General features: G+C 67.6%; 604 protein-coding genes, 5 tRNA genes, 2 rRNA genes, 1 pseudogene and 4 riboswitches (1 of these 616 running past the window's edge). Of the genes and pseudogenes, 326 read left to right on the top strand and 286 right to left on the bottom strand.

Annotation, left to right across the window (positions count from 1 at the left end):
* The 6 genes from OYT95_RS15090 to ehuA form a co-directional block, all read left to right on the top strand.
* Positions 1 to 1690 (top strand): 23S ribosomal RNA (locus OYT95_RS15090) (it extends 1446 nt beyond the left edge of the window).
* A 131-nt stretch (positions 1691 to 1821) separates the two neighbouring features.
* Positions 1822 to 1938 (top strand): 5S ribosomal RNA (rrf, locus tag OYT95_RS15085).
* 226 nt (positions 1939 to 2164) lie between these two features.
* The gene (ehuB, locus tag OYT95_RS15080; RefSeq protein WP_011596789.1) at positions 2165 to 3049 is read left to right on the top strand and encodes an ectoine/hydroxyectoine ABC transporter substrate-binding protein EhuB; all 885 of its coding nucleotides are present in this window, start codon (positions 2165 to 2167) and stop codon (positions 3047 to 3049) included.
* A 22-nt stretch (positions 3050 to 3071) separates the two neighbouring features.
* The gene (gene ehuC, locus OYT95_RS15075) at positions 3072 to 3803 is read left to right on the top strand and encodes an ectoine/hydroxyectoine ABC transporter permease subunit EhuC (RefSeq protein ID WP_268791847.1); all 732 of its coding nucleotides are present in this window, start codon (positions 3072 to 3074) and stop codon (positions 3801 to 3803) included.
* Entirely contained in the window at positions 3800 to 4444 is a 645-nt protein-coding gene (gene ehuD / locus OYT95_RS15070; protein ID WP_112302054.1) for an ectoine/hydroxyectoine ABC transporter permease subunit EhuD, read from the top strand. The genes ehuC and ehuD overlap by 4 nt, the downstream gene beginning before the upstream one ends.
* 19 nt (positions 4445 to 4463) lie before the next feature.
* Positions 4464 to 5225 (top strand): ectoine/hydroxyectoine ABC transporter ATP-binding protein EhuA, encoded by a 762-nt coding sequence (gene ehuA / locus OYT95_RS15065; protein ID WP_268791846.1) that lies wholly within the window; start codon positions 4464 to 4466, stop codon positions 5223 to 5225.
* Between the two features lie 7 nt (positions 5226 to 5232).
* On the opposite strand, the gene OYT95_RS15060 is transcribed toward ehuA, so the two are convergent.
* Positions 5233 to 6237 carry a bile acid:sodium symporter family protein gene (locus OYT95_RS15060; protein ID WP_268791845.1) on the bottom strand — a complete coding sequence of 335 codons (1005 nt, stop codon included), beginning with the start codon at positions 6235 to 6237 and terminating at the stop codon, positions 5233 to 5235.
* 83 nt (positions 6238 to 6320) lie between these two features.
* Here OYT95_RS15060 and OYT95_RS15055 point away from each other — a divergent pair, with 83 nt between their 5' ends.
* Entirely contained in the window at positions 6321 to 7181 is an 861-nt protein-coding gene (locus tag OYT95_RS15055; protein ID WP_268791844.1) for a LysR family transcriptional regulator, read from the top strand.
* A gap of 36 nt (positions 7182 to 7217) precedes the next feature.
* On the opposite strand, the gene OYT95_RS15050 is transcribed toward OYT95_RS15055, so the two are convergent.
* Positions 7218 to 8792: a hypothetical protein gene (locus tag OYT95_RS15050; RefSeq protein ID WP_268791843.1), complete on the bottom strand. Its 1575-nt coding sequence runs from the start codon at positions 8790 to 8792 to the stop codon at positions 7218 to 7220.
* Positions 8793 to 9106: 314 nt separating this feature from the next.
* Here OYT95_RS15050 and OYT95_RS15045 point away from each other — a divergent pair, with 314 nt between their 5' ends.
* The gene (locus OYT95_RS15045; protein ID WP_268791842.1) at positions 9107 to 10489 is read left to right on the top strand and encodes an MFS transporter; all 1383 of its coding nucleotides are present in this window, start codon (positions 9107 to 9109) and stop codon (positions 10487 to 10489) included.
* Positions 10490 to 10492: 3 nt separating this feature from the next.
* Here the strand turns inward: OYT95_RS15045 and OYT95_RS15040 are convergent, their stop codons facing one another.
* Positions 10493 to 12184, bottom strand: coding sequence for a PucR family transcriptional regulator (locus tag OYT95_RS15040; protein WP_268791841.1), 1692 nt, complete (start codon positions 12182 to 12184; stop codon positions 10493 to 10495).
* Between the two features lie 178 nt (positions 12185 to 12362).
* Between OYT95_RS15040 and OYT95_RS15035 the strand changes: the two genes are divergently transcribed.
* The 10 genes from OYT95_RS15035 (at position 12363) to OYT95_RS14990 (ending at position 21158) form a co-directional block, all read left to right on the top strand.
* On the top strand, positions 12363 to 12809 hold the full coding sequence (locus OYT95_RS15035) for a GlcG/HbpS family heme-binding protein (RefSeq protein ID WP_112302048.1): 447 nt from the start codon (positions 12363 to 12365) through the stop codon (positions 12807 to 12809).
* 152 nt (positions 12810 to 12961) lie between these two features.
* A complete protein-coding gene (locus tag OYT95_RS15030) occupies positions 12962 to 13681 on the top strand; it encodes a TenA family transcriptional regulator (RefSeq protein WP_268791840.1) in 720 nt (239 codons plus the stop codon).
* Positions 13682 to 13749: 68 nt separating this feature from the next.
* On the top strand, positions 13750 to 14106 hold the full coding sequence (locus OYT95_RS15025) for a Rieske (2Fe-2S) protein (RefSeq protein WP_112302047.1): 357 nt from the start codon (positions 13750 to 13752) through the stop codon (positions 14104 to 14106).
* A 16-nt stretch (positions 14107 to 14122) separates the two neighbouring features.
* Positions 14123 to 15364 carry an NAD(P)/FAD-dependent oxidoreductase gene (locus OYT95_RS15020; protein WP_268791839.1) on the top strand — a complete coding sequence of 414 codons (1242 nt, stop codon included), beginning with the start codon at positions 14123 to 14125 and terminating at the stop codon, positions 15362 to 15364.
* Positions 15361 to 16803, top strand: a complete 1443-nt coding sequence (locus OYT95_RS15015; protein WP_268791838.1) for an aldehyde dehydrogenase family protein — start codon at positions 15361 to 15363, stop codon at positions 16801 to 16803. Before OYT95_RS15020 ends, OYT95_RS15015 begins: the two co-directional genes overlap by 4 nt.
* A gap of 29 nt (positions 16804 to 16832) precedes the next feature.
* The gene (locus OYT95_RS15010; RefSeq protein ID WP_005245019.1) at positions 16833 to 17195 is read left to right on the top strand and encodes a Rieske (2Fe-2S) protein; all 363 of its coding nucleotides are present in this window, start codon (positions 16833 to 16835) and stop codon (positions 17193 to 17195) included.
* Positions 17192 to 18784, top strand: coding sequence for a gamma-glutamyltransferase family protein (locus tag OYT95_RS15005; RefSeq protein WP_268791837.1), 1593 nt, complete (start codon positions 17192 to 17194; stop codon positions 18782 to 18784). The genes OYT95_RS15010 and OYT95_RS15005 overlap by 4 nt, the downstream gene beginning before the upstream one ends.
* Positions 18777 to 19217, top strand: a complete 441-nt coding sequence (locus OYT95_RS15000; RefSeq protein WP_268791836.1) for a RidA family protein — start codon at positions 18777 to 18779, stop codon at positions 19215 to 19217. The genes OYT95_RS15005 and OYT95_RS15000 overlap by 8 nt, the downstream gene beginning before the upstream one ends.
* A 40-nt stretch (positions 19218 to 19257) precedes the next feature.
* Positions 19258 to 19905 (top strand): GntR family transcriptional regulator, encoded by a 648-nt coding sequence (locus tag OYT95_RS14995; RefSeq protein WP_268791835.1) that lies wholly within the window; start codon positions 19258 to 19260, stop codon positions 19903 to 19905.
* Positions 19902 to 21158, top strand: a complete 1257-nt coding sequence (locus tag OYT95_RS14990) for an MFS transporter (protein WP_268791834.1) — start codon at positions 19902 to 19904, stop codon at positions 21156 to 21158. The genes OYT95_RS14995 and OYT95_RS14990 overlap by 4 nt, the downstream gene beginning before the upstream one ends.
* Before the next feature lie 7 nt (positions 21159 to 21165).
* Here the strand turns inward: OYT95_RS14990 and OYT95_RS14985 are convergent, their stop codons facing one another.
* The gene (locus OYT95_RS14985; RefSeq protein ID WP_268791833.1) at positions 21166 to 22482 is read right to left on the bottom strand and encodes a M1 family metallopeptidase; all 1317 of its coding nucleotides are present in this window, start codon (positions 22480 to 22482) and stop codon (positions 21166 to 21168) included.
* The gene (locus tag OYT95_RS14980; protein WP_268791832.1) at positions 22479 to 26369 is read right to left on the bottom strand and encodes a Pls/PosA family non-ribosomal peptide synthetase; all 3891 of its coding nucleotides are present in this window, start codon (positions 26367 to 26369) and stop codon (positions 22479 to 22481) included. The genes OYT95_RS14985 and OYT95_RS14980 overlap by 4 nt, the downstream gene beginning before the upstream one ends.
* A gap of 220 nt (positions 26370 to 26589) precedes the next feature.
* Between OYT95_RS14980 and OYT95_RS14975 the strand changes: the two genes are divergently transcribed.
* Positions 26590 to 27291, top strand: coding sequence for a YciI family protein (locus OYT95_RS14975; RefSeq protein ID WP_268791831.1), 702 nt, complete (start codon positions 26590 to 26592; stop codon positions 27289 to 27291).
* Positions 27291 to 28526: an RNA polymerase sigma factor gene (locus tag OYT95_RS14970; protein WP_268791830.1), complete on the top strand. Its 1236-nt coding sequence runs from the start codon at positions 27291 to 27293 to the stop codon at positions 28524 to 28526. Before OYT95_RS14975 ends, OYT95_RS14970 begins: the two co-directional genes overlap by 1 nt.
* Here the strand turns inward: OYT95_RS14970 and OYT95_RS14965 are convergent.
* Genes OYT95_RS14965 through OYT95_RS14950 form a run of 4 tightly spaced genes read right to left on the bottom strand, consistent with a single transcriptional unit; the run spans position 28523 to position 32693 of the window.
* Positions 28523 to 29548, bottom strand: coding sequence for an agmatine deiminase family protein (locus OYT95_RS14965; protein ID WP_268791829.1), 1026 nt, complete (start codon positions 29546 to 29548; stop codon positions 28523 to 28525). The two genes, OYT95_RS14970 and OYT95_RS14965, sit on opposite strands and share 4 nt — an antisense overlap.
* On the bottom strand, positions 29545 to 30543 hold the full coding sequence (locus OYT95_RS14960; RefSeq protein WP_128640142.1) for a nitrilase-related carbon-nitrogen hydrolase: 999 nt from the start codon (positions 30541 to 30543) through the stop codon (positions 29545 to 29547). Before OYT95_RS14960 ends, OYT95_RS14965 begins: the two co-directional genes overlap by 4 nt.
* A gap of 2 nt (positions 30544 to 30545) precedes the next feature.
* Complete coding sequence (locus OYT95_RS14955; RefSeq protein ID WP_112302037.1) at positions 30546 to 31184, bottom strand: TetR/AcrR family transcriptional regulator; 639 nt, start codon at positions 31182 to 31184, stop codon at positions 30546 to 30548.
* Positions 31185 to 31211: 27 nt separating this feature from the next.
* Entirely contained in the window at positions 31212 to 32693 is a 1482-nt protein-coding gene (locus OYT95_RS14950) for a purine-cytosine permease family protein (protein WP_037242518.1), read from the bottom strand.
* A gap of 295 nt (positions 32694 to 32988) precedes the next feature.
* Here OYT95_RS14950 and OYT95_RS14945 point away from each other — a divergent pair.
* The 4 genes and pseudogenes from OYT95_RS14945 (at position 32989) to OYT95_RS14935 (ending at position 36550) form a co-directional block, all read left to right on the top strand.
* Positions 32989 to 34235: pseudogene (locus tag OYT95_RS14945) on the top strand (MlaD family protein).
* 80 nt (positions 34236 to 34315) lie between these two features.
* Positions 34316 to 34430: riboswitch (SAM riboswitch) on the top strand.
* Positions 34431 to 34481: 51 nt separating this feature from the next.
* Positions 34482 to 35777, top strand: a complete 1296-nt coding sequence (locus OYT95_RS14940; protein ID WP_268791828.1) for an aminotransferase class V-fold PLP-dependent enzyme — start codon at positions 34482 to 34484, stop codon at positions 35775 to 35777.
* A 4-nt stretch (positions 35778 to 35781) separates the two neighbouring features.
* Entirely contained in the window at positions 35782 to 35874 is a 93-nt protein-coding gene (locus OYT95_RS44685) for a putative leader peptide (RefSeq protein WP_368680942.1), read from the top strand.
* A 49-nt stretch (positions 35875 to 35923) separates the two neighbouring features.
* Positions 35924 to 36550, top strand: a complete 627-nt coding sequence (locus OYT95_RS14935; RefSeq protein WP_037242358.1) for a hypothetical protein — start codon at positions 35924 to 35926, stop codon at positions 36548 to 36550.
* Positions 36551 to 36555: 5 nt separating this feature from the next.
* Here OYT95_RS14935 and OYT95_RS14930 read toward each other — a convergent pair whose 3' ends face one another.
* The 3 genes from OYT95_RS14930 to OYT95_RS14920 form a co-directional block, all read right to left on the bottom strand.
* Positions 36556 to 37065 (bottom strand): flavin reductase family protein, encoded by a 510-nt coding sequence (locus tag OYT95_RS14930; RefSeq protein WP_370184656.1) that lies wholly within the window; start codon positions 37063 to 37065, stop codon positions 36556 to 36558.
* A gap of 179 nt (positions 37066 to 37244) precedes the next feature.
* A complete protein-coding gene (locus tag OYT95_RS14925; protein WP_005244991.1) occupies positions 37245 to 37718 on the bottom strand; it encodes a YbaK/EbsC family protein in 474 nt (157 codons plus the stop codon).
* Between the two features lie 34 nt (positions 37719 to 37752).
* Entirely contained in the window at positions 37753 to 38844 is a 1092-nt protein-coding gene (locus OYT95_RS14920) for a hypothetical protein (protein ID WP_268791827.1), read from the bottom strand.
* Between the two features lie 124 nt (positions 38845 to 38968).
* On the opposite strand from OYT95_RS14920, the gene OYT95_RS14915 reads away from it, so the two are divergent.
* Positions 38969 to 39547 carry a TetR/AcrR family transcriptional regulator gene (locus OYT95_RS14915; protein WP_112302032.1) on the top strand — a complete coding sequence of 193 codons (579 nt, stop codon included), beginning with the start codon at positions 38969 to 38971 and terminating at the stop codon, positions 39545 to 39547.
* Positions 39548 to 39549: 2 nt separating this feature from the next.
* Here OYT95_RS14915 and OYT95_RS14910 read toward each other — a convergent pair whose 3' ends face one another.
* The gene (locus tag OYT95_RS14910; protein WP_268791826.1) at positions 39550 to 40617 is read right to left on the bottom strand and encodes an alpha/beta fold hydrolase; all 1068 of its coding nucleotides are present in this window, start codon (positions 40615 to 40617) and stop codon (positions 39550 to 39552) included.
* Between the two features lie 75 nt (positions 40618 to 40692).
* Complete coding sequence (locus OYT95_RS14905) at positions 40693 to 42012, bottom strand: FAD-dependent oxidoreductase (protein ID WP_112302030.1); 1320 nt, start codon at positions 42010 to 42012, stop codon at positions 40693 to 40695.
* A gap of 82 nt (positions 42013 to 42094) precedes the next feature.
* Between OYT95_RS14905 and OYT95_RS14900 the strand changes: the two genes are divergently transcribed.
* Positions 42095 to 42925, top strand: a complete 831-nt coding sequence (locus OYT95_RS14900) for a crotonase/enoyl-CoA hydratase family protein (protein ID WP_112302029.1) — start codon at positions 42095 to 42097, stop codon at positions 42923 to 42925.
* A 156-nt stretch (positions 42926 to 43081) separates the two neighbouring features.
* A complete protein-coding gene (locus OYT95_RS14895; protein ID WP_235214536.1) occupies positions 43082 to 44740 on the top strand; it encodes an MDR family MFS transporter in 1659 nt (552 codons plus the stop codon).
* A gap of 63 nt (positions 44741 to 44803) precedes the next feature.
* On the opposite strand, the gene OYT95_RS14890 is transcribed toward OYT95_RS14895, so the two are convergent.
* A complete protein-coding gene (locus tag OYT95_RS14890) occupies positions 44804 to 45295 on the bottom strand; it encodes an inorganic diphosphatase (RefSeq protein WP_037242345.1) in 492 nt (163 codons plus the stop codon).
* 131 nt (positions 45296 to 45426) lie between these two features.
* Here OYT95_RS14890 and dacB point away from each other — a divergent pair, with 131 nt between their 5' ends.
* From dacB to hpt, 4 genes are read left to right on the top strand one after another with little or no spacing between them, the layout of a single operon-like run.
* Complete coding sequence (dacB, locus tag OYT95_RS14885; protein ID WP_112302027.1) at positions 45427 to 46812, top strand: D-alanyl-D-alanine carboxypeptidase/D-alanyl-D-alanine endopeptidase; 1386 nt, start codon at positions 45427 to 45429, stop codon at positions 46810 to 46812.
* On the top strand, positions 46812 to 47858 hold the full coding sequence (locus OYT95_RS14880; protein ID WP_037242339.1) for a zinc-dependent metalloprotease: 1047 nt from the start codon (positions 46812 to 46814) through the stop codon (positions 47856 to 47858). The genes dacB and OYT95_RS14880 overlap by 1 nt, the downstream gene beginning before the upstream one ends.
* A 22-nt stretch (positions 47859 to 47880) precedes the next feature.
* Positions 47881 to 48858, top strand: a complete 978-nt coding sequence (tilS, locus tag OYT95_RS14875) for a tRNA lysidine(34) synthetase TilS (RefSeq protein WP_112302026.1) — start codon at positions 47881 to 47883, stop codon at positions 48856 to 48858.
* Between the two features lie 4 nt (positions 48859 to 48862).
* A complete protein-coding gene (hpt, locus tag OYT95_RS14870) occupies positions 48863 to 49417 on the top strand; it encodes a hypoxanthine phosphoribosyltransferase (RefSeq protein ID WP_005244976.1) in 555 nt (184 codons plus the stop codon).
* Positions 49418 to 49432: 15 nt separating this feature from the next.
* On the opposite strand, the gene OYT95_RS14865 is transcribed toward hpt, so the two are convergent.
* Positions 49433 to 51571, bottom strand: a complete 2139-nt coding sequence (locus OYT95_RS14865; RefSeq protein WP_268791825.1) for a serine/threonine-protein kinase — start codon at positions 51569 to 51571, stop codon at positions 49433 to 49435.
* Positions 51572 to 51735: 164 nt separating this feature from the next.
* Between OYT95_RS14865 and OYT95_RS14860 the strand changes: the two genes are divergently transcribed.
* The 18 genes from OYT95_RS14860 (at position 51736) to OYT95_RS14775 (ending at position 70117) form a co-directional block, all read left to right on the top strand.
* Entirely contained in the window at positions 51736 to 53082 is a 1347-nt protein-coding gene (locus OYT95_RS14860) for an amidase (protein ID WP_112302024.1), read from the top strand.
* A 211-nt stretch (positions 53083 to 53293) separates the two neighbouring features.
* Entirely contained in the window at positions 53294 to 55564 is a 2271-nt protein-coding gene (gene ftsH / locus OYT95_RS14855) for an ATP-dependent zinc metalloprotease FtsH (protein WP_037242332.1), read from the top strand.
* A 60-nt stretch (positions 55565 to 55624) separates the two neighbouring features.
* Complete coding sequence (gene folE / locus OYT95_RS14850) at positions 55625 to 56242, top strand: GTP cyclohydrolase I FolE (RefSeq protein WP_025431746.1); 618 nt, start codon at positions 55625 to 55627, stop codon at positions 56240 to 56242.
* Positions 56239 to 57096 carry a dihydropteroate synthase gene (folP, locus tag OYT95_RS14845; RefSeq protein WP_268791824.1) on the top strand — a complete coding sequence of 286 codons (858 nt, stop codon included), beginning with the start codon at positions 56239 to 56241 and terminating at the stop codon, positions 57094 to 57096. Before folE ends, folP begins: the two co-directional genes overlap by 4 nt.
* On the top strand, positions 57089 to 57451 hold the full coding sequence (gene folB, locus OYT95_RS14840; RefSeq protein WP_037242509.1) for a dihydroneopterin aldolase: 363 nt from the start codon (positions 57089 to 57091) through the stop codon (positions 57449 to 57451). Before folP ends, folB begins: the two co-directional genes overlap by 8 nt.
* Positions 57448 to 57960 carry a 2-amino-4-hydroxy-6-hydroxymethyldihydropteridine diphosphokinase gene (gene folK, locus OYT95_RS14835; protein WP_112302022.1) on the top strand — a complete coding sequence of 171 codons (513 nt, stop codon included), beginning with the start codon at positions 57448 to 57450 and terminating at the stop codon, positions 57958 to 57960. Before folB ends, folK begins: the two co-directional genes overlap by 4 nt.
* Positions 57957 to 58448 carry a DUF3180 domain-containing protein gene (locus OYT95_RS14830; RefSeq protein WP_268791823.1) on the top strand — a complete coding sequence of 164 codons (492 nt, stop codon included), beginning with the start codon at positions 57957 to 57959 and terminating at the stop codon, positions 58446 to 58448. Before folK ends, OYT95_RS14830 begins: the two co-directional genes overlap by 4 nt.
* Positions 58449 to 58517: 69 nt before the next feature.
* Positions 58518 to 59480 carry a DUF6779 domain-containing protein gene (locus tag OYT95_RS14825; RefSeq protein WP_268791822.1) on the top strand — a complete coding sequence of 321 codons (963 nt, stop codon included), beginning with the start codon at positions 58518 to 58520 and terminating at the stop codon, positions 59478 to 59480.
* A 147-nt stretch (positions 59481 to 59627) separates the two neighbouring features.
* The gene (locus OYT95_RS14820; RefSeq protein WP_037242324.1) at positions 59628 to 60554 is read left to right on the top strand and encodes a Rossmann-like and DUF2520 domain-containing protein; all 927 of its coding nucleotides are present in this window, start codon (positions 59628 to 59630) and stop codon (positions 60552 to 60554) included.
* A 5-nt stretch (positions 60555 to 60559) separates the two neighbouring features.
* A complete protein-coding gene (panC, locus tag OYT95_RS14815; RefSeq protein WP_112302110.1) occupies positions 60560 to 61498 on the top strand; it encodes a pantoate--beta-alanine ligase in 939 nt (312 codons plus the stop codon).
* Positions 61499 to 61516: 18 nt separating this feature from the next.
* Positions 61517 to 61963: an aspartate 1-decarboxylase gene (gene panD, locus OYT95_RS14810; protein WP_005262154.1), complete on the top strand. Its 447-nt coding sequence runs from the start codon at positions 61517 to 61519 to the stop codon at positions 61961 to 61963.
* A 3-nt stretch (positions 61964 to 61966) separates the two neighbouring features.
* A complete protein-coding gene (locus OYT95_RS14805) occupies positions 61967 to 62782 on the top strand; it encodes a type III pantothenate kinase (protein WP_005244962.1) in 816 nt (271 codons plus the stop codon).
* Between the two features lie 122 nt (positions 62783 to 62904).
* On the top strand, positions 62905 to 63438 hold the full coding sequence (locus OYT95_RS14800; protein WP_037242322.1) for a cysteine dioxygenase: 534 nt from the start codon (positions 62905 to 62907) through the stop codon (positions 63436 to 63438).
* Positions 63435 to 63857, top strand: a complete 423-nt coding sequence (locus OYT95_RS14795; RefSeq protein ID WP_112302020.1) for a rhodanese-like domain-containing protein — start codon at positions 63435 to 63437, stop codon at positions 63855 to 63857. Before OYT95_RS14800 ends, OYT95_RS14795 begins: the two co-directional genes overlap by 4 nt.
* A gap of 70 nt (positions 63858 to 63927) precedes the next feature.
* A complete protein-coding gene (lysS, locus tag OYT95_RS14790) occupies positions 63928 to 65439 on the top strand; it encodes a lysine--tRNA ligase (protein ID WP_037242317.1) in 1512 nt (503 codons plus the stop codon).
* A gap of 138 nt (positions 65440 to 65577) precedes the next feature.
* Positions 65578 to 65928 carry a histone-like nucleoid-structuring protein Lsr2 gene (locus tag OYT95_RS14785; RefSeq protein WP_005244957.1) on the top strand — a complete coding sequence of 117 codons (351 nt, stop codon included), beginning with the start codon at positions 65578 to 65580 and terminating at the stop codon, positions 65926 to 65928.
* Positions 65929 to 66028: 100 nt separating this feature from the next.
* Complete coding sequence (locus OYT95_RS14780; RefSeq protein WP_268791821.1) at positions 66029 to 66964, top strand: esterase/lipase family protein; 936 nt, start codon at positions 66029 to 66031, stop codon at positions 66962 to 66964.
* Positions 66965 to 67579: 615 nt separating this feature from the next.
* Positions 67580 to 70117, top strand: a complete 2538-nt coding sequence (locus OYT95_RS14775) for an ATP-dependent Clp protease ATP-binding subunit (protein ID WP_037242312.1) — start codon at positions 67580 to 67582, stop codon at positions 70115 to 70117.
* 69 nt (positions 70118 to 70186) lie between these two features.
* Here the strand turns inward: OYT95_RS14775 and OYT95_RS14770 are convergent, their stop codons facing one another.
* Positions 70187 to 70768: a TIGR03086 family metal-binding protein gene (locus OYT95_RS14770; protein ID WP_268791820.1), complete on the bottom strand. Its 582-nt coding sequence runs from the start codon at positions 70766 to 70768 to the stop codon at positions 70187 to 70189.
* 61 nt (positions 70769 to 70829) lie between these two features.
* Here OYT95_RS14770 and OYT95_RS14765 point away from each other — a divergent pair, with 61 nt between their 5' ends.
* Entirely contained in the window at positions 70830 to 71780 is a 951-nt protein-coding gene (locus tag OYT95_RS14765) for a helix-turn-helix transcriptional regulator (protein ID WP_037242307.1), read from the top strand.
* Positions 71781 to 71819: 39 nt separating this feature from the next.
* Complete coding sequence (locus OYT95_RS14760; protein ID WP_005244949.1) at positions 71820 to 72257, top strand: OsmC family protein; 438 nt, start codon at positions 71820 to 71822, stop codon at positions 72255 to 72257.
* A 10-nt stretch (positions 72258 to 72267) separates the two neighbouring features.
* Here OYT95_RS14760 and OYT95_RS14755 read toward each other — a convergent pair whose 3' ends face one another.
* The 5 genes from OYT95_RS14755 to OYT95_RS14740 are packed head-to-tail and all read right to left on the bottom strand — an operon-like array spanning position 72268 to position 74243.
* Positions 72268 to 72603, bottom strand: coding sequence for an SH3-like domain-containing protein (locus OYT95_RS14755; RefSeq protein ID WP_268791819.1), 336 nt, complete (start codon positions 72601 to 72603; stop codon positions 72268 to 72270).
* Positions 72600 to 73289 (bottom strand): thiocyanate hydrolase subunit gamma, encoded by a 690-nt coding sequence (gene scnC / locus OYT95_RS14750; RefSeq protein WP_037242302.1) that lies wholly within the window; start codon positions 73287 to 73289, stop codon positions 72600 to 72602. Before scnC ends, OYT95_RS14755 begins: the two co-directional genes overlap by 4 nt.
* The gene (locus tag OYT95_RS44440; RefSeq protein WP_025431751.1) at positions 73286 to 73585 is read right to left on the bottom strand and encodes an SH3-like domain-containing protein; all 300 of its coding nucleotides are present in this window, start codon (positions 73583 to 73585) and stop codon (positions 73286 to 73288) included. Before OYT95_RS44440 ends, scnC begins: the two co-directional genes overlap by 4 nt.
* Positions 73582 to 74025, bottom strand: a complete 444-nt coding sequence (locus tag OYT95_RS44435; protein ID WP_037242299.1) for an SH3-like domain-containing protein — start codon at positions 74023 to 74025, stop codon at positions 73582 to 73584. Before OYT95_RS44435 ends, OYT95_RS44440 begins: the two co-directional genes overlap by 4 nt.
* A gap of 23 nt (positions 74026 to 74048) precedes the next feature.
* Positions 74049 to 74243: a CbtB domain-containing protein gene (locus OYT95_RS14740; RefSeq protein ID WP_005244942.1), complete on the bottom strand. Its 195-nt coding sequence runs from the start codon at positions 74241 to 74243 to the stop codon at positions 74049 to 74051.
* Positions 74244 to 74480: 237 nt separating this feature from the next.
* Between OYT95_RS14740 and OYT95_RS14735 the strand changes: the two genes are divergently transcribed.
* Positions 74481 to 75146: a DsbA family oxidoreductase gene (locus OYT95_RS14735; protein ID WP_268791818.1), complete on the top strand. Its 666-nt coding sequence runs from the start codon at positions 74481 to 74483 to the stop codon at positions 75144 to 75146.
* On the opposite strand, the gene OYT95_RS14730 is transcribed toward OYT95_RS14735, so the two are convergent.
* Positions 75143 to 75598, bottom strand: coding sequence for a hypothetical protein (locus tag OYT95_RS14730; RefSeq protein ID WP_268791817.1), 456 nt, complete (start codon positions 75596 to 75598; stop codon positions 75143 to 75145). The two genes, OYT95_RS14735 and OYT95_RS14730, sit on opposite strands and share 4 nt — an antisense overlap.
* A 142-nt stretch (positions 75599 to 75740) precedes the next feature.
* On the opposite strand from OYT95_RS14730, the gene OYT95_RS14725 reads away from it, so the two are divergent.
* Positions 75741 to 76682, top strand: coding sequence for a DUF5996 family protein (locus OYT95_RS14725; protein WP_268791816.1), 942 nt, complete (start codon positions 75741 to 75743; stop codon positions 76680 to 76682).
* 11 nt (positions 76683 to 76693) lie between these two features.
* Here OYT95_RS14725 and OYT95_RS14720 read toward each other — a convergent pair whose 3' ends face one another.
* The 3 genes from OYT95_RS14720 to OYT95_RS14710 form a co-directional block, all read right to left on the bottom strand.
* Positions 76694 to 77488 (bottom strand): CbtA family protein, encoded by a 795-nt coding sequence (locus OYT95_RS14720; protein WP_037242289.1) that lies wholly within the window; start codon positions 77486 to 77488, stop codon positions 76694 to 76696.
* Positions 77479 to 77673, bottom strand: a complete 195-nt coding sequence (locus tag OYT95_RS14715) for a CbtB domain-containing protein (protein ID WP_005244930.1) — start codon at positions 77671 to 77673, stop codon at positions 77479 to 77481. Before OYT95_RS14715 ends, OYT95_RS14720 begins: the two co-directional genes overlap by 10 nt.
* Before the next feature lie 23 nt (positions 77674 to 77696).
* Positions 77697 to 77828, bottom strand: a riboswitch (cobalamin riboswitch).
* Between the two features lie 51 nt (positions 77829 to 77879).
* A complete protein-coding gene (locus OYT95_RS14710) occupies positions 77880 to 78194 on the bottom strand; it encodes an antibiotic biosynthesis monooxygenase family protein (protein WP_037242287.1) in 315 nt (104 codons plus the stop codon).
* Between the two features lie 32 nt (positions 78195 to 78226).
* Between OYT95_RS14710 and OYT95_RS14705 the strand changes: the two genes are divergently transcribed.
* Positions 78227 to 78982, top strand: a complete 756-nt coding sequence (locus tag OYT95_RS14705; protein WP_128640128.1) for an alpha/beta fold hydrolase — start codon at positions 78227 to 78229, stop codon at positions 78980 to 78982.
* A gap of 12 nt (positions 78983 to 78994) precedes the next feature.
* On the opposite strand, the gene OYT95_RS14700 is transcribed toward OYT95_RS14705, so the two are convergent.
* Positions 78995 to 79873: an A/G-specific adenine glycosylase gene (locus OYT95_RS14700; protein WP_112302013.1), complete on the bottom strand. Its 879-nt coding sequence runs from the start codon at positions 79871 to 79873 to the stop codon at positions 78995 to 78997.
* Between the two features lie 100 nt (positions 79874 to 79973).
* Between OYT95_RS14700 and OYT95_RS14695 the strand changes: the two genes are divergently transcribed.
* Together OYT95_RS14695 and OYT95_RS14690 are read left to right on the top strand one after the other, a co-directional pair.
* Positions 79974 to 80600 carry a carbonic anhydrase gene (locus OYT95_RS14695; RefSeq protein WP_005244926.1) on the top strand — a complete coding sequence of 209 codons (627 nt, stop codon included), beginning with the start codon at positions 79974 to 79976 and terminating at the stop codon, positions 80598 to 80600.
* A gap of 59 nt (positions 80601 to 80659) precedes the next feature.
* Complete coding sequence (locus tag OYT95_RS14690) at positions 80660 to 81418, top strand: hypothetical protein (RefSeq protein WP_037242279.1); 759 nt, start codon at positions 80660 to 80662, stop codon at positions 81416 to 81418.
* Here OYT95_RS14690 and OYT95_RS14685 read toward each other — a convergent pair.
* The 3 genes from OYT95_RS14685 to OYT95_RS14675 are packed head-to-tail and all read right to left on the bottom strand — an operon-like array spanning position 81411 to position 85277.
* A complete protein-coding gene (locus tag OYT95_RS14685; RefSeq protein WP_268791815.1) occupies positions 81411 to 82373 on the bottom strand; it encodes an asparaginase in 963 nt (320 codons plus the stop codon). The genes OYT95_RS14690 and OYT95_RS14685 overlap by 8 nt on opposite strands.
* Positions 82374 to 82386: 13 nt before the next feature.
* Positions 82387 to 83832, bottom strand: a complete 1446-nt coding sequence (locus tag OYT95_RS14680) for an amino acid permease (RefSeq protein WP_268791814.1) — start codon at positions 83830 to 83832, stop codon at positions 82387 to 82389.
* A complete protein-coding gene (locus OYT95_RS14675; protein ID WP_112302011.1) occupies positions 83829 to 85277 on the bottom strand; it encodes an aspartate ammonia-lyase in 1449 nt (482 codons plus the stop codon). The genes OYT95_RS14680 and OYT95_RS14675 overlap by 4 nt, the downstream gene beginning before the upstream one ends.
* A 220-nt stretch (positions 85278 to 85497) precedes the next feature.
* Between OYT95_RS14675 and OYT95_RS14670 the strand changes: the two genes are divergently transcribed.
* Positions 85498 to 86217: a FadR/GntR family transcriptional regulator gene (locus tag OYT95_RS14670; RefSeq protein ID WP_112302010.1), complete on the top strand. Its 720-nt coding sequence runs from the start codon at positions 85498 to 85500 to the stop codon at positions 86215 to 86217.
* Positions 86218 to 86232: 15 nt separating this feature from the next.
* Here OYT95_RS14670 and disA read toward each other — a convergent pair whose 3' ends face one another.
* A complete protein-coding gene (gene disA, locus OYT95_RS14665) occupies positions 86233 to 87318 on the bottom strand; it encodes a DNA integrity scanning diadenylate cyclase DisA (RefSeq protein ID WP_005244912.1) in 1086 nt (361 codons plus the stop codon).
* 85 nt (positions 87319 to 87403) lie between these two features.
* On the opposite strand from disA, the gene OYT95_RS14660 reads away from it, so the two are divergent.
* Positions 87404 to 87967 (top strand): PaaI family thioesterase, encoded by a 564-nt coding sequence (locus OYT95_RS14660; RefSeq protein WP_037242265.1) that lies wholly within the window; start codon positions 87404 to 87406, stop codon positions 87965 to 87967.
* Between the two features lie 3 nt (positions 87968 to 87970).
* On the opposite strand, the gene radA is transcribed toward OYT95_RS14660, so the two are convergent.
* Positions 87971 to 89353 (bottom strand): DNA repair protein RadA, encoded by a 1383-nt coding sequence (gene radA / locus OYT95_RS14655; RefSeq protein ID WP_037206067.1) that lies wholly within the window; start codon positions 89351 to 89353, stop codon positions 87971 to 87973.
* A gap of 46 nt (positions 89354 to 89399) precedes the next feature.
* Positions 89400 to 90032, bottom strand: a complete 633-nt coding sequence (locus OYT95_RS14650; RefSeq protein WP_112302009.1) for a hypothetical protein — start codon at positions 90030 to 90032, stop codon at positions 89400 to 89402.
* 263 nt (positions 90033 to 90295) lie between these two features.
* On the opposite strand from OYT95_RS14650, the gene carD reads away from it, so the two are divergent.
* The 6 genes from carD to OYT95_RS14620 all read left to right on the top strand — a co-directional run bounded on the left by carD (position 90296) and on the right by OYT95_RS14620 (position 95686).
* On the top strand, positions 90296 to 90784 hold the full coding sequence (carD, locus tag OYT95_RS14645; protein WP_005262216.1) for an RNA polymerase-binding transcription factor CarD: 489 nt from the start codon (positions 90296 to 90298) through the stop codon (positions 90782 to 90784).
* Positions 90785 to 90802: 18 nt separating this feature from the next.
* Positions 90803 to 91483, top strand: a complete 681-nt coding sequence (gene ispD / locus OYT95_RS14640) for a 2-C-methyl-D-erythritol 4-phosphate cytidylyltransferase (protein ID WP_112302008.1) — start codon at positions 90803 to 90805, stop codon at positions 91481 to 91483.
* A complete protein-coding gene (gene ispF / locus OYT95_RS14635) occupies positions 91483 to 91959 on the top strand; it encodes a 2-C-methyl-D-erythritol 2,4-cyclodiphosphate synthase (protein ID WP_112302007.1) in 477 nt (158 codons plus the stop codon). The genes ispD and ispF overlap by 1 nt, the downstream gene beginning before the upstream one ends.
* Before the next feature lie 11 nt (positions 91960 to 91970).
* On the top strand, positions 91971 to 93365 hold the full coding sequence (gene cysS / locus OYT95_RS14630; RefSeq protein WP_037242255.1) for a cysteine--tRNA ligase: 1395 nt from the start codon (positions 91971 to 91973) through the stop codon (positions 93363 to 93365).
* Positions 93366 to 93367: 2 nt separating this feature from the next.
* A complete protein-coding gene (gene rlmB, locus OYT95_RS14625) occupies positions 93368 to 94336 on the top strand; it encodes a 23S rRNA (guanosine(2251)-2'-O)-methyltransferase RlmB (protein ID WP_007301532.1) in 969 nt (322 codons plus the stop codon).
* A 153-nt stretch (positions 94337 to 94489) separates the two neighbouring features.
* A complete protein-coding gene (locus OYT95_RS14620) occupies positions 94490 to 95686 on the top strand; it encodes a fatty acid desaturase family protein (RefSeq protein ID WP_112302006.1) in 1197 nt (398 codons plus the stop codon).
* Positions 95687 to 95690: 4 nt separating this feature from the next.
* Here OYT95_RS14620 and OYT95_RS14615 read toward each other — a convergent pair whose 3' ends face one another.
* From OYT95_RS14615 to OYT95_RS14605, 3 genes are all read right to left on the bottom strand, one after another.
* The gene (locus OYT95_RS14615) at positions 95691 to 96572 is read right to left on the bottom strand and encodes a biotin-dependent carboxyltransferase family protein (protein WP_268791813.1); all 882 of its coding nucleotides are present in this window, start codon (positions 96570 to 96572) and stop codon (positions 95691 to 95693) included.
* Between the two features lie 134 nt (positions 96573 to 96706).
* Positions 96707 to 97804, bottom strand: a complete 1098-nt coding sequence (gene ald / locus OYT95_RS14610; RefSeq protein WP_268791812.1) for an alanine dehydrogenase — start codon at positions 97802 to 97804, stop codon at positions 96707 to 96709.
* A 214-nt stretch (positions 97805 to 98018) separates the two neighbouring features.
* Positions 98019 to 99626, bottom strand: coding sequence for a PucR family transcriptional regulator (locus OYT95_RS14605; protein ID WP_112302004.1), 1608 nt, complete (start codon positions 99624 to 99626; stop codon positions 98019 to 98021).
* Between the two features lie 132 nt (positions 99627 to 99758).
* Here OYT95_RS14605 and OYT95_RS14600 point away from each other — a divergent pair, with 132 nt between their 5' ends.
* The 3 genes from OYT95_RS14600 (at position 99759) to OYT95_RS14590 (ending at position 106150) form a co-directional block, all read left to right on the top strand.
* Complete coding sequence (locus tag OYT95_RS14600; protein ID WP_268791809.1) at positions 99759 to 101330, top strand: CoA-acylating methylmalonate-semialdehyde dehydrogenase; 1572 nt, start codon at positions 99759 to 99761, stop codon at positions 101328 to 101330.
* A 20-nt stretch (positions 101331 to 101350) separates the two neighbouring features.
* Positions 101351 to 102739, top strand: a complete 1389-nt coding sequence (locus OYT95_RS14595) for an aspartate aminotransferase family protein (RefSeq protein WP_037242244.1) — start codon at positions 101351 to 101353, stop codon at positions 102737 to 102739.
* A gap of 129 nt (positions 102740 to 102868) precedes the next feature.
* Positions 102869 to 106150 (top strand): NAD-glutamate dehydrogenase domain-containing protein, encoded by a 3282-nt coding sequence (locus tag OYT95_RS14590; protein WP_268791807.1) that lies wholly within the window; start codon positions 102869 to 102871, stop codon positions 106148 to 106150.
* Positions 106151 to 106217: 67 nt separating this feature from the next.
* Here the strand turns inward: OYT95_RS14590 and OYT95_RS14585 are convergent, their stop codons facing one another.
* Positions 106218 to 107714, bottom strand: a complete 1497-nt coding sequence (locus tag OYT95_RS14585) for an APC family permease (RefSeq protein ID WP_268791805.1) — start codon at positions 107712 to 107714, stop codon at positions 106218 to 106220.
* A 248-nt stretch (positions 107715 to 107962) separates the two neighbouring features.
* Between OYT95_RS14585 and OYT95_RS14580 the strand changes: the two genes are divergently transcribed.
* A complete protein-coding gene (locus tag OYT95_RS14580) occupies positions 107963 to 108424 on the top strand; it encodes an Lrp/AsnC family transcriptional regulator (protein ID WP_037242237.1) in 462 nt (153 codons plus the stop codon).
* Positions 108425 to 108426: 2 nt separating this feature from the next.
* On the opposite strand, the gene OYT95_RS14575 is transcribed toward OYT95_RS14580, so the two are convergent.
* Complete coding sequence (locus OYT95_RS14575) at positions 108427 to 109953, bottom strand: gamma-aminobutyraldehyde dehydrogenase (RefSeq protein ID WP_268791804.1); 1527 nt, start codon at positions 109951 to 109953, stop codon at positions 108427 to 108429.
* Between the two features lie 289 nt (positions 109954 to 110242).
* On the opposite strand from OYT95_RS14575, the gene OYT95_RS14570 reads away from it, so the two are divergent.
* From OYT95_RS14570 to OYT95_RS14545, 6 genes are all read left to right on the top strand, one after another.
* Positions 110243 to 111622: an aspartate aminotransferase family protein gene (locus tag OYT95_RS14570; protein WP_268791803.1), complete on the top strand. Its 1380-nt coding sequence runs from the start codon at positions 110243 to 110245 to the stop codon at positions 111620 to 111622.
* 288 nt (positions 111623 to 111910) lie between these two features.
* Positions 111911 to 112747, top strand: coding sequence for a polysaccharide deacetylase family protein (locus OYT95_RS14565; protein ID WP_128640116.1), 837 nt, complete (start codon positions 111911 to 111913; stop codon positions 112745 to 112747).
* Complete coding sequence (locus tag OYT95_RS14560; RefSeq protein WP_268791802.1) at positions 112744 to 114249, top strand: C45 family autoproteolytic acyltransferase/hydolase; 1506 nt, start codon at positions 112744 to 112746, stop codon at positions 114247 to 114249. Before OYT95_RS14565 ends, OYT95_RS14560 begins: the two co-directional genes overlap by 4 nt.
* Positions 114246 to 115016 (top strand): SDR family NAD(P)-dependent oxidoreductase, encoded by a 771-nt coding sequence (locus OYT95_RS14555; RefSeq protein ID WP_268791801.1) that lies wholly within the window; start codon positions 114246 to 114248, stop codon positions 115014 to 115016. The genes OYT95_RS14560 and OYT95_RS14555 overlap by 4 nt, the downstream gene beginning before the upstream one ends.
* Positions 115017 to 115035: 19 nt before the next feature.
* Positions 115036 to 116061 (top strand): aromatic ring-hydroxylating oxygenase subunit alpha, encoded by a 1026-nt coding sequence (locus tag OYT95_RS14550; RefSeq protein ID WP_268791800.1) that lies wholly within the window; start codon positions 115036 to 115038, stop codon positions 116059 to 116061.
* Positions 116042 to 116995, top strand: coding sequence for a PDR/VanB family oxidoreductase (locus OYT95_RS14545; RefSeq protein WP_268791799.1), 954 nt, complete (start codon positions 116042 to 116044; stop codon positions 116993 to 116995). Before OYT95_RS14550 ends, OYT95_RS14545 begins: the two co-directional genes overlap by 20 nt.
* Positions 116996 to 117016: 21 nt before the next feature.
* Here the strand turns inward: OYT95_RS14545 and OYT95_RS14540 are convergent, their stop codons facing one another.
* Positions 117017 to 117637, bottom strand: coding sequence for a 5-oxoprolinase subunit B family protein (locus OYT95_RS14540; RefSeq protein WP_037242220.1), 621 nt, complete (start codon positions 117635 to 117637; stop codon positions 117017 to 117019).
* Positions 117637 to 118395, bottom strand: a complete 759-nt coding sequence (locus tag OYT95_RS14535; RefSeq protein WP_037242217.1) for a LamB/YcsF family protein — start codon at positions 118393 to 118395, stop codon at positions 117637 to 117639. The genes OYT95_RS14540 and OYT95_RS14535 overlap by 1 nt, the downstream gene beginning before the upstream one ends.
* Positions 118396 to 118524: 129 nt before the next feature.
* Here OYT95_RS14535 and OYT95_RS14530 point away from each other — a divergent pair, with 129 nt between their 5' ends.
* The 4 genes from OYT95_RS14530 (at position 118525) to OYT95_RS14515 (ending at position 121429) form a co-directional block, all read left to right on the top strand.
* Positions 118525 to 119667 (top strand): hypothetical protein, encoded by a 1143-nt coding sequence (locus OYT95_RS14530; protein ID WP_268791798.1) that lies wholly within the window; start codon positions 118525 to 118527, stop codon positions 119665 to 119667.
* Positions 119664 to 120425: an ESX secretion-associated protein EspG gene (locus OYT95_RS14525; protein WP_268791797.1), complete on the top strand. Its 762-nt coding sequence runs from the start codon at positions 119664 to 119666 to the stop codon at positions 120423 to 120425. The genes OYT95_RS14530 and OYT95_RS14525 overlap by 4 nt, the downstream gene beginning before the upstream one ends.
* A gap of 63 nt (positions 120426 to 120488) precedes the next feature.
* The gene (locus OYT95_RS14520; RefSeq protein WP_268791796.1) at positions 120489 to 120902 is read left to right on the top strand and encodes a hypothetical protein; all 414 of its coding nucleotides are present in this window, start codon (positions 120489 to 120491) and stop codon (positions 120900 to 120902) included.
* A gap of 26 nt (positions 120903 to 120928) precedes the next feature.
* Positions 120929 to 121429 carry a DUF3558 domain-containing protein gene (locus OYT95_RS14515; RefSeq protein ID WP_268791795.1) on the top strand — a complete coding sequence of 167 codons (501 nt, stop codon included), beginning with the start codon at positions 120929 to 120931 and terminating at the stop codon, positions 121427 to 121429.
* A 75-nt stretch (positions 121430 to 121504) separates the two neighbouring features.
* On the opposite strand, the gene OYT95_RS14510 is transcribed toward OYT95_RS14515, so the two are convergent.
* The 3 genes from OYT95_RS14510 to OYT95_RS14500 are packed head-to-tail and all read right to left on the bottom strand — an operon-like array spanning position 121505 to position 124258.
* On the bottom strand, positions 121505 to 122398 hold the full coding sequence (locus OYT95_RS14510; protein WP_005265172.1) for a metal ABC transporter permease: 894 nt from the start codon (positions 122396 to 122398) through the stop codon (positions 121505 to 121507).
* Positions 122395 to 123273, bottom strand: coding sequence for a metal ABC transporter ATP-binding protein (locus OYT95_RS14505; RefSeq protein ID WP_037242206.1), 879 nt, complete (start codon positions 123271 to 123273; stop codon positions 122395 to 122397). The genes OYT95_RS14510 and OYT95_RS14505 overlap by 4 nt, the downstream gene beginning before the upstream one ends.
* 13 nt (positions 123274 to 123286) lie before the next feature.
* A complete protein-coding gene (locus tag OYT95_RS14500; RefSeq protein ID WP_268791794.1) occupies positions 123287 to 124258 on the bottom strand; it encodes a metal ABC transporter solute-binding protein, Zn/Mn family in 972 nt (323 codons plus the stop codon).
* Positions 124259 to 124395: 137 nt separating this feature from the next.
* On the opposite strand from OYT95_RS14500, the gene OYT95_RS14495 reads away from it, so the two are divergent.
* A complete protein-coding gene (locus OYT95_RS14495) occupies positions 124396 to 125484 on the top strand; it encodes a LacI family DNA-binding transcriptional regulator (protein WP_268791793.1) in 1089 nt (362 codons plus the stop codon).
* Positions 125485 to 125503: 19 nt separating this feature from the next.
* On the opposite strand, the gene otsB is transcribed toward OYT95_RS14495, so the two are convergent.
* On the bottom strand, positions 125504 to 128044 hold the full coding sequence (gene otsB, locus OYT95_RS14490) for a trehalose-phosphatase (RefSeq protein WP_037242198.1): 2541 nt from the start codon (positions 128042 to 128044) through the stop codon (positions 125504 to 125506).
* 68 nt (positions 128045 to 128112) lie between these two features.
* A complete protein-coding gene (kstR, locus tag OYT95_RS14485) occupies positions 128113 to 128751 on the bottom strand; it encodes a cholesterol catabolism transcriptional regulator KstR (RefSeq protein WP_005566090.1) in 639 nt (212 codons plus the stop codon).
* A gap of 94 nt (positions 128752 to 128845) precedes the next feature.
* On the opposite strand from kstR, the gene OYT95_RS14480 reads away from it, so the two are divergent.
* The 6 genes from OYT95_RS14480 (at position 128846) to OYT95_RS14455 (ending at position 135879) form a co-directional block, all read left to right on the top strand.
* The gene (locus OYT95_RS14480; RefSeq protein ID WP_268791792.1) at positions 128846 to 131011 is read left to right on the top strand and encodes an acyl-CoA dehydrogenase; all 2166 of its coding nucleotides are present in this window, start codon (positions 128846 to 128848) and stop codon (positions 131009 to 131011) included.
* 81 nt (positions 131012 to 131092) lie between these two features.
* Complete coding sequence (locus OYT95_RS14475) at positions 131093 to 132133, top strand: acyl-CoA dehydrogenase family protein (RefSeq protein ID WP_268791791.1); 1041 nt, start codon at positions 131093 to 131095, stop codon at positions 132131 to 132133.
* Positions 132118 to 133269: an acyl-CoA dehydrogenase family protein gene (locus OYT95_RS14470; protein WP_037242192.1), complete on the top strand. Its 1152-nt coding sequence runs from the start codon at positions 132118 to 132120 to the stop codon at positions 133267 to 133269. Before OYT95_RS14475 ends, OYT95_RS14470 begins: the two co-directional genes overlap by 16 nt.
* Before the next feature lie 14 nt (positions 133270 to 133283).
* Entirely contained in the window at positions 133284 to 134294 is a 1011-nt protein-coding gene (locus tag OYT95_RS14465; RefSeq protein WP_268791790.1) for a bifunctional MaoC family dehydratase N-terminal/OB-fold nucleic acid binding domain-containing protein, read from the top strand.
* Positions 134291 to 134713, top strand: coding sequence for a MaoC family dehydratase (locus tag OYT95_RS14460; protein WP_037242186.1), 423 nt, complete (start codon positions 134291 to 134293; stop codon positions 134711 to 134713). Before OYT95_RS14465 ends, OYT95_RS14460 begins: the two co-directional genes overlap by 4 nt.
* Positions 134710 to 135879, top strand: a complete 1170-nt coding sequence (locus OYT95_RS14455; RefSeq protein WP_268791789.1) for a lipid-transfer protein — start codon at positions 134710 to 134712, stop codon at positions 135877 to 135879. Before OYT95_RS14460 ends, OYT95_RS14455 begins: the two co-directional genes overlap by 4 nt.
* On the opposite strand, the gene OYT95_RS14450 is transcribed toward OYT95_RS14455, so the two are convergent.
* Together OYT95_RS14450 and OYT95_RS14445 are read right to left on the bottom strand one after the other, a co-directional pair.
* Positions 135851 to 136960, bottom strand: a complete 1110-nt coding sequence (locus tag OYT95_RS14450; RefSeq protein WP_268791788.1) for a flavin-containing monooxygenase — start codon at positions 136958 to 136960, stop codon at positions 135851 to 135853. The two genes, OYT95_RS14455 and OYT95_RS14450, sit on opposite strands and share 29 nt — an antisense overlap.
* 109 nt (positions 136961 to 137069) lie before the next feature.
* Positions 137070 to 138710, bottom strand: coding sequence for a helix-turn-helix transcriptional regulator (locus OYT95_RS14445; RefSeq protein ID WP_268791787.1), 1641 nt, complete (start codon positions 138708 to 138710; stop codon positions 137070 to 137072).
* Between the two features lie 149 nt (positions 138711 to 138859).
* On the opposite strand from OYT95_RS14445, the gene OYT95_RS14440 reads away from it, so the two are divergent.
* Positions 138860 to 139816 carry a daunorubicin resistance protein DrrA family ABC transporter ATP-binding protein gene (locus OYT95_RS14440; protein ID WP_037242175.1) on the top strand — a complete coding sequence of 319 codons (957 nt, stop codon included), beginning with the start codon at positions 138860 to 138862 and terminating at the stop codon, positions 139814 to 139816.
* A complete protein-coding gene (locus tag OYT95_RS14435) occupies positions 139813 to 140631 on the top strand; it encodes an ABC transporter permease (protein ID WP_112301981.1) in 819 nt (272 codons plus the stop codon). Before OYT95_RS14440 ends, OYT95_RS14435 begins: the two co-directional genes overlap by 4 nt.
* A gap of 65 nt (positions 140632 to 140696) precedes the next feature.
* Here OYT95_RS14435 and OYT95_RS14430 read toward each other — a convergent pair whose 3' ends face one another.
* The gene (locus tag OYT95_RS14430) at positions 140697 to 141278 is read right to left on the bottom strand and encodes a nucleotidyltransferase family protein (RefSeq protein ID WP_268791786.1); all 582 of its coding nucleotides are present in this window, start codon (positions 141276 to 141278) and stop codon (positions 140697 to 140699) included.
* Between the two features lie 35 nt (positions 141279 to 141313).
* Positions 141314 to 142306: an isopenicillin N synthase family dioxygenase gene (locus OYT95_RS14425; protein WP_268791785.1), complete on the bottom strand. Its 993-nt coding sequence runs from the start codon at positions 142304 to 142306 to the stop codon at positions 141314 to 141316.
* A 254-nt stretch (positions 142307 to 142560) separates the two neighbouring features.
* Here OYT95_RS14425 and OYT95_RS14420 point away from each other — a divergent pair, with 254 nt between their 5' ends.
* The gene (locus OYT95_RS14420; RefSeq protein WP_268791784.1) at positions 142561 to 143505 is read left to right on the top strand and encodes an alpha/beta fold hydrolase; all 945 of its coding nucleotides are present in this window, start codon (positions 142561 to 142563) and stop codon (positions 143503 to 143505) included.
* Here the strand turns inward: OYT95_RS14420 and OYT95_RS14415 are convergent.
* Entirely contained in the window at positions 143502 to 144401 is a 900-nt protein-coding gene (locus OYT95_RS14415; protein WP_037242148.1) for a LysR family transcriptional regulator, read from the bottom strand. The genes OYT95_RS14420 and OYT95_RS14415 overlap by 4 nt on opposite strands.
* A 164-nt stretch (positions 144402 to 144565) precedes the next feature.
* Here OYT95_RS14415 and OYT95_RS14410 point away from each other — a divergent pair, with 164 nt between their 5' ends.
* Both OYT95_RS14410 and OYT95_RS14405 read left to right on the top strand, forming a co-directional pair.
* Positions 144566 to 145870, top strand: a complete 1305-nt coding sequence (locus tag OYT95_RS14410) for an NAD(P)/FAD-dependent oxidoreductase (RefSeq protein WP_037242147.1) — start codon at positions 144566 to 144568, stop codon at positions 145868 to 145870.
* 9 nt (positions 145871 to 145879) lie between these two features.
* The gene (locus OYT95_RS14405; RefSeq protein WP_268791783.1) at positions 145880 to 146344 is read left to right on the top strand and encodes an NUDIX domain-containing protein; all 465 of its coding nucleotides are present in this window, start codon (positions 145880 to 145882) and stop codon (positions 146342 to 146344) included.
* A gap of 32 nt (positions 146345 to 146376) precedes the next feature.
* Here OYT95_RS14405 and OYT95_RS14400 read toward each other — a convergent pair whose 3' ends face one another.
* The 10 genes from OYT95_RS14400 to OYT95_RS14355 all read right to left on the bottom strand — a co-directional run bounded on the left by OYT95_RS14400 (position 146377) and on the right by OYT95_RS14355 (position 157698).
* Positions 146377 to 149088, bottom strand: coding sequence for a molybdopterin-dependent oxidoreductase (locus OYT95_RS14400; protein WP_128640097.1), 2712 nt, complete (start codon positions 149086 to 149088; stop codon positions 146377 to 146379).
* Positions 149085 to 149894: an FAD binding domain-containing protein gene (locus OYT95_RS14395; protein WP_112301974.1), complete on the bottom strand. Its 810-nt coding sequence runs from the start codon at positions 149892 to 149894 to the stop codon at positions 149085 to 149087. Before OYT95_RS14395 ends, OYT95_RS14400 begins: the two co-directional genes overlap by 4 nt.
* 4 nt (positions 149895 to 149898) lie before the next feature.
* The gene (locus OYT95_RS14390; protein WP_268792244.1) at positions 149899 to 151266 is read right to left on the bottom strand and encodes an 8-oxoguanine deaminase; all 1368 of its coding nucleotides are present in this window, start codon (positions 151264 to 151266) and stop codon (positions 149899 to 149901) included.
* Positions 151266 to 152177 carry a factor-independent urate hydroxylase gene (gene pucL / locus OYT95_RS14385; RefSeq protein ID WP_268791782.1) on the bottom strand — a complete coding sequence of 304 codons (912 nt, stop codon included), beginning with the start codon at positions 152175 to 152177 and terminating at the stop codon, positions 151266 to 151268. The genes OYT95_RS14390 and pucL overlap by 1 nt, the downstream gene beginning before the upstream one ends.
* Positions 152178 to 152180: 3 nt before the next feature.
* Positions 152181 to 152510, bottom strand: coding sequence for a hydroxyisourate hydrolase (gene uraH / locus OYT95_RS14380; protein WP_128640095.1), 330 nt, complete (start codon positions 152508 to 152510; stop codon positions 152181 to 152183).
* Positions 152510 to 153022: a 2-oxo-4-hydroxy-4-carboxy-5-ureidoimidazoline decarboxylase gene (uraD, locus tag OYT95_RS14375; RefSeq protein WP_268791781.1), complete on the bottom strand. Its 513-nt coding sequence runs from the start codon at positions 153020 to 153022 to the stop codon at positions 152510 to 152512. The genes uraH and uraD overlap by 1 nt, the downstream gene beginning before the upstream one ends.
* A 44-nt stretch (positions 153023 to 153066) precedes the next feature.
* The gene (locus OYT95_RS14370; RefSeq protein ID WP_268791780.1) at positions 153067 to 154386 is read right to left on the bottom strand and encodes an amidohydrolase family protein; all 1320 of its coding nucleotides are present in this window, start codon (positions 154384 to 154386) and stop codon (positions 153067 to 153069) included.
* A 120-nt stretch (positions 154387 to 154506) separates the two neighbouring features.
* Entirely contained in the window at positions 154507 to 155274 is a 768-nt protein-coding gene (locus OYT95_RS14365) for an alpha/beta fold hydrolase (RefSeq protein ID WP_268791779.1), read from the bottom strand.
* Complete coding sequence (locus OYT95_RS14360) at positions 155271 to 156335, bottom strand: isopenicillin N synthase family dioxygenase (RefSeq protein ID WP_268791778.1); 1065 nt, start codon at positions 156333 to 156335, stop codon at positions 155271 to 155273. The genes OYT95_RS14365 and OYT95_RS14360 overlap by 4 nt, the downstream gene beginning before the upstream one ends.
* The gene (locus OYT95_RS14355) at positions 156316 to 157698 is read right to left on the bottom strand and encodes a uracil-xanthine permease family protein (RefSeq protein ID WP_268791777.1); all 1383 of its coding nucleotides are present in this window, start codon (positions 157696 to 157698) and stop codon (positions 156316 to 156318) included. Before OYT95_RS14355 ends, OYT95_RS14360 begins: the two co-directional genes overlap by 20 nt.
* Before the next feature lie 141 nt (positions 157699 to 157839).
* Here OYT95_RS14355 and OYT95_RS14350 point away from each other — a divergent pair, with 141 nt between their 5' ends.
* Entirely contained in the window at positions 157840 to 158403 is a 564-nt protein-coding gene (locus OYT95_RS14350) for a helix-turn-helix domain-containing protein (protein WP_268791776.1), read from the top strand.
* A gap of 3 nt (positions 158404 to 158406) precedes the next feature.
* Here the strand turns inward: OYT95_RS14350 and OYT95_RS14345 are convergent, their stop codons facing one another.
* From OYT95_RS14345 to OYT95_RS14315, 7 genes are all read right to left on the bottom strand, one after another.
* Positions 158407 to 159135, bottom strand: a complete 729-nt coding sequence (locus OYT95_RS14345; protein ID WP_128642229.1) for an aspartate/glutamate racemase family protein — start codon at positions 159133 to 159135, stop codon at positions 158407 to 158409.
* A 10-nt stretch (positions 159136 to 159145) separates the two neighbouring features.
* Positions 159146 to 160684 carry an NCS1 family nucleobase:cation symporter-1 gene (locus OYT95_RS14340; RefSeq protein ID WP_268791775.1) on the bottom strand — a complete coding sequence of 513 codons (1539 nt, stop codon included), beginning with the start codon at positions 160682 to 160684 and terminating at the stop codon, positions 159146 to 159148.
* Positions 160685 to 160863: 179 nt separating this feature from the next.
* Positions 160864 to 161577 carry a GntR family transcriptional regulator gene (locus tag OYT95_RS14335; RefSeq protein WP_268791774.1) on the bottom strand — a complete coding sequence of 238 codons (714 nt, stop codon included), beginning with the start codon at positions 161575 to 161577 and terminating at the stop codon, positions 160864 to 160866.
* Positions 161578 to 161587: 10 nt separating this feature from the next.
* Positions 161588 to 162520 (bottom strand): allantoinase PuuE, encoded by a 933-nt coding sequence (gene puuE / locus OYT95_RS14330; RefSeq protein WP_268791773.1) that lies wholly within the window; start codon positions 162518 to 162520, stop codon positions 161588 to 161590.
* Positions 162517 to 162660: a hypothetical protein gene (locus tag OYT95_RS14325; RefSeq protein ID WP_174233890.1), complete on the bottom strand. Its 144-nt coding sequence runs from the start codon at positions 162658 to 162660 to the stop codon at positions 162517 to 162519. Before OYT95_RS14325 ends, puuE begins: the two co-directional genes overlap by 4 nt.
* Positions 162661 to 162747: 87 nt before the next feature.
* Positions 162748 to 163995, bottom strand: coding sequence for a DUF6986 family protein (locus OYT95_RS14320; RefSeq protein WP_268791772.1), 1248 nt, complete (start codon positions 163993 to 163995; stop codon positions 162748 to 162750).
* 61 nt (positions 163996 to 164056) lie between these two features.
* Positions 164057 to 164635, bottom strand: coding sequence for a TetR/AcrR family transcriptional regulator (locus OYT95_RS14315; RefSeq protein WP_112301962.1), 579 nt, complete (start codon positions 164633 to 164635; stop codon positions 164057 to 164059).
* A 60-nt stretch (positions 164636 to 164695) separates the two neighbouring features.
* Between OYT95_RS14315 and zapE the strand changes: the two genes are divergently transcribed.
* Positions 164696 to 165631 (top strand): cell division protein ZapE, encoded by a 936-nt coding sequence (gene zapE, locus OYT95_RS14310; protein ID WP_268791771.1) that lies wholly within the window; start codon positions 164696 to 164698, stop codon positions 165629 to 165631.
* 43 nt (positions 165632 to 165674) lie between these two features.
* On the opposite strand, the gene OYT95_RS14305 is transcribed toward zapE, so the two are convergent.
* Positions 165675 to 166991, bottom strand: a complete 1317-nt coding sequence (locus OYT95_RS14305; RefSeq protein ID WP_268791770.1) for a TrpB-like pyridoxal phosphate-dependent enzyme — start codon at positions 166989 to 166991, stop codon at positions 165675 to 165677.
* 115 nt (positions 166992 to 167106) lie between these two features.
* On the opposite strand from OYT95_RS14305, the gene OYT95_RS14300 reads away from it, so the two are divergent.
* The 5 genes from OYT95_RS14300 to OYT95_RS14280 are packed head-to-tail and all read left to right on the top strand — an operon-like array spanning position 167107 to position 171047.
* A complete protein-coding gene (locus OYT95_RS14300) occupies positions 167107 to 168081 on the top strand; it encodes a DUF4129 domain-containing protein (protein WP_112301961.1) in 975 nt (324 codons plus the stop codon).
* Complete coding sequence (locus OYT95_RS14295) at positions 168063 to 168545, top strand: hypothetical protein (RefSeq protein WP_112301960.1); 483 nt, start codon at positions 168063 to 168065, stop codon at positions 168543 to 168545. Before OYT95_RS14300 ends, OYT95_RS14295 begins: the two co-directional genes overlap by 19 nt.
* On the top strand, positions 168542 to 169498 hold the full coding sequence (locus OYT95_RS14290) for an AAA family ATPase (RefSeq protein ID WP_005263839.1): 957 nt from the start codon (positions 168542 to 168544) through the stop codon (positions 169496 to 169498). Before OYT95_RS14295 ends, OYT95_RS14290 begins: the two co-directional genes overlap by 4 nt.
* Positions 169495 to 170718: a DUF58 domain-containing protein gene (locus OYT95_RS14285; RefSeq protein WP_112301959.1), complete on the top strand. Its 1224-nt coding sequence runs from the start codon at positions 169495 to 169497 to the stop codon at positions 170716 to 170718. Before OYT95_RS14290 ends, OYT95_RS14285 begins: the two co-directional genes overlap by 4 nt.
* Positions 170715 to 171047, top strand: a complete 333-nt coding sequence (locus OYT95_RS14280) for a hypothetical protein (protein WP_112301958.1) — start codon at positions 170715 to 170717, stop codon at positions 171045 to 171047. Before OYT95_RS14285 ends, OYT95_RS14280 begins: the two co-directional genes overlap by 4 nt.
* Here the strand turns inward: OYT95_RS14280 and OYT95_RS14275 are convergent.
* From OYT95_RS14275 to kstD, 3 genes are all read right to left on the bottom strand, one after another.
* A complete protein-coding gene (locus OYT95_RS14275) occupies positions 171026 to 171526 on the bottom strand; it encodes a C40 family peptidase (protein WP_005263843.1) in 501 nt (166 codons plus the stop codon). The two genes, OYT95_RS14280 and OYT95_RS14275, sit on opposite strands and share 22 nt — an antisense overlap.
* A 198-nt stretch (positions 171527 to 171724) precedes the next feature.
* A complete protein-coding gene (locus tag OYT95_RS14270; RefSeq protein ID WP_268791769.1) occupies positions 171725 to 172591 on the bottom strand; it encodes a MaoC/PaaZ C-terminal domain-containing protein in 867 nt (288 codons plus the stop codon).
* A complete protein-coding gene (gene kstD / locus OYT95_RS14265) occupies positions 172581 to 174299 on the bottom strand; it encodes a 3-oxosteroid 1-dehydrogenase (RefSeq protein WP_268791768.1) in 1719 nt (572 codons plus the stop codon). The genes OYT95_RS14270 and kstD overlap by 11 nt, the downstream gene beginning before the upstream one ends.
* Before the next feature lie 148 nt (positions 174300 to 174447).
* On the opposite strand from kstD, the gene OYT95_RS14260 reads away from it, so the two are divergent.
* The 3 genes from OYT95_RS14260 to dmpG are packed head-to-tail and all read left to right on the top strand — an operon-like array spanning position 174448 to position 177180.
* A complete protein-coding gene (locus tag OYT95_RS14260) occupies positions 174448 to 175233 on the top strand; it encodes a 2-keto-4-pentenoate hydratase (protein WP_037242056.1) in 786 nt (261 codons plus the stop codon).
* 10 nt (positions 175234 to 175243) lie between these two features.
* A complete protein-coding gene (locus tag OYT95_RS14255; RefSeq protein WP_112301956.1) occupies positions 175244 to 176146 on the top strand; it encodes an acetaldehyde dehydrogenase (acetylating) in 903 nt (300 codons plus the stop codon).
* A complete protein-coding gene (gene dmpG / locus OYT95_RS14250; RefSeq protein WP_112301955.1) occupies positions 176143 to 177180 on the top strand; it encodes a 4-hydroxy-2-oxovalerate aldolase in 1038 nt (345 codons plus the stop codon). Before OYT95_RS14255 ends, dmpG begins: the two co-directional genes overlap by 4 nt.
* Before the next feature lie 39 nt (positions 177181 to 177219).
* Here dmpG and OYT95_RS14245 read toward each other — a convergent pair whose 3' ends face one another.
* The 3 genes from OYT95_RS14245 to OYT95_RS14235 form a co-directional block, all read right to left on the bottom strand.
* Positions 177220 to 177597, bottom strand: coding sequence for a VOC family protein (locus tag OYT95_RS14245; protein ID WP_037242047.1), 378 nt, complete (start codon positions 177595 to 177597; stop codon positions 177220 to 177222).
* A gap of 140 nt (positions 177598 to 177737) precedes the next feature.
* Complete coding sequence (locus tag OYT95_RS14240; protein WP_037242045.1) at positions 177738 to 178085, bottom strand: hypothetical protein; 348 nt, start codon at positions 178083 to 178085, stop codon at positions 177738 to 177740.
* 2 nt (positions 178086 to 178087) lie between these two features.
* Positions 178088 to 179272, bottom strand: a complete 1185-nt coding sequence (locus tag OYT95_RS14235) for a Rieske 2Fe-2S domain-containing protein (RefSeq protein ID WP_112301954.1) — start codon at positions 179270 to 179272, stop codon at positions 178088 to 178090.
* Between the two features lie 190 nt (positions 179273 to 179462).
* Between OYT95_RS14235 and hsaA the strand changes: the two genes are divergently transcribed.
* The 4 genes from hsaA to hsaB are packed head-to-tail and all read left to right on the top strand — an operon-like array spanning position 179463 to position 183011.
* Complete coding sequence (gene hsaA / locus OYT95_RS14230; RefSeq protein WP_005244809.1) at positions 179463 to 180638, top strand: 3-hydroxy-9,10-secoandrosta-1,3,5(10)-triene-9,17-dione monooxygenase oxygenase subunit; 1176 nt, start codon at positions 179463 to 179465, stop codon at positions 180636 to 180638.
* Between the two features lie 8 nt (positions 180639 to 180646).
* Positions 180647 to 181525 carry a 4,5:9,10-diseco-3-hydroxy-5,9,17-trioxoandrosta-1(10),2-diene-4-oate hydrolase gene (gene hsaD / locus OYT95_RS14225; RefSeq protein WP_037242030.1) on the top strand — a complete coding sequence of 293 codons (879 nt, stop codon included), beginning with the start codon at positions 180647 to 180649 and terminating at the stop codon, positions 181523 to 181525.
* A complete protein-coding gene (gene hsaC / locus OYT95_RS14220; RefSeq protein ID WP_128640081.1) occupies positions 181525 to 182427 on the top strand; it encodes an iron-dependent extradiol dioxygenase HsaC in 903 nt (300 codons plus the stop codon). The genes hsaD and hsaC overlap by 1 nt, the downstream gene beginning before the upstream one ends.
* The gene (gene hsaB, locus OYT95_RS14215) at positions 182424 to 183011 is read left to right on the top strand and encodes a 3-hydroxy-9,10-secoandrosta-1,3,5(10)-triene-9,17-dione monooxygenase reductase subunit (protein WP_005244804.1); all 588 of its coding nucleotides are present in this window, start codon (positions 182424 to 182426) and stop codon (positions 183009 to 183011) included. The genes hsaC and hsaB overlap by 4 nt, the downstream gene beginning before the upstream one ends.
* Before the next feature lie 3 nt (positions 183012 to 183014).
* On the opposite strand, the gene OYT95_RS14210 is transcribed toward hsaB, so the two are convergent.
* On the bottom strand, positions 183015 to 184463 hold the full coding sequence (locus tag OYT95_RS14210) for an NAD-dependent succinate-semialdehyde dehydrogenase (protein ID WP_112301952.1): 1449 nt from the start codon (positions 184461 to 184463) through the stop codon (positions 183015 to 183017).
* A 114-nt stretch (positions 184464 to 184577) separates the two neighbouring features.
* On the opposite strand from OYT95_RS14210, the gene OYT95_RS14205 reads away from it, so the two are divergent.
* From OYT95_RS14205 to OYT95_RS14195, 3 genes are all read left to right on the top strand, one after another.
* Positions 184578 to 185819, top strand: a complete 1242-nt coding sequence (locus OYT95_RS14205; RefSeq protein WP_112301951.1) for an aspartate aminotransferase family protein — start codon at positions 184578 to 184580, stop codon at positions 185817 to 185819.
* Positions 185820 to 185887: 68 nt separating this feature from the next.
* Complete coding sequence (locus OYT95_RS14200) at positions 185888 to 186382, top strand: DUF3830 family protein (RefSeq protein ID WP_009477605.1); 495 nt, start codon at positions 185888 to 185890, stop codon at positions 186380 to 186382.
* 74 nt (positions 186383 to 186456) lie between these two features.
* Positions 186457 to 187278, top strand: coding sequence for a PhzF family phenazine biosynthesis protein (locus OYT95_RS14195; protein WP_268791767.1), 822 nt, complete (start codon positions 186457 to 186459; stop codon positions 187276 to 187278).
* On the opposite strand, the gene OYT95_RS14190 is transcribed toward OYT95_RS14195, so the two are convergent.
* Together OYT95_RS14190 and OYT95_RS14185 are read right to left on the bottom strand one after the other, a co-directional pair.
* Entirely contained in the window at positions 187275 to 188435 is a 1161-nt protein-coding gene (locus tag OYT95_RS14190; RefSeq protein WP_268791766.1) for an iron-containing alcohol dehydrogenase, read from the bottom strand. The genes OYT95_RS14195 and OYT95_RS14190 overlap by 4 nt on opposite strands.
* A 12-nt stretch (positions 188436 to 188447) precedes the next feature.
* The gene (locus OYT95_RS14185; protein ID WP_268791765.1) at positions 188448 to 189938 is read right to left on the bottom strand and encodes a CoA-acylating methylmalonate-semialdehyde dehydrogenase; all 1491 of its coding nucleotides are present in this window, start codon (positions 189936 to 189938) and stop codon (positions 188448 to 188450) included.
* A 112-nt stretch (positions 189939 to 190050) separates the two neighbouring features.
* On the opposite strand from OYT95_RS14185, the gene OYT95_RS14180 reads away from it, so the two are divergent.
* A complete protein-coding gene (locus OYT95_RS14180) occupies positions 190051 to 190944 on the top strand; it encodes a LysR family transcriptional regulator (protein WP_268791764.1) in 894 nt (297 codons plus the stop codon).
* 1 nt (position 190945) lies between these two features.
* Here the strand turns inward: OYT95_RS14180 and OYT95_RS14175 are convergent, their stop codons facing one another.
* The 7 genes from OYT95_RS14175 to hisD form a co-directional block, all read right to left on the bottom strand.
* Positions 190946 to 192010: a LacI family DNA-binding transcriptional regulator gene (locus OYT95_RS14175; protein ID WP_328286546.1), complete on the bottom strand. Its 1065-nt coding sequence runs from the start codon at positions 192008 to 192010 to the stop codon at positions 190946 to 190948.
* A 72-nt stretch (positions 192011 to 192082) separates the two neighbouring features.
* On the bottom strand, positions 192083 to 193465 hold the full coding sequence (locus tag OYT95_RS14170; protein ID WP_268791763.1) for an NAD(P)/FAD-dependent oxidoreductase: 1383 nt from the start codon (positions 193463 to 193465) through the stop codon (positions 192083 to 192085).
* Positions 193466 to 193640: 175 nt separating this feature from the next.
* Positions 193641 to 194480 carry a sugar phosphate isomerase/epimerase family protein gene (locus OYT95_RS14165; protein WP_268791762.1) on the bottom strand — a complete coding sequence of 280 codons (840 nt, stop codon included), beginning with the start codon at positions 194478 to 194480 and terminating at the stop codon, positions 193641 to 193643.
* 12 nt (positions 194481 to 194492) lie between these two features.
* Entirely contained in the window at positions 194493 to 196292 is a 1800-nt protein-coding gene (locus tag OYT95_RS14160) for a thiamine pyrophosphate-binding protein (RefSeq protein WP_037241997.1), read from the bottom strand.
* A gap of 35 nt (positions 196293 to 196327) precedes the next feature.
* Positions 196328 to 197914 carry a GMC oxidoreductase gene (locus OYT95_RS14155; RefSeq protein ID WP_268791761.1) on the bottom strand — a complete coding sequence of 529 codons (1587 nt, stop codon included), beginning with the start codon at positions 197912 to 197914 and terminating at the stop codon, positions 196328 to 196330.
* A 171-nt stretch (positions 197915 to 198085) separates the two neighbouring features.
* Positions 198086 to 199480, bottom strand: a complete 1395-nt coding sequence (locus OYT95_RS14150) for an aspartate ammonia-lyase (protein WP_268791760.1) — start codon at positions 199478 to 199480, stop codon at positions 198086 to 198088.
* The gene (gene hisD, locus OYT95_RS14145) at positions 199477 to 200802 is read right to left on the bottom strand and encodes a histidinol dehydrogenase (RefSeq protein WP_268791759.1); all 1326 of its coding nucleotides are present in this window, start codon (positions 200800 to 200802) and stop codon (positions 199477 to 199479) included. The genes OYT95_RS14150 and hisD overlap by 4 nt, the downstream gene beginning before the upstream one ends.
* Positions 200803 to 200934: 132 nt before the next feature.
* Here hisD and OYT95_RS14140 point away from each other — a divergent pair, with 132 nt between their 5' ends.
* The 3 genes from OYT95_RS14140 (at position 200935) to OYT95_RS14130 (ending at position 205340) form a co-directional block, all read left to right on the top strand.
* The gene (locus OYT95_RS14140) at positions 200935 to 202476 is read left to right on the top strand and encodes a PucR family transcriptional regulator (RefSeq protein WP_268791758.1); all 1542 of its coding nucleotides are present in this window, start codon (positions 200935 to 200937) and stop codon (positions 202474 to 202476) included.
* A 236-nt stretch (positions 202477 to 202712) separates the two neighbouring features.
* Entirely contained in the window at positions 202713 to 204002 is a 1290-nt protein-coding gene (locus OYT95_RS14135; RefSeq protein WP_112301941.1) for an MFS transporter, read from the top strand.
* Positions 204003 to 204116: 114 nt separating this feature from the next.
* On the top strand, positions 204117 to 205340 hold the full coding sequence (locus OYT95_RS14130; protein ID WP_268791757.1) for an MFS transporter: 1224 nt from the start codon (positions 204117 to 204119) through the stop codon (positions 205338 to 205340).
* Between the two features lie 72 nt (positions 205341 to 205412).
* Here OYT95_RS14130 and OYT95_RS14125 read toward each other — a convergent pair whose 3' ends face one another.
* The 3 genes from OYT95_RS14125 to OYT95_RS14115 are packed head-to-tail and all read right to left on the bottom strand — an operon-like array spanning position 205413 to position 209469.
* Entirely contained in the window at positions 205413 to 206999 is a 1587-nt protein-coding gene (locus OYT95_RS14125) for a GMC oxidoreductase (protein WP_268791756.1), read from the bottom strand.
* Positions 206996 to 208783 carry a thiamine pyrophosphate-binding protein gene (locus OYT95_RS14120; protein WP_268791755.1) on the bottom strand — a complete coding sequence of 596 codons (1788 nt, stop codon included), beginning with the start codon at positions 208781 to 208783 and terminating at the stop codon, positions 206996 to 206998. The genes OYT95_RS14125 and OYT95_RS14120 overlap by 4 nt, the downstream gene beginning before the upstream one ends.
* A complete protein-coding gene (locus OYT95_RS14115) occupies positions 208771 to 209469 on the bottom strand; it encodes a ThuA domain-containing protein (RefSeq protein ID WP_268791754.1) in 699 nt (232 codons plus the stop codon). Before OYT95_RS14115 ends, OYT95_RS14120 begins: the two co-directional genes overlap by 13 nt.
* A 209-nt stretch (positions 209470 to 209678) precedes the next feature.
* Between OYT95_RS14115 and OYT95_RS14110 the strand changes: the two genes are divergently transcribed.
* On the top strand, positions 209679 to 210740 hold the full coding sequence (locus tag OYT95_RS14110; protein WP_112301937.1) for a LacI family DNA-binding transcriptional regulator: 1062 nt from the start codon (positions 209679 to 209681) through the stop codon (positions 210738 to 210740).
* Positions 210741 to 210783: 43 nt separating this feature from the next.
* Positions 210784 to 211668 (top strand): LLM class flavin-dependent oxidoreductase, encoded by an 885-nt coding sequence (locus tag OYT95_RS14105; protein WP_268791753.1) that lies wholly within the window; start codon positions 210784 to 210786, stop codon positions 211666 to 211668.
* 39 nt (positions 211669 to 211707) lie between these two features.
* Here OYT95_RS14105 and OYT95_RS14100 read toward each other — a convergent pair whose 3' ends face one another.
* The 15 genes from OYT95_RS14100 to OYT95_RS14030 form a co-directional block, all read right to left on the bottom strand.
* On the bottom strand, positions 211708 to 212742 hold the full coding sequence (locus OYT95_RS14100) for a proline racemase family protein (protein WP_268791752.1): 1035 nt from the start codon (positions 212740 to 212742) through the stop codon (positions 211708 to 211710).
* Between the two features lie 187 nt (positions 212743 to 212929).
* The gene (locus tag OYT95_RS14095; protein ID WP_268791751.1) at positions 212930 to 213829 is read right to left on the bottom strand and encodes a dihydrodipicolinate synthase family protein; all 900 of its coding nucleotides are present in this window, start codon (positions 213827 to 213829) and stop codon (positions 212930 to 212932) included.
* A gap of 145 nt (positions 213830 to 213974) precedes the next feature.
* Positions 213975 to 215315, bottom strand: a complete 1341-nt coding sequence (locus OYT95_RS14090; protein WP_268791750.1) for an MFS transporter — start codon at positions 215313 to 215315, stop codon at positions 213975 to 213977.
* Positions 215316 to 215385: 70 nt separating this feature from the next.
* Positions 215386 to 216720, bottom strand: a complete 1335-nt coding sequence (locus OYT95_RS14085) for an NAD(P)/FAD-dependent oxidoreductase (protein ID WP_268791749.1) — start codon at positions 216718 to 216720, stop codon at positions 215386 to 215388.
* Entirely contained in the window at positions 216717 to 218156 is a 1440-nt protein-coding gene (locus OYT95_RS14080) for an NAD(P)/FAD-dependent oxidoreductase (RefSeq protein ID WP_268791748.1), read from the bottom strand. Before OYT95_RS14080 ends, OYT95_RS14085 begins: the two co-directional genes overlap by 4 nt.
* On the bottom strand, positions 218149 to 219582 hold the full coding sequence (locus OYT95_RS14075) for an FGGY family carbohydrate kinase (protein WP_268791747.1): 1434 nt from the start codon (positions 219580 to 219582) through the stop codon (positions 218149 to 218151). The genes OYT95_RS14080 and OYT95_RS14075 overlap by 8 nt, the downstream gene beginning before the upstream one ends.
* A 35-nt stretch (positions 219583 to 219617) precedes the next feature.
* A complete protein-coding gene (locus OYT95_RS14070; protein ID WP_268791746.1) occupies positions 219618 to 219875 on the bottom strand; it encodes a hypothetical protein in 258 nt (85 codons plus the stop codon).
* A complete protein-coding gene (locus OYT95_RS14065) occupies positions 219872 to 221311 on the bottom strand; it encodes an aldehyde dehydrogenase family protein (protein WP_268791745.1) in 1440 nt (479 codons plus the stop codon). The genes OYT95_RS14070 and OYT95_RS14065 overlap by 4 nt, the downstream gene beginning before the upstream one ends.
* 44 nt (positions 221312 to 221355) lie before the next feature.
* A complete protein-coding gene (locus OYT95_RS14060) occupies positions 221356 to 222819 on the bottom strand; it encodes an APC family permease (RefSeq protein ID WP_112301930.1) in 1464 nt (487 codons plus the stop codon).
* A gap of 199 nt (positions 222820 to 223018) precedes the next feature.
* On the bottom strand, positions 223019 to 223681 hold the full coding sequence (locus tag OYT95_RS14055) for a 3'-5' exonuclease (RefSeq protein WP_037241933.1): 663 nt from the start codon (positions 223679 to 223681) through the stop codon (positions 223019 to 223021).
* Positions 223660 to 225480: a putative nucleotidyltransferase substrate binding domain-containing protein gene (locus OYT95_RS14050; protein WP_268791743.1), complete on the bottom strand. Its 1821-nt coding sequence runs from the start codon at positions 225478 to 225480 to the stop codon at positions 223660 to 223662. The genes OYT95_RS14055 and OYT95_RS14050 overlap by 22 nt, the downstream gene beginning before the upstream one ends.
* Entirely contained in the window at positions 225473 to 226258 is a 786-nt protein-coding gene (locus tag OYT95_RS14045; protein ID WP_037241922.1) for a GntR family transcriptional regulator, read from the bottom strand. Before OYT95_RS14045 ends, OYT95_RS14050 begins: the two co-directional genes overlap by 8 nt.
* Before the next feature lie 60 nt (positions 226259 to 226318).
* Positions 226319 to 226828 carry a hypothetical protein gene (locus OYT95_RS14040; protein WP_128640059.1) on the bottom strand — a complete coding sequence of 170 codons (510 nt, stop codon included), beginning with the start codon at positions 226826 to 226828 and terminating at the stop codon, positions 226319 to 226321.
* Positions 226825 to 228462: a GMC family oxidoreductase gene (locus OYT95_RS14035; RefSeq protein WP_037241917.1), complete on the bottom strand. Its 1638-nt coding sequence runs from the start codon at positions 228460 to 228462 to the stop codon at positions 226825 to 226827. The genes OYT95_RS14040 and OYT95_RS14035 overlap by 4 nt, the downstream gene beginning before the upstream one ends.
* A gap of 125 nt (positions 228463 to 228587) precedes the next feature.
* Positions 228588 to 229346, bottom strand: a complete 759-nt coding sequence (locus OYT95_RS14030; RefSeq protein ID WP_268791742.1) for an SDR family NAD(P)-dependent oxidoreductase — start codon at positions 229344 to 229346, stop codon at positions 228588 to 228590.
* Between the two features lie 253 nt (positions 229347 to 229599).
* Between OYT95_RS14030 and OYT95_RS14025 the strand changes: the two genes are divergently transcribed.
* From OYT95_RS14025 to OYT95_RS13995, 7 genes are all read left to right on the top strand, one after another.
* Positions 229600 to 230118, top strand: a complete 519-nt coding sequence (locus OYT95_RS14025; protein ID WP_037241914.1) for an RbsD/FucU domain-containing protein — start codon at positions 229600 to 229602, stop codon at positions 230116 to 230118.
* 1 nt (position 230119) lies between these two features.
* Positions 230120 to 230908 carry an alpha/beta fold hydrolase gene (locus tag OYT95_RS14020; protein WP_268791741.1) on the top strand — a complete coding sequence of 263 codons (789 nt, stop codon included), beginning with the start codon at positions 230120 to 230122 and terminating at the stop codon, positions 230906 to 230908.
* A gap of 47 nt (positions 230909 to 230955) precedes the next feature.
* Positions 230956 to 231336 carry a DUF1937 family protein gene (locus OYT95_RS14015; protein ID WP_037241906.1) on the top strand — a complete coding sequence of 127 codons (381 nt, stop codon included), beginning with the start codon at positions 230956 to 230958 and terminating at the stop codon, positions 231334 to 231336.
* Positions 231337 to 231434: 98 nt separating this feature from the next.
* Entirely contained in the window at positions 231435 to 233636 is a 2202-nt protein-coding gene (gene treS / locus OYT95_RS14010) for a maltose alpha-D-glucosyltransferase (protein WP_128640057.1), read from the top strand.
* A 120-nt stretch (positions 233637 to 233756) separates the two neighbouring features.
* Positions 233757 to 235295, top strand: a complete 1539-nt coding sequence (locus tag OYT95_RS14005; RefSeq protein ID WP_037241904.1) for an arylsulfatase — start codon at positions 233757 to 233759, stop codon at positions 235293 to 235295.
* Positions 235296 to 235300: 5 nt separating this feature from the next.
* The gene (locus OYT95_RS14000) at positions 235301 to 236242 is read left to right on the top strand and encodes an HAD family hydrolase (RefSeq protein WP_268791740.1); all 942 of its coding nucleotides are present in this window, start codon (positions 235301 to 235303) and stop codon (positions 236240 to 236242) included.
* Positions 236243 to 236316: 74 nt separating this feature from the next.
* Complete coding sequence (locus tag OYT95_RS13995) at positions 236317 to 237201, top strand: formylglycine-generating enzyme family protein (RefSeq protein ID WP_268792243.1); 885 nt, start codon at positions 236317 to 236319, stop codon at positions 237199 to 237201.
* On the opposite strand, the gene OYT95_RS13990 is transcribed toward OYT95_RS13995, so the two are convergent.
* The 4 genes from OYT95_RS13990 to OYT95_RS13975 all read right to left on the bottom strand — a co-directional run bounded on the left by OYT95_RS13990 (position 237193) and on the right by OYT95_RS13975 (position 241547).
* Positions 237193 to 237540 carry a YidH family protein gene (locus tag OYT95_RS13990; RefSeq protein ID WP_268791739.1) on the bottom strand — a complete coding sequence of 116 codons (348 nt, stop codon included), beginning with the start codon at positions 237538 to 237540 and terminating at the stop codon, positions 237193 to 237195. The two genes, OYT95_RS13995 and OYT95_RS13990, sit on opposite strands and share 9 nt — an antisense overlap.
* Entirely contained in the window at positions 237537 to 239024 is a 1488-nt protein-coding gene (locus tag OYT95_RS13985) for a protein kinase family protein (protein WP_268791738.1), read from the bottom strand. Before OYT95_RS13985 ends, OYT95_RS13990 begins: the two co-directional genes overlap by 4 nt.
* Before the next feature lie 141 nt (positions 239025 to 239165).
* The gene (locus tag OYT95_RS13980; protein ID WP_268791737.1) at positions 239166 to 240536 is read right to left on the bottom strand and encodes an amidase; all 1371 of its coding nucleotides are present in this window, start codon (positions 240534 to 240536) and stop codon (positions 239166 to 239168) included.
* A 36-nt stretch (positions 240537 to 240572) separates the two neighbouring features.
* A complete protein-coding gene (locus OYT95_RS13975) occupies positions 240573 to 241547 on the bottom strand; it encodes a D-2-hydroxyacid dehydrogenase (RefSeq protein WP_037241887.1) in 975 nt (324 codons plus the stop codon).
* A gap of 80 nt (positions 241548 to 241627) precedes the next feature.
* Here OYT95_RS13975 and OYT95_RS13970 point away from each other — a divergent pair, with 80 nt between their 5' ends.
* The 4 genes from OYT95_RS13970 to thpD are packed head-to-tail and all read left to right on the top strand — an operon-like array spanning position 241628 to position 244762.
* Positions 241628 to 242371: a maleate cis-trans isomerase family protein gene (locus OYT95_RS13970; RefSeq protein ID WP_268791736.1), complete on the top strand. Its 744-nt coding sequence runs from the start codon at positions 241628 to 241630 to the stop codon at positions 242369 to 242371.
* Positions 242372 to 242406: 35 nt separating this feature from the next.
* The gene (locus OYT95_RS13965; RefSeq protein WP_011596947.1) at positions 242407 to 243147 is read left to right on the top strand and encodes a maleate cis-trans isomerase family protein; all 741 of its coding nucleotides are present in this window, start codon (positions 242407 to 242409) and stop codon (positions 243145 to 243147) included.
* A complete protein-coding gene (locus tag OYT95_RS13960; protein ID WP_268791735.1) occupies positions 243134 to 243811 on the top strand; it encodes a GntR family transcriptional regulator in 678 nt (225 codons plus the stop codon). The genes OYT95_RS13965 and OYT95_RS13960 overlap by 14 nt, the downstream gene beginning before the upstream one ends.
* 36 nt (positions 243812 to 243847) lie before the next feature.
* Complete coding sequence (thpD, locus tag OYT95_RS13955) at positions 243848 to 244762, top strand: ectoine hydroxylase (protein ID WP_268791734.1); 915 nt, start codon at positions 243848 to 243850, stop codon at positions 244760 to 244762.
* Between the two features lie 41 nt (positions 244763 to 244803).
* Here thpD and OYT95_RS13950 read toward each other — a convergent pair whose 3' ends face one another.
* Positions 244804 to 245247 carry a MarR family winged helix-turn-helix transcriptional regulator gene (locus tag OYT95_RS13950; RefSeq protein WP_037241876.1) on the bottom strand — a complete coding sequence of 148 codons (444 nt, stop codon included), beginning with the start codon at positions 245245 to 245247 and terminating at the stop codon, positions 244804 to 244806.
* Between the two features lie 155 nt (positions 245248 to 245402).
* Between OYT95_RS13950 and OYT95_RS13945 the strand changes: the two genes are divergently transcribed.
* Positions 245403 to 246602, top strand: coding sequence for an MFS transporter (locus OYT95_RS13945; protein WP_037241872.1), 1200 nt, complete (start codon positions 245403 to 245405; stop codon positions 246600 to 246602).
* Between the two features lie 2 nt (positions 246603 to 246604).
* Here OYT95_RS13945 and OYT95_RS13940 read toward each other — a convergent pair whose 3' ends face one another.
* The 8 genes from OYT95_RS13940 to OYT95_RS13905 all read right to left on the bottom strand — a co-directional run bounded on the left by OYT95_RS13940 (position 246605) and on the right by OYT95_RS13905 (position 255500).
* Positions 246605 to 247576 (bottom strand): YVTN family beta-propeller repeat protein, encoded by a 972-nt coding sequence (locus OYT95_RS13940; RefSeq protein WP_268792242.1) that lies wholly within the window; start codon positions 247574 to 247576, stop codon positions 246605 to 246607.
* A gap of 52 nt (positions 247577 to 247628) precedes the next feature.
* Positions 247629 to 248477, bottom strand: a complete 849-nt coding sequence (locus OYT95_RS13935; RefSeq protein ID WP_268791733.1) for an amino acid-binding protein — start codon at positions 248475 to 248477, stop codon at positions 247629 to 247631.
* Positions 248478 to 248726: 249 nt separating this feature from the next.
* Entirely contained in the window at positions 248727 to 250067 is a 1341-nt protein-coding gene (locus OYT95_RS13930) for an MFS transporter (RefSeq protein WP_268791732.1), read from the bottom strand.
* A 110-nt stretch (positions 250068 to 250177) separates the two neighbouring features.
* The gene (locus OYT95_RS13925; RefSeq protein WP_037241866.1) at positions 250178 to 250582 is read right to left on the bottom strand and encodes a RidA family protein; all 405 of its coding nucleotides are present in this window, start codon (positions 250580 to 250582) and stop codon (positions 250178 to 250180) included.
* Positions 250575 to 251303 (bottom strand): hypothetical protein, encoded by a 729-nt coding sequence (locus tag OYT95_RS13920; protein WP_128640047.1) that lies wholly within the window; start codon positions 251301 to 251303, stop codon positions 250575 to 250577. Before OYT95_RS13920 ends, OYT95_RS13925 begins: the two co-directional genes overlap by 8 nt.
* Positions 251300 to 252304: a membrane dipeptidase gene (locus OYT95_RS13915; RefSeq protein ID WP_037241864.1), complete on the bottom strand. Its 1005-nt coding sequence runs from the start codon at positions 252302 to 252304 to the stop codon at positions 251300 to 251302. Before OYT95_RS13915 ends, OYT95_RS13920 begins: the two co-directional genes overlap by 4 nt.
* A complete protein-coding gene (locus OYT95_RS13910) occupies positions 252304 to 254022 on the bottom strand; it encodes a hypothetical protein (protein ID WP_268791731.1) in 1719 nt (572 codons plus the stop codon). Before OYT95_RS13910 ends, OYT95_RS13915 begins: the two co-directional genes overlap by 1 nt.
* Positions 254019 to 255500 (bottom strand): aldehyde dehydrogenase family protein, encoded by a 1482-nt coding sequence (locus OYT95_RS13905; protein WP_268791730.1) that lies wholly within the window; start codon positions 255498 to 255500, stop codon positions 254019 to 254021. Before OYT95_RS13905 ends, OYT95_RS13910 begins: the two co-directional genes overlap by 4 nt.
* A 110-nt stretch (positions 255501 to 255610) precedes the next feature.
* On the opposite strand from OYT95_RS13905, the gene OYT95_RS13900 reads away from it, so the two are divergent.
* On the top strand, positions 255611 to 256510 hold the full coding sequence (locus OYT95_RS13900) for a LysR family transcriptional regulator (protein ID WP_037241856.1): 900 nt from the start codon (positions 255611 to 255613) through the stop codon (positions 256508 to 256510).
* A gap of 4 nt (positions 256511 to 256514) precedes the next feature.
* On the opposite strand, the gene OYT95_RS13895 is transcribed toward OYT95_RS13900, so the two are convergent.
* The 3 genes from OYT95_RS13895 to OYT95_RS13885 form a co-directional block, all read right to left on the bottom strand.
* A complete protein-coding gene (locus OYT95_RS13895) occupies positions 256515 to 258551 on the bottom strand; it encodes a neutral/alkaline ceramidase (protein WP_268791729.1) in 2037 nt (678 codons plus the stop codon).
* 153 nt (positions 258552 to 258704) lie between these two features.
* The gene (locus OYT95_RS13890) at positions 258705 to 259433 is read right to left on the bottom strand and encodes an acetoacetate decarboxylase family protein (RefSeq protein WP_128640042.1); all 729 of its coding nucleotides are present in this window, start codon (positions 259431 to 259433) and stop codon (positions 258705 to 258707) included.
* A complete protein-coding gene (locus OYT95_RS13885) occupies positions 259430 to 260281 on the bottom strand; it encodes an SDR family oxidoreductase (RefSeq protein ID WP_268791728.1) in 852 nt (283 codons plus the stop codon). Before OYT95_RS13885 ends, OYT95_RS13890 begins: the two co-directional genes overlap by 4 nt.
* A gap of 141 nt (positions 260282 to 260422) precedes the next feature.
* Between OYT95_RS13885 and OYT95_RS13880 the strand changes: the two genes are divergently transcribed.
* Entirely contained in the window at positions 260423 to 261598 is a 1176-nt protein-coding gene (locus OYT95_RS13880; protein ID WP_268791727.1) for a cytochrome P450, read from the top strand.
* 66 nt (positions 261599 to 261664) lie between these two features.
* On the opposite strand, the gene OYT95_RS13875 is transcribed toward OYT95_RS13880, so the two are convergent.
* Positions 261665 to 262546 carry an aldo/keto reductase gene (locus tag OYT95_RS13875; RefSeq protein ID WP_268791726.1) on the bottom strand — a complete coding sequence of 294 codons (882 nt, stop codon included), beginning with the start codon at positions 262544 to 262546 and terminating at the stop codon, positions 261665 to 261667.
* Positions 262547 to 262612: 66 nt separating this feature from the next.
* Between OYT95_RS13875 and OYT95_RS13870 the strand changes: the two genes are divergently transcribed.
* A complete protein-coding gene (locus OYT95_RS13870) occupies positions 262613 to 263437 on the top strand; it encodes an HAD family hydrolase (RefSeq protein ID WP_268791725.1) in 825 nt (274 codons plus the stop codon).
* 51 nt (positions 263438 to 263488) lie between these two features.
* Here OYT95_RS13870 and OYT95_RS13865 read toward each other — a convergent pair whose 3' ends face one another.
* From OYT95_RS13865 to fadD3, 5 genes are read right to left on the bottom strand one after another with little or no spacing between them, the layout of a single operon-like run.
* Positions 263489 to 264538, bottom strand: a complete 1050-nt coding sequence (locus tag OYT95_RS13865) for an acyl-CoA dehydrogenase family protein (RefSeq protein ID WP_112299628.1) — start codon at positions 264536 to 264538, stop codon at positions 263489 to 263491.
* Positions 264535 to 265503: an acyl-CoA dehydrogenase family protein gene (locus OYT95_RS13860; protein WP_268791724.1), complete on the bottom strand. Its 969-nt coding sequence runs from the start codon at positions 265501 to 265503 to the stop codon at positions 264535 to 264537. Before OYT95_RS13860 ends, OYT95_RS13865 begins: the two co-directional genes overlap by 4 nt.
* Positions 265500 to 266660: an acyl-CoA dehydrogenase family protein gene (locus tag OYT95_RS13855; RefSeq protein ID WP_268791723.1), complete on the bottom strand. Its 1161-nt coding sequence runs from the start codon at positions 266658 to 266660 to the stop codon at positions 265500 to 265502. Before OYT95_RS13855 ends, OYT95_RS13860 begins: the two co-directional genes overlap by 4 nt.
* Positions 266661 to 267533, bottom strand: coding sequence for an enoyl-CoA hydratase (locus OYT95_RS13850; RefSeq protein ID WP_005254492.1), 873 nt, complete (start codon positions 267531 to 267533; stop codon positions 266661 to 266663). It lies immediately after the preceding gene.
* The gene (gene fadD3 / locus OYT95_RS13845; protein WP_037241820.1) at positions 267530 to 269077 is read right to left on the bottom strand and encodes a 3-[(3aS,4S,7aS)-7a-methyl-1,5-dioxo-octahydro-1H-inden-4-yl]propanoyl:CoA ligase; all 1548 of its coding nucleotides are present in this window, start codon (positions 269075 to 269077) and stop codon (positions 267530 to 267532) included. Before fadD3 ends, OYT95_RS13850 begins: the two co-directional genes overlap by 4 nt.
* A 48-nt stretch (positions 269078 to 269125) precedes the next feature.
* Between fadD3 and OYT95_RS13840 the strand changes: the two genes are divergently transcribed.
* The 15 genes from OYT95_RS13840 to OYT95_RS13775 all read left to right on the top strand — a co-directional run bounded on the left by OYT95_RS13840 (position 269126) and on the right by OYT95_RS13775 (position 281903).
* The gene (locus tag OYT95_RS13840; RefSeq protein WP_268791722.1) at positions 269126 to 270346 is read left to right on the top strand and encodes an acyl-CoA dehydrogenase family protein; all 1221 of its coding nucleotides are present in this window, start codon (positions 269126 to 269128) and stop codon (positions 270344 to 270346) included.
* Positions 270343 to 271143: an SDR family oxidoreductase gene (locus OYT95_RS13835; RefSeq protein WP_037241813.1), complete on the top strand. Its 801-nt coding sequence runs from the start codon at positions 270343 to 270345 to the stop codon at positions 271141 to 271143. Before OYT95_RS13840 ends, OYT95_RS13835 begins: the two co-directional genes overlap by 4 nt.
* A 99-nt stretch (positions 271144 to 271242) precedes the next feature.
* Positions 271243 to 271857: a TetR/AcrR family transcriptional regulator gene (locus tag OYT95_RS13830; RefSeq protein WP_037241811.1), complete on the top strand. Its 615-nt coding sequence runs from the start codon at positions 271243 to 271245 to the stop codon at positions 271855 to 271857.
* Positions 271858 to 271870: 13 nt separating this feature from the next.
* Complete coding sequence (locus OYT95_RS13825) at positions 271871 to 273019, top strand: acetyl-CoA C-acetyltransferase (RefSeq protein ID WP_268791721.1); 1149 nt, start codon at positions 271871 to 271873, stop codon at positions 273017 to 273019.
* Between the two features lie 90 nt (positions 273020 to 273109).
* On the top strand, positions 273110 to 273439 hold the full coding sequence (gene hypA, locus OYT95_RS13820) for a hydrogenase maturation nickel metallochaperone HypA (RefSeq protein ID WP_005244680.1): 330 nt from the start codon (positions 273110 to 273112) through the stop codon (positions 273437 to 273439).
* A 5-nt stretch (positions 273440 to 273444) separates the two neighbouring features.
* Complete coding sequence (hypB, locus tag OYT95_RS13815; RefSeq protein ID WP_268791720.1) at positions 273445 to 274254, top strand: hydrogenase nickel incorporation protein HypB; 810 nt, start codon at positions 273445 to 273447, stop codon at positions 274252 to 274254.
* A 160-nt stretch (positions 274255 to 274414) separates the two neighbouring features.
* Entirely contained in the window at positions 274415 to 275470 is a 1056-nt protein-coding gene (locus OYT95_RS13810) for a hydrogenase expression protein HypE (protein ID WP_268791719.1), read from the top strand.
* A gap of 57 nt (positions 275471 to 275527) precedes the next feature.
* Entirely contained in the window at positions 275528 to 277321 is a 1794-nt protein-coding gene (locus OYT95_RS13805) for a nickel-dependent hydrogenase large subunit (protein WP_037241807.1), read from the top strand.
* A gap of 10 nt (positions 277322 to 277331) precedes the next feature.
* Complete coding sequence (locus tag OYT95_RS13800) at positions 277332 to 278288, top strand: NifU family protein (RefSeq protein ID WP_268791718.1); 957 nt, start codon at positions 277332 to 277334, stop codon at positions 278286 to 278288.
* Positions 278288 to 278932, top strand: a complete 645-nt coding sequence (locus OYT95_RS13795; RefSeq protein WP_037241805.1) for a DUF5947 family protein — start codon at positions 278288 to 278290, stop codon at positions 278930 to 278932. The genes OYT95_RS13800 and OYT95_RS13795 overlap by 1 nt, the downstream gene beginning before the upstream one ends.
* The gene (locus OYT95_RS13790) at positions 278929 to 279576 is read left to right on the top strand and encodes a DUF6084 family protein (RefSeq protein WP_268791717.1); all 648 of its coding nucleotides are present in this window, start codon (positions 278929 to 278931) and stop codon (positions 279574 to 279576) included. Before OYT95_RS13795 ends, OYT95_RS13790 begins: the two co-directional genes overlap by 4 nt.
* Positions 279573 to 280985 (top strand): hypothetical protein, encoded by a 1413-nt coding sequence (locus OYT95_RS13785; protein ID WP_268791715.1) that lies wholly within the window; start codon positions 279573 to 279575, stop codon positions 280983 to 280985. Before OYT95_RS13790 ends, OYT95_RS13785 begins: the two co-directional genes overlap by 4 nt.
* A complete protein-coding gene (locus OYT95_RS44680; RefSeq protein ID WP_016884051.1) occupies positions 280982 to 281101 on the top strand; it encodes a DUF6893 family small protein in 120 nt (39 codons plus the stop codon). The genes OYT95_RS13785 and OYT95_RS44680 overlap by 4 nt, the downstream gene beginning before the upstream one ends.
* Before the next feature lie 7 nt (positions 281102 to 281108).
* Positions 281109 to 281645, top strand: a complete 537-nt coding sequence (locus tag OYT95_RS13780) for a hydrogenase maturation protease (RefSeq protein ID WP_037241799.1) — start codon at positions 281109 to 281111, stop codon at positions 281643 to 281645.
* Between the two features lie 3 nt (positions 281646 to 281648).
* A complete protein-coding gene (locus OYT95_RS13775; RefSeq protein ID WP_005244670.1) occupies positions 281649 to 281903 on the top strand; it encodes a HypC/HybG/HupF family hydrogenase formation chaperone in 255 nt (84 codons plus the stop codon).
* On the opposite strand, the gene OYT95_RS13770 is transcribed toward OYT95_RS13775, so the two are convergent.
* Entirely contained in the window at positions 281900 to 282694 is a 795-nt protein-coding gene (locus OYT95_RS13770) for a hypothetical protein (protein ID WP_037241796.1), read from the bottom strand. The genes OYT95_RS13775 and OYT95_RS13770 overlap by 4 nt on opposite strands.
* A gap of 177 nt (positions 282695 to 282871) precedes the next feature.
* Between OYT95_RS13770 and OYT95_RS13765 the strand changes: the two genes are divergently transcribed.
* Positions 282872 to 283825 (top strand): alpha/beta fold hydrolase, encoded by a 954-nt coding sequence (locus OYT95_RS13765; RefSeq protein WP_268791714.1) that lies wholly within the window; start codon positions 282872 to 282874, stop codon positions 283823 to 283825.
* 3 nt (positions 283826 to 283828) lie between these two features.
* Here the strand turns inward: OYT95_RS13765 and OYT95_RS13760 are convergent, their stop codons facing one another.
* Positions 283829 to 284812, bottom strand: a complete 984-nt coding sequence (locus OYT95_RS13760) for an NAD-dependent epimerase/dehydratase family protein (RefSeq protein ID WP_268791713.1) — start codon at positions 284810 to 284812, stop codon at positions 283829 to 283831.
* Positions 284813 to 284847: 35 nt separating this feature from the next.
* On the opposite strand from OYT95_RS13760, the gene OYT95_RS13755 reads away from it, so the two are divergent.
* Complete coding sequence (locus OYT95_RS13755; protein ID WP_268791712.1) at positions 284848 to 285495, top strand: ScbR family autoregulator-binding transcription factor; 648 nt, start codon at positions 284848 to 284850, stop codon at positions 285493 to 285495.
* Here the strand turns inward: OYT95_RS13755 and OYT95_RS13750 are convergent.
* From OYT95_RS13750 to OYT95_RS13715, 8 genes are all read right to left on the bottom strand, one after another.
* Complete coding sequence (locus tag OYT95_RS13750) at positions 285492 to 286439, bottom strand: ScbA/BarX family gamma-butyrolactone biosynthesis protein (protein ID WP_268791711.1); 948 nt, start codon at positions 286437 to 286439, stop codon at positions 285492 to 285494. The two genes, OYT95_RS13755 and OYT95_RS13750, sit on opposite strands and share 4 nt — an antisense overlap.
* Positions 286440 to 286533: 94 nt before the next feature.
* Positions 286534 to 287109: a hemerythrin domain-containing protein gene (locus OYT95_RS13745; protein ID WP_037241786.1), complete on the bottom strand. Its 576-nt coding sequence runs from the start codon at positions 287107 to 287109 to the stop codon at positions 286534 to 286536.
* A gap of 83 nt (positions 287110 to 287192) precedes the next feature.
* Positions 287193 to 287960 (bottom strand): HpcH/HpaI aldolase family protein, encoded by a 768-nt coding sequence (locus tag OYT95_RS13740; protein WP_268791710.1) that lies wholly within the window; start codon positions 287958 to 287960, stop codon positions 287193 to 287195.
* Positions 287961 to 287974: 14 nt separating this feature from the next.
* Positions 287975 to 288931: an aldo/keto reductase gene (locus OYT95_RS13735; RefSeq protein WP_112299641.1), complete on the bottom strand. Its 957-nt coding sequence runs from the start codon at positions 288929 to 288931 to the stop codon at positions 287975 to 287977.
* Entirely contained in the window at positions 288931 to 289788 is an 858-nt protein-coding gene (locus OYT95_RS13730) for an ATP-binding cassette domain-containing protein (protein ID WP_112299642.1), read from the bottom strand. The genes OYT95_RS13735 and OYT95_RS13730 overlap by 1 nt, the downstream gene beginning before the upstream one ends.
* A complete protein-coding gene (locus OYT95_RS13725; RefSeq protein ID WP_112299643.1) occupies positions 289785 to 290600 on the bottom strand; it encodes an ABC transporter ATP-binding protein in 816 nt (271 codons plus the stop codon). The genes OYT95_RS13730 and OYT95_RS13725 overlap by 4 nt, the downstream gene beginning before the upstream one ends.
* A gap of 1 nt (position 290601) precedes the next feature.
* Positions 290602 to 291549, bottom strand: coding sequence for an ABC transporter permease (locus tag OYT95_RS13720; RefSeq protein ID WP_268791708.1), 948 nt, complete (start codon positions 291547 to 291549; stop codon positions 290602 to 290604).
* Entirely contained in the window at positions 291546 to 292592 is a 1047-nt protein-coding gene (locus tag OYT95_RS13715; protein WP_245973367.1) for an ABC transporter permease, read from the bottom strand. Before OYT95_RS13715 ends, OYT95_RS13720 begins: the two co-directional genes overlap by 4 nt.
* Positions 292593 to 292881: 289 nt before the next feature.
* On the opposite strand from OYT95_RS13715, the gene OYT95_RS13710 reads away from it, so the two are divergent.
* The 5 genes from OYT95_RS13710 (at position 292882) to OYT95_RS13690 (ending at position 299513) form a co-directional block, all read left to right on the top strand.
* Complete coding sequence (locus OYT95_RS13710) at positions 292882 to 294456, top strand: ABC transporter substrate-binding protein (protein ID WP_112299689.1); 1575 nt, start codon at positions 292882 to 292884, stop codon at positions 294454 to 294456.
* 60 nt (positions 294457 to 294516) lie between these two features.
* Positions 294517 to 295743 carry a sialidase family protein gene (locus tag OYT95_RS13705; protein ID WP_268791707.1) on the top strand — a complete coding sequence of 409 codons (1227 nt, stop codon included), beginning with the start codon at positions 294517 to 294519 and terminating at the stop codon, positions 295741 to 295743.
* Positions 295740 to 296429 (top strand): SDR family NAD(P)-dependent oxidoreductase, encoded by a 690-nt coding sequence (locus tag OYT95_RS13700; RefSeq protein ID WP_268791706.1) that lies wholly within the window; start codon positions 295740 to 295742, stop codon positions 296427 to 296429. Before OYT95_RS13705 ends, OYT95_RS13700 begins: the two co-directional genes overlap by 4 nt.
* Before the next feature lie 76 nt (positions 296430 to 296505).
* On the top strand, positions 296506 to 298734 hold the full coding sequence (pdxA, locus tag OYT95_RS13695; protein WP_268791705.1) for a 4-hydroxythreonine-4-phosphate dehydrogenase PdxA: 2229 nt from the start codon (positions 296506 to 296508) through the stop codon (positions 298732 to 298734).
* Positions 298735 to 298745: 11 nt separating this feature from the next.
* A complete protein-coding gene (locus OYT95_RS13690) occupies positions 298746 to 299513 on the top strand; it encodes a DeoR/GlpR family DNA-binding transcription regulator (RefSeq protein WP_037241767.1) in 768 nt (255 codons plus the stop codon).
* Positions 299514 to 299529: 16 nt separating this feature from the next.
* Here OYT95_RS13690 and OYT95_RS13685 read toward each other — a convergent pair whose 3' ends face one another.
* From OYT95_RS13685 to OYT95_RS13640, 10 genes are all read right to left on the bottom strand, one after another.
* Entirely contained in the window at positions 299530 to 300030 is a 501-nt protein-coding gene (locus OYT95_RS13685; protein WP_268791704.1) for a hypothetical protein, read from the bottom strand.
* 36 nt (positions 300031 to 300066) lie between these two features.
* Entirely contained in the window at positions 300067 to 300858 is a 792-nt protein-coding gene (locus OYT95_RS13680; protein WP_268792241.1) for a DUF6390 family protein, read from the bottom strand.
* A gap of 24 nt (positions 300859 to 300882) precedes the next feature.
* On the bottom strand, positions 300883 to 302010 hold the full coding sequence (gene hypD / locus OYT95_RS13675; protein ID WP_005258643.1) for a hydrogenase formation protein HypD: 1128 nt from the start codon (positions 302008 to 302010) through the stop codon (positions 300883 to 300885).
* A gap of 25 nt (positions 302011 to 302035) precedes the next feature.
* Positions 302036 to 302308: a HypC/HybG/HupF family hydrogenase formation chaperone gene (locus OYT95_RS13670; protein WP_005244643.1), complete on the bottom strand. Its 273-nt coding sequence runs from the start codon at positions 302306 to 302308 to the stop codon at positions 302036 to 302038.
* A 26-nt stretch (positions 302309 to 302334) separates the two neighbouring features.
* Positions 302335 to 303435 carry a hydrogenase expression/formation protein HypE gene (hypE, locus tag OYT95_RS13665; protein WP_037241762.1) on the bottom strand — a complete coding sequence of 367 codons (1101 nt, stop codon included), beginning with the start codon at positions 303433 to 303435 and terminating at the stop codon, positions 302335 to 302337.
* A complete protein-coding gene (locus OYT95_RS13660) occupies positions 303432 to 304124 on the bottom strand; it encodes a D-sedoheptulose-7-phosphate isomerase (RefSeq protein WP_011596981.1) in 693 nt (230 codons plus the stop codon). Before OYT95_RS13660 ends, hypE begins: the two co-directional genes overlap by 4 nt.
* Positions 304121 to 304870, bottom strand: coding sequence for a HypC/HybG/HupF family hydrogenase formation chaperone (locus OYT95_RS13655; RefSeq protein ID WP_268791703.1), 750 nt, complete (start codon positions 304868 to 304870; stop codon positions 304121 to 304123). Before OYT95_RS13655 ends, OYT95_RS13660 begins: the two co-directional genes overlap by 4 nt.
* A gap of 44 nt (positions 304871 to 304914) precedes the next feature.
* Entirely contained in the window at positions 304915 to 307221 is a 2307-nt protein-coding gene (hypF, locus tag OYT95_RS13650; protein ID WP_268791702.1) for a carbamoyltransferase HypF, read from the bottom strand.
* Between the two features lie 146 nt (positions 307222 to 307367).
* Positions 307368 to 307937 carry an ATP-dependent Clp protease proteolytic subunit gene (locus OYT95_RS13645; RefSeq protein WP_112299652.1) on the bottom strand — a complete coding sequence of 190 codons (570 nt, stop codon included), beginning with the start codon at positions 307935 to 307937 and terminating at the stop codon, positions 307368 to 307370.
* A gap of 80 nt (positions 307938 to 308017) precedes the next feature.
* Positions 308018 to 308290, bottom strand: coding sequence for a helix-turn-helix domain-containing protein (locus OYT95_RS13640; RefSeq protein WP_037241752.1), 273 nt, complete (start codon positions 308288 to 308290; stop codon positions 308018 to 308020).
* A gap of 42 nt (positions 308291 to 308332) precedes the next feature.
* Here OYT95_RS13640 and lhgO point away from each other — a divergent pair, with 42 nt between their 5' ends.
* Positions 308333 to 309538 carry an L-2-hydroxyglutarate oxidase gene (lhgO, locus tag OYT95_RS13635; protein ID WP_268791701.1) on the top strand — a complete coding sequence of 402 codons (1206 nt, stop codon included), beginning with the start codon at positions 308333 to 308335 and terminating at the stop codon, positions 309536 to 309538.
* A gap of 63 nt (positions 309539 to 309601) precedes the next feature.
* Here lhgO and OYT95_RS13630 read toward each other — a convergent pair whose 3' ends face one another.
* From OYT95_RS13630 to OYT95_RS13620, 3 genes are all read right to left on the bottom strand, one after another.
* Positions 309602 to 310195, bottom strand: coding sequence for an acyl-CoA-like ligand-binding transcription factor (locus OYT95_RS13630; protein ID WP_268791700.1), 594 nt, complete (start codon positions 310193 to 310195; stop codon positions 309602 to 309604).
* Entirely contained in the window at positions 310185 to 311708 is a 1524-nt protein-coding gene (locus tag OYT95_RS13625; RefSeq protein WP_268791699.1) for an MFS transporter, read from the bottom strand. The genes OYT95_RS13630 and OYT95_RS13625 overlap by 11 nt, the downstream gene beginning before the upstream one ends.
* 76 nt (positions 311709 to 311784) lie before the next feature.
* Positions 311785 to 313182, bottom strand: a complete 1398-nt coding sequence (locus OYT95_RS13620) for a cytochrome P450 (RefSeq protein ID WP_037241739.1) — start codon at positions 313180 to 313182, stop codon at positions 311785 to 311787.
* Between the two features lie 98 nt (positions 313183 to 313280).
* On the opposite strand from OYT95_RS13620, the gene OYT95_RS13615 reads away from it, so the two are divergent.
* Positions 313281 to 313865 carry a TetR/AcrR family transcriptional regulator gene (locus OYT95_RS13615; RefSeq protein WP_128640024.1) on the top strand — a complete coding sequence of 195 codons (585 nt, stop codon included), beginning with the start codon at positions 313281 to 313283 and terminating at the stop codon, positions 313863 to 313865.
* A gap of 75 nt (positions 313866 to 313940) precedes the next feature.
* Entirely contained in the window at positions 313941 to 314723 is a 783-nt protein-coding gene (locus OYT95_RS13610; RefSeq protein ID WP_037241736.1) for a class II aldolase/adducin family protein, read from the top strand.
* Between the two features lie 28 nt (positions 314724 to 314751).
* Here OYT95_RS13610 and OYT95_RS13605 read toward each other — a convergent pair whose 3' ends face one another.
* Genes OYT95_RS13605 through OYT95_RS13595 form a run of 3 tightly spaced genes read right to left on the bottom strand, consistent with a single transcriptional unit; the run spans position 314752 to position 317860 of the window.
* Complete coding sequence (locus OYT95_RS13605; RefSeq protein ID WP_128640022.1) at positions 314752 to 315711, bottom strand: C-terminal binding protein; 960 nt, start codon at positions 315709 to 315711, stop codon at positions 314752 to 314754.
* Positions 315708 to 316337 (bottom strand): TetR/AcrR family transcriptional regulator, encoded by a 630-nt coding sequence (locus tag OYT95_RS13600; protein WP_128642223.1) that lies wholly within the window; start codon positions 316335 to 316337, stop codon positions 315708 to 315710. The genes OYT95_RS13605 and OYT95_RS13600 overlap by 4 nt, the downstream gene beginning before the upstream one ends.
* A gap of 47 nt (positions 316338 to 316384) precedes the next feature.
* Entirely contained in the window at positions 316385 to 317860 is a 1476-nt protein-coding gene (locus OYT95_RS13595; RefSeq protein ID WP_112299659.1) for a sodium:solute symporter, read from the bottom strand.
* A 205-nt stretch (positions 317861 to 318065) separates the two neighbouring features.
* Here OYT95_RS13595 and OYT95_RS13590 point away from each other — a divergent pair, with 205 nt between their 5' ends.
* Positions 318066 to 318956 carry a LysR family transcriptional regulator gene (locus OYT95_RS13590; RefSeq protein ID WP_037241728.1) on the top strand — a complete coding sequence of 297 codons (891 nt, stop codon included), beginning with the start codon at positions 318066 to 318068 and terminating at the stop codon, positions 318954 to 318956.
* Positions 318957 to 318963: 7 nt separating this feature from the next.
* On the opposite strand, the gene OYT95_RS13585 is transcribed toward OYT95_RS13590, so the two are convergent.
* From OYT95_RS13585 to OYT95_RS13575, 3 genes are read right to left on the bottom strand one after another with little or no spacing between them, the layout of a single operon-like run.
* The gene (locus OYT95_RS13585; protein WP_037241726.1) at positions 318964 to 319626 is read right to left on the bottom strand and encodes an IclR family transcriptional regulator; all 663 of its coding nucleotides are present in this window, start codon (positions 319624 to 319626) and stop codon (positions 318964 to 318966) included.
* A gap of 37 nt (positions 319627 to 319663) precedes the next feature.
* On the bottom strand, positions 319664 to 320812 hold the full coding sequence (locus tag OYT95_RS13580; RefSeq protein ID WP_112299660.1) for a CaiB/BaiF CoA transferase family protein: 1149 nt from the start codon (positions 320810 to 320812) through the stop codon (positions 319664 to 319666).
* 12 nt (positions 320813 to 320824) lie between these two features.
* Positions 320825 to 321976 carry an acyl-CoA dehydrogenase family protein gene (locus OYT95_RS13575; RefSeq protein WP_268791698.1) on the bottom strand — a complete coding sequence of 384 codons (1152 nt, stop codon included), beginning with the start codon at positions 321974 to 321976 and terminating at the stop codon, positions 320825 to 320827.
* 182 nt (positions 321977 to 322158) lie between these two features.
* On the opposite strand from OYT95_RS13575, the gene OYT95_RS13570 reads away from it, so the two are divergent.
* Positions 322159 to 322536 (top strand): hypothetical protein, encoded by a 378-nt coding sequence (locus tag OYT95_RS13570; protein WP_268791697.1) that lies wholly within the window; start codon positions 322159 to 322161, stop codon positions 322534 to 322536.
* Between the two features lie 102 nt (positions 322537 to 322638).
* Here OYT95_RS13570 and cspE read toward each other — a convergent pair whose 3' ends face one another.
* On the bottom strand, positions 322639 to 322842 hold the full coding sequence (cspE, locus tag OYT95_RS13565) for a transcription antiterminator/RNA stability regulator CspE (protein WP_005244612.1): 204 nt from the start codon (positions 322840 to 322842) through the stop codon (positions 322639 to 322641).
* A 233-nt stretch (positions 322843 to 323075) separates the two neighbouring features.
* Here cspE and OYT95_RS13560 point away from each other — a divergent pair, with 233 nt between their 5' ends.
* Positions 323076 to 323909, top strand: coding sequence for an alpha/beta fold hydrolase (locus tag OYT95_RS13560; RefSeq protein ID WP_112299662.1), 834 nt, complete (start codon positions 323076 to 323078; stop codon positions 323907 to 323909).
* 20 nt (positions 323910 to 323929) lie between these two features.
* Here the strand turns inward: OYT95_RS13560 and hutG are convergent, their stop codons facing one another.
* The 4 genes from hutG to OYT95_RS13540 are packed head-to-tail and all read right to left on the bottom strand — an operon-like array spanning position 323930 to position 329332.
* Positions 323930 to 324892, bottom strand: coding sequence for a formimidoylglutamase (gene hutG / locus OYT95_RS13555; protein ID WP_268791696.1), 963 nt, complete (start codon positions 324890 to 324892; stop codon positions 323930 to 323932).
* Positions 324889 to 326112, bottom strand: a complete 1224-nt coding sequence (hutI, locus tag OYT95_RS13550; protein WP_268791695.1) for an imidazolonepropionase — start codon at positions 326110 to 326112, stop codon at positions 324889 to 324891. Before hutI ends, hutG begins: the two co-directional genes overlap by 4 nt.
* Before the next feature lie 47 nt (positions 326113 to 326159).
* Positions 326160 to 327836 (bottom strand): urocanate hydratase, encoded by a 1677-nt coding sequence (gene hutU, locus OYT95_RS13545; RefSeq protein ID WP_128640016.1) that lies wholly within the window; start codon positions 327834 to 327836, stop codon positions 326160 to 326162.
* Between the two features lie 59 nt (positions 327837 to 327895).
* A complete protein-coding gene (locus OYT95_RS13540; protein WP_037241711.1) occupies positions 327896 to 329332 on the bottom strand; it encodes a purine-cytosine permease family protein in 1437 nt (478 codons plus the stop codon).
* 229 nt (positions 329333 to 329561) lie between these two features.
* Between OYT95_RS13540 and OYT95_RS13535 the strand changes: the two genes are divergently transcribed.
* On the top strand, positions 329562 to 334241 hold the full coding sequence (locus tag OYT95_RS13535) for an NAD-glutamate dehydrogenase (RefSeq protein WP_268791694.1): 4680 nt from the start codon (positions 329562 to 329564) through the stop codon (positions 334239 to 334241).
* A 105-nt stretch (positions 334242 to 334346) separates the two neighbouring features.
* On the top strand, positions 334347 to 335111 hold the full coding sequence (gene hutC / locus OYT95_RS13530) for a histidine utilization repressor (protein ID WP_037241705.1): 765 nt from the start codon (positions 334347 to 334349) through the stop codon (positions 335109 to 335111).
* Here the strand turns inward: hutC and OYT95_RS13525 are convergent.
* On the bottom strand, positions 335044 to 335688 hold the full coding sequence (locus OYT95_RS13525) for a helix-turn-helix transcriptional regulator (protein ID WP_268791693.1): 645 nt from the start codon (positions 335686 to 335688) through the stop codon (positions 335044 to 335046). The genes hutC and OYT95_RS13525 overlap by 68 nt on opposite strands.
* 137 nt (positions 335689 to 335825) lie before the next feature.
* On the opposite strand from OYT95_RS13525, the gene OYT95_RS13520 reads away from it, so the two are divergent.
* Together OYT95_RS13520 and OYT95_RS13515 are read left to right on the top strand one after the other, a co-directional pair.
* Positions 335826 to 337052, top strand: a complete 1227-nt coding sequence (locus tag OYT95_RS13520) for a glycosyltransferase family 87 protein (protein WP_268791692.1) — start codon at positions 335826 to 335828, stop codon at positions 337050 to 337052.
* Positions 337053 to 337089: 37 nt separating this feature from the next.
* On the top strand, positions 337090 to 337368 hold the full coding sequence (locus tag OYT95_RS13515; RefSeq protein ID WP_037241699.1) for a DUF2277 domain-containing protein: 279 nt from the start codon (positions 337090 to 337092) through the stop codon (positions 337366 to 337368).
* Positions 337369 to 337419: 51 nt separating this feature from the next.
* Here the strand turns inward: OYT95_RS13515 and ipdC are convergent, their stop codons facing one another.
* Genes ipdC through echA20 form a run of 4 tightly spaced genes read right to left on the bottom strand, consistent with a single transcriptional unit; the run spans position 337420 to position 340908 of the window.
* A complete protein-coding gene (gene ipdC / locus OYT95_RS13510) occupies positions 337420 to 338481 on the bottom strand; it encodes a (3aS,4S,5R,7aS)-5-hydroxy-7a-methyl-1-oxo-octahydro-1H-indene-4-carboxyl-CoA dehydrogenase (protein WP_112299669.1) in 1062 nt (353 codons plus the stop codon).
* Entirely contained in the window at positions 338478 to 339239 is a 762-nt protein-coding gene (gene ipdB, locus OYT95_RS13505; RefSeq protein WP_268791691.1) for a cholesterol ring-cleaving hydrolase subunit IpdB, read from the bottom strand. The genes ipdC and ipdB overlap by 4 nt, the downstream gene beginning before the upstream one ends.
* Entirely contained in the window at positions 339236 to 340126 is an 891-nt protein-coding gene (gene ipdA, locus OYT95_RS13500; protein ID WP_268791690.1) for a cholesterol ring-cleaving hydrolase subunit IpdA, read from the bottom strand. The genes ipdB and ipdA overlap by 4 nt, the downstream gene beginning before the upstream one ends.
* Before the next feature lie 5 nt (positions 340127 to 340131).
* Positions 340132 to 340908 carry a (7aS)-7a-methyl-1,5-dioxo-2,3,5,6,7,7a-hexahydro-1H-indene-carboxyl-CoA hydrolase gene (gene echA20 / locus OYT95_RS13495; RefSeq protein ID WP_112299672.1) on the bottom strand — a complete coding sequence of 259 codons (777 nt, stop codon included), beginning with the start codon at positions 340906 to 340908 and terminating at the stop codon, positions 340132 to 340134.
* 114 nt (positions 340909 to 341022) lie between these two features.
* Between echA20 and OYT95_RS13490 the strand changes: the two genes are divergently transcribed.
* From OYT95_RS13490 to OYT95_RS13465, 6 genes are all read left to right on the top strand, one after another.
* Positions 341023 to 341805, top strand: coding sequence for an SDR family oxidoreductase (locus OYT95_RS13490; protein WP_037241685.1), 783 nt, complete (start codon positions 341023 to 341025; stop codon positions 341803 to 341805).
* Positions 341802 to 342716: an SDR family oxidoreductase gene (locus OYT95_RS13485; protein WP_268791689.1), complete on the top strand. Its 915-nt coding sequence runs from the start codon at positions 341802 to 341804 to the stop codon at positions 342714 to 342716. The genes OYT95_RS13490 and OYT95_RS13485 overlap by 4 nt, the downstream gene beginning before the upstream one ends.
* Positions 342717 to 342917: 201 nt before the next feature.
* Complete coding sequence (locus tag OYT95_RS13480) at positions 342918 to 343781, top strand: LLM class F420-dependent oxidoreductase (protein ID WP_112299675.1); 864 nt, start codon at positions 342918 to 342920, stop codon at positions 343779 to 343781.
* A gap of 90 nt (positions 343782 to 343871) precedes the next feature.
* On the top strand, positions 343872 to 345119 hold the full coding sequence (locus OYT95_RS13475) for a glycosyltransferase family 4 protein (RefSeq protein ID WP_037241678.1): 1248 nt from the start codon (positions 343872 to 343874) through the stop codon (positions 345117 to 345119).
* The gene (locus OYT95_RS13470) at positions 345113 to 345853 is read left to right on the top strand and encodes a class I SAM-dependent methyltransferase (RefSeq protein ID WP_037241675.1); all 741 of its coding nucleotides are present in this window, start codon (positions 345113 to 345115) and stop codon (positions 345851 to 345853) included. The genes OYT95_RS13475 and OYT95_RS13470 overlap by 7 nt, the downstream gene beginning before the upstream one ends.
* A complete protein-coding gene (locus OYT95_RS13465; RefSeq protein WP_268791688.1) occupies positions 345850 to 346938 on the top strand; it encodes a prenyltransferase in 1089 nt (362 codons plus the stop codon). The genes OYT95_RS13470 and OYT95_RS13465 overlap by 4 nt, the downstream gene beginning before the upstream one ends.
* On the opposite strand, the gene OYT95_RS13460 is transcribed toward OYT95_RS13465, so the two are convergent.
* The 5 genes from OYT95_RS13460 to OYT95_RS13440 are packed head-to-tail and all read right to left on the bottom strand — an operon-like array spanning position 346914 to position 351074.
* Positions 346914 to 347576, bottom strand: a complete 663-nt coding sequence (locus OYT95_RS13460; protein WP_037241669.1) for a class I SAM-dependent methyltransferase — start codon at positions 347574 to 347576, stop codon at positions 346914 to 346916. The two genes, OYT95_RS13465 and OYT95_RS13460, sit on opposite strands and share 25 nt — an antisense overlap.
* Positions 347573 to 347965, bottom strand: coding sequence for a carboxymuconolactone decarboxylase family protein (locus OYT95_RS13455; protein ID WP_005244588.1), 393 nt, complete (start codon positions 347963 to 347965; stop codon positions 347573 to 347575). The genes OYT95_RS13460 and OYT95_RS13455 overlap by 4 nt, the downstream gene beginning before the upstream one ends.
* A complete protein-coding gene (locus OYT95_RS13450) occupies positions 347962 to 348837 on the bottom strand; it encodes an NAD(P)-dependent oxidoreductase (RefSeq protein ID WP_268791687.1) in 876 nt (291 codons plus the stop codon). The genes OYT95_RS13455 and OYT95_RS13450 overlap by 4 nt, the downstream gene beginning before the upstream one ends.
* A complete protein-coding gene (locus tag OYT95_RS13445; protein ID WP_268791686.1) occupies positions 348834 to 349586 on the bottom strand; it encodes an SDR family oxidoreductase in 753 nt (250 codons plus the stop codon). Before OYT95_RS13445 ends, OYT95_RS13450 begins: the two co-directional genes overlap by 4 nt.
* Positions 349587 to 349604: 18 nt before the next feature.
* On the bottom strand, positions 349605 to 351074 hold the full coding sequence (locus OYT95_RS13440; RefSeq protein WP_268791685.1) for an aldehyde dehydrogenase: 1470 nt from the start codon (positions 351072 to 351074) through the stop codon (positions 349605 to 349607).
* A 113-nt stretch (positions 351075 to 351187) separates the two neighbouring features.
* Here OYT95_RS13440 and OYT95_RS13435 point away from each other — a divergent pair, with 113 nt between their 5' ends.
* The 3 genes from OYT95_RS13435 (at position 351188) to OYT95_RS13425 (ending at position 353851) form a co-directional block, all read left to right on the top strand.
* Positions 351188 to 352087 carry an SDR family NAD(P)-dependent oxidoreductase gene (locus OYT95_RS13435; RefSeq protein WP_268791684.1) on the top strand — a complete coding sequence of 300 codons (900 nt, stop codon included), beginning with the start codon at positions 351188 to 351190 and terminating at the stop codon, positions 352085 to 352087.
* 534 nt (positions 352088 to 352621) lie between these two features.
* A complete protein-coding gene (locus OYT95_RS13430; protein WP_235214747.1) occupies positions 352622 to 353086 on the top strand; it encodes a PAS domain-containing protein in 465 nt (154 codons plus the stop codon).
* A 354-nt stretch (positions 353087 to 353440) separates the two neighbouring features.
* Entirely contained in the window at positions 353441 to 353851 is a 411-nt protein-coding gene (locus OYT95_RS13425; RefSeq protein ID WP_112299681.1) for a DUF7144 family membrane protein, read from the top strand.
* 28 nt (positions 353852 to 353879) lie between these two features.
* Here the strand turns inward: OYT95_RS13425 and OYT95_RS13420 are convergent, their stop codons facing one another.
* On the bottom strand, positions 353880 to 354482 hold the full coding sequence (locus OYT95_RS13420) for a TetR/AcrR family transcriptional regulator (protein ID WP_037241659.1): 603 nt from the start codon (positions 354480 to 354482) through the stop codon (positions 353880 to 353882).
* Positions 354483 to 354566: 84 nt separating this feature from the next.
* Here OYT95_RS13420 and OYT95_RS13415 point away from each other — a divergent pair, with 84 nt between their 5' ends.
* From OYT95_RS13415 to OYT95_RS13375, 9 genes are all read left to right on the top strand, one after another.
* Positions 354567 to 355784 (top strand): cytochrome P450, encoded by a 1218-nt coding sequence (locus OYT95_RS13415; protein WP_268791683.1) that lies wholly within the window; start codon positions 354567 to 354569, stop codon positions 355782 to 355784.
* 63 nt (positions 355785 to 355847) lie between these two features.
* A complete protein-coding gene (locus tag OYT95_RS13410) occupies positions 355848 to 356408 on the top strand; it encodes a TetR/AcrR family transcriptional regulator (protein WP_007300914.1) in 561 nt (186 codons plus the stop codon).
* Positions 356409 to 356413: 5 nt separating this feature from the next.
* Entirely contained in the window at positions 356414 to 357640 is a 1227-nt protein-coding gene (locus tag OYT95_RS13405; RefSeq protein WP_112299684.1) for a cytochrome P450, read from the top strand.
* Positions 357633 to 358418 carry an SDR family oxidoreductase gene (locus tag OYT95_RS13400; RefSeq protein ID WP_268791682.1) on the top strand — a complete coding sequence of 262 codons (786 nt, stop codon included), beginning with the start codon at positions 357633 to 357635 and terminating at the stop codon, positions 358416 to 358418. Before OYT95_RS13405 ends, OYT95_RS13400 begins: the two co-directional genes overlap by 8 nt.
* Positions 358415 to 359767 (top strand): cytochrome P450, encoded by a 1353-nt coding sequence (locus tag OYT95_RS13395; RefSeq protein ID WP_268791681.1) that lies wholly within the window; start codon positions 358415 to 358417, stop codon positions 359765 to 359767. Before OYT95_RS13400 ends, OYT95_RS13395 begins: the two co-directional genes overlap by 4 nt.
* Complete coding sequence (locus OYT95_RS13390; protein WP_005244574.1) at positions 359767 to 359982, top strand: ferredoxin; 216 nt, start codon at positions 359767 to 359769, stop codon at positions 359980 to 359982. Before OYT95_RS13395 ends, OYT95_RS13390 begins: the two co-directional genes overlap by 1 nt.
* Positions 359982 to 360530, top strand: a complete 549-nt coding sequence (locus OYT95_RS13385) for a nuclear transport factor 2 family protein (RefSeq protein ID WP_268791680.1) — start codon at positions 359982 to 359984, stop codon at positions 360528 to 360530. The genes OYT95_RS13390 and OYT95_RS13385 overlap by 1 nt, the downstream gene beginning before the upstream one ends.
* Positions 360524 to 361780 (top strand): hypothetical protein, encoded by a 1257-nt coding sequence (locus tag OYT95_RS13380; protein WP_268791679.1) that lies wholly within the window; start codon positions 360524 to 360526, stop codon positions 361778 to 361780. The genes OYT95_RS13385 and OYT95_RS13380 overlap by 7 nt, the downstream gene beginning before the upstream one ends.
* A 14-nt stretch (positions 361781 to 361794) precedes the next feature.
* Positions 361795 to 363405 (top strand): acyl-CoA synthetase, encoded by a 1611-nt coding sequence (locus OYT95_RS13375; RefSeq protein ID WP_128639998.1) that lies wholly within the window; start codon positions 361795 to 361797, stop codon positions 363403 to 363405.
* Between the two features lie 43 nt (positions 363406 to 363448).
* Here OYT95_RS13375 and OYT95_RS13370 read toward each other — a convergent pair whose 3' ends face one another.
* The 3 genes from OYT95_RS13370 to OYT95_RS13360 all read right to left on the bottom strand — a co-directional run bounded on the left by OYT95_RS13370 (position 363449) and on the right by OYT95_RS13360 (position 365875).
* Positions 363449 to 364114: a GNAT family N-acetyltransferase gene (locus OYT95_RS13370; protein WP_268791678.1), complete on the bottom strand. Its 666-nt coding sequence runs from the start codon at positions 364112 to 364114 to the stop codon at positions 363449 to 363451.
* Positions 364115 to 364216: 102 nt separating this feature from the next.
* A complete protein-coding gene (locus tag OYT95_RS13365; RefSeq protein WP_268791677.1) occupies positions 364217 to 364702 on the bottom strand; it encodes a nitroreductase family deazaflavin-dependent oxidoreductase in 486 nt (161 codons plus the stop codon).
* 9 nt (positions 364703 to 364711) lie between these two features.
* Positions 364712 to 365875 (bottom strand): steroid 3-ketoacyl-CoA thiolase, encoded by a 1164-nt coding sequence (locus OYT95_RS13360; RefSeq protein ID WP_268791676.1) that lies wholly within the window; start codon positions 365873 to 365875, stop codon positions 364712 to 364714.
* 160 nt (positions 365876 to 366035) lie between these two features.
* On the opposite strand from OYT95_RS13360, the gene OYT95_RS13355 reads away from it, so the two are divergent.
* Positions 366036 to 367292 (top strand): cytochrome P450, encoded by a 1257-nt coding sequence (locus tag OYT95_RS13355; RefSeq protein WP_037241633.1) that lies wholly within the window; start codon positions 366036 to 366038, stop codon positions 367290 to 367292.
* Positions 367293 to 367378: 86 nt separating this feature from the next.
* Positions 367379 to 368635: an erythromycin esterase family protein gene (locus OYT95_RS13350; RefSeq protein ID WP_268791675.1), complete on the top strand. Its 1257-nt coding sequence runs from the start codon at positions 367379 to 367381 to the stop codon at positions 368633 to 368635.
* A gap of 10 nt (positions 368636 to 368645) precedes the next feature.
* Here the strand turns inward: OYT95_RS13350 and OYT95_RS13345 are convergent, their stop codons facing one another.
* The 5 genes from OYT95_RS13345 to OYT95_RS13325 are packed head-to-tail and all read right to left on the bottom strand — an operon-like array spanning position 368646 to position 373181.
* Positions 368646 to 369059, bottom strand: coding sequence for a nuclear transport factor 2 family protein (locus tag OYT95_RS13345; protein ID WP_268791674.1), 414 nt, complete (start codon positions 369057 to 369059; stop codon positions 368646 to 368648).
* Positions 369060 to 369069: 10 nt separating this feature from the next.
* On the bottom strand, positions 369070 to 369933 hold the full coding sequence (locus OYT95_RS13340) for a TIGR03619 family F420-dependent LLM class oxidoreductase (RefSeq protein ID WP_268791673.1): 864 nt from the start codon (positions 369931 to 369933) through the stop codon (positions 369070 to 369072).
* Between the two features lie 15 nt (positions 369934 to 369948).
* Entirely contained in the window at positions 369949 to 371124 is a 1176-nt protein-coding gene (locus OYT95_RS13335) for a thiolase domain-containing protein (RefSeq protein WP_268791672.1), read from the bottom strand.
* Positions 371124 to 372188, bottom strand: a complete 1065-nt coding sequence (locus OYT95_RS13330; protein ID WP_037241620.1) for a thiolase domain-containing protein — start codon at positions 372186 to 372188, stop codon at positions 371124 to 371126. The genes OYT95_RS13335 and OYT95_RS13330 overlap by 1 nt, the downstream gene beginning before the upstream one ends.
* A 12-nt stretch (positions 372189 to 372200) precedes the next feature.
* Positions 372201 to 373181 carry a Zn-ribbon domain-containing OB-fold protein gene (locus OYT95_RS13325; protein WP_268792240.1) on the bottom strand — a complete coding sequence of 327 codons (981 nt, stop codon included), beginning with the start codon at positions 373179 to 373181 and terminating at the stop codon, positions 372201 to 372203.
* A 79-nt stretch (positions 373182 to 373260) separates the two neighbouring features.
* Between OYT95_RS13325 and OYT95_RS13320 the strand changes: the two genes are divergently transcribed.
* Entirely contained in the window at positions 373261 to 374298 is a 1038-nt protein-coding gene (locus tag OYT95_RS13320; RefSeq protein WP_268791671.1) for an LLM class F420-dependent oxidoreductase, read from the top strand.
* Positions 374299 to 374452: 154 nt separating this feature from the next.
* Positions 374453 to 375400 carry a hypothetical protein gene (locus OYT95_RS13315; RefSeq protein WP_268791670.1) on the top strand — a complete coding sequence of 316 codons (948 nt, stop codon included), beginning with the start codon at positions 374453 to 374455 and terminating at the stop codon, positions 375398 to 375400.
* An 82-nt stretch (positions 375401 to 375482) separates the two neighbouring features.
* Here OYT95_RS13315 and OYT95_RS13310 read toward each other — a convergent pair whose 3' ends face one another.
* Complete coding sequence (locus OYT95_RS13310) at positions 375483 to 376307, bottom strand: crotonase/enoyl-CoA hydratase family protein (protein WP_037241611.1); 825 nt, start codon at positions 376305 to 376307, stop codon at positions 375483 to 375485.
* A 79-nt stretch (positions 376308 to 376386) separates the two neighbouring features.
* Between OYT95_RS13310 and OYT95_RS13305 the strand changes: the two genes are divergently transcribed.
* Together OYT95_RS13305 and OYT95_RS13300 are read left to right on the top strand one after the other, a co-directional pair.
* Positions 376387 to 378039 carry an acyl-CoA synthetase gene (locus OYT95_RS13305; RefSeq protein ID WP_037241603.1) on the top strand — a complete coding sequence of 551 codons (1653 nt, stop codon included), beginning with the start codon at positions 376387 to 376389 and terminating at the stop codon, positions 378037 to 378039.
* Positions 378039 to 379154, top strand: coding sequence for an NAD(P)H-dependent flavin oxidoreductase (locus tag OYT95_RS13300; RefSeq protein WP_268791668.1), 1116 nt, complete (start codon positions 378039 to 378041; stop codon positions 379152 to 379154). Before OYT95_RS13305 ends, OYT95_RS13300 begins: the two co-directional genes overlap by 1 nt.
* A gap of 40 nt (positions 379155 to 379194) precedes the next feature.
* On the opposite strand, the gene OYT95_RS13295 is transcribed toward OYT95_RS13300, so the two are convergent.
* Genes OYT95_RS13295 through OYT95_RS13285 form a run of 3 tightly spaced genes read right to left on the bottom strand, consistent with a single transcriptional unit; the run spans position 379195 to position 383076 of the window.
* Positions 379195 to 380766 carry a long-chain-fatty-acid--CoA ligase gene (locus OYT95_RS13295; RefSeq protein ID WP_268791666.1) on the bottom strand — a complete coding sequence of 524 codons (1572 nt, stop codon included), beginning with the start codon at positions 380764 to 380766 and terminating at the stop codon, positions 379195 to 379197.
* The gene (locus tag OYT95_RS13290; protein WP_268791665.1) at positions 380763 to 381884 is read right to left on the bottom strand and encodes an acyl-CoA dehydrogenase family protein; all 1122 of its coding nucleotides are present in this window, start codon (positions 381882 to 381884) and stop codon (positions 380763 to 380765) included. Before OYT95_RS13290 ends, OYT95_RS13295 begins: the two co-directional genes overlap by 4 nt.
* A 10-nt stretch (positions 381885 to 381894) precedes the next feature.
* Positions 381895 to 383076, bottom strand: coding sequence for an acyl-CoA dehydrogenase family protein (locus OYT95_RS13285; RefSeq protein ID WP_037241593.1), 1182 nt, complete (start codon positions 383074 to 383076; stop codon positions 381895 to 381897).
* Positions 383077 to 383323: 247 nt separating this feature from the next.
* On the opposite strand from OYT95_RS13285, the gene OYT95_RS13280 reads away from it, so the two are divergent.
* From OYT95_RS13280 to OYT95_RS13215, 14 genes are all read left to right on the top strand, one after another.
* Positions 383324 to 383515 (top strand): ferredoxin, encoded by a 192-nt coding sequence (locus OYT95_RS13280; protein ID WP_005262894.1) that lies wholly within the window; start codon positions 383324 to 383326, stop codon positions 383513 to 383515.
* A gap of 103 nt (positions 383516 to 383618) precedes the next feature.
* Positions 383619 to 384536: a 3-oxoacyl-ACP reductase gene (locus tag OYT95_RS13275; protein WP_268791664.1), complete on the top strand. Its 918-nt coding sequence runs from the start codon at positions 383619 to 383621 to the stop codon at positions 384534 to 384536.
* Between the two features lie 567 nt (positions 384537 to 385103).
* Positions 385104 to 385868 carry an MlaE family ABC transporter permease gene (locus OYT95_RS13270; protein ID WP_015888557.1) on the top strand — a complete coding sequence of 255 codons (765 nt, stop codon included), beginning with the start codon at positions 385104 to 385106 and terminating at the stop codon, positions 385866 to 385868.
* A 20-nt stretch (positions 385869 to 385888) separates the two neighbouring features.
* The gene (locus OYT95_RS13265) at positions 385889 to 386740 is read left to right on the top strand and encodes an MlaE family ABC transporter permease (protein WP_005244538.1); all 852 of its coding nucleotides are present in this window, start codon (positions 385889 to 385891) and stop codon (positions 386738 to 386740) included.
* A gap of 12 nt (positions 386741 to 386752) precedes the next feature.
* Complete coding sequence (locus OYT95_RS13260; RefSeq protein WP_268791663.1) at positions 386753 to 387928, top strand: MCE family protein; 1176 nt, start codon at positions 386753 to 386755, stop codon at positions 387926 to 387928.
* Positions 387929 to 387930: 2 nt separating this feature from the next.
* Positions 387931 to 388947 carry an MCE family protein gene (locus OYT95_RS13255; protein ID WP_011597040.1) on the top strand — a complete coding sequence of 339 codons (1017 nt, stop codon included), beginning with the start codon at positions 387931 to 387933 and terminating at the stop codon, positions 388945 to 388947.
* A gap of 2 nt (positions 388948 to 388949) precedes the next feature.
* Positions 388950 to 390005: an MCE family protein gene (locus OYT95_RS13250; RefSeq protein WP_037241584.1), complete on the top strand. Its 1056-nt coding sequence runs from the start codon at positions 388950 to 388952 to the stop codon at positions 390003 to 390005.
* Positions 390002 to 391294, top strand: coding sequence for an MCE family protein (locus OYT95_RS13245; RefSeq protein WP_268791662.1), 1293 nt, complete (start codon positions 390002 to 390004; stop codon positions 391292 to 391294). Before OYT95_RS13250 ends, OYT95_RS13245 begins: the two co-directional genes overlap by 4 nt.
* Positions 391291 to 392520, top strand: coding sequence for an MCE family protein (locus OYT95_RS13240; RefSeq protein ID WP_037241578.1), 1230 nt, complete (start codon positions 391291 to 391293; stop codon positions 392518 to 392520). Before OYT95_RS13245 ends, OYT95_RS13240 begins: the two co-directional genes overlap by 4 nt.
* On the top strand, positions 392517 to 393932 hold the full coding sequence (locus OYT95_RS13235; RefSeq protein ID WP_268791661.1) for an MCE family protein: 1416 nt from the start codon (positions 392517 to 392519) through the stop codon (positions 393930 to 393932). The genes OYT95_RS13240 and OYT95_RS13235 overlap by 4 nt, the downstream gene beginning before the upstream one ends.
* Positions 393929 to 394657 (top strand): hypothetical protein, encoded by a 729-nt coding sequence (locus tag OYT95_RS13230; RefSeq protein WP_268791660.1) that lies wholly within the window; start codon positions 393929 to 393931, stop codon positions 394655 to 394657. The genes OYT95_RS13235 and OYT95_RS13230 overlap by 4 nt, the downstream gene beginning before the upstream one ends.
* Entirely contained in the window at positions 394654 to 395172 is a 519-nt protein-coding gene (locus OYT95_RS13225) for a h domain protein (RefSeq protein ID WP_268791659.1), read from the top strand. The genes OYT95_RS13230 and OYT95_RS13225 overlap by 4 nt, the downstream gene beginning before the upstream one ends.
* A gap of 2 nt (positions 395173 to 395174) precedes the next feature.
* Complete coding sequence (locus tag OYT95_RS13220; protein WP_268791658.1) at positions 395175 to 395999, top strand: nuclear transport factor 2 family protein; 825 nt, start codon at positions 395175 to 395177, stop codon at positions 395997 to 395999.
* Positions 396000 to 396087: 88 nt separating this feature from the next.
* The gene (locus OYT95_RS13215; protein ID WP_268791657.1) at positions 396088 to 397098 is read left to right on the top strand and encodes an NAD-dependent epimerase/dehydratase family protein; all 1011 of its coding nucleotides are present in this window, start codon (positions 396088 to 396090) and stop codon (positions 397096 to 397098) included.
* On the opposite strand, the gene OYT95_RS13210 is transcribed toward OYT95_RS13215, so the two are convergent.
* Positions 397068 to 398615, bottom strand: a complete 1548-nt coding sequence (locus OYT95_RS13210) for an alpha,alpha-trehalose-phosphate synthase (UDP-forming) (RefSeq protein WP_037241561.1) — start codon at positions 398613 to 398615, stop codon at positions 397068 to 397070. The genes OYT95_RS13215 and OYT95_RS13210 overlap by 31 nt on opposite strands.
* A gap of 33 nt (positions 398616 to 398648) precedes the next feature.
* Positions 398649 to 398822 (bottom strand): hypothetical protein, encoded by a 174-nt coding sequence (locus OYT95_RS13205; protein ID WP_005262874.1) that lies wholly within the window; start codon positions 398820 to 398822, stop codon positions 398649 to 398651.
* 167 nt (positions 398823 to 398989) lie between these two features.
* Between OYT95_RS13205 and OYT95_RS13200 the strand changes: the two genes are divergently transcribed.
* Positions 398990 to 400693, top strand: coding sequence for an ABC transporter ATP-binding protein (locus OYT95_RS13200; protein WP_268791656.1), 1704 nt, complete (start codon positions 398990 to 398992; stop codon positions 400691 to 400693).
* A complete protein-coding gene (locus tag OYT95_RS13195; RefSeq protein WP_037241555.1) occupies positions 400690 to 402438 on the top strand; it encodes an ABC transporter ATP-binding protein in 1749 nt (582 codons plus the stop codon). The genes OYT95_RS13200 and OYT95_RS13195 overlap by 4 nt, the downstream gene beginning before the upstream one ends.
* Positions 402439 to 402499: 61 nt before the next feature.
* On the opposite strand, the gene OYT95_RS13190 is transcribed toward OYT95_RS13195, so the two are convergent.
* Positions 402500 to 403435 carry a methionyl-tRNA formyltransferase gene (locus tag OYT95_RS13190; protein ID WP_037241552.1) on the bottom strand — a complete coding sequence of 312 codons (936 nt, stop codon included), beginning with the start codon at positions 403433 to 403435 and terminating at the stop codon, positions 402500 to 402502.
* Positions 403436 to 403545: 110 nt separating this feature from the next.
* Here OYT95_RS13190 and OYT95_RS13185 point away from each other — a divergent pair, with 110 nt between their 5' ends.
* The 5 genes from OYT95_RS13185 (at position 403546) to OYT95_RS13165 (ending at position 424368) form a co-directional block, all read left to right on the top strand.
* Positions 403546 to 404349: an alpha/beta fold hydrolase gene (locus OYT95_RS13185; protein ID WP_268791655.1), complete on the top strand. Its 804-nt coding sequence runs from the start codon at positions 403546 to 403548 to the stop codon at positions 404347 to 404349.
* Between the two features lie 46 nt (positions 404350 to 404395).
* Positions 404396 to 405595, top strand: coding sequence for a sensor domain-containing diguanylate cyclase (locus OYT95_RS13180; RefSeq protein ID WP_268791654.1), 1200 nt, complete (start codon positions 404396 to 404398; stop codon positions 405593 to 405595).
* Positions 405596 to 405886: 291 nt separating this feature from the next.
* Entirely contained in the window at positions 405887 to 422611 is a 16725-nt protein-coding gene (locus tag OYT95_RS13175) for a non-ribosomal peptide synthetase (RefSeq protein WP_268791653.1), read from the top strand.
* A 162-nt stretch (positions 422612 to 422773) separates the two neighbouring features.
* Complete coding sequence (locus OYT95_RS13170) at positions 422774 to 424120, top strand: lysine N(6)-hydroxylase/L-ornithine N(5)-oxygenase family protein (protein WP_128639984.1); 1347 nt, start codon at positions 422774 to 422776, stop codon at positions 424118 to 424120.
* Entirely contained in the window at positions 424117 to 424368 is a 252-nt protein-coding gene (locus OYT95_RS13165; protein WP_005244517.1) for an MbtH family protein, read from the top strand. Before OYT95_RS13170 ends, OYT95_RS13165 begins: the two co-directional genes overlap by 4 nt.
* A gap of 106 nt (positions 424369 to 424474) precedes the next feature.
* Here OYT95_RS13165 and OYT95_RS13160 read toward each other — a convergent pair whose 3' ends face one another.
* Both OYT95_RS13160 and OYT95_RS13155 read right to left on the bottom strand, forming a co-directional pair.
* Positions 424475 to 425914, bottom strand: a complete 1440-nt coding sequence (locus OYT95_RS13160; RefSeq protein WP_037241538.1) for a threonine/serine ThrE exporter family protein — start codon at positions 425912 to 425914, stop codon at positions 424475 to 424477.
* A 1-nt stretch (position 425915) separates the two neighbouring features.
* Entirely contained in the window at positions 425916 to 426293 is a 378-nt protein-coding gene (locus tag OYT95_RS13155) for a nuclear transport factor 2 family protein (protein WP_268791651.1), read from the bottom strand.
* Between the two features lie 72 nt (positions 426294 to 426365).
* On the opposite strand from OYT95_RS13155, the gene OYT95_RS13150 reads away from it, so the two are divergent.
* A tRNA-Thr gene (locus OYT95_RS13150) sits at positions 426366 to 426437 on the top strand.
* 27 nt (positions 426438 to 426464) lie between these two features.
* Here the strand turns inward: OYT95_RS13150 and OYT95_RS13145 are convergent.
* Together OYT95_RS13145 and OYT95_RS13140 are read right to left on the bottom strand one after the other, a co-directional pair.
* Positions 426465 to 427601, bottom strand: a complete 1137-nt coding sequence (locus OYT95_RS13145) for a tyrosine-type recombinase/integrase (protein ID WP_268791650.1) — start codon at positions 427599 to 427601, stop codon at positions 426465 to 426467.
* Position 427602: 1 nt separating this feature from the next.
* The gene (locus OYT95_RS13140; protein ID WP_268791649.1) at positions 427603 to 428286 is read right to left on the bottom strand and encodes a helix-turn-helix domain-containing protein; all 684 of its coding nucleotides are present in this window, start codon (positions 428284 to 428286) and stop codon (positions 427603 to 427605) included.
* A 289-nt stretch (positions 428287 to 428575) separates the two neighbouring features.
* On the opposite strand from OYT95_RS13140, the gene OYT95_RS13135 reads away from it, so the two are divergent.
* The 10 genes from OYT95_RS13135 (at position 428576) to OYT95_RS13090 (ending at position 435777) form a co-directional block, all read left to right on the top strand.
* Positions 428576 to 428758, top strand: coding sequence for a hypothetical protein (locus tag OYT95_RS13135; RefSeq protein ID WP_268791648.1), 183 nt, complete (start codon positions 428576 to 428578; stop codon positions 428756 to 428758).
* 35 nt (positions 428759 to 428793) lie between these two features.
* On the top strand, positions 428794 to 429009 hold the full coding sequence (locus tag OYT95_RS13130) for a DNA-binding protein (RefSeq protein ID WP_268791647.1): 216 nt from the start codon (positions 428794 to 428796) through the stop codon (positions 429007 to 429009).
* Positions 429010 to 429085: 76 nt separating this feature from the next.
* Entirely contained in the window at positions 429086 to 429541 is a 456-nt protein-coding gene (locus tag OYT95_RS13125; RefSeq protein WP_268791646.1) for a hypothetical protein, read from the top strand.
* A 727-nt stretch (positions 429542 to 430268) separates the two neighbouring features.
* On the top strand, positions 430269 to 431063 hold the full coding sequence (locus tag OYT95_RS13120) for a bifunctional DNA primase/polymerase (protein WP_268791645.1): 795 nt from the start codon (positions 430269 to 430271) through the stop codon (positions 431061 to 431063).
* A complete protein-coding gene (locus OYT95_RS13115; RefSeq protein WP_268791644.1) occupies positions 431063 to 432508 on the top strand; it encodes a DNA primase family protein in 1446 nt (481 codons plus the stop codon). The genes OYT95_RS13120 and OYT95_RS13115 overlap by 1 nt, the downstream gene beginning before the upstream one ends.
* Before the next feature lie 550 nt (positions 432509 to 433058).
* Positions 433059 to 433730 (top strand): hypothetical protein, encoded by a 672-nt coding sequence (locus tag OYT95_RS13110; protein ID WP_268791643.1) that lies wholly within the window; start codon positions 433059 to 433061, stop codon positions 433728 to 433730.
* Positions 433731 to 433830: 100 nt separating this feature from the next.
* Positions 433831 to 434055, top strand: coding sequence for a hypothetical protein (locus OYT95_RS13105; RefSeq protein WP_268791642.1), 225 nt, complete (start codon positions 433831 to 433833; stop codon positions 434053 to 434055).
* Entirely contained in the window at positions 434052 to 434489 is a 438-nt protein-coding gene (locus OYT95_RS13100) for a helix-turn-helix domain-containing protein (protein ID WP_268791641.1), read from the top strand. The genes OYT95_RS13105 and OYT95_RS13100 overlap by 4 nt, the downstream gene beginning before the upstream one ends.
* Positions 434486 to 434959 (top strand): hypothetical protein, encoded by a 474-nt coding sequence (locus OYT95_RS13095; protein ID WP_268791640.1) that lies wholly within the window; start codon positions 434486 to 434488, stop codon positions 434957 to 434959. Before OYT95_RS13100 ends, OYT95_RS13095 begins: the two co-directional genes overlap by 4 nt.
* A gap of 14 nt (positions 434960 to 434973) precedes the next feature.
* On the top strand, positions 434974 to 435777 hold the full coding sequence (locus OYT95_RS13090) for a hypothetical protein (RefSeq protein ID WP_268791639.1): 804 nt from the start codon (positions 434974 to 434976) through the stop codon (positions 435775 to 435777).
* A 645-nt stretch (positions 435778 to 436422) separates the two neighbouring features.
* Here the strand turns inward: OYT95_RS13090 and OYT95_RS13085 are convergent.
* Positions 436423 to 437055 carry a hypothetical protein gene (locus OYT95_RS13085; protein ID WP_268791638.1) on the bottom strand — a complete coding sequence of 211 codons (633 nt, stop codon included), beginning with the start codon at positions 437053 to 437055 and terminating at the stop codon, positions 436423 to 436425.
* A 207-nt stretch (positions 437056 to 437262) separates the two neighbouring features.
* Here OYT95_RS13085 and OYT95_RS13080 point away from each other — a divergent pair, with 207 nt between their 5' ends.
* Both OYT95_RS13080 and OYT95_RS13075 read left to right on the top strand, forming a co-directional pair.
* On the top strand, positions 437263 to 438177 hold the full coding sequence (locus tag OYT95_RS13080; protein WP_268791637.1) for an HNH endonuclease signature motif containing protein: 915 nt from the start codon (positions 437263 to 437265) through the stop codon (positions 438175 to 438177).
* A 316-nt stretch (positions 438178 to 438493) separates the two neighbouring features.
* Positions 438494 to 438697, top strand: coding sequence for an RNA polymerase sigma factor (locus OYT95_RS13075; RefSeq protein WP_037241533.1), 204 nt, complete (start codon positions 438494 to 438496; stop codon positions 438695 to 438697).
* 10 nt (positions 438698 to 438707) lie between these two features.
* On the opposite strand, the gene OYT95_RS13070 is transcribed toward OYT95_RS13075, so the two are convergent.
* The 4 genes from OYT95_RS13070 to OYT95_RS13055 form a co-directional block, all read right to left on the bottom strand.
* The gene (locus tag OYT95_RS13070; protein WP_268791636.1) at positions 438708 to 440120 is read right to left on the bottom strand and encodes a lipase family protein; all 1413 of its coding nucleotides are present in this window, start codon (positions 440118 to 440120) and stop codon (positions 438708 to 438710) included.
* A 100-nt stretch (positions 440121 to 440220) separates the two neighbouring features.
* Positions 440221 to 440856 (bottom strand): TetR/AcrR family transcriptional regulator, encoded by a 636-nt coding sequence (locus tag OYT95_RS13065; RefSeq protein WP_268791635.1) that lies wholly within the window; start codon positions 440854 to 440856, stop codon positions 440221 to 440223.
* Between the two features lie 42 nt (positions 440857 to 440898).
* Positions 440899 to 442791, bottom strand: coding sequence for a glycoside hydrolase family 15 protein (locus OYT95_RS13060; protein WP_112301317.1), 1893 nt, complete (start codon positions 442789 to 442791; stop codon positions 440899 to 440901).
* A 92-nt stretch (positions 442792 to 442883) separates the two neighbouring features.
* Positions 442884 to 443771 carry a sigma-70 family RNA polymerase sigma factor gene (locus OYT95_RS13055; RefSeq protein ID WP_268791634.1) on the bottom strand — a complete coding sequence of 296 codons (888 nt, stop codon included), beginning with the start codon at positions 443769 to 443771 and terminating at the stop codon, positions 442884 to 442886.
* A 105-nt stretch (positions 443772 to 443876) separates the two neighbouring features.
* Here OYT95_RS13055 and OYT95_RS13050 point away from each other — a divergent pair, with 105 nt between their 5' ends.
* A complete protein-coding gene (locus tag OYT95_RS13050; RefSeq protein WP_268791633.1) occupies positions 443877 to 444641 on the top strand; it encodes an SDR family oxidoreductase in 765 nt (254 codons plus the stop codon).
* Here OYT95_RS13050 and OYT95_RS13045 read toward each other — a convergent pair.
* Genes OYT95_RS13045 through OYT95_RS13035 form a run of 3 tightly spaced genes read right to left on the bottom strand, consistent with a single transcriptional unit; the run spans position 444626 to position 445933 of the window.
* Entirely contained in the window at positions 444626 to 445540 is a 915-nt protein-coding gene (locus OYT95_RS13045; protein ID WP_268791632.1) for a SigB/SigF/SigG family RNA polymerase sigma factor, read from the bottom strand. The two genes, OYT95_RS13050 and OYT95_RS13045, sit on opposite strands and share 16 nt — an antisense overlap.
* A 43-nt stretch (positions 445541 to 445583) precedes the next feature.
* Positions 445584 to 445730 carry a hypothetical protein gene (locus OYT95_RS13040; RefSeq protein ID WP_167344068.1) on the bottom strand — a complete coding sequence of 49 codons (147 nt, stop codon included), beginning with the start codon at positions 445728 to 445730 and terminating at the stop codon, positions 445584 to 445586.
* A 59-nt stretch (positions 445731 to 445789) separates the two neighbouring features.
* Positions 445790 to 445933 (bottom strand): hypothetical protein, encoded by a 144-nt coding sequence (locus OYT95_RS13035; RefSeq protein ID WP_268791631.1) that lies wholly within the window; start codon positions 445931 to 445933, stop codon positions 445790 to 445792.
* Positions 445934 to 446245: 312 nt separating this feature from the next.
* Between OYT95_RS13035 and OYT95_RS13030 the strand changes: the two genes are divergently transcribed.
* Entirely contained in the window at positions 446246 to 446572 is a 327-nt protein-coding gene (locus OYT95_RS13030) for a MerR family transcriptional regulator (protein ID WP_112301313.1), read from the top strand.
* A gap of 15 nt (positions 446573 to 446587) precedes the next feature.
* Here the strand turns inward: OYT95_RS13030 and OYT95_RS13025 are convergent, their stop codons facing one another.
* A complete protein-coding gene (locus OYT95_RS13025) occupies positions 446588 to 446971 on the bottom strand; it encodes a hypothetical protein (protein ID WP_112301312.1) in 384 nt (127 codons plus the stop codon).
* Between the two features lie 240 nt (positions 446972 to 447211).
* Here OYT95_RS13025 and OYT95_RS13020 point away from each other — a divergent pair, with 240 nt between their 5' ends.
* The 3 genes from OYT95_RS13020 (at position 447212) to OYT95_RS13010 (ending at position 449159) form a co-directional block, all read left to right on the top strand.
* Positions 447212 to 447520 carry a MerR family transcriptional regulator gene (locus OYT95_RS13020; RefSeq protein WP_037241504.1) on the top strand — a complete coding sequence of 103 codons (309 nt, stop codon included), beginning with the start codon at positions 447212 to 447214 and terminating at the stop codon, positions 447518 to 447520.
* A gap of 416 nt (positions 447521 to 447936) precedes the next feature.
* On the top strand, positions 447937 to 448164 hold the full coding sequence (locus OYT95_RS13015; RefSeq protein ID WP_112301311.1) for a hypothetical protein: 228 nt from the start codon (positions 447937 to 447939) through the stop codon (positions 448162 to 448164).
* 29 nt (positions 448165 to 448193) lie between these two features.
* Positions 448194 to 449159, top strand: a complete 966-nt coding sequence (locus OYT95_RS13010) for a hypothetical protein (protein ID WP_037241497.1) — start codon at positions 448194 to 448196, stop codon at positions 449157 to 449159.
* A gap of 63 nt (positions 449160 to 449222) precedes the next feature.
* Here the strand turns inward: OYT95_RS13010 and OYT95_RS13005 are convergent, their stop codons facing one another.
* Genes OYT95_RS13005 through OYT95_RS12985 form a run of 5 tightly spaced genes read right to left on the bottom strand, consistent with a single transcriptional unit; the run spans position 449223 to position 452878 of the window.
* Positions 449223 to 450386 (bottom strand): epoxide hydrolase family protein, encoded by a 1164-nt coding sequence (locus tag OYT95_RS13005; RefSeq protein WP_128639976.1) that lies wholly within the window; start codon positions 450384 to 450386, stop codon positions 449223 to 449225.
* Positions 450387 to 450442: 56 nt separating this feature from the next.
* Entirely contained in the window at positions 450443 to 450793 is a 351-nt protein-coding gene (locus OYT95_RS13000; RefSeq protein ID WP_037241490.1) for a hypothetical protein, read from the bottom strand.
* A gap of 49 nt (positions 450794 to 450842) precedes the next feature.
* Positions 450843 to 451670, bottom strand: a complete 828-nt coding sequence (locus tag OYT95_RS12995) for an LLM class F420-dependent oxidoreductase (protein WP_268791630.1) — start codon at positions 451668 to 451670, stop codon at positions 450843 to 450845.
* 41 nt (positions 451671 to 451711) lie between these two features.
* Complete coding sequence (locus tag OYT95_RS12990) at positions 451712 to 452515, bottom strand: hypothetical protein (RefSeq protein WP_005244499.1); 804 nt, start codon at positions 452513 to 452515, stop codon at positions 451712 to 451714.
* 48 nt (positions 452516 to 452563) lie between these two features.
* The gene (locus tag OYT95_RS12985; protein WP_009477809.1) at positions 452564 to 452878 is read right to left on the bottom strand and encodes a DMT family transporter; all 315 of its coding nucleotides are present in this window, start codon (positions 452876 to 452878) and stop codon (positions 452564 to 452566) included.
* Positions 452879 to 452888: 10 nt separating this feature from the next.
* Positions 452889 to 452950, bottom strand: a riboswitch (guanidine-III (ykkC-III) riboswitch).
* 772 nt (positions 452951 to 453722) lie between these two features.
* On the opposite strand from OYT95_RS12985, the gene OYT95_RS12980 reads away from it, so the two are divergent.
* Both OYT95_RS12980 and OYT95_RS12975 read left to right on the top strand, forming a co-directional pair.
* A complete protein-coding gene (locus OYT95_RS12980) occupies positions 453723 to 454439 on the top strand; it encodes a response regulator transcription factor (RefSeq protein ID WP_167344067.1) in 717 nt (238 codons plus the stop codon).
* Positions 454440 to 454519: 80 nt separating this feature from the next.
* Complete coding sequence (locus OYT95_RS12975) at positions 454520 to 455902, top strand: sensor histidine kinase (protein WP_268791629.1); 1383 nt, start codon at positions 454520 to 454522, stop codon at positions 455900 to 455902.
* 3 nt (positions 455903 to 455905) lie between these two features.
* Here OYT95_RS12975 and OYT95_RS12970 read toward each other — a convergent pair whose 3' ends face one another.
* Positions 455906 to 456331 carry an HIT family protein gene (locus OYT95_RS12970; RefSeq protein WP_174233860.1) on the bottom strand — a complete coding sequence of 142 codons (426 nt, stop codon included), beginning with the start codon at positions 456329 to 456331 and terminating at the stop codon, positions 455906 to 455908.
* A gap of 140 nt (positions 456332 to 456471) precedes the next feature.
* Here OYT95_RS12970 and OYT95_RS12965 point away from each other — a divergent pair, with 140 nt between their 5' ends.
* Positions 456472 to 457725, top strand: a complete 1254-nt coding sequence (locus tag OYT95_RS12965; RefSeq protein ID WP_268791628.1) for a bifunctional glycosyltransferase family 2/GtrA family protein — start codon at positions 456472 to 456474, stop codon at positions 457723 to 457725.
* A complete protein-coding gene (locus OYT95_RS12960; RefSeq protein ID WP_268791627.1) occupies positions 457722 to 459812 on the top strand; it encodes an ArnT family glycosyltransferase in 2091 nt (696 codons plus the stop codon). Before OYT95_RS12965 ends, OYT95_RS12960 begins: the two co-directional genes overlap by 4 nt.
* Before the next feature lie 60 nt (positions 459813 to 459872).
* On the opposite strand, the gene OYT95_RS12955 is transcribed toward OYT95_RS12960, so the two are convergent.
* Together OYT95_RS12955 and OYT95_RS12950 are read right to left on the bottom strand one after the other, a co-directional pair.
* Positions 459873 to 460271 (bottom strand): hypothetical protein, encoded by a 399-nt coding sequence (locus tag OYT95_RS12955; RefSeq protein WP_268791626.1) that lies wholly within the window; start codon positions 460269 to 460271, stop codon positions 459873 to 459875.
* A complete protein-coding gene (locus tag OYT95_RS12950) occupies positions 460255 to 460641 on the bottom strand; it encodes a hypothetical protein (protein ID WP_112301304.1) in 387 nt (128 codons plus the stop codon). The genes OYT95_RS12955 and OYT95_RS12950 overlap by 17 nt, the downstream gene beginning before the upstream one ends.
* Before the next feature lie 101 nt (positions 460642 to 460742).
* On the opposite strand from OYT95_RS12950, the gene OYT95_RS12945 reads away from it, so the two are divergent.
* The 15 genes from OYT95_RS12945 to OYT95_RS12875 all read left to right on the top strand — a co-directional run bounded on the left by OYT95_RS12945 (position 460743) and on the right by OYT95_RS12875 (position 475169).
* Positions 460743 to 461882 (top strand): acyl-CoA dehydrogenase family protein, encoded by a 1140-nt coding sequence (locus OYT95_RS12945; protein WP_268791625.1) that lies wholly within the window; start codon positions 460743 to 460745, stop codon positions 461880 to 461882.
* A 121-nt stretch (positions 461883 to 462003) separates the two neighbouring features.
* Positions 462004 to 462792 (top strand): enoyl-CoA hydratase/isomerase family protein, encoded by a 789-nt coding sequence (locus OYT95_RS12940; protein WP_112301302.1) that lies wholly within the window; start codon positions 462004 to 462006, stop codon positions 462790 to 462792.
* A 37-nt stretch (positions 462793 to 462829) separates the two neighbouring features.
* Positions 462830 to 463207 (top strand): Zn-ribbon domain-containing OB-fold protein, encoded by a 378-nt coding sequence (locus OYT95_RS12935; protein WP_128639972.1) that lies wholly within the window; start codon positions 462830 to 462832, stop codon positions 463205 to 463207.
* Complete coding sequence (locus tag OYT95_RS12930) at positions 463207 to 464355, top strand: thiolase family protein (RefSeq protein WP_112301300.1); 1149 nt, start codon at positions 463207 to 463209, stop codon at positions 464353 to 464355. The genes OYT95_RS12935 and OYT95_RS12930 overlap by 1 nt, the downstream gene beginning before the upstream one ends.
* A 9-nt stretch (positions 464356 to 464364) precedes the next feature.
* On the top strand, positions 464365 to 465570 hold the full coding sequence (locus OYT95_RS12925; protein ID WP_235214533.1) for an acyl-CoA dehydrogenase family protein: 1206 nt from the start codon (positions 464365 to 464367) through the stop codon (positions 465568 to 465570).
* Entirely contained in the window at positions 465567 to 466529 is a 963-nt protein-coding gene (locus OYT95_RS12920; protein WP_268791624.1) for a phosphotransferase family protein, read from the top strand. Before OYT95_RS12925 ends, OYT95_RS12920 begins: the two co-directional genes overlap by 4 nt.
* 50 nt (positions 466530 to 466579) lie before the next feature.
* Positions 466580 to 467782 (top strand): acyl-CoA dehydrogenase family protein, encoded by a 1203-nt coding sequence (locus OYT95_RS12915; RefSeq protein WP_112301297.1) that lies wholly within the window; start codon positions 466580 to 466582, stop codon positions 467780 to 467782.
* On the top strand, positions 467779 to 468540 hold the full coding sequence (locus OYT95_RS12910; protein ID WP_268791623.1) for an SDR family NAD(P)-dependent oxidoreductase: 762 nt from the start codon (positions 467779 to 467781) through the stop codon (positions 468538 to 468540). Before OYT95_RS12915 ends, OYT95_RS12910 begins: the two co-directional genes overlap by 4 nt.
* Positions 468541 to 468577: 37 nt before the next feature.
* A complete protein-coding gene (locus tag OYT95_RS12905) occupies positions 468578 to 469339 on the top strand; it encodes an SDR family NAD(P)-dependent oxidoreductase (RefSeq protein WP_112301296.1) in 762 nt (253 codons plus the stop codon).
* Positions 469340 to 469354: 15 nt separating this feature from the next.
* Positions 469355 to 470422, top strand: coding sequence for an NAD(P)-dependent alcohol dehydrogenase (locus OYT95_RS12900; RefSeq protein ID WP_112301357.1), 1068 nt, complete (start codon positions 469355 to 469357; stop codon positions 470420 to 470422).
* A 73-nt stretch (positions 470423 to 470495) separates the two neighbouring features.
* Positions 470496 to 471998 carry a class I adenylate-forming enzyme family protein gene (locus OYT95_RS12895; RefSeq protein ID WP_268791622.1) on the top strand — a complete coding sequence of 501 codons (1503 nt, stop codon included), beginning with the start codon at positions 470496 to 470498 and terminating at the stop codon, positions 471996 to 471998.
* Between the two features lie 90 nt (positions 471999 to 472088).
* Positions 472089 to 472697 carry a TetR/AcrR family transcriptional regulator gene (locus tag OYT95_RS12890; protein ID WP_268791621.1) on the top strand — a complete coding sequence of 203 codons (609 nt, stop codon included), beginning with the start codon at positions 472089 to 472091 and terminating at the stop codon, positions 472695 to 472697.
* A gap of 75 nt (positions 472698 to 472772) precedes the next feature.
* Entirely contained in the window at positions 472773 to 473108 is a 336-nt protein-coding gene (locus OYT95_RS12885) for an EthD family reductase (protein ID WP_174233859.1), read from the top strand.
* An 11-nt stretch (positions 473109 to 473119) separates the two neighbouring features.
* Positions 473120 to 474121, top strand: a complete 1002-nt coding sequence (locus tag OYT95_RS12880; protein WP_268792239.1) for an MBL fold metallo-hydrolase — start codon at positions 473120 to 473122, stop codon at positions 474119 to 474121.
* Positions 474122 to 474137: 16 nt separating this feature from the next.
* Entirely contained in the window at positions 474138 to 475169 is a 1032-nt protein-coding gene (locus OYT95_RS12875) for an NADP-dependent oxidoreductase (protein ID WP_268791620.1), read from the top strand.
* A gap of 67 nt (positions 475170 to 475236) precedes the next feature.
* On the opposite strand, the gene OYT95_RS12870 is transcribed toward OYT95_RS12875, so the two are convergent.
* The 6 genes from OYT95_RS12870 to OYT95_RS12845 all read right to left on the bottom strand — a co-directional run bounded on the left by OYT95_RS12870 (position 475237) and on the right by OYT95_RS12845 (position 481531).
* On the bottom strand, positions 475237 to 476001 hold the full coding sequence (locus OYT95_RS12870) for an SDR family NAD(P)-dependent oxidoreductase (protein WP_268791619.1): 765 nt from the start codon (positions 475999 to 476001) through the stop codon (positions 475237 to 475239).
* 45 nt (positions 476002 to 476046) lie between these two features.
* Positions 476047 to 477747, bottom strand: a complete 1701-nt coding sequence (locus OYT95_RS12865; protein ID WP_128639964.1) for an ABC transporter permease — start codon at positions 477745 to 477747, stop codon at positions 476047 to 476049.
* Positions 477747 to 478910, bottom strand: coding sequence for an ABC transporter ATP-binding protein (locus OYT95_RS12860; protein ID WP_112301288.1), 1164 nt, complete (start codon positions 478908 to 478910; stop codon positions 477747 to 477749). The genes OYT95_RS12865 and OYT95_RS12860 overlap by 1 nt, the downstream gene beginning before the upstream one ends.
* Positions 478907 to 479722, bottom strand: a complete 816-nt coding sequence (locus tag OYT95_RS12855; RefSeq protein WP_128639963.1) for an SDR family NAD(P)-dependent oxidoreductase — start codon at positions 479720 to 479722, stop codon at positions 478907 to 478909. Before OYT95_RS12855 ends, OYT95_RS12860 begins: the two co-directional genes overlap by 4 nt.
* Complete coding sequence (locus OYT95_RS12850; RefSeq protein ID WP_268791618.1) at positions 479719 to 480756, bottom strand: ABC transporter substrate-binding protein; 1038 nt, start codon at positions 480754 to 480756, stop codon at positions 479719 to 479721. Before OYT95_RS12850 ends, OYT95_RS12855 begins: the two co-directional genes overlap by 4 nt.
* Positions 480757 to 480835: 79 nt before the next feature.
* A complete protein-coding gene (locus OYT95_RS12845; protein ID WP_268791617.1) occupies positions 480836 to 481531 on the bottom strand; it encodes an alpha/beta fold hydrolase in 696 nt (231 codons plus the stop codon).
* Positions 481532 to 481638: 107 nt separating this feature from the next.
* On the opposite strand from OYT95_RS12845, the gene OYT95_RS12840 reads away from it, so the two are divergent.
* The 4 genes from OYT95_RS12840 to OYT95_RS12825 all read left to right on the top strand — a co-directional run bounded on the left by OYT95_RS12840 (position 481639) and on the right by OYT95_RS12825 (position 487964).
* Complete coding sequence (locus tag OYT95_RS12840; protein WP_268791616.1) at positions 481639 to 483573, top strand: oxidoreductase; 1935 nt, start codon at positions 481639 to 481641, stop codon at positions 483571 to 483573.
* A 108-nt stretch (positions 483574 to 483681) separates the two neighbouring features.
* The gene (locus OYT95_RS12835; RefSeq protein WP_268791615.1) at positions 483682 to 484551 is read left to right on the top strand and encodes a branched-chain amino acid ABC transporter permease; all 870 of its coding nucleotides are present in this window, start codon (positions 483682 to 483684) and stop codon (positions 484549 to 484551) included.
* Between the two features lie 4 nt (positions 484552 to 484555).
* Positions 484556 to 487120 carry an ATP-binding cassette domain-containing protein gene (locus OYT95_RS12830; protein ID WP_268791614.1) on the top strand — a complete coding sequence of 855 codons (2565 nt, stop codon included), beginning with the start codon at positions 484556 to 484558 and terminating at the stop codon, positions 487118 to 487120.
* Between the two features lie 46 nt (positions 487121 to 487166).
* Positions 487167 to 487964 (top strand): SDR family NAD(P)-dependent oxidoreductase, encoded by a 798-nt coding sequence (locus OYT95_RS12825; protein WP_268791613.1) that lies wholly within the window; start codon positions 487167 to 487169, stop codon positions 487962 to 487964.
* An 84-nt stretch (positions 487965 to 488048) separates the two neighbouring features.
* Here the strand turns inward: OYT95_RS12825 and OYT95_RS12820 are convergent, their stop codons facing one another.
* Positions 488049 to 489209, bottom strand: coding sequence for an ABC transporter substrate-binding protein (locus OYT95_RS12820; RefSeq protein WP_268791612.1), 1161 nt, complete (start codon positions 489207 to 489209; stop codon positions 488049 to 488051).
* 245 nt (positions 489210 to 489454) lie between these two features.
* Here OYT95_RS12820 and OYT95_RS12815 point away from each other — a divergent pair, with 245 nt between their 5' ends.
* The gene (locus OYT95_RS12815; protein WP_268791611.1) at positions 489455 to 490798 is read left to right on the top strand and encodes an FAD-dependent oxidoreductase; all 1344 of its coding nucleotides are present in this window, start codon (positions 489455 to 489457) and stop codon (positions 490796 to 490798) included.
* A gap of 21 nt (positions 490799 to 490819) precedes the next feature.
* On the opposite strand, the gene OYT95_RS12810 is transcribed toward OYT95_RS12815, so the two are convergent.
* Positions 490820 to 491293 carry an ArsR/SmtB family transcription factor gene (locus OYT95_RS12810; protein ID WP_268791610.1) on the bottom strand — a complete coding sequence of 158 codons (474 nt, stop codon included), beginning with the start codon at positions 491291 to 491293 and terminating at the stop codon, positions 490820 to 490822.
* The gene (locus OYT95_RS12805; protein WP_268791609.1) at positions 491290 to 492378 is read right to left on the bottom strand and encodes a serine hydrolase; all 1089 of its coding nucleotides are present in this window, start codon (positions 492376 to 492378) and stop codon (positions 491290 to 491292) included. Before OYT95_RS12805 ends, OYT95_RS12810 begins: the two co-directional genes overlap by 4 nt.
* A gap of 138 nt (positions 492379 to 492516) precedes the next feature.
* On the opposite strand from OYT95_RS12805, the gene purD reads away from it, so the two are divergent.
* Positions 492517 to 493770, top strand: coding sequence for a phosphoribosylamine--glycine ligase (gene purD / locus OYT95_RS12800; protein ID WP_037230664.1), 1254 nt, complete (start codon positions 492517 to 492519; stop codon positions 493768 to 493770).
* A 72-nt stretch (positions 493771 to 493842) separates the two neighbouring features.
* Here purD and OYT95_RS12795 read toward each other — a convergent pair whose 3' ends face one another.
* Both OYT95_RS12795 and OYT95_RS12790 read right to left on the bottom strand, forming a co-directional pair.
* The gene (locus tag OYT95_RS12795; RefSeq protein WP_112301277.1) at positions 493843 to 494595 is read right to left on the bottom strand and encodes a 3-hydroxybutyrate dehydrogenase; all 753 of its coding nucleotides are present in this window, start codon (positions 494593 to 494595) and stop codon (positions 493843 to 493845) included.
* On the bottom strand, positions 494592 to 495980 hold the full coding sequence (locus OYT95_RS12790; RefSeq protein ID WP_112301276.1) for an MFS transporter: 1389 nt from the start codon (positions 495978 to 495980) through the stop codon (positions 494592 to 494594). The genes OYT95_RS12795 and OYT95_RS12790 overlap by 4 nt, the downstream gene beginning before the upstream one ends.
* A gap of 131 nt (positions 495981 to 496111) precedes the next feature.
* Here OYT95_RS12790 and OYT95_RS12785 point away from each other — a divergent pair, with 131 nt between their 5' ends.
* The 9 genes from OYT95_RS12785 (at position 496112) to OYT95_RS12745 (ending at position 503593) form a co-directional block, all read left to right on the top strand.
* Complete coding sequence (locus OYT95_RS12785; protein ID WP_268791608.1) at positions 496112 to 497020, top strand: LysR family transcriptional regulator; 909 nt, start codon at positions 496112 to 496114, stop codon at positions 497018 to 497020.
* Positions 497021 to 497043: 23 nt separating this feature from the next.
* The gene (locus tag OYT95_RS12780) at positions 497044 to 498210 is read left to right on the top strand and encodes a pyridoxal phosphate-dependent aminotransferase (protein WP_128639955.1); all 1167 of its coding nucleotides are present in this window, start codon (positions 497044 to 497046) and stop codon (positions 498208 to 498210) included.
* A gap of 101 nt (positions 498211 to 498311) precedes the next feature.
* The gene (locus OYT95_RS12775; protein ID WP_037230658.1) at positions 498312 to 498599 is read left to right on the top strand and encodes a PLDc N-terminal domain-containing protein; all 288 of its coding nucleotides are present in this window, start codon (positions 498312 to 498314) and stop codon (positions 498597 to 498599) included.
* Positions 498600 to 498655: 56 nt separating this feature from the next.
* A complete protein-coding gene (locus OYT95_RS12770; protein WP_037230657.1) occupies positions 498656 to 499069 on the top strand; it encodes a DUF1707 SHOCT-like domain-containing protein in 414 nt (137 codons plus the stop codon).
* Between the two features lie 107 nt (positions 499070 to 499176).
* A complete protein-coding gene (locus tag OYT95_RS12765; RefSeq protein ID WP_268791607.1) occupies positions 499177 to 499767 on the top strand; it encodes a PepSY domain-containing protein in 591 nt (196 codons plus the stop codon).
* 92 nt (positions 499768 to 499859) lie between these two features.
* Positions 499860 to 500513: a DUF998 domain-containing protein gene (locus OYT95_RS12760; protein ID WP_268791606.1), complete on the top strand. Its 654-nt coding sequence runs from the start codon at positions 499860 to 499862 to the stop codon at positions 500511 to 500513.
* 516 nt (positions 500514 to 501029) lie between these two features.
* Complete coding sequence (locus OYT95_RS12755; protein ID WP_037230654.1) at positions 501030 to 501659, top strand: TetR/AcrR family transcriptional regulator; 630 nt, start codon at positions 501030 to 501032, stop codon at positions 501657 to 501659.
* Positions 501660 to 501681: 22 nt separating this feature from the next.
* The gene (gene purB / locus OYT95_RS12750; protein ID WP_005244448.1) at positions 501682 to 503103 is read left to right on the top strand and encodes an adenylosuccinate lyase; all 1422 of its coding nucleotides are present in this window, start codon (positions 501682 to 501684) and stop codon (positions 503101 to 503103) included.
* A gap of 76 nt (positions 503104 to 503179) precedes the next feature.
* Positions 503180 to 503593: an HIT family protein gene (locus tag OYT95_RS12745; protein WP_268791605.1), complete on the top strand. Its 414-nt coding sequence runs from the start codon at positions 503180 to 503182 to the stop codon at positions 503591 to 503593.
* 39 nt (positions 503594 to 503632) lie between these two features.
* On the opposite strand, the gene OYT95_RS12740 is transcribed toward OYT95_RS12745, so the two are convergent.
* Positions 503633 to 504376, bottom strand: a complete 744-nt coding sequence (locus tag OYT95_RS12740) for an NRDE family protein (protein WP_268791604.1) — start codon at positions 504374 to 504376, stop codon at positions 503633 to 503635.
* 98 nt (positions 504377 to 504474) lie between these two features.
* Here OYT95_RS12740 and OYT95_RS12735 point away from each other — a divergent pair, with 98 nt between their 5' ends.
* The 3 genes from OYT95_RS12735 to OYT95_RS12725 are packed head-to-tail and all read left to right on the top strand — an operon-like array spanning position 504475 to position 506574.
* A complete protein-coding gene (locus OYT95_RS12735) occupies positions 504475 to 504954 on the top strand; it encodes a MarR family winged helix-turn-helix transcriptional regulator (protein ID WP_268791603.1) in 480 nt (159 codons plus the stop codon).
* On the top strand, positions 504951 to 505796 hold the full coding sequence (locus tag OYT95_RS12730; RefSeq protein WP_268791601.1) for an ABC transporter ATP-binding protein: 846 nt from the start codon (positions 504951 to 504953) through the stop codon (positions 505794 to 505796). Before OYT95_RS12735 ends, OYT95_RS12730 begins: the two co-directional genes overlap by 4 nt.
* The gene (locus tag OYT95_RS12725; RefSeq protein WP_128639948.1) at positions 505756 to 506574 is read left to right on the top strand and encodes an ABC transporter permease; all 819 of its coding nucleotides are present in this window, start codon (positions 505756 to 505758) and stop codon (positions 506572 to 506574) included. The genes OYT95_RS12730 and OYT95_RS12725 overlap by 41 nt, the downstream gene beginning before the upstream one ends.
* Positions 506575 to 506584: 10 nt before the next feature.
* Here the strand turns inward: OYT95_RS12725 and OYT95_RS12720 are convergent, their stop codons facing one another.
* The 3 genes from OYT95_RS12720 to OYT95_RS12710 are packed head-to-tail and all read right to left on the bottom strand — an operon-like array spanning position 506585 to position 510182.
* Positions 506585 to 508237 (bottom strand): (2,3-dihydroxybenzoyl)adenylate synthase, encoded by a 1653-nt coding sequence (locus OYT95_RS12720; RefSeq protein WP_268791600.1) that lies wholly within the window; start codon positions 508235 to 508237, stop codon positions 506585 to 506587.
* 35 nt (positions 508238 to 508272) lie between these two features.
* Positions 508273 to 509043, bottom strand: a complete 771-nt coding sequence (locus OYT95_RS12715) for an SDR family oxidoreductase (protein WP_268791599.1) — start codon at positions 509041 to 509043, stop codon at positions 508273 to 508275.
* Positions 509040 to 510182, bottom strand: coding sequence for an isochorismate synthase (locus tag OYT95_RS12710; protein WP_268791598.1), 1143 nt, complete (start codon positions 510180 to 510182; stop codon positions 509040 to 509042). Before OYT95_RS12710 ends, OYT95_RS12715 begins: the two co-directional genes overlap by 4 nt.
* 180 nt (positions 510183 to 510362) lie before the next feature.
* Between OYT95_RS12710 and OYT95_RS12705 the strand changes: the two genes are divergently transcribed.
* The 9 genes from OYT95_RS12705 (at position 510363) to OYT95_RS12665 (ending at position 534492) form a co-directional block, all read left to right on the top strand.
* Positions 510363 to 518171 (top strand): non-ribosomal peptide synthetase, encoded by a 7809-nt coding sequence (locus OYT95_RS12705; RefSeq protein ID WP_268791597.1) that lies wholly within the window; start codon positions 510363 to 510365, stop codon positions 518169 to 518171.
* 104 nt (positions 518172 to 518275) lie between these two features.
* On the top strand, positions 518276 to 519307 hold the full coding sequence (locus OYT95_RS12700) for an ABC transporter substrate-binding protein (protein ID WP_268791596.1): 1032 nt from the start codon (positions 518276 to 518278) through the stop codon (positions 519305 to 519307).
* Positions 519308 to 519411: 104 nt separating this feature from the next.
* Entirely contained in the window at positions 519412 to 528666 is a 9255-nt protein-coding gene (locus OYT95_RS12695) for a non-ribosomal peptide synthetase (RefSeq protein ID WP_268791595.1), read from the top strand.
* A 36-nt stretch (positions 528667 to 528702) separates the two neighbouring features.
* Complete coding sequence (locus OYT95_RS12690; RefSeq protein ID WP_037230630.1) at positions 528703 to 528942, top strand: phosphopantetheine-binding protein; 240 nt, start codon at positions 528703 to 528705, stop codon at positions 528940 to 528942.
* Between the two features lie 17 nt (positions 528943 to 528959).
* The gene (gene entS / locus OYT95_RS12685; protein WP_268792238.1) at positions 528960 to 530210 is read left to right on the top strand and encodes an enterobactin transporter EntS; all 1251 of its coding nucleotides are present in this window, start codon (positions 528960 to 528962) and stop codon (positions 530208 to 530210) included.
* Between the two features lie 38 nt (positions 530211 to 530248).
* Positions 530249 to 531199, top strand: a complete 951-nt coding sequence (locus OYT95_RS12680; protein ID WP_268791594.1) for an Lrp/AsnC family transcriptional regulator — start codon at positions 530249 to 530251, stop codon at positions 531197 to 531199.
* A gap of 151 nt (positions 531200 to 531350) precedes the next feature.
* Entirely contained in the window at positions 531351 to 531599 is a 249-nt protein-coding gene (locus OYT95_RS12675; RefSeq protein WP_037230626.1) for a hypothetical protein, read from the top strand.
* Entirely contained in the window at positions 531596 to 533068 is a 1473-nt protein-coding gene (locus OYT95_RS12670) for a sodium:solute symporter family protein (RefSeq protein ID WP_268791593.1), read from the top strand. Before OYT95_RS12675 ends, OYT95_RS12670 begins: the two co-directional genes overlap by 4 nt.
* Positions 533065 to 534492 carry an amidase family protein gene (locus OYT95_RS12665; protein ID WP_268791592.1) on the top strand — a complete coding sequence of 476 codons (1428 nt, stop codon included), beginning with the start codon at positions 533065 to 533067 and terminating at the stop codon, positions 534490 to 534492. The genes OYT95_RS12670 and OYT95_RS12665 overlap by 4 nt, the downstream gene beginning before the upstream one ends.
* On the opposite strand, the gene pyk is transcribed toward OYT95_RS12665, so the two are convergent.
* The 6 genes from pyk to OYT95_RS12635 form a co-directional block, all read right to left on the bottom strand.
* On the bottom strand, positions 534489 to 535973 hold the full coding sequence (gene pyk, locus OYT95_RS12660) for a pyruvate kinase (RefSeq protein ID WP_268791591.1): 1485 nt from the start codon (positions 535971 to 535973) through the stop codon (positions 534489 to 534491). The two genes, OYT95_RS12665 and pyk, sit on opposite strands and share 4 nt — an antisense overlap.
* A 47-nt stretch (positions 535974 to 536020) precedes the next feature.
* Positions 536021 to 537307 carry a phosphopyruvate hydratase gene (gene eno / locus OYT95_RS12655; RefSeq protein ID WP_268791590.1) on the bottom strand — a complete coding sequence of 429 codons (1287 nt, stop codon included), beginning with the start codon at positions 537305 to 537307 and terminating at the stop codon, positions 536021 to 536023.
* 37 nt (positions 537308 to 537344) lie between these two features.
* Complete coding sequence (locus OYT95_RS12650) at positions 537345 to 537650, bottom strand: WhiB family transcriptional regulator (RefSeq protein WP_268792237.1); 306 nt, start codon at positions 537648 to 537650, stop codon at positions 537345 to 537347.
* 113 nt (positions 537651 to 537763) lie between these two features.
* Positions 537764 to 538891 (bottom strand): glycerate kinase, encoded by a 1128-nt coding sequence (locus tag OYT95_RS12645; RefSeq protein WP_268791589.1) that lies wholly within the window; start codon positions 538889 to 538891, stop codon positions 537764 to 537766.
* 35 nt (positions 538892 to 538926) lie between these two features.
* Complete coding sequence (gene dctA, locus OYT95_RS12640) at positions 538927 to 540396, bottom strand: C4-dicarboxylate transporter DctA (protein WP_037230616.1); 1470 nt, start codon at positions 540394 to 540396, stop codon at positions 538927 to 538929.
* A 131-nt stretch (positions 540397 to 540527) separates the two neighbouring features.
* On the bottom strand, positions 540528 to 541622 hold the full coding sequence (locus OYT95_RS12635; protein WP_268791588.1) for a tartrate dehydrogenase: 1095 nt from the start codon (positions 541620 to 541622) through the stop codon (positions 540528 to 540530).
* A gap of 214 nt (positions 541623 to 541836) precedes the next feature.
* Here OYT95_RS12635 and OYT95_RS12630 point away from each other — a divergent pair, with 214 nt between their 5' ends.
* Positions 541837 to 542769 (top strand): LysR family transcriptional regulator, encoded by a 933-nt coding sequence (locus OYT95_RS12630; protein WP_128639940.1) that lies wholly within the window; start codon positions 541837 to 541839, stop codon positions 542767 to 542769.
* A gap of 46 nt (positions 542770 to 542815) precedes the next feature.
* Here OYT95_RS12630 and OYT95_RS12625 read toward each other — a convergent pair whose 3' ends face one another.
* Entirely contained in the window at positions 542816 to 544417 is a 1602-nt protein-coding gene (locus tag OYT95_RS12625; RefSeq protein ID WP_268791587.1) for an MFS transporter, read from the bottom strand.
* A gap of 152 nt (positions 544418 to 544569) precedes the next feature.
* On the opposite strand from OYT95_RS12625, the gene OYT95_RS12620 reads away from it, so the two are divergent.
* Positions 544570 to 544896, top strand: coding sequence for an amphi-Trp domain-containing protein (locus OYT95_RS12620; RefSeq protein ID WP_037230610.1), 327 nt, complete (start codon positions 544570 to 544572; stop codon positions 544894 to 544896).
* Positions 544897 to 544907: 11 nt separating this feature from the next.
* Here OYT95_RS12620 and OYT95_RS12615 read toward each other — a convergent pair whose 3' ends face one another.
* Positions 544908 to 545729 carry a class II glutamine amidotransferase gene (locus OYT95_RS12615; RefSeq protein WP_128639938.1) on the bottom strand — a complete coding sequence of 274 codons (822 nt, stop codon included), beginning with the start codon at positions 545727 to 545729 and terminating at the stop codon, positions 544908 to 544910.
* Between the two features lie 176 nt (positions 545730 to 545905).
* Here OYT95_RS12615 and OYT95_RS12610 point away from each other — a divergent pair, with 176 nt between their 5' ends.
* Positions 545906 to 547324 (top strand): DUF2252 domain-containing protein, encoded by a 1419-nt coding sequence (locus OYT95_RS12610; RefSeq protein WP_268791586.1) that lies wholly within the window; start codon positions 545906 to 545908, stop codon positions 547322 to 547324.
* 46 nt (positions 547325 to 547370) lie between these two features.
* Here the strand turns inward: OYT95_RS12610 and OYT95_RS12605 are convergent, their stop codons facing one another.
* From OYT95_RS12605 to OYT95_RS12585, 5 genes are all read right to left on the bottom strand, one after another.
* Positions 547371 to 547895, bottom strand: coding sequence for a hypothetical protein (locus tag OYT95_RS12605; RefSeq protein WP_268791585.1), 525 nt, complete (start codon positions 547893 to 547895; stop codon positions 547371 to 547373).
* 127 nt (positions 547896 to 548022) lie between these two features.
* Positions 548023 to 548766: a hypothetical protein gene (locus OYT95_RS12600; protein WP_268791584.1), complete on the bottom strand. Its 744-nt coding sequence runs from the start codon at positions 548764 to 548766 to the stop codon at positions 548023 to 548025.
* A 40-nt stretch (positions 548767 to 548806) separates the two neighbouring features.
* Complete coding sequence (locus OYT95_RS12595; protein ID WP_128639934.1) at positions 548807 to 549847, bottom strand: D-2-hydroxyacid dehydrogenase; 1041 nt, start codon at positions 549845 to 549847, stop codon at positions 548807 to 548809.
* Positions 549848 to 549851: 4 nt separating this feature from the next.
* Entirely contained in the window at positions 549852 to 551300 is a 1449-nt protein-coding gene (locus tag OYT95_RS12590; protein WP_268791583.1) for an MDR family MFS transporter, read from the bottom strand.
* Between the two features lie 96 nt (positions 551301 to 551396).
* Entirely contained in the window at positions 551397 to 552353 is a 957-nt protein-coding gene (locus tag OYT95_RS12585) for a GlxA family transcriptional regulator (protein ID WP_112301248.1), read from the bottom strand.
* A 208-nt stretch (positions 552354 to 552561) separates the two neighbouring features.
* Here OYT95_RS12585 and OYT95_RS12580 point away from each other — a divergent pair, with 208 nt between their 5' ends.
* From OYT95_RS12580 to OYT95_RS12565, 4 genes are read left to right on the top strand one after another with little or no spacing between them, the layout of a single operon-like run.
* A complete protein-coding gene (locus OYT95_RS12580) occupies positions 552562 to 553215 on the top strand; it encodes a DJ-1/PfpI family protein (RefSeq protein WP_268791582.1) in 654 nt (217 codons plus the stop codon).
* An 11-nt stretch (positions 553216 to 553226) separates the two neighbouring features.
* Complete coding sequence (locus tag OYT95_RS12575) at positions 553227 to 553535, top strand: hypothetical protein (protein WP_112301246.1); 309 nt, start codon at positions 553227 to 553229, stop codon at positions 553533 to 553535.
* Positions 553536 to 553546: 11 nt separating this feature from the next.
* Complete coding sequence (locus tag OYT95_RS12570) at positions 553547 to 554431, top strand: phosphoribosylaminoimidazolesuccinocarboxamide synthase (protein ID WP_112301245.1); 885 nt, start codon at positions 553547 to 553549, stop codon at positions 554429 to 554431.
* Between the two features lie 3 nt (positions 554432 to 554434).
* Complete coding sequence (locus tag OYT95_RS12565) at positions 554435 to 556564, top strand: S9 family peptidase (RefSeq protein WP_268791581.1); 2130 nt, start codon at positions 554435 to 554437, stop codon at positions 556562 to 556564.
* Between the two features lie 102 nt (positions 556565 to 556666).
* Here the strand turns inward: OYT95_RS12565 and OYT95_RS12560 are convergent, their stop codons facing one another.
* The 4 genes from OYT95_RS12560 to OYT95_RS12545 form a co-directional block, all read right to left on the bottom strand.
* Entirely contained in the window at positions 556667 to 556846 is a 180-nt protein-coding gene (locus OYT95_RS12560) for a hypothetical protein (RefSeq protein WP_037230587.1), read from the bottom strand.
* A 163-nt stretch (positions 556847 to 557009) separates the two neighbouring features.
* Positions 557010 to 557537: an LppP/LprE family lipoprotein gene (locus OYT95_RS12555; RefSeq protein WP_268791580.1), complete on the bottom strand. Its 528-nt coding sequence runs from the start codon at positions 557535 to 557537 to the stop codon at positions 557010 to 557012.
* An 81-nt stretch (positions 557538 to 557618) separates the two neighbouring features.
* A complete protein-coding gene (locus OYT95_RS12550; RefSeq protein WP_112301242.1) occupies positions 557619 to 558308 on the bottom strand; it encodes a response regulator in 690 nt (229 codons plus the stop codon).
* Positions 558305 to 559870 (bottom strand): sensor histidine kinase, encoded by a 1566-nt coding sequence (locus OYT95_RS12545; protein ID WP_268791579.1) that lies wholly within the window; start codon positions 559868 to 559870, stop codon positions 558305 to 558307. The genes OYT95_RS12550 and OYT95_RS12545 overlap by 4 nt, the downstream gene beginning before the upstream one ends.
* 160 nt (positions 559871 to 560030) lie before the next feature.
* On the opposite strand from OYT95_RS12545, the gene OYT95_RS12540 reads away from it, so the two are divergent.
* The 3 genes from OYT95_RS12540 to OYT95_RS12530 all read left to right on the top strand — a co-directional run bounded on the left by OYT95_RS12540 (position 560031) and on the right by OYT95_RS12530 (position 562795).
* The gene (locus tag OYT95_RS12540; protein ID WP_037230584.1) at positions 560031 to 561416 is read left to right on the top strand and encodes a cation:dicarboxylate symporter family transporter; all 1386 of its coding nucleotides are present in this window, start codon (positions 560031 to 560033) and stop codon (positions 561414 to 561416) included.
* Positions 561417 to 561498: 82 nt separating this feature from the next.
* Positions 561499 to 561993, top strand: a complete 495-nt coding sequence (locus tag OYT95_RS12535) for a glutathione peroxidase (RefSeq protein ID WP_037230583.1) — start codon at positions 561499 to 561501, stop codon at positions 561991 to 561993.
* Between the two features lie 97 nt (positions 561994 to 562090).
* Positions 562091 to 562795 carry a DUF2334 domain-containing protein gene (locus OYT95_RS12530; protein ID WP_037230582.1) on the top strand — a complete coding sequence of 235 codons (705 nt, stop codon included), beginning with the start codon at positions 562091 to 562093 and terminating at the stop codon, positions 562793 to 562795.
* Between the two features lie 50 nt (positions 562796 to 562845).
* Here the strand turns inward: OYT95_RS12530 and OYT95_RS12525 are convergent, their stop codons facing one another.
* Positions 562846 to 563493: an MBL fold metallo-hydrolase gene (locus OYT95_RS12525; RefSeq protein WP_005244410.1), complete on the bottom strand. Its 648-nt coding sequence runs from the start codon at positions 563491 to 563493 to the stop codon at positions 562846 to 562848.
* Positions 563494 to 563624: 131 nt separating this feature from the next.
* Here OYT95_RS12525 and purS point away from each other — a divergent pair, with 131 nt between their 5' ends.
* Positions 563625 to 563864: a phosphoribosylformylglycinamidine synthase subunit PurS gene (gene purS, locus OYT95_RS12520; protein ID WP_005244409.1), complete on the top strand. Its 240-nt coding sequence runs from the start codon at positions 563625 to 563627 to the stop codon at positions 563862 to 563864.
* A complete protein-coding gene (purQ, locus tag OYT95_RS12515; RefSeq protein ID WP_009477892.1) occupies positions 563861 to 564538 on the top strand; it encodes a phosphoribosylformylglycinamidine synthase subunit PurQ in 678 nt (225 codons plus the stop codon). The genes purS and purQ overlap by 4 nt, the downstream gene beginning before the upstream one ends.
* A gap of 45 nt (positions 564539 to 564583) precedes the next feature.
* On the opposite strand, the gene OYT95_RS12510 is transcribed toward purQ, so the two are convergent.
* Positions 564584 to 564877 carry a WhiB family transcriptional regulator gene (locus OYT95_RS12510; protein WP_037230580.1) on the bottom strand — a complete coding sequence of 98 codons (294 nt, stop codon included), beginning with the start codon at positions 564875 to 564877 and terminating at the stop codon, positions 564584 to 564586.
* Positions 564878 to 564934: 57 nt separating this feature from the next.
* Entirely contained in the window at positions 564935 to 565582 is a 648-nt protein-coding gene (locus tag OYT95_RS12505; RefSeq protein ID WP_037230714.1) for a HemK2/MTQ2 family protein methyltransferase, read from the bottom strand.
* Between the two features lie 196 nt (positions 565583 to 565778).
* Here OYT95_RS12505 and malQ point away from each other — a divergent pair, with 196 nt between their 5' ends.
* Positions 565779 to 567884 (top strand): 4-alpha-glucanotransferase, encoded by a 2106-nt coding sequence (malQ, locus tag OYT95_RS12500; RefSeq protein WP_268791578.1) that lies wholly within the window; start codon positions 565779 to 565781, stop codon positions 567882 to 567884.
* 9 nt (positions 567885 to 567893) lie between these two features.
* Here the strand turns inward: malQ and OYT95_RS12495 are convergent, their stop codons facing one another.
* Positions 567894 to 568484, bottom strand: a complete 591-nt coding sequence (locus tag OYT95_RS12495) for a TetR/AcrR family transcriptional regulator (protein WP_112301238.1) — start codon at positions 568482 to 568484, stop codon at positions 567894 to 567896.
* Positions 568485 to 568584: 100 nt separating this feature from the next.
* On the opposite strand from OYT95_RS12495, the gene OYT95_RS12490 reads away from it, so the two are divergent.
* The 7 genes from OYT95_RS12490 to OYT95_RS12460 all read left to right on the top strand — a co-directional run bounded on the left by OYT95_RS12490 (position 568585) and on the right by OYT95_RS12460 (position 576757).
* Complete coding sequence (locus OYT95_RS12490; protein ID WP_268791577.1) at positions 568585 to 569784, top strand: macrolide family glycosyltransferase; 1200 nt, start codon at positions 568585 to 568587, stop codon at positions 569782 to 569784.
* A gap of 40 nt (positions 569785 to 569824) precedes the next feature.
* On the top strand, positions 569825 to 570178 hold the full coding sequence (locus OYT95_RS12485; RefSeq protein ID WP_037230575.1) for a VOC family protein: 354 nt from the start codon (positions 569825 to 569827) through the stop codon (positions 570176 to 570178).
* Positions 570179 to 570203: 25 nt separating this feature from the next.
* Positions 570204 to 571487 (top strand): M18 family aminopeptidase, encoded by a 1284-nt coding sequence (locus OYT95_RS12480; RefSeq protein ID WP_112301235.1) that lies wholly within the window; start codon positions 570204 to 570206, stop codon positions 571485 to 571487.
* Between the two features lie 143 nt (positions 571488 to 571630).
* Positions 571631 to 573952 carry a phosphoribosylformylglycinamidine synthase subunit PurL gene (gene purL, locus OYT95_RS12475; protein ID WP_037230572.1) on the top strand — a complete coding sequence of 774 codons (2322 nt, stop codon included), beginning with the start codon at positions 571631 to 571633 and terminating at the stop codon, positions 573950 to 573952.
* A gap of 3 nt (positions 573953 to 573955) precedes the next feature.
* Positions 573956 to 575725, top strand: a complete 1770-nt coding sequence (locus OYT95_RS12470; RefSeq protein ID WP_037230570.1) for an alpha/beta hydrolase — start codon at positions 573956 to 573958, stop codon at positions 575723 to 575725.
* Positions 575722 to 576366 (top strand): CPBP family intramembrane glutamic endopeptidase, encoded by a 645-nt coding sequence (locus OYT95_RS12465; RefSeq protein WP_268791576.1) that lies wholly within the window; start codon positions 575722 to 575724, stop codon positions 576364 to 576366. The genes OYT95_RS12470 and OYT95_RS12465 overlap by 4 nt, the downstream gene beginning before the upstream one ends.
* Before the next feature lie 4 nt (positions 576367 to 576370).
* On the top strand, positions 576371 to 576757 hold the full coding sequence (locus OYT95_RS12460) for a sterol carrier family protein (protein WP_037230566.1): 387 nt from the start codon (positions 576371 to 576373) through the stop codon (positions 576755 to 576757).
* Here the strand turns inward: OYT95_RS12460 and OYT95_RS12455 are convergent, their stop codons facing one another.
* Positions 576758 to 578077: an SAM-dependent methyltransferase gene (locus OYT95_RS12455; protein WP_268791575.1), complete on the bottom strand. Its 1320-nt coding sequence runs from the start codon at positions 578075 to 578077 to the stop codon at positions 576758 to 576760. It abuts the gene before it with no gap.
* A 173-nt stretch (positions 578078 to 578250) separates the two neighbouring features.
* Here OYT95_RS12455 and purF point away from each other — a divergent pair, with 173 nt between their 5' ends.
* Positions 578251 to 579834, top strand: coding sequence for an amidophosphoribosyltransferase (gene purF, locus OYT95_RS12450; protein WP_268791574.1), 1584 nt, complete (start codon positions 578251 to 578253; stop codon positions 579832 to 579834).
* 120 nt (positions 579835 to 579954) lie between these two features.
* On the top strand, positions 579955 to 581034 hold the full coding sequence (gene purM, locus OYT95_RS12445) for a phosphoribosylformylglycinamidine cyclo-ligase (RefSeq protein WP_005244377.1): 1080 nt from the start codon (positions 579955 to 579957) through the stop codon (positions 581032 to 581034).
* Between the two features lie 111 nt (positions 581035 to 581145).
* On the opposite strand, the gene OYT95_RS12440 is transcribed toward purM, so the two are convergent.
* The 4 genes from OYT95_RS12440 to ygfZ form a co-directional block, all read right to left on the bottom strand.
* Positions 581146 to 581346, bottom strand: a complete 201-nt coding sequence (locus OYT95_RS12440) for a DUF3073 domain-containing protein (RefSeq protein ID WP_005244376.1) — start codon at positions 581344 to 581346, stop codon at positions 581146 to 581148.
* 181 nt (positions 581347 to 581527) lie between these two features.
* The gene (locus tag OYT95_RS12435) at positions 581528 to 582481 is read right to left on the bottom strand and encodes an asparaginase (RefSeq protein WP_268791573.1); all 954 of its coding nucleotides are present in this window, start codon (positions 582479 to 582481) and stop codon (positions 581528 to 581530) included.
* Complete coding sequence (locus OYT95_RS12430) at positions 582478 to 583146, bottom strand: MOSC domain-containing protein (protein WP_268791572.1); 669 nt, start codon at positions 583144 to 583146, stop codon at positions 582478 to 582480. The genes OYT95_RS12435 and OYT95_RS12430 overlap by 4 nt, the downstream gene beginning before the upstream one ends.
* Positions 583143 to 584264, bottom strand: a complete 1122-nt coding sequence (gene ygfZ / locus OYT95_RS12425; RefSeq protein WP_128639923.1) for a CAF17-like 4Fe-4S cluster assembly/insertion protein YgfZ — start codon at positions 584262 to 584264, stop codon at positions 583143 to 583145. The genes OYT95_RS12430 and ygfZ overlap by 4 nt, the downstream gene beginning before the upstream one ends.
* Positions 584265 to 584326: 62 nt before the next feature.
* Here ygfZ and OYT95_RS12420 point away from each other — a divergent pair, with 62 nt between their 5' ends.
* The 5 genes from OYT95_RS12420 to cydC all read left to right on the top strand — a co-directional run bounded on the left by OYT95_RS12420 (position 584327) and on the right by cydC (position 591250).
* Positions 584327 to 585199, top strand: coding sequence for an aminodeoxychorismate lyase (locus tag OYT95_RS12420; protein ID WP_112301228.1), 873 nt, complete (start codon positions 584327 to 584329; stop codon positions 585197 to 585199).
* Positions 585200 to 585332: 133 nt separating this feature from the next.
* A complete protein-coding gene (locus tag OYT95_RS12415; protein ID WP_112301227.1) occupies positions 585333 to 586829 on the top strand; it encodes a cytochrome ubiquinol oxidase subunit I in 1497 nt (498 codons plus the stop codon).
* Positions 586830 to 586840: 11 nt separating this feature from the next.
* A complete protein-coding gene (gene cydB / locus OYT95_RS12410; protein WP_009477911.1) occupies positions 586841 to 587878 on the top strand; it encodes a cytochrome d ubiquinol oxidase subunit II in 1038 nt (345 codons plus the stop codon).
* Complete coding sequence (gene cydD, locus OYT95_RS12405) at positions 587875 to 589581, top strand: thiol reductant ABC exporter subunit CydD (RefSeq protein WP_268791571.1); 1707 nt, start codon at positions 587875 to 587877, stop codon at positions 589579 to 589581. Before cydB ends, cydD begins: the two co-directional genes overlap by 4 nt.
* On the top strand, positions 589571 to 591250 hold the full coding sequence (gene cydC, locus OYT95_RS12400) for a thiol reductant ABC exporter subunit CydC (protein WP_268791570.1): 1680 nt from the start codon (positions 589571 to 589573) through the stop codon (positions 591248 to 591250). Before cydD ends, cydC begins: the two co-directional genes overlap by 11 nt.
* Positions 591251 to 591492: 242 nt before the next feature.
* On the opposite strand, the gene OYT95_RS12395 is transcribed toward cydC, so the two are convergent.
* Positions 591493 to 592602 carry a type IV toxin-antitoxin system AbiEi family antitoxin domain-containing protein gene (locus OYT95_RS12395; protein ID WP_268791569.1) on the bottom strand — a complete coding sequence of 370 codons (1110 nt, stop codon included), beginning with the start codon at positions 592600 to 592602 and terminating at the stop codon, positions 591493 to 591495.
* Positions 592603 to 592688: 86 nt separating this feature from the next.
* Positions 592689 to 593411: an FABP family protein gene (locus OYT95_RS12390; RefSeq protein WP_005244359.1), complete on the bottom strand. Its 723-nt coding sequence runs from the start codon at positions 593409 to 593411 to the stop codon at positions 592689 to 592691.
* Between the two features lie 242 nt (positions 593412 to 593653).
* On the opposite strand from OYT95_RS12390, the gene OYT95_RS12385 reads away from it, so the two are divergent.
* Positions 593654 to 594985, top strand: a complete 1332-nt coding sequence (locus tag OYT95_RS12385; protein WP_268791568.1) for a cutinase family protein — start codon at positions 593654 to 593656, stop codon at positions 594983 to 594985.
* A 68-nt stretch (positions 594986 to 595053) separates the two neighbouring features.
* Here the strand turns inward: OYT95_RS12385 and OYT95_RS12380 are convergent, their stop codons facing one another.
* The 5 genes from OYT95_RS12380 to OYT95_RS12360 all read right to left on the bottom strand — a co-directional run bounded on the left by OYT95_RS12380 (position 595054) and on the right by OYT95_RS12360 (position 598209).
* Positions 595054 to 595359, bottom strand: coding sequence for a DUF1416 domain-containing protein (locus tag OYT95_RS12380; RefSeq protein WP_005244353.1), 306 nt, complete (start codon positions 595357 to 595359; stop codon positions 595054 to 595056).
* A gap of 3 nt (positions 595360 to 595362) precedes the next feature.
* Positions 595363 to 596199 carry a sulfurtransferase gene (locus OYT95_RS12375; RefSeq protein WP_037230548.1) on the bottom strand — a complete coding sequence of 279 codons (837 nt, stop codon included), beginning with the start codon at positions 596197 to 596199 and terminating at the stop codon, positions 595363 to 595365.
* Between the two features lie 67 nt (positions 596200 to 596266).
* Positions 596267 to 596719 carry a DUF4395 domain-containing protein gene (locus OYT95_RS12370; protein WP_112301223.1) on the bottom strand — a complete coding sequence of 151 codons (453 nt, stop codon included), beginning with the start codon at positions 596717 to 596719 and terminating at the stop codon, positions 596267 to 596269.
* 237 nt (positions 596720 to 596956) lie between these two features.
* Positions 596957 to 597433 (bottom strand): thioredoxin family protein, encoded by a 477-nt coding sequence (locus tag OYT95_RS12365; RefSeq protein ID WP_112301222.1) that lies wholly within the window; start codon positions 597431 to 597433, stop codon positions 596957 to 596959.
* Complete coding sequence (locus OYT95_RS12360) at positions 597430 to 598209, bottom strand: LmeA family phospholipid-binding protein (RefSeq protein ID WP_037230541.1); 780 nt, start codon at positions 598207 to 598209, stop codon at positions 597430 to 597432. The genes OYT95_RS12365 and OYT95_RS12360 overlap by 4 nt, the downstream gene beginning before the upstream one ends.
* Before the next feature lie 206 nt (positions 598210 to 598415).
* Here OYT95_RS12360 and OYT95_RS12355 point away from each other — a divergent pair, with 206 nt between their 5' ends.
* The 6 genes from OYT95_RS12355 (at position 598416) to pstB (ending at position 604295) form a co-directional block, all read left to right on the top strand.
* On the top strand, positions 598416 to 599171 hold the full coding sequence (locus OYT95_RS12355) for a winged helix-turn-helix transcriptional regulator (RefSeq protein WP_037230539.1): 756 nt from the start codon (positions 598416 to 598418) through the stop codon (positions 599169 to 599171).
* Entirely contained in the window at positions 599172 to 600089 is a 918-nt protein-coding gene (gene mshD / locus OYT95_RS12350) for a mycothiol synthase (protein WP_037230537.1), read from the top strand.
* Between the two features lie 214 nt (positions 600090 to 600303).
* The gene (gene pstS / locus OYT95_RS12345) at positions 600304 to 601422 is read left to right on the top strand and encodes a phosphate ABC transporter substrate-binding protein PstS (RefSeq protein WP_112301221.1); all 1119 of its coding nucleotides are present in this window, start codon (positions 600304 to 600306) and stop codon (positions 601420 to 601422) included.
* 67 nt (positions 601423 to 601489) lie between these two features.
* Entirely contained in the window at positions 601490 to 602563 is a 1074-nt protein-coding gene (pstC, locus tag OYT95_RS12340; protein ID WP_112301220.1) for a phosphate ABC transporter permease subunit PstC, read from the top strand.
* Positions 602564 to 602566: 3 nt separating this feature from the next.
* A complete protein-coding gene (gene pstA / locus OYT95_RS12335; RefSeq protein WP_037230534.1) occupies positions 602567 to 603475 on the top strand; it encodes a phosphate ABC transporter permease PstA in 909 nt (302 codons plus the stop codon).
* 43 nt (positions 603476 to 603518) lie between these two features.
* Positions 603519 to 604295 carry a phosphate ABC transporter ATP-binding protein PstB gene (gene pstB, locus OYT95_RS12330; protein WP_015888703.1) on the top strand — a complete coding sequence of 259 codons (777 nt, stop codon included), beginning with the start codon at positions 603519 to 603521 and terminating at the stop codon, positions 604293 to 604295.
* A gap of 143 nt (positions 604296 to 604438) precedes the next feature.
* On the opposite strand, the gene phoU is transcribed toward pstB, so the two are convergent.
* The 5 genes from phoU to OYT95_RS12305 all read right to left on the bottom strand — a co-directional run bounded on the left by phoU (position 604439) and on the right by OYT95_RS12305 (position 610582).
* Positions 604439 to 605137, bottom strand: a complete 699-nt coding sequence (phoU, locus tag OYT95_RS12325) for a phosphate signaling complex protein PhoU (RefSeq protein ID WP_037230533.1) — start codon at positions 605135 to 605137, stop codon at positions 604439 to 604441.
* 82 nt (positions 605138 to 605219) lie between these two features.
* Positions 605220 to 607271, bottom strand: a complete 2052-nt coding sequence (locus OYT95_RS12320; RefSeq protein WP_268791567.1) for an LCP family protein — start codon at positions 607269 to 607271, stop codon at positions 605220 to 605222.
* 119 nt (positions 607272 to 607390) lie between these two features.
* A complete protein-coding gene (gene dusB, locus OYT95_RS12315) occupies positions 607391 to 608533 on the bottom strand; it encodes a tRNA dihydrouridine synthase DusB (protein WP_005244337.1) in 1143 nt (380 codons plus the stop codon).
* 80 nt (positions 608534 to 608613) lie between these two features.
* On the bottom strand, positions 608614 to 609570 hold the full coding sequence (locus OYT95_RS12310) for an acyl-ACP desaturase (protein WP_037230531.1): 957 nt from the start codon (positions 609568 to 609570) through the stop codon (positions 608614 to 608616).
* 409 nt (positions 609571 to 609979) lie between these two features.
* Positions 609980 to 610582 (bottom strand): DUF937 domain-containing protein, encoded by a 603-nt coding sequence (locus tag OYT95_RS12305; protein ID WP_112301217.1) that lies wholly within the window; start codon positions 610580 to 610582, stop codon positions 609980 to 609982.
* A 66-nt stretch (positions 610583 to 610648) separates the two neighbouring features.
* Between OYT95_RS12305 and OYT95_RS12300 the strand changes: the two genes are divergently transcribed.
* Together OYT95_RS12300 and OYT95_RS12295 are read left to right on the top strand one after the other, a co-directional pair.
* A complete protein-coding gene (locus OYT95_RS12300; protein WP_112301216.1) occupies positions 610649 to 611089 on the top strand; it encodes an MmcQ/YjbR family DNA-binding protein in 441 nt (146 codons plus the stop codon).
* A complete protein-coding gene (locus OYT95_RS12295; protein ID WP_037230528.1) occupies positions 611086 to 611688 on the top strand; it encodes a hypothetical protein in 603 nt (200 codons plus the stop codon). Before OYT95_RS12300 ends, OYT95_RS12295 begins: the two co-directional genes overlap by 4 nt.
* A gap of 5 nt (positions 611689 to 611693) precedes the next feature.
* On the opposite strand, the gene OYT95_RS12290 is transcribed toward OYT95_RS12295, so the two are convergent.
* Positions 611694 to 612782, bottom strand: a complete 1089-nt coding sequence (locus OYT95_RS12290) for an NAD(P)-dependent alcohol dehydrogenase (RefSeq protein ID WP_112301215.1) — start codon at positions 612780 to 612782, stop codon at positions 611694 to 611696.
* A 6-nt stretch (positions 612783 to 612788) separates the two neighbouring features.
* On the bottom strand, positions 612789 to 613262 hold the full coding sequence (locus OYT95_RS12285; RefSeq protein ID WP_037230526.1) for a DUF4334 domain-containing protein: 474 nt from the start codon (positions 613260 to 613262) through the stop codon (positions 612789 to 612791).
* Between the two features lie 111 nt (positions 613263 to 613373).
* On the opposite strand from OYT95_RS12285, the gene OYT95_RS12280 reads away from it, so the two are divergent.
* Complete coding sequence (locus OYT95_RS12280; protein ID WP_112301214.1) at positions 613374 to 613979, top strand: TetR/AcrR family transcriptional regulator; 606 nt, start codon at positions 613374 to 613376, stop codon at positions 613977 to 613979.
* Between the two features lie 43 nt (positions 613980 to 614022).
* Here the strand turns inward: OYT95_RS12280 and OYT95_RS12275 are convergent.
* A tRNA-Lys gene (locus OYT95_RS12275) sits at positions 614023 to 614095 on the bottom strand.
* Between the two features lie 327 nt (positions 614096 to 614422).
* Here OYT95_RS12275 and OYT95_RS12270 point away from each other — a divergent pair.
* The 4 genes from OYT95_RS12270 to OYT95_RS12255 all read left to right on the top strand — a co-directional run bounded on the left by OYT95_RS12270 (position 614423) and on the right by OYT95_RS12255 (position 615563).
* Positions 614423 to 615079, top strand: coding sequence for a TetR/AcrR family transcriptional regulator (locus tag OYT95_RS12270; RefSeq protein WP_037230524.1), 657 nt, complete (start codon positions 614423 to 614425; stop codon positions 615077 to 615079).
* A 98-nt stretch (positions 615080 to 615177) separates the two neighbouring features.
* Positions 615178 to 615250: transfer RNA gene (locus OYT95_RS12265), tRNA-Glu, on the top strand.
* Positions 615251 to 615346: 96 nt separating this feature from the next.
* Positions 615347 to 615420 (top strand) — tRNA-Asp (locus tag OYT95_RS12260).
* A 66-nt stretch (positions 615421 to 615486) separates the two neighbouring features.
* A tRNA-Phe gene (locus OYT95_RS12255) sits at positions 615487 to 615563 on the top strand.
* Between the two features lie 108 nt (positions 615564 to 615671).
* On the opposite strand, the gene OYT95_RS12250 is transcribed toward OYT95_RS12255, so the two are convergent.
* On the bottom strand, positions 615672 to 616007 hold the full coding sequence (locus OYT95_RS12250) for a nuclear transport factor 2 family protein (RefSeq protein ID WP_268791566.1): 336 nt from the start codon (positions 616005 to 616007) through the stop codon (positions 615672 to 615674).
* 67 nt (positions 616008 to 616074) lie between these two features.
* Between OYT95_RS12250 and OYT95_RS12245 the strand changes: the two genes are divergently transcribed.
* Positions 616075 to 616788 (top strand): TetR/AcrR family transcriptional regulator, encoded by a 714-nt coding sequence (locus OYT95_RS12245; protein ID WP_268791565.1) that lies wholly within the window; start codon positions 616075 to 616077, stop codon positions 616786 to 616788.
* Here the strand turns inward: OYT95_RS12245 and OYT95_RS12240 are convergent.
* Positions 616785 to 617636, bottom strand: a complete 852-nt coding sequence (locus OYT95_RS12240; protein WP_268792236.1) for an alpha/beta fold hydrolase — start codon at positions 617634 to 617636, stop codon at positions 616785 to 616787. The two genes, OYT95_RS12245 and OYT95_RS12240, sit on opposite strands and share 4 nt — an antisense overlap.
* A gap of 157 nt (positions 617637 to 617793) precedes the next feature.
* On the opposite strand from OYT95_RS12240, the gene OYT95_RS12235 reads away from it, so the two are divergent.
* A complete protein-coding gene (locus tag OYT95_RS12235; protein ID WP_128970053.1) occupies positions 617794 to 618447 on the top strand; it encodes a TetR family transcriptional regulator in 654 nt (217 codons plus the stop codon).
* 4 nt (positions 618448 to 618451) lie between these two features.
* On the opposite strand, the gene OYT95_RS12230 is transcribed toward OYT95_RS12235, so the two are convergent.
* From OYT95_RS12230 to OYT95_RS12200, 7 genes are all read right to left on the bottom strand, one after another.
* Complete coding sequence (locus tag OYT95_RS12230; protein ID WP_268791564.1) at positions 618452 to 619189, bottom strand: ABC transporter ATP-binding protein; 738 nt, start codon at positions 619187 to 619189, stop codon at positions 618452 to 618454.
* The gene (locus tag OYT95_RS12225; protein ID WP_268791562.1) at positions 619186 to 621009 is read right to left on the bottom strand and encodes a branched-chain amino acid ABC transporter ATP-binding protein/permease; all 1824 of its coding nucleotides are present in this window, start codon (positions 621007 to 621009) and stop codon (positions 619186 to 619188) included. The genes OYT95_RS12230 and OYT95_RS12225 overlap by 4 nt, the downstream gene beginning before the upstream one ends.
* A gap of 3 nt (positions 621010 to 621012) precedes the next feature.
* Positions 621013 to 621870, bottom strand: a complete 858-nt coding sequence (locus OYT95_RS12220) for a branched-chain amino acid ABC transporter permease (protein ID WP_037230511.1) — start codon at positions 621868 to 621870, stop codon at positions 621013 to 621015.
* Positions 621871 to 621892: 22 nt separating this feature from the next.
* Positions 621893 to 623110 carry an ABC transporter substrate-binding protein gene (locus OYT95_RS12215; RefSeq protein ID WP_268791560.1) on the bottom strand — a complete coding sequence of 406 codons (1218 nt, stop codon included), beginning with the start codon at positions 623108 to 623110 and terminating at the stop codon, positions 621893 to 621895.
* 119 nt (positions 623111 to 623229) lie between these two features.
* Positions 623230 to 623985 carry an SDR family NAD(P)-dependent oxidoreductase gene (locus OYT95_RS12210; RefSeq protein ID WP_268792235.1) on the bottom strand — a complete coding sequence of 252 codons (756 nt, stop codon included), beginning with the start codon at positions 623983 to 623985 and terminating at the stop codon, positions 623230 to 623232.
* Between the two features lie 133 nt (positions 623986 to 624118).
* Positions 624119 to 625180: a lysylphosphatidylglycerol synthase transmembrane domain-containing protein gene (locus tag OYT95_RS12205; RefSeq protein ID WP_037230505.1), complete on the bottom strand. Its 1062-nt coding sequence runs from the start codon at positions 625178 to 625180 to the stop codon at positions 624119 to 624121.
* 26 nt (positions 625181 to 625206) lie between these two features.
* Positions 625207 to 625989 carry an SDR family NAD(P)-dependent oxidoreductase gene (locus OYT95_RS12200; RefSeq protein WP_128639902.1) on the bottom strand — a complete coding sequence of 261 codons (783 nt, stop codon included), beginning with the start codon at positions 625987 to 625989 and terminating at the stop codon, positions 625207 to 625209.
* A gap of 139 nt (positions 625990 to 626128) precedes the next feature.
* Here OYT95_RS12200 and OYT95_RS12195 point away from each other — a divergent pair, with 139 nt between their 5' ends.
* Positions 626129 to 626866, top strand: a complete 738-nt coding sequence (locus tag OYT95_RS12195) for a VIT1/CCC1 transporter family protein (protein ID WP_268791559.1) — start codon at positions 626129 to 626131, stop codon at positions 626864 to 626866.
* An 11-nt stretch (positions 626867 to 626877) separates the two neighbouring features.
* Here the strand turns inward: OYT95_RS12195 and OYT95_RS12190 are convergent, their stop codons facing one another.
* From OYT95_RS12190 to OYT95_RS12180, 3 genes are read right to left on the bottom strand one after another with little or no spacing between them, the layout of a single operon-like run.
* On the bottom strand, positions 626878 to 627762 hold the full coding sequence (locus OYT95_RS12190) for a universal stress protein (RefSeq protein ID WP_112301205.1): 885 nt from the start codon (positions 627760 to 627762) through the stop codon (positions 626878 to 626880).
* A 46-nt stretch (positions 627763 to 627808) separates the two neighbouring features.
* Positions 627809 to 629344, bottom strand: a complete 1536-nt coding sequence (locus OYT95_RS12185) for a CYTH and CHAD domain-containing protein (protein WP_268791558.1) — start codon at positions 629342 to 629344, stop codon at positions 627809 to 627811.
* Between the two features lie 45 nt (positions 629345 to 629389).
* On the bottom strand, positions 629390 to 630346 hold the full coding sequence (locus OYT95_RS12180; RefSeq protein WP_268791557.1) for a pseudouridine synthase: 957 nt from the start codon (positions 630344 to 630346) through the stop codon (positions 629390 to 629392).
* Positions 630347 to 630430: 84 nt separating this feature from the next.
* Here OYT95_RS12180 and OYT95_RS12175 point away from each other — a divergent pair, with 84 nt between their 5' ends.
* Complete coding sequence (locus OYT95_RS12175) at positions 630431 to 632473, top strand: CocE/NonD family hydrolase (protein WP_268792234.1); 2043 nt, start codon at positions 630431 to 630433, stop codon at positions 632471 to 632473.
* A gap of 40 nt (positions 632474 to 632513) precedes the next feature.
* Positions 632514 to 633392: an oxidoreductase gene (locus OYT95_RS12170; protein ID WP_037230488.1), complete on the top strand. Its 879-nt coding sequence runs from the start codon at positions 632514 to 632516 to the stop codon at positions 633390 to 633392.
* A gap of 21 nt (positions 633393 to 633413) precedes the next feature.
* Here the strand turns inward: OYT95_RS12170 and OYT95_RS12165 are convergent, their stop codons facing one another.
* Positions 633414 to 633836 carry an organic hydroperoxide resistance protein gene (locus OYT95_RS12165; RefSeq protein ID WP_009477955.1) on the bottom strand — a complete coding sequence of 141 codons (423 nt, stop codon included), beginning with the start codon at positions 633834 to 633836 and terminating at the stop codon, positions 633414 to 633416.
* Positions 633837 to 633838: 2 nt separating this feature from the next.
* The gene (locus OYT95_RS12160; protein WP_268791556.1) at positions 633839 to 634291 is read right to left on the bottom strand and encodes a MarR family winged helix-turn-helix transcriptional regulator; all 453 of its coding nucleotides are present in this window, start codon (positions 634289 to 634291) and stop codon (positions 633839 to 633841) included.
* A 72-nt stretch (positions 634292 to 634363) separates the two neighbouring features.
* A riboswitch (TPP riboswitch) is annotated at positions 634364 to 634468 on the top strand.
* A 48-nt stretch (positions 634469 to 634516) separates the two neighbouring features.
* On the opposite strand from OYT95_RS12160, the gene OYT95_RS12155 reads away from it, so the two are divergent.
* The 3 genes from OYT95_RS12155 (at position 634517) to OYT95_RS12145 (ending at position 638108) form a co-directional block, all read left to right on the top strand.
* Positions 634517 to 635281, top strand: a complete 765-nt coding sequence (locus OYT95_RS12155) for a 3-oxoacyl-ACP reductase (protein WP_268791555.1) — start codon at positions 634517 to 634519, stop codon at positions 635279 to 635281.
* Position 635282: 1 nt separating this feature from the next.
* Positions 635283 to 636578: an LLM class flavin-dependent oxidoreductase gene (locus tag OYT95_RS12150; protein ID WP_268791554.1), complete on the top strand. Its 1296-nt coding sequence runs from the start codon at positions 635283 to 635285 to the stop codon at positions 636576 to 636578.
* A gap of 120 nt (positions 636579 to 636698) precedes the next feature.
* The gene (locus tag OYT95_RS12145) at positions 636699 to 638108 is read left to right on the top strand and encodes a CitMHS family transporter (RefSeq protein WP_268791553.1); all 1410 of its coding nucleotides are present in this window, start codon (positions 636699 to 636701) and stop codon (positions 638106 to 638108) included.
* Between the two features lies 1 nt (position 638109).
* On the opposite strand, the gene OYT95_RS12140 is transcribed toward OYT95_RS12145, so the two are convergent.
* Entirely contained in the window at positions 638110 to 638295 is a 186-nt protein-coding gene (locus OYT95_RS12140) for a hypothetical protein (protein ID WP_268791552.1), read from the bottom strand.
* Between the two features lie 140 nt (positions 638296 to 638435).
* Between OYT95_RS12140 and OYT95_RS12135 the strand changes: the two genes are divergently transcribed.
* On the top strand, positions 638436 to 638777 hold the full coding sequence (locus OYT95_RS12135) for a histone-like nucleoid-structuring protein Lsr2 (RefSeq protein WP_037230482.1): 342 nt from the start codon (positions 638436 to 638438) through the stop codon (positions 638775 to 638777).
* A gap of 69 nt (positions 638778 to 638846) precedes the next feature.
* Here OYT95_RS12135 and OYT95_RS12130 read toward each other — a convergent pair whose 3' ends face one another.
* Positions 638847 to 639251 carry a C40 family peptidase gene (locus tag OYT95_RS12130; RefSeq protein ID WP_037230480.1) on the bottom strand — a complete coding sequence of 135 codons (405 nt, stop codon included), beginning with the start codon at positions 639249 to 639251 and terminating at the stop codon, positions 638847 to 638849.
* A 269-nt stretch (positions 639252 to 639520) separates the two neighbouring features.
* On the opposite strand from OYT95_RS12130, the gene OYT95_RS12125 reads away from it, so the two are divergent.
* Positions 639521 to 639742 carry a hypothetical protein gene (locus OYT95_RS12125; protein WP_037230478.1) on the top strand — a complete coding sequence of 74 codons (222 nt, stop codon included), beginning with the start codon at positions 639521 to 639523 and terminating at the stop codon, positions 639740 to 639742.
* A 27-nt stretch (positions 639743 to 639769) separates the two neighbouring features.
* On the opposite strand, the gene OYT95_RS12120 is transcribed toward OYT95_RS12125, so the two are convergent.
* The 4 genes from OYT95_RS12120 to OYT95_RS12105 all read right to left on the bottom strand — a co-directional run bounded on the left by OYT95_RS12120 (position 639770) and on the right by OYT95_RS12105 (position 644403).
* A complete protein-coding gene (locus OYT95_RS12120; RefSeq protein ID WP_112301197.1) occupies positions 639770 to 640696 on the bottom strand; it encodes a VOC family protein in 927 nt (308 codons plus the stop codon).
* A gap of 11 nt (positions 640697 to 640707) precedes the next feature.
* A complete protein-coding gene (locus OYT95_RS12115; protein ID WP_112301196.1) occupies positions 640708 to 641589 on the bottom strand; it encodes a fumarylacetoacetate hydrolase family protein in 882 nt (293 codons plus the stop codon).
* 39 nt (positions 641590 to 641628) lie between these two features.
* Entirely contained in the window at positions 641629 to 642894 is a 1266-nt protein-coding gene (locus OYT95_RS12110) for an MFS transporter (RefSeq protein WP_112301195.1), read from the bottom strand.
* 144 nt (positions 642895 to 643038) lie between these two features.
* Positions 643039 to 644403: an amidohydrolase family protein gene (locus OYT95_RS12105; protein ID WP_112301194.1), complete on the bottom strand. Its 1365-nt coding sequence runs from the start codon at positions 644401 to 644403 to the stop codon at positions 643039 to 643041.
* 93 nt (positions 644404 to 644496) lie between these two features.
* On the opposite strand from OYT95_RS12105, the gene OYT95_RS12100 reads away from it, so the two are divergent.
* Positions 644497 to 645420 (top strand): LysR family transcriptional regulator, encoded by a 924-nt coding sequence (locus OYT95_RS12100; RefSeq protein WP_112301193.1) that lies wholly within the window; start codon positions 644497 to 644499, stop codon positions 645418 to 645420.
* 61 nt (positions 645421 to 645481) lie between these two features.
* Here the strand turns inward: OYT95_RS12100 and OYT95_RS12095 are convergent, their stop codons facing one another.
* Both OYT95_RS12095 and OYT95_RS12090 read right to left on the bottom strand, forming a co-directional pair.
* The gene (locus OYT95_RS12095; RefSeq protein WP_112301192.1) at positions 645482 to 646981 is read right to left on the bottom strand and encodes an FAD-dependent oxidoreductase; all 1500 of its coding nucleotides are present in this window, start codon (positions 646979 to 646981) and stop codon (positions 645482 to 645484) included.
* Entirely contained in the window at positions 646978 to 647922 is a 945-nt protein-coding gene (locus OYT95_RS12090) for an alpha/beta hydrolase (protein ID WP_268791551.1), read from the bottom strand. Before OYT95_RS12090 ends, OYT95_RS12095 begins: the two co-directional genes overlap by 4 nt.
* Before the next feature lie 239 nt (positions 647923 to 648161).
* Between OYT95_RS12090 and OYT95_RS12085 the strand changes: the two genes are divergently transcribed.
* The gene (locus tag OYT95_RS12085; RefSeq protein ID WP_268791550.1) at positions 648162 to 648749 is read left to right on the top strand and encodes a carboxymuconolactone decarboxylase family protein; all 588 of its coding nucleotides are present in this window, start codon (positions 648162 to 648164) and stop codon (positions 648747 to 648749) included.
* A gap of 18 nt (positions 648750 to 648767) precedes the next feature.
* Here the strand turns inward: OYT95_RS12085 and OYT95_RS12080 are convergent, their stop codons facing one another.
* Positions 648768 to 651089 carry an FHA domain-containing protein gene (locus OYT95_RS12080; protein WP_037230455.1) on the bottom strand — a complete coding sequence of 774 codons (2322 nt, stop codon included), beginning with the start codon at positions 651087 to 651089 and terminating at the stop codon, positions 648768 to 648770.
* Positions 651090 to 651224: 135 nt separating this feature from the next.
* Here OYT95_RS12080 and OYT95_RS12075 point away from each other — a divergent pair, with 135 nt between their 5' ends.
* Positions 651225 to 651989 (top strand): ABC transporter permease, encoded by a 765-nt coding sequence (locus OYT95_RS12075; protein WP_037230453.1) that lies wholly within the window; start codon positions 651225 to 651227, stop codon positions 651987 to 651989.
* Positions 651990 to 652080: 91 nt separating this feature from the next.
* Positions 652081 to 653697 (top strand): FAD-dependent monooxygenase, encoded by a 1617-nt coding sequence (locus tag OYT95_RS12070; RefSeq protein WP_268791549.1) that lies wholly within the window; start codon positions 652081 to 652083, stop codon positions 653695 to 653697.
* Here the strand turns inward: OYT95_RS12070 and OYT95_RS12065 are convergent.
* Complete coding sequence (locus OYT95_RS12065; protein ID WP_037230446.1) at positions 653666 to 655690, bottom strand: APC family permease; 2025 nt, start codon at positions 655688 to 655690, stop codon at positions 653666 to 653668. The genes OYT95_RS12070 and OYT95_RS12065 overlap by 32 nt on opposite strands.
* A gap of 105 nt (positions 655691 to 655795) precedes the next feature.
* Here OYT95_RS12065 and OYT95_RS12060 point away from each other — a divergent pair, with 105 nt between their 5' ends.
* Positions 655796 to 656683: an arginase family protein gene (locus OYT95_RS12060; RefSeq protein WP_268791548.1), complete on the top strand. Its 888-nt coding sequence runs from the start codon at positions 655796 to 655798 to the stop codon at positions 656681 to 656683.
* A 151-nt stretch (positions 656684 to 656834) separates the two neighbouring features.
* The gene (locus tag OYT95_RS12055; protein ID WP_268791546.1) at positions 656835 to 659258 is read left to right on the top strand and encodes an ATP-dependent Clp protease ATP-binding subunit; all 2424 of its coding nucleotides are present in this window, start codon (positions 656835 to 656837) and stop codon (positions 659256 to 659258) included.
* Positions 659259 to 659520: 262 nt separating this feature from the next.
* Here the strand turns inward: OYT95_RS12055 and OYT95_RS12050 are convergent, their stop codons facing one another.
* Complete coding sequence (locus OYT95_RS12050; protein ID WP_112301185.1) at positions 659521 to 659988, bottom strand: DIP1984 family protein; 468 nt, start codon at positions 659986 to 659988, stop codon at positions 659521 to 659523.
* Between the last annotated feature and the right edge of the window lie 293 nt (positions 659989 to 660281).

Genomic DNA, 660281 nt, shown 5'->3' with positions numbered 1-660281 from the left:
TTCCTGGGCCAGGTTAATCCGCCCAGGGTGAGTCGGGACCTAAGACGAGGCCGACAGGCGTAGCCGATGGACAACGGGTTGATATTCCCGTACCCGTGTGAACGCGCCCCTGGTGAATCAGTGATACTAACCATCCTGAAGCGTCCTTACGCCCCTTCGGGGGCCCTGGATGTGGATGCATGGGACCTGATCTGGTAGTAGCCAAGCGATGGGGTGACGCAGGAAGGTAGCTGAGCCAGTCAGTGGTAATACTGGTGTAAGCCTGTAGGGCGAATGGTAGGCAAATCCGCCATTCATTAAGCCTGAGAGGTGACGCATAGCCGAATGAGGCGAATTCAGTGATCCTATGCTGCCGAGAAAAGCCTCTAGCGAGCTTTCACACGGCCCGTACCCCAAACCGACACAGGTGGTCAGGTAGAGAATACTAAGGCGATCGAGATAACTATGGTTAAGGAACTCGGCAAAATGCCCCCGTAACTTCGGGAGAAGGGGGGCCTCGTCCGGTGATCACTCTTGCAGTGTGAGCTGGGTGGGGCCGCAGAGACCAGTGAGAAGCGACTGTTTACTAAAAACACAGGTCCGTGCGAAGTCGTAAGACGATGTATACGGACTGACGCCTGCCCGGTGCTGGAAGGTTAAGAGGACCGGTTAGCCACTTCGGTGGCGAAGCTGAGAATTTAAGCCCCAGTAAACGGCGGTGGTAACTATAACCATCCTAAGGTAGCGAAATTCCTTGTCGGGTAAGTTCCGACCTGCACGAATGGCGTAACGACTTCTCAGCTGTCTCAACCATAGACTCGGCGAAATTGCATTACGAGTAAAGATGCTCGTTACGCGCGGCAGGACGAAAAGACCCCGGGACCTTCACTACAGCTTGGTATTGGTGTTCGGTTCGGTTTGTGTAGGATAGGTGGGAGACTGTGAAGCGCTCACGCCAGTGAGTGTGGAGTCGTTGTTGAAATACCACTCTGATCGTATTGGACCTCTAACCTCGGACCATGATCTGGTTCAGGGACAGTGCCTGGTGGGTAGTTTAACTGGGGCGGTTGCCTCCCAAAATGTAACGGAGGCGCCCAAAGGTTCCCTCAGCCTGGTTGGCAATCAGGTGTCGAGTGCAAGTGCACAAGGGAGCTTGACTGTGAGACTGACAGGTCGAGCAGGGACGAAAGTCGGGACTAGTGATCCGGCACCGGCAAGTGGAAGCGGTGTCGCTCAACGGATAAAAGGTACCCCGGGGATAACAGGCTGATCTTCCCCAAGAGTCCATATCGACGGGATGGTTTGGCACCTCGATGTCGGCTCGTCGCATCCTGGGGCTGGAGTAGGTCCCAAGGGTTGGGCTGTTCGCCCATTAAAGCGGCACGCGAGCTGGGTTTAGAACGTCGTGAGACAGTTCGGTCTCTATCCGCCGCGCGCGTTAGAAACTTGAGGAAGGCTGTCCCTAGTACGAGAGGACCGGGACGGACGAACCTCTGGTGTGCCAGTTGTTCCACCAGGAGCACCGCTGGTTAGCTACGTTCGGAAGGGATAACCGCTGAAAGCATCTAAGCGGGAAGCCTGTTCCAAGATGAGGTTTCTCACCCCCTCGAGGGGGTAAGGCCCCCGGCAGACCACCGGGTTGATAGGCCAGAACTGGAAGTCCGGTAACGGATGCAGGTGACTGGTACTAATAGGCCGAGGACTTACCACAAAGAAGCTACGCGTCCACTGTGCAGTATCTGAAACAACACACACGTTCAGAACAGAAGAAAGAAGAACACCCACCACCGATGGTGATGGGATGTTTCTTCGCTGATGTTCCGTGTGACAGTTTCATAGAGTTACGGCGGCCATAGCGGAGGGGAAACGCCCGGTCCCATTCCGAACCCGGAAGCTAAGCCCTCCAGCGCCGATGGTACTGCACCCGACAGGGTGTGGGAGAGTAGGACACCGCCGAACATCCGTTACCGAAAGCCCCCCAACATTGTTGGGGGGCTTTCGGCATTCCCGGAGACTTCGCCGACCGCGACTTTGATAACGCTGCGGTAACGTCCCCCCGGTTCCCCTATGGCAGATCCTTCGCCTGCGTAACGTGGCCCGGGCAGATCCGTTGGGATCGTGCCGTGCGGTGCGCGTCCTCCCGGATCACCCGAGGTGACGAAGGGAATCTGTGGTGACGAGCACGATGTCGAAACAACGTCCGGCGGTCAGAGCGGCTGTCGCCTTCGCAGGCATGATGGTGGCTGCCGGCTCGCTGGCGGGGTGCACGAAAACCGACACGACCAGCGGCGGATCGCTCCTCCAGCAACTGCAGGACAGCGGCACGGTCACCGTCGGCTTCGCCGGCGAGGCCCCATACAGCTTCGAGCAGGATGGTCAGTTGACCGGTGCCACCGTGGCCCTGCACCGCGAGATCTTCAAGAACCTGGGCATCGACAACGTCGAGGGCGTGAGCACCGACTTCGGAGCGCTCATTCCCGGACTGCAGGCCCGCCGCTTCGACGTCGTCAGCGCCGGAATGTCGATCCTCCCGCAGCGGTGCGAGCAGGCAGCGTTCAGTGAGCCGGAGTTCAACTACACGACCGCACTGATGGTGCCGAAGGGCAATCCCGCGAAGCTCACCGATATGCAGTCGGTGCAGCAGAGTGGGGTGCGGATGGCCGCGATGACCGGGGCGATCGAGTCGGACTACGCGCAGCAGCTCGGGATCGATGCGATGCAGGTTGCGTCGCCGCAAGACGGAATGGACGCCGTCGCCAACGGGCGAGCGGATGTCTTTGCGCTCACCGGGATCTCACTGAACTGGCTGGCGCAGAACAACCCGCAGGCCCCGGTGGAAGTGACGAATTCCTTCGTCGCCGAGATCGACGGGGTACCCCAGGTCGGTGCCGGCGGCACGGTCTTCCGCAAGGAAGACACCGAGTTGCGGGACGCCTACAACGCCGAACTGGCCAAGATCACCTCCGACAAGGACAAGTACCTTTCCATCGTCGGACCGTTCGGATTCACCGCGGAGGAACTGCCCGATCCGAACCTGACGACCGCCAAACTCTGCGGCGGCGCCGGCTGATCGTCGTAGAGGTCTACTGCCTGTGAAGGGGAATATCGACGCCCTGCTGGATGCGTGGCCGAGCATCCAGGAAGGCATCGTCGTCACACTCCAGCTGACGGCAGGCGGCGCCCTCCTCGCGTTCGTACTCGCGCTCGCGCTCGGGTTGGCCGCCCGTGCGCACAGCATCGTGATCAGGGGATCAACTCGCGCGTTCATCGAATTCTTCCGGGGCACTTCGCTGTTGGTGCAGCTCTTCTGGCTGTTCTACGTGGTTCCGCTGTTCGGCTACCTCATCGACCCGGTGCTCTGCGGGATCCTTGCGCTGGGGCTGAACTACGGCGCCTACGGTGCCGAGGTGGTGCGCGGCGCGATCAACTCGGTGCCGCAATCGCAGTGGGAAGCGGCCACGGCACTGGACTTCAGTCACTGGCAGCGGTTACGCCGGGTGGTCTTCCCCCAGGCCTGGGCCGAGATGATTCCTCCGCTGACGAACCTTCTGATCCAGCTCCTCAAGGGCACGGCCCTCGCGAGCTATATCCTGCTGCAGGACTTGACGTTCGAAATCGACCAACTCCGGCAGACGACCGGAAACACCCTCTTCGCGTTCGGCGTCGGGCTCGTCATCTACTTCGTCATCGGCTACGTGCTGACACTGGTGATGAACGCACTGGAGGTGCGGGCGAAGAATCGCCTCGGCACGGGGCCGTCCCTGCGTGAGATCTTCAGCCTCGCGCCCTCCGATCCGCGGGGACTGGAGGCGGCGAAGCAATGAGCGTCCAGTGGAGTTGGGATCGAGCCTTCGAGGCACTGCCCGTGCTGCTCGACGGTTTCAAGATCACCCTGATCGCGACCGTTCTCGGGTTCCTGATCTCGGTCATTCTGGGACTCGTCATCGCGTTGATCCGGCAGGCCGCACCGCGGTGGGTGAGTGTCCCGGTCCGCGCGGTCAGCGAGTTCATCCGGCTGACCCCGCTCGTCGTGCAACTGTTGTTCGTGTACTACACGTTCACCGGACTGTCGCCGCTGCAGATCGGTGTCGTCGTACTCGGAATCCACTATTCGACGTACATGGCCGAGGTGTACCGGGCGGGTATCGAAGCGGTGCCCGTCGGCCAGTGGGAGGCGGCGCGGGCGTTGTCCATCGCGCCCACTCGGACGTGGCGGGCGATCATCCTGCCGCAGGCCATCCGCCGCGTAGTCCCGGCGCTGGGCAACTATGCCGTGTCGATGTTCAAGGACACCCCGTTCCTGTTCGCCATCACGGTGGTGGAGATGGTGACGGCCGCGCAGCAGTTCGGCGCCCGGCATTTCCAATACCTCGAACCATTGACGCTGGCGGGTGTGATCTTCCTGGTCGCCAGCTATCCGACGTCCCTGCTCATACGGCGATTGGAGAGACGTCTTGCCCGATGACGCGAGCACAGCAACCCCGATGATCCGATTCGACGACGTCGTGAAGCAGTTCGGCGACCACGTCGTGCTCGACCACCTGGACTTCCAGGTCGCGCGCGGCGACCGGGTGACCCTGATCGGTCCGAGCGGTTCGGGCAAGACGACGATCCTGCGACTGCTCATGACCCTCGAGATGGTGAACGACGGCGTCATCTGGGTGGACGGGACACCTCTGACGCACGAGGAGAAGGGAAGCAAACTCGTGCCGGCGTCGGAGAAGTACGTGCGCCGGATACGACGCCGGATCGGCATGGTCTTCCAGCAGTTCAACCTGTTCCCCAACATGAACGTCATCGAGAACATCACCGAGGCGCCGATCCATGTGCTCGGGATGGACAAGGCCGCGGCCGTGAAGCGGGCACGCGAGTTACTCGAGACGGTCGGTCTGTCGGACAAGGAGACCGCGCACCCGACGCAACTGTCCGGCGGCCAGCAGCAACGGGTCGCGATCGCGAGGGCGCTGGCCATGGATCCCGACATTCTGCTGCTCGACGAGGTCACGTCAGCGCTGGATCCGGAGTTGGTGGCGGATGTCCTCGACGTGCTGAGGAACGTCGCGCGCACCACGGACATCACGATGCTGATCGTCACGCACGAGATGCAGTTCGCGCGGGACGTGTCGAACCGGGTGATGATGTTCGACGCCGGGCGGATCGTGGAGGAAGGCGACCCGGCAACGATCTTCACTGCGCCGAAGAACGAGCGGACCAAGACCTTCCTGAAGGCCGTGCTGGCCGACTGATTCCCGGCTAGCTCGAGCTGGTCGCGAGTTCCGTCTCCTCGGTGGCGGCGCGTCGGGCCAGCCGGCCCGCCATCCACGCGCACACCAGCAGTTGCAGTTGATGGAACAGCATGAGCGGCAGCACGATCAAGCCGATCGGCTGGCTGGCGAACAGGACGGTGGCCATCGGAAGACCGGTGGCGAGGCTCTTCTTCGACCCACAGAACGTGATCGTGATCTGATCGGCCCGGTCGAAACCGAGTCGCTTCGACCCGAACCAGGTGACGGACAGGACGATCGCGAGAAGCACCGCGCACACCGCGAGCAACGCGAGGAGCCGGCCGACGGACAGCGTGCCCCAGATGCCCTCATTCATTCCCTCACTGAATGCGACGTAGACGACCAGCAGGATCGATCCCCGGTCGACGAGCTTGAGCGGTGCGCCGTGCTTCTTCACCCAGGGACCGATCCACCGCCGCACTGCCTGGCCGGCGATGAACGGGAGCAGGAGCATGACGAGGATGCCGATCGCGGAGGACGCGTCGAAGCCTGCCCCCTCGCTCGTCATCAGCAATGCCACGAGGAGTGGGGTGACGAAGATGCCGAGGATGTTGGAGAACGAGGCGCTGACGATCGCGCCGGGCACGTTGCCTCGGGCGATCGACACGAAGGCGATCGACGACTGGACCGTCGACGGCAGCAGGCAGACGTAGAGGAGGCCCAGGTACAGCGGCTGGGTCAGGATCGTCGGGACCAGCACGCGCGCAGCCATTCCGAGTAGCGGGAAGATGACGAACGTCGCCGCGAGGATGGTGACGTGCAGACGCCAGTGACGCAGGCCGTGCAGCGCCTCCTGGGTGGACAGTCGGGCGCCGTAGAGGAAGAACAGAAGTCCGACGGTTACCTTCGTGGCCCAGGTGAACGCGGTGAGGGCCGTGCCGTCCGCGGGGACCAGGCTGGCGATCCCGACGGTGATCAGGATGCCGAGAATGAAGGGATCGAGTCTTCCGAGCAGCGGGATCTTCGTCAGCATGGTTCGACCGTAAGCAACACCCGCATATTCCGAAAGGCGATAGGCGCGTTTACTGTAATGCCGAATCGTGATAACAATGGGTGATGTTCGATCCGGTCCATCTGCGAAGCTTCCTCGCAGTCGCGCGCACCCGGAGCTTCACCGCCGCGGCCCGGCGCCTGAACCTGCGGCAATCCACCGTCAGTCAGCACGTGGGGAAACTGGAACTGGCTGCCGGGCGCCGCCTGTTTCTGCGGGACACACACTCGGTCGAGCTGACCGCGGACGGCTCCGTGATGGTGGGTTTCGCGACGTCGATACTCGAGCGGCACTCGGACGCCGAGCGTTACTTCACGCAATCCGGCGTGCGCGGACGGGTCCGTTTCGGGGCGTCCGAAGATCTGGTTCTGCACGAGCTTCCCCGGATTCTGGGCGAGTTCCGCCGCAGCCATCCGCTCGTAGATCTCGAACTGACGGTGGCGTTGAGCGAAGTGTTGTTCCGGCAACTGCACGAAGGCCGGCTGGACCTGGTCTTCGGGAAGCGTCGCCGAGGGGACCGGCACGGCGAACTGGTGTGGACCGACCGGTTGGCGTTCTTCTCGGCCCCAGACTTCGTTCCGGATGCAGAGGGGCCGGTGCCCTTGGTGACGTATCCGCCGCCGTCGATCACGAGGGAAGCGGCGCTCGACGTCCTGGAGAAATCCGGGCGCGGTGCGCGGGTGGCCTGTGTGACCGACAGTTTGAACGGGTTGCGGGCCGCCTGTCTCGCGGGGCTCGGCGTCGTGTTCCATGCCGAGACGCTGCCGCCCGCGGGACTGGTGCCGGTGCGGATACGGTCGCGGGACGAGTGGGTGCCTGCCGTCGACGTCGAATTCGTGCTGGAGGCCCGCCGGAGTGTTCTCAGCGAACCGGAGCAGGCGCTGCGTGCCGCCATCCTCGAAAATGCGGATCGACTCCGCGCGTGACCTCGGTGGGAAATGCCCACCGAGGCCGTCGAGCTGTCAGAAGATCAGTACGGACACCGCGGTGGAGAGCACCAGACCGGACACCACGGGCACGAAACACTTCCTGGCAAGTTCGAGGACGGGAACCCGGGCGAAGCCGGCCACCGCGATCAACGACGACCAGGCGACCAGCGTTCCACCGCCGGACCAGATGTTCCCCATCTGACCGATCGCCGCCAGGGTTGCGGGGTCCATCCCGACAGCAGGCCCGAGCGCACCCGCGAGTGAACCGGTGAGCGGCAGCCCGGTGAATCCGGAGCCCTCGAGGCCCGCGATCATCCCGATGGCGAGAATCCCGAACGACGTCACGAACGCGTTCTGCGGCAGGTGGGACTGCGCGGCGTTCACCAGGTCGAACAGCAGCGTCGGACCGGTCGCATCCGCGGGAAGCCCGAGAATGGCGGCGGAGAAGTCGCCGTTGCCGATGAAGAAGAATCCGGCGATCGGGATCACGATGCCCATGGCCTTGAATGCGAAGACCAGGCCGTCGATCAGATGCTCGGACGTCGTCTCGAGGAAACCCTTCTTGTCGTTGGTCGCGGCAGCGGCGAACAGGATGAGCGCGGCGATGCCGCCGACCATCGCCGCGGCGTCGCCGCCCTTGAGGTCGGGCACCAGGTCGGTGAACTTCCCGACCATGAGGTAGACGATGAACGCCAGATAGGCGGTGGGGACGAGGACTGCGAAAGTCTTTGCGGCACGGATGCTCTTGAACGTGTCGTCGATGACCTGCCGTGCGGAGGCCGTGACGGGTTCGGCGAGAACAGCCGTCGACGTCGGGGGCGCCGCACTCGTCGCCGCTTCGGCGGGTACGCGAGCGATCGCGCCGCCGCCGGTGGGGGTCGCACCGCTGTCGGGAGCGTCGTCGACGGGCTTGCCGAAGTCGCTCTCCGCACGTGACTCCCAGTCGGAGAGTAGCTCCGGTGCGGGTCGGCGCATGTGCCTGCGCTGCGTGAAGTAGGCGATGAGGAGGGCGGTGACGCCGACGATCAGGGACATCACCAGGGCGCGGTCCGCGACGACGTCCGGATCGACGCCCGCCGACTTCGCCGACAGGCCCGGCGCCACCTTGATGATGTAGTCCGAGGACAGCGCCATACCCTGCCCGCAGATGGCGATCGCCATGCCGACCGCCATCGGGGGAAGGCCGGCGCGGATGGCGACGGGGATGAGGACCGCTCCGATCAACGGAACCGCGGGGGTCGGCCAGAAGAACAGCGAGATCGTGTAGGTGACGACGGCCAGGACGATGAAGCTGCTGGTGCCGCCGCGCATGACGCGCCGGAACGGGGCGACCATCAGCCGGTCGGCCCCCATCTGCCGGAGGGCGCCGAGCATCGCCGTCACCAACGAGATGATCAGGAAGATGTTGAACAGCTCGCGGGCGGCGACGAGGCTCGCATTGAAGATCGACGCGAGACCGGTGACGAGGCTGTCGGAGAACACGAACGCGGTCAGGAAGGTGCCGATGACGGCGGGGACGACGATGTTCTTCCGCATGAGCATCGTCCCGAGGATGACAATGATTCCTCCGAGATACACCCAATGTGCGGCGGTGAGACTTACATCCACAGTGCGCCCCTTCGAAATAGGTACAGACTAGTGGCACTAGTCACAGTGCAGTGATACTGCGCGGGGCGTTTTCCAGGGTCAACGTCCAGAGTGCACATCGATAACCAGCGTATTTGTGCATTGTGCCCGGCATTTTTCGCCGGGATTGCTTGTTGTCACGCGCAAGTAAAGGAATGCTCGGCAGAAGCCATTTCACGGAATCTTGTGTTCATAATTAGGCTTGCCTAACCAAATTTTGACGGGCGGGTGCGGCAAGGGTTTCCGGTGCGAACTGGCATCGCCGGAACGCGAACTCTCGGATGAAAGTGGACTCTATGAACACGGCGGTCGGTCAGGCTCAGAGTGCAACCGCGGGTGACGAACGCGGACCCGGCACGTCGCTCGCGCTGGCGGCGCTGCTCGCCGGAACGTTCGTCGGCACCGTCAGCAACAACATCGTCAACGTCCCGTTGAACGCGATCCTCACGGACTTCGACGCCGGCCTCGGCAGCGGCATCTTCGTCGTCGTCGGATTCCTCCTCACCTTCGCGGCGACGATGCCGCTGGCCGGGTGGATCGGGGACCGGTTCGGTCGCAGGCGCGTGTACTGCGCCGCCCTCCTGGGGACGGCGGTCTGTTCGCTCGGCGCGGCCCTCGCGCCGTCCCTGCCCGTGCTCGTGATCTGGCGGTCGCTCGGCGGGATCGCCGCGGCCGCGTTCGCGCCGGCGGTCATGGGACTGATCGCGTGGCTGTTCGGGCCTGCGCGGCGGGCGCGCGCCGTCGGCGCCTGGGCGGCGGTGAACGGAATCGGTCAGGCCGTCGGTCCGTCCATGGGCGGAATCGTCAGCGACTGGTGGGGCTGGCGGTGGGCGTTCGTGCCGCTGGTGCCGGTCGCGCTGATCGGGTTCGCCGCGACCCTCCGCTACATCCCGCGATACCCCGGCAAGAAGATGCGGCTCGACGTGATCGGGGCGTTCGCTGTCACGCTCGGCGCCGTCCTGCTGATCCTCGGCCTCACGACCGTCTCGCAGGAGCAGGTTCCCGCCTGGGTCAGCATCGCGACCATCGGCGGCGGAGTCGTCGTCACGGCGGGATTTGTGGTCCACTGCCGGCGGGCGGCGAACCCGTTCGTGCCCATCGACCTGGTGATCGAATCGCGGTTCCTGCGTAGCGCGCTCGCCGCCTTCACTCAGATGTTCGCGCTGGGGGCCCTGCTACTCGCGCTTCCGCTCTACCTGACGGGCTCGGGCAGTTCGACCACACAGGCGGGGCTGATGCTCTTCGTGCTGCCGGTCGTCATGACGTGCGTGGCGCCGGTCGTCGGGCGTCTCGTCGACAGGATCGGCGCCCGAGTGGTGATGCGGTCCGGGCTGGGTGTCTTGATCAGTAGTCAAGTGGCGCTGGCGATCACGTTGTCCGCCGACGTCCGGAACCCGGTCGCGATCGGCGCCGTGCTCGTCGTCGCCGGAGTGGGGATCGGCATGGTCCAGACACCCGCCGCGGCCGGTTCGACCCGATCGCCCGCGGGCGCTGTCGGAACCGGTCTGGGACTGTTCAACCTCATCCGCTTCGGTGGCTCCGCGGTGGGCGCCGCCTGGGTGGGCGTGGCCGCGCACCTGGCGGCCGATCCGTACGGACTGCTGTTCGTGGTGGCGGCCGTCGTCGTGCTCGCCGGATTGGCCGGGACGTTCGCCGGCGAGGACCCGGTGGCCGTCTGAGGGTCAGCGGGTCACGATCTCGTGGTTGACGGTGTCCTGCACCTGGGAGAGCAGATCGAGACGGAGCGCCAGCCACAGGGTGAACTGGTTCTCGGGTTCCCGGATGTCCATGCCGATGAGCCGCGACGTGCGATCGAGCTTGGCGATCATCGTGTTCCGGTGGATTCGGAGGCGCCGTGCGGCGGCGTTGATGTTTCCGCCCTCCTCGAGGTAGGCGAACAGCAACTCCTCGGTGTCGGCATGCGAACTCGACGCTCGAAGGGGCCCGAGGACGTCACGGATGAGCCGTCGGCTCTCGTCGGTGTCGGTGGCGCGGGCGAGCACACTGAACCCGCGCAGGTCGTTGTACGCCACCGAACCGGACAGCCCGAGCCGCTGGGCGATGCCCAGGGTGATCCGGGCCTCGCGGTAGCTTTCCCCGATATCGCGGGCGCCCGCCGCGGGGCGTCCGTGGGCCACCGGAATCCGCTGACCCAAACGGGTTTCGAGATCGAGCGACATGGCGTGCGCATACTCGCTGATCTCGGATTCGACGCCGGGCGTGTCGACGGAGATCAACGATCGGATCACCACGAGCACGTCGCCGATGACGGTGACGTGAGAACGGACGCCCGGGCGTGGGAGGACGCCGGCGGCGTACCGGGCCAGCCGGACCATGCTCGCTCCGGGCCGTCCCGACGCCCGGTCGACGAGGCCGGGTGCGACGAACACGATGTAGTGCAGGTCCAGATCGATCTCGTGCAGCGCCGCCCGGGTGCGCAGGTCGTGGTCGTTGGCGAAATTGCCGTGCACGAGGGCCTGGACGAAATCGCCGCGCGCCCGCTCCTCCGCCTCGTCCACGCTCCGCTGCCGAAGCATCTCGGTGCCGATGATCGTCCCGGCCTGTTCGACGACCACCCGGTGCTGTGCGATGTCGTGCCGACGCGGGTTCGCCCCGGGCACGACGACCACGATCCAGCCCTCGTAGCGGCCGGCGAGTTGCATTGCCCCGGCGACCGCCGTCGTGGGCGCGAACAGTCCGTCCGGATGCTCCAGGCGGAGCACGTGAACGTTGTGCATCCGTGCCGGTGGTGATTCCTCGAGCCGCGGCAGCGCGTTCGCGAGAGCCTCCAGGAGGGCGACGGTCCCCGCGTCCTCGGCGTCCGGGAGACCGGCGTGCGCGAGGAGGCGCCCCCGGACATCCAGGGCGACGGCAACGTCCGAGGTCAGCGCCGCGACCTCGCGGATCAGCATCGGCAGGCCCGCTCCGCGGTGCAGCAACCCCGCCAGCGACTGGTGCACGGTGAGGGCATAACGCATCACGTGCGCTTCCTGGGTGAGTGCGCGCTCGGCGAGGAGCCGGTTGAGCGCGGTGAACCCGACGGGAAAACCCAGCTCCACGACCGTGAGTCCGGTCGGCCAGACCGTGTCCGCTGGCGCCGACCCGTCGACGAGAAGGACGCCGGCTCCCCGTGCCACCAGTGATTCGAGTTCACGTCCGTGCGCGGACAGGGTTTCCGGCCGGGTGTACACAGCGACCTCGGCGAGGGAGTCGGGCCGGCTCATCACCTCACCCCACGGCAGGCACCACGTCACCGGACCGCTCAGGGCGTCCGTGCCGGACAGCAGCCGGGCCGACGCGAGCAGGGGCTCTTCCAGCAGGCCGCGTAACGACAACCGCTCGTCCTCCGCGTTCGGTGTCGTGGTGTCGTCCACTACGGACCCTCCTCGGGAGTATCGGATGTGCAGTATGGCGGAGCGCACGCCTGCACTACCTATGCACTATGCCCTGAATTCGCCGAGATTGCCGGATAGTTTGACCATGGTTCCTCCGGTCATCCCGGTGATAGAAATCGGTGCATCACTTCCTCCCGAATACGCAACGGAGAAGACAATGCATCAGGTTCACCGAATCACCCTCGACGACGCACTCCCACTGCTCGCCGCGGGACGCGCGAAGGCCGAGGAAATCGGCGTCAAGCAGACCCTGTGCGTCTGCGACGACGGTGGCAACGTGCTGGCCCTGCACCGGCTGCCCGGAGCGCGCCTCACCGGCGTCGACATCGCGATCGCCAAAGCGTTCACCGCTGCCGGTCACGAGCGGGCGACACATCTGTTCAACGAGGCTCCCGACGGTCCGGCGTTGCCGGGGAACGAAGCCTTCGGCATCAGCCAGATGCTTCCGGGCAAGTTTGCGGTGTTCGTCGGCGGATTTCCCCTCGTCTTCGACGGCCAGATCGTCGGCGGCATCGGAATCAGCGGAGGAAACGGCAAGCAGGACAAGGCAGTCGGAGCGGCGATGCTGGCCGAGTTCGACGCCCTCGCCGCGGTACCCAGCTGAAACTCCACGATGTGCCGACAATGTGCACATCGAAACCATTCCAACGCAGTCACTTCGACCGTGGTCGGGCAGACCTCGAGTCGATAACGTCGAATTCACTCCAGTCGGAGCATCCCCAACCATTCTCACACTCGAGGAAGACGAGGCACATCATGACCGAACTTCTAGGCAGGGACGAATTCCGCACAGCTCTGGAGAACGCCATCAAGGGCCGCGAGGCGAAGAACGCGTCGTTCAGCAAGGCGTGGGCCGAGGGCAAGCTCGAGAAGCACCATTTCGCGCGGTGGGCGGAGAACCACTACCACTACGTCGGACCCTTCGCCGACTACCTCGCGAACATCTACTCGAACACCCCCGACACCTTCACCAATGCAAAGGATTTCACCCTCCAGAACATGTACGAGGAGGAACTGGCCGACATCCGGCACACCGACCTCCTCATCAAGTTCGCCGAGGCGTGCGGCACCACGAAGGAGCGCGTCGAGGACCCGTCGAACATGAACGCGATCACCCGCGGACTGCAGTCGTGGTGCTACGCGGTGTCGCAGCGTGAGCACTTCGTCGTGGCCACCGCCGCGCTCGTCGTCGGACTCGAGTCGCAGGTACCGAGCATCTACAAGAAGCAGATCATCCCTCTGCGCGAGATGTACGGATTCACCGAGGACGAAATCGAGTTCTTCGACCTGCACATCACGTCGGACGTGGTGCACGGTGAGCGTGGATACCAGATCGTGCTCGACCACGCGGATACCCCGCAGCTGCAGCAGCGTTGCCTGCAACTCGTGCAGTGGGGGGCCGAGATGCGCTTCTCGTACACGAAGGGGCTCTACGACACGTACGTGGCAACCGACCTCGAGCTCGCGACCGCCTGACCGTGCGAAGGGAGGGGCCCGCATCGGGCCCCTCCGGACGCAGGCATCCCGCCCGACAGGAGAGAACGATGGAGACGAATTGGACCCGGCTGGTCACCGTGCGTGAGCTCGGCCGCCGCCGGAAGTTTCGCGTCGAGGTCGGGGACACCGCGGTCGCCCTGTTCCAGGCCGACGACCGGATCTATGCCTTTCGTGACCTGTGCATCCATCAGGATCGGTCACTGGCGAAAGGCACCCTGCTGCACGGGCGGGTCATCTGTCCGGGCCACCAGTGGGCGTTCGACCTCGACACCGGGTACGAGGAGGACCAGGACCTGTGCCAGCCGACCTACGCGGTGAAGGTCGAGGACGACGTCGTCTACGTGGATCTCACCCGCAGCCCCGATTACGCCGAGACCGCGACTTCGCCGGCCGAAGTCGACTGAGAGAGCGAGTGACCCCATGACGCTGAACACCATCGTCACCATCGGCGCCGGCCAGACCGCTGCCGTCGCGGCGCGCACGCTGCGGCGCCGAGGGTTCGACGGCAGGATCCTCCTCGTCGGCGCCGAGCCGCATTCGCCGTATCAGCGCCCGCCGCTGTCCAAGGAATTCCTTGCCGGGCAGGAGGATCGCGAGTCGCTGATGCTGCTGCCCGACGCGTGGCGAGACACGCAGAACGTCGAACTTCTCACCGGCACGACGGTGACCCGGATCGACGCGAGTGGCGGGTCGGTCGAACTGTCCGACGGCCGAAGCCTTGCGGCCGACGCGGTACTCGTCGCGACCGGCGGCAGGCCGCGCACGATACCGGTGAACGGTCCGGCAACCGAAAGGGTGCACTACCTGCGGACGATCGACGACGCCGAACGGCTCGCCGCCCACCTCCGCCCCGGCGTCGGTCTGGTGCTGATCGGCGGGGGCTTCGTCGGACTCGAAATTGCCGCCACCGCAAGAACCCTGGGAGCGGACGTGACCGTCCTCGAAGCGGACGCGGTACCTCTCGCCCGAATTCTCGGACCCGAGATGGGTGAGGTCTGCACTCGGCTGCAGCGGGACAACGGAGTCATCGTCCGCGGCGGCGTCCGGGTCGACACCGTGACGACCCGGACGGACGGCGTGCTCATCGCACTCGAGGGCGGAGAGGTGCTTCAGGCCGACGTCGTGGTGGTGGGCATCGGGATCGTCCCCAACGTCGAGGTCGCGCAGGCCTCCGGACTTGCCGTCGACGGCGGAATCCTCGTGGACGCACAGGGGCGGACATCGGTTCCGCATGTCTACGCCGCCGGCGACGTGGCAGCGCGATTCTCCGACGCAGCAGGACGACACGTTCGCGTCGAACACTTCGACAACGCGAGCAAGCAGGGGGCGGCGACCGCGAACCTCATGCTCGGACGCGTCGGGGTGGTGGACCCCGCGCACTGGTTCTGGTCCGATCAGTTCGGCAAGAACATCCAGTTCACCGGCACCGCCCGCTACACCGACCTGGTCCTCCGCGGCAGCGCCGACGACGGCGAGTTCACCGCCTTCTATCTGGACAGCGGTGTCGTGCGCGGCGCCTTCACGCTCGACCGCGGCGACGAGATCAGCGCGGCCAGAGAACTGATCGGCCGGTCGATCGCGCCGGCCCGGTTGGCGGATCAGGACGTCGACCTGTTCGACCTGATGGACGAGGACGACGAGGAATTGGTGACGGTGTCATGATCGAGGGTCTCAATCTCATTGACGGGCAGTGGGTCCCGTCGTCCACCGGAGCGATGTTCGAGCGACGAAATCCTGCCGACCACGACGACGTGATCGGCGTGTTCCCGGACTCGACGGCGGCGGACGTGGATGCCGCCGTCAGCGCGGTGGCCAAGGCGGCGCCGCAGTGGGCCGCGACGCCCCCGGAACGCCGCGCGGCGATCCTGGAAGCCGCGGCCGCGCACCTCGAGGCGCGGGCAGACGACCTCGTCGGCGAACTCGTCCGGGAGGAGGGCAAGACCCGGGCAGAGGCGGCCATGGAAGTCGGCCGCACGCCGATGAACCTGCGCTTCTACGCGGGCGAGGCGCTGCGCACCACGGGCAGCACGTATCCCACGCCGGGGGAGGGCCTCGTCATCACCCTGCGCGAACCCGTCGGAATCGTCGGGGCGATCACCCCCTGGAACTTCCCGCTCAACATTCCGTCGCGCAAACTCGGACCGGCCCTGGCCGCCGGAAATGTCGTGGTGTTCAAACCGTCCGAGCTCACGCCGTTGATGGGACAGCGGCTGGTCGAGGCACTGCTCGCCGGGGGACTTCCGGCCGGGGCCCTCGCCCTGGTCCAGGGCTCCGGTCGTGCCGGTGCCGCGGTCGCGGCGGACGAGCGCGTCGATGCCGTGACGTTCACCGGTTCCACCCAGGTGGGCCGCGCGATTCACGCGGCGGTGGGTCCGTCTCGTCGCAGTCAGCTCGAGATGGGCGGCAAGAACCCCGTCGTGGTTCTCGACGACGCCGACGTCGACAAGGCCGCCGCGCTGATCGTCAAGGGCGCCTTCGGGTTGTCCGGGCAGGCGTGCACGGGTACCAGCCGGGTGATCGCCGTGGACGCGATCCACGACCGGTTGCTGGACCGCGTGGTGGAGCTCGCCGAAGGGATCACCGTGGGCCCGGGCGCCGACCCTGGTGTGGGCATGGGGGCTCTCGCGAGCGAGGGGCAGCTCGCCAAATTCCTCGAGTACGTGCAGATCGGCCGCGACGAAGGGGCCGAACTGGTCTGTGGCGGAGTACGTCTCGACAGTGAGACCGGCTATTTCGCCGTCCCGACCGTGTTCGCCGGCGGCAGCCCGGACATGCGGGTGGTCACGGAAGAAGTGTTCGGCCCACTGCTGGTCTTCCTGCGGGCGTCCGGCTTCGACGAGGCGGTCGCACTCGCGAACGACACGGAATTCGGGCTCAGCGCGGGAATCGTCACCAACGACGTGACCAAGGCGCTCGCGTTCGCGGGCCGTTCCGAATCGGGTCTGGTGAAGATCAACCAGCCCACCACCGGCATGAGCATGAACGCGCCGTTCGGCGGATACAAGGCATCGAGCACGCAGACCCACAAGGAACAGGCCGGGGACTCGATGATGCAGTTCTACCAAGCCGAAAAGACCGTCTACCTCAGCCCTTCGGCCTGAGATCTACCTGTCGACAGAGGGAGAAGACCATGGAATTCACTCGCGTTGCGCGCTCCGGACAGGTTTCCGAAGGCATCGTGCGCCGCTTCTTCGCCGGCGAACACGAGTTCGCCGTGGCCCGCCTGAACGGGAAGGCCTACGCCACGTCCAACTACTGCACACACCTGGACTGCCTGCTCTCGTCCGGGAAACTCGTCGACGACGGCATCGGATGCTCCTGCCACGGAAGCGTATTCGATCTCGAGACCGGGGAACCCGTGTGCCCACCGGCGACGGTGGCCATCAAGACCTACCCGGTCGAGGAACGTGACGGCGAGATCTTCGTCGGCATCGACCCCGACGACACCAGCTCCATCCCGCGCCGGCGGGCCGCCCGGGGGTGCATGAAGTGAACCCGCGACCGTCCACTCTCTCCGCCGACGGCATGGTCTCGTCCAGTCATCCCGCGGCGAGCACCGTAGGTGCCCGAGTACTGGCCGACGGCGGCAACGCCATCGACGCGACGCTGGCCATGGTCGCGATGACCTGGCTGACGTTGCCCGGGCAATGCGGGATCGGCGGTGACGCGTTCGCCGTCGTCCGCGAACCGGACGGATCGGTGTGGACGGTCGGGGGCAGCGGCTTCGGGCCCGACGGCGGTGACGTGGACTTCTACGCAGAACGTGGGCTGCGGTCGATTCCCCTCGACGGGGCGCTGGCGGTGGCGGTTCCCGGAGCGCCGGCGGCCCTCGGCGCGCTGCACGCGGGCGGCGCCACCCGCTCGCTGACGGATCTGTGGGCGCCGGCGGTGCGCGCGGCGGAGAAGGGGCTTCCCTGCTCGGCCAAGACGCGTGACGACGTGAGAGAAGCGCAGACCGCGATCGCTGCCGACCCCGGCCTGCGTGCGGTGTATCTCCCGGGCGGACGGTTGCCGCAGGTCGGGGAGCTGCTGCCGCAGCGCGACCTGGCCCGGTCCATTCGTGAGCTCGCGCGCGACGTGCACGGTTTCTACACCGGCTCGTTCGCTCGGCGGGCTGTCGAGGCCCTCCGCGCCGGTGGGGCGCCGTTCGGCGGGGACGAGTGGTCGGCAGGCGCCGACGCGCGACCGGAGTCGGCGATCACCGGGCACTACGCCGGTGCAGTCGTTCACCAGACACCCCTGCCCACGCCGGGGTGGATGGTGCTCCAGCAGGCGGCGCTGAACGACGGCGTCGTCGGATTTTCCCCCTGGCTCACCGCTCCGGCGGTCGATCGCATGGCGAGGGCGGCGCGTCTGGCCTTCGAGGACCGGTTCGCGTCCTGCGGCACCGGCAACGACGGGTGGAAGGCCGTGCTCGAGCCGGCTGCGATCGGGGCGGCGAGAGACCGGCTGGACGGCCGCCGGGCGTCGGCGGGCGCCTTCGGTGTGAGTGCCGGAGACACCACCTCGACCGTCGCGGTGGACTCCGACGGCCGTGCCGTCAGTTTCATCCACTCGCTCGCCTTCACGTTCGGCGCCAAGATGACCGTTCCCGGCACCGGCGTTGTGCTGAACAACCGATACGGCCGCGGGGCCTACTTGATTCCGGGACATCCCAACGCCGCGGTGCCGCGGCGTAAACCGCTGCACACCCTCAACGCGTGGGTGATCACCGATACAGCCGGGAATCTCCTGCACGTCGGAAACACCCCGGGCGGGGACGGTCAGGTGCAATGGAACATGCAACTGATCTCGCACCTGCTCGATCACGGGCTCGACCCGGCGGAGGCCGTCGCGGCGCCCCGCTTCACGGTCTTCCCCGGCAGCGACGCCGATGTGGTCGGTAGCCCGGCGGAACTGCGGTGCGAGTCCCGCATTCCGGAGGAGGTGCGCACCGAGTTGGGGCGTCTGGGTCACGACGTCGCACTGCAGGGTCCGTGGGCCGCCGGTGGCAGCGCGCAGATCATCTCCCTCGACGCAGCGCGCGGGCTGCTGTCCGGCGCCGCCGACCCCCGCCAGGAAGGAATTGCACTCGGTGTCTGAGCAGGAATCCGTCGCTACCGCTCCACGGCCCCAGGGCCGCTACGTTCCCGCTGTCGTGCACGACGGGATCGCGTACAGCGCCGGGATGACGCCACGCCGTGACGGTGTGCTGACGGTTACCGGTGTCGTCGGACGGGACCTGGACATCCCGCGGGCCCGGGAGGCGGCCGGGTTGGCGGCGAGGAATGCGGTCGCCGCCGTCGCCGCGGCCGTCGGCGGCACGGCGGCCATCTCCAGCTGCCTGCGCATGAGCGTCTTCGTCGCGTGTACCCCGGACTTCCGCGAACTGTCCGCGGTGGCCGACGGCGCGTCGGATGTGCTGGTCGAATGCCTGGGACCCGACGCGCTGCCGGTGCGCAGCGCGATCGGTGTATACGCCCTGCCGTCCGGCGCACCTGTGGAGATAGAGCTCACAGTGGCTGTCTCTGCATAGACCCGAATCCGTCTCCGGAGTATAAATACATCTTGTGTCTATGTTGTATTCCGCCGCGGAGCAGGCCTATCGCGAGGTCAAAGAGCTCATCCTGTCGGGCGGTCTGCCCGGCGGTGAGCTGATCAGCGAGGGCGAGATCGCCGGACGCATGGGGCTCAGCCGCACCCCGGTGCGCGAAGCGTTCCTCCGGCTCGAGGCCGAGGGCTGGATGCGGCTCTACCCGAAGCGCGGCGCGCTCATCGTGCCCGTCGCCGACGGCGAGGCAGAGCACGTCGTCGACGCCCGGCAACTCGTCGAGACGCACAGCGTCCGGGTGCTGGCCGATCAGCCACACGCCCGTGAACTCCTCGTCGCCCGCCTGCGCGAGAACCTCGCGGAGCAGCGGACGATCGCCGAGCGCGGCGACGTCGCCGCCTTCAGCGCGGCCGACGCCGACTTCCATCGGATGATCGTCGAGGCCGGCGAGAACCCGCTGCTCGCGACGTTCTACTCCAGCATTCGCGAGCGTCAGCGCCGCATGACGGCACACTCGATCACCCGCGACCCGGGACAGCTGCCCAGGATCATCGCCGACCACGAGCAGCTGACCGAACTCGTCGAGGCGGGTGACGTCGCCGGGTACGACACCGCCGTACTCGTCCACATGCGCCAGGTCCACGCCCTCAACCCGAGAGGAGTTGCGCGATGACCGTCGTCCGCGAATCCCCGAGGGAGGCGCCGGAGGCCCTCGCGTCGCCGCGCGCCTGGCTGCTGGTGGCCGCGACCATGTTCGCGGTCGCGTGGGGCGGCAACGAATTCACGCCGCTCCTCGGCATGTACCGCGCCGACCACGGTTTCTCCCCGGTCACGGTCGATCTGTTCCTGTTCGCCTACGTTGTCGGGATCGTGCCCGCCCTGCTCCTCGGCGGACCCCTTTCCGACCGGCTGGGACGGCGGCCGATCCTGCTCCCGGCACCGTTCCTGACGATCGCCGGTTCCGCGCTCCTGGCCCTCGGCGCCGACTCCGCGGCGATGCTCATCGTCGGCCGCGTCCTGTGCGGTGTCGCGCTCGGCCTCGGCATGGCCGTCGGTGGCAGCTGGGTGAAGGAACTGTCGTCCGCGCCGTGGGATCCCACGGTCACGGACGGTGCCGGTGCGCGACGGGCAGCGATGAGTCTGACCGGCGGCTTCGGCCTCGGCGCGGGCGTCGCCGGCGTTCTCGCGCAGTGGGCGCCGCTGCCGAGCGTCCTGGCGTACGTCGTGCACAGCGCGATCGCCGTCGCCGCTGCAGTCGCACTGTGGCGGGCCCCGGAGACCCGCGCGGCCCAGCCGGTCGCCGAGCGCGTCTCGCTCGCCCGCGACCTCGCGATCCCGTCCGCCGCACACAAGCGATTCCTGTTCGTGATCGCGCCGCTCGCGCCGTGGGTGTTCGGGACGGCGGCCGCCGCCTACGCGGTGCTGCCGTCGCTGATGTCCGGGAACACCGGTGGGCTGCCGCTCGCGTTCTCGGCGCTCATGTGCGCGGTCGGCCTCGGGGCGGGATTCGCGATCCAGGCACTCGGCCGCAAAATCGACACCCCCCGCAACGCGCGTGCCGTCGTGGTGTCACTCGTCGTCGTCCTCGCCGGAATGGGCGTCGCCGCCGTCGCAGCGTCGGCGCTGACCGTTCCGCTCGCGCTCGCCGCCGCCGTCGTGCTCGGCTGCGGATACGGCATGGCCATGGTGTCCGGACTGCAGGAGATTCAGCGGATCGCAGGACCGGACGACCTCGCCGGACTGACCGCCGTCTTCTACTCGCTCACCTACCTGGGATTCGGGACACCCGCCGTGATGGCCTACCTGTCCGAGACGTTCCCGGCGGTGACGTACCCGAGAATGTTCGTCTTCGGCGCGGTCGCAGCCGCCGGCTGCCTCGCGGTCGCACTCACGAAGTGGCGCGCGCACCTGCCGAACCCGGAGTGACCGCAGCTCACATCGGCGGCAGGGTCTTCTCGCCGAGCCAGGAATCCCACAGCCGGCGCAGCGGCTCGTCGGTGTAGTGGGTGGCCAGGTCGGTGAACTGCTCGCTCGTGACGGTCGAGTGGCGATGGGCCAGCGTCCACTGCCGAAGCAACCCGAAGAACTTGTCGTCGCCGAGCCGGCGTCGCAAAGCGTGGAGTGTGAGAGCGCCGCGCTTGTAGACGCGGTCGTCGAACATCAGCTGCGGTCCCGGATCGGCGATCACCAGGTCCTGCGGTTTGCGGGACAGGCCCTGATGCGCCTGCAGGGCGAGCTCGTGCGCGGAATGTCCACCGGAGTTCTCCGACCAGATCCACTCCGCGTAACAGGCGAAGCCTTCGTGCAGCCAGATGTCGCGCCACTGGCCGAGCGTCAGGCTGTTGCCGAACCACTGATGAGCCAGTTCGTGCGCCACCAGGCGTTCGGACCAGCGCCGGCCGGTGCAATGGTTGGCGCCGAAAATCGACAGCCCCTGCGCCTCGAGCGGGATCTCCAACTCGTCGTCCGTCACGACCACCGTGTAGTCGGCGAACGGGTACGGGCCGAACAATCGGGAGAACACGTCCATCATCTGAGGCTGCCGGCCGAAGTCCACGTCGAACGGCGCGCGCAATCGAGGCGGATGGACGGCGAACATGGGGACACCGCCGGAACCGAGGCTCCGGCGTTCGTACGGCCCGATCTGGATGGTGGCCAGATAACTCGCCATCGGCTCGGTCTGCTCGTACACCCACGTCGTCTGGCTGGCCCGAGTCTGCTTGCTGACCAGCGCACCGTTGGCCACCGTGTAGTACGGCGAATCGGTCGTGATCGCGATGCGGTAACTCGCCTTCGAACTCGGGTGGTCGTCGCACGGGAACCAGGACGCCGCCCCGTTGGGCTGACTGGCGACGAGCGCGCCCTCGGACAACTCCTCCCAGCCGACCTCACCCCACACACTGCGGATCGGTTTCGGCGAACCCCCGTACTGGACGGTGAGCACGAGGGCGCCGCCCGCGGGGACGGTCTGCGCGGGCGTGACGATCAGCTTGCCGTTCCGGTGCAGCCACTTCGTGTTCCGGGAACCGTTGGTCGCGACCTTCGTGACGTGCAGGTTGGCCGCCAGATCGAGAGCGAACCGCGAGCGAGCCTCGGTGGTGACCGCGGTGATCGTGGCCTTGCCTGTCAGCCGGTTGCTGTGAACCTTGTAGGTGAGGTCGAGTTCGTACCGGGACACCCGGTATCCGCGGTTGCCGTTCTGGGGGAGGTACGGGTCGACCGGCTCGTCGATCCCCTTCTCGGACTTCACCTCGCCGCCCAGGGGGCGATCGGATTCCCCTGCCAGCGCGTGGACTGCGGCACGGTGTCGCCGCGCATGACGAGTGAGGCAGGGCCGACCGTGGCGCCTTCGCCGATCCGGGCGGCGGGCAACGCGACACAATGCGGCCCGAGGGTGGCGCCGGCCCCGAGGATGACGGTGTCCATGGACATGATCCGATCATGGAACAGGTGAGTCTGCACGACACACCCCCGTTCCACGGTCGCGCCGTCGCCCAGCGTGACGAGATCCGCCTCGGGGAGCCAATAGGTTTCACACCACACGCCCTTGCCGATGGTGGCGCCGAGACCCCGCAACCAGACGTTGAGCACGGCGGTGCCGGTGGCGGCACGGGCGAACCAGGGTGCGGCGACGGTCTCCACGAAGGCGTCCGACACCTCGTTCCGCCACACGAACGAACTCCACAGCGGGTGCTCGATCTTGCCGATCCGACCCACCACCAGCCACTTCGCGATCACGGAGATCAGCCCGGCGACCGCGCCCGCGACGAGGAGGACGACACCGCTGGCCAGCGCCGCGAGCCAGAAGCCGATGTGGTGAGCCATCACCTGCAGCGCGAACAGCACGCCGAGGCCGATTCCGAACGTCACCGTCACCGGGATGAGACGGCACGTCTCCACGACCGCACGGGCGATCTTGAGCCGGACCGGGGGACGGAACGTGCGGGAGGCGTCGGCGTCGCCGGGCGCCCTGCGGAGCCGGACCGGGGGACTGCCCAGCCAGGAGGAACCGGATTTCGCCTTCGACGGCGTGGCCGAGAGCACGGCGACGAGGCCGTTCTTGGGCACGCGCCGACCGGGACCGGTCATCCCGGAGTTGCCGAGGAAGGCGCGCTTGCCGACCTTCGCGTGTTCGATGTGCATCCAGCCGCCGCCGAGTTCGTAACTCGCGATCATCGTGTCGTCGGCGAGGAACGCGCCGTCCGCCACGGTGGTGAACTTCGGCAGCATGAGGACGGTCGACGCTTCGACGTTCTTGCCGATCCGGGCGCCGAGCAACCGCAGCCATCCCGGCGTCAGGAGACTCGCATACAGCGGGAACAGGAACGTGCGGGCGGAGTCCATGAGTCGTTCGGTGGCCCACACCTGCCAGCCGATGCGACTGCGGACCGGGTGGTAGCCCTCACGCAGCCCGATGGACAGCAGCCGGACGGACACGACCGTGAGGAGGGCGAACACGGCGAGGCTGACGAGCGTCGCGACGGGAAGGATCACCAGCGACTGGAGTACGGCGGATCCGATCGTGCCTGCGTCGCGGATCCACCAGCCGATGACCACGATGCCGGCGACGAGGGCGAAGATCGGCAGTCCGGCGATGAGCATCGACGTCACGCCGAACGCGGGAACCCAGTAAGCCGCGCGGCGCGGAGTCTCCTCGGGCCACGGGTGGACGGCCTTGCCGACCTTGACCGCCGGTGAACCGGCCCAGTGCTGATTGGCCTTGACGCGTCCGAACACGGCGGAACCGGCCTCGACTTCGGCGTTTCGGCCTACGGTGGCGCCGGGAATCAGCGTGGACCGGGCGCCCACCGACGCACCCGGACCGATCTTGATCGCACCGATGTGGACGACGTCGCCGTCCACCCAGTGCCCCGACAGGTCGACCTCGGGTTCGATGGAGCAACCGTCGCCGAGTTCGAGCATGCCGGTGACCGGCGGGAGCGTGTGCAGGTCGACCCCCTTGCCGACCTTGGCGCCGAGCGCCCGCGCGTAGTAGAGCATCCACGGCGCGCCAGACAGGTTCGCGGCGCCGCTGGCCTCGGTCAGGCGCAACGCCACCCACAGTCGCAGGTGTTCGCTGCCGCCTCGGGGATACGTTCCCGGCTCGAGTCCGCGCAGCAGGATCCGTGAGCCGATCACCGAGATCGCCATCCGGCCGACCGGGCTGATGAACACGAAGAACGCGAGCAGAATCCACCACCACGACACCGTGGGCGCCCACGACACCGTCGTGAACCACGAGAAGGCGTTGTTCGCGATGGCCAGCCACGTGACCCACTGCAGGCCAGTGAGCGTGGTGAGCGGAATCGTGGCCGCGATCTGCGCGAGCTGGCTCCGACGCGGAGTCGGCGTGACGATGCGGGGTTCGGCGGCGTCGATCGGCGCCAGCTCGTCGAGGTATTCCGCGAGCGAACCGAGCCTCGGATGGTCGTAGAGCTGCGCGACCGTCACTTCGGGGAACCGTTCGCGCAGTGCCGTGACCAGCTGGGCTGCCGAGAGGGATCCGCCGCCGAGCTCGAAGAAGTCGTCGTCGGGGCCCGTGATCTCGGCGCCGAGAATCGCCGTCCACAGCCCCGCGACCCAGGCCTGTGTGCCCTCGAGGCCCAGTTTCTCCGCGGCGTCGTCGATACCCGGCGGGGGCCAGGGCAGGGCGTTCCGGTCGACCTTGCCCGACGTGCGGGTGGGCAGTTCGTCGACGAGGACCAGCCGGGGAACCAGCGCCGCCGGGAGTTGCTCCGTGAGCGCGGTGTGCGCCGCCTTGAGGTCGAAGTCGGGGTTGGTGCTGGCCAGATAGCCGACGAGGATCTGGTGCCCGGCTCCGGTCCGGCGCACGGCCGCGGCGGCGCCGCCGACGCCGGGAAGGTTCTGCAGGGCGTTGTCGACCTCTCCCAGTTCGATCCGCCTGCCACCGAGTTTCACCTGATCGTCCGCGCGACCCTGGAACAGCAGTCCGCGGCGGTCGAGGCGGACGAGGTCGCCGCTGCGGTACGCGCGGTCCCAGCCGAGTGTCGGCATCGGGGCGTACTTCTCGGCGTCCTTATCCGGGTCGAGGTACCGGGCCAGGCCGACGCCGCCGATGACCAGTTCGCCCACCTCGCCCTCCGGGACGGGTTCACCGGTTCCGTCGACCACTGCGAGGTCCCAGCCGTCCAGCGGGAGACCGATGCTGACCGGACTCTTGCCGTCCATCAGGGCGCCGCAGGCCACGACGGTCGCCTCGGTGGGCCCGTACGTGTTCCATACCTCGCGTCCGTCGACGGCGAGTCGCTCCGCGAGCTCCGGTGGGCAGGCCTCGCCGCCGAAGATCAGCAGGCGCACGGCCTCGAGGGCCTCGGCGGGCCACAGCGACGCGAGGGTCGGCACGGTCGAGACGATGCTGACGTCGCGCGCGACGAGCCACGGGCCGAGGTCCATGCCGCTGCGCACCAGGGACCGGGGTGCGGGCACGAGGCAGGCGCCGTGACGCCACGCGAGCCACATCTCCTCGCAGGATGCGTCGAACGCGACCGACAGTCCGGCCAGCACCCGATCGCCGGGCCGGATCGGGTCTTCCTGCAGGAACATCCGGGCTTCGGCATCCACGAACGCCGCCGCGTTGCGATGGTTCACCGCGACCCCCTTGGGGGTGCCGGTGGAACCGGAGGTGAAGATGATCCAGGCGTCGTCGTCGACGGTCGGCGGACGGGCGCTCGGCGACTCGGCCCTGTCGGGGGCGGTGCCTGCGGTGATCCCGGCGCCGGTCATCACGCACCGGACCTGCGCCTCACCGAACACGAGTTCGGCGCGTTCCTCGGGGTCGTCCGCGTCGACCGGCACGTAGGCGGCGCCGACGGCGAGCGTCGCCAGGATCGCGACGTAGAGCGAGCAGGATCCGGACGGCATGCGGATTCCGACGCGATCGCCGGCCCCGACTCCCGATTCGGCCAGGACCTCCGCGGTCTGCCGGATCTCCTCGAGCAGTTCCTGGTAGGTGAGCGACGTCGAGCCGTCGTCGATCGCCGGGGCTTCGGGGTTCGCCTCGGCCGTCGCGACCAGGATGTCGACGAGTGTGCGCGGCGCCGGTGCGAATTCACGGCGGAGGAATTCCCGGGGTATACGGAGCGACAGGTCCGAATCCGTCGGCGACTGGAGAGACAATCCAGAATTCCTTCTCTGAGCGGGTGGTGGTGCGTACGGCTCGTTATCTCACGATCAAGTGGCCAGATGGTGAACAGTTGGTGGTCGGTAGGGCTTCTTCGACCATTCTTCACCCGCAGTTGCCGGTTCTCGCACCGCGCATGTAGAAGTTCGCTTCTCTTCTTCGTCGTCTGGTCAGAAGGAGCACCCGGGTTCCTTCGATTAGAGGAAGGATGACCTCATGTACTACCTGGCATTGCTGGCGGACGAGAAGAACGCCACCGAGTGGGCACCGGACAGTCCGGAGTTCGCGGTGGCCGTTGCGCGCCACCAGGCGTTCACGGAAAGAGCGGGCTCCGCGATCGTCGGAGGTGGTGCCCTGTATCCGAGCGCGGAGGCGGCGACCATCCGGAACGAGGGCGGCCGCACACTGATCACGGACGGTCCGTTCGCGGAGACCGCGGAGGTGATCGGTGGTTTCTACGTCCTCGAGGGACCGGACCTGGACGAGGTGCTGAATGTGGCGCGGCACATCCCCGAGGCGATCATCGAGTTGTGGCCGATGTTCGAGTGGATGCCCGTGACCGATCAAGAGGGCTGCTGGATGGCGCTGCTCCGCGAACCGGTGGCGGCGGCGGTGGCGCCGGGCACACCCCAGTGGGACGAGGGAATGGCCGAGCACGAGAAGTTCGGTCGCCTCGCCGGGTCCGCGGTGCGCGGCGGCGGAGCCCTCTATCCGCCGGACTCCGCGACGACGATCCGCGTCCGGGACGGGGAACTCCTTCTCACCGACGGCCCCTTCGCCGAGACAGCCGAGGTCGCGAACGGCCTGTACGTGCTCGCGGCCGACGACCGGGAGAGCGCGATCGCGTTGTCGGCGAAGATCCCGGTGACGCCGAAGGGCTGCATCGAACTCCGGCAGATCGTCGCCTACACCGAGTAATGGACGGCGACACGCTGGGCCGCGTCTTCCGGGAGGAGTCCGGTCGGGCGCTGGCGACCGTGGCACGGATGGTCGGTGACCTGTCCCTCGCGGAAGACGCGGTCCAGGAGGCGTTCGCCGAGGCGATCCGCAGCTGGCCGGAGGCGGGGCTGCCGAAGAACCCGGGAGCCTGGATCACGACCGTCGCACGCAACCGGGCCCTGGACCGGTTGCGCCGGGAGTCGTTGCGCGGCGACAAGGAGCACGATGCGGCGCGGCTCGTTCCGCCTCCGGACGAGGAAGAGGTGTGGCCGGTGCGTGACGACCAGTTGCGGCTCATGTTCACGTGCTGCCATCCCGCGCTGTCCCCGGAGTCGCAGGTCGCGTTGACTCTCCGCCTCGTGGCCGGGCTGAGGCCCGCGGAGATCGCCCGGTTGTTCCTTGCCCCGGAACCGACCGTGTCCCAACGGCTCAGCCGCGCGAAGTCGAAGATCCGGACCGCCGGTATCCCCTTCCGGGTCCCGCCCGACCATCTGCTGCCGGAGCGCACCCCGCAGGTGCTCGCCTGCATCTATCTGGTGTTCACCGAGGGCTATTCGGCGACGTCGGGCGACACCGCGATCCGGGACGAACTCTGCGAGGAGGCGCTGCGGCTCGGCCGGTTGCTGTGCGAGCTGATGCCGGACGAGGGTGAGGCGTGGGCGCTGATGGCGCTCATGCTGTTTCACGACAGTAGGCGCGCCCAGCGAACGGACGGCGCGGGCGATCTCGTCTCCCTCGAGGACCAGGACCGTCGGCGCTGGGACCGGGCGAAGATCGAGGAAGGCGTCGTGTGCCTGCGGGCCGCACGGCGCAGGGGAGGCGGTCCGTACAGCGCGCAGGCCACGATCGCGGCCGCCCACGCGACGGCGCCGAACTGGGCGGCCACCGAGTGGAACGCCGTCGTCGCCGGATACGACGAACTCGGGACGTACGGTGACTCACCTGCGGTCCGTCTCAATCGCGCTGTCGCAGTGAGCTTCCGCGACGGCCCCGACGCCGGCCTCGCCGAGTTGGACGCACTCGCCGGGGAGCCGAGGCTGGCGCGGACGCACACCGTGCACGCGACGCGCGCCGACCTGCTGCGCCGAGCGGGCAGGCCCGCGGAGGCGAGCGCGGAGTACCGCGCCGCGATCGGCCTGGCGGCGAACGAACCGACCCGGCGATTCCTGGCGAGGCGGCTCGCGGAAGTGGACAGTGAGAACAGTGCCAGCTAGATCCGCCCGCGAGGCTGGTGCTGGGTGATGCAGTGGATGCCGCCGCCCCGCGCGAAGATCTGCCGGGCGTCGACCGTGACGACGCGGCGACCGGGGTAGACGCTCGACAGGATGTCGCGGGCGAGAGCATCGTGGGGGTCGTCGAAGCCGCACGCGATGACGCCGCCGTTGACGACGAGATGATTGATATAGCTGTAATCCACCCAGCCCTCCTCGTCACGCAGGACCGTCGGGGCAGGCACCTCCACGATCCGCCACGGCGCACCGGAACGGTCACGGCTGTCGGAGAGAACTTTCAGGATCTCGGCGGTCACCTCGTGGTCGGGGTGGGATCGGTCGCGCTGGGAGTGCACGAGAGCGACCCCGGGTGCGGGCAACGCCGCGACGATGTCGACGTGCCCCTTGGTGCCGAACTTCTCGGAATCCCGGGTGAGGCCGCGGGGGAGCCAGACGACGTGCTCGGCGCCGATCGTGCGCGCGAGTTCGGCCTCGACTCCCGCCGCGTCCAGGCCGGGGTTGCGCAGCGGGTCGAGTTGCACGGTCTCGGTGACGAGCACGGTGCCGCGACCGTCGACCTGGATCCCGCCGCCCTCGTTGACCATCGACGACGGGACCGGCTGGGCACCGGACCACCGGGTGACGGCCGCGCCGATCGACCGGTCGCGGTCCCAGGTGGCCCACTCCTGTTGTCCCCAGCCGTTGAACGTCCAGTCGACGGCACCGAGGCGGTCGTTCTCGTCGAGGACGAATGTGGGTCCGATGTCGCGCATCCAGGCGTCGTCGAGGGGAGCCTCGACCACATCGACGTCCGGGGACAGGTACTGCCGGGCGACGTCCCGGTCCGCCGGATCGACGACCATGGTGACCGGTTCGAATTCGGTGATCGCGTGGGCGACGGCCGTCCACGCGGTCCGCGCCTCGTGCGCGTCGTCCGCTGTCGCGGTCATCGAGGCCCCGAGGGGCGGGAACGCCATCCACACCCGTTCCTGCGGTTCGGTCTCGCTGGGCATACGCCAGGTCATGACCGGGTCTCCGCGGCCGATACGGTCGTCGGGAGCCCGTAGGGGTGCTCGTGGTCCACGGGATCCGTCAGCCGGGTGTACGTGTCCGGCCTGCGGGTGGTCAGGAACGGGAAGAGATCGAGCCAGTCCTTCCGCTGATCGAGGTCGAGATCGGCCACCAGGACCGCCTCCTCGTCGCGGGGAGCCGACACGAGCACCCGGCCGTACGGGTCGGAGATGAACGAGGAACCGTAGAAGTCGATGCCGCCCTCGCTGCCGCAGCGGTTCGGGACCACCATGAATGTGCCACTGGTGATGCCGTTTCCGACGATCACGTGCTGCCAGATCGGCTGGGTGTCGAAAGACGGGGCGCTCGGCTCCGACCCGATCGCGGTGGGGTAGACGAGGATCTCGGCGCCGCCGAGTGAATACATCCGCGCGACTTCGGGGAACCACTCGTCCCAGCACGTCGGCAAACCGAGTGCGGCACCGTTCAGTTCGGCGGGGCGGTAGACGGGGTAGGCGTCGTCGGCGGGACCGCCGCGGAAGTAGGTGTCCTCGTAGTAGCCGGCGCTGACGGGGATGTGCAGCTTGCGGGTCCGGGAGAGCAGTTCACCGGACGGGGACACGAGGATGGCGGTGTTGAAGCCGAGACCGTCCGGGCCGTCGGCTCGTTCGTAGAGGGAGGCGTGGACGCAGACCCCGTGCCGGGCAGCGGCGGCGGCCGCGAAAGTGTAGGTGGGCCCGGTCGTGAGGTTCTCGGCGTCGCGGCCGGGGGTCCCGGTCGCGCGGGTGTCGGCGGGGTACTTCGACAACGTGAGTTCCGGCAGGAACACCACGGCAGCGCCGAGGGCGGCGGCCTCGCCGATCGCGTCGGTCAGCTCGGTGCGGAGTGCGTCGGCATCGGGACGCCAGCGGTGCTGCACCAGCCCGACCCGCAGCGGCGTGCGGGCGGATTCGGTGAAGCGCGCCGGTGAGGACGGAGCGGGCAGTGCGGTGATCGTGCGAATGGTCATCGTTATTCCTTCGGTCTGGATGTGATGGGGGTGTCGGAAATGTGGTGGGTCGGATCGGAGTGGTGGGTGGGCTCGGACATCACGACGTCGATCGCGCCGAGCAGATGGGAGCGGGCGTCCTCGGTGGAGATCTCCTTGCAGAGCCACCGCCCGGACAGGCCCTCCACGAGGGCGGTCATGGTGACCGCGGTGCGCCGGGGGTCGAGGGAGGGGGCGATCTCACCGGTGCCCTGCGCCTGCGCGATCGCGTCGGCGATTTCCGACACCCACGCGGCGGTGGTCCGTGCGAGGGGCTCCCGTAACGCCTCCTCGTACACGGCGGATGCGCGTAACTCGTTCCAGGCCAGCGAGTTCTCCACGACCTCGGGACGGTCCTGGATCTCGCCGAGGAGGGAGCGGGTGAGGCGGTCGCGGGCGGAGTCGCCGGATCCCTCGCCCTCGCCGCGGTAGGCGCGGGCACGGTCGTTGATGTAGTTCAGGGCGGCCTCGAGGAGGCCGATGCGATCCTTGAAGTGGTAGTACAGCAGGCCCGGCGACACGCCCGCGACCTCCGCGACATCGTTGACGCGAAGCCCGCGGATGCCTCGTTGGGCAATGGCCGTCGCGCTGGCCTTCAGAATCGCATCGCGTCGCTCGCTCATCGGTGAATCTCCTTCGGTCGTGTCGTCCTAGGACGTCGGCGCCTCGACCGGGGCCACGTGTTCGGGCCACAGTCGCAGCGCGACGAGGTAGCCGGCCACGGCGATGGCCGACGATCCGACAAGACTGACATCGACACCGTGCGCGATGTCGGCAAGGGGCCCGGAGTACAGCGACGTGTCCACGGCGAGGACGCCGAACACCGATCCGGCCGCCCAGGGGATGACGGCGCGCAGATTCCAGCCGCCGGTGAACCAGTACCGCCCACCCTTGCGGCCCAGGTTGAAGACCTGGAGGTCGACCGCGTCGTACTGCCCTCGCCTCGCAACCAGGAAACCGGCGACGTTGATCGCCACCCACGGCGCGGCGAAACCGTTGAGCACCAGGGTCATCGCGGTGATCGAATCGACGGCGTCGACGACGAAGACACCGATGTAGAGCAGGGCCACCGCGAGCGCCGACGTGATCAACGTGGTGTGGACGCGGCGCAACCGGGGGATCAGAGCCTCCAGGTCGAGGCCGCTGGCGTAGACGTTGAGGACGCCCTGGCCCAGTCCTCCCGCGAGTGCGACGAGGACGATCGGCAGCACGTACCAACCGGGCGCCTCCGCCACCAGATCGGCAACGTAGGAGTCGCTCAGCGTGGTGAACGTCGACGCGGTGAACGATCCGAAAGCTGCCGTCAGGAACAGCCCGAAGAAGATGCCTGCCATGGTGGCCGCGACGATCGAACGGTCGCTGAACCGCACTCGGGAGATCCGCCTGCTGTAGTCGCCGAGCGTCGGGGCATACGACAGCGGACCGCCGACGGCGAGCACCACGGCCAGAATCCAGGTGGGCCAGAATCCGCCGAGGAGATAGTCGCCGCTGCCCGCTCCGCCGTCGAAGCGACCCGCGAATGCGAAGACACCGAGCAGGAGCAGCGCGGCGACGACGGGCAGCACGAACTTCTGGAGCGCGACCACCGTGCCGTGGCCGAACAGCGCGACGGCCACGATCTCGGCGGCGATGATGCCGTAACCCAGGGCGAGCATGCCGTTGTCGACCGGCGTGCCGAGCAGGCGGTGGGCGGCCGCGATCAGCGCGTCACCCGAGGTCCAGACCGCGATCGCGGCGTATGCGAGGGCGAAGAGCAGGGTGAGCCCCGAGCCGATCATCCGTCCGCTCACTCCGAAGTGCGCACCACTCGACACGGTGTTGTTCGTGCCGGTGCGCGGGCCCAGGAGTGACAGAGGGGCGATGAGGAGCGTGCCGAGTCCGATGCCGACCGCGCTGGCCGCGATCGCACTGCCGAACCCGAGTCCGAACGTGATCGGGAGCCAGCCGAACACGATCACCGAGAACGCCAGGTTGCCGCCGAAGAACACGGCGAGCATGTTGAGCGGTCGCGAATCGCGTTCCGCTTCGGGGATGTACTCCACGCCGATCGTCTCGACGTGTCCGAAACGGTCCTCCGGCGGGGAGGGGGCGGTGTCGTCGAGGGGCGTCGTCGGGTCGAGATTCGTGGACACTGCGGACCTCACATTCTCGGCGGAGGTGACCGTCATCACGTCCTGTTGAGTACTGAAGATATTCCAAACTGAAAATTCAGTCAAGACCCTCGGGTGACGTGCACCACCGCGGGTGGTGCGGAGTTTGCGCTGCTACGGCTACCGGACTAGATATATGTGTAACTGCTCGTCTCATGTATCCCTCTGTCATTGGAGTGCCTGTGCCTGTCGCTGCCATCAACAGTCGTTTCGCGAATCGGTGCCGGCTCGCCGCAGCGGGGACGGCGTTCGCTCGACGCGGGATCGAGGGTGGACGGTGAGGTCGCCGCTCGTCCGGTGGCAGCTGATCGGATTCGTTCTCGTGGCCCTCATGGGCCTCGTCTACGTGGGTGCGAATTACGTGCGCCTCGACAATCTCCTCGGCTTCGGCGAATACACGGTGAACCTCGAGTTGGAGACGTCGGGCGGCATCTTCACCAATGCGGAAGTCACGTACCGCGGCGTGCCGGTCGGCCGCGTCGGGGACATGTCCCTGACCGCGGACGGCGTCGTCGTCGAATTGAGAATCGACTCGAGCGCGCCCGGCATTCCCGCGTCCGCGAAAGCCCTCGTGGCGAACAGGTCGGCGATCGGCGAGCAGTACGTCGACCTTCAGCCCGCCACCGATCGCGGGCCGTTCCTGGCGAACGGGTCCCGTATCGCCGCCGAGGATGCGTCGACGCCGGTGCCCGTCGAAGAGTTGCTTGCCGGCACGCAGGGATTGACGGAATCGTGCCGATCGACGCGCTCCACACGGTCGTGACGGAACTCGGCGCGGCGTTCGACGGCAAGGGTGAAGACCTGCAATCACTCGCGGATTCGTTCTCCGGGCTGTCGGCATCGGGCGCCGAATCACTCAATCGGACAATGGCTTTGGTGCGAGACAGTCGCGCAGTGCTGGACACGCAGTCCGAACAGTCCTCTGCAATCAGGGACTTCAGTGCCGACCTGGACTCGCTTGCGGATCGGCTGCGCAGCAGCGACCCCGACGTCCGGCGGCTGATCGACAACGGAAACTCGGCGAGTGATCAACTGGGGCAACTCGTCTCGGCGGTCGCACCGGGTGTCACGACGAACCTCGCCAACCTGTCCGCCACGACGAAGGCGATCGCGGTGCAGGCCACGGCCCTGCAGACCCTGTTCGTGTACCTGCCGGGGGTGGCGGCGGCGTCGTCGACCATTGCGCCCGGCGACGGAACCGTTCACCTGGGCCTGGTGGCCGAGACCAACAATCCGCCATCGTGCACCGTCGGCTACGAGGGCACCCAGGCGATCCTCGAGGAGATGAAGCGGAAGGACCCGAACTTCGACGACACGCAGCAGGACTTCCCGCAGAACACCGCGGCGTCCTGCGCGGCTCCGCAGGGCAGTCTCACCGGCGTCCGCAGTGCGAACCGGATCGTGTTCGGCGACCCCGCCACCGTGCAGCCGTGGGACTCGAAGCCGAAGAAGGACCCGAACAGGCTGGACCTCAACCCGATTGCGAACCAGCTCGCCCCGCTCCTCGGGGTGACCCCCAACTGACGCGGGTTCTTGCGCCCGGATGCCGGACCCTCCCGGGTTCGGGTTGACAACCGCGCGTCGATCCTGCAATCTTCGAAACAGGTCACGAGTACCAGCGTCAAGCCCCGGCTAGCTGGTCGGCAACCCTCCACCGCGGCGGGGTGCTCCGGGTGACGACCAGGCTGAGGTTCATACCGAACCCGGCAAGCGCGGACTCCGAGAGGGCACCGACCCTGCGACGAGTCCCTGACTACGAGGGATGTCGTGATGACTGCTGTATTGACCGCTGACGTGTGTGTTGCCCCCCTGGCCCAGGTTTCGGGCTCCGACCTGCGGGTTCCGCTCGTTCAGGGCGGCGACTGCGCCTACGTCAACTTCGACTACGCCGCCAGTGCCCCGGCGTTGGCGCAGGTGACCGACCGAATCGCGGCACTGCTTCCGACGTACTCCAGCGTGCACCGCGGCGCCGGCTATGCGTCGCGAGTGTCGACCGAGTGCTACGAGAAGGCACGCGACTCGGTCGCCCGGTTCGTCGGAGCGGGCGAGGACCAGGTGGTGGTCTTCACCCGGAACACGACCGACTCGCTGAATCTGCTCGCCGGCTGCGTCCCCGGCAGCACCGTGGTCCTCGACATCGAGCATCACGCGAACCTGCTGCCGTGGAGGAACTCTCGCGTCGTGAGGGCGGCGGACACGCTGGACGAGACGGTCCGCCTGCTCGTCGCCGAACTGTGCTCCAAGCCCACCGCCCTACTCGCGGTGACGGGTGCGTCCAACGTGACCGGCGAGGTGCTGCCCATCGCCACCCTCGCCGAGGTGGCGCATCGTTGCGGCGCACGGATTCTCGTCGACGCCGCTCAGCTTGCACCGCACCGCCGCATCGATGTCGAAAAGTGGGGCGTCGACTACCTCGCATTCTCCGGACACAAGTTGTATGCCCCCTTCGGCTCGGGCGTGCTGGTCGGCCGCCGGGACTGGCTCGACGCCGCCGAGCCCTACCTCGCGGGCGGCGGAGCAGTCCGGAACGTGACCGTCGAATCCACCCAGTGGGCGCCCGCCCCTGCCCGGCACGAGGCGGGAACCCCCAACGTGCTCGGCGCGGCGGCGCTCGCCGCCGCGTGCGATGCGCTGTCCGAGCTGGACTTCGGCACGGTGGCCGAACACGAGGCGGCGCTCACCGGCCGGCTCCTCGACGGCCTCGGCTCCGTCGACGGCCTGCAGTTCCTGCGGCTGTGGTCGGACGCCCCCGACACCGTGGGGATCGTGACGTTCACGATCGACGGGTTCGAGCCGGGAGAGATCGCCGCCTACCTGTCCGCCGAACACGGAATCGGAGTTCGCGACGGGCGTTTCTGCGCCCATCCGCTGCTGGGACGCCTCGGCAGGCCCGACGGCGCCGTGCGGGTGAGTGTGGGTCTCGGAAGCTGCTCCGAGGACGTGGATCGGCTGGTCGACGCGGTGCGCACCCTGGTGGCGGGGCGTCGGAGCTGGACCTACGCCAACGAGAGCGGCCAGTGGAATCCGGTGCCGGAGACACGTTTTTCGCAGGACGCGCTAGTATGACCGCATGGCATCGCAGGCTGGGAGCACAATGATTGCTCACTGGTGCCGTCGGCATGTCGATCTGTGCCGAACCGCCTCGGGTATGTGTTCGAGCTGACCGTTCTTCCAGCTCCGTTTCATTCACACGTCATTCCCGAGGAACCCCTATGTCTCGAGACAATGCCTTCGTTTCCCGTCCCCTCCGCGTCGCCGTCGAACTGACCGGATCGGGCCACCACCCGGCGGCCGAGGGCGCCGCAGGCACGCGGCCGATCAACGGTGCGGACTACTGGGTGGACCTGACCGCCGACTCGACGGATCAGCTCGACCTCACATCGTTCCCGCCGAACGTCGTTCGGATCCGGGCATCCGATCTGCGTGAGGCGCAGCAGGAACGCGCGCGGATCCGCGCCGAACTCGTCGCCGACGGTCGCGACCCCGACGGCGTCACCGTCCTGGTGGACCTCGAGGTGCTCATCGCCGGAGAGGCCCGCGCCGCACGCAAGGAGCTGGCCCTCCTCGACAGCGCCCTGGAGACACCGCGTGCTCCGGTGTCGTTGCAGTACATCGGAACTCCGGTCGGCCTCGCCGGACTCATCGCCGACATCCAGGCGGCAGGCGTCGCCGACGGTGTGACCCTGCTGCCGCTGTCGCTGCCCAGGGTTCTGGAGCAGCTCGTCGACGGCACCCTCCCGTGGCTGGAGGAGCGCGGTCTCGTCACCTCCGCCGACGCCGTCGACGAAGCGCTGCGTCGCTTCGAGCTCCCCCTCCGCGAGCGGGTGCTGGCGTCCTGACCAGGTCAGCTGCCGTTGTTCGCTGAGCCGAGCGGAGTGGGCCGGTAGTACCGGCCTTCGTGATACAGCAGGGGAGCCGAAGCGGAATCGTCGTCTGCCTCGGCATGGACGCGGGTGACGAGGCCGATGACGAGCGTGTGATCGCCGACGGGAATCAACTGGTCCACGATGACCCGCAACCAGCTGGGAGTTCCGTGGAGGACCGGTTCGCCGGTGTCGAGTCGCGCCCAGAGGGACACGTCGGCGAACCGCTGGTCGGCGCTTCGGGAGAATCGCTGAGCCAGGTGCTGCTGGTGCTCTCCGAGAAGGTGGATCACCAGCGAATCCGCGGAATGTAGTGCATCGATGCTGGACGACGTGTTCGCGATGTTGAACGACACCAACGGCGGGTCCAGTGAGACGGAGGAGAACGAGGACGCGGTGAAGCCGACCGGGCCGGACCCCGAGTCGAGGGTCACGATGGTGACCCCGGCCGGGTGGCGGCGGAGGGCTGCGCGGTAGTCGTCCGCGCAGATTCCGGGGGCGAGTTGAGGGTCGCGGGGGAGGTCCGAACCATCGACGGTTTCGGCGTTCTCGGCTCTGTCGGACAAATCATTCTCCGGGTCGGCCCGTCTGGGCGCTGTGTCATTCTCGTTCACGTCACTCTCGTTCACGAGATCTGACGTCAACTATAGGGGCGTGGACCGACCGGGATTCAGTCGACGTCGATCGCCAGGCCCGCGGTGATCCGCACCAACTCCGAGAACGACGTGCGGAAGACGGTGTCCGGGTGGCCGGCGGCCGCCCACAGTTCCGCGTACTCGGACAGGGCGTTGTCGACGTACGTCGGAAGGTTCGTGGGATGTCCGAGCGGGGCGATACCCCCGATCGGCTGGCCGGTCGCGATCCGCACCATGTCGAGCGGCGCCCGGGTCAGATTTCCCTGCAGTCGCTTGCCCGTGTTCGCCAGATCCACCTCGTGCGCCCCCGACACCAGGAGCAGGATCGGATCGTCGTCCAGGAGGAACACCAGCGACTTGGTGATGGCCCCGATGTCGACCCCCAGAGACTCCGCCGCCTCCGCCGCGGAGTGGGTGGAGTCGGGCTGGGTCACGATCACCCCATGGTGTCCTCGCGCGATCAGAGTCTCGGCGACATGCGCGGCGTGGGGGTGCAGGGGCGTCGGCATGAACCAAGAGTAGGTCCATTCCTCCGGTACGACATCAAGAAGCGTCGTCCGACACGACATCGGAACGGGGCGTAGTCGATTCCGGCTTCCGGAGGCGCCGGACGGTGAACCCGAACAGCAGTCCGAGCCCGACCGCCGAGTAGAGCGCGAGGGCGAGGGCGGGCTGCCCCAGTCCGACGTCGTCGAAGTACACGATGCTGCGAATTCCCTCGGTGCCTGCGCCCGGGGTGATCCAGCGTCCGATGGCCGCGTAGAAGGCGGGGATGACGTTCGAACCGAACGCACCGCCGGCGCTGGGATTGCCGAGAATGACGAAGACGGCGATCGCGAGGGGCACCGCGAGGATGCCGACCGAGGCGCGCAACCCCAGCGTGAACACGGCGGTGCCGAAGACGACACCTGTTCCGAGAAGCCACAGCGGGAACCAGTGGCCTGCGAACGTGCCGAGCACGTGAGTGGTGATCAGGGCGCCGAGGGCACCGGACAGCACGGCGTACCCGAACAGGACAGCCGTGTGCGCGGAGGCCTGACGCAGGGTCCGCGGGGCGCCGATGAACAGGCCGATCGCCGCCGCGAGCAGGTAGCCGCCGACCACCCATCCGACCGCCAGATAGAAACCGGACAGTCCGCGGTTGTCGTGCGCCCCTACCGGAATTTCGTCGCGCACCGTGAACTGGCGACCTTGGCTGTTCTCCACCTCCGCGAAGACCGATTCGAGCGCGCTGGAGATCGAGCTGCCGCCTGCACTCGCCGTGATCAGGGTGTCGGGGCCGACGGGATTCATGACGAATGCGCCCTGGATCTCACGGTCGTGGAGGAGTCGCCGGGCCTCCACGGTGTCCGAGACGACACGGGCGCGCAGCGGCCTGCCGTCGATCGCATCGAGCCGGTCGGCGACCTGCTGGTCCGTGCCTGCGGGCAGTCCCTCCGCCGCGACGACACCGATCTCGATGTCGCGGGGTGTGGGCTGATGGAACGCGGCCACGTAGCTGAGGATGAAGCCGAGCTGGAGGAGGAGAACGCCGAAGACCAGCGCGACCATCACCCTGGGAGCGCCGTACTTCGACACCGGACTGTCGTGGTGCACGGGAGCCGGGGTGGGGGATTCGCTGTCGGTCATGGTCATCGGACGTCCTCGATCCTTGTCGATACCGTAGGTATTGAATACCCTAGGTATCGTGACTGAAGATCGTCAACCGGACAGTCGTCACACCGAATGGGCGCCGACGACGCGTCCCGGTCGTGATGTCGTGCGTCAGCGCCTCCTCGACGCGGCGGCGGAGGAATTCGCGGAGCGGGGCTTCAGCGCGGCCAGGCTCGCCGAGGTCGCGCGCCGGGCCGGGTTCACCAAGGGGGCGGTCTACTCGAACTTCGAGTCGAAGCAGGACCTGTTCGCCGAACTCTTCGCGGCGCGCTCACTCGAACTGGCGGGACGGGTCCTCGCCGAGATCGCCGGCCTGAACCCGTCGGACGCCGCGGGCAAAGGCGGCGAGGCCATAGCGTCGTGGATGGTGCGCGAGCCGGGCTGGTCATTGCTGGTGCTCGAATTCGGCGTGCTCGCCGCACGTGACCCGCAGATCGCCCAGGCGTACCTGCGGGAGCGGCGGCAACTGCGGGGAAAGCTCGTCGAACTGATCGGTGAACGCGCACGGGAGTGGGGGGTCGACGACACGTTCGACGTCCGCACCACGGCCATCTCGCTGATGGCCCTCATCTCCGGCCTCGTGCTCGAACACTCCGTCGACCCCGAGGAAGTGGATCAGTCGACGATGGGCGCCGCGGTCACCGCACTGTTCGCGGGGGCCGTCGCGAGGGCCGGGCTGACCTGATCTCAGGCGGTCTGTGCGACGACACCGTCGAGGAAGCCGTCGATGTGGGCCCACGTGGACTCCTTGGCCTTCGGGCCCGCGACAAGTCCGAGGTGGCTGCCCGGAGCGGACTCGAACCGCACCGACGGAGAACCGGTGAAGACGTCCGTCGCCGCCCGGACCGACGGGATCGGCGCGATGACGTCCTCGGTGCCGCCGATCGCGAGAACCGGCACCGCGAGATCGGCCAGCGTGATCGAACCGTTCCGGGTATCGAAGCTCCCCGCGGCGAGCGTGTTCCCGAGGATCAGCTCGGTGCAGACCTGGCGGAAGAACCGGGCCGGATAACCCGGCATGTCGGCCATGAACCGGTCGATGGACTCCATCCGCGCGAGGGTCTCGGTGTCGTGCAGGTTCCGGGCGATGAACCACGGCTTGGTGAGCTCGCGCTGAAGTGCGGTGAAGCGGTAGCTCGCCTGGACCAGCGGCGCGGGCAGCCCGCCCATCGCCCGCGTCGCGGTCGTGAGGGGGCGATCGCCGGTGAACCGGCCGACCATGCGCAGCGGCGCGATCATGGTCACCGACTCGTAGTCGATCGGCGTGCCGATCGCCGTCACCGAGCCGATCGGCAGATAGTTTCGGCCCGCAGCCGTGAGCAGCGACATCGTTCCCCCGAGACTCCAGCCGATCAGGTCGACGGGTGCACCGTCGTGGAGTCGGGACACGCGGTCGACGGCCGCCGGGATGAAGTCGTCGATCCAGTCCTCGAATCCGAGGCCGCGGTCGGAGTAGCCCATGGTGCCGTAGTCGAGGAGATACGCCGCCTTCCCAGAATCGGCGAGGTGTGCGGCCAGGCTCTGGCCCGGACGGAGGTCGAAGCAGTGTGCGGGCGCCGCGAGCGGGGGCACGAGGAGGACGGGCCGGCCGCCGTCGGTCTCGGTGGTGTCGAATCGGTACAGGTCCTGATGGGGAGCCTCGTGGATGCGCGTCGACGGGGTTCGCTGGACCGGCGCGACTCCGCCGCCGAAGGACAGTCGCCAGGCGTTGCGGGTGAGCGTGTTCAGCGTCGGGTTCCAGGCTATGTCGAGCACGGATTTCCTCTCGTGGCGGCGCAGATCCTTCAGGTATCTGTGACGTCAACATACAGGTAATCTCGCGGTCGTCCGTCAGCGGGCGGCGAGCAGAACCCGCAGCACCGTCGCCGGCCGGAGCAGCGTCCCCGGACGCTCGAGAAGATGCGTCACCCGGAGGAACGCGGACCCCACCGCCGGGTCGACGGCCGCCGCCCGATCGAGCCGGGACGTGTACGCATTGACCAACCGGACCCGCGCCGACCGCCGTCCGGGCACGGCCGGAATCCGGAGGTCGTTGTCGACGGTGAGGGTCCACGCGGCATCGATGCACCGGTTCGCCCCGCGGAGAAACCGGCGAGCGAGATGCGTCCGACTCGACCGCAGGCAGTCCCGCAGGATCGTCGCCTCCACCGCGGCGACGCTCATGCCCTGGCCGTAGATCGGGTTGAACGAGCAGATGGCGTCCGCGAACGGCAGATAATTCGACGGCAGATCGTCCGCGGAATAGTGCCGCCGGACCGTCGTCGGGATTCGGTACCGCACGCCGTCGTCCACCGGCTCGGCCGTGCGAAGTGCGTCGTACATGTCCGGGGCGGGGAACGACTTCACGAAGTCGAGGAATCCGTCCGGATCCAGTGGCGGCACGTCGTCCCCGTACCCGGCGAGAGTGACGATCCAGGTGCCGTCCTCCTGCACACCCATGAATCCACTGCGCGGACTCGACGGTCCCGGCGCCATCCCGATGCCGGAATCCCCGTCCAGGTGCGGCGGGTCGAGCCGGAAGTGTCGCGTCGCGTAGCTGACGTCCACTGCCAGCTGCGACTCGGCCGGTGGCGCGAACCCCAGCTCGCCGAGCCGGGCGACACCCTGCGAACTACGGCCGGACGAGTCCACGACGAGATCGGTCTCGACGACCTCCGGTGGGACACCACCCCGGTGCTGCACGGTCACCCCGGTCACCCGCTCGCCGTCGACGATCAGACCCGTGACGTCGGAACGGTCCAGTATCCGCACATTCGGCAGGGCCTCGACCCGCCTGCGCATCTGCCACTCCACGAGCGGCCTGCTCGCGAGAATGCCGGGGACCCCACTGATCTCGCGGGCCATCCGATGCCCGTCGACGATCCACCGGATGTCGCCCAGCGCGTCGCCCGCGGTGGCGCCGAGGGTCAGGAGTTCGGACACGAACCCCGGCAGGAGGTCCTCCATCGCGGCCTGCCCACCGGCGAGAAGCGCGTGCACGTGCCGGGCCTGCGGCACGCACCTGCGCGCGGTGGCCGTATCGGGCAGGACGTCGCGGTCGAGGACGACGACGCTCCGGAACGAGCCGGTGAGAGCCGCCGCGGCAAGCAGTCCCCCCATTCCGGCGCCGACGACTACGGCGTTGCCAACCGGGGTCGTCCGGTGCGTCATGGCGGCTGTCCGTTCACAAGACGGTGCAGAGACCTCCAGGGTATTTCGCCTGACCTCGAACAGCGGTGGTTACTCTTGAGTAATGACCGAACAGAAGACCTGGAATGCGTTCACCGTCGAGCGCAAGGATCACGTCGCGCAGGTGACGCTCATCGGACCCGGAAAAGGCAACGCGATGGGCCCGGATTTCTGGAGCGAGCTCCCCGAGATCTTCCGTGAACTCGACACCGATCCGGACGTGCGCGCGGTGGTGATCGCCGGCTCCGGCAAGAACTTCTCCTTCGGTCTGGACCTGCCCGCCATGAGCGGCAGCTTCGGCTCCGTCCTCGCGGACAAGGCGCAGGCCGGCCCGCGTACCGCGTTCCACGACATGATCAAGCGGATGCAGTCCGGCATCAACGCGGTCGCCGACTGCCGCAAACCGGTGGTCGCGGCCATCCAGGGCTGGTGCATCGGCGGCGGCGTCGACCTGATCTCCGCGTGCGACATCCGCTACGCCAGCACCGACGCGAAGTTCAGCATCCGTGAGGTCAAGGTCGCGATCGTCGCCGACATGGGCAGCTTCGCCAGGCTTCCCGCCATCATCGGCGACGGTCATCTGCGGGAACTCGCGCTCACCGGCAAGGACATCGACTCCGGGCGCGCCGAGAAGATCGGTCTCGTCAACGGCGTCTTCGCGGACGCCGACGCCGTCCTCGCCGCCGCGCAGGAGACCGCGGCCGAGATCGCGGCGAACCCGCCGCTCGTCGTCCACGGCATCAAGGACGTCCTCGACCACTCCCGCGCGGCCGCCGTCGACGACAGCCTGCGCTACGTGGCCGCGTGGAACGCCGCGTTCCTGCCGTCGCAGGACCTGACCGAGGCGATCACCGCCGTCTTCGAGAAGCGCGCCCCCGAATTCACCGGCGAATAAACCGTCCGTCGGTACAGCCGCACTTCCGGAACGGGTGCGGTTGTACCGGTCGCAGAGGATTATCCGCAGGTAAAGCCCAGTTCATCAGTTGCCCGAAACCTCGCCGCGCTCGCATACTTGCGGACTACAAGTAAACGACAGCGCAGCGAGGAAACAGTGTCGAATTCGGTCGAAACGCCGGTGGCCTACACCCACCGGCAGATCCTGGCTGTACTCAGTGGATTGATGCTCGGTATGTTCCTCGCCGCGCTCGACCAGACGATCGTGGCAACGGCGATCCGGACCATCGCCGACGACCTCGACGGGTACTCGCTGCAGGCGTGGGCAACCACCGCGTACCTCGTCACCGCGACCCTGGCGACGCCGCTCTACGGCAAACTGTCCGATATCTACGGCCGCAAGCCGTTCTTCATGTTCGCGATCACGGTGTTCGTGATCGGCTCCGTCCTGTGCACGTTCTCGACGTCGATGTACGTGCTCGCGGCCTTCCGCGCGGTCCAGGGACTCGGCGCCGGCGGTCTGTTCTCGTTGGCGCTCACCATCATCGGCGACATCGTCTCCCCACGTGAACGGGCCAAGTACCAGGGCTACTTCCTGGCCGTGTTCGGTACGTCCAGCGTCCTCGGCCCGGTCCTCGGCGGCGTGTTCGCCGGACAGGACGAGATCCTCGGAATCGACGGCTGGCGTTGGGTTTTCCTCGTCAACGTGCCGGTGGGGCTGGTCGCGCTCACCGTCGTCTCCCGCGTGCTGCACCTCCCGCGACGACCGAGCGGAAGCCGGCGGATCGACTGGTGGGGCGCGATCGCCCTCGCGGTGGGTGTGGTGCCGTTGCTCGTCGTCGCCGAACAGGGGCACAGTTGGGGATGGGGCAGCTCGAAGTCGTTGGTGTGCTACGTGATCGGCGTCATCGGTGTGCTGGCCTTCGTGCTCGTGGAACTGGCGATGAAGGACGACGCGCTCATCCCGATGCGCTTCTTCCGCAACAGCACGTTCGCGCTCGGCGTCGTGATCAGTCTCGTCGTGGGCGCTGTCATGTTCGGCGGCATCACCCTGCTACCGCAGTACCTGCAGGTGGTGAAGGGCTCGAGCCCCACCCTGGCCGGGTTCCAGATCCTGCCGATGGTCCTCGGGCTCATGGCCGGTTCGGTGGTCAGCGGACAGATGATCTCGCGGACCGGGCGGTACCGGTACTTCCCGATCCTGGGCACCGCCCTGATCGTGGTCGGCGCGTTCCTGCTGCACACGCTGGCCGCCGACACCCCGATGCCCGTCGTGATGGTGTTCATGCTGATCCTCGGACTCGGTCTCGGAAACCTGATGCAGCCCCTCACCCTCGCCATTCAGAACGCGCTGCCCCCGCAGGACATGGGGGTGTCGACCGGAGCGGCCACGTTCTTCCGGCAGATCGGCGGCACCGCCGGCGTCGCGATCTTCCTGTCGATCCTCTTCTCCCGCCTCACCCCGGCCATCGGTGAGCGAGTGACGGCCGCCGCAGGCACACCCGACTTCCGTCGAGCCGTGGTGGCAGCCGCACAGAGCAACGACCCCGCCGAGGCCGCCATGGGGCGGGGGATCCTCAGCCCCGACCACGCCGGAGTCAGCGGAGTCCTCACGGACAGCTCGGTGATCGGGAAACTCGACGACGTGCTGGCCCTGCCGTTCCGCGAAGGATTCGCCGACGCCATCGGTTCCGTCTTCCTCAGCGTGTCGATTCTCGCGGTCGTCGCCTTCGTCCTCACCGTGCTGTGGAAGGAAGTACCCCTCCGCAGCGAGTCCGGACTCCAGGCCGCGGCGCGGGGAGCCGCGGAGGAGTGAGACGACAACGGCGCCCGACCCCGAAACCGGAGTTGGACGCCGTTGGCGTAAACGGCGAACCGCTCAGTGCCCGCCGTTGTCCTTCAGACGCTTGAACGAAGCCTCGACCTCGGCCGTCGCCTCGGCGAGCCCGACCCAGTCGGCGGCCTCGACGTGCTTGCCCGGCTCGAGGTCCTTGTAGTGGACGAAGAAGTGCTTGATGGCGTCCAGTTCGAACTGCGGGACGTCCCCGATGTCCTGGATGTGATCCCAGCGCGGGTCGCCGGCCGGCACACACAGCACCTTGTCGTCGCCGCCGGCCTCGTCGACCATCTTGAACATGCCGACGGGACGTGCCTCGACGATGACGCCGGGGAACACGGACTCGGGGAGCAGGACCAGCGCGTCCAGCGGGTCGCCGTCCTCGCCGAGGGTGTTCTCGATGAAGCCGTAGTCGGCCGGGTAGCCGAACGCGGTGTAGAGGTAGCGGTCCAGCTTCACGCGACCGGTCACGTGGTCGACCTCGTACTTGTTTCGCTGACCCTTGGGGATCTCGATGGTGACGTCGAACTCCACGCCGATTCCTCGCTGTCGTGTCGATGATGATTCGGGGAGAGGATATCGGGTCGAGGATAAGGTTGGTTGTCTGACCACCCACGAATCACAGTGAAGACGGAGGCGCGTTGCCGGGCCAGGGAAAGAAGAAGATGGGCTCGTTGGCGGGACGCCACCGTCGGAACATGCGAATTCTGTTCGCGTCGGTCGTCGTCGTGGTGCTCGCGATGGCGGCTGTTCTGGTGGTCGCGGTGACCGCGCACAACGCGTCGGCGGGCCGCGGCGAACTGACGATCGCGCCGGAACCTGCGCCGATCACGGCGGCCCCGCAGGTCACGCCGGTGCCGGACGACGCACCGATGCCGACGGCGCAGGGGATCGCCGCCGCGGTCGGTCCGGCCGCCGCCAACCCCGACCTCGGCAAGTTCAGCGGAACGGTCGCCGACGCGGTCACCGGTCAGGTCCTGTGGAGCGTCAACCCGCAGACCCCGATGACCCCCGCGTCGACCACCAAGGTCCTCACCGCGGGATCCGCGCTGCTGGCGCTGCCGTCCGACCGGCGCGTGACGACGAAGGTGGTGCAGGGAGCGACTCCCGGCGAGATCGTCCTCGTCGCCGGTGGTGATCCCACTCTCACCGCGAAGCCGGTCGGCGAGAACGGCTACTACCCGGGTGCGGCGCACATCTCGCAGCTGGTCGACCAGATCCGGAACGCGGGCATCCAGGTGACGAGCATCGTGGTCGACACGAGCATCTACTCGGGCGACACGATGGCGCAGGGGTGGTTCCCGACGGACGTCGGCGCCGGATTCATCACTCCCACCGAACCGATCATGATCGACGGCGGACGCGCCGACCCGCTCGTGGACGAGTCGCCGCGCAGTTCGACGCCCGCGCTCGACGCCGGGCGAACGCTCGCCGGTGCGCTCGGCGTCGCCCCGTCGGCGGTCACGTCGGGGGTCGCGGCGCCCGGTGCGGCTACCGTGGCGAGTGTGCAGTCCGCGCCGCTGCGCGACCGGTTGCGGCAGATGATGGAACACTCGGACAATGTGCTTGCCGAAGCGATCGGGCGGGAGGTTGCCATGAATGCCGGCGCGGAAGCATCGTTCACGGGCGCCGTCGCGACCATCGGCCAAACGCTGACCGCGGCCGGATTCGATCTGTCGGGTTTCACGCTGCACGACGCGAGCGGGTTGTCCGTCGACGACCGCATCGCCCCGCACACACTCGACCAGGTTCTGACGGCCGCCGCGGGCGAGGGCAATCCCGCCCTGCGGCCGATGCTCGACTACCTGCCGGTGGCCGGTGCCACGGGCAGCCTCTCGGACCGGTACGCGTCGGGGAACCGCACGGGCGCCGGCTGGGTGCGGGCGAAAACCGGCACCCTGTCCACGGCCAGCGCGCTCGCCGGCTATGTGGTGGACCAGAACGGGCGCGTCCTCACGTTCGCGTTGATGTCCAACGACCGCCCGCCGGAGGTCAGCCGACCCGCTCTCGACGCACTGGCGGCAGCGCTCCGCACGTGCGGGTGCCAGTGATGGCCGCCGAGGGAAATGCCTTCAGCGGTGCCGTCGACTGGAAACTCGCAGCCCGGACGGGGGTGAAGCTCGCGCGCAGCGGACCCGTGACGTCGCGGTACACGGCGGAAACCGTGGTCGCGGAACTGGCCGACGCGTCGATGCGCGCGGAACTGCCCGTCCGGGAAGTCACCGGCCTCGCCGACGGGCTTCCGGTGCCTACCGCCCAGATCCTCGACCGGGCCGGGTGGATCCACGCCGCCGCGCATTCGATGTCGCAGCTCACGGGCGGCGACGCCGCTCCCGGCATGCTGGTCGGCAAGCCGGCGGGCATTCAGGCCGGGGCGATGCTCGCGTACCTGTCGTCGGCGATCCTCGGTCAGTACGACCCGTTCACCGGCGACAACGGAACCCTGCTGCTCGTGGCGCCCAACGTGGTGTCCGTCGAACGCACATTGCGCGTGCGGCCCAGCGACTTCCGGCTCTGGGTGTGCCTCCACGAGGTGACACACCGGGTGCAGTTCTCGTCCTCACCGTGGCTCACCGGGTACATGCAGGAGTCGGTGGAGACCCTCGGGTCCGCCGAGGACGAGTCCGTCACCGACATGGTCGGCCGGTTGACCTCCGCGCTGCGCGACCGCGGGCGCACGGAGGCGGACGAGTCGGGCGCACCGGGCGGCATCGTCGGACTGCTGCGCGCGACCCAGGCCGAGCCGCAGCGTGAGGCACTCGACCGTCTGCTGGTGCTCGGCACCCTCCTCGAAGGACATGCGGACCACGTGATGGACGCCGTCGGTCCGGCGGTCGTGCCGTCGGTGGCCGCGATCCGGGCGGCGTTCGATCAGCGGCGCCGGCGCAAGAGCAACCCGGTGCAACGCCTCATCCGGGCGCTGCTCGGAATGGACGCCAAGATGGCGCAGTACGTGCGCGGCAAGGCGTTCGTCGACGCGGTCGTGGACAAGGTCGGGATGGACCGGTTCAACGTCGTGTGGACCGGCCCCGACACGTTGCCCCGGCTCGCGGAGATCGATGCGCCGGACGCCTGGGTGTCCCGGGTGCTGGGCTGATTCGAGAAGGGCTGAGCCGGTGATGGTGCTTCCCGAGGAGCCGGCGATCCTCGAGGTTCGTCACGCCGTGCGGCGCTGGATCGTGGCGCACGCCCCGGACGGTGAGATCGCGGTCGCGTTGTCCGGTGGCGCCGACTCACTGGCGCTGACGGCGGCGGCCTCCGCCGAAGCGCGATCGGTGCGTGCCCTCGTCGTCGATCATCGGCTGCAGCCGGGTTCGGCGGACGTGGCGGACGAGGCGGCAGCCCGTGCCCGGACTCTCGGCTGCACGTCCGCCGAGGTGCTTCCCGTCGACGTGACCGGGTCGGGCGGGCTGGAGGCGGCTGCCCGGCAGGCCCGCTACCGCGCCCTCGACTCGGCGCGCGGAACCCGCCCGGTGCTGTTGGGGCACACCCTCGACGACCAGGCCGAAACGGTCTTGCTGGGGTTGTCGCGCGGTTCGGGTGGTCGATCCATCTGGGGGATGAGCGCGTACGACAGCCCGTGGGGGCGACCGCTGCTGGACGTGCGGCGCGCGGTGACCCGGCAGGCCTGCGCGGAACTGGGACTCGGCCCGCACGAGGATCCGCACAACGCCTCACCCGACTTCGTGCGGGTGCGGCTGCGCACCGAGGTGCTGCCGCTGCTCGAGGACGTCCTGGGCGGCGGCGTCGCCGGGGCCCTCGCCCGCACCGGGGAACACCTGCGCGAGGAAGGGGCGGTCCTCGACGCTATGGCCGCCGACGCCGAAGCGAAAGTCGAGGTGGACGGCGAAATCGACGCAGCCCTGCTCGCACTGTCGGCGCCGCCCGTCCGCCGGCGCGTGCTGCGCAGCTGGCTCCTTGCAGCCGGTGCGCGCGGTCTCGGAGACACCCAGCTGCGGGCCGTGGACGACCTCGTCGCACGGTGGCGCGGACAGGGACAGGTGGCGATCGGGGGCGGAACACCGGACGCGAGGTTGGTGGTCCGCCGACGACGTGGCAGGCTGAACGTCGGATTGGACGACCGACGAAGGGTTTGATCGCGTGTACGAAGGCGACATCGCATCGGTACTGATCTCCGAGGACGAGATCCGTCGACGTACCGTCGAACTGGCCGAGGAGATCGCCAAGCGCTACCCGGAGGGTGCCCCGGAAGGGGATCTGCTCCTGGTGGGTGTCCTCAAGGGCGCCATCTTTTTCATGACCGACTTCGCGCGGGCCCTCCCCATCCCCACCCAGATGGAGTTCATGGCCGTCAGCTCCTACGGTTCGTCCACGTCGTCCTCCGGCGTCGTGCGCATCCTCAAGGACCTCGACAAGGACATCGCCGGCCGCCACGTGCTGATCGTCGAGGACATCATCGACTCCGGTCTGACGCTGTCCTGGCTGATGCGCAACCTGTCGAGCCGCAACCCCGCCTCGCTCGAGGTCGTCACGCTGCTGCGCAAGCCCGACGCCATCAAGGTCGACGTCAACGTCGCGAACGTCGGCTTCGACATCCCCAACGAATTCGTCGTCGGGTACGGCCTCGACTACGCCGAGCGGTACCGCGACCTTCCGTACATCGGGACCCTCGAGCCTTCCGTCTACGGCGGCTGATCTCCGCTCTGCTCGTCAGCGGACGGGTTCGTGGGACACGGCGAGCTCCAGTGCCCGCAGGTCCTGTTCCAGTTGCCGGAACAGCCAGTACACGCCCACGAACGCGAAGATGCCGCCGACGCACAGGATGCGGACCGCGATGATCACCAGCGTGATCTCGTCGGGTGACAGGAACGTCACCCCGGCCACCCCGGCCAGCGGAACCGAGGCGGCCACCGCGAGATACAGCGTGCTCCGGCGGTCGAGACCCCGCAGTTTGTGGGCGTCGGCGCTGCTGGCGATGTCCTGCGGCAGCAGGGTCGGGTAGATACAGCGCACCGCGAAGAACGCCACCACGAAGAACGGGTACGCCACCGACACGGCACCGCACACGATCAGGGATGCGATGAAGTGCACGTACGCGCCCGGCGGCACATTCCCCGCCGCGAGCTGCAGGGAAATCGGATAGGCGATGCCCGCGATGACCCACAACCCGAACACCACCAGCACGACGCGGTCGCCGAGCAGCAGCGTGTCGGTGCGGGCCCGGGCCAGCGTCTGGCGGTCGTACGTTTTCCCCTTGCGCAGACCCCGGGGAACGAGCAGCGGATATCGGCACCAGTAGAGCAGCATGATCGCACCCAACGGGAACGCGATCGAATTGATGACCAACTGGATCCCCTCGAACGAGTGCTGCGCCTCCGGCGTCAGATTGCTGATGATCAGCATCTTGTTGTGGTGGTAGTTGTAGGCGCCGGCGAGCGCGTTCGGCACCGCGATACCGATCACCAGAATCGGCAGCGCGAAGCGGCGCAGCCGCATGCGCCAACTGTTCGGCGGTGGATCGACGAGGTCCCGGGCCCGGGGATTCAGGCACAGGTCGAACTGCTGGGCCAGTTCGGCACCGGACGACCACCGGTCCTCCGGCTTCGGTGCCAGACACGTCAGCAGTACCCGTCGCAGGGACGGCGGACAGTCGTAGGGCAACTGGTCGAGAAACTCCGGGTCGATGTCGCGGCTGCGGCGGTCCAGCATCGCTTCGAGTGCGACGAGCGACTCGCTGGACACGTCCTCGTCCTCGAACGGACGCCGTCCGCACATCAGCTCCCACAGCATCACGCCGAGCGCGAAGATGTCGCTGCGGGTGTCGAGGTCCGCCGCCGTCCCCGGCATGCCGCGGTGACACGCCTCGAGCTGTTCGGGGGACATGTAGGCCAGGGACCCGCCGAAGTAGGCGAGCGGTGACGCCCCGGTGACGGTGTCGCTGAAACTGATGTTGAAATCGGCGAGCTTCGGCACCCCCTCGGCCGTCAGCAGGATGTTGGCGGGTTTGATGTCGCGGTGCAGGACGCCGCGCTTACCGGCGTAGTCGAGGGCGTCCGCCAGCCGCCGCCCCAGCCACGCGATCGTCTCGGGCCAGGTCAGTGAACTGATCTCGTCCCGCACACTCGAGTCGGTGGGCCTGATCTCGCCCTTCTCCCGCATCTCCTCGTCGACCACGTCCAGCAGCAGGCTGCCCGTCCGGTCCTGTTCCGGGGTGACGCGCACGCGGCGCAGAACCCGCAGCAGGGTGCCACCCGGCAGGTACTGCATGTAGAGAAGGCGCAGTTGGCGGTCCTCGAGCAACCGCTGGTCGAACACGCGCACGATGTAGTTGTGGTCGAGCTGCGCGAGGGTCTGCGGCTCGTTCCCCTTGTCGTGGGAGATCTTCACCGCGACGAGGCGCTGCATCGACCGCTGCCGTGCCAGGAACACGCGGCCGAACGCGCCGCTGCCCAGGCCCATCAGCAGATCGAAGTCGTCGACCTGCTGACCGACCTCCACATCGTCGAGAGCCGCATTGCCCGGCGGCCTGGTGATGAGCGTGTCCGGCTGCCGGGCGGTCACGGTCGGACCGGCGGCCGCGGTCTGGTCGGCGGCCGCGGTGTGCTCGGCCGCGGCGGTCTGCTCGGCGGCCGCGGTCTGCTCGGCGGCCGCGGTCTGCTCGGCGGCCGCGGTCTGCTCGGCGGTCAGCGTCCGTGCGGACACGGTTTGCTCAGCAACCACCGTCGACGGTCCGGCCGCGACCGTCGATTCGCTGCTCTCGTGTTCGGAGTTCGTGACTCCGGCGGTCCGTTCGGCAGAGTCCGATCCAGCGGCCGATCCGTCTCTGCCCGACCCGTTTCCTCTGGTCATTGCACATCGAGGGTTCTACTGGGCGGGTTCTCTGGGCACATCGAGGTTGTCTGGAGCGGTGTGAAGAGTCCCATCCAGGGACAAGCGAATGGTAACCCCGCAGACCTACCGTATCCAGCGCGAATACTCGAAATGACTGCATCCCTGCGCCATATACTCGGATGATGGGGGACTCCCCGTTCACCTCAGCCGTCGTCGTCGCCGAGCAGGTTCGCTCGGGCGTCTCGAGCCCGATGGAGCATGTCGAGGCCGCGCTCGCGGCCATCGACGAGCGGGAACCGAAGATTCAGGCGTTCGTCACGGTCCTCGCCGAACAGGCCCGAGCCGCCGCGCTCGCCCTCTCCCGCCGGCCGGATCTGTCCACACTTCCGCTGGCAGGAGTGCCCGTCGCGATCAAGGACGTCATCCCGGTGGCCGGACTGCCGATGCGTGAGGGATCGGGCGCGACCAGTGCCGAACCGAAGGTTTCCGACCACCCGGTCGTCGCGCGGCTGCGGGCGGCCGGTGCGGTGGTCGTGGGCCTGACCACCCTCCCCGAACTGGCGGTGTGGGGAACCACCGACGCGCCCGGCCACATCACCCGCAATCCGTGGAATCCGTCGCGGACCTGCGGGGGTTCGTCCGGGGGAGCGGCCGCCGCCGTCGCCGCGGGGATGGTGCCCCTGGCCCACGGGACCGACGGTCTGGGTTCGATCCGCATCCCCTCGGCGAATTGCGGAGTGTTCGGCATCAAACCGGGCAGGGGAGTCGTGCCCTCCGAACTCGGCGCCACCTCGTGGTTCGGCATGGCCGAGAACGGGCCCATCGCCACCACCGTCGACGACGCCGCCCTCATGTTGTCCGTCCTCGCCGACCGACCCGAACTCGCGCGGATCGGAGCATCGGAACCACTGCGGATCGCGGTCGCGGCAGGGTCGCCGACGTTCCTGGCCACGGTCGATCCGCAGTGGCGGGACGCGGCCCTGCGCGCGGGCACGGAACTGACCGGCTCGGGCCACGACGTCGAGCCTGCGACGTTGCCGTACCCGGTCAACCTGCTTCCCGTCCTCGCCCGCTGGACCGCGGGAACGGCCGCCGACGCGAAGGGGCTCGATGTGCGGCAACTGCAGCCGCGGACCCGCAGACACGTCGCGGTGGGCCGGGCGCTGGGCCGATTCGTCCGTCCCGAGCAGGTGGGCAGGCTCGAAGAGTCGCTGCGCACATTCTTCGAGAACTACGACGTCGTGATCACACCCGCTCTCGCGCAGCCGCCGCTCGCGGCGACGACGTGGAGCGAGCGGTCGTGGCTGTCGAACGTCGTGGCCAACGTGCGGTACGCCCCGTTCAGCGCGCTGTGGAATCTCGTCGGGTGGCCGGCGGCGAGTGTGCCGGTCGGCACGCACTCGCATTCGGGCACCCCGCTGGCCGTGCAGATCGCGGCGCCGCCCGGGGGAGAGGCCCGGATCCTGGCCCTGGCCGCTCACATCGAGCGGGTGGGCGGCGGCTGGCCGAGGGTCGCGCCCGCGCGGTGAACTCCCGCACATTCGGACCCGGATCGAGTCCGGGGGAACCGATGGGACACCGCATGCGTTGAAAGAAAAGAGACCGCTCCCAACGGCGGTTGGCTGCTACCTGGAGTCGCCGGGGTGCCTTCGCGGTAACCTGGTTTGTCCGGTTGGCAGCCGGAAGGCGCACCCGGAAGACCCGCACTCTCGAAAGGACCGGCCATATCGGCCGACCTGTATGAACCGTAAGACTGTGTTTCGAAACCTGGCGATAGTTGCCGGCATCCTGCTGGTGATCTACGCCTTCAGCTACTTCGGCAACGACACGCGCGGATTCCAGGGTGTCGACACCTCCGTGGCGATCGCGCAGCTCGACGCGAACAACGTCGACAAGGCGCAGATCGACGACCGGGAGCAGCAGGTCCGCCTGTGGCTGAAGGACGGGAACGACGCGACGGACGGCAAGACCGAGATCCTCGCGAAGTATCCGGCGTCGGCGTCCGAGCAGATCTTCAACGAGATCTCCGACAAGGGCCTGCAGAGCTACAACACCACGGTCACGCAGGAGAGCTGGCTCACGTCCATCCTGCTGTTCGTCCTGCCGATGGTGATCCTGCTCGGCATCTTCTTCTTCGTGATGAGCCGCATGCAGGGCGGCGGTCGCGGCGGCGTCATGGGCTTCGGCAAGTCGAAGGCCAAGCAGCTCAACAAGGACATGCCGAAGACCACGTTCGCCGACGTCGCGGGTGCGGACGAGGCCGTCGAAGAGCTGTACGAGATCAAGGACTTCCTGCAGAACCCGATGCGCTACCAGTCGCTGGGAGCGAAGATCCCGCGCGGTGTGCTGCTGTACGGGCCGCCCGGAACCGGTAAGACCCTGCTCGCCCGCGCGGTGGCAGGCGAGGCCGGTGTTCCCTTCTTCACGATCTCCGGTTCGGACTTCGTCGAGATGTTCGTCGGTGTGGGTGCGTCCCGCGTGCGCGACATGTTCGACCAGGCCAAGCAGAACAGCCCCTGCATCATCTTCGTCGACGAGATCGACGCCGTCGGACGCCAGCGTGGCGCCGGCCTCGGCGGCGGCCACGACGAGCGTGAGCAGACCCTCAACCAGTTGCTGGTCGAGATGGACGGTTTCGGCGACCGCACCGGCGTCATCCTCATCGCCGCCACCAACCGCCCCGACATCCTGGACCCGGCGTTGCTGCGTCCGGGCCGCTTCGACCGGCAGATCCCGGTCGGCGCCCCCGACCTCGCCGGTCGTCGCGCCATCCTGAAGGTTCACTCGCAGGGCAAGCCGATCGATCAGCACGCCGACCTCGAAGGTCTGGCCAAGCGCACCGTCGGAATGTCGGGTGCAGATCTGGCCAACGTCATCAACGAGGCCGCGCTGCTCACGGCCCGCGAGAACGGGACCGTCATCACGGAGGCCGCGCTCGAGGAGTCCGTCGACCGTGTCGTCGGCGGTCCCCGACGCAAGAGCCGCATCATCAGTGAGCACGAGAAGAAGATCACCGCGTACCACGAGGGCGGGCACACGCTCGCCGCGTGGGCGATGCCCGACATCGAGCCCGTCTACAAGGTCACCATCCTCGCCCGCGGCCGCACCGGCGGTCACGCGATGACGGTGCCCGAGGACGACAAGGGTCTGATGACGCGGTCCGAGATGATCGCTCGACTCGTCATGGCGATGGGTGGCCGCGCGGCCGAGGAACTCGTGTTCCACGAGCCGACCACCGGGGCGTCCTCCGACATCGACATGGCGACGAAGATCGCCCGGTCGATGGTCACCGAGTACGGCATGAGCGCCAAGCTGGGTGCCGTGCGCTACGGCCAGGAGGGTGGAGACCCGTTCCTGGGCCGGTCGATGGGTCAGCAGTCCGACTACTCCCACGAGGTCGCGCGCGAGATCGACGAAGAGGTCCGCAACCTCATCGAGGCCGCGCACACCGAGGCGTGGGCGATCCTCAACGAGTACCGCGACGTGCTGGACATCCTGGCCACCGAACTGCTCGAACGCGAGACGCTCACCCGCAAGGATCTCGAGAAGATCTTCCACAGCGTCGAGAAGCGCCCGCGCATCACCGCGTTCAACGACTTCGGCCACCGGACGCCGTCCGACAAGCCGCCGGTCAAGACGCCGCGGGAACTTGCGGTCGAGCGCGGCGAGCCGTGGCCCCAGCAGCCAGAGCCGGTGTTCGCCCAGCAGCAGTCGCAGCAGGCTTCGCCGCAGCAGCAGTACCCGCAGCCGGCGCCCGCCAACGGTTACTCGCAGCCGGCACCGGCCCGGCCGCAGGGTGGGATGACGCAGCCGCGTCCGGACTATGGCGCCCCCGCGGGTTGGTCGGCTCCGGGCTGGCCACCTCGTGATCCGGGCAACCAGAACCCGGAGGGTCAGTACTCCGGGAACCAGGGTCCGGGCAACCAGTGGAACCCGCCGCACGAGCAGCGTGGCACCGGCGACGACGACGCGCAGACGAGGGCCTGGAAAGGACCGGACGGATCGAACTGATCCGCCCGACACTAGGCTGTTGCTTCGGGACGATCGGTCCCGGTACTGGAGGAGTTTCGGTTGTCGGTGAATCATCTCGGTAGTGAGCCAGTGGCACTCGAGACAGGCCGGGTGTTCGATCAGCCGCGTGCCGAAGCTGCGGTGCGCGAACTGCTGATCGCGATCGGTGAAAATCCGGACCGTCCCGGACTGCGGGATACGCCCGCCCGCGTGGCGCGGTCGTACCGCGAGGTCTTCGCGGGCCTCTACACCGACCCGGACACCGTGCTGAACACGACGTTCGACGAGGGGCACCAGGAGCTGGTGCTCGTTCGCGACATTCCGCTGTACTCCACGTGTGAGCACCACCTCGTGTCGTTCCACGGGGTCGCCCACGTCGGGTACATCCCCGGTAAGACGGGCAAGGTGACCGGGTTGTCGAAGCTGGCGCGCGTGGTCGACCTGTACGCCAAGCGTCCGCAGGTCCAGGAGCGTCTGACCAGCCAGATCGCCGACGCGGTCATGCGGAAGCTCGACCCGCGCGGTGCGATCGTGGTCATCGAGGCCGAGCACCTGTGTATGGCGATGCGGGGCATCCGCAAGCCTGGCGCGAGTACCACCACCTCCGCGGTGCGTGGCCTGCTCCAGTCCAGCGCGGCCTCACGTTCCGAGGCTCTGGACCTTATTCTGCGGAAGTGACCGTGATCGAGTTGCCCTCGCCAGGCCGAACCGTGGTGATGGGCGTCCTGAACGTCACCACCGATTCCTTCTCCGACGGCGGACGTTTCCTGGACCGTGACGCGGCGCTCGCGCGCGGTCTGGAACTGAAGCGTCTCGGCGTCGACATCGTCGACGTCGGCGGCGAGTCCACCCGGCCGGGCGCGGCGCGGGTCGATCCCGACGTCGAAGCCGGTCGCGTCGCACCCGTGATCGCGGACCTGGTGAGCGAGGGCATCTGTGTCAGCGTCGACACGATGCGGGCGTCCGTCGCGCAGGCCGCGATCGATGCGGGTGCGTCGATCATCAACGACGTCGCCGGTGGCCGCGCGGATGCGGCGATGGCCTCGGTCGTCGCGGACGCCGGAGTTCCGTGGATCCTGATGCACTGGCGTTCGGCCGCCGACTATGTGCACCGCGGCACCGCCGACCACTACGACGACGTGGTCCGTGAGGTCCGGGACGAACTGATGGTCCAGGTCGACCTGGCCGTGAAGGCAGGGGTGGATCCGGGTTCGCTGGTGCTGGATCCGGGTCTCGGTTTCGCGAAGAACGCCGACCACAACTGGGCGCTGCTGAAGGCGCTGCCCGAGTTCAACGAGCTGGGATTCCCCGTCCTGATCGGCGCGTCCCGCAAGCGGTTCCTGGGTTCGCTGCTGGCGGATTCGGACGGGGAGCCGCGCCCGCCCGCCGGACGGGAGATCGCGACCGCCGTCGTCTCGGCGCTCGCCGCGACCCACGGAGCGTGGGGAGTGCGTGTGCACGATGCGCAGGGTTCCCTCGACGCGATTGCGGTCGCCGAGGCCTGGGCAAAGGGTGCAGCCGGACGTGAGTGATCGAATCGAGTTGCGCGGGTTGAAGGTTCGTGGCAATCACGGCGTCTTCGAGCACGAGAAGCGGGACGGTCAGGACTTCTACGTCGACATCACCGTGTGGATGGACCTCGCCCCGGCCGCCGCATCGGACGACCTCGACGACACCCTGGACTACGGCGGACTGGCCGAGCGCGCGGCCGCGATCGTGGCGGGACCCTCACGGGACCTCATCGAGACCGTCGCCGCGGAGATCGCGGACGGGGTGATGACCGATCCTCGCGTCCGGAGCACCGAGGTGGTGTTGCACAAGCCGTCCGCGCCGATCCCGCTGACGTTCGCGGACGTCGCGGTGGTCGCGCACAGGTCGCGGCCATGAGTCGCGCGGTGTTGTCGATCGGATCGAACGTCGGCGACAGCCTTGCCCATCTGCAGTCCGTTCTGGACGGTCTCGGTGACGCGGTCGTCGCGGTCTCGCCGGTGTATTCGACGGCGCCGTGGGGCGGTGTCGAGCAGCAGGACTTCCTCAACGCGGTCCTCGTCGTCGACGATCCCGCACTCGACGGCTACGGCTGGCTGCGGCGCGGGCAGGAACTCGAGGCCGCCGCCGACCGGGTGCGGATCGAACGGTGGGGTCCGCGCACGCTCGACGTCGACGTCGTCACGTGCGACGACATCCGCAGCGACGACCCGGAATTGACGTTGCCGCACCCGAGAGCGCACGAGCGTGCCTTCGTGCTGATTCCGTGGCTGGACGTCGAACCCGAGGCGGTGTTGCCGGTCGACGGGACGACGACCCGGGTGGACGCGCTGCTGCCGCTGCTGGACGACGAGGAACGGGCCGGTGTGCACCGGACGCGGCTCGTTCTGGACCGGCGGTCGCGATGAAGCCGGAACCGACGGGCACGTTGAAACCCACGCGCATCTGGGATCTGCTGTTCCTGGCCGCGCTCGCCGTCGCCGCCACCTGGATTCTGGTCCGCGTGTTCTACGGATCGTTTCCGCCGATTCCCGTGTACGCCGGGGCGTCGCTGTATCCGGTGGCGCTGATCGAGGTCGTGCTCGCGTTCATGGTGCGGTCCCGGATCAGCAACCATCAGCTGGGCGACGGACCGCGTCAGCTGCACCCGATCACCGCCGCCCGGGTGGCGGCGCTGGCCAAGGCATCCGCGCTCGTCGGTGCCGCGACGGCCGGGGTATGGGGCGGGTTCCTGCTGTACCTGCTTCCGCAGCGTTCGGTGCTCCGGGCCGCGGTCTCGGACACTCCCGGCGCGTGGGTGGGTCTCGTCGCCGCGCTTGCCCTCGTCGGCGCGGCACTGTGGCTGGAACATTGCTGCCGCACCCCCGACGACCCGTCGGACGAGCCGGCGCATTAGGGCACCAAGGATCGCCGCAGGTCCGAACGAATGCGCGGTGCACCCTTCGCGGCCAAGTACCCTGGCACCATGACGAATCCTGGTCGCCTCAAGTCTGCGCGCCGCAACAGGCGCAGCGCGAGCCAGATGATCGTTGCAGGGTTACTCGCACTCGCGGTGATCGCGTCCCTCTTCCTGATCTTCAGCGACAGTGTCCAACTCCTGCGGGTGGGCCTGGTGGCCGCGCTGTGGGCTGCCACGGTCGGCGCCATCGCCATGACGAAGTACCGGCGCGAGTCGGCGCTCGACAAGGCGAAGGTCAACGACCTGCAGACCGTCTACGAGTTGCAGCTCGAGCGGGAGATCTCGGCACGGCGCGAATACGAGCTCACCGTCGAGAAGCGGGTGCGCAGCGAGGTGCGCGCCGACGCCGAGGAACTCGCCGCGCTGCGGGCCGAACTCTCGTCGCTCCGCAAGAATCTCGAGGCCCTGTTCGACGGCGCGATGCCGACCGAGCGGATCGCGCTGCGGGCGGATTCGACTCGGGTGCAGGAACTCGCAGGCGGCTCGTACAGCAGCTACCAGCCTGCGGCGTCGGGCCTGTACATCCCGGGTGCGGGGCATGCCGCCGGTGCCGGGCATCAGAGTGGTTCCGCCCAGTCGTCTCACCATTTCGCGAATCCGGACGACGATCCGGTCACCGCGGAGACGTCCATCGTGGAACCCGCCTACGCCGGACATACCGAACCCGAGATCGAGGTCGAACCGGAACCGGAACCGGAACCCGAGCCGGTTGCCGAGACCCGGCCGGCGCCCGAGCCGGAGCCGGTCGCGGAGGTCGAGCCCGAACCTGTCGCGGAACCCGAGCCCGACTCCGACTCCGAGGAAGAGGCAGAGCCCGAAGCGCGGCGGGGCCGCCGGCGGGCGCCCGAGGACGACGAACCGTCGGGTGCGCACTCGAACGGGCTGTCCGTCGCCGAGATCATGGCCAACATGCAGTCGGCGTCCGGGACCGCCCAGAGCGCCGGAGGCAGGCGTCGCCGGGCCGAATAAGGCCGGACGCGCCCGAGGATCAACCCGCATCGTGTGAGGCATATATCACTCCGCCGGCGCATGGCGGGGTGAGTTCGAGCCGGGCTATCCTCACTCGAGAACGTCTGGTACCCGCCGAGCGGGACTGGAACGAACGAGAGGACGAAGGTGACCTCTTTCGGGATCACTAATGGCCCTGCGCCTGCGAGGTTGACGGTAGGAATCGTCTCCGCCGGCCGGGTCGGTACAGCAATCGGTGCCGCGTTGGAGCGGGCAGGTCACGTCGTCGTCGCCTGCTCGGCGGTCTCCGACGCGTCACGTCACCGGGCACGCACCCGGCTTCCCGAGACCGAGATTCTGCCGGTGGCAGAGGTCGCGGCCCGCTCCGAACTGCTCATTCTCGCCGTCCCCGACGCCGAACTGCCGTCATTGATCGCGGGGCTGGCCTCCACCCGTGCGGTGCCGAGCCGCGCGATCGTGGCCCACACGTCCGGCGCGAACGGCATCGGGATCCTCGACCCCCTCACCGAGCAGGGAGTCGTTCCGCTCGCGATTCACCCCGCGATGACGTTCACCGGGCACGACGAGGACACCGTCCGTCTCGCGTCCGCCTGTTTCGGCATCACCGCGGCCGACGACATCGGTTACGCGATCGCACAGTCGCTGGTCCTCGAGATCGGTGGCGAGCCTGTCCGGGTCCGTGAGGACATGCGGCCGCTCTACCACGCCGCACTCGCTCACGGCAGCAACCACCTGGTCACGCTCGTCGTCGACGCCGTTGCCGCGCTGCGCGTCGCCCTCGAGGGCCAGGAACTGCTCGGCCAGGAGCTGATCGGCGACGATCCGAACGGCCTGGCCGAACGCGTTCTCCAGCCGCTGCTGTCCGCGGCCCTCGACAACGCTCTGCGCCGCGGGCCGTCGGCACTGACCGGGCCGGTCGCGCGGGGGGACTCGGAAGCGGTGGCGACGCATCTGCGGGTACTCGAAGAGGTCGATCCTCGGATCGCGGCCGGCTACCGCGCCCTCTCTCTGCGATCGGCGCAACGCGCCGGCGCGACACCTGAACTGCTGGAAATCCTGGAAGACCGGAGGTGAGTTCCGTGAGCGATCTGCAGGGCGGATACAAGCGCGGCGAACTGACCGTGCACCACGACCCGAACGTGCTGACCCGGGTCTCGAAGGCGCTTCGCGGCGTCGGCCGCCAGGTCGCACTCGTGCCGACGATGGGAGCTCTCCACACGGGTCACCTCGAGCTGGTGCGGCAGGCCAAGCTCACCGGCGCGGTCGTGATCGTCTCGATCTTCGTCAACCCGTTGCAGTTCGGGGCCGGCGAAGACCTAGACGCCTACCCGCGCACCCTCGACGCCGATCTCGAACTGCTGCGCGAGGCCGGGGTCGAGCTGGCGTTCGTGCCCACCGCAGCCACCATGTACCCGGCAGGACCGCGGACGACGATCCATCCCGGACCGCTCGGCGCCGAGCTGGAGGGCGCGTCCCGGCCGACGCACTTCGCGGGGATGCTCACCGTCGTCGCCAAGCTGCTGCAGATCGCAGCGCCGAACGTCGCGTATTTCGGCGAGAAGGACTACCAGCAGCTGACGTTGATCCGGCAGATGGTGACCGACCTGAACTTCGACGTCCGGATCTTCGGCGTGCCCACGGTGCGCGAGCACGACGGACTGGCACTGTCCTCGCGCAACCGCTACCTCGACGAGGCGCAGCGCAACGCGGCGACGGCACTGTCCGCGGCCCTGATCGCCGGCGCCCACGCCGCCGCCGGTGGTGCCGAGGCGATCCTCGCCACCGCCCGCGACGTGCTGGCGTCCGTCCCGGAGATCGAGGTCGACTACCTCGAAGTACGGGGCGTCGATCTCGGCCCCGCCCCCGAACGAGGCGACGGCCGACTGCTCGTCGCAGCCAGGCTCGGGACCACCCGGTTGATCGACAACGTCGGTGTCGCCGTCGGCACCGGATTCCTCGAACGCGATGCCGAACCACCGTCCGGCGCGTCGGACGCAGACGAACTTCTTTCCCGCTAGAAGAGTAAGGACCGGAACATGTTTCGCACCATGATGAAGTCGAAGATCCATCGCGCCACCGTCACACATGCCGACCTGCACTACGTGGGCTCGGTGACGGTCGACCAGGATCTGATGGACGCCGCCGACCTCCTCGAGGGTGAGCAGGTGTGCATCGTCGACATCGACAACGGCGCGCGGCTCGAAACCTATGTAATCGCCGGTGAGCGGGGAAGCGGCGTCATCGGGATCAACGGTGCGGCAGCGCATCTGGTCAAGCCCGGCGACCTCGTCATCCTCATCGCCTACGGCGTCATGAACGAGCAGGAGGTGCGCGACTACGAGCCGCGCGTCGTGTTCGTCGACGCCGCCAACTCGCCGATCGAGCTCGGCGCCGACCCGGCGCACGCCCCGGAGGGCTCCGGTCTCATCACCCCGCGCATGCTGTCGACGCTCGACGCCGAGCGCGAATCCAGTTTGGTGTAACCCATGCTCCTCACCGTCGACGTCCGGAACACGAACATCGTTCTCGGACTGTTCACCGGTACCGGTGAACACTCGAAGTTGGTGCAGGACTGGCGGATGCGCACCGACGCGCGCATGACGGCCGACGAGTTGGCCCTCATCTTCCGGGGGCTCCTCGGCGCGCACACCGATCAGATCACCGGTGTGTCCGCGCTGTCGACGGTGCCGTCGGTGCTGCGGGAGATCCGCGTGATGCTGACGCGGTACTGGGGGCACGTCCCGCACGTGCTGGTGGAACCCGGGGTGCGAACCGGTGTTCCGCTGCTCGTCGACAACCCCAAGGAGGTGGGCGCCGACCGGATCGTGAACAGTCTTGCGGCGCATCACCTCTACGACGCACCGTGCATCGTGGTCGACTTCGGGACGTCGACGTGCGTCGACGTGGTGTCCGCCAAGGGCGAGTTCCTCGGCGGCGCCATCGCGCCGGGCCTCGAGATCTCCTCGGACGCACTCGCCTCGCAGTCGGCGGCGCTGCGCAAGGTCGAACTGGTTCGGCCCCGCTCCGTCGTCGGCAAGAACACCGTCGAATGCATGCAGTCGGGTGCGGTGTTCGGTTTCGCCGGACTTGTCGACGGGCTGGTCCGTCGCGTGCGCAAGGAACTGCCCGCCTTCTCCGGTTCCGACGTGGTGGTGATCGCGACCGGTGACCGCGCGCCGCTGATCATGCCCGAGACGGAGACCGTCGACGAGCACGAACCGGATCTCACGCTGGAAGGGCTGCGCCTGGTCTACGAGCGGAATCAGGCTCGCCGGGGTGCGCGTCGCAGCCCGCTCGAGTGACGGGTTCCCTCTTCGCGGAAGTTATGTCAGAATGGTCCCCGTGAATCTCTGCACGAGTGCTCAGGAGTGTTGTCGAGGCTGAACGCTGCCTTGACCAATTCACACTTCTGGGAGTCTCTCTCGTGCTCGCAACGTATTCTTCTGCATCTGTACCCACCCGTCTTCGCCCGGCCGACCTGCTGCGCATCACCGATCAGGGTGCTTCCGAGGTCCTCGACGGCCGCCACGACGTCCTGCTCCCGCAGAGCTGGCCCACCGACGAGCGCTGGTCGACCCGGCTCTACTCGGACGACGACGTCGACGTCTGGCTGATCAGCTGGGTTCCCGACCGGAACACCGAATTGCACGACCACGCAGGATCTTTCGGCGCGCTCACCGTTCTCAGCGGCGCGCTGTCCGAGTTCCGTTGGGCGGGTGACCGACTGCGCCACCGCACTCTCGACGCCGGCGATCAGGCGTCGTTCCCGCTCGGCTGGGTCCATGACGTGGTGCGGGCGCCGGACGCACCCGGGGCGGAGGTGGTGACGCCGACGCTGAGCGTGCACGCCTACTCGCCGCCGCTGTCGGCCATGTCCTATTACGAGGTCACCGACCACGGCACGCTGCGCCGTACCCGGACCGAGCTCACCGATCTCCCCGAGGGTGGTTCGAAGTGAACATCGACCAGATGCTCGAAGAGGCCCGCAACCAGATCGACCGCATGTACGCATTCGAGCTGCCCGAGGCCGTGGCGCGCGGCGCGATCGTGGTGGACATCCGCCCGCAGGCGCAGCGAGCGGTCGAGGGAACGCTGCCCGGTGCGCTCGCCATCGAACGCAACGTCCTCGAGTGGCGGTGCGATCCCACCAGCTCGGCGCACCTGGCGCTTGCGGTGGACCACGACGTCGAGTGGATCATCGTCTGCTCCGAGGGCTACACGTCCAGTCTCGCCGCGGCGGCGCTGCAGCAGCTGGGTCTGCACAAGGCGACCGATCTCGTGGGCGGGTACAAGGCGATCAAGGCGGCGGGGTTGCTGGGCTCGCTCATCGCCACGCAGCACTGCGTGCGGGAGCTGGCCACCGTCTCGGCACACTGACGGCGAGCCGTCGAGTTGGTACCGACCTCTGAATAGGGGCACGCCCGGCTGTCGATTAGGCTGGTGACCCGTGAGTGAAGTAGCAGCCCAGCCAGTCGACGACACCCCCGAGCAGCTTCGGATCCGCCAGGAGAAGCGTGAGCGCATCCTCGCGGAGGGACGCGAGGCGTACCCGGTGTCGGTGGCGCGCACCCACTCGCTGGCGGAGATCCGGGCCAAGTACCCGGAACTCGAGCCCGACACGGCGACCGGCGACCAGGTCGGTGTCGCCGGCCGGGTGATCTTCGTGCGTAACACGGGCAAGTTGTGCTTCGCGACGCTGCAGGAAGGCGACGGCACCCAGCTGCAGGCGATGATCAGTCTCGCCGCCGTCGGCGAGGACGCTCTCGCGTCGTGGAAGGCCGATGTCGACCTCGGTGACTTCGTCTTCGTGCACGGTGAGGTGATCAGCTCCCGTCGCGGTGAGCTGAGCGTGATGGCCGATTCGTGGCAGATCGCGTCCAAGTCGCTCCGGCCGCTGCCGGTTGCGCACAAGGAGATGAACGAGGAGTCCCGGGTCCGGCAGCGCTACGCCGACCTGATCGTGCGCTCCGAGGCGCGGGAGAATGCGCGTAAGCGGGTGGCTGTCGTCCGTGAGCTCCGGAACGCGCTCGAGCGTCGCGGGTTCCTCGAGGTCGAGACGCCGATGCTGCAGACGGTGGCGGGCGGCGCGGCGGCCCGTCCCTTCATCACGCATTCCAATGCCCTCGATATCGATCTCTATCTCCGTATCGCGCCCGAACTGTTCCTGAAGCGGTGCGTCGTCGGCGGTATCGAGAAGGTCTTCGAGATCAACCGGAATTTCCGCAACGAGGGTGTCGACTCGACGCACTCGCCGGAATTCGCGATGCTCGAGACGTACGAGGCGTACGGCACGTACGACGATTCGGCCGTCATGATCCGCGAACTCGTCCAGGAAGTGGCACAGGCCGCTTTCGGTTCGCAGGTCGTCACTCTCGCCGACGGCACCGAATACGACCTCAGTGGTGAATGGAAGACCCTCGAGATGTATCCGTCGCTGTCGCAGGCGATCGGTGTCGAGGTCACTCCGGATACCACCGTCGAGGAATTGCTGGCGCTCGCCGAGAAGGTGGGCCTGGAGGTCCCCAAGGACAAGGGTTACGGGCACGGAAAGCTCGTCGAGGAACTGTGGGAGCACCAGTGCGGCGACCAGTTGTTCGAGCCGACGTTCGTCCGTGATTTCCCGGTCGAGACGTCGCCGCTGACTCGTGACCACCGCAGCAAGGCCGGGGTGACCGAGAAGTGGGACCTCTACATCCGCGGGTTCGAGTTGGCCACGGGCTATTCGGAATTGGTCGATCCGGTCATCCAGCGTGAGCGGTTCGTCGATCAGGCGCGTCTCGCGTCGGCCGGGGACGACGAGGCGATGGCCCTCGACGAAGAATTCCTCGCCGCAATGGAGCAGGGAATGCCGCCGACCACCGGTACCGGAATGGGAATCGACCGTCTGCTCATGGCTTTGACGGGTTTGGGAATCCGCGAAACAATCCTCTTTCCCATTGTTCGGCCTTCTTCTCGCTGATTCACCAGGGTGAATTCACGCGGATGAATTCGATCCATTCCTCGTATTCCGAATCGGAAGAACAGGGGTATGGTTACCTCCGGGTCGTAGCTCACGTTGACGATGAGACGTCGCTTCATTCGAGAGGAATTTCATCCCATGGCTAAGAAGGTCACTGTCACCCTGATCGACGATGTCGATCAAGAGGCGTCTGCCGACGAGACGGTCGAGTTCGGACTCGACGGTGTTCAGTACGAGATCGACCTTTCCTCGGAGAATGCGGCGAAATTGCGCGAGCAGCTCGACGTGTGGGTTTCCCACGCGCGCAAGGTGAGCTCGCGCAAGCGCGGCAAGGCCGTGGCGGCCCCGGCCGCCACCAAGTCCCGAGTTTCGGTCGATCGGGAACAGAGCGCCGCTATCCGTGAATGGGCGCGCAAGAACAACAAAAAGGTTTCTGCGCGCGGGCGTATCTCCGCGGAAATTATCGACGCCTACAACAAGGCGAACTGAAAGTTAGCTGGGAACAGAATTCGCTGATTCGCTCCGCGAGGTGACCTGGACTGTTACCGTCCCGCACTGATCCGTTAATCGGGAAGTCTGGGGGGTAGCCGTGCGCCGCTGCGTGGCCGTTTCAGGGATTCTGTTCCTGGCGTTCGTGATGTGGGCCGGGGTGGCGTCCGCAGCGCCGACCTATCCGGTGCCGGATTCGTTCCTCGCCGGCGTACTTCTCGAATTGGGAAATCCGGGCGGTTCGGCCCCGGGTTCGAACGACTGGTCCTGCCGGCCGAGTGACACGCATCCCGAACCGGTGGTCCTCGTCCACGGCACGGGAGGCGCACGCCAGACCAACTGGGCGGTGTACGCACCGCTCCTCGCCAACGAGGGCTACTGCGTGTATTCCCTCACCTACGGCAACTTCCCCGACCTGCCGTGGCCGCTCGATGCGATCGGCGGGATGACTCCCATCGACACCGGCACCGCTCAGATCGCCGCATTCGTCGATCAGGTGCTGTCGAGCACGGGCGCCTCGAAAGTCGACCTGGTCGGACATTCCCAGGGCACCCTGCAGGCGAACAACTACGTGAAGTTCTTCGGTGGTGCAGACAAGGTCGCAAAGGTCGTGTCACTGGCACCGCCGTGGCACGGCACGTACGGCAACGACCAGATCAGCGTCGGGCGGTACATGCGGTCGCTCGGCATCGACGACGAGGTGGCGGCGGGTTTCCCCGTCTGCCGGGCCTGTCCCGAGATGCTCCAGGGGTCCGCGTTCATCGACCGCATGCGGGCAGACGGGGTCTACGTCCCCGGCATCGAGTACACCAACATCGCGACCCGCTACGACGAACTGGTCGTCCCGTACACGAGCGGCATCGAGCCGGGCCCGGACACCACCAACATCGTCGTCCAGGACGGTTGCGAGCAGGACTACTCCGACCACGTCGCCGTCGCCGGTTCGGCACGGGCCGCCGGATTCGTGCTGAACGCCCTGGATCCGGCACACCCGCGCGACGTGCCCTGCAGTTTCGTCGCCCCCGTCGCGGGGTAGCTCTCACCAACTCCTCTCGCGCCGGGTGGCGCCGGTTACCGGGGAAGGCCTGCGCAACCCGCTGGGTATCGCCGCGAGGCCGGCGGAAACGTATGGGTGGCGAACTCACAGCTCATCGACATACCCTGTCCGGACACGCAGGTCTCGCTTCCTTCGGGGAGCGGGCCTCGAACTTCGCGGGCAAAGCGGTCGTCGCATTTCTGCGACACCACGGTCACGACGTGCCCGCCGGGTCCCGTCCAGGAACGTCTGGATGGCGAACAACTGGAAAGAAGTGCCCATTCGACCATCCCGGCGGCTACGAAATGGTGGTCCACATCGGCATCGCGGGACCTGTTCGCTCCAGGCGTACAGCGAAGGGGAAACGATTGCGGGAGCTGGGGCGTTAAATACGGGTAAGCAGGCCTGCTCTTCTACCTAAAGGGGTGGAGGGGCAGCAGGTCGATCGGCAGCCAACTAGAGTAATAGCTGGGGTCGTGGAACCTTCGTCGGTTCGGGGCTTCTGCCCTCGGAGCAGGCGCTGGCGATCTGCTTGTAGTGCCGGAGCGAAACGCGGCGAACAGGGACGAGACACCCGGTCTCGTGACTGCACGTCGGAAAGTGTGAGGGAGAGCGATGTTCGAGAGGTTCACCGATCGCGCACGGCGCGTTGTTGTCCTGGCTCAAGAAGAAGCCAGGATGCTCAACCACAACTACATCGGTACGGAGCACATCCTGCTCGGCCTCATTCACGAGGGCGAAGGTGTCGCTGCCAAGTCGCTGGAGTCGTTGGGCATCTCCCTCGAAGGAGTGCGCAGCCAGGTCGAGGAGATCATCGGCCAGGGCCAGCAGGCCCCGTCCGGCCACATCCCCTTCACCCCGCGTGCCAAAAAAGTCCTGGAGCTCAGCCTGCGCGAGGCACTGCAGCTCGGACACAACTACATCGGTACGGAGCACATCCTGCTCGGCCTCATCCGCGAGGGTGAAGGCGTCGCAGCGCAGGTTCTGGTCAAGCTCGGTGCCGACCTCAACCGGGTGCGTCAGCAGGTCATCCAGCTGCTCTCCGGCTACCAGGGCAAGGAGCCGGCCGAGGCCGGCGGCACTCGCGGCGAGGCGGGCACCCCGTCCACGTCGCTGGTGCTCGACCAGTTCGGTCGCAACCTCACCCAGGCAGCCCTCGAAGGCAAGCTCGACCCCGTCATCGGCCGCTCGAAGGAAATCGAGCGCGTCATGCAGGTGCTGTCGCGCCGTACCAAGAACAACCCGGTGCTGATCGGCGAGCCCGGTGTCGGTAAGACCGCCGTCGTCGAGGGTCTCGCTCAGGCCATCGTCAACGGCGAGGTCCCCGAGACGCTCAAGGACAAGCAGCTGTACACGCTCGACCTCGGGTCGCTCGTGGCAGGCAGCCGCTACCGCGGTGACTTCGAAGAGCGCCTGAAGAAGGTCCTCAAGGAGATCAACACCCGCGGCGACATCATCCTGTTCATCGACGAGCTGCACACCCTCGTGGGTGCAGGCGCGGCCGAGGGCGCCATCGACGCGGCCTCGATCCTCAAGCCGAAGCTCGCCCGCGGTGAGCTGCAGACCATCGGTGCCACCACCCTCGACGAGTACCGCAAGTACATCGAGAAGGACGCCGCACTGGAGCGTCGCTTCCAGCCGGTGCAGGTCGGCGAGCCGACGGTGGAACACACCATCGAGATCCTCAAGGGTCTTCGCGACCGTTACGAGGCGCACCACCGCGTGTCCATCACGGACGGTGCACTCGTCGCCGCGGCCACCCTGGCCGATCGCTACATCAACGACCGCTTCCTGCCGGACAAGGCCATCGACCTCATCGACGAGGCCGGAGCCCGGATGCGCATCCGCCGGATGACCGCACCGCCGGACCTCCGCGAGTTCGACGACAAGATCGCCGACGCCCGCCGCGAGAAGGAGTCCGCGATCGACGCGCAGGACTTCGAGAAGGCCGCGAACCTGCGCGACAAGGAGAAGACTCTCGTCGCTCAGCGTGCGGAGCGGGAGAAGCAGTGGCGTTCCGGTGACCTGGACGTCATCGCCGAGGTCGACGACGAGCAGATCGCCGAGGTCTTGGGTAACTGGACCGGCATCCCCGTGTTCAAGCTCACCGAGGAGGAGACCACGCGTCTGCTCCGCATGGAGGAGGAGCTGCACAAGCGGATCATCGGTCAGGAAGACGCGGTCAAGGCTGTCGCCAAGGCCATCCGCCGTACCCGTGCCGGCCTGAAGGACCCGAAGCGTCCGTCCGGTTCGTTCATCTTCGCCGGCCCGTCCGGTGTCGGTAAGACCGAGCTGGCCAAGTCGCTCGCCAACTTCCTGTTCGGTGAGGACGACGCTCTCATCCAGATCGACATGGGTGAGTTCCACGACCGCTTCACCGCGTCGCGGCTGTTCGGTGCCCCTCCCGGCTACGTCGGCTACGAAGAGGGCGGCCAGCTCACCGAGAAGGTGCGCCGCAAGCCGTTCAGTGTGGTGCTGTTCGACGAGATCGAGAAGGCACACCAGGAGATCTACAACACGCTCCTGCAGGTGCTCGAAGACGGCCGTCTCACCGACGGTCAGGGCCGCACCGTGGACTTCAAGAACACGGTGCTCATCTTCACCTCGAACCTCGGTACCTCGGACATCTCCAAGGCAGTGGGTCTCGGCTTCACGTCCGGCAAGGGCGACGAGTCGAACTACGAGCGGATGAAGCTCAAGGTGCACGACGAGCTGAAGAAGCACTTCCGTCCCGAGTTCCTCAACCGCATCGACGACATCGTCGTGTTCCACCAGCTCACCACCGAGCAGATCGTTCAGATGGTGGACCTGATGGTGGCACGTGTCGAGGTGGCCTTGAAGAACAAGGACATGACGATGGAGGTCAGCGACAAGGCCAAGTCGCTGCTGGCCAAGCGTGGCTTCGATCCGGTCCTGGGTGCGCGGCCGCTGCGTCGCACGATCCAGCGCGAGATCGAGGACCAGCTGTCGGAGAAGATCCTCTTCGGCGAGGTCGGTCCCGGTCAGATCGTGTACGTCGACGTCGAGAACTGGGACGGCGAAGGCGCGGGCGAGGACGCGAAGTTCACGTTCCGCGGCGAGGCGAAGCCGGTCACCGTCCCCGACGAGGTTCCGGTCGACCTGGCCAAGTCCGGCGCAGCCGACTCGGAGTAGTCAGGCAGTAGTCGAACGACAACGGGCCGCCGGTGGTAATCCACCGGCGGCCCGTTCGTGTGCGCGGGGTCAGATGCTCTTGCGTCCCGACCAGTTGGCGAGGCGCTCGGTGGGACCGGCGGTGGGGTGGGGATCGACCACGTCCGCGAACGGCACGTGGCCGCCGCGCGTCTCGGCCGGGATCGCGTGCCGGGCGACGGCGAGCACGGCCTCGGCGAGTTCCGGGCGGGTCTCGGAGGGTTGGCCGGTGGCGACGGCCAGGTCCCAGCCGTGCACGAGGGTCTCGTTGATGTACCCCCAGATCGCGGCGCGGCCGGGAACAGTGCCCCACGGCGCGGTCACTGTTGCGTCGAGTCGGCTGTCGTCGGTCCAGACGGGCGACATGCGGTCCGCGGCGGACCGGTAGGCGTCCGCGTAGCCGTCGCCGGGGATGTCGGTGACGACGAGCGGAACGGTGCCGGGGTCGCCGCCCTCGCCGATGACGCGTGCCCTCTCCACGGTGGCGACGAGGTGGCCGAGCAGGGTGCGGACGTCGAAGTCGGTGCAGGGAGTGGACGCCGTCAGCTGGTCTTCGCGGACCTTCTCGATGAGGCCGGTGGTCCAGGTGAGGGCTTCGCGGTACAGGGGTCGGGGATCTGTTGTGTTGGTCATGAGGCAACTATCGCCGCGAAACATGACATCTTCTGTCATGTATTTCTGCCAGACTTTTCCCATGCGTGCCGACCGCCTGCTCTCACTCGTCCTTCTGCTCCGTAATCGTGGACGCATGTCGGCGTCGGCGCTGGCCCGCGAACTCGAGGTGTCGCCGCGCACCGTGCTGCGGGACATCGACGCATTGTCGACTGCGGGGATACCGGTGTATGCCGAACGCGGTCGTGACGGCGGCTTCGAGTTGCTGCCGGGATTCACCACCGACCTCACCGGTCTGACCGTCGACGAGGCCAAGGCCCTGCTGGCGGCAGGCTCGGCGATGACGTCGGAATCGCTGGGCATGGCGCCGGCATTCGCGTCGGCGATGCGCAAAGTGGTGGCGGCGATGCCGGACGCGCACCGGGCGGCGGCGACGAAGGTGGCGGAGCGGGTGTTCGTCACCCAGGGAACGTGGCTGACCGACCCGGAACCGGTGGACGATCATCTCGGGCTGATCCAGCAGGCGGTGTTCGTGGGCCGGCGGCTGAGCATCCTGTACCCGTCGCGGGGCAACGACGCGGTGTGGCGCGTCATCGACCCGCAGGGGCTCATCCATGCGGCGGGACGGTGGTATCTGGTGGCGACGGACGCCGGCCGCGACCGGACGTACCGGCTCGAGCGCATCGAGGACGTCCGCGAACTCGACGAGCCGGCGCAGCGATCTGCCGACATCGACCTCGCCGCGATCTGGGAGCGTCGCCGTTCGGCGTTCCGGGCGCGCGGGACGCCGGTGGTCGCCGACGTTCTCGTGGGCCGTGAGCGCCGCGACGACCTGGTGGAGCGTGCCTATGCCGTCCGCTCCGAGCAGTCGGTCGACGACGACCGGGTGCGGCTGGAAGTGGTGTTCGGTGACGACTCCCACGCACGCGGGGTTCTGTGGGCGTTCGGCGAGGACGCGGAAGTGCTCGCACCGGACGCTCTGCGGGCCGCCCTGCGTTCCCGGGCGCTGCGCATGTCCGCCCGGTACGAGTAGGTTCGACACGTAAACCGAAGAACCACGAGAGGATGTGGCATGCCGACACGTACCGCACGGACCGCTTGGAACGGATCGCTCGAACAGGGAAGCGGCCAGGTGGAACTCACCAGTTCCGGTGTCGCGACCTTCGACGTCTCGTTCCCGAAGCGGGCGGCCGAAGAGGCCGGTGGAACCACCAGCCCGGAGGAGCTGATCGCCGCGGCGCATTCCTCCTGCTATGCGATGCAGCTGTCCGCACTCATCGCGGAGGCAGGCGGGACCCCGCAGAGCCTCGAAGTGAAGGCGGATGTCTCACTCGGACCGGACAACCCGGGTTTCAAGCTCACCGGAATCAAGCTGACGGTCCGCGGTGAGGTGGACGGTCTCGACGCCGACGGGTTCGCCAAGGCAGCTCAGGCAGCCAAGGAGTCCTGCCCGGTGAGCAAGGCGCTCACCGGAGTCGAGATCACGCTGGACGCGGCACTCGAGTCCTGAGTCCAGCCGGCTACTGACGGTTGAACCGTGCGCGCACTTCCTCCATCTTCGCCTGGAGTTCGTCCGGGCTGATGACGCCCTTGTCCATCAACGCGTGAGCGGTGGCGACGACGGACCGGGAGCGGACGGGGAAGTCGCGGTAGATGGTTTCGCCCAGCTGGTCCTCGGTGTGGCGCCTGTCGAGATTGTCCCAGGCGCCACGCCAGGACAGGCATTCCGCGGTGGCCTGCATGCTCGATTCCCACGGGTCGGGCTTGCGGTCGAGGTCCGATAGCGTCACGTCGTTGCGGGTCGTCTCCGGTGTCAACGTGTTCAGGATGACGTCGTATGCCTTGTCCGTCATCATCGTGCGGTTCCTCCGTTGTCCGAGGGTGGTGTGGTCGCGGTCCAATCGACCTGCGGGACGGCGACACCGATCATGGTGTCGCGGGTGACGATCGACGCAAGTTGTTCCTCACTCCACCCCTCGGTGCCCTCGGGGCGCATCGGCATCACCATGAACCGTGATTTTTGATTCGAATCATGCACGCGCACTTCGACATCCGGCGGGAAGTGCAGACCGAACTCCGCGATCACCTCGCGTGGCCAGCGCACCAACCGGCGGCGATAGTTGGGGGTGCGGTACCAGTCCGGAGACATACCGAGAACGGGCCGCGGATAGCACGAACACAACGTGCAGACGATGACGTTGTGGACGTTCGGGGTGTTCTCCAGCACGTAGAAGTACGTGTAGTCGCTGGGCGTGCCCGACCCGGTCGGGTCGCGCCAGTCGATCCCCACTTCCTTGCAGGTTTCGGTGCCGTCCGCCAGCAGTCGCTTCTTGAACTCCGGGTCGACCCACGCTTTCGCGACCAACTTCGAACCACCCGAAGGCCCCACCGACTCGGCCCATTCGGAGAAACGGCGGTGATCCTCGCGGGAGAACAGTCCGTGTTCGATGGACAGTTCCCGAATGGCGGTCTCCAGGATCTCGAACTCGCTGACCTCTTCGGAGGCCTGGATCGGGGCGTGATCGCCGTGCGAATGCGTCATGTGTCCGCCTCTCCTGCCGGCTCGAGCCAGCGCTCGGAGCACTCGGTTTCCAACGTGTCGATCTCGAATCCGGTGTAGCGGGGCCAGAGGTCGGTCTGCCGGAAGCGGACGACGTAGAACGGCTCGGTCCGGCCGTCGTCCACGCGTCCCCACGCCTCGTCCTCGGGGATCACCCACTCCGGGCGGTGTTCGACGACGACGCCGGTGCGCCCGCGGATGAATGCCTGGGTGCGGGTGTGGAACATCGACGTCGCGTCCTTGACGGTGACCCGGTCGCCGATCTCGAACTTCGTCATGACTGGCCTCCGGTCGCTTTCCCGCCGGCAGACCTGGCCCGGACCTCGTCGATCTTGGCGGAGAGTTCGTCGGGCGTGATCAGGCCCTTGTTGATGAGCGTCTTGGCGGCCACCGTGATCCACCGCGCGTAGTACGGCAAACCGAAATAGAGCGTTGCGCCCAGGTCGTTCTCGGCGCGACGGCGCTCTTCGGAGTTCCACACACCGCGCCACCCGAGGCATTCGCACGTGACGTATGTGCTCATCTCCCAGTCCTCTTCGACCTTCTCCTCGTACTTGACGGGAAGGGCGGTCTGGCCGCCGACGTCGTGGAGAACGTGTCGCAACGCGTCGAACGCGGAATTGGACAGGTAATACGGCGAATCCATCTCTGCGTGATGGACCGGGCCGTACTCCGCGACCCTGTTCGCCTGTGCTTCGAAATCTGCTGGAGAGTTCATCGCGTGCTCCGGTCGTGGTGGAACTAGTGACAGGGAACTCCCAGGAGATGGCGGCCGTCGTGCATCAATTCGTGCAGGTACATGCCACTTCGGGAGATCGCACCCTGGTCGAATCCGACCAGGTAGAGGGTGAGCAGAGCGAGCAGGACGACTCCGACGGCGATCAACACGATTCCGAGTGACTCGACGGACTTGCTCGGTGACGAGACGTAAACCATGGCTACTCCTGGAGCAGTTCGGGTTCCACGATCATCGAGTCGCCGATTGTCCGGGCATCGCAACGAGCGCCCCTCACTCAGCGGCACGATCGATACGACGTTACTCCCGCCGTGTCGATCCCCTCACCGTACCGTTCGGTCGAATCCGGCGTGCGGAAATGCAGCACGGCGAACCAAGACAAACATCGTGACGAACCCGGCGGAACAGAATGCGCCGGCGATTCGTTTTACCGAACTGTGACGACACAGCAGAACACCGACGGCGACATCGAGATCGAGATCTGGTCCGACGTCGCCTGCCCCTGGTGCTACATCGGCAAGCACCGTTTCCTGGCCGCCCTCGCGGAGTTCGAGGGGCGCGACCGGGTGAACGTGGTGTGGCGGTCGTATCAGCTGTCGCCGGAGACGCCGGTCGGGGAACGGCGCAGCGAGCTCGACGCCCTGGTGGAGAGCAAGGGCATGCCTGCCGAGCAGGTCCGTCAGATGTTCGGTCACGTTGCGCGCACGGCGGCCGACGAGGGGCTGCGTCTCGACTTCGACACCGTGATCGCCGCCAACACGTTCGACGCCCACCGGTTGATCCAACTGGCGGGCGACAAACGAGATGCCGTGGTGGAAGCGCTGTTCCGCGCCCACTTCGGCGACGACGCCGTGATCGACGACCGAGAGGTGCTCGTCGACATCGCGGCGCGGGCCGGGCTCGACGCCGACACCGTGCGCGCCGAACTCGAGTCCGATGCCGGCGCGGACGCGGTCCGCGCCGACCTCGACACCGCCCGTCGACTGCAGGTGTCGGCGGTGCCGTTCTTCGTCGCCAACCGCCGCGTCGCCGTGTCCGGCGCCCAGCCGAAGGACGTGTTCCTGCAGCTTCTGACGCAGGCGAGCACGGCGGCGGTGAACTAGCGGCGCGTGAAGTACCGGTTGGCGTCGGGCCGGAACATGAGTGCCACCGCCGCGATCACCGCCACGAGGTGGGTGAGCCGGGCGGTCGCGATCACCGCGACGTCGAGCGTCAGACCGGAGACGGCAGACATCGGGTCGTTGCCTGCCGATACCCACGCGATGGGTTCCATCACGAGTGATGCGACGCCGAACACGCCGAGACCGATCGCGAGGGTGTTCCGCGCCCACGCCCCGCCACTGCGGAATCGGGTCATGACGAACAGCACCGCGCCGTAGACGACGACGCGGACGATGAGTTGTCCGGCGAGGCTGCCGACGTCGGCGCCCGGGCCCTCCAGCGCCGTCGACGTGTGCGCGATGGCCTCGACCATGCCGGCGAACAGGGCAAGTCCGAGCAGCCAGTGCGCGCGCTCGACCGTCTGCGGGATCGAGGGTGCAGTGCGAGTGGTCATGTCCCCATGCTGGTATCGGTGACGTCGCGGCACATCACCCCTGAGAGTGGAGTCCACCCCTACCCGGGTATCGGTGCGACGCGCTTGCCATCACCCCGCACGAGGGGCACATTGAAATGCACGTCGTCGGCAGGGAGGCACTGTGCGCGAGCAGACACGATCCGGAGATGCATGGCCGGCGTTGAAGGTGGGCGACTGGACGGCGACGCGGGACACCGTGCACATGTGGACGCAGATCGTCGGGAAGATCCGCTTGGCCCACGCACCGTTGATCAACCACTGGTGGCAGGTCCCGCTGTACGTGAGCCCCCGCGGTCTCACGACGTCGACGATCCCGTACGGTACCGACTGTTTCGACATCGAATTCGACTTCGCCGAGCATCAACTGGTGATCCGCACGAGCACGGGCGGCACCGGGACGGTTGCCCTCGAACCGAAGTCGGTGGCCGATTTCTATGCGGAGACGATGGACACGCTGGCCGAATTGGGTGTGGTGACGACCATTCTGGCCCGGCCCAACGAGGTGGACCCCGCCGTCCCGTTCGCGGAGGACACCCAGCACTGTTCGTACGACGGTCAGGCGGTGCACCAGTTCTGGCGGCAGCTCGTGCAGGCGGACCGCGTCCTGCACGAGTTCCGTTCCCATTTCATCGGGAAGGTCAGTCCCGTGCACTTCTTCTGGGGTGCGCTCGACCTGGCCTGTACGCGGTTCTCCGGGCGAACCGCACCGACTCACCCTGGGGGAGCACCGAACTGCGGAGACTGGGTGATGGTCGAGGGCTACTCGCACGAGCTGAGCAGCTGCGGTTTCTGGCCCGGTGGTGGCGTCGAAGGTGCGTTCTACGCGTACGCCTACCCGGAACCCGATGGCTTCGCCGACTACCCGGTCGGGCCCGACGGAGCTTTCTACAGCAAGGAGAACGGGCAGTTCCTGCTGCCGTACGAAACCGTCCGCACCGCGGACGATCCCGATGCCGCACTGCTGAAGTTCCTGCACAGCACATACGACGCGGCCGCCGAGCGGGGTGGCTGGGACCGGGCCGCCCTGGAGGCGGACCCGGCCCGATGGGACAAATCCCGCTGACGCCCTGTGGGTCAGGCGGCGTTCGCCGGCGCGGGCGTCGTAGCCCGGGTGGCGCGCTCCGTGAGGAACGCGAACGCCAGTCCGAGAACCAGCCACAACGTGGCCTGAGTCGCGAGGGACGACAGGCGGAACTGCCACAGCAGCACTGCGGGGAAGTCGTCGCCCACTTCGTTGACGGTGGGCAGTACGAGGTAGCCGACGGTCACCACCACGAGGAAGGCGAGAACCGGTGCCGCGATCCGCACCGACAGGAACTCCTGAGCTGCGACGGCCTTCGCCGCGAAGACGGAGGCCACCACCGCGAGCAAGCCCAGCACGACTGCGGCGAGCCACAGCCAGGTTCGCTGGGTGATCGTTTCGGGGTCTCCGACAGCGGGCGGGTTGGCGGGGTACTTGAAGAACGGCACCGCCTCGATTGCCAACCAGCCCAATGTGGCCAGTGTCAGCCCGAGCAACGGTCCCGACAGCGTCGTCACCCGACGCGCGTAATTCGCGACGACGGCGAAGATTGCTCCCAGTGCCAGGCCCGCGAGGGACGTGGCGAGGAACAGTCCGAAACGCTGTCCGTCACGGCTGACCAGTGCCTCTTCCTCGTCGTGCGAGTGCCCGGCCGGCTCCTCTGCCTGCGTGGCGTCGTGCGAGTGGACGTCGGCTTCGGCGGCGCTGTTCGACTCTTCGATGGCGATGGCCGCATCGATGTGCGACTCACCGAGGACGAAGGCGACGCCACCGGCCAGGATGCCTGCGATCAGACCGGCCAGCAGGCCGCGGATGAGGAGTTTTGCGAAGGAATCGGTCAGTGGCATGGCAGACCCAGGAGGTGGCGGCCGTCGTGCATCAATTCATGCATGTACATGCCACTGCGCGAAATCGCGCCCTGGTCGAATCCCACGAGATAGAGAGCGAGCATCGCGAACAGAACGATCGCGAAAGAGATGACGGCGAGACGGGTCGTATCGACCGACGAGCCGGGTGCGTAGGCGAGTGCCATAGTTCCTCCTGGGATTTCGCGTCCCCTAGGTCCAGGCGATGGCCGCAGTATCTGGCTGTCGGGTGGCTCCCGTGAAGGACTACTCCGATTTACAGTGGCGCGACCGCTCCGGGATTGCACCGGATTCCTGCCGAACCATCGCTTTGTCCTGCGAACTTTTGCACCCGGCGGGCCGTCGTGTCAATCTTCCCGCTCGGCCCCGTCTCTCAGCTCTTGTTCGCTGCCGCGACGTCGAGAACGACCTCGAACTCGAGCAGCGAAGCTCCGGACGCAACCGGCTTCTTCTGCTCACCCGCGTGTGCTTCCCGGGCCGGACCGTCGCGCCACGCCGCGAATGCCTCTTCGCTCTCCCACTGGGTGACGACGAAGTAGCGGTTCTCGCCCTTGACGGGGCGCAGAAGCTGGAATCCGAGGAAGCCGGGGGAGTTCTCCACGGCGTGCGCGCGCGCTGCGAAGCGCTTCTCGAGTTCGGGGCCCGCGCCCTCGGGGATTTCGATTGCGTTGATCTTCACCACTGCCATGCGGGCGAGATTACTCCGCTAGCGTCGGAGGGGTGGCGGGTGAGAGTGCGTTGCACGACGAGGGTGGGGCGGGACAGCCGATTCTGCTGTTGCACGGGCTGATGGGCAGCGCCCGGACGTGGGGGCGGCACGTGTCGTGGCTGCGCGAGCACGGCCACGTCTTCACGTTCGACGCCGCAGGTCACGGCAGGCCCGCACCCGCGCAGCTGACGACGGAAGCGTTCGTGGAAGACCTCGTCGCAGCACTCGCACCCTTCGCCGAACCGTGGGTGGTGATCGGTCACTCGATGGGCGCCCTGCACGCGTGGTGCCTGGCCGCCGAACACCCCGAGAAGGTGTCGGCGCTCGTCCTCGAAGACATGGCCCCCGACTTCCGTGGCCGGACCGCCGCGGACTGGGCGGCGATGATCTCGAACTGGCCGCAGCCGTTCACGACGCGGGAAGACCTCTTCGAGTTCTTCGGTCCGGTTGCCGGACAGTACTTCCTGGATTCGTTCGAGAAGCGCGCCGACGGCTGGTACCTGCACGGCGACGTCGACACGTTCCGCGACATCTCCGAGGAGTGGGGCGGCAGGCACTTCTGGGACCAGTGGGCGTCGATCACGGTGCCGGCCCTGCTGATCGAGGGGGAGTTCACGATCACCCCCGACGGTCAGATGCGGACCATGGCGGAGCGGCATCCCGGCGCCGAGTACGTCCGCATCGAGCAGGCCGGTCACCTCGTCCACGACGACCAGCCGGAGCAGTACCGGAAAGTGGTCGAGGCATTCCTCGACGGGCTCGGCTGACCCGCCCGGGGGCTAGCTTCCCTCGCCCGCGAGGGCGAAGAGCCCGTTCTCGGTCTGCTCGACGAGTCCGTCGATCAGCAGGGAATGGAGGGCGCGGTCGCGTTGGCCCGGATCGCCCGGCCACACCTGGTCGAGCCGGACGCGTTCGACGGGGGCGGAGCTCTCACGGAGTACGGCCATGAGCTTGCCGCGCACCTGACGGTCGGTGCCTGCGAACTTCTGGACCTTCCGGCGCTCGCCGGTGTGCGCGGGACGTCCGGCATCCACCCAGGCGCAGCTCGGCAGCGGGCAGCGAGCGCATTCGGGCGAGCGGGCGGTGCACACGGTGGCCCCGAGTTCCATCAGGGCCGCGGAGAACGTGGCGGCCCGCGCGCGGGTTCTGGGCAGCAGCGCGGACACGTCGGCGAGGTCACGCGTGGTCGACGGATTTCCCGGCTCGGCGCTTCCGTGCACGGCCCTGGCGACCACCCGCCGGACGTTCGTGTCGACGACGGGGACCCGCTGTCCGTAGGCGAAGCAGGCGACGGCCCGCGCGGTGTAGGCACCGATACCGGGCAGGCCGAGGAGAGTGTCGACGTCGCTCGGAACCACGTCGCCGTGCTCGGCGGCCAGTACTCCGGCGCACTCGTGGAGCCTCAGCGCGCGGCGCGGGTAGCCCAGCTTGCCCCACGCGCGCAGTACGTCGGCCTGACTCGACGCGGCCATGCGGGACGGGACGGGCCAGCGCTGCACCCATTCCTCCCAGATCGGGGCCACCCGGACGACGGGCGTCTGCTGCAGCATGATCTCGCTCATCAGGATGTGCCAGGCGGTGACGCCGTCGCGGCGCCACGGCAGATCCCGGGCCTGTACGTCGTACCAGTTGATCAGCGCGGAGGAGTCAACGGCCACTTCGTCCTCACAAGTCCCTTCGTTCACGGGGGAAACAGATTTTCTGCGGTCGTCACATTCCCGTCGCGACGGTGCGACATGCCCGGTGCACAATGATCCCATGCCTAATTCCAACCCCGTGTCCGCGTGGAAAGCCCTGCGTCAGGGTAACGACAGATTCGTGAGCGGTACCTCGCTCCATCCCAGCCAGGGCATCGCCGATCGCGCGAAGCTCGTCGGCGGCCAGCACCCCACGGCCGTCCTGTTCGGATGCGGAGACTCCCGCGTCGCCGCCGAAATCATCTTCGACCAGGGTCTGGGCGACATGTTCGTCGTCCGCACCGCCGGTCACGTGATCGACGACGCCGTGCTCGGGTCCATCGAGTACGCCGTCGGCGTGCTGAACGTTCCGCTCATCGTCGTGCTCGGACACGACAGCTGCGGTGCCGTCAAGGCGACGCTCGACGCGCTCGACGACGGCAACGTGCCGCCCGGATTCATCCGCAGCATCGTGGAACGGGTCGCGCCGTCGATCCTCATGGGACGCCGCGAGGGCCTCAGTACCGTCGACGAACTCGAGGGCCGCCACGTGGTGGAGACCGGGGCCCTGCTCATGCAGCGGTCGCGCATCATCGCGGAGAAGGTGGAGAGCGGCGCGTGCGCCATCGCGGGTGTCACGTACAAGCTGTCCGACGGCCGCACCCACCTGCAGGGCGCTGTCGGCGACATCGGTGAGCTCACGGACTGACCGCGACACGCCGCACCCGCTGAGCCGTTGCCGCGCGACGCCGAACTACCGTTGACGTCGTGCTGGAACCGAATGGACCGTTGCCCCCCGAGATTTACTGGCGCCGCAGGGCGCTGGCGATCGGCGGCGCCATCGTCGTGTTGCTGCTCGTCGTGTGGTTGATCAACTCGCTTCGTGGTGGCGGTGACTCCGAGACGGATCCGGCGGCAGCGAGTTCCTCGTTGACCACTCCTGTGTCGATTTCCCCGACAGCCTCGGGTTCGTCCACGTCCAGCGGCAGTTCGGGCGGTGGCGGCGGCGGTGGCGCCGCTGCCGCCGGCGGCGAGGCCTCCTCGGGCACGTCCGGCTCGTCCGGCGCGTCGAGCAGCGGTGCCTCGAGCAGCGCGGCTCCCAGCGGCCAGCCGGTCGCCGCGGGACAGTGCCCGGACCAGTCGCTGGCCATCAAGGTGGCCGCCGACAAGCCGACGTACCTGGCGGGTGAGGAGCCGAGCTTCACGACGGTCGTCACCAACATCGGCACCACACCGTGCGAACGCGATCTGGGCAGCAGCCTCCAGCAGGTGCTCGTCTACACGATCGACGGTGCCGTGCGGCTGTGGTCCAACATCGACTGCTTCCCGCAGTCCGCGGCCGACGTGCGCACCCTCGCGCCCGGCGAGCAGGCTCAGTTCACCGTGAAATGGTCGGCCAAGACCTCCGCCCCCGACTGCCTGACGCAACCGGAACCCCAGCGTGATCCGGTGGGGCCCGGCGCGTACACGGTGGTCGGTCAGCTGGGTCAGCTCCGCAGCGCGCCGGAGCCGTTCAACCTCAGCTGATCCTCGGTGCGGGATCGATGCGCGAGCGTCGATCGAATTCCTTGTCGAGGTCGGTGTGCTCGGGGTCGGCGAGCAGCGCCGCGAGAAGGATGCGGGCCTGACCTGCTCTGAGGTCGGTGGAGAACAGTGCGCCCGCCGAGACGAGGTCGTGCCCGCCGCCCCCACCGCCGTACGTGGCGGAGGTCGGGCCCTGCGGCACCCGGGTGGTGACCACGACCGGGATCCCGGCGGACGCGCAGTCCCGGACCGCCTCGACGATCGCCGGGTTCGCGTTCCCGGATCCGAGGCCGTCGAGCACCAGCCCCTGGGCGCCGGCAGCCCGGCACGCGTCGATCTGGACGCGGTCGGCCCCCGGGTAGGCGGCGACGATGTCGACACGGGTTCCGGAGATGGGATGCCACGGCAGCGGTTCGAGACTTCGCCGCGAGTGGTCACCGGCGGGGTGGACGGATCGGAACGCGTCGAGTGACATCGTGTCGACCTTCCGCGTTCCCGACGCCCGGTGCAGGGCGCCTCCGAACGCGATGAGGACACCCGCTCCGCGCAGAGCGGGGTCCGATCCCGCGGCGACCGCGTCGGCCAGATTGGCCTGGGCATCGGAGTACGGGTGGTCGAAGGTGCGTTGCGCACCCGTGAACACCACCGGCCGGGGGTCGGCGTGGTGGAGGTCGACCAGGAATGCGGTCTCCTCCATGGTGTCGGTTCCGTGGAGCACGACCACCGCGTCGAGTTCGGGGTCGCGCAGTTCCGCGGTGACGGCGTCGCGGACCCGGTCCATATCGGCGAACGTCATGCTCGAACTGTCCTTCGACATCACGTCGACGACACGGAGTTCCGTCCCGGTCCACGCACTGCCCAGCAGGTCCGGGCCTGCGACCACCGGTCTGCTGACACCCTGCCCGTCCCGCCTGCTGGCGATCGTCCCTCCGGTGGTGACGACGGCGACTTTCGGCACAGTTGTCCTTTCGCTAAACGGTCGGGCGGTCCGAGGCCAGGGTGCGGATGCGGTTCCGCGCGCCGAACCAGCCGATGACCAACAGTGGGGCGATGATCGCGATGGACCCGACGGTCCAGGTTCCGACGGGGTGATCGAACGCCATCAGTATGACGACGCACCCGAGGAAGACCAGGGTCAGGAGCCCGGTGTAGGGGGCGCCGAACATCCGGAAACCGGGCCGGGCGAGCTTCCCCTCCTTGGCGAATTTCCACAGTTTCAGCTGGCACAGCACGATCACGGCCCAGGCGCTGATGATCCCGAGCGCGGCGAGGTTGAGGACGATCTCGAACGCCTGCGCGGGAACGACGGCGTTGAGTCCGACGCCGAGCAGGATGACGACACCGGTGAGGGCGATGCCGCCGTACGGCACTCCGGCCTTGTTCATCCGGGCGGCGAACGACGGCGCCGATCCGGCCATGGCCATGGAGTGCAGTATTCGGCCGGTGGAATACAGGCCCGCGTTGAGTGAGGACAGCGCGGCCGTGAGCACCACGAGGTTCATGATCGCGTCGGCGCCCTGCACGTTGATGGAGCCGAAGAACGTGACGAACGGGCTCTCGCCGGCGTGGTACTCGGTGTAGGGGAGCAGCAGCGACAGCAGCAGGACGGACCCGACGTAGAAGACGAGGATCCGGATGATGACCGTGTTGATCGCCTTGGGGATGACCTTCTGTGGGTTCTTCGTCTCGCCCGCAGTGGTTCCCACGAGTTCGATCGAGGCGTAGGCGAAGACGACGCCCTGGATCACCACGACGGCGGGCAGGATTCCGTTGGGGAAGAGTCCGCCGTTGTCGGTGATCATGCTGAAGCCCGACGAATGTCCTTCGATCGGTGTTCCGAACAGCACGAAGTAGATTCCGAAGCCGAGGAACGCGGCGAGGGCGACGACCTTGATGAGGGCGAACCAGAACTCTAGTTCACCGAACACCTTGACGGAGACGAGATTCAGCCCGAGGACCAGAACGACCGCGGCCAGGGCGAAGACCCATTGGTCGACGTTCCCGAGCGGTGCCCAGTACTTCTTGAAGAAGTTCATGTACAGCGCGACGGCGGTGACGTCGACGACGGCCGTCATCGCCCAGTTCATCCAGTACAGCCAGCCCGCGGCGAACGCCATCTTCTCGCCGAAGAATTCGCGCGAGTACGACACGAACGACCCGGAGGTGGGTCGGTGCATCACGAGTTCACCCAGTGCCCGCAGGATCAGGAAGGCGAAGAACCCGCAGAGGGCGTAGACGAGGACGAGTGCGGGACCGGCCTGCTGGAGGCGTCCGCCCGCACCCATGAACAGGCCGGTGCCGATCGCTCCGCCGATCGCGATCATCTGGATCTGTCTCGGGCCGAGCGCTTTCCGGTAGCCGAGGTCTTCCTCGACGAAGATGTCTGCGCCGGAGGTCTCGTCCTTCTCGATCGTCACGAGACGACCTCCGCGGCAGCGGCGACGGGTGTCGGCCGTGGCGAACCGGACGCTCTCAGGTTGGCGAGATGCTCGGGGCTGAGGAGGCGGTCGAGTTCTTCACGGTCGAGCAGACCCGCCTCGATCACGAGGTCGGCGACCCTGCGGCCGGAGACCAGCGCTTCCTGCGCGATCCGGGTCGAGGCGGTGTAGCCGATGTACGGGTTGAGCGCGGTGACGAGTCCGATGGAGTCCTCGACCCGGGCACGCAGCAGATCGGTGTTGGCCGTGATGCCGAGTACGCAGCGGTCGGCCAGGATCCGGCAGGCGGCGCCGAGGTGGCGCATCCCCTCCGAGAGGGAGTGCACGATGATCGGTTCGAATGCGTTGAGCTGGAGCTGGCCGGATTCGGCGGCCATCGTGATGGTGACGTCGTTGCCGATGACCTCGTAGGCCACCTGGTTGAGGACTTCCGGGATCACCGGATTGACCTTGCCGGGCATGATCGACGAACCGGCTTGTACCGGTGGAAGATTGATCTCGTTCAGGCCCGCGCGCGGCCCCGACGACAGCAGGCGGAGGTCGTTGCACACCTTCGACAACTTGACCGCGATCCGCTTGAGCACGCCCGAGAGGTGGACGAACTGTCCGACGTCCTGGGTCGCCTCGACCAGGTCCGTGGCCAGGACGAGGGGAAGTCCGGTGAGTTCCCGCAGCGTGTCGCAGGCTGCCTCGGCGTAGCCGACGGGTGCGTTCAGGCCTGTGCCGATCGCGGTGGCGCCGAGGTTGATCTCGTGGACGAGGAGAGCGGCCTCGTCGAGACGGGTGCGGTCCTCGTCGATCATCACCGCGTACGTGGCGAACTCCTGGCCGAGAGTCATCGGTACCGCGTCCTGGAGTTGGGTGCGCCCCATCTTCACGGTGTCGGCGAACTCGACGGCCTTGGTCGAGAAGGCCTCCTGCAGGACGCGCATCGCGTCCAGCAGGTCGTCGATCGCGAAGATCGTCGCGATGTTGACCGCGGTGGGGTAGACGTCGTTGGTCGACTGGCTGAGGTTCACGTGCTCGTTGGGATGGAGTTCCGCGTACTCCCCGCGCGCGTGGCCGAGGATCTCGAGTGCCCGGTTGGCGATCACCTCGTTGGCGTTCATGTTGGTCGACGTTCCGGCGCCGCCCTGGATGACGTCGACGACGAACTGCTCGTGCCAGCGGCCGTCGACGATCTCCCGGCACGCCTGCCGGATTGCGTCGGCTCGGCGGTGGTCGAGGATCCCGAGTTTCTCGTTGGCGCTCGCCGCGGCCCATTTGACGTAGGCGAGCCCGCGAATCAGGTAGGGGTTCGTGGAGATCGGCCGGCCGGTGATGGGGAAGTTCTCGACGGCCCGCAGCGTGTGGATTCCCCAGTAGGAATCCGCAGGCACTTGGCGGTCGCCGAGCAGATCGTGTTCTGTTCGCGTTTCGAGCACTTGATCATTCCTCACGGGGATTCGCGCGAGCCGTTGCTCTGCACGGATGCGGTGGATGGAGTCTGCTGCTCGATGAGGGTAGATTTCTCGGTCGAGCCACCCGGCTATCCACCTGCCAGGCTGTCAGACAGGTGCAATTGTTACCGCGCTCACTCGCGGGCGTCAACCCCGGCGGCGTCTCGTATTGACGTTGCGGCCGGGGCATGAGAAGAATGTCCTCATGAACCTGTCGGACAGCTGGGCAGCCAGGCGTCCTGCCACGGCGCGGGTCAGCGCCGCGGAGGCGGTCCTGGCGGATCTTCGTGACGCGATCACGTCCGGTGAGCTATCGGTCGGTGAACGACTCCCGTCCGAAGCGTCCCTCGCTGCGCGGCACGGGGTCAGCCGGTCGGTGATCCGGGAGGCCCTGCGGTCCTGTCATGCGCTCGGACTCACGGAGACGAAGTCGGGCCTCGGGACGTTCGTCGTCAGCGATTCGATAGCCCGCGACCTCGACTTCGGGAACTACGCGGCCAACGAACTCGTCGAGGCGCGCCCGCACGTGGAGATTCCCGCCGCCGGATGGGCGGCGCAGCGGCACACCGGCGAGGACCTGGCCGCCCTGCGCGGACTGGTGGACCAGATGCGGGACGAGGACGATCCCCTCGTGTGGGTGTCGCTGGACGCGCAGTTCCACGCGTTCATCGCCCGGACGAGCCGGAACCGTGTGTTCGAATCGGTGATCGTCGATATCCGCGAGGCACTCACCCGGCAGTCCGAAACGCTGAATCTCGTTGCGGGGCGTCAGCAGAAGTCGAACGACGAGCACGACCGGATCGTGGAAGGCATCGCGTCCGGAAGTTACGACAAGGCCGCCCGCGCGATGGCCGAACACCTGGACGCGGTCCGGGTCGCACTGGAATCCGTGGTGGGAGAACCCGGCCCGGAGCCCCGACAGTAGGGACGAGAACAGGCCCTAGTCGTACGGGCCCGAGATCGACGTCTCGGCGAGCCGGGACAGGCCCTCGCGAATGTGCCGGGCCCAAAGCCCGCCGATCCCCTCCACCGACTGCAGGTCGGCGGCCGTCGCGGCCAGCAGTGACTGCAGCGTCCCGAACGAGCCGACGAGCCGGTGAATCTGGTTGAACTGCAGGCGGGGAACGCGGGTGAGGACGCGGTAGCCGCGAGGACTCATCGGCGCCTCGAGCGCTTCGATGGTGCCCGGGTAGCCGAACGCCCGGGCCAACGTCGTGAGGTCGAGAAGATCTGCGTCCGTGATCCTGTCGAGCGCGGAGAGCGACTTCTCGACGTCGTCGGCGGGCGCCGGGCCGGTGCCCGCCAGGTAGTCGCGCACGATGAGTTCCCTCGCCACGTCGTTGTCGCCGACGAGTTCCTCCAGTTGCAGTGCGAGCTGTCGTCCGTCCGTGCCGAGCTCGAGCACGTCCTGCTCGATCTCGACGGACACGCGCCGCACCATCTCCAGGCGCTGCACCACGGTCAGGGCGTCGCGGAGCGTGACGAAATCCTCGATCTCGACCACCGACAGCTGGCGGGTCACCTCGTCGAGCCGCGCCTTGTACCGCTCGAGGGTGGCCACCGCCTGATTGGCGCGGGACAGGATCGTGGCGGAACCGTCGATGACGTGCCGGATGCCGCCGACGTACACGCTGACGATGCTCATCGACTGGCTGACCGACACCACGGGGTACCCGGTCTGCATGGCCGTCCGCTCGGCGGCGCGGTGACGCGTGCCGGACTCGACGGTCGGGATCTTGTGGTCGGGGACCAACTGGACGTTGGCGCGCACGATGCGGGACCCGTCGGTGGACAGGACCACGGCGCCGTCCATCTTCGACAGCTCACGCAGGCGGGTCGGGGCGAACTCCACGTCGAGCTCGAAGCCGCCGTCGCAGATCTCTTCCATCTGCTCGTCGTAGCCGAGGACGATCAGTGCGCCCGTGCGACCGCGCAGAATGCGCTCCAGGCCGTCGCGAAGTGCCGTTCCGGGAGCCAGCCGGGCAATCGTTTCCCGCAGCGCAGACGACGACTCGGCATCGTTCATCGCGCAATACTCCCGCTGAGGTAGACGTCACTTGTCGGGGACCGCCGCGGAAACACGTCCGGACCCGCGTTTAGATTACCTATCCATGAGTAGTACCTGGACTTTGCCCGACGACCTGACCCTGCCCGAACCGGTCGGCAGCTTTCCCGCCGCAGGTCAGCCCGTGCCGCAGCACTGGTCACGGTGCTTCGGGTGCGGCGACCAGTCGCCTGCCGGGATGTCGATGAGCTTCACTGCCGGGGAGGGGCTCGACGTGTGGGGACGGCTCGAGGTGGCCCCCCGCTACCAGGGCGGTCCGGGAGTGATCCACGGCGGCATCCTCTCGACCGCGTTCGACGAGGCGCTGGGCATGGTGTGCCGATCGATCGTCGACGGTCCGGTGGTCACGGGTCATCTGGAGATCGATTTCGCCAGGCCCATCCCGCTGGGTTCCGTCCTCGAATTCCATGCACGCATCGACGGATCGATCCGCCGCAAGGTGTATGCGAGCGCCGAGGCGCGCATCGTCGAGGGGCCGACGGCCGATCCCGACGTGGTGGTGGCGACGTCGCGGGGACTGTTCCTCACCGTCACCGCCGAGCACTTCGAGAAGACCAAGGACTTCGTGGACGGTGTGCCGGAGCGCCCGTTCGGCACGTCGTCGATCTGAGCGTCACCGCAGTGACGCGATGGCCGCCCCCAGGTTCCCGACCTCGGTGACCTTCATGCCCTTCGGGGCCGCCCCGGAGTCGAGGGGAACGATGGCGCGGGTGAATCCGAGGCGGTATGCCTCCGCGAGCCTGCGCCCGACGCCGGGTACCCGGCGGACCTCGCCGGCCAGTCCCACTTCGCCGAGGATCACCAGTCCGTCCGGAACGGGCTTGTCCTTCACCGCGGACGCGACGGCGAGGGCCAGCGCGAGATCGGCGGACGGCTCGGTCATCCGCATTCCGCCGACGGTGGCCGCGTAGACGTCGTTCTTCGCGATCGGCACCCCGCACCGGCGGTCGAGCACGGCCAGGACCATGGCCACGCGGGCGCTGTCGAGCCCGCTCACGGCGCGCCGGGGTGCGGGCATGGACGTGGCCGCCACGAGGGCCTGCACCTCACCGAGGAGGGGCCGTTTGCCGTCCATCATGACGGTGACGGCGGTTCCGGGAACGGCCTCGGCGCGGTGGTGGAGGAACAGTCCGGACGGGTCGCTGATGCCGGCGATGCCGTCTTCCCGCAGTTCGAAGCAACCGACCTCGTCGGCGGCGCCGAAACGGTTCTTGACGCCGCGCACCATCCGCAGCGTGGAGTGTTTGTCGCCCTCGAAGTGCAGCACCACGTCGACGAGGTGCTCGAGCGACCGCGGTCCGGCGACCGCACCGTCCTTGGTGACGTGGCCGATGAGGAGCACCGGCACGCCGCTGGCCTTCGCGAGGGAGGTGAGGGCGCTGGTGACGGCCTTGACCTGGGTGACTCCGCCGACCACGCCGTCGACGTCCGCGGCCAGCATGGTCTGGACGGAGTCGACGATCAGCAGGGTGGGACGCACCTGCTCCACGTGACCGAGGATGGTCGCGAGGTCGGATTCGGCGGCGAGATAGACCCGCTCGTGGACGGCGCCGGTGCGGTCGGCCCGCAGCCGCACCTGTCCGGCGGATTCCTCACCGGTGACGTAGAGGGAACGGTCGTCCGGGCCGCGGCGGGCCCACTGGTGGACCACCTCGAGGAGCAGCGTCGACTTGCCGACACCGGGTTCGCCTGCCAGGAGAACGACGGAACCGGGTACCACGCCGCCGCCGAGAACACGGTCGAGTTCGTCGATGCCCGTGGGCTTGGCGCGGGTGGACGTGCTGTCGATCCGCGTGATCGGAGTGGCCGGGGTGGACGGAAGTACCGCTCCGGCCCCGGCTTTCGCGAGCGAGGCGCCGGGCCGGCTGGCGACGGACGCGACGATCGGGGCCTCGTCCATCGATCCCCAGCTACCGCACTCGGGGCACCGGCCGACCCATTTGGGGACCGTGCACTGGCACGACGAGCAGCGGAAGCTGGTTTTGAGTTTGGCCACCGGGCCAGCCTAGGTATCGGGTCCGACAGCGGACCCGGTCCGGCTGCTAGTGTCCGCCGCCCTCGGCTTCGGATCCGGGGGACGTGTCGGAGACGTGGCGCTCGGTCTCGTGGCCCGCGTCGACGGGAACGGACACGGTGACGTCGCCGGCCTTCTCGAAAGCGAACGTGACGGGGAAGGTGAGGCCCGGGCGGACGCCTTCCTTCAGGCCGTCCAGGGTGACGAGGACGACATCGGCCGGTGCGTCGGCGCTCTCGTCCTTCTGGCCGGCGGCCTCGGCGCCCTCAGCGGCTTCCTGACCGGGCTGGCCGGCGACGAGCGCGGTCTGCGGCGCGATCTCCAGCCCGCCGGCCTTCTCGCCGAGGGCGACGGACTGCGCGAAGTCGGTGCTGATCCGGGTCAACTTGTCCGGGGTGTCTTCGTTGTTGTTGATCGCGGTGAACGCGAGGACGGCGTTGCCGCCCGGCTCGAGGCTGTACTCGGCGGAGTTGGGGTAGACCACGTGCACGTTGCGCAAGGCGATCGACTCGGCGTCCGCGCTGTTGCCGTTGACCGCGGCGACCTGACTCGACGTCTGAGTGATCTGGCCCGCGCTGCAGGCGGACAGCACGAGTGCTGCGCCGGCAGCGAGAGCGACGGCGGTAGCGACTCGGCGAGTCGACTTGTCGAGAGCAGTCACGAGTTGTCCTCCGGTGTCAGGTTCGCACTTCAACTAGGCAGAGTAGTAGTTCGCCCGCGTGGCCTGCTCGCTGGGTACTCACAATGGTTGTCTGCGTGCGGTTTCGGCGCTGGAGAACCGCCCGATCGGGGTGTCCGGAATGCACGTCTCGGGGGCCCTGTCAACCCCTACGGTCAGGCCATGATGCCCCTGACCTGCACCGTTGATGCGACCAGGTTCCGGACACGTGTTAAACTCGAATGATCGAAAGGGGCACGGGACAGATGATTTTTAAGGTCGGAGACACCGTCGTATACCCCCATCACGGTGCGGCGCTGATCGAAGCTATTGAAACCCGCACCATCAAGGGTGAGCAGAAGGAATATCTCGTTCTCAAGGTTGCTCAGGGCGATCTCACCGTACGGGTTCCCGCAGACAACGCAGAGTACGTGGGCGTACGCGACGTCGTCGGCCAGGAAGGTCTCGACAAGGTCTTCCAGGTACTGCGGGCACCGCACACCGAAGAACCCACCAACTGGTCACGCCGCTACAAGGCGAATCTCGAAAAGCTCGCGTCAGGTGACGTCAACAAGGTTGCCGAGGTCGTTCGGGACCTGTGGCGTCGTGAGCAGGATCGCGGCCTGTCCGCAGGAGAGAAGCGCATGCTCGCGAAGGCGCGGCAGATTCTTGTCGGCGAACTCGCACTGGCCGAAGGCACCGACAGCGACAAGGCCGAGACCATCCTCGACGAGGTCCTCGCGGCCGCGTCCTAGACAGCCGCGATACACACAGTGACCGAGGGAAAAGGTCCTGTAGTCGCGCTGGTTCCCGCCGCAGGTCAGGGAGTGCGTTTGGGTGAGAACAAGCCCAAGGCATTCGTTGATCTGGGTGGGACGACCATGCTTACTCGCGCGGTCGACGGGCTCCTGGAGTCGGGGGCTGTCGACCGCGTCGTCGTGATCGTTCCCGAGGAACTCGTCGAGTCGACGCGAACCCTCGTCCCGAGTGAAGTCACCGTTGTGGCCGGTGGAAGCGAGCGGACCGATTCGGTTCGTGCCGGGCTGGCCGTCGCCGACGATGCCGAGTACCTGCTCGTGCACGACGCCGCCCGCGCCCTCACTCCGCCGTCGCTCATCGCGCGGGTGGTCGCGGAACTACGATGCGGCCGCAACGCGGTCATCCCGGTCCTCCCCGTGACGGACACGATCAAAACCGTCGACGTTCTCGGTGCGGTCACCGGCACCCCCGAACGGTCCGAACTTCGGGCCGTGCAGACACCGCAGGGATTCACCGCGGAAGTGCTCCGGCGCGCCTACGACGCCGCCGACGGCATCGCCACGGACGACGCCGGGCTGGTGGAGCGCCTCGGGGAACGGGTCCGCAGCATCGTCGGAGAACCCACAGCATTCAAGATCACCACGCCGCTGGACCTCGTACTGGCCCGCGCGCTGGTGGAAGAGGGAGCGCACTAGTGCGAGTCGGAATCGGGACGGACGTCCACCCGATCGAGCAGGGGCGGCCGTGCTGGATGGCCGGCCTGCTGTTCGAGGACGAGAACGGCTGCTCAGGCCATTCGGACGGCGACGTGGCCGTGCACGCACTCTGCGACGCCCTGCTCTCCGCCGCCGGACTCGGCGATCTCGGCACCGTCTTCGGAACCGGGCGGCCCGAGTGGTCCGGGGTGAGCGGTGCCGCCATGCTCGCCGAGGTACGCCGTCTCCTCGAAGAGGACGACTTCGGCGTCGCCAACGCCGCGGTCCAGGTGATCGGGAACCGGCCGAAGATCGGCCCGCGCCGAAACGAAGCGCAAAAGGTGCTGAGCGACATTCTGGGCGCGCCGGTTTCGGTGTCCGCGACCACCACGGACGGGCTCGGGCTCACCGGCCGCGGCGAGGGGATCGCCGCCATGGCCACCGCGTTGGTCATTCCCGATCGAAGCGCCAGGTAGGATCGCTGGTCGTGACCCTGCGCCTATTCGACACCGAGACGCGGGCCTTGCGTGACTTCGTTCCGCTGGCCCCTGGACACGCATCGGTGTACCTGTGTGGCGCCACGGTGCAGGGCGACCCCCATATCGGCCACGTACGCAGCGGCGTCGCATTCGACGTGCTGCGACGCTGGCTGCTCGCCCACGACTACGACGTGGCGTTCGTCCGCAACGTCACGGACATCGAAGACAAGATCCTGAACAAGGCCGCGGAGGCAGGCAGGCCGTGGTGGGAGTGGGCCGCCACGTTCGAGCGGTCCTTCACGTGGGCCTATCAGCAACTGGGTGTGCTGCCGCCGTCCGTCGAGCCGCGAGCCACCGGCCACATCACGCAGATGGTCGAGATGATGCAGCGCCTCATCGACAACGGCCACGCGTACGCGGCGGGCGGGGACGTCTACTTCGACGTCCGCAGCTACCCCCGGTACGGCAGCCTGTCCGGGCACAAACTCGATGACGTCCACCAGGGCGAGAGCGCCGGCGAATGCAAGCGCGATCCCCGCGACTTCACGCTGTGGAAGGCGGAGAAGCCGGGCGAGCCGTCGTGGCCGACGCCGTGGGGCCGGGGCCGGCCGGGCTGGCACCTCGAATGCTCCGCGATGGCCGAGTTCTATCTCGGGGCGGCGTTCGACATCCACTGCGGTGGCCTGGACTTGGTGTTCCCGCACCACGAGAACGAGATCGCGCAGGCCAAGTGCTCCGGTGACGACTTTGCGCAGTACTGGCTGCACAACGGCTGGGTCACCATGGGTGGCGAGAAGATGTCGAAGTCGCTCGGCAACGTTCTCTCGGTGCCGAACGTGTTGAAAAAGGTTCGGCCGCAAGAGCTTCGCTACTACCTGGGTAGTGCCCACTACCGGTCGATGCTCGAATACTCCGACACCGCGCTCGACGAGGGGGCCGCGGCGTTCCGCCGGATCGAATCGTTCGTGCTGCGCACGCAGGAGCGTGCCGGTGAGGTACCGGTCGGACGGTGGACCGAGGCGTTCGCTCGCGCGCTCGACGACGACCTCGCCGTCCCCGCCGCGCTCGCCGAGGTGCACGGCAAGGTCCGCGAGGGCAACATCGCCCTCGACGGTGGCGACCTCGAGGGTGCGCGCGAGATCGCGTCGCAGGTCCGGGCCATGCTCGGAATCCTCGGCGTGGACCCGCTGGACGAGCACTGGACTCAGGAGACCGCGGACGCGTCCGCGGCAACCGATGCCCTGGACGTTCTGGTCCGGGCCGAACTCGAGCGCAGGCAGAGTGCCCGCGCCGAGAAGAACTGGGCTGTGGCCGACGAGGTGCGTGACCGTCTCATCCGGGCGGGCATCGAGGTCACCGATACCCCCAACGGGCCCGAGTGGTCTCTCAAGGCAGGACAGTAGTAATGGCTGGAAATTCGAGTAGGCGCGGAGCCATCCGCAAGGCCGGTACCAAGAAGGGGCAGGTCGCCGGCTCCGGTGGCCAGCGCCGCAAGGGACTGGAAGGCCGCGGCGCCACCCCGCCCGCGGAAGCACGCACCAAGCACCCCGCCGCCAAGCGTGCCGCGCGCGCAGCCAGGGAAGCCGACAAGCAGCCCGGCCGCGGTCGTCAGACCGCCGGACGCAAGGTGCTCGACGGCCCCGAGAACGTGCTGGGCCGCAACCCCGTCGTCGAGTGCCTGCGCGCCGGTGTCCCCGCGACCGCGCTGTACGTCGCGGTCGGGACCGAGAGCGACGATCGCCTGAAGGAATCCGTTCAGCGGGCGGCCGACGCGGGCATCTCCATCCTCGAGGTTCCCCGGACCGATCTCGACCGGCTCAGCGCCAACGGCATGCACCAGGGCATCGCATTGCAGGTGCCGCCGTACCGCTACGCGCACCCCGACGACCTGATCGCGGAAGCCCGCAAGCATCAGGAGGCGCCGCTGCTCGTGGCCCTCGACAACATCACCGATCCCCGCAACCTCGGTGCCGTCGTGCGTTCGGTGGCCGCATTCGGTGGTCACGGTGTGGTGATCCCGGAGCGGCGCAGTGCGTCGGTCACCGCGGTCGCGTGGCGGACGAGCGCCGGCGCGGCAGCCCGCCTGCCGATCGCCCGAGCCACCAATCTCACTCGCACGCTGAAGGATTGGGCGTCCAAGGGCGTTCAGGTGGTCGGTCTCGATGCGGGTGGCGACACCACCCTCGACGAGTTCGACGGCAGCGGCCCCGTGGTGGTCGTGGTCGGCTCCGAGGGTAAGGGACTGTCGCGTCTCGTCCGCGAGAACTGCGACGCCATCCTCAGCATCCCGATGGCAGGCCCCGTCGAATCACTCAACGCGTCCGTCGCCGCGGGTGTCGTGCTCGCCGACATCGCCCGCCGTCGCCGCGGCTAGGCTCCCGGACCCGTCCAAGCCCGCACGGTCGGTAGTGGGCTGAGGGCGGCGCTGTCAACGCTGTCGACACCTACCGTAGACCTACAGTGTTGACAGGCTGCTACCACCGGCGTTCACTGAGGTCATCAGTGGCCGCGAGGTTGGAGGCCGGTCATGGCAATCACCGATATCAAGGAGTACGCGCACCTCACCCAGCAGGACGTCGAGGCGCTCGGATTCGAACTCGACGCACTACGCCGCGACGTCGCGGAGTCCCTCTGCGAGAAGGATGCGACGTACATCCGCCGCACCATCGCGTTCCAGCGGTTGCTCGACGGCCTCGCGCGACTGGTGATCCACGGCAGCCGGACGTCCACCGGGGTGGTCCTCGGTACGACGGCACTGGGTGTGGCCAAGAGCGTGGAGAACATGGAGATCGGGCACAACGTCTCGCACGGGCAGTGGGACTGGATGAACGATCCCGAGATCCACTCGAGCACCTGGGAGTGGGATCAGGTGGGGCCGTCGTCGCAGTGGAAGTATGCGCACAACTTCCGGCACCACAAGTACACCAACGTGCTCGGAATGGACGAGGACGTCGGGTTCGGCGTCATGCGGGTCACCCGTGATCAGGAATGGCGCCCCATCCACCTGGTGCAACCGATTCAGAATCTTCTGCTCGCGGCGACGTTCGAATGGGGCATCGCGCTCCACGATCTGCTTCCGCCCAGTGCCGAGGACAAGGCGAGCCGGCGTCTCCGTCCACCGGTGCGAGATCTGCTCGGCAAGATCGCGCGGCAGATGGGCAAAGATTACGTGCTGTTCCCCGTTCTCAGCGGGCGTCGGTGGCGACGAACGCTGAAGGCGAATCTCGTCGCCAACCTGCTACGGAACGTGTGGTCGTACGTCGTGATCTTCTGCGGTCACTTCCCCGACGGAGCAGAGAAATTCACGCTCGCGGAACTGGAGGACGAAAGCCGGGCCGAGTGGTATCTGCGCCAGATGCTCGGCACCGCGAACTTCCGGGCCGGAGCTGTCATGGCCTTCATGAGCGGCAACCTGTGCTATCAGATCGAGCACCATCTCTTCCCCGATATCCCCAGCAATCGGTACGCCGAGATCTCGACTGCGGTGCGCGGCCTGTGCGAGAAGTACGACCTGCCGTACACCACCGGTTCGCTTGCGCGGCAGTACCTTCTGACGCTGCGCACCATTCACAAGCTGGCGCTGCCCAACCGATTCCTCCGGGCGACGTCCGACGATGCGCCGGAGACGGCCTCGGAAGCGAAGTTCCGTGGGAGGTCGGTGCTCGGAGCCGATCCCGTGACCGGGCGTCTTCGCGGGCTCAGGACCGCGCTCGCCGCGAGGTAGGCCGTCACCGCGGAATGCTCGACGCCACCATTCGGTGGAATCGGACCCGGTGCCCGGGCCGCAATTGCGCGGCCACCGGAAGATCGGCCTCGGCGACCACAGCGATCACCGGATAGCCGCCGGTCACCGGATGATCGGCGAGAAACAGGATGGGCTGACCGTTGGGCGGCACTTGCAGCGCCCCCGCCACCATGGCCTCGCTCGGCATCTCTCCCGGCACGGCGCGGTGCAGCGGTCCAGGACCCTCGAGCCGCGCCCCCACGCGATTGGTGTCGGAGCTGACCGTCCACGTCTCGCGGAGAAGCGCCTCGACCGACGCTGGTGTGAACCAGTCGTCCCGCGGCCCGAGCCGCACCCGCATCATCAGCGGATCCTCGGGAGCGACGGGCGGGGGGATGATCTCGTCCGCAGGCCAGTCGCCGGCATCCGCACCGACCAGCAGCCGATCACCCTCGGCGACGGGATCGGGGCCGATACCCGACAGAGTGTCGGTGGACCGGCTCCCCATCACCGCCGGCACGTCGAAACCTCCGCGCACCGCGACGTAGCTTCGGAGTCCCTCCGAGGCGAACGCGATCTCCAGCAGGTCACCGGCAGTCAGGTGCAGCATCGTGTAGTCGGGCCGGGGTTCGGAATTGACGGTGATGGGATTGCGGGCGCCCGTGACGGCGACGGAGACGGTCCCGGCCGCACGCACCGCGAGCCCACCGAGCGTGACCTCCAGCGTCGCTGCGTCGGAGTGGTTACCCACCAACCGGTTTGCGCTGTCGTGCGCGTCGCGGTCGGCGGCACCCGACTCGCCGACGCCGATCGACGCGTAGCCGGGGCGGCCCCGATCCTGCACGGTGGTGAAGGGTCCGGTGCGCACGACCTCGAGCCAAGCCATCGTTCGATTGTCCCGCATCCGCAGCGCTTCTGGATACGCTCTCGCCGATCTCGATTCGCGCCCCGTGCGTACGCGTCGCACCGTTACGGAGGTGCGCGACGCGTACACACGGGCTGCAGATCAGCCGCTCAGGACTATGCAGCGGCCGTATAGCCGTGCGCGGCAGCGACTTCGGTGGACAGCAGCTGGCCGTCGTGGGTGGACAGTCCCTCGGCGAGGCCGGGGACGGTCGCGGCGGCCTCCTGCCAGCCCTTGTCGGCGAGGGCGACGACGTAGGGGAGGGTGGCGTTGGTGAGGGCGTAGGTGGAGGTGCGGGGGACGGCGCCGGGCATGTTGGCGACGCAGTAGAACACGGAGTCGTGGACCTGGTAGGTGGGTTCGGCGTGGGTGGTGGGTCGTGAGTCCTCGAAGCAGCCGCCCTGGTCGATGGCGATGTCGACGAGCACGGAGCCGGGCTTCATCCGCGAGACGAGGTTGTTGGAGACGAGGGTGGGGGCCTTGGCGCCGGGGACGAGGACGGCGCCGATGACGAGGTCGGCGTCGAGGACGGCCTGTTCGAGTTCGAGGCTGTTGGAGGTGATGGTCTTGACCTGGCCGTGGTACTGGGCGTCGATCTCGCGGAGGCGGGCGATGGACAGGTCGAGGACGGTGACGTCGGCGTGCATGCCGTAGGCGACGGCGATCGCGTTCTTACCGGAGACGCCGGCGCCGATGACGACGACCTTCGCCGGGCGCACGCCGGGGACACCGCCCATGAGGACGCCGCGGCCACCGCCCTGGCGCATGAGGTGGTAGGCGCCGGCCTGCGGGGCGAGGCGTCCGGCGACCTCGCTCATCGGGGCGAGCAGGGGGAGGGAGCCGTCGGCGCCGACGACGGTTTCGTAGGCGATGGAGGTGGTCTTCGACGTGAGCAGGGCGTCGGTGCAGTCCTTGGAGGCGGCGAGGTGCAGGTAGGTGAAGAGCACCTGGTCCTGGCGCAGTCGGGCGTATTCCTCGGCGATGGGTTCCTTGACCTTCAGGAGCAGGTCGGCGGTGTCCCATACCTGGTCGGCGGCCTGGAGGATCTGTGCGCCTGCGGCTTTGAAGTCCTCGTCGGCGAAGGACGAGCCGATGCCGGCGCCGGATTCGATGATCACTTCGTGGCCGCGTTCGCTGAGTTCGTGAACACCGGCGGGGCTGATGGCCACGCGGTATTCGTGGTTCTTGATCTCGCGGGGGATGCCGATCTTCATGAGAGCTCCGTGCTGTCGGAAATTCGATTGGTAGGTGCCAATAGTGAAGAAAGCGTCCTTTCATGCCAACAGTTGTGAAGATAATTCTCAACATTGGTGCGATGGCGCGCGACTATTCGGACGCGGGCACCCTGAGCCGGTCCTCGTCGAAGGATGTTCGGCCCAGTGGCTTCGCCCCGTGAGTACTTATTAACCGCCCGCCGTTAATAAGTACTCACGGGTGGCGGAGCCGCAGGATCAGCATGGCCGTGTGCAGCGACGTCCGGGACTCGGCGTCGTCGAGGTCGACGCCGAGCAGCCGCTGGATCGTGGCCAGTTTCGCGTAGAGCGTGGGGCGAGAGAGGTGGAGCTGTTTCGCGAGTTCCGTCTTGTTGCCACCGAGTTCGAGGAAGCTGCGCAGGACGTCGACACTGTCACCGCCGTGTCGCGCCTGATGTTCCAGCAGGCCGCGGAGTTCGGTCTCGGCGAATGCCTGCACCCGCGGATCGGTCCGGATGAGGGCGAGGAGACCGCGCAACCGGATGTCGGCTGCTCGGTGAAAAACCTTGTCGCCCGGTGGCAACGACAGCGCGACCTCGGCGATGTGAGCGGATTCCGTCAGGCCGCCCGCGGCGTCCAGGAGTCGGGTCGATTCGGGACCGACACCGATCGTGCAATGGAGGACGCCGTCGAGCCGGGTGAGCGCGGCACGAATCGCCTCGCAGAGCTCGAACAGCGCGTCGGGTGTGGACGCCGGCGGATGGGACAGGAGCAGGTCGATCTGTCCGGCCCGGGTGTTCGCCGTGAGTGCCGTTTGCCGCGACGTCCGGACCGCGTGGCGGACGGCGTCCAGCATGTTCACTCGGCGTCGCTGCGCGAGAACCTGGTCGGCGCTGGCGGTTTCGCCGACCCGGACCGTCATCGGCAGGTAGGTCAGTGCCGGCCGGAGGCCGAGCGCATGGGCGCGCGCCGTCGCCTCGGCCTCGTCCTGGATGCGTCCGCGGCGGAGTTCGTCGACGAGTCCGCTCTGGGCCTGCTGCTCGAGCGCGGTCCGGTCCTGCTCGACCATGCGGTTCAGTGCGAGCGCCTGCGCGGCACGCTCGAGGGTCATCCGCGCCCGACCTTCGGCGGCGACGGGGCGAGGAGCGACGAGTCGTCCCCACTCCTGCCGATGCGCGCCGACGGGCGTCGCCGTCCACGACTCCGGGCCGTCGACCGCGGTCTGATGCGACACGGGTGTCAGCCGCGACCGACGTTCCCACTCGGCGAGGAGATCCGCCGCCGTGGTTCCCTGCGCCGCGAAGGCCAGTACCTGCCGGTTGAGGTCCTCGAGCACGATCGGGGCGCCGAGCATGCCGGCCGCGGCGTCGACGATCTCACCGAGCGACGCCCGCTTCATGCTCAGGTCGGTGAAGACCTCGTGCACGTGCCGGGCGAACGCGACCTCGTCGTACTGCTCCGCGACGATCGATCGGTGCACTTCCTCCGTGACCTCGACGAACCGGATCTGGCGGTGCAGTGCGATGACGGGAAACGACAGTCTGTCGGCGGCGCGTGCCACCCCGTCCGGCACGGTGTCGACGTGGACGCCGAGTTCGACGACGAGTCCGGCTGCGCCCGCCGCGGCCAGTCCCTCCAGGTAGGCGACGCTCGACGAGTCGTCCGCGAGCGGCTGGCCGGTGGTGAGGACGAGTTCGCCACCCTGGAGGAGGTTCGACAGATCGGGTAGATCGCTGACGTGTACCCACCGGACCGGTCTGTCGAGCTGTCCGCCGCCGATCACCTCGGGCGCCCCCGCCTGCACGACCGGGAGCCCCAGGATGTCGACGATGGTGGGCTGCATTTACGCAGTGTAAATCAGAAGTCGTATTTCTATACAGATCGTCGGGCTCCGGGGGCTGGTTGACGGACCAGAGTGAAGACATCGCACTCCGCGCGGACTTTCCGCGTATCGGCTCTCTCGGTAAGGACACCCATGACACACAGCGATGGCGCAGCGCAGACCCGGACCATCTCGCACTCCGCCGAAGGCCGGACCATCTCGCATTCCGCCGAAGGCCGGACCATCCCGCATTGGTTCGACAACAAGAGTTTCGCCGGCACGAGCGGCAACACCGCCCCGGTCACCAACCCGGCCACCGGTGCCGTGACCGGTCAGGTCGCCCTGGCCAGCGTCGAGGACGCCCGCGCCGTGATCGATGCCGCCGCGGCCGCGTTCCCCGCCTGGCGCGACACCTCCCTCGCCAAGCGTTCCTCCATCGTGTTCAAGTTCCGGGAACTGCTCAACGCCCGCAAGGGCGAGTTGGCGGAGATCATCACCTCCGAGCACGGCAAGGTCGTCTCCGACGCACTCGGTGAGGTCTCCCGCGGCCAGGAAGTCGTCGAATTCGCCTGCGGCATGCCCCACCTGCTCAAGGGCGGCATGACCGAAAACGCCTCCACCAACATCGACGTCTCCTCCATCCGCCAGCCCGTCGGGCCCGTCGGGATCATCTCCCCGTTCAACTTCCCCGCCATGGTCCCGATGTGGTTCTTCCCCATCGCCATCGCCGCCGGCAACACCGTCGTCCTCAAGCCCAGTGAGAAGGACCCGACCGCCGCGATCTGGATGGCCGAACTCTGGGCCGAAGCCGGACTCCCGGCCGGGGTGTTCAACGTCCTGCAGGGCGACAAGACCGCCGTCGACGAACTGCTCACCAACCCCGCCATCAAGGCCATCAGCTTCGTCGGCTCCACCCCCATCGCCCAGTACGTGTACGCCACCGGCACCGCCCACGGCAAACGCGTCCAGGCACTCGGCGGGGCGAAGAACCACGCCATCGTCCTGCCGGACGCCGACCTCGACCTCGCCGCCGATGCCATGGTCAACGCCGGCTTCGGCTCCGCCGGGGAACGCTGCATGGCCATCTCCGCGCTGGTCGCGGTCGGGGACATCGCCGACGAACTGGTCGCCAAGATCAAAGAGCGCACCGACACGTTGAAGATCGGCGACGGTACCCAGGACTCCGACATGGGTCCGTTGGTGACGAAGGTGCACCGCGACAAGGTCGCCTCCTACATCGACGCCGGCGAACAGGACGGCGCCACCATCGTCGTCGACGGGCGGACCGTGCAGGCGAATGGCGGTGCGGACGGGTTCTGGCTCGGACCGACCCTGATCGACCACGTCACCACCGACATGAGTGTGTACACCGACGAAATCTTCGGCCCCGTCCTGTCCGTGATCCGGGTCGAGTCCTACGACGAGGCCCTGGAACTGGTGAACTCCAGCCAGTTCGGCAACGGCACCGCCATCTTCACCAACGACGGCGGCGCGGCCCGGCGGTTCCAGAACGAGGTCGAGGTCGGCATGGTCGGCATCAACGTCCCCATCCCCGTCCCCACCGCCTACTACTCCTTCGGGGGCTGGAAGAACTCCCTGTTCGGCGACAGTCACGCCCACGGCACCGAAGGCGTGCACTTCTTCACCCGCGGCAAGGTCGTCACCAGCCGCTGGCTCGACCCGAGCCACGGCGGCATCAATCTCGGCTTCCCCCAGAACAACTGAGCCGGAAAGGACCTACGGTCATGACGACGACAGTCTCCCAGGAACTTTTGCCCACCGGTCAGTCCCTCGACGCGGCCCGCGTCGAAGGGGAGCGCGCGTATGCCCTCGACCGGGCGCATGTGTTCCACTCGTGGTCCGCGCAGGAGCAGATCACCCCGATGACGATCCTCGCGTCCGAGGGTTCGTACGTGTGGGACGGTGCCGGGAACCGCATGCTCGACTTCTCGTCCCAGCTCGTCAACACGAACGTCGGGCATCAGCACCCCAAAGTCGTTGCCGCCATTCAGGACCAGGCCGCGAAGCTGTGCACCATCGCACCGCAGTACGTGAACGACGCCCGCTCCGAGGCCGCGCGGCTGATCGCCGAGCGGACTCCGGGTGACCTGAACAAGGTGTTCTTCACCAATGGCGGCGCCGACGCCAACGAGCATGCGGTGCGCATGGCTCGGCTGCACACCGGCCGCTACAAGGTGCTGTCGCGGTACCGCTCGTACCACGGCGGCACGGACACCGCGATCAACCTCACCGGCGATCCGCGCCGGTGGCCCAACGACTACGGCAACAGCGGAGTCGTCCACTTCCACGGACCGTTCCTGTACCGGTCACAGTTCCACTCGGAGAACGAGCAGCAGGAAACCGAGCGCGCGCTCGAGCATCTCGACCAGCTGATCCGCCTCGAGGGGCCGAACTCGATTGCAGCGATCGTGCTCGAATCGGTTCCCGGGACCGCGGGGATCATGGTGCCCCCGCCCGGTTACATGGCCGGTGTTCGCGAGATCTGCGACCGCTACGGCATCGTGTTCATCGCCGACGAGGTGATGTCCGGGTTCGGCCGAACCGGAAAATGGTTCGCGATCGACCATTTCGGTGTCGTTCCCGACCTGATCACGTTCGCGAAGGGGGTCAACTCCGGGTACGTCCCGCTCGGTGGTGTCGCGATCAGCGAGAAGATCGCGGCGACGTTCGCCAACCGGCCGTACCCCGGCGGGCTCACCTACTCGGGGCACCCGCTCGCCACCGCGGCCGCCGTCGCGACGATCAACGCGATGGAGGACGAGCGGATCGTCGAGAACGCGGCCCGGATCGGCAGCGAGATCCTCGGTCCCGGACTGCGTGGCCTCGCCGACCGGCACCCGTCGATCGGTGAAGTCCGCGGACTCGGCGTGTTCTGGGCGATCGAACTCGTCGCCGACCGCGCCACGAAGGAACCGCTCGCTCCGTACGGCGCCTCCAGTCCGGCGATGAACGAGGTGATCGCGGCGTGCAAGGCAGGAGGATTGCTGCCGTTCGCCAACTTCAATCGGATTCACGCTGTGCCGCCGTGCACCGTCACCGAGGCCGAGGCCCGCGAAGGACTCGCGATCCTCGACACGGTTCTCGACATCGCGGACGCACACCGCAACTCCTGACACACCCCGTCTGCCGACACACCCGTGTCCTGACACTCGATCCGTCCCGCGGTCAATGGCGCCTGCGGGGCGGATCTTTCCCTTTTCCACGACAACCACACGGCGCCCGGATCTCAACGGAGAGAATCTATGAGCTCGACCACGTCCACGCTCGCACTGTCACTGCCGGAAGGCTACGTCGAAGAACAGGATCGGCCGCCGGCTCCCGACGTCGCAATCCTCGACCGATTGACTGCCGATGCATTCGACCTGCACGTCGACACCGTCGGACCGCGCGAGAACCGGCAACTTCGGGTCACGCTCTACAGCGGAGGCTCGACCGTGTCGCTCGAGCGGGTGCTCCGGCTTCTCGGGAGCCTCGACCTCGAGGTCGTCGACCAGCGGACGTCGGTGTTCCGCCGCACCGACGGACTGGTGTGCCGGCTCTACGACTTCCAGGTGTCCGCGGGACCGCTCGTCACGTCCGCGGTGGCGTCGGGATCCGTCGAACCCGAGGCTGTCCTGGAGACGTTCCGTGCGTTGTGGTCGGGAAGGGCGGAGGCGGATCGGTTCAACGTGCTGGTGCTCGCCGCCGGCCTGGACTGGCGGGAGGTCGTGCTCCTGCGCGCGTACGCCCGCTTTCTGCGGCAGAGTGCTCTGCCCTACGACCAGGGCCGGATCGAGGCGGTCCTGCTGTCGCGTCCCGAGTTCGCGTCGGCGCTCGTGGATCTGTTTCACGCACACTTCGACCCATCCCGTCCCGGCGGCGGCACGTCCCGCGACGACGAGGTCGAACATCGTGCCCGCCGACTCGAATCGCTGCTCGCCGACGTGGAGGGCCTCGACGCCGACCGCATCCTGCGCGCCTACTCTGGCCTCGTCGCGGCGACGACCCGCACCAATTTCTATCGGGACGGAGCGCTCGGTCCGGATCGTCCCCAGTTGTCGCTGAAGTTCCGTTCCGCCGAGATCGACGAGCTTCCGCGGCCGCGGCCGTTCTACGAGGTCTTCGTGTATTCACCGGACATGGAGGGCGTGCACCTGCGATACGGACCCGTCGCGCGCGGCGGGCTCCGCTGGTCCGACCGCCTCGACGACTACCGCACCGAGATCCTCGGACTCGTCAAGGCGCAGGCCGTGAAGAACGCCGTCATCGTACCCGCGGGCGCCAAGGGCGGGTTCGTCGTGCGCAACCCGTCGTCCACCGGCCAAGTGTGCTACCGGCAGTTCATCTCCGGGCTGCTCGACGTCACCGACAACCGTTCGGACACAGCCGAATCGGTTCACCCCGACCGGGTCGTCTGCCGGGACGGCGACGACCCCTACCTCGTGGTGGCGGCGGACAAGGGCACGGCCACATTCTCCGACACCGCCAACGAGGTGGCCCGGACGTACGACTTCTGGCTCGGTGACGCGTTCGCGTCCGGCGGTTCGGTCGGCTACGACCACAAGAAGATGGGCATCACCGCGAAGGGTGCGTGGGTGAGCGTCACCCGGCATCTGGCCGAACTCGGTATCGACGTCGACCGTGACAGTTTCACGGTCACGGGGATCGGCGACATGAGCGGTGACGTCTTCGGGAACGCCATGCTGGCGAGTGCCGGCATCGGGCTGGTCGCCGCGTTCGACCACCGCCACATCTTCGTCGACCCCACTCCCCGCGGGGAGCAGGCCTGGCAGGAACGCCGCCGGTTGTTCGAGCTGCCGAGGTCGTCGTGGGCCGACTACGACCGGACCCTCATCAGTGCAGGCGGCGGCGTCTGGTCGCGGGAGAGCAAATCGATTCCGGTGAGCAGCCAGATGCGGACGGCGCTCGGTCTCGCTTCGTCGGTGACGACGTTGACGCCGCCGGAGATGATCCGCGCCATCCTCGCCGCCCCGGTGGATCTCCTGTTCAACGGCGGAGTCGGGACGTACGTTAAGGCCTCGTCGGAGTCGCACACGGATGCGGGTGACAAAGCGAACGACACCGTCCGGATCGATGCGGGCCGGCTGCGCGCGCGGGCCGTCGCCGAGGGCGGCAACCTGGGCATGACGCCGCTCGCCCGCATCGAGTTCGCCCGCACGGGTGGGCTCGTCAATACGGATGCACTGGACAATTCGGCCGGAGTGGACTGCTCCGACCACGAGGTGAACATCAAGATCCTGCTCGACTCGCTGCCCGTCGACCGGCGGCTGGATCCGGTGCGGCGCTCGGACCTGCTCGGGGCGCTCACCGACGACGTGTCGGAACTCGTGCTCGCGAACAATCGCGCGCAGAACCGGGTACTCGGCGACGCCCGGTCGAACGCCCACCGGATGGTGGACGTGCACTCGAGGATGGTGAACGACCTGGTCGACAAGCGCGGTCTGGACTGCGACCTGGAGGCGCTTCCGAACCCCGAGGGTTTCGCCGAACTGTCGGAGGCAGGGTTCGGGCTGACCTCGCCGGAACTGGCGACCCTCCTCGCCCACGCCAAGCTGGATCTGAAAGCGGAACTCGAGGATACGGACGTCTTCGCCGACGGGTACTTCTCCGAACGGCTCGGCGCGTACTTCCCGGCCGCGCTGCGCTCCGTCCTCCCCATCGACGCGCATCCCCTCCGCCAGGAGATCCTCGCCACCGAGATCGTGAACGACATCTTCGCCCGCGGCGGGCTCACATACGCGTACCGGCTGCGCGAGGAGACGGGGGCCGGGCCCGCGGATGTGGTGCGCGCGTTCGTCATCACGTCGGAAGTGTTCGGGCTTGCGGAACTCTGGTCCGACATCGCCGCGGCGAAGCTGCCACCGGCGACGGAGTACGAACTGGTCGTCGAGGCCCGCCGGCTGCTCGACCGGGCGTCGCGGTGGTTCCTCGCCAACCGTCGTCAGCCGCTGTCGGTGGACGACGAGATCGACAACTTCCGGTGCCACGTCCACACGCATTCCGGCGACGTCGGCGGATGGCTCCGCGGCGCGGAGGCGCTGGCGATGGAGGACACGCGTCGCTCCTACGACCACGCGGGCGTCGAGACGTCCATCGCCCGGCGTATCGCGGACGGCCTCTACCGGTTCAGCCTGCTCGACATCGTGGACGTCGCCCGCGAATTGGAGCACGACGTAGCCGAGGTGGCGCCGCTCTACTTCGCCCTCTCCGATCACCTCGGCGTGGATCGATGGCTGATCAAGGTGTCGGCGCTTCCGCGGGGTGAACGGTGGCACACCCTCGCCCGGGTGGCGCTGCGGGACGACCTGTACCGCTCCGTCCGGCTCCTGACCCGGGATGTCCTGTCCTCGGGGGAGCCCGGTGATGCACCGGACTCCCGGATTCTGCTGTGGGAGAGTGCGAATCGAGCGAGGAACGAACGGGCTCGCCGGACGCTGGGGGAGATCGACGCCGCGTCCACCCACGATCTCGCGTCACTGTCGGTCGCGGCGCGTCAGGTGCGCTCGATGGCGGATCTGCACTGACACAATGCGCTTCGCGCCTGTGAGTACTTATTAACCTCGGGCGGTTAATAAGTACTCACGGGCGAAGCTACAGGGTGCGTGCAGGATCGATGGTGGGTACTTCGTCCTCGTCGTCGTCGGGTACGAAGTCGGCTTCGACGGCGGAGGCCGGTTCCTTCCAGATCCAGGGCTGACCGTCCTGGACGACGCGCCGGTAGGCGTACAGCACGATCGACAGCGACAGGACGACGACGCCGACGATGAGTTCCTTCGTGCTGCCGTATCCCGTGATGGAGGCGCTGAGCGTGCCGACGACGACCATGATCGTGTCGACGACGACCAGGAGACCGGCGATGTACACCCACTGCTTGCCGAGCTTGATGGGGCGATGGGCGTCCGGTTCGTCGCGGCGCAGGTTGAGGAAGCCGGTCAGCGACAGAATGTGGCAGATGAGGTAGCCGACGATGCCGGCGACGATGACAGCGAGGGCCTCGCCGACGAACAGGATCAGGATGACGTTGACGAGCAGATCCAGTGACATGGCACGCCCCGGGACCTTGAAACGGTTGAGCTCACCGAGTTGCTTGATGGTGAGGCCCTCCCGGGCGCTGCCGTGGAGTACGCGTCCGCCGTCGGCGGTGGTCATGACCATCAGGAGGACGAGGCCGGCGATGAGGCAGATCGCCATCACGATGTCGCCACCGGGGAAGAGGCTTTCGAACACGGTCAGGTAGAAGGAGACGGGGTTTTCGGCGACATCCGCCTGGTCGACGAGTCCGCCGACGCCGAACGGGACGAGGATGTAGACGGCGATGACGAAGAAACCGGCCAGTCGCAATGCAATTCGGCTGTCTCGGATGGTGTCGCGGAATTCGGGCACGAACGAGGCGACGGCCTCGATGCCGTACACCGACCAGGCGAGGACGAACATCCAGGCGATCGCGGTGCGCCAGCCTGCTTCACCGCTGGCGGCGATGTCCCAGTGCAGATTGCTCATCGACCAGTTGTCGGACAGGAGGGGAGCGGCCGCGAAGACGACGATCGGGACGAGGACGAGCGCGCCGGTCGCGTACATCAGCCACATCGCGGGTCGCATGCCCAGGACGTTCAGGCCCCAGCCCATGACCAGCACGCCGAGTGCGATGAGGTGGGGGAGTCCGATGGTGGCCAGGCCCGTGGAGAATGTCCACGTCTCTTCGGGGAACCATTCGGCCTGGACCAGCTTTCCGATCTGCAGACCGTAGATGGCGAGTGAACTGGACCAGGAGAACCAATAGCCGTACGTCGCGAGCGGACCGACGAGGGTCGACCGGGTCCGCCAGCCCTGGTGGGCGTACATCGAGATGCCGCCGACCTTGTCGACGAACATGCTGGCCATCTCGGAGTAGATGAAGTTCTGTAGGCACGCGAGGACCGCGACGGCGCCGAGGAGGACGAGCGTCGTCCACGCGCCGATCAGGCCGATCGCGTACCCCATGCCGACGAAGAGTGCGGCGGGGATCGAGAGGCTGATCGTGAAACCGTCCCACCACCGCAGGTTCTTCTCATAGGTGTGGTCGTCGGCGAAGGAATCGTGCAGGCTCACGGGATTCTCCAGTTCTGGGCCTTGTCGGCGCAGTGTGTGTATTCAGAATGCGGCCCTCGGCGACTCGAGTCGAGTGGAGGCCGACGGACCGCCGCAAGTATGTGATTCAAGACACTAACACCGCGCAATGCGTCGCACAAGACGAAATGTGCCGCGCAATGCGTACTCGCTGTTCGCTTACATTCACGAAATGCAGCCTTTTGGCCCCGCAACGCCACTGATCTCGTCGTTCTGGATAGAGTCGGTCCATGTCTCAGCACACTCTGGACGAACTGGACCGCGCGATCCTGCGGCAACTCGAAGACGATGGGCGGCGAGCGTTTCGGGAAATCGCCCGAAACCTGGGGTCCTCCGAGGCGACGGTACGGGCGCGCGTGAAGCGTCTGCAGGATCTGAACATCCTGCGCATCGTCGCGTTCGCGGATCCCGAACGGCTGGGCGACTCGCAACTGGCGCTGGTGTTCCTGACGGTCGACCCGGCCCGGCACCAGCAGGTCGTGGACACTTTGACCGAGATGCCGGAGATCACGTACGTCTCGACACTGCTGGGGCGCAGCGACATCTGCGTCGAGGTCGGCAGCGCCAACAATGCCGAGCTGTGGGCTTTCCTGAATCAACACGTCAGCACCATCGAGGGCGTGCGCACCACGGAGACCATCTCGATCCTCAAAGTGCACAAGCTGCGGTACGGCACGCCCTCGAAGGAGTAGTCCTACCGTCCGTCGCTGAAGACCGTGCGGTGCCAGGCTTTCCGGGAGACCCCGGTGATGTCGCTCATGACGTGCTTGACGGTCAGGTACTCCTCGAACGAGTACGTCGACATGTCCTTGCCGAAGCCGGACGCGCCGACCCCGCCGTGCGGCATCTCGCTGATGATCGGGATGTGATCGTTGATCCACACACACCCCGCGTCGATGTCCCGCGATGCGCGCTGCGCGCGGTACAGGTTCGTCGTCCAGGCCGACGCGGCGAGACCGTAGTCGGTGTCGTTGGCGCGGCGAATCGCGTCGTCGTCGCCCGAGTGGCGGCTCACGGTGAGCACGGGTCCGAACACCTCGTCGCGGTAGATCTCGGCGTCCTCGGTGACGTCGGCGATCAGGGTCGGGAGGTAGAAGGCCCCGGGCAGGTCGGGGGCGGATCCGCCGGTCACGATCCGGAACCCGGCGGCGCGGGCGCGCTGCACCATGCCGTCGACCCGGTCGCGATGAGCAAGCGTGATCAGCGATCCGAGATCGGTGTCCGGATCCCAGGGATCGCCCACGACCACCCGTTCCATCAGTTCGGCCACACCGGCGACGAAGTCGTCGTACAGCGAGTCCGCCACGATCGCGCGGGTCGCCGCGGTGCAGTCCTGGCCGCCGTTGATCAGGGACGCCGCCACCGCACCGTGTACGGCCGCATCGAGATCGGCGTCGTCGAACACGACGAAGGGGGCCTTGCCGCCCAGCTCGAGCTGCACGCGGGTACCGTTCGCGGCCGCCTGCGCCATCACCGTCCGGCCCACGGCGGTCGACCCGGTGAAGGTCAGGACATCGATGCCGCGATGTCCGGCGAGCGCGGCCCCGACCTCGCCACCCGTACCCGTCACCACGTTGAACACGCCGTCGGGCACACCGGATTCAGTGGCCAGCCGGGCGAGGCGCAGCGTGGTGAGGGGAGTGAGCTCGCTCGGTTTGAGCACGACCGTGCATCCGGCGGCCAGCGCCGGAATCACCTTCCACACCGCCATCTGCAGCGGATAGTTCCACGGCGTGATCGACCCGACGACGCCGACGGCCTCACGCCGGATACTCGAGGTGTGGTCGGGGGAGTACTCGGCGGAGGCCTTGCCCTCGAGATTGCGGGAGGCCCCGGCGAAGAAGTCGATGTTGTCGATGCTGCCCGGGACGTCGAATTCGCGTGCGAGCCGGATCGCCTTGCCGGTCTGCGCGACTTCTTCGCGGGCGAACAGTTCCGCGTCGCGTTCGAGTGCGCGGGCGAGGGTGGTGAGAACGGCTGCGCGCTCGGCTGGGACCGCTCCCGACCAGGCCTGGAAGGCGGCTCGTGCCGACCGGACGGCGGCGTCGACGTCCGATGCGGTCGCCAGCGTCAGTGTCGTGACGAGTGCGCCAGTCGCCGGATCGAGGATGCGGTGGGTGTCGCCGGATCCTTGGGCCGGGGATCCGGCGATCCAGCAGCCGGGCACGGTGGTCGGCAGGCCGATCGGGGGAGAGGACGGGCAGGGGGCCGAGACGGTCATGAGATCACTCCAAGACGGGGGCGACGAAAGATTTCCTCACAGTAGAAGAGCGATCTCGTGTTGGCTACCCGTGTTCGCGAATTAAGTCGATAAATCCGGCAAAAATCTGCGTATTGCGTCAACATTCTCGCCGTGACTACTTGAATTCGCGGGGAAATGCGGTCAGGATTGACGCATGCCGGATCCAACCTCGGTGTTCGACGATCCGCCGAGTGGCCATCCCGGGTCCGGCCGATGGAACCCGAACCGGTCCGAAATAGACTGAACCAAAACGCAATTGAGGATAACGATGACTGCTGTCACCGAAAGAATCACGACCGGACTCGAACGCTCGGCTGCGCGCCACCTGTGGGGGCATTTCTCCCGTCACGGGCAGAACATCACCCCGCCGATCATCACCCGCGGTGAGGGCGCCCGGATCTGGGACTCGACCGGCAAGAGCTACCTCGACGGACTGTCCGGGTTGTTCGTCGTCCAGGCCGGGCACGGCCGCACCGAGCTCGCCGAGGCCGCCGCCAAGCAGGCCGAACAACTCGCATTCTTCCCGCTCTGGTCGTACGCCACCCCACCGGCGATCGAACTCGCCGAACGCCTCGCCGGCTACGCCCCCGGTGATCTGAACCGGGTCTTCTTCACCACCGGCGGCGGCGAGGCCGTCGAAAGCGCCTGGAAACTGGCCAAGCAGTACTTCAAGAAGGTCGGCAAACCTGGCAAACACAAGGTGATCTCCCGCTCCATCGCCTACCACGGCACCCCGCAGGGGGCCCTGGCCATCACCGGCATCCCCGCCCTGAAGGCCCCGTTCGAACCGCTCACCCCCGGCGCGTTCCGGGTCCCCAACACCAACATCTACCGGGCCCCCGAACCCCTCGGCTCCGACCCGAAAGCGTTCGGGATCTGGGCCGCCGACCGGATCGCCGAGGCCATCGAATTCGAGGGCCCCGACACCGTCGCCGCCGTCTTCCTCGAACCGGTGCAGAACGCCGGCGGCTGCTTCCCACCCCCGCCCGGCTACTTCGAGCGGGTCCGGCAGATCTGCGACGAATACGACGTGCTGCTGGTCTCGGACGAGGTGATCTGCGCGTTCGGCCGGATCGGGTCGATGTTCGCGTGCGACGACTTCGGGTACGTGCCCGACATCATCACCTGCGCCAAGGGCCTGACGTCGGGGTATTCGCCGATCGGGGCGATGATCGCCTCGGACCGGCTGTTCGAACCCTTCGCCGACGGTGCGTCGATGTTCGCGCACGGCTACACCTTCGGCGGGCACCCCGTCTCGGCGGCGGTGGCGTTGGCGAACCTGGACATCTTCGAACGCGAGGGCCTCAACGCCCACGTCGCCGAGCAGGCGCCGGCGTTCCGGGCCACCCTCGACAAGCTGACCGATCTGCCGATGGTCGGGGACGTGCGCGGGGAGGGCTTCTTCTACGGCATCGAACTGGTCAAGGACAAGACCACCAAGGAGTCGTTCACCGACGACGAGGCCGAACGGATCCTGCACGGGTTCCTCTCCACCGCCCTGTTCGACGCCGGCCTGTACTGCCGGGCCGACGACCGCGGCGACCCGGTCATCCAGCTCGCCCCGCCCCTGACCTGCGGTCAGGCCGAATTCGACGAGATCGAAAACATCCTCCGCAGCGTCCTCACCGAAGCTTGGAACCTGCTGTAACGCAACGGGTCCCATGCCGGAAGGCGGCACCTCGACTACGGCGTCGAGGTGCCGCCTTCGTGTTTTCCGGTGCGCCGAACGCGCACATCGGGAGCGAGGCTGCGCAATGCGCAGCCGGATCGGCAGTAGCGACGCAAACCGGGCATTTTCGGGGTTGTGTAGCGGTTTGCGCACTGTTAATGTGTTCTGAAACACGCAAAGCGTTGAATTTACCCCGCTGGATGCCGAAATGCGCAGCATCGAGTTCTCTCAGCCGCCGGGAGCGGCACAATCGACGAGGAGCACGTCTTGACGATTCAGGAACTTCCCACTGCCGACTGGCCGGGCAGCAAGGCGGCCGCGGTGTCGTTGACATTCGACGTCGACGCGGAGGCCGGCTGGCTCGGCGAGGGCGACGAGTACGAACGCCGTCTGACCATCCTGTCCGAGGGGCGCTACGGCGTCACGCGCGGAGTGCCGCGCATCCTCGATCTGCTCCGCCGATACGACATCTCGGCGACGTTCTTCGTCCCGGGTCACACCGCGGAGCACCACCCCGCGATGGTGGCGAGCCTGCTCGACGCCGGGCACGAGATCGGTCACCACGGCCACCTGCACCTGCGCAGCGACAAGGTGAGTGAGCAGCAACAGATCGACGAGATCGACAACGGGCTCGAGGCACTCGAGCGGCTCGGCGTCCCGCGGCCGAAGGGATACCGCTCCACGTCCTGGGAACTCACCCCCGAGACGTTCGCTCTGCTCGTCGAACGCGGGTTCCTCTACGACTCCAGCTGTATGGGCGACGACCGTCCCTACATCGAGTCCTGGGACGGCCGCGAGATCCTCGAACTGCCCGTGCACTGGTCGCTCGACGACTGGCCGCGCTTCGGCTGGAACATCGACGGTGGCGGCAACGTCGCCGACCCGGAAGAGTTGCGCCGCTGTTGGACAGCAGAATTCGAGTCGGCCCGTGCCGAACGCAGGCACACGAGCTTCACCATGCATCCCGAGGTCATCGGACGCCCCTACCGGCTCGCCCAGTTCGAGCAGGTGGTGGCGCACATGGCCGAGTCCGGTGACGTGTGGTTCGCCCGCCTCGACGAGGTCGCCGAGTTGGTGGCGCCGCGACTGCAGGTGGCGTCGTGACCCGCCGGTTCCGTTCCACACAGGTCCGGCCGCGGGACCGCGGCTACGAGTTCGGCAGTGCCCATGCGGAACAGGTCGGCGCGTCCGTTGCCGCATACCGGCAGTTGTTCGACCGCGCTGCCGGCTCGGCCGTCGACCTGGACCACTGGGGGACCCTCGCCCTCGAGCGGATCACGGCTGCCGCACCCGCGATCGCCCGCGAGATTGCCGGCATCGCCGACGGCGCCGGTCTTCCGGTGACCGCGGTCGCGGCGATCAACGCGCGTACCGAGGTGCTGGCCGCGGTCGGCGGAGTCACGCCGAGCGAGTGCTCGACGGTCGTCCGGCTCCGGGACGGGGACGCACCGGTCTCCGTTCAGGCGTGGGACTGGTTCGCCGAACTCGCCGACCTCTGGTTCGTCTGGGAAATCCCGCACGAGAACGGTCATCTGACCACCACCGTCACCGAATACGGCATCGTCGGCAAGATCGGCGTCAACGACCGCGGGCTCGGCGTGCACTTCAACATCCTCCACCACTCCGAGGACGGGAACGGGATCGGTGTCCCAGTGCACGTGCTGGCTCGCGCCGTCCTCGACGAGTCGCGCGACCTCAACCACGCGCTCGTCCGGCTCGCCCAGGCGAAGGTCTCGGCGTCGACGTCGCTGACACTCGTCGCGAACTCCGGCGGCGAATCCGCCGCCGTGAGCGTCGAACTACACCCCGGCGGGATCGGATACGCCCTGCCGGACCGCGACGGCCTGCTCGTCCACACCAACCATTTCCTCAGCAGCCCGGCGAACCTGCACGACACCGAACTCCGGGACGGCCCGGACACCGTGATCCGGTTCGACATGCTCCGCCGTCGACTGTCCGGCAGACCGGACGTCGATGCCCCCGCAGTCGTCGAGGCGATGACGTCGCACCTGCTCGGCGGCGGTGCGACGTGCTGCCACGTCGACCCCGCCCTGCCCACGGCGGCACGCTTCGAAACCCTCGCCACCGTCTCGCTCGACGTCGAGAACGGAACCCTGACGGCCCATTCCGGTGGGCCCTGCACCATTCCTGCCGATTTCGCGGCACCGACCAAGGAGAACACCGTGCTGAAATTGAAGCGCATCGACAACATGGACATCCTCACACACGATGTCGACGCACTCGTGGAGTTCTATCACGGCGTCCTCGGCCTGCCCTTCCACCTCCCGTACGAGAAGGAGGAGGAGTGGGCGGCGATCGACATGGGCAACGTGACGCTCTACATCTTCAAATCCGAAGTGGGCGAGCATGCGCCGCGCCGCACCGCGGTCAACCCCGACAACGCACCCGGTTACGACTCGATCGCGTTCGAGGTCGACAGCCTCGACGAGGCCGAGGCCGCGCTGGACGGACGCGTCGAATGGGTCGACGAGCGGATCCAGTGGAAGCACCCCAGCGGCACCTGGTACCAGTACCGTCCGTTCTTCGACCCCGACGGCAACATGCTGTACGTCACCGAGCCGCACATCGTGGGAGCGGGCGTATGAGTCCGGCCGCCATTCCGAGTGTTCGGCTGGATGACCGCGTCGCGCTGATCACCGGCGCGGCACGCGGCATGGGCGCCGCACACGCGCGGACCCTCGCGTCCCGCGGAGCCGAGTTGATCATCGCCGATCTCGACGTCGCGGAACTGTCGGCGGTCGCCGAGGGGATCCGCGACAGCACCGGGCGCCGCGTCGAATGCCTCGAACTGGACGTCACCGCACCGGACGCCGGCGAACGCGTCGTCGCCGTCGCGGACGACAACTGGGGTCGTCTCGACATCCTGGTCCACAACGCCGGCATCATGCACGACTGGAAGACCCTCGACGAGACACCGGTCGAGAACCTCCGGCCCTATCTCGCCGTCAACGTCCTCGGGCCGTACGCCATCACCCGTGCCGCCACACCGCTCCTCGCGCGCAGCGCGGCACCGCGTGTCATCTTCATCTCCTCGCAGTGGGGGCAGGTTCCTGACGGCCACTCCTATGGCTACATGGTGTCCAAGACCGCGCAACTCGGGCTGATGAAGGCGCTGTCCTCCGAACTCGTCTCGCAGAAGATCCTCGTCAACGCCGTAGCACCGGGCGCGATCCACACCCGGATGGTTCCCGATGACGTCTATGCCGAAGAACTCGCAGCAGTCCCCCTCGGCCGTCTCGGCGATGCCCACGAAATCGCCGCGGCCGTCGCCTTCCTCGCCTCCGACGGAGCCGCATTCATCACCGGTCAGACCCTCGCGGTCAACGGTGGAGCCCTCGTCGTCGGCGCCTGATCTCTCCGAAAGGACCCTCGTGACAACCTCGATCCCCACCCCCACCAAACGTGAACTTGCCGAAGCGTCCATGCGCCGCTCCTGGTTCCCGGTCGCGCGCCTCCGCGACCTCGACAAGCCCCAGACGGCCACGCTTCTCGGCGTCAGCCTGGTGATCTACCGCGACGGCGAGGGGCGGATCTCGGTGCAGTCGCGGCGCTGCCCGCACCGCGGCGGCGACCTGTCGATGGGCGAAGTGCACCAGAGTTCGATCGGCTGCCCGTACCACGGCTGGGAGTTCTCCAGCGCCGACGGCAGCTGCAGCCGCATCCCGTCCCTGGCCGATCAGGGCAAGATCCCGCCGCGCGCCTCGATCGCCACTTACCCTGCGGTCGAGCGGTTCGGACACGTCTGGACGGTGCTCGAGGACCCGATCCGCGACCTGTACGAGATCGAGGAGTGGCAGGGCCTCGACCTCGAATGGCTTGCCGCCGACCCCATCGACTCGTCGGTCGGTGTCGGCGTGACGATCGAGAACTTCCGCGACGTCGCACACTTCCCCTTCGTCCACAAGGTGTCGATGGGCCCGACCCCGGAGGTCGTCGAACCGCTGAACGTCAACCGGGACGGACTCGACGTCTGGATGGACCGCCCGCTCGACGCCGGCTCCGGCGACTGGGCCAACGACGGCGACTGCATGATGCGGTACCGCTGCTCCGCACCGGGTCTCGCGTCCATCACCTACCACTACGAGAAGCTGGGACGCCGCGTCGTCGCCGGGTTCCCGTCACCCATCGACTACGAACACGTCAAGATCTTCTGGGGCGTCGCCAACGAGGTCGGCTACCGCGGCGCAGACTTGGAGGAATGCCTGCGCGTCGAGGAGATGGTGTACCTCGAGGACATCCCGATCGTCGAATTCATCGAACCCCGCGAGATCCCCTGGGACTCCGAGTACCAGGAATTCTCGGTACCCGCCGACCTGTTCACCCTCAACTACCGGCGCTCGTTCACCGAGCTGATGAACCGCGTCGAGGACGGCAGTCATGTCAACCAGTTCGTCTGATACGCAGACCCTTCCGCTCCGCGTCGTCGCCGCCCACTGGGAGGCCCGGTCGATCACCTCGTACGAGTTCGCCCGCGCGGACGGCGGTGAGCTGCCGGCCTGGGAGCCGGGTGCTCACGTCGACGTGCATCTGCCGTCGGGGATGGTCCGGCAATACTCGCTGTGCGGCGACCCAGCCGACTCGACGCGGTACCGCATCGCCGTCCTCGAACTGCCCGCGGGGCGGGGAGGCTCGGTGGAGGTTCATCGCGAGCTGCGGCCGGGTCGCCCGATCCGGATCGGCAGGCCACGCTCCAACTTCGGGCTGGCAGAGGCGGACCGGTACGTGTTCGTCGCCGGCGGGATCGGCATCACCCCAATGCTGCCGATGATCCGGGAAGTGCAACGGCGCGGCGGAACCTGGGAACTGGTATACGGCGCGCGCACCGCCGAGCACTTCGCATTCGTGAGCGAGCTCGACGCGTCGGCGGTGCAGTTGGTGCCGCAGGACACGAGCGGTCACCTCGACCTGGAGTCCGTCGTGGCGTCCTCTGCGGGGGCGGCGGTCTACTGCTGCGGGCCCACTCCGCTCATGGACGCGTTGGTGGAAAGGATGTCGAAGGCGGGCCGTGCCGACGACCTCTACCTCGAGCGGTTCGCCGCGTCGGCACCCATGGTCGCGTCCAGCGGTGAGTTCGAGGTCGAACTGGCTCGCAGCGAGAAGTTCGTCCAGGTACGTCCCGACCAGACTGTGCTCGAGGCCGTCCGCGACGCCGGCATCGACCATCCGTCGTCGTGCGAGATGGGAATCTGCGGGTCCTGCGAGGTGAAGGTCCTCGGCGGCGACGTCGACCACCGTGACGACCTCCTCACCGAAAGCGAACGCGCGCAGTGCAACAGCATGATGATCTGCGTCTCCCGCGCTAGGGGGGACCGCCTGGTCCTGGACCTGTGAGTACTTATTAACGTCGGGCGGTTAATAAGTACTCACGGGCGCGAAGCGCACGACGACGCCGGGGCGGAGCAGGGCAGGGGGCGTGCGTTCGGCATCCCAGATCGGTTCGTCGGTGGTGCCGATGAGCTGCCACCCGCCGGGCGAGCTGCGGGGATAGATTCCCGTGAACTCCCCGCCCAGAGCCACGGTCCCGGCGGGGACGGAGGTCCGAGGCGTCGAGCGGCGCGGCACATGAAGTTCGGGTGCGCCGCCGGTGAGGTAACCGAAACCGGGGGCGAAGCCGCAGAACGCGACCGTCCACGGTGTTCCGGTGTGTGCGGCGACGACGCCGTCGACACCGAGACCGGTCAGCTCGGCCACGTCCTCGAGATCGGGACCGTCGTAGCGCACGTCTATCCGGATCTCGTCGGGGGCGTCCTCGGCGACCGTCGCCTCCGGTTCCGTGGTCCGCACCCACTTGGCGATGCGGTCACGGCTGGTCGCGCCGTGGTCGAACCGCACCAGGATGGTGCGCGCCGCCGGAATCACCTCGACGACCCCGGGTGGCCGGGACTTGTCGAGGGCACGAAAATGCGCGAGCACGGTGCCGAGATCCTCGAACTCGGTGAGGACCGCGCTTTCTCCGACGTCGAGGATGCGCATCACACGAACGGCTCCACCGTGATGCCCTCGGTGTCGAGTAACGACCGGATGGCGGTGGCCATCTCGACGGCAGCGGGCGTATCGCCGTGGACGCAGACTGATTCGGCGGTAACTGGCAGGACTGTACCGTCGACCGCTTCGAGGGTGTGATCGGCGACGAGCCTGCGGACCCGTTCGGCCACCACCGCGGGATCGTGCAGGACGGCCCCGTCCGTCGTGCGCGGCACCAGCGTTCCCTCGGGTGTGTACGCGCGGTCAGCGAACGCCTCGGTGACCGTCCGCAGCCCGGCCTTCTCGGCCTCCTCGAGGAACACCGAACCGGGCAGGCCGAGGACCGGAAGCGTCGGGTCGTACGCGCTGACCGCCGCGACCACCGCGCGGGCCTGCTCGCGGTGGTGGACGATTGCGTTGTACAGCGCGCCGTGCGGTTTCACGTAAGCCACCGCGGAACCGGAAACCTGGGCGAGCCCGTCGAGGGCGCCGATCTGATAGACGACGTCGGCCGTCAGGTCACGCGGGGTGACGTCGATGAACCGGCGCCCGAACCCGGCGAGGTCGTGGTAGCCCACCTGCGCGCCGATCCGGACCGTCAGCTCGGACGCCGCCGAACAGGTGGACAGCAGCGTCGCGGGATCGCCCGCATGAAAACCGCACGCCACATTGGCGCTGGTCACGAGCTTCAGCATCGCCAGGTCGTCGCCGAGGGTCCAGGCGCCGTAGCTCTCGCCGAGGTCGCTGTTCAGATCGATTGCCGGCACATATTCGATACTAGGGTTCCGAGTGCCGTCTTGTAGATTCTCTCGCGGGGGCGGGCGGAACCGGTGAGGGTCCTGCTGCGTCAGAACAATTGACCGCGCATGGTGGACTGCGCCATCGGAGGGGGAAACGTGACCGACCCGGCATACATCAAGGATCCCGAGAACTTTCACTCGGATCAATGGGATCACGCGCGGATCGCGAGCGCCGTCGCCGGCATGAACGTCGAGAACGTGAGCGGCATCGCGAGGGCCTGGGCCGAACTGGGGACGACGGCCCACGACGCGATCGTCGAGTTCAGCGACGCGATCAAGAAGACGATCAGCGAGAGCTGGCAAGGTGCTGCCGCGTCGGCCGCCTACGGCGAGACCGAGCGGTACTCGTCGTCCGCGTCGCAGGCGCAGGCGCAACTTCACGGAGTCGCGGGTGCGCTGACGCCGCTGGCGGAGACGGTCGCGTCGCTCCGGTCGCAGGTCCCCGAAACCATCGGCACCGGACTGTGGGACAAGTTGACGCCCTGGGACACGGACACCGAGGACGAGTACTGCCGGCGCGAGGGCGAGGCGCGCGAGAAGATGGCCACGATCTACAACCCGGGACTCGCGACCTCCGACGGCATCGTGCCGTCGTTCACGAAACCGGAGAGCATCGTCGACGTTCCTTCGGGTCCGGCTGGGCCCGGTGTCGACCAGGCGAGCGGCCCCCCGAGTTCGAGCGATCGGGTCGGTGGACCGAATGTCGGGCAGCCGAACTCCGGCGACGCTCCTGTGAGGGACCCGTCGGATGCGGACACCCCATCCGCTGCGGATGGCACGCAGCAGAACGCAGCAACCGCGCCGTCGGCGGCCACCACGCCGGCGGCGACGGCCCCGGCCTCGGTGACGGGGGATCAGGCGCAGAGTCGGTCGGGCATGCCTCCCAGCGCCGATTCGTCCTCGGGTGCCGGTTCGCGCTCCGCGGGTGGGGCTTCTGGTGGCGGCGGACTGGGAGTCGGCGGACTCGGCGGTGGTGTCGGCGCCGGGAATCGGCCGGGGGCCGTAGCCCGGCCCGGCACCGCACCCGGGGTCGCGGGGGTCAACGCCGGAGGTCGCGCGGGTGCCGGAATGCGGGGTACCGGCCCGATGGGTGGGGGAATGATGGGCGGCGCTGGGGCCGGTAGGGGCGGCGGCGAGGACAAGGAACACAAGACGCCCGACTACCTGATCACCCTCGACAACGGTAACGAGTTGATCGGCAAACTGCCCCTCGTCTCGCCGCCGGTGATCGGCGCATGAAGATGCGGAACTGGCGGCTACGTCCCGAACTGTTCGACGCACTGTGGGCCGGCACCGGGCAGGACCGCATCCCGTACCCGTTCCGGATCGTGAGCGCACACCCCGGGCTCAATGCCTATGTCGCTGAGCAGAACCGGATACGCGAAGCCTTCGCGGGAGCCGAGCACGACGAGGTGCGGTCGGCGCTGGGCGTGCTCGCCGCGCCAGAAGTGTATGTCGAGATCTCCGGTTCGACCGCCGATGAAACCCCGATCCGCATCATCGGTGCGCAACACCGGCAATGGGTGGTGATCGCTTCGCAACTGCCCGGCCGGGCACCGCAGATCGGTGGCGACGCCGTGGTCGGCGCCGGTGCGGCGGGGCACCTGGGCGCCCAACTGATCGGGCTGATCCCGCAGAACGCCGCCGGCCGACGCCGGTTCCAGCGGCGCGACGAACAGGACACCCACTTCTCTCGGGGAATCCTGCAGGAGGTCAACCGGGTGGCCCCCGCCCCGCGGCTCGAATCCGCCGTGCAAAATGGATATGCCGGCCGCGGGAAGATCCGAGTCTTCCGCGGCCCCCGCTACGGCAGCGGCAGGGACGTCGGCGTCATGCACTGGATCGACATCGCCGGCGACGGACGCTACGTGATCGGACCGCACGATCCCGCCGCCGCGCACCCGGCAGAACCCGACCAGCTCGTATCCTCGCTCGACACCCTGATCAGGGTCGGTACCACTCCACGAGCGGGGTCGGTCGGTCCCCGCGGTTGGTAGATTGCCACGCGCCGGCGATTGCACAGGTGGGGACACAGCACGACACACGGAGGGGACACCGACATGGCGGGGCCAGAAGCACCGGAAGCCGGATGGACGGCTTTCACCGAGAACATCACCGGGGGAGGCAGGCTCGAACTCGACCCCGCAGGCATAGAGCAGTGCATCAAGCTGTGCCAGGAGCATGCGGATCGCATGGGTGATCTCGCCCGTCGGGCGAATGAGGAGCTACGCGCCACCGATCTCGGGATCGGAGAGAAGGATATTGCGTCTGCGGCCGAGCTGGCGCGCAAGTTCGACGAGAAGGCGATCAGCGGTAAGGACATCGAATTCGCCAACACTGCGCGGGGGCTCTTCACAGCGCATCAAACGTATGCGCGAGACATGAAATCGATGTTCGAGGCTGTGCTTGCCCGATACCAGGAGCAGGATGCGCAGATCGCTGGAAGCCTGAGCGTCGCGGGAACAGACCTGTGAACCGCAGACGATCCGTAGCGACTGCAATGTCGGCACTGGTTCTATTGGGATTCGCTACTTCTTGCGAGCAATCCTCCGGCCGCGAAGCAACAGCCGACCCCGCTCCGACTATCGGTTACCACCCGTGCGACGACCTGCCTATCGAGGCGATCAAGGAGGCGCGGATAGACGCACGCCCCCCTGGTCGATCGGATCACGAATCGACATCGAACTTTGCTTGCATGTTCACATCGCATGATCCCTACTACGGGATCACGATCGCTGCGCGCGGCGACACCATCGAGGACATCCGGCAGGATGACCGCTTCGAGGTCATAAATGAAACCGAGATCGACGGTCGTCGTGCGGTGGTGGGGCTTTTCCTCGGCGGATCGTGCACTGTCGCGGTCGACATTGAACCCGGAGTCCTCGATTTCGAAATTCTCTACAGCGAGGGAAGCCCGGAGTTCACCACGGCGAACGCGGCATGCGATCAGGCGACGAAGGTGGCGACGACGCTGGCGCCTTATTTCCCCGACCACTTGTAGGCAGGACTTGTACTGAGCCTCCACTCTTCGGCGTGTGAGGGCCGATTCGGCCGTCGGATCGCGGAGAGTGGCGGCTCAGTGCGTGTGTGCGTGGGTGGGGGTGATGCGTCCCGCGTTCTTGCGTCGTGAGGAGCCGCTGAGCCGGCATACGAGGTAGATGACGAACGAGATCGTGGTGACGAAGCTCGACACCGGCACCCCGGGTGCGAGGGACAGCAGGATGCCGCCGACGGCGGCGAGTTCGGCGAACACGATCGACAGGATCGTGGCCTTCAGTGGGCTGGCGGTGACGTAGGCGGCGGCCGCGGCGGGGGTGATGAGCAGCGCCATCACCAGCAGCGCCCCGACGATCTGGACGCCGAGGGCGGCCGTGATGCCGACGAGCACGGCGAACACGATCGACAGCGCACGTACCGGGACGCCGCGGGCCTCGGCGACGTCGGGGTCGGTGCTGGCGAAGAGGAGGGGTCGGTAGATGAGGCCGAGGACCCCGATGACCAGCACGGCGCAGAGCAGCAGCAGTTGCAGGCCGCTGTCTCCCGGCGCGACGATCTGGCCGATCAGCAGCGAGAAACTGGTGCCGGTGCGCCCTTGGTACGACCAGATGAACAGCACCGACAGGCCGAGCCCGAACGCCATGATGACGCCGATGACCGAGTCGCGGTCGCGGGCCTTCGCGCCGAGCAGTCCGAACAGGACCGCCGCGACCACCGACCCGGCGATGGCTCCGGCCCCGACGCTGACTCCGATGAGCAGGGCCGCCGACGCGCCGGTCAGCGACAGCTCGCTCGTGCCGTGCACTGCGAACGACATCTGCCTGCTCACGATGAGCGGGCCGATTGCGCCTGCCAGCAGGCCGAGGATGGCGCCGGCGATCAGTGCCTGCTGGACGAAGTCGTACTGCAGGAGGTCGACGGTGGCCGAGACGTCGAACATGCGTGACATCGCGTCGGTGAATTTGTTGCTCATGCGTGTCCCTCGTCCGTGTGGTGCACGCCCTCACCGGGGCGGAGGCCGCCCGCGCTGCCGAGCGCGTCGATGGCGTCGCCGGTGCCGATCACGACGAGGCGGCCGCGTACGTGCAGCACCTCGACGTCGGTGCGGTACAGCTCGGACAGCACCTCCGACGTCATGACCTCTTCGGGTTTGCCGATGCGGAACTGTCCGTCGACGAGGTACAGCACGCGGTCGACGAGGGGGAGGATCGGGTTGATCTCGTGGGTGACGAACAGCACGGCGGTGTCGTGGGTGCGGCGCCGCCGGTCGATGAGTCCCGACACGAGATTCTGGTTGGCCAGGTCGAGGCTGAGCAGCGGTTCGTCGCACAACAGGATCTGCGGGTTGCCGACGAGGGCCTGCGCGATACGCAGTCGTTGCTGCTCACCGCCGGACATGGAACCGATCGGTGCGTCCGCGTAGTTCTGGGCGCCGACTTCGGCGATTGCCGCGTCGACGATCGCACGGCGCCGGCCGCGCCGGAGGAGACCGGTTCCCCACTGGTGGCCGTCGACTCCGAGGCCGACGAGGTCGCGGCCCCGCAGCGGCAGCCCGTCGTCGAGCGACTTCTGCTGGGGGATGTACCCGACGTGCGAATTGCCCTTCCGTGCCGGTGATCCGGCGATGCGCGCGGTGCCGGAACTGAGGGCGAGCTGGCCGAGCAGCACCTTCAGCAGCGACGTCTTGCCCGACCCGTTGGGTCCGAGGACGGCGACGAATTCGCCGGGTTCCACGGTGATGTCGAGGTCCTGCCAGAGTGTGCGTTCGCCGAAGGACAGTCGCGCCCCCGTCAGTTCCAGTGCGGGGACGCGACCGTTGCCGTCGTTCTTCGAAGTGGGTTCTGTCACAAGCCGATCAGTTCTATTGCAGAGCCGCGGCGAGCGACTCGGCGGTGTTGGTCTGCCACTGAATGTAGTCCAGGCCTTCGGGCAGGGTTTCGGTCACCTCGACGACGGGGATTCCCGCCGACTCGGCCGTGGCCCGCACGTCCTGGGTGACCCGGTCCTGCGTCTGCACGTTGTAGACGAGGGCCTGCACCTGCTTGCCGGTGAGCAGCTGTCGCGTGGCGGCGATGGCGGCGGGTGCGGGGTCGTTGCCGTTCTCGATGGCGCTCGTGAAGTCGGGCGGGGTGACGTCCTTCAGGCCCGCGGACTGCAGCAGGTAGTAGGCGATCGGTTCGGTCTGGGCGACGGGCGCGTCCTTGTGGGCGGCCGCGATGCCGTCGGTGATCGCGGAGATCTGTTCGAGCTGACCGTGGAAGGTGGCGGCGTTGGCCTTGTAGGCGTCGGCGTTGTCGGGGTCGAGTTGGCCGAGCTTGTCGGCGATGGACTGCGCGGTGGCGTCGACGGTGTCGACGTCGAACCAGACGTGTTCGTTGACGTCGCCGTGGTCGTGGCCCTCGTGCGAGTCACCGCCATCCGAGTCACCGCCGTCCGAGTGCTCGTCCTCGCCGGCGTGCGCGCCGCCCTCGAGGAGGTCGAACGCGTTGACCGTGAGCTGGTCGCTGTTGCCGGTGCCGATGATGTCGTCGACGAAGTGGTCGTACCCGCCGCCGTTGTAGACGATCAGGGAGGCGTCGGTGAGTTTGGCGGCGTCGGTGGGGCTCGCCTCGAACGAGTGCGGGTCGGACGACGGTTCGGTGATGATCGAGGTGACGTCCACCTTGTCGCCGGCGACGGCCTGCGCGACACTGCCCCACACGTTCGTCGACGCGACGACGGTCAGGGTGCCGTCGCCGGTCGTGTCGGAGCCGCACGCGGTGAGGGTGAGGGCCGCGGCGAACGACAGCCCGACGGCCGCCGTGGCGGCACGAAAACCTGAGGAAGCGCGCACAGAAAACTCCTGACCGAGACGAACGCTAAACGCTATTGGAAACCGTTACCGTTGCACTTTAGCGGATAGGTCCTGGTAGTGCACTTTCGGTGCAGCCCCGACGCGCCCGAACGCGGGCCAGGTACTAACGTCCCCCTATGCCCAGGTCTCGACAGCCTCGTCGCCAAGCCACGCTGGCGTCGCTCGCGGCCGAGCTCAATATTTCGCGAACGACGGTGTCCAACGCCTACAACCGGCCGGATCAACTCTCCGCGGAACTTCGCGACCGGGTGCTGCAGGCGGCCAAGCGCCGCGGCTACCCCGGCCCCGACCCGGTTGCCCGATCCCTGCGCACCCGCAAGGCCGGAGCCGTCGGACTACTGCTCACCGAGGCCCTCAGCTACTCCTTCCGCGACCCCGCCGCGATGAGCTTTCTGTCCGGACTGGCCGAGTCGTGCGAGGCCGCCGGGCAGGGCCTGCTCCTGATTCCGGCGGGCCCGGGCCGCGAGGAGGCGGACGCCGCCGCGGTCGTGCAGCAGGCGGGCGTCGACGGGTTCGTCGTGTACTCGGTGGCGGACGACGACCCGTACCTTGCGGCGGTGTGCGAGCGTCACCTGCCGATGGTCGTGTGCGATCAGCCGCGGGAGATCCCGGGGGCGTCGCTCATCGGCATCGACGACCGCGGCGCGATGCGGGGCCTCGCCGACTATCTGATCGGGCTCGGCCACCGCGACATCGGCGTGCTGAGCATGAGGCTGGGGCGCGACCGCTCGGACGGGGTCGCCGACGCCGAGCGCTTGCGGTCGCCGAATTTCCACGTCCAGCGCGAACGCATCGAGGGAGTGCGCGACGCCATGTCCGACGCCGGCCTGGACCCTCGGACGCTCACCGTCGTCGAACGGTTCGAGCACACCGGAAAGGCGGGGCACGCCGCCGCCGCGCAGGCACTCGGCGTGAATCCGCAGATCACCGCGCTCGTGTGCACGACGGACGTCCTCGCGCTCGGCGCGCTGGACTGGGCGCGCTGGCAGGGCATCGACGTGCCCGGCCGGCTGTCGATCACCGGGTTCGACGGCGTCGACGACGCACTGCGTGAGGGCCTGACCACCGTGCGGCAACCCCAGGAAGAGAAGGGTCGCCGGGCAGGCGCCCTGCTCATGTCCCCGTCGCACTCCGGCGTCGCGACCGTCGAGATGCTGGAGACCGAACTGCTGCGCGGTTCGACGGCCGGGCCCGCCAGATGCTGACCCGGCCGCCCCGAACGCCCTAGGCCAGCAGCTGAGCGCAGCGCAGCAGTCCCAGGTGGCTGTACGCCTGGGGGTGGTTGCCCAGCGACCGCTCGGCGACGGGGTCGTACTCCTCGCTGAGAAGCCCCGTCGGCCCGGCGGCGTCGACCAGTTGCGCGAACAACGCCTCCGCCTGTGACCGCTGACCGATCAGCAGGTACGCCTCGACAAGCCAGGCCGCGCAGAGGTGGAACCCGCCCTCGGTGCCGGGCAGTCCGTCGTCGTGGTGGTACCGGTACACGGTCGACCCGCTGCGCAGTTCCGCCTCGGTGGCCGTGACGGTGGCCGCGAACTTCTCGTCCGACGGGTCGATCAGCCCGGACAGTCCGATGAACAGGGTGGCGGCGTCGAGGTCGGTGCCGTCGTAGGCGGCGGTGTACGAGCGGACCTCGTCCTTCCAGCCCTTCTCGCGCACCTCGTCGGCGATCTTGTCGCGCAACGGCGTCCACCCGGGCTCGATGTTCCGCCCGAAGTGTTCGGCGAGCGCCACCGCCCGGTCGATGGTGACCCAGCCCATCACCTTGGAATACACATGGTGACGCGGGTTGTCACGGATCTCCCAGATGCCGTGGTCGGGTTCGAACCAGCGACGTTCGACGGCCTCGACCATGGCGCACACCAGTTCCCAGTCGCGGTCGTTGAGCGCCACCTCGACGCCCTGCTTCTCGCGGGCGTGGGACAGGTCGTGGATGAGTTCGACGATGGGGCCGAACACGTCGAGTTGCACCTGCTGATTGGCCGCGTTGCCGATGCGGACCGGTCGCGAGCCGGCGTACCCGGGCAGCGAATCGATGACGGCCTCGGGCGGCAGACCGCCACCGTGCAGCGTGTAGAGGGGGTGCAGGCGTTCGGGGCCGGGCAGCGTCTCGAGGACGTCGTGCACCCAGTCGAGGTAGCCCTCGGCCTCGCTGAGGGAGCCGAGGCTGACGAGCGCGGACGCGGTGAGCGCTGCGTCGCGCAGCCAGCAGTAGCGGTAGTCCCAGTTGCGGACGCCGCCGATCTCCTCGGGCAGCGAGGTGGTCGCGGCCGCCATGATCGCTCCGGAGTCGACGTGCACCAGGCCGCGGAGGGTGAGCGCGGAGCGCTTCATCAGGTCGGGTTTGAGCGTGGGCAGGGTGAGGCTCTTCGCCCAGTCCGACCAATACGATTCGGCGAGTGCGCGGCGCTCCTCCTCGGGAGTCTCGGAGGGGCCGATTTCCTCGGTGCCGCAGCGCAATTCCAGGACGACGTCGCCACCGGACGGGTCGACGACGGCATGCGCGGTCTGCTGGTTGCCGTCGGACGTGACGTTCCACTGCACGCCGGGGGAGCGCAGCACGATCGGCTCGTTGGTGCCGTGCACGCGCAGTCCCTCGCTGACCGCCTCGAGGATGACCTGGCCCTGCCCGAACTCGGGCCGCGGAGCGAACGTCACGACGGCGGCGGCCTGCCCGCTGATCACCCGGGTCAGGTCGGTGCGGCCCTGGCGGACGTCGTGCGGCAGGTAATCGGTGACGGAGAGGCTGGCCCAGCGTGTCTGCACGGTCATGGTGCTGTCGATGTACCGCTGGCTCAGCGGCAGCGCGCTGCGGTGCGGGCCGACACTGAAGTGGCCGGCCTCCGGTCCGCCGAGCAGATGCGCGAACACGGATGCCGAGTCGGGTTCGGGATGACACAGCCAGGTGAGAGTTGCGTCGGGGGTGACGAGGGCGACGGTCCGCGGACTGGCGAGCATGGTGAGGCGCTCGATCGGCGGCGCATGCGCCCCGGACAGCCAGGTGCGGCGCTCATCGAGCAGGAACGCGAGGGCCGCGGCCACGTCTTCGGTGGTCGACACCCGGAACTCGGCGAGGCTTTCGCCGGGGCCCACCTTCACGCCGAGGTCGGGGCCCTGGAGGCGCGCGAACGCCTTCTCGTCGGTGACGTCGTCGCCGACGAAGACCGCTGCCGTCGCGCCGTCCTGGTGGCGGATCAGGTCGAGCGCATGCCCCTTGTCGGTGGCGACGACGGCCAGTTCGATGACGGACTTGCCCTCGGTGACCTGCACACCCACGCGCTGCCCGGCGTCGGCGCGCACCGCGGCCAGGGCCTGGGCGCCTTCCTCGGCGTCGGCGTTGCGGACGTGGAGGGCGACGCTCGCCGGCTTCGCTTCCACCGACGTGCCGGCGTGCAACGTGGCGATCCGGGTGAGTTCCTCGGTGATCTCACCGAGAAGTTTCTTGGCGTCGGCGTCGATCGCATGGATGAACCCGATGTCGAATTCCGAGCCGTGGCTGCCGACCAGTTGAACCTCGGCGGGCAGCCGCGACAGTGCGGCGAGGTCCTTGAGCGCGCGGCCCGAGATCACGGCCGCCGTCGTTCCGGCGAGGCTGGCCAGGGCGCGGAGCGCGCGCACCGATTCGGCGTGGGGAAACGCCTTCTCGGGGTCGGAGACGATGGGGGCCATCGTGCCGTCGTAATCCGAAGCGACGAGCAGGCGAGGGGTTCGCGCAACCCTCGAGAGGGCACGGCGAAGTTCGATGGGCAGATCATGGGCGCTCACATGTTCAAATCTAGGGGATGTGACGGCTGTGAGCGCGTTCTCGGCCGGGGCTGTGCCCCGATCGCGTCCTACTCGGGTCTGCGGCTTCCGTCACCGAGCAGCAGTTCGACGGTGAGTTCGAGCCGATTCGCGACATCGGTTGCGGACGAGCGGCGTGTGAGCCAGGCCACCAGGTTCGACAGCCAGACGTCCGAGATGACGCGGGCGACGGCCAACTGGTCTTCGGTGGGCTCGGTGTCCGTCATCGCGCGGGCGAACAGACGGTCCATCAGCTTGCCCACCTGATCGACCTCGGCAGCGGCGGAGGCGTCGGCGAACATGAACGCGCGCGTCATGGCCTCGGTCAGCAGTGGGTCGCGCTGCATGGCCCGGGTGATCTGGCTGAGGATCAGCTGCATCCGCTCGAGCGGGTTCCGGCCCGGCGGGTTCTTTCCCCGCGAGTCGATCCGCTCGAACTCGCGGGCGAGCGCGGACACCAGCAGGTGCACCTTGGACGGGAAGTAGCGGTACAGCGTCCCCACGGCGACGTCGGCGCGTTCGGCGACGGCCCGCATCTGCACGGCTTCGTATCCGCCCTTGGAGGCCAGGGCCAGGGTCGCGTCGAGGATCCGCTTGCGCCGTTCCTTCTGCGCGTTGGAACTGAGATCGTCCTCGCCCAGCGTCGCCGCAGCGACCGTCGTGGACCGTGATCGAGAGCTGGTCGTCATTACCTGTTTTCCTTCGCGCCTTGACTCATGGCCAGGTGTCATATTAGAACACGTTCTAGACGAATGTGTCATTCAGGAGAGGCGGATACCCGTTGTGACAATCGCCACCACCGAGGAACAGAGGGCTGCAGCGGGTTCGATCCAGGCTTGGGCGCGGTCCACGGACCCGCTGGTCACAGTACGGCAAGGACCAGCAGATTCGTGGCGTACGTCGTGGCCGTCCTTCGCCTCGCTCGGAATTTTCTCGGTCGCCGTGCCCGACGAGGTCGGTGGGTCGGGAGCGGAGATCGTCGATCTCGCCGCGATGCTCGAACAGGCCGCGACTGAACTCGTCCCGGGTCCTGTTCTCTCGACCGCTCTCGCCGCTCTGATCGTCGGGCGCAGCTCCGGTGCCGCCGCGAAACGGTGGTCCGAGGATCTCGCCGACGGCGCGATGCCGTGCGCGGTGGCTCTCGGCAGCAACTCCCCGGTGAACGCGACCCTCGGGGCCGACGGCGGGCTGACGGTCACCGGCGACGCGGGCTTCGCGATCGGCGGGGACACGGGGGTGTCCGTGCTGCTGCCCGCAGACGCGGGCGAGGGCGTCGTGTGGTGTCTGGTCGACGGCGCATCCGCCGGCCTGGACATCAGGGTCGCCGACACGATCGACAAGAGCCGTCCGCTCGCGCGGGTGCGCTGCGACGACGTGGCGGTCGCGGCCGACCGGGTGGTCACGGGTGTGCGGGAGGGGCTCGTGCTCGACCTCGCCGCGACACTCGCCGCAGCGGAGGCGTCCGGGATCGCGAGCTGGTGTCTGCGAACGGCGGTGGAGTACGCCAAGATTCGCGAGCAGTTCGGCAAACCGATCGGATCGTTCCAGGCGATCAAGCATCTGTGCGCGGAGATGCTGTGCCGCGTCGAACAGTCCGGGGCGGCGGCGTGGGATGCGGCCGTGGCGGCGGAGGACGCGTGGGATGCGGACGGCGGCGAGCTGCCGATCGCGGCCGCGGTCGCGGCGTCGATCACGCTCGACGCCGCCGTCGAGACCGCCAAGGACTGCATCCAGGTGCTCGGCGGGATCGGCTTCACCTGGGAACACGACGCACACTTCTACCTGCGCCGCGCGACGTCGCTGCGACAGCTGCTCGGCGGCTCCGCCCGCTGGCGGGCGCGGGTCACGGAACTGACGCGGGACGGCGCACGCAGACACCTGTCGATCGACCTGACCGGGCTCGACGACGAACGGGCGCAGATCCGCGCCGAGATCGCCGAACTGGTGGCGCGGCCGAAGTCGGAGCGACGCGCGGCCCTCGCGGAATCGGGTTACCTGGCTCCGCACTGGCCCGCGCCCTACGGGCGGGGTGCCCGCGCCGCGGAGCAGATCCTGATCGAGGAGGAGCTGGCGGCCGCCGGGGTCGGAAGACCCGACCTCGTGATCGGCTGGTGGGCCGTGCCGACCATCCTCGAGCACGGCAGCGCCGAGCAGATCGAGCGTTTCGCCACCCCGACGCTGCGCGGCGAGATCATCTGGTGCCAGCTGTTCAGCGAACCCGGCGCCGGCTCCGACCTCGCGGCGCTGCGGACGTCCGCGGAGAAGGTGGACGGCGGGTGGCTGCTGAACGGCCAGAAGGTGTGGACGTCGAGGGCGCAGGAGGCGGACTGGGCGATCTGCCTGGCCCGCACCGACCGGGACGCGCCGAAGCACAAGGGCATCAGCTACTTCCTCGTCGACATGACGAGCCCCGGTATCACCATCTCGCCGCTGCGCGAGATCACCGGCGACGCCCTGTTCAACGAGGTGTATCTCGAGGACGTGTTCGTGCCGGACGAGCTGGTGGTCGGGAATCTCGGCGACGGCTGGAAGCTGGCCCGCACCACGCTGGCGAACGAGCGCGTCGCAATGGGCGGGGGCTCCTCGCTCGGTGCGGCGATGGAGGAACTGCTCACGCTCGCGGGGGACGGCGACCCGGTGACCGACGACAAGCTCGGGCATCTCATCGGCAACGCGCTGGTCGGCTCGCAGCTCGAACTGCGCACGACCCTCCGGCAGCTGGACGGCCAGGACCCCGGACCCGAATCGAGTGTCCGCAAGCTGGTCGGTGTCCACCAGCGGCAGGCGGTCGCGGAGTTCGCGATGGAACTCGGCGGCGCGGACGGCTGGGTGGAGGGTCCGCTGGCGCGGGAGTTCCTCAACACGCGCTGCCTGTCCATTGCGGGCGGAACGACGCAGATCCTGCTGACGGTCGCGGCCGAGCGGATTCTCGGGCTGCCGCGGGGCTGAGCCTGTCGCGATGGTCTTTCGCGAGGTCCGGGATGGTGATACAACTAGAACACGTTCTAAATTGAAAGTGGGATTGTCAGCGTGGACTTCACTCGAGACGAAACCCAGGAGGCCGTGGCCCAGGTCGCGGCCGGACTGCTGGCCCGCGACCTCGACGGCGACGCCCTCTGGGCCGCATTCGCCGACGCCGATCTGCTGACCCTCGCACTGCCGGAACGTCTCGGCGGCGAAGGGCTCTCGGTCACCGACGTCGGTGCGCTGCTCACCGAGGTCGGGCGGGAGGCGGCGCAGGTTCCGGCCCTCGCAACCCTCGGATTCGGTGTGCTGCCCATCGTCGCGCTGGGCGACGACGCACAACAGGACGCCCTGCTCACCGGTCTCGCCGACGGCCGCACGTTCACCGCGGCCCTCGCCGAACCGGGGGCGCAGTTCCCGGCACGGCCCTCGGTGACCGCGGTCGCGGACGGAGACGGCTACTCCGTCACCGGACGCGTGCTCGCGGTGCCGTACGCCGAGCAGGCGTACCGGATCCTCGTGCCCACGGACATCGGAGTGGTGCTGGTGGACCCGGGCGCGGACGGCGTCACGCTCGCGCCGACACCCTCGGCGTCGGGTAGCCCCGAATTCGCGATCACGTTCGCCGGTGCGCGGGGCGAACTGCTCGCGGCCGGCGACGACGCGGTGCAGACGCTGTACCGCATCGCACTGGCGTCCATCGGTGCAGTGGCGGACGGACTGCTCTCGGGGGCAACGGTTCTGGCAGGTGAGCACCTCGCCACGCGCCACCAGTTCGGCAAACCGCTCGCCACGTTCCAGGCCGTGTCGCAGCAGATCGCCGACGTCTACGTCACGTCCCGCACCCTCCACGTGTCGGCGCTCGCGGCGTCGTGGCGGGTGTCCGAAGGCCTGGACGCCCAGGACGATCTGGACGTGATGGCGTACTGGATCGCCGCCGAAGTGCCTGCCGCCATGCAGGTTCTGCACCACCTGCACGGCGGGATCGGCGTCGACGTCACGTACCCGCTGCACCGCTACTACTCGACCGCCAAAGACCTGGCCCGCCTCGTCGGCGGCGCCTCGTACCGACTCGACCTCGTGGGGGCCCGGTGTTCATCGATCTGACCGACGAGCAGCGTGAGCTGCAAGCGGAACTCCGGCGCTACTTCTCCGGACTGATCTCGCCTGCCGAGGCCGAGGTGATGCGCACCGAGCGGCACGGCAGCACCTACCGCGACGTCATCCGCCGGATGGGCAAGGACGGCTGGCTCGGTGTGGGCTGGCCGGTGGAGTTCGGCGGCCGCGGTTTCGGCGAGATCGAGCAGCAGATCTTCGTCAACGAGGCGACCCGCGCCGACGTGCCGCTGCCCGCGGTCACGTTGCAGACGGTGGGTCCGACGCTGCAGAAGTACGGGACCGAGGAGCAGAAGCGCAAGTTCCTGCCCGCGATCCTGGCCGGGGAGGTGCACTTCGCGATCGGCTACACCGAACCGGAAGCGGGCACCGACCTCGCGGCCCTGCGGACCACGGCCGTGCGCGTCGGCGACGAGTACGTCGTCAACGGGCAGAAGATCTTCACCACCGGCGGTCACGACGCCGACTACCTGTGGCTCGCCGTCCGCACGGGCTCGGCGGATTCGCGTCACCGCGGCATCTCGATCCTGATCATGGACACGAAGGACCCGGGCTACAGCTGGACGCCGATCATCACCTGCGACGGTGCCCATCACGTCAACGCCACCTACTACTCCGACGTCCGGGTTCCCGCGGACATGCTGGTCGGTGAGGAGAATCAGGGCTGGCGACTCATCACCACCCAGCTCAACCACGAACGCGTGATGCTCGGGCCGGCAGGCCGGGTCGGCGGTCTCTACGACCGCATCCGCAACTGGGCCGTCGCGCACGAACTGCTCGACGAGCCGGACGTGCGGCGTACGCTCGGCGAGATCCACGCGACGTACCGCCTCAACGAACTACTCAACTGGCAGGTGGCGTCGAGTGAGGCGGATGCCATCGACATCGCCGACGCGTCCGCGACGAAAGTCTTCGCCACCGAACGTATTCAGCGCATCGGCCGACTCGTCGAGGAGATCGTCGGACGCTACGGCGACCCGTCCGAGCCCGAGACCGCCGACCTTATGAGGTGGCTCGACATGCAGGTGAAGCGCAACCTCGTCATCACGTTCGGCGGCGGCGTCAACGAGGTGATGCGCGAGCTGATCGCGACAGCCGGTCTGAAACTTCCCCGAGTCCCGCGATAGGAGCGCCGCGCGAAATGAGTTCCGAACAGATTCTCGCGGCCGCGGAAGAGGTCCGGTCGGCGGGCCCGAGCGCCCCTCGCCCCGGGCGTGACCCGATCAACCTGCCGATGATCCGCAACTGGGTGGAGGCGATCGGCGACCGGAATCCGATCTACGTCGACGAGGCGGCGGCGCGGGCAGCGGGACACGACGGCATCGTCGCCCCGCCCGCGATGGCGCAGGTGTGGACGATGCAGGGCCTGAACGCCGTTCGGCAACCCGACGACCCGCTCGGGCGCATGACGACCATCCTCGACGAGGCCGGATTCACGTCCGTCGTCGCCACCAACTGCGATCAGATCTACCACCGCTACCTGAAGGTCGGCGAGGAGGTCACCATCACCACGACCCTCGAGGACCTCGTGGGCCCGAAGAAGACGGGCCTCGGTGAGGGATGGTTCTTCACCACCCGCAGCCTGTGGCGGGTCGCGAACGGCGACGGCATCGACGAGGTCGTCGCCGAGATGCTGTTCCGCATCCTGAAGTTCGCGCCCAGACCCGCCGAACCGAAGTCGCAGTCGGCGAACGGTCGGGGCGCGAGCTACGACGACCTCGACCCCACCAAGTTGATGCGGCCCAGCGCCTCACAGGACACCCAGTTCTTCTGGGACGGCGTGGCCGCGCACGAACTGCGGATCCAGCAGCGTGAGGACGGTGCACTGCAGCACCCGCCGGTGCCCGCACTGTGGAAGGACAAGGCGGAGACGACCGACTACGTCGTCGCGTCGGGCCGCGGGACGGTGTTCAGTTACGTCGTCCACCATGCGCCGAAGGTCCCGGGACGCTCGCTGCCGTTCGTGGTGGCGCTGGTCGAACTGGAGGAAGGCGTCCGCATGCTCGGTGAGCTGCGCGGTGTCGACCCCGCCGAGGTGACGGTCGGGATGCCGGTGGAGGCGATCTACCTCGACTTCCCGGGCGACGAAGAGACGGGTGGCACACCGTGGACCCTGTACGCGTGGCAGCGCGGAGCGAAGGAGCAGTCATGACGTCCACTCTCGATGTCGCGGTGGGAACGACGCTTCCGGAATTGACCGTCACCGGCGACCCGACATTCGTCGTCTCGGCCGCACTCGCGACACGCGACTTCCAGGACGTCCACCACGACCGCGACCTGGCGCAGCAACGCGGGTCGAAGGACATCTTCGTCAACATCCTCACCGACACCGGTCTGGTGCAGCGGTTCGTCACCGACTGGGCGGGGCCGAACGCGGTGATCACGTCGATCGCGTTGCGCCTCGGGGTTCCGTGGTACGCCTACGACACCCTCACGCTGAGCGGCACGGTGGCATCGGTGGTCGACGGCATCGTCACGCTCGACGTCGTCGGGAAGAACGGTCTCGGCGACCACATCACGTCGAAGGTGACCCTCGTCCTGGACGGACGCACGAACGGAGCGGGTGCATGAGTGGGCTGTCGGGCAAGGCTGTCATCGCCGGGATCGGTGCCACCGACTTCTCGAAGAACTCGGGCCGCAGCGAATTACGGCTGGCGGCGGAGGCGGTCACGGCGGCGCTCGACGACGCCGGGCTGACCCCCGCGGACGTCGACGGCCTGACGTCCTTCACGATGGACACCAACACCGAAGCGGCCGTGGCCCGTTCCGTCGGCATTCCGGACCTGAAGTTCTTCAGCCGCATCCACTACGGCGGAGGTGCGGCGTGCGCGACGGTGCAGCAGGCGGCGATGGCCGTGGCCACCGGTGTCGCCGACGTGGTGGTGGCGTACCGGGCGTTCAACGAGCGGTCGGGAATGCGGTTCGGGCAGGTGAACTCCGGTCTGGTGCAGCAGGTGAACTCGTCGGGTACCGACAACGCGTTCTCCTACCCGCACGGCCTGTCGACACCGGCGGCGTTCGTCGCGATGGTCGCACAGCGGTACATGCACGAGTACGGCGCTACGAGCGAGGATTTCGGACGGGTCGCGGTCACCGACCGCAAGCATGCCGCCACCAATCCGAGCGCCTTCTTCTACGGCAAACCGATCACCCTCGAGGACCACCAGAACTCCCGGTTCATCGCCGAACCCCTGCACCTGCTCGACTGCTGCCAGGAATCCGACGGCGGCATCGCGATCGTGGTCACGTCACCGGAGCGGGCGAAGGATCTGAAGCAGAAACCGGCCGTGATCGCCGCGGCGGCTCAGGGGAGCGGCAGCGACCAGTACATCATGACCAGCTACTACCGTCCGGAGCTCGCGGGACTGCCCGAGATGGAGCTGGTCGGCAGGCAGCTGTGGGATCAGGCCGGGCTCGGACCGCAGGACATGGATCTGGCCGTCCTCTACGACCACTTCACACCATACGTATTGATGCAGCTCGAAGAGCTCGGCTTCTGCGGCCGCGGCGAGGCCAAGGACTTCATCGCCGACGGCGCCATCGACCTCGACGGCAGTCTGCCGCTCAACACCCACGGAGGCCAGCTCGGCGAGGCCTACATCCACGGGATGAACGGCATCGCCGAGGGCGTGCGTCAGATCCGCGGCACGTCCGTGAACCAGGTCTCCGGTGTGCAGAACGTCCTCGTCACCGCCGGGACCGGCGTGCCTACGTCAGGGTTGGTGCTGACGGCCTGAGCCCGGCCCGAGTCTGTCTGCGCGCAATGTGTTTCGCGACATACCCGGCATCCCTGCCCACCCCGCCGGTGAGCATCGACGCGAATGCCTGCAGGAACGGCAGCCCCACGAAATACAGTCCCGGATGGCCAGGCGAGACTCCGCGGGACTGCTCGGGCCACCCGTCGGATCCGGTGACCGGGATCTGGATCCACGACGTGTCCTTGCGGAACCCGGTGCACCAGATGACGTTGCGGACGTCGAGTGCGGTGCCGTCGTCGAGGACCGGTGTGCCGTCGCGGACGTCGGTGACCTTCGCGGGGAAGTGCTCCACCCCGGCGGCGGCCAGGTCGGCTCGCTTGACCCGCAGGAGTGGTCCGCCACCCGAGCGGACGTGGGTGCGCATCTTCCGGCCGACGGGTGTGCGTTCCGTCAGAACGTGATTGGCCATGAACCACATGATCGGAATCGCGATGTGGGCGAGGCGCCCCTCGAGGTCGAACGGCACCTCCCCGCGGACGGGCCCGCAGATCGTGGTGCGATGCGAACGGGAGACTTCCAGCGCGATGTCCGCCCCGGAGTGGCTGCACCCGACCACCAGCACCGGCCCGTCCTGCAGCTGGGACGGATTGCGGTAGTCGCTCGAATGCAGTTGCCGGATCCGGGGGTCGAGGCGCTCGGCGAGATCCGGGAGGACCGGGGACTGCCACGTTCCGGACGCGACGACGACGTTGTCGGCCTCGAATCGGTCCGTCCCGGCCGTGACGACGTATCGGTCGCCGACACGGGACAGGCCGTCGACGGTGGTGCCGGTCCGGATCGGTAGCGCGAATCGCTCCGCGTAGGCCTCGAAGTAGTCGGCGACCTCGTCCTTCCCGGGCCAGGACCAACCCCGGGCGGGAAGTCCCCAGCCGGGCAGACTGTCGTACCGGGCGGGACTGTAGAGCCGGAGCGAGTCGAACCGCTCCCGCCACACGTCTCCGACGCGGTCGTGGGCGTCGAGGATCACGAAGCGCTGCCCGCATCGTGTGAGGTGGTATCCGGTGGCGAGGCCGGCCTGTCCGGCGCCGATCACGATCGTGTCGAAGCGTTCTGTGGACATCGTCTGCCTTCTTCCCTCGGGTGATCGGTGGTCATGCTCAACGCTATGACCGGGCCGAACTCGGCGCGTCGGGAGAAAGGCGCAGATACGTACGACCGTATGGGTACTTTCATGCAGACGGCCCGACGAGGCGATGCTCGTAGGCATAGGCCGTGGCCGCCGACCGCGACGAGATCCCCAGCTTGACGAAGATGTTGCTCAGGTGCCGCGCGACCGTCTTCTCGCTGAGGAACAGTTCCGTCGCCACCGCCCGGTTGCTCTTGCCTGCGGCCACGAGGCGCAGCACGCACACTTCTCGCGGGGTGAGTGGGGTGCTGACCGTCGGGTCGGGGCGGAACTCTGCCCGCAGTCGCTCGAGGTCCGGGACCGCACCCAGTTGCCGGTAGGTGGCGGACGCGAGGTCGTGCTCCATCTGCGCGGTGTCGTCGTCCCCCAGGTCGCGGCACACCAGCGCGACCGTCTCCCGGACCCGCGCGCACTCGTAGGGCGCGCCGATGTCCTGCCAGCGCCGCCACGCGTCGCGCAGAACGGTCAGTGCGTCACTGCCCCGTCCCTCGGCGTGCAGCACCGATCCCGACGCCTGCGCGGACAGTGCGGACAGGTAGGGGATCGCGAATCGTGTTGCGGTCGAGTCGAGTTCGTCGACGGCTGTTCGGGCTTCCGGGACGTCGCCGGCGGCGAGCAGGATGTCCACGCAGGCGGGCAGCAGCCGGGCGCGCTCCACGGCGCCGGTGGACTCGTCCACCGCACAGCGGATCGACGCGGCCGCGCTGCCGACCCGTCCCTGCGCCATCCGCAGCAGCGCGAGGCCGGGCTGCGGGCGCCTGCCCCAGCGGTTCGCCTCCAGGAACAACTTCTCGGCCTGGGCGACCTCGCCGCGCAGGCGGTGGAGGTCGGCCATCACGTAGGCGGCGGACCCCGCCGCGGCATGCGAGGAAAGTCGCTCATGCGCCCGCCGCGCCGAGTCCATCGCCGTGGGCCACTCGCCCTGCAGTTGCAGGATCTCGGCGCGGTGGACGAGGCACTGACCGCGGTAGGGGACGAGGTCGGGTTGCGAAGAGCACCACTCCTCCAGCGCCACAGTCCATTCCCTGGATCGCCGGAGATCGCAGATGTTCTGGCACTGCTCGATTACGGCGCAGTAGACGATCCCCGCCACCACCGGGGACACCTCGTCGGACGTCACCCCGACCATCGCCTCGTCGAATGCGGACACCGCCTCGGCAACGTCCCCCAGGAGGACGAGCGAATGGCCGGTGCCCAGCACACCGAGCGTCGTCAGATCCGGGTCGGCGAAGCGGGTGCCCGTCTCCATCACCGTGCGGAAGATGTCCCGGGCGGCGGTGCCGTCACCGTCGTCGATCCGTTGCAGTCCCTGCGGCACCAGCAGGTAGCCGCGCTCGGCGCAGTCCGTGCCCGCGGTGTCCAGTAGTCGCTGGGCCTTGCCCAGCCAGCCGCCGCCGCGCGCCTGCTCGCCCCGCATGATCAGGACGAACGCGAGCCAGAACGCGCACCGAGCGGAGCGCACCGGTCGACCCGCGCGGGTCCACTCGTGCACCGCCCGTTCCCACCATTCGGTGCTGGCGTCGTCGTCGCCGAGCAGGTAGGCGGCGGTGGCGACCAGTTCGAGGTCGTCACCGGACAGCGGGGTCTGCCGGTCGGCGTCCGACAGTCGTGCGTAGGTGCCGCGCCAGTCCCGTCGTTCGTAGGCCGCACGGCCCGTCCGGAGTTCCGACGCCGCGTCGGACATCACTGTCTCCTGCCGAAGATCTGGCCGCTGACCTGCTCGGATTTCAGACTACCGCCGCACCGGGCCTGCCGGGAACGTCGAATATTCCCTGCAACCTGTCGGTGCCTCGAGTCACACTGGGTCGACACGCCAACGGATGGGAACTTCTGATGGTCGATGCGATAACGGCAGAGGGTCTGGTCAAGAAGTACGGCAAGGTCACGGCACTGGACGGAGTCGACCTCGCGGTCCCGTCGGGAACGGTGATGGCGCTGCTCGGCCCGAACGGCGCAGGCAAGACGACGGCGGTGCGGGTCTTCACCACGCTTCTCGTCCCGGATGCCGGCCGGGCGCAGGTGGCCGGTCTCGACGTCGTCCACGATGCTCGGGTGCTCCGATCCCGGATCGGCGCGTCGGGGCAGTACGCGGCGGTCGACGAGTACCTCACCGGTTTCGAGAACCTCGAGATGGTCGGGCGGCTCTACCACCTCGGGGGCAAACGCAGTAAGGCGCGCGCCCGTGAACTGCTCGAACAGTTCGACCTGGTCGAAGCGGGAGATCGCCCCGTCAAGGGCTACTCGGGTGGCATGCGCCGGCGTCTCGACCTCGCGGGTGCGCTCGTGGCCGAGCCGGAAGTGTTGTTCCTCGACGAACCGACCACGGGGCTCGACCCCCGCGCCCGACTGGCGCTGTGGGATGTCATCGACAATCTGGTCGCGAGGGGCACCACGCTTCTCCTGACCACCCAGTACATGGAAGAAGCCGAGCGCCTCGCCGACCAGATCGCGGTGATCGACCACGGTTCGGTCATCGCCCGCGGAACCGCCGACGAATTGAAGGACCGCGTGGGCGGTGAGCGCATCGAACTGAGCGTCCGGGAGGGCATCGAGCTGTCCGTCGTGCGCGACGAACTGGCCCCACTCGCCGCAGGCGACATCCTGGTGGAAGAGAACGTCCGCCGGGTGACGGTGCCGGTGACCGGTGGCGCGGACGCCCTCGTCGAGGCGCTGGGCCGACTCTCGAATCGAGGAGTGAAGGTGTTCGACGTCGGTCTGCGCAGGCCGACTCTGGACGACGTCTTCCTCACCCTGACCGGACACGAAGCCGAAGAGGAGCACGTCTCATGAGCGCACCACAGACGGCGTCCGTGCACACCGCGCTCGCGGACGGGCTCACGATCGCCAAGCGCAACATGATCAAGATCAAGCGCGTCCCCGACCTCATCGTGTTCACCACGTTGTCGCCGATCATGTTCGTGCTGCTGTTCGCGTACGTGTTCGGCAGCGCCATCCAGGTTCCGGGAATGTCCTACCGGGAGTTCCTGATCGCCGGGATCTTCACGCAGACAGTCATCTTCGGGGCCACGTGGACGGGCCTCGGGATGGTCGAGGATCTGCAGAAGGGGATCATCGACCGGTTCCGGTCGCTGCCGATGGCCCCGTCCGCCGTCCTCCTCGGCCGCACCTCCACCGACGTCCTGATCAACATCGTCAGCCTCGTCGTGATGTCGCTGACGGGTCTGATCATCGGGTGGCGCATCCACTCGAGCCTGGGCGAAGCGGTGCTCGGCTACCTGCTCCTGCTGTTGTTCGCCTACGCGCTGTCGTGGGTGATGGCGGTTGTCGGTTTGTGGATCCGGACACCGGAGGTGTTCAACAACGCCAGCTTCATCGTCATCTTCCCGCTCTCGTTCATCGCGAACACGTTCGTCGAGACCACCAACCTGCCCGGTCCGCTGAAGGTGATCGCGGAATGGAATCCGGTCTCCGCGGTGACGCAGGCCGTGCGGGAACTGTTCGGAAACACCAACCCGGCCATGACCGTTCCCGACGCGTGGCCGTTGCAGCACCCGATCATCGCCTCACTGGCATGGTCGGCGGTCCTGCTGGTGATCTTCGTGCCGTTCGCGATCCGGCGGTACAAGAAGGCCGTCAGCCGCTGATGGTGGCCGGACCAACGGGACGCCCGTTGCGTCAGATCGAACGAGCGTCCCGTTCGTCCACAGGGCTAGCGGAGTTCGCGCGGCGAATCGACGTCGCGGCCCGACCCCAGGTCGGAGCAGTCGACCGACTCGGCACCGTGTGCCCCGAGGTAATTCTTTGCGCCGGAGTCCCCGGTGAGGCTGCGCCGCAACGGGAGCCAGTGGTCCCGGCCGATCAGCACGGGGTGGCCCGGACGTCCGCCGTAGTGAGCCTGACGGAGCGCCGACCGGGCGTCGCCGGGCGGCACCGACGCCACCCGCCGGATTGCGTCGGCACCGAGGTCGGGGAGATCGACGAGGGTGATGACGACGGCATCGACGTCGTCGAACGTTGCCGCGACCTCCAGCCCCCGGCGCAGGGAGGCCGACAGTCCCGATTGCCAGTCCTCCGCGATCCCGACGGTGACGGGGACGTCGCCGGGCAGTAGGTCCTCGGCTTCCTCGGCGCGGGCACCGAGCACCACGACGGTGGGCTCGCATCCGGCCTCCGACAGCACTCGCACTCCGCGCGCCAGCCACGGCTGCCCGTCCGCGCCGACGACGAGTGCCTTGGGCAGGCCCATGCGCGAACCGGCCCCGGCGGCGAGCAGCACGCCCCCGATCGTCATCGTGGTCTCACCGGTCCGCGCAGCATGCGTTCAACTTACTTTTCCTTCGCGAAGTTCGCGTTGACGCGCTGGTAGAGGTAGTCCTCGGCCGTGATGTCGGGGTACTTGCCCGCCGGTCCGGAGATGACGACGTCGCGGTTGGCCTGGGCGAAGAACGCGAGGCTGTAGCGGGCGCCGTGGTCGCCGTCCGGTCCGGGGTTCTTGACGCGGTGGAAGTTGGACGGCAACCGGTCGTCGCTCCACCGCATGAGCATGTCGCCGATGTTGCAGGTGATCGCGTCCTCGGACGGCTCGATGGGCGTCCACTCCTGGGTGTCCATCTCCTTGCCCGGCAGCACCTGCAGACCGCCCTGGCCCTCTTGCTGGAACAGCAGGGTGAGGCAGTCGAAGTCGGTGTGGGCTCCGGCGCGCCACAGGCCGAGGTCGCCGCGAAGGTGCTCCGGGATGGCGAAGTAGTGCAGCATCCGCAGGGTGCTCTGGTAGCTGTCGACCGCCGGGTCGTGGGCCTCGGCGAAGAAGTTGCGCTCGAACCCGAGTTTGTCGGCGAAGCAGGACAGCAGTCGCATCGCCACGTCCCAGCACTGCGCCTCGAATCCGAGCATCGTGTCGCGGAAACCGGCGAGTTCCTCCTCGATGGGCCACAGGTCGCCCATGTGCGGCCGGGTGATCTGGTACGACTCCTTCTCGTCCGGGACGCCGATGGACGGGCGCACCTGGGTTTTGCTCTCCCACCCGGAGTTGAAGCCCTTCTTCAGCGGGTACTGCGCCTTCACGGCCGAATCGAGGCCGAAGAACTGCTCGGACATCGCGAACGCCCTGCGCACATCGGCGAGGTCGATGCCGTGGTTGTAGACCTGGAAGAAGCCGACGTCGACCGCCGCGTTCCACAGCTGTTCGGTGATGTCGGAGCGTCGAGCTTCGAAGTCCGAGAGGTCGATTCGGCGGATCTCGCGGTCGGTGGTCTCCGTCCCGAGCCCACCCATACGGGATTCCTTGGCGAGTTCGTTCAGCGTGTGGCTGCCGGCCATCTTGTCTCTCCGTCCTTGATTACATGCAATCTGGCGTGTTTGAACCACTATTGCGTGCAAACGTGACGAGAGAGGTCGCGGATGTGACGCGAGCGTTAAATGTATAAACCGTCGATAAGGCAAGGATCAGGAGAAGTGACCGCTCAGTGATCCCGCAATAATTACATGCAACCAATGGTTCTCGCCCACGCCGCGAGGTGCGCCGTACACTGGCCGGTGGCCTCGACACGCCAACAGTCGGAACGGACGGACACATGGTGGATCCGAACAGAATCGGCGAACCCGCCGGGCAAGAGTTCGCTCAGCAGTGGGGCGGCTCCGGCAGCGTCGTCGACATCGACGGTCCTGTCCACTGGGTCGAATACGGTGACGACACCGGATCTCTTCCCGTGGTCATGGTTCACGGTCTCGGCGGCTCGCATCTCAACTGGGTCCGGATCGCACCGGTCCTCGCGGAGCGCACCCGGGTGCTGACCGTGGATCTCCCCGGATTCGGGCTCAGTCCGTCCGGCCGCCGCCGAACCGGAGTCGGCGCCAATGCGAAGGTGCTGCATCGCTTCCTGAAGGATGTCGTCGGCGGTCCGGTGATCCTGATGGGCAATTCGATGGGCGGCATGATCTCGCTGTTCGAGGCGGCGGCGCACCCCGAGACGGTCTCGGCCCTCGTCCTTGTCGATCCCGCACTGCCTGTCGCGCAACGGATCCCGGACCCGCGGATCGCGGCGCAGTTCGCGATGTACTTCACGCCGTTCGTGGGGGAGCGGTTCCTGCAGTACTCGAGCAGGAAGTTGACGGACCGGCAGTTGGTCGAGCGGATGATCGACCTGTGCTTCGCCGAGCCGAGCCGGGCGTCGGAAGATTCCCTCGATGCGGCAGCGGCTCTCGCGGGATACCGGCGCGGGCTGCCGTCCGAGGATGCGGCGTTCCTTCAGGCCAGCAGGTCGCTGATGCGGGTCCTGGCTCGCCCACGCCGCTACCTCGACACCATGCGGTCGATCGCACAACCTGTTCTCCTGCTTCACGGCGACCGCGACCGGCTGGTTCCGGTCGCGGCGGCCCGCAAGGTGGCGACCGCAAACCCGCGGTGGGACAGCGTCATTCTCGGGAACGTGGGGCACACCCCGCAGCTCGAGGTTCCGGGCACGATGCTCGACCACGTGCTCACGTGGGTCGACCGGCACGGACTGATCGACGCCTAAGCCTCGGTCGATTGGCCGGATCCGGCGATCGACTGCGCGAGCGCGCGGAACAGGTGTGTGAGTTCGGGTCTCGTCGCCGTTCCGCTCCGGACCACCCCGCACACCGGGATGCGCAGTCGGTCGTGCGCCTCGCGCAGAAAGCTCAGTCCCCGTCGGGGAGTCGCGTCGGCGGTGTCGGCGTACAGCACGGTCCACGACCGCGGGGTCGTGAGCACGTCGAGGGTGGCCGTGTGGTCGCTGGGGATCGACGGTCCGAGCATGACTCGCTGCCCGACCTGCCGGAACGCGTCCTCGACCACGTTGTGGATCAGGATCTGACTGCTGCGTGGCGGTAGTAGCAGGGGGTACGGCGCCAGTTCGCTCAGGTCGACTGTCGAGACCCCCGCCAGTGGATGTTTGCTCGACGTGACGATCACCAGGTCCTCGAGCCCGAATTCCACGGTTTCGAGCCCCGGCCGGTCGACGCCGCCGCGGATGAGCGCGAGATCGGCGTCCCCGGACGCGACGGCGGTCATCCGGTCGGTGAAGTCCTTGATGACGAATTCGATGTCCAGTTGCGGGAAGTCTTCGCGGACAAGCGATATCGCCTCGAGGCTCTGCGTCGCGAAGCTCATGCTCGCGCTGATGCGGAGCCGGTTGCGGGGATCGAGTCCCACCGACAGCGCGCGGGCCTCGAGGCCCATCATCTCGGCCGCGATGGGCATCAGGCGTTCGCCGGCCGCGGTCAGCCGGGTGGCGCGAGTCGACCGTTCCAGCAGGGTGGTGCCCAACTCGTGCTCGAGTTTGGCGATCTGATGACTGATCGCCGATTGGGAGATGAAGCAGCGTTGCGCGGCGCGCGAGAAACTGCCCTCCTCACCGACCGCGAGGAAGTAGCGAAGCTGTCGGAACTCCATGACCTGAGGTTACGTCTTTCTGGCGGATTTATGAGCAATCGAGATAACACAATTTCGATTTCCCCAGCTTACTGGCGATTAACAACGGACGATCCCTAATGTGGAGCTCATACGCGGCGCTAAGTAGACGCCTGAAGCAGGACTGAAGCAGTAGGAGGTTTTCGGTGGATCGCACACAGGTCGTCATCGTGGGATCGGGATTCGGCGCCCTCGCGGCGGCGAAGAAGCTCGGCAAGGCCGGCACACCGTTCGTGCTGATTTCCGAGACCACCGAGCACCTCTTCCAGCCCCTCCTGTACCAGGTCGCCACCGGTGTCATCTCGCCCGGCGAGATCGCCCCGTCCATCCGCGCGATTCTCGCCAAGTACCCCAGCGGCGACGTCCGGCTCGGCCGCGTCGTCGACGTCGACCCGGACAAGAAAGTGGTCGTCTACGAGGCAGGCGGAGTGAGCCACACGATCGGCTACGACAGCCTGATCGCCGCGACGGGCGCCCGGCAGGCCTACTTCGGTCGCGACGAGTTCGCCGAGGTCACGTACGCGCTCAAGACCGTCGCCGACGCCGACCGGCTGCGCAGGCAGATCGTCCGCTGCTTCGAGGAGGCGCACACCACCTCCGATCCGGAACGTCGCCGCGACCTGCTGCACTTCATCGTGATCGGTGCCGGTCCGACCGGTGTCGAACTGGCAGGTCAGATCAAGGAACTGGCGGGCCGCTACTTCGAGAAGTCGCTCCGCGACATCACGTCCGAAGACGTCACCGTCACCCTCGTCGAGGGTGCGGGGGAGACGTTGCCGGTGTTCGGCGGCAAGCTCAGCAAGTACACGCAGGACTCGCTGGAGAAGGCGGGTGTCGAGGTGGTGCTGGGCACGATGGTCACCGACATCGACGAACACGGCGCCACCCTGTCGTCGCCGAGCACCGGCTTCGAGAAGCGCCTCACCGCGGACACGATCATCTGGTCGGCAGGCATCCAGGCCAACGACTTCGCCGCGGTGCTCGCGGAACGGACCGGCTGCGAGACCGGCCGCGGCGGCCGTCTGCTGGTCGACGAGGACCTCACGGTGGGCCGCTACGACGACGTCTACGCGATCGGCGACATGGCGTCGCTGAACAACCTGCCCGCCCAGTCGCCGTTCGCGATGCAGGGTGGACGCCACGTCGCGGCCATCATCACCGGGAAACGTGCCCTCGGAACTCCGTTCACGTACCGCGACAAGGGCAGCATGGCGATCATCAACCGGTTCCGTGCGATCACCCGCGTCGGCAAAGTCGAGCTGACCGGTGTGCTCGCCTGGTTCCTGTGGCTCGCCGTGCACCTCGTCTACCTGGTCGGATTCCGCAACCGGTACGTCGCGGTGATGTCGTGGTGCGGTTCGTTCCTCGGACACCGGCGCCCGCACTTCCACTACGCCCAGGAAATCGAACCTGCCGAGCTGCGCGACCAGCGGGAGGACGCCGCAGCCTAACCTGGGTCCATGACCGTCACCAGCGCTGGAGTACTCCTGTATCGCACAGACGATGCGGGGGTGCTCCAGTTGTGGATCGTGCACATGGGCGGCCCGTTCTGGGCACGTAAGGACGAGGCGGCGTGGTCGATCCCCAAGGGCGAATACGTCGAGGGCGAGGACCCCTACGCGGCCGCGTTGCGCGAGTTCGAGGAAGAGATCGGCGCGCCGCCACCGGCGGCGGAGTACGAGTTGCTCGGCGAATTCCGGCAGCCCTCACGCAAGGTGATCACCGTCTATGCGGCCGAGGTGAGCGACGACGTCGCCTTCGTCGAGAGCAACACGTTCGAGCTGGAGTGGCCGCCACGGTCGGGGAAGGTTCAGCAGTTCCCCGAGGTCGACGACGCCCGCTGGTTTCCGGCGGACGTCGCCGAGACGAAACTGGTCAAGGGGCAGCGTCCGATGGTAAGAGCGCTGCGGCTTCGCCGCCCGTGAGTACTTATTAACGTCCCGCGGTTAATAAGTACTCACGGGCGCGGAAGCGCACGCCAGACGGCGGCGGGGGTCATCGGGATACGGCGAAGGCGGGCGCCGGTGGCGTCCGCCATCGCGTTGGCCAGGGCTGGGGCGACCGGGTTGTACGGGGATTCGCTCATCGACTTGGCGCCGTGCGGGCCGAGTTCGTCGTAGGTGTCTGCGAAGTAGACCTCGGTGTCCGGCACGTCCACGAGCTGCGGGAGGTGATAATTCCGGAGCTCCGGGTTGAGTACCGTCCCGGCGCCGTCGAGCAGGATCTCCTCGTACAGTGCGCTGCCGATCGCCTGTGCGACGCCGCCCTCGACCTGCCCGCGGCACTGCTGCGGATTGAGGACCGTGCCGGCGTCCGCCGCCTGGATGGACTGCAGGATCCGGACCTCCCCGGTGACCGTGTCGACCGCCACCCGGAACGCGTGCACGTTGAACACCACCGAGCGGGGGGTGCCGTCGTGCCTGCCCTCGGCGCGGATCGGTCCCTCGGGCACCAGCTTGTCGAGTTCGACGACCCGCCCGGCGACCTCGACCGTGTCGGGTGTCAGTGCGCAGTCGCTGTCCTCGGCGGCACCTGCGATGCGGCGGGCGACCTCGAACAACTGCTCCCGCAACCGGGTCCCCGCGAGATGGACCGCCTTCCCCGCGACCACCGTGCCTGCCGAACCGAACGCGCCGGTGTCGTGCCCGGCGACGTCGGTGTCGGATTGCAGCACGGTGATCCGGTCGGCGGTGGTGCCCAGCGCGGACGCGGCGAGCTGGGCGTGGACGGTGGTGGTGCCGTTGCCGAACTCGGCTGTGCCCACCCGAAGTTCGTACCGGCCGCCCTCGACGAGGGTGCAGGACACGTCCGCGAAGTGCCCCCGCGGCGGGATGGTCGCGATCATGGACGCCGCCATGCCCTCACCGACCCGCCACTGCGGCCCGTCCGGCGGGCGCACGTCGTTGCCGCGGCGCAGTGCGGCCTCCGCCAGGTCGAGGCACTGGTCGAGCCCGTAACTGCCGTATGTGAGGTCGCCGTGCTCCACCTCGAAGTTGACGAAGTCGTCGCCCGGAACGACCACGTTGCGGCGGCGCAGTTCGAACGGATCGATGGACAGCTGCGTCGCCAGCTGATCGAGCGCGGACTCCACCGCGAAGATGACCTGGCCAAGTCCGTAGCCGCGGAACGCGCCGGACGGCAGGTTGTTGGTGTAGACGGCCTGGGCGTCCACCCGCTTGTTCGGCGACCGGTACAGCGCAACGGATTCGCTGCAGCCGTGGAACATCACGCCCACCGAATGATTGCCGTAGGCACCGGCGTCGGAGAGCACGTCGACGGCGAGTGCCGTCAGCTTTCCGTCGCCGTCGGCACCGACCTTCACCGAGACCCGCATGGGATGCCGGCACGGGGCGATCGTGAACTGGTCGGAGCGGGTGAACTCGTACTGCACCGGTCTGCCGGTGCGCAGAACGGCGAGGGCGACGAGGTCCTCCACCAGCATTTCCTGCTTGGCGCCGAAGCCGCCCCCGATGCGGGCGGTGAACACCCGGACCTGGGAGCGGTCGAGCGAGAACAGGTGGGCGAGTTCGTCGCGGACGAGGAAGGGCACCTGGGTGCTGCTGCGGAGGGTGAGCCGCCCGTCGGAGTCGAGCCACCCGATGGCCGAATGGGTTTCGAGATGCGCGTGCTGCACGCGTTGCGTCTGCCATGTGCCCTGCACCACCGCGCCCGTGTCCCGTGCCGCGGCGAGCCCGGCGGCGAGGTCGCCGATCTCCCCGTGGACCTCGGCCACCAGGTTCCGTGCCGGGTCCGCGATCCGGGAATCGGCGCCCTTGTCGCCGTGCAGCAGGGGTGCACCGGGGCGGCGTGCCAGGTCGGGGTCGAAGACCGGTTCCAGTACTTCGTACTCCACGTCGATCAGTTCCACTGCGCGCCGGGCGATGTCGACGGAGTCCGCGACGACGGCCGCGACGCGCTGTCCCCGGAACCGGAGGGTCGTGTCGAACACGTAGGTGTCGTCGGGGTCGTCGGTGCGGAACTCGTGGCGGGCCGTGGAAAAGGCGACGTCGGGACTGTCGTGGTGGGTGAGCACCGCGTGGACGCCGGGCAGCCTCTCCGCGGCGGACGTGTCGAGGCGGGTGATGCGGGCGTGCGCGTGCGGGCTGCCGAGGATCTGGATGTGCGTCAGGCCCGCGACGGCCAGGTCGAGTGTGTAGGGCTCGGCGCCGCACACCACCCGGGCGGCGGCAGGCGCGGGAATGGAACGGCCGAACGACTCACCGGCACTGTCCGATTCGGTGGTGCACACGCCGCAGACGGCGTCGCGAATGGCGCGATAGCCGGTGCAGCGGCACAGATTCCCCTTCAGTGAGCGCGGCAGGTCGGCGCGTTGACCGGAGTCGAGCGCGGACGCGGTCACCACCATCCCGGGTGTGCAGAACCCGCACTGGAAGCCCGCCGCATCGACGAACTCCTGCTGCACGGGATGGAGTCGATCAGGACTGCCGAGACCGGCCGCGGTGGTCACTTCGCGGTTCTCGGCCCGATGCGCCGGCACCACACACGAATGCACCGGAGCGCCGTCGAGCAGCACGGAACAGGCGCCGCAATCGCCGGCGTCGCAACCCTTCTTGACCGCGAATCGCTGCTGCTCCCGCAGGAAGGTGCGCAGGCACTGACCGGGCCGTGCGTCGGCATCCACCGACTGTCCGTCGACCGTCAACTTCATTCCAGCTCCCTCCTGATCTCCTCGGCGAGGACTCCCGTGACGTGACGACGCCAGTCCGCGGCGCCGTGCGCGTCGGTCAGGTAGTCGTCGGGGGAGATCCGTTCCGACAGAGACTCGCTCAACGCGTCGGAGCCCGGAACGGCGGGGAAGCGGAGGACGAACGGGCGCACGGTCGACGCGGTGACGGTCAGCGCGAAACCGTCCGCGTCGACACGCCCCGCCAGCAGGGCGCCGGACCGTCCGAGCGGCGAGTACGCGATCTTGCGCAGCGACGTGCGGCCTCGCAGCGCGGCAGCGGGGAGGTGGATGCTGCGGATCAGGTCACCGTCTCCGAGCACCGTGCGACCGGCGCCGGTGACGAATCGGTTCACCGGGACTCGGCGTTCACCCCCGTCGGCCGTCCAGATCAGGAGTTCGGCGTCGAGGGCGCAGCACAGCGTGATCATCGCCCCGGCCGGGAGTGCCAGCGCGAGGTTGCCGCCGACGGTCGCGGTGTGCCAGATCTTCCACGAGGCGACCAGGGACTCGGCGCACGGCCGGAACAGGTTCGTCGCCGTCCACTCGGCGGGAAGCGGTGCGTTGCAGAGATTCTCGATGGTGCACGTCGCGGCGAGCTCGAGTCCGTCGTCGTGGACGGTGATCGCCGGCCAGTCGAGGGTGGTCAGGTCCACCAGCCGGGTGACCGTCGGCTGCGGTTCCGAGTACAGCCAGGTGCCGCCCGCCAGGTACGCCGTTCCGGGTTCCGGGGCGGGCAGGTCGTCACGGCTGCGCGGGGCCGAGAGTTCCGTCACGAACGACAGATCCATCGACTCACCCCGCCTTGCGCACCAGGGCCCGGTGGGCCTGCTCGACCTCTGCGGCGACGTTCTCCTCGTTCACGGTGATCACTCTCCCACGCTCGACGACGGCTCGCCCGTTCACCAGTAGCAACTCCAGTGGCGGTGTGACTCCGAGTACGAGCGCCGCCACCGGATCGGTGATGCCGGAATGTGCGAGGGTGTCGACCCGCCACAGTGCGAGGTCGGCCAGCTTGCCCGGCTCGAGGGAGCCGAGGTCGTCCTCCCTGCCGAGGACGCGGGCCCCGCCGCGCGTGGCGAGGTCGAGGGCGGTGCGCACCGTCATCTCACCCGGGCCGCCGCGGGCCCGCGCGAACAGCACGGCGTGCCTGGCCTCCTCGAGCATGTTGCACGCCTCGTTGCTGGCGGCGCCGTCGACTCCGAGCCCCAGCGGGACACCCGCCGCCCGGAGGTCCTTGGCGCGGGCGATCCCGGCGCCGAGGCGCGCATTGGACGTGGGGCAGTGGGCGGCCCCGGTGCCGGTGCCTGCCATTGCGGCGATCGCGACGTCGTCCAGGTGGACGGCATGCGCGTACCAGACGTCGGGGCCCACCCAGCCGAGTTGCTCCATGTACTGCACCGGCGTACAGCCGAAACGCTCGAGGCAGAAGTCCTGCTCGTCAACGGTTTCCGCGAGATGGGTGTGAAGCCGCACTCCTGCGGAACGGGCGAGGGCCGCGGCCTCGGTCAGGAGGTCGCCGGTGACGGAGAACGGGGAGCAGGGGGCCACCGCGATCCTCAGCATCGAGTCGGGAGCCGGGTCGTGCCACCGGTCGATGACGTCCTGGGTGCCCTTCAGGACGTCCTCGAGACGTTCCACCACCGAGTCGGGTGGCAGTCCACCTTGACTGTGACCGAGGTCCATCGACCCTCGGCTGGGGTGGAACCGGAGCCCGACGGTCTGCGCGGCCTCGATCTCGGCGCCGAAGACGTCGCCGCCGTCGCGTGGCACGACGTAGTGGTGGTCCGTCGTGGTCGTGCACCCGTGCTTCGCCAGCCAGGCGAGACCGCCGGTGGCCGCGGTCCGGACGGCGTCGGCGTCGATCCCCGCCCAGATCGGGTAGAGCGTGGTCAGCCAGCCGAACAGCGTGTCGTCGGCGGCGAGCCCGCGGGTGATCCACTGGTACAGGTGATGGTGTGTGTTCACCAGCCCGGGAGTGAGCAGGCAACCCCGTCCGTCGACCACTCGCGCACCGTCGATCACGGGCGCGGGACCGGCACCGACGTCGACGATGCGGTTGCCCCGCACGACGACGTACCCGTCCGGGTACTCGGTACCCGCCGCGTCGACAGTGGCGACGTACGCGCCGGAGACGACGACGGTGCCCGGGCCGGCGTTCATCAGCTGAGCCAGCCCGCGTACGCGGACCACGCGGGTCCGGCGTCCGGGGCGTCGGACCGCTGCACCGTCGCCTGGATCAGGCCGTACGGGCGGTCTGCGGCGTGGAATACCTCGTTGTCGTTCTCCACTCCGAAGCGGGCGAGGTCGTGGGCGAAGTGGTGCTTGTTGGGCGCGGACAGGCACACTTCCGCGAGCACGGGGTAGCGCTCGAGGATCGCCTTGCCGATCTCGTACAGCGTCTGCTGCAGGGCGAGCGAGTGGACGGTCGCGAACGTCGCGACGATCTGCTCCTTGATGCCCGCGTAGACACCGTTCCAGTCGACGTCGGTGGTGACGAACCGCCATTGCACGACAAGCGAAGTCGCCATCACCCGGTCGTGGGTCTCCTCGAGAACCGTGTACTCGTCCTTCAGGAATCCGAAGAACTCGCTGCCCGTGGACTTGAGGATCACCAGATCCTTCAGCCCGCCGACGACCCACGTGCCGTCGGCGTCGACGGTGATCGCCGCGGTGCGCACCTCCTCACCCTTGCGCACCCAGGTGTGGTCGTGCTCCGCCCCGTCGACCACCGCGCGCTGCCACGCGTATTCCTCGATCTCGATGCGGGCGCCCTCGACCGGGGCCACGTCGTCCACGAAGTGTCGTGCCAGTGTCAGCCCGTACTCCTCGATGGAGTCGAGCCCCTTCTCCTTCGCGTAGGAGTATGCCGTCTGCTTCTGGGTGTCGGTGGGCAGCACCGAACTCTGGTCGCCGGCGAGATGCGCCGCCGAGAAGTCGCCGCGCAGGCAGGTCGACACGCTGACGTCCCGGATCTCGTGCCGGGGGGTGTCGCGGTAGATCCGCACGATGCGGTTCTCGGCTTTGCCGTACTGGTTGTCGCCCAGGACGATGGCGCCGGTGAGGTCGGTCATTCTTCAGCTCCCGCGGTAGGTGGAATAGGCGAAGGGGGACAACAGCAACGGGACGTGGTACCCGCGTTGCGGGTCGTCGAGGACGAACGTGACGCACACCTCCGGGTAGAACGTCTCCTGGCCGCGGGCGGCGAAGTATTCGCCGGTGTCGAAGGCCAGCGAATAGGTGGCCGCGATCAGACCCTCGGGTGCGATCTCGGCGATCCGGCCGTCCGTATCGGTCGCCGCGCTCGCGATGACGTCGCCTTCGGGTGACAGCAGACGGACGTGCATCCCGGCCGCGGGTGTGCCGTCGGTGGCGTCGAGCACGTGGGTGCTGAGGATCTTGGACATCAGTGTGCCGTGTCTCCGATCTCGCCGAGAAGGCGTTCGAGGCGTATCCGGTTGATGGCGGCCAGTTCGGTCCGCAGGATCTTGCGCTCCGTCGCGCTGTCGTTGCCGAGGCGGTCGCGCAGCACGTCCAGCAGTTCGTGCGCCGACCGGCCGGACGCGCACACCAGGTAGACGTGCCCGAACTTCTGCTCGTACTCCTCGTTACCGGCCCGCAGGCGCGCGCGGACGTCGTCGTCGGCGGCGGCGACCGCCGATTGTTCGCGAGCGGACGACGGGTTGTCCGCCCGGTCGCCGATCCTCGGGTGGCCGGCCAGGGCCGCGTCGACCTCGGACTCCGTCAGGTCGCCTAGCACGTTCTCGGCGGCGGTGTACAACGCGTCGGCGGACGGAAACGGACGACCGGCGGCCATCCGCTGCGCCCACACCGTCGACGAGCAGCACTGCACGAGCAGGTCGACGGCCCGCGCGACGCTCAGTGCGTTGAACGCGATCAGGCCGGGCGGTTCGGTCATGAGGGCTCCTCGCTCGTGCGCCTTTTCGGTACCTCTGGCTACCACTATGGCGCACCGGTGGCGGTCAATTCGGCGATAAGCCCCGCTTCGTCGACCCTGGTGCTGTGTCCGTCGCGGATCAGCACTTCGCCGTCGACCAGCACGGTGTCGACGATCTGCCGGCTCCCGGTGGTCAACAGCGTCGCGCCCGGGTCGCGGACCGGTAGGCAACCGAAGTCGCGCTCGAAGCGGATCAGCGTCAGGTCGGCCGCGCCGCCGACGGCCACACCGTTCGGGCGGGACGCGAAACCGAGATTCTCGTTCGCGCCGTTCGTCGCGAGGTCCATCATGGCGTCGAAACCGAACAGGTCGGCCGTCTTGCGATGCGCCCGCTGCACGTACGCGCCCATGCGCAGCGTTTCGAGCATGTCCTGGGTGTCGTTGCTGGCGGCGCCGTCGACGCCGAGCCCGACCGCGATCCCCGCCTCGAGCATCTCCGGGACGGGGGCGACGCCGCTGCCGAGACGCATGTTGCTCATCGGGTTGTACGAGACGGCCACACCACGACGGGCCAGCACCGCACGCCCGTGGGCGTCGAGTTCGCAGCAGTGCACGGCGAGCAACCGGTCCCACAGGAACCCGCTCCTGTCGAGGTAGTCGACCGCGCCCGCGCCGGCGCGTTCGCGGCACATCATGTCGTCGGTGGTGGTCTCCAGCAGGTGGATCGACACGGTCATGTCGCGTTCGCCTGCGAACTGCCGCACCGCCGCCATCCCCTCCGGCGTCAGCGACCGGGGGTTGGGGACGGCCAGACCGACCGTGACGCGTGTGCCGTCGGCCTGCTTGACCAGCTGGTCGGTGTGCTCGAGCACCCCGGGCAGCGGCTGCAGGAGGCGCGGGTCGACGCCCCACTTGCGCGTTGTGTCCGCGCGGTCCGCCACTCCGCGGCCGAGGAGCGCCCGCACGCCGGTGTCTTCCAGGGCACGCAGCACCGCGTCGTGCACGTCCGGAGACGGATGCGGCCACATGTGCTCGACCAGCGTCGTCGTGCCGCTGCGCAGGGCGTCGAGGCTTGCGGCGACCGCCGCCAGGTAGGCGCGCTCCGGGGTGATGACCGCGGATTCCTCACCCACGGTCAGCAGCCAGCTGAGCAGCGGCTGCCCTTCGCCGATGCCGCGCATCAACGACTGCTGCAGGTGGGTGTGGGTGTTGACGAATCCGGGGATCAGGTACGCCTCCGACCCGTCGACCGCCGTGGCCCCCGACGGTGCCGGAGCGGTCGGGCGGATCTCGGTGATCAGACCGTCGGCGATCAGGACGTCGCGGTGCGGCAGCCAGCTGCCGTTCGAGTAGACGGTGACATCGGAAATCAGATCGGCATGCATCCGCATCCTCCATGGGTTCTCGGGAGTGCGGCTGGTTCGCGTCCGCCGGACACGGGTTCGCACATTGCTCGTTTCAGCCATGGGCAATGTGTTCCGAAATATAGCGGGATCGTGTTTCCATCAGATTTCCTGTGCAGAAACAGGTCTCGGGCCGACGACGGCGCAGAAATCGACGAGTGCCGCGACCAGGGCCTCGCGCGCCGACAGTTGCGGGGCGTGATCGCTGTCCAACGTCACCACCCGCGCGCCCGGCACCCGGTCCTGCATCGCACGCTGCGTCACGAGCGGCACCGAACGGTCGAGCGTCGCCTCCACGTACAGGCGGGGGATGGAGCCGAACCGCTCCGGCGTCCACGCCGGGGCCATGAGACGCGCAGTCTCGAGTTGCGGCAGCAGCTTTCGCGCGGCAGCGATCGCATCACCAGCCGACGATTCGTGAAAGAACACGGCGGCCGCGGCTTCCGGAGGCACAATGGTCCCCGATCCGTCGGGGGTCGACTGCAGCCAGGCCGAGATCCCGACCGGTTCCGGTAGTCGCAGGTCTGCGCAGAGGTCGCCGAAGCTGATTCCCGAGGGCAGCATCATTCCGGCGACGTACGCCACACCTGAGATCCGCTGCGGAATGCGCTCGGCCACCTGGGTGGCCACGATGCCGCCTCCGGAGTGTCCGACCACGAACACGGGCCCGTCCAGCGAAACGATGTGCGCCACGACGACATCCGCCACGGCGTCCAGATCGGTTCGCGCACCGTCGGGCCAGGTTCCCACGCCGGGAAGGTCCAGCGGGTGCGGCTCGTACCCGCTGTTGCGCAACGGCTCCAGAAGTGTGTCCCACACCCAGTTTCCCGCCCAGGCGCCGTGGATCAATACGACGTGCCCACGGGTCACCGAGCGGTCGCCCGGTCCGCCGCGGCGAGGACCCGCTCGGCCTCCCGACCCGCGGCTGTGTTCTTCTTGCCGTGACGCGAACCCGCCAGTTTCGCCTTGATGTGCTCACGGACAGTCACCGGTGCGTATCCGTCGTCGGAGTGTTCGCACAGTCCCGGCAGGGTCGCGATCACCGCGTCGACGTTGCCGTCGTGGAAGAACGCCGCCGATCGCCGGCGCTTGATCGTTCCGTCGACGACGGGCGGAGTCACCCGGTGCAGCGTCGACATCCACCGGTCGTTCGTGAGCCGGGCGGTGAGATCGCCCAGGTTGACGAGGAGTGCGCCCGCCGCGGGGCTCACATCGTGCCAGCGCTCGTCGCGCCCGAGGACCTGCAGGCCGGCCACACGATCGGCCCACAGCACGGTGACCAGTCCGAAGTCGGTGTGCTCACCCATGCCGGTCAGCTCGCCGTCGAGGGTGACGCTGCCCTCCGGCAGCGCGTAGTTGTTCATGCGGAGGACGTCGATGGAATGGTCGGTCAGGGCGGTGAAGAAGCCCGGATCGAGCCCGAGGGCGTCGGCGAAGATCCGTGTCAGGGTGCGGGCGACGCGCTCGCCGTGCGCGTAGTAGGCCTGCACGGCGTCCGTGAAGGAGGGCACCTCGGGCCACACGTTCAGCCCGTAGTCGTCCTCGGACAGGTCCAGGTCCGGGAACGACCGGGCCTCCGTTCCGACGTTGTAGGCCTCGAAGAAGTCGTTCATCCGGGTGGCCGATTCGACGCCCAGGCTGAGGCTGAGCGACTCGCTCTTCGGCGGGCTGTACCCGCGGTTGGCGCCCTCCACGCGATACCTCTTCTTCGTCTCCAGGGGCAGCGCGAAGAAGTCGTCGACGGCGCCGGCGAGTCCCTCGATCACCGGTTCGGGGATGCCGTGACCGAGGATCTGGATGAATCCGACGGTGGCGCACGCCGAGTCGATTTCGCGCGCCACCCGGGCGCGTTCCGTGTCGGACCCACCGGTCACGTACGGGGAGATGTCGATGACGGGGACGTCGAACGGCTCAGGCACGGGCGGCAACATGCGGCTCCTCGGAGGTCGGGGGAATGGGTTCGGTTGCGATGACGGGTGCGGAGGCGGCGCGGGCGGCAGCGCCGATCCGGGTGTGGTTGAACAGCAGGTTCAGGGAGAACGCAGAGATGGCGGCGAGGGTGATGCCGCTGCCGAGCAGGATCTGGGCGGACGAGTCGAAGTGCTCGAACATGCCCTCGGCGAACTCGGGGAGCAGGCCGATGCCCACCGACACCGCGACGATGGTGGTGTTGATCCGGTCGCTGAGATCCACCTTGCGGAGCGTGTTCATCCCCACTACCGCGACCGTCGAGAACAGGATGATGCCGACACCGCCGACGACCGGCGCGGGCAGGGCGGCGACGACGGTGCCCATCTTCGGGATCAGTCCGAGGACGATCAGGATCGCACCGCTGGTGGCCGTCACGTAGCGGCTGTGGACGCGGGTGGTGGCGACGGCTCCGACGTTCTGCGTGAAGATCGTGTCGACGAACGCGTTGAAGATGCCGCCGAGTACGCCGGACAGCGCATCGCCGACGAGGCCGCGGGCCACGTCGCCCTTGGTGAGGGGCTTCCCGGTGATCTCGCCGAGCGCCAGCATGCTCGCCGTCGACTCCGCGAACACCACGGCCATCACGATGCTCATCGCCACCACCGCCGTGACCGGGAACTCCGGCGCCCCGAAGTGGAACGGAGCGGTGATGCCGAACCAGGGGCTGCCGGACACGCCGCCCAGGTCGATCAGGCCCATCGGAATCGCGACGAGCGTGCCGATCACGAGGGCGAGGAGCACGCCGAGTTGGGTCCAGATCCCGCGGCCGAGGCAGAGGAAGGCGATCGCGACCAGCACGACCACACCGGCGAGCATGATGTTGCCGGGATCCGCGAAACCGTCTGCCGTCGGATCGTTTCCGACGATGAGGCCGGCGGCGACGCCGATCAGGGAGATGCCGACGACGGTGAGGACGACCCCGGTGACCAGCGGTGGGAAGAACCGGATCAGCCGCGCGAACGGCACGGCGAGGGCGAGTCCGACCAGGCCGCCTGCGAGCATCGAACCGTACACCGCCTGCAGCCCGTATTCCTTGGCGATGAGGATCATCGGAGTCAGCCCGGCGAACGTGGCGCCGCAGACGATCGGCAGCCGTGCGCCGGCCAGCTTCCCCACCCCGAGGCTCTGGATGATCGTGATGATGCCGGCGATCAGAAGGTCGGCGCTGATCAGCAACGCGACGGTGGACTTGTCGAGTCCTACTGCGGCACCGAAGACCAACGGGACGGTGATGCAGCCGGTGTACATGATGAGCACGTGCTGCAGACCGAAGGCCGCTTGCCGCACCAAAGGCAGGCGCTGGTCGACTGCGTGGAAGGACATGGGTCGATCTCCGTCCGAGTGAAGGGAGCGTTCGAGTTCACGTTCTATTGAGCACGTCAATCTTTACTAAGCAGGGTCAATTTCGTTTCGTCCGTGTTATCAGTCGCAGTTTCCGCGAAACACGGTGCTAGCGTTCGCCTCATGGACGAGGATCAACGCCTACTGGCCGTTGCCATCGGCACCGCGATCAGGTCGGCCCGGCGTGACGCGGGACTGACCCTGCGCGACGTGGCGGCCAAAACGGGACTGTCGCAGCCGTTCCTGAGTCAGGCCGAGAACGGGCACTCGATGCCGAGCGTCATGAATCTGCACCGGGTCGCGCAGGTGCTGGGAACCACGGCGCACGCCCTGCTCGAACAGGGCGCACGCACGCCCACCAGCCTCGTGCGCAGCCGGGAGGGCAGGCGCTTCGCGCTGTCGGACGGCGCCGTGCTCCGCTTCTGCTCCACGGGCGTGCGCGCGATGGAACCGAACGAGGTGACCGCGCAACCGGGTTCGCAGGCCGGCGAGCACACCGAACATGCCGGCGAGGAGTTCATCTACGTCATCGACGGCAGCATCCGAGTGGAGGTCGGCGTCGAGGAGAGTTACGTGCTCGACCGGGGAGACACGCTGTACTACCCGGCCACCGTGCCGCACCGGTGGTTCAACGATGCCGCGGAACCGGCACGGTTCCTCATCACGAGCACCCCGCCGTCCTTCTGACCGTCAGCGGCCGAAACCCTCGAGCAGCCCGGTGTACTTCTTGGGCAGGGGAGTCGCGAATTCTCCGCGCGCGCCGGTCCGCAATCCCAGCGTCACGAGGGACTGGACCATGAGGGTGGCCGCCGCCACGCCGTCGACGACCGGCACCCCGAGTTCCGCCGAGATGACGGCGCACAGGTCCGCCATGCCCGCGCACCCCAGCACGATCGCGTCCGAGCCGTCCCGGTCGAGGGCGACGCGGCAGGCCTCGATGATCACCTTCACCGCGTCCGGGTCGCGGTCGAGGTCGAGGACGGCGATCTCGCACGCATGCACACCGAGGCAGAACCGTTGCATGCCATACCGTTCGGCCAGTTCCCAGGCCCGGCCCCGGGTGCGTCCCAGCGTCGTGACGACGCTGAACCCGCGGCCGAGGAAGCTCGCGGCGTGCATGGCTGCCTCGGCGATCCCGAGGACGGGTCCGGAGGCCAGTTCGCGGGCAGCGTCGAGGCCCGGGTCGCCGAAGCAGGCGATGACGTAGCCGTCCACCCCGGCCTCCTCGCCGCGCGCGATCTCCTCGAGAAGCCCGGGGACACTGAGTGCTTCGTCGTAATGGCTCTCGATCGACGCGGGACCCATCTGCGGGCTCACCGCCTCGACGAGCGTCCCCGGACCCGCGACGGAGCGCGCACAGTCGCCGATCTTGTCGGTCATCGACTGGGTGGTGTTGGGATTGACGATCTTGATGTGCACGTTCGTCGACCTATGTTTCGATCGGGGCTGTGCGATGCGCGCGACGGGCACCGGTGGACAACCCGAGGTAGCAGACGAATCCGACACCCATCCCGAGGAACCACGAGTACTGGGCCGCACCCGCCATGCCCCACACGTCGAGTCCGAACGGCTGGGCCTTGAGGATCACGGGAATCATCGCGACCAGGGCTCCGACGACGGTGGAGATGATCGCAGCGGGGTTGTAACCCTTCTTGTACCAGTATGTTCCGCCCTCGGACATGGTGAACATGTCGTCCAGGATCACTCGCTGCCTGCGCACCAGGTAGTAGTCCGCGATGAGGATTCCGAACAGCGGTCCGATGAACGCCCCCAGCGTCTCGAGCGTGTAATGGATCACCTCGGGATTGTTGTACAGGTTCCACGGTGTGATCAGGACGGATCCGACGGCGGCAATCATTCCGCCCGTACGCCAGCTGATGCGCTGCGGACTGACGTGCGAGAAGTCGAATGCCGGGGAGACGAAGTTGGCGACGATGTTGATACCGATGGTGGCGACGATGAAGGTGAGGAGGCCGAGGACGACGGCGAACAGGTTGTCCATCTGCGCGACGGTCTCGACGGGATCGGTGATCAGGCGGCCGTACACGGGAAGGGTCGCGGAGGCGGTGACGACGGTGAGGATCGAGAAGAACAGGAAGTTCACCGGGAGGCCGAGGAAGTTGCCGCGCTTGACCGCGCCGAACGTCTTTCCGTATCGGGAGAAGTCGCCGAAGTTGAGCATCGGGCCCGAGAAGTACGACACGACAAGGGCGATCGCGCCCAGCACCACGGGCACCGCGGACCAGCCCGTGTAGTTCACCTCGCCGAGGTTCAGGCTGATGTTCGACCAACCGGCCTCGCTGATCAGGTAGATCGCGAGCATCAGCATCACCACGTAGACCGCGGGGCCGCAGAAGTCGATGAATTTGCGGATGCTCTCCATGCCGCGCCAGAAAACCAGCGCCTGCAGCACCCACATCGTCATGAACCCGGCCCAGCCGAGGGCCGACAGTCCGAGGAATCCGTGCTCGTGCACGTCCGCCCAGGGCGCCAGGCCCGGCCAGATCTTCAGGCCGAGGATCACGAACGCGTGCGACGCCAGGTACGTCTGGATTCCGTACCAGGCCACCGCGATGAGGCCGCGGATGATGGCCGGGACGTTGGCACCGAGAACGCCGAAGGCGCTGCGGCACATGACCGGGTAAGGGACGCCGGTGACCTGGCTGGGCTTGGCCACCAGGTTCGCGAACACGTTGACGATCGCGATACCGACCACCAGGGCGACGAGGACCTGCCAGCTGGTCAGCCCGAGCGCGAACAGGCTGCCCGCGGTGACGTAGCCGCCGACGCTGTGCACGTCGGACATCCAGAACGCGAAGATGTTGTACGAAGACCACGACTGCGTCTTCAGCGGCGCGAGATCGTCGTTGGTGAGTCTCGGGTGATAGCCGGGCTTGATCAGCCCGGCGCCGGCCAGGTGTGCACCGGGGACGGTTTCCCCCTCGTTGGAGGGCGCTGTCTGAGTCATCGTTTCGCTCCCTGGTGCAGTACGGACACGACTGCGTCGACGTAAGGGTGCCTCGGTGAAAAGCACACCACCGAAGTGCTGGGAGCAAAAGTAGTTTTCGGATATTTCCTGGCTGTGACGGCGAAGATATATTCTCACCGGTGCACGGTCCGGGCTGAGAATATATCTTGCCGGGCGGTCTACCCGGGCGTGTTCCGGAAAATTCCGGTATCCGTCGGCAGGGCGGCGATCACCGTGTCGAGTTGTTCGTTGTGCCGGTCGGTGGCCGCCTTCAACGCCGCGCCGTCGCGGGCGAGGAACGCCGCCAGCATGTCCCGGTGCCCGAGGTGAAGCTGCAGCCGCGCCGGCGTCCCCACCTGCGACATCGGCTGCACTGGCTCGGTGATGTTCCACGCCGACTCGAACATGTGCAGCAGTCGCTGCATCCGGCACGGCGATGCCAGGGCCAGGTGAAAGTTGCGGCTCTCCCGGTGGTACGCGGTCAGGTCGTCCTCGAGCACCGAGCGGTCGAGTGCTTCGTAGGCCTCCCTGGCCCGGGCGTCGTCGGCCTCGTCGGCGAGGGTGATCGCCACGGAGTGCGCCGCCGACTCGAGAACACCCCGCACCAGGTAGAGCTCCTCGAGTTCGTCGACGGTCAGCCGGGCGACCGTGTACCCGGCGTTGGCCCGGTGGTCGACGAGACCTTCGCCGATCAGCGTCTTCAGCGACTCCCGGATCGGGATACGGCTGACGCCGAAATGCTCGGCCACGTCGTCCACCGGGATCGGGGTCCCCGGCGGGGCGCCGCCGCTGAGGATCACCCGGCGCAGCTCCTCCAGGATCACGGTCTGAGAGCTGCCGGGATCCCGGTTGGCCAGATTCGTGACCAGCATCGACGGTCGTCGCGGGGGCATCGGACCGTCCTCAGGCGGGGTGGAAGTCGCGCCAGTGGCGGGCGATCTCGATGCGCCGGGCAACCCAGACGTCGTCGTGGGACTGCACGTGATCGAGGAAACGCTCCAGCGCCGCGGTGCGGGCGGGTCTGCCGACGATGCGGCAGTGCAGACCCACGGACAGCATCTTCGGCGCCCCGGCCGTTCCCTCCGCGTACAGGACGTCGAACGCGTCCCGCAGGTGCGCGAAGAACTGCTCGCCGCTCGGGAAACCACCGGGCGACGCGAACCGCATGTCGTTGGTGTCGAGGGTGTACGGCACCACCAGATGGTCGACGAGACCCTTCCCGGGGGCATCGACCTTCACCCAGTAGGGCAGGTCGTCGGCGTACGAATCGGAGTCGTATTCGAAACCGCCGTGCTCGACGACCAGCTGCCGGGTGAGCGGGGAATCGCGGCCGGTGTACCAGCCCAGCGGTGCCTCACCGGTGAGGTCGCGCAGGATCTCCACCGCCTCGGCCAGGTCCTTGCGCTCGGCGTCCTCGTCGGAGAGCTGGTACGACTTCCACCACAGGCCGTGGCAGGCGATCTCGTGACCGAGTTCGCGAAAGGCGCTGACGGCCTCGGGGTTCCGCTGCATCGCCTTGGCCACCGCGAAGATCGTGAGCGGCAGCCCGCGTCGCTCGAATGCCCGGAGCACGCGCCACAATCCGGCGCGGGATCCGTATTCGTAGATCGATTCCATGCTCATGTGCCGGTTCGGAAACGGCTGGGCCCCGACCATCTCGGACAGGAACGTCTCCGATGCCTCGTCGCCGTGGAGCACGTTGTTCTCGGCGCCCTCCTCGTAGTTGAGGACGAACTGGACGGCGATCTTCGCGCCGCCCGGCCACTGCGGATCGGGCGGGTGCTGCCCGTATCCGACCAGGTCACGGGGGTAGCTGGAGTCGAAAGCGTGGGTCATGATTCCAAGCCTGCCCGACCGGCCGCGGTCAGGGAACCCCACAGGCGCAACCGCGCCGTGCCGCCGTCCCGTTCGCGGACGCTCGCCTCGCCGGGCGGCGGACTGTGGAAGCTGGGCGCGGTCAAGGTGTTCGGGGTCACGGGTGCGGCTACCTCCTGATCGGGCGTGGGGCAAGTGTAGGGCGTCGGAGTGGGTGGTGCGGGCGGCCCTCGTGCGCGCCGAGGTGCTCAGCTGCCCGGAACCACCGCCCGGGTGAGGAGGTCACGCAAGGTGTCCACCGTGCATCCGGGGGCCTGCGTGCGGACCGCGTCCTCGTCGAACGCGCCGCACGCCAGCCCCCGCAGGATCACCGTCGCGAGCGCCTGCGCGGTCGCCGGTTCGTCCATCACCCCGCCGCCCTGGCGGTCGAGGTAGGCCTGGACACGGGTGGCCGCGGCGGGCAGCGCACCGCGGTAGAAGTCGAACGTCGCGAGCCAGCGGGTGATCAAGTGCCCGGGATGCATGTCCCATCCCTGGTAGTACCCGCGTTCGAGCGAACGGGTGACGAGCCGGTAGTGCCGGGCGAGCGCGGCGTGGACTTCCTCGTCGCTGCCCTGCGGGACGACCTGGGTGGATCCGTCGCACACCCACACCCCGGTCTGGGCCGCCGCCACCAGCATCACGGACTTGGCGTGATCGGCCACCGGATGCTCGAGCGACTGGAACCGGGACGCGATTCCGCAGGCCGCGCTGTAGTCGTAAGTGCCGTAGTGCAGTCCGGTGCAGCGCCCGTCCGCGAGGTGGATGGCCTTCGCGACGGTCACGGTGCCGTCCGGTCCGAGCACGGCCTGCGGGCTCTCGATCTGCAACTCGAAGAGCAGCGACCTGTCGGGGAGCCCGTACGCACGCTCGAGTTCCTCGCACAACGCGACGACGGCGGTGACCTGCTGGGCCGCACGCAGTTTCGGCACCGTGAACACGAAGCCGTCGGGAACCCCACCCGCGCCTTCGAGGACGAGTTCGAGGGTCCGGATCCCGCGGCGGCGCTCGTGCGGGGCCAGGCCCTTCGCCCGGATGCCCAGCGACCGCGGGCCGGACGGGTCGGACGAGAGCAGTCGCAGCGTGCGTCCCGCCTCCAGTGCGGCCGCGTCCTCGACGTCGTCGCTCCGCCAGCCGTAGCCGTCCTCGAAATCGATCCGCAGATCCATGATCGGACGGTGTTCGAGCATCGCGCGGACATCGGGAAGCGCACCGGTCGTTCCGATTTCGGACAGCGCATTCGTGTGCCTGTCCAGCAGTTCGACTGCCTGCTCACCCCACACCCTCGGGGTGTCCGGTCCGGCGTCCGCCGCACTCACGTAGACGGTGTGGATGGGCTGCGGTTGCTGTCGATCACCCGGAAAGGCGTCCGCGAGGTCGGTGTCGACGGGGTCGAGGAGTGCGTCGACGCGGTCGAAACCGCTGTCGGGGAGACGGCTGAGGTACTGGGGGTTCACGCCACGATCTTGGCAGAAACGCGGGATTCCCGTCGTCCACACCGCGCCGGATGACATTCGTTCAGGCCGTCACACCGCGCAGATACGACTCGACGGCGCGGGCCAGTTGCCGCACGCTGCGTTCGGTGCCGGGCTCGATGCCGTCGAGTGAGCGGGCGCCCACGAAACGGTCGAAGACCAGGCCTTCGACGACGCTGACGAAGTCCGCGCCCGCGTTCTCGGGTTCGGCGACGCCGAGGGCGTCGAACAGTTCGGCGGCGCGGGCACGGGAGAACAGGCACGTCGCGAGGAGAGGGTGCAGGTCGGCGTCACCGGACAGTTCGACGGTCAGCGCGTGCCGCGCGACGAGGTCGTCGTGGCGGGTGTGCAGCAGCCGGTCCAGGGACCGGGCCACCCCCTCGGCGAGGGATGCGAGGTCGAGCGACGGGGCCGCCGTGGTCTCGAACTCCTGCCGCGACCGTTCGGCGAGCCGGCGGACGGCGGATTCGATCAGTGCACGCCGGGTGCGGAAGTAGTAGGACGTGGACCCGCCCGGGAGATCCAGTGCGCGGTCGACGGCTCGATGCGTCAGCGCGCGCATGCCCTCGCGCGCGACGATCGTGATCGCCGCGTCGGCTATCTGCTCACGCCGCTCGGGCACGGTGTCTTCCTCCTCACATCGGCTTGTCGCACGAGACTCTACATTCGTAGTGTTTCCTCTGTGGATGTAGAGGTTCTGTTTGACGACGCGCAGCGCGCTGCCGCGGCCGTCCTGGACGAGACCGCCGCGGGCCTGGAGCAGGGGAGGCCCGGAGTTCGCGGCGTGTACCTGTGGGGACCCGTCGGACGCGGCAAGACGTGGCTCATGGACGGCTTCCACAGGTCGGCGGAGGTCTCGAAGCGGCGCGTGCACTTCCACTCGTTCTTCCGCCGGCTCCACGCCGACGCGCACACGCTGGGGTCCATCGACCTCGCGATCGATGCGGCCCTCGGGGATGTCCGGCTGCTGTGTTTCGACGAGTTCCACCTGCACGACGTCGGGGACGCGATGCTGGTCGCACGACTGCTGAAGGCCCTGTTCACCCGCGGGATCACGTTGGTGGCGACATCGAACTATCCACCGGACGGGTTGTTGCCGAATCCGCTGTTCCATCACCTGTTCGCGCCGTCGATCGCCGTGCTGGAACAGAATCTGACCGTCGTGCGGGTGGCCGGTCCCGTCGACTACCGCACCGTGGCCGCCGCGGACACCGGGTTCGCTTCGAGCCGTTTCGTCCGGGCTTTCGAAAGCGAGCCCCCGGACCTGACCGAGCGCGTGGCGCTGACCGTCGGGACGCGCACGGTGACGGCCTCCGCCGTGCGGGACCGCACGGTCTGGTTCGAGTTCGCGGTGCTGTGCGGCACCCCGACGGCACCCGCCGACTACCTCGACCTGTCGGAGCGGTTCGGATGCTGGGCGATTACCGGCGTGCCCCGACTGCGGGAGGCCGGCGCGGAGACCGTCCGACGGTTCGCGAACGTCGTCGACGTGCTGTACGACCGGGGTACCGCGCTGACCCTGGTCGCCGAGGCGTCGTGGGACGACGTGGTCGCCGGACTCGACGGCACGCTCGACTTCGACCGCCTGGTGAGCAGACTGTCGACACTGATCCGGTGACCACCGGGGCAGACCCGTACGTGGGTCTGCCCCGGTGAATCGATCAGACGTGCCGGCTGTACGCGGGGAGGTCCAGCTGGCCGTTGCCGGACAGGCCGATGACCACGACCTCCGGTTCGGTGACCGTGCGGGCATGCTCTATGGCCGCGGCCACGGCGTGCGTGGATTCCGGCGCGGGGATGATGCCCTCGGCGCGGGCGAAGAGCAGGCCCGCGGCGAGTGCGTCGTCCTGTTCGATCGCGGTCGCGTCCATCAGTCCGAGAGCGACGGCGTGCGAGACCATCGGCGACATGCCGTGGTACCGCAGACCGCCCGCGTGGATGGCGGGCGGAACGAAGTCGTTACCGAGGGTGTACATCTTCAACAGCGGCGTCAGGCCTGCGACGTCACCGAAGTCGTAGCGGTACTCGCCCTGCGTCAGCGACGGGCAGGCCGCCGGCTCACACGCGACGAGATGGGTGGTGGTGCCCTCGCGCAGATTGCGACCCAGAAACGGGAACGTCAGGCCCGCGAGGTTGGAACCGCCTCCGGCGCAACCGAACACCGTGTGCGCGACAAGCTCACCCGCCTCCTCCAGCTGGGCCATCGCTTCCTGGCCGATCACTGTCTGGTGGAGCATGACGTGGTTGAGGACGCTGCCCAGCGAGTAGTGCGCACCGGGATCGTTGGCGGCCACCTCGACGGCCTCGCTGATCGCCATGCCCAGGGAACCGGTGGTGTCGGGATGCTCGGCCAGGATGGCCCGACCGGCTTCGGTGAGGTCGGACGGAGACGGATGGCAGATGCCGCCGTACGCCTCCATCTGGAGCCGGCGGTACGGCTTGGCGTCGAAGGATGCGCGGACCTGCCAGACCTCCACCTCGAGGCCGAGCAGGGCGCCGGCGAACGACAGCGACGCGCCCCACTGGCCCGCGCCGGTCTCGGTGGTGAGCTTGGTCGTGCCCTCGAGCGCGTTGTAATAGGCCTGTGCCACAGCCGTGTTCGGCTTGTGCGATCCGACGGGGCTGACACCCTCGTACTTGTAGTAGATTCGTACGGGTGTGCCGAGCACTCGCTCGAGCCGACGCGCACGCACCAGCGGCGACGGTCGCCACATGCCGTAGATCTCGCGGACCGTCTCGGGGATCTCGATGTACCGCTCGGTCGCGACCTCCTGTTCGATCAGGCTCGCGGGAAACAGCGGTGCCAGGTCTTCCGGTCCCAGTGGCTCACGTGTGCCGGGATGCAGGTGCGGCGGAACGGGTTCCGGAAGATCGGCGGCAAGGTTGTACCAGTGCGTGGGTACGGCCGAGGGAACCGCAACCCCCAGAGGTTCCAGCGATCGAGCCAGGTCGGCTCCGGTTACCGGGGACGTGGTCAAGTAACTCTCCTTCGTGGATGGATACGTCCCGAACATGCTGCGCTGTCCGCCGCCGCGAACGGGTGATTTTCCCGGTCCGCGCGTGTCACGATGGAGAGGCAACTCGGGAGTGAGGATGCCGGACCGTCGCGTGCGCAGCAGGGTCGTCCACACGGTCGCCCTGCTGGCGGCCGTCGTGACGGTCACCCTTGCGGTCCGGGTGGCCCCCGCGCCCGACACCCCCGCGACACCGTCGGAGCCGGGCGGAGGTGCGACGCGCGCGCTGGTCATCCTCTCGGCGATCGCCGTCGTCGTCGCGGCGGCGGCGCTGGCGTCCGCCCTTCGCAGCGGTCGGCCGCGGGTCGCCCCCGACCCGCCGCCGGCAGGGCCCACCGGAAACACCGGGTCCTCGGTCTCGCGCCGGCACATTCTCGGCTGGGCGGCGTTCGCCTCGCTCCTCGTGGCCGCGGCGTTCCTCCTCGGGTCCGTCGGTGGAGACGAACCACTCGACAGTCAACCGTCGCCGGCGAGCCCGGCCGCCGACGACGGGGCTGACCGAACCGACGAGTCCGTGCCCACCGAGACTCGTCCGCCGCCCGGCATTGTGGACGAGACCCGCGAGGACCTGACGGAATTGTGGACCGCGGCAGCGATTGTCGGTCCGGTACTGGTGACCGTGCTGATCCTCGGGGCCGTGGCCCGGCGCCCCCTCCGGTCGCGGGTCGGCGCCTGGACCGCGGCGAGTTCCCCCGACGGTCCGGCTGCCTCGCAGTCGCTGGCCCGGGCAGCGGAGGAAGGTCTCGCCGTGGTCGTCGCGCCGAGTCTGCCGCCGCGTGAGGCCATCATCGCCAGCTACGCCGCCATGGAGGATGCGCTGCAAGGGGCGCCGGGCGCCGAACCGCGGGAGTCGGACACCCCGTCCGAAGTGCTGGCTCGTGCAGTGCAACTCGGAGCGCTGCGCTTCGAGGCGGCGGCGCCGCTGGTGCGACTGTTCTCCGAGGCACGGTTCAGCCTGCATCCGATGGGCGAACAGCACCGCGACGAGGCCGCGGATCTGCTCCGGCGTGTGCTCGACGACCTGGAGAGGGACGCATGCTCGCCGTCGCGGTAGCCGGTGTCGGGGCGGTGCTGGCCGTGGAGGTCCCGCTGGTGGCCGCCGGCCGGTACAGTGCGGCCGTGCTGTACGCGGGAGCGGTGACCGCGCTGGTGCTCTTCGAGATTCGACGACGCATGGCACCCGGGGACGTCGACGACCAGCCGCCGGGCCTGGAAGCCGAACGGGCCGAGGCGACGGCCCGCTGGATGGCACGAACGGAATCACTGATCAGCTGGGCGGACGGTACGCGCGGCGACTGGGATCACCATCTGCGTCCGCTCCTGGCGCGCGAGTTCCAGCAGTCCACCGGACAGCGGCAGGGACTGGACCCCGCCGACACCGCAGCCGCGGGTGAGGTGTTCTTCGGCGACTTGTGGCAGTGGGTCGATCCCGAGTGCGTGCAGCGCTCCGACCGGGCCGCACCCGGGCCGGGCCGGAATGTCCTCGACCGGATCCTGCAACGGCTGGAGCAGCTGTGACGATGCCCGCCGAGGTCACCACCGCGCGCGCCCACGCGGTGCTGGCGGAGGTCGAACGGGCGGTGGTCGGCAAACACGACGAACTCACATCCATCCTGCTCGCAGTGCTCGCCGGCGGGCACGTGCTCATCGAGGATCTGCCCGGACTCGGAAAGACCCTGGTGGCACGATCTTTCGCAGCCGCGCTCGGGCTCGACTTCACGCGGGTCCAGTTCACCCCCGACCTGCTGCCCGCCGACCTGCTCGGCGCCACCATCTACGACATGCCGTCGGGACGCTTCGAGTTTCGTCCGGGCCCGATCTTCACCAACCTGCTCCTCGCCGACGAGATCAACCGCACCCCGCCCAAGACCCAGGCGGCACTGCTCGAGGCGATGGCCGAGGGGCAGGTCAGCGTCGACGGCACCACCCGGATCCTGCCGCGTCCCTTCATCGTGCTCGCCACCGACAACCCCATCGAATACGAGGGCACCTACCCGCTGCCCGAGGCGCAGCTGGACCGGTTCGCGCTCCGGCTGCGGCTGGGGTACCTCACCGAGACCGACGAGCACGAGATGCTGCGCCGACGGCTCGACCGGGGATCCGCCGCCGTCGTCGTCGAGCAGGTGGTCGATGCGGCCGACCTCCTGGCGATGCGCGAATCGCTCGAGCAGGTCAGCGTTCATCACGACGTCCTCGGGTATGTCGTCGCGCTCGCGAACGCCACCCGGCACCACCCGCAGGTCGAGGTCGGGGCCAGTCCCCGCGCGGAACTCGACCTGGTACAGCTGGCTCGGGCACGCGCCCTCCTCTCGGGCCGGGACTTCGTCATTCCGGAGGACATCAAGGCCCTGGCCGTTCCCGCTGTCGCACACCGCATCAGCCTGCGCCCGGAGATGTGGGTGCGCCGCATCCGCAGCGACGACGTCCTCGCGGAACTGTTGCGCCGTCTCCCCGCGCCGAGGGCACGATGACCGAGCACCAGCTGACGTGGCGGGCGTCGCCGGCAGCCCTCGCACTGACGACCTGCGCCGCCGTGGCGCTGACGGCGGGTGTCGTGGGGCGGTGGTGGGAACTGATCGTGTTCGCCGCCCCGATGCTGGGAGCGCTCGGCACGGTGATGTGGTTGCCCCGTCCGGCCATCGGCGTCCGGGTCGAGGCGTCGGCGCGCATGCTGCGGTGTTTCGAATCCGAGTCCGTGCACCTCTCGGTGGACGTGACGGCGTGCGGTGGTGCGGCGGAACTCGAAGCGGCACCGGTGCCGTCCGACGGCTACACGGTCGAGCAGGTCGGCGTCGGCGACTACGTGGTGTCGGCGAACCGGTGGGGTCGGTACGAACCCGCACTGACGGTCACGGCACGTGCAGGCGGCGGCCTGCTCACGGCGTCGCTGCCGGTTCCCGTCACGGAGCTGCGGGTGTTTCCGTTGGCGCCGCCGATGCCGACTCCGTTGCCCCACGCCACACTTCCGGACCGAATCGGCGCGCACCGCACCCGCCGATTCGGTTCGGGCGTCGAGTTCGGGGACATCCGCCCGCACGCGCCGGGAGACCCGCTGCGGAGCGTCAACTGGCCGGTGAGTGCCCGGCGCGGCCGGCTCCACGTCACCGAACGGATCATGGACCGCGCCGCGGACGTCGTCGCCGTACTCGACACCACCCCGCAGGCGCCCGGCCCGGCGTCGGAGAGCCTGCACCGGACCGTGCGCGGGGCGACGCAAGTGGTGCAGACGGCCCTGCAGCGCGGCGACCGGGCCGGGGTCGTCGTCCACGGGCTCCGGCTGCGATGGCTCGGCGCCGACATCGGGCGCAGGCAGTTCTACCGAATCCTCGACACCGTGCTCGACTCCGACGCCGGCGCCGCCGAAGGCACACTCGTCCCGCGCGTCGCGTTGCCGCCGAGGGCAGTGGTCCTCGCGTTCTCCACCATGCTGGACACCAATTTCGCGCTGTCGCTGCTGGAGTTGAGGCGACGCGGTCACGTCGTGGTGGCTGTCGACGTGCTCCGAGGCCCGCCGTTCGAGTACGAACTCGATCCGATGACCGGCAGGATGTGGCGGCTCGAGCGGCGGAACATGTACCGGAACATGGGCGTTCTCGGGGTCCCGGTGGTGGCGTGGGACGACGATTCCGCGCTGGACCTGGCGCTGGCTCTCGCCGATCGTGCCCGCCGGCCGTCGGGGGCATTCCGATGAGATGGATTGGGGTGGTCGTGGTGCAGGCGGCGCTGATCGCGCTCGTCCTGGGCAACGCGTCCGCGCTCGCGGCGGCGGCCGCGGGTGTCGCGGCGACGGGATTGCTACTTGTCGCGTATACCGGTCTCGCACCCGGAATCCCGACGCTACTGCTGGGCGCGGTCGTCACCGGTGCCGCGGCCGGTCTGGCAGCGACACTGCCGGACGGACCGGCATGGGCGTCCCTGCTCGGACCCGGTGCGGTGGTGGTGCTGTTCCTCGTCGCGGTGTGGCCGTACGTCCGCAGACGCACGCCCACGACCGAGGGTCAGAACCGGCGGATGCTGTAGATGTGGAACTGCGACAGCGGCGCCAGACCCACGGGCACGCCGCGCCCGTACGCATTGAAGACCTGACCGAAGCCGGCGTAGATGCCGATGTGCGACGCGTCCGGGTTGAGCACCACGATGTCGCCGGGAGCCAGCGCCCACAGCGGAATGGGTGCGCCGACCTCGGCCTGCTCCCACGTGGTGCGTGGCAGATTCACCCCCGCCTGCCGGAATGCCCACTGCACCAGTCCCGAGCAGTCCCACGCGTCCGGGCCCGTCCCACCCCACAGATAGGGCTTGCCTGTCTGGGTCGTCGCGGCCGCGAGTGCGGCCAGCCCGGTCGGGGTGGGAATGGGTGTCGGGAGTACGGACGAACCCATCGAACTGCCGCCGGTGCTGCCGCTGTCGGAACTCCCCGCCACCGGTGCGGCGTTCGCGGGGAGAGCGACGAGGGCGGTCGCACAGAACGCGAGAGCACCGGCAACGGCGGCGCGCCGCACGGGACGGAGATGTCTGCGCTGGGACACGAGGTCCCCCCTTTGTTCGCTACTGCTCGTGGAGAGCCGTGGAACCGCCCCGACCATCGGTTGACACGTCTCGATGAGGTCACGGAAAGCGTACAAAGTGTTGCGGCATCGTGCCTGATATTCGCGAATATCCGCCCGAACTGGGCACATTCGGTCAAATTTCGGTAACTGTCACCCCTGGGCCAGGGTCAGCACCACGTCGGTCAGGGCCGGAGCATCATCACGCTCGGAAACCGTGGCCGAGATGAGGAGCCTGCCCTCGTCCCGCCAGATCCGCGTGTGCAGCGTCTCGCCGGGGAAGACCACGCCCGCGAACCGGACTCGGAACCCCGCGACCTGCGACGCGTCCGAGTCGAGTACCGCATCCACGGCCGCTTTGCACACCATCCCGTAGGTGCACAGGCCGTGCAGGATCGGGGCGGGAAACCCTGCGGCGGAGGCGAACTTCGGGTCGGAATGCAGGGGGTTACGGTCGCCGCACATCCGGTACATCAGCGCCTGCTGCGGAAGGACGGGGGTGTCGACCTCGACGTCGGCGGGCCGGTCGGGCAACTCGACGGACTGGGACGGTCCGCGCTCGCCGCCGAAACCTCCTTCGCCGCGGGCGAAGATGGACGACCGCCCGGTCCACAGGCGAGTGCCGTCGAGGTCGGTGGTCGTCGACTCCTGCACGATGACGGCGGCCTTGCCCTTGTCCCACACCTCGGCGATGCGGGTGGTGGTGCGGGCCCTGCCCTCCGGGGGAATCGGCTGGTGCACGGTCACTTCCTGGCTGCCGTGGACCACGTTGGCGAGGTCGATCTCGATGCCCGGGAACGACACGCGCGGGGCCTCGGTCGCGTGGAAATTCGCGGCCACCGTGGCGAACGTGGGGAGCACCTGCGGCTTTCCGTCGGTCAGGTACCGCAACTCCCTCTCGTCGAGCGGACGGGATCCGGCGCCGAGAGCGAGGTGGTAGTGCTGCACGTCGGAACTGGTCCAGGAGAACTCCTGAACGGGCAGTTCGGCTCCGATGGCGATGTTCGGATCAATGGGCATTGGTGGTGTCTCCGGTAAGTGACGTCGGGGAATCGGCCTGCGAGGACTTGTCGAGGATATCGAGAACCGCGAGATAGCCGAACGTCATCGCCGGACCGATGGTCGCGCCGGGGCCGGCGTAGGTGTGGCCCATCACCGGTCCGCTGGCATTGCCCACCGCATAGAGGTTCTCGATGGTGCTGCCGTCTTCCCGCAGCACGCGGGCGTTGCGGTCGGTGCGGAGACCGCCCTTGGTGCCGAGGTCGCCCGGGACCATCTTGACGGCGAAGAACGGCGCCTTCTCGAGCGCTCCGAGGCTCGGGTTGGGCTTGTTGCGGGGATCCCCGTAGTAGTGGTCGTACCCGCTTTCACCACGGCCGAAGTCCTCGTCCTTGCCGTTGCGGGCGAAAGTGTTGAAACGCGAGACCGTTTCGGTGAGCGCGTCGACCGGTACGCCGATCTTCCCGGCCAGCTCGGCGACGGTGCCCGCCTTGACGATGACACCGGCCTTCAGCCAGCGACCGGGGAACGGGGACCGCGGGGTGACTCCGGCGAACGCGTACCGGTCGCGGTAACGCTGGTCGAGGACGAGCCAGCACGGCACGTTCTCGCCCGGTCCGTCGCCCTGGCCGTGCGTGCCGCCGTACATCGCGTGCGTCGCCTCGACGTACGGCGCGGATTCGTTGACGAAGCGCTTGCCGGATTCGTTGATCATGATGCAGCCCGGCAGGCTCCGCTCGGACAGCGCGAACCACGGGCCGCCGGTGAGCGGGATGGACGGTCCCCACCAGGCGTCTTCCATCAGATCGAGCGCGGCACCGAGCTTTTCGCCCGCCCAGATGCCGTCGCCCGTGTTGGCCTTTGCGCCGACGGTCCACTCGGTGCCGATCGGTGCCCGCTGGTACTTCTTGCGGGCCTCGTCGTTGTGCTCGAAACCGCCCGACGCGATCACCACGCCGCGGCGTGCCCGGAACACCTGCGGCTGTCCGTCGACCGTGGCGGTCACACCCTTGACCACGCCGTCCTCCACATAGAGGTCGGTGAGCGGGGTGTCGAGCAGGATCGGGACGCCTGCGGCCTTCAGTCCGGCCTGCAGTCCCGCGACGAGCGCCTGACCGCGGACGAGCAGGCGCTTCCCGGTGAGCTTGGCGCCGAGGAAGCGGAGACCGACCCGGGCTGCGCGAAGGGGGCCGCGCGGGTTGCGCATCAGGAGGTTCAGCCAGCGGTAATCGGCCTGGGTGATCACGAAATTGGACGGGGCCTTCACGTAATCGGGTTCGAGCTTCGCGAGGTCGGCGCCGAGCTTCCTGCCGTCGAACGGTGTCGGCTCGACGGACCGTCCACCGAGCCGCCCGCCGGGGGCCTCGGGGTAGTAGTCGGAGTATTCGGGCACCCACTGCAGTTTCAGCGGGCTGTTCTTCAGCACGAACGACAGCATCTCGGGGCCGCGGTCGATGTAGGCGTCGATCCGGTCCTTCGGGACCACGTCGCCGATGATGCTGTGCAGGTAGGTCCGCGCGGCGTCGGTGGTGTCCTCGACTCCCGCGGCGATCAGCGCCTCGTTGTTCGGGATCCACACGCCACCGCCGGATCGTGCGGTGGAGCCGCCGAAGTGTGGCGCCTTTTCGAGGATGACGACGCTGAGTCCCTTGTGGGCCGCGGTGAGGGCCGCGGTCATTCCACCGGCACCGCTACCGACGACCACGATGTCGTATTCGTGCTTGCTCATGTAGAACACGTTATAGAATGATGGGGTTGTCAGTCCATCCTTTCTGCCAGGAAGTATTACTGACGCCAACAAACAAGAACGAAACACGTTGCAGTGGAAACCGGTGGGCGTGCGCACGCAAACGAACTTCAGGGAAGGTCCTCTAACCATGCTCTCGACGCAACTACGCACCGAGTTGGCGAATCAGCTCGACGCCGCGGAACGGGGCCGCGCTCCCATCGGCCCCCTGACCGCGGACCATCCCGACATCGACGTCGTCGACGCCTACGAGATCCAGCTGATCAACATCCGCCGCCGGCTGCAGGACGGAGCGAAGGTCGTCGGGCACAAGGTCGGCCTGTCGTCCCTCGCCATGCAGCAGATGATGGGCGTCGACGAACCCGACTACGGCCACCTGCTCGCCGACATGGAGGTCTTCGAGGACCAGCCCGTCGACACGGCGCGGTTCTGCTTCCCGCGCGTGGAGGTCGAGGTCGCGTTCGTGCTGGGCGCCGACCTCCCCGGCGCAGGCTGCACCGAGCAGGACGTCCTGGACGCCACCGTGGCGTTCGCACCGTCCATCGAGCTGATCGACAGCCGGATCACCGATTGGAAGATCACACTGCCGGACACCATCGCCGACAACGCGTCGTCCGCCGGTTTCGTGCTCGGCAAGAACCGGGTGCGGCCCGCGGACATCGACATCAAAACCATCGACGCCGTCCTGACGAGCAACGGTGAGACCAAAGCCGAGGGACGCAGCGACGCGGTGCTCGGCAACCCGGTGACGGCCGTCGCCTGGCTCGCGCAGAAGGTCGAGAGCTTCGGCGTCCGGTTGAAGGCCGGCGACATCGTGCTGCCCGGCTCGTGCACCCGCGCCATCGACGCTCACCCGGGCGATCATTTCCGCGCCGAGTTCAGTGGGCTCGGAACCGTATCCCTGCAGTTCAAGTAGGAGTTTGTTCATGACCAAGGCAAGTGTGGCGATCGTCGGTTCGGGCAACATCAGCACCGACCTGCTCTACAAACTGCAGCGATCCGAGTGGCTCGAACCCCGCTGGATGATCGGGATCGACCCCGAGAGCGAAGGCCTGGCACGGGCCCGCAAGATGGGACTGGAGACGTCGGCCGAGGGTGTCGACTGGTTGCTGAACCAGCCGGAGAAACCCGATCTCGTCTTCGAGGCCACATCCGCGTACGTGCACCGGGAGGCCGCACCGCGCTACGAGGCCGCGGGCATCCGCGCCGTCGACCTGACACCCGCCGCCGTCGGACCGGCCGTGGTCCCGCCGGCGAACCTGCGTGAACACCTCGGCGCCCCCAACGTCAACATGATCACGTGCGGAGGGCAGGCCACGATCCCGATCGTGTACGCGGTCTCCCGCGTCGTCGACGTGCCGTATGCGGAGATCGTCGCGTCGGTGGCGTCCGTCTCCGCAGGCCCGGGCACCCGCGCGAACATCGACGAGTTCACCAAGACCACCAGCCGCGGCATCGAGACCATCGGCGGAGCGCAGCGCGGCAAGGCCATCATCATCCTCAACCCGGCCGACCCGCCGATGATCATGCGCGACACGATCTTCTGCGCGATCCCCGAGGACGCCGACCGCGACGCCATCACCGATTCCATCCACCGCGTCGTCGCGGACATCCAGCAGTACGTCCCCGGCTACCGGCTGCTCAACGAACCGCAGTTCGACGACCCGAGCGTCGTGTCGGGCGGGCAGGCGACGGTCACGACGTTCGTCGAGGTCGAGGGCGCAGGCGACTTCCTGCCGCCGTACGCGGGCAACCTCGACATCATGACCGCAGCGGCAACCAAGGTGGGCGAAGAGATCGCCCAGAAGCTCCTGAGTGTGGAGGCATGAGCACTATGGTCCATTTCGACGCCAGCTGGGACATCCGCGTCACCGATACCTCGCTGCGGGACGGTTCGCACCACAAGCGGCACCAGTTCACCGGTGAGGAGGTCCGGGCCATCGTCGGTGCGCTCGACAACGCCGGGGTCCCGGTCATCGAGGTGACACACGGCGACGGACTCGGTGGGTCCTCGTTCAACTACGGGTTCTCCAAGGTGCCGGAGCAGGAACTCATCTCGATCGCCGTCGACACGGCGAAGAACGCGAAGATCGCCTTCCTGATGCTGCCCGGGTTGGGCATCAAGGACGACATCATCGTCGCCCAGGACAACGGCGCCTCGATCTGCCGCATCGCGACGCACTGCACCGAGGCGGACGTGTCCATCCAGCACTTCGGGCTGGCCCGCGACCGCGGACTCGAGACCGTCGGCTTCCTGATGATGGCGCACTCGATCGCACCGGAGAAGCTCGCCAAGCAGGCCCGCATCATGGCCGACGCCGGCTGCCAGTGCGTGTACGTCGTCGACTCCGCAGGCGCGCTCGTGCTCGAGCAGGTGTCCGACCGCGTCGAGGCGCTGGTGCAGGAACTCGGCTCGGACGCCCAGGTGGGTTTCCACGGTCACGAGAACCTCGGACTCGGTGTGGCGAACTCGATCGCCGCGGTCCGGGCGGGTGCCAAGCAGATCGACGGCAGCACAAGACGATTCGGCGCCGGTGCCGGAAACGCGCCGGTCGAGGCGTTCGTCGGCGTGTGCGACAAGATCGGCGTCAAGACGGGCATCGACTTCTTCGCGATCGCCGACGCCGCCGAGGACGTCGTACGTCCGGCGATGCCCGCCGAATGCCTCCTCGACCGTCAGGCGCTGATGATGGGATACGCCGGCGTCTACTCGAGCTTCCTCAAGCACGCCGAACGTCAGGCCGAACGGTACGGCGTCTCGTCGGCCGAACTCCTCGTCCGCGCCGGCAAGCGCAAGCTCGTCGGCGGCCAGGAAGACCAGCTCATCGACATTGCCCTCGAACTGCAACGCGAGCGCCTGTGAGTACTTATTAACCGCCCGCGGTTAATAAGTACTCACAGGTCAGCGGGCGGTCTCCCACAGCCCGACGACGTTGCCCTCCGAGTCGGTGAAGTATGCGGCGAATCCCATGTTCCCGACGGGGGTCCTGCCGGTGACGGTCTTGCCGCCGAGGGATTCGATCCTTTCGAGGGCGGATTCGATGCTCTCGACGTCGACGGTGACCGCGGGAGAGGTCACCTCCCCGCGCTGCATCATGCCGCCGTTGATGTACCCGGGTTCGTCGGGCATGCCGCTCTCGCCGACGGGTCCGGTGGTGACCATGCTGTAGTCCATGTCGGGGATCTCGGCGATGGCCCACCCGAAGGCGTCCCGATAGAACGCTCGTGCGCGGTCACCGTCGTCGAAGGGGATCTCGAAGTGCACGATTCGGCCTGTCATGGCACGCCTCCGGTTCGGCTGGAACCGCCGAATCCGACGGCATGTCCAGCCTAAAACACGTGCGCCCAATGTGACATTCGTGTAGCCCGACTGCACGAATGTCACATTGGGCGACGCAACCGCCGCAGCGGTACCGACGACTATTCGACGCGATCTCGCACGTCGATGAACCCCTCCATCACCGCGTGGTTGATGCTGTCCCACAGTCGCGGGCACCCCTCGCGGAGCGCGGTGGACTGTCCCTCGCCGACGGCGTCCCGGAATGTCGGGCACGTCTTCGCAGGGTCGTCCGTCCACTGGACGCTCGTGTGCTTGAGGCTGTTCTTGCGCACCAGCACACAGGTTCCGCACGTACGGCACTCGACTTCGTTCATGCCGTCGTCGAGGTAGTTGGCCTTGTCGGCCAACGTTTGCGCATGAATGGCCTCGAGCCGAGCAGGCTGCCCGGCGAAGTCGGGAGCTTTGGCCCATTCGATCGAGGCGCTCATGATCAGACCTGCGCTTCCCTGTTCTCGGACCGCGCCGCAGTCGTGTTCTCGGACCCCTCGGCGGCCTCGCGTTCGGCCTTCTGCCGGGCCAGGTTCTCCTCGACCTCGTGCTGCCAGGCCTCGTTGGCCTTGGTGGTGTCGACCTCGAACTCGAAGCGCTGCGTCATCTTGTCGGTGACGTCGGCGACGTCGACGTAGAACTGGTCGTACCAGCGTCGCAGCTGGTAGACGGGACCGTCCTCGTCGCAGAGCAGGGGGTTGTCGATCTTGGTCTTGTTCTTCCAGATCTCGACGTCCTGCAGGAATCCCTCGGCGATGCCCTCGGTGAACTTCGCGGCCAGCTTGTCGGCCGTTTCGTCGTCGATGCCGGTCGGCTTCTTGACGGTGACGCCGTACTGGAGCATGAACGAATTGTTCGTCACCGGATAGTGGCAGTTGATGAGGACGCTCTCGACCTCGTACCCGCCGTAGCTGTTCCACAGCGGGTTGATCATGTAGGACGGCCCGTAGTAGGCGGCCTCGGAGCGCAGCAGCGATTCCATGCCGTACTGCGTCGCCATCCCGACGTCGGGGCGACCCTTCGTGTTGAGGTACTGCGTCGCGATGTGGCCTTCGAAGACGTTCTTGAAGTACGTCGGGAACGCGTAGTGGATGTAGAAGAAGTGCGCCATGTCGACCACGTTGTCGATGATCTCGCGGCAGTTGGAGCCTTCGATCAGCATCGAGTTCCAGGTCCAGTCGGTCCATTCGTCGCTGTAGGCGCCCTCGATGCGGGGGATGGTCACGTTCTCCGGCGGGGGATTGCCCTCCGGGTCGTTCCACACGAACAGCTGACCGTTCTGCTCGAGGGTGAGCCAGGCGCGGGTGCGGGCGATCGGGGGAACCCGGCGTGCGTAGGGAATGCTGGTGCACTTGCCGTTGCCGCCCCAGCGCCAGTCGTGGAACGGGCAGGCGACGGAATCGCCCTTCACCGTGCCCTGCGACAGGTCGCCGCCCATGTGCCGGCAATACGCGTCCAGAACTTTCAGTTCGCCCTTGCTGTCGGCGAAGACGACGAGTTTGGTGCCGAAAGCCTCGATCGAATGCGGTTTGCCGTCCTTGAACGTCTTGGTCAAACCGAGGCAGTGCCAACCACGCGCGAAGCGGGTCTGGACCGTGCCCACATCGATCTCGCGAATCTGCGCCATTGTGCCCTCACATCCCTTCATGCTGTTAGTAGAACACGTTATAGAACTTCGACACGATCCGCCAGATTTTCGAGGCCTTTCTTCCAGACCCGGGCCGTCAAACAGCACCTTTGCCGGTGTCTCGACATAAATGGGAACGTGTTCTAGTCTCAGAAGACAAGTGAACCATCGAACGAGACAGGAGCGTCCTGTGGGTGACCATGACAGTCACGAGGTGATGCAGCGGCTCGACGCACTACTGCCGACGCTGCGAGAGCGTGCGCAGGAGACCGAGGATCTACGTCGTATCCCCGACGATTCCATGAAGGCGCTCCAGGAGACCGGATTCTTCCGGTTGCTCCAGCCCGAACAGTGGGGTGGTTACCAGGCGGATCCGGTGCTGTTCTACTCCGCGGTGCGGAAGATCGCGAGCGCCTGCGGTTCCACCGGCTGGGTCTCGTCGATTATCGGTGTCCACAACTGGCACCTCGCCCTGTTCTCGCAGCAGGCTCAGGAAGACGTGTGGGGCAACGACACCGACGTCCGCATCTCGTCCTCGTACGCGCCGATGGGTGCCGGTCAGGTCGTCGACGGCGGATACACGGTCAACGGCGCCTGGGCCTGGTCGTCCGGCTGTGATCACGCGAGCTGGGCGGTGCTCGGCGGGCCGGTCATCAAGGACGGCCGCCCCGTCGACTTCGTCAGCTTCCTGATCCCCCGCGAGGACTACCGGATCGATGACGTGTGGAATGTGGTGGGACTCCGCGGAACCGGCAGCAACACCGTGGTGGTGGAGGACGTCTTCGTCCCGACGCACCGCGTCCTCAGCTTCAAGGCGATGAGCAACCTCACCGCACCCGGGCTCGAGCGCAACACCGCACCCGTCTACAAGATGCCCTGGGGAACAATCCATCCCACCACCATCTCCGCGCCGATCGTCGGGATGGCCTACGGCGCCTACGACGCGCACGTCGAACATCAGGGAAAGCGCGTCCGCGCGGCGTTCGCCGGTGAGAAGGCGAAGGACGACCCGTTCGCCAAGGTCCGCATCGCCGAGGCGTCGAGTGACATCGACGCCGCCTGGCGCCAGCTGTCCGGGAACGTCGCCGACGAATACGCACTGCTCGTCGCGGGTGAGGAAGTGCCGTTCGAGCTGCGGCTGCGTGCACGCCGGGACCAGGTGCGCGCCACGGGCCGCGCCATTTCGTCCATCGACAAACTGTTCGAGAGCTCGGGGGCCACCGCGCTGGCCAACGGCACGCCGCTGCAGCGTTTCTGGCGGGACGCGCACGCCGGACGCGTCCACGCGGCCAACGATCCCGAGCGCGCCTACGTCATGTACGGCACCGGCGAATTCGGTCTGCCCATCACCGACACGATGGTCTAGGAGAACACGTGACGACTACCGAAGAGGCCCTCACGTTCGAGTCCACCTCGAAGTTCGCCCAGGTCCGGCCCGACCTGACGTTGCACTACCACGAGGCCGGCGTCGGCAACGACACCACGATCGTGCTGCTGCACGGCGGCGGGCCGGGCGCTTCGTCGTGGTCGAACTTCGCCAGGAACATCCCGGTTCTCGCCGAGAAGTTCCACGTCCTCGCCGTCGACCAGCCGGGATACGGGTTGTCGGACAAACCGACCGAGCACCCGCAGTACTTCGTGCACAGTGCGTCCGCGTTGAAGGATCTGCTCGACACCCTCGACATCGGCGGACGCGTCCACCTGCTCGGAAACTCGCTCGGCGGCGGTGCCGCAGTGCGTTTCGCGCTGGACTACCCGGACCGCGCGGGCCGGCTGGTGCTCATGGGCCCGGGCGGACTCAGCGTCAACCTGTTCGCCCCGGACCCGACCGAGGGTGTCAAGAACCTCGGCAAGTTCGGCTACCAACCCACCCGGGAAAACCTCGAGGCGTTCCTGCGCATCATGGTGTTCGACCAGAAGTTGATCACCGACGAACTGATCGACGAACGCTTCGCCGCGGCGAGTACACCCGAGTCGCTCGCCGCCGCCAAGGCGATGGGAAAGTCGTTCTCCTCGGCCGACTTCGAGCTCGGCATGCTGTGGCGCGACGCGTACAAGCTGCGCCAACGGGTGCTGCTGATCTGGGGCCGCGAAGACCGGGTCAACCCGCTCGACGGGGCGCTGGTGGCGCTGAAGATGATTCCGCGGGCACAGCTGCACGTCTTCGGCGGGTGCGGACACTGGGCCCAGCTGGAGAAGTTCGACGAGTTCAACCGTCTGGCCACCGATTTCCTTCTGGACGGGGGTAAGTGATGAGTATTCGTTCACTGGCGTACATGCGCATCGAGGCCACCGACATGGCCGCGTGGCGTGAATACGGTCTCAAGGTGCTCGGCATGGTCGAGGGCAAGGGCTCCGACCCGGACGCCCTGTATCTGCGGATGGACGACTTCCCGGCGCGTCTCGTCATCTTCCCCGGGGAGCACGACCGGCTGTCGGTGTCGGGCTGGGAGACGGCCAATGCCGCGGAGCTGCAGGAGGTCCGCGACAACCTGTCGGCGGCCGGCGTCGCGTTCAAGGAGGGGACGGCCGAGCAACTGCAGGACCGCAGGGTCGACGAGCTGATCACGTTCGAGGACCCGTCGGGCAACACGCTCGAGGCGTTCCACGGCGCGGCCCTGGAGCACCGGCGCGTGGTCAGCCCGTACGGGCACAGGTTCGTCACCGGTGAGCAGGGACTCGGGCACGTCGTCCTCTCGACCACGGACGACGAGGCGTCGCTGCGCTTCTATCGCGACGTCCTCGGTTTCCGCCTGCGCGATTCGATGCGGTTGCCCCCGCAGATGGTCGGGCGGCCGGCCGACGGCAAGCCGGCGTGGTTGCGGTTCTTCGGCTGCAACCCGCGGCACCACAGTCTCGCGTTCCTGCCGATGCCCACGCCCAGCGGCATCGTGCATCTCATGATCGAGGTCGAGAACTCCGACGACGTCGGCTTGTGCCTCGACCGCGCGCTCCGCAAGAAGGTGAAGATGTCGGCCACGCTCGGCCGCCATGTCAACGACCTGATGCTGTCGTTCTACATGAAGACCCCCGGCGGATTCGACGTCGAATTCGGTTGCGAGGGACGTCAGGTGGAGGACGAGAGCTGGATTGCGAGGGAGAGCACGGCCGTCAGCCTGTGGGGTCACGACTTCAGCGTCGGGATGCAGCCGTGAGCGAGGTGACCGGGGACGGGGCCGTCGCGGCCGAGGCGATCGATCCGCGACGGTTCCGGACGGTGCTGGGCCAGTTCTGCACCGGCGTCACCATCATCACGACGATCGACGACGGCGTGCCCGTGGGGTTCGCGTGCCAGTCGTTCGCCGCGCTGTCGCTCGAACCCCCGCTCGTGTTGTTCTGCCCGACCAAGACGTCGCGGTCGTGGGCGGCGATCGAGCGCAGTGGCATCTTCTGCGTGAACGTGCTCGCGGAAGAACAGCAGTCGACGTGCGCCCGATTCGGTTCCCGGGACCCGGACAAGTTCGCCGGGATCGACTGGACGGAGTCGCCGCTGGGCTCACCGATCCTTACCGGTTCACTCGCCCACATCGACTGCTCGCTCGAGAGCGTGCACGACGGCGGCGATCACTGGGTCGCGTTCGGCCGGGTCTCCTCCCTGAGTGAGATCAGGGAGGAGCGACCGCTGTTGTTCTACCGCGGGCAGTACACCGGCATCGAGCCGGACAAGACCGTGCCTGCGCCGTGGCGCGACGACCTCGAGGCGTTCCTCACGACGTCGTCGGAAGACACCTGGCTCTAGTTCCTAGACGGCGACACCGATGTACTTCGTCTCGAGGAACTCGTCGATGCCGGTGGTCCCGCCTTCGCGCCCGAGCCCGGATTCCTTCACACCGCCGAACGGCGCGGCCGGGTTCGACACCACACCCTGGTTGAGTCCGACCATGCCCGACTCCAGCGCCTCGCACACGCGGATGCCGCGCTTGAGGCTCTCGGTGTACACGTAGGCCACCAGCCCGTACGGGGTGTCGTTGGCCCGTTCGACGGCCTCGGCCTCGGTCTCGAACGTGCTGATCGCGGCCACCGGGCCGAAGATCTCGTTGTGGCACATCTCGGCGTCGTCGGACACACCTGTCAGGACCGTCGCCGGGTAGAAGTTGCCCGGGCGGTCGAGTGCCGCGCCGCCGGTGAGCACCGAGGCGCCGCGTTCGACGGCATCCGCGACGAGACTGCTCACCTTCTCGACGGCCGCCTCGTCGATCAACGGTCCGACCACGACGCCGTCCTCGGTGCCGCGCCCGACGGGCAGGGCCTCCATCCGCTGCGTGAGTTTGCGCGTGAATTCCTCGGCGACGGAACTGTGCACGAGAATTCGATTGGCAGCCGTGCAGGCCTGGCCGATGTTGCGCATCTTCGCCGCCATGGCCCCGTCGACCGCGTCGTCGAGATTCGCGTCGTCGAAGACGAGGAACGGCGCGTTGCCGCCGAGTTCCATGGACGTGCGCATGACCGTGCGGGCGCACAGTTCGAGCAGATGCTTCCCGACCTTGGTCGAACCGGTGAACGAGAGCTTGCGGGCCCTGCCGTCGAGGATCAGGGGAGTGATGACCTCGTCGGGGCTGGACGTGGTGACGACGTTGACGACGCCGTCCGGCAGCCCGGCCTCGGTGAGGATGTCGGCGAGCGCCAGGATCGACAGCGGCGTCTGGGCCGCCGGTTTGATGACGGACGTGCACCCGGCGGCGATCGCGGGCCCGATCTTCCGGGTGCCCATCGCCATCGGGAAGTTCCACGGGGTGATGAGCAGGCTCGGCCCCACGGGCTGCTTGGTGACGAGGAACCGCGAACCGCCCCCGGGCGCCGTCATGTAGCCGCCGTCGATGCGGACGGCCTCCTCGGCGAACCAGCGGAAGAATTCTGCGGCGTACGCGATTTCGCCCCGTGCCTCGGTCAGTGGCTTGCCCATCTCGAGCGTCATGACCAGCGCGAGCCGGTCGACGTTCTCGAGCAGCAGCCGGTGCGCGTTCATGAGGATGGTGCTGCGTTCGCGGGGTGTCGTGGCCGCCCATGACGGTTGCGCTGCCACGGCCGCGTCGAGCGCCTCGCGGGCCTCGTCGGCGTCGGCGTCGGCGACCGTGCACAGGATCTGTCCGGTGGACGGGTCGTGGACCGGCATGGTGCGCGCGCTGTCGCGCCACTTGCCGCCGATGAACAAGCCGGTCTGCACCGATGCGATTGCTGCTTCCTCGAGCATGATTTTTCCCCATTCTCCGTTGCCGAAGGGACGGTCCCCATGTTATACAGATTGTCAACAATCTGACAATGCACTTGCCGACATCCGCCGGCATCTACGCGTGGGAGGGTTCTCGTGACTCGGCTATCTCCACTGCTCGCACAGGCCACACCCGTGACGGTCGATCACGGTGAAGGGTGCTACCTCTACGGCACCGACGGCAGGCGCTATCTCGACTTCACCGCGGGCATCGGCGTGACCAGTACGGGGCACTGCCACCCGCACGTCGTGGAGGCCGCGCGCAGGCAGGTCGGCTCCCTGATCCACGGCCAGTACACGACGGTCATGCACCAGCCGATGCTCGAACTGGTCGATCGACTGGGGTCGGTGCTGCCCCCGGGACTCGACTCGCTGTTCTTCGCGAACTCGGGGAGCGAGGCCGTGGAGGCGTCGCTGCGCCTGTCGCGGCAGGCGACCGGCCGCCCCAACGTGATCGTCTTCCACGGCGGATTCCACGGACGCACGGTCGCGACGGCGACGATGACCACCTCCGGCACCCGGTTCTCCGCCGGCTTCAGCCCGCTGATGGGCGGTGTGCACGTGGCACCGTTCCCCAACGCCTACCGCTACGGCTGGTCCGAGGAGGAGGCGACCGCGTTCGCGCTGAAGGAACTCGACTACATCTTCGCGACGCTCACCGCGCCGAACGAGACGGCGGCGTTCGTCGTCGAGCCCGTTCTCGGTGAGGGCGGGTACGTGCCCGGCAACACCGCGTTCTTCCAGGGTCTCCGCGAGCGCGCCGACCGGTACGGCATCCTGCTCGTCATCGACGAGATCCAGACCGGATTCGGCCGCACCGGCAAGTTCTTCGGGCACCAGCACTTCGACGTCCGGCCCGACATCATCACCATCGCCAAGGGTCTGGCCAGCGGATTCCCGCTGTCGGGCATCGCGGCGTCCGAGGAGCTCATGGCCAAGGGCTGGCCGGGGTCGCAGGGCGGAACGTACGGCGGCAACGCCGTGTCCTGCGCGGCCGCGGTCGCGACACTCGAGGTGATCGAGAAGGAAGACCTCGTGGCCAACGCCGCCGCGCGGGGCGTCCAGTTGCTCGACGGTGCGCGCACGCGCGCCATCGACGGAATCGGCGACGTCCGTGGTCTCGGACTGCTCGTGGGCAGCGAGTTCACGGCGGCCGACGGCAGCGCGGACCGTGCGAAAGCGTCTGCGGCGCAGCAGCTGGCCGCGAAGAAGGGGCTGCTGCTGTTGACCTGCGGCGCCCACATGAACGTGGTACGGATGATTCCACCGCTCATCGTGACGGCGGAACAGATCGAGGACGCCCTGAAGATCTGGTCCGAGGTACTCGACGAAGTGTGACAAGCACCCGTGAGTACTTGTTAACCGCGGGCGGTTAAGAAGTACTCACGGGCTCCGAAGGAGGAATCGTGGCTCGCTACATCACCATCAGCCTGGACAAGCGCGGCGTGACCTGCCGTGCCCGGCTTCTCGACGAGGACGCACCGCTCACCTGTGACGCGGTGTGGAACGTGCTCCCGCAGAGCGGCGACGCGTACCACGCCAAGTACGCCCGCAACGAGGTGTACACGCTGATCCCGCGGATCACCGCGGCACCGCGGCGGGAAAATCCCACCGTCACACCGATTCCCGGTGACGTGTGCCTGTTCGACTTCGAGCCCTGGGAGATCGGCAACTCCGCCTACGGGTACGAGCCGGGCTCCGAGGCGCACGCCGCGCAGGGCGCCACCGACCTCGCGATCTTCTACGGCCGCAACAATCTCCTGCTCAACGGCGACGTCGGCTGGGTGCCCGGCAACGTGTTCGCCGCCATCGAGGAGGGGCTGCCGGAATTGGCGGCTGCGTGCAACGACCTGTGGATGCGCGGGGTCGAAGGTGAGACGATGAGCTTCGCCCGAGCCTGACGTCGGCGCGACCGGTCCAGCGTGTGCGAGATGGCCCTCGACGGGCGCCGGATCGCCCACCACCATCGGACGCTATGAAGCTGAACATCTATCAGATCGACGCGTTCGCCGCCGGACCCTTCGAGGGCAACCCGGCGGCGGTCATGCCGCTGACCGACTGGCTGGACGATTCCGTTCTGCAGCAACTCGCCGAAGAGAACAATCTGTCCGAGACGGCGTTCTACACCGCGCGGCTTCCCGTGGGCGCGGGGCAATACGACCCGGCCCACCCGGCCTATCACCTGCGGTGGTTCACACCCGCCGTCGAGGTGGACCTGTGCGGCCATGCCACTCTCGCCACCGCCGCACAGATCTTCGAGGACGTGCACCCGGACGCCGACCGCATCCAGTTCTGGACGCGCAGCGGTTGGCTGCACGTCGACCGGGGACCGGCCGGGACGCTGGTCATGGATTTCCCGGCCGAGCCGCCGGCGCCGACCGCGGCCGATCCCCGGATCGTCGCGGCACTCGGCATTCCGGTGCGGGAGTGCCTGAAGGCCACCGACCTCGTGTTCGTCGCGGAATCCGAACACGACATCGCGTCGATGGCCCCCGACTTCGCCGTGATCAGCCCCCTGAAGGTGCGGGGCATCGTCGTCACCGCAGCATCCGACGTCGAGGGACTCGATTTCGTGTCGCGATGGTTCGGCGCCGCGGCCGGCGTGCAGGAGGATCCGGTGACGGGGTCCGCGCACTCGCAGATCGCGCCGTACTGGGCTGACGTCCTGGGCCGGAACAGCCTTGTCGGACGCCAACTGTCGGCGCGCGGAGGAACCGTGCACTGCGAGGTGCGCGGCGACCGCGTCCACCTGTCCGGAGCCTACCGGCGGTACCTCCGGGGCACCGTCGAGTTCTAGCTGAAGACCTCCGAATACAGCGTCTCGATCTGACCGGCGGTGGGCACGACCGGATTGTTGCCGGGCGATCCGGACGCCAGCGCCTGCTCTGCCATCAACGGAATGAGGCCGTCCCAGGCGTCGCGGTCGATCCCGTATGCGAGCGGCGTCGGAACCTTCAGGTCGTGACACAGCGTGCTCAGGGTCTCGACGAGGAACTGCGCGGCGACGGAATCGCCCGCCGATTCCGGTGCAGCGCCGAATGCACGCGCGCAGTCGGCGTAGCGGCTCTCCGCTCCCTTCACGGAGAACGCCGTGATCGCCGGAAGCAGCATGGCATTCGACAGTCCGTGGGCGACATGGAAATGCGCACCGATCGGCCTGCTCATCCCGTGCACCAGCGCCACACTCGAGTTGGAGAACGCCATACCGGCCTGCATGGACGCGACCATCATCGCTTCTCTCGCGGTGCGGTCTTCACCGTCCGCGTACGCCGTGCCGATGTGCTTACCGATCGTGCGGATCGCGGAGAGCGCGAGTCCGTCGGTGAACGGCTGGGCCTTCCTGCTGACATAAGCCTCGATGGCGTGGGTGAGCGCATCGATTCCGGTGTCGGCGGTCAACCGCGGCGGCATCGACATCGTGAGTTCGAAATCCAAAATCGCGGCGATCGGCAGGAAGGAGAGTCCCGGGCACAGCATCTTCTCGTCGGAAGCGCTGTCACTGATGACGGTGAATTGCGTCGCCTCCGAGCCGCTTCCGGCAGTGGTCGGTATCGCGATGATCGGCAGCGCCTTCCCGGTGTACACGTGAGGTGCCTTGTACGACCGCATCTCACCGCCGTTCGCGGACAGCACGGCCAGTGCCTTCGCGGTGTCCATCGGACTACCGCCGCCGAACCCGATCACCGAATCCGCGTTGTGCTCGGCGACGATCCTCCGCCCTTCCTCCAGGGAATCGGTGGTGGGGTCGGGCACGGTGCCGGAGAACAGTGCCGGCTCCTTGCCCGCCGACCTGAGGAGGCTCATGATCCGGTCGGCCGCGCCGGTGCCGGTCAGGTACGCATCGGTGACGAGAACCGGCCTCTGCAGACCCAATTGGTCGACAACCGAGCCGATCTCGTCTACTGCTCCGGCCCCGATCCTGGCGAATCGGGGGAGTGAGAGGTGTGCGGTCATGGGAGAGGTTCCTTAGTTGTTCTGGGGGAATCCGAGGTTGAGGCCGCCGTGGCTGGGGTCGAGCCAGCGGGTGGTGACGACCTTGCCGCGGGTGAAGAAGTGCACGCCTTCGGTGCCGTGGGCGTGGCTGTCGCCGAACAGGGAGTTCTTCCAGCCGCCGAAGCTGTAGTAGGCCATGGGGACGGGGATGGGGACGTTGATGCCGACCATGCCGACCTCGACCTCGTTCTGGAACCGGCGGGCGGCGCCGCCGTCGTTGGTGAAGATGGCGGTGCCGTTGCCGAACTGGCTGGAGTTCACCAGTTCCAGGGCCTCGTCGTAGGACTCGACCCGGATCACGGACAGGACGGGTCCGAAGATTTCGTCGGTGTACACACTCATGTCGGTGGTGACGTGGTCGATCAGGGTCGGTCCGAGCCAGAACCCGTCCGCACCGCCATTCGCCTGCACGGTCCGCCCGTCCACCACGATCGTGGCCCCGTCCTGTTCGCCGGCGTCGATGTAGGAGGCGACCTTGTCGCGGTGCACCTTCGTCACCAACGGACCCATGTCGGAGTCCCGGGTACCGTCGCCGATCTTCAACGTGTCGGTGCGCTCTTTGATCTTGGCGACCAGTTCGTCGGCGATGTCCCCGACCGCGACCAGCGCGGAGATGGCCATGCAGCGTTCCCCGGCGGAGCCGAAGCCGGCGTTGACCATGGCATCGGCGGCGAGGTCGAGGTCGGCGTCCGGCAGGACGATGGCGTGGTTCTTGGCCCCGCCGAGTGCCTGGACGCGTTTGCCGTGGGCGGTGCCGGTGGCGTACACGTACTGGGCGATGGGGGTGGAGCCGACGAAGCTGATGGCCTTGATGGCGGGGTTGGTGAGCAGTTCGTCGACGGCGGTCTTGTCGCCCTGCAGGACGTTGAACACCCCGGCGGGCAGTCCGGCTTCGGCCCAGAGTTCGGCCATCCAGATCGCGGCGGTCGGGTCCTTCTCGCTGGGCTTGAGGACGACGGTGTTGCCGGCGGCGATGGCGATGGGGAAGAACCACATCGGGACCATGGCGGGGAAGTTGAACGGGGAGATGATCCCGACGGGGCCGACGGGTTGGCGGATGGAGGAGACGTCGATGTTGGTGGAGGCGTTTTCGGTCATGCCGCCCTTGAGCAGGTGGGGCATGCCGCAGGCGAATTCGACGACTTCCTGGCCGCGGGAGACCTCACCGAGTGCGTCGGAGACGACCTTGCCGTGCTCGGAGGTGATGATCTCGGCGAGTTCGCCCTTGCGGGCGTTGAGCAGTTCCCGGAACTTGAACACGATGGAGGAACGCTTGGCGAGGGAGGTGTCGCGCCAGGCGGGGAACGCGGCCGCGGCGGCGTCGATCACGGCGCGGGCGTCCTCGACGCTGGCCAGGGCCACCTGACCGGTCACGGCACCGGTCGCCGGATTCGTCACCGGAGCGGTATCGACACGCGTTCCGGGGTAGGACTTGTTGTTGAGCCAATGCGAGATAACGGCCATGGGGTTCACTCCTGGGAAAGGTGGGGTGCCCACGAGTCTGCTGGGCAACAATGCCTGCGTCAACGAGTAAAATGGCACTTCGCACTGCACTTTTGCACGAGGGATGAGGGCGATGTTCACCGCAGACAACATGCGTTACCTCCTGGAGTTGTCGAGAACCGGCCGCCTCGCCGATGCGGCGAAGCGGCTCGGTGTCGATCACACGACCGTCTCGCGGAGAATCACCCGACTCGAGAAAGACACGGGCACGAGACTGTTCGATCGTGGCGTGTCGGGGTGGCAGCTCACCGAGGCGGGCCGGCGACTGGTTCCCCACGCGGAGGCGGTGGAATCCGCGGTTCTCGCCGCTCTCGACGAAACCTCGTCCCTGGGTGGGCTGACGGGCACCGTCCGCATCATCACTCCGGACGGCTTCGGGTCGTTCGTGCTGGTGCCGGGGTTGGCCGCACTGCGGTCCGAGCACCCCGACCTGTTCACCGAACTCGTCACGTCGACGACCCACGACCTGCTCACCGGGCGCGACTTCGACATCGCGGTCACCCTCGAGCGTCCGTCGCCGCGGTCCGTCGTGGTCCGCAAACTCGCCGACTACGACCTCCGACTGTACGCGTCACGGCGTTACCTGGACGCACACGACCCCATCACGTCGCTCGACGATCTCCGGCACCACACGCTCATCTGGTACGTGGATGCGTTCCTCGATGTCGAACCGCTGCGTATCCTCGACGCGCTGATTCCGGACTTCCAGGCCCAGATCCAGACCAACAACATCGCGGGCCACTACCAGGCCGTGAAGCACGGAGTCGGGATCGCGCCGCTGCCGAGTTACATCGGGGCGCTGGACGAGGATCTGGTGCCGGTACTGCACGACGACTTCATCGCCCACCGCACCTACTGGCTGGTGGTGCCGCGTGAACTGACACGACTCGCGCGGGTGAAGGCGATCACCGAGGCGCTCTACTCCATCGTCGACGGCAATCCCGAACTGCGTGGCGCAGCAGGATAACTCACCGATCCGCGGGAACGGGTCCGGAGCTCTCGCGGACGACGAGTTCGGTGGGGAGTGTGATTTCCCGTCCCGCTCCGCCGCCGATGATGTCGAGCAGCAGTTGCGCGGCCTCGCGGCCCTTGCCGACGAGTGGTTGCCGGACCGTCGTGAGTCCGGCGGCTCGGGCCGCGGGAATGTCGTCGAACCCGACCACCGACAGATCCTGCGGCACCCGGAGACCACGTTCGTGTGCGACGTCGATGGCCGCGAGGGCCAGCAGGTCGGAGGCTGCGATGACGGCCGTCACGGGACCGGCATCGAGCAGCGTCTCGACGGCGGTGCGCGACAGTTCGTAGTCGAACCCGCCTGCTTCGACGACCACGGCGGACGACCACGGCACCGTGAATTTACGGCAGGCGGACGCGTATCCGGCGAGGCGTTCCTTCATCACGTGGTCTCGTGCGGCCCGGGTGCGGGCGGCGTCGACGGGACCACCCTTGCCGTCGGGCACGAGCCGGTCGACGAGAAATCCCACACGCCGGTGTCCGAGTGACAGAACGTGCTCCGCGATCTCCTTGGCGGCCTGCCGATCCCGGATTCCGACCCGCGGCAGTCCGCCAGGATTGGGGCCGTCGATCACGACTATCGGCAGCCGGCGGCTCATCGCCGTCTGCATTCCGGGGTGACCGTCCGGCATCGCGTACGCGAGGAAGCCGTCCACCGCGCCCCGCACGAGCACGCCGGACCCCTCGGCCACCCGGGTCGACTCGAGTGGACAGGGCAGCAGCGTCAGCGCGACCTCGGCGAGTTCACCGACCTCCGATATGCCCTTCAGCAACTGCGACGTGGCCGGATCGTCGAACGCGTAGCGCAACGAGTCGGTGATCATCAGCCCCAGCGCACCGACCTGCCCGGTGCGGAGGTTGCGTCCCGCGGGGTTGGGGCCGGCATAGCCGAGTTCCGCGGCCACCTGGAAGATGTGGGCGCGCCGGGCTGCGGACAGCTTGTGGGGCTGGTTGTACGCGTAGGAGACCGCGGCCTGGGACACGCCTGCCGCTCGGGCGACGTCGTGCATCTTGGTCACGAATGCCGATCCTCTCCGTCGCACGGTTACCGAGCCCAGCTTATCGGCCGGGCCGCGCGCGTCCCCCGGGTGTCAGCTCGCTCTGGCGACAACGGTGTCATCGTCGTCCTCACACCGATCGAGGAGAACGAGTTTGCCCATGACGTTGCGTGCCACCACCTGTTGATCGGTGACCGTCATCTGTCCCCGCCACGACCCGAGGAAGGTCCACGTCCATGACATGAGCGTGGACAGCCGGCTGCGGAACCCGACGACGTAGACGACGTGGACGGCCAGCCACAGGATCCAGGCCGGCAGTCCCGCGAGTTCGATGCCCCCGACCTTCACGACCGCGTGGAATCTCGAGATCGTCGCCATCGACCCCTTGTCCCGGTACCGGAAGGGAACGCGGTCGGGTGAGGTCGGGCGCGTGCTCGCGTCGGCTGCGATCTGCCGCGCCGCGTAGCGGCCACCCTGGATCGCGACCTGCGCCACCCCGGGAAGGCGGTCGCGCGCCATCATGTCTCCGATCACGAACACCTCGGGGTGTCCCGGCACCGTCAGGTCCTCGCGGACGGCGATCCGCCCGGCGCGGTCGAGTTCGGCTCCCGACTGCTCGGCCAGCTGCCTGGCCAGCGGGCTGGCTTCCACACCCGCCGACCACACCTTGCACGCGGATTCGATGCGGACGGTCTCGCCTCGCCCGTCCTTGATCGTCACGCCTTCCGCGTCGACGTCGGTGACGGCCGCCCCGAGCCGCACCTCGACGCCGATCTTCTCGAGGCGCTCGGCGGCGGTGGACCCGAGCCGGTCGCCGAACGGCGGCAACACCGCGGACGCGGCGTCGAGCAGGACGATCCGGGCGTCGCGGGTGTCGATGTTCCGGTACGCGCCGACGAGGGTTCGGTGGGCCAGTTCGGCTATCTGACCGGCCATTTCCACCCCGGTAGGACCCGCGCCGACGACCACGAACGTCAGGAGGCGGGCTCGCTCCTCGGGGTCCATGGACAGCTCGGCGCGTTCGAACGCGCGCAGGATCCGGCCACGGAGTTCGAGTGCGTCGTCGATGGTCTTCATGCCGGGGGCGTGTTCGGCGAAGTGGTCGTTACCGAAGTACGACTGCCGGGCTCCGGCCGAGACGATCAGACTGTCGTACCCGGTGGTGGTCGTTCTGCCCTGGTGGGTCGACGTGATCCTGCGCGCGGTCAGGTCGATGTCGGTGACGTCCCCGAGCATCACCGAGGCGTTCGACTGCTTCTTCAGCACCATCCGGGTCGACGGTGCGATCTCTCCCTCGGACAGGATTCCCGTCGCCACCTGGTAAAGCAGCGGCTGGAACAGGTGGTGGCTGGTGCGGTCGACGACGAGGACGTCGACGTCGACCCGGCGTAACGCCTTCGCGGCGAACAGACCGCCGAATCCGGAACCGATGATCACCACGCGATGACGTGCCTCGGTGCGGGCAGGAGTATTCATGACAAGCTCTTCCCGGATCGCGTCGATCGCCATCCGCGCTACTGGTTGGGGTGAAGCGTGCCGCCCGACACACGGGGTGTCGGGCGGCACGGTGGACACGACGCACCGGATACTCGAATGTCGGTTCAGGACCCAGCGTGCCGCGAGATCACCTGCAGGACAGTCGACGCCGTTGTCAGCTGCCCTGGATGCGGGTGATCAGATCTGTGAGGTAGGTGTAGCTCTTCTTCGCGGCGTCGAGGCCACCGCACTCGACGGACAGGACGACGTCGTGGTCGGCGTCGCGCAGGGTCTTCACGATCCGTTCCCAGTCGATGACGCCGTCGCCGCAGGCGCAGCCGAGCATGCCGCGGACCTTGCCCCGCAGTCTCTTCGCGTCCTCGACGCCGATGTCCTTGGCGTGCAGGTGTGTGACGCCGCCGACGATCTGCTCGAGCCACTCGTGCGGGTCGTTCTCACTGAGATAGCTGTTGCCGGTGTCGAGGTTGATCGTCAACGCAGGGCTGTCGATCAGCGTCATGATCTTCTCGAGGCGCTCCGGGGTCGCGGTGTACTCGCCGTGCGTCTCGATCGCGATCTTGATGCCGCGCGGTTCGGCCACCTTCGCCGCCTCCTGCAGTGTGTACCGCATCAGCGTGTAGTTCTCCGCCTCGGTGGTCCACGTCGGCAGTGGCCCGTCGTCGACCATGATCATCGGGGAACCGACCTCGGCCGCGTAGCGGATCGACTGCTTCAGATAGTCGACGCTCACGTCCGGCTTGGCCAGCGGTGCATGACTGGACAGCGACGAGATGGTCAGCCCGCGTGATTCGGCGGCGTCCCGCATGAGGAGCGGGTCGTCGAGCATCGACCGGGTGTGGAAGTACCCGGCCGTGCTCAGCAACTCGCGGCCCCAGTAGACCATCGGCTCCACGTACTTGTAGCCGATCTCCGCGGCCTGGTCCATGGCCCAGTCGAACGACCCGTTCTCGAATCGGGCGAACTCCAGGTTCAGGCCGAGCTTGATCTCTCCCATGCCGGTCTCCGATCAGAATCCGCGTTGCGCGACGTAGTCGTCACGGACCTCGCCGTGGTAGGCGGGAACAGTGATGTCCCACCAGCCGGTCGGGTGCATCTCGGTCCACGGCAACTCGTGGGCGCTCATCGCCTCGATGATCACCGGGCCCGGCGTCGCGAAGGCGCGCTCGATCGCGTCGGCCAGCTTCTCCGGATCCTCGACGCGCTCGGCGCTGCAGCCGAGCGACTGGGCGAACCGGGTGATGTCGGCGAAATACGGTGTCCCGTCGAGGTTCTTCCACCCGGAGATGATTTCGCGTTCCTCACCGAACAGGCTGATCTGGAGGTCCTTGATTGCCTCCCAGCCGCCGTTGTTGAGCACGACGATCACCAGCGGCACTCCGAGCATCGCGGCGGTCGCGATCTCGGTGCCGGTCTGGAGGAAGCTGCCGTCGCCGACCATCGCCAGGACCGGGGTGTCCGGGGCACCGATCTGCGCGCCGATCGCGGCGGGCACACCGAATCCGATACCGGAGAAGCCGCCGGCCACGATGTTGGTCTTCGGGCCGTAGATCGGGAACTCGTTGAACGCCTGGTTCGCGGGGTTGGACGAGTCGGTGACCAGAATGCCGTCGCGCGGAAGGGCCTTGCGGATCTCGACCATCGCACGCGAGTTGGTCATCGGCAGGTAGTCGGTGGTCCGCATCGGCCGCAGGTGCTCGTCCCACTGCGCCTTGAGGTCCTGCAGTTCGGCGAAGTACTCGGTGCTGCGGTAGTCGCGTCCGGGGCCGAGGTCGGCGAGTGCATCCTGCAGGCTCTGCAGGGAGGTTTTCGCGTCACCTACGACGCCGACCTCGACCGGGTAGTTGCGGCCGATCTCGAAGCCGTCGATGTCGATCTGCACGAGCTTGGTGTCAGGGATGTCGAATGTGACGCCGGGACGGTACGACGACGTGATGCGGTCGCTGAACCGGCAGCCGACCGCGAGGATCACGTCGGCTGTGCGGGTCACGCCGTTGCCGGGGATCGAACCCATGTCGCCGCACGGCCACGCGTAGAGGTCGTGGTCGGCGGGGAACGCGCCCTTGCCCTGGAACGAGTGCGTCACCGGCGCTCCGAGGTGCTCGGCGACGGCCATCAGTTCGGCGGCGGCCTCGGCGTGGATGACGCCGCCGCCGGCCACGATGACGGGACGTTTCGCGCCGGCGAGCAGGCGGGCGGCCTCGGCGATCACGGCCGGGTCACCGGTTGCGCGGGTGGCGGGCCTGCGGGCACCGGTGTCGGGGGTGTAGTCGCCGTACTCGGCCTGCAGGTCCTGCGGGATGTCGACGAGCACGGGTCCGCGCCTGCCCTCGTGCATGGTGTTGAACGCCTGGGCGAGCGCCACCGGCAGCTGTTCGAGGCGGCTGGGCTGCCACCAGCGCTTGACCACCGGTTCGACCATGCGGGGAAAGTTGTTTCCGTGCGGGCGGTCGATCTCCTGGAGCACCCCGCGGTTCTCCATGTAGGTGTGCACGGCGCCGGTGATCAGGAGCATCGGCATCGAGTCGGCGAAGGCGGTCGCGAGTCCGGTGAGGGTGTTGGTTGCGCCCGGTCCGATGGAGGTACAGATCGCGGCGATTTTGCCGGAGGCCCGGTAGTAGCCGTCGGCCATGTGGGCGGCGCCCTGTTCGTGCATGGCGGGCACCAGTTCGATCTCGTCGGCGCGGTCGACGAACGCGTCGAGGAGAGCGGTGTTGCCGTGTCCGGGGATCGCGAAGACCTTCTCGACTCCCTCGCGGATGAGGAAGTCGACGACCATCTGTCCGCCGGTGAGTTTCTGTGTTGTCATCGAAGAGGCTTTCTGGGTGTGGTGGGGGCGAAGCGTCACAGGGACGCGGATTGGGCCGGGGTGTCGCGGGAACTGGTCTTGCCGATTCGGTCGGCGATGCTCTCGGCGACGCGGAAGGCGTTGGCCGCGATGGACAGGGCAGGGTTCATCACGGGCAGGGACGGGAAGAAGGACGAGTCGACGACGTACAGGTTGTCGACGTCGTGGGCGCGGCAGTCGGCGTCGAGCACGGAGGTCGCGGGGTCGGTTCCCGCCCGCACGGTGCCGGCCTGGTGGGAATTGACCTCGATGCCGGTGCCCTGGCTGAAGACGAACGGATAGCCGATCTTCCGGAGGATCTTCCGCACCTCGCGGACGAGGACCTCGTGAGCGCGAGTGTTGTTGGGGGTCCAGGCGATCTGGATGTTCCCCTCCTCGGTCAGGGTGACGCGGTTGTGCGGATCGGGCAGGTCCTCGGTGAACAGCCACCAGTCCATGCTGCGGGCGGTGGCCTGGCTCAGCGCCCACTTGGGGATCAGCGGTCGTTGGCCCTTGATCATCTCACCCTGCAACTTGCCGATGAGTTGCACGTGCCCCAGCGGGTAGGGGTGGTCTTCGGTGCCGTGAGTGTAGAAATCGTTGATGTACAACGTCTTCTGGAACTCGGATGTGTTCTTCTTCAGTGGGTTGATGCCGACCATGATGGAGTTGTTGTGCACCATGTAGTTTCGTCCGACCATGCCGGAGGAGTTGGCGAGACCGTCCGGGTGCGCGGCGTTCGCCGACCGGAGCAGCAGTGCCGCCGAGTTGACGGCCCCACAGGACACCACCACGGTGCGGGCGTCGACGACGACTTCGGTACCGCGGTGCCGAAGTCGTACGCCGGTGGCCTGTTTCCCGCTCTCGTCGGTGAGCACGCGCTCGGCGTACGCGTTGGTCAGCAGTTCCACCGAGCCGGACGCGACGGCCGGCCGGACACAACGCACATCCGCGTCCGACTTCGCCAGCAACCGGCAGGGGAATCCGTCGCAGGTCTGACATCGGATGCAGCCGCCGCCGTCCCGCAGGTCGATGCCCAGTGGGATGTTCGACGGCGTGTACCCGAGACGCCGCAGTGCATCGGCTGCCTCCTGCACCGGTGGCTCGTGTCCGATCGCCGGGTAGGGAAACGGCTCGTCGCGGGGAAGGGTCGGGTCGTCGGTGTGATCGCCGTGGACCCGGTACACCTCTTCTGCCCGTGCGTAATACGGAGCGAAGTCGTCGTACGAGAACGGCCACTCTGGAGATTCGCCGGCCTCGTGTTGCGTCGACTGGAAGTCTTCACGCCGGAACCGCACCAGCGACGAGCCGTACAGCTTCGTGTTCCCGCCGACGTAGTAGTACGTGCCGGGGCTGAACGGTCTGCCCTCGGTGTCGTACCACTGCTCGGCGTTCGCGTACCGGTGTCCCTCGAAGACCTCCTGCGGGTCCCAGTTCTGCTTTTCCTGCGGCAGGAAGTCGCCGCGCTCGATCAGAAGCACATCGACTCCCGAGTCCGCGAGCGCATAGGCGAGCGTTCCGCCGCCCATTCCGCTGCCGACGATGATGACGTCGTAGCTGTGTTTGCTCGGGCCTGTGGGCTCCCCCACGGATGCGTCTCTCATGGGTCCTGCTCCTCGGTCGTAGAAAGTGGTGTCACGGTCCTGCCGGGCGAGTCGGTGCGAACCGGCAGCCGGTGAATTGGTTATACGTATAACTGAAGGTTAGCGGCAGTGTGGTGGATGTCAACCCCACGCGAGCAACTCATCCCGGCGGGGATGAGCTGCCCGCGACCGTCAGGGCATGAGCGGTCGGGTGAGGTTCTCCGGCCGGAGTACGTCGTCGAGTTGCTCTCGGCTGAGCAGACCCCGCTCGAGTACGAGCGCGGCGACGGTGCGCCCGGTGGCGAGGGCGTCGGCCGCGATCGCGGTGGCGGCGGTGTACCCGATGTGCGGGTTGAGGGCGGTGACCACGCCGATCGACGCGTCCACCATGCTCTTCAGGTGGTCGATGTTCGCGCCGATGCCGACCACGCAGCGCTGCTGCAGGACGGTGCATCCGCGGGTGAGCAGTTCGATCGTCTCGAACAGGCTGTGCGCGATGACGGGCTCGAAAGCATTGAGCTGAAGCTGCCCACCCTCGGCCGCCATCGTCACGGTCAGGTCGTTGCCGACCACCCGGTAGGCGATCTGGTTCACCACCTCCGGGATCACCGGGTTCACCTTCCCCGGCATGATCGACGACCCCGCCTGCACGGGCGGCAGCGTGATCTCACCGAAGCCGGCGCGCGGCCCCGACGACAGGAGCCGAAGGTCGTTGCAGATCTTGGACAGCTTCACCGCGGTGCGCTTGAGCACTCCGGACAGCTGGACGAACGCCCCGACGTCCTGGGTGGCTTCGATCAGGTCGGACGCCGTCGTCACCTCGATCCCGGTGATCGCGGCAAGATGCTCGCGAACCCGCCACGCGTACTCGTGGTGCGCGTTGAGACCGGTCCCGATCGCGGTTCCGCCCAGATTGATCTCGGAGATGAGCGTCGCCGCCTCGCCGAGCCGCTGAGAATCCTCGTCGATCATGAGAGCGAACGTCGCGATCTCCTGGCCGAGGGTCATCGGGACCGCATCCTGCAATTGGGTGCGGCCGACCTTGAGGACGTCGGAGAATTCCGTCGACTTCACCGCGAACGCCGCCGCCAAGTCCTGCATGGCCGCCCGCAGCCTGGTCAGGGCGGTTTGCAGGCCGGCCTTGATCGCGGTGGGGTAGACGTCGTTCGTGCTCTGGCTCAGGTTCACGTGCTCGAGCGGATGGAGATACTCGTAGTGGCCGCGCCGGTGGCCGAGCAATTCCAGCGCCCGGTTGGCCACCACCTCGTTGGCGTTCATGTTCGTCGACGTGCCGGCACCGCCCTGGATGACGTCCACGACGAACTGGTCGCGCAGCGCGCCGGCCCGGATCTCCTCGCACGCCGCGACGATGGCGTCCGCCTCGGGCCGCGGCAGCAGGCCGAGGCCGGCGTTGGTCTGCGCCGCCGCCTGCTTGACGGCCGCCAGCGCCGACACGAGGTCGGGATGGCTGGCCAGCGGGATGCCGGTGATCGGGAAGTTCTCCGTCGCCCGCAGGGTGTGGATGCCGTAGTAGGCGTCGTCGGGGACCTCGCGGTCGCCGAGGAGGTCGTGTTCGATGCGGGTCATCGTTCGGACGTCACGCGGGTCGGGAGGTCGCCCCACGGGAGCGGGGCGTTGCCGAACTTGGCGGCGCGGAGGTCTCCGGAGCGGGCGTGTCCCTCGAACTTCTCCAGGCGCGACAGGCGGCCGCAGACCTCGCCGAGCTTGGCGCTGCTGCCGAGGTCGCGCACCTCCTGGTAGGTGAGCGTCTTGAGGAACTTGCCCACCCACAGACCGCCCGTGTAGCGGGCCGCACCGAGCGTCGGGAGGACGTGGTTGGTGCCGATCAGCTTGTCGCCGTAGGGAACACACGTGCCTTCGCCGAGGAACAGGGCGCCGTAGTTCCGCATGGAGGTCAGGGCCTGACGGGGGTCTTCGGTGAGGATCTGGACGTGCTCGGACGCGAAGACGTCGGCGAGCCGGTATGCCTCGTCGAGGGTGTCCACCACGTGGATCTGACCGTGATCACGCCACGCGGGACCGGCGATGGCGTTGGTCACCAGGCCGGGGAGCAGGGCCTCGATGTGGTCGATCACCGCTCGTCCCACGGACTCCGACGTGGTGATCAGCACGCACGGCGAATCGGGGCCGTGCTCGGCCTGGCTCAGCAGATCGACGGTGACGGTGAACGGGTCGGCCAGGTGGTCGGCGACGATGAGCGTTTCGGTCGGTCCGGCGAAGAGGTCGATCCCGACCTCGCCGAACAGCTGGCGCTTCGCCTCTGCGACGTAGGCGTTGCCGGGGCCGGTGAGGATGGACACCGGGTCGATGGTTTCGGTGCCCAGCGCGAGTGCGGCGACGGCTTGTACTCCGCCGAGGACGAAGATCTCGTCGGCGCCGGCGAGGTGCATCGCTGCGACGCTGATCTGCGGCGGCTCGCCTGCATTCGGGGGCGTCGTCGCGGCGACGCGGTCGACACCCGCGACCTTCGCGGTGAGCACCGTCATGTGCGCGGACGCGGTCAGTGGGTAGCGCCCGCCGGGGACGTAGGCGGCCGCCGCGTCGATCGGGACGTTGCGGTGCCCGAGGAACACGCCCGGCAGGGTCTCGACCTCGAGGTCCTGGATGGAGTCCCGCTGCGCCTGGGCGAAGTCGCGAATCTGGCGCTGGGCGAATCGCAGATCGTCGAGGACGGTCTCGGGAACGGACTTCACGATGTCCGCGACGCGGTCCTCGCTCAGCCGGAACGATTCGGGGGACCAGCCGTCGAACTTCTCGGAGTACTTCCGGACGGCCTCGTCGCCGTTCGCGCGGACATCGGCGATGACGGCGGCGACGGTGTCGACCACGGCGGGGTTGCTCGCCCGCTGCGCTGGTTCACCGACGGCGGCCTTGAGAACGAATGACATGGGATGCTTCCTTCGGATGAGCGAGGGGCTGGATCTGTTGTCACTCAGCATCGGGGTGCCACCCGTGTTTCCGACAGTTGCATTGTGGGAACTGTTTACGTCGGTTCATGCACGTTCTGTGTACCATTGAGCATGGTCTTCACCGTCGCCGACGCTCTCGACATCGATCTCCTGAAGGATGCGGGAGCCCGTGTCCTGACCGGATCGGGCAGCCTCGATCGTGAGGTCCGCTGGGTGCATTCGTCGGAGATCTCGGATATCGCCCGCTTCCTCCGGGGTGGAGAATTACTCCTGACCGCCGGGCTCGGAATGGGCAGGACGGACGCTCTTCAGCGGGTGTTCGTGCGCGCAGCCGCCCATGCCGGGGCCGCCGCTCTCGTCATCGAGGAGTCGGGACGGATGTTCGACCGCGTACCGGATGCCGTAGTCGCCGAAGGGCAGGCCTGCGACCTGCCGATCATCGCCCTCGCCCGCGAGGTGTCGTTCGCCGGTGTCTCGTCGCAGGTGCACGAGATCCTGACCGACAAGCGCCTGCAGGCGCTCACGCACGAGAGGGAAGTCGAGTCCACGTTCTCGAATCTTCTCCTGGACGGCGCCGACTACCTCTCGATCGTGCAGACGCTGGCCGAACTCACCGACGGCACGGTGGTGCTCGAGAACATCGCGCATCGTGTGATGGCGTACGTCGGCGAGTTCGACGAGGAGGCAGGCATCGAGGACTGGGACCGGCACGCGCGGGGCCTCCACAGCGACGACAGCGGATGCGTCCGCAGGCCGGTCCTGATGCGCGGTCAGCCGTGGGGCTGGATTCACGTCTTCACCGACCGGCCCGCGACCGAACGGTCCACCGCCGCCTTCGCGACCGAGCGTGCCGCCGCGTCCGTCGCGATCTCGTTGCTGACGGACCGGAGCCGGGAAGCGAGGGACGATCAGCGGAGCACGGCACTGATCACGCGACTGCTGATCGGCGATCTCTCCGGGGCCGAATTCGTCGACCAGGCAGGCAGACTCGGATACCAGCTGGGGTCGGGGCAGATCGTCGTCGTCATCGCGAACAAGGACGCCCGAGACGAGTCGTCCGGTCCGCGCGCCGGCCGTCAGATCGACACGGGTGCGATCAGCGCCGACATGGGCGACTACGTCGTCGCCGTGGCGGCGGAGTCCGGCCGGACCCGCGCCGAACTCGCGGGCCTGCTCGGGAAAATGGAGCACGGCGGTGGCATGAGCCGCGCGGTGCCCGCATCGATGCTGCCGGTCGCGGTCACGCAGGCGAAGAGTGCCGCCGCGGTGTCGCGCTCCCTGCCTGCCTCGCCCGTGCTGCATTTCGACGACCTCGGCGTCGAACGCCTGCTCGTGACATTGGCGCAGGGTCCCGAGCTCGCCAGCTTCGTCGAGGACGAGCTCGGCCCACTGCTCACGAAGGACGCGCAGTCCACGACCCCGCTGTTGCCGACGCTGCGAGCATTCCTTTCCGTCGACGGCCGCAAGACCGAAGCGGCGGAGAAACTCTTCATCCAGCGCCGGACCTTGTACAACCGGCTCGACCGCATCGCCGCGATCCTGGGCAGATCCCTGGATGACGCCGCCACCCGCCAAAGCCTGCTGCTCGCGGCGAAGGGACTGGATCTGCTCGAGGGGTCGTCGGTCGTGGCTCGGCGGAGCGGGCGACCATGATTCGGAGTGGGCGACCATGACGCGGCCGACGCCGGCTTCTCATTCTGTGCAGTCTGCGCGCAGGAGGTACACGCTCTGTACCTGTTGTGCGGCGCGTCACCTTCGTAATGTTTTCTTCGAGATTCCGGCCATCCAGTCGGCGTTGATCGAAAGTTCACGCACTCGCTACTCGCTGAACGGATGCCTACCCCCGTAGGCATCCGCGGCGGTCCGAGACCTACCGCAAGGACGAAATCATGGCAACACATGGAGCAGGCACCGCTCCCGTGCTCGACCATACACGCGTGCGAAAGGCGCGAATCGCAACATTCTTCGGCTTCTTCCAGCTCGGCGCCGTGATGTTGATGTGGTCGACGAGCACCACCTCGTTGCGTAGTCACCTCGGATGGGAAGGCGACGGCGGCGACTCCCAGTTCGGCCTCCTCGCGCTGTCGATCGGCATCGGCGCAGCCGTCGGCTGCTTCGCCATCGGCCCCTTCATCGATCGGTACGGCCCGAGAAACACGGCCATGCCCACGATGGTCGTCTACCCCCTCTGTTACATCCCCCTCGCCTTCCTCGACGGCCTGGTCGGAGCGATGGTGATCGGCGTGCTCATCGGACTGCTCCGCGGTGCCTTCGACACGGCGTTCAACACCCACGGTGTGCAGGTCGAGCGGTACTACGGGCGACCCATCATGTCCGCGTTCCACGCCGCCTACCCGGCGGGTGGCTTCGTTCTCGGCCTCGTCGGCAGCGCCCTGGCCCGGCACTTCACCGACAGTCCGGCCGTCGCCTACATCTCGATCGGCGTGGTCCTGTCGGTCCTCGGTGTCGTCTTCGGCAAGTGGCTTCTCTCCCTCGACGAGTTGCTGCCTCCGGAGCAGGACGAGATTCCAGGCGCCGCCGATCCCGCGCACCCGGGGAAGCGGTCGGCCACCACGGCGACGCTGCTCGTGATGATCGGATTCGGTGTGCTCCTGCTCGGATCGATGTTGAGCGAGGGCGCGGTCCTGGATTGGGGCCAGGAATTCGTTCGCCGCGCGGTCGGCACCACGGCAGGCCTGGCGGCGACGGCTGTCACGCTCTACTCGGGGGCTCAGTTCGTCGGCCGGTTGTTCGGCGACAAGCTGGCCGAGTACTTCGGTGCTCGACTCATCGTCGGCGCGAGCGGTGTCATCGGTGCCGCCGGTGCGCTTCTCGCGATGCTGGGCGGCTCGGCGCCACTCGCGCTCACCGGCTTCGTGCTGCTGGGGCTCGGCCTGGCGTGCATGGCGCCGCTCATGCTGTCGGCGGCCGGGCGACGCGATCCCGAGAACGCGGGACGGAACATCGGTCTGGTCAACGCAATCGGCTACGTGGGCATGCTGGTCGGGCCGGCCGCGATCACCGTCGTCGTCGACAACCTCGGTATCGAGTGGATGCCGCTTCTGCCGGCCATCCTTCTCGCGCTGATCGCGATCGGCGGTCCCGCGCTGATGCGCCTGGTGCCGCGCTACCACAAGCCGGCGTCGGAGACGAGCAGGCACGAGGTCGCGACCGGCTAGGTCGTTCGGCCCGTCCGGTCTTGCGGTCCGGCACCTTTCGAGGTGTCGGACCGCCTTTCGTGTCGGTGCCTGGTGATACGATTAACCATTCCCGACCCGAATGAGGAGACAGCTGTGCCTACCGAGAGTCCGACGTTGAAGCACGGTGAACGTGGCTGGAAAACAGCAACTTTCGTCATCTTCGTCGGAACGGGGATCACCTATGCGTCCTGGGTGACCCGCACCCCGGCCATTCGCTCGTCCCTCGGAGTCGGCACGGGCGACATGGGTCTGATCATTCTCGGATTGTCGATCGGATCGATGGCGGGACTGCTGCTCGCCGGTCCCGTCGTCGCCCGGATCGGTGCCCGTCACGTCATCACGGCCGCGGCCACCGTCGCGAGCCTCGGCCTGTTCACGGTGGGGCTCGGTTCGGGTGTCGCGATCGCGGCCCTGGTCGGTCTGGGACTCGCTTTCACCGGTGCGGGATTCGGCATGTGCGAGGTGGCCCTCAACGTCGAGGGCGCAGCGATCGAGAAGCGCATGGGACGCAGCTTTCTGCCGTCGCTGCACGGTGCGTTCAGTCTCGGAACGCTCGCAGGCGCCGGCCTCGGGGCGATCGCCGAACTGTTCGACGTTCCGGTGCCGGTGCATCTCGGGGTGCTGGCCGTCGTGGTCCTCGTGTCGAGCGTGAGCGTCGTGGCGCTACTGCCTCCGGCTACCGGAAGAGAGGTCGGGCGCACGCGCCGTCGATCCGGCACGTCCGGCGGTCCGACCGTCTGGCGGGACAGCCGGATCGTTCTCCTCGGCCTGATCGCGCTCGGCATGGCATTCGCCGAAGGTAGTGCCAACGACTGGCTGCCACTGGGAATCGTCGACGGGTACGGCGTCGGATCGGCCACCGGCGCAACGTTCTACGTCGTGTTCGTGGCCGCGATGACATCGGGCCGCCTGCTCGGCGGGCGCGTCGTCGACCGGTACGGCCGCGCTGCGACCGTCCGCTGGTCCGCGGCGCTCGCGGTGGCGGGGGTCCTGATCGTGATCCTGGCGGGGAACCTGGTACTCGCCGCGCTCGGCTGTGCGTTGTGGGGTGTCGGTGTCGCTCTCGGATTTCCGCTCGCACTGTCCGCGGCGGCCGACTCGGGGGCCGACGCCGCGCGACGCGTCAGCGCGGTGTCGACGCTCGGGTACATGGCATTTCTGGTCGGTCCGCCGCTCCTCGGGCTGCTCGGGGAACAGTTCGGACTCCTGCAGGCCTTCTACGTCGTTCTCGCCGGCGCCGTCCTCGCCGGGCTCGTGGCGAGCAAGGCCGGGGAAACCCGTGAGACCGAGGAGTCTCCGCTCGCCCGCGTGAGGTGAGAGCGGCTCGAGGTGAGCACGCAATCGCCCGGCCTCTGAGAACGAGGCCGGGCGAACCGTGATCGGATCACATCACACTGCGGCAGAAGCGATCTCCGGCGCCACGCGCAGCGCGTTGGCCGCGATGGTCAACGCGGGATTGAGCGCCGCCGACGACGGGAAGAACGAGCCGTCCACGACCCACAGATTGTCGACGTCGTGACTGCGACAGTGGGGGTCGAGGACACTCGCCGCCGGATCGGTACCCGCGACCGCGGTTCCGCACATGTGCGAGTTCGTCGCGATCCCCATCCGCTCGGTGAGGATGATCGGATACCCCGCCTTGCGGACCGCCGCGGAGACGCGGCGAACCAGTTCACTGTGCGGTGCCGTGTTGTTGGGCGTCCAGTCGACGATGATCCGGTCGCCGTCGATCCGGACCCGGTTGTTCCGCGTCGGCAGATCCTCGGTGGTGAGGTAGATGTCGAGGCTGCGATCCACCACCGCCTTCAGCGCCCACGTCGGAGCCCAGGGCCGCGCCCCCTTCACGTGCGCGGCCTGCAGTTTGCCGAGCATCTGCAGATTGCCGAGCGGGTACTCGTTGTTCGGGCCCGCGACGTACCAGTCGTTGATTCCCAGCGTCTTCTGCCACGCAGTCGTGTTCGTGCGGAAGGGGTTGACGCCCATGAAGAACGTGCTGTTGTGCACCATGTAGTTCCGGCCCAGCAGCCCTGACGAGTTGCCGAGGCCGTCCGGATTCCGTTCGTCGGCCGATCGGAGCAGCAGTGCCGCGGTGTTGACCGCCCCTGCCGAGACCACGAACTGGTTGGCCGTGATCCGGATCGTGCGACCACGGAACTCGGCCTCCGCGGCGACGATTCGCGTGCCCTTCACATCGGTGAGCAGACGCGTCACCTTCGCTTCGGTGAGCAGACGCACCCGCTCCGACTCGAGAGCGGGCCGCAGCGCGCGGTTCTCCGCCTCACTCTTGTGATCGGTCTGCGACGGGGTGCCGTCCGACGCCGTCGACTGCCTGCGATGCTCCTGCGTGGTCAGGTTCATGCCGTTCGGTGTGTGGAACGGGTGCAGTCCCTGTTGACGAAGCGAGGACGCGAAACGCTCGATCGTCGGCTCGTGCGGCAACGGCGGCAACGGGTACGGAGACGACCGCGGCGGTTCCGTCGGATCCTCGCCGTCGATACCGTGCACCTGGTAGAGGCGCTCCGCCGCGGCGTAGAACGGTTCGAGATCGGCGTAGCCGAACGGCCACTTCGGTGAGATGCCGTCGTAGTGCTGCGTCTCCTCGAAATCCGTGACGCGGAAGCGGGGGAGGCTGCCGCCGTAGAACTTGGTGTTACCGCCCACCCAGTAGTACACGCCGGGCTGGAACGGTTCACCGTTGCTGCCGTCGAACCACGGTTCCGCGGTCTTGTACCGGCCTTCGAGGAACATTTCCGCGGCCTGCGAGTTCTCCACCTCGCGGGGGAGGAACCGCCCGCGCTCGACGACCAGGACGTCGACGTCCCGATCGCGGAGCGCCCACGCCAGCGTCGAACCACCCATCCCGGATCCGACGACCACGACATCGGCGGTGACCGTGTCGGAGTCGCCCACATCGACCACCGCGCCTTCGCGCAGCGGTGAATACGCGTCGATCTGATCGTGTCCGGACGTTCTCACAGGTGCTGTTCCTTGGCTCGGGTCGCCCAGTACTCGTCCTGACGCTCGTCCTCGATGTACGCGGGAACGGGGAAGTCCCACCAACCGGGAACCCACGGTCCCGCCGCATCACGATCGGTCGGGATTTCGATCAGCGCAGGCGCTTTCGAGTCGAAGGCCTTCCGGTAGGTGCTCTCGAGGTCGGCCGGGTCGTCCACCCGGAACGATTCGAGGCCGAACGACTGGCCGAGTGCCTTGAAGTCGGGGCTGTACGGGGTGCCGTCGGGGCGATTGAACTCGGTGCCGATGTGCCGGCTGGTCTGCTTGCGCTGCCCACCGCGGATGGACATGAAGCCCGCGTTGTCCTGGACCACGAAGAGCACCGGAATGTCGTGCTGCACGCAGACACCGATCTCCTGCGATGTCATGAGGAAGTCGCCGTCACCGAGCACGCACGCCACCTGCCGGTCAGGGGCGGCGAGCTTGGCGCCGATCGCGGCAGGCACGGCCCAGCCCATGGACGAGAATCCGCCGGACGTCAGGTGGGTGCGCGGGTGATACACCGGGAACGTCTGCTTCACGGCGCCCTGGGTGTTGCCGGAGCCGGCGACGATGATGCCGTCCCGTTCCATCACCGACCGCAGACCGCCGAGGGGGCGCTGGGAGGTGAACGGGAACCGGTCGGAATCGCGCCGGCCTGCGAGCTTGGTCTCCCACTCGGCCTTCAGCTGCTCGAGTTCGGCGAGGTATTCGGACCGGTCGGCGCTGCTGCGGGGGAGGGAGGCGACGATCGCGGCGACGGTCGGCTTGGCGTCGGCGACTATGCCGACCTCGGCCGGGTAGTTCTTGCCGATCTCGTGCGGATCGATGTCGATGTGGATGAGCTTGGCGGGCGGAATCGAGAACGTGACTCCCTGCGCGTAGCTGGAGGAAGACCAGTCGGTGAACCGGCATCCGATGGAGATCACCACGTCGGCGCGGGACGCGACGGCGTTGCCCACGATCGTTCCTGTCTGGCCGACGCTGCCCGCGAACAGGGCGTGGTCCTCGGGGAACGCGCTCTTGCCGTTCCACGTGGTGACCACGGGGATCTGCCACGCCTCGGCGAGGGCGAGCACCTCGTCGGCCGAGTCGGACGTGATGGCGCCGCCGCCGACGACGATCACCGGCCGGCGTGAGTCACGGAGCACGTCGACGGCCTTGTCGATCGCCAACGGGTCGGGCTGCTGGAGCCCGACCGGCAGCCGCCGTGCGAGGTCGTGAAGGGAGACGTCGGCGGCCTCGGCCTGCACGTCCATCGGCACCTCGATGTGCGCGGGCCCCGGGCGACCGGTCAGCATGGTGCTGAACGCACGGTGCATGATGAACGGCAGTTCCTCCACGCGGGTGGCGACCCAGCTGCGCTTCGACACTGCGTCGGTGACCTGCGGAAAGCCGTTGTCGGTGTGCCGCTCGAGTTCCTGGAGCAGACCACGCCCGCGCATGTGAGTGGGCGGCCCGCCGGTGATGCACAGCAGACTCGTCGAGTCGCTGTACGCGGTCGCGAGACCGAGCACGGTGTTCGCCGCGCCGGCCCCGATCGACGCCACCGCGGCCATCGGCTTCCCGGACACCCGGTAGTACCCGTCCGCGAGGTGCGTGGCGCTCTGCTCGTGGTAGACCTGGATGAACGGGATCTCGGACCCCTTCTCCAGGAACGCATCGGTGAGCGACCAGATCCCGTGGCCGGGAATTCCGGTGACGTACTCGACGCCGTACTGCTTCAGGACCTGGGCGACCACCTGCCCGCCGGTCAATTTCGCCATGATCGTTTCTCCTTGCTGTGTGAGTTCGCTACGCGGGCGGCGTAGCGCAGTCCCTGCTTGGTCAGTCGGCGCACGTTCGGCTCCGACAGGTCTGCCGGCGTGTGGCCGATCGAGTGGTAGAAGACCCGGCCGGCGCCCCACTGGCGCACCCACGCCACCGGGCTGCGCAGGCCCTCCAGCCAGGGCAGGTGCTCGCCGCTGAACTCGGTCTCCGCGAGCACCCGGTTGTTCGGGTCGACGTGCATGTAGTACTGCTCGGACGCCACCGCGAAGTCCTCGACACCGGCGGTCACCTCGTGCTCGCGGTCGGTGATGCTCACCTTGTACGGCTGCGGGAAGGCCTCTCCCGCAGGATGTTCGACGAAGTCGCCGCCGAGGAGGAAGTGGTACTTCAGGCTCGCCCGGAACGCGGCGGCGGCGCCGTGCCACGCCGCGACCCCGGTTCCGGTCGCGACGGCGTCGAGCAGGTTCTTCTCCTGCGAATCGCTCAGGTCTTCGGTGGTGAGCGCGTTGTTCCAGCCGAGCACGATCAGGTCGTATCCGGTCAGGTCACGGTCGAGGGTGAAGATGTCCTGCGACTCCTCGACCTGGTAGTTCAGCTCGGAAAACAGTTCGCGTGCCCATGCGGCGATGTCGTACGGATGGTGGCCGGGCCAGCCGCCGTACAGGTAGAGGACCTTGGTCATGAGTGCTCCCAGGGATGGTGAAACCGGAAATGGTGAAACGATTAACTTATGGTGGTGAATCGTATCACCGGCTGGAGAGCTGTCAATGGCTGATGCCGAGGGGAACGTGGGGAGCGTCCGGACGCGGACTAGGATCGGGCTTTGCCAATTGTGCGCTCCGGTGCGCAACGGCCGGTTGCGGCCGATGATCGCCGACGAGGGAGCACCACTTGGTCACGATGAAGGACGTCGCCCGAGCGGCCGGAGTATCGGTCGCCACCGTCTCCTACGCCTTCAGCAAATCGTCGAAGGTTTCTGCGACACAACGGGAACGCATCTATTCCGTCGCCGCGGAACTCGGCTACGCGGGGCCGAACATCGCCGGGAGCAGTCTGCGGTCGGGACGAATCGGCGCGGTCGGCGTGATCGTGCCCGATTCCCCGGTGCAAGCGCTCGAGGATCCGTCCGTGACCCTGCTGATGAAGGGCATCGCGGAGATCGGGAACTCGGCCGACATCGCCCTCACCCTTTTTCCGGCCTCACGTGGTGGCTCCCCGGATTCACCACCGAACTCGCTGGTTCTCCGTGGACTCGTGGACGGCGTGGTCATCCACAACGTCCCCGACGGTCATCCCCTGGTCGAGGCGATCATCGCGCGCGGTATCCCGGCCGTCGTCGTCGATTCGCCCAGAAGCGCGGGACTGCCGTTCGTGGCCATCGACGACCGCCACGGCGCCTACTTGCAGATGGACCACATCCTGAGCCTGGGCCATCGACGCATCGGGATCATCGTCGACAAGCTCGGTCAGGATTCCGACTGCCGGATGGTCACGGCGGACGACGTCGGCGCGGCGACCGAACGCAACGCGCGGGAGCGGCTCGCCGGCTACTTCGCCGCCGCCCGCGACCACCACCTCCCGGTGGAGGAACTGTCGATCGTCGTGGCGGGCAACATCGATCGCGCCGCGGGCGACGAGGCCACCCGGATCCTGCTCGACGCGGCTCGGCCGACCGCTCTGGTGGCGACGTCCGATGTGCACGCGGTGGCGGCGTGGCAGGTGTTACGCGAGCGCGGCCTGACGGTGCCCGGCGACATGTCCATCATCGGGTTCGACGACGCACCCGTGGCAGAACTTCTCGGTCTCAGCACAATTCATCAGCCGATCGTCGAGAAGGGCCGCGCGGCCGCGACGATCCTGCTCGATCGCCTGGGCGGCGGCACCCGCACACGGTCGTTGATGAAGACGTCGCTGGTCGTCCGCGCCAGCACCGCGCCGCCGCGCGAAATGTGACGATGCTCCGCACCGGCCGGGCGTTATCCCTCATGATGGATCGATGACGAGTGCGGTGCCGCGACTGGGCGTGACGTTCATCCCGACGATCGAACCCGAGCGGTTGAAGGGCTTCGCACGGGCCGCCGAGGACAGTGGCCTCGACGAGATCTGGTTGTGGGAAGACTGTTTCAAGGAGAGCGGCGTGGCTTCGGCGGCCGCAGCACTCGCGTGGACGGAGCGAATCCACGTCGGTGTCGGGTTGATGCCCGTCCCGCTGCGCAACGTCGCGCTCACCGCGATGGAGATCGCCACGCTCGCTCGGTTGTTCCCCGGTCGAGTGATCGCGGGTATCGGGCACGGAGTGCAGGGATGGATGGAGCAGGTGGGTGCCCGGGCGGCGTCTCCGATGACGCTCCTCGAGGAGTACACGGTGGCGCTCCGGGCGCTGTTGGACGGTGAGTCGGTGAGCACGGACGGCCGGTATGTCCGGCTCGACGACGTGAAACTCGACTGGCCTCCCGTGGAGCGGGTTCCGCTGATGCTGGGCGGCGAGGGCCCCAAGTCGATTCGCCTGGCGGCACGACTGGGTGACGGCAACCTCGTCACCTCCGCGGTCGCCGACGACGACATCCGGAGAACCCGCGACCTGATCCTGGACGAAATCGGAGCCGACGGTGCCGCCGCGCAGCGGGTGATCGTGCCGAAGATCGCCGCCACCGGTGACGGTGCGCAGCAACGGGTGGACGAGGAAATAGCGCGGTGGGGGAAGCCGGCCGACAGGGGTATCGGGGTCGCGGGCGATGCGGGCACCGTCGCCGCGGAGGTGCGAAGGCTCGCCCGGCTGGGTGCGACGTCGGTGGCGTTAGCACCGACCGAGGACGAACCGGACCTGCTGGGCTTCGTCGAGTTCCTCGGTCGCAACGTCAAGCCCCTGATCCCCACGTGAGTGGCAATGCGTGCCCGGGCACACTTTGCCACTCACGTGTCAGGTGGCGGTCGGCCAGGTGTCGGACAGGGTGTAGCCGGTGGGGAACGGGTCGGCGGGGTCGAGCCCGACCTGACTGAGTTCGGTGATGTACGCCTGGCCGCTGACGCGGGGAACCACGGCGTCATACGTTCCGACCTTCGTCAATCTGTCGATCCGGCTCTCGAAGCGACTGCCGATCACCGATTCGTGCACGAACTTCTCCCCGACCTCGATGAGGCCCTTCGCCTTCAGCACCGCCAGTCGAGCGGACGTGCCGGTGCCGCAGGGCGAGCGGTCGAGCCGGCCGGGGGAGACCACCACGGCATTCCGGGCGGTCAGTACCCCGTCGGTGCGGGAGAGCGGGCCGACGAACTCGGTCTGGGTGATTCCGGCGAACTCCGGATCGGTCGGGTGCACCGCGGGGATCTGCTCGGCGGCGGCGGTCTTGAGCTTCTGTCCGAGGTCGCAGATCTCGCGCGCCTCGTCGGGTTGCAACTTCAATCCGAGTTGGTCGGCGTCTGCGAGCACGTAGGCCATGCCGCCCCACGCCACGTCGACGGTGAGGGTGCCGTAGCCGTCGAGTTCGAGCGGCACCCCGACCTCGTAGGCGAACGCGGGCTGGTTCTCGAACTCGACGCTCGTCACCTTGCCGTTCTCGCAGGTGCAGCGAATGCGGATGAGTCCGGCGGGTGCTTCCAGCACGATGTCGGTGACCGGTTCGACCATGGGAATCATGCCGGTCTCGAGCAGTGCGGTGGCGACACACATGGTGTTGCTCCCCGACATGGCCGGGTATTCCGTGGACTCGGCGATGACGTAGCCCATCTGGGCCTCGGGGTCCGTCGCCGGGACGACGAAGTTGACGCACTGGGTCACCGAGCCCCGCGGCTCGTGGAGCAGAAGCTGACGGAGGTCGTCGCGATGCTCGCGGAAGTGCTTCATCTTCTCGAAGACCGTGGCACCGGGGACGTCGCCGATTCCGCCGGTGACGACGTTGTTGATCTCGCCCCCGACGTGACACTTCACTACGTTGACTACTCGACTCCAGCGCACGATCTTCCTCCGTGTATTCGTCTGCGTTGCGGTGGCCTGGTTCTACCCTGCCAGGGCTGAACTTCTCCTCGCCTGCCGGCGAGAGGCGAGGCCGGCAGCGGGGGTGATTGCTGCCGGCCTCTGCGCACGTGTCGGGGAAGGGTCACTCCGTGATGAACGCGCGCGGTCTGGGATCGGGACACCCGCCCTAGCTGCGGGCGTAGGTGAGTCCGGTCTCGGCGATGAGCTTGGTGAGCTCTTCCTTCTTGTCCGCGGGCAGCTCACCGTACGGTGCGCGGGGCACTCCGAGGTCCACGCCGACGGCCTGGCCGGCAGCCTTGGTGGCCACGGCGTAGCCCTCCTTACCGAGGAAGTCGAGGACGTTCCACAGCCGCTTGAAGATTTCGAGGGCCTCGGTGTACTTGCCGGCCTTGGCGAGTTCGTAGATCGCGACGCACTCCTTGGGGGCGAAGTTGGGCGCACCCCAGATGGAACCGGCGGCACCAGCGGAGAAGGCGGGCAGCACGATCGTGTCCCAGCCGACGAAGGTGTCGATGGCGTCGCCGAGGTTGAAGATGAGGTCGAAGGCCTGCTCGATCGACCCGGACGTGTCCTTGATGTACTTGACGGCGTCCGTGCGTTCGAGCAGTTCACGGTAGAACGGGCGGTCGAGGTTCATTCCCGTGACACCGGGCAGGTTGTACGCGATCACCGGGATGTTCGCCGCTTCGCCGACGGTGGCGAAGTACTCGATGACCTCGTGGCGCGTGGGGGCCTCGTAGAAGGGCTGCACCAGCAGGACGGCGTCGGCGCCTGCGTCGGCTGCGTGCCGGGACAGTTCGATGGCCTCCGCCGTGCGGGTGGAACCGGTCTGGGGTGCGACGGGCACGCGACCGGCGGCCTGGTCGATGACGACCGTGTTGACGAGCTTGCGTTCGTCGAGCGTGAGGGCTGCGAACTCTCCGGTGCTGCCGCCGGGGACCAGGCCGTGCAGTCCGTTCTCGATCAGGAAGTCGACGTGGTTGCGCAGTGCGCCTTCGTCGACGGAGCCGTCCTGGGCGAAGGGAGTGGAGACGGCGGCGAGGATGCCACCCAGCTTCTTGGTCATGTCGTGTCCTGTTCGGTGGTGGTGGTCGATGCCCGTTGTGGGGTCTTCGACAATTGTTAAATTGGCGATTGTCGACAAGAGAACGATGTCAAATCTAAGGTCGATCCCCGGTGGTGTCAAGGGATCGGCCGGGGTTCTTCGGCCGCTATTCGCCGACGGTGATGGGATCGCGGCGGAGGGGTTCCGCCTCCACCCTCGCATCGACTTTCCGGCCTGCCGTTTCGTGGAGCGTTGCCGCCGCCACGATGGCCATCACGCCCGTCACGATCAGGATGACCGAAGGCGACAACGGACTGCCGGTTGCCGCGATCAGATACGTCGCGACATACGGCGCGGTGCCGCCGAAGACTGCGACCGAGATGTTGAATCCGATCGAGAATCCTGCGTACCGAACACGACTCGGGAAGATCTCCACCATCGCTGCGCCGGACGCGGACATGAACATGGCGAGGCAGATCCCCATCGCGGCGTGCGCAACGACGATTGCGGGGACATTCCCCGTCGCGAACACCATGAACGCGGGATAGACGATCAGCGTGCTCGAGACGGCGCCGAGGATGATCACCGGTTTGCGACCGTAGCGGTCGGAGAAGCGGGCGAACACGAAGATGGCGACCGCCGCCGAGCACAGGCACGTGACCGTCGACGCGGAGGCCAGGCCGAACGAGAATCCCACCTCCGACTGCAGATACGTCTCCATGTAGACGAAGGTGAAGTAAAAGGCTGCGGCCTGCAGCGCAATGCAACCGACCACCTGCACGATCTGCCTGCGACTGGTCGCGAGGGCGTCCTTGACCGGGGACTCGCTGACTTCACCCGACGACTGAAGTCGTTCGAATTCCGCTGTGTCGCTGAGCTTCAGGCGAATGTAGAGACCGACCAGCCCGAGCGGTCCCGCGATGAGGAAGGGGATTCGCCAGCCCCATTCGAACATCGCCGTTTCGCTCAGTGCGGCGTTGAGGCCGAGGATGAGAACCGACGCCGCCGCGTTGGCCAGGTAGCTCGAGCAGTGCCAGAAGCTGACGGTGCGTGCCCGCCTGCCGCGTTTCGCGGATTCGACGAGGAACGTCGCCGCGCCGCCGGGTTCGCCGCCGGCGGCGAAGCCCTGGATGATCCGCAGTGTCACCAGCAGTGCCGGGGCCGCGAGGCCGATGGTGGCGTATCCCGGCAGCAGGCCGACCGTGAAGGTCGACAGCGACATCAGAATGATCACTGTCGCAAGGATCTTCTTGCGGCCGACCTTGTCTCCGAGCCGGCCGAAGACGAAGCCGCCGATCGGATTCATCAGGAACGCGACTCCGAACGCGGCGAACGTCGCCAGCAGGCTCGTCGCCGGATTCTCGGAGGGGAAGAAGATCTGGCCGAGCAGGACGGCGAGGAATCCGTATGCCGCGAAGTCGAACCAGGTGATGAAGTTTCCGATCGCGGCGGCCGTGATGGCCCGCCGCATCTCGGGGCCGTGCAAACCGCCCTGTACTTCCGTCATGTGTCTTCCGATCGGTCGTTGTTTATTGTCGACAATCTGGTGGTGCCGAACGAGTTTCGGTGATGTGTGCTCAGCTGCAGCGTGAGGGGATGAATTCCCCGACCGCGTTGCGGGTGGTGTCCGGCCGAGGCGCGTTGGCCAGCCCGACGGTCACGGGTCCCAGCGTCGGGTCGACGGCATCCATGATCGACCACGGCACCCGGAAGACCCGTCCCGGTGAGGCTGCCCACGGCAGCAGCGTGGTCGCGACGACGCGACCCCGCTGCGAGACAGTCACCTTCGGGAATCGGACCAGCTGTTCGGTCCACAGCAGCAGGCGCCGGCGTGGTGGGGCGGGATCGCCTGCCCGGAGCAGTCCCGGGGACACCCAGCGGAACGGCGGCGCCGCGAGGATGCGCACCGCGGCCGCACCCGGGTCGATCACTTCGCCGGCGTCGAGGAACGCCGCGACCCGATCGGCGACGAACGTGCCGTCGAGGGCCGCGATGTCGGCGGTGTCGACGGGGTGCAGCACGTTGCCCGCGGCGAAGACGCCCGGCCGGCTGGTGCGCAGAGCGGTGTCGACCAACGGCCCCCTCGTTCCGGGGTCGAGGGCGATACCCGCCGTGCGCGCGAGTTCGTGGTCCGGGATCCAGTCGCCGGTGAAGACGACGGTGTCGCATTCGACGATCTCGCGTGCGCCGGTGTCGAGGTTCTCGATCTCGACCGCCTCCAGATTCCCGCGACCGATGATCCGCACGACGCGGGTGCGGGTGGCGATCGGGAGCCGGAACAGCGCCTTACCGGGAATGGTGAAGGCGGCGTAGGACTCCGGCGACGGGTACTGCGTCGTCATGAGCACGGTCCTGCATCCGGCGTGTTTCAGCGTCATGACCGCGGACCAGCTCACCAGTTCGCCGCCGACGACCACCGCGCGTCTTCCGACCCGTCCGTGGTGCAGGTGCACGATGTTCTGCAGTTGTCCGGTGGTGTAGACCCCGGACGGTCTGTCGCCGGGAATCATGCGGGCCGGACGGGCACGCTCGCGGGCACCGGTGGCCAGGACGAGCGCCCGGGACTCGATGCGGAGGAGACCCGCCGGTGAGGTGACGTCGAGGGCGCCGTCGGGATGCACCGCCGTCACCATCGCGTTCGTCATGATGTCGGCGCCCGCGGACTTCGCCTGCCGCACCAGGCGTTCGGCGTAGGCCGGGCCGCCGATGAACGTGTGCATGTCGCGGATGCCGTAGCCGGGGTGATCGCAGTGCCGCGGGATCCCACCCGCACGGTGCTCGCGGTCCAGGACGAGGGCCTGGCGCCCGTGGGCGTTTCCGAGTTGCGTGGCCGCAGCCAATCCGGCGGGACCTGCGCCGACGATGGCGACGTCGGCGGTCACCACGGTGCGTGAGGTGTCGGGAGCGCTCATCGGACGGCTTCCTTCCGGGTCTCGGTCGCCTCGGGCGAACCGGCGGGGCATCGATGTGCATCGACGAGCGAACCGACCTCGGCGCCGCAGAAGAAGCCCTGGCACCGGCCGTTCATCGCCCTGGTGCGGCGACGGAGCCCTTCGAGTCCGGCCGGGGGGATCAGCGACTGGTACGCGTCGCGGATCTCGCCCGCCGTGACGCGCTCGCAGAAGCAGACGACCCTGCCGTATTCGCTGTCACACGCGATGAGTTCGGCGTCCTGATACGGGCGAGTGAATGCTTCGCCGATGTTCGGCATCCGGGGTGGCGGCGGCAATTCGGTGCGTGTGCTGTCGAGAACGCCTGCTTTGGTGAGCAGTTCGCCGACGTACTCGGCCACCGCCATTCCGGATGTCAGCCCGGTCGAGCGGATTCCGCCGACCAGGACGTAACGCTGATCGTGGTCGACCTCGACGAGGTAGTCGCCGTGGTCGGTGGCGGCACGGAGGCCGGCATACGTGGCGGTGACCTCCTCCTCGAGCAGGCGCGGCATCAGCGTGCCGCCCTTGCCCAGCAGGAATTCGAAGCCGGCTTCCGACGTCGCCGTCGCGGAACGGTCGGTGAGGTCTTCCGCGGTGGGGCCGAGCATCACGTTGCCGTAGATCGTCGGGCTGACGAGAACCCCCTTGCCGCGCGACGTCGGGACGGGGAGCACGATCTTGTCGATCAGCGGTCGCGCGAGCTTGTCGAAGACGAGCAGTTCGCCGCGCCGCGGCGTGACGTGGAATCGGTCGTAGCCGAATTCCCCGTCGACGTAGTCGGCTCCGAGCCCGGCGGCGTTGATCACCCATCGCGCGCTGATGTCGCCGCTCGACGTGTGCAGGATCGTCCGCTCGGACAGGACGGTCACCGACTCGGCGCGGGTCCGCGTCCGCAGTGTCACTCCGCGGGCGACGGCATCGGTGGCCAGCGCGAGGTTGGTTGTCCAGGTGCAGATGATCGACTCGTCGGGGACGGTGAGCCCGCCGAGCGCGCCGTCACCGAGCGCGGGCACGAGCCGGTACACCTCGTCGGCGTCGATGATGTCGCAGTGGGTGTAGCCGTTGTCGGCTGCCTTGTCGCGCAGGCCCGGCAGTGCGGCCAGTTCCTCGTCGTTCCACGCGACGAGGATGGCGCCCGACCGCTCGACGGGAATCCCGGTCTGCTGGGCGTATTCGGAGAGGAGGCTGTAGCCGCGGCTCACCATGCGGGATTCGAGCGTGCCCGGCTTCGCGTCGAATCCGGTGTGCAGGATCGCCGTGTTCGCCTTGCTCGTCCCGTCGCCCACGTCGTCCCGCGCCTCGACGAGTGCCACGGTGTGGGGGTATCCGGCCAGCTCCCGTGCGATCGCCGAGCCGACGATGCCCGCGCCGAGCACGACGAAATCGTAGTCGGGGGGCGGAGGGGTGTCAGTCATCGCTTTTCTCCTGTGGCAGCGCCGCGCGTGCGGCCGCCCGCCAGTGGTGTCGGAATTCCGCCGCGCGGTCGACCGACCACCGCGGCTCGTAGGTGGTGGCCGGTTCCCAGTCGGCTACCGCGTCCTCCAGGGACAGGTCGGGGTTCAGTGACAGTCGGGCGCAGGCCGCGGCACCGAGCGCGGTCGCGTGGGACGACGGATAGACGTCGAGAGGGATCTGGATCAGATCGGCCGTGGCCTGCATGAGGCGGCGGGACCGGGTGAGCCCGCCGTCCACCCGCAGCCGGGTGAGTGGAGCGCCCAGGTCACCTTCGACGGCAGACACCAGCTCCGCTGTTTGCGCCGCCAGCCCCTCGAGGACGGCGGCCACCAACTGGGACCGATCGGTGGACAACGTCATCCCGGAGAACGACGCCGTCGCGTCCGGCCGCCACCACGGTGCGGCGAGACCGGCCAGTGCGGGCACGAAATACGTTCCACCGGAATCGTGCGCGGCCACACTGTCGAGGTCGCGCGCCGACTCGATCAAGCCGAGGTCCTGGATCCACCGGATGGCGGAGGCTGCGGTGTAGGCCTGGCCGTCGACGCAGTACGACGTCTTGCCGCGCACGCTCCACGCGACGCAGGACGCCAACCCGGCGGCCGACCGGACCGGGAGCGTGCCGGTGTTGGCCAGCAGGAACGCCCCGGTGCCGAACGTGCACTTGGCAGTGCCCGCGTCGAAGCACCGCTCCGCAAGGAGGGCCGCCTGCTGATCGACGACGAGACCTCCCACGGCAGCGTCGGATCCGAAGACATCGGTGGTTCCCACGACGACGTCGTTGGCGACGATGGCAGGCATCCGTTCGGCGGAGAGCGCGAACAGATCGAGGAGCTGCGGATCCCACGCGACCGTTTCGAGATCGGTGAGGAGCGAGCGGCTGGCAGTGGCGGAATCCGTGACGAACTCCCCGGTCAGGTAGTGCACGATCCAGCTGTCCGTCGTGGTGACCACACCCGATGCGGTGGCGTTCTGCCGCAACCACTGCATCTTCGGCGCCGAGAAGTACGGATCCAGCACGAGGCCCGTCCGCTGTTCGACCCAGGCCTTGGACTCGGACTTGTCGCGGCACAGCTGGTCCGACCGGCGGTCCTGCCACACCACTGCCTGGCTGAGCGGGCGGCCGGTGTCCGGGTCCCACACCAGGACGGTCTCACCCTGATTGGCGAGCGAGACTGCGGACACGGGCACACCGGCCTTCGCGACCGCGCTCCGTCCCGCTTCGAGGACCGAGCCCAGCAGTTCCATCGGGTCCTGCTCCACGCCACCGGCGGCGAGATATGCCGGACGGACCGGTGTTTCGGCGATCGCGAGGACGTCGCCGTCCTCGGAGACGACGACCGCCTTCGTGCCGGACGTGCCCTGGTCGATGGCAAGGACTGTCACAGCTTTTCCTTTCGAATCCGAGGGGTGGACCGGATCTAGCCGGTCCGAGTGCGAGAATCGAACTCGTATCTCGCAGTCGTGTCGTCGACCCGCCACACGTCGACGTTGCCGTCCCACAGCGTCACCAACCAGCACTCGCGCCCGCGCGACGGCACGACCATGGTGGCGTGCGCCCAGGGCGAGGCCGTACCGCTGCGCAGGTCGATCCGCCGGATGGCCCGTCCGACCGCGTCTTCCGGCTCCGCCGGCTCCCACGTGCCCCACGCGGTGTCGTGGCGGCTCGGCGCCGTCACGACAGGCTCACGATGACGTGCTTGACCCGGGTGAATTCTTCGAGACCGGCCGCGCCGCCCTCTTTGCCGTAGCCCGAGCCCTTGAAGCCGCCGAGCGGTCCTTCCGGGCCGACCGCCATGTGGTTGTTGACCCACACGACCCCGGACTCGATCGCGTTGACGTTCCGCAGCGCACGACCGATGTCGCGGGTCCAGACGGACGCGGCGAGACCCTGCTCGACCGCATTCGCCTTCTCCAGCGCGTCCGCCTCGTCGGTGAACGTCTGGACCGTCGCCACCGGGCCGAAGATCTCTTCCTGCACCAGCCGATCGTCCTGCTGCAGGCCGTCGATGAGGGTGGGCTCGTAGAAGTAGCCGGGACCGTCGACGATCCTGCCGCCGGTCACGACCCGTGCGTGGTCGGGCCTGCCGTCGACGAGCTCTGCGACGCGGGCCCGCTGGCCCTCCGAGATGAGAGGTCCGAGAACCGTCGAACTGTCGGCCGCATCACCGATCCGGGCCGCCTTCAGGCTGTCGGCCAACGCCGCGACGAACGTGTCGTGGATGGTCTCGCTCACCAGCAGCCGGGTTGCCGACATGCACTCCTGACCGGCGTTGAACAGGATGCCGTTGGTGAGGATCGGGAGTGCGGCCTCGAGGTCGACGTCGTCGTAGACGACGACGGGAGCGTTCCCGCCCAGCTCCAGCACCAGCCGTTTGGGTGTGGCACCCGCAGCTTCGGCGATCCGCTGTCCGGCCGACGTCGAACCGGTGAAGGACACGAGGTTGACGTCGGGGTGACGAACGAGAGCGACTCCGACCACACTGCCCTTGCCGTGCACGACATTGAGAACACCCGGGGGCAGCAGCTGCTGCGCGAGCTCCGCGAACCGGGTCGTGGCCAGCGGGGTCAGCTCGGCTGGCTTGACGACCACGGTGTTGCCGGCGACCAGTGCGGGCGCCAGCTTCCAGATCGCCTGCCAGAGAGGGAAATTCCACGGCGTGATACCGAGTACGACGCCCAGGGGTTCGCGCCGGACGAAGCTGGTGTTGCCGGCGGTGAATTCACCGGCGGCCTGGGCGGACAACGCCCGCCCCGCGCCGGCGAAGTGCCGGAACGCCGCGACGATGCCGGGAAGCTCGTCACCCTTCGCCGCCGTCGTCGGCTTGCCGGCATCGAGGGTCTCGAGGTCGGCGAGTTCGTCCAGGTTCGCCTCGAGGAGGTTGGCGAGGTCGTGCAGAATCTGCGAGCGTTCGCCGGGCGTCTTCGCGGCCCAGGCAGGGAAGGCCGCGCGGGCTGCGTCGACGGCGCGGTAGCCGTCCTCGACGGTCGATTCCTGGAGTTCGGCGACGACCTCGCCGGTGGACGGGTTGCGGACCTGTCGCACCTGCTCGGAGGATCCTGCCACGGCCTTGCCGTCGATGATGTTGGTGACGGAACGAAGCGTGGATGACATGAAGTTCCTTTCGAAGGTGGATCGGTTCTCGGGGGAGTGGATTGTCAGAGGTGTCCGGCCTGGGTGTCGATGGACTTACCGCGCCTGCTCTTGGGGATCATCATGTATATGACGGCGCCCGACGCGATGACCAGCAGCATGCCGAGGCCGACATGGGTGGGGTCGGAGTAGATCAGGAGTGCGCAGAGCACGACCGACCACGCGATCGCCAGGACGAAGATGACCGGGCTGACGATGCCGTAATGCCACGGGTGGGACGGCAACTTGCGCTTGACGAGTCCGTAGAAGCCGACGACGACCACGACACCGTAGGCCATTCCCCAGGCGAGTGCCGTCATCGCTGCGAGCACGGACAGCAGCGAGGACCACAGTGCGAACACCACGGAGATCGCGAAGATCGTGAGGGTCGCGTTGATCGGGATCCGCTGGGCACTGACCTTGCGCAGCCAGGAGGCCGCCGGGATCTGGCCGTCGCGTGCCTGCGACCACAGGACGCGAATGCCGGTGAGCTGCAGCATGACCAGAGCGGCGAACAGGGCGACGATCGCGACGGCTTCGAAGATGTTCGCGAATGCGGTGCCGACCGCGGTGTCGAGGATCAGCTTGACCGGGGTGGTGCTCTCCATGACCGCGGGGAGGTCCTGGATGGCGAGCATGATCAACGCGACCATGAAGATGCCGACGACGTAGGAGGAGACGTTGGCCATCACCGACGCCATCGGCGCCTTGCGGGCGGCGTCCTTGGTTTCCTCGGAGGCGTTTCCGGTCGCGTCGAACGACGAGATCGCATATGCGGGAAGGATCATCGCGAGAAGGAAGGGTACGAACCAGTTGCCGCCGGTGGTCGTTCCACCGGACTCGCTCAGGAACGACAGCGGCTGGGTCGGATGCTTCACGATCAGCAGTACCGCCACCAGTGCGACGACGCAGAGTACTTCCGCCACCACACCGATGTTGTTGAGTACGGCAGCGACCTTGACTCCGGCGATGTTGATGACGGTGCCGAGCACGATCAGGCCGAGCGCCCAGGGGAGTGCGTCGGTGTTGTCCTCGAACGTGACGCCGAACCAGCCGGCGACGAAGGGGGCGATGCTCACGGCGACGGTGGTGACGGCGACGGTGTGGGCGATCAGCAGCCACCATCCGGTTTGCCAGGCGAGCCACGGCTTTCCGGTGATCCGCCCGGTGATCTGGTACACGCCGCCTGCCAGCGGGTAGGCGGAGACCAGCTGCGCGACCGCGAGTCCCACGGTGAACACCTGCAGGCCGCCGCCGACAAGGAACGACCAGAACGACGCGGGACCGAAGAATCCGAATCCGACGATCAGGGTCGTGAAGATTCCGGAGGCGATCGCGATCGAGGTGAACTGGACTCCGAAGGCGGAGAACAGTCCCAGCGTTCGGTTGAGTTCCTGCTTGTAGCCGAGCTTCTCCAGGTATGCGGAATCGGTGTCCGCCCCGGAGTCGAGGAGCGGACGTTCGGGCTCGGTGGGCGGTTGGGTGGACACCGGGGGCTCTTCCGGGGTTATGGCCATCGTGACCTCGCTGGTCTCTGTCGCGGGTATCTCGGCGGGGGATGTGCCGAGACGAGGTTCGGTTGTCGTGGAAGAAGGCGACGGGATGCGTCGCGCTTGTTCTACTGTCGACAATCTACCACAAATCGGTGTGACCTCAATCACCAGTTGTTTCGGCCGTATTACCTTTGCGTCAACCGCGCCCGAGGCGACGGTCGCCGGCACTCAGATCGACGAGGGAGCGCGCGGTGTCGTAACCGAGGTGCTCGAGCCGGGAGGCCAGCGCGAGGAACACCTGTGCCGTGGTGACGGCATCGCCCAGCGCGTGGTGGGGATCGACGACCGGTAGGCCGAGCGTGTCGGCCAGCCATTCCAGGTTCGGCTCGTGCGGGCGTTGCCGCGGCGCCACGCCCACCGCACGGGCGAGGGCAGCGGTGTCGACGACCGTGGGCCGGAACTTCAGCCCACTGTCGCGGAAGGCGCGGGAGAGGAAGGCCGTCTCGACCCACGCCGCGTGGGCGACGAGGACACGGTCGGTGAGGAGATGTCTCAGGACGCCGACGGCCTCGCTCACCGGTGGGGCATCGGCCACGTCCGCCTCCCGGAGGGTGTGGACGGCAACGGCCTCCGGGCGGATGTCACACTCGGGATGAACCAGTCCGTAGACGCTCTCCGACATGACGATGCGGCCGTGCCGGACGACGACCGCCCCGTAGGACACGATGGTGTCCCGCGCGAGGTCCAGTCCGGTCGTTTCCAGATCGACGACCGCGAACTCGGCGTCGCGCCACGGGCACGACAGCGTGTCGGGGCGGCGGAACATCCGGTGCGCCCTCATGGAAGACGCGCCACCCATTCACTTTCCAACCGGTTCTGGACCTCGGCCACCGCACGGAACGATTCCCGCAGATACCGGCGGGTGAGCGTGTCCAATTGGTTGGGCGCGACCCACGTCGTCGCGGCGGTGCTGCCCTTGATGGCCTCGATCTCGCGGCCCAGAACCAATCCGTACACGTACTCGAACGCGCGCACGAGCGTCTCCGTTTCGTCCGCGGTGAGCAGAGCGGCGGCCTCACCGCGCCGCAACCGGGTGAGGGTGGAGCCGCGATCGTCCCCGGTGACCACGGCGATCCACCGGCCGAGTGATGCGATGGGCACGAGCCCGCCCGCCTTGAGGTCCAGGTGGCCGCGGTTGGCGCCGGAGTGCTCGACCACGAAGTTGCGCACGAACCCGACCGGAGGTCGCCGGGACGTGGTGAAGCGCAGCAGGGCCGACAGATACTCGCGACTGCGGGTGGTCGCGAGCATGGCGTCGGACACCGAACGTCCGAGCGACATCCCGCTGACGGGTCGGCTGTCGGCGATCATCGACGACAGCAGCAGAGCGTTCTTCTGGGTGGGGTTCGTGATCCACGACGTCGCGGCGGCGACCGCGTCGGTGCGCGAGCGCGCGAACAGGGGGTTGGTCGCGTTGGCGCCGTCGGCGCAGCGGGGCAGGCCGCAGCGTTCCATGTTGTCCAGGACGCGCCCGGCCCAGTTCTGCAACTTCCGGGCGGGCGAGTCGGTGCCGGGCAGATCCTCCCAGACCAGGCCGGTATCGACGTCCGACCTGGGGAGTGGTTCGCGACGGGCCACCGACCCGAGAAGCAGCCAGGACGTCCGGTGAGGAACGTGGTCGGCGCCCACGTCGGTCAGCTCGACGAGCCGCCTGATGATCGCATCGATCACCGCGGACATCAGGCCCGCGACGTGCATGACGGAAGCACCGGTGTCGTACAACTCGACCCAGGTTCCGGGGAGCAGGGCCGCCGCGGACGCCAGGTCGTCCACCGAGGTCGCGTCGTCGATCGCCCGGCGGACGACCAGGGGATTGCGCACTTCGGCCGAAGCGAGGTCGACGACCCGGAGAATCCCCACCGGTCTTTCACCGGTGCCGGTCACGACCAGGTGATGTACCCCCGACTCGACCATCGTCAGGAACGCATCGCCCACGAGTGTCTCGGCGGGGACGGACCGGGCGGGGAACGAGGCGATAACCGATGCCGGGCTGTGCGCGTCGACGTGCCCGTCGGCGAACGCCCGCCGGAAGTCGTTGTCGGTGACGATCCCGATCGCGCCGCCCCGGTCCATCAACGCGTACGACTGGCCTGCCTCCGTGATCACGGACGCGGCCTCGCCCACGGTCGCATCGGCGGGGCACCAGACGACGGGGCGCATCTGATGACGGGCCGCACGCAACGCCTGATCGACCAACCCCGAGCGGGCCAATCGTTCCCGCGTGACGAGAGTGCCGTAATGCCCGAACTGGAGTCGCTGCGGGTGCCGCAGCACCGGCCGCGGGTCCGGGAAGCGGTAGCAGAGTGTGTCTTCCGAGGCGCGGATCGCGAGAGGCGGCGGCAGACCGGACAGCACCGAGATCTGCCCGAAGGTTTCGCCGGGGCCGAGAAGATCGACGACCCGGCCGCGGTCGATCACCTCGACCTCTCCGGTGCGGACTACGAAGAAGTGATCGAGTGGGGCCTCGCCTGCCTCGACGATCCGTGCGCCTGCGACGAAGTACTCGACCTCCACCGTCCGCGCCAGGGCGTCGAGGTCGGCGGAATCCAGCGCGTCGTAGGGCGGCTGACTGCCGAGGAAGTCGACGTATTCACGCATTCGACGGCTGGGAACCGTCGACTGCAGCGGTTGCGGCCGGGGCAGCGTCGGTCGAACCGTGGACGTGCCGGTCGATCTCGCGGGTGATCGCCTCGAGGTCGCCGGTATCGATGATGGTGAGCAGGCGCTCGTGTTCGGCGACGACGTCGTGCAGGTCGGGGAACGACTGATGATCCGCCGAGAGGAACAGCTGGAGCTGGGATTCCCAGCTGCGCCACAGGTCCAGCAGGAGGCCGTGCTCGGACAGTTCGTAGATCACCCGGTGGAAGCTCATGTGCGCGTCGATGGTCCGGGTCAGGTCACCGTCGTCGGCGCCCCGGGCCATGTCCTGGAGGGTCCGCACGATCCTGGTCCGGCCGGCACCCGACAATCGGGGCAGTGCCAGCTCGATCGCGTAGGGCTCGAGCCGTTTGCGCAGGCTGGCGATCTCGGCCATCCCTTTCGCGCTGACCTCGGCGACGAACGCCCCCTTGTACGCGATCTTCACCACGAGGCCTTCGTCGGCGAGGATGCTCAGCGCCTCCCGCAGCGGCGCCCGGCTCACGCCCAGGTCGGCGGCGATGTGTGCCTCGCGGAGCTGACTGCCGGGGGCCAGGGTGCCGTCGAGGATCGCCGTGCGCAGGACGCCCGCGACCGTGCCCGGAGTGGTGCGCTGATGGATTCGTCCGAGGGAGATGTCGCCGTCCTCGCGTCGACCCACAGTCGATCCCGGTGGACGGTTCGGTGACAGAGTCATCGGGTTGTCCTTTCTGATGGTGGTTGATTCGACGTTGACCACGCCGGGAGCCTCTTGTCGACAATAGATCAACAGTGCGGAACGGGGGAGCGTCCGAGCAGGCTATTCGCCGTTCGCGGACACGTAGAAGTGGCCGCGTTCGAGCACCGGATCGAGTATCCCGGTTTCCAGTTCGTTGGCCGCATCCTCGAATCCGGCGGCGTCCCGATGTTGGCCGGGATACCCGATCAGCGCTTTGACCTGGGGAGTCATGAAGTAGGCACCGGCGAGGATCGAGGACAGCGGATCGAACGTGAACTTGTCTTCGGCCCACATCCGCTTGATCTCCGCGCGCAGGTCGTCACCGCGGAGACCGGCCGCCTTGTCGACCGCGGAGAGGACCGCGTCGAAGACGTCGGCCCGGGCGGCCAGTGCCAGATTCAGATAGCGGAGGTACTCGTCGGCCTCACTGGCGGCGGGATTCTCACCGGACGCGGGGATCAGACAGTCCGCGATCCGCAGGAGCGTCGTCAGCTCGGAGTCCGTGAGCGGCCGCGGCGGTGCCGTGTGCCTGCCGGGCACCGACAGTCGCCGCTTCGGCGCCGAGTGCAGGTCGAGGGGTGTGGTGCTCATGCCGATGCCTTCCGTGCGGTGACGTCGTCGACGACCTTCTTGCCCACGCGCAGGGCGAGGGCGCTGATCGTGCAGGTCGGGTTGGCGGAGCCGGACGTGACGAAGATGCTGCCGTCCGCGATGTAGAGGTTGTCGACATCGTGGGCGCGGCCGTACGAATCGACCACGGACGTCGTCGGGTCGTCGCCCATCCGGGCCGTCCCGAGGAGGTGCCCTGGCTGGTCGACCCACAGTTCCTGCGTGAAGATCTGCTTCGCGCCCGCCGCCTCGTGGAGTTCGACCATCCGGTCGACGGTGTACTTCAGGATCTTCCGGGTGTTCTCGCTGACCCGGTACTCGACCTTCGGCGCCGGCAGACCGTCGGCATCGAACTCCTCGGTGGAGAGGGTGACCCGGTTGTGTTCCTCGGGCAGATCCTCCACGTTGGCCGCCCAGAGAATGCCGTTGGACGCCGCGCGCGCGACGTCGTGGATGGCCGGTCCCCACAGGTCGTCGAAATCGAGTTGCCGGTGGGTCTCGATCGTGTTCAGCGGTCCCGGAGTCGGGAGGGCGTGCAACTTGGCGCCGCGGACGAATCCGCGGGAGGTGTCCGTGTCGTAGAACTGCATGGAGTGGATGAGCTGTCCCGCCGGACCGCGCCAGCTCTCCAGGTTGTCCTCGTAGTACCCGATGGCGGTGCAGTTGGGGTGCAGCATGAGGTTCCGGCCCACCTGACCCGAGGAATTCGCCAGGCCGTCCGGATGCTTCTCGTCGGCTGACAGCAGGAGAAGTCGTGGTGTTCCGATGCCGTTCGCGCAGACGATCACTGCCCGGGCCGGCTGGAAATGGACGGCGCCGGTGCGGTCCACCCATTCGGCGCCTGCGGCGCGGCCGTCGTCTCCGGTGACGATCCGGCGGACACGCGCACCGGTCTCCACGCGGGCGCCGGCCTGCTGCGCCTGCGGCATGTAGATCAAGTCGAACGAGGCCTTCGCGCCCTGCGGACAACCCCATTCGCAGACGCCCCAGCGACCGCACTGCTCGAGTGTCTTGTTCTTCTGACTGGGAATCGCGTTGGTGCCCGGCCACCAGTGCCAGCCGAGCGTGTTCGCGGCTTCGGCCGCCTTCATGCCGGGCTTGCCCAACGGGTGTGGCGGCAACGGGTATTCGAGTCCCTCGGGGTAGGCGGTGTCGCCGTCGACTCCGGAGACGCCGATGAATTCGTCGACCTCGTCGTGGTACGGCTTGAGGTCGTCGTAGCTGATCGGCCAGTCGTCCGCGACACCGTCGAGCGTTTTGACCCGGAAGTCCGAGGGCAGCAGCCGTGGCCACTCCGCGCCGTAGAAGATGGAACTTCCCCCGACGGCGTTGAACATCACCGGCCACATGTCGGATTCCGTCACGTCGACCGGGTAGTCGGACGGCAGGGCCCGGACATTCGGATCGTGCGCCCAGTCGTGCTGGATGAGCAGTTCCCACTCGGGGTGGTTGGCGGGGAAGTCGCTGGGGTTGACCCAGTCACCCTGCTCGAGGCAGAGGGTGCTCAGTCCCGCCGTGGCGGCAGTGTGCGTGACCACCGCGCCGGACGGACCCGCGCCGATCACCAACACGTCGACAACGTCGTGCTGGGTGACATCGGAGTCAGTGGAAGTCATCGGGGTCGACCTCATTTCGTCTAATTGTCGACATTACATCAATAGTGATGGGAGTCACGTCGGCTGTCAAATGGGGTTGCGGCGGGAGCCCGAGGCGACAGGGCCCCCGCCGCAAGACTGGGTGCTCAGGCCCCGGCGAGAACGCCGCCGTCGACGACGAATGCCGTCCCGGTGATGGCGGTGGAGTGGTCCGACAGCAGGAAGGCGACGGAGTGCGCGATCTCGATGGGGAGGATGGCGCGTCCGATCGGCTGGAAGTCGGGGAGCCCGGCCTCGAGTTCCTCGCGGCCGCCGAGTGCCGTGTAGTGCGGCACGTTCAGCGGGGTATCGACGAAGCCCGGGCAGAGGGTGTTGGCGCGGATGCCCTGCGCGCCGAAGTCCAGGGCGATGGCCTTGGTCAACGTGAGCACGGCGCCCTTGCTCGCCGTGTACGTCGTGAGCAGTTTCTCCGCGCCGATCGAGTTGATGGAACCGAAGTTGACGATCGACCCGCCGCCTGCTTTCAGCATCTCGGGAATCGCATACTTCGACCCCAGGAACACGCCTTTCACGTTGACGTCGAACGTCTTCTGGTAGTCCTCGACCGACGCGTCCAGAATGGTGCCGGGCTTGAGGATGCCGGCGTTGTTGACGATGCCGTCGAGCTTGCCGAACGTTGCCACCGTGAAGTCGACGAGGTCCTTGACCTGCTCTTCTTCGGTGACATCGACGACGCGGCCGATCAGGCGATCGTCGTCGACCTTCAGCTGGGGAAGGCTGGACTCGGAGTGCACGGAGGCGACCACCTGTGCCCCCTCGTCGTGGAGATGCAAGGCCGTGGCGAGGCCGATGCCTCCGCCTGCGCCCGTAACGATGACTGTCTTGCCCTGCAGCAGCTGGCCCATGGTTTCTCCCTCGAGGGTCGTGTGGATGTGGAAGCGCGTAGACGCGGAATCGATTGACTCTTTGTCGACAATCGACCAAGCAAGTGTGCGCCCACTCACGACGATCGGTCAAGCGCCGAGTCGAGATTCGTTCAGCGCTTGACCTCAGGGCGGGAGCGTCCTAGATTTTTAGTCGATTGTCGACTAGAGCACATTCTGTGCCCGGTGCGTCGCACCGCACATCCCTCACGGCCTCGATCGAAGGACGAATCCCATGGCACCGAAAACCCGATTGCTGCACGAACGCCTGGCCGCTGTCGTGAGCCAGCTCCGGCACGGCGAGATGATCTACGTCGCGGACGCGGGCAGCGGCACGTCTTCCGCGAGCCTCGTTCCCCTGTCGCCGCAGGTCGAGACCATCGATCTCGGCATCGCACCAGGATTGCCGTCGGTCGGGGATCTGCTGTCGGTGCTGTGCGAGGTGGGCGACTTCGAAGCTGCCATCGTCACCGAGGACATGGTGACCGCCAACCCCGAAGCCCGGAAGTTCGTCTCCGAATTGGTGGGGGAGGAGAACGTCCACGAGCTGCGGTACCTCCCCGAGTTCTACAACCTCCGTGACCGCGTGAAGGTCTTCGTCCAGACCGGCGACTACTCGGTGCACGGCAACGTCGTCCTCGTCGCGGGCTACCCGAGCCCGCCGATTCCGCTGAACTGGCTCACGTCACCGACCTGGTTCGAGGACCTGCCTGCCGCGCCGCCGTCGACCGATCCGGGAAGCCCGGAGGCCTGACATGCCCTTCTTCGACGGTGTCAGGAACAAGATCTACTACCGGCAGTGGGAAGTCGCGCAGCCGTGGGCGCAGATCCTGCTCCTGCACGGATTCGGTGAGCACTCCGGTCACTATCATCGGCTGGCGGGACAGTTGAATTCGGCCGGTCTGGACGTGTGGGCACCCGATCATCTCGGCCACGGTCACACCGGCGGACCGGCAGGGATCTTCCCCTCGGTGGACGAACTCGCTTCCAACGCAGGAGTTCTCGTCGACATCATGGCTGACGACGAGCCCGACCTGCCGGTGGTCGTCCTGGGCCACTCGCTCGGCGCACTGACCGGGGCCCTTCTCTCGGTTCGCACCCCGTCCCTGCGCACCGGATTGATCATGACGGGAGCACCCCTCTGGGGTCTGCCGTGTGAGGCGGAGGGCCGGACGGACCTCGTCATGGCGAAGGACCGGTCGTACCTCGATGCACTCGAGAACGATCCGCTCGGCTTCGACACAGCTCCCGCCGAACCGAACCTCTGGCAGGCGCTCACCGTGGCCGGAGGAAAAGTGCGGGCGTGTCTGCCCGCGATGACGATGCCGATCCTGTTGGTCAACGGCGAATTCGACGCGTTCGCGACTCCGGACCGGGCCGCCGAATTCGCACGAGAACTGCAGCACGGACAGAGCGTCGTCATCCCGGGCGGCTACCACGACATTCCGAACGACGTCGCCCACCGGGAGGTCGCGTCGCTGATGATCGAGGCGATCTCGGGATGGTGTCGAACCGTGTATCCACTCCCGGCGGGGTCTCGATGAGCGGCCGCCCTGTACCGGGGCCTGCGCCCCACGAATCACGAGGAACCATGCGAAAGATCTTTCTGGCCTGCCCCTACAGCCATGCCGACCCGGCGGTGACGCACGAGCGGTTTCTCGCCAGCAACGAAGTGGCGGGATACATCGTCGAATCCGGTCATGCGGTGTTCAGCCAGGTGTCGATGTCACATCCCGTCAACCTGACTTTCACCGGAAAGGACACCACCGCGATCGGCACGATGTGGGGACCCGTCGACCGGGTGTTCATGGACGCGATGGAGGAGCTGATCATCCTCGATCTCCCCGGATGGGATCAGAGTTCCGGCATCAGACGCGAGATCGAGTTCTTCGAGAGCCGGGACAGGCGGGTGAGCCTGTGGTCCGAGGCCTCCGCCGAGTTCGTCGCACCCGAAAGGTCCGCGGTCCGCTGACAGTCATCCAACTCCGCATGCCGGCCGGTCGTTTCCGTGGGACGGTGGACGGGTAGCCGACCGGTGCGGCGGAGCAGACGAGATGACGACGGAGGACCATGAACCCCGAGATCCATCACGAGCCCAGCGAGATCAGCTACGACGAGCAGTTCTACCCGGCGCGCCCTCGGCCGTTGAAACCGTCGGTCCGCCGTGCGACCAGGGTCGATGCGCAGACGGGTGAGCCGGTGCCGGACAACCCGAACTATGTGGAATGGCTGATCAATCAGTCGATCCTGCACGATGCGAAGTTGATCGCGGAGCAGTTGTCCGGCAAGGGCAGCATGTGGCAGAACCCGTATGCCGACCCGAATCCGCGCGCCGCGGTGGAACGGGGGTCGGTGTGGTTCACGGCGTACCCGATTTCGATCATCACGGCGCCGCGCGCGAGTTTCCTGAGTTCGCTCGGCGACGAGTCCCTGTGGCAGGCCTTCTCCGAGATCGGGGTGACCGCGGTCCACACCGGGCCGGTGAAGCAGGCAGGCGGCATCAACGGGTGGCGGGCCACGCCGTCGGTGGACGGCCATTTCGACCGCATCAGCATGCAGATCGACTCGGCCTTCGGAACCGAGGAGGAGTTCCGCAAGCTCTGCGTCGTCGCGTCGGCGTACGACGGCATCGTCATCGACGACATCGTCCCCGGTCACACCGGCAAGGGCGCCGACTTCCGGCTCGCCGAGATGGCGTACGCCGACTACCCCGGCATCTATCACATGGTGGAGATCGAACAGCAGGACTGGCACCTGCTTCCCCGTGTGCCGGAAGGCCGGGACTCGGTCAACATCGACGCCGACACCGAGGCGCAACTCGCCCGGGCCGGGTACATCATCGGTCAACTCCAGCGCGTCATCTTCTACGAACTCGGTGTCAAGGAAACGAACTGGAGTGTCACTCCCGCGGTGAAGGGGGTGGACGGCATCGAGCGGAGGTGGGTGTACCTGCACTATTTCAAGGCGGGGCAGCCCTCCATCAACTGGCTGGATCCGTCGTTCGCGGGCATGCGCCTCGTCATCGGGGACGCCTGCCACTCGATCGCGGACCTCGGTGCCGGCGCGCTTCGACTGGACGCCAACGGTTTCCTCGGAGTCGAACGCCGGACCGAAGGACTGCCCGGCTGGTCGGAAGGGCATCCACTGTCGGAGGCGGCGAATCACCTGATCGCCAGCATCGTGCGGAAGATGGGGGGATTCACGTTCCAGGAACTGAACCTCACGATCGACGACATCAAGGCGATGGGGACGACCGGAGCCGACCTGTCCTACGACTTCATCAATCGTCCCGCCTACCACCACGCCCTCGTCATGGGGAACACCGAATTTCTCCGGCTCACCATGAACCTCGCCCGCGATCACGGTGTCGATGCCGCATCGCTCGTCCATGCCCTGCAGAACCACGACGAGCTGACGTTCGAACTGGTCCACTTCGCGACGCTGCACAAGGACGACGAATTCGTGTACGGCGGTGAGTCGATCACGGGGTCCGATCTCGGTGACCGCATCCGGAAGGATCTGTGCGAGCGGCTCACCGGACGCTGGGCCCCGTACAACCGCACATTCACGACGAACGGGATCGCCTGCACGACCGCGAGCGTCATCACCGCTGCGCTCGGCATCCGCGACCTCGACAGGATGGATGCCGCCGACATCGACACCGTCAAGCAGGCGCATCTGCTCCTGGCGATGTTCAATGCGCTCCAGCCCGGTGTGTTCGCCCTGTCGGGCTGGGATCTGTGCGGGCTGCTGCCCGTGCCGTCCGAGGACGTCGCCGACCTTCTGGCCGAGGGCGACACCCGCTGGATCAACCGCGGCGCCCACGACCTCATGGGGGTCAATCCGGAAGCCGCCCGGTCGGAGTCGGGCATCCCCCGGGGTACCAGCCTGTACGGGAGTCTGCCGGTGCAGCTGCAGGATCCGGCGTCCTTCGCTCGCGGTCTCGCCCGCATCATCGACGTCCGCAACCGGTTCGGCATCGCCACCGCGGTCCAGCTCGACGTGCCCACGGTGTCGCACAAGGGGCTGCTCGTCATGGTCCACGAACTGGCGGATTCGAGTCTCGAAGTCACCGTTCTCAACTTCACGTCCGAGGAGATCGCCGCGACCGTGCAGTCCCAGTTCCTGCCGGCCGGATCACCCGCGGTCAACCTGTTCACCGACGAACAGATCGGCACCGTCGACGAACTCCACAGCTTCCCGATCACCCTGGCGCCGTACGAGGGGGTCCCCGTCGTCGTGAGACCGGGCCGGGCGGACGACGCGGGCTGAATCCGGGCCGATCGGGGGTGCGTGATCCCGAGGTTCTCACCCGGTGTGGGTGATGTGGCCCGGGGGTGCCGGGAGCAACGTCAGGACTGCGATTCCCCCCGATGATGCGAGGAGAGACAGATGACGGACGCGAAACCCAACATCCTGGTCATTTGGGGAGACGACATCGGTATCACCAATCTCAGCTGCTACAGCGACGGACTTATGGGGTACCGGACACCGAACATCGACCGACTCGCCGACGAGGGCATGAAATTCACCGACTCCTACGGTGAGCAGAGCTGCACCGCGGGTCGTGCGTCGTTCATCACCGGGCAGAGCGTGTACCGCACCGGCATGAGCAAGGTGGGAATCCCGGGAGTCGACGTCGGATTGTCGCCCGAGGACCCCACCATCGCCGAACTGCTCAAGCCCCTCGGGTACGCCACGGGACAGTTCGGGAAGAACCATCTCGGCGACCTGAACAAGTATCTGCCGACCGCGCACGGATTCGACGAGTTCTTCGGCAATCTCTATCACCTGAACGCCGAGGAAGAACCCGAGCTCCCCGACTATCCCAGCGCGCAGGACTATCCCAAACTGCACGAGGTGATGATGCCGCGCGGCGTCCTCCATTGCTGGGCCACCGAGGAGGATGCCGGCGAGGTCGACCCGCGGTACGGGGCGCTCGGGAAGCAACGCATCGAGGACACCGGGCCGCTGAGCAAGAAGCGCATGGAGACCATCGACGACGAGACGGTCTCCGCGGCAATCGACTTCATCACGCGGCAGAAGGAAGCGGACACACCGTTCTTCGTGTGGATGAACATGACGCACATGCACCTGCGGACCCACACGAAGCCGGAAAGCATCGGGCAGGCGGGGCACTGGCAGTCGCCCTACCACGACACGATGATCGATCACGACAAGCACGTCGGCCAGCTGCTCGACACGGTCGACGAGCTGGGTCTCGCCGAGAACACCATCGTCATCTACAGCACCGACAACGGTCCCCACGCGAACACCTGGCCGGACGGCGCGACCACCCCGTTCCGCAGCGAGAAGGACACCAACTGGGAGGGTGCGTTCCGCGTCCCCGAGGTGATTCGCTGGCCGGGCAAGATCCCCGCGGGCAGCGTGTCCAACGAGATCGTTCAGCACCACGACTGGCTCCCCACCTTCCTCGCCGCCGCCGGTGCGCCCGACATCGTCGAGCAACTGAAGTCCGGGTACGACGTCGGCGACAAGACGTTCAAGGTGCACATCGACGGTTACAACCTGCTCCCGTACCTCACCGGTGAGGTCGACACGTCCCCGCGCCGGGGAATGGTCTACTTCTCCGACGACTGCGACGTGCTGGGCATCCGTTTCGACAACTGGAAGATCGTGTTCATGGAGCAGCGGGCGCAGGGCACCCTCGGACTGTGGGCGGAGCCGTTCACCGCCCTGCGGCTGCCGAAATTGTTCAACCTGCGCACCGACCCGTTCGAGCGTGCCGACATCACGTCGAACACCTACTGGGACTGGTTCCTCGACCACGACTACATCGCCATCTACGGAACCTTCATCACCAGTCAATTCCTCGAGACGTTCAAGGAATTTCCCCCGAGGCAGGAGCCGGCGAGCTTCACGATCGACCATGCGGTGGCGAAGCTGCACGCCTTCCTGGCGAAGGACTGACCGACATGGGGGCCGGGCTGAGTGGTTCCTGGGCGGACGGAGCGACGCGGTCCGCGATCGATGACTTCGTCGGGCGGGTGACGGCACGCGGGCCGGACTTCGTCGACTCCGCGGACCGGGTGGCCGTGTTCGACAACGACGGCACACTCTGGTGTGAGAAGCCGATGCCCATCCAACTCGACTTCACCATCCGGCGCTTCGCCGAGATGGCCGCGGACAATCCCGATCTGCAGCAGACGCAACCGTGGAAGGCGGCCCACGAGCGCGACCTTCACTGGCTCGGTGCGGCGATGGTCAAGCACTATCACGGCGACGACGGCGATCTGAAACTGTTGATGGGCGCAGTCACCGAGGCATTCGATTCGGTCACCGTCGAGAATTACGATGCGCGGGTCCGGGCCTTCTTCGACGACGCGGACCACCCGACGCTCGGTCGCCCGTACTCCGGCTGTGGATACGTGCCGATGGTCGAATTGCTGCGCTATCTCGAGGCGAACGACTTCACCGTCTACATCGCGTCCGGCGGTGATCGCGACTTCATGCGCCCGGTCGCCGGGCGGCTCTACGGGGTTCCGCCGGAACGCGTCATCGGCAGCGCCCTCGGCCTCTCGTACCGTGAAGGGGCGGACGCAAGCGACCTGCTCTACAAGGCCGCGATGGACTTCTTCGACGACGGTCCGGAGAAACCGGTCCGAATCTGGAGCCGGATCGGGCGACGGCCGATCCTGTCGGTCGGCAACTCCAACGGCGACCTGCCGATGCTCTCGTTCTCCGGGCAACCCGACCGCCCGTCGCTTCGGGTGTTGATCCTGCACGACGACGCCGAACGCGAATTCGACTACGTCGCCGGCGCCGAGCAGGCCCTCGAACACGCACGAGAGAGGGGCTGGACCGTGGTAAGCATGAAGAACGATTGGACGAGGGTCTTCTCGCCCGCCGTGACCTGATCAGGCAGAAGGGAAGGCGTGTGGAAACCCAGACCGTCTCCGAAGTCCGGCACGTCCCCGCCCAGACCTTCACGATGGGCTCGGATCGGCACTATCCGGAAGAAGGTCCGGCGCATCGTGTCGCGGTCGACGCCTTCGCCGTCGAGACCCACCAGGTCACCAACGCGCAGTTCGCGCGATTCACGCGCGATACCGGCTACGTGACCGTCGCCGAGCGCCCGCTGGACCCCGCCGAATTCCCCGGGGCTCCCGCGGAGAACCTGCAACCGGGATCGATGGTGTTCACCCGCACTCGGGGCCCGGTCGATCTCCGTCATCTGAGCCAGTGGTGGACCTGGACCGTCGGCGCGTCGTGGCAGCACCCGACAGGCCCCGGGTCGTCGACGGCCGGCCTGGAACAGCATCCCGTCGTCCACGTCGCCCACGAGGACGCGGCAGCGTACGCAGAGTGGGCCGGGCGGTCCCTCCCCACCGAGGCGCAATGGGAGGCTGCGGCGCGCGGCGGACTCGACCACGCCGAATTCACCTGGGGCGACGCCGCCGAGAGTGAATCCCGTCCGCTGGCGAACTACTGGCACGGGGAGTTCCCGTGGCGCCCGGACCCCGGCTACGGCACCACGGCCGCCGTCGGTAGCTATCCGCCCAACGAATACGGTCTGTTCGACCTGGCGGGGAACGTGTGGGAGTGGACCGCCGACTGGTACTCGGACCGTCACAGCGACACAGCGGAGTCGTGCTGTGCGCCCCGCAATCCGCGGGGGCCCGGCATGTCGGAGAGCTTCGATGCCCGGCAGCCCCAATTCCGGGTGCCCCGGCGGGTCATCAAGGGTGGATCGTTTCTGTGTGCGGACAGCTACTGCCGTCGGTATCGGCCCGCGGCACGGCGGCCGCAGATGGTCGACACCGGGATGAGCCACATCGGATTCCGCTGCGTCACGGCCCTGCCCGGGTCAGAGTAGGACCACCACGGCGAGGAGTGCGAGCACTGTGACGACGCTGGAGGTGACCACGGCGGTGAACGTCGCCGGTGCGAATTCCCCTGTTTCGATCTGCCTGCTGATGACCCGATAGCGGACGGTGCCGTAGACGGACACCAGTAGCCCGGCGCCGATCAGGATCAATCCGGCAGCCACGGCGTGGGCGCCGCGGTGCGGTGCGAACTTCGCCACCGCCACGCCCAGCGCGGCAACACTGATACCGGTGCGATGCCAGGCAAGGTAGGTTCGCTCGTTGGCGAGATGGTCGCGTGCGGTGCTACCGGTGTTCGGCTGGGTGGGACCGAAGATGTTGGGGCTCATGCGCCGCTACCCAGGAAGCCGATCTCCGACAGGCGCGACTGGAACCCGGACTCGCCGCCGGACAGTCCCGAGATCCAGATGAGGACCCGACGGGTGGGTGTGGGAGTCCGGGCCACGATCTCGGTGACCCCGTCGCCGAGCGTGGCGGCGCCGATCACCTGAGTGCGTTCGATGTTCGCCCACGCGACGGGGGCGGTCCGGATCTCGACCGTGGTGCCCGGTGTCGGGGAGTCGATCCAGACGGTCCGCAGATCGACGGGCTCGGGAAACGACACGATCAGACCCACTCCTCGCTTCGTCGCCGACAGTTGCTGCGGGTAGCGGTCGGTCGCCCAGGATGTCGCGGGGTTCGCGTCGACGGCGAGGGAGGCAGTGGCACCGTTGTCAGGAAAGCGCAGCGGGGAGTAGACGGCCGCGGATGACGGGGTGAGCGGTGTCTGAAAGGGGTCCGGCACCGGCGCGATCTGGCTGAGCATGCTGTCCGCGACGGCGGCCGGGGGAGCGTCCGACGCGGTGAATGTGGCGCCCGCCGCCCACCCGGCGGCGCCGAGCGCGACGATCAGGGCGAGTGCGCCGCTCAATGCGGGAAGTGGGGCGTTCGGCCTGGGGGGCCGGTTGACGGCCGGGCGGGCTCTCTTCGTGGTCGAAGCGAATGCGGATGCCGTGCGAGCCCGCGCGTCCGCCAGGATCCGGTCGAGGGCGTCGACGACCGCCTGCGCGGTGACCATGCCGGGTCGCCGAGCGAGGGCGTTCATGGCCACGTCGGACAAACGTCGTGGAATCGCGGGCCGCACACGATGCGGCGGGACGACGGAACCGTCACCGCGCCTGCCTGCCGGGGGTAGTCCGGCTGCCCGGGTTTCGCCGGACGAGGACAGCGGCCACGTGCCGAGCAACAGGGCGTACAGGAGCGCGCCGAGCCCCGCGACGTCGTCGGCGGCGGTGCCGTCGGCGAGAGTGGCGGGGAAGGCGAGGACCGCGAGTCCTTCCCGGGAGATCCGCACCCGGTTGGGATGATCGAGTGAGAGGCGGGCACCGAAATGGTGTGCGTCTGCGGTCGCCGCGGCGAGGTGCCGCACGGTGCGAGCGGCATCCAACGGACGCGGGACCGTGCGCGCGACATCCGCGACACGCCACCCGGGCGTCCATTCCGCGACCACGGCGATCCGGTCGCCGACCGCCGCGATGTCGTAGACCTGCGCGATCCGGCCTTCGTGGCTGAAGCTGGTTCCGGTGGTGTTCCGGCAGAAGCGCGCCACCGGATCCGGACGTGTGTCGGTGGCGCGGACCTGCGCCGAGTCGATGAGGCTGAGCGCGACGTCCCGGCACAGTTCGGTGTCGTGCGCGTGCCACCACTGCACCCAGTGCGGGCCGGCGAACCGTCCGAGGAGCCGGTATCGGGTGGCGACGAGCATGCCCGGGGCGAGCGGATCCGGGCCCTGCGGCGAATGCGGCGGGACCCCGGACACCGGCGTCGCTGTCATCTACTCTCCCGGGCTCGCCCCGACCCCGAAAATCCCTGTCAGGCAACTGTCACCCGGGCAGCAACGCAGACGTTCGCGCAGCACCGGGCCTAGTGCTGATCATCCTCGGATGCAGCGCGAATCGTGCGCTTTTCGGTCGACCTAGCCGAGGACGTGTTCCGCATATCGCGCGACCGCAAGTACGAGGTCGTCGGAGTGGCGGGGGCCGATGATCTGCAGACCCACCGGCAGTCCCGCCGCGGTGCGGCCCACCGGGATGCTGATCGCCGGCTGCTGCGTCAGGTTGAACGGGTAGGTGAACGGCGTCCACTGCGGCCAGCTGGTGAGGTCGCTGTCCGGCGGCACGTCGTAGCCGGCCTCGAACGCCGGAATCGGGACGGTGGGTGTGAGCAGGACGTTGTGCGTCAGATGGAATTTGCCCATCGTGATGCCGATGTCCGCGGCCACCGCGCGGGCGTCGAGATAGTCGACCGCGCTGAACTTTTCGCCTCGTTCCCAGATCTTGCCGAGCCCTGGGTCGACCTTGTCGCGCGCGCCTTCCGGGAAGTTCTTCAGCATGGCCGCGGCCCCGGACGCCCACAGCAGCTCGAAGGCCTCGATCGGATCGCTGAAGCCCGGGTCGGCGGCGGTGACCGGCAGGCCCGCGGCGTCGAGGGCCTGCACGGCGCGGTCGACGATCGCCCGGACCTCCGGATCGACCGTCACGTAGCCGAGCGTGGGGGAGTACGCGACGCCGAGTCCGACCACGTCGCGGCCGATCTCGCCGCGGAAGGTGGTCGCGAACGGGGCGAGCGACGTCGGGTCGCGCGGGTCCGGCAGCGACAGGATGTCCATCAGCAGTGCCGCATCCTCGACCGTGCGGGTGAGGGGGCCGGCATGCGCCAGCGGTCCGAACGGGCTCGCCGGGAACAGGGGGATGCGACCGTGGGTGGGTTTGAAACCGACGACGCCGCAGAACGAGGCGGGGATGCGCACACTGCCACCGCCGTCGGTGCCGACGGAGCAGGGACCGAGTCCCGCCGCGACCGCCGCGGCACTGCCGCCCGACGAACCACCGGCCGTCTTGGTCGGGTCGGCCGGGTTGCGGGTGATCCCGCACAGGGCGCTGTCGGTCACGGCCTTCCAGGCGATCTCGGGGGTCGTGGTCTTGCCGAGGAATACCATCCCGTCTTCGCGGAGCCGGGCGGCCACGGGACTGTCGACGTTCCACGGCTGGTCCTCGTCGACGGCCTGTGATCCCCGGAGCGTCGGCCAGCCGTCGGTGAGGAAGATGTCCTTGATCGAGATCGGTACGCCGTCGAGCAGTCCCTTGGAGTAACCGGTGTTCCAGCGCTCTTCGGACTTCCGTGCCTGCGCGAGCGCCCGCTCCTCGTCGACGAGGCAGTAGGAATTGATGGTGCGGTCACGCTCGGTGATGGCGTCGAGCATCGCCTGCGTCGCTTCCACCGGCGAAAGTTCTCCGGACGAGTAGGCCGTGACCAGTTCGACGGCGGTCATGTCGGTGGGATTCATGAGAACTCCTTCAGCCTGGACGTTCGGGCCCTGTCTTCATCGGCTCGGTACGTAACCGAGGTGCTTGTCAACTACGTTCTCGAGCGGGTACCCCGCAACCCAGCGTTCGAAATTGTCGGTGAACACGGTTACGAGGTCATCTCGCCAGCCGGCGAAGTCGCCCGAATTGTGGGGGGTGATCGAGACGTTCGGCATGTCCCAGAGTGGATGGCCGGCGGGGAGCGGTTCCGTGTCGAACACGTCGAGCGCGGCGCCCGCGATCGTCCCCGTCCGGAGCGCGGCGACGAGGTCGTCGGTGCGGACGAGCTCACCGCGTCCGACGTTCACGAACCGGGCACCCGGCTTCATCGCGGCGAACGTCGAGTCGCGGAACAGGTGGCGGGTCTGCTCGGTGAGTGGTGCCACCGCGATCACGTAATCGGCGACGGCGAGCTGCTCCGGGAGGTCTTCCGTCGCGGCGACCGTCCCGAAGTCGGGGTCGGCGTTGCGTGCGGCGCGGCCGGACCCACTGACCTCCATCCCCGCCGCGCGGAGAAGCCGGGCGATCGCGCGGCCGATGGGGCCGGTGCCGACGATCAGGGCGGAGCGGCCCGCGATCCGCTCGGATTCCCGGTGCTGCCAGGTATGAGTCTGCTGCAGGCGCAGCGAACCGGGCAGATCCTTCGCGAACGAGAGAATCTGGGCGAGCACGTACTCGGCGATCGCCCCGTCGAACACGCCCCGTGAGTTGGTGATCGTGACGTCGCTGTCGCGGGCCTCGGGGAACATGACGGGATCGACGCCTGCCGCGGCGATGTGCAGCCACTGCAGGGAGCCGGCGGCGTGCCAGGCTCCGGGCACCGCGTCGGTGAGGAAGTCGTAGAGGAACAGCACGTCCGCGCCGTCGAGGGCGTCGCTCAGCCCCGCCTTGCCGGTGTAGCGAACTTCGGCACGGGACGCGACGGGTGCCATGAGTTCGTCGCTCGGCAGGACGTGGGCATGTAGCACCGCGACGATCGGGTTCCGACTCACGTTGACACCGTATGAGTAACTCGTATGATTGTCAACAATCTGATAATGCTCGGGCGCGGCCGAAACGAAGGTGAGGCCTGGTGTTGGAACTGAACATTCCCGAATTCGAGGGGCCTATCGCGCAACGGGGAATCGGCATCATCGCCCCGTTCGACTTGGCGCTCGAACGAGAACTGTGGCGATGGGCTCCCCTCGAGGTGAGCCTCCATCTGGCGCGCACGCCGTACGAACCCGTGCCCGTCAGCCTGGAGATGGCCGAACTCGTGTCCGAGCGAAGACACCTCATGGCGGCGACTCGCGACGTCCTGCACGTCGAGCCCGAGGTCGTGGCCTATCTGTGCACGTCGGGAAGCTTCATCAAGGGTCTCGAATACGAGCGAACGCTGTGCGACGCGATCTGCGAGGCAGGCGCCCAGCACGCGATCACCACGTCCGGCGCGCTGGTCGAGGCCATCGAACACCTCGAGCTGAACAGGCTGTCGGTGATCACGCCGTACGACGCCCCGCTCACCGAACGGCTGCACGCGTTCCTGAACGAGGCAGGCACCGAGGTGGTTCGTTCCGATCACCTCGGACTCGGCGGCGGCATCTGGAAGGTCAACTACCGCACGATCGCCGAGCGGATCATCGCTGCGGACGACCCCAGGTCGGAGGCGATCTTCGTCAGCTGTACCAACCTGCCTACCTACGATGTCATCGCCCCGCTCGAGCAGGAACTCGGCAAACCGGTCCTCACCGCCAACCAGCTCACGATCTGGGCCTGTCTCGGCCGGATGAAACTCCCCATGACGGGCCCGGGCAAGTGGCTCCGCAACGTCTTCTGACATCACCCCACACGACACGGAATAGAGGAGAACGCATGACGAGCACGCCGACCCCCACTGTGGGATTCATCTACCCCGATCACGCCGCCGAGGACGACTACCCCTTCGCCGCGGAGATGCTCGGAGTGGATCTGCCGGTCGTGCACATCTACGGAACCGACCTGCACGCCGTGCCCGAACTGCTCGACCTCGGGAGCCCCGAGAAGCTCGCCGGCGGGGCCGCACTCCTCGCCGAGGAGAAGCCGGACGCCGTCGTGTGGGCCTGCACCTCGGGCAGCTTCGTCTACGGCCCCGACGGGGCGAAGCAGCAGGCCGAGACGCTCGCCGCGGCCACCGGTGTGCCCACGTCCAGCACCAGTTTCGCGTTCGTCCACGCCCTGCACGCACTGGGGATCACGCGCGTCGCGGTGGCCGCGAGCTACCCGGAGGACGTCGCGAAGCTGTTCGTCGAGTTCCTCGCCGCCGCAGGCATCGAGGTGCTGTCGATGTCGAGTGCGGGAATCGACACCGCGGCCGAGGTCGGTCTGCTCAGCCCGGAATCCGTGGTGGAACTTGCGGTGGAGAACGACCATCCGGACGCCGAAGCCCTGCTCATCCCCGACACGGCCATGAGGACGCTGGGTGCGCTGAGTACTCTCGAGCAGCGCCTCGGCAAGCCGGTCCTCACGGCAAACCAGGTGACCATCTGGGAAGGCCTGCGTCTTGCGGGCCACACGGCGGTGCACCCGTCGTTAGGAACCTTGTTCGAGAAAGGCCACAGTCATGGCTCTGACTGACCTGGAACCCGTCAGTCGTCAATCGACTGCCGAATTCATCGCGGACCGCCTGCGGGTCGCCATCATGAAGGGTGCGCTCGAACCGGGTGCGCAGCTGGGCGAGGCGGAACTGGCCGCGCATTTCCAGGTCTCGCGCGGGCCCCTGCGTGAAGCCATGCAGAGGCTCGTGTCCGAGGGCATACTGCACAGCATCCGTCATCGCGGGATCTTCGTGACGGAGCTGACCCTCGACGACGTCGTCGACGTGTACCGCAGCCGCTCGGTCATCGAGCGCGGGGCGCTCGAGATGATCCTCGACGACGGCCGCCGGGAAGCCACCTACCTGGCACTCGAACCCACCGTGCTCGTGATGCAGGCCGCGGCCGAGCGCGGCGACGCCGCCGCCGTCTCGGACGCCGACCAGCAGTTCCATCAGATCCTGGTGGAGAGTTCGGAGAGCCCCCGGCTCATTCGGGCGGCGAGGACGCTCCTGATCGAGACCCGGATGTGCCTGGGTGCGTTGCAGACCACCTACGACGACATCCGCGAGCAGGCGCAGGAACACGCGACCCTGCGCGAGGCGATCCGGTCGGGTACAGCTGGAGAGGTGCAGAAACTGCTCGCCGAACACCTGGACGACGCCGTCCAGCGGCTCCGCGCCGACCAGAAGGCTCTGTCGTCGTAGCGACAGTGAAGTAGAGGTAAGTGCCGAGGAGGGGCAATGACTCAGGTAGCTGAGGTTCAGGGATACACCAACCGTCACGATCGCTACCCGACTCGGATCGCCGCCGAGCCGTCGATGCTCCAGCGGAGCGAACCCGCCGTGTGGGGCGGGCCCGCCGACGGGCCGTTCGATTCGTCGGCCCTCGCCGGACACGAGTCACGGGGCTTCACGATCATCGACAATGTGCTGAGCGCGGGCGAAGTGATGTCGTGCCGGGAGGAACTCGACCGGCTGTCCCGGGACCCGGCGATGCGCGACAGCGGACGCGTCATCATCGAACGCGGCACCGACGAGGTTCGTTCCGTCTTCGACGTGCATCGGCGCAGCGACGTGATCGGCGAGCTGATCCGCGACAGCAGGATTCTCGACCGCGCGCGGCAACTCCTCGGCTCCGACGTCTACATCCACCAGAGCCGCATCAACTCGATGCCCGGTTTCAAGGGCACCGGCTTCTACTGGCACTCGGACTTCGAGACCTGGCACGCCGAGGACGGTCTCCCCGTCCCGCGGGCCGTCAGCTGCTCGATCACGCTGACCGAGAACTACCCGTTCAACGGGTCGTTGATGGTGATGCCCGGTTCGCACAAGCGGTTCGTCCAGTGCGTCGGCGCTACCCCCGACGACAACTACACGTCGTCGCTCGTTGCGCAGGAGGTCGGGGTTCCGCGTCGCGAGGACGTCACCCGGATGGCAGGGGAGTTCGGGATCGACCAGTTCACCGGTGCCGCGGGCACCGCGCTGTGGTTCGACTCCAACGTCATGCACGGGTCGGGTAACAACATCACGCCCTACCCGCGGTCGAACCTGTTCCTCGTGTTCAACAGTGTCGAGAACACCCTCGTCGAGCCGTTCGCCGCGGCACGTCCGCGGCCGGAGTACATCGCGTCGCGCGACTTCACCCCGCTGTCCTGACGTGAGTGGCAAAGCGTGCCCCGGCACGCTGCGCCACTCACCTATGCGGGGACTTCGTGCAGGGCTCGGGCGAGGTGGGCGAGCTCGGGAATTTCGGCGGCCTGATCGAGCGCCGCTTCCAGCGTCGCGTCGTGGGTGGGACGCGCCTCGTCCAGTGCGGCCCGGCCCGCGGGTGTGAGCTCGGTGTAGATGCCGCGACGGTCGTCGTCGCACAGAATGCGGGTGAGCAGTCCGCGGTTCTCCAGACGGTTCACCAGCCTGGTGGTGGCGCTGCTGCTCAGCGCCGCCGCGCGGGCGAGTTGCGCCATGCGCATGTGCCAGCCGTCCTGGCGGCTGAGGGCGTCGAGGACCGTGTACTCGACCACCGAGAGATCGTGCCCACGCTGGAGGGCGCGTTCGAGCTCCGCCTCGAGTAGGCCGTGCAGGGCCGCGAGCGTGCGCCATCCCTGCGACCGGATCTCGACGGCGTCGTCAGCGACTGCCATGGGCCACCTCCTGTGGTTACGACTGCCAGTTCAGAATACCAGCTTGCGCACATAGCATGCGTATGCAACTATTTATGGCGCGCCTGCAACTACTGCAGGCGCGGTATTCGAGCTAGTGCTCTTATCTCCCAGTCTGTACGAAAGGAGTGGCTGCGATGCCACTGGGTCTGCTCGCCCTCGCAATGGGCGGCTTCGGGATCGGTCTCACCGAATTCGTCATCATGGGATTGCTGCCGGAAGTGTCGGCCGACTTCCAGGTGAGCGAGTCGGTGGCCGGCTACCTCATCTCCGGCTACGCCCTCTCCGTCGCCATCGGAGCGATCGTCATCACCGCGGCGGTCACCCGGTTCGACCGCAAACGCGTCCTCCAGGCGCTGATGGTGCTGTTCATCGGCGGCAACCTGCTGTCGGCGCTGGCCCCGACGTACGAGGTCATGATGGGCGGACGCGTCCTCGCGGCCCTGTGCCACGGCGCGTTCTTCGGCATCGGCTCGGTCCTCGCCGCCGACCTCGTACCCGCGAGCAAGCGGGCAGGCGCGATCGCGACGATGTTCGCGGGACTGACCATCGCCAACGTTCTCGGCGTCCCGTTCGGCACGTTCCTCGGCCAGCAGTTCGGCTGGCGGTCCACGTTCTGGGCCATCACCGTCATCGGCGTCGTCGCGCTGATCGGCATCGCAACGCTGGTGCCTTCCGTGTCCCGTCCGGCGGACGCACCGGAATCCGCCGGTCTGCGCAGCGAACTGCGGGCCTTCCGGTCTCCGCAGGTGTGGTTCTCGATCGCCGTCACCATCCTCGGATTCGGCGGCATGTTCGGTGCGTTCACGTACATCGCGTTCACCCTCACCGAGGTCGGCGGATTCGCATCGACGAGCGTCCCGTGGCTCCTCGTGCTGTTCGGTGGCGGTCTGTTCGTGGGCAACGTCCTCGGCGGTCGTGCCGCCGACAAGGCACTCACCCGCACGTTGATCACGATCCTCGCCGTGCTCACCGTCGTGCTCGTCGTGTTCGCTCTCACCGCGGGGAGCAAGCCGATGACCATCGTGGCCCTGTTCTTCATGGGCCTCTTCGGTTTCGCGACCGTCCCCGGACTGCAGATGCGGATCATGAACTACGCGGCGCAGGCGCCGACCATGGCGTCCGGCGCGAACATCGCCGCCTTCAACGTGGGCAACGCACTCGGGGCATGGCTCGGCGGCATCACCATCGCCGCGGGACTCGGCTTCACGTCCCCGATCTGGATGGGTGCGGCGCTGACCGTGGGTGCGCTCGGCGTTCTCGTCCTCGCCACCGCACTCGACCGGCGGTCGAAAGATCAGCCGGTGGAGGAGGATCCGGCGGTGGTGTCGGTCTAGCGTCAGCGCGGCAGCGTCGCGTCGCCCGGTGCGCGCGTGATGGTGGCGATCGTGTCATCGTTCTGACTGGTGGCGTAGGCCCTCGCGCCGTCGGCGGAGACCGCGACGCCACCGGCGCTGCCGCCGACGGCGAGCGACGTCACCTCGGCGTTGGTACCCGGATCGAAGACCGTGACGGCCCCACCCTCGGAGTCGACGACGTACAGCGTGTTCCCGTCCCCGGTCACCGCGGCGCCGCCCATCGTCCCGTCGACGCCGAACGTGGCGGTCACCGTGTTGGTGGCCACGTCGATCACCGACATCTCCGCGCCGCTCCGCACGTAGGCCCGGTCGTCGGTGGCCGTCACCGCACTGGGGTGGGAGGCGACGGGAATCGTGTCGACGACGGTCGTCGTGGCCGTGTCGATCACGGTCACCGTGTTGTCGGAGGAGTTGGTGACATACACGTGTGTGCCGTTGGTCGCGAGCTGGATGGGGAAGGCGCCGACCGGGACCGTGGCCGTCACCGTGTTCGTGGCGGTGTCGATGACGGAGACAGTGCTCTCGACGCCGTTGGTGACGTAGGCGTGGGCCCCGTCTGCGGATACCGCGACCGCCAAGGCGAATTCGCCTACCGGAATCGTGGCCGCCACGGTGTTGGTGGCGGTGTCGATCACGGACACGGTCCGGTCGGCGGTATTCACGACGAACGCCCTCGCACCGTTCGGGGCGACGGCGATCCCGGTGGGTCCGCCGCCCACCGGGACGGTGGCGGTGACGGCGTTCGTGGCGGTGTCGATGACGGAGACGCTGTTGGCCCCGGAGTTCGTGGCGTACGTGACGGCGCCGTTGGGTGCGACCGCCACCTGCATCGGCGTCTGCCCGACGGGAACGGTGGCGGTCACGGCATACGTCGGCGCCGCACTGGCGGTGGTGGCCAGGAGGCCGAGCGTGGCGACGCCGATCGTCAGGACAGTCGAAGTGCGGGCGAACATCACCGTCGTAGTGTCTCTCGCACCGTGGCCGTCGTCCGGGATGTCCGCAAGATCACGTGGCAGGCCCGGCGAGTCCCCCCGAGTTCGTGGTCGCGCGGGTTCGCTGCGCCAGTTCGCTGAGGCGACGAGCGCGGGCGATCTCGGCCGGTGTGAAAGGCTCGTCCGCCGGCCGCACGAAGACGAGCGGCTCACCCTCACCCGACGGGATCGCAACGGACGCCGCCGTGGTCGGATGGTCGCTCACGCGCGAATCGACGTACTGGGCGCCGAGGAGTTCCGCGATCGACAGGGGCAGTTCGGAGGGATCGGCGGCTACCCGCGACGCCAACGTCAGTGCCTTGGTCTGGCCGTCGATCAGCGCGAGCGCCGACGCCGGCCAGATGCCCACACTGCTCCCGCCTCCGGCTCGGACGGCATGCGCGAGCGCGTCCGGCGACGTCTCGCGGCACGCGCCGACGATCAACTCGTCGAGCGAACCGCCGTCCAGGTGATGGACGTGCACGGTCAGGATGTTCGCGTCCAGCTTCGCGAGGTTGTGGGCCAGCGATTCGAGCTGTCCCGCTTGGTCGCTCACCCGGACGCGGATGCGCCAGAGCGACTGCCCGGTCGGGAGAGGGCCGTGCTTGCCGTCGGGCGGACCGTGCAGCCAGCCGCCGAGCAGTCTCATCGCCGACGGCTCCACCACCCAGATCACCAGCACCGTGGTGCTGACGGTCAGGACCGTGACGGTCATCAGATAGGAGGCGTGGAAATGAACGACCAAGGCATGGAGCGCTAGTTCGACGGGAAAGACGGCGCACAGTTTCGCGAGCGCCAGGCGGACGCGACGGGGGTGCGGAAGCCGACCGCACGCCTCGCACGCGTTGACATGAACTCCGGGTTCCCTCTCGGCATCGTTCATGCCTCCACTGTCGTCCCGAAGTATTGCCGGGTAGTTTCATCGCACGGTCGGTGGTGTGACGGATGAACGTGAAATGTGTTGGGGTGCAACGCAGATGTGGTGGGCGAGACACCGCGTCACCGCGTGTGATCGGGCGCACCATTCGCGGTGGCCGATGCGCACCGGGCATGGTGACGCCGCTGCCGCCGGGGACTGTCGCCCGGCAGCAGCGGCGTGATCAGGAGCGCTCAGCGCAGTGATCGAGAGCGCTCAGCGCAGTGAGGCGGCGTCGCTCAGGTCCGTTCCCCGGGTCTCGGGGGCCATGAGGAAGCTGACGAGGGCTCCCACCCCGGCAATGCCCGCGGCGATGTACATCGTTGCGGAGAGTCCGAGATTGGACAGCGCCCACGGGGTGGCGAAGGTGCCGATCGCCGCGCCGATCCGGCTGATGCCCGTGCAGAGGCCGACCGCAGTGGCCCGCACCTCGGTGGGGAACAGTTCGTTGGGGTAGATCCATTCGAGGATGGAGGGTCCGCCGTTGAAGAGCGCGTAGATGGCGAACGCGAACGCGATCACCCACAGGCCTGCGTCCGGCTTGATCGCGAGGAACAGCAATCCGAGACCGGAGAGTACGAACCCCCAGATCAGGATCGGCCGGCGACCGAGTCGATCGACGAGCAGCAGTGCGACGATGTTGCCGATGAGGAAGAACAGGTTGATGAGCCCGTAGCCGATGTGGGCCAGATTTCCGGAACCGAGGTTGAAGAGTTCGAGGATCTGCGGCCCGAATGCGTAGATGGCGAACAGGGTCACGATCGTGCACGTCCAGAAGATCGAGATGAAGACGACCCGCTGCAGGTACCCTCCGCGCATCAGTCCGCGGATCGAGGTGGTCCCTTCCTCGTCGGGCAGATCGTCCAGGGTCGCATCGTTTCCGATCGTCTTTCGCAACACCGCCAGTGCCTCCGCGGAACGTCCCTTGCTCAGAAGCCAGCGTGGCGACTCGGGGATGCTCGTCCGCGCGATCACGATCAGGGTGGCGGGGACTGCCGAGGACAGCAGCATCCATTTCCATCCGTCGGGATGGTCGAGCAGAAGGTAGCCCACGAAAGCGGCGGTGGTAGCGCCTACGAACCACATGGCATTCAGGCCGCCGACGAGTTTGGCGCGCCAGGCCTTCGGTGCGAACTCCGTCACCAGGGCGGTGGCGATGGGGTAGTCGGCGCCGACTGCGATGCCGATGATCAAACGCAGAATGAACAGTTGCATTTCGTCCGCCGCGAAGAATTGCAGCACCGAGCAGACGATGATCACGATCAGGTCGATGGTGTACATCAACTTTCGGCCGATCCGATCGGTCACTGCGCCGAACACGGCGCCACCGAGGAAGACGCCGATGAGAGCCGAAGACCCGATGAGGCCGGCCCACAGCGCGCTCATGTCCCATTGCGCCTGGATCTGAACCATCGCGATGCCGATGATGCTGAGGATGTAGCCGTCGAGAAAGGGTCCGCCCGAGGAGAAGAGGGCGAGTTTGGCGTGAAAGCCGTTGAGCCTGGCGCTGTCCAGTGTGACGCCCGATCGGGCGGTGACGGTGGTGTCGAGGTTCATCTGAGGAATCCCATCGGGGGTGTGGGCTTGAGGGTCGGTCCCCACGTGATGTGGTTGCTGCCACATTAGGAAGTGAATCAGCGGCGCGGAATTACGAATCTCCTACCAATTCATGCTCCGTGCTTATCAATTCGGTGGTCGACGGCCGCGACCGCGTCGATTTCGATTCTCTTGCTGCCGCGGAAGCGTGCAACCTCCACGGTCGTTCGTGGCGGTAGCGGAATCCCTTCCAGTCGATCGAGATACGCGGTGTTGTATTCGTCGAACTCCGAGAGATCGGCCAGGTACACCGTGGTCTTCAGGAGCGTGTGCAGGCCGCCACCCGAAGCCAGGAGCGTAGCTTCCAGATTGTCCAGTGCGACCTTGACCTGCTCTCCGATCGCGGCCGGGGTCTGTCCGTCCGCGGTGGTGGGGATCTGCCCGCACGCCCAGATGGTGCCGGCGAACACGGCGGCTCTCGAGTACGGTCGTTCGATCCCGTGCGGATGAGCGACGAGTTCACGCTGGTCAGTCATGCTGGGCCTCCGGAACGAGGAATCGCCTGCCGAGTGCGTACGCCCGCGACCACGTCGCGGTGTCGACGAAGACGCCGTAGGAGACGGCGTGGCGGTATCGCGTCTCCCGTTCGGCGGCGGTGTGGACGGGACGGGACGAGTTCGCGGCGAATGGTGCCGTCCAGACGAGCGTGCCTCTGTTGGATTCTGCGCCGCATTCGAACGTGACGGCGACGTCGCGGTACATGTCGCCGGCGGCTGTCACGACCGTCGCGCGCCGCTCGTGGTCATCGAGAGCGACCAGCCACAGTGTCGTGCCGGACCGGGAGGCGGCGCGGAGGGCGTACCAGTCGGCGGCCTCGTGGTCGTCGATCCCTGACAGCAGGACCGGTCGTGCTTGCGACAGCGCGAGGTCGACCGCCAGGGGTCCCGACAGCAGGCCGCTCCGGGGCGAGTGGTCGACGATGTCGACAGCGGAGCTTTTCGACAGCGTCGCACCGGTGGGATCGCTCGACGGATCGAGCCGGTCCAGCGTGTCCAGGAGAGTGTCGATCCCGGTACGCGCGTGGAGTTGCATCGCCGTCACTATGTCGGCCGCGGCGCCTGCCTCGCCCGAACTGACACCGGCCGCGTACAGGGCGCGGAAAGCGGTCTCGCGAACCTCACGTACCGCCAACCTGATTCGGTTGTTCGTGGTGGGGAGTGTGTCGCGCTCGGACGTATGAGTGAGCATGTCGGTCATCGGCGTTCCTGTGTCTCGTGCAGGCCGGGAAAGACGTCGTCGAAGAGCCGCAACCAGTTCTCGCCGAGAATCTTCGCGATGGTCTCGTCGTCGAGTCCGACATCGTGCAGGCACTCGGTGAGAACCGGGAAGTCGGACGGGCCGGAAAACCAGTTCGGCCACATGGGCCACTCGGGTTCGACCGGATTCTGGCTGGGCGGGCGCCAGCGACCGTTGCGCAACCACGCGACGTAGTCCTCCGACCAGTTTCTGGTGCAGTCACTCCCGATCGCGACGTGGTCGGGTCCGATCTGGTCGACGAGTCGCGCGACCATGACCGCGAAGTCGGAGCTGGAGGTGGTTTCCCCGCCGAGAACGTTGGGGTAGAGGCAACATCCGATCACGCCGCCACGGGCCGCCAGCGCATCGATGACCTCGTCCGGCTTGTTGCGGGGGCTGTCGACGAACCACGTCGGGTTCGAATGGGTGATCGCGACGGGCCTTTCGGACGCGTCGATCGCATCCAGGCAGGTACGGTTTCCGACGTGCGAGAGGTCGACGAGCATCCCCACGCGATTCATTTCGCCGATCAGTATTCGCCCGAACGCGGTGAGTCCCGAGTCGTGCTCGTCGTAGCAGGCGCCGCCCGCCAGGTTCTGAATGTTGTAGGTGAGTTGCGCGACACGAACGCCCAATCGATGGAAGATCTCCACCATCCGGTAGTCGTCCCCGAACGGCGAGGAGTTCTGGAACCCGAGGAGTACGGCGATCCGGTTGTCCCGCTTCGCAGTGCGAATGTCTTCGGACGTCTCCGCGAGGGTGACGATGTCGTTGTTGTCGGCGGCGAGTTGATACCACTGCGCGACGGCGCCGAGAGTGTCGGTCGGCCCGTCCCAGACCGCGCAGGTGGCGTTCACACCTGTGACACCACCGGCTCGGAGTTCCTCGAGGACCTTCCGATCCCAGTTGTTGATCTGAAGACCGTCCACCACCAGCAGGTCGGAGTGAGTGAGCGTGTGCACTAGGAATCCTTTCGCGGCTTGCGGGTGAAGATCCAGTCGTCGTCGACTCCGGCGGCGACGTCGTCGGCCCGTGGGGCTCCCGAGTAGAGGGTCACGCGGAGCCAGTCGGTCGATTGCGGGCTGTAGTTGTCCATTCCGTACATCGCCAGCTGGAATCGCTGCAGATTCAGGGGAAGGAACTTTTCGGCGAGCAGGTTGTCGTGTGCCTCCGAATACGGGACGTCGGCGAGTGTCTGGACGCGGGCGACGATTCCGCGGTGCCACGGGTGCTCGACGAGAAAGGCGGCGACCGGCGTTTCGTCATGCGTCGACGCGAGATCGCGGTCCAGAGCGGCGACGGACCGGGCGATGTCGATCGGATGCTCGACGTTCTCGCCGGGATCGATACCTCTGCGTCCGCGACGCGGCTCTTCGTTGTTCTCCGAGGAGAACCAGAAGTGGGTCAGCTCGTCGGGATTGTCGAAGTCGAAGCGCCGCACCCACGCGTAGCGTTCTCGCAGGACGGAACGCAACTGGGCGCAGGTCTGCGCGGGATCGACGTCCTGCCGTTGATCGCAGCACAGCAACTCCTCGACCTCGGCGTCGAGTTGAGGATGTACCTCGACGATCACGCTGTCCATCACACTGCGGGCCTCGGGGCCGAATGTCGCCGCCTGCCCGTGGAGTTCCCGCCACGCATGGGTCGTTGCTTCGCCGCCGATCGTCCCGCTGTCGATGTACTCGGCCAGCATGGCCCGGAGTGGTTCGAGCTGGGACGAGAGTTCGCCGCACGGGACGAAGGGCTCAGTCGCCAGGTCTGCGCGTTCGCGGAAGTAGTGGGTGGCTCGCTCGAGCAGGTCACCGGCAGTGTGGATGCGCCGATCGGCGGGTGTGGTCGCCTGTGCCAGGGCGTGCGCGAGTGGGAGCTCGCGCGTGGCGCACCAGGCGTCGAGCACGTGCGGGTGGTTGATCACGTAGGGCACCATGCCGAGACCCGTGGCGTTGCCGAGCCCGAGGTAGCGTCGCCAGTCTCCGGACAGCCGCACCGACAGAGGGTTTCGGGCGCGGGCACAGTGCTCGACGAGGTCGTAACTGAGCTCGCGCAATAGCCAGGCGGTCAGCATGTGTGCCCGGTAGGGGAGACGCAGGGGATGGCCGGCATCGAGCCGATCGAAATCTGCGAGCCCGAACTTTCCGTTGCTGTAGAACGCGGTACTCCGCAGAATGTAGGCGGCATCGCCCATGGTCGTGATGTCCGGTTGAGTGCCCTCGGAGAGGCGGTCGACGACGTAGTCGAAGAATCGGGCACTGCGGTTTGCCCGCGTCCAGATGAGAGTGCCGTCGTCTGCCCGGCCTTCTTCCTGACGCGGTACCTGCGAGCGCAATGCGTTCGCTCGGCTCTCGGTCAGCGGTCCCTCGATCAGGGCTCCGGTGACGTCCCAGGCCTTGGCGATGACACGATCGGTTCGATCGCTCTCGATGAGGGTCGTCGAGAACACGACGAATCGCACCTCGTGTGAACCGATGACGACGCGGTACACGATCTCGCCGCGGCCGGCACCGTCGACGTCCCAGCGCTCGCGTTCCACCCGCCAGTTCTGCGCGGCCGCCGTTCGGAGGAAGGACCGGGCGAAGCTGTGCCGGGTGTAGCGTGCCGCTCCCATGTCGGCCGGGTCCAGGACCTGCTCGGGCGATCGCGCCAGGGTCTGTGTCCGGCGGAGGGTATCGGTCGGCCTCATGCGTCACTCCTCGGCGTTCCGGTGCGGGCGTAGGCGATCTTGCTCCAGGTGAAGAACTCGGCACTGGTTGCCGCATTCTGCTCACGGGGAGCAGGGAAGGAGGAGTCCTTGAGTCCGCCGAAGGGAGCATGGAGTTCGGACCCGGTGTTGGGGGCGTTGACTTTGATCAGTCCCGCTTCGAGATCACGAATGCAGCGTCGAACGGCGCGCTCGTCACACGTGAACACTGCGGCGGTGAGGCCGAAGGGTGTCGCGTTCGCCATGGCGATGGCCTCGTCGAGGTCTTCCGCGCGCAAAATCGTGGTCACCGGTCCGAACACCTCCTCTCGGCAGATGGTCAATTCGGTGGTGCCGGCGAGCAGAGTGGGGGCGACGAAGGCGGCACCCGACGTGGGGAGTGGTGCGCGCGCCAGCAATTCGGCGCCCTCGGACAGCGCCTGGTCGACCGCGGCCGTTACCTCCTTCGCCGCGCGGGACGAGACGAGCGGGCCGATCTGCGACTCGGGTGCCAGTCCGTCGCCGACCACCAGTTCCTCGACGCGGGCGACGAGTTCGGGAACGAGTGCGTCGTAGGCGTTGCCGACCGCGATGATCCTTCGCGTCGCCGTACATTTCTGACCGGTGCTTCCCATGGCACCGGCGATCAGCACGGCTGCTGCGTCGTGCGGATCGACGTCGGGGAGCACTATTGCCGCATTGTGCCCGCCGAGTTCCATCTGGACCTTGGCGCCGCGGGGGACGGCGGCAGCCTGGATCGACCTGCCCACCGGTACCGACCCGGTGAAGGTGACTCCGGAGATCTCTTCCCGGGCAACCAGTTCGGCGCCGATCGGGCCCGGTCCCAGGACCATGTTGAGGACACCTGCCGGGACACCCGCTGTGGCAAGGACTTCGGCAAAGGCCGCGGCGACCGCAACCGTGTCGCTGGCGGGTTTCCAGACGACGGTATTGCCCCAGAGCAGTGCAGGCGCCAGCTTCCAGGCCGGGATCTGGAGCGGGAAGTTCCACGGGGTGATGGCGGCGACGACGCCGAGCGGGCGCCGGACCGTCCGAATCACCTCGTCGGGATGGGACGAAGGGTAGGTGGCGCCGTCGGCGTTCCTGGCCTGCGCTGCGTGGTAGTAGAGGGTCTCGACGGTGGCCCCGACTTCGGCGCGCGACTCGGGGAGGGTCTTGCCCTGCTCCCGGGTCATCAGCTCCGCGATCGCGTCCGCACGTTCGGCCAGGATCTCGGCGGCCCGGCGAAGGACCAGTCCGCGGGCGATGATCCCGCGGTCGTCCCACTCCCGCCGTGCCGACACTGCCGCGGTCACCGCTGTGTCGAGGAGCCGGGTGTCGGCGGGATGGTATTCGGCGACCGCGGTCTCGTCGGCCGGGTTCGTCGTCGTGGTGACCGGACCGTCGCCGTCCACCCATTCACCGCCGATCAGGTGGCGTAGAAAGTTGTCCGTGTCCGGCGCGGTGACGTGGTGCTCCACTGCTGACTCCTCGAAGGCATGGTAGTTCGGTGCCTTCAACGCTAGGCCGGGCACACACCGTGCAGAAGTACCTATTGTCAACCGACTGATAAGTTGCAAGTATCAATCGCGTGGAACTGCGCCAGCTTCGATACTTCGTCACGGTGGCCGAGGAGATGAACTTCAGGCGCGCTGCGGAACGCCTGCACATCGCGCAGCCGGCACTGAGTCAGCAGATCAGCAAGTTCGAGAAGGAACTGCGAACCACCCTGTTCGAGAGAACCACGCGACGCGTCGAGCTGACCGACGCGGGCCGGGTGCTCCTGGACGAGGGCCGACGCGTCCTCGCGGAAGCCGATCACGCGCTGGCGGCAGTGGAGCAGGTCGCGCACGGTGAGGTCGGGCTGCTGCGCATCGGCTTCGTCAGTTCCGCGGCGCTGAGGATCGTCCCCGCCACGGTGCTCGCCCTGCAGAAGGCATGGCCCGGTGTCCAGGTCGAACTGTCCGAGTCGACGACCGACCGTCAGCTGTCCGGGATCGCCGACGGAATTCTCGACATCGGACTGGTGCGTGAGGTCGACCGTGCGGAGGGCATCGTGGTGCGCCCGCTGACCCGCGAGCCGCTGCTGGTCGCGATGCACTCGTCGCATCCCTTCGCGAACCGGACGTCGGTGCGGCTCGTCGAATTGCGCGACGAACGGTTCCTCACCTTTCCGCGAGGCCAGGTTTCGCGACTCTACGACCACATCGCCGCCCTGTGCCACCACGCGGGCTTCCGGTTGGAGGCCGCCCAGGAGGCGCTGCAGTTTCCGACTCTCCTCGGGTTGGTCGCCGCGAACACCGGCGTCACCATCGTCCCCGCAAGCCTCAGGGCCCTGCACCTACCGGACCTGCGGTACGTTGCGCTCTCCGATCCGCAGGCGGCCTCGACCGTCTCGGTCGCGTATCGCGCCGACAGACAACAGGTCCCGGCGATCCGGCACTTCCTCGACGTCGCATCGTCCCTCGACCTGACGGACGAAACCCGATAGGCGGTTATCCGACCTCGAAGTCGTTCGACGTCCCGGTGAATGCGGTGATCGCGCCTGCCGCGTCGCGGCTGTTGCCGAAGTGCTGCACACGGTAGCGACCGGCGGGGGTACCGTCCGGGACGTCCCACGTGATGCGCGCGAGCGACTGGTTCGGCCCGGTGCGCGTCCAGCGGTACTTGGTCGACCAGTCGCCGTCGTCGGCGTGACGCACCCAGCCGTCGCCGACCCGGCGCTGGATCTCGAGGAACGTGCCACGTCGGCGCGCATCGTTCCGGGGGTGGCCGGTGACGAACTCGACCGCGATCTGTTCGCCCGCCGACACTTTCGCGGCGGGCTGGGTCAGCACGTCGCCGAAGACGCGGCTTGCGGGCGGTTCGTCGCGGTCGATGCCCGGACCGAGGTAGGGCTGGAACTGCGACAGGTCGCGGGGTGCCGGGCCGCGGGGAACGTCGCGGCCGGTGCGCAGAGCGTCGGCCAGTGCCGCGAACCCCTGCTGGTACGCGGGCAGCGTGTACCGGCCGAAGAGGGTCGAGCCGCCCTCGTACTGCTGCGCGTCGTACTCCTGCGGGGTGGTGCAGTAACTCGCGTACGAGTTGGCGTAACCCTGGAAGATCACGTTCTCCAGGGGCACCCCGAGTCTGTCGGCGACGGTGCGGCGGATCCGCAGCCCGGACACGATCGTGAATTCCGCTGGGCCGCCCACGACATACACGCCGCCGATGCGGATGATCTGAATCTTCAGCACGTGCGGAACCCACCCGTCGGGTGGCAGCAGACCGACGGCCACCAGCACGAGTTTCGGGGCCTGCGCGTCCTGCAGCCACTGCGGGATCGGCGCGTCCATCCCGCCGAGTGCGTCGACGAGCGGGTTGGTGGTGCCCTCCGGGAAGATCGGGATGGCCGGACCGTCCTCGGTGCTGCCCGCGCTCATGGCGGCACCGACACACGCGGGGGACGTCCGGTAGGTGCGGCCGTCGGGCGTGTATTCGCCGCCGACCTCCTGATTCGCCATGTCGAGGTACATGATTCGGCTGTCCAAGCCGCCGGTGAGGGACTCCGACGCCGACTCCCACGCCGTCCGGGCGGCCTCGACCTGCCGCTGCCCGATGATGCGGGTGTTCTCGAACTCGTCGTCGGTGGGACCGTGGCCGGGCCGGAGGTCGAGGTTGGGGGACATGTCGCCGGTGTTCGTCTGCGGGAACGCGGCGACGAAATGCGGCTTCCGATCGTCGAGGTAACGGACACCCTCGTGGTCGTGCTCCCAGAAGTAGGCGGCCGCACCCTTGTTGTCGCCGGAGATCAGATGGTTCGTGTCGGTGAGCGAGGCGCCGTGGGTGGGGAACCAGTTGATCGCCCCGACGTCTCTGCCGCCCTGCGTGATTCGCAGGACCCGCATCGACGTGTCGATGCCCAGGGGGTAGTAGTCCCTGTCCTCGGCGGGGTTGCGGTCGAACGCGATCCGCGAACGGTTGACGCTGGCATCGGTGAGTTCGCTGCGGCCGTACGACACCGAACCGGGAGCGAGGGAATCGTGCGCGGCGGTGATCGCCTCGACGATGCCGCCGACCTCGGCGTCGAACACCTGACGATTGTGGCCGAGCACGGCGAGGTTGTAGGCGTAGTCGTGGGAGGCCCCGCCGCACGCCGCGTGGGAGTGCACCGCGGTGAGCATGACGTTCCGCTCGGTGTACAGGTCGCCGTGGAGTTCCGCGAGCCGGGCCAGCACGGCGTCGTGCACGGACTGGAAGATCATGCAGACGTCGACGCAGACGTAGACCACACGCTGCCGGCCGGGCTCGGCGAACACGAACGCCCGCGCACGGGTTCGCTGATGCAGTCCCTCGGCGCGCTGCTCGAAACTGGAGTACCCCATCATCCCGACGTCGGCGACCGGTCCGGTGGCGTCGGAAATGCCGACACCGACGAGGAATTCATCCGAACCGTCGGTGCCGGGATCTGCGGCCGCCGTCCCGGAACCGAGCGCGGCGAGCGCCGGAGTCAGCGCCGCCCCCGCGAGCACGCTGCGTCGTCTGATCTGCACTACCGATCGTCCTTCCCCCCGAGGGTGGGTGCCACGAATTGGTCAAGCGTCCAGAACCGTAGCCGGTATTGGACCCCAGTTCGGTAATCGGCGCAACCCCACCCCACGTGAGTGGCAAAGCGTGCCCGCGCACACTTCGCCACTCACGTGCGGTCAGACGGGCTGCGCGTCCCCGAACGTCATCTTCAACTCGGGGATCGAGGACGTGACGAGAGCACGTTTCGGAAGTCCCAGCGACCGCAGTTCGTCGGCGATCGGGTGGCTGCCCAGTTTCAGCTCCGCGCCTCCGGGCCGGGAGCGAACCCCGGTCGGGCTCATGTCCCAGGTGGTGAACCGGGTGAGTCCGTCGAGGTGCGAATAGGCGGCGAGCGACGTGCCGGCCCCCGAGCCCGGTACCGGGATTCCCTGCTTGACGCTCAACTGGGCGATCAGCCGACCGCCCTGACTCACCGAACCGCGCTTGACGGAACCGGTGTGGTCGACGTCGAAATCGGCCAGGACCTTCGGAAAACCCCAGATACCGCGGCCGGCGGCCAGGGTGAAGTCGCCGTCGACCGGCAGCTGATGAATCAGAGCACCCGCCCTGCCCCGGGCCAGCGCCTTCAGGTCCTGCGGGACCGAGGCACCGTCGGAACGGTGGTCGCGGACGAGGAACGCCACCCCGAACTCGTTGTACGGGCCGAGGTCGCCATCCACGTAGTCGACGAACACGAGAACGCACACTCCGCGTCCCGGCCGGAACTGCAGGATCTCCAGTCCGGTGTAGTCGATCAGCGACTGGGCGGCGACGGTCGGCACCGAATACATCGCCATGAACGCCGACGCGGCCCGGATCTCCACGGGCATGTCGACCTGCTTGCCGAGAACCTGATGCGACGTCACGGCGCGACCACCCCGCGCAGACCGTCGGTGCCGAACATGGGCTCGAACATCGACCCGAAGTCGGGTCCGCGACGCAACATCTGGCCGCCGTCGACGTTGATGATCTGACCCGTGATCCAGGTGGAGTCGGGGCCGAGGAGGAATTTCGCCAGCGCGGCGATGTCGGTGACCTCGCCGACCCGTGCGATCGGGGTGTTGGCCAGGTAGTCGTCCAGGACGGGTCCGCCGTCGGTGATGAGCGCGACGAGGTCGGTGCGGGTCAGGCCGGGGCGGATGCAGTTGACGCGGACGTTGCTGGCCCCGAGTTCGTCGGCGGCGAGTTGCGTCAGGTTGTCGACTCCCGCCTTGGACGGACCGTATGCGCCGAACCAGCGGTGCGTATTGCTGCTCGCGATCGAGGAGATGGTGACGATGGAACCGCCGCCACCGGCGACGAGCGCCCGGGCGGAATGCTTGATCGTCAGCATGGTGCCGGTGACGTTCAGGTCCACGGTCCGCCGCCACGCATCGACGTCGAGTTGGGTCACGGGTCCCACCGATTCGTTCCCGCCTGCGCACGTGACGACGCCGTGAAGCAGCCCGGTGCGCTCGCCCGCGTTGGCGACCGCGCGGATGACGTCGTCCTCGTTCGTGACGTCGGCGGTGACCGTGTCGACCGTCCCCGCGGGATCGTCGGCGGTGATCTGCTCCGCTGCGCGTGCCAGCTTCTCCTCGTTGCGACCACAGATCGTGACGTGGACGCCCTCGGCCGCCAGGGCGGTGGCTATGCCCAATCCGATGCCACTGCCGCCGCCGGTGACGAGCACGGACGTCTTCGCGAGCCCGCTGCTGCCGTCGTTGGTAACCACGTACACCTCCAGTTAATAGAACTCGTGCCAATTCTCGAGTCGAGGATCTGCGAAAACTGTCGCTATACCACTGCGTCATAGCGAGAACACGTTCTATTATCAGGGCACGAACGGCGGGATTCAATGCTGAGGAGTACCTCGATGACGGACAGGCCGGAGTTCGATCTGATCGACGGACGGTTCTACTCGGGCGAGCTCGGCGACCCGCGGCAGGCCTACGCGTGGATGCGCGCCCACGAACCGGTGTATCGCGCGGACGGGATTCTCGGCGCCGCGTCGTACGAGGCCGTCCTGGCGGCCGAACGCGACCCCGAGTTGTTCTCGAACGCGGGCGGAATCCGGCCCGGGGTGGGCCCGCTGCCGCAGATGATCGACATGGACGACCCACAGCACCTGCAGCATCGCCGACTCGTCAACGCCGGCTTCACCCGGAAACAGGTGGAAGCGAAGATCGGCCGAATCCGCGAGATCTGCGATCACCTCATCGACGCCGCCTGCGACAAGGACGAAGTGGACTTCGTGCGCGATCTGGCCGCGCCGCTCCCCATGGCGGTCGTCGGCGACATGCTCGGGGTGCGACCCGAGGAACGCGACACATTCCTGCAGTGGTCCGACGACCTCATGAACGCGCTCGGCAGCAACGCCACCCCGGAGGAACTTCAGGCACAGGCGAACGCCTACCTGGCATTCAACGAATTCACGCTCCGCACCATCGAGGAGCGGCGGCAGAATCCGACGGACGACCTCACCAGCATCCTCGTGCACAGCGAGATCGACGGGCACCGGCTCAGCGACCCGGACATCGTCGGCGAAACCCTGCTGATCCTGATCGGCGGCGACGAGACCACCCGGCACGTCCTCAGCGGTGGCATGGAACAGCTGATGCGTCACCCCGACCAGCAGGAGCGGCTCGTGAACGACCCAGACGGCATCCCGGCGGCAGTCGAGGAGATGCTGCGCTGGTCGTCGCCGATCAAGAACATGTGCCGCACCGTCACCCGCGACGTCGAATTCTTCGGAACCGCCCTGCGCGACGGCGAGAAGATGATGCTGCTCTTCGAATCCGCCAACTTCGACGAGGCGGTGTTTCACAATCCCGAGGTGTTCGACATCGAACGGTCGCCGAACCCGCACGTCGCGTTCGGTTTCGGCACCCACTTCTGCCTCGGCAACCAACTCGCCCGGCTCGAAGCGAAGATCATGTTCGAGCAACTGCTGTCGCGGCTGCCGGACATGGTGCTCGTCGACGACGGCCCACTGCGGCGTCGCCCCGCCAACTTCGTGTCCGGGCTCGAGGAGATGCCGGTGAAGCTCTAGGCGCTTCGCGCCCGTGCGCCTTTTTGGTAGCTGGAGCAGCCAAAAAGGCGCACGGGCCCGGAGGGCCTACTCCGGTGCGCCGATGTTCAACTCATTCGGGTGGGCTCCGACACGGGTGCCGTCGTCCATCGTCTCGATCTCGCTGAGGTCCTGCTCGCTGAGCTCGAAATCGAACACGTCGATGTTCTCGCGGATCCGCGACTCGTGGACCGACTTGGGAATGACGATCAGCCCGCTCTGCAGATGCCAGCGGATCAGCACCTGCGCCGCGCTCTTGCTGTGCCGGTCGCCGATGCGGGTGATGATCGGATCCGTGAGCAGCGTGTTCGGCTTCGAGTCGTCACCCCACCCCGAGTTGCTGGTGCCGCCGAGCGGGCTCCACGATTCGACGGCGATGCCGTGGTCGACGGCGAACCTCCGGATCTCCTGCTGGGCGAGATGCGGATGCAACTCCACCTGATCGACCGCCGGTACGACGCCGCCGCGGTCGATCAGCAACTGCAGGTGACGCGGTTCGAAATTGCACACACCGATCGCGTTGGCACGACCGGACTCGGCGATCTTCTCCAGCGCATCCCACGTGCGGAGGATGCGGTCGTCGTCCTGCAGCGGCCAATGGATCAGGTACAGGTCGACGTAATCGACGCCGAGACGTCCGAGGCTGGCATCGAACGCTTTCAACGCCGGCTCGTAGCCCTGGTCCGCGTTCCACAATTTGGTGGTGAGAAAGATGTCTTCGCGGGCGACTCCCGAGTTCGCGATGCCGCGGCCCACACCTTCCTCGTTGCCGTAGGCGGAGGCGGTGTCGATGTGCCGGTAGCCCGCCTCGTCCAGGGCGAACCCGACGGCGTGTTCGGTCTCGTCGTTGTCCGCCTGCCAGACTCCCAGGCCGAGCTGCGGGAGGATGGTTCCGGAATTCAGCACGATGCTGGGTACTCGAGGACTCATGCTGTCCAGGCTATCGACTGTGGTGGGGTCATGAGGGGTACATGCGCTGCCTGGCATCATGCGGAGGTGACGCAAATTCGGCTGTTGGCGACGGACCTCGACGGCACCCTGCTGCGATCGGACCGCACGATCTCCCCGCGCACCGCGCAGGCCATGGAAGACGCGCGACAGTCGGGGGTAGAGGTGGTGTGGGCGACGGCCCGCGCCAGGCATTCGGTGCACGAGCTTGCGCAGTCGTGCGGATTCCGCGGCAAGGCGATCTGCGCGAACGGGGCGGTGGTCCTCGATCTGGCCGACGGAACCCCGGTGATCACGACGACGACGACCATCGCGATGGCGTCGGCCGCGGCGGCGATGGACCGGGTGCGGACGCTGATGCCCGGTGTCGTGTTCGCGAACATCGGCCCGACGCGCTTCGTCGCCGAACCGGCGTACGCGGCGTTGTGCGAGTTCGCCGACCACCACCGGCACCCGCACGAGATGACGCTGTCGGAGCTGCTGCCCGACATCGACGAGCCGATGGTGAAGATCGTCGCGCGGCACCCGGAGGTACCCAGCTCGGAGCTCTACCGGGCGGCGGTGGCGGCGGGCGTCGACGGCGTCGAGCTGACGCATTCCGGCGCGCCGTACGTCGAGATGGCGGCATCCGGTGTGTCCAAGGCGAGCGCGCTCGCCGAGCTCTGCGCGGTCGACGGGATCTCGTCGGAGGAGGTCGCCGTCGCCGGGGACGCCATCAACGACGTCCCGATGCTGAGGTGGGCAGGCACGGCGCTGTGCCCGTCCAACGCGCTGCCGGAAGTCCTCGCCCTCGCCGACCACGTCCTGCCCAGCAACGACGAGGACGGGGTCGCCGGCTACCTCGAGGCGCTGGCAGGCGCTCCGCGCCCGTGAGTGCTTGACGAGTGCAGAGACTCGTTAACCACGCACGGGCGGCGAAGCCGCCTACAGCCCGGCGGCGGTAGCGAGCTCGGGCAGGTACTCCCGCGGCTGCCCGAACAGCTGTGCACTCCCGTGCGCACGTTTGAAGTACAGCTGCGCGTCGTGTTCCCACGTGATCGCGATGCCGCCGTGCAGCTGGATGGCCTCGGCCGCGACGTGCTGCAGCGCCTCCGAGCAGTACACCTTCGCGATGACGGCGTCCTCGTGCGTCCCCGACAGCGCCGCGGCGTACGACATGGACCGGGCCGTCTCGACGAGGGCGTACATGTCGGCCATGCGATGTTTGAGCGCCTGGAACGACCCGATGGCCCGTCCGAACTGCTTGCGCGACTTCGCATACTCGACCGTCTGCTCCAGCGCCGCGGACGCCGCGCCCACCTGTTCCGCCGACAATGCGATCAGCGCGACCGTGCGCAACTGCTCGACGAGGTCGGTGGGGGAAACGAGCCTGCGCGCCGCGACTCCGTCGAAGACCACCTCCGACAGCGGACGCGTCGGGTCCATCGCCGGGACACGGCGACGCGTCACGCCGTCCGCCGCCGCGTCCACCTCGAACAGGCCTTCGGACGTGAGAACCAGCAGCACGTCCGCGACGTCACCGCCGAGCACGTACGACGCCGTCCCCGACAGCGTCTCTCCCGACGCGGTGACCCCGAATCCGGACCAGCCGTCCGCGTCTGCCCAGCACAGCGCGGCCACCGAGCCTGCCGCGATGCCGGGCAGCAGTCGGGCACACGCGTCGTCGTCCCCCGACAGCACCAGCGCCTGCGCGGCCAGCACGGCGCTGCCCAGCATCGGCGACGGCGTCAGCGTGCGGCCCAGCTCTTCCTGCACCACATGGACTTCCAGCAGCGACGCCCCGACGCCGTCGTACTTCTCCGGCACGGCCAGCGCGGCGACGCCGATCTGCTCGCACAGCTTCGACCACAGCGTGTCGTCGTAACCGTGGTCGGTGGTGATCGCCCGGCGGACGGCGGCCGAGTCGGAGTGCTTACCCAGCAGATCCCGGACCGACGACCGGAGCGCGGCCCGCTCCTCGTTGTCGAAACTCATGACGCCTCCACGAGCGAATCGACGACGCGACCGCGGTGGAACGCCGGCGTTCCCCAGGCCGTGACCAGCGCCCGGACCTTGGTGAGCCACAGCGAGAGGTCGTGCTCCTGCGTGTACCCGATGGCACCGTGCACCTGCAGCGCCACCCGCGCGGCCCGGTACGCGGCATCCCCGCACGCGACCTTCGCCGCCGAGACGTCCCGGGAACTGTCGACGGACCCGTCCCGCACCGACAGTGCCGCACCGTGCAGCAGCGGCCGCGACATCTCCAGCCCGACCGCGACCTCGGCGAGGTGGTGTTTGATGGCCTGGAACTGCCCGATCACCTTGCCGAACTGCTTGCGCTGCTTGGCGTAGTCGGTGGTGACGTCGAGCAGGGTCTGCCCGAGTCCCTGCAGCTGGGCGGCGGTGGCCAGGGCACCGAGCTCGAACGCGGGCGCGAAGTCGACGTCGCCCAGCGTGTCGCCCGCGGTGAGAGGGAACAGCCGTCGCGACTGATCCACCGAGTTCTGCGCCGCCCCGGTCCGTCCGAGGCTCACCGTCGCGCCGTCGACGAGCAGAACCAGGTCGGCCGAGTCGGCATCGACGGCGAACGGCACGTGCGGGGCGGCGGCGACCGTGGCGAGGGAACCGGAAGCCAACGCCGCCAAGCGGTCCGGGGCCACCTGCGCGAGCAGGGCCGGCGCGACCGCGACGGTTTCGGCCACCGGCCCGGGAACGGCATGACGTCCGAGTTGTTCGACGGCCACGACGAGGTCGACGGCGTCCGCGCCCAGTCCGTCGTGCTCGTCCGCGATGAGCAGTCCGTTGACGCCGGTCTCGGCGAGACGCTGCCACACCTTCAGGCCCGGGCCCGTGTCGCCGGTGTTCCACGACCGGATCACCGACGGCATGTCGGCCTTCGACAGCAGGGCGTCGATGCTGGACGCGAAGTCCTGATGGGAGGAGTCGAGTGTGAATCTCATCGATCCGCCTTCGGTAGGCCGAGCAGCCGCTCGGCGATCACGTTCTTCTGAATCTCGTTGGTGCCGGCGTAGATCGGACCGGACAGGGAGAACAGGTAGCCGTCCGTCCAGTTGTCCGCGAGCTCCGCCGAGGCGCCCTGCAATTCGAGTGCCGTCTCGTGGGTGGCGATGTCCCACTCCGACCAGAACACCTTGTTGATCGACGATTCGGCACCCAGTTGCCCGCCGTCGGCCAGTCGGGTGACGGTGCCGAACGTGTTCAGCTGGTAGGCGCGGGCGCCGATCCAGGCGTCGGCGACTTTGTTTCGCAGGGCCGTGTCGTCGGTGCGTCCGCTGTCCCGGAACAACTCGACCAGCCGGTCGACGGTTGCGAGGAAGCGGCCCGGGCTGCGCAGCGACAGTCCGCGTTCGTTGGACGCGGTGCTCATCGCCACGCGCCAGCCCTCGTTCACGCCGCCGATCACTCCGGACTCGCCGGGGTTCGCGGGGTCGTCCGGGATGAAGACGTCCTCGAGGAAGATCTCCGCGAAACCGGGCTCGCCGTCCAGCTGATCGATCGGGCGCACGGTCACACCCGTCGAGCGCAGGTCGAACATGAAGTAGGTGATGCCCTTGTGCCGCTGGGCGTCCGGGTCGGACCGGAACAGCCCGAAGCCCCAGTCCGCGAAGCTCGCCCGCGAACTCCACGTCTTCTGCCCGTTCAGCACCCAGCCACCGTCGACGCGCCGGGCCGTGGACCGGAGCGACGCGAGGTCGCTACCCGACTCCGGCTCCGACCAGGCCTGCGCCCAGATGTCGTCGGCGCGGGCCATCCGCGGCATGATCCGGGCCAACTGTTCGGCGTTCGCGTGCTCGAACAGCGTCGGAGCGAGCAGGAAGATGCCGTTCTGACTGACGCGTCCGGGCGCACCCGAGCGGTAGTACTCCTCCTCGAACACCACCCATTCCAGCAGCGACGCGTCCCGTCCGCCCAGTTCCTCCGGCCACGACACCACCGACAGCCGGGCGTCGGCGAGGGTGCGTTCCCACTCGCGGTGCGCCTTGAAACCCTCGGCGGTGTCCATCGACGGCAGCGGCTCGGCGGGAACGTTGTCGCGCAGGAACGTTCGGACCTCCTCGCGGAAGGCGACGGTGGCGGCGTCGAACTCGAGATCCACTTATTTCGCCCCTTCGTTCGAGTTGCGTGCACTGGCCGCCATCGACTTGGCATCCATGCCGCCGAGCGGATCGGTGTCGATCTCGGCGTTGTGCGCGTGCGCGAAGTGGTGGAGGCCGAAGACGGAGTCCATGCCGTTCCGCATGCCCATCTGGTCCTCGCACTGGTTGACGGCCTTCTTGGTGAGCGCGAGACCGAACCGGGGCATGGCGGCGATGCGTCCGGCGATGGCGAGGGTCTCCTGCTCCAGGTCCTCGCGGGGAACGACACGGTTGACCATGCCCACCTCGTACGCGCGCTGCGCCGTGAACCGGTCGCCGGTGAAGAGGATTTCCTTCGCGAACCGCGGTCCGAGCATCCACGGATGCGCGAAGTACTCGACCCCCGGAATACCCATACGTACGACCGGATCGGAGAAGAACGCGTCGTCCGAAGCGACGATGAGGTCGCACACCCACGCCAGCATCAGGCCGCCGGCGATGCAGGCGCCCTGGATCATCGCGATGGTCGGCTTCGGGATCTCGCGCCAGCGACGGCACATCCCGAGATAGACCTCCATCTCGCGGGCGAACCGCTGGTCGCCACCCGGCTTGTCGACGTGGTCCCACCACATCACGGCCTTGTTGTCGTAGTGCACGTGATGGTCGCGGCCAGGGGTGCCGATGTCGTGCCCGGCGCTGAAGTGCTTGCCGTTGCCGGCGAGGACGATCACCTTCACGTCGTCGTCCTCGACCGCGCGCTCGAACGCGGCGTCGAGGGCGTACGTCATCACCGAGTTCTGGGCGTTGCGGTAGTCGGGGCGGTTGAGCGTCACGAATGCGACACCGTCACGCACCTCGTAGGTGACGACGTCACCCTCGTCCGGAACCGTCATTTCTTCTCCTCACGCAGAACGTTTTTCATGACCTTCCCGGAGGGATTCCGGGGGAGGGAGTCGACGAAGCGCACCGACCGGGGCACCTTGAAATTGGCGAGTCGCTCCTTGCAGAACGCGACCACGTCGTCCTCGGCGAGCGTGACGCCCGGCTTGGCGACCACGTAGGCCCGTCCGACCTCGCCCATCCGCTCGTCGGGAACACCGATGACGGCAGACTCCGCGATGCCGTCGAGTCGGGCAAGGGCGTTCTCCACCTCAGCGGGATACACGTTGAAACCGCCGGAGATGTACATGTCCTTGAGGCGGTCGGTGATGTCGACGTAACCGCGGTCGTCCAGGGTGCCGACGTCGCCGGTGTGCAACCAGCCGTCCGCATCGATGGTCTTGGCGGTCGATTCGGGGTCGTCGAGGTAACCGAGCATCACGTTCTCGCCGCGTACCAGGATCTCGCCCTGGTCGCCGATCCGGACCTCCATCCCGGGGATGGCGCGGCCCGACGTGGTCGAGACGGTCACCGGGTCGTCGTCGGTCCGGCACATCGTGACCACCACCGCCTCCGTCTGACCGTAGGCGGTGAGGACGGCGTCGAAACTCAGCTCCGACTGCATCCGTTCCACCAGGGCGACCGGCACCGCGGCCGCGCCCGTGATCGCGACCCGCAGGCTGGACAGGTCGTACTTCGGCCGGTCGGGGTGGTCGAGGATCGACTGGAAGATCGTGGGGGCGCCGGGCAGCACGGTGATCTGCTCGTCGTGCACGGTCGCCATCACCCTCGGCACGTCGAACACCGCCATCGGCACCACCGTCGCCCCGTTCAGCAGGCACACCAGGAACCCCGCCTTGTATCCGAAGGTGTGGAAGAACGGATTGATGATCAAGTAGTTGTCGTCGGAGGTGACCTCGGCGCACTCGCCCCAGGCCTGCGCGATGCCCACCGACTGCCGGTGTGCACTCATCACGCCCTTGCTGCGGCCCGTGGTGCCCGACGTGAACATGACGTCGGAGACGTCGTCGGGGGAGACGGCGGCCGCTCGGGCGTCGGCCTCGGCGCGGGTGTCCTCGTCCGCGAGTGCGAGGAAGTCGTCGAAGGCGAAAACGCCGGGCAGCTCGACGTCGCCGCCGTCGACCGGAACCCGGACGACCGTCGGCAGGTCCAGGGTGCTCGACTCGTCGCGGAGTGTCGCGTACCGGTCGGTGCCCAGGAAGTTGCCCGCGACCACCAGGGCGGTGGTCTTGGTGCGCTCGAGAATGTCGAGGGCCTCGGTGGCCGTGTACCGGGTGTTGATCGGGACGAGGGTCGCACCGGCGTAGTGGATGCCGAGCGCCGCGACCACCCAGTGATACGTGTTGGGCGACCACACCGCGACGTGGTCGCCGGGCCGCACGTCCTGTGAGCTGAGTGCTGCGGCGAAATCGCGGACACGGTCGTGCAGTTGTGTGAAGGTCAGACGGACGTCGCCGTCCGCCACGGCTGTGAGCTCGCCGAATTCGCGTGCGGCCCGTTTCAGGGCGGACGGGGTGGTTGTCGGTTGTTCGGTCACTGGGCTCCCTACCTACCTAGCAAGTGCTTGGTAGGTTATCTTACAGACGTGGACCAGAGCGAGAGCCCGGACGGGCTGATCACCGACGACGACTTTGCGCAGACCGTCAGGACGTGGCTGAACGACAATCTCACCGGCGACTTCGCCCGGCTGAAAGGCAAGGGCGGCCCCGGCAGCGAGCACGAGTTCTTCGAGGAACGGCTCGCCTGGGACCGTCATCTCGCCGCGGCGGGATGGACCTGCCTCGGCTGGCCGAAGGAGCACGGCGGGCGCGGAGCCACCCTGGCTCAGCAGGTGGTGTTCCATCAGGAGTACGCGAAGTCGGGGGCGCCGGCGCGGGTCAGCCACGTCGGCGAGGAACTGCTCGGGCCGACGCTCATCGCGTTCGGCACCGAGGAACAGAAGCGTCGCTTCCTTCCCGGAATCAACACCGTGACCGAACTGTGGGCGCAGGGCTACTCCGAACCTGGCGCCGGTTCCGACCTCGCGAACGTATCCACCACGGCACGCCTCGACGGCGACAAGTGGGTGATCAACGGGCAGAAGGTGTGGACGTCGCTCGCGCACGTCGCCCAATGGGCGTTCGTCCTCTGCCGCACCGAACCGGGATCCAAGCGGCACCAGGGCCTGAGCTTCCTGCTCGTCCCGCTCGACCAGCCCGGCGTCACGGTCCGGCCCATCCAGCAGTTGACCGGCACGTCCGAGTTCAACGAGGTGTTCTTCGACGACGCCGTCACCGACGCGGATCTGGTGGTCGGGGAGCCGGGCGACGGCTGGCGGGTCGCGATGGGTCTGCTCACCTTCGAGCGCGGCGTGTCCACGCTCGGGCAGCAGATCGGTTTCGCCCGCGAACTGCAGGGCGTCGTCGACCTCGCGAAAGCGAACGGCGCGGCGACCGACCCGAACATCCGGGAGAAGATCGCCCGCGCGTGGGTCGGGCTGCGGGTGATGCGGGCACACGCCCTGCGCACCCTGGAAGCGGTCGACGCCGGGACCTCCGGCGCGGAGGCGTCCGTCGCGAAGCTGCTGTGGGCCAACTGGCACCGCGACCTCGGCCGGCTGGCCATGGAAGTGCAGGGCGCGGCGTCGCTGCTCGCCCCGGCCGATCCGTCGCTCGACGTCACGGACCCCGAACATCTGGAACTGGGCGAGTGGCAGCGACTGTTCCTCTTCACCCGCGCCGACACGATCTACGGCGGATCCAACGAGATCCAGCGCAACATCATCTCCGAGCGCGTGCTCGGACTCCCCCGAGAGGCCCGTTCATGACTACTACTCCACTCGCCACCGCGCCCGTCGAGACCCCGGGACACGATCTTCTGAAGGGTAAGAAGGTCGTCGTCACCGCCGCGGCGGGCACCGGCATCGGCTACGCGTCCGCGCGGCGTGCCCTGCTCGAGGGCGCCGACGTGCTCGTGTCCGACTGGCACGAACGCCGGCTCCTCGAGACGAAGGAGAAACTTGCCGCCGAGTTCCCGGGACAGGTGGTCGAGGCGCTGACGTGTGACGTGTCCAGCACGGAGCAGGTGGACGCGCTGATTTCCGGGGCGGCCGATGCGCTGGGCCGGATCGACGTCCTCGTCAACAATGCCGGACTCGGCGGCGAGACCCCGCTCGTCGACATGACGGACGAGGAGTGGGACCGCGTCCTCGACATCACGCTGAACGGAACGTTCCGGGCCACCCGCGCGGCCCTGCGCTACTTCAAGGGGGTCGAGCACAACGGTGTGCTGGTCAACAACGCGTCCGTCCTCGGGTGGCGGGCTCAGCACTCGCAGGCGCACTACGCGGCCGCGAAGGCCGGAGTCATGGCGCTGACCAGGTGCAGCGCGATCGAGGCCGCCGAATACGGGGTCCGGATCAACGCCGTCGCGCCGTCCATTGCGCGGCACGCGTTCCTCGCGAAGGTGACCAGCGAGGAACTCCTCGACAAGCTGGCGTCCGACGAGGCGTTCGGCCGCGCCGCCGAAGTGTGGGAAATCGCCGCCACCATCGCCGTGCTCGCCAGCGACTACACCACCTACCTCACCGGCGAGGTCGTGTCGATCTCGTCGCAGAGGGCGTAGGCGGCTCCGCCGCCCGTGCGTGGTTGACGAGTGTCTGGACTCCTTAACCGCGCATGGGGCCGAAGGCCCTAACAAGCGCTTGGTTGATAGGATGTGACGATGACGCCACCCCCCGCCGACGACACGTCCGGCAAGTCCGGACGCCGCACCGAACTCCTCGACATCGCGGCCACCCTGTTCGCCGAACGCGGCCTGCGGGCCACCACCGTGCGCGACATCGCCGACGCCGCGGGCATCCTGTCGGGCAGCCTGTACCACCACTTCGACTCGAAGGAGTCGATGGTCGACGAGATCCTACGGGGCTTCCTCGACGACCTGTTCGGCAAGTACCGCGAGATCGTCGCGTCCGGACTCGACAGCCGCGCGACCCTCGAAGCGCTGGTCACCACGTCGTACGAGGCGATCGACGCGTCGCACTCCGCGGTCGCGATCTATCAGGACGAGGTGAAGCACCTCGTCGCGAACGAGCGCTTCGGGTACCTGTCCGAACTGAACACCGAATTCCGCGAGCTGTGGATGGGTGTGCTCGAGGCGGGAGTGACGGACGGCAGCTTCCGGTCCGACATCGACGTCGAGCTCGCCTTCCGATTCCTCCGCGACACCGCCTGGGTCGCCGTCCGCTGGTACCGGCCCGGTGGCTCGGTGACGGTCGACACCGTCGCCAAGCAATACCTTTCGATCGTCCTGGACGGACTTGCGAGTCCCCATAACTGACTAGGAGTTTCACATGACCGAGGCCTACATCGTCGACGCCGTTCGCACACCGATCGGCAAGAAGAACGGTGGCCTGTCCGGCGTGCATCCCGCCGACCTGGGTGCGCACGTCATCAAGGCCGTCGTCGAGCGCACGGGCATCGACCCGGCCGATGTCGACGACGTCATCTTCGGTTGCGTCGACGCGATCGGCGGACAGGCGGGAAACATCGCCCGCACCGCGTGGCTGGCTGCCGGCTACCCGGAAGAGGTCCCGGGGGTCACGGTGGACCGGCAGTGCGGGTCGAGCCAGCAGGCCGTGCACTTCGGTGCGCAGGCGATCCTTAGCGGCACCGCCGACCTGATCGTCGCCGGCGGTGTGCAGAACATGAGCCAGATCCCGATCGCCTCGGCGATGGTCGTCGGTCAGCAGTACGGGTTCGACACCCCGTTCGGCGGGTCGACGGGCTGGACGGAACGCTACGGCGACCAGGAGGTGTCGCAGTTCAACGGCGCCGAACTGATCGCGGACAAGTGGGACATCAGCCGCGAGGAACTCGAGCGCTGGGCGCTGCAGAGCCACGAGCGGGCGCGGACGGCCATCGCCGAAGGTCGCTTCGACCGCGAGATCGTCCCGTTCGGTGACGTGACGACGGACGAGGGTCCCCGCGAGACCAGCCTCGAGAAGATGGCCGCGCTGAAGACCCTCACCGAAGGGGGTCGTCTGACGGCCGCGGTCGCGAGCCAGATCTCCGACGGTGCGAGCGCGGTGTTGCTGGCCTCACCGGAAGCGGTCGAGCGGTACGGCCTGACGCCCCGGGCCCGCATCCACCATCTCAGCGCCCGCGGCGCCGACCCGATCTTCATGCTCAGCGCCCCGATCCCCGCCACGCGCCGCGCGCTGGAGAAGACGGGCTCGAGCATCGACGACATCGACCTGGTCGAGATCAACGAGGCTTTCGCGCCGGTCGTCCTCGCATGGATCAAGGAGATCGGCGCCGACCCCGCGAAGGTCAATGTCAACGGCGGCGCGATCGCCCTCGGCCACCCACTCGGTGCGACCGGCACGAAGCTGATGGCCACACTCCTCAACGAACTCGAGCGCACCGGCGGACGCTACGGCCTCCAAACCATCTGCGAGGGCGGCGGCACAGCCAATGTCACCATCATCGAACGCCTGTGAGTATTTACTAACCGCCCGCGGTTAATAAATACTCACGGGCGCGAAGCGCTACGCTCGAATCACAGGTGACGAGTCCTGAACGGGGCCGTGATGCACGAGTTGGCAATCACCCAGAGTGTCGTCGACGCCGTCTGCGAGACCGCCGCGGGACGGACGGTCCACAGTGTGCGTGTGCAGGTGGGGGCGTTGACGGCCGTGGTCGCCGATTCGATGCAGTTCTGTTTCGAACTGGTCACCGAAGGGACCGTCGCGCACGGTGCCCGTCTCGACATCGACCACACCCCGGGCGGTGCGCACTGCCGTGAGTGCGGCGAGGATTTCGCGCTCACGGACCTGGTGTTGCTGTGCCCGTGCGGAAGTGCGGACGTGGAGGTCACGTCGGGTCGGGAACTACGAATCCTCTCGATGGAAGTGAGCTGACGCAAATGTGTGCCACCTGTGGATGCGGAGACGAGACCGGAACGAGGATCACCGTGCCCCACGAGCACCCGCACGACCACGAGCACCCACACGACCACGAGCATCCGCACGACCACACGCATCCGCACGAGCACGACCACCCCCACACTCACGAACACCCCCACGAGCACGCGACCGAGACGGTCACCCTCGAGCAGAAGGTGCTGGCGAAGAACGACCTCACGGCGGAGCGCAACCGGGGCTGGCTGGCCGGCCGCGGGGTGCTCGCCCTGAACGTGATGAGCTCGCCGGGGTCGGGGAAGACGACGCTTCTCGAACGCACGATCGCCGACATCGGTGGGCAGCGACGGGTCTCGGTGGTGGAGGGCGACCAGGAGACGATGCTCGACGCCAACCGCATCAAGGCGACGGGATGTGCTGTGGTGCAGGTGAATACGGGAGCCGGGTGTCATCTCGACGCCGAGATGATGCGGGACGCGCTGACCGCCCTCGACCCCGAGCCGAATTCGCTGCTGTTCATCGAGAACGTGGGGAATCTCGTCTGTCCGGCCCTGTTCGATCTCGGTGAGAAGAGCAGGGTGGTGGTGATCTCGGTGACCGAGGGGACGGACAAGCCGCTCAAGTATCCGCACATGTTCGCGGCGGCGAACCTGGTGATCGTGAACAAGGCGGACCTGTTGCCGTACGTGGACTTCGACGTCGACCTCTGCACGAAGTATGCGCGGTCCGTGAACCCCGACCTTCGGATGATCACGCTGTCGGCGACGACGGGTCAGGGCATTGCGCAGTGGTACGACTGGATTGCGAAGCAATGACGCCACTACACGACGGGGTCGAACTGCGCGGTGCGACGCGCCGAGGACCGTTGACATCCGCTCGGCGGCGGAGCTAAATAAATATCAGCGCCACACAGGTGGGCCGACGGTCGACTCCGGTGGCGACAGGAGTTGTGTTCACTCCGGAAAGCGACCTGATATGCCGACACAGGAAGCAATCAACGCCGAGGACACCCTGATTCACGTGCTGTGGATCAATGCGGGACTCAGTTGCGACGGCGATTCGGTGGCCTTGACGGCTGCGACGCAGCCCAGTGTCGAGGAGATTGCTCTGGGAGCCCTGCCGGGTCTGCCCAAAGTGGCCGTGCACTGGCCGCTGATCGACTTCGAGAACGGCCCGGAGGGCGGCGCCAACGACTTCCTGGAGTGGTTCTGGAAGGCGGATCGCGGCGAACTCGAACCGTTCGTGCTGGTGGTGGAGGGTTCCATCCCGAACGAGCAACTTCACGACGAGGGTTACTGGTGCGGTTTCGGCAACAACCCCGAGACTGGCCAGCCGGTGACGACGAGTGAGTGGCTCGATCGTCTCGCTCCGAAGGCGACGGCGATCGTCGCGGCGGGGACGTGCGCCACGTACGGCGGTATCCACGCGATGGCGGGCAATCCGACCGGTGCGATGGGCGTTCCCGATTACCTCGGCTGGGATTGGAAGTCGAAGGCGGGCATCCCGATCGTCTGCGTTCCCGGTTGCCCGATCCAACCGGACAATCTGTCGGAGACGCTGACGTATCTCCTCTACATGGCGACCGAGCAGGCGCCCATGATTCCGCTCGACGACGCCTTGCGTCCGCAATGGCTGTTCGGGGCCACGGTGCACGAGGGCTGCGACCGCGCCGGCTACTACGAGCAGGGTGACTTCGCCACCGAGTACGGCTCACCCAAGTGCATCGTGAAGCTGGGGTGCTGGGGCCCTGTCGTCAAGTGCAACGTCCCGAAGCGGGGCTGGATCAACGGTGTCGGTGGGTGCCCGAATGTGGGCGGTATCTGCATCGGGTGCACGATGCCGGGCTTCCCGGACAAGTTCATGCCGTTCATGGACGAACCCCCGGGCGGCAAGATCTCCACCGCGGCGTCCGGACTGTACGGATCCGCCATTCGGAGCCTCCGCAAGATCACCAAGACCACCTTGGACAAAGAGCCGCACTGGCGCAGTCGCGGTACGAAACTGACCACGGGCGCCACACGCACCTGGTAGTCCCGCTCGGGGTCTCGGGCGGTAGTCCGCCGGCCTCGAACACTGAGAGGTACGTCGATGACAACGATCATTCCGGAACCTTCGCACAAGTCGGAATCCGACGGCCTGGTCGAGATGGCGTGGGATCCGATCACGCGCATCGTGGGCAGCCTGGGCATCTACACGAAGATCGACTTCAAGCAGAAGGAAGTCGTGGAGTGCCACAGCACCTCGTCGATCTTCCGTGGCTATTCGATCTTCATGAAGGGCAAAGATCCCCGCGACGCCCACTTCATCACGAGCCGCATCTGCGGTATCTGTGGTGACAACCACGCGACGTGTTCGTGTTACACCCAGAACATGGCCTACGGCGTGCAGCCGCCGCACATCGGCGAGTGGATCGTCAACCTCGGCGAGGCCGCGGAATACATGTTCGACCACAACATCTTTCAGGAGAACCTCGTCGGTGTGGACTTCTGCGAGAAGATGGTCTCCGAGACCAATCCGGGGGTGCTCGCGCAGGCCGAGAAGACCGAGGCGCCGCACGCCGGCGAGCACGGCTACAAAACCATCGCCGACATCATGCGGTCGCTCAACCCGTTCACCGGTGAGTTCTATCGGGAGGCGTTGCAGGTCAGCCGGTGGACGCGAGAGATGTTCTGCCTCATGGAAGGTCGGCACGTCCATCCGTCCACCCTGTATCCGGGTGGTGTCGGCACGGTCGCGACGATCCAGTTGATGACCGACTACACGACGCGTCTGATGCGCTACGTGGAGTTCATGAAGAAGGTCGTCCCCATGCACGACGACCTGTTCGACTTCTTCTACGAGGCCTTGCCCGGCTACGAGAAGGTCGGCCTGCGCCGGACTCTCCTCGGCTGCTGGGGGTCCTTCCAGGATCCCGCGGTGTGCAACTTCTCCTACAAGGACATGGAGAAGTGGGGACGGGCCATGTTCGTGACGCCCGGCATCGTGGTGGACGGCAAACTGATCACGACGTCCCTCGTCGACATCAATCTGGGCATCCGAATCCTGCTGGGCAGTTCGTATTACGACGACTGGACCGACCAGGAGATGTTCGTGAAGAACGATCCGCTCGGGAACCCGGTCGACCGCAGGCATCCGTGGAACCAGCACACCAACCCGCACCCGCAGAAACGCGACATGGAGGACAAGTACAGCTGGGTGATGTCGCCGCGATGGTTCGACGGCACCGACCACCTCGCGCTGGACACCGGCGGCGGACCGCTGGCCAGGCTCTGGAGTACCGCCCTCGCGGGCCTCGTCGACATCGGGTACGTGCAGTCGACCGGTCACAGCGTGAAGATCAACCTGCCGAAGACCGCCCTGAAGGGCCCGGTCGAGTTCGAGTGGAAGATCCCGCAGTACGGCAGCAACACGATCGAGCGTGACCGGGCGCGGACCTACTTCCAGGCGTACGCGGCGGCGTGTGCGCTGCACTTCGCGGAGAAGGCGCTCGCCGAGATCCGGGCCGGGCACACGAAGACGTGGGAGAAGTTCGAGGTCCCCGACGAGGGCATCGGCTGCGGCTTCACGGAGGCGGTACGCGGTGTCCTGTCGCACCACATGGTGATTCGCGACGGCAAGATCGCGAACTATCACCCGTATCCGCCGACCCCGTGGAACGCCAACCCTCGCGACAGCTTCGGGACACCGGGCCCGTACGAGGACGCAGTGCAGGGTCAGCCGATCTTCGAGGAGAACGACCGGGAGCACTTCAAGGGTATCGACATCATGCGGACCGTCCGCAGTTTCGACCCCTGCCTGCCCTGCGGTGTGCACATGTATCTCGGTGAGGGTAAGACGCTGGAGAAGCTGCATTCGCCCACCCAGTCCGTGACCGGCGAGTGACGAGGTACGCATGGAGAGTGGCGGATCGGAGACGTGGGGGAGTGACGAAGTAGGAGACGACCCCGATCGGTGGCGGACAGCCGGCGAGAGGATCGACAGCCTGTTGGACGCGAGTTCGACAGGGGGCTCGGTGGCACGTGATCGCGCCGAGCAACTGGTCCGTGAGGTGGTCGAACTCTACGGCGCCGGGTTGCAGCGCGTCCTCGAGATCATCGGTGACCGCGACGACGACCTCGTCGAGCGGCTCGCCGACGACGAACTCGTGGCCAGCCTGCTGCTGGTGAACGGACTCCATCCGCACGACGTCGAGACGAGGGTCGCGACCGCGCTCGACAGTGTGCGCCCCTACCTGGGCTCCCATGGCGGTGACGTCGAATTGCTCGGTGTGGTGGACGGTGTGGTGCGGCTTCGGTTGACCGGCAGCTGTAAGAGCTGTCCGTCGTCGGCGGTGACGCTGGAATTGGCAGTCAAGGACGCCGTACTGGCTGCCGCACCGGAGACCGTGGACATCGAGGTGGTGGGTGCCACGCCCGCCGCCGGATCCGGGCTGATCGCCGCGGAATCGCTGTTCTCCCATGTTCATCCGGACGGATCGGACGGGTCGAGCGGCACCGGGACGTGGGTGTCGGTGCCCGAACTCGAGGAGCTCACGCCCGGGGAGGTGGCGGGATTCTCCGTTGCCGGGTTATCGATTCTGGTGTGCCGGATCGGGGAGCAGTTGTTCGCCTACCGCGACCGGTGCGCCGCCTGCACCAACTCGCTGGCCGGGGCCACGCTGCAACGCAAGGCGGGTGGGCAGGTGGGAGACGCGGTGCTGCGCTGCCCGTCGTGCCGGGCGCACTTCGACCCGCGCCGGGCGGGCCTCCGCCTCGACGGTGACGCGGACGCCGAAACGCTGTCGCCGCTTCCGGTCCTCGTGCGTGACGGCGTCGTCTCCGTCGCGGTCCCGGCCGCGGAGGTGGCGTGATGAGCCCGTCGGGGAACGGACTGCGCATACTGCAGCGCATCGCGTCCGAGCGGCCCACACCGGTGGTCGGAGAGCGGTGCGACATGTGCGCCGTGCCCATCGCCGACGCCCATCAGCACGTCGTGAACGTCCAGGACAGGCAACTGATGTGCGTGTGCCGTGGGTGCTACCTGCTGTTCACCGACGAAAGCGCCGAACTGCGCTTCCGGGCCGTCCCGGAACGCTACCTGTCGTTCCCCGACTTCGAACTCGCACCGGGACGCTGGGACGAACTGGAGATCCCCGTCGGGCTCGCGTTCGTGTTCCGGAACTCCTTGCTGGGCAAGACCGTCGCGTTCTATCCCGGCCCGGCAGGTGCCACCGAGTCGGAGCTGCCACTCGACGCCTGGGACAGCGTCCTCGCGGCGAACCCGGCGCTCGGACGGCTGTCCGCCGACACGGAGGCGTTGCTGCTGCGGGTCCCGGAGCGCGGCGGCGGCGACCCCGAGTGTTACCTCGTCCCCATCGACGCCTGCTACCAACTGGTCGGCGAACTGCGGCAGGTGTGGCGGGGGTTCGACGGCGGCCAGGACGCCCGCCGGGTCATCGACACGTTCTTCGAGACGGTGCGTGCGCGCAGTCGCGTCGCGAAGGAGCCGACGTGACCGAGCTGTCGTTCCACGTGGAGGACGTGTTCCCGGAACCGTTCGCGGTTGCGCCGAATCTCACTGCGCGAGTGGAAGTGACGGAGTCCAGCGATGCCGTCGTGCACGCGATGGCCGTCCGGTGCCAGGTCCGTATCGACCCCCAGCGGCGCCGCTACACGGACGGCGAGGCGGAGGGCCTCCTCGACCTGTTCGGGCCCCGTGAGCGGTGGACGTCCACACTCAAACCGTTCCAGTGGATGCAGACCAGCACCGTGGCCCAGGGGTTCACCGGGTCCAGCGTGGTGGAGTTGCCGCTGCCGTGCACGTACGACTTCGAGGTGACGGCGTCGAAGTATCTGCACGCCCTGGACGAGGCCGGGTCGACGGTGCCGCTCGTGTTCCTGTTCAGCGGAACGGTCTTCACCCGCGGGGTCGCCGGTTTCGGTGTGGAACGGATCCCGTGGGACCGCGAGTCGACCTACGACCTGCCGGTGTCGGTGTGGCGCGAACTTGTTCAGGCGCACTACCCGAACACGGGGTGGGTGCGCCTCGACCACGACACCCTCGCAGCGCTGGCGCGCTACAAGGCGGCGCAGGGGCTGATCGGCCTGGACGTCGCCATTTCGGACCTGCTGCAGGGAGCCGGGGAGGTGATCGCATGATCTCCCCGGCGTCCCTGCAGCGAGTACGTGCCGTGGCCGACGCGGTCCTGTACGAGGGCTACCTGCTGTATCCGTATCGTGCGAGTTCGTCGAAGAACCAGTCGCGGTGGCAGTTCGGCGTCCTCGGACCGTCGGGTGCGGCCGAGTCGGGGATCGGCGAAGAACCACGCATGTCCTGCCAGACCCTGATGTGGGCCGGCGACGGTGCGGGGGTGAACGTCACCCTCCGATTCCTGCAGCTCCAGGTGCGCAGCATCGAACGCGCGGTCGCGGACTCGGCGGAGTTCGTTCCCGTCGACGAACTGACCGTCGCGGGCGCGAGCTGGCTCAGCTGGGACGAAGCGGTGGAGCGCGAATTCGATCTCGGCATCCAGCACCCCGCGCAGTGGCCGGGCGAACGCAACCTCGACGTTCACATCGACGGCGGCACCCAGGTGGAGGAACTGCGGGACGAGGACGGATCCCTCGCCGGCCGCGTGGTGCGCACCCGATGGCCCGCACACGCCGTCGTGACGGTGGGGAGCGACAGCGTCGACGGGCTGAACCGCGTGCGGGTGTCCGTCGAGAACACGACCACCGCGCAGGACGTTGCCGGCTGGGACAAGGACTCGGCGATCCGGCAGTCCCTGATCGGCGCCCACCTGATCCTGGCGGCCGAGAATACCGAGTTCGTCTCACTCCTCGAACCTCCCTCGGAGGCGGCGCAACTCGCGGGCACGTGCGCGCACGAACGGTGCTACCCGGTGCTGGCCGGGCTGCCGGGGGAGACGGACCTCGTCCTGGTGTCGCCGATCATCCTGTACGACCACCCGGAGGTGGCCGAGCAGAGCGACGGGGCACTGTTCGACGCCACCGAGATCGACGAAATCCTCACACTGCGCGTCATGACCCTCACCGAGGAGGAGAAGCGGCAGGCCCGCGCCACCGACCCGCTCGCCGCCCAGATCATCGACCGGTGCGAGCAGATGTCGCCGGCGACGCTCGCCCAGATGCACGGCATCCTGCGGGACCCGCACCTCCCGGACCCGCACCTCCCGGACCCGGGCCTCCCCGACATGGGGCTCGTCCCGGAACTGACCGACGACATGCCGTGGTGGGATCCGGACGCCGACACCGCCGTACGCCCGGACGTCGACGGCGTGATCGTGAACGGCATCCGGGTGGCGAAGGGCACCGTCGTGCGGATCCACCCGTCGCGGCGCGCCGACGCCCAGGACCTGTTCTTCGCGGGACAGCTGGCTCGCGTGGTGACCGTGCACGCCGACGTCGACGGTGGCACCCACGTCGGGGTCGTGCTGGTGGACGACCCCGCGTCGGAGTTGCACGAGTGGTACGGACGGTATCTGTACTTCGCCCCGGACGAGGTGGAGCCGGTCTCGGCAGACACCGGAAAGGATGGACAGCCATGAAGATTCTCGGAGAGATGACCACCGCGGCTCTGGCGTTGGTTGCGGTCGCGGGCGTCGCGGTCGCCGTCATCGCGATTCCCGATATCAGGCGATATCTGCGTATCCGGAAAATGTGAGACGCACGTGACGGTGGGCAGGCGAGTTCTGGTTGCCGGTGTGGGCAACATCTTCTTCGGCGACGACGGTTTCGGGCCCGAGGTACTGCGCGGGGTCGCGGCCAGGTCGCTGCCGCCGGGAGTTCGCGCCGTCGATTTCGGCATTCGTGGAACGCATCTGGCATACGAGCTGCTCGACGGGTGGGGCGCTCTCCTGCTGGTGGACGCGGTGCCCGACCGCGGTGAGCCCGGCGCGCTGAGGGCGTTCGAGGTGGGCTCCGACTCCGTCCCGGCGGCGCCGCTGGACGCGCACAGCATGGATCCGGGGGCGGTGTTCGCGAGCTTGCGCGCGCTCGGCGGAACCCTGCCGCGGACCGTGGTCCTCGGCTGCCAGGTGGAGAACACCGGCGAGGGGATCGGGCTGTCGCCGCGGGTCGAGGCCGCCGTCGGACCGGCCGTGGACATGGTGTTCGAGGTCGTGGACCAACTGCTGGAGTCCGACTCCGATCAACAGCTGGAGTCCGACTCCGCGGCAACGCTGCAACCGGACGGGACGGAGGGCTGAACCGTGTGTCTTGGTATTCCCGGTCAGGTCGTGCGGATGCTGGAGGGCTACGGCAACCAACTCGCGCTCGTCGACGTCGTCGGCGAACAGCGCAAGGTGAACATCGGCATGCTGCCCGAGGACGTCAGCCTGGAACCGGGCGACTGGATCGTCATCCACATGGGATTCGCCATGGAGAAGGTGGACGAGGCGGGCGCCGAAAAGGCGATGGCGGGACTGGAGATGATGGGGCGGTCGCGGACGGCGGACGAAGACTAGCCCTGCGTGCCGGCATGATGCGGGTCCGGTGGTCCGGCAACGAAGTCGCGCGCCCGGTTCCAGCGGGCGTGGTAGCGCTCGTCGAAACGTGCCTGGGACCGGGCCATCCGCCGCGGTCGGGTCCGGTAGCGGCGCACCGCCCACCAGGAATCGGGTTTGGCCAGGCGGATCGCGCCGACGATCGCGACCGGCTGGAACACGACCCCGACGATCCCCGTGACGAACTTCCCCTTCAGCAGGCAGATCACCGAGATACCGAGCGTGACGAACAGGTAACCGATCGACACCCACCATTCGGTGGTGCCGATCCGACCGGTCACGAGTTCGGCGCCTCCGATCATCAGACCGGTGATCATCAACGCGCAGAAGATCGCGTCCACCGACTTCCTGCCGGCAGTGCTCCAGTACACGTCGTCGAGGTGCACCCACAGCGCGAACTCGTCGAAGGTGAGCGCGAGGCCCACTCCGAACGCCGCCGCGAAGACGTTGAGCGCCGTGCCCTCCGGGGTGGTGGCGATGAGTGCCACCCCGGCGAGAGTCATGAGGAGGATCCCGAGGACCTGGTGGTGAACGTGAACGCCGCCGATGGTGATGTCGCCGATCAGACCGCCTTCCGGCTCCACCGCGTCGTCCGGTTCCGCCGCTCCCGTTTTCGCGCGGATTCGGCGGGTGATGATCCGGGTGACGACGAACGTGACCAGGACCGCGATGAACAGCCACATCACCGGAACCAGCACCACTACCCGGCTGTCGCCTTCGGTATCCACGACGATCTCGGCGAGAAGGGCCATCTCGACACTCCGTCAGGTGGGGGACATCATCTCCAATCTGGGTATACACCTCACCGGCGGGCTGCGGACGAAGACCGGCCCTTCCGTGTGCCCGCCGTGACGGCCGTGACGAGCCTTGACCTCGGCTGGGCGCTGGAGGAGCGTGATGAGTCCCGGCTCGGGATGAGGTGATCGGTTGTGCGGACATCGCGTCGGCTTTGGGTGGGGGTGCTCGTCGCGCTGATGGTGGCCGTCTCGTCCTGCGCGTCCGACTCCGATGACGCGGCCGCGCGAGACGTTGCAGGCCCGGTGGATATCGGAGGGGGCCGCAGTGTGTATCTGACGTGCAGCGGCGAGAGCCGTGACGGCGACCCGACCGTGGTCCTGGTCTCGGGGTATCACGATTCCTCGGATGTGTGGACGCAATCCGACGTGCTGAGCGTGATCGGTCCGGCGGCGGGGCCGCCGGTGTTCGAAGGCGTCTCCGCCTCGCATCGGGTGTGCGCGTACGACCGGCCCGGCACCGTGCGATATGTCGAGGGAACTCCGCTGACCGACCGCAGTTCTCCGGTCCCGCAGCCGCGCACGGCCGAGGACATCGTCGCGGAACTGTCGGCGGTTCTGAGCGCTGGGGAGGTGGCCGGGCCGTACATCCTGGTCGGGCATTCGCTGGGCGGGTTGATCGTGCGCCTCTACGCGCAAACCCATCCCGATCAGGTGCGCGGGGTCGTGTTCGTCGACGCATTCAGCCCCACCGTGCCCGCGTTGTTCGGGCCCCAGTGGCCCAGCTATCGCGACGAACTGTTGAATCCACCGATCGACCAGTTGCCCATACCGTCCATGCGCAGCCCCGAGTCCGAGCGCGTCGACCTGGACGCCAGTGTCGCGCAGGTTCTGTCCGCGCCCCCGCTGCCCCCGATGCCGCTGGCGGTGCTGACCAAGACCGAATCGTTCGCGGGACTCCAGTCGCTGCCCGGTCTCCCCGCCGAGGACGTGAACCGGGTGTACGAGAAGGCGCAGGACGACCTCGTCGCGTTGGAACCGGCGACGCCGCACACCTTCGCGACCGGTAGTGACCACTACATTCAGTTCTCGCAACCCGATCTCGTGGTGAGCTCGACCGGACTGGTGATCTCCCGGGCCGGGCGGTAGTGGCTACCGTCGGGACGGGAAATGGTGCAGGGCGCCGACGCCGACGCCGACGCCGACGGGAGTCCACAGGCGGGCAGGGTCGTACCAGTGGTCGCGGCCGATCAGGTCGAGGTGTCGTTCGGTCAGACCGTGCCGGGCACCGGCGGTGACTGCTTCGTCGAAGGTGAGACTCGTGGCCGGCAGTCGGAGACGGCCCGAGTCCGCGAGTGCCTGACCGAGTTCGCGGACGGACACCGGGTCGGGATGGCAGGCATGGAACACGTCGCCGGGGCGCGCGGGGGACTGCGCGGCGAGGCCGGCGAGGAGCCGTGCGAGATCGTTCACCGCGATGATCGAGATCCGGGACCGTCCCTCGTCGACCCAGGCCCCCAACGTCTCGAGGATCCGGATGAATCCGGGAACGAACCAGCGGTCGCCGTGGCCATGGACGAATCCGGGCCTGACGACGCAACCACCCCGTTCGAGGACGCGGTGTTCGGCAGTCAGCCTGCTCGCGCTCAGTGCCGAGACGGGTGCGGGCGTGGCCTCGAACTCGCCGATTCCGCTGTGCGGCCCGGACCCGTACACACCGATGGTGCTGACGTAGATCACCTGGTCGATGCCGTTTCGGGCCGCGGCGGCAAGCAGATTCTCGGTGCCCTCGACGTTGACGGCGCCGCAGTGCGCCGGGTCGTTCCCGGTGTAGGAGGCGGCATGGATCACGACATCGGCGCCGATGAGCGCCGTTTCGAGGCTCGCCGGATCGGTCAGATCCGCCCAGGCCGACACGACGCCCGGAATCTCGGTGTGTGACGGTGTGCGCGCCACCGCGGTGCAGTGGATTCCGGCCGACGCCAGTGCCGTCACGGTGGCCGATCCGACGAAGCCGGTGGCTCCCACCACCGCGACACGGACCGGCGTGGAGGGTGTTCGACCGTCGTCGGTCGCGGTCGACGCTGGTACCGTCTCTCCGGGCAATGGGCGCGTGGTCCGTGCTTTCATCGTCATCGTTCTTCTCTCGTGCGGCAGGGAAAGGTGTGAACGTGGTTCAGCAGGCGCGTGCTGCGGCGACCCGACAGCAGATCGTCCGCGGGGCGGCGGAGATGTTCGAGAAGTCGGGGTTCGAAGGAGCCAGGCTCGGCAACATCGTCGAGAACGCCGGAATCACGAAGGGGGCCTTGTACTTCCATTTCCGCTCGAAAGAAGATCTCGCGCGGTTCATCATCGGTGAGCAACACCGGATCTCCATCGCGTCGGTCGAGGCGATCGGCCGTGAGCAGGTTTCGGCGATCGAGCAGATCGTGATGCTCTGTCACGAGATGGCCCGGCAGATCGTGAACGACCCGATCGTGCGAGCCGGTATCCGGATCACCCTCGAACTCAGTGCCGACGACCAGGGCCCCGCCGATCCCTATCTCGACTGGATCAACAGTTGCGAGATGCTCGCCACTCGGGCCGTCGAGCAGGGAGATCTCCTCCCGGGCATCGATCCGCCGAGGCTGGCGCGGTTCGTCATCGGCGCCTTCACCGGCGTCCAGACCGTGTCCCAGGTGTTGACGCAGCGCACCGACCTCGAGCAACGCGTCGACGACATGTGGGGGTTCCTGCTCCCGGGGATCATGCCCGCCACCCGGCATCAGGACATCGCCCGGATCCGCCGGGCCCGCTGGACACCCGACGACGCCGATTAGCGCGCGCATGCGCTCACCGCGGTAGAGGCCAGCGCCGCGGTTCCTCGCACGACCGCCACGCCGCCCTGCACGAGCGATCCGCGGATCGACAACGCGCCGTCGTCGACCACATCCAGCCGGATCGTGGCCCGCTCGTCGAGTTCGGCGAAACGGTGGAACGTGGCGCCCAGGGACACGAGGTGCGCCTCGGACACGCCGAGCCGCGCGTAGGCTGCCTGCCGCAATGCCTCGAGCAGCAGCATCCCGGGAATGTGATCACAGGGATGGTCGAACAGCACGGGGTGCGCGTCGTCGATCCGCAACTCCCACTCGTTCTCGGAACACCGGGGACCCAGGACCACGTGCGCGTCGTCGACGTGACCGACCAGCCCCGCCGGAACGGGGTCGGGGCACCACGGCGCCCCGACCGTCCGCGGTCCGCGCTCACCCCACCGGGCCCGCGAGTACGCGGCCGACGGAAACACGGCGGCGTGACCCGTCGCGGTGCCCACGTCCTGTCCGCCGAGCCGGAACCGCAGGTCCACGCGGAACGCGGACAGCGCACCGCCGCGGTACACGTGCTCGGACACGGTGACCTCGACGACCACGTCGGCGGCCGCCGCGCCCACCGCGAGCGTGCCGGGCACCGCCTGCACCTGGAGGTGCTGCATGACGAACCGGTTCGGCAGCGGAACCGAGTAGCGGGTGTGTCCCAGGTAGATCGCAGTCTGCCGGAGCGTTTCCGCCAGCAGCATTGTGTCGTAGCGCCCACCCCGGGCGCGGTAGAAGCCGTGCAGGCGGGGCCACTGCGCGGCGACCACGAACTGATCCGGCCCCGCTAGCGAGACGCAGTCGGTGAGGAAGACCTCGGCCACGGACTGGCGATGCACGTACCTGCGGGGCACCGTCCGCTCGAACGACATCGGGGGAAGCGCATCGGGCATCGGACGGGAAACTCGAACCACAACCCCATCTCCCCACGAACCGGTCGGCCCGATGCCGCGGACCGCCGAACTATAGAACACAGACCGCGCGGTCTGTGATGTGGGGAGTGCGTTGCTACTGGCCCTTCAAACTTCCGATTCGCAGTGATCCCGCGCTGCTACCCTCGTCGAGGTCCTCTTCGATCTCCCGGACGTACTCTCTCGGATCTTTGTCCGAGGTGTCCACATCCCTCGTGGAACGGTGCACGAGGAAGTATTCGGCGAAGCGCCGCCCGAGCGACTCGCGAAGATCCCCCGGGGCGGTCCGGAAGTCAGCCAGCCCCTCGCGTTCCTCCTCGGCCATGTGCTCGTCGTTGGCCCGGCGCGTTCGGCCGACGGCCGCCCACCACTCCGCGGACAGGACGGGAAACCCCGCCGCCGCACGGACGCCGTCGCGGATGTCGTTGTGGTCCCCGATCGCGTCGAGGGTTTCCGCCTCCGCCTCCGCGTCTTCGCCGACACGCAGCAGCTGGGGATAGAAGATTTCCTCCTCGGCCGCGGCGTGCAGATCGAGGCGTTTCGCCAACGGCGTCCACACCGCCTCGACGGCAGTGACATCCACCCGGCGGTGAGCCTTCAATTCGTCCAGTGCGGCGAACTGTCGTCGGAACCACTCGTGGTCGTCGAAGATCAACTCGATGATGTCAGGCATGATTCGATCCTTCGTTGCATCTCTCCCTCGGGCAAGGAATTCAGAATCTTCCTCGTGTCGGCACCGTTCCGGGCGCGGAGCGCCTATCGTTCCCCGGTCGCGGCTTTGAGATGCGCGGCAGAGGCGGCTTTGAGATGGGTGAGGTCGGACGCGACGGTCGCGAACGTGTATCCCTCGGCGAGTCGGCGAGCCGCCACCGCACCGTCGGGGGTGTGGATGCCCGCCGCGATGCCTGCCGCCGCGGCAGCCTCCCGGACGCGGACCAGGGCCGCCTCGAACTCGTCGTCCACGCTCGGATCGTTCGGGTGCGCACCACCCACGGCGAGGCGCAGATCGGACGGCCCGACGTAGACCCCGTCGAGTCCGGGGACGGCGCAGATCTCTTCCACGCTCGCCAGTCCCTGCGGTGTCTCGATCATCACGACGACGACCGTGTCGCGGTTGGCGTCCGCCGGGTTCGGGCCGATCCGCAGTTGGGAGCGCATCGGCCCGTACGAGCGAACGCCGGCAGGCGGGTAGGTCGCGGCCGCAACGGCCTGGGCAGCTTCCTCGGCGGTGTTCACCAGCGGAACGATCACTCCCGCCGCGCCGGCGTCGAGTGCCCGGCCGATCGGTGTCGGATCGTTCGACTCGACCCGGATCATGCCGACCGTTGAGCCTGAGGCGTCGATGGCGGTGAGCCCCGCGACCATGCCGGAGTATCCGATCAGGCCGTGCTGGAGGTCGAGGGCGATGTAATCCCAGCCGACGTGGGCGAGCCATTCCGTCGACACCGGGCTGTCGATCACGGACCAATAGCCGACGATCCGTTCCCGGCCGCGGAGTCGGGCGGCGAATTCCTGGGCGCTCATGGGGGCGATGTCTCCTAGCGGTTGTAGTTGGGCATGGGTCCGCGCAGGGCGCTGCCCACTTCGTCGCACGCGTCGATCAGTTCGTTGTCGAGTGTGCCCTTCGCGACGGCGGCGATGTTCGACTGCAGTTGTGCCACCTTGGATCCGCCGAGGAGGATCGGGCCCGCCGCGGGCTTGGACACGAGCCAGCGCAGAGCCAGTTCGGTGAGCGGGATGCCGGCCTTGTCGGCGATCACGGACAACTGCGTGATCGCATCGAAGATCGCGGTGTTCCAGTACCGCTCCTTGTACATCTGCGCCAACCGCGAATCACCGAAGCGGCCGTCGGCCGGCTGGGCGTCGAACGAGTGCCGTCCGGTGAGGAGACCGCCGCCGAGTGGGTTGTAGACCATCGTGATCAGTCCGGTGACCGCGGCGAATTCGACGTACTCCTCCTCGATCCGCCGGGCCAGGAGGTTGTACAGCTGCTGGGCCACGATCGGGCGGGGCGCGCCGACGGCGTCGGCCGTGTGGTTCAGTTCCGCGATCTGCCAGGCCGCGAAGTTGGAGACACCGAGCGCGCGGATCTTGCCCTCCGACACGAGATCGGCGACGGTGGAGAGAGTGTCGGCGAGGGGGGTGGCCCGGTCGGGCTGATGGAGATAGAACAGGTCGACGTAGTCGGTGTCCAGTCGCTTCAGGCTCGCCTCGACGCTCGCCCGGAGGCCCGCGGGAGACAGCGGAGAGTTGCCGCCCGCGTCGGGGTGGGGCATTCCCGCCTTGGTGGCGAGGGTGACACGGTCGCGACGCGTGCCCAGCAGTCGGGCGAGGATGCGTTCGGACTCTCCGCCGGCGTAGCCGTTGGCGGTGTCGACGTGGGTGATGCCGGCGTCGAGCGCGGCGTCGACCATTGCGGCGGCACCGTCGAAGTCGACGGTGTCCCCGAACGTCATCGTGCCGAGAACGAGTGAGGTCAGGTCGAGTTCGGGCATCAAGCTACTCCTCGGGATACGGTTCGGGGAACCTCGGTTGCGCCGGGCGGGCGCGAGACGATGTGACGGGGTTTGATCCCGACCATGGTGGTGGGATCGAGCGCGGCGGCGCGGAGGGCCTGGGTGTACGGCTCGGCGGGACGTTCGAGAACATCGGTGGTGGAACCGCTTTCGACCACCTGCCCGCGCGACATGACGATCACGGTGTCGCTGATCTCGCGGACGACGCCGAGGTTGTGGGAAATGAAGACGTAGGTCAGACCGGTGTCGTGCTGGATCTCGCGGAGGAGGTCGAGCACCTGAGCCTGCACCGACACGTCGAGCGCGCTGGTGGCCTCGTCGCACACGAGGAGTTCCGGTCCGCTCGCCAGAGCCCGGGCGATACCGATGCGTTGCCGCTGACCGCCGGAGAACTCGGCGGGTCGACGGTGGAGCGCCGTGGCGGGCAGGCCGACCTGATCGATCAACGCCGCCGCCCTGCGCGCTCGCTCGGGCTTGCTCCGGACGCCTTGGAGGCGGAGGGGTTCGCCGACGATGTCGACGGCGGTCAAGTGCGGGTCCAGAGATCCGTACGGGTCCTGGAAGACCATCTGCACGCGGGACCGGAAGGGACGCAGCGCCTTCTCCGACAATTGCGCGATGTCGGCACCGCCCACGAGGATGCGGCCGGACGTGGGCGTGAGGAGCCGGACGATCGCCTTCGCGATGGTCGATTTCCCGCACCCGGACTCGCCGACGACGGCGAGCGTCGCACCCTTGTCCACGGAGAAGCTGACGGTGTCGACCGCGCGGAACACACCGTCGGGGACGGGGTATTCGACGACGAGATCTTCGACGGACAGCAGCGGTGCGCTCATGTCGATGCTCCTACGGTCGTGGTGTAGTCGCCGAGCCGCGGCACGGCGTCGAGCAGCTTCTTGGTGTAGGCGCTGCGAGGATGGAGGACGAGGTCTTCGGCCCCGCCGTTCTCGACGAACCGGCCGTCCTTCATGACGTAGATGCGGTCCGACATCAACCGAGCGACGCCGAGGTCGTGGGTGATGACGAGCAGTCCGACGCCCGTGCGCTCCTGCAGTTCGAGCAGCAGGTCGAGGATGCTCGCCTGCACGGTCACGTCGAGGGCGCTGGTGGGTTCGTCGGCGACGATCAGTTCGGGACCCGACGCGAGCGAGCAGGCGATCAGTACACGCTGCAGCATGCCGCCGGACAACTGGTGGGGGTACTTCCCGAGTTGGCCCGCCGGATTCTGGATCCGCACCTGCTCGAGCAGTTCCACGGCCCGCGCGGTTTCCTTCGCCTTCCCGGTGATGCCGCTGTGGCGCACCGCCTCCCGCAGCTGGGCCCCGATGGTGTGCACCGGGCTCAGTGCCGTCATCGGATCCTGCGGGATCAGGGCGATGTGCCGTCCCCGGACCTTCGCGAGAGCCTTCTTCTGTCCGAGGATGTCGCAGTCCTTGAACCGGACCGCGCCCGAGAGGACGGCGAGGTCGTCGGGCAGCAGACCGAGGAGGCCCATCGCGGTGGTCGATTTACCCGACCCCGACTCACCGATGATGGTCACGGTTTCGCCGGCGTCGATACAGAAGGACACGCCGTCGACTGCGCGGATGACGCCCCGGGCGGTGATGAGTTCGATCTGCAGTTCGTCGACTCTGAGGAGATTCCCCATGTCAGACCTCTTCCTTTCGCAACGAGATCCGGTGCAGGAGCCCACGGCGCTTCCCGGGCGACCGTGCCGGGCGGTCGCGGAGCCCGTCGCCGAGCAGGTTCACGCCGATCACGAGCAGCACGATGACGAGGCCGGGGAGGGTCACGAGCCACCACGAGGTGGTGATGTAGTCCTGGCCGTCGGAGATGATCCGGCCCCAGGTGGCGAAGGGGCGTTGCGGTCCGGCGCCGAGGTAGCTCAGTGCGCTCTCGAGGAGGACGGCCTGCGCGAGCAGCAGCAGGACGACGAGGGATGCCTGCTTGATGATGTTGGGGATCACGTGGCGCAACAGGATGGCGGTGCGTCCGAGTCCGAGTACCCGGGAGGCCGCCACGTACGGTTTCTCGCGTTCGACGAGGACGAGTGAGCGGGTCAGCCGGGCGATCTCCGGCCACTGGGCGATCGCGATGACGAACGTGATGACCGGGATCGACGGGCCGAACAGGGCGACGACGAGCAGCAGCATCATGAGGAGCGGCAGCGACAGCTGGGCCTCGAGCAGCCTGCTCACGACCGTGTCCGTCCAGCCGCCGAGGTAGCCGGCGAGTGCGCCGAAGCACAGGCCGATCAGCCCGGAGACGACGACCGCGAGAATTCCGATCGTCAGTGACACCTGTCCGCCGTAGAGGACGCGGGAGAGGAGGTCCCGGCCGAGTTGGTCGGTTCCGAAGAGGTGACCGTCCGTCAGCGGTGGCAGGCGCCGCTGGGCGAGGTCGGTGGCGTCCGGAGAGGGCAGGGGAAGCAGTTGCGCCAGTGCGACGGGCATGATGACGGCGAGGGCGCAGACGGTGCCCACCCAGATCTTCACGCGGCTGTCGCGGGCGCGCCGGGTGGCACCGGCCCGCGCGATGTCCCGGGTGGTCACGGCGCTCGGCCGCTCCTGTGCCGGGGGATCGATGACGGTGGTCATTTCGTCGTTCCCTTTCCGAGTCGGACGCGCGGGTCGAGGAGCGGATAGCAGAGGTCGACGAGGAGCTGGACGAGGACGGCGAGAACCGCGGTCACCAGGACGGTGGCCTGGATGAGGGGGTAGTCCCTCGTCTCGAGTGCACGCACGACCAGCGATCCCACGCCGGGCCACGCGAAGACGACCTCGACCACGACGACGCCGTTGAGCATCGAGGCGAACCGGGTACCGAGAGCGGTCAGAACCGGGATCGCGGAATTCCGCAGGGCGTACCGCCAGATGAGTTCGCGCTCCGGGACGCCCCGCGAGCGGGCCACGGTCATGTACGGCGAGGAGAACGCGCCGACCATCTCGCGGCGGACCATGCGGGAGATCAGGGCGATCTGCAGCACGGCCACCGTCACGGTGGGCAGCACCAGGCTGGACCAGGTCGTGAATCCGGCCGCGGGAAAAATCGGGATCAGCACCGCGAACACGGTGATGAGCATCAGTCCGGTCCAGAAGTCGGGCATGGACTGACCGGCGATCGTGACGACGTTGGCGCCGAGTTCACGCCTCGTGTCGGCGCGGCGCGCCATCCACACTCCGAGCGGGATGGCCACCAGTGTGGTGAGCACGATCGCCGCGACGGACAGGGTGATCGTGTACGGCAGCCGAGCGAGGACGACGTCGAAGGCGGGCGCCTGGAACGAGTACGAGGTGCCGAGATCGAGGTGGAGAAGGCCGCGGAGATACAGCAGGTACTGGGTGAACACGGACTGGTCGAGACCCATGTCCGCCCTGATTCGGGCGAGGTCCTCGGTGCTGGCCAGCGGGCCGGCCATCGAGTAGGCGGGGTCGCCGGGTGCCATCCGGATGAGGACGAACACGGTGGTCAGTGTCAGGAAGACGGCAAGCGCGCTCTGTGCAAGGCGTTTTGCGACGTAGCGGGGCATGGCCGCCGTCAGGACCCTCGGGACACGGGAGGTCGGGGTCCGGCGGGGCGCCGGTGATGCCGAGCCGGCGGGCTGGGCTGCAAATGCCGTGTCGGCGGCGTGCTGCGTCATGAGGTCACCGGCCGTTCGGTGTCTGCGTGAGGGGTCATCGTCGACCTTTCGATAACGCCGGCGATGGAGGTGTCGACACCGCGGCGTGTCGGGTACAGCAGCTTCGTGTGTAACTCAGCTCACAATCGCACTAATGCGCGTTGTGCGCAAGTCTTGCCCGCCATCTTGCGCATCTCAAGCAACTCTGAGTAGAGTTCGGATGTGCCGGCGATCACATCGCGTGATGATCAACCATCTCGCGCCGTGCCTGATCGCCGCGCCCCACACCCTTAGTCCCGAGAGGTCGACGATGACCAATTCTCTTTTCGAACAGCGTTTTTCGAGGAGAACGCTGCTCCGGTCGGGTCTCCTCCTCGGTGCCGGCCTCACGCTCGGATCCGCCGCTGGATGCGCGACACCGACGGGAACCCCCGGACCGAGGACGGTGAGCCTGGCCCTGAACCGATCGCTCGTGAGCCTCGACAACAAGCTGAACCAGTTCGATGCCGCACTCACCGTGCAGCGCGGCGTGCGGCAGGCCCTCACCGAGATCGACCGGAACCTGCGGCCCCAGCTGGTTCTGGCCGATCGGTTCGAACTCGTCTCGCCCACCCAGTGGTACGTGCACCTGCGGCCCGGAATCCGCTATTCGGACGGCAGTCCGGTGCAGGTGCGGGATGTCGCGACAGCGTTGCAGATGTACAGCCAGGTGGACGGGTCATTCGTCGGCGGGTTCTTCCCCGAGTGGCCGACGGTCGACCAGATCGACGACACCAGCTTCACCCTGAACACCGAGCGTCCGGTCCCGGTGCTCGACTACCTCATGTCGAATATCCTCATCACCCCGGCGGCCGCGAACGTGCCGGAGGAACTGCAGTCCGGCGTGGGATCCGGACCGTACGTCGTGACGGAGAGTGACCGCGGCACCGGAAACTACACCCTGGTGCGCAACGAGAACTACTGGGGAACACCGGCACAGATCGAATCGGTGCGTGTCCGCTTCGTTCCGGACGAGTCGAACCGTGTCGTGACCTTGCGGAGCGGCGAGGTCGACGTGATCGACTCGATCACCCCCGATGCGGCCGACCAGCTCGCCGGTCTGTCGGGTGTCGCGATCGATCGGATCGACGGTGTCCGGCTCAATCAGCTCTTCTTCAATTTCCGGAAACCCCAGGGGCACCCGCTGGCCGACGCGCGGGTGCGCAGGGCGCTGACGTATGCGATCGACGGGCGGGCCCTCGTCGACCAGGTTCTGCAGGGCTCCGCCACCCAGTCGCGCGGCGTCATTCCCCTCACTCTCGACGGTGCCGTCGAGACCGGTGAGTACAGCTACGACCCGGCCCGCGCCCGCGGGGAACTCGACGCTCTCGGAATCCGGGATCTGGAGTTGAAGATCATCTGGGAGACGGGCGAGTTCGCGGCCGACACCGACATCATGGAGTCGGTGCTGCAGATGCTGTCCGCGGTCGGCGTGCGAACCACTCTCCAGCAGTTCGAACCCGGCGGCGACATCTCGCAGTGGCGGCAGGGCAAGGTCGGCGACTGGGACGTGCTGGGCAACGGCTTCCCGAGCCCGACCGGACTGGCCCTCACCATCATGCAGGGCATGTACGCCGGCACCGCGGAGAAGGAAGCGACCCGGGATACCTACCACGGATACATCTTTCCCGAGATCACCCGGACCATCACCCAGGCCTCGGAGGAGGCCGACGCCGTCCGGCGCGCCGAACTCCTCGCGGACGCGCAGCGCCAGATCTGGGACACGTGCCCGTGCCTGTGGGCGTTCGTTCCGAAAGCGGTTCTCGCGCGCCGCTCGCGGATCGACGGTGTCGCGCTGCGCCCGACGAACTCCTATGACCTCAGTGTCGCGGCGCTGCGTGCCTAGACGTGACGTGACCGCTGCCCCGAGAACTCGCCCGCCCCTATCCACGCACTGGAGACGCAGATGACCACACCGAGTCCCGCAACCGATACCCGAGCCACCGACGGCGTCGTCCGTGACGTCGAGACGGGTCGACGCGACGCGCTGCTTCCCGCACCGCAGGTGCAGAACCACGCGGCGAATCTCACCGTCCTGCCGGACGGCTCCCTCGGTTGCGTGTGGTTCGCGGGCACCCAGGAGGGCGTGCCGGACATCAGCGTCTGGTTCTCCCGGCTCGCCCCGGATGCAGACGCGTGGTCGGAGCCGGTGCAGCTGTCCGACGATCCGACTCGTTCGGAACAGAATCCTGTTCTCCACGTGACGAATACGGAAACCGTGTGGCTACTGTGGACGTCCCAGCACGCCGGCAACCAGGACACCGCACGTGTCATGCGGCGCATCTCCGCCGACGGCGGCCGAACGTGGGGCGAGGCGCACACGCTGCTGCCGGAGACGGACGCCGGCGGTGTGTTCGTGCGACAGCCGGTGGTTGCGCTCCCGACCGGGCGGCTTCTGCTCCCCGTGTTCCACTGCGTCCGTATCGAGGGCCGGAAGTGGGTGGGCGATCGCGACTACAGCAGCGTGATGATCTCCGACGATCACGGCGACTCCTGGCGTGAGGTGACTGTGCCGGGCAGCGTCGGCTGCGTGCACATGAACATCGGCCGCCTCGCCGACGGCACCCTCGTGGCCCTCTATCGCAGCCGCTGGGCGGACTCGATCTACCGCAGCGTCTCGACGGACGACGGCGATACCTGGACCCAGCCGGAGGCGACCGAGCTTCCCAACAACAACTCGTCCGTTCAGTTCGTCGTGCTTCCGGGCGACCGTCTCGCCCTGGTGTTCAACGAGTCCAGCGCGGCGAACGCCACCGCGCGGCGGACGTCCCTGTACGACGAGATCGACGACGACGGTCTCGCCGACGGGGTGCCCGAGCAGGCGGACACGGAGCTCGAGCCGCTCGACGACGGGGACAGTCGCAGCGCGTTCTGGGGTGCGCCCCGCGCCCCGATGACGCTGGCGATGTCCGAGGACGGGGGCCGGACGTGGCCGGTTCGCCGCGATATCGAGATCGGCGACGGGTACTGCCTGTCCAACAATTCTCGTGACGGGCTGAACCGCGAGTACTCGTACCCCAGCATCGCCGCCGGGAACGACGGCCGCCTGCACGTCGCGTTCACCCGGTTCCGGCAGGCGATCGAGTACGTCGAGCTCGATCAGGCCTGGGTCGCCGACGGGAGCCGGTCGTGACGCACGGCGACTCGAAGCGTGCGGTCGTGACCGGGGTCAGCTCCGGCATCGGCGCCGCCACCGCCCGGCAGCTTCTCGGCGACGGATGGTCGGTCACCGGATTCAGCCGACGCGCCCCCGGCATCGACGACGACCGATTCTCCTGGACGGCCGTCGATCTCGGCGACCTCGACGCACTCTCGGAGCACGCGGCCGCGGCCGGTTCGGTGGACGCCGTCGTGCACGCGGCCGGTCTGCAATCGTCAGCACCTCTCGGGAAACTGCAGGTCGACGACGGCCTGAAGATGTGGCGGATTCACGTCGCAGCCGCGGAGGTTCTCGTCAATGCACTCGCTCCGTCGATGCGCAACGGCGGCCGGGTGGTCCTGGTCGGCAGCCGCACGATGTCCGGAGCGGCGGGCAAGAGTCAGTACGTCGCCACCAAGTCGGCACTCGTGGGAATGTCGCGGTCCTGGGCTGCGGAGTTGGTGGACAGAGCGATCACTGTCAACGTGGTTGCCCCTGGTCCGACGGACACCCCGATGCTGAACGATCCGGCTCGCACGTCGACGCCTCCGCGGGTCCCACCGCTCGGTCGCTTCATTGCCCCCGACGAGGTGGCGGGACTGATCGGATTCCTCCTGGGACCGTACGGCGGGAGCATCACGGGTCAGGCCATCGTGCAGTGCGCGGGAGCATCCCTGTGAACGGTCTGCGCGTAACGCGCAAAACTGCTACCATGGACTGCACGGAACACGCAGATTCTCCGGCGAAGGCGGCATCATGAGACCGAAATCGATCGGATCCGATCCGACCGTCGCGGTCCTCGCCGACGACCTGTCCGGTGCCGCTGAAGTGGCGAGCGCGTTCCTCCATCGGAGTGCGCCCGTATCGCTCCTTCTCGGCGCCGCCGAAACTCATGAACCGGGCGGAGTCGTCATCGCGGATCTCGATACGCGGTCGATGAGCCCGGAGGATGCGGCACGCGCGGTTCGACACGCGCTCGCCGGAGTTCCGTCCGATGCGCTCGTGGTGAAGAAGATCGACTCACTACTCCGCGGAAACATCGGGCCCGAGGTGGGAATCCTCGCCGACACCGGTCCGGTGGTCGTCGCAGCAGGGCTGCCGGCACTCGGCCGGACCGTTCGCCATGGCGTCGTGCACGTCGGAGCGACGCCGCTCCACCGGGCTGGGGTGTGGTCGGCGGAATCCACGCCGCCGCCGGAGTCGATAGCCGGTCTCTTTCCGGACAGTCCCACGCAGTGCGTGCGCCGCGGTCCCGGTGTCGAACGGTCGCTCGCCCGCGCGGTGTCCGCCGGAGCCATCGCGATCTGCGACCTCGAGACCGACGAGGATCTCGACTCGATCGTCCACGCCTGCCGGGCAATCCCCGGAGTGCGACTGGTCGGGACTTCCGCCCTCGCGGCGGCGGTGGCACGCACGCTGCCGCTCCGGCACGTCCCCACCACGGCGGCCAGGCGGGCGGAATCCGTCCTGATCGTCGTCGGGACCGCAGAACCCGTTGCCGTGCAACAGGTTGCGTCGCTGGTCGCCGACGGTGTGCGGCACGTGCCGGTCGACGCGACGCAACTTCTCCGCGGCGATGTGGACACGACACCACTGCGGCACGTTCTCGACGACGGGCCTACGGTCGTGACGGTCTCCGGCGCCGTGGAGCCGTCGAATGGCCGGGCGTTGTCGGCGGCGCTCGGACGGCTGGTCGCGGCCCTGCAGAACGACCGCCGAGCCGACCTCGTGCTCACCGGCGGTGAGACGGCCCGCGCTGTCGTCGACGCGCTGGGGATCACGTCGCTTCGACCGGTCCACGAAGTTCACCACGGCGCCGTCGCCTCCCTGGCGTCCGACGGACGGCGAGTCGTCACGAGGCCCGGCAGCTTCGGCGACCCGACCAGTCTCTCCGCGATCGCGGCCTACCTGCGCGGCGCTCAGCCGCCCACCCACACCCCCACACAGCGAGGACCTCACATGACAGCGTCAACTGATACCGCGAACCTTCCCGTCGTCGCCGTCACCATGGGCGACGGCGCCGGAATCGGCCCCGAGGTGATCGTTCCCGCCTTGCTGGACGAGGCCACCCGGTCCTGGTGCACCCCGGTCGTCATCGGTGACGCGAAGCGGCTTCGTCTCGCGGCGAATGTGCTCGGCATCGACGTCGACATCGTGACCGTCGAGTCGGTCGCGGACGCGCAGTCGGTACCCGGGCGCGTCAACGTCATCGATCTCGACCTCCTTCCCGACGACCTGCCGTGGGGTGAACTGTCGCCGGTCGCCGGTCACGCGGCGTACGAGTACATTCGCGTCGCCAGCGAACTCGCGGTGCGCGGGGAGGTGCAGGCCATCTGCACGGCCCCGCTCAACAAGGAGGCGCTGCATGCCGCCGGCCACATCTTCCCGGGCCACACGGAACTTCTCGCGCACCTCACCGGCACCGAGGAGGTGTCGATGATGCTGTCGACGCCGAAGCTGAAGGTGATCCACGTGACCACCCACATCGGACTGCTCGACGCCGTCGCGAAGATCGAACCCGGACTCGTCGAGCGGACGATCCGGCGCGGGCACGACGCGCTGGTGCGCTCCGGAATCCCGGAGCCGAAGATCGGGGTCTGCGGCATCAACCCGCACGCCGGGGAGCACGGGCTGTTCGGCTACGGAGAAGAAGAACAGAAGATCATTCCCGCGGTCGAGGTGCTGAAGGCGGACGGCATCGACGTCCACGGTCCGTTGCCTGCGGATACCGCATTCTTCCTCGCGGGACGCGGGGACTACGACCTCATCGTGGCGATGTATCACGACCAGGGGCACGGGCCGGTCAAGGTTCTCGGCATCGAGGCGGGGGTCAACATCACGGTGGGACTGCCCGTCATCCGGACCTCCGTCGACCACGGCACCGCCTTCGATATCGCAGGCAAGGGTATTGCGGAGGCCGGTAGTATGGTCGAAGCTCTTCGTCAGGCTGCCGAATTGGCAACCAGCACAGCGGTTGTGAAGTAGGGGGACGAAACATGGCGGTTCGCGAGTCGGAAGCACGCCGATCCGAGATCGTGCGACTGGCCCGCTCGAGCGGGTTGGCGAGTGTCGACGACCTGTCGGCGCAGTTCGGTGTCACCGCCTCCACCATCCGGCGGGACCTGAGCCAGCTCACGTCCCAGGGTCTGATCGCCCGGACCTACGGTGGGGCGATCGCCCTCGACCCCCAGCAGGAATCGTCACTCCGCCAGCGCGCGCTCGAGGGATTCGACGCGAAGCGTGCGATCGCGGAATGGGCCGCCAACCAGGTTCGGCCGGGCGAGACGATTCTTCTCGACGCCGGCACCACCGTGGGCGCGATGGGGGAGTTTCTACGCGACATCGACGACATCACCGTCATCGCTGCGGGCCTGACCGCCCTCGAATCGCTCGCCGACGCGGACTCCGTGCGCGTCGAGTGCATCGGCGGAACACTCCGGCACCTCAGTCAGGGGTTCGTCGGGCCGTTGGCCGAGGCCACGCTCCAACGCGTCACCTTCGATCGCGCGTTTCTCGGCGCGGACGCCGTCACCGCGGATCTGGGGATCTGTGAAGCAGAACTGGAACAGACGCGCCTCAAGGAGATCATGATCGCCCGTGCCGACGAGGTGTACGTGCTCGCGCACGCGGCGAAGCTCGGGCAGCGCCCCTTCCACGCCTGGGCACCGATCCCGCCGGGAACCACGATCGTCACCGACGGCTCGGCCGCGACCGGGGAGACGGCGCCTTTCGAAGCCGCAGGGATGCGGGTCGTGCGCGTCTGAGGAGGGCGACGGGGACTTACCGCTTGTCCTTCTTCGCTTGCCGTCGTGCGCCTGCGGCGATAGTGGATGCTTCGAACTTCTTGCGGCCGGAGGATTTCCGGGTGGCGTCGACGCGTGCCTTGCCGGACGAGGCGACCTTTCCGTCGCTGTCGCCGAGCTCGCTGAAGGATGGGGCGTCGCTGCGGGCGCGGGCGAGTCGCGCGTCCTTCAAGTCCCGAGCGCTGGCGCGGGCTGCCGTCGCCAATTGGCCGCTCACCCTGCTCAGCGCTGCCTCGAAGACCTCCACCTTGTCGGCATTGCGCGTGTTTGCCGCCTTACCGGCCCCACGCGCACCCTTGTCCGCGACCTTCGCCGCGCCTTCCTGGCGGTACAGCTTGACGTGCTTGTTGCGGGCACGGCGAACTCGGGTGTGCAATTTGATCAGCTTGTCCTCGTCCAAGTCGGCCATCTGTGCCTTCTTGGTCTCGCGGATCAGGACGAACTCGTCTTCGGACAGTGAGTTCAGGATCTTCTTCATGTCTGCTCCGATCCGGCCACAGGCCGTGAGTTGTAGTCATGGTAACTGGGAAACGTTCGTGCCGGTCCGTTTCCGTGAGGTCGAGGTCGCTTGCCGAAACAGGCGCTGATTGGTCTGTGCAAGTTGCCATTCCGTTTGCGCGCACAACCGGTCCACCCGATCCGGGTCGAGACGGTCGCACACGAAATCCCAGTGCACCGCCACCCGGTCGCCCACAGTGAGGTCGTTCACGAAAGTTCCGTCGGGAACGCGGTAGTCGGCCGGGTCGTCCTGTTCGGGCCCGAGGGACAGCAGGCTGCCGTCCCAGGACAAACGGCGGGATCGGACGACGGCACGGTCGGTGTCGATGCCGACCACCTCACCCCAGCGGATGCGGCACGAGTCGAGAACCTGCAGCGGCTGAGGCATTCCGGTGTCCAGTAGCCGCGACCACGGGTACACGCCGAACACGTGAAAGTTGTGGGTGGGCGCCGCCTCACCGAGCAGGTCCTCGGTGAGGTGCTTCCAGTAGTGTCCGGCCTGAGACGCGAGGCGGGCGAGCAGTGCCGCGCCGAACTCGGCCCGATCGATGCGGTCGGAGAGTTCGCCCGAGGTCCAGTAGGCTCGAACGACCCTCTCGTCCAAGGGGTCCGGGATTCCGGCGAGCTGGGCGATCACCTCCTGGTACGGCCAGGCGCCGCTGAACTGCTTCGCCAGCACTACCACGTCGGTGTCCGGCGCCGCACCGCACGCGACCGCCTGCAGTCGCTCCGAACCGGGAGGGCCGCAGTAGCCCAAGGCATTCGGGGCGTGCGCATATTGCGCGAACACGCGGTGCCCGGACGGCATCCTGTGTTCGCGCCGCATCACCGGTCAGCCTCGCTGACCCAGCAATTGGGCCGTCTCGCGGTGGAGTCGGCCGAAGTTGTAGTACGCGGCGCACGCACCCTCGGGGGACACCATGCACGTGCCGATCGGCGTCTCCGGAGTGCAGGCCGTCCCGAAAACCTTGCATTCCCACGGTTTGATGACGCCCTTGAGAACCTCACCGCACTGGCACGCCTTCGGATCCGCCACCCGCACGCCCGGCATCGAGAACTTCTCCTCGGCGTCGAACTCGGCGTAGTTCCGGTGGACCTTGAGCGCGCTCTGCGAGATGAAACCGAGTCCGCGCCACTCGAAGTGCGGGCGCAGTTCGAACGTCTCGGCCATCAGCTTCAGCGCCTGCACGTTGCCCTCCGCGCGCACCACCCGCTTGTACTGGTTCTCGATCTCGCAGCGGCCCTCCCGGATCTGCTGAAGCAGCATGTGTACCGACGCGAGGATGTCGAGTGGCTCGAAACCCGCGACCACCATCGGTTTGCCGTACACCTCGGACACGAACCGGTACGGGCGCAACCCCACCACGGTGGACACGTGGCCCGGTCCGAGGAAGCCCGACAACCGCAGGTCGGGCGACTCGAGGATCGCCTTGATCGGCGGCACGATCGTGACGTGGTTGCAGAACACACTGAAGTTCTTCACGCCCAGCGCCCGCGCGCGCACCAACGTCACCGCGGTGGACGGAGCCGTCGTCTCGAACCCGACGGCGAAGAACACCACCTGATGGTCGGGATTGTCGAGCGCCACCTTGAGCGCGTCCAGCGGCGAGTACACGAAGCGGACGTCCGCGCCGCGGGCCTTGGCCTCGATGAGATTGCCCTTGGATCCGGGCACCCGCATCATGTCGCCGAACGTCGTGAAGATGACGCCGGGCTGTTCGGCCAGCCACATGGCGTCGTCGACGCGGCCCATGGGGATGACGCACACCGGACATCCCGGTCCGTGCACCAGTTCGACCGACTCCGGCAGGAGATGCTCGATGCCGTGCCGGTAGATGGTGTGGGTGTGGCCGCCGCACACCTCCATGAACTTGAACTCGTCGCCACGGGCCAGTTCGGTGATGGATTTGACCAGGGCGCGAGCCGCCGCCGGGTCCCGGAATTCGTCGACGAACTTCATCCCTGTTACCTCGTTCTTGCTGTTGTCACGCGATTTCGGACGAGTTGAACGCGTCGATCTCGTTCACGTAGTCGGCGCCCATCTTCTGCACCTGATCCAACGTCAGCTGCGCCTCGATCTCGTCGATCTTCGCCATCGCGAAACCGACGTGCACGAGCACCCAGTCACCGACGACGAGACCTTCTTCGGCGAGCAGTCGCACACTGATCGTTCTCTGGACGCCGTTCACGTCCACCTTGGCCAGATGCTGTTCGGCGTCGACGATGTCGACCACCTGACCGGGTATCCCCAGACACATCGTGGTTCTCCTTCTCGGGCTGTTCTTCAGCAGATTCGGGGAAGCGGGTCGCCGACGAGCATGTCGACGATCCGGCTGCCGCCGAACGAGGTTCGCAGTGCGACGATGCCCGGCGGTTCGGCCAGGATCTCGCCGACCACGGTGGCATCGGCTCCCCGCGGGTGGGCTCGCATCGCCGCGACGGCCGCATCCGCCTCGTCCGCCGCGACGATGGCGACGAACTTGCCCTCGTTCGCGACGTACAGCGGGTCGATGCCGAGCATGTCGCAGGCGCCCAGCACCTGCGGCTCGATGGGCAGGGACTGCTCGTCCACAATCACGGCGAGCTGGCAGGCGTGAGCGAGTTCGTTGCACACGGTGCCGACGCCGCCGCGGGTGGCGTCCCGCATCCACCGCGTGGACGGGGCCGCGTCCAGCAGCGTCTCCACCAGCGAGTTCACCGGGGCCGTGTCGGAGGCGATGTCGGCCTCGATGGCCAGGTCACCGCGGGCGAGCATGACCGCCATGCCGTGTTCGCCGATGGTGCCCGACAACAGCACCTTGTCGCCCGCACGCACGAGATCGGCCGACAGCCGCCTGCCCTCCGGGATGACACCGACACCGGCGGTGGAGATGTAGACGCCGTCGGCGGCGCCCTTGCCGACGACCTTGGTGTCGCCGGTGACGATCTGCACTCCGGACAGGACGGCCGCCTCGCTCATGTCGGCGACGATCTCCCGCAGTTCGGCGATCGGGAAACCCTCCTCGATGACGAACGCCGCCGACAACCACCGGGGGCGCGCACCGGACACGGCGAGGTCGTTGACGGTCCCGTGCACCGCGAGATGCCCGATGGAACCGCCGGGAAAACGCAGTGGCTGGACCACGTACGAGTCGGTGGAGAACGCGAGCCGCTCACCCGAGGGCATTGTGAGCGCGGCCGCGTCACCGAGTTGCTCCAGTTCCTCGTTGCGGAACGCCTCGACGAACACCGCGTCGACGAGGGCCGCCGACGACTTCCCGCCCGCACCGTGAGCGAGGGTCACCACCTCGTCCAGCAGCCGCGGCCGGCGTTGCCGGAACTTGTCGATCCGCTCGAGGACCCGGTCTTCGCGTTCCGCCGAGGTGGCCGGTTCGGTGGTGCTCATGAAGCCTCCACGGAGTTGGGAGCGGGCCGCGTCATGTGTTCCTGGGCCACCGACCACAGCCGGTACCCGAGCATCGCGTGGCTCTCCTGGATCCGGTGGATGCTCTGCGAGTGGACGGTGTAGCAGAAGTCGAGTTCGCCGGCGGACGCCATCGCCGCCATCCGGCCGCCCTCGTGCCCCGCGAACCCGATGGTCAGCAGGCCTCTCTGCTTCGCCTCGGTGAGCGCGGTCATCAGGTCGTCGGAGTTGCCCGACGTCGACAGTGCGATGGCGACGTCGCGGTCGCGGGCGTGGGCGATGATCTGCCGCTTGAAGATCAGATCGAAGCCGACGTCGTTGCCCAGCGCCGTCACCACGGCCTGATCGGCGGCGAGCGACCATGCCGCCACCGGACGCCCGCGCGCCGGACGGCTGAACAGCGATGCCAGCGTGGCGGCGTCGGTAGAACTGCCACCGTTGCCGAACGTGTAGAGCCGGCCGCCGCGACGGAACCTGTCGGCCATGTCGATCCCGGCAGCGGTCAGTCCGTCGCCGTACTCGTCGAGGGACTCCTTCTGCAGGCGAGCGCTCTCGGCGGCCTTCCCCCGCGCGGACGCCGCGAGGTCGTCGAGGAGGCTCTGGGCGTCGGTTTCCTCCGAGTCGATGAACGGGTAGAGGAAGCTGGTGCTCTCCGAATCGTGCGTCGTCATCGGTTCGCCTCCTGACCTGCGTCGTCGAGTCGGGTGATCGCGGCCCCCGCATGCACCAGCACGAGGTCGTTCGGCTGGACGTCGCCGAGGATGCTCACGTCCACCCATTCCTCGCCCGCGGCCGTGCGGACCAGGGCGGGCCCCAGCGGTTCGGCCGGCTCGATCACCACCTCGCCGAGACGACCCTCGTCGCTGCACGTGACGCAGACCGTCTCGTCGCACTCCTCGGCGTCGGGCTTCAGCAGTCCCGAGTGCTCGAAGCAGACATGGGTGAGTTCCCACAGCAGGTGATACATGAGGACGAACCGCCCGGTGGCCGGCACCATCGGATCCTCCGAGTCGACCCAGAGGATGTGGTTCGCCGCACCGGCCGGAGGTCGGGGGCCTGCCCCGATCCACAGCGCCATCGCGCCCCACGCCGGCGCGCGGCGCATCGCGTCGACCACGGCGGGCTCGTTCGCCGACGCCACGGCCAGCAGGATGTCGCCGGGCCTGCTCGCCACCCGTGCCTGCGCCACCGGATCGGGTTCGACGAGTGCCACCGACGGCAGCGCCCGTTTGCCCATGATCACGGGATGGACGAATTCGACGGCGACGTGATGGGCGTGCGGCTCCCACTGCGGTGAGATCACCCAGAGCGTCGCGCCGTCATGGAATCTGCGGGCGAGTGACAATGCTGCGGCAGCGAGATCCGCAGACAGGTCCGTGTCGACAAGGTGCCCGCCCGCCTCTGCGGTGGTGGTCATTCACTAGCTCCCGTCCCGGACCGGCCGGTCGGGGGCTGCCGACGTCACGGTCCGCGCATGGTCGCCGCGGCACCGATCACCGCCTGGCCGAGGGAGAGTCCTCCGTCGTTGGGAGGCACCCGGTGGTGGGTGAGGACTCGATAACCGCTGCTCTCCCAGTGTGCTCTCACCAGTGCGAGGAATAAACGGTTTTGAAAGACTCCTCCGGTGAGTCCGATCGTCGACGCTCCGGTCGCGGTCGCGGCCCGGTCGACGAGGTCGGCGGTCGCGGCGGCGACGGCATGGTGGAAGCCGAGTGCGAGCGCCGCGGGCGGGGTCCCGTCGCGGAGACCGGCAACCAGTCCGGACACCAGAAGAGGCAGTCTGAGCTGGTCGTTCTCCACGTCCATGGCCAGGGGAGCCGGGTGCGGGGCCGTCCGGGCGAGGGCCTCGAGTTCGATGGCCGCCTGCGCCTCGTAGGTGACCCGGTGCCGGACCCCGAGCAGCGATGCGACTCCGTCGAACAGGCGGCCCGCGCTCGTCGTCCTGACGCAACCGAGACCCGACCGAAGTTGCGACTCCACGGCCGCGCGTTCCGCGGTGGGGATCGCCTCGACGCACGGCAGCCCGTCGACGTCGGTGATCCCGCACTCGTGCAGCAGAGCCAGCGCCACCCGCACCGGATTCCGGACGGCGGCGTCACCGCCCGGCAGTGAGAAGGGCTGGACGTGTCCCACCCGCCTCGTGTCGAGGATGTTCGGGCCGACCAGGAGGAGTTCGCCGCCCCACACGGTGGTGTCGCAGCCGTACCCGGTCCCGTCGAACGCGACACCGAGCACCGTCGTCCCGACCAGTCCGTGTTCGGCCATCAGCGACGCGACGTGCGCGTGGTGGTGCTGCACGGTGAGCAGGGGGACGCCGGTCCTCTCGCTGTAGCGCCGGGCCCAGTGGTGCGTCGAATATCCGGGGTGCCGGTCGGCGACCACGGCCTCCGGCGTGATCCCGTGCAGATGCGTCAGCTGTCGCACCGACGTCTCGAAGGCGCGCTGACTCTCCAGGCTGCCCATGTCACCGAGGTGCGCCGAGCAGAACGCGTAGTCCTGCCGGGTCAGGCAGAAGGTGTTCTTGATCTCCGCGCCCACCGCGAGGATCTCCGGGCCGTGCGCGGGAAGCACGACCGGCAGCGGTGCGAACCCGCGCGAGCGGCGGATCGGCAGCACCGCGCCCGCCTCCACCGCCAGGACAGAATCCTCGCAGGGCACCGCGATGCGGCGGTCGTGCATCAGGAACACGTCGGCGATGTCCCGCAGACGGGTACGGGCGTCGTCGTTGTCGAAACAGAGAGGTTCGCCGCTCAGGTTGCCGGACGTCATGACGAGCACGCGCGGTGGGTCGACGTGGCTGCCCGGCGTCCGGGTGAACAGGAGATGGTGCAGCGGGGTGTAGGGGAGCATCACCCCGAGATCGTCGATCCCGGGTGCGATGCCGTCGGCAACCGACACAGTGTTCTTCTTGCGCAGCAACAGGATCGGCCGGGCCGCGTGTCGAAGCAGTGCGCTCTCGGGCTCGGAGATCTCGCACAGCTCGGCGGCGGCGGACAGGTCCGCGGTCATCACCGCGAACGGCTTGTCCGGGCGGTGCTTGCGCACCCGCAGGGTCTCGACGGCGGTGGGGTCGGCGGCATCGCACACGAGATGGAATCCGCCGAGACCCTTGATCGCCACGATCCGGCCGTCCCGCAACGCCCCCTGCACCGCGGTGAGGACGGCGTCGTCCCCGTCGACCCGGTGCCCGTCGACCTCGGCGAACAGGTGCGGACCGCAGTCGGGGCAGCACACCGGTTGCGCGTGGAACCGTCGATCCGCGGGGTCCCGGTACTCGGCGAGGCACGCCGCGCACAGCGGGAACTCGGCCATCGTGGTGTTGGGCCGGTCGTAGGGCAGGTCGGTGATCACCGTGAACCGCGGCCCGCAGTTGGTGCAGTTGACGAACGGGTGGCGATACCGCCGATCGCGCGGATCGGCCAGTTCGCGAAGACAATCCGCGCACGTCGCCACGTCCGGTGACACCAGCGTCCGCGCGCCGGGGACGTGCCGGCTGTCGATGATCCGGAACGACTCGTCCCCGCGCACCGGAACGGGCTGGGCGGTCGCGTCGACGATCACGGCCATCGGCGGTGCATCCGTGCGGAGCCGGCGCACGAACTCGGACACCGACGCGGACTTGCCCTCGACCTCGATGAACACGCTGACGTCGTCGTTGCCGCAGTGGCCGTGCAGTCCCAGATCGTCAGCGAGACGCGCGACGAACGGGCGGAAGCCGACCCCCTGCACGACCCCGTGGACCGTGATGCGCGATCGTTCGACCGTCATCCTCGGATGATTCCCCCGTCGAGGTGCGGGGCGCAAGAGCCCTTCCCGCGGCGGGCGGCGGCACAGACGCACCCTTTCTCGGTTCGCGCACTCGAAATTGGGCCTGAATTCGTGCGCGCGAGCCGAAAACGAGTGCGTCCGCCGGATTACTCCCCGTCGACCGAGCGTGCGCCGGTGACGGCGTCGATCAACCCGTAGTCGCGCGCCTCGTCGGCGGTGAGGATCCGGTGGTCCCGCATGTCGGCGATCACCGTGTCGACGGGACGTCCGCAGGAGTCGGCGATGCGCTGCTGCAGCCTCCGCAACTGCTGCTCGTGGTGTTCGGCGGCGATAGCGACGTCCGACGCCGGACCGGTGCACGACGCCTGCGGTTCGCGGAGGTGGAACGCGGCGTGCGACGCCGACGTCCGGCGGTCGGCGGGCGCGAGGAGGGCGATCGCCATTCCGCGGACGTCGCCGCGGCAGTGGACGTGCAGCGGGACCCCCATCAGGTCCAGGGTGTCGAGGAGGGTGGCGGCCGCGTCGACGTCGGCGTCGACGCCGTGCAGCCACAGCTGGACCTCCCCGTCGTCCGAGGCGTCGAGCAGTGCCAGCGACGCGGCCGCGCGGTTGGTGGTCTCGGCGTCGAGTCGGCCGGTCAGAGACACGATCCGTCTGTCGAACAGCCGCTCGGCCAGCCAGTCGGGACCCGGAGTGGGGACGGACGTGACGTGCATCGGCGCGGGCGGCTGCTGCGGATCCGGCTGCCAGGGCGTGTGAAACGGCGGGACCGATGGTGGGGTGGGTGGTGGCCAGATCATGGTGGTGACTCCCGGTGCGCTGAGATCGTCCAGTCGACCGTCCGGCCCACGGCCTCCGCATACCGTTCGAGCGTCGACAGGCGGGGATCGACGTCGCCGCGTTCGAGCCGTGCCACGGCCGACTGCGACGTGCCCATGTGGGCGGCGATCTCCGTCTGCGTCAGGCCGCGCTCGCGGCGAGTGGTGACGAGCTCGTCCAGCAGCGCTCGACGCCGATCGGACAGGTGCTCCAGTCCGGGAAAAGACGTGCGTCGAGGGGTGGTCGACATACCATCGATGATATCTCGAAAACGGTATACGGAGGGGTGCTCATGGCGAAGGTTCGTGCGGCCGTCATCGGCGGCGGCATCATCGGTCTGGCGGTCGCCCGGGAACTTCTGCACCGGATGGACGACGTCGAGGTAACGCTGTTCGAGAAGGAATCCCGGGTCGCGGCCCACCAGACCGGCCACAACAGCGGCGTCGTCCACGCCGGCCTGTACTACCCGCCGGGCAGCCTCAAAGCGCGCCTGTGCCGCCGTGGCGTCACCCTCCTGCAGCAGTACGCGGCAACCAAGGGCGTGGCCTACGAGGAATGCGGCAAGGTGGTGGTCGCCCACGACTCGTCCGAAGTGGCGCGGATGGACGCCATCTTCGACAGAGCGGTGGCCAACGGCGTTCCCGGCATCCGCAAGATCCCGGGGGAGGAGATCCCCGAGATCGAACCGCACGCACGCGGAGTCGGCGCCGTGCACTCGCCGCACACCGCGATCATCGACTACGTGGCGGTCGCGGAGGCCCTCGCCGCGGACATCGCCGCCGCGGGCGGACGCGTCCTGCTCGGCCGGGAGGTCGTGGGCCTGGACAGCCGGACCGCCGAAACGGTGGTCACCACCCGGCAGGGCAGTGAGGCCTTCGACCTGGTGGTCACGTGCGCGGGACTGCACTCCGACCGGGTGGCACTGATGTCGGGTGAACCGCGATCGCCTCGCGTGGTGCCCTTCTTCGGCGACTACTTCCTGCTCGAGCCCGAGCGGTCCTCGCTCGTGAAGGGGCTGATCTACCCGGTTCCGGATCCGCGGTACCCGTTCCTCGGCGTTCACCTCACCAAGCGGATCGACGGGCGAATCATGCTCGGACCGAACGCGTTTCTCGCCTTCGGGCGGGAGGCGTACGACCGGCGGGGATGGTCGGCGTCGGACGTGATGTCGGCGGTCGGGTTTCCCGGATTCTGGCGCTTCGCCGTGCACAACACCGCGGCGGCGGTCCGCGAGGCCCGCACCGTCCTCAGCACGGGCCAATTCGTCAAGGAGGCGCAGAAGTACGTCCCCGACGTGCGCCGCTCCGACGTCACCCGCGGACCCCGGGGCATCCGCGCTCAGGCGATGAACGCCGACGGCAGCCTCGAGGACGACTTCGTCATCACCGGGTCGGGACGCGTCGTTCACGTCCGGAACGCACCCTCCCCGGGTGCGACGTCGTCCCTCGCCATCGCCGAACACGTCGTGACGGAGGTTCTCGCCCGCGCGACCACCTGACGGCTCCGCCCGATGTCACACCGGTGCAGTCGAGGTAGACCGATGCGACATCGGGCGCCGGGTCTACGACGTGGCACGCCCGAGCGGCAACCCGTCCTCGAGGAATTCCAGTGCGCGCAGGGCGAGCGGCAGATCACCGGGCAGCAGATCGACGACACCGAGAACGACGCCGACGATGGCCCCGGCGAGCGCGCGGACCTCGAAATCGTCAGCGGAGCGTCCGACCCTGCGCGCCATGACACCGGCGATCATGTCGATGCTGCGCACCATTTCCTGCATGATGGCCCCACGAAGTTCCGGGACCGAGTACAGCAGTTCCTGACGCTTCCGCTCGAAGTCCATGTCTGCCTCGGACAGGCCGGCGAACACGGACTCGGCCGCCTTCCGGAATGCGGTGATCAGCGGGACGTCCGGTGGTTGTGCCTCGATGGCCTCGATCATCAACGGATCGAGGTCGTCGGCGAGCACCAGTTGTTCCTTGGTGGGGAAGTAGCGGAAGAACGTGCTCGGCGACACGTCCGCGGCCTCCGCGATCTGCTCGATCGTGGTTTCCGGGTAGCCCTGCTCCCGGAACAACCGAAATGCCTCGGAGCGGATGGTCAGCCGGGTGCGCGCCTTCTTCCGCTCCCGCAGGCCTGGTCGAGCGTCAATGGACATATACCGATTTTGACTCATTCTGCTCCTGGGCCGGGGTATCGCGGGGCGTGAAGCGTGCTGCGAGCACCATCGCGACGGCGCAGATGCCCGCGCACACCCACAGCATGAGGCTCATCCCGGACAGGAACGACGCCTGGACGTGCGCGAGCATCGACGGGTCGCCGGTCGCCTCGGCCACCGCGACGCCTGCGTTGACGCCGTCGCGGACCGGGTCCACGTCGAGGGCTCCCAGTTCGGTCCGGTAACGGGTGGCGAGGACGGTGCCCAGCACCGCGACCCCGATCGTTCCACCCGCCTGCCGCAGCGCCTGGATCAGTGCCGAGCCGGAACCGGAACGTTCGGCCGACAATGCGCCCAGGGCCGCACCCATCGCCGCCGGCATCACGAAACCCATTCCCGCGCCGACGAGTGCGATCCATGTCGCGCTGAACCAGTACGCGGAATCGACGGAGGTCAGGGCGCCGGTCGCAAGTCCCGCCGTGAGGAGGGCGAACCCGATGACGATGACCGGCCGGGCGCCGGCCCGCCGAAGCAGTCGGTCGCAGAGCCGGGTGCCGACCAGCAGTCCGCCGATCAACGGCAGCAGTCGGAGGCCGCTGCCCAGCGCGTCCACGCCGAGCACGGCCTGGAAGTACTGCGGCACCGTGAAGAACAGCCCGAACATCCCGAAGTTGACCAGCGTCGTGAAGATCGTGCCCCAGCGGAATCCGGGGCTGGCGAACAACGATGTGTCGATCAGGGGGTGACGCGACCGACGCTCCCACATCGCGAACAGTCCGAGCGCGACCACGGCCGCTGCGATCGACGCCCACACCAGTGCGTCGCCCCAGCCGTCCTGGCCTGCCCTGATGAAACCGTAAGTGAGGCAGAGAAGTCCGAATGACGACAGTGCGGCGCCGAGATAGTCGGTGGGCGACTGCTCCTCGCTGCGCGATTCCGGGACCAGGGTCGCGACGGCGATCGCGCCGACGACGACCAGGGGCACGTTGATCAGGAACACCGATCCCCACCAGAAGTTCTCGAGCAACCATCCGCCGAGAATCGGGCCGAGGGGCAGGCCGATCGCGGTGGACGTCACCCAGATGGTCAGTGCCCGCGATCGTTCGTCGGCGTCGGGGAACAGCACGGGCAGCACTGCCATCGACAGCGGCATCATCACCGCGGCCCCCAGCCCCAGCAGGGTGCGTCCGGCGATCAGCTGACCCGATGTGCTCGCATAGCTGCAGAGCAGTGACGCGACGCCGAACAGGACGAGGGCGCCGAGCAGGAGCTTCTTGCGGCCGTACCGGTCGCCGAGCGCACCTGCAGGAAGCAGCGCGGCGGCGAGGACCAGCGTGTATGCGGAACTGAACCACTGCAATTGCGAGTTGTCCGCTCCGAGATCGACCGCCAGTGTCGGCAGCGCCACCGTCAGGACCGTGATGTCGAGACCGATGGTGAGCATGGCCACGGACAGGGCTCCGAGTGCCCACCAGCGGCGAGGGGCGACTTCGATGACCGTCGTTTCACTCATGACAGCTCCACTCGAAAGGAAGTTACTATTTTTTGATAGTAGCTCTCACTTTGTGGCTGTCAAGGGCTGTCGACGGTCAGCGCCGGCGGAGCTGCAGCGTGAAGCCCTCGGGCATGAGGGTGAGCCGCTCGGCGACCTTCAGCCGATAGCCGGGGTCGCCCACGATGTCGTATCGACGCAGGATGGTGCCGAGGACCAGGACCGCCTCGTGGAGGGCGAACTGCCTTCCGATGCAGGCGCGCTCGCCCGTCCCGAACGGCTTGTACACGTGCGCGGGACGGGACCGGATGCGCTCGGGAAGGAAATGGTCGGGGTCGAACGCCTCGGGATCGTCACCCCACACGGGGTCGCGGTGCAATGCGGGGATGAGGACGAGCATCCAGTCGCCGACCTTCATCGGGTACTTGCCGACGAGGGTCGTGTCGACGGTCGCCTCCCTGCCGTACGCGGGCGCCGTCGGCCACAGCCGTAACGACTCGTCGAGCACCCGGCGCACGTAGCGGAGCTTCGCGATCTGCTCGAACGCGGGCTCCTCGTCGCCCCAGACCGCATCGACCTCCGCCTGCGCCTGAGCGAGGACGTCGGGGTGCCGCGACAGGTAGTACAGGGCGAACGACAGTGCACCGGAGGTGGTCTCGTGTCCCGCGACCAGGAAGGTCACCACCTGGTGGCGGATGTTCAACTCGTCGATCCGATGGGGGTCGTCTTCCCGGGCCGCGCGCAGCATGAGTTCGAGCAGGTCCTCGGGGCCGGCCTCCGCGCTGTCGCGGCGGGCGCGGATCACCTCGTCGACCACCTCGGCCATGTGTTCCAGGTTGGCGACGTTGCGGCGATCCGACCGTCGGGCCAGCAACCGTCCGAGCGCCGAGGACTTCACGAACGTGGTGCGCTGCGAATGGCTCAGCGCTCCGACCATCGCCTGCACGAACGGGTGCGGGCGCTCGCGTCTGAACGAGTCGAAGGAATAGCTGAAACCGGTGCGGCCGATGGTCTCGAGCGTCAGCTTCGTCATGTCGGAGGAGACGTCGACGGGGGTGCCGTCCACCCGCTCGTCCCAGTGCTCCGTCAACTCGCCCGCGACGTCCAGCATCGTGCGGTGATACGACCGCATCGCGGATTTCGTGAACGCCGGGGCGAGGAGGTTGTGCGCCTTGCTCCAGTTCGGCTCGTGGTTGTAGGCGGTGAACAACCCGTCGCCGCCGACTTCGCGCAGCGACGCGACGCCCGGTGCCAGGTGCTTCGCGAACCGGGATTCGTCGGAAAGTTCCGCCACCATGTCGGCGCCGGACGCGAACACGAACCGATTGCCGAGAACGTTGCGCTCGAAGATGGGCCCGAGTTTTCTGCCGATCTCCATCGAGTTCTGCAGGGGAGTGCGGATGCTGATCCCGAAGACGTCGCCGACGACGGGGAGCCGCCATCGAGGATGCGGGATGGTCGCCTCCGCCGTGGTGTGCAGTGATTCGACGCTCATAGTCGACCCCCGTGTCGATGTGGGCAGCGTTACTGAATTGGTGTCTAGTACGCAAGGTACGCCTTACTGAACCGGTGTCAAGCAGTACGGTGACTGGCATGACCAGCGCCCGCCGACGACTCGCCCCGGAGCAGCGGCGCGCGCAGTTGCTCGACATCGGCGCGCGACTGTTCGCGGACCGCCCCTACGAGGACGTGTGGATCGAGGAGGTCGCGGAACTCGCCGAGGTGTCGCGCGGCTTGATGTACCACTACTTCCCGACGAAGCGGGACTTCTTCGCCGCGATCGTCGAACGCGAATCCGAACGCCTGCTCGACGTGACGGCCCCCGACTCCACCCTCCCCGTCGAGGAACAGGTCGCGGCCGGCCTCGACGCGTACTTCGAGCACGTCGCGAGCCACCGGCACGGAGTCCGGGCCATCAACCACGGCGCGCTGTCGGCCGACGCCGACATCCGGGCCATCGTGGAGCGGGAACTCGACGCCCAGCAGCGCCGCATCGTCGACGCGCTCGATCCCCCCGACAGTGAGCGGGAACTCGTCGGCGTCGCGGTGCGCGGGTGGATCGCCTTCGTCCGCGCCGTCTGCATGGACTGGCTCGACCACCCGTCGATCGCCGAGGGCGAGTTACGTGAACTCTGCCTGCGCTCGCTGCGGGGCATGCTGGGTGGGCGGCTCGACTGAGCCGAGGGCTGGCACTTAAATAAATCAGTTGATATATTTAAGCCGAAATCCCTTCGGTGATCAAGGAGATCCCGCATGAGTGCACCCACTGTTACGTCGCAGGGCCGAACGAGCCCGGCGAAGACCGAGGCGGAACTGCGTCGTGAACTCGCGGCGGTGTACCGCCTGCTCGCGCATTTCAAGATGACCGACCTCATCTTCACGCACGTCTCGGTCCGGATTCCCGGGCCCGAACATCATTTCCTCATCAACCCGTACGGCCTGCTCTTCGAGGAGATCACCGCCTCCAACCTGGTGAAGATCGGCCTCGACGGCGAACTCGTCGAACCGTCCGAATATCACGTCAACCCTGCAGGATTCGTGATCCACGGCGCGATTCACGAGGCCCGGCCGGACGCGCAGTGCGTGCTGCACACCCACACGAAGGCCGGGTGCGCAGTCGCCGCGCAGGAACAGGGACTGCTGCCGCTGAACCAGATCTCGATGGAGTTCTACAACCGGGTCGGCTACCACGACTACGAGGGCATCGCCCTCAACACGGCCGAACGTGTGCGGTTGGTCGAGGACTTGCGCGACCATCCCGCGATGATCCTGCGCAACCACGGGCTGCTCACCGTGGGTGAATCCGCCGCCGAGGCGTTTCTGCGAATGTTCTATCTGGAGAAAGCGTGTGACATCCAGATCGCCGCCCAGGCGTCGGGTGACCTGCGCGTTCCGTCGCCCGAGATCGCCGAGCACACCGCTCGCCAGTTCGCCGGCGAGGCCACGGACGACTACACCGACGATCAGGCCTACGAGATGGCGTGGGCGGCGCTGCTGAGGATGCTGGACCGGACCGCCCCCGATTACAAGGACTGAAAGCGGCTTACCGAGACTGACAGGGCGGTCACATCCCCGGTGCGGCAACGACTCCCGCCGGGGATGCGCCCGTCAGGACCGCCGCGACATTGCGCGCCGACTGCTGCGCCAGGGTGTGCGCGACCTGCGGTGAGTACCACGCGGCGTGCGGGGTGATCACGAGGTTCGGGATCTGCAGGATCGGATCATCCTGTGCGGGAGGTTCGTTCGGAAGGACATCGACGGCCGCACCCGCGAGGTGTCCACCGCGAAGTGCGGCTCCGAGTGCGTCGTGGTCGACGAGTCCGCCCCGGGAGACGTTCACCAGATAGGCGCCGCGTGTCATCGCCGCCAGCGCACGTTCGTCGATCAGCCCCTTAGTCTCGGGAGTCAGGGGGACGTGCAGGCTCAGCACGTCGGAGCGGCGCAGCAGTTCCTCGAACCCGACCACCTCGATGCCCTCGGCCGCCAGGTCCCCGGCGCGGTCACCCAGCCCGCGGCCGCTGACCAGCACGGTCATCCCCACGGCTCGGGCCCGCAGCGCGAACGCGCCGGCGATCCGGCCGAAACCGTAGAGGCCCAACACGGTTCCCGCGATCCGTCGCGGCGGCGCTGCGGTGACGTCCCACCCGCCGGCATGTACGGCGCGGTCCAGGGCGTGGGTGGATCGGAGTAGTCCGAGGGTGAGACCGAGTGCGTGGTCCGCGACCTCCTCGGTGCAGTAGTCCACTGCCCGCGTGACCCAGAGGCCGCGTTCGTGCGCCGCCGACACCGGCAGGTGGTCGTACCCGGCGGACGTGGCCGACAGCAGGCGCAGGTCCGGGAGATCCGCCAAATGACGGGGCTCGAGTCCGGTGTTCTCCGGGCCCACGAGCAGGGCGATGACGCCGGGTCCGGACGGGAACTCGGACTGGTGCACGACGTCCGCGGAAATACCTGCGGCGGCAAGCGAATCGGACAGCGCTTCGGCCGGAATGAAGTCGTCGAGGACGACGACGCGGTCGGTCATCTGCCTGCTGCTCCCGCTTCTTCGGTGGTCCGTCGCACGGCGGCGTCGACGCAGCGGGCGGCGGCGTCGCCCTCGCTGATCGACTCCATGACGACGGGATCCAGGATGGCCTGCAATGCCAGACCGTCGGTCAGTGCCACCAGCGCGACGGTGACGGCGTCCGCGTCGAGGTCGGCGGAGACGGTGCCCTCCCGCTGTGCGGCGGTGACCGCCTCGCGCACGACGCCCCGCCAGCGGGCGAGGAAGGCCGCGATCTCACCGCGTGCCGTTTCCTCGGCCGCGCCCTCCGCGTAGAAGAACAGGAACACGCGGGTCATCGCGAGTCGGCGTTCGTCGAGCGGCAGGATGGTGGCGGTGATGTTCCGCAGCTTCTCGAGCGGGCCGGCGCTCTCCTCGTCGAGAATCGCGCGGTACAGGTCGCCCTGGATGTCGCCTGCCCGGCGCAGCGCCGCGAGGAGCAGTTCGTGCCGGGACCCGAAGTAGTGGTTCAACACTCCGGTCGACCACCCGCTCTCCTCCGCCACCGCTCGCGTGGTGACGGCGGAGATCCCCTCCCGGGCGATCAACGCGAGAACGGCGTCGGCGAGCGCCCGTCTCCGCTCGTCGTGGTCGACGATCTTCGGCACGATTTTCCTCTCGCTGGTGCGCATTCACTCTCGTGCGCTGGTGCCACTCAGGCTATCGGTGCCGGCACCGGAACCGGATCTTCCTCGTCCTTTCCCGACACTCGCGCATTCCACACGGACATCACGTTCGCCGGGGTGGGTTCGGTGAACAGGCTGGTGGCCACGAACACCACCAGCGCGCTGACCAGTCCGACGTACACCGGCTCGTTCGCCATGACGTCGCCGACGACGAACATCGTCGCGATGGTCCCCACCGTGCCCACCGCCATGGCCGCCATCGCGGCCGTTCCGGTGGCGCGCTTCCAGACCAGTCCACCGAGGATGGGGACGAGGAGGCCGCCGACCAGGATGTCGTAGGCGATCGTGAGTGCGGAGACGATGTCGTTGATGAGCGCGGCGATCACGATGCTGACGAGGCCGATCACGATCACGTAGAGGCGGTTGCCGCGCACGTCGGCTTCCGGATCGGACGTGTCCAGTTCGGGGCGTGTGCGGCCGAAGATCTGGGCGACCAGCGGAAGGACGTCCTGCCGGGCGACCGTGGCGGTGGCGATCAGCGCGCCGGAGGCGGTCGACATCATCGCCGCCACCGCGGCGGCGAGGACGATGCCGCTGAGACCGACGGGCAGGACGTGGACGGCGACGTCGGCATACACGTCGTCGGACGAACCGATGTCCGGCATGAGTGCCGACGCGGCCAGACCGATCAGGGCGCCCGCGACGCCGTACAGCAGGCAGTAGACGCCGGCGGTGACGCCGCCCCACCGCGCGACCTCGGGCGACTTCGCGGTGAACACGCGCTGCCAGATGTCCTGTCCGATGAGGATGCCGAGGGTGTAGACGACGAAGAACGTGACGATGGTGCCGGTGCCGATGGTGCCGAGCCCGAGTGCCTGTTCGCCCACGCGCTCCTTGATGCCGGCGTAGCCGCCCGCCTTGCTCCACGTGAACGGGAGAAGCAGGACGAAGACGCCGATGGTCTTGATGACGAACTGGACGACGTCGGTGAGCGTGATCGACCACATGCCGCCCATCGCGGAGTAGGCCACGACGATGAGGCCGCCGAGAATCACCGACAGGGTCCGGTCGAAGCCGAACAGCACGTTGAAGATGGTGGCGTAGGCGATCGTGGAGGTGACGGTGAGCATGAGCGTGTAGGCCATCATCACGAGACCGGACGCGCCGGTGGCGTCGATGCCGTACCGGAGCTTCAGCATCCCGGAGACGGTGTAGACCTCGAGGCGCTGGATACGCGCGGCGAAGAGCAGGCTGAGCAGGAGGACGCCGGCGGCGATCGACACGACCAGCCACATTCCGGAGATGCCGTACTTGTAGCCGAGGCCGACGCCGCCGACGGTGGAGGCACCGCCGATGACGACGGCCGCCATCGTGCTGGTGTAGAGGAATCCGCCGAGGCGGCGGCCGGCGACGAGGTATTCGCTGGAGTTGCTCGCCCGGCGTTTGCCCCACCAGCCGAACGCGAGCATCGCGCCCAGGTAGATCAGGATGATGGTGATGTCCATGGTGCGTCCTTCACGTGTCCTAGCGGATCGGTGATGACGGGCGCGGTGGTCCCGTCGGTGCCGGTCTCGTCAGACCGTTGCCCTAAACGGTAGGAGAACATTGACGTGAAATAAATCACTTGATACAAATAATCACTTCAGAAATTCGTGAAGTAATGGTGCGAGCCAGCTCACACCCTGTTTTCGACCCCGACGGAGGAGCGCGATGCGCAGCTCGCTACCCGATCTGAAGCTCCTCCAGATCTTCGCGGCGGTCGTCCGCCACCAGGGGTTCGCGCCCGCGCAGCAGGAGCTCGGACTGTCCGCCTCCGCGATCAGCACCTACATGAGCCAGCTCGAACGCCACCTCGGCATCGTCCTGTGTCATCGCGGCCGGGGCGGATTCGGCCTCACCAGCAAGGGCGAGCTCTACCACAAGGAATGCCTGCGCATCCTCGGCGAACTCGAGGGCTTCGAACGCTACGGCGCAGCGCTGCAGGGGGAGCTCCGGGGAACCCTCACCATCGGCGTTCTCGATTCCACCGTCACCGACACCACCCTGCCGCTCGCCGACGTGATCGGCGTCTTCAGCCAGGACCACCCCGCCGTCTACCTCGACCTGAAGATCCAGACCCCGCACGAACTGCAGGTCGGCGTGCTCGACGACCGGATCGACGTCGCCGTCGGCGCGTTCGCCTCACCGATGAACGGCCTCGTCTCCCAGGCGCTGCACCGGGAACAGCACTGGCTGTACTGCAGCGACAAGCATCCGCTGTTCGGCAGGAAGCGGGTGCCGTCGGAGGTCATCACACAACAGCGGATGGTGACCCGCGGCTACTGGTCCGAGCAGGAACTCGCCCGCCAGGGGTTCCCGCAACCGTCGGCGACGGTGGAGAACATGGAGGCGCAGCTCATTCTCGTGCTGTCCGGCGCCTACATCGGATACCTGCCCGAGCACTACGCGGAGTACTGGGTCGACCGGAACCGGCTGCGGCCGATCCTGCCGGCGTCGTTCGGCTATCAGGCGCCGTTCTCGCTGATCTACCGACGGGGCCGCGCCCGCGAACCGATGGTCCTCACGTTCCGCGAGTTCGTCCGGACCAGCATGGGGAGCTGACCGCGGCTCACGGGACCGGGGAGCCCAGTTCCGCCGACAGTGCCCGGCAACGCTCGACCAGGACGAGACCGTGCTGGGCGCAGAGTGCGTCGTCGAGGCGGAACGTCGGCCCGACGACGCTGAGCGCGCCCACGATCCGCCCCACCGCGTCGTAGATGGGGGCCGCCACACCCGTCGAGTGGTCCTCGATGGTGTCGTGGGCGATCGCGTACCCCTCGCTGCGCAGGTCGCCCCGCAGCGCGGCGCCGACGGCCGTGCCCACGAGCGGCACCGTCTGACCCACCCATCCCATGTGCCGAATCGCGTGGGTGCCCTCGATCTGCGCGAGATACAGGGCGGTGCCCTTGGGGCCGTGGGTCGACAGGTACGTGGATTCGCGCGTTTCCTCCGCGATCGCGACCATCGCGGGCCGGGCCCGGGACAGCAGCTGATTGTCGCTGATCGCCCGGGCACCGATCTGGAGAAGTCGCGGCCCGGCCCGGTAGACGTTGTCGTCGCCGCGGACCAGGAACTCGCTCTGCTCCATGCTGCGGATCAGGCGCAGGGCGGTACTCGTGGCGAGACCGGCGGCTTTCGCGGCGTCGCCGAGCGTCAACCCGCCCTGCTCGGTGATCGCGCCGAGCAGTTCGAAGGTGCGGCTCGCGCTGCGGGTCACATCTCCGGGGGCCATGGGTCGTCTCCTGACGGTCGCGGGTGTCCGCGTGAATCTACCGCGACGCGATCTCGGACAGCAGGGGCTGCCGGTGTTCGTCGAGCAGCGGGCTGCGGCGGACCCCGGGGCGTGCGCTGTCGCCGAACACGACCGGCTGCCGGACATAGTCGATCGTTCCCGCGACCGGATGATCGAACGACTCCACGAGCCCCCGGTGCCTGCTTTGCTCGGACGACAACGCCTGCTTCACGTCCCAGATCTCGGAGCTCGCCAGTCCGGCCGCGCCGAGGAGCGCGACCGCCTCGGCGACCGTCTTGTCCTTCGCCCAGATCTCGATCTCCGCGCGCAGGGCGGGTTCGTGATCGGTGCGGGACGTGTCGTCGGCGAAACGGTTGTCGCCGAGAAGGTCTGCCCGATCCATGGTGTGGGCGAGCTTCTCGAATCCGGACTGGCTGGCGACGGCGAGGACGAACAGGCCGTCCGACGCCCGGTACGTGTCGAACGGGGTGGAGACGGGGTGGCGATTACCCACACCCACCGGCGCGACACCCGATGCCTGCAACTGGCTGTGCGCGGTGGGAAGCATGGCCAGCATGCTGTCGAACATGGCGACGTCGAGGTGTTGCCCCACACCCGATTCCCGGGTGCCGACCAGGGCGGAGCTGATGCCCCACGCCGCGAACAGTCCCGCGACGAGGTCGCCGAACGATTCGCCGAGCCGGGTCGGCCCGGATTCGGGGGAACCGGTGATGCTCATGATCCCCGACATCGCCTGCACGACGAGGTCGTAGGCGGCCGAACCCGCGAGCGGCCCGTCCTGCCCGAAACCGGAGATGGACGCGTAGACGAGCCGGGGGTTGCGGGCGTGGACGGTGTCGTAGTCGATGCCGAGCCGGGCGGTGACGCCGGGCCGGAAATTCTCGACGAGAACATCGGCCGTGTCGAGGAGGTCGAACAGCACCTCCCGGTCCGCGTCGTCCTTGAGATTCAGTGCCAGCGAGCGTTTTCCGCGGTTCAGCACGTTGAAATAGATGCTCTCACCGTCGCGGAACGGGCCCAGGTGCCGCGAGTCCTCGCCGGCGGCGGGCTCGATCTTGACGACGTCGGCACCGGCGTCCGCGAGCAGCGCCGTGCAGTACGGTCCGGCCAGGACGCGGGAGAGATCGACGACGCGGATGCCGTCGAGGGGAGGCAGGGTAGGCATGACGGGCCCCTCTCAGAATTCGGTCGAGCGCGGGGAGGGCGCGTTGGCGGCGATGGTGAGCAGCTGGATCTGCGAGGTGCCCTCGAAGATCCGGAGAATCCGGCAGTCGCGGTAGAGGCGTTCGATCTCGGATTCGCGCATGAAACCGGCACCCCCGTGAATCTGCACGGTCTGGTCGACGATCGAGAAGCAGGCCTCCGTGGCCACGTACTTCGACACGGACGCGGCCCGGCGCAGGTCGGCCCCGGCGTCCTTCACGTCCGCCGCCCAGTCCGCGGTGACGCGGGAGGCGACGAGTTGCGCGTCGCACGCACCCAGCAACAGCTGAATCGCCTGGAACTCGGCGATGGGGTGTCCGAACTGTTTGCGCTCGGCCGCGTAGGAGCGACCCAGTTCCCAAGCGCGCAGCGCGATTCCGTTGGCCATCGCGGCCACGTCGATGCGGGCGCGGTTGAGGGCGGTGAGCGCGATGTTGCCGCCGCGGCCCTCCGTTCCCACCACGGCGTCGTGCGGGAGCACCACGTCGTCGAGGTAGACGGTGTAGGTGGGGGCAGACCGGATGCCCAGCTTGTCCTGGGGCTCCGAGTAACTCACGCCGGGGGTGCCCTGGGGGAGGACGAACGCGGTGATGCCGCGGAAGCCCGCGGATGGATCGGTCTTGGCGAAGAGGACGACCAGGTCGGCCTCCTTGGCGTTGGAGATGTAGGTCTTCGAACCGGACAGGTGCCACCCGTCGTCCTCGCGCCGCGCCGTCGTGTGCATCGAGGCGATGTCGGAGCCGGCGTCCGGTTCGGTGAGGGCGAACCCGGCGAGCAGTTCACCGGACGCCAGCCGGGGCAGCCAGCGGCGCTTCTGCTCCTCGGTTCCGCCGACGAGGATCGGCTCGAGCCCCAGGTAGTGCGCGGTGTAGATCGAGGCGAGGGCGGCGTCGGTGCGGGCCACCTCCTCGATGGCGATCAGCTGTGTCTTGGTGGACAGGCCCAGTCCGCCGAATTCCTCGGGCACCGAGATGCCCATCAGGTCCTGTTCGCCCAGGCGCTTCACCAACTCCGCCGGGAACTCCCGCGTCTCGTCACGGAAGGCCGCGCCGGGGTGGATCTCACGGTTGGCGAATGCGCGCACTGCGCCGCGGAACTCGGCGGCGTCGAGCAGCTGATCGGTCACGGAAACTCCTGTCGGATGATCAAAATTGCCACCTAGTGAAATGGCAATGCCACTTGGTGGCATATCGACTATGAAGGAGGCCGACGAATTTGTCCAGAGCTGCCGGTGTCCACGGCACGGGAGCGGGTACTCGACCACGGACGGCGGCGGACAACCCGTGCGGCACGGCAGAGGGAGGCATCATGCGCGCGATCACGCGAGGGATCGTCACCGTGGGAACAATGATCGGCGCCGTACTCGCAGGCGCGGGGACGGGCGTCGCGGAACCCGGCGCCGTGCCGTCCGGCACCTATCAGGGAACGACCACCGCGCCGGCGGGGGAGTTGATCTGGAAGGGCAAGACGTTCCAGGGCGGCACGGTCGTCAACAACTTCGCGTTCGGCCTGACCGGACTTGCAGGCACGACCTCGCAGGACGAGAACGGAAACACCGTCATCGATTACAGCCCATCCGGTCTGGGGTTCCTGACCGACAGGATTTCCCCCAACGCAGACGGGACCTACACCGGGGCCGTGTACGTCAACGGCAACCAGGTGGGAAGTTTCGGCCTCTCGAGATAGCTGTCTCGGGGCCTACTACGACAACGAGGCCGCACCGCTCGGGTGCGACCTCGTCGTCACAGTGGCATCTGCGACCTTGTCACAGTGTCATCGGGGCGTCGGTCAGACGGCCCGGACATTCTGGGCCTGCGGGCCCTTCTGGCCCTGTCCGACCTCGAATTCCACCCGCTGGTTCTCCTCCAGCGACTTGTAGCCGCTGCCCGAGATCTCGGAGTAGTGAACGAACACGTCCGCGCTGCCGTCGTCCGGCGCTATGAATCCGAAGCCCTTCTCGCTGTTGAACCACTTCACAACACCCTGCGCCATACCGTTCACTCCCTGCAGTTGCCGCCCGGGGCCTCACATCGAGATCCCGTTCGCGTGGATATCATCCTCGCATCCTGGCGCGCGTGCTTCCAGTGGTACGCCCACGATTCCTTCGGATCCGGGGCGCCGTACCAGGTCTGCGCAAGAAATTTTCCTGGACGACCGATGATTCTGCCCGTCGGCGGCGGTCCTACCTGCGACCGATAATCATCGCCCCGAACGAGGAGAACCCGATGAATCGCACACCGACCGCCACCGCCGCTACCCGGATCCTCGACGTCCCCGGTGCCAGGCTGTACTACGAGGTCCGGGGCACGGGCCCCGTCCTGGTGCTCGTCGGCGCTCCGATGGACGCCGACTCCTTCGCGCCCGCGGCCGATCTGCTCTCGTCCGACTACACCGTGCTCACGACGGACCCGCGGGGCATCCACCGCAGCCCGGTCGACGACCGCGACCGCGATTCCACCCCCGAGATGCGTGCCGACGACCTCGCCCGGCTCCTGAGGCACCTCGACGCAGGCCCTGCCGTGGTGTTCGGCTCCAGCGGCGGCGCCGTCAGCGCGCTCGCGCTCGTGCAGGCGCATCCCGAGCTGGTCCACACCGTGATCGCCCACGAACCGCCGCTGGACGAGCTCCTCGACGACCGCGAGCAGCTGCGCGTGAAAACCGACGAGATCATCGACACCCACCTCGCCGGGGACGTCGTGGGGGCGTGGAGGAAGTTCCTGGCCCTGGCGAACATCCACCTGCCCGAGGAGGCGTTCCAGCAGATGTTCGCGGGCGAACGGGATGCGCAGACCGAGGCGGACGACTACTTCCAGCATGCGCACATGCTGCGCCCGACCACCCGCTGGTGCCCGGACGTCACCGCCCTGCGCTCGGCGCCCACCCGCCTCGTCGTCGGTATCGGCGAGGAGTCGGGTGGCCAACTCTGCGACCGTACGTCGCGGGCGCTCGCCGCCGAACTGGGCGTCGATCCCACCCTGTTCCCCGGCGACCACATCGGCTTCGCCCACGACCCCGCCGCGTTCGTCACCCGCCTGCGCGCCGTGTTGCGGGCGGCCTGAACGGACGGTCCGGACCGGCCTCAGCGGACGATGGGAATCCGCTTCGTGACGATCCGATGGATCAACCGGGCGGCGGTGCGGGCGGTGCGGTTGTCGACGTCGAACGATGGATTGAGCTCGGCCACATCGCACACCGCGAGTTTTCCGCTGGCGGCGACCGCGTCGCACACGAATTGGATCGTCTCCGCGGGCACGCCGTACGCGGCGGGAGCGCTCACTCCCGGCGCGACCGCGGCGGGAAGGACGTCGAGGTCGATGGTGAGGTAGACGAGATCGACGTCCGACAGGAACTCGCTGACGAAGACGGCCACCCGGTGCCGGTCGGAGACCGAGCAGTCGTCGTCCAGGAGGTACCGGACGTCGTATCCGCGTGCGGTGTCGAACAGCGCGGTGGTGTTGCTCGGCTGGCTGATCCCGAGCACGGAGTACTGCAGGGCGGTGCCCGCCGCATGCTCCTGTTCGAGGATCTGCCGGAACGGTGTGCCCGAACTCGGGACCGGATCGGACCGCAGGTCGAAGTGGGCGTCCAGGTTCAGGATCCCGATCCGCCGCTTGGGTGTGCGGACGGCTGCCTGCGCGAGACCGAGGTACGTGCCGTAGGCAACCTCGTGGCCGCCGCCGAGGACCACCGGGAACTGGCTGGCGTCGAGGGTTGCGGCGACCACGGCGCCGAGAGCCATCTGCCCCGCCTCGAGGCGGTTGTCGGTGACCGCGACGGTGCCGGCGTCGTACGCGCGGAGCGGCTCGGCGAGCGCCATCGACGACAGCGCGCCCCGCAGCGCGTCCGGGCCGCGGGCCGCCCCGCGGCGGCCCTTGTTCCGCTCCACACCCTCGTCGCTCGAGAAGCCGACGAACACACAGGCGCCGGGCTCGGCGCCGTCGTGAAACGGCGTGACCGCCTGATGCCAGCGGAGGTGGTGACTCGACGTGCCGTCCTCCCTGCCGACCCAGGGGGGTGGGGGAATCAGCAGGTTCTCCATCATCGCAGGGCCCTCGCTTTCTCGTGACCGGTGTGCGCGGACCAGGCGAGTTCGCCGCCCCGCCACACATCGCTGACCAGGGGGACGCCGGGCCGGTAGGCCAAGTGTAGGTACGACGGCGCGTCCAGGGCGAGGGCGTCGGCCCGCGCCCCGGGACGCAGGACCCCGACGTCGGCACGTTGCAGCGCGCGAGCCCCGCCCGCGGTCGCCGCCCAGATGGCTTCGTCCGGGGTCATGTGCATGTCCCGCACCGCGATCGCGATGCAGAACGGCAGGCTGGTGGTGTAGCTGGTGCCGGGGTTGCAATCCGCACCCAGCGCCACCGTGACACCCGCGTCGAGCAGGGCCCGGGCGTCCGGGTACTTGTTCCGGGTCGAGAAGTCCGCGCCGGGCAGGAGAGTGGCCACCGTCGAACTCTGTGCCAGCGCATCGATGTCGGCCTGTGTGGTGTAGCAGACGTGGTCGACGGACGCGGCCCCCAGTTCGACGGCGAGCTGGACTCCGGGGCCCTCGCGGAGCTGGTTGCCGTGGACGCGGGGGATCAACCCCTTCGCCATCCCGGCGGTGAGAACGGCGTGTGCCTGATCGCGGTCGAACGCGCCGGTCTCGCAGAACACGTCGATCCATTTCGCCTGCGGTGCACAGGCGTCGATCATTTCCGCGCACACCATGGCGACGTAGTCGTCGGCCCGCCCCGCGTATTCCGGCGGCGGGACGTGGGCGGCGAGCAGCGTCACCTCGTCGGTGAGGGACGCCGCGATCTTCGTGCTGCGCAGTTCGTGCGCGACCGTCTGCCCGTACCCGGTCTTGCATTCCACGGTGGTGCTGCCGGACCGCAGGGACTCGTCCAGCAGCCGCCGCGTGTTCGCCTGCAGCTGTTCGTCGGTCGCATTCCGTGTCGCCTCGATCGTGTTGCGGATGCCACCCGCCGCGTACGGCTGGCCCGCCATCCGCGCCGCGAATTCCTCCGCGCGTTCCCCGCCGAACACGAGGTGCGAGTGGCTCTCGACGAAGCCCGGGAGCACCGCCCGGCCGTCGAGATCGTGCCCGACGTCCCCGGCCGGCGCCGAGTCGGCGCTGCCGACCCAGGCCACCACGCCGCCGTCGAAGACGACGGCGGCGTCGCGGATCAGCCCGAGCGGACCTTCCCCCACTGTCGGGTCGTTGGTCACCAGGGTGCCGATGCCGGTCAGCACTGTGGAGCGGGAGGTGTTCGCTGTCACTGCTGTTCCTTCCAGTGGTTCGAAAATGCGGTCGCTCGGGCCTGCGGTCATCCTTCGGACATCGGCACGCGCACGCCGCGCTCCTTGGCGACGTCGATGGCGTGGTCGTATCCGGCGTCGACGTGCCGGATGACACCCATGCCGGGATCGTTGGTCAGGACCCGCTCCAGCTTCTCGGCGGCCAGGGCGGTGCCGTCCGCGATGCACACCTGACCGGCGTGGATGGACCGTCCCATGCCGACGCCGCCACCCTGGTGGATGGACACCCACGACGCGCCCGACGCCGTGTTGACGAGTGCGTTGAGCAGCGGCCAGTCGGCGATCGCGTCGGAGCCGTCGAGCATCGACTCGGTCTCGCGGTACGGGGACGCGACGGATCCGGAGTCGAGGTGGTCGCGGCCGATGGCGACGGGCGCGGACAGCTCGCCGGACGCCACCATCTCGTTGAACTTCAGGCCGGCCTTGTGCCGTTCGCCGTAGCCGAGCCAGCAGATCCGGGCGGGCAGACCCTCGAACGCCACCTTCTCGCCCGCCATCGTGATCCAGCGCTTGAGGTGCTCGTTCTCGGGGAACAGTTCGAGGATCGCCTTGTCGGTGGCGGCGATGTCCTTCGGGTCGCCCGACAGCGCGGCCCAGCGGAACGGGCCGAGGCCCTCCTCGAACAGCGGACGGATGTAGGCGGGCACGAATCCGGGGAAGTCGAATGCGCGGTAGTAGCCGGCTTTGCGGGCCTCGTCACGGATGGAGTTGCCGTAGTCGAACACCTCGGCGCCCTTGTCGAGGAAGCCGACCATCGCGGCGACGTGCCGTGCCATCGACGCGCGGGAGTCCTCGGTGAACTTCACCGGGTCCTTGTCGGCCATCGCCTTCATGTCGGCGAAATCGACGCCGAGCGGCAGGTACGACAGCGGGTCGTGCGCCGACGTCTGGTCGGTGACGATGTCGATGGGGGCGTTCATGGCGAGCAGTTCCGGGAAGATCTCCGCGGCGTTGCCTTCGAGGCCGATCGACAGAGGGCGCTTTGCGTCGCGGGCCTCGATCGCGAGACGCAGGGCGTCGTGGATGTCGGTGGCCTTGGTGTCGAGGTACTTGTGTGCGATCCGGCGGTCGATGCGGGTGACGTCGCAGTCCACGCAGATCGCGACGCCGTCGTTCATCGTCACGGCGAGGGGCTGGGCGCCGCCCATGCCGCCGAGTCCCGCGGTCAGCGTGATGGTGCCGGCGAGCGTGCCACCGAAGCGTTTCCGGCCGACCGCGCCGAACGTCTCGTACGTGCCCTGCAGGATGCCCTGCGTGCCGATGTAGATCCACGACCCGGCCGTCATCTGCCCGTACATGATCAGGCCGAGGGCGTCGAGCTTGCGGAACTCCTCCCAGTTGGCCCAGTCGCCCACCAGGTTCGAGTTCGCGAGGAGGACGCGGGGAGCCCACTCGCTGGTGCGGAACACACCGACCGGCTTGCCGGATTGCACCAGCATCGTCTCGTCCGACTTCAGGGTCTTCAACGTCCGGACCATCGCGTCGAACGCCTCCCAGCTGCGCGCGGCCTTGCCGGTGCCGCCGTAGACGACGAGGGAGTCGGGATGCTCGGCGACCTCGGGGTCGAGGTTGTTCATCAGCATGCGCAGGGCGCCTTCTTGCTGCCAGCCGAGTGTCGTCAGTTCGGTGCCGCGGGGCGCCGACACGTGGCGGGGTCCGGAAACCGGAGGCGTCGTGGTGGTCATGTCGTGTACTCCTTGATGGTCGAACGTGGGAGAGGGGAAAGTCTGGGTGTCGGCGTGATTCACAGTCGTGAATCCGCCATCGCGGTATTCGCGGGATAGATCATCGAGGCGGGTGGGTTGCTGTTGCGCCGGGCGAGCGGGTAGTAGATGGCGCCGGTGAAGACGATGCCGACAATCCACGAGATGTCCGCGCCGCCCAGCATTTCCGTGACGGGTCCGGTGTAGAGCTTCTGGGCGAGGAACGGGATCTGCGCGAGAACGCCGACGGCGTAACAGATCATTGCCGTCTTGTTCCAGCGGCCGTAGCGGCCCGCCGGGTCGTACAGCGCCGGGATGTCCACGCGCTCCTTGGAGATGAGGTAGTAGTCGATCAGGTTGATGGCGCTCCAGGGGGTGAAGACCATCAGCAGCACGAGGACGAAGTTCTTGAAGTTGTTCAGGAAGTCGGCGCTGGCGCCGATCGCGATCAGCATCGACACGGCGACGAACCCGATGATGTACAGGGTGCGGGCCCGGGACGAGATACGCGACTGTCCGTTGAAGGCGGTCACCGTGGTGAGGATCGACATGAAACCGCCGTAGGCGTTGAGGCAGTTGACGGTGAGCTTCCCGACCAGGATCACCAGGTAGATCATCAGGGCGATCGCGGCGGGTCCGGCGAGTTCACCGATGAAGCCGACCTGGTCGCTGAGGAACGCATCGCCGGCGACGGCGGCGACGAGCGCGCCCAGCGTCATCGACCACTGTGAGCCGATCACGCTGCCCGCGAACGTCGACCAGAACGTCGTCCGCTCGCTGGTCGAGCGCGGCAGGTAGCGGGAGTAGTCCGCGACGTACGGTCCGAACGTCAGCTGCCAGCCCGCGCCGAGCGAGATCGCGAGGAGGAATGTGACGATGTCGAAGCCCTTGTTCCCGACGAACGCGGCCACGTCGTACTCGGCGAACAAGCGGATCGCGAGGTAGGTGAACCCGAGGATGCCGACGACGGTCGCGATCTTCCCGACCACGTGGATGAGTTTGTAGCCGGTCACCGCCACGAACGCGGTCATCGCGCCGAAGATGAGGATGCCGACCGTCGGGCTGTCGATGTGGAGGATCTCGTTCACGGCCTGACCCGCGAGGACGCTGCCGGTCGCGGCGAAACCGAGATACATCAGGACGACGAGAACCAGCGGGAGCACGGCGCCCAGAACGCCGAACTGGGCCCGGCTCGAGATCATCTGGGGCAGGCCGAGGCGCGGTCCCTGGGCGGAGTGCAGTGCCATGACGGCACCGCCGAAGACGTTGCCGATCAGCAGGCCCACGATGGCCCACAGCGCGTCGGCGCCGAAGACGACCGCGAGGGCGCCGTCGACGATCGCGGTGATCTGCATGTTGGCGCCGAACCAGAGCGTGAACTGGCTGCGCGGAGATCCGTGGCGCTCGTCGTCCGGGACGACGTCGATGGTGCGACGCTCCGGCGCGAGGCTGATCTCGGGAGGTCCCTCGTGTGTCATAGGCCCTGTGTCTCTCTGTGACGAGTCCGGCGCTGCTGGGTCGGTCCCGGGTGCTCTGTCCCATGTCCTGAATCCAGTGTGCTCTGACTCACGTTTTTTATCGCCTTAGATGTATAGTCCTGTATAGACAACCCCCTGTCAAGCGTTCTCCAAGGACCCAGCCGAGAGGCGTGCCGGCCCGCCACTGCACCAGTCGGGAGTGTCGATGCTCCCGACGGAAGGTACTGACATGAGAGTAATTTCGACGTCCTCACATTCGCTCGAGCGCGATGAACAGCAATTTTCCGCTCCGGAAGCGCCCGGGCGTTTCCGCGACCTCTACCTCCGCGCCGCCGGTCATCCCTCTGCCGACGGCGCAGATCCGGAGGCGCGTGATCGCATCGCGAACACACATCTCGAGACCGGGTGGAACCGGAACCCCGGGACCGCGGTGGTGCGCGGAATCAACGCAACAGACCCCAGCGGGATCGGGCCTGCGGTCCAGATCGTCACCGACGACATGGCCCTGCTCGTCGAATCGGTACTGCTGACCGCGGCCAGGGTCGGCGCACCGATCGAGGAGGCGCTGCATCCGGTCCTCGTCGCCCGCCGCGCGGAGTCGGGCACCCTCACCGACCTTCTGCCTGCCACCGACTCGGGGACGCCGGAGTCGTGGATTCACGTCGGTCTGCGCTTCGACACCGCGAACTCCCTCGTCGCCGCGCTGGTCGAGGCGTTGAACACCGTCCTCGTCGACGTGCGCCGGGTGGACCGCGATCTGGCGCGCATGCGCGAACTCCAGATCCAGGTCTCCGAACAACTCGACTCGCAGAGCGGGCAGGACTCGTTGTCCGAAGAACTCCGCGAGGCCGCCGACTTCCTGCGCTGGTGCGAAGCGGGCAACTTCACCGTCCTCGGGTACGCGCGGTACGGCGCCGACGGTGCACCCGAGGAGAGTCTCGGCGTGCTCCACGACCGGGAGGGCGATCGGGCGCCGGCCACGGAACCCGGCCCCGTCCTCGCGATCGGGCAGGCGGCCCTTCCGGTGTCTGTGCACCGTTCGTCGTACCCGTCGGTGGTCGGCGTCCGGGCCGGAGGAGTGGAGCACCGCTTCGTCGGCGCGTTCACCCCGGCGGGCAGGCACGAGAACGTCCTGGACATTCCGGGTGCGGGACGCCGGGTGCGGGCCCTGCTCGACCGTGCCGGTTTCGACATCGACTCCTTCTCCGGGCAGGCCGTGCTGCAGGTCGTGCAGGCGCTGCCGCTGACCGAGTTGTTCGCGGCCAGCCCGGACTCGCTGCATTCGGCCCTCACCGAGGTCGCCGGCATCACCGCGCGTGAACACATTCACCTCTTCCTGCGCACGGACGTCCCGGGCGAGAGCATGTCGGCACTGGTGTTCATTCCGCGAGATCGGTACAACACGCGCACGCGCCTGGCGGCCCAGCGCGTCCTGCTGGACGAACTGGACGGCACCGCAGTCGAATACACCACGAACGTGTCCGAGTACCCGCTGGCGATGGTGCACTTCACGATGCGGGTCCCGGCGGACACCGAGGTGACGGACACCCGGCGACTGGTGATCCAGCGTCGGATCTCCCGGGCCTGCCGGACCTGGGACGACCGATTCCACGACGAACTCGACACAGCCGAACGCGATCTCCTCGCGCACTATTCGGAGCATTTCCCCGAGGTGTACAAGCACGACTTCGACGCCCGGCGCGCCCGTGCCGATCTGGCGGTGTTCGAGAGGCTGACGGACGGCGCGATCGAAACGCGGCTCGACGCTAACGCGGCGGAGTGGCGCTTCACCTTCTTCGTCGGCGGTGCACCCGCCTCCCTCAGTGACGTTCTCCCGATCCTGCAGAGCATGGGTGTCGCGGTTCTCGACGAGCGTCCGTACACGGTCGCGAACAGTCGCGGAACGGTGTGCTGGATGTACGAGTTCGGGATTCGCTACCCATCGCCGGGGCCGGTGGACGACGCGCTGCCGGGTCGCTTCACGGAGACGTTCGCCGCGGCCTGGGAGTCCCGGGCCGAGACGGACAGTTTCAACGAACTCGTACTCCGCGCCGGCCTGGACTGGCGTCAGGTGGAGGTGCTGCGGGCATACGCGCGGTACCTCCGGCAGGGTGGATTCCCGTACAGCCAGAACCACATCGCGACGGTCCTCGGTGATCATCCGGAGATCTCCCAGGCACTGATCCGGCTGTTCGCCGCGAGGTTCGATCCGGACGGCACAGCGGAGTGCGGTGACCTGATCGCGTCGCTGGAAACGGCGATCGGCGACGTCCTCGGCCTGGACGCCGACCGCATCCTGCGCGCCTACCTGAATGTGATCCTGGCGACGCTGCGCACCAACCGCTACGCCCCCTCGGGCCGGGAACGTCAGGTCCTGTCGTTCAAATTCGATCCGCAGCGGATCCCGGAACTGCCGCAGCCGCGGCCCCGCTTCGAGATCTACGTCTACTCGCCGTGGGTCGAGGGCGTGCACATGCGGTTCGGCGCCGTGGCGCGGGGAGGGTTGCGGTGGTCCGACCGCAAGGAAGACTTCCGCACCGAGGTGCTCGGCCTGGTGAAGGCACAGGCGGTCAAGAACTCGGTGATCGTGCCCGTCGGCGCGAAGGGTGGGTTCGTCGTCGCGCGTCCGCCGGCTCCCACCGGCGACCCGCTGCGGGATCGGGACGCCCAACGCGCCGAGGGCGTTCGCTGCTACCGCAGCTTCATCAGCGGACTGCTGGACGTCACCGACAACGTGGACCTCGCGACCGGTGCCGTGATCCCGGCGCCGCGGGTGGTGCGGCACGACGGCGACGACACGTACCTCGTCGTCGCCGCGGACAAGGGCACCGCGACGTTCTCCGACATCGCCAACGACGTTGCGGCACAGTACGGGTTCTGGCTGGGTGACGCGTTCGCGTCGGGCGGATCCGTCGGCTACGACCACAAGGCGCTCGGCATCACCGCCCGGGGCGCGTGGGAGAGCGTGAAGCGGCACTTCCGGGAGATGGGTGTCGACACCCAGTCGCAGGAGTTCACGGCCGTCGGGATCGGCGACATGAGCGGCGACGTGTTCGGCAACGGAATGCTCGCGAGCCCGCACATCCGGCTCGTCGCCGCGTTCGACCACCGTCACGTGTTCCTCGACCCGAACCCCGACGCGGCCACGTCCTTCGCGGAGCGGGAACGGCTCTTCGCGCTGCCGAGGTCGTCGTGGGCGGACTATGCGCCCGGTCTGATCAGTGCCGGCGGCGGGGTGTGGGAACGATCGAGGAAGAGCGTTCCGATCAGCGAGGAGGCGAGGCGCGCTCTCGGACTGAGCCCCGGGACCTCCGAACTGCCCCCACCCGACCTCGTCCGCGCGATCCTGCAGGCTCCGGTCGATCTGCTGTGGAACGGCGGCATCGGGACCTACGTGAAGTCGGGCACCGAAACCCATCTCGACGTGGGAGACAAGGGCAACGACGGCGTCCGCGTCGACGGCGCCGACGTCCGGGCCCGGGTGGTCGGAGAGGGCGGCAACCTCGGCTTCACCCAGCTGGGACGCATCGAATTCTCCCGCTCCGGAGGACGAATCAACACGGACGCCCTCGACAACTCGGCGGGCGTGGACTGCTCCGACCACGAGGTCAACATCAAGGTCCTGCTCGATGCTCTGGTCAGCAGCGGTCGTCTCGCCGCCGACGACCGCGCCGGTCTGCTCGCCGAGATGTCCGGGGAGGTGTCACGTCTCGTGCTCTCCGACAACGTCGCCCAGAACGACGTGCTGGGCACGAGCCGGGCCGACGCCGCCGCGTCCCTCACGGTGCACGGACGGCTCATCGGCCATCTGGAAAGCCGCTACGGTCTGGACCGCGCCATCGAGGTGCTGCCGTCCAGGAAGGAGATCGCCGCCCGGGAGCGCGCGGAGACGGGACTCACCTCGCCCGAACTCGCGACCCTCATGGCGCACGTCAAGCTGGCCCTGAAGTCGGACCTGCTCGCCGGCGACCTGCCCGACAGCCCGGCATTCGCGGACGCCCTCGCCGGGTACTTCCCGCGCAGGCTCCGGGAGTCCTTCGGCGACGCCGTCGGCGACCATCCGCTGCGCCGGGAGATCGTCGCAACGGTCCTCACCAACGACGTCGTCGACAACGGCGGCATCACCTACGCCTTCCGGCTGGGCGAGGAGGCCGGAGCGAGCGGCGCCGACGCCGTGCGGGCCTTTGCGGTGGTGTCGGCCGTGTTCGACCTGCCGTCGCTCCGGCGCGACATCCGGGACGCCCACCTCGACGCCGCGCTCTCGGACGACCTCACGCTGTTCACCCGGCGGCTGCTCGACCGTGCGTCGCGCTGGATGCTGACCCGCAGGCCCCAGCCGCTCGCGGTCGGGGCCGAGATCAGCCGATTCCGTGACCGCGTCGCGGACCTGACACCGCACGTCGCGGGCTGGCTGTGCGGTGAGGACGCGGAGAATCTCCGGAGTCGCACGGCCGCGCTGGTGGCTCGCGGTGTCCCCGTGGACCTGGCCGGGCGGGTGCAACTGCTCCTGGATCGGTTCGCGCTGCTGGACATCGTCGAGATCGCCGACATCACCCAGCGCGATCCCCGCGAAGTGGCCGAGGTGTACTACCGGCTCGGGGAGTGCCTCGGGTTGGTGCACCTGCTCGTGGGGGTCTCGCAACTGGGACGGGGAACCAGGTGGAACGCGCTGGCCCGGTTGTCGCTGCGCGACGAGTTGTACGACACCGTCCGGGCGCTGTGCCTCGACGTGATCTCGGGCAGTGAGGTGATCGACACGGCGGAACAGAAGATCGGGGAGTGGGAGGACCGCAACGCCGCCCGGCTGGCGCGTGCCCGCCACACGCTCGACGCCGTCACGGAATCGGGGGAGCACGACCTGGCCGCCCTCTCCGTCGCGACCAGACAACTGCGCAGCATGGTGAGGTGACACGGGGCGCACCGCGCGATGAGGGCTTGCCCGTGCAGTCGGCCGATAGACTGCAACGGCCGACTGCACGGGAAGTTCATCGGTGTTGCAGAGGGATGGGTGTCAGTGGTGGTGGAGATCGCAGTAGTCGACGCGGAGCTTGCTGCGTTGTACAACGGACCGGGGACGGAGTCGGCCCCGGCGTACGAACGCGTCAAGCAGCTGATCGTGTCGCAGATCAACGCCGGCCGCTGGCAGGAGGGCGATCAGCTGCCCTCGGAGAATCAGCTCGTCGGCGCTCTGGGTCTGTCCCGCATGACCATCAACCGCGCGCTGCGCGAACTCAGCGCCGAAGGCCTCGTGGTGCGCCTGATGGGTGTGGGGACGTTCGTGGCGGCCACGAAGACGGCATCGTCCCTGTTCGAGGTCAAGAACATTGCGGACGAGATCCAGCAACGCGGACACCGCCATCGCACCGAAGTGGTGTACGTGCGTGAGGAAGACGCCGATCCGGCGAACGCCTTCATCCGGGATTCGATCCGCGGCAAGGTGTTCCACTCGCTGATGATCCACTACGAGGACGACACACCGATCCAGCTCGAGGACCGGTTCGTCAATCCCGCCGAGGCGCCCGGGTATCTCGACCAGGACTTCACCCAGCAGACACCCAATCACTATCTGAGCGTGGAAGCTCCGCTGACGAGGGGCGAGCACGTCGTCGAAGCGATCCTCGCCTCACCCGACGAATGCCGGCTCCTCCATATCGAGCGCACCGAACCGTGCCTGATGATCCGGCGTCGCACATGGTCCTCGCGGGGGCTCGTCAGCGCCGCGCGTCTCGTCCATCCCGGTTCGCGGAATCGGCTCGAAGGGACGTTCGGGACGGGCTGACATCGTGTGGGGCGGGCCAGGTGAGGCGGCCCGCGTGGATGTCGGAGATCGTCGACGCGATCCAGGCGAGTTCGCCCCGCGCCGCGTGGAGTGCGTAGTCCGCTTCGACGACGAACAGCGCAGGCACTCCGTCGTCGAGCGCTCGGGTGAGCCGCTCCTGGTCGGATTCGATTCTCGCGGTGAGTCGCTCGGCGCGTTCGGTCAGCGCGTCGACGGCGCCCGCGCGTCCCAGCGCGCCGAGGTAGCTGATCGCCGCGAAGAACGGGGAGAACTCTCGTGCGGCACTGCGGATCTGGAGGTCGAGGCGGTTCACGAGTTCCGCGCGTCCGGTGTCGGTGAGGGCGTAGACGGTGCGGGCGGGCCGACCTTCCCGTTGTGCACGTTCGTGTTCCTCGATCCAGCCGACCGCGGCCAGGGCCGCGACGACATTGTTCAGCGAGCCGCGATTGAGCGGCCACTGGCCCTCCTCGCTGCGGTCGCGCAGCGTGACCTCCAGTTGGTACGGGTGCATCGGCGATTCGAGGAGCAGGCCGAGCACCGGCAGGACGAGGGGGTTGTCGAGGACGCGTCCGGGCATGGTTGAAATATATCGGTCTGAATAAACTATGACGAAGTGCGCGCTTCGGGCACCATGACCTCGCCTTTGTCACGATTGGGTCACGGCCCGCTACGGTGGATCGTTGACCACGACGCCGATCATGAAAGAACAAATTCTTGTTACAGAGTGAATCGAAGTTCAGGGCTTATCGTCTTCACGCCTTCGCGCTCCTCGTGGGCGTCCTCTCCTCGGGGGCGGTGGCCTACCGAGAGTTCGATGCGGCGACCGGCTACCTGATGGACCTCTCCGTGTTCCGCGACGCCGGCTACGCCTTCGTCAGTGGACTGCCGCTCTACTCCGCGGACTTCCCGAGCAGTTCCGGGTTCAGGTTCATCTACGCACCCTTCGCGGCGATCCTCTTCGCGCCGATGGCGGAGATCGACCCGGCGGTCCTGCAGGCGCTGTGGTGCGCCCTCAACCTCGGGCTCGTGTGGTGGATGGTCAAGGTGGCGCTGTCCAAGCTCGACGTAGGACGCCCCGAACTTCTCGCTCTGCTGTCCATGGGGCCGGTGCTTCTGCTCGAGCCGATGCGCTCGAACTTCGACTTCGGTCAGATCAACATCATCCTGATGGCGCTCGTGGTCGCCGACTGCACCGGTGTGATCCCGAAGCGGTTCCGCGGAGTCGCGATCGGCCTCGCCGCGGCCGTCAAGATCACCCCCGCAGCCTTCCTGCTGGTCCTGCTCGTCCGCCGCGACTTCCGCTCGATCGGACGATCCCTCGCCACGATCCTGGTCACCGTCGGCCTCGGCTTCTGGCTGCTGCCGCAGTCGTCGATGTGGTTCTGGACCACCGAATTCTTCGCCACCGGCCGTGCGGGTGCGCCTGACTTCTTCCGCAACCAGGCCGTCACCGGCGTCATCGCGCGGCTCGGCGCGGAGGGCCGCCTTGCCAGCATTCTCTGGGTGCTCAGCGCAGCCGTCATCGTGTCCGCCGCGGCGTGGTCGGCGTATCGCTTCACCCGGTCCGGTGAGCACCTGATCGCGCTGTCGATCGTGGCCCTGGCGTCCCTGCTCGCCGCGCCGTTCGCCGTCACCCACCACTGGGCATACAGCATCCTGTTGATCCCGATCCTGATCGCACCGCAGTACCGCAGCTGGCGACCCCTGGTCGGCACCGCGACCCTGATCTTCCTGATCGGCCCGAACTTCGTCCTGCAGTCCGCGTCGTCCGGCTGGGTGGAGGCGGCCGTACGTGAGGTGATCGGAAGCTCGCAGTGCCTCATCGCGCTGGTCCTGCTCGGAGCGGCAGTCGTGGCCGCACGGTCCCGCACCCCGCTGCCGGACGTCGAGACGGACGCCGTGCCCGCGGACGACGACGCGCTGGAGCCCGCCCGCAGCTGAGGCCGCGCCGAGGGCGGCGCGGCGCTATCGTCGAGTCATGTGCCGAAACATCACCGAGCTGCGCGGACTCGAACCGGCGGCCACCGCGGAGGAGATCGAGGCGGCGGCGCGTCAATACGTCCGGAAGGTCAGCGGAATCCAGAAGCTGTCGGACGCCAACCGTGAGCCCTTCGAGGAGGCGGTAGCCGTCGTCACCGAGGCCACCACGAAGCTGCTCGCGGCATTGCCGCCGCGGAAGCAGCCGCCGCAGACGGTGCCCCCGCTGCGACGGCCGGAGGTCCGGGCGCGGATCGCGGCGAAGGCCGCGTCCTCCTAGCCGGACGAACGGGACGCTCGTTGCGTCTGATCGAACGAGCGTCCCGTTGGTTCAGGCGCGCAGGGCGCCGAGCGCGTCGATGCGTTTGATCGCGTCGGCGACGATGCCGTCGATGAGGTCCTTGCACGTGGGCAGGTCGTCGAGCAGTCCGACGACCTGCCCGGAGGCGAGAACGCCGGCGTGGGTGTTGCCCTCGACGAGCCCGGCCTTGAGCAGCATCGGGGTGTTGGCGGCCATGATGATCTGCTGCCAGGTGCGGTCGCTGGACTTCTTCATGGCGAGGCCGTCCTTGACGAGGGTCGACCATTTCATGCCGGTCATGGCCCGGAACTTGGACGCGTTGCGGGCGGCCGCGACCAGGCCGCGCACGTTCCCGGAGTGTTCGAGGCTGTTGACGAGGTCGGTGTTGAGGACCCGGTGGGGCATGCCGTCGACCTTGCGGGAGACGGTGGTGTCCTGCAATCCGCGGGCGAGGTATTCCTGTTTGACGGAGTCGGGGACCGTCGATTCCTGGGTGAGCAGGAAGCGGGTGCCCATCGCGACGCCGGCGGCGCCGTAGGCGAGGGCGGCGGCGAGCCCGCGTCCGTCGTAGAAGCCGCCCGCCGCGACGACGGGGATGTCGACGGCGTCGAGCACCGACGGCAGTAGCAGCGTGGTGGCCACCGGGCCGGTGTGCCCGCCGCCCTCGCCGCCCTGCACGATCACCGCGTCGGCGCCCCACGACGCGACCTTCTTGGCGTGTTTGGCGGCACCGATCGACGGTATGACCACCACCCCGGCGGCTTTCAGCTTCGCGATCAGTTCCTGCTTCGGTGCCAGCGCGAACGACGCGACGCGCACGTTCTCCCGGATCAGCAGGTCGATGCGTTGCGGGGCGTCGGACGCGTCGGCGCGGATGTTGACTCCGAACGGTCTGTCGGTGAGGGTCTTCGTCTTGGCGATCGCTGCCTCGAGTTCGGCGTACGTCATCGTCGCCGACGCCAGGATGCCGAGACCGCCGGCGTTGGCGGTGCCCGCGACGAGCCGCGGTCCGGCCACCCAGCCCATCCCGGTCTGGACCACCGGGTGCTGCACGCCGACCAGTTCGGTCAGCGGCGTTCTGAGACTGCTCATGCCGACACCTCCCGGTCGCGCAGGCTGCGGGGGTCGAGGACCTCGCGGATGAGCCGCAGTTCTTCGTCGGTGGGTTCGCGGGTCACGCCGGCGTCGGCCAGCTCGGCCACCTCGAACGAGGTGTTCTCGGCGACCTGGTCGGCGGTGACGCCGGGGTGCAGCGACAGCGCCCGGAACGTGTGGTCGGGTCCGCCGAAGTCGAACACCCCGAGGTTGCTCACCACCCGGTGCAGGTGATGGAAGCGGTAGGCCGGGTTCTCCGGGTCGATCTGGTCGTAGCCGACACCGGAGACGATGTCGACCTTGTCGCAGAACACCCGTGAGGAGTGTTTGCCCACCCAGTAGCTGGTGGGATGGTTGATCGTGTTGCCGGGAGCACCACGGACGCCGAACATCTGACGTGTCGGCTGCTGCAGCGGACCGAACGCCGACAGGTTCTGGTTGCCGTGCCGGTCGATCTGGTTGGCGCCCATCACCACGTGCCGCCGGCCGGAGGCGACGACGTCGAACACCTTCCGGAACGGCATCCAGCCCTCGATCGGGGCCTTCGCGCCGACCGCGGGGGTGTCCGCGAAGATCAGGGCCTCGCCGTCGGTGATCAGCAGGTCGGGTTCGGCTGTCAGTCGCGCGAGCCGGGCACCGATCAGGGGCAGGGTGGCCATCGGGCTGGCCATGATCTCGCCTGCCCCGGAGAAGATTTCGGCGCACGCGATCGCGCAGTACTCCGCGCGGGTGACTTCGGTGATCGTCTCGCTCATGCCTGCTCCTCTGCAAATTTCTTCACGGCGGCCTGGTAATCGTCCTCGCTGCCGGACAGGTAGGTGTCGACGAACTGCTGCCACGCCTCGGGGGTCTTCGCCGATTCGGCGTAGTGGCGCTGGAACTTCTCGTCGCGGCCGTAGCTGTCTCCGGCGAGGGTGAAGTGGGCGCCGTTCGGGGCCTCCACCACGCCGTCGACCATCATGCGGTTGAGAATGAGGTTCTGCAGCGGAACGGTTTTCACCAGTTCCTCGGTCTCCACCACGCGTTCGACGGAGACGAACCGCTTCTCGGCGGCCGCGCAGTACAGGTCGTCGAAGTAGGGGTCGACGCCGGTGTAGGCGGCGTTGCCGTGCTTGTCGCCGAGGTTCAGATGTACCAGTGCCGCATCGAGTTTCAGGGCGGGCATCGCGATCAGCGTCTCCGACTTGCCGGACGCGTCCGGGTAGGGGGAGGTGACGGTGCGCAGTTCGTCGCCCCAGAAAGCCCGGACGTCGGAGCCGAGCCCGGCGCGGATCGGCAGGAACGGCAGCCGGGCGGCGGCGGCCTCGAGGCCGCACTTGATCATGCCCTCGTCCATTTCGCGGACCTCGATCTCACCCGCGGTCCGCGCCTTCGCGAACCACGGGTCGTAGAACGGTGCCGAATCGAGGGACACGAAACCGTAGTACGCCTTCCTGACCTTGCCCGCCGAGCACAGCAACCCCAGGTCGGGGCCGCCGTAGGTGACGACGGTGAGGTCGGTGACGTCCGAGCGCAGCAGCGCCCGGACCAGCGCCATCGGCTTGCGGCGCGAACCCCAGCCGCCGATGCCGATGGTCATGCCGCTGCGCAGTTCCCCGACCGCGTCGTCGAGCGACATCCTCTTGTCGCGCTTGCTCGCCATCGATGTCAGCCTTTCCTGTTGTTCGAGTTGGAGCGGGGCTTGCCGGTTTCGACGAACTCGTCGCGGTGCTCGTCCGAGACGCCGGCCAGGTTGAGTTCGAAGGTGTAGCCCTGCTCGAGGCGGTAACTGGTCTTCACGTCGACGGGGTCGATGCCGTTGATGGCTTCCTTGGCGCAGCGGATGACCCGGGTGTCCTTGGCTGCGATCTTGGCGGCGATGTCGCGGGCGGTGTCGTCGAGTTTCTCGCGCGGCACCACCTCGTACACCGATCCGAAGTGCTGGAGTTGCTGGGCGGTGACGTTCTGCGCCGTGTAGTACAGCGTGCGCATCATGTGCTGGGGGACGAGGCGGGCGAGGTGGGTGGCGGCGCCGAGTGCGCCGCGGTCGACCTCGGGCAGTCCGAAGACGGCGTCGTCGGACGCGACGATCACGTCGGCGTTCCCGACCAGGCCGATGCCGCCGCCGACGCAGAATCCGTTGACCGCGACCACGACGGGCACGGCGCAGTCGTAGACGGCGGCGAACGCGGCCGCGCAGCCGCGGTTGGCGTCGACCAGAGCGCCGTATCCGTCGGTGGCCTGCATTTCCTTGATGTCGACGCCGGCGTTGAACCCGCGTCCCTCCGCTCTCAGGATCACCACGTGGGTGTCCGGATTCCGCCCCGCGTCGAGTACGGCGTCGGCCAACTCGAACCAGCCCCGGGACGGGATGGCGTTCACGGGCGGGTAGTCGACGGTGACCGTGGTGATGCCGTCTCCGTCGGTGGTGGAGGTGATGCCCATGGCATGTTCCTAACGTCTTGTACCGAACCAAGCGATTGCTTGGTAAGTTAGCACATGTGCGGGCCGGAGAGCTCTGAGCTGGGCCTGCGAGAACATGCAACAGCGGAGGTATTCGTGGATTCAGGTCTGGACGGGGCGATCGTGCTCGTGACCGGCGGCGTTCGCGGGGTGGGCGCGGGCATCAGCCGTACCTTCCTGCGGGCGGGCGCGACGGTGGTGGCCTGTGCCCGCCGCCCGGGGGAGGCGGCGGTGGAGGCGGACGGCCGGGAGGTCGAATTCCTGCCGTGCGACATCCGCGATCCGGAACAGGTGCAGGGCCTCGTCGATCGGATCGTGGAGCGGCACGGCCGGCTGGACGTCCTGGTCAACAACGCCGGTGGAGCGCCCTTCGCGCTCGCCGCGGATGCGAGTCCGAAGTTCCACTCCAAGATCGTCGAGCTGAATCTGCTCGCCCCGCTCCTGGTGTCGCAGATCGCGAATGCGGTGATGCAGAAACAGGATTCGGGTGGCGCGATCGTGAACATCTCCAGCGTCAGCGGCTCGCGACCGTCGCCCGGCACCGCGGCGTACGGTGCGGCGAAGGCGGGCGTCGACAGTCTCACCAGCAGTCTCGCGGTCGAGTGGGCGCCCAAGGTGCGGGTCAACTCGGTGGTCGTCGGCCTCGTTCGCACCGAACTCGCGCATCTGCACTACGGCGACGAGGCGGGCATCGCGGCGGTCGGGGACACGGTCCCGCTGGGCCGGATGGCCTGCCCCGAGGACATCGGCAACTGCGCGGTGTTCCTGGCTTCACCGCTGGCGGCGTACGTCAGCGGTTCGACACTGACCGTCCACGGCGGCGGAGAACGTCCCGCCTTCCTGGCGGCAGCTACAGCATCAACAGAGGAGAAGGCATGAGTGGAGTGGTCGACGGTCGCGTCGTCATCGTGACGGGCGCCGGACGCGGAATCGGACGCGCCCACGCGCTGGCGTTCGCTGCCGAGGGCGCGAGGGTGGTGGTCAACGACATCGGAGCCGGTATCGACGGATCCGCCACCGGCGAGAGTCCCGCCGAGCAGGTGGTCGCGGAGATCGTCGCCGCGGGTGGCGAGGCCGTCGTCAACGGCGACGACGTCGCGGACTGGGCCGGCGCCGAGAATCTGATCAACACCGCCATCGACACCTTCGGACGCCTGGACGTCCTGGTGAACAATGCCGGGTTCCTGCGCGACCGCATGCTCGTCGGGATGAGCGAGCAGGAGTGGGACGCCGTCGTGCGCGTCCATCTGAAGGGGCATTTCGCGACGCTGCGCCACGCCGCCGCGTACTGGCGCACCGAGGCGAAGGCGGGCAACCCGGTCGACGCCCGGATCGTCAACACCAGTTCCGGTGCCGGACTGCAGGGTTCGATCGGGCAGGGCAACTACGCCGCCGCGAAGGCGGGCATCGCGGAGATGACCATTCAGGCGGCCGCGGAACTGAAGAACTACGGCGTCACCGTCAACGCGATCGCCCCGGCCGCACGCACCCGGATGACGGTCGGCGCGGGCGGCGCGATGGCGGAGGCGATGGCCGCGCCCGAGGAGGGTTTCGACGCGATGGCGCCGGAGAACATCTCCCCGCTCGTCGTGTGGCTGGGCAGCACGGAGTCGAAGGACGTCACCGGACGCGTGTTCGAGGTGGAGGGAGGCAAGATCACCGTCGCCGAGGGCTGGCGGCACGGCCCCACGCAGGACAAGGGAGCGCGCTGGGAACCGAAGGAGATCGGGCCGGTCGTCGCCGACCTGCTCGCGAAGGCCGAAACCCCGGTTCCGGTGTACGGCGCCTGAGTACGTGAGTGGCGACGTGTGCCGGGGCACGCATTGCCACTCACCTGCGCCGGACGAACGGGACGCTCGTTGCCTCAGATCGAACGAGCGTCCCGTTCGTCCGGCTGCGCGGAGAACTGGAGTGGTGTTTGGACACATTGATAAACAGGTGTCCAGAAGTTAGGGTGCAGGAAGGAAAAGGCTCTCGGCCAAGGAGAATTCGTGAAATTCGGCATAACGTTGTTTACGAGTGACCGCGGGATCGGGCCGGCCTCGGCCGCGAGGGGTGCAGAGGCCAACGGATTCGACTCGTTCTACGTGCCCGAGCACACGCACATTCCGGTGAAACGCGATGCGGCGCATCCTCAGACGGGTGACGCGTCGCTGCCCGACGACCGGTACATGCGCACCCTGGACCCGTGGGTGGCGCTGGCGTCGGCATCGGCGGTCACCGAGCGGATCGAGCTGGGGACGTCGGTGGCGCTGCCGGTCGAGCACGACCCGATCACGCTGGCCAAGACGATCGCCTCGCTCGACCACCTCAGCGGCGGACGGGTGACCCTCGGCGTGGGGTACGGGTGGAATCTGGACGAGCTCACCGATCACAATGTCCCGCCGGGACGGCGCCGGACGATGCTGCGCGAGTACCTCGAGGCGATGCGTGCGCTGTGGACGCAGGACGAGGCGTCCTACGACGGCGAGTTCGTGAAATTCGGTCCGAGCTGGGCGTGGCCCAAGCCGGCCCGGGTGCCTCCGGTGATCGTCGGCGCCGCCGGTAACGACAAGAACTTCCGGTGGATCGTGAAGTCGGCCGACGGGTGGATGACCACTCCGATCGAGCAGGACATCGACGACCGCGTCGCCACGCTGCGACGGATGTGGCGAGAGGTCGGCCGGGACGGCGAACCACGGATCGTCGTGCTCGACGGCAAGCCGGACGTGGACAAGTTGCGTCGGTGGAAGGACCTCGGCGTCACCGAGGTCGTGTACGGACTGCCCGACCGCAGCGAGGAGGACGTCCTGGCGTATCTGGGGCGTCTGTCCGGAAAACTCGAGGGATTGCGCGAGTCGACCGCGGTGGGGTGAGTGAGTGCGGTTGGATGGGATGAGGGCACACCCCGAGTAAGAACGTGTTCTAGTATTGCTTGCCAACTGCTCGAGGAGAGGCCGAAGTCCGTGCGCATCGCACTCTTGTCGTATCGAAGCAAGCCCCACTGTGGTGGGCAGGGTGTGTACGTACGCCATCTCAGTCGTGAGCTGGTCGAACTCGGCCATCAGGTCGAGGTGTTCTCGGGGCAGCCGTACCCCGACGTCGACCCGCGGGTGACTCTGACGAAGGTCCCCAGCCTCGACCTGTATCGCGAGCCGGATCCGTTCAGAACGCCGCACCCACGCGAGTTCCGCGACGCCGTGGACGTGCTCGAGGTCGCGACGATGTGGACGGCCGGTTTCCCGGAACCGCTCACGTTCAGCCTCCGTGCCGCGCGACTGCTGAAGGAGCGCGCCGACGAGTTCGACGTGGTGCACGACAACCAATGTCTCGGCTACGGGCTGCTGCAACTCCAGAAGGCCGGACTTCCGGTCGTCGCGACGATCCACCATCCGATCACCCGCGACCGCGAACTGGACCTGGCGTCGGCGAAGTGGTGGCGTCAGGTGACGGTCCGGCGCTGGTACGGCTTCCTGCGCATGCAGAAGCGGGTGGCGCGTGCCATCCCCGCGCTGGTGACGGTGTCGCAGTCCTCCGCCGACGACATCAGCGCGGCCTTCGACGTTCCCGCCGACAACCTGCAGACCATCCCGCTGGGCGTCGACACCGAGATTTTCCGACCCCCGGTCACCGCGCGGGTCCCGGGCCGCATCGTGTGCGTCGCCAGCGCCGACATGCCCCTCAAGGGCGTGTCGACGCTCCTCGAGGCGGTCGCGAAGGTGCACACCGAGCGCGCCGTCGAACTGGTGCTGGTCACCAAGCTCGCGCCTGGGGGAGTGACGGAGAAGCTCATCGAGGAGCTGGCCATCGGCGACGTCGTCCGGACGGTGTCGGGTATCGACGACGCCGAACTCGCGTCTTTGCTGGCGTCGGCCGACGTCGCGTGCGTCCCGTCGCTGTACGAGGGCTTCTCGTTGCCCGCCGTCGAGGCGATGGCGTGCGGCACCCCGCTGGTGGCGAGCCGCGCCGGCGCCATTCCCGAGGTGGTGGGAACGGACGAGGAGGCGTGTGTGCTCGTGACACCCGGCGACCCCCAGGAACTCGCGGACGTGCTGGGCGCGTTACTCGACGATCCGCAGCGCCGGGCCCGGCTCGGTGACGGTGGCCGTCGACGCGTGCTCGAGCGCTACAGCTGGGCCGCCGTGGCCGCGAGAACCGCGCAGACCTATGCCGATGCGATAGCGCAGACCCGTCAAGGAGGCCGACCGTGCTGACCGTGGACTTCGACCGGCTGGGTGTGAAGCCCGGCGACAAGGTGATCGACATCGGGGCGGGCGCCGGGCGGCACTCGTTCGAGCTGTATCGACGCGGCGCCGACGTCATCGCCTTCGACCAGAATGCCGACGAACTCGCGGACGTCGAGAAGATGTTCGTGGCGATGGCCGAGGTCGGTGAGGTCCCGGCGGGCGCCTCGGCTCGGGTGGAGGTCGGCGACGCGCTGAACCTGCCGTACGAGGATGCGACGTTCGACGTGGTCCTCATCTCCGAGGTCCTCGAACACGTGCCCCGCGACGGCCGGGCCATCGCCGAGCTGACCCGCATTCTCAAGCCGGGTGGTGTTGCGGCCGTGACTGTTCCGCGGTGGCTGCCGGAGAAGATCTGCTGGGCGCTGTCCGACGCGTACCACGAGGTGGAGGGTGGCCACGTCCGCATCTACCGCGCCGACGAGCTGGCGGAGAAGCTGACGGCCGCCGGTCTGGAGGTCCGGGGACGGGATCACGCCCACGCCCTGCATTCGCCGTACTGGTGGCTCAAGTGCGCGGTGGGGGTGGAGAACAACGACAACCCCCTCGCGAAGGCCTATCACCAGGTTCTGGTGTGGGACATGATGAAAGCCCCCTGGCTCACGCGCACCGCCGAGAAGGTCCTCAACCCCGTGGTCGGCAAGAGCGTCGTGCTCTACCTCGAGAAGCCGAGGGAACCGAGCGTGGTGAAGGCGCCGCGGTGAGAGCCGCCGGCGTCCCGTCGGTACCGAACGTGTTGTCGGAGAGCCAGGTCAGGCAGACAGCACGGTCGATCGCGGCAGCGCAGGAGTCGTCGGGGGCGCTGCCGTGGTTTCCCGGTGGGCACACCGACCCGTGGGATCACGTCGAATCCGCTATGGCCCTCACCGCCGCCGGCCTGATCGACGAGGCGGAGGGCGCGTACGAGTGGTCGCGGCGCACGCAACGATCGGACGGTTCGTGGCCGATGAAGTTTCGCGACGGGGCCGTGGAGAATCACGACTCCGACAGCAACTTCTGCGCCTACCTCGCGGTGGGGGTGTGGCACCACTATCTGATCACCGGTGATCGGGATTTCGTCGACGCCCTGTGGCCGTCCGTGCAGGGCGGTCTCGATTTCGTCGTCGACATGCAGTCGTCGAGCGGCGAAATCTGGTGGGCCCGCGGCGAGAACGGTCAGGACTGCCCCGAGGCACTGCTCACGGGGAACTCCAGCATTCATCACAGCCTGCACTGCGGGCTCCTCCTCGCCCGGTTGGTCGACGACCCGCAGCCGGAATGGGAGTTCGCGAAATACACGCTGGGCCATGCGATCAGGCAGCACCCGGAGGCGTTCGCGATCAAGGACGAGTACTCGATGGACTGGTACTACCCGATCCTCGGGGGCGCTGTCCGCGGTGAGGTCGCGTCGGATCGCATCGCGTCGCGGTGGGACGACTTCGTGGTCGAGGGACTCGGCATCCGCTGCGTGGACCACCGGCCGTGGGTGACCGGCGCCGAAACGTGCGAACTGGTGCTGGCGCTCGACGCGATGGGGGAACACAGCCGCGCGCTCGCACAGTTCGCCGCCATGCAGCACCTGCGGGATCCGGACGGCTCGTACTGGACGGGTCTCGTCTACAGCGACGGCAAGCGGTGGCCGGTCGAACAGACCACGTGGACGGGCGGGGCGATGATCCTCGCCGCGGACGCGCTGTCCCGCACCACGCCCGGACACGGAATCTTCCGGGACGCGGCGCTGCCCGTGGGACTACCGATCGGCCTCGACCGCTGCGGCGACTACTGTCACGCCAGCGGTTCGCCCGTCTGACCGCCCACCCGCTCGAGAACGCGCAGCGACCCGGTGACGGACGTCTCCTTGAATTGCCCTGTCCCCAGGGCCCGTTCGTAGATCTCGAACGGCGGTCGTCCGCCGTCCGCGGGGTCCGGGAACACGTCGTGGATCACCAGGGCGCCGCCGACGTTCACCCACGGCGCCCACCCCTCGAGATCCGCCGATGCCGCTTCCGACGTGTGGCCGCCGTCGATGAACACGAAGTTCACGGGAGTGCGCCAGAACGTCGCCACCGTCGACGACCGGCCCAGCACACCCACGACGTACTCCTCGAGTCCGGAATCGGCCATCGTGTGCCGGAACCGGCCGACCGTGTCGAGCAGACCGGTGTGCGGGTCGACGAACGCCGGTTCGTGGTACTCCCAGCCGGGCTGATGTTCCTCGGAACCGTGATGGTGATCGATGGTGACGATGCGGGCGCCCCGTGCTCTCGCCGCCGCCCCGAGATAGATCGTGGAGCGGCCGCAGTACGTGCCGATCTCGACGCCCACCCCGCCGGGGGTCAGGTACTGCATCGCGGCCTCGTGCAGGGCGGTCCCCTCGTCCTCCGGCATGAAGCCGGGGGTGGAGTCGGCGAGTCGGAGAAGCTCTGGTGTCAGGTGTTCGGTGCTCATGTGGCCTCTGCGTCCGGGGCGGCCGCTCTGGCCGCTTTCTTCCGCTTGTGTAGCACCCCGCCGATCATCGAGTCGAGTTTCGTCCCCAACGGCCAGCCCACGTAGTGGCACAGGAACAGGGCGATCTCCCGGAGTTGGTCCTCGTCCAGTTCCTCGTTGTGGAGGGCCGCCCCCACCTGGATCTCGGCGACGTCGACGAGCCCCTGCGCGGTGAGGGCACCGAGGAGGAGAAGCCGGCGGTCGCGGATGCTCAGCCCGGGCCGCGACCAGATGTCGGCGAACAGGTGGTCGGCGGTGACGGCGAAATGCGCGCCGGGTCCGTCCTGCATCTCGAATCCGTAGACCTTCTCCATCATGGCCAGTCCACGGGTGCGGGTGTCGTCGGTCATGGTTGCTCCTTCTTGTCCACGGTGCTGTCGACGCCGAGCCCCGGTCCCAGGCCCGTGAGCGCGAGTCGTGCGAGCGGCAGCGCGACGTCGAGTCGTTCGCCGAGCCCGATCGCCAGCGACAGATCCTTCTCCCCGAGGTCCCGGACGTGGGTCATGATCGGGTACCAGTTGTCGTTCTCGTCGAGAGCGTCGGTGGTGTCGCGGAGCATGATCGCTCCGGCACCACCGGTGATCGCGTCGGTGTGCCGGACGACCTTGCCGAGTTCGGTGATGTCGAGACCGGCGGCCTCGGCGAGCCGCTGCGCCTCGGCGGCAGCCGTGAACGAGACGAAGTGCAGCAGGTTGCGGGCCAGCTTCATCCGCGTACCCGCGCCCACGTCTCCGGCGTGCACGACGAGTTCGGCCCAGTGCCCGAACGGCTCCCGCACCTTCTCGAACGCGTCCTCGCTCGCCCCGACCATCACCGCGAGCTTCCCCTTGTGCGCGCCGGGTGCACCGCCGCTGACGGGCGCGTCGATCAGGTCGACGCCGTGCGCCCGGCAGCGGTCGGCGAGTTCGACGGCCGTGACGTCGCTGATGGTGGAATGCACCGCCACGACGGTTCCCGGCCGCGCGGCGTCGAGGATCTGTGTGACGACCGCGCGCACCTGCTCGTCGTTCAGCACGGTCACGGAGATGACGTCCGCGTTCTCCGCCACCTCCCGCGGACTCGACGTCACCTTCGCGCCCGCCTTGCCGAACGGTTCCAGCGCCTCCGGCCGGGTGTCGCACACGATGAGTCCGCCGGGGCGGTCCAGCAGCCGCTTCGCCATGGGCGCACCCATGTTGCCGAGGCCGATGTAGCCGACGGACACCTGCTCGGTCGTGGTCATGATCTGAAGATCTGTCCGCCGTCGACGTTGAAGATCTGCCCGGTGATCCAGCTGGCCTCGTCGGAGAGCAGGAACAGGCAGGCGCCGACGAGGTCGTCGGGGGTGCCCATCCGCTTCAGCGGCAACGTCTTGACCATGTCTGCCACCATATTTCCCGGCGTGACGGTACGGGTGGCTTCGGTGTCGATCGGTCCGGGCGCGATGGCGTTGACCCGGATGTTCATGCCGCCCACCTCGTGGGCGAGTTGCTGGGTGAGGCCGTTGATCCCGACTTTCGCGAGCCCGTAGAAACCGGAGTACAGCCAGGCGGCCGTGGACGACTGGTTGACGATCGAGCCGCCACCGCCGCTGTTCATGTGCGGCCACACCGCGCGGGTCACGTTGAGGGCGCCGTCGAGGTTCACGGCCATGAACTTCTTGTAGTAGTCCCACGGCACGGTGATGAGGAGGTCGAGTTTCATGCCGCCGTAGATCGCGGCGTTGTTCACGAGATGGTCGATGCCGCCGAACTTCTCGACCGTGAACTCGGCGAGTTGCTTCGCCGAGTCCTCGTCGGCGACGTCGACGTCCTTGAACACCGCGGTCCCGCCGTCCGCGCTGATCTGCTTGGCCACGGTCTCGCCGAGCTCCGCATTGAGATCGGCCACCACCACGTTGGCGCCCTCGCGCGCGAGGGCGCGCGCGTAGCCCTCGCCGATGCCCTGCGCGGCACCGGTGACGATGGCGGTCTTCCCGTCGAAACGTCCCATATCGATTGACTCCCTCTACTATTGGGCCGGTTCCGCGACCAGCTTGGTTTCCAGGTATTCCTCGAACCCGGCCACACCCATCTCGCGGCCGATTCCGGACTGCTTGTAGCCGCCGAACGGCGCGTCGGCGGAATACCAGACACCACCGTTGACGCTGAGTGTCCCGGTGCGCACGCCGTCGACCACTCGCTTCACACGTGCGGGGTCCGTGCCCCACACCGACCCGGACAGCCCGTACGGCGAGTCGTTGGCGATGCTGATCGCGTCCTCGTCGCCGTCGTGGGGAATGATCACCAGCACGGGTCCGAAGATCTCTTCCCGCGACACCCGGGCGGTGTTGTCGAGGCCGGTGATCAGGGTGGGTTCGACGAAGAATCCGCGGTCCCGATCGGCCGGGCGGCCGCCACCGACGACGATCGTGCCGCCCTCTTCCCGCGCGAGTCGCAGGTAGTCCTCGACGCGGGCGCGTTGCCGCGCGGAGATGAGGGGACCGCAGATGGTGCCGGATTTCGTGGGATCGCCCGCGTGCAGTCCGCTGAGCGTCCGGGCCGTGGCCTCGACCGCCTCGTCGTACTTCTCGCGGGGAACGAGTAGCCGGGTGGTGATGGCGCAACCCTGCCCCGCATGGGTGGAGACGGTGAACGCGGCGACCCCGCACGCGCCGGCGAGGTCGGCGTCGTCGAGCACGATGAACGCCGATTTGCCGCCGAGTTCGAGGAACACCTTCTTCAACGATTCGGACGCCGCCGCCATCACGGCCTTGCCCGTGGCGGTCGACCCGGTGAAGGACACGAGGTCCACGCGGGGGTCGGTGGAGAGCTGAGCGCCGAGGGAGTGGTCGCTCGACGTGACGATGTTGACCACACCGGCCGGGAGGTCGGTCTCCTCGGCGATCAGGTGCCCGACGAGGGCGGCGCACCAGGGGGTGTCGGGCGCGGGCTTGAGGACCACCGTGTTGCCGGCCGCGAGTGCGGGGCCGATCTTGGCGAAGTTGATCTGGTGCGGGAAGTTCCACGGCGTGATGGCTCCGACCACGCCGACGGCCTCCTTGAGGACGCGTCGGCGGGTCTTGATGCCCATCGGTTCGGCGATGCCCAGATCCTGTTCCCAGGAATAGCTTTCGGCGAGGTCCGCGAAATACCCGAGGTCGGCGACCGGGCCTTCGAGTTGGGGTCCGCTGGTGAGGAAGGCGGGGGCGCCGACTTCGGCGATGGTGATGTCGCGCAGTTCCTCGATGTGGGATTGCAGCACGTCGCGCAGCTGCCGCAGGCAGCGGGCGCGGAAGACGTGGTCGCGGGACCACGTGGTGTCGTCGAAGGCCCGCCGGGCCGCGGCGATCGCGGCGTCCATGTCGGACGCCGTGGCGTCGGCGGCTCTCCCGAGTACCTCCTCGGTGGCCGGGTTGATCACCTCGAACGTGCCGCCGGAACCGGGAATCAGTTTGCCGTCGATCAGGAGAGCAGAGCTGTCGGTGGGGCGCAGAGTCATGGATTTTCGCTTCCGAATCGGGTGAGTGTCACAGCGATCTCTGAAAACTGGACATGTGTCTGGACTATAGTTTGAACAACTGGATGCCGCAATGACGAGTTGCCGGAGGTGCGATGAATTCACGCGACGAGAGACGGCTGGACGGGCGAGGCGCCGTCGTCACCGGCTCGAGCCGGGGGATCGGCCGTGCGGTCGCGCACGCTCTCGCGGCCGAGGGAGCCGGTGTGGTGGTCAACGGCCGTGATCCGGACGCGGCGGAGAAGGTGGCCGACGAGATCGTGCTCGGCGGTGGCCGGGCGATCGCGGTGGCTGGTTCGGCCGCCGCCGACGGCGTCGCGGAGGCCCTGGTCGACGCCGCGGAATGTGTGTTCGGCCAGGTGGACGTGCTGATCAACTGCGCCGGCGTCGCGGAGCCTGCCGGGTCGTCCATCCTCACTGTCACCGACGAGCAGTGGCGCGAACTCGTCGATGCGCACCTGACGGCGACGTTCCGCACGTGCCGGGCCGCGGCGCCCCTGATGGCGGAACGGGGGCGCGGAGCGATCGTGAACACGAGTTCGTTCGCGTTCCTCGGCGACTACGGCGGAACCGGATATCCCGCCGGCAAGGGAGCGGTCAACAGTCTGACCCTCGCCATCGCGGCCGAACTGGCCGAGTCCGGCGTCCGCGCCAACGTGGTGTGTCCCGGCGCGAAGACCCGACTGTCTGTGGGCGCGGAGTACGAGCAGCGCATCGAGGAACTGCACAGGCGGGGCATGCTCGACGACGCAACGCGCTACGGCTCGCTGCATCCGGCGCCCGCGGACTACGTCGCCCGGCTCTACGTGTTCCTGGCGAGCGACCTCGCCGCCGGAATCACCGGCGGGATCTTCGCCGGATCAGGGTGCTTCGTCGGCAGGTTCGACCGGCCGGATCCGACTCTGCTGGCCTACCGCGACCACGAGACCGAGCCGCCGTGGTCGCTCGACGAGCTAGCGGAGTTGGTGGGTTCCGGGCACTGTGAGCGTGATTGAATTTGTCCGGCATCACATGGGCCGAGACTTCGTCGTAGGCGGCCGGCGACATGTCCCGGAATGAGCAGCCCTACGTCCCGTAGGGATAAGTCTTTCGGATTCCGTGCCGCTACCATGGAATGCATCACGCCGCGGGAACTCGACGCCTACATCGGCAGAACCCGCGGCCCGCACGGGCGAGTGAAATCGTCCCGGCGTACGCGGCGGGCGACGCTGCGTACGGATCAAGATCGAAAATAACACGAGCGCAACGACTTCGGTAATCACGTCGCTCTGGCGGCGGAAAGCGGCTCGTGTAATCGACTTGTGCCTGGGTGAAAGCGGCCCGATGAAGCTGACGCAGAGGTCCGCGGATAGCCGAGCACTATGTATCGGCAGCACGCACGGAGAGAATGTATGTTGTTTTGCACCAAAATTGTTCGACAGTGTCCTCCTGGTGAATGTGCTGGTGACGGACGATCGCGGGCAACGATAATTCGACGATCTGGCCGACGATCGACGTTGCCTCCACTGTTCGGTCTTGCGCGGTTCGATGTGTTGCTCCGCTGGGGGAGACGGAGGTGGGCGTCGGCAGGGCCGGGTAGGGACAGGCGACGGTCGGACCCGAACAGCGCGCTGGGCTATTTGGAGCAGCTTCCGGCACTGAGGTTGCTCGAGCGGCTTCCGGTTCCCGCCCTCGCTGTCGATGAAGAGGGGGTGATTGTGCATGCCAACCCGGCACTCGAGCGGATGCTGGGGTACCCCGAGCACTGGTTCGCCGGGTGCTCGGTCGCGGACGTGGTCGTTCCGGCGTCGTCGCCGGGCGGCCCCGCATCGGTGGCATTGCTGCGGGACTTTGCGGGAAAGGTAATCGAACTCGCCCATCGCGAAGGTTTCGTTGTGCGTGCAGCGGTGAGCAGGTCGGTGTTGTGCAGGAAGGATGACCCCGTCACGTTCGTGTGCTTCCAGGACCTCACAGAGCAGTTGTGGGGCGGTGGGCGGGCCCCCGAATTCGAGTGATGCCGTCGCCCGGTATCGCCTCGATTCGATTCGGTTCGTTTACTTTCGGTGCGCAGTTGTGGACCGAGCGGAGCGGCCGGGGCACGGGCACCCCTCTCGGTCACCGCCAGTGTCGCCTCTCCACGTGACGGCGGGCTAGGGGACAGGGTCATCGCCCTCCGACGTACCGAGCACCAGGGCGCGCGAGGGATTCGCGGCAACCGAACAGTCTCGCCGGCTGTGTCCGGTGGCCTTCTCGACCGGAACATTTGGATTCCAGGTGGGTGGGAAACCCCGCGGTTTCGACGCGAACGCACACCGAATCGGCGGACAATGAATGCACCCGGCAGTGGGTTGCGGCGAGGAAGGGGCGTCATGTCCGAAGGTTCGTCGGTCAAACAGGGCGTCGCGGCGGGGACCGTGATGGGTGCAGCGGTCATCATGGTCACCGTCGGACTCCTGCAGTTCTTCCAAGGGCTCGCCGCGGTCTATGAGAACGAGGAGTTCGTGGTGGGGGTGGAGTACCTCTACAAGTTCGACTTCACGGTCTGGGGCTGGATCCATCTCGTGCTGGGTGCGGTGGTCGCGGTGACCGGCCTCGCGTTGTTCACCGGCGCCGCGTGGGCCCGGGTGTCGGCGATCGTGATCGCTGCGATCTCGATCGTGGCCAATTTCCTATGGCTGCCGCACTACCCGTGGTGGTCGGTGCTCATCATCGCGCTCGACGTGGTGGTGATCTGGGCGATCTCGACGTGGCGGCCGAACCCTTCTGACGCCTGGGCCTGAGAACGGTGACAGTAGGGGTGGTGGCCTTTCAGGACGGGGTGTGCGTTCGCTCCGGCCATCCGACGGTGGACAGTGCTCCGCGCAGCACCGATTCGTAGATCGAGTCCAGATCCAGCTCGTCGCCGAGGAAGTCGGTGTTCACCAGCATGACGAAGCCGTGCATGGCGGCGAAGATGCTGACGGCCGCGTCGAGGGTGTCCTCGGGCGGCAGTCCGCACGACGCGAGCATCGTGCGCAGTGCCGTGTTGGCGTCCAGTGCGGCGGAGATGAAAGCGTCCCGGTCGACGGGGCTGGTGGTCAGCGTCTGATACCGATGCGGATGCTCGGTGGCCCAGACGCGGTGCGCGTCGACGAGTGCGCGGAGGCCGTCGGGACCGGTTCGGCCCATGGCGATCTCGCGCAGGTGTGCACCGAGTTCCGCCATGGTGCGCACCTGGACTGCGCCGCGGATGTCGTCGAGGTTGCGGACGTGGTTGTAGAGCGACGCGGTGACGACGTTCAGCCGGGCGGAGAGGCTCGTCATCGACAGCGGCTCCCAGCCGAGTTCGTCGATGATCTCGATCGCGGCATCCACGACCTTGTCCCGCGTGAGTGTGCGACGTCGGATCGGTCCGTTCTGCCCTTTCGCCATGGGCCCAGCATAAGGGCTTCCATTACAAATGAAAGTGTGTAGTTTAAGACGCATCCCATTCGTTTATCGATCGAGGAGCAGTGTATGACCGCGTCTCGGATTGATCTCAAATCCCCCGACGTCTACGCGGAAGGGGTCCCCTACGCGTTCTTCGACCATCTGCGCGCGAGCGAACCCGTATATTGGCAGCCCGAGGAGAGCGGCACCGGGTTCTGGGCGGTGTCCAAGCATGCCGACGTCGTCGCCGTGTCCCGCGACAGCGCGACGTTCTCGTCGGCGGTGGGCACCACCCAGATCGACGATTTCGACGAGCAGACCCGAGCGAAGCAGGCCGCCATGCTCGTCAACCTCGACCCACCCGACCACACCCGGCTGCGACAGCTCGTCAGCCGTGGATTCACCCCGCGCACAGTCAAAGTGCTCGAGGGTCACATTCGCGACATCTGTGCCCGGATCGTCGATCGGCTGCTCGAGGCGCGCGACGTCGACTTCGTTCCGGAGGCGGCGGCGCCGTTGCCGCTCGAGGTCATCGCGGCGCTGCTGGGTGCGCCGGCCGGGGACGTGGACAGGCTGTACGACTGGTCCAACCGGATGATCGGCTTCGACGACCCCGAGTACGGCACCACCCAGGCGGACGGGGAAATGGCCGCGGCCGAGATCTTCCTGTACGCCAACGAGCTTGCGGCGCAACGCCGCGTCGAGCCTCGCGACGACATCGTCACCAAGCTCGTGCAGCCGGACGAGAACGGCGACACGCTCACCGAGATGGAATTCAACATGTTCTTCGTGCTGCTCGTGGTGGCGGGGAACGAAACGACGCGCAACGCGACCGCCGGCGGGATGCAGGCCTTCATCGACCATCCCGACCAGTGGCGACGACTGCAGTCCGAGCCGGAACTGGCTGCGAGCGCGGTGGAGGAGATCCTCCGATGGGTGACCCCGGTGATGGACTTCCGGCGCACCGCCACCCGGGACGCGTACATCGGCGATCAGTTGGTCAGGGCAGGCGACAAGGTGGTGATCTACTACCCGAGCGCCAACCGGGACGAGGATGTCTTCGACGAGCCGTACCGGTTCGACATCGGCCGGAGCCCCAACCCGCAGATCGCGTTCGGCGGTAGCGGGGTGCACTTCTGCCTCGGCGCCCACCTGGCGCGGCTCGAATTGAAGATCCTGTTCGAGACGCTCGCCGCGCGGATCGACCGCGTGGAACCGACCGGGCCGGTGGTCCGGCTGCGGTCGAATTTCATCAGCGGCATCAAGACGATGCCCGTGCGAATTCACCCACGCAGTCCGGTGTGAGAGCCCGATTTTCGTTGCCAGCCGACGGTAACTGTAGTAGCGTCCAGACACGTGTCCAGTAGTATGAATTTCGAGTCCACCCGCCGCCGTCTGACCGAGAAGCAGGCCGACACCGTCGACCGCCTCACCAAAGCGGCAGTCGAAGTACTGCGTGAAGAGGGATTCGCCGGACTCACCGTCCGCTCGGTGGCCGGCATCGCCGGGGTCGCGCCCGCGACGGCCTACACGTACTTCTCGTCCAAGGAGCACCTCGTCGCCGAGGTCTTCTGGCGGCGCCTCGCCGCCTCACCGCAGCCGGTGGACGAGGGACTCGACCGCACCGGACGCGTGGTCGCCGTGCTCCGCCACATCGCTCTCCTGGTGGCGGACGAACCCGAACTCGCCGGGGCCGTCACCAACGCGCTGCTCGGCCGCGACCCCGACGTGGAACACCTCCGCGCCCGCATCGGGCTGGAGATCCGCGACCGCCTCGCCACCGCACTGGGCGACGGCCACGATCCCGACGTCCTCGAGGCGCTGGAGCTGCTGTACGCCGGCGGCCTGGTCCGCGCCGGAATGGGATACGGGTCCTACGCCCAATTCGCCGATCGACTCGAAACTTCCGCCAAGCTGATTCTGGAGTAGATGCCATGACCGCAGCCTCGATGCCCGGGGTGTCACACAATCCGGTGACGTTCAACCCGTACGACTATGGCTTCCACGAAGATCCGTACGTCACGTATCGAAGACTGCGGGAAGAAGCACCCCTCTACTACAACGAGGAACTCGACTTCTGGGCGTTGTCCCGGCACGAGGACGTCGTCGCGGCGTTCCGCGACAACCAGCGCCTGTCGAGCGCGAACGGGGTGTCGCTCGACCCGGCGGCCTACGGTCCGCACGCCCACAAGACGATGTCCTTTCTCGCGCTGGACGATCCGCGGCACATGCGGATGCGGCAGCTGGTATCCCGCGGCTTCACCCCGAGACGGGTGAACGAACTCGAGGGGCGGATCCTGGATCTGACCCGGCAATACCTCGACCCGGCGCTCGCGGCGGGCGAGTTCGACTGGATCGGCGAGTTCGCCGGCAAGCTCCCAATGGACGTGATCTCGGAACTGATGGGGGTGCCGGAGGCCGACCGCGTCGAACTCCGGCGGCTCGCCGACCTGGTGGTGCACCGCGAGGAGGGCGTCCTCGACGTGCCCCACGCCGCGATGGAGGCGTCGCTCTACCTCGTCGGCTACTACGCCGACATGCTGGCCGAGCGGCGCAGGAAGCCGACCGAGGACCTCACGTCCGCCCTGCTCGAGGCGGAGATCGACGGCGACCGGCTCACCGACGACGAGATCATCGCGTTCATGTTCCTGATGGTGGTGGCGGGCAACGAGACCACCACCAAATTGCTCGGCAACGCGCTGTACTGGGGTTTCCGCTATCCGGGCCAGGCTCGGCACGTGTTCGAGGATGCGAGTCGCGTGCCGGAGTGGGTGGAGGAGACCCTGCGTTTCGACACGTCCAGTCAGATGGTCGCGCGGACGGCGTCCGTCGACCTGGACTTCCACGACCGGACGATTCCCGCCGGCGACAAGGTGCTGATCCTCATCGGCTCCGCGAACCGCGACTCGGCGGTGTTCGAGGACGCCGACGAATACCGGATCGGCCGGGACACGTCCAACAAGCTCGCGAGCTTCGGCGGCGGCACCCACTTCTGCCTCGGCGCCCACATGGCGCGGCTCGAAGCGCGGATCGCCCTCACCGAACTCGTCTCCCGCATCGACGACTACGACATCGACGAGGCGAACAGTGTGCGCGTCCACTCGACCAACGTGCGCGGTTTCGCCACCCTCCCCATGAAAGTGCAGGTCCGCGATGCCTAGGTTCGAGCCCAACCCGCAGCGCCGCCCGTCGATCGTCGCCGGGGCGTCTTCGGGCATCGGCACGGCGACCGCCTATGCGCTGGCCGACGCCGGTCATCCCGTCGCGCTCGGGGCCCGCCGGGTGGCCGAATGCGAGGAGATCGCGGAGAAGATCCGCAGCAACGGGGGAGAAGCGTTCGCGCACTACCTCGACGTCACCGACACCGCATCCGTCGACGAATTCGTTACGGCGGCGGAAGAGGCGCTCGGCCCGACCGAGATCGCCTTGTCGGGGGCCGGCGACCTGGAGTTCTCCGTCGCGCACGAGATGGACCCCGACCAGTTCCTGGGACAGGTCGACGTCCATCTGGTCGGCGCGCAGCGTCTCGCGCACCGCATCCTTCCCGGCATGATCGAACGCCGCCGCGGAGACTTCGTCCTGATCGGATCCGATTGCGCCGACACTCCTCGGCCGCGGATGGGCGCCTACAACGCCGCGAAGGCCGGCGTCGAGATGATGGGCAGGCAGATGCGAATGGAACTGGAAGGCACCGGCGTCCGGGCGTCGGTCGTGCGTCCGGGCCCCACCCAGACATCCATGGGGATGAACACCACCGAGGAGGTCATCGGACCCGTCCTCGAAGACTGGGCGAAATGGGGATTCGCCCGGCACTCGTACTTCCTGCGCGCCTCCGCGATCGCCGACGCCGTCGTCGCCACCGTCAGTGCGCCCCGCGGCGCACACATGGTGCTGATCGAGGTGCAGCCCGAGGCGCCCCTGCGAAAGGATGGAGAATGAACCTGGCTACCCCGCAACGTGTGTCCGGCGGTGAGCACGAGCACGGACACCTCGAAGAATTGCGCACCGACCCGATCGCGCTGATGCGCCGTGTCCGGGAGGAGTGCGGCAACGTCGGCGTCTTCCAGCTCGCGGACAAGAAGGTGGTGCTGCTGTCCGGCGCCGAGGCCAACGAATTCTTCTTCCGCTCCACCGACGAGGACCTCGACCAGCAGGCCGCCTACCCGTTCATGAAACCGATCTTCGGCGAGGGCGTCGTGTTCGACGCGAGCCCCGAGCGTCGCAAGGAGATGCTGCACAACCAGGCGCTGCGCGGCGAGCAGATGAAGGGCCACGCCGCGACGATCGCCCACGAGGTCGACCGCATGGTGGCGCAGTGGGGCGACGAGGGCGAGATCGATCTCCTCGAATTCTTCGCGGAGCTGACCATTTACACGTCCTCGGCCTGCCTGATCGGCACGAAGTTCCGGGAGCAACTCGACGGCCGGTTCGCGCACCTCTACCACGAGCTCGAGCAGGGCACCGACCCCATCGCATATGTCGACGCCTACGCCCCGATCGAGAGCTTCCGCCGACGGGACGAGGCGAGGGTGCAGTTGGTGGCCCTCGTCCAGGAGATCATGAACGGGCGCATCGAGAACCCTCCCCAGGGCAAGGAGGACCGGGACATGCTCGACGTGCTCGTCTCGATCAAGGACGAGGACGGCAACGAGCGCTTCACCGCGGACGAGATCACCGGCATGTTCATCTCGATGATGTTCGCCGGGCACCACACCACCTCCGGCACCGCGGCCTGGACCCTGATCGAGCTGCTGCGGCACCCGGACTATGCGAAGCAGGTGGTCGCCGAACTCGACGACCTCTACTCGGACGGCTCCGACATCAGTTTCGGGGCGCTGAGGCAGATCCCGAAGCTCGAAGCGGTACTGAAGGAGACGCTGCGGTTGCACCCGCCGCTGATCATCCTGTTGCGCGTCGCGCGGGGCGAGTTCGAGGTCGGCGGCTACCGGATCGCCGAGGACGACCTGGTGGCGGCCACACCGGCGATCTCCAACCGGATCGCCGAGGACTTCCCGAACCCGGACACGTTCGATCCCGAACGTTACATCGACCCCAACCAGGAAGACATCGTCAACCGCTGGACCTGGATTCCGTTCGGCGCAGGCAGGCACCGCTGCGTCGGGGCCGCGTTCGCGCTGATGCAGCTGAAGGCAATCTTCTCGATTCTCTTGCAGGACTGGGAGTTCGAGATGGCGCAACCCTCCGAGACGTACCGCAACGATCACAGCAAGATGGTGGTGCAGCTGCAGCAGCCGTGCACGGTGAGGTACCGGAAGCGAAACACGTGATGAAAGTCGAAGCCGATCTCGACCTGTGTCAGGGTCATGCCGTGTGCGAGATGGAGGCACCCGACGTCTTCGTCGTCCCGAAACACGGCAAGGTCGAGATCCTCGACACCGACCCACCCGAGAACCTGCGCGCGGAAGTCGAGAGCGCCGTGCGTTTCTGCCCGACCCAGGCCCTGCGGATCCTCGCGGACGACGACTCTGAAGGAGATAGCTGATGGTGCAGTTCGATCGTGCGGAGCTCGACGAGATGGTGCAGCGCTGGGTGGACGAGAACAAGCGGTGCGAATCCCTCGGTGACTGGAAGCCGCTGGCCGAGATGTACACCGAGGACGCCACGTACGGATGGAACTACGGGCCGAAGGACGACTTCATGGCCGTCGGCCGGGACGAGATCCGCGACCTGGCGCTCGGGCAGGAAATGGACGGGCTCGAGGGCTGGGAGTATCCGTACCAGCAGTTCGTCATCGACGATCGCAGCGGCGACGTCATCGGATTCTGGAAGCAGGTGTCCGAACGCACCCGCGACGACGGCACGCACTATCAGGTCACCGGAATCGGCGGCAGCTGGTTCCGGTACGGCGGAAACTTCCAATGGTCCTGGCAGCGTGACTTCTTCGACTTCGGCAACGTCTCGAACCTGTTCCTCGAGATGATCACGAACAACGCGATGTCCGACGGCATGAACGCGCGGATCCAGCGCGCGACGTCCGGCCGGCTGCCGGGGTGGTATCCGGTCGGCAAGGCCCCGGTCCCGCTGTGGTGAGTACGGTGAAGGTTCCGGTGTCGTTCGCCGATCTGTCCCGCGCGGATCTCGCGATTCTCGTGCCGGAACTGCTCCTGTGCGGTCATCTCATCGATCGATCCGGTATGCCGCACCTGATCGGGGCGTTCGGTCGCGAGGGCATGACGCAGGTCGCGATCGAGGAGTGGATGGCGTCGAGCCCCCTCTACACGCGGCGGATGCAACGCGCGCTGGGATTCGAGGGCGACGGCGTCGTCACGATCTTCAAGGGTCTGCAGCTCGACATCGGTGCGCCGCCCCAGTTCATGGACTTCCGGTACCGCGTCACCGATCACGATCACGGCGAATTCTGGCTGGATCACTGCGGCGCATTGATGGACGTCGAACCGATGGGCGACGAGTACGTCACGGCGATGTGCCACGACATCGAGGACCCGACGTTCGACGCCACCGCCCTGGCCACCAACCCGCACGCGCAGGTGCGTCCCGTGCACCGTCCGCCCCGCAGACCTGCGGACCGGACACCGCACTGCCTCTGGACGGTCACCATCGACGACACCAACGTGCCACCTCCGATTCCGGAAGGGCTGGTGACAGTGGGGAAGTCGCAGGCAGCGACGGTCGAGTTGTCGCCGATCGACACCGTCGGGCCGGGGCGGTACGACTACGCGGGCGCGCTCCTCGACGACCTGCGGTTCCCGGACTTCTCCCATTCGGCTCTGACCCGGATGGCTGAGGAGGTGTGCCTGCAGCAGCACCTGCTGACCCTCGGTTTTCTGCTCGCGGTGCGGGCCCGCACCGACGCGGCGGCCGCACTCGACATCGCCCGCAAGCAACTCACCGGCATCGCCGGCCTCACGTCGGAGCGGATCCGGAACGCGCTCGGGCTGCCCGCGGACCTCGAGGGTCTCGCCGTCGTCCTCGCCGTGCATCCGGCGTTCAATCCCCATCAGTACGTGGACGTCTCGATCACCCTCGGCGACCGTCTGCTGCTGACTCTCGGACGCGACTGCGGAGCCGGGGAGGACGGGGCGTGGCCGTCCATGATCGACGCCGAGCACCTCGGGCCGCTGAATGCGCTCGTGCGCGGGGTGTCGCCGCGCTTCGCGGCGCGGGTGGTCGAGGAGACGGATACGGCGCTGACCGTGGAGGTCGTGACCGGTGAGCCGCCCGCGAAGGAAGCACCCGAGGTGGCGCTCACCCGGTTCAGCACCGGAGCCGACTTCGCGTTCACCGATCGAGGAATACCCCTACCCCTCACAGTCGTCTGAGAGAGGACGCCCCCGTGGCCTACAACCTTGCAGACCTCTTCGAGCATTCCGTCGACGCGATGCCGGAACGGGTGGCGCTGATCTGCGGCGCCCGACGCGTCACCTACCGGGAACTGGAGGACCGCGCCAACAGGCTGGCCCACCACTTCCTGGAGGTTGGGCTGACCGCCGGCTCGCACATCGGCGTGCACCTGCACAACTCCATCGAGACCATGGAGACGTTGCTGGCGGCGTACAAGATTCGCGCGGTCCCGATCAACATCAACTTCCGCTACACCAGCGACGAACTCGCCTACGTCTACGGCAACGCGGAACTCGACGCCGTGGTCCATCATCGGATCTATTCGCCGCGCATCGCGGAGGTCTTGCCCTCGCTGCCGAGGATCCGGCACACCGTCGTCGTCGAGGACGATCTCGGCGGCGCCGGTGTGCCCAGCGACTCGGTGCCGTACGAGGAGGCGCTGTCCGGCAGCGGAGACCGGGACTTCGGCGAACGCAGCTCCGAAGACCTGTTCATGATGTACACCGGCGGCACCACGGGGCGTCCCAAAGGTGTGGTGTGGACGCACGAGGCCATCTGGCGCGTCCTCGCGGGCGGTCTCGACTTCTACACCGGTGAGGCAATCGACGACGAGTACCAGCAGTCGCGGGTCGGGTCGCAGGGGGACTCGACCCTGTGGTTCGCGTTGCCGCCGTTGATCCACGCGGCCGCGATGATGCCGACGTTCACGGCGCTGTTCAGTGGAAACACCGTGCTGCTGGAATCGAAGTTCGACGCCGACCGCACGTGGGAGCTCGTCGAGCGGCACAAGGTGCAGATCCTCATCATCACCGGCGACGCGATGGGTCGGCCGCTGATCGAGGCGCATCAGCCGTCGCGCACCGACACGTCGAGCCTGGGTGTGGTGGCATCGGGGGCCGCGCTGTTCTCACCGGTGATCAAGGACGCCTTTCTCGACGCGTTCCCGGGACTGCTGGTGTCCGATTCGATCGGCGCGTCGGAAACGGGTTTCGGCGGAATCGGTTTCGCGACCAAGGGGGAGAAGCAGGTGGGCGGGCCCCGGGTGCCCGCCGGCCGGTACGCCCTGGTGATCGACGAGAACGACGTCCCCGTCGAACCGGGGTCGGGGAAGGACGGCTGGTTCGCGAAGGGCGGGTACGTCCCACTCGGCTACTACAACGACCCGGATAAGACCCGGGAGATCTTCCGGGAGGTCGACGGGCGACCCGTCGTCGTCACCGGCGATCGCGCGCGGATCGAGGCCGACGGATCGATCACCCTGCTCGGCCGCGGCAACATGGTGATCAACACCGGCGGCGAGAAGGTGTTCGCCGAAGAGGTCGAGAGCGCGGTGAAGGCCTACCGCGACGTCTACGACGCCATCGTGGTCGGCGTCCCCGACGAACGGTGGGGGCACCGGGTGTCCGCGGTCGTGCAGGCGCGGGACGGTCGGGGCGTCGACTTCGCCGGACTCGAGGACCACGTGCGGCAGAGCCTGGCCGGCTACAAGATTCCGCGTCTGGTGTGGGTGGAAGACACCGTCCAGCGCACCCCGAGCGGCAAGCCCGACTACCGCTGGGCCCAGGGCGTCACCAAACAGCGCGACCCCGACCACCGCACGTGAGTGGCGAAGTGTGCTCCCGCACGCTTCGCCACTCACGTGCGGGTCAGGCGGGAGCGCGGACGACCAGGACCGTTCCCGGGAATTCCGCGGCGAGTTCCTGGCGGCTGTGCTTCACGGCCGCGGTGCCGTAGCCCTTCTTCCTGGCGTCGGGGGAGATCCAGATGGCCACGTCGACCTCGCGACCCGATAATTCGCCGAACACCATGCCGACGGCCGTGTTCTCCGCGGTGTCCTCACACACGAACCAGGCGGCGGACTCGTCGTCGACACGGCTCAGGCCTTCCGTGCGTTCCTTCTCGACCCGCTCCTCGGACCACTGCGTGCCCGCGTCGTCGACCTGCTCGCCGCAGCGGCGCCGGAACAGTTCGGCATCTTCGTCGGATTCGGTGAACGGACGGAGGCGGAAGTTCCGCCCGGTGCTCGCCGGCCGGTCCGTCGACGTCCACTCGAGGGTGGCGTCGAGGTCCTTCAATTCCGTCTGGATACGGAGCCGTTCGACCTTGGTGAGGCGGCGGAACGTCAGGTTGAGGACGGCTTCCGCGTACGCCTCGGAGGTGTCGAGAAGCCCGGCGACGGTCGTGAGGGCCTCGGCGTGGTCCTCGCTGTCGACGATGGCGTCGAGCACCTCGTGGCGCCGCTCGAGTGCACGCAGCAGGACCGCGGTGAGCTCTCGACGGTCGTGTATCCGATCTTGAACCTGTGTACTCATGTCTGCAATTCCTCGCCCTCGGCCGTCGTACAAGTCCGTACGCGTCAATACTGCAAGAAGTCCTCCGACATGGCACCCGTTACCCGGCGGTACATACAAGCTCTATCGGGGAGTGCAGACCACGACGGGGATCGTGCGGTCCGTCCAGGCCTGGTAATTCTCGAAATCCGGGTACATGTCGACGAGCCGCGGCCACAGGCGCGCGCGTTCCTCGGGGTGTGCCACGTGGGCGGTCATCGGCCGCACCCGCGACTTCACCTGGACGGTCACCTCGGGGTTCGCGCGCAGGTTGAGGTACCACATCGGGTGCTTCGGCAGGCCGCCCTGCGAGGCGACGAGGATGATGCGGTCACCGTCCTCGAGGAACAGCAGCGGGCTGATCCGCGGCTCGCCGCTCTTCCGTCCGGTGGTGGTGAGCAGGCAGACAGGCAACCCGCGGGGGAAGGCGCTGCCGACCCGCCACTTGCTGCCCAGTCGCCCGCCCGTCCGCCGGTACAGCACGACGTTGACCTTCGACATCCACTTGATGAAGGAGACCGTCCACTTCGAGTCGAGGCCGGGCGGTCGGGCGGCGGCGGGCGCATTCATCAGCGGATCCTAGATCCGCTCGATGATGGTGCCGGTGGCGAGCGCCCCGCCGGCGCACATCGTGATCAGTGCCGTCGATCCGTCGGTGCGCTCGAGTTCGTGCAGCGCGGTGGTGATGAGTCGAGACCCGGTGCTGCCCACGGGATGTCCGAGTGCGAGCGCACCGCCGTTGACGTTGACCCTGTCCATGTCGGGCTCGTGCACCGACGCCCACGACAGCAGCACCGAGGCGAAGGCCTCGTTCACCTCGAACAGGTCCAGGTCGCCGATCTTCATGCCGCTGCGTTCGAGGACGCGCGCCGTGGCCTGGACGGGCCCGTCGAGGTGGAATTCGGGTTCGGAGCCGACCAGCGCCTGGGAGACGATGCGGGCCCGGGGCGTCAGGCCGAGAGCACGCGCCCTGGCCTCGTCCATCAGCATGACGGCGGCGGCCCCGTCGGAGATCTGCGAGGACGTGCCCGCCGTGTGGATGCCGCCCTCGAGGACGGGCTTCAGCTTGGCGAGCGACTCCGCGGTGGTATCGCGCAATCCCTGATCGCGCGTCACGACCCGGGTCTCCCCGGTGAGGTTGCCTTCCTTGTCCACCACGGGTGCGGTCACGTGCAACACTTCCCGGTCGAAACGCCCTTCGTCCCACGCCTGCTTGGCGCGTGCCTGCGAACGGACTCCGAGAGCCTCGACGTCCGCGCGGGTGATTCCGCGGCGACGGGCGATGCGCTCGGCGGCCTCGAACTGGTTGGGCATGTCGATGTCCCAGTCCGAGGGCCTGCGCGGCCCGGCGTTCTCGCCGACGTTCGCCCCGAGCGGCACCTGGCTCATCGCTTCGATGCCGCAGGCGATTCCGACGTCGATCGCGTCGGTGGCGATCAATCCCGCGATCAGGTGGTTGGCCTGCTGCGCGGAGCCGCACTGGCAGTCGATCGTGGTGGCGCCGACCTGCCAGGGCAGTCCGGCGTGCAGCCACGCGGTCCGGGTGATGTTGTTCGACTGCGCGCCCGCCTGGGTGACGCATCCACCGATCACCTGCTCCACCAGTTCGGGGTCGATGCCGGAGCGGTCGAGGATGCCCCGCTGAGCGGCACCGAGGATCTCGGCGGCGTGCAATCCGGCGAGCCAGCCACCGCGCTTTCCGATCGGGGTGCGTACTGCTTCGACGATTACTGGTGTGCCCACGGTGGGCTCCTTTCCTTGTTCTCAGAAAATAGAACAGGTTCTGCTATCCGGGCAAGGTCTGAATGAGCTTTCCTTTGCTAGTCGCCCGGCTTGTGCTTCAATGCTAGTAGAACGTGTTCCACATCACGGAGTGGTGTATGGCTTAGGGCAGGAGACAGCAGTGGCGCAGCCCAATCTTCCAGAGGGTTTCGACTTCACCGACCCGGACATCTACGCAGAGCGCATCCCGTACCAGGAGTTCGCCGAACTGCGGAAGACTGCCCCGATCTGGTGGAACCCGCAGCCGCCGGAGATCGGTGGCTTCCACGATGACGGCTACTGGGTCGTCAGCAAGCTCGAGGACGTCAAGGAGGTGTCGCGGCGCAGCGATGTCTTCTCCACGCATGAGAACACCGCGATCGTGCGCTTCGCCGACGACATTCCGCGCGAGAACATCGAGATGCAGCGTTTCATCCTCATAAACAAGGACGCTCCCGAGCACACCAAGCTCCGCAAGCTCGTCTCCCGCGGCTTCACGCCCCGCGCAATCAACAGCCTGCGCGAGGAACTCACCGAGCGCGCCGAGAAGATCGTGAAGGCTGCCGCCGAATCGGGGGCCGGCGACTTCGTCACCCAGGTGGCGTGTGAGCTTCCTCTGCAGGCGATCGCCGAACTGCTCGGTGTGCCGCAGGAGGATCGACTGAAGGTGTTCGACTGGTCGAACCAGATGACGGGCTACGACGACCCCGAACTGGACATCGACCCGCAGGCCGCGTCGATGGAGATCCTCGGCTACGCGTACCAGATGGCGGACGAGCGCAAGAAGTGCCCCGCCGAAGACATCGTCACGACGCTGATCGAGGCGGACATCGATGGAAATGAGCTTTCTCCCGAGGAATTCGGCTTCTTCGTGATCCTGCTGGCGGTCGCCGGCAACGAGACCACGCGCAATGCCATCACACACGGCATGATGGCGTTCCTGGACCATCCCGATCAGTGGGAGCTCTACAAGAAGGAGCGTCCCAAGACGGCGGCGGACGAGATCGTCCGGTGGGCGACTCCGGTCAACTCGTTCCAGCGCACCGCGCTGGAAGACACCGAACTCGGCGGAGTGCAGATCAAGAAGGGGCAACGAGTCGTAATGCTCTACGGCTCCGCGAATTTCGACGAAGACGCGTTCGAGAACCCGGAGAAGTTCGACATCATGCGGGAGAACAACCCGCACGTCGGATTCGGCGGAACGGGCGCCCACTTCTGCCTCGGCGCCAACCTGGCGCGACTCGAGATCGACCTGATCTTCAATGCGATTGCGGATCACCTGCCCGATATCAGTAAGCTGGGAGATCCGCGGCGGTTGCGCTCGGGCTGGCTCAACGGTATCAAGGAATTTCAGGTCGATTACAAGACTGCGTCAGGCGGTTGCCCGGTCATACACTGACCCCCTGATTCAGCGGCGTCGGAGGGCACCCTCATCCTCTCCGACGCCGCTGTTCTCTTTCTGATCGAGGAAGGTGGGAGCAGGTCATGACCGTGCAGGCCACCGTCCGCGACGTGGGTGCCGTTTTCTCGGCACCGGGGGACCCGAGCGTGACCGCTGCCCTCGGCGCATTCCTCCGCCGCCTGGACCCCGTGCCCCGACTGCTCGGGTTCGGCGAGCCCATGCACGGGGAGGAGAGCTTTCTGCTGCTCCGCAATCAGATGTTCCGGTTCCTCGTCGAACATGAGGGCTACCGGTCCATCGCGATCGAAAGCAGTTGCCTGAAGGGGCTACTCGTCGACTCTTTCGTGCGGGGTGCGGACCGTCGGCCACTCGACGACGTCATGGAGCGCGGTTTCAGCCACGGCTTCGGTGAGTCCTGGGCGAACCGCGACCTGATCGGATGGATGGCCGAATACAACCGTCGGCGCGAACCGGACGAGCAACTCCGATTCTCCGGATTCGACGCCCCCATCGAGATGACGTCGGCGGACAGCCCGAGGCAGGCCCTGACCTTCCTCGACACCTACCTGAGGACCCACCTCGACGAGCAGGATCTGCCCTGCACTCCGGACAGGATCTCCGCGCTGATCGGCGACGACGACCGCTGGAGCAACCCGGCTGTCGCGATGGACCCGACCCAGGCCGTCGGTACCACCCCCGAGGCCGTCGAGTTGCGCCTCATCGCCGACGACCTGATGACCCTGCTCGCGTCGCAGACGCCCCGCCTCGTGGCCGACGGCACGCGAGACGAAGTGTGGGAGGCCGAGCTTCACGGTCGCGTCGCGACCTGCCTGCTCAGTTATCACGCAGGCATGGCTGAGAACTCGCCACGCCGCATCGCCCGGCTCCTGGGAATCCGCGACACCCTCATGGCGGACAACCTGTCCGCGGTGGTGCAGAGGGAGGCCGATCGAGGCCCGACGTTCGTCTTCGCTCACAACGGCCATCTGTCGAAGGGTGAAACCCACTGGGATCTCGCCGGACTGCATCTGCACTGGTGGTGCGCCGGCGCTCATCTGGACGTGCGGCTCGGCGACGCCTACACGGTCATCGGTTCGGCCGTCGGGGAGGCGCCGGGTCACGGTATCGGGCAGCCGCCACCCGGAACCCTCGAGGATCGGCTCTTCGCGGTCGGGGAGAGCTGTCTCGTGCCTGCCGCGCCGGTGGCGCGCAGGATCGGAGATGTGGAGAAGCGTGCCGATCCGTCGGGCAACTCCACGTACTTCCCGCTGGACCCCGCCGGGCTCGGCGAGCTCGACGGGATCCTCTTCGTCCGGCACATCGACGACGCCGGCACGTGATTCGGGGCGTTCAGGCCTTGCGCAGTGTCTTCATCGCCCGCTCGACCTCCCAGAAGGCCCGCAGGGACGTGATCTTGCCGTCCTCGTTCACGCGGTAGATGAACACGCCCTCGGCGTCGATCTGGGATCCGGCCACCGTGGACCGGATGGTCCCGATGTTCACGTTCTCGTTCCCGCACACCAGTGAATCGGTGATGAGGAACTCGAGCGATTCGGTGGTCGCGATCGTCATGTCGTAGAACCGGGAGATCGCGTCGAGTCCGTGGTGACCCTTGCCCTCAGGGTCGAAACCCGAAGGGCCGACCGGGTCTTCGACACAGGCGTCCTCGGCGAACAGGGCAAGCCACTCGTCCTTGCGCCTGCCGCTGGCCGCCTCGCGGGAAGCCTGCCCGGCGAGGCGGGCGGGATGGTCGGTCGTCGTCATGTCCACACCCCTATCCGATGTACTGGTCGGCGAATTTGCGCAGCGACTCCTGCTTGGCCTCGAGCGGTCCGTCGAAGCCGATGCCGTCGAAAACCCATGGGACGACGATCGTGTCGGTCACGCCGGCATCCGCCAACTCGGCGTAACCGTCCTTCCCGAAGCGGTCGATGCACACGGTCTGGATCTCGTACGGCAGATCGGCGCGGCCGTACTCCTCGCGGAGTTCCCGCAATCGCGCGATGACCTGGACGAGATCGTCGAACTTGATCATCGCGGACGTCCAGCCGTCGCCCACCCGGGCGGCGCGGCGCAGCGCGACGTCGGTGTGTCCGCCGACGTAGAACGGCACCGGTTTCGTCGGCGCCGGGCTCATCTGCAGTCGGTCGAAGTCGTAGAACTCACCGTGATACTCGACCATCCCGCCGCCGAGGATCAGTTTGATGACCTCGATCATCTCGTCGACGCGCGCGCCGCGCTTCGCGTACGGAACTCCGCACCATTCGAATTCCTCCGGTGCCCAGCCGATCCCGACGCCGAAACCGAAACGGTTACCGATGAGGTTGGCCACCGAACCGACCTGACGGGCGAGGAGTACCGGGTTGCGGGAACCGAGCTTGAGGACCTGGGTGTAGAACTCGATCTTCGACGTCACCGCGCCCATCGCGGCCGCCGCGATCAGCGGATCCACCCACGGCGTCTCCTCGTTCCACATCCGCGAGCCGTCCGGTGTGTACGGGTAGTCGGCGCTCTGCTTCTCCATGAAGAACAGTGAGTCGGGGAGTGCGATGGACGAGAATCCGCACTCCTCCGCTGTTTTCGCGAGAGCGGGCAGTTGGTCGAGGGGATTCATGGCGATGCCGACGGTGAACTTCATGGTGATGTCCCGCTCCTAATTGTTCGGCCGGTCGGAACCGACCACCCACATCGAGAAGTACTGCGAACCGCCGCCGTAGGCGTGGCCGAGTGCCTTGCGTGCGTCCTTCACCTGATGGTCGCCGGCGCGGTGCATGACCTGCATCGCCGACTCGGCGAACCGGATCATGCCCGAGGCGCCGATGGGGTTGGACGACAGGACGCCGCCGGACGCATTGAGCGGCAGCCGGCCGCCGATCGCCGTCTCGCCCGCCTCGGTGAGTTTCCAGCCCTCGCCCTCCGAGACGAAGCCCAAATTCTCGAGCCACATCGGTTCGAACCAGGAGAAGGGGACGTAGATTTCGGCCACGTCGATCTCGTCGAGCGGATCCTTGATGCCCGCTGCCTTCCACAGTGCGGCCGCGGCGTCCCGGCCGGCCTGCGGATTCACCTGGTCGCGTCCCGCGAACGTGGTGGGCTCGGTGCGCATCGCAGTGGCGTGAATCCACGCCACCTCACGACCGTCCGCAATGACCTGCTCGGCGGCCTCCTCGTTGCCGATCACCAGCGCGCAGGCGCCGTCCGAGGAGGGGCAGGTCTCGTCGTAGCGGATCGGGTCCCACAGCATCTGCGAGGCCTGCACGGACTCGAGCGTGATGTCGGGTTGCCTGAGGTGGGCGTACGGGTTGAGGCTGCCGTTCAACCGGTCCTTCACCGCCACCATCGCGCCGATGTGATCGGGTGCGCCCGACCGCCGGATGTACGAGCGGACATGCGGGGCGAAGTACCCGCCCGCGCCCGCGCCGACCGGCATGTGGAACGGAATGGGGGTGGACAGCGCCCACATGGCGTTCGATTCGGACTGCTTCTCCCACGCCACCGTCAGTACCCGCTTGTGCACCCCCGACTTCACGAGGCTCGACGCCACCACCGCGGTCGAACCGCCGACCGAGCCTGCGGTGTGCACGCGCAGGAGTGGTTTGCCGTTGGCGCCCAGCGCGTCCGACATCGCGAGTTCCGGCATCATCGACCCCTCGAACAGGTCGGGGGCCTTCCCGATCACCACCGCGTCGATGTCGTCCCAGCCCACCCGCGCGTCTTCCATCGCGCGGTCGATCGCCTCGCGAACCAGTCCGGACATGGACACGTCGTGCCGCTTCGCCACGTAGTGCGTCTGACCGGTGCCGAGCACCGCGGCCAATTGATTCGCCATCAGTTGCGTCCCTCCAAGACTGCGACCAGATTCTGTTGCAGCACAGCACCACTCGTAGCGTGCGCCAGCGTGCGCCCGGCGTTGCCGTCCATGATGGCCTTGGCTGCGTAACCTATGCGTTCCAGACCCGCGGCGAACATCGGGTTCCCGCTCAGCGGGCCGCCCGACGGGTTGATCACCGTCGCATCGGACAGTCCGATGGCCTCGCGGAGGATCAGTTCCTGATGGGTGAACGGTCCGTGCAGTTCGGCCACGTCGATTCCGCCGACGTCCCCTCCGGTGGCACCGCGGGCGGAGGCCGTCGTGGACGGCGAGACCGTCAGGTCGCGGGCGCCGAAGTTCGGGGAATCGATCCGATGCTCGATCCCGGTGATCCACGCCGGCCGCTCGCACAGCTCCCGGGCACGGTCGCCGGCGGCGAGCACGACGGCGGCGGCGCCGTCCGTGATCGGTGCGCAGTCGTGGGCGCGCAACGGATCCGCGACGAACGGGCTGGCGAGCAGCGCGTTGATGTCGACGTGCCCCGACAGCTGGGTGTTCGGATTGCTCTCCGCCGCGGCCCGGCTGCGCGCGGCCACGGCCGCCATCTCCTCGGCCGTCCACTTTCCGGCGTCGAGTCCGAGGCGGGCCTGCAACCCGGCGAGCGACACGGAGTCGAGGGCCAGTGGCGTGACGAGGTAGGGGTCGAGTTGCATCGACAGGATCTTGCGGAGGTTGCCCGCCGACGACTTGCCGAAGCCGTAGACGAGGGCGGTGTCGACCTCGCCGGTCATGATCTTGATCCAGGCCTCGTAGAACGCCCACGCCGCATCCATCTCGACGTGCGACTCGTTGATCGGCGGAACCGCACCGATCGAGTCGACCGCGGAGATGAAGGAGAACGAACGTCCGGCCAGGTAGTCCGACGACCCGGAACACCAGAAACCGATGTCGGACTTGGTGATTCCGAGCTCCTCGTACAGCTGCTGGAAGCAGGGAACGAGCATCTCGACGCCGTTGGTGGTGCCGGTGGTCTCGCGCACGTGCGGTGCGTGCGCGAACCCGACGACTGCGATATCTGTCATTGTGCCGCGCCCTTACAGGTGATGTTTGTAGGTGTCGTACTCGGCGTCGGGCTCGCCCGTCGGCCTGAAGTACTCGATGTTCTCGAGGGTGTAGCCCCACTCCTCACGCGGTTTCCACTTGGCCTCCACGCGCATGCCCATCCGCACGTCGGCGGCGTCGCAGTCGAGGATCAGGTGCAGAAACGCGATGTCCGCGCCGTCGAGCAGCACGTAGGCGGCGACGTACGGCGGCTTGATCCGCTGTCCGAGGAAGGGGACGTTCACGATGCAGAACGTGGTGACGATGCCCCTGTCCGGCAGTTCCACCTGCTCCTTCGTCGGGATGCCGTCGGTGGGGTTGGCGCTGCGCGGCGGGATGTACACCTTGCCGTCCGGTCCGGTGCGGCCACCGATCAGCTTGCCCGCCTTCAACCCTCGGAGGTAGTAGCTCTCCTCGGCGGAGGCGGAGTGCATGTAGTCGAGATCGATGGGCATCGTGACCATCGTGACCGGTTCCGACTCCGAGGACGGCTCGGGTTCGTTCGTCGACTCCCCGGGCTCGAAGCACACGATGTCCTGGATGCGCCCGACCCGCTCCTGCGCCCATCGCGCCCGGACCCGCATGCCCGTGCTCATGGCGGCGGGAGAGTGGACGTCCACCGCGTGTACGAGGGACGTGTCCGCGCCGTCGAGCTTGATCAGGGCCCACGCGAAGGGCGTGGTGAGTGGCTGTCCGGCAATCGGTTCCGGCATCCACGTCCAGCTCACCACGGTCCCGGCGTCGGAGACCCCGACGAAGTCGGTGAGAGGTTCGGCGGTGTTCGGGTCGAACTCGGGCGGGGGGACGTAGACGCGTCCGTCCGAGCCGCGGGCGCCGATGACCTTGCGGTCGCGCAGCGCGGTCACGAAGGCGCCGATGGTCGGACCCACCGATCGGGTGTAGTCGAATTGAAGTTTCAGCGGGGCGCTCAACGGTTCGTTCGAGAATTTTTCGGCCACCGCGCTCTTTCCCATGCTCACAACTTCGAGTAGAACAGGTTCTAGTGTTTGTGGCAAGGGTCACTTCTGACGACGGTCGATGCGGAGGCACACGATGAAGCTCGGGTTGCAACTGGGATACTGGGGCGCACAGCCACCGGCGAATGTCCCGGAGTTGATCGCCGCGGCCGAAGCCGAGGGATTCGACGCCGTCTTCGCCGCCGAATCGTGGGGTTCCGACGCCTTCACCCCCCTCGCCTGGTGGGGTTCGAGCACCGAACGCGTCCTCCTGGGCACGTCCGTCGTCCAGATCTCCGCGCGCACACCCACCAGCACCGCCATGCACGCACTCACCCTCGACCACCTCAGCGGCGGCCGGGCGATCCTCGGGCTCGGCGTGTCCGGGCCCCAGGTCGTCGAGGGGTGGTACGGGCAGCCGTTCACGAAACCGCTCGCCCGCACCCGCGAATACGTCTCCGTCATCCGGAAAGTGCTGTCGCGGGAGGGACCCGTCACCAGCGACGGCCCGCACTTCCCGCTGCCCTACACCGGACCCGGCAGCACCGGTCTCGGGAAGCCGCTCAAGCCGATCACCCACCCGCTGCGGGCCGACATCCCCATCTGGCTCGGCGCCGAAGGTCCGAAGAACGTCGCGCTCACCGCCGAGATCGCCGACGGCTGGCTCGCCATCTACTACTCGCCCCGCCTCGCGCCCATGTACAACGAATGGCTCGACGAGGGCTTCGCCCGGCCCGGCGCCCGTCGCAGCCGCGAAGACTTCGAGGTCGCGGCCACCTGTCAGGTAATCGTCACCGACGACCGCGCCGCCGCCATCGCCGGCCTCAAACCGATCACCGCGCTGTACGTCGGCGGCATGGGCGCCCCCGAACTCAACTTCCACGCCCAGGTCTACACCCGCATGGGCTACGGCGAACAGGTCGAGGAAATCGGGCGCCTCTTCCGCGCAGGCCGCAAGGACGAAGCCGCCGCCGTCGTCCCCGACGAGATGGTCACCGAGACCATGATCATCGGCAACGTCGACGAAGTCCGCGCCGACGTCAAACGGTGGGCCGACGCCGGCGTCACCATGCTCCTCGTGTCCTGCCGCGACGCCGACCACGTCCGCGAACTGTCCGCGGCGGTCCTCGGCTGACCCCCCCGCGCCAACTCCCCCTTTTCGGACGAACGGGACGCTCGTTGCGTCAGATCGAACGAGCGTCCCGTTCGTTCGATGCGGGCAAGTGAGTTATCCACAGGCGCGCAGATTCAGCCTGTCGTGACGGACCGCCCGCTGGCAGCATGAGCTGATGCGACGGGGGATTTGGGGACAGCGGCCGGAGTTGCTCGATCAGGTGGGAGTGGCCGGCGTCGTCCGGACGTCGGAGCTGGAACGTCTCGGTTTGGCCCGATCGACGATCTCTGCGCGATGCCGGTCCGGTGGACCGTGGCAGCGGCTTCTGCCGGGAATCGTCCTACTCCAGAACGGACAGCCGTCGTTCCAACACAGAGTGCTTGCAGCTCGTCTGTTCTGCGGTCGCGACTCGCTCGTCACAGGACGCTCGGCCCTGAGGTGTCACGGCTTCGGGAGCTACTCCGGTGACGTGGACGTGCTCGTCGCGGTCGATCGTCGCGTGCAGTCGACGGGATTCGTCAAGGTGGAGCGCACGTCGCGCATGCCCGATGCCGACATGCGAGGAAATATCGCCTGCGCACCACTACCGAGGGCACTGCTCGATGCTGCGCGCAGGTGCACGACCGTCGACGCGGCGCGGGCGACGATCGCGGAAGTCGTCCAGCGCGGAGCGGTCACGGCGGAAGAGCTCGTCGTCGAACTCGAGGCGGGCAGTGGTCGCGGATCCGCGATCCCGCGGATCGTGCTGCGGGAAATGACAGCCAACGTGCACTCCGTCTCAGAGGCGCATGCGCGTCGGTTGTGGCTGCGCAGTGGGCTTCCCGAGATGGTCTTCAACAGGAAGATCGTCGATATCGAAGGACGGTTCATCGCGATGCTGGACGGTTGGATCGACGAGGTCGCGTTCGCCTGGGACATCGACTCGCTCGATTGGCACCTCGCGCCTCAGCAGTACAAGCACACCGTGGAGCGTCGGACGCGAATGCAGAACGCCGGCATCATCGTGCTTCCGACACTGCCGAGCGCCGTCCGTGACCAGCCGGAGCGGGTGATCGCCGACCTCCGGGCTCACTTCGAGCTCGCCGCGTCGCGTCCGAGGCCGAATGTTCGCATGTTGCCCTAGCCGCGTGCTGGACGAACGGGACGCTCGTTCGATCTGACGCAACGAGCGTCCCGTTCGTGCACAAGGGGGATGGACCGAAGGGTCAGCGACCCTCGAACTTCGGCGCACGCTTTTCGGAGAAGGCGCGGGGACCTTCCTTCGCGTCGGCGCTCTTGAAGACCTCGGTGCCGAGGGCGGCGTCGATCTGAAATGCCTCCTCCTCGTGCATGCCTTCGGTGTCGCGGATGGTCTTCAGGATCGCCTGGACGGCGAGGGGTCCGTTGGCGGCGATGAGGTCGGCGAGTTCGAGGGCCTTGTCGAGGGCCTGACCGTCGGGGACGACGTGTCCGATGAGGCCGATCTCCTTGGCCTCGGGGGCCTTGATGTGCCGTCCGGTCAGCAGGATGTCGGCTGCGACGGTGTACGGAATCTGCCGGACGAGGCGCACGGCGGAGCCGCCGAGTGGAAAGAGTCCCCATTTGGCTTCGGAGACACCGAATTTGGCGCTCTCTCCGGCGACCCGGATGTCGGTGCCCTGCAGGATCTCGGTGCCGCCGGCGATGGCGGGACCCTCGACCGCGGCGATGAGGGGTTTGGTGAGGCGTCTCCCCTTGAGGAGTGCCTCGATCTTGGACAGATCCCAGCCGCCCCCGGAGAACGAGTCGCCGGGGTGCTGCGACGTCATGGCCTTGAGGTCGGCGCCCGCGCAGAATGCGCCGCCGGCGCCGGTGAGGATGGCGACCCGGATGTCCGGGTCGGAGTCGACCTGATCCCACGCGTCCCGCATGATCGCCATCATTTCGCCGGACAGCGCGTTCTTCGCCTCGGGACGGTTCATCGTCACGATGAGGACGTGCCCGCGCTTCTCCACGAGGCAGTGCGGCGACTGTGCCGAAATGTCGGATTTCTCGGTCGTTGTAGAGGACACTGAAGTCTCCCGAAGGGTGTGTGAGCTGGCTCTCAAATTGGGTCTTGCCAGAAACGGTAACACGTTCTACTTTGTTGACGTGGCCCTTAATATCGCAGACCTCGTAGAGCACGCAATCGACCTCGTTCCGGACCGCGTCGCGTTGGTGTCCGACGATCGGGAAGTGACGTACGCGCAGATGGAGGAGAGGGCCAATCGCCTCGGCCACTACCTGCGCGAACAGGGTGTCCAGCCCGGCGACAAGGTGGGCATCTACTGCCGGAACACCATCGAGGCCATCGAGGCCATGGTGGCGGTCTTCAAGATCCGTGCCGTGATGGTGAACGTCAACTACCGGTACATCGAGAACGAGTTGCAATACATCTTCGACAATTCGGACATGGTCGCGCTCGTTCACGAGCGCCGCTACTCCGACAAGGTGGCGAACGTGCTCCCCGAGACGCCGCTCCTGAAGACCACCGTCGTGGTCGAGGACGGCACTGATCTCGCCTATGAGGGCCTCGAATACGAGGCGGCGCTGGCGCAGGGTTCCCCCGACCGCGACTTCGGCGAGCGCAGCAACGACGACCTGTACATGCTTTACACCGGTGGTACCACCGGAAAGCCCAAGGGCGTCATGTGGCGTCACGAGGACGTCTGGCGGGTTCTCGGTGGCGGCATCAACTTCATGACCGGTGAGTACGTCGAGGACGAGTGGGACCTCGCGAAGCTGGGCGCCGAGAGCCCCGGCATGACCCGCTTCCCGATCCCGCCGATGATCCACGGCGGCAGCCAGTGGGCGGTGTTCCAGAGTCTGTTCGGCGGCGGAAAATGCGTGATGCACCCCGAATTCGACGGCCACGACGTGTGGCGGATCGTCGATCAGCACAAGGTCAACCTCATCTTCATCACCGGCGATGCGATGGCGCGCCCGATGCTCGACGCGCTGGTGGAGGGCGACAAGGCGAGCGGCGAACCCTACGACCTGTCGACGCTGTTCCTCATGGCGAGTTCGGCGGCGCTGTTCTCGCCCAGCATCAAGGAGAAGTACCTCGAGCTGCTGCCCAACCGGATGATCACCGACTCCATCGGTTCGTCCGAGACCGGTTTCGGCGGCCTCAGCGTGGTCGCGAAGGGCGACTCGCACGGCGGCGGCCCGACGGTGAAGATCGACGCGTCCACGTCCGTCCTCGGCGAGGACGGCAACCCGGTGGAGCCCGGGTCCGGCGTGGTCGGCATCCTGGCGCGCAAGGGGCACATCCCGATCGGTTACTACAAGGACGAAGAGAAGACCAAGGCCACGTTCAAGGAGATCAACGGCATTCGGTACTCCATCCCCGGCGACTTCGCGCAGGTGGAGGCGGACGGCACGGTGACGATGCTCGGCCGCGGCTCGGTGTCCATCAACAGCGGCGGCGAGAAGATCTTCCCCGAGGAGGTCGAGGGCGCACTCAAGTCGCATCCCGACGTCTTCGACGCCCTCGTGGTCGGTATTCCCGACGAACGCTTCGGCCAGCGTGTCGCCGCCGTCATCCAGACCCGGGGTGGGGTGCGTCCGGGCCTGCACGAGATCGCCGACGCGGCACGCAAGGAGATTGCGGGATACAAGGTTCCGCGCAGCCTCTGGTTCGTCGACGAGATCAAGCGTTCGCCTGCGGGTAAGCCCGACTACCGCTGGGCCAAGGAACAGACCGAGACCCGTCCGGCCGACGACCACAACGGCAACGGTTCGCCCGAAAGCAAAGGCGCGTAATGCACACGAGTTTGAGCGAGAAGTTCGGCATCGAGTACCCGGTCTTCGGGTTCACTCCCTCCGAACACGTGGCCGCGGCGATCTCCCGCGCCGGTGGTCTGGGTGTGCTCGGCTGCGTCCGGTTCAACGACCCCGAGGAACTCGAAGCCGTCCTGTCGTGGATGGACGAGAACACCGACGGCAAGCCGTACGGCGTCGACATCGTGATGCCCGCCAAGGTTCCGACCGAGGGCACGTCGGTGGACCTCGAGTCGCTGATCCCCGCGGAACACCGCGCGTTCGTCGACCGGACCCTGGCCGAGCTGGGGGTGCCGCCGCTCGATTCGGGTGCCGAACACGCGACCGGCGTGCTCGGCTGGCTGCACTCGGTGGCGCGCTCACATGTGGACGTCGCCCTGAATCATCGAATTGCGTTGATCGCCAACGCACTCGGCTCGCCCCCGAAAGATGTCATCGACCAGGCCCACGAGAAGGGCGTTCCGGTGGCGGCGCTGGCCGGCGCCGTCGAGCACGCGCGCAGGCACGTCGCGAACGGTGTCGACATCGTCATCGCGCAGGGGTACGAGGCCGGTGGGCACACCGGTGAGATCGCGTCGATGGTGCTGATTCCCGAGATCGTCGATGCCATCGGTGATTCCGCCGCGGTCCTCGCGGCCGGTGGTATCGGCAGTGGCCGTCAGGTCGCCGCTGCGCTGTCGCTGGGGGCGGCGGGGGTGTGGATGGGGTCGTACTGGCTCACCACCTCCGAGTACAAACTCGGCAGCGCGTCGTCCGAGGGGCCGTCCGCGATCCAGCGTGCCCTGCTCGGTGCGACGTCCGCCGATACAGTACGGTCCCGGATCTACTCGGGTAAGCCCGCGCGGCTGCTCAAGACCAAATGGACCGACGCCTGGTCGAAGCCGGACGCGCCGGCACCGCTGCCGATGCCGCTGCAGAATCTGCTGGTCAGCGAGGCGCATCAGCGGATCGCCGCGTCCGAGAACCCGGATGTCGTGGCGATGCCGGTGGGTCAGATCGTGGGCCGGATGAACGAGATCCGTCCGGTGGCCGAGGTGATGGACGAACTCGTCAAGGGCTTCGACTCGGCGGTGTCTCGGCTCGACACGCTCCGCTAGGCACGTGAGTGGCAAAGCGTGCGTCAGCACACTTTGCCACTCACGTGCGGGAGTAGGCGGACCCGGCGCGGACCCATACCGGATCGGCGCAATTGTCGGCCTCTGCGCTCAACACGCGGGTGAGGACCTTGAACGTGGCGGTCCGCGGGAACTCGGCACACACCCGGATCAGGCTCGGGCGCTGCTTCGGCCCCAGATCGGACTGTGCGTCGAGGAAACTCGTGAAGGCCACCGGATCGAAGTCACGCGTCGGGACGACGGCCGCCATCACCCGGTCCCCGACGTCGGGGTCGGGCACCGCGTACACCGACACCTGGGCGAAGCCGTCGTACCGCATCAGGATGCGTTCGATGGGCGCCGAGCCGATGTTCTCGCCGTCGACGCGCAACCATCCGGAACTGCGTCCCGCGAAGTACACGAACCCGTCGGCATCCCGGTAGGCGAGGTCGCCGCTCCAGTACTTGCCGTCGCGGATCCGCTCGGCGTCGGCCTCGGGATTGTTGTAGTAACCCGCGAACGCCCCCGACCCCGCGACGTTGACGAGTTCGCCGGTCGCGACCTCGGCGTTGAGCACCCGGCCGGCGGAATCGAATTCGGCCGGGGGGCAGGGGTTGCCGGTCTCGGGGTCGAGGATCGCGATGCCCTCGGGGAGCCTGCCCAGCGAGCCCGATGGCGACCCGGGGGTGGCGGAGATGGCGACACCGCCCTCGGTGGAGCCGAATCCGTCGACCACCGCGGTGCCGAAGCGGTGCGAGAACGCCGCGACCGCGGGCGCGGACCCCTCGTTGCCGTACATGACCCGCAGCGTGTTGTCGGCGTCGTCGGGCATCTCGGGGGTCGCCAGCACATACGACAGCGGCTTTCCGACGTAGTTGGCGTACGTGACGCCGAACTTCCGCACATCGGACAGGAAGTTGGATGCGGAGAACTTGCGTCGCAGCGCAATCGAGCTGTGTCCTGCGAGCGCCACGGACCATGCCGCCATCATGGCATTGGAATGGAACATGGGCATCGACATGTAGACGACGTCGTCCGGGGTCAACCCGAAGCGTTCGGCGAGCATGATGCCGGGGCCGGTGATCTTCGCGTGGGTGCAGCGCACCGCCTTCGGGTCGCCGCTCGTGCCGGACGTGAAGATGAGCATGAACAGGTCGTCGGCGGCGGCGACCCTCGGCCTGAATGCGGGACGCTCCTCGGCGAGCAGGGCGGACCATGCCGGCGAATCCACGTCGACGACGGGAACACCCGGATCGAGACCGTCCAGCAGCGCGGACCGCCCGGATTCGGTGAAGACCACCTGGCAGTCGGCCAGCGCGATGTCGCGGGCCAGCGCCTCCCCGCGCCGAGTGGTGTTGAGCCCCACGAGGACGGCGCCGGACAGCGCCGCCGCCCCGGCGAGGAGGGAGAACTCGGGGACGTTGTCCATCAGGACACCGAAGTGCCGGGGCCGCTGCGCATCGAGCAGGTCGTCGAGGATCGCGGCGCGCCGCAGGCTCGCCCGCACGTGCTCGGACCACGACAGGAACCGGTCCTCGAAGTACAGGCCCTGGGCGTCGGACTTCGAGACGCCGAGGAACAGGTCCGATACCGTGCGCGCGAGCGTGGCGGTCATGCCGGGACGGTGGCCAGTTCGGCGCCGAGGATCCGCAGCTGCTGCGTGGCCGAACCGAGCCGGAACTCGAGTGCCTTGGCGGCGAGGAAGTACCGGTGCACGGGGTGGTCTTCGTCGAGTCCGACGCCTCCGTGGACGTGGACGAGGGTGTGGGCGATCCGGTGTCCGGCGTCGGACGCCCAGAAGTTGGCGGTCTGGATGTCGCCTTCGCTGGGCAGGCCTTCGCTGAGCCGCCACGCCGCCTGCCACAGCGTGAGCCGCACGCCCTTCACGTCGATGTAGCCGTCGGCGAGTCGCTGGGCCACGGCCTGGAAACTGCCGATGGGCCGACCGAACTGCACCCGCTCGCGGGCGTAGGCCGCGGTGAGTTTCAGAGCTTCGTCGAGGACGCCGTACTGAAATGCGCAGGCGCCGAGCGAGCCGCGCTCGACGAGCCAGTCGACGATCTCGCCGCCCTGGTCGACGGCGCCGAGCACGCGGTCCTCGGTCAGCGACACTCCGTGGAGGGTCACCTCACCGGTGCTGGCCAGGTCGACGGTCTGCTGGCGGGTGACGGTCACTCCGGCGTCGTCGGGGCGGACGAGGAAGACGGCCACACCGTCCGGGGTGGTCGCCGGGACCAGGAAGAGGTCGGCGGACGGTGCCGCGTCGACCACGATCTTGGTGCCGTCCAGTGTCCAGCCGTCCGCGCCGCGTTCGGCACGCGTGACGGGCGCACCCGGGGTGTCGTTGAGTTCCTCGTCGAGCGCGACGGTGAGGATCTTCTCGCCAGTCGCGGCCGGAGTGCCCCAGTCGGAACGCTGCTGTTCGGTCCCGTATTTCACGATCGCGCCTGCCGCCATCACGATCGACGACAGGTAGGGAACCGGCGCGACGGCGCGGCCCAGCTCGACGAGGATGCTGCACTGCTCGAGGACGCCGAAACCGTCGCCGCCCACCGACTCCGGCAGCGCGGCGCTCAGGACGCCGGACGACGCGAGTGCGGACCACAGCCGGCGATCGAGGCGGTCGTCCGCGTTGTCGAGTTCGCGCAGCCGGTCGTTGGTGACGAGGTCCGAGACGATTCCGTGGGTGAGCCCGGCCAGATCCTGCTGGGCCTCGGTGGGGGTGAAGTCCATTGTCGTAGTCCTAACGCTTCGCTGGGGGCAGGCCGAGGGCGGTCATGGCGATGATGTCGCGCTGCACCTCGTTGGTTCCGCCGCCGAACGTGAGGATCAGCGACGACCGGTGCATCCGTTCGAGTCGCCCGCGCAGCAGGACCCCGGGGGAGTTCTGCCGCAGCGTGGCCGAAGGTCCGAGGATCTCCATCAGCAGCCGGTACGCCTCCGTGGCGAACTCCGTGCCGTAGACCTTGTTGGCGGACGCCGCTTCCGGGCCCGGCGCGTGGTCGGTGGACGAGGCGATCTCCCAATTCATCAACTTGAGGTACTCGGCCTTGGCGTGGACCCGGGCCAGGTTGATCTGCACCCATTCCTGGTCGATGACGCGGCGGCCGTCCGGCAACTTGGTGTTCTGCGCCCATTCGCGCACCTCACGCTGTGCGGTGAGGACCGGCCCGGCGGACGTCAGGGCAACGCGCTCGTGGTTGAGCTGATTGGTGATCAGCGCCCACCCGCCGTGCTCGGGGCCGACCAGCGCGGACGACGGAACCCGAACGTCCTGGTAGTAGGTGGCGCTCGTGTCCGGACCCGCCATCGTGTGGACGGGGGTGTACGAGAAGCCTTCGGCGGTTGTCGGGACGATCAGCATGCTGATGCCCTTGTGCTTCTTGGCTTCGGGATCGGTGCGGCACGCCAGCCACACGTAGTCGGCGTACGCGATCAGGCTCGTCCACATCTTCTGGCCGTTGATGACGTAGTCGTCGCCGTCCTTGACGGCGGTCGTGCGCAGGCTGGCGAGGTCGGTGCCCGCTTCGGGCTCGGAGTAGCCGATGGAGAAGTGCAGTTCGCCGGCCGAGATCCTGGGCAGGAAGAACGACTTCTGCTCGGGGGTACCGAAGTGCATGATGGTCGGCGCCACCGAGTTGATGGTGAGGAAGGGGACCGGGGCGCCGGCGATGGCGGCCTCATCCGTGAAGATCAGCTGCTCCATGGCCGACCGTTCCTGGCCGCCGTACTCCTTGGGCCACCCGAGCGTCAGCCAGCCGTCCTTGCCCATCTGGGCGACGACCTCGCGGTAGACATTGCCCTCGCCGTATTCGCCGGTGGTGGCGGCCAGCGCCTCTCGACGCTCCGGCGTCATCAGCTTCGCGAAGTACGCGCGCAGCTCTTCCCGCAGCTGCTGTTGCTGCGGTGTGTAGGTGATGTGCATCGAAATACCTCTCCAGTCCGAGAGCGGAATCAGCTGAAATCTGGCACAGGTTCCAGTCTCTGCGGTGCATTCGCGGAGTCGGCCCCGGCCGGCCCCGGAGCGTGCCCGGTAGGCGTGCTCGCAGTCGTGGAACGAATCATTGCACACGACTGGAACAGGTTCTAGTGTTATCGCAGGAACGGAGTGCGCCACAGCCCGGCGGCACCCGGGTCCACGAGTGACGAGACGAGGAGAAGTGAGGGTTACCATGGAGGTCAGAGTCGATTTCGACCGTTGCGAAGCCAATGGTGTGTGCGTGGGGATCGCACCCGACATCTTCGAGCTCGACGACGACGATCAGCTGCACATTTCGAGTGCCGTTCCTCCCGCTGACCGGGAGGAAGACGTGCGTACGGCGATCGCCCAGTGTCCGAGGGCCGCGCTCACCGAACACCCCTGAGGATTGTTGCCCGGAATGAGAACACGTTCTACAGTGACGTCGACCTACCGCCGTGTCGTGTTCGCGACCTCCGGCGAGTGCACAGAACCAGGAGAGCGTGTTCATGAATGCTGTGGCTGACCGCGATGTGAACGTGGACGGCAAGGTCGCCGTCGTGACCGGCGCCGGATCCGGCCTCGGAAAATTCGAGGCGATCGCACTGGCCCGCGCGGGTGCGTCCGTCGTCGTCAACGACCTGGCCGCGAACGACGCCGTGGAGGCAACGATCGAGGAGATCCGGGGCCTGGGCGCGAAGGTCGAGTTCGTGGCAGGCGACATCGGGGAACGGTCCACCGCCGACGCGATCATGGAGGCGGCGCAGAGTCGGCTCGGTAGCCTCGACATCCTGGTGAACAACGCGGGTATCACGCGGGATCGCATGCTGTTCAACATGTCCGACGAGGACTGGGATCTGGTGCTGAAGGTTCATCTGCGCGGACACTTCCTGCTGTGCCGCGCAGCCGCGTCGTACTGGCGGGGCAAGTCGAAGGAGGCCGGTGCGCCTGTTTACGGACGCATCGTCAACACCTCGTCCGAGGCGGGACTGCTGGGCCCCGAGGGGCAGGCGAACTACGGCGCCGCCAAGGCGGGCATCACGGCGCTCACGCTGTCGGCGGCCCGCGGGCTGTCCCGGTACGGCGTCCGAGCCAACGCGATCTGCCCTCGGGCCCGCACGTCGATGACGGAGAACGTCTTCGGGGAGGCACCGGCCGAGGGGATCGACCCGTTGTCGCCCGAGCATGTGGCCGCGCTGGTCGCCTACCTCGCCTCGCCCGCCGCCGACTCGGTGAACGGACAGGTCTTCGTCGTCTACGGCCCGATGGTGGCGTTGATGGCGGCACCGGTCGTGGAGCGGCGGTTCGACGCCGCGGACGGTCGGTGGACACCCGGTGCGCTCGCGGCGGAGCTCGGAAACTATTTCGCGGATCGGGATCCTGCCGCCATGTTCTCGGCCTCCGCGGCGCTACGCGAACTGGGCTGACTGCGTCGCCGGGGCCGAATAACCGACACGAAGGTTGTTTCCGTATCGTTTCCGCAGGTAATGCCCGCGCGATGGGCGATACTGAAGGCAACTGAAGAGCGGCGGAACGGGGGCCGGGAGACCGTGGTGGGGTGTTCGAGAGGTGTGCCGGATATGACTAGATCGTGTTCTAGTTCTGCTGTCGTCGACCAGTTCGATCGCGCCTGCCCATCCGGCGCGGCAGCTGCCGAGGTCGGCCCGTGTGCGCGGCAGCTGCAGAAGGTGTATCCGCCGTTCGCCGACATGCGGTGAAATTCTCTCAAAATTGTTGTGCTATAACATTTTAGGGCCACGACTCGAATTTCCGCTCGGCGCGAATCAACGAGTCCGATCGGCCGGGGACACGCCCGGAATTTCGGTCGAATTCCGCACTCCGAGCGTGCTGAATGTGGGACGATTCTTGCTGATGAGCGACCACCTTTGACAGGTGAACACGTTCTAGTTAATATGACCTGAGTCACAGACCGTCGGGGGGCTGGGCTCGAACTGACAGTCGGTGCTGGGCGAGATCATGGACGAGGAGGACGGATGGTAGACCTCCTCGAGGTGCCGTTGCGTGCGGTCGGCGGGTTCTTCACGATGTCGGGCGAAACGTTGAGGGCAGTCTTTTCGAGGCCCTTCCAACGTCGCGAGTTCGTCGACCAGGCGTGGTTCGTCGCCCGGGTCTCGATGGTGCCCACCGTGCTGGTGGCCATTCCGTTCACCGTGCTGGTGAGCTTCACGATCAACATCCTCCTCCGTGAGATCGGCGCGGCAGACCTCAGTGGCGCCGGCGCCGCTCTCGGCACCGTGACCCAGGTCGGTCCCATCGTCACCGTGCTCATCGTGGCGGGTGCAGGAGCCACTGCCATCTGCGCAGACCTCTCGGCCCGCACCATCCGCGAAGAGATCGACGCGATGCGGGTGCTGGGCATCAATCCGATCCACCGCCTGGTCGTGCCACGAGTGCTGGCGTCGACCGTCGTTGCGCTCCTGCTCAACGGCCTGGTCTGCACCATCGGCATCCTCGGCGGCTTCGTCTTCTCGGTCTACATCCAGGACGTCAACCCGGGTGCGTTCGTCAACGGCATCACCCTGCTCACCGGATTCGGGGAGCTCGTGATCTCGGAAGTCAAAGCCGGTCTGTTCGGCATGATCGCCGGCCTCGTCGCCGCCTACCTCGGCCTGAACGTCAAGGGTGGCGCGAAGAGCGTCGGTGACGCCGTCAACCAGACCGTCGTGTTCTCGTTCATGGCCCTGTTCGTGGTCAACGTTCTCGTCACCGCCGTCGGCATCAAGCTGACGGCAGGGTGATCGACATGGTGGTGGAGTAGATGGCACTAGCGGCGGCCGGGCGCTTTCCCCGAACTCGGAAACGGTTCGCGTCGGCGTCCCGCTCGATCGACCGGCTCGGTGAGCAGGCGCTGTTCTTCGCGCGTGCCATCGGATGGGCGCCCCGCGCCCTGATGCACTACCCGAAGGAGACGCTGCGGCTCATCGCCGAGATCAGCATGGGCACGGGTGCGCTCGCGGTGATCGGCGGAACCGTCGTCATCGTCGGCTTCCTGACCCTGTTCACCGGCGGCACCATCGCGGTGCAGGGGTACAGCTCGCTCGGCAACATCGGCGTCGAGGCCCTCACCGGATTCTTCGCGGCCTTCATCAACGTGCGGATCGCGGCGCCGGTCATCGCGGGCATCGGTCTGGCGGCCACCATCGGCGCCGGCTCCACCGCCCAGCTCGGCGCCATGCGCGTCTCCGAGGAGATCGACGCGCTCGAGACGATGGCGATCCCGTCGATCCCGTACCTGGTCAGCACACGAGTGATGGCGGGCATGATCGCCATCATTCCGCTGTACGCCCTGGCAGTGATCGCGTCGTTCATGGCCAGCCGGTTCGCGACGGTGGTGCTGTACGACCAGTCGTCCGGCGTGTACGACCACTACTTCTCGACGTTCCTGATACCCACGGACATTCTGTGGTCGTTCGCCCAGGCCATCGTCATGGCGATCGCGATCATGCTCATCCACACCTACTACGGATTCAACGCCTCGGGCGGTCCGGTCGGTGTCGGTGTGGCCGTCGGCAACGCGGTGCGCTCCTCGCTGATCGCCGTCGTCACCGTCACCCTGCTCATCTCGCTCGCCATCTACGGCGGGTCCGGCAACTTCAACCTTTCGGGATAGGAGTGCCGGTAGATGTCTGATTCGAGTGGGAAGAAGAAGCTCGCGGCACTCGTTCTCGTCGTGAGTCTTCTCGCGATCATCGGTGTGTCACTGGCCATGTTCAACGGAACCTTCAGCGAGACCACGCCCGTCACCGTCACGTCGGATCGCTCCGGGCTGGTGATGGAACCCGACGCCAAGGTCAAGCTCCTCGGCGTCGAGGTCGGCCGCGTCGGCTCCATCGAACACGTGACGGACGGCGCCGAGCTGAAACTGGCGATGTACCCCGACATGATGTCGCTGATCCCCTCCAACGCCACCGTGGAGATCAAGTCCACCACCGTGTTCGGCGCGAAGTACGTCAACTTCGTGATGCCGGAGAACCCGTCGTCCACCCCTCTTCAGGCAGGTGACGTCATCGCGTCCGACAACGTCACCGTCGAGTTCAACACGGTCTTCCAGCACTTGTCGGACGTGCTGGCGCAGGTGCAGCCGGAGAAGCTCAACGCCACGCTCGGGGCGATCTCGTCGGCGCTGCGCGGGCGCGGAGAGGAACTCGGCGCCCTGCTCGAGCAGAGCGACAGCTACCTGGCGAAGATGAATCCGAGTCTGCCTCAGCTGCAGGAAGATTTCGCGAAAGCCGCGCAGGTCACCGACGTGTACGCCGACACGGCACCGGATCTGCTGCGAGTGCTCGACAACGCGACGGCCACCAGCGGCACCGTCGTCGACGAACAGGACAACCTGGATGCCGTGCTGCTCAACGTCACCGGGCTGGCCGACACGGCGAACACCGTACTCACCGAGAACGAGCAGAACCTGAGCTCCTCTCTCGACCTGCTGCTCCCGACGACGGACCTGTTGGCCGAGTACTCGCCCGAGATCTCCTGCTTCATCGTCGGCCTGAACAACGTGATTCCCCTCGCCGAACAGCTCATCGGCGGCAATCAGCCGGGCATCGCGCTGAGCGCCAGCTTCATGTACGGGCAGGAGCCGTACACCTATCCGAAGGACCTGCCGAAAGTGAACGCGACAGGTGGGCCGAACTGCCACGGTCTTCCCAACCCTGATCTCAGCAAGCATGCGAACTTCGTCGTGGCCGACACCGGAACGGTGCCGTTCGTGCCGTCGACGGAAGTCCAGGTGCACCTGCCCAAGGTGTTCCAGCTGCTGTTCGCGGGTGTGTACCCCGGGCAGGGTGGGCAGTGACTGTGCGAGCGACCACGGTCAAACTGCTGATCTTCGCGACGGTGATGTCGGTGATCTTCGCCGGACTCGCCCTGGTGTTCAGCCAGTACCGGTTCAGCAGCTCCGACGGCTACCACGCCACCTTCACGGACGTGTCCGGGCTCAAGCCCGGCGACAAGGTGCGCATCGCCGGCGTTCCCGTCGGCGCCGTCGAGAAGGTGAGCATCGACGACGACAACCTCGCCGACGTCGACTTCACCGTCGACACCAAGTACTCGCTGTTCGACGGGACCAAGGCCACGGTGCGGTACGAAAACCTCGTCGGCGACCGGTACATGGAACTTCTCGAAGGCGCCGGTTCGGTGGAGCCGCTGCCGGACGGTGGATCCATTCCCGTCGAGAACACCTCTCCCGCACTCGATCTCGACCTTCTGCTGGGTGGGTTCAAGCCACTCCTGCGGGCGTTGGACCCGCAACAGGTCAACGACCTGTCCCAGGCGCTGGTCCAGGTGTTCCAGGGGCAGGGCGGAACCCTCGTCTCTCTCCTCGGCAGCACGAGTTCGTTCACGAACACCCTGGCCGACCGGGACCAGTTGATCGGTGAGGTGATCACGAACCTCAACCAGGTGCTCGGCACCATCAACGACCGCGGCGACCAGTTCCGGTCGACGCTCGACCAGTTGCAGCAGCTGGTCAGCGGGCTCTCCCAGGACCGCGATCAGATCGGCGACGCCATTCCCCGCATCGCGGGGGCGACGGGGGATCTCGCGAATCTGCTCGAAGGTGCGCGGCCACCGTTGCAGAGCACGATCGCCGAGGCCAACCGCACTGCAACCCAGCTCCAGGCGGGGGAGGACGACCTCGACTGGGTGTTCCAGAATCTGCCCGACGCCTACCGGAGGCTCATCCGCATCGGCACCTACGGCAGCTTCTTCCAGATGTACGTCTGCACGGTCAAGTTCAAGTTCTCCGGCCCGGACGGATCGGATCTGCTCCTCAACATGCCGGGCGGTCAGACGGCAGGGAGGTGTGCACCGTAGCCATGAAGCGCGAACGTAATCCCGTACAGGTGGGAATCATCGGTGTCGCCATCGCGAGCATGATCGTGATCGCGACCCTGCAATACGATCAGCTGCAATTTCTTTCGGGCGGAACGCAGTACTCCGCCTACTTCGAGGACGCGGGTGGGCTGATGACCGGCGACGCGGTGACGCTCGCCGGTGTCGACGTCGGGAAGGTCGCCGAGGTCGAACTGGACGATCAGCACGTGCTCGTCACGTTCACGATCCAGGACGGCATCGTCCTCGGCGACGCCACCGAGGCGAACATCAAGACGAACACGGTTCTCGGACGGAAGTCGCTGGCCGTCACCCCGCTCGGGTACGACACGATGTCGGTGGGGTCGACGATTCCATTGGAGCGCACCAACTCTCCGTACTCCCTCAACGACGCGCTCGGCGATCTGTCGAACACCGTGTCCGAGCTCGACACCGACGAGGTCAACAACGCGTTGAACGCGATGTCCGGCGCTCTCGAGAACACACCGCCCGAGCTGCGCACCGCTCTCGACGGCCTGACCCGGTTGTCGGAGAGCATCAATTCGCGGGACGAGACGCTGAGACAGCTGCTCTCGCGTGCCGAGAACGTGACCGGAATCCTCGCCGAGCGCAGCGGGCAGATCAACTCGCTGATCGTCGACGGGAACCAGCTGTTCGGCGAGCTCGACCGTCGCCGCACGGCGATCAGCCAGCTGATCGTGAACATCTCCGCGGTGTCCCGGCAGCTCACGGGACTGGTCCAGGACAACGAGGAGCAGATGAAACCGACGCTCGACAAGCTGAACTCGGTGGTCGACGTCCTGCAGCGGAACAAGGACAACATCTCGCAGGCACTCGACGGCCTCGCCCCGTACGCCACTCAGCTCGGCGAGTCGGTCGGTAGCGGTCCGTTCTTCATGGCGTACGTCTACAACATCGGCATCGGCAACCTGTTCCAGGGGCTCAGCGACGCGGTGACGTGGCCGGAGCATCTCCCCAACGACCTCCAGGCCTACCTGCAGACAGGTCCGTCCATCGAGCTGAGGGAACCGCCGCGATGACGACGAACCCGGAAATCACCAACACGCGGAAGAAGTGGCTGATCCGCGGCGGCGTCGCCGCGGTCGTGGTGGTGCTGATCGTCGGCGCCGCAGTGATGTTCGTGCCCAAACTCTTCCAGAACACGATCACCGCGTACTTCCCGGCGACCACCGGCCTGTATTCGGGCGACGACGTCCGCGTCCTCGGTGTGAAGGTGGGGACGATCGACTCGATCGAGCCCGGCGCCGACTTCGCACGGGTCACGATGAACGTGCAGAAGAGCGTCGAGATCCCGGCCGACGCGAAGGCCGTCATCGTCGCACCCAGCCTGGTGTCGGGACGGTTCGTCCAGCTGACACCCGTGTACGCGGGTGGGCCGACGATGGGCGACGGCGCGAGCATCCCCGTGGAGCGCACCGCCGTCCCGGTGGAATGGGACGAGATCAAGACGGAGCTGAACAAGCTGTCGGAGGCGCTCGGACCGCAGGGTGCCGACCCGCAGGGCTCGCTCGGCACGTTCATCGACACCGCCGCCGACAATCTCGACGGCAACGGAGAGTCGTTGCGGAACACGCTGCGGGAACTGTCGGAGACCATGCGGACCCTGTCCGACGGCCGCACCGACCTGTTCTCCACCATCCGCAACCTGCAGACGTTCGTGGCGGCTCTGTCGTCGAGCAACGAGCAGATCGTCCAGTTCGAGGGACGGCTCGCGTCGGTGTCGAACATGCTCGCCACCAACTCCGACGAACTCGGCACCGCCCTGAACGATCTCGACCTCGCGCTCGGCGACGTCAACCGGTTCGTCGTGGAGAACCGGGCGAGCCTCAGCGAACAGGTCGGCCGCCTGGCCGACGCCACCCAGGTGCTCGCCGACAAGAGGCCGCAGATCGAGCAGGTGCTCCACGTCGCGCCCACGGCGCTGGCCAACTTCAGCAACATCTACAAGCCGGCGCAGGGATCACTGGTCGGTGCGGTCGCGATGGCGAACTTCGGGAACCCCGTGAACTTCATGTGCGGTGCCATCCAGAGCCTGCAGGCCAACGAGGCGAACCGGAGCGCGGACCTGTGCACCCAGTACCTGTCGCCGGTCCTGAACTCGCTGACGGCGAATTACCTGCCCATCCTCACCAACCCGACGACGGGTGTGAACGCATTCCCCGACCAGATCGAGTACACCCCGCCGAGCCTCGAGGCCTCCGTACCTCCGCGGTCCGCGCCGCCGATGACCGGGATCCTCGCCGGGATGCCGACCGTCGCCGTGCCCAAGGACCTGAACGATCTGCTGCAGCCGGGAGGTGGGCGATGACGAAGCACACACGGGTGCGTCGCGGCGCCGTCGCGGCCGTCGCGATCACGTTGTCCCTCACCCTGACCGGGTGCGAGTGGGAAGGGCTGAATTCTCTTCCCCTGCCGGGCACCGAGGGCCAGGGCGACGACGCCTACACGGTCGAGATCCAGATGCCCAATGTCACGACGCTGTCGCAGAACTCGCCGGTCCGCGTGAACGACGTGACGGTGGGTTCGGTGACGGGCATCGACGTGCAGGACTGGCATGCACTGGTCACCGTCTCGATCAACGGCGACGTCCAACTGCCTGCCAACGCGACCGCCAAGATCGGCCAGACCAGCCTCCTCGGCTCGCAGCACCTCGAACTGGCTCCGCCGACCGATGCCGAGCCCGAGGGCAGGCTCGAGGACGGCGACGTGATCCCCATCGAGCGGGCGGGCGCCTACCCGACCACCGAGCAGACGTTGTCGTCACTGTCTGTGGTACTCAACGGTGGCGGCATCGCCCAGATCCACGACATCACTCTCGAGCTCAACGCCGCACTGGGTGGCCGGGAGGACTCGATCCGGGATCTTCTCCCGCAACTCGACCAGCTCGTCACGAGCCTGGATCAGCAGCGCGGAGACATCATCGGCGCGATGGAGGGACTCGACCGGTTGGCGGGCACCGTCAACGCGCAGAAGGCCACCCTGGACGCGGCGCTGGACGGCATCCCGCCCGCGCTGGAAGTGCTCGTCACCCAACGGCAGAACCTCACCACCGCGCTGGTCGAGGTGGGCAAGCTCAGCGACACCGCTTCCCGTCTCGTGGAGAGCAGCGGCGAGGAACTGAAAGCGAACCTGGCGAACCTCACACCGGTGCTGCGTGAACTCGCCAACTCGGGGAGCGCGCTGACCGAGGTGCTGACCCTGATGCTCACGTACCCCTTCCCGATGAAGACGATGGACAAGGCGATTCAGGGTGACTACGCGAACCTCATGATGACGATCGACATGACCAACGAGCGCGTGGACAGCAACTTCCTGACCGGAACCGGTCTCGGCGGATCGCTCGGCGGCGTCGAGGGCGCCGTGGGATCGCTCGCCGGGGTGGCCGGGCAGTCGGGCGATCCGCTGCAGGCACCCCTGCAGCCGGCTCCGAAGCCGGCACCCGCACCGCCGGTGATTCCGGGGCTTCCGCAGATACCCGGACTGCCTCAGATACCGGGCCTTCCGCCGCAACTGGGAGGGGCACCGACACCATGAGAATGACGAGATTCGTTCGCATTCAGCTGATCATCTTCTCGATTCTCACCGTCATCGGGCTCGTGGTGATGTCGATCCAGTACGTGAAGGTGCCGGTGCTGTTCGGCGTCGGGCGCTACGAGGTGAGTGTCCGACTGCCGTCCACCGGTGGGCTCTACTCGCACGCCAATGTCGCCTATCGCGGCACCAACATTGGTGTCGTCGAGAACGTGACGCTCACCGGTGACGGTGTGGAAGCGAAGATGTCGCTCGACAGCGACTACAAGATTCCGGCGGACGTCGACGCGGCGGTCAAGAGCGTGTCGGCGGTCGGCGAGCAGTACGTCGACCTGATTCCCCGGGACGGCGCCGCCGAGGCCGACGGCCCGTACCTCGCGAACGGTGACGTGATCCCGTTGGATCGGGCCACCATTCCGCAGGATGTCGGCGAGATGCTCGACCAGGCCGACGAACTGCTCGCGAGCATCTCGGACACCAGGCTGCAGACGGTGATCGACGAGGCGTTCACGGCGTTCAACGGATCCGGTCCCGACCTGCAGAGGCTCATCGACTCGGCCCGGTTGTTCGTCGAGGAGGCCGACGCGAACAGCGACGCGACGAAGGCCCTGATCGACCAGGTCGGCCCCCTGCTCGACACGCAGACGGTCAGCAGCGACGCCATCCGGTCGTGGACCCGGGACCTGGTGACGTTCACCGACCAGTTGCGGGCGAGCGACCCGAGCCTGCGGTCGGTGCTGGAGAAGGGCCCGGGAACGGCGCAGGAGGCCACCCAGCTGTTCCAGGACCTGCAGCCGACCCTGCCGATTCTGCTGCGGAATCTGGTGAGCGTCGGCCAGGTCGGGGTGATCTACAACAAGAGCATCGAGCAGGTTCTGGTCATCTACCCGCCCCTGACCGCGGCACTCGTGACGGCGGCGACGGGCGGGCCAGTGGAGGACGGCGCGATCGTCGACTTCGCCCTGCAACTGCACGACCCGCCGGCCTGCACGACGGGCTTCCTGCCCCCGGAGCAACGCCGGTCGGGAGATCAGACCGACCCGATCGCGACACCGAACGACCTGTACTGCAAGGCCGCTCCGGACGACCCGTCCGTGGTGCGCGGCGCGCGGAACCTGCCGTGCATGGAATTCCCGGGACGCCGCGCACCGACGGTCGAGGCGTGCCGCGAGGGCTGGGAGGCGTCGGGCAACAACCCGCCGTACGGGCCGATCATGCCGCCGGATGTACCCTCGTACACAGCCGTTCCGAGTTCCTACGAAGGCGCCGCGGGTGCACCGGTCGCGGCCGTGCCCTACGACCCGGCCACCGGTAGCTTCATTGGTTCGGATGGAAAGACGTACACCCAACCGGATCTGGCGGTGCAGGGAAAGGACTCGACGTGGCAGACGATGATGACAGGTCAGCAGATTTGAGTTCCAGCACAGACGAACGCGCCACCGACTCCACGGAGCAGGCGACCGAGCAGACGTCCGCGGCGAAGGACCGGAGCAGGCGCAGGGCCGTCCGGCACGCCGGCCCGCCGGTGGGGGAGACCGAGGCACCGAAGCCGGTGGTCCTCGCCAAGCCGGTGGGCGCGCACGCCGCGCCCGAGGCGGCGAAGGTCGCGTCCCCGGAACCTCCGGCGCCCGACGCACCGGAGCAGCGTCGACCGCTGAAGTCGTTGCTCGCGTGGGGCGTTACCGCGGTGGTCGTCGTCGCACTGGTCGTCGCGGCGGTGGTGCTTCTGCTCGACCTACGGTCCGCGCGCGAACGGGACGATCGCCGTCAGGCGTTCGTCGACACCGCCCGGCAGACGGTGCTCAACCTGACGACCATCCATCCCGAGACGGCGAAGGAAGACGTCGACCGGATCATCGCCGGCGCCTCGGGTCAGTTCCTCGAAGAGTTCCAGGGCCGGGAGGATCCGTTCGTCGGCGTCGTGCAGGACGCGAATGTGACCACCGAGGGCCAGGTCGTCGAGGCAGGAGTCGAGAACGGGAGCGAGACCTCGATCTCGGCGAATGTTCTGGTTGCCGCGCGGACGATGGTGAGCAGCAAGGAACAGCCGGAACCCTCACCGCGCGACTTCCGGATGCGAGTGACGGTCAGCGACGTCGACGGCAAGTTGACCGCATCGAAGGTGGAGTTCGTCCCATGAGCGACAACAGCGAAGACAAGCGAAAGTTCGCCGTCACCAAGCAGACAGCACTGAAGATCGCGGCCGCGGTCGTGGTGGTCGCGCTCGCCGTCGGGGTGGGTTTCCTCTGGTACGACCACCGGCAGGATCAACTCTCGGAGCAGGCGCGCACCGAGGCCGTCGATGCCGCGGGCAAGCAGGCGGTGGCGATGCTGGCGTACGATTTCGCCGACGTCGACAACCAGTTGGCGGCTGCCGCAGACGGGCTCACCGGCTCGTTCCGCGACGACTACACCACGCTCGTGCAGGAAACCATCGCGCCGGGCGCCAAGGAGAAGCAACTCACCGTGCAGGTGTCGGTGCAGGCCGCCGCGCCCGTGTCGACCACACCCGACGAGGCGGTGGTTCTGCTGTACCTCAACCAGACGACGACGAGCGCCGACGCTCCCGACGCCCGAACGTCGGGCAGCCGTGTGCGGGTGTCGCTGCAGAAGGTCGACGACCGCTGGCTCGTCGATCAGTTGACCCCGGTGTAACGGTGCCGGACCCGACGCCGACCGGGGCGGAACTCCTTGCTGTCGTTGGGCGTTCACCGTCCGCGGTCGCGGTGCACGACCGCGCCGCGTGGGTCGGGCTGTTCTCGGACGGCGCTCGGGTCAACGACCCGGTGGGCTCGCGGCCGCACGTCGGCACGGCGGCGATCGAACGGTTCTACGACACGTTCATCGCCCCCAACTCGATCACGTTCCACGTGAAGCGGGACGTGGTGTGCGGGACGACGGTGGTTCGGGACCTCGACCTCGAGACCCGGATGTCGACGGGAGTGGTGCTGAGGGTGCCGATGCACCTGCGCTACGACCTCGTGGTGGAGTCGGGTGTCGTGACCGTCGACGGGTTGTACGCGCACTGGGAACTGCCCGTGATGATCGCCCAGCTGGCCGGGGCGGGGTGGCGGGGCGCGGCGGCGTCGGTGAAACTGGCGCCGCAACTGCTGTCGAATCAGGGCGTGCTCGGTGTAACAGGTTTCATGCGAGGACTGCGGACCGTCGGACGTCCGGGCAGGAACGCCGCCACCGGATTTCTGGTCGCCGTCCGCCGTCAGGACACGGCCGCAATGTCTGAGAGGCTTGCTCCCGGTGCGGTTCTCGAACTGTCGTCGGATTCCCCGATCTCGCTCGTTCACTTCGCGGAAAGCCTCCGTGAACTGCAGTGGAGCAAGATGATCGTGGCGGGGTGCGCGGTCACCGCATCCGTGCGTTCGGCCGCGTGGGAGGGGGTCGCCCTGCTGGAGTTCGCGAAGCGATCTCACGAGATCTCGCGGGTGCGAATGTTCGTCGAGGCGGTCACCCCCTTCACAAAGTGAAACAAGTTCTAGTACTGTCGGGATCTCCTGGCCGATTGCCGACGCACGACGCTGCGTCGCGGGGCCACAACCGAACGGGGAGTCGTCGATGAAGGTTGCAGTAACCGGCGCCGCGGGATTCGTGGGCAACAATCTGCTGAATCTGTTGGTCGAGGCAGGCCACGAGGTGACCGCAATCGACCGCGTGCGTTCCCGGTACGCACCCGAGTACGGGGTCACATGGGTGAACGCCGACGTGCTCGACGTCGAATCCATGAAGCGGGCGCTGGAGGGCGCCGAGGTGGTCTACCACCTGGTCGCGATGATCACCCTCGCGCAGAAGGACGACCTGGCCTGGACCGTCAACACCAAGGGCGTCCGGACCGTCGCCGAAGCCGCTCTCGCAGTGGGTGTTCGGCGGATGGTGCATTGCAGTTCCGTGCACTCCTTCGATCAGGCCAGTTGCGGCGGCACGCTCGACGAGAACTCGCCCCGGTCCGTCGACGCGTCGATCCCGGTGTACGACAGGTCCAAATGGGCGGGCGAGATCGAACTCCGCGAGGTGGTCGAGGCCGGGCTCGATGCGGTGATCTGCAATCCGACCGGGGTGTACGGGCCCGTCGACTACGGACTGTCGCGGGTGAACGCGTTGCTGCGCAACGCCGCTCGCGGCCGCGTTCCCGCTGCCGTGCAGGGCGGGTTCGACTTCGTCGACGTCCGCGACGTCGCCGCCGGACTGATCGCCGCCGGGGAGAAGGGCCGGACCGGTGAGAACTACCTGATCTCGGGGCACATGCTCGGCATGCACGATGCCGTGAGAAGGGCTGCGCGTGCGGCGGGTCGTCGGGGGCCGCTGTACTCGTTCCCACTCAGCGTCATCGAACGCGTGCTGCCGATCGCCGAACCGATCGGGACCCGGTTCGGCTCCGACGTGCTGTCGCGGTCGGCGATGGCGGCGCTGCTCGCGGCGCCCGTCATCGACGGCAGCAAGGCGCGGTCCGAACTCGGCTACGTTCCGCGTCCCGCCGACGAGACGATCCGCGACTTCGTCGCCTTCCTGGTGACGTCCGGTCAGCTGAGCCGGGGAGGTCAGTTCTCCCCGGTCGCGTCCTCGTTGTAGTCGGATTCGGAAGCCTCGGCGGGAGCGATCAGCGCGGGGCCGGCGGCGCCGCCGTGAGCGAGGGCGTCGAGGAAGGACCTGGCCCACCGGTCGACGTCGTGTGCGAGGACCTGCCGGCGCAGGGCCCGCATGTGGCGTCGGCCGTCCTCCTTCGGCTGACCCAGGGCCTGCTCCATCGCGTCCTTGACGCTGTCGAGATCGTGCGGATTGCACAGGAACGCCTGACGCAGTTCGGCGGCCGCGCCGGTGAACTCGCTGAGCAGCAGCGCGCCGCCGAGATCACTGCGGCAGGCCACGTATTCCTTGGCGACGAGGTTCATGCCGTCGCGCAGCGGAGTCACCAGCATCACGTCGGCGGCGACGAAGAAGGCGATCAGCTCCTCGCGAGGGATCGGCCGGTGCAGGTAGTGCACGACCGGCCGGCCGACCTCGCTGTACTCGCCGTTGATCCGCGACACCTTGCGTTCGATGTCGTCGCGCATCTGCACGTAGCTGTCGACCCGCTCGCGGCTCGGCGTGGCCAGCTGCACCATCACGGTGTCGGCGGGGTCGATGCGGTGCTCGTCGAGCAGTTCGTGCAGCGCGGCGAGGCGGACGTCGATGCCCTTCGTGTAATCGAGGCGGTCGACGCCGAGCATGATGTGTTTGGGATTGCCCAGTTCCTTGCGGATCTTCTTGGCGCGATCCCGGATCGACTTGGACCGGGACTGTTCGTCCAGCTGCCCCGAATCGATGGAGATCGGAAATGCGCCGACGCGCACCGTGCGGAACCCCACCTGCACGACGCCCAGCTTGGAGCGGACACCCACGTTGCCGCGGGACGTCTGCTGGCCGGCGAGTTTGCGGGCCAGGTACAGGAAGTTCTGGGCACCGCCCGGGAGGTGGAACCCGATCAGGTCGGCGCCCAGCAGACCCTCGATGATCTCGGTGCGCCACGGCATCTGCATGAACAGTTCCACCGGCGGGAACGGAATGTGCAGGAAGAACCCGATCGTGAGGTCGGGCCGGAGCATGCGCAGCATCTTCGGAACGAGCTGCAGCTGATAGTCCTGGATCCACACCGTGGCGCCGTGCGCGGCCGCCTTCGACGTGGCCTCCGCGAAGCGCCGGTTGACCTCGACGTAGGCGTTCCACCAGTCGCGGTTGTACTCGGGCTTGACGATGACGTCGTGGTAGAGCGGCCAGAGGGTGGCGTTGGAGAAGCCCTCGTAGTAGTCGGCGATCTCCGCGGCGCTCAGCGGAACGGGGTAGAGCTCGAGGTCGTCCTCGACGACGGGATCGAGCTCGGCGTCCGCGACCCCCGCCCAGCCGACCCATGCGCCCTTGTTGCGGCGCAGGATCGGCTCGAGCGCGGTGACGAGGCCACCGGGGCTGCGCTTCCAGCGCGTGGTGCCGTCCGGAAGGCGTTCGAGGTCGACGGGGAGTCGGTTCGCTACGACGACGAAGTCGGCTTGCCCGGAAACAGGATCAGAAGTCGAGCGTGATGACGATGCTGACGATTCCGAACTGGCAGCCACGGGCTTCCTTCGCAGTCGAAGTGGATGAAATTCTCAGTCGAGCTTGCTGGTGGGTCCGATTCCGAGCATGGAGAGCAGCATCCTGCACTCGTCGGCATCTTCGGCGTATGCAGCGACAACGCGCTGCGCCTGGCGGGCGGTCTCGTCGGCTAGGGGTTCGAGATCCTCGTCCGCGATGTCGTTTTCGGCGGTCGTCTTCGCGGCCATCTTTGTCCTCTCGGGCTTGCTGCTGCGTCACGCGCAGTAGTTCGTATCGGCGACTCTATGAGAACCGGGCATGTCAACGCTAGTTGCCCATCGATTAGGGTTCATCTAGTTAGGGTCTGCTTACTTGGTTGGTGGGTGGGGAAGCGTCGGCGTTGGGAGTTACGCGCGTGAAGACTGGTGGCACCGCAATTCTGCGTCGCACGCTGGTGCGGAATCGTGTTCGGCTGGGGATCGGAACCGTGCTCGTCTGCCTGCATCAGGTGGCGGAGACGCTGGTCCCGATCTCGATCGGCGTGATCGTCGACCGGGCCGTCGCCACCGGGGACGTGTTCGCACTCGCGGTGTGGCTGTCCGCCCTGGCACTGCTGTTCCTGGTGCTCACAGCGGCGTGGCGTTTCGGCGCGCGGTTCATCGTCGTGGCGATGCAGAACGAGGCGCACCAGCTGCGGATGGAGGTGGCGCACCGCATCCTCGACCCGCGGGGAGTGCGCACCGACCTGCGTGCCGGTGAGCTGCTGTCCGTGTCGACGTCGGACGCCGACCGTGCGGCGTGGATCGCGGACATCACACCGCGGGCCGCGGCGGCCCTCACCGCCGCGATCGGATCCGCCGTCGCCCTGCTGCTGATCGACGTGCCCCTCGGGCTCGCCGTTCTGATCGGCACCCCCGTCATCCTCGGTCTCCTCCAGCTCGCGGCGCCGCTGATCACCCGCCGCGCCACCGATCAGCAGGCCGCCGTCGCGCGGGCGTCCGCCATGGCCACCGACCTCGTGAGCGGGCTCCGGCCCCTGCGCGGGATCGGCGCCGAGGTGTCGGCGTCGCGGCGATACCGAACAGCCAGCCGCGAGGCGCTCGGTGCCACCCTGCACACGGCGAAGAGTTCCGCCGTGTTCGCCGGGGTGTCGATGACCGTCAGCGCCCTCCTCGCCGTCGGTGTCGCGGGTTTCGCCGGCTGGTTCGCCCTCGAGGGACGCATCACCATCGGCGAGCTGATCACCGTCGTCGGACTGTCCCAGTTCTTCATCGAACCGCTCGGCGTCCTGGCCGGGCTGCCCGGTTTCCTCGCCCTCGCCCGCGCGTCGGCGGACCGCCTCGCCCTGGTCCTGGACGCCGAACCGCTGCTGCCCGAGGGGTCCGGCCGGACACTCGACGGCAGCGAGCTCAGCCTGAGCGGCGTCTCGTACCGGTCCCTGAGCGCAGTGGATCTCCTGGTCATCCCCGGCGAACTGCTCGGCGTCGTCGCGTACCGCCCGCAGGACGCGGAGGCGCTGGCCGCGCTGCTGTCCGGGCAGGTTCCGCCCGACCGGTACAACGGCGAACTGACGGTGGGCGGAGTCCGGCTGTCGGACGCGGATCTCGCGCAGGCCCGCCGGGCGCTGCTCGTCGAACCGCACAACGGGGACCTGTTCTCCGGAACCGTCGCGTCGAACGTGACCGCGGGCCGACCCGGCGCGACGGCGTCCGAGGTGCAGGCGGCGCTGTCCGCGTCCGCGGCGGTGGACGTCGTCGACGCACACCCCGAGGGCCTCGACCACGAGGTCGCCGACCGGGGGTCCTCGCTGTCCGGCGGTCAGCGGCAGCGAGTCGCCCTCGCCCGCGCACTGGTGGCGCAGTCGCCGGTGATGGTGCTGCACGATCCGACGACCGCGGTGGACGCCGTCACTGAACACACGATCGCGGGCGGCATCGCCGACCTGCGACATCGCGGCTCCGCGGGCAGCCAGACGACGATCCTCATCACGAGCAGCCCCGCGCTGCTGTCCGTGACCGACCGCGTCGTCGTGCTCGACGACGGAACGGTGGTCGGCGAGGGCACACACTCGCAACTGGCGACCGAGAACGCGAACTACCGTCAGGCGGTCCTGCGATGAGTGAACTGCTGCCCATCGCCAACGCGCGCGACACGTGGGCGTGGCTGAAGTCCGAACTCGGACGCCGCCGCGGCCGGAGCGTTTTCACCCTGCTGGTGGCGGCTGTCGCGGCCGGTATGGCGCTGGTCCCGGTCTACGTGTTCGGTGTCCTCGTCGACCGTGTGCAGGACGGTGCGCCGCCGTCCACCATCGGGTGGGTGGTCGCGGTCATTGCGTCCGCCGCGGTGATCGGCGGCGTGTGTGCCGGGTTCGCGTCGTTCCTGATTCGCAGCCTCGGCGAGGGAATCCTGGCGGACCTGCGCGAACGCACCGTCGACCGGGCGCTCCGACTGCCGATTCAGACGGTCGAACGCGTCGGCAAGGGCGACCTGCTGTCGAGGGTCGGCGACGACGTCGCGGTGATCGGCAAGGCCGTCACCGACGTCGTCCCCAACCTCGTCACGGCTGTCCTGCTGGTGGTGCTGAGCATGGTCACGATGCTCGGCATCGACTGGCGGCTCGGGCTCGCCGGCATGGTGGCGCTGCCGATGTATGCCCTGGCGATGCGCTGGTACCTGCCGCGGTCCGCACCGGTGTACGCCGCCGAACGCGTCGCGATGGGGGAGCGTTCGCAGGCGCTGATCAGCAGCATGCAGGGCGCTCGGACGGTGCGCGCCTACGGTCTCGAGGACAGCCATCTGGGGCAGATCAACGGTGCGTCGGAGAAGGCCCGCGACTTGTCCGTCGGCGTCTTCGCACTGTTCACCCGGTTTGCGGGACGCGGCAACCGGGCCGAGTTCGTGGGGCTCGCCACCATTCTCGCCGCCGGATTCGCACTGGTGAACGCCGACATCGTCACCGTCGGGCAGACCACAACCGCGGCACTGCTCTTCCACCGGCTGTTCAATCCGATCGGCATGCTGATGTACACGTTCGACGAGGTGCAGTCGGCGGGTGCGAGCCTGGCACGGCTCGTCGGCGTCGTCGACCTCGACGACGAGTCGGGCACCGGAACCGCCACCGTCCGGGAGTTCGCGGATTCGACGCTCGAACTCGCCGACGTCCGGCACACCTACGACGGCAGCCACGAAGTGGTGCACGGCATCAGCCTGCACGTGAAGTCCGGCGAACGCGTCGCCCTCGTCGGTTCGACGGGAGCGGGCAAGACGACGGTCGCGGCGATCGCGGCCGGCTCGATCGTCCCGACGTCCGGTTCGGTGCGCATCGGCGGGACCGCGCTGCCGGACCTGGAGCCGGGTGGTCTCCGCCGCCGGGTCGCCATCGTCAGCCAGGAAGTCCACGTGTTCGCCGGACCGCTGATCGACGACCTTCGGCTCGCCGCACCCGACGCCTCCGAGGAGGACGCGGCGATGGCATTGAAAGCCGTCGGCGCCGACGGCTGGGTCACCGCGCTGGACGACGGCGTCCAGACCGTGGTCGGGGAGGGCGGCCACGAGCTGACCGCCGCCCAGGCGCAGCAACTGGCTCTGGCGCGACTGGTCCTGGCGAACCCCGCGGTCGCGATCCTGGACGAGGCGACAGCCGAAGCAGGCAGCGCGGGTGCGCGGGAACTCGAGGCGTCGGCCGAGGCCGCGACCCGCGGTCGCACGACGCTGGTGGTGGCCCACCGGTTGACACAGGCGGCTGCCGCGGACCGGGTCGTCGTCCTCGAACACGGCCGGATCGTCGAGCAGGGTCCACATGCCGACCTCGTCGCCGCCGGCGGACGCTACGCCGAACTCTGGTCGGCGTGGGAGGGGCGGTAGTAGGGCGTTCCGCCCCGTGCGCCTTTCTGGTAGCCCCCGCTACCAGAAAGGCGCACGGGCGTCAGCTGAGGTAGCCGCCGCCGTGGGGGAAGAAGTCCGTTCCGGCGAGTTCGGTGCCGTCGTCGAGCCGGACGCGCTGGATCTTGAGGCCCTTGTTCCGGCCCGTGCGGGCGTCGGGTCCGGCGACGATGACCATTCCGTCGCCTTCGTGGATGAAGACACGCCCGGGCGTGCCACCGTAATTTCCCTCGGATACGGCGGCCTGCAGAACCCGGACACGCTGTCCCTTGTAATGGGTGAAGGCGTTCGGGTACGGGTCGGACTGCGCGCGGACGAGCCGTTCGATGGCGTCGGCGGGCCACGTCCAGTCGATGAGGCTGTCCTCGGGGGCACGCTTGTGGAAGAACGTGGCCTGCGAGCGGTCCTGCGGCGTCCAGTCCGTGCGACCGGACGCGATCAGCTCGAGTGCGTCGAGGGTGATCGGGCCGATCATGTCGACGGTGCGGTGGAACAGATCGGTGACGGTGTCCGTCGGTCCGACGGGCGTCGACCTCTGCAAAACGATGTCGCCGGCGTCGAGTTCCTCGTCCATGAGGTGCGCGGTGAGGCCTACTTCTTCTTCACCGTTGATGAGCGCCCAGATGAGCGGGGAGAATCCTGTGTACTTGGGCAGGAGCGAGTCGTGAATATTGAGGGTGCCGTAGCGGGGAGAGTCGAAGACGTCCCGTGGCAGCCAGGTGCGCCAGTTGTTGGCGACGACGATGTCGGGGTCGGCCTGCTTCAGCGCGGCCTTGAAGTTTTCGTCGGGCTTGGTGGCGATGTGCACGGGGACCCCGTGCTCGGTGGCCAGGTCGGCGACGGAGTCCGCCCACATCTGTTCGTAGACGTGGTCACTCTTGGGGTGGGTGATCGCGAGGACGACCTCATGGTCGGACTGGAGCAGGGCCTGCAGGGTACGGTGACCCCAGGTTTGATATCCGAGTGTGGCGACTCTCAACGCGGTCCTCCTGGACGAGCTTGTCGGTCAGCGCCGCATGCGAGCGGCAGCGAAGCCAGCTTAGGCTATCCAATCTATTTCGGTGAGACCGGCCATGGAAGGAAGGCAAGATGACGATCGCCACGATCAATGGGATCCCCCTGAATTACCAGGTCAAGGGATCCGGCGATTTAGTGGTGCTCATCATGGGAACCGGAAGTCCGGGACGGGTGTGGGATCTGCATCAGACCCCTGCGCTCATCGACGCCGGTTACCGCGTCTGCACGTTCGACAACCGTGGCATCGCACCGTCCGGTGAGAGCGTCGACGGGATCACCATGGACGACCTCGTCGCCGACACCGCGGGCCTGATCGAGCATCTCGGCGGTGGCCCGGCCCGTGTCGTCGGCACCTCGATGGGTGCCCGCGTCGCGCAGGAACTGGCCCTGACCCGCCCCGATCTCGTGCACAAGGCGGCCTTCCTCGCCGGTCACGCCCGCATGGACTACTTCCAGCAGACCCTCACCGAGGGTGAGCGCGCCCTGCACGACAGCGGTGTCGAACTCCCGGCCAAGTACCGGGCCGCGGTGACTGCCGTGATGAATCTGTCGCCCGCATCGCTCGTCGACCCGCACACGGCCCGCGACTGGCTCGACCTGTTCGAGTTCAGCGGCGGCCGGACGTCGAACGGCGTGCGCGCGCAGATGGAGATGGACCGCAGCTTCGATCGCAGGCAGGCCTACCGGGCGATCACGACACCGTGCCTGTCCATCGGTTTCGCCGACGACCGGATGATCCCGCCGTATCTCTCGCGTGAGGTGGCCGAGGCGATCCCGTCGGCTCGGTACTACGAGATCCCCGACGTCGGGCACTACGGCTACCTCGAACAGCCCGAAGTGGTGAACAAGGTGCTGCTCGAGTTCCTCGCCAACTGACAGTTTCCGAGCGGCTGGGGGCGATCACGGTGACGGCGAGCTTCTGATGGCGTTGGGTATCCCGCGCCTCGGGGTGGGCATCGTCCGGTACGACATCGTGAACGGGACGTTGTGGTGGGATGAGAAGGCCGCCGCCATCTTCGGGGACGACGGTTCCCGGCCACCGCTCGAATTATGGCGTCAGCGTGTCCATTCCGAAGACATCGGCGCGGTGCGTCGCATGTTCGGTGACACCGCCGGGTCCGTGGGCGCGGAATGCGTGTTCCGCATCGTGCTGGCAGATCGGTCGACCCGGTACATCCTCACCCGCAGCATCGACGTCACCACCGATGCGTCCGGTGCCCCTGTCGAGCTGACGGGGGTGGTCATCGAACTGGGACACGTGGCCGGCCGGGACGCGCAGCTCGCGTCGTTGCTCGATCGAGTGGGCCTGGGGTTCATGGCGCTCGACGAGGACCTGCGGATCATCTACGTCAACTCCGGCTGCCTGCGGCACGTGCGGCGGTCGCGGGACGAACTGCTCGGCCGTGTCGTCACCGAGGTTCTTCCCGAAACGCAGGGCAGCTACTTCGACGCACTGTGCCGCAAGGTGCTCGCCACCGGCCGCGAGCAGCGGACCCGGGTGGACTCGCTGTATTCGCCGGGGATGACGATCGAGGTGACCGCCGCAGCCGATTCCGGCGCGCTGGTCGTGCATTTCCGGGACGTCACCGCGGAAGTCACCGCTCAGCAACAGGCGGACGAGGCGCACGCTCTTCTCCTGCACGAGGCCACGCACGACAGTCTCACCGGACTGCTCAATCGCGCCGCCATCACGGAGCACCTGCAGCGCCTGTTCGAGCCCGGTGCGGGGCGTGCGGTCGCGTTGTTCCTCGACGTCGACGGCTTCAAGGATGTCAACGACACCCGGGGGCATCACGTCGGAGATCGCATCCTGCAGGGGGTGTCCGAGCATTTGCGCCACGCGATGCGCGCGCCGTCCGCGGTCGGCAGGCTCGGTGGCGACGAGTTCGTCGCCATCCTCCCCGATGTCGACGAATACGACGTCGACGACGTGGTGACCCGGATGCTCGCGTCGATCACGACGCCGATCGACGTCGGCGACGAACTCCTCGTCGTGACGATCAGCGTGGGGATGGCGCGCAGTACGTCGGCTCGCACGGTCGACGAACTGCTCCACCACGCGGACACCGCGCTGTACGCCGCCAAGCGTCGCGGCGGGAACACCGCGGTCTGGCACCACTAGGTTGCTGGGCGGCTGCCCCGGGAGGTCGACGCCGCCGGTCGTGTGCCGACGCCGCGGATGCACGGTATGTTTACGCGGTCGAACGCGACGCCGGGACCGTTTTGGTGCGGTGAATGCCGTCGGCGGTGCGGGGGACACGCGATCGTGGAGATTGAACTCGAATTACGGCTGTGATATCCGGCACCTGTGAATTTGCTGGCAACCGGCTTGTTGCTGGTGGGTAGCCTAACCTAAACTCCTTCGGGTGCCCGTCGTTGGACGGGCGCTCTCGACGGACGATCGGATCACCCCATGTCTCCGGACCACTCGGCGGCTGCTCGCCCACAGCGCTCTTCGGCTGAGGGCATTTCTTCCCCTGCTCGCGTCGGTTCGACGCCTGTCGCGTTGCCGGTGACGGCCGCGCAGTCCGAGGTGTGGGTCGGACAGCAGTTGAATCCGGGCAGCCCGGTCTACAACCTCTCGCTCGTCGTCGAGGTCGCGGGCCGGATCGACCTGGACCGTACCGCCACCGCGATTCGTAAGACCGTCGAACGGGCCGAAGCCCTGCATGTGCGTTTCGAGCGAGGCGCCGACAACGAACTGCTGCAGGTGCCGACGGCCGCGGGCGAGTGGACCCTCGCTGTCGTGGACCTGCGCGGCGACGAGGATCCCGAAGCGAGTGCGCGCGCGTGGATGGACCGCGACATGGAGATCGTCGTCGACATCGAGGGCGACGAACCGCTGTTCCGGCACGCCCTGCTGCGTACCGGCGACGAGTCGGTGATCTGGTACCAGCGCTACCACCACAGCATCATCGACGGATACGGCATCACCCTGCTGGTGGCCGATGTCGTCGATCGATACGAGCACTCGGAACTCGAGACGTCGACGGCGCCGTGGCCCCTCGACACGATCGTGGCGTCCGACCGCGACTACCGTGCGTCGACGCGCTTCGAGTCCGACCGCGACTTCTGGATCCAGCAGGTGATCGACGCGCCGGAGCCGCCTCGGCTGCTCCCGCAGGTCGTCGACCACTCCGGGTCGCCGATCTCCGCCCTCGTCGAGATCGACGGCGACGACGCCGACGCGATCTACACCTTCGCCTCCGACGCCGGGATCAGGCGCACCCGGCTGCCGCTCGCCGCGGTCGTGGCGTATATCCACCGGTTCACCGGCCGCCGCGACCTCACGTTGTCGCTGCCGATGACGGCCCGGGTCGGACGCGAACTGCGCCGCATCCCCGGAATGTGCTCGACGATCCTGCCGCTCCGGGTGCAGGTGGATCCCGAGATGACCGTGGGTGAGCTCGCCACCCGCATCGACACGACGCTGATCTCGGTGCTGCGGCACGGCCGCTACCGCGGCGAGGACCTCGCCCGCGACCTGCGATCGATCGATCCGGACCGTCAGATCTTCGGTCCCGGAATCAATTCCATGATGTTCGAGCACTCGCTGACGTTCGGCGGTTTCCCGGCGTGGGTGCGGGGTTCGGCCACCGGACCGGTCCGCGACCTCGATTTCTCCATCCGCGGTGGGCAGGATGCGGAGCCCATCCAGATCGATCTCCGGGCGCCGGCCGGTCTCGGCGCCGAGCTCGAGGAGCATCGCCGCAGGCTCGAACACTTCGTCGGGCAGTTCGTCGCCGACCCGTCGCAGCCCATCGCGTCGCTCGATCCGATGACGGAGGCCGAGCGCGCGCAGTTGCTGGTGGAGTTCAACGACACCGCGTCCCCGCAGGAATCGGTGACGGTTCCCGAGCTGTTCCACGCTCAGGTGTCGCGGACACCGGATGTCGAGGCCCTGATCGCCGGCGACACCCGGCTCACCTACCGGGAACTCGGGGAACGCGTGGCGCAGCTGTCCCATCACCTGCGCGCCCGCGGGGTGGAGGCGGAAACAGTTGTGGCGGTCGGTCTCCCGCGTTCCGCGGAGATGGTGATCGGACTGCTCGCCGTCATGTGCTCGGGTGGGGCGTTCGTGCCCCTCGACCCGTCGTGGCCGGAGGACCGCCGGATGTCGGTCCTCGCCGGCGCCGGGGCCGCGCTCGTTCTCACCGGTCCCGGCGGAGTCGCCGACGCGGGGGAGCGGGCCGTGCCGGTCGACCTCGCGGCGTGGGCGTATGCCGAGCAGCCCACCGAGCCGCCCGCGGTGACCGTGCAGGGTTCGCGGCTGGCGTATGTCATCTTCACGTCGGGTTCGACGGGCAGGCCCAAGGGCGCCATGATCCGTCACGAGGCCGTCTGCGCGCGGCTGTTGTGGCAGCGTGACGAGATCCTGGGCTTCGGGCCCGCGGACGCGTCGCTGTTCAAGGCCCCGCTGTCGTTCGACATCTCCGTGAACGAGATTCTGCTGCCGCTGGTCGCGGGTGGCCGGCTGGTGGTGGCCGAGCCCGGCGGGGAGCGGGACCCGCAGTATCTGCTGGACCTGATCGCGGGCGAGTCGGTGACGTTCGTCTACCTCGTGTCGTCGATGCTGGACGTGCTGCTCGACCTGGCGCGGGGCACGGATCGGCTGGCGGCGCTGAAGCACGTGTGGTGCGGCGGCGAGGTCCTCACGCCGCGTCTGTTCGAGAGGTTCCGATCGCAGCTCGCCATCGCGCTGTATCACGGCTACGGCCCGGCGGAGGCGACGATCGGTGTGTCGCACGTGATCTACCGGGAGGACGCCGCGCGGATCGCGACGTCGATCGGTCGCCCGAACCCCAACACGCAGCTGTACGTGCTGGATGAACACCTGAACCCGGTGCCGCTCGGCACGGGCGGTGAGCTGTACGCCGGCGGATTCCTCCTCGGCCGCGGATACGTGGACGCCCCGGGGCTGACGGCGTCCCGCTTCGTCGCCAACCCGTTCGCGAACGACGGCTCCCGGTTGTACCGAACCGGTGACCTCGCCCGGTGGGCGGCGGACGGTTCCCTCGACTTCCTCGGCCGCGCCGACAATCAGGTGAAGATCCGGGGCATGCGACTCGAACTCGAGGACGTCGAGGCGGGCATCGTGTCGCATCCCGCCGTCCGGCACAGTGCCGTCGTCGTGCGGGAGACACCGTCGGGTGCACAGTATCTCGCGGCCTACGTGGTGGCGAAGCAGGATTCGGTGCCGGACGTCGCCGAGCTGCGGGTGTGGGCGTCGTCGAAGCTGCCGGAGTACATGGTGCCGTCGGCGTTCGTCGTCCTCGATCGGTTCCCGCTCACCCCCAACGGAAAATTGGATCGGCGTGCGCTGCCCGAGCCGGACCTCGGCGCGGCCGGTGAGAACGTCGCGCCCCGTACCGCTGCCGAGGAAACCCTGTGTGCGCTGATGGCGGGTGTCCTCGGGGTGGATGCGGTGGGGGTCACCGACGACTTCTTCGCGTTGGGCGGCGACAGCATCGTCGCGATCCAACTGGTCAACCACGCCCGGCGGGAAGGTCTTTCGATCAGTCCGCGGGAGATCTTCCAGCTCCGCACCGCCGAGGCCCTCGCCCGGGTCCAGGACGGCCGGACCGCGTCCGCCGTGGACTCCGACGACGTCGCCGTCGGTGACGTCCGCAGCACCCCGATCCTCGCCCGCACCGCGGAGCGGGGCGGCGAGATCGCCGCCTTCCACCAGTCGGTGCTCGTGCAGACTCCGGCCGCTCTCGACGGGCATGCCGCGAAGGCGGCCCTGGCCACGGTACTCGAGCGGCACGACGCCCTGCGCGCGACGCTCGTCCGCGGTGACCGCTGGACGCTGTCCGTGCCGGAGCCGTCCCCGGCGGCGGTCGACGGAATCCTGCGGGTGGTCGAATTCGACGGCAGCGCCCAGCAACTCGACATCGAGACGCGGGCGGCCGTCGGAAGGCTCGACCCGGATGCGGGCACGATGGTGCAGGCCGTCCTCTTCTCCGCAGCCGCGGGGCCCGGCCAGTTGCTGCTGATCGGCCACCACTTGGTGGTCGACGGGGTGTCGTGGCGGATCATCCTCGAAGACCTCGCCCGCGCGGGCACCGCCGTGGCGGCCGGGGGCGTCCCCGAACTCGCTCCGGTCGGGACGTCGCTGCGCCGCTGGTCCGAGCTGCTCGACGAGCAGACGCGGTCGGGTGCCTTCGACCACGAACTGTCCTTCTGGGCGGACGCGGCGACCACGGAAGACCCGCTCCTCGGCTCGCGCGCGCTCGATCCGGCCCTCGACCTCGCCGGTGACGCCGAAACCCTCACGGTGACACTGCCTCCGGAGTTCACCCGGCCGCTGCTCTCCACCGTGCCCGCAGCGTTCCACGGCCACGTCAACGACGCGCTCCTCACCGGTGTCGCGGTGGCGCTGCAGAGGTGGCGCGACGGAGGGCCGGGCCCCGTGCTCCTCGACCTCGAGGGGCACGGACGCGAGGAAGACCTCGTGCGCCGCAGCGACGGGCCCGCCCTCGACCTCTCCCGGACCGTCGGCTGGTTCACCACCGTCTACCCGGTGGTGCTCGACCCCGGTGCGGCGGTCGGCGAGACGGGGCTCGCCGACGCGCTGAAGGCGGTGAAGGACCAGTTGCGCCGCATCCCGGGTTCCGGGTTCGGCTACGGCGCGTTGCGTTACCTCGGTGTCCCGCAGCCGGCACTCGCGCACACGCCGACCCCGCAGGTGCTGTTCAACTACCTCGGGCGGGTGACGTCCGCGGAGGGCGTCGACTGGCTGCCCCGCGCCATGGGCGGTGCCGACGACCCGCGGATGCCGCTCGGGCACGCGCTGGCGTTCGACGTGATCGCGGAGGACGGCGCCGACGGCCCCGTCCTGCGTACGACGTTGACGTGGGCGCCCGGTGTGCTCGATCGTGACGCCGTCGTGGCGCTCGCCGACGAGTGGACCGCGGTGCTGCGGGTGCTGGCCGGAGTCGACCGTCTCGGCGGTCACACGCCTTCGGACTTCCCGCTGGTGTCGTTGACGCAGCCGGATGTGGACGCGCTGGCGGGTGCGGTCGACGTGCTGCCGTTGACACCGCTGCAGGAGGGCATCTACTTCCAGTCGGCGTTCGAGGACACCGGCACGGACCCGTACGTGGTGCAGCAGGTGATCGAACTGACCGGTCCCGTCGACGCTGCCGCGTTGCACCGCGGGCTGCAGGCGGTCGTCGACCGGCACGCGGCCCTCCGCGTCGGAGTGCGGGCGGTATCGGACGGCCGGGTCGTGCAGGTGGTCGGCGACAACGTCCAGGTGCCCATGGAGGTGCTCGACCTCACCGGCGTCGCGGATCCGGAGCAACGCGTCGAACAGGTGCTGGCGGCGGACCGGGCCCGGGGTTTCGACTTCGGCCGCGGACCCCTGCTCCGCTACACGCTCACCCGGCTGGAGAGCCGGAAGTTCCTTCTGCTTCAGTCGATTCACCACATCGTCGCCGACGGGTGGTCGGTGCCGGTGATGTTGCGGGAATTGATGGCCCTCTACAGCGTCGAGGGGCAGCCGCTGGCACTGCCGACGCCCACCCCGTACCGGAGCTACCTCGAGTGGCTGGGAGCCCGCGACCGTCAGGCGTCGCTCGCCGTGTGGCGGGAGGCGCTCGCCGACGCCCCCGAGCCGGTGGAACTGCCGAAGCCCTCGTCGAAGGGGGAGTCCGGGATCCGCAGTGTCCGGGTGACACTGCCGTCGAACGACACCGTCGCGCTCTCCGCGGTGGGCCGGGCCCGCGGATTGACGCTCAGCACACTCGTGCACGGCACGTGGGGTCTGGTCCTCGGCCGGCTCACCGGCCGGGAGGACGTGGTGTTCGGTTCGACGGTGTCGGGCCGCGGCGGTGACCTGCCCGGTATCGAGACCATGGTGGGCCTGTTCATCAACACCGTGCCCACCCGGCTGCGGTTCCGGCCCACCGACACGGTGGCCGAGGCCCTCGCCCGGTGGCAGCACGAGCAGGCGACGCTGCTCGACCACCAGTACCTCGGCCTGCCCGAGGTGCGCCGGGAAGCGGGACTGCAGAACCTGTTCGAGACGCTCGTCGTGTTCGAGAACTATCCGCTCGGCGACGGCGCGGTGGCGGATCCCACCGGTGCGGTGCAGGTGACCGGTATCCGGTTCGACGAGCACCCGCCGTACCCGATGACGCTGATCGTCGTGCCCGGTGACGCGCTGACACTCGAGCTGAAGTACGACGCCGCCCGCATCGATGCGGCGACCGCGACCCGGTTCGCGGAGTCGACGGTGGCGTATCTCGCGGAGCTGACGCGGGACGTCGACCAGAACGTGTCTTCCGTCGCGCTGACGTCGCGTGAGCCGATCGACGCGGCGCTGCGCGACGTCGAGGTGGAGTTCCCCGAGACGACGGTGACGGCACTGCTCGAGGAGCAGGCGGAGCGGACACCCGACGCGGTGGCCGTCGTGTTCGAGGACGAGCACCTCACCTACGCGGAGCTGCACGCGCGCGCTAACCGCCTGGCCCGGCTGCTCGTCGACCGTGGGGTGGCACCCGAGTCGAAGGTGGCGGTGGCACTGCCCCGTTCGCTGGACCTGATGGTGGCGCTCCTCGCGGTCGGGAAGGCGGGCGGCGCCTACGTTCCGCTCGACACCGGTTACCCCGCAGACCGGCTGGCGTACATGCTGGAGGACGCGGAACCGGTCTGCGTTCTCACCGACGGCACCGTGCCGTTCTCCGGGTCCGGCGTTCCGCAGGTCCGGGTGTCGGACGCCGACCGGTTCTCGCCCGAGCCGCTGACCGGTGTCGCGCTCGCGCCGCAGCACCCCGCCTACGTGATCTACACGTCGGGTTCGACGGGACGGCCCAAGGGTGTCGTCGTGCCGCACGGCGGCATCGTCAACCGTCTGCTGTGGGTGCAGCGGTTCCGGCCGATCACCCCTTCGGACAACATTTTCCAGAAGACGCCGTCCAGCTTCGACGTGTCGGTGCTGGAATTCTTCGGGCCGCTGCTCGCCGGGGCGACCCTCGTGCTGGCGCGGCCGGACGGCCACAAGGACCCGGCGTACCTCGCCGAAGTCATCATCCGGCAGTCGATCACGCGTGTGCATTTCGTGCCCTCGATGCTCGAGGTGTTCCTCGCCGAGCCCGCCGCCGCCCGGTGCACCGGGCTCCGGATCATCTCGTGCAGCGGTGAGGCGCTTCCCGTGGCCTCCGCCCGGCGCGTCGCCGACATCCTGCCGGGAGTGGAACTCGACAACCTCTACGGCCCCACCGAGGCGTCGGTCGACGTCAGCTACGCCGCATCCGTTCAGGGAATCGACGCGTCCGCGCCGTCCGTGCCGATCGGCCTGCCGACGTCCAACACCGGCCTCTACGTGCTCGATCGGTACCTGCAGCCGGTGCCCGCGGGCGCTGCCGGTGAGCTGTACCTGTCGGGACCACAGCTTGCCCGCGGCTACCTGGGCAGGCCCGGGTTGAGCGCCGAGCGCTTCGTCGCCGATCCGTTCTCCCGCACCGGGTCCCGCATGTACCGCACCGGTGACGTCGCCCGGGTCGACGCAGACGGAGCGGTCGAATACCTCGGCCGGATCGACGATCAGGTGAAGTTGCGCGGCTTCCGCATCGAACTGGGCGAGATCGAAGCCCAGATGGCCGCCTGCCCCGGAGTGCGGCAGGCTGCCGCCGTCGTGCGCTCGGACCGGCCCGGTCAGCAACAGCTGGTCGGGTACATCGTCGGGGACGCCGATGTCGACGACGTCCGCGCGCGCCTGACTGCGGCCCTGCCGGAGTTCATGGTGCCCGTCGCGTTCGTGACCGTGACCGAGTTCCCGCTCGGCCCCAGCGGGAAGCTGGACCGCAAAGCTCTTCCCGCGCCGGACTTCTCCGCGCACATGAGTTCGGGGCAGGCGACGTCCGCGCCGGCCGTGGACAGCGGACCGGCAGCGGTCCTGGCCGGCCACTACGCCGAGGTCCTCGGTCTCGGGGCCGTCGGGGTGGACGACGACTTCTTCGCGCTCGGCGGCGACAGCATCCTCGCCATCCGCCTGGTCAATCTCGCTCGCCGGGAGGGAATCACCGTCACCCCGCGGCAGATCTTCGAACAGCGGACGCCGGCCGCGCTCGCCCGGCTTGTCGCGGCCACCGTCGTCGCGCCGGCCGCGCGCGTGGAGGAGTCGGGCACCGGCAACCTGTCGCCCCTACCGGTGGTCCATCGGCTGTCCGAATGGAGTGGCGGTAAGAACCGTTTCAACCAGGCCGTTCTGCTCCACACACCGGCGGGCACCAGCGCCACCGTCCTGACGGCCGCCCTGCACTCGGTGATCGGTCACCACGACGGCCTGCGGCAGAAGCTGACCCGGCACGCCCAGGGCGTGTGGTCGCTCGAGATCACCGAATCCGCAGACCTGGAACTGCGTCGTGTCGACGTCACCGGACTCGACGCCGTGACACTCCGCGAGACGGTGGCAGCAGAATCCGACGCCGCGACCGACCGGCTCGACCCCGACGACGGCACCATGCTGTCGGCGGTGTGGTTCGACGCCGGCCCGCAGGAGCTGGGCAGGCTCCTCCTCGTCGCGCACCATCTGGTGATCGACGGGGTGTCGTGGCGGACGCTGATCGAGGATCTGGCCATGGCGTGGGTGGCGGCCGACAGCGGCCAGGACGCGGCGCTCGACCCGGTGCCCACGTCGCTGCGCGGGTTTGCCCGCATCGTCACCGAGCAGGCGCAGGACCCCGCCCGGCTCGCCGAACTCGACCACTGGGTGCGCGTCACCGAACCCGGTGCCGATCTGGTGCCCGGCACCGACGGGCACGCGGTGGTGAGCAGCGGCGCACGGCGGACGGTACTGCTGGACCCGCAACTCACGACGGCGCTGCTGACCCGCGTTCCCGCCGTGGCCGGCGCCGACGTCACCGATGTGCTGCTCGCGGCGCTGCGACTGTCGGCCGACCGATGGCTCGCGGGCCGTGGCCGCGAGAACGACCTGCTGGTGGACCTCGAGCGGCACGGCCGCGAAGAACTCGCCGAGGGCGTGGACCTGTCCCGTACCGTCGGCTGGATCACCAACGTCACCCCCGTCCGGTTGCGCAGCCGCACGGGCGCGCTCGAGACGCTCAAGGACGTCAAGGAGCAGCTGCGCGGCGCCCGCGACGGCGGCATCGGCTACGGCATGCTGCGGTACGTCAACGCGCGCACCGCGGGTCTTCTCGCGGCCCGGGCGGAATCGCAGGTGCTGTTCAACTACCTGGGCCGCATGCCGCACGCGGTGCCCGGGGCCTGGACGCCCGCGGTCGAATCCGACTCGCTGGCAACCGATCCCGATGCCGATCTCGGTGGCCCCTACCGGCTGGTGATCAACGCCCTGTGCGAGGAGTCCGAGCGGGGCACCGAACTGCAGGCAGTCTTCGCCTGGTCGGAGGCCGACCTGAGCGAGGCCGACGTCCTCGCGTTGAGCGACGGCTGGGTGGCCGCACTTCGTGAGCTGGCCGACGCCGCAGGAGAACACGACGGACCGGCGATGCTCACGCCGTCCGACCTTCCCCTCGTCACGCTGACACAGGAGGAGATTGACCGGATCGTCGAGGCGAGCCCGAGTGGGGTGGACGCGGTGCTGCCGCTGTCGCCGCTGCAGGAGGGTCTGTACTTCCAGGCCGGGTTCGACTCCGGCGCCGACATCTACACGGCGCAGTTCTCACTCGACTTCGCGCACCGCCTCGACACCGACAGGCTCGCCGCCGCGCTGCGCACCCTGCAGCGACGCAACCCCACGCTGCGAGCGGGATTCGTCAGCGCAGGCCTGCCCGCGCCGGTGCAGTTCTTCGGCGCCGGGCTGGACGTGCCCATCGCCGAGTTCGACCTCCGGGAACTCGACGAGCCCGAACGCGCGTCCTACGCCGAACAGCTGACCGCGCAGGACCGGCTGACACCGTTCGACCTCACCTCCCCGCCGCTGTGGCGGGCAATGGTGTTGCGGCTCGACGACGCCCACGACCGACTGGTGATCAACCGGCAGTTCCTGCTGTGGGACGGATGGTCCAACGGCCTCGTCGTCAGCCAGCTGCTCGCCCTCTACGAATCGGGTGGCGACGACTCCGGATTCGCCGCCCCGGAAGGATCTTTCGAGGACTACCTGCAGTGGCTGGCCACCCGGGACGCGGACGCCGCGCAATCTGCGTGGACCGACGCGCTCGGCGGGCTCGACGAGCCCACGCTGCTCGCAGCGACGGTTTCGGGGGAGCCGCAGCCTCCGCAGCGCCGGGACGCCGTGCTGTCCGAGGAACTGAGCGAACGGCTCCGGGCCGGCGCACGCGGTGCCGGTGTCACGTTCAACGCGGTGCTGAACGCCGCGCTGGCCGTCGTCCTCGGAATCGAGACCGGACGCCGGGACCTCGTGTTCGGCACCACCGTGGCCGGACGCCCACCGGAGGTCCCGGGCATCGACGCGGTGGCGGGAATGTTCCTCAACACCGTCCCCGTCCGGACGACGCTGCGCGCCGACGAGACCGTCACCGACCTGCTCCGGCGAATCCAGTCGGAGCGGTTGGCGCTGACCCCGTACGACTACCTCGGGCTCGCCTCCATCCAGCGGGTATCCGAGCACAGGCAGCTGTTCGACGTGCTGTACGTGCTGCAGAACTTCGTCGACGAGAAGCAGGTGTCGGCGCTCGATGCGGCGCACGACATCAGCGGCGGCGACAGCATCGATCACACGCACTACCCGGTCACGGTCGTCGTGACGCCGGGCGCGAGCGTGAAGGTGAAGTTCGAGTTCCACCCCGACAAGATCTCGGAGTCGCGGGTCGAACGCATGCTGTCCCGGTACCTGACCGTGCTCGAGGAATGGTCCACCGACCTGTCGGGTGTGGTCGGCGCAATCGCCGGTGCCGCAACGCCCGTGCCGGTCGAGCCGAAGGTCCTGCCCGACGCGACCATCGCGGACCTGTTCGCCGACGCGGCCCGCGGCCGCCCCGAAGAGACGGCCCTGGTGTTCGGGGACCGCACCGTGAGCTACGCCGAACTCGACGCCGACGTGAACCGGATGGCCCGGCTCCTGCTCGGCCATGGCGCGGGCCCGGAGCGGATCGTCGCACTCGCACTGCCGCGGTCGGTGGAGATGGTGGTCGCGCTGTTCGCCGTGCTGCGCACCGGATCCGCATATCTGCCGCTCGAGCTGGACCACCCCGCCGAGCGTCTGGTCGCGATGCTCGACGACGCAAGTCCGACGGTCCTGGTCACCACGTCGGACGTCGCCGGAACGCTCGCCGCAGCGGCGGTCGACACGCTGGCCGTCGACACCCTGGACTTCGGCGCGGTCGCGTCCGGACCGTTGTCGGGGGCCGAACTCGGCGGATTCGCGCCCGGAATGCCCGGGCGCCTAAACCATCCGGCGTACGTCATCTACACGTCCGGGTCCACGGGCAAGCCGAAGGGCGTCGTCACCCCGTACCGCGGCCTGACCAACATGCAGTTCAACCATCGCGAGGCGATCTTCGAACCCGTCGTGACCGCGGCGGGAGGTCGGCGACTGCGCATCGCGCACACCGTGTCGTTCGCCTTCGACATGTCGTGGGAGGAACTGCTGTGGCTGGTCGAAGGCCACGAGGTCCACATCTGCGACGAGAACCTGCGGCGTGACGCCGAGGCGCTCGTGGCCTACTGCGACACGCATGCGATCGACGTCGTGAACGTGACGCCGACGTACGCGCAGCACCTGATCGAGGAGGGTCTGCTCGACGACGGTCCGGGGCGGCACCGGCCGCCGCTGGTGCTCCTCGGCGGCGAGGCAGTGTCCGATTCGGTGTGGAACCGGTTGCGCGACACGGACGGAACGTGCGGGTACAACCTGTACGGTCCCACCGAATACACGATCAACACCCTCGGCGCCGGCACCGCCGACAGCGCGACACCCACCGTCGGCACCCCGATCTGGAACACGTCCGCGTATGTGCTGGACCCCTGGTTGCGTCCCGTTCCGGACGGCGTTCCCGGCGAGCTGTACATCTCCGGGGTCGGGTTGGCACGCGGCTACCTCGACCGGTTCGCGCTGACGGCGGAGCGGTTCGTCGCCGACCCGTTCCAGGAAGCCGTACGTATGTATCGGACGGGCGATCTCGTGCGCCGCCGCGGAGACGGTAACCTCGACTTCCTCGGCCGCACGGACGATCAGGTGAAGATCCGTGGTCACCGGGTGGAATTGGGCGAAATCGCGTCCGCGCTCGAAGCTCTGGACGACGTGCGCCAGGCGGCCGTCGTCGTCGATTCGGGCCCGGGTGGTTTCAAGCGGCTCGTCGGCTACGCCGTACCCGTGAGTACTTGTCAACCGCGGGACGTTAACAAGTACTCACGGGCGCTGCGCGCAACGTTGCCGGACTACATGGTGCCCGCCGCGGTCATCGAGGTCGACAACCTGCCGATGACGGTCAACGGCAAACTCGACGTCAAGGCGCTGCCGTCGGCGGACGACGCGCTCGGGCGCAGTGGCGGCGCGCGGACCGAACCCCGCACCGACACCGAACGGGTGCTGTCCGCGTTGTTCGGCGAGATCCTCGGCGTCCCCGCCCCCGGCGTCGACGACGACTTCTTCGACCTCGGCGGGCACTCGCTGCTGGCCACCAGGCTGATCAGCCGGGCACGGGCGGCGCTCGACACCGACCTCACCATGCGCGACCTGTTCGAGGCGCCGACGGTCGCCGAACTCGCCGCCCGGATCGGCGACGACACCGGTTCGACACGCCCGGTGCTGGTGGCCCGGCCGCGGCCCGAGCATCTGCCGCTCTCCGCTGCGCAGCAACGGCTGTGGCTGCTGCAGCAGATGGAGGGTTCGTCGGCTGCCTACAACTTCCCGATCGTCCTGCGCCTGCACGGTGCACTCGACCCCGGGTTGTTCGAGGAGGCGCTGACCGACGTCGTGTCGCGGCACGAATCGCTGCGAACCGTGTTCGGGGAGCACGACGGCGAACCGGTGCAGGTGATCCTGGACGACGCTCGCCCCGACGTCGCGGTGATGGACGGCACCGAGGCGGATCTGGTGCGGCTCGTCACCGAGACCGTCGGCCGCCCGTTCGACCTGACCACGGAGATCCCGGTGCGCGCGAGCCTCATCCGGGTCGCGGACCAGCAGGTGCTGGCCATCGTGCTGCACCACATCGCCACCGACGAATGGTCGGACCGCCCGTTCCTGCGGGACCTGATGACGGCGTACGCCGCTCGCGCGCAGGGCTCGGCGCCGGCGTGGGAGCCGCTCGACGTGCAATACGCCGACTACACGCTGTGGCAGCGCGACGTCCTGGGTGACCCGCAGGACCAGTCCAGCCTCGTCAGCCGCCAACTCGACTACTGGGCGAAGACTCTCGACGGTGCGCCGGAGGAGTTGGTGCTCCCCACCGATCGCACCCGTCCGGCGCGGCCGAGCTTCGCAGGCGGCGCGATCGAGACGACGCTCGACGCCGCGACGACACGGGCCTTGCGTTCGCTCGCCCGGACGTCGGGCACCAGCATGTTCATGGTGCTGCACGCGGCGTCGGCGGCGTTGCTGCACCGCCTCGGTGCGGGCGACGACCTGCCGATCGGAGCGCCGGTCGCCGGCCGCAGCGAACAGGGTCTCGACGACCTGGTCGGATTCTTCGTCAACACCGTGGTGCTGCGGACGGACGTGTCGGGCAACCCCACGTTCGACCAGTTGCTGGCACGGGTCCGCGACACCGACCTGGCGGCCTTCTCCCATGCGGACGTCCCGTTCGAAACCGTCGTGGAGAAGGTGAATCCGGCCCGCACCCTGGCCCGGAACCCCCTGTTCCAGGTGATGGTCGGCTACCACAGCCGGACGTCCGATTCGGCGCTCGCGCCCGGGTCGGCCCTCACCCCGGTGGCGTTCGAGGAACGCACGGCCAAGTTCGACCTGGTGTTCAACTTCACCGAGTACCTCGACGACGACCGCGTGGAACTGCGTCTCGAATACGGTTTGGACCTGTTCGACCGCGCCACCGCGGAAGATATCGCGCGCAGGCAGGTCGTGGTGCTCGATGCTCTGGCGTCCGACTCGGGTCGCGCGGTCGGCGACCTCGACGTGTTCCTCGGCGAGGAACGCGAACTGGTGGTGTGCGGTTTCAACGACACGTCACAGCCGGTGGCGGAGGAGACGTTCTCCGAGGCGTTCGCGCGGCACGTGGCGGCGACCCCCGACGCCGTGGCCGTCGTCGACGCCGACGGTGTGGTGACGTACGCAGAACTGAGTGTTCGCGCCGACCGGATCGCGGCCTTGCTGCATCGCCGCGGGGTCTCCGTCGAAGACGTTGTGGGACTGGCTGTCCCGAGATCGGCGCAGATGGTCGCGACCGTGCTCGGGGTGCTGAAGCTCGGGGCGGCGTACCTTCCGCTCGACCTGACCCACCCGTCCGACCGCATCTCCTACATGCTCGCCGACTCCGCCGCGCGGGTGCTGGTGACCACGGTGGGGGAGAGCCCGCGCATCGCGGACGTCGACGGTCTCGCTCGCGTTCTCCTCGACGACGAGTCCGTCGTCACGGAACTCGAGACCGGGCCCGCCCTGCAGGTGCCGCAGCCCCCGCAGGGCCTGGACCACGCCGCGTACGTCATCTACACGTCGGGATCCACCGGAAAACCCAAGGGCGCGATCCTCACTCACGACGGGATACCCAGCCTCGTCGCCACCGCCGAACAGCGGATGAAGCTCGTGCCGGGTTCGGTGGTGATGCAGTTCGCGTCGATCGGATTCGACGTCGCGGTCTTCGAGTTGTCGATGGCACTGTGCACGGGCTCCCGCCTGGTCATCGTGCCCGACGAGTCCCGCGTCGCCGGACCGGAACTCACCGATTTCATGGCCGCACACGACGTCACGCACGCGATCATTCCGCCGTCCCTGCTGGCGGCGCTGCCGTCGGGATGCGACGTCCCGGAGGGATGCACCGTGCTGGTGGGCACCGAGACCGTGCCGCCGGAACTGATCGGACGCTGGGCGGAACGCCTCAACCTGCTGGCCGCGTACGGTCTCACCGAGGCCACCGTCAACAACACGTTGTGGCAGGCACAACCCGGATGGAACTCGGCTGTGCCGATCGGTATCCCCGATCCGAACGAGCAGGCGTACGTCCTCGACGACCGCCTGCAACCGGTGCCGCCGGGCGTGGCGGGCGAGTTGTACATCGCGGGACGCGGACTGGCCCGCGGATACCTCGGCCGGCCCGACCTCACGTCGGCCCGGTTCGTGCCCAGCCCCTTCGGCGAAGCGGGCACCCGGATGTACCGGACCGGCGACCGGGCGCGCTGGCGGGCCGACGGCAACATCGACTTCCTCGGACGCGTCGACGACCAGGTGAAGATCCGTGGATTCCGCATCGAACTCGGCGAGATCATCGCGGCACTCGGAAGCCATCCGGCGGTGAAACAGTCGGCGGTCGTCGCGGACCGGACCGGCGACATCGTCCGGCTGGTGGGCTATGTGACACCGGCCGACGGTCACGGAGCCGGGCGGATCGATCCGCAGGCGGTGCGGGATCACGCCGCCACGCGGTTGCCCGACTACATGGTGCCGACTCTCGTGGTCGTGCTGGACGGCGATCTCCCGTTGACACCCAACGGCAAACTCGACCGCAAGGCGCTTCCGCTGCCGGACTGGTCGGCCCTGACCGGGGACGGCACGCCGCAGACGCCGGAGCAGAAGGAGATCGCGGCCGTGTTCGCCGACATCCTGCACCTGCCGTCGGTGGGCATCCACGACAACTTCTTCGACCTGGGTGGCAACTCCATGGCGTCGATGCGGTTGGTGGGACGGATCCGTGGGCGGTTCGCCGTCGACATCGGCATCCGGGACGTGTTCGACAATTCCACGGTGGCCGAACTCGCCGCGATCGTCGCGGGGGCCTCGTCCACGGGCAGGCCGGTGCTGACGGCGGCGGACCCGAGGCCGGAGGCGCTGCCGCTGTCCGGGCCGCAACGCCGGTTCTGGAAGCAGTTCCGGGCGGCAGGCGCCGAGTCGCGAGCCAGTCACGCACTGTCGCTGCAGCTTCGCGACACCGTCGACCCCGAGATCCTGGCGCAGGCCCTCGACGACGTCACGTCCCGGCACGAGCCGCTGCGGACCGTGTATGTGGAGGTCGGGGACACCGTCGTCGCGCAGGAAGCGGTGCGGCCCGCCCTCGAACTCGTCGACGTCGGGGACGGAGACGTGCACCGCACGGTCTTCAAATTGGCGCAGGAACCCGTCGATCTCACCGAGCACGCACCGCTGCGCGTGCATCTCGTGACCGGTGCCGACGGCACCCAGGCGTTGCTTCTCGCGATGCACTACATCGCCGTCGACGAGTGGTCCGTGGTGCCGTTGCTCGGCGATCTGATGGGCGCATACGCCGCCCGGTCGCACGGCGAGGAACCCGCGTGGGAACCGCTGCCCGTCGGATACGCCGACTACGTCGTGTGGTCGCAGGCACTCGTCGGCGATCCAGAGGACCCGGACAGCCGTCGGTCGCGTCAGCTCGACTACTGGCGGGAGACGCTGGACGGCATGCCGTCCCGGCTCGCACTGCCCGCCCCGGCGGTTCGCGGACCGCGGACGGCGGAGATCGTCCCGGTCGAGATCGACGCAGATCTCCACGGTGCGGTCGAGAAGTTCGCGAGCGACACGGGCACCAGCCTGTTCATGGTGTTGCAGGCCGCACTCGCCACCGTGCTGACACGGCACGGCGCCGGCACGGACATTCCGCTGGGGTCACTCGTCGCGGGACGCACGGAGGAGGCGCTGGACGCGCTGGTCGGCTGCTTCTTCAATATCGTTCTGTTGCGAACGGATACGAGCGGTGATCCCGATCCCGTGGAGTTGCTGCGGCGTATCCGCACCGCGAATCTCGACGCGCTGGACAACCAGGACGTGGCGTTCGCCGACGTCGTGGAGGCGGTCGGTGAGACGCCGGTGCTCCGTCCGCAGATCATGCTCGTTCATCACGAGCAGGCCAGGCTCGGTCATCTCGACGCGCTGGGCGGCGTGATGCCGGTGCCGGTGGGTGTTCCGGATTCGGACCTGACGCTGAGCTTCTACGAGCCGATCGGTGACGGGCCCGTCCACGCGTATTTCTCGTTCTCCTCGGATGTGCTGGACGCCGAGAAGGTTCGTGGCTGGGCGTCGGAGTTGTCGTCGCTGGTCACCGCATGGGCGAAAGGATCCCGATGATCAAGAGTGATCTAGATCGCAGTTCCGGGGCGGAGTTCGCCGCCGCGAGGGCCGGAAGTACTTGGTACTGTGCTGGAAATAAGGATAGGCTTCACTATCTTTTCGGAAGGCGGACGGCGGCTGGGTCGGGTGCGGCGCGGCGTCGAGGACGGACAACGAGCTATGAGTGAATCGCCGGAAACGGTCGGTACAGATCTCCCGGTGCGAGATGTCGTGGGTGTCGGATTCGGTCCCGCTAACCTCGCCCTGGCCATTGCCATCGAGGAACACAATGCGGAGTGCCCCCCGCGTGAGCGGATCAGCGCGCAGTTCTTCGAGAAGCAGGATCGATTCGGGTGGCATCCCGGGATGCTTCTCGACGGCGCGACGATGCAGATCGCGTTTCCGAAGGACCTGGTGACGTTCCGGAATCCGCGTAGCGCATTCACCTTCTTCAATTACCTCTTCGATCAGGGTCGCCTCGTCGACTTCGTCAATCACCAGACCTTCTTCCCGACGCGTCACGAGTTCCACGACTACCTGCAGTGGGCGGCACGCCGAGTGGACGCCGACGTGCGATACGGCACCGCAGTGGAGACCGTACGCGGAATCCGCGGCGACGACGGGCTGATCGACCGTTTCGAGGTCCGCACCGCCGACGGCAGCACGGTGATCGCGCGCAACGTCGTGATGGGCGCCGGTCTGCGGGAACGAATCCCCGAGTGGGCCAACCCCTCTGCGCGGTGCTTCCACAATCACCAGTTCTTGTTCCGGCTCGGCGAGATGCCGGCCCCGGTCCACCATCGGTTCGTCGTCCTCGGGGCAGGCCAGAGCGCCGCCGAGATCGTGCAGTACCTGCACGGAAACTACCCCGAAGCCGAAGTCCACAGCGTCTTCTCGCGTTACGGCTACAGCCCGGCCGACGACAGCCCGTACGCCAACCGCATCTTCGATCCGGAGGCGGTGGACGATCTGCACGGCGCACCGGAGGCGGAGCGACTGCGATTGCTGGATGTCCATAGGAGTACTAACTATTCGGTGGTCGACATCGAGCTCATCAACGAGCTCTACGCGACCGAATACCAGGAACGCGTACGGGGGCGTCGCCGCCTGTTCATGCGCCGCGCGTCGGAGATCATTGCCGTCGACGAGACTTCGGACGGAATCGAGGTGGCTGTCCGCAGCGGTGTCGACGGCCTCACCGACACTCTCGCCTGCGACGCACTGATTCTGGCCACCGGCTTCACTCCCGCACCCCTCGAGCCTCTGCTCGGCGATCTCGCGCCGAAAACCCACCCGCCACGTGAAGTGGGCCGAGATTACAGATTGGCGGTTTCACCGGACGTCACAGCGGGAATCTATCTGCAGGGCGGCACGGAGAAAACGCACGGAATCACGTCGTCGCTCCTGTCGAACGTTGCCGTGCGGGCGGGAGAGATCGTTACATCTGTCGTAACAAGGCGTGGCCGTAACGGCACGCTTGCTAGTGTGAACGCACAGGACACGTATGCGACAAGCGAGGCGAGATGAGCACCAATCCATTCGATGACGAAGAAGGCCGCTTCTACGTGCTGGTGAACGATGAGGACCAGCACTCACTGTGGCCCACGTTCTCTGAGGTGCCGGCAGGCTGGCGCGTGGTTTTCGGCGAGGAAAGCCGGGCCGCATGCCTCGAGTACGTGGAGAAGAACTGGACCGACATGCGGCCGAAGAGCCTGCGTGAGGCCATGGAGGCCGACGAGAAGTCGGGCGGACGGCACAGCGTCGACAAGAGCTGACCTCCCCGTCGCCGCGTGTCGGCGACGACGTGCCGGGACGACCGTCCGGTGAGACACCGGCGGTCGTACCCGGCAGACGGCCGAGAGGCCGTCACCTGAAACTGCCTCACGCCGCTTTCTGTGTGTGTGTTTCGACCGCCTTCCGCCGCCTCGTCTTGAAGACTGGGCGGCGGATGTCGTCTGTGCGACGCAGGATGCGCGGCCTCCGCAGGGTCCGGGCGATCCATTCGCCTAGCGTGACGCCCGCCGCGAGCGCGCAACCGATACCGAACGCCGCCAGCAGCGAGCTCAGTCCGATCACCACTTCGTTGTTGAGCAGGGCGTAGAGACCCCGGTACAGAGACAGACCCGGCAGCAGTGGTGTGATACCCGCCACCACGACGACCAGCGGCGGCGTGAGCGCGCGGCGGGCCATCAGACCACCGGCGAAACCGACCACTGTGGCTGCGAGCGCCGAACCGATGATGGGGCCGATGCCGAACTGGTGCGCCACCATGTAGACCAGGGCGCCGGCCGCGCCGCCGAACCACGCGGCCGTGAGGGCGCGCTGCTCGGCGTAACAGGCCAATGCATAGAACATCGACGCGAAAGCGCCCGACATCACCAGCACGGGTAGCTGCACGAGTTCCGTGATCTCGACGTTGACGGGCGGCAGCGTCGAACCCAGCACGCCGGTCAGACGCAACGAGATGGCCACACCGGCGATGATGCCGCCGGTCATCATGACCACTTCGAAGAATCGCGCCGCCGCCGTGATCGGTGCCCCCGTGATGGCGTCCTGCACGGAACCGACCAGCGACAACCCGGACAACAGCACCACCACACCGGCAGAAATGATCTGCGAGGGTCTGATCTCGACACCCAGCTGATCCTGGAACGTGTAGAGCGTCGCCGCCGGGGTCGCCGCCACCAGACCGCCCGCCACCTGCTGAAAGAAGAACGGCAGGCCGATGCGGTTGAGGACCCGGTTGACCCGGTAGATCACCATCGTCGTCAGGAAGGCGACCGATGCGACCAGCACCCCACCGCCCATCAACACGGAGACCGACGCGGCCATGGACGCCCAGGCGAGCGTCGCGATCCAACGGTTGTACGGGTGCGGCGCCGTGGTGACCGCGGTCAGGGCCTCGTGCGCCTCGCTGGGGGTGACGGCCTCACGGCGGATCCGCCGCGTGAGCCGGTCCACCGCCGCGAGACGGGTGAAGTCCATCGAGCGGTAGTGCACTATCCGCATCGTGCTCGCCGGCGGGAGGGTCGGCCCGCGGTACGCGGACAGCACGATGGAGTTGTACGTGACATCCACATCGCACTGGGCGAGGCCGTACGTGGCGGCGATGAACTGCACCTGCTCGGCGGTGTCCATCGCACCGGTGCCCGACGCGAGGAGCACTTCACCGACTCTCACGGCGAGGTCGAGTACTTCGGCGACCACTGCGTCGTCGGTGAGGTCGATCGGCTGCAGCGGTGTGGGTGCAGCGGTGACCGCATCGACCGTTGCGCGACGGTCGCCTGTGAGCCGTTGGAGGGATTCTGTGAGCTTGGCCATACTACGTGTCGGAGACAAGATCTTTCTCGGTCAAATCGGTAGCGGAGAGTGCAGACTCGAGTGTCTCGTGGCGGAACGTGGAGATGACCTGATCGTGGACGACACGGAATGCAGAGGCCAGGATACGCGTCTCCTCGGCCTCCGCCCACGTGGCCTGCTGTTCGACCACCAGCACGCCGTCGTAGTAATACATTCGCTGCGGAATCAGCGTGATGCCCGCGGTAGACGCCCATTCCCGCAGCGCCGCCAGGCCCTGAGTCGCGCCTTTCGGGCCACCCATCTCGATGTCGTCGCTCGACAGCGACAGCAGAGTGTCGATGTCGCCGGAGTTGAGGGCGTCGTGCCAAGCGAGGACGGTGGCGATCTCCGAGGTACTCATGGCTCCAACGCTATCCAATGTGGGCGGAAGTAGCCGACGTTCCTGCAATGGATATGATGGGCGCGCGTGTCCGCCTCCTTAGCTCAGTGGTAGAGCACTCGCCTTGTAAGCGAGCGGTCGTCAGTTCAATCCTGACAGGAGGCTCTACCAGCGGAAACGCTGCACCGCAGGTCAGCCCACGGAACCGGTCGAGGGGGTGGCCTGCGGTTCCTGTTTTGGACGCGTTTTGGACACGGAAGCGTCTAGTGCGTCCGCCACGGAGTCCAGGTCGGAGTCGAACAGGTCCGCGTAGACGTCCAAGGTCATCCCCGCGGACGAGTGGCCCAGGAGTCGCTGGACGACCTTCACGTTCGCACCCGCAGAGACCGCGAACGAGGCCGCGCAGTGGCGCAGGAGGTGGGCAGTGATCCGGGGGAACGTCGGGTCTGCCTTCCGGCACCGCTCGACCGCTCCGGACAGCCAGGATTCCTTGGACGCGGGGGGTCCGAGGTGGCCACCCGACCGGGAGGCCCACAACAGCTCGTCGCGGCTCTTCCCGACGCACGTCCGCGCCAGCTCGTCGGCCACGAACACCGGCAACGGGACCTCGCGGTGTTTGTGCCCTTTCAGTGTCCCGACGTGGACGACGGACCCCACGGTGACGGCGTTCTCGTGAACGAGGATCCTTCTCTTGAGGAAGTTGACGTCAGCCACACGCAGGCCCGCAGCCTCGCCCCACCGGAGACCTGTGTACGAGAGCAGCAGGACCAACGAGCGGTAGTGGCCCGCCTCCGTAGCCAGCGCTTCGACCTGGTCGTGAGTGAGGTAGACGTTCGGCTTCCGCACCTTCCGCGGGAGCTTCACGCCGCGGGCGGGGTTCACGGCCAGGAGCCGGTCCCGCACCGCGTCGTCGAGGATCCGGGCGAGCACCGAGTGCGCCGTCTGGACGACTACCGGACCCTTGGTGACGGACAGCTCTGCGACCCAGGCTTGCACCTCTGTGTACTTGACCCGGTTCAGCGGCACCGACCCCCACCGCGGCTCGCAGTGGACCCGCCACGCGGACTCGTACGACCTCCAACCGGACGGCTTGACGTGCGCCTTCTGACGCTCGACCCAGGCTGGCCCCAGAGACCCCACGGTTGCCCGCCCGGACGACGCTTGGACGAACGCTCCGGTCTGCTTGGCCACCTCGACCTGAGCGGCGTACGCCTGGGCGTCCCGCTTCGTCGTGAAGCCGCGCTTTCGGGTGCTTCCGTTCGACGGCGTACGGTGTCGGACCTCGTACCGGGTGCCTGCTTGCGTGGAGTACTTCGTCACGGTAGCCACGTCAGAGCCCCAGCTCTGCAGCAAGCTCCGAGCGCAGCTGGCGCGTCACCTGACCGCGTCGCTGGTTGCCTGCGTCCGGCTCGACGCGCGCCTCGCGCTCGTCGCCGAGACTCTTCCCCCAGAGTCTGAAAGACGCGGCCAAGAGGACGCCGAGGTCGACGCCGAGGGACTTCGCCGCTCGCCGGTCCGCAAGCGACGAAGACTCCAGCGCTTCCAGTACGCGACCTAAAGTCTCGTCCGTAGAAATCCCCAGTTCCGCCTTGGCGTCGGCGACTTCCGGCCACCCCGCGGCCCGCACGAGTTGAGGCAGGCTAGCGTCTCTCTCTGGGTGCCTTTCCGGGACGCCCCCTGTCCGCCAGGAGACCGGCTCGCCACTGACCGCGGACACGAGGTCCGCCCCTTCGACAACCAGTGAGTGAGAGAGTTCGACCGTCGCGTCTGTAGCGACCAGGTCCGCAAGCCGGACGGGTGTCTCCGTCACCGCCGACAGCACCGACGCCAACGCGAGGACGGTCGGCAGCGTCGGCTGGACCTTCCCGCTCTCCAAGTCGCCGACTCGTCCGAGACTCCAGGGCCAGCCGTGCTTTCGCGCCTCTTGTGAGACCTGCTCCAGGGTCGCTCCCGCGTCGAGTCGGAGTTTTCGCGAGTTCAGGCCGACAACCCGGCCGAGGTCTGTAGTAGTCACTCGAGTAACTGTACTCGTAGTGACGCGACTTAACGAAGAGTGGTGCCACCTTGTGTGTAGTAACCCCAGTAGTGTTTACTTGTTACTAGATCCCCGGAAACACCAACGGAAGGAGCACCCCGTGAACACACTCACCGCCCTCGAACTCGCCGCCCTCGACGCAGAAGAGGCCGCAGCCGAGGAAGCCGCCCTCGAAGCCCGCGAGAACGCAGCGATCGACGGCGAAGACGACGAGTTCTGAGCCTCCCGAACACCCCGCACACCCCACAACCACACACAGGAGCCAGCCGTGAACGCTCAGACCGCCCCCGCAACCACCGTTTCCGACGTCGTTTACGGACTCCTGGAGCTGGCCGCGAAGACCGGAGAGGCGAACCCGGTCGAGTGGGTCGCCGCGAGGATCGCCAGCGTCCCCAGCGACTCCGTCCGCACCGAGTACCAGGCCGCGTTCGACGCGTTGCTCGGCCGCTAACCCCACCCCCCGCACGAAGCCCGAGGAGGCTCCCGTTGACGAACTCGCCCGCCCTGCCCACGCTCTACACCCCGGCTCAGGCCGCGGAGTTCCTGCTCACGACCACGGGAGCGCTCTCCGCAGCCCGCTACCGCGGAACCGGTCCGAAGTTTCGCCGCCTGGGCAGTCGGGTGGTCTACGAGGCCCAGGACTTGGTCGCTTACGTGAACTCCGACGTCAGGACCGGAACCGCCCTCGACGCGACCGCTTAACAGAACGCCCCGGTGGGTGCGCCAACACCCCCGGGGCAACGACAGACCCTCAACCCTGACAGAAGAAGGAGCTAACGTGACCCTCAGTCAAGCAACAACCCAGCGCGGGCGCAACACCCGCGGACTCGACCTGGAGTCCCTCGGCCTGCTGCTGAAGCAGCTCCACGACTACCGCTCGCGGAAGTACGGCGAGCTGGTGGAATCCGTCTACTTCCCCGGAGTCCGCGTGGGAGTCCACGCGTGGACCGGACACGCTCCGGACGGGGCTGTCTTCCGCGTGGTTTCCACGCACGGTGCAGAAGTGCTCGCCCTAGTTCCCGTGGTGGAGCTGGCGTTCGACGCTGACGCCCTAGCGGAAGACCGGATCTCGGCCACCCTCGACCAGTCCCGCGTCTGGCTGGCTCGGGAGGTTCCGCGTGTGGTGGCCGCGGTTGAGTTGGCTAAGCGGCAACTCTTGGTCAAGGCAGCCGCGGACGAGGCAGCGGCCACGGCTGCCGACACGCGCACTTGGTGGACTGGAGACCCGTCGTGACCGCCCTGCAGGTACGGGTCGTCTCCTGGGCAGTCGCGGTCTACCTCGTCGCGTGGCTGGCCTTGGTCCTGTGACGCGCGCCACAGGCTAGTCCCGTGCCCTCCGGAAGCCCCGTTGGTGTTCGAACCCACTCGAATACCGGCGGGGCTTTCTGGTTCGACGGAAGCCAAGCGGGAGGGTCGACGTGGGCACCGCGGCCAATTGGGAAGTCCAGCGCGACAACGCAACCGGGGTTCTTCCTCTCTCCAGTCCGGACCGTACTAAAGGTGGTAACAGCTTTTGAGGAAACGGCCGACCTGGTTTTGTTCGTTGGGTGACCACACAGCCAAGCACTCCAGACCAGGGCCAGTCTTCGGCTTCGGAGGACGCGGCCTACCACGAGAAAAAGCGAGCCCGGTCCCGAGCGAAGTACCAGCGGATCAAAGCGGATCCCGCCCGAACTGCGCTGGCCAAGGCGACCCGAGCTCGTTGGAACGAAGACCGTAAGGCGGGGTTCCCGGACCGAGTTCCGCAACCGGTCCGGTGGGCCGACGAAGACCAGCCAGACCCCGAACACGACTGAACCCGTCTCGCTCGTTACGAGACGGGTCCAGTCAGAGCGTCCAGTTACCCAGGAACACCAGCACGTTTCAGGGTACACGAGACGCTCCTTCCTCAGAAGGAGTTACTACGCCGTGAAGTACGAACTGCCACAAGCCAGGACCGCTGACGAAGCGCGGTTAGCTTCGTGAGCGCACCGTTCCGGGACCACGGTCCGCGGCTGGCTGCCGAAGGCTGGGCGGTGTTTCCGGTTGCCCCCCGTGGGAAGTCGCCGCTGGCCGGTAGCCACGCGTACAAGGACGCCACGACCGACGCCCTCGTCGTAGCCGAGTGGGCTCGCAAGCACCCGACGTCAAACGTCGCCGTCTGCCCGGACGGGTACCTCGTCGTGGACGTTGACCACCCCGCAGAGTTCCTGACTTTCGTTGCGGAACAGGGTCTTTCGCCTCTGCCGTTGACGCGGACGGTACGGACCGGCCGGACTGGGGGCTTTCACCACTACGTCTTGCTGCCCGAGGGAATCGACCCACAGCGCCCCCTGCGAGGCACACTCCCGGGAGTGGACCTGGTCGGCTCGAAGAAGCACGTCCTCGCTCCGGGGTCGGTCCACAAGACGGGCAAGCTGTACTCCTTGGCCCGGGACCTTCCTTTGGCTCGTCTCGGCTCTGACTGGGCCGAAGCGATCACCAGGCCCGCGCCGGTCGCGAGGCCGTCCGGGGCGCGTCCAGGGGGCACCTCGGGGGTGTCGAGTCCGGTCGGCCTGGGACTGGTTCGCACGCTTGGCGTTCGTCGTCCCGGGTCCGGACGTCGCGCTTACTTCTCGTACTGCCTCGGCACCGCCTACAGGGATTACGGCGGAGACCCGGAGCTGCTCGACAGACTCCGTACAACAGCGTTAGAGATCGGCCTCACAGAAGGGGAAGTAGACCGGCTCACTGACTGGTTCGCCCGCGAGTACTCAACGAACGGCGGAAGCAACTAGTGAAGAAGTCCAGCAGGCCGAGTTTGAAGAACGGTTCGCAGCACGTACTCGACCCCGTGGGTGGGTCGGTGGACAACGAAGCCGCAACCCTCTTCGCGGAGGCCGCACGGGACTTCGTGCGGTACGTCGCCACGGACCGGTCCTGGGCGGTGTTCGACGGCACGCGTTGGCGGTTCGTGGACGAAGCGCCCGTGGTCGAACTGTGGAACGAGTTCCGGACGAGGCTCCTCGTGAACAAGCTCGACAAGAAGGGCGAACCCTTCGTGGCGGACGTCTCTTCCTCGAAGTTCCAGGCGTCCTCCGTGGTCTGGATGGCCCGCGGCAAACACCAGCTCCGGACCGAGCGTGGCGAGTTCGACCAGCGTAAGTACGAGTTGAACACGCCCGGTGGTGTCGTTGCCCTCCGCACCTGCGAGCTGCTGCCCCACGACGCGTCCGCGTTGCACTCCCGGATTGCCGGGATGACCCCCGTTTTCGGGGTCACTCCGACACGGTTCCTGGCCTGGCTGGACGAGGTTTTCCTAGGGGACGCGGAGTTGATCGCCTACGTTCGGCGACTGCTGGCAATGTGGGTCGTCGGCGAGGTCGGGGAGCAGATCCTGCCGGTGTTTTTCGGTGAGGGCGCGAACGGTAAGGGTGCGCTCCTGGAGGTCCTTTACGCGCTGCTCTCGACCGAGGAGAACGTCGGCTACGCCCGGGAGGTCTCCGGAGACTTCGTCGTTAAGACGAAGTTCCCGAAGCACGAGGCAGAGGTCGCCGCCCTGTGCGGTGTCCGACTGCTCGTCGTGTCGGAGCTGGAGGCGTCCGACGTCTGGAATATCAAGCGCGTCAAGGAGCACTCCGGAGGCTCTCGACTGACTGCCTCGTTCAAGGGCCGAGACCCGTTCACGTTCGAGCCGACGCACTCGATCGTGGTGGAGACGAACCGCTTCCCGACGCTGGAAACAGTGGGTACCGCGGAGCGTCGACGCTTCGTGATGCTGCCCTTCGACTACGAGGTTCCGGAGGATATCCGGGACCGCAACTTCGCGAAGAAGCTGGTCGCGGAAGAGGGTCCGGCAATTTTCGGGTGGATCCTGGAGGACACGAAGCGCTACCTCGCCGAGGGGTTGCCCGCGAAGCCCGCGCGGGTCGTCGCGGCGACAGACTCGGAGCTGGACTCCCTGGACCTGCTCCAGCAGTTCGTCCAGGAGTGGTGCGAGTTCGGCGACGACGCGTGGGTGTCCACCTCGGAGCTGTTCCTGAAGTACCAGCTGTTCTGCGTCACGCTGGACGAGAAGGCGCTGAGCAACAGGGCTTTTCGGACGGACTTCACGCGCCGGTTCCTCCCCGCCGCACTCGCCACGGACAAGGACCCCAGCGGCAAGCGGCGCGCCTGGAAGGGCGTCCGGTTGCAGACCCGCTCCGCGAGGGACGCAGACCCCGCCGAGAGGGTCTCCTCGTGACGCTCCGGACACGAACGGACAGCTCTCGGACAGCTCTCGGACACGACGAGAAGGCTTCGTGTCCGAGACTCGGAGCAGCTCCGTCCCCGGTCAGAGGGGGTGAGACACCCTTCGGACTTCTTTTTCGGACACTTCGGACACAAAAAGAAAGGTTACGCACAAAAGAGAGCGCAGCCCAGAGGAGGGCAGGACGTCGACAACAGCAACTCAACGACTTTCGGACCGGACCTCTCGTTTCGTGTCCGACGTGTCCGAAGGAACCCCTCCGGAGAGCTCGCACCCCCTTTGACCTGCGGTGGAGCAGTCGGAAGCCTCGGACACGAACCACTCTCGTTCTGTCCGAGCCGTGTCCGACGGCTGTCCGGGAACGTCCGAAACGGACCCCCGACGCCCGCCTCAACCCCCTCGGGAAGCGCCCCCTGCTTTCGTCTTTCACCGACAAGAGACCAAAAACGGGGGCGTCTCCTCCCGGGTCCACCTCGACCGGACGTCACCGCCCGACACAACTCCACACGTTCGCCTCAGAACCCCACGAACACAGGAGCTCCAGTTGAGTAAGCGCAAGAACGCCCGGACCGCAGACCAGGTCCACACCTGGGCGACAGAACGACTCGTCGCCGACGAGGAGTCCCTCGTTTCGTTGAACGACGCCGCCGCAGACTTCACCCTGTGGCTGGAGCTGAACGAGGCCACAACGACCGCGACGCCCGCCGGTCTCCGAAACGCGCTCAGCAAGCACTGCTTCGGTCCGGTGTGGCGACACAAGCGCGGGGGCCAGTGGGTCTCGGACTACCGCGGCTGGCGACTGCTGACCCCTCAGGTGGTCGAAGAGCTCCAGGACGTCGAGGGAGTCGAAGAGGTCGAGGCCAAGCAGACTCCGGCCGCTGCCCTGTCCGACGAGCCGCCCCGCGGTCCGAAGGGTGCCGTCTGGGCTGCCGTCCGCCTCCGCCGAGCGTGGGTCCAGGGTCACCTCGGGTGCGTCCGCCTCGGTGACCTCCGAGCGGAGGACCGCGAGCTTGGCGCGAAGTTGCGACTCAGTCCGTCCGCGCTGAAAGACGCCCTCTTCCTGGTAAAACACGACCTCGCCCGAGTCCTGGAGGCCGACGCCACCGAGCGTCGCCACACCGCCTGGCTGGACGCCGTCAACCTGGCCGACGTCGAACGCGAACTCGCACGCCTCCGGAAGGCCGAGAACGCCCCGGAGGTCCTGCAACCCGCCTGAACTCCGCGAGTCCGTTTCCTTGCCCAGGAGACGGCACGAAGACCCCACCGCACCGAGGGACGCCCCGAGAACGTCAACCAACGACGCGAAGGAACCCGAAGTGAAGCAGCTCCGCACCAGCAAGACCAGCACCCGCACGACCTCAACAACCGAACAGACCACGGTCGAGACACTCGACTACTCGCTTACGGAAATTGAGGCTCTCTTGGACACCGCCAACGCCCAGTACGGAACCGGCGCGCACACCGCCGCACTCTCGGCCCTGACGCTCGCCGTCGTGGGTCTGACCGCCGAGCTTCGCGCCAACCGCGAGGCCCAGAAGTGAACAACACCACGGACCAGTCCGCAGTCTTCGTCTCGGGGGCTGTGCTGCTCAGTCCGGCCGCTGCGTCCTTGACCGCAAAAGCCTTGCGCGTGGCGAACGAGTCGCTCCTCGGCTTGGGGGGCGCAGGGCTGACCCCGGCCGTGCTCGCCGTAGGCCAGGCACTGGAGCGAGCCACCCGCGCCAGCGTCGCTCACGAAAACACCAGTCACGCAAGCGGCCTTGAGAACACCGCTGGTGAACTGGGCTCAGAAGCCGACACGCTCACTGCAACACAAGCTGCAGCCGAGTTGGGGATCACCGCCTCCGGCGTTCGCGACCTGGCCCGCAGGGGCCGGGTCCGAGCAACCAAGCACGGCTCGACCTGGACGTTCGCAAGGCACGAGGTCGACGCGTTCCGCACACACCGCAGACGGGGAAACGAGGAGGACCAGTGACCGCAATCCCGAAGGGCGTACCGGCTCCGCTCCACGTGCTGTGGGCTCCACCGAAAGCCAAGGCCGCAACCAAGGCCGCGACGAAAGCAGGACCCAAAGTGGTAGCCAAGAAGAAGACAAGCGCGCTGCACAACGCAGAGCGAGACGCCGAGGTGGCCCGAGCACGGCTGACCGGCCGGATCTCCGCGTCCCGAGTGGCGCACTTCAAGGAGCGGTACGACAGCTCGCCCTACGAAACCAGGCGTTTCCTTCGCAACCTCCAGCCGACTCTGGTCGACGCGAGCAGCCTCTCACCGCGGGACGCAGCCTGGCTCAAGACCTACGAGGCGCGGGCCTCGAAGACACCCGAGGTCGAACCCCGCAGTGGTGAAGACCTGAGCTGGTTTGGTTCGTCCGAGACCAAGCAGGACCCGAAGACCAGCACGCCGACCAACAACCAGCAGTCGTCCAACGACGACGCCTGGTTCTGAGCAAGGAGCACGAAGTGGCAAGCACACAGGACGTAAAGGGCCTCGTTTCGACGGTCCGGGCACTCGGTGCCGAACTCCCGCTCGACCTCAGTCAGACCGCCCAGCTGTTGCTTGAGGTCGAGGCCGCACGACCCGTCCGCGACGAAGTCCGCCACGCCGCAGTACAAGCAGCAGCGTTCGCACCGGGTGCAACGACCGAGTCCGTGCTGGAAGCAGTCGAACTCCAGGCCGAGGCAGGCGCAGGAGCCGCGTTCAGCAGCAGGCTTCTTGAGTTGGCCCAGGCCGCACTCGTGACGCGCTTCGCCCAGGAACTGCGCGGACCCAGCGGCGACGCGTTGCTGGTCGGACTCCGCACCGGTTTCGACGCGAGGGTAGCCGCACCGTTCGCCTCGGCGAACCGGCTGGGGATCGTCGGACTCTCGGCCGAGGCGATCCTCGCGAACGGGACTGAGGCCCAGGCCGAAGCGTGGCGCGCTCTTCCCGCAGCGGCACAGTACGGCGACCGGGTGTACCAGCTCGTGGTTGGCCTAGTAGGCGCGTTCAACGTGGTTACCAGCGGCGAGTACGGACCTCGGGCAGCTGCGGCAAGCTTCTTCGCCCACAACGCTCACGACTTCACAACTACTGCAGTGGGCTTCGCACGAGGCGGTGGCGTCTGGAGTTCAGGCCGCGGCCAGCTGAACACGGTCTCGGAGGCCCAAGCGATCCTCGACGACGCCGCACCCCAGGCGCGCCCGGAGCGCGAGAACACGACCCGGGTTGCCGTCAACACCCTGCACGCCGGAGGCGACGACGACGAGCAGGAGGTAGGGATCTAGTCCCCTGGGGGGGGAGGGGGTATACCCCGTCAAAAATTTCGAACCACCTACCCGAGACCTCCTCCGCGACACAGTCTCTTTTTCTCCCTCCGCGCTTCCCGGGAACTTCGGAACCCCTTCCTCGGCCCCCAGAACACGGGCTGAGGTCGGGAGTCCGGAGGAAGCAAAACGAGACACCAGAACGACCCCACAGAACTCCTCCACGCGGTCTTTTCCTCCCCTACGGCACCGAACCGCGCCGAGGACCGGGACTCCGCCCGTCTCGTCAACAGGCGGAGTCCCACCCCCAAACTTCAGAGAGCGTTAAAGTCCCCAGTCTGGCCTCCTTTGTCCGTTCGAAACCAGGCTGGAATCCAAGGGCGACGAGCTGGCCTCACCCAGCCTTGACCCGCCCTGCGCTCTACTCGCGTCGACCCGCAAGGGTCCGCCACGAACCCCCCACTCTTGTTCCCGGCTGGTTGCGAGAGTGGGGGGTTTCGCTGTACCTCCGGCCGGTGGCCGGCGCCTGCCCACGCTCTTGGGGCCGGCGCCTGCTTCCGGTCGGTTCCGGACACGCGCCGGCCGAAGAGCGTGGCAGGCCCGCGCCCTGGTCTCGAACGCCGTCGACGCAAACCTGAGGAGTCTCCCGTAGGCCAGTCAGCGCGGCTACGAGTCGGAGCGTGTACCAACGACGAAGGCCCCGTCCGGGTCTGGTTCCGTTGGTGGCGTTTGCGTGGGCAGAGTCTTTTTGGCCTTGACGGCTCCGTGCTTTGCCGTCTGTCCGACTGTCAGCGTCACCAGCTCGGCGACCTGCTTGGTAACACCCTCCATTGCCTCGGTCACCTGTTCGGCTGCTTCCACTGCGCTGTCCTTGTACGGGTGGTACGCGAAGGCCCGTTCGTGGGCCTCGACGCGCCAGGCTTCGACAAGGTCCACGCACTCGACCAGGTCGGGGTCTTGGGTGACCAGCTTGACCGCTGTTAGCCGCCGTTCAAGCTCCCGCCCGCCCTCGTGGAAGGGGCCGTAAAGGGACTGGGTGCTGCCGGTCGAAGGCTTGGGATCGTTGCGAATTCCGTCGACAAAGTCGGTCGCCAGAGTCGACCAGGTGGCGTCCTGTTCGGCCACCGCGAGGACAACCTCGCGGAGTTTGTCTTCGAGCCGCTCTGTTCGCTGCTCGGAGTTCTGCTTCCGTTGGTGCCACTGCGTCAGCAGGACACCGCCGAGCGTGCCGACGACGACCAGACTGCTAGCCGCGACCGGCGTCCGGCAAAACTCCAACAGCAACTCCCCTGTGTCCACCACCGGAACGCTACCGGTGCGCGCCGACACCACGCGCCGCCCTGCTTTTAGTTCGAGTCTCGGGTGGACTGCTCCGGGGGACCTCGACGAGCCGGACCCGCCCCAGCACCCGCGGAGTCGCCGTGAGTGTCTCCCCGTGGAGGTCGTGGGCACGCCGAGGGGGGATTGCCCGAAACCGTCTGAAGCCCAGGATGTTTCGCTTTCCCTGTGAACACACAACTCACCGCGGAGTACGTCGAGTCAACCAAAGCCCGGATCCTCTCACGCGTCAAAGTCGACCCCGTTTCGGGGTGCTGGCTCTGGCAGAAGCCAAGGAAAGACCACTCGTACGGTCACCTCTCGTTCCTTGGACGCCCCTGTCGCTCGCACCGCGTCGCGTACACCCTTTGGGTGGGGGCCATCCCCGAAGGTGCCGTACTCGACCACGTCGCTTCGCGGGGGTGTACCAGTCCACTTTGCTGTAACCCTGAGCACCTTGAGCCGGTCAACCTCTCGACCAACACGAAACGGAGCTACGAGGTCCGTTTCGGGGGTGTGGACGTTTGCGCGAAGGGCCACGACCTGACGGTGGAGGAGAACGTAACGCACCGCAAGAACGGTCAGGTTCGGTGCCTGGTCTGTGGGCGCGAGAGGATGCGGGAACTTCGGGCCGCGAAGAAGGCCGGAACTCACACGCCCAAGCCCGCGACGGAGCTTGACCGGTTGTTGGCGAAGACGAAGCTCGCGCCGAACGGCCGGTGCAGGCTCTGGACGGGTGCGGTTGGAACAGACGGCTACGGTCGGCACCAGTTCCGGGGCAAAGGTGGGAAGGCGCACCGTGCAGCGTACGAGCTACTGGTCGGACCGATCCCCGCGGGCTTTACGGTCGACCACCTGTGTAAGACGCCCTTGTGTGTCAACAAAGAGTGCCTCGAAGCCGTGACCAACCACGAGAATATCCTCCGGAGCGGTAGCGCAGCGGCCCTGAACGCGCGGAAAACACACTGCCCGCAGGACCACGCTTACGACGAGGTCAACACGTACCACGCGCCTTCCGGTCGCCGCGGGTGTAAGGCTTGCCGTCGTAGTCGGAACAGGGCTGCCAGTGCCCGCCGAAAGACGACGTCCAAGGCAGGTCTGTAGGTAGTTCCGCGTGGACCCCGTTTTGGACACCGGTTGGACCCATTCCGCCCTCAGCTGCCGTGTCCTCGTGTCACCTGACGAGCGGTAACAGTTGTGGTCGGACCCGGTTTGGCTGCGTTCCCGCAGGTGGTCGCGGACCTGTTCGGTCAGTTCAATCCTGACAGGAGGCTCCACCGCGGAATCGCCTCCGCACACAGAGGGCCACCTTCCCCCGGGAAGGTGGCCCTCGGTCTTTGCCGCACGGTCACCCCGGGGTGGGCGGTTCGTCACCCTGGGGTCCCTGTTTCCGACCCCGCCGGTCATTGACGATGAGTGCATGCAAGTGAATTCGTGCAGGTCGGCGGTACTGGATGCAGTGGAATCGTTGCCCGCCCTCGAGAGGGAGACACTGGCCCTCGTGTATTACCGGGGAATGTCCTGCGACGAGGTGGCGGACACGATGCAGACCAGCGTCGCCACCGTCCGGGACCGCCTCCACGAGGGGGCGCGCAAACTGCTCGCCGGTGTCGGCGGCCTCTGAACCCGCGCCCTCACGTACCGATCGGCTGACCGAGCAGACTCGCGATCGTGTCACCGACGATCGACGACCACACCGGCCACGTCGCCTGGTCGAGGGCCATCGATCCCACGTCGCGGGTGGTGCATCCGGCGTCGGCGGGCACCCCGTCGAACCGGTCCCGCAGCCACAGCAGTGCGCTCGCGGCCGCGACCGGTTCGAGGGACAGGTGCTCGCTGGCGTGGTCGCGGGTGTACGTCACCCGGGCGTTCGGGTCCTGGCAGTAGGTGTCGACGAGTGCGTCGACGGGCCGGACCGGTACCAGCCAGTCCGGGTTCGCCTGGTACATGAACATCGGCACGTCCGGGACCCGATGACCCATCTTCGTCCGGTCGAGGACCGATTCGACCACCGGATCGCGCAGCGGGTCGCCGCCGGGGCTATCGAACAGGCCCCTCAGGTTCGCGAACGGCAGGAGTGCTGCCTGATAGCTGACACAGAGATTGCCCTTGGCGGCCAGGAGTTGCTTGCCGAGTGGATTCAGGTGCGTGTCGAGATACTCGGCGAGTTCGGGATAGTCACGGCTCACGCCGAACACGCCGCCCAGCACGATTCCCGCACCCAGGTTGTTGTCCGCGAGATCGACGAGGGCGCCGAGGTCGGCGGGGATGCCGCCTTCGGCCGCGCCGACGATGTTCAGGTCCGGCGCATAGCTCGCGTGGAGTTCGGCGGCGTGACCCGTCGCGATCGCACCTCCGGAGTAGCCCATCAACCCGACCGGAGTCTGCCGGCCCGACAGCCCCAGTGGGTCGAAGTTCTCCGCAGCCCGGATCCCGTCCAGGGTGATGCGGCCGGCGAGGGGCCCGGCCGCATACGCGGCGTTCGGGCCCTGGTGATCCGGCATCACGACGGCCCATCCCTGGGCGAGGGCGGCCTGCGCCTCGAGGAACTGCAGCGGCGCGACGATCTGACCGGTCAGCGGCGCGGGCACGGACCACTGCTGTAGTGCGTACGAGGCGGCGCAGTACTTGCCGAGGGAGTCTTCCGCCGGCTGGAGCGAGAGCAGATTGCGGACGCCGTCGATCGTGCCCCTCGGTTTGACCACCGTCGCGACGGCGGGGATCGGCTCGTCCCGCGAGTTGGTGGAGCGGTACGACAGCTGCCACGCGTCGACGTTCACCGGAAGCACCGACAGGTTCGCCAGGTGGACTTCGCGGGCGGCGATGACCTCGCCCGGCTCGGCCGCCGCGACCACGTCGGCCGGTGGTTCGTGGAAATCCCGGTCGGCCTCCGGCCAGGCGGGAACGGTAGGTGCCGGCTGCACGTCCACGGACGTTCCGCCGTCGACGGGAGTCCCGACCGACGGCGCGGCGACGGCGAGCTGTGCGCCCACCACCATCGCTCCCACCAGCAGCATTCGCCGTCGAAGCGCTCTCGATCCGATCATGTGGTCCTCCCCGGGCCGAAGTGAGACGCCTATGTCTCACTTTGAGGCAGACCTTAGATCAGGTGTGACGGGAATCGCAATACTCGCGAGTAAGTTCGGCTCAGGTCTGATCGGTGACCAGCGCGATGAGCATCGTGCTCAGGACGTCCACCAGGACCGACGCAGACGGTCGGGGGGAGGCGGTGCTCCAGTGGTGGGCGAGGTCGTTGACCGCCCCGATGAAGGCGATCGACACCATCGCGAACCGCTCGGGCGGGTCGACGACGCCGCCGTCGATCGTGCGGGTGACGGTCTCGAAGAGTCGCGCCCACTGCGTGCGGCGCTCGAGTCGGTACTGCTCGACCCGGGGGCCCGCCCCGACCACCTCCACGAAGATGATCCTGGCCCGCCGCTCGTCCGTGCCGACCGATTCGATGTACGCCGTCATGACGGTGCCTGCGACGGTCCGCGGATCCCGCGAGGGCGCCCGGTCGTTCGCGGCCAGGACCGCGTCCCGGGCCTCGTCCTGAATCGTGTCGTAGAGCGCCAGGAGGATGTCCTCGCGGCTGCCGAACACCTCGTAGAACTGGCGACGCGACAGTCCGGCCCGGGCGCAGATGTCGCTGATCGAACTGCGGGCGTACGTCTTCTCCGCGAAGACCGACAGGGCGGAGTCGAGGAACCGTGCCCGGCGGGCCACGCGACGTTCGGCAACCGGTTGGCCGCTGTACGTCCGATTCGACTCTGCTCGGGACACGATCTCAGCCTACGGTGACGGGACGTCGGATCCCGTCCGGGCTCACATCAGTTCCCGCATCCGCTCGTGGAGGATGATGCGACCCGCGGCCTCGATCAGCGCGAGGTGGGAGAACGCCTGTGGGAAATTGCCGAGATGGCGGCCGGTGCTCGTGTCGAACTCCTCGGCGTACAACCCCAGGGGCGAGGACACGCTGAGCAACCGCTCCATCAAATCGGTTGCCTCCTGCACCTGTTCGACCACGGTCAGTGCCGACACCAGCCAGAACGAGCAGATCAGGAAACTGCCTTCCTTGCCCGACAACCCGTCGTCGGTTTCACCGGTGCGGTAGCGCAGGACGAATCCGTCCTCGGTGAGATCGTTCGCGATGGCGTCGACGGTGGCGCGCAGGCGTTCGTCCCCGCGAGGCAGGAATCCGAACACCGCGGCGAGCAGGGTCGACGCGTCCAGCGCCTCGGTGTCGTAGTGCTGACGCAGCACCCCGTTCTTCACCCCGTGCTCGAGGATGTCCGCGCGGATCTCTTCGGCTGTGGCACGCCAGGTTTCCCCGGCCGAGCGATCGCCGCGGATGCCCGCAATCTTCGACGCCCGGTCCAGTGCCACCCAGCACATCAACTTCGACGACACATAGTGCTGCGGTGCGCCCCGGGCCTCCCAGATCCCCTGATCGGGGTTGCGCCACACCGCGGACGCGCACGTCGCCTGCTGCTGCACGAGCGGCCACAGCCGGCGGGGGAGCCGCTTGCTGCGCACCGTGTGCAACAGGATCGAGTCGAGGACGGCGCCGAACACGTCGTTCTGCCGCTGGTCGAACGCCCCGTTGCCGATGCGCACCGGGCGCGCCCCCGCGTAGCCGGACAGGTCGTCGCGGGTCGACTCCGTCAGGTCGCGGGTGCCGTCGATTCCGTACATGATCTGCAGTGCGCCATCGCCGTTCGACTCGAGGTCGGCGACGAACTGCATGAACTCGTCGGCCTCCCAGTCCAGATTCAGGTAGTGCAGCGCCTGCAGTGTGAACGTGGAGTCCCGCATCCACGTGTACCGGTAATCCCAATTGCGTTCGCCACCCGGGGTTTCCGGTAGGGACGTCGTGAGGGCTGCGACGGTGGCGCCGGTCGGCATGTACGTGAGTCCCTTGATGGTCAGGGCCGACCGCTGGATCGCCTCCCGCCACCGGTGGTCGGGGAAACGTGCGTGGCTGAACCAGCGCCGCCAGAACGCCGAGGTTGCATCGAGTTGCGCAACAGCCTCTTCCGTCGTTTCCGGCGCGGCGAGTCCCGCAGCCCACGACAGCGCGCAGTACAGGGTTTCACCTTTCTCGAGCACGTGGCGGGCGCGAACCCGCCCACCCTCGATGCCGAGCGCCATGTCCGTCCGCAGGCGCAGGGTCCGACCCGCGCCGCTCGCGTCGGCGGTGTGCCGATCGCCGTCCACGAGAACCCACTCCGCCGGTGTGCGTCCGTAGTCGAACACGGGCTCGCACACCAACTCCACCTCCACGCTGCCGTCGAGGCAGGTGACCGTGCGGACCAGCATGTGATCGGCGTCCTCGTCTGCAGGCGGTCGTGTGTGGGGAGTGACGGTGTCCTCGCCGCGGCTCGGACCCATCGTCAGCGCGCTGCGCACGGTCACCCAACCGGTCGGCGTGTTCCACACCACCGAAATGGTGTTGCTTCCCGGCTCGTACTGCCGGGACGCCGGAACATTGAGCCCGAACGGGCCGATCCGGAACATCCCCGCCTCGCGGTCGAGGAGGGAACCGAACACGCTGGGCGAGTCGAACCGGGGCACGCACAGCCAGTCGACGGAACCGTCCGGTGCGATCAGCGCCCCGGTGTGGCAGTTCGAGAGGAAGGCGTAGTCGGCGATCGGCGGGAACGGCGACGGCGCGGCCGCGCTCTGAGGTGGGGCATCGTCGTCCGAGGCAGTGGTCACGTTCGCGCCCCTCTCCGCGCAGTGTCGGCAACCTCCATGCTGCGGGTCGGGGCGCGCAGGGGCATCACCCGGTAAGGGTGACCGGGGTCCCTTCAGTCACCGAGGACCGCGAGATCGAGTCGGCCGACGCGATCGGGTTTTGCGATGACGTCGATCTCGGTGATCCTGCCGTCCTCGATCGTGAACGCCAGCACCAGGTGCAGCCGTCCGTGGAGAGCCATCACGAGTCCGACCGACCCGTTCACCAGGGCGATCTGAGTGAACCGGGCCCGTTCCGAGGAGGCGAGCGCGCCCTTGGCCACGACACGGGAACCCCGGATCACGAGAGGTGCCGGGGTGGGGCCGACAGCCGGATCGGCCCGGAGCACCACGTCCGGATCGAGCAGGGCGACCAGAGCGTCGAAGTCGCCGCCGCGGGTGGCGGCCAGATAGGCGTCGACGACGCGGCGCTGGCGGTCCAGATCCGCCGTGTCCGGGGCAGGCGAGGCTCCCTTGACCCGTCGCCGGGCCCGGCTGGCGAGTTGCCGCACCGCAGTGGAGGAGCGACCCACAATGGGTGCGACGTCGTCGAAGGGCACGTCGAACATGTCGTGCAGCACGAACGCGAGCCGTTCGGCCGGGGTCAGCGTGTCGAGCACCACGAGCAGTGCAAGACCGACCGAGTCGGCCAGCATCGCTTCGTGTTCGGGATCGCCACCGTCCTCGCGGCCGACGACCGGGTCGTGCGCCTGCACGTCGAGAGGTTCCTCGCGCCGCTGCTCGCGTGAGCGCAGCACGTTCAGGCATACCCGCGACACCACGGTGATCAGCCAGGCCTCGAGATTGTCCACGTCGCCGGTGTCGGCGCGGCTCATGCGCAGCCACGCCTCCTGGACGGCGTCGTCGGCCTCGCTCACCGAGCCCAGCATCCGGTACGCGACAGCCCGCAGCCGGGGGCGGTGTTCCTCGAAACGCTCCGTCAGCCGATCGCGGTCGTCCACCGTGTCACATTCCTTCCTCGCCGCGTGTCCTAGCAGTAGATCCACCGAAAACCAGCTGTCGAGACCGGGAAACCGAGTCCCGCACCCAACGAATCTGGAGAGATCATGACATCACCCATTCTGATCACCGGCGGTACGGGCACGCTGGGACGTCAGGTCGTCCCACTGCTGCGGGCGACGGGACGGGACGTGCGCGTTCTCAGCCGGCACGGCCGCGAGCCCGGCGACGGCGTCGAGTACGTGACCGGTGACTTGTTCGAGGGCAAGGGAATAGAGCCTGCACTGGAGGGGGTCGAGACCGTTCTGCACCTGGCGGGCGGCCCCAAGGGGGACGAGGTGGCGACGCGGAACCTGGTGGAGGCCGCCTCGCGCGCCGGGGTGCAGCACCTGGTGTACATCTCGGTGATCGGCGCCGACGGAGTTCCGCTCGGCTGGTTCGGATCCAAGCTGGCCGCGGAACGCGCGGTGGCCGACTCGGGTGTGCCGTGGACGACGCTGCGCGCGGCCCAGTTCCACGACCTGGTGCTGGCCATGCTGCAGAAGATGGTGAAACTGCCGGTGATCCCGGTCCCGGGCGGATTGCGTTTCCAGCCGGTCGACTCGGGGGAGGTCGCGGCGCGTCTGGTGGAACTGACGCTCGGCGCCCCGGCCGGCCTGGTTCCCGACCTGCCCGGGCCGACCGTCTACGGAATCGCCGATCTGATGCGCGGATATTTGCAGGCGACCGGACGGCGTCGGCCGATGATGCCGGTCCGGATGCCGGGAAAGGCCGGCCGTGCGTACCGAAACGGCGCGAACCTGTCACTCGACGTCGCAGCGACGGGCAAGCGGACGTGGGAGGACTTCCTGGCCGCTCACGAGAGCATCTGACCCCCGGCGTCGGCGAGTTTCCCGCGCAGGTCCGCCAGGGTCTTGGACAGGAGCCGGGACACCTGCATCTGCGAGACACCCACCCGAGCGGCGATCTGCGACTGGGTCATGTTGCCGAAGAAGCGCAGAACCAGCACGGTGCGTTCGAGGTGGGGAAGCGATTCCAGCAGGGGCGCGAGGACCACGTGGTCCTCGACGTGGGCGAGGGCCGGGTCGACGTCGCCGATCGTCTCCGACAGCGGTCGTTCGTTCTCGCCGAGCGGGAAATCGGTGGAGAGGGTGCTGTACGCGTCGGCGACCCGGAGCCCCTGCACGACTTCGTCCTTGTCGATCCCGACGGCCTCGGCCAGTTCGCTCGCCGTCGGGGCGCGTCCGAGTGTGGTGGTCAGTTCCGTCGTCGCGTTGGTGAGGGAGAGGTGCAGTTCCTGCATGCTGCGCGGGACGCGCATAGCCCAGCCCGTGTCGCGGAAGTGCCTGCGCACTTCGCCGGTGATGGTCGGCACGGCGTAGGACACGAAGTTCGCTCCGCAGCGGGCGTCGAAGCGGTCGACGGCCTTGACCAGACCGAGGCGGGCGACCTGAATCAGGTCGTCGAGTGGTTCGCCGCGACCGTGGAAACGCCGGGCGATGTGTTCGGCGAGCGGCAGGCAACGTTCGATCAGCCGCTGCCGCAACAGTTCGCGGCGGGGGTCGGAGGCGGAGAGCCTGCCGATGGCCGCGCACTGCGCGGGCACGTCACGGTACTGGTCGCGCTCGCGGCGCCCGGCCTCCGGGCGTTCCGCCCGGCGGTCTTCCGCTGCGACATCCGGCGCAGGCATCGTGCGATGCGTCGGCGTCGTCCTCGAGGGGATGCGACGGATTTCGCAGGATGGTGCGACGAGCTGGGTGGACACATTCATGGCTCTGCCCTTCTCTGACCTGCCGGCATCGGCAATGGCGTCGCTATTCGACGAGTGCGGGGGAGGTATCGGTGGCCTCGTCGGCGAACATCGCCTCGATCCGGGCCTTGATTTCCTCGGTGCTCATCGTTGCTCCGCCTCGCGAGGCAGTAGTGGTGGCGGAAGCGTGGGATGTGGAGCTAGCGGGCATGAGCGCTGTGTCCTGTCGGGTGCGGAGGGTCGGGGTGGAAAAGGTGGCAGGGCCGGCCGTCAGGTCGGCAGGGACGAGAGGAGAGTGAGCGCGCTGAGCGCCAGCGTGGCGATCAGGCCGCCGGCGATCGCTCCGCCGCTGCCTGCGCCGAGAACGAGGACTTCTCCGTCAGGGGGAGCGTTCTGCGCGTTGTGTGTGGTCATCTGTTCTCCTTGGTGCCCACCTCGTGGTGAGAACTTATCTGCGTTGAAGAATATAGATTTGTTCTACAGTCCTAGCGTAGGAAGTTCAAGCGGAATCGACAAGATTGCTGCTCGAGGGGCGATCACCGGACGGGGAACTGGACCAGGACGACATCAGGCGAGGCCGTGTGACCTACCGGGCCGCCGAGATCCAGGCGACCGAACTGCGGGACGGCAGTGCATGTATAACGAAGCGAACCTGTACCCCCTGCGGCACATTGTGTCGTCCGGGCCTTGCTAAGATTGATGCGCCCTGAGAAGAAGGGAGATCCGGTGACGTCCTCTCAAGTGCCCCTTCGTTCGCAGCGGGGTGTGTACGGGATCTCGGTAACGTCGGAGCTGACGGGTATCGGGCCGCAGACGCTGCGCTTGTACGAGCGGCGAGGGTTGATCACACCGACTCGCACGGGCGGCGGAACACGCCGGTACAGCGAGGAGGATGTCGCCCGCCTCCAGAAAATCACCGAACTCGTCGCGGCCGGTGTCAATCTGATCGGAATCGGTCAGATCCTTCAGCTCGAAGCCGAGAACGCGATCCTCGCGGCGCGCAACGCCGAGCTGGAGCTGCTCGTGCAGTCCGAGGTCCCGGGTCGCGCCTGAGCCGCGCTGACCGGCTCAGCTCGCAGACTGGTCGTTGGTGGGGTTGAACTCGTCGAACGATGCGTCGGCCGACTGCCATTTGCCCTCGGCCCGGATGTCGGCGAATGCCAGGTCGAACGCGTCGACGAGCCATGCGTGCTCGGCGGCGGCCAGCAGTTCGTCGGAAGTGCCGTCGGCGGCGCCCTGGTACAGGCTGACTCGCCATTCGGACGTGTCCTCGGCGGCGTCGGTCAGTCCGTCGGCCGCGTTGGATGCGAGAAGGTAGCGGTTGTACTCGAAGTCGACCCGGATCGCGTAGCCCGTACCGGTGTTGACGACGTTTGCCGGTCGCTGGGTGGCCGCGGCGAGCGCAGTGAGGGCGTCGCGGTAACGATCAGCGTGTTCCTGAGTGCGGGGCACCGTCTTCTCGTCTCTGGCGCTGAGGCCGTGGCACTCGCGGCCACGACACCTCCACGAACCCTGCCGGGGCGGCCGCGGTTCGTGTTCGGTTCGGATCCGAGATTACGTCACCCGGTCCTGGTCCTCGCCACGGCCGAGCCGTCATGATGGGCGGAATATGTAAAATCTATATCCCTAGTTATAGATTCGTTTCATTCGTTTGTTAATATCAGGTGTTCCTTAAGCAGAAGGGAGCCTGTTGTGACCATCGACGCCCTACCCCGCTCATGTCGCGGGGTCTACGGAATTGCGGTGACGTCGGAGTTGACGGGCATCGGCCCGCAGACTCTGCGGCTGTACGAGCGTCGCGGATTGCTGACCCCGGCCCGGACCAGTGGCGGCACCCGCAGATACAGCGAAGACGATCTGGTCAGGTTGGCGCGCATTGCCCAGCTCATGGAGGACGGAGTGAACGTCCCGGGCATTCAGCGCATTCTCGCGCTCGAATCCGAGAATGCGGATCTGGCGTCCCGGTTGGAAGGATCGGAGCGCGGCTCGGCCGGAGAGTGATCCGTCAGGCCGGCGTCCGCCTCCGGTCTTCTCGGGAAACGGGATCCCGTGGGTGTGTCATCCGCGCTGGTCCTGGTGGTTTCGGTACGCGGAATCCTGGCGTCGGCCGATTCACATGCTTCAACGGGTTGACCTTTACTGTCGAGTAGATAAGATGAAATCTGTATCCGCCAGAGCAGATAAGTTGACGACCCGAACGAGCCGCACACGTACGAGCATGTGACGTTGCGGCAGGGAGAGAACAAGCAATGGCCGAACGAGACACCGCCCGTGCAGTCGATGTCGTCAGCGCACTACCGCTGTAAATCGCGAAACCCGGGCCCTGCACGAAGGCGCCGACAGCGTCGTCCGGCGAATGCCCTCTCGTGTACGCCCCGACTCTGGTCCGCATTCGACTCCAGACGGGAAATCGAACCATGACCCTTGCCCACAATGCACTCCGCACCCACGCGCCCCGGCACGCGAAGAACCAGCAGGACGAGCCCGACCGTCGTTTCTCGCTCGGGACCGCTCTCGTCGCTGCGCTCGTTGCCGCCGTGCCCGCGATGTCCGTGACCGGATCGGCGGTCCTCGCGGCCGTCACCGCTGCAGCCGTTCTGGTCGGAGTCCTCCTCGCTGCGTATCTCATCTCCAGCCTGATCTGATCGCACCCCACGAACCGGAAGGACACACTATGACCCTCACCACCGTCCCCACACTCATCACCCAGCTGCACGCCGTACTCGATCTGACCAACACCGAAATCCAGGTCGCCGAAACCCGCGTCGCGCAGGCGCGCACCGAGGCCGTGCGCCGAGAACTGACCGAGAACGCCGAGAACGGACGCCTCCGCGCAGCGGCGATCGAACGCGCCATCCGCGATCTCGGAGGAGTGCCGGAGATCGTCGGCCCGCTGCTCGGCCGGCTCGCAGCGGCGCTGAAGGCGATGGCGGAACAGGCGCAGCCGTTCGACGAGGCTCTGCTCGGCGACCTCGTCCTCGAGCACCAGCTGCTCGACCGGGCGCGGTACGTGAAGGCCCTCGCGACCACGGCTGGGAAGCAGGACGTCGTCCGGTTGGCCGATCGACTGGTCACCGCGCACGCGGCGACCGTCGACTGGTTGACCACGGTGCTCGCGGAGGAGGCGCTCGGCGGACCGGCGGCATTGCGACGCACCCCGTTCCAGGCGGCGACCGGTGCCACGATCCGGCTGATCAACGTCCCCGTCTCGTGGTCCGCGCGCGGCATCGACCGTGCTCTCGACACGGCCCGCACCACCCCGCCGATGCTGAGCGCGTTGCTCGGGCGAGGCGCCCACGCGGGCGACGTCGCGGTGAAGACGCTTGCCGCCTCGCGTGATGCCGCCCTCGAAACGGCCGAGCGGGTCACTCGCGACGAAGGCGCCGACGGAATCGCCGATGCGATTCATTCCGCACGCACCGCCGGCGGCGTCCTGGAGGCGGGCGAACTGCCGATCGCCGACTATGACGACCTCAACGTGTCCCAGGCCGTCGCCGCGGTCAAGGAACTGACCGATCCCTCCGACGTGCGCACCGTCGTCGCCTACGAGGAAGCCCACAAGGACCGTCAGGGTGTGGTCTCCGCGGCCCAGACGCGGCTCGCCGGTATCGCCCAGGAGGTTGCCGGTATCGGCAACTGACGCAACACCATCGACGAACTCGCCGGTCCCGCTGCTCGGGGCCGGCGCTTCGTCGTGTCCCGCTCAGCGGAGTCCGGCGAAGAACTCCCGGATGTCCGCGGTCAGCGTCTCGGGCTCTTCGAGTGCGGCGAAGTGACCGCCACGGTCCTCGACGTCGGTCCATCGCGTGATCGCGTGTTCCTGTTCGGCGTAGCGGCGGATGCCGACGTCGTGAGCGAAGACGATGACCGCGGTCGGGATCCCGGACGCGGATTTTTCGGCGCCCCAGGACGATTCCTGCGCGTAGCCGACATACGCGGACGACGACGCGGTGTCGGAGAGCCAGTACAGCATGACATTGGTGAGAAGTCGGTCGATGCCGACGACGTCGTGGGGGAGCGCCTCCCGGGGATACGTCCATTCGCGGAACTTGTCGACGATCCACGCGAGCTGACCCACTGGCGAATCGGCAAGCGCGGCACCGAGAGTCGCGGGTCTCGTGGACTGGATGGAGATGTAGCCGAACTCCTCGGACATGAACCGGGACACCCGGTCCAGGCGGTCCCGTTCCAACGGTGACAGGCTGGACCGCTCCGCCTCGTCCAGCTCGTGGAACGGAACTCCGACGTTGCCGTTGAGATGCACCCCGACCACCGCGTCCCGGGCGATGCGGGCGACCTCGGGGGAGACGGCCGCACCGATGTCCCCGCCCTGGACCCCGTAGCGGTGGTAGCCGAGCCGGCTCATCAGCTCTGCCCACGCGGTAGCGATACGGCTGGTGTCCCAGCCCGGTTCGCGGACCGGTCCGGAGAATCCGAATCCGGGCAGCGACGGCACGACCACGTGGAACGCGTCGGCGGGGTCGCCCCCGTGCGCCGCGGGGTCGGTGAGGGGTCCGATCACGTCGAGGAACTCGACGAAAGAACCCGGCCAGCCATGGGTGAGGACGAGGGGCAGGGCGTCCGGTTCGGGCGAGCGCACGTGGAGGAAGTGGATGTTCTGCCCGTCGATCTCGGTCACGAACTGCGGGATGGTGTTGAGCGACTTCTCCTGAGCCCGCCAGTCGAACTCGTCGCGCCAGTACGTGACGAGTTCGACCAGGTAGGACGTGGGCACACCGCTCGCCCAGTCGTCACCGGGGAGGGGTGTGCCGAACCGGGTGCGCGCGAGGCGATCGGCGAGATCGTCGAGTTGCTCCTGCGCGATGTCGATGCGAAACGGACGGATGGTCTTCGTCGTGTCGGTCATAGTGAGCACGCTACGAAGGATTGAGGACAGTTCGGGTCCTCGATTGCGAAGCCGGGTCAGCAGGCCCCGGTCTTGGCGGCGTCGTAGGCCTGGATCATCTGGTCCTTGCGGTCCTGCGGAGCGTCCTTCCACTCCGGCGTCTCGGCCGACTGGGTGAAGAGGTCGTCGAGGGCCTTCGTGCGGTCGAACGTCTCGCCGCTCTGCTGCGCGCGAGCCTCCGCGCCGTTCGCGTACTGGAGCAAGCCTTTGCACAGGTCAGCGACTGCAGGCAGGTCCGCGGAGGACGCCTCGGTGGCCTCGGTCGTTGCGCTCGCCGGGGACTCGGCCTCGGTGGTGGCCGATTCGGAACTGCACGCCCCGAGCAGCAGGGCAGCAGGGATCAACAGCGCAACGATGGTTCGTGTCATGCGAAATACATACCAGAGGCATCGGTCGGCTGCTGTCGGCCGGTCGGTCCTATGCACGAAGCGGCAGTAATCTCGCGAGCTGCCGGGCCACCTCGTCCGGCTCCTCACCCAGTTCGCTCACGACGACGTGATCGGCGCCGGCCGCGAGGTGGCTGTGGACCCGCGCGACGATCGCGTCGGCGTCGCCCCAGGCGACCAGGTCGTCGACGAGCCGGTCGCTCAGCCCCGCGATGTCGTCGGCGCCGAAACCCATCCGCACGAAATTCGTGGCGTAGCCGCCCACCCCGGACAGGAAACGGAGCGGTACGCGGGCGGTGTCGCGGGCCTGCGCGGCGTCGGTGCCGAGGACCGTCATCAGCGAGACGACGAGCGTGGCGTCCGGACCGAGGATGCGCCGCGCCTCGGCGGTGTAGTCGGGGGTGACGAGGAGCAGGACGGCCCCCGCGGCCCTCTCCCGCGCGAGTTCCAGCTTGCGCGGGCCCAGCGCGGCCAGAATCCGTCGCTCCGCCGGCACCGGCGGAGCGGACCGGTCGAGCCTGTCGAGATACTCGTTCAACCCCCGGAGCGGCCGGGGGACCTGCGGGCCGCCCAGTCCGACGACGAACCGGTCCGGCGCCGTGGTCTGTAGATCCGCATGGAGCTGTGCGACGGCCTCCGACTCGTACACGTCGACCGGGATGATGCCGGTCGCGACAGGTATCGAGTCCGTCGCCCGGACGACAGCCGTGATCCGGTCCAGGCTGTCGATCTGACCGCCCCGCAACCAGATCGCCGAATAGCCGAGGGATTCCAGCCGGGCCGCCTCATCGAGATACGTCTCGTCCGGTGTGATGTTCAGTGAGATGCCGACGGGTCCGAGGCCTTCGATGCGAGTCATGACCCGACCGTAAAACCTCGAGTTACGTTCAGGTCAAGGGATCAGGCGGGCCCGAGTGTGTAGTCGACGCCCGGGCGGTCGCCCTTGCCCTTGAGCCAGCGGCCCGGCAACTTGCCGGCGAGATCGCCGAGCGGCCCGACCGCGGCACTGAGAATCCCCACCGTTTCCTGCAGCAGGTCGATGCTGGCGCTCATCCGCTCGAGGTTGGGCGCCAGCGCCGTCAACGTCTCGGACAGCGCGACGATCTGGTCGAGTGGGCCGCCCTCGGCGATGAGACGTTCGAACGCGCCACCCTCCGACAGCAGGGTCTCGAGGATGCCGTTCTCGGCGAGCGCCCGATCCACGAGTCCACCCGGCGCCGTGAGCCGCTCGACGGCGCCGTCCTGCGCGGTCAGCCGTTCGAGCGGTCCCTGCTCGGCGGTGAGACGGTCCAGCAGACCGTCCTTCGCGAGAAGCCGTTCCAGGGTGCCGTCCTCGGCGAGCACTCGGTCGAGCGGGCCGTCCTTGGCGAGAACCCGCTCGAGCGGGCCGCCCGGCTCGAGCAGCCGTTCGAGGGTGCCGCCCTCCGAGGTGAGACGGTCGACGGGACCACCCGGAGCGAGCAGGCGGTCGAGCGGACCCCCCGGCTGGAGGGCCTGCCCGAGCGGCCGGTCGTTGGCCGCGAGCGACGACAGCTGGCTGATCACCTGCAACGGGCTGCCCTGGGTGCTCATCCCCGTGACCACGCCGGTCCCGGCGACCGCCGTCCGGACGGTCACCAGGCTGGCTTCGGCGATTCCGAGACCGACATCGGCCGCCGCGAGACCGACGCGCACCGGGAGGGTCATCAACGACACCAGGTTCATGGAATTACTGTAACCCGCGACACACAAGCATCGAGTGTCACGATCCGGTCAGTGCAGAACCTTCAGTCCGACGACGCATCCCACGATGCCCAGGATCAGGAGGATCTTCACCAGCGAGGAACTTTCGGCGCCGGTCACCATCGCGAACCCGACCGTGAGGGCTGCGCCGATGCCGACCCAGACCGCGTACGACGTTCCGATGGGGAGACTGCGCATCGCGAACGCCAGACCCGCCATGCTGAGAATCAACGCGACGCCGAAGACGACGCTGGGTCCGAGTTTGGTGAAGCCTTCCGACCGGCCGAGGGCGGTGGCCCAGACGGCCTCCAGGATTCCCGACAGCACAAGCACGATCCACGCCATGACAAACCTCCGGGCACCGTCTTGTCGCTGGCCGGGTACGGTGCGCTCGTCCGGATGTCGTGTCGACGATTTCCACGGTACCCAACGGGGCGCTCCGCGCCCGTGAGTGGTGAGCGAGTACACACACTCCTCCGGCGCGCACGGGCGCGAATGCGCCGAATATCTCGCAGATCGATGTCGCCTCATTTATTGTCGAGCGAAACAGTGAATTCTGTGCATATACCACGGAAGATAACGAGGCACATCATGATGCTCGGACTGCTCGCCGCAATCAACAGCGCATTCACCCTCGGACTCGCCAACACGATCGGAACGTTCGGTGGAGTGGTGCTCAACCTGAACGTCGTCGCCTGAACTTACTGCCTGTCAAGACAACTCCACTCCCGCAACCCCGCTGTCGGATCGACAGCGGGGTTGTCACGTATGCGACGCCCGGAGACGCCGGCACGCGGAGCGCAACTTTCCCATCCTTGCTCATGCGCCGAGAATTTCGCCCCTTTTTCGGCGAAGAAGAATGGGTGATTTTATTCAGGGAAATTGCTCGCGTGTGTCGCCGCTAATTCTCCGGAGTTGACCTAGTGTCATCCGCAACGCGCACGGACAGCGCGCAACCACCCCTTCCCAGGGGCGACGATGGAGGTCATGATGCTCGGACTGCTCGGGGCACTCAACAGCGGCGTCACACTCGGCTTGGCCAACACGATCCTGACGTTCGGCGGGGTAGTACTCAACCTCAACATCGTGGTGAACTGACGAGCGGAATCCCACCCGCACGGGCCGGCGGTACCGGCTCACAGGAATCTCCCAGGAAACCTACAGCGACGATCCAGCGTCACGAGTGATGATGGGTTCCGTGAATGAGAAGCCTGTCGAAGCCCGCGTCCTCGTCGTCGACGACGAACCGAACATCCTCGAGTTGCTCTCCGTGAGTCTGCGATTTCAGGGATTCGAGGTGGCGACGGCGCCGACTGGGGCCGAGGGACTCGACACGGCCCGCACGTTCCGGCCCGACGCCGTCATCCTCGACGTCATGATGCCGGGAATGGACGGATTCGGGCTGCTCAAGCGGCTGCGTGCCGACGGTGTGGACGCTCCGGTGCTGTTCCTCACCGCGAAGGACGCGGTGGAGGACAAGATCAGCGGCCTCACCCTCGGCGCGGACGACTACGTCACCAAGCCGTTCAGCCTCGAAGAAGTGGTGACGCGGCTGCGCGTCATCCTGCGGCGGGCCGGCAAGGTGTCGGTGGAGGAGCAGTCCGCCCGCATCAAGTTCGCCGACATCGAACTCGACGACGACACGCGGGAGGTCTGGAAGGCGGGCGACCTGGTGTCGCTCTCGCCGACGGAGTTCACGCTGCTGCGGTACTTCATGGTCAACGCAGGCACCGTGCTGAGCAAGCCGCGGATCCTCGACCACGTCTGGAACTACGACTTCGGCGGTGAGGTCGGGGTGGTCGAGTCGTACGTGTCCTACCTTCGTCGGAAGGTCGACACGGGCGAGACTCCGTTGATCCACACCCTCCGCGGGGTCGGCTACGTGATGCGAGAACCGCGGCGATGACCGCGCCCGCGGCTCCTCGGGAGCCGGCCGAGGCGGTCGCCGCTGTCTCGAACAGTCCTGCGCGACGGTGGATTCGCGCGATGCCGCTGCGTATCACCCTCGTCGGCGCCGTGCTGCTTCTCTCGGCGCTCGGGCTCCTCGCATCCGGTGTCGCGGTGACGTCGGCGCTCGAGAATTCGCTGACCAACCGCGTCGATCACCAGTTGCACGACGCGGCGCAGGGGTGGGCGAAGCCCGGCAAGTCGCGCCCCCTGCCGCCGCCGGACGAACCGAACCCCGGCCGCCCGCCGAGCCCGTTCTACGTCCGCACGACACTGGCGAACGGAACGGTTCTGCGCGAGATCAACGACGAATCCGTTTCTCCCGCACTGCCCGAGGACCCCGCGTCCGGGCCCGAGACGGTCGGTTCCACCGACAACTCGGACGTGCGGTGGCGGGTGCTGACGACCACCGCGCCGGACGGAACCGAGACCACCGTCGCGATGACGCTCACCGAGAACGACGAAACGGTGAACCGGCTGATCGTCCTGCAACTCATCATCGGCGTGGTCGTGCTGATCGCGCTCGGAGTGGTCGCGTACTTCGTGGTCCGGCGCAGTCTTCGCCCCCTCGTGGAAGTGGAGGAGACCGCCGCGGCGATCGCCTCGGGCGACCTGCACCGGCGTGTTCCGGAACGGGACGATCGTACCGAGATCGGTCGACTGTCCGTGGCGCTCAACGGAATGCTCGCCCAGATCCAGCACGCGTTCGCCGCCACCGAGGCGTCGGAGGAATCGGCGCGCCGCTCCGAGGAGAAGATGCGGCGATTCGTCGCCGACGCGAGCCACGAACTGCGCACCCCGCTCACCACGATCCGCGGCTTCGCCGAGCTGTATCGACAAGGCGCGATGACCGACACGGAAACCCTGATGAGTCGCATCGAAGGCGAGGCGTCGCGGATGGGGCTCCTCGTCGAGGATCTCCTCATGCTCGCCCGGCTCGACGCCCAGCGTCCCCTCGAGACCCGGCCCGTCGACCTGCTGTCGGTGGCCTCGGACGCCGTGCACGGCGCACGCGCCGTCGCCCCCGACCGGTCCATCGCGCTCGACGTCCGTCCCGGTCCCGGGACCCCGGAGGTGATCGGTGACGAGGCCCGGCTGCGGCAGGTCCTCGGCAACCTGCTCGCCAACGCCGTCAAACACACCCCCGCCACCGCAGACGTGACGGTGCGGCTGAGCACCACCGAACGCAGCGTAGTGCTCGAGGTGGCCGACACCGGACCGGGACTCAATGAGGAGGACGCGGCCCGGGTGTTCGAGAGGTTCTACCGCACCGACGCCTCCCGCACCCGGGAGAGCGGCGGCAGTGGCCTGGGCCTGTCGATCGTGGCGGCCCTGGTCGCCGCCCACCGCGGGTCGGTGACCGTCGACAGCCGGCCCGGCGAGGGTGCGACGTTCCGGGTGGAACTGCCGCGGTCGAGCTGACCGTCAGTCGGGGACGTTGTCCGCGTGGCCGAGTTCGCGCAGCGCTGCCTTGAGCTTCGCCTGCGCCTCGTCGAGCGATTCCTGGGACGGGTTCTGCTCGGCGTTGCTGATGTTGAAATCACCGAGGTCGTAGGCCGGGAACACGTGCACGTGCAGGTGCGGCACCTCGAGGCCCGCGATCAGCAGACCCGCCCGCGGCGCGTCGAACGCGGGGCGGACGGCCTGCCCGATCGTGCGGGCGACGTCCATGACCTTCGTCCAGATCTCACCGTCGACGTCCTGCCACTGGTCCACCTCCTTGCGGGGTACGACGAGGGCATGGCCCTGCGTGACGGGGGCGATGGTGAGGAACGCGACGACGTCCTCGTCCTCCCACACGAAACGTCCGGGCAGATCTCCGTTGATGATGGCGCTGAATACAGATCCCATGGCCGCCATTATGCGGCTTCGCCCCCCGTGAGTACTTATTAACCTCCCGCGGTTAATAAGTACTCACGGGCGCGAAGCGCACAGGAAACTCCCAGCCTCCGTCCAGAGTCATCGGAGCGTACGGGACGAATCTTGGACGCATGACGACGAATTCCCTCTCCCGCGCACCGGGCGCCATGGGACGACTCGAGACCCCCGAAACCTCCGAGACCGCGCCCGTGCTCGACGTTGTCGTGCCGGTCTACAACGAGGAAGCCGGACTCGAACGTTGCGTGCGCCGGCTGCGGCGGCACCTCGACGAGAACGTTCCCTACTCCGCCCGCATCACCATCGCCGACAACGCCAGTGTCGACGCCACCCTCACCGTGGCCCACCGGCTGGCCGCCGAGATCGACGGCGTCCACGTCGTCCACCTCGACGAGAAGGGGCGAGGCCGCGCTCTGCGTGCGGTGTGGAGTGCCTCCGACGCCGAGGTGGTGGCGTACATGGATGTCGACCTGTCGACGGACCTCAACGCCCTGATGCCGCTCATCGCGCCCTTGTTGTCGGGGCACTCGGACCTCGCGATCGGCTCCCGTCTCGCCCGCTCGTCGCGGGTGGTCCGAGGCCCGAAGCGCGAGTTCATCTCCCGCAGCTACAACCTCATCCTCCGCAGCGCCCTGCACGCGCGGTTCTCCGACGCCCAGTGCGGGTTCAAGGCGATGCGGGCGGACGTGGCGCAGCGCCTGCTGCCGCTGGTCGAGGACACCGGATGGTTCTTCGACACCGAGCTGCTGGTGCTCGCGGAACGCGCAGGCCTGCGCATCCACGAGGTCCCCGTCGACTGGGTGGACGACCCGGACAGTCGCGTCGACATCGTCGCGACCGCCGTCGCCGACCTCAAGGGGGTGTGGCGGGTGGGCCGGGCCCTGTCCACCGGATCGCTGCCGCTCGGCAGCCTCCGCGACAGTTTCGGTCGCGAGCCGCTGGTGCCCGGAGTTCCCCGCGGCATGGTCGGGCAGCTGGCCCGGTTCGCCGTGATCGGCATCGCGTCGACCGTCGCGTACGCGCTGCTCTACCTGATCCTGCATCCGATCATGGGCGCGCAGTGGGCCAACGCCGTCTCACTGCTCGTCACCGCCGTGCTCAACACGGCCGCGAACCGCGCGTTCACGTTCGGTGTCCGCGGATCCGAAGGCGCGGCCCGGCATCAGATGCAGGGCCTGCTCGTGTTCGCCTTCGGATTGCTCCTCACCAGCGGTTCGCTGTACGTCCTCCACTCGGCGGCCCCGGACGTGTCCAAGCACGTCGAACTCGCCGTCCTCGTTCTCGCCAATCTCGTTGCCACCATCAGCCGTTTCATAGCCCTTCGCTGGGTGTTCCGGAACGCACGCCCCGAAGGAGCTCACGCATGACGACGACCCTCGAACAACCGAAGGTCGACGCGGCCGAACCACCCCCGGCCCGGAGGCGGTGGGAGCCCTGGGCGCTCGCCGCGCTGCTGGCCGGGACCGCGGTCGCGTACATCTGGGGGCTCGGCGCCTCCGGCTGGGCCAACTCGTTCTACGCCGCCGCGGTCCAGGCGGGTTCGGAGTCGTGGAAGGCGTTCTTCTTCGGATCCTCCGACGCCGCCAACTCCATCACCGTCGACAAGCCGCCGATGTCGCTGTGGCTGATGTCGCTGTCGGTCCGGATCTTCGGGCTCAGCTCGTGGGCGATGCTGGTACCGCAGGCCCTGCTCGGTGTCGGTTCCGTCGCCCTGCTGTACGCCACGGTGAAGCGGTGGTTCGGCGCCCCGGCCGGTCTGCTCGCGGGTTTCGTGCTCGCGCTGACGCCGATCGCGGTGCTGATGTTCCGATTCAACAACCCCGACGCCCTGCTGGTGCTGCTGATGATCGCCTCCGTGTGGGCGATGCTGCGGGCCGTGGAGGACGGACGCACCCGGTGGATGGTGCTGACCGGCGTGTTCGTCGGTTTGGGATTCCTGACCAAGCAGCTTCAGGTGATGCTCGTCGTCCCGCCGCTCGCTCTGACCTATCTCGTCGCGGGACCGCCGAAGTTCGGCAAACGCCTCGCCCAGTGCTTCGCGGCGCTCGGCGCGATGATCGTCTCCGCGGGCTGGTGGCTGCTGATCGTCGAACTGTGGCCGGCGTCGTCGCGGCCCTGGATCGGCGGTTCGCAGAACAACTCGATCCTCGAACTCACGCTGGGCTACAACGGTCTCGGCCGGTTGAACGGTGAGGAGACCGGCAGCGTCACGCCCGGCGGCGGTCGCGGTGACGCCACTGCGGCGATGGGAGGTGCCGGCGAGGCCATGACGGACGGCGACTTCCCCGCAGGTGGCCCCGGCGGCGGTGGCGGAATGTGGGGCAGCACCGGCATCACGCGCATGTTCGAGTCGGCTCAGGGCGGTCAGATCGCCTGGCTGATCCCGGCCGCGCTGATCCTGCTGGTCGCCGGTCTCGCGCTGCGCGGCAGGGCGCCTCGCGTCGACACCCAGCGTGCGTCGTTCCTCGTGTGGGGGTTGTGGCTGCTCGTCACCGGACTGACGTTCAGCTTCATGGCGGGCATCTTCCACGCGTACTACACCGTCGCGCTCGCACCCGCGGTGGCAGCGCTGGTGGCGATCGGTTCGGTGACGCTGTGGCGTCGACGGGACGCGCTGTGGGTGCGGGCGGTTCTCGCGGTGACACTGCTGGCCACCGCTGCCATGTCGTGGGTTCTGCTCGGCCGCAGCGCGTCGTTCGTGCCGTGGCTGAAGTGGGCGGTGGTCGTCGTCGGCGTCGTCGCCGCGGTTGCCGTGCTGATCCCGGCGCTGACCCGGGGCCGCATCGCTGCCGTGGTCACGCTGGCCGCACTGTTCACCGGGCTCGCCGGACCGACGGCCTACGCCGTCGACACGATCGCGACGCCGCACACCGGTTCGATCGTCTCGGCCGGACCCAACGTCGAAGGCGCGCGCGGCGGCCCCGGCGGAATGGGCGGCCCCGGCGGCATGGACGGTGCCGGACGCATGGGCGGCCGCACCGACGGTGCCACCGCACCGGCAATGCCCGGCGGTACCACCGCACCCGGCGCAATCGACGGTGCGACGGCAGGTGCCACCGACGGCATGGGCGGTATGGGTGCCATGGGCGGCGCCGCCGGGGGACTGCTGTCCGGTAGCACCCCAGGCGCGGAACTGGTGTCGTTGCTCGAGCAGGATTCCGGCAACTACACCTGGGTGGCAGCGGCCATCGGATCCAACAGCGCATCCGGATACCAGCTGGCCACCGAGGACCCGGTCATGCCGATCGGCGGTTTCAACGGCAGCGATCCGTCACCCACGCTGGAGCAGTTCCAGCAGTACGTGGCGGACGGCAAGATCCACTACTTCATCTCCGGCGGCCGAGGCGGCGGAATGGGTGGCGACGGAACGGCATCGGAGATCTCCACCTGGGTGCAGGAGAACTTCACCGCCGTCACCGTCGACGGCGTGACCCTGTACGACCTCACGTCCTGACCGAAACCCCCCTGTGAGTACTTATTAACCGCCCGCGGTTAATAAGTACTCACAGGGGGTTCAGAGGTCGAACGAGATTTCGGGTGTGCGGCAGATCAGCAACCTCCGTACGCGGCCCGATCCGTCGAGCTGCGCCGAGGTGTTGAACGAGGCCTCGAAATCGCCGTTCCGCGTGGTGCGTCCCAGCGCCAGCTCGACCTCTCCGACACGAGCTCCCGCGAGGATCTCGTGTACGAGCACACTCTTCTCGCGTTGCTGCAGGTACTCGACGAGTCCGGCGCGATCCCCGACGAACTCGGCGGCATTCCCACCGCCTGTGGAGAATTGCACCGACATCCGGAAATCGTCGGTGATCATGTTCAGGACGCGGTCGGGATCGTCCGAATCCATGATCGCGAACCACGCGACCAGCACGGGTGTCGCAGACGTCGTCTCGTTCAGGTCAGTCGCGCTTCCCATGGGCCAACTCCTTTGTGAGAATGCTGAATTCCGTATCGAACGACACCTCGTACGCATCGATGGCGCCGTCGCTGTCGAGGTGCATCGCGGCAAGGAAGTAGCCGGTCGTCTTCACGTCGTTTTCCACGACGGAACCGTAGGCGAACTGGACGTCGCCGGCGCTGCTCGTTCGGAGCAGCACGTGTCGTCGATCGACCGGGGGCCGTCCCTTCAGGTAGTCGAGCATGTCGGCGCGGCTGTACCCCCGGCGGACGGTACCCGGGAGGACTATGGCGAACTCGATCGATTCGTCGAGCAGGGCCACCGCGTCGTCGATCCGGCCGCTGTCGAGGATCGCGTAGTACCGCTCGATCACGAGTGCATCGGTCATGAAATGAACTTAGTTCAACCCGGTGCGGCTTGTCGAGGGTTCTTGCCGCGGCAGCTTCCGCGAAACTAAACTGAACTCACGTCAATTCAGAGGAGAGTTCCATGCCGTCCCCCCACGCCCGTCCCTGGCCCGAGACCGAACCCCCGGCGATGACGCCCGTCGCCGAGCACGACGATATCCGGGCCGTAGTCCGCCAATTGCTGGATCGACATTCGACGCTCGAGGCCGGCCGTCTCGCCGCCGAGTCCGAGATCGGCTATTCCCCCGAGTTGTGGTCGCTTCTCGTCAAGGAGATGAACGTCGCCGCGCTGGCGGTGCCGGAGGATCGCGGGGGCCTGGGTTACGGCGTGGTCGAACTCGGGATCGTTCTCGAAGAATGCGGGCGCGCGCTGGTCTGTGAACCGGTGCTCACGTCCGCGACGCTGGGAGTGCGCGCCCTGCTCGCGGCCGACCGGTGCCCGCAGGTCGACGACCTGCTGGGGCGGGTCGTCCAGGGCGAACTCGTCGCCACCGTGACAGCTCTGAGCCCGGACACCGATTTCGTCGACGCCACCCGAGCCGGAGGTCGCTGGTCGGTGTCCGGCCGCGCGACCAACGTCGTGCAGGGCGGCGCGGCCGATATCGTCGTGCTACTCGGGCGCGGTGACGAGGGGCCCGGCCTCTATGCGGTCGATCTGCGTGCCGCCGCGATGCGGCGTACGGAGCTTCCGGTCATCGATCCCAGTCGGCGGCAGGCGAATCTGCTCTTCGACGACGCGGACGCCGTGCGTCTCGTCGGACCCCGCGACGCACTGCGGACGGCCGCATCACTGCACAGCCTGGGAGTGATCGGTCTGGCCTGCGAACATGTGGGAATCGTCGATCGTTTACTCGAAAGCACAACGGACTACACGATGCAGCGCCACCAGTTCGGGCGAGCGATCGGCTCCTTCCAAGCCGTCAAGCATCGACTGGCCAACACTTTGGTCGAGTTGGAGAAGGCTCGATCGGCGGCGCGGTATGCGGCCGCCGTGTTCTCGGAAGACCCGGACTCCGCGGCGCTCCCGGCCGCGGTCGCGGGGGCAATCTGCACCGAGGCCGCGATCGGCACCGCCCTCGAGGCCGTGCAATTGCATGGCGGTGTCGGCTTCACCTGGGAACATGCGGCGCATTCCTACGTTCGCCGCGCGCTCGGTGACGAACCGCTTCTGGGTGATTCACGGGCGCACCGCAGACGCGTCGCGGATCTCGTCGGGCTCTGAATCCCGGCACCTCCCCCCGGCTGAATCGAAACCTCTTGCTCCGCCCTATTGACGGACCATCCCCCACCCAGTAGAACTGAAGTGAATCCAGTTCAGTTTCTCCCCTCGAAAGGACACCGACATGGTGGACACCGACCACATCGTGCTCGAGAAGGACGGCGACGTCGCCCGCGTATGGCTCAACCGCCCGCACAAGAAGAACGCGGTCACCGTCGAGCTGCTGCATCGCCTCGACGAGATCATCGTGGAGGTCGACAACGACCCCAGCCTCAAGGTGCTCGTCCTGCGTGGACGCGACGGCACCTTCTGCTCGGGCTTCGATCTCGACGAACTGCGCGAGAAGTACGTCGGCTCCACTACCGCGATGGACGTCGCCGTGCTGTCCGCCAAGGTGTGCGACCGCCTGTACTCGATGAACACGCCGTCCGTCGCGGTCCTCGAAGGCTTCGTCACCGCAGGCGGTTTCGAGCTCATGATCTCCTGCGACTTCGCCGTCGCCGCCGAGGACGCTCGTATCGGCGATTTCCACATCCGCCGCGCGCTGTTCGGTGGGGCAGGCCCGATCTACCGGCTCCCGCGGATGATCGGAATTCGGAAGACCAAGGAGCTCATGCTGACCGGGAAACTCCTGACCGGCAAGGAGGCGGAGGCCTTCGACCTGATCAACGCCTCGGCGCCGGCCGAAGACCTCGACAAGCTTGTCGCCGAGTTCATCGCCCCGATCGTCGACAAGAGCCCGTTCATGATGAAGCTCACCAAGATGTGCATCGACCGCGGTCTCGACGCGGACATCCAGTCGTTGATGGTGATGGAGCACCTCGCCGTCGGCAATGCGCTGCAGTCCGAGGACGCACGCGAAGGCGTGAACGCCTTCCTCGAAAAGCGTGAGCCGGTCTGGGTCGGTCGCTGATCCGACACCGACGACGAATCCCGAGGAGAGGATGAGGATGGGCGAGACACACACCGCGCCGGCGCTCGGCGCGAGCCGGTGCTCCCACTGCTCGACTGTCGCGTTCCCGGCCGCCAGTCTGTGCTCGCAGTGCTCACGACCGGCGATGTCGCCGTTCACTCTGAGCACACGCGGAACGGTCTGGGCGTACACGGTTCAGCGGTTCGCCCCGAAATCTCCGCCGTACGTCCCGCCGCCGAACGGCTTCGCGCCGTTCGCCGTCGGATACGTCGAACTCCCCGAGGGAATCAGGATCGAAGCCGTGCTCGAATGCCACGACTTCGACGAGTTGGACGACGGGGCGCCGGTGACCTTGATCGCCACGGCACCGGTGCCCCACTTCGCCACCGACGCCTATCTGAAGGAGATCCGCTGATGTCCGCCGTGTCGATCGTCGGGGCCGGACTCTCGAAGTTCGGACGTCAGCCGGGCAAGAGCGGCCGCCGGCTGGCGCTGGATGCAATTGCGTCCGCGCTGACCGACGCAGGCATCGCGTGGACCGATGTTCAGGTCGCATTCGGTGGCAGCGACGGGTCCGGGCTCGCCGACACCCTGGTCGCCGAGCTCGGGCTCACCGGCATACCTTTCACCAACGTCAAGAACGGTTGCGCGACCGGCGGTAGTGCGTTGGTGTCGGCCGTCAACGCGATTCGCTCGGGGGCCGCCGACATCGCACTCGCGGTCGGCTTCGACAAGCATCCGCGCGGCGCCTTCGACCCGGCACCGCAGGATTGGGGTCTGCCCGTCGGCTACGGCGAGGCAGGCCTGATGGTCACCACCCAGTTCTTCGGCATCAAGATCGCGCGCTACATGCGCGAACACGGGATCAGCGCACCGACTCTGGCCGCCGTGGCGGAGAAGGCGTATCGCAACGGCTCGCTGAACCCGAATGCCTGGCGCCGCGAACCGATTTCCGCTGAGACGATCGCCGCAGCGGACATGGTCAACGACCCGCTGACGCGATACATGTTCTGCTCGCCCGGCGAGGGCGGAGCCGCCGTGGTCGTGGCGAGTGAGGCCGCCGCCCGGCGCCTCGGCGGAAGACCGGTGCACATACGGGGAATCTCGGCGGGTACCCGCCGGTTCGGTTCCTTCGAGGTGTTCGGTCCGTCGATTCAGGGCCAGGGAACCCCGTCGAGTGTGAGCACGTCCACCGCCGCCGCCGCATTCGAGCAGGCCGGACTCGGTCCCTCGGATGTGGATGTCGCGCAACTCCAGGACACGGAGAGCGGTGCCGAGATCATGCACATGGCCGAATGCGGATTCTGCGAGCACGGCGAACAAGAAAAACTGATTGCGGCCGGCGAGACGGAGATCGGCGGCCGAATCCCGATCAACACCGACGGCGGATGTATCGCCAACGGGGAACCGATCGGTGCCTCCGGCCTCCGGCAGATACACGAGATCGTCACGCAATTGCGCGGGGAGGCCGGTGCCCGGCAGGTTCCCGGACACCCGCGCGTCGGATTCACCCACGTCTACGGTGCGCCCGGAATCAGTGCCTGCACCGTCCTGTCCGTCTGAGGAAGAGCCATGAATCAAGCAACGATGCCCGACCTGGACCAGTTCGTGGATGAAGCGCGGGCGTGGCTGAGAACTGTCGCGGAACCGCGCACCCAGATCAAATGGGGAGTGGGATCCGACTCGGTCGCCGTCTTCGAGAATTGGACGGCCGAGCAGGAGCGCGACGAGACCGACCATATCCGGGCGTACGAACAGACGAAGTTCGACGCCGGCTGGGGCTCGATGAACTGGCCGGCCGAGTACGGTGGCCGTGGTCTGCCGATGTCCTACGTGCTCGCGTTCCGGCGGGAGGAGAACGCATTCGACGTGCCGCGCCGGACCGAAATGTTCTCGGTGACTCAGCAACTGGTCGCTCCGGCGATCGCCCAATGGGGAACACCGGAACAGTGCGAGCGGTATGTGCGTGCGATGCTTCGGACCGACATCATTGCCTGCCAGCTGTTTTCGGAAACCGAAGCCGGATCCGACCTTGCCGCGGTACGGACGAGGGCAGTCGAACGGAATGGCCGGTGGACGATTACCGGGCACAAGGTCTGGACGTCCGGCGCCCGGGTCGCCGACGTCGGGGTCGCGGTGTGCCGCACCGACCCCGACGCGACCAAACACGCAGGCCTCACCGTCTTCCTGATCCCGATGGACGCTCCGGGAGTCACCGTCCGGCCCATCCGCCAGATGACCGGGGGCAGTTCCTTCAACGAGGTCTACCTCGACGGCGTCGAACTGTCGGACGACTACCGGCTGGGGCCGGTGGGGGAGGGTTGGCCGGTCGCCCTGACGGTACTGGCAGCCGAACGACTCGACGCCGGGAACCTAGGTCTGGCCAATGCCGATCACGCCGTCGAACTGGCCCATCACCTCGACCGGCAGCTGACCGAAATCGAACGTGACAAGGTCGCGGATCTCGTGACGCGCAGCTACGTCCAGCGGGTGACCGGTATGCGGGTGGCCGCGGCAGTCGTCGCCGACAAGGACCCCGGTCCCGAGGCATCGGTGGGTAAGTTGCTCGCCACCGACACCATGGCACGTACATCGGAAGTCGTCCGGCTGTTGCTGGGGCGCGATCTGATCGCCGACTCGGGCGAGTGGGGAACGTTCGCGTGGACGGAGCATGTGCTCGGCGCGCCCGGGTATCGCATCGCGGGCGGTACCGACGAGATCCAGCGAAACATCCTCGCCGAGCGCGTGCTCGGCCTGCCGAGGGAGCCGCGCGCGTGAGCGCAACGATCACCCTCGACGACCGTGTGGCGCATCGGCTGCGCGAGCAGAACCCCGGTCTGGACGTCGGCACACTCGAGCCGCTGCTCGGGGGGCATTCGGGTCTGACGTACAAGGTGCACACCAGCGACGGCGACCTCGTGGTCAAGGCGGTTCCCGAGGGGCAACGCCCCATCGGGCGACACGACATGGTGCGCCAGGCGAGGATCATGGAAACTCTGGGGGCGACAGAGGTCCCCGTACCCCGGATCGTCGCCGTCGACGAGGACGGCCCGGCGTGGTTCGCGATGGAGTGCGTGGCCGGGGAGTCACTCGAGCCGGTGCTCGATTCGCCTCCGGTCGAACCGGCTGTCGCGGCGGCGCGGATGCGCCGGGCGGCCGCGGTGCTGCCGCTGCTGCACGCGGTGCCGGTCGACACGATCCCGGCGGCCGGAGATCCGTTGTCACCCGGTGCGGAGCTGGCGCGGTGGAAACGAACCCTGGATGCCGTTCCCCCCGACCTCGTCAGCGGCGGCGACGAACTCCTGCGCCTCCTCGCCGCAGATCTTCCCGAGGCGCTGGCACCGACGTTGGTGCACGGTGACTACCGGCTCGGCAACATCATCGCCTGTGGCACGGAGCCGGCGGCTTTGATCGACTGGGAGATCTGGAGCCTGGGCGATCCGCGGGTCGAATTGGGCTGGTTCCTCGTGTTCGCCGACGGTGCGAACTTTCCCGGGGTGGGGCGCGCGGTGCCGGACCTGCCGTCCGAGGACGAACTGATCGACCTCTACACCGGGGATCACCCGGCGCTGCCGGACATGAACTGGTTCAACGCACTCGGCCGTCTGAAGATGGCGGCGATCATGGGCCACAACCTGCGCCGGCACCGCGAAGGCCGCCACCACGACCCCGACCAGGAACGGCTGCCCGACACCATCGCGCAGCTCATCCGCAGCGGGACTGCGCTACTTGCCTGATCAACCTCCGTTCACCGCGTGACGCGATGACGGAACAGAGAGGACCTCACGTGGACTTCGAATACTCCGCGCGCACCGAGCGATTGCTCGAGCAGCTGCGGAACTTCATGGAAGAGCACGTCTATCCGGCCGAGGCCGTGTACGACGAGCAGATCAAGTCGAACGACAACCCACACGAGCAGCCCAAGGTCATGCTCGACCTGCAGGCGAAGGCGCGCGAGCTCGGATTGTGGAATCTCTTCATGACGCACGGCGGGTGGGGCGCCGGTCTCACCAACCTCGAGTACGCCCCGCTCGCCGAGATGGTCGGACGCTCGGTGATCGGCAACGAGGCCATCAACTGTTCGGCACCCGATACCGGCAACATGGAGATCCTCGCCATGTACGGCACCGAGCAACAACAGTCACGGTGGCTCGCACCGCTCCTCGACTGCACGATCCGGTCGGCGTTCGCCATGACGGAACCGGATGTGGCGAGTTCGGACGCCACGAACATCACGTCGACCATCCGCCGGGACGGCGACGAGTACGTCCTGAACGGCCGGAAGTGGTACACCTCAGGCATTCTCGACCCTGATTGCAAGCTCGTCATCTTCATGGGCAAGTCCGATCCCGAGGCTCCGACCTACCGGCAGCAGAGCATGATCCTGGTGCCCGCGGATTCTCCCGGTATCGAGGTCCTTCGCGATCTGCCCATGTTCGGGTACCGGGACCGGCTCGGTCACGGCGAGGTCCAGTTCACGGATGTCCGGGTGCCGGCCGACCACATGCTCGGCGCCGAGGGAGACGGTTTCGCGATTGCGCAGGGCCGGCTGGGGCCGGGGCGCATGCACTACGCGATGCGAGCGATCGGCATGGCCGAGCGCGCCCTCGAGCTGATGTGCCGACGGGCTCTGCAGCGCACTGCCTTCGGTGCGCCGCTCGCTGATCGCGGTGTGGTACGGGAGTGGATCGCGCGCAGCCGGATGGAGATCGACCAGATCCGGCTGCTGGTTCTCCAGTCGTCGTGGCTGATGGACACCCGCGGCAACGCCGCCGCCCGGTCGGAAGTCGCCGCGATCAAGGTTGCGGCCATGGAGGTCGCTCATCGAGTGGTCGACCACGCCGTCCAGACCTACGGCGCGGCCGGGGTGAGTGACGACACGATCCTGGCCCGGCTGTATGCGATCACCCGGGCACTGCAGATCGCCGACGGTCCGAACGAAGTCCATCTGCGCACCATTGCGCGTCTCGAACTGAAGAAGTACGCATGAACACCACGCGAGAATTGACAGGCAAGGTCGCACTCGTCACGGGGGCCACCCGAGGGCTCGGATACGCCATCGCGAGCGGGCTGGCCGCCGCGGGAGCCACCGTGATCGTGTCGAGCCGCAAGGAGGACGCGTGCATCTCCGCGGCCCTCGCGATCACGAGGGACACCGGTGGCATCGCCGAACCGCTCGCACTGCACGTCGGGAAGTGGGACGCGATCGAACTCGCCGTCGACCACATTCTCACGCAGTTCGGAAGTCTCGACATCGTCGTCAACAACGCCGGCATCGCTCCGCTGTCGCCGAACCTCGAGTCGGTCTCCGAGTCGCTCTTCGACAAGACGATCGAGGTCAACCTCAAGGGCCCGTTCCGGCTCATGGCGGTGGCCGGTGCCAGGATGAGCGCGGCCGGAGGCGGTTCGATCATCAACATCTCGAGCATCGGCGCACTGCGGCCCAGCCCGCCGGAGGCGATGTACGCGGCGTCGAAGAACGGTCTCAACGCGCTGACGATGGCCTTCGCTCAGGAATACGCGCCCCGGGTACGGGTGAACTGCATCATGCCGGGCGGATTCGCAACCGATATGGCGGCGGACTGGGACGACGAGTTCGTCGGCAAGATCATCGACCGACTCCCGGCCGGCCGACTCGGGCACCCGGATGAAATCGCGGGCCTCGTCGTGCATCTGGCCGGCGACCGAGCCGGCTACACCACGGGTGCCGTCATCCCGGTCGACGGCGGCCGCACCGCCGTCTACTGACGCGCGCGTGCCACGAACACGAGTAGGAGCCAACCACATGCAGGTACCCGAGCTGTTCCAGCTGAGCGGTCGCGTCGCCGTCGTCACGGGTGCATCGTCCGGACTGGGAATGGGCTTCGCGCGGACGCTGGCGTCGGCAGGCGCGACGGTCTTCGCCGCCGCCCGCCGAGTCGAGCGTCTCGCGGCGCTGGCCGGCGAGGTCGACGGGGTCGTCCCCGTCGAGTGCGACATCACCGTGGACTCGGACCGGCGCGCGCTCGTGGATCGGGCCCTCTCGCAGGCCGGGCGGATCGACGTCCTCGTCAACAACGCGGGCAGACCCGGCAGACCGAACGCCGAGGACGAGAGCCCGGAGGAATTCTCCTCGATTCTCGACGTCAATCTGGCCGCGGGCTTTCATCTCGCCACGTGCGTCGCCTCGGCCACACCGGCGGGCGAGACAACATCGATCATCAATATCTCCTCCGTCGTCGGGCTCGTCTCGACGGCACCCATCGGCGGTGCGAGCTATGCGGCATCGAAAGCCGGCGTGCTCGGGCTGACCCGTGAGCTCGCCGGGCAGTGGGGTAGACGCGGCATCCGCGTGAACGCCATCGTGCCGGGTTGGTTCGACACGGAAATGACCGATGGACTGTTCAGCAACCAGCGCTCGGCGGACTGGGTGCGCCGCAACACGATGCTCGCCCGCGGCGGACGCCCCGGCGAAGTGGACGGCGCCGTGCTCTTCCTGGCATCGGACGCGTCGTCATACGTCACAGGTCAGACTCTGGTGGTCGATGGCGGCTGGACCGCCCGGTAGGCAAAGGTGACACTCATGGCAGTTCCGACGATGCGCGCAGTACGCCTGACCAGCTGGGGCGACGGTCCGCGCGTTGTGCGCATCCCTGTTCCCGAACCGCAGGGGCATCAGCTGCTCCTCCGCGTCGACGCCGCCGGACTGTGCAGATCCGATCTGCACGTGATGGACGCACCCGCGGGAGTATTCGACTATTCCCTCCCGTTCACCCTCGGGCACGAGGTGGCGGGAACCGTGGTCGGCGCAGGCCCGGAGGCCGACAAGTCGTGGATCGGCGAATCCGTCGTCGTCCATGGTGTCTGGTCGTGCGGGCGATGCCGCAACTGCCGCCGAGGCCGCGAGAACTATTGCTTCGAATTGAGCAAACGCGAGGACGGCCGTCTCGCCGCGATCGGCAACGGCATCGGCTACGACGGTGGTCTGGCCGACACCATGACCGTTCCCTCGGGACGGTGCCTGGTCCGCACCCACGGACTCGCCCCCGAGAGTGCCGCCCCACTCGCCGATGCCGCCCTGACGGCGTATCACGCAGTTCGTACCAATCGGGATCTCGTCGACGCCGACTCCGTTTCCGTGGTGGTCGGAGTCGGGGGACTGGGCCACATCGCGGTCCAGGTTCTCCGCGCACTGGGCGCAGGCACGATCATTGCGGTCGATCCGCGTGAGAGCTCACGCGACCTTGCGCGTCGGCTGGGGGCGGACGTGGCGGTGTCGGACATTGCGGAGGTTGCGACATCTCGGTCCGGTACCGCCGGCTTTCACTGCGCTGACGTCGTCTTCGATTTCGTAGGAGCGCCGGACACGATGGAATCGGCGGCGCAGCTGCTCGCCCCCGGGGGACGACTGGTGACTGTCGGCAGCGCCGGCGGCCGGCTCACGGTGGGCAAAGACGTCGGACTCGCGACGGGCTGGCAGGTGACTGCGCCGTTCTGGGGAACTCGCGCAGACCTCGAGGCCGTGGTCGACCTCGCAAACAAGGGTCTGCTGGCCGTCGAGGCGACCACGTACCCATTGGACGACGTCCTCGACGTGTATGCGAGGTTGCGGCGCGGCGAGATCACCGGGAGAGCCGTCGTGATTCCGTGACGGACGAAAGCTGGGTACGGTGCGTGTCATAGTCAATAATGAAACTAGTTCACTTCAATGGAAGGTCGGCGGAATGTGGGAGCTGGCACGCGATTTCGTTGCTCGCGCAGCGAATTCTCCGGATGACATCGCAGTCGTCGATGCAACGGGGGAGCACACGATGGCGGAGGTTGTCGCGGCGGCAACCGAGCTCGCCGCCCAGTTGGACGTCGCGACAGGTGGCTCGCCGACCGTGCTCGTGCAGGCTGACAACACGTGGCGCACGCTCGCCGCGGCAATCGCCGTCGGACTGCGCGGGGGTCTGATTGCGGTGTTCAGCCGGCATGCCACCCCGTCGGAATTCATCGTGGCGTTGAACGACATCACACCCGACGTCGTGATCGCCGACCGGCAGTCGCTCGCGCACTGGGGTGTACCGGAGGACCGGTTCTGCGAGGAAGCGACCGCACCGGCCGGCTGGGTGATGCGCTGGTCGCGATCACCGGTCAGTGACGTCGAGCGGTGGAACGGCGGAATTGCGATCGCGATGACGTCCGGGTCGACCGGACATCCCAAGTGCGTGGTGCAGTCGGAATCCGCGATTCGTTATGCCTGCCGTTGCACGATCGAGGCGGTCGGCCTCGAACCCGGGGATCCCGTCGCGGCGTTCGTACCACTCTCGTCGGTAGCGGCATTCTGCTTCGGGCTCTATCTCCCCGCAATGCTTGCCGCGCCGATGGTCTGCATGGACGGCTGGAAGCCTGCGACAGCCCTCCAGATCGTCCGGGAACACCGGGTCGCCTGGACGATGCTCGTCCCGACCATGGCTCTTCAGCTGGCCGTCGCGCCGGACGCTGCGGGAGCACTCGCATCGCTGCGCGCAATGACCGTCGGCGGCGGTCCAATGGATGCCGGCGCGCTCGGTCGCGCCGAACAGACCCTCGGCACCACGTTCCTGCGTGTGTTCGGTATGTCCGAGTGTCTCGGGCACACGACCCCGCTGCCCGCGGACGTACCGGACGTCCGGCTCGGGCGGGACGGTCGTCCCTTCCCCGGGACCGTCGTCCGAGCGGTCGACGCACACGGCGCTCCTCTGCCACCGGGCCGGGTGGGCGATGCCCAGGTCAAGGGGCCCTCCCTCTTCGTCGGCTATGCACGGGCAGGTGTTCCCGCACCCCCGGAACTCACCGCGGACGGATTCCTGCCTACCGGCGACCTCGTCGAAGTGGCCGAAGACGGCAGCATCCGGGTGATGGGGCGCCAGAAGCAGATCATCATTCGCGGGGGCCGCAACATCGACATCAACGAGGTCGAGGCCGCGATCGCACGCATCCCGACCGTGTCCCAGGTGTGCGTGGTCCCGGTGCCGGACGAGCTACTCGGTGAACGTGCGGCGGCCCTGGTCGTGAGCACCGGCGATCCGATTACCCTCGACGAGGTCGTTGCGCACCTCGGGGACATCGAGTTCCCGAAGTTCAAGTGGCCGGAGTTCGTCTTCACGATCGACGATCTGCCGCAGAACCGGGTGGGGAAGCTGTCTCGACCGGATGCGGTGGACCTCGCAACACGCCTGCTCACCAGTAGCGAGAGCCGCTGATTCGACCCGACCTGACCTCAGTTCAGGTAGTCTGACCGGTACCGACCCGACAACCAACCGATGGATGGGGATTCAGTGTCCGTAGAAGCCATGACGCTCCGCGATGGTCCGCGTTCGAAGCGCGGGTTGATCCTGACAGCCGCGATCGAACGCTTCGGGGAGGTCGGCTTCGAGCATACGAAGTGGGCGTCGATCGCCGACGAGGTCGGCATCGGTCAGACGGCGCTCTATCACTATTTCGAGTCGAAGGGTCACTGCCTGCTGACCATCATGCGTCTCGAACTGGCGCAGTCACTCGAGCGATTCGCTGCCGCGATCGAGGGCGTCGACGACCCGGTCGAGGCGTTGAGTGCCGCCGTCACCAGCGCTCTGGAAGCGACCCCGCGGGACGCCCTTCAGCGGCGCATCCTCCAGAGTCATATGGACCTGCTCGCCACTCCCCGCCAATCCGAGAAGGAAGAGGCCGAGCGCCAGACCTCACGCGCGCTGGTGAACTCGATCGAAGAAGAGTGGTCGCTCCTCATCGCGCGGGGGATGGGCGCAGGCGTATTCGCCGACAGTGATCCGCGACTGATGGCCCGGCTGATCCTCGGACTCGTCGTCAGCGTGTGGCGTTGGTACCGACCCGACGGGGACATGACCCTCGACCAGCTCAACCAGCAGGTTCGAGACGCCACCCTGCGCATCGTCCGCGCGTGACGCGGGCGTGTGCGGAGGGGTGGCTCTCCTTTCCCTCGAGATTTGAACCAAATTCAGGTCAGTTACGGAGTGATGATGTACAACTTGATCGTCTTGGCCGCCCGTCCGCACGACTGGAGCCATGAGCAGTTCATCCAGTGGTGGCGCGGCGAACATGCCGACGTGACCTACCCGCTCCCAGGGCTGCGGCGATGGCAGCACACCGAAGTGCTCGACGCGATGGACGACAGGTCACGGGAATGGGACGGCGTCTCGATTCTGAGCTTCGACTCCCGCGAGGACCTCGATGCCGCGCTCGCAAGCCCGGAATGGCAAGCCGCAGTGGACAACGTCGGCCAGATGCGGGGAAAGCGCATCCTCGTCATGGGCGAGGAGAAAACGATGGTCGAAGTGGACAGCGGTCGATCATGAGGGCGCACTGGATGGAACCGGGCTGCTACGAGGTGGCGCCCGGTGTGCATCGAGTGCCCCTCCAGATGCCCGATGACGGCCTCGGAGCGGTCAACGTCTACGCCCTCGAGACCGAGGACGGCCTGGCCCTCGTCGACGGTGGCTGGCGAGTCGACACGACTTTCGACGAGATGGAGCGCGCACTGTTCCACATCGGGCACAGCACCGAGCAGATTCACGACATCTATGTCACTCACGTGCACCGCGATCACTACACGTTCGCGATCGAACTCCGCCGTCGTCACGGCGCCCGCGTCCACCTCGGGATGGCCGAGGCCGACGGATTGGCAGCCGTCAGTGCACTCGGCAGTAACGTGCCGACGGATTCTCTGCGCGAACTCCGCCGCGCCGGTGCCCCCCTCCTGGCAGACACGGTCGAGGTCTTGACCGCCGCGGAACCCTTCTACCCCTCGGACTGGGAACAGCCAGACCACTGGCTCACGGCCGGTCCGCTCCGGATCGGACCGCACACACTCGACGTCGTGCACACGCCGGGGCATACTAAGGGGCACATGGTCTTTCACGATGAACAGCAGGGGCTGCTCTTCAGTGGCGACCACGTCCTGCCCACGATCACACCGTCGATCGGCTTCGAACTCGGTGAGTGGGATCTGCCGTTGGGGCGCTACCTCGAGTCGCTGACCCGACTGCTCGAACGCCCCGACTCGCAACTGCTGCCGGCGCACGGAGATCCGACACCGAGCGTGCACCTGCGCGTCGAAGAACTTCTCGCGCATCATGACCGGCGTTTCGCGGCCATGCGCGACGCGCTGGTCTCGCTCGGGCCGGCGACCGCGACTGCCGTCGCAGACGCGGTCACGTGGACTCGTCGCGAAAGGCCGTTCTCCACTCTCGACCCGTTCAATCAAATGATCGCCATCTGTGAGACCCTCGCGCACCTCGACACTTTGGTCGATCGCGGTCGGCTCGCAGTCCGAAGACGAGACGACCGCGACGTCTTCTCCGTGGTCTGAGTGCGGAAGGATTCCTGTGCAGAGTCATGAGCTGAAACTGGCGCGCCACCCCCAGGGGAAGGTCCGGCCATCGGACTTCCACCTCGACGTGGTGACGGTTCCCGAAGAACTGGAGCCCGGTGAGATTTTCGTTCGCAACTCGTGGTTGTCGATCGACCCGTCCGTCAGGATACGTCTCGGCCCTTCCGGCCCGGCAGGCTACCTGCCGCCGTTCGGCATCGGGGAGACGCTGACCGGATTGGCTGTCGGCGAGGTACTCGAGTCCCGCGACCCCGGCTTCGAGCCGGGCGATACGGTTCTGCACATCAAGGGTTTCCGTGAGTTCGCGGTGGTCCGGCAGGGCAGCGAAACCTTGGCCGGGGCCGGCGGCGTGACTCGCCTCGACACGAGCGTGCACCCGCCGCAATCCTATCTCGGAGCGCTGGGCAGCTCCGGGCTCACGGCGTACGTGGGATTGCAGTGCATCGGTGGACTCACGAGTGGAGACGTCGTGTGGATCTCGTCGGCCGCGGGTGCGGTCGGCAGTCTCGCCGCCCAGATTGCGAAGCTCAGAGGTCACTACGTGGTCGGCAGCACCGGTTCTGGCGAGAAGGTCAGGTTCCTCCTGGACGAACTGAAACTCGACGGCGCATTCGACTACCACAGTCCGGACCTGGCCGGAGCCCTCGCAAGCACGGCACCGAACGGCATCGATCTGTATTTCGACAACGTGGGTGGAACGCATCTCGAGGCCGCCCTGTATCACCTCCGACCAGGCGGTCGGGTGGCCATGGCGGGCGCTGTCGCCTCCTATGACGCGGACACGGCGGCGGCAAGTCCGAGCAATCTTTTTCAGATCGTGGCAAAGAACCTCACGGTGCGGGGTTTCCGAGCTGGTGCTTACGACCATCTGCTCGGCGACATGCGGGCCGAGGTCGGGAGCTACCTCCGCGACGGTCGTCTCGTTGTCGAGGAGACCGTGTTCGACGGCCTCGAGTCGGCGCCGGACGCCATCGTCGCGATGCTGCACGGCCGCACCGTGGGAAAGACGCTGTGCCGCCTACGCTGACGCTCCAGCCGCTACACAGAAGAACATGGCCTCCGCATCACGCGGAGGCCATGTTCTTCTGTCTCGCTCAGGCCGCCGTCCACCCACCGTCGGCGTAGATCTCCGACCCGGTGACGAAGGTGGAGTCGTCGCCGGCCAGGAAGGCGACTACGGCCGCGATCTCCTCACCCCGCCCGAGACGGCCCATCGGGGTGCCGGCCAGCATTTCGCGGTGACGCTCGCTGCCCTCCCAGCGCTCGAGCAGCGGGGGCGTACCGATGAATCCCGGGTGCAGCGAGTTGACGCGCACTCCCGCTTTCGCCCAGTGCAGGGCGGCGTTCTTCGTCATCGTCCGGACTGCGCCTTTGGCGGCTGCATAGGCAACGCTGTTGCCCAGACCGCCCACGGTGCCCAGTATCGAGCACATGTTCACGATCGAACCGCCGCCGCTCCGCTCGATGAGCGGGCCGGCATGTTTCATACCCAGCCATGTGCCGGTCTGGCCGACGCCGATCACCCGATCCCAATGGGATCGGGTTTCCTCGTCGACCGTTGCGACGCTGCCGATGGCGGCGTTGTTGACCAGGGCGTGCAGCGCGCCGAACGTGCTCTCGGTTGCTGCCACGACGTCTTCCCACTGTTCCTCGGAGGAGACATCGAGGGCGAGCGCCGCGTGTCGCTCGGGCTGGGTGAGAGTATCGAGCAATTCCTGGCAGGCCGATTTCTCGAGATCGGTCAGGACGACGTGAGCACCCTCGTCGGCGAGCCTTCGCACGATCTCGGCGCCGATACCACCGGTCGCACCCGTCAGCAGGACGACCTTGTCTCGAAGTCGGTCAGGGCCGACAGTCATCTGGACTCCTTGTCACTCGTTCGGATCGGGCGGGGCAGATCGACATCAGAGATTGCTCAATACGTTTCGGCCGCCGACGAGCATCGCGATCACGACACCGATGCTGGTCACGGCGGTCATGAGAAGGGCCATCGCGGCCACCAGGGGGTAGGAGCCGTTCTCCCACAGGTCGAACAGCAGCGTACCCATCACCTGTGTCGTGGCGGCACGGACGAGCAGTGAGGCGGCGAACTCGTGGGTCAGCAGGATGAACATCAACGCGACGGAACTGAGCACGGTGGGCCTCATCAGCGGCAGAATCACCCGGATGTTGGTGACGAACGGGCTCGCACCGCTCGTTGCCGACGCCTCGGCATAGGTCTCTCCGAGTGACAGCATCGCCGTCATTTGCATTCGGGTCGAGAAGGGCACCATCAGCACGATGTAGACGAGGATGATGACCGCTTTGGTCCCGTAGAGAATCAGCGGAGGCTGGGTGTACGTGAGCAGGAACCCGACGCCGAAGATCACCGCTGGAATGCCCAGGGGGAGAGCGGTGATGACGTCACCGATGGTTGCCAGCACCCTGTGTTTGCGACCTCGCACGAGCAGCGTGGCGGTGAGGTAACCGATCGGCACGCAGATGGCGACCGCCACCACGGAGGTGAGGAGACTCGTGTACACCGAGTCGACGATGCTCGCTGTCCGGAAAAGCGCCCGGAAGTTGTCGAGTGTGAAGAGATTCCAGGACAGTGTCTCCGACCAATAGGGAGACACGGCGACGATGGCGAGTCCGATCAACGGAACGACGAGTGCGAGCATCGCGTATCCCGAGATGCACACGGCGGCCCACGCCGAACGACCGGTATTCGGTGCGAACGCTTTTCCCCCGTGAGTGACGAAGCGTGACTGATTACCGAGAAGCATCTTCTGCGCCAGCACGACCACGACGCCGAAGATGACGAGCGGAGAGCCCGCCGCGGCTGCAGCGGCGAAGTCCGCCGGCGACTCGGACACCCGCCGATACATTTCGGTGGTGAGGACTTTCACGCCGGTGTTCTGTCCCAGCAGGAGCGGTCCGGTGAATTGGCCCAGACCGAGAAGCAGCGCAATGCCACCGCCGTACACCAGGGAGGGGCGAAGCAGCGGGAGCACTACACGAAAGAACACCCCGAGCGTCGACGAACCGCTGATCTGTGCTGCCTCGAGGTGCTCGGAACTGATGTTCTGCATTCCCGCGCTGACGAAGAGGTAGACGAAGGACGTGAGTCCGAAACCCGTGAGAATGATGATCCACGGTGTGCTGTAGACGTCGATCGGTCCGGAGTCCACGTGGTTCCACCAGGGAAGCTTGCGCAGGAGCGCGTTCAGATACCCGGGTCCGGGGGAGAGGAGAAATGCCCACCCGACCACATTGGCCACCGCCGGCATCACGATGGGCAGGATGGGGACGATCCTGAGAAAGCTCAGCCGGCGTGGCAGCCTGGTCGCCGCGAACGCAAGAATCGTTCCCAGGACCATGGCGATGGCGAGTGACGAGACAGCGAGCGCGATGGTCGTCCGGATGGTTTGGCCGATGTCGTACCGGCCGTACTGGGCTTGATATCCGCGACCGCCGTCCTCGAACGCCAGCGACTGCAATCGGAAGAGCGGTAGCACGACGAGATACGCCAGAACCGCCAGCAGCGCGCCGTACCCGAGCCGGGTACGCCACACCGTACTGACGACGAACGGACGTGCGCCGCGGCTCACCGCAACCGTAGCCATCACGCCTCCGATCGGGCGGCCTGGGCGAGCACGGGAACCTGGAGATCCACGTGGCCGTCCGGATGCGGAAACACTCGCAGCTTGGTGGGCGAGAAGCTCACCACCAGAGGAGATCCGATGGCGGCACCACGCAACCAGCGTCCGTGCAGTTCCGCATCTGCGCGGACGAACAACTGCTCACCTCCGGCATCGACCGTCACGTCGAAATAGCGGCCTCCGTACTCCGAGGTGACGAGATCGCCGACGAAGCCGACGTCACCCGCACGGACCTCGTCGAGTGAATGATGAAGTGCGAGGTCGTCGGGCCGGAGCCTTCCCAGAGCCGTATCGCCGCTGATGTAGTCGCCTTGGACTCCGGCCGCGTCGAGATCGACGGGAGCCCCCGCTCGCGTGGTCCACCCCTCGTGCCGGCGGACGAGTTCGAGCCGGTTCGCCATCCCGATGAACGCCGCGACATAGTCGGAGGAAGGGGTCTCGTAGACCCGCTCCGGGGTGTCGTACTGTTCGATCTTGCCCGCCTTCATGATGGCGAGTCGGTCACCGAGCGCAAACGCCTCGGCCTGATCGTGGGTGACGAATACGGCAGTGAAACCCAGTCGTTGGTGTAGTTGATGAATCTGAGACCGCACCTGATCACGCAGCCGCGCATCGAGATTGCTCAGGGGTTCGTCGAACAGCACAAGGTCGGGTTGGGCGACCAGGCCGCGGGCCACGGCTACTCGCTGTTGCTGTCCACCGCTGAGCTGGGACGGATACCGGTCGAGCAGGGCGCCGCAATCAACCATGCCTGCTGCGGTCTCGACCTGTCCGGCGGCGATGGCGCTCTTCATCCCCCGAACCTTCAAGGGGTACCGGATGTTTTCTCGCACCGTCATGTTGGGCCACAACGCGTAGGACTGGAAGACCATGCCGATGTTGCGCTTGTACGCCGGAACGTTGATACGGCTCGACGCATCGAACACAGTGTGGTCCTTGAACGTGATCGACCCGCCTTCGGGTGTCTCGAGACCGGCGATGCATCGTAACGTGGTCGTTTTCCCGCAACCGCTGGGGCCGAGCAGGACGAGAAATTCACCGTCCTGAATGTCGAGGTCGAGTTGATCGACGATGGTGTTGGACCCGAAGGTCTTGGTCAGGTTGGAAACCCGGAATTGCGATGTCACCTTGGCACCTGCTTGGTTGCGAGTGGGTTGTCGAGGGTTGGCTGCGGGCGCTTCGGAGTCCTGGCGCCCGCGGAGGTTCCGCCGTCGATCATGAGATCGGAGCCGGTGATGTAGCTGCTGTCCTCGCACGCGAGAAACAGGATGGCCTTCGCGACCTCGAGCGGTAGACCCCGGCGTTGCAGCGGAATGCTTTTCACATACGCGTCCATGTCGTCGTCGGCGAAGTCGGCACCGGCGGTGATTGCCGTCTCGATGCTGCCCGGGCAGACCGCGTTGACCCGGATATTCGATTCCGCGAACTCCAACGCCGCAACGCGTGTCAAGGCACGAACACCGAACTTCGAAGCGCCGTACGCTCCGAGCTCGGCAGTCGCGAGGACGCCACGCAGCGAAGACAAGTTGACGACGGACCCGCCGGTGGTCATCGCGGCGCCTGCGGCTTGCAGACCGAGGAAGGTGCCCACGAGGTTGAGGTCGATCATGCGTCGTAGATCTGCGAGCGACGTCTGCATGATGGACGCTTTGGATGCGGCGCCCGCGGAGTTGACGAGAACACGCATCGAATGCCCGCGATCCGCCATGTCGGTGGTGACGCGCGTCCACTGGGATTCGTCGGTGACGTCGAGGTGCCGGTAGTGCGCTCTCGCACCGATTTTCGCCGCGACACTTTCGCCCAGCTCGTCGTCGACGTCGCCGAGGTAGACCGTGGCCCCGTGGGCGTGGAAGAGTTCCGCGGTCGCGGCGCCTATTCCTCGTGCAGCACCGGTGACGAGTGCGCAGGTGTCACGCAGTCGCCCGTCGTTGGTTGTCACTGGATGAACCTCTGTTCCCAGCCGGACTGGTATTCGGTGAGTGATTCGGGCGTCAGATCGGACGGGTTGGGCAGCGCGATGTCCTGGGCTCGCGCGACGCTTCCTTCGATGTCGGGAAGGGCGCTCGCGTAGCCGAGTGACAGCGCCTTCTGGCCGGCGGGGGTGGCCATGAAGTTCGCCAGCACCTGTGCCGCATTCGGGTGCGGCGCCGCGGACAGTGCGTGTGTGAACCAGGGGGTCCCCCACGGAGGGGACGGCAATGCCCAGTCCACCGGTGCGCCCGATTCCTTTTCCCGCACCAGGGGTTGCACCACGGGGGTCGCGACGATCTCGCCGGAGGTCAGGGCCTGAGCGACACCCAGTGCGCTCGGGTAGATGCGTGGTTTCAGTTCCGCGAGCTTCTGAAGATAGTCGGCGCCGAAGTTCTTCTCGAAGAATCGGTAGAAGTCGACGTACGAGGCGATACCGGACGGGTTGACGATTCCGATCTTGCCCTTCAACGCCGGGTCGAGGAGGTCTGCCGGCTTCTGCAGCCCTCCCGGAAGTGCTGTCGTGTTCCATCCGAGAGAGAACACCGCCGCACTCGTCAGGAAGAATTTGTCGGAAATGATGCTCTTCTGCGGTTCGTACTCCGGCGCATCGAATGCCGGGCCGACGAGATCGGTCGAGTAGGTGCCCGATTCGGCGGCCGTCTCGATCCACGCGGCGTCCGTCAGCATGTGCACGTCAGCGGTACCGCGCTTCGTCTGATTCTCGACCTCGACCTTCGGGTTGATATCGGCGTCGGTTCCCCGGACGTATTCGAGGGAGATCTCGGGATACTCCTGCTCGAAGGCCACTTTCAGAGCGTCGAGATTGGCGGGGTTCTGGCTCGAGTACAGCAGCACGCTGCCTTCGCCCTTAGCGGCTGCGACGACGTCGTCCCATGTGCCGGACACGGGCCCACTGGAACCGGAACCGCCGGATCCACAAGCGGCCGAGGCGAAAGCGGCGACCACCGCGACGGCCATCAGCTTTATCGGCATACTTCTCATGGCATGAAAGCCCTTCCGGTATCGGTTCGACGAATGCGAACCCGTGTGTTCGGTGATGGATGGAGGAGTCGAATGAGGCCTACGACGCGACACCGTTGAGCAGCGCGGCAACGCGATCGGGGATCGTGACCATGGCCATGTGACCGGATTCGAGAAAGACGGTGTCGCCGCCGACGAGGGCAGCCGACCTCTCCTGCAGTTCGGGTGGATAGCAGGTGTCCTTGGTCAAACGTACGTATGTACGGGGTATGTCGGCGCGGAGACCGGACAGATCGACGGACTCGGTGAGTAACGCGCCGCAATCGTCGACCAGCTGGTCGATCATCCAGTCGGTCTGCTCCGCGTCCATGTCGTTGCAGAGCATCGCGGCGGCGCCCATCGGATCCTGGCGATACACACCATCTTCTATCGAGGCTTCCACCGCGGCGCGGACGCCCGGGTCGATCTGGTCGATCACTCGCGTCCCGTCGGGCGGGACGACGGCGGAGAGGAAGACGACGTGCCGTAGTCGGTGCGCGAGTGCCTGTATGACCCGAGGGGCCGTCACTCCAGCGAAAGAGTGTGCGACGAGGACGACGTCCTCGAGGTTTGCCGCCTCCACGTCATCGATGACGGCGGCAGCGCAGTCGTCGAGAGTGACGGACCGTGGGTCGATGGAGCGTCGTCGTCCCCGACCTGGGAGATCGACTGCGAGAGTGGCACCTTCGAGCAACGGGAGAAGTGGTCCCCAGCAGGAGGCACCCATTCCTGCGCCGTGGACGAGAACGAACGACATGATGCTCCTCAGCAATTGAACTGATATCAGTTTGAATGTAGGGAAATCGCCGTGTGATGTCAATCACCTGATAACATGAACTGAATCCAGTTCACTTAGGAGGTTGCATGACGACTCCACGTGCGGCGCGGCCGCTCCAGCTAGGCCCGATTCGGCTGGCAAACCGGCTCGTCGGTACGCCGCACGCCTCGGGAGCCGTCGCCGGCGGCATCCCCTCACGCGGCGACGACGACTACTGGCGGCGCTGCGCGGCCGGCGGTGCCTCGATGCTCATCGTCGGCGGCACCGTGGTGTCGCCTGGTTCGACCAATCGCAACGGCAACATCACCGAGGCCTGGCGTCCCGAAGTCCTCGCCGGCCTGGAGGCTCGGGCGCGGGCGATCACCGAGGAAGGAGCCATCGCCGCCTGCCAGCTGGTGCACCTCGGACGCGAAACGCTCGGTGCCGAGATGTGGAGTCATCCCGTCGGGCCGTCCGCTGTCCGCTCGCCCCGCGAACCGACGCGACCGCGCGCCCTCTCCGGCGCCGACGTCGAGGGGATCGTCGACGCATTCCGCATATCCGCTGTCCACGCCTGGTCGGCCGGCTTTCCCGTCGTCGAACTGCACGCGGCCCACGGATACCTACTTGCGCAATTCCTCTCACCGAACACGAACCTCGGCCGAGATGCCGCGACAACGTCTCAGCGGACGCAACTCCTCGACCGCATCGCCCGTGCGGTCCGCGACGCCTGCCCCGGTATCGTCCTCGGAGTCCGCGTCTCCGCTGACGGCAGCGACGAGGCCGGCCTGAGCATGGACGGACTCTGCGACGTACTGCCGTACCTCTCCGATTTCGACTACGTCAACGTCACGGTCGGCGTCCGCAGCACCTACGTCCGGGACATGGCTGTCACCGACCCGCCGCTGCTCGATTCGGTCGGACAGTTGCGCGCCGCCGCAGTGACCCCGCTGCTCGTGTCGCAGTCGTTCCGGACCGGTGCGTCCATCGAAACCGCGCTGCAGTCGGGTGCCGACCTCGTCGGTATGGCACGACCGCTGATCGCCGACCCGGACTTCCCGCGGAAGATACTGACCGGCCGCGAGGCGTCGATCCGCCCGTGCGTGTCCTGCAACGAGGACTGCCGGGCATTCGACCCCGTCCTACTGTGCTCGGTCAATCCCGACCTCGCGCCGCCGGGTCATTCCGCACGTCCCGCCTACCCCCTGACGCTGGGGCCCACGCGCGGGTCGAGAGAGCGGAGACGGATCGCCGTCGTCGGTGCCGGTCCCGCCGGGCTCGAGTGCGCGATGCGGCTCGGACCCGACCACGACGTCACGCTCTTCGAAGGGCGAGAGCGGATCGGAGGCCAGCTGGCGACAGCGGCAGACGCGCCACACCGCAGCGGCTGGCGTCGCCTCCTCGACTACTACTCCGACAACATGCCGAAGGTCGCAATCCATCTTGCGCGCACCGTGAGCGCCGTCGAACTGGAGAACTTCGACGACGTAGTGCTGGCCGTCGGTGCCGTGGAAGAACTGCCCCAGACGTTGGCGGGAACGGCGTCCGTGCTCACCTCTCACGCCCTGCTGGGTGGGGGAGAAGCTCTTCGCGGGGCCGGCCACGTCGTGGTGGTCGACGACGGATTCGGGCTCTGGCCCGCAGCGAGCACCGTCGAAGCGGCGCTTGCCGCGGGTGCCGACCGCGTGACGGTTCTGACGCCCGCCGCGGCCTTCGCCTCGGGTCTTCCGGCGGAGGGCCGGGTGCAGTACCTGCGTCGGCTGTCGGGCAAACCGGTCGACGTGCGCGTGCTGTCGTCTCTCGTCGCGGTCTGCGACGGTTCGGTCGAATTCGAGAACACCCTGTCGGGGCAGAGGACGCGTCTCGACGTCGACCGGGTGGTCGTGGCCGGTGAGCGACGCCCACGCGACTGGTCGCAACTCGCACCGGACAACGCACGCGTGCACGTCATCGGCGACGCGCTCGTGCCGCGCAAGGTCGCACACGCCATCTCCGAAGGCCGTGCCGTCGCCCGTGAGTACTTGTTAACCGCCCGCGGTTAAGAAGTACTCACGGGGACGGAAGTGTGGTTGCGCTCACACCCAAGGTCCTTTAAGTTACTTGAACTGAAGTCAACTCAATTTGATATCCGGCCGCCCCTCGGAGGCATCGTGGACCAGTTGTTCATCACTTTGACCACCGGCATCGCCAACGGTGCCGTGTACGGTCTCATCGGACTCGGATTGGTCATCATCTTCCGATCCACCGACGTCATGAATTTCGCAATGGCGTCATTGTCGACCCTCGCCATCTACGTTGCCCTCAGCGCGTACGGGGCCGGCGTGGGCATTGCTGTCTCACTGGTGGTCGCAGTGGTCTTCGGAGCTCTCAGCGGAGTCGTGGTGCGGGAAGCACTGATTCGACCGCTCGGGCAAGGGAAGCTCTTCGCTGCGCTCGTCGTCACAATGGGGCTGTCGATCATTGTCGAGCATCTGATCGGCCACTACTGGGGTGAGCAGCCGCGTCGATTCCCGCAGCTCGTCGACGGCACGATCTCGATCGGCAACTCGAACCTGATGCTGCAGGACATCGCCACGATTCTCCTCGCCGCGGTGGCCGTGTCGGCCATTGCGTATCTGTTCACCCGTACGCCGGTCGGATCCGCGATGCGCGCGGTCGCCGAATCTGCTGAGACCGCGGAGATCTTGGGCATCAACGCGCACAAGGTCGCGCGGATCGCCTGGGCACTCGGCATGGCGCTGGCGGTGCTGGGTGTCTTCTTGTACGCCACGAAGACCGGGGTTTCGCCGGTGATCCTCGCCCCCGTGTTGTTCCGTGCCTTCGCAGGCATCCTGCTCGGTGGCCTCACAAGCATGTACGGCGCGGTCATCGGTGGGCTCGTCATCGGTGTCCTGGACAACCTGGCCGCAGCCTATATCTCCGCCAGCTTCCGAGACACGTTCGTCTTCTGCGTGGCGGTGCTCGTGCTGCTCATCCGTCCCCAGGGCATCTTCGGCCGCCAAACCTTCGAGAGGGTCTGATTCCATGGTCACACAAGATGACTCGGCGCAGCGTCCCGGACGCTCTGCCCAGCGCCTGTACGGCGCCGCTCAGTTTCTCGGCGGACCGGCTGCGGCGATCCTGACGATAATGATGCTGTCTGCCGGACTCGTGCCCGGCTACCAGATCTACACGGTCGGACTCGCTGCGGTGTACGGACTGATCGTCTTGTCCATCTCGTTATTGGCCGGGTGGACGGGTATCTGGTCGATCGGGCATCCCGCAATGGTCGCGATCGGCGCGTATGTGACCGCCTACGGCAGCGGTAACGGTTGGGGACTGGCCTTCACGTCCGTTGTCGCCGTGGCTTTGTGCGCAATGCTGGGAGGCTTCCTCGGGTTCGCCGGCTCCCGCTTCTCCGTGCTGTACGTCGCGCTTCTCACGTTGGCGTTCACATTGGTGACTCTCGAAATCATCGGTGCGTGGAAGAGCGTCACCGGCGGCGACCAGGGAGTGCCGGTCGACGCATTCGACACCGCGCTCGGCGAACTCGTTCCGTCATCCGACGCAGTCACCTACCTTTCCGTGGGAGTCCTCGGTCTCGCTGTGGCAGTGTCGGTGTTCCTGCGCCGCACGACCATACGTATGCGCATGGTTGCGGCCAAGACACACCCACTGGCGGGCAGATCGATCGGTATCGCTCCCGAATTGCAGGCGAGCCTCGGTTTCGCGATCAGCGCGGGTGTCGCCGGCTTGTCCGGTGTGCTTCTTGCCTTGCTTTCGGGCTTCATCAGCCCGGAGGGCTTTTCGATGGTCTTCGCGGTCAACCTGATTGCCGCGACCGTTCTCGGCGGGACCGGCAGCGTGATCGGAGCCGTTCTCGGTGGTGCGTTCCTCGCATCCGCACCAACTCTGGCGTCGTCGCTGTCGATCGACCAGCCCTACCTGATCGGGGGTGTCCTGATTCTCACCCTGCTGTTTCTCGCCGATGGAATCGTCCCGACGGCCGGGAGAGTGCTGCGCCGATTCGTCCCGCTCACCCGTGCACTCGGCCACCCCACGCTGTCCACCTCCCAACCGGGCCTTCTCGACACTGCGGGATCGGTTCCGGACACGCGGGCCGATACCGCCGCGGCGGCCGTGCTGAAAACGGAGGCACTCGGTGTTCGATTCGGTGGCCTTCAGGCCGTGCACAACATCGACCTCCGCGTAGATGCAGGTGAGGTGCTCGCGATCATCGGGCCGAACGGCGCCGGCAAGACCACCTTCGTCAACGCCCTGTGTGGCCTGATCGGTGGCGGTGAACTCGTGGGGACAATGGAACTCGGTGGCCGGCCCCTGCACGGCGTGCGGGCGACGCGTCGACGCTCGCTCGGCCTCGGCCGGACTTTTCAGCATGCTGAGCTTTTCGCTGAACTGACCGTTCTCGAAAATGTCAGTGTCGTCAACCGTTGGGGGCGGCGCGCCGATCGCGACACGGCGTTGGAGGTCCTCGAGAGTGTCGGATTGGCCGACCACGTGCACCGACTTCCCGCAGAACTGCCGTTCGGGCTGCAGAAACGGGTCGATCTGGCCCGTGCGATCGCGGCGCTGGCCGACAACCCACGATTGATCGTGCTCGACGAACCATTCGGTGGCCTCGACGCCGACGAACGTCACACCCTCGCCGACCACATCCGCCGGCTCTCGCATTCCGGCACCTCCGTCGTCATCATCGACCACGTCCTCGACGACCTGTTCTCCGTCGCAGATCGGGTGGTGGCGTTCGACTTCGGCGAGCTGATCGCCGATGGAAACCCGGACACCGTCCTGCAGAACCAACTGGTCCGCGACTCATATCTGGGAAACACCGACACCACACTGATCGCACCCGACATCGATCGCACGGAGGCGCCGTTGATCTCCGTGCGGGGGATCGAGCACCACTACGAGGGTGTGCAGGCATTGTCCGGCATCGATCTCGACGTCCATGCAGGCGGAATCCTCGGCATCGTGGGCGCGAACGGCGCCGGCAAGAGCACGCTGGGGCGGATCCTGCACGGCGATCTGCAGTCGACCGGCGGCACCCGGACAGTCAATAGCGCAGACGCACTGCGGCTCAGCCTGGTTCCCGAGGGGCGCGCCTTGTTCCGCACCCTGTCGGTGCGCGAGAACCTCGAGGTCGCGGCGTATGCCGCGGGGATCTCCGGCCGTACGCTGCGCGATCGGCTCGACGAGTTGCGGCAAGGCCTTCCCGAACGGGTCCGCACCCGCATGGACATACCGGCCGGCTCGCTGTCCGGCGGCGAACAACAGCTTGTCGCCATCGCCCGGGCGCTCATGGCCGACCCCGAAGTTCTGATCCTCGACGAACCTGCGCTGGGTCTGTCCCCGGCGATGGTCGACGAAGTGTATTCACAGGTGAACGACCTGGCGCGCCGGGGCATTACGACCATCCTGCTGGACCAGTCGCTCGCCCGCGCGCTCGAAGCCTGCAGCGAGGTCATTGTTCTGCGCCAAGGTGAGGCCGTCGCGCGCGGCAACAGCAGTACTCCGGGCTTCAGCCGCATCGCCGAGGCTGCCTACTTCGGTACAGACATCCCTGCAGTTGTCGGCGAGATCGACCGGTGACTGCAGTGCGCTCGATCAGGCTCTGACGAAGGGAATACCGACGAAGATGGACAGAACAGCAGGACACGGCAGATTCGAGGGCGCGGTTGCCCTGGTCACTGGAGGCGGATCAGGAATCGGAGCGGCCGTCGTCGCGCAACTCGTCGGTGAGGGAGCTGCCCGCGTCTACGTGGCCGACATCGTGGTCGAGAATGTGCGCCGACGGTACGGGGACGACTCCACGACGGTCGCACGAGGGGTCGACGTCTCGGACCCGGAGGCCGTCGATGCCGCGATGGCGGAGGTCCTCGACGCCGAGGGGCGGCTCGATGTCGTCGTGCACGCCGCCGGCGTCGACGACGCGGAGTCCAAGAAGATCATCACGGAGGCGACCGCCGCCGGCAGACCGATCGACCTGACGGCGAACCTCACTGATGCGCAGTGGCGCCGAGTGATGTCGGTCAATCTGGACGGAACATTCCATGTCGTTCGCGCCGCCGTACGGGCGATGAAACCGAAGGGCGGTTCGATCGTCGTGATCGGCTCGTCCTCAGCGTTCGATACCTTGACGGGATACCCGCACTACGCGGCGTCGAAAGCTGCTGTCCATGCCTTCTGCCAGGCTGTCGCCAAGGAGGTCGTGGCGTTCGGTATCCGACTCAACCTCGTCGCTCCCGGCCCGACGGAGACCGGGATGGCCGCTCGCACACCAGAAGAACTCAAAGTGCAGTGGGTCAACAACACACCGGTGCCGTACGCGACCCCGGACGAGATCGCGGACAATGTGCTGTTCCTCGCTTCGGAGCAGGCCAGAAACGTCGTGGGTGCGGTGCTACTCAGCAACCGTGGACGGTTCACCGTCTGACTGGTCATCCGAGCGGAACAGGAACACGGTATTCGCTACGAGCGCATCCAGGTCGGACTCGTCGGCCTGGATGCGCTCGACGTGTTACTGCGGTGACACGAAGTCTCCGATGGGAACGAACTTGCCGCCCTCTACCTGGACTCGGACCACGCTGTCGGTACCGAGGTGCTCATCCGCACCGAACGTGAGCGGAGGCATCACGCCGGTGTCGAGGGTGCCGCTCGTGACTATCGCGTCGGTGATTGACTTGGACGTGATCTCGCCGTCGATGCTCGCGAGGACCTGAGCAAACGCTTTCGCCGAGCCATAGGTTGCCAGCGAGTAGAAATCGGGCTTCTCGCCCGGCTTGTACTTCGCAAGCGCTTGTCGGTATTCCTCGACCTCAGGGTTATCGGCGGTGGGCGGCAGCGTCAGTGACACGGCGCGGAACCCTTCCGCGTTCGTACCTGCGAGGTCGAGCAAGCTGTTACCCACCGTGGGGGAGTAGCCGTAACTGGGAATCTTGACACCCTGCAGAGCCATCTCGTTGAGGTACGCAGCGGCCTCCTGGATCGGCAGGATCGTCAGGACTGCATCGGTTGCAGCCGAACGGATCTGGGACACGAACGGGCTGTAGTCCGTGGTACCGAGCTTGACCTCCACCGTCGAGACCTCCGCGCCGGCCTTCTCGAGTTCGGTCGTGGCGACTGCGCCCACATTGACGAACGCTGCCGGATCGTTGCGGATGATCGTGACCTTCTTGGCACCCTCGTGGAGCGCCCACTGCGCGGCGGCGCGCGCCTGGTTCTCGTAGAGCGTCTGGCTGCCGAACAAAGCGTCCCGCGGCGGGTCGTACCAGGCGGTGGAGCCGCCGTAGGTTCCGAAAATGGGTATGTCGTTCTGTTCGAGCACGAATGGAAACGTCGCCTCCGTGGTTGCCGTGCCGTTTGCGTTGACGATCGCGACAACCCGGTCGCGAGAGACCAACTGTCGAGCCACCTGAATCGTCTGCTGTGGGTCGAAAGCGTTGTCGACCGGGGTCCACTCGACGGGGCGACCGTGGATTCCCCCAGCCTCGTTGAGCTGATCGAAGAACGCGTGGGTGCCGGCTTCCTGGGGCAGACCCCCCGAGGCCTGTGGCCCCGAAAGGGGAAGCCATGCGCCGAGTTTGATCGGCCCGCCGGCATCGCCCTCGCCGGCTTGTGTTCCGCATGCCGTCAACGCCGTGGCGAGGACTACACCGACTGTGAGAAGGGTTTTCCGCACATCCACTCCTTGAATTGAGTTCAGTTCAAAATATGCTATCGAGGAATTGTTGTGTCGGCAATCACATCGCGGACCGAAATGTGGATTCCTACCGGTGGTCGATGTCGTCACGGGGCGTGGCGGGGGGTAAGGGGGCGGGGGTGATTGTTCGTTGCAAATGCGCCCACCAATGCTTGAACTGACTTCAGTTGAGGAACTACGGTGTTGGGTGACAATGCAACTGTTCGCACTATGAGGAGCACCAGATGCCAGGAATCGACACCGATCTACTCGTCATCGGCGCCGGCATGGCCGGGTTGACCGCGGCGGCTCGGGCGGTGGCCGGAGGACGGTCGGTCGTCGTCGTCGAGAAGTCTGCAACGATTGGCGGGTCCGCCCAGTTCGCGGGATACGCGTGGACTGCGCCCTCACACGAGGTCATGGAAGAGGTCAACCCGAACGGCGACCCCGCACTACGTCGGGCGCTCGTCGACCGATTTGCGGACGGGATTGCCTGGATCCGCTCGCTCGGCATCCAGTGCGCCGATGCGGTGACAGTTCTCCGTTACGGCACGGGCCACCAGTTCGACACCAACGGATACATCGACGAGTGTCGTCGGCGAATTCGCGATCACGGCGGTGAGTTGTACATGAGCGCCGAGACCCTGTCGTTGCTCACACAAGACGGCGGAGTCATAGGTGCCCGTGTGCGCCTGGCGACCGGAGAGGAATGTGAGATACGTTCCCACGCGACGATTCTCGCGACCGGGGGATTTCAGGCGAGTCCCGAACTGTCCGGTGAGCACATCCATCCCGCCGCGACCGAGATGCAACTGCGCTCGAATCCTACGAGTGCGGGTGACGGACTACGTCTGGCCGAGGCCGTCGGGGCTGCCTCCGGCACGGACCGGTCCGGCTTCTACGGGCATCTCATCCCGACGGGCGTGCGTTTCCGCGACACGGCCGACTTCGTCGCGCTGTCGCTCTACTACAGCGAGCATGCGCTGCTGTTCAATCTCGACAACCGTCGTTTCACCGACGAGACCGTCGGTGACCATCTGACCACGATGGACCTGCTGGAGCAGCCCGAGTCGCGTGGATTGCTCGTCGCCGACGCACGGGTGTACCGCGAGTGGATCACCGGCAGCTACGTCGAGGGCGCCGCGGCGCTCGACAAGTTCGACCTCGCGCAGCGCCGGGGTGGGCGGTGCGGAATCGCCGAGAATCTCGACGAGTTCGCCTATCTTCCCGAGGAATGGGGCTACGACGGTGCCGCGATCGCGGATCAGATCCGGGCACTCGACGCGGCAGGTCCGGACAGTCGGCCACCGCGTCGCTACGACTCGCAGGCACTTGATGAGGGGCCGTACTACATCGTCGAGGCATGCCCGGCGCTGACATTCCCCTTCCACGGCATCCGCATCGACGAGCATGGCCGTGTCCTGAATGCGAAGGGCGAAACGATCAGCGGACTGTTCGCGGCCGGGTCGGATACCGGCGGCCTCTACAACCGCGCGTACACCGGAGGTATCGCCCCTGCACTGGTGTTCGGCCTGGCCGCCGCGGATCGAGCGGTGGCCGACCTCACCCCACCTGTGAGTACTTGTTAACCCCCCGCGGTTAACAAGTACTCACAGGGGGTGTTCCCCGACATCCGCTGCGGCGAGGGTGATGACCAGCAACGGCACCACCTTCGCCGCCGCGATGCGGTAGTGGTTCCTCGACTCCTGCTCGACGATGCGTGCGCCGCCGAGGGCGCGCAGGTGGTGGTAGAGCTGACCGGGCGAGGACAGCCCGACCGCGGTCTGCAGCTCGGCCGCCCCGGCAGGACCGCGCAGCAGTGTGCGGACGATCTCGAGTCGGGTCGGATGTCCCAGGGCGGCGAGCACATTCGATACGGCGGTGGGGGACAGGTCGAGGGTGGCGCCGGCGTCGTAGCGGATCGTCCACTGGATCTCGCCGCCCAGGTCGACGGTGCCCTGATACCCGATCTGTCCGAGGCTCTCGCCGACGTCGGCTGTCGGGGATTCGGCGGGCCGGGCCGCTTCGAGGGCGTGGACGCGCGCCTCGAGGTCGGCCAGCCGGGCGTCGTACTCGTCGTTCACACGGCACAACTTAGCTGCGACGCCGTGTCGGGATCGGTCATCGCCTCGAGAAGCAGCTGCTGGTGTGCGAAGTTCCCGCCGATGACGTTCAGGTAGTCCTCGCTCGACAGGTGCGACGTCAGCAGCACCGCGGTGGCGACGGTGCCGTCGGAACGACGGATCGTCATCGCTTCGGTGACGACCCCCGGAAGGTTGCCGCCCTTGAAACCCAGGCCGTCCAGCCCGGGTGGGGCGGGCTGCCATTCGAGGCGTTCCCGCGCGACGTCGGAGCCGGGGCCGAAGTCGCCGGTCGCGATCGCGCGGTGCAGCGAGGCCAGGCCCGCGGCCGAGCCCGTCACCCCGGATTCCTGCACCCGGGCCGTGACCGCCGGAAAGTCGTCGCCGGGCGCCATCCGCATCACCTGTTCGCGGTAGGCGCCGTCGTGCGCGTAACGCTGGGCGGCGTCCCACCGGGCATCCCGCGACATCGCCGGGTCGAGGAGGGCGATGGTCGAGCCCAGCAGGGTCGGCACCTCCAGGTCGTCCCAGCCGCCCTGCGCGGCGGCGTCGGCGAGGGCGGCGTCGCCGAGCCGGTCGCGCAGATAGTCGGGGACGGCGTTGTCGCTCTCCTGGATCATCGCGGTCACCATCTGTTCGAGCGGGACCGTGGCGTCCGGATCGGTGACGCCGAGCCGCTGCAGGGCCTTCGGGTGGGCGCCGCCGTCGGTGTTCGGGAGATACCAGCGTTCCCACTCGGACAGCGGTACCGGTTCGGCCGGGTCGAGTTCACCCGACGCGACGGCCCGCGCGTAGGCGGCCAGGTGCACCACCTTGATCGCGGACGCCAGCGGAACGGTGTCGGCGGCGCGGTGCTCGACCGTTCGGCCGCGACCGTCGTCGACGACGAAGGCGACGTCGTCGGGGCGGGAGCCGACGTATCCGACCCATCCGGAGGCGGTCGTGATGTCGGCGGGCGGCAGGGGTGCGCATACGGCCGGCGGCGCTGCCTGCTCGCTGGAGGAGGCGGCGCCGTCATCGGTGCTGCACGCGCCCAGGCTCACCGCGACCGCGACTGCTGCTGTGATCGTGCCCAGCTTCCTGGTCATCGAGTAGATCCCTCCACCTGTGAAAATTCGATAATTCGGAATTGCGGAATTATAGAATCACGGTAGCCCGAACCGGCGGGACTGTCGAGACCGCACGCTCCGAACAACCCGTTCGGCGGGGCCCGTAGGCTGACACCCGTGCGCGTACTCGTTATCGGCTCCGGAGCCCGTGAACATGCCCTCCTTCTCGCCCTCGCCCGCGATCCGGGTGTCAGTGCCCTGATGTGCGCGCCCGGCAATGCCGGGATCGGCAAGATCGCCGAGCAGCACCCCGTCGACATCGCGTCCGGGGAGGCGGTGGCCGCCCTCGCGAAGAAGCTCGACGCCGACCTCGTCGTGGTAGGCCCCGAGGTCCCGCTGGTGCTGGGTGTCGCGGACGCCGTCCGCGCGGCGGGCATCGCCTGCTTCGGCCCGTCGGCCGACGCCGCGCGCATCGAGGGTTCCAAGGCATTCGCCAAGGACGTCATGGCCACCGCCGGCGTGAAGACCGCGCACAGCGAGATCGTCGATTCGCCCGCCAAGCTGGACGAGGCGCTCGACCGCTTCGGTCCCAACTGGGTGGTCAAGGACGACGGCCTCGCCGCAGGCAAGGGCGTCGTGGTCACCACCGATCGGGACGCCGCCCGCGATCACGCGGCCGAATTGCTCGAGAACGGTCACCCCGTTCTGCTCGAATCCTTCCTCGACGGTCCCGAGGTGTCGTTGTTCTGCGTCGTCGACGGCGAGACCGTCGTGCCGCTGCTGCCTGCCCAGGATCACAAGCGCGTCGGAGACGGCGACACCGGACCCAACACCGGCGGCATGGGCGCCTACACGCCGCTGCCGTGGCTGCCCGAACAGACCGTGACCCAGATCGTCGACGACGTCGTCAAGCCCGTCGCGGCCGAGCTCGTCGCCCGGGGCAGCGCCTTCAGTGGCCTGCTGTATGCCGGTCTGGCGATCGGCAAGGACGGCCCCGCAGTGGTCGAGTTCAACTGCCGTTTCGGCGACCCCGAGACGCAGGCCGTACTCGCACTGCTGAAGAGCCCGCTCGGCGAACTGCTCAATGCGGCGGCCACCGGAACGCTCGATCAGGTCGCGCCGCTCGAATGGCAGGACGGCTCGGCGGTGACCGTCGTGGTCGCGGCCGAGCACTACCCGGCCACCCCGCGCACCGGTGACGTGATCACGGGCGCCGACGGTGAGGGTGTCCTGCACGCAGGCACCAAGCTCGTAGACGATCAGGTGGTCTCCGCCGGCGGACGCGTGCTCAGCGTGGTCGGAGTCGGAGCGGACCTCGACGAGGCGCGCGCCGACGCGTACTCCAAGATCTCCGCGATCAAGCTGCCGGGAAGCCACTTCCGCAAGGACATCGGTCTGGCCGCTGTCGAGGGACGCATCGCCATTCCCTGAGGTCGAGGAACTCCGACGACTGACAGGCGTGCACCCCCGGAACATCCGGGGGTGCACGCCTTTATCGTCACGTCAGCGGGCGGTCCATCCTCCGTCGATCGTGTAGGAGGCGCCGGTGACCATGCCGGCGTCGGCGGACGCGAGCCACGCGACGAGGGACGCCACCTCCGACGGTTCCACCAGTCGCTTGATCGCGCTCTCGGTGAGCATCACCTTCTCGATCACGTCTGCCTCGCTGATGCCGTGCACCTGTGCCTGATCCGCGATCTGCTTCTGCACCAACGGTGTCAGCACGTAACCAGGGTTGACGCAGTTGCTGGTGACGCCGTGCGGGCCGCCCTCGAGAGCCGTCACCTTCGAAAGTCCCTCGAGTCCGTGCTTGGCGGTGACGTACGCGGCCTTGTACGCCGAGGCGCGGAGCCCGTGCACGGACGACACGTTGACGATGCGCCCGAATCCCGTGGAATACATGTGCGGCAGGGCGGCACGGATCAGCAGGAAGGGTGCCTCGACCATCAGCGTCTGGATGCGCCGGAAGTCCTCGGGGCGGAATTCCTCGATGGGACTGATGGTTTGGATACCGGCGTTGTTGACCAGGATGTCGGTCTCGAGCTGCAGCTCGGTGAGCGGATCGGTGTCGAGGAGGTCGACGTGCCACGCGGTTCCGTCGATTTCGTCGGCGAGGCTCTTGGCGGCCACGTCGTCGAGATCGGCGACCGTGACGTGGGCTCCGCGTGCGGCGAGCGTCCGGGCGCAGGCTGCGCCGATCCCGCTGGCGCCGCCGGTGACGAGCGCGGTGCGTCCGGTGAGGCTCTGCTCGGTCATGCGGGGACCCCGTCCTTCGCGCCGGCCGCCTTCTCGTCCGCCAGGATCTGGGCGTCCGCCGCGTCGATCGATTCGAGCGAGATGCCCTTGGTCTCCCGGGCGACGATCACGGCGACGACGGTGACGAGGCACGCGATCGCCAGGTAGATCGCAATCGGAACGGACGAGTCGTACTTGCTGAGCAGGCTGGCCGCGATGATCGGCGCCAGCGAACCGGCCACGATCGACGTCACCTGGTAGCCGAGGGAGACACCCGAGTACCGCATGCGCGTCGGGAACATCTCGGCCATGATCGCGGGCTGGCCGGCGTACATGAAGGCGTGGAACACCAGGCCGATGATGATCGCTCCGAGGATGACGGCATTGTGCCCGCTGTTCATCATCGGGAAGGCGAAGAAGCCCCACGTGCCCGCGGTCAGCGCGCCGATCATGTAGACGGGACGCCGGCCGATGGTGTCGGACAGCCGCCCGACGAGCGGGATCACCGCGAAGTGCACGGCATGCGCGATCAACATCCACCAGAGGATCTGCGCGGTGTCCGTGTGAACGACCACCTTGAGATAGGTGATCGAGAACGTGACCACCAGGTAGTACATGACGTTCTCACCGAAACGCAGGCCCATCGCCGTCAGCACGCCACGCGGGTAGCGCTTGAGCACCTCGAAGACGCTGAACGACGTCTCCTTGATGTGCTCCGCTTCCTTCTGCGCCTGGATGAAGATCGGGGCGTCCGTGACCTTTGTGCGGATGTAGTAACCGACGAGGACGATCACGGCCGACAGCCAGAACGCCACACGCCAGCCCCAGCTGAGGAATGCCGCGTCGGACAGCGTCGTCGTCAGGATCAGCAGGACGACGGTCGCGACGAGGTTGCCCGCAGGCACGCCGGCCTGGGGCCACGACGACCAGAAGCCGCGGGACTTGTTCGGGCTGTGCTCGGCCACCAGCAGCACCGCGCCACCCCACTCGCCGCCGACTGCGAATCCCTGGATGAAGCGGAGGGTGACGAGCAGGGCCGGGGCCCAGTACCCGATCTGGCCGTACGTGGGCAGGCAGCCCATCAGGAACGTGGCCGTGCCGACGAGGAGCAGGCTGAACTGGAGTAGTTGCTTGCGGCCGAACTTGTCGCCGAAGTGACCGAAGACGATGCCGCCGAGAGGCCGGGCGACGAAGCCGACGGCGTAGGTGACGAATGCCGCGATGATCGCGTCGAGTTCGTTGCCTCCGGCCGCGAAGAAGACCTTGCTGAACACGAGCGTCGCCGCGGTCCCGTAGAGGAAGAACTCGTACCATTCGACGACGGTGCCGGCCATGGACGCGCCGACCACCTTCTTCAGCCCGGACGGCGGGGCTTCCTTCGCGTGCGCTGTTTCGTCGACGCTCATCTGTCGCTCCTCGTTACACTCCGTACCCCGTTGTGACTGGGGACACAGTTCATTGGTCCTGCCGAGTATTGATGCATATTTGTGCGCACACAATGACGCAACCTGCAGTCGGCATGTGCAAATATGCAGAGATGAGCTCTGGAACAGCCCTGCCCAGCGCCGACGACCTGCTCGTACTGCTGGCAGTCGGGCGAACCGGCCGCTTCAACACCGCCGCCGACGACCTGGGTGTCAACCACACGACCATCTCGCGTCGGATCGCGAGTCTGGAGAAAAGCCTCGGCGGCCGGGTACTCGTGAAGGCCGCGGGCGGGTGGGAACTCACCGACCTCGGGCGGCAGGCGCTGACCGCGGCCGAACGCGTGGAGGCCGCTGTCCACGGGCTCGTCGCCGAACCAGGCCGCGCCGACCACCTGAAGGGCGTGGTCCGGGTGTCGGCGACCGACGGGTTCAGCGCCTACATCGCGGCACCCGCCGGCGCACTGATCCGCAGCAGACACCCCGAGGTGTCTGTGGAGATCGTCGCGATCACCCGACGGGCCTCACAACATCGCTCGGGGCTCGACATCGAGATCGTCGTGGGCAAGCCGCAGGTCCACCGGGCGGAGGCACTGTGGCTGGCCGACTACACCCTCGGCCTGTACGGCGCGAGGTCGTACCTGTCCGAACACGGCACACCGAGACAGGTGGGGGATCTGGCCGATCATTCACTCGTCTACTTCATCGACTCGATGCTGCAGGTCGACGAACTCGATCTCGCGCGCCGCCTCACCGTGTCCATGCGCGAATCGGTGACGTCGACCAACGTGTTCGTCCACGTCGAGGCCACCCGGGCGTCGGCGGGCATCGGATTGCTGCCGTGCTTCATGGCCGACCGCCACGACGACCTCGTGCGGGTGCTGCCCGGGCAGGTCGAGGCCACGCTGGCGTACTGGCTCGTCGCGCGACCCGAGTCGTTGCGCCGACCGGAGGTCGCCGCGGTGGTGGGGGCGATCCGGGAGACGGTGGAGTCGCAGCGGGACGCGTTGGCGGGGCAGTGAGCGCGTCACGCTAGCGTCAAGGGGTGCGTCCCGAATCCCAGCGGTCCAACATCCAGACCTTCCACGTGATGGACGTGTGGAAGGCGGCCACCGAGCGTCAGCGCACACACGGTGACGTGCTGACGCTCGCGGCGGGGCAGCCGTCCACTCCCGCACCGCAGCCGGTGCTTCGCGCCACGCGGGAAGTGCTCGACGGGCACCTGCTCGGCTACACGGAGACGTTCGGGATCCTGCCGCTGCGGGAGGCGATCGCCGGATACCACTCCGCCAAGTCCGGTATCGACGTCGACGCCGAGGACGTCGTCGTGACCACCGGATCCTCGGGCGCGTTCACGCTGCTGTTCCTCGCCGCCTTCGACGTCGGCGACACCGTCGTGGTGGCCCGCCCCGGCTACCCCGCATACCGGAACACGCTCGCCGCGCTCGGCTGCGACGTCATCGAGATCGACTGCGGAGCGGACACCCGGTTCCAGCCGACGGTCGCGATGCTCGACGCCCTGCCCGAGCCGCCGGCCGGACTGATCGTGGCCAGCCCGGCCAACCCCACCGGCACCGTCATCGACCCCGACGAACTGGCCGCCCTCGCCCGCTGGTGCGACGATCACGGGACGCTGCTGATCTCCGACGAGATCTACCACGGCATCGGGTACGGCGAGCAGGCGATGACCAGCTCCTGGGAGACGTCGCGCGAATCCGTCGTCGTCGGATCGGTGTCCAAGTACTTCTCGATGACGGGCTGGCGGCTGGGCTGGATGCTGGTCCCCGAGGGACTGCGCCGCGCGTTGCAGCGCCTGGCCTCGAACATGACCGTGTGCCCGCCTGCCATCTCCCAGTACGCGGCGATCGCCGCGTTCACCGAGGAATCGAGGGCCGAGCTCGACGGCCACGTCCAGCGCTACGCCGTCAACCGGGAGCTGCTGCTCACCGGTCTTCCGGAACTGGGTATCACCGACCTGGCGCCCGCCGACGGCGCGTTCTACGTGTACGCCGACATCGGGCACCTGCTCGGCGGATCCCACGGCGCGACGTCGACGGAATGGTGTTCGCGACTGCTGCAGGACACCGGTCTGGCACTGGCCCCGGGCATCGATTTCGACACCGTCCACGGCGACCGGACGGTCCGGCTGTCGTTCGCCGGATCCACCGCCGAGGTCCGCGAATCGCTGGTGCGCCTGAGTCGCTGGCTGTAGCCGGAGTTTCCCGGCCACGGCTCTTGCGGCGCCGCCGCCGCAGTTGTTCGATGGACTTGGGCGCACTGCGTGTTCGGGCGTGCCAGGCAAGGAGAACGGCGATGCTGTACGTCGCGTTGTTCGCATTCGTGTTGTGGGTCCTGTGCTTCGCCGACGCCATCACCACCGACGACGACCAGTTCCGGAACCTCTCGAAGGAGGGCTGGCTGGTGATCGTGCTGCTGCTTCCGCTCGTCGGTTCGGTGCTGTGGCTCGTCGTCGGGCGGCCGCAGAAGGACCCGGGCGATCGGCTGCCCGCCGACCCGGAGGAAGCCGAGTTCGTGCGGCGATGCCGGGAACGGGCCGAGGAGCAGCGCCGGGAAGGTTTCCACGGGCGCGACCAGGAGTAGAGGGCCTACACTGTGGCTAGGATTACAGTGTTACACACCGGCCCTGAGGCGACGACATGAGCGACATCAGTCATCCACAGCCACCCGTTCCCGGCGGAGTCCGCATCGGGACCGTGGAACGGGAGCAAGCCGCGGCGGCACTCGCCGAACATTTCGCAGCCGGACGGCTCGAGACCGACGAGTTCGACGCGAGGGTGCGCCAGGCGTACCTCGCCAAGACCGCAGCCGACCTCACGCCGCTCTTCGCGGACCTTCCGGACAAGCAGCGCTTCGCACCCGAACCCGATCGCGTACGACGCGATCCGGGACGGGAGGCAGCGGCGTTGCGGACACTGGTGTTCGTGGTGGCCGTGCTCGCCGCGATCCTGTGGGTCGCCCTTGTCCGCGTCCCCCCGCTCGTCTTCCTGCCCATCGTCTGGCTCGTGCTGGCCCGGCGCGGCTTCGGCAGGCGGTCGTGCCGGGCGTGGTGACGCCCTGATTCGGACCGGCGAGAACTGCTGAAAACTACCGCGAGGTCGGTTGTCGCTCCCGTACTCTGACAGGCAGGTCCACGCCGTCGAGCGATCGAGGAGCCACGATGACCACCAGAATTGTGCGATGTGCGAGCCTGATTCCGATTGTCGCGGCCTCCGCGCTGCTGCTGGGCGGATGCGGTTCCGACAGCAGTGACACCTCGTCGACATCTGCCAGCGCCACGGCGTCGGCCACGGCCACGACGGCTGCGCCGACAACGACGGGCACCGCGGCGGCGTCGGCGGTCGGCAAGCAGCAGGCGGAGCAGATCGCTGTGGCGACGGTCCCGGGCGGCACGGTCGTGAACTCCGAGGAACAGCAGCGGGACGGTAAGACGGTGTGGCACGTCCACATCCGCGATGCCAAGGGCTGGGACTACGACGTGAACGTCGACGCGGCGACCGGCGCGGTGGTGCCCGACAGTCAGAATCGGGAGACCACCGCGACACCCGCACCCCCCGCCGGCGGAGCGGTGACCCAGGAGCAGGCGGAGCAGATCGCCGTCGCGACGGTGCCGGGCGGCACGGTCGCGAACGCCGAACAGCAGCAGCGGGACGGTAAGGCGGTGTGGCACATCCACATCCGCGATGCCAAGGGCTGGGACTACGACGTGAACGTCGACGCGTCGACCGGAGCCGTCCTGCCCGACAACTGACCGCAGTGGGTAGAACGACCCATGTGACCGCCTCGGGAAGATGGGTACGTTGCCCGATGCCCGGGCGGTGACGGCGCTCTAGCGTCGATGCCATGGTCATGACGTCAGTTCTCGTGTCGCGCCACGGCTTCCAGCGGTGGTCGGCCCATGCGGGCGTGGCGGGTCCGCTGCTGTTCACCGCGGGGTTCGTCGCCCAGGAGACATTCCTCCGGGACGACTACAGCCCGATCGCCGACCCGATCAGCGCTCTCGAGGCGGACCCGACCGGGTGGCTCCAGCAGCTGAACTTCCTGGCTTTCGCCGCGCTACTGCTGATCTTCGCGGCCGGACTGCACCGCGGTATCGCGGCGACGCGATTCGGCTGGGCAGGACCGGCTCTGCTCGGCGCCGCGGCGGTGGGGCTGGTCCTCGCCGCCGTGTTTCCGTTGCGTGAGGATCAGGCCGGGAACGCCTACGACCCCGGCAACCATGTGATCGCGGGTGTCACATTCTTCTCCTGCAGCGCGCTGGCGCTTCTGGTGCTGTCGCGCCGGTTCGCCGCCGATCCGCGGTGGCGCGGCCTGGCGCGGTACGTCGGGGTCGCCGGGGTGGTCGGTCTGGGCTGTTTCGTGATGCTGGGCCGGTTCGCGATGCCGGAGGGTGCCCCACTGCACGACGTCGCCGGGCTTCTCCAGCGATTCACTCTTCTCGCCGTGACGTTCCCCGCGCTGCTGACGATCGCCCTGCGGCTCCGTCGCCTCGCCTGAGGTCAGGGAGTCGTGAACGTCGGCGCCCGTACCTGTTCGAGGCAACTCGTGTTGCCACCCGCAGATCCGCGACGTCGGCGGCGTTCGCGGTGGCGTCGTAGGTCCCGAGGTCGTAGCCGCCGCCTGCCACGCGTCGCGGCCACGACCGGGTGGCCTGGACGTCGAGCGGTGCGGTTGCCGGATCGAGCGGGCTCAGACCTGTCTGAGCCATCTGGAACTCGTCGATCCCGGGGCACCCGGACCTCCCGTGAGATAGACGAGCGGGTCGGGTCGCGGAGTCGGAGACGTGGCAGCCGGCCGCGTCACGGCGAGGTCCGGATCCGGTGTCGAGGCACCCCGGGATCCGCACGCCGACACCAGGCCGATCGGCGCCATCGCCGCACATCCCAGGGCCGGCATCCGCACCGACACCGGCATGGTTGCGACGCGACGCGGGTGGACTGAACCGCCCACATACTTCGGGGTCTGTCGTCCAATTTGCCCTGGTTCGGCGCCCGCGGCTGGCAGGATGAATTGGTGTCATCTGCGGCAACTCCGAAGGGCGAACGGCGCCGACAGGCGCTGGTCGAGGCTGCCGCCGATCTCTTGCTCGAGGGTGGATTCGACGCAGTCCGGCACCGTTCGGTGGCCACCCGGGCCGACCTTCCGCTCGCGTCGACCACCTACTACTTCGAGTCGCTGGACGACCTGATCGCGAAGGCCGTCGAACGCAACGGCGACCGCGACCTCGCGGTCATGCGCAGCCGCGTCGACGACGTCACGCACCGGCGCCGCGGCCGGGAATCCACCGTCGACCTCCTCCTCGACCTCCTCGTCGGTCCGGCCCTGATCAGTGAGGACTGCCGCGAGCGGCTCATCTCCCGGTACGAGCGGTTCACGGCCTGCGCGCGTCGCCCCGAACTGCGCGAGGTGCAGTCGCGGTTGCGGGCGCAACTCGACGACGTACTCACCGAGGCCCTGCGACGCTCCGACCGCGACGTCCGGCAGGAGCAACTCCGGCGGCTCGTCGCCGTCGTCGACGGAGCCCTCGTGACCGCCCTCGGCGAACACGACCCCGACCTGCGGGCCCTCGCCCGGGCCATGCTGCTCGACGTCGTCGACGTCGTCGCGCCCGCCCTGGACCGGCCGGACCACGTCGAGCTGTAGCACCGCCGTAAACTGAGGACTCGTGAGCCGCATCCCGAACGTCCTTGCCAACCGTTACGCCAGCCCCGAACTCGTCGAGTTGTGGTCGCCCGAGCACAAGATCGTCCTCGAGCGTCAGCTGTGGCTCGCCGTGCTGCGGGCCCAGGCGGAACTCGGGATCGACGTGCCGGCCGAGGCGCTCGCCGACTACGAGCGGGTGCTCGAGCAGGTCGACCTCGACTCCATCGCCGACCGTGAGCGCGTCACGCGCCACGACGTGAAGGCCCGCATCGAGGAGTTCAACGCACTCGCCGGGCACGAGCAGGTTCACAAGGGTCTGACCAGCCGCGACCTCACCGAAAACGTCGAGCAGCTGCAGATCCTGCGGTCGCTCGAACACGTCCACGCACACGGTGTCGCGGTCGCCGCCCGGCTCGCCGAGCGGGCCGCCGAATACGGCAGCCTCGTCATGGCAGGCCGGTCGCACAACGTCGCTGCGCAGGCGACCACGCTGGGTAAGCGGTTCGCGTCCGCCGCCGACGAACTGCTCGTCGCGCTCACCCGGCTGCGCGAGCTGATCGACCGCTACCCGCTGCGCGGCATCAAGGGCCCCATGGGCACCGCGCAGGACATGCTCGACCTCCTCGACGGCGACGCGTCGAAGCTGGAGGCGCTCGAGCAGAAGGTCGCCGAGCACCTCGGCTTCTCCCACGTGTTCACGAGCGTCGGGCAGGTGTACCCGCGGTCGCTGGACCACGACGTGCTGTCCGCGCTGGTGCAGGTGGCGGCCGGGCCGTCGTCGTTCGCCCACACCATCCGCCTGATGGCCGGACACGAACTGGTCACCGAGGGCTTCCAGCCCGGCCAGGTCGGGTCGTCGGCGATGCCGCACAAGATGAACACCCGTTCCTGCGAGCGTGTCAACGGACTGCAGGTGGTGCTGCGCGGGTACGCCTCCATGGCGGCCGAGTTGGCGGGCGCGCAGTGGAACGAGGGCGACGTGTTCTGCTCGGTGGTGCGCCGCGTCGCGCTGCCGGACGCGTTCTTCGCGATCGACGGACTGATCGAGACGTTCCTGACGGTGCTCGCCGAATTCGGCGCCTACCCCGCCGTCATCGAGAAGGAACTCACCCGGTACCTGCCGTTCCTCGCCACGACCAAGGTCCTGATGGCCCTGGTGCGGGCCGGAGTGGGCCGGGAGACGGCGCACGAGGTCATCAAGGAACACGCCGTCGCAGTCGCGCTGGCGATGCGTGAGGAGGGCAGGGAGCCCGACCTCCTCGACCGCCTGGCCGCCGACGACCGACTGCCCCTCGACCGTGCCGCCCTCGATGAGGCCCTCGCCGACAAGAAGGCGTTCATCGGTGCCGCCGAGTCGCAGGTCGCCACGGTCGTGGCGCAGGTGCAGAAGCTCGTCGACGCCAACCCCGAGGCGGCCGCCTACCAGCCGTCCCCGATCCTGTAGGCGGCTTCGCCGCCCGTGCGTGGTTGACGAGTGCAGGCACTCGTCAACCACGCACAAGCACCGGAGGTGCCTACCCGTGAACTGCATTTTCTGCGAGATCGTGTCGGGCCGATCCGACGCCAGCATCGTGCACGAGAACGACGACGTGATGGCGTTCATGGACATCCGGCCGTGGACTTCCGGACACCTGCTGGTGGTCCCGAGGCGGCATGCGAGCGGGCTCGCCGACCTCGACCCGGGCGACGGCGCGGCAGTGTTCGCGGTGGGGCAGCGCATCGCGACCGCACTGCGCCACGGGCCGATGCGCGCTCAGGGCGTCAACCTGTTCCTGGCCGACGGGATCGCCGCCGGCCAGGAGGTCTTCCACGTTCACCTGCACGTCGTTCCCCGGACGGCCGGTGACGGGTTCGGGCTGCGCGGTATGCCGAAGTCTCCGAGCCGGGTCGCGCTCGATCAGACGGCGGGCGTCATCCGTTCCTCCCTCACCTGACACGTGAGTGGCAAAGCGTGCGGGAGCACACTTTGCCACTCACGTGGGGAGGGGGCCGTTCTCGTCGAACCGTCGTTCGGTGACGTCGAAGGTGCCGTCCGACCTCACCCGCAGCAGAGTGGACGCCCGCGTCCCGTAGTCGCGGTAGTGAATGAACCGGGACGACAGGGCGCGTTCGAGTTCGGGCTCGATGCCCGTGTCGGGCAGCGAGTCCCACGGTGCAGGATCGCTGTCGGCGAGCACGTCGAAGTACGCCCCCGGATCTGCATCGGGGCTGCCGTCGTCGGCGGCGAGCGCGGCGGCGAACGCCTGTTTGCCACCGGTCACCTTCGGCCATGGGGTGTCGAGTTCGGCGTTGGACAGGCCGTGGACGCCGGGTTCCACCCGCTGCCGGCGACCGTGGGGCCGGTTGGTGGCCCACCACAGTTCCGCGGGGTCGCCGACGAGCAGGTTGAAACTGCCGTACTCGGCGCCCGTCGCGGCCACCTGCTCGGCATAGTCGGCGGGGGACAGACGACCGCGGAGGTAGTCGACGGGCAGGGACCCCCGGGACCGTGCCCCGGTCGAGGGGGCGCCGTTGCGGACGTTGGTGACGGCCGCGAATCGCAGGGAGTCGGCGATTCCCATCCAGGTGCCGCCGGCGAGGAGATCGCGGCCCGCGAGGAACCCGTCGTCCCACCTGCTCAGCGGTTCGGTGGGGCGGGCGTAGAACTCGTCGCGGTTGGCCGCGACGACGAGGGGGAGATCGGGGCGGGTATGCCAGGCGAACAGGACCAGGCACATGCAGATATCTCCTCGTCACCTCGATCATCCGAACTCGGTTTGCACGCCCGAGCGTAGCCGCCCTCGTAATACCTCTGAAACAGAGCTATATTGTTTTCATGGCACAGAACGAGTCGCCTGCCGAACAGCTCTTCGCCGCAATCGGATTGCTGCGCAGGCACACGCGCCGCCGGGTCGGGCGGCCGTGGCCGGAGACGCCGTTGACGGGGTCGCAGGTGGAGTTGGTGCGTCTGCTCCGCCGCAGGCCCGGCACGTCCGTCGCGGAGGCCGCGGCGGCCCTGGGCCTCGCGGCGAACACCGTCTCCACCCTCGTGCGGCAACTCACGGACGCCGGGCTGGTCGAACGAGTGCGGGACGAGTCCGATCGCCGCGTCGCCCGCCTGGCGCTCACCGACGACGCCCGGGCCCAGGTCGAGCGTTGGCGCGACCGCCGCAACATCGAGGTCGCCGTCGCATTCGACGGACTGAGTGCCGAGGACAGGAAGGCCATCGAATCCGCCATACCCGCCATCACCCGCCTCGCCGGAGCACTCCACCCGGACCAGGCCGGGCCGAGCGATCAGGAGGTCGTCAGATGATGTTTCGCAGGGCGCAGACCGCCGCACGACAGCGACCATCCGGCGACGCACTGGAACTGTCGCACGTGACCTACTCGTTCGGGGACCACACCGCGGTGAAGGACCTGAGCCTCGTGATCGCGGCGGGGGAGTGCTTCGGCCTTCTCGGCCCCAACGGGGCGGGGAAGACCACCACGATCCGGCTGCTCAACACGCTCCTTCCGCTGCAGGGCGGTGACGTGAGCATCTTCGGGTTCGACGTGCGCACCCGGGCCATGGCTGTTCGACGGCTGCTCGGGTATGTGCCGCAACAGTTGTCGATCGAAGGCGCCCTGACCGCCCGGGAGAACGTGTCCTGGTTCGCCCGCCTCTACGACGTGCCCCGGTCCGAACGTCGGCGCCGGGTGGACGAGGTGCTGGAGATGGTGGATCTCGCCGACGTCGCCGACCGGGTGGCGTCGAGTTTCTCGGGCGGCATGGCCCGGCGCCTCGAACTCGCGCAGGCGTTGGTCAACCGGCCGTCGTTGCTGGTGCTCGACGAACCGACGGTCGGGCTGGATCCGGTCGCGCGGGATTCGGTGTGGACCCGCGTCACCGAGATGCAGAAGCAGTACGGGATGACGGTCCTGCTCACCACCCACTACATGGAAGAGGCCGAGGCGCTGTGTGATCGGGTCGCGTTGATGCACCGCGGCGAACTGCGGGCGGTCGGTTCCCCATCGGGACTCGTCGCCGAACTGGGGCCCGACGCGACGCTCGACGACGTCTTCCGCCACTTCACCGGTGACAGTCTCACCGCCGACGAGAAGGGAGGGCTCCGGGATGTCCGTAGCGCCCGCCGCACTGCCCGCCGTCTGGGCTGAACCGCCGACCCGGGGTGTGCTCCGGTTGCTGTCGCGGATCGTCACGTTCTGTCTGGTGGAGTTGCAGAAGCTCCGCCACGACCGCACCGAGTTGGTGACGCGTGCGATCCAGCCGATTCTGTGGCTGGTCATCTTCGGGGAGACGTTCAGCCGCATCCGCGCGATCCCGACCGGCGACGTCCCCTACCTGGACTACCTGGCGCCGGGCATCATCGCCCAGTCGGCGCTCTTCGTCGCGATCTTCTACGGCATCCAGATCATCTGGGAACGCGACGCCGGGGTCCTGACCAAACTCCTCGTGACTCCCACTCCGCGTGCGGCTCTCGTGACGGGCAAGGCGTTCGCGGCCGGTGTTCGCGCGGTGGCCCAGGCCGTGGTCGTCGTGGTCGTGGCGGCGCTGCTCGGCGTCGGAATGACGTGGAATCCGGTGCGTCTTCTCGGTGTCGTCGTGGTCGTGGTGCTGGGAGCGGCGTTCTTCTCGTGCCTGTCGGTGGCCATCGCCGGGGTAGTGCTCAAACGCGACCGGCTGATGGGGATCGGCCAGGCGATCACGATGCCGCTGTTCTTCGCGTCGAACGCGCTGTACCCGGTGGAACTCATGCCGGGGTGGGTCCAGGCGATCAGCCGGGTCAACCCCCTGAGTTACGAAGTGTCCGCACTCAGGGGGCTGCTGATCGGCCAGCCCACGAACTACTGGCTGGACTTCGGGGTGCTCGTGGCGGCCGCGGTGCTCGGGATCGCCGTCGCGTCCGCGCTGCTGGGGAGACTGTCCCGATAGCCGGGTCGAGTTACGAAGTCACAAAGGTCTTCTCCAGTGCCCGGCGCAGGTCGGACTTGCTGATCTTGCCGACACCGGTGACCGGGAACTCGTCGACGAACACCACCTTGTCCGGCACCTTGTAGTCGGCGAGTCCGCGGCCGCGGACGAACTTCTTGAGTTCGACGGCCTTCGGCTGCTCACCCTGGACCACGACGAACGCGCAACTCCGCTCGCCGAGATACGGGTCGGGCATCGACACCACCGCGACGTCGGCGACGGCGGGGTGTGCGAGCAGATGGTTCTCGACCTCTTCCGCAGCCACCTTCTCGCCGCCGCGGTTGATCTGATCCTTCGCGCGGCCCTCGACGACGAGGTAGCCGTCGTCCGTGAGCCGGACGATGTCGCCGGTTCGGTAGTAGCCGTCCTCGGTGAACGCCGTCGAATTGTGTTCGGGGGCCCGGTAATACCCGCGGATGGTGTACGGGCCGCGGGTGAGTAGATGACCGGCCGTGCCGTTCGGGACGGGCTCGCCCCGGTCGTCGACGACCCGGACCTCGTCGTCGGGACTGATCGGCCTGCCCTGGGTGGTGACGATCGTGTCTTCCGGGTCGTCGAGCCGGGTGTAGTTGACCAGTCCCTCCGCCATCCCGAAGACCTGCTGCAGCGTGCACCCGAGTTCGGGACGCACCCGCTTCGCGGCCTCGGCGCTGAACTTGGCACCGCCCACCTGCAGCACCTCGAGGCTCGAGAGGTCGCGTTCCGTGCGACCACTGGCGGCCAGCCATGCCAACGCGAGCGGCGGCACCAGCGACGCAATCGTGACGCCCTCCTTCTCGATGAGCGCGAACGCGGTGTCGGGACTCGGATCCGGCGCGAGCACCACCCGACCACCGGCGTGCAGCACGCCGAGGATGCCCGGTGAGCTCATCGGAAAATTGTGCGCCGCAGGCAGAACGACGAGCATGCGGGTGCTCTCGTCGATGCCGCAGATGCGGTCCGATTCGCGCACCGAGTACAGGTAGTCGGTGTGCGTGCGCGGGATCAGCTTCGACACCCCGGTGGTTCCGCCCGAGAGCTGCAGGAACGCCACCGATTCCGGACCCACCGCCGGCCCGTCCGAGATCGGTTCCGCCGCCCGGAGTTCGTCGAGTGACGTGAACTCCTCCGCGTCTCCTGCCACGATGATCCGGGGCGGATTCTCGGCCGAGGACACCACGTCGCGGGCGAGGGTGCGGTAGTCGAATCCGGCGTGCGTATCGGTGACGACGTAGGCCGCGGCGTCGGTGAAGCTGCAGAAGTAGGAGATCTCCTGGGTGCGGTGCGCGGGCAGCGCGAACACCGGCAGTGCGCCGAGCCGGAAGACCGCGAAGATCACCTCGACGTACTCGACGATGTTCGGCAACTGCACCACGACCCGGTCGCCGGGCTGCACCCCCGACGACTGCAGCCCGGCGGCGAGCCGGTCGGCGCGGTCGGACAGTTCCCGGTAGGTGAGGGCGCGGTCGGCCCCGGACGCGTCCGGTCCGGTCACGGCGATCGCGTCCCCGAATTGCTCGGCGCGGGCGCCCAGGAACTGCTGGAACGTCTCGTCCGTCCAGTACCCGGCGTCGCGGTAGCGTGCGGCGAGGGCGGCGGGGTAGCCGGTGGTGGTCTCCAGGGGAGCGCGAACGCTCGTGGTCATCGAAAGTCCTTTCACGGGCATGGCTGTTCGGGTCGTCAGGCTCGGAGGGTAGCGCCGCCGTCGACGTAGAGGGCCTGCATGGTGATGTGACGCGCCCGCTCCGACAGGAGGAACTCGACGGAGTCCGCGATGTCGGCGGCGTCGGCGATGCGGCCCAGCGGGATTCCGACCTTGTACGAGCCCAGGTCGCCGTCGATCGCTCCGCGCGCTCCGGTGTCGTCGGCGGGGTCCGACCACAGCGAACGCTGCATGGCGGTGTCCGTCGAGCCGGGGGCGACGATGTTGGCGCGGATACCGTATTCGGCCAGTTCGAGGCCGAGTACCCGGACGATCATCGAGACGGCGGCCTTGGACGCGCCGTACGCGCCCATGCCGGTGCGGGGGACTCCCGCGGCGTTGGAACCGACCACGACGATGGAACCGGCTGCACGCTCGCGCATTCCGGTGCCGACCGCCCGTAGCACGTTGACGAGCCCGGTGACGTTGACGTCGAACACGCGCTGCCAGCTCTCGGGGTCGGCGTCGAGCACCGAACCGGTCTCGAGCACACCCGCCACGTGCGCGAGTGCGGTGATGGGGCCGTGCTCGTCCTCGATCCGTCGGACGGTGTCGGTGACGGCGTCGGTGTCGCGGATGTCGGTGACGGCGGTGCTGAGCGGCGCGGTGCCGAGCAGTGCCGCGGTGGCGGCGAGGCCGTCGGCGTCACGATCGAGCAGTACCAGGCGGTGACCGGACCGCGACAGCGTGACGGCCGTGGCCCGCCCGATGCCCTGGGCCGCCCCGACGACCAGTGTCGTGCCGCTCATCGGGTGAGCCCCAGCGCGGCGAGGACGGTGCCCAGTTTGGTTGTGGTCTCGGCGAGTTCGTCGTCCGGTTCGGATGCGGCGACGATGCCGCCGCCAGCGTACGCCGTGACGGTGGTGCGGTCGGCGTCGATCTGCGCGCATCGGATGGTGACCATCCATTCGCCGTCACCGTCGGCGTCGGCCCAGCCCACGGCGCCGGCGTAGAAGCCGCGGTCGCCCTCGAGTTCGCCGATCAGCGCACGCGCGGCGTCGGTGGGTGTGCCGCACACGGCCGGGGTCGGGTGCACGGCGACGGCGAGGTCCAGTGCAGTCACCGAGCGGTCCCGCAGCCGTCCCGACACGGGCGTGCCGAGATGCCACAGTTGCGGTGTGCTGGTGAGGGTGGGCCGGTCGGGGATGTCGAGTTCGGTGCAGAACGGCTCGAGGCTCGCGCGCAGTGCCTCGACGACGAGGGCGTGTTCGCGCAGGTTCTTCTCCGACGACGCGAGGTTTTCCGAAGTCAGCCGGTCGATCTCGGGATCGGTGTGCCGGGGAGCGGATCCGGCGAGAGGATGGCAGGTCACGGTGTCGCCGCGGCGGCGGATGAGCACCTCGGGACTCGAGCCGACGAGGTGCCGTCCCGACCAGCCGGTGCCTGCGGCGCTCAGATCGACGCTGAAGCCGTTGCCGCCGAGGTCGTTCGCCACCAGCTGCGCGAGTAGAGCGTGCGGATGCAGCGGTTCGTCGGCGTGCAGGACGACCGATCGGGCGAGCACCACCTTGTGTAGTGCGGCCTCGGGTTCCCGCAGCACGTGAATGGCGGCGGCGACCCGGGAAATGTGCTCGTTCTCCGGGGGAATCGCCTCACCGGCGCGCACGTGCGGAAGGGTCTGCAGACGAGGGGTCCAGCTTCCCGGGTGATGACGCAGCGTCTGTGGTGCGATCAGCGCGGCGGGATGTGACGGGTCGAAGGCGAGCGCGCCGACCACCGACGTCGCGGTGCCGCTCCGCAGGGCCGCGGCGGCGTCGCGGGCGGAGTCGTAACCGGTGCGGATGCCGTCGGCGATCACGGTGCCGTGCGGGCGGGAGAGAGCGAACGGCGCGCCCGGCGGGAGGTCCGCCGAAGTCTCTGCGGACTCGGCAACGGCCGTCGATTCCATGTGTGATCACCTCTCGATTACGGACAACTCGGACACTCGTCACGGTGGGGGCACCGCGACCCAGACCTTATACGGTAAGGCTAACCTTTGGTATTGTTCCCTCTCGCCCGGCGCTCGCTTCGCAGGCCGTGATGTCCATTCGGACAGTTGAATTCGTCACCAAGAAGAGGATGTCAATTCATGTCGACCGCAGCAGTGCCCTTGACACGTGCCCAGTCGGGCGTATGGTTCGCCCAGCAGTTGACCCCGGACAACCCCGTGTTCAACACGGCGGAGTGCATCGAACTGCGGGGATCCGTCGACCTGGCCGCTGCTGCCCGTGCCGTTCGCGGCGCCGCAGACGACGCGGAGGTTCTCACCGCCGGGTTCGGAGTGGAATCCGACGGAACGGTGCTCCAGTATCCGGGAGCCCGCCCGCTCGCCGAGCCCGGGCGCGTCGATCTGAGCCACTCCGAGGATCCGTGGGCCGCCGCGCAGCAGTGGATGGCCGACGACGTCGCCGGAGTCATCGACCCGCTCGCCGACCCGTGTGTGCGTGCCGCCCTGCTCGTTCTCGCCGACGACTGGGTGATCGTCTACCTCTGCGTCCACCACCTGGTGATCGACGCGTACGGATTCGGCCTCTTCACCCGGCGGATCGCCGAGCGCTACACCGCCGACATTCGCGGCGCCGACGTGCCGGCGTCGAAGTTCACCCCGGTCGGGCCGGTCGTGCAGGAGGAACTCGACTACCGCGACACCCCCGAGTTCCTCACCGACCGCGAATTCTGGTCCGGCTACCTGGCCGACGTCGACGAGGCCGTCCTCCTCGGCGGGGAGAGCGCCGACCCGGACGACGTGTCCGGGGGGATCGCCCGCCGGTCCCGCGCCGCGCGATGGACGCTCACCGCCGACCAGCAGCGCGGACTCAGCGCGGTCGGCAAAGCACTGTCGGCCAGCTGGGGTGACGTGGTCACCGCGACCGTCGGCGCGTACCTGCGGGCCGCCACCGGCCGTTCCGACCTCACCATCGGCTTCCCGGTGATGAACCGTCTCGGCAGCGCGTCGATGGGCGTGCCCATGTCCGCGGTGAATGTCGTTCCGCTGCGGTTGCAGCCGACGGCCGCGCACACCCTCGGCGATCTGATCGGGGACGTCCGCTCGGCAGTGGCCGACTGCCGGTCCCACTACCGGTACCGCGGCGAGGACATTCAGCGTGACCTGCGGCTTCCCGCGGGTTCCCGCGGTGTGATCGGGCCGTCGATCAACGTCAAACCGTTCGGAGATCGGCTGCTGTTCGGCGACATTCGCGGTGGGGTGCACTCGGTGGCGCGCGGGCCGTTGCAGGACTTCATGGTGACGGTGCGGCCACTCGATGCCGTCGGTGGTCTCGAGGTCTGGGTCGACGCCGATGCCGACACGTTCACCGAGGCCGACCTCGACACGCACGCCGAACGCCTGCAACGGCTCTTCGCGGCCGTGGCCGACCTTCCGGACGGTGCCGGACCCGCGATCCCGCTGGCCCGCCTCCCGATCCTCTCCGAGGCGGAACTGCAGCGGGTGCTGCACGACTGGAATGCCTCCGACCTGCCGGTACCGCCGGGCCTGACGCTCGTCGACCTGTTCCACGCCGTCGTCGACCGTGACCCGGACGCACCCGCCGTCATCGACGCGAGCACCACGCTCACGTACGGCGAACTGGAAGCGCGGGTCGGCCGGCTGGCCCGGCACCTGCTGTCGCACGGGCTGGGCCGGCATCGCCGGGTGGCCGTCGCGCTGCCGCGGTCGGTCGACACGATCGTGGCCCTGTTCGCGGCACTCGAAGCGGGCGCGACGTGCATCCCCCTCGACCCCGACCATCCGGCCGAGCGCCTCGGTCACGTCCTCGGGGAGACGGAGCCGGGGTGCATCCTCACCGGCGGCGACGCCACCGCGCGCATCGCCGAGATCGCCGCGGCGGCAAGCCTGTCCGAGCCGGTGGCGCTGGACGACGCCGCCCTGATCGCCACGCTGACCGCGCTTCCGGGCGACCGGGTGTCCGACGTCGAACGTGGACGCCGGGTGCACGACCTCGACACCGCGTACATCATCCACACGTCGGGTTCGACCGGGCGGCCGAAGGGGGTGGAGGTGCCGCACCGCGGCGCGGTGAACCTGTTCCACAGTCACCGCCACCACGTCTTCTCCCGGGCCTGCGCGGCGGCGGGAAAGAACCGGCTGCGCGTCGGTCACGTGTGGTCGTTCTCGTTCGACGCCTCCTGGGGTCCGCATCTGTGGATGCTGGGCGGGCACTCCCTGCGCATCGTCGACGAAGTGACGCAACGTGATCCGGATCAGCTCGCGGTCCTGGCGCTCGCCGAGGGCTGGGACTTCGTGGAACTGTCACCGTCGCAGCTCGAGCAGGTGATCGACGCAGACCTGTTCCCCGCAGGGACCGTGCCGACCGTGGGATTCGGCGGCGACGCCGTCACCGACCGGCTGTGGGAGCAGCTGCGCACCAGGCACGGCGAGGCGTTCAATTTCTACGGCCCCACCGAGGGCACCGTCGACGTTCTCGTCGCCGCCGTCGCCGACAGCGCGACACCCGTGATCGGGCGGCCCGTCGCCAATCTCCGCGCCTACGTGCTGGACCACAGCCTCGCCCCGGTACCGCCGGGTGTGGACGGCGAACTCTACGTCACCGGACCGGGCGTCGTGCGCGGCTACCTCGGTGCTCCCGGACTCACGGCGGGACGGTTCGTGGCAAATCCGTTCCCGGGCGGGGAGTCCCGCATGTACCGAACCGGCGACGTCGTCCGGTGGGTGCCCGATGCGGAGGGGGACTCCGCGCAGATCGTGTACCGCGGGCGCGGCGACAACCAGGTGAAGATCCGCGGATTCCGGGTGGAACTCGGCGAGGTCGAGTCCGCGCTGACCCGGCTGCCGGGGGTGACGCGCGCTGTCGCGGTGGCCCGCACCGACAGCAGCGGAGTGTCACAACTCGTCGCGTACCTGCTGGTCGACGAGGACTCGGAGGCCGCGGCATTCGACGTCGCGGCGGCGCGGGCGCAGGTCGGCCAGTGGCTGCCCGCCTACATGGTGCCCGCCGCGTTCACCGTCCTCGATGCGCTGCCGCTCACGTCCAACGGCAAACTGGACCGGAAAGCCCTGCCGGACCCCGACTTCGGATCGCTGGTCACGTCCCGGCCGCCGTCCACCGAGCTCGAGGCCGGACTGTGCGACATCGTCGCGGAGGTGCTGGGCATCCCGTCGATCGGCATCGACGACGACTTCTTCCTGCTCGGTGGGCACTCGCTGTCCGCGGCGAAGGTGATCGCGCGGGCCCGGGACCGGCTCGGTGTGGAACTGAGTATCCGCACCGTGTTCGACAACCCGACCGTCGTGGCGATGGCCGCGCAGTGTGCCCGGGGCGTGGACGGCCCGGGGCGCGCCCCGCTGCTGCCCGTGGCACGCACCGAGACGATGCCCCTGTCCTTCGGGCAGCAGCGGCTGTGGTTCCAGTTCCTGCTGGAAGGACCCAGTCCCACCTACAACGTCCCGGTGACGATGCGGTTGCACGGCGCCGTCGACGAGACCGACCTGCGCGGTGCACTCGCCGACGTCCTCGCCCGGCACGAGACGCTGCGCACCGTCCTGACGGACATCGACGGAGTGGGCCACCAGCGCGTGCTGGCCGACATCCCCGCGCCGCTGGTCGTGGAGAACGTGACTGCGGCCGAACTCGACGAACGGCTCGTGGCCGCCGCCCGTCACGGCTTCGACCTCGAGACGGAGATCCCGATTCGGCTGCGGCTGTTCCGCGTGTCGGCGGAGGAATCGGTGCTGCTGCTGCTCGTGCACCACATCGCGAGTGACGAACTGTCCACCTCGATCCTGTTGCGCGACCTGGGTGCGGCCTACGAGGCGCGCACCGGACGGCGGACGGCCCGGCCGGAACCGCTGCCGGTCCAGTACGCCGACTTCGCGGTGTGGCAGCGAAACCTGCTCGGCGACCCGTCGGACCCGGACAGTCTGTGCGCCCGGCAGATCGGGTACTGGACCGAGCGGCTGGCGGGTCTGCCCGAGGAGCTGACACTGCCCGTCGACCGTCGCCGCGCCGCGGTCGCGACGTTCGCGGGCGCACACGTGGAGCGCACCCTCGCGCTGGAGACCGTCACCGCGCTGCGAGGCCGTGCCCGTGATGCGGGTGCGACGATGTTCATGCTCGTGCACACCGCCGTCGCGGTGGCGCTGTCGGGCAGCGGTGCGGGCGAGGACATCCCGATCGGGACACCGACCGCAGGCAGGCCGAGCACGGAACTCGACGAACTGGTCGGGTTCTTCGTCAACATGGTGGTGCTGCGCACCGACCTGTCGGGCGACCCGACGCTCGCCGAGTTGCTCGGACGCGTCCGGGCGACGGACCTGGCGGCCTACGCGCATCAGGACGTGTCGTTCGACCGTCTGGTGGAGGCCCTCAACCCGGAGCGCAGCGCCGCCCGGCACCCGCTGTTCCAGGTGCTCGTGCAGCACCAGGCGCCGCCGCCGGTCAGCCTGTTCGAGGAGTTCTCGCCGGAGGTGTCGTTCGTCTCGAACGACACGGCGATGTTCGACCTGACCTTCGACGTGATCGACGAGCCGGACGGATCGATGCGCGTGCGTGTCGATTACGCCCGCGACCTGTTCGACGCCGCCACCGCCGACGCTCTCGCTGCGCGCACCGTCCGCGTGTTCGAGGCGCTCGCCGCGGATCCGGGTGTCCGGGTATCCGCGGTGGAACTGCTGTCCGAGCAGGAGCGGTCGTGGCTTCGCCGGGGGAGCCCGGCCGCGGCAGCGGACATCGAGGACGACGCCGTCACCCTCGACGTGCTGTTCGCCCGCCAGGTGGAACGCACGCCGGACGCTCCCGCCCTCGTCGGCGGGGACCGCGAACTGACGTTTGCGGAGCTGGATGCGCACGCCAACCGGATCGCACGACACCTGGTCGGCCGCGGCGTCGGACCGGAGTCCGTGGTCGCGTTGATGCTTCCCCGCGGGATCCCGGTGATCGTCTCGATCCTTGCCGTCTGGAAGGCGGGCGGCGCCTATCTGCCACTCGATCCCGACTACCCGGCCGAGCGGCTCGCGTACATGCGAGGCGACGCGAAACCCGCACTCGTGCTAGACCAGTCGACGTTCGATGCGTGGTCGGCGGCGGCCGAGGTAACCGACGCACCGATCGCGCCGCACGAACGCGGTGGTGACACCACGCCGGACAACGCCGCATACCTGATCTACACGTCGGGTTCGACCGGGCAGCCGAAGGGCGTCGTCGTCCCGCACCGCGGTGTCGCGGCGCTGCTCGCCACGCAGCGCGAACGCACCGTCGGGGACGCGTCGGTCGAGCGACTGCGCGTGCTGCTCACCTATTCGCTGGCCTTCGACTCGTCGGTCGATCCGCTGCTGTCGATGCTCGGTGGTCACACTCTCCACCTGTTGGAGTCGGAACTGCTCGCGGACTCGGCGGGCATCGTCGACTACGTTCGGCGTCACCGTATCGACGCGGTGGACTGTGTGCCGCTTCTCATGAGCGAACTCCTCGCGGACGGGCTGATCGACGCGGCCCATCACCGTCCCAGCGTTCTCGCCGTCGGCGGCGAAGCCGTCCCCGCGGATCTGTGGACGGCGCTCGGCGACACAGCGGTGGACGGGATCCGCTCGCGAAACATGTACGGCCCCACCGAGGCCACCGTCGACGCCGCGGTCGCGGACATCCTGCCGGGCGCCCGGCCGACCATCGGCACACCCGTCGCCGGTGGGCGCGCATATGTCCTGGATCGGCGACTGCGTGCGGTGCCGCCCGGAGTGGCGGGCGAACTGTACGTCGGGGGTCCGGGCGTGACCCGCGGCTATCTCCGGCGTCCCGGGCTGAGCGCGTCGCGCTACGTGGCCGACCCGTACGGTGTGCCGGGTGAACGCCTGTACCGGACGGGCGATCTGGTGCGGTGGTCGGCGGACCGAACCCTCGAGTACGTGGGCCGCGCCGACGACCAGGTGAAGATTCGCGGATTCCGCGTCGAACTCGGTGAGATCGAGCAGGTCCTCGCCCGGTGTGCGGGGGTGGATGCCGCGGTGGTCGTGGCCCGTGAGGACGATCCCGGACGGAAACGCCTCGTGGCGTATGCGGTGGGGACCGGCCTCGACGCGGAGGCGCTGCGCGCGCATGTCGCGGCCGCGCTGCCCGACTACATGGTGCCCGCCGCGACCGTCCTGCTGGACGCACTGCCGGTGACCCCGAACGGCAAGGTGGACCGGAAGGCGCTCCCGGCGCCGGACTTCTCGGCGCTCGGCACGTCGCGGGAAGCCGCCACGGATCTCGAGCGCCGGCTGTGCGCGGTCGTCGCGGAGATCCTGCGGCTCGACACGGTCGGCCCCGACGACGACTTCTTCGTGCTCGGCGGAGACAGCATCGTCTCCATCCAGCTGGTGTCGAAGGCACGGGCTGCCGGATTGCGGTTCACCGCGCGGGACGTGTTCGAGCACAAGACCGTCGCCGGCCTCGTGCGGGTGCTGGAGATCGACGCCGGCGAGGTGGACGAGGCCGAGCTGGAAGCGTCTGCGGCGGGACGGATTCCGGCCACCCCGATCGTGCACGACCTGCTCGAGCGGGGCGGACGGTACACCCGGTTCGCGCAGTCCCGGCTGCTGACCGCGCCGGTGGGCCTGACAGCGGAGGCCCTGGAACGCGCGGTGCAGCGCGTGCTCGACGTCCACGACATGTTGCGGGCCCGATTCGACGGCACGGAATTCGACGTGCCCCCGGTCGGTGCCGTCCGGGCAGCCGACGTAGTCTCGCACGTGGACATCGGGGGCCTCGGATCCGCCGAGCGGGAGCGTGTCGTCGCGCATGTCACCGAAAGTGCATACGCTGCTGTCGATCCCGAATCCGGGGCCATGGTGCGCGTGGTGTTCTTCGACGCGGGCAGCGGCGCCGACGGCCGGGTCCTGATGGTGGTGCACCACCTGGTGGTGGACGGGGTGTCGTGGCGCATCCTGGTGCCGGACCTCGCGGCGGCCTGCGCGGGTGAACCGATTGCCCGGGCGGGCACGCCGTTCCGGCTGTGGTCGACAGGGCTCGCCGAGCAGGCCGCGGACCGCGCCGGGGAACTGCCGTTGTGGCAGCGTGCGACCGCCGGCGGCGCCCACCGGGTCCGGCTCGCGTCCGGCCCACTCGATCCGCGGCGCGACACCATCGACGCGACTGATCGGATCCGGGTGGAGGTGCCCTCCTCGGTGACCGAGGCGCTCCTGACGACGGTGCCGGAACGCTTCCACGCGAAGGTCGACGACGTGTTGCTCACGGCGCTCGCGTTGACCGCCGCCCGGCACGGCGGCGGTGCCGTCCCGGTCGATCTCGAGGGCCACGGACGCGAGGAGCAGGCCGTCCCCGGTGCGGATCTCGCCCGCACCGTCGGCTGGTTCACCACCCTGTACCCGGTGCTCCTGGACGCGCAGGGGATCGACCTCGACGATGCGTACGCCGGCGGCGCCGCGGCCGGTGACGCCCTCAAACGGATCAAGGAACAGCTGCGCGAGATACCGGACAGTGGAATCGGATTCGGCATGCTGAAGTATCTGCGCGCCGACGGGCCGGTGGTGGCCGGAGGTTCGGTGGCGCCCGAGATCGGGTTCAACTACCTGGGTCGATTCACGCTCGGTGAGACCGACGGCGGGGACTGGTCGACGGCACCGGAAGGGGCCGCGCTCGGTGGGGCCACCGACGTGGCCATGCCCGTCAGCCATGCCCTGGAGATCGGTGCGCTGACGGAGGAGTCGGAGGAAGGCCCGGTGCTGCGTGCCACCTGGGGGTACAGCCCGTCCGTGCTGTCGGAGGCGGTCGTCACCGAGCTGGCCCACGGCTGGGTCGCGGCGCTGACGGCACTCGCCGGGCACGCAGGTCTGGAGACCGCGGGCGGGTACACGCCGTCGGATCTCACTCTGGGCGAACTGGACCAGTCGGAGATCGACGAATTCGAGCTCGAATTCCAGTGACCAAGAGTTGGTAAATCGTAGGTATTGGCGAGGATGGCTGGTTCGGATAGCCTAACCAACCGAGCCCGGGCAACTGTCCGGCAATTCGAGATGCGGAGTGGGTCATGCAGTTAAAGGAACTGTCGCGGTTGCGCCAGGCGGTGGTTTTCGGTGCGACGGCAATCTTGGCCGTCGGAGTCGTGGGCTGTAGCAGCTCGGACGACAGCGCCGGCAGCGACTCCGGTGCTACGTCCGCGGCAAGCTCGCAGACGCGGACGTTCGAGGCGCAGAACGGCGCAATCGAGATCCCGTCCGAGCCGCAGAGCATCGTCGCCTGCGGGTACGCGGTACTTCCCTTGATCCAGGCGAAGGCGAACCTGTCCGCGGTGTGTGAGTGGACGCGCGAGATCGACAACATGGACGCCGAGACGAAGGCGGCCTACGACGCGTTGCCCAAGGTTGCCCAGGACGCGGACATTTCGACCCTCGACTACGAGGGTGTCTCCGCCGCGGACCCCGATCTGATCATCATGGGCGTCCCCGCCCGTGCACAGTCGATGGTCGACATGGGCAAGCTGCAGTCGCTGGCTCCGGTCGTCTTCCTCGGGCCGAAGGCTCCGGGGGAGTGGCGCACGCTCGGTGAGCAGTTCGCCGACGCCGCCGCAGTCTCCGACAACTACGGCGAGTTCAAGCAGCAGTACGACGACCGGGCCGCGCAGATCGCCGCCAAGTACAAGGATTCGCTGGGCACCCTGACCTTCGGTGGTGTCTGCGACTCGTGTGCCGGCGATCCGGGCGAGTTCTACCGTGAGTTCGCGTCGTCTTTCACCACCAATCTGTTCGACGATCTCGGTTTCCAATTCCCCGGTCAGCCTGCCGATCCGGCGGATGTCCACGGTGAGTTCGTGTCGACCGAGCAGATCGCGGCCAGCCTCGGCAACGTGAACGTCATCGTCTACGGCGTCGGCCCCGATGGCAAGGGCTCGCCCGAGTTGCAGGCCCTGATGGACTCCCCGCTGTGGAAGTCGCTGCCGGCCGTGCAGGCAGGCAACCTCGTGCCGGTCCAGCACGCTCTGGCCGCCACCTACCAGACCGCGCTCCTCGCACTCGATTCCATCGACGAGGGCCTGTCGAAGCTGCCCGCCAACAAGCAGTAACACAGTCGGGTTCGGCCCCCGGGTCCATCGGCCCGGGGGCCGAACCGTCTCCGATCCTCCCCACCCGTCCGCTCGCGGCGGTCCACCCGAACCGGAAAACTGAGATGACCCGCACTTCTGCGCTCGAAGACATCGTTCCGCTCTCGCCGCTCCAGCAGGGCCTGCTGTTTCTCAGCACGGTCGCCGCACCCGACGACGGGGACGGAATGGGGAGTGCGGAACCCGATGTGTACACCGTGCAATCGGTGATCCGGCTGGACGGACCGGTGGACGACGACCGGATGCGGGTCTCCGCGCAGGCACTCCTCGATCGTCACGCGGTGATGCGCACGTGCTTCCGGCCCCGCAAGGACGGGCGCCACGCGGGGCTCGTGGTCCGGGCGGTGGAGGTGCCATGGCGGACTGTCGACCTCACGGGATACGACTCGGCCGAGCAGGAACGGCGGATCGCCGAGCTGCTGGACGACGACCTGCGCACCTGGTTCGATCTCGCCCAGCCGCCGCTGGTCCGCTGGCTGTTCGTCCGACTCGCCCCCGGCACCGTCCGGCTCGTCTTCACGGCGCACCACATCGTGGTCGACGGCTGGTCCACCCCGATCCTGGTCCGGGAACTGCTCGAGATCTACGCGGCGGGCGGCACCACCAACGGCCTTCCCGCTGTGCGGAAGTACAGCGACTACCTCGCCTGGCTCGGGCGACAGGACCACGACCGCGCCCGGGCACTGTGGCAGGAAACCCTGTCGGGCCTGGTCGAACCGTGCCTGCTGACCCCGCCGGGCTCGACGCGCGTCACCACCGACTCGCGGGCCGTCGAACTCGACGTCCCGGCCGAGCTCGGCGACTCGCTCGCCGAACTCGCCCGCACGAGCGGGGTCACCCTGAACACCGTTCTGCAGACGGGCTGGGCACTGCTGCTGTCCGGGCTGCTCGGCCGCGACGACGTGGTGTTCGGTGCCACCGTCTCCGGACGTCCGCCCGAGTTGGCGGGAGTCGAATCGATGGTCGGGCTGTTCATCAACACCGTGCCCGTGCGGGTGCGCCTCGACGCCGCCGAAACGGTGCGCGACCTGCTGCAACGAGTGCAGCAGGGACAGGCCCGCACCCTCGACCACCAGTACGTCGGACTCTCGGACATCCAGCGCGACACCGGACTCGGTGAGCTGTTCGACACGCTGACCATCTTCGAGAGCTACCCCGTCGACCGGGACGCCCTCGAGCGGGCCCAGCGTGACGGCGGCGTGACCATCGCCGGTGTCGACGGCCACGACGGCACCAACTATCCGCTGGTCCTCACCGCGGGTGTCGCCGAGACGCTGAAACTGATCGTGGACTACCGGCCGACGCTGTTCAGCGACGCCGACGCCGAACGGATCGGCGCACGGCTGCTGCACATTCTGGAGGCCCTCGCCGCCGGTGGCAGTGCACGCGCCGCATCCATCGCGGCGCTGACGATCACCGAGCGTGACCTCGTCCTCGGCGAATGGGCGGTGGCGAAACCCGCTGTCGAATCCGGTTTCCCGACCGTCGCCGACCTGCTGTCCGAGCAGATGTCGCGCACCCCGCACGACACGGCCGTCGTGCACGGCGACACCTCCCTGTCCTTCGCCGATCTGGCGTCGGAATCCGCGCGCCTCGCGCGTCTGCTGATCGCCGCGGGTGTCGGACCCGAGTCGAGAGTGGGCCTGGCGCTGCCACGGTCCGCCGAGACGGTCGTCGCGATCGCCGCGGCCCTCACCGCCGGCGGCGCGTACGTGCCGCTCGACCCGTCGTACCCGGTGGACCGGCTCGCACACATGGTGTCCGACTCGGCCCCGACCGTCGTGGTGACCACGGAGGCCGTGTCGCAACGGCTCGCTGCGGTTCTGGACGGCGTTCGCGTCGTGAAACTCGACGCCCCGGAGATCGCCGCGGAACTCGCCGCGCTGCCTGCCGGCCCCGTGACCGACGCCGAACGTCGCACCCGGCTGCACACCGACAACGCGGCCTACGTCATCTACACGTCGGGTTCGACGGGACTGCCCAAGGGCGTCACCGTCAGCCATGCGAATCTGCTCGATCTGCACGGCGCGCAGCGTGCGACGACGATGCAGCCGGCCAGCGACCGCACCCCGTCCGACGACCCGTGGCGGGTGCTGCTGACCTACCCGTTCGCGTTCGACTCGTCCGTGGCTGCGCTGACGTGGCTGTTCGAGGGACACGCCCTCCACATCCTCCCGGAGGAGCGGCGATCGGACACCGCGTTCGTCGTCGATTACGTGCGGACGCACCGCATCGACTACGTCGACAGCGTGCCCGTTCTGATGAATCAGCTTCTCGACGAAGGACTCCTCGATCCGTCGGCTACCCACCGGCCCGCGAAGGTCACGGTCGGCGGCGAGGCGGTCACCCCTCCGCTGTGGGAGAGGCTGGCGGGCACCGGCGGTGTCGAGGCCTACAACTTCTACGGGCCCACCGAATGCACCGTCGACGCGGCGTTCGCCCGGATCTCCGGTGCGACCGTGGCCATCGGCGGCCCGACGCCGGGGACGTCGGCATACGTGCTCGACGGGTGGCTGCGCCCCGTCCCTCCCGGAGTCGCCGGTGAGCTGTACGTGGCGGGGGCCGGCGTGGCCCGCGGGTATCTCGGCAGGCCCGACCTGACGTCGGGACGGTTCGTTCCCGACCCGTTCAGCGCCCCGGGACAGCGCATGTACCGCACGGGCGACGTGGTGCGGTGGACCGGATGCGGGGTGCTCGAGTACGTGGGCCGCGGCGACGATCAGGTGAAGATCCGTGGTTTCCGGGTGGAACTCGGTGAGGTGGAGTCGGCACTCGCGGCCGTCGCCGGGGTGCGGGACGCCGTGGTGGTCGCGCACACCGACGATCGGGAGATGCGCCGCCTCGTCGGCTACGTCACCGTCGACGGGACGCCGTCGCCGTCGGATGTGCGGTCCGCGGCCGGTGAACGGCTCCCGGACTACATGATTCCCGCCGTCGTGATCGTCCTGGATTCGCTTCCCGTGACCGCGAACGGCAAGGTGGACCGGAAGGCTCTGCCGGAGCCGGACTTCGGTGCGCTGGCCGGTTCGGGAGAACCCCGTACCGACACCGAGGCCGCCCTGTGCGCGGTGTTCGCGGAGGTGCTCGGACTCGATCGGGTGGGGGTCGAGGACGACTTCTTCGCTCTCGGTGGCGATTCCATCGTGTCCATCCAACTCGTGTCGCGGGCGCGCCGCGACGACATCCGGGTGACGGCGCGGCAGGTCTTCGAGCTGCGGACGGCCGAGCGGCTCGCCGCGGCGGTGGACGCCGAGTCGGGCGCCGAGAACCCGGACACGGTCGAGGTACCCGCCGAGGGCGACGTGCCGGTGACACCGATCGTGTGGGAGGCCCTGCATCAGGGCGGCGATCTGGACCGCTTCGCGCAGGCCCGCATGCTGCTCGCGCCAGTCGGGCTGACCGAGCCCGTCCTGGCCGGTGCCGTGCGGGCGCTTCTCGCGACGCACCCGCTGCTGCGGTCGCGGTTCGCCGTATCGGACGGGAAACCGCGGTGGACGGTACCGGATTCGGTCGATGAGGGGCTGAATCCGGTACGCCGCGTCATGGTGCCGGATGCCGACCCCGATGCGTGGCAGGCGGTGTTCGAGGCCGAGCGGGAGCGGGCCTACGCGGCCCTGGACCCGGCGGCCGGTGTGATGCTGCAGGTGGTGTTCTTCGACTTCGGACCCGGCACGCCGGGCCGGGTCTTCGCCGCCGTCCATCACCTGGTGGTCGACGGGGTGTCGTGGCGGATTCTGGTGCCGGACCTCGCGTCGGCGGTCGAGCAGATCGGGGCGGGCCGTCCGGTGGCGCTCGAACCCGCCGGGACGTCGTTCCGCGGATGGGCAACGGGACTCGTCGAAGCGGCGGCATCGGACCGGGTCACGGCCGGCTGGCCGGTATGGGAGGCCGCGGTGGACGCCGGCGAACCCGCGCTCGGGCACCGGCCGCTCGACCGTGACCGCGACACCGTCGCGTCCGCCCGGTCGGTCGAGGTGCACGTCCCCGCGGACGTGACCGCGCAGGTGCTCACCACCGTCCCGGCCGCGTTCCGCGCCGGGGTCAACGACGTTCTGCTCACCGCACTGGCCGTGGCGGTGGCGTCCGTGCGCGGAGGAACACTCGTGCGGGTGGATCTCGAGGGGCACGGCCGCGAGGAACAGGTCGTGCCGGGTGCGGACATCTCCCGCACCGTCGGCTGGTTCACCTCGCTGTACCCGGTGGTGCTCGACCTGCAGTCCCTCGACCTGAGCGACGTCCTCGCGGGCGGGCATGCCGCGGGACTCGCCCTCCGCCGGGTGAAGGAATCCCTGCGGGCCGTGCCGGACAACGGCATCGGATTCGGGTTGCTGTCCCGGCTCAACGCGGACTACGCCCCCCGGTTCGACGGCTATCGGCCGCCGTCCGTGATGTTCAACTACCTCGGTCGAATGACACTGGGGGAGAACACCGACGGCGCCTGGTCCGGCGCCCCCGAGGCGGATGCGCTCGGCGGCACCGTCGACCCGGGAACCCCCCTCGACCATGTACTCGACGTCAATGCGATCACCGAGGACACCGCGGACGGTCCCGTCCTCAGCTGTGTGTTCACGGGCGCGGACGGGGTGCTGGACGCCGGCGACGCCACCCGCATCGCCGACGTCTGGGTCGACGCGCTCACCGCGCTCGCCCGGCATGCCGGGAACCAGGAAGCGGGCGGGCTGTCCCCGTCCGACCTCACCCACGACACCCTGCCGCTCACCGAACTCGTCGCCCTCGAACACGAGGCGCGGGACACCGCCGGCGCGACACTCGAGGACGTCGTCCCGCTGACCCCGCTGCAGCAGGGCATGTTCTTCCTGTCCGGACTCGACACCACCGGTGTGGACGTCTACACGATGCGCACCGTCCTGGACATCGAGGGCGCGCTCGACACCGCGGTGCTACGCCGGTCGGCGGAGGCGCTCGTGGAACGGCACGCCAATCTGCGCACCGGATTCCGGATCAGCGAAGCCGGTGAACCGATCGGTGTCGTCCTGCGCGAGGCGATCCTGCCCTGGCAGGAGACGGACCTGCACCGGCTGCCCGCGGACGACGCCGCCGCCGAGTGGTCCGCCCTGCTCGACGAGGACCGGAACCGGCGTTTCGATCCGGGCACGGCGCCGCTCTTGCGCTTCACGCTCGTCCGGGTGGGGGAGAGCCGGTACCGGCTGGTCTTCACCGCCCACCATCTACTGCTCGACGGGTGGTCGACGCCCCTGCTGATCCAGGAGTTGATCCAGCTCTACGGTGCGGCGGCCGACCCGTCGGTACTGCGGCCGGTCCGCCCCTACTCCGACTACCTGATGTGGCTGAAGGCCCAGGACACCGAGCGCGGCCTCGCGGTGTGGACGGAAGCCCTCGCCGGGGTCGAGGAACCCACACTGCTGGCCGCGGCCGGATCATCCCTCGACCCGCAGATCCCCGGTGAGATCACCGTTTCCGTGCCGGAGGGGCTGTCGGGTGAGCTGCTCGAACTCAGCCGAAGCCTCGGCATCACCGTCAACACCGCGGTGCAGGCTGCGTGGGGTCTGCTGCTCGGTTCGGTGCTGAACCGCCCCGATGTGGTGTTCGGCGCCATCGTCTCGGGTCGGGTGCCGGACGTGCCCGGGATCGAGTCGATGGTCGGGTTGTTCATCAACACGGTGCCGGTGCGAGTCGGCGTCCGCCCGCAGGAGACGGTCGACGAGTTCCTGCGGCGGGTGCAGGGCGAGCAGAACCGCGTGATGGACCACCAGTACGTGGGCCTGTCCGACATCCAGCGCGGTGTCGGCATCGGCGAGATGTTCGACAGTCTCATCGTGTTCGAGAGCTACCCGGTGGACACCGAGGCGCTGGAGGCGGCGCAGCGATCCGGCGGGATCCGGGTGTCCCACTCGGAAGGGCAGGACGCCACCAACTTCCCACTCGTTCTCGTCGCCGGGCTCGAAGGCGAACTCGATCTGATGCTGGAGTACCAGCCCGCCCTGTTCACGAACGCCGAGGCAACCCGGCTGGGTGAACGGCTGGTCCGCATTCTCCAACAGCTCGTCGCGAACCGGACATTGCCGACCGCGCGCATCGACGTGCTGTCGCAGGACGAGCGCGCGCAGGTGCTCGGCGAGTGGGCGACCACGGAACCCGCTGCCCCGTCCGGTGTCCCGACCGTCGCGGAACTGTTCGCCGCGCAGGTCGACCGCACACCGGACACGACCGCGGTGGTCTGCGGCAACGACACGCTGACGTTCGCGGACCTCGGCACGCGGGCAGCGCGACTCGCACGACTGCTGATCGACGCCGGCGTGGGTCCGGAGTCGAAGGTGGGGCTGGCACTGCCACGGACGAGCGACATGGTCGTGGCCATCTTCGCCGTCATGTCCGCGGGCGGCGCGTACGTGCCGATGGATCCCGCATACCCGGCGGACCGCCTCGCGCACATGGTGTCGGACTCGCAGCCCACCGTGGTCCTGAGCACCGCGGCCGTTTCCGGGGTACTCGGCGCGATCCTGTCGGGCTCCGGGGCGAGCCTGGTGGTGCTCGACGACCCGTCCGTGCAGGGGCGCCTCGCCGTGCTGCCGGGCACTCCTGTCACGGATACCGATCGGCGCGCACCGCTGCGCGGCGCCAACACCGTGTACGTGATCTACACGTCCGGGTCCACCGGTGTGCCGAAGGGCGTGTCGATCACTCATGCCAACCTGCTCAACCTCTTCCACAGCCACCGGCAATCCCTGTACTTGCCGACGGTGGCCGCAACCGGTCGCGACACCATCGGTGTCGGTCACGCGTGGTCGTTCAGCTTCGACGCCTCCTGGCAGCCGACGCTGTGGCTCCTCGACGGTCACACCGTGCACGTGTTCGACGAGGAGACCATGCGTGACCCGGACCTGATGGTCCGCGAGGTGACCGAGCAGCGCCTCGACTTCCTCGAGGTCACACCGTCGTTCCTCGACCGGATGGTGGCCGCCGGACTCTACGAGCACGAACACGTGCCGGCCACCGTCGGATTCGGCGGTGAGGCGGTCAACCCGGCACTGTGGAGGACACTGCGCGATGTCGCGGACGGCCGGGCGTTCAACCTGTACGGACCCACCGAGTGCACCGTCGACGCGCTGATCGCGAAGGCCGCCGACACCGAGGAGCCGCTGCTCGGGCGGCCCGTGCACGGTGGCACGGCCTATGTTCTGGACCGCCTGCTGCGACCGGTGCCCGCCGGCGTCGCCGGCGAGCTCTACCTCGCCGGCGACGGTGTGGCCCGCGGCTACCTCGGCAGGCCGGACCTGACGTCGGGCCGGTTCGTGCCCGACCCGTTCGGTGCTACGGGAGAGCGCATGTACCGCACGGGTGACGTGGTGCGCTGGGCGACGACCGGCTCCGGTCTCGAATACGTCGGGCGCGCAGACGATCAGGTGAAGATCCGCGGGTTCCGCGTCGAACTCGGTGAGGTGGAATCGGCCCTCGCCGCAGTCGAAGGTGTCCGCGACGCCGTCGCGGTCGCGCACACCGATGATCGGGGGGTGCGTCGTCTCGTCGGCTACGTGACCGTCGACGGCGCGCTCGACCCGTCCGTGGTGCGGTCCGTGGTCGCGGAGCGTCTGCCCGACTACATGGTGCCCGCGGCGATCGTGGTGGTCGGGGCGTTCCCCGTCACCGCCAACGGCAAGGTGGACCGGAAGGTGCTGCCGGAACCGGACTTCGGCAGCCTCGTCGGTTCGGGTGAGCCGCGGAACGAGACGGAGGCGACGCTGTGCGCGGTGTTCGCGGACGTGCTCGGGCTCGACCGGGTGGGCGTCGAGGACGACTTCTTCGCTCTCGGTGGTGATTCTATCGTGTCGATCCAGCTGGTGTCCCGGCTGCGGACCGCCGGCCTGCAGGTCAGTGCCCGGCAGGTCTTCGAACTCCGCACGGCCGCGGGACTCGCCGCGCTCGACGGCATCGCGGAGGTGCCGTCAACGACGGTCGGATCCGCGGAGGCGGACGCCGTCGGCGACGTCCCGCTCACCCCGATCGTCTGGGAACCGCTCGAATGGGGTGGCGACATCAGCCGCTTCTCCCAGGCCCGGCTGCTGGTGGCACCGCTCGGCCTGGACGTGCCGGTGCTCGAACAGGCCGTCGAGGGTGTGCTCCGGACGCATCACCTGCTGCGGTCGCGGTTCGTGGTCGCCGACGGCGCACCGGAATGGGTGGTGCCGGAGACGGTCGGTGCGGTCGCACCGCTCGTTCGGCGGGTCGATGCGTCGGCGTTGCCCGCGGACGGGTGGCAGGCACTGTTCTCGGTCGAACGCGAGCGGGCCTACGCGGCGCTGGACCCGGCGGCCGGTGTGATGCTGCAGGTGGTGTTCTTCGACTTCGGACCCGGCACGCGAGGACGAGTCTTCGTGGCCGTGCACCACCTGGTGGTCGACGGGGTGTCGTGGCGGATCCTGGTGCCGGATCTCGCTCTGGCCGTCTCGCAGGTCACCGCCGGGGAACAGGTGTCGCTGGACCCGGCGGGAACGTCGTTCCGGGCCTGGGCCGCCGGGCTCGCGGAGGCCGCGACCACCGGGAGAATCACCGCGGGGTGGTCGCACTGGCAGAGTGCGGTCGACACGGAAGAGCCGCAACTCGGCGTGCGACCGCTCGATCCCGCACTCGACACGGTGTCGTCCACCTGCTCGATCTCCGTGCGCGTGCCGACGGACGTCACCGAACGGGTCCTCGCGGCGGGAGCCGTCAACGACGTCCTGCTGACGGCGCTGGCCCTGGCGGTGGCGTCCGAGCGCGGCGGCGACGTCGTCCGCGTCGACCTGGAGGGGCACGGACGCGAGGAGCAGGTGGTGCCGGGCGCCGACATCTCCCGCACCATCGGCTGGTTCACGTCGATGTTCCCGGTCGCACTCGACCTGGGCGGGATCGACGTCGCCGACGCATTGGCCGGTGGATCCGCGGCCGCCGACGCACTCGACCAGGTCGGCCGGTCGCTGCGGTCGGTGCCGGACAACGGAATCGGCTTCGGTCTGCTCCGACGTCTCAACCCGGAGTTCGCTTCTCGCTTCGACGGATACCGGACACCGGCGGTCGTCTTCAACTATCTGGGCCGCATGACGCTCGGTGAGTCCGCCGGTTCGGCGTGGTCGGGGGCACCCGAAGGTGTGGCGCTCGGCGGCTCGGTGGACCCCGCCACCCCTCTCGATCACGTGCTGCAGGTGGACGCGATCACCGAGGACACCGAGGACGGCCCGGTGCTGGACTGCGAATTCGCGGCAGCGGACGGTGTTCTCACCGCGGAATCCACCCGCGTCCTCGCGGACCGGTGGGTGCAGGCCGTGACCGCGCTGGTCGCGGTCTCGTCGGAAATGAAGTAACCGAAAATCATTCAGGTAGTCGACAAGGGAGATGGCATGACCGACAACAACGGAACGCTCGACCGGGCACAGATCTTCGCGGACACGGCGCGCGTCCTGGACGTCGAGTTGGACGAACTGGTGGCCGACGTGAGCCTGGTCGATCAGGGGCTCGACTCGGTGCGGCTGATGGCGCTCGTCGAGGAGTGGCGCAGTGCCGGAGCGGATGTCGACTTCGTGACGCTGGCTAGCACACCGGTGCTCGACAACTGGGTCGACGAGCTCGTGGCGAAGTGACCCGGGGCTCGATCACCGTGCAGCTCCTCGACAAACTGGTCATCGACATCGACCCGCTGCGGACCAGCCGCGAGTTCCGGTACATCTTCGTCGGCCGGGTGGTGTCGATCTTCGGGCTCGGCTTCCTCGTGGTGGCGATCCCCCTGCAGATGTACGACCTCACCCGCTCGACCGCGCACGTCGCGGCCGTCGCAACGGTGCTGGGCCTCACCACGTTCGGCGCCACGTTCGTCGGCGGCGCACTGGCCGATCGGTGTGATCGCCGTCGTGTCATCGCGATCGCCCGCGGCTCGGCCGGCGTGTTCTTCGCCGTCCTGGCCGTCAACGCGTTCCTTCCCGAACCGCAGGTGTGGGTGATCTACCTCTGCGCCGTCGTGGACGGGGCGTGTGGCGGTATTTCGGCGACGGCCCTGATGGCTGTGACCCCCAGCCTCATTCCGCGGGACAAGCTGGCCGCGGCAGGGGCACTGATGGCCTTGACCGCCGACCTCGGGTCGATGATCGGTCCCGCGCTCGGTGGCGTCGTGATCGCCCTCGGCGGGGTGGGTGCCAATTACACGCTCGCGGCGATCACCACGGCGGTCACGACGTTCTGCATCACCCGGCTGCCCTCGCTCCCACCACCCACCGAGGTGTCCGAGTCGCCGTTGCGTTCGGTGGCCGGGGGATTCCGGTTCGCGATCGGTGACCGGGTGATCGGCGGATTGCTGCTCGCCGGATTCGTGTCCATGCTGCTCGCCGGCTGGGCGGTCCTCATTCCCGAGTACGCCAGTGAGGTGCTCGGAGTCGGCCCCTCGGCCGTGGGTCTGCTGTACGCGGCGCCCGCGATCGGTGCGGTCGTCGGTTCGCTCACCAGCGGTTGGACGGGGACGGTGCGACGCTCCGGACTCGTCGTGTTCCTCGCGATGCTGATCTCCGCGGCGGGTCTGGTGGGGGCAGGCGCCATGGGGTCGGTGATCGTCGCGGTGCTCGGACTCCTCGCGCACGGCTTCGGCGAAGCGGTGGCCGACATCCTCCGCTTCGCGACGGTCCAGAAATACACGCCGGACGACTATCACGGGCGCATCGCCGGGGTGTGGACTGCGCAGGTCACCGCCGGTGCGTCGGTCGGCGCGTTCGTGGCGGGGGTGGTGGCGGCCGTGGTCCCGGTGCACCTGGCGTTGACCGTGTACGGAGCCACCGGGTTGGTGGCGACGGTGCTGCTCTGGGCGATTCTGCCGACCCTGCGCCGGCTGGACGAAAGCCGGACGCCGACGCCCGTGGCCTAACATCGCATGCACACGTGGCATGGAGGGCAGGCACTGCAATGACCGAACGCAGGTTCTCGCTCGATCAGCGGATCGTCGCCGCCCTCCAGGTCGACGGGCGGTGTTCCTGGAGCCGCATCGCCCAGGCGCTCGGCGAACCCGAGCGGAACGTGACCCGGCACGGCATCGCGCTCCTCGAGTCCGGCCGGGTGGCCGTCACCGCGGTCGCGAACAGCGGCGGCACCGCGATCGTCCGCCTCCAGTGCTCCCCGGGAACGGTGCGGGTGGCAGCGAGCGCCCTCGCTCAGCGCAGCGACTGCATCTTCGTGTACATCCTCACCGGCACCGCCGACTGTGTGGCCGAAATACATGTGTCCCGGGACCGCCTCCCGAAGCTCGTCATGGACGAACTGCCCGCGACGATGGGCGTCGTCCGAAGCTGGACCGACCCCGTGCTGCGGTACTTCCGCACGGTCCGCGAATGGGAGGCCGGGGTGCTGACCCCCGCCGAGAAGGAGGCGATCGGCGGGGTGGCCCCTCTGGCGAACTTCCTCACGGACCTGGAACGCGGCACCCGGGATCCCGTCGACCGGACGGTCATCCGCGAACTGATGCAGAACGGGCGGGTGGGGACCACGGCGCTCGCCCGGACCGCGGGTGTGTCCGAGGCGACGGCGCGGCGACGCGTCCAGTCGCTGCTCACCGAGGGTGCGATCAGCCTCCGGGTGGTGGTGGATCCGGCCCTGTTCGGGCTGCGTGCCGAGGCGATGCTGTTCATCAAGACCCAGCGCAACCGGATCGAACCGCTCGTGCGGGGGATGCTCGAGATGCCGTACGTGCGGTACGCCGCCGGCACGGCCGGCGAGTATCAGGTGGTCGCCAACATCGCCGCGCCGGACGAGTCGGTGCTCTACGACTACATCACCACCGCACCGTGGGTGGCGGACGCGCTGGCGCTGGAAACCAACATGGTGGTGCAGGCGGTCAAACGCAGCGGCAGGGCAATGTGACGGATTTCGACATCGGACGGTCCCTCAGGCGCACCTGATTGCGATCTCCGACAGGCTGGTGGCCGATTTCGCCGAACCTCGTCCAGCGGTTGAGTGCTGTGATCCGCACCACGCATGCTTCCTCTACTCCCTGGATGGAAGAAGGAACAGCATGCAACGAGACGCCATTCTCGGGGCGATCGAGGATTCGCCGCAGCGCCGCTGGCTGCTGCTCGTCCCGGTCGCCCCGGTGCTCGCACTCGTCACCGCCGTGTGGCTGCCGTTTGTGAATACGGCCGATCTGTGGCTGGGCATGCCCCGGCTGCTCGTGTGGTGCTCGGCCTGGGTGCTCCTGCTGCTGCCCGCGCTGGCGGCGGTGGAGTTCGGCCTCGTCCGGCCGCACGAGGAGGCGACCCTATGACGAACTCAGCTCTGTGGATCACCCTGGCCGGGATGATCGGATTGGCCGTGATCGCGGTCGGTGGACGCCGGAAACGCGCTCAGAACCTGAGCGAGTGGACGGTCGGCAAGCGAAACTTCGGTGTGGTCACCAGTTTCTTCCTGCAGGCCGGCGAATCGTTCACCACGTTCACGTTCCTCGGGGTCGCCGGTATCGCGTTCACCGCGGGTATCGGTGCCACCTACGCCATCCCGTACATCCCGCTCGGCTACGTGGCCCTGTATTTCATCGGACCGCGGATCTGGAAGCTCAGCAAGGACCGCGGCTACATCACCCAGGCGGACTTCTTCGCGGACCGGTACCGCAGCCCGCTCCTCGGCCGGCTCGTCGCCCTCTGCGGCATCATCTTCCTGCTGCCGTACCTGCAGTTGCAGATCACCGGCCTCGGGCTGATCGTCCGTCTCGTCACGGGCAGCGCGAGTTCGGGCACGCTGAGCATGATCGTCGCGACCGTCCTCGTCGTCGGGTTCGTGCTGTGGGCCGGCATCCACGGCCTGGCCCGCACGGCCTATGTCAAGGACGTGCTGATCCTGCTCGCCGTCGTGGTGCTGTCCATCGTGATCCCGTTGCATTTCGCCGGTGGCATCGGCGACGTGTTCGGCCAGATCGCCCAGACCCACAGCGAGATGCTGACCGTGAACCCCGGCGACTACGACAGGGTCTGGTGGACCACCAGCCTGCTGATCTCCGCGATCGGCTGCGGGTTCCTCACCACCCCGCACCTCTGGCCGCCGCTGCTGGCCGCCAAGAACGGTCGAGTGATCCGCTCCAACAACACTTTTCTGCCGATGTACCAGGTGGTGATGATTCTCCCGATCATGCTGGGCTTCGTCGGGATCCTCGCCCTGAATCCCAACACCAGCAGTAACGCCGTCCTGCTCACGCTGGCCGGGGGAGCCCTGCCGAACTGGGCGCTCGGACTGATCGCGATCGCCGCCGCGTCCGCCGCGATGCTGCCCGCCGGCGCCATCTGCATCGGCATCTCGACACTGGCTTCGCACAACCTGGTGAAGATCGAGAGCGAGCGCACGAAGCTCCGGTTCAACCACCTGGTCGTGATCGCGGCTGCCACCATGGCTCTCGTACTCGGCCTGACGCGCCCCGATCTGCTCGCCAACCTGCTGCTGCTCACGTTCGGTGGTCTCAGCCAGCTCGCCCCGGGACTGGCGCTGGCGCTGCCCGAGAAGCCGTTGCTCGCCAAGCAATCCGTGTTCGCCGGTCTCGTCGCGGGAATGCTCACCGTCATCGTGATGACCGTCTTCGAACTGAACCTCGCCAACATCGACGCCGGCATCTGCGGACTGGTCCTCAACCTCGCGGTGATCGCCGTCGTGGAGGCCGTCGTCCGCACCACTCGTCCTCGCACCCCGACCGCCGCGTCGTCGGAAGACCTTCCCGCCGCCACCCCGATCCTGGAGACCTCGAAATGACCATCGATCACTACTCGACCGCGCGAGAGATGCTCGCCGCACTCCGCAGCAAGGACATCTCGGCCCGCGAGTTGCTCGACCTGCACACGGACCGGATCGCGCAGGTGAATCCGACGGTCAACGCGCTCGTCAGCCTCGACCTGGACCGCGCGCACGCCACCGCTGCCGCCGCCGACGCACAGACGGCCGCCGGGACCCCGGTGGGACCGTTGCACGGACTGCCGTTCGCGTTCAAGGACACTCACGACGTCGCCGGATTCCCCACGGTGGCGGGCTCACCGCTCCTCGTCGACAACGTGCCCGAGACCAGTGAGCTGATCGCCGAACGCGTCACCGCGGCGGGCGCCGTCACGATCGGCAAGACCAACGTCCCCGAATTCGCCGCCGGCTCGCACACGTTCAACCCCGTCTTCGGGATCACCACCAACCCGTACGACCCCACCAAGAGCGCGGGTGGCTCGAGCGGCGGCGCCGCGTCCGCGCTCGGTGCGGGACTCGTCGCGCTCGCCGACGGCAGCGACATGGGCGGTTCGCTGCGCAACCCGGCGTCGTTCTGCAACGTCGTCGGATTGCGCCCCACACCGGGCCGTGTTCCGTGCTGGCCGAACAGCGCGCCCTGGGACGCACTCGTGACACAGGGACCGATGGCCCGGAACGTCGACGACCTGGAACTGCTGCTGTCGGTGATCTCCGGACCCGACGCGCGAATCCGCAGCTCGCTCAGCGCCGACGCCCTCGCGCCGCGCCTCGGCGTCGCCGGCCTGCAGGGTCTGCGTGTCGCGGTGTCCGCGGACCTGAACGGCATCTTCCCCGTGGACGCGCCGGTCCGCGAGATCCACGACCGGCAGTCGTCGATCTTCGCCGCCGCGGGTGCGGTGGTGGCCGAGGACGCACCGTCGATTCCCGACGCCGAGTGGGTGTTCCGCACGCTGCGGGCATGGCGGTTCAAGATCGACCTCGGCGACCGCGCCGACGCCACCCCCGAACTGCTGAAGCCGTCGCTGCTCGACAACATCCGGCAGGCAGACCGGCTCTCCGCCGACGACATCGCGAAAGCCATGGTGGCGCAGGCGGATATCCAGAATCGCGCCGTCGACTTCTTCACCCACCACGACATCCTGGTGATGCCCGTGTCTCAGGTGCTCCCGTTCGACGCCGAACTCGAGTACCCGGCAGCGGTCGACGGTCGCCGCTGCGACGACTACCTCGACTGGATGACGTCGGCGTTGACCGTGACGGTGCTGGGTTGCCCGTCGATCTCCGTTCCCGCCGGGTTCAGCGCCGACGGTCTGCCGGTCGGCGTGCAGATCGTCGCGGCCCCGGGCAACGACCTGTTCCTGCTCGACGTGGCGCGGGCCTACGAGCAGCTCAACCCCGTCGGAGCGACGCGGCCGCACCTGCTCGACGGGGCAGCGCACGTCTAACTCTGCGTGAAGTCGTCCTCGCCGATCCGGTGGACGTGGATGAGGTTGGTGGATCCGACGGTGTGCGGGGGTGAGCCGGCGACGATGACGACGAGGTCGCCGCGCTGGTAGCGGCCCAGCCGGAGGAGGGCGGTGTCGACCTGGCGGATCATTTCGTCGGTCGATTCGACCGGGTCGACGAGGAAGGTTTCGGTGCCCCAGGTGAGGGCGAGTTCGTGGCGCACCTGGGGTACCGGGGTGAACGCCAGCAGCGGTAGCGGGGTATGGAGCCGGGCGAGACGTCGCACGGTGTCCCCGGACTGGGTGAACGCCACGAGCGCGGTGGCGTTCAGCCGCTCGCCGATGTCGCGGGCGGCGAACGAGAGAACGCCGCCGTGGGTTCGCGGAATGTGCGTCAGGGCGGGAACGGTGGTGGATTCGCGTTCGACGGCGGAGAGGATCCGCGCCATCGTCGCGACCGTCTCGATCGGGTAGGCGCCGACGGAGGTTTCCCCGGAGAGCATCACCGCGTCCGCGCCGTCGAGGACCGCGTTGGCCACGTCCGACGCCTCCGCCCGGGTGGGCCGGGAATTGTCGATCATCGACTCGAGCATCTGCGTCGCCACGATCACCGGCCGGGCGTTCTCCCGGGCGATCTGCACGATCCGCTTCTGCATCAACGGCACCCGCTCGAGGGGGACCTCGACCCCGAGGTCGCCGCGCGCGACCATGACCGCGTCGAAGGCGCGCACGATCGCCTCGATGTCGTCGACGGCCTCGGGTTTTTCGATCTTCGCGATCACCGGCACCCGCCGGCCGATCCGGTCCATCACCTCGTGGACGCGGTCGATGTCGGTGGGGGCGCGCACGAACGACAGGGCGATCAGGTCCACCCCGAGGCGCAGGGCGAATTCGAGGTCGTCGATGTCCTTGTCGGACAGGGCGGGAACGGAGACGTTCATCCCGGGCAGACACACGCCCTTGTTGTTGCTGATCGGGCCGCCCTCGGTCACCCGGCACACCACGTCGTTGCCGTCGACGTCGATGACGGTCAGCGCGATCTTGCCGTCGTCGACCAGGAGGCGGTCACCGGGCCGCGCGTCCTCGGCGAGCTGGCGGTAGGTGGTCGAGACCCGGTCGTGGGTGCCCTCGCACTCCTCGACGGTGATCCGGACCTGTTCCCCGGCCGCCCACACCGCCGCGCCGTCGGCGAAGCGGCCGAGGCGGATCTTCGGTCCCTGCAGGTCCGCGAGGATTCCCACGGCCCGGCCGGTGCTGCCGGCCGCGGCGCGGACGCGCCGGTAGTTGGCCTCGTGGTCGGTGTGGTCGCCGTGGCTGAAATTCAGGCGGGCGATGTCCATCCCGGTTTCGACGAGGGCGTGGGTGCGTTCGTCGGTGGCGGTGGCAGGGCCGAGCGTGCAGACGATCTTCGCCCTGCGGGACAACAGGGCAGACGTGTCGATCACATCGGTGAGCGGCGATTCGATGTCGGTGAGAGTCATTGTGGTCCTTCGTTGTGCGGAAACGGCGGAGCGTGTCGTGCAGAGCGTCAGCGGGTAGATGCGAATCGGGGGAATGCGACCTCGCCGGCGTAGCGGGCGGCGTCGCCCAGGTTCTCCTCGATGCGCAGCAGCTGGTTGTACTTGGCGACGCGCTCGCTGCGGGCGGGGGCACCGGTCTTGATCTGACCGCTGCCCACGGCGACCGCGAGGTCGGCGATGGTGGTGTCCTCGGTCTCACCGGACCGGTGGCTCATCATCGTCTTGTAGCCGTTGCGGTGCGCGAGGTCGACGGCGTCGAGGGTCTCGGTCAGCGTGCCGATCTGGTTGACCTTCACTAGCAGCGCGTTCGCGGCGCCCTTGACGATGCCCTCTTCCAGACGCTCCGGGGTGGTGACGAACAGGTCGTCACCGACCAGCTGAACCTTGTTGCCGATCTGATCGGTCAAGGAGACCCAGCCCTCCCAGTCGTCCTCGTCCAGCGGGTCCTCGATGGACACGATCGGGTAGGCATCGACCAGCTCGGCGTAGAACGCCGCCATCTCCTCCGCGGTCCGGTTGCTGCCCTCGAACTTGTAGCCGGTTCCGTCGGTGTAGAACTCGGTGGCGGCGACGTCGAGCGCCAGCGCCACGTCGGTGCCCAGCACCAGGCCCGTCTTGCCGATCGCGACGCTGATCAGATCCAGCGCCTCCTTGGTGCCCGCGACGTCGGGGGCGAAGCCGCCCTCGTCACCGAGACCGGTGGCCAGGCCCTTCTCCTTCAGCACCGATTCGAGTGCGTGGTACACCTCGGCGCCCCAGCGCAGCGACTCCTTGAACGTGGCGGCCCCGATCGGGGCGACCATGAACTCCTGGACGTCGACACCGGTGTCGGCGTGCGCACCACCGTTGAGGATGTTCATCATCGGGACGGGAAGGACGTGGGCGTTGGGGCCGCCGACGTAACGGAAGAGATCCAGACCCGACGACTCGGCGGCCGCGCGGGCCACTGCCAGCGACGCACCCAGCAGCGCGTTGGCGCCCAGACGCGACTTGTCCGGGGTGCCGTCGGCGTCCAGCAGGGCCTGGTCGACGGTCCGCTGCTCGGTGGCGTCGATCCCGATGATGGCCGGAGCGATCTCGCTCAGGACGGCCTCGACGGCCTTCTCGACACCCTTGCCGCCGTACCGGTCGCCGCCGTCACGCAGTTCGACGGCCTCGTGCTCACCGGTCGATGCACCCGACGGGACCGCGGCGCGAGCGAAACTTCCGTCGTCGAGCAGCACCTCGACCTCCACCGTGGGGTTACCACGGGAATCGAGGATCTCACGGGCTCCGACCTGGACGATGTGGGACACGAAGAATGCTCCTGACGATAGGTGTGCTGACTGTTGTTCAGCGAGATAGGGTTTCGAGCAGTCGGCGGGGATGCAGTGCGCGTTCCCTGGCGGTCATCCCACCCCAGACCCCGTAGGGTTCGCCTGCTTCGAGAGCGTGTTCGCGGCATTCGGTGAGGACGGGGCAGTCCTGGCAGATCCGTTTGGCACGGTATTCGATTCGCGTCCGCGCCGGCCCGCGCAAGTTGGTGGGCGGGAAGAACACGGCGGTGTCGCTGCCGCGGCACAACGCATGCAGCTGCCAGTCCCAGAGCTCGGTGCGGGGGCGGGGGAGTTCGGCGGCGGAGGTGGTGTACCGCTGGATCGCCTTGTGGGCGAGAACGGGATCCACGATGTCATCCTTCCACTCCGCAACCGGCGGGGTATGCCGCTGCCACGGCGTGATCGGGGGCAGGGCGCGGCGCCCGGTTGGACCGGTCATCGCGCGATGGCCGGGGCTGCCACGTTGTCTCCGATGTCGTGCCCGATCCGGGCAAGGAGTTCGGCGGTCAGGTCGGGGTCGGCGGCAGTGTCGCGATCGGTGTAGTCGCCGAGCGCGTAAATGAAATCGAATCCTGCCGCCGCCCAACGAGTCCGGGGAAGGGTGTTGCGGCCTGCGACCGCGACGACGGGCACGGGGTGGGCGCGGCGAGCCAGGATGGTGAGGAGTTTGCCGTGCTCGGTTTGGTCGTCGATGCTTCCCTCGCCGGTGATCACCAGGTCCATTCCTGCGAGGTAGCCGTCGAAGTCGAGCAGGTCGAGGAAGTAGTCGGCGCCCGAGACCATGCGCGCGCCGAGCAGCATGGCGGCGAATCCGATCCCGCCGGCGCTGCCGGCGCCGGGGGAGTTCGCCACCCTCCTGGCCTCGGGATAACCGCTGCGGGTCAGGGCATCGATCAGGGTGTTCAGGCCGGTGTCGAGGAACTGCACGTCGGCCTCGGTGGCGCCCTTCTGTGGACCGTAGACCGCGGCGGCACCGGTCGGTCCGGTCAGCGGATTGGTGACATCGCCGGCGACCACGATCTCGACTCCGGACAGGTTCACCGCGCGGGATGCATCCACCGAATGGACGTCCGGCAGAGTCCTCCCACACGCCCGGAGCTGTCGGCCGTGGGCGTCGTAGAAGATGAAACCCAACGAGGCGAGCATGCCCATACCGCCGTCCGTGCTGGCGGACCCGCCCAGGGCCAGGACCAACCGTGTGGGGTGATGGCGCAGGGCGTGCCCGATCGCCTGGCCCATACCCAGACTCGCTGAGTCGAGAGGGACTCGACGGCCGCCGGGAAGAGTCGCGAGACCGCACGTGTTCGCGACCTCGACGACCGCGGTGGTTCCCGCGACAGCGATTCGTCCGCGCTGCGGTGTTCCGGTCGCGCCGGCAACGGTGATCGGGTGCGGGGTGAATCCGACCGCCACCGCTGCGTCGACGCTGCCGTCACCGCCGTCGGCGAGCGGTAACCGCCTGCTGTCGAGACCCGCGGCGGCGAGCCCGGCCGAGAGATGCTCGGCGACCTGCGCCGCGGTGAGCGATCCCTTGAACTTGTCCGGGGCAACCAGAACCCTCATCGGCCTTCCCTTCTCGTGTGCAGTGCGGGGTGCGGTCATCGCTGGGTGGAGTGCGCGGGCGTCGTCGCCGCGTGGTCGAGCCGTTCGTGGTCGATGCGGACGGTGTCGTCGTGGCGCGGTTCGTGGTGGTGATGCTTTTCCCGCGGTTCCTGTTCCAGGATCTCCATGTCGAAGTCGTTCTCGACGTCACCGTCCGGTGGGGGAAGCACTTCACCGGAGAACACGCGGCGGGCGCGGTCGACGTCGAGTTCGTGGTTCCATTTGGCGACGAACAGGGTGGCGACGGCGTTGCCGATGAAGTTCACCAGGGCGCGGCATTCGGACATGAACTTGTCGATACCGAAGATGAGCATGATGCCGGCTGCGGGGATGGTGCCGAGTGTGCTCAATGTTGCTGTCAGTGCGATGAATCCGCCTCCGGCAACACCTGCGGCACCCTTGGAGGTGAGGAGCATGACGCCGAGGAGGCCGAGCTGCTGCGGAATCGACAGGTCGGTGTTGGTGGCCTGCGCGATGTACAGCGCGGCGAGGGAGAGGTAGATGGCGGCCCCGTCGAGGTTGAAACTGTAGCCGGTGGGCACGACGAGCCCGACCGTGGGCTTCTTGACTCCGGCGTACTCCAGCTTCCGCATCAAACCGGGCAGCGCGGGCTCGGCAGTGGAGGTGCCGAGAATGAGCAGGAGTTCTTCCTTGAAGAAGCCGAGCATGCGGAAGATGTTGAGCCGCAGGTACGCCATGACCGATCCGAGGACCACGAAGACGAAGAACGCGGACGTGACGTAGAACAGCAGGATCAGGCTGCCGAGGCTGGTGAGGGTGGAGACACCGTACTTGCCGATGGCGAAGGCCATGGCGCCGAACGCACCGAGGGGTGCGAGCTTCATGATGAAACTCAGGACCTTGAAGACGACCGCGGTGAGGCGTTCGACGGCGTCCCGGATCGGTGCGGCGATCTGTCCCACCGCGTTGATGGCGACCCCGAAGATGACGGCGAGGAATATGACCTGGAGGATGTCGCCCTCGACGAACGGGCCGAACACGCTGTCCGGGACCAGGTGGGTGATGAACTCCCACCACTGTTTCTCTTCACCGGTCTGAATCAGTTTGTTGGCGGAGTCGGTGGTTTCCAGCGAGGCGGCGTCGGCGTTCACCCCGTCCCCGAGTCGGAAGAGGTTGATCGCGACGAGGCCGGTGAGCAGCGCGAGGATCGTTCCGACCTGGAAGTAGGTCAGCGCTTTGATCCCGGTCAGCCCGACCTTCTTCAGGTCCGCGACACTCGCGATGCCGCCGACGATCGTCAGGAACACGATCGGGCAGATCAGCATCTTCATGGCCGTGATGAAGGTGGTGCCGATCGGCTCCATCGCCTCGCCGGTGTCCGGCCAGAGCCACCCGACCAGGATGCCGAGCACGATCGCGATGAGAACCCAGAAGTACAGTTGCCTGTACCACGGTTTCTTCACCGTCGCCGGGTGGTAACTCGCTGCGCTGCTGGGTGTTTCCATGACATTCACCTCGGGTGAGAGTGTTCAGGGTGTGAAGACGGGGTGGTCGAGAGTTACCGACCGTTCGAGGGGTGGGGGCCCGACCCGGCAGATCCTGCCGAGTCGGGCCGGCTGCGCATGTGGATTGCAGGTCAGGCCGGGGTCAGCGCGGTCTGCAGAGCGTGCACGATCGCCTCGGTGACAGCGTCGGTGTCCGACGAGCCGCCGATGTCGCGGGTCAGTGCCCCGCTCGCGGTGGCGGCCTCGATGGCGGCTTCGACGCGGCGTGCCTCGTCGTGCAGTCCGAAGTGGTCGAGCATCAGGGCGGCGCTGGCGATCGCGCCGATCGGGTTGCTGATGCCCTGGCCCGCGATGTCGGGTGCAGAACCGTGGACGGGTTCGAACATGCTCGGGAAGCGGCGCTCGGGGTTGAGGTTCGCGCTCGCCGCGACACCGAGGCTTCCCGCGAGCGCGGAGCCGAGGTCGGAGAGAATGTCGGCGTTGAGATTCGACGCCACCACCACGGACAGGTCTTCCGGGTGCAGGATGAACTTCGCGCTCATGGCGTCGACGAGGACGCTTTCGGTCGCGACGTCGGGGTAGTCGAGGGCGACGCGGTTGAAGACCTCGTCCCACAGGACCATGCCGTACTGCTGGGCGTTGGACTTGGTGACGCTGGAAACCTTCTTCACCGTGCGGGTGCGGGCCAGGTCGAACGCGAACCGCATGATGCGCTCGCAGCCCTTCTCGGTGAACAGCGCTGTCTGCAGCGCGACCTCGTTGCCCGGTCCGCGGCCGCTGAGGTTACGTCCGCCGAGGCCGGCGTACTCGCCTTCGCTGTTCTCCCGGACGACGACCCAGTCGAGTTCGGTGTCGTCGGCCTTGCGCAGCGGGGACTGCACGCCGGGGAGGAACTTCACGGGCCGCACATTGGCCCACTGGTCGAAGTTCTGGGTGATGTTGAGCCGCAGTCCCCAGAGGCTGATGTGGTCGGGGACGTTCTCCCAGCCGACCGCGCCGAAGTAGATGGCGTCGAACGCCTTCAGGGTGTCGAGGCCGTCATCGGCCATCATCTTCCCGGTCTGCTCGTAGTACCCGCATCCCCAGGGAAATTCTTCCCACTCGAAGGCGAAGCGCCCACCGGACTGATCTGCGAGGACGTCGAGCACTCGCCGTCCGGCAGCGACGACCTCCTTGCCGACGCCGTCGGCGGGGATCGATGCAATCTTGAACGTCTGCGGTGCCATGTCGTTGCCTCCATCGTGTTGTGCTCGTCACAGTGTGTGATGCATTCATTAACGCGTCACAATCGCGCAGCGTCCATGACCAAGACTCGATCCGGCTTATAGGTTTCACCTAATCGAAACGTGTTTTCGCAGGTAGAGTGAGTGTGCACGCTTGCAGGCGCCCGACGGTCACCCTCGAGGGGTCGGCGCAGATCGACGGAAATGAGGGGTTCGGATGGACGCACGTCAGTTGAGGTACTTCCTGGCCGTGGTCGATCAGGGAGGCATCAACCGGGCAGCGGAAACGCTGCTGATCGCGCAGCCCTCGCTCTCCCAGTCGATATCCGCGCTCGAACGGGAACTCGGGGTACCGCTCTTTCATCGCGTCGGACGCCGGCTGGTGCTCAGTGACGCCGGCGAAACGCTCGTCGGTCCTGCCCGCGTGGTGCTGCGCGATCTCGAGGACGCGAAGGCGTCCGTCGATGCGCTGAAAGGGCTGCGCGCCGGCCGGGTGGACCTGATCACGATGCCGTCACCCGGGATCGAACCCCTCACCACGATCCTCACCAGCTTCAGCCGCACCTATCCTTCGGTCACCGTCAACGCCGAGGCCGCGTTCACTCCCGAGGAGGTGCTGCACGCCGTCCGCACCGGCGTCTGCGAGGTCGGGATCCTGGGTTCACCCGCCGCGGTGCGCGCCCCCGAACTCGACGTCGTCGCGCTCGAAAGCCAGCCGCTGATCCTCCTCTCCGGGCCGGGCGCCGAAACACCGGCCCGCCCGGAGATTCGGAGATCCGAGCTGTCCGGATTCCGGTTGATCGTCTCGCAGCGCGGATCGTTGATGCGAACCCTCGTCGACGAGGTCCTCGCCAGCGGTGTCGCAGCCACCATCGTCGCCGAGGTCGCCCACCGGACGTCGATCCTGCCGATGGTGCTCAGCGGATTCGGGCAGGCCGTCATGCCGTCGTCGTGGGCGCCGTCGGCCAGGCAGGCCGGCGCCACCGTGCACCGCATCGTCCCCGAGTCCTACCTGCACGTCGCCGCAGTCTGCCGGCGAACCCACCTCACACCACCCGCGCGGACGCTCATGGACGAGGCACGAAAGTATGCGGCGCGAACACCCGCCGCCTGGGAAGCGCCTGCAGCGGAGAGCCCGCAAAACTCCTGAACGACAGTCGTGCCCACGACCCTTTGCGGCGTCGACTGTCGGGGATTCAGCCCAGATCTGTCCCTTCGCCCGAGTTCTGTGGTGTCGGGTCCGGGATCCGCCTCATGCGGAACGAGTTGAACACCCCGATGAGGCCGGCGAGGATGGGGATGAGCAGTGCGACCTGAAGGGCGAGGGGTCGTGCGTCCGTGTTGATGCGGACGATCTCGTCCTGAATTTCCGGGGGTTGGTCGACGAGCAGTTGTTCGAGCTGGGTGTTGCTCATGACTTCGGCGTCGTCCTCGAGCACCTGCGCGACCTGTTGCTGCTCTGCAGGCGGGAGCACGGTGCTCGATTCCGCCATCGCCGTGAAGGTGAGCGACAGTGTTGCCAGCATGATGGCGCCGGCGAACGCCAGTCCGAACGACAGTCCGAACGATCCCGCCGCAGAATTGACGCTGGCGGCTTCGCTGATCCGCTCCTCCTCGATCGGGGCGAGTGTGTAGTTGTTGAGTTGAGACACCAGCAATCCCAACCCTGATCCGGCAACCATCAGGGGGATCAGGAGGCCCCAGCCGAACTCGGCGCGCGGCACGATCGGGATCAGTACCGCGATCCCGATCGTGAGAAGCACGAATCCCCACCGGATGATGCTGCTCGGGCGCCGGTCGCCCGCCTTCTTGCCCGCGAGCAACGCTACCGCGAACATGCTGAGGGAGAGGGGTGCGAGAGACAAGCCCGCCTGCATCGCGTTGTACTCGAGCACCATCTGCAGGTAGATCGGCAGCGCGATCATCGTGCCACCCAGGGCGATCTGCTGGAGCATCTGCCCCGAGATGCCCAGCCGGAAGATCTTGGAGCGGAACAGGTCCGGGTCCAGCAGTGCCGGCTTCCCTTGATGTTTGCGCCGCACGAGCCAGTACGCCAGCACGGCCATCGCAGTCGCACCGATCACCAGGAGCGCCGCTACGGATTCGCCACCCTCCTGCCACACCAGGATTCCCAGCACGATGCCGCCCATCCCCAGAACGGAGAGGGCCGCGCCCACCAGGTCGATGACTCGGGGTCCGGTGTACGGCACATCGCGGACCAGTTTGATGCCGGACAGGACGACCGCGATGATGACGACCTCGAGCACGAACCCGACGCGCCACGAGAGGTAGGTGGTGATGAAACCGCCGAGCAGCGGTCCGACGGCGGCGGCGATCGCGGCCGCCGCCCCGACCAGGGCGTAGACCTTCTTCTGAGCGGCGCCTTCGAAGTTGCCGTGGATGAGGGACTGCATGGCGGGCAAGAGGAGTGACGCGCCGATTCCACCCAGCACGGCCCAGAAGATGATGATCGCGGTCAGGCTCTGTGCGAGTGCCATCGCCGTCGCACCGACTGCGTAGCCGAGCAGGCCGAGCACATACGCCCGTTTGCGTCCGATGAGGTCGCCGACCTTGCCACCGATAAGGATGAACGCGGCGGATACCAGCGCCTCGAGCGCGATCGCCGCCTGGACGCCGCTGACGGTCGTGTCGAGGTCGCGGACCACCGAGGAAATCGACACGTTCATCAGCGACGTGTCGACGACGAGCACGAACATCGCCATCGCCAACAGAATCGCGAGGAGTCGTGGTGGGCCGGCTGCCCGCTTCGAATCACTCGTCGTCGGTTCTTCGATCATAGGAGGCCCACCGTCCGTCCATCGAGCGCTGCACCGAGTGTCCCACTGTGGGGACGACGAAGCTACAACTTCACTTTGTCATCGGTTCGATCCGGCCACCGGTCTCGCGGCAGTTACGGTGATCAGACACTGCACCGAGGTGAGGAGTCGCCGTGCCCAAACTGGAGATCAAGAGGAAGTCCGAGCTCTCCCGGAAAGAGGTGTCCGACCGGCTCATCGCGCTCGGACAGGCCCTCGCGAGCGGCTCCGAGGTGGAACTGGGCTCGGGTGGCGACTCGATTTCCGTCGTCGTCGGCGACCGGGTCCGGTGGGAGCTCGAGATAGAGGTCGACGGCGACGAGACCGAGATCGAAATCGAAATCAGTTGGCGCGACGATCCGTCCGAAGAATCCACCGCCGACGCGGAACCGGAATCGGAGAGTCCGCCTCCCGTCAAGACCGCGCGTCGGGGGCGGCCTCGCAAGAGCACCGCCAAGTGAGCTTCGCGAAGTCAGGCCGGTGAGATCGGTTCGAACGGCCGGATTTCGTCCTGGCCCGGTCGGACCACCCCGGCAGAGGATTCCGGCACTTCGTTCCACGCGTCTTCGAGGTCGCGGAGGGGCTCGGAGACCACGAAGCGGGTCTCCCCACTCAGTTCGCGCAGCACCTCGACCTCCGGGTGCAGTGCGCGCACCTTCGCGACCTCGGTGGAGAAGAACAGCGACCTCGACTGCCGCTCACTCGAATAGCGGAAGACCCACAGCGATTCACCGTCGGTGGTCGCGACGGTCATCTGCACCGGATGCTCGACCCCGTATGTGTGGCCGACGTCTTCGACGAAGCCGACCGCCCGGGCAACGGCACCGAACGGATCGTCGACGAGACCGAACGTCAGGGCGAGGAAGAACAGCGTCTCGGAGTCGGTCGACCCCTCGATGTCGGAGAACAGCGAGGGGTCGACGGCCATCACCAGGTCGCGTCTGATCTCGTGGAATCCGCGCAGTGCGCCGTTGTGGACCCACAACCATCGCCCGTGCCGGAAGGGGTGACAATTGCTGCGCTGCACCGGCGTCCCGGTCGAGGCGCGGACGTGCGCGAGCAGCATCGGTGTTCGCACCTGACCGGCGATCTCCCGCAAATTGCTGTCGTTCCAGGCCGGTTCGATGCTCTTGTACACCGCCGGCTCATTGCCTTCGCCGTACCAGCCGACACCGAACCCGTCACCATTGGTGGTCGTCGCCCCGAGACGCGAGTGCAGACTCTGATCGATCAGCGAATGCACCGGTCGGAACAACAGGTCCTCCGCGAGGATCGGCTCACCCGAGTACGCCATCCACCGGCACATACATCAATTCAAGCAGAACGGCACGGCGATCACACCCCCGTTCACCGACGAACATGCTGGTATCTGCCGCCGACCCCCTCCGGGCGGAGGAGAATGGGAACCAACCGGCCATATCGCGTCGCTCGAGGAAGGCGGAGAGCCATGTCCGAGGAATCTACGGCCCGATGACGAACTACGCGGAACACGACGAACCGGCGGCGCGTCCGGGCCGGTCCGAGCGCGCGCAACGAGGGGCGGCGGCGCGCCGAGACACTCCGCCGGCTGCCCTCGCGGAGCACGGCGTCGCCGATCGGCGCGATCCGGTGGGCCTCCTCGCGAGGCAGGCACAGGAGAGAGTCGCGGAACTCGTTCCGATCCGGTACGGGCGCATGGCGGCGACGGCGTTCGCCTTCTACCGTGGTGCCGCCGCGATCATGGCCGACGACCTGTCCCGCTCGCCCACCACGGGCCTGCGCACGCAGCTCTGCGGCGATGCGCATCTGAGCAACTTCGGAATCTTCGCGACCCCGGAACGCCGGCTGGCATTCGACATCAACGACTTCGACGAGACACATCCCGGTCCCTTCGAATGGGATGTCAAGCGCCTGGTCGCCAGCCTCGCGATCGCGGCGCGGGAGAACGGGTTCAGCGGCAAGAAGACCAGGAACATTGCCCTCGCCTGCGCCGCCGAGTACCGCGAAACCATTGCCAAACAGGCAGAACTGGGAAACCTGGCCGTCTGGTACTCCCACATCGAGCCCACAACGGAACTCGTGGAGCTTCGAGCCGAGCTGGGCAAGGCAGACACGAAACGCGCCCGCACAACTCTCGAGAAGGCGAGGCGCCGTGACAGCGTCCAAGCGCTCTCCAAGCTGACTGCCGTGGTGGACGGTGAGAGGCGGATCATCAGCGACCCACCACTGTTGGTCCCGGTCGAGGAGTTGTACGCGGGCGAGGACCTCGAATCGTTGGACCGCGACATCCGACACCGTCTGAACGTGTACGCGCAGTCTCTGCGATGGAACCACCGCATCCTCTACGACCAGTTCCGGATGGTGCAGATCGCCCGCAAGGTTGTCGGGGTCGGCAGCGTGGGCACCCGCACCTGGATCATCCTGATGCTCGGAGCAGACGACGACGATCCGCTGTTTCTCCAGGTCAAGGAGGCGGGTTCGTCCGTGCTGTCGCGTTACGTCGACGGGCCGTCGTTCGCGACGGAAGGCGAACGGGTGGTCAGCGGACAGCGGCTGATGCAGGCCGCGAGCGACATCTTCCTGGGCTGGGAACGTGGCGTGGGTCCCGACGGCGTCGAGCGGGACTTCTACGTGCGCCAACTGCGGGACGGCAAGGGTTCGGCGGTGGTCGAATCCCAGACACCCAAGGTCATGACGTTGTACGGCCGAATGTGTGCACGGGCCCTCGCCTATGCACACGCCCGGGCCGGCGATCGGATCGCGATCGCCGCCTATCTCGGGGACGACACCGAATTCGAACATGCGATAGCAGAATTCGCTGAAACGTACGCCGAGCAGAACACCGGAGACCATGCGGCCCTGCTCGAGGCCATCGCCGCGGGCCGCGTCGTCGCAGCCACCGGTTTCTGAACAGCGACGTCGGTCGGCTGGGTTCGGCTTCGCCGGCCGGGACGGTTCAGAAGATCTGCATGAAGCGGTACCAGTCGCCTTCGATGTGCTGATAGCCGATCTCACCGTCGCGCCGGGGTCGGCCGAGCTTGTCGGTGCCGTGCGGCAGATGAGCGACTCCGACCAGGTTGACCAGGCCGCCTTCGAGGAAGAAATGGCAGCCGGTGTCGAAAGCCTCGACCCGCCAGGTGTCGTACAGGCCGATCCGCTGGTCCTCGGACGACGGGGTGCACGTCTGCGCGTACGCGGTCAGTTCACCCACCGACAGCCGCCACCCGAGGTCGGACGGCACACCGAAGAACACGAGGGTCGCCGTCAGCACCACTATCGCCGGTGCAAGGCAGATGCGCCGATCCCACCGGTACCGCCCCAGCTGTACGGCGGCGAGGATCAGCCACACGGCACCCAGAATCAGAAGGGCGAAACCGGCAAGCACGACGTACGGGAAGACCGGGTCGAGCGGAATCGTCATCACCAGCGTCGCAGCGCAGGCGAATGCGACGAATGCAGTGAGAACGATTCCGGTCGCCACCCGCCACCACCGCGGCGTTTCCGTTCGGTGGCGAGCTCTGCGTTGTATCGACTGTTCGTCGCGGCCGTCCGTCATGGGTCTCCGTTCGCCGGCGCTCTCTGTGAAGTGGTCGGGCCGTCGACTCCGGTCAGGCTCGCGTGGGCGGTGGGCCGCCGAAGCCTCGAAGGTCGCGTGCGGTGGCACCGGGTTCGAAAGCGCTGCCGCCGGGGCCGAATCGTCCGATCACGGTGTGCCGGCTGTCCCACAGCACTCCGCGGGTGGGGAGTGCCCAGCGGGCCGAGAACGCGGACGCGTCGTCCCGGTCGTCCGCGAGAGGATCGTGCGCCGAGGCGATGTGCGCGGCGTAGGCGCGCAGCGCGACGGCGAACGCGTTGGGTTCGCGGCCGGTGTCGAGGAAGTGCGCTCGGTCGCCGCACTGCGGGCAGTGCCACGACGCGCGGTCGCATCCGCCTGCGAGGCCCACGGCCGGTGGTTCGTCGCCGGGCGCACCGGCGGTGCGATACGCGTCGAACGGGTCCGGTTGCTCGACCGGATCGGGCGCCTGTCGTGCCGCCGCCACCATGTCGCGCCAGGCGGCATGCACATCGAACCCCGCGAGCAGCAACACTTCTTCGGGCATCGGCCCGATGAACGGCGAACCCGCGCACAGCACCCTGCTGTGATCGCGGACGTAGCTGTATGTCGGGTCGAGAGCCCGAGCGTGCCGCATCTGCTGCATGCGTTCGGTGATGGCGAGTCCGTGCCATTCGCGTCCGCAGTGCGGGCACAGGGCCTGGTTCACGTTCGAGTCGTACCCGGATCGGTTGTCGTGGTGCGCGAGTTGATCGTGCACGAGCCGGTCGATCCGGTCGACGAGGTCACGGTCGGTCATGGTGGATACCCACGGTAGCGGGGGCGGCCGCTCGGCGCAGTCAGTATCCCGCGTCGAAGTCGAACTCGTTGAGCAGCGCGGCGTCACCCGACAGGAAACGTCCGAGGTTCTCGACGAACAGATCCACGACCTTCCCGTTCTCGGACGGCACGTTGGCGGCACTGTGCGGGCTGAGGATGACGTTGTCGGCCGTCCACAACGGTGAATCCTCCCGCAGCGGTTCGGTGGAGGTGACGTCCAGGACCGCCCCACCCAGCCGGCCCGTCGACAGTGCTTCTGCGAGAGCGTCTTCGTCGATGATCGGCCCCCGGCCGAGATTGACGACCAGTGCGCCGTCGGGGAGGGCGGCGAGTTCCCGGCGTCCGATCAGTCCGCGAGTGTCGTCGGTGAGGGCGCAGGAGATCACGAGAATGTCCGCGGTGGGCAGGTGCTCGGCGATCCGGTCGGTGGTGGTCATGCTGTCGAAGGGCGCGCCTGCGGGTCGTGGGTTGCGGGCGACCCCGCCGGCGGTGACGGAGAAGCACCGGAGGAGTTCCGCTGTGCGCGAGCCGATCTTGCCGGCGCCCACGATCAGCGCGTGACGTCCCGCGAGTTCGGTCGTTTCCTGCTTGCGCCAGGTCCGGGTCTGCCGGTCGGCGATCAGCCGGGGGAGTCCGCGCGCGAAATGCAGGATGCCGGCGAGCGCGAACTCCGCGAGCGGATCGGCGTGGACTCCCGCAGCGGTCGTCACCGTCAGCGGCGCCCGCGACAGCCCGAATTTGTCGATCAGTTGCCCGGCGCCCGCGGACGTCGCCTGGATCCATTTCAGCTTCGGCGACTGTTCGAGTGTGCGTTCGGGGTGGCGCCAGTCGAAATCGAACATGACGTCGGCGGTCCGCAACATCGACGTCCACCGGTCGTGCTCGCCGGCCGTCAGCTCACGCGGCACCCCGACGTGATCGCTGTGCCATCGAGGCAGGGGGAGCAGTTCGGGTGCGTACGACACCCGGATCCGAGGGTCGCAGCCTGCGATCCTCTCGACCAGGTCCTGCTCCAGATACGACGCGATCAGCACGTCGACGCACGGGTCGGGCACGGTCACTCCTTCACAGCCGGCGGTCGGACGTCGGCGCGCTCGTCTCGACCTCCGGCGCCGAGGCGGACTTCGGCATCGCTGCCGCGGCGACGACCAGTACGACGGCCGCGCCGAGGGCGGCCACGAACACCAGATGCAGGGCACTTGCCAGATCACCCGGTGCGGGGTTGTCGGCGCCGCCCAGTCGCGCGTTGACGAGGGCGCCGAACAGGGCGACCCCCACGGCGCTCCCGATGGACCGGGCGAACATGTTGGTCGACGTGACGACGCCGCGTTCCGACCAGTCGACGCTCGACTGCGCCGCGATGAGGGTCGGGCTCGCGACGAGACCCATTCCGCCGCCGATGACGAAGCAGCAGATCGCCACCTGCCACACCGCCGACTCGATGGACAGGCTCAACGTGAGAGCGGTGCCCGCCACCACCAGCAGGCTTCCCGCGGTGGCCGTGACACGGAAGCCGAAACGCAGGTACACGCGCCCGGACTGCGACGCGGCGATCGGCCAGCCGATGGTCAGGGTTGCCAGCGCGAACCCGGCCACCAGTGCGCCCGTCCCGAGGACGCCCTGCGTGAAGGTCGGCACGTAGGTGGTCAGGCCCAGGACGATCGCCCCGACCAGAAGTGACACGAGACTGCTCGCCGCGAGAACCCGCCGGGTGAACACCCACAGCGGCAGCACCGGTTCGGCGGCGCTCCGTTCCACGAGCACGAAGACGACCAGGAACACGAATCCCGCCGCGAAGATGCCGAGGCTGATCGGTGAACTCCATGCCCAGGCCTGCCCGCCTTCGAGGAGTCCGAGGATGAGCAGTGTCGCACCGACTGCCAGGATTCCGGCGCCGGCGTAGTCGATGGAGCGCTTCGTGCGGATCTGCTTCTCGTCGAAGTTGCGGATCAGCATCACGGCCGCGAGCAGGCACAGGGGAATGTTGACGAAGAAGATCCACCGCCACGACAGGTACTCGGAGAACACCCCGCCGAGGGTCGGGCCGACCACCGCCGACATGCCCCACACGCTGGCCAGATAGCCCTGGGCCTTGGCGCGTTCGGCGAGGGTGTAGATGTCTCCGGCGATGGTCATGCTCATCGGCTGGACGGCTCCGGCACCGAGACCCTGCACTGCACGGAACGCGATCAGCGCGGGCATGCTCCATGCGATCCCGCACAGCACCGACCCGACGCCGAACAGGGCGATGCCCAGGAGCATCACCGGCTTCCGGCCGAAGATGTCGGCCAGCTTGCCGTAGATCGGCACCGACACGGCCTGGGTGAGCAGGTAGATCGAGAACAGCCACGGGAACTGCGAGAAGCCGCCGAGGTCCCCGACGATGGTGAAGACGGCGGTGGAGATGATGGTCGCATCGAGCGCGACCAGTGACGTCGTGAGCATCAGCGACACGAGAATCGGTCCGCGTTCCGAACGGAACCCGACGTCGACCGGGGTCGTGTCCGTCGCCATTACCCACCTTTTCCGGTTACCGCGCTCACAAGAGTTCCTGACCAACGGTAACGACAAAGGGAGACGAAGTGTTCCGCGGCTGTGCCCGCGCAGCCGCTACGCGGTCGCCGAGGATCCGCGGAACGCCGCGCGGTAGGAGGCGGGGCTGGTCCCGACGACGCGCTTGAACCGGTCGCGGAACGCGGTCGGCGACCCGAACCCCACCTGCGCGGCGATGCGGTCGACAGAGTGAGCGGTGGTCTCCAGGAGATACTGCGCCTGATGAATCCGGACGCGGTGGAGCCACTGCAACGGTGTGGTGCCGGTCTGCTCGCGGAATCTCCGATTGAGGGTGCGGGTGCTCATCCCGGCTCGCCGGGCGAGGTCGTCGAGCGTCAGGTCTTCGCGGCTGTTCTCGTGCATCCACAGGAGCAGCGGTTCGAGGCTCGTCAGCTCCGCGGACGGTGGACGTTCGTGAACGATGAACTGTGCCTGGCCGCCTTCGCGTTCCAACGGCATGACCGACAACCGGGCAGCGTCGGTGGCCACGGCCGACCCGTGATCCGAGCGGATCATGTGCAGACACAGGTCGAGGCCTGCCGCGGCGCCTGCCGAGGTCAGGAACTGGCCGTTGTCGACGTAGAGCACGGCCGGGTCCACGTCGATCAGCGGGTGGCGCGAGGCGAGGAGTTCGGCGGCCGCCCAATGCGTCGTCGCCCGCCTGCCGTCGAGTAGTCCGGTGGCGGCCAGAGTGAACGCTCCCACGCAGATCGACGCGATTCGGGTGCCGCTGTCGGCGGCCCGGCGCAGCGCCTCGAGAACTTCGGGTGCAACCGGAGCGGTGGGGTCGGCCAGCCCCGGCAGGATGATCGTGTCGGCCGTGTCCAGAGTGCTCAGATCCCAGGGCGCGCGGAGTGTGAATGCGCCGGCGTCCACGTCCTGGTCCGGGGCACACACCTTCACCCGGTAGGCCGCGCGTCCGTCCGGCAGCCTGGTGCGGCCGAAGACCTCGATCGGGGTGGCGAGATCGAACGCGATGACACCGTCGAGTGCCAGGACTGCCACGGTGTGCATGGCTACAACCTACGCAGTCGATCGATTTCCGCCAAGGCAGCATCACGGCGCTGAATGGCGGTGCGTGTAGCAGAAAGCTGCGGATATGTGGTGGCGACAATCTGTTGGTATGTGGCGAAAATGCCAGTTCTCAGGTGTCCATCGGCTGGCTAGCGTCACTGGCGGCCCCATGTACTCGGCATGAGGCAGACAGGGAAAGGCACCACGGATGCATGTCCAGATCGCGCTGTTCGACGGCTTCGACCCGCTCGACGTCATCGCTCCCTTCGAGGTACTGCACGCGGGTGGCCTGCACGCAGGCGGCGCGCTGACCGTCGAATTGGCCTCCGCGGAGGGTGCGCGTGAGGTACCCAGCGGAACGGCGCCGCTGAGCTTGCGGGCGACCGCGACGCTCGACGCGGACACGGCCGACGTGATCGTCGTGCCCGGTGCGTCGGGGCGCGTGGAGGAGCGCGGCGAAGGCGACGACACCATCCCCAGAATTCTCGCGCGGACCCTCCAGACGCGGCTCCCCGACGTGCTGCGGGAGGCCTGTGCCGACCCCGACCTGATCGTCGCCACCGTCTGCGGCGGCTCGCTCGTGCTCGCGATGGCCGGACTCGTCGAAGGCCGCCACGCCGTCACCCATCACCTGGGGATGGATCTGCTCGACGCCACCGGTGTGGTCGCCGTCGATGCCCGCGTCGTCGACGACGGAGACCTCGTCACCGCGGCCGGCGTCACCTCGGGTCTGGACCTCGGGCTGTATCTGCTCGAGCGGGAGCTGGGACCGCGCATCGCGCACGCGGTCGAGACGCTGTTCGCTTACGAGCGCCGCGGCACCGTCTGGTGTGCCCGCGGGCTCGAACCCACCCCCATCTGAGGAGCACAACCATGTCTGTCGACGGCACCTGGAACGTGGTGATCGCCACGCCCATCGGGAAGCAACGAGTCGAACTGACCTTCGTCACGCAGGACGGGGAACTCCGCGGCACCGCTCGTGGAGACGCGGAGGAAGTGCCGCTCACCGACCCGGCGCTCGACGGGAACCGGCTCACCTGGTCTCAGTCCATCACCACGCCGCTGCGCCTCCACCTGAAGTTCGACGTGGTCGTCGAGGGCGACGAGATGACCGGGAAGTCGACGGCGGGCCGTCTGCCCAGCTCGAAGGTCAGCGGCCGCCGGTCGGTGCCCGACCGATAGGCTGGACCACCGTGCGCCCCTCACTCGATTCATACGCCCATCTGGCCGGTGGCAAGGTCCGCGACCTCTACACGATCGACGACGAGCACCTCCTGTTGGTCGCGAGCGACCGGATCTCCGCCTACGACCACGTCCTCAGCACCCCGATCCCCGACAAGGGGCGGGTGCTCACCGCGATGAGCGTCTTCTTCTTCGGCGTCCTCGGCGGCAACAACCACCTGGCCGGGGAGCCCGACGACAGCCGGATCCCCGAAGAGGTCCTCGGCCGCGCGCTGGTGGTCCGGAAGCTGGACATGGTCCCCGTCGAGTGCGTGGCCCGCGGCTACCTCACGGGGTCGGGGCTGATCGACTACAACGAGACCGGCGCGGTGTGCGGAGTCGCACTGCCCGAGGGTCTGGTGGAGGCGAGCCAGCTTCCCGACCCGATCTTCACGCCCGCCAGTAAGGCCGAACTGGGCGAGCACGACGAGAACATCAGCTTCGAGGCCGTGGTCGAGAAGGTGGGCCAGGATCTGGCCGTGAAGCTGCGCGACGACACCCTCGACGTCTACGGCCGGGCATCCAACTTCGCCGCGGACCGGGGCATCATCCTCGCCGACACCAAGCTCGAGTTCGGCCTGGATCCGCAGGGCAACCTGGTTCTCGCCGACGAGGTCCTCACCCCCGATTCGTCCCGGTACTGGCCGGCCGACGGGTACGAGGCCGGGAAGGTTCAGCCGAGCTTCGACAAACAGTTCGTCCGCAACTGGCTCACCGGGCCCGAATCCGGCTGGGACCGCGCGTCCGACACTCCGCCGCCGCCGCTGCCCGCGGAGATCGTGGAGGCGACCCGCGAGCGGTACATCGAAGCGTACGAGCGGATCTCGGGTCTGTCGTTCGCGGACTGGGTGGGCTGAGACATGACCTCCGAAGGCGCGAAACTCACCCCGCCGGTCGCGAAGACCGTCCCCACCGAACGCGTCCACCACGGTCACACGTTCGTCGACGAGTACGAGTGGCTGCGCGACAAGGAAGACGCGGAAGTCGTCGCGTATCTCGAGGCCGAGAACGCGTACACCGAGCAGCAGACCGCGCATCTCGCGCCGTTGCGGGACCAGATCTTCCAGGAGATCAAGTCCCGCACGCAGGAGACCGACATGTCGGTTCCCACCCGCATGGGCGACTGGTGGTACTACGCCCGCACCATCGAGGGCAAGCAGTACGGCGTCCAGTGCCGGGCGCCGATCGCCGGCCCCGACGACTGGACCCCGCCGGAACTGGCTCCGGGTGTCGAACTTCCCGGTGAGCAGGTGCTGCTCGACGGCAATGCCGAGGCCGAGGGGCACGACTTCTTCTCCATCGGCGCCTTCTCTCTCAGCCACGACGGCACGCTCCTCGCGTACTCGGTGGACGTGGTCGGCGACGAGCGGTACACGCTGCGCTTCAAGAACCTCGTGACCGGCGAACTGCTGCCCGACGAGATCCCCGACACCGCGCCCGGCGCCACCTGGGCCATCGACCACAGTCACGTCTTCTATCTCACCGTCGACGAGTCCTGGCGCCCCGACACCGTGTGGCGGCACAAGCTCGGCACCGACCGTGCGCAGGACGTCACCGTGTTCCACGAGCTGGACGAGCGGTTCTGGGTGTCGGTCGGATCCACCCGGAGCGAGAAGTACCTCATGATCTGGGTGGGGTCGAAGATCACCAGCGAAGGCTGGGTGCTCGAATCGGAGAATCCCGAGGGCGAGTTCCGGGTGGTGCTGCCGCGACGCGAGGGCGTCGAATACGGCGTCGAGCACGCGGTCGTCGCGGGGGAAGACCGCTTCCTGATCATGCACAACGACGTCGTCGACGGGGAGAAGGCCGAGAACTTCGTGCTCGCCGAGGCGCCGGTGTCCGACCCGACGTCGCAGACCATTCTCATTCCGCACCGTTCCGAAGTGCGGTTGGAGGAGGTAGACGCGTTCGCCGATCACCTGGTGCTCGGCTACCGCCGCGAAGCGTTGACCCGGCTGGCCATCTGGCCGCTCGGCAAGGACGGCTACGGCGAGTTCACGGAGATCGAATTCGACGAGGAACTTTTCAGCGTCGGGCTCGGGGCCAACCCGGAATGGCGGCAACCGACCCTGCGGATGGCGTTCACGTCGTTCATCACGCCCGGCCAGGTCTACGACTACGTGCTGTCGACGGGTGAACTCGCCCTGCGTAAGTCGCAACCCGTGCTCGGCGAATTCGACGCCGGCAACTACGAGCAGCAACGCGACTGGGCCGTCGCCGAGGACGGGACGCGCATCCCGCTCTCGATCGTCCGGCGCAAGACGAACGGCGTCGACGACCCCGCGCCCACGCTCCTCTACGGCTACGGATCGTACGAGGCCAGCATGGATCCCGCCTTCTCCGTCGCGCGGCTGTCCCTGCTCGACCGCGGAGTGGTGTTCGTGGTCGCGCACGTGCGCGGCGGCGGCGAGATGGGCCGACACTGGTACGAGACCGGCAAGACGCTCACGAAGAAGAACACTTTCACCGACTTCGTCTCGAGCGCACGGCATTTGATCGACACCGGACGCACCACGCCGCAGCAGATGGTCGCCGACGGCGGCAGCGCAGGTGGCCTGCTGATGGGTGCGGTGGCCAACCTGGCACCCGAACTGTTCGCCGGCATCCTCGCCAACGTTCCGTTCGTGGACCCGCTGACGTCGATCCTCGACCCCTCGCTACCGCTGACCGTCATCGAATGGGACGAGTGGGGCAACCCGCTGGAGAACCCCGAGGTCTACGAGTACATGCGCTCGTACAGTCCGTACGAGAACGTCGAGGCCAAGGACTACCCGGCCATCCTCGCGATCACCAGCATCAACGACACCAGGGTGCTCTACGTCGAACCGGCGAAGTGGGTGGCCAAACTGCGCGCCACCAAGACCGGCGACTCGCCGCTGCTCCTCAAGACGGAGATGAGCGCCGGGCACGGCGGTGTCAGCGGACGCTACGAGAAGTGGAAAGAAGTAGCGTTCGAATTCGCCTGGGTGCTCGACACGATCGGCGATTAGGTACTGCGGCACCCGCGCCGAGGATGCGATATCTCGGCGTGTGAAGAGCATCGGCGGGCGAGGCGGAAATCGGCTTGTCAGGGGGCTTCCGCCTCGCAGGGCTCAGATGCAGAAACTGATGCTGGCCGACCCCAGTGGCAGGTTGAGGCAGACCGAGATCGAACCGACTGCCGGGGTCGGTGCGGGAGCGAGCGGTGCGGCGACAGCTGCGGGGGCAGCGAGAGCGCCGAGTGACAGGGTCATTGCAATCGCGGCGAGTGTGGTGGCAATTCTGCTAGACATGTGAAGGTCCTTGACTGAGTTACTACGAGCCGGAGGTGACTCCTCTACAATCGTCCACCGATGTGATGCAGGTCACAACCTCTAGGTGAGGTTTTCTCGACTCGGCACGGGTGGGTCTTGCGGCGTCCGATCAATGCTGGTGCGCCACAGTGGTAGTCGGATGTCACTTGTAGGAGTCGAGCATCTCCTGCGGTAACGGCTGCTCCATGACCACCCGGGATCCGTCCCAGGAGTAGGTGACGACCGCAGGTCCGCCCGACGGGCAGCAGTTGGCGTCCTGCTCGCCGAGCCACCTGTACTCCACGGACACGGAGTCGTCGGTGGATCCGACCACCTGGGTGTAGGCATACGATTCGGCTGTCGCGGTGCCCAGATACCTGCCGTCGTGGAAGAGCAGCACCTGGGTCGGCGAGCTCACCGTTCCCCCGGGCGTCTCCGCCGTGGCCCACAGCAGTGCGGGGCAGTTCTCACCGGCGGCATCGGAGGCAGTTCCCGGTACCCACGGATCGCCACCCGGTGCGTTACCGAGCGAAGCGAACGCGTCGGTGACCAGCGCGGAATCGAGATCGAGGCAGGGCCCGGCCTGCGCTACGGCCGGGGTGGGTGCCCCTGTGGTGCCGTTTCCGGTGCACCCGGTGAGCGCGGTCGCGGCCGCGACCGTCAGAAACGCTGCTGCCATGTGAGTCTTCATGCGTTCTCCCTGCGTCGTCCCCCGACAGGAATTACTTCGCCTCACTCACTGTCCCGCGTGGCGTGGCCGGTCCGTTACGGGTCAGCGCAGCGCGTACCGAATCTGCGGGCGCCCCGCCCTGCCGTACTCGGTGTGCCGGGTCAGCACGCCGTCGTCGGCGAGACGTTCGAGATACCGCCAGGCCGTGACCCGGGAGACCCCGATACTGGCCGCAACCTCGGCCGCCGTCAGCGGTCCCGCAGCGTCACGGACGCAGGCGGAGACGTGGTCGAGTGTCTGTGGTGCAACGCCTTTCGGGGATGCCGCGCGCTCGTCGGAGGTGCGCAGCGCCGACATCGCCCGGTCGATGTCGTGCTGGCTCAGCGCGTTGCTTCCGGCGGGCAGGGCGTCGCGGAATTCCCGGTACCGCTCGAGTTTGTCGCGGAACGCGGCGAACGTGAACGGCTTCAGGAGATACAGGGCGATTCCGCGCGCCACGGCGGTGCGGACCATCTCGAGGTCGCGGGCCGACGTCACCGCGATCACGTCGGGACTCGGTCGCACGCCGCTCAGTGCCGCCGCCACGTCGAGTCCGCTGGCATCCGGCAGGCCGATGTCGAGGAGGACGAGGTCGATGGGGTCGTCGCTGGCGTTCGCGGCGGCGACCGCGCGCATCGCGCCGTTACCGTCGTGAACGACGGTGTGGACCGAAAAACCCGGAATGCGTTCCACATACGCCCGGTGGGCCTCGGCGATGAGTGGTTCGTCCTCGACGATCATCACACGGATCACGAGGCGGCCCCGTCGATCGGGATCTCGACGACGATCATCGACCCGAGCGACGGCTCCGTGTGGATCGTCCCGCCGTGCCGCGCCACCACCTGGGCCACCAACGCCAGCCCGAGCCCGCGCTGACCCGACTTGGTGGAGTAGCCGCGCGTGACCGCCTTGTCGAGTTCGTCGGCGGGAATGCCGGGTCCGCTGTCGGCTACCCGCACCACCATCATCGAATCCTCCTGACGGACGGTCACTTCCACCCACGCATCCTCTCCGGGGGACTCCGTCGCACCACGAGCGGCGTCGATCGCATTGTCCACGAGATTACCCACCAGCGTGACGAGTTCCCGCGCACTGAGCGGCGCGACGGGCCCGAGAGCGGTGTCTTCGGTGACGGTCAGGTCGACTCCCCGCTCGGCGGCCACACCCACCTTGCCGAGCAGCAGTGCGGCCAGGGCGGGTTCGTGCACCGCCGTCATCAGGCGGTCGATCAGTTCCTGCGACAACCGCAGATCCTCGGTGGCGAACGCGATCGCGTCGTCGTAGCGGCCCAGTTCGACCATCGTGATGATCGTGTGCAGACGGTTCGCCGATTCGTGGGCCTGTGACCGCAGCGATTCCGCGAATCCGCGTACCGAGTCGAGTTCGCCCATGATGCTTTGCATTTCGGTGCGATCACGCAATGTCAGCACCGTCCCGAGGCGCTGCCCCTCCCACTTCACGGGCTCCCGGCTGACCAGCAGCACGCGGTCGGGGGTCACGTGCACCTCGTCCCGCGAATCGTCGTCCTGCGATTGTCGCAGCGACTCCGGAAGCGCGGTCACCGGGACGGGGCCCTCCGGGAGATCGAGGAGGCGGCGCGCTTCGTCGTTCACCACTTCGGCCTTCGCGGTGTCACCGCTGTCGCGGCCGAGCACCACCAGGCCCTCGCCGATCGAGTGCAGGACGGCGTCGTGATGCTCGTACATCTGCCGCAGTTCGTCCGGCGCCATGCCCAGTGTCTGACGGCGCAGGCGCCGGCTCAGCAGGAACGAGCCGGCCGCCGACACCGCCAGACCGATCGCGGCGACCGCGAAGATGGTCGGCAGACTTGCGGCGAACTGGTCGCCGATCTTCTCACGCGTGACGCCGACGGACACGAGACCCGCGACCCGGTCGCCGTCGTACACCGGGGCCACGGCCCGGATCGAGGGTCCCAGCGAGCCGGCGTACGTCTCCGTGAACGTCTCCCCGCGGAGGGCGCGCTCGATGTTGCCGGAGAACACACCACCGATCAGCTCCGGGTTGGTGTGGGTGAAGCGGATGCCTGCGGGAGTCATCACGACGATGAAATCGGTGCCGGTCGCGGCGCGGATCCGCTCGGTCTGGGGCTGGAGAACCGCCGTCGGGTCGGGGGACCGCAACGCCTCGACGGTGCCGTCCGACAGCGCGAGCGTGGTCGCGACGGCCGTGACGGCACGTCGGGTGGTCTCGTCGCTGTCGCGGCGCTGATCGACGATGGCCAGCGCGGTCCCGGCGCCGATGACCAGCACCAACACGACGAGCTGCAGGAGGAAGAGCTGCCTCGCGACGCTCATGGGCCGTCTCGGCGGATGGTGAGGCAATGCATTTCTCCTGAACGTAATGAACACAAACTTCTCCAGCCAAGCGATCGCTTAGAAGATTCTTCCAAGACGTGATCGCGGTCACTAACCGGCCTCACCGATCAGCTTGCCACTCGAATTGGAGGACAATCCCATGAGTACTGCGACAGGGAAGACCAAGAAGCGCGACCGGACACACTGGTTGTACATGGGGGTCATCGTCGCCGTCGTCGCGGGCGTCCTCGTCGGATGGCTGGCTCCGGGAGTCGGCAAGTCGCTCGGCGTGCTCGGCACGATGTTCGTCGACCTCATCAAGATGATGATCAGCCCGGTCATCTTCTGCACGATCGTGCTCGGCATCGGATCGGTGAAGGCCGCCGCGAAGGTCGGCAAGGTCGGCGGACTCGCCCTCACCTACTTCATCGGCATGTCGACGGTCGCGCTCGGAATCGGTCTGGTGGTGGGCAACCTGCTCAACCCGGGCTCCGGCCTGAACATCAGCGCCGACACCGCGGGCACCGGAGCGGCGCTCGCCGAGAAGGCCCACGGCGCCGGCGGCACCATGGACTTCCTCCAGTCGATCATCCCCACGTCGCTGATGTCGGCGCTGACCGAGGGAAGCGTGCTGCAGACCCTGTTCGTCGCGCTGCTCGTCGGCTTCGGACTGCAGGCCCTCGGCAAGCAGGGTGAGCCGATCCTGCGCGGTGTCGCCTCCGTGCAGAAGCTCGTCTTCAAGATCCTGTCGATGATCCTGTGGCTCGCACCGATCGGTGCCTTCGGTGCCATCGCGAACGTCGTCGGCCAGACCGGTCTCGGCGCCGTCGTCCAGCTCGCCACTCTCATGCTCGGCTTCTACCTCACCTGCTTGATCTTCGTGTTCGGTGTCCTCGGATCCGTGCTCCGCGTCGTCGCAGGCGTCTCCATCTTCAAGCTGGTCCGGTACCTGGCCCGTGAGTACCTGCTGATCTTCGCCACCTCCTCGTCCGAGTCCGCACTGCCCCGCCTGATCGCGAAGATGGAACACGTCGGCGTCGAGCGCACCACCGTCGGTGTCGTCGTCCCCACCGGCTACTCGTTCAACCTCGACGGCACGGCGATCTACCTGACCATGGCGTCGATCTTCATCGCCGACGCAATGGGCCAGCCGCTGTCCTTCCCCGAGCAGCTGTCGCTGCTGGTGTTCATGATCATCGCGTCCAAGGGTGCTGCCGGAGTCAGCGGCGCCGGGCTCGCCACCCTCGCAGGCGGCCTGCAGAGCCACCGTCCCGAACTGCTCGACGGCGTCGGCCTCATCGTCGGTATCGACCGGTTCATGTCCGAGGCCCGCGCGGTCACGAACTTCTCCGGTAACGCCGTCGCCACCCTGCTCGTCGGATCCTGGACCAACACGATCGACAACGAGCGCGTCCGCACCGTCCTCGACGGCAAGCTCCCGTTCGACGAGTCGACGATGGTCGACGACGGCCACGGCGAGGTCGTCGAAGAGCAGGCCCCCGAGACCCCTGCCGCCGACGAGCAGCGGGTGCTCGTGAAGAGCTGACACCCACTCCGAAGTAAACCTCTGTGCGCCCGGGCGATTCGAAGCCTGGGCGCACAGAGGTTTGTTGGCTACGTTGGTTCGCATGACGACACCTGTTCAGAACATCGGCATCAACACACTCGGCGGCACCCCGACCTCACTCGGCGAATACGACGGTCGCGCCGTCCTCGTGGTGAACGTCGCCTCGAAGTGTGGACTGACCCCGCAGTACAAGGGCCTCGAGAAGCTCGCCACCGACTACGCCGACCGCGGACTGACCGTCATCGGCATCCCGTGCAACCAGTTCATGGGTCAAGAGCCCGGCACCGCCGAAGAGATCGAGACCTTCTGCTCCACCACCTACGGCGTCACGTTCCCGTTGCTGGAGAAGATCGAGGTGAACGGTGAGAACCGGCACCCGCTCTACGAGGAACTGACCAAGGCCGCCGACGCCGAGGGCGCCGCGGGCGACATCCAGTGGAACTTCGAGAAGTTCCTCGTCGCACCCGACGGCACCGTCGTGAACCGGTTCCGTCCCCGCACCGAGCCCGACGCCCCCGAGGTGGTCGAGGCCATCGAGGCGGTCCTGCCGCAGTAGGCGCTTCGCGCTCGTGCGCCTTTTCGGTAGCTCCCACTACCGGAAAGGCGCACGAGCACTTTGCCTCTTGTTCACGTTCACCTGTCACGCTGGGACCATGACCGGACAGCTGATCGTGTCGGTGTCAGGAATCAAGGACGAGACGCGCGACTTCGCGGCCGCGTTCGCCGAGGAGATGGATGCGCGCGGCGTGCCGCTGTCGCTGCTCGTCGCCCCGCGCCTGAAAGACAAGTATCGACTGGTCAACGACCCCGCGACGCAGGACTGGGTCCGCGCGCGCCGATCCCGCGGCGACGCCGTCGTCCTCCACGGATACGACCAGGCCGCGACCAAACGTCGCCGGGCCGAGTTCGCCTCCCTTCCCGAGCACGAGGCGCGATTGCGACTGCTCGCGGCGGACCGGGTGATGGAACAGACCGGACTGCGCACCAGACTGTTCGCTCCGCCCCGCTGGCTGGCGTCGCAGGGCGCCGTCGCGGCTCTGCCGTCCGCCGGGTTCCGGCTGCTGGCCGCGATGACCGCCATCCACGACCTCGAACGCGAGACGTCGGTGCGGTCGCGCGTGCTGGGGATCGGTGAGGGATTCCGCGCCGAACCGTGGTGGTGCCGGGCGCTCGTCCTCGGCTCCGGACGGACCGCCAGGCGCGGGGGCGTGGTGCGCCTCGCCGTCACCGCGAAGCAACTGGGCACGTCGGGACCGCGGCAGGCGATGCTCGACGCCGTCGACCTCGCGCTCTACCACGACGCGCGGCCGCAGGTGTACCGCTGGGAGCCGCGGATCCCGCAGATCGGCGCCGCCTGACCCGTGAGTACTTGTTAACCGCGGGCGGTTAACAAGTACTCACGGGGCCGTCAGGCCACCTCGACGCTCGACTCGCTCGGCATCGTGCGGAACTCGGTGCCCTCGGGAGCCATGTCCGAGTAGCGGCCGTAGAAGATTCCGGTTGCCTCGTTCGCGATGATGGCCTGGTGGATCGGCACCGCAACCCGCGGTGCGACGGCGCGCAGGTAGTCGATGGCCTCGGAGATCTTCAGCCACGGCGCCGCGGCGGGCAGCGCCAGCACGTCGACCTTCTGCTCCGGGACGAACAGCGAGTCGCCCGGGTGCATCAGCCGGGCGGGGTTGCCGGCATCGCCGAGCAGGAACGCCGTGTTGTCGATCACGGGGATGTCGGGGTGGATCACCGCGTGCCGCCCGCCCGTGCCGGTGACGTGCACGTCGCCGATGTCGAACTCGTCGCCGGCGTGCACCCCCGTCCACGCGCCGCCGAGCTGGGCCGCGGTCTGCGGGTCCGAGTACAGCGCCGCGCCGGGGTTCGCCTCGACGAGGGCGGGCAGTCGTTGCTGGTCGACGTGGTCGGGGTGCTGGTGGGTCACCAGGATCGCGTCCAGTCCGGTGATGCCCTCGAATCCGTGGGAGAAGTTGCCCGGGTCGAAGAGGATGGTGGAACCGTTCAACTCGACGAGGACGCAGCTGTGGCCGAAGTGAGTCAATCGCATGAATTCCAGTATGCGCCTGCATGCATGGCTCGTCCCGTTCGTCCGATGCGAACCGCAGGCAGGTAGCCCGGTAAACTTCCGGGTGCCCGGTGTTCCACTCTGGGCTCGCGCACTACTACAAGGAGCAGCACGTGGCCCGTGTCGTCGTCGAAGTCATGCCCAAGGCCGAGATTCTCGACCCCCAGGGGCAGGCCATTGTCGGAGCGCTGCCGCGGCTCGGCTTCGCTGGAGTTTCCGATGTCCGTCAGGGCAAGCGGTTCGAGCTCGAAGTCGACGGCAGTGTCGACGACGCTCAGCTCGAGAAGATCGCCGAGGCCCTGCTGGCCAACACGGTGATCGAGGACTGGACCGTGAGGCGCGTCGAAGCATGAGCGCCCGCGTCGGAGTCATCACTTTCCCCGGCACCCTCGACGACGTCGACGCCGCCCGCGCGGTGACCCTCGCCGGCGGCGAAGCCGTGAGCCTGTGGCACGGCGACGCCGACCTCAAGGGTGTCGACGCCGTCATCGTCCCCGGTGGCTTCTCCTACGGCGACTACCTGCGGTGCGGCGCCATCGCACGGTTCGCGCCGGTCATGGGCAAGGTCGTGCAGGCCGCGCAGGGTGGCATGCCCGTCCTCGGTATCTGCAACGGCTTCCAGGTTCTGTGTGAAGCGGGCCTCCTGCCCGGCGCGCTCACCCGGAACGAGGGCCTGCACTTCATCTGCCGCGACGAGTGGCTGAAGGTCGAGGCCACGTCGACGGCGTGGACGTCCCGCTACGAGTCGGGTGCCGAGATCCTCGTCCCGCTCAAGTCCGGCGAGGGCCGCTACCAGGCGTCGGAGAACGTCCTCGACGAACTCGAGGGGGAGGGTCGCGTCGTGTTCCGCTACGTCGGCGACAACCCGAACGGTTCGCAGCGCGGAATCGCAGGCATCTCCTCGGCCAACGGCCGCGTCGTGGGCCTCATGCCGCACCCCGAGCACGCCACCGAGGCCCTCACCGGCCCCAGCGACGACGGACTCGGCATGTTCTACTCCGTCCTCGACAGCGTCATCTCCGCCTGAGCCGACCGGCACCGTGCGTGGCCGAGTGCCTGGCGCGGTGCCGGGTCAGACGGCGACGGTTCCCTCGCCGTCCTGCGTGATGCTGCGGCGTTCGGACGCGGTGAGCCCGCCCCAGATTCCGAACGGTTCGGTCACGCTCAGGGCGTGGTCCCGGCATTCGACGAGAACCGGGCAGCGCCGGCAGATCGCTTTCGCGCGACGTTCGCGGTTGCTGCGGGCATAGCCCCGCTCGCCGTCGGGATGAAAGAAGACGGACGATTCGACGCCCCGGCACAGGGCGTGTATCTGCCAGTCCCAGGCCTCGGTGTTGGGGCTGGGAAGGCGAGTGGATGACGGCATGTCGACTCCCTCGGAGTGTCGTCGGTACTGAAAAGCGTTGTGGCACAGATTCGATGTCTACTTGACGGCGCGAATCACCACGATCTCCTCGCGGGTCTGGCCGACCTCGATGAGCCCTCTCCGCTCGAGCATGCCTCTGCGTTCGACGAGGACCGGTCCGAAGGGGATCTCGGCGGTCGCGGCGATGTCGACCCGCATGTTCTGTTCCTCGAGCATCGTCAGAGTCTTCTCGACTCCGCTCAGGCTGGACTGAGCCAGCAGCAGGACGCCGCCGGCGACGAGAACGTCGGGGGCCTGGCAGCAGATCCGATCGAGCAGTGCGCGACCGTTCTTCCCCGCGTCCCAGGCCCGTGCCGGACCGCGGTCGGGCACGGCGTCGGCCAGTGCCGGAACGTACGGCGGGTTGGACACGACGACGTCGAACCGTTCCTCGCGAACCTTCTCGATGAGATCGCCGTGAATCACCCGGATCCGGTGCCCTCCGACAAGGGCATTGAGTCTGATGCTGATCGCGGCTCGCCTCGACACGTCCACCGCGGTCACCCGGTCTGCACCCGCGGCGGCGGCGCACACGCTCAGCGCGCCGGTTCCCGCACAGAGGTCGAGCACCCGGGAGTGGGGGCCGAGTGGCTCCGCGGCCAGGACGTCGGCCAGCAACTGCGTATCGTGTTGCGGGCGATAGACTCCGGGAAGACGTAGCAGCATCGAAGACTCCTCGGTCGCCGGTCGCATCGTGGTGCGTCCACGGCACGCCCCTGCGGACTCACCGTGGACGCCGTGCGTCTGATTACTCCACAGTTACCCCGGTCGACGCAGGGCCAATCACGCCGATGCGCTCCGACTGCCGTGGCAGGGGCCGGAAGCCGCGCAGATTCCGAGGTGAACTGGCACGATCGACGGGGTGACGTATACCGAGCAGTTGCGTGACCTCGCGGCCCGGCACGGGGTGGCGACGTGGTACCGGGGTTGGGATCAGCAGCGCCACGACGTGCGTGACGACACGCTCCGCAGCGTCCTCTCGGCCCTGGACGTCCCCTCCGGAACGGAGGACGAGGTGCGGCGGGCCCTGTCTGAATGCGACACGGCACCGTGGCGACGGACGCTGCCGCCGGTCGTCGTCGGTAGAGAAGGTTCGGAGACCCGTTTCGTGGTCCACGTTCCGCACGGCGAGCCGGTGGACGTCACGATCGACACGGAGTCGGGCGGGACGGTCCCGGCACGCCAACTCCAGGTGTGGGTCGATCCGCGGGAGGTCGACGGCGTCCTGGTCGGCCGCGCGACGTTCGTCGTCCCAGCCGACGTCCGGTGCGGGTGGCACACGGTGCGGGCGTCCACCTCGCTCACGTCCGCGTCCTGCACCCTCGTGGTGACACCGGCACGACTGTCGACGTCGGACGCACTGAGCGACCACCGACGCTGGGGTGTGCTCACGCAGTTGTACTCGATCCGGTCGCGTCGGTCCTGGGGTGTCGGGGACTTCGGCGACCTCGCGGATCTCGCCTCGATCTTCGGTTCCGTTCACGGCGCCGACTTCGTTCTGGTCAATCCACTGCATGCTGCGCAGCCCCGGCCGCCGATCGAGGCGTCGCCGTACCTGCCGACCACCCGCCGCTACGTCAACCCGATGTACATCCGTGTCGAGAACATCCCGGAGACGGCGTACCTCTCGACGCGGCGCCATGCACGGATGCGCGACGCCGCAGCGCGATTCGAGCGGGCGAACGACCGGTCCGACCGGATCGACCGGAACCCGTCCTACCGGGCCAAACTCCGGGTGCTCGAACGGGTCTTCCGGATCGAGCGCAGCCCGAGCAGGCAGCACGCGTTCGAGGAATTCTGCCGCGTCGAGGGGGACGGACTGCGGGATTTCGCGACCTGGTGCGCGCTCACCGAGAAACTTCCGCCCGACGACCCGCGATGGACGACGAAGGCCGGTGCGCCCGACAGCGACTGGGTGCAGGCGCAGCGGCGTAAGCTCGCGCCGCGCATCGAGTTCTACTCGTGGCTGCAATGGGTATGCGACGAGCAGCTTTCCGACGCCCAGGATGCGGCACGCGCGGCGGGCATGGACATCGGGATCGTGCACGATCTGGCTGTCGGGGTCCAGCGCGGGGGCGCGGACGCGTGGTCGCTGGGAACGGCTCTGGCAGAGGGCATTACCGTCGGCGCTCCTCCCGACGACTTCAATCAGCAGGGTCAGCAATGGAATCAGCCGCCGTGGCGGCCGGATCGGCTGGCCGAACTGGGGTACGCCCCGTACCGCGACATGCTGCGCACCGTGCTGAAGCATGCGGGTGGGCTGCGGGTCGATCACATCCTGGGGCTGTTCCGGCTGTGGTGGATCCCCGCCGACGCGGAGTCGCCGGCCGACGGAACGTACGTCTCCTACGACCACGAGGCGCTCATCGGGATCCTCGCCCTCGAGGCCGAGCGGGCAGGCGCCGTGGTGATCGGCGAGGACCTCGGGGTCTTCGAACCCGCAGTCCAGGACTACCTCGCCGAGCGCGGGATTCTCGGGACCTCGATCCTGTGGTTCGAGCACGACGGCGAGCGGCCGACACCGCCGGAGCGATACCGGACCCTGTGCCTGACATCCGTTACCACGCACGATCTTCCGCCGACCGCGGGATACCTGGCCGGCGAACACATCGAATTGCGCTCGCGGCTCGGGCTCCTCGAACGCGACCTCGAACTCGAGAAGGAACACGACGCCCGGCAGCGCGAGGCCGTCCTGCAACTGGCGCGCGACCGCGGACTGCTGGCCGACGACGCATCGATACCCGACACCGTGAAGGCGTTGTACCGGCTGATCGACCGGAGCCCGTCGTTGCTGACGGGTGTCGCACTCGCCGATCTGGTGGGGGAGTACCGCGTCCAGAATCAGCCGGGCACCGACGAGACCCAGTATTCGAACTGGAAGATTCCCCTCGCGGACGCGTCCGGGCGTGCCGTCCACGTCGAGGACCTGGCGAACGGCGATTTCGGGTTCGTCGACGACGCCCGCTGATCCCGGACGTCAGGGGGCGAGAGCGCGCATCGCCAGGTCGACGACGGCGTCCGCGTGGTCGTGGGTGAGGGGATGCGCTCCGCTCTGCCAGCGGTAGAACATCGGCGCCATGAACAACTCGAACGCGACGGCGAGGTCGGCGTCGGGCCGCACCTGCCCGGCGTCCTGCGCGGAGCGGAACCGCGCCGCGACGAATTCGAACTGCGGCCGGTAGATCCGCTCGACGATCTGTTGCTGCAGTGCGGGGTCCTGCAGCGATTCGATGGACAACGCCCGGAACAGCGGTTCGAAATCGGGTGAGGTGAACTCGTCGACCGTGGCCCGCAGGACCAGGCGCATGTCGGCGGCGAGGTCGCCGGTGTCCGGCAGTGCCATGGCCTCCTGGGCGCCGGCCGCGTTCTGTTCGTGGAGGGCGTCCACGACCAGCGCGCCCTTGGATCGCCACCACCGGTAGATGGTCTGTTTCCCGACCTTGGCGCGCGCGGCGATGCCTTCGATGCTGATCTTCCCGTAGGGCTGTTCGCGGATCAGTTCCTGCGTGGCCTGCAGGATCGCGGCGCGGGACCGTTCGGAACGGCGGGGATTGTCGGCGGACGGCATGAATGAATCGTAGACCAGACGAGACGTATCGTCTTGACTGAACTCCGGTCGCCTGTCACCCTTGATCGAGACGGACCGTTTCGTATCGGAAAGGATGAAGATGCCTTGCTCACACATCGCCATGGTCAGCATTCCGGCGCCCGGGCACGTCAACCCGAGCCTGGAGATTCTCCGTGAACTCGTCACGCGCGGGCACCGCGTGACGTACGCCAACGACGCCGCCGTGAAGGACGTCGTCGAGAGCACCGGAGCGGAATTCAAGGAGTACGCCTCGACGCTGCCGCGGGTGAACACCGGGGGTGCGACGGAGGAGTCCGAGAACTCCTGGGACGGCGACACCATCGATCAGCTCACCCTGTTCCAGGCCGAATACGAGTCGATGCTGCCCCAGCTGCGGGCGCTGTACGAGGACGACCGCCCGGACCTGTTCCTCTACGACATCGCGGGAGGCCCCGCCCGGGTCCTCGCCGGGGAATGGGGCGTTCCGATCGTGCAATTGTCGCCGACGTACGTGGCGTGGGAGGGCTACGAGGACGACATGAAGTCGTTCGTGGACACGATGCGGGCGGACCCACGCGGGGCGGCACTGTACGAGCGGCAAGGGAAGCTGCTGCGGGACAACGGTGTCGAGACCGACCCCGACGAGTTCTACGGGCGCCCCGCGCGGGCGGTCGTGCTGATCGCGAAATCGATGCAGCCCAATGCCGACCGGGTGAACGAGGACGTCTACACGTTCGTCGGACCGGCCCTGCCCACCCGGCGGCCCGCCGACGGCCGGTGGCAGCGTCCGGCAGGCGCGCGCAAGGTGCTGCTCATCTCGCTCGGCACCGCGTTCACCGATCAGGCCGACTTCTACCGGCGCTGCATCGAGGCGTTCGGCGACCTCGACGGCTGGCACGTCGTTCTGCAGATCGGGCAGCACGTCGACGTCGCCGTACTCGGACCCGTGCCCGGCAACGTCGAGATCCACCGGTGGGTGCCCCAGTTCGACATCCTGCAGCAGGCCGACGCGTTCCTCACCCACGCAGGCATGGGCGGATCCAGTGAGGGAATGTTCACGGGAACACCCATGATCGCCGCGCCGCAGGCCACCGACCAGTTCGAGAACGCCGACGCGCTCGTCGCCGCGGGAGTCGCGGTGCGAGTGGACAGTTCGGACGTGTCGGCAGCCCAGTTGCGGGACGCGCTCGCGCACCTCGACGCCGAGCCGGTCCGGCGCCGCAGCGCCGAGCTCGCCGCCGAGTTGCGTTCTGCGGGTGGAGTGGAGGCCGCCGTCCGGGTGATCGAGGAGTTCCTGTGAACCCGCGAAACGTGTCGGTGGTCACGTCTACTCTGCGGGCATGGCACTCACACTCGGCATGATCACGTTCGACACCACGGATCCTGGACCGCTCGCGAAGTGGTGGGCGAAGCAGACGGCGGGCACGGTCGAGCAGGAGAACGACGGCTGGTTCTACGTCGTCGCCCTCCCGGATTCGGCGCAGAAACTGGCGTTCCAGAAGGTCGGCGATCCCACTCCGGGGAAGAACCGCATCCACCTCGACCTGGCGTCCGACGACCTGGACGGCGAGGTGGGCAGGCTGAGCGCCGAGGGCGCGACGGAGGTCGCGCAGCACGAGATGGGCGATTTCCGGTGGGTCACGCTCGCCGATCCAGACGGCAACCAGTTCTGCGTCTCGGGTCCCCACACGTGACAACCGGTCCTGCATGATTGACCCCATGCCTTCCACTACGTGGGCCGACGCCCAGGGACTCTGCACCTTCGTCGATGCATCACCGTCGCCGTTCCATGTGTGCGCGACGGTGTCGATGTTGCTGACCGGCAACGGTTTCACCGAGTTACACGAGACCGACTCGTGGCCCGGCGAGCCCGGTCGGTACTTCCTCGTGCGCGGCGGATCCCTGATCGCGTGGAGTACCGAAGGGCTGGGCCGGACGGCGCCGTTCCGCATCGTCGGCGGGCACACCGACAGCCCGAACCTGCGCGTCAAGCAGCACCCGGACCTGTCGTCGGCGGGGTGGCAGCTGGTGGGTCTCGAACCGTACGGCGGTGCGTGGCTCAACTCGTGGCTCGACCGCGACCTGGGCATCTCGGGGAGGCTGAGCGTGCGGGCCGGTAACACGGTCGAGGAGAAACTCGTCCGCGTCGACGAACCGATCCTGCGCGTCCCGCAGCTGGCGATCCACCTGTCCGAGGACCGCAAGGGCGTCCACCTCGATCCACAGCGCCACCTCAACGGGGTGTGGGGTGTGGGGTCCGAACGCCGCTCGTTCATCGACTTCGTGGCCGACCGGGCCGAGGTGCCTGCCGACGCGGTGCTCGGATGGGAACTGATGACCCACGATCTCGCGCCCAGCGCCCTCGTCGGAACCGAACAGGACCTCGTCAGTGCGCCGCGGCTCGACAACCAGGGCACCTGCTACGCGGGCACCCAGGCGCTGCTGGCGGCGGCCGAGAACCCCGGGGACCGGGTGCCGGTGCTCGCGCTGTTCGACCACGAGGAGGTGGGGAGCATGTCCGACCGGGGCGCGTTCTCCGACCTCCTGAGCACCGTGCTCGAGCGCATCGTCCTCGGCCGAGGCGGCGGTCGCGAAGAATTCCTGCAGACGATGGCCGGATCGATCTGCGCGTCCGGAGACATGGCACACGCGACGCACCCCAACTACCCGGACCGGCACGAGCCCGCGCACCACATCGCCGTCAACGGGGGACCGGTGCTCAAGGTCAACCAGAACCTGCGCTACGCCACCGACGCCGCCGGAGCCGGTGCGTTCGCCCTCGCCTGCGACCAGGCCGGCGTGCCGTTGCAGCGGTACGTGCACCGGGCCGATCTACCGTGCGGTTCGACCATCGGCCCGATCACCGCGTCCAGGACCGGACTGAGCACCGTCGACGTGGGCGCCGCCCAGCTCGGAATGCACTCGGCGCGGGAACTGATGGGTGCCCGTGACGTGCGTGCCTATTCCGACGCCCTTGCGGCCTTCCTCACACCGACGGCGTGAGGAAGCGGGGCGAGGAGCGCCAGGTCGGTGCCGGAACGAGCCGCCGGATAGACTGACGTACGGCTCGTCGCCACCCGGCTTGCGCCGACCGTGACTCCCGGCTTGCCTCTCTTGACTCCCGTAGGGAAGGGACCCCACCTCCAGTGTCAGCACACCCGGTCGACACCGTCACCGCCGCCACCGCGACCCCCGACGTCGCACAGCCCTTCAAGGAACTGGGTCTGAAGGACGACGAGTACGCCCGCATCAAGGAGATCCTGGGCCGCCGCCCCACCGAGGCCGAGCTCGCGATGTACTCGGTGATGTGGAGCGAGCACTGCTCCTACAAGTCGTCCAAGGTGCACCTCAAGTACTTCGGTGAGACCACGACCGACGAGATGCGTTCCTCGATGCTCGCGGGCATCGGCGAGAACGCCGGCGTCGTCGACATCGGCGACGGCTGGGCGGTCACGTTCAAGGTCGAGAGCCACAACCACCCGTCCTACGTGGAGCCCTACCAGGGCGCGGCCACCGGCGTCGGCGGCATCGTCCGCGACATCATGGCCATGGGCGCGCGGCCCATCGCCGTCATGGACCAGCTGCGCTTCGGTGCGGCGGACGCCCCCGACACCCGACGCGTCGTCGACGGTGTGGTGCGCGGTGTCGGCGGCTACGGCAACTCGCTCGGCCTCCCCAACGTCGGCGGCGAGACCGTGTTCGACGAGTCGTACGCCGGTAACCCCCTGGTCAACGCCCTGTGCGCCGGCGCAATGCGCGTCGAGGATCTGCATCTCGCGTTCGCGTCGGGTGCCGGCAACAAGATCATCCTGTTCGGTGCGCGCACCGGCCTCGACGGCATCGGCGGCGTGTCCGTCCTCGCGTCGGAGACGTTCGACGGCGACGAATCAGGAGACGAACACGAAGCCGAAGGCGGAGCTGGAGCATCGAAAAGCAGGAAGAAGCTCCCTGCGGTGCAGGTCGGTGACCCGTTCACCGAGAAGGTGCTCATCGAGTGCTGTCTCGAGCTGTACGCCGCGAAGCTCGTGGTCGGTATCCAGGACCTCGGCGGCGCCGGCCTGTCCTGCGCCACGTCCGAGCTCGCCGCGGCCGGTGACGGCGGCATGCACATCAACCTCGAGCAGGTCCCGATGCGGGCCACCGGCATGACCGCGGCCGAGGTGCTGTCCAGCGAGTCCCAGGAACGCATGTGCGCCGTCGTCACCCCCGACAACGTCGACGCGTTCATGGAGGTCTGCAAGAAGTGGGACGTCCTCGCCACCGTCATCGGTGAGGTCACCGACGGCGAGCGGCTCACCATCTCCTGGCACGGCGAGACCGTCGTCGACGTGCCGCCGCGCACCGTCGCCCACGAGGGCCCGGTGTACGAGCGCCCCGTGCAGCGTCCCGCGAGCCAGGACGCCCTCGTCGCCGACACCACCGCCGGACTGAAGCGTCCCGAGTCGGCCGACGAACTGAAGGCGACCCTGCTGAAGATGCTCGCGTCCCCGGCGCTGTGCAGCCGCAAGTGGATCACCGAGCAGTACGACCGCTACGTGCGCGGCAACACCGTCCTGGCCGAGAACGCCGACTCGGGCGTGATTCGCGTCGACGAGAAGACGGGCCGCGGCATCGCGCTCGCCACCGATGCGTCCGGCCGTTACACCGCGCTCGACCCGTACGCCGGCGCCCAGCTCGCGCTCGCCGAGGCCTTCCGCAACGTCGCCGTCACCGGCGCGACCCCCAAGGCCGTCAGCAACTGCCTGAACTTCGGGTCCCCCGAGGATCCCGGCGTCATGTGGCAGTTCCAGCAGGCCGTCCGCGGCCTGGCGGACGGCTGCGCGAAGCTCGGCATCCCCGTCACCGGCGGTAACGTCAGCTTCTACAACCAGACCGGCTCGACCCCGATCCTGCCCACCCCGGTGGTGGCCGTGCTCGGTGTCATCGACGACGTGCACCGTCGCATCCCCACCGGTCTCGGACTGGAACCGGGCGAAACGCTGATCCTGCTCGGCGACACCCGCGACGAGTTCGACGGGTCCATCTGGTCGCAGGTCGAGCACGGACACCTCGGCGGCGTTCCGCCGAAGGTCGACCTCGAGCGGGAGCAGTTGCTGGCCGACATCCTCCTCGCGGCGTCCCGCGACGGACTGGTGTCCGCGGCGCACGACCTGTCCGAAGGTGGTCTCGCGCAGACCGTCGTCGAGGCCGCGCTGGCCGGGGAGACGGGCTGCCGGATCCTGCTTCCCGACGACGCCGATCCGTTCGTCACTCTGTTCTCCGAGTCGTCGGGCCGCGTGCTCGTCGCGGTCCCGCGCACCGAGGAAACTCGCTTTACCGGTATGTGCACGGCCCGTAATCTCCCGTGGGTGCGCATCGGTGTGGTGGACGAGGGGTCCGATTCCGTCGAGGTCCAGGGCCAGTTCTCGGTCTCGCTGGCCGAGCTGCGCACGACGTTCGAGGGAACTCTGCCGGCATTGTTCGGGTGATGAATGGTCGAATCGGGGGCATTGGAGAGGGTTGACAGGGGGCCGCGGGAACTCTCGCGGCTGGTTGATCCTGCACTCCTCCACGGTCCCCGACTCGACCGGACCTGGCGTTTCCTTCGGCTCGACTTCACCGGCATCGCGTTCGCGACGCTGTTCTTCTGCTGGTCGCTGACGCCGTCGCTGCTGCCCCGCGACTGGCTGTTCCAGGGGCTGATCGGCGGCATCAACGCCGCGATCGGCTACACGGTGGGAACGGCGATCGGCTGGCTGGTGCGTCGGTACTTCCTGCGGCGCCGGTCGTGGTGGCCGTTGCCGGAACCGTGGTCCACCGGCCTGCGCGTCGTCGTGACGGTGACGTGCGTGGTCGTGAGTCTCGTGATGCTCGCGTACTCCGCGGCATGGCAGCGCGAGCTCGCCGCGCTGATGGGGGCGGAGGGCACCACCACCACCGGGTACATCCGCACGGGCGGGCTGAGTCTGCTCGTGGGCGCCGCGATCATCTCGGTGTGGCGGCTGCTGCGCGAACTGGTGCGGTGGATCGCGGCACGACTCATCCGGCGGTGGCACCTCGCGATCCCGACGGCCACCACCGTCGGCATCCTCATCGTGACGGTGCTGTTCTTCCTGCTCGTCGACGGTGTTCTGATGCGCGGCATCTACGCCGCCACGAATGCGGCGTTCAGCCTGCAGAATTCGACCACCCGGGACGGCGCCGAGCAGCCACTCGACCCCGAGAAGTCGGGCAGCCCCGAGTCGCTGGCGCCCTGGGACACCCTCGGCTACGAGGGCCGCAACTTCGTGTCCCGAGGCCTCGACGCCGACGAGCTCACGGCAGCCAACGGCACACCGGCCAAGGACCCCATCCGCGTCTACGCCGGCCTCGAGACCGCCGAGGACCCGGACGCGCGCATGGACATCGTCATCGACGAACTCGAGCGGACCGGCGCGTTCTCGCGCAAGGTCCTCGTCGTCGTCCCCACCACCGGCACCGGCTGGATCAATCCGACTGCGGCGCAGGCGATCGAGCTGGTCCACAACGGTGACACGGCGTTGGTGGCCAGCCAGTACTCGTTCCTGCCGAGTTGGATCTCGTTCCTCGCCGACCGCGACAAGGCAGCGGAGGCAGGGAAGAAACTGATCGACCGCGTGCACGAGCGGTGGTTGCAGGAGCCCGAGGCGACGCGTCCCAAACTGCTGGTCTACGGCGAAAGTCTCGGCACCCAGGCGGGGGAGGGCGCCTTCGACACACTGAGCGACATCCGGCAGACCGTCGACGGCGTGCTGTGGGTCGGGCCGCCCAACTCGAACCGCCTGTGGGGACAGCTGATCCAGCGCCGGGACCCCGGCACACCCGAGGTGGACCCCGAGTACGCGGCGGGCCTGGTGGTGCGGTTCGCCGACGACTCCGCCGACATGGTCGAGAACACCGGCGAGTGGCTGTCGCCGCGCATCCTGTACGTCCAGCACCCGTCCGATCCCGTCGTGTGGTGGTCGCCCGACCTCGCGTTCACCCGGCCCGACTGGTTGAAGGAACCACCGGGCGAGGATCGCTCGCCGTCGATGAAATGGTTTCCGTTCGTGACGTTCTGGCAGGTCTCGGCCGACCTCACCAACGCCGCAGGCGTGCCGGACGGACACGGCCACAATTACGGGACTCTCGTCCTCGACGGTTGGATCACGGTCGCCCAGCCCGAGGGGTGGACGCCCGTCGACACCGAACGAGTCCGCTCCGCTCTCGAATCCCTCTCCGGGACAGAGGGTCCGGAGAAGTGAGCAGGCTCGCCTCCGTTGCCGGTGCGACGGCGGCCGTGCTGTGGAACAACGTGGTGCTGCCCGGTTCGGGCCTCGGCCCGTACGGGCGGGCTGTCGCGGGAGGCGTGCTCGGACTGTCGGTCGTGGGAGCAGCACGCGCCGCGGGGTACGGCGTCGACGAACTCGGCCTGTCCGCGTCGAACGTGCCGTCCGGGCTGCGATACGGCGCCGTGGCCTCGGTGGTCCCGCTCGCCGGATACGCGATCACGTTGAGCGTGCCCGCGCTGCGCAGGCGTGTGCCGACGGGCGACGGCGTCACCGATTTCGTCGGCTGGGTGGGGTTCCGGATCCCGGTGGGGACCGTGGCGCACGAGGAACTGCTGTTCCGCAGCGTCCTGTCCGCGATGCTGCGACGGGCCTGGCCGCCGGCGACGGCTCACGCCCTGCACGCCGCCACGTTCGCGCTGTGGCACGTGCGCGCGGCCCGGACCGCCGGTGACGGCGTCGCCGCGAGCATGCTGCTCACCGGCTCCTCCGCAGTGCTGTTCGACTGGTTGCGTCGACGCAGCGGAAGCGTCGTAGCCCCTGCACTGCTGCACCTTTCGGTCAACGTCGGTGGGGCGGTGGCAGCCGAAGTCGCGCGAGCTCACACAGTAGATTGAACGTATGCCGTCGCGCCGAGCCGTAGATCCCGCCGAACTGAGGGCCGCCGTACTCGAGGTCGGTCCGTGGCTGCGCGGCGATTCCGACGAGAAACCGTCCCGCACCCAGCTGGCCGCGGCGGTCCGGCTCAGCGCGCGGACGCTCGAGCAGGTGGCACCCGGGTCGAGCGTGGAGGTGCGGGTGCCGCCGTTCGTCGCGGTCCAGTGCATCGAAGGTCCCCGGCATACCCGGGGCACCCCGCCGAACGTCGTGGAGACCGACCCCCGGACGTGGCTGCTGCTGGTGACGGGACTGCTGGAATTCGACAGCGCGACCGCCGGCGGCGGAGTCTCGGTGTCGGGGAGTCGCGCCGGGGAGATCGCCCACTGGCTGCCGCTGCTGCGCGTATAGCTAGCCCAGCCACAACGCGCGGGTGCGCGGCAGGCCACTCGACCCGTCGTCGGACGGGCGCACGGCCAGCACCTGATGGATCGTCAGCCGCCCGTTCTCCTCGAACCCCAGGGCGCTGGCCGCGAGGTACAGCAACCACGTGCGGGCCCGCTTCGCTCCGACGAGCCGGATCGCGTCGTCCCAGGAGTCGCGCAGTCTGCCCACCCACGCCCGCAGCGTGAGTGCGTAATGCTCCCGGAGGGCCTCGACGTCGCGCACCTCGAGTCCGGCGCGCTCGAAGGCGTCGAGCGTTCTGCTCAGCGGCAGCACCTCGCCGTCCGGGAAGATGTAGTTCTCGATCAGTCCCGAGGAATTGTCCGTGCCGGTGAGCGACCGGACCGCGGCGATGGCGTGGTTGAGCAGCCGCCCTTCGGGACGCAGAAGGTCGAGCAGGTGCTGCGCATAGCCCGGCAGCGCGGAGTCGCCGACGTGTTCGGACATGCCGATGCTGGAGATCGCGTCGAACGGACCGTCGACGACGTCGCGGTAATCCTGCACACGGATCTCGATCAGATCCGACAGCCCGGCCTCGGCGACCCTCGCCCGCGCCCACTCGGCCTGTTCGTGGCTGAGGGTGACGCCGACGACGGACACGTCGTACTTCTCGGCGGCGTGGATCGCCATCGAACCCCAGCCGCAGCCCACATCCAGCAGTCGCATGCCCGACTGGAGTCCGAGCTTGCGGCAGACCAGGTCCAGCTTCTCGTTCTGCGCTTCCTCGAGCGTTCCGATCGCACCGCGGTCGCCGGATCGCTGGTCCCAGTACCCGCAGGAGTAGACCATCGTCGGCCCCAGGAACAGGCGGTAGAAATCGTTGCCTACGTCGTAGTGATGTGACACCGAGGACGCGTCGCGCGCCTTGCTGTGCTTGGTGCCGCGGCGCCGGGACACCTCCACCGACGGCGGTGTCGGCCGGAGACCCAGGCCGCCGAGCCGGACGAAAGTCGACAGCGACTTCAGGACGGTGCCGCGGTCGGATCCGCGGACACCGAGAGTGCCCAGCCGGCCGACGAGATCCGGAAGCGTCAGCAGTCGGAAGACGTCGCCCTCGATCTCGAGGTCACCGGACACGTAGGCCCGGACGAGACCGAGTTCGTTCGGCGACCACAGCACCCTCCGGATGGCCCGGCGGTTGCGGAAGACGATGGTGACGTCGGAGTCGGGGCCGGCCTCCGAGCGGTCCCAGCATCGGACGTGCACGGGAATGGGGATGCCCATCGCACCCTCGAAGGCGTTCAGCAGGCGTTCTGCGACGGTCGGAGCCGCGCTGCGGACGTTCATCGGAAGAGCCCCCGCTCCGTGATTCGAGGATACTGATCGATACCGAAACTAATCTATTTTCGGCTGTCCGTCCGGGAGTCGGGCCGGTTCGATCGGCACCGTGGGCGAAGCGACGGCGCAGGGCACGTAGACTGACCTTGCCCCTCACACGCCCATCCCCAGGGAGCACCCCGGTGACCAGAGCCGATCTGTCGGTCCACAGTCCTAATCTTCTCTCTTCGAACGCGTCCGACGAGGACGAGAACGAGCCCCGCGAGGAATGCGGAGTCTTCGGCGTCTGGGCGCCGGGAGAGGATGTGGCGAAACTCACCTACTACGGACTATATGCTCTGCAGCACCGTGGGCAGGAAGCGGCGGGTATCGCCGTCGCCGACGGTTCGCAGGTGCTGGTCTTCAAGGACCTCGGGTTGGTCAGCCAGGTGTTCGACGAGCAGACCCTGGCAGCGATGCCGGGCCACGTCGCCGTCGGTCACTGTCGTTACTCCACCACGGGCTCGACCACGTGGGAGAACGCGCAGCCGATCTTCCGCACCACCGCCGCGGGCAGCGGCATCGCCCTCGGGCACAACGGCAACCTCGTCAACACGGCGGAGCTGGCGCAGCGCGCCCGTGAAGCCGGACTGGTCAACGACAAGCGCCCCGGCGGCGCCACGTCCGACTCGGACGTCGTCGGCGCCCTCCTCGCGCACGCCGCCGCCGACAGCACCATCGAGCAGGCGGCCATGAAGCTCCTGCCGACACTGCGCGGCGCGTTCTGCCTCACCTTCATGGACGAGCACACGCTCTACGCGGCCCGTGACCCGCACGGCATCCGCCCGCTGTGCCTCGGACGCCTGGACCGCGGCTGGGTCGTGGCCAGCGAGACGGCCGCACTCGACATCGTCGGCGCGTCCTTCGTCCGCGACATCGAGCCCGGCGAACTGCTCGCCATCGACGCCGACGGCGTCCGTTCCTCCCGCTTCGCGAACCCCGAGCCCAAGGGCTGCGTGTTCGAGTACGTGTACCTGGCCCGTCCGGACAGTGTCATCGCCGGACGTTCGGTGCATTCCACCCGCGTCGAGATCGGCCGTCGCCTCGCCACCGAGCACCCCGCCGAGGGCGACCTCGTCATCCCGGTCCCCGAGTCGGGCACTCCCGCCGCGGTCGGTTACGCGCAGGGGTCGGGCATTCCGTACGGGCAGGGTCTGATGAAGAACGCCTACGTGGGCCGCACCTTCATCCAGCCGTCGCAGACGATCCGTCAACTCGGTATCCGCCTCAAGCTCAACCCCCTCAAGGAAGTCATCCGCGGCAAGCGCCTCGTGGTGGTGGACGACTCGATCGTCCGCGGCAACACCCAGCGCGCGCTCATCCGGATGCTCCGTGAGGCCGGAGCACTGGAGATCCATGTCCGGATCGCGTCGCCGCCGGTCAAATGGCCCTGCTTCTACGGCATCGACTTCGCCTCGCCGGCCGAACTGATCGCCAACGGCGCGGGCGGCGGTGGCGAACCCGGCAGCTTCGACGAGATGCTCGAAGGGGTGCGCCGTTCCATCGGCGCCGACACCCTCGGCTACATCTCCACCGAAGGCATGATCGCCGCGACCGAGCAGCCTGCGACACGACTGTGCGCGGCCTGCTTCGACGGCACGTACCCCATCGCGCTCCCCACGGAGACGTCGATCGGAAAGAACGTTCTCGAGGGAATGCTCGAGAGCGCGGCAGGCGGTCCCGCGACGCGGGAGAACGACAACGCGAACGCCCTCAGTCGGCCGTAGGCCGGTACATCGGGATCCGGCCGGAGAACGTACTCCGGTACCGTAAGGACGCAATCACAGCACTCGATTGCCCGACCGACACGATTTTGACGAGCAACAGAAGGCTGGAGTAACAACCACATGACCGAGGATCCGACAAGTCGCCCTGGCGCGTCCTACGCCGCCGCAGGAGTGGACATCGCCGCAGGCGATCGGGCGGTGGAACTCTTCGCTCCCTTGGCCAAGCGCGCCAGCCGTCCCGAGGTTCTCGGTGGTCTCGGTGGATTCGCGGGTCTGTTCTCGCTCAAGGGTGACTACAAGGAGCCGCTGCTCGCGGCGTCCACGGACGGTGTGGGCACGAAGCTCGCCGTCGCTCAGGCACTCGACAAGCACGACACCGTGGGCCTCGACCTCGTCGCGATGGTCGTCGACGACCTCGTCGTCTGCGGTGCCGAGCCGCTGTTCCTGCAGGACTACATCGCCGTCGGGCGCGTCGTCCCGGAGCGTGTCGCCGAACTCGTCAGCGGCATCGCCGAAGGCTGCATCCAGGCTGGTTGCGCGCTGCTCGGTGGCGAGACGGCGGAGCACCCCGGTGTGATGGCGGACGGCGACTACGACCTGTCCGCGACCGGCGTCGGTGTGGTCGAAGCCGACCAGGTGCTGGGGCCGGACCGGGTCCGTCCCGGCGACGTGGTGATCGCGATGGGTTCGTCCGGACTGCATTCCAACGGTTACTCGCTGGCCCGCAAGGTCCTGCTCGAGATCGACCACATGAGCCTGACCGCGCACGTCGACGAGTTCGGCCGCACCCTGGGCGAGGAGATGCTCGAGCCCACGAAGATTTACGCGAAGGACTGCCTGGCCCTCGCAGCCGAGACCGACGTGCGCACGTTCTGCCACGTCACCGGCGGTGGACTGGCCAACAACCTCGCGCGGGTCATGCCGAAGGGTCTGGTCGCCGAACTCGACCGCGGCACGTGGAGCCCGGCTCCGATCTTCGCGATGATCGCGCAGCGCGGACGCGTGGAGCGGGCCGAGATGGAGCAGACGTTCAACATGGGCGTCGGCATGGTCGCGATCGTGGCGCCCGAGGACGTCGATCGTGCGCTGGCCGTCCTGACGGCACGCCACATCGACTGCTGGACGCTGGGCAGCATCAAGAAGTCGCACGACGTGTCGGCCGAGCGCGCAATTCTCGCCGGCGATCACCCGAGGTTCTAGGGTCGGACGCCGTCGGTCGGAACGGGGCGAGGTGGTGGCCCCGACCGGCTGAAGATGTGGAAATGAGGGGGAGCCGGTAGCGGCTCCCCCTCATTTCGTTGTCTTCAGATCTCAGCGCCGCCAGTCGTCGTCGTCCTCCCGGGAGTGACCCTCCCTGTCGGCACGCTGGTCAGCGAAGACCTCGTCCCGATGCGAGTTGGACGACCCACCTGAGAGCTCTCGTTGCAGGCTGTCAAAATCCGTGGTCGGTACGCTGTACTTCAGCTCGCGTGCAACCTTGGTCTGCTTTGCCTTAGCCCGGCCGCGGCCCATGGCTGACCCCCTCGCGCTTTCGCGGGGCGGCCTGGGGAATTTGGCGGCCCCGTTTGAGTGTGTAAGTTCCTGCCCCACACTCTAGCGTGGAAAAGTCCCTCGCGCTTCCATCCACACCCCGAAGCGGTGTCGGTTTAGTCTCACCGGGCTCGCGAGCTGCCCCGATGCCGGTATTTCGCTTTCAGAAGACTCCCGGAATTGCCCGGACCGTCCCCACTCGGACGCCGCCGCCGAGCACGGGCTGCGACGCGAGGGCCGCCAGATCCCCGGTCCACTCGGCGCCCATCCTGTGGAGAAGTGCTGCGGCGAGGGGTAACCGGGCCCGTTCGTGGCCGTCGTCGATCTTCAGCGCGAACGCCGAGCCGTCCGGAAGCGCGCCGGCGTAGACACCGTCGGCGCCCGCCTTGGACAGCAGTCCTGGCACGACCGGCATCAGCCGCGCGTCGTCCTTGCCGGTGCCGGAGACGAGGTAGGGGTGTTCGCGGATGGCGTCGGCGACGGCGAGCTCGGGGGAGTCGGGCTCGGCGGTGACGAGCCGGGCGAACGCGCGCGCCAGATGCGTCAGCGACAGCGGGACGATCGGCAGCCCGCATCCGTCGATGCCGAGCTCGGCGTCGACGTCGCCGCTGATCGATCCGAGCGTCTCGACGACCGCGAGTTGCAGCGGATGCGTCGGCTCGAGGTAGCTGTCCAACGGCCAGTCGTTGGCCAGGCAGGTGGCGAGCATCGCCGCGTGCTTGCCGGAGCAGTTCATGTACACCGGGCGGGGGAGCTCGCCGGCGGCCAGCAGTTCGGCCCGGGCGAGTTCGTTGGAGGGCAGATCGGCGGGGCAGCGGAGCCGGTCCTCGTCGAGGCCGTACCGGGCGAGTAGCCGTTCGACGAGTTCGATGTGGTCCGACTCGCCCTCGTGGGATGCGGTCGCGATCGCGAGTTCTTCGGAACTGGACGGTTCGAAACCGTTCCGCAGCATCGTCACGGCCTGCCACGGCTTGTTCGACGACCGCGGGTAGATCGGTGTGTGCACCTCGCCGAGGGTGAGCGCGATCTCGCCGTCCGCGCGGAGGATCACCGCGGAACCGCGGTGGACGCACTCGCGGAATCCGGAACGAACGACCTCGACCAGTTCGATGCTCAATACGTGACCTGCACTTCCAGTCCGGCGATCCGTCGGCGGGCCTTGTCCGCGACGGTCGGAGAGAGGTTCTCCTGCTGTTCGAGCAGCGCCACGAACCGTTCCGGGTCGCGGCCGGTGAACAGATCGCGCACGGTGACACCGTGGCCGGGGACGTGGATGCGCTGGACGGCGTCGCCGGCGGTGACCGACCCCTCCGTCACTACCCGCAGGTACGCGCCTGTGTCCGCGCGTTCGGAGAACCGCTTGACCCACCGGGGCTCGGCGGCCCAGACGCCGAACGTGCCGCACGGTGTCCGCGGGCTGGTCACCTCCAGTTCGGTGGTGCCGATCCGCCAGCGCTCGCCGATCACGGCGTCGGTCGCGGCGATCCCGTCGACGCGGAGGTTCTCGCCGAACCATCCCGGGGGCAGTTCGCGGCAGAGTTCCGACGCCCAGCGCTGCGCCTCGTCCTCCTGGTAGGCGTAGACGGCCTTGAACGGGCCACCGTGGTATTCGGTGTCGCAGACGCGGTCGCCGACCAGTCCGGCGGTCGTGACGCGCACGGGGCCGTCGACGGGGCGCTTGTCGATCGCCGTCCGGGTCACCCGTCGGGTGCCGCTGTCCCGTTCGGTGTGCAGCACGCAGACGGCCAGGACCTCGCCGGCCGTCGCGGTCGCCTCGCTCATCGGCCCCGGAGCCGGTCGACGGCGGCGCGACCTGCCTGGACGGTGTCGTCCGCGGGCACGGAGTCGGGGTCGATCGAGGCGGCGCACGAGCCGACCACCAATTCGGTGTCGGTGGGGATCGACCGTTTGACGAGGGCCAGCGCGATGGGTCCGAGTTCGTGGTGGTCGATCACCGTGCCGATCCGTCCGACCGCACGTCCTCCCGCCGTTACCGGGTCGCCGGGTTCGGGAAGGGCGTCGGCGCTGCCGTCGAGGTGCAGCAGGACGAGGTGACGGGGCGGTTTGCCGAGATTGTGGACGCGGGCCACCGTCTCCTGGCCGCGGTAGCAGCCCTTCTCGAGGTGGACGGCGCCGTGTTCGGCGGGACCGCCGATCCAGCGGACCTCGTGCGGGATGGTGCGCTCGTCGGTGTCGAGTCCGATCCGGGGCCGTCCGGCGGCCACCCGGAGTGCCTCGAACGCCCAGGTTCCGGCGGGAGCGGCGCCGGCGGCGGTGAGCCGGCCCCACCACGTCGCGAGCCCTTCCCTGGGGATCAGCAGGTCGAAGGAGTCGGCGGTCGGCCACGGCATGCGGCGGACGAACCCGCCTCCGGGCACCGCGGCGGCGGCGTACGGCTCGGCGGGCGCCACGACACCGGCCGCGTCGAGGACCGTCACGGCGTCGGGGCCGATGACGCTGAGGACCGCGAGTTCGTTGCCCTCACGGGGTTCGGCCTTGGACCAGAACACCATCTTGGTGAGGAACGACAGGAGGTCGGGTCCGCGGTCGGCCTCGGTGTCGATCCAGGTGACGCCGTCCAGATCGGTCTGGACGAAGTGATGCTCGACGCGGCCGTTGACGTCGAGGCTGAGGTTCTCGGCGCTCGCGCCGTCGGGGAGTGCGGCGACGTGCTGGCTCGAGATGGTGTGCAGCCAGGTGAGTCGTTCGGGTCCGCTGATCGCGATGACGAACCGGTGGGAACGGTCGACCACCACCGCGGAACGTTCGGCGCTGCGTTGTTCGCCGAGGGGATCGCCGTGATGCCAGGCGACGCCGGCGTCGGGAGAGCCTTCCGGCGCAGGGACCGCGCCTGGGGCCGTGACGAGTGGACTGGGTGAGACGGGCAGTTTGTCGACCACGAACCCAGTCTAGGGACCATGGACCACAGGTGGCGGTCAGCAGGGTCGATAGTCTGGGTGTCATGTCTGATCGAGTGCTGGTGACGCTGGACCACGAGGTGCGGGACGCGGATGCCCCGCTGCTGTACGCGGACGATCTGGCGGTCGTGCGCGGCGACGGTGTCTTCGAGACGCTGTTGGTGCGCGGCGGTCGCGCACTGAAGGTCGAGCCACACCTCACCCGTCTCGTCGCGTCGGCGCGCGCCCTCGGATTGCCCATTCAGGACCTGGACGAGTGGCGCCTGGCCCTCGAGCTGGCCGTCGAGGAGTGGGGGTCCGAGCGGGAGGGCGCGATGCGACTCGTGCTCAGCCGCGGCCGGGAGTCCGGTGGCGACGCGACCGCCTTCGTCACCGTCGGGCCGGTGTCCGAGCGGATCCTGGAGGCACGACGCGACGGAGTGTCGGTACTCACACTGGCCCGCGGGTATTCGGTGGATCTGTCGGCGAGTGCGCCGTGGCAGCTACTCGGGGCGAAGACCTTGTCATATGCGACGAACATGGCGGCGCTGCGGTACGCGGCCACGTTCGGCGCCGACGATGTGATCTTCGTCAGTAGTGAGGGCAATGTGTTGGAAGGGCCACGTTCCACGGTGGTCATCGCCCGCGAGAAGACGCTCCTCACGCCGCCGCCGGAGCACGGAATCCTGCCCGGCACCACGCAGCAGGCGCTCTTCGAGGTCGCCTCCGGCAAGGGGTTCCGCTGCGAGTACGCGTCTCTGCGTCCGGCGGATCTCATTACGGCGGAAGGCGTTTGGCTCATCTCCAGCGTCACCATGGCCGCGCGCGTGCGCAAGATCGACGGCCTTGCCCTGCCCGACGCGCCGCTCGCCGACGAGATCGTGGAGCTAGTCGACCTCGCGGTCGAGGCGGTGGGTGCCGAGTCCGCGGAGGCTTGACAGGTCTACTACATTTCGTAGTAGCAAAGTCCTGCGGGGGAAACGACCCCGCAGTACGTTGTTTTCAAGGGTCGGGCGGAAGCCCACGCTCCGGCCCTGAAGCCTGTCCTACGGGCCCAGTTTCGGAGTAGCCATGGATGCCTTGGATGTCTCCCGGTGGCAGTTCGGCATAACCACCGTCTATCACTTCATCCTCGTTCCGCTGACGATCGGGCTCGCCCCGCTGATCGCCGTCATGCAGACGATGTGGGTGGTCACCGGAAAGGATCACTGGTATCGGCTCACCAAATTCTTCGGGAAGCTCTTCCTGATCAACTTCGCGCTCGGCGTGGCCACCGGCATCGTGCAGGAATTCCAGTTCGGGATGAACTGGAGCGAGTACTCACGCTTCGTCGGTGACGTCTTCGGTGCACCCCTCGCTCTCGAGGGCCTGGTCGCCTTCTTCCTCGAGTCGACGTTCCTCGGCCTCTGGATCTTCGGCTGGGGACGGCTGCCCAAGCTCGTCCACCTCGCCACCATCTGGCTCGTCGCGATCGGGGTGAACGCGTCCGCGTACTTCATCATCACCGCCAACTCGTTCATGCAGCACCCGGTCGGGGCCGTCTACAACCCCGAGACCGGGCGCGCGGAACTCACCAGCATCTGGGAACTGCTCACCAACAACACAGCGCTCGCAGCCTTCCCGCACGTCGTGGCCGGAGCATTCCTCACGGCAGGAACATTCGTGGCCGGCGTCGGCGGCTGGTGGATGGTGCGCAGCATGCGCAAATCGAAGGAAGCCACCGAACCCGAAGTGGCGAAGAAGCACGAGGAGACCGCACGGACGATGTTCCGTCCGGTCACCATCCTCGCGCTGTGGGTGATGGTCGCCGCGGGCATCGGACTCGCGATCACCGGCGACATCCAGGGCAAGCTGATGTTCGAACAGCAACCCATGAAGATGGCATCGGCCGAATCGCTGTGCCACACCGAAACCGGTGCCGACTTCTCGATCCTCACCGTCGGCACCCAGAACAACTGCGAGAGCATCACCCAGCTCATCAAGATTCCCGGGCTCACCTCGTTCCTGGCGGACGGCACCTTCGACTCCACCGTCGAGGGCGTCACCGAGATCCAGGCCCGCTACGAGGAGATGTACGGGCCCGGCAACTACAAGCCCAACCTGTTCGTCACCTACTGGACGTTCCGCGCGATGATCGGCTGGGCCGCAGGGTCGGCGCTGCTCGCCGTGGTCGGTCTGTGGATGACCCGCGGCGGCCGTGTCCCGGACAAGAAGTGGTTCGGCTGGTTGTCCATCGCCGTCATCCCGACGCCGTTCCTCGGGAACAGCGCGGGCTGGGTGTTCACCGAAATGGGCCGCCAGCCGTGGGTCGTGGCACCCAACCCGACCGGTGTCGACATGATCAGACTCACTGTCGACCAGGGCGTCTCGAATCACTCCCCGTGGACCGTCTGGGTCTCACTGATCACGTTCACGGTGGTCTACGGGGCGCTGGCCGTCGTGTGGTTCACGCTGATCCGCCGCTACACGATCGAGGGACCACTCGAACACGACGCGCATCCACCGGGTGACGACCACGACGAGCCCGAAGAACCGGGCAAGCCCGAGCAACTCTCGTTCGCGTACTAGGGGAGACGGTCATGGGACTTCAAGAAGTGTGGTTCATCCTGATCGCGGTGCTCTTCATCGGGTACTTCGTCCTCGAAGGATTCGATTTCGGTGTCGGCATGCTGATGCCGGTGCTGGGCAGGCGCAAGGACCCGAACGGAGACACGCGACGGCGGGTGGTGCTCAACACCATCGGGCCCGTGTGGGACGGCAACGAGGTGTGGCTCATCACCGGCGGCGGCGCGCTGTTCGCCGCGTTCCCGGAGTGGTACGCCACCCTGTTCTCCGGCTTCTATCTGCCGCTGCTGATCATTCTCGTCGCGCTCATCGTCCGGATCTGCGCCATCGAATACCGCGGCAAGATCGACGACGACACCTGGCGCAGGCGATGCGACTGGGGCATCGTCTTCGGGTCCTGGGTGCCCGCCGTGCTGTGGGGTGTCGCGTTCGCGAACATCGTTCGGGGCGTCGACATCGACGCCGACAAGCAGGTCACCTCGAGCCTCTTCGATCTGCTCAATCCCTATGCGCTGCTGGGTGGTCTGACGACAGCGCTCGTGTTCGCCCTGCACGGCGCGGTGTTCCTCGCGCTGAAGACGGCCGACGAAGTCCGCACGGACGCCGTCGAACTGGCGTCCCGGCTGGCGATCCCGGCCGTTCCGGTGGCAGGCGCGTTCGTGCTGTGGACGCAGTTGGCGCACGGCAAGGGCTGGACATGGATCCTCGTTGCGATCGCCGCCGCCGCACTCCTCGGGGTGGTCGCGTTCACCCGCGCCGAACGTGAGGGTTGGGCGTTCCTGCTCACGTCCATCGCGGTCATCGCCACCGTGGCGCTGCTGTTCGGCTCGCTGTTCCCCAACGTCATGCCGTCCACGCTGGACGCCGCGTACAACCTGACCATCGACAACGCCTCGTCGAGTCCGTACACGCTGAAGGTGATGACGTGGGCCGCCGCCTTCCTCACCCCGGTGGTGCTGATCTACCAGGGCTGGACGTACTGGGTGTTCCGCCAACGGATCTCGACCAAGCACATCCCGCCGTCGATCGGTCTCCCGCTCGGGCGCAGATGAGCACAGCGGTAGGCGACGCACCCCGCCCGGCCGACGAGCGCCCGGGCGGGGAGCGAGGATCCCGGCGTCCCGTCGATCCCCGCCTCTGGCGCTACTCCGCGGCGGCCCGCGGGTACCTCGTCCTCACCGTCGCGCTGTCGGTGGTCAACGTCGCGATGGTCATCGTGTCGGCGCTGATGATCGGCCGGGTGCTCGGTGGGGTCATCGTCGACGACGACACCGACGTCGGCCGGTGGTCCACCGAACTGGTGGTCCTCGCCGCCGCGGTCGGAGTGCGAGTGCTCGGCACCTGGCTGCAGTCCCGGTTCGCGCACCGGTCCGCCACGCGGGTCGTGGCGGAGCTGAAGGGGGAGGTCCTCGGCGTCGCCACCCGCCTGCGACCACGCGAACTCGATCCGCGGCGGGACGAGATCGCGACCGTGCTCACCCGCGGAATCGACGGTCTCGTGCCGTACCTGACCGGGTATCTTCCGGCTCTGGTTCTCGCGGCAACGCTCACTCCGGCGACGCTCGCGGTCATCACGTTTCAGGATCTGACGTCGGCGGCGATCATCTTCGTCACGCTGCCGCTCATCCCGGTCTTCATGATCCTCATCGGTCTGCTCACCAAGGGCAAGGCCGCCAAGACGCTGACCGCGATGACCACACTGTCCTCCCAGCTGCTCGACCTCCTGGCCGGCCTGCCCACACTCTGCGCGCTGGGCCGCGAACAGGGCCCGGCGACGCGGGTGCGCGAACTCGGCGACGCCCACCGCCGCACCACGATGTCGGCGCTGCGGGTGGCGTTCCTGTCGTCGATGGTGCTGGAACTGCTGGCTACGCTGTGCGTCGCGCTCGTCGCCGTCAGCATCGGACTGCGGCTGGTGTACGGGGAGATGGGTCTCGAAGCGGGGATCGTGGCGCTGATTCTCGCGCCCGAGGTGTACCTTCCGCTGCGGATGGTCGGAACCCAGTTCCACGCCGCCGAGGACGGAATGGCCGCCGCGAGCCGGGCCTTCGCCGTCATCGATACCGATCGTCCCGACGACGCCGCCGACGGTGTGGTCGTGGTGGATGCGGCCGGGGCGCGTCTCGAATTCGACGGCGTCGACGTCGCGTCGCGGCACGGCCTGGCGCCGCACGGACTGACCGGGACCCTCGAACCCGGCGCGGTGACCGTGCTGACCGGGCCCAACGGTTCCGGGAAATCGACTGCGGTGCAGGCACTCCTCGGCCTCGTCGAACCCGAGCAGGGGGAGGTACGCGTGGCAGGCGCCGCCGTGAGTTCGCTCGACCGGTCCGCGTGGTGGGCGCAGGTGGAGTGGCTCCCGCAGCACCCCGTCCTCGTTCCCGGCACGCTGGACGAGAACCTTCGGCTCATCGGCGAAGTCGTCGACCTCGAACAGGCTTGTGCAGCCACGGGTTTCGACGAGGTCCTCGCCGAACTCCCCGACGGCTGGTCCACGCGCGTCGGATCGGGTGGAACGGGACTGTCGCTCGGTCAGCGGCAGCGGCTCGCGCTGACCCGCGTGCTGGCCACCCGGCGTCCGGTCCTGGTGCTCGACGAACCCACCGCACACCTCGACGACGCGTCGGAGCGGACCGTGCTCGATTCCCTGCGGAGCCTGGCCGCCGCCGGCCGGACGGTCGTGGTCGTGGGGCACCGGCCGACCGTGCTCGCGGCCGCCGACCGGGTGATCGAGGTGAGCGCCGATGTCGCGTGACCCGCTGATCCGGGCACTGCCGCTCCTCGACCTGCAACCGGGACGGGTGGTGCGGGCCGTCGCCGCCGGCGTCGCCACGCTGGGTAGTGCGCTCGCGCTGGCGGCGCTGTCGGCGTGGTTGATCACGAGGGCGTGGCAGATGCCGCCCGTCCTGGACCTCAGCGTGGCCGTCGTGGCGGTGCGGGCGCTGGGCATCTCCCGCGGCGTCTTCCGCTACCTCGAGCGGCTCGCCACCCACGACACCGCCCTGCGCGGGACCACGTCCGCCCGCACCCAGCTGTACCAGCGGCTGGCCGACGGCGACCCCGCAGCCGCCGCCGGCCTGCGCCGCGGCGAACTGCTCGCCCGCACCGGGGCCGATGTCGACACCCTCGGTGACGTCGTCGTGCGCGCGCTCGTCCCCATTGCCGTGTCCGTCGTCCTCGCCGTGGCCGCCGTCGGCATCCTCGCGGTGATCTCGCCCGCCTCGGCGCTCGTGCTCGCAGTCGCGCTCGCGGTGTCGGGGGTCGCGGCGCCCTGGTTGTCCGCGCGGGCCGCCCGCCTGGCCGAGACGTCCGGTGCCGACGCGCGGGCACGGTTCAGCGAAGACGCCGTCACGGCGCTCGATCACGCCGCGGAACTCCGCGTCGCAGGTCGCCTCGACCGGACCGTGTCGCGGGCCGTCGCCGCCGAACACGCCGCGGTCGAGGCCACCGATCGCGCCGCCGCACCCAGCGCGTTCGCGGACGCCGCCACACCACTCGCGGTGGGCGTCAGCGTGATCGCGTCGCTGCTCATCGGCATGGGCCTGTACTCGTCGGGGACCATGAGCCCGATGGCGATGGGCATCCTGGTGCTCCTGCCGCTGTCCGCGTTCGAAGCCACGGCCGCGCTGCCCGCCGCGGCGGTCGCACTGACCCGGGCCCGGATCGCGTCGCGCCGCATACTCGCCGTGCTCGACGCCGCCGTCGCGGATCCGCACCCCGGCGACCGGGAGCTGGACGGACCCGCCGAGGTCGTCGCGAAGGACCTGCGGTGCGGCTGGCCCGGAGGACAGGTCACCGCCCCGCTCGACCTCGACCTGCGGCCCGGCTTCCGAGTCGCGATCGTCGGCGGCAGCGGGTCCGGGAAGACGACCACCCTGATGACCCTGGCCGGGTTGCTCCCACCGGTGTCGGGGACGGTCCAGGTGGACGGGCTCGACCTGCACCAGGTCAGATCCGAGTCTCTGCGCCGGAACGTCGGATTCTTCGCGGAGGACGCGCACCTCTTCGACACGTCCGTGCTCGAGAATCTGCGGGTGGCGCGCGGCGACCTCGAGGAAGCGGAGGCGCTGACCGTCCTGGAGTGCGTCGGGCTCGGGGGATGGGTGTCGGGTCTGCCGGACGGCGTGCACACGGCCCTCGCCGGTGGTGCCAGGGCGGTGTCCGGCGGACAGCGTCGCCGACTGCTCCTCGCCAGGGCGCTGCTGTCGTCCGCCCGGGTGCTGCTGCTGGACGAACCGACCGAGCACCTCGACGCCGACGCGGGCGCCGACCTGCTCCGGCGACTGCTCGCGCGCGACGGCGGACTGGTGTCGCCGCAGCGCACCGTCGTGGTGGTCACTCACCAGCTTCCGGAGGATACCAGTGCTGACCTGGTGATACGGGTCGAGAAAGCTGAGAGCGAAAATGCGTTGCCGACTCCGTGAGTGCGGCGTACTTTCTTCAGTACACGAGGAAGGAGGTGGTCTGAAATTGAATGACAGACGGACACGTGAGGTGGCTGCCAGCTAGCCGCTACCGCTGACGGAATTCACTGACCGCGCGAGCGGCGAGCGAATCCCAGGCAGCTACCCGGCCCCCGAGCCCCCGGTCTGGTCCAGATCGGGCCCGGTGCACCAGCACCGGAAGGCTCGGGGGCCGTTGTGCACTCCGCGCCCGTGAGTACTTCTTAACCGCCCGACGTTAACAAGTACTCACGGCAGCGCGGGCACGGGTTCGGCCCACTCCAACCGCCCCGCTCGAGAACCGTCCGGACCTCGGCCGCGACGTCGCACGAGCGCCGCGTCACCTCCTCCCAGCCGTAGACCAGCGTCGCCCTGCCGGCGAGTTCCGCCGCGTTGCCGCGACGACGATCACGCAGCGCCACCGACCGCGACGAGTGGTACCGCAGTCCGTCCAGCCGCACGAGGAGCGGAACGCCGCTGTCCGAGTAGTCCACGTCCTCGTAGAGGGTTCTTCCGTCGACGAGAACGGGCGACTGTCGTCGGGCGGCCGGTAGTCCGTGCGCGAGTTCGACGTCGACGGCGTACCGGTGCTCGAGAATCGACTGGACTCCGCCGGAAACGAACGTCAGCGCGTCGGTGAGCGCCTTGCGGTATCTGCGCGGTGGACGTTGCTCGATCCGTCGAAGCACTTCGTGCACCGGAATGTCGCTGCCGGTGACCAATGACACGAGGACTCGTGCGGCCGCCACCGCGGACGGCTCAGCGACGGCGAGATCGACGACGGTATCTGCCCGCGACGTTCGAGGCTGAAGCGTCGGGACGAGGATGTGTGCGTGCGCCCGGGACCGGTGCACCACGACCCCGGGGTGGAGGAGATCGCCCTCGCGGGGAACAGGACGGTCGGATCGCCGGCCGACCTTCCGATACGTCGGTCCCTGCGGTTCCGCGGACAACCCGTAGGGCACGGTGACGTGAATCGGCCCGTCCGGATCGATGGGCATCAGCCCCCATTCCTCGGCCGCGGTCCGATGGCTGAGAATTGCTCGGGAACCGCCGAACAACAGCGCCGCCCACAGCGTCATCGGCCGGTCGAGCGGACCGTTCGTGACGGCATAGACGCCGTGCAGAACCGCCGACCACTGGCCGGACTCCACCATGTGCTGAATCTGCCGGGTCGAGATACCCAGTCCGCGCAGTTGCCGGGCCGTGACGAGGCCGTGCTGATAGTCGAGGACGCGTTGGAAGTCGGGCCTGAAGTCGATCGTCGCAGTCGTCATGAACGCGACGGTGCGCACGCCGACCGACAGGATTCGCCCGAAACAGGCCGTTTTCAACTGACCTGTGGATGAACCTCAGGTTGTGGATAACCCGAGCCGTGAGTACTTGTTAACCGCCCGTGGTTAATAAGTACTCACGGGCGCTAGCCAACGTAGCGGGACAGCCGCGCGGAGAGGTGGGGGCGCAGCTCGCCGTCGGCGATGATGCGTTCCTCGACGTACGCGAGGTCGCCGCCCTCGACGATGCCGTAGAGGCGCTTGGCGCCGCCCACGAGAACACCGGAGGTGCTGCGGATCACGACGTCGGTCGCGAGTTCCCACGACGACTGGGTGAGGGCCTGGCCGTAGAACAGTTCGACGATGCCGGAGCTGTGGGCGAGGAGGAGTTCGACGACTTCCTCGTTGGTGCTGCCGGGAATGCCGTCTCCGCTGATCCGCCAGAAGCCGGTCTCGTGGAGGTCGGGGCGCACGTATTCGCCGTCGGCGTCGAGAACCCAGGTCTGGGATTCCCACTTGAGGTAGTTGCCACCGTTGTGGGAGACGATGATCTGCTGCCCGAAGGGGTAGTCGCCTGTGTCGGGGTCGTGGCCTTCCCCTTCACCGCGCCACACACCCACGAGGGGCAGTACTGCGAGGAGTTCGTTGTTCAGATCCGGGCCGAGGCGCAGATTTGCGGTGTCCTCGGGCAGCGGAAGGTCCGGAAGCTGCGGGATGTTCCGCGACGCCGTCGTCTTGGAACGCTCGATGGCGTCCGCGACGGCTGCGTCACCGCTACCACGACGCACGGTGGGGGTGTCCCCAGCGGGCGCGCTCGTAGTCGGGTGCTCGGAAGGCGGATCTGCGCCTGCGTCCGGGTTCTGACTCACGACTCGTCGGTGACCAGGCGGTAGATCGTGTAGAGCGAGAACCACGTGATCAACACGGCGGCAAGGACAAGAAGTACCTCGAAGAAGATAACCACGGGGACATCCTAAACCGAACCCGTCGAACGGTCGAAACGGGAGGCGACTTACGGTGACTGCGGCTACGGTTTCCCGAAGGCGACCACCCGGTCGGTTCCGAACATCCTCATGCGGTCGTCTCGTCTCCCGCCCCTCCCGGAGGTCCCATGCTTCGATCGAGTACTGCCGCCACCGGTCTGGTGCGGGCCGCGATCACGGCGACGGCGCTGCTGCTGACCGTGTCCGCGTTCGGCGCTCCCGGTCTCGCCGTCGCCGCGCCCGACACCGGCAGCGCGGGTTCGGGAAGTGCCGACACGGACCGTGTCGATCCGAACAACTACGCCGCCGACTGCCCCGACGTGATGATCGTCGCCGTGTCCGGCGCCACCGACTCGACGGAGGACCGCAACCCTCTGGCCGACGAGAATCGGCAGCTCTGGTCGAACTGGGTGGGCAACGTGACGGTGCCGACCGGCGAGGCGAACAAGGACGAACCGGGAACGGTGGGGTGGATGTACGTCCCCTACCCGTCCACGTACGGCCTGGGTCTGCTGCAACCCGTTCCGACATACCAGGATTCGATGTCCGCGGGTGTCGCGTCGACGAACAGGATCCTCGACGAGAACAAGGTGAAGTGCGGCGACGACACCAAGTACGTGCTGCTCGGGTACAGCGTCGGCGCCGAGGTGGTCGAACGGGTGTCGCGCGAACTCGGGCACCGCGACAGCAATGCTCTGGTCACCGCCGACGACATCGCCGGCGTCGCGTTGATCGGCGACCCGTACCGCCCAGCGGGCACCCCCTCGATGGGCGAACCCGGCCCGCCCGGCGGCGGATTCATGTCATCCGAGCCGGCCGACTACGGCGCTCTCGACGGCAAGATCACCTACGCGTGCCGGCCCTACGACATCGCGTGCGACGCGCCGCAGGAGATCGCCGTCCTCGAACTGGCGCTCGGGGTGCTGGGACAGATGCACTTCACCCTGCTGAACCCGGGCCAGACCGTCTCCGACTTCGCGAATGCGGTGACGAACATGGCGGCGCGGTCGATCGTGCACATCGTCACCCACGAAGACTGGTTCGCCTCCGACGAGTCCTTCCTGGACGTTCTCCGCAAGGTCGCCGACCGGACCTACGACCCCGACGGCCCGGACCGGAACATGCAGGTGTCCCAGGAACAGATCGTCGAGGCGCTCAACTGGGCGATGGGTCCCGGTTCGGAGGTCGTAAAGGCGAAGCTTGCGCAGGAGGGCCCGGGGTTCGTCGAGGACAACAGCGATGTCTTCGAACTGGTGATCAAGCCGTACATCTTCCTGGGCTTCATCCAGCACCTGTTCTACTGGAACAACAATCCGAACGACCCCTGGTACTGGGAGAGCGAGAAGGTGGTCGACTGGATCACCGCGCTCGCGCATTCGGAGAAGGACCGAAAGGCCGCTGAGGCGTCAGCCGTCCCTGTCCCGGAGGCGTCAGCCGTCCCTGTCCCGGCGGGCAAGTAGATCTCACACGACAGAATGGCCCCGCTCCGAATCCGGAGCGGGGCCATTCTGGTGTCGTCAGCTGGTGACTACTCGCCGACCGTGACGTCGACGTTGTGCACGCCTGCGCTCGACGGGCTCACCGTCGAGGTGCCGTTGCCGGAGCTGGACAGTGCACGCACGGTCCACTCGCCGGGAGCGGCGAAGAAGCGGAAGTCTCCGGTGCCCGAGGCGACGACCTCGGCGGTGAACTCTCCGCCGCCGTCGAGGAGACGCACGAACGCTCCACCGATCGGCTGGCCGTCAGCGGCGAGAACGCGGCCGGTGATGACCGTTTCCTTCTCGACGTCGACGCCCGCGGGCAGGGTCTGGGTCTGTACAGGTGCTCCACACATGGCTCAGTGAACCTCCAACTCGATGGGTGCGCCGACGAGCGAGCCGTATTCGACCCAGCTGCCGTCGTAGTTCTTGACATCGGACTTGCCGAGGATCTCCTTGAGCACGAACCAGGTGTGGCTGGAGCGCTCGCCGATACGGCAGTACGCGATGGTGGGCTTGGCCTCGTCGTAGCCCTTCTCCGAGTACAGCTTCTCCAGGTCGTCGTCCGACTTGAACGTGCCGTCCTCGTTGGCGGTGGTGCTCCACGGGATGTTGATGGCCGTGGGGACGTGTCCACGCTGCTGCGCCTGCTCCTGCGGCAGGTGAGCGGGAGCGAGGATCTTGCCGGAGAACTCGTCGGGCGAACGCACGTCGACGAGGTTCTTGTTGCCGATGGCGTCGATGACCTCGTCGCGGAACGCGCGGATCGAGAGGTCGGGTGCCTCGGCCTTGTACTGGGTGGCCTCGCGGGTGACGGTCTCCTTGGAGAGGGGACGCCCGTCGAGCTCCCACTTCTTGCGGCCGCCGTCGATCAGCTTGACGTCCTGGTGGCCGTACAGCTTGAAGTACCAGTACGCGTATGCCGCGAACCAGTTGTTGTTGCCGCCGTAGAGAACGATGGTGTCGTCGTTGGCGACGCCCTTGGCGGACAGGAGGTCGGAGAACTGCTGCTGGTTCAGGAAGTCACGACGGACGCCGTCCTGCAGGTCCTTCCGCCAGTCGAGGCGGATGGCGCCTTCGATGTGGCCGCCGTCGTATGCGCTGGTGTCCTCATCCACCTCGACGAAAACGGTCTTGGGGGCGTTGAGGTTCTGCTCAGCCCAGTCGGCGGAGACTAGGACATCGGAGCGAGCCATGGTGTTCCTTTCGATGTGTACTTACTTGTGTCGGGTGGATCGTGCAGTGGTTCTCGGTGTGAAACTTTCAGGCCGCGGTGCGGAAGCGTGCGACGAGTGGATAGATCTGGCAGCCGAGGCAGAACCCGAATGCGGCGTTGAGGAACGCGGCGAACAGGGCGAATGCGGTGGCGACGGCGCCGACGACCCCGGAGCCTGCGAGGAAGCCGACGGTGCCGACGGCGGCGAAGACGAAGCCGACGAGCTGCGCGAAGCGGAGCGGTGCGGTGGGTTCGCGGTCGCTCACCGGAGCGAGTCGCGGCGCGACGACGGTGCCGAAGATCCGGCCGTACGGGCTGCGTCGCGGCCCGGTGGCTGCGCCTGCCGCGAAGACGACCGCTTGCAACGCCAGCAGAATTCCTGCTGCGACCAGCGAGAACGTCGACACGACGAGCACGGCGACGAGGACAGCGGTGGTGACCCAGGCGGCGAACCGGGGGCCACGAACGTCGACCTGCTCGAGCTCGAGTGTTGTGGACATGAGAAGTGCTCCTGCGGTGAGTCCTGAATGCTTGCCTGGCGCCGAACGACGACGGAAGACGTCGTCATCGGGATTTCGATCACGTGCGCGGAGTCCGCGGTGTCAGCAGAAAGCGACAGCCCTGGTGATCAGCAACAGGTACAGCAACAAGCCCCGAGGCGGCACAGGTCAACTGTGCGGCGACGGGTGAGCATGAGCTCGTGGCTGGATTGCACGACGACGAGTTTACCCGGTTCTTCAGGAATTTGAAGCCGGGGGCCGGGTGAGGGGTCCGAGAGCGGCCCGCAGGTCGGTCGCGGCGGGCACTCCGGACACCCGGAAGCGTTGCTGCAGGTCGGCGTCGAGAATGAACGTCGTCGGCAACGACAGAACGCCGAGTTCCTTGGCGAGAGCGGGATACTCGTCGATGTCGACCTCCACTTCGACGGGCGGTTCCGGTTCGCCGGCGAGGTCGGCGACGACCTGTCCGACCACTCTGCGCACCGCCGCGCAGGGGCCGCACCAGTCGGCGGAGAAGTGGAGGACGGTGGCCCGCCGAGGGTGTTCGGGCGACTGCGGCCCGATGCCGGCCGCCTCGAGGAGCAGCCGTCGCTGGTCGGTCACCACTGCGGTCGTCTCGCCGGTGCTCCGGACCGCTCCCTGGCGGCGCTGCCAGACGAGCCCGAACACGACGGCGGCGAACAGTGCGATCAGTAACAGTGTGATTCCGGTCATCGGCTCTGTAGTTCGTTCAGGTCGATCGTGACGTTGTTGCCGACGCCCTCGATGACGATCTGCGAGCCTTCCGCGTAGACCTCGGTCGGCTGGACGCCGAACGGGAGTTCCCGGGGGTCGATCGTCCGGGTGAAGAGGCCGAGGATCGCGGGAGCGAGGGGTTCGGGGATGGTGAAGTCGGCGTGGCCCTCGGGCCCGAAGTAGAAGTCGCTGGCGACGATCTTCACCTGACCACCGTCGAGGACCAGGTCGGCCTGCACGCTGACGGTGGTCTCGATGGGCCCGACGGGGACGGTGCCGGTGAGGACGACGCCGCCCGCGGTCGGCATCCCCGAGCCGCCGGAACCGCCGGTGCCGTCCGACTTGCTGGCTGGCGGGGCCGAAACCTGCAGGTCGGGGATGTCGAGGAAGCGTCCCAGGTCGGTGGCGTCGATGAGCATGCGGCCGGAGAGGTGATCGACCGGAAGGGACTTCACGGAGCCGTCGACGAGGTCGGACAGCGGCGCGGAGACACCCAGGAGGGTGGACTCGATCGTCACCTCGCCCACCACGTCACTCTGTACTCCCTGGGCGCGGATCTCGATGTTCTCGTACTTGCCGTCCCACGCCTGAGTGAGGAACGGAAAGCCGTGAACGGTCACCTCGGGATCCGCTGTGAGGGACGCGCCTGCCCGCAGTTCCCGCGACACCCGGTACTCCGCGTAGGCCGCCGAACCGAAGTCGACGACGAGACCGAGAGCCACGAGGAAGACGATTCCGATGATGAGTTTCCGCACGGCCCCATTGTGACGGACACCGGCCGGGGGAGTGTCGGTGCAACCTCCGCGCCGGTTGCCGGGGGTTCGGTGCAACGGACGCCGACGGCGGCGCGCTACTCTGTCACCGACAAAAGTGTCGATACCTTCAGTGTCGATCTACCTGGACCGGCGGATGAACGATCCGTCGGCCGGCCGGGTACGACGGCGACGAGATGGGAGGCTGTGTGGAGCTACTGCTTCTTACCTCCGACCCCAACCCCGAGGCAGTGCTGCCTGCCCTCGCCCTGCTGGCGCATTCGGTGCGGCCTGCCCCGACGGAGGTGTCCTCTCTCCTGGAAGCGAGCTCCGCCGACATCGCCCTGGTGGATGCGCGCACCGATCTCGCGGCGGCTCGCGGCCTCTGCAGGCTGCTGGGCAGCACGGGTTCCGCGGTTCCGGTGGTGGCGGTGCTCACCGAGGGTGGCCTGGTGGCGGTCAATTCCGACTGGGGCCTCGACGACATCCTGCTCCCCGGCACCGGACCGGCCGAGGTGGACGCCCGCCTCCGGCTGCTGGTCGGACGCACCGGCGGCGTCGCCAGCCCGGAGGCGTCCGGCAAGATCACGCTGGGCGAACTGGTCATCGACGAGGGCACGTACACGGCTCGTCTGCGCGGCCGTCCCCTCGACCTCACCTACAAGGAGTTCGAACTCCTCAAGTACCTGGCACAGCACGCGGGTCGCGTCTTCACCCGCGCGCAGTTGCTGCAGGAGGTGTGGGGTTACGACTTCTTCGGTGGCACCCGCACGGTCGACGTCCACGTGCGTCGTCTGCGCGCCAAGCTGGGCAGCGAGTACGAATCCTTGATCGGTACAGTCCGCAACGTCGGTTACAAGGCCGTCCGTCCCACCCGCAGCAAGTCGGGTGCGCCGGTGCCGCCCGTCGACGACCTCGACGCGGACGACGCGGACTTCGAATCCGCGGAAGGGCCGGCGATCTGAGTGAGTGCCTCCGTGCAGTCCTGGACTGATCGACTCGACGGCAAGCAGGCCGCGGACGTGTCCGCCCTGCTCGAACGCGCGACGGCAGCGGACGGAACCGCGCCGGTGTCGGAGCAGGGTGTGCACGCCGTGTCCGGCGCCGGGAGCGACGGTGTCCGTCATCTCGTCGAGACCGACGCCGATCGGATCGTCGGGTACGCGCAGCTGCAGCCGGGTCACGGGGATCATCCCGCGATGGCCGAACTCGCCGTCGACCCCGCGGCGCGCGGCCGCGGAATCGGAGGCAGGCTGGTCACCGAGGTCCTGTCCGAGGGTGGTCCGGACACGAGGGTGTGGGCGCACGGCAACCTGCCTGCGGCGCAGGCGGTGGCGCAGCGTCTGGGGCTGACCGGTGCGCGTGAACTCCTGCAGCTCCGGCGTCCGCTCGCCGATGCGGAACTCCCGGAACTCGTTGTACCGGAAGATATTTCACTCCGCGTGTACCGCGGAGTCGAGGATGATCCCGAGGTGCTGCGTGTCAACGCTGCCGCCTTCGCCTGGCATCCCGAGCAGGGGTCGTGGACCGAACGTGAAATGGCCGAACGGCGCGCGGAGGCCTGGTTCGATCCGGCCGGGCTGTTCATGGCGTTCGCCGCTTCGGACGAGCAGAGACTGCTCGGATTCCACTGGACCAAGGTGCATCCGAAGCAGGGCGACGAGCCGGCCATCGGTGAGGTCTACGTGGTGGCGATCGGCCCCGACGCCCAGGGGCGTGGTCTCGGCCGGTTGCTGACGCTCGCCGGACTGCACTATCTGCGTGACCGCGGGCTCGGTGCGGTGCTGCTGTACGTCGAGGGCGACAACGCCTCGGCGCTGCACACCTACGACCGGCTCGGGTTCGAGCGGTTCCACACCGACGTCGCGTACGCGCGCGCCTGAGGGGCTTCTTTACTTCCGCACCTGTTGTTCGTCTCGGAAATGTGGACAAATGCTCGGTCTGTTCACCTTCCGTTCACCGATCGTGGTCCAACTGGACATTAGCTACCCCTAGGTTTCTCCGTGGGCAGCGCCGTGTTGCCTGGTGCAGATTTCAACGAAGCGCACCTCATGTCGCCGCCCGATCGCGGGCGAGACGGTATTTCCGGAGGACTAGGTGAATCTCAAGCGCAGTGGCGCCCTGCTCGGTGCAGTGGCCCTGGGTGCCATGACCTTGGCCGCGTGTGGCAGCGACAACAACGCGGCGTCGAGCGGCGTCGACGCAGCGTCGTCCAACGCGACGTGCGAGGGCAAGGCCAACCTCTCCTCGGCCGGTTCCTCGGCCCAGAAGAATGCCATGGACCAGTTCGTCTCCACCTACATCTCCGTCTGCCAGGAAAAGGGTAAGACCGTCAACCTGGCGTACAACCCCAGCGGTTCCGGCGACGGACGTACGCAGTTCATCGCGAGCCAGATCGACTTCGCCGGCTCCGACTCGGCGATCAAGGCCGAGCAGGCCGAGCAGGCCAAGGCCCGTTGCGTCGGCGGCGAGGCCTGGAACCTTCCGCTCGTCTTCGGACCCGTCGCCGTCGCCTACAACCTCGACGGCGTCAAGGACCTGGTGCTGAACGGCGAGGTGACCGCCAAGATCTTCAACGGCACCATCAAGAAGTGGAACGACCCGGCCATCGCCGCGCTCAACCCCGGCGCCACCCTGCCGGACCAGGACATCACCGCGATCATCCGCTCGGATTCGTCGGGAACTACCGACAACTTCCAGCAGTACCTCACGGCCGCCTCCAACGGCGCGTGGACCACCGGTGCCGGCTCGGACTTCACCGGCGGTATCGGTGAGGGCGCCAAGGGTTCGGCCGGTGTCGCGCAGGCAGTGGCCTCCGCCCCGGGTTCGATCACCTACGTCGAGAAGTCCTACGCGGACCAGAACAAGCTGTCGGCCGCGCAGATCGACACCGGCTCCGGCCCGGTCGCGCTGACCGACGAGTCCGCGGCGAAGGCGATCGAGGGTGCACAGTTCAAGGGTGAGGGCGTGGGCGATCTGACGCTCGACCTCGGCTCGATCTTCGGTACCAAGGAAGCGGGTGCGTACCCGTTGGTGCTCGCCACCTACGAGATCGTGTGCTCGAAGGGCTACGACGCCGACACCTCCGCGGCGGTCAAGTCGTTCCTGACCAGCGCAGCCAACGAGGGTCAGGACAACCTGGCCGAGCAGGGCTACGTGCCGCTGCCCGACTCCATGAAGGAGAAGCTGAACGCGTCGGTCGCCGCCATCGGCTGATCGCACCGTTAGTCGTTCGGACCCGCCCATGACTCGATATTCTGACCAGGAAAGATTGCGAGCGCAGATGAGTGAAGCGCACATCGAATCAGCACCTCGCGCCTCCGGCTCCGCTTCTGGCGGAGTCGGGGTGGGCGGTCCGAACGGCACCCCGGAGGCCGAGTTGAGTACCACCAAGGCCGAAACCCCGACTCCGGCAGGTGCACCCCGCGGCAAGGCCGTCGCCAGGCCGGGGGACCGGATCTTCAAGTCCCTCGCAACCACCTCGGCCATCTTCATCTCCATCCTCATCGCCGCGATCGGCATCTTCCTGATCTGGCGCGCAGTTCCCGCACTGAGCAGGAACCAGGTCAACTTCCTCACCAGCAGTGAGTGGGTCACTCAGAACATCAACGCCATGGCGTTCGGTGTGCTCGACCTGTTCCAGGTGACGGTGCTCGTCTCGCTGTTCGCGCTGATCCTCGCGATGCCCGTCGCCCTCGGCATCGCCATCTTCCTCACCGAGTACTCGCCGAACTGGCTCAAACGTCCGCTGGCGTACGTCATCGACCTGCTGGCCGCCGTGCCGTCGATCGTCTACGGCCTCTGGGGTCTGCTGGTGTTCGCTCCCGCGATCAAGCCGCTTGCCGTGTGGCTCAACGAAAAGCTCGGCTGGTTCCCGCTGTTCGCGACAGGAAGCGGTTCCATCACCGGCGGTGGCACCATCTTCACCGCGGGCATCGTCCTCGCCGTCATGATCCTTCCCGTCATCACCGCGGTCACTCGCGAGGTGTTCGTGCAGACGCCGACGCCCCAGATCGAGGCGGCGCTCGCGCTGGGCGCCACCCGGTGGGAAGTGGTGCGGACCACGATCATTCCGTTCGGCAAGTCCGGCTACATCAGCGGATCGATGCTCGGTCTGGGTCGCGCCCTCGGTGAGACCATGGCGCTCTACCTGATCCTGCGCACCACGTCGCAGCCCTTCGGATGGTCGCTGTTCGACGGCGGCGCCACCATCGCCTCCAAGATCGCTCTCGGCTACGCGGAGTTCAACAACAACATTCAGGCCGGCGCCTACATCGCCGCAGGCCTGGTGCTCTTCGTGCTCACCTTCGTCGTGAACGCCGCGGCCCGCGCCGTGATCGCAGGAAAGAAGGACTGACCCATGACCGCGACCCTCGACAAGCCGGTCAAGGCCCCCACCTTCCAGGGGGTCGGTGTCCGCCGACGCATCACCGACCTCACCGCCACCGTCCTCGTGACGCTGGCAGTGCTCGTGGCGCTGGTCCCACTGGTGTGGGTCCTGGTCACCGCCGTCATCAAGGGAATCCCTGCCCTGACGTCGGCCACGTGGTTCACCCACTCGCTCAGCGGACTGACGTCCTCCGCGGCGGGCGGCGGCATCTATCACGCGCTGATCGGCACGATTCTGCAGGGACTCGTCTGCGCGGTGCTGTCCATTCCGCTCGGACTGTTCGTCGCGATCTATCTCGTCGAGTACGCCGACCGGAAGTCGCGACTCGCGAAGCTGACCACCTTCATGGTCGACATCCTCAGCGGTGTCCCGTCCATCGTGGCCGCCCTGTTCATCTACGCCCTGTGGATCGCGACGTTCGGTTTCCCCAAGTCCGGCTTCGCCGTGGCGCTCGCCCTGGTGCTGCTGATGGTTCCCGTCGTCGTCCGCAGTACGGAGGAGATGCTCCGCATCGTCCCGCAGGACCTGCGGGAGGCGTCGTACGCGCTGGGTGTTCCGAAGTGGAAGACGATCGCCAAGATCGTGCTGCCCACGGCACTGCCCGGCATCATCACGGGCGTCATGCTGGCGCTGGCCCGGGTGATGGGCGAGACCGCGCCGCTGCTGATCCTCGTGGGTTACGCGCCCTTCATCAACTTCAATCTGTTCGGTGGCGAGATGGGCACGCTGCCCGGCGTCATGGTCGCCGAGATGAACAACCCGACTGATGCCGGTACCAACCGCATCTGGGGCGCGGCGCTGACGTTGATCCTCCTCATCGCCATCCTCAACATCCTGGCCAAGATCGTCGGCCACTTCTCACAGGTCCGCAGCAAGTGACACATACACTCGATCTCGAACACCAATCAGTAGGGAGCCGGTAATGGCCAAGCGTCTGGATCTCAAGGACGTCAACATCTACTACGGCAAGTTCCACGCCGTCGCCGATGTCGGGCTGTCCGTCCCCCCGCGGAACGTGACCGCTTTCATCGGCCCGTCCGGCTGCGGCAAGTCGACCGTGCTGCGTTCGCTGAACCGCATGCATGAGGTGACTCCCGGTGCGCGCGTAGAGGGTTCGATCCTGCTCGACGGTGAGGACATCTACGGTTCCGGCATCGACCCGGTCGGCGTCCGCAAGACGATCGGCATGGTGTTCCAGCGTCCCAACCCGTTCCCGACGATGTCCATCAAGGACAACGTGGTGGCCGGACTGAAGTTGCAGGGCGAGCGCAGCAAGAAGCGTCTCGACGAGGTGGCCGAGCGGTCGCTGCGCGGCGCCAACCTGTGGAACGAGGTCAAGGACCGTCTCGACAAGCCGGGTGGCGGATTGTCCGGCGGTCAGCAGCAGCGTCTGTGCATCGCCCGGGCCATCGCCGTCTCGCCCGACGTCCTGCTGATGGACGAGCCCTGCTCGGCGCTCGACCCGATCTCGACCCTCGCGATCGAGGACCTGATCACCGAGCTGAAGAAGGACTTCACCATCGTGATCGTCACCCACAACATGCAGCAAGCGGCGCGTGTGAGCGACCAGACCGCATTCTTCAACCTCGAGGCCACCGGCAAGCCGGGACGTCTCGTCGAGATCGACGACACCGAGAAGATCTTCTCCAACCCCACGCAGAAGGCCACCGAGGACTACATCTCGGGCCGCTTCGGATAGAGCGACGCACACGAGAACGCCCCGGCCGGATCTGCGGTCGGGGCGTTGTCGTGTCCGCGGACGGACGTCGGGCGAACGAACGGGACGCTCGTACGGTCTGACCGTACGAGCGTCCCGTTCGCGCGAAAAGTGTTGGGGGAGTACTACAGGTCGGGGTACGAGGTGAGGGTGTCGGCGTCGACGGCGGGCGTCTGGGTCTCGTCGGGCAGCTTGCCGGTGACGAGGAAGATCACCCGGCGGCCCACCTCGACGGCGTGGTCGGCGAACCGCTCGTAGAAGCGGCCGAGCAGGGTGACGTCGACCGCCGCGGCCACGCCGTGCTTCCACTCGCGGTCCATGAGCACGGTGAACAGGTGACGGTGGAGGTCGTCCATCGCCTCGTCCTCTTCACGCAGGCGCGCGGCCCGCTCGGGATCGCGCGTCTCGAGAACCTCGCGGGCAGCGGCGCCGATGGAGACGGCGATGCGTCCCATCTCGGCGAAGTAGCCGTTGACCTCTTCGGGAAGCACGTGGTTGGGATGTCGGCGGCGCGCGATCTTGGCGACGTGGAGAGCCAGCGCACCCATGCGGTCGATGTCGGCGACGATCTGGATTCCGCTGACAACCGAGCGGAGGTCGCCGGCGACCGGTGCCTGCAGGGCGAGGAGGGCGAACGCCCGCTCCTCGCAGATGGTGCTGAGCTCGGTGATCTTGTCGTGCTCGCCGATCACCTGCTCGGCGAGGGAGAGATCTGCCTGGAGCAGCGACTGGGTGGCTCGCTCCATGGCGACCCCCGCAAGCCCCGCCATCTCACCGAGCAAGTCGGCAAGCTCGGTCATCTGTTCGTTGTAAGCCACGCGCATGAGGTCACAGCCTACGGTGCACGGGAAACCAAGTCACGATCACACGGTAAACGCAGAGTGAACGACGCGACCCGGTGGGCGCTCATTCGCAGGACGTGTCGCCCGCGTTCACAACCGCAAGGTCCGCGGGGATTTCCACGTCCTCGGGCTGGCCGATTCGCACGTCCGACATACTGAGCGGTGTGTCGATCGGGCTCGGTGTCTGGACGGTCCCGGAGAAGTTCGAACCGAGTGCGACCTCGACGACCGTCCCGAGTCCGCTGGTCGACTCGAGCACCGCACCCGGGAACGACGACGCCAGGGTCGCCGCCTCGGCTTCGTGGCCCGGCGAGAACCGGACGACGGTCTCGCCGCTGGTTCCCGTGTAGTTGCCGACGTTGTAGATCTGGAACCCCTCGGCGGCCAGTGAGTCGGCCACGGTCGCGGCCAGTCCCGACTCACCCGATGCGTTCGACACCTGCACGGTCACGCTGGACGGGTCGACGGCCTGGACCGACAACGGTGCCGGCGCTGCCTGCGGTTCGGGGGCGGAGGGCAGGGGTTCCGCACGCTTTTCGCCGGGCAGCGCCTCGTCGTCGATGATGGCGCGGAAGATGGCCTTGATGTCGTCGGTGCGGGGAATCTCGTTGCCCCACTCGGTGGTGCCTGCGGTGGGCACCGTCAGGAACGTGACCGCGCCCGCGTCGACGTTCTGCAGTGAGCGCCCGAGGGTGACCAGCGACTTCGTGTCGATGTTCTCGACGAACGTGTCGCGGGTGAACGCGTTGATGAAGCCGTTCAGTTTGCTGGGATTGAGCAGCACTTGACTGGACAGGGCGCCCCGCAGCAGGGCGGACAGGAATCTCTGCTGACGGTTGATGCGGCCGTAGTCGCCGTTGCCCTCCGCCTCGACATGTCTGGCGCGGACGAAGTTCAGTGCGGTCTTGCCGTCGAGCATCTGGGTGCCCGCCTCCGGCAGCACGGTGCCGAGGACGCCGTCCTCGAGCGGCTGGGTGGTACAGACCTTGACCCCGCCGATCTCGTTGACCATCGACTCGAAGCCGGCGAAGTCCATGCCGACGAAGTGACCGATCTTCAGACCCGACATCTTCTGGATCACCTTCACCAGGCACTTCGGTCCGCCGAGCGCGTAGGTGGCGTTGAGTTTGTCGCCGTCGGCGGCGGGAAAGGTTTCCTCGGTGTAGGTGCCGCTGGCGTTGTCCCAGCCCTGGCAGACGGGCCGCTCGACGTCGAGGTCGCGGGGGAACGACACCGCGACCACCCGGCTTCGGTCGGCAGGGATGTTGACGAGCATCACCGTGTCTGCGCGGGATCCCTCGGCGTCGTCGATGGTCCCGGCACCCACTTCACCGCTCGCGCCGGCGCGGGTGTCGCTGCCGACGATGAGATAGGTCTCGTCACCGGTCTGCCCGACGGCGTCGACGATGTCGGTCGACTCCGTGTCGAGTGCCGCGATCTGGTCGAACTTGCCCTCGGTGGAGCGGAGGTAACCCCAGACGATGCCGGTTCCGGCGAGTGCGACCACCGCCACGAGCGCGACGACGGCGCGTCCTGCTGCGCGGAGACGCTTGCGTTTACGGGTCTTGCTGAGGGCCAGGCGGGTGGTGTCCGGGTTGCCGACCACCTGCGGTACCGCGGTGGTCTCGGCGGAATCCGCGACCCATTCGGGCTCGGGCGTGCTCTGCGGGGGCTCCGGCTCCGGCGGCGGAGGCGCGGAAGGGGTCTGCCGCGGCGGAATCCCGGGAGGCGGCGGCTGCCGCTCGTCGATCGGGGGAATGATCTCCGTCTTGTCCGGATCGTCCGGCTCGCTCGGTTCTTCCCCGGAAACCTTCTTCACCAGGTCTGCGACGGAGAGCGCTTCGGTGGGTCCACCCGCGGCCCGGCGGCCGATCCGGCCACTGTCGTGGCGGGACGGTTCGGTGCGTTCTACCTGCGCACGGCGCTCGGCCGGCGCGGTCCGTTCGGGAGGTGCGGTCCGCTCGGGTGGCGCGGTCCGTTCGGGCGGTGGCTGTCGCGGCGGGAGACGCCGCGGCCGTCCCGACTGGGCTTCTCGGTAGCTGGGATCCGCGAGAGGACGCTCCCAGGGGGCGCGGGATTCGGGAGTTGGTGAGTCCGAGCTGTGATCATCACCCACCGATGCAACCTGACCTCTCCGCCGACTCCGACCTCCGTCGGCCTCGACGGATTCCAGCCATAGTACTTATCGAACGTCGAGGCTCCACACATGTAGCGAGGTGACGCGCGTCCGTGCTGTTAACCACCGGAATGCATGAGGTCGGCGCCGGCGGGCACCAGGCAGTCGTCGGGGTCGTCGAGCCACCCTTCGGGGAGCGCGACCGTGCCGGGCGACCCCTGCCGTCCGCGCGGTCCCTCGGCGTCCTTGGGGAACGGGATCGTCGGGTCGAGCTGGACGAGGAGGTCGTCGAGTTCGGTGAGGGTGCTCACGAGGGCCATCGCGACCCGCAGTTCGGACCCGGCGGGGAAGCCCCGCAGGTACCAGGACACGTGCTTGCGCAGTTCACGGAGGCCCTTGTCCTCGCCGTGGTGATCGGCGAGGAGTTCCGCGTGACGGCGGATGATCGTGGCCACCTCACCGAGGTTGGGAGGAGTGGGCTGCGGGTTCCCGTTCAGTGCCGCGCTCAGCTCCGCGAACAGCCACGGCCGGCCGAGGCATCCGCGCCCGACGACGACGCCGTCGCAACCGGTCTGCTCCATCATGCGGGCCGCGTCTTCGGCGGCGAAGATGTCGCCGTTCCCGAGGACGGGCACGTCCGTGACGTGTTCCTTGAGCCGGGCGATCTCGTTCCAGTCGGCTGTGCCGGAGTACCGCTGCGAGGCGGTACGCGCGTGCAGTGCGACCGCGGCGGCGCCTTCGCCTGCGGCGATCCTGCCGGCGTCGAGATGCGTGTGGTGTTCGGCGTCGATGCCGACGCGGAACTTGACGGTCACCGGGACGTCGGTGCCCTCGGTCGCCTTCACGGCCGCGGCGACGATCCGACCGAACAGGGTGCGCTTGTACGGCAGCGCCGCACCGCCGCCCTTGCGGGTCACCTTGGGAACCGGGCAGCCGAAGTTCATGTCTATGTGATCGGCCATGTTCTCGTCCACGATCATCTTGGCCGCGGCGTACGTGGTGTCCGGGTCGACGGTGTACAGCTGGAGTGACCGCGGTGTCTCGGTCGGACCGAACGTCGTCATGTGCAGGGTCGCGGGCTGACGCTCCACCAGCGCACGCGCTGTCACCATCTCGCACACGTACAGGCCGGACGTGCTGCCCGCGCGCTCCGTCTCGAGCTCACGGCACAGCGTGCGGAACGCGACGTTGGTGATCCCGGCCATGGGGGCCAGAACCACCGGACTGCGCAGCTCGAGCGATCCGATACGAAGGGATGACATTGACGACCTCTGGGAAAGTGCTGGAACAAAAACTGTGCCCGGTACCGAATCCGGTACCGGGCACAGGATAACTGTTTACGTCACGAAGCCTTCTGCTCGCGCTTCTTGGCCTCGCGGGCCAGCATGCGGTCGCGCTGCTCCTCGAACTTGGTGGCCTGGCCCTCGAGGTTCTCGAGGAACTTGCCGAGGCTCTCGCGGATCTCCTCGCCGCGGGCGGTGAAATCGGTCCGCTCGAAGATGTTCCACTTGCGCAGGACGGGCATCAGCACCTCTTCGAGGTGCTGACGCAGGTCGTAGATGCCGTGCTTGGCCATGAGCACACCGTTGCGCCGGAAGTTCGGCATGCCGGCGCCCGGCATCTGGAAGTTCTGGACGATCATGTTGATGGCCTCGAGCGCCTGATCGGGCGCGAGGTCGAGGGCAGCGCCGCACATGTTGCGGTAGAAGATCATGTGCAGGTTCTCGTCGGCGGCGATGCGCTGCAGCATCTTGTCGGCGATCGGGTCCTTGCACGCCTTACCGGTGTTGCGGTGGCTGACGCGGGTGGCGAGTTCTTGGAACGTCACGTAGGCGACGGAGTGGAGGAAGCCGGCGTCGACGTCGGCGGGGGAGGCGAAGCCGTTCGTCATGTGCTCCATGCGGAAACGCTCGAGCTGGACGGGGTCGACGGCGCGGGTCACGACGAGGTAATCGCGCATCACGATGCCGTGACGGTTCTCCTCGGCGGTCCAGCGACCGACCCACGTTCCCCACGCGCCGTCCTGCGAGAAGTTCTCGGCGATCTCGCGGTGGTACGAGGGCAGGTTGTCCTCGGTGAGGAGGTTCGTGATCATCGCGGCCTTGGCGACCTCGTCGAGCTGCGACTGCTCGGGATCCCAGTCGATGCCGCCCATCGCGGCGAAGTTGCGTCCTTCGTCCCACGGAACATAGTCGTGGGGATGCCATTCCTTGGCCATGGAGATGTGGCGGTTGACGTTCTCTTCTGCAACCGGCGACAACTCCTGCAGCAGTTCGAGTTGGGTCAGATCCCTCGCCATGTGTAATGCCTCCAGTAGCTCAATTTGACTTGTTCAGCCTACGGCACCGTAAGTAGGTTGGTAAACGCCGTCGGCGGCCCGGGAACCGTCCAAGTTACCGATCCGTAATGGATCTTCCGGGATGTGTCGCCGCCACGCGGCGAACCGTTACATGACAGTGTACTGATGAGCATGCGTGTGCGGTGACCAGCGTAATCATCGCAGGGAGAGATCATCACAGCGACGCGCGGACAGTTGTGGACGATCACAGATTTGTCGGTCTCCACAGATTCCCCGCCGTAACTCGAGCCGTGTCGGCGGTTGCGCGGAAACCCGTTCGTCCGAGCTGTCGGTCTCCTGGGAATTCGATCCACCCTAGGTGTGAATATCGCCACCCGCAGGGCGACGGTGGCCCCGCCGCCCCCGGGACCTACTTCTTTCCGCCGCCGAGCAGTCCGCCGAGCACGTCGCCCAGTCCGCCGCCCGCACCCTTTCCGAGCAGGCCGCCCAGGACCCCGCCGAGCCCGCCGGAACCACCAGTGCCTCCGAGGAGCCCGCCCAGGACGTCCCCCAGACCTCCGCCGGCCTGGCCCGCGCCCTGCGTCTGCGGAGCAGAACTTCCGCCGCCCGTCACCTGCTTGGCGATGTACGCCAGCACGATCGGCGCGAGGATCGGGAGCAACTGCTTCACGAGGTCGCTGCCCACTCCGCTGCCGCCGCCGACACCGCCGAGTGTGCTCGCCACTCGGTCACGTTCGCCGCCGAAGATGTTGGACACGATCTTGTCGCCGTCGTCCGTGTCGACCTGGTCGATGTCGATTCCGCCGTCGAGCAGTGTCGTGCCGCTGTGATCGTGGAGCGCGCTCCGGAGGGACGCGGCGCCGTTCGGATCTTGTGCGTTCGCGCCGAGCCCGCCGACGAGCGTCGGCAGCGCCGACTTCACCGCGGTCTCGGCGGTGGCCTCGTCGACGCCGAGTTGCCGGGCGATCTGGTTGATCGGGATCTGGGACAGAAGGTCGTCGATCGATGCCATTGATGCCTGCCTCGTCATGGGGTTCGTCGTCGACACCCCCGGACTCCCGACACTAGTGAATCCCGAATGTCCGTTATGCCGGTTGCGGTCGGTCGGAGGGCTGCCGACAATCGTCACATGGGCAACAACATGAGCCGCCTGGAACAGATCGTCGCCGAGTTGCCCGAAGCCGTTCGGGTGGACATCGCCCAGTGGGACGGACACCCGACGTTCCGGGTGCGGGGGAAGAACTTCGTGTTCAGTGACGTCGAGGCCACCCGGTTGACGGTGAAGCTCACCGTGGACGAGGCCGAAGCCGTCGTCGCAACGGAACCAGGGGCCGAGCCAGCGGGATACGGTCTCGGTAGACACGGCTGGATCGCACTGGACGTCGCGGACGCGGACGAGCCCCGGTGGGAACAGTTGCGTGAGTGGATCAGGACGTCGTACACGCTCGTCGCCCCGAAGCGACTGGCCGAGCAGGTGCTGGACGAAGAACCGTTGCCGACGCAGGGAGACCAGTCATGACGACCGAGAACAGCGCATCCACCTCCACACCGGCGAAATCGGGACTTCCGGCGTGGGCCAAGAAGGCCATCGGCATCGCCGTCCTCCTCGTGGTACTGGTCATCGCGTACTTCATCCTCGCGGCGTACCTCCCGCGGGCGTGGGCTCAGAACGTGGGCGGACTGGCCGACGGCAGCTTCGGCGGCGGCATCCTGTGGGGACTGTTGTTCGGCACCCTGTGCACCCTCCTGCCGTTGCTCCTGTTCCGCGGAGCGTGGCGGCTGTTCCGCCGGCGCCGGTTCAAGCCCGTGCAGATCGTGCTGCTGATCCTCGGTGTCCTGGTGGTGCTGCCCAACCTGCTGACGCTCAGTGTGGTGCTCGGCGGCAACAGCGCAGCGCACGCGGGCGAACGGATCATGGACGTCGACGCGCCCGGATTCCGCGGCGCGTCACTCGCCGGCGCCATCATCGGAGTGGTGTTGTTCCTCGGCGTCGCCGGCGTCAGCTTCACGTACCGCAAGCGCGGGGAGGATCTCGCCGAGATGCGAAGAGACACGAAAGCGAAGGACGGACAGGTGGGCGACGGGCCGCCGGCCGGACCGTCACCTGCCACGCCCTAGCGAGTTCACCACACGAGCACCGGTTTGATCACCGTGCCCGCGGCCTGATCGGCCACGGCGCGGTTGATGTCGTCGAATCGGTACTCGGTGACGAGACGGTCGAACGGGAATTTCCCGTCCGCGTGCAGCGCGAGCAGCTGCGGAATGAACTGCTGCACGGACGAATCGCCTTCGACGCAGCCGCGGAGGGTCTTGCCGTTCAGCATCAGGTCCTGGATGTTCACCGTCACTTCGGGCGCGCCCAGCCCGACGACCACCGCGCTGCCCCGCGCCCGCAGGCAGGACAACGTCTGTCCGATGACGGCGGGGATCCCCGTCGTGTCCAGGGTGTGGGTGGCGCCGCCACCCGTCGCCGCACGGATCGCGGCGACCACGTCCTGCGACCCGGGATCGATCGCGATCGCGCCGAACTCCTCCGCGAGCGCACGTCGGGCGGGTACCGGATCGACGGCGAGAAGCGTTGCGACGCCGACTGATCGGGCTGCGAGCAGCGCGGCGAACCCGACGCTGCCCGCGCCGAAGACGACCACGCTCGAATCACTGCCGGGCCGGAGCACGTTCAGTACCGCGCCTGCCCCCGTCTGGAACCCGCAGCCGAGCGGCGCCGCAGCGGCCAGGTCGACGGACCTGTCGACGACGACGACGTTGTCGGCCGTCGCGAGGACGTGCTCGGCGAAGCTGGACTGTCCGAAGAAGGCGGCGCGCACGGGTTCGCCGTTCTGGGTGACGGTGGCCGAGCCGTCCGCGCGCCGGCCCGAACTGTTCAGCCGGTGCGCGTCGACGCAATATGCCGGACCCGCGCTTCGGCATTGGTCGCAGTCGCCGCAGTGGCGATAACTGAGAATCACGTGATCACCGGGCACCACCCCGCTCACGCGTGACCCGACGTCCACGACGATCCCGGCCCCCTCGTGGCCGAGGACGGCGGCGCCGAGGGCGCGGGGGAGTGCCGCCTTGGTGAAGAGGTCTGTGTGGCACAAGCCGGTGGCGACGACCCGCACCAGTACCTCGTCCGCGCGGGGCTCGTCGAGTTCGACCTTCTCCAGCGTGAACGGAGAATCGGGTCCGCGTGAGACGGCTGCTGTGACCTGCATTGGAGCTCAGTCTCTTTCGAGCAGGAAGTAGTAGTGCCGACCGCCGTCGAGTACCAGCGCGGACTTGCCGTTCATGATGCCCATGAGCGTGGAGTCGTCGACCTTCTTGAAATGATCGAAGATGGGCGCGCCGTCGTACACCATGGTCGCGGTGACCTCTCCCCGGAACTCGATGTTCCACAAACTGGCTTCGCCGTTGCCGCCCTTGACGTCGGAGTAGAGGTTGCCGTCCGCGTCACGGCATATCAACGGCTTCGCATCCTCGAGAGAGTGGAACGTCTTTCCGTGCCAGCGGCTCGCGAACAGTTTCTCGTGGAGACGGTGTCCGGTGGCGAAGTCGTCGCCCTTCCAGCTGCCGAGGATGTCTTCGGCCCTGACGGTGTCGAGCGCCGCCCACACGGCGTCGAGTTCGTCGGGGGAGACGCCGCTCTCGCGTCCCCGGAGCTCGTGGAACGTGCTGCGGGCCTGATCGATGTCCATGAAACGGTCCTTGGCGTGAGGGGGTGTGAGGTTTACGAACCAAACTGTTCGTCAACTTCGCACGCTACGCCGAACCAGATGGTTCGGCAACGGGCAATTTAGGATGTCGGAATGCGAACAGCGGGAGAAGCCACGCGAGAACGGATCCTCGCCGCGGCCAAAGAAGAGTTCGCCCGACACGGAGTCGCCGGAGCCCGGATCAACCGCATCGCAGAGGCGGCCAGGGCGAGCAAGGACCGTCTCTACGCGTACTTCGACAGCAAGGAAGCGCTGTTCGACGCCGTCATCGCACAATGGATCGCCGAGACGACGGAGCAGACGGCGTTGCGGGGCGACGATCTGCCGGGCTACGTGGGCCGGTTGTTCGACGACTACGTGGCGCACCCCGAGAACGCGAGACTGCAGAAGTGGGCCGACCTGGAGATGCGCGAGCAGATCGCCGACAGCGATGCGCGGATCCTCACGCTGCGGCCCAAGATCGCCGAGATTCGGCGAGGGCAGCAGGAGGGGTTCGTCGATCCGTCCTGGAACGCAGGCGAGCTGCTGCTCGTGATCACCGACATCGCCCTGTCGCTGGCCGTCGCCCGTGGCGGCCGCAAGCCGGCGGGGGGAAAGTCGGGGGAGCGCACGGTGGCGCAGCGGCGGCAGAGCGCTGTCGAGGCGGTTCGTCGTCTGATCCGGGTGTCTGCGACGGCGGAAGCGCCGGGCCGCGAGTGAGTGCTTGTGCCCCTTACCCGGCATGTGCCGAGTAAGGGGAGAGTGCCCCCAGTAGGGCTCGAACCTACGACCTGCGGATTAAAAGTCCGTAGCTCTACCAACTGAGCTATAGGGGCGCGGGGCCAGAGTCTAGTGCGCAGACAGTGACCGAGAAAACAGGACCCCCGGCACGGCGCGCCGCGCGGGGGGTGAAAAGGGTCGGCTCGGGTGCGCACCCCCTGCAGCGCACCCGAGCCGACCCAAATTATACCACTTGGTGTGTTTTCGGCAGCGGTCCGGTTTCAACTCCATAAAGGACTTCAGGTTGGTTTCTTAGAAGTTTCCATGATCTACAGACTGCTGTGTCGGTTTTTTCAAAACGGGGATACTGTTATGTATGGCTCCACACTCGTCCTGACAGGGCGAAAACGGGGTTACTACATCTGGGAGAGGGATTCACCGTCATGGCACGTCAGCAGGAGCGTGCGCGACGCACTCGCGCTGCGCTGGTGGAGTCGGCCGCGATCGAGTTCGCGAAGCGCGGCTATGCGGCGGCGTCGGTCAACACGATCCTCGAGGGCTCGAATGCCACCAAAGGGGCGATGTACTTCCACTTCCAATCGAAGGAAGAACTCGCCCGTGCCGTCCTTCAATCCGGAGTGGAGCAATTCACCGCCCTGACCGACAGGTGGACGAGTCGCACGGACATCGGGCCGTTCGAAGCCCTCCACGGTTTCGTGATCGACCTGGCGAAGCTCTTCCATTCGAGCGTCATCGTGCGGGCCGAGTTCCGGCTGATCGTCGAACCCGAGTTCTATCCGGACGTGCAGTCCGGTGGCTCGCAGGTGTGGGGGCGCACCGCGCACGAGTTCGCGATCCGCGCGCAGCGCGACGGTCTGCTGCGCGCCGACGCCGACCCCGAGAAGTTCACCCGGGTTCTGGCGGCGTCTCTCGCCGGCCAGCGGTACATGTCCGACATGACGGCTCTGGAGGGTGACCTCGGCGAGCGGTTCGCGGAATCGCTCGAAGTGATCCTCGCTGCGATGGCTTCACCTGAATGGTTGGAGAAGTTTGCGAGGGACGGATGGCCGGATTCCGGCTCAGAACTGCCTGATTCGTAGTCTGACCTGGCGATTTGGGAAATTCTCGATCCGTGTCCTAAGCTATCCAAGCTCCCAACGGAACGCCGTTGAGGTACTGGTTCGGAGAAATCCGGCGGGCCCCCTTCGTCTAGCGGCCTAGGACGCCGCCCTTTCAAGGCGGTAGCGCGGGTTCGAATCCCGTAGGGGGTACGTTTGACCGGTGTCGAGCATGAGGTATGGTTCGACGGCAGTAAAAGTGACACGCAGTAACGCTTTACACTTGTAAAGCACAGCAGGACAAAGCAAGGCCCTGTGGCGCAGTTGGTTAGCGCGCCGCCCTGTCACGGCGGAGGTCGCGGGTTCGAGTCCCGTCAGGGTCGCAAGTGTGTTGCCGATACCGAGTATCGGCAACACAATGCGATAGGCATTCGGTTCGGGTGCCGTCCGGCCAGGTAGCTCAGTTGGTACGAGCGTCCGCCTGAAAAGCGGAAGGTCGCCGGTTCGATCCCGGCCCTGGCCACCACGATTCACCGAAGCTCCGTTGTCGAGAACGTCGACAGCGGAGTTTTTTCGTTCTCCCCCCACGTGAGTGCGAAAGTGTGTTCCGGCACGCTTTCGCACTCACGTGGGGTCAGGGGGCGATCCGCAGCGTGTCGACGAGGCCGTCGCTGAGAACGAACTCGTACCTCAGTTCCACCGGGCTTCCCGGGAAATTTCCTTCCACTGTGGTGGTGACCACGTAGCTGTCGTCGGCGACCGTCTCCGTTCCGGTCACCTCGACCGTGTAGGTGTACTTCGATTCGAGGTCCCTGCGCCATTGCCGGATGCCGTCGCGCCCGCGGACGGTCCGGCCTTCGTCGGTCACGGCCCCGTGCTCGGTGAAGCACGCCGTGAGCGCGTCCAGGTCTCCTGCGTCGGCTGCTCGAAAGTAACGCGTGACGATCTCGGGTGTCGTGGTGGTGCTCATGATGTTCTCCCTGTCCGTGTGCGGCAGTGTCGCGTGTATAGCAACGCTATAGAAGTAGCATAGCGGTGTGACAACGAAGAGTGTGGCCGGCAACGCCCGCGACCGTCTGCTGAAGGCAGCGGCCCAACTGCTCGACGAGGCCAAGGGCAAGCCCGTCTCCACCCGCGCCGTCTGCGACCTCGCCGGAGTGCAGGCCCCGACGCTGTACCACCACTTCGGCAGCAAGCAGGGCCTGTTCGACGCGGTCGTGGAGTACGGGTTCGGCCAGTACGTCCGGGCCACGAATCGGCGCGGGGACGACCCGATCGCCGACCTGCGGGACGGCTGGGACGATCACGTCCGCTACGGGCTCGACAATCCCTCGTTCTACGTCCTGCTGTACGGCCGGATCGCCCCGGGCACGCCGTGTGCGGTGACCTCGGTCGCCGAGACGAGACTCCTCGAGTTGCTGACCGAGATCGCGCAGCAGGGACGCCTGCGGGTGACGCCGACAATCGCCGCCGGGCAATTCGTGGCGGCGAACGTCGGCATGACCCTGCACCTCATCGCTCAGCCGGAGGGCGAGGCGGACCTCTCCCTGTCACGGGAACTGCGCGACAACGTGATCGCGGGGCTGATCCGGCCTGCGCCCGCTGTGCGGTCGGAGGCCTCGCGGGAGGTGGTCGAGAACGCGGACGCGCTCGCACGCGCCCTCGACGCCGACACGGGGCGGTCCGGGTTGAGTGCCGGCGAACTCCTCGTGCTGCGGGAGTGGCTCGACAAGCTGGCGGCAGCGACCTAGGACTCCGAGCGCCGCCGCAGGGTGTCGAAGATCTCGCGGTAGTGCAGGTGAGCCATGAAATGACCGCCGGGGCGGATGTTCAGCGTGGCGCCGGGAATTCGGCGGGCGAGCGCGGGCGGCCAGTGCGTGGGCACGAGTTCGTCCTCGCTTCCGCCCCAGACGTCGACCGGCACGGTCAGATCTTCGGGCGCGAACCCCCACGGCCGCATCCACGCGCGGTAGTCCTCCACCATCCCGGGCGCAGTCCGGAGAGCCTCGCCGGACATGAGCGAGAAGTTCCGGACGGGCTCGGAGCGGAGCACGGCTGCGTCCGCGGTGCCGAGGTCGCGGGCGCCGAGTCGCCGGAACAGCCGCGGAGCACGCAGCGCGACGGCGCCCATGACGCGAAAGCAGATCCGCGCCACCAGCGGAGCGTGCTGGGACAATCGGGTGAAGGCGCGGTCCCCGGCGGGAAGCTGGGCGAACACCCCGGGTTCGGTGAGGGGCAGGGCGCCGGCGATCACCGCGACACTCGTCACGCGCGACGCGACCCCGGATCCGACCGCGAGCGCGTACTGTCCGCCCATCGACCACCCCATGACGCCGAAACGGTCGACGCCGAGCTGATTTGCGAGGTCTTCGACGTCGCGGGCCCAGTCGAGGACCGTCCGTCCCGGCTGTGGATCCGACAGTCCGATCCCGGGACGGTCGGGGGACAGGAGACGGATGCCCGCATCGCGAGCGCTCCGGTCGGCGGCCGCGACGTCGAGGCGTCCAGCGAGTCCGCCGTGGGCGTTCACGACCACGAATCCGCCGGGGTCGCCGTACTCCGCGAAACCCATCAGGCGTCCGTCGCGCAGCCGGATCACACGATCCTCGGGTCCGACATGAACTCTGGGCACGGGAAACCTCCGGCGGTCGAGGTGAGTCTATCCGGGGGAACCCTGGGCAATCCGGACATCGTGAGGACCGGAACCGGTGCCGTCGCCGGACGACACCGAGGCGACTGTCGCTAGGCTGACGTCCATGAGCAGTGCTGAAGAGCCGCTGACAGCGGGCCGTGACGGGCTACTGTCGTTGCTTCGCAACGGGCAGCTGCCCTCGCGCGGGGCCAAGGCCCCGCAGCGGGAGCGTTACCAGCGGATCGTCGCCGCGGCGATGGAACTCGCCTCCGAAGGCGGGTACGACGCCGTGCAGATGCGGGCCATCGCCGATCGGGCGGGGGTCGCGCTGGGCACCGTGTACCGCTACTTCCCGTCGAAGAACCACATGCTGGTGATGGGCCTGCTGATGGTGTTCGAGGGAATGCGGTCCCGGTTCGAGGACGTCGCGATCCCCGGGGACACGCCGTCGGAGCGGATCCTGTTCGTGCTCCGCAAGAACACGGAAGTCCTCGAGAAGGATCGGCCGCGATACGAGGCCCTGGTGCGCGCGTTCATGTTCGCGGACGCGTCGGCTTCGGCCGAACTGGATGCGTTCGGCGCCCTGATGACCGAGATGTTCGCCAAGACGATCGGCGTCGAGCAGATCTCCGACGACCAGCTGAACGCCATCCGTGTGATCGGCGACGTCTGGATGTCGAGCCTGGTGTCCTGGGTGGCCGGCCGTATCTCGGTGGACGAGGTGATGGCTCACCTCGGGCTCGCGGTCCGCCTCGTGTTCCGGCGCCTCGGCGGCTAGTTTTTCAGCCGACGCGTCCGAAGTAGGCGTCGCGAATCACCGCCCTGTCATCGATCTCGCCCGCATCCGCATCCATGACGACGCGTCCGACGTCGAGGACCGTGACGTGGTCGGCCACGCTCATCGCAGCATCGACCGCCTGCTCGACGAGAAGCACCGCCAGCCCCGCCTCCTTGAGGACGGTCACGCGCTCCATCACTTCGTTGACGATCACGGGCGCCAGTCCGCCGGAAGGCTCGTCGAGCAGAAGCAGGGTGGGTTCGGCCATCAGGGCCTGCCCGATTGCCAGCATCTGCTGCTGCCCGCCGGACATCGCACCCGCGAGCAGACCACGTTTACCGCCGAGGACGGGAAACAGGTCGTAGATGCGCGCCACCTCCTCGCGGATGGCCGAGCGTCGCATCTTGCGGACGTACCCGCCGAGAATCAGGTTCTGTTCCACGGTCTGCCGGTGGAACACCCTTTTTCCCTCCTGCACGTAGGCCATGCCCTGACGGACCCGCCGGTGTGGCGGCACCTTCGAGATGTTGCGGCCGTCGAACTCGATCGTTCCCGCGGACACCTTGTTCAGTCCCGAGATGGCGCGCAGGGTGCTGGTCTTCCCTGCGCCGTTCCGCCCGAGCAGTGCGGTGACCTTGCCGGGCCACACGTCGAGCGAGACGTCCCACACCACCCGGAGGTCGCCGTAGCCGGACTGCACATTCCGCAGGCTCAGTAGGGGCTTCGTCGTCTGCTCGCTCATGAGGTCGCCTCTCCGGCCAGTTCCGTGCCCTCGGCGACCACGCCGAGGTATTCGCTGAGTACGCGCGGGTCGTGTTCGATCTCGGACGGCGCACCCGCCGCGATGACGCGTCCCTGGGCGAGTACGACGATGGTGTCGGCGAGTGCCAGTACCAAGCGGAAGTTGTGCTCGACCAGCACGATCGTGCATCCGGCATCCCTGAGCTGCCGGATCAGCCCGGCAAGACGTTCCACTTCGTCCTCGTCGAGGCCGGACGCCACCTCGTCGAGCAGGAGGAGCCGTGGCTCGGCGACCACCGACCGGGCGACCTCGAGAAGCCTCCGCATACCCAGGGGGAGTGCAGTAGCGGTCTCGTCGCGGAGATGCGACAGCCCCACGATGTCGAGTGCGCGTTCCGCCTCGGCGACGTCGCTCTCGCGGACCTTGTGGTGGCGGGGAAGCCGCAACACGGTCGACAGCATCGAAACTCGATCGGTGCTGTATCGACCCGAGGCCACGGCCTCGAGAACCGTGACGCCGTCGGGGATGTCGGGTGTCTGGAAGGTGCGCGCCACGCCGCATCGGGCGACCTGCTCCGGCGCTCTGCCCTGGACCTCGTTGTCGCCGATCAGGATTCGCCCGCTGTCGGGACGGTAGAACCCGCAGATCATGTTCAGCATCGTCGTCTTGCCCGAGCCGTTCGGTCCGATCAGTGCGGTGATGTTGCCCGGTTCCGCACGCAGCGACGCGTTGTCGAGTGCCTGGTTGCCGCCGAATGCCTTCGAGATGCCGTCGACCACGAGCGTCTGACCCGACATCGGGTCCATCGCGGATCGGTTCGCGGGCCTGGGGCGGGTTCCTGTTCTGCTGCCGGTCAGGCCCGCTGCCCGGTCCAGCCGTGCCGCGGCCTGCTTGGCGACTTTCGCGAGGCCACCACTGAGGAGGACGCCGCCGAGAATCAGGAACCCACCGTAGAAGACCAGGGCGTACTGCTGGAACTCGGACGATTGGTTCGGGCCGAGTTGCATGATCGCTGCCCCGACCGCCGCACCGTAGACGCTCGTCGCGCCGCCGAGGATGCACGCCGCCAGAACTGCTGTGGCGAAGGTGAATCCGAACGCCTCGGGTGATACATACATGTCGATGTTCGCGAACAATGCGCCTGCGAGGCCGGCGGGGAATGCGCCGATCGCGTAACCGAGAAGTTTCATCCGGAACACCGAGATGCCCACCGAGGACGCCAGGACCGGGCTCTGTTTCAGTGTGCGGAACGCGATGCCGTGCCGGGAGACCACCAGGTTGCGCATGACCGCGAACCAGAGGATCGCGACGATGACGACGACCGTGTAGAACCGGTCGCCGTCCACTACTTCCCCGAACAGGGTTGCCGGTTCGATCCCGCTGAGTCCGTTCCGGCCGCCGGTGGCGTCCCCGAAGACGGCGATGACGTCCGGGACGAGGAGTACGAGGAAGAACGAGGTCATCGCCAATGACCAACTCCCGAGCCGCAATCCGGGAATTCCGGTGACGATACCCACCGCGAGCGCGACCAGACCCGAGGCGATCAACTGCAGCACGATGTCCGTGTAACCGGCGATCGACATGAGCCCTGCGGTGTATGCCCCGGCCGCGTACATCGCGGCTTGGCCGAGCGCGAGTTCACCCGCATAGCCGAGACTGAGGTTGAGTCCGCTGACGACCAGCGCGAGGATGCAGGCGAGTTGCACCTGGCGGGACACCGCGAAATCGAGACCGAACTCCGGCAGGAACAGCACGAGGAGGCCGACGGCGAGTGGGAAGAGCCAACTCGGAGCCGATCGAATCAGGCGCCACAGGGACATTGTCTACACCACCCGTTCCCGCACCCGGCCGAACAGTCCGGCCGGACGCACCATGAGGATCGCGATGAGGACCACGAAGACCGCGATGTTGCTGTACTGGCTACCCAACTCGAGCGCCGCGAACGACTCGACGAGACCGACGGTCAGACCACCGACCAATGCGCCGGGGAGCGAGCCGAACCCGCCGATCGCCAATGCGACGAAGCCCTTGATGGCCAGCGCCGAACCCAGCGTGGCCACCGCAAACGTCTTGGGACCGACGAAGAGCCCGAGGAATCCGGCGAGCGCGCCGGAAAAGGCGAACGCACCGAGAGCGAGCGCCCGGACGTTGACACCGCGCAGGAGGGCGGCTTCGCGATCCTCGGAGATGCCCAGGAGGGCGAGACCTGTCATTGTCCGTGTCCCGGCCCGGCCGAGGACGACCACCAGCACGATCGCCAGAACCAGCAGCACGATCTCGACCGGATACGTGCGGCCGCCGAGGACCGTGATCGGATCGTTCGAACCGAAGAACGGGACGGTGAGCGGTTCGCTTCCCCAGATGAGCTGCGTCGCACCGTTGATCAGCGTCGCGGCGCCGAGCGTGGTGACGAGCTGATTCTGGTGATCACGGACGGGCCGGACTGCAATGATCTCCTCGATACCGGCCAGGATCGTCACCGTGACCGTCGCGGTCACCGCCACGACGAGGATCGGCAACTTCAAGGTGACCAGTCCGGTGTAGGCGACGAAGGTTCCGACCATCATCAGCTGGGCCTGAGCGAAGTTGAACGTGTGGGACGAGATGAAGACGATGTTGTAGCCGATCGCTACGAGCGTGTAGACCGCCCCCAGCGCGAGGCCAGACCAAACTATGGTCACCGGGATCTCCTGTGGTCGAGTGTCACGCGCTCGGGTTTCCGTACTGGCCGTTGAGGAGTGGGCTCGGAGGCACGAACTTGTACGCTTCGTCTCCGGGTTTCGACGCGTGCGAGTCCGCCGAGAAGTGATAGGACGGGGAGAACGCGGTCTCGGCGCTGTCGAGGACTTCCTGGTTCTCGAGCGCATCGGCGAGGGCTTCGGGATCGGACGAGGTTCCGGCTTTGTTCGCGGCAGCCACGACGAGGGGCAGTGCGTCGTAGTTGTCGGCGAGGATCAGCGTCGACGGGATGTCGCCCATGGCCTTCATGTTGTCGACCATGGTGTTGACCGCGGTGTCGTCAGCGTCGTGGACGGTGCTCGAGAGGACGTGCATGACCAGATTCGCCGTTGTCGGAGTGCCGAGCACACCTTCCGGTGCAGCCTTCGAGACCAGCGACGTTCCCGCGACCGAGGTGTTTCCGACGAGCGGAATGTTCCAGTCGAGCCGCTGAAGGCTCGCGAGTAGATACCCCAGTGGTGCCCCGTAGGCGTCCACGACGAGCGCCTGCGTGCCTCGGTTCTTCAGTGATTGCAGCTGCGCAGTCATGTCGAGTGCTGCGGTGTCGTACTCCTCGGATCCGGTGCTACTCACACTTTCACCGCTCAGCGCGTCTTCCATCGCCTGCCCGAACACTTCACCGTAGGCGCTGCTCCCGTGGACGACGCCGACGGACTGATATCCCTTGCCCTTGATGTATCGCGCGATGGTCTCGGCGTTTTCGGCCGGTCCCGACGCGAGGTCGAAGTTGAGCGGGTATTTCTCCGGATTCGCCGAATCCTCGGTGGGCCCGATGTTGAACGAGAGGATCTTGTTCTGCGCGAGGATCGGCAGGGTCGCGGTGGTGATGGTCGACGGGCCCGAGTTGAGAAAGAGGTCGGGCTTCTTTCCCGACGCGATGGCCTCTCGCAGCTTGGACACGGCAGTGGTGGCGTCGCCCGCGTCGTCGACGACGGTGATCTCCACTTGGCGTCCACCGACGCCGCCGGCCCTGTTCACCGCCTCGGCGCTTGCCTTCGCTGCGAGCACGGACGTCTGAGCATTCGCGGCGAGCGCGCCCTGCCCGCTGATTCCGCCGGTCACGAGCACCCGGTACGGGCCGCCGGCGGCGTCGGCGTCGTCTGCGCCCGCGCCGGAACAGCCGGTGAGCGCGAGCGCGGTCACGGCGAGCGCCGCAGTGAGAGCTGAGGATCGAATTCGCATGGGCGCCCCTTTGACGTCACGGAAAGCAAGCAAGTGCTTGGTTCGGCAAAAGGTAGCAGAACTAACGGTCGCTGTCCGCCGAATGTCCCACTCGGCGGGACGATCTCGACGTGCCGCGCTCAGCGAAACGACTGCCGGATCACCGGTTCTCGCCGCTCGAGGATGGTGGCGGTGTGCTGGCGCACCATGGCGTCGAGGTGCTCACCCTGCGGTGCGAGCCAGAAGTCGCCCCGGTCGATGCCTGCGAAGACCAACTCGGCGAACGTGTCGGCGTCGAGTCCGTCGGTGCCGAGCAGGTCGCGCATCTGCGCGACCATCCGGTCGACGGCAGGATGGGAGACCGCCCCGAACGGGTTGTCGAAGACGGACGTGATGACGGGCCCCGGCGCGAGCACGCTCGCGGACACCGGGGCGCCCACCATGCTCAGCTCCATCTGCAGGCACTCGGTGATCGCGACGACCGCGGACTTCGATGCGCTGTACGGCGACATCATCGGCCCGGGCGCGAATCCGCCGACCGATGCCGTGTTGACGACGCGTCCGCCGCCGTCCTGGTCGATCATGCGCGGAACGAACGCCCGGATCCCGTTGACGACACCCGTGACGTTGACACCGAGGGCGGCGTCCCAGTCGGATTCGCCGAGTTGCCAGAGGAATCCGGCCCGCATGATTCCCGCGTTGTTGAAGAGCAGGTCCACCCGGCCGAACGAGTCGTACGCGAGATCGGCCAGGGCGTGGACGGACCCGGAGTCCGCGACGTCGGTCGCGCACGTGAGGGCGGCTCCGCCCAGGTCCGCGGCCAGACGGTCCAGTGCGGTCGTGTCGATGTCGGCGAGGATCACGGCCATACCGCGGGCGTGCGCGTGCCGGGCTATCCCCGCACCGATTCCCGAGGCCGCGCCGGTGACGACGACGACCTCTTTTCACGTGTTTCCGGTTCCGTCACGGCTCGACCGTAGAACCGTCGTCGGCCGTCCCGGCCCGGGTTTCTCTCTCAGCGGGACGTATTCACGTGCCGCGACGCCACAGCGGTTCGAGGTCCGGGCCCTCGTCGCCCTGCTGTTGCGCACCCCGGAAGCGTGCCGCGAAGACGATCCAGCCGATGGCGGCCATGAGCAGGAAGCTGACCAGCCGGTAGACGACGATCGCGGACACCGCCTCGGCGCCGGTCATTCCGCTGGCGGTCAGTGCGGGGACGAGCACGGCGTCCATCACACCGAGCCCGGCGGGCAGGAGCGGGATGGCCGAACCCGCGGCGTTGCCCGCCGCGTACGCGACGGCGAGTCCGGCGAACCCGGGATGGGCGCCGACCGCGTAGCACGCGAAGGCGAGGCACGAGGCGTCGGCGATCCAGTTGAACAGCGACCACCCGAACGCGCGGGCCGTGTCGCGGCGATCCATCCGGACGGCGCTCATCTGGTTCACGATGTGCTTCCACTGGCGAACACCGGTCAGCGGTGGCTTCTTTCGAAGCGCGTTGAATCCGCGCAGCGCGGTGATGCCGACACCTTCGAGGGCGTCGGGCCGTGATGCGGCGTACTGAGCCACGACGAGGAAGGCGCACAGGCCGCCGAACGTGAAGATCAGCGAGAACGGGTTGGTCTTGGCCCCGACGAGCAGCGCGCCCGCCAGTCCGACGAGCGCCAGCCCGATCGCCTGGAGGACGCCGGCCATCACCAGTTGCCACGTCGCGACCACCGGTGAGGCACCCCAGAGGCGCGTCTGCCGGTACGTGAACGTCGTCGCCAGAACCGGGCCGCCCGGCAGCGTCACGCTCATCGAATTGGAGGCGAACGTCACCGCGAGGGACTGCCGCTGTCTGACGTGCACGTCCGCGACCCCCAGCAGGCAGCGCTGGACCCGGGCGAAACTCGACATCGACGCGAGCGACGCCACGACCGCCGCGGCCACCCATCCCCATTCGAGGTCGCCGAGGTTCTGGACGCTCTCCGAGAGGTCCGGCCAGATGAGGATGATCTCCACCGCGAGCACGACGACGAGCAGGCCGCCGATCACCCATTCGACACGACGCCTGCGGGGCGTCGGGCGGGTGTCGTCGGCGTCAGTCATACCCGTCCATTACACATGGCCGCTGATCACACCGTGTATCCGCCGTCGACGTCGAGCTTCTGCCCGGTGACGAACCCGGCCCGGTCGCTCGCGAGGAAACAGACCGCCTCGGCGATGTCGGCGGCGGTGCCGAACCGGCGTAGCGGTATCCGGCTCATGGCGGCGTCGAGTGCGCGCTGGTCGAGTTCTTCGGAGTTGATCAGCCGCTCGGCCATGCCGTCGGTGAGCATGCCCGGGCCCACCGAGTTGAAGCGGACGCCGTAGCGGCCCTCCTCGGCGGCGAATCCCTTGACCAGCTGTTCGATCGCGCCCTTGGTTCCCGGCGACAGTCCGTCGCGCACCGGGAACCGGCTGGTGGCCGCGGTCGTGACCGCGACGACGGAACCGGACGCCTCCCTGAGTGCGGGCAGGGCGGCCTTGACGACGGTGAAGAAGGCGACGGCCTCCTGTTCGAGGTGCTCGGCGTAGTCCCGGGGAGCGACGTCGGACAGGTGGATCATCGGAATGTGCGGTCCCGCGGCGTGAACGAGGACGCCGAGGCCACCGAAGTGTTCGACGGTCTGCTTCACGACACTCGCGACGCGGGACTGGTCGGTGAGGTCGGCGGAGAACGCCTGCGCGGCGACGCCCCGGCCTTCCAGTTCACCGACTAGGTCCGCGGCGACATCGGCATTGGATCGGTAGGTGATGGCCACGTCGTGGCCGAGGGTCGCGAGTTGACGTGCGATGGCGGAGCCGATGCCGCCGGTGCCGCCCGTCACCAGTGCGGCGCAGCGACGTCGGGGGGTGCTGGTGGCGGGTGTCGCCATGAGGAACTCCAAGCGTGTGAGGAACGAGCGCCCCTAACCTAGCAACTGCTTGGTTTCGGTGTGCGGGGAACGGCTCACCGCGGCCGAGCGCAGCCTAGCCTGGCTACCCGACCAGGTCTTTTCGCCTTAGCCTGAACGCATGTCAGCAGCGAACGCCGAGCGGGCCGAGCCCTCGCGGCATCCCGACGAGCCGCACGCACCCAGTCTGGCGAGCCGCCTCAACTGGTTGCGGGCCGGTGTTCTCGGTGCCAACGACGGCATCGTGTCGACCGCAGGCTTGGTGGTCGGGGTGGCCGCGGCCACCACCGAGCGGTCGGCGATCTTCACTGCCGGATTCGCAGGTCTCGCAGCCGGGGCGGTGTCGATGGCCCTGGGCGAATACGTCTCGGTGAGCACCCAGCGAGACACCGAACGCGCGCTGTTGTCGAAGGAACGCCGCGAACTCGCCGAAACCCCCGGTGCCGAGTTCGAGGAACTCGTCGCGATGTACGAGGCCAAGGGGCTGAGCGACGACACCGCCCGGACGGTCGCGCGCGAACTCACCGATCACGATGCGTTCGCCGCCCACGTGGACGTGGAATTGGGCATCGACCCGGACGACCTGACCAACCCCTGGCAGGCCGCGGGATCCTCGGCGCTGTCCTTCACGCTCGGCGCGCTCGTCCCGCTGCTGGCGATCCTCCTACCGCCTGTGCACCTGCGCATTCCGGTGGCATTCGTCGCGGTGCTGGTCGCGCTGGCCCTCACGGGCACCGTCAGCGCCGCTCTCGGCGGCGCACAGCGCACCCGTGCAGTGCTCCGTGTCGTGCTGGGCGGGGCACTCGCGATGATCGTCACGTACGGAATCGGCCAGCTGGTGGGGACGAGCATCGTCTAGCCGGACGACCGTCACTCGCTCCGGCAGATCATGACCGGACACGTCGCGTGGTGGAGCAGATTCTGGCTCGTGGAGCCCATCAGCGCGCCGAGCAACGGTCCTCGGCCGTGGCTGCCGACGACGATCAGCTGGGCGTCCCCCGCATGCCGCAGGATGACGTCGGCTGCGGCGCCCTGCTCGGCCACCCTGGTCACCGACACGTCCGGGTATCGTTCCGACTCACCCGCGAGGCCCTCGGAGAGCAGTGCCTCCTCTTCCTGCTTGACGGCGTCCCAGTCGACGAGCATGCCGGTGCCGCCCGCGCCGAGTGTCGGGGAGCCCTGCCACGTGTGGACGGCGCTCAGCGGCGCCTCGAAGAACGACGCGAACTCGAATGCGTGGGCCACCGCGTCGCGGCTGAGGTCGCTTCCGTCGACCCCGACCACCACCGGGCGCTGGTCCGGTGTGGTGACCTCACCGCGCAGAACGATCACCGGGCAGGGTGCGCGGTTGGCCACGTGCAGCGCGGTCGAGCCGAGCAGCACCGAACGGATCGCTCCCGTTCCCGTGGATCCGAGCACGATCAACCGGGCCCAGTCGGCGGCCTCGAGCAGTGCGGTGCCCGCCGGACCGGGACTGATGGTCGTCTCGATGTCGAGACCCGGGAATTTCGGTCCCAGCAGCCTCTTCGCCGTCCCGATGATGGCCTCGCCGTCCTCGCGCAGCTGACTGAGGAACTGCGATTCCAGCATGATCGCGGCGGGACTGTACAACGGGCCGTCCTGCGGCAACGCGTGCACGAGCGACAGCGTGGCACCCCACTTCGACGCGACTGTGGCGCCCCACAGGGCGGCGGCGGTGGAGGCGTCGGATCCGTCCAGGCCGACGACGACCGAATGACTGGCGGGTGTGCTCACGTCTGGCTCCCTTCGCTCACGCTGTTGGGTACTCCCCGACTGTGCCCTACTTCCAGACTTTTCGGGCCACCTTCTTCGCGCTCTTCCACTCCGGTTTCACTTCGACTGCCAGTGCGTCACCGCGATCGAGCTCACGCTGCAGCATCATCCCGAGGCCCAGGCTCGACTCGGCGGAGTGCTGATCCTCCGCGACCATCGCGAGGATGTGGTCCCGTGCGACGACCGCGTCCTGGTACTCGCCGAGTACGTCCTGAAATCCCTTGAACCTCGTCTGCGCGCGGTCGGAGCCCTTCGGCGCCAGCGACCGCGTCGACTCGATTACGTAGCGCATTCGTTTGGCGCGCTTGCGCGCTCGGTGCGTCAGCTCGTCGCGCTCGGCCCGGGTGGTCGCGGCCGCCACCTTCCGCACGCGCCGGTGGACGGACTTCGACAACGTGCGCAGGGACTTCGCGACGGACTTCTTCGACGGGCCCGAGCCCCCGGACGCCTCGACGGCGGCGAGGAACGTGTCGAGCCCGGCGAGCAGGTCGAGGTAGCGCTGGGAGTTCAGGGCGGCCAGTGCCGCGGGCCGGGCCGTCGCGGCAAGCCCCGAGAAGTATTCGTCGAGGCGCGCCCGCACGACCTCGCGGTCGGGTATTTCCTCGGCGCCGCCCAGCCGATCGACGAGCCGGCTCCACTGCACCTCGGTGTCCCGCGCCGAGCTGAGGGCCTGACCGACCCAGCGGAGTTCGACGATCAACTCGTCGACGGTTTCCTGATCGCGCAGGCTGGGCCCGTACACCTGGAGGACACTCCGAATGCGCCGGGCCGAGACCCGGAGGTCGTGGACGGACTCCTCGAGGTCGCGCCGCACGCCGAGGTCGGCCGCCACGAGAGAATCCTTCTGCGCCGCGAGATACTCCAGCAGCAGCGTCCTCGGAGCGGAGCCCTTCTTCCTGCGCGCGGGGCGCGGGGTGCCGGTCACCGCGTCGCCGAGCGCCCGCCGCAGCTTCGACGGCGCGTCCGACCGGGTGATTCCAGCATCGGTCAGCCGGGAGTCGATGGCGTCGAACAGGTTTCGGTCGCCGGCCGCGAGTTCGACCTCGATCTCGCGCCACACCCGCTCGTCGGATCCGGTCCCCGTCTCGGGGACGGCAGCGATCACGACGTCCGAGACGACCTCGGCGAGCGTCGTTCCCGCCGCGTCCACGAGCCGCTGCCGCTCGCGGTCGGTGCTGATGAGCGCGACCGGGTTCAGTGCGGCGCCGCGGGTGACAGCCGTGAGCAGTTCCGTGAATTCCCGGGGCACCTCCGTCTCGGGGTGCTCGGCGTCCGGTGCCAGCTGCAGCTCGGTCCGCTCATCCGCGCCTGCCGGGATCTTCAGGTGCCAGCCGGCGTCGTCGCCGCCTTCCCGGCGGCGGAGGGTGATTCCGGCGCGGAGTAGCAGGAGTTCGCCGGTGTCGTAATACAGGGCGGACAGCTGGACGGTGTCGCGTCGCGGTTCACCATCGACACCCGGAAGTCCCGAGAGTGCCGGGAGTTGCTGATCGGATGACGCTTCGTACTTGCGTTCCACTTCGGAGACGGACGTCGCGGTACTCATGTCACCATCTTTCCGCCTGCCCGGGTGGAGGGAAAGAATGCGAGGTCAGCTCGGCCAGTCGAGGCTCCGGACACTCGCGAAGCGTCGTGTGACGCCGGAATAGGGGTCGACGAACTCGACGGACCGGGCCAGCAGCCGAAGCGGCGTCGAATAGTCGTCGGCGGCAACGTCGTAGAAGTCGGGATAGAAGTTGTCGCCGTGGATCGGGATGCCGAGCGAACTCATGTGCAACCGCAACTGGTGCGTCTTGCCGGTGTGCGGCAGCAGTCGGTACCGGGCCGCGTCGCCGTGGACCTCGAGGAGTTCGATGCGGCTCTCGCTGTTGGCGGGACCGTCCACCTCGTAGGCCTTCAGGACGCCCCGCTCCTTGACGATTCGACTGCGGACGGTGACGGGGAGCGGAAGGTCGGGGTCGTGACGGGCGACCGCCTCGTACTCCTTGACCACCCGGCGCTGATCGAACAGCAACTGGTAGTCGCGCCGGACCTCCCGACGCACCGTGAAGATCAGCACCCCGGCGGTCAACCGGTCGAGCCGGTGCGCGGGTGTCAGTTCCGGGAGGTCGAGGTCTCGGCGCAACCGGACCAGCGCCGACTCGGCGATGTACGCGCCGCGCGGGGTGCTGGCCAGGAAGTGGGGTTTGTCCACGACGAGGAGGTCCTCGTCGCGGTGGAGGATCTCGATCTCGAACGGCACCCGCTTCTCGACCGGCGGATCCCGGTACAGGTACACGAATCTGCGGGGTGCGAACGGGGTGGCCTCGGTGATCGGCTGCCCGCGCTCGTCGACGACTTCCGAAGTGGCCACCTTCTCGCGAAGGCGGGTCTCGTCGTGCGGAAAACGTGCGACGAGGTACTCGAGCACGGTGGGCCACGAGCCGTCGTCCGGCATCCTCAGCCGCGTCGGGTTGAGGCCGTCGCGGACGGGAAGTGGGGCGTCGGGCACCCCGTCACGGTAGTCGACAGGCTGCGGAAATCCGCCGTTGACCGCGAGGGGACTCATGGTTACTATCCGGTAAGTTTGTGACGCGGACCACCCTGACTGGTCGCTGAGGCGCGTCATCGGAGGATTTCACGGGGGTTCGTGGTGATCGTGCGTCGATGGGCGTTTCGACCGGGTGCGATAACAGTCGCTCTGGCGGTGGGGGTGGGGCTCGCGGTGGTGCCCACGGTGACGGCGTCGGCGGATCCGACGGGCGGGGCGGCCGGGGCGGCGTGGAACGCCGCGGTCGACGCGCCGCCCGAGTACCCGGTGATCGCGATCGACTGGGACGTCCCCATCACGATGAGTGACGGAACCGTGCTGAAGGCCAACGTCTATCGCCCCGCGGACGCCTCCGGCACACCGATCGACACCAAGATGCCGTCGGTCCTCAATGTCACGCCGTACACGAAGCTGGTCGGCAATCTCGTCGATTCCGTGTTCGCGGCGCCCGGGCTCGAGGACACCGTCGTCGACCTGGTGAACTCCTTCGACCTCGCCGGAACCCCGTTCGACGGCGTCGGTGAAGCGGCGAAGGTGCTCACCGGCGGCGGAATGCGCGTGTTCGGCATCAACCGCGACCTCGTCCGGAACGGATACACCCAGGTGGTGGTCGATGCGCGGGGCACCGGCTTCTCGCAGGGTGAATGGCAGGCGCTCGGTCCGCTCGAGCAGCAGGACTCCGTCGAGATCATCGACTGGATGAGCAAGCAGGGATGGTCGGACGGCAAGGTCGGCATGGCGGGGGTGTCCTACTCGGGGATCAATTCGCTGCAGGCCGCGGGGCATCAGCCGCCGGCGCTGAAGGCGATCTTCCCGACCGAACCGGGCAACGATCTGCTCCGCGACATCGTCGGAACGGGCGGTGGTCTCGGCGTGGGCTTCATGCCGCTGTGGCTGTCGCTGGTCAACGGTCTCAAGTTCGTTCCCGACGTCCAGGCCCTCGCGCAGGGCCGCTTCGACCAGCAGTGGCTGCAGGATCGGTTGCGGGATCCGCTGACGCTGTTCCCCGCACTCATCGAGGCCATGACCGCGCCGGACATCAACGGTCTCGACCCCGGCACGCTGCGGGTGGCGCAGGACGGCGAGTTCTACGAGGAGCGGAAGGCGCAGGCCGCGAACATTCAGGTGCCGACGATGCTCTACGGCGCGTGGCACGACATCTTCGCGAACAGCGAGCCGCGCGTCTACAACGACATCCCGCTGCCTGCCGGTGAGAAGCAGCTGATCATGAGCGACGCCTACCACATCTCGTTCGGCGGCGGCTTCGGTGAACAGGGTGCGCCGCCACGACTCGACGTCCTCGAACGCGCCTGGTTCGACAAGTGGCTGAAGGGCATCGACAACGGCATCGACGAGTACGGCCCGGTCACGCTGTATCAGCAGGGCAACGGCTGGACCACCACCGATCAGTTCCCGCGGGCCGGTGTCGACTACCAGCGGATGTACCTGTCGGGCGCCCCCAGCGGCACCGCCGGGCACGCCGCCCACGACGGCAGCCTGGTGTCGGCGAAACCCGGCGACGCGGCACAGCTCACCGTCGCACCCGGACTTCGCGGGCTCTGTTCCCGCGACGGTGCACAGGGCACCGCAGGCGCTGCCGTCGTCTTCGGGTCGGTGTGCAGCAAGGACTCCCGGTTCAACGAGGCCGAGGGCCTGACGTTCACCAGTGCGCCCGTCGCTCAGCCGACCGAGCTGTCGGGCCCGGTCAATCTGCACCTCGAAACCGTGCTGGACGCCCCGGACGGATTCTGGGCGGTGACGCTGAACGACGTCGCACCGGACGGAACGTCGACTCCGCTCACCAACGGCGCTCTCACCGCTTCCATGCGGGCCGTGGACGATTCGAAGAGCACCAGGTCGGCGAACGGTGACTACACCGAACCGCACCACTATCTGACGGTGGAGGCCCGTCAGCCGCTGGTTCCGGGTGAAGTGACGCCGGTGGACATCAACTTCGTTCCCACCGACGCGGTCCTCGAACCGGGGCACCGGCTGCGCGTCGACGTGTACGCCGGCAGCGTCCCCCGGTATCTGCCGCTCGGACCGATACTGGCCGACAGTCAACTGAAGCCGCAGCACGTCGCGTTGTCCCCGGATCGGCCGAGTTTTCTGAATCTTCCGCTGGTCGGAGCGCAGGCGTGGTGACGGGTTCACGACACGTCCCGAGATCCGTAGGGTTGACGTCATGACCAAGTGGACAGCTTCGGACATCGTCGATCAGAGCGGCCGCACGTTCGTCGTGACGGGCGCCAACAGCGGTCTGGGGGAGGTGGCCGCGCGGGCTCTGGGCAAGGCGGGGGCGCACGTCGTACTGGCCTGCCGCAATACCCACAAGGGAGAGGTCGTCGCACGGTCGATCGGTGACAACGCCGAGGTGCGCCGCCTCGATCTGTCCGACCTCGCCTCGGTGCGCGAGTTCGCGGCCGGCGTCGATTCCGTCGACGTGCTCGTGAACAACGCCGGCGTGATGGCGGTTCCGCAGCGCAAGACCGCCGACGGATTCGAAATGCAGATCGGCACAAATCATCTCGGGCACTTCGCGTTGACCGGCCTGCTGCTCGACAAGATCACCGATCGGGTCGCCACGATGTCGAGTGCCGCACATCAGGCGGGAACGATTCACCTCGACGACCTCAACTGGGAACGCCGCAAGTACAACCGGTGGAGCGCGTACGGGCAGTCGAAACTCGCGAATCTGCTGTTCACATACGAATTGCAGCGCAGGCTGTCCGCGGCGGGGTCACCCGTCAAAGCCGTGGCCGCGCACCCCGGTTACGCGTCGACCAATCTGCAGGCCCACACCGAGTCGGTGCAGGACAAGCTGATGGCCGTCGGCAACCGGATCTTCGCGCAGTCGGCGGAGATGGGGGCGCTGCCGATGCTGTACGCGGCCACCGCTCCCGACGTGATCGGCGGCAGCTACATCGGGCCGGACGGCCTGTTCGAGCAGCGTGGCCACCCGAAAGTGGTGGGCTCCAACAAGAAGTCGCGGGACGAGCACACCGCGCGGGCGCTGTGGTCCCTGTCGGAGGACCTGACGGGCGTCGAGTTCAAGTTCGGGTGACCCGACGCCCGTCAGGATTTCTCAGTCTTCGGTGACCTCGAGGGTGACGTCGATGTTGCCGCGGGTGGCGTTGGAGTAGGGGCACACCTGGTGTGCCTTCTCGGTCAGTTCGAGCGCCTCGGCGCGGGGCAGGTGGGGGAGGGAGACCTCGAGGGTGACGGCGAGACCGAATCCGCCGCCGTCCGTCGGGCCGATGCCGACGCGGGCGCCGACGGCCGAGTCGGCGACGTTCGCCTTCGCCTGACGGCCGACCAGCTGGAGTGCGGAGTGGAAGCATGCCGCGTATCCGGCGGCGAACAGCTGCTCGGGGTTGGTGCCGTCGCCGGACCCACCCATCTCCGTGGGGATCGCGAGGTTCAGGTCGAGCCGGCCGTCGGACGTGCGGGCGTGGCCGTTGCGTCCTTCTCCGGTGGCGAGGGCTTCGGCGGTGTAGACGATCTTCATGGTTACTTCTCTCCTGTAGGGGTGTTGACGCTGTGGAGCGATTCGGTGAGCCGCGACAGGGTGTTTCGGAGGGCGACGAGTTCGTCGATGTCCATTCCCGTCGACTGGGCGAGTTCCGCGGGGATGTCCTCCGCGGCGACGCGGAGGCCCGCACCCTTCTCGGTGAGGTGGATCCCGACGCGGCGCTCGTCGGCGGAGGAGCGCCTGCGTTCGACCAGGCCCAGGGTTTCGAGCCGCTTGAGCAGTGGCGACAGCGTGCCGGTGTCGAGGTCGAGGGCGTCGCAGATCTCACGTACTCCGCGACCGTCCTGTTCCCAGAGCACCAGCAGTACGAGGTACTGCGGGTAGGTCACTCCCAGCGAGTCGAGCATCGACCGGTATCTCGCCGTCATCGCCCGGGAGGCCGAGTACAGCGCGAAGCACACCTGGCGGTCGAGGGCGAGGTTGTCGGTCACCACTGAATAGTTGCACACAACTAGGTTGTGCACAATCAAGAATCGGAAACGGTGATTGCGCTTACACTGTTGGCCAGTGACACGGGGTGCTGCCCGGCGACGAGCCGGACGGCTGAGAACACACCCGTCGAACCTGAACTGGGTAATGCCGGCGAAGGGATGTCGCGGAGACAGCCGTATGCGCTCATCCGATATCTCGTCGCCGACCGAACGGAAGGTGACAGCATGCAGCTCGACAAGCAGATCGTCCTGGTGACCGGCGGTGGACGGGGCCTCGGCGCCGCCATCGTGCGGTCGTTCGCGGCGCAGGACGCGCGGGTGATCGTGAACTACCGGAACAGCCGGGAGGCGGCCGAGGAACTCGCGGCCTCCCTGGGCGCGGACCGTGCGGTCGCGCTCCGGGGCGACGTCACCGATGCCGGACAGGTGGCGGCGCTGTTCTCCGCGGCGGAGGAGCACTTCGGCTCCCCGGTGACCACGGTGATCAACAACGCGCTCGCCGACTTCTCCTTCAACGGCGACGCCCGCGACAAGGCGGACGTCGTCACGTGGGATGCCTTCGACGCGCAGCTGCGTGGCAGCGTGAAGGCGACACTGCACACGACGCAGGCCGCGCTGCCGGGCATGCGTTCGCTCGGATTCGGCCGGATCGTGAACATCGGCACCAACCTGTTCCAGAACCCGGTCGTCCCGTACCACGACTACACGGCAGCCAAGGCGGCGGCGCTGTCGCTGACCCGCACGCTCGCCTCCGACCTCGGTCCCGACGGCATCACCGTCAACATGGTCTCGGGCGGGCTGCTCCGCACCACCGACGCGAGCGCTGCCACTCCCGACGAGGTGTTCGACCTCATCGCGGCGAGCACCCCGCTGCAGCGGGTCACCACCCCCGACGAGTTCGCCGACGCGGTGCTGTTCTTCGCGTCCCCGTGGTCGCGTGCGGTGACCGGCCAGAACCTCGTCGTCGACGGCGGACTGGTCAAGGACTGACATGAGCGACGCCCGGCAACTGCACTTCAACGCGTTCCTCTACAGCTGCGGGCACCACGGCGCCGCGTGGCGGCACCCGTCGTCCCAGGTGGAGCGACTCTGCGACATCACCTACTACGAGGAGTTGGCGCAGACCGCGGAGCGGGGCTGCCTCGACGCGGTGTTCTTCGCGGACGGGCATTCGGTGCGCGACCCCGCGTCCGGAGGCATGTGGTTCCTCGAACCGCTCACCGCGCTGTCCGCGATGGCGCGGGCGACGGAGCGGGTCGGACTGGTGACGACGGTGTCCACCACGTTCTACACACCGTTCCACGCCGCCCGGATGCTGGCGTCGCTCGACCACATCAGCGGCGGCCGCGTCGGCTGGAACGTGGTGACGTCCATGTTCGACGCGGAGGCGCGCAATCACGGACTCGAGGAGATGCCTCCCCACGACGAGCGCTATTCGCGCGCCGCGGAATTCGTCGATGTGGCACTCGCTCTGTGGGATTCGTGGGAGCCCGATGCGCTCGTGCTCGACCGGGAGGGCATCTTCGCGGACCCGGCCAAGGTGAAGCCGGTCGAGCATCGGGGAAAGCACTTCCTCGTGGACGGTCCGCTGAACGTGCCGCACTCACCGCAGGGTCGTCCCGTGCTGTTCCAGGCGGGCGCGTCCGATCAGGGCCGCGACCTGGCCGCCCGGTGCGCCGAGGGCATCTACGCCGTCGCCTACGACCTCTCGGCCGCACAGAGCTACTACACCGACGTGAAGCGGCGCATCCGCACGGCCGGCCGCGACGCCGACGCGGTGGTCGTGATGCCCGGTCTCGTGACCTATGTCGGCTCGACCAGCGAGGAGGCCCGGCGGAAGAAGGAGGAACTCGACGCGCTCCTGCCCGTCGAACAGTCGCTGGCGCAGTTGTCGATGTTCGTCCAGCAGGACTGCAGTGCCTGGGACTTGGACGCACCCGTTCCCGCGCTGCCGCCGCTGTCGGAGTTCACCGGGCCGCAGGGCCGGTACGACACGATACTGCGGATCATCAAGAAGGACCGCCCCACCGTGCGGTCGCTGCTGGGCACGCTGGCGGCAGGCGGCGGCCACTGCACCATGATCGGAACCCCGGAATCGATCGCCGACGAGATCGAGGTGTGGTTCCGCAGCGGCGGGGCCGACGGCTTCAACCTGATGCCGCCGCTCTACCCGAACGGCCTCGCCGACTTCGTCGACGAGGTGATCCCCGTCCTGCAGAAGCGGGGGCTGTTCCGCGCGGAGTATGAGACAGAGACTCTGCGCGGCCATCTCCGGGGTCGCCCGTAGTTGCCACCACAAAGAACACAACCTTCTCTAAGTACGCAACAGTGACTGTGAGCGTCCCTCCCCCCGACACTGGCTGTTATCGCGATCACACCACGACGCGAGTTCGGACGAGGAGTGGCAATGCTGGTAGCACTCGGCTTTCTGATGGTGGCCGTGTTCATGTTCTTGATCATGTCCAAACGGGCCACTCCCGTGGTCGGGTTGATCGCCGTCCCGGTCGCCTTCGGTATCGCGGCCGGGGCGGGCCTCGGCATCGGCGACATGATCACCGACGGGATCAAGGCGCTGGCACCGACGGCCGCGTTGCTGTTCTTCGCGATCATCTTCTTCGGGATCATGATCGACGTCGGCCTGTTCGACCCGCTGGTGAAACTCATCCTCCGGCTCGTCCGCAACGACCCCATGCGGCTCGTCGTCGGCACCGCGGTGCTCGCGATGGTGGTGTCGCTGGACGGTGACGGATCCACGACATTCATCATCGTGACGTCCGCACTGCTGCCGCTGTACATGAAGCTGAAGGTCAGCCCCGTCGTCCTCACGGTGGTCGCCGGCCTGGCGAACGGCGCGATGAACATCGTTCCCTGGGGTGGGCCGACGGTCCGGGCCGCCGCGGCGCTGGGAATCTCGCCGTCGGACGTGTTCGTCCCGATGATCCCGTCGCTGGTGGTCGGACTGCTCGTCGTGCTGCTGTTCGCCGTGCAGCTGGGCTACAGCGAACGCCGCCGCATCGGCACGCTCGAACTCACCGACGAACGCCTCCTCGTCTCCGCAGGCTCCGGCCTCCGCCGGTCCGCGACCGGATCCGGATCCGGGGGCAACGGTGACACACCCCGAACCGGTGGCGGCTCCGGCGACGCCGGATCGGACGACGGCCAGGGCTTCGTCGACGGTCTCGATCCCGAGCGGCCCACGCTGCGGCCGAAGCTGCTGTGGTTCAACGCGCTCGTGACCGTGGCGCTCCTCGTCGTGCTCGTGATGGACGTGCTGCCGATCCCGGTCCTGTTCATGGTGGCCGCGTCGATCGCGCTGACGGTGAACTTCCCGCGGGTCAAGGAACAGCAGGAAGCGATCACCCGCCACTCGTCGAGCATCGTCTCCGTGGTCGCGATGGTGTTCGCCGCGGCCGTGCTCACCGGCGTGTTCCAGGGCACCGGAATGGTCGAGGCCATGGCGCAGTGGCTGCTCGAGATCATCCCGGCGTCGCTCGGACCGCACCTGGCCGTCATCACGGGCATCCTGAGCCTGCCGTTCACGTTCTTCATGAGCAACGACGCCTTCTACTTCGGCATCATGCCCGTGCTCGCCGAAACGGCGGCCACGTACGGCATCGAGCCGGTCGAGATGGCCCGCGCATCCATCACCGGCCAGACGTTCCACATGCAGAGCCCCCTCGTCCCGGCCATCCTCCTGCTCGTGACCCTGGCGGGTGTCCCGCTGGCCGACCATCACAAAAAGGTGCTGTGGCGCGCCGCACTGGTGTCGCTGTCGATGCTGGTGATCGGTGTGGTCCTCGGGCAGATCCCCTGGTGACCTAGTCCTCGGTGTCGGTGTCGGTGTCGGTGGCGGGCCCCTCAGGGGTCGCGCCACCTTCGCCGCTCCAGTCGGCGCCCGAAGTCTTGTCGTCCTCGGCCGGATCGGACATCACATCCTTGTCCGCGCCCGGGGCGCCGCTGTCGGTGGTCGTGGTCTTCGGTCCGGATGCGTCCTTCGGTGTCATGTCCGACGAATACCCCGACAGCGAGGTGCTCCAATCAGGCGGACCCGGGTTTGCAGTTCGAAAACTCCGTCGGGGATTGGCAGGTGAACAATACTTCGACGTAGTGTTCCCCGGGTTATCGACGATGAAGGAGTGGAACTGTGGCGCGCAAAGTTGTTGTCGAACGCATCGACGACATCGACGGAACTCCGATCAAGAACGGTAAGGGGGAGACCATTCCGTTCTCTGTCGACGGCGTCGACTACGAGATCGATCTGAAGGTCAAGAACGCCAAAGAATTCCACAAGACTCTCGACTACTACATCGAACATGCAACTCGGGTCGGTGGAAGGAAGCGTCGGCCGACTCCTGCAGTGGCACCGTCTCAGGGGCGTAGCCAGGCGAAGGAAATTCGAGAATGGGCGACGTCGCAGGGGTACGAGTTGTCCACGCGTGGACGTATTCCTGCCGAGATCGAGGAAGCGTACAACGCCGCTCACTGAGCCACGGTTCCGCGGGTGGTCGGCGCCTCCGGTCGCGCTGTCGGGGTCGGCTGGGGGGCTGGTCGGCCGTCAGTACCGGCGCGCTGCGTGAAATGACATGGAGCTCATGGCTACTCGCGTGACCGGGCGTCCCGGAGCGGGTGCGTGGACAACCATATCGTTTCCTGCGTAGATCCCCGCGTGGCCGCCCCCGTAGAAGAGGACGACGTCACCGGGCTGCAGGTCGCTCGCGTCCACGGCGGTCCCGTGTCGGAGTTGCTCGTAGGTGGTGCGCGGAACCGGTATGCCGGCCTGCTTGTAGGCCCATTGGACGAGACCGGAGCTGTCGAAGGCGCGGTGGTCACCGGCGCCGAGGGTGCACGGGATTCCGATTCTGGATGCGGCGGCGTGCAGTGCCTGGCGCCCCGGCCGCACCGGAGGCGGGCGGAACGTGTGAACCAGCTGATATCCGTGGTTCCCGGTGTGTGGGTTCATGCCGTCGTTACTCCCGTGCACTCGGTGTGGTGTCGCTGCTTACAGAGTGGTCCTCGCGCGGTCTGGGTGCACCGGCCGAATTACCCGGAGACGTGCCTGTCTTTCGCTGCCTCCGGCGCCGGATTCGACGGCCGGCGACGAAATCATTCGATCTGGTCGGTTTGGTACTCGCGAGTAGTGCAGGCCCCTCGTAACGTCGAACGGGTAATTGTTAAGTCAAAAGGAGTGGTCCGCTACGTCCTGTGGACTGGGATGAAGGAAGGCGGACGATGACGATCCGAGAATCGGCGAACTGTGCTTTCGGTGTCGCGCGCTTGGCGTTCGACGCGGGAGCTGCCCTCCTGTCCGTCGTCGTGGCTGTACCGGTTGCCTTCGCCGCGGGCGAGGCACGATCGATGGCACACACGGCACGCGGCGACATCGCGCCGGCCCCCGGGCCGTCGGACACCGAGCATGTGCACGACCTGGGGACCGTCGTCGAACTGATCTAACCGGCACCCAATCCCGCGACCGGCTCGTCACCCCGTGCTGCTGTGTGCCCCGGTCATGAGGGCGGCGAGGTCGTCCGGTTCGAGGAACGACGGGGGCGGCGGCGGCCCCCAGGCGTAGAGGCCATGAAGTCCGTGCAGCACCTCCGGGCTCCAGAGTTCGTCTTCGGGGACGGTGTCCATATCGGAGTAGTACTCCGAGAAGTTCCCGGCGGGGTCCTTGAGGTACCAGAAGAAGTTCGCGCCGGCATAGTGCCGGCCGAGACCCCAGATGTGGCGTTCGGGGTTGCCATCGAGCATCGCGTGGGCGCCGCGCCCGACCTCGTCGATGTCGTCGACCTGCCAACTGGTGTGATGCATGAAGTTCACCGGTGCGGACATGACGAGCACGTTGTGATGCTCGACCGAGCAGCGCAGGAACGCCGCCTTGTCGCCCATGTAGTCGCTGACCTGGAAGCCCAGGCCCTTGGTGAAGAACCGCATCGTCGTCTCGAGATCGGTGGACCCGATCACCGCGTGCCCGAGCTTGCGGGGACGCACCGGCTCGGCGCGGGTCAGGAACGGGGCCCGGCCCCAGCGGTCGATCCGGCCCGGACCGTTGTACGGCGTCGGCAACACCGCGGGCTCGATCACGATCCGGGGCCGGATTGCGACCCGCACCCGGGTGCCGGTGACCGGTTCGACGGCACCGACGGACGTGCCGTTCCGGTCGATCGCCACACCGAGCCCGCTCAGCCGCCCCGTGATCGCGGCGATGTCGTCGGGGTCGTCGGCGGCGACCGTCAACTCGACCAGTCGACGCGTGGGCGCGTGGACGATCTCGAGTTGGTCGCCGCCGTTGCGGGTGGCGAACACCCCGCCCCCGCGGTGCCCGAGACCGAAATCGGTGTAGTAGGCGATGGTGTCGTCGACGTTGGGGACGCCGAGGGTGACCTTGCCCAGTCCGTGCAGTGGCATGATCGCGTCCTCTACTTCGCGTCGGGGTGGGCGACGAACCGCTGGTGCAGCTGACCGATGCCGTCGATCCAGCTGTCGAGTTTCTCGCCGGCCTGCAGGAACCGCTGCGGGTTGCGGCCGACACCGACGCCGGCGGGGGTGCCGGTGAAGATCACGTCTCCCGGGTAGAGGGTGACGGTGCGGGAGAGGGCGGCGATCAGCGTCGGGACGGGGAAGATCAGGTCCCGGGTGCGGCCTTTCTGGACTTGTTCGCCGTCGATGGTGCAGCCGAGTTCGAGGTCGTCGGGATTGGTGAACTCGTCCGGGGTGACCAGCCAGGGGCCTTGTGGGGAGAACCCGGCGTAGGACTTGCCGAGGCCGAATTGCGGTGCGGGACCGCGGGTCTGGGTGATCCGTTCGGAGATGTCCTGGCCGGCGGTCAGGCCGGCGACGTGGGACCAGGCGTCGGCCTCGTCGATTCCGCTGGTTTCGCGGCCGATGACGGCGACGAGTTCGATCTCCCAGTCGACGTTGCCGCCGGCGGGAATCACGACGTCGGTGTCGGGGCCGGTGAAGCTGGAGGCGTACTTGGTGAACACCGGCGGCAGGTGGGTGGGGGATTCGAATCCGGATTCGGCGGCGTGCGCGTGGTAGTTCAGGCCGACGGCGAACACCTGCCGGGGAGCCGGCGACGGTGCCCGGAGGAGGGACCGGTCGATCGGGAAGCTCTCGTCGGCGAAGGCGGAAAGATCCTGTTGGGCCGCCCATCCGGTGATGTCGGCCCACGCCTGGTAGACGCCGGGCAGTTCGGGTTCGAACCGGCCGTGGGAGGCGTGGGCGATGTCGACGCCTCGCTCGGAACCCTCTTCTCCGATGACAAGGGCTGCACGGTTGTCGATGTTGGCGATACGCATGAAACGAGGTTCTCCTGGAGCGTTGTCTGTTGTGTGTGGTCAGAGGTCTGCGTTGACGGAGGCGGGTGTGGGCTTCGTTTCGGAAGGGTCGGGAGTGACCCGCCTCGGTCCCCGCGGGGACGGCAGGGCAACGAAGGCCACGGCGCACAGCACCGTCAGCGCCGCGACGACGTAGAGGACTGCGGTGTAGCTTCCTGTTCGGTCCACCACGGCACCGACCCACAAGGGCGCGATGCCGCCGCCGAGGACGAACGCCATGTAGGGGCCCGCATAGGCCTTTCCGAAGGCGGCGAGTCCGAAGTACCGGGAGGTGAAGTAGCCCACCATATCCAGCTCGGCTCCGAGCATGCATCCCAGCGTAAAGGCCAGGACGGGGGCGAATCCGACTCCGCCGACTGCGAACAGCACGACGCCGGTGGCGCACAGAAGGCAGAGCGAGGCTGCGACCGCGGTCGGCCGGAGGATGTCGATGAGCAGTCCGATCACCAGTCGGCTCAGAATGACCGCGAGTCCCATGATCGAAGCGATCGATGCCGCGCCGCCGACGCTCATCCCGTACTGCCGAAGCATGGGGACGAGGTACGGGACGAGGCCGGTGAAGGCGACCGACATCAGACCGAAGGTGAGAATCAGTCGCCAGTAGAGGGGGTTCCTGCGGATGGTGGCGAAGTCGTCGCCGTCGTCGGCCGGCCGGCCTGGCGTGCCCTGCGTACTTCTGCTTCGGGGTGCGACCTTCAGGAGGAAGAGGGTGGGGAGGGTTCCGGCAAGCGCGATGCAGGCCAACGTGAGGTAGCCGAGTCGCCATCCTTCGAGTTCGATGACGCGGCCGATGGCGACCGGAATGATGGCGCCGGAGAGTCCCATTCCCATCATCGTGATGCCGAGTGCGAGGCCTCTGGCGCGGTCGAACCAGCTGCTCACTGCTCGGGTGAAGGCAATCGGTCCGGAACTCGCACCGAAGAATCCGATCAACGCCATCGCTGTCATGTAGGCCGGCACGGAGTGCACGACCGTTCCCAGTGCGGCGAATCCGGTTGCCAGACATAGTGCTCCGGCAATCGTCGGCACCTTGACTCCGAACTTGTCGACGGCGTACCCGACGACGGGGGCGGCGAGTGCCATCCCGAAGGTCAGCAAGGTGATGGACAGCCCGTACATCGCAGCGCTGAGGCCGATCTCCCTACCGAGATCGCTGGTGAACAGACCCGCCGAGTAGATGGCGAGCCCGGAGACCCCGGTGCCGACACCCACGGCGGCCGCTGACAGAGTCGGCCACCCGCGCCGGAATTCGTCCCCGCGTGACATGGTCAATGCCTTGCTCCTTTGTTGCGGTGGTGATGACCATCACTGTTCCTGTTCTCGGGTTATCCGGGAAGCGGTAACTCGTGATGGAGGGAATTTGTATGGTGAATACGTCCTGTTCGGAGGGGTGTCCCGCCCACGCGAGTCCTAGCGGGCGGCGCGTCTCCCCAGAATCCGTCGCTGTGATGCCGCCGCCGAGTTCACGAGAGTGGACGGGTCACACCCGATCATTGCTCCGGCGCGTTTGACGAATCGTCCCCCGACAAGCACGGAATCGACATTGCCCTCGTGGGCGGCGAGAACCGCGGACGCCACCGGATCGAGCACGGGCGCCACATTCAGGTCCGTTGCACGCACCAGGATGATGTCGGCCTGCTTACCGGGAGTGAGTGAGCCGATGCGATCGCCCTGCCCGATCGCTCTCGCCCCCTCGATGGTGGCGAAAGCGAGCACATCGTGCAGGAGCAGCTGCGCTTGATCGGCCGCGACGGAGCTGTGACCACCCCCCATCCACGACCGGTGGTAGCCGAAGAGCATTCGCATCTGCGTGAACATGTCTCCGCTGCATTTGGTTTCGGTGTCCCCGCTGAGGCTCGGTCGTACGCCGGCGGCGAGCATGCGGTCGAGGGGGATGTCGCCGATGCCTTGCGAGTTGAGCTCGCAATGCACGCCGATCGACACGGTTGCACCTGTCTCGGCGATCATCTCGAGTTCGGCGTCGGAGGAGCGGCAGCAGTGCACGAATGTCAGGTCGTCGGCGAGCAGGCCCGCCTCGCCGTACTGCGCCACGGCGTGGACCGGTTCGTTGTGCGCGTACGCACCGGCATGCACCGACGTGCGGATGCCCAGGTCACGCGCAAGGGCGAGGTCGGCCTGCCACACCCCGGGCGCTGCCATCTCGGGGCCCCGGGCCGCCATCGCCAACGTCACGAGTCCGCCCGGGTCGGAGAAGTGCTCCTTTTGCAGCCGTTCGATGTCGGCCGGATGGGGGAGCGTGCTGTTCTCCGTCCACCGCCCGTCGTCGAGCAGCGGCCATCCGTGACCGAAGACGGCACGGATGCCGGCCTCACGCAGACCGGTGACCGCAGCGTCGGAATGCTCGGCTGAATTCTGGATGTGAGACCAATCGAAGAGGGTGGTCGTCCCGGAGCTCAGCGCCGAAACCGCGCCGAGGAGGTTTCCGACCCTGACGTCCTCGGGTTCGTACGCCGCGCCGATTCCCCTGAGCATGTCGTCGAAGTATTGGAGGGGGTCGAGTTCGGCGTATCCGTGCCGCATGACGCTCTGCCAGGTGTGGCGGTGAGTGTCGACGAATCCGGGGAGCGCGATCATTCCGTCGACGTCGACGACCTCGACGTCCGATCCGACGTCGATCCGCGAGTCGATTTCTGCGATCAGATCGTCGCTGATCAGGATGTCGGCTCGGTCGAAGTTTCCGATCGCCGGATCGACGCTGACGACCGTTGCTCCCCGGAGGAGTGTGCGGCGTGGTCGGGCATGACTCGGGTCCATGAGTGTCCTGTTCGGAGAGAGGCAGATTGACTGCCCTCAGTCTCATTTTCCCGCGGTTATTTGGGAATGCCGGGTCGCTTATAGTTTGTATCCATGAGCTCGATACAGCGGATCTCCGGCCATCGCGCCAAGCTGGACCTCAACCTCATCGTGTCCTTGGACGCGCTCCTGCGCGAGCGAAGCGTGAGCCGCGCGGCGATCGAAGTCGGTCTGAGCCAACCGGCGATGAGTGCCGCGCTCGCGCGGCTTCGGAGGTACTTCGGCGACCCGCTGCTCGCTCGGGTGGGCAACTCGTATCAACTCACGCCGCTCGCCCGCAGCCTGGTCGAGCGCACGACGGTGGCGATCTCGGCAGTCGATCGAGTGCTCGACGCCGAGCCGGGCATCGAGATCGAACGGTCCAGCCGCGAGTTCACCCTGATCATGTCCGACTACATGCTCGCCGCTGTCGGAGACACCATCACCCGCGACCTGCTGTCGCAGGCTCCGCACCTGCGCATCAACTTCGTGCAGTTGCGACCGGAGATCGTCGATCGTGCATCGGACAGTCTCCGCACCGCCGATGCCCTGGTCGTGCCCCGTGGCTTCGTCAGCGACCTGCCGTCGGTCGACCTCTTCTCCGACCGGTGGGTCTGCGTGGTGGCCGAGGACAACGAGCACGTCGGGGACGCAATACGGTTGGACCAGCTCACCGAGTACCCGTGGGCTGTGTTTCAGACGCATCCCCATGCCGCGACGACACCGCTGCATCAGGTCAGGGCGCAGGGAGTCGAACCGTACGTGCAGGTCGTCGGCGAAAACTATCTGGCCCTTCCGTATTTCGTCGCCCACACCGATCGTATCGCTCTTCTGCCGGAGCGATTGGCGGCCCGGATGAGCGGTGGAATGGGAATTCGGCCGGTCGAATTCCCCTTGACCCTCGCCCCACTGAACCATGCGCTGTGGTGGCACCCGATGTACAACGCGGATCCCGAACACCGCTGGCTCAGAGCGCAACTCGCCAAGTCACTCGCCTGAGTGCCGACCTCGGCGTGGGAGGGCCGCCTCGGGTACACCCGATGCGACCCTCCCGGACACCTCATTCGACGGCGAGACACCGCTTGATCGCCAGCTGGGCATCCTCCCGCGCGGGGGCGTCGGCGCAGGCCCAGGCGATGTACCCGTCGGGCCTGACCAGCAGGCTCTTGACGTCTTCGAGTCCGCTGGGTGCGAGAACGATGTGGCCGCTGTGTGCGCGGACCGGCGCGCCCTGCAGGGCGAGGTCCGCGTAGGTTCCCGCCCCGGTGGCGTCGATGAGGACGAGAGCGTGGTCGCGCAGCATCTCACCCATCCTCGTCGGACCGCTCCCGGTGACGAGATCCAGATCAGGACAGCGGTATCCGACCATCGGATGCTGGCGCGAATCAGCAGGGTAGGGGAAGGACAGCCCGTTGAGTTCGAGTCCGATTCGACGATTGACCTCCGGAATGGGCAACAGTTCGCGCTCGAACATCCGCTTGAACGCCACCCCCTCCGGCGTGAAGTCGAACTGGACCGAACACTGCGCTGCGACACTTCTCAGCAGCGCCTCCGCCACCGGGCGGCGTTCGGCCTCATAGGTTGCCAGGAGCGCCGGCCCTGCGTGTTCGTTGATGACCGCGGCGAGTTTCCAACCGAGGTTGAACGCGTCCTGGATGCAGAAGTTCATCCCGACGCCGCTGGCAGGATAGTGGATGCGGGCCGATTCACCGACGAGGAATACTCGACCCTGCTGGAACTTCGTTGCGATTCTGAGCGAATCGGTGAAACGAGACGCCCACACCAGATCGTCGAACGGCAGGTCTTTCTCCAGAACGTCGGTGAGGCATCGGCGGACCTCGTCGGCCGTTACCGGCTCCGCCGCCGGGGCGTGCCTGCGCTCGGCATGCACGATGTTGAACCGGGTGATGGACTCGTTCTCGCCGAAGGGAAACGAGGTGACCCAGCCCTTGTCGTTGTCGATCATCCGCCGTGCTTCGGGCCAGGGCCTGTCCATTCTCAGATCTGCCACGATTCCGGTGAATGTCGGCCCGTGTCCCTCGAAACCGAGACCGAGCTGCGACCGCACGATACTTCGCCCACCGTCGGCGCCGACCAGATAGTCGGCCGACAGGCTCACGGGTCCGTCCTCGGCCGCCGCGGTCACGGTCACGGCGGTGGACTGCTGGACGACGGATTCGACAGTCACGCCGTGCTTGACGACGACTCCGAGACGGAGCGCTTCCTCGAGCAACAGTTCCTCGGTGTGATTCTGGGGAAGAACCAGCCGAAACCCGAACCTCGATTCGAGGTGGCGCCATTCCACGGGTTGCATCCCGGCCCAGATATGAACGGGAATCAGTGGGTTGGAGCGAATGGTCGCGGCCCTGTCGATGAACGTCTGCGCAAGGCCCCGGGAATCGAGTAGCTCGAGAACTCTCGGCAGAATGGTCCCGGCCCGCGACTGCACCGGCTGTGTTCGACGTTCGAGGACGACGACGTCCACCCCGGCCCGGGCCAGTTCGGTTGCGACCGTCAGACCTGACGGTCCGCCACCGACGACTACTACTCGAGCGGTCATTTCGAATCAATCTCCTTGTTGTACGGCATGGCGGGAAGTGAGGGTGTGTGGCAGGACCGTTCCAGGTGTTCGTGCAGGAAGGCGGCGACTTCGGCGATCGTGGCCTCCGTGTCGAACGCGGGGTCCTCGTGATTGGCACCCTCGAGCAGGTGCAGGCGCACCGTCTCCCCGCGGCGTCGAAGTTCCTGTGCCATCCGCCGGCTCTGTTGCACCGACGTGACCGAGTCGCGTGTTCCGTGGAGCAGGAAGACCGGCACGTGGATGTCGTGTGCCTTCGCAAATGGGCTGATGGCGGCGAGTTCACGATCGCTCACCGTCGACTCGTCGACCCCCAGCAACCGGGCCCTCAGGTAGCGAGACGACGGCGGTGCGGGGACCCCCGCCGGCCAGTCCTGCTCGAGGATCTCGTGCGGTATCGGCGAGCCCGCGTCCGGACGGTCGAGGTCGCCCCGGGAGGTGAGGTCGTAACATCCGAAGTAGCCGACAACGGCCTGCACGGGTGGACCGGGCAGATCGTGCGGTGCCCGAGGGATCGCTGCACCGGTGGTGGCCAGAAGCGCGAGATGGGCGCCCGCCGACGCTCCCCAGAGAGCGACACGAGTCGCGTCGACCCCGAAGGCTTGCCCGGGACCTTTCAGCCACTCGAGCGCGGTCGCGATGTCGATGATCTGGGCGGGGAGGGGAGCCGCGGTGGAGGGGCGGTAGTCGATGCTCGCGACGGCAAATCCGTGCCGCGCGAGCCGCTCCGCCCGCGCGGCATGACTCTTGCGCGACCCGATCATCCAACCACCGCCGTGCAGGTAGAGGACGACGGCGGGGGCGGCAACGTCGATCGGCAGAGTCAGATCGACTCGGAGGACGTGCCCGCCGGGACGCCCGAACTCGATGTCGGGGCAGGATTGGATCTCGTATCGGGCGGGCTGCCCGACCGGGGTTCTCACGTTGACGTCACCTCTTCGCCTGGTCGCGGGTCCACTCGGCGATGTGGCCCGTGGCTCAAGGGTGGCGGATCAGGGAGTATTCGGGAATCGGCAGTTCTATATGGAGGGAATCCATCGGGCGAATAGCTTCAGTTCGGGGTGATATTCGGTGTCGGCGGAGGACAACAGGCCCCGGCGCGTCATACTCTGTCTCGTCATCGCGCCTCCCCGGGCCGACATCGTTGAAAGATGGTAATTCCATGACAGATTCACGGATCGCGTCCCTGACTCCCGCCGAGCTGGACGTCGAGCAGAAGGCGTTGTACGACAGCATCGTGACGGGCCCGCGCGCACAGGGGCACCAGCTGTTCGCGCTTCACGACGACCAGGGCAGGCTCAACGGGCCGTTCGGGTTGATGCTGCACGTGCCCGGACTCGGCTCTGCGCTGCAGGAACTCGGGAGTGCGGTGCGGTATCGGACGGCGATGACCGCCCGGATCAGAGAAATCGCGATACTCGCGGTCGCGGCCGCAACGGAGTGCGAATTCGAACGCTACGCGCACGAACGGGTCGGACGCGCCGACGGGCTGAGCGACGAAGAGCTGACGGCACTTCGGAGTGGCGAGTTCGGTTCTGAAGACGCCACCGAACAGGCTGCGTACCTCGTCTGCCGGCATCTGCTCGAGGGCGCCAACACCCTCGGAGACGAGGAGTTCCGTCGATTCGAAGCCCGCCTCGGTCACTCGGCACTGCTCGAACTCGTGGTCCTGGTCGGCTATTACCGCACCTTGTCACAGCTGATGAGTGTCTTCGACGTCGGGGCACCGGAGGGTGGAGGCGACGAGTAGACAATTGCACCAGCCGGATCAGCGCCGGCGGGGACGGCGCAGCCGGAGCCGGCTGTAGGTGACGACCGCGAGCACGCAACTGATGAGCACCAGCATGGCGATGTTGAGCAGCCACCACGATGCGGCGTGCTGCCAGAGCGTATCGGGCTCGGTGCCCGTGGCGTTCGTGCGCAGGTCCACCGTCGAGGCGGCGGCCGCGAATCCCCAGCGGGACGGGAAGAGCCACGACACCTGTTCGAGCACGGCGCGTCCGGTGATCGTGATCAAACCTCCGCACATCACCAGCTGCACCATGATCGTGACCACCAGCATCGGCATCACCTGCTCGTTCGAGCGGGCCACCGACGACAACGCCAATCCGACCAGGACGCACGAGCAGGTGGTGACGGCGATGTCCACGATCAATTCGACGGAACCGGAGGGAATCACGCTGCCCCGGCCCGGAAAACCCTTGCCCACGAAGACGATCAGCACCATGATCACCGACTGCACGATCGCGGCGGCGCAGAATACGACGATCTTCGCCGTCAAGTAGGCGGACGGCAGCAGCCCGGCGGCACGTTCGCGTTGATAGATCATGCGCTCGCCGACCAGATCGCGGATGGTCAGTGAGCAACCCATGAACGCGGCGCCGAGGATCAGCACGACCAGGATCTGGGTGAGTTCGCCGGATTCGTCGAGGCCCGACGGACCGAACCCGGTGTCGCCGGGCACGAGCACGGCCAGGCCGCCGAGCACGAACGGCAGAAGGGACAGGAAGATCAGGTAGCCCCGGTCGGCTCGGATCAGCCGCGCCTGGCGGCGGACGACGGTACTCAGCTGCTTGCGCCGCGACGTGTGCGCGGGACTGCCGAGAGGTCCGGGCGGGCTCGGTGGTGGCACCTCCACGGCGGGGCGGGTGGCGCGGTACTCGGCGAACGCTCCGTCGGGGTCGGCCACGACGCGGGCGAAGATGTCGGCCCAGTCGGTGCTGCCCAGCGCGGCCCCGACCCGGTCCGGCGGGCCCACGTAGGCGGTCTTGCCGCCCGGTGCGAGGAGCAGCACCTGATCGCACATCTCGAGATACGACAGCGAATGCGTGACGATGACGATGACGCGGCCCGAATCGGCGAGGCGGCGCAACGTCGCCATGATCTGCCGGTCGAGCGCGGGGTCGAGACCCGAGGTCGGTTCGTCGAGGATGAGCAGGGACGGGCCGGTGAGCAACTCCATTGCGACGGACGCGCGTTTGCGTTGTCCGCCGGACAGCCGGTCGACCCTCGTGTCGGCGTGTTCGGACAATTGCAGTTCGTCGAGGACCGTCGCGATCACCTCTTCACGGTCGGCCCGGGTGGTGTCCGGCGGCAGCCTCAGCTCGGCGGCGTAGCCGAGCGCCTGCCGGATGGTCAGCTGCCGGTGCACGACGTCGTCCTGGGGAACCATCCCGATGCGGGAGCGGAGCACCTGGTATTCGGCGTGCACACTGCGTCCCTCGAACTCGACCACACCTTCCGTGGGGCGTTCCGAACCGGAGATGATGGTGGCCACCGTGGTCTTTCCCGCGCCGGAGGGGCCGATCACCGCGGTGAGACTCCCCGGCTGGGCCCTGAACGTGACGTCCTCGAGCAGCCGCCGCCCGCCCTCGATGGTGAGCCCCACGCCGTCCACCCGCAGCCCGCCCGCGGTCGGAGTCACCGCCTGCCGCGGAATGAGCCGGGCCTCCTTCACGATGAGATCGGTGTTGCCGATCGTGACGACGTCACCTTCGGTCAGCTGCGCTCGCGACACCCGGGCGCCGCCGACGAACGTGCCGTTGACGCTCCCCAGGTCGTCGATCTCGAGGCCGGACGGCACGTTGTGGACGATCGCGTGGTGGCGTGAGGCAAGCACGTCCCGGACGACGATGTCGTTGTCGGGTGACCGTCCCACCGTGAGCGATCCCGTCGGGACCGCCGCGTGCGGTGTCGGGGGCGGGGCGCTCGAGGCCCCCACCTCGATCGTCGACTCGTCCCATCGACCGCCCACGTCCTGTCGCGTCGCGTCCGGATCTTCGACCGAGATCCGCACGACCGGCCCCTCGGCCGCGTCGCCCAGCCGGACGAGGACGGGGTTCGTGACGGGAACCTTTTCTCTGCGCTCCCCGTCGACGAAGATCCCGTTCTTGCTGTCGGAGTCGACGAGCTGCCATCCCTTGTCCCAGGTGAGCCGTGCATGCTCGCGCGACACCACGGGATCGACGATCGTGATCTCCATTTGCGGATCCCGGCCGATGCGGACGGCCTTGCCCGCGCCGTAGCTCGCCCGGCCGTGGTCGGTCTCGACCACGACCCGCGGGTGCGCTGTGTTCGCCCGGTTGTCCATCGCCACGGCCTCCGGTCAGCGTCATCGGGCGTAGAGCGTCGACTTCTCCATGGTCGCACGCGCCGCCCAGGGTTCGTCGGGATAACGGTCACTCTCGGTATCCCCGCGGCCCGGAAGTGAGGAACACTGAGCGGGGTGAGTACGTCCTTGGCGAATCCCGGTGTCGGACTGGCTGTGCTGTGCACCGTGATGGTCGTGTGCGCGGCCGTGGTCTACCGCGTCACCCACCTCGGCAGCCCACTCGTCGTGCCCGCCGCGGCAATTCGAGGTGCTGCCCAGCTCGCCGCGGTATCCCTGATCCTGGCTGCGGCTCTCGCGCATCTGTGGTCGTCGATCCTCGTCCTCGTGGTGATGTTCGCGGCGGCGGTGGGAACGTCCGCTCGCCGCGCGAAAGCGGGGCGGTCCGCCGCGTGGCTGGCGCTGTCGCTCGCGGCGGGTGTGGGAGTCGTCTTGCCGTTGATGCTGGTCAGCCGGGTGGTTCCGCTCGAAGGTGTCGCACTCGTTCCCGTCGGCGGGATCGTGCTCGGTGGTGCGATGACGGCTACCTCCCTTGCCGCGCGACGCGCGCTCGATGCGGTCGAACAACGGTGGGGTGAGGTGGAGGCGGGGCTGAGTCTCGGACTCGGCGTCCGGGATGCCCGCATGGAAGTGGTCCGGTCTGCCGCCTCGGATGCGCTGCTCCCGGGACTCGATCAGACCCGGACCGTCGGGCTGGTCACCCTGCCGGGGGCGTTCGTCGGGGTGCTGCTGGCAAGCGGTTCCGCCGTTCAGGCCGGGGCGGTTCAGATCCTCGTCCTCGTCGGGCTGCTGCTCGCGCAGACGTGTGCGGTCGCCGTGACGATCGAACTGGTGGCCAGGGAAGCCGTTCACCGGCCGAGACTCCACACCTCGCGAACGTGACGGATCCGGGTCTGGCCCGAACGCCGGTCAAGTGCATCGACGGTCCCGCATACTGGTCGGTGGTCGGTCCCTGCTGACGAGGCGGTGTCTTGTGGTGCATCCCGAGGTATTGGTGGTCGGAGCTGGTCCCGTGGGGCTGACGGCGGCGATCGAACTGCGCAGGCGAGGTGTCTCCTGCCGCATCATCGATCCCCTGCTCGAGCCACCGCAGTACGCGAAGGCGGTCGGGATCCAACCCCGCACCCTCGAGGTGTTCGAGAGCATGGGTGTGCTGCGGCACATCCTGGACGCGGCGATCCAGATGCGCGGGCAGATCGTGTACGTCAACGGAGACGAGGTCGCCCGTCTGGAGTTGGCGTTGCCCGCCGACGTCCCGTTCGAATTCATCGGGCTGCCCCAGTACGAGACCGAACGCATCCTCACCGACTACCTGGGCACGTTCGGCACCACGATCGAACGAGGAACCAAACTGACAGCATTCGAACAGGACGACGACGGCGTCGTCGCGACGGTCACCGGTGCGGACGGCGACGAAACCGTCCGAACCCAGTACCTTTTCGGCTGCGACGGCGCCCACAGCGTGGTCCGCAAGGGCCTCGGTCTCACCTTCGAGGGCGGTGCGTTCCTCGAGCAGTACATGCTCGGCGACGTCGAAGTCGACTGGTCGATGCCCCGCGGCTACGGAATCCGGTCGATGCATCAGACGGACGGCGAGACCGACGATCTGCTCGTGTGCATTCCGCTGCCCGGGCGCCGCCGCTACCGGATGTCGATGCTGGTGCCCCCCGACCTCGCCGGCACCGGCACCCCGGCGGCCGACAAGATCGCGCACGGTTTCGAAGCGGGACCGAAACCGGAGCTGAGCCACATCCAGGCCGTGCTCGATCGGCTGTCGCCCGAGCCGACGCGGGCGTCGAACCTCCGCTGGTCCTCGATCTTCCGGATCAGCCACCGCATCGTCGACTCCTACGGGCGCGGGCGGGTGTTCGTCGCGGGCGACGCCGCACACATTCATCCGCCGACCGGCGCGCAGGGCATGAACACCGGCATCCAGGACGCGCACAACCTGGCGTGGAAGGTCTCGCTGGCCGTGTCCGGTGCCGCGGCCCCCGATCTGCTGGACAGTTACGACGCCGAACGGCGACCCATCGGGGAGGAGGTGGTGGGTCGCACCGTGCGCAGCGCCCGGGAGGGGATCGGGGCGGGGTCGTCGGATCCCGACTACGTGATCCGGCGCGAGGCCCAACTCCTCATCAACTATGCGGACAGTCCGATCGTCGCCCAACCGGAGTCGAACGCGGCACTCGCGCCCGGCAACCGGGCGCCGGACGCCCGCGGGCTGACCCGTGCCGCAGTCGCGTCTCCCATCAGGCTGTTCACACTCCTCGCGGGACGGAACCACACCTTGCTGCTGTACGCCGACGAATCGGTCGACGCGCGCGGGCTGGAACTGCTCGAGGCCGCGGCGACGTCGGTGCACGCGGCGACCCGGGGACTCGTCGACACGTATCTCGTCGCGTCGCCTTCCGCCGAGGTCGGGGAAACAGTGCTTCCCCTCGTCCGGGACCGTGACGGCGAGTTCGCGCACGCGTACGGCGCGGAGGGGTCCGCCGCGTTCGTCGTCCGCCCGGACGGCTACCTCGGGTTCCGGCAGAGTCCGGTCGCGGTCGACGGTCTCACGGAGTACCTGAAGTCGACTTTCCGCTGAGCTCGGGAGTGGTGGGCAGGCCGCGCCGGATGTCACCCGGCGCGGGCTTGCCGAGCGGCGCCCCGACCCGGGTGGCCGAGTCCAGCAGCCACGGCACGCTCGTGACCATCACCCCGGACGTGAACAGCAACCTGCCTTTGAGGCGCAGCGCATTCTGGTTGTGCAGCAGGTGTTCCCACCAGCGACCGACCACGTACTCGGGGATGAAGATGGTGACGACGCCGTCCGGGATCCGCTTCCGGACGGATTTCACATACCCCACGATGGGCCGGGTGACTTCACGGTAGGGCGATTCGAGGACCTTCAGCGGCACAGGGACCTCGTACTTCTCCCACTCCCGCTGCAGTTTTCCGGTGTTGTCGCCCAGCACGGTGACGGCCTCCAGCGTCGTCGGATGGGTGGCGCGGGCGTAGGCCAGGGCCCGGGCGGTGGGTTTGTTGAGCACGGACACCAGCACGATGGTGTGCACTTGGGAGGGGAGGGTGAAGCTGTCCTCGTCGACGACGAGAACAGCCGCGATCCGGTCGTAGTGCCGCCGCACCCCGCGCATCAGGAAGAACAGGATCGGCATGGCGATGACCACGAGGTAGGCGCCCTGGGTGAACTTCGTGATCGTGACGATGATCAGGACGGTGCCGGTGAGGACGGCTCCGGTGCCGTTGAGGGCCCGCCGGCCGTGGATGAGACGACGTTCGCGGGAGTCGGATTCGGTTGCCAGCACCCGGTTCCAGTGCCGGACCATGCCCGCCTGGCTGAGGGTGAAGGAGGTGAACACGCCGAGGATGTACAGCTGGATGAGGTGGGTGACGGACGCCTCGAACAGGACGATCAATCCGCCGGCCGTCACGGCGAGGAGCACGATGCCGTTGCTGAACGCCAGTCGGTCGCCGCGGGTGTTGAGCTGGACGGGGAGGTACCGGTCGCGGCCGAGCACCGAGGCGAGCAGCGGGAAACCGTTGTAGGCGGTGTTCGCGGCGAGCACGAGGATCAGCACGGTCGCGGCCTGGACGTAGAAGAAGCCGAAGTTGGTGGTGCCGCCGAACACGGCCGCCGCGATCTGGGCGATGACGGTGCGCTGTGGATCGGTCTCGCAGTTTCCGGCGAACCCGATCAGATCGCACGGGTTCACCGCGACGTGCACCTTGGTGACGATGGCCAGCGCGGTGATTCCCGCGAACATCACGATGGCCGTCGCCGCCATCGCCATGAGCGTCTTCGCGGCGTTGGCGCTCTTGGGTTTACGGAATGCGGGCACCCCGTTGGAGATCGCCTCGACACCCGTCAGCGCGGTACATCCCGACGAGAACGCGCGCAGCGCGAAGAACACGAGGGCCAGACCGGTCAGCCCGGACAGCTCCGGTTCGATGGTGTACCCGGCACTTTCGGCGACGGGCGTCGAGCCGGCCGCGACGCGGACGAACCCCGTCACGATCAGGATCATCACACCGGCGATGAACCCATATGTCGGGAAGGCGAAGGTGGTCCCCGATTCCCGGATCCCGCGCAGGTTCATCACGGTCAGCAGCACGACGAATGCCACGGCCAGCGCCACCCGGTGCGTGTTCAGCGCGGGAACGGCGGAGATGAGATTGTCGACGCCGGCCGACACCGACACCGCCACCGTCATGACGTAGTCGATGAGCAGCGCCGACGCCACCGTCAGACCCGCGGACGGACCGAGGTTCTTGGTCGCCACCTCGTACGAGCCGCCCCCGCTGGGGTAGGCGTACACCACCTGGCGGTACGACAGGGCGACCACGGCGAGAAGCACGACGACCCCGACCGCCAGATACGGCGTCAGATAGAAATACGCGAGACCGCCGAGAGACAGGATCAGCAGGATCTCCTGCGTCGCGTACGCCACGGAGGACAGAGGGTCGGAGGCGAAGATCGGCAGCGCCAGACGCTTGGTCAGCAGCTGCTCCCCGAGGTCGTCACTGCGCAGCGGGCGTCCCAGAGCCAGCCGCCGGACCGCTCGAACGAGAGCCACCACCAGTTCAGCGTAGAACTAGGCGCTTCGCGCCCGTGCGCCTTTCCGGTTGTTCCCGCCCTACCGAAAAGGCGCACGGGCCCGGAGGGCCTGGTGGATCATGGCCGAATGGACGCTGCCGGCTGGTTCCTGCTGGGCGCACCGTGGGAGTGCTCCGGCTCGGCTCGTGGCGAACAAGCGGCGCCGCACGCGTTTCGGGAGGCCGGCCTGTCTTCGATGGTCGGCCGGGATGTCGGCGACGCCGCGACCGTGATCAATCGCACCGACCGGGACGAACCGACGGGGGTGATCGCACTGTCCGAGACGGTGCGGGCCGCTCACGCGTTGGCGGACGATCTTGCGGTCGCAATGACGGACCTGCCGCGGCGGCGACCGCTCGTGGTCGGCGGCGATTGCAGCATCCTGCTCGGGATCTTTCCCGCGCTGCGCAGGCGCCTGGGTTCGGCGGGACTGTGGTTCGTCGACGGGCATCCGGATTATCTCGACGGACCGTCCTCGGACACCGGCGAGACGGCGGACATGGAGCTCGCGATACTCACCGGAGTGGGTGCCGAGGCGTTGATCACGCTGGCCGGGACACCCCCGATGGTCAGCGCCGGTGACACCGTCCTGATCGGTCATCGCACCGAGGGCCTGGACGCGGCGTCCGCCGCCGAACTGGTCCGGTTGCCATCCGACCTGCGCCGCATCGACGCGCCGACCGTCGTGCGGGACCCCATCGTTGCAGGTCGGCAGGCTGCCGCATGGCTGGCCGGCACAGGCACCGGGGTCTGGCTGCACCTCGACCTGGATGTGCTCGACCCCGAGTCGCTCACTGCGGTGACGTACCCCCAGTCGGGAGGCCTCGACTGGGATCAACTCGCCGACGTCGTCGCGCCTCTTGCGCGGTCACCTCGACTCGTGGGCGTCAGCGTCGCCGACTTCCGTCCCGATCTCGATCCCACCGGCGACCAGGCGACCCGGGTGCTCGACTTTCTCGGACGCGCCCTGCCGTGAGCGGGAAGATCCGGGTTCCTGTCGTCGTTGGACTGGGTCGGCACCGCCACGGATCTTCGTGATCGAGCTCACATCCGTCCCCGTCGGGAATTGATCGCATGCATGGCACGTTAGTTGAGTGAGTAACGCTCAACTTATAGGAGGCTGAGGAATGCCAGCATTCTTCGGGCCGGAGGGCCCAGGTCGCATCGACATCAGTCGGCTCATGAGTCGCTCCACCCAGGAGCTCATGGCTGCTGCTGCCCGCTTCGCCGCAGGTCGTGGCGATGCGGAACTCGATGCACTCCACGTTCTGCGCGTCATGACAGAACACGATCCCGTCGCATCTCTGATGCGCCGCGCAGGCGCCGACACGTCGGCCGTCGCCGATGCCGTCGAACTGCGTCTGCCCCAGAGCCGCGACACGTCAGGCTTTGCAACACCCGCACTGAGCGGCGCCCTGAAGACGGCGCTGCTCGAGGCGCACCAACTCGCGCGCGCCCTCGGTTCCACCTACATCGATCCCGAGCACCTCTTCCTGGCGCTCGCCGCGGATCAGGACCACGCCGCCGGACGCCTGCTCGCATCCGAGGGCATCACCCCCGAGCGCCTGCAGACCGCGGTGCAGGGTGGATCGGTGGAGGAGTCGTCGAACTCCGAGACTCCCACGCTCGACCAGTACGGCTTCGACCTCACCGAACGCGCACGCGGCGGCGGAGTCGACCCGGTGATCGGGCGCGCCGACGAGATCGAGCAGACCATCGAGATCCTGTCGCGCCGCACCAAGAACAACCCCGTACTGGTCGGGGAGGCCGGCGTCGGCAAGACGGCGGTCGTCGAGGGCCTGGCCCAGCGCATCGTCGACGGCGAGGTGCCCGACCGACTGACGGGAAAGCGCATCGTCCAGCTCGACCTGTCCAGCATGGTGTCGGGCACCCGGTACCGCGGTGATTTCGAGGAACGCCTGGGCAAGGTGATCGACGAGATCTCCGCCCACTCGGACGAGCTGATCGTCTTCATCGACGAGGTCCACTCCATCGCCGGCGCCGGTGGCGGCGCCGACGGCGCGATGGATGCGGGCAACATCCTCAAGCCGAAGCTCGCCCGTGGTGAGCTGCACATCGTCGGTGCGACGACGCTCGACGAATACCGCAAGCACATCGAGAAGGACCCGGCGCTCGAACGCCGTTTCCAGCCGGTGACGGTTGCGGAGCCGAGCGTCGAGGATGCGGTGGCGATCCTGTCCGGTCTGCGTGACCGGTACGAGGAGCACCACGGTGTCCGCTACACGGACGAGGCGCTTTCGGCGGCCGTCGAGCTGTCGGCCCGCTACATCGGTGACCGCTTCCTGCCGGACAAGGCGATCGACCTGATCGACCAGGCCGGAGCCCGGTTGCGGCTGCGGATGCCGAGCGTCGATGTCGAGGCTCTGCGGGCGAAGCTCGCGGAACTCGAGCAGGCCAAGGAGCAGGCCGTCGCCGACGAGCAGTACGAGAAGGCTTCGCGGCTGCGCGACGAGGCCATGGAGGTCCAGGCCCGGATCGACGGGAAGGCGGTCGGTGCGTCCGACGTCGCGCCCGAGGTGACTGCCGAGCAGATCGCCGAGGTCGTGTCGCGGGCGACTGGAATCCCGGCCAGTCAGATGACCGAGGAGGAGAAGGAACGCCTCCGCCGGCTCGAGGACGAACTGCATCGTCGTGTCGTCGGCCAGGACGACGCCGTGCGGGCCATCGCCCGGGCGGTGCGCCGTAGCCGCACCGGCATGAACGATCCGGATCGACCCGTGGGCAGCTTCCTGTTCCTCGGACCGACCGGTGTCGGCAAGACGGAGCTCGCGAAGGCGCTGGCCGCCACGCTGTTCGGTGACGAGAACAAGATGCTGCGACTCGACATGAGCGAGTTCGGTGAACGTCACACGGTCAGCCGGCTCGTCGGTGCTCCTCCCGGCTACGTCGGATACGGGGAGGCGGGACAGCTCACCGAGCAGGTCCGCCGGAACCCGTATTCGGTGATCCTGCTCGACGAGATCGAGAAGGCGCACCCGGACGTATTCAATACGCTGCTGCAGGTGCTCGACGACGGTCGGCTCACGGACGGTCAGGGCAGGACGGTGGATTTCAAGAACACCGTTCTGATCATGACCAGCAACCTGGGATCCGACATCATCTCCAGCAAGTCCGGTGCGCTTGGCTTCAGCACCGGTGACGCGGAGGCGTCGGAGAAGCCGCTGCGGGATCGGGTGATGGGCCGGTTGCGTGAGTCGATGCGTCCGGAGTTCCTGAACCGGATCGACGAGATCGTGATCTTCCGCAAGCTCGACACCGCTCAGCTGCACCGGATCACCGACCTGCTGCTGGATGACAGCCGGAAGCGGCTGCAGTCCAAGGGCATCGAGATCTCGTTCAGCGAGGCCGCGGTCGACTGGATTGCCGAGCACGGACACCAGCCCGAGTTCGGGGCGCGTCCGTTGCGCCGGTCGATCCAGCGGGCCGTCGACGATCGGATCGCCGATCTGCTGCTCGACGATGTCCTCGTCGAGGGTGGCAGCATCGCGGTCGGAGTGTCCGACGACGAGTTGGACCTCGTGGTCGGCTGATCCCGACGTGAGTGGCAGAGTGTGCTTCGGCACGCTCTGCCACTCACGTGTGTGGGTAGCCCCTTGCCCGCCCTCGCCGTCTCGGATCAGCACCCGGTAATGAGTTGTGCGTCGTGCACTGTCACCTGTGCGGTGTGCAGGGCTGCAGTGTGATCCGGGTGTGTGCCCGGAGCGTTGCCCTCCACGCCGGAGAAGAGCCGAATTACCGTCGACTCGCGGTGTGTGCTCGCCTCCAAGACGGTTACCTACTACCCAGCCTGCTTCAGTCGAGCAACTCGACTTCCCAATTCTCCTTCTGCACTTGCAGATCGATTTCCCGAATCTGCCGGGCGAGATCGTCCGCCGTCCGCCGGAGATCCCGGACGGGCAATGCCGCGACGAAGACGAGTTCGGAGCGGAGTTGCCTGCCATATCGGTCCTGCTCGCGTCCGGAGGCGGCATCCGCGGCGGCGGACACCACCCGGTGCCGGATTCGCAGCATGTCGCGGCGGGCCAGTGCGTCCGTGATGGTCGCGTCGCCCAGTGGCGCAGCGGTATTCGTCCGATTGATTCTTCGGACGAGGACCTCCAGGCGGTCCAGGACCTCCTCGAGTTCGACGAGTAGCGCCGCGGCGTCCTCGGCAGGCGACTCGCCCTCTTGATGTCGTGCATTCGTGAGGATGCGCGACTTCAGGTGCTCCACCCGGCGCGTCAGATCGCCGCGCTCAGCCAGTGCCTCAGCCAACTTCATGAGTGCCTCCTTTCTCGAAGTCGTTGTAGAGCAGCACAAATCGGGGATCTAACAGCGTCCGGTGGGGAGTGGACGGGTCGCGGCATCGTGAAGGGAGCGAGCGAAGCGCGTCGAACGCGCGGGTGAAGTCCCCGAACCGTTGTGTCGGAGAGGTGTCTCGGTGGGCGCTCATGCGCCTTTCGTCGAGTCGAATTCGAGCATCCTCAATAACTACCACATCCCCGCCCGTGTGGCGACACCCAATTCGCCCCAGGTGAGTGCCAAAGTGTGTTCCGCCGTCCGTTGGCACTCAC

This window comes from Rhodococcus sp. JS3073 (assembly GCF_026810085.1).
GTDB classification, from domain to species: domain Bacteria; phylum Actinomycetota; class Actinomycetes; order Mycobacteriales; family Mycobacteriaceae; genus Rhodococcus_F; species Rhodococcus_F wratislaviensis.
Note: the sequence above shows the minus strand (reverse complement) of the source record. Positions and strands in the feature narration are given on the sequence as shown.

Bases quoted from the DNA above. Each gene is read 5' to 3' on its own strand.
- ehuB (WP_011596789.1), top strand. From the start codon at position 2,165: ATGTCGAAACAACGTCCGGCGGTCAGAGCGGCTGTCGCCTTCGCAGGC.
- ehuD (WP_112302054.1), top strand. From the start codon at position 3,800: ATGAGCGTCCAGTGGAGTTGGGATCGAGCCTTCGAGGCACTGCCCGTG.
- ehuA (WP_268791846.1), top strand. From the start codon at position 4,464: ATGATCCGATTCGACGACGTCGTGAAGCAGTTCGGCGACCACGTCGTG.
- OYT95_RS15060 (WP_268791845.1), bottom strand. From the start codon at position 6,237: ATGCTGACGAAGATCCCGCTGCTCGGAAGACTCGATCCCTTCATTCTC.
- OYT95_RS15055 (WP_268791844.1), top strand. From the start codon at position 6,321: ATGTTCGATCCGGTCCATCTGCGAAGCTTCCTCGCAGTCGCGCGCACC.
- OYT95_RS15045 (WP_268791842.1), top strand. From the start codon at position 9,107: ATGAACACGGCGGTCGGTCAGGCTCAGAGTGCAACCGCGGGTGACGAA.
- OYT95_RS15035 (WP_112302048.1), top strand. From the start codon at position 12,363: ATGCATCAGGTTCACCGAATCACCCTCGACGACGCACTCCCACTGCTC.
- OYT95_RS15030 (WP_268791840.1), top strand. From the start codon at position 12,962: ATGACCGAACTTCTAGGCAGGGACGAATTCCGCACAGCTCTGGAGAAC.
- OYT95_RS15025 (WP_112302047.1), top strand. From the start codon at position 13,750: ATGGAGACGAATTGGACCCGGCTGGTCACCGTGCGTGAGCTCGGCCGC.
- OYT95_RS15020 (WP_268791839.1), top strand. From the start codon at position 14,123: ATGACGCTGAACACCATCGTCACCATCGGCGCCGGCCAGACCGCTGCC.
- OYT95_RS15015 (WP_268791838.1), top strand. From the start codon at position 15,361: ATGATCGAGGGTCTCAATCTCATTGACGGGCAGTGGGTCCCGTCGTCC.
- OYT95_RS15010 (WP_005245019.1), top strand. From the start codon at position 16,833: ATGGAATTCACTCGCGTTGCGCGCTCCGGACAGGTTTCCGAAGGCATC.
- OYT95_RS14995 (WP_268791835.1), top strand. From the start codon at position 19,258: ATGTTGTATTCCGCCGCGGAGCAGGCCTATCGCGAGGTCAAAGAGCTC.
- OYT95_RS14990 (WP_268791834.1), top strand. From the start codon at position 19,902: ATGACCGTCGTCCGCGAATCCCCGAGGGAGGCGCCGGAGGCCCTCGCG.
- OYT95_RS14975 (WP_268791831.1), top strand. From the start codon at position 26,590: ATGTACTACCTGGCATTGCTGGCGGACGAGAAGAACGCCACCGAGTGG.
- OYT95_RS14970 (WP_268791830.1), top strand. From the start codon at position 27,291: ATGGACGGCGACACGCTGGGCCGCGTCTTCCGGGAGGAGTCCGGTCGG.
- OYT95_RS14965 (WP_268791829.1), bottom strand. From the start codon at position 29,548: ATGACCTGGCGTATGCCCAGCGAGACCGAACCGCAGGAACGGGTGTGG.
- OYT95_RS14960 (WP_128640142.1), bottom strand. From the start codon at position 30,543: ATGACCATTCGCACGATCACCGCACTGCCCGCTCCGTCCTCACCGGCG.
- OYT95_RS14955 (WP_112302037.1), bottom strand. From the start codon at position 31,184: ATGAGCGAGCGACGCGATGCGATTCTGAAGGCCAGCGCGACGGCCATT.
- OYT95_RS14940 (WP_268791828.1), top strand. From the start codon at position 34,482: ATGACTGCTGTATTGACCGCTGACGTGTGTGTTGCCCCCCTGGCCCAG.
- OYT95_RS44685 (WP_368680942.1), top strand. From the start codon at position 35,782: ATGGCATCGCAGGCTGGGAGCACAATGATTGCTCACTGGTGCCGTCGG.
- OYT95_RS14935 (WP_037242358.1), top strand. From the start codon at position 35,924: ATGTCTCGAGACAATGCCTTCGTTTCCCGTCCCCTCCGCGTCGCCGTC.
- OYT95_RS14925 (WP_005244991.1), bottom strand. From the start codon at position 37,718: ATGCCGACGCCCCTGCACCCCCACGCCGCGCATGTCGCCGAGACTCTG.
- OYT95_RS14920 (WP_268791827.1), bottom strand. From the start codon at position 38,844: ATGACCATGACCGACAGCGAATCCCCCACCCCGGCTCCCGTGCACCAC.
- OYT95_RS14905 (WP_112302030.1), bottom strand. From the start codon at position 42,012: ATGACGCACCGGACGACCCCGGTTGGCAACGCCGTAGTCGTCGGCGCC.
- OYT95_RS14900 (WP_112302029.1), top strand. From the start codon at position 42,095: ATGACCGAACAGAAGACCTGGAATGCGTTCACCGTCGAGCGCAAGGAT.
- dacB (WP_112302027.1), top strand. From the start codon at position 45,427: ATGGGCTCGTTGGCGGGACGCCACCGTCGGAACATGCGAATTCTGTTC.
- OYT95_RS14880 (WP_037242339.1), top strand. From the start codon at position 46,812: ATGGCCGCCGAGGGAAATGCCTTCAGCGGTGCCGTCGACTGGAAACTC.
- tilS (WP_112302026.1), top strand. From the start codon at position 47,881: ATGGTGCTTCCCGAGGAGCCGGCGATCCTCGAGGTTCGTCACGCCGTG.
- OYT95_RS14865 (WP_268791825.1), bottom strand. From the start codon at position 51,571: ATGACCAGAGGAAACGGGTCGGGCAGAGACGGATCGGCCGCTGGATCG.
- OYT95_RS14860 (WP_112302024.1), top strand. From the start codon at position 51,736: ATGGGGGACTCCCCGTTCACCTCAGCCGTCGTCGTCGCCGAGCAGGTT.
- ftsH (WP_037242332.1), top strand. From the start codon at position 53,294: ATGAACCGTAAGACTGTGTTTCGAAACCTGGCGATAGTTGCCGGCATC.
- folK (WP_112302022.1), top strand. From the start codon at position 57,448: ATGAGTCGCGCGGTGTTGTCGATCGGATCGAACGTCGGCGACAGCCTT.
- OYT95_RS14830 (WP_268791823.1), top strand. From the start codon at position 57,957: ATGAAGCCGGAACCGACGGGCACGTTGAAACCCACGCGCATCTGGGAT.
- OYT95_RS14825 (WP_268791822.1), top strand. From the start codon at position 58,518: ATGACGAATCCTGGTCGCCTCAAGTCTGCGCGCCGCAACAGGCGCAGC.
- panD (WP_005262154.1), top strand. From the start codon at position 61,517: ATGTTTCGCACCATGATGAAGTCGAAGATCCATCGCGCCACCGTCACA.
- OYT95_RS14805 (WP_005244962.1), top strand. From the start codon at position 61,967: ATGCTCCTCACCGTCGACGTCCGGAACACGAACATCGTTCTCGGACTG.
- OYT95_RS14785 (WP_005244957.1), top strand. From the start codon at position 65,578: ATGGCTAAGAAGGTCACTGTCACCCTGATCGACGATGTCGATCAAGAG.
- OYT95_RS14775 (WP_037242312.1), top strand. From the start codon at position 67,580: ATGTTCGAGAGGTTCACCGATCGCGCACGGCGCGTTGTTGTCCTGGCT.
- OYT95_RS14770 (WP_268791820.1), bottom strand. From the start codon at position 70,768: ATGACCAACACAACAGATCCCCGACCCCTGTACCGCGAAGCCCTCACC.
- OYT95_RS14765 (WP_037242307.1), top strand. From the start codon at position 70,830: ATGCGTGCCGACCGCCTGCTCTCACTCGTCCTTCTGCTCCGTAATCGT.
- OYT95_RS14760 (WP_005244949.1), top strand. From the start codon at position 71,820: ATGCCGACACGTACCGCACGGACCGCTTGGAACGGATCGCTCGAACAG.
- OYT95_RS14755 (WP_268791819.1), bottom strand. From the start codon at position 72,603: ATGATGACGGACAAGGCATACGACGTCATCCTGAACACGTTGACACCG.
- scnC (WP_037242302.1), bottom strand. From the start codon at position 73,289: ATGACGCATTCGCACGGCGATCACGCCCCGATCCAGGCCTCCGAAGAG.
- OYT95_RS44440 (WP_025431751.1), bottom strand. From the start codon at position 73,585: ATGACGAAGTTCGAGATCGGCGACCGGGTCACCGTCAAGGACGCGACG.
- OYT95_RS44435 (WP_037242299.1), bottom strand. From the start codon at position 74,025: ATGAACTCTCCAGCAGATTTCGAAGCACAGGCGAACAGGGTCGCGGAG.
- OYT95_RS14740 (WP_005244942.1), bottom strand. From the start codon at position 74,243: ATGGTTTACGTCTCGTCACCGAGCAAGTCCGTCGAGTCACTCGGAATC.
- OYT95_RS14730 (WP_268791817.1), bottom strand. From the start codon at position 75,598: ATGACCACTCGCACTGCACCCTCGATCCCGCAGACGGTCGAGCGCGCG.
- OYT95_RS14720 (WP_037242289.1), bottom strand. From the start codon at position 77,488: ATGCCACTGACCGATTCCTTCGCAAAACTCCTCATCCGCGGCCTGCTG.
- OYT95_RS14715 (WP_005244930.1), bottom strand. From the start codon at position 77,673: ATGGCACTCGCCTACGCACCCGGCTCGTCGGTCGATACGACCCGTCTC.
- OYT95_RS14710 (WP_037242287.1), bottom strand. From the start codon at position 78,194: ATGGCAGTGGTGAAGATCAACGCAATCGAAATCCCCGAGGGCGCGGGC.
- OYT95_RS14695 (WP_005244926.1), top strand. From the start codon at position 79,974: ATGCCTAATTCCAACCCCGTGTCCGCGTGGAAAGCCCTGCGTCAGGGT.
- OYT95_RS14670 (WP_112302010.1), top strand. From the start codon at position 85,498: ATGAACCTGTCGGACAGCTGGGCAGCCAGGCGTCCTGCCACGGCGCGG.
- disA (WP_005244912.1), bottom strand. From the start codon at position 87,318: ATGAACGATGCCGAGTCGTCGTCTGCGCTGCGGGAAACGATTGCCCGG.
- OYT95_RS14660 (WP_037242265.1), top strand. From the start codon at position 87,404: ATGAGTAGTACCTGGACTTTGCCCGACGACCTGACCCTGCCCGAACCG.
- carD (WP_005262216.1), top strand. From the start codon at position 90,296: ATGATTTTTAAGGTCGGAGACACCGTCGTATACCCCCATCACGGTGCG.
- rlmB (WP_007301532.1), top strand. From the start codon at position 93,368: ATGGCTGGAAATTCGAGTAGGCGCGGAGCCATCCGCAAGGCCGGTACC.
- OYT95_RS14620 (WP_112302006.1), top strand. From the start codon at position 94,490: ATGGCAATCACCGATATCAAGGAGTACGCGCACCTCACCCAGCAGGAC.
- OYT95_RS14615 (WP_268791813.1), bottom strand. From the start codon at position 96,572: ATGGCTTGGCTCGAGGTCGTGCGCACCGGACCCTTCACCACCGTGCAG.
- ald (WP_268791812.1), bottom strand. From the start codon at position 97,804: ATGAAGATCGGCATCCCCCGCGAGATCAAGAACCACGAATACCGCGTG.
- OYT95_RS14605 (WP_112302004.1), bottom strand. From the start codon at position 99,626: ATGCAGCCCACCATCGTCGACATCCTGGGGCTCCCGGTCGTGCAGGCG.
- OYT95_RS14600 (WP_268791809.1), top strand. From the start codon at position 99,759: ATGACACACAGCGATGGCGCAGCGCAGACCCGGACCATCTCGCACTCC.
- OYT95_RS14595 (WP_037242244.1), top strand. From the start codon at position 101,351: ATGACGACGACAGTCTCCCAGGAACTTTTGCCCACCGGTCAGTCCCTC.
- OYT95_RS14590 (WP_268791807.1), top strand. From the start codon at position 102,869: ATGAGCTCGACCACGTCCACGCTCGCACTGTCACTGCCGGAAGGCTAC.
- OYT95_RS14580 (WP_037242237.1), top strand. From the start codon at position 107,963: ATGTCTCAGCACACTCTGGACGAACTGGACCGCGCGATCCTGCGGCAA.
- OYT95_RS14575 (WP_268791804.1), bottom strand. From the start codon at position 109,953: ATGACCGTCTCGGCCCCCTGCCCGTCCTCTCCCCCGATCGGCCTGCCG.
- OYT95_RS14570 (WP_268791803.1), top strand. From the start codon at position 110,243: ATGACTGCTGTCACCGAAAGAATCACGACCGGACTCGAACGCTCGGCT.
- OYT95_RS14555 (WP_268791801.1), top strand. From the start codon at position 114,246: ATGAGTCCGGCCGCCATTCCGAGTGTTCGGCTGGATGACCGCGTCGCG.
- OYT95_RS14545 (WP_268791799.1), top strand. From the start codon at position 116,042: ATGTCAACCAGTTCGTCTGATACGCAGACCCTTCCGCTCCGCGTCGTC.
- OYT95_RS14540 (WP_037242220.1), bottom strand. From the start codon at position 117,637: ATGCGCATCCTCGACGTCGGAGAAAGCGCGGTCCTCACCGAGTTCGAG.
- OYT95_RS14525 (WP_268791797.1), top strand. From the start codon at position 119,664: ATGAAGATGCGGAACTGGCGGCTACGTCCCGAACTGTTCGACGCACTG.
- OYT95_RS14520 (WP_268791796.1), top strand. From the start codon at position 120,489: ATGGCGGGGCCAGAAGCACCGGAAGCCGGATGGACGGCTTTCACCGAG.
- OYT95_RS14515 (WP_268791795.1), top strand. From the start codon at position 120,929: ATGTCGGCACTGGTTCTATTGGGATTCGCTACTTCTTGCGAGCAATCC.
- OYT95_RS14510 (WP_005265172.1), bottom strand. From the start codon at position 122,398: ATGAGCAACAAATTCACCGACGCGATGTCACGCATGTTCGACGTCTCG.
- OYT95_RS14495 (WP_268791793.1), top strand. From the start codon at position 124,396: ATGCCCAGGTCTCGACAGCCTCGTCGCCAAGCCACGCTGGCGTCGCTC.
- kstR (WP_005566090.1), bottom strand. From the start codon at position 128,751: ATGACGACCAGCTCTCGATCACGGTCCACGACGGTCGCTGCGGCGACG.
- OYT95_RS14465 (WP_268791790.1), top strand. From the start codon at position 133,284: ATGAGTTCCGAACAGATTCTCGCGGCCGCGGAAGAGGTCCGGTCGGCG.
- OYT95_RS14460 (WP_037242186.1), top strand. From the start codon at position 134,291: ATGACGTCCACTCTCGATGTCGCGGTGGGAACGACGCTTCCGGAATTG.
- OYT95_RS14455 (WP_268791789.1), top strand. From the start codon at position 134,710: ATGAGTGGGCTGTCGGGCAAGGCTGTCATCGCCGGGATCGGTGCCACC.
- OYT95_RS14450 (WP_268791788.1), bottom strand. From the start codon at position 136,960: ATGTCCACAGAACGCTTCGACACGATCGTGATCGGCGCCGGACAGGCC.
- OYT95_RS14445 (WP_268791787.1), bottom strand. From the start codon at position 138,710: ATGTCCGACGCGGCGTCGGAACTCCGGACGGGCCGTGCGGCCTACGAA.
- OYT95_RS14440 (WP_037242175.1), top strand. From the start codon at position 138,860: ATGGTCGATGCGATAACGGCAGAGGGTCTGGTCAAGAAGTACGGCAAG.
- OYT95_RS14435 (WP_112301981.1), top strand. From the start codon at position 139,813: ATGAGCGCACCACAGACGGCGTCCGTGCACACCGCGCTCGCGGACGGG.
- OYT95_RS14430 (WP_268791786.1), bottom strand. From the start codon at position 141,278: ATGACGATCGGGGGCGTGCTGCTCGCCGCCGGGGCCGGTTCGCGCATG.
- OYT95_RS14425 (WP_268791785.1), bottom strand. From the start codon at position 142,306: ATGGCCGGCAGCCACACGCTGAACGAACTCGCCAAGGAATCCCGTATG.
- OYT95_RS14420 (WP_268791784.1), top strand. From the start codon at position 142,561: ATGGTGGATCCGAACAGAATCGGCGAACCCGCCGGGCAAGAGTTCGCT.
- OYT95_RS14415 (WP_037242148.1), bottom strand. From the start codon at position 144,401: ATGGAGTTCCGACAGCTTCGCTACTTCCTCGCGGTCGGTGAGGAGGGC.
- OYT95_RS14405 (WP_268791783.1), top strand. From the start codon at position 145,880: ATGACCGTCACCAGCGCTGGAGTACTCCTGTATCGCACAGACGATGCG.
- OYT95_RS14400 (WP_128640097.1), bottom strand. From the start codon at position 149,088: ATGAAGTTGACGGTCGACGGACAGTCGGTGGATGCCGACGCACGGCCC.
- OYT95_RS14395 (WP_112301974.1), bottom strand. From the start codon at position 149,894: ATGGATCTGTCGTTCGTGACGGAACTCTCGGCCCCGCGCAGCCGTGAC.
- OYT95_RS14390 (WP_268792244.1), bottom strand. From the start codon at position 151,266: ATGAACGCCGGCCCGGGCACCGTCGTCGTCTCCGGCGCGTACGTCGCC.
- pucL (WP_268791782.1), bottom strand. From the start codon at position 152,177: ATGACCGACCTCACCGGCGCCATCGTCCTGGGCGACAACCAGTACGGC.
- uraH (WP_128640095.1), bottom strand. From the start codon at position 152,510: ATGTCCAAGATCCTCAGCACCCACGTGCTCGACGCCACCGACGGCACA.
- uraD (WP_268791781.1), bottom strand. From the start codon at position 153,022: ATGACCGAACCGCCCGGCCTGATCGCGTTCAACGCACTGAGCGTCGCG.
- OYT95_RS14370 (WP_268791780.1), bottom strand. From the start codon at position 154,386: ATGCATGCCGATCTGATTTCCGATGTCACCGTCTACTCGAACGGCAGC.
- OYT95_RS14360 (WP_268791778.1), bottom strand. From the start codon at position 156,335: ATGTTGCCGCCCGTGCCTGAGCCGTTCGACGTCCCCGTCATCGACATC.
- OYT95_RS14355 (WP_268791777.1), bottom strand. From the start codon at position 157,698: ATGTCCTTCCACGCAGTCGACCAGCGCCTGCCTTTGGTGCGGCAAGCG.
- OYT95_RS14350 (WP_268791776.1), top strand. From the start codon at position 157,840: ATGGACGAGGATCAACGCCTACTGGCCGTTGCCATCGGCACCGCGATC.
- OYT95_RS14340 (WP_268791775.1), bottom strand. From the start codon at position 160,684: ATGACTCAGACAGCGCCCTCCAACGAGGGGGAAACCGTCCCCGGTGCA.
- OYT95_RS14335 (WP_268791774.1), bottom strand. From the start codon at position 161,577: ATGCCCCCGCGACGACCGTCGATGCTGGTCACGAATCTGGCCAACCGG.
- puuE (WP_268791773.1), bottom strand. From the start codon at position 162,520: ATGACCCACGCTTTCGACTCCAGCTACCCCCGTGACCTGGTCGGATAC.
- OYT95_RS14300 (WP_112301961.1), top strand. From the start codon at position 167,107: ATGCCGGACCGTCGCGTGCGCAGCAGGGTCGTCCACACGGTCGCCCTG.
- OYT95_RS14295 (WP_112301960.1), top strand. From the start codon at position 168,063: ATGCTCGCCGTCGCGGTAGCCGGTGTCGGGGCGGTGCTGGCCGTGGAG.
- OYT95_RS14285 (WP_112301959.1), top strand. From the start codon at position 169,495: ATGACCGAGCACCAGCTGACGTGGCGGGCGTCGCCGGCAGCCCTCGCA.
- OYT95_RS14280 (WP_112301958.1), top strand. From the start codon at position 170,715: ATGAGATGGATTGGGGTGGTCGTGGTGCAGGCGGCGCTGATCGCGCTC.
- OYT95_RS14270 (WP_268791769.1), bottom strand. From the start codon at position 172,591: ATGCCCATTGATCCGAACATCGCCATCGGAGCCGAACTGCCCGTTCAG.
- kstD (WP_268791768.1), bottom strand. From the start codon at position 174,299: ATGAGCAAGCACGAATACGACATCGTGGTCGTCGGTAGCGGTGCCGGT.
- OYT95_RS14260 (WP_037242056.1), top strand. From the start codon at position 174,448: ATGCTCTCGACGCAACTACGCACCGAGTTGGCGAATCAGCTCGACGCC.
- OYT95_RS14255 (WP_112301956.1), top strand. From the start codon at position 175,244: ATGACCAAGGCAAGTGTGGCGATCGTCGGTTCGGGCAACATCAGCACC.
- dmpG (WP_112301955.1), top strand. From the start codon at position 176,143: ATGAGCACTATGGTCCATTTCGACGCCAGCTGGGACATCCGCGTCACC.
- OYT95_RS14245 (WP_037242047.1), bottom strand. From the start codon at position 177,597: ATGACAGGCCGAATCGTGCACTTCGAGATCCCCTTCGACGACGGTGAC.
- OYT95_RS14240 (WP_037242045.1), bottom strand. From the start codon at position 178,085: ATGAGCGCCTCGATCGAATGGGCCAAAGCTCCCGACTTCGCCGGGCAG.
- OYT95_RS14235 (WP_112301954.1), bottom strand. From the start codon at position 179,272: ATGGCGCAGATTCGCGAGATCGATGTGGGCACGGTCCAGACCCGCTTC.
- hsaC (WP_128640081.1), top strand. From the start codon at position 181,525: ATGAGTATTCGTTCACTGGCGTACATGCGCATCGAGGCCACCGACATG.
- OYT95_RS14210 (WP_112301952.1), bottom strand. From the start codon at position 184,463: ATGCTCGAGGAAGCAGCAATCGCATCGGTGCAGACCGGCTTGTTCATC.
- OYT95_RS14195 (WP_268791767.1), top strand. From the start codon at position 186,457: ATGAAGCTGAACATCTATCAGATCGACGCGTTCGCCGCCGGACCCTTC.
- OYT95_RS14190 (WP_268791766.1), bottom strand. From the start codon at position 188,435: ATGACCGCACACCTCTCACTCCCCCGATTCGCCAGGATCGGGGCCGGA.
- OYT95_RS14185 (WP_268791765.1), bottom strand. From the start codon at position 189,938: ATGGCCGTTATCTCGCATTGGCTCAACAACAAGTCCTACCCCGGAACG.
- OYT95_RS14180 (WP_268791764.1), top strand. From the start codon at position 190,051: ATGTTCACCGCAGACAACATGCGTTACCTCCTGGAGTTGTCGAGAACC.
- OYT95_RS14170 (WP_268791763.1), bottom strand. From the start codon at position 193,465: ATGAATACTCCTGCCCGCACCGAGGCACGTCATCGCGTGGTGATCATC.
- OYT95_RS14165 (WP_268791762.1), bottom strand. From the start codon at position 194,480: ATGGGAGAGATCAAGCTCGGCCTGAACCTGGAGTTCGCCCGATTCGAG.
- OYT95_RS14160 (WP_037241997.1), bottom strand. From the start codon at position 196,292: ATGACAACACAGAAACTCACCGGCGGACAGATGGTCGTCGACTTCCTC.
- OYT95_RS14155 (WP_268791761.1), bottom strand. From the start codon at position 197,914: ATGAGAGACGCATCCGTGGGGGAGCCCACAGGCCCGAGCAAACACAGC.
- OYT95_RS14150 (WP_268791760.1), bottom strand. From the start codon at position 199,480: ATGACCCGCATCGAACACGACCTCCTCGGCGACCGCGAGGTCCCCGAC.
- hisD (WP_268791759.1), bottom strand. From the start codon at position 200,802: ATGTCATTCGTTCTCAAGGCCGCCGTCGGTGAACCAGCGCAGCGGGCG.
- OYT95_RS14140 (WP_268791758.1), top strand. From the start codon at position 200,935: ATGGTCTTCACCGTCGCCGACGCTCTCGACATCGATCTCCTGAAGGAT.
- OYT95_RS14135 (WP_112301941.1), top strand. From the start codon at position 202,713: ATGGCAACACATGGAGCAGGCACCGCTCCCGTGCTCGACCATACACGC.
- OYT95_RS14120 (WP_268791755.1), bottom strand. From the start codon at position 208,783: ATGGCGAAATTGACCGGCGGGCAGGTGGTCGCCCAGGTCCTGAAGCAG.
- OYT95_RS14115 (WP_268791754.1), bottom strand. From the start codon at position 209,469: ATGACCAAGGTCCTCTACCTGTACGGCGGCTGGCCCGGCCACCATCCG.
- OYT95_RS14105 (WP_268791753.1), top strand. From the start codon at position 210,784: ATGACGAGTGCGGTGCCGCGACTGGGCGTGACGTTCATCCCGACGATC.
- OYT95_RS14095 (WP_268791751.1), bottom strand. From the start codon at position 213,829: ATGACCAAGAAGCTGGGTGGCATCCTCGCCGCCGTCTCCACTCCCTTC.
- OYT95_RS14090 (WP_268791750.1), bottom strand. From the start codon at position 215,315: ATGACGGAAGTACAGGGCGGTTTGCACGGCCCCGAGATGCGGCGGGCC.
- OYT95_RS14085 (WP_268791749.1), bottom strand. From the start codon at position 216,720: ATGAGCGCTCCCGACACCTCACGCACCGTGGTGACCGCCGACGTCGCC.
- OYT95_RS14080 (WP_268791748.1), bottom strand. From the start codon at position 218,156: ATGACTGACACCCCTCCGCCCCCCGACTACGATTTCGTCGTGCTCGGC.
- OYT95_RS14065 (WP_268791745.1), bottom strand. From the start codon at position 221,311: ATGTCATCCACGCTTCGTTCCGTCACCAACATCATCGACGGCAAGGCC.
- OYT95_RS14055 (WP_037241933.1), bottom strand. From the start codon at position 223,681: ATGGGTGGCGCGTCTTCCATGAGGGCGCACCGGATGTTCCGCCGCCCC.
- OYT95_RS14050 (WP_268791743.1), bottom strand. From the start codon at position 225,480: ATGCGTGAATACGTCGACTTCCTCGGCAGTCAGCCGCCCTACGACGCG.
- OYT95_RS14040 (WP_128640059.1), bottom strand. From the start codon at position 226,828: ATGAGCACCACACCCCTCGACCTGCACTCGGCGCCGAAGCGGCGACTG.
- OYT95_RS14035 (WP_037241917.1), bottom strand. From the start codon at position 228,462: ATGACTTCCACTGACTCCGATGTCACCCAGCACGACGTTGTCGACGTG.
- OYT95_RS14030 (WP_268791742.1), bottom strand. From the start codon at position 229,346: ATGGGCCAGCTGCTGCAGGGCAAGACAGTCATCGTTACGGGCGCAGGC.
- OYT95_RS14025 (WP_037241914.1), top strand. From the start codon at position 229,600: ATGGCACCGAAAACCCGATTGCTGCACGAACGCCTGGCCGCTGTCGTG.
- OYT95_RS14020 (WP_268791741.1), top strand. From the start codon at position 230,120: ATGCCCTTCTTCGACGGTGTCAGGAACAAGATCTACTACCGGCAGTGG.
- OYT95_RS14015 (WP_037241906.1), top strand. From the start codon at position 230,956: ATGCGAAAGATCTTTCTGGCCTGCCCCTACAGCCATGCCGACCCGGCG.
- treS (WP_128640057.1), top strand. From the start codon at position 231,435: ATGAACCCCGAGATCCATCACGAGCCCAGCGAGATCAGCTACGACGAG.
- OYT95_RS14005 (WP_037241904.1), top strand. From the start codon at position 233,757: ATGACGGACGCGAAACCCAACATCCTGGTCATTTGGGGAGACGACATC.
- OYT95_RS14000 (WP_268791740.1), top strand. From the start codon at position 235,301: ATGGGGGCCGGGCTGAGTGGTTCCTGGGCGGACGGAGCGACGCGGTCC.
- OYT95_RS13995 (WP_268792243.1), top strand. From the start codon at position 236,317: ATGGGCTCGGATCGGCACTATCCGGAAGAAGGTCCGGCGCATCGTGTC.
- OYT95_RS13990 (WP_268791739.1), bottom strand. From the start codon at position 237,540: ATGAGCCCCAACATCTTCGGTCCCACCCAGCCGAACACCGGTAGCACC.
- OYT95_RS13985 (WP_268791738.1), bottom strand. From the start codon at position 239,024: ATGACAGCGACGCCGGTGTCCGGGGTCCCGCCGCATTCGCCGCAGGGC.
- OYT95_RS13980 (WP_268791737.1), bottom strand. From the start codon at position 240,536: ATGAATCCCACCGACATGACCGCCGTCGAACTGGTCACGGCCTACTCG.
- OYT95_RS13965 (WP_011596947.1), top strand. From the start codon at position 242,407: ATGACGAGCACGCCGACCCCCACTGTGGGATTCATCTACCCCGATCAC.
- OYT95_RS13960 (WP_268791735.1), top strand. From the start codon at position 243,134: ATGGCTCTGACTGACCTGGAACCCGTCAGTCGTCAATCGACTGCCGAA.
- thpD (WP_268791734.1), top strand. From the start codon at position 243,848: ATGACTCAGGTAGCTGAGGTTCAGGGATACACCAACCGTCACGATCGC.
- OYT95_RS13950 (WP_037241876.1), bottom strand. From the start codon at position 245,247: ATGGCAGTCGCTGACGACGCCGTCGAGATCCGGTCGCAGGGATGGCGC.
- OYT95_RS13945 (WP_037241872.1), top strand. From the start codon at position 245,403: ATGCCACTGGGTCTGCTCGCCCTCGCAATGGGCGGCTTCGGGATCGGT.
- OYT95_RS13940 (WP_268792242.1), bottom strand. From the start codon at position 247,576: ATGTTCGCCCGCACTTCGACTGTCCTGACGATCGGCGTCGCCACGCTC.
- OYT95_RS13935 (WP_268791733.1), bottom strand. From the start codon at position 248,477: ATGAACGATGCCGAGAGGGAACCCGGAGTTCATGTCAACGCGTGCGAG.
- OYT95_RS13930 (WP_268791732.1), bottom strand. From the start codon at position 250,067: ATGAACCTCGACACCACCGTCACCGCCCGATCGGGCGTCACACTGGAC.
- OYT95_RS13925 (WP_037241866.1), bottom strand. From the start codon at position 250,582: ATGACTGACCAGCGTGAACTCGTCGCTCATCCGCACGGGATCGAACGA.
- OYT95_RS13920 (WP_128640047.1), bottom strand. From the start codon at position 251,303: ATGACCGACATGCTCACTCATACGTCCGAGCGCGACACACTCCCCACC.
- OYT95_RS13910 (WP_268791731.1), bottom strand. From the start codon at position 254,022: ATGAGGCCGACCGATACCCTCCGCCGGACACAGACCCTGGCGCGATCG.
- OYT95_RS13880 (WP_268791727.1), top strand. From the start codon at position 260,423: ATGACGGACAGGCCGGAGTTCGATCTGATCGACGGACGGTTCTACTCG.
- OYT95_RS13875 (WP_268791726.1), bottom strand. From the start codon at position 262,546: ATGAGTCCTCGAGTACCCAGCATCGTGCTGAATTCCGGAACCATCCTC.
- OYT95_RS13865 (WP_112299628.1), bottom strand. From the start codon at position 264,538: ATGAGTTTCGACAACGAGGAGCGGGCCGCGCTCCGGTCGTCGGTCCGG.
- OYT95_RS13860 (WP_268791724.1), bottom strand. From the start codon at position 265,503: ATGAGATTCACACTCGACTCCTCCCATCAGGACTTCGCGTCCAGCATC.
- OYT95_RS13850 (WP_005254492.1), bottom strand. From the start codon at position 267,533: ATGACGGTTCCGGACGAGGGTGACGTCGTCACCTACGAGGTGCGTGAC.
- OYT95_RS13835 (WP_037241813.1), top strand. From the start codon at position 270,343: ATGACTACTACTCCACTCGCCACCGCGCCCGTCGAGACCCCGGGACAC.
- OYT95_RS13830 (WP_037241811.1), top strand. From the start codon at position 271,243: ATGACGCCACCCCCCGCCGACGACACGTCCGGCAAGTCCGGACGCCGC.
- OYT95_RS13825 (WP_268791721.1), top strand. From the start codon at position 271,871: ATGACCGAGGCCTACATCGTCGACGCCGTTCGCACACCGATCGGCAAG.
- hypA (WP_005244680.1), top strand. From the start codon at position 273,110: ATGCACGAGTTGGCAATCACCCAGAGTGTCGTCGACGCCGTCTGCGAG.
- hypB (WP_268791720.1), top strand. From the start codon at position 273,445: ATGTGTGCCACCTGTGGATGCGGAGACGAGACCGGAACGAGGATCACC.
- OYT95_RS13810 (WP_268791719.1), top strand. From the start codon at position 274,415: ATGCCGACACAGGAAGCAATCAACGCCGAGGACACCCTGATTCACGTG.
- OYT95_RS13805 (WP_037241807.1), top strand. From the start codon at position 275,528: ATGACAACGATCATTCCGGAACCTTCGCACAAGTCGGAATCCGACGGC.
- OYT95_RS13800 (WP_268791718.1), top strand. From the start codon at position 277,332: ATGGAGAGTGGCGGATCGGAGACGTGGGGGAGTGACGAAGTAGGAGAC.
- OYT95_RS13795 (WP_037241805.1), top strand. From the start codon at position 278,288: ATGAGCCCGTCGGGGAACGGACTGCGCATACTGCAGCGCATCGCGTCC.
- OYT95_RS13785 (WP_268791715.1), top strand. From the start codon at position 279,573: ATGATCTCCCCGGCGTCCCTGCAGCGAGTACGTGCCGTGGCCGACGCG.
- OYT95_RS44680 (WP_016884051.1), top strand. From the start codon at position 280,982: ATGAAGATTCTCGGAGAGATGACCACCGCGGCTCTGGCGTTGGTTGCG.
- OYT95_RS13770 (WP_037241796.1), bottom strand. From the start codon at position 282,694: ATGGCCCTTCTCGCCGAGATCGTCGTGGATACCGAAGGCGACAGCCGG.
- OYT95_RS13760 (WP_268791713.1), bottom strand. From the start codon at position 284,812: ATGACGATGAAAGCACGGACCACGCGCCCATTGCCCGGAGAGACGGTA.
- OYT95_RS13745 (WP_037241786.1), bottom strand. From the start codon at position 287,109: ATGCCTGACATCATCGAGTTGATCTTCGACGACCACGAGTGGTTCCGA.
- OYT95_RS13740 (WP_268791710.1), bottom strand. From the start codon at position 287,960: ATGAGCGCCCAGGAATTCGCCGCCCGACTCCGCGGCCGGGAACGGATC.
- OYT95_RS13735 (WP_112299641.1), bottom strand. From the start codon at position 288,931: ATGCCCGAACTCGACCTGACCTCACTCGTTCTCGGCACGATGACGTTC.
- OYT95_RS13730 (WP_112299642.1), bottom strand. From the start codon at position 289,788: ATGAGCGCACCGCTGCTGTCCGTCGAAGATCTCGTCGTCGAATACCCC.
- OYT95_RS13725 (WP_112299643.1), bottom strand. From the start codon at position 290,600: ATGGGGAATCTCCTCAGAGTCGACGAACTGCAGATCGAACTCATCACC.
- OYT95_RS13720 (WP_268791708.1), bottom strand. From the start codon at position 291,549: ATGACCACCGTCATCGATCCCCCGGCACAGGAGCGGCCGAGCGCCGTG.
- OYT95_RS13715 (WP_245973367.1), bottom strand. From the start codon at position 292,592: ATGACGCAGCACGCCGCCGACACGGCATTTGCAGCCCAGCCCGCCGGC.
- OYT95_RS13710 (WP_112299689.1), top strand. From the start codon at position 292,882: ATGACCAATTCTCTTTTCGAACAGCGTTTTTCGAGGAGAACGCTGCTC.
- OYT95_RS13705 (WP_268791707.1), top strand. From the start codon at position 294,517: ATGACCACACCGAGTCCCGCAACCGATACCCGAGCCACCGACGGCGTC.
- pdxA (WP_268791705.1), top strand. From the start codon at position 296,506: ATGAGACCGAAATCGATCGGATCCGATCCGACCGTCGCGGTCCTCGCC.
- OYT95_RS13690 (WP_037241767.1), top strand. From the start codon at position 298,746: ATGGCGGTTCGCGAGTCGGAAGCACGCCGATCCGAGATCGTGCGACTG.
- OYT95_RS13685 (WP_268791704.1), bottom strand. From the start codon at position 300,030: ATGAAGAAGATCCTGAACTCACTGTCCGAAGACGAGTTCGTCCTGATC.
- OYT95_RS13680 (WP_268792241.1), bottom strand. From the start codon at position 300,858: ATGCCGTCCGGGCACCGCGTGTTCGCGCAATATGCGCACGCCCCGAAT.
- hypD (WP_005258643.1), bottom strand. From the start codon at position 302,010: ATGAAGTTCGTCGACGAATTCCGGGACCCGGCGGCGGCTCGCGCCCTG.
- OYT95_RS13670 (WP_005244643.1), bottom strand. From the start codon at position 302,308: ATGTGTCTGGGGATACCCGGTCAGGTGGTCGACATCGTCGACGCCGAA.
- hypE (WP_037241762.1), bottom strand. From the start codon at position 303,435: ATGAGCACCACCGAACCGGCCACCTCGGCGGAACGCGAAGACCGGGTC.
- OYT95_RS13660 (WP_011596981.1), bottom strand. From the start codon at position 304,124: ATGACGACGCACGATTCGGAGAGCACCAGCTTCCTCTACCCGTTCATC.
- OYT95_RS13655 (WP_268791703.1), bottom strand. From the start codon at position 304,870: ATGACCACCACCGCAGAGGCGGGCGGGCACCTTGTCGACACGGACCTG.
- hypF (WP_268791702.1), bottom strand. From the start codon at position 307,221: ATGACGGTCGAACGATCGCGCATCACGGTCCACGGGGTCGTGCAGGGG.
- OYT95_RS13645 (WP_112299652.1), bottom strand. From the start codon at position 307,937: ATGCACGTCACGTCCGTCCCCACTCCGGGTCCCGACTGGCTGGCCGAG.
- OYT95_RS13640 (WP_037241752.1), bottom strand. From the start codon at position 308,290: ATGTCGACCACCCCTCGACGCACGTCTTTTCCCGGACTGGAGCACCTG.
- lhgO (WP_268791701.1), top strand. From the start codon at position 308,333: ATGGCGAAGGTTCGTGCGGCCGTCATCGGCGGCGGCATCATCGGTCTG.
- OYT95_RS13630 (WP_268791700.1), bottom strand. From the start codon at position 310,195: ATGTCCATTGACGCTCGACCAGGCCTGCGGGAGCGGAAGAAGGCGCGC.
- OYT95_RS13625 (WP_268791699.1), bottom strand. From the start codon at position 311,708: ATGAGTGAAACGACGGTCATCGAAGTCGCCCCTCGCCGCTGGTGGGCA.
- OYT95_RS13620 (WP_037241739.1), bottom strand. From the start codon at position 313,182: ATGAGCGTCGAATCACTGCACACCACGGCGGAGGCGACCATCCCGCAT.
- OYT95_RS13615 (WP_128640024.1), top strand. From the start codon at position 313,281: ATGACCAGCGCCCGCCGACGACTCGCCCCGGAGCAGCGGCGCGCGCAG.
- OYT95_RS13610 (WP_037241736.1), top strand. From the start codon at position 313,941: ATGAGTGCACCCACTGTTACGTCGCAGGGCCGAACGAGCCCGGCGAAG.
- OYT95_RS13605 (WP_128640022.1), bottom strand. From the start codon at position 315,711: ATGACCGACCGCGTCGTCGTCCTCGACGACTTCATTCCGGCCGAAGCG.
- OYT95_RS13595 (WP_112299659.1), bottom strand. From the start codon at position 317,860: ATGGACATCACCATCATCCTGATCTACCTGGGCGCGATGCTCGCGTTC.
- OYT95_RS13590 (WP_037241728.1), top strand. From the start codon at position 318,066: ATGCGCAGCTCGCTACCCGATCTGAAGCTCCTCCAGATCTTCGCGGCG.
- OYT95_RS13585 (WP_037241726.1), bottom strand. From the start codon at position 319,626: ATGGCCCCCGGAGATGTGACCCGCAGCGCGAGCCGCACCTTCGAACTG.
- OYT95_RS13580 (WP_112299660.1), bottom strand. From the start codon at position 320,812: ATGCCTACCCTGCCTCCCCTCGACGGCATCCGCGTCGTCGATCTCTCC.
- OYT95_RS13570 (WP_268791697.1), top strand. From the start codon at position 322,159: ATGCGCGCGATCACGCGAGGGATCGTCACCGTGGGAACAATGATCGGC.
- cspE (WP_005244612.1), bottom strand. From the start codon at position 322,842: ATGGCGCAGGGTGTTGTGAAGTGGTTCAACAGCGAGAAGGGCTTCGGA.
- OYT95_RS13560 (WP_112299662.1), top strand. From the start codon at position 323,076: ATGAATCGCACACCGACCGCCACCGCCGCTACCCGGATCCTCGACGTC.
- hutG (WP_268791696.1), bottom strand. From the start codon at position 324,892: ATGATGGAGAACCTGCTGATTCCCCCACCCCCCTGGGTCGGCAGGGAG.
- hutU (WP_128640016.1), bottom strand. From the start codon at position 327,836: ATGACCACCACGACGCCTCCGGTTTCCGGACCCCGCCACGTGTCGGCG.
- OYT95_RS13540 (WP_037241711.1), bottom strand. From the start codon at position 329,332: ATGACACACGAGGGACCTCCCGAGATCAGCCTCGCGCCGGAGCGTCGC.
- OYT95_RS13535 (WP_268791694.1), top strand. From the start codon at position 329,562: ATGAGAGTAATTTCGACGTCCTCACATTCGCTCGAGCGCGATGAACAG.
- OYT95_RS13525 (WP_268791693.1), bottom strand. From the start codon at position 335,688: ATGCCCGGACGCGTCCTCGACAACCCCCTCGTCCTGCCGGTGCTCGGC.
- OYT95_RS13515 (WP_037241699.1), top strand. From the start codon at position 337,090: ATGTGCCGAAACATCACCGAGCTGCGCGGACTCGAACCGGCGGCCACC.
- ipdC (WP_112299669.1), bottom strand. From the start codon at position 338,481: ATGAGCAGTCTCAGAACGCCGCTGACCGAACTGGTCGGCGTGCAGCAC.
- ipdB (WP_268791691.1), bottom strand. From the start codon at position 339,239: ATGAGCGAGACGATCACCGAAGTCACCCGCGCGGAGTACTGCGCGATC.
- ipdA (WP_268791690.1), bottom strand. From the start codon at position 340,126: ATGGCGAGCAAGCGCGACAAGAGGATGTCGCTCGACGACGCGGTCGGG.
- echA20 (WP_112299672.1), bottom strand. From the start codon at position 340,908: ATGGGCATCACCTCCACCACCGACGGAGACGGCATCACCACGGTCACC.
- OYT95_RS13485 (WP_268791689.1), top strand. From the start codon at position 341,802: ATGAGTGGAGTGGTCGACGGTCGCGTCGTCATCGTGACGGGCGCCGGA.
- OYT95_RS13460 (WP_037241669.1), bottom strand. From the start codon at position 347,576: ATGAGCACCGAACACCTGACACCAGAGCTTCTCCGACTCGCCGACTCC.
- OYT95_RS13455 (WP_005244588.1), bottom strand. From the start codon at position 347,965: ATGACCGACGACACCCGCACCCGTGGACTGGCCATGATGGAGAAGGTC.
- OYT95_RS13450 (WP_268791687.1), bottom strand. From the start codon at position 348,837: ATGACCACGACCGAGCAGGTGTCCGTCGGCTACATCGGCCTCGGCAAC.
- OYT95_RS13445 (WP_268791686.1), bottom strand. From the start codon at position 349,586: ATGGGACGTTTCGACGGGAAGACCGCCATCGTCACCGGTGCCGCGCAG.
- OYT95_RS13440 (WP_268791685.1), bottom strand. From the start codon at position 351,074: ATGACTCTGCGCCCCACCGACAGCTCTGCTCTCCTGATCGACGGCAAA.
- OYT95_RS13435 (WP_268791684.1), top strand. From the start codon at position 351,188: ATGAATTCACGCGACGAGAGACGGCTGGACGGGCGAGGCGCCGTCGTC.
- OYT95_RS13425 (WP_112299681.1), top strand. From the start codon at position 353,441: ATGTCCGAAGGTTCGTCGGTCAAACAGGGCGTCGCGGCGGGGACCGTG.
- OYT95_RS13420 (WP_037241659.1), bottom strand. From the start codon at position 354,482: ATGGCGAAAGGGCAGAACGGACCGATCCGACGTCGCACACTCACGCGG.
- OYT95_RS13415 (WP_268791683.1), top strand. From the start codon at position 354,567: ATGACCGCGTCTCGGATTGATCTCAAATCCCCCGACGTCTACGCGGAA.
- OYT95_RS13410 (WP_007300914.1), top strand. From the start codon at position 355,848: ATGAATTTCGAGTCCACCCGCCGCCGTCTGACCGAGAAGCAGGCCGAC.
- OYT95_RS13405 (WP_112299684.1), top strand. From the start codon at position 356,414: ATGACCGCAGCCTCGATGCCCGGGGTGTCACACAATCCGGTGACGTTC.
- OYT95_RS13400 (WP_268791682.1), top strand. From the start codon at position 357,633: ATGCCTAGGTTCGAGCCCAACCCGCAGCGCCGCCCGTCGATCGTCGCC.
- OYT95_RS13395 (WP_268791681.1), top strand. From the start codon at position 358,415: ATGAACCTGGCTACCCCGCAACGTGTGTCCGGCGGTGAGCACGAGCAC.
- OYT95_RS13390 (WP_005244574.1), top strand. From the start codon at position 359,767: ATGAAAGTCGAAGCCGATCTCGACCTGTGTCAGGGTCATGCCGTGTGC.
- OYT95_RS13385 (WP_268791680.1), top strand. From the start codon at position 359,982: ATGGTGCAGTTCGATCGTGCGGAGCTCGACGAGATGGTGCAGCGCTGG.
- OYT95_RS13370 (WP_268791678.1), bottom strand. From the start codon at position 364,114: ATGAGTACACAGGTTCAAGATCGGATACACGACCGTCGAGAGCTCACC.
- OYT95_RS13365 (WP_268791677.1), bottom strand. From the start codon at position 364,702: ATGAATGCGCCCGCCGCCGCCCGACCGCCCGGCCTCGACTCGAAGTGG.
- OYT95_RS13350 (WP_268791675.1), top strand. From the start codon at position 367,379: ATGACCGTGCAGGCCACCGTCCGCGACGTGGGTGCCGTTTTCTCGGCA.
- OYT95_RS13345 (WP_268791674.1), bottom strand. From the start codon at position 369,059: ATGACGACGACCGACCATCCCGCCCGCCTCGCCGGGCAGGCTTCCCGC.
- OYT95_RS13340 (WP_268791673.1), bottom strand. From the start codon at position 369,933: ATGAAGTTCACCGTCGGCATCGCCATGAATCCCCTCGACCAACTGCCC.
- OYT95_RS13335 (WP_268791672.1), bottom strand. From the start codon at position 371,124: ATGGCGAATCAATTGGCCGCGGTGCTCGGCACCGGTCAGACGCACTAC.
- OYT95_RS13330 (WP_037241620.1), bottom strand. From the start codon at position 372,188: ATGACAGATATCGCAGTCGTCGGGTTCGCGCACGCACCGCACGTGCGC.
- OYT95_RS13325 (WP_268792240.1), bottom strand. From the start codon at position 373,181: ATGGGAAAGAGCGCGGTGGCCGAAAAATTCTCGAACGAACCGTTGAGC.
- OYT95_RS13320 (WP_268791671.1), top strand. From the start codon at position 373,261: ATGAAGCTCGGGTTGCAACTGGGATACTGGGGCGCACAGCCACCGGCG.
- OYT95_RS13315 (WP_268791670.1), top strand. From the start codon at position 374,453: ATGCGACGGGGGATTTGGGGACAGCGGCCGGAGTTGCTCGATCAGGTG.
- OYT95_RS13300 (WP_268791668.1), top strand. From the start codon at position 378,039: ATGCACACGAGTTTGAGCGAGAAGTTCGGCATCGAGTACCCGGTCTTC.
- OYT95_RS13295 (WP_268791666.1), bottom strand. From the start codon at position 380,766: ATGACCGCCACGCTCGCGCGCACGGTATCGGACCTGTTCCTCGGCGTC.
- OYT95_RS13290 (WP_268791665.1), bottom strand. From the start codon at position 381,884: ATGGACTTCACCCCCACCGAGGCCCAGCAGGATCTGGCCGGGCTCACC.
- OYT95_RS13285 (WP_037241593.1), bottom strand. From the start codon at position 383,076: ATGCACATCACCTACACACCGCAGCAACAGCAGCTGCGGGAAGAGCTG.
- OYT95_RS13280 (WP_005262894.1), top strand. From the start codon at position 383,324: ATGGAGGTCAGAGTCGATTTCGACCGTTGCGAAGCCAATGGTGTGTGC.
- OYT95_RS13275 (WP_268791664.1), top strand. From the start codon at position 383,619: ATGAATGCTGTGGCTGACCGCGATGTGAACGTGGACGGCAAGGTCGCC.
- OYT95_RS13270 (WP_015888557.1), top strand. From the start codon at position 385,104: ATGGTAGACCTCCTCGAGGTGCCGTTGCGTGCGGTCGGCGGGTTCTTC.
- OYT95_RS13265 (WP_005244538.1), top strand. From the start codon at position 385,889: ATGGCACTAGCGGCGGCCGGGCGCTTTCCCCGAACTCGGAAACGGTTC.
- OYT95_RS13260 (WP_268791663.1), top strand. From the start codon at position 386,753: ATGTCTGATTCGAGTGGGAAGAAGAAGCTCGCGGCACTCGTTCTCGTC.
- OYT95_RS13250 (WP_037241584.1), top strand. From the start codon at position 388,950: ATGAAGCGCGAACGTAATCCCGTACAGGTGGGAATCATCGGTGTCGCC.
- OYT95_RS13245 (WP_268791662.1), top strand. From the start codon at position 390,002: ATGACGACGAACCCGGAAATCACCAACACGCGGAAGAAGTGGCTGATC.
- OYT95_RS13240 (WP_037241578.1), top strand. From the start codon at position 391,291: ATGACGAAGCACACACGGGTGCGTCGCGGCGCCGTCGCGGCCGTCGCG.
- OYT95_RS13235 (WP_268791661.1), top strand. From the start codon at position 392,517: ATGAGAATGACGAGATTCGTTCGCATTCAGCTGATCATCTTCTCGATT.
- OYT95_RS13225 (WP_268791659.1), top strand. From the start codon at position 394,654: ATGAGCGACAACAGCGAAGACAAGCGAAAGTTCGCCGTCACCAAGCAG.
- OYT95_RS13215 (WP_268791657.1), top strand. From the start codon at position 396,088: ATGAAGGTTGCAGTAACCGGCGCCGCGGGATTCGTGGGCAACAATCTG.
- OYT95_RS13205 (WP_005262874.1), bottom strand. From the start codon at position 398,822: ATGGCCGCGAAGACGACCGCCGAAAACGACATCGCGGACGAGGATCTC.
- OYT95_RS13195 (WP_037241555.1), top strand. From the start codon at position 400,690: ATGAGTGAACTGCTGCCCATCGCCAACGCGCGCGACACGTGGGCGTGG.
- OYT95_RS13185 (WP_268791655.1), top strand. From the start codon at position 403,546: ATGACGATCGCCACGATCAATGGGATCCCCCTGAATTACCAGGTCAAG.
- OYT95_RS13180 (WP_268791654.1), top strand. From the start codon at position 404,396: ATGGCGTTGGGTATCCCGCGCCTCGGGGTGGGCATCGTCCGGTACGAC.
- OYT95_RS13175 (WP_268791653.1), top strand. From the start codon at position 405,887: ATGTCTCCGGACCACTCGGCGGCTGCTCGCCCACAGCGCTCTTCGGCT.
- OYT95_RS13170 (WP_128639984.1), top strand. From the start codon at position 422,774: ATGAGTGAATCGCCGGAAACGGTCGGTACAGATCTCCCGGTGCGAGAT.
- OYT95_RS13165 (WP_005244517.1), top strand. From the start codon at position 424,117: ATGAGCACCAATCCATTCGATGACGAAGAAGGCCGCTTCTACGTGCTG.
- OYT95_RS13160 (WP_037241538.1), bottom strand. From the start codon at position 425,914: ATGGCCAAGCTCACAGAATCCCTCCAACGGCTCACAGGCGACCGTCGC.
- OYT95_RS13155 (WP_268791651.1), bottom strand. From the start codon at position 426,293: ATGAGTACCTCGGAGATCGCCACCGTCCTCGCTTGGCACGACGCCCTC.
- OYT95_RS13075 (WP_037241533.1), top strand. From the start codon at position 438,494: ATGCAAGTGAATTCGTGCAGGTCGGCGGTACTGGATGCAGTGGAATCG.
- OYT95_RS13070 (WP_268791636.1), bottom strand. From the start codon at position 440,120: ATGATCGGATCGAGAGCGCTTCGACGGCGAATGCTGCTGGTGGGAGCG.
- OYT95_RS13050 (WP_268791633.1), top strand. From the start codon at position 443,877: ATGACATCACCCATTCTGATCACCGGCGGTACGGGCACGCTGGGACGT.
- OYT95_RS13045 (WP_268791632.1), bottom strand. From the start codon at position 445,540: ATGAATGTGTCCACCCAGCTCGTCGCACCATCCTGCGAAATCCGTCGC.
- OYT95_RS13040 (WP_167344068.1), bottom strand. From the start codon at position 445,730: ATGCCCGCTAGCTCCACATCCCACGCTTCCGCCACCACTACTGCCTCG.
- OYT95_RS13035 (WP_268791631.1), bottom strand. From the start codon at position 445,933: ATGACCACACACAACGCGCAGAACGCTCCCCCTGACGGAGAAGTCCTC.
- OYT95_RS13015 (WP_112301311.1), top strand. From the start codon at position 447,937: ATGACCCTTGCCCACAATGCACTCCGCACCCACGCGCCCCGGCACGCG.
- OYT95_RS13010 (WP_037241497.1), top strand. From the start codon at position 448,194: ATGACCCTCACCACCGTCCCCACACTCATCACCCAGCTGCACGCCGTA.
- OYT95_RS13005 (WP_128639976.1), bottom strand. From the start codon at position 450,386: ATGACCGACACGACGAAGACCATCCGTCCGTTTCGCATCGACATCGCG.
- OYT95_RS13000 (WP_037241490.1), bottom strand. From the start codon at position 450,793: ATGACACGAACCATCGTTGCGCTGTTGATCCCTGCTGCCCTGCTGCTC.
- OYT95_RS12995 (WP_268791630.1), bottom strand. From the start codon at position 451,670: ATGACTCGCATCGAAGGCCTCGGACCCGTCGGCATCTCACTGAACATC.
- OYT95_RS12990 (WP_005244499.1), bottom strand. From the start codon at position 452,515: ATGAACCTGGTGTCGTTGATGACCCTCCCGGTGCGCGTCGGTCTCGCG.
- OYT95_RS12985 (WP_009477809.1), bottom strand. From the start codon at position 452,878: ATGGCGTGGATCGTGCTTGTGCTGTCGGGAATCCTGGAGGCCGTCTGG.
- OYT95_RS12980 (WP_167344067.1), top strand. From the start codon at position 453,723: ATGGGTTCCGTGAATGAGAAGCCTGTCGAAGCCCGCGTCCTCGTCGTC.
- OYT95_RS12975 (WP_268791629.1), top strand. From the start codon at position 454,520: ATGCCGCTGCGTATCACCCTCGTCGGCGCCGTGCTGCTTCTCTCGGCG.
- OYT95_RS12970 (WP_174233860.1), bottom strand. From the start codon at position 456,331: ATGGGATCTGTATTCAGCGCCATCATCAACGGAGATCTGCCCGGACGT.
- OYT95_RS12965 (WP_268791628.1), top strand. From the start codon at position 456,472: ATGACGACGAATTCCCTCTCCCGCGCACCGGGCGCCATGGGACGACTC.
- OYT95_RS12960 (WP_268791627.1), top strand. From the start codon at position 457,722: ATGACGACGACCCTCGAACAACCGAAGGTCGACGCGGCCGAACCACCC.
- OYT95_RS12955 (WP_268791626.1), bottom strand. From the start codon at position 460,271: ATGGGAAGCGCGACTGACCTGAACGAGACGACGTCTGCGACACCCGTG.
- OYT95_RS12950 (WP_112301304.1), bottom strand. From the start codon at position 460,641: ATGACCGATGCACTCGTGATCGAGCGGTACTACGCGATCCTCGACAGC.
- OYT95_RS12945 (WP_268791625.1), top strand. From the start codon at position 460,743: ATGCCGTCCCCCCACGCCCGTCCCTGGCCCGAGACCGAACCCCCGGCG.
- OYT95_RS12940 (WP_112301302.1), top strand. From the start codon at position 462,004: ATGGTGGACACCGACCACATCGTGCTCGAGAAGGACGGCGACGTCGCC.
- OYT95_RS12935 (WP_128639972.1), top strand. From the start codon at position 462,830: ATGGGCGAGACACACACCGCGCCGGCGCTCGGCGCGAGCCGGTGCTCC.
- OYT95_RS12930 (WP_112301300.1), top strand. From the start codon at position 463,207: ATGTCCGCCGTGTCGATCGTCGGGGCCGGACTCTCGAAGTTCGGACGT.
- OYT95_RS12925 (WP_235214533.1), top strand. From the start codon at position 464,365: ATGAATCAAGCAACGATGCCCGACCTGGACCAGTTCGTGGATGAAGCG.
- OYT95_RS12910 (WP_268791623.1), top strand. From the start codon at position 467,779: ATGAACACCACGCGAGAATTGACAGGCAAGGTCGCACTCGTCACGGGG.
- OYT95_RS12905 (WP_112301296.1), top strand. From the start codon at position 468,578: ATGCAGGTACCCGAGCTGTTCCAGCTGAGCGGTCGCGTCGCCGTCGTC.
- OYT95_RS12900 (WP_112301357.1), top strand. From the start codon at position 469,355: ATGGCAGTTCCGACGATGCGCGCAGTACGCCTGACCAGCTGGGGCGAC.
- OYT95_RS12895 (WP_268791622.1), top strand. From the start codon at position 470,496: ATGTGGGAGCTGGCACGCGATTTCGTTGCTCGCGCAGCGAATTCTCCG.
- OYT95_RS12890 (WP_268791621.1), top strand. From the start codon at position 472,089: ATGACGCTCCGCGATGGTCCGCGTTCGAAGCGCGGGTTGATCCTGACA.
- OYT95_RS12885 (WP_174233859.1), top strand. From the start codon at position 472,773: ATGTACAACTTGATCGTCTTGGCCGCCCGTCCGCACGACTGGAGCCAT.
- OYT95_RS12880 (WP_268792239.1), top strand. From the start codon at position 473,120: ATGGAACCGGGCTGCTACGAGGTGGCGCCCGGTGTGCATCGAGTGCCC.
- OYT95_RS12870 (WP_268791619.1), bottom strand. From the start codon at position 476,001: ATGACTGTCGGCCCTGACCGACTTCGAGACAAGGTCGTCCTGCTGACG.
- OYT95_RS12865 (WP_128639964.1), bottom strand. From the start codon at position 477,747: ATGGCTACGGTTGCGGTGAGCCGCGGCGCACGTCCGTTCGTCGTCAGT.
- OYT95_RS12850 (WP_268791618.1), bottom strand. From the start codon at position 480,756: ATGAGAAGTATGCCGATAAAGCTGATGGCCGTCGCGGTGGTCGCCGCT.
- OYT95_RS12845 (WP_268791617.1), bottom strand. From the start codon at position 481,531: ATGTCGTTCGTTCTCGTCCACGGCGCAGGAATGGGTGCCTCCTGCTGG.
- OYT95_RS12840 (WP_268791616.1), top strand. From the start codon at position 481,639: ATGACGACTCCACGTGCGGCGCGGCCGCTCCAGCTAGGCCCGATTCGG.
- OYT95_RS12830 (WP_268791614.1), top strand. From the start codon at position 484,556: ATGGTCACACAAGATGACTCGGCGCAGCGTCCCGGACGCTCTGCCCAG.
- OYT95_RS12825 (WP_268791613.1), top strand. From the start codon at position 487,167: ATGGACAGAACAGCAGGACACGGCAGATTCGAGGGCGCGGTTGCCCTG.
- OYT95_RS12815 (WP_268791611.1), top strand. From the start codon at position 489,455: ATGCCAGGAATCGACACCGATCTACTCGTCATCGGCGCCGGCATGGCC.
- OYT95_RS12805 (WP_268791609.1), bottom strand. From the start codon at position 492,378: ATGACCAGGAAGCTGGGCACGATCACAGCAGCAGTCGCGGTCGCGGTG.
- OYT95_RS12795 (WP_112301277.1), bottom strand. From the start codon at position 494,595: ATGACCGAGCAGAGCCTCACCGGACGCACCGCGCTCGTCACCGGCGGC.
- OYT95_RS12790 (WP_112301276.1), bottom strand. From the start codon at position 495,980: ATGAGCGTCGACGAAACAGCGCACGCGAAGGAAGCCCCGCCGTCCGGG.
- OYT95_RS12785 (WP_268791608.1), top strand. From the start codon at position 496,112: ATGAGCTCTGGAACAGCCCTGCCCAGCGCCGACGACCTGCTCGTACTG.
- OYT95_RS12775 (WP_037230658.1), top strand. From the start codon at position 498,312: ATGCTGTACGTCGCGTTGTTCGCATTCGTGTTGTGGGTCCTGTGCTTC.
- OYT95_RS12770 (WP_037230657.1), top strand. From the start codon at position 498,656: ATGAGCGACATCAGTCATCCACAGCCACCCGTTCCCGGCGGAGTCCGC.
- OYT95_RS12765 (WP_268791607.1), top strand. From the start codon at position 499,177: ATGACCACCAGAATTGTGCGATGTGCGAGCCTGATTCCGATTGTCGCG.
- OYT95_RS12760 (WP_268791606.1), top strand. From the start codon at position 499,860: ATGGTCATGACGTCAGTTCTCGTGTCGCGCCACGGCTTCCAGCGGTGG.
- OYT95_RS12740 (WP_268791604.1), bottom strand. From the start codon at position 504,376: ATGTGCCTGGTCCTGTTCGCCTGGCATACCCGCCCCGATCTCCCCCTC.
- OYT95_RS12735 (WP_268791603.1), top strand. From the start codon at position 504,475: ATGGCACAGAACGAGTCGCCTGCCGAACAGCTCTTCGCCGCAATCGGA.
- OYT95_RS12730 (WP_268791601.1), top strand. From the start codon at position 504,951: ATGATGTTTCGCAGGGCGCAGACCGCCGCACGACAGCGACCATCCGGC.
- OYT95_RS12725 (WP_128639948.1), top strand. From the start codon at position 505,756: ATGTCCGTAGCGCCCGCCGCACTGCCCGCCGTCTGGGCTGAACCGCCG.
- OYT95_RS12720 (WP_268791600.1), bottom strand. From the start codon at position 508,237: ATGACCACGAGCGTTCGCGCTCCCCTGGAGACCACCACCGGCTACCCC.
- OYT95_RS12715 (WP_268791599.1), bottom strand. From the start codon at position 509,043: ATGAGCGGCACGACACTGGTCGTCGGGGCGGCCCAGGGCATCGGGCGG.
- OYT95_RS12710 (WP_268791598.1), bottom strand. From the start codon at position 510,182: ATGGAATCGACGGCCGTTGCCGAGTCCGCAGAGACTTCGGCGGACCTC.
- OYT95_RS12705 (WP_268791597.1), top strand. From the start codon at position 510,363: ATGTCGACCGCAGCAGTGCCCTTGACACGTGCCCAGTCGGGCGTATGG.
- OYT95_RS12700 (WP_268791596.1), top strand. From the start codon at position 518,276: ATGCAGTTAAAGGAACTGTCGCGGTTGCGCCAGGCGGTGGTTTTCGGT.
- OYT95_RS12695 (WP_268791595.1), top strand. From the start codon at position 519,412: ATGACCCGCACTTCTGCGCTCGAAGACATCGTTCCGCTCTCGCCGCTC.
- OYT95_RS12690 (WP_037230630.1), top strand. From the start codon at position 528,703: ATGACCGACAACAACGGAACGCTCGACCGGGCACAGATCTTCGCGGAC.
- OYT95_RS12680 (WP_268791594.1), top strand. From the start codon at position 530,249: ATGACCGAACGCAGGTTCTCGCTCGATCAGCGGATCGTCGCCGCCCTC.
- OYT95_RS12675 (WP_037230626.1), top strand. From the start codon at position 531,351: ATGCAACGAGACGCCATTCTCGGGGCGATCGAGGATTCGCCGCAGCGC.
- OYT95_RS12670 (WP_268791593.1), top strand. From the start codon at position 531,596: ATGACGAACTCAGCTCTGTGGATCACCCTGGCCGGGATGATCGGATTG.
- OYT95_RS12665 (WP_268791592.1), top strand. From the start codon at position 533,065: ATGACCATCGATCACTACTCGACCGCGCGAGAGATGCTCGCCGCACTC.
- pyk (WP_268791591.1), bottom strand. From the start codon at position 535,973: ATGACTCTCACCGACATCGAATCGCCGCTCACCGATGTGATCGACACG.
- OYT95_RS12645 (WP_268791589.1), bottom strand. From the start codon at position 538,891: ATGAGGGTTCTGGTTGCCCCGGACAAGTTCAAGGGATCGCTCACCGCG.
- dctA (WP_037230616.1), bottom strand. From the start codon at position 540,396: ATGGAAACACCCAGCAGCGCAGCGAGTTACCACCCGGCGACGGTGAAG.
- OYT95_RS12635 (WP_268791588.1), bottom strand. From the start codon at position 541,622: ATGGCACCGCAGACGTTCAAGATTGCATCGATCCCCGCCGACGGCGTC.
- OYT95_RS12630 (WP_128639940.1), top strand. From the start codon at position 541,837: ATGGACGCACGTCAGTTGAGGTACTTCCTGGCCGTGGTCGATCAGGGA.
- OYT95_RS12625 (WP_268791587.1), bottom strand. From the start codon at position 544,417: ATGATCGAAGAACCGACGACGAGTGATTCGAAGCGGGCAGCCGGCCCA.
- OYT95_RS12615 (WP_128639938.1), bottom strand. From the start codon at position 545,729: ATGGCGTACTCGGGTGAGCCGATCCTCGCGGAGGACCTGTTGTTCCGA.
- OYT95_RS12610 (WP_268791586.1), top strand. From the start codon at position 545,906: ATGACGAACTACGCGGAACACGACGAACCGGCGGCGCGTCCGGGCCGG.
- OYT95_RS12600 (WP_268791584.1), bottom strand. From the start codon at position 548,766: ATGACCGACCGTGACCTCGTCGACCGGATCGACCGGCTCGTGCACGAT.
- OYT95_RS12590 (WP_268791583.1), bottom strand. From the start codon at position 551,300: ATGGCGACGGACACGACCCCGGTCGACGTCGGGTTCCGTTCGGAACGC.
- OYT95_RS12585 (WP_112301248.1), bottom strand. From the start codon at position 552,353: ATGCACACCGTGGCAGTCCTGGCACTCGACGGTGTCATCGCGTTCGAT.
- OYT95_RS12580 (WP_268791582.1), top strand. From the start codon at position 552,562: ATGCATGTCCAGATCGCGCTGTTCGACGGCTTCGACCCGCTCGACGTC.
- OYT95_RS12575 (WP_112301246.1), top strand. From the start codon at position 553,227: ATGTCTGTCGACGGCACCTGGAACGTGGTGATCGCCACGCCCATCGGG.
- OYT95_RS12565 (WP_268791581.1), top strand. From the start codon at position 554,435: ATGACCTCCGAAGGCGCGAAACTCACCCCGCCGGTCGCGAAGACCGTC.
- OYT95_RS12560 (WP_037230587.1), bottom strand. From the start codon at position 556,846: ATGTCTAGCAGAATTGCCACCACACTCGCCGCGATTGCAATGACCCTG.
- OYT95_RS12555 (WP_268791580.1), bottom strand. From the start codon at position 557,537: ATGAAGACTCACATGGCAGCAGCGTTTCTGACGGTCGCGGCCGCGACC.
- OYT95_RS12545 (WP_268791579.1), bottom strand. From the start codon at position 559,870: ATGAGCGTCGCGAGGCAGCTCTTCCTCCTGCAGCTCGTCGTGTTGGTG.
- OYT95_RS12540 (WP_037230584.1), top strand. From the start codon at position 560,031: ATGAGTACTGCGACAGGGAAGACCAAGAAGCGCGACCGGACACACTGG.
- OYT95_RS12535 (WP_037230583.1), top strand. From the start codon at position 561,499: ATGACGACACCTGTTCAGAACATCGGCATCAACACACTCGGCGGCACC.
- OYT95_RS12530 (WP_037230582.1), top strand. From the start codon at position 562,091: ATGACCGGACAGCTGATCGTGTCGGTGTCAGGAATCAAGGACGAGACG.
- OYT95_RS12525 (WP_005244410.1), bottom strand. From the start codon at position 563,493: ATGCGATTGACTCACTTCGGCCACAGCTGCGTCCTCGTCGAGTTGAAC.
- purQ (WP_009477892.1), top strand. From the start codon at position 563,861: ATGAGCGCCCGCGTCGGAGTCATCACTTTCCCCGGCACCCTCGACGAC.
- OYT95_RS12510 (WP_037230580.1), bottom strand. From the start codon at position 564,877: ATGCCGTCATCCACTCGCCTTCCCAGCCCCAACACCGAGGCCTGGGAC.
- OYT95_RS12505 (WP_037230714.1), bottom strand. From the start codon at position 565,582: ATGCTGCTACGTCTTCCCGGAGTCTATCGCCCGCAACACGATACGCAG.
- OYT95_RS12495 (WP_112301238.1), bottom strand. From the start codon at position 568,484: ATGCCGTCCGCCGACAATCCCCGCCGTTCCGAACGGTCCCGCGCCGCG.
- OYT95_RS12490 (WP_268791577.1), top strand. From the start codon at position 568,585: ATGCCTTGCTCACACATCGCCATGGTCAGCATTCCGGCGCCCGGGCAC.
- OYT95_RS12485 (WP_037230575.1), top strand. From the start codon at position 569,825: ATGGCACTCACACTCGGCATGATCACGTTCGACACCACGGATCCTGGA.
- OYT95_RS12480 (WP_112301235.1), top strand. From the start codon at position 570,204: ATGCCTTCCACTACGTGGGCCGACGCCCAGGGACTCTGCACCTTCGTC.
- OYT95_RS12470 (WP_037230570.1), top strand. From the start codon at position 573,956: ATGGTCGAATCGGGGGCATTGGAGAGGGTTGACAGGGGGCCGCGGGAA.
- OYT95_RS12460 (WP_037230566.1), top strand. From the start codon at position 576,371: ATGCCGTCGCGCCGAGCCGTAGATCCCGCCGAACTGAGGGCCGCCGTA.
- OYT95_RS12455 (WP_268791575.1), bottom strand. From the start codon at position 578,077: ATGAACGTCCGCAGCGCGGCTCCGACCGTCGCAGAACGCCTGCTGAAC.
- purM (WP_005244377.1), top strand. From the start codon at position 579,955: ATGACCGAGGATCCGACAAGTCGCCCTGGCGCGTCCTACGCCGCCGCA.
- OYT95_RS12440 (WP_005244376.1), bottom strand. From the start codon at position 581,346: ATGGGCCGCGGCCGGGCTAAGGCAAAGCAGACCAAGGTTGCACGCGAG.
- OYT95_RS12430 (WP_268791572.1), bottom strand. From the start codon at position 583,146: ATGAGCGAGGCGACCGCGACGGCCGGCGAGGTCCTGGCCGTCTGCGTG.
- OYT95_RS12420 (WP_112301228.1), top strand. From the start codon at position 584,327: ATGTCTGATCGAGTGCTGGTGACGCTGGACCACGAGGTGCGGGACGCG.
- OYT95_RS12415 (WP_112301227.1), top strand. From the start codon at position 585,333: ATGGATGCCTTGGATGTCTCCCGGTGGCAGTTCGGCATAACCACCGTC.
- cydB (WP_009477911.1), top strand. From the start codon at position 586,841: ATGGGACTTCAAGAAGTGTGGTTCATCCTGATCGCGGTGCTCTTCATC.
- cydD (WP_268791571.1), top strand. From the start codon at position 587,875: ATGAGCACAGCGGTAGGCGACGCACCCCGCCCGGCCGACGAGCGCCCG.
- cydC (WP_268791570.1), top strand. From the start codon at position 589,571: ATGTCGCGTGACCCGCTGATCCGGGCACTGCCGCTCCTCGACCTGCAA.
- OYT95_RS12385 (WP_268791568.1), top strand. From the start codon at position 593,654: ATGCTTCGATCGAGTACTGCCGCCACCGGTCTGGTGCGGGCCGCGATC.
- OYT95_RS12380 (WP_005244353.1), bottom strand. From the start codon at position 595,359: ATGTGTGGAGCACCTGTACAGACCCAGACCCTGCCCGCGGGCGTCGAC.
- OYT95_RS12375 (WP_037230548.1), bottom strand. From the start codon at position 596,199: ATGGCTCGCTCCGATGTCCTAGTCTCCGCCGACTGGGCTGAGCAGAAC.
- OYT95_RS12370 (WP_112301223.1), bottom strand. From the start codon at position 596,719: ATGTCCACAACACTCGAGCTCGAGCAGGTCGACGTTCGTGGCCCCCGG.
- OYT95_RS12365 (WP_112301222.1), bottom strand. From the start codon at position 597,433: ATGACCGGAATCACACTGTTACTGATCGCACTGTTCGCCGCCGTCGTG.
- pstC (WP_112301220.1), top strand. From the start codon at position 601,490: ATGAGTGAAGCGCACATCGAATCAGCACCTCGCGCCTCCGGCTCCGCT.
- pstA (WP_037230534.1), top strand. From the start codon at position 602,567: ATGACCGCGACCCTCGACAAGCCGGTCAAGGCCCCCACCTTCCAGGGG.
- pstB (WP_015888703.1), top strand. From the start codon at position 603,519: ATGGCCAAGCGTCTGGATCTCAAGGACGTCAACATCTACTACGGCAAG.
- phoU (WP_037230533.1), bottom strand. From the start codon at position 605,137: ATGCGCGTGGCTTACAACGAACAGATGACCGAGCTTGCCGACTTGCTC.
- dusB (WP_005244337.1), bottom strand. From the start codon at position 608,533: ATGTCATCCCTTCGTATCGGATCGCTCGAGCTGCGCAGTCCGGTGGTT.
- OYT95_RS12310 (WP_037230531.1), bottom strand. From the start codon at position 609,570: ATGGCGAGGGATCTGACCCAACTCGAACTGCTGCAGGAGTTGTCGCCG.
- OYT95_RS12305 (WP_112301217.1), bottom strand. From the start codon at position 610,582: ATGGCATCGATCGACGACCTTCTGTCCCAGATCCCGATCAACCAGATC.
- OYT95_RS12300 (WP_112301216.1), top strand. From the start codon at position 610,649: ATGTCCGTTATGCCGGTTGCGGTCGGTCGGAGGGCTGCCGACAATCGT.
- OYT95_RS12295 (WP_037230528.1), top strand. From the start codon at position 611,086: ATGACGACCGAGAACAGCGCATCCACCTCCACACCGGCGAAATCGGGA.
- OYT95_RS12290 (WP_112301215.1), bottom strand. From the start codon at position 612,782: ATGCAGGTCACAGCAGCCGTCTCACGCGGACCCGATTCTCCGTTCACG.
- OYT95_RS12285 (WP_037230526.1), bottom strand. From the start codon at position 613,262: ATGGACATCGATCAGGCCCGCAGCACGTTCCACGAGCTCCGGGGACGC.
- OYT95_RS12280 (WP_112301214.1), top strand. From the start codon at position 613,374: ATGCGAACAGCGGGAGAAGCCACGCGAGAACGGATCCTCGCCGCGGCC.
- OYT95_RS12270 (WP_037230524.1), top strand. From the start codon at position 614,423: ATGGCACGTCAGCAGGAGCGTGCGCGACGCACTCGCGCTGCGCTGGTG.
- OYT95_RS12250 (WP_268791566.1), bottom strand. From the start codon at position 616,007: ATGAGCACCACCACGACACCCGAGATCGTCACGCGTTACTTTCGAGCA.
- OYT95_RS12235 (WP_128970053.1), top strand. From the start codon at position 617,794: ATGAGCAGTGCTGAAGAGCCGCTGACAGCGGGCCGTGACGGGCTACTG.
- OYT95_RS12230 (WP_268791564.1), bottom strand. From the start codon at position 619,189: ATGAGCGAGCAGACGACGAAGCCCCTACTGAGCCTGCGGAATGTGCAG.
- OYT95_RS12225 (WP_268791562.1), bottom strand. From the start codon at position 621,009: ATGTCCCTGTGGCGCCTGATTCGATCGGCTCCGAGTTGGCTCTTCCCA.
- OYT95_RS12215 (WP_268791560.1), bottom strand. From the start codon at position 623,110: ATGCGAATTCGATCCTCAGCTCTCACTGCGGCGCTCGCCGTGACCGCG.
- OYT95_RS12205 (WP_037230505.1), bottom strand. From the start codon at position 625,180: ATGACTGACGCCGACGACACCCGCCCGACGCCCCGCAGGCGTCGTGTC.
- OYT95_RS12200 (WP_128639902.1), bottom strand. From the start codon at position 625,989: ATGGCGACACCCGCCACCAGCACCCCCCGACGTCGCTGCGCCGCACTG.
- OYT95_RS12195 (WP_268791559.1), top strand. From the start codon at position 626,129: ATGTCAGCAGCGAACGCCGAGCGGGCCGAGCCCTCGCGGCATCCCGAC.
- OYT95_RS12185 (WP_268791558.1), bottom strand. From the start codon at position 629,344: ATGAGTACCGCGACGTCCGTCTCCGAAGTGGAACGCAAGTACGAAGCG.
- OYT95_RS12180 (WP_268791557.1), bottom strand. From the start codon at position 630,346: ATGAGTCCCCTCGCGGTCAACGGCGGATTTCCGCAGCCTGTCGACTAC.
- OYT95_RS12170 (WP_037230488.1), top strand. From the start codon at position 632,514: ATGACCAAGTGGACAGCTTCGGACATCGTCGATCAGAGCGGCCGCACG.
- OYT95_RS12165 (WP_009477955.1), bottom strand. From the start codon at position 633,836: ATGAAGATCGTCTACACCGCCGAAGCCCTCGCCACCGGAGAAGGACGC.
- OYT95_RS12155 (WP_268791555.1), top strand. From the start codon at position 634,517: ATGCAGCTCGACAAGCAGATCGTCCTGGTGACCGGCGGTGGACGGGGC.
- OYT95_RS12150 (WP_268791554.1), top strand. From the start codon at position 635,283: ATGAGCGACGCCCGGCAACTGCACTTCAACGCGTTCCTCTACAGCTGC.
- OYT95_RS12145 (WP_268791553.1), top strand. From the start codon at position 636,699: ATGCTGGTAGCACTCGGCTTTCTGATGGTGGCCGTGTTCATGTTCTTG.
- OYT95_RS12140 (WP_268791552.1), bottom strand. From the start codon at position 638,295: ATGACACCGAAGGACGCATCCGGACCGAAGACCACGACCACCGACAGC.
- OYT95_RS12130 (WP_037230480.1), bottom strand. From the start codon at position 639,251: ATGAACCCACACACCGGGAACCACGGATATCAGCTGGTTCACACGTTC.
- OYT95_RS12125 (WP_037230478.1), top strand. From the start codon at position 639,521: ATGACGATCCGAGAATCGGCGAACTGTGCTTTCGGTGTCGCGCGCTTG.
- OYT95_RS12120 (WP_112301197.1), bottom strand. From the start codon at position 640,696: ATGCCACTGCACGGACTGGGCAAGGTCACCCTCGGCGTCCCCAACGTC.
- OYT95_RS12115 (WP_112301196.1), bottom strand. From the start codon at position 641,589: ATGCGTATCGCCAACATCGACAACCGTGCAGCCCTTGTCATCGGAGAA.
- OYT95_RS12110 (WP_112301195.1), bottom strand. From the start codon at position 642,894: ATGTCACGCGGGGACGAATTCCGGCGCGGGTGGCCGACTCTGTCAGCG.
- OYT95_RS12105 (WP_112301194.1), bottom strand. From the start codon at position 644,403: ATGGACCCGAGTCATGCCCGACCACGCCGCACACTCCTCCGGGGAGCA.
- OYT95_RS12100 (WP_112301193.1), top strand. From the start codon at position 644,497: ATGAGCTCGATACAGCGGATCTCCGGCCATCGCGCCAAGCTGGACCTC.
- OYT95_RS12095 (WP_112301192.1), bottom strand. From the start codon at position 646,981: ATGACCGCTCGAGTAGTAGTCGTCGGTGGCGGACCGTCAGGTCTGACG.
- OYT95_RS12085 (WP_268791550.1), top strand. From the start codon at position 648,162: ATGACAGATTCACGGATCGCGTCCCTGACTCCCGCCGAGCTGGACGTC.
- OYT95_RS12080 (WP_037230455.1), bottom strand. From the start codon at position 651,089: ATGGACAACCGGGCGAACACAGCGCACCCGCGGGTCGTGGTCGAGACC.
- OYT95_RS12060 (WP_268791548.1), top strand. From the start codon at position 655,796: ATGGACGCTGCCGGCTGGTTCCTGCTGGGCGCACCGTGGGAGTGCTCC.
- OYT95_RS12055 (WP_268791546.1), top strand. From the start codon at position 656,835: ATGCCAGCATTCTTCGGGCCGGAGGGCCCAGGTCGCATCGACATCAGT.
- OYT95_RS12050 (WP_112301185.1), bottom strand. From the start codon at position 659,988: ATGAAGTTGGCTGAGGCACTGGCTGAGCGCGGCGATCTGACGCGCCGG.